Raw genomic sequence first — 922746 nt, 5'->3', positions numbered from 1 at the left:
CCAGAATATCTATTACAGAGAATAAAATGATAGATACAGAAGCTATTTCCTTAAAGTTTAACATGACCGTTCAAATTTGCCGCGAAATTAGAAAATCGTTGGATCAAAAACTACTTTATGTTCTAAATGAAAAGTTTAAAGTTTAAAGTTTAGAGTTTAAAGTTGAAAGTTGAAATTCGCATGAGCATGCATGAAAATGTTGAATCAAATAATAATACCTCAATAAAAGACTATCCCCGCATAAGGCGAAGCCGCATTGCGGGGTCCCCTTCAAATTTAGAGCGAAGAAAAGAAAATATTAATGGTTAATGGCTAAAAGTTAAACTAATTGCTCATTGCTCATTGCTCATTGCTCATTCCTAATTTCTAATTTCTAATTTCTAATTTCTAATTTATATTGTTCAATTCTGAAAAAACCATTTTACCAAGACCTTGTAGTTCACTTTCGATCCGTGAATTAATATTCCCACTCTGTAAACCCTCGCCGCTACCCAAGTGGTCAAAACAAAACCGCCGATCAGCAAGAGCATGGATAAGGCTATTTCCCAGCCGGCTACACCATAGGCGATACGGCCCATCATTACCACAGGCGAAGTAAAAGGGATCATCGACAACCAAAATGCCAATTGGGAATTGGGATCGCTTAAAACGGGGCCCAAACTAAAAATAGCCAATAGCAAAGGAATGGTAATCGGAAGCATGAATTGCTGGGAGTCGGCCTCGGAATCCACTGCCGAACCCACCATGGCAAATAGCGAAGCGTAGACCAGGTATCCGCCCAAAAAATAGAAAATAAAGAGAGAAATGATTTGTGCGATGGGAATGTTTTCTATGGCCCTGAAAATTCCCGCTATCTCCTCATTGTTTTCCATTTGTTCAAAATCCACATCCGCACCTCTTGTGACCGCCGGATTATCTTTGAGTTCATTGATTCCGGTAAAGGTGCTGGCCGATGCCGAGACTGCAGACATCAGGATCACCCATATTACGAACTGGGTCAAACCCACTGCCGCTACGCCCAAAACCTTTCCCATCATCAGTTGAAAGGGTTTTACCGAAGAAATAATGACTTCCACAATTCGGCTTGATTTTTCTTCTATCACTCCCCGCATGACCTGTGCACCATAGAGAAAAATGAATATATAAATCAGAAAACTGGCGATATAACCGATTCCAAAATTGACACCCGCATTGCTTTCCTTTTCCCCGGTTTCTGTCATGTTCAGGGTTTTCAGATTGACATCCACATTGAGTTTATCGAGCATTGTTTCATCGATATCCAAATCGGATATACGCAATTGACGAATTTCCTCGCTGATCTGACCTTTGATCATATTGACCAAATCAAAACTTGGGTTCTGTCCTGAAAAAAGCTTTAATCCATCGGGTTTGTCGATGTCTATTTTAGGGATGTACAAAAGCCCAAAACTGCCATGTGCCTCAAAATCAGCTTTGGCTTTTTCCAAATCACCGCCGATAAATACAAAATTAACCTCTTCATTGCTTTTCAGCTTCTTTTCAAAATAACCCGAATCATCGAGGACTTCTATGACCTTTTTATCTCCTTTTTTAGTTGAAAACCAGGCCACAAAAAAGATCATTGCACCGAATAAAACCGGCGTCAGAATGGTCATAATGATAAATGACTTTTTCTTTACCCTGGTCAGGTATTCCCTTTGTAAAATGAGCCAGATCTTATCCATGATTGACCTCCTGTACTTTTGAAATGAAAATATCATTCATGCTGGGTATAATTTCGGAAAAGGAATGAATCTCTACTTTCTGCGCCAATAATTTGATGAGCTCATTGGGATCTCCTTTTGATTGATCAATAATCACTGTCTCCTTGTTTGTATTCTGAAGTGTGGCATTAGAGCTGATGGCATAGGGGGCTGCCAGTGCTAAATCATCCCCTTTGTATTCCACACGGTAAGAATGCTTTTTATGCGCTTCTTTAATTTCGAATTTAGGCCCATCCAGGATTTTTTTGGCATTATTGATCAGGGCAATATGATCACATAACTCCTCTACGGATTCCATTCTGTGGGTAGAAAAAATGATCGAACAGCCCTGATCGCGAAGCTGGAGTATTTCATCGCGGATCAAATTGGCATTAATTGGGTCAAAACCGGAAAACGGTTCATCGAGAATTAAAATATCCGGATCGTGCACTACCGTAGAAATGAACTGGACCTTTTGTTGCATGCCCTTTGAAAGGTCTTCAATCTTTTTATTCCACCATTCCTCAATTTCAAATTTTTTAATCCAGTATTTTATCTTTTCAAAAGCCTCGCTTTTTTCAAGTCCTTTCAGGCGCGCCAGATACATCAGCTGATCGCCAACTTTCATTTTCTTATAAAGACCGCGCTCTTCGGGCAAATAACCGATTACCTCGATGTGCTCGGGTTTTAGCTTTTCGCCTTTTATTAAGATTTCACCGCTATCTGCTTTGATGATCTGAGTGATTATCCGGATCATGGTAGATTTTCCCGCTCCGTTTGGGCCCAGAAGACCAAATATTTCTCCTTTTGAGATACTCAGGCTAACGTTTTGCAGGGCGGTATTTTCTCCAAAAGATTTAGAAACATCCTGTACGTCTAAAATATTCAATGCAATCTTCGTTTTGTCTGTGTTGAAATTTTTATCAAAAAAATAAAAAAACTAAAATTAGGAATGCAATTCCATCTGAATTTATTGATCCATCTCTGCAGAGTACATTTCAATCAGTTTTTCAGATTGCTTGCAGAAATTGGTATTGCAAGGATAATAATTCTAAGCATCATAGGATTGATTTTCCTCTTTCAAATATTGCCGTTCATCCCATTTTCTTCCATCTGGGTCTTTTTAATCCCGCTAATTCCGGCCCTGTTTTTTGCCACCGTTTTTTCTTCAGGCAAAAGCAATGCTCCAAACGAAAAAGATTTTCTGATCAGCTTAGGGGCCTCTCCTTTTTGGATCCGATTCTTGCAAAATAGCCTGTTCGCATTGCCTCTGCTTTTGATATTGGCATTAATTGGAAATTTAAAGGCCACAGCCCTTTCTATTCCCTTTTTGTTTTTTCTTTCCCTGGACTTAAAATCAGGTGTTCAGACTGGAAAGCTTATTAAATTTCCCATCGCTCATTTGGCCCTGCTGCCCTGGACCATTGCACTGAGAAAAGGGTTTATTGTTTACCTAATACTACTACTACTTGCTGCATGCCAGGTGATTCACATCTCATTTGTCTTTTTCGCCATATTTATATTGCATTTGAGAATTCTAAGTCTGCTGCAATACAATGAAAGTCAGATACTTATACAGGCCTATGGAAAAAATGCAAGAGCTTTTCTGAATTATTATCTGAAAAAACATTTGTACTATTATCTTATTTCCGGCACGCCCCTTTTAATTTTAACAGTCGTACTCAGCATCGAAATATTTCCAATTCTATTTGGGATTTTCATATTGTTGACAGTGCATCAATGTCTGAGTATTTATTTGAAATTTAGCTTTTACGAACCCGGCAAAGACAATTCGGATATGCAAAGTCTGCAGACCATTATGCTGGCCTTTCTTTTGATTCCTTTTACCATTCCTATTCCCTTTATTTATCTCTGGAGGTATCGAAAAAGAGCCATTCTTAATTTAAACAGCTATTTATGATCCGTATAAAAGACCTGTATTTTTCATATAAAAAAAACGCCGAAGTATTAAAAGGAATCGAGCTACAATGGGAAAGCGGTCGGATACACGGATTGATGGGATCAAATGGTTCTGGAAAAAGCACCCTTTTCTATTGTATTAAAGGATTGAGAAAGGACTATAGCGGAGAAATTAGTTTAGAGAAAGAGCCAGGTGAAAATCCGAAATTAACAGACTCAGAAATCGCATTTCTACCCGCGGAAAATTATTTCTACCCCAGGATGATGGCCTCGGAGTATTTGCATTTTTTTACGCTGAACAATCCGAATTTTGAACCGGCACATTGGCTGGAGATTATGGATTTACCGGGGAGTGGTATCGTCGATAATTTCTCAACTGGAATGAAGAAAAAGCTGGCCATTATTGGCTGTATGGGTCTGGACAAAGCCATTCTGATTCTCGATGAGCCATTCAACGGCCTCGATGCCGAGTCTTTTCAACTGGTACAGGAAATCCTCTTGCAGGAAAATAAGAAAGGTAAAACCATAATACTCAGCTCGCACATTTCATCCTCCCTAAAGGAAATCTGCCAGGACATCGCCTATCTCGAGGATGGGCGAATTAAAAGTATTTTTCAAGCCAAAGATTTTACCAGTATGGATGCCCAATTATTTGAGAAAAAACGGGAGGAGCTTAGAAGGAAAATATTGTAATATTGAATGCCATATTCCACCAAAAGTATTCAAACTTGAGTACAGTTAATGACAAAAAAAAACCCAATGAGCCAATTCATTGGGTTTACTCTTTATAAATTATATTCATTATTTCGTTGTCAACAAATGTTTATTCTGAAAAGGTCTGTTTAAAGCTGTATTGATATTTTCTTCCAAAACAATTGCTTTTTCATTGGAGGAATCTAATACTAAAGCCATATGAGTATAGGTAAGAGAAATCTGTAATAATTCTACCATTTCATGTTGAACTTTGAAAATCTTTAAAATGTCCTCTTCGCCATTGATCTTGCCAACCACATCTATAGCCTTTTGATAGTATAGCATACCAAGACTTGTGGAAAGATTAATCGCATTGAGCTTATCGGATTTCATTTCACTTTTTGAAGTGCAATCACTGTTTAATGAAATTTCCGAAAATGACTTATTAATTGATGGTTCTGCCTGAAGATTGTAAACCGCTACAAATGCTATCAGTATTGCTATTTTTAATGTTTTCATGTTACTAAATACGCCCATAAAATTTCCATAGATGGGTTTTTTCGATGAATTGAGAATATCTATCGATGAAGTGACAAAAAAAAACCTTCAGATGAAGGTCTGAAGGTCGAGACATGAAGCTGATTTTCATTAAATCAAGTTAATTCTATCCATCAAAGCATTCTTGTTTGACCTGCTAATTGGAATGATTTTATCATTTATAAGCAAGTTAGTATCTTCAATATCTACGATTTTGTCCAGGTTAACTATAAATGAGCGATGTACTTTTACAAAATTACGACTGCTCAATTTATTCTCGATATTTTTCATGGTAGAATGAACCACGTATGATTTTGAGGAAGTCTTGAATATGGCATAATCCCCTTTTGCTTCCACATATAAAATCTCATCATCCTTAATTTTAATAAGCCTGGAATCTGCTTTTACGAAGAGGTGATTATTCTTTAGCATTGCCTGATCACTGGTTTTTTTTAGACTTTGAACAGAAGAATGATTACTCATTGCAATTTGAATGGCCGCATTTACATCCTTAATACCATAAGGTTTTACAATATAACCGAAGGGCCCAAGTTCCTTTGCTTTTTCCAGCGTGCTTGTATCTGCAAATGCCGTGGTAAATATGAACGGAATATCGGATTCAGCTTTAATCATATCAGCCAGTTCAAGTCCGTCAATACTTCCATTTATTTGGATATCTAAAAGTGCAAGATCCGGTTTTTCAAGTTGTATCATTTCCATTGCTGATTTTGCATTGCCCGCAATACCTGCAACTTCATGATCAAGAGCTAAAATTATATCTTGTAAACTTTCTGCAATTAAGTTATCGTCTTCTACGATTAAAATTTTGAATTTTTTCATGTCTCTTTAATTTAATTTGAAATAGAATTGGATTTAATACTTTTATTCTGACTAAGGTTTAAAGGTTGAATTATTGTGATTTCTGTTCCTTTATTGACTTCAGAGCTTATATCGATAGTAGCGGAGTGCATTTGAGCAAATTCTTTTACTATTGCCAAGCCCAGTCCTGTACCTTGTACGTTTTCAACATTAGAAGCTCTGTAAAAAGAGTCGAAGAGCTGTTCAAGGTCTTCTTTAGGAATTCCTATTCCTTTATCCTTTACCTTAATTTCTAAATAATCGTTTTTATAATTCAAATGCAGTTCTGGATTTCCTTTGCCTTTGGAATATTTAAATGCATTTGAAATCAGATTACTTATAATATGATCGTAAACGTTTGGATCAAAATCGCCTATAATTTTTTCGCAATTGGAATAAAACTCAACGCTTCTTCCATCTTTCCTTCTTGAAAATGAATTTTCAAGAATCTCTTTCATTAGTAAAACATAATCATTCGATACCGGAATAAATGGAATTTTCCCTGATTCAATTCTACCTATTATCAATATGTCGTCCATTAACTCTGTAAGTCTTTTTACTTCAGATCCGATTCTCACAAAGTTTTTATTCATGCCCGGATTTATCTGCATCTTCTGTTTCTCCAATTGCCATTCCAGAAGTTCAATGTTGGATTTAATAGTCGTTAAAGGCGTTCTGAATTCATGTGATGTCATTGAGACAAATCTTGATTTCAGCTCATTTAATTCTTTATGCTTCTCTAATGCATCCTGCATTTGTTTTTCGGCTTTTTTTCTTGGTGTAATATCTCTTACAAATGCGGAAAAGAAATGCTGACCTTTGCTTATTACAGGTACGATACTCAATTCAATTGGAAATACTTCCAAATCTTTATTAATGCCGGTAATTTCAATTCTTTTATTTAATACAGGTCCTTCACCGGTTTTTTTCCAGTGCTCCATTCCTTTATCGTGCATCAATCTGAATTCCTCCGGGATAATTAATGTCGATAGCTTTCTGCCAATGGCCTCATCTTTGCGGAATTTGAAGAGTATTTCAGCCTGGGGATTCCATTCAGTTACGATCCCATTTTCATCAATAGTAATAACTGCATCAAGAGCTGAGTTTAGTATTGATCTTAATTTCTCTTCACTTTCCGACAAGGCCTGATCCGAAAGTTTCTTTTTGGATCTGATAATCGAACTTTTGATTTTGGTAGCGGATAAATTTGCAATGGTGGTGAGCGTCTTTAAATGATCAATATCAAAAAAGTTCTTTTTTGGATGTTCTGAATCTATCACACCTATTATTTCATCATCGGCAATTATTGGTACTGCCAACTCTGAGAAACGAATCTCATCATCTACAATATATCTAGGATCTTGACTTGTATCGGAGATCATCTCCGGCCTACCTGTTTTGGCAACTGTTCCGACTATGCCCTTACCGAATGGAATAACAATGGGGTTAACTATTTTACCTTTATTATCTTTGGGACCATAAGCACTTACTTGAAAAAGATTTTTTCTACTTTCATCCAGAAGGTAGACGACACAGTCTTTAAATTCGAATTTCTTTATTGTATCTTCTGTAATTTTTTTAACAATATCTTCTATGGTATTGGCATGCATTAGTCCTGTGACAAATTCATTAATCGCATTCAAATATTCTTGCTTTTTTAATAATTCATCATTCCTGGCCTCCAGTTCATCGAGCAACTTCTTCTTATTGATTTCCTCCAGTTTGCGATTTGTTATATCATGATGAATTCCAATTGAGCCTATTACTTTCCCATTAATATTCTTAACCGGTGCACCGCTGATCATCATCCAACAATGTGTGCCATCCTTTTTTGTCAGACGCATCTCATAAATACTCGACTCACCCTTGAATCTCCTTTTATTGTGTGTACTGATAATTTCTCTGAATTGAGAATCCTCTGGTGAAAAAACTTCGCTCGCGTTTTTTCCTTTTAGCTCTTGGAGACTAAAGCCTGTACTTTTACAAAATGAATCATTGGCAAATAATATATTCTCTTCAAGGTCAACTTCCATTAAGCCCAGATCTATATTCTCAATAATTTCTCTGTACTTTTGCTCATTTGAAAGCACTAGTTTTCTGGCTTTTATATTCTCAGTGAGATTTTTGGCTACAGCAATGAATTTGAGATTTTCAACTTTAGTACTGCTTTTTTCTATTGATTGGCCCAGCCATACTATTTCGTTTGATCTATCATTAAACGGCAATTCAATGTATTGTTTTTCAAACTCACTATTTTCAAGACTGACCCTTAATTCATCGAGCTCTTTATGATGCTCTTCAGATATAATTTCATAAAGGGATGTCTCAGCCTGCCTGTCCAATTTCAGAGTATTAAAAAAAGCCTCGTTGCCGAATAAAATATTTAATTCAGAATCCAGTTTATATACGATGTCAAATTGATTCATTTCTCTTCGCTTAGACGCGAAATCAATGAACAAGTTTCAAACCAAATTTTAATAAATTGAATATCAGCACTTTATAAATAAAAAACATTATTAATTTTCTCGAATGCGGAAATTATTCCCATTTTGGGATTTCTATCGAAGTAGAAAAAGAATTAAAGAAGTATCTAATCTCCTTATTTCAGAGTTGAGATTTCAAATCCTTTGTCTATGAAAATGCGCAACAAATCGAAGGATATTCACAACTCATCTAATTTTTCACTTTATTTTTTTTTGAGCAAATACATTCGCATTGTAATTAATCAAAAAACCCATGAAAAAGAACATCCTGATTGTAGAAAAGCATCCGATGATGCGACTATTTTTGCATAACTATTTAAGTAAATATTACAATGTCAAATCATTTAAAAGCTTCAAGAGTATTTTTGAAGAAGTAGAAATTGGTTTTTTTACCGATGCTATTGTGTCCCATTACTGCTCTGCGAATTCCGAAGAGTCAAGGTACCTTGAAGATATAAAATTTCACATTTTACTTAGAAACAGACCCGTTTTGATGTTTACGAATGAAGACAAAAGTGATCAGAGAATTCATGCATTGAGTCTTGGTGCAAAAGACAGCATCTCCAAACCATTCAACCCGGAAGAATTACAATTGAGAATAAGTAGATTAATTAATTCTGAAAATGTAGAATTGGTTAATTCAAAGTTACAAGTTTCATAAGAATTCAAAGTCAAGTATCACAATCAAAACACAAGCCCGAAATAGATTTCGGGCTTTTTTGTTTATCGATAATTCCATTACGTCCATCGGGAGAATCCTCCTGTCCATCGAAAATATTCTATGATCCAGGCACTTAGAAATAGCTTTGAAATAAAAAAAATATGCTCTCAATTAAAAAATCATTCATCTTAAAAAGAATATTCGACATCGCTGCGGCCTCTTTACTTCTCATATTACTAAGCCCGCTTCTTGTATTGGTAGCACTGGCAATAAAATTGGAATCAAAAGGACCAGTTTTTTACTATTCCTTAAGAGCCGGTAAGAACTACAAGGTTTTCAAGTTTTACAAATTTAGATCAATGATCACAGAAGCGGATCAAATGATCGAAAAATTGGCAGATCAAAACCAATACAAGAGCGAAGCAAAATCAACAATTAACTCAAAAATAATTACGCGATCTGGAATTGCATATTTTCAACCTAATAATTCGCTGATTCAGGATGGATTCATTATTGACAAAAATGATTATTATCTGCAAAAATACTCAGAAACAGAAAATGCCTTTGTAAAAATTAAAAATGATCCACGAATAACCAGGATCGGAAAATTCATCAGGAAAACCAGTATTGATGAATTACCACAGCTAATCAATGTAATTAAAGGTGATATGTCCTTAGTTGGAAACCGTCCTCTTCCATTGTATGAGGCAGAAAAGTTGACTTCAGATGAAGCCGTTGCACGCTTTATGGCACCAGCAGGTATAACAGGACTATGGCAGGTCACAGAAAAAGGAAAAGATAAAATGAATAAATGCAGACGAATACAATTGGATAATAATTACGCCCTGAATAATTCATTGTTCAAGGATTTGGGAATCCTCTTGAAAACATTTTCTGCCATGATCCAAAATGAAGGTGTCTAATATGAATGTAGCTAAGAAATTAACAGGACTACTTAAAAGAGAAACTTCAACAGGGAAATATATCCCATTGATTGATGGTATCAGATTTCTGGCCATAATGCTGGTTTTAATGCAGCATCTTAATGAGCGAATTATAAAATACAATTCGGATCTGAGTTTAAATAGCGGATTTGAAGAGCAGTTTTCATTTCTTTTAAGCAGAGGTTCTGTGGGGGTGTTTATTTTCTTTACCCTGAGCGGTTTTATAATATCCCTTCCATTTTTTAAAAACTCCAGGCAGGAAAATTTTAACTATAGGAAATACATTGTAAGACGCATCACAAGACTTGAACCAACTTATATTTTGTGGATGAGTTTTTTTATGATCGTCTTTTCAATTAAGTCGGGATGGGGGCAGGGCATTTTCGGTCATTTTTTCAGTAGTATCTTTTACATTCATAACATCGTATATACGGACCTTTCAATAATCAATCCTGTGTCCTGGTCACTGGAAGTTGAAATTCAGTATTACCTCATTGCCCCGTTTTTAGTTTTTGGTTATCTGTACGTAAGAGGAATTAAGCGTCGAAGATTTCTGATATTGATTTTGATAGGTATATTCATTTGTGTACAAAATATTTGTGCCTGGCAGCTAATACCTTTTAAGTTGAGCCTCCTTGGCCATTTACAACATTTTTTAACCGGTATTTTTATCGCAGACCTATACAGCAGGGGCAATTTCTTTGAACGAAAATCATATTTCTGGGACATTGTTTTTATTCCCTCTCTCCTCCTTATCCAATATACCTGGTCCGAGGAATTGATCCGCAGTCTTATAATGGAAACGGCCCTAATCTTCTTATTTATTTCAGTTTTTAAAGGGAAATGGTTCAGATTATTATTTTCAAACAAAATCACCACGATTATAGGGGGAATGTGCTATACCATATACCTCATTCACCTGCCCTTATTTGAAGGGTTTTATACGTTCATCTTCAGCATCCATAAATCTGAAAACTATTTTTTAAACCTTATACTTAGCGGAATTCCGGTTCTCCTCATTTTACTTTTAATCAGTATCCCTGCCTACTATTATTTAGAAAAACCATTTATGAAAAATCAATGGTGGATGTCAAGAACTATTCAAAAATCTCAATTATAAAATCATGAATGCAATTAAAATAATAATGTTTTTATATCTATTGATCCATGTTTCAATGGTTAAAGGACAATCCGAAATAAGTGCAGGAAACAAATTGAAACCCCTTGAACTTCTCCTTCAAATTGCTCAAGATAATTCCAATGCTTTTAAAGCCATGGAAGCACAGCAATTAAATATAAACCAGGAAATATCCGGGCTCAAAAAAAACTGGATGGAACATATATTCTTAACCGGAAATATAAATTACGGTACAGGGAATGTCCTTGACGAGGTCAATAACAGTGGAATCCAGGGATTAAACTATACCAATAGAAAAAACACATTTTATAATTTGGGTATAAATCTATATCTCCCTGTCAGTAAAATTGCTAACCGTAAGCATCAGATAAAAGCCAAAGAATTTCGAATTGAGGAGCTCGAACATTTGAAACAAGAAAGCCTCAGCTTTTTAAATTCAGAGATTATAAAACAATACAATAATCTGGAATATCACTTAAAAGAACTGAAGTTATTATCGGAGATAGTCCACACCTATGAAACCGATAAGTCTTTTGCTGAAAATGCTTTTCGCCAGGGAAATATCTCTATTGAAGTATACAAAAGCAGCATCGACACTTATTATTCAAGCAAAGTGAATTTTGAAAAAGCAAAAAGCCAGGCACAATTATGTGCGAGGTTATTAACTGAATTAGTTGGCCAACCAATCTTTGAAATATGAATTTACAAGAATTTATAAAAATGGTATTAAAGCATGTCAAAACCATAGTGTTAAGCGCCATGCTCCTGAGTACTTTTACATTCTGGTTTACAAATGGTCAGAAAAAGGAGTACGTTTCCCATACATTGCTCAACACAGGATTGGTTTCAGGATATAATATTGAAAGTGAACAGGGAAGTAGAGTGGACCATGCCTATACAAATAATGAGATTGAAAATCTGATTAATCTTGCCAGTTCCACGGAAACACTTATCGAACTCTCCCTAAGATTAATTGGAAAATCAATTATTGATCAGGAGATGGGCCGTCTGTTAGTGCTGGATGCAAACCGTGACGAATTGACAGAATTAATCGAAAGTTTTTCCATTCGGCAAGAGCTAAAAAAGGATTCAATTGAATTATACCATGAATTAAAAAGGCAATTTGAAAAAAATAAAGAAAGCATAGTATATGAAGTACTACATTCAAAACATCGCTTATTTGGCCTGGAATCGCTGGAAGAAATTTCAATAAGCAGGGAGGGCAATTCTGATATGATAAAAATGGAATACAAAACCATTGATCCCTACTTTTGTGAACAAACACTCAGCTTCCTTACAAGAATATTTCTAAGAAAGCATAAGGCCATAAAAGAGGGGCAAACTGAATCAGTATTGGCTTTCTTTGATCGGGCTACAAAGCAAACTGCAGCAAAACTTAAGGATGCTGAAAATGAACTTCTCAATTTCAGTGTTAAAAATCAAATCATCAATTATTATGAACAAACGCGCTTTATATCCGGCAACAAACAGGAATTGGATAAAAAATATCAGGAAGAAATAAAGATTTTAAATGCTGCAGATTCAGCAGTAGCCATTCTCGAAAAAAACCTTGATAATCAAAGTTTACTCGCCCTAATTCAGGAAGAATTATTTCAAAAAAGAAGAGAGCTTAGTTCAATTAGTTCCGAGCTCGCATTCATTGAACTATCCGAAACCAACAACAGTCAGGATGCGATTTGGAGAAAGTCTGAGTTGGAGAGAAAAAAAATTGGAATTGAGTCTGAGATCAACTCTACTGCTACTAATATTTTAGACATCAACACATCTAAAGAAGGATTGCATACAAAGGACATTCTTACAAAATGGTTGAATCAAAATATTACTAAGGTGGAGTCAAGGGCTAAAATTCAAGCCATGAAAGAGATGCGCAAAGAATATGGTCAGATTTATAAAAGGTTTGCTCCTCTCGGGTCCACATTAAAGCGACTGGAAAGAGAAATTGACGTCGCTGAAAGAGAATACCTGGAAAATCTACACAGTTATAATCAGGCTAGATTACATAAATACAATATGCTGATGTCAAGTAATCTCAAGGTCATAGACCCTCCTTTTTTTCCTGCTGTTCCTGAAAAATCAAAAAGGGTTTTAATGCTTGTGCTTTCTTTGGTTGCCGGTGCATTTATTCCATTATTCATAATTACTGCTTTGGAATTGACCGATTCTTCATTAAAAAACCCAAAAATTACTAAAGAAACCACGGGATTGAATGTTATTGGCGCCTTGCCTTTAATTGCAAAACGAAAAAATAAAAATATTCCATATTCAAGAATAGTCCATATGGCATTGAATCTGTTTTTTCAAAATGTTCATTCGCTTAAAAAAGCAAATCATCAACCTGTAAGAATAGCCTTCCTGAGCAATTACGAATCAGAAGGAAAATCTTTTCTTTTGAAAAAAATAAGCGAATACGCCAGTACGAATAATTTAAAATACCATGTAATACAGACTACAAATAGCAGAAGGCAGGGGGATTCTTCACAGATCCATAAGGAAGAAAAGGCCTACTCCAACCTTCAGGGATTACATGACCTGGATAAATACTATAATTTAAAAGCTCTTGAAGCTAATGATATCATTATATATGAAATTCCCGCTGTACTCCATCATTCTTTTCCAATTTCAATACTCAGGGAAACCGACTTGAACATTTTGGTCTGCAATGCTGCCAGAAAGTGGACCGAAGCTGATAAGCAGGCTTTGAAATTGATAAAAAGAAATAGCCGGCAAAGACCGCATATCATGCTAAATGGCCTGAAACCTGACCAAATGGAAACTGTCATTGGTGAAATCCCAAGAAATAGAAGCCAATTTCGCAAAATGGTAAAATCAATTTTAATCAATCAGTCACAAACTTCAATACAAATCTCATAATGAATAAAAGTCAAACCCTTGTCTGTCATAGTTTTCCATCTTGGGATTCGTCCTATAAAAAATCTACAGTTGAATTAATGAAATCATTGGCGATTGATTTCAACATTGTCTTTCTTGACTATCACTATACCTGGAAAGACCTATTAAGCAAACCAAACATTCCCAGGCTGCGAATTCTAGGTTTAAAATCGAGATTTCGTAAAGTACAATCCAAAAACGAATCCGAGATATTGGTATTCAATGCCCCTCCCATTTTTCCAATTTTTAAACCCATTAAGAAAACAATCGAGAGATATAATCAAAATGTATTGAGCAAAAGCATTAAAAAACTAAATGCCAGGCTCAAATTAGAAGATTGTATTTATATCAACGCCATGAATCCGAAATGGGCTGATTTAAGAAAGTACTTGTCTCCAAAAAAATCGATCTATTATAGTTATGATAATATTGAAGCCATGAAATGGGCAAAAGAAAAAAATGCTGAACATGAAAGCGTTTTTGCCTCTAAGGCTGATTTGGTTATCACTTCCTCTACTGCCCTAAAAAATAAGTTTTCAACACGTTCAAAAAGAGTGTTAACTGTTTTCAACGGTTTTGATAACACATTATTCAATTATGTTCCTACATACTCAGATAGCCGACTTGTCAGTTATCTGGGGAGTGTAGATGATCGAATAGATTTTGAGTTGTTGAGAGAGCTGCTAAAGTCGAACAAAAAATTAAAATTTCAATTTATAGGGCCCGTTAAATCAGAAAAGGCTCATCTGCTATCGGAGATGTATAGTAATTTTATTCTTTTGGGTCCAAAAAATCAAAAAGATGCCGCTGCACTAATTCAAAAATCAGCTGTTTGTATCATTCCTTTTAAAAATACAGAATTCACCAGGTATATATATCCCTTAAAAATTAATGAATATCTGGCCATGGCAAAACCGGTTGTCAGTACGGCTTTCTCCGAAGATATACTCTCATTTAAAAAAGTAATTGCCATTGCTCAGACTTCATCAGAGTATAACGAGGCAATAAAAGCCTCATTACAGTCAAATAAGAAACAGGACATCAATGCCAGAATTGAATTCAGCGCGGCCAATACCTGGCAAAACAGATCAGCTGAGTTTGCAAGGGCAATTGCAGAATAACAGTAATTTCAATTCTCAAGGCTAATAATTATCTCTAAAAAGTATTTTACCATTTATCGACAGTATGAATTCATTCGTCGATTTGATTCCATCGTTCATCTAATAATCTCAAATAAGCCCTATTGCGAATCTAGTTTTGCAATATGATAAACATTAGAATAAGTGAATCATTAAACACGGGTAAAGGCAAATTGCGTTTGTGGATCATTGTATTTCTGTGTTTATCTGTATTACTTGTTTCTTTCCTTGAATTGCAAGGAATTATATTTCTGATTTCGCTTCCACTGTTAATATTTATACCGGCAACCCTTATTAAAAAACCAAAGCAAGCCATTTGGTTCTCCTTTGTTATGGCATTTTTCATTTCAGGTTTTTCAAGGTACATAAGCATTCCCTGGGGCCTGAGTATTGATATAATACTTTTTCTTGCATGGATAGGGCTTGCCTTTCATAAGAATGTAAAATGGAAAAGACTGAACAATGACATATTTATTTTATCATTAATTTGGTTTGGTTACATATGCATTGAGTTTATAAATCCCAATGGCAATGGTGCCCTGGCCTGGTTTTATGCCATGAGAGGTATTGGTTTTTATCAGATTCTCTCATTTGGTATTGTATTCCTTTTTTTCGACGAGAAAAGAGATCTTGAGAAGTTCATTTATCTTCTCATCGCTTTATCTATCCTCGGAACTATCTGGGGATTCAAGCAACAGCTTGGATTTTTAGATTTTGCTGAAAATCATTGGCTTTTTGCAGAAAACCATCAGGATGAACATATTCTTCACGGAGTTTTAAGAGTATTCTCTTTTTACAGCGATGCTGGTCAATTCGGTGCGAATCAGGCCATGGTATCTCTGCTTTGTTCAGTGCTATTTCTCGGTCCACACAGCTTTTTCAAAAAATCAATTTTTCTTATCGCGGCCTTAGTCTGTTTCCTGGGTTTTGCAATATCAGGCACAAGAGGTGCATTGGCTATTCCCGCTTTTGGAGGACTCTTTTATCTTATTGCAAGTCGAAATTTCAAAGTACTGTTTAGCGGCATCATATTCTTTCTCTTAATATTCCTGATTCTTAAATACACGTTTATGTTCCAGGGGATTGAACAGGTTCGAAGAATGCGATCGGCGCTTGATCCAAATAACCCTTCCTTAATGGTACGGTTACAAAATCAGAAAGTATTTGGAGAATATCTTGCTGACAAACCATTTGGTGGAGGCATTGGAACGGCAGGTTATTGGGGTTTTAGATTTAATCCTGGCTCCTTGATGGCCAATACAGCTACAGACAGCTGGTACGTTAAAATTTGGGCAGAAACAGGAATAGTCGGAATTACATTTCACATCGCTACTCTAATGTATATCATGGCCATGGGATTCAAAGTTACCGGTAACATAAAAAGTCAGAATCTGAGATCTTATGCGCTGGCACTTTATGCGGCCATTGGAGGCGTCCTTTTTAGTTCATACGGAAATCAGGTCTTTGGTCAAATGCCCACCGGTATGATCATGAATTTAGCCATTCCATTCCTCTTTATTATTCACAAAATTGATCAAAAAGAAAATTCATGAATTATCTAATTTTTATACCAAGTCTTTACATCACTGTTAGCATCCTATACCAGTTTATACTTGGAATTGCTTCTCTTTTTGACTTCAGAAAGATCAATAGTCTTAATGGCAGACATGCTTTCAAAAAAATTTTGATTGTAGTTCCTGCCTATCGGGAAGATTCTGTGATCCTCAATTCTTGTCGCGAAAACTTTAAAGTTAATTACCCCAACCACCTTTACGATATCCTGGTTATTGCTGATCAAATGAAAAAAGAAACAAATCTCGCACTAAGGGAAATGGGGGTTATTGTATTTAAAGTAAGTTTTAAAAACAGCACAAAGGCCAAAGCCTTGAATGCAGTGAATGAATTTGTTAAAAGTTCAGATTATGAAGGTCAAATAATTCTGGATGCCGATAACATAATGTCGAAGAATTTTTTGAAACGATCCTCAAAATTACTTTGCGCTGGTTATGAAGCAGTTCAGGCTCTGAGACAAGCTAAAAAATTAAATTCTCCGGCTTCAGTTTTCGATGCTTTGGCCGAAATAGCCAATCATAAAATGTTATGCCAGGGTGCAAATGTCATTGGACTATCATCTAAATTATCAGGCTCAGGAATGCTACTGAGTAAAGTGAAATTTCTTGAAATTATTCCAAAACTATCGGCCATAGGAGGATTTGATAAGGAGATGGAATTATTAATGACAAAGATGAAAATCAAAATCTATTACGATGGCAATATACATGTCAAGGATGAGAAATGTCAGGATTTTAATCAAATGAGTCGACAGCGAGCAAGGTGGTTGGAATCTCAATATAGCTTTTTCAGAAAAAACTTTGTTTATGCCTGCAAAGCCTTAAACGAAGGGAATTTTGATTATTTCCATAAAGTTATTCAACTGGCACTTCCTCCAAGAACCCTAATTCCCATTGCTTCTCTCATTCTTGGATTGATCTCACTAATATGTGGTTTGGATACACTTGCCATTATTAATCTCACGGCATTCTTATTAAATCTCTTTACTTATATAATTCTGACGCCATTCAACTGGATTTTGAAACATGGGGCCAACCTGATTCTGGCGCTTCCTAAATTAATCCATAGTACAATCAAAAGTTTGAGTCTAATGCCTCAATCAAAAAAAGAATTTATTCACACTCAACATTTTCAAAATGATGTCTGAAGGAATGCCATGGCTTTTTATTCTGACAGTAGGATTACTGTTTTTAATTCTCGGCCTTATTCGCGGAAACAAACTGTATAAGAAGAAATGAATCAAAAAAAATTAAATGTACTCATGCTCTGCAAAAGTCTTCCCTGGAATTTTAAAGGTGGAATTCAAACACATACCTGGGATCTGAGTCGCGAACTTCAGGAAAGAGGTCACAATATAAGTATCCTTTGCGCAGGTTCACTTTTCAAGAGCCAAAGGTTCGTAAAAGAAGGAATTGAAATCATTGAGCTTCCGTATTTGCCGGGGAGATATATTTTCCCCTTTTCAAAATTAGCCGAAGAATTGCTCTTTAACTTATCACTAAAATTTTGGGTAAATAAAAATGCGCAGAAATATGACATAGTTCATATGCAGGGTCGAAGTGGATATTTATTGAATCAGGCTAGCGGCAAAACCAGATATGTTCAAACCATCCACGGCTTATTGAAAGATGAACTACAACATTCTGATAATGGTAAATGGGGCTCAAAATTATATAAACTCGTAAGTCTTCCTTTGGAACGTAGACAAATCGCTTTGGCTAACAAAGTACTGACGGTAAATGAGCAGCTCAAAAATTTCATATCTCAGGAAAAAATTAAACCCCCAAAACACATAAAGGTTATACCAAACGGAATAAAAATCGGAAGCCCTAATAAGGTGGCATCAAAGACTAAAAAACTGGTATTCGTAGGTCGATTAACAAAAATTAAAAATATAGAATTTCTTATAAGTTTGATGACAAGCCTGCCATGGGATATAACCTTATCTATTATTGGAGAAGGTCCCCTTAAAAAAAAGCTCGAGCAAGAAGTTCAACGCAGGTGTTTAAAGTTGAGAGTGAGCTTTCGTGGTGCCCTTTCCCGGAGGGAAATCGACAAGGAGTTAAATAATTCCATGGCTCTTATATTGCCATCATTTCATGAAACTCAGGGAATAGTTCTTATGGAAGCTGCTTCTAATTCTATTCCTTCCATCGCAAGTAATTTGCCCGCAACAAGAGAATGTGTAATTGATGGCGAAACAGGCTTTTTATGCAATGTGAATGACAGATCAGCCTTCCGCAGGGCCATTCTCAAATTATACAATGAGCCTTCTAAAATTAAAAGTATGGGCCGCATGGCAAGAAAACATGTAATGCAAAAGTACGATTGGTCTCAGCTAAGTGAAGAAACGGCTAAGGTTTACGCAGAAACATTAAAAAAATAATATGAAAGCAATTATTCACCATATTTCTTCAGGAAGCCTGGCTGTAGCAAATCATTTACTGCTATTCACTTCAAATTTCCTTATATATCTCATGCTTGTCCGTACGCTCGATCTCAATGCTTTGGGAGAATGGGCGCTATTCATTACCTGGGCAAGTATTATTGACCAGTTTCGTCAAGGTTTTATACATCATGATCTGATAAATCTCATTCATAAATACCCATTGCAGGAAGCTAAACTGATTAGCTCAGCATTTATTTTCAATTTAGGCATTATCGTTTTCCTGTCTATCCCTTTGATGTTTTTGAGTTTAATGAATATCATTCCTGAGCTTTTCTATTTCATAATTCTTTCAAGTCTTTCCTCAGGACTTATTCAGTTTATCAATTCCATTTTAATCGCGCATGAAAATCTCAGAATGCAATTTAAAATCAATTTATTATTTACTCTTTTGAGTGGAACAGCAACTTTCCTCCTTTTCTATTATGACATGCTCGATATCCAAATTTTACTTTGGGTCCAGTTATGCTCCTCCCTAACAGTTTTGTTATATTACTTGCTGAGTACCAAAATTTCTTATTGCAGACCTCATTATTACCTGATTTTAAAACTTTTTAAGTTTGGTAAATATGCCGGATCAGGCAATTTGCTTTCCCTTTTATTTCATAAATCTGATATCCTAATTCTAAGTTTATTTGTAAACAAGGAAGCCATTGCACTCTATCACTTTGCATCTAAGGTGATCAATTACATTGAAATCCCCTTGAATGGATTATCGCAGTTTTTATTCCCAAAACTCTCAAAATACTATCTGCAATTCAGGCAATTGCTGTTTGATCCTATTTATTTTAAGTCAATAGCCATAATGATAATCAGTCTTATACCCGGACTGCTAATAATTGTGATATCACCTGAAATTATATTAAAGATATTTTCTTCTGAAGACCTGAAAAATGCATTCTCACTTATATACATTTTGATGATTGCAACAGTAATCAAGCCATTTGGAAGAGTGCTTGGGCTGTCAATTGACGCTATCAATCAACCGCAATTAAATACTCAAATTTTAGCGTTTAGCCTTGTTTCTAACCTGGTGCTCAATTTTTTATTAATTCCACAATTAGGCATTGAAGGAGCGGCTATAGCTACACTTACAGCTATCCTTTTCACAATATTAAGTGGTCATTTCATCGTATATAAAAAATACATGTCACATAGTTTTTCAATTAATTTTTCAAATTTTTTAAAAAAATCATAATGAAGTTTCAATTCGGGAAAGAACAAATTTTCACCAGCAATAGAATGAGCAAATATCCTTTTATTGCAAAAATCATCTCCAGGTTTTTTGGGTATACAAATATTGGTAATTATGCTCGATTTAAGGTATTTAAAGACATTTATCCAAGTTTCAAATTGAATAATAATTCAAAAATTCTGGATCTTGGCTGTGGTTACGGCGAATACAGTTTTGCCTTGTCCAGAAAGTTACCAAATGCTGAGATACATGCTTTGGATATTGATAATAACAGAATAAGTTGTTTGAACCAGGCTTTGGAAAAAGCAGGTAATAAAAACATAAAGCCATACGCCAATCGCATCGAAAAATTATATCAGAGCAATTATGATTTTATTTTCTCAATCGACGTATTTGAACATATTCTGCCTGAGGAGATGCCCTTTGAAGAAGTTAAAAGAAAACTAAAGCCCGGAGGTTTATTTCTTGTAAAAATTCCCAATTTGAAACAAAGAACCATTCTACCTCAAAAATATTTTGAAGAACATCAGGAATGGTTAAGAGATGAACATATAGGCCAGGTGTACGATCTGGAATCACTAAAAAATAGAGTTTCTGCCGAGGGTTTTGAAATTGTCAGTGCTAAATCCACGGATGGCTTGTGTTCACGATTGGCCTGGGAAATCACATATATAGCCAAAAAAATCGGTTCGATCTGTCATTTATTCATTTTGCCACTGAGCAAATTATTAATTCATTTTGATAGGATTCTGGATAATACCAAATCGGGGAATGCCATTCACATTATTGCTCAAAAACCCCTATAAATATGAATGCTAAGGTCAGTATTATCACTGTTAATTACCGACAGACAGAAGTCAGCTGTGAATTGCTTCGAAGCATAAAGGCTTTGAGTTATAAAAATGTAGAAACTATTCTTGTAGATAATGGGAGAATACTTAATTCCGATCAGAAATTTTTAAACATTATTCCAGACCTTAAAATTTTTCATTCTGAAAAAAATCTTGGCTTTGCCGGCGCTAACAATCTTGCGATAAAAGCATCTGAGGGTGACTATATTTTGCTCTTGAATAATGATACTGAAGTGCCCTCAAATCTCATCGAAAAGCTTTTAAAACACTTTGATGAAAAAATTGCCGCAATCAGCCCTATTATTCGATATTATAAAAATCCTGTATCAATCCAATATGCCGGATTTTCCAAAATCAATTCCATCACAGGTAGAAATCGAATGGAGGTTACATTCAATACCAATTTGAGCTCAAGTGAAACAAATTATTTTCATGGAGCTGCTGTGATGTTAAGCAAAGCGGCCATTCAAAAAGCGGGTTTGATGCCTGAAGAGTATTTTTTATACTATGAAGAACTGGCCTGGTCAGAGAAGTTCAAAAAAAGAGGTTTCAAAATTAAGGTCGCTCATGATGTTTACATTCTACACAAAGAATCTATGAGCACGGGGAAAGGCAGTCCTTTGAAAAGATACTATCAGAACAGAAACCGATTGAAATTCTTAATGAAACACAGCAGTATTCTGAAATTTTCTTTTTTCATGATGTTTTACATTTTGATTTCCTTTCCAAGGCAATTTTTAAGTCAAAATATTTCGCATAAAAAAGCGATTTTATGGGCAGTCAAAGACTTCTTTATGGGCACTTTTTCATTCAAGGTAAATACATAACAACACATGCGATCCCTGAAAATATTTTCGTCGATAATTAAGTGTATCTCAACCCGTTCAACCTGTCGATTATCGAATAATGCATTTTTAAGAGGGGATTGACCATAGTTTTGAAATAAAAAATGCAAATAACATTCTATATTCTATTAGCCATCATAGCTTATACTTATATCGGATACGGACTTGTGCTAATACTGCTGAATAGCTTTAAAAAGAACAAATCTCCAAAGCCGGAAAATAATCCATTAGAGGTAACACTATTAATTGCAGCGTATAATGAATCAAGGATTCTTACTCAAAAAATTAAGAATTCGCTTTCGCTGGACTATCCGAAAAGTAAATTAAAAATTGCCATTGTCACCGACGGTTCTACCGATTCCAGCAGGAAAATTATTGAACAGTACCCTTATATAATTCATTACCATAAAGACGAGCGGAGAGGTAAAATAAATGCAATAAATAGAATTATGCCTAAAATCAAAAGTCAAATTACTGTCTTTTCAGATGCTAATGTAATGCTCAATAAAAACGCCATTTTCGAATTGATTAAGCATTTTTCAAATGAAAATACAGCAGTTGTTTCCGGAGAGAAAGTGATACTTAAAGACAAGAATGCTACTGCCAGTTCTTCAGGTGAAGGTTTTTACTGGAAATACGAATCATTTCTAAAAAAGATGGATGCAAAACTAAATACCCTTGTTGGTTCCGCAGGTGAATTATTTGCCATCCGGACGCAATTGTATTCCGAAGTAAAAGAAGACACAATTATCGAAGATTTTTTTATGACTATGAGTCTGGCATCCAGGGGTTTCAAAGTAGAATATGAACCAAAAGCCATTGCAACTGAAACAGGTTCATTAAATATGAAAGAAGAGGAGAAAAGAAAGGTTCGGATTTCTGCTGGTGGAATACAGGCGATAACCCGGCTCATTTCACTACTTAAATTTTGGAAACACCCACTATTAACATTTCAATATTTATCTCATCGTGTTTTCCGATGGACGCTCACACCGCTGGCACTATTCTTAATTGTTCCTATCAATGCCTTACTACTATCTCAGGGACTGATTTTTATTTTAGTATTTACTGCTCAAATCTTGTTTTATCTTTTAGCGTTCTTTGGTTATTTGCTCAGAAACAAATCAATAAAATATAAAGTCATTCATATCCCATATTATTTTTTGTTTATGAATACTTGCGTAATAAAAGGCTGGATTCGTTTTTTTAAAAATTCTCAAAATGTCACATGGGAAAAATCCGAGAGAATCATGACATCGAAATTTGTTTTTGCCACTGAATCAAATAATTAATGATCGAGTAATAAGAATTAAGCCTAATTTTGAGGTTACAGGTCTCTTAATTAACTTAAATCGTTCTAACTTGAATTAAAATGTTGAAAACGTCCGGTCTTCAAATACTTTTCGTTTTATTTTCATTTTCCGTACTAGCCAAAAATGATTCGATTCCACTCCCTGCTCCTGGAGGTGAATTTCCGATTGGCACCATGAGTTTTTTCTGGACCGACGGCAATCGAGAAATGTCATATTCTTCACATAAAGGAGATAATAGAACCATCACCGTGCAATTATGGTATCCGGCGGAAAAGGATTCACTTGCCCAAAAAGCCTTGTATGCAGGCAATAATAGCCAATACGAAATGGTGAATACCCATTCGAAATTGTACGCCCCTTTTAACAAATCAATAACTTCCGCACCGCTTATCTTAATCATTCCCGGAAGAGGCATGGAACGATTTGCTTATACCGGCCTTATTGAAGAATTAGCCAGTCACGGCTTTGTAGTGGCTTCCATTGATATGCCCGAATTGGGTTATATGCTGCTTCCCGATGGAAAAGAGATAAAAACATCCGAACGCTTTGCCCCACCCGAAGGCCTTATGGCCGGCCCCTACGAAAAAGTGGATGAATTCTATGAGAATGCCGTAAAGCTGGGTATGGCCGATATAGAATTTGTACTCAATAAAATAGAGAAGCTAAATGCAAATGACCCGGCGGGCCGATTTACTTCAAAAATAAATCTGCAAAGCATTGGTGTATTCGGCCATTCACTGGGAGGCAGAATTGCAGGTCAGCTGGCTGCCAGTAATAAAAAAGTTAAAGCTTATACTGCCATGGAAGGAATCCCTCCAAGAGATGTGCGGTTTGAAGGCAAAATAAGTATTCCCTCACTGATGCTTTGCAGTTCAGGTACCTGGTATTATGCAGAAAAAAATTATCGCGATTTCATCGACAATCGAAAAGCAACAGTACACATGATTGAACTGGTTGATTTCGGTCATAATTCGCTTACCGACGGGCCGATATTATTTCCACGTGCCTATAAATATGCCGTTGATCCCTTTCGGGCTTTGGAGATTTCCAGAAAATTGCTGGTCGATTTCTTTAATCAGGAATTAAATCAAAAAGGGAGTTTTGGCAAAGACCTGGGTTCTTTTTTGAAGGTGAGGTATAATAAATATGATCCCTGACGAGCCTCGGGTTGTCAGTATAAAGTACATGACGATCACCTACGCTTAAGCTTCGGTGATTACACATGACGAGCCTATGGCTGTCAGTGTAAAGCACATGATGACAGACTTCGTTAAAACTTCGTCTGTTTAAAAATGAAAATCAATCAATTGAAACTCCAAATAAAAGATAAGTCCCCGTAGAAGCGAAGCTCATTACGGGGCCGTCATTGCAATGTATGACAATCAGCCACTTTAAATAACAAACTAAGAAATCTGTTCCAATAAAAAACTATCCCCGGATCCCGATAGCTATCGGGAAATCCGGGGTCTCCCGAAATTTTAGAGCGATCAAATGATGAATGGTTCTTCAATAACTGATTTTAATTAAACAACTCATGCAGCCAAGCTTCCGATGCTTTGTAAAAGCTATCAGTTTCATTAATTAAATATTAATAAACGATATTCTCCTCTTAGTCAATTGGCATTTCCTGTCAAATTCCACATCTTTAAAGCCATGTTCAGGACGAGTAAAGTCTCAGTGTTAATATTAGCCTTCCTATTCTCCTGTGCCAGTGAAGATATTCTGCGCACATGGATGACCTCCTATGACTACGAAAAGTCATTTGACAATATTCTGATCATGGGGCTGATTAACAATGTGAATCTGAGATCTTCAATTGAAAATGAATTTGTCTATGCCGCCCGACTCGAAAGAATTTCGACCGGAAACGGCATGTCGCTTTTCCCGCCCGAGCTCGGAAAACCCTTCGAAGATGTAGAAAATGCCAAAACCAGAATGCGAGGCAAAGGCTATGATGGCGTATTGACTGTAACTCTTGTGAATATCAATGAGACAAGGTACATCGAACCCGAGGTGGTATATGAGCCTTTTCTGTTTTATGAACGCTTCGGCAATTATTATAGAAACACCTATCAGATGGTGTACAGACCGGGGTATTTTTCTGTCAATTCAAAATATTTTCTGGAAGTCAATTTCTATGAACTCAAAAAAGGGCAATTGGTATGGACCGGCCGATCGAGGGATTTCGACTATTCAGAATTTGATGAATTTCTTCCTGAATTTTCAAAGCTGCTTTTCAAAAATCTCATTAAGTCGGAAGTGCTGAAGAATGATCAACTTCGTTGATATAACAATATGACAGACTTCGTTAAAACTTCGTCTGTTAAAAAAGGACAATCAATCAATTGAAACTCCCAATAAAAGACCAGTCCCCGCCTGGCTTCGCTTATTAGCATAATCTTCGGCAGACAAGGGTTTCCCGAAATATTAGATCGAGAACTTTATCATAGCTCGAAGAGTCCTACTAGCGGATCGTCATTACAAAGTATTGTAGAGATCTTCCCAATTCGGATTTATAGAATTAATTAGATTTAATTTCCATTCCCTTTTATATCTCTTTATCAACCATTCTCGATGTTTTGCCTGATCAGCATCATCAAATTCTTCAAAATAAACAAGCTTAGATATTTTATATTTTGCAGTAAAGCTGTTCTCGTATATAAAATTTTTGTGTTCATATATTCTTCTGTGCAAATCATTTGTAAAACCGGTGTAAAGCACTCTATGGTTTTTTGTGGTTAGTATATAGACATAAAATTTGTTTAATAGAGGCATCATCAAGCCAAGGAAAGGAACTTCTAAGGAAGTTAGTGTCGCAATTGATTCGACGGCCCCGCAATTCCTGCGGGGACCTTATTTTAATGTGGGAGACATAATTCTAATTTGAAAAACTTTAATTCACACAGCCCAAAACAAAAGACCGGTCCCCGCAGGATCCCGTGCTTGTCACGGGGGACTTGCGGGGCCGTCGATGAAATTTTTGACAATCTGTTCCAAATGAATTTTTATTATGAGGCCGTCAATGCAATGAGTGACAATCAGCCTCATTAAATAACAAAAAAAGAAATCCCGCCTCCCCTACGCTTATTAGCATAATCTTCGGCAGGCAAGAATCTCATAATTCCCAAAATAGAATCAAATATTATAAATATTGCTTAAATTGTATATGTAAAAAACTAAACCCCAATACATTATGACAATTAAAAGCAGAATTTTAGCGACACTTGTTGGCTTTGTGGTATTGTTTCTACTGGGCTGGCTATTTTACGGCGCATTGCTCATGGATTTTTATGTTAGCAATTCGGGATCGGCAACAGGCCTCAACAGGGCGGAAGATGAAATGGTCTGGTGGGCATTAATACTCGGAAATGTATTTCAGGCCTATTTGCTGGTTTATATTTTCGGTACCTGGGCGCAGATCAAAACCTTTATGGGCGGCTTACAAGGCGGCGCCATTATCGGGCTTATACTGGGTTTTGGGCTCAACCTCAGCTGGTACGGCACCAGCAATGCCATGAACCTTACTGCTACCCTTGTGGATCCATTTGTAACGGCCATTATGCTGGGTATCACTGGCGGCGCTATAGGCTGGATGCTGGGAAGGGAATAAAACATTTTGTAAATCCTAATTTCAAAGGAAGCAGCTTAAATGAAGCTTCCTTTTTTTGTGATTGAATTAATTATATGATTTTGAATTGGCAGCGTTACTAAGTTTCTTAAAAATTGAAACAAGCTGGATATAAATAAATAAATTGCCATTAATAAATTTGTAATTATTGATGCATAGATTTGCCAAATGAATAAATTTATAACTATGAGAAATTTACTTTTATTAACAATTATTACGTCTTTATTTATCGCTTGTGGCGATGATGACAGTAGCAATACACCAGGAACTTCTAAATCAAAAACCGAATTACTTACAGAGGGAAAATGGAAAATTACAGCTATGACTATCGCGCCGGCCGTAGATCGGGGAGATGGAACGCTTGTAACAGATTTTTACAATAATTTCCTCGAAGAATGCGACAGGGATGATCTTCTTAACTGGAATGCCGATGGAACTTATGCCCACGAAGAAGGTGCAATATCTTGTGATTCTGCAGGTACGGGAGGTGAAGTTTATGATGAAGGCACCTGGTCTTTCAACTCAAGTGAAACCCTCTTAACTGAAATTAGCAACGATGACGACACCAGTACATTTACGATTGTTTCAATTACTACAAGTCAGATTGTAGCAACCGTAATAGAAGAATTCGACACGACTGAACATACCATTACCGCTACGCTTATAAAGCAGTAATCCTTCATCTTGAATAAAAAAAAGCACGGATTGGATTCGTGCTTTTTTTTTGCCTGTTCTGGGCTGAGGATTTTTCTGAATAGAATAAATTTTTGGTAGATGGAAACTTCACTATTGAGGACATTATTTACTAATGTATTTGATTTCAGGTGTATAAATTATTTAGTATTGAATATCGCTGTGACAAAAAAATGTAATGATTTTTAACATCCTTTTTGCAAACAAGGAAAAGTATAAATGACTTACAAACTAACCTATACAAAAATGCTTTTCATTTTTGAAATCCAAACTGTGGCATTAAAGAATTTTAATCAAAATATAGTGAAAGCAATAATTACTTATGCCTGTTTTAACAGATATGCCGGGTCATTGAAGACAAATAAAAGCTGTGTGAATTTCATAATATATATTATTATATATATGATATATTAAATTTATTATTAGATTTATTTAGAATAAATAACATAAAAGGCTTCAATCAACCTAATCAGCGTACATTTTCGAAAATAACATCCAATCACATAAATATATAATCATGAAAAAGGGACTATTTTTTTTAGCCTTCCTTGTCTTGGGAATGAACTATCTTTTTGCGCAGGCTTTGGCATCACAAAATAAATCTGCCGAAGTACCCATTTTAAGTGAAACAGATAAAAAGGTTTTTGTAGATACAAAAATGAAAAAAACCTTAAAGGAAAAATCGGGAATACTGACTTCTCATGCTATTACGTTTTATACCTCAGCTTTTTATAAATATGTTGGTACCGGAGCAGGAGGAAAAGTTGGTCAGCAATATGGATTTCTTCTGGAAGGTGTAAGCGATGATACATTTCAGGAAATTGCAGATGAAACCGGTAAATATTTAGAGAAGAAATTAACAGAATTCGGCTATAGCATTGATGATTATAATAAATTTCTCAGTGCAAAGAACATCGATAAGTTAAAGGAAAAGTCGGAAGAGCCAAAAGTCGAAAAATCGGTGCAAAATCCAAATTTTACCAAAAAAGTCAAAGCAAGAACATTTACACAAAACAATCGGCCTGTGTATCCCGAAGTTGTTGGCAATACGATGTATTTTAAAGCAGTACCGAGCATGAAGACCAATGCGGTAATTTCTAGATTTGACATCAATTTTCTTTCTTTTGGACAAAAGATTGAGAGTTCAAAATTATTCGATGAAGGAAAAACAACCGGACAAATGCTACTGGAATCCAGTATACACGGAGGAGCATCGCTGCAAATATTAACTCCCTCATTAAAATATGGAGAATTAAGTACGATTTTAAAATTTAGTCACCCAAATAAAGATGGATTCGAAGCTACAGGAGAAATAAAAGATGGGTTTTACGTACTTAAAGCGGATGAAGCCAAATACAAGCAATATTCGATTGAATTAATCAATACTTATATTGACTTAATGATGGATCATATGGCCTCTTTATAAAGAGTTGAAAATGAGGAACCTTTCACGAGCTCGATGAGCTCGTTAAAATGCGTTTAAATAGTAAAAGTCCTGCCCTGAAAGCTCAAACTGTTCTCGTGCTGTGTGAACATGCTTAACTGAATTCTTCAATTAATTGAGTATGCGCAGTGTTTTTCTATAACTCCTGCCTATGGGTACGGTGAAATCACCAATCTGAATAGTGCTGTACTGAATTTCCCGGATCTGTTCGGTATTAACAATATAAGAACGATGGCATTGAATAAATTCAGAAGGGAGTTTGCCCAAAACCTGAACCAAAGTATTGCGCTCCAAATATTTTTGATGCTTTAGCTGAAATTTCACATAATTACCATCGGCTTCAATAAACAAAATATCTTTGGGCTTTACCAGAACATTTCGCATGCCGTCTTTAATGCTAATTTTTTCTTTTACCGGCTTTTCGTTTCTTAATATTAGAACGACAGCATAGACAAATGAGGGCAGCAGAAAAAATATGGCGTTCATTAAAAACGTGCCCAATACTATACTTTGAACAATAGGAACCTCAAATCTTTGATTCCAAGCCGACCAAAAGATTGTATCCAGGAGTATTTCCACAAAACATAGTATTAAAAAAAGCAGACTGCTTTGTTTAAAATATTCAGCTCTGTTTTTTCTTATATAAAAATAGACCAGGCAGGTATTTCCATAAAACAAAGTGATGTTGATGAGCAGTCCATAAATACCTGGAACTATCAGCGAATAATCCTGGCTGTGAAATTCTCCAACGGTAATGTCCCAGGAAGGAATATTGATAAGAACGAGCCCGGAAATCCAGATAAAAATATGTGCAATACGCTCCTTAGCTGAAAGTAAATGATAGCATTGCTTTAGCTTATCCAAAAGTGTATTGTTGTTCATAATCATAAAATGGTTGTTGGTCACAATTAGATTAAAAACATTTCCCTCTTTGTTTTTTAGCAATAATTTGCGGCGTCAAATAAGCAAAGAATATTGAAAAAGTTTGTAGGTCTTTTCTTTCTGTTAGTTTCGTTTATTACCCGGGCGCAACTCTATGAGTATTTCAAAGCAGAAAAAATTTACGGGCATTTTAACGGTGTTGTGCTGGTCAAAAAAGACAGCAATGCTGTATTGGAATACACAAGCGGCCGGGACGTAGATCAATCCGAAATTTCAATAAATACAGCTTTTGATATCGGTTCGTTGAGCAAACAATTTACCGCTGCTGCCATACTTCAACTTGCATCCGAAGGCAAATTAGATCTGCATGGATTTATCAATACTTATTTGGGTGAATACGCTAGCGATAGATGGAAAAAAGTTACCATTCATCAGCTTTTAACGCATACAAGCGGAATACCAAGTTTATACCAGACCGAGCAGGGACTGGAAATTTTTATGCCCGAAGAAAGGCCAATTGCTTTAAAGGATTTGATCAATAGATTCAGCGATGCCAAACTATTGTTTTCACCCGGAGAGGAATTCAGTTATAGCAATTCGGGCTATATCCTTCTGGCGGCAATCATCGAAAATATTTCCGGTCAAACCTATAAGATATATATGGAATCCAAGGTATTTGCGGCTCATGATCTTCAAAACACCTGTTTTGGAGAGCCACTTCATGCGGCCAGGCCTTTTTACGGATACAGAAATGATCTTTTAAAACCCGCCCCGGTATTTGACCCTTCCTGGTACCCGGGAGCCGGGGGAATCTATTCGACAGCGGCCGATCTTTCAAAATGGATCCTTATCATTCAAAATGAAGATTTTCTCAATGAAAAGCTGAGACCTGCATTTTTAAAACCACAAATTGCCAATGGCAGATACGGCTATGGATGGCAATTTGCTGAAAATGGTATCATAGAGCACGATGGTGCAAACAATGGTTTTGTGAGTTTTCTAAGTTTTAAAGCAGAGAGCAATGAGCATCATGTCATTCTGACGAACCGCAGTTTTGAAGACATTCATGCCCTTGGCAAAAGCGTGAATATGCTGAGAGAATGGTCCTCAAGGATATGGAAATATTCGCAGGGCGAGACAATTGAGCCTTTGAGCTTAGCGCTTTCTGATTCACTTTTTTCAGGGGACTATTATTTTGAAGATCAGTCCAAATTGACATTTACTCCAACTGATACTTTTATAAATGTTAGTTACTCCGATGGCATTGTGAGCCGTATAATTCCAAAAACCAGTCTTCCCGGAGTATCGGAATCAGAATTAAGAATGATTGGAATCGCAGACTGTCTTGAGCGAAAAAAATACTGGAAGTTCGCCAAATATTGTGATTCGGAAATGAAATTCGTGTCTTATTTCGGATTGATGAGGATTGGAATGAATATGATGAAAAAACAAGTGGGCAAAATGATTTCAATTATTCCGTATTATGTGAAGGAAAGGCATGGCCTGATGCGAATGCATGGAGATAAGGGCGATCTTGATCTCATCATTTACTTTGATGAAGAGCAAAAGGTAAAGGGTGTTTTTGATCATGGATTTTACCCAAAAACAAGCATTAATGAAATGAGAGCCTATCCGATTGGCAATGGCATGTATTATCTCGATGGATTTCCATATGGTGAAGCATCGCTAAGCATTGAACTTAAAAAGGAATCTGTGGTATTGCACCAAAAGCAAAAACAAATCCCTGCTGTAAAAAAATTCGCAAAGCCAAAATAATATCCTAGTCCCAAGCGCCCACCCAAAAGTATTGTTCATAGGCCCGCCCTGAAAGCTCGAAGAGCTCTTCAGGCGGCCATTGTCACAATTTGAGATATTCCGTTTAAATGATTTAAGTCATGAAGGCTCGAAGAGTCCTTCAGGGCGGCCATAGTCACAATTTGAGATATTCCGTTTAAATAATTTAAGTCATGAAGGCTCGAAGAGTCCTTCAGGGCGGCCATTGTCACAATTTGAGATATTCCGTTTAAATGATTTAAGTCATGAAGGCTCGAAGAGTCCTTCAGGGCGGCCATAGTCACAATTTGAGGTATTCCGTTTAAATAATTTAAGTCATGAAGGCTCGAAGAGTCCTTCAGGGCGGCCATAGTCACAATTTGAGATATTCCGTTTAAATGATTTAAGTCATGAAGGCTCGAAGAGTCCTTCAGGGCGGCCATAGTCACAATTTGAGGTATTCCGTTTAAATAATTTAAGTCATGAAGGCTCGAAGAGTCCTTCAGGGCGGCCATAGTCACAATTTGAGATATTCCGTTTAAATGATTTAAGTCATGAAGGCTCGAAGAGTCCTTCAGGGCGGCCATAGTCACAATTTGAGATATTCCGTTTAAATAATTTAAGTCATGAAGGCTCGAAGAGTCCTTCAGGGGGGCCGTCAATGCAATGTGTGACATTCAGCCTCTTTTAATAACAAACAAAGAAATCCGCCCCAATAGGAGAAATCCCCGCCTGCCTACGCTTCTACCTTCGCTAAAGCTATGGTAGATAAATAAGCTTCGGCAGGCAAGGGTATCCAGAAATTTTAGATTATCAAAAGACGTTTAACTGTTTAACCGTTGAAGTGTTGTATGTGAAGCTATTGTAAAATATCAAAACTGCATTTCCTACTCCTAATCAATTTATTAATGCTCCAAATTGTTTTCACATTAAACCATGCAGCTTAGCCCTTTGGCCGCCTGGCGCAGAGCGATGGTGAAGGATTCTGTATTTGGAAGAAAGTTAAGTCAATAAACAATATGGAATAAAAAGTACGATTGCCTGATAAAAAAACCTATCCCGAATTAGGAGTTGTCTGATTAAGAATCGCTAACGCAAAATAAAGTTTATTTTGATAAAAAAATATTAAAATGAAACTTGAGATTTTTAAAATTGGTTATTTTTATAATAACTAAAAATAAATATGGCAAAGAAATCTAATCATGTAATCCCGTCTCAAAAAAGTGGAGGATGGTCAGTGAAAAAATCTGGATCCACAAGATCATCACGAATATTTGAAACTAAAGAGAAAGCTATCAAATATGGTCGAGCGATAAGCAAAAACGAAAAAACGGAACTTTTTATTCACAAAAAAGACGGAACAATTCAAAATAGAAATTCATATGGAAATGATCCTTTTCCACCACGTGATAAAAAACATTAGTGCCAAAACCTAAAGATTACAACCAAAATGTTTTCATCAATTGCCCATTTGATGATAAGTATTTTGAACTTTTAAAAACACTTCTTTTTACAATTCTCTATTTTAAATTCAATCCAAGATTAGCCTTAGAATCTTCAGATTCTGGATTATCCAGATTGGAGAAAATAACTCGATTAATTCAAGAATCAAGATATGCCATTCATGATATATCCAGGCTCCAGGCCAAATCAGCCAATGAATACTTCAGGTTAAATATGCCATTCGAATTAGGTATAGATTACGGACTTCGACGATTTCATCCGAATTATAATGACAAAAGGTCTTTAATTCTTGAGTCAGAGAAATACGATTATATGAAAGCCATTTCAGACATAAATGGCATGGATATTAAGAATCACAAAGACAATCCAGGCCAGTTGATTGAATGCATAAGGTCTTGGTTTTCAGAAACAGTTGGTTTAAGAGATTTAAATGGTTCAGAAAAAGTATATTCAGATTTTATCGATTTCAACACGGATTTATTTAGAACTAAAATGAATAAATACGCAGGCACCCATAATTCCACTGAGGCCGAAAAATTTGCCTCGTCTGAAATCAATGAACTGACGATTCCTGATTTTATTGATGAAGTTAAAACCTGGTTAAAATAACAAATTGATATTCATTAAAAGATATTTTCTCACTTCTGCATTGGGTAGTTCAAAGATGGGGTTTTGGTTGGAAATAAGGTATATGCCACCTCTTCAAATTATGGAATTAAAGCCGTTGCTATCAAATACTCAGGCGATTGAATTGGACTCAAGTGTATTTTATAAATATTGGACTAAAAAATACTATGGTGATATTTAAACTCTTTTTGCAAGTCTACATGTTGAGCAGGCGGGCGAGGACAAGTTGAAGGTAATTAAGTTATGAATGTTTAAATGATATGAATAGAATAATTCTCATAGGTAATGGTTTCGATTTAGCCCATGGTCTTAAAACCAGATATAGAGACTTTATAAACCACTATTGGGAACAGCTTATTCTAAGGCTAAAAGAAACACCAATTGGACATCCGTTTGAAAATGATGAATTAGCAATTAGACAAATACCTTATCGACATTTACAGAATGCTTCAATTACTCAGTTATCAAAAATTCTAGAAGATTTTAATTCTGGTTTGATCATTAAGAATCGATTTTTCTGGAATATCCTAAAAAAATCTCACATTGAATTATGGGTGGACATTGAACAAGAATTTTATAATGAGCTAAATAGAGTAATTGATACACGCAAAAAAGAAGCTCCTATTGGTTCCAATGTCCAAAAGTACACAATTGGTGATCTGAACTCTGACTTCCATAATACGATTCTTCTTTTAAATGAATATTTGACCAAAGTTGAGTCAGAATACAAACTCGATAATCCAAGAATCAAATCTCAGTTAAATGATCATATGTTTCATCCGACTGAATTAAAAAATTTATCCTTAGATTCAATCGAGAAGCTTTCAAATCAAGAATTTGAACTTTTAAAAGACAGCCTGTCTTCGGTTAGAGATAATTATGAAAACAGAATCAAAATTCCAGGAAAAAAAAGGGAAATCATTGATCAAATTCACCATTCTCATGATCCTAAAAATCGTTTGAAAACTTATATGTTTTCAGAGCAAGGTAAAGCACATTTTGACTTTAATCCGAATACAACCTTGTTATTAAATTTTAATTACACCTCAACTCATCTAAATTATATTAAACCTAATCTCAATAGATTGGTTGAAGTAAGAAGTCCAAGTGTCATGCCTATTCAAATTCATGGTTCAATTTATCCAAATGATGACAATCCGATCATTTTTGGATTCGGAGATGAGTTGGATGAGCAGTATAAAAGAATTGAATATTTAAATGATAACAAGTATTTGGAATTTATTAAATCAATTCAGTACTCAAACCGAAACAACTATAAAAGACTTTTAGAATTTATCGAAAGTGATTTCTTCCATGTATTGATTATGGGGCATTCCTGTGGAATATCCGATAGAACATTGTTGAATACAATATTTGAGCATGACAACTGCGCATTTATCAAGCCCTACTATTATCAATGGAAAAATCAAAATGATCAAAAAGTATATAACAACTACAGCGACATAGTAAGAAATATTTCAAGAAATTTTAATTCCAAAGCAAAAATGAGAGATAGACTGGTCAACTATGAAATGTGTTCACCATTGATTGAATAAGCCTATTTAGTATGAATGGGGCGTTGGTGATTTCTACAAATTTACTTTTATTAAGTCCATAAAAATCCATTTGATTATTTACTTGGTCTTTGTAAAAAATAACCCTTTTTTTCTTTAAAGGAGTTTTTTCCCGTTTTGATAAGCTGAATACAAATCCAAATTGAAATAAATATTGGTAGGGCTATAGTAAATGAAAAATCTAATTCAAAATCAATAAATTCATATTTATTTTGTTTTGGATCAGTGAAAAACCTTATAAACAATCCAAACCAGGCAATTAGTATTGAGAAGCTCAGAATGCTATTAATTTTTGATACTGAATAAAATGTTCCAGTTTTATAAAGGGTCTTGTAGATTGGACCCGTAATTTCATTCTCTAATGCATCGATATGCCCTTCCCAATTCTCTTGCCAGCGCTTACTTCCGAGGTTAACTAAGTACCAAGCAAGACTGAAAATGATGCCCAAAAGAATAATATATAATTCAAATTCAGAGTTTTTCTCAAGAATACCCTCCCCCTTATTTGAATTCTTTAATGTCAAATAGCCACCAATTAACAAAACAATAAACCCCCAAAAATACGCTGCTCTTTGCCAATATTTATTAATCTCAAAATCCCTATTTTGCCATGCACGATCAAGAGCTAGTTTTAACTTTTCATTATCTTGATCTTTCCAATCATGGAATTTAGGATAATATTCTTTAGAATGATCTTCAATGCCATTTTCCTGTTGCTCTAAATCGTAATTTAAATCCACAATTATATTTAACCTTTGTCTAATCTGGATTAACCACTGAACAAAAAATATATTTCTCGACATTCGAGAAAGCCTGTCTATTATCGGGCGAAATAAATACCAGATATAATCCCAGAAATTCATTGTTTCTCTAATTTCAAAGCCACATCCCTAAAACTCTCCAAAGCCGCTTCAATGTTTTCAATGATTTCTGCGGCTAAAATATCCGGTTCTGGAAGGTTATCCAGGTCAATCATGCTGTCATCTCTAAGCCAGGAGATGTCTAAACTCGTTTTATCTCTAGCTAGTATTTCGTCATACGAATATTTACGCCATCTGCCCTCTTTGTTTTCTTCCGACCAGGTTTCCTTGCGCTCGTGACGATTCTTGGGATTGTAGAGTTCTACAAATTCCTTCAAATGCTCATACCTCAACGGACTTTTCTTCAGCGTGTGACTGATGTTTGTTCGATAGTCATATATCCATACCTCTTTGGTCCATGGATCTTTAGCGGCTGGTTTGGCGTCAAAGAAGAGCACATTGGCCTTGACCCCTTGGGCATAGAAAATTCCTGTTGGTAAGCGTAGAATGGTATGTAGGTCTACCTTCTCCATCAGCTTTTTTCGAACAGTCTCTCCTACTCCTCCTTCGAACAATACATTATCAGGAAGCACTACAGCTGCTTTTCCGGTGGTTTTGAGCATGGAAACAATGTGCTGAAGAAAGTTTAGCTGCTTGTTGGTAGTAGTTACCCAAAAGTCATTTCGATTGTAGCTAAGGTCTTCCTTTTCTTCTTTCCCTTCTTCATTGGTGATGGTAATGCTGCTCTTTTTGCCAAAAGGTGGATTCGCCAGCACATAATCAAATAGATCACTTGGTTTGGTCAATAAGGCATCTTCTCTTTTCACCGGTGGCTCCTTATCTAGTCCTCCAATGTTATGAAGGAAAAGATTCATTAAACTCATTCGGGCTGTTGATGCTACGATTTCCCAGCCGTGAAAGGTGTCTTCTTTGAGAAACCGAACATCTTCTTTGTCCAGCTTATAGTTGTCTCGGTTGTTGATGAAGTCATAAGCGGAGAGAAAGAAACCGCCTGTTCCACAAGCTGGATCGGCAATGGTTTTTCTTGGTTCTGGTCTTACACATTCTACAATGGCGGTAATCAATTCTCTAGGAGTGAAATACTGGCCAGCACCACTTTTAGTATCCTGTGCGTTCTTTTCCAAAAGCCCCTCATACATGTCTCCTTTTACATCGGCATCCATGCTGACCCAGGTTTCTTTGCCAATCATCTTGACTAGACGATCTAACTTGGCAGGGTCTTGAATCTTATTCTGGGCTTTGGTAAAGATTTGGCCCAGCATACCTTTTTCCTTTCCGAGCTCTCGCAGAAGCTCTATATAATGAGCTTCCAGTTTAGGTCCACTCTTAGTGGCAATGCTTTCCCATTTATATTTATCCGGAATACCTGATTTTCTTTTCTGTGGTCCTTTTTCTTGCTCATCTGCCATCTTCAGGAAAAGCAAGAATGTAAGCTGCTCCAGGTAATCTGAATAGCTTACACCATCATCTCTCAAGGTGTCACAAAAGGACCATATTTTGGCTACTAGGTTACTTGTTGTCATCTTCTTCCTCCTTTTCTTCAGGTATTACGTAATCTTTACAGTATTTATCAACATCAATATTCTCCGTAAGAAGTTCTAATGCCCAATCCCTCCTAGATGCTTTAAGACAGCTTTTTACAGTTGATGATAGTTCTTCGCATGGAGCCAGTAATATTCTTACTTCTTCTAATTTTGCGACTAATCTCTCTTCGCGACTTGCACTAGGATTTTCGTTGTATTCTCGGTCTAGTTGATCTACCTCATTGACTAGCCTATTTACTATACTCCATTTGACCTTCCGCTCTTCCATTAAATCTTCATAATTTAAATCAAGCTTGTCGATAGTATATGAGGCACGAAGGTTATCCCAATGATCAACATTTGGATTTGATGGACTCATAGATCCATTTTCATTTACTGTAAGTTTTTTAGGGTCATTTGGCCTTGTTGGGTCTAATAAGTAAAATATTTCATCATCACAGTCGTCATCAGGGCAGGTAGCGCAATTCCTTTTTACAGCGAAATGGTCAGATTTTGCCGTATTTCCCACACTTCCTGCTATGCGATAATTGCAATGGTCAAAAGTCTTCCACCAGTATCCATCACGTATTATCTTTTTACCAGAGACATCATCAACTGCCTGTTTTTTAGGACGGAAATGATCAACGTGATAATGAGAGTAAATTTCACGAGCTTCCGAGTACCAGCATTTACCGTAGGATAATGCCTTCAAGGCAGGTTTGAGTTGCTTCCAGTGTTTCTGACTGGATACCTTATCAATGATTTTTTTCCTAGCTTCCGAATCCACAGCTTTAGATAGATCCTGCAACAGTTCTTTTGACTTATCGAGCCACTTTTTTTCGACCGAAAGTTTATCTATATCAATAAATATCATTTCTCATCCTTTTTCATCTTCCTGACAATTTCAAGTGCTTTACTTTCTTTTGATTCAGCAGTTGAGATCGTAACTGGTTTAGATTCTTTTTGGTCTTTCTCATAAGCTTTGACAAACTCAGTATAAAGCGGATCTTTGAAGATCTGAGAAAACCCTTGTGAGTTCAGAATTTCATACAATTCTTTCAATCTAACCATATCCTGTTCATTCATTTTTCCCTCTGATTCCTTGAAAAGCAGAATATTACGTTCGTTGATTAAGTCCTGAGTTTCTGAATCTAGCGTGGTTGGAAGGTTGAACATCTCGCTGGTAAGTATTCCTGCTACTCCTAGTCCTTTTGGACTTCTTCTTGGTTGATGTGTTTGGGTTTTACCTTCACCATCTCGCTTAAAGATCTGAACTTGGCTCTTTTCCATATTTCCGATAACCAATGGGTCATGTGAGCAAAATATGATTTGTGTGCTTTCAGGTCTTTTGACTACATCATCTATGTAATCCAGGAACTTCCATTTCCACATTGGATTGAGGTGAGTGTCCGGTTCATCTAATAGAATTAATGCTTCATCATCCCTTGTAAATTTGAGCATTCCCAATACAGTTAGTAGTTGCTTTTCTCCTTCACTAAGCTCTTTATTTGGTATCTCACCTGATTTAACCTCCTTTACTACATTGATTCTAAGCTCATGAATCAAGTCGGAGATATCCAGACTGTTAAGTGCATTGAAGAAGTTAGTTTTATCTGAATACTTAAATTCCTTTAGGTCCATAAAAGTCTGTTTGTCTTTTATGTACAAGTACCACCGATCCTGAGTCTCGGAATGTTTGTAATTTGGAAAGTAGCCCTCTCTATTGTTGATGGGTGCAAGGGAAAAAAGCCATAGATCATCTAAAAACCTGCGCACCAAACCTTTTGAGCCCCAAAAGCGATCTTCTTCAATTGATTCCTTTGCCCATCTAGGTTTCTTTAGTGCAAATAAAGCAGAGCCAAAATCAAGAATTCCCAATTCATCTTTTAAGAACTTAAGTGTCTCCTTTTCTCTTTCCTGAAATAAATAGAAGGCCACCAGGGCCATACTCCCGTGAATATTGTCTACCAAGAAAATTCTTGGAATTTCATTGAATTCTGAATATTGAGAATCGTCTGAAGTGATGCGCTCGTAATACTTCCTCAGGTGTGGATTAAATAGGTCTGACATCCGATTGTTGATACCAGAGTAATAGACAAAAACATGCTTTGGTAGGTAAGTTTCTTTCAACTTAAAAAATTCTGACTTTGACTTCAGCTTGGCTCTATCTACGATGAACGTATAACCAGATTTTTTTTCAAAGTCCACCTCAATATCATGACTTCTACATTCATATCGGATTGTAAACTCAAGACCACTGTGTGTCTCCAAGTCCAAGTCTCGGAATATGATTACGAGTGCTTCTAGAAAGTTTGATTTCCCAGTTGCATTCAACCCAAGTAACACAGTTTCTCGCTCTCCTTGATCCAAATCAATCTTGAAGTCAGTAAGATTCTTAAACCCTGACTTGATATGAACGTAATCAATCCTCATCGATAATAGACAGTAATGATTCGTTACCTCTTTTAACCTCTTTAATCTTCTCTTGGATTTTCTTAAGCTCAAAGTAGAATTCATCAATATTTCCTTTGTGCTTGCTTTGCTGCCACACTTCTTTGGCTGACATGGGCTTTTTGGCAGCTTTGAGTACATCTTCAACACTTAGTTTTTTGCTCATCTTCTTCGTTCTTTTAGGTGTCTTTTTCCTTTGTTTTTTCAGCTCTTCCAAATACTTCTTTTTCTCCTCTTGAATGCGCATTAGTAACTCATAAGCAGGTTCATCATTGGAATCCTGATCAACTAGTTTTCCTTCAAATGCTTTTTTCAAGATGCTTTGACGGAGAGCTTCAGTTTTTGTTATGCCTGCACTTACTTCCTCCTCTAATTTTTCAATGATTGAAACCTGTGATTCTATTTCAGAAACAATTACTTTTTGCTCTTCAAGGCTAGGAATTGCAACTGCTGCTTCGCGCATATTTTCTAAACTCAGCACTGGCCTTCCCACTCCGTAGACCAATTCATTGATCATCTTTGCTCCAAATGAATTGGATTGAAAATAATTATGCAGGTATGGTGTGATTTCTGTGTCAACCGGTTTCATCAGAGCCACAGATTGACTTACATATGCTTCAGGTATTTCCTGGTCAATAATAGCAACCTTGCCAACATTGGCACCCGTAATAGTCATAAGTAAGTCACCTTTTGAACTAGGCTTCTTTTTACCTTCAACCTTTTCTGGAAGATCCACAAATGCTGCATCTTCTAATTCTAATTTATTGGTTTTAATATCTTGTGTCCTTATAAAATATGAACCATAATCGGAATAATACTTTTTCCAATCTCTTGATCCACTTGTCACATAATAAAGTAATTCATTATTTCTAACCCATGACCAAGAATCAGGTATCAATGGAAATTTTTCAAGGTCTTCTTTCTTCAATTCAGGAAATTCACTTGGCTTGGTAGGCTTTCTAGGTTTGACCCCTTTCTTCCCCTCTTTCTCCCAATTCTTCACCGTTACTTTCCAGTCTTTCAGTTCTTGCTCGTATCTGGCTTGACGTTCTGCTTTGATGCGTTCAAGCAGCTTGTCGGCTGGTTCTGGGTTGTTCTTTTTTCGCCACTCTTCGGTGAGCTTACCTTCAAAGGCATGCTTAAGCAAGGCTTGGCGATAGACTTTTAATTGATTTTGTGCAAGTTTGAGGTTCTCTACACCATTGTCTAATTCACTAAACAGCTCTTCTATTTTGGCAACAATCCGGTGTTGTTCGTTGAGGGGTGGGATTGGGAACTGGATTCTAGAGAATTCTTTGAACTTTAAATTCCTTAAATTATTGCTCCCGCCTTGGTACTTTGTTACCTCTCCAGAATTATAAAAAAAAGTGAAATAGAAGTTTAGAAACTTCTTATCCAATGAAGTTGGGAATCTCAGTAGTCTTAAAAAGTTAGTGCATACTTTTGGGACTTCTGGTTCAAATGATAAAGCTTGTTTGTCAATCAATACTGTTCTACCAACAGGTTGATCTGGTCCACCACCTGAAATTTCAAGTAAAATATCTCCGAGTTCGAGTTTCCTTGAATCAAGACTAGAATTTTTAATACACCTTAACGAGGCGGTGCTTCCTTTGTCTCTACTCCAGTCACGAAATTCCGAACCTCTAATAACATATACTTTTGTGAAATCCTCATCAGAAAAATTCGCCTCTTTACCCCAGTCACCCCCTATTACATACATCAAAATGCTTTCTAGAGGTTGCGATTCCCAATGCTCACTGTATTCTATAAATTCTTCCATCTATGCCACCAACTCCTTATTTAATTCATCAATCATAGTGTCCATCTCTTCTCCAAATAGATCCCACATCTTCATCATTCCACCTTTTGAATCAAAAGGACTAAAATCCAGATCATCTCGGTCTAAATGAAAGGAAGTAGCAATGTGATCTTTGATCATTCTTAACCAGGTCATTTGTTCTTCGGTGTATTTCACTGGTCCAGCCTGCTTCTTAAATACCCAATCCTGAAATCGCTTATCTACTACTTTGCTAAATGGCACCAGTTTTTGATCCAGCCCAACCACTCTTCGTACCAACGCCACTAATGCCGTCAATTCATTCAATGGAGAACTGTGCTGTAAGCCATCCAAATGTTCATAAGCTTGCCACAATCGCATGGGCGCTAAGGTTGGCTTGTCTTGTTTCAGCTTTTCCAAGAGCTCTTTTACGAGATTATAAGTCAGGTCTTTTCGGCTATAAGGTTCAGCATAAAACCAACTTAGCGCTAAAATCTCATCCTGATGCGCAGCGATGTAGTCTTTGAAATCATTGACTATGTTTTGTGCCTTGTCTTTTTGCTCCGTATCCCACCCTGCAAATTCCAATTCGTCAATATTCACTACATCAATGATCTGCTCTAGGCTCTTTCGCACATTATCTACATACTCAATCAATTCACCTGTTATAGGGCCTCCCGCTTCTCGACCCATTTCTTGCTGGGTTTCTTCTTCTTGCGCAGGTGTTGGGTGACTATGTCTGGCGATGGCTTCCGTCTTTACTTGGTCAGGATCAAAAACCGCTAATAGATCTTTCATCATTTGATTGATGGTTTTTCCTCCTGTTAATTCCTTGAATTTCTCCTTTTCCTCTGGAGAAATCTGTTTTTCAATTCTTCCCAAACGGCCAGCAAGTGAAACAAACACGTCTTCATCCACCGCTCCCATCATGGCCATGTGCATCAGGTCTTTCAATGGTACCGTCCGCTTGCGTTCCAGCGGTCGGCTATCTGTTTTCACTTCCTTCATGACTCCTACTGCATCCACAATCACAAAATGATCTTTCGTGGCGATGGCCGATGGGGTCACCTTTTTCAGGTCTTCGAACTTGATGGTCCGAGTACCTCGGCCTTTCATCTGTTCAAAATACCCTTTGGATTTCACATTCCGCATGAAGAGCAGGCACTCTAAAGGCTTTACATCCGTGCCCGTGGCAATCATATCCACTGTAACCGCGATACGAGGATGATAATCATTTCTAAATGAAGATAAGACTGATTTTGGATCTTCCTTGGTTTGATAGGTAATCTTCTTGCAGAAACTATTGCTCTCGCCAAATTCCTCGCGAACAATGTCTATGATATCATTAGCGTGACTATCCGTTTTGGCAAAAATCAGCGTTTTGGGAACTTCCTTTCTTTCCGGAAATAACACACGGAGTTTGTTTCGAAATGCTTTGATCACATTTCGGATCTGGCTAGGATTGACAATATCTTTATCCAGTTGTTTACCAGTGTAAGCCACTTCTTCATCTACCTGCTCCCAGCGCTTTTTTCGTGAGAGCTTTTCGCGCTTATCCACAAACTCGTTCGCTTCAATCACTGCTCCCGCCATAGTGATTTTTGTTTCAATCAGAAAGGTATCATAGGTCACGTTTACGCCATCAGCCACCGCTTCCTCGTGTGGATACTCACTAACTACATTTTCATTAAAGAAACCAAACGTGCGTTTATCAGGAGTAGCTGTAAGTCCTATTAGAAATGCATCAAAATAATCCAGAACTTGTCGCCACAGATTATAAATGGAGCGGTGACATTCGTCAATGATAATAAAGTCGAAAAACTCAACAGGTATCTTTTCATTATAAACCACTGGAAGCGGCTCCTTAACTGTGATTACTTTCTCGTTAGGATTCTCTTCTTCTGCTTTCTCGTCTAGTTCTTCCCCTTTCAAAATGGAGTAAAGTCGCTGAATTGTGCAAATGATCACGTGCGCATCAGGATTGATATAACTTGACCTCAATCGCTGAACCGTATAGAGTTCTGTGAATTTTCTATTCTCATTAGGAGGAGTGAAAGCCATAAACTCTTGCTCGGCCTGCTCACCTAAATTTTTAGTGTCAACCAAGAAAAGAATTCGCTTGGCCTCACCGAATTCAAGAATCCGGAAAATTGATGAAATAGCCGTATAGGTTTTACCTGCACCAGTGGCCATTTGAATTAACGCACGGGGTTTGTTTTCTTCAAAAGACTCTTCTAGATTTTTAATTGCTTTAAACTGACAATCGCGCAGTGACCCTTTGTCAAGTGTTGGGAAAGTGTGAAGACGAGCTCTTAGAGTATCCTCCTTTTTTAATTCGTCCAATATGGTTTCGGGTCTTAGAAATGAAAACACTTCTCGCGCCCGTGGTTTCGGGTCTCTAAGATTCCAGAATTCCGTTATTTCTCCAGTAGAAAGAAATACATATGGTAAAGTTTCATCATTTACGATCCATTTTAATTTGCTAGATGCATAGTCCTCAGCTTGTTTTTCATGGGACTCTATTCTGTGACCTTCTTCTTCTCTTTTTGCTTCCACAACCCCAACTGGTTGTTTGTTCACAAATAGTAGGTAATCAACAGGTCCTCTTTCTGTTCGATATTCCCTGACTGCTACACCTAATCCAGCATTCAAATTGATTTGCTTCAAATCCTGAATGATCCAACCACAAGCTTTTAATTGCTTGTCGATGTTGTCACGTGCAATTTGTTCAGGGTTTTGGTTGGTCACTAAAGAATTCAATTTTTGTATTAGCATACTTTGCAAGACCAAGTTAAAGAAAGCATTAGTAATTTTCATCCTAAAAAAGTCCTAAGTAGAATTGAAATAAATATCGACAGTATGTGAAGATAAAATGGACAAATTTTATTTATAAAATTCCACATCATCCCAAAACTCAAAATCTCCGAATTTTTCATCTCAAACATTTGGTTCAGTTCTTGCGGGCATAGCAAATAGTATCAATTGGGCTTTTGACTAGATCGGCATATTGATTTGAGAATCTTTCTCTTCAATTGCTTTTGTGTTTTCAGTCTTTTCCATTTAGCGTGCTTTTATGCACTAAGCTAGGCGAAGAGACTGCAGTGTATATGCGCAGACAAAACTGTCTCCATTTTATAATAAAGTCTAATACTTGGTCAAAACCGTATCTTTTTGCGACCTTTTTAAATTGAATTTCAATTAATGGCCTTTTTTGGTTTTGGAGAAGTTGATTTTAATCCGTCTATATGTTCGAAAAGTGAATCATCAATATTATTCCACATAGGGTCCAAAACAAAATCAATGCCTTCCCTCCTGGCCAATTTTGCTGCGGGCACAAAGTCTCCATCTCCGGAAATAAGAATAACTTTATTTACAAGTTTTTTGTATGCTAAAGAAGCAATATCCAATCCAATTTTCATGTCAACACTTTTTTGCTGAATCTGAAAAACAACTTCACTTTCGTCTAAATCCGAAATTTTTAACTTCCCATTTAAGAGTTCCTTGGTTTTATTTGGATTAATAATCCATTTATTATTGCTTTTAAGGTAACCAAGTCTTAAAGCGATCTTCCTTTTCTTTTTTAATTCCTCAAAAAATAGGAGGCGAAATATTGCGACTTCGGATTTCCCAAAATCGATTACTCTTGAACTAATCGGGTTGTGGGCTTTCTTTCGAAGAGGCATACAATCGTAATAAAATATACGATATAAATACTCATCTTTTGCGATATGTTTTTTACATATTTCAAATAAGTTATCTGCTACTTTTGCAGGATTATGTCCTTTTGCATAAAGGCGATTATAGCGCTCCAGGAAAAAAGCATCATCGATAAGAATAGCTACATGATTTCCAATTTTCATACCCCTATAAAAACAAAATGCCTTTGGTTTGGCATACTCACTATAAGTTAGATTACAATCGAATATGCTTTGCCAAAGGCGCTATATAATACAAACATAAAGAGCGGTAAAAAGATTTGCAATATTTTGTGTAAAAATCTGGAAATAAATTCGTTAACGTGGCTTTTGATTTCGTGGGAGCTAAATATCTAATTATGAATCATGAGCATTTATAAACATTGGAAAAACTCAAAGCATCCCGATCATCCGGCTAACTTAGATCAATCAGGTCATATAAGCTCCCCCAATTACCCATCATAATTCCCCATCCGAAAATTGAATTTCTAATTCAGGTTTAATACGGCATTAGAAATGCAATGAATTTGAAAGTCACACCTGTCGATCGCTTCGTTACGACCGTTATTTTTGTTACCAAAGGAGGTGCCATTATCTTGATACTAAGAAGAAATTAGGAGAGAACTAATTTTGATTCAAACTAAGCTTCAGGGAGGGGTTCTTTTATTGTGCTATTCCAACAAAATTCAATCTTAAATATATCTACAAGCAAACTTGTCTTTGTTTATCTAATTTCCTGAAATTGGCTTTTTTCCAATGCCTTGATCAATTGATTGTTCTTTTTAAGCAATTTTTCATTATTCTCCAGCTGGCCAATCTTGGTATTGAAATTTTTTAGAATATCAGAATACTGACTAAAATTAATATCCTGAAATTGACCAATTGGCTCATTGTATTCTTTTATTTCAAAATTTTCTGTAAGACTTGTGCCTGCAATTCGAAAAGAATTAAAAAATTCCATATTTGATTTTAGATTGTCGGGTGCTTGGTTTAATAATGCATTGAACTGATCATTGCTTAAATTAGCAAAGATATAATCATAGGTTTTAAACAAACCTTCTACACCACCTCCACCACCTGCTAGAGGTCCTCCATATGGAACACAAACTACAACAAGTCTTGTCTGCTCAAATGATCCTGCTGGACATTGACCTAGACAATACAATGTCGCTAAAACAAATAAATTACTGAAGATCAACTTTTTTAAATGCATCAATATCTATTTTAAATTCTTTAAGTATTCGATTATTTCAGGCTGTGACTTTTTGAATAATTCCTCACGATCTTTTTTTGGTAAGGATATTAGTTTCTGCTGTAGATCCTTTGGAAGAAAAGAAATATCAGTTGACGACACTACCATTGGTTGAGTCCGTTGATCACTCATAAAAATTCCAACATCGTTTGTTTTGACGATTTCACCGCGAAATGTAATGGAGGTAATAATTATTGCGGTGCCAAGAAAGGTCATAAATGCACCCGGACTGCTGGTGGAAATCTTAAATCGGATTTGCTGATCGGTACTCATACCTGCTTCTATCGGAGAAGGCCTCACTCCTTTAAAAATGACAATAGTACCCAACAGACAGAGTACGGCACCCACTACAAAGCTGATGTATTTTACATAGGCATAGGTAACATTCAGTCTGCTCGCCAATTCATAGCGTTTGCTGACTATTTGCAATTGTGCCTTCATCCATTCCAATCGCAATTGTTCATTGGCCGGTATTTTTTCATTAGATATTTTAAGGCCAATTACATCTTCCTTAATAAATGCACTCGCATGCGGTTCTGCTGTAGAACTAAGGATATGCCAAAAATAAAATGACAATCCAACCAGGATTATCAATGTTAAAACGTATAGAATTATTTCTTCCGCCGTCAATGTATTACTCTTATTGATTTGATCCATTCGTTGTTCTTCGGGGGTCATCATTTTCTATTCAATTGTTGAATCTTCTTTTGTTCATAATGGCATGTTTGAATCCGAAATTGGCCAAAATCCTATTGTCCTCATTACCTCCTTCGAAAAATGCCTGTCCACCAAATGCAAATTCCAGCCATGAGCCCTCAGTTACCTTGAGTTCGGTTCCTATTGAATATTGCAAATAGGAAACGGTTTCAGTCATTTGAATAAGATTAAAATCACGCTCAGCATTTGAATAATACACTTCTGCCGAAATTCGATTATCGCTATTTCCAAGTAGGTGTCTTAATCCGATTGAAAATTCATTAAAATCAATTGAATCATTACTTAAATTGATATTGTATTTAATCTGTCCAATTAATTGGCCTTTTAACTTTTTTCCTTTATTAAATGTCGGTTGTGAAAACCCAGTGAAAAATGATAATTTCTCCTGACGCAGATCTTCATAATTGGCTGTCATTGAATGTCCAACCCAACCTCCTGAAATTTCAATAGCAAAGGCATTCCAATTATCCTTCTTGTATTTTTCTTTTCGCTCTTTTATAATTTCACTTATAAATTCACTGTAGGTAATATTGGAACCGGAACATTGCTGAAGAATAAGACCGGTGTATAGATTGACTAATTCACTTATTTTACTTTCATATTGTTCAAATAAACTTGAATTTTCGATCAAGGTCGAGATTTTGCTTATCAATACTGAATCGAGATTTTCAATTTCACCCGCATTTATTTTTTTACAATAATCTTTCAGTGCTTCTCCATTAGTATTTAATTCTGTGAAGATAGCTTCATAAACCTTATCCTGATCTGAGTTCATTGATTGACGGTTGAATCCTAGATTCTTATACATTTTCTCATTAAATTCTTTTTTCTTTTTATAAAAATCAGTCTCAAAATAACCGGTGGATAAAATGGATATGCTTTTGTAAAAGTCTGTATCACCCATAGGGTCGCCTTTATCTATGGGCACCCATTTAAATCCAATTCCCAATCTCAGACCTAGGGAATCATGCTGTGTTGTAGCGAATGATAGTGCGAGATTTCTTGGTTGAAACCTTTTGTTCCACTGGCCAGGATTGTTTTTAGTAAAAGACTTCATAAAAGTCCACTCCAAACCGAGGGCCGGTTTTAAAGAACCGTCAGTGTCAACAAAATTGGATATACCTGCAGCAAATTCTTTCAAGTTACCTGGTCTGACTATCTCATCATTTTCAATTCCTAACATGCTAAATGCCGAAAGGTCTGGAACATTAAAATCCACATAATAATCATCAATCGTTGTAGAATCCGACTGAGCATTAATCGTATATTGGAATATCAACAAAATGAATATAAATATTGCAGCTCTCATGATCTTGGTTTTAGTAAAATTCTATCTTCAATAATATCTCCGTCATCCGCTTCAATCGAGATATCCTTTTTTTCCCATTCTTCAATTTTCTCTTCTTGTCCATCGATTATTTGAAACCATTCTATTTTGATCTCTACATTGTTTATCTCATCATTTGTGGTATTATCCAATGTAAAAACCCAGTTATGATGAGGTCGGATTAATTCATGTGGCTTACCTATGGTATGTTCCTTTTTCCTATTTATGGCACGACTATTTGTATGTTCTTGATCTTCGGTGTATTGATAATTCCAGCTTGGAACATTTTTTATGTCTACTTTAATAAAGATCGTGCCTTGATTTGTATAATAATTGAGCTTTTTAATTGGCATTTTGTATCGTGTTTAATTTAAATATTTATTCATTGGAGCTATAGTGCTATTCCGCTTTCTGCTCCTTCAAATTTTTCTTGGTTTCCTTTAAAAAATTACCCAAAACGGAAGTCAGTAAATGCAGGCCTTCGCTACCACCGCTGATCACTCCGGCAGAGAGAAATATGTCGCACATATAAAATAAATTCTTTTGAAAATCTTCAAAACCAGTAGGAATGGTATAAATCGGACCTAAAACCCGGAAACCTACCAGCGCTATAAAAATCCCTATCAGAAAACTTGATCTTAAGGCAATTTTTGTGGTCTCGCTGCGAAATTCCTCCAGATTCTCATCGGCTTTTTGAAATTCATCCTGTGTGGATTTAAAATTGTCTTTATCCAAAATGCCTTCTTTGAACTTTTGTCTGTCAAGATTTAATCGCTCTTTTAATTTGTCACGTTCAGACTCTAGTTTGATTTTCTCTGTACCCCGCCAGATTTTGATCAGGATTTCAAGAACTCTTTCCATCAGAATTGTAACCACACCTATGGAAATTATAATATCGTAGATTTTATCGTTTAAGTCCTTTACTGGATTAAAGTGAGCCTGAAAATTAAGTCCACCCAATATTATTAGAATTGTGACAATGATGATATAAAAAACCCGTCCTGTGGTCATGGCATATTGGTTTAATCCAATAATTTAATATTCAGATTATTAAATGTAAGCCTAGCAATGCTAAGCTTCAATACCCAAGCTTGGGTATTTTTGCCAGGAATAATGGCGAATCATTTGCTTTGGATAAAAGGAATTGATTGTTTGTACAAATGGAGTCTATGAAATAATGGGAGAAGTATTGCTTGCATAGGGAATGTATTCGTCAAGGCCGAACTGATCGAGAAATTCATTATTAAAAATGGCCTGGACTTCTTCCTTCATCAATCTGGATCTTTGTTTTTTCCATTCCTGAATTTTTGCTTTTCCATAGGAATTTTGGCATCTGTTTTCATTCATGTGCCGGTTGATCTTACCCCAATGCATGGTATAGGTAATTCCTTCACTTTCCATTAAAAGGGCCAATTTTTTGACAAAGCTGTAATTGATATTGACGTCGCCCCCGTCCAATTCCAATACGCAGGTTGTCGGCCATTTTGTAAATCCAAGTGTGGCGTCTGTGCCTTTTACAAAACGACAGGCCAAGATACCGGCGAGTTTGGTTTTTTTATTCACCTTTAGACAAAGCTCAATCACTTTTTTAAGATGCGTAGGATCAAATCCAAAGGCAGCGCTGAATACTTTTCCTCTAAAAACGGTATTTCTAAAAGTCTCACCGATGGTGCCTATGGCATTATCAGGCCTTTCATAGGCGGTTTTGAATAGTTTATTGACCATCATAGGAATCAGCTTCCGATTCAGAAATCCGGCGTTGTGCTCTACCATATTCAGAACGGATTGTATCAATCCCAATGCATCATCGCCATAGGTATAGCCATTGCTGTCATGGTCGATTCTCTGGTAATTATCGCGGTATTTTACCTTGTGCATTATCCGCAGATAGACGCCTTTTTCGGGATCATCAAATTTAAAGTCATGCGGATTGATGGCGATTTCCACATGATAAAGCGGAGAATTCTGATCTGAATATTGGTAAAGCAAATAGGGTTGTAGTTTTTCGTATTGCCCTTTGGAAAGGGCCTCTTCCAGGCGCTGGTCAAAATTTACCCGGCTGAGCTTTTGTTCGAGTAAAAATTTGTCTTCCACTTCCACAAGTACGCCATGAATGCATCCAAAGCTGCCAAAACTCACCAGGGCGGCATTGAAAAGGGCATCGTCGGCGATGTATTCGGCTTTGATTTTATTGTGAAAAGAAGTGGATGTAATTTTTTCCGAAGCTCTTTCGAGATAGACATGGCGATCCGGCCCGGTAACAATATGCATGCCTTTGATCATTTCAGCAATGGCCCCGTAATTAATGGAAGCCCCATGCGTATTGGTGGAAAAAGCACCCACAATGGTCTGCCCATTGCTTCCCCCGCTGCTGCAAAGCGATTTGGCCGGGTTTTGCTGTTGTTCCAGGTATTCGTTGATTTTTATAATGGTATTGCCGCATTGCAGGAAATGATAATTGGAGATGTCATGACTGTTTTTAAACTGGCTGCTGAAATTGGTTTCAGTCAATTTAAATCGATGCCTCAGCATTTTGGTATTGATGATGATATCATCGCTTACGGCCACTTTTGTAAATGACCATCCGCTTCCCATTGCTCTGACAGACATGTTTCTGTCCAATGCATCTTTTATGATCCATTGAAAGTTTTCGGTGCATTTATTGTACTGTTCGAGTGAAGAAAGGCCCTGCCATTCGGGATCGTTCAGGTACAGCTGATAGGATTGATTTTCATCGAGTTCCTGTGTGAAATTCTGATGGGCATTTCTGAACTTTTTAATGTTCCATTTGGCGATTCCTGCTGGTAGTGACATGTTTTATTGGTTTAAATCTCTGAATTTCCCGGATCGTAAGCGCAGCATTCGTAGTCCAGTCGCATGGGTACCACAATGCCAAGCGTCGCCGCCGACACGAATATTCTCAGGCCATTATTTTTAGCTTCCACTTTGCAAATGCTTTCGCAAATTTCACCGGTTAAAACGTCTTTTGGTTGTAATAAACCCCAGAAAAGGACTGTTCTTTTCACCTTTATGGGTACGGGATTATTGCTGTCGTATTGGGCCACCACCCGGACGGTCATGCAGCTGTACAAAAATGCGCTTGAGATAATAAGGATAGTAATCAGTAATTTTTTCATTTCCTTTTAATTTATTTATACCTGAATTTTATCAGGCCTATAATTTTGATCATTTGTTTTGAAATTAACATTGAAATCAATCTTTAATTTTATTGAGATAGGCATTGGCATTATCACCGGTCAATTGCACCCAAAGTGGTAAATGATCCGATAAATGATAGGTTTTCCACTCTTTGTAATACTTTTTTATTGCTGCTTCATTGTTCTCATCATCCACCTTCTTACTGAAATTAGCGGATTCTTTCATGTCAATTAAAAAATCTTTCCAATCGGCTGTGCGGTACACCCATTTAAAGATATCCAGCACTCCCGCCCCATTGTAATCGATATTCCGGCCCTGTTTTTTAAAAGCGATCTGATCGTAGGCTTTGCTTTGCAGCATGTTGGAATAACCTATTTCTTCGGGCATGAAAAAATCGTTTTTGCTCAGTTGTTCCATGGTTTCATGTTGGCGGCTTACAATATTGAAATCACCTAAAATGATCAGGTGTTTGTTTTCGTGATTTAGATAGTAATCCGATTTCTTGCTCAAATATTTGGCGATAGCATTGATCTCATCGATGCGCTCCTGCAGCTTATCACCGGAACTCGAACCGTAATATATATGAACGGTGCAGAGGTCAAAGCGCAGCCAATTGCTTTGAAATGAAACGATAAATGGCGTTCTTCTGAATTGCTTTCCGGCGGTGACTTTTTTGCCGCGTGTTTCCAGTTGCACCTTGCTGATAAGGAGATTTGAAGGCAATACAATCTCTCCTGCGATATTTTTAAACCAGACCTTGCGTTTGTCAAAAACAAAAGTCATGCGCTCCCCATTACCGCCCAGCTCTCCGGGCACGATGTCGGTGGCAATATAATCCCAGTTATCACCGAGCAAGGCCATGATCTCTTCAAGTTTGCCGATATTATTGACTTCCTGCAGGGCGATTACATCAAAACGGGAAATGATCTCGGCGATATAAAAGAGCGAGGAAATAGTCCTCTTTCCAAAACCTCGTTTTGAATTTTTATCGAGGTCGCGGATGTTCCAGCTGCCGATCAGCACATTGTCATCAGCGTCTTTTGTTGGCAATTGGGCATCGAGATTCTTTCGCAATCTGAGCAGGTCTTTGACCGTTCTTTCGCGAATTTCTTTTTTGAGGTATTTGAGTTTATAGTAATACATTTTAATTAAAGCTTTGCTCTTGTAATGTGTCTGTAAATTCCTGCAGTAAAGGCCTGTTCGCTTTCTTTTTGACGAGGCTTTTATCTGTGGCTTTGATTCTCAACTCCGAATCAATCGCTTGCACTTCCTGGTGTATTATTTCAAGTTTGCTTCTGGAATTGGTTATAACCGGAGGTGGCATTTCTACCATAGAGGTATCCATGGCATTCTCATTTTGAAATTCCAGGGCCAGCAGGTTTTCATAAATCTGCATTAGACTGTCGCGGCGTTCAACTTTTTCGCTGAATTCATTTTCTACTAGTGTAAAATACTTCTCCCAGCGTTCGCGATGATCGTCGGAGACCAAAACGGTTTTGAAATATTCGGCAAAGCGTTTGCGCACGGCCACATCCTCCAGTAAGGCGTATTCCACGTATTCTCCTACCTGTTGTGATTCTTTGATGGCGATTTCGCGATCCTGAAAGCCCCATTTTATGATAAGGCTTACAAAACCAATAAGGAAGGTGCCGAGGAAAAATTTCCCGAAATCGAGCCAGAGTTTTAGCTTCTCGTTTTCCATTTTAAATTTTAATCTCAAAATCCAAAGAATTCAGATGAAATTCAATCCCCGAGCTTGGGTATTTTTTGATTTAAAAATTAAGAATTGAGAAGAAGGATTTGATCTTAGCGTATTTGTGATGCGAATTCTAAGGAGCGGATTGTCTCAAATTTGAGTGATGGCCCCCCTGAAGGACTCTTTGAGTCATTAAGGCTGGCCTATTTAAACAGATTGTCATAAATTTTGGAGACGACCCTTAAATGGAATTCTGTTGGAACGGATTGTCGCAATTGCGTCGACGGCCCCGCAAGTCTCTACGTTCCTGCGGGGACTTGTCTTTTTTTTGATTTTTTAAAGAGTTGTGCTTCACACAAAATAATAAGATCCCCGTGCTTGTCACGGGGTCGTTGACATAATTTCGACACCAGGTTAATTAGAAGTTTGCCTCCTTAGCCAAATGAAGCCCGTTTTAGCAAAATTCTATGTGTACATCCTCACTACAAAAAACCATCGAATGTTTTATACCGGTTTCACAGATGATCTAAAACGTAGAATTTACGAACACAAAAACTTTATTTACAAAAACAGTTTTACCGCCAAATACAAGATTGGCAAATTGGTTTATTTTGAAGAATTTGATGATGCCGACCAAGCGAAACACCGGGAATGGCTAATTAAAAGATATACAAGAGAATGGAAAATAAACCTGATAAATTCTATTAATCCGAAATGGGAGGATCTTTATGTCAAATTGGATTCCATTTTTACACATAGCCCTTAATCCAGATTTTCAAGGTTTTTCTCAGCGAGATCCACATTGATTTGTTTGATCACCGAATCGATTTCCTTAGCCTCTTGGGCCATCATATCGATTATTTCTTCGGCATTCTCTTTGGAATCGAGCCGGTAAACCGAAGCCAATCCCATTAAACGCGCAACGGGACCCCTCAAATGATGGGCATTGGTATAGGCATAGCGAATGAGAATCTGGTTTTGATCCTTGATTCGGTGTGTTCTTTCATTGACTCTTTTTTCGAGTTCTTTGTTGAGTTCATTCAGTTGTTTTTGCGTGGCCTGAAGCTCCCTGTTTTGATTTTCCATTTTCAAGGTTTGCTTTTGCAAAACTTCATTGGAATCGGTCAGGTTTCTTTTAAAATCATCGTAGGCAGATTTGATTTTATAGGCACCAAAAACAAGGACGAAATAAATGGTCAGATAGGTAACGCTCGAAGTAATCGGTTCGGTGTCGAAAGGTGCAAAGACAAGAATGAGCAGCAACATGCTTAAGCCATGCATAATCCACATGGTTTTACCTTTTAGCATAACGGAGACAATAAATCCGATGATCAGCATTGTGGGAATTCCGGCCGTAGAGATCGGTGACATCCATTTTTGGTAGGAAACTGCGGCGATGGTAATACTTGTAACAATCAAGACCGATGCTATGGCATATTTATGACGTAAAAAGTAAGCAAGGATACAGGCCGTAAGAATTGTAATTTCTATTGATATAGAGATTAAGTCCGAAGGATAAAAAATGATATTGCTAATGAGTATCAGAGATACGCCTATGATGGAAATCCTCAATATTGAATTGAGGAAATAGAGCTCAATATTTTTAAATTCCATGTGCTGTGTATTGGAAGGAAAATGCAAAACTAAACAATCCTCAAAAACCATCTGATATATGCTTGTGCTTTGTTAAAAATTTTGAGAAAGGGTCTTTGGATTTGGTGGGGTTAATGTTGAAATTCTAAGTGATGGTTTGTCTAATAATGCGGCGATGGCCTCATATGAATAGTTGGTTTTATGTTGAATTACTATGTATCGGATTGTCTTATAATGCGGCGACGGCCCCCTGAAGGACTCTTCGAATCTAAGTGGCTGGCCTATTGAAATGGATTGCCTCAAATTGTATTGACGGCCCGCTGAAGGACTCTTTGAGCCTTCAGGGCGGGCCTTCCGTAAACTCAAATTGGAGAGGGGTCCTGCGGGGACTGGTCTTTTATTGGGACCTTCATCGGACTGTTATAAATTCAAATAGTTTTTTGGGTTTTCATTTGAGATGGCATTCCAGATATCTTCACCTATAAAACCCCTGAGATTCATTCCAAAGGCCCGCTCAGAAACCTCTTGTTCGGTCATGTAATAATCAGTGCCGAAAAGGACACGTTTTTTGAGTTTTTCATTGGAGATTAAAAATGACTTTAAAGTCGCATAGTATTTGGGATCGGCAAGGGTATATGAGATATCGGTATATACATTCTCGTACTGGTTGATGATTTGAATGATCTTGTAAAACCAGGAGTCTTTGGCTTCGTCGTGCCATGAGTTCATAAGAAATTTATCCCATTCATTGGCACCGCCCCAATGGGCAAAACAGAGTTTGAGTTTTGGAAAGTCTTTTAACAATTGGCAATAGCGTTCGGGATTGGAATAGACATCGGTAAAAACCGAGTTTTTAGCTTTGGGATAGACTTCCCCTGTGCGTGGCTCGGTTCTTCTTTCTGTACTCAGTTTTCCTTTGTAAAAAACACCTCCCCGGGTGCAATGGGTCATTATCGGAATGGAATTTTGCTCTGCATATTCATACACTTTTTCAAGACGCGGGTCATGTGGAAAATAACCCAGGGCCGGATAGATTTTTATTCCTGCAAAACCCCTCTCTTCAATGCTATGTCTTACGATATCAAAAATACCTTGTCTTTCGGGATGGGCGAAAACAAATGGGTAAATATGATTGCTGTGCTTTTTCTTTAGAAGTTCGAGTTCCAGTAGTTGAGCGTCAAAATTTTCAGGTACTTTGCCGGCCCCCATAAACTCCATATCCATGGAAAGAGCCACAAAGGCCGTTTCGGAAGGGTAAAATCCCTGAAGGTGTTTGAAAATATTTTCCTGGCTTCCCTTCTCCCCGATTTTCATAAAGAAATAATACCTTTTTAATAGTTCAGACCAGTCTCTGAAACCTACTTTTCTCAATACGCGAACGAATTTTCTTGATACGATTTTTTTGGCCAGGGATTTTAATACAGGAGGGAGAAATTTGTCCGGAACATGATCGATGGTAAAAATATGCGTATGGCAATTGTAGATTTTTTTGTTCAACATATCATTTCAGATTAAGCCATTAAACATTTTTTTATTGAACTGACATTGTAATTATCAATTTTCTCTAAAAGGTAATTTAAATCAAATCAAAAGCCAGAGCATACTGCAACAACTCAAAATGGCCTTTGAATCTTAATTTTTTTTTGATGTTTTTTCGATGCTGCTCTACCGTATTTCTCGAAATAAAAAGCTTTTTGGCAATTTGTGGATTATTATAATCACGAATTATCAAATTTAAAACCTGCAATTCCCTTACCGACAGCGCATTAAAACGGCTAATGTATTTCTTTCGAAATTCTTCCTGTCTGTGCAACCTCGTCAATTTATGAGAAATTGCATTTTCCCCTAAGAGGGATTTGTTTGTTGTAGCCTCAAAGGCTTTATTGAAGGTCATACCTTACATTATAGGCGGTTGTGTATTCTTAAAAAAACCGCGATTAAAAATCCGCAAAACCCTGCGGTCAATGCTTGTATGATTTGGAAGGAATAATAAATCTAAAATGTAAATCTGTAAATACAAAAAAATAGATGTGTTATTTTATGCTTCTGCTTCTATTTAAAACATAATAGTTCAGTTTTGTTAATTATATGAGGCTGGTGAAAAATTTCGAATATATCAGAAAAATAAACTGAGATTTAAATTTTTAGGATTTGATTTTCCATTTTACCACAAAATCAATATTTTATCCTTATGGAAAATTACGATACACTATCGATGGCGATGAATGCTTTGAAAGAAAGAGGTTTTACAATAGAGTTTAGCACGGAAAAGAGCCATATCATATCCATTGACAAAGATTTGAAATACGAACCGGAAGACTTTGATATCGTGGAAATACATCGTTTTGAAGGCATGACCAATCCCGGGGATATGAGTGTTCTCTATGCCATTGAATCCAAAGATGGCAAGAAAGGCCTCTTGGTGGATGCTTATGGGGCTTATGCCAGTGAAATTTCACCTGAACTGGCTAAAAAACTGGGGGCAAATTCATAGAAACATTCAAATGGATTTAAAGCAATAACATTATCATTCCCCTTTGATGGCAATTGTAATTGCCAATATCATCAATAGGAATATCCCCTTTTTCATGGCCAATTTGTAATACTTCTAGAAGTCATTTTTAGAGGATTTACTAAGCAAGAGGAAAACGGGGCATATGGTCCAGACAAACATTAAAGCCATTGAGACAAACAACCCCATATTCGTACCAAAAAATCGTTGAAATAGGGCACCTGTATATCCGAGCAATGCTGAAATATCCAGTTTTAATAAAATCAGTATCCGCGACATATCAATAGGGTTTAGAAAACATGCGGCCAAAGCAAAATTGTCAAGCGGGTAATCTGAAAATAGCATCATCGACAGCAGAATTAAGCCATCGTAGATCACCGCAAAAAATAACCACATCAGAATGGCATAGCTAAAGCCTTTGATTTTATTATTATTAAAGAGTGCAATGCTGATGGAAAGTGCTACAAAGATGAATGTCAGAAAAGTACCGCTGATTAGCAATAGCGTGAAATTGATAATTTCACCTGACCGGAATAATCCATAAGCTAAAAATGGAACTCCCAATCCGATAACCAAACTCAGCGACAGCGAAATAGATATTCCAAGGTATTGTCCTAAAAAAATGGTCGATCGCTTCACGGGTTGTGCCAAAAGGAGCTCTGTAAACTCCCGCGCATTGTAAAAGTACATGATGCCGAAAATAGTACCGATCATTGGCGTTAATACCACAATGACATTCATCAAAGTGATCACAGCCTTGGATAAATCATTGTTAAGAAATAATAAAACAAAAGCCAGGATGAGATAGAATGCCAGATAGATAAAACTCCATCTGCTGCGAATCAGATCCGAAAAGCTATATTTTAAAATTTTTATCATTTCCTTAATATGCTTGCTATTGCGTGTTCTAAATCCTCGGTATTTGTCCTTGATCTCAATTCAGCAATCGTTCCGTTGAAATAAATATTTCCTTCCAGCAAGAAAAATATTTCATCTGCCAGTTCTTCAACCAAACTCATAATGTGCGAGGTTATTAAAATGACCTTGCCTTTTGATTTTTCCTGATAGATCAAATCTTTAAGTTTGATCAATGAAACCGGATCGAGGCCCGCTGTAGGTTCATCCAATACAAGGACGGGAGAGTCGAACATGAAAGTGAGAACAATATTCACCTTTTGTCTTGTGCCTCCCGAAAGGTTGCCTAATTTCTTATCCATAAAATCCTTCAGATCGAATAATTCGATCAGTGGCTCTGGATTTGAAGCTACATTTCTCACATCGGCAATCATGGATATGATTTCATTAACCGCTAAATTATCAGGGAAACGAGCAATCTGAGGCAAATAGCCCAGATTACTACGGTATTTATGTGATTTCAATACATTTTCATCCTGATAAAAAATCTGGCCTTTATCAGGCAATACCATGCCAAGCAATATCTTGAGAAATGTAGTTTTACCCGAGCCATTTGGCCCTAGAATGGCATAGATTCCCCCTTTATCGATATTTAGGCTCACCTCATCCAGCACCTTAAGTTTTGCAAATGATTTACTCAGCTCTTTGACCTGTATCATTGGAATGGATTCATTGATGGTGAATTATCGATCAAGGCATCCGGTGTAAAAACAGGAGATACCTTTTCAGAAAAATTAATAATATCCACGAAAAGACTTCTCATGAGTACAATCGCCTCGGGGGTTTTGTTGGTGATATAAGAAAATAATTTGACCGGCCTGTAAGGTACATCGCCCACGCCATCCCTATTCAAATCATAGCCCGAGTAATCGCTCCAGTAATTGCCATTGAATGTATTGTCGTTTAACATGGAATTGTAGGATATGCCAAAGGAGTTTCCGATGAAGTCATTTGATTCGAAAATGTTGGTATAACAGCCACCGGATACTTTGATAGCCCAACCATTTTGCCTGAAAAGATTATTGGAATAGTTCACCCTGGAAGAGCCATCCACATAAATAGCAATGGTATTTTTATCAAATTTATTTCCCAGGACTTCTCCGTCGTAGATTTCCTTCAGGAGTAATCCATAGGAGGCGCTGCCCCAATTATTGATAAATAAATTATCCAACATTCTGATCCATTTGGAAAACATGACTGCCACGCCAGCGCCATTTTTTTCAAAGGTATTTTCTCTGTATTCGTCATGATTGGAAAACATGAAATGTAGCCCGTAGCGCACATTGTGGTGACTGTAATTATTAAAAATTCTACTGCTATCTACGAATTCCAGATAAATCCCATCTCTCATACCGGTAACTTCATTATTGGCAATTAACACATTTTCACAATCCCATAAATGAATGCCATTCCCCGACTGATCTTCCCTTGTAGCCGTACCCAAAACTTTGTTTTCATTTATAATGCCATTTTTTGATTTTTCTATCAGCATGGCGAAAAATGAATTTCGAATAACATTATTCGAAAGCACAAAACCATTGGACCTGTGTACATAGATGGCGGCGTAGTCCTTGGTATAACTTCTTCCGGAATTGACAATTTCGAAACCTGAGACAGTTATGCTGTCTGCCATAATTCGCAATACATAAGATTGCTTTTTGCCATCCAGTACTGTTCCTTTTTCGCCAAAAAGTGAAATTCTTTTTGTAATGTTTAAGTCCACACAGGTATAAACTCCCGGTCGAACGGTTATACTATCTCCATTTTGGGATTTTTCTATGGCTTTTTGAAGATCATTCAGTTGACAATCCCCACACACCAATAAATTTTCAGCATAATTAAAATTTATGATGCATAAAAAAAGAAGAATTGTAAACGGAATTGACCTTGATCTCATCTCCTTAAATTGAATATCTCATTCCTGCAATAAAACTGGCCTTTTCATTCATTTGAATTCCATTCACTTCCTGGTATAAAGGTATTCCGTATTCCAAACCTATTTTGAAATTTCTCCAATAGGCCTTTTCACCAAATGAAAAATTACAGCCCAAATAGGATTTTACTTGACTTTTGCCGCTATTTTCATTATTTGCCGGAGGCGCCATCATAGTCATTAATTCCTTGTCAGAACCCAGAATTTCTCCACTTTTAGTTCCCAATACTCTACTTGACAAACTCATCCATTGAAATATATCATAACTCATCCAAGTATTCAAATTCAGTTGATTACCCAATCGGTATTTTTCAGTGTTTTTTGAAGTTCTCACTATGGCCATTGGCTGAATGCCCCATGTCCAATGCTTCACGGAACCTTTGTATGTTCCTCCCAATGAGTAATCAAAAGTGCCACTTCCCAATTGCATAGGGTATGGCAATTTCATATTCTCGGTCATTGGAGTTGAATATCTATTTTGTATTTCTCCCGTAGGGATATTTACGCCGATATTAAGATGGAAAGAGCTGTTTTTCTTTGACATCAATCCATAGAGCGCACTTACATTAAGATCTCCAAAACCTTTACTCTCCGTGGAAAAAGACATGCCCGTCATATTGTTGAGATCCATACTATTTTCCACATAGTTCTGCATTATCATCAGCGTAAAATTGTCGCTCGGAGCATACATTGCACCAATCATATACATGCGCATATTCATTTGCTGTGGTGCAAGCATATAATTTCTGAAAACGTTCATATCAGCTATTTCTGTGCTACCAGTTAAATTTCCACACATATTCATATTCATGGCCCTAAAACTGAACATCCATCCCCCTTTGTGATGAAGGTGATCACCCATAATTCCAATTGGTGCATAAGAGCCGGGTTTGTGATGATGATGTGTCGGATGGTCAAGCAAACCGAAACGGGAATCTTTAAATAACTGTTTCAGCTCTCCCCAGGTATATATTTCACCTTTTTTAAGTTTTTGCATTTTAATGACTTCTGATTTATTAGAGTAGGCTGAAATATAAGCTCCCATGGGACTGGCGATTTCCTTACTCTTCAAAAAGTACGCCTCAGCAGCGGGAATCATTTTTTCCGACCGCAGATAATCTGATACCAACAATTTACTAAATCCCGATTCATCAATTTCCTTAAGGAAATTCACAAGGCATTCTATGGCATCGAAATTGTAAATGCTATTATTTTCATCTATTGCCTGAGCTACAAAATCAAGATCTTTAATAAACATATTGCACTCAGCACATTGATCTTTGTTAATCTTTATGGCTTTTTGAGCATAGCTATTGAAGCAAAGCATCATAAATGCCAGGTAGATATAAAAGTATTTCATAATCGTTTTATTTTATCTCAAAATGTTTTTGGAGTTCGAGCCAATTCATTGCTTTTCCTTTTTCATAAGGTACTTCCTCAAGTTCTTCTTTAGAACCAAATGCACTAAGAAATTCGCCCATTGGGCTGGGAATACTTTCAGAAATCAGAAATTGAGCCTTTTTCGCATCTATTAATTTCCCTGGATTTAGGTAATCATTTACAAGGAAAAGTTCGGGCCGGACCTTGGTCCAATCCTTGTAATCATTCATCATACATTCAATGGCATCGTATTTATAGTTTTTACCTTTCTCAGTTACCAATTGGGCGGCATGTTGTTGATCAACTATTGACATTCTGCAAAAATCACAGGCATCTTCACCGTAAATGATAGGCTCGGGATCATTGCTACATGAAAAAGGCATTAGTAAGATGACAGCCAGGAAAAGATGAAATGCAATTTTATTTATCATTAATGTATTTTTAGGTACTTGATTGTGATTTCTTTCCTACAAAGTAGGCCACTAAACTCAGAATTATGCCTATACCCAGCAATATACCTCCTGCCCTTGGATAGGAAAAGGCATCGAAATTTAAAAGTTTTTTATGACCGATCAATGGAGGATTGTACTGCATTGGAGTACCATCCGGATTAACCAGTTTCATGATGGCATTCGGATCAAGATCACTTCCGTAGTCCACCAGCCAAAGATTAAAATCATAAATACCCAAGGCCCCCAATACGCTCATACTGACAAACCATATGAGAAACCAGGTGGGCGAAATTTTTATAAAAACGGACAATAAACCTATGACTATTCCGATACCGGCCATTAAAGCCACTACTTTGGGAAATACAGAAAATTCCCACATGTCTTCAGGTTTAGGAAGTGTTTTCATTCCTATATAGTGGTTTAAACCATCAATATTTTGTATATCAAATTCATTTTCACCTTGAAGCCCATTAATGTAAATATTGATTCCAAGAGGTTCAGGATACTGAGGAGCGCCTAATCGAATATTCCATAATGGAAATACAAATATTCCCAAAAGGAAAATACTTCCTAAGACCATGATAATCCCTGCGCGTTTCATTGACAATAATTTTAAATGTATTTACAAAAAAAAAGAAAGGGGCAGACCTTTTGGCCTACCCCAAGATTTAAGTGATTTACTCATCCAGTGACCAGGCCAACTCAATATTTGAGCCTGCCGGAGAAACACGGACGTAACCTTGCATTTCCTGGTGAAGTGCCGAACAGAAATCTGTACAATAGAATGGCCATACTCCAACTCGTTTTGGTTCCCAAAGTGAAGTTTTGGTTTGGCCGGGCATGATTAAAATTTCTGAAGTTCCCTGTCCTATCATTGAGAAGCCGTGAGGTACGTCGAAGTCCTGCTCATGATTGGTGATATGGAAATACACCTTATCACCTACTTTAATACCTTCTATATTGTCAGGGGTAAAATGACTCCTTATGGTTGACATATAGATATGAACTTCATTGCCATCTCTTTCTACACGGGCATCAGCAGGCGATTTAATACCATATGGGTGATTATTCTCATCTATTCGATAGATTTTTTTCGAATTTTCAACCAATAATTCGGCATTACATCCTGCCGCATAGTGAGGCTCTCCGTGAGTCGGGAAATCATAAAGCAATTCCATTTTCTCACCTGAAATGTCATAGATCTGCGCTGAGTGTTCCATTTCAGGACCAGTAGGTAAGTATCGGTCCTTTGTGATCTTGTTCATAGCCACAAGATATTTGCCATGTGGCTTTCTTGAGTTACCACCTGGGATCATCAAGTGACCAACAGAGTAATAAGTAGGTTTTCTATCCACTACCTCCCAGGTTCCAAGTTTCCACTTCACTACTTCTGATGAGATAAAGAATGTGGTATAGGCATTGCCTCTTCCGTCAAATTCGGTATGCAATGGACCTAATCCTCCGCTTTGCACGCTACCTGCCAATACATCATCGTAGTTGATGATAGGAATTCCATAGGCATCGCCGTCAAATTTCTCCGCTTCAATGGCCGCCAACATTTTGTCAAATGAATGGACGGTAATGTTTGCAGAAAGTTTACCTGCACCAATGATATATTGTCCGCTTGGATCCACATCACAACCATGTGGTGATTTTGGTGTAGGCAGGAAGTAAATAGCTCCGGGTACATCCGATGGATTTACGGTGAGTACCTCAGTCTTCATAGTTGATTTTGCAGTATGTGTGGATTCATCATATACGTTATGCGCATAATTGGCTGGCATTTTCGTACCGCCACCATTATTTACAAACTCTTCGATCTTTTTCCAATTAACTGCAGCGATGAAGTCCTTGTCATTCTGTGATGCATTGACTTCAAGAAGTGTACTCGCTTCCTCTGTATTGTAGGTAGAGAAGAAAAACCATCCGTGCGACTTACCTCTTCCGGGGTGGGAAAGGTCATAGTTAAATCCAGGCATTAACAACTGGAATTTAATATCCATATGCCCATGTTCGGGCTCAACGGCAATAAAAGTTAAGGCACCTTTGAAATTAGACTTGTACTCCTTTATTGGCATATCTTTCTGAGGAACGGGTACCGAGAACCGCGTTCCGGCAACCACGTACTCCGTGTTCTCTGTTATGAATGAACTACTGTGATTACCGGCGCTGTTTGGAACTTCGATAATTTCCTCAGTTTCAAAGGTGCTTAAGCTAATTCTGGCGATCCTTGGTGTGTTATTGCCATTGGCAAATATCCATCTGCCATCAAGCTCGCCATTGGTTTGCGATATATCCGGGTGATGCAAATCATCCCAGGGAATAAATCCAAACGATGTGTTTAACATTGGCTTTGTTTCTTCGGAATAACCATAACCGGAAGTAGGAAACTGTGAGAACACAGGAATTTCCTTAAATAGTCTTCCGGATGGCAATCCATAAACGGTAAGATTACCACTGTAACCACCGGATAAAAAGCCATATTGTTCGTCTCTTTCGCCAGGGGCTACATATACCTTCTCGGCAATGCTTGTTCCTAAGGCCCCATTTCCATTTTTCTCACCCGCCTGTCCACATGAAACCATGAAGGCCAGAGCAGCGATGAAAAAACAATTGATTAATAATATTCTAATTTTCATTTTAAAGTTAGTTTAAGGTAAGATCACGTTTTCTATTACATGGATTATTCCATTTGATGCCGGAACTGTTCCAACTATTTTGGCTCCTCCTACAATTACATCTTCGCCATCCACTATTACTTCAAGGTAATCGCCGGTAGCCATGTATAATTTTCTGCCTTTATCGGCTTCTCTTTTGAGTGCATCGATATCATAGGATCCGGGAGCTGCATGGCGGGTCAGGATTGTTGCAAGGTCCCCTTTGTTTTCAGGCTTGAGCAGATTTTCAACTGTTCCCTCGGGCAATGCATCAAAAGCTCCGTTTACAGGAGCAAATACAGTAAGTGGCCCTGCATTAACCAATACGTGTTCTATTTGAGCAGCCTGAACTGCAGCAACTAAAGTGCTATGAGGTTCTGATGAAATTGCTACCTGCAAAATATTCGGATCAGACACATCATCTACAACGGAGGCCTGCCCCATAGGATGACTATCTGGTATTGAAGAAGAATCCGAAGAAGTTTCGGCCTCTTTTTCCGGAGCGCATGACCATATCAGTGCTAGAAGCACGAACATGATAAAAGAATAATAAAATCTCATTTTCATAATATTAAAGTTTTAGTTAAAGGGTTCTGAAGTATTCCAAAATGTCACGAGCCTGTTCTTCAGTCATGTTTTGGTTGGCCATAGCGGCTCCATTAAATTCGACTAAAAGATCTTTGGCACATCTGTCCTGCTCAACCATCATCTGAGGGTCGAGTATCATATTCATAATCCATTCCGGACTTCTTCTTTTCATAATTCCTTTCGGTGAAGGGCCGATAAAACGCTTATCTACTTTATGGCAGGCGCTACAATTGGTTTCAAAGAGGGCCATACCGCGTTCAACCATTTCCTGATCAATGGTTTCCGCAAGCGTGACATTCTTGATTCTTCCTACACCCTTATTGTCCAGAGTGATACGCTCACTAGCAGGCACATCGCTGTTTTCTTCAGCGACGGGTTCTTTCATAGTTTGTTCTCTTATCTTTTCAATCTCACTTTTGCCTCCACCACAGGAAGCCAGAAAAATGATTGAAGCAATTGATAAAGCTGAAATAATATATTTTTTCATAATGATGTTATTTGGGATTCAAAGTTGTTTTTAGTTTTTGTGTCGATATTTGATTTAGCGAAGCGCAAAACATGAGATAAATCAGTTTCCTACAACCTGTTTGTTAAACATCCTTCGCGAAGCCGGAAACAAAACATTGTTTTCCAGATGTATATGTATATGAAGATCTTCTTCAAATTCCTGAAGAAGAGCGTATGTTACCTTGTATGTTTGACAGGCATCCGGTGGACAGCTGTAGTTGTTTGTCAGTTGAGCAATTTTCGCAAATCTTAATCCTTCTGTTGCGTGCTCAGCCTCCATAATTTGAATAGGATTTTCAATGTGTTCAAAATGAGGTTTTGATAATGGAAATCCATCGCGCTCAGAAGAGACCATTGCCTTGATATAGGGAAAGAGTATTTTTTCTTCCTTCTCCATATGTTGCAGCAATGCAATGCTGCCTTCTTCAAATAATGATCGAATTTCGAACAACTCATTGTGTCGTTCTCCATGCACATTGCATAGCTTATCCAAATAAATTCGAAGTGCCGGTATTGTGCCCAGGATATAGGCATGATGTTTTTGAACAATGCTATCGATTAATTTATCCAGTTCGAAATCCTTCCAATTTTTATCATTTTCGGTTTGAAAAACCTCTTCAAGTTCGGCAATAACCGTGGCCAGATTCTGATTTTTTTTCAGGCAGGCATCCTGAAGGCTTATACCGCCGCCACAGCAAAAATCTATGTTATGAGCTGTCAGAACTTTTGAAGTTCTAAAATTGGAAGCAACAATGTCTCCTACTTTTTGTCTTGCTATATTTTCCATAATTATTAATTAAGGACATTTTAGTCCTTTTTTGTTTGAAATTTTTTTAAATCTTTAAAAAACGGTTGCCCATGATCACCCCTCCTTTTACATCTTTGAGATTGGTAGTGGATAGTACACCACTAAGATGATCCCTTACTGCCACGAATTTATCATGTACGGGGCAGGGGTACTGACTACTGCATTCTTTTAATCCCAATACGCAAGCGCTCACAAGTCGATCTCCATCAATCGCTTTGACGACTTCCAATAGAGAAATTTGTCTTGCAACAACTTTGAACCCACCACTTGGTCCTCTCAGAGATTCCAATAGCTGTGCTCTTACCAGCTTTTGCAAAATTTTGGCTGTAAAGGCACTTGGTGAATCTATAGCCTGAGCCACATCTTTTAATCCTGAAAGCTTTTGCTCCTCCTTTACCGAACAGAGGTAAATCATAATTTTTAGCGCATATTCACAGGCCTTTGAAAACATAATTCTTGTTTTTCTATCGGCAAATTTATAGATCAATTTAATTTCGGACAAATTTATCCTTAATTATTTAATCATTAAAAATTATGATACTAATCATTTAATTAATCGGCCTAAAATGCACTCACAATTGGTAGATTGGGATGTGAAGTTTATGTTTAGTGGATTAAAATTTGAATGTATGCTTTATAAAATACTACTCTTTCTTATTCTCAATTTTATGGGCTTGGCCATAGGGGCAAAATTTACCGGCTCCGGTGTTTCATCGGATTGGTATCAGGATTTAAATAAGGCTCCCTGGACCCCTCCCGGCTGGGTTTTTGGGGCTGCCTGGACCACCATAATGATATGTTTTTCGGTTTATCTCGCCTATTTATGGAAGATATCGGAAAACAGAATTTTATTGGTAATCCTTTTTACATCTGCCCTGCTGCTAAACATCGCATGGAATCCGCTTTTCTTTCATTATCGTGAAACTTTATGGGCTCTTTTGGTGATCAGCCTCTTGACTTTGTTGATTGGCTTTTACTTTATTTACTATATAAAAGTACTCCATTATTATTCCATTCTAATTCTGCCTTATTTGATATGGATGCTCATTGCTACATCACTGAATGCTTATATTTATCTAAATAATTGATCATGAAGAATGCACATTTTAAGAAGCTGGAAAAAATGTATCTCAATGCCAATATTAATTCAGAGTTCTTCGAATCTACTGAAATCGAGATCTCGGATAAATCGGCCAGGATAAGCATTGATGTTTTGCCCAAATATTTTCATGCCCTCGGTGGAATTCACGGATCGGTCTATTTCAAATTGCTCGATGATGCTGCTTTTTTTGCCGTCAATTCAATTATTACAGATGTATTTGTACTTACCAGCTCTTTTAACATACAATTTCTAAGACCAGTGAGCTCCGGAAAAATTACGGCGCATGGAAAAGTCAGGTTTGTTTCGGGAAAAACAATGATGGCAGAAGCCGTATTGCTCAATGAAGAAGGCAAGGCCGTCGCTTTTGGCAATGGCAATTTTGTAAGAAGCAAGGTCCATCTTGGACCGGAAATTGGGTATGCCTGATCAATTGGCATTTTGTGGTTGGTACTAAAACGATCCCGGGTCTATCGTATCTTTCATTGCAAAATTTAATAGATTTAATTAGATACAGAAAGGGCATTTTCTTTTTCAAAGTCCTTGATCCATCCTGCCAACACTTTTACCCAGGTTTCGTGATCGTTCATACATGGTATCAAGGTGAACTCCTCTCCTCCATTTTCTAAAAAGGTTTCCTTTACGCCCATCCCGATTTCTTCGATAGTTTCCAGACAATCCGAAACAAACGCCGGACAAACTACAGCCAGTTTTTTCACCCCTGTTTTTGCTAAATGCTCAACGGTAGGTTCGGTATAGGGCTCTATCCATTTATCACTCCCTAATCGAGATTGGAAGGCAAAAGAATATTTAGCCAATGGTATATTGAAATACTCCGCAATTAATTCCGTCGTTCGAATCACCTGATGCTTATAACATGTTTTATGTGCTTCAGAATCAACATGACAACAATTTTCTGCTTTGGCGCAGTGAGAACCCGTTGGGTCGCTCTTCCTCAAATGTCTTACCGGCAATCCGTGATAGCTAAATAAAAGATGATCAAATTCCTTTCCCGCAATGTTCGGATACATGCTTTGCGCTAAGGCAAGGATATAGTCTTCCTGATCGTAGAAAGGCCCTTTTACCTGTATTTTCAAGCGAGGATATTTCTCAGCAATAACTTCTTCTGCTTTTACTACTACCGTCTCATAACTCGACATAGCATAATGAGGGTAAAGTGGAACCAATAAGATTTCCTCCATGCCTTGGATGGCCATTAATTCATCAATTGCAGATTCAATCGACGGATTTCCATATCGCATGCCCAGAGCTACAGGAATAGTAACTTCATTTTGAACTTTTTCTTTTAGTTTCTTCGAAATTACAATCAATGGCGAACCTTCATTTGTCCAAATGGACTTATAAGCATGGGCAGATTTCTTGGGGCGGAAATTGAGAATAATGCCTTTTACGATGAGCGCTCTCAACCAATAAGGCACATCAATTACTCTTTCATCCATTAAAAATTCATCCAGATAGCGTTTTACATCGGGTACTTCGGGTGAATCGGGTGAGCCAAGATTTACGAGTAATATTCCTTTCTTTGTCATGATGCAAAACTAACAATTGTCATTGGTGCTGGTTTCCGTTTTTTGGTATAAAATTTCCTTAATCGGATATTTGCCTGAAACTATTTTTTCAAAAGCGTTCTCATGAAGCAAAAACTAGAACAAAAACTCCATCAGAAAAATACTTTTTTTCAACGCATACAGGATTATTTAGGCGAATTTGTCTATGGAGGAATCGACGGAAGCGTAACGACATTTGCAGTGGTTGCGGGTTCGGTTGGTGCCGGCCTTGATAGTGCTGTTATTATTATTTTGGGTTTTGCCAATCTAATTGCGGATGGTTTTTCAATGTCAGTAGGCGCTTTTCTTTCGGCTAAATCGGAGCATGAAAATTATGAAAAACACAAAGCCATAGAATATTGGGAAATTGAGCATTTAAGAGAAAAAGAAATTGATGAAATAAGAGAAATCTATGAAGCCAAAGGTTTTGAAGGAGAACTTTTGGAACAGGTGGTTGCCAAAATAATTGAAGATGATGATGTATGGGTGGACACCATGATGAAAGAAGAGTTGGAAATGGCCAAAGACGATAAATCGCCATTTAGTGTAGGTCTCTTTACCTTCATTTCTTTTATTATTGTAGGCCTTATTCCTTTGATTGTCTATCTCTGGGATTTCATCCGCCCTTTGCAAATTGATCTCTTCTTATTGACCTGTTTGCTGACCAGTATAGCATTTATACTTGTGGGATTTTTAAAATCCATGGTCACGGGAGCAGGGAAATTCAGAAGTTCCATGGAAACACTTCTTTTGGGTGCCATAGCTGCTGTTCTGGCTTATTTTGTGGGTGATTTTCTTGAAAAAATTATACTTCAGGCTTAGAAAATGAAGTATTTAACATTGATCGCATTGGCTGCGATGCTGGCCTGCAAAAGTTCAGACATTGTTCTTCTCGAAAAACAATCGGCGCTCAAAGGGCATAATCCCTGCGAACCAAGTATTTCTATCAATCCTATTAACCCAAAAAATATTGTAGCCGGAGCCATTATCGACCGTTATTATTACAGCAAGGACGGTGGCAAAAAATGGAAAAGTGGTAAACTGAAATCCAGTTATGGTGTTTTTGGCGATCCTGTGATTGTTGCGGACTACAAAGGCAATTTTTATTATTTACACCTATCCGATCCCAGCGGAAAAAACTGGAGAAGTGATGAATTGCTGGATCGAATAGTTTGTCAGAAATCAACCGACGGAGGCGTCACTTTTGACAATGGCACATTTATGGGATTGAACAGTCCCAAGGATCAGGATAAACACTGGGCGGTGGTGGACCCAAAAACCAATAATATTTATGTCACCTGGACCCAATTCGACGAATACAAAAGCATTGACCCGAATGACAAGAGTAATATTCTTTTTAGTAAATCCACAGATGCAGGCGCCACATGGTCCGAAGCAATCCGAATCAACCAAAAGTCTGGCAATTGTCTTGACGATGATCAAACAACGGAAGGCGCAGTACCCGCAGTGGGCCCCAATGGCGAAATATATGTGTCCTGGTCTTATAATGATACCATTTGGTTTGATAAATCCACAGACGGGGGTAAGACCTGGCTGGAGAATGACATTGTTGTCGTAAACCAGGTAGGCGGTTGGGATATGGACATTCCCGGAATAATGCGTTGCAATGGCATGCCTATCACCCTTTGTGATTTATCCGATGGCCAAAATTCAGGTAGCATTTATATTAATTACGCCGATCAGAAAAATGGTATAACCGATACGGACGTATGGCTAGTAAAATCTGAAGACAAGGGAGAAACATGGAGCAATCCTATAAAAGTCAACAGGGATTCGAGCGGCAACCATCAGTTTTTCACATGGATGGCAATAGATCAAAACGACGGGAATTTGTATGCTGTTTTTTACGACAGACGAAATTTCACAAGTACTGAAACGGAGGTATTTTTAGCCTGGTCTAAGGACGGAGGAGAAACATTTTTCAATAAAAAAATCAATGAAGAATCCTTTGTACCCAACCCTATCGTATTTTTTGGCGATTACAATAATATTTCAGCACATGATGGAGTGATTGCCCCCATCTGGACAGAAGCACAGGGACTTCAAACGGGAGTTTACACCAGAATTATAAAAAAGGAAGAGCTCGAAGATCAGAAATGAACCACTTTTTTGGTTTCAAAGAATTCCTCTTCAAAGAAATCGCTGATCGGCCAGATTTTAAAGGGGCGTTTTAACTCGAGCATTTCCTCCTTAATATCCCCTCCTTTCAGATAATAAATGCCCTGTTTTTCATAAGGACTCTTATTGTTTTTTAAATGGCCAACCCAATGAAAAAAGGTAGTAGCTCTTGCCACGGCCCTTGCTGTTATAAAATCGTATTTTTCTTTGATTTCCTCAGATCGGATTTTTGTTGCTTTAACATTTTTTAGTTCGAGTTCATCGACAAGGCCCTGAACCACTTTTATTTTTTTTCCAATACTGTCGATCAGGTGAAACTGAACTTCGGGAAACATTATGGCCAGGGGCAATCCGGGAAATCCTCCTCCCGTTCCCACATCCAAAACACTTGACCCTTTTGGAAAAGAAATAACCTTAGAAATGGCCAGAGAATGCAAAATGTGTCGCTCCTCAAAATTTTCCATGTCTTTTCTGGACACACAATTGATCTTTTCATTCCATTTTGAAAAAACCTCACGGAAATCCCTGTAGGTATTGAGTTTATCCTCTTTAAGTTCGGGAAAATATTTATTGAGCAAATTCAATCAGATGGAATCTTTGCGGTGTTTCACAAAATCGTAAAGCAATTCTCTTGCTCTGTGAAGTTGGGCCTTAACCGTTCCGAGCGGAGCTTCCAATTCTGTGGCAATTTCATCATAAGATAATTCCTTGAAATAACGCAGTCGAACCAAATGTCTGTATTTTGGTGGCAATTGAGTTACGATCTCCTGCATGATCTCAATTTTCTCACTTCTTATGGCCTCTTCCTGCGGATTTCGGTTGGAGTCCTTAATATTTACGGGTATGAAATCCCCATCCTTGTCTTTCATCGAACCGCTGATGCTGGTGGTTTGAAGTCGCTTTTTTCGTATAAAATCGATACAATTATTGGTGGCTATTCTGAATAACCAGGTGCTAAAGGTATAATCGGGATTAAATTTTTTGAGATTTTTAAATGCCTTTCCAAATGCCTCGATGGTGAGATCTTCAGCATCGTCCACATTCCTGACCATTTTCAATATCATATGATAGACCGATTTTCTATAACGATGAAGCAAATCGGCATAAGCTTTTTGATCACCGGCTTTTGCGGCATCCACAAGCTTAAAGTCTTCAAGCGCTTTTTCAGAAAATTTTCTTTTGTCTATCGCCATTCGATATTGTTTCTCAGTCGGCTTTTTAGTCCGAGCGCCAAATTAATACATATATGAAGTAAATCCAGTACAGGAATAAAAACAATGTTTATTTCCGATCCGCTTTTATCAGCCAAACGCTTAAAAAGGTAAGCATATAACAAATTTCTTATGAGGAATAATGCCAAACAATAGGTCCAATATTCGGGGAAGATCAGAATTGCTATGGCTAGCAAAATATAAAACGGAAGGGTCAGATAATTGAGGATCAGTTCTTTAAGAATATTATTTGGATAGTATTTTCCCGCCATTAAATGTCTTAGTTTCTGGTTAAACCAATCGTGCCAATTGCTTTCGGGTATTGATACGGTTTGTCCATCATTTGTAACACATGTATTGCATTTTTTTTGAGGATTCAGGTTTTGGATCAATAAGTCATCATCCCCGAAAGGAACCATTACTTTTTCACCAAAGCCTCCCTTGCCAAGAAAATAGCTTTTTAGAAACATTTGATTTCTTCCTAAGGACATATAGGCTTTCCCCTTGCTGGCGAAATAAATCATGCTACCTGCAGTCCAGGTTGTGTCGTACTGTATGATTTTGTTTAAAAATCCGGGGTGTTTTTCATAAGGCGATAAGCCAATAACAAATACATCACCTTCTTTAAGTGATTCTCCCATTTCTTTTAACCAAAAATCAGTTTTGGGATAACAATCGGCATCCGTCTGTAAGATCAAATCATATTTTGCTATTTCTATAGCCTTCATTAGGGCATTTTTCTTTGGAGAAATTTCAGGGGGAATATCAGACTGTTTTTGTTCCAGAATAATTAGACCTTGAAAATATTCCTTTTCTTGTTTGAGATAGGCCAGTGAATCGTCGCTGCATCTATCGAGAATAATAATGACTTCCCAATCCCGATTATACTTTTGATTTCTCAGTGCCGGAACAAGTTTCTTAAGATTTTCCAACTCATTTTTGGCTGCTATAATTACTGAGATTGGTTTCCCGGGATTTCTTTTAGAAAAAAAATTAAAAGAATCGATTTGTGAAATCAGCCATAATATCTGAATCAGGGCACATATTGAGGATAAAATGAATAATATTTCAAACATTCGGATTTGAAATAAGCAAAATTTATTATCAGATGAACAGAAAAATTAATTTTGCGCCGAAATGCTCGAATTTAAGATACAGGCCAAAAGCTCCGAAGGACAATCAAGAACCGGTACGATTAGTACGGAACACGGTAAAATACCAACGCCCATTTTCATGCCCGTTGGGACAGCCGGAACAGTAAAAGCCCTTCATCAGAGAGAGCTTTCGCAAGACCTCGATGCCAAAATCATATTAGGAAACACCTATCACCTTTATTTGCGTCCCGGGATGGATGTATTAAAACAAGCAGGTGGGCTTCACAAGTTTATGAATTGGGAGCGGCCACTGTTGACCGACAGCGGCGGTTATCAGGTTTACTCTTTGGCACAATCACGTAAAATTTCAGAAGAAGGCGTTGAATTTCAATCGCATATTGACGGTTCAAAGCATTTATTCACTCCCGAAAACGTTATAGACATTCAAAGGGGAATAGGTGCGGATATAATTATGGCATTTGATGAATGTCCACCCTATCCTTGTGAATACGATTATGCAAAGAATTCCATGCATCTGACCCACCGATGGCTAGATCGTTGTATTAAGGCAATGAACAAAACACAGGGCAAATACGGCTATGAACAAAACCTTTTTCCAATTCTTCAGGGAAGCGTTTATAAGGATTTGCGCTCCGAATCGGCTAAATACATCAGCGAGACAGATCTGCCGGGATGCGCTATTGGGGGATTATCGGTAGGAGAACCACATGAAATGATGTACGAGGTTTGCGACTGGGTAACGGATATCCTTCCAAAAAACAAACCCAGGTATTTGATGGGTGTGGGCACACCGGAAAATTTGCTGGAATGCATAGACCGGGGCATCGATATGTTTGATTGTGTCATGCCAACAAGAAATGCAAGACATGGAATGATATTCACTTCCGAAGGCATCCTCAATATCCGAAATGAGAAATGGAAAAACGATTTCAGCACTTTGGACGAAAATGTGGACCTGTTTATCAATAAAACTTATTCCAAAGCCTATTTAAGACATTTAATCATAGGCAATGAGATACTTGGTGCTCAAATTGCCAGCATACAAAACCTTGGGCTTTATCTTTGGTTGATGAAAGAAGCCCGGCAGCATATAGCCGAAGACAGCTTTTCTTCCTGGAAAAAGGAAATGATTGAAAAATTAAGCCGAAGATTGTAAGGTGAAAAAACTCGATTGGTACATATTTCGAAAACTAGTGGTGGCCTATGTCTTTGTAGTGGTCATCCTATGCCTCGTAATTTGTGTAATCGACTGGAGTGAAAAAAATGATGATTTTGTTCAATCCGATGCCACGCTCAACCAAATCCTTTTCGACTATTTTTTAAACCTGATCCCCTATTGGGCCAGTGTACTGAGTCCCTTAATGGTATTTATCTCTTCCATATTTGTGACAGCCAGATTGGCATCTCATACGGAAATAATCGCCATGTTAAGTGCGGGAGTCAGCTTTAGAAGGATTACCCGGCCCTATTTTCTAGCAGCGATATTAATTGGTTTGGTCAATTTTATAGGTATAGCCTGGTTTATTCCAAAAGCCAATACCACCCGACTTGCTTTTGAATTCAGCTATCTTAAAAATCAGTATTACTACGATGGAAGAAATATCCATATTAAAACATCACCTGACACTTATGTTTATATGGAAAGCTACAATAACCGGCTCGAAGTGGGCTATAAATTTACCATAGAAAAAATTGTTGACAATCAGCTGCTTTCAAAATTGAGTAGTCCGAAAATCAATTGGGATGAAGAGCTGGAAAAGTGGCATTTGAATAGTTATACCATTCACAATTTTGGGCCGGAAGGAGAAGAATACCTTGAAGGCCGATCGCTGGACACCGCTTTGAATTTTTTACCCGATGATTTTGAACGCCAGGAAAGGTTGTACGAGACATTCACGGTCTCAGAACTTACGGATTATATAAGGGAATTGAGGATGCGCGGAGCCGAAAACATAGAACCTTATATTATTGAGAGGTATGAACGTTTTACATACCCGGCGGCCATTGTTATTCTCGCATTAATGGGCCTTATTTCTGCTTCCAGAAAAAACAGAAGAGGTACAGGTGTTCAGATTGCCTTCGGCTTTGTATTGGCATTTGTGTACATTCTATTTGTAATGATGAGTAGAAGTATCGCTCAGGTGGGTGGGTTTTCACCTTTGATGGGAGCCCTGTTCCCGAGTATTGTTTTTGCAATAGTGGCATTACTCATGTATCGCAACGTACCGAAATAATCATGAACAAAGATTATTTCAAACTTCATTTTATCATATTCATATGGGGCTTCACGGCAATACTTGGAAAACTCATAGAAATCCCTTCTATCGAATTGGTATTCTACAGAACCGGAATAGCTGCCATTTTACTGGCCATGTGGTTTATTTTTAAAAAACAGTTATTGCTTTTAAAATTTAGAGATATTCTTCCTTTGCTTTTTACAGGTACCATAATTGCCGCCCACTGGATATTTTTCTTTTTGTCAGCAAGAGTGAGTACGGTTTCGGTTTGTTTGGCCGGTATGGCCACGGTGACACTTTTCACGGCCTTCCTCGAACCACTATTTTTCAAAAGAAGGATATCCTTTCTTGAAATATTTTCAGGTCTTACAGTGATTCTTGGTCTCTATATTATTTTCCGTTTCGAATTTGATCATGCCCTCGGGCTATCGATCGCTCTTCTTTCGGCATTTCTGGCGGCAATTTTCTCAATTTTAAATGCCTTTTACACAAAAAAACACGACCCCTATGCCATTACTTTTTACGAAATGGCCGGCGCTGCATTGAGCATTGCAATCTTTTTTATCCCCTACACTTATTTTGGGATTGCTCCAGATGGAGAACTGCAACTGAATCCAACGCTAATGGACTGGTTTTATCTTTTAATTCTTTCCGGGGTATGTACGGTTTACGCCTTTAGCGTATCAGTAGAAATTATGAAACGCCTCACCCCTTTTACGGTCAATCTTGCTGTAAATATGGAACCCATTTACGGTATACTATTAGCCTTGCTAATTTTTGGGGAATCTGAAAAAATGTCAGGAGAGTTTTATTTAGGTGCTTCTTTGATTATTGTTACCATCATCATCAATCCTGTAATCCGTTATCAACAGAAGAAAGGAAGAATTAGGTTTCCAAAATTTTAATCAATTATGTCCTTCAAATGCCATTCCCGCACCTGAACGATTGCATCCGTCTCGGTATCGTAAATAAAGGCAATTACATTACAGAAATAAGGATCATTCCCATCTTCCAATTGATAGGTGAATGCCTTACTTATACTTGCACCTTCTTCAATACTTTTTCCTGCACTTTCATTTAATAAATCTCCCCAGGTTCCGTTCATCGATCCTCTCAATACATGCATGTGAACATATTCCTCTATGTCTCCAACCGGATAATTGGGGTCTCCTGTGTTCACATAATTTTTTTGCCAATCGATTACACTATCCTCGGTAACATAGACGCTAATATTTAAATCTTCATACACGATTGCATTAAAATGTGAGCTAATGCTTGCAGAAATGGTTTTTGTATTTTCATCGAAAGATAGATTTCCCGTTATCGCAACGAAAGTGTTGGGTTCATCAAGTATATCCTGAATGCTCTGTTCAAAGGTGCCGGGCAATACAAGTTTGCTGCCACTGATTTCTTCTCTGTTTACCAATCCTCTTGGTATTCCGGTAAGGCTTACGCCGAATTCCTGATCGAGGGCATCACCAACTGCAGTCGTGAAATTGGTTGTGAATTTAGGTGCACCGGGAGGGGCCCAATTGGCCAGACTTCCCGCATGAACGGAAATAACCACCAGTTTATCTTTGTATTGATCCTGTGCCTTCAAATCAGCTACAGTTCTCGCACCTCCGGGACAATTACCGCACTTGTGGCCTGTGTATTCTTCAATAAGAATTTTCTTGGCGAAACTCTTTTCCACCGTATCGTTTCCAGTGGTATCCACGGGTCCGGGTATGCCTTCATTTTCAAGTACATTCCCATCAATAACATCACAGGAAAGTGCAAAGAGTAAAACCGAAATAATCAATAAAATATTCTTCATAGTAATAATTCTAAAAGGAGCTTGCCAATGTTAAAGTAACTCCGGTATTTTCAGGTACCGGTCGGCAAATTCCTCCAACACAAAGAAATCCACCTCGCTGACGTCCTCCTCCAAGTTTTATGGAATAGGTATCTTTTCTGTATCCAACAGCACCGGATAAATAAAGATTCCTTCGGTCAGCATTGGGATTACCATAATTGTATTCGCCAAGGGCTGTAATATACCAGTGGGATGTCAGGGTTTGTTCAAATAATCCGGTAAACCAATCTCCAAAATCCTGCTTAGTTGTCAAAACCTGTAATTCTAATCTTGAGGTATATCTTTTGTCATTGACTTTATAGCTGTAAGTTCCTTCCATTATCCCTATCCAGGATTTTACTTTCAAGGCATCTCCGCTTAATGTAGCCGGCTGAAATACATAATTGACAATTTGTCGAATCACCGAACCTGTAAATTTGAATTTTCGACTAAGTTTCCTGCTGATTTCCACATTAATATCCCTGTAAAACACCTCATCTCCTATTTCAAAGAAATCTGAGACATAATCATTTCTGAGACTGTCACCGGTGGGTGTTCTTGGTATGTCATTGACCAATGATGTATTAATGGCAATATTGGTCCCGTATTTTCCTCCAAGAAAAGTCCCTCTTTTAATGTTATAAAAAACATCAGCCTGAATTGCCATTTCCCCCTGGGGTACTGTCGGATAGGAATAGAGTGAGCTCAATCTATAAGTATGCTGCTTTGTAAGCGCTGGTTGGTAATTAATGAACAAATCAAATCCGGTAGCGGCTCTGTCGCTGCGAAAATCCATATTATCCCAGCGTTTCATTCCTATGCTCGCTCCAAAATTATTTCCTGTATATGAAGCGTTGACAAGTAATGCATCACCGCTGCTGTAAGAGTTTTGATTGATGGTCGAGGGGTCATTGACTTTATATGCGTATTCCGCATTGAGGTTAAAGCCTCCCCTGCTTAGATTTATTCTTCCTGCAAAATTGGCAACATTTTCAGGAAGTATTAAGGTAGAATTACGATCTTCCTGATATCTGGAAACAAAGCTTCCACCGATGATAATTCGTGTTTTTGATTCGTTAAAAGATGAAACTATATCATTGATCGAAAATTCACCGTCCAGACCTCTCACCACTCCCGGGCTTTGATCAAAATAAAAACGTTGTCTTCCTATAATACCTTTTAATATAATTCCTGGAATTGGTTTGTAATGCACTCTGATCCCATCGATATTATTATCGAGGCCAAGGTACCATTCCCAATAGGCTCGTAATGTTAAACCATTACCAAATTGTTCGTAAAAATTACCTACAGTAATATCGAGTTGATCGTTAAAATATTGGGCATACCTAAAGGTTATTCCAGTCTGATCATACCTTCTGTCAAAGCCCAAAAGTGCAGGTTCATATGATTCCAGTCGCATACCCGCTTTGAAATTTCCGGCTGTGTAATTAAAATTACCATAGGCATTCATTCCTGCCCCCTGTGGTAATTCCTGTGCATTTATGGCCTTATCTTTCACATAGTATTGTGCATCGAGTAAAAAATCACCGTGCAACTGCCCTCCACTAAGGGCCCCCGAATTAAAATCTGAATTTTGTGCAGATATATTTGAGAAACAGTATACAGACAGGACAGTAAGTAGTAGTAGTCTTTTAATCAAAATGCAAATTTTACGCTAGTTCGAGCTCATTTCAGCTACTTCCAGTACTTTATCGTATAATTCATCTTCATCACCGGGAGCGTATCCATTATGCTGCCATACAATATTGCCGTTTTTATCAAGCAAAAAAGTATGCGGCACATTGTTTACGTTTAAAGCCCTTCTTAAATCAGAATTTGCATCAATATAGATGTCGTATTCCCAGCCTTTCCCTCTGGCCAATGGCCCAACTTTGGCAATGTTTCTGGTGTCGTCGATGGATATGGCGACCAATTTTACATTGGTTTCGTCCTGCCAATCCACATAATAATCTTTGATAGTATTGAGTTCAAGTATACAGGGCTTACACCAGGTTGCCCAAAATGATAAAATTGTTGGTCCTTCGGTATTGTATATTTCAGATGCCGAAACCGAAGTATTTTTCAAATCTTTAATTTCTACATTCGGAACTTTCCAGGACTTCTCCTGAGCAAAGAGAAGTGTTGAAAAAAGGACAAATGAAAGAATTGCTAGTGTTCTAAAAAACATATTATGGAATTTTGGGTAATTCTGTTTATTTTTAAGCTTTGAAACTCTTAAGAGAGGTCGAAAATAAAAAATCTTAAAACATAAGAGAAACCAAAGCGCTAATATGAAATATATTTTTACTTCAGCACTGATTCTTTTCCTATTCATCAATGCCTTTTCACAGAGCCTCAGCGTTGTGAGTCAAAGCTCTGATTCCCTCTCAGGAGATTTCTACACTGAAATGGAAGCAAAAATCACGCTAGAAAATACCGCATCCAATACCAATACCTATGGAGTCGAGCGTTTTGAATTGGATATGGCCACTGGCCACAGTTCATATTTCTGCTGGAGTATTGATTGTTATCCAACGAATGTTTCCCTTTCAACCAGTTTTGTAACACTTGCACAAGGAGAACGCGATTCTACATTTATCGGTTATTTAACACCTTATGACGGCAGTGGCGGAATTGAAGGTACTTCGGTAGTGAAATATGTTTTCTTTAATCAAAATTCAAGCAGCGATACAATAAGCAGAGTTTTTGTCTATACAGCCTATTCTACCGTCGGTATCAAAACGAGGGTATTGGATGAGAATGATTTTTATGCTTATCCAAATCCTACCGTCAATACACTGAATGTTGCCTTCGGTGACATCAAAGGTTTCAATTCGGGAAGAATTATTGTCCGAAATGCTTTGGGTTCTGAATTGATAAATAAGCCAATCAATATCAATAATAATCTGACAAGCATCGATGTTTCTTCGCTTGAAAGAGGGGTTTATCTATATACCGTTCAGTTGGATGGTCAGAAATTTCAGACCAAAAAATTCGCAATCTCAAAATAGTCTCAGGACATTTAGCGTTAGTCAATTGATTTAATTGTCAATTACTTACAAATACGTTAATTTTGCGCCCCGATGAAATTAAGGCACTTTTCATTTTTATTATTTGTCCTGCTATTTGTATTTGCTTCTTGCAGCAAATTTCAAAAAATACAGAAATCGACCAGCATTGTCGAGAAATACGATGCCGCTGTAAAGTATTATAAAGCAGGGGATTATTATCGTGCAGGCTTGCTTTTTGAAGAGCTGATACCACTTATGCGTGGTAAAAAAGAAGCGGAAGATACTGAATTCTACTATGCTTATTGTCAGTATTACCAAAGGCAGTTGTATTTGAGCGCCTATTATTTCAAAAAGTTTTATCAGACTTATCCCAGAAGTGAATTTGCACAGGAAGCACATTATATGCATTGTCGTTCACTATATGAGTCTTCTCCGAGAGATGATTTGGATCAGAGTACCACCAAAGATGCCATGCAGGCCATTCAGTCTTTTCTAAAAAAATATCCTAAATCTGAATTTGCAGATGAAGTTCAGCGTATCTATGGAGGATTGGATAAAAAACTCAATAAAAAGTACTTTGAAAGCGCCAAACTTTATCATAAAATCAGAAAATATAAATCTGCCGTGGTGTCATTGGAGAATTACCGAAAGAAATATCCGGATTCTCAGTACAATGAAGAAGCTCAGTATCTGAGAATTGATGCCCAATATAACTATGCGAAAAAGAGCATCGAATCAAAGAAAAAAGAACGTTTTTATGAAACGATAAGTTTATATCAGGAATTTGTTGATAAATACCCGGCCAGCCAGTATTTGGGTGAGGCGGAAAAAATATACGAAAATTGTTTAAAAGAAATTGAAGATTATAATCAATCATAATTATGGCAAATAATGCATCAATAGTTACAAGAGACGTTGTAGATCTGTGTGACGAGACCAAAAATGTTTACGAATCAATTATTATTCTTACTAAAAGAGCAAGACAGATTGCTGTGAAAGAAAAAGAAGAATTGAGCTCAAAACTCGCCGAGTTCGCTACAACTGTAGACAATTTGGAGGAAATATTTGAAAACAAAGAGCAGATTGAGATTTCCAAGCATTATGAAAAAATGCCCAAGCCTTCAGCGAAATCCATCGAAGAATTTCACGAAGATAAAATTGTTTTCAGACAGCCAAGCAAGGAAGACGGTCAGGATGATCTTTTGATCTAAAAAAGAATGTCTTTAAAAGACAAAAAAATACTAATTGGAGTTACGGGTAGTATTGCTGCTTATAAAGTGGCAATACTTATTCGCTTATTAAAAAAGCAGGGTGCCATTGTTAAGGTCATAATGACCGAGAGTGCCAAAGATTTTATTACTCCGCTTACACTATCCACACTTTCCGAAAATCCGGTACTGAGCAAATATTCGAATCCCGAAACCGGAGAATGGCACAATCATGTTGAAATGGCTCTTTGGGCTGACATTATGTTGATCGCCCCGGCAAGTGCCAATACCATTGCAAAAGCTGCAAATGGCATTTGTGATAATTTGCTTTTAGCAGTTTACCTTTCAGCGCGATGTCCTGTCTACTTTGCACCGGCCATGGATCTCGATATGCTGGCGCATCAAAGCACTCAAAATAATCTTCAGAAATTAATGGGTTATGGCAATTTAATAATTGATTCCACAAGTGGTGTACTTGCCAGCGGACTCGAGGGAAAGGGAAGAATGGAAGAGCCTGAAAATATATTAAAGATTATCAGCGAAGGGCTTAAAAAAAAAAGTGATTTCACAGGCCAGAAAGTCTTAATTACCGCCGGTCCTACACAGGAAGCCATCGATCCGGTTCGCTACATTGGCAATCATTCTTCCGGAAAAATGGGCTATGCCATCGCCAAAGCATTTTGCCTTTCCGGTGCCAAAGTTGAACTCATCAGTGGACCTGTTAACATCGATTATAATCACCCAAATCTAAAGATTTACAAGGTAGACAGCGCTTTGGAAATGGAAAAGACAGCCAAAAAACTATTCCCAAAATGTGACATTTCGGTTTTGGCTGCTGCTGTATCAGATTATCGGCCCAAAACAAAAGCAGAAAATAAGATCAAGAAAAAAAATGGCAAAAATCTGAATATCGAATTAATTGAAAATCCGGATATCGCTTTCGAGTTGGGACAAAAAAAGACAAAAAATCAAAAGTTAATCGGATTTGCACTTGAAACGGAAAACCTCCGGAAAAATGCCAAAGAGAAACTTATCAGGAAAAATTTTGATTTAATAGTCATGAACAAAGCCAATGATAACGACAGTGGTTTTGCTCACGATACCAATAGAATATCTATACTCGACAGATATAATAATTTAACTGAATTTGAGTTGAAGTCTAAAGAGGAGCTCGCCTTCGATATTCTCAAATCAATCAGAAATTTTAAAGGATGAGAATTATTCAAATCATTTTAATTCTATTTTTTATTTCCCTTGGCATTAATCTAAAGGCTCAGGAGCTCAATTGTCGCGTCATTGTGGATGCAAATAGAATTCAGCTGTCAGATAAAACCATTTTTGATGACATGCAACAGGCTATCTGGGAATTCATGAATAATAATGTTTGGACCAACGATATTTATACCACGGAGGAAAGGATAAAATGCAACCTTTTTATCACGATTACCGAAATGCCTGTGCTCAACAGGTTTAAAGCTACAGTTCAAATAACCTCTTCCAGGCCAATATACGGCACCAGCTATGAATCCCTCCTCTTTAATTTTGTCGACAAAGACTGGGATTTTGAATACGCGCAATCGCAGCCCTTACAATTTGCAGAGCAAACATTTAATTCCAACCTCACATCTTTATTAGGCTTCTATGCCTACTGTATTATCGGTTTAGACTACGATTCTTATTCCAGACTGGGCGGGACTGCCTTTTATCAAAAGGCTCAAACGGTAATGCAAAATGCACAACAAGCCTCAAACGCACCTGGTTGGCAACCTTTTGAAGGCAACTTAACGCGATATTGGTTAATTGAAAACCTAATGAACCAGGCTTTTCAAAAATTCCGGGAAGGCGTCTATGTTTATCACCGTCAGGGATTTGACAAACTTGCTAAAGAGCCGGAAGATGCGCGTAAACAAATCGTTGAAAGTCTGAAATTATACGTTGAAACAAGAAAACGAGCCCCCATTTCAGTATTGTACAATAATTATTTCAATGGCAAAACGCCTGAAATCGTAAATGTCTTTCAGGAAGGTGCTCCCCTTCAAAAACAGGAGGTTCACAAAATAATGACCGAGATTGACCCAACACAGGTAGAAGAATACGATAAAATTCTCAAAGGTTAGTCAATGCTTTCTTAATTTTACCCTCCATTTTTTTTGAATTATGCTCAATAGCCTAAGGGTAAAGAATTACATATTAATTAAGGAACTGGAGATAAATCCCGATTCAAGTCTGGTAGTCATTACCGGTGAAACGGGAGCGGGAAAATCCATTATTCTCGGAGCAATTGACCTTTTGATGGGCGCAAGAGCAGACACCAAAACCCTTTTCGATGCAGATAAAAAATGTGTGATTGAGGGGCTGTTCAATATTAAGAACTACCGGCTTCAAAATTTCTTTAAAGAAAACGAATGGGATTATTATGATGAATGCATCATACGCCGTGAAATCAATTCTGCAGGCAGATCCCGGGCATTTGTCAATGACAGTCCTGCCAATTTGAATAAGGTTAAGGAACTCGGTGAGCAATTGCTCGATATCCATTCCCAACACGAGTCTATCCTTGTTAATAATTCAAAATATCAATTAAGCATTATTGATGCCATAGCCGGAAATCAAAAGGAGCTTAATGAATTTAGAAGTGCTTTTCAAAAGTATTCAAAAGTACAATCAGAACTAAATCAACTAAATGCCATCAGGGAAGAAGACGAAAAAGAAAAAGATTATAAATCATTTCTTTTAAAGGAGTTGGATGAAGCATCCTTAGAACAAGATGAAAAGGATAAAATTGAAAATGAACTTCAAATAGCTGAAAATGCTGAACAAATACATTTGCAGCTAGGAAGTTTTCAGCAATTGATGGATTTGTCAGAACCCGGGGCAATGCAAATTTTAAGAGAGGCCATATTGGCGATTCAAAAAATTGCTTCTTATTCCAATGACTATGAAGAATTGTATAAACGCCTTGAAAGTGCGGAGATAGAACTAAAAGATATTCTTGGTGAAAGTCAAAACTTATTGGATCAGGTAGACATCGATGCTGAAAAACTTAATGAGCTCAGGGAAAGAGTTAATTTGATACAAAGACTCGAAGACAAGCATCATGTAAAAGAATTCAATGAGTTATTGGAAATCCAAAAGGCGCTTGAAAATGACTTGGGCAAATCATTAAACCTCGAAACGGAAATTGCCAATCTGGAATCATCGCTGGCCGAAATCAAATCAGATATCGATGAAAAAGCCAAAGTACTTTCCGATTCAAGAAAAAGTGTAAAGGATCAATTGGCCAATGAAATGGTGGCTTTGCTAAATAATTTGGGAATAGAAGAGGCACAAATTCAAATTGATATCACAGAAAAAATTCTTTCCGATGATGGGATCGATCAGGTGAATATACTTTTCTCTGCCAATAAAGGTCAAAAACCGGTGCCATTAAAAGAAGCAGCCTCCGGAGGGGAAATGTCCCGTTTGATGCTGGTGATTAAATATTTAATTGCCGATAAGACTTCTTTACCTACAATTATTTTTGACGAAATCGATACCGGAATTTCCGGCAAAATAGCAATCCAAATGGGTGAGATGTTTAAAAAAATAGCACTTGAACATCAGGTTTTGGCCATCACGCATTTGCCACAAATAGCCGCTAAAGGCAATCGGCATTTTGTTGTCTTTAAAGAAACCGGCGATCAAAAAACATCAACGGAAATACGAGAACTTTCAGGAGAAGAAAGAATTATCGAAATTGCACAAATGATAAGCGGAAAGTCGGATTCGAGTTCCGCTATTGCAAGTGCTAAAGAATTACTAGAACATAAAAAACTATAATGTCACATCAATTATTAAAAGGAAAGAAAGGAATCATTTTCGGTGCTTTGGATGAGAAATCCATTGCGTGGAAAGTCGCATTAAAAGCGCATGAAGAAGGAGCAGAATTTGTCTTGACCAATGCGCCTATCGCTATGCGCATGGGTGAGATCAATAAACTCGCAGAAAAGTGCAATGCACAAATTATTCCAGCAGATGCCACCTCCCTGGAGGATCTGGAAAATCTGATTTCAGAGTCGGTGAAAATATTGGGTGGTAAACTTGATTTTATTTTGCACTCAATTGGAATGAGTCCAAATGTGCGAAAGAACAAATCTTATGGCGATCTCAATTACGACTGGTTTCAGAAAACGCTTGATGTTTCTGCTTTGTCATTTCACAAGGTTATGCAGGTTGCTGAAAAACAAGATGCGCTGAATGAATGGGGCTCAGTGTTAGCGCTGAGTTATATCGCTGCTCAAAAGGTATTTCCGGACTATTCCGATATGGCGCAGGCAAAAGCCCTTCTGGAATCCATTGCCCGAAGCTATGGTTATAGACTTGGAGTAAGTAAAAAAGTAAGAGTCAATACTATTTCCCAATCTCCTACACCAACTACCGCGGGCACAGGAGTTGGAGGTTTTGATATTTTTATTGATTATGCCAAAAGAATGTCACCATTGGGAAATGCTACGGCCGAGGATTGTGCCAATTACTGTGTAATGATGTTTTCAGATTTGACCAGAATGGTTACCATGCAAAACTTGTTTCACGACGGTGGCTTTAGCAGCACAGGTATTTCGGATGCCATTATTGAAAAATGGCAATAATTAATTCTCACTGAATCGTTTCAAAGTATCGGCCCTGTCAAATAATTTTCCTGACAGGGCTTGTTTTATTGATAGCATAAGTATTTTTGAATCCAGACTGAAACTTTGTCTTTCGACATAATCTAAATCCATTTTGAATTTTTCTTCCCAGGATTTTAATTCCGTTTCCTTTAATTGCGCCAGACCAAATATTCCAGGCTTCACATCATGCCTTTCGTTCTGCTTCATCGAATAATAAGGCATATAATCCAGGAGCAATGGCCTTGGCCCTACCCATGACATATTTCCTTTTAAGATATTTAACAACTGCGGTGTTTCATTAAAATGTGTGGTACGGATTAATCTCCGCAAAGCCGAATCGGCCACATGATCTGTATTCAGACTTGCAAATTTGAAAATGGTAAACGTTTCCCCTTTGAACCCCGGTCTTTGCTGGCGGAATATTACCTCGCCATGTTTGAAATAGAGCGCTATCGCAATCGTCAACATTAATGGCGAAATTATAATCAGGACAAGTAATGCTGTAAACTTGTCTAAAAGAGGTTTTAAAAAGCCTGAATATATCTGTCTCAATTATTTAAATTCCTTATAATTTTGTCCAAATTCACGTCATGCTATCATTTCCTAATGCAAAGATAAACCTGGGTCTGCAAATTAAATCTAAAAGAGATGATGGCTATCATGAAATTGAAACTTGTCTTTATCCGATACCTCTAAATGATATTCTCGAAATTGTTCCCTCAAATGAGGATAAACTTATCGTTACCGGAAATGCAATTGACGGCAAACCCGAAGAAAATTTGTGTTACAAAGCTATAAGACTATTGGCAGAGAATTATAAAATTCCGGCTTTGCATGTTCATTTACACAAACTTATCCCTCATGGTGCCGGATTGGGAGGTGGTTCCTCGGATGCAGTACATACGCTTCAGAGCATTAATAAAATTCTGAACCTCAATATTAGCGAAAATGAATTATTGAGTTTATCTTCTTATCTAGGCAGTGATTGTCCTTTCTTTGTGAAAAACAGGCCATCAATCGCGCATGGAAGAGGTGAAAAAATTGAAACTTTAGAATTGAGTCTTAAAGGTGACTACTTGATTCTTGTATTTCCAAAACTATTTATTTCCTCTTCAATTGCTTATTCATTAATAAATCCAAAGACCCCTAGTCAAAAATTGAAAACTGCGCTGAAAGAAAGTAAAACAGAATGGAAAAAATTGCTTCAGAATGATTTTCAAATGGTATTGGAAAAGAAATACTCACAGCTGGCAGGCTTATCACAGGTCATGTATAATCATAATGCCTATTATGCAGCGATGAGCGGAAGTGGTTCTTCTTATTTTGGTTTGTTTAATGAAGATCCGGGAGATGATTTTAAGACCTGGTTCAAAAAGGATTATTTTGTTTTTAAATCGAGATTAAACTCCTAATTTACAATAACTTCTGTAAGATCCTTATTGATTTGCTGCTTGCTTTTTTCAATGATCTCTGTAACCCTTTTGCTAATTTCTGATAAGTTTATACTTTCCGCTCCATAGGTAATCTGAAATTTTATCGCGTTCAGTTTGTCTTCCAGATTGTATAGCTCAAAAATACCTATCGGACCAGTAAGTTTATGGCATATTTCGCGAAAAGATTTAAAATCCTTTTTATTCAAGGCATCAATAATTTGATCTTTGCATTGGTCAATTTCATCGTTCACCTGCTTGATGTATTCTAAATATTCCTCCTTGCCGCCATAAATTTCCAACAGTTTCTGATGCGCAGTCTTACCAGTTCTAGGCTGAAGAATATCATAATTCAAATGAATATTTTTTTCAGGCTCTAAGATGTTTTTTAATTTCTGATATAGTAGGCCAACATTCATCGGTTTGCTAATGTAATCAAGCATTCCGGCTGAATTTATATTTTTTGCAATTTTACTGGAAACATCAGCAGTAATGGCAATAACAGGAGGAACATTGTTTACTGCTTTTCTAAATGCCTTAAGAGTTTTAAAACCATCCATCTCTGGCATTTGAAGATCCATAAGTATTAAGTCAAATTCCTTTGATGCTGCATATTTTAAAGCTTCTTCACCGCTTTTTGCTTCTGTCAGTTCTAAATTTAACCGGTTGCAATAAGCCCTCATCAAATAGCGATTGGAAGCAACATCCTCAACATACATGATTTTATATTTCCCTTTGGGAAATGTTTTTACCACACTATTTTGAGGAGTATTGAATTTTCTTTTCTGTACACTTTTCGCGAAAGCCATAATTACTGAAAACTCCGTGCCCTCTCCTTTTTCACTTTTTAGATTTAACACCCCACCTTGCCGTTCCACAAGTTCTTTTGTAATAGATAATCCCAAACCGGTACCTCCGTATTTTCTGGTTGTTTTGGAATTTATTTGGCTGAATGGGTTAAATACTATTTTTTGCTTGTTTTTTGGAATTCCTATACCGGTGTCTTTCAAATTGAATTCAATAATTTGACGGGCAACATCTTCCTGAATAATTCGAACATTACAGACAATTTTACCCTTATCGGTAAATTTGATTGCATTGGAAATGAGATTATTCAGAATTTGGTTTAATCGCAATGGATCGCCCTTGACATATTCGGAGATATTCCCATCGTAAGAATGCTCAAAAATGAGTCCCTTCTCTTTAATTTGAGGCCCATAGGTTTTGCAAATATTATTGATTACCTCTTCGATATTGAAGGTTGAAATATCAAACTGCAATTGATCTGCCCTGATTTTAGAAAAATCCAGAATATCATTGATCATCAAAAGCAGGTTTTCGCCGCTGTTTTTAAGGATATTCAACATTTCAGCTTTTTCATCTTCGGGCATCGAACTTTCAAGCAAATTTGCTATCCCCAAAATTGCATTCAAAGGCGTTCTTATTTCATGACTGATAATTGAAAGAAATTCCTCACGGGCATTTAGCGCCTTTTCCAATTTCTCTCTTGTTTTTTCAAGATTTTGCTCCTTGGATTTCTGATCGGTTATTTCAAATGTCAGTCCGACAAATTGTTCTATTTCACCTTTAGAATTTCTTTTCATTGGGGTTTTCTTGGAATACATCCAATGTTCGCCTCCATCCTTGTCGTATACCCTGTATTCTAATTCATATAAATCCTTTTTCCCTTTTCTTATATCTTTTAACTGTTTGAAATAGGCTTTAACATCCTCATTATGCATTATTTTTTTAATAAATGCTTTTAAGTTTTTCCCAACGTCTTTTTCGCTGTAACCTAGCTTTTTAAATATCTTATCATTGGTAAATACATATGAAAAATTTGACAAGTCAAATATGAAAATGCTGTCAGGAATGATTTGAATACTTTTATTGATAAATTCAGTGCTTTCCAGAAGTTTAGCTTCATTTTCTTTCTGCTCTGTAATATCGACGGAGTATCCGAGAAGGACCTTGCGTTTATCAACTCTTACAAGTTGTTTGTTTACAAGATAGGTCCGTGATATACTTTTATTTTTTATTTCACGAATTTCCTGGATGTGCTCTCCATCAAAGACCTTTTGATCTTCTTCTGAAAATCGTAAAGCAATTGACTCATCCAGAACTTCCAAATCTTTTTTACCTAATATTTTTTCAGGACTGGCCCCTAATGTTTTCGCCGCTGATTTATTAATGAAAATATATTTTCCATTTAAATCCTTTAGATAAATATCTATAGGAAGACGATCCAGAATTTCCTGTAAGAACAACTTTTGATGTTCGATTTCTTCTTCGGCTTGTTTTTTTTCAGTTACATCCCGGAAGTTCAGGATCATCCTTAAGAGATCACCATTTTCACTAAATATTCGTCTTACAACCCATTGTATCCATCTGAAATTTCCATCCTTTAGTTTGACCCTGTATTCACGTTTTGAGAATTGCCTTTTTTTCTCAAAATCCTGACTTATTTTTTTTTCAATTTCTTTTTTATCTCCCGGATGAAAAATACTTTTGGAATTCACGGCTTCCTGTAATTCTTCAAGGTTATATCCGAGATATTTGAATGCCTGAGGACTAATGTATTCCAACTCATTATTCTCGATAAGCATCAGAACATCCATTGAATTGGCCAGCATTTCCTCGTACTTATTGACCTTGGAGTCTAATTGCAATTGCTCCATTTTAAGAGTCAATACAGGTTGCAGCAATTCAATTTCTGTTTCAAAAGACTCTAAATCAAAGTTTTGATCCCAGAAAACCTTTAAATTGACATTTTGAACATTCGCAGAGCTTGTGTTAATATTAAATTCCTTGATTCTTTCAGATTGGTAATTCGGGTAAATTTCAGTGATGTAATTTTTTTCATTACCTATGCTCACTCTTTTCTTAATAATGGATGAATCTTCTTTTAAAAAAAAAGTGAGAAAATATTTCTGATTCAATTCTTCTGTTTTCAGATATACCGCTTTAGCACCCAGCCAAACAAACAGCTTAAAGGTAAAATCTGAGAATTCATTAAAATTTTTTGCTTTGCCAATTTGCTTTAGTAAAACAGCAAGTGTATTTCGATCATCGATCATTTATGCAAATTACGTTTTTTCTATTTCCCTTACTTAATAAAACAAGTGCAAAAAATAAAGATGTCAATAAAGCCTTTAAACTTTATAAATTTGCAGCCTCAAAATGACTCAAATGTCAAACAAAAATTTCAAGCGTCATACAATAACTGCAGCTTTGCCTTATGCCAATGGCCCTATTCACATTGGCCATCTTGCAGGAGTATATATTCCATCAGATATCTATGCGCGATTTCTTCGTCTAAAAAAACGAGATGTGGCTTTTATATGTGGTTCGGATGAACACGGAATGGCCATAACAATGCGCGCCAGAAAAGAAGGACTCAGTCCAAAAATGATAATCGACAGATATCACAATATCATTAAAAAGAGTCTCGACGATCTGGGCATAAGCTTTGACATGTATTCAAGAACATCCTCTCCGGTTCATAATGAAACAGCAGCAGAATTTTTTAAAACGCTCTATGAAAAAGGGGTGTTTGAAGAAACAGAATCTGAGCAGTATTACGACAGTGAAGCCAAACAGTTCCTGGCCGACCGCTATATTAAAGGGATTTGTCCTATTTGTTCCTATTCGGAAGCCTATGGAGATCAATGCGAAAACTGTGGAAGTTCCTTAAACCCCAGAGACTTAAAAAATCCTGTTTCTACTTTAAGCGGAAAAAAACCCGAACTGAAAAAAACGCGTCATTGGTTTCTTCCAATGGATAAGTACGAAAATTGGTTAAAAAAATGGATTTTAGAAGAGCATAAGGAATGGAAATCAAATGTGTATGGGCAGTGCAAGTCATGGTTGGATGGCGGTCTGCAAGCGCGAGCCATGACCAGGGATTTAGATTGGGGTGTTCAGGTACCCCTGGAAGGGGCTGAAGGAAAAGTTCTTTATGTGTGGTTTGATGCTCCGATCGGTTACATTTCTGCCACTCGCGAATGGGCTGAAGCCAACAATAAAAACTGGGAAGATTACTGGAAAGATGAGGAGACCAGATTGATACATTTCATTGGAAAAGACAATATTGTATTTCATTGTATCATTTTCCCTACTATTTTAAAAGCCGAAGGCTCTTATATTCTCCCCGATAATGTACCTGCCAATGAATTTTTGAATCTGGAAGGACAGAAAATTTCAACATCCAGAAATTGGGCGGTATGGCTTCATGAATATCTGGAAGATTTTCCCGGTAAGCAGGATGTATTGAGATATTCTTTAACGGCCAATGCCCCGGAAACTAAAGACAATGATTTTACCTGGAAGGAATTTCAACTAAGAAATAACAGCGAATTAGTTGCTATATATGGCAATTTCATAAATAGAACGCTTGTCTTAACGCATAAATATTTTGATGGTCTTGTCCCAAATGTCGGGGACTTGAATACGGGAGATCAAGAGGTAATCTCAAGGCTAAAAAATTTCCCATCGGAAATTGAAAAATCACTTGAAGAATTTAAATTCAGAGATGCCCTTTCCAAATTGATGGATCTTGCGCGTCTAGGTAATAAATACCTGGCCGATAATGAACCCTGGAAATTGATCAAGACGGATGAGGAAAGGGTAAAAACAATTATCTATCTCTCCCTGCAAATTGCAGCATCATTAAAAATTCTTTCTGCCCCTTTTCTTCCCTTTAGTTCTAACCAACTTGGCGAAATGCTTAATCTAAAGCTCCAAGAATGGGATTCTTCAAAAAAGTTTCCTCTTATTGAATCCGGCAGTTCTATCAACAAAGCTTCACTCCTTTTCGAAAAAATTGAAGATGAGGCCATCGAAAAACAAATCCAAAAACTAGAGCAAACTAAAATGGACAATCAATCTGAAGTAAATATTGAAGCCTCCAAACCTGAGGTGAGTTTTGAAGATTTTACCAAAATGGACATCCGCGTAGCTAAAATTTTGGCTGCTGAAAAAGTAGCGAAAACTAAAAAACTACTTCAAATTAAGGTAGACACGGGGATAGATCAGAGAACCGTAGTTTCGGGCATCGCAGAATATTTTGAACCGGAAAAAATAATCGGAATGGACGTGCTGATTTTGGTCAACCTTGCACCGAGAAAAATTAAAGGCATAGAGTCCCAGGGAATGATTCTGATGGCAGAAAATGACAAAGGTGAGTTATATTTTGTTGCTCCAAAAGGCGAACTAAATCCAGGTTCCCGAATTTCGTGATATGAGTATTTATTTATTACCAATCATTGCAGCCTTAATTGGATGGTTCACCAATTTTCTGGCTATTAAAATGCTCTTTCATCCTAAAAACCCAATAGATCTGGGTTTCTATAAGTTGCAGGGCATTTTTCCGAAAAGGCAAAATGTATTAGCTGAAAGATTGGGAAATGTGGTGGCCAATAACCTCGTCCATTTCGACGATATCAAAAAAAGTTTAGATGATCCCGCAGCAATGGCAACTATCCACAAAACTATAGAAGCACATCTTGAAACATTTTTACAAACAAAGCTCAAGGAAAATTTCCCCATGCTAAGTATGTTCTTAAATGACAACACGATTCAAAAAATCAAAAATGTGCTTACCAATGAGATTGAATCTATTTTACCGATGATCGTAAACAACTACGTCGATAAAATTGAACAAGACCTCAATATTGAAATAATGGTCAGTGAAAAAGTCGCATCATTTTCATCGGAAAAACTGGAGGAGCTTCTCTTTGCAATTCTCAAAAAAGAATTCAGATTTATCGAATTAGTTGGTGCCGTTCTGGGCTTTTTAATTGGTATTGTGCAAATTCTTTTGGTTCAATACCTGTAATCTTAAGCCAACCAGGAACTAAACATCCACAATCTGGCTTCGATAACATTTACCTGATCGCTCATAAGATTCATGGTGCCTTCGTCTTCATTTGAAGTGGCCATTTCAAGAATTTCATTGACCAGTGCCAGTAATTTTTCGCTGTGTTGAACTACATTTTTAACACATTCTGAATCCTTGGAAACATTGGAAGTTTCTTTGACGATGGAATGTTTGAGAAAATCGGAATAGGTATGTAAAGGCTTCCCTTTTAACATTAAGATTCTTTCAGCTACTTCATCTGCAAAAGCTGCAGCTTCATTATACAATTCTTCAAATTTCATGTGCAATTCAAAAAACTGTGGTCCTTTGATATTCCAGTGATAGCCTCTTACGTTTTGGTAATAGAGCATTTCACTTGACAATAAAATGTTTAATTTTTCTACAACGGCCTGCGACTTGTTCATTCCTGTAATTTTAAAAAGTTAAATAAATACTTATTGCTAATCCTATTGAAATTCCAGTTACTACCTGTAACCAGCTTTCATCCCTAACTCTGAGGAGATTAGATAACAACCAAAGAACAAAAAAGTTGATAAATAGGATCAGGAAAAGAGATAAAAAAAGGCCCGTCCAATATCCAAAAACCGGAATAAGCGGATCGTTGATAAAAAGATCGTATTGCAGGAAGTAAATGTATATACCGTGGATAAGACCAAGAATGAAAGCTATAAGATATCGAGAGCTCATATTAGATTTTCTCCGACGAAATTTATCCGGACTCAGACCGAAATTCCATAAGGCAAAAAGCAAGGTGGAGGCAGTAATAATTGCCAACCAAATATTGTTTTCAATCGTAAATATTTTAAATCCCAAAAGCAGGATATTTACCAGGATTCCGGTAGAAAAACTAAAGAGTATGATAAAGCCTTTTTTGAAATCCGTAACTTTGAGTATGGCAAAAAATGCCAAAATCAAAGCAATATGTGGCAGTGCTTCTAAGCTATATAAATAGTTGAAGCCGATTAAAAAAAGGTCATAAAAGTCATTCATATTTGTTTCTTGATTGAATAATCAAATGGGCAATGAAAATAGGGAATTTTTGTAAATTCTATATAAAGCTATTTAATAAAGCTAGATTTTTTAATGAATTATAGAAAGGCATGTATATCGTCGTTTTTGATAATCCTCGCATTAAACAGCTGCACGATATTAAACCCTTACATAAGGACATTAAAAAAAATAGACAAGGGGCAATTTGATCGGGCTTCTTTTCACTTAAGTCAAATAAAAAAAGACAACACACATGGTGCATTGAAGGCATATGTTCATGTCCTCCACTTTAAGAAAGACGGAAGCCCTTTTAGAGAACTCGATTCTGCAATCAAATGGGCACATATTGGAGATTCCGTTTGGATGAAATCAATAAGCTGGGAAAAATCATTTGTCATCCGAAAATCAGAAGATTCTGATCCTTTTAAAACCTTGATTGAGGAAATTGACAGTCTTGGGTTTTTTGAAGCAAAAAAATATGCCAGTGAAAAAACATTTATTGACTACCTGAATAATTTTCCAACTTCAAGATTTTACACCAAAGCCAAAGAGTTGAGGGATTCATGCGCATTTTATAAAGCCAAAAGGGAAAATACCTATTTGGCCTATAAAAATTTTATAGAGAAATACCCCGACTCAAAACAAATTGAAGAGGCCAGAGAAATTTATGAGTTGTTATTATATGAAACGCATACCCGCGATCAACATAAAATCTCCTATGAAAATTTTATAAAAAAATTCCCTCACTCGCCTTATAAGGAAAAAGCCATAGAAAAAGTATTTGAACTCTACACGCTTGATAACAGGACATCTTCATTTGAAAATTTTATAACTGCTTTTCCAAATTCCTTTAAAGTAGATGAAGCCAAACTTTGGATCAGACATAAAAAAGAAAACTATGACAGCATCGAACCCATCTTTTTGTTTCCTCAAAAGGATAAATCGTCCTACTTGTTAATAAATACGCAGGACAGTCTGTTTAAATTAGATATCGACTCAGTTAAAAATCATTTTGCATGTAATCCTTATAGGCAGCCCTATATCATCTATTCAAAATCGGATAAATGGGGATTGGCCAACAGCAGGGGAGAAGGCCGGATTCCGCCTCTTTTTCACGATTTGGAAAAGCTTGAAAATGATATTTACATTTATTCCAACGGATTAAAAAAAGGCCTTGTACATGTTTCGGGTTTTAGAATCTGCAATGCTTTATACGATGGCTTTGAGGTATTGAACGACACATTTATTTCTGTCCAATTGGACGGAAATAAAGCCCTGGCGGCAAAAAACGGAAAACTTCTGTCGGAGATTGCGTACGATCAAATTTTCGATATTGGAAAAGGGCTCTGCGCTTTAAAAAAAGATAAGAAATGGGCCATTGTAAAAGGAAGTGAATTTCTGAATTGGCCCGATATACCAAAATTGAAATTTGTTTATGATACCGTCTACCGCAGCGAATTCGGCAGATTATTTACAGGCACTATAGCCAATACCTTTCTCCTAAATAATGTTTTAGACACACTTATTGATTACAGCTTTAAGCTGGTTTCCGAATCGGAAAATTTTATTCAAACTTTTGATCAAAAGAAATACAAATTATATGACAATGAAATCAACTTGCTTTCCGAAAGCGAAACAGAAATTTATTTTGACCAAAGTGGTTACTCTTTTAAATCGGACTCTCTCTGGAAATGTTTTTTTTATTCAGATACCTTGAGTGTCGATTTATTTGAAAGCTTTAACAGCTATTATAAAAAGTTTTTCATATCAGACAGTGTATATATTTATAATAAGAGAGCCAGATTTCCAATTGTACAATACGATGTTATCAACACTCAGATTTATAAAATAAATGATGTAGACACGTTTTGTTTTGTTGTAGGCAGTGACAATAATTTTGGACTGATAAGCGCGCTTGGTGACACAATTATTCCACTCGAATGGGATGAAATAAAAGTCTTCGATTCCAATGCGATTAGGGTCAGCAAAAAGGCTAAATACGGATTGTACAATTTTGAAGGTAAAGAAATATTAAAACCTGAATTCGATGCCATATCCAACTATTTTGAAGGTGCACTTGCGCTTTATAAGAACAACAGGTTCGGGCTGATTCATCCAGAGAAATCCATCTATATTCCGTGCAGATTTACTTCTTCACTGAAACTCATGGATTTGAAATTCCCATTTTTTACAGTGCAATTAAATGCTGAGTTGAAATTATATAATACAAAAAATAAAGAAATCGCTCAAGCGAAAGATTTGGCAGTCCTTAATGACAGTTTGGTTTTATTTAACCAGGATTTCAGCTGGAAACTCATGAAACTAAATGAAAAAGCAGAATTTGAGCAATTAGGCATTAATGCTTTGAGGTATAGAATTTGGAAGGATGGACTTGGAAACAATCATCTAATCTATGAGACTGTCAACGGATATGGCTTTTACAATACCGTGAAAAATGAAAACATCTATCCGGAATATTTTATGCTCTATCCGCTTATAGGTAGAAGAGGTGAAATTCAAAATTATCTCGCATTCAAGCATTATGAAGAAATAGATCTTTTCCTATTGAAACTATTGGATTCAAATGGATTTGAACTTGATAAAACTTTAATCACTGCAGATCAGGCTGCCAATTTGGGTTGTGGAGAATTATTGGATAAAGAATAAAATTCCATTCAAATAACTTTCGAATTCGTCGGAAAAAAACTAACTTAATCCTCTTACAAAATTTTAATCAAATGTTAGACCAAAATAAAACAAGTCATGATAACCGGAAAACTAAACCAGATCCACAAGGACCATAGAGAATGGATAGCCGAAATTGAACTATTAAAAACCGAGATAACTTTTCTCACCAAACTGGTCCAGAAAAACCCCAATCTCAAAGAGGGTAAATTCCAAAATGATCTCGATCACCATCGAAGGCTGCTGGACAAATTAATGACATCAATTCAATCACATAAAGCTTTTCTTGCGGAGATGGCAATTGAAGATATTCGAACAATGGAAATGCTCGATATTGAAGGTCATAATCGCAATAAGGCCCATTTCAAAAACCTTGATGAAGGATTCAAAAAACTAAGACATGATATACTTCATCTGAGTGGAAAAAACGCTGAAGCCATTCACTAAAATTTGAAATGTTTCGGAAGGTTTTCCAGAATAATTGAGCTCATTTTTTCCAAATCATATTCATGCGACCAATCCCAATCGACACGCGCGGAAGTATCATCGATTGAATCAGGCCAGGAATCAGCAATTTTTTGTCTGAAGTCGGGTTTATAATCAATCTCAAAATCAGGTCGATGCTTTTTAATTTCATAATACAATTCCTCAGGTGTGAAACTCATTGCCGCCAGATTATAACTCGATCGGATTTTCACATTTTCATGATTCGCCGTCATTATTTTTAATATGGAATTAATGGCATCCGGCATAAACATCATGGGCAGTCTGGTATCCTTTTGTAAAAAACATTCAAAGGTTTCTCCTTTTAATGCCCTGTGAAAAATATCCACTGCATAATCAGTAGTTCCTCCGCCCGGTAAACTTTTATAACCTATTAATCCGGGAAAACGCAGACTTCTAACGTCCACATTAAATTTTCTAAAATAGTATTCACACCAACGTTCCCCGGCCAGTTTTGTAATGCCGTAGACCGTATCAGGATTCATTATTGTATTTTGAGGTGTATTGTTTTTTGGTGTATCCGTTCCGAACACGGCTATTGAACTGGGCCAAAAAATTCTCTTTATTATACCATTCCTCGCAAATTCCAAAAGCTCCAGCAAGCTATTCATATTTAAATTCCAGGCAAACATTGGATTGTCTTCACCTTTGGCCGATAAAACAGCTACGAGATGGTAAACATCATCGATATCGTATTTTTTGATCAGATCTAGAACTCGCTTTTCTTTTAATATATCCAGTTTTTCAAAAGGCCCCTCTATTTCGTATTTCTTAAGTTTTTTAAGATCAGCAGCCACCACATTTTCACCTCCGTGCATCTCACGCAATTTTGTGACAAGCTCAGAACCTATTTGGCCGCTGGCCCCTATTACCAGAATTTTTTTCATATTGAAGCAAGCATTTTGATCGTGGCAAATCTATTTAAAAAAAACAATCCCTTTCCATTGCGATTATTAATTTGTATAAATTTGGATTTTTATTTTCATGGATTACGAAAGCTTTCTGATCAGTAAGAAAATTGATAAGGAATCATTTGAAAAAAATGAACCGGAGATGAATGCCTTATGGCAAGAAGAATTTTCTAAAATGCATTCAAAAAGTTTTGAAGCCAGAAAACTATTTCTTATCAATAAAATCAGAAGAAAATATAAACTGGTGAAAAAGGAAGAAGAAAGAGATTCAACCTTAAATAGATCACCAAAACCTATTATTAAACCTAAATTCAAGCGATAATGTACAGTCAATTTAAAGGTGTTTTAGAGGAAGAAATTCAAAAAATTAAAGATGAGGGACTTTTCAAAAAAGAAAGAGTAATCAGCACTCCCCAGGCTGCAGAGATTGAGGCAAATGGTAAAATAGTACTTAACTTCTGCGCCAATAATTATCTCGGGCTTTCCTCTCATCCGGAAGTGGTCAAGGCAGCCAAAGAAAGCATAGACAGCCATGGTTTTGGCCTGTCTTCCGTGCGCTTTATCTGCGGAACACAGGATATCCATAAAGAACTGGAAAAAAAGATATCTGAATTTTTAGGTACTGAAGACACTATCCTTTATGCAGCAGCCTTTGATGCCAACGGAGGTGTTTTTGAACCCCTCTTAGGTCCTGAAGATGCCATTATTTCAGATGCTTTAAATCATGCCTCTATAATTGATGGTGTTCGGCTTTGTAAAGCTCAAAGATTCAGATACGCACATAATGATATGGCAGATCTTGAAAAACAATTAAAAGACGCTTCCTCCTGTAAGCAGAAGATTATTGTAACGGATGGCGTTTTTTCGATGGATGGAACCATTGCTCAATTAGATAAAATTTGTGATCTCGCCGAAAAATACGAGGCAATGGTATTAACGGACGAATGCCATTCCACCGGTTTTATGGGAAAAACAGGAAGAGGCGTTCACGAATTCAGAAATTGTATGGATCGTGTCGATATCATTACAGGAACTTTGGGTAAAGCCTTGGGCGGTGCCTCTGGTGGATTTACTTCGGGGAAAAAAGAGATTATTGAGATTTTAAGACAAAGATCAAGACCCTATTTATTCTCAAACACCCTAGCACCTTCCATCGTAGGTGCGTCTATACGCGTATTTGACATACTTTCAGCAAGTACGGCATTGAGGGATAAACTGGAAGAAAATACAAAATATTTTAGATCGAAAATGGAGGCTGCAGGATTTGACTTGAAACCCGGAGAGCATCCGATTGTCCCCATCATGTTGTACGATGCCCCATTGTCACAAAAATTTGCAGAAAAATTACTGGACAAAGGGATTTACGTCATTGGATTTTTCTATCCAGTAGTGCCAAAAGGCCAGGCCAGAATCAGGGTTCAAATTTCAGCTGGCCATGAAAGAATACATCTCGATACAGCCATAAATGCATTTATTGAAATTGGTAAAGAATTAAATGTGATTAAATAAATATGAGATTAATAATTTTTTTACTGACCTTTCTGAGTATAGCAGCTTGTTCAAAGGAAAAAGAGACTGAAATGAGTATTAGGGACAAACATGTTCTTAAAATCGACAGTTTTGAATCTGAAATCAGAACGAGCATTGAATCCGCTGAAAACCCAAGCATTCAGTTAGCGCTGGGTGCGGTAAAAGAATATGAGATTTTCACCTATAAATTCCCGGATGATTCACTGACACCTTCTTATTTATTTAAATCAGCTCAGATATTTGATGGAATGGTAAATGACAAAGCCAAAGCAGCGAGATTGTATCAAAGGATTTATGATGAATACCCAAAGTATAAAAATCGCGCAATGATGTTGTTTTATCAGGGCAATGCTCTACACGACATGGGCGACACCCTTAATGCCATCAATCAATTAAAGCTATTCATCGCAAAATACCCGGATCATGAATTTCGGGATGATGCCGAAAATCTTATAAAATTTATTCAAATGGATGAAGAAGAGCTTGAAAAGTTCTTCAAATGATCAGATCTCTTTGCTTTGAGAGGGGTTTTCTTCCGATGATGAAGTGCTGTTGTCTTCTGTAAACAATGGCACTTCTTTTCCACCTTCCTCATCTTCTTTTTCTTCTTCCTCTTCCTCTTCAAACAGATATCTGTTCAATCGATATCGAATGTCAGTAGGAGAAAGGTTTGAATATATTTTGCCATTTCTTGCAATAGAAAATTGACCCGTCTCTTCGGAAACCACCAATACTAATGTATCTGTATTTTCCGACATACCAAGAGCAGCCCTGTGTCTTAAACCCATAGATGCAGGTAAGGAATCATTTTCAGAAACCGGCAAAACACATCTGGCAGCCTTAATGCGATTTTTATAAACAATTACGGCACCGTCGTGGAGTGGGCTGTACTTATTGAATATGGAAATCAAAAGCCGTTTTGAAAGAACAGAATCGAGTATATCCCCCGATTCAGCATAAAATTTTAGTTCTGAGTTTTTGCTGAATACAATAAGTGAACCTGTATTTGAACCACCCATAGTTTTTACAGCTTCAATGATTGGGGTAATGTTAAAATAGCGCATTTGTGCCCTTTTGTTCCAGGGCCAGACAAAGAGAAAGTTTTCATTATTGAAGATGGTAGTTTTCCCAACCAGGAGAAGAAATTTTCGAATTTCCTGTTGGAATAATATAATCGCCGCCAATACGCCCACCCCGGTAAACTGGCCTAGTATAGAACTCAGAAGCTCCATTTTTGCCGCTTTTACAATCAGGTATAACAAAACAATTGAAAGAAGACCAATGAAAATTTTTACTGCTACAGAACCGCGTAGCAGTTTATACAACTGATAGAGCAATAGGCTCACCAAAAATATGTCGATAAAATCGACCAGAGTAAAATTTAAAAATCCTATTTTAATAAATGCTATCACTATTGTATTTAAGATATAATTTTATAGTTTCATTTGCCTCTTTAACGTCATGAACTCGCAATAAATTCGCTCCCTGTGCTAATGCAAGCATATTTAATGCCGTAGTTCCATTCAGCGCTTCATCGGCTTCAATACCCAAACTTTTAAAAATCATTGATTTCCTTGAAATCCCCACCAAAAGAGGCCTTTCAAACAAATCAAAAGCTCTCAATTGCCTTAAAAGATAAAAATTCTGATCGATATTTTTGGCAAATCCAAATCCGGGATCTATGATAATATCGTGGATTCCCAGAGAGGTTAATCGCTGAATTTTTCCTTTAAAATACTCAATCATTTCCAAAATCATGTCCTCATATTTATTTAAATCTTTCATTGTTTGAGGATTTCCTTTCATGTGCATCAGGATATAGGGAATTTTTAAATCGGATAAGGTCGGAAACATATTCTCATCCAATGAGCCACCGGATACATCATTGCATATATCAGCACCACAATCATAAGCCGCTTTTAATACTTCCGATCTATAGGTATCTATTGAAACGATCGCTTCGGGAAATTTACTTTTAACAGCATTTACTGCGAAAACTGCGTTTGTTATTTCGCTTTCCAGTGAAATTTCTTCTGCACCCGGCCTGGTAGATTGAGCGCCGATATCAAGAATATCTGCCCCTTCTGAAAACATTTTTTCAGCTTTCTTCAAAAGTGCTTTTTCAGTTTTTACTCTGCTTTCCACAAAAAAAGAGTCATCGTTAACATTAAGAATTCCCATAATTCTGGGTTTGTCAAAAAGCATGATCTTTCCTCGGGTATTAATACTGTAATTCATAGCTTTTGACTTACTTTGTGACTCAATTTAAACAGAGGATATTTTGAAAAAAGATACCGCCGGTGAATATACTGAGGTAATTAAATCGTGCAAAGCCTTGTTTGAAAAAAAGACAAGAGATTATGGCACTTCTTGGAGAATTCTCCGCTTACCTTCACTCACCGACCAGATTTTTATTAAGGCGCAAAGAATTAGATCGATAGAGACCAAAGGCGAACAAAAAGTTGCAGATAATATTTATGAAGAATTTGTGGGCATTATTAATTATTGCATAATAGCCCTGATCCAGATTTCCATGCATGAAAACGAAACGCTTGATTTAAGCGTTGAAGAAGTGTTGGAAAATTTTGATAAAGAGTCAACGCAAACAAAATCGCTTCTCGAGAATAAAAATCATGATTATGATGAAGCCTGGCGGGAAATGCGGGTTAGTTCTTTTACAGATATAATTTTGATGAAGTTATTGCGCATTAAACAAATTGAAGATCAAAAAGGCAAAACCCTTGTTTCTGAAGGTGTGGATGCCAATTATAGGGATATAATTAATTATTCTGTTTTTGCACTTATTAAATTAAATTACCTACATAAATGAAGTGGATTACAAGCATATTCAGAGTTTTTGTTGGGACGTTATTCATTTTTTCAGGGCTTATTAAAATCAATGACCCTGTTGGGTTCTCGATAAAATTATCAGAATACTTTGAAGTATTCTCGAACGATTTTGCAGGGATATTCCATTATTTTATCCCTTTCTCACTAACAATAGCGGTTATTGTTTGTCTCTTTGAAATTGTATTGGGAATAAATTTATTGACCAAACACGGGGCCAAAATCACAATCAATTTGACCCTTTTGCTTATCGTATTTTTTACCTTTTTGACTTTTTATTCTGCTTATTTTAATAAAGTCACAGATTGTGGCTGTTTTGGCGATGCCATACCTCTTAATCCGTGGCAAAGTTTTATTAAGGATATTGTTCTTTTGATAATGATACTTTGGTTGTATTTCAGGAAGAATGAGCTTGAACCCAATCTACCAGAGAGAACACGCAATGCATTTTTTGCGATTTCTCTGGTTATTAGTTTTTTTCTTGCTGTCATTGCCATAAGACATTTACCCTTTTTGGACTTCAGAGCCTATAAAGTGGGAACCAATATTGAAAAAGCAATGCAGCCCTCCGAGCCGTTGAAATACAAATACATCATGGAAAAGGATGGTGAGCAAGTTGAGATGATGGAATACCCCAGTGACCCTTCGTTTAAATATGTTGATATGGTTCTTGTTAATCCGGAAGCTCAGCCCAAGATTACCGACTACAGCATTTGGAATGATGAAGGCGATTATACCGAAGAGACTTTTCGCGGAAGAAAAATGATGATCATCATCAGCGATATCAATAAAACAAAGACTAAAAATTATAAAAAACTTAAAGACCTGGCACCTGAATTGCCAAATCTGAATATTCAAACAATGATCATTACCTCTTCGGATGGTCAGGAGGTAAAAAATACATTTACAGAACTTGGTCTGCCGGATATACCTGTATACTACGGCGATGCGACTGTACTAAAAACAATGATCCGGTCCAACCCTGGTTTGATATTGATCGAAGAGGGCACCATTTTAGAAAAATGGCATTTCAGGGATACCCCTTCTAAAAATAAATTGGCCAAAGTCATTGGTTAATATTTCTGATAAGAAAATACTGAGCTTATGGGGGATGCCCGGAGCCGGTAAAACCTATTGGGGCCGTAAATTATCAGAAGTCCTATCATTGGATTTCATTGATCTTGATGAATTTGTTGAAAAAGAATCCGGTCTGAGAATTTTTGAAATGATAAATCAAAATGGCGAAACCTATTTCAGATCAAAAGAAGAAAAGGCACTCAATCATTTACTAAATCACAATAAGAGAATTATTCTTTCTTTGGGTGGCGGAACACCCTGTAGCAAAAGCAATTTTAAGCTGTTAAAAGAAAAAAGTTTTAGTATTTGGATAAATACCAAAATCGATACTATTGTTAAAAATCTGGGAAATAAAATTTTCGAAAGACCACTAATTGACTCTAAAAAAGACCTGAAAAGACAATTGGAAATCTTGCTTGAAAAAAGAAAAGAACATTATAAAAGGGCTGATCGCATAGTAGATCAACCCTCTGATATTCATTCCATATTAAAAGTTATACCCGATTCTTTTAAAAATACAATCCGCCGGTAATTGCCAATGTGGTCAGGTTTTTTTTGAATTCCGCTGCCGGTGCATAGCCATTTTGTAAATTGTACAATGTATACCCTTCATTCCACCATTCGTGAATCAAGGCTACATCCCAAAAATAATCCTGTAAACGCATGCCCAATCCACCACTTATTCTTTGACGCGACTGATCGACAAGATTAATATTTTCTTTGAATGGATCACCTAAATTGGCATAGCCACCTCTGAATCTAAAATCATCAACACGGTATTCGGCTCCCACTCTAAAATTAAAGGTGCGATCGTAAATATTCTGTATGCTTCTGTTATCGGCACTTTCATCGCCTCCCAAACTTTCAAAACTTACGCGAGACCTGCTGTAATCGAGGTATTCTACATCGGCAGTTATGAAGCCATTCTTGCTCGCAAATATGGCTGCACCGAAGTTTACCTTCATGGGCGTACGCAAACGATAATTAAAGAAACCATTGGGCAGGCTTGAACTTTCATTATTCAAATAGAAATTGTTGTCAGGATTATTCGGATCTTCATAAAATAAGAAATTATTGAATTGAGCTGATAAATCTGCATCAAAATCCTCCTCTAAGGCATAATAAGTCGGGGTTTCAAAGTTGAGTCCAAAACGGAACAAATCAACTGGACGGTAGATAAAACCCAGTCCCAGATTGAATCCTGTTCCATCAATTTCCAGTCTATCGTTTAAAGTGGTACTTCGAAGTGCATCTGTCCCTTGATCGAGTGCCCTTTCATTGTAAGTTCTTTCAATTAAATAATTCACCGAGGCTATACCCAATTTCGTCCCAAAATAGAATTGATCTTTAAAGTTCCCTCCGTATGAAACGGTCCATTCATTTTGATTTCCGGTAGTTCTAATCAATTCTCTCTGGCGCATTGGTTCGAATGCATAAAAACGTTCATATATATTGCAATCGGCAGGGTCATTACAGGCATTGATATCAATATCAAATAGAAATGCATCATAAGCCATTCCAATGGGATTTGCTGGAATTTGTTCTCCGTTATTTTCCCTATATAAATCTGAAGTATAAATTCCCTGAGCGCTTTCCAGATAATAATCCACTATTGAACTTTGATAGTTTTCCCCAACGAGTTCAATCTCTTCATTAAAATCGTTTCTCTTGCTAAATGAAAAAGCCAAAGAACCGCCTCTGAAATCCCCTTTTTCGATATCTGATTTTGTCAGGTCTATGGATATTCCTATTTGACCCACCGAAAACTTATCGTTAAAAGTCACGTTATCCTGTCCTTGAAAACTCGCAGTGTTATCACGGAATGAAATCTGTGGAGTAATGCTTAAAACAGATCGATTGTAAAATCCAAGGCCAGCAGGATTGATAATTACTGACGATAAATCTCCACCCAATGCAACACCTGAACCGGCCAAACCTTGTAATCTGGCTGTTCCGCCCCTATCAGTAGAACTAAATCTGAGTGCATCCTGATAATAGCCTATGGAATTTGGATCAACCTGTGCCTGCAGCTCTAAAAACAGGCACAGCATTGGTATTATTAATTTTAAGCTTAATTTTTTCATGACCTTAAATTTTATTTAACCTCTCAATTATCTTCTCGATCTTCCACCACTGGATCTGCTTCCTCCACCACTTGATCTTGAAGGAGAACTGCTCCTTGATGGAGAACTAAAACTCCTGGAAGGTGAACTCGATCTCGATGGTGAACTAAAGCTTCGTGAAGGTGAGCTCGACCTAGACGGTGAGCTATAGCTTCTTGAAGGGCTTGAGCTTCTTGATCTTGAAGGAGTACTATATGACCTTGAAGGCGTACTGCTTCTCGATGGACTGCTGTAAGACCTGCTCGGAGTACTCGACCTTGACGGAGTGCTTCTTCTGTACTCTCTATTAGGTGTATTACTCCTTGAAGGCTTGCTATAAGTCCTTGAAGGGGTGTTGCCCGATCTTGTAGGCGCCTCATAAGATCTTGATGATTCGCTACTTCTCGAAGGCGTTCCATAATTTCTGCCGGAATTACCGGAAGACCTTGAAGGAACGGTCCTTGTATTTGAACCTGTTTCAGCTCTTTGATAGGTATTACTCCTGTTAGAGTTACTATACCTTTGCTGTCGAGGATCTCTGCTTACATCAGAGCCACTTCTTGTTGGGAATGACCTGGTCTCAGATTCAACCGTAGATCTTGTTGGACTGCTTGAAGTTCGCACTGAAGGTGTAGAAGTTCTATACCTTTCTTGTGCTCTTTGAGATCTGCTGTCCACTGCATTTTCGTTACGGGAAGCTGTTCCATAGTTTCTCGAAGTACTTCCTCTGCTCACATCTTTATAACGTTCAGGAGTGGCCGCAGCTCTTGAAACTTCACCACGAGTTGCAGTTGAACCCGAATTTCTTGTGGCTCTTTCCACGGTATTGGAAGTAGCAGCAGAAGACCTGGTATATCTGGAAATTCTTTTATTGCTTTGGTCTGCACCGACTACCGTTCCGGTTTTACCAGAATTACCCAATCTGGTTGTTCTCGTTACACTACCTGATTGAACTACGTTTGTACTTCGGTTGGCATAACGAGGCCCGTAAAAGCTGTTGTTATTTATTCCAACATTATTATTGATGATAACTCCACCGCCGCCCCATGCACCGCAACCGGGATAACAATTCCAACATCCGCCGCCCCAGCCATAATAGCCATTTCTCCAGCCCCAGTTATTCCAACCCCAGCTATTCCATCCCCAGCCAGGTCCCCAGAATGGATCGTAAAGTCCCCAACTGTTCCAACCCCAGCCAAAGCCAACATTCCATCCAGACCAGGAATTCCAACCAAATCCCCAACCCCAGTTGACAGGTCTCCATGGATAATAACCCCAGTTTAATCCGGTATTGACAGCAAAACCGGGATTGGTATACCAGGGATCAGATAAATAAGTAGGTCCGTAGTAATTATTTACAGTACCTCCCCTATTCGTATTATCAGAACTGACATAATCATAAGTTTCATCGCTGTAATAGCCATCATTACCGGCAAGGTTTTGAGTTCCATTGTCTATGGCATATGAATTGGATGTTTCCTCAGCTTTGTCTTTATAATATTTTACTAGATCCGAATCGACATCTCTTGCCGTTCCGTCGTAGTTATCTGAATATTTACTTGAATTTCCACTGTAATCCTGATATTGATTAAGCGGTTTGCTCTCTGCATCGGCATATTTTACCTTCATTCTATCATTTGCAGAGAAATACATATCATCATATTCTTGGGCAAATGATGTCTGACCGTAAAGGATCACCATTGAAATTAAAAGGATGAGTTTGTTCAGAAAATTTTTCATAATTGACATCATTTTACACTTATAACACAATTCTTATTAAGTAAAAGTTTTATCCGAGCTATCACTTATCTTTGCCGCAAAACTTATACACAATAAAAGTAGCAAATAGCATACCAAACGAAATATTTTTCCTAAATGGCCAAAGCATTACCGAGTAGAAAAGAGAATTACTCCCTGTGGTACAATGAGTTAGTAAAGAAAGCCGATCTCGCAGAAAATTCTGATGTGAGGGGCTGCATGGTGATAAAACCCTATGGATACAGCATCTGGGAAAAGATGCAAAGAGGCCTGGACGACATGTTTAAAGCAACCGGACATGTCAATGCCTATTTTCCTCTCTTTATCCCAAAATCCTATATGAGCCGTGAAGCCGATCACGTGGAAGGTTTTGCAAAAGAATGTGCAATAGTTACCCATTATCGATTAAAAACGTCTGAAGATGGAAAGGGTGTGATTCCCGATCCTGAGGCAAAACTTGAAGAAGAATTAATAGTAAGACCGACATCTGAAACAGTCATCTGGAGCACTTATAGAAAATGGATACAATCCTATAGAGATTTGCCCTTATTGGTCAATCAATGGGCTAATGTAGTGCGTTGGGAAATGAGAACAAGATTGTTTTTAAGAACAACTGAATTTTTATGGCAAGAGGGGCATACGGCCCATGCCACATCAAAAGAAGCCGTTGAAGAAGCCGAAAGAATGCTCAATGTATATACTCAATTTGCAGAGGAAACCATGGCATTGCCAGTAATTCAGGGTATAAAATCAGAATCGGAAAAATTTGCCGGTGCCATTGATACGTATTGTATTGAAGCGCTTATGCAGGATGGAAAAGCACTTCAGGCAGGCACCTCACATTATCTGGGTCAAAATTTTGCAAAAGCTTTTGATGTAAAATTTGCGACCAAAGAAGGAAAAGAAGAGCTCGTTTGGGGAACATCCTGGGGTGTTACTACGCGTTTAATCGGCGCTTTGATTATGGCGCATTCTGATGACGACGGATTGGTGTTACCACCAAAACTCGCCCCTATCCAGGTGGTTTGTGTCCCTATTTACAGAAATGAAGAAGATCTTGAAAAAATTAAAGAAGTGGTTTCAAAACTGGAAAAAGAATTTCTTAGTAAAGGAATTTCTTTCAAATTTGATGACAGAGACACGGAAAGACCGGGATGGAAGTTTGCAGAATACGAATTAAAAGGTGTGCCTGTACGAATTGCTCTCGGCCCGAGAGATTTGGAAAAGAATCAGGCAGAAGTGGCCAGAAGGGATACCAAAGAGAAAATGTTTATTTCGCTCGACCAATTGAGTGATGATGTGGTAAAACTACTGGAAGAGATACAAAACAATATTTATAAAAGAGCTTTGGATTTTAGAAAGCAAAATACGCATGAGGTTGAAACTTATGATGAACTAAAAGAGGTTCTCAATACAAAGGGAGGATTTGTTCTGGCCCATTGGGATGGAACGGCCGAAACGGAGGATAAAATAAAAAATGATACCAAGGCAAGCTTGAGATGTATTCCATTGGATTCCAATGGCAAAGAGGGAAAATGTGTAGTCACAGGCAAAACTTCCAAACAAAAAGTTATTTTCGCCAAAGCATATTAAAATGGATTGGGCAGCAGTAATCGGATTAATACTAATTGGAATATCGCTATTGATAGTAGAATTGATTTTCATACCCGGCACAACCATTTTTGGTATTGTTGGTTTTGCCTGTCTTCTTTTTGGAATATATATGGGTTATGAGAATTTCGGTACAAGTACCGGAACTATAATCTTAATCTCCACATTGCTTGTCAGTATTGTCTTTGTAGTCTTTTCATTGCGATCTAAATCCTGGGATAAATTTGCCTTAAAATCCAGTTCTGAAAGCAGGTTCAATGAAGAGCAAAAAATTAATCTCGAAGTGGGACAGGAAGGTGTTTCAATTTCATATCTTAGACCTTCGGGTAAGGCGGAATTTGGAGAGCTTGAATATGAAGTCTTTGCCCACGATGAATTCATTACAAGTGGAACAAGGATTGTAATTGAGAAAATTGACAACAGAAAAATATTTGTAAAACCTAAAACATAAAATAAATGGGTACCGGTCTATTTACTATTTTCATGCTCATAGGAGCCATAATACTCCTATTTATATTTCTTTATTTCGTCCCGATAAATTTGTGGATCACCGCCATATTTTCCGGGGTGAGGATTGGTTTGCTGGAGCTGGTGTTTATGCGAATCAGAAAAGTGCCACCATCAATTATCGTCAATTCGATGATTACATCTACAAAGGCGGGTATTAAAGTGACCGATACCGAGGACTCTCCAAAAAGGGATTTAAAGGCCTCCGATCTTGAAACCCATTATCTCGCCGGAGGAAATGTGCCCAATGTCATCAGAGCCTTGATATCAGCGGATAAGGCCAATATCAATTTAACCTTCAAACAGTGTACGGCTATAGACCTGGCCGGTAGAGACGTGTTTGAAGCTGTGCAAATATCGGTTAATCCAAAAGTGATCACTACGCCTAAAGTTGCAGCGGTTGCTGCCGATGGAATTCAACTCATTGCCATTGCAAGGGTTACCGTTAGAGCAAACATTCAGCAATTGGTGGGTGGTGCAGGAGAAGATACCATTTTGGCCAGAGTGGGTGAAGGCATTGTGACTTCCATAGGTTCAGCAGCATCGCATAAAGAGGTGTTGGAAAACCCGGATAAGATTTCAAAACTCGTATTGCAAAGAGGTTTAGATGCAGGCACTGCTTTTGAAATACTTTCTATAGATATTGCTGATGTAGATGTAGGAGAAAATATCGGAGCAAAACTTCAAATTGATCAGGCAAGTGCCGATTTAAAAGTAGCTGAAGCTAAGGCCGAAGAAAGAAGGGCCATGGCTGTGGCACAGGAACAGGAAATGAAAGCCAAAAGTCAGGAGATGCGTGCTAAAGTGATCGATGCGGAATCTGAGATTCCTAAAGCACTTTCAGAAGCATTCCGTCAGGGAAATCTTGGTGTGATGGACTATTACAAACTCAGAAATATTGAATCCGATACGGATATGAGAGAGTCTATCGCTAATTCCGGCAAGAAACAATCCGGAAAAAAGAAGGACGACGATAAATAAATTAAGAATTTAGAATTAAGAATTAAGAATGGCTCATGTGGAAATGCAGGAGCCATTTTTATAATTAATAATTAAAAATGAAGAATTTAGTATTCATATCCTTGGTGATCTGCCAGTTTATTATCCTTTGTTTTATTTCAATTGATTCATATGCTCAGAAAGAGGAATTGGAAGCACATTTGGTATTAAAAAATGATCCTGATACTCTTGATATGGTACTAAAGGTTGGTAGAAGGAGTAGATATAAAAACCTTATTCGAGACTTAGATGTGCTTGGAAAAAATATTGATTTTACTGGAATAGATGGTAAGGATTTTCAGATCCATATAAGTGAAATTGAATACCTTGATTTTATTGATTTACAAGGAATTAAACGTGTTTTTGTAGATGAACCTCTGGTAGGATTACCAAATGTTGCTGATAATTTGATTGAAGTTGTTCATAAGGGTTCATTGAATTTTTACAGAAGTTATCGCGCGAATATGCCAGATTTATATGTTTCAGGAGTTTACATTAAAGGTGATGACTATACAGGTCTTTTATCCGAAGATACTAACACCGCCACTTTTTTAGGACCACTTCCGTATAGGTTAAAGGGTATTGATTATTTCCAATTTATTGATTATCCAATTGAGTATATCAACTTATCAGATGATTACGGTAAGAAAAAGCTCGCCGAAATGACTAAAGATCATTTTGGACTTTATCCTCGATTAATGGAGATGACGACATATGAAGAGCTATTAGAAATTTTAAAGCTTTATGATAGCAGCCCGGAAAAAGTTAAAGAACGTACTGAAAAATTATCTCAGAAAAACAGAAGCAATATTCTGGATCGTTTAAGCTCCATGCCCATTGACAGTATCAGTACAAAAAAAGTTTACAATTCTGATGGCCTAAAAATTGGTGATTATATTAAATACATAGGACCCGGACCGGATAGAATTGGGATTGTGAGAAAAATTACCTCGTCAAGGACTGTTTTAGTAGAATGTGATTTGAAAACAGATCCTAAAGAATTTCAGGTTAGAATTTCTGATGTAGAATTGATTATAGAATAAAAAAATGGTGGTCGCATAATGCGACCTCCAATTCGTAAATCGTAATTGAAAATTCCTAATTCTTATTGGCCAATTGTCCGCAGGCAGCATCAATATCTTTTCCTCTGCTTCGTCTTACATTCACAATCAATCCTCTCTCTTTAAGAAAATTGGCGAAAATATCCAGTTTATCCTCTGTGGTATTGGTGAATTCGGCCTCTGAAATAGGATTGTATTCGATGATGTTGATCTTGCTGGGTATGTTCTTCGCAAAATCGTAAAGTTCTTTGGCATCGAGAATGCTGTCATTGAATTTATTGAAAACGATGTATTCAAAGGTGATTTTATTGCCTGTTTTCTCATAGAAATACAAGAGCGCTTTTTTTAGTACTGCCAGATTATTGCTCTCATTAATGGGCATTATTTCCGCTCTTTTTTTATCATTTGCGGCATGAAGCGAAAGTGCAAGATTAAATTTTACATGGTCATCTGCCAGTTTTTCAATCATTTTGGCTATTCCAGCGGTCGATACTGTTATTCTTTTGGGAGACATGTTTAAACCGTCTTCATTGCACAACCTGTCGATTCCTTCCAATACATTTTTGTAATTTAAAAGCGGCTCTCCCATGCCCATGAATACAATATTGCTCAATGGCATATTGAAATGCTCCATCGCCTGCTTATTGACCAAAACCACCTGATCGTAAATTTCTCCGGCATCGAGATTCCGTTTTCTTTCCATATAACCTGTAGCGCAAAACTTGCAACTCAGAGAACAACCAATTTGGGAAGAAATACAGGCGGTCATCCTTGTGTCAGTGGGAATAAGCACACTTTCCACCATATTTCCGTCGGCTAGTTTTATCCCTGATTTGATGGTACCATCATTGCTAAATTGCTCCTGTTCCAACTTTGCGGGCGAAATGAAATACTCCTGATTCAACTTGTCCCTGAAATCCTTTGAAAGATTGGTCATCTCATCAAATGAAGTTGCGGACTTTTGCCAAAGCCATTCATAGATTTGATTAGCCCTGAATGGTTTCTGGCCGGCCGCGGCAAGCTTCTCCCTCAAATCTGCCAGGCTAATTTTTCTTATATCTGTTTTCTTATCGGAAATGACCATTTTGCAAAGATACTTTCTAATTCGAGGAATTCGAAAACCAATTTCAAGCCAGAACAGTTCTGTTCATAGAATGCAAAAATTTAAATTTTAAAAAAATGGCATATTACTTTAATAAAACACTACCCGGAAAATCTTTTGATGAGGCTATTGAATTGGTTATCAGTGAATTAAAAACAGCCGGTTTCGGGGTATTAACCGAAATCGATGTCAAAGAAACCCTTAAAAAGAAGATCGACGTAGACTTTAAAAATTATAAGATTTTGGGAGCATGCAATCCACATTTTGCTCACAAAGTATTAACATCTGAAGATAAAATTGGAGTTTTCTTGCCATGCAATGTAATCGTAGAAGAACATGAAGATGGAAATGTAGAGGTCAGTGCTGTAGATCCTATAGCTTCAATGCAATCAGTTAAAAATGACAAATTAGGACCAATAGCTTCAGAGGTTCGCGAATCTCTGAAACAGGTCATTGAAAACCTGAATTGATCAGCTCTCACTTTTTATACCTGTTTTATTCCAAAATTTAATAGGTATCGGCTTGACTTTATTTACTTCATAGTCAAAACCGAGGATTGCGGTTTTTATCATTGCAATAGCAAGATTTGCTTTGCTGAATTTATAAATAAGGTCAAATCCCATTTTAGAATGTGAACCAATTCCGATGCTGATTTCAATCTCATCACCAAAATAGCCCTGTCCTTTAAACTGAAGCGCAGCATCGGCCATTATTGTTCCCAAGCCTTCAATATTCAATTCGGTATATCCGAGTTGATTAAAAAATCGCATTCTGGCTTCATGTGCAAAACGTAAAAAGGCGTCGTTGCTCAGGTGGTTTCCATAGTTTAGGTCTGAAACTCTGACTTTGATAGAAGTTTCAAAGATGTAATTTTCAGGTTCCACAATTTTCAGTCTATCCATATTCTTTTGGGAATTTTATATTTGGCTTTGATTTGTAAATATGCTCATGAAGGAAAGCATTGTCAAAAATATCAATAAAGTCCATCGCAAACTCGCCAATTATGTGGCCTCTTTTGCCAGCTCCCTGGTCATTCTAATTTGTATTGATGTCCTCATGCGATACCTCTTTAATGTTTCATTCATCGCTATCACTGAGCTGGAATGGTACTTTTTTTCCATACTTTTCCTCCTGGGTCTGTCCTATACCTTTAAAAGTGACCGGCATGTTCGCGTTGATGTATTCTACAACGGTTTTAGTGAGAAAAAGAAAGGTCTGGTCAATAAAGTCGGAATAGTTTTATTCCTTATTCCATTTTGCCTGCTCGTCATTTATTTTTCCGGAAAATATACCTACAATTCATGGCTTATCATGGAGGGCTCTCCTGAAGCCAATGGCCTGCCCTGGCGATTCTTAATCAAATCACTGATTCCTTTTGGTTATACGCTTTTGTTATTTCAGGCCATTCTGTTTCTGTTCACAAAAGTTGATTCAGAATAATGGAATATCTAGCGATAATCATGTTTTTGGTGGCATTTGGTTTATTGCTTTACGGTTTTCCGGTGGCTTTCACTCTTGGTGGTACAGCTTTGTTTTTTGGCTTTTTCTCCTTAGGCCCTGACTTCTTTTATGCGCTTCCACTACGGATTTTTGGTACAATGAATAATTACGTGCTTATCGCTGCACCGCTGTTTATCTATATGGGAATAATGCTGGAAAAGTCTGGACTGGCCGCTACCTTATTGGAAACCATGGCCTTATTATTCGGAAGGCTTCGCGGAGGTTTGGCAATTTCCGTAGTGCTTGTGGGTGCCATGCTAGCTGCAAGTACGGGAATAGTTGGAGCCACAGTGGTCACAATGGGATTAATTTCACTCCCTACCATGCTAAAACGCGGATATCATCCCGCATTGGCTACAGGTACGGTTGCGGCTTCAGGTACGCTGGGACAAATTATTCCACCTTCCGTCGTACTTGTGCTTTTGGGAAGCGTATTAAATGTATCTGTTGGTGAATTATTTAAAGAAGCATTGATTCCGGGCTTAGTTCTGGTTGCCCTTTATCTTTTATATATCGCATTCATTAGCAGGCTCAAGCCTGATTGGGCACCTGTTATCCCACATAAAGAAATAAGAGAATTCAGGGATGAATTGACCTTCAAATCCATTTTAATGGCATTTGTGCTGCCTTTTGCCTTGGTCGCCACGGTATTGGGTACAATTTTCGCCGGTATAGCTTCTCCTACCGAAGCAGCGGCGGTGGGCGGAATGGGCGCCATTTTACTGACGGCTTTTAAGGGCAAATTAAATCGTAAAATTATAGCAGAAGTCAATATGGAAACCATGAAAATCACATCGATGGTTTTTATGATATTTATGGGAGCCACAGCATTTTCATTGGTTTTCAGAGGCCTGGGAGGTGATCATTTTTTATCTGAAATCGTGAGTGCTTCAAACCTCAATCCTCTTATGTTTCTGATCATGGTGATGCTTATTGTCTTTTTGGCCGGTTTTTTTATTGATTTCATTGAAATCATTTTTATTATCGTTCCTGTAGTTTTGCCCATTTTTAAATTGATGGGTTTTGATCTGGTGTGGATTGGAATTCTGCTCGCTATCAATTTGCAGACCTCTTTTCTCACGCCTCCTTTCGGTTTTGCCTTATTTTATCTCAAGGGTGTCGCTCCTTCAGAACTCAAAAGCAGAGAAATTTATAAAGGAGCTATTCCTTTTGTTGTAATTCAAATGACTTTTCTGATAGTATTAATACTGATGAGCCATTAAAAAACCGGGAATCAGCCAATTGCCAAAACCCGGTTCAATTATTTTTTCCAGAAAAATTAGGCCGCTTTATCCATATTGGCGTCTACCATGGCAGGTACCACTTTTTCCTTTTTCTTCATCTTAATGATTCCCAAGGCTGCGAAAAGCCTGATAAATACATAAGTTGGATCGATTTCATGCCATCTGATTCCTCCAAAATTGGCGCGATCACCAAATCGGTGATGATTATTGTGATAGCTTTCTCCCATCATTAAAATATCCAATGGCAGTAAATTTTTTGAGGTATCACTTACTTTAAAATTGATATAGCCATATTTATGAGCAAACCAATTGATTATTGCACCGTGAATTGGTGAAAGTAAAAACTGAATAGGTAATAATAACCACAACCACCAAACATCAGCAAAGATGTAGTATACATAAACATACAAGCTACCCCACATAATTCTTGACACCCATGATCTGGCAAATTTGTCAAATAAAGGCCATTTGGGTGTGTTTTTGGTGAAACGTTCTTCGACTTCCATTTCTCCGTTTCCTATGGCGGAATAAATCGTTTTGGTCTTCCACATCATTTTGAAAATCGACTCATCGTATTTTGGAGAATGAGGATCGTTTTCTGTGTCGGCATATGCATGGTGCATTCTATGCATAACCCCATACCCATAGGCGCTTAGGTAATTAGAGCCCTGGAAAATCCAGGTTAATACAAAGAATACTTTCTCCCATGCTTTCGACATGGTAAACATTTGATGAGATGCATATCTGTGAAGAAAAAAGGTTTGGAAAAACAAAGATCCGTACCAATGCAATAAAAAGAAGGGGATTATTACTTCCATGAAATAGTCGTTTTAGTCTTTAATATATAAGACAATGTCAAATGGATTTTGTGACAAAAATATTACTTTTTTTTGTTAAAGGTCTCAGAAGTGAAGTCTGAGATCAGCTGAGCGATGTGTCCTTTGCGGCTGGCATTCTTAATACTCTCAAGCAAATGCATTTGTGAAAATGACTTTGGAATGCTTTTAAAATCAGTATTATTCAATTTTGATTTGGCTCTTGAAACAATTTTTCTGCAATTCTCCGCTTTCCGGTCAAATATCAATTGAAGATCTTCATATTCTACATTAAACCCTTCTCTAAGCACATAAATAGCCTGCTCAATCGGTTCAAGTTTTCGATGAATGTACCTCCATGCTTCATTTAACTGATTTTCAAGATCAAAATGATTTAAATCTTCTTCCACATCCCGGTCTTCCAAAGTATCATGCACAGCGTCGATATGGAGATTTTGACGGTCTTTTCTCGATTTTATAATGTTAAGACAAATATTGGTGACCATTCTCACCAGGTAGGCCTTTACATTCTCAATTTTACTGGTGTCAATGGTGAACCATTTGACAAAAGCATCGTGCACAGCATCTTCAGCATCAGCCATGGAGCCCAGCATATTATAGGCTATGGATTTTAAACTGTTTTGATAAATCGATATGTCTTGAACTGTTGCCAATTTTCTCAATTGAATCCGCAAAGTTAATGATATATTTGATTGATTACTCCGGGTTTGAAATAATCTAACCAAGAAAGTGTTCTATTGGTTCTCTTTCCTGCATATTAAAATGTGGATTTACTTTTCGAACAGCCAAGGGTAAATAGTTTCTAAATTTTATCAACTACTACCTTATAAGTTGGATCTTCAATCACGTTGACATCAATTATCTTATCCGCATTTTTAAGTAGTTTTCTGCAATCAGAACTCAAATGTTTCAAATGAACAGTTTTACCCAGTTTTTCATAGCGCTCGGTAATTTTATTCAATGCTTCAATCGCCGACATATCAACAACTCTGCTTTCCGCAAAGTCAATGATTACCTCTTCCGGGTCATTTAGCACATCAAATTTTTCATTAAATGCCGTAACAGATCCAAAAAATAGCGGTCCGTAAATTTCATAACGCTTTATGCCCTTTTCATCGATGGTTTTTCTCGCCCTTATCCTTTTGGCATTGTCCCATGCAAATACCAATGCTGAGATAATTACGCCAATGATTACTGCCAGAGCAAGGTTGTGAAGAAATACGGTAACAAGGGTAACCATCACCATGACGAAAATATCCGATTTTGGCATTTTATTGAACGTCCTCAAACTCGCCCATTCAAATGTTCCAATCGCGACCATGATCATTAAACCGGTTAATGCAGCCATGGGCACTTTTTCAATCAAACCGGAGCCAAACATCACAAAAATCAATAGCATTACCGAGGCTACAATTCCCGAAAGCCTGGCTCTGGCGCCATTGGATACATTTATCAGACTCTGACCGATCATCGCGCAACCTCCCATGCCTGAAAACAATCCGGATAAGACATTAGCTGCACCTTGTGCTACGGCTTCTTTATTACCACTTCCACGGGTTTCTGTTATTTCATCGACGATATTCAAAGTCAACAAACTTTCGATTAAGCCCACGCCTGCAACAATTGCCGCAAATGGGAAAATAATTCCAAGAGTTTCCAGATTCCATGGAATATTTGGAATATGAAATGGAGGAAAGCCGCCTTGTATAGAGGCAATATCACCAACCGTTTTTGTAGGAATATCAAAGAATGCCACAAGACCGAAAACTGTCAATATGGCCATCAATGATGCCGGAACTGCTTTTGTCAGTTTTGGCAAGCCGTAAATAATCGCCATTGTAAGCAATACCAATCCCAACAATATGTACATGGCTGAACCGCTGAGGATATTGCCCGAAGCATCTTTGAATTGATCCAATTGTGACATAAATATCACTATGGCCAAACCGTTGACAAAACCAAAAATAACCGGGTGTGGCACCAGGCGAATCAGTTTACCCAATCGGAGAAATCCCGCTGTCAATTGTATAAGCCCGGCCAAAACCACGGTCGCAAATACATACTCTACGCCATAATCTTTGGCCAAAACAACTATTACAACGGCCACGGCACCTGTAGCACCGGATATCATACCGGGTCTTCCACCAAATACAGAAGTTACCAAACCCATTACAAATGCAGCATAAAGGCCTGTCAAAGGGCTTAATCCTGCAATCATTGCAAAGGCGACGGCCTCCGGCACTAAAGCCAGTGCCACCGTAAGACCGGATAATACTTCTGTTTTATAATCTACACTTTGTTTAAAGTCAAAGAGATTAAGGATCTTCTTCATTCAAAAAAATTATATGCTCTTAAGTGGCTTTTTTAAAATAGCGCGCGAAGGTAAGATGATGAAATTAGAAAATCGAATAGTTTTAGAATATTTAATAACTTTAATAAGTATATCCTACCCCTAAAAAAAACAGGACGATGAAGATTTTTAGAAATATTCTTTCACTTGTAGTCGGCTGGCTGGCCGGCAGTATTGTAAACATGGGCCTGATTCAATTGGGCCATAATATTTTCCCTATAGAGGGAATTGATATCAACGATATGGATGCCCTGGCTTCGGTAATGCCGAATCTTGAAATGAAGTTTTTTATTTTTCCATTTCTGGCTCACGCCATCGGCACATTGGTCGGTGCGGCTGTGGCCTATCTGATTGCAGCATCTCACAAAATGAAATTTGTTTACTCCGTAGGTGGATTGTTTCTTTTGGGAGGAATACTGGCAGGAATAATGCTCAACAGTCCTACATGGTACAATGCCATCGATTTTATTTTTGCCTATATTCCAATGGCATGGCTTGGAGGAAAAATCGCTGAGAAAATTCAGAGTTAGTTCTGTACATTGAAAAAATATACAACAGCTAAGGATTATTTCAATGAGCAAACCGGCGATGCCAAAATGGCCTTGTTGAAGATTAAAAATATAATCATGAGATGTGCTCCGCTGGCGAGTGAAAGCATCAATTATAATATCCCGGCCTATACTCTAATGAAAAAAGGGAATCGAAATCATCAAATTATGATTGCAGGATATAAAAAACACATTGGTTTTTACCCACATCCCGATGTAATTGCTCATTTTGAATCAGAACTCAATAAATATGAAAAGGGCAAAGGTTCAGTGCAATTTCCATTAACGGAAGCTCTGCCGGAAGATTTGATTGAAAAAATGATTAGATATAAAATGCAAATAATTCGCCAATGAAACTGAAAAGCAATCCGCTGGTTGATCAGACCATTATTAAATATCCAAAAAAAGCACAGGATAAGCTGGATGAAATCAGGACTTTGATATTAAGCACCGCCGAAGAAATCGAGGAAATTGCTGTTCTTGAAGAAACCTTAAAATGGGGAGAACCCAGCTATTTAAGCAAAATCGGAAGCACGCTAAGAATGGACTGGAAAGCCAAAAATCCGGAGCGGGTGGCAATATATTTCAAATGCACCTCTAAGCTCGTTCCCACATTTAGGTCAATTTTTGGCGATACACTACAATACGAGAATAACCGCGCCATTTTATTGGATTTGGAAGAGGAGCTTCCAATTGAGAAACTGAAAACCTGTATATCCATGGCCTTGCGTTATCACAAAATAAAAAATCTTGAATTATTAGGCTATCAAAACAATTGAATGAAACACAAACTCACACATTTTGCCATCCATACCGATGATATTCAGCGGGCCAAGTCCTTTTACAAAGCGGTGTTTGATTGGGGCTTTAAGAGCTATGGTCCGGAAGATTTTCTTCAAATAAAAACAGGAGATTCAGAAAATGATGAGCTGATTGGTGCATTGCAATCGAGAAAATACTCAGCAATTAAGGAAAATATCAATGGGCTTGAAGGCACAATTGGTGTAGAAAATATCGATGAAATAATCGAAAAAGTTGATTCCAATGGCGGTAAAATAGTCCTGCCTAAAACCTCCATTCCCTATGTTGGCTGGATATGCAAATTTCTGGATACTGAAGGGAATTTACTTTGTGCCATGCAGTATGATGCAAATGCACAATAATTTCAATTTACTTTTTAATATTATTCGGCTTTACTAATCAGAATAGAAAAACCTGTCTCAAGATTTAAGCCACTCCAGTCGGTAGTAAATTTGCTGGTACGGGTTTTTCCATATTCATAATTCAATTTTACAAAATAGTCAACCTGATCTATTCCTCTGAATAAATAACCTATTCCAACTAAAAATCCGGGAGATGCATTCTCGAGCGCTCTGGAATTGTCCTTATAATTGTTGTAAATCAAGGCTGAACTAAGGGTTAGAAAAGATTTTTTGGAAATTTTCTCCACTCTGGATAATCCAAATGCAATTCTATTTCGATTTAAAGCATAAGAAGAATCACTAATATTTCCATTTGGAATACCGAGGCTATCCAGCTCTTCTAGTTCAAAATCTGTTTGCATTCCATATTGACCATATTTTAGAAAACCAAAGAAATCACTCCCAGTATCGCCGAGTTCAAAACCTACATTCCATTGAAAAGCATTGCGGGCATTGTATGTTGATTTTAAATAGGAGTCGTTTATTTTATGTAAACCAAAATCAGCGGAGATATTCAAAAATCCGTAACTGTATTGTGGTTTTTGCGCCAGAAGTTGATTTTCCTGGGCCTTTGCTGTGCTAAAAAGCAAAACCGGAAATAAAAGAATCAGTATTTTTTTAAAAAAATAATCCATGTTTTAAATATAGATTATTCTTGAAATTTCAACCTAATCCTCCAGGGCATTAAATAAAAATGTATTTTTCAGAAGCAACCAGAAGAGAAAAAAACACAAGGCCCAGATCAGATAGGCCATGTAATAATCCATGGTGTCTTTATATCGGGTTTCTTTAATTTCCGCTTTTTCGTATTTATCAATGGTTAAAAAAATCTCTTCCAAAGCATCATTGTTGGAAGCACGGAAAAATTTTCCCGAACCGATATAGGCAATTTGCCTTAATACGGATTCGTCCAGAGAGCTTTCCACATATTGGGTTCTTCCAAAGAAATCTTTACCATAAGGCACTTTCCCTTCTTTTCCCACACCGATGGTATAAATTTTAATGCCATAAGCAGCAGCCAACTCAGCAGCCGTAACCGGATCTATATTGCCCACATTACTTTCGCCATCACTCAACAATATCATCACTTTTGATTTTGTATCCGATTCTCTCATTCGATTGACCGCAACCCCAAGAGCTGAACCAATGGCTGTACCGCTTTTTTGTATCATTTTTAAATGAATATCATCGATATTACTGTAAAGCAGCTCATAATCAGTTGTTAGCGGTGCAAGTGAATAAGCCTCGCCTGAGAAAACAACAAGGCCAATTCTATCCTGAAAACGGCCTTCTATGAATTCCCTTGCCACGTTCTTGGCAGCTTCCAGTCGGTTGGGACGAAAATCCTGAAGGTCCATGGATTCGGAGATATCCAGAACCAGCATGATATCAATTCCCTCGGTCCATTGTTCTACGCTTTCATTGGTTTTTTGAGGACGGGCAAGAGCAATTATAATCAAAGCGATAAATAGACTAAAAATCACATCCGGAATAAATCTCAAGAGACTTATGGCTTGCCATTTTATATCCTTTTTTGGCAATGCTATTTCCAGTTTTTGTCTCAGGCGAATAAAAAACAACCACCTCAAAAAAAATAAGAGTGGAATGATCAGCAATGCATAAAAGAATTCCGGATTGGCCCAGCTAAAAGATTTTAATACCTCGGGCTTAAACCAAAAAAGAGAAAACCAGGCCCAATAATCGTTTAAAAGATCAGGCATTCATCACCTCCTTTTTTACCAGTTCAAATCGATCTTCGGCAAAATGCTTTAACACGATCAGTCGATCTGTTAATTTGTCTTCTTCAAATCCTCCGTAAACAAATGCATCCAAATGTTTAAGACTTTCAAGAAGCTCATCGTTTTGAATGTGTTTGCGAAAGTCTTTGGTGGAATAGGTATTGTAAGGTTTCTTTTCAAGACCGCTCAGGTAGTTTTTCCATTTGGCATTGGCCTTTTCAATGTTTTCTTTCACCGCATTGCTCCGGCTCTCAGTAATTGCCAAATCAAATTCGCTAATAAATTTTCTGTGATTTTTACTGATCCAATACAATTTCCAACGACTTCTAATTTTCTTTCCAAATAAAATGGCAACCAGGAAAAGGATGACAAGGATTGCCCCTGCGATTATTAAAAAGAGCTTTTTATTGAAAATATCCGGGATAAATCTCAAAAGCGCATTCTCTTTTAAGTCCAGCTCCTTTGGCAAGGTTTCTATGTACTCTTTGAGCATGACCGAATCAGAATTTGACATCATTTCGATGGTGTCACCGCGATGAAGTCTGAATACCGGAAGAGCCAATCCCTGAACTGAATCCAATTCAAAACTCATTAGTTCATAAATGACAGAGTCGATAACCAAAGAGTCTTTAACGATAGTTTTAAAGGCGGTCTTAGAATAAAATTCAAATAGTCCAAAATCCGAACTGGAATCGGGAAAAAAAATCTGCCATTCACCCGGGTACTCAATGCTCAAAGAGAAGCGCATGGGGTATCCTATTTTAAGCGTATCGTCCAGAAATATCGCTTTAGGTTGATATTTTCCGGCAAATAAGGTTTCGCTGGAAATTAATGTGAGAAAAATGAAAAAGAGTAAAACACGCTTGATCATCATGCCTTTTTCTTCATTCTGTTTCTGACCTTAAATAATTTTATTAGTTGTCCCACATACTCCTGACCTGTATCAAGCTGTAGATAATTTGCCTGATAACGCCTGCATAAATGCATTATTTTCTCTTTATTTTCATGAAAATAATTGGCCGTGTTTTTCCCAAATCCCGAAGATGAACTATTGACCCATAGTGTTTTACCACTTTCCTTATCATACAAAGGAACAATACCAAGATTGGGAATTTGACTTTCTCTTTTATCCGAAAGATGAATTACAACCAAATCGTGAAGTTTCGCCAATGCCCTCAGGTTCTTTTCATAATCCTCGTCTATAAAGTCCGAAATTAAAATAATTACCGATCTTCTTTTGATCATATTCATGGCGAAAGAAAGCATGCCTGTAATATCTGTTTCTCTGGATTGCGCCTTATTCTTAAAAATTCGATTGATTATGTGATAGGCATGCGACATGCCTTTGCCCGGTGGTATGTATATCTCTTTTTGATCGCTATAAGCCAATACTCCAACCTGGCTGGATTCTCTCACAGCGGAAAGTGAGAGCACGCCACAAATTTCCTTTGCTACGTCAATTTTTTGATGGCCGCTGGTACCTATTTCCTGAGATGCCGACACATCCAAAAGAAAAAACACGGTTTGTTCCTTCTCTTCCTTGTAAGTTTTAATGAAGGTTCCATGCCCTTTGGCCGATACGTTCCAGTCAATACTTCTTACATCATCGCCGTATTGGTATTCTCTTACATCGTCAAATTCCAGACCAGAACCCTTAAACACAGAATGGAAATCACCCTGCATATGGGAATTAATCGCCTTTCTTATGCGAATGTCATACTGTCTTAATTTCTTAATGATCTCCTTCATATTCAAAAAAAAGAGTAGAGAACGCGAAAAAAACAAAAGGCCTGAGAAAACTCAAGCCTTTCTTACTTTAAAGTATATTTTATTTAATTCTGAGCAGCATCTTTTGGCAGAACATTTGATTTTAACATCACTCTGGAAACCGGTTCACTGGCATTGGAGTGAATGGTTATAACTTTATTTTGCTGTCCCATTTTTCCAGAACTGTTAAAGGTCGCTTTAATCTCGCTTTCCGCTCCCGGAGGAATTGGAGTTTTTGGCCACTCGGGTACAGTACAACCACATGTGGTTTGAACATTTGAAATCAACAAAGGTACTGAGCCCTCATTTTTAAATTTAAAAACATGGGTCACCTTATCTCCCTGAGTAATATCACCAAAATCATAGGCCTCTTCTGCAAATGCCAATACGGGCACACCCTTTTCAGCTTTGGGTTCAGCTTCCATCTCAAGTTTCTGAGCTTTTGCCAATTGAAATACTGTTAATATTAATGCTAATGCGAATACTTTCTTCATAACTGGTAATTTGTCAAATGTTAAACTGTGTTTTCTTTTTTAAAGTTTCACGAATTGAACTTCAATATTATTAATTTTTTAATTCTTCTTTTTCATTTCCTCCGGCAATATTGATGCCATTGTCGATGTGGCATGTGCAATAAGTTTTCTTATGCCCTTATTCTCAATATAAATTTCTGCTTCACAGAAGTTTAATTTTTTTCCGCTTTTTAAAACCCTGCCCAAAGCAAAAGCTTTTACACCTATACCCGGGGCGAAATAGGACACTTTCAATTCTGCAGTGACCACATGAAAATCTTCGGGTACAAGACTGAAGGCAGCAAATCCCATCACAATATCCGACATGGTGCTGACAACACCACCGTGAAGAAAACCGTTTTGCTGATGATGTTTTTGCTCAATGTTCAATTCGCCTTTTATTTCGCCTTCATTTATTTCGGTAATTTCGAAGTCCACAAGACGCATAAAATGCTGTCCTTTTAATTTTTCCTTAATTAATTCTCTAAATGCGGGGTTTCTGGTTTTATATTTAAATTCTGAAATAGACATAAGCTTGAAATTGGACGATAAATTTGCGGCAAAATTATCAAAGACCTTTGGAAAAAAGCTAAGAATAAGAATTTGTGGGATTCTTATTGAAGAAGACCGTATACTTCTGGTCAAACACAAAGGTTTGGGTAAAAACGGATTTCTTTGGTCGCCGCCCGGGGGCGAACCACAGTTTTTGGAAAGTATGGAAGAAGCATTGAAAAGGGAATTTTTCGAAGAAACAGGTCTTTTAGTTAATGTAAGGGAGTTTTTATTTGTCAACGAGCACCTTCAATCACCTCTTCACGCTATAGAATTATTTTTTAAAGTTGAACGCAAAGGGGGAAAACTTGTACGAGGAAAAGAACCGGAAACCGATGAAATCAATATTATTTCCAACATTGATTTTTTAGATACAAAAAGAATTAGAGAAATTGGAATTGAAAATATGCATTCCCTCTTTTCAGAAATCCAGTCATTATCCGAAATTTATAGATTAAAAGGATTGATAAATAAAGCTAAATAGAAGATTCCTTCGTTTTAATTTCAATGCTAATTCTTTATTATTGCAATCCAAACTAACAGTCAAATGAAGTTAATTCAGATCATTTCAGCAGTATTTTTTGTAATCGCGGTAGCCCTCGGATTTTTATTGTACAAAAATATTGAAGGTCCTATTACTGAAAGAAAGCAGGTCAAAAGAGCTGAAGCTCGTAAGATTGATAAATTGAAAATGCTCAGAGAGGTTCAGAAGTCATATCTCAATGTACATGGAAAATACGCAGGTCACTGGGATTCTTTGATCACTTTTGTGCAAGAAGACACCTATTATACCATCGAAAAATCTGAAGAAATATTTGTGCGTCAATACAGTGGAGATTCTATTGTTGTCAATGTAGATACCATAGATGCTATTGCTGTAAAAGACCTATTATTTCCCGAAAGCGAATTTCCGAATTTTAATGCTGAAACCCTGCCCTTTATTCCGGGTAACAATAAAAAATTCAAAATATATGCTGATAAAATTGAGAAGAACAACGTGATGGTTGATGTTTTTGAAATCACCGATGTAGAGCCCATCAGCATGTTGAGCGAATTGCGAAGTAAAGGAGATCCTTTGAGAGTAGGTTCAAGAAGCGAAGTGACCACCAGCGGTAACTGGGAATAAATTTGAAAGACACCATTCAAAAAAACCATAGATCAACCCAACGCATAAAAGACGAAAAATTCAATGTTGAAGATATCGGCTCTTATGACCTTGTACTGTACCTGAGTTCCAAACATTTTAAATGCTCTGCTGCCAGTGAAAAACTCGGACGCTGTGTATTTTTTGAAAGTTTTGATTTTACCAAAACACTCGATCAGGATGCCATTCTTAATCAATTAAATTTAATTTTCGAAGAACATCATGTACTTCAGGCAGGCTTCTGGAATTCAGTGCGATGTGTTCTTTCTGAAGAATTTTTTACTCTGGTTCCAAAAGATCTATTCATTGAAAAGAAAGCTTCAAAATTATTGGCATTAAATTTTAGTGAATTTGATGCCCGTTCCAAAGATACCGGCTTTTTTAAACCCAATAGCGGGCCGGCCATAAGTGTATTTTCAATCCCAAAAAAGATAAATACTTTTCTTAAAAAATTCTATCCCAAGATAAAGATCCAGTATTTACACGAACTGACATCAACTCTTGAAGGTATAATCTCATGGGGCGCGGGCAGACCGAAAGTTGAGTTTTCCGCCTACTTACACAATCAGAATATTACCATAGTTTGTACCGATAAAGGTAAAATTAGGTTTTTCAATACCTTTAAATACGACAGTCCCGAAGATGCCATTTATTATCTCTTATCCGTCATGCAGGATTTTGACATAAAGGCTTCTCAAGCTTCGCTTAGTTTCTATGGCGATGTGGTTAAGGATTCTGCTATAATAAAAAGCGCTCAAAAATATATTAAAGAAGTACACTTAGGCGAAAGGCCAAAACTCTTTTATTTCAACTATGAATTCGATGAAATTCCATCGCAATGGCATTTTGAAACCTTTTGCGCTTATCTTTGTAAATAGCTATGCCCCAAAAGATTGCTTTATTTCCGGGATCATTTGACCCATTTACAAGCGGACATCAGGATATCGTTAATCGCGGCTTATTGTTATTTGACAAAATCGTAATCGCTCTCGGAAAAAACAGCAATAAAAAAAGATTTTTTGACATTGATTTTATGCAGGAGAAGATCAAAGAGGCTTTTCCCGGTGAATCGCGTGTTGAAATTAAACCCTTTGAAGGGCTGACCGCAGAATTTGCCAAAAAAGAAGGCGCCAAATTTATCCTGAGAGGCTTGAGAAATACCACGGACTTTGAGTATGAGAATAGCATTGCTAATATCAACAAACATCTTGCAGAAGGCCTGGAAACTGTTTTCTTAATCACTTCACCTGAACTGGCGGCCATTAGCTCTACTGTGATTAGAGAAGTATATAAAAATGGCGGTGATATCAACGAATTTATCCCCTATCAACTGTAGACTTGTCGATTTTTAAATAATTTAAAAATACGTCTTCAATATTTCCGTAAGAATGAATCAGGTTGGTTTCCAACATTTTTCTGTCAAACCAATTAACTTCAGTTATCCCCTCTTCTTCTTGCCCTTTCATTGCACTGTCATCTTCGTTTTCCATCAAAAACCAAGAGGTTTTCTTTATGTATAGCTGACTTTTTCTAATGTACATATGATGGGTATCGCAAAGCCAACCATGAGAGCTGGCTATTACCCCGCATTCTTCTTTTACTTCCCTGATAGCAGCCATCTCTGCATTTTCACCTGATTCAATTTTTCCTTTAGGCAAATCCCATTTTCCTAACCTTTTAATCATCAAATATTTATCATTGTATTTGACAAAACCACCTGCTGCAGGTTCAGCCTCATAAGTACTTGCTATATCTTCGTAAATATTGACTTCGGGATTCTCATTGAATATAATTTCAATAGAATATTCGGGGCGGTGGGTAAGTATATTGGGTAATAATTCTAAAAATTTTTCTTTGTTAAAATGACTGATTTGATAAACTCCGCTCTCCAGATTTGGATACAATTCAAAAAATTCATCAAATGAATGATTCGAAGACTCTTTTATTAGATCCTCTTTTTCAAATCTCACCAATACATTATCAATGTATATTTTCATTAGTCATCGTTCGTATCCAATCGCATTTTTTTGAGCAAAAAACGATCGTATTTCTTTAATACTTCTTCAACGTACCAATCGAGCTCAGCGTGTAAGCGTCCTATCTCCGATCTGGTATGCCACTTTGCATCTTTTATACCTTCCAGCATAGAAGGTTTTAATTTGGTTCTATCCTGGGTCTCCATTAAAAACCAATGGTATCGCCGGAGAGTAGATTTATTTTTGGCATTTATTTTATAGGTGCTCCCCAGTTTAAATAATACATTGACAGAAATTGAAGATTCCTCTTCCACTTCTCTTTTGGCAGCTTCGTTTAACTGCTCACCTGCATCAATGCGTCCTTTTGGCAAAGCCCATTTATTGTTTTCATAAACAAGTAAAAATTTATTACCCCTTTGTACAAGCCCGCCTGCCAAAGCTTGCAGCTGATATCTTTTTTTAAAACTCTCTTTAAAGAGTTTGGGTTTGAATACAACGAATGTCAGCTTTTTTATTTTCAAATCTTCATTCGCTTCCAGAAGTGTTTCAAATATTTTTGAAACCAATTTATCCGATGGCCTTATTATCAGGGCAGATTCATATTCGAGAAATTCAAATATATCTTTATCCTTTTTGGCATCATAAATTGTCTCATACTCAAAACGGTCAAGATCCTGGTGGTCTTTGGTGATTTCAATTTGAACCTTATTGACAAGGATTTTCATAATTCAATTAAAATGATCCCGATATTGATTGGCGCCGAGAAAACTAAAATACTTTAATTTGTTCTCCCAAATATAATTTTTTTATGAAGGATCAATCAAGAATAATTGCAAAGCATTTATTAAAAAGTTCAGCCGTGCGTTTATCACCTGAAAAACCATTTCAATGGGCTTCGGGTTGGGCTTCTCCTATATACTGCGATAATCGATTAACCTTGTCTTATCCCGAAATAAGAAATGACATCAGCACCGGCTTAATTGATCTGGTAAAAACCTATTTTCCGGTGGCCGATTGCATATCCGGCGTTGCCACAGCCGGTATCCCACAAGCTTCAATTATTGCCGATAAAATGAATCTCCCGCTGTCCTATGTCAGGCCAAATCCAAAATCGCATGGCATGCAAAACCAAATTGAGGGAAGGATCGAAAAAGGAAGCAAATGTGTAATGGTAGAAGACCTGATTTCAACGGGTGGCAGCTCTTTAAAAGCGGTTGAAGTATTGAGAAATGAAGGCATTGAAGTAATTGGCTTAATTGCCATTTTTACTTATGGCTTTGCCATGGCCGATGAAAACTTTAAAAAGCACAATTTAAAATATCATTGTTTGAGTAATTACGCAGCATTAATCGATGTGGCCATTGAAAATAATTTTATCAAGGACGAACAAATGCAAACCTTGAAAGAATGGAGAAAAGACCCGGCTAACTGGAATAAATGAGAATAGGACTCATTTCGGATACGCATTCATTTATTGATGAGCAAATAATTTCGCTTTTAAAGGATTGTGATCAAATCTGGCATGCTGGAGACATTGGCGATCCGATTGTTGCTGAACGCCTCTCGGAAATTAGCGTTTTAAAAGCCGTGTATGGAAATATCGACGGCCCAGAAATCAGACAAAGCTATCCGGAACATCAAATTTTTGAAATCGAGTCCAAAAAAATCTGGATGACACATATCGGATCTTATCCGCCCAAATACAATACTTCAATCCGAAAACAAATTGAGATTATCCGACCGGATATATTTGTTTGTGGCCACTCTCATATTTTAAAAGTAATTCCCGACAAGAAATTAAATCTCCTGCATATGAATCCCGGTGCAGCAGGCCATCATGGATTTCATAAAATCAGAACATTGCTACGTTTTTCTATTGAAAAAGGCAACATTCATTCAATGGAAGCGGTAGAGCTGGGAAAAAGAGGCAAAATAAAACCCTGAAGCTGTAGGCCTCAGGGTTTTAATTGTGTGGATCAAAATCTAATTCTATTCTTTAGATTCTGGCTTAGTTTCTTTTTTCTCAGCCTTTGGCTTTTCTTCTTTTTTTGCTTCGGCTTTTGATTTTGCACTTTTCTTTGCTTCCGCCTTAGGCTTAGCTTCTTTCTTAGGTGCAGCTTTTTCTTCTATCTTAACGTCTGCAGTTTTCTTTGCTTTCGGAGCTTCTTCCTTCTCAGGACTTACTTTAACTTCCGGGCTTGTTTTAGCCTCAACTTTAGTTTCTTTTACCTCCGCCTTAGGCTCTTCTTTCTTTGTTTCCTTCTTTGCTGGTTTTGATGCAAATTCTTTCTTGATTTCCTCTACATCTACTTTTTTGATAACAGGCTGAAACTGCAAATGCTTTAGCTTTGCGTTTCTTGTTTTAGATCTTACTCTTAACCTTGTTTTCTTTGTGCTGAATCCGCTCATTATTGATCCTTTAATAAATTGAGGCGCAAAGGTAAAATTTTCTTTTGATTTCCGGCAAATTTCTTTTGGATAAATACTTAATTTATCTGGCAAAGGGGCATTAATTTTATAATTTCGCCTGCATAAATTAATTATTCTGAAAGCACCAGGTACACCAAAGGGTATGAGGGACTTTTCTCCCGAAACAATGCAGAAGCGGGCATATATTTTTGATGCCATTCGAATGGTATTTGAAAAATATGGATTTCAGGCACTGGAAACCCCAGCAATGGAATCATTGAGCACTTTAACAGGAAAATACGGTGATGAAGGCGATCAGCTTTTGTACAAAGTCCTGAATTCCGGTGATTTTCTTCATAAAAGAGGAAATTTATTGGTCAATGAATCAGATCTAGAAAAAGGAGAAAAAGTCGTAGCGCCTAAAATAACTGAAAAAGGATTACGCTATGATTTAACCGTTCCTTTTGCCAGGTACGTCGCCGGCAATTACAATGAATTGCCCATACCATTTAAACGCTATCAAATACAACCCGTATGGCGGGCTGACAGACCGCAAAAGGGGCGTTACAGAGAGTTTTATCAATGCGATGCGGATGTAATTGGAACCCATTCTCTTTTCTGCGAAGCGGAGATCTTTATAATGATAGAAGAGGTGTTTAAAAAATTAAACATCGGAGATTTTCAAATTCTGGTAAATAACAGGAAGTTACTCGATCAGATTGCAAAAAGTGTTGGCTCAACCAACAGCAATTCTTTTTTTACAGTTTTAGACAAACTCGATAAATTGGGAAAAAATGTTGTCATTGATGAATTTGCTAAGATGTCTTTTTCAGAAACACAGATTTCACGAATAAAAGATCTGATAGACATTGAAGGTTCAAACAGCGAGGTTCTGGATTCCATAGCTTCATATCTTGATAATGCAGATTCAGAAGGTCTTGAAGAATTACGGGAAGTCTTAGACTTGCATTCAAAGCTCGGTGGCAATTCAGAATTGATAAAAATACAGCCTACACTGGCCAGGGGGCTTGGCTATTATACAGGAACGATCCTTGAAGTAAAGGTCAATAATGTGCAAATAGGGAGTGTTTCGGGCGGGGGGCGTTATGATGACCTGACCGGTATTTTTGGCTTGCCCAATGTAAGCGGAGTTGGTTTTTCTTTTGGTGTGGATCGCCTTTTTGATGTAATGGAGGAATTAAAACTCTTTCCAGAAAAAATTAGCAAAACGACGGATGTTCTGATTGTCCATTTTGATAAAAAAGGCTTTGAAAAGGGTCTGAAAGTAATACAACAACTGCGCAGAGCAGGTATTGCAGTAGAACTCTTTCCCGATACTGGAAAACTCAAAAAACAATTGCAATACGCAAACAGAAAAAATATCCCATATTCGATTATTATTGGAGATGAAGAGTTGGCTAAGGAAAAATGGCAATTAAGAGATATGGAAAGCGGCCAGCAGCAATTAATGAGTACGGAAAAAATTATTGAAAAACTGAAATGAGCGATCATTTTATAATAAAACCTGTTAAAGACAAATCACTCAGGGATCTTGAAAAGATTGTTGACAGCGCACAGAATTTAATACTCTCTGATGAATCCAAAAGGAAAATTCTCAATTGCAGGACTTTTCTCGAGGAAGAAATACTCTCTTCTAAAAAAACAGTTTACGGGATTAACACCGGATTTGGGTCGCTCTGTAATAAAGTAATCAGTGAGGAGCATCTGGAGGAATTGCAAGTTAATTTGGTGCGTTCGCATGCATGCGGCACCGGCGACATTATTTCTCCTGAAATTTCAAAGCGAATGCTTTTGCATAAAATCATCTCGCTCTCCTATGGCAATTCAGGTACCACGCTGGATCTTGTGGAGTTTTTGGTTGCCATGTACAACCGCGATGTTATACCTGTGGTTTACGAAATGGGTTCATTGGGAGCTTCAGGAGATTTAGCACCCTTGGCTCACCTGGCATTGGCGGTAATTGGCGAAGGAGAAGTTCATTATGAAGGAAAAATTCAAAAAACAGAAGTCGTTTATAAAAAACTAGGCTGGGAAGCCCATGCCCTTGTGGCCAAAGAAGGCCTTGCCATATTAAACGGAACACAATTTATGAGTTCTTTCGGTGCTTTAGTGACAAATAAGGCATTTGAACTTTTTAAATGGGCGAATCTTATTGGCGCCATTTCCCTGGAAGCATTTGACGGCAAACTTGAACCAATGCATCCACTGGTGCATAAATTGAGAAACCAGAATGGGCAAATTATCGCTGCAGAACAAATTCGATCTATTCTTTCGGGAAGCGATAATGAAAGCAGAGCTAAAATATATACACAAGACCCCTATTCATTTCGGTGCATGCCTCAGGTTCACGGTGCAAGTTATGATGCATTTAAATATTCAGAGGATATATTTAGCCGCGAGCTAAATGGTGTAAACGATAATCCAAATTTTTGTCCCGAGGATAATATTATTCTTTCAGGAGGAAATTTTCACGGGCAACCTTTGGCATTGGCATTGGATTTTATAGCGATAGCTATTGCGGAACTGGGAAGTATTTCTGAGAGAAGAACATTTCAATTATTGAGCGGTCAGAGAGAATTGCCCGATTTTTTGATTGATGAACCGGGCCTCCATTCAGGTTTAATGATACCACAATACGTGGCAGCAGGAATTGTGAGTCAAAACAAACAACTCTGTACTCCGGCATCAGTTGATTCCATTTCATCTTCTAACGGGCAGGAGGATCACGTGAGCATGGGAGCCAATGCGGCCTCCAAGGCATTGAGGGTTTTAGAAAACAGTCAAAGGGTCTTGGCCATAGAACTCATCAATGCTTCACAGGCATTTTATTTTAGAACGGATTATAAAAGCTCAGCTTTGGTTCAAAAGGTTTTAAGTGACTTCAGAGCAGAAATACCAATTCTCAAAGAGGATCGTTATTTGCATAAGGACATAAAAAAAGCCATAGAATTCCTTAAGTCATATCCAATTGATGAAATCGTTTAAAAATTGAAGTTTTTTATTTCAGTAATTTTTATTCTTTTCGTTTTTCAGGCAGAAGCGCAAAACCTATGTTTTACAGCTGACGTCACCAGGGGTTGTGCACCTTTGGATGTCAGTGTTATCAATTGCTCAAATGGTGTTCCCCCGGAATCCATTTTGTATAATTTTGATTACAATTTAGGTGATCCCATAAGTGGAAACCCGGATACTTTTTTCACTTACACCAATCCCGGGTTCTATACCCTTATACAAATAGGAAATGTCAATGGCGTTGCAGACACTTCTCTAAGAATTAATTATATCGAAGTTCTCCCATCTCCGGAACCTCTTTACAAGGCCTCCAGATGTGATTCAAATCGTGTTGTGATAGAGATATTAAATGATCAATACGAGGAATATTTTATTTATTGGGGCGATGGAAATTCGGATACCATTTCAGGACTGAGTAGCATTTCCTATAAATACACATCTCAGGGAGCGAAAACAATAAGTATCAAAGGAAATTATGTGCCGGGCAATTGCGGAGACAGTATTTCATTTATGGTGAATACCCTGGATATTGTTCCCGAACCCTTGCTGAACAATTTTGAATACAGCATCACAGGCAATTCAGATAGTATAAGTTTTGATTTTAACACCACAGAAAGTGTTGACTACATCCTTGAACTGAGCCCTGATACATTAAGTACATACAATTCCATCAACAGTTTTACTTCAACAGGAGCACCATTCATTTATATGGATAGCAGTGAAAACGGTTATTGTTATAGATTGAGAACAAGGGACGCCTGCTTCAATGAAAAAATGTCAGAGACCATTTGCAGTGTAAAACTCGATGCTGAAGCCTTTAATAATGAGAATATTGTATCCTGGAACCCCTATCCTCTTCCTGTAAATATTATCCGATGGGAATTATTTAAGAATCAACAGAGCTATTCACAATACAATCCAGACTTTCAGCAAACCATTGTAACAGACACGCAAATAATTTGTAATCAGGAATACTGCTATCAATTGGAAGCGGAATTATTTGGTGGCGTTCGTTCCTTATCAAATGAGGTATGTGTCAGAGGATTATCGCTGGATACCCCTTCTGCCCCAAGATTATTTAATGTGAGTATAGAAAACAATGCAACGCAAATGGATTGGATAGCCGATTCCCTGGCAGAGCTCTATCTATTGCGCCGGGGTTTTACGAGAACCGATATTTTTGATTCCACCGTACAAAATTCATTTAGTCTTGAAGCTCCAATACAGGACCAACCAAGGATTTGCTATTCCATGGATTTTTATGATGCCTGCAGAAATTTATCAGAAAACACGGGCATTCACTGTCCTGTTGAAATAGTAGTAGAAAACACCGAAAACGAAAACAGGTTGGTTACATGGCTGGCCTATCAGGGTTGGTCATTTGGTGTCGAGCGTTATGTACTGGAAAAACTGAATGAAAATAACATTGTCTATTTCTCAGAAGAATTTGATAATACGGCAAGAGAGTATCTGGATATAGGGGTAGATACAACTTTACAAAAACTCAGATATAGAATAAAAGCAATCTCAGAGGGGCCGGATTCTTTAATAAGCTATTCTTTAATTTACGAAATTGAGCAAACCTTTAAGCTTTTTTTTCCAACCGCATTTTCACCAAATGGAGACGGTTTAAACGATGTTTTTGAACCCATTGGCCTCTTTGCCGACGAATATGAACTTATAATCTTCAACCGATGGGGTGAATTAATATTTGCGACAAAAGATTACAATGAGGGCTGGGATGGCACCATAAATGAACGAGATGCGCCTGAGGGTGTTTATGTATACAAGGTAACTGCAATAGATGAGCTCGGTAGAAGCTTTTCAGAAAAAAGTACCGTAACTTTGACCAGATAAAGAATTTATATTATGGATATGTCATCAATTTTTGGAAAAGTAAAAGAGCTTCAGGAAAATATGAAAGAAGCCCAGGACAAAATTGCTGAATTAAGAGCCGAAGGAGAATCAGGTGGAGGAATCGTAAAAGCAACTGTCAATGGTAAAAAACAAGTCCTGAAGATTGAAATTGATCCAGACATCATATCTAAGGATGACAAGGAGATGATCGAGGACCTCAGCGCTGCCGCGGTAAATAAGGCCCTTGAAAATATTGATGTCAAAATTCAGGAAGAAATGAAAAAAGTCACCGGTAACCTGCCTAATATTCCAGGATTTAAATTTCCCGGAATGTAATTTCCCCCTATGACAGGATCAAATGTTGCAGTGGTCATCCTGAATTGGAATGGCCTTCATTTTTTACAAAAATTTATTCCGGGAATTGTCAGAAACAGTGCCGAGGCACAAATAGTGCTTGCTGATAATGCGTCTACCGACGATTCAATCCCCTGGCTCGAACAAAATTTTCCGCAGGTACAAATCATCCGGTTCAAAACCAATCACGGTTTTTGCAAAGGATATAACGAGGCTTTTAAACAAATTGATAGCGATTTTTATGTTTTGCTCAATTCCGATGTCGAGGTTGGAAAAAACTGGCTTTTGCCACTAATTGAAACATTTAATTTGGATAAATCCATTGCTATTGTTCAACCAAAAATCAAATGGCAAAAAAACAAGGTGATATTTGAATATGCCGGTGCTGCCGGAGGATTTATTGATAAATACGGATATCCATTCTGCCGTGGCAGGATATTAAATAATCTTGAAAAAGACAAAGGGCAATACGATAACTCAGGTGATATTTTTTGGGCTTCAGGCGCATGTTTAATGATTCGATCCGAAGTTTATCACAAAATGGGCGGTTTGGATGAAAATTTCTTTGCTCATATGGAAGAAATTGATCTTTGCTGGCGGGTATTAAACAATAATTATAAAATTAAATACGTGGCCGAAAGCGAGGTGTACCATATTGGCGGTGGAACACTTCCAAAATCCAATCCCAGAAAAACCTATTTGAATCACAGAAATAGTCTTTTTCTCCTTTATAAAAATTTACCGGATTCCATTCGTGGGAAGAAAATACTGATTAGATTATTGCTTGATGGCCTTAGCGCAATTATTTATCTGTTGCAATTTCGTTTTGGCGACGTCCGCGCCTTGTTAAGAGCCCACCGCGATTACTATAAAATGAAATCGGGATTGCAAAGATCAGAGCAGAAAAAGAATCCAAATGAGTTGAAGGGTTTTTATGATAAATCCATCCTCTTTGATTACTTCTTAAAAGGGAGGAGAAAATTTTCGGATTTGGACTCCTTTTAGAAATCCCAGATAGTGGAGCTGCTTTTTCTTATGTAAGCTTTAAAATCTTTTAGAAAAGCCAGGATCAAATAGATCAAAACGGGTGATCCGAAAGTAAGAAATGAAGCATAAATAAAGAAAAGCCTTACCGAAGTACTCGACATACCCAGCTTTTCGGAGATACTTGCGCACACTCCAAAGGCTCTGTTTTCGAAAAATGATACAATACTTTTCATTATTTCTAGTGGTTTCCTGCTATTTTAACGAATAATTAACGGCAAACATCCAAAAAAAGTTATATTTCATTGCAATAATATTAAAATACAGATAATTTCGCAGAAAACTAAAGAAAACCATTATGTACCACATGAAAAAAATTCTTGGTGTATTTGTACTTGCAAGTGCTTTTATTCTATCGGGTTGTTCTTTAAGCCAGATGATTAAAAAGGCTTCAGAGCAAAACTTAACAGTAACACCCTCACCATTAGAAATGCATGCAGACACAGTAGATTTCACCATGTCCGCACTACTACCTGTAAACATGCTTAAGAAGGGGAAAGTATATACACTTAAAACCACATATAAATATTCAGACAAGTCTTTGGCTTTGCCTGATATCGAATTCAAATATGAGGATTATCCCAACCAGAAAACGCAACAACCACAAGTATCCAGGAAATTTTCATTCCCATACAATGAGGAGATGAGAAGAGGAGACCTGGTCATTCAAGGAGAAGCTTCGAGCCCTAATGGCAAAAGCAAATCGACTCCTGAAATGCCTCTTGCAGTTGGTGTCATCACTACATCTGAAATGGTGAAAGATTATCACTATGTAGCATATGCTGCTCATGGTTTTAGCAAAGAGCCAGAAATTCAGAAAATAAATGTTGATTTCTTTTTCCAGCAGGGAAGATCAAATCTTAGAAGATCAGAGCTGAAAAGTGATAGAGGAAATAAATTTGATGCCTATATCGCAGAGAAAAACCTTACCAAAACTGTAACGATAGTCGGTAATCACTCTCCTGAGGGTAGTGAAACTATAAATACCGGACTTTCCAACAGCAGAGCAGAGGTTGTTAAGAAAGAGTACATCAGAAGAATGAAAAGGTACGATTACAAAGACATGGCTGATTCAATCAATTTTGTATTGAAGCCTATCGTTCAGGACTGGTCAATGTTTAAGAAAAAACTGGCTGCAAGCGAGGATTTCTCTAATGATGAAAAAATAGCCATCAACGATGTCATTGATAATGGCGGTGGAGCAAATTTTGTAGAAACAGAAAAAATGCTGAAAAGCAAAATGCCCAAAGTCTACAAAAGGTTGTTTGACAAAATTTATCCGGACTTAAGGGTTGCTAAAACAGAAATCATTCAATTGATACCAAAGAAAACAGATGAGGAAATTGCTGCTTTAGCTGTATTGATAAGAGAAGGAAGTGCTCCAACCGATACTTTGAACGAAGAAGAGCTGGCCTATGCTGCAACTTTAACTGCTGATCTTTCTGAAAAAGAAAAATTATATCGTGCAGCAACTAAAGAAAGTGATAGCTGGCAATCGCATAACAATTTGGGAGCAGCTTTGCTTGAGCGTGCAAAATTGGAAAATGATATGGATGCTAAAATGAAAATGGTAGATGATGCTATCACTCATTTTGATATTTCATTGAATAAAAAACAAAATCCTGAAGCCTATTCGAACAAAGGCCTTGCTGAACTTATGAAGAGTGAAAACAATTATAAGGCGCTTAGCATGTTCACAAGCGGTTTGCAAGCGAGTCCTTCTTCAGTATTGAGCGAAGGAATCAATGCCATGAAAGGTGTGTCAGAAATCAAAGTTGCTAAGTACAACGACGCGGTGAATTCATTTGCCAATGCCAATGAAGATCCTGTGACTGTTTACAATAGCGCTTTAGCACAGTTGTTGAAAAAAGACTTTGGTACTGCCAAAACAGAATTTGACGATGCCATAGCTGCTGATGCAGGCAATGCTCATGCTTATTACGGTGCTGCAGTTACTGCTGCCAGAATGGGCGATGCTGATAATATGGCTAAGCATTTGGCAAAGTCTATTGAGCTTGACTCTTCTTTGAGAGAAAGAGCAATCAATGATCTTGAATTTGAAAAATATTTTGAAACCGATGGTTTCAAAAACGCCATTAAATAATTAGAATTTAATTTTCTGAAGAAGCCCCTGCCTTTTGGTTGGGGCTTTTTTGTTTCTGTCTTTTTATAATTCCATCAATACAGTAATTTAGCGTGCTGAAATAAAGCCAATATGAGAGAAATCCAGTTCAGGGAAGCACTAAGAGAAGCAATGACAGAGGAAATGCGCAGAGATGAAAATGTATTTCTAATGGGAGAAGAAGTAGCCGAATACAATGGAGCCTATAAGGTATCGCAGGGTATGCTGGATGAATTTGGTCCTGAAAGGGTGATCGATACGCCAATTGCCGAGCTGGGCTTCGCCGGAATCGGCGTCGGCGCTGCCATGAATGGCTTAAGACCGATCATCGAATTCATGACCTTCAATTTTTCCCTTGTCGCAATCGACCAGGTTATTAACAGCGCCGCCAAGATGATGTCCATGTCTGCAGGGCAATACGGTGCGCCAATGGTATTTCGCGGTCCCACGGGTAATGCGGGTCAGCTTGGAGCCCAGCACTCGCAGAATTTTGAAAACTGGTACGCCAATACGCCCGGATTAAAAGTAGTAGTTCCTGCCAATCCAAAAGACGCCAAGGGCTTACTCAAATCATCAATTCGCGATGACAATCCGATCATATTTATGGAATCCGAACTCATGTACGGAGATAAAGGTGAAGTACCTGAAGAGGAATACCTGATTCCACTCGGTGAGGCTGAAGTGAAAAAAGAAGGCACAGATGTAACCGTGGTTACGTATGGAAAAATTTTAAAAGTTGTTCTGGAAGCGGCGGAAAAACTTGCCAAAGACGATATAAATATTGAAATCATTGATCTTCGCACCGTCAGGCCGATTGACTACCAAACGGTGGTTGAATCGGTAAAAAAGACCAACCGGCTGGTAATGGTTGAAGAAACATGGCCTTTAGCTTCCATCTCAAGTGAAATTGCATATCACATGCAGAGATATGCATTCGATTATCTGGATGCACCAATTGAACGCGTCACCAACAGAGACATTCCATTGCACTATGCGCCTACGCTGATCGATGAAACACTACCCAATGTTGAAAGAACAGTAAAAGCTTGCAGAAGGGTGCTTTATTTGGACTAATACTTAAGGTGCGGATATAAAAAAAGGGTCGGATAAAATTTTATCCGACCCTTTTTATTAATTGTTCAATTATCAACCGGCAAATGGATTGATCCCTTTCATTTTCTTACCCCCACTCATTTTGTTCATCTTTTTCATCATTTTTCGCATCTCTCCAAACTGCTTAAGTAAATTATTGACTTCCTGAACGCTGGTGCCACTTCCATTGGCTATTCTCTTTCTTCGGCTGCCATCGATTAAATCGGGCTGCTCGCGTTCCTGGGTTGTCATTGAATTAATAATGGCTTCAATGGGTGTAAATGAATTATCATCCACATCGAGGTTTTTAACCATTTTGCCCATACCGGGAATCATTCCCATGAGATCCTTGATATTCCCCATTTTCTTTATCTGCTGGATCTGCGATTTAAAATCATTAAAGTCAAATTGGTTCTTTCGTATTTTGCGATTGAGTTTTTCAGCCTGCTCCTGATCAAAGGCATCCTGTGCTCTTTCAACCAACGATACCACATCACCCATTCCAAGGATTCTCTGAGCCATCCTATCGGGGTGAAAGACATCTATACCATCCATTTTTTCACCGGTTCCTATGAACTTCAATGGTTTATCAACAACCGACCGGATCGAAATTGCGGCACCACCACGGGTATCGCCATCCAATTTGGTCATGACCACGCCGTCAAAATCAATTTTCTTATTGAAAGCCTGAGCCGTATTTACAGCATCCTGGCCGGTCATGGCATCCACCACAAAAAGTGTCTCCGAAGGATTCAGGGCATTTTTAATATTAGATATTTCGGTCATCATGGCTTCATCCACGGCTAAACGACCGGCGGTATCGACAATCAGAACATTCTTACCATTGCTCTTGGCATGACTGAGTGCATTTTTTGCTATTTCAACGGGATTTTTATTGTCTTCTTCGGTATAGACATCCACACCGACCTGCTCTCCAAGTACTCTCAGCTGCTCAATGGCGGCGGGGCGATAAACATCACAGGCCGCCAACAATACCTGTTTTCCCTCTTTCTTGTATTTATTTGCAAGCTTTGCTGAAAATGTGGTTTTACCCGAACCCTGCAAACCGGACATAAGAATAATCCCCGGACTTCCCTGCACATTAACTTCACTTGCCTTCCCTCCCATCAGTTCTGCAAGCTCATCGGAGGTAATTTTAACCAACATCTGTCCAGGAGAAACAGCGTTGATCACTTTTTCCCCAATGGCCTTCTCCTTAATTCTGTCAGTTACTTCCTTGGCTATTTTGTAATTCACATCGGCATCAACCAATGCTCTTCTTATTTCTTTTGTAGTCTGCGCAACGTTTATTTCGGATATTGAGCCCTGACCTTTGAGGCTTTTAAATGCTCCTTCTAAACGCGTACTAAGATTTTCGAACATGCTTTAAAATTTTGGTCTGCAAAAATAATGAATCCATTCTTCAATTATAAATGAAACCTTTTTTTCCATAACTTAGTATTAAGTCAAGCAACCACTAATCCAAAAAAATGATAAACGTTCTACTCGCGGACGATCATAAAATGTTCATGGAAGGCATGTCTTCCCTACTTTCCGATGAAGAAAATATCAGTATCGTCGGACATGCACTCCACGGCAATGAGGTGCTTCAAATAGTTGATAATCACAAAGTTGATCTCATTCTTTTGGATGTCAATATGCCTGACCTCGACGGTATAGAAATCAGCAAACAGGTCAAGATAAAAAGCCCTGATACCAAAATACTCGCCGTAACAATGCACAACGAAGAGAGCTTTCTGACCAATATGATAAAAAATGGTGCTTCGGGATATATCTTGAAAAATACCGGTAAGCTCGAATTAATGGAGGCCATTTCTACGGTAATGCAGGACAAAAATTACTTCAGTAAGGAAGTGACCGAAAATTTACTGCATAGCATGATGCCGGGAGAGAAAAAAACCGCTTCGGCAAGAGCAGAAGAAATAAAGATATCCAGACGTGAAAAAGAGGTATTAAAGCTTATTTGCGAAGAATTTACGACACCGGAAATTGCCGATAAACTCTGTATTAGTTTAAACACCGTGGAATCTCACCGATCCAATTTGCTGACAAAATTGAATGTAAGAAATCTTGCAGGATTGGTAAGAGTGGCCATTAATAACCGACTTATCGACTGATAAATGAAAATTGCCGTTTTCATAACGCTTATATCAATTTTGCTATTGAATTTTTCAGTTCAATCACAAAGTGAGGAAGACATAAGCGGATTGTCGCTTAACGACACGATACAATTGGAGGAAACCTTAAAAAATCTTTCGGCGCAGGTGGAACTCGATCCGGTATCCAGTATTCCTCTATTGCAATTGCTTTATAAAAAAATATCTAAATACCCCTTTTCTCCATTTAAGGAATTGAAATGGAAATACGCTATCAACAGAAGCCTGATGACGGCATTTGAAAAGATAGATCAACTGGATGAAGCAATTTTGTATGGAGACCGTGCGATAAAAAATGCAGAAAAATTGCGTTTGTATTCTCAGGCCCAGGGTCTAAGGGTTAAAACCGGCGATATGTATTATCGTCTTGGCGAAAGGCTGAAATCACTAAATAGATATTACCAGGCGCTAAACAACTGGGATGGTGAATTGCCTATGGCCTATGAGCCTATGGCCTATTTTGGAATTGCCAGAGTGCATTTTGAACAAAAGAACTATCAGGACGCCGAAAAATCCTTGAACGAAGCTTTAAAACGAAGTCCGGATGTAGCATTGAAAGCCGATATTCTGAATTATCTGGGTGCTGCCAAATATGAAAGCGGCGATTTTCTTCATGCACTGGAATATTTTTCAAAATCGCTGAGTTTAAATGAAAAACTCGGAAATCAGGACAAGCTCGGTCAAAATTACCAAAGCATAGGAAAGGTATTTTATAGCCTGGGAAATTCCGAAAAGGCCGAAAATTTCTTTTTGCTGTCGCTAAAAGAGGATAGTAAAGTTGAAAACCATGAAGAAATGGCCGCGACCTATGCCGTTTTAATGGATCTCAAACTAAAACAAAACCAAAGGGATAAGGCACTGGAATACGGAAATCTGGCATTGCAATATGGCGGGAAAAGCAAAAATTTAGATTTAAAAGAAAATATATTCCTCGGCTTGAGTGAAATTTATCAGGAAAAGGGAGAGACTGAAAAATCATTGTCCTTTTATAAAAAATACAGTGAAGTCTTAAATCAAAAAATAGATAAACGACACAGCGAAGAAATCAATGAGTTTCGGGTGAAATACGAAATGGAGAAAAAAGAACGCGAACTCGAAGAATTAAACAACCAAAAAAGGCTTTCCGAGTTGGCTTTTCAACAGAAAATTGCTGATGATCGAAAAGAAAAGAATATGCTTTTTGCCTTTGGTACGCTCATGTTTGTCATTATTCTGATGGGTGCGGTTTTGCTGTTTAATTATCAAAGACAGATTGAAGCGAATAAAACCATCAATCTCAAAACAGAAGAAATAAACCGTGTTAAAATAAAAGAGCTGGAAAAATCCCTCAGACTGGAATCGGCAAATGCCATGCTAAAAGGACAGGAAATTGAAAGAAACCGTATTGCCAAAGACCTTCATGATAGCGTAGGAGCACTTCTGTCGAGTATAAAACTTCATTTCGAAACCATTAAAGGACACATCAGCAATACAAAAGGCAACCAGGTTTATGAAAAAACCAATCAACTGATTGACGAAGCCTGCTTTGAGGTAAGAAACATTTCGCATGATATGATGCCTGGCTCTCTGATCCGTTTTGGCCTTATTCCGGCATTGCAGGATTACACAAGCAAATTAAAATCCGATAAAAAATTGGCGGTGGATATTATCAATTATGGAATACCCGAAAAACTTGATGACAGTGTTTCACTCAATGCATACAGAATCGTTCAGGAACTTTTGAATAATGTTATTAAACATTCCGGAGCGAGGGAAGTTTTGGTTCAATTGACCGTCAAAGGCGACCAGCTTAATATTATGGTGGAAGACGATGGCCAGGGATTTGATCCTGAATTGGCCAAAGAAAAAGGCATGGGCTTAAAAAATATTATATCCAGGGTGAACTACCTGAATGGGCAAATCCATTTTGACTCCGAAGAGGGCAAGGGCAGTAATATCATGATAGATTTCCCCATTGCAAGTTAATTAAGGGTTTTTGGTAGAAAAACAGCCATTTTATTTTTTAGCGGTTTACAGTCATGTACGGCAAGCTATCCTGTAGTACTTTTGATTTACACAATTAAGGTTTACAAAAAGGACAAAGAAAAGCAGATTGATATTCGATCTGCTTTTTTTGTTTATAACATAATTTCTAGTGGTTTTCCGCTATTTTATTTTTTAGCGGAATACGGTCATGTTTTCTAATAGTGAGTTTTGCACTTTTGTATAGTATTCATGTCATATTTAAGGTTAATACATTATAAAGGATGAAAAAATGGAGATGATTTTCATCTCCATTTTTTAAATATCGTGTAAATATCACGTACTAGACCAAACACAAGAAGCGCCGCAGGGCGCTTTTTTTATTGGACTTACTATTGACCCATAAATAAAAAACCCTGACCCCCGCAATAAATGCAGGGTAGGTCAGGGTTTGTTGACCCACGAGGGCTCGAACCTCGACTCTTCTGGACCAAAACCAGACGTGTTGCCAGTTACACCATGGGTCATTATTCTGATATCACCTTGTGATCGTCAGTAAAAGGACTGCAAAAATAGCAGGGTCAAATTAAATTACAAAACCATTTTGCCTTAATGTGCGATTATTTCTTCAATCGCATTATCGTAAATGGCTTTTACCTCATTAATTGATAAATAGGACTCACCATCGATTATGCATTGCTTATCGATTACCTCCCCCAACTTATAAAGCCGAACCTTATTTTTTGCACATATTTCTTTCATCTTCGCCACTTTTCCCGGGTGTATCGATACCACAATTCTGCTGGGGCTTTCGCCAAAGAGATAGGCGTCTTTTCTGAATTCCTGTTCGGTTTCTATTTCAAATCCCAGGTTTCCGGCCATGCCTGATTCCACCAAAGTAATATACAATCCGCCATCGGCTACATCATGAGCAGAATTTAACAATCTGTCCTTTGCCATTTTCATAACCGCTTTTTGTAATTGGGCCTCATCATCAAGACTAAAGTCCGGTGCCGGTGATTTTTTTATACCGCAATAACTGTATAGGTATTCGGAACTTGAAATATCATTTTTTGGATTTCCAAGCAAATACAAGTGATCCCCCTCCTCTTTAAAAGAAATTGAGATCCTGTTATCCCGATTTTCAAGTAAACCCAACATACCAATTGTTGGTGTTGGAAATACCGGCCCTTCATCCGAAGACTGGTTATAAAAACTGACATTTCCTCCCGTAACTGGGGTTCCAAATTTTTCACATGCTTTTTTCATACCCTTGATGGCATGAACAAATTGCCAATACACTTCAGGATTATAAGGATTGCCAAAATTCAGGCAATTGGTAATTGCCAATGGCTCACCTCCAGAGCATACTACGTTTCTCGCTGCTTCAGCCACAGCCATGGCACAACCTTCTTCAGGATCGGCGTTTACAAATCGGGAATTGCAATCAACACTGACCGCAAGTGCCTTGTCGGTATCCTTGATTCTCACAACGCCTGCATCGGATTTGTCAAATGTTCCAATATTATCCGTACCCACCATGGAGTCGTATTGCTCAAAAATCCATCGCTTGCTGGCAATGTTGGGATGGCTTAAAAGGAATTCGGCCACCTGATGAAAATCGGGTTTGGGAATATCTTCAATTCTGAATTTTTTAAATTCTTTGAAATAGGCCGGCTCTTTGTATTCTCTTTCATAAACGGGAGCCCCACCTCCCAATACAAGATCATAGGCAGGCACTTCAGCGACCATTTCATCACCCATAAAATAACGAAGCATTTTGCCTTTGGTCACCACTCCAATTTGAACCGCATGCAAATCCCATTTTTCAAAAATGTCGACCACTTCCTGTTCATGTCCTTTTTCCACAACTACGAGCATTCTTTCCTGAGATTCGGAAAGCAGGATTTCAAATGGTTTCATATTGTCCTGGCGGGTCGGAACTTTGTCTAGCCAAATATCCATTCCGTGTTCTCCCTTATCACTCATTTCCGAAGTTGAACAGGTAATACCCGCAGCACCCATGTCCTGCATGCCAACGATATGTCCTGTTTTAATTACCTCGAGAGTTGCTTCCAGTAAAAGTTTCTCCTGAAATGGATCACCGACCTGCACTGCGGGAAGATCATCTGCAGAATCTTCTGTAATATCTTTGGAGGCAAAAGAGGCGCCGTGGATTCCGTCTTTTCCAGTTCGTGATCCAACAATAAATACAGGATTACCTTCTCCTTTTGAAACTGCCGAAACTACGGCATCGTGTTTTACAATTCCTGCAGAAAAGGCATTTACCAAAGGATTGATATTATAAGTCTCATCAAAAAACACTTCCCCTCCTACCGTCGGCACGCCAAACGCATTGCCATAATCACCAATACCTTTTACCACACCGGAAATCAACCATTTAGTTCGGTCAGATTTTAGGTTTCCAAAGCGCAGAGAATTTAACTGGCAAACGGGTCTCGCACCCATTGTAAATATATCTCTGTTAATTCCACCTACGCCGGTTGCAGCACCCTGGTAGGGTTCAATGGCCGAAGGGTGATTATGGGATTCTATTTTAAAACTGCATGCCAAACCATCGCCGATGTCGACAAGTCCGGCATTTTCCTCTCCGGCTTCTGCAAGCATTCTGTCGGATTGCTTGGGTAGTTTTTTTAGCCAGGTGATGGAATTTTTGTATGAGCAATGCTCAGACCACATGGCTGAAAAAATACAGAGTTCGGTAAAATTGGGTTTACGGCCAAGAATCTCAATAATTCGATTAAATTCTTCTTCTATTAATCCTAAATCCGCCGCTGTTTGAAGATTGACTTTTATGTCTTCCATTTAATATTTTTGAATCGCCGCAAATTTAAACATTGAGATGTAAAACAATCAGTATTGTGAATACATTTCATTAGGATTTTCAATTGTGGTTAATTTGCACCGTGACATCGACTAAAAAACTGGCCTTTTATTTAACTTCTTCCGGTTATGGCGGACTGGAAATGAATGCTGTAAATCTGGCCGTTTGGATGAAAGATAGAGGCTGGACCATATTTTTTTATACCGTAAAAAATTCAAGAGTCGAACAGCAGGTAAAAAATGTAGAGCTCAAAACGCAGTGGGTTCAGAAACCCAATAAATATTTTGATATTAAAAATGCGTTTTTACTGGCCAATATTTTAAAAAAAGATCAGGTTGAGAAAATTATCATTTTTGACAATCACGATTTAAGCACGGCTAATTATTGCAAAAAGTTTTTTAACGCCAGACTGAAAATGCTCTACCTGCAGCAAATGCAGTTCAAAGTTAAAAAGACTTCACCGGCGCATACCTTTCGCTTTTCAGGACTCAATTATTGGATCAGCCCATTGGAATCATTGAAAAAGCAAGTTTTGCAAACCACAAAAGTTCCGGAAAGTAAAATAGTGGTGATTCCGCTTTGCCTTGAAACTGATCGGTTCTTGAAAAATTCGATCAGCAGATCAATGGCACATAAAGAACTCGGTCTCGATGAAAACAAAAAGATCATTGGAGTACTGGGTAGAATCGGACCGACTAAAGGCCAAATGGGAGTGCTAAAAGCATTTTCCCTGCTCTCAAAAACACACAAGGATTTGGACCTCTTAATTATGGGAGAGGCCACCATCAATGAAAAAATATGTCTGGACTACGAAAAAGATTGCAGGCAATTTGTAAAAGAAAACAATCTGAAAGACAGGGTACACTTTCGTCCTTTCCGCCCTGAGGTAGAATATTTTTATTCGGCCATCGACATATTCATTATGCCTTCGAAAAAAGAAACGTATGGCATGGTCACCGTAGAAGCTATGTTATCCGGAGTTCCAATTATTGGAACTAATGCCGGTGGGACGGTTGATTTACTTGAAAACGGTAAACTCGGGCAATTGTATTCATTTGGCGATGCAAATGAACTCAAAGAAAAGATTGAAAATATAGTATTGGAAAAGTACAATTTCAGCGAAATCACTATAGAGGCAAAAAGGATCGCTGCAGAAAAATACGATAATAAAATAATGTGTGATCAATTGGAATCTCTATTAAAATAGTCTAATTAATCAGTTCTACTTCAATTTGTCGCCCCGCTAACATATTTAAAAACAAATATATAGGAAACATAAATTTAACATTGGAAACTTTGGTGAATTCTAAAGTTTCTATAGTTTTGCCTCACAATGGAGGTCAAATTGAATTTAAGAGATAGAATAGTGGAATGTGCCCGTGGCCTGTTTTTTAAAATGGGATTAAGAAGGGTTACAATGGATGACATTGCCGGGAAGTGTGGCGTATCAAAAAAAACAATTTATCAGCACTTTAAAGATAAGGATACGGTCGTTTTGGAAGTTACAAAGGAATATCTTCATCAGGAAGAACACGATCTGCAAAAAATACATGAGTCGGCAAAAGATCCTATCGAGGAATTGGTGTCCATTTCAAAATGGTTCAGGGATATGCTTTCAAATATGGATTCATCGCTTTTGCATGATATGAAAAAATACCACCCTAATTCCTGGACCATATTTCATCAACATAAAGAAAAGTGCATTTTTTGTTCTTTAATTGAAAACTTAAAAGAAGGAAAAAAGCTGGGGCTTTATCGCTCCGATCTTAAAGAAGATATTATTTCCAGATTTCGTGTTGAAAGTACGGAAATGATGTTTAAATCTGATTTCAATAATCTCGGTCAGTTCCATATTCGCGATTTACAATTGGAAATTTTTGAACACTTTGTGTATGGAATAGTCACCGATAAAGGCAGGGAAATTTTTGAAAAATATAAACGAGAACTAAAATAAAATCTCAAAATGAGAAATAGTATTTTAATAACAATTCTTATTGCATTCTTCTCCGGAACAGTATTTGGGCAAAGCAATACCTACAGTCTGGAACAAGCCATTCAATATTCTTTGGAAAATTCTGATAATCTTAAAAATTCAAAACTGGATGTTGAGGCGGCGAAATATGAAGTTGGCAAAATAAGATCTGCCGGTTTGCCGCAAGTAAATGCATCGGTCGGCCTTAATTATAATTATTCAATAAGAAAATCGCTTTTACCAGCGAGTACATTTGATCCCAATGCGCCCCAGGATCTTGAATTGGAATTGGCCTTCGGAACTAAATATGATGGTGATGCTAACATCGCTCTTTCACAATTGCTGTTCGACGGGTCCTATTTTGTTGGACTTCAGGCCGCAAAAATGTATAAGCTCTATTCTGAACAGGAACTGACCCAAACTAAAATAGATGTGATTGATGCCGTCACCAAGTCTTACTATATGGTTCTAATAAATAAGGTGCGATATGAGCGTTTAAAAGGCAATGAAGAAAGACTGGCACAATTGCTCAATGAGACTGAAGCACTTTATAAAAATGGTTTTGCCGAAAAAATAGATGTAAGCAGAATTCAGGTGAGCTACAACAATATTCTGGCCCAAAGCAAACAGATGAAGCGCCTAATTGAACTGAGTGAATACATGCTCAAAATGCAAATGGGATTGAATGTTGAAGAGCCCATAGAATTGAGCGATAAAATTGCTGATTTACCTAAATCCTTAAAAGAACAAAAAGTTGAAACGGACTTTAATTATACCAATAGAATTGATTATCAATTACTCAATTCAGGCGAGCAATTGCAGAAATTGGATATCAGGAATTACAAGGTTCAGTATTATCCCAATTTGTATTTAAATGGTGTATACGGCCATAATACAAACGCTGTAGACTTTAGTCAGTATTCTGATTTTAGCAACCGATGGTTGAGGTATGGGCTTGTGGGTGTCTCATTGAACGTCCCAATTTTTGATGGTCTTCGAAAAAGTTACAGCATTCAAAAATCCAAAGTGGAACTCGAAAAAATCGAGAATCAAAGACACATGATGGAAAATGCAATTGAGACTGAAATCAAACAAAAAAGAGATGCACTGGCAAATAGCATTGAATTGATGGAAGTACAGAAACTCAATTATGACCTTGCAGAAGAAATTTACAATACCACGGATATAAAATTCCAGGAAGGCGTGGGCTCCAATTTGGAATTGGTTGATGCCAATAATTCATTGATGGACGCGGAAGCTATTTATTTCGATGCCTTGTACAATGCCGTAGTGGCAAAAACCGAACTTGAAAAAGCACTTGGACTATACAACGATTTTTAAAAAACAAAAAAACAATACAATGACGATCAAATTAAATTTTGCATCAATATTATTAAGCGCTCTCTTTCTGTATGCCTGCGGCAACGGAGAATCAGATATTGAACAAAAGAAAAACCAACTGAAAGAATTGAAAACTGAGATGTCCGATCTGAAATCTCAAATTTCAAAGCTTGAAAAAGAGCTAATGGAGCAGGACTCTACTTATGCCATGGAAAAGGACAAATCGATTTTGGTGGCGCTTAATCCGGTCAAACCAGTGAAATTCGCACATAAGATCGAAGTAAGAGGTGCAGTGGCTTCTAATCGCAATGTCATGATTAGTGCGGAAACCATGGCCAAAATTGTTTCCATCAATGTCAAAGAGGGTCAAAATGTTAAGGCCGGTCAGGTCTTAATACAACTCGATGCGGATGTTTTAAGAAACAGCATTAAAGAATTGGAAACCTCTCTGGAATTGGCGAAAACACTTTATGAAAAGCAAAAAAATCTTTGGGATCAGAACATTGGCACCGAGGTTCAGTATTTGCAGGCCAAAAACCAGAAGGAAAGCCTGGAAAGAAAACTAAAAACGACCTATTCTCAATTGGACAATTATGTAATTCGCGCTCCTTTTGCTGGCCAGGTTAACGAACTTGATGTTAAAAGAGGGGAAATGATGTCGCCCGGAATGCCAATTTGCAGGATTGTGAGTCTGGAAGACATGTTCGTTCAATCTGAAGTATCCGAAAAATACGTGGGTAAATTTGAATTGGGTGATTCGGTTAATATTGAAATTCCCGCCATAGATGTAAATACGCCTTCAGTTATAACAGCTATTGGAAAAGTGGTCAATGTTCAAAACAGAACCTTTAGAATTGAAGTTGATCTTCCAAAGCAATATGCAAAAATCGCCAGGCCTAATCAGGTTGTGGTGCTCACCATTACAGATTATGTCAATCCGAAAGCAATCACCGTGCCTTCAAAGGTCGTTCAGAAGGATGCGGAAGGAAATTATGTTTATGTCAAGGAGGATTCCGATCTGGGTTCAGTTGCCAGAAAGAAACATGTTCAAATTGGAAAATCTTATCAATACCGAACAGAGATCAGAGATGGTTTAAACACTAAAGATGTAATACTGACAGAGGGATACAGAGATGTAGCCGATGGGTCATTGATAAAAACTAAAAGCTAAAAACTTTCTTTTCAATCATGAAAGAAAAAGATAAAAACTTATACAAGGAATTTGGTCTTACAACCTTTGCTCTAAACAATAGAACAACTGTATTTGTACTGACTTTTATAATCGCACTCACCGGTGTTATCTCCTATATCACTTTGGCTAAGGAAAACTTTCCTGAAGTTGAAGAACCAACCATTTATATAGGAACAGCACATCCGGGAAACTCACCGGAAGACATGGAAAATCTGATTACCAGGCCTATTGAAAAGGAAATAAATACCATTTCCGAAGTGGAGGAGATCAGGTCGACGTCAGTTCAGGATTTTTCTACCATTATCGTAAAGTTTCAGGCAGAAATGGATGCTGAAGAAGCCCTGCAAAAGGTGAAGGACGCCGTGGACAAATCCAAGTCTGAGCTTCCGGCGGATTTGCAGGAGGATCCCAATATTTTCAAAATGGAGGTATCTGAATTTCCAATTATGAATATCAATCTGGCTGGCGACTACAACCTCGACGAACTAAAATCCTTCGCGGAATATCTCGAAGATGAAATTGAAAAGATTTCGGAAATTTCCAAGGCTGAGATTCGAGGTGTTGACGATAAAGAGGTCAAAATCAAAGTTAATCCCTATGAAATGGAATCCAGAAAAATTTCATTCAGGGATATTGAAGATGCCGTTGTTCAGGAAAATCTATCCATGTCAGGGGGTAACATATTAACTGATGGTATCAGAAGAACAATCCGTGTGCTTGGAGAATATGAGGATCCAAAGCAAATGGAAGACATCGTCGTTAAATACGAAAACAACAAGATTGTCTATTTAAAAGACATTGCAAAGGTGGAATTCGGTTACGTTGAAAAACAAAACTACGCCAGACTCGGCGGAGAGTCGGTCGTGATGGTCGATGTGATCAAAAGATCAGGAGAAAATTTATTGGATGCTACCGATAAGATTTACAAAATCATTGAAAAAGCACAGGAAGAAACACTTCCAAAAGATCTGGTCGTAACTATTACCAATGACCAATCCATCCAAACAAGAGATCAGGTTAATGAATTGGAAAACTCAATTATTTCCGGGGTTATTCTTGTTGTAATAGTACTCTTGTTTTTCCTCGGAACGAGAAATGCACTTTTTGTAGGTATGGCCATTCCATTATCCATGTTTATGGCCTTCCTTATCATAAGTATGATTGGTTATACCATTAATATGATGATTTTATTTGGCCTTATCATGGCACTTGGAATGCTTGTGGACAATGGAATAGTTGTCGTTGAAAATGTCTATCGATTGATGGAAGAAGGCTTTACTCCGATTGAAGCAGCCAAAAAAGGTGTTGGTGAAGTTGCATTACCCATTATCTCATCAACCGCTACAACGCTCGCCGCCTTTTTACCTTTGGCATTTTGGCCGGGAATCATGGGAGAATTTATGAAGTACCTTCCCATAACCTTAATTATCACTTTGGGTTCATCATTATTTGTAGCCCTGGTCATTAATCCGGTGTTTATTTCTAAATACATGAAAATTCAGGATCAGGTGGTGATTAATAAACCCAAAGCCAGACGAGATTCCATAATAATCTTACTTATAGGACTTCTTATTGCCATTCCATCTTATTTTGCGGATTTACCCCTGGTTTGGTTGGGAAATTTATTGATTCTGTTGGGAATTCTTATTCCGCTTAACGTATTCTTACTGACCCCTTTATCCGACAGGTTTCAGTCGATCGCCTTACCGTTTTTAGAAAAAATCTATGTGGGCACTTTGCGATATGCCGTAACAAAAAAACGACCTTATCTATTTTTTGGAGGAACTGTATTAACTCTAATTGCTTCAATAATGATATATTTTGGAAGTCAACCCAATGTGATTTTCTTTCCTATAAATCAGCCAAAATACGTCAATGTGTTTATCGAATTTCCGGTGGGAACGGATATTTCAACGACCAATGATTTCTCTGAAAAAATAGAGGATAAATTATTTGAAATCATCAAACCCTATGAGCACATAGTAGAATCGGTCATTTCAAATGTTGGCCAGGGAACATCTGATCCAAATGATCCATCTTCCATGGGAGCCAGTGATACTCCTAATAAGGCAAGGCTCACAGTAAACTTTGTTGAATTCAAAGAACGAGGTGAACTGGTGACTAGCGAAATCATGAATGAAATCCGTGATAAAATTGGCAAGTATCCCGGCATAACAATTACAGTAGATAAGGATGCGGCAGGCCCTCCTGTTGGAAAACCCATCAATATTGAAATTTCAGGTGAAGATTATACAAAGCTTTCTGAAATTGTTGCCAATCTGAAAAATGAAATCGCTTTAGCAGATATCGATGGAATCGAAAAGCTCAAATCAGATCTGGAAGATGACAAACCTGAGCTAATTGTTGATATAGACAGAGAAAAAGCAAGGCGATTTGGATTATCAACGGCCACCGTAGCCAGCGAAATTAGAACTGCTTTATTTGGGAAAGAAATTTCTAAATACAAGGAGGGAGAAGATGATTACGATGTTGAGTTGCGTTTAGATGATCAATTCCGGTATGATTTGGACGCCTTGATGAATAAGGAAATTACCTATCGAAACCAGGTCAATGGAAAAATTGTCCAAATTCCAATTGCTTCTGTGGCAGACGTTCAGTACAGTTCTACTTTTGGATCAATTAAAAGAAAAGACCTAAATCGGGTGGTGACACTTAGCTCCAATGTACTTGACGGCTACAATGCCACAGAGATTAACAACCAAATCAGAGGCCTTGTGAGAAATATGCCCATCCCGAGTGGTTACAATATTAGTTTTACCGGGGAACAGGAAAATCAGGCAAAAGAAATGGCATTTTTATTAAATGCATTGATGTTAGCAGTATTTATGATATTCCTGATCATTGTATCGCAGTTCAATAAAATTTCTGCTCCTTTTATAATCATGACTTCAGTATTGTTCAGCACCATTGGTGTATTCCTTGGTTTGGTGGCCTTCAATATGGATTTCATTGTGATAATGACCATGATTGGAATAATTTCCCTTGCGGGAATTGTGGTAAACAATGCCATTGTATTAATAGACTTTATCGAATTAATGAAAGCGAGAAAAATTGCGCAACTGGAAGAAGGACAACCGGTAACCAAACGATTGGTACAGGCGGCCATAATAGAAGCGGGTAAAACAAGGTTAAGGCCGGTACTTTTAACAGCAATTACGACCGTATTGGGATTAATTCCTTTGGCTGTAGGATTGAATATAAATTTCGAAACCTTCTTCGCACATTACGAGTGGGATTTCTTTTTGGGTGGCGACAATGTGATTTTCTGGGGACCAATGTCATGGACCATTATATTTGGATTGACTTTTTCTACTTTCTTAACCCTGGTAATTGTACCTGTAATGTATCTGATCACCAGCAGAATAAGAACGGCTGTCGGAAGAGCCGCCTAAATGAAATTTCTCGCGGTTGCCATAACTATTATTCTCATTGTGCTCCTGAATATTTATTTGTTCAGGGGCATAAATGGCCTTATTGAAAAGAAGAAGAATAAAAAACTTTTTCAAATTCTTTTTTGGGTCTGGACTATTCCATTGCCATTGCTGATCATTGCCGTTGCAGTACTGCCAACAGAATATTTCAAAGGTGTTTCCAGAAGTATTATTCTAACATATACAGTATTTGACATTATTGGCAAGATTATTTTACTATTGTTTTTTGTGTTGGACGATCTGATCCATTTCAGTACTAAAAAAATTAAAGAGAAAAAAGGCAAACAGGTCTATGATGAATCGCGAAAACAATTTATAAAAAAGACAGGTATCGCCATATCGGTTTTGCCGGTTGCCGGTTTTTCATTTGGAATTGTTTCAGGTGCACACAATTATAATTGGCACAGGCTTAAAGTAAAAATCCCTAACCTTCCCAATGAATTTCATGGGCTGAAAATCGGTCAGATTTCAGATCTTCATTCCGGAAGCTTTAGCAATTTGACTGCTGTTAAAGGCGGGATTGATATGTTCATGTCTGAAAAACCGGACATTGTTTTTTTTACCGGAGATATCGTCAATGACCAGGCATGGGAAATAAAAGCGGTCTTTGATATTTATAAAAATGTAAAGGCGCCTTTGGGTGTGTATTCTATATTGGGAAATCACGATTATGGAGATTATTCCAACTGGAAAAGCCAAAGTGCTAAGATGAAAAACTTTCAGGGGATACTAGATGCCCACCAAAATCTCGGATGGGATTTATTGAGAAATGAAAACAGAATTGTCGAAATAGGAAAAGATCGGCTGGCTATTATTGGGGTAGAAAACTGGGGTGCTAAAATGAGATTCCAAAAACACGGAGATCTGGAAAAAGCAAAAAAAGGCACGGAAGGTATTTCAACAAAATTACTTCTATCTCATGACCCAAGCCACTGGGAAGCCCAGGTTATTCCTGAGCATCCCGACATTGACCTCATGTTTGCGGGCCATACGCATGGTTTTCAATTTGGAATAGAAACTCCGCTATTCAGATGGAGTCCGGCACAATATTTATATCCACAGTGGGCAGGCTTGTATAAAAAAGGCAATCAGCAGCTCTACGTCAACAGAGGTTTTGGCTTTATCGGATATCCGGGAAGAATTGGCATTTTACCCGAACTTACGCTTATCGAACTGGTAAAAGAATAATTTATTTAATCTGAAATGAAACGCCTAAAAACCAGCTGAGAGAATTAGAATCATCTTTTTAGAAATGGGCGTTTTTGCTAAGGAAAATTTTTTAATATTTTCACATTGGTTATATAAGAAATTGAGTAAAACAATCAACCTTTTTTTAAGCCTTTTGGCACTCTCTTTTGCAGTTTCTTGCAACAGTAATGACGATGCTGTTGGGGGGCAACCAATCGTTCAAAATGATTCTTCTCTCTCTTCTGGTAAATTGATAGTAAACGTAGTGGATGTTAATAATAATCCCGTTTCGGGAGTCATAGTAACACTCCATGGTACTTTAGAAGATCTTGAAAAAGGAATATGGCTTTATAATTTGTTAAATGATAATCGTGGTGAAGTCGATTTTGGTTTTATAAATCTTGGCAATTACTATATCTATGCTGAGGAAAATGGCGGTGCTCGAAGAAATAATGCTCCCGGAGATGCAGCCCAGGTTCGATCTCAACAAATCACACCGAGAACAGTCGTAATTCGATAAGATTAAAATCAAATTTTACTGTTAGTCAATTCTAAATTCTAAATTTTAATAAATTAATAATTTCAATTATTAATAAATGCCTTAATTTTAAGCTCTATGCAGCTAAACGGAAACACTCTTAAATCAGATTTTTCTTCTTCAATAGTCGTTTTCCTGGTCGCATTGCCTTTGTGTCTTGGAATAGCCCTGGCATCAGGCGCTCCATTATTTTCAGGAATCATTTCAGGAATTCTCGGAGGCATAGTTGTTGGTTCTCTCTCGGGCTCAAATAAAAGTGTAAGTGGGCCGGCGGCAGGACTTGCAATAATTGTTCTCAATGCCATTGAAACTCTCGGTGCCTGGGAGGTATTTATTATGGCTGTTGTATTAGCAGGACTTTTGCAAATTGTTCTGTACATCTTCAAGGCCGGTTTTGTTGCAGAATTATTCCCCAATAGCGTAATCAAAGGCATGCTGGCAGCGATTGGTATTGTAATCACTTTAAAACAGATACCCCATGCTTTGGGTAGAGATACAGATTATGAAGGAGATTACGAATTCTTTCAAATAGCAGATGGTGAAAACACCTTTTCTGAAATATTAAGGGCCATAGAAACAATGAGCCTCGGTGCTCTCATTATTACTGTAGTGAGTCTGGCAATTCTGATTTTTTGGGAAAAGGTAGTTTCTAAACAAAAGAATTTTATTTCGAGTATTCCGGGCGCTTTGGTGGTGGTAATTTTAGGAATCTCACTGAATGAGTTTTATCACAATTATTTTCCTTCAATGGAGCTGCTGGCCGAAGATGATCATTTAGTCACCTTACCGATATTTTCAACCTTTGAAGGATTTAAAAACGCATTGGCATTTCCGGATTTCTCAGCTTTACTCAGACTGGATGTATATATCGTTGCAATTACTCTGGCTATTGTGGCCAGCCTGGAAACACTTCTGAATGTTGAAGCAACAGATAAAATTGATCCGGAAAAAAGATCTTCAGATACCAATAAGGAATTATTGGCTCAGGGCGTTGGAAATACGATTTCTGGTTTAATCGGAGGACTTCCAATTACATCGGTTATCGTCAGGTCATCCGCCAATGTGTATTCCGGAGCCAAATCTCGATTATCGACAATTTTACACGGATTCTGGCTGGTTAGTACCATTGCCCTTTTACCTGAGTGGCTAAATAAAATACCGCTTGCCTCTCTTGCCGCAATACTGTTTATTGTTGGCTATAAATTGGCGAGCTTTGATCTGTTTAAATCGATGTACAGAAAAGGTAAGGATCAATTTTATCCTTTCCTGATTACAATTGTTGCCATCGTTTTTACCGACCTGCTCATCGGTATTTGTATTGGATTGGTAATAGGCTTCATTTTCGTTGTATTTAGAAATTATCATTCAGCCCTGACAGTGGTTAAGGATGATAACTACTATCTTTTCAGATTTAATAAGGATGTTTCATTTATGAATAAGGCAAAATTGAAAACTGAATTGGGAAAAATTCCCGATAATTCATTTCTGATTTTGGACGCTCACAAAGCTCAGTTTATTGATAATGACATAATTGATATTCTTGAAGACTTCTCTCTCAATGCCAAGTCCAAGAATATTACCATAGAATATATTCACATTGACCTAAGAAAATCACTTTAATGGACACTTACCGTAGATTATTATTAAATAATAAGGCCTGGGTCCAGGAAAAATTAAGTTTAGCAAACAATTATTTTCTGAGTCTTGCCAAAAAACAAAACCCCGAATTCTTGTGGATTGGATGTTCTGATAGCAGAGTGCCGGCAGAAGAAATAACAGGAACACAGGCGGGTGAAATTTATGTGCATAGAAATGTCGGAAATCTCGTAGTCCCCAAAGATGCCAATATGCTAAGTGCACTGCAGTATTCAGTAGAGATTCTCGATGTAAAACACATAATCGTTTGTGGTCATTATGGTTGCGGAGGAATAGAAGTGGCCATGGATCATTCCGATTTTGGTGTTCTCGATAATTGGCTTGAAAATGTGAAGGGGGTTTATAATAATCATAAGGAGGAATTGGATAAGCTGGAAAACCGAAATGAAAGATTTAAAAGAATTGTCGAATTAAATGTAATTGCTCAGGTTGAAAACCTTTTGAATACGGAGATCATCAAAAATAAATGGCAAAAAGATTCATTGCCACTTTTACACGGATGGGTGTACGATGTTGAAACCGGAATTTTAAAAGATCTTGTGCTAAAATCACCTTTAAAAGCCGGTTGATTCAATACTAATATTTTGATTTAAGATTTAGGGTAAAATTCAATACAATGGTATTTAGAGCATAAGATACCTGATATGAATTTCAGACCTGACTTTTTGAATATTGGAAGCACCACTGCTAAGGGCTTACTCCTATCTCTATCTATTATTTTACTTTCCTGTTCAGATGCCGATATCAACGAACCATTTGACTCCTCTGGCTCAGCCTACGAGCCAATAATTATGGAGCGAAGCAATTTAGAAACCAGCATTGATTTCATTGATAACAGAGCACTGGAATCAGCAGGTAAAATTTATTCTTACGGGAAATATATTTTAATAAATGAAAAATATGAAGGTGTGCACATATATGACAATGCAGATCCCAGGAATCCCGTGAAAACAGGATTTATTAAAATTCCAGGTTGTATTGATATGGCGGTTAAAGAAGGTATTCTTTACGTTGACAATGCTGTGGATCTTGTCGCAATTGATATAAATAACTTGCCTGAAATAAGTCTGGAAAAAAGAATTATAGGCATATTTCCCGAATTGACCGCACCGGACTTAGGTTACGTTCCTTTTCAATACATTAAAGAAAACAGACCGGAAAATACAGTCATAGTTAAATGGGTTTTGAAATGAAAAATATCAAGCACATATTATTTATTGTTTTGCTGATTTCTTTTATTTCCTGTGATTCCGGAAATCCAGATTCGGTCAGTCCTGCAAACGCTAATGGTTCGGAATTACCTCTGGGACAAGGTGGATCTCTTGCCAGATTTGCTATTCTCGCCGATCACCTTTATGCCTTGAATTGGAACACATTAAATACATTTGACATCCGCAATGCAAATGATCCACAATACATTAGTAATGTGCAAATAGGAACAGGTATTGAGACAATATTTATACGACAAGCCGATAGTACCATGTTTATTGGCAGTCAGAACGGGATGCACATTTACAATGCCCAGGATTTAAGAAACCCTCAGTTTCTTTCTGTATATGAGCATGTTTGGGCTTGTGATCCTGTAGTAGCCAATGACAAATACGCTTTTGTAACTTTGAATAGCGATCAAAACTTCGGATGTTTTAGAGGAGTAAATCAATTGGAAATTGTAAATATTGAAAATTTGAGAAATCCATTTAGTGAAGAAGTTTATCCAATGACGCAACCTAAAGGTTTAGGACTGCATGATACTTTGCTTTTTGTTTGTGATGAGGGATTAAAAGTATTTGATTTTAATACACCTCAGGATTTATCGGAAATTGCAAATCACAATATTTCTGCATTTGATGTAATTCCTGCAATTGGGAGCTATGAGATTTTGTTTGTAATTGGAGAAGAAGGATTATACCAGTATCAATACAGAAATGCTACATTAGAATTATTAAGTGTGATTCCGCTGGGATCTTAACGAATTCAAATGAAAATAGCTTCGATCCTATTAATTTCCATTTTACTTGTTCAAAGTGGATACGCTCAGGATAGTTCATACATTCAACCAAACATTTATTTATCCATCTCTCCGCAATATATAGTAATCAATGGTACAAGAGTTGACGTTGAAAAACGATTTAAAGAAAGTGCTCATGCAATATTGATTGCCCCTACCTTTTACTTCGGTGTAATAAATGAGAATCACATTTTTCAATCCTATTTTAAAGAATATGACTTGAATGGTTTTGGATTTGAGCTTGGGCATAAAGTATATACAGAAAAAAACTGGCTCAAAGACATTAATTGGTATCAATCCTATTCCATCACTTATAATAGACTTTCATTTGATTACAGCGGCATGGACTGGCAACCACTGCCCGGTGATCCGAATCTTCTCGTTTTGAGGGAAAAAGGTCAAACTTTAACCATTGATCAATTTGGATTGTCTACCTATATGGGTGCCTTAATAAAAATAGATAAAAATTTTTACACCGATGTTTATTTTGGAATTGGAGCCAAACGTTCTTTTGCAAATGACTCAAGCACGGATAAATTCGCCGAAGATGACTTTTCAGATGGATTTATTAATTACAATTTCACCGGAGCACTTTTAAGGGCAGGTTTTAAAATTGGAATGGCCTTTTAGTCCAATTTCTTATTGATTTTCCCTGTCAGAATGTCCCAAAACATAATAAAATCCGAAGCCAGACTGTAAAAAGGATAGGTAAATGTTGCGGGTTTGTTTTTTTCAAAAAAGGCATGACCAAACCAGGCAAATCCATAACCAACAACCGGAATTAATAAAAGCAAAAGCCAATTTTGAACTGCAATAGCATAAATCAAAATTATAATCAACAACAAAGTACCTGTGAAATGGAGATTGCGTGAAATTTTGTTTTTATGTTCAGAAAGGTAATAGGGATAGAATTCCTTTAAACTTTTATACTTTTTTTCAGCCATTTTAACTTTTTTTGCTATTCTAATTTACTATCATAATCAGAATTATCACAATCCTTTAATTCCGGTTACCATTTTTACATTTAATTATCTATTTTTGCAAGCCTTTTTAAGGAAGGATTTATTTTATGTCTTCAGTTAAGATCTTTTCAGGTAGCGCTTCGGTTTATTTAGCCGAAAAAATATGCAAGGCCTATGGCAAACCCATGGGGCTCATCACCACGCAAAAATTTAGCGATGGCGAGCTATCTGTGAGTTTTGACGAATCGGTAAGAGGTTGTGATGTATTCCTAATACAGTCGACTTTCCCTCCGGCTGACAATCTTATGGAATTGCTGATCATGATCGATGCTGCAAAGCGAGCTTCCGCAAAGCACATAACCGTGGTGATGCCATATTTTGGCTATGCAAGACAAGACAGAAAAGACAAACCGAGAGTAGCAATTACCGCGAAGCTAGTCGCAAATTTACTTTCTGCTGCAGGCGCAGGTCGCTTGATCACATGCGATCTTCATGCAGGCCAGATACAGGGATTTTTTGATTTCCCGGTGGATCACCTTTACGGATCTGCATTCTTCGTTCCTTACTTAAAAACACTCGGCCTTAAAAAAATTGTTTTTGCCGCTCCGGATGTTGGAGCATTGGGGAGAGCTCGCGGGTTTTCAAGATATTTTGAAAATTCAGAAATCGTTGTTTGCGATAAACAAAGAAAAAAAGCCAATGAAGTTGCAGCCATGCAAATCATAGGTGATGTAGCGGACGCAGATGTTATTCTCGTTGACGATATGATTGATACAGGAGGTACTATGTGTAGGGCTGCAGAAATAATTATGGACAAAGGGGCCAAAAGCGTAAGAGGGTTGTGTACGCATCCTGTATTATCAGGTAAAGCCTATGAAAATATAGAAAATTCCGCTTTGGCTGAATTGATCGTTTCCGATACAATTCCTGCTAGACAGAAAAGTAAAAAAGTGAAGGTGCTTTCTGTTGCAGAACTTTTTGCCATGGCAATACATAAAATTCACGATCAGGAATCAATTAGTACATTATTCATATAAATAATAATAAGATGAAAACCATTGACATCATTGGTTACAAAAGAACAGATTTCAGCAAGAGCACTACCAATAAGCTAAGAGAAGAGGGCATGGTTCCATGCGTTCTTTACGGTGCTGAAGATCACGTGCATTTCAATGCACCGGTTTATCTTTTTAATGATCTGGTAAACACTCCGGATGTCGCATTTGTAAATATCGATGTCGAAGGCAAAGAATACAGATGTATTTTACAGGATATCCAATACCATCCGGTGAGTGATATGATTTTGCATGCCGACTTCAGAGAGCTTACTGCCGGTAAAAAAGTAAAAATGGAAATTCCAATTAAACTGATAGGTACAGCACCCGGTGTTATGGAAGGCGGCGTATTGGTAAGAAAGTTAAGACAAGCTACCATCAAAGCACTGCCTAAGAATATGCCAGAGGTAATTGAATTGGATATCAGCGGCTTAAGCTTAGGACAATCTTTAAAAGTTAAGGATCTCGAAGTGGAAGCGGGAGAGATACTAAACTCTGAAAGAATTACAGTAACTTCAGTTGAGGTTCCAAGAGCACTCCGAGGTAAATCTGAGGAAGACGAAGAACTCGAAGGAGAAGAGGGAGAAGAAGGTGAAGAAGGCGCTGCTGAAGGTGAAGAAAAAGCCGAAGGCGCTGCTGAAGAAAAAGCAGAATCTTAATCCTTTTTGTAAATTTTATATATTCAAATCCCGCTTCGGCGGGATTTTTTTGTTATGAGATATTTAATCGCAGGATTGGGAAATATTGGCACCGAATATGCCAATACCAGACATAATATTGGATTCATGGCCCTCGATCACTTTGCAGAAAAGCATAAGTTTGATTTTGAGAGTTCCAGGTATTCATTTCAGGCTGAATTAAAGTACAGGTCGCATAAATTGCATTTTATAAAGCCAACTACTTATATGAACCTCAGCGGAAAAGCTATTAGATACTGGCTCAATGAAAAAAATATTCCAATTGAAAATCTTCTTGTAATTACTGATGATATCGCATTGCCATTTGCCAAAACCCGTATGAAACCCGGAGGAAGTCACGGCGGTCATAATGGTCTTAAAAATATTGAAGAGTATCTAGAAAACAGAAATTTCCCCAGATTAAGGATTGGTGTGGGTGATAATTATCCCAAAGGCCAGCAGGTGCAATACGTACTTAGCCCCTTTAATAAAGAAGAAGAAAAAGAATTACCATTTTTAGTTCAAAGAGCCTCTGACATCGTATTTTCCTTTGTAGATATTGGTATTGAAAGGACAATGAATTTCTTCAACTAAAATAAAGCAAGCTGCCAGTTGTCCTGGCTTACTTCTGGCTTTCCCAATCTTAAATAAGAGTTTAAAATATACATTTTGGCATCATCCCAGGTACAAAGGTCTATAATTCTATTTTGCACATTCTGAGCCTGATAAATTCCCTTGTTTTCTTTCTTAATTGTTCCAATAAGATCATTTTGCAGGGTGCGAATTTCTGTGGTCTTTTCGCAAAAAAGACTTTTACTATAACTTAATTTTAATCCCCTATCGCACATGGAAGGCATTGAATATTGCCTTGATTTATTGCAAATTTACATCAACAATTCAATTTAATGTAACTTTTAGCTCATTTTAAGGACATAAATAGTTAGTAATTATTGAATAAAATAGCAAAAAATGCTTTTTACCGGACAAATTTCAATTGATCCTTCGGAGATAACCAAAATAAAAAAAGTAGAACCACAGTCTTACTTCAGGAGGTTCTTGCATACAATTAGTAATGGAAAAATTAATGACAAAATTGAAGAGGAAAATTTTACAGCGGTAAGTATTTTGCAGCAATTTAATCTAGTTCTTAAGGGAATGGGCATCAACAACATTATTCGACTGTCCCATAACAATCAGGATTATTATTTAGATAATAAAGGCGATGAAGACGATCTCGAAATTGCCCTTGAAGAATACGAACATCGCATTAAAGATCAAAAATCGAGATCTTTTAATACAATCTCATTAGTACTGGAGCACAATGAAGACACCTTTCACTATTATATAGAAATCAAAATTAATAGAAGCCATAAAGTAGGTGCCTATCCTATCGAAATTAAAGTTGATGCACTTATCAATGAATTTTTTGAACATTTATTGGGCAAAAAAAGGCTTAAACACAAAATGGAACACGTGTTCAGATCTCAGGATGCCTATGATTTTTACCTGACTTCAAAATTGAATGAGTTTGGCCATTTTTTAAATATGATAGGCGATGAAATCCAAAAATATATTCCAATTGACGATTTGATTGTTGACTTTAGTCCGGCTATTATATTGCCTACCAGAGGTATTAGAAACCCAAAAGAGATCGACTTCAAAGACTATTCCAAAGGACCGGCCTTTCATGGTTACTTTCAAAGTGATGAAAGAATATGGTATGTCTATATTTGGCCGGAGCTTTGTAGTGAGCACGATATTTATATAAATAATACCTTAATATTTTCAGAATCGGGTAATCAAATAGGAGAGCTGGGAGAACAGGGAATTGAAGCTGGAGATTCGCCACTATTTGATCTGGAATCAGAATCAGAATCAGAAGAAAAATTAGAGGAAAATACCACTAAAGAGGAAAATATAGATAAAGAAGATGAGAACAAGGGTGATTGGTTTTGATTTTAATCAATGTCAAACTATATTTTTTAACAGAAATTATTACTGAACTATTCTGATTATAAAATAATTTAACATTTTGAATGTTCTCTCGTTGTATTAAGCACTAAACAAAAAAATATGAAAAATATAATCTTAATTACTATCGTCATTACAACATTAAGTAGTTGTGATATTAATAATGAAAGAGAAAAATTACGTGCCAAATCGGACAGTCTTGAAGCAGAACTCATGGTGACACTTAGGGCTGTTGACGCACTCGAAGAGGTAGGTGCATTAATGGATTCAATTGATGAAAATCGCAATGCAATTCGTTTGGATATGCGAGAAGGATTAAAGTACGATGAGTATATTAATCGTATGAAAAGCTTAAATGAATACGTAAAACGAAGTGAAGAGAGAATTGAAAATTTGGAAGCAGATTTAAATCAATCCGAAGGATCAAAAAATGCGTATTCCAAAGCTGTGGCAAGACTGAAAAAGGAAATTCAGGATAAAAACAAACAAATTCTCGAATTGCAGGAACTGGTTGAAAACTACAAAAGTGAAAATACAGAATTGCTTTCTTTAGTGGCCATGAAAGAATCGCAATTGGCCGATGCCGAAATTGATATTATGCAGAAAAAGCAGGAATTGAGTTTGCTGGAATCGAGAATTCAGGAATTGATGATTCAATCTAAAATGACAGAAGCTGATGCCTATTATGCCAGGGCTTCTGCTGTTGAGGAAGCTGCGAATAGAACCAAATTGGCACCTCGCAAAAAGAAAAAAACGTTTGAAGAAGCGTTAAATCTTTACAAGAAATCCAAACAACTCGGAAGAGAGGATGCTCAGGAGAAGATAGATGAACTCGAAGACAAAATAGGTTAAATGAAAGCCGGTTAATTCCGGCTTTTTTTTGCACTTTTCGGAATGAAATTATTTCTACCACTCTTTGCGCTTCTTTGCCTTTTAACTGCATCTCCTGTATTTTCCCAATCTCCCGAGACTATTGCCAGCGACAGACCGGGCAATGCTTATACCAGCACTGTAGTAGGAAAAGGAGTCTTCCAGGGGCAGGATGGGTTAGAGTTTGGTCAATCAAAAGATGAATATAAATTGACTTTCATCAATGGAGGACTACCGTCTAGTTATAATTTGAATTCAAGTACTTATGCTTTAACTAATTATTTTAGGTTGGGTATTGGAAATAAATCAGAAATTAATGGCATAGTTGATTTTCGAAACAATCGAACAGAAATTGATGGAACTGACTCAAATAATAATCAATCTTCGACCTTAATTACTCAACAAGGGCTAAGCAAATTGGGCATTGGTTTTAGACAAAATATTATTGAAGAAAAAGGAAACTTACCTGCTTTGGGGGTTTTGATAAATACTTACTTCAATGGACTATTAGATGATCACCGAATTTCCAATCCCGATGGTTTCCTATTGATACTGGCTCAAAAACAACTCTCAAATATATTCTCTTTTACAACCAACCTCGGATTTAATTATGGTGATTTTCTAAATGATGGCGATTTCATTGACAGTTATCTATACACTCTAAATCTTGGCTATAGTATCACTCCAAAATTATCAGGATATGTAGAAGCTTATGGTCAAATTGTAAATGGAGATATAATAGACGCTTATGATGCTGGGTTTGGCTTCTTAATAAATAAAAATGTTCAATTGGATTTATATGGTGGTATATACACTGATCAAAATTACTTTGAATATTTTGTAAGTACCGGTATTTCCTGGAGAGTGGGAAACTTGTAATATGACCCAGATCATTTTACAAAATGACAATATGCCTTAATACATGTGTCTATTTCACTAAATTAGACGCATATATTAAAATAGATTTATAAATTGCTTCAAAATCAAACCAAATCAAATTCAGTGTCAGATTTAGAGAAAAATCTTGAAAGTATACAACAAAGTTCAACGGCAGCGAAAGAAGCGATTACTGCGCTTAAATTAGTAGAAAACTCAGCAGAAGTAGTCCTCTGTATGGATGTTTCCGAGCAAATGGAAGACTATCTGGACACGGGAAAGGCACAGGTAATTGCCAATCGAATATTGGCTTTTGCAACACATATGGATATTGACAGCCATATTGACCTGTTTCTTTTTGCCGAAAGGGCATTTTTTATAGGCTCAATGAACATGAAAAATTTTGACGGCTATATTGAAGATGCCATGCATAAATATAATTTGACCGGACATGCGGATTATGTGAATGTAATCAATCTTATCAGGACTACATATCTGAAAAATGCAAAAAGAGATGGGAAGCTGGCATGCAGGGAAACACCTGTTTATGTTTACTTTATAAGCAATGGCGAGACCGATGAACCTGAAGATATTGCAAAAGAAATAGCCAGTGCTTCTTATGAGCCAATTTTTTGGCAGTTTATGACAATGGGTACAACCCGCGAAGATCTTCAAAAAGGATTTCTTGGATTCTTATTGAGACCATTCGTAGATGATTATTCTTTTCTGGAATTGCTGGATGACATGGAGGATCGCTTTATTGACAATGCGGATTTCTTCAATGTCAATGATCCATCTGCATTGAGCGATGCCGAATTCTATAAACTAATGATGTCAGAATTCCCGCAATGGGTTGAATTGGCAAAAGAAAAAGGGTTGATAATAAAAAATCAGTAATAAAAATGCACGAAGCGACTATTGGTGTTTTAGATATTTTAGCCATTTTAATATTTCTGGCGGCAGTTTTTTCATTTGTTAATACGCATTGGTTAAAATTACCCGCTACCATAGGATTGATGACGCAGTCACTGGTAATCTCCTTAACTATTGTACTGATTGGAATTTTAGTGCCTGAAGTAAGGGATTCAGCAGCAGAAATTCTGGATTCCTTCGATTTCTCTGAGGTTCTCATGCAGGTGATGCTGAGCTTTTTGCTCTTTGCCGGTGCTATAAATGTAAACTTCAAAAAACTGGTGGAGGAAAAAGGAGCTATTCTTATACTGGCCACCGTTGGTACCCTGCTTTCTACATTTATAATAGGCTTTGCCACATTCTTCTTCTTGCCCTATCTGGGAATTAATGTTGAGCTGATTTACTGCTTGCTTTTTGGAGCACTTATTTCTCCTACTGACCCTATTGCCGTTTTGGCGATTGTGCAAAAAATGAAATTGAGTAAAAATCTTCAAGTTAAAATTGAAGGTGAGTCTCTGTTTAACGATGGTGTGGGCGTAGTAATATTTTTGACCATTTTAAATGTAGCACAGTCGGGCGTTGAAAATGTTACACCGATTGGTGTGAGCATTCTTTTTGCACAGGAAGTTTTTGGCGGAATTTTACTCGGTGGAATTTTAGGTTATATCGGATTGCTGTCTCTAAAGTTTATCGACAACAGACATACCGAATTAGAAGTTCTCATTACATTGGCTCTGGTTATGGGCGGTACTAGAATTGCAGAACTGGTACATGTATCTGCGCCCCTTATTATGGTGGTATTGGGTATAATTATTGGAAGAGAAGGGAAACCGGAATACCTTCGAAAAATTACCGGAGACTTCGTATATAAGTTTTGGCATCTCATCGATGAAGCATTAAACGCAATTCTTTTCATTTTAATTGGATTTGAAGTATTGGTTGTTACACTTCAGATAAAAAATATTGTAGCAGGTGTTATTGCCATTTTTGTAGCCCTTTTCTCAAGGTACATTAGCATTCTAATACCCACCTTTACTTTTGGACTTCAAAAATCAAAGACCTGGGTTCCCGGTACGGCTCCAATCTTGGCCTGGGGTGGCTTAAGGGGTGGAATAGCTGTAGCACTGGCACTGGCTCTTCCGCATTTTGCGCATAAGGATCTTATAGTTACCATGACTTATATTATAGTTGTGTTTTCTATCCTGATTCAGGGAATGACGATTAAAAATCTTATCCGCTATCTGAAATTGGATAAATTACCAATAGATTAGATAGCAAATCAAAACAAGCCAATTTCATTGCTGTTTGTTGAATAATAATAAATAATCATGGCCCAACCCAAGTGGAAAACAATTGGAAATTTTGAAGATATCACCTATAAGAAAGTGGATGGTGTCGCGCGGATTGCTTTTAATCGACCGGAAGTTAGAAATGCTTTTCGTCCTAAAACAGTTGCTGAGTTGTACAAAGCTTTTCTGGACGCTCGTGAGGACACTTCCATTGGGGTGGTCCTATTTTCAGCAGAAGGCCCCTCTCCAAAAGATGGCGTTTATTCTTTTTGCAGTGGAGGAGATCAAAAAACCAGAGGCGATCAGGGCTATGTGGATGAAGATGGCATGCCCAGGCTAAATATACTTGAGGTTCAAAGATTGATTCGCTTTATGCCCAAAGTCGTAATTGCAGTGGTTCCGGGTTGGGCTGTAGGTGGCGGACATAGTCTTCATGTGGTTTGCGATTTATCCCTAGCCAGTGAAGAACACGCCATATTCAAACAAACTGATGCCGATGTAACCAGCTTTGACGGAGGATATGGTTCAGCTTATCTCGCTAAAATGGTGGGTCAAAAAAGAGCCAGAGAGATTTTCTTTTTAGGAAGAAACTATTCTGCACAGGAAGCTTATGAAATGGGAATGGTCAATGCTGTTATTCCACATAAGGAATTGGAAGCTACGGCTTTCCAGTGGGCTCAGGAGATACTTGAAAAATCACCCACTTCAATCAAGATGCTCAAATTTGCTTTTAATCTAACAGATGATGGCATGGTGGGTCAGCAGGTTTTTGCCGGTGAAGCTACCAGACTGGCATATATGACCGAGGAGGCCAAAGAAGGAAGAAATGCATTCCTCGAAAAAAGAAAACCAAATTTCAAGGACATCAAATGGATTCCCTAATCTAATTCATTGATCCCGCTGCGCTTTCTTTAATTTTCATTTCTCCAACGCTCATTCCTTTGCTTCTGGCCATTCTTCTTTCAAGACTGGCTTCATAAGCCGAAATTCCGTGCAATTCGGACAGATAGTCAAGATGACCTGGAGAAGTTACAACCATAATGTCGTCTGCTGTAATATCCGTAGGTGTTTTATATCCGCAGGATTCAGCTAACATTTGTGTTTCCTTATACAAAACATCGGCATAGGTTTTTACACGTTCGGCCGCTCCCTTAATATCAATGGCTCTTTCAAGGCTTCTTCTTTGGGTAGCTATTCCCGTAGGGCAATTATTTGTATGGCATTCAAGGGCCTGAATACATCCTATGGCAAACATAAATCCTCTGGCAATATAAACTGCATCCGCGCCAAGTGCCATTGCAACGGCAATGTCAATAGGAGTTGCGATCTTACCACTGGCAAAAAGAACAACCTTATCTCGCACACCATGTGACTTCAAGGCCCAGTCCGCAACCGCTAAAGCTTGTTTCATCGGCAAGCCTGAATATGAACTCAAAACATGAGGGGATGCACCTGTGCCACCATCACCTCCATCGATGACGATGTAATCAGGCCCCCTGCCGGGCTCTTTTGCCATTTTATTTGCAATATCTTCAATCTCTGCAGTGTGGCCTATCACCATTTTTATTCCAACAGGTTTGGATGTAACTCTTCTCACCCTGTCAATGAAATCAAACAATCCATTTACATCACTAAATTCTTTATGTCTGGCAGGTGCATAGGCATCTTTTCCCAATGGCACTTGTCGTATATCTGCGATTTCCTGAGTTATTTTTTCTTTTAATAGCATCCCACCTTTGCCCGGTTTAGCACCCTGAGCTAATTTAATTTCCATCATTTTTACCTGAGGATGTTCTGAAACTTTTTTCAATTTTGCCTCATCTAAATTGCCATCCTCATCTCTCACACCGTATTTTGCCGTTCCTATCTGAAAAATCAAATCCCCTCCACCGTATTCATGACATGGCGCAAGACCACCTTCACCCGTATTGTGCATAAAACCACCCATTTTGGCTCCAAGATTTAATGATGCATGCGCCCGATAAGACAAAGCACCATAGGACATAGCACTTATATGAGCAAAATGCTTTAATTCGACAGGTTCGACACCGGTATGTTTTCCAATAATTTTTTTATAACTCTGACCTGTTTCTTCCCCGGTTTTTGAGGTAACATTGGTAAAAGTTGCGGGCATAATTATTGTCGTTCCAACCTGGTCCATATCTATCTGTGTTCCAAAACCAATAGTATTTCTTGTTCCTTTTGAAGACTGATAGATCCAGTTTCTTGTAATTCTATTGTATGGCGTCTCCTCCTGATCATTTAAGAACAAATATTGTCTTAAAAGTGGCCCCATTGATATAAGCAATTTTCTTCCCCATATAATGACTGGAAATAATCGTTGTATTGGAGTATGAGACTGTCTTTTATCGTGAATAAATAAAATAATAAATCCCACAATTAAGGTAAAAAGTATGAATTCACCGGTCAAAGTTGCAGCCCATACCAAGATTCCCGATGACTCAATAGTGGTTTGTTGAAAATAATACCCATACGCTGCAGTTACAAGCAGCGAAAGAAGTATCCATGTTCCTGTATATGCATTAAATAGTTTTAAAAATGATGAAAATGAAGGTGCCTTTGATATACCGGTTTTGATGTATTTTCGTTCTTCAGACATTTGGTTTTGAGTTTATTGGGGGTAATGAATGTAAGCCCAAAATCTGATATTTACAAATATCTATATTTAGACTTTTTTTTCCGGAAGACAAAAAATACCATTGAGTGTTTCAGATAGTAATGTATATTCTCAATGCATATTTAAAATAGTTTATTTGATTAGCTTTTATATAAAGATATTTTAAGATATTAGATTGAAATTCAAATTTATTATGAATCAGAAAGTAATTATTCCAATATTACTTGCAATAGGAATTGGCTTGGGTGTTTTTTTGTATTTCAATTATAGTTCTAAAGTTGAGGAACAAATAAAAATTGAAAAAGAGAGGCTCTCAGAAGAAAAAGAGCGCAAAGAAAATTTAGAATTAAAAATTGATAAACTTCAAGAAGATATTGCAAGCTCTAAGTCTCAAATTGAAATCTTAAACAACAAAATCGAGGAATTAAATTCTACAACAGAAGAATTGGAAGCTTCAAAAAAGAAAATCCAATCAAGCCTCAATACTTATTCTTACTTATTGAAAAAGGAAAAGGAAAAAATTGCCGATTCTAAAAATCAAATTGTTTCGCTTATCAATAAGCAACTCGCAGGATTACTGGATCACAGAATAAGAAAAATTTCGATTTTTAATGATGATTCAAGCTTTGCCTACTATACAGGAAGAAGAAACTATATAACGCTAGATTCAAAAAACAATTTGAAATTGGAGCGCACTATCCATTTTACCAGTACAGGACAATACTTACAGGCAATTTATCAAGACAAGGATAATGGAAATAATAGATTTCTAATCAACAATTACAATGTGCCAATTGCCAATCTCGATTTTGAGTCATCTGTGATTACGGATTTATCAAACAAGGAAAAAATGGCATTTGAAAAAGATGTAAGAGAAGAAACTTATGTTAATCTTGAAATCCCTATAAGAAAATCATCCGCTCAAATTGATTTTATGAAGGGCATAGAATACGAAAGCGAACGATTTGATAAAAAATCCAAGGTAAAAAGCATAGAATTCTACACGACATCAAAAGAACAGGCAGAAGAAGTTCTAACACTTTTAAAAATTCTCGATTCTTTAGTTTAAATGTATTTCAGGTCAGCAGAAAGCCTTCATAGAGAATAATCCCTTCCTAAGCATAAAGGAATAATCCAAGGATCAACAATACAAATGTCAGTGCGAAAAGACGTATTAAGTTAAAATTCATCATTTGTCAATTGGTGAATTTTGAAGATGTGAATTAAATTAAGATTAAAACATCAACTTATATGTGCTAAATTATATATGCAAGGTTTTCGGTGATTTCGAATCAATTTAGTTTTTGATAACTTGAAAAAGATTTCAATTTTTTATTTTATGCGGTTTATGAATAACAAGAATAAGTTATAAGAAACTCAGTAATCATATTGGACGACGAAAAAGACATCAGGGATATGCTTAGCCTATTCATGAATAAATTCGGATTCGATGTGAAGGCTTTTGAAACAGTGGCAGAAGCCGGTAAAGCCATTGATCAAAACCATTTCCAACTCGCACTGGTTGATTTGAATTTACAGGATGGCTCTGGTTTTGAAATAATAAATAAAATAAACGAACAATCAGGCAATTGTGATGTAGTAATAATTACGGCCTATGACAGTGAGGATGAAAGAATGAAAGCTGAGCGTTTATCCGTTAAACACTTTCTTTCAAAACCTTTCAACAGAAGTATTTTACAAGAAAAATTAGAACAAATGGGCTATGAGGTATGAATAAAATACTAATAATAGATGATGATCGCGATACTTTATCCTTACTGAAAGGCTTTTTTAGTAAAAAAGGTTATGAGGTTTCGATTGCTGCAAACGGTAAAAAAGGACTTGATCTTGTAAGAAATAATTCCTTCTCGGTCATCCTATGTGATTTTAGGTTGCCCGATACGGATGGTCTTGAAATGATTCAAAAAATAAAGATTTTGGATGATAAGGTCAAGATTATCATCATCACCGGCTATTCTGAAACCAAGATGGCTGTTGAAGCACTAAAACTCGGAGCTATAGAATATGTAACCAAACCACTTCAACCAGATGAAATTCTGCAAATTGTAAAAGATGCATCCAAAGATTTTAATTCCAAGAACAGCGCCTCCTCAGTAGATCAGGAATATGTGATCGGAGAAAGTCGACATGCTCAAAATATATATCAGCAAATTGAATTGATTGCCCCCACTGATATGTCTGTTATAATAAGTGGAGAAACCGGGACGGGAAAGGAATATGTGGCAAAGGCGATTCACACCAATAGCAGAAGGAAAGACAAGCCCTTTGTAGCCGTGGATTGTGGTGCCCTGCCCGAGGAATTAGCAGGAAGCGAACTTTTTGGACATGTCAAGGGTGCCTTTACAGGAGCTCTCAAATCCAAAAAAGGATGTTTTGAACTAGCCAATTCAGGTACTCTTTTTCTCGATGAAGTGGGAAATTTAAGCTATGAAAACCAGGTAAAGCTTCTTAGAGTAATTCAGGAAGGGAAAGTGAGAAAAATTGGCGATGAGAAAGAAATCAATGTCAATGTTCGAATCCTCGTAGCTACGAACGAACATCTTGAAGCCAAAATTGATAAGGGCGAGTTCAGGTTGGATTTATATCATCGAATCAATGAATTTAAAATTGAACTTCATCCTTTGCGTGAAAGACATGAGGATATTGAAAAATTTTCGCAAATATTTCTTGCCAATGCATCGAAGTCTCTTATGAAGAATGTTGATTCATTTTCAAAAGAAGCATTCAAACTTATGAAATCTTATCCCTGGGAAGGAAACCTGCGTGAATTACAGAATGCAATAAAAAAGGCGGTCTTGTTTTGTAAGGGAAATGAAATTATTGTAGAAGATTTGCCCGGAGAAATAAAACTGCATTCAAAAAAATCAATACAAGAGGAAGAAGAAATAATTGGTTATAATCTTAAAGAAAATGTAGCTCGTACCGAAGCCAAAACAATCAACAGGGCATTGCAAGCATCCAATGATAACAAAAGCGAAGCCGCAAAACTTTTGGGAATTGACCGTAAAACTCTATATAATAAAATGAAATCGCTAGACCTTATCTAAATGAAAAGACCAAAAAAATCAGATAAGGAATTTGAATACATCCGGCGTAAATACGATCAATTGTGGTCGGAATCCAGGGATATGATTTTCATATGCAATAGTGAATATCAAATTGTGGATATGAATCCCTCTTTCAGACAAAATTTTGGGTTTAGGAAAAATGCGGATATTTCTCTCAAAGATATTTTTCATAGAGAAGAGGACTTTTTAAGATTCAATCAGCAAGTCTATTTAAAAGAAAACATCGAGTTATTTGAAGTTGAATTAAAGACTAGAAAAAAATCAGTTCTTCCCTGCCTTCTCAGTTTTTTTGAATCGATTGCAATAGAAGGAATTGATACTTTCATGGGAATAATAAAAGACATCAGCACAAGGAAAAAAGCGGAGCGTCAAATACTAATGACTGAAAAATTAGCAGTCACAGGTAAAATAGCAAGAAATATTGCTCACGAAGTAAGAAACCCTCTAACAAATCTAAATTTAGCATTGGATCAATTAAAAGATGAAATTTCCGACAATACAGAAGCCAATGTTTACACAGAAATAATAGCCCGAAACGCCACGCGAATTGAAACCTTAATTGGCAATCTTTTAAATTCTTCTAAACAACGACAGTATAATTTTAGCGATGAAAATTTAAATGCGATTCTCAGAGAGTCATTGAAAGAATGCAATGACCGCTTGGTACTCAAAAATATAAAACTGGTGGACAAGATCTCTAAAAAAGAATTTATCAAAGCTGTCGATAAAGAGGCTCTTAAGGTTGCTTTCTTAAATCTGTTTATTAACGCTATCGAAGCTATGAAATCAAATCGTGGAGTTTTGGAAGTAAAGTCCAGTCTTGTCAATGAAAATTTTCTGATAGAAATATCGGATAATGGCACAGGTATGGATGAAGAAACGCTTAATCATATTTTTGAACCATTTTTTAGTCGAAAGCAAAAAGGAAATGGACTTGGTCTTACAAATGTTCAAAACATTATTCACGGCCATGGTGGACAAATTGAAGTGCAAAGCCAGCCGGACAAGGGAAGTAAATTTGAAATTCTTTTTTAATGGGTAAATATTTCTACAATCTTTGTAGAAAATAATCTCTTAAATCCATTTATTCTTCTTTTACATTCTATTTTACTAAGGGCACACTTTTGGCATATATAAATGCAAACAATAAGAATTATGAAAGAAGTAACCTTAACATCAAAAAAAGAAAACGATTCAAATTCAAAAAAAGCGTTTAGAAAGTTGGGTTATACCAAATTGGAAACTGCGGAGTTGGTAGAATCCCTGAATCAATTATTAGCAAATTTCAGTGTTCATTATCAAAAGCTGAGGAATTTTCATTGGAATGTGAAGGGACCCGATTTCTTTGACATTCACGAACAATTCGAAATTCAATATGAAGATGCCAAAAGCGCGATCGATGAAATTGCCGAAAGAATCAGAGTTTTTGGTCAAACACCAATGAGTACAATGCGCGAATATTTAGACCATTCTGAAATTAAAGAAGCCAGTACGGATTTAACTGCCATGGAGATGGTAAAGGAAATTATAAGAGACTATCGTGTGTTATTAGAGTACATGTTTACAGTTGTTGAAAACGCAATTGAATATGGCGATAGCGGTACTGAGGACATGGTCAAAAACTTCATAAAAGTGACTGAAAAAAATCACTGGATGATGAGCGCATTTTCTCAGGAAAACTAATAGAAAATAAATTTTAACCCTTAAAACAAAAATATCATGAAAAATTTAGGAATATTCTTAACAGGTGCAATTACAGGAGCTGCTATTGGAGTATTATTGGCACCGAATTCTGGTGAAAAAACAAGAAAATTGATAGCAAAAGAATTTGACAGCACCATGCACGATTGGGAAAAAACTCTAGCCAAGACCTCCAAGGAAATGAAAGCTGAATACAACAAGAAACTGGAGGATCTCACCAAACACGGAAAAGAGTGGGTGAACGAAGCAAAAGAGGCCGTCAAATTGAATTAATTATTTCAACTAATATGATAAGGCCGGTAATCCATCGGCCTTTTTTTTGTAACAACTAAACATAATTACTATGAAAACTTTGAAAAACATATTTACATATTCGCTTATTCTTACATTTTTCTTAGCCTGTGAACCTCAGAAAGATAACAACGAGTCCAAGGCTGAGGAAATCGCAGAGGAAGTAAGTACCGAGTTCCAAATTCGAAAAGACAAAGTGCAGGCGGATTTACTGATACTTAAAGACAAGGTAACAGATAGGTTGGAAAATACAACCGAAGATATTGAAGAGCTTGCCGAAGAAGGGATGGAAACAGGTTCTGAAAAAGGTGAAGAACTTAAATCAGAATTAAAAGAGTTAGAATTGGAAATCGAAGCAACTTCTGAATCTTTGGAAAATTCTACTGAAGAAAATATCGAGGAATTAGAAACAAAAGTAGATGCGCTAAAAAACAAGATTGAAGCTATGTTAAATGATGATCAGGATTCAAATGATCCCGAAGAGTAAGATTAAGATCTTGTAAATTATTAAAAGACCGATTATTCGGTCTTTTTTTATGCCTCACTTATTAATTCTTTCAAAATCAAAGTCATGAATGGTTCAGCTTTTGCAGCAGCAGCCAATACCTTTTCAATAGTGACCTTTTCAATCATACCTGGCACACCCATATCGGTGATAACTGAGATAGCAAAAACAGGTACTCCCATTTGATGTGCAACTATTACCTCTGGAATTGTAGACATCCCTACAGCATCTGCTCCGATTATTCTGATGTAGCGATATTCCGCCGGAGTTTCTAAAGTTGGACCCTGAACTGCAGCATATATTCCCTCATGCACATTAATTTCAAAATCAGTTGATATTTGAAGCGCTCGTTGTATTAATTTTTTATCGTAAACATTACTCAAATCGGGAAACCGAACACCTAACTCATCAATATTTGGACCTCGCAATGGGTTTTCCGGCAATAAATTGATGTGATCATTTAAGATCATAAGATCGCTTACCTGATAATCGGGATTTAGTCCCCCGGAGGCATTACTTACGAAGAGTGTTTTAATTCCAAGCATTTTCATCACTCTTACGGGAAGCACAATTTGTTGCATTGAGTAGCCCTCGTAATAGTGAAACCTTCCTTGCATTACGACCACCCTCTTACCAGACAAATAACCAAAAATTAATTTTCCTGTATGACTCTCTACCGTAGAAACAGGAAAATGAGGGATTTCTTTATAATTGATTTCCAACTCCTTTATGATTTCCTTAGCGAGTGCACCGAGGCCTGTTCCCAGAATAATTCCGAATTCCGGCTTGAAATCAATTTTCTTCTGTATATAATCTAAAGATTCCTTTATTTCTTTAAGCGTCATTTCTTAATAATTATGAGCCTTGATTCATTTTCTGAATAATAAACCACTAAAGCATCCCCATTTTTTTCTTGCAAGGTAGATAACACTGAATTGTCGGAGGTCATGGCTACTTTTTGCCAGGTGTTGTATACATAATCCATTTCCATTTCATAGGTTTTATCATCGTATTCCATAAAAAATGAAATTGCTTCATTTTTAGGTGAAACTGGAAATAAAGTTGACACTCTTGGAAATTTCATATCCATTTCTTTCTTTTTGTAAATGTAATTTGACCATCTCAATTCATCGTTCCTGTCAAATGAAAAAATCAATGCCGAACCGCTAATGGTTTTGGCTTTATGATTGGACCATTCTAGTTCAGAGTCAAAACGCAGATCCTTAAAAACATAACCGGACCGTCTTAATTCAAAGGCCTCGAATACTATTAACAATTCTTCATCATTGTATGATTCTACATGTGTTAAGGTAAAATTACTTCGGTCTCTTACATCAAACTTCCCAAGCTTAAAAAGACTGTCTGTAGCCGCTTTATATTCATATGGAAGTGCTTCAAAATGGACCCGATCAATTTCATTTAGGTTAAAGTCAAATACAGCATAAAGGCAGCCATAGAAAGAATTTTCAATTTCTGCTTTTCCTGCAACCACTACCCTTCCTTTGCTTAATTCAAGAATTTTCAGATCATCCCTTTGACTGTTTTCAGCAGTAAGTCGAAGCAGTGAATAATCATCTGAGTGCATTGAAAATTGAATTACCTGTATATCTCCATCGAATGATTGATTTAAATGATAAACTTCACCCGCGTTGCCAATGGTATAATCAAAAAGATATATCAACTCATCGAGCTTTATATTTCGGGAGTCAAGTTCTTTTAAATTCCTATCATATATTTTGTAATCATGAATGAGTTGTTCATTTGAATAATCAAATAATGAAATAATCCTAAATTGGCGATTTTGTGATGTTTTAAATTCAAAGCGATAAGGAAATGGCACTTCCGCATTCAACGACCTTAAAGAGGCAAGTTCCAGCTCTGCATCGGCCACCTTTTTTGCTTTTTTCCGATTCCCGGTAATTTCACCTGCGCGAGTGGACCAAAGTAATTCTCTTGACTTATTGTTTCCATTTTCCGTATCCAGTTTTGTTACATATAATTCACTCTTTCCGGCGCTGCGATCAAATTTTGTCGAATAGATATAAATTTTGCCTTCCGTGATCTCCCATGAAAATATATTTTCATTTTCAACGGTATTTATAGAGCCGGACCATATTAAATCGTTCCCTAAATTTTTTCTTTGGATAAACCAGACCCCGTTATTAATTGGCAATAAAATAATAACATCTTCATTGAGAGGTATCACCGAATTAAAGCCTATTGGGACCAGAGAAGGTTCGAATTGCTCTGATCTTAGCTGTGCATTAATGCTGTTTGGCAATGCACTCAATAGAACAGTTAAAAGGATTACATTCCTAATAAATAATTTCAAATCCGTAGGGTAATCGGGCAATAATACCATCCTTATTTTCAAGGTCTTTAATAGTATTAATGGCTTTTGTAAATCTATCGGGTTCTCCAAAAAAGTAAGTCATCAATTCTTCCTTTTCCGATCCTTTCATGAATTTCTCGAAAAAACTTTCTTTGGGTGGATAGTATCTTAGCTTGTAGTCTTCGAGGTTTGCTAATTCAGCGGCGACTTCAACCGCTCTTTCCAGGCCACCCAATTCATCAACTAACTTTCTCTCCATGGCCTGCTTGCCCGTCCAGATCCTGCCGCCAGCAATACTCTTTACTTCTTCAATGTCCATTTTTCTAAAGAATGCTACTTTAGTAATAAAATCTTCATATACATCATCAACGGATTCCTGAATAATAGCGCGTTCGGTTTCCGTCATTTCATGGGTACCACTACCGATATCAGCAAATTCTCCTGTTTTTATTCTATCGAAAGTAATTCCTAGCTTATTTTCCATAAACTTTTCAATATTCAGAATTACGCCAATCACTCCAATAGAACCTGTAATGGTATTTGGTTGGGCTATTATTTTGTCACAGCCCATAGAAATCCAATAACCTCCGCTGGCCGCAACATCCGACATAGACGCAACAACGGGTTTCTCTTCCTTTGTTAAGGCAATTTCGCGAGCCATGATCTCGGAAGCCACTGCACTACCACCGGGAGAGTTCACTCTGACCACTACGGCTTTAACTCTTTCATTCTCTCTCAGTTTTCGCATTTGTTCGGCAAAGGTATCTGAACCAAGTACGTCTTCATCGCTTTCACCACTATTGATTTCTCCTTCAGCTACTAAAACAGCAATTCTATTTTTACTAGTATTCTCTGATTCTATATTGACATTTTTGTATTTACTATAACTCACCAATTCAATTTTATCATCCTTAGATACACCGATAGCCGTTTTGAGTATATCGATCGATTCATCTTTATTCGCAAGCATATCTACCATATTGCTGGCTAAAACATCATCAGAGGTTCTTAATTTGTGGGTGTTGACGATATTTAACAAAGTAGTGTCGTCGATGCCTCTTCCTCTTGCCACATCATTAATAAAATCTGCGTAAATTTCATCGATTAAAAATCTGAGCTGTTCTTCATTTTCTTCTGAGAAATCTTTTCTTACAAGTGACTCCGCAGCGCTTTTATAATCTCCTACTTTTATTATTTCTGCCTTTATATCCAATTTCTCAAGCGTTCCACCTAAAAACATCATTTCCAGATTGAAGCCATTAAACTCGACAAGCCCCATAGGATGCAAAAGAATGGTATCAGCCACAGTGGATAAGGCATAGGCTGCCTCACTGTAATATTCGCTATAAGCAATTATTGGCTTTCCACTCTCCTTAAATTTTTCTAATTCTTTTCGAATTTCAGTAGCAATGGCAAAACCACCCCCGAAATTGCTTGAATTTAAATAAATGGCCTTGATTCTTTCATCAAGCGACGCATTTCTGATACACTCTTTAATTTCTTTTAAACCCAAAGTAAACTCTGCACCGGGTATTTCGAATCCAAATTCTTCAAAAGGATTATCGGGTTCCTTTTCACTAATCGGACTACCGAGATTTAATTCTAATACTGAAGTATCTTTAATTTTTACTTCTTCTTTTTGAGAGGCCGCCGCACCTATTCCCATAAAAATAAAAATGCTTATGATCAGAAATAGAAATAATCCCAGAATAGTGGCTAGAGTGTACTTTAAAAAATTCATGTTATTTATATTTTTTACTCAATTTTAGGACAAATTTATACTAATTGATTACAAAATCACCAGAAGAATACGAAGCATTTAAAGCTTTTCTGCTCATCGGCACAAATGTTGGACAAAGGGATAAAAATCTTGAATTAGCTTCAAACCTAATTCAACAAAATGAATGCGACATTACTATAAAATCTTCAATTTACGAATCAGCGGCATGGGGCATAGAAAATCAAAACAGTTTTTATAATCAGGTTTTAAAAATTGAAACGCATTTAGGACCCTGGGAATTGTTGGAAACCGTACTCAGTATTGAAAAGAAAATGGGTAGGATAAGAACCGAAAAATGGACAGAACGCATCATCGATATTGATATATTGTACTTTGAGGAATTAATTGCCAACTCATTTGATCTTGTAATCCCACATCCGGGAATACCTGAAAGAAAATTTACCTTAATTCCGTTGGTAGAAATCGCTTCCGATAAATTACATCCGAAACTCCATTTGACCCAAAGTCAATTGCTCGAACAATGCAAAGATGATCTTTGGGTAAAAAAGATCGCTTAAGCAATCGATGAAACCTCAGCTTCTCTGTGGATTTTTTTCACCAGACCCTGTAAAACTTTGCCCGGACCACATTCAATAAATTCATTGGCACCATCTGAAACCATGGCATTAACACTTTGTGTCCATTTTACCGGTGCGGTTAATTGATCTACCAGATTTTTCCTGATTTCGGATATATCCTTAGATGGTTTTGCAGTTGCATTTTGATAAACCGGACAAATAGGGCTTAAAAATTCTGTAGTTTCAATAGCTTCAGCCAATTCCTGACGCGCCGGCTCCATCAATGGTGAATGAAATGCACCTCCTACCGGTAATATTAAAGCTCTTCTCGCCCCTGCTTCATTCAATTTTTCACAAGCTTTCTCAACTCCATTAAAAGAACCGCTAATCACCAGCTGTCCGGGGCAATTGTAGTTTGCAGGAACAACAATATCAGAAATTTCAGAACATATTTTTTCCACTATTTCATCATCTAATCCAATTATTGCCGCCATTGTGGAAGGCTCGGCTTCACAGGCTTTTTGCATGGCCATTGCTCGCTTCGAAACTAATTTTAATGCGTTTTCAAATGAAAGTGTTTTATTGGCTACCAATGCAGAAAATTCTCCCAAAGAATGGCCTGCCACCATATCAGGAACAAAATCAGAAGCCAACTGAGCACTGATTATCGAGTGTAAAAAGATTGCGGGTTGTGTGACTTTGGTTTGCTTAAGATCATCGGCACTACCATTGAACATAATATCTGATAGACTAAATCCTAAGATCTCATCAGCGGATTTGAACATTTCTTTCGCTTTGTCGCTGGAATCAAAAAAATCCTTGCCCATACCCGGAAATTGTGACCCTTGACCCGGAAAAATATATGCTTTCATAATAGCTTTTTGAGCAAAAATATAATTTTAGCTTTAAGCAGCCTCAGTGTTTAAAAACTTTGATCTCAAATCTGGGCTTGGAATTCGGCATTCCTCCTGTCTGCCAAACCATTTATAGCGATTTGCGGCTATAATATCATAAAAAAAATCTCTCAAAACTTTGGGTATGATTAAGAAAAATGAAATTATAGGCCATAACCCGGTCAATTCCTTTGATATATGTAATGCGGCTGTGGATTTATGCAACAATTTACCCTTTTTAATAAGGACAATACTGTCCAGGTATTCTTTATCCATTCCAATTTTTCTTAGCTCTTCCTGTCCTTCCGCTGACTGTAAGGCTGCAAATCTGAATTTATCTTTTTTATCCCTGTCAATAATAAAGTTAACACTGCTATTGCAGAGATTGCAAACACCATCAAATAATATGATATACTTTTCAGACATTATCTAGCTAACCAAATCCAACCCTTGAAAGTTTTTTTGGAATCTTCAGGATTCAGACGGAAAAAGTCTACGTCTGCCTTGTAAAAATAATAACCGGCCGGAACTTCATTTCCACTTTGATCCAACCCATCCCAATTGATCATAGGATCATCATTTATAATTCTTAGCGGCCTTCCCCACCGATTGTAAACTTCAAATTCTATGCTTTTAACAAATCGCGGTTCAGGACATGGGATAAATGTATTGTTCCACTCGTCATTGTTGGGAGTGAATACATTTGGCAATTCAAAATAGATACAATTATCTCTGCAAACTTCATTGCTAAATGCACTTTCATTGTCAAATGAATCTACAGCCGTAACAACATAGCATCCCGATAAATCTCCTTCAATTCCATGTTCAAAGATTAGCGTGTCATATAAAACACTACTTAATAGTTGATATTCGCCATCAGAACTAGCTTTATAATAAATTCTGTATTCTGCGATATCCCGATCGCAACCTTCAGAAAAATCGGGCGTCCATTTCAGTAAATTGCTATTGGGTATATCAGCTAATACACTCGAACATTCCTTATCGGCCAACAATGAATCACAATCAGGGACTTCCAAACTGAGAATTGGAGGACAAGGCGGGACGGAATCCTGGGGAATATCGCAAGAGATCTGAGAGCGATTGCTAAATACCTGCGAATAAACATCATTATAATAGCTGCCTCTTGTCTCAACAAAATAACAATACTCCTCGCCGTCGATCAGAGGAATACCATTGGCTTGGCCCTGATCCAAATAGGAATAATTGTTTCCATCTGCAAAAATACTATCAAGCAATTCGTAAACACCGCTGATATTATTCCTCTTATAAATTAAATGATATTGGCCGTTATTTGACCAGGGAACATCAGCACTCCAATCCAATTGAACTCTTTGTCCGCCGGGTGTACTTGTCAATAAAACAGAACTTGCACTCACAGAGTCCTGAAAAATATTTCCATTGCTTGTGAAATGTAGAATTGCTTTATTCTGAAAACCTTCGGTATCAGCTCCATTCCATACAAAACTTGTATCCATTAAGTCGTTGCCGGAGAACAATAAATTACTTTGACTATTACCAAACAAATCGTACCGGTAAGGAGGAGGATTAATAACAGAGTCAAGCTCCAGAGGCCTTGTCCATTTGACATTAATTCTGCCATTGCTTGCCGTTAATTCAATGTCCACATTGGTGATTAAAGGAATGTCAATGGGAAGCGCATTGCATTTTTCATTTGAAGGTCTGCTCAATGCGCCATCAGGATACTCCGCTACAAGTACATAGCAATATTTTGGGCCTTTTTCCAATCCTGCTCCATTATTATCATCGAGAAATTCCAGTGTGTTAATCGATACCTTTCCTATTTCTACAAAACCTGAAGGTGCTCCTGTAAAACAGGAATCCAATTGGAAAGGAAAATCGCCTTTTCGGCGAAAAATCTTCATGCTTACAGCATTTGAACAGAAATATGGCGACCAACGTATTCTTATATTTTCATTTTCCAGAATTGCTGTGTCGAGCTGAGGTGCAGGGCCGATCACAGTAATATTCGTCTCGGCAAAATCGGTCAGCTGTTCCCGGATTGGGCGTGCATCATCAACTCTGAAAACAACTCTGTAAGGTTTTTTACGAACATGAACGCATCTTGTATCCCATTGAAAATTTATTGCCCCGGGACTACTCACGGAATCGTCCGGATCGGGTGAAAATGTAGCCGGGGATTGAGCAACTTCAAAGGGTTCGCCACTGGCAGACAAATAAATAAAATCGGGTGGCGTGTTTTGATCTTCAGCAACTGCTACTAGTCGCAAGGTAGTTCCTGCTACAACACATGTATCGGCAGGAGCTGTAATCAAAGGCCGTAAATTGTCAAAATCCCTAACAATTATTTGCATATCTCTGGTTACCACACTTCTTCTCAGGTATTCACCGGTAAAAGGATTTTGCTTCCATTCAACAATATTGAAGGCAATATTAAAACAGCCCAATAAATTTGGGGCATCCCATACTAAAACCCCGGTTGCAGGGTCAAGATCAATAAATGCCTGCGCAGAACCATCTTCGGTTAATCCACCTGCCACAACATCAGGATCGCGGTAATTAAGGACATTTGTACCGGGAGATAATTTTGGAATGGTCCATTCATAAGATACACTATCGTTCACATCGGGATCAAAGCCTCCGTTGTCAAATACCCATCGCTGGCCAAAATCCGCATTAACTACAGGAATTTGAGTAAATCTTGGCGTAGAATTTATCCCTACAGCGGCATCCAAAATTATTTCAGTTGAAACATGAAAAGGAGTATTAACAGAGTTATCAAAATTAATTATACAGGCATTTCGATTCTCCTCTGTTGCTGAAACTACAAATCTCGCACCTATTGCGCTATTGAAGGTATGATTGACCACATAGGTGTTTTCAGCCGTTCCATTGCCTAAATCAAAAAATGAAGATCTTGGAACATTGACTCCGGGAGTACCGTCTCCAAAATCAAAATCCACTGCTTCTGATTGAACATCAGATGAAAGGTCGGTGAATAAAATTAAAGTAAATTGCCAGCTTAATGGGCTATTGTTAATGTTTTCGGCAATAATTTCACCGGCGCGTATGTGCGAAGCTAATATTTCCGAAATTGGAATAATTGCGAACAGGAAAGGTAAAGCTATATTACGTAGCAATAATTTCATTTAATCTGCCTCCTCATATATCAAAAACAAAGCCAAAACTAATGTGTTCAATATTCTAAACGATGTTTCTTATATGCTTTTTTACAATTGAAACGAAACTTTAAGATTTTTTATTTAGAACGTTTCAAAATTAAGGCAAAGTTTTGCGCATATTTGATGCTGAATTAGATTTGATCAATAAATTAAAGTTAAATATCGCAACAAATGAGCTGGATTCTTAATTTATTTCTCAGCACTTTAGGAAGAAAACTAATAGTAGCACTTACAGGGCTATTTTTAATCCTTTTTCTCGCTGTCCACGTTTCAGGAAATTTTACACTTTTAAAAGGAGACGGCGGAGAAGCTTTTAATGCTTATTCCGAATTTATGTCGGCCAATCCTCTGATTCAAACTGTGGCCTGGCTTACTAAAATATTTATTGTTTTACATGTAGTTCAGACCATATTACTGACCATTTACAACCGAAAGGCCAGACCTGAAAAATACGCTTTTTCAAAACCCGGAGAAACGAGTACCTGGTCCTCAAGAAATATGATGTTTTTAGGATCAATAATTCTGATATTTCTAATACTTCACTTGAAAACATTTTGGTATGAATTTCATTATGGTAATGTACCTATGACTTCATACGATACTGAAATTCCCGATTATTATGCAGTAGTAGCGGCTGCATTCTCACAGTTGTGGTACGTGCTAATTTATCTTGTGGCTCTGATCGGTTTAAGTTTTCATTTGTGGCATGGATTCCAAAGCAGTTTTCAAACTTTGGGTTTAAACCATCCAAGGTATAATCCATTGATTCATGGATTTGGAGCCTTATTCGCCATATTGGTACCGTTGGGATTCGCAACTCAACCTATTTACTTGTATTTAATTCAAATGTAAAATAACATGTCATTAGATTCTAAAATACCTGAAGGGCCATTGGCCGAAAAGTGGAACAGACACAAGTTTAATATCAAACTTGTTAATCCCGCCAATAAGAGGAAGTACGATGTGATTGTGGTTGGAACCGGCCTGGCAGGAGCTTCAGCTGCTGCTACTTTAGCGGAATTAGGCTACAATGTTAAAGCATTTTGTTTTCAAGACAGTCCTCGACGTGCACATAGTATTGCTGCCCAGGGAGGAATTAATGCGGCTAAAAATTATCAAAATGACGGAGATAGTGTTTACCGTCTTTTCTACGATACCATTAAAGGAGGTGACTATCGTTCTCGTGAAGCCAATGTTTACAGACTTGCAGAAGTGAGTGTGGATATCATCGATCAATGTGTGGCTCAAGGTGTACCATTTGCCAGGGAATATGGAGGCTACCTCACCAACCGTTCTTTTGGTGGGGCTCAGGTTTCAAGAACCTTTTACGCTAGAGGGCAAACGGGTCAGCAATTATTGCTGGGCGCCTATTCTCAAATGTCCAGACAAATTTCTACAGGAAAGATTCAAATGTTCCCAAGAACAGAAATGCTGGATGTAGTGGTGGTTGACGGCAAAGCACGCGGTATAGTTGTACGAAATTTAATTACCGGAAAGATTGAATCACATTCTGCACATGCTGTATTGCTATGCACAGGAGGCTATGGTAATGTATTTTATTTATCAACAAATGCCATGGGTTCAAATGCTACGGCAGCCTGGAGAGCATATAAAAAAGGAGCAAACTTTGCTAACCCTTGTTTTACACAGATTCACCCTACCTGTATTCCGGTAACAGGAACGCATCAATCAAAACTGACGCTAATGTCTGAATCTCTGAGAAATGACGGTCGGGTTTGGGTTCCTAAAAAAGAAGGAGATAAACGACCTCCTAATGAAATCCCAGAAAATGAAAGAGATTATTACCTGGAAAGAAAGTACCCTTCCTTTGGAAATCTTGTGCCGAGAGATGTGGCTTCCCGTAATGCTAAAATGGTATGTGATGAAGGAAGGGGTGTCAATGAAAGCGGTCTTGCTGTTTATCTTGATTTCAGAGATGCAATAAAAAGAGATGGCGAAGATGTGATTCGTGCAAAGTATGGTAACTTATTCCAGATGTATGAAAAAATCACCGACGAAAATCCCTACAAGGTTCCAATGAAAATATATCCTGCCGTGCATTATACCATGGGGGGACTTTGGGTAGATTATAATTTAAGCACAAGCATTCCCGGACTATACGCACTCGGCGAAGCTAATTTCTCCGATCATGGTGCGAACAGGTTAGGAGCATCAGCACTTATGCAGGGCTTGGCTGATGGCTATTTTGTAATTCCTTATACTGTAGGTGATTACCTGGCGACTTTACCTTATGAAAAAGTAGATATAGATCATCCTGAATTCAAAAAAGCAGAAGAGGATGTGAAAAATAAGATCAAAACTTTACTGTCAATCAATGGTAAAAAGACAGTAGACGAAATCCACAGAGAGCTTGGAAAAATAATGTGGGATTATTGTGGAATGTCAAGAACTAAAGAAGGTCTTGAAAAAGCCTTAAATATGGTTCAGGAACTACGAAAAGAATTCTGGCAAAATGTAAAAGTCATTGGAAGCAACGAAGAGCTGAATATGACACTCGAAAAAGCCAATCGCGTTGCCGATTTCCTAGAACTCGGAGAATTGATGATTCGCGATGCGCATGATAGAAACGAGTCCTGCGGTGGACACTTCAGGGAAGAATATCAAACACCAGAAGGAGAAGCTTTGAGAGATGATGAAAATTTCTCATATGTGTCTGCCTGGAAATATGCCGGTGATGACAAGGACCCGGTTCTTGAAAAAGAAAATTTGAAATTTGAAAATGTGAAGTTGACTCAGAGGAGTTATAAATAGAAAAACATCAAAGATGAAATTAAAACTTAAAATCTGGAGACAGAAAAACGCCGATAGTAAAGGAAAGATGGTGGATTATGATATTGACAATATCTCACCAGATATGTCTTTTCTTGAGATGATCGATGAATTGAACGAGGACCTTTTAAGAAAAGGTGAAGATCCTGTGACATTTGATCATGACTGTCGCGAAGGAATATGTGGCATGTGCAGCATGTATATTAATGGTCGTCCTCATGGCCCGGGCGATCTTGTAACTACCTGTCAATTGCACATGAGAAGTTTTAAAGATGGAGACACCATATATATCGAACCATGGAGGGCAAAAGCCTTTCCGGTAATTAAAGATTTAACAGTTGACAGAAGTGCTTTTGACCGCGTCATTCAAGCCGGTGGATTTATTTCGGCAAATACAGGTAGTGCTCCTGATGCCAACGAGATTCCTATTCCAAAAGATATTGCAGATGAGGCATTTGATGCTGCTACTTGCATAGGATGTGGGGCATGTGTAGCCGCTTGTAAAAACGCATCAGCCATGTTATTTGTATCAGCGAAAGTCTCGCAAATGGCAATGTTGCCACAGGGTAAAGTCGAGAAAAAAGAGCGGGTACAAAATATGATCGCTCAAATGGATGCTGAAGGATTTGGTGCTTGTACTAATACAGGCGCTTGTTCTGCAGAATGTCCCAAGGGTATCGATTTAAAAAACATCGCCCGAATGAACAGGGAATATTTCGGAGCATCCCTCTCTTCTCAAAAAATAAAAGCTTAATGCAAGTTTAACACTAAAAACAAAGCCGCTTAAAGCGGCTTTGTTTATTTTAGACCTGTGAAGTCCAATCTCAATTTGGAAAAATTACATTTAAAAGACCTGATAAAAGGTCTTTGCATTAATCCCAGCCCTTTTAAGTTAATCCATACCTTTAGTGAAGACGCTTCAGTTCTGGAAGCAATTGAAGCATTTGAAAATTCAAATCTCAAAAGAAAAGTCATTGGTGTAAAAACCAATAAAGGTGAAGTATTTCATCTGGGAGAAAATGAAATGAAAGGAATTTTGAAAAAGCTTGAAGATCAAGTCTGATGAAAAAAAGAGTGCTTTTTGCAATTCAAGGAGAAGGCAGAGGGCATATGACTCAATCACTGGCCCTAAAAGAAATTCTTAACAATGGTAAATTTGAACTGGTTGGAGCAATCATAGGCAAAAGTTCAAGAAGAAAAATACCCAACTTTGTTCGTGATGGACTGGAAGTCGAAATATTTGAAATTCGCAGTCCCAATTTTATTACGGATGCTCAAAACAAAGGTCTGGACATAAGGCGATCAATAACATTCAATCTAAGCCTTTTGCCAAAGTTTTATGGCAGTCTCAAAGAAATTGATTTAATCATAAAAAGATACCGACCGGATATTGTCATTAATTTTTATGAACCTCTCATTGGACTTTATAACAGGTTCTTTAATCCAACATTCAAAACTATTTGTATTGCACATCAATATTTGACATTACACTCGGGATTTAAAATGCCAAATGGCTTTCGCCTGGAAAGGAAATCACTTCAATTCTTCTCCGCATTAACTTCTTACAAAAGTTCGGCGAAACTTGGCCTTTCATTTTATGAAATGGAAGATGATAGAAAAAATAATGTATTTGTTATTCCTCCATTACTAAGACCTGAAATAAAAAGTTTAGAAGTGCGCCATGGAGATTATATTCTGGTCTACTTGTTGAACAAAGGTTATAAATCTAGTATAGAGGAATGGCATGCAAAAAATAAAAGCATAGCGATTCATTGTTTTAGCGATGATCCTGATGTCGAGGAAGAATTAATATTTGATGAAACCCTGACCTATCACCAACTCAATGGTGAAAAATTTTTAAATATGATGTCTGGGTGTATGGCATTGGTTAGTACAGCAGGTTTTGAATCGGTATGCGAAGCCATGTTTCTAAATAAACCTGTATTAATGGTTCCTGTTGAAGGGCATTATGAGCAATTCGTTAATTCAAGAGATGCGTACAAAGCCGGAGCAGGTGTTTATTCTGATCACTTCGATATAGATAAATTAATGGATTACCTAAAGGATGGAGCCAGGTCAATGAATATTTTTAAGAATTGGGCCAATCAGGCTGATTCTAAAATTTTAAGATTGATCAATAGAGTTATCAATGAATAATTTCAAACATATATTATTTCTGATCAATCCGGTTTCAGGTTCTGCAAAGTCAAATTGTATTGAAATTCTAGAACAAATTAAACCTAAAGATTATCATTTCGAATACTTGGTTTGGAAAGAAGCCAATGAAAAAGACCAACTGATAAGAGATATTAATTTATCGGAAGCTGAAGTATTGGTTGCAGTTGGTGGAGACGGAACAATTAATTTTTTGGCAGAATTAGTGTTGAGAAAAGATAAGGTATTAGGAATTATTCCTTCAGGTTCGGGTAATGGATTGGCCAGGCATTTAAAAATTCCTCTTGATAAAAAAAAGGCCATTAAAAGACTTTTAATTTCTGAGGTTAAACAAATAGATGTCGCTTCAGTAAATGGCAATTATTTTTTATGCACTGCTGGTGTTGGGTTCGATGCATTAATTGGTAAAGAATTTGCAAAAAGAGATTCAACAGGGTTCTGGGGCTATGTTAAGAAGGTAATTAATCGTGTATTTAATTATACTCCGGAAATATACCGACTTAAATTTGGCCATTCAGTAATTGAAAAAGAAGCTTATATGATCACATTTGCAAATGCATCTCAATATGGGAATAATGCTTTTATTGCTCCTCAGGCAAGTGTGAAAGATGGAAAATTAAATATTTGTATAATGAAGCCTTTTCCATTGATAATGGCTTTACCAATCGCATTCAGATTGTTTACCAAAAGTTTAGATAAATCGAAATATCTTGAAACGCTAACTCTTTCAGAAATCAGTATAGATAGAAATCCCGGACCCGTACATCTTGATGGTGACCCCTACGAAATGAACGGTTCATTAAATATTAAAATACTGCCCAAAAAAATAAAAGTGATTTATTAATCAGCAACTTTTAGCTTTCTTCCAAAATAAAGGGCTATCAAACTAAAAAAGACTGCAAAATAGCCTACATAGTCATAATTGAGCAATTCACCGTTTTCAGATTCAATAATAATCAAACCGGCGATGAGGCTGGCCGTTCCCGAAGTCATTTGAAGAACAGCAGTTCTCAAACTCATAAAACTACCCCTCTTTCTGGGAAGTACTACAGAAGTAACCATGGTAGTGGCAGGAATCATTCTTCCCGAAACAATGACAAAAAATGAGGATGTAACCAGCAATGCGAGGAATATAGAAACCGGAGGTAAATGTGTAGTAAAAAGGATGGGTATAATTGCCAGAACACCAAATGTTGTAAACACATTTATTTTGCCATATCTATCTGCCAGTTTACCGATCAATGGAGATGAAAAGAAGGTCAAACCCCCTCCTATCAGGTAGATATAAGATAATTGTATCTCTGTAAATCCAACATTCTTAACCATATATGGACTGATAAAAGGAATTACAGAAAACTGCCCCATAATGAGACAAATTGTAAATAATAAGGCATTGATTACATTTTTGTCCTTAGCGAAATCAAGAATAATAGTTAGTGGCCCTTTTCTTTCGCTTTTCTCTTCTAAATGATCCCGCATTACAGGCATTATCCTGAACAAAAGTATCCATATTAATACTCCGGCGATACCGAGGAATATAAATGGGCTATGCCAATTGAATATGCTCGCCAGGTAAAGACCAAAAGGAACACCAAACACAGAGGCGGCGGAGAATGCTGCCATGACGGTTCCTATGGCTGCTCCTCTTCTTTCATGTGGAATCGCATCTCCGACAATGGATAAGACCAGAGCTCCCAAAATCCCGCCAAAGGCACCGGTGAGCGAGCGACACATTAGCAAAATCAAATAATTCGGTGAAAATGCACAGGCCATAGTTCCGATTATGAAGCCTGCATAAATGAATAATATGGCTGACCTGCGATCAAATCGATCGAGAAAAAAAGTAGCCACAAATCCAATAATACCTGCACTAAAGGTGTAAGCGGAAACCAGTAAGGAAAATTCTCCCGGAGAAATTCCAAAAATTCGCATAAGTTGAGGCCCTAATGGCATCATTATCATGAAGTCCATAATATGGGTGAACTGTGAAGACGCAAGAATGAGTAAGAGAATTCTCTCTTTGGAGAAAAAATTTTTCAGGATGACCTCAATTTAGATGGCAAAGGAATAAAATTTTACAGGATAAGAACTCAAAAAATACCAACTATGTTTGTAGATCAAACTAAATATCAAAATGAAGCATCTAACATTTATTACAATCCTAGTAATAGTAAATAGCTTTTCCTGCCAGGTCAATGGCCAGAATATTAAAGTACTTGACCCAAAACAATATGAAGCAAGTATTTCTGAAATTGAAAATGTTCAACTTGTCGATATCAGAACGCCAAAAGAATATAATCAGGGTCACATTTTGGGTTCAGAGAATATAAATTTCTACGATTCGGATTTTGAAACAAGAATGCTACAACTCGATAAATCTAAACCGGTAATGCTGTATTGCGCATCCGGAGGAAGAAGCGCTAATGCTTCGGATAAATTAAGCAAACTGGGATTCACCCAGATTATAGATTTAAAGGGAGGAATTAGAGCCTGGACAGCCGCAGGAAAAACCATTGCCAAAGATTAATTGACACTGTTTATATCACCAATCACATTAACAGCTTCATTGACGTAATAGTCCTTTTTAAGATTATTAAACCATTTTTCTCTTTTTGCACTGAAAACAGAGTCCTGTTCCATCAATAATTTATCCTCTTCTATTGGGAGTATTTGAAGTGTTTTTATTTTCGATTTAGTTTTTTCAATCGATTTATTCTCTTCTTTTCTCTTTTCTTGAAATGCACGATATTTATCAAAGTTCAGGGAAATTAGTGTCTCTTCTCTTTGTTTTTTGAGTCTTAAGGCATTTTCGTGGATTATTTTAAAAACAGTACTTGTATCGATCCTTGAATTGCTTTTTTGTTTAGCAAGACTCAATTTATCCATAAACGCTTCGGGAAATGCTGTTTCATAATCGGACTGAGGAATTTCATCCCAGGCCAAAGCAAAATCCTGTTCCTTTTCACCCAGGTCAATTTTTTCATAAGTATCCGGTAGAATTATGTCAGGCCTTACCCCTCTTAATTGTGTAGACCGACCATCAATTCTATAAAATTTCTGAAAGGTCATTTTTATAGACCCCAATGACGGAAAGTCATCTGATTCATCTTTATTTCTCAAAACATTTACATAGCGGTCGAGATCAACAAAACTTTGAACGGTTCCTTTGCCGAAAGTCGATTCGCTTCCAATTACAATACCTCTGTGATAATCCTGCATTGCAGCTGCCAGAATTTCAGAGGCAGATGCACTAAAAAAGTTGGTCATTATTACCAATGGCCCATCATAAACTACCTCAGGATCTGTATCTCTCAATATATATGGGGGCCGGTTTCTGGCTTTAACCTGAACAATAGGTCCGCTTTCAATAAATAGTCCTGCAATCTTAACAACGTCCTGTAATGAGCCACCACCATTATTTCTCAGGTCAATGATTATTCCTGATACGTTTTCTTTTTTTAGTTTTTCTATTTCTGCCTTAACATCTCCCGAAGAAGTTCGGCCATCTTCGCTATTAAAATTTGCATAGAATTTTGGCAAATAAACATAGCCTACCCCATTTTCCACCTGAGGATTTTTTAATACGCTTGAGCGAGCATAGGTTTGTTCAAGTTCAACAACATCTCGAATAATCGGAATAATTTTTATGACTCCGTCTTTTTTCTTGACCGTAAGACGAACCTCAGTGCCTTTAGGCCCGCGTATATATTTTACAGCATGATCCACCCTCATTCCTACCACATCGATTAATTCATCACCCGAGCCAACTTCCAGGATCAAATCACCGGCCTCTAATTCGCCTTGTTTCCAGCTTGCGCTGCCCGGAATAATTTCAGTGATTTCTATGTAATCGTCTTTTTGCATAAGGCGTGCTCCAATTCCTTCAAATCGCCCGGACATTTCGATGTCAAAATCCTCCTTATCTTTTGGCGGGAAATACCCGGTATGTGGATCATAAACATTGGCCAGCGTATTTATATATAATGAAATCCAATCCTCCCGCTCTTGCTTAGCCAGGCGATCAAACCATTTTTCCGTGTTGTCCAAAACCTTTTTTCTGGCCTTTTCTTCCAATTCAGCAAAGCTTTTCTGTTCTTCTTTGACTTTATCTTCGTTACTTGTGAAAGTGGAATTAAGACGAATGAGTGTTTCGTATTTCATACTGTAAAACCATCTTTCCTTTAATTCTTTTTTGGTTTTAGCATAGGAGCGTTTGTCTGAGTCGGTCTCAAAATTTTCATTCTGGGAATAATCAAAAGGCTTTTTTAATGCTACTTCATAATAACTTTTTGCCTCATCAATTCTTTTATTCAACAGTTCTATGGAAAGGTCGAGAAATTTGTATTCCGAAGATTTGATTTCATCATCAATGTCCGTTCTGAATGATTTCAGCTTGTCTATATCCTCCTCTAGAAAAAATCTTTTACTATAATCTAACCTTTTGAGGTATAAGTCGAAAACGTCTTCTGAATAGTTGTCATTAACATCTCTGGGTTGGTAGTGGTTAGCATTTAAACTATTGTAAACTAATTTAAGGAGTATCTGATCTTTTTGATCAGTGAATTCGGGCTTGCCTGAGTTAAACAAGACCAGGATTGAAAGAAATAATAAAGTTATTAGAGCTTTATTCTTCATAAGGAGTTGGTGTAATTCCAAAGATAAATTCCGAAATAAGAACGATTATTGTTTTTAATCTTGCAATTGATAACCTGAGCTAATTTCAGTCAGTTCATAATATTACGAATATCTTGTATATTGAGATGTAAAAATGCAGATTTATCAGCTCCTCAAAAAATAAGATTATGAAATCAGCTTTAAGACCTTATGTTTTATTTTTGCTATTCGCTTTAATTCTGTCAACAAGTCTTGACAGTTATGGGCAAAAATCTCAGAAAGATTTTGAAATCCTCGTCGTTGAAGTAATTTTTTCATTTGATGGTGGAATGGATGTTTCCGGTATTTATTTAAGTTACCCCAATGGCAAGTCAGAAATCATTTCATTAAACGGATTGGTGGGTAAAGAAAGCATAGAAAAAAATGGTGCGATAATCACGAAAAAATTTAATCAGTTGTACTCCGAAGGATGGATACTTGAAAATTCCTGCGGTGGTGACAACAGCAAAAGATATCTATTCAAAAAATAGTCTCTTTTATTCCAGATCAAAAAAAATGGATAAAAAAATATCCTGCCAAATCCGATAAATAAAATATAAAAGTTCAAATCCAGATAATCGTTAAAAAACAATTTTACTGTTTTGCGTCCAGCCCTAAAATTTAGTTTACCCTTTTATATCATAATCTTTTATTTATTATTAACAGTCATGTCTGCTCGTTCAATTGCAGCAACTAATAGTAAACAGGGAAAAGTTGATATTGAATCCAAGTCATTAAGCGATCTTTTTATAGAATGGCGGAAATTTGAAACACCACCAATGTACAAGGGTGCGCCCGACTATAGAAAAGAGACCTTTGAAAAAAGACGGCCCGATTTCGAACGTATTCAAAAAACTTTGCTTCAAATAGACACCAGCAATTGGACTGTAGCACAAAAGGTTGATTGGTATATTATTTGGGCAGAAATGAACGGTTATGATTTCAATCAAGGCATTTTAAAACCCTGGGAAAGAGATCCATCATTTTACAGATCGGTTTATCACTACAGAAGTGATGTTCCGGCCCATGAAGGACCAACGCACCATCGCACCTGCGAAGTTTGGAATTATAAGTTCCCTTTGGATTCACTGGACAGATTACAGTTGATAAGTGATCTAAAAGTAATACCGCCTTTAAACGAGCAGGCCCAATTAAATCTTACAGGAAACGCCAAAGAGCTATGGCTCGCCGGAATAAGGCATATTGAAGGCCAAAGAAAAAATCTTGAAAGGATTATTGATTATCCCGGTATAGCTGAGGATCAAGAAATATTAGAGCATATTGAAATTGCCGCAATATCTTCAGATAAATTTTGCAATTGGTTAAAAATACAGGCAAAATTTAAAACCGGTCCATCTGGCATCGGTAAAGAAAATTATACCTGGTATCAGCAAAATGTTCACCTGATACCTATGACCTGGGAAGATGAAGTGTTGCTATTAAAAAGAGAACTGGCAAGGGCATGGTCATCCTTAAAACTGGAGGAACATCGCAATAGAAATCTCGCAGTTCAACAGGATGCCAACTCTCAATTGGCATTTGATACCCTCACCGAAAAGGCAGCAAAAAGCATTATGGACTTCCTTAAAAATCAGGATATTGTTACAGTTAAAGAGTATTGGGAACCTGCTTTGCGCAAACATTTGGGATCATTTGTTCCCAGAGAAGAGCGCCATTTCTTTCACATTGGCCTGCACATCGATCCAAGGCCATTGTATTCCCATTTCTACCATTGGTTTGAATTGGCCCGAATGGATAATGAACCACATGAAAATATCATTCGAAAAAATGCGCTGCTCTACAATATTTTTGATTCGAGAAATGAAGGTACGGCAACGGCTGTTGAAGAGATGTTTATGCAAGCCGGACTTTATGAAGATAATCCCAGGAGCCGTGAAATAGTGTATATCATGATCGCGCAAAGAGCCGCCAGAGGATTAGGTTCTCTTTATGCTCATGCCAACATTATGACCATGAAAGAAGCAGGTAAAATTCATTCGGAATACACGCCTCGGGGCTGGGTAAGAACCGATGAAAATTTATTGATTTTTGAGCAGCATTTGTACATGAGGCAACCGGGGTATGGCACCAGCTATATCACTGGTAAATATCTTCTAGAGGCAGCTATGGCCGATTATGCAAAAATGAAAGAAGAGCAATCTGAACAGTTTGAATTAAAAGAATTCATGGATGAATTGAATTCAATGGGATGTATACCAATTGCACTTGGACATTGGGAAATGGCTGGAAAAAATCATCATCTTGTTGACATACTTTCAAAATAAGAAGAGGTTTTTTGTTTTTTTCTAGCCTCCGGTGTACAATATCTTACTACAAATTTAAGTCAATCTGAAAGTTGTATTCACTACAGCAGACTTAATGACATTTATATTTCCGACTTGCATTATTCCCTGTTATTATTGACACACTTTGATTTAAATCATTTTCACACTTGACCCTTCTCATAACAGTCTCTTATCAATTTAAATAGTTTGGATGTTCACGAGGATGAAATTCCTTAGAATTTTCAATTAAAAGAGATAAATAATGATCGATCAAAAAGTAAAAAGCGCATGGGATCAGGCCAATGAATTGTTTGATTCCGCAAATGAGCATTTATGCAAGCCGGAAGAAGATGTAGTAACTTATGTTGTTTGCCATACACTCTATAAAGCCTCAATACTGTATTTAAAAAGTTATCTTCTTCATAAAAGAGTAGAAATTGAAGAGAACGCAAATCTAGCCTCTGTTCTTGCAAAATGCAGGGAAACCGATTCAAGATTTAATGATCTCAAGCTGGAGCCTCAATTCAATGCCAATGTGACGGATGAAGTCTGGATGAGTTTAGATAAAGTAAATGAATTTGTCGACTTGACTCAACAGACAAAAGATTTGGTGATGAAGGTATACAAATGAACCAAGATAACATCCAACTGGCCATTTTGAAGGGACATTTCTATTCTGTTTTGATCGATCAATCAAAGAAAGATAAGCTTTTCCAAAGTCAAACCGCAATAAAAAAATTTAATAATTACCTAAATCATGGGAAGTAAAAAAACATTTAAATACCCGGGCAATAGAGTAGCCATGGATGGCAATACCGCTGCCATTATGTGTGAACGAGAATCTTCCGATGCAGCCGGAGCCTACCCTATTACACCTTCCACACAAATGGGTGAATACTGGGCTGAAGAAGCAGCTAAAGGACATTTGAATATTTCAGATAGACCATTAATTTTTATAGAGCCTGAAGGTGAACATGCGGCGGCGGCCGTTACAGCAGGACTCTCTATGACTGGCCTTCGCGCTTCAAATTTTTCCAGTGGTCAGGGCATTGCATATATGCATGAATCCTTGTATGCCGCAGTTGGAAAGAGATTGACCTATGTGTTAAATATCGGTGCCAGGGCCATGACCAAATCAACGCTCAACGTTCATGCCGGTCATGATGATTATCACGCTGTGGACGATACCGGTTTTTTCCAACTTTTTGCCAAGAAAGCACAACATGTTGCTGATTTAAATATCATCGCTCATAAAATTGCAGAATTAGCGCTGACACCGGGAATAATTGCTCAGGATGGATTTTTAACTACGCATTTAATTGAATCCCTTGATCTTCCCGAAAGAGAATTAATAAAAGAGTATCTCGGAAAACCCGATGATATTATAAAAACGCCTACTCCGGCTCAAAAAATAATTTATGGTGAAAACAGGAGAAGAATTCCGGAATTATGGGATGTAGATAATCCGGTAATGGCGGGAATCGTTCAAAATCAGGATTCTTATATGCAGAGTGTTGCTGCTCAAAGGCCTTTCTTTTTTGATCATATCAAAGAATTAACGGATCAGGCTTTTGATGAATTCTATGAGCTTACAGGTCGAAAATACGAGAGGGTCATGACCTATAAGGCAGAAGATGCAGATTATCTTATTTTAGGCCAGGGAAGTGTAATTCCAAGTGCAGAAGCAGTTGTCGATTATTTGAGAACAACCAAAAAAATCAAAGTTGGTGTTGTAGATCTCGTGATGTTCAGACCCTTCCCCGCCGACCTGATCAGTAAAATTTTAAAAGGTAAAAAAGGAGTTACAATTCTAGAACGACTGGATCAACCTTTGGCGGTTGATTCGCCTATAATGCGCGAAACGCGAGCTACCATCGCAAAATGCATTGAGAACGGTCAAAATCCTAAAAATCCTCCTTTCCCAGAACTCGCTATTTATAAAAATGGTGAATCTCCTGCACTTTATTCGGGCTCATTTGGAATGGGAAGCCGCGATTTACAACCAGAAGGTCTAATTGGAGCCATAGAAAATATGCTCCCGACTGGAAAACATAAAAAACAATTCTATTTATCCATTGATTTTGTAAGAGAAACTGCCTTTACACCAAAACAAAGAGCCTATCAGGAAAACATTCAGGATGCCTATCCCAAGGTCAAAGAATTGTCAATTCGCGGTTCTGAGAATCCAAATTTGATGCCTAAAAATGCTGTAACAGTGAGATTTCACTCAATTGGTGGATGGGGTGCCATAACCACCGGGAAGAATCTTGCAATGACCCTTTTTGAGCTTTTAGGATATGATATAAAAGCCAATCCTAAATACGGTTCTGAAAAAAAAGGTCAGCCAACTACCTACTATTTGGCAGCTGCACCTGAGCCAATAAGAATTAATTGCGAATACTTTTTTGTCGATGTAGTATTATCACCAGATCCTAACGTTTTTAAACATACCAATGCACTGGCAGGATTAAAAAAAGGTGGCTGCTTCATCATTCAAAGTGACAAAAAGAAACCTGAAGAAGTTTGGAATGACATTCCAAAACAATATCAAAAAATTATCGTCGATAATGATATCCATATTTTTTATATCGATGGATTTAAAATTGCCAGAGAAGAAGCCAGCGATCCCGAATTGCAACTAAGAATGCAGGGAATTGCATTCCAGGGTGCATTTTTTGCCGCTTCACCTATTATGAAAAATGCCGGTTTGACCGATGAAACTCTTCTCAAAGCAATTGAGGATCAACTCCAGCATAAGTTTGGCGGAAAAGGACAACGCGTGGTCGATGACAATATGCGTGTGGTCAAGAGAGGCTTTGATGAGATACATGAAATCACTGAAAAAGTGGTAAAAGATAAAACTGTCGAGCTCGCAAAAGTTCAGGAGACCTTAGAATTGCCAAGGATGCTAAAAGAACTTCCCCAAAGTCAATCTAAACTCAGTGATATTCATCGCTTTTGGGAACAAACAGGCAATTTTTACTTGCAGGGCATGGGAAATGATAACCTGACTGATCCATTCATAGGTTTGAGTTTGATGCCGGCGACCACTTCTCTTTTCAGAGACATGACAGGGATTCGTTTTGAACATCCGGAATGGATAGCCAATAATTGTACAGCCTGTGGTGATTGTTATACAGTATGTCCTGACACGGCCATTCCCGGATTGGTGAGTGAACTTTCAGATGTAATGGATACCGTATTAAAAAGAGTAAAAAAGGATCATGCGAAGCTTGAGTATTTACCAAAATCGATAAGGCAAATTGAAAGCAAAACAAGAAAACTTTTCAATGAAGCGCATGAGGGGGCTACAGTAAATAATTTGATCAACGATGCCATCGATGACGTGCTGAAAGAATCAAACAACAGCAATGGTCTGGCTGAAGAAATGGAATGGTTTAGAGAAGAACTCGGCGATTTTCAATTCGCTTTAACCAGACCTTACTATGATTTGCACGAAAAGAAAGAAGCAAATAGTGGAGGTTTATTCAGCATTAATATCAATCCAAATACCTGCAAAGGCTGTATGGAATGTGTTGCTGTTTGCGAAGACGATGCATTAAGACCAATAATTCAGACTGAGGGAACTGTAGCGCGTTTGAGAAAAGATTGGGATTTCTGGACAGATTTACCAAATACTCCAAAAAAATTCAATCGAATTGATGATCTGAATGAAAAAATAGGCCCTTTAGAAACAATTCTATTAAACAAAGATGCCTACTTAAATTTCGCGAGTGGAGATGGAGCCTGTTTGGGATGTTCTGAAAAATCAGTGATCCATATTTTTATCGCCACAGTAGAATCTTTAATGCAAGCCCGGATAGAAAAACATGTAGCACATATTTCAAAATTAATTGAAGATCTGGAAAAGCATATTCAGAATAAATTAATGTCTGATGTTAATATTACCGATGCTGCTACTATTTCTAAAATTATTTCAGAGGTGCATGATTCCGATTTGACCATAGCGGGAATTACAGAAAAGATAGAAAAGGAAAAAGGTTCAAAACCAATAGATCAGGAATGGTTAAATGATGTAAGTCAGATTCTTGCGAAATTAAAACAGCTCAAATGGAAGTACACGGATGGAGTTACCGGTCAAGGGAGATCAAAAATGGGAATGAGCAATGCCACGGGTTGTACCTCTGTATGGGGTAGCACATACCCTTTCAATCCCTATCCTTTCCCATGGGCAAACCATTTATTCCAGGATTCAACCTCAATGGCTATGGGTATTTTTGAAGGTCATATGGCCAAAATGGCTGAAGGATTCAAAACCATTCGTAAAGCAGAATTGGAATTACAGGGAAAATATAATCCTCGTGAACACAATGATTTCTTCACCTATTTCAATTGGAATAACTTTAGCGAAGAAGAATGGCTCTTATGTCCACCGGTTGTAGCCCTGGGTGGCGATGGTGCCATGTATGATATAGGTTTTCAAAATCTTTCAAGATTGATGGCTTCCGGAAAACCGATCAAGGTTGTTGTTGTCGATACCCAGGTGTATTCCAATACGGGTGGACAAGCTTGTACTTCAGGTTTTATTGGGCAAGTTTCGGATATGGCTCAATATGGAAAAGCCTGGCAGGGTAAATCTGAACCGAGGAAAGAAATTGGTCTAATTGCTATGGCACATAGAAATACCTACGTACTGCAGGCAACATTGGCAAATACAAGTCAAATGATCGAAGGCTTCATCGATGGACTCAATACCAAAAGACCGGCTTTATTTAATTTATACACTACTTGCCAACCGGAACACGGTGTAGCCGATGATCTTGGTGTACATCAGGCTAAGCTCGCTGTAGAATCAAGAGCTTATCCACTTTTCAAATACAATCCGGATCTTGGAATCAAGCCGGAAGAAGCATTTGATTTGTCAGGAAATCCTGCAATGAAAGATAATTGGCCAAGTTATAAGCTAAAATACATTGAAAATGGTCGTGAAAAATCAATGGATTTAGCAATGACATTTGCCGATTTTGCAATCACAGAAGCGCGATTTAGAAAGCATTTCAGAAAAGCCCCAAGGGATACCTGGAATGACAATATGATTGTTTTGTCAGAATTTCTGGAATTGTCTGAAGATGAAAGAGAAGGTAAATTTCCTTTTATATGGGCAGTAGACAGACAACAAAAATTAAATCGTGTTTTAGTTGCAAAAAGAATAGTCGAATCCTGTGAAGAAAGACGTGATTTTTGGATTATGCTCAGGTCAATTGCCGGCATAAACTTGAAAGAAGTTGAAGAACCTGAAGATCTCGAAGGAAAGATAAGAGGGGAAATTATTGCAAAATTATCTCAGGGTCTTATGAAATTGGCAGGAGGGCAGACTTCCGATTTAGATACCATCGAAATTTCAGAGTCAAAACCGCTGGATTCAAAAACTGATACTCCGGCTAATTCTACTTCAGAATCCGATAATGGATATATGGCTCCCTGGTTAGAAACGGAAGAATGTACCTCATGTGATGAATGTATCAAACTCAATTCCAACATTTTTGAGTACAATGGCGATAAAAAAGCCTTTATAAAGAATCCGGATGGAGGACCTTATTCAGATCTTGTAAAAGCGGCAGAAAAATGTACAGCTCAGGTGATTCATCCCGGGTTACCAAAAGATAAGACGGAAAAAGACATGGAAAAATGGATTAAAAGGGCTGAAAAATTTAATTGAGTCTTGCTAAAATTCAATAATCATAGCTTCAAACACGGGGTCCATCCTCCGGAGAATAAAAGTGAAACAAATGGTCTGGCAATTCGGCAGTTTCCTTTTGCACCCATAATTATTCTCCCTTCGGTCCAAAACATCGGCGCTCCTTCAAAAATAATTGTTAAAGAAGGACAGGAAATTTTAAGGGGTCAATTGATTGCAGAAAAAAACGGATACATGTCGGTCCCTCTTCATTCGCCTGTCAGCGGTAAAATAAGAAAGATCAAAAATGTTCCTACCATATCCGGAAAAATGGTTCCTGGGATTTATATTGAACCCTACCCCGCATCGGGTCAGGAGGTGCTTGAGGGAGAACCTATTAATGTAGAGACTGCAACAGCAGAAGAAGTTCTACAGGGAATTCAGGATGCGGGAATCGTAGGATTGGGAGGCGCTGCATTTCCAACCCATGTAAAGCTCAAAGTGCCTGAGGATAAGAAATGTGAATATTTGATTCTTAATGGAATCGAATGCGAGCCATACCTCACCACGGATCATCGTGTGATGCTTGAGCAAGCTGATGATATTTTTATGGGGATTAGGTATTTACTTAAAGCGACGGGTGCCAAACATACAATCATAGGAATTGAAGCCAATAAAACAGATGCAGCAAAACATTTGCAAAGTAAAATTCCAAATGATCTGAATTTAGAAATTAAGGTTGTTCCTGTAAAATATCCCCAGGGCTCTGAAAAAATGCTGATCACTTCAATTTTAGGAAAAGAAGTACCATCAGGTTCTTTACCAATTGAAGTTGGCGTTGTGGTTGTAAATATTGCTACAACCGCAGAAATCGGCCGACTCTTGCCCCATGGTAGAGGAATTCAGGAAAGAGTTATTACTATAACAGGTCCGGGAATTAAGAAGAAAGGAAATTATCTTATTCCTATAGGTACGCCACTTCGCTTTGTTTTAGAAGAAGTCGGTATCAATGAGAGTTTAAGTGAAGTGTATATGGGAGGCCCAATGATGGGGGTCGCTGTATCAAACCTGGATATTTCTATAGTAAAAGGGACATCGGGAATAGTCGCATTTTCAGAAAAAGATATAAAGCGATCAAAAAAAGTTTATCCCTGCATTAAATGTTCGGCTTGTGTTGAAGCCTGCCCGATTTTACTTAATCCCTCACGGTTAGGAATTCTGGCAAAATTTGAAGCTTATGATGAAATGGCTAATAATTATAACCTAATGGACTGTTTTGAATGTGGATCCTGCTCCTATGTTTGTCCATCCAATATTCCATTGGTTCAATATTTCAGGCTTTCAAAAGCCATTGTAAGAAAAAGAAATACCGAAAGGCAATTAAAGGAACATGCTTAGTAAAACCCTAAATATTAGCACATCTCCGCATATCAAACTTGGTATAAGCACAGATAAAATCATGTTAAATGTGATTTATGCTATGCTGCCTGTAGTATTTTTTGCTGTTTTTGCTTTTGGAATAAATGCATTTCTGGTAATAATAACCTCCGTTTTTGCCTGTGTATTGACAGAGCATTTATTATGCATACTTTCAAATAAGGAGACAACTATTGGGGATAACTCGGCAGCCATTACTGGTATTCTCTTGGGTCTTACTTTGCCACCTATATTTCCTCTATGGATGACTTTCCTGGGTGGAGTTATTGCCATAGCGCTTGGAAAATTTCTTTTTGGCGGCCTGGGATATAATGTTTTTAATCCGGCTTTGGTAGGAAGAGCTGTATTGCAGGCTGCTTTTCCCGTTGCTATTACAACCTGGTATCCATCTTTTCTTGGTAACAGATTTACTGAAATATCATCTTCAGTACTGACTTTGCCTTTTATGAAAGCAGAAGTAGATATTCAGTCGGGGGCTACCCCGCTCTCGGCATTCAAATTTGATGGTGTAAATACTGAAACAACTGACCTCGCTCTTGGCCTTATAAGTGGATCAATTGGTGAGACCTGTTCGGCTTTGATAATATTAGGTGGTATTTATTTAATACTTAGAAACATGATGAACTGGAGAATTCCCCTTGCAATTCTTAGCACAGTGTTTATTCTCAGTTCCATTTTTTATCTGATTGATAATGTCAGCTATCCGCATCCATTGTTTATGTTATTCTCAGGTGGCCTGATGTTAGGTGCTATCTTTATGGCCACCGATATGGTAGGATCTCCAATCACTTCCATTGGAGTCGTTATTTACGGAATAATAATTGGCGGATTTGTATTCATCATTCGTGTTTGGGGAGGATTACCCGAGGGTGTTATGTATGCTATATTATTGGGAAATGCATTATCACCTCAGATTGACAAATTGATTCAAAACAGAGTATACGGCACAATTAAAAAATAATGTCCAACACAGAACAAATAGCGAAAAAATCAAATACTAAAATGCTCAGAGCAATGGTGGGCATTGGCGCTGTATGTGCATTTTTAATTGTATTGACCTACGAATCCACATTTTCAAGAATACAAACTTTAAAAGAAAATGCCCTTCAGGAAGCAATATTTAAAGTGATCCCCGGAATCACAACTACTAAAAGTTTTGAATTAAAAGATGGAAGCTTTGCTGAACTTAAAGAAAAGAAATCCGATGGGCCTATTTTATACGCCGGTTATAACGACAGTGATGAATTAATTGGCTTTGCCATACCTGCCGAAGGTCAGGGCTATGCCGATGTCATTAGAATACTTTACGGATATGAACCAAAAAAACAAACAATAATTGGCATGTACGTGCTGGAAAGTAAAGAAACACCGGGACTCGGCGATAAAATTGAGAAAGACGAAAACTTCAGGCAAAATTTTATAGCCTTAGATGTCAAAATGAATGAGGAAAACTCAAAATTGATTCACTCCATAGTTACTGTAAAAAGTGGTACAAAAAATAATTCCTGGGAAGTAGATGGAATAACAGGTGCAACGATTTCTTCGAGAGCAATTGGTGACATTTTGGATAAAAGTGCAAATCACTGGCTTCCGATAATTAAGGCTAATTCTGATGAATTTTAGATAATGACAGAAGATTCAAATCATATTGCCAAAGAACATCAAATTCCATCTACAAATGAGTTTATTAAAGGAATTTGGAAAGACAATCCCGTTTTTGTTCAGGTATTGGGAATGTGTCCTGTGCTTGCAGTTTCAAATACGGCATTAAATGCGCTTGCCATGGGGTTAGCGACAGCCTTTGTGCTTCTTATGTCAAATATCTTGGTTTCAGCACTTCGGAATTTTATACCTAAACAGGTAAGAATAGCTTCTTATATACTCATCATTGCCACTTTTGTAACCATTACCGATTATACTATTCAGGCTATTAGCGTTGATTTACATAAAAGCCTCGGTGCATTTATTTCATTGATCGTGGTGAATTGCTTGATATTAAGTCGCGCTGAAGCCTTTGCCTCAAAAAATACATTAGGCAAGTCCATTTTGGATGCTTTGGGAATGGGGCTTGGTTTTACCATTGCATTATTCAGTCTGGGAGCGGTAAGAGAAATTCTTGGCAACGGATCTTTTTTCGGACTCAATCTCTTTGGTAATAATTTTCAGGAATGGATAGTAATGATACTTCCGGCAGGTGGTTTTTTCACACTTGCATTGTGGTTATTGCTGTTCAATTTAATTCAATCAAAAAACAACTAAGATGAATACCGAATCCCTTTGGTCTGTATTTATAAATGCTTCGCTGGTCAACAATTTCGTTTTGGCTTATTTCCTTGGAATTTGTCCTTTCCTTGGAGTGTCAGGAAAAGTTGAAACTGCCAGCAAAATGGGTGCTGCGGTGACTTTCGTGATGCTCATAAGTTCCTTATGTGCTTATGGAATACATAGTTTTTTAATCATGGTTAATGCCCCCTTTTTACAATTGATAAGCTATATTGTTGTCATTGCATCTACTGTGCAATTGGTGGAAATGTTTATTAAAAAAATGAGCCCGACACTCTTTAAAGCTTTAGGCATATTTCTTCCATTGATAACCACGAATTGTGCAATCCTAGGTCTGGCCCTATTTCAAACAAGTAAAGGTTATGGCCTGGGCCAAAGTATTGTTTATGCACTTGGTGCGGGTGCCGGATTTACATTGGCTTTATTGCTGATAGCAGGATTAAGAGAACAACTGGAATTTGCGGAAGTACCTAAAGTAGTTAAAGGAACGGTTATCACATTAATGATTGCAGGAATATTGTCGCTTTCATTTATGGGGTTTTCAGGACTTGGAAATTAATGGAAAGAATAATCACATATGCAGTAGCCATACTCGGCATAATTTTCTTGATGATAATCTGGGTTTTTGTTCAAAATATTTGGAAAAACACCTTTAAAGATCATGTGGTAGATGATGATGCCCTTGCAGGACGCAACTCTTGTGGAAATTGTGGTTGTGGTAGTATTTGTGAAAAAAACAATAGAAATAATTAAAGCAGAAATCATGGCAAATCTTTCGGATTACAATATTGACAAACAGTTTGAGGCAATTGTAAAAAAAACAAAAAGGCTCACTCCAAAAGAAACTGATGAAGTGCGGGAAATACTTCTCGAGGTCAATGAAAAAGATTTTAATTGTGAAATAGATCAGAGTTTCGGGGTTTTAGTACCTGCCAAAGGAGAATTTGGAAACTCACTTCATCATCGCTTATATAGCGTAGCGGATTTACCCGGAACAAAGAATGGCAAGACTCAAATTACCATGTTGGTTAAAAGGTGCTTTTATGTTGATGAATTTAACGGGGAACAATACGACGGAATTGGATCCAACTTTTTATGTGACCGACGCGAAGGTGATAAAATTACAATCACCGGGCCTTTTGAACTCCCTTTTGCAGTCCCGGATGATAAAAATGCCAATCTGATATTGATCGGAATGGGAACCGGTATAGCGCCATTCCGTGCATTCATCAAACACATTTATAAAAATGTAAAAGATTGGAAAGGAAAAATTCGCCTCTTTTATGGAGCTAATAGTGGCCTGGAACTACTTTACCTCAATGATAAAGATGGCGATCTTAAGAATTATTATGACGAATCCACTTTCAAAGCATTCCATGCTTTAAGTCCTAGGCCACACTGGTCAGACCCAATAGAATTGGATGTGACACTTGAATCCAAATCTGCAGAACTTAAAAAATTATTGGGTTCAACGAATACCTATGTCTATATCGCAGGCTATGAAAAAGTAAAAAACAATTTGGACAAGGCATTTTCAAACATTTTGGGATCCAAAGAAAAGTGGATGACCCGAAAGGCAGAATTGATAGCAGGAAAAAAATGGGCAGAAATAATTTATTAATGAATTGACCATTTTAACAGCAATATTATCCTTAGGCGGACTAACCTTGTTATTGGCAATCATGCTCATAATAGCAAATAAGAAGCTCTATGTTTACGAAGATCCTAGAATAGATCAGGTAGAAGATATGTTGCCTCATGCCAATTGTGGTGCCTGTGGCTATCCAGGCTGTCGTCCTTTTGCAGAAGCACTGGTCAAAGAAGAGGTGCTTCCCGGAAAGTGTACTGTAAGTAGTGAAGAAGGGAGAGAAAAAATCGCCTCATTTCTTGGGGTCGATCTGGGCTTAGAAGATAAACGGGTTGCACGTCTGGCCTGTGCGGGAGGAATTAATGTAGCAAGAAATAAAGCTAATTATTCAGGTATTGAAACATGCAGGGCCGCATCATTGGTTTCAGGTGGTGGAAAAGGATGTTTTTGGGGTTGTTTGGGCTTGGCCGATTGTGAAAGAGTCTGTGATTTTGATGCCATTCAAATGAATGAGTTTAACATCCCTGTGGTAGATGAAGATAAATGCACCGCATGTGGGGATTGTGTAGAAATATGTCCGAAAGATCTTTTTTCACTTCATTCCATAACAGAACGACTTTGGGTGGCTTGTAAAAACCTGGAACATGGCGATGATGTTCTCGAAGATTGCGAAGTCGGTTGCACGGCTTGTGGTAAATGTGAAATGGATGCTCCAGGTAATTTGATCAAAATAATTGATAATATTCCTGTGATTGATTATTCACTAAATCATCAAACAAGAATTCCAATTGAGAGATGTCCTACCGGGGCCATCGTCTGGATGGACAAAGAAAAAGGGCCACAAAAAGGAGCAGAAAGCAAAAAAATAATTAGAAAAAGTAGTCTCGATCCAGGCTACAGCTAATTAAAAAGTAATTCAAGTTATTTCAATAATTTTCTTCTAATCATCATTTGATCCAAAATCTTATATTGCAATTCATTTTGCAATGAAAGATTGGGAAAAAATTATTAAAAAATTGGGTCTCGAAGAACATCCTGAAGGAGGCTATTACAAAGAGATCTACCGAAGTGCAGAGGATGTAAGTTTATCTCAACCTTATACTGGCAAAAGGGCTTTTTCAACAAGCATTTACTTTATGCTTAGGGCTGGAAATTTTTCGGCATTTCATCGATTAAAACAGGATGAGATTTGGCATTTTTATCTGGGCGCAGCAATTGAACTTTTTGTTCTGGATAAAGAAGGGCAACTGGAGAAAGTTATTATTGGCCCCGATATTTTTACAGGTCAGCTATTACAATGTGTTGTTAAAGGTGGCAATTGGTTTGCATCAAGAGTTCTTAATAACCAGGACTATTCACTAGCAGGATGTACTGTTGCCCCCGGTTTTGATTTTAAGGATTATGAATTAGCCAATAGAGATAAGCTTATTAAGGAATATCCTCAGTATAGGGAATTAATAGTCCAACTCACCCGAATATGAAAAGCTCATCATCCTCAAGAATTTCTTCAATCGACTTTCTACGTGGTCTGGTAATGATAATAATGGCTCTTGACCATGTACGGGATTATTTTCATTACGATGCTTTTTTCTATGATGCCACCGATTTGAGTCAAAGTAATGAAATATTATTTTTTACACGCTGGATTACACATTTCTGTGCTCCTGTATTTGTATTTCTAGCGGGCACATCGGCATATTTTGTTGGAAAAAGAAAAGGCAAATCTGCACTTTCCAATTGGCTTGTTAAAAGAGGAATTTGGTTGGTAATTGTGGAATTAACCATTATTAAATTTGCCTGGAATTTTAAACTGGACTATTCGGTCAATACACTTCAGGTTATTTGGGCATTGGGAATTTCAATGATAGTTTTAGCCGTCTTTATCCATTTGCCAAAAAAATGGTGCATTTTAATTTGTGTAATTGGAATTGCAATCCATAATGCATTTGATGGTATTTCATTTTCAAATGAAATGATTTCAGGTATTTGGATATTCCTTCACAAATTTCAACCAATTGCTATTTCAGACATTCAATTTTTTGTTGCCTATCCCTTGATCCCCTGGATTTTTCTTATGCCACTGGGCTATCATATTGGCTCTTTATATTCTCCGGAAGTCAGTAAATCCAAAAGATTTAAGGACTTATTAATACTTGGCATAGTTACATCACTGTCTTTTATCTTAATTCGATCTCTTAATTTATATGGAGATCCATACCATTGGGAAGCAATGGATAATCTTTCTTTTACGATACTTTCATTTCTAAACTTAACTAAATACCCTCCCTCTCTTTTATACCTAATGATGACAATTGGACCTTCCATCATTCTTCTGGCATTCGCTGAAAAATGGCGAGGTAGGATTTTTGATGGAGTTGTTGTAATTGGAAGAGTGCCGATGTTTTATTACATCGTTCATATTTACGTAATCCATTTTATTGCACTTTTCACTGCAAAATTTCAGGGCTTCGAGTGGTCTGATATGCAAATCACACTATGGGTTACATTAGAGCCCCAATTACAGGGCTACGGATTTAATTTATGGGTGGTTTATTTAATTTGGATACTGCTATTGATAGGACTATATCCGGTCTGTGTATGGTACTATAATTACAAAAGTAACAATCGACAAAAGTGGTGGCTTAGTTATTTCTAAATTGTTGAAAACAAAGCATTTACTTCCTTGTCATAAATATTTTTGTGATCATTCCATTATTCGAAAGACCACTCCCAACATGCGTGATTTCAAATCCCTCTTTTGAGAGTTTATTAATTGTGGTTACGATCAAATCGCCATTTTTTTCCTGATTTTCTTCTTTAAGCTTTCTAAATGGGATGAATTCTGATTGATTGTTTCCATAATAGATGTGAATCCCCTTGGCATTATATGCCGGTACCTCATAAATTTCTAGCATTATATGTTGCTCAGGATTGGAATCATCAAATGAAAATACTGAAAATGATAATGACACCAGCGCAAGAATTACTGCTATTCCAAAAAAAATTATTTTTCTATTGACCATGATATTTTCTTTTTATGAAGATACAAAAAGATAAAAGTCAATCATTGGAATTGCTGAATCATATTCCAATTTCAGGTTCGAAATTTACAATCGAAAAGCATTGTTAAGTTTGATTAATAAAAGATATCCCGATTTTTAAAGTTTACCAAAAGCTGCTTTCCATCATCAAAATTATAGATATACCGGCCGTTAGTCCACTAATCCAAAATCTAAATTTTTGTACATTAAGATTGGGTATTGTCTCTATGATGGTTTTTAAAAGCAATATAATTACAACTACGAAGATCTGTCCCAGTTCAATTCCAACATTAAAAGAGAACAATGGAAGTATAATCGAAGGAGCATTGCCCAAGAGCTGTAAAAGATAATTTGAGAAGCCAATTCCATGAATTAAGCCGAAAACAACAATCAGTAAAAACAGAATATTTGTGCGCAGGACATACTTTGATTTAAAAAATGCACTTATTGAAGTAGCAAAGATGGTACAGGGAATTAGAAATTCGATGATCTCAACCGGGAAGACAATTACTTTCAATGCTGCCAGTATGAGTGTAAATGAATGCCCGATAGTAAAAGCAGTTATTAATATTAAAAGATTTTTCCATTGCTTTATTTCCTGAAAGGCACAAAGGGCTAAAAGAAATACCATGTGATCATAGGCATTTAGATCCATAATATGGTTTAAGCCTAAGTGGAGGTATGTTTCAAAAATGCTCAAGAATTTTCAAATTTTAAATGGGCAGTGAATCTAAATAAGATGAGATATTTTGTGGTTACATTTTTTCTATTTTTTGCATTTCATCAAATATTTGCGGAAAAGCATTTAAATCATCCCTTTTATGTCAGCATAATCCATGTGAATCACAACCTAAAGACCAATTGTCTGGAGCTTACTTTTAAGATATTTACCGACGATTTGGAGACCGGCATAAAATACGATTCCGGCAAAATCTTAAATCTTTATCATTCCAGCAATACTAAAAAAGCCGATTCCATTATCTCAGATTATTTAAAAAGTCATTTTCGAATAAATATTTCAGACGTGCCTTCCAATCTCAATTTAGTCGGCATAGAAACAGCTTTTGATGTTACTGAGGTTTATTTTACCATTGATTCAGTAAAACCTAATATCGACTCGATTGAAATCAATTGTGACTTATTGGTCGAAGAAATTCCCGAACAAAGCAATATTATCCACTATCAGATTAGGGATAAAACCAAAAGCCTGATATTAAATAAAAAAAATACCAATGGAATAATTAAAATCTAATTCCATTGCTAGAGATTACATTTTACTTTTTCTTGAAAGTGTAGCCTATAGAAAACTGTGCCTGGACATTTCTGGCATCATCAAAACGGTAAAATCTGTCAAAATTATCCTGATTATTTCCCGAATCGACAACATAGGCATCAATAACAGAGCGATCAATGTCATATATATTTCCCAAACTGTAAAGAATTCTGAACCCTACATTGACTCCCACAGGCAAATCGATCAAATAGCCGAAGAGGAAGGAAAAATCGTTTTTGCTATAACTTCGGAAGTTCTCAATATCTCCACCAAATTGCTGCTCAAGCGTTACACTATTACTATTCTGGTCGAGTATGGTTCCTTCTACTTCAGTTGATTGACCTACTAAAAAAGAGGGTTGGACACCAATTTGAAAACTTGACATTCCTCCATGCAACATAAAAACTAAAGGTATATCCAGATAATTTAACTTATCTGTATAATTGATATCATAAGTATTACCTGCAATAATTTTATTGCCCGATAAATTGTCAAATTTTCCTCCTCTTTGAGAATACAAAACCTCAAGTTGAAATCTGAAAAAATGAGCAATCTGTACTCTTCCATAGCCTCCAATGTGAAATGTGGGGGCAAGCATTCCAACTTCATCAGATGAATTTCCAAGCGATGCGAGAATGGATGAAGCATTGATTCCTGCTTTAGCACCTCCGCTAAGTTCTTGCGCATTTGAAACACTATAAACTGTTATTAGACAAAATATTAGTATTATTTTTTTCATGTTTTTTTCCTTAGGCCGACAAAAATATAATTTTCCTCCATTCCTTTTCTTTTATTCAATTAGTTTTTCCAATTGATACTTTCTTGACCCTTTAATGAGAACAACTCCATTTTCAAAATCCAATGATTTGAATGCTTCACTGCAGTCTTCAGTAGATTCAAAATGCTTTATTGTGTCGAGGTTTTGAAATGCTTTGAATTCTTTTCCTACCAACCAGATATGGTCTAATGGAAGCGTGTTCAAATAATCTATAATCTTTTTGTGCTCTTTTTCAGTATATATTCCCAATTCAAGCATTCCACCGAGAATCACCATTTTTTTTGCAAAGGATGATTCTTCGATCGTTTTAATGGCAAGATGCATACTAGTGGGGTTAGCATTATATGCATCAAGCATTACTTTGAATTTTTTAAAATCAATTAATTGAGATCTGTTTAACTGAGGTTTATAAGATTCAACTGCAGCGCGGATGGAATTAAAATCGACTTCAAAATAATGACCAATCGCCGAAGCTGCCAGAATGTTTATTTCATTAAACTTTCCAACCAAATTTGAATTTATAGCTTGTGATTCGAGTTTAATTGCAGCAAATAAATCCTTTTCTATTCTCCCGGCTTTAAAATCTGCTTTTTTATCAAAACCATAGCTATATACATCTGCACCGCTTGAGTGTTGTATCATTTGCTCATCGTCGGCATTTATAAAAACTTTCCCCTTATTAGATTTGAGATAGTCAATCAATTCTGCGTTGGATTTGATAACATTTTCCAGATTACCATAGCCTTCAAGGTGATCCATCCCATTATTGGTGACAAGTCCATAATTGGGTTTAGCGATTGTACATAAAAATGAATGTTCTCCGATATGATTGGCCCCCATTTCCAAAACCAGAAAATTGCAATTATCAGGGACCATTAAAATAGTTAAGGGAAGTCCGATATGATTGTTAAAATTACCCGGAGTACTAAATACATTATACTTCTTTGATAAGACAGCGCTAATTAATTCTTTACTAGTGGTTTTACCATTCGAACCGGCAATCGCCAGAACAGGAAAAGTCCATTTTGACCGTATAAAACTTGCTAATTTTTGAAGACTTTCTAGAGAATTTTTAACATGCAAAAAATGCTCACCCCTGATATCCGGATCGTCAACCACTGCTAATCTAGCCCCTTTTACAATTGCATCCTTTGCAAACTTATTTCCATTGAAATGCTCGCCTTTAAGAGCAAAATAGATCATCCCGGGTTTTATACTTCTGGAATCCGTGCTAACTCCATTAGAATTTTTAAATTTTTCATAAAGGAAATCTAGTTGCTTTTGCTCATCCATTTAAATCTGCTTCAATTGTATCATTAATTTTACCGAGCTCAACAACCAAATCTCCTTGTACATTAGCTGAAAACGCTTTTTCATATTTCCTTCCCCAAATCACCTCCCCAGCCAGGTAAGAATATCTCGAATGAACTTGTTGTGCGAAAGTATCATCAAAACCCTTAATCAAAATTAAAATTTCGGCATTCTGGGCAAGTAATTGTTTTCGGTTCAAACCAAAGAGAGGACTACTTTCTGAAATCGGATGAACAACAGTCCATGTTAAAGGAAAAAAGTGAATATGATCTCTTTCCAGTTCGAGAGTATAATAATTTCTAACCCACTCACCTTTTTCATTTTTATAATTTCTGGTAAACATTACACTAGCTTCCATGTCAATCAGTGTATTGCTTCTTAGATTTGCAATTCTAAATTCCAAAGCATTAATATCATTATATGGTGCAATAATAGCATTGTCTGAAAAAATAATTTTTGCCGATGGCTTTGAAAATCTACCGTATAGCAGACCCGTAGCAAGTGCTACTAAGAGCAATCCGGACAATGCCTCCAAAGAAGCTACCATTCCCGCCATAAATCCGGTTGGACTCAAAACTCCATATCCTACGGTGGTTAAGGTTTGTACTGAAAAGAAAAATGAATTGGCAAAGTCATCAATCAGACTCCCGCGGGTTAAACCGGATATTTTTTCAACCCCAATTAACATATAGATCAAAGCGAAAAAGACGTTGACCAGTATGTATATTAATAAATTGAGCAATAGAAATCTGCTCCATGACATGCTAATCAGACGGTGATAATAATTCCTTGTTTTTCCTTTTGGAGGAACTCGTTTTACATTAAAACTACCGTCTTTATTAATGACCCTTTTGGTTTTTGAACTGAATTTTTGTCCAAAACCGGGATCATTGCTAAAGTTAAAAATTCCCTTAATGTCCATTTGAATCATTTAAAGACCAATCGTATTCATTATAGGAAATTTCAGCATTTTCATTAATTTCCACATCCGAATACTTATTAAGAAACTCAATTAAGGTTCCATTTTTTGTAAAATCACTGCCAAACCAGGAAAAGATTTTTGAAATTTTTAAATTTTGATTGTCAATCAAATTTTTAGTTTCATCACTTATAAAAAGTCTTGATTGCATATTTAATTGTCTGTTCAGATTCTCTGCTGTATAAGCTTCATTTCGCAAATTTGGACAAGAAACCGATGCGCAATTGATCGCAAAATGGATTCTGGGTTCATTAAACTGTTTTCGAAGTATTCCATGTTCTATATCGTTCAAAGAGTATGAAAAATCAGAAATAAGAATAAATGGTTTATCCCAAATTGTATTCACAAATGGTATTGAAATTGATGAATTCAAATCTTTAATTGAAGACAGCGGATAATTATCAATTATCAGTTGTAAAGTAAAAGCATTGTAGGCATTGATCCAGTAGGACAGCTTTTCTTCACTGTTCCAGATAATTCTATCCGGATGGTTTTCCTTGAGTGTATTAATGTATGCATTAAACTTTTTTGGATTATTTATTAGTCTCTGATAATCTACCTTACCATTTTGCATAACAATATCCTGCAAAACCTCTGTCCATAAATTATGAGAAATAGGACGAGTCTTTGATTCTCTCTCAGGTACAGCACAAGCCGTAATAAATGTGAGGATGAAAAATGCTAAAACAGTCCAGAAATAATTCCTATCGAAATGAAAATGAGCATCCATGCTACATATTTATGAATAATTTCTAAAGTTACTTTTTTCAATAGCTTTTTTCCCAGAAGAGCTCCCAATAGTGCAGGGATCAAAGCTGCCATAATCATCAATAAATTTTCAGTCGAATCTAATAAAACTAATTTCTCGGAGTATATGCTGATTCTTGTAACATCGACCAGACATGCAATGGCAACTCCGGTTGCAATAAATTGTTCTTTACCAAGATTGCTTTTAATCAAAAACATGGATCGAAGTGCTCCCTGATGTCCACTCAGACCTCCAAAAAAACCACTCAGCAATCCACCTAACCATAGAAATTTTGTACTGATATTTTTTAAGGCAAAACCGGTATTAAATTCCAAAATCGCAAAACTAATCATCACTGTTCCTATTAATAAATTAAGGGGTTTTAAACTTAACTCGGAATCGAAAATATTGAGATTGTAAAAAGGTTTAACATCGCTCAATTCAAGCAATAAGAATGCCCCAAAAAATGCTCCAATAATGCAAAATGGGCCAAAATACAATAAGACTTTTAAACTGATATATCGATATAGCAATGAGAGTTTAAACAAATTATTGATGAAATGAACGATCGCTGTCATTGCAATTGCCAGATCCAAAGGGAAGAAGAAAATAAATACAGGTGTCAGTAAAGTTCCAAGCCCAAAACCACTAAAAAAAGTAAGTAAAGAGGTTAAAAAACCAACAACCGCAAGAATTATGTATTCCATTTTATAAATACATTGAAAAAAATCATTCCCAATTTGGGAATTAATTTCCCAAATCAAGACATTTAGATTCTAAAAACATCGTTAAAAGGCCATATAAGCACTATTTAAATTTGGCAACATATTGGCGCTGTATAAGTAAAGAAATAAAATTTAAAAAAGCTGTTAAGAATTTTTGTTTGTTGTTGCCTAGTAAAGGCCGGTATTGTTATACCGGTCTTTCTTATTTGTTAAGAAATCGTGAAAATTGTATTATTTTAAGGTTGTTATTTTTAGAAGTATTATTAACTTTGAGTAAAAGAAAGCTAGCAATAGCTTTATTTTTCATGCAGTTTTCATACACTTTTGTTTGTTATTGAAAAGAGCCTTCATTTTATGAGGGCTTTTTTGATGTTTTTCCCTAAAGTCTTGTATTTAGATTGAAGCTTTATTATTTTTGCAACCCTTTTGAACAGAAAGACAATGAAAAAAGAAATTCATCCGGAATACCACAATGTAGTATTTCACGATACAGCAAGCGATTTTAAATTTCTTACAAAATCTACTATGGGCTCAGAGGAGTCTATTAAGTGGGAAGATGGAAATGAATACCCTTTAATAAAGGTGGAAATTTCTTCAGCTTCACATCCTTTCTTTACAGGTAAGAAAATATTTGTTGATACTGCTGGTAGAGTTGAGAAGTTTAATAAGAAATATAAAAAGAGTTAATTCTGTTTTTATTTGTCATAAAGAAGAAAGTCTCTGAAATCATTCAGAGACTTTTTTATTTTTGATGCCATGACAATAGTTCTATTCGATCATGAAGATATAAGAGCAGACCTCTTACCTCTTACCTATACCCGCCCAATTGCCGATATTCGATGTGGAATACTTACAATTCGAGAAAAGTGGCAAAAATCCATAGCCGGAAATATTCATGTCATATGTGCAGCCCCTCTCGATCGCTTTTTAAACAAACCACTGCCTAAAGGGCCAAAATTGTATATCAATGCATCTGTTTTACCCGGAAAAGAGCTGATTGAAAAAATTAATGAGCTTAACGATTCACAGGGACTTCAATGCGATGATATTTTGATCGCTTATAAAAGCACTGAAAACCTGGATTCTGAAAATCTGTCAACTAAGAATATGTTTGAAGAATCAGAATATTTTGGTCAAGCAGAATTAATATGTAATTCCTGGGATATATTTAAATTCAATGCTAGTCAAATTAAGTCAGACTTTTCACTCATTACCGAAGGAAGGAAATCTCAACCTTTAAAAGACCCTCACAGCATTATCTATAATGAAGAAAATGTATTTATAGAAGAGGGTGCCACAATTAAAGCAGCAATAATAAATGCTGAAAACGGGCCCATCTATATTGGTAAAAATGCGACTGTAGAAGAAGGCGCCATTATACGGGGATCATTTGCACTATGCGAAGGGTCATTCGTAAATACCGGAGCTAAAATCAGGGGCGATTCTACAATCGGGCCATATTCAAAAGCAGGAGGTGAAATAAGTAATTCAGTAATATTCGGCTATTCGAATAAAGGCCATGATGGTTTCCTTGGAAATTCGGTGATAGGCGAATGGTGCAATATAGGTGCAGACACTAATACATCTAATCTTAAAAACAATTATGACGAAGTTAAACTTTGGAATTATTCAAAAGAAAGATTTATAAAAACAGGTGAACAATTTTGTGGATTGATAATGGCAGATCATTCGAAATGTGGTATTAATACAATGTTCAATACCGGCACAAGTGTAGGAGTTGGCGCCAATATCTTTGGCTCAGGATTTCCTGCTAATTTCATTCCTTCATTTTTTTGGGGTGGCCCTCAGGGAAAAGCAACATTTACAATTAACAAAATGCTGGAAACCGCCAGAATAGTAATGTCAAGACGTAATAAAACTCTGGATAAAACAAATGAAGATATTCTCGAAATGATTTTCAGAAGTACTAAGAAATACAGAAACTGGGAATGAGGTTTTCAGAGATATACGCCTATTCAGACATCAAGGAAAAGTTGTGCAAAAGTGTATTAAGCGGACATGTGGCACATGCTCTTATGTTTTCGGCTAATGAAGGTGGTGCAGGATTGCAAATGGCCTTAGCTTATGCAACATATTTAAATTGTGAGAATAAACATGAAACTGACTCTTGCGGTAAATGTCCTTCATGTCATAAAATTGATAAATTAATTCATCCTGATTTAAGTTTCTTTTTTCCATTAACAAGTACTAAAAGTCAACAGAAACCATTAGGAGAATTATTCTTAAAAGAATGGAGGGAATTCGTGCAGAAACATCCTTATGGCACCTGGGTCGATTGGGGAAATTTCATTGGGGCTGAAAACAAACAGCTAATTATTTCAAAAGACGAAAGTAAAAGGATATTAGCCGTATCAAGCATGAAAGCTTTTGAAGGAGAATACAAAATCAATTTGATCTGGCTTCCAGAATACCTAAACGTTTATTCTGCCAATGCCTTATTAAAAATATTGGAAGAGCCGCCCACAAAAACCGTTTTTATTCTGATTACTGAAAATGTTGAAAAATTACTTCCGACAATCGTTTCACGTACACAAGTGCTTAGATTAGCGCCATACAATGTAGAAACATTAAGCGATATCCTTCGGGAAAAATACGGGATTGAGCAAGATAAAGCTGAGACGGCTGCACAAATATCACAAGGTAATTTAAATGAAGCACTCAATATTTGTTCTGAGGTTGAAAACAATCAACATCTTCTTATAAGGGAATGGTTTTTGGATTGCTATAAAAATGATGCACTGGCTTTGGTTAACAAGGCCGATGAGTTTCAAAAATGGGGAAGAGAAGCGCAAAAGGCATTTTTGAGATTGGCATTATCGATACTTAGAGAAACTATGGTAGCCACCAGCGGCCATGAAAAACTCATTAATGTGCCTGAAAATCAAAAAGTATTTATAAATAAACTATCAAAAAATGGTTGGGAAAAAATTGCGCGAATAGCGGAAGAACTAAACAAATCATACTACCATTTGGAAAGAAATCTTTATCCGAAAATTGTATTTTTGGACTCTTCCATGTTAATTTCAGCAATTTTTAGAAGTTAGAAATGTAAAAAACCAAGAAATTGAAAATTAAAATCATTCTTTTATCCTTCACACTTGCGATAATTATTGGGGCTTTCATTTTCCCTGGTTCCAGCGCAAAAACCAAAAATAATAGCGATCATATAATTACGATAAGTACTAAATATGGAGATATGAAATTCATCCTTTATGAAGCAACACCTCTTCATAAAGAGAACTTCATTAAATTGGTTAAAAAAGGATACTTCGACAGCACCACATTTCATCGGGTCATCAATCAATTTATGATTCAGGGTGGTGATCCGAACAGTAAAGATTCTAATCCAAACAACGATGGGCTAGGTGGCCCCGGATACACCATTCCGTCAGAATTCAATTCCAAACTATTCCATAAAAAAGGAGCCCTTGCAGCTGCTCGGCAACCCGATGCCATAAATCCAAAAAAGGAATCGAGTGGATCTCAGTTTTACATAGTTCAGGGTAGGCCTGTTTCCAATGATGAATTAAAACGCCTTTCTTCTTTTATGAAACAGGATTATTCGGTTGATCAAATCAAGATATACAATGAGCTGGGTGGAACTCCTCATCTGGATGGTGAATACACCGTCTTTGGAGAAATTATTTCCGGTATGAATGTCATCGACTCGATTTCAAATGTCAGAGTCAATTCAGCAAAACGACCATATGATAATATTTATATGAAAATTAAGGAGGAAGAGATGAAAAAGAAGAAAATCACGAAGCTTTATAATTATGTTTATCCTCCAGTAGATCAAGCAACAACAAAAAAATAATCTTGAGAAAAAAAATTCTGATTACAGGATCCAACGGACTCCTGGGGCAAAAATTGGTAAGTCTGATTTTAAAAGAAAATGAGTACGATCTAATTGCAACAGCCCGTGGTGAAAATAGAATTAAAGAAATATATCCCGAAATGAAATTTTCGGAAATGGACATTACAAAAAGAGATGAAGTACTGAATGTAATTAGTTCAGAAAAACCCGATTATGTGATACATACTGCAGCAATGACTCAGGTCGACGACTGTGAAACAAATAAAGAGCAATGTGATCTCTTAAATGTAAAATCTGTAGAGTACCTGACTGAAGCTTGTGAACTGTCCGACTGCCATCTGGTTCATCTCTCAACAGATTTTATTTTTGATGGTAAAAACGGACCATACAAAGAAAATGATATTGCAAATCCCATAAGTTATTACGGAGAGTCGAAACTGAGATCTGAAAACGTAGTAAAAAAATCAAAAACGAAATGGGCTATTGTCCGAACCGTATTGGTTTTTGGCATTGTTCACAAAATGTCCAGATCAAATATTATTCTCTGGGTTAAAAAAAGTCTCGAAGAAGGAAAATCGATAAATGTGGTGAATGACCAATGGAGAACGCCAACTTTAGCTGAAGATTTAGCTAAAGGCTGTTATCTAATTTGCAAAAATAATTCTGAAGGCGTTTTCAATATTTCCGGACCTGATCTTTTGACACCTTACGATATGGCAATTTTAACTGCTGATTATTTTAAGCTGAACAAAAACCTAATTAAAGAGGTGGATGGAAGTATTTTTAAGCAGGCAGCCAAAAGACCTCCAAAGACAGGATTCGTTTTGGATAAAGCCATGAAAGAGCTGAATTACAAGCCACATTCATTTTCCGAGGGTATTGAGATTATTGCCCGACAAACTGAGAATAGCTAATCACATAACGAAAGGTAAAAGTCATTTTATATTTTTAGAGTTTTACGTAAATATTATTGAATGAAAAATTTGAAGGGATACGTATTGTTGGGAATATTTATTATAGGTTCCGGTACTGCTGCTTTTGCAGATTCCGGTTTTGAAGAAAAAATCAATAATGTTATACGAAAATCGATCGGACCTTATCTTGAAATAATATCTGATGCTATATTTTTCCCGGTACCACTTGGGGGCGGGCATGAAATGCCATTTGTGATTATCTGGCTTTTGGTAGGCGCAATGATATTCACAATATACATGCGATTTATCAATTTTAGAGGCTTTAAACATGCAATTGATGTAGCGAGGGGACGTTTCGATGATCCCAGTGATCCTGGTGAGGTTACTCATTTTCAGGCTTTAACAGCCGCTTTATCAGGAACTGTTGGCTTGGGAAATATTGCAGGAGTTGCCATTGCAGTTTCTGTGGGAGGTCCGGGTGCCACTTTTTGGATGATATTAGCCGGTCTTTTAGGAATGACTTCAAAATTTGTCGAATGCACGCTTGGTGTTAAATATAGAATTGTCAAAAAAGACGGTGTAGTTTCAGGTGGTCCTATGTATTATTTAAGCCGGGGATTAGCCAATAAAGGTTGGCCGGTTTTTGGTAAAATCGCCGCGGCTTTATTCGCATTTTTTTGCATCGGTGGATCCTTTGGAGGTGGAAATATGGCACAGATTAATCAAGCCACAAAGCAATTTGTCAACATTTCCGGGGGAACAGAAAGCTTTCTATACGGACGTGAATGGTTATTTGGTTTATTAATGGCAATTATTGTTGGCATGATCATCATCGGAGGAATTAAAAGTATTGCCAAAGTAACCGACAAAATCGTTCCATTTATGGTTGGCATTTATATCGCAGCCGCCATAATCGTCTTAGTTTTTAAGTATACTGATATCCCTTGGGCCATTGCATCCATTTTCAAAGGTGCCTTTTCTGCTGATGCTGCATTTGGAGGATTTCTCGGTGTTTTAATTCAGGGTTTTAGAAGAGCGGCTTTTTCAAATGAAGCCGGAGTGGGATCAGCTTCAATTGCCCATAGTGCCGCTATGACTGACGAACCTGTAAGTGAAGGAATTGTATCATTATTAGAGCCATTTATTGACACCGTCGTGGTTTGTACAATGACAGCATTGGTAATAATAATAACAGGAAATATAGATCCGGGAGCCAGTCAAGGCGTTGAGTTGACCTCAAAAGCATTTGGGTCTGTAATCTCATGGTTTCCATACATTTTGTCCATCGCAGTTATTTTGTTTGCCTTATCAACCATGATTTCCTGGTCTTATTATGGTTTGAAAAGCTGGACCTATTTATTTGGCGATAACAAGTATACCGATGTAAGCTATAAAGTTATCTTCTGCACCTTCGTTGTTTTGGGTTCAGCCATGAACATGCAGAAGGTCTTTGATTTTAGCGATGCTATGATCTTTGCCATGGCCTTCCCAAATGTTATGGGGCTTTATATACTGGCGCCTGAAGTAAAAAAAGATCTTGCCGATTACATCAGAAGAATCAAAAGTGGAGAAATCAAAAAATATTTTTAAGATGTGAAAAAGCTGCGAAAATATTTGATAGAAGTCTTTGGGTTCAGTCAATCCGAAAGTAAGGGTTTTATCATATTCTTTTTGCTGGTTTTAGTCTTTTTTATTCTATCCAATTTTTTACCTGATCTGGTATTTCAGCCTGAGATTTCGCACAACACCAATTCGATAAAAATTCAGGATTATATAAAAGAAGTCCCTCGTCAATTAAGTCAAACTCAAAGAAATAGTCTTAATGAAAAGACCGTTTCCGATCCAAATACCATGAGTTTTATGGATTGGAGAAATATAGGATTAGACCAAATACTGGCTGACAGAATTATCTCTTTTCGTTTGAATGGGGGAAGATTTATCATTAAAGAAGACCTGAAAAAAATATACGGTTTAAACGATTCAATTTATAATGAAATTGATTCATATTTAGCCATAGCCCACATCGAGCCATCCAAAAAAAGATACAGCGCTTTTAATAATAATTTCAATAAAAACAGATTCAAAAAAAAATCTGAAATCCCAAACATTCATGAACAATTGCCAGATTTAAATAAATGCGATTCTTCCGATCTATTATTCATAAAAGGGATTGGACCTAAACGGGCCTCTAGAATAATCAAATACAGAAATAGGCTGGGTGGATTTAAAAATATTACACAACTAAAGGAAGTTTACGGAATCGATAGTATCGTTTTCAATAATCTCATTTCAAATACAACTTTGAATGAAGATTCAGCGATTTATAAAATCAATTTAAACACTGTTTCTTTTGAAGAACTGCTCAAACACCCTTATATGGATTACAACACCTGTAAGGTAATTATTAATTATAGAAAACAGCATGGAAAATTTGAGCGTCTCGAAGAATTAAAGCAAATAAAAATTATAGATTCTGATTTTATAACAAGAATGGGGCCTTATCTCCAATTTTTATAGACTTTAATATTAGCGTTAATTCAATTTTTGACTATAAATCTTATTATATTCAAATCTTAATTGAAAAATAATGTGAGCTTATGGCCTTCAATTTAGGTACTACTCTTGAAATTGAAGAAAGAGAAACTAACAAAGTAATCCTTTTTACTTTACAGTCATTTTTCATTGGAGTATTCATTTCTACATTTGAAATTGGCTCAACTTCACTTTTTCTTGAATATTTCAATCAATCTGATCTTCCGAAAGCTTTCATTATTTCGGGATTAGCAGGAGTGGTTTTTACAACCATTTTCACAAGTCTCCAAAGGTCTATAAAATTTAAAAATCTAAGTCTTATTAATCTTTTTGTTATAAGTGTGCTAACCATTCTGTTGCGCTATAGCTTTAATTTCACGGATGACCCCATGCTAATTTACCTTGTATTCATTTTCATGGGTCCGCTAAAGGTTATTGCATTTTTAGGATTTTGGGGAATGGCATCCCGGGTATTTTCGCTTAGGCAGGGAAAAAGACTATTTGGATTAATCGATTCAGGACAGGTCTTTGGTGCAATACTCATTGGGTTTTCTACTGTATTGATCATGCAGTTTTTGCCGGACACCAAAGACCTCCTTGTCATTTCTTCAGGTAGTATTTTGGTGACATTAATTTTGCAATTTTTAGTCAACAAAAGGTACGGCGGGGAAATTGTAGAATCCTTGGACCTTGATGATCAAATTGATGATAATGAACAAAGCTATAAATTCCTTAAAAGCTCATACATCCAGTTCATGGTGTTTTTTGTGGTTTTATCTACTATTACCGTCTTCTTTATTTACAATTCATTCTTAACGGTGACTAAAGATCAGTTTCCCGAATCAAGAGACCTTACAAATTTCCTCGGATTTTTTATATCCATGGTAATGATATTTAGCTTTCTATTCAAAACGTTTCTATACAGTAGGCTAATACAGATGTATGGCCTTAAAGTAGTACTGATCATTCTTCCGATACTGCTTTTTATTATAACCATCTCGGCTTCAATTGTCGGTACAGTTTTTGGATTTACGCAAGCCACGTCGGTTAATTTCACCTTGTTTTTTATTCTAATTGCCTTAAGCCAATTATTTTCATTGTCTCTTAAAAACTCTTTAGAAGTCCCGGCCTTTAAAATATTATATCAGCCACTTCCAAAGAAAATCCGATACGATGTTCAGGCCAGAATTGACGGAATTGTCAATGAGTCTTCTGCAGTACTTGCCGGTTTAATATTATTGGGACTAAGCCTTTTGGAATTTATTGAACTCATTCATTTTTCCTATTCTCTCATTTTAATAATTTCGATCTGGATTTATATTACCGTAAAGCTTTATAATTATTACAAAAGCACCTTACAGGACTCTCTCTCTCGTGGCTCCAAATCATCTGGCTCGGTAAAAGGAGAGGCCAGGATACGATCTTTAATAAAGGGCGAATTACAAACTGAGTCATCAGATAAAATTATACGTTCTCTTCAGCTCACGGCGAATTATGAACCGAATCTTTTTGAAATTTTTATATCAGATTTAATCCAAAGCGAAAAAAATGAATTGCAAAGCTATGCCTTGCAAAAAGTTGCAGACTATAATTTGCTATCTCTGAGATCAGGGATAAAAGAATTAATTAAATCCACAAATAATAGCACGCTGAAGAAGCAGGCTGAAGATGTACTCATTAGTCTTGAAGAAACAGACAAAAGGGTAAGTCAGGCAGAAATGTTATATGGCCTTGTTAACTCCAGAGAATATGAAGACAGGGTATTTGCAGCAAAGATACTGGGAGAAATAAAATTCGATGATCATTTAAATTTAATGACCGAACTTATAAAAGATCATCATCCAAAAGTTAAAAAAGCGGCGATTGCAGCAATTGCCAAACTCAATTTACCCGAGCTCTGGCCCAAGCTTGTAGAAAATCTCAATAATAACGATTGCGTTCAGGCTGCAACCTCTGCCATTATTTCTATTGGCGACAGAATATTGCCTACACTCGAACAATCCTTTTACAAATCAGGCTATTCGGCCGAAACGATGTTACAAATTATTAGGATTTATGGCATAATCGGTGGAAAAAATGCTGAAGAATACCTTTTAAAGAAAATAAATTATCCCGATGGAAGAATTGTAAAGCAATCATTATTAGCTTTAAAATCATGCAACTATAAAGCAGCGACAGATAAAAGGGGAAACATCCACCAAACAATCGAAACCACCATTTCAAACATTTTGTGGAATCTTGTTGCGCTCGAGAATTTAAAAGGTGACGAAATAACAGAGAATCTGGTAGAAGCGCTTGAACAGGAAGTTAAAGAAAATTACGAATTTTTATTTCTATTACTTTCACTTGCCTACGATCCTCAGTCTATTAAATATGTACAGGAGAATATTGAAACCGGAACAACCGAAGGGATTGGTTATGCAATAGAACTTTTAGACATTTTTATCGCGGAAGAAATTAAACCAAAATTATTCCCAATTCTCGAGGATAATTCTCTCGCAGATAAAATCAGACAATTAGAACCTTATTTTCCTGTTGCAGAATATTCAAAAGAAGGCCTGATCAGACAAATTATTAACCGAAATTACAACTATACTAATCGTTGGACTAAAGCATGTGCATTGTTGGCCGTATTAAAACTAGAAGAGCCAAAAGTGAGCGATGATTTAATTGCTATACTCTTTAATCAGGACGTTCTTTTAAGGCAAAGTGCGGCATGGGTTATTTATAATATTAGTGAAGAAGTTTACCATGAGTGTACCAATAGGATTCCGGAAAAGGAAAAAAGAATACTTGATGAAGCTATTGCCTTAAAAATTCAATACGGGTATCCTTTGCTTTATGACCTAACCCTTGCTCTTTCAAAGTCGAATGGATTTGCCAAGGTGAATAAATCGGTGATATGCAAAATGGCTGATCAATTAAAAATGTCCAAATCACTTAAAAATATTACCGTACTGGATAGTCAGGATTCTGAGCATTTTAATCTTTATTACTTATGGGAAGGAAGCTTATCAGAAAAACATAACGAAAAAGTCGAAGTTTACGTAGAAAAAGGACAGGTTTTCGGCCCTGTTATTTGGAACGTCGGTACACAGGAAACCGTAAAATTAATTGCAGAAAGTGACTGTATTTATTTTGTATTAAAGGAAGACTTCCTTTTTGACCTTATGAATCAACATAATTCTCTCGCCCACGCAATTTATACTTTGGCTAAAGAAGGACATGCAATACAATTCTCCTGATTTTATAATGATACCTTTAAATAATTGGCATTTAATACCTACACATTAGGTTTATGAAGAAAACCACAATTCAAAGACAAATAATCTTAAATGTGATCCTCCCCGTAGCAGGCGCATTGTCTTTAATTGCTGTAATAAATTATGTGAATACAAATCGCTTGCTAACAAAAGCCAGTGAGAATAAAAGTGAACTGATTTCAACAGAGATAAAGAATATTCTTGAATTTCAGGATTTTACGACCAATATAATTGAAGACAACCTCAATCAGGAAATTACCATTACAAGCAAATACCTGGTAGAAGAAGTTCTTAAAAGCACTGATAATATTGAATCGCTTTCACTTGATTCAATCCGCAAAAGTTTAGAATTAAATCCGGAATTATGGGACTTTTATGTAATCAATCGTGAAGGGATAATAGTAAATACAACATTTGACCCTGATAAAGGATTAAACTATTTTGATTTTGGGCCTAAATTTAAAGAATACCTCCTTGAACGTTTTAAGCAAAATAAACTCCATACAGAACGCCTAACTTTTGAAAAAAACAGCAATAGAAAAAGAAAATACTCTTATCAACCTACACTTGATGGAAAATTCATTGTTGAAATAGGCGTTTATTCTGATGATGCCACTACCCTGCTGGAAAATTTCCGAGAACAATTAAGTCGAATTGCGGAAGAACAGGAGAGCATTGTTGCAGTCGATCTTTTCATAGGTAAGGAAAATCCCATTTCCTTTACTTCAGAGGCTAAGATTTCGGATGATCATATTCATGCTTATGTCAACGCAATAGAAACAAAATCCAAGACAAAAGTAATTGATAGCGAAAGCAACATAGTCACAGAATTTATATACCTGGGTCGTGAAAATACCGATTTGTATAAAGATGCCGCGATCAGGATTATTTCTGACAGAAGTGCACAAATTGCTGAATTGAGAAAAGAATTGTTCATCCTGTTATTAATATTCGGAATTACCATGGCAATTCTTCTATCAATTATTGTTAACCGTTCGCAGAAAATAACAGACCCACTAAAAAAATTAGTGGTGAACGTAAATCGAATAACTGAAGGAAACTTGAATGAAAGAGCACAGGTAGTAGGAAATAATGAAATTACAACGCTCTCAGAGAAATTCAACCTCATGCTTGAGCGCCTTGAAGAATCATACAATGACCTGGAAAGAAAAGTAATTGAAAGAACCAAAGAAATTTCTCAGCAAAAAGAAGAGATTGAAGCGCAAAGAGATACACTCGTTCAAAATAATCATCATTTGGAACAGGCGTATCACGAAATCGAAGAACAGAAAAAAAGAATTACAGATAGCATAAGATATGCACAACGAATTCAAAGAGTGATTTTGCCTCCGAAAGAATACGTGAATAATATATTACCGGAAGCATTTATTATTTATTTACCAAAAGACATTGTAAGTGGAGATTTTTATTGGGTGACGGACAATGAGGATTTTATAAATTTTGCGGCGGTTGATTGCACAGGACATGGTGTGCCAGGTGCCTTTATGTCATTGGTAGGAAATAACAATTTAAATTCAGCAATTCGAAATGTAGAAGAAATTAAGCCCTCTTTGATTTTAGAATCGCTCAATAAAGGAGTGACTAATGTATTACGTCAAAGAGAAGAAGATTCTGAAATTAAGGATGGAATGGACATTGCATTGTGTTCCATAGATAAAAATAGGAATAAATTGCAATTCGCCGGTGCTTATCGACCATTGTATTTTGTAAGAAAAGGTGCTCTTACTGAAATTAAGGGTGATAAAAATCCCATAGGTGGTGGAGAATTGGCACAAGCCAAAACCTTTACAAATCACGAGTTTGAATTAGAAAAAGGAGATTGTGTTTATATTTTCTCCGATGGTTTCACTGATCAGTTTGGAGGCCCCGATGGCAAAAAATTTATGCCAAAGCAATTAAAAAAGATACTATCATCCGTTTCGAAGGAACCAATAGATATTCAGGAAAAAACCATAAGAAAAGCATTTAATGACTGGAAAGGAGATGAGGAACAACTCGATGATGTATTGATCATTGGACTGAGAATTTCCTGATCGAAAATCACCTATTATTAGTATCCTTCAATGTCATTATCAATTATTTATAAAAAATTCTCAGAATCTTTTAATTTTAAGACTGGAATTGAATTAATTATAGCTAATTACCACTATTTCGCTTATGAGAGAAAGCTACCCACAGGTATTTATCAATTATGCACTTTCTGATAATGAATCTGTAAATAATCAGCCTGGCTGGGTCGAGTCCTTTTCTTATGTCCTTAAATTGATGACTGCACAAATTCTTAGGGATAATATTCAAATATCACTTCGCCAGGATTTTAAAGAAGAGGAAATAGATGACAAACTTTTAAAAGAAGTAAAAGCATTTATTAATATTTTCAGTGGCTCATTTAATGATGACAAACGCGCACAGAAAATCTGGGAGTCTTATGCTTCAGAAAAAGGTTCCGACACTCATAATTTTACTGTACTTAAATCATCTCCGATTGAGGAAATGACAAGTTCAAATTACTATGAGTTTTATTCCAATGGCGATCAGGCCAATGGCCAGTCCTGGAATCCGGACCTTGAAACCGAACACTCCAAAGACTATTGGTTAAAAGTTGTAGATCTTTCCTATGATATTGCAAAAACACTTAAGAAAGAAAAAGTAGAAAAGGCGAAAAGTGTTTTTCTTGCTGAAACGACTCCAGATCAAAAATTTGTAAGAGACGCTATCAAAAGAGATCTTCAAAGACACGGTTACAATATTTTACCGGAAGCACCTCTCCCACTGAAAAAGGACTTAATGAAAAAACAGGTATTGTCGGATTTAGAGAAATCTGAAATGTCCATTCATATATTAGGCGATAAATACGGAGATAAAAAAGTGCTAAAGGATATGTCTGTTGTTGACGATCTCCAGCGCGCATGATACCTTTCTTGCTCTGCGCGTGTTTTCATGCAAGCTCCAGGCGAAACGTTTCGGTCACTCTTATTTGTTAACGATCCAATGAAGAGTTTGTATCAATCAAACAAGTTTATCTCTTCTCGTTTTGAACCGCGTTCAAAACTTTATCGTCAAGTCTGAAGATATTTCAACCTGGAAAGTAAGAGTCAGGTGAATCAGGAAAACAGAAGTCAACGTCCAAAGAAGGTCGTTATCAGAGGTAGAGGTGGCAAAAAGATCATGCGATAAAGACGATGTCACCTCGTGGTAAGAAAGAACAAAGGTAAGTCTGTTGTTCGTAAATCCTTTCTGAACTTTCGAACTGAAGAAAAGCTGATGTTCCATCCACAAACAAAACCAGATCCGTTTAATCCACCTCCTGTTTCATTGTAAACCCGCTCTTTCCTTCTTCTTTCTACAAAGATTCAGAATGAAGGAAAAACAAAGTCTCAAAAGGAGTACCTGTCAAAGCTCCGGTTATGGGAGAGGTCGAGCCTTCCAGTTTAAATGCTTGTACCTGGCTTCAGATAAAAATCTTGATTTGAAATCTCAAGTTGAGGAATCAGATTTTACCATTATAGAAAATACAGATAAATTCTCTCCATCCAAGATGTCTCCTCTTGTATCAAAATAATCCCTTATGTATCAATCCACTACATACAGCGACAAATCAACATTAAGCGAAGGCCTATATTTTAATCCGTTTCCCGGCTTAAGGCCTTTTGGAATTGAAGAAAGCCATCTGTTTTTTGGCAGAGAAGGGCAAAGTGATGAAGTCTTAAAAAAACTTGCTGAGAATAAGTTTACTGCTGTGATCGGAGCTTCCGGATCGGGAAAGTCTTCATTAATGTATTGCGGATTGATTCCAATTCTTTATGGAGGTTTTATTACCGATGCGGGAAGCAGTTGGAAGGTAATTTCTACAAGACCGGGAAGAGGACCGATTGATAATCTTGCAGAATCCTTAATTCACGATGATAGTACTGAATTAAGTTCAAAGGAGCATTTTACTAAAAAATCAATTGCAGCAGCCGTTCTAAGATCGAGTTCTTTGGGTTTGGTAGAAGCCGTCAAACAGCTCTTTAGATTTCAGGAAGAAAATATTTTAATACTGGTTGATCAGTTTGAAGAATTATTCAGATACAAAAGAAGTAAGAATGACAGTAGTTCGATAAATGAATCAGCAGCATTTGTAAAACTGCTTTTAGAAGCCATAGCTCAATCAGAAGTTCCAATCTATGTAGTTCTGACCATGCGGTCTGATTTTATTGGTGATTGTGCTCAATATCCAGAGTTGACTAAAAGAATCAATGACAGTCATTATCTGATTCCTCAAATGACCAGAGAGGATTTCAGAGAGGCCATTCTAGGACCGGTTGCAGTAGGTGGTGGTGAAATTTCTCCGCGTTTAACTCAGCAATTGCTCAACGATGTAGGAGACAACCAGGATCAACTACCAATTCTACAACACGCTTTAATGCGGACCTGGGATTACTGGTCAAAAAATAAAGATAAGGGCGAGGTAATGGATATCCGGCATTATGATGCCATTGGCCGGATGGAGAAAGCATTATCTGAACACGCCAATGAGGCATTCGATGAACTAACCGAAAGAGAAAAAGAGATTTGCGAAAGCATATTTAAAACACTGACGGAAAAAGGTAGTGATGGTAGAGGAATCCGTCATCCATCAAGTGTAAAGCTCATTGCTGAAATTGCTCAATGTGAGCCTGAAGAGGCCATGCGAGTGATCGAACGATTTAGAATTCCGGGAAGATCTTTCTTGAATCCTTCCATTGATGTAGAAATTAATCCCAACACAATTATTGATATTTCTCATGAAAGTTTAATGAGAGTTTGGGATCGATTGATTCTATGGGTGGATGAAGAAGTGGATGCTGTGCAGCTTTACTTGCGATTATCTGAAGCTGCAGCTCTATATCAAAAAGGACAAGGTTCATTATGGAGGCCGCCTGATCTCCAACTTGCGCTCAACTGGAAAGAAAAGAAAAAACCAACCCTTACCTGGGCTCAACGATATGACCCTGCATTTGAGCGGGCCATGGTTTTCCTTGAGACTTGCAAAGAAACTTACGAGTTAGAGGAAGAAAATAAGATCAAACAGCAAAAAAGATCACTGCGTCGCGCAAGGATTTTTTCAATAGTCTTAGGTGCAGCTGCGGTAATAGCACTGGGTATTATGACCTTTGCTTTCCTTCAAAGAGCAGAAGCGGAAAGGCAAAAAGCTTTTGCTGAAACCGAAAGGCAAAGAGCTGAAGAACTAAGAGGGCAAGCCGAGCAAAATGCTGAGGAAGCACGCAAAGCCAGAGATGAGGCGCAGCAAAGTGCTGTGATTGCAGAAGAAGCTAAAGAAGAAGCATTAGAACAAGCTCAAATTGCAGAAGAAGAAAAAATAAAAGCGCAAAACGCATTGGCTTTGGCTGAAAGAAGAAGAATCCAAGCGGTTACTGCTTCGAATGAAGCAATTGCAGCGAGAGAGGAAGCTGTGTCAAATGCTGAAGAAGCTCAAAAACAAACTGTCATTGCAGAGGAAGCTTCAGATCGTGCCTTTTCACTTCGTATGCTGTCTATTGCGAGATCCATGGCAGTAAAATCGGTTCAACTCCAAAAGGACACCAATCAAAAAGCTTTGATAGCCTACCAGGCTCATTTGTTTAACAAGGAATATAACAATGGAGAACACAATCCTGATGTTTATGCTGGCTTATACAATGCTTTAAAGTTTTTGCGAGAACCTGATTATAATAGGCTCAAGGGACACTCCGATGGAATACGTTCAATCGTCTATAATAAGTCCGGAACAAGAATGTTTACTACCGGAAGCGATGGAAAAGTTTTAATGTGGGAAATGGACAAAGAGGAAAAATTAAACTCATTATTAATTGAGAATGTTTTCCTTAATAGAGCTCTGGCAATTAATACAAATAATGATTATCTCGCCTGCATTACTCAGTTTTCTACCATTCAGCTTTTCGATTTAAAACACCTTGCTGACCCGCCGGTAGAATTATCTCTTGGTGATGAAGTGGCCTGGTCCATGTCCTTTACTCCTGAAAATACCTTAATGGTCAGTTATGATAATGGTTCAATTCTTGAATGGGATTTGAAAACAGCTACCAGTAAACCATTTGTTCAAAACAATACAAGAATCATCAGTTTAGCAGTTTCTGAGGATGGAAAGTCGGTAGCCGGAGGCACTGAGCAAGGACAGGTATTTGTTTGGAATCGAACTGATACAACCATTGCCAGAAAAATATTTGAAGAAGCCGGGAATACAATCCATTCTTTGACTTTTAATCACGAAGGCACTTTACTAGCAGCAGGTGATCAGCAAGGCAATATTCGACTTTGGAATACCAGTGATTACAGTCTTGAAAATACTCTTGAAGGTCATTCAGCCAGGGTTCATGAACTCAAATTCTCAAACAATGACGAAATGTTGGCCTCTGCAAGTTTTGACAGAACCGTCCAAATGTGGTTTACGGATAAACTAAATGAGCAACCTACCGTATACAGCGACCATTCAGATTGGGTTTGGACCCTTGCCTTTAGTCCTGATAATAAAAATATTGTTGTGGGATGTGTGGATAATCTTATCCGATTATATCCGATCAACTCTGAGGAAATTGCAAATCAGTTATGCGAGAAACTGGACAGAAACATGACCGAATCCGAATGGGATCGATATGTTGCAACCGATATAGATAGAAGGAAAACTTGTGAAAATTTACCTCTCGACAATGAAAAGTAATAGATTTATACATATCGTCAGAGGTGCTATAGCAAGTTTGATTTTCTTTCTTGCATTGGCGATGATTGCTTTTGATACCCTTGCCCAAAAAAGTGAAGAAAAAGACTGCGGAGAAGTTCTTGATCAAGCCCGAAGATTTTATCAGTTGGGCCAAATTGAAAAGGTCCCAGGAGTTCTGGAAAGTTGTATGGATGGAGGATTTTCAAAAGAACAAAAATCCGAAGCTTATGAATTAATGGTTTTGACATATCAATACGATAACCAACCGGTTCAAGCGGAAGAAAAATATATTGAACTGCTTCGTCATGATCCGGAGTATACCATTAACGAGTTGAATACACCGAATGAATTATTAAGGTTGTATAAAACTTACCACGCCCCACCGGTGTATTCCATTGGTTTTTTAGGAGGTGTCAACATGGCATTTGGACAAAGAACACAAAGCTTTGGACTGAGTAATGCAGAAAGAGAACTTTCGGATTATTCCAATGATGGCTTGGGTTTTCAGGTGGGCCTAACGGTTAAAAGATATATTTCTAAAAAATTTGAGTTGAATCTTGATTTGATGTATAACAATGTTAGGTATCAGAGAACCCTAAATCAATTGGCCTTTGCAAATATCGTATTTAAGGAAGATCAAAAAATGTTCAAATTTCCTATGACACTAACTTATGGCTTTGAAATGGGAAAATTCAGCCCTTATATCAGATTAGGTGGAGGTATTTCATATATGTTCAGTTCGGAAGCCATAGTGGAGAGATTGTATTCTGAAACCAGCCAATTGCCGGATGTTACAGGCCCGCCTATTGATGTTTCCGGACAAAGAAATGATATCAATTTTTTCTCAACAGCCGGAATTGGATTAAGATTTAAAATTCCAAGAGGTGTGATTGTACTGGACGCTAGACATAACTGGTATTTTTTACAACAAAATCGACCTTCGAAGAGATATGAGAATAATATTTTGGTGTATGAGTACCATTATATTGACGATGATTTTAAGCTGGGTAACTATTCATTCTCATTGGGTTACACCTATTCATTTCACAAAATAAAATTGATTAAGAAAAGAAATGAAGTTACCAAAAAGGAAGAATAAGTATTAAGAGTATAACATGAAATACACGTTAAGGTATATTTTTATTGCATTGCTGTTTGCTGGATGCGCTGACAAGGTTGAAATTGAACAATCGCAGGCAGAGACTTTTAATAAGCTTTATGGAAATGCCGGTAACGATAGCGGATGTGAAATTAGAGAATTGCCTGATGGCAGCTTTCTAATTCTAGCAACCATCGAAACACTCAATCCTGATAGATTATCTGAAATCGCCCTTATAAAGACCGATAAATTTGGTAATGAAGTATGGAGAGATACTTATGGACGTGAGGGAGAGGATAAAGCAGGTGGTATGGATATAAGTCAAAATGGTAATATTTTAATTGGAGGAACTTCCTATAATGTGGGAACCACCGCAGAGGATTCAAATCATTCTGACATTATTGTTATAGAGCTAAACAGCGATTTGCAAGTGCTAAATGAAAGAACATTTAGTCAGTTTATGGATAATGAAGTATGTAATACCATCCTCTATGATGATTCAAATGTTGGTGGATACATTATTGGTGGATCGACAGACAAAGCTGATTCAACAGGATTAGCAACTCAATCAAGAAGTCCTACAGCAAATGATAAATTCAGTAAGGATTTTTTAACAATTAGGGTTTTTCAGGAAGGCGGAAATGAGGTAGTGGATGATTTTAATGCCGGATTTGAATCGGACGATGAAATCAAAAGTTGTGTTCTCTCCGGTGATGAATTTGATAACATTTTGTTTACAGGGTATTCAGTTGAAAATGGAATTGAAAAACCGATCATTCTTAATATTAGAAATAAGAACGACGGTATTCCCATTAATAATTTTAGGGAATTAGAACTCGGTTCAAATAGCACAGGCAATAAAATAATTAGAATTGATGATGGATTTTCAATTTTAGGTACTTCTCAATCTTCACAGGCATTTTTTATTCAGGAATTAGGCAATGATAAACTGTTAAGAGGAAGTCCATTTGAATATCGAAAAAATGGAAATTTTATTGCAAATGATTTCGTCTTTAATGATCTGACTAAAAATTATTTAATAGCTGGTACAACAAACGATAGTGATTTAAGTCAGGGAGGTGGTTTTGATCATTATATCGCTTCAATTAAAAATGATGGTAAGATCAACTGGGAAAAGACCTACGGTGGTACCGGAGATGAAGAGGCATTAGCCATTGCGCCCACCAAAGATGGTGGTTATATAATAACTGGATACACAGGATTTGAGGGTAATTCGCTTATTAATACTATTAAAGTAGATAATAAAGGAATTTTAAATCCTTAGAGCACATTTTACCGTATTAATCTTAACAAAGCACCACAAATGCTTTAAGACATTCTATTTATGAGAAAAATACTACTTCTTCTTGTAGCCTTAACACTATTGACACTGAGCAACTCTTCGATATTTGCACAGACAGTCACTCCGGCTACAGCCTTACAACTTTGCCCCGATAATAACTATGTAAATCTTGATTCCATTGTAATTATTGAATCTTTACCAGCTGATTTTCTTGCCGGAGAGTCAGGTGTTACCTATTCATTAATATTACCGGCCGGATTTCAATTCGAACCATTTACGGGTAATGTATTTCTATCGGATTCATTTACAAGTGGCACTTTTACTGTTTTTCCTGATTCTGTATTTATAACTTATTCTATTAATCTTGGTAGTGCAACTAGTACTGATAGCATTATCATTTCAGGGTTAAGAGTTAGAACTTCCACCCCCGCTCTTCCTTCTGCAGATATAGATAGAGGAGGTACAGCCACTCATGCCACAAATGCTCCGGGTGCGAATAGCCATGGTTCATTGAGTTCCGGACAAGCATTAACTGGCATTAGTCTTACCTCAACCGATATTACCTGTAATGGTGATGGAGATGGCACAATTACTGTGAACATCACAACCGGTAATGCGCCTTATGATTATTCTATAGATTTTGGGTCTACTTATCCTTACTCCGCCTCTCCCATTACTTCCCTTGCTGGCGGTGGATATATTGTTACCGTTCGTGATAATCTTGGTTGTGTTGCCAATAGCAGCAATGTTGCTATTATTGATGAACCTTCTGTATTAAGTGAACAATCGGTGAGTAAAACCGATATGACTTGTAATGGTGTTTCGGACGGAACAATAACGGCGATTGCTACAGGGGGAACGGGAACGATTACTTATTCCACCAGTGGTATTGGTGGCCCTTATTCAACTAACTCCGGGGCTTCAGTAAATAGCTTAGGCTCTGGTCCTTACGATGTTTATTTTCAGGATGCCAATGGTTGTCAACTTGATGGAAGCGATGTGACAATAAATGAGCCTTCAGTAATTTCGCCGGCGGCAAACGTCAAAACTGATATTTCCTGTAACGGACTTACTGACGGAAGCTTAACTGCAAGCGCAAGTGGAGGTACCGGAACAATAAGTTACTCAATTAATGGTGTTGGTGGCCCATATTCAACCATTACTGGAAATGCTATCAATAATTTGGGCGCAGCTATCTATGATATCTATTTTCAGGATGCCAACGGATGTCAGCTGGATGCACCTGATGTAACGATCATTGAACCAAGTGCAATCGCACCGGCGGCCGGTTCAGCAGTAGATATTTCATGCAATGGATTAACGGACGGAAGTGTTACCGCAAATGCAAGTGGAGGCACAGGACAAATTACCTATTCCATAAATGGTATAGCAGGCCCTTTCAATACAAATGTTGGTAGTGCTGTAAATAATTTAAGCGATGCTACCTATGATATTTATTTTCAGGATGTAAACGGATGCCAGGTGGATGGCCCGGATGAAATAGTTAATGAGCCGGCATTAATTACCGAATCTTCTGCCGTGCGAACCCATGTTGTTTGCAATGGCGCCAATGATGGTACAATTACAGCTACTGCTGCCGGTGGAACCGGTTTGATCACCTTTTCTGTCAATGGAATCGGAGGCCCCTATTCTACCCCGAATGGCGCAACAGCTTCCTCCCTTAGTCCGGGTGCGTATTCAATTTATTACCAAGATGTCAATGGTTGTCGTGTTCCAGGCTCATCCTTTTCGATTACCGAGCCAAATGCAATTGTTGAAAATAGTGTCACTAAAACAGATATTACTTGCAATAATGCGAATGATGGTACCATTACTGCATTGGCATCGGGAGGAACAGCCCCAATTGATTTTTCCATTAATGGCGCCGGCGGACCCTTTTCTTTTGCCAATGGTGCAACTGCTAGTGCTTTAACACCGGGAAATAAGGATGTGTATTTTAGAGATGCGAACGGTTGTACATTAGATGGTACTGATCAGAATATTAATAACCCTGCCGCCATCTCCATCCCCGCTCCAACTACCGGTGATCCAACATTTGTGGGTGGGTCTAATGGATTCATTAATTTCAATCCCGTAAGCGGAGGTACAGGAGCTTACAACTATTCTATTAATAATGGTTCAAACTATCAGACAAGTCCTAATTTCAACAATCTTTCCGCCGGAAATTATACACTGACTGTTCGTGATGCTAATCTTTGCGTTGTAGTTTATGGTGTGGTTGCATTAAATGATCCCGGTAATATAATCGGTGGCGAAGTTGAGTTTTTTGCAGGTAGATTTGATACCACACTTTGTAATGGCAATTCTGATCCATTAGTTATTTTTAGTCATACTGTAGAACCAGGTGCTGATAGTATTAGATGGGAAATTTCTACCAATGGAGCATCATGGACAAAAATATTTGTGGCTGGAGCTTCTCCTTCATACACGGTTAATGGTCCGCATACCAACGTTAGATTTTTTAGAAGGATAACTTATAAAGGGGGCGATGACGCAACATCAAACGTAGTTCAAAGAAAAATAAGTAATGGGAATACTATTTTAATAACCATCCCCAATGATTCTATTTGTATAGAGGATGGAAATCAAACAATTTCTGCAAGTCCTGCACCTGTTCTTCCAGCCACAGGTGTATTCAGTTTGGTAGCAGGCTCTGGCTTAACGGATGGAGGAAATGGCATATCTGATTTTGACCCTTTGGTATCGGGAGCAGGAACTTTTACAATTGACTATACTTACACTAATGAATTTGGATGTGTCAGTTCCAACACTGAAAATATTACGGTAAATGAAAACACTTCTGTTTCATTTATTGATCAAACCAGTTATTTGACCACTGACCCGGCATTTACCCTTACAGGAGGTTCACCAGCCGGTGGCACATATGGTGGTCCGGGTGTTTTTGGAAATCAATTTTTTCCCGGACTTACCGGTGCCGGTAATTTTAATTTGAGCTATACTCAGATCGATACTAATGGATGTAGCGATTCTGATTTATTGAATGTTACAGTCTCAAGTGCAGGCTCAGGTGACATTATTGGAGAAGAACCAGCCTATTGTAGCGATGAGCCTTTGGATACGATTACTGGAGTTCCAGCCTCGGGAGGAACACCCATTGGGTTTGTACCTATTGCCGGAGTTTTATCGCCTCTAGGAGCAAGTACGACACAAGGGGTTATTAATCCAAATGCTGCTCCGGGTAATTATATTTTACAGTATGATTATCAATTGGGTGCATCAGTATTAAACGTGACAACAACAATTAGAATCAACACAGCTCCGAATGCTTCTATTAATACAAATGGTAGTTCTGTATTTTGTCTAAATGACCCCGTAAGAACATTAAATGGAATTCCTTCAAGTGGGGCTGTACAGAATTTCTCAGGAAGCGGGATAAGCAATTTTGGAAACTCTGCAGATTTTGCTCCAATCACAGCGGGAGTTGGAAACACAATTGTCACCTATATTTATGAAGATGCAAATGGTTGTAATGATACCAGCACTGTTAGTTTGACGGTGAATTCTATTCCAACTCCGAGTATGACATTTTCGCAAAGTGGAAATTATTGCTCAAATGATGTCACAGATTTGATTACTGGAAATCCAATACCGGATAATGTTACAACTTTTGGAGTATTTTCAGGATCCGGTCTTAGTAATAATGACAGTCTTGGTACTGTTGAATTTACTCCTGGGATTCCAACATTGGGTACGCAAAACTTCACCTATACTTACACAAATATATTTGGGTGTACTAATTCTGTTGATTCTGTTAGATCTGTTAATCTGGTACCAACAGCAACGCTTAGTGGATTGGATGTTGACTATTGTATTAATAGTCTTCAAGACACATTGATAGGTGGCACCACTATTCCAACGGTGGGTACTGGATATTTTGGAGGTGTGGGTACAGCACATATTGCCATTGACTCTTTAAGTGGGCTTCTTGATGTTACCGTACTTTCACCAAATGTTGCAGATACATTCTTTTATGTATTCACGGATACAATTGGATGTATTGATTCGGTTTTTGCAAACACTGCAATAAATGCCTTGCCAACAGTAGGAATCTCTGTTTTTGACGATTCATTATGCATTGATGGTGCACAAGTCAGTGTTACAGGTTCACCAGTTCCTATTGGGAATGATAATACAAGTTTTTCAAATGTTTTTTCTCAAAATAATGAAAACGCGATTTTCAATCCTGTAACCGCAGGTGTTGGAAATCATATAGTTACCTATATTTTCAGACAATTTCACCCTGGCAACACTTGTATTGATTCAGCTTCACTTACGATGACTGTAAGTCCGCTTCCAGTCGTAGGTTACGTTTTAACAGATACTCTGTTTGGAGATACAATTTCGGATTTGAGATTTTGCAGCAATGAAACTTATATCTTGTTAAAAGGAAATCAAAATGGTGGTACATACACATCTTCAAACACTAATACATTGAATTTAGGCAGTGGAGAAGCTATATTTAACCCACAGCAAACCTTTTCCACATTCTCAGCCGGGACAAAAACGATAACCTATGGATTTACACATCCTGTGACCGGGTGTTTTAACAGCAGTTCTCAAAATGTTGAAGTCAATGGAATACCAAGCAATTTTGAAATAAATGGTGATCCTTTGTCTTCATTTAATGATGATCCTCCGACTTTTAATAAATTTTGCACCGAAGATCCGGCTGTAAATATTTATCGTTCATTCCTACCCGGCCCACCAATTACAGGAACAGGTTTATATAAAATAATACCAGATCCGGGTCCCGGACCTGGTGGATTGATTGGATCTCCAACAAATGATACTATCCAATTCTCTTCTGCCCTTCCTTCAGGTACTCAATATGAGATTCGACATGTCTTTACTGATACGGTCACTGGATGCATTGACAGTGTAAGCAAACTCGTAGACATAGAGGCCGAACCATTTCTCGGAGTTAATGTATTTAATTCTGTGTTATCTCAACCCAATATTAGTAATCTCAACAATGATACGATTCCCATTTGTATTAATGGAGATTCAATTTACTTCGTTGGAAGAAATGATACTTCGATTTCTTCAACTGTAAACTTTAATGAATCTGTATTTACCGATTTGTCTGATGGAAGTACAATGGGTACTAGTATTCGTCCAGGAGTTAGTGATACAGTTTGGACTTTTTATCCGATTAATACCAATCTCACAGGACCACATACATTGCAATTTAACTATACTTCAAATACGGGCTGTCAGGATGTTTTTACCTTTATAATAGATGTTTTAGATACACCTAATTTAGACTTATTAATTGATACATCCTTTTTAACTATAACCGGTAACAATCCGGAAATATGCAAAAGCGTAGACACTCTTATCATAAGGCCAACTTCAACAATGTCTGGGTTTGGTTCTGTACAGGTCAATGGTAATCCAATCCTACCAAGTGAAAACTTTTTCAATTCAGTAAGTGGTCAGCCAAACGATACTTTGTTTTTTTTAAAACCAAATGAAATCGCACAAAGTGTATTAAATCCTATCAATTATACCTTGCACTATACATTTACTGAAACTGAAACTGCACCAAGATGTAGAAATGAGGCATTTCAGAGCCTTATCGTAAATCCTTTACCTAGATTAACGAACAATAGTTTCAGCCCATCTCCCAGGTATTGTGAATATGATACAATTGATTTAGTTTTTGGATTGGGTGGGATTTCTAATTTCGATTCCGGCTATTTTTCAGGCCCGGGTATCTTAAACTTTGCCAATGATTCGGCTACTTTTAATCCCCAGGTCATTCCGGCAGCTTTTACGGATCAGGGTACAACTGATTCTATTAAATATACGGTTCTTAACGGTTATGGATGTATTGATTCACTATCTAAAGCAGTAACTGTATATCCCAAACCAAATATCGAATTTACAATACAGGATACCATCAGTTCTCTTTCTCAATTTTGTAAATCTGATCCAAGTAATTATATCATTATAGAAAATCAACCAAATGGGTTTCTGGCCGGAAATATATTCAGAAGAATTCCAAATGGCCAAAATCCAAATGGAAATGTATTTACACCTCAGTTTCAACCGGTTGGTCCATTAACTTTGTATGTTGACCTAGTAACTCAATCCGGTGCCTGTGTCGATACTGACAGCCAGGATATCTATATTTATGCAGATCCGGTAGCTGGATTTGAAGTCAACGAGTTTTGTATTACTGATCCGATTAATTTTGTTGATACATCATTAAATAATAATACACCGGGTAACCCCGCCGATTCGATAATTTCCTGGGAGTGGATATTAGCACCAAATCGATTTTCAAATGTTCAAAATCCAACTTTTGATTATGATACTATAGGGCTTGGTCAGAATACTTATAACATAGAATTAAAAGTAACAAATACCATTGGCTGCGAAGACGATACTGATAGGGACATTTACTTTGGTGCCCCCCCTATTGCAAAATTTAATATCAATGATATCTGCGAAGACATTGATATTGTCTTCACAAATAATTCAGACAACACAGATTCTGTTGGCAGTGGGGATTTCAAATGGAGACTAAGTCAATTCCCATTTAATCAAAATAATCTTTTAGATTCATTTGTCAATAGTGGGGGTTTTAACTATCAATTTAATGATCCAGGAGCATATGCAATGCAATTAGATCTGGCTACAAGTTATGGTTGTTCGGATGATACGATTTTAAGACTCGATATCCGGCCTGTGATTGACCTATCAAATGGAGCTGTATATACTTCGGATTTCGACAATGACAGTATTGAATGGCGTCCAGCTACACTTAGCACAGGATACAGCTGGGAACAAGCTTTTCCAAACGGCACAAAAATTAACACCGGGCCAAATGGAAGTATTCAACAGGTTTGGATAACGAATGCTAATGGTTCTTATAACTCGCAAGAGAAATCCTATGTGGAAGGCCCTTGTTTTGATTTTTCAAGGGTAAGACGGCCAATGATAATATTTGATTATTTCAGCGATCTGGCTGTAAATGATGGGGTCGTTCTTCAGTATTCTCAAAACAGAGGTCAAACATGGAAAACCGTAGGATTGGAAGAAACAGGTTTGGAATGGTATAATGAAAGTTCTATTGCCGGAAACCCCGGAAATCAAGCTTTGGGTCAGGTTGGATGGAGCATACAGGATTCTGTATGGAGAGAAGCCCGCCATCAATTAGATACCCTAAGAAATAACCCGCCAATTGGTTCTAATAATCCATTTGTTCGTCTAAGAATGGCCTTTGGAAGTTCTAATGTGAACGTTGGAGCCAGAGAGGGCTTTGCATTTGGGAACGTTCGGATTAAGGAAAGGGATAAACTGACTTTGATTGAGCATTTCACAAACATTTCAGATCAAAATGCAAGACAAGGCGATAAAGATCACAATGAATTAATAAACACAATGAGAAACCAATATGATATTCTGGATATTCAGTATCATACGGATTTCCCCGGTCAGGATCCCGTCAATTTAGACAATTCATTGGAGCAGGGTGCCAGATCATTATTTTACGGCGTTTCTACTATTCCGAGGACTGTTTTTGAAGGAAACGTATTCAACAATGTGACCTCAACCTGGGTTTCCAATGCCAATATTCTGGATGATGGAAAGCAAAAATTTGTGGCTCAAAGAATACTTAAAGACGCAAAATTTGATATTGATTTGAGTGTTACAAAAACAAATAACAACCTCAATGGAACTGTTACCTATACTGCCAAACAAAATCTGGTACAGGGAAGAGAGTACACAGCATTTATAGCTGTAATCGAAAAATTCATTCCGGTGAATGCTTTTTCAAGTGGAACAATTCAAATTCCTCAAGGTGTTGAATTTAGAAGCGCATTTAAAAAATTCTTACCTCAAGCTTCAGGAACAAATATCAATACTATTAACGTGCCTGGAGATTCTCGATCCATTAATTTCAACTGGAATTATAACAATGTTTACAACCCTGATAGTATTTACGTAGTAGCGTTTATTCAGGACAATGTAACCAGGGAAATATATCAGGTAGCAAGCGATGATACGACTAATATTTGGGTGCCTAACGCTATTGAAAATCAGTTGACATCAAATACATTTAACTTTAAATTATATCCAAATCCGAACAAGGGAACTTCAATCTTGGAATTTGAAGCTCCGGCTGAGGGAGAAGAAGTATTGACGATTTACAATCAAATGGGATATAAGGTGTTTGAAGAGGAAATTTATTCCGGTACAAAGAGCGTCTTGCTAAATCTTAAAGACCAGGCTTCAGGAGTGTATATTGTCCAAATAGCTCATCCGAAATACGGGATTACCAAATCGAGAATGGTTATTACAAGGTAATACTGAAATTGTGAATGAATAGCTTAATGCATGGCCATCATTGGAATTTGTGCCCGTAGCACAAGTTCCTTGCTCACACTTTTGTGAAAGAAACTCTCGAAAAACCCCATCTTATGCGGAATAACAGCAAGCATATTGGCTTTTTTTTTGAGGACAAAACTATTGATGGAATCCACAACATTACTCCCTTCTATTAATTCATAACTATGTGGGAAATCTTCCAGCTCAGCACAGACCGCCGCTTTGTTTGAAATTTTCATAATTTCAGAAGACTTGCCCTCCGGAACAATGGAAACTATATGGATACGTGATTTATTTAATTCTGCCATCAATTTTAATGATTGCAACATTTTTGCGTCAACCGGTTCTGAGTAACCAATGGCAAGAACTATTTTATCCAGTTTTTTTATTTTTTTTTCATCCGGCAGAATGACAACTGGTTTACCAATGGACTTTATTATGTCGGAGGCATTGCTTCCAATAAAAAGTTTTTCTAGACCTGTCGCTCCACATGTTCCCATCATGACCAGATCAACATTCTGGTCTTTAATCACTTGTTTTATTCCAAATTTCAGACTGCCACTGAGCGAAATCAAATCATAAGTAAAATTTTTCTTTGGAAATTCCTTTTGTACTGTTTCAATTTCATTCTTCAAACCTTTCTCAGAATTCTTTTGAAGGATATCGTCAATTGAAATAAACATTTCACTTGTGGAGGGAAGCAATTGATACGTATTTAACAATATCACATGAATAGATTTTCCATTGATCATAGAGATCGCATACTTGAGCGCGTGATATGCATTTTTTGAAAAATCTGTTGGTACAAGTACTGATATCATGTAAAAATCGCTTGTAATAGTAAAAAAGGTCAATAATAAATGACCTTTGTACATATTTGTGACTTTACAAAAATGAATGGACACACCTTACTCTGCGATGAGGCCAGTCAAAGCAAAAGGTGATTTTTATCAGTATTTAATTTTGGCTAATTCTTTGGGCTGAAGAATTGTTATGTTTCTTCCTTTAATAGAAATTAAAGATTCATCCTTAAACTCGGAGAGAGTTCTTATAACAGATTCTGTCGTTGTGCCTACCATACTCGCTAAATCGTCTCGGGAAATAGGCATGGAAAACTCATCTTTGTCTTCTTCTTTATATGTATCGAAAAGACTAACTAATGCTGTGGCTACGCGCTTTCTTACAGTATTATATGCAAGATTTAACAATTGTTCTTCTTTATCCATCACATTTGAGGAAAGAAGTTTAATAAACTTATTGGCCACATCCCTATTGCTGTGTACAAGATCTAGAAAATCCATTCGAGGAATAACCAGTATTTCCGAATCTTCCATTACCATGCATGTATCAGGATGATTTGAATTTTCTAATATGGGTATATAACCTATAAAATCACCTTTTTTAAAAAGTCCGGTGATAAACTCTTTCCCATCTTCATTCATTTTGAACGTTTTGACCTTGCCTGAATTCACAAAATAAATCGAGTTAGGATAATCGCCTTCGTAAAAAACAATCGATTTCTTTTTATAATTTCTCGTTTTTCGATCTTCAGAAAGTTTTTCCAGCTCTTTAATCCCCTTTACTTCTTCAATAAATTCTGCAATTCCCTCAGAACTCTGGTCAAATTCTTTTTTGAGTAATTCGCTTCTTTTCAGCCTCGATTCGATAGTATCCAGTAATTCCATCTCTTCAAAGGGTTTGGTCAAATAATCATCGGCGCCCATATTCATACCCTTTCGAATATCGGTTTTCTCGGTTTTTGCGGTTAGAAAAATAAATGGGATAGATGCGGTTAAAGGATTCTTAGAAAGCATGTATAATACACCATACCCATCGAGTTCAGGCATCATGATATCGCAAATTATTAGATCGGGAATGAGTGTTTTCGCCTTTTCTACTCCAATCTTGCCATTCTCTGCGGTTTCCACCTGATAATTTGCCAATTCCAATATCTCCTGTGTATTTTCCCTTACATCCACATTATCTTCTATAAGAAGTATCTTGATCATTGTTCTTCTATTATGGTATCTATGTCTTTCTGGTCAAAGATAACTGTAAAAATTGTACCTTTTTCGGGTCTACTTGTAAAGCTAATTTGCCCACCCATTAATTCAACATATTTCTTTACAATGTTTAAACCCAATCCAGTTCCTTGTATGTTGGACGCATTTTTTGCTCTAAAAAAACGGTCAAATAAAAACTTTTGTTCTTCAACTGGGATTCCAATTCCGGAATCTTTAACTGATATCTTCAAATTTGAATTTGAAATTTCAGAATTGACTCTAATTTCGCTATTTTCAGAAGAGTATTTAAGGGCATTCGAAAGTAAATTGGTAATGATATTTCTCAATATACCTTTATCTATTTCAAAATCCTCGCTTTCACCGCTGTGCTGGAAATTAATGTTCTGACCATTTTTTGCCTGACTTTGCATTTCCTCTGTAATTTCCATAGCCAGTTGTGGAATTGAAATTCTTTCCTTGCTTACAGAAATTTTTCCTTCTTCGAGTTTTCCCAATGAAAGAAAGTCATTCAAAATGTTGGTCAAATTGGAAACTGAAGATTTAATTCTCGAAATATGTTTATCGATTTTTTCCGGATTTTCGTTTTCAAGATACTTTTTGATCAATGATACGGAAGAGAGTATAGTACTTAAAGGAGTGCGAAACTCATGAGATGCCATTGAAACAAATCTTGTTTTCAATTCCCCCAGGTCGCGTTCTTTTTTTAGTGCATTTTTAATATTTTCTTCTACCATTTTTGATTCTGTAACATTTTGTTCTACAACCATAATTTGGCTTATATCTCCATTAATATCTTTTAATGGTACAGCATTTAACAAGTAGAAATTATTTTTTTGATTAACCTCAATTTTTTTTGCTTCTCCTTTCAATACATCCATTAATGCCAGTCGGGTGTCTTCTTTAATTTCCGGTGATAGCCGGTCCAGTAAATTAGTACCAATTAACATTTCACTGGTTACACCCAGTTCATACAGTTCTTTTCCTTCTACAAACACATAATCGAGGTTTTTATCAAAAACGCTAATTGTACCCTTTGGAAAATTTCGTGCAATGATTTTATAGAGTTCCTGACTTTCCTGAAGTAAACGCTGTGCCTGTCTGATTTCCTTATTTTGTTCTTCTAATTTCTTATTGGCACTTCCAAGATTCTCTACCGCTTCTGTGAGCTTTTTTGTTCTAACTTCCACCATTTTTTCCAGTTTATTGGCATAGAGTTTCAGTTTTTCACTTGCTTCTATTCTATCAGTAATATCCTGGCCAGAACAAAGTACAGCACGGGTTTCTCCATTTTCATTTTTTAATGAAGAATTCAACCATGAGATGGTCTTTTCTCCTTTGTTTTTTGTTTTAACACGGAATTCAACCTTATGCATCTCAAGGTTTTCCTGATGAAATGCCTTATTAAAAAATGCCTTAGCCAGCTTGACATCTTTCGGATGCACAAAATTGTCAAACCAGTTTGTACTTAATATATCCTGTTCTTTAACGCCCAAAAGTTCTTCTCCGGATCTATTTAATAACTCGACTTTTCCTTGCCTGTCAATAACCAGAAATATCGCGCTGGCAATATCCAAATACATTTGAGCTGTTTCTTTTTCCTTATGAAGTTGGCGATCCAGTTCCCATTTTTTGCTAATATCTGTAATCATTGCCATCACAAACAACTCACCTTCATGCTTAAAATGATTCAAACTTATTTCCACAGGGAGCTTATCACCATTTTTCTTTTTTGCGAAAAGCGTCATTCCCGCCCCCATAGTTCTGACAGATGGCCTCGAATTATAGTTTTTTCGATGTGCTCTGTGAATATCTTTTTTTTCATTCGGAATCAGATCTTCAATTTTCATTCCATCCAAATGCTCCGATTCGTATCCAAAAATTTTATTAGCACTTGGATTGGCCAATACGATTTTACCTTCTGTGTTGCTAATTATTAATCCCTCTCCCGCAGCCTCAAATAATTGCTTATAGATACCGGCAAATTTTTGATCTATTACTGAATTATCTTTTCTCTCCATTGTGAAATTTGTATCAAAGAAAATACCTCTCCTTCAATTTCAAAAATTACATTAGAATTCAGTGCGAATTTTAAATATGATTTAGATCATGCCTCATTTTGCTATGTGTCATCTACGCAATTTTATAAAACAGAGAATTTAGAGCCTGATTTATGAAACCAATTACTGATATTCAGGTAAAAAATAAATGTTACCACTGTGGTGATGTATGCAGTTCATCAGGTGCGGTTTCATTTGATGATAAAAACTTTTGTTGTAGGGGTTGTAAAACAGTGTATGAGATACTAAATCAAAATGATTTATGCACCTATTACAATATTGATGCTAACCCAGGAATAAACCCAAAAATAAAATCATCTGAAAAATTTGATTACCTGGACGACAAGGAAATAATCTCAAAACTTCTAGACTTCAAAAATGATAATCAGGCTAGAATTCAATTTTTTTTACCCCAAATTCACTGTGCCTCATGTGTATGGCTTTTGGAAAAATTGTATAAACTAAACAAAGGTATTAATCAGTCCAGTATAAATTTTCCAAAGAAAACGCTAAGTGTATCTTTCGAATTGGACAAAATAAGTTTAAAAGAACTTGTGATACTGCTGGCATCGTTGGGTTATGAACCTGCCCTTTCTCTAGCCGATACAAAAAAGAAAACCAATTCTTTTCATAACAGGAAGTTATATTATCAAATTGGAGTTGCCGGTTTTTGCTTTGGCAATATTATGCTTTTCAGCATGCCTGAGTATTTCGATTTTACCGGAGATTTAAGCAGAAATTTCAAAGACTACTTCGCTTACATCAATCTGCTTTTTGCTATCCCCGTATTGTTATATTCTGATCTGGATTATTTTAAATCAGCATTAGGAGGATTGAAGAGAAAATTAATAAATCTTGATTTTCCACTGAGTCTGGGTATGATTACCTTGTTTCTTACGTCTTCCTATGAAATTATAAGCGCTCAGGGTCCCGGTTATCTTGATTCCTTCACAGGTCTCATCTTTTTTCTATTGTTGGGAAAGGCATTTCAACAAAAAACTTTTCAAAACATATCTTTTGAAAGAGATTATAAATCCTATTTTCCTTTATATGCAAATCTCATAAAGAACAATGCTCATACCAGTATTCCTTTAGAAAAAATAAAAAAGGGGGATAGAATATTGGTGCGTAATCAGGATCTTATTCCTGCAGATGGAATATTGCTTAAAGGAACTGCCTACATTGATTACAGCTTTGTAACCGGCGAATCGACACCTGTTTATAAGGAATTGGGTGAAATTATATACGCAGGCGGAAAGCAGGAAGGAGCATCATTGGAGATTGAAATAATCAAAGAAGTATCCAAGTCATACCTGACCGAATTGTGGAACAAACAGAATTTTAAAACAGAAAAAATCACAGGTTTAAAAACACTGGCGGATTCCATTGGCAAATGGTTTACCATATTTGTTCTTTCCACAGCGGTCCTTGCCGGAATTTTCTGGCTGCCTGATCTAGGACAATCCATTAAAATATTTTCCGCGGTATTAATTATCGCCTGCCCATGTGCTCTCGCTTTAACCATTCCATACACTTATGGCAATACAATTAGAATTCTGGGCAATGCTGGATATTATTTAAAAAACAGCGATGTAGTAGAAAAACTTGCGCAATCAAATTTTCTGGTTTTTGATAAAACCGGCACACTCACAGAAACAAATAATATTGAAATTGAATTTATTGGCGACAACCTAAGTGAAAAGGAATTGGCTTATACTAAATCACTCTGTGCCTTATCCAATCATCCTGCCAGCAGAAAACTCAATGAAATATTAGAATCTGAAATTCTGCCTTTAATGGAATTTCGTGAAGAAATTGGACAGGGAATTGAAGGTAAAATTAATGGTCAAAATATTAAAATCGGATCTCCAGAATATTTGAATCTGCCGGAAAATCCAGGAGTACATATTTCGATTGATGGCAAATATAAAGGGCGATATGTCTTTCACAATAAACTAAGAAAGGCAAGTCTAACACAGCTTCCGGAACTCGCTAAAGATTATCAAATTGCGCTTTGTTCAGGTGATACGAATAAGGATGAAAAATTACTTTCTGAATTATTACCTGAAAACTCGGACTTGCTCTTTAATCAAAAACCCATTGATAAGCTAAATTTTGTCACAAAACTTTCAAAGAGCGGTAAGAAAGTAATAATGATAGGCGATGGCCTGAATGATGCCGGCGCATTGAAATCAAGTCATGTTGGAATTTCCATGACGGATAATACCGGTCATTTTTCTCCAGCCAGTGATGTTATTATGGACAGCCTGTCTTTTGATAAACTAAAAAAGGTTTTAAAATTCAGCAAATTCAGTGTCAATACAGTTAAAGCGGGATTTATCCTATCTGCCGCCTACAATATTACAGGATTATATTTTGCTGTACAGGGCTTATTAACGCCCGTATTCGCTGCGATTTTGATGCCATTGAGCTCAATAACCGTTGTTGTTTTTTCAACTGTTACAACAAATGTTATGGCCAAAAAACTAAGAATGAAATGATATGGAAATAATTTTTCTAATGATTGCAATAAGTATACTAATGGCCTTAATATTTCTTGGCGCATTTCTTTGGTCGGTAAAAACCGGTCAATTTGATGATGAGGTGACACCCTCGATACGAATTTTATTCGATGATAATGATTCAGAACAAAAACCTAATAATAAATAGATATGGGAATAGAACGTTTCAACTATGATAACAAGATTGTAAAGTATTTTATAATCGCTTCGGTCTTATTTGGGATCGTCGGAATGACGGTAGGATTATGGGTAGCCCTACAATTCTATATTCCGGAATTAAATCTTAATCTGCAATACACTACGTTTGGCAGAATCAGACCATTACACACCAATGCAGTTATTTTCGCTTTTGTCGGCAATGCCATATTTGCGGGCGTGTATTATTCTTTGCAAAGGCTACTCAAAGCCCGAATGTTTAGCGATTTATTGAGCTGGGTGCATTTCTGGGGTTGGCAAATTATAATCCTTGCAGCTGCCATTACTTTGCCTTTAGGAATAACCACATCAAAGGAATATGCCGAGCTTGAATGGCCCATAGATATTGCCATAGCACTCGTTTGGGTCGTTTTTGGTATAAATATGCTCGGTACGATTATAAAACGTCGTGAAAGACATTTATACGTTGCCATTTGGTTCTATATCGCAACATTTGTCACTGTTGCGGTACTTCATATTTTTAACAGTTTCGAATTACCTGTTAATTTTTTCAAAAGCTATTCGGCTTATGCAGGTGTACAGGATGCCCTGGTTCAATGGTGGTATGGGCACAATGCGGTGGCCTTCTTTCTGACAACGCCCTATTTAGGCCTAATGTATTACTATCTACCAAAAGCAGCCAACAGACCGGTTTATTCATATAAACTTTCCATCGTTCATTTTTGGACATTAATTTTCATATACATCTGGGCCGGTCCACACCATTTACTTTATACGTCTCTACCCGGTTGGGCACAGGCATTGGGTACCGTATTTTCCATTATGCTAATTGCTCCATCCTGGGGTGGTATGGTTAATGGTCTTTTAACCTTGAGAGGCGCCTGGGATAGAGTGCGAGAAAGTGCGATTCTGAAATTTATGGTAGTAGCCGTTACCTGCTATGGAATGGCCACTCTTGAAGGACCCCTTTTATCATTAAAAAATGTTAATGCAATTGCGCATTATACAGACTGGATTCCGGCGCACGTTCACGTTGGTGCTTTGGGCTGGAATGGATTCCTGACCTTCGGTATGATTTACTGGATGGTTCCAAAAATGTGGAAGACAAAACTGTTTTCAGAAAAATTGGCCAATGTTCATTTTTGGCTTGGCACACTTGGAATAATTTTCTGGGTATTGCCAATGTATTTTGCAGGCTTTACACAGAGCTTAATGTGGAAAGAATTTACACCCGACGGTTTTCTTAAATACAGTAATTTCCTTGAAACAGTAACTCAAATTATACCGATGTATTTCTTACGATCCCTGGGTGGTACATTGTATCTGATCGGGGTATTTGTGATGACTTATAATTTGTATAAAACAGCTTTGGCCGGACAATTTGTGGCCAATGAAGAAGCTGAAGCACCTGCACTTGAAAAGAATCCGACTTTCAGTGGAGATGATACATATTGGCATAGATTATTGGAAAGAAAACCAATGCTGTTAACTGTTTTATCAGCGATTATTATCCTTATAGGTGGTTTGGTTGAAATAGTACCTACATTAATGATCAAATCCAATATCCCTACAATAGCCAGTGTAAAACCATATACCCCGCTTGAATTGCATGGACGTGATATTTACATAAGAGAAGGTTGTGTAGGCTGCCATTCTCAAATGATTCGTCCATTCAGATCTGAAACGGAGCGATATGGAGAATACTCAAAAGCCGGAGAATTTGTTTACGACCATCCATTCCTCTGGGGTTCAAAACGCACAGGGCCCGATCTGCATAGAGTTGGAGGAAAATATCCGGACTCCTGGCATTATCAACATATGTTAGAACCAAGTTCTATTTCACCGGGATCTATAATGCCGGCCTATCCATGGCTGTTCACCCAAACAGTGGACATGGGCCAAACCGGACCGAAAATAAGTACACTAAGAAAATTAGGTGTGCCATATGAATTGGGATATGAAGAAAGCGCAAATGAAGACCTTATAAATCAGGCCAATGAGATTGTCAAGAGTCTTCAAGGTGATAATATAAATACCATTGCTGAAACTGAAATTGTTGCACTGATAGCTTATTTACAGCGTCTGGGTACAGATATTAAAGTAAATGAGGATCAGGCCATGTTAAATTCAAAAGAATAAAACCATGTATAAATATATAATTTCAGGAATAGATGGCGCTCAAAATTTTGGGCTGATATCACTGGTGATCTTTATAACTTTTTTCGTGCTATTGTTGATTTGGACTTTTAGCACCACGAAAACCTATATTGATCATATGCGAAAATTACCTCTCGAAGATGAAAATGAAAATAAAACCCTAAAGACTGACAATCATGATTAGAAATATATATAAAATTGGCGGCAGTTTAATTGTAATTCTGATTCTTGGATTTGGAACAATTTTGCCGGCGAATGCCCAATCAGAAGAGATAATGGAACAGGTAGAACCGGGATTTTTTGAGACATTAATGTCCATGGATCCATTATTGCTAACTGTTTTAATTCTGATTGCCACAGTAATGGTTCTATTGCTCATAACGCTTACCCTTATGGTAAATACGGTTAGTTATATGCAAAGAGCGATAGAAAGACAAAAGGCCCCGGCCGGTGAATTTGTTGAACCACCGACCCTCTGGGAAAGAATGAAAGAAAAACTGATCACCGGTAAATTGTATGCTGAGAAAGAAGAGAGAACATCCATGATGCTCGATCATGATTATGATGGAATTAGGGAAATGGATTATGGAATGCCTCCATGGTTAACTGCAATTTTTGCAGGTACTATAATTTTCGCAATTGCCTACCTGGTTCAATTATGGGGAATTGGTAATATTCAGGATCAGATTACGGAATATGAAAATGACGTAAAACAAGCAGAAATTGCAATTGCAGAATGGAGAGATAAACAATCTAACCTGATCGATGAAACTTCAGTGAAATTCATCAGTGACGAATTGGTTTTAGCTCAAGGTAAAGAAATTTATCTCAAGGAATGCAAAGCATGCCATCAGGCAGACGGAGGCGGAAGTGTAGGCCCTAATTTAACGGATAATTATTGGATTCACGGTGGATCTATCTCGGATATATTTTCGACCATTAAATACGGCGTTCCCGAAAAAGGAATGATTTCATGGCAGACAAAATTAAATCCGGGAGAAATGCAAAGCGTTGCCAGCTATATTAAAACTTTGGTTGGAACTACACCGGCCAACCCAAAAGATCCTCAGGGCGATTTATATGAACCTGAAGCCACAAATGATTCAAATTCTGAAGAAATTAATGATGATGATACAATGTCTGATACACTAAATCAATCAGACACTTCGGAAATGTAGTTTTATAATTTATTTTGACCTTATATCTAAAAGCAGGAATGATTTCCTGCTTTTTTTATTTAGATGATGTATTTCTTATAAAAAATAGTGCTATTTTTAATTAGCCGACCTTTCAAAGCGAATCTCTTCGCATCATTTTTAATTTTATTGATTTGAAAAAACTACTTCTAATAACCTTTCTATTTATAACTTTTAATATTTCTGGAAGGCAATTGCTTGTGCCTCAAAATTTCAGTACGATTCAACTTGCCATTGATAGCGCTGTTACCGGAGATACCGTATTAGTGGATAATGGTCTTTATTATGAAAATATTACCATTTCTGCCAAAGAAATATTGCTGACTTCGAACTATTTGTTCACTTCAAACTTTGCAGACATACACAATACAATAATTGATGGAAGCAATCCTTCAAATCCAGATACGGCAAGTGTACTTAGGATAATCAATGGCTGCGGAAGCAATATGTTATTTCAGGGATTTACTTTGAGAGCGGGATTGGGCACACCATTTAATTTAGCAGCAAATCAGGTATTTATAGAAGGCGGAGGAATTGCAATTCAGAATTCTTCTCCTGAAATTCGATTTAATTACATTACCAATAACCACTGTTTGATCAATACAGGTGGAATAATAAGTTCCGGAGCCGGCGGTATCCATACTTTTTTTGACAGCGCTTTTATTCACAATAATATAATTGAAGGAAATACCGGTTTGTATGGTAATGGTATCGTACTGAATAATTCAAAAGGTATTTTTAGTAATAATCTGGTTTATAATAATCGGGGAGCCAGTCAATTTGGAGGTGGTGGTATTATGGTTTTCTGTACGGTTGATTCCACTTCATGCAGAGTAATTAATAATACCATTGTGTCAAACCTGGCAATTACCGGGTTTGGCGGTTTTGCCGGAAGTGCAGGGGGGCTATTTAACATAGATTGCGATAATACTATTTTAGAAAACAATATTATATACGGTAATTATCAGAAATTTGGTGATGAAATTGCCAATTCAAACGGACAGTTTTTCCAGACATCCTACAATACTACAGGTGGTACATTAAGCGGTATCAATTACAATTTTAATCCTGCTTTCAGGGATTCGTCTTTTTTAGCCATTTCAGGGGGTGCTTCATTGGACAGTGGAAATCCCGATTCTCTTCGCAATGATTTTGAAGATCAATCCAATCCCGGAAATGCTCTATTTCCCTCACAGTCCACGATTAGAAATGATCTGGGTATTTACGGAGGGCCCTTTGCAGCCCTTTTACCTATTATTGAAAAACCGATTTATCATCAATCAAGAAATCAGTTTAGTTATACCAATCCTTCCTCCAATGATACAATCTCTAGCAATTTTACCGTACGAAACCTTGGGCCCACCCCACTTATTATCGATAGTTTAGATTTTATAAATAACAACGCTGTAATTCATTTTGATACTATAGAAGACATAATGATTAAAGCCCTGAATTCCAAAGCAATTTCCTTAAAGTGGACCCCCCTAAATCTTGCCAATGATACCTTAATCATATATCACAATGATACTTCCTTGGGCGGCAGATCTGAATTATTCTTTAACGTGATCATAAGTGACTTGGAAACAGCCGGTAAAATTGAAAATATTAAAGTATTCCCCAATCCAATTACTGATGTTGTAACAATTAAAATTTCTGACTTAGAATCTTATGAATTAAAAATCAGGGATATCTATGGACGCATTATTGACATTCATACGATTTCAGAAAGCAAAAAAATTGACTTGAGAAATCTTAATTCCGGACTGTATTTATTTCAATTTAATGGAATAAAAAGCTCCATCATTAAAGTATTGGTTCAATGATCTATCAATAAAATAAAAGGATAGTCAAACCTTATTACCTAATGCTTTAATTCAAGGACGAGTTTAAACTAAATTTAAATACACTGCCCTTTCCGCGTTCGCTGAAAATTTGAAGAGAGCCTTTGTTTCTTTCTATCAATTCCTTACAGAGTTTTAATCCTATGCCAGTACCTTTTTCACCATTCGTTCCATAGGTAGTAGTGAATTGCTCTGAATTTAATAATTTGTCAATATCCTCAGGCTCAATACCGACACCATTATCACTAACTGAAATATTTACAATATCACCGTTTTCCTCTGCTTTTATTTCAATTTTTCCACTTTGATTGGTGAATTTAATAGCATTGTTGACCAGGTTTCGGAGCACTATTCTCAGCTGATCCTGATCCACTTTTACAATAATAGAATTATTGCATTCAATATTCAGATCTATATTTTTAGAGTCTGCGATTTCTTTATAAAAGGGACGTTCAGCATCTAAAAAAGATAAGAGTTTCAGTTCATTAAAATTAGTATACAAACCATTCATTTGAGATTTAGACCAGGTCAGAAGGTTATTTAATGTAAAAAGCATTGTTTCAGACTTCTTACCGAGTTTCTTAATATAATCTTTGAATTCTTCTTCGGAAATAGTATCAGATTTAGACAAATCCATCAGCATATTTAAATTCTCTAAAGGGCTCTTTAAGTCATGGCTGATTATATTGAAAATTTGATTTTTTGCCGCATTTGCTTTCATAAGTTTATCTGCCTGCATATGAATTTTATCATTTTGTTCCTGAATTTCCTGATTTTTAATTCGGATGTCTTTTCCAATTTTTTCAATTCTTTGATTCGCTTCTTTTAGTTTTTTATTTTTCCAGATTGAGACAAGGAAAATACCAAGAACAAATACTATAAGACTGATAGAAATGGTGAGGATAATCCTCTGAAAACTCAATTCTTCGAAAAACTTTTCTTCAAGCATTTTTTGTTTATGAGCAAATTCATATTGAGTTGCGAGAAGTACTGTTTTTTGTTCATTTTCTTGTTTGTGCATGCTATCGAGACGAGCATTGTAAATATTTAGATAATTATAGGCACTTTCATAGTCACCTAATAAGGCATTTGATTTATAAAGGGCCATATAGGCTTTATTTATATCTGTGGATATGGAATATTTTTTGGCATTTTGAAGTGCTTTATGCGCATAAATTAATGCGGCTTCAAAATCTCTGTTAACCCTTTTAATCTCACTAAGTAGATTATATACTTTTGAAAGAATATAGATGTTGTTATTTTCAATGCACTCTTTTTCTATTTCTTTGAGTTCGTAAGCCGCCACATCAATTTTGTACTGCAGATAATGTATGTTGGCAATGTTGAATTTTGCTTGAGAAACAAGTGAAAATTGTTTGGTTTCTTTAGAAAATGATAGAGCTTTTATGGAATAGTACAACGCACTGTCAAATCTCTTAATTCCGATATAGGCGCTGGTAAGGTCATTATATGTAAAAACTATTCCAATAGAATCATTAATTTCTTCTTTAATTTTTAGACCTCTTCTGAAATATTTTATTGAGTTGACATAATTATTTTGATCCAAATAGACCATTCCCAAATTTGAATAATCCAGGGCCTTACCCTCCAAATTATCAATATTGTTGTTTATTTCGAGTGACTTTAAATGTTCGAGTGTTGCCTCCTCATAAAAACCGCTATTTCTGTAAATTATCCCCTTGTTATTGTATGCGCGGGATTCACCAATATCATAATCTATCTCAGTGGCTAGAATAATTGCTTCATTATTATATTTTGGAGCCAATTGTGGATTTGAGAAGATATAATCAAAAGTTAAAGTGTTGAGGATATCGACTCTTTGCTTTTTACTTATTTCTTCAGTTAATTGTTTCTCAAGATCTTCAATAGAATCGTACTCCTGAGAAATTATTGGATGGCCCAGTATTAGAAATAATAATATCTGAAATAATATCAGGGGTTTTGAATACAAATGGTAATAAAATTTTTCTGAATAAAAATCAGGTTAAAGTTGCTTATTTAAAATTGCTCTAAATGTTGAATCTCAAATAAAAAATTACATTCATAAAAAAGATTAAAGTGCTCCTTTTTTAATAATTTCAACAACTTCCGGATTCAATAGTGTAGATATGTCACCGAGATCGGAGGATTCCTTTTCAGCGATCTTTCTAAGGATTCTACGCATTATTTTGCCCGATCTGGTTTTTGGTAAGTCAGGAACTATTTGGATTTTTTCGGGCTTGGCAATGGGTCCGATTGTTCTTGAAACCAGCTCGAGTATTTCATGTCGCAATTGATTTTCATCCTTGGGATTTTCATAGGTAGCTACAAAGGCATAAACCGCATTCCCCTTGATATCATGTGGAAAACCAACAACAGCTGTTTCTGCAACATTTTCGTGTTCATCAATGGCATTTTCAATTTCAGCTGTACCCAAATTATGGCCTGAAACAATTATTACATCATCTACCCTTCCGGTAATCCTGTAATATCCATCTTCATCTCTTCTTGAGCCATCACCCGTAAAATACTTATTGTCAAAAACTGAAAAATAAGTTTGCTTAAATCGCTCATGATCGCCATAAATGGTTCTTGCAATGGACGGCCAGGGAAACTTAATGCAAAGTCGTCCCTGAACTCCATTTCCCTCTATTTCCAAGCCATTTTCATCAACAATACTGGGTTGTATACCCGGAAGGGGTAGCGTTGCATAGGATGGCTTTGTAGGCGTTATTCCGGCAACCGGAGATATCATAAACCCGCCAGTTTCAGTTTGCCACCAGGTATCCACAATAGGGCATTTGTTATTGCCTATGTGATCGTGATACCAGTGCCAAGCTTCTTCGTTTATCGGTTCTCCCACAGTACCTAATACTCTTAAAGAAGACAGGTCGTGCTTTTTCACAAAAGATATGTCTGCTTTCTCCAAGGCCCTAATCGCCGTTGGTGCTGTATAAAATATATTGATTTTATGTTTTTCCACGACTTCCCAGAAACGACCCATATCGGGCCAGGATGGTACTCCTTCAAACATAACCGTAGTGGCTCCGGCAGAAAGTGGGCCATAAACAATATAAGAGTGGCCAGTAATCCAACCGATGTCTGCAGTACACCAATAGATCTCTTCAGGTTTATATTGAAAAGCATTAAGAAAAGTATATGTCGTATAGACCATATAACCGGCACATGTATGAACCATTCCTTTTGGTTTTCCTGTTGAACCAGAAGTATAAAGGATGAATAGCATGTCTTCCGCATCCATTTCCTCTGCTTTGCACTCAGTGCTTTGACCTTTTATAGCATCGTTCCACCAAATATCACGTCCGGACTTCATTTGAATATTGTCGCCTGTTCTTTTATAGACCAAACATTTTTCAACGGATGAACATTTTGCCAGCGCTTCGTCAACAATATTTTTGAGATTTAGAGTTTTAGCCCCTCGGTATGAGCCATCTGCAGTTAAAACCAGTTTACAGCTGGCATCATTGATTCTATCAGCAAGTGAATTCGAAGAAAAACCGGCAAAAACGACAGAATGAATCGCTCCTATTCTTGCACAGGCAAGAACTGCTATCGCCAATTCGGGGATCATTGGCATATAAATACATACCCTGTCACCCTTACCTACACCGAGATTTTTGAGTGTATTAGCAAAAATATTTACCTTTTGATAGAGTTCATTATAGTTGATTTTGACCGCTTTGTCTTTAGGGTCATTGGGCTCCCAAATAATCGCAGTTTTATCGCCCTTGTCAACCAAATGTCGGTCAATACAGTTTTCAGTTATATTTAGTTTTGCTCCTTCAAACCATTTGACTTCGGGTTTTGTAAAGTCCCAGCTCAATACATTATCCCATCTTTTACGCCATGCAAAGGAATTGGCTACCTGAGACCAAAATGTTTCCGGGTTTTCAACACTTTCACGATAACTTCTCAGATAATCTTCAAGACTGTAAATTCTATGTTTCATTTTGAGCTATTTTAAAAGGGCGCAATTCATGAGAAAGATCAATCTCATAATTTTTACAATTTAATTCAAATCTTATTTGAAATATTGAATTCCGGTTTTAACGAAAACGAGCTAATATGGATTTAACAGTAGTAGCGTATGAATACCCAAATAAATTTACATGTACCAGAAGTGGGTATAGATTCCAGATATCTTTTCTTTCCGAATAGCCTTCTTCCAATGCCCAGTGTTCATTATAGCTGCCATAGAATACAGTGTCATAACCGCCAAATAATTCAGTAAATGCGATTTCTATTTCTCTAAATCCATAATAGACCGCAGGATCTATTAAACAAGGGTTTCCTTCGGAATCAACCATAAGATTACCACTCCACAAATCCCCGTGAATAAGAGAAGGGCGGATGTTTTCAGGGCAGATTTGATTTAGATGCTTAAACATGTTGTCTAATTGAATGCGATCTGATTTACTAAAAAAACCTGAATCATAGGCCATTTTAAATGTAAATTCAATCCTGTTTTTTCTAAAAAACTCAAGCCAATCTGATGATTCAGCATTGACTTGATTTAATGAGCCTATGTAATTATTATAATCAAGACCGTATTGTTCATTGGAATTCTGATGTAGTTCAGCTAAACCATGCCCAAGATTTTCCCAAAAATTAAAGCTGGGGTGTGCCGGTATTATATTTTCAAGAATTAAAAAAATATGATCTTTATCTTCTCCTGCTAAAATTGGTTTGGGCACTTTCAAATTGTGTTTGGCTGAAATCAATAAGTTTAAACCCATAAGTTCTCTTTTAAACATATTAGGGAACAATTTCTTTGTATTCCATTTAATGAAATAGTCACCTTTACTTGTTTTTAAGATACCTGTTTTATTTATACAGCCTCCGGAGCTGAATTTAAAATCTTTAAGCTTGATATCAGATTTGAAAAAAGACTCTAAATAACTTTTAATTGAGTTTTGTAAATCACCGGGAATTGCCTTTATCATAATGGTTTTAATCCATCATTTCCTAAACTGATGAATGTCATAATTAACTATTTACCGCCCTTTTAGATTTGTAAAGGTTTTAAAAAAAAATTGCATGGGCGAACCGAAATCTGCCTATTTCGAAGAAGAACTTTACGATAAGTTTAGAAATACGCCTTCTACAGTAAATGATGATAATAAAAGAAGATGGATTTTTCCTAAAATGCCTTCGGGAAAATGGCATCGCTACAGGTTAATCCTAGGCTATACCATTTTGTTAACATTCGTGGCTCTTCCATTTATCCAATACAATGGAAAACCATTTTTCCTTGTCAATATATTTGATCGCAAATTCATTTTTTTTGGACAGGTTTACTGGCCACAGGATATTTTTATCATTGTCATAGGCGTCTTAACACTAATGGTTTCCATAATACTCTTTACCGTGGTATACGGAAGGGTATTTTGTGGCTGGACCTGCCCGCAGACCTTGTTTATGGAATTGGTATTTCGCAAAATAGAATACTTTTTCGAAGGAGATTACAGACAGCAAATGAAATTGAACAGCATGCCCTGGAATGCTGAAAAAATCAGAAAAAAAGGATTAAAACATTTGTTTTTCATCTTCTTGTCAATATTTTTTGGACATGTAGTAATGGCCTATTTAGTGGGCATGCCACGAGTATTAGAATTGATAAGTTCCAACCCTTTAGACAATTTGGCCGGTTTTTCCGGTTTGGTAATATTTACCGGTATTTTCTATTTGGTTTTTAGTCAGGTACGGGAAATTGTTTGTACTGTTATTTGTCCTTATGGTCGACTACAAGGCGTATTGTTGAATAAAGAATCCATGGTCGTAGCTTATGATTATAATCGCGGAGAACCTAGAGGAAAAATTAAAAAAGGAGAAGATAACACTCAGATAGGTGATTGTATAGATTGTAAATTATGTGTTCATGTTTGTCCTACGGGTATAGATATTCGAAATGGAACACAGATGGAATGTATTAATTGCACTGCCTGCATTGATGAATGTAATTCTGTGATGGATAAAATAAAAAGACCGAGGGGACTCATAAGATTTGATTCCATTCTGGGTATTGAAAACAAAATTCCATTCAAATTCACTGCTAGAGTAGCCGCATACTCATTGGTTTTACTTGTACTCCTGGGAGCTTTTGGTTTTTTCACCACCACAAGAACGGATGTTGAAACTACTGTAATGAGGGTACCGGGACAACTTTATCAAAAAACCGATGATGGTAAAATCAGTAATCTCTTTAACCTTCAGATTGTCAACAAAACCTTTATTGAAAAATCTGTTAGAATTGAGCTTGGAGAAGGCTTTGAGGGTGAAATCAAAATAATCGGAGGGGATGAAATCATTGTTCCTGCTCAAGGTTCGGTTGAAAGTGTATTTTTTATTGAAACAGAAGAGAAAAACATTACTGAAATGAAAAATAAGGTCAATATTCTGGTTTTAGAAGGAGATGTAGTCTTAACAAGAGATAAAACGAACTTTTTGGGACCTGTAAGAATTATATCGCAATGAGAATGAACTGGGGAAACAAGCTGCTGATCTCATTAATCGTATTTGCCGGAATAATGGCTACTATGGTAACAATTGCCATGAGGGAAAACATTGATCTGGTGGATGAAAACTATTATCAGAAGGAAATCGAATATCAGGATCGTATAGATCAAATGACCAATAATTTTGAGGCTGGTGCCCTTGAAATAAGATTGGATAGGGAATTATCAAGTATTGTTCTAAAATTTAATGATAAAATTGAACATGGTCTTGTTCATCTTTTTAGACCTTCAAATGCCGGTGAAGACCAAAAAATCCAATTGTTAACGGATGAAAATGGCCTTCAATTGATCTCTTATAAGGGTTTAAAATCAGGCTTATGGCGCATAAAAATAGAATGGAGCGCCGAATCTGATGAATATTACTCAGAACAGGTATTAAATATTCCGTAAATGTTAATTGCCGCATTAACCATGGGCTTTTTAGGTAGTGCACATTGCATTGGAATGTGTGGACCACTTGCACTTGCAATGCCTTATGGCCGTTTTGGTGGATTTAGAACCTGGCTAGCCAGAATAGTATATCAAAGCGGGCGTCTCAGTACTTATTTCTTTTTAGGTCTAATATTAGGATTTATTGGGTTTTCATTCAATTTGGCTGGAATTCAACAGTATTTTAGCATTGGCTTAGGTGTTATGCTGATTATGGTGCTTTTCATTCCAATGCTATTCAGGAATAGCCTGTTTATGAAGCGCTATTATCTTTTTGAAAACTGGGTAAAGAAAAACATTGGCAATTATATCAATCAAAATAAAATTTCGGGTTTTTATATAACCGGTATACTTAATGGTCTATTACCATGCGGATTGGTATGGTTGGCATTGATTTCTGCCATTGCCCTGGGAAATGGCATTGAATCAGCCTTATTTATGCTGTTTTTTGGTTTGGGAACATTACCTGCACTAGTTGCCACAATGATATCATATCAGGCGATTCAAAAAAGATTTACGTTTTCGTACAAAAAAGTATCCAGTGCAATCACGCTTGTTATTGCATTGCTCCTTATTGTGCGAGGATTGAATATGGGAAATTATTTTAGCCCTTATTTAGATTTTGATACCGCCAAAGAAAAAATCATAACTATTTGCGGATTTGACGATTAATAATCAAACTTTATTATTCGTGAAAAGCAAGCATTGGCAATTTAGTATGATAAGCCATTTTTCTTGTATGACTGGAACCAAATATTTTCTTTAAAACATTTTTCTTCCTTGGCATAATAGCCAGAAGTTCAACTTTATTACTTTCAACAAAGTCATTAATTCCCGCTTCAAAATCACGGAATCTTGATGTGTTATGGGTATGAGGAATCGAAGCAAACAAAGATTCAAAATACATGGCTTCTTCAAAATGACCGGCCTTGGATTTTTCTTTTACATTGACCAGATGAATTCGAGCTTTAAACTTTTTAGCAATGAATTTTAAACTATCAATTTCCTTAGGCTCGTTGACTTCCTCATAATCACAGGCAAAAGCAATATCGTTAATCTTCTCAAAAACCGCATTTTCAGGTACACAAATAACAGGGGCTTTTGCTTCTTCAATGACGTTTGCAGCCACACTGCCAATAATTATTTCTGACAAACCGGATGAACCTTTTGTGCCCATGACAATTAGGTCATATTTATCTTTTTTTAATTCTTCATTAATGGCATCTATTCCAAATGAAGCCACTTTTTTAAAAGCACAAAACTTCGAGATATACTTACTGAATTGTACTTTAAGAACATCGAATTCTTCTTCTACATTTAATTCAATATTTCGAATAGTTTCACCGCTAATGGCATTTCCTGCTTCGGGAAAGGCATACGGTACGTGATAAGCATGAAGTACACATATCATACCTCCGGTGTACTCGCTTAGTTTTAATGCGTAATCCAAAGCATTAACTGAACATTCAGAAAAATCAACGGGGACTAAAATTTTACTTATATTTTTCATTTGCTCGAAATTTTGCCTTTTTAATGTATTAGATTAATCCTGAAATAAGAATGATCTGTATCATTTCATTGATTGCCATGAATCATCAGAAAAAATCTTAATAAATTACAATTTCTGTTTTGAAATGGCGTGTTGCTATTTTATTTTAATAAAAATATAAAATCATGATTAAGAGAATTTTAGTACCAACGGATTTTTCCAAGCATTCACACAATGCTTTCAAGTTTGCAGAAGAACTTGCAAGTCAAAGTAATGCTGAAGTACATATTTATCATGTTATTGAAGCACCTTCAGCTTCTTATTCTGAAGGAAGTTTTAATGCTGAAGGCCAAATAGAAACTTCCGGTTCGCATGAAGAAATTGTTTTTACAAAATCCTTAGTAAGTAAGGTGAAACAAAAAATTCACAAGCTGGCTTCAGAAGCAAGGCATGATCATGTAAAATTTCACTCGCATGTCGAAATGGGTGATGTTTTTAAGAGCATTGTAGGCACAGCCGAAGATCACGATATGGACATTATGGTCATCGGCACTCAAGGGGCTCAGGGATTGGGTGAAGTACTTGTAGGTAGTACGGCAGAGAAATTGGTCAGACATTCACCAATTCCGGTAATTGCCGTTAAAGATGATGTTGACCTTTCCTTACGAAATATCGTTTTTGCCAGTGAATTCAATGAAGATTTATCAAAGGTAATGCCTATAGTTAAGCAAATTCAACAGCTTTTTGGGTCAAAATTACACTTGGTAAGAATTAATACTCCTAATGATTTTCATTCTACAAGAACCATGAAACATATGATGGAGGAATTCGTCAAAAAATACGAAATAGATAACTACACGATTAACACATACTCCGACATCGTTGAAGAAGATGGAATTGTTTATTTTGCTGAAGATATCGATGCAGACATGGTAATTATACCTACACATGCACGAAAAGGACTCATGCATTTATTGAGTGGAAGTATAGCCGAAGACGTTGTCAATCACGCAAAAAGGCCTGTAATGACAATTAAAATCTAAAAAACTTCATTCCTAACAATGAAATAGAATTCCTCATTTAATTGAACATAGCCTCTTTCATAACAAAAATAATAGGTTTGTCCATTCTTGTTTGTGAAAGTGCTCGTGTGAAAAGAAAAGTTAAAGCCAAGCTGGATTAAGAGTTCTCTTTGTATTCTTTTCTTTTCATTCTTACTTAAGTTTTCAAGTATTCTTCGGTTTCGTCTTAAGATATTGTTGACGTTTCGAACCTGATTACTTACATCCCGGTTCAATTGATTATTATAAGTTGTACGGCATTGATCAGAGCAAAACTTTTGATCTGATCTTCCTCTTAGCTGTTCACCACATTCACGGCATTTTCTTTTGTCAGTTTCCATAATTAAACGATTACAATCGTAAATGAAACGAAAGTAAACGGTTATTATCCGACTCAATTCGTGAAGACCCCTCAGCTTTGTGTGGTCAGTTGAGTTGTATCAGCTGCATGAACAAATTATAAATATTATTATTATGAACAATTTAAAAAACCGCGTACAACTTATCGGGAATCTGGGAAAAGATCCTGAAGTAAAACATCTTGACAATGGTAAGGTTGTTGCTAAATTTTCTTTGGCGACCTCTGAATCATATAAAAATAAACAAGGTGAGAAAGTTACTGATGTTCAATGGCACAATATAGTGGCATGGGGCAAGCAAGCCGAAATCGTTGAGAAGTACTTTGAAAAAGGTAAGGAAATTGCGCTTGACGGAAAGTTATTGCATCGCTCTTATGAAGATAAGGACGGCCAAATGCGATATTTTACTGAAGTTCAGGTTAACGAATTTCTAATGCTCAACAAGAAAGCGAGCTAAGTAACCTATTTTTGGTTTTTTAAAGAGGAGTGTAGACTAGTTCTATGCTCCTTTTTTTTGTTTAAAATAGATTAATCTCGTTTTGGCAAAATAATTGTTCTTGTTATGTCACAATAAATCGCAATAAGATGATAAGCCCTATTAAACTCAGTATATTCTTTCTGTTAATAATTGTTTCATACTCGCTTTTTTCTCAACACCGGCTTGTTGGAAAGCGATATGAGATAACACAAAACAGCGCGAAACAAGGCGATAAAGGTGCTCAATTATTATTGGGATTGCACTATTTGTCCATTTCAAAAACGGGCGATTACAAAGCAAAAGGCAGGTATTGGCTTCAGAAGAGTGCAGATCAGGGATTGAAAGAAGGTCAGTATGAATTTGCCAAAGAAATTTATCGAGATAAAAACAGAGAAACAGATAAACTAGCGTTAAAATATTTTGAAAAGAGTGCAAGTCAGGGGCATTATCCTGCTGCATTGGAAGCAGCTCAAATGTATTATTTTGGCTTTGGCACGCTGAGGTATCCAAACAAAGCTCTGGATTTATTCAGAATTTGTGCAGAAAAAGGAGATGCGAAGGCACAGTATTTTCTTGCCAGGATTTATTACGAAGGAGAGGGCACTGAAAAAAATAAAAACATTGCATTTAAATGGTGTTCAAAAAGTTCTGATCAGGATTATGCCCCAGCGCAATTATTATTAGCAAAAATGTATCTCAATGCCGATGGTACCATTTTTGATGGGAAGAAAGCTGCAATTCTGACTAAATCAGCATTTGAAAAAGGTGAAGAAGAAGCTCAAATTTTGTGGGATAGTAAAGAGCTTTGGAGATATTTGAACTAAAAAGCCCTCCTAAGAGGGCTCATTGAAGTTATTAAATTAAATCGGTTCTACGATTCTATATTTCACTCCAAATTGTATCCAGGATTGGGCCACATCTGTTTTTGTTTCTATAGTTGTATTTGTATTTGGATCCGTAGACGATTGAGTTTGAGAATTCCAACTTAGATTGTATCTAACATATAGTCCTAATTTCTTGGGTAAATTAAGATCTAAACCCACTGCCAAACCTATTTCAGGCGAATTATCAGGTTCATAGTCAGTTTTACTGTTATCATCAGAAAACTCACCATTTGTCAAGAAACTAAATTGAGGACCAACTTCAATTGCCAATGGCTTAATAAAATTAAATGTAGCCATTAATGGAATATCAATATAGCTGGCTCTAAACTCAGTAGTAATTTCTGGTGATTGAAAAGGTCCGGAAGTTATAGCAGGTGTTATTATATCTCCTCCTCTCGCCGAATAAAGTACTTCAATTTTTCCACCAAATTTCACCGGTGATTTTAATTTAGCAAAGGCACCTGCATGATAACCAAAAATACCTGAATACTCGATTCCGTCATCAGGACTTAATGCAGCAGCGGCTGCCTGTCCACCTGCTTTCAACCCTGCTGAAAAGAACTGGGCATTTGAATACGTTATAAATAAAACACTTACTGTGATTGATAGTAATATCTTTTTCATAATTTTTTTGTTTCTACTAATTAACAAAAAAAAAGCATTCTAAGACCTGATTAGTGGAAAATACAGTTCTCTTTTTGGATTCTTTATTTTTCATAAATTCGTAGTTAAAAGAAATAAGAATGATCCGTACCGGTGTATCGCTTATTTTTCTATTTTTCCTGGAGAATTCAATTATCGCTCAACCTTTTATTGACATTTTTTCGATAAGACAGCATGAGTCACCCAGTATGCCTTATTTGGAAAATGATAGTACTTCACTTAGCATCAGTCAAACCAGAATTAGTACTTTTTTGCCTTTTGTTCTAAAAAATGAGGATGCAATTATTGTAGGTACATTTTATGAACGCATAAGATTAAGAACAAGCAAAACCCGATTAAATACATTTGATCTGCATTCAGCAATTCTACAAATTGGCTATGGTAAAAAATGGAATGATAGATGGAATTTTCTTTTGTTGTTTTTACCAAAAATATCGAGTGACTGGAGAGGAATAAGCTCCGAAGATCTGCAAATGGGAGCAATTGTTATTGCGACAAAAAAATTAAATGAAAAATTCAGATATAAATTCGGACTCTATTACAATCGAGAAAATTTTGGGAACTTGTTTGTTCCTGTTTTGGGCTTGGACTGGAGAATTAATAAAAAATTAAATTTTTTCGGACTTCTCCCCCGCGGGCTAAATCTTGAATACAAAGCATTAAATACAATCCATTTTGGTCTTGCCCACGAAACCATCACCACCACTTACAGATTAAATGGCGATTTCAATAATAATTACATTCGGGACGGTGACCGGTTTTGGGCTTATTATATGTTTAAATTTTATTTTAATTATTACCCTGTAAAGAATATTGTACTGTCAGCTGAATTTGGCCACACAGCCTTTAGATCATATCAGGAATATTGGAAAGGAACTAAAGATAAAGTAAATGAAGGTCCCTTTCAGCAATCCAAAAACGCACCCTTTATTAATCTTCTTTTAGCTTACAGAATCCGTTTTGACAATTAAAAATTTAATTAGTGAGATTTAAAATCAAAAGCGAGGATCGAGATTGACTACTTCGATTTCTTTTGGTACAGTCCTGCAAATTCACCCGCCGTGGCGGGTAGAAATCCTTCCATTCTTGGGCATGGACGTATGTTCGTTTACAAATACAAAAGATAAAGTCGAGATTGACTGCGTCGATCTCTTTTAGTTCAGTCCTGCAAATAAAAATCCTTCCATGCTTGAGCATGGATGTATGTTCGCTTACAAATACAAAAGATAAAGTCGAGATTGACTGCGTCGATCTCTTTTAGTTCAGTCCTGCAAATAAAAATCCTTCCATGCTTGAGCATGGATGTATGTTCGCTTACAAATACAAAAGATAAAGTCGAGATTGACTGCGTCGATCTCTTTTAGTTCAGTCCTGCAAATAAAAATCCTTCCATGCTTGAGCATGGATGTATGTTCGCTTACAAATACAAAAGATAAAGTCGAGATTGACTGCGTCGATCTCTTTTAGTTCAGTCCTGCAAATAAAAATCCTTCCATGCTTGAGCATGGATGTATGTTCGCTTACAAATACAAAAGATAAAGTCGAGATTGACTGCGTCGATCTCTTTTAGTTCAGTCCTGCAAATAAAAATCCTTCCATGCTTGAGCATGGATGTATGTTCGCTTACAAATACAAAAGCGAGCTTTTGATTTGCTCGCTTCACATCCATTTTAAGGATTTTTGTTTGATCGTGAACCCGGAGAGATTCGAACTCCCAACCTCCTGATCCGTAGTCAGGTGCACTATCCAGTTATGCTACGGGTCCAATATTTTGTTTAATTGTGATGCAAAAGTAGATAAATTGAGACTTGAATAAAAGTCAGGTTTGTCGCTACTTCTTTTTATTTTAGCTTTAAAGCAAAATACATGCTATGAAGATCAAATTATTACTTAGTACATACCTTATTATTATCGGAAATGCAATTTTTGCTCAAGATGAAGTCACAGACCCAAATTTTACTGAGTATCAGGATAAAGTTCCAGGTACACTCGTGTTTGAATTTGGATATAATATGCTTCTAGAGGGCACTCCTGACAATATGGATATTGAATTTTTAAAGAGTCGATCTGCAAATATTTATTACATGTACGATTTCAGGCTCTTTGGTTCTAAAAAACTTTCCTTTAATCCGGGCTTTGGACTTGGGACTGATAATTACATGTTTTCAAATGAAGTTAGTGTAACACCAGGTGCTAACAATACACTTTTTGTCATAAGCGCATCAGAATTTGAGTCCGGAGTAAATACGGATACTTTGACTTTTGGAATAGAAAAATCAAAATTAAATGCAAACTATTTTGATATTCCAATGGAATTTAGATTCAGGACAAAACCTTCAAAAAAGTCCTTTCGTTTTGCTGTCGGAGGAAAAATAGGTTTCCTAATTGATGCAAAAACTAAAATAAAATATGAACTGGACGGAGACAATTATAAATTTAAGAGCAAATCAAGAAAAGGGCTGGAAAATTTCCGATATGGGCTTCATGCCAGAATTGGTTTTGGAAGCTTGAATTTCTTTGGATATTATGCTTTATCTGAACTTTTTGAATCCGAATTAAACGATTCCAAAGGAAAGCTGGAAGGAAATTTATCCAATGTAATCCTTGGAATTACAGTGGTTACCTTCTGATTTTGAAATAAACAATTTGTGAGCCTGATTTTAATCGTTTAATTGCCTTTAAAATCAGGTTTTCTTTTTTCGAGAAATGCTGAGACGCCTTCTTTATAATCATTTGATCCTCCAGCTATTTCCTGACAGTATTTTTCATACTCCAAAGCCTGTTCCAAATCAAAATTATAGGATTTATTAAGCATTTTTTTCATCAAACCAATCGCCTTTGTAGGCGCATTTGCATAATGCTCTGCCAGTGTTTGAACTTCAGTATCTAAATCTTCTTTCTTTACTACTTTATTGACTAAACCTAGTTGCTTAGCCTCGATAGCCCTTACTTTGGAGCCTAATGTACTCAATTCAAATGCCTTTGAATAACCTACCAAGCGCGGTAGGAAAAAAGATGATCCCGAGTCCAGGACCAAGCCTATATTGACAAAAACCTCTATGAGAGATGCTTCTTCAGCGGCAATTATTATATCTGCTGCCAATGCTAAAGAACAACCTGCCCCTGCGGCCACACCATTCAATTTTACAATAATGGGTTTAGGCATATTGCGCATTGAACGGATAATAGGATTATATCTTTTTGTTAGTGATTCCTTGAACGATCGCTTTTCAAGACCTGATACAGCTTTTAAATCCTGCCCTGAGCAAAAAGCTTTCCCTTCTCCGCTTATTACCAGTACTCGAACTTCATCATTCTTTGCGCTTTCTTTAAGCGCAGATTGAAGTTCATAACTCAATTCATCGTCAAATGCATTAAATACTTCAGGTCTGTTTAGAGTTATGTTTGCAATCCCCTTTTCTACTTCGTATTTGAGTTTTTTATACATGTATTTAAATTAAAAAAACACCAAAAGATACCAGAATACCCAACGCAATTCCCGCAATGATTTGCTTTGGTGTATGAGCCTGTAGATACAACCTCGCAGAGATTAAAAACCCTGATAACATGACCATCAATAAAGCCGGGATCAATAGGTTCATTTCGCTAAAGCGCAGCACACAAAGCAATAAAAAAGCGCTTGTGCCTGCTGCCCCTACCGAATGAGCTGAAATTTTCCAAAAACGTGTGATTAAGGTGGTTAGTGCAAGCGTAAATGTAATACCAGTCATAATTAATGGCACTATCATTGGAGTTTTACCCACCAATAAATAGGTAAAAGCTATATATATTATTGTAGATGCAATCATTGGCCATCGCCTTTCGGACTTATTATCCAATTTAATGTCCTTTACTATGCCCAAATTATACATCGTTAAAATTAAAAATATTGGAACGAGGTAGGACCCCGAAAAAATGAGCATAAGTAGAATCCATTTATTTTGAACATTGGATATTATGATCGGGGCAAATTCAAAAATGCTTAAAAAAATAATACTTGGCATCAATAATGGATGCAGTAAAACCGAAATAGCTAATGCCAGATTTTTCTTCATATTATAATTCCTTTCTAAGTCGCGCAACAGGGATTCCCAATTGTTCCCTGTATTTTGCAACAGTTCTTCTTGCTATTTGATAGCCTTTTGTTTTTAAAAGTTTTTCCAGTTTATCATCAGAGAGCGGTTTCTTCTTGTCCTCCTCTTCAATAAACCTTTTGAGCATTTGTTTTACCTCTCTGCTGCTTACATCTTCACCCGAATCCGTCGCAATCCCTTCGGAAAAAAAGAATTTTAATGGGTAAATACCAAATTCTGTTTGTACAGCTTTGCTATTGGCCACCCGCGAAACGGTCGAAATATCCATGTTAATTCGCTCTGCAATATCTTTCAATATCATCGGCTTAAGTTTGCCCTCATCCCCTTCCAGAAAAAAGTCGTATTGAAATTGAACAATAGCATTCATAGTTTTCATCAAGGTCTCTTGCCTTTGCTTTATGGCATCAATAAACCATTTTGCTGCATCGAGCTTTTGTTTAACAAAGGAGACCGCCTGTTTCATTCCCTTGTCTTTCTTTGGGCTTTTATCATAAGCCTGAAACATTTCTGAATAAGACCTGCTTACTCTTAATTCAGGTGCATTTCTTGAATTCAATGAAATTTCCAAATCGCCGTCATTGTTTACAATTATAAAATCCGGAATGATATATTCATTTCTTGTTTGAGCTGCATCTGAGCTGCCTCCGGGTTTGGGATTGAGCTTAATTATCTCTGCTATTATTTCTTTTAATTCTTCCGCATCGACATCAAGTTTTTTTTGAATTTTCTCATAATGCTTTTTAGAAAACTCGTTAAAGCTTGATTCCAGAAGTTCAATTGCTTTCCGTCGAATCGGATCGCTTTTTTTTCTTTTTAACTGAAGTACCAGACACTCTTTTAAATCCCGTGCTCCAATTCCCGGAGGATCAAGTTTCTGTACTTCATATAAAAGATTTTCCAGTTCATCGTATTCCGCCTCTATGTTTTTTGAGAATGCCAGATCATTTGAAATTGCTTCTAATTCACGACGCAAATATCCATCAGCATCTATGCTCCCAATTATCTGTTTAGCGATTTCCTGTTCACGCTCGCTTAATTTTCTAAATCCCATTTGATTCTCAAGTCGTTCGAGCAGGCTTGAGCCGGATACAATGGGTGTCTGCTTGTTTTCATCATCTGGATTGGGACCGTCACCGGCCATTTTATATCCCGAGTATTCATCATGAAGATAGTCTTCTAACCCGATCTCATCATCTCTCTCTTCTGTTTTCTCGGATTCTGAATTCTCAGAATCTGCAGCAATTTCATCACCTTCCCCTTCTTCAAGAGCCGGATTTGCTTCTAATTCCTCTTCTATTCTGGTTTCTAATTCGGCAGTAGGCACCTGTAGCAATTTGATAAATTGAATTTGCTGTGGTGATAATTTCTGACTTAAGGTCTGCTTTAGACTAATCCTCTGCATAAATTGAAAAATGAATAAATGTTCAAATCAAAAATAATCTGATTTTATCAGATAGATTCATAAAACTGGCTAAAATTAGTTTTTTTTGCAGCTTCTTTAGATTTACAAAAAATAGGACAATTGAAAAGAGTAGAAATTAAAAATTTATTGAAGGGTGAAAACGAAGGAAATGAGATTTGCGCCATGGGCTGGGTTAGAACAAGACGCGGCAATAAGAATGTTTCCTTTATTGCGCTCAATGATGGTTCAACTATAAATAATATTCAAGTTGTCTTAGATAACGCTTCATTTAATGATGCAGAAATCAAGCGGATAACCACAGGTGCATCCATTAAAGTGATTGGGAAACTTGTTCCTTCCGTGGGCAGCGGTCAAGATTTTGAAATTCAGGCAAATATATTTGAAATTTTAGGCGATGCAGATGCCGAATTATACCCACTGCAACCAAAAAAGCATAGTCTCGAATTCTTAAGAGAAATAGCTCATTTGAGGCCAAGGAGTAATACTTTCGGTGCGGTGTTTAGAATTCGACATCACCTGGCATTTGCTATTCACAATTTCTTTAACAAAAACGGATTTTATTATTTGCATTCGCCAATAATTACAGGTTCCGACGCGGAGGGTGCGGGCGAAATGTTTAGGGTAACTACCCTGGATCCAAAAAAACCTCCCTTAAATGAAGAAGGTGAGGTTAATTATGAAGAGGACTTTTTTGGTAAGGAAACCAATTTAACAGTATCCGGACAGTTAGAGGCAGAACTTGGAGCCCTGGCCCTATCAAAAGTTTACACTTTTGGCCCCACTTTCCGCGCTGAGAACTCAAATACTACCCGTCATTTAGCCGAATTCTGGATGATAGAACCCGAAGTTGCCTTTGCGGATATATATGACAATATGGACCTGGCTGAAAAGTTATTGAAATATTGTCTTGACTATGTTAAAGAGCATGCATCGGAAGATCTCAAATTTTTGGCTGAACGCTTTGATAAAGCTCAATCTGAAAAGCCCCAAAATGAAAGAAGCGCAATGAGTTTGATTGATCGTATTGATTTTGCAATAAGCAATAATTTTGAAAGGATAGATTATTCAACAGCTTTTGAAATTTTAAAGCGATCGAAACCAAATCAAAAGAAGAAATTTGAATACCCGGTTGAAGAATGGGGCATGGATTTTCAGTCCGAACACGAAAAGTTTCTTGTTGAAAAACACTTTAAAAAACCAGTGATTATTTACAATTATCCAAAGGCCATAAAAGCATTTTATATGCGGGTCAATGAGGATGACAAAACGGTAGCTGCAATGGATGTATTATTTCCCGGAATAGGTGAAATCGTGGGTGGTTCTCAAAGAGAAGAAAGGTTAGACATCCTAAGTTCAAGAATTAAGGAAATCGGAATTCCTGAGAAAGATGTATGGTGGTATTTGGAAACAAGAAAATACGGTACTGTACCACATAGTGGTTTTGGACTTGGATTTGAGAGAATGATGGTGTTTATCACGGGAATGTCAAACATTCGGGATGTCATTCCATTCCCGCGAGCACCAAAAAATGCAGAATTTTAATTTCTTAAGATAATCAGTTCACTAGCTAATTCACCGATATAAGGAATTACACCGGTACCATGTGTTGCATCCTGCAATGGAGTAAAGGTTACAATATTTTCCGATGCACCATTTTCAATTAGCTGATCATAGGTGTCAATAGAGTTTTGATATGGTACTGTAACATCGGATGTACCATGATACATAAACATTCTTTTTTGTGGCACCCAATCAGTCAAGGAGTTTTCAATTAGTTGCATTTTAAGATCTGCGTATAAGGGATCCGTTTCCAAACCTGCAATTGCCTCTGCTTTTAATAATACACTTAGCGTATCATTAAGCTGATTATTTATTTCTGTACCTGTGTACTGTCCATTAAACAAATCCGGAATTCTAGAAGCATATGGGTCATTAAATACATCACTAAAATTTAGGCTCATATCATAAGCAGATTTGAATGCATTTACTACATAAGCCATGTAAAAAGGTTGATGAAATGTTTCTAGGGTAAAAAAGTACTCCTGAAACCCCTTCATGTCATATCCTCCTGAAGAAGGGAATGAAGCAATAAGATTAAATCCATCTAATCCTTTTTCTTCTATCCATTTATGCGTGGCCATTGTGGCGTAGCCACCTTGTGAATAGCCTGCAAGGTATAATTCGTTATTGAAATCCAATTGGAATAACTCAGCAATTTCCTTTGCAGCTCTGATATTATCTATAGTTGCACTTGCAGTAAGATCCTCAACATAATAAGGATGCGGAATGTTAGCTGAAGCTCCAAAACCGATAAAATCAGGTATCACAGCAATCATTCCGGTACCCGCTATTGCCGAATAAAAAATTGCTGCCTGATCCTGTAAAGTAATATTACTTGGTGCTTCTGCATCAGAACCAATCGTTCCATGCTGGAAACTCAACATATCAACTTCATCTTCTGTCGAAGGCAGAATAACAAGTCCAGAAGCATTTATTGTTTCTCCTTTATACTTTGTTCTATATACAACCTTTAAAATGACTGCATCATATTTAATTGTTGCTGGATCTATTCCAGAAATAGCCGCTTCAACAAAAGTTTGGAGCTCACCAGAAGGTCTAATAAGAAAAGTATCTAAAGAAACCAAAACCGAAGGTTCCTGATTCTCATTTCCCGGAGCAATAATGTCATCTTCTGAGTTACAAGAAAATAGAAGCGTTGTTATGACTGATATAGACAGAATGTATTTAAATCGTAGTAGTAATTTCATATTATTGGTTTAAATAATTTATAAAAATAACGAATCCGAATGGAAGATTTTATTTCTTTTTTGCTGCCTTTTCCTGTTTCTCGGCAATCTTATGTAATTTCTTCTGGGTTTGAGCACCAATACTCGTTTTTATTCCGCTATAAATGGCCTTCCAAACATAATTTACAATTGACTTGCCTTTATCCCTACGGAAAAATATTTCACCATCCTTAAAAAACCCCAAATGTGGATTTTTACTATTGATCAAAAAGGTGTTTGCAAACCAGGACACTATTCCTTCATCCAAACCTTCAGCTTCACCTGTTTTTTTATTAATTACAAAGATTTTAAACTTCGAATACTGAAAATTTAAATCTCCTTCAGCATAGTCTTCATCGGCTTCAAAATTGAAATTCAAAGACCTTGAAATTCCACTTTTAATTGAAACAAATGCCACATTTTCTGTCATTGAATTTACAGCGGTCATATCCATTGAACCTAAACTCCCCCTTATGCTAAATGTATTATTAGTATCCAACAAATTAAAATTACCACTCATGATAATATCCCCCTGATCCATCAATTTTCCAATGGCGAACAGATAGGTATTAGGATTGTATTGATAATAGTTTGAATCATTTGAAACCAGATAAATTTTACTATTGATATCATTGAAATATATTTCTCCGGGGTATTCTCCATCAGCAGCAAATTCCCGGTATTTCGCATTTCCATGCAATACGTGTATAGAATCTATAGAAAATAATACAGGTATATTTCTGATAACTTCATGAATCATTGGCGGGCGAAAATTTTTGTTTAATTCCACTCTTTTATCTCTAAAATCGTCTATAAAAAGGGAGTCAATGAATAATTCTCCAGCCCTTAATTCTTCATTTAAATATAGTTTTTCAAGATCAACTCCGCGGACATCAATGGTTTTAATTTTTGCTTCTACCCTATCCCCCTGGTATCCCAATTTTCTTGAGTAATCATAATCGTTGTAAAGGGGCTTAAGATGAGTCCTTTTAGCATAAATTTTTGAATTACCTGTTGAAAATCCAATTTCACCGAACGTTATCATATTCATTTCATCGGGTAGGATTCTAGAATAGTTTTTTAGTCTTAATACCACATCTTCTGAAAACAAAAATCTATTTCTCGTTGATGATAGACTATCGACAAGAAAATCGCTAAAGTCTACGTATATATTATTTAGTACCGAGCTGAGTACGCTGGTGTCATTCTCATGTTTAAAGTTTTTAAGTTTACCGTTATAAATTAAAATTTCATCTGCATGTAATTCCTTAATATAATCCTTCAGGTAAGAATAGAATTGGATTTTCTTTAAACTGGGTTTTGAAGAAGTATTGCTGTAATCGTGTATTTCAAGGCCAGGATTCCAAAATAAGAATGTGTCAATCTTTACATTCCTATTGATATAAAAACCGTTAAAATCAATGCCATTAATATAAATCGAGTCAATTGTTGCATTTGAAAAAACCGAGTTTTTCAGACGAACTGAATCAAGGTAAATGCTGTCGACGAAGAAGTTTACTTTTTTGCTGGAAATTGTATTTGATGCCAAATCAAAATCAATGGAATCGATCGACAATGTGTGATTTATCTTTTTAGCTTCAAACTTAAATTCGGGAATTACAAAACGAAAGTCCTCAAAGGGTAATGATTCAGGTTGAGAACCAATGGTATGGTCGGCCAGTTCAGTTTTAATTATCCGTCCATTAAATACGGCTTCTGCAATTTTCGAATTTTTGTAATTGAAATAATCTATTTCTCCATGTCTGATATTAATGCTGCTTACATTTAACTCGTTTAGAATCCTCGGCATGTTAAATTTGCTATTTTTTAAGCTGTCTTTATTGTTTCCCGAATTTCTTTGTTGCATTACTATTTTCAATGTGTCAAATTCTGCACTATCAACATTTAGAATCTGATTGTTATATACTTCTTCCAGATTTACATTATTGAAAATGGCTATCGGTGATTGTAAGGAAATCTCTACAGATTCAGAAAATTCAATTCCTTCATTTATAACAGGCTCCAAATTGAAGCCAATTATTTTCAATTGCTTTTCAGGAAAATTATAAACCGTTGAGTCAGAAGTAATTTGATATAAGCCTTTATTAATGAAAATTTTCTGGTCGTGGATTACTACTTCAATAGACCTGGAAAAGAACAAGTCATCACCAGACACGAAAATTGAGTCAGGTAAAAGATTAAATCCCTTTAATGTCAGGTGTAATTTATTATTGTAGTTCAAAACACTTGAATCCCCATTTATATTGAAGCTGCTTATTTCACCATTTGATAGTTCCAATTTTTTCACTTTAATAAAAGGCAACAAACTATGAATACTGTTTTTGATGTTTTCTAAATCAGGAGGAAGGGTTGTATCCTTTGGCAATTCTTCTAATTTATATGAATACAACCGTGGCTTGTCAATTAATATCTTATCTACTATTATTTGTCTGTTTTTTAGTACCCGTAATATATCTGCATTTTCAAATTTTACTGTTGGTATTTCAAACTCAAGATAACCCGATTTCCCCTGGCGTTTTAATCGCTGTCGGATAGTATCTTTTCGCAATGCCTTCATGCTAATATCGCGTAGATTTAATTCTCTTTTTTTAGAAGAAAACTGAAACAGACCCACCTTGATTTCATTTATCTCGTTGGGCAATAAAAAGTCGTAGTCTTTTAATTCAAAATCAATATTTTCAGAAAATAGAAAGTTATTCGCACTGACAAAACTGGAAGAGTCTAGAAAGAAATTGTAAAGGATAAGAGAAATATTCTCGGCGATAATCTCTTCATTTTTCCCTTCTACGGTTTGGTCAAAATCTATTGAGCCATTATTAATATTAATCTGGTTAATGCTTGATGATCTCAAATATCTACTGAATAAATTGTAGACATCGTTGGCTGATTTGCGATCGTTTTTATTCTTTTTATCTTTTCCCTTTTTCTTTATTTCAATGTTCACTATAGGGTTATCCACGATAAACTCATTGGCTAGCAAATTGCCTTCCAGATACATTTTGTATAAATCCAGTTCCCTGAGTTCAATATTTGGCAGAAGAATGTTCAGCTGATCTTTTTTTATGCCTTTATCAAAATTCGTTAGCGGTTTAATTTGTAAGCCATTTGCCTTAAGTATTCTTTCTTTGCTAGAAATATAAAGTGAATTGGCTCGAAGAACATGAACTGAGTCGCGAAGAGACATTCTAAAAGAACTAAAATCGAGTTCAATGTTTTTAGAATATAAAATCCTTTCCATATTTCTATAGGCCGTCGAGTCGATATGGAATTCATCAAGAAACACATCAATTCCACTTATATTGACATTTTCCGGAACGTTTTCCAATGGTTCTCCATATCTGAAATTTCCTTTTTCCAAATCAAATTTCCCAATATTTACCTCTTTCAGATACCCTTCTATCAAAGGGAAAAAGTCGACTTGATTTTTAAGTGTTTTTTCTGACTTTACGCGTTCAGATAGAGGCGTCTGATTGAAATATCCAATCTTAGGTCTTAGTACTAATAACTTTTGAATATTGAAAGTGTCCTTTTCATAGGCTTTGATTACATCAGCGCCACTCAGCAATATTTCAGGAAAAAAAGTTGTGAAATAGGATTTCCTACTCTCTCTTAATTCTTTCAAGGAAATTTGACTCGGGTTCAAACTAAATCCTCTGGCATAGACGATAGAATCCAAGGTATTGATTCCAATTTCATTGGCATCGATAACATGAATACCATCTTTTAATACAAGCTTATAGTCTTTGAAAACAAGTTCTGCGCCGTCGGAATAAAGAAATTTTTCCTGGCCCTCGGGATTTCTTTTGTCAATTTGAAAATTCTTTAATCGCAAAGATATTTTTGAAGCTGTAAAATTTTCAACCTGGCCTTCTTTCTCCAGGAAAATATCAAAAACGCCTTCGTTTATAATAAGGTCGCGAACTAAAAAATATTCTACCAATTCAATGATAATCGGTCTTATATCATCGTATTCCTCGCTGTAATCTTTATTAGATCTGAATATGGGAACATCTAAAAGTCGGAGATTAGGTTTTTCGATGATCAGAGAATTAATTATAAAGCTATTCTCATAAAAAGCGGTAAGTAATCGCAAACCATTGACTTCAAAATGTGGAACTTGAATATCATACAATCCCGTTTTTACATCTCCTTTAGCCTTTTTTGCTCTGTAAATAGCCCTGTCTGGAATGAGATGGAAGTGATTTACTTCAAATCCGAGTTTTAGAAAGTTTACATTAATTTCTTTTAACTCGACCCTATATAGCCCTTCACTTCTAATTTCAACTGTTTTGATGATAAAATTTTTGAGAATTGCATTTCCATAAATTATTAAAAGCAAAGAAAATATCGACAAAAGAATAAGCGTAAAACCGAATGATCCGAATATCAGTCTTTTACGCCGTCTTTTGCGTTGTTCCGGGCTTCTATTTTTCTTTGAGTTTATTTTGGCCATTTAACCTTAAACTTGTCTTAAATTTTCATTGTAAATTCTAGTAATTGTATTTTCCCTGCCACTTTGATTTGAGATAAGCCCGCAAATCTGCTTCTCTTTTGTTTTTTCCAGGTTCATAAAAAATATTGTCTTTTATTTCATCCGGTAAATATTCCTGCAATACAAAATTACCTTCAAAATCATGAGCATACTTATAATTCAATCCATATCCCTGATCCTTCATCAATTTTGTCGGCGCATTTCGAATCGGCAAAGGGACGCTTAAATTGCCACTATTTCTCACTTCTTCCTGAGCTTTAGCAATAGCCTTATATGCAGCATTGCTTTTAGGTGATGAAGCCAAATATGTTACACATTGGGAAAGAATAATTCTTGATTCCGGCCAACCTATTTTATTAACTGCATCAAAACATGCATTTGCCAATACCAAAGCTGTTGGATTTGCATTCCCGATGTCCTCTGAGGCAAGGATTAGTAATCTTCTGGCAATAAATTTTGGATCTTCTCCTCCTTCTATCATTCTGGCCAACCAGTAAACTCCTGCATTTGGATCGCTTCCCCTAATTGATTTAATAAAGGCCGAGATGATATCATAATGCAAATCTCCATTTTTATCGTACTGAATTTGCTTTTGCTGGGCAATCTGCTGTACCAATTTATTTGTTACTTCTTTATTCTCATCCAGGTTCTGTGATACAAGTTCAATGATATTTAGAAGTTTTCTTCCATCCCCATTTGCAATTCTAAATAGAGCATCCCATTCTTTAATTGATATTCCACTTTGTTTTATTTCAATATCGCGTTCTATGGCATAGTTCGCCAAAGTTTTAAGATCTTTTTCTTCAAGTTGTTTCAATAAATAAATCTGACATCTTGATAAAAGCGCATTGATCACTTCAAAAGAAGGATTTTCAGTAGTAGCACCAATCAAAGTGATGGTTCCTTTTTCAACCGCACCAAGTAATGCATCCTGCTGTCCTTTATTAAAACGATGAATTTCATCTATAAACAAAATTGCATTCCCTTGCCGTTTTGCTTTTTCTATCACTTCCCTCACATCTTTGACACCTGCAGCAATAGCAGAAAGTGTGTGAAATGGAAGTTTTAAAGTATTTGCAATAACATTTGCCAATGATGTTTTCCCCACTCCCGGAGGCCCCCATAGGATCATTGAAGGTAAAACTCCGCTCTCGATTACCTTTCTGAGAACAGCCCCATTTCCAAGCAAATGCGATTGACCAATGAAAGTATCCAAATCGACAGGTCTAAGTCTTTCAGCCAGTGGAATTCTTTGTGTTAACATATTTCTGAAAGTTAGAAATAATCTTTCAAGATGGCATTTAAAAAGCTGTTTATCGGGATGAATAAAAAATCGGGAACTTAAAAAAAATATGTAGCTGAAAATCCACATTTTTGCCTGCCAAATGCCGTATAAGTATACAATTCATGCTGTTCTTTTTTCAGTTGGGGCAATCTATGCTGGAAATTACATCATTGCAAAAGAAGTAATGCCTGAATATGTTGGCCCTTTCGGCTTGATAGTCATCAGGGTCATTATAGCTGCTGCTGTTTTCTGGATTATTCACGCCATTTGGATTAAGGAAAAAATTAAAAGCAGAAAAGATTTCTATCTTCTTCTTCGAGCAACTGCATTTGGAGTTGTCATTAATCAATTGTTTTTTTTTAAAGGTTTGAGCCTTACAAGCCCTATCAATGCCTCTCTTATAATGACTGCTACTCCGATACTTGTATTGATCTCATCAGCAATAATCCTAAAGGAAAAAATAACAAAATTAAAAATGCTGGGAGTTTTGTTTGGATGTTCAGGTGCTATCCTCTTGATTGGGAATTCCGGATTCTCATTTTCAGGCGATACTTTTAAAGGAGATATACTTGTATTTATCAATGCCTGCTCTTATGGTATTTATTTGGTTTTAATAAAACCAATTATGGAAAAGTATCATCCTATAACGGTGGTAAAATGGATATTTACTTTGGCTATACCTTTTGTTACACTTGTGGGGTTCAGCGACCTGATTCTTGTTGAATGGGATCAAATGCCAGGAAGAATCTATCTTTCAATTTTCTATATTGTAGCAGCTGTAACCATTCTTGCATATTTGTTGAATGCCTGGTCGTTGAGATATGTCAATGCCAGTATGGTCGGTATTTATATTTATTTGCAGCCTCTTTTGGCGAGTTTTCTCGCCGTATTATTAGGGAAAGATGAATTGACCTTAAACAAAGTTTTTTTTGCAATGCTTATATTCAGTGGGGTATACCTTGTTAGTATTAAAAAATAATATTCAAATTTGAACATGAGCGAAACCTATCTGGAAAATTATGCAATGATTCTGCTGTTTTTTGCTGCGGCAATTTTATTCGGTGTTTTTGGAATACTCACTTCGCGATTTCTAAGCGTAACCAATCCAAATGTCGAAAAATTAAAAAGTTATGAAAGCGGTGAGGAACCCTCCAATGATGCGAGAATCCAATATAATCCGGGTTATTTCGTGATAGCCTTAATTTTTTTACTGTTTGAAGTAGAGATACTTTTTCTTTTTCCCTGGGCCTTAATATTTGATAATACAGCGCTAAATAATGCAAGTGAAGGTATTTGGTCATACTTGACATTAATCGAAATGTTTATATTCATAGCTATCTTGTTTTTGGGTTTATTTTTTGTATGGAAAAAAGGTTTTTTAAATTGGCCAAAACCCAAAATCGAGAATGAAAAATACCAATCCAATATTCCGGACAGTTATTACGATAAGATAAATGAAAAATACAACTGATTGAAAACAGGAGAAGGCGACATAGCGATTACTTCAATTGATGACCTATTAAACTGGGCCAAATTATCATCGCTGTGGCCGATGGGATTTGGGTTGGCCTGCTGCGCAATTGAAATGATTTCTACTTATGCCTCCGCCTATGACCTTGACCGCTTAGGTGTTTTTCCCCGACCGAGCCCACGGCAATCCGATGTTATGATCGTCGCAGGTACAGTGACCTTTAAAATGGCTGATAGGGTCAGAAGACTTTATGAACAAATGCCGGAACCCAGATATGTGATTTCCATGGGTTCCTGTTCGAATTGTGGCGGACCCTATTGGGAGCACGGTTATCATGTTGTTAAAGGTGTTGATAAAATCATTCCGGTAGACGTATATGTGCCGGGTTGCCCTCCCCGTCCTGAAGCTCTAATTGGGGGAATTTTAAAACTGCAGGAAAAGATAGCATCTACACCACATCCGGAAGGAACACTCATTTCAAAAATTTTTAAATCAAGAAAATCAGAGCATGGCAATAGTTAATTCTTTATTAAAAAAATTTGACCAAGATTACTTCGCCTTGATTGAAAATAATTCTGATGTAGAATGCATTAAGGTGTCAAAGGAAAAATTTTTGGAGACCATTGTGTATTTGAGGGAAGACCAGGAAATGTATTTTGACTACCTAACATGTATTTCCGGTGTTGACAATTGGGAAAATGGAACTTTAGGGGTAGTTTACAGGCTTTATTCCATTCCTTTCGACCGGCATCTTGATATTATCATTGAAGTTAATAAAACCGAAAAAAATGAATTGACCGAAGCGATTTCGAGCATTTCAAAGTTCTATCGTTCTGCAAATTGGATGGAAAGAGAAGTATATGACATGTACGGAATTCCTTTTGATGGCCACCCGGATTTGAGAAGAATATTAATGCCTGCAGACTGGAAAGGCTATCCTCTGCGCAAAGATTACACCACATCAGAAAAATACCACGGTATTACAATTGATTTCGAAAGTGAGGCTTGAACAACACAAAAAACCATATTGACAAGAATTCAAAGATTCAATATCAATTTGAAGAAAGTCATCTAAATAATTCAGAACCTTCCAGATACGATCCTTCTTTGCTCAAAAGAGAAGAGATGGTTATAAACATTGGACCTCAGCATCCATCCACTCATGGAGTCCTGAGATTGGAAACATTGCTCAATGGTGAATACATTGTTGATGTAGTACCCCATATTGGATATTTACATCGTTGTTTTGAAAAACATACCGAAAGTTTACCCTACAATCAAATAATTCCGTATGTAGACCGCATGGATTATGTCTCAGCCATGAATTCCGAGCATGCCTATGCCATGGCTGTAGAAAAAATGTTGGGGATAAGCTCGCAAATTCCAAAGCGTGTGGAATACATCAGGGTATTAGTGGCTGAACTTAATCGTATAGCTTCGCATTTTGTGGCAATTGGTACCTATGCAGTGGATATTGGTGCTGTAAGCCCACTTCTATGGATGATGAGAGACCGAGAACATATCCTTAGAATGCTTGAATGGATCTGTGGTGCCCGTATGCTTTATAATTATATATGGGTCGGAGGACTTTATTATGACCTTCCGATTGGATTTGAGGAGAAGTGTACTGAATTCATCAATTATTTAAAACCAAAACTTTCTGAAGTTGACCGTTTGCTTATTGAAAACAAGATCTTTGTAGAACGCACCGCAAATGTCGGTATTCTTAATCGCGATCTTGCCATTAATTATGCCGCCAGCGGGCCGGTATTAAGAGGCTCCGGATTGAGGTTTGATCTTAGGAAAGTAGATGCCTATTCAGTATATCCCGAATTGGAATTTGATGTGCCAATAGGGAAAGGAGAAATGGGAACCATCGGAGATTGCTGGGATAGAACCTGGGTAAGAGCACAGGAATGCAAGGAATCATTGAAAATTGTTGAACAAAGTTTGAATAGACTTCAAAATGATTACAAGAGAACAAAAGATTTTGACCCCCGGGAATTTTGCCCCAAAAAAATAAGACCAAAAGAACAGGAAATATACTTCAGAGCTGAAAATCCAAGAGGTGAACTGGGATTTTATATTAAATCAGATGGAAAATCAGATGTTCCGCTGCGGTGCAAAGCACGCTCCGGTTGCTTTGTTAATCTTTCCATTTTACCTGAAATATCAAGAGGATCGCTGCTTGCTGATTTGATAGCAATTGTTGGATCCATCGACATTGTCCTCGGAGAAGTAGATCGCTGATTCAACGCTTTCTTCTTTTTGTGCTTTTTATTTTTTCAATAGAAGAATAGCCAAAAGGCTTATATAAAATACAAAAACCAATAAAACTTGAAATCGTCAGGTACAGAGCTATTCCTCCCAAAATAATTGCAGGAAGTCCGGAAATCGCATCTACGAGATAAAGTGCACCTATTATCAGAACAATTGACATTCTAAGCAACTTGTCCATAACTCCAACATTCTTTTTCATAGGTGTAATTAGATGATTCTCTTCTAAATTTATATAAAATTGTGCCCTGCAGGTTTAAACTTATCCACAAGTTATACACTAAGTTTTCCACAAATCTCTTTTGCACTTGAATATGATAGCAGAATTAAATTAAATATTAGTTTTGCCGCATCGAAAAATTTGTGGTGATGAAAAAAATTTATCTGTTAATAATTATTATAACTTTTTGCCATTTCAATAGTAATGGCCAGGATGAGGAATTAAGCACTCCTGATTCTTTGAAAAATTGGGTCATTGGAGGTAGAATCGGTTTGAATTTTACAAATGTCTCTCTAACCAATTGGGCCGGTGGTGGTCAGGAATCTGTTTCAGGAACAGGTAACTTTTTGGTAAGAGCCGACTATAAAAAGAATAAATTTAAATGGAAAAACAGTTTTGAGATAGCCTATGGCCTGATAAAGCAAGGAGAAGCCCCGGTTATTAAAAGTGATGATAAAATATTATTTACATCCGAACTGGATTATAATTATAAACCCAAATGGTCATTTTCAAACGTTTTTACATTCAGATCACAATTTGCGCCGGGATATAACCCCCCTGATTCACAATTTGTCGATAACAAAATTTCCGATTGGCTCGCACCCGGTTATATTCAAGAAGCGCTGGGTTTTGGTTACCAGCCAACAGAATATCTCTCGTTCTTTTTATCTCCCTTAACTGCTAAAATTACTTTGGTCATGGATCAGAGATTGGCGGATAATGGAGAATACGGTGTAGATGCGGCAGTAATAGACAGCGCCGGCAACATTATTACTCCGGGTAAAAATGTACGGGCAGAAATTGGAGCCTCATTCAGAATAAATTTCAACAAAGAAGTTGTTAAAAATGTAGAATTTGAATCAGTACTAGACCTCTTTTCAAATTATCTTGAAGATCCCGATGTATTGGATGTCAACTGGATTAATAATTTGAATATGAAAATAAACGATTTTATGACAGCCAGTGTACTTACTCAATTAATCTATGATCAGGATATAAAAATTGCTGCGGAAAATGATCCTATAGATATCGCACCACGAACACAATTTAAAAGTGTCATAGGAATTGGAATCACCTATAAATTTTAAGAACTTATCGTTTAATTAAAGAAAATATAATGTCAAAACGTTTCAAACCAGGAGTATTATACGGTCAGGAGGCACAGGATCTTCTTAATTATGCAAATGAGAATGATTTTGCTATGCCCGCCGTAAATGTTGTAGGTACCAATTCAGTCAATGCGGTTTTAGAAACAGCCGCTAAAGTGAATTCACCTGTCATGATACAGTTTTCAAATGGAGGATCTGTATTCTTTGCCGGAAAGAGCATTTCCAATGAAAACCAGAAAGCGGCTATTCTTGGGGCCATATCGGGCGCTCAACATGTACATGCCATGGCAGAAGCATATGGAGTCCCTGTAATATTACATACAGACCATGCTGCTAAAAAACTATTGCCCTGGATCGATGGATTAATAGATGCCGGTGAAAAACACTTTGCACAACACAAGCGGCCTCTGTACAGCTCTCATATGCTAGATCTCTCAGAAGAACCATTGGAAGAAAATATAAGTATAAGTAAGTCCTATTTTGAAAAACTCAATAAACTTCAAATGATTATTGAAATTGAGCTGGGTGTTACAGGAGGTGAAGAAGATGGGGTAGATAATACAGGAGTGGATAGCTCACGTTTATATACACAACCCGAGGAAGTTTTTTATGCTTTTGAGCAATTATCCGAGGTATCAGAGCGATTCACAATAGCCGCAGCTTTTGGCAATGTTCACGGGGTTTATAAACCCGGAAATGTTGAATTGAGACCTATAATACTTAAAAATTCGCAAGATTATTTAAAGAAAAAATTGAATCTTGATGGCAACCCTATCAATTTTGTTTTTCATGGAGGTTCGGGAAGTTCACAAGCAGAAATTCGCGAAGCGATTACATATGGGGCTGTCAAAATGAATATTGACACCGATATGCAATGGGCATTCTGGGATGGTATTCGCAACTTTGAAAAAGAAAATCGCGATTATCTGCAATCTCAGATTGGCAATCCGGAAGGTGCGGATAAACCCAATAAAAAATACTATGACCCTCGTAATTGGCTGAGAAAAGGCGAAGAAAGCTTTGTGGCCAGGCTAACTCAGGCTTTCGATGACCTCAATTGTATTGATAGAAATTAATTTTTATTCTTAAAATTCAAGCCTTTCAAAAACAATTGAAAGGCTTTTTTTTACATATGCCTGTAAACAAAGACGCATTAATCAGATATAGAATAATTAACAGAAGGCTGAAAAACAAGTTTAAGCCACTTCCCAAATTGCAGGATTTAATAAATGAATGTGAGGAAGCCCTTGGCAAGCCAATTTCAACCAGAACCATACAGGCTGATATCCAGGCCATGCGCTATGATAGCGATCTTGGATACAATGCACCGATTATTTATGATTCAAAAGAAAGTGCTTATCGATATGAAGATGCGAACTATAGCATTGACAATATTCCTTTAAATGACGATGATCTGGAAACCCTCGAATTTGCAACACGCGTGCTCGATCAATTTAAAAATGTGGAAATCCTAAGACCATTTTCCGGGATAATCGAAAAAATCGCCTCCTCTTATAAAATTTCACGACAGGTAGAATTAAATAATCAGGGTGAGTTTATTGAATTTGAATCTTCACCAATCGCACAGGGAACACATTTTATCAATCCTTTATTAGCGCTTATTAAATCGCAAAAAGTACTTGAAATGATTTATAAGTCATTTAAAGATGACAAGTCCAAATCGTACAAAGTTCATCCTTATCTTCTTAAGGAATATAAATCGCGATGGTATTTGATTGCCTGGAATGAAGACAAAAAAATGATCAATACCTTTGGTTTGGACCGGATCGAATCAATAGAAGAAACCAATAAATATTTTGAAATTCACAAAGAATTTAACTCACTGGATTATTTTAAGGATGCTTTTGGAATTACTGCACCGCAAAAACTAAATGTCAAAAAAATAATGTTAAAGTTTAATTCTTCACAAGCCAAATACATTTTAACACAACCTATTCATCATTCACAAAAGATTATAAATCAAAATACAGATGATTTGACCATAGAAATCAAAGTAATGATCAGTTATGAGTTAAAGTCTCAAATCCTCAGCTATGGAAGCTCTGTAGAAGTTTTAAAACCAAAAAAACTTAGAGAAGAAATTCAGAGGGAATTAAAAAAAATGAGAAAAATGTATAAATAAAATTGCTGCGCAAATAGCCTGCGCAGGCAGCATGTTTCTTTGAAATATAAATTTTAAAGACATGCAAACATTAACATTAAGAAAGCCTCTAAAAACAATCCCAAATCTTGACAGAGTTAATCTGATTACCAAGTACAACAATTATTTACGTCTGATTAATTCGGGTTTTTTTAGGGAAAGCGCTTTAGCAATGGTGAATTTTAACAGTTACGAAGAATTCAAAAAAGCGGAAAATTATTTCAAGGAAATATAAATAGTAGAATCTAATTGCTTGATTCTAATTCTAATTCCTTTACCTCATTAAGGCCCCCTGTTTTTCCAAAGCGTTTTATCGACTCCTGGTTATAGGCTAATGCAGCTTCCTCCGGTGTTTCAAAACGGCCAATGTAAATCCTTTTCCCCTGGTCATACAATATCGCCCGGAATTTTTTGCCATCTTTAGACACGCCTCTAAAATGTCTGGCAGGGGAATGCTGATGTCTTCTAAGTTCTCCCATATCCGCCCACTCAAGGTTTTCTACTCTACAATCCAATTTGTTTTCATTTATCATTCTGACAAATAACTTCTTTTTTGACTTGGGTTGTTTTACAAATTCCTGTGCGAGCAATTTGTGCAGGTAATTAGTCCTTATTTTGCCCATCACTGTTTTTTGGTGAAAAGCATAACCTGCTGAGTGAATTCTCCAACCTTTCATGAGACCATTTTTCTTAAGATAAGAAAAACCTTGTCTGCATAATGTGACTTTTTTATTGGAATTACTTAGAGATAACTTCATTCTCTATTATGAAGATGAATGCACATCTTTTTCTTGGTTTTTTCAAAAGGAGCTATCAAATATAGAAATATATTTATATTCTGCTAATCTTATTTTGCAAAGTGTAATTATCTCTTATTGATTGAGTTGGGTTGAAAATAGATATTATACAGATCGGTTTTTTGCATTTCGTACAATATTTCATTGAAATGAAGGTAAAAATCGTCAGAAAGATTTACTTCCCTTTCTTCACTACCAAATATAGTTCTCACGTATTTTGAATAAGCGTATAATTCCCATCCCAAACCGTTTTCAATGGCTCGTAAATCCGTTTTCTTTTCATACCAGGCGTGATAAGCCGGATTCACACCATAATTGATAGCTACGGCCAATAACTCGCTGAAAGATCTTTGGTCGTAATCCAAAATATGAGCAAGTTCATGTCCTATTACCCCTACTTGAGCATTTAAGGGTAAATTTTTTAATAATATCCTCTCCATTTCAATTGTTGATTTCAAAGAAATAATTACCCTGTATTTCCTATTGGTCAATGGGCTGATCATTGAAGGTACTGATGGTAAAGCAGACAAAGGTGCAAAAACTTTCTTTTCAATAAACTCGATTGAAACATCATTTAATTGCGGGTAATGGGAAAGTGCCAATAAGATTTGAAGCTCATATTTTTTCGGAATCCCTTTATTTCGACCAAATTTTGACTTTAAATCCTTTAATTTAGCCTCTGAGATATAGTTTGAGACTTTGGTATACTCCCCACCAACTATTATTTCATTTTGAGCGTTAGCATAAAATATTAGACAATGTAAAAGGAAAAATAATAAGCTTAATTTAACCAATTTCAAATCTTGTATAAGCATTAATCATTATAAAAACAGATCATAAAATTTCACGGCCTAGTATTTTTACCATTACAGAATGAATTTCTCACTTACTTTCGAATATTCTCCATTGCTTCTTATTCCCGCAATAATTCTCGCTGCATTATTGAGTTTATTGCTTTATCGAAAAGAAGAAAGGATAAGTAAAAATATAAGAATTGTACTCTTTGCACTAAGATTTGTACTATTTACTCTACTTTTTATTTTGTTAATCAATCCCATAATTAAGCATTTCGAAAATCGAATAGAAAAGCCTGCTTTTGTGATTGCTTTGGATAACTCAAGTTCATTAGGCACTTATTTAGAAACTGAACCACTTGAAATATTAAATAATTCATTTCAAAGCTTAAAAAAATCAGCACTTGAACGGGATATAAGTCTTGAAATAGTAAATCTCAATGATGAAGTCCTTGATATAAACGATAGTCTGACATTCGATTCAAAGAAAACCGATCTTTCTTCTATGTTGAAAAATATTGATAAAAGATATGAAAATCGAAACTTAAGCGGCATTTTATTGATATCGGATGGCCTTTTTAATCGCGGTGTTTCACCATTATATATGCAATATTCCAATCGAATTTCAACACTTGGACTGGGTGATACATCAACAGTTAAGGATGTATGGATAAATGATATCCAGTATAATGAAGTGGCTTTCCTCGATAATTACTTTCCAATTAAGGTATCCATACAACAAAATGGCTTTGAAAATACCAATGTGAAGGTTCAAATTCTAAGTAGTGGCACTGTTCTAAAGGAAGAAACATTAATCTTTAAACAGAATGAAAGCTTAAAATCGACCAACTTCAAGGTTTTGGCCAAAAATACGGGTCAACAGCGATTGCGGATTAAGGCGATAGCCCAAAATGAAGATCCAAAAAGACAGGAAAACAATGTAAGAGATATTTATTTAGAAATTATAGATGGAAAGGATAAAGTGCTTGTATTATCATTGAATCCACATCCTGACATAAAAGCAATAAAAGATGCACTTTCAAAAAGTTTGAATTACGATGTCATAAGTGTTTCTCTGGCGACTGAGGTAATGCCGGAAGAAAAATTTGACCTGGTAATTATGCATCAAATCCCTAATCTTCAAAATGTAGGAAATGCTTACGTCCGAAAATTTATTGAAAAAGAAGTTCCAATTTGGTTTATATTGGGGCCATCCAGTGATTATTACAACCTAAACAGGGAATTTAAGGGAATAAATATTAATGCCAGAGTCCGTCAAATGGATGACGTTAATCCATATATAAATCCGGATTTTCAAAAATTCAAATTACCTGATAACACTGAGCAGCTCATTCCAAAACTACCGCCAATAGAAGTCCCCTTTGCCAATTTTGAACTCGGGGAAGGGTCTGAAATAATCCTGTACCAGGCTGTCAATAGAATCAATACAGGTAAGCCACTTTTAGCTATTCAACAAGTCTCAAATAATAAATTCGGAATGCTTTTGGGCGATGGCTTATGGGCCTGGAGAATGCACGAATATTCTATAAACGAAAATTTTGAATTTACTGATGCACTTATTAATAAAATGGTTCAATTTCTTTCTCTAAAGGAAGACAAGCGCAAATTTAGAATCAGAATAAAAAATGAAGACGATCTTTATGAAAGCAATACGGTGTTTTTTGAATCGGAAATATACAATGATATATTCGAGCCCATATTTGGGAATAAGATTCAAATGAAAGTCAGAAACGAATCAGGTGCAGTAACAGAATATAATTTCACAAATAGCAAAGACCGGGAATTTGGTATTAAAGGGCTTGAGCCCGGTATATATAGCTATAATGCCAATACTGAAGTAGATAATAAAAACTACCAAGTGAAAGGTCAGTTTTCAATTCGAAAAATGGAACTTGAATTATTAAGTTCACAGGCTGATTTTAATTTATTGAAACGATTGGCAGAAAGCAACGGCGGTGATTTTTTCACAAGTATAAATGAAGAAAATATTGATCAAATTCTTGGGAATGAAAGCAAAGGAATAATCCATAGCAGGGAAGTCAATATCGATTTCATATCTTTATATTGGATATTCTTTGTTGGATTATTACTGATTACAATCGAATGGTTCATCAGAAAATATTCGGGAACTTACTAGAATGAGATATTTGCTGATTATATTTTTCTTGCTGGGCACTCGGGTTTTTGCACAAATTTCCGAAAAAAGCTCACCACTTTCTTTTGATAATGTGCTTCAAGAAAAAGTGAATAGCATTGAGCTTCCAAAAGTCAATGTTGAAAGATTGTTGCTTGAGGACAGCCTTGATCAATTGCGCAATCGCCCGATGCGTTTTGGAAAAGCTCATGAAGTTTCTATTTCCATTGCTAATTCTTCTACTAAAGAAATTATTAATGATGAAACAAAAGTGTGGAGACTCGAGCTCCTTTGTCCAGAGGCGTTCAGCATTAATTTGATATACAGTGATTTCAGGATTCCAAAAGGTGGTAAATTATTTTTATACAATAAAGACCGCAGCTATCTTTTAGGTGCTTTTACTTCTTCAAACAATACTGATGAAAACCCTGAATTTGCCACAGGTTTAATCCCAGGTGAAAAACTGGTTTTAGAATACAATTCACCAATCTCCTCGCCGGATCCCAAAATTGAAATCAGCAGTGTGATTCACGGATATAAGAATTTCTTCCTCTTTGGTGATTCAGGACCATGTAATAATAATGTTAATTGTCCTGAGGGATTAGATTGGGTCGATCAAACAAACAGCGTTGCCATGATAGTTCTGGCTGGTGGAACACGCTGGTGTAGTGGTGCTATGATTAATAATACCTGTGAAGATGGAACACCATATTTTTTAACAGCAAATCATTGTCTGACAGGCGCCGGGGTCAGTAACTGGATGTTTTACTTTAATTATCAAAGTCCTAGCTGTGCCAATATCGACGGGCCAACCAATCAAATTGTAAGTGGCGCCAGTTTGGTAGCGACATCCGCAACTAGTGATTTTGCCCTTCTGGAATTAGATAGCAGGCCACCTCTGGCATACAACGTGTTTTATTCAGGATGGTCAAATATAAATACAAGTACAGATACAGCTGTTGCTATTCATCATCCCAGCGGAGATATAAAAAAAATAAGTTTTTCTTATCAAAGTACAGAATCTACGGACTACCTTTCATCAAACATAGATACCAATGAAACGCATTGGCGCATCCCCGCATGGGACGACGGGACCACAGAAGGGGGCTCATCCGGATCTCCGCTTTTTAATACCGACAAGCAGATTGTAGGCCAACTTCATGGAGGATATGCTTCATGCACAAATATTACCAGCGACTGGTATGGGAAGTTTTCGTACAGCTGGGTAAAAGGAAGTAATAGTTCAGCACGTCTCTCAGATTGGTTAGATCCTTCTCAGGGGCCAAATGACACGCTAGGTGGAAACTATTTTACTTTTACACCCACACTTGAAGCTTCTATAGGGAAAATAAGTTCTCCCGATGAAAACTCTTGTTATCGCATACAGGTGCCTCAAATTAGCATTAGAAATAAGGGCACTGATACCATTGCATCCCTGGAATTATCCTGGGAAATCCAAGGGCAATCACCGGATACACTGGCATGGACGGGAATACTCTTACCGGGACTGGAAGCAATCATTCAATTAGATACCATCAACTTTTTACCGGGGAATTATACCCTGATTGGTGAAATATTAACAGTCAACGGGCAAGCCGATTATAATCAATGTAATAATTTGAAATCTAAATCCTTCTCAATTATTGATGGAAATGAAGTGACTTTTAAAATGTTTGCCGATAATTGGCCGGAAGAACTTAATCTGGAAATTGCTGACACAAATGGACTTGTACTTTTTAATGAAGCCAGTTTTCAAGCCAATGTCCTGGATTCTTTTTTATTTTGTTTGAGTCCCGGTTGTTATGATTTTACTGTTTATGACAGTTGGGGTGATGGCCTAACCGGTGGGGGTTTTTTCAATATTGAATTTAACGATTCCATTTATTTCACAGCATCGGGTGCCTTTGGAAATTGTACGGGATCCCAAATGCCAAATGGTTGTTCTGTAACATACAGGTTATGTTTAGATACAAATACAGTGTTGCAAATACCGATTGCTAATTTTCAAGTATCAGATACCTTATTTAATACAGGAGATACGGTTTTTATTCAAGATTTTTCAGGCAATTTCCCTGACACCTGGGAGTGGCTGCTAAGTTCTGATTCTTCTTCCTCTAATTTTACCTCGCAAAATGTTGAATTTGTTCTTCAGACCGAAGGTTGGTATGATATAAGTTTAAAAGTTTCTAATGTATTTGGCTCAGATAGTATTTATGTGGACAGGGCATTCAGAGTTGAAAAATCGTCGAGCTTAAATTCATTTGAGATTGCCAGCAAAATAAAAATCTTCCCAAATCCTGCGAGAGAAATTTTAAATATTAAAAATTACAACAATGAAGAATTATTAATTCAACTGTTGAATGTAGAGGGACAATTATTAAAAAATGTTATCAGTAATGCTACTATGATTAGTATTGATATCTCATCTTTACCCAATGGTATTTATATTTTGAAATTCTCTACCAATACAAATTCAGACACAAGAAAAATAATAATTGAATAAAAAAGCCCTGAAAAAATCAGGGCTTCATACTATTCTTTTGGTTGTTCCTTTTTCTTCTTTTTCTTGATCTTAATTGTAAGGTTTTCAGCACCTTCTTTATAATCAGCAGATAAGATATCGCCTTCATTTATATCGCCTTTCAGTATCTCTTCAGCAATTGCATCTTCAAGATATTTCTGAATAGCTCTATTTAAAGGCCGAGCTCCAAACTGTGGATCGTATCCTTTTTCAGATAAAAACTCTTTGGCTTTAACCGTTAATTCAACACCATACCCCATGGCATCTATCCTATTGAATACCGTTTCTAAAGCATTATCAATAATTCTGAATATATGCTCTTTTTCCAGTGAATTAAAGACAATTATATCGTCAAGCCTATTGATAAACTCCGGGGAAAAAGTTTTCTTCAAGGCTTTCTGTATGGTTCCTTTTACAATATCATCCTGGTTCGATTGTCTGGATTGTGTATTAAATCCAATGCCCATACCAAAATCTTTGAGATCCCTTACTCCAATGTTAGAAGTCATGATGATCACCGTATTTCTAAAATCTACTCTCCTTCCGAGTCCATCTGTAAGTATGCCATCATCCAGCACTTGCAATAAAATATTAAAGACATCTGGATGGGCTTTTTCAATTTCATCCAATAAGACAACCGAATAAGGCTTCCTTCTTACTTTTTCTGTTAATTGACCGCCTTCTTCATATCCCACATATCCCGGAGGTGCTCCGACAAGTCGCGATACAGAGAATTTCTCCATGTATTCGCTCATATCTATTCGCACAAGCGAATCTTCCTTATCAAACAAATAAGTAGACAGGACTTTTGCCAGTTCTGTTTTACCAACACCGGTTGGCCCTAAAAATATAAATGAACCAATTGGTTTTTTCGGATCTTTAAGACCTACTCTTGTTCTTTGAATTGCCTTAGTCAGTTTTCTAATTGCCTCTTCCTGCCCGATAACCTTACCCGAGAGGTCTTTATCCATATCTTTCAATTTGGAGCTTTCTTTTTCAGCAACTCGTTTAGTAGGTATTCCGGTCATCATGGCAATTACTTCTGCCACATTTTCCTCATCGACAGTGTATTTTCTTTTTTTGGTTTCTTCCTCCCAATCGTTTTTCGCGATATCCAATTGCTCCAGAAGCTTTTTTTCCTTATCCCTCAGTTGTGCAGCCTCTTCGTATTTTTGGCTTTTTACAACTTTATTTTTCTCTTTTTTTACATTTTCAATTGCCTCTTCAAGCTTCACTATACTATCGGGTACATGGATATTATTTAAATGAACTCTGGCACCTGTTTCATCTAAAACGTCAATGGCCTTATCCGGTAAGAACCTATCGCTAATATATCTATCAGACAATTTTACACATGCATTTATAGCCTCAGGCGTATAATTTACATTGTGGTGATCTTCGTATTTTTCTTTGATATTGTTAAGGATTTCAATGGTTTCTTCAACAGAAGTAGAATCAACCATCACTACCTGAAATCTTCTTGCCAGCGCGCCATCTTTTTCAATATACTGACGGTATTCGTCCAAAGTTGTCGCACCAATGCATTGTATCTCGCCTCTGGCCAAGGCCGGTTTAAACATATTTGAAGCATCTAATGAGCCACTTGCTCCTCCTGCTCCAACTATTGTATGAAGTTCATCAATGAAAAGAATGACATTGGTAGCTTTTTCAAGCTCATTCATAACTGCTTTCATTCTTTCTTCAAACTGACCTCTATATTTTGTTCCTGCCACCAATGACGCGAGATCCAGGGTAACCACTCTTTTGCCAAATAATACCCTTGAAACTTTTTTCTGAACAATTCTAAGTGCTAGGCCTTCAGCTATTGCGGTTTTACCAACTCCCGGCTCACCTATGAGTATTGGATTGTTTTTCTTTCTACGGCTTAATATTTGAGCAACACGCTCAATTTCCTTCTCTCTTCCAACAATAGGATCGAGTTTATCGGTCTCTGCTAACTTTGTTAAATCTCTTCCAAAGTTATCTAAAACAGGCGTTTTTGATTTTTCTGCACCTGATTTTGGGTTTTCGCCTTTTCCGCCTCCGCCACCAAAGAATTTGCTTGAATCCTCATCCGAATCTTCAGTTTCCTGACTAGAAACCGGGTTTTGATGGTGATATTCCAATAACTCTTTTACGACATCATAGCTGACGTCAAATTTTTCAAGGATTTGTGTGGCAATATTGTCTTCATCTCTTAAAATGGACAGCAATAAATGTTCTGTGCCGATGAGCTCACTTTTAAAAATTTTAGCCTCTAAATAGGTGATTTTTAAGACTTTTTCTGACTGCCTTGTCAGAGGAATATTTGAAAGATTCTTAATGTTTTGAGAAGCCGTTCCCATGGTTGCCTGTTCGATTGACATGCGAAGTTCGTCCAGTGATACCCCTAATTTTTTGAGCAAGGAAACAGCCATTCCTTCACCCTCGCGAATCATGCCAAGCAATAAGTGTTCGGTACCAATATAATCATGGCCCAAACGCAATGCTTCTTCTCTGCTTAATGAAATGACTTCTTTTACTCTATTTGAAAATTTTGCTTCCATAAATATTAATACGGCTTAATGGCCTTAGGTAAAGGTAACATTTAATTCTTTTTAATGCTACGCACAATTTATATATGTAAGATCAGATTAAAAAACGCACAGTTACCAAATTTTGTTTAAGTCTTTTTTAGATACAATACTGATTCCGGTCCCTGGTTAAAAATCAAATCAATTATGCTCAATCCATCAACAAAATCATTGCCAAATTGCTGTTGGTATGCCAATTCGTCTTGTTTCTGACTAAAATAAACATCCCAATTTTTAAATCGTTCCATTTCCAACTCGAATTGAGATGTATTCAATAAATTAGATTTTTCCTCACTTAGGAGAAGCATTTTCTTATTTATTCCCAAAATTTTTAAACATATGCTTAGCTGTTGAAGGTTAAATTCAAGAAGGTTATCAGGTGGATTTTTTATTAGCGATTCAAAATAATCTGAATAGTACTCAAAAAAGGGAGCCTTACCATATGCAGTTTTAATTGATCTCCAGTGATTCTTTAACCATTTTTGTGTTTTGTCTATTTTAATATCTCTTATAGATTTTCCTCTCCAGGGTTTCTGCACAGGGTATGTAATCATAAGTGGGCCCTGAGATGTCAAAATATCAAAATGATTTCTTAAACTTTGTTTTTTATATACCTCAAGATCATTGATAATTAGCCTCTTTGCTACTTTTATTTGGTCAAAATAAGATTTTGGCGGAAGCAGATAAGATGGTAAAATGATGAAATCCTTGTTCATGTATGAATTCAAATTGATTAAAAACGGTTATCTTAATAGCTTTGAAGTCTTTGAAAACAAATATGATTAAAAAACTACTTCTGATCCTTTCAATTTCATTTTTCATTTCAAATGAAACTTACTCACAGGGAATAGCTGCTACGCTGGACTATTGTAATTTCAAGGCCAATGATTCTTTGGGATTATTTGAGTACTATTTAAGCTTTCCGGCCAACACTTTAACACACAGAAAAAGCTCAGAGGGAAAACTGGTATCTGAAGTAAAAGTCATTGCCGGAATGGTAAAGCAAAATGATACTGTTTTTATCGACTCTTATCGCTTATCGAATTCTCCAAATTCCGAAATAAGTTTAAAAACTGAGGAATATCTAACTCAGCACAGAGTAATTCTTCCGGTTGGTGAATATTCATTTTTCCTTTATGCAAGCGATCTGGCCAGTGGGGAGCCTTCGAATCTAAGTGTAAACTTTCCTGTAAAAATAGGTTTTGATAATGCCTTGTTGCAGATGAGTGATATTCAAAATTTAAAATCCTATAAATCATCTAAAAAACAAGCTCCAAACGTAAAAAATGGAATAGAAATGATTTCAAGAAATTCAAACTTCTTTGCAAAAGCAGATGATCGCTATATCTTTTATCTCGAAGTGTATAACTCGGATGAGGTCATTGGAAAAGATGCTACGTATTTACTTGAAGCGCGTATTACAAATGCCAGAACGGGAGAAAAAATTGACAAAACAGGTATTTTCAAAAAACTTAAGGCTGATGGCGTTAATCCTGTATTAGCAGAAATAGATTTATCTCCAGTACCATCAGGTGATTATAACCTGGTTTTGGAAATCAAGGATCGCACCAATAATTCACTTTATTCAAAAGAGAAATATTTCCAGCGTTTTCATCCCGATTTGATTGTTGAAAATGAAGATGAAAAAGCCATAGAACTCGACTCCAACAATTATGACCCCTGTCAAATTGCTGAAACCATTAATATGAAAAACCTTGATTTCCTGGTGGATGCATTAATGCCTATGGCAAAACAAAATGAAAGGGCCTTCGCAGAAGCGGTAGTAAATTCAGGGGATGAAAAACAGAAAATTAATTTCTTGTGCTACTTCTTTCAGAAAAGAGAAACTAAAGATAAAGATGCAAGAATCTTATTTTTAGAATATAAAGACCGGGTTGAAATTGTAGAAAGGAAATACAAGACGCAGACCATGCCCGGATATCAAACAGATCGCGGAAGAGTCTATATTCAATATGGAAAGCCCAACCGTATTGACGATGAGTTTTCTGATATGTCGAGAAGTGCCATTAACAATGCAATAATTCCATATGAAAAATGGATTTATTATTCAGTTACCGAACCTCAACCACAAAGCAATGTTCAATTTGTTTTTGCTCAGACCAACCGTGCTAATTTTAACTATGAAATTGTTCATTCAACAGCCATAGGTGAGATTAGCAACCCAAACTGGAAGCAAGAAATTTCGAGCAAAATGATGTTCAGTGAAGACCCAAGTCAGGATTACAGATAAATTTCTCCCAGGCCCTGTCTGATAATTTCGTATTTCGGTGTAGTGCAATCGATAATAGTTGATGGAACGTTATGACCATATCCCCCGTCAATAATAACATCAGCTTTGTTTTTATACATTTCGAAAATCTCAGCCGGATCCGTAGGGTATTCTACAATATCATCATCCAGCTTTAATGAAGAAGTAATTATGGGATTTCCAAGCGACCTGACCAATTGACGAATTATATTATTGTCCGGAATTCGAATTCCAACAGTTTTCTTTTTGACATTTAAAATTTTTGGCACTCTCGAACTGGATTCCAAAATAAAGGTAAAAGGACCGGGCAAATATTTCTTCATTAGCTTAAATGAAGTATTATCAGGTCCTTTAACATATTCAGAAATATGGCTCAGATCATTGCAGATAAACGAAAGATTCATTTGTTTTCCCTTAATACCTAATACCTGAATCAGCTTTGTAATGGCTTTGGAATTATAGATATCACAACCAATACCATAGACTGTATCCGTAGGGTATACAATAAGTGCTCCCAGTTCAAGCGCTTCAACAACCTGATCTATTTTTCTTTGTTCTGGATTAACGGGATGAATTTTTAACAATTCTGCTTCCATAATATTGCATTAAATATATGGTTAAGGAGTGTTCAAGTCAAACAATCAACTGATTTTTGGTTTAAAATATTTGATTTTATTTTAAGAGTCTATTTTGATCTAATTTTGTGACATGAAAGCTAAAAAAGCGCGACTGCCGCTTGTACTTTTATTTTCAGGTGTAATGATAATATCATTCACATTTTATTTTTATCAGGTATTCTTTGCCGCTAATTTCCTTGTAGGCCAGAATAAGCCCTATTATCTTGAAATAGAGAAAGGGACATTATTTAAAGAGCTGGTATCCCAAATGAATGAAGATGAAGTATTAAGTGATGCTCTTTCATTTTCATTTGTGTCAAAAGTTCTAGATTATCAAGATAAGGTGCGATCAGGTAGGTATTTGATCAGTCCAAATTCTAACAATATAGATATTGTAAGAAAGCTAAGAGCAGGTATTCAGGTTCCTGTGACGGTGACATTTAACAACATAAGAACTAAAAAAGACCTTTGCGAAAAAATTTGTAAATACATTGAAATGGATCCGGAGCTACTCGAAGCAAAACTTCGGGATCCTGAGTTTTGCAGAAAATATGGTAAGGACACTTTTACAATTGTGAATTTATTTATTCCAAATACTTATGAAATGTATTGGCAACAAAATCCGGAAGAGCTATGCGATCGAATGCAAAGAGAGTATCAACATTTTTGGAATGAAGTAAGAATTGATAAAGCGGCAAAAATCAACTTAAAAAGAGATGAGGTTAGTATTTTAGCTTCTATCGTCCAGGCAGAGACGCGTTGGAACGATGAAAAATCAAAAATTGCAGGTGTTTATTTAAACAGATTAAAAAAAGGCATTCCATTACAGGCAGATCCCACTCTGGTATTTGCAACCGGAAATTTTCAGTTAAAAAGGGTTTTAAATGTTCACAAGGATATTGACTCACCATATAATACCTATAAAAATCAGGGACTTCCTCCGGGACCGATAAATTTACCTTCAATTTCTTCAATTGATGCAGTATTAAATGCCGAAGATCATAACTATTACTATTTTTGCGCTAAAGAAGATTTCTCGGGATATCACAATTTTGCGAGTACCATCAGAGAACACATTAACAACGCCAATCGTTATCAACGAGCTTTAAATAGAGCGAATATCAAATAATGTTCGAGACAGAAGTTAAAATCAGAGTTCGGTATTCAGAAACAGACCGTATGGGCTATGTATATTATGGGCACTATGCTACCTATTTTGAAGTTGCCAGAGTTGAGGCAATTAGAGAAATAGGCTTTAGCTACAAAAAATTAGAAGATGAGCATGGAATTCTTCTTCCCGTACGTGAAAATTGGTCCAGATTTATTGCTCCGGCCTTCTATGATGATTTATTGACTGTAAATGTCAGCATAAAAGAAATGCCAACCATTCGTTTTGATTTTCATTATAAAATCTTCAGAAATGATAATGAGCATATCCATAGCGGAAAGACTACATTGGTTTTTATCAACAAACAAAGTGGAAAGCCCTGTAAGCCGCCACAAGAACTTAGCGATCATTTAAAACCTTATTTTGAGTAGAATTAAGAAGTATAAAGAGCGCATAGAAAGGTCAATACACTACAGAAATTTTATAGATTTTCTAAAGAATACCCACATCACCGGAAATAGGGTGCCTCTTTGGAATTTTGGAAAAATTTTCTGGAAAAAATTAGTCAATGATGAAATTTCAATGATGGCCTATGGCGTGGCCTTTAATTTCACCTTTGCCATTTTCCCTTCATTAATATTTATGTTTACCGTAATTCCGTACATACCAATTGAAAATTTAAATGTAAAGATCCTGGATTTCCTTCAGGAAGTCGTCCCAGGTAAAATTTATAACAATGCTGAAGGTACAATCAATGATATAGTGAGCAAACCAAGAGGAGGCTTATTGTCATTTGGATTTTTCTTTGCGTTATTTTTGGCGACAAACGGAATGGATGCCTTAATAGCGGCATTTAATGCGTGTTATAAAACAAAAGAAACAAGAAACTACATTTATAGAAGGTGGATTTCATTAATTCTAACCGTCGTATTAGCCCTGATTTTATTTTTTGCCATCGCAATTTTAATCATTGGAAGATTTGCCCTTGATACCATGGTTGAATGGCAAATTTTGCAAACTGACACGACCTATTATTTGCTCTATATTCTTAAATATCTGGTGATTGGTTTAATTTTTCTATTGGGAGTTTCAGTGATTTATTACTGGGCACCTTCCATCCATAAAAGATGGCGTTTCTTTTCATATGGTGCAATTCTGGCTACTGTTTTGTGTATTTTAGTTTCGCTTGCCTATACCTATTATTTTAATCATTTTGCCTCATACAACAGGCTTTACGGTTCAATAGGTGCTATGATTGGGCTTATGTTATGGCTGTACTTCATATCCTTTATTTTATTATTTGGATTTGAGTTAAATGCCAGTCTTGAAAAATCGCAAATACTTCAACAGAAATTAAGACATCGCAAAAGAAATAACCGATAATCGGTTTGATAAAATTAACAGAGTGTATTAGTTTTGCCCTCCCGTTTTACACCTTCGCTTAGGCTTCTGTGGACGGGCCTTAAAAAAAGAGCATTGGCTCTTAAAAATTTATTAGAGGAGTGGCAGATTTACCTGCCGAAAGGCAGGGTGGTCGTCACATAGTGGTCCCTTCGGGGAATGCGGCGGTCTTGTCCCAAAGGGATCCCTTCGGGAAAAACCGTTGAACCACAATTAAGAATGTAAATGGCGTTCTTTGCATACATATTGAAAAGTAAAAGAGTAAATCGACACTATTATGGCCATTCGAAGAATATTGAGAATAGACTAAAAGACCATAATAATGGAAAAGTAAGATCAACAAAATCTTACAGACCCTGGGAGTTGGTTTATTATGAAACTTTTGAGACCAAGTCAGATGCCTACAAAAAAGAAATGTTTTTCAAATCGATTGAAGGATATAATTTTTTGAAACTAAAAGGCATTATTTAGAACTTTGAATCTTAGGCTGGAATCCTAAATTAGGATTCTAAAAAATTAGAGGAGTGGCAGAGTGGTCGAATGCGGCGGTCTTGAAAACCGTTGTACCGCGAGGTACCGGGGGTTCGAATCCCTCCTCCTCTGCACTGAATGAGTCCCGGGTGAAAGCCCGGGATTTTTTGTTTAAGGATGCGATTGATATTTTGTTTCAAAGAGCTTCATTAAACAAAAAATGGGTACTGCGATAGCAGTACCATTCAGTGCATGCCCACCCAAAATGGGATATTTCATCATCCCTCCTATCATTTTTCTTATTCCTTGGAACATCCGAAAAAAACCGATCCAGGTGAGGTAGGCTTTGTTTGCACAAGATATCATGAATGGGATCGGCGGTGCCAATCCTAGTAAAATCATCCGAGTCGTCGGGAGCTCGCCCTACTGCCTGGCACGTCACTAAAAAGCTCCACCGGAGCTTTTCTTTACGTTCCGTCCTCTCCTCCTCTGCACTGAATGAGTCCCGGGTGAAAGCCCGGGATTTTTTGTTTAAGGATGCGATTGATATTTTGTTTCAAAGAGCTTCATTAAACAAAAAATGGGTACTGCGATAGCAGTAACATTCAGTGCATGCCCACCCAAAATGGGATATTTCATCATCCCTCCTATCATTTTTCTTATTCCTTGGAACATCCGAAAAAAACCGATCCAGGTGAGGTAGGCTTTGTTTGCACAAGATATCATGAATGGGATCGGCGGAGCCAATCCTAAAATTAAAATCAGAGTTTTCTACGAATAATTCTGATAGCATTAGAGTCGTCGGGAGCTGGCGCTACTGCCTGGCCCCTCACTAGTTAAAAACTTGAATCTTTGAATTTATAGGTATGAGTGAAGCGAATAAGCTTACTCAAACACCAAATCTTTTAAAAAGATGATCTTATAATAATTTAAGGAGCTGGAATTGAGTGAATCGGGAACTTTTACAATCCCGTATTGAAGTATTTGTTCGCTGCTGGTGTAGGGATAGGGTTTATAAAGAATTGACAATGACATACCATTTAAGTCCATATCCAAATGATATTCGTTATGACCAAAATTAATAGTTTCGATTTCATCCCAGACTTTAAAAGTTTTTTCACCTTCTGTACTGATCACTTCTATCCCTTTTCTTTTTTGGACTATTTTTTTAATGATTGGATTCCCCTCAATGGGTTGAAGGGCATTGAGATCTTTCCCTTTATAGGTCTGCAAGACATCGTGCGCGCCCAATTGTGAGAATGAATCTATTGAATGAACAAGACAAAAAATTACTGTAATCAATCGCATATTAATTTCTTTTTGAACCGGCGTATAATTCATATTTCTGAAATCTGCATTCAAGAGATCCATTATACAAGACAATTTTTTTTGAAGGTTTAAGTCTTAAATGTTTTAGGGCCTGAATATTAGAACTCAATACCCAGGCTTCAAAACCCTGAAAGTTATTTTTAAGCGCATCGCTTATCCCTTTATAAAAGACATTTATATCATAACTGTCAAGTCTTTCGCCATAGGGTGGATTCATTATCACAAAGCCATTTTTTAGCTCTGTCTTATTTCTCTCCATGCTGCTGTGTTTTAGCTTTATGTGTCGTTCTAGATTTAATTCCTTAATGGTCTCCTCCGTCTTTTGCAGAACCTTCTTATCATAATCACCGCCTTCAATTGACAATTCTTTTTCTAGAATCGCTTTTTCAGAATCTGCTCTTATCTTTTCCCAAAGGTCTCTGTCAAAGTTTTCCCAGTTCATAAATGAGAAATAGTTTCTTTTCCATTGTGGAGGGATGTTTAGTCCCAACATTGCCGCTTCAATTAATATTGTACCTGTTCCGCACATAGGATCAATCAGTGGCTTTTCAGCTGTCCAACCGCTTAATTTGATCATTCCGGCCGCCAAAACTTCATTTAATGGCGCAACATGTCCGGTCACTCTATATTTCCTTCTGTTTAAGGTTTCCCCGGAACTATCAATGGAGATTGTAAAATGATTTTCCGAACAATAGATATCCAATTGTATATCGGGATTATGTATATCGACATTTGGTCTCTTACCAAATTTATTTTTGAATTGATCGGCTATTGCATCTTTGGCTTTGAGAGCCACATATTTTGAATGTTGAAAAATACTTGAGCGAACTGTGTTATCTATCGCAAAGGTCTGGCTTAAATCTATATACTTTGACCAGTCGAATTGGCTTACCTTATTGTATAATTCATCTTCATTTGAGGCATCGAATTGATATAATGGAACAAGGATTTTTAGGGCTGTCCGCAAATGAAGATTTGCCGCATATAGAAATTCAATATCACCCTCACAACTTACAGCTCTTCGGGTCTTTCTTATGTTTTTTGCCCCCAGCTCTCTCAATTCCTCAGCAAGGATCTCTTCAAGGCCAAAGAGTGTTTTTACAAGAATATTCAATCAGGTTGTTTCAACAGTTCAAAAATGGGATTATTCAAAAATGATTTCTGTCTCCCAATCTTTCTCCTTTTGATTGTGAAGTTTCCAAAATTCTTCTGCTATTTTTTCAGGATCAAATTTGGTCCCTTTTTTCACCATCCCGTTTATAGTAATTGTTGCAACATGTATACCGTAATCCTTATACTCCTGCTCTAATGAAAATGTAAAATTTCGCAAGGCTGCTTTCCCAATCGCCAAAGAGGAATATTCGAAATGTGGATTAATACTTAGTCCTCCGCCTGTAAACAGGATGGTCCCCTTTTTCTTTTTCTTCATAGAAGGCAAGACCTCCTGCGCCGCAATTATTGCTCCGACAACATTGGTGCGAAAATCTCTTACTACATGATCGGGAATTAAGCGAGAAGGTATCCTTGGTTTGAGTACGCTTGCATTATAAATTAATACTTCCGGACTTTCATGCTCTAAAAATATGTGCTTAAAAGCCAGGCGAAAATGTTCTTCATCAGCTGCATTGGCTACTTTATAATCGGCTTTAATTTTTTCAGCTTCAAGTTCTTTTTTAAAATTTGCCAGCTTTTCTTCCGTTCGGCCGATCATATATATCTTATAACCTTCCTTACCAAATTTTCTAGCCAGGGCGGCACCATTCCCGGGTCCCATACCTACAAGTATTAAAGTTTTTGGCATCTATTAATATATTTTATTCAAAATTGATTTATCTCAAACTCTTACCCCAATTACACAAATATCATCCACCTGCTCGTGCGCGTCTCCATTGGAATCAGGATAAGAAATCCAATCATTAAATGTATTTTCAATGATTTCATGTTGCTTTATTACATCCTCATCCGCTATGCTCAAAAGTAATCTTTTAAAAGGTTTGTAGAAAAACTTTTTACCTTTTGGCCCACCAAACTGATCGGCATACCCATCGGTAAATAATACGATCATGTCATCTTTCAAAAGTTGAATTTCGTGATTGGTGAAATTCTTTCTATTTTCAAAAGCACCTATTGGCTGTTTGTCGGCTTTAATTTCAAACAGATTATGGCCTTTGTCATTCATGATTGAAGCTTGCGCTTCGCCATCGACAATTAGTTTTTCTTCTCCCTTTCTTATGACATACAGTGAATTATGCGCACCTGCATATTCCAATTTTAAATTTTTTCTATCGAGAGAGCATAAGGACATGTCCATACCGTCTTTAATTTCTTCTCGCTGAGCTCCTTGTTGATTTAAAGTGGTAGTGATAATTTCATTGAGTCTATCGAGTACTTCGCTCGGCCTGTTTAAGCGATATTCTCTAACCACCCTGTTTAATCCATTGTATCCAATAATACTCATAAAAGCTCCGGGAACACCGTGCCCTGTACAATCTACAGCAGCAATTAGTGTTTTTTCAGTTTTCTCATCCTTGTAATTTTCCAGCCAGTAAAAATCCCCACTCACAATATCTTTAGGCCTGTACATGACCCAGGCATTTTCTACGGACTTTTGAATTTTATCTTCGGCAGGAAGTGTGGCCATCTGAATTCGTTTTGCATAGCGAATACTGTCCAAAATATTTAAATTCTGTTTTTCAATCCTACCCTTTTGACTCTCCAGAACGGTATTCTTTGCTTCAATTTCGTCTTTTTGTGCAACAATTTCCTTTGTGTTTTCCTTAATAACTCTCTGAAGGCTAATGGTAGAAACGCGAATCGCAGCATATACAAAACCAATAAACCCAAAGAAATATAGCGTATAGGCCCAGGTAGTTAGATACCAGGGCGGTAAAATGGTAAATGAAAAACTGGCTTCTTCACTTTCATTTTCAAAAAAATCAATTGCTTTTACGCGCATGGTATATGAACCTCCCGGTAGGTTGGTGTAAACGGCTTCAGCTTCTTCACTCCAGTCAGTCCATACTTCATCGAATCCCTCAAGCATATATTTGAATTTCAGATCATCTTTGCGTTTGTAGCTATTTGCGCTAAATGAAAAACGCAAGGGTTTTTTACTGTAGTTATAGGTATTATTGATAAACCCTTCAAATACATGACCACCAAACAATATGGAATCCGGGTCATATTTGACTTGACTAATAAATGCTGTATAAGATTTTATTGGTTTAGGATTTAAATTCTTGATTCTGAATAATCCTTCTGAGCCCCCGACCCACAATTCTTGATTTACAGAATCGTAATAAGCAGAAAATTGTACTGCACTGCTTAAATCCATATACGGTTTATATACCCATTCTCCTGTTTCAAAATTATAAATGCCATTTTGAAATGATTCAGCATCTCTGTCTTTTGATGTGAGCCAAACAGCATTCTTGCCTGCTGGATACATATTTAAAATATTTCTCTCTTGTAAATTAAATGGGTGTTTGAATTTGTCTGATTTGCTAAAAGTATTTGACATGGAATCAAATTCAAAAATACCTCTTGTTGTGGCAAAAAATACTTCATCATGAATCAAAAAAGGGAAAACATAAGGGACATTTGGAAACCCATAAGTTGAGTCATAAAATTTGGGATTTGAAATGATTGAGGTATCAAGATTAGTTTCATTTATAAAATAAACTCCTGCAACTTTTCCTCTTGCACCGAGCCAAACATCTCCATTTTTTAGTGTAACGATTTTACGAATCTGTTTTTGAATTGTGTTGTTTTTAAACTCTTCTTCATATTTCCCATTGGTTAATATTGAAGTAATGACCCCATCATCATTTCCAATCCAGATTCTATTTTTATTGTATTTTGAATGAGCAATATCCCATGGAAGAGCCCCTAAAATGGTATCAGCATATCCACTTTCATTTAATATTTCAATTGTATTATCAGTTGCAAAACTTAACTTATCATTAAGATCATTTATTACTTCCAAAGACCAACATTCTCCCGTAACTTCTACAGCTGTGACAAATTTATTTTCTGATTGAATGTCTAGTTTAATAAGACCTTGTGAGCCACCAACAAATATTGAGTTTTCAAATTTTATCACATCATTGACCATTCCTCTCAGGTTTTCGGATGATTTGTATATTGAAAAAGGTGAATTGAGATCAATCACAGAAACGCCTTTATCCAGCGCAAGCCATAAATTACTTGATGAATCGATAAACATTTTCCTAATAAAGTCAATTTGCAATTCTGAATTGGCAGAGTTAATTCGCTTTAACAGTTGAAAGTTTTCATCAATTATTAAAAGTCCTTCATCTTCAGTACCAAATAAAACATTGTTATTGTAGACTAAAACATCTTTTATACTTATTGGCGAATTGGAAAATTCGTAGTCTATAATTTCTTTTTGTACTGCTTTACCTTTTTCTGGAAGTGAAAATATTATAACTCTACTTGAGCCAAATGAAACTATTGCATTATTAATAATTTTGAAGATTGACCCTTTACTAAATACATAATCACCATCGAATTCAATGTATTCTTGATCATTCCATTTTAAAAGTCCTTTCCCAATATCATTGATGTATAAATCATTTTGAAAAGTAAAACATCCACCAAAATTTAACTTCTTACTTACTGCGATTAACTTTTTTGATTGGAATTCAAAAATTCGGTTTTCACAAATAATGAATAATGAATTATTTAAGGCTTTAATAAGATTCATTCGGCCAAAACTTCTTAATGAATCGGGGATTTCATCAAGCAGGGATTTGTACTCCATTTCACCTTTGGCATTTTCCTGTATATAGCCCAGTTCGTTTTCGCCACCAGCAAAAATTATTTTGTCAGAGCTTTCTTCAAGAGCAAGTATTTTTTTTTCTTGATTGTAAACTTTACTCCATTCAACTCCATTATAAACCAATAAACCTCCATTATTCCCGACATATACCAGACCATCAGAAGCTACTAATATGCAATGGTTTTGAGGGTGTTTAAGTTGATATTCGTCCGGTGAAATATTATAAAGAGGCAAACGTCCCGATTTATGAAAGGGCTGAGCCAACATAGAATAATTCCAAACAAACAATATTAAAAAGAATAAAAACCTCATTTTAAATGGTCAATCTTTTAGGTCCATAGCCAGTTTGACAGTTGATAAATGTAAAATTTAAATTTGAATGATCGAAATTCATTGTTTCAAAAAACAAATAAGGGCATAAAGATTAATACAAGTAATATCTTGCTATGGGCAGATTAACCTTTTAGATAATAATCAGTGATTACTTTAATAGTTAGTGCTTTGTGAACTTAGTGATTTGAGTAGAACTATTGGATCGAATAATTAAAAAATAAACACCGGTATTTAATTCTGAAACATCAATCCCTTCATTGCAATTAATAGTTGATTGAAAGATAGGTTTTCCCTGAATACTTATTATTTCCAGATAATAATTCTCATTTATTTGCAAATTCTTAATAAACAAAGTGTTATCAACCGGGTTAGGGTATATTACAGATCTATTTAAATATTCATTATTGATATTACTAATTAAAGGAGGTGAATATATTCCGGATGAAGGATTAGATCTGGTTTTAGTATAGTCCGAATCCTTATTTGGGTCGCAACTATCAGGATTATTGACTAAAATGGCATAAAACAATTCAGGATCAGTTCTTGGAAAGGGAGGTATATCTGTATATCTGTTTCCTAATCCTACTGCAAGTGAATCAATCGCTTCCCAGCCCCTTGCCTGAGAATTTCGATAAATAAAGAAAGTCGAATACGAAAATCCTTGATAATTATCCCAATTCAAATTAATTGAATTGGCTTGTACGCCAAAGCTTTGAAGCAGGTGTATTGTTTTATGAGCTAAGGATCTATTTGATTCATTTCCGCAGGTGTCCACCACAGATAATTTATACCTATAAGCTTTAATCAATGGGTTTGATACAGAATCTGTAAATAAACCAATGCTATCTGCCGGAACTGTTCCAATAAGCTGATAAACTCCCGCGGAAGTGCTTTCTCTCCATATTTTGTAAAAATCAAATCTATCTTTATTGGATCCCCGCTCCCAAACTACCTGATTTGAACCTGTCGCACTATCCACAGTAACCAAACAAATTTGAGGTGTCGGAGGAATTTTACTTTGAATGCTCGCATTATAAAAAGCCTTGCAGGTATTGGGTGCTGTAACTATCAAATCATAGTTGCCAAGTGGCACAGAAACCAAATCTTCATTAGTAGAGCCATTTGACCAATTATAAGTATACCCGGTAGTATCACCTGTGGCACTAATAAATATTGAACCCAAATTCGCACCGCAATCCGGATTTACAATTGAATCGAGAATGATTTGAGGAGCACCTATTTCAGAAACAGTGAAATTTTTGGATTTTGTACAGCCTTTTCCGTCTGTAACGGATAGCGAATAGGAACCGGCAGAGAGGTTTGAAATCGCATTACTTGTTCCACCGGTACTCCAATTATAAAGATAACCACCATTTCCTCCTGTCACATTTACCAAAGCCTGTCCATCACTTGCATTGCAATTTGCATTTCCAACACTGATGTTCAGCTGCAATGGAAGCGGTTCAGATATATTAACATTCAAAAGTGAATTGCAACCGGATAGGGTATCTATTGCTGTCAATTGATAGGGGCCTGCCTGTAAACCGGAAATATCATCTGTGGTAAATCCATTAGACCATACTGCTATTTGATAGGTGCCGCTTAATGAAGCGAAAATGTCACCATCGCTACCCCCATTGCAAGTCACATTATTTATACTATCTAAAATTAGATTTGGCCCCCCAATTGAATTAACGATCGCCGAAGCAATATGCTCACAATCGTTTTGGTCAGTAATAGTGACTACATATAAACCGGAAATCAGGCTGTCTATATCCTCTGTTATTTCACCATTGTTCCATAAAAACTCCAGTGTCCCCGTCCCTCCGCCTGCTGTGAGATCAATGACTCCATCAAAGGCATTGCAATTAGCATCTGTAACATTAAATGAACTTGTGATCGCCGGAGCTGGTGAAATAATTAGAGAATCTAATTTAGTGCAACCATTTCCATCAATCATTGTCACATAATAGGTTCCGGCAATAAGGTTTTGCTGTACGGGACCTGTTTCATTTTGTGGCCCTGTCCAAAAATAACTGAAAGGAGGCAATCCGGCGGTCGGTGCTAAAAATGCTTGTCCGTCATTAAACCCGCTACATGAAGGGGAATTTACATTGCTGACTTGAAATCCCGGAGTGGAATTAATTACTATTGAGGCAGTAGCTGTTACTGAAGGATTATCGCCGTTAACCGGGTCGATAGGTGGCACTCCGTCAAAAGGAAGTGAATCATAAGCATTGCAGATATTCCAGTTCCTAAGTGTGATTTCAAATTCATCTCCTCCATTTGCTCCTGACGGAAATGAAATGGGATAACTCAATTCATTTAATTGTGCCTGGGTGACAGGGACTAATATTTCAATTACAGGACCATAAAAAGTGTTTAACAAAGAGCCATTGCCATCCGTGATTTGCACAGTTCCTCCACCGGTATCCAAAGTAAGAGAAGGAATATAAGGACCGGAACCGGTACCGTATACAAATTGAATCCATCTAGTTAATTCATTTGGAGATGCGGGTGAAACAATTGCATTGCAGTTTGGTGTTGAATTATCCTGAAATTGAAATCCATTTATATTCTGATTAGAGCAGACTTCATAATTTGCAGGACTTACAGCTACAGTTCCCGTAAACGAATTATCATCAGCCCATGAAGCTACGGTTTTGTTAATGATTGAAGAGCTGCAAATATCTCCCGCACCAGGCCCGTCTCCGGCAAGGTCATAAAGTAATACCGCATTTGGACTATAATCACAATTCATGCCTACAGGATAAGAAAAATTATCGCTGCCCGTAAATTGAGTGTTTGAGCCATTGGCTGTTGTCGCTAATATGTTGACTGTATTTGCAGGATCATTCCATGTAAACTGAATATAAACTTTACTAGGATCTACCGGTGAAATAAAATCATATGTTAAGGTCCAGTTTGCCGTAACCGGGCCACAAACTCCGTTCGTAGTAAAATTCTCAGTTGTGGATCCTGAAAGCAACCCACATTGCGCTTGCGAATTGGTATGATTTAAGCTTAGGAATATAAAGAGGAGAAAGAAAGTACGTATGTAAAGTTTCATTTGGTAATTGAGTTCAATTCCATGTAAAATATATTCCAAGTTAATTATCTTAATGTTTTATTAGTTTTTTTATCCATTTATTTTTCTCGGACTCAATTTTGATAAAATAACTTCCTGAAGGAAGATTGGATATTGACAAGTTTTCCATTTCATGTAAATCCTGTTTAGAGAGAATTAGATTTCCCTGCAAATTATAAATCTCAAGATTATAAGGCCCTTTATGATTCGATTTCAAATAAATTTCATCCCTGGTAGGATTAGGATAAATCTGTAGTATTTGATCCGTTGGGGTATGGTCAAGATTAATCATAACATTGCTGCTATTTGAATTATTCGATCTTACCATGTGGTAATTCTGATTACAGGTCAATGGAAGTCCCGCCTTGATTACATAATACAACTCCGGATCAGATAACTGAAAAGGTGGTTGATCAGTATAGGAAAATGAATTTGACGGAACAGAATCAATTATTTCCCATCCCTGAGCCTGTGAGTTTCTATATATGAACCATGTATTTAGGGGATATCCCTCATAATTGTCCCAATTGAGATTTATTGTATTAGGAATGACTCCAAAATTCTGTGTTAGATGAACTGTTTTTTTATGTGCAGAAAGCACGGTTTCTAATCCACAAGAATCAACTACACTTACCTTATAGCGTGCATATGAAGCATCAGGATTGGTTAAAGTATCGTAATATATTCCTGCCGAAAGATTATTAGTCTCACCCATTTTCTGATAAAACCCTGCTTGAGAACTTTCTTTCCAAATTGAATAATGATCAAGTCGGGATAAATTAACCGGCACGTCCCAGAGAACAATATTATTCTGGCTTATGCTGTCAAACATAGTATGACAGTATTTTGGAACTCCAGCAGGAATTCTTTCAATATCATCTACAAAGAATGACTGACACCCAACTGGATCGGTGACATTTAAGATATATGTTCCGGGACCTGCACCTGTAAGATCTTCAGTTCCCAAACCATTACTCCACGAATAGACATTTTGTGCAACATTTCCAGTTGTTGTCAGCTGAATTTCGCCCGTACTTCCACCACATGGTACATTAATTATGCTATCAAGGAATATCAATGGCGCTCCAGCATCTGAAATGGCAAAATTACTCATATCAGAGCATCCCTTACTATCACTGTAATTGACTGAATATACTCCTGCGGCGAGAGCATTCACCGTATTTCCTGAACTTCCATTTGACCAGGTAATAGTACCTCCCCCATTTCCGCCAAGCATATTGAGTGTTGCTGTTCCCGTTGAATCATTGCAAATACTTGTAGTTGTAATTACATCCAGATAAATTGGATCGGGCTGAGGTACAAATGCATTAAGTACTGAAACGCAACCCGAAAGAGTATCAGCAACTATCAAATGGTAAGGTCCTGCCTGAATATTAGATAAGTCTTCAGATGTGCCTCCATTTGCCCATATAGACACCTGGTAAATGCCCGAAATGTCGACATCAATAGCTCCATCGCTCAAGCCATAACATGAAACAGAAATAATATTATTAATACTCAAAGAAGGTCCACCCTGAGAACTAACGGGAATACCTTCAATAGCTACACAACCAATGGAATCGGTAATTGAAACGGTATAAAAATTGGCATTTATGGAATTAATATCTTCTGTAGTAGCTCCGGTGTTCCATTGATAGCTCAAGCTTCCCAGACCACCACTCGCCGTCAGGTCAATTGCTCCGTTGTAATTACCACAGGTTGGAGAAAAGATATTAAAGGATCGAACAATTTCCGGTGGGCTGTTAATAACAACTGAATCTGTATAGATGCATCCATTAGCATCGGTCATTTGTACATAGTAGGTTCCGGCGTGCAGATTTTGTTGAAATGGGCCATTTTCCACCGTTGGACCTGACCAATAATAAGAATAAGGTGCTGGGCCCGCAGTTGGAATTAATAGTGCTTCTCCGTCATTATCTCCGTAACATTCCAGGTCGATGACGTTTATCGTCATGAAAGAAGGAAGTGAATTGATGGTCAGATTTATTGTAATGATACTATCGCAACCAGATGAATTAAGTACTGTATCTGTATATGTCCCGCTGGAAGAATAAGTATTGCCTCCGGGGGACAAATAGCTCTGGCATGCCGAAGGAGAAATTGAACTAGTCGTTGGTTGAACGATACTGAGATTAATTGTAATAATACTGTCGCAACCAAAAGAATTGAACAAAGTATCATAATATAATCCGGAAGCAGTATAAGTATTTCCAGCCGGGGATAAATACGAAGTGCAAGCCGTCGGATTAATGCTATCTCCACTACTTGAATTAATTGTTAGGTTAATCGTGATAACAGAATCGCATCCAACTGAATTAAGAATAGTATCTGAATAAACACCCGATGAAGAATAAGTCAATCCTGAAGGAGATAAATAAGAATCGCAGACTACAGGGAATATTGTACTTGATGAGTTTTGTATGCTGAGGTTAATGGTGATAATGCTGTCACATCCCGCTGTATTAGGAATTGTATCAATATATGTACCAGAAGTGGAATATGTATTTCCTGCAGGTGATAAATAGCTAGAGCACGCACTTTCAGAAATTGTAGCAAATGTTGAATTATTTATAGTTAAATTTAGCGTAAGTACTGAGTCGCAGCCTGCTGCGTTGGTGAGTGTATAGTTATAACTTCCACTACCAGAATAGGTCTGTCCGTTTGCCTGCCATGTGTAGCTGTTGCAGCTTGATATAGTTTCCACCGATGAAGTTTGAACACAGGGTCCTAATTTCAGCACATAAATATCTCTACCCCCTGCTGAAGTCAGATTGGAGGTTCCCGGACCAGGGTTGAAATCTCTTGTCCCAGTAAAATTTCCTGTGGTATAAAAATTTCCAGAAGTTCCAGCCTTGACTGAATAGCAATTACTACCCATTCCTGCAGCCCAAATGAAGTTGCCGGAGTTACCCAGAATCTGTACATAGCCCCCTGATACATTGAGGATTCCAGGACCCGGGTCAAGATCCACCGTTCCCGCAGCAAAACCCGCAGTATAGACATTTCCGGAAGCGTCTACATCGATGGAATTACCTTCATCAAATTGGGGTCCACCTACTGATCTCGCCCATTGGAAATTGCCCGAGGCATTCAGCTTTAGGACAAAGGCATCCTCATTCCCAGATGGTGTTAGGTTGAAAATTCCAGCACCCGGATTAAAATCTGCCACTCCCGTAAAAATTCCTGTAGCATATATATTTCCGGCTATATCCAAACTTATTGAACTGCGCCTTTCTTCTGATGCCCCTCCAATAGATTTAGCCCAATTGAAGTTCCCTGAAGAATCCAGATTCAGTATAAAAATATCTTTATCTCCGACAGAAGTAAGGTTAAATGTACCCGGACCAGGATCAAAATCCACCGTTCCCTCATATTCTCCGATGGAAATGACATTACCGGAGGCATCTACTTTGATAGAACGGCCATCATCATAATCAGTCCCTCCAAAGGCTTTGGCCCATAGGAAATTACCTGAGGCATCCAGTTTCAGAACAAAAATATCAGAAGGATTTCCGTTGGAGGTAAGATTGGTGATGCCGGGCCCCGGGTCAAAATCTACTGTCCTTTCAAATGACCCTGTGGTATACACATTGCCGGCGGCATCGACAGTGATTGAGTTACCAGCATCGAACCTAAAATCTCCGATGGATTTAGCCCAAAGGAAATTACCCGAAGCATCTAATTTTAAAATAAAAATATCATCATCTCCTGCGGAAGAAAGGTTGAAGATTCCCGGACCTGGATCAAAGTCTGCGGTTCCACGGAAAAACCCGGTAGTATAGACATTACCCGATGCATCAACCGCTATAGACAATCCTTCATCCGTTGAAGTCCCACCAAAGGATTTTGCCCATAAGAAATTACCAGATGAGTCCAGTTTTTGTACGAATATATCCTGCCCCCCTACAGACGTGAGGATGAAGAGTCCCGGACCCGGATCAAAGTCTGCAGAACCCCAGTAAAACCCGGTGGTATAGACATTACCTGCCCCATCAACAAAAATAGAGAGACCATCATCGTTAAATGACCCTCCCATAGATTTGGCCCACTTAAGGCTCTGTGCTTTTACAGCTCCATTGAATAGAAAAAAGCAAAGGACAAATAAAAGGGAGAACTTCTTAGGGTGAGACATAATAAAGAGGGGTTATTCAAATAATCTTATCCCTTTAAGTTATTGAAATATATAGATTTCTACAAGTCTAATTGTCTATTATAGAACTACTTGCAAGCTATTCCTCATTTAATTTTTGATGAATCTGATGTTCTGAAGCCTGTTTTTACCCTCAAGTTTTAAAATATAAATTCCATCAGAAAGGTCTCCAATTTCAATTCCATTTGAACTGTATTCTGAGCTTCTGAGAACAAGCCCGTTTATGGTCAGTATTGAATATTTCAGACCCACTATAGCGTTATTGCTTCTTAGAAAGACTTTGTGCTTCGCCGGAACCGGAAATACTTCCAATTTGGGTGTTAAAAATGAATTATCATTTAAAGAAGCAAAAGGTGGGCTATAAATTGCAGATGATGGATTTGATCTTGTTTTGGTATAATCCGAATCTTTATTTGGGTCACAATCTTGTGGTGAATTTATCACAATTGAATAGAATAGATTTGGATCAGTTATTGAAAATGGAGGTGTATCTGTATAACTAAATGAATTAGAGGCTACGGAATCCAATAATTCCCAACCCAGTGAATCTGAATTTCGGTAAATATAAAATGTGCTATAAGAAAATCCCTCGTAAGCATCCCATAACAGATTGACTGTATTACTGGCTAAGGCAATGCTTTGCACCAGATGAATTGTTTTGTGATGACCTGAAAGTGCTGATTCAATTCCACAGGTATCTACAACGGATATCTTGTATCTGTATGATTTTAAAAACGGATTGGAAATTGAATCTACAAAAATACCCGGATCCTTGGCAGATACAGTTCCGATATGCTGATACACGCCTGCGCTGGTGGTTTCTCTGTATATTTTAAAGCGATCAAAAGCATCCGGATCAGTCAATTTACTCCATAATACGGTATTATTCCGATTGTATACACCTGAATCCTGAACACCCACTGATACCATACAAATCTCAGGTATGACTGATGTTTCCTGAATGACATTCTGATTATAAAAACCTTTGCACCCCACTGTATCAGTTACCTCTAATGTATAGTTCCCAACTGGTATGTTAATTAAATCTTCTGTCGTATCATTGTTTGACCATAGATAACTATGATCCAATGAATTTCCTGTTGTACTGATATAAATCGCACCGGAATTAGATCCACAGTTAACATTTATAATTGAATCGGTAAAAATTAAAGGCGCTCCTTCATCCGAAACGGTAAAGTTTTTGCTCAATATACACCCTTTAAAGTCACTCACAGTTACATTGTGTAAACCGGCTGAAAGACCGTTTACCGAGCTTCCCATTCCACCTCCGCTCCAATTGATGGTATTGCTTCCATTACCTCCACTTACGATAACAGAGGCAGTACCATCCATTAAACCACAACCCGGTTCATTTATGGAAAGTGCAATACTAATCGGATCAGGTTCAGACACATTAACCAGTCTAAAAGTTTTACAATTGCTGGAGGTATCCAAAGCCCTAACAAAATATGGCCCGGCTTGCAGGTTGATAATGTCTTCCGTTGTTTCTCCATTTGACCATAAATAAGTGCTGTTAGCTCCTATTGCCAAATCAATGGCTCCATCTGCATTTCCATGACATGTCACATTTGTGACGTTATTCACATTGACTGTGGGTCCACCAATATCATTGACAGCCACAGAAAGCAATTCAATACAATTATTTTGATCTCGGATGGTGGCAACATATAAGCCGCTGACCAGATTATTGATGTTCTGAGAAATAACGCCATTGTTCCATTGAAAGCTCAAATTTCCCGTACCTCCGAATGCAGATAAATTGATAGAACCATCATTTAATCCACAGGTGGCATTTGTAACAGAAGGTATGGCTTCAATGCTATCCGCTTCAGAAATATTTATGATTCCTGAATTTTGACATCCATTTTTATCCGTAACCGTAATTTGATAATTCCCGGCGCAAAGGTTTGAAAATGAATTGCCTTCCAGATTTTCTTTCCCGGTTAAATTAAAAAAATGTGGGGCGGTTCCTTTAATACCCTGTAGACTCAAGGTGGCATCACAATTTCCAAAACATCGAGTTGCTGTTTGACTACTCACTGTATAATCAGGAATCTCGGCAAAGCTTATTTTCACATTGTCCTCTGATGAAGGACATATACCATTTGAACTCGTCCATTTTAAGATATAGACACCAAAAGAGTCGATGTTTAATGTGGAGTTATTAGCAGCAATATTTGAAAATGACGCATTTGAACCACTTGGTGAAGAAAGCACCGTCCATTGCCCGGTTCCAACGCTCACAGGCAATGCCTCTAAGCTTGTAGACGTTCCGCAAATCAATTTGTCAGGACCGGCGTCTGCTGTCGTGGGAGAAGCATCAAATGTTATTTGTACCTGATCGGTCAGAGTCGGGCAACTGGTATTCGAAAATCGCCACTCAAGTACATAAGTGCCATAGTTCGTAGAACTTATTGATGTAAAAGGATCATTAGTTGCATTTATTGTTAATCCGGAAGGACCGGCTACCTGAACCCACGTTCCCATACCGGCATCCGGCATGTTACCTTGTAAAGCTGTATTTTGCCCGCAAACAAATTGATCTGGACCTGCCACAGGTATACCCGGGCTTTGATAAAAGTCCAAATTAACTGTATCAGAGTTTGTACTGCATACCCCATTACTGGTTGTCCAGGCCAGTGTATATGTGCCAAATGTATCAATAAGAACAACTGAATTTCTATTTAAAGGGTTAGCTATAAAAGGATTTGAACCTGTTGGAGAATTAAGCAAAGACCAAATCCCTGTTCCAACGCTTACGATTCCCGCATTCAGCACTGTATTATTTCCACAAATCTGTTGATCTATACCTGCATCAGCGATTGAAGGAGGTTCATAAAAGTTAATGGTAACTTGATCGAAAGAAACAGCACAATTCGCATTGCTGATAGTCCATTCAAGAACATAGGTGCCATATCCGGGAACGGTAATAGAAGTTTGCGGGTCATTTGAAGAAGTATTAAAAGTTATAGCTCCACCCGGCCCAGATAGTTTTGTCCAGTTTCCTTGTCCAACAGAAGGTGTATTTCCTGAAAGTGTTGCTGATAGGCCACAAATGTACTGGTTGGGGCCCGCATTGGATAGACTTGGGTTTTGGATAAATGTGACTTGCACGGTATCGCTGCTTGCATTGCAGACACCATTGGTAACGGTCCACACCAAATCGTAAATTCCAAAGGAATCGATTTGTAAATTAGAAGTGGGACTTCCAATATTGGTAAAAAGCGGATTTGAATTTTGAGGAGATGATATCACCGTCCAAATTCCCGAACCTACGCTTGGTATTGCCCCATTCAATGTAGTAGTATTGCCACAGGCTGAAAAATCAATACCCGCAATTGCATTAGAAGGACTTTCATCAAAGGTAATTTCAATTTGATCGGAGAGTTCGGGGCAATTTGCATTTTTAGATCTCCATTCGAGTACATAAGTACCATAATTGACTGCTGTAATTTGACTCTGTGGATCGCTGGTATCAGCAATTGAAAGACCCGTAGGGCCGCCAACCTGAGTCCAATAGCCATAACCAACATTTATTGTATTGGCCATTAGGTTAGTAGATAAACCGCAAATATTTTGATCGGGACCACATACAGGTACGGTAGAAGAAGGATTAAAAATAATTTGAATGGTGTCCATACTTAGACAGGAGTTAAAATCTATGCGCCATTCCAGATCATATACTCCATAATTAGAACCGGAAAAATTAACTGCCGTATTGGGTGCATTTATATCATTGATCAGTAATGGCCCCGGTCCTGAAATTTGTGACCACTGCCCAATCCCTACAATTGCGGAATTTGCATTTAAAAAAGTACTGTTGCCGCAAATTTCCTGATCTGCACCCGCCTGAGCCACAGTTGGGCCTATAATCTGGATGTCGGAAGCGGTGGTTTCGGGAGCAAAGTCTCCATTTAAAGGATCATTGGGTGGAAGACCATTAAAAGGCAATGAATCATACGGATTACAGGTATTCCAGTTTCTTAAAAATATCTTAAACGATTCTCCTATTGTTGTATTCGATCCAAAACTCAGTGGATAACTAATTTCATTTAAGTCGGCAATTGAAACCAGCGGGGGAATTTCAATTATCGGCCCATAGAATGGGGCAAGTAAATTTCCACTATTATCGGTTAGCTGAACTATGCCACCTCCTGTGTCTATGCTAACATTGGGAATTTGAGGTGAGATAGCATTTTGATCGCCGTAAACAAATTGAACCCAGCGTGTTAATTGATTTGGATTAGAAAGTGAAACAGAACCACAATTGGGGATGGTAATATCCTGAATTTGGAAATTGCTTAATGCTTCGCCCACACATTGTTCAGTATTGGAAGGGTTTACCCCCAATAATCCTGTGCCGGTATTATCTGTAGCCCAGCTTCTGATTGATTTATTCCTCTCTGAAGATAGACATAATTCATTTGATTCAATTGATCCATTTCCATTGTCATCATAAGCCAATGTAACTTTGGGGAAATATTCGCAATCACTTCCAGTTGATGGATAAGTAAAAAACTGGGTGCCACTAGAAGGCATGCAATCCAATCCCGTGCAATTGGCAGAAACATCCTGAATTGTACTTCCGGGATCATTCCATTCAAAACGAAAAAATACTTTTGAAGGGTCAACAGGAGCAATAAATGAATATTCTATATCCCAGGATACAGTGACAGGAGCACACAAACTCGATGTAGAAAAATTTTCAGAGCTATTTCCAGATAAAAAACTGCACTGCGCAAAGAGGCAGCCGGTATTTAAAATAATTACAACAAAAAGACTAAAAATAGTATTGGCAAATCTTTTCATGTTATTGCCTGATTATGCCCTATATGGCCGATTATTTAAATAGTTTACACGATTGAACCTTAAATATGTAAATATTTTAACAATTATCTATACAGAGAAAAGATTATACGCCAATTATGGAATAGGGTTTAGTCCTTAATTATTTTTCTGACCATGAGACCGTCGGCAGTTTCGATTTTTATAAAATAAACTCCGGAGGGTATGTTTTTGAGACTTATTCCTTTTTCAGGTTTGAATCCTTTAATTTTTTTGATGAGCACGCCATTCAAATTTGTTACAAGAATCTCATTAATATTTTCAGAATAATCAATATAGACTTTCTCTCCTGCCGGATTCGGATATATTTTAAGCTTATTGTTTAAATCAATGTCTGCCATGCCTATAAATATCCGACTTGCAAAGGAAGGGTTCGATCTTGTTTTTGTGTAATCTGAATCTTTATTTGGATCACATTCAAATGCATTTTCTGCAAATATGAAATAGTATATGGAGTCGGCATTCTGAGGGAAGGATGTATCTATGTATTTTCTTTGAGTCGAAGGAACGGTGTCAACCCAGGTGTAGCTATTGGTAAAATTATCATATCTGTAAATTAGGTAATCGGTAAATTGAAAACCTATGTACTGATCCCATATCAGGAATGCCGAATCTCTGGCTGCATTAATTGTGGAATTAAGATTGATTGTTTTATGGGCGGAAGCGGCTACTGCATTAATATCAGATTCATTGCCACAACTATCCAAAACAGTAATCTTATATCTCCACCACCTGTTTTGAATATCCGAAGTAGAATCGATAAACAATCCCGGATCTGTTTTCTTGATATTGCCTACACGATAATAAACACCACTTTGCGTACTTTCTCTGTACACATTATAACTCTCCACTGCCGGGTTACTCAACTTTTCCCATACCACAAATATGGCTTCTGTATTGGCTACCGAGTCCAGAGTATCTGTAGTAATCATGCAAATTGGATTTGGAATAGGTGCGATATAATCTAAAACTCCAAATTCAAAGGCTTTACAATTATTGCTATCGGCCACTTGCACATAATGCAACCCCACATCTACATTGATATGGTCTTCGGTTGTATCCCCGTTTTCCCATAAAAATTGAGGCTGACCTCTAACTTTTAATACTTTGATATACATTGCTCCATTGACCAATCCACAGGTCACATCGATTAAAGAATCGATAAATATGGTTGCAGATCCGGTATCGCTAATTGCAACATATCCCACTTCTGTACAGTTGTTGGTATCGGTGACGTTCAACGTGTAAACTCCGGCATCCAAATTAGAAATGGATGGTCCTGTACCTCCGGTGGACCATAAATAGGATATTGGCCCCAGGCCTCCAATTACACTTGACTGTGCCGACCCTGCCGGTAGTCCACAATAAGACTCAAATCCCTGTACATCTACGAGAATTTTATCGGGTTCTCCCACAATCGCCTGCACTATAGAAAGACATCCGTCACTTCCGGTAACAATAATTTCATAAGGTCCTGGAGATAAATTCGTGATATCTTCTGTTGTATCTCCGTTTGACCAATTAAAGGAATACGGTGTTGCACCACCGGTTACGTTTACATCGACTGCCCCGTCTTCATCGCCAAAACAGGTGACATCAGTGACACTATTAACAGTAACTGAAGGCGCATTGGTATTGCTGATCAGAGCCGGAACTATATTGCTGCAACCCTGGGCATCGGTAACAGTAGCTATGTAAATACCCGCATCTAGATTGCTTATAAATAAAGTCGTATCGCCATTTGTCCAATTTAATTCAAAAGGAGGAACTCCGCTATTGATTGCGAGCGTGGCATTTCCATTGCTTAAGCCACAAGTTGCATCATTGGATGAGGTAATTACCAAGTCAATTTTCGGTGGATTAATTACATCTATTGTATCTCTGTTAAAACAACCGTTGCTATCTACAACACTGACAAGATAGCGTCGGGCATATAAACCGACTGCCGTCTGAGTATTCTGGTTATTTTCATCGGTCCATCGATATGTGTATTTGGTCGGATCTCCCAAAACATTCACGGTAGCAGAACCGTCGAATCCACCAAAGCAGGTTGGCGAAGTTTGTGTTGTATTGAGTAATGGCAGTCCATGAATTTTAACACCCCTGCTGGCAGTATCGATACAACCATTTTGGTTATCAATTATCAGTTGAGGAAAATACAAACCGGTATCCGGATATATTCTGTTAATTGAACCAACTGTTGAATCATCAATTATACCATCAGGCTGAACATCCCAGAAATACTTCGCCGCCGGAAGTACGTTAGTGCTAACATCATTGAGGTTGGTAATTTCTCCAAGGCAATTTCCCGGTGCTATGTACAGAGGAACAGGCTGCTCCTTTACTTCCACATTAGCTGTAAATGTATCCAGACAATTATAGCCCATATCCAGGAGTAGATTTACCGAAAATATTCCGGCTGAAGGGAAAATGTGTTGAACATTACCAACAGTTGAAGAATCACCTATAAAATCATTGTCAAAGTCCCAGGCATATTGCGTTGGTAGTACAGTGAAACTGGAGTCTGAAAAACTGGTGAGAAAGGTACGACAGGCTGTATCGGCGACAAAATTTGCTACCGGTGGTGGCAAAACAGTTACCCGAAATGCCGCACTGTCATAACAGGTATCAAAACTTGTGGCAACCAATGTTAAAAAGTACGTACCTGTATCCAGATAAGTATGGCTTACCGGTCCGAGCGTGGTATCATCAACAAGGCCATCCGATTCCCAATCCCATTCGTATTTTGTACTTGCATCGAGATTAGTAGTTGAGTCCCAGACATTTATCGTTGCTCCAAGACAAATGGTATCGGTTAATGTTCCAATATTAATTTGAGGGCCGTTGCACCATGCAAATCTCCTGTTATGCGTTAAAGACCATGAGCCATCTGATGATTGCGTTCTTACATATAAATTGTGATAGCCCTGGGGGATCGCCGTAAGGTCAATTACTCCATTCCAGGCGGTATCCTGTGTTGAACCTAAGGGTATTGAAAAACCGTTTCCGTGGCCCGGGTCTGAATCAAAAAAGTATTCGATTTTAACCACATCAGCACCTCCGGAAGTCTTGAAGAAGGGACGGTTATGTGTTAAACTCCATAATCCATCATCATTTTGAGCGCGCACATACAAAGTATGAATTCCACCAGGAACTCCTGTCAGATCGATCAGGGTATTTTGAGTGATGTCTCTTACGATAGAATCTAAAACAATTGAGGTTCCATTTCCAAAGCCGGGGTCGATATCAATAAAATACTCCATAGCCGCAATGTTGGAATTGGCATCGGAAACTTTAAATACCGGTCTAATACTTGTCAAGCTCCAAAAACCCTGAGCATTTCTTACCCTGATATAGAAATTATGAAAACCATCTGCTATGCTATTTAAATCAGCAGGGAATACTACGGTAACATTTGAATCCGCGGAAAATGGCACTTGAGTTCCTAAACCCTCACCCGGATCATTATCCCAGAAATATTCAATTTGAGAAATATCAGAAGTTGGATCAGTCAATTTATAAAAGGGTTGACTGTTAGTTAAACTCCAAAAATTGTTTTGGTTTTTTACGCGGACATAGAAATTGTGAAAACCATCCGGTAAACCAGCATATGCAGGGCTAAATACAACCGTTACGTTATTTGAAGATGTAAATGTAACCGAAGTCGCATTTCCCTCTCCCGGATCAATATCCCAAAAATATTCTATATCTGTGATTGGAGTATTTGAATTTTCAACTTTAAAAAATGGACGTATTTCTGTCATGCTCCAAAACCCCTGGCCATTTTGTACTCGAGTATAAAAAATATGAAGGCCTGAACTTAATGAAGCAATATTTACCGGGGTATTAATTGTTAAATTGGTATCGGCTATAATCGGAATATCAGTTCCATTTCCCAGTCCGGGATCGGAATCAAAAAAGTATTCTGCTTTGACTATGTCAGTATTGGAAGGTGTGATCTTAAGAAATGGATGTACTGAGTTTAAACTCCACAAGCCATTGGCATCCTGAACTCTTAAATATAGGTTATGAAGATTATTACTTAAAGTATCAACATCAATGGCTAAATTTTGAATTACATCCTGACTTGCCGGAAAAGTAAATGGGACTCCATTGCCTAATCCCGGATCATAATCAATGAAATATTCTCCATTTGTTATGAGAGGCTGAGCAGAGATGCTGCAATTCAGCAATAGAAGCCATATTAATATTAAAGCAATTCTCAAGATTGATACTTCTAGTCTTGTGACTTAGCCTTGATCGTTACATTGAGTCCACCGGTTGTATTGGACGTAGGAACTACTAAATCATAAATGGTAGGAATGGCCGGAACACCGGATAATTTATAGGGATTAGGGCCTCCGTACATGCCAATATCTGTAGGTGTTCCTGATGGGATTTCTTTACCAGTATCATCAGCAAGGCTACCTGGTAAAATTTGGAATCGGCCGTCTGTTGTTCCACCAGTAAATATTACACCGGTATTTGTAGCAACACCTACAATATTACCAAGAGCTGTATCCACCGGTGTTGATGTTGTCCTGAAAATATTATTTTCAAAGCCATTATTCCATCCGACTACATTTAAATTGAAGTTATTGGTTGAGGTGAAAATATTATTCGTAAATGAGGAGTTTTCAATGACATAGCTATAACAATTAATTACATTATTCGTAAAATCATTTACAATCCCAGGTCCTTCTGTATTTAATGTCGTACCACCTATATAGTTGTTTCGCCAATATACAGTGTAATTTTGCGAGTTTGCTGAGTGACTGATACTGCCTATAATATAATTCTGCGCAAATAAAACATTAGTATTTGATGACGTTCCTGCAAAGTATATACTAGTACCGCTATTTGAAAAATAGCATCTGGTAATTGCAATATTTCCTGTAAACAATTCCATATAATTTGCTATCACTATTCCTGATACTGAACTGAATGCAGATCCACTACCCATTGTAATGATGTTAACCCTGCACGTGTTAAGATTAGCTTGCTGCCCAGTATTTTCTGCAAGAAAGTAACCTGGCCCGTATATGCTCACCTGCTTAGATACAGTAACATTTCCATAAGTTGCGCTTGAAGGTTCTAAATATATAGTATCCCCTGAATTGGCACTATCAATTGCGGTTTGAAGATTTGAATAATCTGCGGATATCCCTGAATTATTATTTACTCTAATAATATCTGCATAAGATGCCGTAAAAATCAGGCATAGGATAGGTAAAATTAAATTTCTCATAATATTTATGGCTTGGACCTAATAAAGGGGAAAGGAGAAGAACACAATAAGATTTACGATTAATGGTACCTGACCATTCCCAAAAAACTACCTTTGAATTTACGTATCTATTTATAAATAGATGTCCTATTTGTAAATTTCTTTAAAAAATACAATTTACTTTTCGACGATAAACCTGTGAATAATAAGAGTGTTATCGAGGCTAATTCTTAAATAATACATCCCTGAAGGCAAATAAGAGATGGGGATTCTCCATAAATGTGTTTCAGATTTTATCGGATTGATATTCTGCACTTTACCCGAATAATCTAATAGCTCTATCTGAGATAGCCTTTCGTTAAAGTTTTTCAAGTCTATGAATATTAGCTCATCTGCCGGGTTAGGATATACATCGATTTTATTGTTTGAAACCGTACCATCAAAAGCAAGAGTTGTTGTCGATTTTGCGCAAATCCATAAGTCGGGATCAAATTCATAGGCCCATACTTCAAATGGCAATCTAAACGTAAATACCTCTCCATCTGTCGTATGATTAAATACCATAGTGCTATCAAAACCTAAGCCTCTGAATTCAACGGCAATTGGCATTTCAAAAAACGATACACTGCTGTGGGATTGATCCTGATTCACGGTCAGTTCGTATTCACCACTTTGATTTTTTTCGAGAAATAAATTGTAAGTTGGGTAACCCTCTCCATAAAACCAATCGTTAAAAAACTCATCCAGATTCATTCCACTTTCCAGTTCTAAATAGTACTTTAAATTACCAGTATTGGCATAAGAAAAAGCTAAAGTAGAATCCTGCAGATAAGTTCTAATTGCACCAAAAAAGTCATCATCGCCCATTTTCCAACGAAGCATATGCAAAAGCAATGCAGCCTTATTATAACTGAGCCTACCACTGAAAATTCTGCTTACAGAACTTGTATCATCCACATAAACAGAACCATCCACCTGACTTGTGGCACTGCCAATGGTTGAAACCCTCCAATTGTACCAGAGATTATTCCCTACCCCATAGCCGTTTTCAAAAGCCAATCCCGTCAAATAAGTTGCAAAACCTTCATTTAGCCATATGTCTTTCCAGGAGGCACAGGTGATTTTATCACCAAACCACTGATGGGCTAACTCATGTGCCATAAGCCCCAGATTCAGGGAACCCATAAAGCTCATGGTTTGATGTTCCATGCCTCCACCGAGTTCCCACTCTGCATGGCCGTATTTTTCATTTGCAAAAGGATAAGGTTCAAACAAACTGTCGAATAATTGCAATAATGGTACGATCTCAGTAGATAAATTTTGCCAATTTCCCAGTGATTGCGGAAAACAATAATTCAATATTTCTAAGCTGTCATTATTTGAGGTTGGCAGATAATTTGAAAACTCCACATAATTTGAAACTGAAATGGCAATTAAATAAGCCGCAATAGGATAACGGTGTGACCAATGCATAACTTTTTTATTGCCACCTAATAAAACAGTACTTTTAAGTACCCCATTTGATGCCGCCAGATATTGATCAGGTATTTCTAAAAATACATCAACAGAATCAATTTTATCATTCAAACTTTGCTTACAAGGCCACCAATCCATGGCACCATAGGGTTCTGAAAGTGTGGAAATTATCGGGCCTGTATTGTGTGATCCATATTGCCAGGATCCAAAACCACTGCTCATTGGAATGCCTTGATAAAACACCTTAATTGAATCTTTTTCGCCCGGGTTTAAAAAGACATTCAAATTAATGTCGAGCACTCCATTGCTTAGTGTATAAGGAATTGAAGAAGCGCGAAACAAAATTGAATCGATGGACATATTATCTCGGAAATCAAACCTTATGTGGTCAGTTGAAGCCAAGACTTCAAATTCCGAATAAACATAACCCTTGATAAAATTTACGGCAGGATCTATCTCCCAATAAAATCTGTGATATTTTAAATCATATTCATTTCCGACTCCCGATTGAAATGATCGATTTGATGCTAGAAATTGCTTTTTTTCAATATCAATAATCTCATCCAAATAATTCTGGGAATAAGCATTGAAAGAAAAAATAATAAAGAAAAGAACAGCAAAAATTCTCATTAAATTGGAAGCTTGATCTGTCCTTACTAAGATAAGAATTATCTGCTATTTTGAATATTTATACAGCTGTGCCGGTTTATGCAAAACACCCTCCTGTTTTTCATCCAGAGCAATCAGTTTGCCCTCTTTTTTGAATTTTTTTCTGAAATTTCTTTTGTCGAGTTTTTTATTCAGAATCATTTCATAAAGCGTTTGCAGTTGTGTAAGGGTGAATTTTTCAGGCAACAATTCAAATCCCCTTGACTTTGTACTAAATTCCGCTTTTAGGGTCTGAAAGGCCTTTTTGAATATTTCATTATGATCAAAAGCGAGATGGGGCAGGTCAAATGCATCGTGCCAAATGGTTTTATCAGCAAATGAAGCTGGTTTGGGTTGGTACTCATTTAAATTAACCAAACTATAATACCCAACAGTAATAACCCTGGCTTCGGGTTTAGCCCTGAATGTCCTCAACCATTCCTGATCTTTTACCTCCTTGACGCGATTGACATTTCCAAAAGTGTGAAACTGATACATAGAAATATTATCCAGACTGGTCAATTCTTCTAAGACCCGTACCGCTGCTTTGTCCAGGTCTTCATTATCAAATACCAAATCCCCGGGAAGCGCGAGCTTGGCTTCATTTTCATTACCTACAGATTTCTGGCGGATGAGAAGAACCTTTAAATTGTCCCCATCAAAACCAAAGAGAACACAATCGACAGATATATTGGGATTTTGAATCCTGTTTTCAGTCTTAATCCCATCTTTCAAAGTCATAATTAATCAATCAAAGTCATTTGGCATCAAAAATTGATCCTTTTGCCAAAATATAAAAATATGAAAATTTTAAAAAGTGTAATTATTACACTATGTAAGAAAACTGTATCTTTGAGTACCAAAACTAATTAAAACGTCTTATAATCAATTGAATAACAATGCTTTAAAAAAGGTGGCCGTCCTCACCTCAGGTGGTGATGCCCCGGGAATGAATGCAGCCATCAGGTCAGTTGTAAGAAGCTCACTTTTCTATAATCTTGAAGTTTACGGTGTATTCCGAGGCTTTGAAGGTTTGATAGAAAATGATATTCGTGCACTAAACCCGCGATCGGTTTCGCAAATTCTTCAAAAAGGTGGTACTATATTAAAATCTGCCCGAAGTGAGGCATTTAGAGAGAAAGAAGGACGTGAAAAAGCTTTTGAAAATTTGAAGTCCAGAGGTATTGAAGCTTTAATTGTAATTGGCGGCAATGGCACTTTTACAGGTGCAATGAAATTTCAGGAAGAATTTGGCATATCCGTCATGGGTATACCGGGAACAATTGATAATGATCTTTTCGGATCTGATTTTACTATAGGCTTCGATTCTGCCTGTAATACAGTTATTGATGCTGTCGATAAAATTAGAGATACTGCTCTTTCCCATAACAGAATATTCTTTGTTGAAGTGATGGGTAGGGATGCCGGATATATTGCAACCAGTTGTGCTCTGGCCTCAGGGGCAATTGCGGCAATTATACCCGAAAGGAAAATGTCTATTGAAGATCTGATCTCAAAGCTCAACAGAGGAATGGAAAGTAAAAAAGTCTCCAGTATTATCATTGTAGCTGAAGGAGGGCATTTAGGCAAAGCCGTTGATATCGCAAGGGAAGTGGAAAAAAGGTTCAGCTATTATGAGTCAAAAGTGACAATTCTAGGTCATATTCAAAGAGGAGGTGCACCTTCCATTCACGATAGGATTTTAGCCAGCAAATTAGGCGTTGGAGCAGTGGAAGGATTAATAGAAGGAAAATCCAATTGCATGGTTGGAAAAATTCATAAAGACATCGTTTATACACCGCTCAAAGATGCTATTTCCAAAACATCAAAAATGGATGAGAATCTTCACAGGATTTCCGATATTTTATCAACATAAAAAATTAAGCAATGATTATTGTAGCAGATAGTGGTTCGACGAAATGCGATTGGGCAATTGTAGAAAATGACGGCAATATTATTTCCGTTTTCAGTACAATTGGTTTCAATCCATATTTTCATTCCAAAGAATTCATTTTAAAAGAATTACATCTTAACAGGGGGCATTTTCCGCCATTAAAGCGCGTGGAAAAAGTATTTTTTTATGGAGCAGGCGCATCTGCTTCTCATCTCAATAAGGTTTTGAATGAAGCCTTGAGTTATTTTTTCCCACAAGCCAAAGTTGAGGTAGATCACGATCTTGTTGGGGCAGCTTATGCCACTTACGACGGTAATCCTGCCATTTCCTGTATTCTTGGCACAGGTTCCAATTCCTGTTTTTTTGATGGTAAAAAAATTTATGAAGAGGTGCCATCTCTCGCATATATTCTTGGCGATGAAGGTAGCGGAAGCTATTTTGGTCGGGCACTTTTAAGAGATTACTTTTATAAACGATTGCCCAAAGAAATTGTCGAGCCTTTTGTAAAAGAGTACGAGCCAAGCAAAGACAAGGTAATACACTCTGTATACAAAGAACCCAATGCCAATGTTTACCTCGCTGGCTATATGAGTTTTATTTCCAATTTTAAAGACCATCCTTATATCAAAAAAATGATAGAAAAGGGTCTCAATGAATTTATTGATATTCATATAAAATGTTTCAAAAATTACCTGGAAGTCCCGGTACATTTCGTAGGATCAGTAGGTTATTTTTGTGAAGACATATTGCGAAAGGTTGCAAAAGAGAATAAATTCACTATTGGTAAGATCGAAAAAAAGCCAATTGATGGCCTAATAGAATACCATCTGAAATATAAACTAGATTAAAAGATAATGGTGTTTAACAGAAATATTGCTGTCATTGCCCATGACAAAAAAAAACCAGATCTCAGAGCATTTTTAAAAGACATTGAGGATTGGTTGTGGCAGAGAAATATTATTGCCACGGGCAGAACTGCTGAATTTATTGAAAGTGAAGATTTAAAGGTTAAGGTCCAACATTTAAGTCGTGGCAGATCAGGCGGATACGTGCAGATCACCGAAATGCTTAAAAATGGTGAAATTTCGGTGGTGTTTTTCTTTAGAGACCATGAGGTTAAAAACAACCATGAGGATATTGAAAATCTTCTAAAAACCTGCAATGTCATGAACATACCCCTCGCCACTAATCGGGCCTCCGCAGAATTACTTATCTTAGGTGTTTTCCATAAGGAGAAAGCAAACAAAAAAACGAATCCGGATGTCCGAAATTAAAGGATTGCTTTTTGATTTAGATGGAGTGATTGTCGATACGGCCAAGTATCATTTTACAGCCTGGAAAGCATTGGCAGATAAACTTAAAGTACCCTTCAGTCATGAAGAAAATGAGCAATTAAAAGGCGTTGGTAGAGAGGACTCATTAAAAAGAATTCTGAAATGGGGCAATATTGATATTGCAGAACATGAGAAAGAGATTCTCTTAAATGAAAAAAATGAACACTACAAATCGCTGATCAAACAGATGCATCCATCTGAAATTTTACCAGGGGTAAAAGACTTTTTAGAAAATGCTAAAAGTCAAAATTTTAAAATGGCCATAGGATCCTCAAGTAAAAATGCCCCTACCATTTTAAAAGGAATTGAATTATATGATTTTTTTGATGCCATCATTGACGGTAATCATATCTCAAACTCGAAACCCGATCCGGAGGTATTTATTAAAGGAGCCGATGCGCTTGGACTTGAAGCAGATGAATGTGTGGTTTTCGAAGATGCGATCGCAGGTGTTGAAGCTGCAAAAAATGCCAATATGAAATGTATTGGTGTGGGTGATGCAAAAGTACTCAGTATGGCGGATAAAGTGATTCCGGGTTTTGAAAACACCAATTTGGATATTTTGAAATTTTAAGATTAAGACGTGAGAGATCAATATTACGAGCTCGATCCATGGAAAATTATTGAGAAAGAATTTAATCCGGATCGTCAAGAGGGCTCTGAAAGCATTTTCAGTATTGGAAATGGAAGAATGGGACAAAGAGCCAATTTCGAAGAAGAATATTCCGGTAAATCTCTACGGGGAAGTTATATCGCCGGGGTTTATTATCCGGACAAAACACGTGTTGGCTGGTGGAAAAATGGATATCCCGAATATTTTGCCAAAGTGCTAAATGCCGCCAACTGGATAGGCATTCGAATATCAGTCAATGGCCAAAGTCTCGACCTGGCTAAAATGAAAGTTCTGAATTTTCACAGAGAATTGGACATGAAGCAAGGTCTGTTGATAAGAAAATTCAAAGCTCAATTCCCAAATGGTCATAGGGTTGAAGTGGAATCTACACGTTTTTGCAGCCTTGTCGATGATGAATGTGCTGCCATTCAGTACAAAATTAAAAATCTCGATAAGGGCGGTATTTTTAGAGTGGAGCCATATATTGATTTTGACGTAAAAAACACCGATGCCAATTACGATGAAAAATTCTGGGATGAAATAGAGAAGGAAACATTAAAAGGCAAGGGCTTTTGTACAGCTAAAACCAAAAAGCTGGACTTTCAAGTTTGCTCGGGAATGAATTTTTCAGTTTTTAAAAACAACGAAATCCAGGAACCTGAAATTGAACTGAAAAGTGCCGAAAAATACATCTCCAACGTATTTGAAATAGATCTCAAAGCAGGTGATGAATTGTGTATTCATAAGTTTGCCGCCAACCTGAGTTCCGAAAACCATCCCAAAGCACAACTTTCTAAAAATTGTTATATCAATCTAGAGCAATGCAAATCGAAAGGATTTGAGCAAATGCTCAAGGAGCATAGCCAGGCCTGGGCAGAAAAATGGAAACACAGCGATATAATTGTCAATGGCGATGTCGCTGCACAACAAGGCATCCGATTTAATATTTTTCATCTGAATCAAACATATACCGGCGAGGACGACAGATTAAACATTGGTCCAAAGGGCTTTACAGGTGAAAAGTACGGTGGAAGTACCTATTGGGATACTGAAGCTTATTGCCTGCATTTTTATCTATGTACAGCAGATAAATCCGTGGCGAGACAGTTACTGATATACCGTTACAAACATCTTCAAAAAGCCATTGAAAATGCAAAGAAGTTGGGCTTTACAAATGGTGCCGCTTTATATCCTATGGTAACCATGAATGGCGAAGAATGCCATAATGAATGGGAAATAACCTTTGAAGAAATTCATAGAAACGGTGCTATTGCGAGGGCGATTTACGATTATGTTAATTACACCGGAGGAGAAGAATATATTGCAGAATACGGTCTCGAAGTTTTAATCGGGATTTCCAGATTCTGGAAACAGCGAATTAATTGGTCTGAAGCCAAACAAAAGTATGTGATGCTTGGTGTTACCGGTCCAAATGAATACGAGAATAATATCAACAACAATTGGTATACAAATAAAATGGCACAATGGACTTTAAAATATTGTGTAGAAATGATCAATAAATGGAAGGATCATCCCGAAGTAAGTCCGATGCTGAAACGTATTAATTTTAAAGAGGAGGAAATAAATGACTGGCAAAAAATAATTGACCATCTCCATTTTCCCGAATCAAAAGAACTTGGAGTATTTCTTCAACAAGACGGTTTTTTAGATAAGGAACAAATAATGGCAGATGATCTTCCCGAATCGGAACGGCCTATTAATCAGCATTGGTCATGGGACAGAATACTGCGTTCATGTTTTATTAAACAAGCGGACACACTTCAGGGACTCTATGTTTTTGAAGATGAATATGATGAAGATACATTAAGAAGGAATTTTGACTTTTATGAGCCTAGAACAGTACATGAATCTTCACTATCTCCTTGCATTCACTCGATTTTAGCCTGCAAGCTGGGTAAAAAGGAAAAAGCCTATGAGATGTATCTCAGAACATCAAGACTTGATATAGACGATTATAACCGTGAGGTGGATGAAGGATTGCATATAACCAGCATGGCAGGAACCTGGATGTCCATGATCGAAGGATTTGGAGGCATGCGTGTATTAAATGGAAAATTGCATTTAAACCCATCAATTCCTGAACAATGGGAGTCCATTAGTTTTAAAATCAGATTTAAGGAATCTGAACTTGGTATTACGGTAAGTTCAACGAGTCTGAATGTTGAGAATCTTTCAAATAATGAGATTCATTTTATGGTTCATTCCAATTCCTATGAGCTTAATGGACAGCAAACAATTGAAATTAAGCTTTAAAATCATGAAAAGGTATTTCGCTATTTCGGTATTAACTGTTTTGTTTTTTTCATGTCAGCAGAATAAAGAACCGGAAATTTTATACAGCAATGCTATCACGACATTGGCGAGTCCTGTACAACTGGAACCTGATAGTACTTTGCTTTACCTGGAAGACTATTTTATCAATCCAGGAAAAATTAATTCGGTCATCGCTCCTGACAGTCTTGAGATAGCAAAATGGGAAAATAATATTCTTACGATTAAGGGCGATTTGCAAAATCCGATTTCGGATATAAAAGTCCATTTGGGCGATACGGTTTTATCGATTCCGATAAAAGCCAATCGCAAGCTTAAGTTTAAATTCTCACTGCCATTTGCCGATGAATACACATCGCTTTCATTAAAGGGCAATTTCAACGGATGGAATCACAAGGCTTCAATATTGCAGCGCGAAGGGGATAACTGGGTCTATGAGAAATACCTTTTCCCCGGTGAATATCAATATCGTGTTGTGGCCGATGGCCGGGAAATTCTGGATCCTTTTAACTCAGATTCAATAGATAACGGAACAGGGGGTTATAATTCAAGGATCATTGTTGGAGAGCTTAAAGATGATAAGCCTTTTATCTACGGTTCAAAAGTACTTGATGGATCAATACGAATAAAAAGCGAACAGAAACTCGATGGTATCCTTGTATTCTGGGAGAATCATAAATTACCCGATCAATTTGTTTCAAACAAAAAAGAAATTATTCAGATAAAAATTCCCGAAATAGCCGGAACAATAGAAAGATCACATTTAAGAATTTGGGCTTTTAACAAAAATGGGCTTTCCAATGACATGCTTGTGCCATTGAAAAACGGAAATGTAATTGAGAGCACTGCTGAGCTTAACAGGAAAGACAAACACAGTTTTAGAATGTATTTTTTGATGGTGGATCGTTTTTATAATGCTGATAAGGAAAATGACAAACCGGTGGATGACCCTATGATTATGCCACAAGCCAATTATCTGGGTGGGGATATTGAAGGGGTCAGTCAAAAAATTGAAGAAGGTTTTTTCGATCAATTAAACATGAATACCGTTTGGCTATCTCCGATAGGATTGAATCCTGAAGGTGCCTGGGGTTTGTGGGATAAAGGCGGAGTTGTCAGTAAATTTTCTGGTTACCACGGCTATTGGCCCGCCCAATCAAAAGCTGTAGATTATCGATTTGGTACGGATGAAGATTTGCGAAAAATGATAACTACTGCGCATGAAAACAATAAAAATGTTTTGCTCGATTATGTCGCCAATCATGTGCATCTGGAACATCCGGTTTATCTGCAACATCCGGAATGGGCAACTGACCTTTATCTTCCCGATAGTTCTTTGAACACTGAAAAATGGGATGAATACCGTTTAACAACCTGGTTTGATACTCATTTGCCCACACTCGACCTTGAAAATCCAGTGGTTTATGAGGCCATGTCTGATTCTGCTTTGTATTGGTTTGAAAATTTTGAAATAGATGGTTTCAGACATGATGCTACCAAACACATTCCGGAAGTATTTTGGAGAACTTTGACAAGGAAGTTAAAACTACGCGTCATGTTACCTGAAGATAGATCAATTTATCAAATCGGTGAAACTTATGGCAATGCCGAGCTGATTGGCAGTTACGTTAATTCAGGCCAAATGGATGCTCAATTTGATTTTAATTTTTACGATAAAGCCATAACCATATTAAATAATGAAGACAATTCTATGAATGACCTGGCTTCAACACTTACAGAAAGTCTTGATTTCTATGGTTATCATAACCTGATGGGGTACATTTCCGGAAACCAGGATAGGCCCCGCTTTATTTCACTGGCCGATGGTTCCCTAGACCCGGGAGAAGACACAAAGCTAGCCGGTTGGACCAGGGAAATAGACAATAATGGAAAGATAGGCTTTCAAAGACTGGCGCAATTGCATGCTTTAAATTTCACCATACCCGGAATTCCGGTGATATATTATGGTGATGAAATCGGTATGCCTGGTGGAAATGATCCGGATAACAGACGCATGATGATTTTTGATAGTTTGAGTGATGATCAAAAAGAAATGCGCAGTACCGTTGCCAAATTATCCGAGATTAGAAAAAATCACATGGCTCTAAATTACGGAGACCTCAGGTTGATCGATGTTGATGAATTTACAATGACATTTGAAAGAAAGTATTTCAACGACCATGTGGTTGTGATCATCAATAACGTATCCAGAGTCAAGAATTTTGCGATTCCGGGGGCATCAGATTTGAAGGTCAATTTTGGCAGTAATATGCAAACAGGAAATGGCCACGCCGTAGTAAGTGTAAAAGCACATGGCTTTGAAATTTTAACAAAATGAAAATGAAACTATTTTTAGCGCTTATCTCATTAATATTTTTTGTAGGGGCTTGTCATACGATTGAAAAAGAAACTGAAGAAAAATCGAATTCAGAATATACGCATCACAACGATTGGTCCAAATCTGCTGTAATTTACGAACTGAATATACGTCAGTTTAGCGAAAAAGGAGACTTCAATTCAGTTATCCCGCATCTGGACCGATTGAAGGCAATGGGAATTGATATCATTTGGTTTATGCCGGTGCATCCTATTGGAGAAAAAAATCGAAAAGGCGGTCTGGGGAGCTATTATTCTGTTAAAGATTATACCGCTGTTAATTCTGATTACGGGACACTTTCTGATTTTAAGAACCTGGTCAATGAAATTCATAAAAGGGATATGTTTGTATTGATCGACTGGGTAGCGAATCATACTGCCTGGGATAACCCCTGGGTTGAAGCACATCCCGATTGGTACACAAAAGACAGTACAGGTAATATGATACCTCCTATTGGTACGGATTGGTCCGACGTGGTTGATTTGAATTACGATAACCCTGAAATGCGGACAGCGATGATAGAAGCCTTACAATTTTGGGTTCAGGAATGTGAAATCAACGGCTATCGTTGTGATGTGGCGGATTGGGTGCCAAGTGACTTTTGGACAGCAGCAAGAGCGGCGCTTGATAGCATAAATCCTGATATTTTCATGTTGGCAGAAGCCGAAAATCCAAAACTTCACCCCGCTTTTGACATGACTTATGGATGGGAAATGCATCATATAAGCAATGAAATCGCAAAAGGGAAAATGAATTTTGACAGTCTTCATTATTACATGATTAAAGAAGACAGCAATTTTAATTCAACAGATTACAGGATGCATTTTACCTCGAATCACGATGAAAATTCCTGGAATGGAACGGTTTTCGAGCGCTATGGGGAAAATTATAAAAATTGGGCTGTAGTGATGGCCACCATTGATGGCATGCCCCTATTGTATTCCGGGCAAGAGTCAAAAATGAACGAAAGATTGAAATTTTTTGAAAAAGATACCATTGTGTGGAATGACTATCCGCTTGAAGATTTTTATTCGGAATTATATACATTAAAAGACAGCAATGAAGCCATTTGGAATGGTGATTTCGGTGGAGATTGGGCTTTTATTTCTAATTCAAATCCTGAAAGTGTATTGACTTATTCGCGTTCAAAAAATGATAATACCGTGCTGGTTGCTTTAAATTTTGACAGTCTTGAAAGTCAGTTTTCGATTTCGAATTTGCCGATTGGTGTTTATAAGAGTTATAATAGCGAGGAAACATTAGAAGTAGAAGAAGAGGGATCGGAATTAAGTCTTGGGCCGAATGATTACAGAATTTTTATAAAAAAATAATCGAATGGGTGTAGAAAAAAGAAGACTATCGTTTTGGGAAATCTGGAACATGAGTTTTGGATTTCTCGGAATACAATTTGGCTTTGCATTACAAAACGCCAATACGAGCCGGATTTTTGAAACCCTGGGTGCCGACACTAAAAATCTTGCCATTTATTGGCTGGCTGCACCTGTCACAGGTTTATTGATTCAACCAATTATCGGGTATTACAGCGACAGAACCTGGCATCCTTATTGGGGAAGAAGACGGCCATTTTTTGCAATAGGCGCTTTACTGGCGACCATTGCACTCATAATAATGCCCAATTCTCCAACACTCTGGATTGCCATAGGAATGCTATGGATAATGGATGGTTCTATCAATATCAGCATGGAGCCTTTCAGGGCTTTTGTTGGCGACTTATTACCGCCAGATCAACGAACAAGGGGTTTTGCCATGCAGAGTTTCTTTATTGGTGTCGGTTCCGTGATTGCCTCTGCCCTTCCCTGGTTTTTTAGCGAAATAATTGGTGTGCAAGATGAAAATCTCGGAGCGAATGAAATCCCTACCAATGTAAAATGGTCTTTTTACCTTGGTGCATTTGCCTTTCTAACGGCAGTCATGTGGACGGTTTTCTCAACTAAAGAATATCCCCCCGAGGAAGATGAGGAAAAACGGGAAAAGGAACATTTTACTCCGATTAAATACAAACCCAAAACCTATAGCGCCATTGGTTTAGGTATGTTGCTCATTTCGGCTTTGCTGACTTTGGTTTTTTATTGGAATTCCCTCGACCCTCAACTTTATGTCTTGTCGGGAATATTCGGACTTTTTGGATTCTCTTATTTGGGGGCGTCGATTCCTATGTACAGGAATAAATACAAAAACGGTTTTGTAAATATTGTCCGGGATTTTCAGAATATGCCTAAAACCATGATACAGCTGGCATTTGTACAGTTTTTTTCCTGGTTTGCACTCTTTGCCATGTGGATTTATACCACTTCAGGCATTACAAGTCATATCTATGATATGAAATTGTCCGCTCAGGAATTAAATACATTGAATACTGAAATGGAGAATTTTGACAAAACAGTATTGCAGGGTGAGCGACTGGAGAAATTTAATAATATTGAAAATGAGCTTGCTGAATATCTTGCAAAACTCAAAAACTCAGAAAATCAGCTAGCCGTGGTATCTGTTAATTTTGCCAAGTATTTTGTTGCTCCTGAATCAGGATTTAATCTCGATGAGGAATTGGAGTCCGATTTAAAAAGAGTCAGAATGGAATACGATGAAGGTGCAGATTGGGTTGGTATATTGTTTGGGGGCTATAATGGCATCGCAGCACTTGCGGCACTAATGTTACCCTGGCTTGCAAAAAAAACCAGTCGGCGTATGACTCATCTTATCGCTTTATGTCTTGGAGGCCTGGGATTGATCTCTTTTTATTTCATCAATGATCCAATGGTTTTGATTGTATCAATGATAGGTGTGGGAATCGCCTGGGCGAGTATTTTGTCGATTCCCTATGCCATGCTTTCATCTTCACTTCCCGCAAGTAAAATGGGCTATTACATGGGTATTTTCAATTTCTTTATTGTGATACCTCAAATGGTGGCTGCCAGTATATTGGCCTTTTTGGTGACCTCTTTATTTGGCAGTGAGTTTATATTCGCGTTAATCATAGGAGGGATATCCATGATCCTCGCCGGTTTATTGAGCCTGATTGTTGATGATAAAGATGAGGTGCTAATGAAGGAGCCGCAATAATCTATTCTGCCAACAAAAACTCCAAAGGAATGTAAAACCGCTTGCTCCAGGAGTTTTCGTCGTGCTTGTCTCCGGGAAATTTTTTAGTAAGCCAGTTGTCAGAAGTATAGCCCTTTTGTTCCATCACTTTATCGATTTCCAATTGACATGGTTCGTACAATGAATCCAACGTCTCGGTACCGAAATCAAAATATATTTTGTGAATTTGAGGATCCGGCAAATTCTCTAATAAATAATCTGCAAATAAAGCCGGAACAGGATTGTCCTTCAGATCATAAGTTACCGTCCAATGCGTGCTCAAGCAGGCCGCACCACCAAAAGTTTCAGGGTATTCGCTAATGGCATAAATAGAAATTAAGCCACCAAAACTCGAGCCCGCTATGAAAGTATTTTCCCTATCAGTATAAGTGGCATATTTTTTATCAATAAATGGTTTCAGTTCGCTGACTAAAAATTTTAAATAATTATCAGAGCGAACATCTCCGTTGAATTTGCTTTCAGCATTTTCTTCCTTTATTGCATAAATATATTCTTGATAGTCTTTTGGGATTTTATCGAATACTTTTTGTGGCATATAATCGGTTCTTCTGTAAATGCCCCCATTATCTATACCTACAATAATAAAATCACGAGTTTTACCCTCTTCAATAAGTTTTTCTGCTGTACCTTCTGCATTCCAATTTTGCCCATTCCAGGTATCTAAAAAACCAAATATATTCTGTGCATCATGCATGTACAAGACCGCATATTTCTTTTCTGGAGAATAATCTTTCGGTTTCCAAACTCTCACTGTTCTGGGACTTATCAGATTTGTCTCAAAGTTTTGGTAAATATCAAAATTGCCTGATGAAGACTTCTTTTCCTGTCCAATCACCATAGCTTGTGAAAAAATAAGAACAAAAAATAAAACAATTAATCTATTCAAAATCAATGATCATGGCCTTCATTGCCGGAACTCTGAGGCCTTTGCTTAAATCTATTTGCATTCCGGAAATGATTTCCACACCTTTTTCATTCCCTTTAAGTATTTCTTTGTAAAGGGAAATATCCAGCTCGAGTTCATTGGAATTTTTACTCAGAATGGTCATGACTTTATCATTTTCTGTATACCTGAAAAAAACATATATCGAGCTTGTATCCGGTGCAAAGTGAAGTAATTTTCCGTTGTGAACAGCCTCGGATTTTTTACGCCAATTCAGAACGTTTTTAATCATTTTCAAGGCATTTTTCTCAACCTCAGTTAAGCCTTTTCCTTCAAATGCATTGATCGTATCTCCTTTCCAGCCACCGGGAAAATCAGTCCTGATTTCTCCGTGATCGCCGGGCTTTTCATTGGCCATGAGAATTTCCGTTCCATAATAAAATTGCGGTACGCCTCGCATGGTGCTGTAATAAGCTATGGCCAGATCAAATAAATCTTTGTTCTTTTTTACTTGTGTATATATACGGTCCATGTCGTGATTGTCGGGAAATATCACAAGATTATAAGGGTCGGCATATAGAAAATCCATAGCCACTGTTTCATAGACATCTTTCCAGCCCGAAGCCCATTTGCCTTCCTCAGCATTTAAACTTTTTACTAATTTGGATTGCAATGGAAAATCCATCAAACTCGGCAGACAAGAAGTGTATCCATTGCTGTTTTTCTTTCCTCTTTGCCAAAAAGAAACAATGGCCGGATCGGTATTCCACTCTTCACCCACAATATTGAAATTCGGATATTCATACATGACTTCGCAGGTCCATTGTGTCATGAACTCCTTATCGGGATAAGAATAGGTATCCATTCGAATGCCCTGAAGATCGGCGTATTCTACCCACCAAATGGAATTTTGAATCAGGTATTTGGCCATATAAGGATTTCTAACATTTAAATCAGGCATGGATTTCCCAAACCAACCGTGAATAAATTGATCGAGATCCCTTTCCGCTACATAAGGATCCTGAATCGTACTCTTCATGTGATTTGTTTTAACAAAGCTGTCCTTCTCCAAATAAATGCCAATATTGTTAATCCAATCATTGGAAGGAAGATCATCCATCCACCAGTGTTTATGACCGCAATGATTCACGATCATATCCATGATCATACCAATGCCCATTTGACTTGCTTTTTTTGACAGTTGAGCGTAGTCTTCATTGCTGCCAAAGCGTGGATCTACCTTGTAAAAATCTGTAGTGGCATAACCGTGATAGGAATATTTTGGCTGAGCATTTTCAAGAACCGGATTTACCCAAATGGATGTAAAACCCAAATCTTTGATATAATCAAGGTGATTGTTAATTCCAGCTATATCACCGCCGTGACGAGCATAATCATCTTCTCGGTTGATTTTGTCTACATAAGATTCAATATTGTCATTCGATTCATCCCCATTGGCAAATCGATCCGGTGTTATCAGGTACAAAACATCCTCCGGTCCAAAACCCTTTCGTTCTGCAGATCCTTCCCTTCTGGCTTTTAATTCGTATTCTTTGGTTAAAAATTTCTTTTTCCCCTTCAGGAAATCAATTTTAAATTTTCCGGGCTTTACATTTTCATCAATAATAAGATCAACAATGAGGTAATTGGGATTATCAAGTTTATTGGTTTTTTCAATGCTGATACCCTCACTTTTAATGCGCGCAGAAAGTTCTGCTACATTTTCTCCATGTACCATCAATTGCAATTTGTGACTGTTCATTCCTGCCCACCAATTCGGGGGTTCGATGCGTTCAATGGACTGCGCCTTCAGATAAAAAATGCTCAGCAGGAAAAGACCTGCTGAGCAAATTAGTTTGTGATTAAAATTTATCATTAGTATCCGTTATTCTGACGGAAATTTCCATTGACTCCAAGGTCTGATGCAGGAATAGGGAAAATTTCTAAAAATGGAGGAATAGTCTTTCCGGCAGCCTCTGCACCTTTCCATTCCCAAATTAACTCTTCCGCTCCTGCACGGCTGGAATATTTATTGAACCGGATTAAATCAATTCTTCGGGTGGCCTCGTAGTACAATTCTCTTCCTCTTTCATCCAGAATAAAATCAAGAGTTAATTCGGCACCTGAAATATTATTATTGCTGTTCCCATAGGCCCTTTCTCTCAATTCGTTGATATATCCAAGAGCCGTACCTACATCACCATTTGAAGCGCCTCTCAATACGGCTTCCGCATAAATAAGATACGCATCAGCTAAACGGAAATACGGAAAGTCGGTATCGACAAAATCTGAATTAGCACCGGCAGTACTGTCGCTTGAAATATTTGAAAATTTTGGAGCTAAATAACCCAATCCTTCCCCTAAAATATCCGCTTGAGTAGATTCGGGTCTTGGAGTGATGCCCTGATCATTATCATCTACAGTCCATAAAACATTTCTGGAATCCAAACTATCAAGAACGCCATCAGAAATTTCAAATAAACTGTTGAATTCAGGTGTTGTTCTAATTCCGGACCAGCCACTTACTACTCCCCAATCGGTAGCAGACATTGAGTTTTCAAATAATACGGCTCTAACCATAAAGGTTGTCCCACCCCAACCTTGCGAGGCAACACCATCTTGAGACAATGCCCAGATTACTTCAGGAGAGCTGTTATTATCCGCATTAAAATTGTAAAGATAAACGGGGTTTAAACTAAAGCTACCACTATTGATTACTGCACTCACATCATTTACCACATCGTTGTAAATACTCTGAGGTGGGTTAGTCAAATAGTTTGGTGCATTCAGTCTTACTTTAGCACGTAACATTCTGGCAGCTTCACTGCTTGCCCTTCCATATTCTGCTTCCGATGCACTCGGTAAACCCTGAACGCATGCTTCCAATTCACCAATAATGAAATCATAAATTTGCTGAGGAGGCACTTGCGATGGAAGTTCTGCAGTAATTGTAGTTACCAAAGCTACATTTCTATAAAGATCCAAAGCATGCCAATAGGCCAGAGCTCTTAAAAATCTGGCTTCAAGCCGATAGGTTGCAACTTCATCTTGAAAATCAGGACTGATATTTCTTTCATCCAACAGTGATGGTTCAGAAATCCTAAGGAAATCATTGCACAATGCTGTCGTAAAAAAAATTCTATAATAAAGAACCCTGACAAATTGATTATCCGAAGACCAGGTATGTGTATTCAAATCCTGAATACCGGCATCTGTCCATCTAATAACCGCTTCATCGGTTGTCAATTCCTGAGCTTTCCAATAGGCCCTCATATATGAACTGAATCCTTCATCACTTATAATTGTAATATCAGCATTCCCTGCAGGCCCTTCTTGTCCTGTCAACATAAAACTCGCATAGAGTTTAGCCAGATAGGCGGTATAAGAACCTTCTTCAAGGAAGGCCACATCTTCTGTCAATCTGTTTTTAGGCACTACATCCAAATCTGTGCAAGCACTTATAACAAAAAAGACAATTGTAAATAGTGTATATATTAACTTTTTCATGATTTCTTAAAATGTTAGTGATATCCCACCTAAAAATGTTCTGGCTCTTGGATACAAATTATTATCAATACCCGGAGGGTCATTAGGGTTTGAAGGTTGAATCTCTGGATCAAAACCAGAATAATTAGTTACAACAAATACATTTTGTGCTGTAAAATAGATTCGCGCTTTCATCCAATCCAATCTGTCAATGGAATAACCGATCGTCACATTATCCAATCTTAAAAACGATGCATTTTCTATATAATAATCAGATAATATTTGTTTTTGTTCAAATCCCGTTTCCAATGCTGAAGTATGGATATTTTGAGGTACTGCAGTTTGCAATCTTCTCAATTCTCCATAATTCGATGAAAAATTGTTGTATGCATAGTTTCCAAGGTTAGCCCTGAAAGTAAATGCAAAATCAATTTTTTTATAGTTCATAACAGAAGTTAATCCAAATATCCAATCGGGGTTGGCATTTTTTGCAACACGTAAATCCTTTTCATTGATTATACTGTCATTATTTTGATCCTTGTACATCAAGGTTCTGTTAATCGGTTCATAAATAGGGTCGCCATTGGCATCATACAATTGCTCATAAGCGTAGAATGAATTTATTGATTCTCCTACTTTCAATACCTGTATGGTTTGACCAACATCACCGGCAATTCCTCCTCTTGGATAAATTGTTTCTTCAGCACCTGCTACCGTATTATCCAATCGCAATATTTCATTATTGTTATACGCCGCATTAAAAGAAACATTCCACATGAAATCTCTTCTGGTCATTATCGGACTTGATATGTCCATTTCAAATCCTCTGTTTCTCATTTCACCTATATTCGTGATGACTTTATCTGTTGGAAGTATTCCAACCGGAATGGCCACTTCGAATATTAAATCATCTGTATTTTGTTGATAATACTCAAATGCACCGGCCAATTTTCCTTTTAAAATCTCCCAATCCAATCCAACATTTATTGATGTTGTTTCTTCCCATTTTATATCGGGATCAACAGCCGTAGGTCTCAGGGTATTTATTAGTTGATTTCCTAATTGATAAGAACCAGTGGGGGTTGAAAATTCATATGTCGTCAAATACCTGTAATCCGCGATCTCCTGATTACCGGTTATACCATAACCAACGCGAAGTTTTAAGTAATTGACGTATCTATCCAGGCCTTCATAAAAGTCTTCGTTGGATATTCTCCAGGCGGCAGCAAAAGACGGAAATAATGCCCATCGGTTTTCAGGGCCGAAACGGGTTGAACCGTCACGTCTTAATGTACCTGTAACAAGATATTTATCTTTCCAGTCAAAATTAAAACGACCATAGAATGAAATCAATCTGTTTTGAAAGGCGTTGTTTCCTATCACCACATTAGAATTAGAAATTGGTGCCGGCGCATCTAATCCAAATGCGTTGGTATTGAGTGAATCATGTCTGAAAAATCCAAAAGATTTATCCCATGACTGATATGAATACCCTCCTACCGCAGTGACTTTTGCATCGATGGCATCAATACTTTTTTCATAATTCAAATAGCCTTCATAAAGAAAGGACTGAACCGAAGATCGCTCGAAGCTGTATTGACCTTGAGTTCTCAGTTCTGATTTGATAAAATTTGGTGAAAAACTCAGATTATCTGTTACTTTTTGATCTAAAGCTATATTGTTCTTTATACTTAAACCCGGAACAAAAGGTAGTTTATAGTTGACTTCGAAATTATTAATACTTCTAAAGGACTCACCTACAGCCTTTTGATGTTTACTTTGAGCTACTGGGTTTGCAACAGCCAATGGATCATTATATTCTGTAAAACCACCAAATCGACCGGTCATTCCAGCCGGAGGTCCGTTTTGGTACAAACTTGTGTCAAAGTAAATCGGTTGAGTTGGATTATAGCTTAATGCGGCTCCAACCTGATTGCTTCCGAATTTGTCATTAACAACCGCATTTTTGGTGGAAAATCGCAAATTCAATCGATTGTCTAATAGACCTTTGGAAATATTAAAATTGACATTATAACGCTCTGTTCTGGTATCATTTAAAACGCCATTGACTTGTTGATAACCCGTAGAAAAACGATAATTACCATCCTGAATATTTGATCCTATCGACAAATTATGCTGTTGAGAAAAGGCTGTTTGTGTGACTTGATCAAGCCAATCTGTATCTGCCGGTCCTATAACCGCCTCATTATCTACTCTTTCATCATCAAAAACAGCAATGGCTGCCCTAAATTCCTCTGCACTTAATATTGGTGTTTCTGCGCTGAAAGTACTGACTGAAGAAGATCCATCGTAATTGATAATTGGTTTATCCGAAGCCTTTCCTTCCCTTACCGCTCCACCTTTTGTTGTAATCATTATTACTCCGTTTGCTCCTCTACTTCCATAGATGGCAGTGGCTGAAGCATCTTTTAGTACAGTGACATCCGCTATTTCGCTGGGATTTAGAAAGTTTAAGGGATTTCGGCTCCCGGTAACGGCTTCATTTTCTATCGGTACACCATCAATTACATATAAAGGGTCATTGCTTGCATTGATTGAAGTAGCTCCTCTAATTCTTATCGTAGCATTTCCACCGGGTTCTCCGGATCCACTGACCTGAACACCGGCAACTTTTCCTGAAATCAAATTTTGGGGCGTAGAAATCATTCCTTTATTGAATTGTTCCTCGTCCACCTTTTTTATTACTCCTGTTACATCGCCTTTTTCAACTACACCATATCCAACAACAACGACTTCTTGCAACACTTCAGTTTCTGTACTCATTTGTACATCAATCGATGTTTGATTAGATACAGAAATTTCTTGCGGTTCATAACCCAGATAATTAAAGACCAGGGTTGCTTCAGATGGAGCATCAATTGAATAATTACCTTCAAAATCGGTGATAGTACCTTTAGCAGTTCCTTTGATTAAGATACTAACACCGGGAAGTTCTGTCCCATCTTCACTGTCTGTTACCTTACCGGTAACTGTAATGTCTTGTGCATAAATGTTCGTTGCGGAAAAAAGTACGAACACAGCAAGTGCGTATAGTTTTCTCATGGTTCATCAATAAAAGTGAAAAAAACCCCGCAGGAATTCACCTGCAGGGTTTAATATGATTATTGGAGTGTAGCCGTATATGTAGCTCCATGATCCGCTGTCATTACAGTAACTGTAAATGTACCTGCGGTAGAAACTAAATTGGCTCCATCAAGGGTAAGTGCATTGAGATCACCACCTAGGTTAAGATCCCAAGAGTCATTGGCTCTGAATTTGTACTCATCTGCCAACATTACAACATCAGCAGACCAGGAATTGTCTCCATTGTAAGCCAGTGGAGTAGAATTATCCCAACCACCTGGAGTTGCAGCACCAATTATACCCCAAACACCTGCATCAAATTGAACGGCCCATGTCGCGCCTTCATCAGCAGTAGTAATTGTGATATAATAGTATCCTGAATCAGTAGCGGCATCTAATATGAAATTGCCACCTTCGCTAACTTCAGAAGCAGCGTCTCCGGTATGATCAACATTTCCAGGATTTAATTCGAAATCCCAGGCATCATTGGTTCTGTATTTGAATTCTCCATCTTGAAGATAAACAAATGCAACCCATTTGTGAGTACCTGCATCTTCACCTTTGTAAATGAAATTCACATCAGCATCCCAGGCACTATCTGTTGCTGCGCCTATTATACCCCAGTTGTACTCGGCTGGATCAAAACCAGATCCGTCTCCGGTTCTTTCGAACTCTGCAACAGCACTATATCCTTTTCCAGGAGAGAAAGTTAAGGTTACGGTATAAACACCCGGATTACCTGTAAAATTGAAATTGAAACCTCCAGGTTGGAAACCTCCATTTTCATCACCACCTTCAGTATTTGTTCCAAAGTTTGTAAGAAGGTTCAAACCATCAACAGCAGGAGTAGCTGCACTTCTGTCTGAATTCCAATTTTCATTGTAACGGAATTTAAATTCACCCGCTTTCAATTCAATATTAGTTCCTTCAAAAACTACAGTATTTGCATCTGCACTTTTTAGTGCCATTGGGGCATCTGAGCTCCATCCCGGTCCGGCTGTTCCAATCAATCCATATGTATTGATTTTTACGATGTATGCTGTTCCGGAAGTTACATCAATAGTAACATGATATAAACCAGATTCAGTTACGCTAAATGCATCTCCGCCAACGGCAAAATCTGCACTTACCCACATCTTGCCACTACCGAGATCTTCTTCGGTAACAGTACCGCCCCAAACAGTTTCAACTTCCTCTTCAATTTGAGTAATATTGAAATCTCCGGCTTCCATGTAAATATATGCTTCATATAAACCCGGTCTTTCAGAATAAGGAGGTGTGGATCCAAATGCATCTACATATGCATCATCCATTTCTATTGCTGAACTTGGTGTTTCCGATGTTGCCGTTCCGGTAATGTAAAGACCATCATCAGAGCCACCTGTTGGCGGTGGAATTACGGCGCCTCCGCCATCATCTCCCCCACAACTTGTTAATACCGCTGCTCCAAAAAGGATTGCGATATACGCGATTGATTTAATTTTCATCATGATTTTAAAATTTAGATTTAACATTCTTAATATTTCCTAACTTGTTTTTACCCTAAAAAGCATTGTAAAAGTTACAAATTCCTTTACAATTTCGAACTTCAAAATTTAGCCTAAAATGATATTTATCAATAATTAAACTTAATTTTATTGTTAAAGCTAAAAGCAATATTTAGCATCTACTCATCTACAAGCAAAATTTTAAATTCCTGTACATTATTAAATTTTACTACTCTTACTATGTATTGTCCATTCGGCATTCTTTCTTTTTTTGAATTGGTACCGTCCCAAACTACTTCTTGTTTTCCTCTCTTGGAGACCCTTATGTCTCGGATTTTTTTCCCGAGTAGGTCAAGAATTTCTACATCCACTTCCCGATCAGTATCATTGTTAAACTGTATCGTTGTTTCATCAGTAAAAGGATTGGGGTAAACAATAAAATCAGGTAATTCAACCGGCACTTCCGGTGGCTGAATTTTTGGTGGTTCATCATTAAAAATACCAATTATTTTTTGGGTAGAATACAGTCTATACTCTCCTCTCGCCATTAAAAGTGGTTGATCAACATCTTCAACAATTATGGAATCCTGTGTGTAAAATTCATACCATGTCCCTGTCTGTGTAAATTTTGGAATGATTTCCTCTTCTTCGATTGAAAAATTGCCCAAAACCACTACATCCATTTTTTCCCCATTTAATATTATCTTTTTCATTGCGCTATTCGCATCGATGGAATAATCACTTGTATGAAAAACATCGTACTCTTTTCGCAATCGATTCAGTTCTGAAAATACATTGAACAATCGCTTTCTTTTTTCATTTTCATAATAATCCCAAACGATCGGTTTTCTTGATAATCGGCAATCGTTACTTATGGTACCGTCAACGCATCTATTAATCGAATAATCAAAACCCAATTCCCCAAATTGCCAGATCATTTTTGGACCGGGAAGGGTTAAAAAGAAATTGGCTGCTAATTCCACACGTTTCAATGCAGTGTCCAATTCACGGATGGTGTAATCGTCATTAAACCTTGAAAAATTCAAATTTTTGTACATCAGTCTTTCTTCATCGTGACTTTCCATATATCCGACCAAATACGGACTGGACCATGAACGATCCTGATAATTGATGCAGGATAAATTGCCACTAAAACCCATTGTGGCTTCATTGTATACGTGATTGCAATTGCCCCAAAGCATAAATCCCTTGGCGGATAATTCCTGCTCTTCTGTATTATCTGCAAAATGCTCTAAAATGATATAGGTGCTGCTATCTACCTGCAATAATTCATCTCTTATTCTTTCCCAAATGGCAATACGAGAAGCATCCCGCTGACCCCAAAATCCGACATCGCCCAGAGAATTTACCTGAGTAAATCCTTTTGACAGGTCCATTCTGTATCCATCTATCTGATATTCATTTACCCAGTAGGCCAATACTTTATCCACAAATTCCTGTGTTTTAAGACTTTCGTGGTTATAATCGTAGCCTACATTAAAATCGTGTTTAGCTATAGGATTAAACCAGGGATTTTCGCCTGTTGGCTGACCAAAACTGCCCGCAGCGGGGTCAAAATACATTCTAACCTGGGGATTTTGTCCAAAAGAATGGTTTAATGCAATATCCAAAATCACCGCCATATCCCTTCTATGACATTCTTCCACGAGGGCTTTTAATTCATAATCGGGGCCGTAGTATTTATCAGGAGCAAAATAAAAGGATGGATTGTATCCCCAGGAATCATTGCCTTCAAATTCATTAATGGGCATCAACTGTATGGCATTTACTCCCAGTTTTTGTAAATAATCAAGCGTATCTTTTAATCCTTTATAACTGTGATCATCTAAAAAATCCCTCAAAAGGGTTTCATAAATTATTAGTTTCTCTTTTTCGGGTTTTTGATAATTTATGGTAGTGTCCCATTGATACTCGGGTTTATTTATATAAAAAACAGAAACCGGATCATTCGTTTGACCGCTCGGGTAAGGGGTTAAATTGGGATAAACTCCTTCATTTATTACTTCGGGATCATTCCAAGGATCGAGGATTTTCTCAGAATAAATATCAGCTATTCGCAATTGCTCTTCAACCTGATACTGAAATCGATATTCCGTATTTGGGTCAAGTCCATTCAAGCTGATCCAAAAATGATCGCCATCTTCACTTTTATTCATTAAGTATTGTGTATCCAGTTCCCAATCGGAGAAATCACCCAATACGAAAACATAATCTTTAAATGGCGCATACAGATTTAGTGTCACAGAAGAATCACCTATATAATTAATGCCTTCATCAATACCCGCAGGCGGATCCTGTACAAAAGGTGTTCCCGGGTAAACGAAATAGAATGAATCCTTCGCTATTTCAGTTCCCGAATTGGATTCCATGCTGACCCAATATTTTCCGGCTCCAAAATCATCTACAGGGATTTCCGTATTCAAATCCTGAGCGTTAGAAATGCTATCAAAAAGATTTCCATCAACAAATACTTTTATTTCAGACATGGCAGAAGCACTGCTCTTCATAGATATTGTGTCACCATTTTCAACTACCAGGTAATCCTGAGTAGGCTTGATGATGGCCGCGGCATAAGAACCCTGAAAAAGATCTACAAATATATCTCCTCCGTTGTCAGAGCGACCAACAATTGAGCCATCTGCATTTCTAAAAACGAAAGCTAATTGTAAAACTATCTCGCCTGCCGGAATTCCGTGAAAATCGGCGATATCATAGGTTTTAATGAATTTATTATTTCCAATTGAAGTCATGAGTACATCAGAATCGGCTGTGCCCCATTCACCCACCACATATTTCCAATCACTTGGTGAGTTACTTTCTGAGGTAATTACACCCATATGAGCGTAAACAGTACTTTGACCTTCTAATGCACCATTGCCCAATGTAGCATCGTAAGTTATGGTTACCGTATCTGTTTGTTTGGGAAAAGTTGGATCAAGAGTAACAACCTGTGCTAACACTTCCTGAACAACCGCAAAAAAAACAACTATAATCAGTATAGTTAATCGCAATCTAATAATGATTTGAAGAACGAAAATAAGAAAGTGTACTTAGTACACCAAGTATTATTTGGAAAATATTCCTTTTAACCAATCATCAAATGAGCTGTTGGATATCTAAAAGAAGGTTGTTCCTTATATCCGGCCAGTGCCACAGCAAGAGTTAAAGTACCGATTCTGCCAAGAAACATGGAAATCATAATAATTAATTTACCCATATCGGATAGTTCTGAAGTAATACCTGTGCTCAATCCCACAGTTGCGAATGCAGATACATGTTCAAACACAAGATCAAAAATTGCAATTTCCGGTTCGGCAATGCTAAGTACAAATACACCCAGTAAGTTATAAGTACTTGCAAATGCAAAAACGGTAAGTGCCTTATATAACAGTGCACTCGGGATTGATCTTTTACCCAAATCAATGCTGTCTTTGCCTTTTATTGTAGCTATGACAGAAACAAAAATCAATAAAAAAGTTGAGGTTTTAATTCCTCCTCCAGTAGAACCGGGAGAAGCCCCAATGAACATTAAAAATATTACAAAGATCAAGGTCGGCAGTTTCAGACTTGCAGTATCCAGTGTATTAAAGCCGGCGGTTCTTGAGGTCACAGACAAAAAGAATGAGTCTATAATTTTCTCAGAGGTCTGCAAACCCTTTAAAGTATTGTCGTTTTCCAAAAGTAAAATCATAATCATACCAATGATGATTAAAGCCCCTGAGGTATATAAAACCACTTTTGTACTCAGTTTCCAATCAACCCAGGGTTTTTCCATTCTTTCCCTGAGTTTATGCGGTGAAAACAAATCCTGCAGTGTTCCAAATCCCAGACCTCCCATTATAATTAAAGCAGCCAGAATCAAATGATGGAAATAGGCGAATCTCAATTGCTCTGTATAATACCCTTCGGGAAATAAGGCAAATCCTGCATTGCAAAAAGCAGAGACGGAATGAAATACCGAATAAAAAAGCCTTTCCCCAAGATCTTTAAATTCCACAGATGGGTCCCAGGATGCGAATAATAAAAAGGCTCCAAACATTTCAATAAAGAGGGTAAAAAAGATGATTTGTCGAATTAATCCTTGTGTTGAAAATATGCTTTCAGAGCTCATGAAGTCCTGAATTAATGACTGCTGTCGAATACCAACGCCCTGACCAATATAAAATGCAAAAAATGTTGCAAAGGAAATTATTCCCAGTCCACCCAATTGCATAAGAAAGAGTAAAACAATCTGTCCCTGAAAGGTAAAATAACTCGCCGTATCAACCACGATCAGGCCGGTAACGCAGGAAGCACTTACTGCGGTAAAAAGGGCATCTACAAGATCCATACTTCCTTCTTCTACCGACATTTTGGGTAAAACGAGAAGGATAGTACCCAATACGATAAGCGCCAAAAAACTCAATATGAAAAATGTTGGAGGGCTTACCTTCTTAAAAATGTTGCTTGTTCCGGTTTTTACAAAGTCAATTCCAATGATAAAGAGCAAAAACATTGTTACAAGCACTCTGTAAACATTGGGATAATTGATAAAGCCAATTGATTTTAAAAGGGTTTCAATGGGTACAAATGGGAGAAGCAAATTGGTAATTCCATGCAGAAGAATTATCAGCATGGCTAAACTTTCAGTTATATTTTCCCTGATAAACTGCCATCTTTGGAAATTAAATAAAAGTCGTAGCAAGAAACTAAAAACAAACAGGCCAAAAATCAGATCCAATACATTGAATAATATTTCAATTGTTTTTTGGCTAAGTTCAAAGCCATATATTACAATGAGAATTGATATGGCAATAAGCGTTGCCAGGCCCAATACATTTCTATAGGAACGCAGTACCCTTTCACGGGTGTTGTATAAAAAACTATTAAATTTATCTGCCCAGGCCATGTCTTGCTGGATCGATGCTATGTATGGCTTCTTCGAGCAGGGTGTCTTTTTCAATCGGCACTACGCCAACATGTTCGCAGACGAGTCCTCCTCCCAAATTGGATAATTCAGCCAAAAGTGATTCGGGTAAATCCAAAGCCTTACAACAAGTTGCGATGCTTATAACAGTGTCACCTGCACCTGACACATCAGAAATCTCTCTTCTATGTGCCGGAATTAAATCTGAAGTTTTAGCATCGTAAAAAATACCGTGTTCGGAGAGCGTTAACAATGTCATTTTATGATTGAGCTCATTTCTCAAAGAATCAGAAGCTCTTTTCAAACTATGCTTATCGTTTGGTATTATTTCAATATTCAGGCCCTCCTTTAATTCTTTCAAATTTGGTTTAAACAAGTCTACCTCTTTATATGAAAGGAAATTTCTTTTCTTTGGATCCACCGCAACCGGTATATTTCTTTCTCTGCATTTTTTGACCACAAAACTTATTAAGTCCTCACTGATCACTCCTTTATCATAATCCTCAAAAATAAGCGCATCACAATCGCTTATTAACTTATCAACTTTTCTTTTTAATGACTCATTTTCTTTTTCATCCAGAAGTTCTGTGTTTTCTGCATCAACTCTTAGCAAATGTTGGGTACCACCCAAAACCCGGTGTTTAATGGTAGTTGGTCTGTTTTCACTGCGATGTATTCCTGCTGTGGAAAAGTTTTGATCTTTTAGAAGATTCATGAAGTCATCTCCATCTGAATCCTGCCCTATCACAGAAACTAAAACAGGAGTGGCTCCAAGTGCCATAAGATTCAATGCTACATTTGCCGCACCTCCCAATCTTTTCTCTCTTTTTACCACATTTACGATTGGCACGGGTGCTTCGGGAGAAATCCTGCTGACCTTCCCCCATAAATAGGAATCGACCATTACATCTCCTATCACCATCACCTTGAGCTTATCAAATTCTTTAAATATGTTGGTGAAAACTGACATTAAGATAGTTCAGACAAGCTTTTTGAAATTCTTCTCACTGCTTCTTTCAATTGATCTTCGGAAGCGGCAAAGGACATTCTAAAACATTTTGGTGCTCCAAAAGCCGATCCAGCCACGGTCGACACGTGACTGTCGCTTAATAAATACATGCAAAAATCAACCGAATCTTTGATTGTAAAATCACCTTTTGATTTCCCAAAGTAATGGTCTATTTCGGGAAAAATATAAAATGCACCATCAGGTACATATGTTTTAATTCCGGGTATTTGATTGAGCAGTTCTAAAACAATATCTCTGCGTTTTCTAAAAGCATCGCGCATTTTAAAGGTTTCCTTTAAATCTGAGCTTGCCGCGGTAAGTGCTGCTCTTTGGGCGATTGAACAGGTAGCAGAAGTAAACTGTCCCTGTATTTTATCACAAGCCGATGCCAATTCCTGTGCAGCAGCAATGTACCCGACTCTCCATCCGGTCATTGCAAAACCTTTAGAAAATCCATTTACCAACACAACCTGGTCTTTTATTTCCGGAAATGAAGCAATGGACGAATGTTCTCCAAGGAAATTAATGTACTCGTATATCTCATCTGAAATGACGAACAGATTTGGAAATTTTTTAATAACTGAGGCAAATTCACCAAGTTCTTTTTTAGTATAAACAGTTCCGGTTGGATTTGAGGGCGAAGAAAAAATGACCGCTTTTGTTTTTGGACCAATTGCCTTTTCAAAATCCCTTGGATCGACCTTAAATTTATTCTCGAGTGATCCCTCCACTAAAACGGGTTTTCCTTCGGCCAGTTTAATCAGAGAAACATAGGATACCCAATAGGGTGTAAATACTATGACTTCATCTCCTGGATCCAGAAGACATAACATGACATTCGCAATACTTTGCTTTGCCCCGGTACTAACCACAATTTGTTTTGCGGAATAGTCTAGATTATTGTCTCGTTTTAGTTTTGCTGCAATAGCTTCTCTTAAATCTAAATAGCCGGGAATCGGTGGATAGGAAGTGTAGTTTTCTCTTATTCCTTTAATACCTCCTTCCTTAATGTGTTCCGGTGTATGAAAATCTGGTTCTCCCAAACTCAGGTTTATAACATCCACACCTTTTGAGGAAAGTTCTCTTGCCCTTTGAGCCATAGCAATGGTGGCAGAAGGTTTCATTGCTTTAATACGGGAGGAAAGAATTTCAGGGTTCATAGTTTAGATTTTGGGCTAAATTAAAATTTTTTAAAGCATTTTCTTTTTAAACCGGATTAAAAGTGAATAATAAGAAAATCATGCAAAATCGTCTTAGTTTAATACATCCAATTCTGTTTCCGGATCCCAAAAGCGCTCGCGAAAGTTTAATATTTTATCATTTTCGATTATTAGTCCTTCCTTTTTAAGTTCCCTTTCCATGGAATCGCCTGGAAAGTGAATTTTGCCAGTGAGTAATCCCTGTCTGTTTACTACCCTGTGTGCAGGAATAGGATCTTTGTTTGTTATACTTTGATTCAAAGCCCAGCCGACCATACGCGCACCCGATTTAGCACCAAGATATTTTGCAATTGCACCATAGGAAGTTACACGGCCTTCCGGGATAAGTTTGACTACGTCGAATACACTACTGAAAAATGAAAATTTGTCCATAAAAAAAGCCCGCCTAAAATAAGCGGGCTTCGTTTAATTTTAAAATTCAGATTACTTTTTATTTTCTGAATCTACTTCTTCATAATCTACATCAGTAACATCAGGATCATCTGACGATTCAGTACCTGCTTCATTGGAGTTTTCCGCTCCTTCTGTCTGGCCTGCCTCTTGTTGTGCCTGATAAATCTCACTTGATGCATTTTGCCATGCTGTATTGATCTCTTCCATTGCTGTATCAATGGCAGCAAGATCTTTAGATTCATGAGCTTTTTTCAATTTTTCAAGTGCAGATTCGATGCTCGACTTATTGGCATCAGATAATTTTTCACCAAACTCACTTAATTGTTTCTCAGTTTGGAAAATCATAGCATCAGCTGCATTGACTTTATCTGCCTGCTCTTTCGCCTGCTTGTCAGTTTCAGCGTTGGCTTCTGCTTCCTGCTTCATTTTTTCTATTTCTTCATCGGATAAGCCAGAAGAAGCTTCAATTCTAATTTTTTGCTCCTTACCGGTTCCTTTGTCTTTTGCAGAAACATTTAAAATTCCGTTGGCATCAATATCAAATGATACTTCTACCTGTGGCACACCTCTTGGTGCCGGTGGAATTCCATCCAAATGAAATTTACCAATGGTTCTATTGTCTTTTGCCATCGATCTTTCACCCTGAAGAACGTGAATCTCAACAGAAGGCTGATTATCAGCTGCTGTAGAGAATACTTCTGACTTCTTAGTAGGTATGGTGCTGTTAGCTTCGATTAATTTTGTAAATACACCGCCAACAGTTTCGATACCCAAAGAAAGCGGAGTAACATCCAACAAAAGAACATCTTTAACTTCTCCTGTTAATACTCCTCCTTGAATTGAAGCACCTATGGCTACAACTTCGTCAGGATTAACGCCTTTAGAAGGTTTCTTTCCAAAGAATTTTTCAACCTCTTCCTGAATTTTAGGAATTCTTGTAGATCCACCGACTAAGATGACTTCGTCGATTTCATTTGTGCTAAAGCCTGAGTTTTTAACGGCCTTTTTCACCGGCTCAAGCGTTCTTTTTATCAAAGTATCAGAAAGCTGTTCAAATTTGGCTCTTGTAAGCGTTTTTACAAGGTGTTTTGGTATCCCATCAACCGGCATAATATATGGCAGGTTAATTTCAGTACTGGTACTGCTTGATAATTCAATCTTAGCTTTCTCGGCGGCTTCTTTTAATCTTTGAAGAGCCATTGGATCTTTTGTTAAATCAATGCCTTCGTCTTTTTTAAATTCAGCCGATAACCAGTCAATAATAACCTGGTCAAAATCATCTCCACCAAGGTGTGTGTCACCATCGGTAGACTTTACTTCAAATACACCGTCTCCCAATTCAAGGACGGAAATATCAAATGTACCTCCACCCAAATCAAAAACAGCTATTTTTATATCCTGATTTTTCTTGTCCAGACCGTAGGCCAAAGCCGCCGCCGTAGGCTCGTTAATAATTCTTTTTACTTCCAGGCCTGCAATCTGACCGGCCTCTTTCGTAGCTTGTCTTTGAGAATCATTAAAATAAGCCGGTACGGTGATTACCGCTTCGGTAACTGTTGTACCCAGATAATCTTCAGCCGTTGCCTTCATTTTTTGAAGAATCATAGCTGAAATTTCCTGTGGAGTATAATTTCTGTCTCCTATTTTAACTCTCGGTGTATCGTTAGTACCCTTTTCGAGCTTATAAGATATATTTTCTGTTTCTTTCTTTGCATCGCTGAATGTACGACCCATAAATCTTTTTATGGACATAATCGTATTTTCAGGATTTGTTATGGCCTGTCGTTTTGCAGGATCACCTACTTTTCTCTCTCCTTTACCTCCATCTAAAAATGCTACAACAGAAGGTGTGGTTCTTTTCCCTTCGCTATTTGGTATAACGACAGGTTCATTTCCCTCCATTACAGCTACGACGGAATTGGTAGTTCCTAAATCTATTCCTATTATTTTTCCCATGCGTTCTTAATGTTATTTTTATTCTTTACATGGGACGGACAAGCATTATGCCAAGTGGAATTCAGATATAATTATCTGTCATATTGACATAATTATTCCTCAAAAAAGAACTTGAGGTCAGGCCAACTGCTAAAATAGTTGGTATTATTAAAGTTACTTACAACTGAAATTGGCAATTTATTAGTAACTAAAATATTGCGTGATGCGATCAAACCCAATCCATTGTCTACGTTAGTATAGAGTGGCCTGGTTTGCGAAAGTGGGTTAAAATTACCATTCACTTCCAGATAATTTTCATACGATTCATTGTAGTAATAAAAAGTGAACTGAATATTAAGAAGCGCTCTTGAAATAACACCATTTTCCTCATCATTTTCAGTGTCAATGACTCTTGACAAGTAAGATCCAAATGCTGTTTCACCAATAGGAATGGTACCATTGCTCCCATATGATTTTCCCGGAACATTTTCATCGAGATCAAGTGTGATTACCGACCACACATTATCTTTTGTACTAAAAGTATCTCGGTCTCGATCTTCTTCTTCATATTCAACAGTATATTCTACAACAGCTTCAAGAGAGAAAAAAGCAGCATTCTCAGGACCTTCAAATTCTAGAAAAGACAGCGGGTTCATACTGCCATCTTCATTAAAATCTAAATTTCTTCTTAAAGAACCTTCGAATTCAAAATCTCTACAGGAATATCGTATCGGTGCTATAATTCTTTCACAATCTATAATATCAGTAGCTGCCGTAGCTTCCAATCCAGATTCCGTATTTTTAAATTTAAAAATATACTCGTATCCATCGGTTTTAAAATCTTTGAAATCGGTTTTATAAACGTACTGCCCGGGTGCTGCAAATTCGCCAGGAGCTTTATTTTCATTGTATTCTGGTACTAATACATCTACTTCGCTTGTATCCCCATTTTGTCTGTCTAGCTCCAAAAGCGTTAATTTAACCTTGGTTGTGTCGTAATAAAGTGAATCAAAATTCTTGGCTATTTCCAAAGCATTTCCATCCTGATTGCTGTATGCTTTTTGAAGTCTGATATAATTTATCGAATCGCTTTGATTAATCAGGCCAAACATAATAGGAGTTTCCCTAAAATCTGCGTTTACATCCAGATCTGTACTGCAAGCATTAAAAAGAATAATTGAAAGTATAAGAATTACGAATACGCGCATTTTTTAATTTTATTTGACGTCCAAAAATATAAAAAGACAAACAAATCGTCTGTCTTTTTACATAAGTGGATAAATTCGGCAATTACCGAAGCGAAATATTTAATAATTAAAGGGAAATGCCCATAAATGACATAAAAGCGATTCCCATCAATCCGGTAATTATGAATGTAATTCCCAAGCCTTTTAATGGATCAGGTACATTCGAATATTTTAATTTTTCTCTAATCGCCGCAATCGCAATAATAGCTAAAAGCCATCCGATACCTGAAGAAAATCCAAATACGGTTGCTTCTGCCAAATTGTATTCATAAGTCACCATAAATAATGACGATCCTAGAATGGCACAGTTTACTGCAATTAAAGGAAGAAAAATACCTAAGGAACCGTATAATGCAGGTGATACTTTTTCGATTACCATTTCAACCAGTTGCACCATCGCTGCTATGACGGCGATAAACATAATAAAGGTTAAAAAGCTCAAATCAACTTCTGCAAAATCAGCACCCAACCATGTCAGCGCTCCTTCTTTCAATACAAATTCTGTCAAAAGCCAGTTTGCCGGAACTGTTATTGTCAATACAAAAACAACAGCCAAACCAAGGCCCATTGCAGTTGATACTTTCTTGGAAACGGCCAAATATGAACACATACCCAGAAAGTATGCAAAAATCATATTGTTAATAAAGATCGATTTAATACCGAGATTAAATAATTCCATAAGAATATTAATTGTGTTCTACGTATCCGTTTCTCGCCCTTTGTACCCAGATTATAATTCCAATAATCAGGAAGGCACCTATTGAATTCACCATTAATCCATTATTTGCATAAGGAATGCCGGCTACTTCGAAAACTTTAAATCCAAATACTGATCCGGATCCTAAAAGTTCTCTGAAAAAAGCTACTGCCAGAATGATCCAGGCATAACCCAATCCACTACCTAATCCATCCAACAATGAATCATAGGGTTTATTCCCCATGGCAAAGGCTTCTAAACGTCCCATTACAATGCAATTTGTAATGATCAAACCTACAAAAACCGATAATATCTTTGAGATATCGAAGAAATAGGCTTTTAAAACCTGGTCAACCAAAACAACTAATGAAGCGATAACCGACAATTGAACGATTATTCGGACCCTGTTTGGAATTAAATTTCGCAATAAGGAAATAATCAAATTTGAAAAAACAATAACGGCTATTACTGCTATTGCCATAACCAATGTAGGCTTCATTTGGGTAGTCACAGCCAAAGCAGAACATATGCCCAAAACCTGAACAGTAATTGGATTATCTTCATCTAGAGGATCCGACATTAACTTTTTTCGCCTCTTTGATAAAAGTGCCTCACTGGGAGCTTTTACTACTTCTTGCTCCTGAATTTGATCTTGTTCTAAAGTTTCAGTACTCATATTTTTTTAGTTCATGCTTATGTTAGAACCACTTGTTTTCTTTTCAAAAAAGGGCAAATAATGATCCATATAATTGTAAATCATTTTCTGTACACCCTTAGAAGTAATTGTTGCTCCGGATAATCCATCAATTTTGTGCGGATCGGTCGGATTATTTCCTTCTCCCTTAAGAACAGTAATACCAACTAGTTTACCGTTTTCATCTTTTATTTTTTTACCTACCAGCCTTTTTTGAAATTCTTTTTCAGTAATTCTGGCTCCGAGACCTGGTGTTTCGGAAATATGATCAAAAACAGCTCCTGCCAACGTATTCCCGTCTTGCTCCACTGCCATATATCCATAAATTTTATCCCAAAGGCCATTTCCATAAACAGGTAAAATATAACATTGAATATTTCCCGATTCATTTAGCTTTTCAAATACCGGGTATAATCTGTCTTCAGGGGCTTTTTTAAATTCCTTCCCCACTTCAATATTTTCCGCTTCTACTTTTTCACCATTTACTTCATCGACCCTTTTACCTTCCGCATCAACCACATAGGATTGAATTTCCTTTTCGTAAATTTTCAAAACATCATCCTCAGGGCCAATTTCCATTACAGCTCCTAAAATTGATTTCTTTTTAAAAAGGTCTTCCTGTTTTTTTTGCTCGGGTTTTAGACCAACTGCTGCCAATGCCAGAAGTCCACCGAGAACGACTGTTAATACTGCAGAAAAAACTATGATGTATATATTAGACTGTTGCACGTTTTAATCTTCTTTTTTTGTTAGCATCAACTACATAAAAATCTATCAAAGGAGCAAAGACATTCATTAAAAGAATAGCCAGCATTACTCCTTCCGGATAAGCAGGGTTCAATACTCTTATAATAACAGTCAAAACCCCAGCTAAAAATCCGTATATCCATTTTCCGGCAAAAGTTTGCGCCGCAGATACCGGATCGGTTGCCATAAAGACAATCGCAAATGCCAAACCTCCAATTACAAAATGGTAGTAAAAAGGCAAATTCATATACTCATTGGCACCAATAATATTTAATCCAATGGCCATGGCTGCTACACCGAGAACCATGCTCAGCATTATTCTCCAGCTTCCTACTCCCGTTGCCAAAAGAATTACAGCACCGATCAATACCATTAATGTAGATGTTTCGCCAATAGAACCGGGTATGGTACCAATGAACATACTCTTTATTGAAAACATATCGGGCTGCCAAAAACTACCGTAGGCCTGAATCAAATTGCTGGTATTTTCTCCCGTTCCTGATTCATAGGCAATAGAAAGCGCAGTTGCACCTGAATAACCTTCTACTGTTTGAGCATTATCTCCCAATACGGTCCATACATCACCGGAAATTTGTGAGGGATAAGCAAAATAAAGAAATGCCCTGGCAGTTAATGCCGGGTTTAAGATATTCATCCCCGTACCACCAAATACTTCCTTAACCATAACTACACTAAATATTGTGGCTACAGCCACTTGCCATAAAGGAATAGTTGCCGGCATAATTAATGGAATAAGCATTCCTGTAACGAGAAAACCTTCATTTACAGGATGCTTTCTAAAAATTGCAAACAGAAACTCAACACCAAGTCCGGATGCATAAGACACCACAACAATAGGAAGAACATATTTTGACCCAAATAAGAATTTAGTCATGAAATCAGCCTCTTCGCCTATTGCGATAAAATGCTGATGCCCGGTATTCCAGATACCAAAAATCAAACATGGCACAAGCGCCACGATTACGGTCATCATAAGACGCTTTAAATCAACCGCATCTCTGATATGAGCTCCTTTTTGTGGGGCCGTGGTTTTGGGCGTAAACATGAGAGTTTCGAACGCCTCAAAGGGATAATACAATTTTTCGTATTTCCCGCCTTTCTCAAAATTAGGTTTTACCTTATCGAATATGTCTCTTAAAAACTTCATTTATTTTACGCTTCTAGCATTAAATTAATACCATCTCTTACAATTTGCTGAACATCCATTTTGGATACATCGACAAATTCGCAAAGTGCCAAATCTTCTTCAATAACTTCATAAATCCCCAGGGCTTCCATTTCATCATAATCTTCCGCCATAATTGCTTTAAGCAAATAAACCGGCAATAAATCCATAGGCACAACCTTTTCAAATATTCCCGTCTGCACAAATGCCCTTTCCTCACCGTTCATATTTGTATCGAGCTTGTATTCTTTCTTCTTGCCATTGAGAAATGAAAAAAGCAATAAAGCCCTGTGAGCGCTTAATCGATTAAACTGAGGTGAAAACCAGCCTTCCGTCAAAAAGAATTTGTAGTTATCTCCTTCCGGTAGAACAGAAATTAAATTATCATAATACCCAAGATATCCATCCTGATTAATTCTTTGTCCTGTCAATGGATTGCCTGAAATAATGCGAACATGCTCATTTTCAAGATTCCCTTGCAGAAATTTATTGACCGATGCTCCGGCAATGGTTTCAAAATATCTTGGATTTTTAACTTCTGAGCCCGCTAATGCTATGGTTTGCCTAAGGTCTACTTTTCCTTCAAGAAAAAATCGACCGATCCACACTACGGCTATAGGCCTGATGGTCCATACTACATCACCTTTATTAATGGGATCCAAATGGTGAATCTGAACACCTACGTTTCCTGCCGGATGGGGGCCAGAAAATTTAGTGACCTGAATGTCTTTAATTTGAGAAAACACTGAAGGAACCTCGCTATCCGCACTCAAACCCAGATGGGCCGTACCCGAAGCAAATTTGTTTAGTACTGAAATGCCGGCCTGAAAATATTTTTCCTGCCCCTTTAAAGTAAAACCTATATCTGCTGCCAGTGGATGTGTATCAAAACCAGAAATAAAAATGGCTTTTGGTTGATCTTCCGGATTGGCAATAATTCCAAATGGTCTCTGGATCAGATTTACCCACAATCCTGACTCGATCAATTGCTTTTTTATATCTTCCTGATCAAGATTGGTAATATCAGAAACCGAATTTTCCTTAAAACTTTTAAACTGAATTTCCTTATCAGCTAAAATTTTAATGTATTCTAATTTCCTTTTGTCCCCTCTCTTGATTTCCACTACTTCTCCACTTACAGGAGATGTAGCTCTTATATGAGCATTCTTTTTATCAAAGAACAATTCAGATCCAGCTTTAACTGTATCCCCTTCTTCGATGGAAGGTTTTGGTCTTTGAAGGCCCGGATAATTAGAAGGTATTATTGCGAATGTTTCGGTTCGATCTAATTTATCAAGTGTTTTTTCAGCTTTTCCCGCCAAATTGATATCAAACCCTTTTTTTAACCTTACGATTTTCGACATAGTGCTTTTCTCAGCTCTCAAAATTCTCGGCAAATTTATTAAAAAAATTTACATAGGATTCGCAGAAATTGATTCTTAAACAGATTAAACTTCCTCTTTGAGTAAACTTAATTTTTCTATTTCAGATTTTACATTTTCCATTAACCACATTGGAGTTGATGTGGCGCCACAAATTCCCACTGATTTGGCTGTTTCGAACCATTTTTCATCAAGTTCCTCCGAACTTTCAATAAAGTAACTCTGATCATTTACATTTTTGCAAACTGCATACAAAGCTTTGCCATTTGAACTTTTTTTGCCACTCACAAAAACTATGACCTCGTGTTCCTGAGAAAATTTATACAATTGGGGCTCGCGGTTGGACACCTGACGGCAAATACTATCATTGGCGTCAAATTCAAATTCAGTTAATTTATTCCTGACTTTGGATTCTTCAATTCGTCTTTCAATTTCTTCTTTCAAGGTGTAAAAACCTTTTGTGCTCTTGGTCGTCTGACTGTAAAGCGTAATGGGTTTGTCAAAATCCACTTTGTCGAGATCATCAATTCCCGAAACAATAATGGCTTCATCTTTGGTTTGGCCGGTGAGTCCAATAATTTCAGCATGACCGGGTTTACCATAGATTACAATCTGACCATTTATTTCCTTTGATTTATCGTAAGAGTGCTTCACCCTGTTTTGCAATTTCAAAACCACCGGACAAGATGCATCAATCAATTCCAGGTTGTTTTCCCGCGCTATTTTATAGGTCTCCGGTGGTTCTCCGTGTGCCCTGATCAACACCTTGGAATCCGATATGCTTTTCAATTTATCCTTATCGATTATTTCCAGACCTTTTGCATTTAGTCTTTTAACCTCCATATCGTTATGGACAATATCACCCAAACAGTAAAGTTTACCCGATTCTTTCAGCTCGTCTTCAGCCATTTGAATGGCAAACTCCACCCCAAAGCAATATCCCGAATTCTGATCTATCTCTACTTTTATCATTAAGAATTGATTATTTGTAATGCTTCCTTTTTGACAATTCTGATTTGTTCCTCTATGCTTAAAAAACTGGTATCCATGACTTTTGCGTCAATTGACTTTATCAAAGGGTTTTCCTTTCGACTTTGATCGAGCTCGTCTCTGGATAACAGATTCGCTTTTACTTCTTCAAAATTAGCATTTATTCCTTTCGCTTCTAATTCTTTCATCCTTCTTTCCACGCGAACTTCGATATTGGCAGTAAAATAGAACTTTAGCTCGGCCTTCGGAAAAACATTAGATCCTATGTCCCGACCGTCCATTACAATTTTTTTCTGCTTTCCCATCAATCTTTGCTGGGCTACCATTTGATGTCTGACAGCCACAATGCTACTGACTTTAGACACCTTTTTAGAAACATCCATCGTGCGAATTTGTTCTTCGACGTTTTGCCCGTTCAAAATGATTTCAGAAAAACCTTTTTCCTTAGAAAATGAAAAGCTGAGAATTATTTTTTTCAATGCTTTTTTCACCTCCTCATCATCTTCTAAATCAATATTATTTTCAATAAAATAAAGAGTGACAGCGCGGTACATGGCCCCTGAATCTACATAGGCATATTCTAATTCCCTGGCTACACCCTTTGCAGTGGTAGATTTCCCACATCCCGAATGTCCGTCAATTGCAATTATTATATCTTTCAAAAGAATAAGATTTGGCATGCGAATATACTTAAATATCAACCACAGAGAATTAATGAATGTTTTTTTGAGATAAGAAATTAAGGTTTGGATAAGGGACAAAATCACATATTTTTGCAAGGCATTTAAATAAAAACCATGAGCGTTTTAGTAAATAAAAATTCAAAAGTTATAGTGCAGGGCTTCACCGGTTCCGAGGGCACATTTCACGCAGAACAAATGATTGAATACGGCACAAATGTCGTGGGGGGAGTTACTCCGGGAAAAGGTGGAAAAGAGCATTTGGGCAAACCTGTTTTCAATACGGTTAAAGAGGCCGTAGACAAAACGGGTGCTGATGTCACGATTATATTCGTTCCACCGGCCTTTGCAGCCGATGCAATTATGGAAGCAGCAGATGGAGGAATTAAAGTTATCATTACAATTACGGAAGGCATTCCTGTAAAAGATATGATAGCCGTAAAAGAATACATTAAGAAACGCGATGTTCGAATGGTTGGCCCCAATTGTCCGGGAGTAATTACAGCAGAAGAAGCCAAAGTGGGCATCATGCCGGGTTTTATATTTAAGAAAGGTCGAGTTGGGATCGTTTCCAAATCAGGAACTCTAACCTACGAAGCAGCCGATCAGGTTGTAAAAGCCGGATTCGGTATTTCTACAGCTATTGGAATTGGCGGAGATCCTATCATCGGTACTTCAACAAAAGAAGCCGTTGAATTATTAATGGCAGATGATGAAACCGATGCCATTGTGATGATCGGTGAAATCGGCGGTCAATACGAAGCCGATGCTGCAAAATGGATTAAGGCTCAGGGCAATCCCAAACCTGTGATAGGCTTTATTGCAGGGCAAACTGCACCTCCGGGAAGAAGGATGGGGCATGCCGGTGCCATCATCGGTGGCGCTGATGATACGGCAGAAGCTAAAATGAAGATCATGAGAGAGTGCGGACTGCATGTTGTAGAGTCACCCGCAGATATTGGTAAGACGCTTTCCAAAGTCAGCTAATCATCCACAAAATTTGAAATTATTTAAAGCCACAATAATTGTGGCTTTTTTTATTTAGCATAAGCTATTGCTCTTTTCTCACGGATCACGGTCACTTTAATCTGACCGGGATACTGCATTTCTTTTTCGATTTTTTGTGAAATATCAAATGATAAAGCATCGGCTTTTTCATCCGCCACGGATTCTGCATCAACAATTACACGTAATTCTCTTCCCGCCTGAATAGCATAACACTTTGTCACGCCATCGAAGGATAATGCCAATTCTTCCAGATCCTTTAAACGCTGGATATAGGATTCCATGATTTCACGTCTTGCTCCGGGTCTGGAACCGGAAATTGCATCGCAAATCTGAATAATAGGGGATATCAAAGAAGTCATTTCTATTTCATCGTGATGGGCACCAATGGCATTCAGTACTACAGGCTTTTCCTTGTATTTCTTAGCCAGTTCCATGCCCAATAATGCATGAGGTAATTCGGATTCCTCGGGAACTACTTTCCCAATATCGTGCAATAATCCGGCGCGTTTGGCAATTTTGGGATTCAAACCCAGTTCAGACGCCATGGTCGCACATAGATTAGCCACTTCCCTGGAGTGTTGAAGTAGATTTTGTCCATAAGAAGAACGGAATCGCATTCTACCGACTAATCTTATTAATTCGGGATGTAAACCGTGAATTCCCAGATCAATGACTGTTCTTTCACCAATCTCCACAATTTCATTGTTTATATCCTTACTTGTCTTTGCTACAATTTCTTCAATCCTCGCGGGGTGGATTCTGCCGTCAGCTACCAGTCTGTGTAAGGACAATCTTGCTATTTCCCGCCTCACAGGATCAAACCCTGAAATAATAATTGCCTCAGGTGTATCATCAACAATAATTTCCACACCGGTTACCGCTTCCAGTGCACGAATATTTCTTCCTTCTCTTCCTATTATTTTTCCTTTTAAATCATCGCTTTCAAGATTGAAAACCGATACGCAATTTTCAATTGTAAATTCCGGCGCCATTCTTTGAATCGTATTAATTACAATTCGCTTGGCTTCTTTTGAAGCACGCATTTTGGCATCATCGACGATATCCTTGATATAGGAAGATGCATGTGTTTTGGCTTCATCTCTCAATGTTTGAACTAATTGTTCCCTTGCTTCATCGGCAGTCATATTTGCCATCTTTTCAAGCCGCTCCACTTGCGAAGCTTTGACACGGTCGGCTTCGGCTTTGCGTTTGGAAACGATCTCCATTTGCGCCTGCAAGTTTTCTTTCAAGCTTTCCAGCTCTGCTTCTTTTCTGGAGTTTTCTTCAATTAGTTTGCGAAGATTTTCATCCTTATTTCGGATCTTATTCTCGTTCTGAATAATGATCGATTTCTTCTTTGCGAATTCCTCTTCAATTTCGCTTTTCATTGAAATCATCTTTTCCTTGGCTTCAAGTATTTTATCTTTCTTAATGCTTTCAGCTTGTGATTCGGCTTCAGATATTATAAGCCTGGCCTTGTTTTTTGCATCAGCTTCTTCTCTCTTTAGTATTGTTTTGAGCAGGTAACGCCCTATTGCCAAACCCGTCAAAAGGCATACGAATCCGGTGATTATTAATCCTATCATTTCCATCTATATTTATGTGGAAGACGATATGGGCAACAGGTTATTTAATCAGATAAATTCCGCTATTTTGGATTCAATAGATTGTACTTGTTTGTTAAGGTTTGAAAACAGCACCTGACGTTCGGAATCGAGATTGAGCTTATCGACCAATATTTCAAAGGCCACCATGGCCAGAAGATCCTGTTTATCTTCAATTCCAAAATTATCTCTGTATTCTTTAATCTTTTCGTTTAGGATTCTCGCTGTTTTTCTGATATGCTCTTCCTCCTCATATGCCACCTTCAAAGGATAATCCCTATCAGCAATCTTTAATTTTATTGAGAGCGTATCCAAATCTATTATTCTTTAAGTAAGTCTATACATTGATCTATTTCCCCTATGTAGCGATCCAATAAGTTTTTTAACTCTGTTGAATCCATTCCGCCACTATCCATCTTGTCTACAAGTTTACCAATTTTATGGTTATTTTGAAAGTTCTCTAAGTCTCTCGATTTACTTTCCAATTCAACTTTTAATTCAGAATTTTCTTTTTTCAAATTCTCCATTTCAATTTTAATTTCCCTGTAAGAATTAAAGAAATCCTGAAGTTTAAGATTTAAGCCTTCCAGCCTGTTTTGAAGTTCTAGAGCATTCATTTTATCTTCTGATGACAGCGCCTAATTCTTTTTCGTATTTATCGATGAGATTGTTCATTAACTTATCAATTCTTTTGTCTTCCAGTGTTTTTTCAGGATCTATCAAAATAAAACTCATCGCGTAGGATTTTTTTCCTTTTTCCAATGGTTTTCCTTTGAATACATCGAAAACCCCAATCCTGTTGATTAATGATCCTCCTTCTTTTTCTGCTATTGCAATGATTTGATCATAACTGATTGCCTCATCCAATACCAATGAAAGATCTCTTCGCACTTCTGGAAATTTAGGAATTTCTTTAAACAAAATATCTTTTTTTCCGGATTCGATAAATTTATCCAATTCAATTCCGGCAATGATAGCATCCTGTTCCAGGTCAAAGGTTTTGAGCATTTTATCATCAATCGATCCCACCCAGCCAATCACATCTTTTTTATGATAAATTTGAAATCCGCCTGCTTTTAAAAATTTATAGTTTCCGGGTTTGATTCCCGGCACTGGCAAGCCGACCCTTTCAGCTATTCCATTGAGAACAGATTTCAGGTCAAAGAAATTTTGAGCTTTATTTTCAGATAGCCATGATTCCTCATTTGATTGTCCGCTAAGGGCAATTGATAAGGCCCTTTTTTGATGATAGGCCTTTCCTTTTTTTGCATAAATGAAGCCCAATTCGAATAACCTTAAATTTTTCTGTTTCCGATTGACATTGTGGCGCAACACTTCGAGCATTGAATACAGTAAATTGTTTCGCATCACACCGAGTTCTTCACTCAGTTTGTTGAGGATTATTGCATTTTCGTAACCCTCGCCAAAATGCTCCTGTCTTAGATCGTATTCGCTATTACTGAGTGAGTTACTTTGTATCTCATTGAAATTTCTTCCAATCAAATAATCGCTAATAATATCTTCGAATTGGCCATAATCTCCCTTATCTCCGGGCGCCAGATACTCAGATCCGGTATTTTTACTTAATGGGATATTGTTGAATCCGTAAATTCTTAATATTTCCTCAATAAGATCCGCAGCTCTGCTTACTTCCGTTCGATAATTGGGCACTTCAAATTTCCAGGCTTTATCCGAATCAGAGATTAGCTTTATATCCAGATTTTTTAAGATTTTGATAACTTCTTCATGATCGATTTCCACGCCAATCAATCTCTTAATCTCAGATTTCTTTAATTCCACTTCCCGGGCTTTGGCTTGCTCCGGATAAATATCAAAAAGCTCAGATGCAATTTTACCACCGGCAATTTCTGCCAATAGAACTGCCGCTTTCTTTAATGCTGATATGACCATGTCAATATCAGTCCCTCTTTCAAAACGGAAGGCAGCATCCGTCTTTAAGCCGTGCCTTTGGGAGGATTTTCTAATGAATACAGGGTCAAAACAAGCGCTTTCTAAAAATATACTGGTGGTTGTTTCACTTACACCCGAATCTATTCCACCAAAGACACCTCCAATACACATCGGCTCATTTCCATTGCATATCATGAGGTCTTCTTCATGAAGTATCCTTTCTACTTCATCCAGGGTCTTAAACTTTTGGCCTTTAAGACCGTGTTTTACTATTACTTTGGATCCCGAAATTTTATCATAATCAAAAGCATGTAAGGGCTGACCAAGATCGTGAAGAATGAAATTTGTTGTATCTACTATATTATTTATAGGACTCAGGCCAATGGCTTTTAGTCTATTTTGAAGCCAGGATGGCGAATCCTCAACTTTCAAATTACTAATCACAATACCGGCATATCTCGGGCAGGCTTCCGGATGTAGAAGTTCTACCTCTAATTTTTTCATTTCCCCTTTGGCCGGCCAGTCTTTGGGCACAAAGGATTTAAGTTCTTTACTATATAGCGCTTTAATATCCCTGGCCACACCTAAATGACTTGCGGCATCTCCCCTGTTTGGTGTTAGACCTATTTCAATGGAAATATCAGAATAGGCCTTAAAATATTCAGATGCAGGCGTCCCATTTGGCAAGTCTGTATCTAAAACCATAATGCCTTCGTGGTTTTCACCTAAGCCCAATTCATCCTCAGCACATATCATTCCTTCTGAAACTTCCCCTCTGATTTTTGCTTTCTTAATTTTAAAAGCTTCGGAATTTATGGGGTAAATAAAAGCACCGGGAGTGGCGACCAAGACTTTTTGCCCTTCTGCTACATTTGGTGCACCGCAAACAATGGGAGATTCTTTTCCGGATCCTATATCTACGCTTGTCAGTGAAAGCCGGTCTGCATTTGGGTGTTTCTTACAGGATTTAACTTCGCCAATTACCACCCCTTTTAAACCACCGGGTAGGGATTCGAATTTATCAATCCCTTCTACTTCGAGGCCACCAAAAGTCAGTTTGTCAGCTAACTTTTCAGGTTCGTCATGTATTTCAATAAATTCTTTTAACCAATTAAGCGATACTTTCATAAAATAGCTCTTAGCGAATCTGCAAAAGTATATGTTTCAGAGGGCTAATAAAGTTATTTATAATTTTTTTCGCCTGCTTCTATTTTAAAGTCTATATAATTGGACTCAGGAGGCAGAGGACAACTAAATTTTTCATCGTAAGCACAGAAGGGATTGTACGCCAGGTTAAAGTCCAGTTCTACCGATGAATCGTCTTTAATTTCGGCATCGAGGTATCTTCCTGCACCATAACTTTCATTTCCACTGGTTTGGTCTTTAAATGGAATAAATGCCTTTTTGTAATTCGCGTTGAAAGTAGGCTCAATAAATATAATCAAGGAATCTTTTTTTCCATCAATTTCAAAAATTGCCATGGCAAATTTGATGTAAGGCCTTATAGAGCCGTCGTTGGTGGCAAGTTCTACCCTACCTACGTCCGGAATTTGAGCAATTCTGGCTTTGACTCTGTACTTTTTTTGAGGTTCGAAAAATTCAATTGCCGACCTGTTGATTTTTTCCTTGACCGGAGATTCAGGACTCAGACTTAAAAAGTTAATTTTTTCTTCATGGATTTTTTTGATCCCTTCAACATAGGCCGAATTACCCGAGTTGAGTGAATAAACAACAATGAAAAAAACAATTGCTACCAGGGCAAATAAGATATACTTTCTATTCATAATTCATCAATCCTTCATCGGCAAAACTAAAATAACCGGAGTTAGAATAAATAAGATGATCCAATATCGGCAAGTCCAGCATGATTCCACCTCTTATCATTCTTTTAGTTAAATCAATATCAGCCTTGCTTGGTTTCAAATTTCCCGAAGGATGATTATGAACAAGGATGATTCCACTTGCACAATGCGACAAGCCTTCGGCAAAAATAATTTTGGGATCTGCCACAGTGCCTGAAATTCCCCCTTTGCTAACGTGATGAACCTTTAAAACCTGATTGGCCCGATTGAGAAAAACAGCATAAAATTCTTCATGCATTAAATCCATTAAAAATGGGGTGATCAATTGAAAAACATCGTAAGACGATTGCATTTTTGGTTTTGCAGGCAGTTCTGAAGCGCTGCGTCTACGGCTCAGCTCCAATGCACATATGATGCTTATCGCTTTGGCCTCCCCTATTCCGCGAATGTTGAGTAAATCCTTGACCGTCATCTGTGCCAATACGTTGAGATTATAATCACAACGCTTTAAAATCAATTTCGCAATATCTACAGCAGTAAGAGATTTGGTGCCTGTTCCAATTAAGATGGCGAGCAGTTCCGCATCGCTAAGTACATTTTTACCTTTTAATAAAAGTTTTTCTCTCGGACGGTCATGTTCTACCCATGAGAGAATACCATTTCTTTTTTCGTCGAGTTTCATATCGACCTAAAATAAAAAAGCCCCGCAATTTCTTGCGGGGCTATTTCGTGAAGGAGTGAATATTATAAACTATTCACGTGTTTCATCAATTTAGATTTTTTGTTGGCAGCATTATTCGCATGAATAATGTTCCTCTTCGCTAATTTATCTATCATGCTCGTCACCGTCTTCAATAAATCCTGAGCTTCCTTTTTATCTTTAAGGTCACGAAGTCTTTTGATGTAAGTTCTCGTTGTCTTGAGCTGATAACGATTTCTAAGCCTCTTGGCATTGTTTGAGCGAATTCTTTTTAGAGCTGATTTATGGTTAGCCATCTATTAAAATTTTGTTATAAGCAAAAAAATTGGCTGCAAAGATAAGCTAATCAGAGGATTTGCGCAACATACTTGCAAACAGAAATGAAGAATAATATTAAAATCTGCTGCTTACTGATACTCACATCTTTATTTTTTTCAACGGAGCTCTTGGCATGGGGTTTTTTTGCACATAAAAAAATCAATGAGTTGGCTGTTTACACCTTGCCGGTTGAGATGATAGGTTTTTATAAGAATAATATTAATTATATCATTGAAAAGTCAACTCAGCCCGATAAACGACGTTACATTGACCCTTCAGAAGCACCCAGACATTATATTGACATAGACCATTTTGGTGACTCTGCCATTTATAAAATGCCTCATAATTGGTACAGGGCAGTGGAATTGTACAGCGAAGATACCTTAAAAGCATACGGAATTGTACCCTGGCACATCCTGCTTTTAAAAAAATTACTCACCGATGCTTTTATGGATGGTGATTTTGATGCTGCCTTACGTATTTCCACTGACATTGGACATTACATTGCCGACTCCAATGTTCCTTTGCACACTACTGAAAATTACAATGGCCAATTAACAGGCCAGCACGGTATTCATGGTTTGTGGGAATCAAGATTGCCTGAATTGTATTTTGATGAGTATAATTTGTTTGTAGGTAAAGCCAGCTATTTAAAACATGGTGCTGCCTCAATTTGGACTTCAATTACAAATGCACATTTGGCGCTCGATTCTGTTTTAAAATTTGAAAAAGCCATTTCTGAAAATATCGGAGAGGAAAGCAAATACAGTTTTGAAAACAAGGGTAAATCTTATGTAAAGGTTTATTCTAAAAAATTCTGTCATGAATATCATGCTGCCCTTAATAACATGGTGGAAAGACAGATGAGACGTGCTATACGCCTCATTGGTAATATTTGGTACAGCTGTTGGATTGACGCAGGTCAGCCGGATTTACCTTATTATTCAAGCACCGGAATTTCGGATGATTCTATAGGTACGGTATTGATTATACCAAATCGCATTCACGAATAAGAAGAATAAACTAAATCCATTAATTTGGCAGCATAATTAGGCTATGTGCGGAATTACAGGTATTTATTCTTTCAATGAAATCGGGAGAGTTTTTTCAATAAACCTTCAAAAATCCATGAATACGCTTAAGAAGCGTGGCCCTGATCAAAGGGGTACCCTGGTTCGTGAAAGACTGTGCATGGGTCATACCAGGTTATCAATCATCGATACTTCAATTAAAGGAAAACAACCTTTTTCTGATAAGAAAGGCATACATCACTTAATTTTTAATGGTGAAATTTATAATTACCGTGAACTTCGAAAAGAGCTTCGCAATAAAGGTTACGTTTTTGAAAGTGAAACCGATACCGAGGTACTTCTTTATCATATCATAGAAAATGGAATTGATGGAATAAATGATCTCAATGGATTTTTTGCTTTTGCCCTATTCAATGAATCCAGCAATGAATTATTACTCGCCAGAGATCGCTATGGAATTAAGCCATTGTACTATACTATCGATGAGGATAAATTCATATTTGGATCCGAACTCTCAACGGTTTTGTCCTACCAGCCCGACAGAAACGCAATAAATCCTATGGCCCTCCAGGCTTATTTGCAGTACAATTATATACCTGCTCCTTTGAGCATTTATAAACACATTCAAAAAGTATTGCCGGGGAAATGGATAAAAATTAAAAAGGGTGAAAAATTGCAATCTGCATCCTATTATAAGCTGCCGGTAAGTGAAAGCGAAGAAAATTTTGAAGGGTCTTATGAGGATGCAAAAAGGATCATAAGAAGCACACTTGAAAAAAGTGTGAATCGTCGGTTGGTGGCAGATGTTCCTTTGGGTTCATTTCTCAGCGGTGGGATAGATTCAAGCATAATTACGGGCCTTGCATCCGAAACAAAAAAAGACTTGAATACCTATTCAGTCGGTTTTTCTGATGATAAATATTTTGATGAAAGCAAATACGCAGAGCTCGTTGCAAAACATTATAAAACCAATCATCATCTGATTTCGATTTCAGAAAAAGATTTGGTCGACACTTTGTATTCCACGGTCGAATACATGAGTGAGCCATTTGCCGATTCATCCATTATAGCCTATAACACCTTGTGCAAAAAAGCCGGTACTGACTTGAAAGTAGCGCTATCCGGTGATGGCGCCGACGAATTGTTTGGAGGCTATATGAAACACCAGGCCTGGCAAATGATTGAAAAGGGTCATTGGAAGGTTGGTTTATCCCGATGGCTTAAACCACTGCTGTCCTCTTTGCCGCAATCCAGAAAAAACAGTTTTGGAAATAGTATTCGAAGAATTATTAAACTCGGTGAAAATGCCGGTTTAAATTCAAAAGACCTGTATTTTAATCTGTGTAAAATCTCAAGTGAGCAAAAAGCGCTTGAGTTTATTCACGCTGATTTAAATTCGGAAGTTCATATTTCTGCAGATGATTTTATTTCATCGGAAACAGGATTAATTAAATCTCCAAAAAATCTTAATGAAACACTCAGCAATGATTTAAAACTAGTCTTAAATAATGATATGCTAATGAAGGTTGATCAGGCTTCCATGGCCAATAGTTTGGAGGTCCGGGTTCCGTTTTTAGATCATGAGCTGGTAAACTTTGTGATTGGATTACCTTCAGATTGGAAAGCGAATTCAATAAATAGAAAGCAAATACTCGTTGATAGTTTTAAAGATATGCTTCCGAAAGAAATATTGGAACGCAAAAAGCATGGATTTGAGGTACCTTTGCAGAAATGGTTATGCAATGAATTACAAAGTGAATTGAAAAATACAATATTCAATCGCGAGCGAATCGAAGAAGGCAGATTGCTAAATTGGTCGGCTGTTTCACAATTGGAAAAGAACCTGTATTCAAGCAATCCGGGAGACAGCCCTGCCCGGGCATGGGCCATGTATTTATTAGTAAAAAAAATTAATTGAATTGAAGCTAGTAATTGATGCGGAAAAGAAAGGTCTTAGCCTTGATTTAAAAGAACTATTTCATTATAAAGATTTATTCTTGATCCTAGCATACAGGGATTTAAGAGTGCGATATGCACAGACTTATTTGGGATTGATTTGGGCCTTTCTGCAGCCGGCAACTACTCTATTGATTTTTACAATTGTCTTTGGGCGTGCCGTTAAAGTAGACACCGGAGATATTCCCTATCCCGTTTTTGCCATTTGTGGAATGGCTTCATGGGCTTATTTTTCATTCGTATTAAATCAAGCAGGCAATTCGATTATTACCAACCAGGAAATGATTAAGAAAATTTACTTCCCAAGATTGGTGATTCCATTGAGTAAAGCGCTGGTAGGATTTGTCGATTTTGCCATTGCATTGCTTTTCCTTGTGGCTCTTTTCTTTATCTATCAGATATTACCTTCAGGCCCCTTATATTTTTTACCGCTCTTTGTGCTTATTACTATAATATCGGCTCTGGCCGTGGGAATTTGGTTAAGTGCCTTAACGATCAGGTACAGAGATTTTCAACATGTGGTTCCTTTTTTAGTACAATTTGGACTCTATGCTACTCCGGTTGGATACCCTTCAGAACTTATTATTGATAACCTACCAAAATGGGGCACATTTATATTCTTTTTAAACCCGATGGCAGGGGCAGTTGAAGGTTTTCGGTGGGCGCTATTAGGCGGTGATCCCCCTTCTGATTTTATGTATTTATCATTTGCGGTAGTTATTGTAATGTTTATAAGCGGGCTCTACTATTTCAAATCAGTAGAAAAAGTAATGGCAGATATTGTTTGATATGGGAGAATTGGCAATTAAAGCACAAAATCTTGGAAAAGCTTATTCTATTGGAAGCAGTCGCAGCGGAGAACTGCGCCATAGTATCGGAAATAAACTGCGGTCTTTGATAAAACCGGATGCTTCCAGCAAAGAGGAATTCTGGGCCTTAAAAGAAATTTCATTTGATATAAAACAAGGTGAAGCTGTTGGCATTGTTGGAAGAAACGGAGCAGGAAAAAGTACCTTATTAAAATTACTCTCGCGGATTACTGATCCGAGCACGGGTCGTTTTGAAATTAATGGCAGAGTTTCTTCATTGCTCGAAGTGGGTACCGGATTTCACCCGGAACTAAGCGGTAGAGAAAATATTTTTCTCAACGGAACGATTTTGGGAATGACCAGGGCGGAAATTAAATCAAAATTTGATGAAATCATCGATTTCAGCGGGGTTGAAAAATTTATTGAAACACCGGTGAAACACTATAGCAGTGGAATGAAAGTGCGACTGGCTTTTTCTGTGGCCGCACACCTGGAACCGGAAATACTCATTGTCGATGAAGTTCTTGCAGTTGGTGATGCTGAATTTCAAAAGAAATGCCTTGGGAAAATGGATGAAGTCAGTAAAGAAGGCGGAAGAACCGTGTTTTTTGTAAGTCATAATCTGGCAGCCGTAAGCACACTTTGCAGTAGGGGTATGTTGCTTGAAAAAGGTAGGTTAATCGAAGATGCCGAGGTGAACGATGTTATTCGAACCTATGTTTCGCGCAATCGATCAAATACTGATAAGGACAAACTAATTAACCTGGATCATAGAAAGGGAGAAGGACATTTTATAGTTGAGCAAATTAAAATTCTGAATAAGGATAAGGAATACGCTCAGATTGTTAAAACGGGTGAAGAAGTGATATTTGAGGTGTTTTTAAATCGCAAACTCAATAAAAACGAAGGGGCATTTCGTATAGATTTTGCAATTGATACAGAACAGGATATGCGTATAGCCTGGTTTAGTTCTCAAGCTATCAATAATTCTATTAATTCCGAATTTGATAGAATTTATCTTAAAATACCAAAGTTCCAGTTTGGAAGAGGTACTTATTATTTAACTTTTTACGCTACATTGAATGGCGCACTCGCCGATTATATCCATCAGGGTTTTGCTTTTGAAGTAGAGGAAGGTGATTTTTTTGGTACCGGAAAAATCATTCCCAAAACTCAAACCTTTATATATACAGAACATCAAATTTCTTCCAATTGAGCAAATCGGGTATTAAATATCGAATTAAACAAAAATTAAAATATCACTTTTCATCCGATGAAATTGAAAAGCGAATCGCTGACATAAATCGATATGAAGAAATAATTTTATTAGACAAGGAAACATTCTCAATCAAAGGCGATTCAAATAAATTTGATATCAATAAGCATGCTTTCCTCCTTCAAAATATAAATATATTTCAAAAACTGTCAGAACAGGATAATATAAAAATCCTGGTGTCTGAAGGGCATATCTATTGCCTGATAGATGAACTCAAAATTGACGTTTACACGGCCGAAGAAATATTTATAATAAAGGAAATTTGGATAGACGGCACTTATAATCTCGATAGCCTCCAATTAAATGAATGTGTTGTAATGGATGTGGGAATGAACGTTGGAATGGCTTCACTCTTCTTTTCTACAAAAGAATTTGTCAGGAAAATATATGCCTACGAGCCGTTTAAGCCAACATTTGAAATTGCAAAATTGAATATTGGACTCAATAAAAATCTCCAAAACAAAATCGAATTTTATAACTATGGAATGTCTTCGAAAAACGAAGAAATAGAAGTTGAATATTCTTCTGATCATCGCGGAAGAACGGGAATCTGGGGAACGGATTTAGTTTTGGATCAAATTGAGTCTTCAAAGAAAGAAAAACTTGAGCTTCGGGATTTTAATACAGAACTTGAAAGAATTATTGAAGAAAACCCCGATTCTCCTTTAGTGTTGAAAATCGATTGTGAAGGTTCTGAATATGATATTTTTAGATCATTGAATGAAGCTCTTTTGAAACCGGTTAAGTGCATATTGATGGAATGGCATAAAAGAGGACCGGATGAGATTGTTAAAAAACTAAAATCCAATGGCTTTAGCTTACTGAGCTTTAATTCAAAAAGCAAAAAAGTCGGAATGATCTATGCCTTCAAATAAACCCGGTTTATCGGTCTTACTTTCTGCTTATAATTCTGAAAAATTCATACAGCAGGCAATCGAAAGTATTTTAAATCAAAGTTTTGAAGACTTTGAATTATTAATAGCAGACGATGGATCCTCAGATAATACAAAGTCTATTATTGACAGTTTTTCCGACCATCGGATCATTCGAAGTCATAATTCTTCTAACAAAGGAAAAATCAATACTTGTAATCGCCTTTTTACACTTGCCAAAGGAGACTTTGTAAGCATTCATGATGCTGATGACTATTCCCATAAGGATCGCTTTGCGAAACAGTTACAATTTATAAAAAGTAAGTCACTGGCTATGTGCGGTACCGATTTTGTAAATCTTACAGAAAGCGGGAAAATCCTTCAGACCATTAAAATGCCCAATGATATTGAAGTGATTAAACAAAATTTTTTAAAAGTCAGTCAGTTTCACGGCCCGACAATGATGATTCAAAAAGATGTCGTGGAACAAGTGGGAGGGCTTTATCGCTTTTTTAGAAACAAGGAAGATGTTGATCTGGCAGTGCGTATTACTGAACGCTTTCCTGTCGACAATTTGAACGAAGCCTTATATTATTACAGAAACCACCCAGCATCTCTTTCAAAACAAGGTTATGATTTTTTAAAATTTGAAGGAATGAAGGCCATTGAATTTCTTCACAATGAAAGAATGCATTCGGAGGATTATTCTGATTCTTTGATGAAGTCGGATAGAAGCGCTTTTGAACAGTTTTTAAAACAATTGGAAAAACCGTATCGCATCGATAAGGGATTAATCTATCGTAAATCTGCGGCGCATAATATGTATTTCAATTTTTTCCGGGCAGCCATTTCACAATCTTTCAAAGCCATTGCGATTGATCCTTTTCGCATTATTAATTACCGTACTTTTCTATATTGTGTCCGAAAATCGGTATTCAAAATTTAATTATGAGGTATATTTTTATTCTGGGTTGTCATAAATCCGGAACTTCATTATTGCGTAGTCTTTTTGATGGCCATCCTGATTTAAATGTGGTCCCAATTGAGTCCCATTTTATAGAACATTTAGGGATATCGGGAATATACCCATTGCGGAAAAATGACAATCATAATTTAAATTTTTACGATTCCCTTTTTAAGCTTCTTAAAGAATACAATGAATCCAAATCTACCTATTCAGATATTAATGTAGCTGGTAAAATCAATTTTGAGATTTTAGAAGCACATAAAAATAAACTGAATAACAAAGACATGCCAAAAGCTTTTGAATACATGTGTAAAAGCATTTTTGAAGCTCTGGAATTGAATTTTAAGGAAGGACATAGCATAGTTGAAAAATCTGTCGAAAATTTTCAATATGCCTCTTATCTCAAAATGCTTTACCCCAATAGCATATTTATTCATATTTTAAGAAACCCCTATGCCAATCTTGTCTCTTTGAGAAAATTCAAAACAAGAGCAAATTTTCCTTCTCTTCCGGAATTGGTGGAAAGTATAAATCTCTCATTTTCCTATGCTTTAAATAATGTAAACATCATTTCGGATTATTTTATTATAAAATATGAAGCCCTGATTTTAGAAGCTGAAAATACCATGCAGGAACTGATGCAAAAAATTAATATCCCTTTTGATCCAATACTTTTAAAACCGAGTTCTATGGGAGATGAATGGGCAGGTAACAGTATGTATTCCAATGAAATGAAGAATATTTCAAATCAAAATATGAACCGATGGAAAAAGGAAATATTTCCCATTGAAGCCGCACTTGTTAATTCTAAATTGTCGGAACATATAAAAAAATGGGATTATGAATCCTTTCAATTAAAGCAATCTGCTTACAATAAAGCAAAAGGAGAAACGATTAAGACTTATCTTCGCAACAGATTGTACTTATATTTATAATCCTATTGAAAGTCCTTCATATAACATGTTGGTATCCAATTAAAAAAAATACAACTCGGGCTGTATTTATAAAAAAACAAATTGAAGCATTAGGCTTATTTGCAGAAAATAAAATTCTTCATTTCGAAGTTGTTAAATCGTCTAAATTTAAAATAGAGCGATCCAGATCTGAAATTTTGGATCAAACAATTCTATATACACCCTTTTATTTTTGGTCAATTGTTGAATTGATCCATTTCATCTGGTTGTTCCGAAAACTTGTGATAAACAGGTATTCTGAAAAATTTGATGTCATCAATTTCCATATCGCCTATCCCATGTTGGTATATTGGAAATATTTAAAAAAGAAAGTTCAAAAACCGGTTTTAATCTCTGAACATTGGAGTGCTTACAAAAATAATTTTGGCATCAAGAAAGAATTGCCGCAGATAAAAAACATCTTTTGTCAGAATCTGCCATTGGCTGCGGTATCTGAAACACTAATTAAGGATATTCGCTCATTTTCAAACTGTCAATTCAAATCTTTTGTCATTCCGAATATTGTAGATTCAAAAGTGTTTTACCCCTCGAAATTGAATGAAAAAAGCAGCAACAATTTTCTGATGTGCAGTTTTTGGAAGTCTCCAAAAAGACCTTTTCTGGTTCTAAAAGCATTCAAAAAACATCTAGAATCAAATCGGGATATTCAATTGTCAATAATTGGATCCGGGCCATTGATAAAAAGTATTGAGAAATGGATCATTGAAAATCAAGTTCAAAATAATATTACCCTTTTGGGAGCAAAAAATAGTGAGGAGATTGGCGAGATTATGCGATCTAGTGAGGCATTCCTTCACCCCAGTGCCTATGAAACCTTTTCAGTCGTTTGTGCTGAAGCTTTGGCCTGCGGTCTACCCGTTATTGCATCAAATGTCGGTGCATTGCCCGAAGTAGTTTCAGATAAGGGTTTACTTGTAGAAAATAATGAAGAAAGCTGGTACAATGCGATAAAAACCTTTTTAGAAGGCAAATTCAAGGATTCTGCTACAAGGTCAAATCCTTATGATAAAAAGACCATAGGTAAAAAATATTTTGACACGCTTAAATCAGTCATCAATGAATCTGACTGATAGAAACATATTAATTATTTCCCCTGAGGCATGGGAGCATATTCAAATTTCAAAACATCATTATGCCATCGAATTGGCAAAAAGGAACAATCGGGTTTACTTTCTCGGTCCACCCGAAAATGAATACGCGATAAACACAACATCAATAAATAATTTGTTTAAAGTCACATACAAGGGATTTCCAAAAGGGTTTAGATTTTATCCTAAAGCCATTAGAAAAAAAATTCAACGATCATTGTTAGAAAAAATTGAAAAAATAACAGGATGCACATTGGATATTTTATGGTCCTTTGACAATTCCGTTTTTGCCGATTTTGATAATGAAAGAATGAGATTAAATATTTCACACATCGTAGATAAAAGTCAGGATTTCTTGTTTGCAAGGGCCGCAAGTACAGCAGACATTAATTTTGCGGTCAGTGAAAATATTTTCAATAGACAAAAAAAATACAATCAACAATCATACCTGATTCCACATGCAATTGACGAATTATTTCTGAAAGAAATTATTAAGGATTCCAATTCAGATTTGCCGGGAAAAAATAAAATCAAGGCCCTGACATTTGGGAACATGAACAGTCCCTATATCAATTGGAAACTGGCTGAAAAAATTTATAATCACTTTGATTGCATAGATTTTATTCATTTTGGCCCCAAGCCGGATAAAGCCCCCATTGCTGAAAATATCTATTTTGCGGGATTTAAAGATAAAAAAGACTTGGCCGTTCTTATGAGTTCGGCTGATTTTTTATTCATATTTTACGATGATGAAAAGTATCCGGAGCAATTGACCAATTCGCATAAAATTCTCGAGTTTTTATCTTCGGGGAAGCCGGTGATTTGCAATCCATTTTCAGATTATAAAAAATCTGAATTGCTAATTCAATGTCACAATTTAGAAGACTATAAAAATGCTATTCAGAATACAATCACTAAGTCGGAAGACGTCGCATTGAAGCAAAGGCGCATTGAATACGCTTCAAAAAACACTTACAATAAAAGAATAGAAGAGATAGAGCAAATTTTGGAGAACATTAATGTCTGAATTTCAAAAAATGGATTTATCCATAGTCATCATCAATTACAATACAATGGCTTTGACAATAAATTGTATTGAATCCATTTATAAGGAAACCAATACCCATCAATTTGAAATAATAGTAATCGATAATGCAAGCAAAGAAAATCCACAGCAGATTTCTAAGCGATTTCCTGAAGTTAAACTCATTAATAATAAAGAGAACATCGGATTTGGAGCGGCAAATAATCTTGGAATAGAAAAGGCCAGCGGCAAATACATATTGTTATTAAACTCAGATACCATTATTAAAGATCAGGCTCTTGATAAATGTGTGGAATTTATGAATTCCGATTTTGCGCAAAGCCATAACATCGGGCTGATGGGCTGTAAATTGATTTATGAAAATGGAGATCATCAAAATTCGGTTTTTTACAAAAATTCAAAACTCCAGCTTCTGATTAGAAGTAATCCATTTTTGAATGCCCTGTCCGGAAAGAAAACTCAATTAATTAAAACAGATCATTTTGTAAGTGGCGTCAGCGGGGCATTTATGTTTTTTCGAGCGGGTGTATTTGATAAGGTAAAACCTTTTGATCCCGATATTTTTATGTACTCCGAAGAAACTGAACTATGCCGGAATCGCGTAGGCAAGCATTTTAATATTTATTACTGGACCGGTGCCTGTGTCATTCACTTCATGGGGAAAAGCAGTAATCCTGAAAAAGCCTATCAGCAAAACTTTCTGTCTTTTGCATTTTCATTATACAAAACGAGCATCGCTTCTTACCTGGTCTTTATCTTAGCTTTATTCATCAATATTCTAAGCTCTCCACTTTTATATCCTTATTTCATGCTTCGCAAAAATAAATACGAGTTGATGAGGATTAAGGGTAATTTTGTGCTACTGGACTATTTCTTTGTCAAAATTCCGGCAATGAACCGTAAATGGGGTTCAAACAAAAAACAATTGAGAATCAAGTATTTTAGACAAAAATGAAGACATCCACACCATTCTGTATTGCAGGAATGCACCGATCGGGAACTTCGCTGATTGCAGGCTGGATGCACAGTTCCGGGATTTTCTTTGGCCATTCGCTTCTCAAAGCGGCGAGTTCTAATCCCAAAGGGCATTTTGAAGATGAGGAGTTTTTGGAATTTCATTCAAAAGTTCTTGAAAGGGAGGGTTTTCATCGTTCAGGGCTTACCATCGATCGAAACAATTTCGAATTTAAGGACAAAGAAATTGAAATTGCCAAGGCAATTATTCAAGACAGGATGAACATGGAACTTTGGTCATGGAAAGAACCACGAACCAGTTTATTTCTTGACACATATAAACAACTCATTCCTAATTTAAAGATCATTGGAATTTACAGAAAACCAGAATTGGTTATAGATTCCTTGTATAAAAGGTTGAAAAAAAATAAATGGTATTACACCAGAAACCCCATAAAAAAATTGGAATGGTATCTGGATATAGACCTGAACAAATCAAAATGGGTTAAGATATTTTCCAAAACCTACGCCCTGTACAATGAAAAACTTCTGAATATTAAGAATGTTACGCCCGATGAGGTTCTGTTATTTGATATTGACGTATTAATTTCTAATCCTGAAATTTTTGAAAAGAAGGTGAATGAATTGCTCGGTATGGATTTAAAATTAATCCCTTTCGAAGATTTCTACGAAGAAAAATATATCAGTAAAAAGAGTGAAGGTTTTAATTTCACCCCCGATGAAAATTCACAATTAATCTATACAGAACTACAAAAATTATCCGATTAGATAGTATGAATTCGAAAGGGAAAATATCTGTCATAATGCCGGTTTTTAATGCTGAACAATTTGTTGGGGAGAGCATAAAATCTGTTCTTAATCAGAGTTGGCAGGATTGGGAATTGATCATCATCAACGACGGAAGCAATGATCAAAGTCAAAGTATCATCGACAGTTTTACAGATGAACGTATCAAAAGGGTAAATCAAATTAATGAAGGCGTATCTTCTGCCAGAAATAAAGGCGTGAAGCTATCCGAAGGAAACTATATCTGTTTCTTGGATGCCGATGATGTATTTACCATAGACAGTTTAGAATCCAGAATAGAAATTTTTAAAAGGTCTGAAGAAATTATGTTTGTAGACGGTTCGGTTGAAGTTTATGACAGTCAATTAAATAATTTGCAAAAATCCTGGAAACCCTCATTTCGCGGGGAGCCTTTTAATGATCTTGTTAATTTAAACGGAAAAACATTTTTCGGGCCCACCTGGATGATTCGCAAATCAGGTATTAAGGGAATTCAACTAAATGAATCGATGTCGCATGCTGAAGATTTGCTGTATTATATTGAGGCAGCCAGAAATGGTGGCAAATACGATTATACAGAAGAGGTAATATTAAAATACAGAAGTGGCAATGAATCTGCAATGAAAAATCTCAAAGGACTTGAAAAAGGCTATGAGATCTTAATATCGGAATTGTCCCGAATGGAAGAAATATCTGCTTCTCAACTCATAACTATTAAGAAAAAAATAAAATACATGATGGTAAAGGCTTATTTGAGGGATTTTGACATTTTTTCGGCAATTTCAGTTTATCTAAATAAATGAAAATTGCATACCTGTCATATTGGGGTATAGAAGATGGACTGACCAAAGCAAGTGTTTTTCCAAATATTGAAATATTAGCTTCATTCCATGAAGTATCCGAAATATTCTTATTTACCATTGAGCGATCAGAATTTGAAATAGAACAATTTAAGAATCAGAAAATTATACATGTTCCACTTGTTTCAACATTCAGAAAAATAAGATTTCTGAACAAGCTATCAGACTTTTTAAAATTCCCTCTGCTGATAAATAGACGAATTCAAGACAATGGGATTGATGTATTAATTTGTCGTGGTGCTCCTGCAGGTGCATTGGCACTTAGTATAAGCAAAAATAGCAATGTGCCATTTATTGTAGAATCCTTTGAACCACATGCAGAATACATGCTGGAATCAAAAGTTTGGTCAAAATATTCGCTGAGTTATATTCTGGAAAAAAGATGGGAACAGAGAATAAAAAATCAGGCATTGGCCCTATTGCCGGTATCCATCAATTATCAAAAAAAGTTAATCGAAGAGGGCATTAAAAGGGATGTTTATCTGGCGCCCTGTGCGGTCGACCATTCTGAATTTGAATTTAATTCTGAAATGAGAGATAAAACCAGATTAAATCTAAAGATTGACAAAGATAAAAAGGTTGGTATCTACGTGGGTAAATTTGGCGATATCTATTTAAAAGAAGAATTTTTTGAGCTCATAAAAGAATTAAAAAATCATCTGAAAGATCAATTCTATTTTATCATCTTATCGCCCATGGATAAAAGTGAAATAATGGATTTGTTGAAAAGGCACAAAATTAACTTTCAAAATATTGCCATTTTAAAAGTAGATCACCATGAGGTCCCGAATTATCTATCTGCCGCAGATTACGGCCTTGTGACGGTGAGACCAAGTCCCCATAGGAAGTATTGTTCACCGATAAAAACCGGTGAATACTGGGCGAATGGATTGCCTGTTTTAATCACGGAAGACATCGGTGACGATTCAAGAATAATTACAGAAAAAAATGTAGGCTCTATTATTGATCTGAATGATTTAAAGCATTCGGTGGAAAAATTTATGGGAATTTTTAACAGTAAAAATAGATACAAATGGGCTGAGCAGATAATGCCTTTGGCAAAAACCTTTCGAGGATTTGATTTCACAATAAAGGCCTATCAAAATATAATACAGAAAATTGAAAAAGATTAGTGTCTTATGTCCATATCCAATAGGTCTTGCCCCTTCGCAAAGATTTAGAATTGAGGCTTTTGTACTAAATTCCAATCAAGAGGATGTTGAATTTTCGATCAAGCCTTTTTTATCAGAAAGTGCCTATCAAAGATTATATCTTCCCGGATATACCATTAGCAAGTTCTTTTATGTACTTATGGGCTTTGTAAAAAGATTCGGAGATTTGATTGAATGCCTTTCATCAGATTTCATTCTGATTCACAGGGAAGCCAGCCCTTTGGGCCCGCCTGTATTTGAATGGGTTCTTGCCAAAGTATTGAGAAAGAAAATCATTTTTGATTTTGATGATGCCATTTGGTTAAAAAATACTTCTGATCAAAACAAAATTTCAGCGGGCTTAAAATGGAGTCAAAAATTTATTTCAATCTGCAAATGGTCATATAAAATTGCTGCTGGAAATGCCTATCTGGCTCAAAAAGCCAGAGAATTTAATAATCATGTGATTTTATTGCCTACGGTTGTAAACACAGATAAATCATATATCCCTCAAAAGCAAAGTTCAAATCAAATAACAATTGGCTGGACGGGTTCTCATTCCACTTCATCCTATGTGAATCCAATTTTACCGGTTCTTACAAAGCTGCATGATAACTCTCCCTTTCGTTTTTTATTTATTTCAAATCAGCCACCTGAATTTTCACTTCCTTTTATGGAATACAGAAAATGGAATAAAGAAAATGAAATCCGTGACCTGAATGAAATTGACATAGGTATCATGCCATTGCCGGTCAATGAATGGACAAAAGGCAAATGTGGTTTTAAACTCATACAATATCAGGCGCTTGAAATTCCGGCAGTTTCGACAAATCTCGCACCTAATGACAAAATTGTTATTCAAAATTCTTCTGGATTTTTATGTAATGGTGATGAAGAGTGGCTTCAAGCTCTTGAAAAACTTCTCAACAACAAAGACTTAAGAGACAAGTTCGGAAAATCAGGAAGAAAACAGATAATAAAAAATTATTCCATCGGAGCTTATTCAGACACCTTTTTTAAGCTCTTTTCCTAATTCTTTGATAATCCGCATATATAAAAAGCAAAGCAAGGAGGTAAAATGGCATCAGGGGTATTTTATACCTTGAAAGCGTGCCAAAATTATAACTGGCAATACCAACACCAATGGCCAGCACAATACTAAAAGTCAGGCAAAATATAATTTCGGGATTGGACAGGATTGATCCAATAAAATTTCTAAGCTTTGTTTTAAACAATATAAAAAGGGTAAAAACCAGAAAGAAAAAACTTTCCAATGCAGACAACACCATGATAACATTATTTATCTCCCATGGCCAGGGCCGAAATAACGTCACAACAATGGCACTCGGCATTAGGCTTACAAAATTTCCGATAGACCCGTCCTGGGCTCCTAAAAAATACGCCGACCCGGAACCAGCACCCCAACCGGCATAAATATCCATGGCTGTTATTTTAGCTGTATTTGAAATATTGCTAAGGGCGTATCTTTCATTCTCACTTGTGATCTGGCTAATAATTGTGAATCCCGCTAAACCTGCAATTGCAACAAATAAGGGCGCCATAATTGCTTTTATGGCCAGCGATTTAATATGTGAAAGATTTACAATAAACACCCAAATCAAAAGTGCCGGTAAGAGCGAAATCAGAATGTAAATTTTTATGATGTATAGAAAATACGAACTCACAATAATCAAAATTATGTTTGACACTATCTTATTTCGTCTGATGATTCCAAAATAGAAGCCATAAATGATAAAGCAAGCCGCTGCAAATGAGATGGTATCTTTAAAAAGGCCTGAGCCCCATACCCCAACGGAAGGGATAAAAAAGCAAATAATAAATATTTCAAGATCCAGATTGGGTTTAATATGCTTGAATACCCGGTAGATGGACATGGATGCAAGAAATGATAATAGGGCGAAGAAAATACTTATTCCTAAATAACTGTGGCCACAAAAGAATCCAAAAAAAGCTGAAATCCTGGCAACCATCATACTGGACTCATCTTTGAACCACCACATTTGGACGATATAATCGCTCAATTCGGGATAGAAGACTCCGTGATTAAAGAGCATTTTAATGCCTGAAATTGGATGATCCAGCGTAGCCAGCCAAATTTGTTTGCTGTGATGAAAGAAATTAAAAGTGTCGCCTCCCTTGTAATAGTACTCATACAGCAGTCCGATAAAAAGGGTGGAAAAGATTTTAAAAAACAAGGCCAATTTCCATCGCTTGCCGGTATTTCCCGATTTTAACTGCCAAATATGAAAAATGGCAAATACAATCAATACCATGATTGGGAAAATGAGTAGGTCTTTAAAACCCATAAATTATTATTAAATGATTAGAAAGGCCACCAACCGTCTTCGTAGGCATCCTTCTTTTTAAGATATGCCACAGCATCCTTGTGCAGTTTATCTTTTTTCTCAGTGAGTTGCAATAATTTCCTATATAAAGTAATCGCCTTTTCGGTATCATTCTGTTTATCCGCAATCTCGGCCAAATTTGAAAAGCTATAAAGGTAATAACCTGCATCTTCATCATTGGCTTTTTCTGAGAAATCTATGCATTGTTCAAAATAAGCCTTAGCCTTTTCCAAATTATTGTCTCTTTTATAGTAAATAAATCCAAGAAAAAAGCTGGCATATCTGCCACTAACGGCTTCGTATCCGGGCATTTTGTTATTTAACTTTTCCAGAATCTCAATGGATTCTTCCTTAGCCTTTGACAAATTGCTTTGCGTAAAACACAATCGGGCATAATAACGGTGGAAATAGGCATTATCCGGGAAGGTTTCATGCAAATACTTTCCAAGTTCTATGGCTTTTTCATCTTCATCTTCATAATAATACATCCGCATTAGCCAGTACTGCCCTTCTGTTCTAGTATAAAATGAAGTATGGGCATTATCTTCCAATTGCTTCATTCCCAATTGCTTATCGCCTTTCGGGAAAAACAATAATATGGGTCTGAGAAATTTGTAGTTTTCTTTTACCCATTCAGCATAATAGTTGTACAGACCTTCACCAAATAAAAATTCAGGACTCCAGTCGGTGTATTCCCTGCTTTCCTCGAGATAATTAAGTGCTTTTTTACTTGATAAGGAAGCTTTTCTCCATGCAGCTCTTTCAGAATGCAATCTTGCTACGAAAGCATGACTACCCGCGAGAAAAAAAGCTTTTTCAGCATATGCAGCTCTTTTCCCACCCATTTGCTCGGCTTTTGCGATAGCCGTATCCATATAAGTAAGGAAAATTTCATCGTATTCTGTGTTGTCTACATTTGGCATAATTTTCCACCAATACAAAAGTCCCATGAGAAAATAGGATAGTGGATGCTCCGGATAATCCTGTTTGAGCCATTTGAAACGTTTTCTTGCTTCTTCAAACTTAAAATCGTACATCAGGTTAACAGCTTCTGTTGCCCTTATTCTAACGGCAGGGTTGTTTAATAGAATTTCCTGATCCGGATTCTGAGAATTCGTCTCTAATACTGTTAATAGCGTGATTAATGTAAAAAATAGTATCCTGATTTTCATTGTTATTGCTTAAACGCAGAACATTCAAAATTGATTAAAAATTATCCCGCAAAAATGTAATGATTTTTTGGCTTGATAATTAATAAAGCAATTAATATTCCATTCTTAATAAAAATTTTACTTTTGCGCTCTATTTAAAATCGATCCTAATAGTTTATAAAGACTTATCTATGGAAAACCTAGTTTACGTTATACCGGCATTCGGTGTTTTAGCCTTGTTATTTGTATTGTGGAAATCTTCCTGGGTTTCAAAACAGGAAGTTGGAACTGAGAAGATGAGCAAAATTGCTGATCATATTTCTGTTGGAGCAATGGCATTCCTTAAAGCGGAATATAGGGTTCTGGCAATATTTGTTGTCGCAGTCGCTGTTCTTCTTGCCTTTAAAGGAGCAAATGAAGCCAATTCAAGTGCTTTAGTGTCTCTATCATTTATTGTTGGCGCAATCTGTTCTGCCTTAGCAGGTTTTATGGGAATGCGTGTGGCTACTAAAGCCAATGTCAGAACAACTAATGCTGCAAGAACTTCTTTGGGTAAAGCTCTGGAAGTTGCATTTGGTGGAGGATCAGTGATGGGTATGGGTGTTGTAGGCCTTGGTGTCTTAGGCCTTAGTGTCCTTTTCATTGTTTATTCAAATATATTCGGACTTGGCGATAAAGATAGTGTTTCCACAGTGCTTAATGTACTAGCTGGATTCTCACTTGGAGCTTCCTCTATTGCACTTTTTGCTAGAGTTGGGGGAGGTATTTATACGAAGGCGGCCGACGTTGGTGCTGACCTAGTAGGAAAAGTTGAAGCGGGAATTCCGGAAGATCACCCTTTAAATCCGGCTACAATTGCCGATAATGTTGGAGACAATGTTGGTGATGTTGCAGGAATGGGAGCCGACCTTTTTGAATCCTATGTCGGTTCAATCATCGGTACAATGGTTCTTGGTGCTGCTTTTGTCACAGTAACTGATTTCCCATTGGATGGGCTTGGTGCGGTCGTTTTACCACTTGCTCTTGCAGCTGTAGGAATATTAATGTCAATTCTGGGAACATTCTTTGTTAAGGTTAAAGAAGGTGGAAGTCCTCACGCGGCTTTGAATACAGGAGAGTTTGGTTCTGCCATTGTTATGGTGATTGCCTCTTATTTCATAATACACCATTTCCTTCCGGCTTCATGGACTTTAGGAGAAACAGAATATACAGCGAATGGTGTTTTCTTCGCTACACTTGCAGGCTTGATTGCCGGATTAGGTATCGGTAAAATCACAGAATTTTATACCGGAACAGGAACAAAACCTGTCACCTCAATTGTAAGACAATCGGTTACGGGATCTGCCACAAATATTATTGCTGGACTTGGAGTTGGTATGATGAGTACTGCCATCCCAGTAATGCTCATCGCAGCTGCAATTTTGATTTCCTACACATTTGCTGGACTTTATGGTATTGCTATTGCCGCAGTAGGAATGCTTGCCAATACCGGAATTCAATTGGCTGTCGATGCATACGGACCAATTTCTGATAATGCAGGGGGAATCGCTGAAATGGCTGAGCTTCCAAAAGAAGTTAGAGAAAGAACAGACAATCTTGATGCTGTTGGAAATACTACAGCTGCAATCGGTAAAGGATTCGCGATTGGATCTGCTGCATTAACTGCTTTGGCATTATTTGCAGCATTTATGCAACAAGCTAATCTAAGCATTATTAACATAGCCGAACCAAAAGTAATGGCTGGTCTGCTTATTGGTGCCATGCTTCCGTTTGTCTTTTCAGCACTAAGTATGAATGCCGTAGGAAGAGCAGCGATGTCAATGATCGAAGAAGTAAGACGACAATTCAAAGAAATCCCGGCTTTAGGCGCTGCGCTAGATGTGATGAAAAGAAATGAGGGTAAAGATCAGGCTGACTGGTCGCAGGCAGATAAAGATACTTTTGAAGCAGCTGATGGAGTGGCAGAATACGATAAATGTGTTGAAATTTCGACAAAAGCTTCGATAAAGGAAATGGTATTCCCTGGTCTTCTGGCCATTGTGGTACCAGTTTTTGTTGGTTTTGTTCCCGGTGGTGGTCCTCAAATGCTTGGCGGATTATTAGCAGGTGTGACCTCCGCAGGTGTATTAATGGCAATTTTCCAATCAAACGCAGGCGGCGCATGGGACAATGCAAAGAAAATGATCGAAGGTGGCGTTGAAATCAATGGAACAAAATATGGAAAGGGTTCTGACCCTCATAAAGCAGCTGTTGTTGGAGATACCGTTGGAGATCCGTTTAAAGATACTTCAGGACCTTCCCTAAATATTCTTTTAAAATTGATGTCTGTTGTGGCTTTGGTAATTGCACCTTCTATTGCAATTCCACTTGTCGATTCAGCTGAAAGTCAATTGATCCCTGAGAACTCAATTGAAATGACAATTCAGGAAGAAGAGGTAAGCGCGGTTGAAGATAGCAAAGAAGAATTAACGATGATCGAAGAAAAAAGCATCGAAGCATCTACAGCTAAATCTCTTGTCGCAATCGAAAATTCGGATTTATAATCATTTTATATTTATAAAATTGTAAAATTGGCCTTTTTTAAAAAAGGCCTTTTTTTATGCCCGAAATTCACGGTAAAAAATTTGAATTGTATATTTCTGAAGAAGAAATCAAGGAAAGGCTTAAGAGCCTCTCAGAGCTGATTCAAAAGGATTATAGTAGTTCGACTCCTCTTTTCATTTCTATTCTAAACGGTGCCTTTATTTTTACCGCTGACCTTGTTCGCGAGATTCAGGCTGAGGTAGAATTAAGCTTTGTAAAAGTGAAAAGCTATCACGGAACTCAGTCGAGTGGAAATGCCAAAACAATGATCGGTTTGGGAATCGACATCAGGGATAAAGATGTTATTATAATTGATGACATTATCGATACCGGCCATACCTTTAATTACCTGATTGAGCTATTGAAAAAAAGTCAACCAAGATCAATAAAGACTTGCTGTCTCCTATTTAAAAAAGAATCCTTCACGGAAAACTTTCAAATTGACTATATAGGATTTGAAATTGACAATAGATTTGTGGTAGGATATGGACTTGATTACGATGAAATAGGCAGAAATTTAAAAGATATCTATGCGCTTGCCGAGTAATATGGATAAATCATATCTGCGAACTTTCATTATAGTACTTCTGGCAATTTGTACAGTTACTCTATTGGACTCCTGTAAAAGTTCCAAAAAAAGAAATTCAGTAAAAAGCAATTCAGCGATTAAATTATCTCGAAAAAAGAAAAAAAGGTTAAACCAATCCGTTATCCTGACTTCAAAAAAATTTATTGGCACACCTTATAAGTGGGGAGGTACCACCAGAGCCGGAATGGATTGTTCGGGCCTGTTGTATACTTCTTATCAATTGAACAATATATCCATTCCAAGAAGCTCTGCCGCACAGGCAAATTTTGGTAAAAAAGTAGGCATTCACAGTTTGAGAGAAGGCGATTGGGTATTTTTTGCAACGGGTAAAAAAAGACGCAAAATTACGCATGTAGGCTTGGTTACAGATATCAGAGGCCATGAAGATGTGAAGTTTATTCATGCCAGCACTTCATTGGGTGTCACAGAAAGTCAATTATTTTCTGATTATTGGCGTAAAAAATATATCAAAGCCATAAGGCCGTTTAGATAGTTGGACTATATTTGCACCACAATTTTGAATAACAATAAGTCTGGACTTTTAGGGCGGCACCCTACTAAGCTTCAGCGCCGTGCTTCGCCAAAGCGGCTTAGCGACGGCAAGAAATAGGGGGATTAGCCCTGAAGTAATTTGCTTCGCAAATAATTCAGGACTTCGCTCAGTTTTCATAGAATAAGTCTATGAAGAAAACATTTTTTGTTGAAGTTATTTGGGTTTACCCGACGTAGTTTCAGCGCCGTGCTTCGCCAAAGCGGCTTCGCGACGGCAAGAAGTAGGGGGATTAGCCCTGAAATAATTTGCTCCACAAATAATTCAGGACTCTGCTTCACAATTGCATTGAAAAAGTCAATGGGAAAAGAGATCAGCTTGCGAATTTAATTCTCGTACGCTGTACTCAACACTTAATATGGGGGATTAGCTCAGTTGGCTAGAGCGCTACGCTGGCAGCGTAGAGGTCGTGAGTTCGAATCTCACATTCTCCACTTAGTTCATTAACAATTTCGTTTGTTGAGAATCTAAATATCATTGCTTAAACTCACGAACTTGGTCATCCCTGCCTGCCGGTAGGCAGGGGTTCGAATCCGATATTCTCCACAATTTATTCATAAAGCTTCCATGAGAAGTTTACCCCGAATAAGTGATACGCATTTCGGGGAATCTGACATTTATCCAAATTTGAAACAAGCGGCACATTCCAATATTAGAATCCTCCACTAAAAGCAATAAACTCCTTGTAAAGGAAAAACTATAGCTTCCGAGGGCTTAATTAATTTAAATTAAACTTAGGTGAACTGGGCTGTTCAGCCTTTTGCAGGTTTTCTTGTACCGGAATCCTTAGAAGAAATCTGCTCACGAAACTCCCTGCCCATTTTTTTGGCCAGGTTTTCAAAGGCGGCGTAAAGCGATTTCAAAGATTCTTTTGATTTTGTTCTTATATGCATGTCAAAGGTATTTTCTTAAGCTATTCAGTAATTGTAACCGTATTTTCCTTCAGCTCGTAACTCAATCCCATCGATGAACAAACGATTTCCATTGAAGTTTGAATCTTGGCCTTTTTAAATACGCCTGAGAAGTTTTTGCCTTCAATGGGCACCTCTACGCTAATATCAACATTATAATATTGGCTCAAACTCTCAAACACATCGGACAATGATTCTTGCTCAAAATAAAATAAACCGTTTTTCCAGGCGGCAATCTTTTCTTTATTAAACGCAAAAGGATCAACTAAATTATTATTTACCAAGGAAGTAGCCATCCCCTCGCTGAGTAAAATTTCGTTCTGATCATTAGATTTAACCGAAACCCTGCCTTCAAAACAAAAGACTTTAAATTTTTCTTCGTCTTCTTCAATATTAAATTCAGTACCCAATACTTCAACACTTCCATTTCGGGTCATGACTTCAAAGGTATTTCCAGACTCAACATCAAAATAAGCATGGCCTTTTAAAAGTACATTTCTATCTAGATTCCAGAAATATTTATTGAATGAAACCTCGGAGTTCTGATCCAAAACTATTTCAGAACCATCCGGCAATTCTATTTCAATAATATCCGTTCCGGCAATATGGGTTTGTGTACCGGCGCTCTTTAATACAAAAAATGATATACCAAGAATGACAATAATTGAAGCTGCCCATTTTAATAAAGGCATTTTAATTACTACTGTTTTTGGTTTAAAATCTATTTCTGACCGCAGTCTTTCCCATGCCTGCTTTTTGGTCAAATTTTCTTCAACTTCAAAATGCGAGCTGCTTTCAAGTATTTTCTTATCTAAATCTTGCTTTTCCACTATTTAATCTTTCAATAGGATTACAATCTTTTCCTTTCTTACCCTACTATGGAACTACCCTAAAGTAAACTGTATCCGAATTTATTGCAGTAAATATGCCTAAACCATTTACAACACTCTGATTCAATTTATTGTAACTTCCCTGCACCGGGTTGTTGTACAAGTCGTAAAAATCCTTTGTAATATGATGTAATACAATTCGATGTCTGCCAAAGTAGCCAACAGATGGATAGGAAATTTCTATTTCCGAGCCACTGATTGGAAAACCAATTCGGTTTACATATGGGTTTGCAGGATCGGAATTAATTCTATCATCATTTATCTTCTGAGGGTTTCTACTTGCTGTATCAATTTCAATTAAATAATAATCGGGGTCATTTTCCGGGGTCCAGCTCATCGTGATTCTATTTGGAATTGCATCTACAATATAATTGATTTTCAAATCGGGATTGCTTAATTCTATTTCCTGAGTTCTATTGGGTACTGTGGTAATGGCATAAATCTGTTCTCCATTGTAATTGATCTTCAATTCAAGAATGTCTTCCTCACCAAGTTTTAGTGCTCTTGAATCCAGCTTAAAAACTCCGGTAGATTCAAATTCGGGAAATAAAACTACATTTTTACTGAGGTTTGATATTTGAGTGTTTTGGGGGGTTATTAAAGGCGAACTGTCACTTTTGCTTAATGGCGAAAAAAGTCGAATCTCGATGGTATTATTCTCCTGCCCGTGCATAATAAATGACTCGATAAGAATTTTATCATTTAGATCTGTGCGCAGTTCTTCTCTGCAGGAATTAAATCCAATTAAGACTAAAATCAATGCTATTATTAAATGGCCGCGCATTAAAATCTAATTTTCAAACTGATGTTAGGTGTAAAACCCAATAAAAATAAATCACTTTGTATATAATTGGTATTGCCAATGGTATTTTCAACTACCTGTATATCCTGATCAATTTGCCTGAATCTTCTGAATTTCACATTTTTTCTGTCGTAAAGATTAAATATGGAAAAGCCTATTTCACTGTCAAGTTTTCCAATCTTTTGTTTGTAATTAAGTGAAATATCGAGTCTGTGATAATCGGGCAGTCTGAATGAATTAATATCGCTCACATATAATACCTCAATATCGCCATCTGCCGGATTATTTATATTGAAATTTCCTAATGGAGCTGTGTAGGGTCGTCCTGATCCGTAAATCCAAACTGCTGAAACTTCAAATTTCCGATAGGTAAACATGTTTACAAATTTAATCTCATGTCGTTGATCCTGATTTGAGGGATACTTTTCGCTGTCGTTCAATTCTTCAAACTGATTTTCGCTAAAGCTGTAGGCGTAACTGATCCAACCATTAAAATATTTTCCTTTTCTCTGAAGTATGAATTCCACACCCTTCGACTCACTTGTACCACGGAAATACGGGGAATATTCAGGGGCATCATTAGCGAAAATACCTTCCGGAGGAATGTACTCAAGAACCCCTCTGTCCCATTTTTGATATATTTCCATATCAAAGGTCCAATGCATATTGAAATTGTAATTAAATCCTGCTATTAGATGATCCGAACTCAAAACCGGGATATTCTCTTCATCTGAAAGCACCCAAAAGTCAGGGTTACTTGCGAAAATATTTCGTCTTAAAACACGACTAACCACCTGATTATATCTTCCGTAAGCACCCTTTAATGTAAATCCATTGAAAAGCTTGTAATTGACATTCAACCTTGGTTCAAAGAATAAATGCCTTGTAATGTCATAATAATTTATGCGCAATCCGGGCACAATTTCGGTTCGGCTTCCCAATCTGAACCTGTTCTGAACATAAGCGGCAGTCTGATTTCCCCTTTCACTTAACTCTTCCGTAAAAATGCTATCGTTAAATACAGAATAGGAAATAGCATTGTTAGTGATCAGCATTCCAAACTCCAATTGATTATTACTCGAATAATTCCAACCATTGTCAATTTTTAATGATACATCATCGACATCATTCTTTTGTTCAAAAATTACAAGTTCATCAAGATTCTCATTTTGATCTGTAAATTCTTTAGTAGCTCCATATGTCACTCTGGAAAAATAATTGGAATAGCCAAGGCTAAAATCAGAATAGAAATTTTTCTCCCATTGTTTACTGTAAGTTAAGCCCGCTCCAATGTTTCCCCATCGGGTTCGGTTTTCAGTATTAAAGGTAAGGTTTGGAAAATCGGAGGTATTATCAATTTTTAAGATGTCCCTTCCGTGATAAAAACTAAAAGCTATTTTTTCATTCTCAGAAAAGCGATGCGTTAATTTTGTATTTAAATCGTAAAAATTAAAAATGGGATTGAGCTCATCATAACTTCGATAAATGTTGGTCGGCTCAGCATTCAAATCATTGTTTAATACGTTCTCGATTAATTCCTTGTAAGACCTCGTTGGAAAAAAATCGGTCATTGACCGCCGCGCCGCAAAGAAGAAATTGGTTTTTTTCCCAATTGGCACTTCTGCCAAAGCGTTAAAACCAATGAAATTCAATCCCAGTCCAAAAATAGGTTTTTCACTACTCCCCGACTTGCCAGTAATATCCAATACTCCTCCTACTCTACCCCCGTATTTGGCCTCAAAGCCTCCTTTAAAAACCTGTATGTTTTTAATGGAATTGTTATTGAATGCACTGAAGATGCCAAAAAAATGATCCAGGTGATATACGTTAAATCCATCAAAGAGAATCAAATTGTGATCGGGGGCGCTGCCTCTAATGTTAATACTTGAAGCCGTTTCAAATGTGCCATTAATACCTGGCAAGAGCTGAATGGATCTGAAAATATCTACTTCACCGAGATTTGGCAGATTTTCCATCTGTGCCGGATTGATACTAATTTTACTGACATCATCACCAAGACTTACTAATTGATTTGGATTTCCTTCTACCAGCACTTCATTTAACACAGCATTGTCGGATGAAAGAGAAACCCTGAGATTCCCAGTTTTTTCGAGCGATTCGATATTAATATTCTCCTTGCCGTATCCCAAATAGAAAATTTCTATTCTCCCTTTGGAAACCGGTATATCTTTTATTGAAAAGAATCCATTGACATTGCTGGTTGAAACCAGGTCACCGGGAGTGAATTTTATCAATGCATAGGGCAATCTTTCTCCCGTCAATGAATCAAATACGAATCCCGATAAATTATAGGTTTTATTGAGTACGGGAAGTTGGTCCTCCGGTATTTCCTCTTCAGGTTTTATTATAATGGTTTCATCCAGTATATAAAAAGAAAGGCCCACCGGCCTTAAATATTGAATCAAAAAATCTATGAGTTGTGTGTTATTGATCGCTTTGTTCACATTCACCTTTGAAAGCCTTCTCTCGTCAAAAGCAAATTGCAGATCATATTTGGATTGTATTTCTTTTAAAACGGCATTTAGATTTTTACCACTGAAATCGCCATTTATTTTTAATTCCAGATTTTGAGCATGAGAAATAAAGGGCTTAAATAAAGCCAGCAGTAGGATCAATAGAATTAATCTGAGTTGACACACGAATCAGATTATTGAATAATTATAGCAGTCTTTTTGTTTTGCTTATCCTGAAAACTATAGCTTAAGCCAAGGGCAGAGCATACTGTTTCCAATGAACTATCGATATTGCTGATAGGGAAATATCCAGTAAATAAATAATCCTTTTCAGCTTTTAATTCAATTTCTATATTGTATTGTCTCTCCAATTCTTCAATAACGCCGGCAAGACTTTCGGAATCAAAATTGAAGTAGCCTTTTTTCCAGGTCGCTACATAATTATTTTTATTGTTGATTTTGGCCAAATTATTATTTAGAACATTTAATTCTGCACTTTCATTTTTAACCAAAATAATTTTTTGATCATCCACTGCTACTTCCACTTTACCGGTTTTACAATCCACACGAAACTGATTAGCTCGGTCTTTCACATTAAAGGAAGTCCCTAAAACTCTAACTTTTCCCGATTTTGTAGAAACAATAAAATCACTGCCTTTTTCCACTTCAAAATATGCCTCACCTTCCAATGAAACACGTCTATCCCAATACCAGGAAACGGGATTATACTCAACTTTTGAGTCGGCATTTAATGTAATTTTAGAATGATCGGGTAATTCCACTGTCTTATATTGCGCCAACTGGGTTATAACTTCATTCGGAATAAACAATCTTACCGAAAAGTACAAGGCCACCAATAGCAACGAAATAGAAGCCGCAATAGCCATCGGATATTTTCTTATAAAGGGTAAAGAAACCACTCTGCCGCTTCCGGATTTTTTTGATTCATATTCAAGGATTTCAGCATCCGATTTGCTCAAAAAGAATTCAAGTTCATCAAATGAGGCCTCCTTAAAACATCTTCCTCTTAATCTTTTTGTGAATTGCTTTCCGGATTCAAGCTCCTCAAGCATTTTTTGAATGGTCTTATATGCTAAACTTTCCTTTGCCATATACTATACTTTAACCTGAAGTTTTGTATTTAGTTCCTTCAAGGCCTGACTCATGCGTTTTTCTATTGCTTTTACACTAAGACCCAAACGGTCCGCTATTTCATTGTAAGTAAGCTTATCAATTCGATTCATTAAGAATACAATTCTCTGTTTTTCAGGCAGTTCTGAAATTACCTCCTGAAGTTTGAGATCAAATTCCTTTTGAATGAGCAAATGCTCAGGCGATTCGAATTCGTGTCTTTCTATAAAAGCGTTTTTAAAGTTATAAACAATCTTCAAATGTTTTAAATAATTAAGAGAAAGATTATTCGCAATTGTAAAGCAGAGGTATTTGACTTTTTCAGGAATGATTTCAGACCTTCTTTCCCAAACTTTAATAAATACATCCTGGCATATGTCTTCAGCTAATTGTATATCACCGGTTTTATAATAGATGAAATTTCGTACGGATTCATAGTTTTCATTGAACAGATTCTCAAATTCTGTTTTATCAAAATTACTACCGCTTCTATTGTTATTGTCCAAGTTGATTTTAAAAGAAAATTATCATTTATTGTATGTAAAAATGGGCGTATTGAACAAGAGTATCATGAATAAATGTCATGAATAATTTTATTTTACTATTAAATCTTACATTAAACTTAATCTCAATAAAAGCGTCATAACATTTAAACATTATTTATTAGCCTCGCATGACTATATTTCCCTTTTCAATTACTATTTTTCTTACATATAGTGTCTTTTTACATTTAATAACCAAAAGCCGCTTTAAAACATGATTAGATTAACATGTTCAAGTGAGTTTATGAAATAATTCAATTATTGCCCAATGGCCAAGCTAAAAAATATAATTAAACAGCTTTCAGAACAAGACTATAAAACTATATACGACTCACTTATTGAAAGTAACGCAGAAAAGTCAGGTTATTTATTAAAATTTCTCAGGGAAAGTCAAAGTTCCGACGCCAAAATAATGGAGGAACTGGATGTCAATACCAATGCCTATTATACACTCAGGTCTAGGTTGAATCAAAAAATAGAAGAATATCTGCTCCAGCAGATGGAAAGCCCCAGAACGGATATTCTGAAAAAAGTAGCCAATATCAATGAAATCATTTTCACTAAGAAGAAAGCCATTTCAATTGCAACGCTTAAAAAACTAGAGAAGTCACTCCTGGATTATGATTTATCGAATGAACTCACAATTGTTTATAAGACCTTAAAAAAGCTTCATATTCATTCTGAAGAGCACTTTAATTACAAGCAGCTTTACAATAAGCACGTGGCCTATATGCTTGCCATGGATAAAGCTGAGGATTTGCTCACTGAATATTTTAAAAAATACGGTTCCTATTCTTTGTCGGGAGAAGAAAGTGAGAAAATGGAATTGTCATTGATGAAAAAAGAAATGGACAATGTGATGAATCTCTATGAGTCGCATAGGCTGTTCATATATCAAAGTTGCATGACTATTTTTCATCGATTGTTTGTAGAACCGGAATCATTTGAGACTGATGTTGATGAGGAACCGATTGAAGATATTATTGACAGGGTAGAAAAAATATTTGAATCTTATTATCTCGATTCAATTTACTATCACCTCAAAAAAGTATTTGAATTCCTCAAACTCGAATACTACAATCATTACAAAGTCTATCGCAAAGCGGAAAAATTCTTTGAAGACATCAATGATAATTGTCCTAATCTCATCAGCAATTATGGTTTGTATACCTACCCTGCTCAGTTTCTTTTGACTAAACTCGAAAGAAACTTAAGGATGGGTATTGAAAATGAGTTATACGAAGAGAATATTACGCTATTTGAAGATTTCGAATATGATAAAAACGATATATCTACACATGTAACTTACATCATATATAGAGCGCTTAGTTGCTATTATGTTCAGAAGTACGATGAAGCTGCGCAGTGGATAAACAATCTTTTAAATGAAGTATCGCTCAAGAAATATCCCCTGGCATTGCTTGAAGTAAAAATAATTTTAGCTCTTCAATATTGCCTGATGAATGATTATGACCTCTTTACTCAGCTTGTCAATAGCATACAAAGACAAATGAGGATTATAGGCAAAGATCAGTGTCATCACATCCTCATTTTTACAAAAATTTTTAAAACTTCAATCAACGATAATAAGAAGCAGAAACAGGCCAAGATTGCTTCGCTAATAAAAAAGATTGGTGCAGTTCAAGGACCGGCATTTTGCCCTTCAAGATTTATAAAGTTGGATGAAAATTTTATAGAAAGGTTATCTTAAATCAAATTTCCAATTTCTCAATATTTTCCTGCGTCAGAGGCTTGTTGATATATTTTTTGACGTAGGAATATTTTTTTGCTTTGCTCATATCCTGTGGATTAATTGAAGAGGTGAGCATTACAATTTTAATTTTACCCTTGGTTTCGTTGGATAGTTTTTCGAATTCGTCCAGAAATTGAAACCCATCCATCAAAGGCATATCAATATCCAAAAAAATGAGTTCAGGGAAAAAATCATTGACCGAATCCGACATTTTTTCAAGATTTTTTAAAAATTCAATGGCGCTTTTGGCTCCGGTATGCGTGTAGATGTTTTCACAAATATTTGCAGCTTCAATCATCTTTTGATTAATGAGATTATCAATTTCATTATCATCGATTAGCATTACCGCTTTTATTTTATTTTTAGCCATTGCTTTTTATTCTATAATCAGACTCCTAATTAAACAATAATTCCAATCTGTAAAACTTCAAATTTACACTAAATATTACAGGTCAAATTTAATTCCCTGTGCGAGAGGCAAATCAGCTCCATAATTTATTGTGTTGGTCTGCCTTCTCATATAAGCTTTCCAGGCATCAGAACCGGACTCTCTTCCCCCGCCGGTTTCTTTTTCGCCGCCAAAGGCGCCACCAATTTCCGCACCCGAAGTGCCAATGTTCACATTGGCAATGCCACAATCGGAGCCCATGTGAGATAAAAACAATTCTGCTTCTCTTAGATTTTGAGTCATAATTGCAGAGGATAATCCCTGTACAACACCGTTTTGAATGGATATGGCCTCATTAATTGTCTTGTAGGGAATAATATAAAGTATTGGTGCAAAAGTCTCATTTTGGACTATTTCCCATTCATTTTTGACAATGGCGATGGCGGGCCTTACGTAACAACCCGAATCATAGCCTTCGCCCGAAAGTACTTCTCCTTCTACAAGAAATTCTCCTCCCTGTTTACGTATTTCATCCAATGCATTCTGATATATTTTAACCGCATCTTGATCAATCAAAGGCCCTACATGATTATTTTCATCCAAAGGCGAACCTATTTTTAACTGAGCATAGGCATTTTTGAGTTTCGCGCTTATTTCTTCAAGAATGGTTTCATGAACGATCAAACGTCTAGTGCTGGTGCATCTTTGACCACAAGTCCCCACGGCTCCAAATACTGCTCCGACTATGGTCATTTTCAAATCAGCATCCGGACTTACAATAATTGCATTGTTACCACCGAGTTCGAGCAATGACCTTCCGAGTCTTTCCGCAACTGCTTTCCCTACGATTTTACCCATTCTTATGCTTCCGGTTGCGGAAACCAAAGGCATTCGTTTATCGGAGGTCATAAACTCACCTACGGTATAATCTCCTATCAAAATGTTCGAAAGCCCTTCAGGAAGATCGTTGCTTTTAAATACTTCAGAAACAATATTCTGACAGGCAATGGCGCATAATGGAACCTTTTCTGAAGGTTTCCAGATGCAAACATCCCCGCATACCCATGCCAGCATGGAGTTCCAGGCCCATACAGCTACCGGAAAATTAAATGCAGAAATTATCCCCACAACTCCTAAAGGATGGTATTGCTCATACATTCTATGAGCAGAGCGTTCGGAATGCATGGTTAATCCGTAAAGTTGTCTTGAAAGCCCTACCGCAAAATCGCAGATATCAATCATTTCCTGAACTTCACCATAACCTTCCTGGAGTGACTTTCCCATTTCATAAGAAACGAGTTTTCCCAAAGGCTCCTTGTTTTTTCTTAATGCCTCTCCAATTTGTCGTACAATTTCGCCTCTTTTTGGAGCAGGCACCAAGCGCCAGCTTTCAAATGCCCTTAGGGCTACTTCCATAACCTTGTCATAATCCTCCCCGGAAGCCATAGATGTAGAAGCAATGTGCTTGCCATCAACCGGTGAGTGTGAATCCAGTTTTTGGGCCTTTCCATTCCAGGAATTGATTCCTGTGGAAACACCATAATTTTCTGATTTAATCCCTAATTGTTCAAGTGCTGTTTTAATATCGGAAGACATATAATTTTATTTGGAGTTAGGACCCGCAAATTTAACACCTCCACAACAGCATGCAAGTAAAAGTAGATTTACCTTCTCACCTGAAAGCGCTTTTGTCTTCCACTGGGATATTGGCCCTCAATTATCAGACGCGAAGTGCTGGATTCGAGAACGGAGTTAAGATCTTCGGGTGTCGAAATTTCTTCTCCATTTATCTCAGTAATAATAAAACTTTCCTCCATATTGGTTTGATCCAGGATTAATCCCTCAAAGAGCCTCAGAACTTTCACACCATAATCAAGATTATATGCCAGTCGTTCTCCTGCATCTAATTTTTGAATAGAAATACCCAAATCGTCAATGTTTATTATTTCATTGTTTTCTCGGCGTACCAGGGCTGTATTACCGGCAGTATTTTTCAATTTCACCGCCACAGAAAAATTTGTATTGTTTCTTGAATAATCTACAGCGATTTCATCTCCGGGCCGGAATTTAGCCACCTGCTCCTGAAGTTCTGCCGGAGAATTTACCGCTGCCCCTTCTATGGCAATAATGATATCGCCTTTTTGCAATCCGGCATCCAAGGCAGCACTGTTAGCGCTGACCTCTTCAATATAGACACCTTTGATTTTATCAATCCCTTTGGTTTCGGCAAGACCGGCATCCACATCTCGAATAATTACACCGAGCAGGGCTCTTTGAACTTCGCCGTATTCAAGTAAATCCTCGGTTACTTTTTGGACCAATGAAACCGGCACTGCAAAAGAATAACCGGCAAAGGAACCCGTTCGCGTTGCAATAGCGGTATTGACCCCAATTAATTCACCTTTTAAATTAACCAGTGCACCACCACTGTTACCAGGATTTACCGCCGCATCAGTTTGAATAAAAGATTCTATGGCCAGGTTATTTCTTAAAATATTGATGTTTCTTCCTTTGGCACTTACAATACCAGCCGTCACCGTTGAGGTAAGGTCAAATGGATTTCCCACTGCAAGCACCCATTCGCCTATCCTGACATTATCGGAATTGCCATATTCTACAAATGGCAGATTTTCGCTTTGGATTTTAATCAGGGCCAGATCGGTTGTTGGGTCTGTTCCAATAATTTTTCCGGGAAATTCGCGCTTGTCATCCAGAATTACTTCGATTTCATCGGAAGATTCAACCACATGATAATTTGTAACTATAAATCCATCAGAAGATATAATTACCCCGGAACCCGAACCCGTCGGAGGTCGGTATCCTTCTTCACCTTCTCTGCCCATCCAGCGATCAAATAAATTACCAAGGCGATTATTTCTTCTGTAAAGATCTTCCTGATATGTTCTGATGTGCACTACGGTAGGCGTAACGCGTTCTGCAGCAAAAATGAAATCAAGGCCTTCGGGAATATTTATGCTTTTGGGAGCAACCGTATCGTAATTGTAAGTCGGCGCTGAGTTTTCCCTTATTATTTGAACCGAAGATTGGCCGGGTAAGTCTTGTCTGAGCAATTCATAGGCAATCCAACCGCCAATAACAGAAGAAGAAAGAAAAGCCAGAAAAATCAATAAAAAACGAGAAAAATTCATTTATAAAATATTTCGAGTATCAATTAGCAACGCGTAAAAAATAATTCTTGTACAAAAGAACAATAATTTTTTCTGATAGGTTTTGCAATTTTATAAAGGGCATTATATTTGCAGTCCTTTTCCAGAGAAGCCCTAAAGGAAGTTCAGGAAAAGTCCTTCAAAGAAGAAGACTTTGAAGTTGAATAAACACTGTAATTGAACATTTAATTGATAATTACTAATTGTAATTTTTCAATTAAAAAATTCCCCCTTAGCTCTCGCCTTCGTTGAAACTTCGGCGAGCGAGACAAATGGTGGAAATTTAAGCATATTCCCCCTTAGCTCAGCTGGTTAGAGCGGTTGACTGTTAATCAATAGGTCCTTGGTTCGAGTCCAAGAGGGGGAGCCTAGAAGCAGAGCAGAGCACGCTTCCGGGCTTGGCCCAATCAATGGTTGAGGCAGAGTCCGAAAAAAGATAAAGGATACTTCGCTATGAGGTATCCTTTTTTTGTTTGCTTATACTTTAGCATTTACCGATTGAATTTTATCAAAAAGTCTGGCGTCCAGTAGTGTGGCTTTTGAAGCGAAGCGTAAAAAGGCTCTACTACTGGCCCTCGATTTATAAATACATATTTTCAATGTGTGAATTCAAATCATATCGCTTTTTCTTTTTATAGATTTATTTCATGGAAAATGGTATGATTCTTCCATATTGTGTTTATGTACTAAAAAGCCAGAAAGACTTAGAAAACTACACTGGCTATTCAACTCGCATCCTAAAGAGAATCAAAGAGCACAATAATGGAAAAAGTAAAAGTACTGCTGACAGAACTCCATTTGAATTGATTTACTGTGAGTTTCACAGATCTATGAAAGATGCTAAACGAAGAGAAAAATATCTCAAGTCAAATCAGGGAAGAAGAATGCTAAAATTTATACTGAGAAATTTTCTTGACAATTCATAGAATCAAGAAACCCGAGGTAATTGCTTTGGGTTTTTTTTTGACCACGATTGGGTGAGATGCCATGCCTACCGGCAGGCAGATTTATCCCGATGGCGCGAAGCGAGAATCTGGAATCCCTAGAGGGCGTAGCAAAAAAGACTCGCCATTCTAATGGCCTTTGTCATTTACTTACAATCATAATCGTATTGAAGGTCCAATTGACTTGTAATAGTTCCAGATAATTCTTCAATAAAATTGGCTGAAATCGGAAAATCATCATTATTGTACGTATATGAATATGTACCTTCCTCTCCACTGAAATCAACTTCAGTCAAAACGTTATTGGTCGAATACGCAGTAGCAGGGTCAAAATCCAATAATAGATAGAAAATAATGTCGGGAAGTCCCAATGTTTTTAACGGATTATTCTTATTGTCATAAGTATATACCTCAGTTTCATTCCCATTCTCAGTATCCGAAATCAGGTTACCATTTGAATCATACTCATATTCGCGTTCTTCATTTTCATATTCTATCAGCTCGATTTGCTTTAACGAATTATAAGTAATTGTGTACTCTGTCTGATCATCATCTATAGCTGTTGTAATTAGGTCATTTGTATATGTAAAATTAAAAGATGCATCATATTCGGAATTTGCCGAAGTTATTTTGCCAGAGGCATCATAATTAAAGGTAATTTCAAATATAGCAGAGTCTTCAAGCATTACTTTATTCACTTTTCCTCCATTATCAGCTAAAAATTGATAACTAATTGTATCACCTGGGGCAATATCTCTAAACTCTGTAAGTATGACTTGACAATTTTTAGATTTGTCCACGATTCCAAATTTGGAGAAATGATTGATACTAGCGGAAACAATATTATTATCCATGTCAACATTAGAATTTAAAATACTCCAATCATTTCCATTGACAACTGCCAAACTGAGATCTGATTCATCAACATTCCCCAAATCTGATTCCATATACTCAAGACTTAATGTGACACTGGAATTGAACTCTAATCCATCAGGTCCAAAATCATATACAAGTCCTATATTGCCTGAAGGATGATTTGTAGTAATATTCAGGGTAATTTCTGTTGGATCTGATAAAGCGCCTGCAGGTATTGTCAATATTGCAGAATTATCAGTGGAAGAAACAACACCACCTTCTGATCCAATTAAATTCTGCGGAGGTGTAATGTCGGTGCTTTTAGAATTATCTTCTCCACAACCGAAAATAAATAAAAACAATATAAATAATGAAACAATACTTTTGACTTTCATAATAACGTAAATAAATAATTATATGCATCCAATTTAATAATAATCCGTTGTGGAGCAAATGGGTAAAGTGTGTGTTTGCACAAAAAAGTTACAAAAATCCGAGCAGATGTCATGGGTTTTTTAATTTTTACTTACTTATTTTATTTCAAAAATGATGCCTATAACCCACATTAATGGCAAAACCATTGGAATAAATCGGTTCGCCGGGAACTTTGTCAGCAATGGCACCGGTGCCTACCGACCCTAATTCAATATAATAATTGTCATTCGTAGAAAAGTGAAACTCAAAACCAAATAATCCATAGCCCCCAACTTCAATGTCCTCAGAAGAAAAAGCACTTGAAGGCAATATAAGTATCAATCCTCCCTCTCCATACAATCTAAAATTATCATTGATCCTTCCTGCTACACTAGCCAAACCAAGAGAGTGATTGGAATAGGTCGTCCAGGTGAATTTGGAATTATTATCAATATGTTCATACCACATCATATTGCTTCGCACTCTGATGGCTAAATAATCCCCGGCGAAATAAGGGCTTGCAATGTTTAAACCAATGCCGAAATCTTTCTGATAATTGGCAATTTGTAATCCGGCTGAAAAAGAATTGGCCGGCCCTAATTCCTGAGCGTATCCTGATATAGATACTATCAAGAAGACAACAAAGTAGAATATGCGTTTCATAATTTCAATTTTTGAGCAAAAGCATAACACTGATTGATTTAAATTTAATGAATTAAGAACTTAGTATGGACTAAAAAATAAATTCCTGAAACAAATATTTTGTAATAACAGAGCCCAGTTTTTCTTTAAAGATATAGGACCCTTATAAGGCAAGTGTGAATTTCTCTAATCTATTTTGATTACATATCAGATGATGTCTGAATTCTGATTTTCACCTGTTTTAAATAAATATGTTATTGTCTGCCTTCAGATTCGGCAATTAATTAACAAGATTGGTTTATTTATTTTTATTAGCGATTATGAGGGGAACTGTAGCATGAATTTGACTATTTTCGATTTTTAGAAAATAATACCCTGAAGGAACATTAAATTCCATCGACACAATACCCGAATTAACCAATTTGCTTTGATTAATTATTAACTGCCCGTTTATTTTTATCAAAGAAACATCCACGAGCTCATTGAATTCTTTATCTCCTATATCAATTGTAATTATTCCATTTGTTGGATTAGGATATACATTTACTAATTTCTCTGTTTTAAACAGCGTCTGTGATACAATATTGCTGTAGACCCATTTGCCCGAATTTGTTAGGGCTTTTACTCTATAATAGAAAATGGATCCACCCGGAGGATCATCCTTGTAATGTAAATTTAAATTTGTGTTGTCAAAATTTTCTGATATAACCTGAAAGTCTCCTGATTCAACGGACCTTTCGATAAATAAGCGGTCAATTTCATCAAAACCAAGTATCGTCCAATTCAAATTGACAAATTCTCCATTGTTGGAAGCAAAAAGCTCAATCGCTACAATTGGTAATGCCAGGGGATCAGATATGATACTAAAAGGAGAAAAAGAGATAATGGAGCTCGCATTTGCTACATAGGGGTCTCCTCCCCCACTTGCATCCTGAGTGTTTAAATTTTGCCATGTTGAACCATTATGTCGACTGAAGAAAACATTTGTATTGTTAAAACCACCAGCTTCATCCACCCCATTCCACTGCAATTCAAGCGTTGCATCTGATCCGCCAATCACATCTTCTTCAACAAACCATGTTCTATTGACAACACCGGTAAGAATTTGTGTTCCTGAGAAGCAGGTCCCTTCTTCATATACATTTTCACAAACATGTATGCAATAATTATCCAATGTTCCGGAAGCTGCATTTGTCAAGCTAGCAGGTGTATAGCTACTATTATTAATTCCAATTGGATACAATACTGAGCTTGTAACTCCACCATTACCAAGACCTTCCTGCTTGAGACAATTGCTAAAAGGTGTTACAATAAAACTACTTGAATTTGCTCCTGTAATAGTGGCTCCGGCTGCTATTGTTAATGTATCATCTGTCAGGTAAATATGACCGCTTCCAAAATCAAGATTAGTGGTAATGCTTGTAGGTGCATCGATATTAACACCGCTGGAATTGTTTATTTCCATATTTGTAATAATGGTCCTACCCAAACCCTGAATACTCTGATTGCTTGTTCCTGTAAAATTAATTGTTCCGTCAGCGGTGAAATCACTCCCGGAATTATTGGTAACATCTCCTGTAATATTGAGAGTGAAACCTGTATTTTCAAAGTTGAGTTTGGAATTGTTTTCCAGTAAAAGTCCGCCTATGGTATCGCCATCACTTGCAACATCAAAAAACGGATTATTGCCACCGATATTATCAGTAGAATCAGGAATTCGAACTGTTTCATCAGCAAAAGGTAAACGACAAATTCCCCAGTTGTTTTGATTGCTCCAGTTATTATTTGTTCCGGCATCAGCATTTGTCCAGAGCACAAAAGACTCTTCATCCTCAACTTCAAAGAAATTGGAAGCATTAGCTAAATCTCCATAATCATAAACCGGATCTGACTGATTATTGAATTCTGTACTTGCCCATATAATGTCTCTGGCAGCATTCGCAATTCGAAGTTCATCCATTTCGGCATTGATAAGATTTCCATTGTTTCTACTTCCAATAAGCAAGTCATCCCCTGCTTCCGAATCTATATTGCCGGCAAATCCGGCAGAAGTGAAATTACCAAAATCAGCACCGTCAATGAATGCATCTAGTGAAGTGCCGTCATAGCTCATCACAAGATAATGCCATTCGCCATCATCGATGTCGCTTGAAACACCTCCACCAACCTGCTCTTCTCTTATAAAATCACCGTCAATATCCGTGGCTCTCATTTGCATGCCATTGCCATCCAGACCAAACCAGTATTTACAATCAGGGTTTGCCGTGCCATCTGAAAGCTCAATCATTGAGCGGTCTGCGGGGTTGGCATTATTACTATTGACCCACCCGGATATCGTAAATTCATCACCGATATTTTCAAGTGCTGCCGGTGGATTATTTAAGGTCCCAACTATTACACGATCATTTCCGGCACCGCTAAAATCCATACCATCTCCCAACTGCCCGGTTATTGTAGTCATGTTGCCTTGTGCAAATCCAACTGCCTGTGTATTTGTAGCATCTTCAACAGTATCATTCACTGCGATGTTTGATACATCATCATCGAGGTGCCAAACTGCTAAAAAGCCATTGCTCCATGTATTGGTATTTTTCGGATTGGTTGTGCTGGTGCCATCATCTGCTGCAGTCGAGGAAGCTGATTCGGTCACATTACAATTGCCATAATTCATAAAAATCTTAGTGTCGCTCAATGATGAAACTGATGGAATCTTTACCCAAACCCTAATGCTGCCATCGGTGGCATCATTTTGGAAGTATTCAATTTCATGGTCTATGAGTACCTGCGCAGACCCAACAACCCTTGAAAAAACAATATCCAAAGGCAGGCCGTCAGAATTATAGGTTCTAATATTATCTGTATTTAGATCCGGATCATTTCGCATATCCAAATAAATGGGGAAATTCCCCAGTGTATCTGTTCCTGAAACTTGATCTGCCTTAATCTGAATACATTTTCTGAATGAATAACCCGGTAGAATAGGTGCCGTGGCACTGACAAATGCTACCGTTGAATAGTCCGTACAGGTTCCGTTGGTAACTTCTGCCCTATAATATGTGCTTTCATTTAAGGGCCCTATCTGCAATTGATTCCCTGTTTCTCCCCCAATATCCGTAAACGTGATATTATCGGTTGAATTTTGCCATTGAATACTTGCGCCATTGGTAAAATTACTAAGGATAATACTGGTATTCTCACCGATAAAGATTGCCGGATCTGTTGCAGTTGCAAGTCCTCCATTTACCGGTGATGGGCAACCCTGCTCTCCACCTGAAGTCAAAAAGGTAGTGGGATTACACTGATTAGTGTATTCGGTTTCAAGCCATGGCTGAGTCCTTGCTGAGTCTGCCACACGGAGTTCATCCACAGTACCATCAAAAAATCTGTTTGTAGCATCATCGCGACCACCAATGAAAAATTCGTCAATTGCATCTGTGAAAATATTACCGCTTCTATTGTCCTGATCTTCTACCTGAGCATTGAGATAAACAAAAAAGCTATTTGCCGGTGCCAAATCTCCATCATAGGTCATGGATATATAAGCCCAATCTGTAGTTCCTATTCCAGTGGTTCCATTCAATCTTAATCCATTATTAACTGTTTCCGGTGTTCCAAGTCGCGCTTGAACAACATTCCCGTTTCGCCCAAGAAAATAACTGATATCTACATCCTGGTTATTATTTGACTTTTCAATTATAGAATATTCATTCCCGTCTGTTGCGCTGAGATTAACCCATGCACTTAGTGTTATTTTGTCTCCTGTTATTCTTAATTCTGATGGCACATTGTTGTCTGTTCCGACAACAAAAAACTCTCCGACGCTTCCATCATATCCATCCATGTCAATACCGTTGCCAATTTTACCTGCAACTAAATCATTGGACTCCATATTTAATGGCCTTGCATCGTTATCAGAGGCGGTGGCATCGTCAATATTAAATACATTTGGATCCTCATCCATATGCCATACGCCAAGAAAGCCATTGCTCCAGGTATTAACAGTACTTGGATCGGTAGTGACGCTTGCATTGCCATAATACATATATATTTCCTGATCGGTTGTGGCGTTCAGTGAGGGTATTTTCACCCAAACCACTAGCCTTCCGGTAACCGGATCATATAATTCTGTTTCATGATCAAGCACAGTCGATCCATCGGAATCCGTGAATAAAATGTCAAAGGCATTATCACTTCTTAAATTACCTCCATTGGCAAGGGTACGCAAACAGGTATCAGTAATCGAAATAAGTATGGGGAAGTCTGTATGGGGGTCAATATCACCATTATCGCCAAAAACAAGTGTGTTGTCAGTTGTAAATTTTCTTCTGTTGGTATAATCACCCAAAGCGGGATCGTAGGGTGCAACTACGGAAACAAGTACAGTATTACTTACTCCTGTAATATCACAATCACTCAAATTTGTTACGCTCACTCGGAAATAGGTGTCTTGCGTGAGCATGCTGGTAATAAAAGTATCTGTAGTTGAACCGGATGATCCCATTACACCATCTGCACTGTTGGTAAATGCAACACCGTCAGTGGATTGCTGCCATTGGATGGCATTTGAACCATCAAGTACTCCGGGAGCAGCCGAAAAAGTTAGAGTATCCTGCTGGCCGGAAGTAATGAATGAAGTAAAGGCAGAAGCATTGAGTACTGCCGGTGGAGTACAATTTCCCTCTTCCGCACCTATTGCAGAGATAAAAGAAGCAGGACTATTTTCAATGTTGTATTGTGTAGCCAGCCAATCTGCACTAAGTGCAATATTGGATACCCTTGCTTCCTGTAATTGACCGTCAAAAGCTCTTCCTCCACCGGGAATGTTTCCAATTGTAGCATTATCTGTTTCATCCACATCTGTTACAGTAAGATTATTTCCGCCTGCTGTAGCGCCGGTGGCAACCTGAGTGCCATTCAGATATACTCTTATTACATCATCGCTTGCATCCCAGCTGTATGCGGCTAAATACCAGGTTCCGGTATTGTAAGCAATTGGATTATCATCATCATCTACCTGCGTATTATTATCTGTATCAACCCTTGTTCTCGATCCTATAACGCCTCCGGTCTGACGAAGCAACCATGTTTCATCATCCACACCGGTACCCCAGCATTTTCCGAAAATTCTGTCATCACCTGTTCCATCGGGATTAATCCATACCTGTACGGTAAAAGCAGTCCATGAATCATCATTGGTAGGCAGGAGTCGAATTCTATCATTATTACCCTCAATAAAATTTTGAGATTGGCCAAAAACACCCGCTGCCTGATCAGGTGTATTTGCATTATTTCCTGCACCCACCAAACCTCCCCCGGTACCATGTCTTGCATTGGGACTTGAATCCAGAAATTCGTTATCGCTTCCATTTCCGCTTTCATCCAAATGCAATACAGCCTGGAAATCATTGTTCCATGTTGTATTTACAGAAGGATCAGAGACAATTGTCGCGTTTCCATAATAAACGTAAATGGTTTTGTTCGTAGCTCCGGTGAGATCTGTTCGGACATATGCAAGAATATTTCCTGTGCTATTATCATAATCCAGAATTTCATGATCCAGTTGAGTTGTCCCATCAGATTCTGTAAAGGCTATGTCAAACCCATTTGCCATCGCATTATCGCGAATTGAAGTATCCGTTAGATCAATTAGAACAGGGAAATCAGATAGAACACCTACGCCGGAAATTAGACTTCCATCCAGAGTTAATTCTTTTCGAAATGAATAGCCACTTAAGAATTGGGCAAAGATTATACCAACACTTGAGATGACAAATACAAAAGTTAAAATTATCCTTCTCAAAGTAAATGACTCAACAAAAAAAATGCTTTTGCTTTTGGGTTTTTGACTAATAATCAATACGAAATTAACAAGAAAATGTTCATTTCAATACTTACTTACCAAATCAATTGAATCTTCAAAAACTCAGGGCTTTCATTGATACCAATTTTAACCTTGCATTTTGTTAAATGCAGAAAAACTTTTGATAGCAATTAATACATTTCGGAATAGGAAATTATATTGCAGTGCAAAATTAAATTGCTGATATTCAGGTATGAAATACGGCTACCTACTCTTATTTTTTTATTTGCCTCTAATTGGTTGCGAGAGCAAAACATCACATAATGAAAATCTAGTGGATCAAAAAAGTGAATCACAAATTCATTCAGCTTACGACCCCACCTGTGAATGGTGTGGCGCCAATGAAGCACCCTTGGATATTGACTGGAAAACAACAATTGCAGGTCCGGATGAAGAAGGCGAAAGGATGATTATTTCCGGAACTGTTTTCATGAAGGACGGCAAAACGCCCGCCAAAGATGTTATTGTATACGTTTATCACACCAATAACGAAGGGGTTTATCCCAAAAGAGGCGATGAAAAAGGCAATGGAAAAAGACATGGTTATCTACGCGCCTGGATGAAAACAAATGCCGATGGGCAATATCAATTTGAAAGCATTCGACCTGCTGCATATCAAAGCCATGGTGGTGAACCTGCCCACATTCATTATGTAATTAAAGCCCCCGGTCAGGAAGAATATTGGCTGGATGCCCTGATCTTTTCAGATGATCCAAGATCCACAGGTGTTCATTTAAACTCCGATAGAAATGGCGGATTTTCACATATTACTGATATGAAAAGAGATGAAAATGGTGTTTGGATTGGAAATAGAGATATACTAATCCAGGATTTTTAAGATGTAATAAAATCTAAAATCCTTTAGTAAATTAGCCAAACAATTTCTAATCTAAATGGCTAATATTAGCAAGAACCCAACTCTAATTCTTACTCCCCATGCAGATGATGAAGTATTGGGATCTTACGCTTTTCTAAACGATTATGCCACTGTCATTTATTTTGGAATTGAGGATAGAGAAACTATAAGTAGAGATACACGATTACGCGAAGTTGAAGCCGTATCAAAATTTTGTAGATTCTCTTATCAAATACTTGATAACCCAGTTAATGGCTACGAATCCAGCAAACTGATTTCTGTAATTGAAAACCTGATCAATACTATTGAGCCTAAAAGAATTCTAATTCCAGAAAAAAGTTATAATCAGGATCATCGAGCAGTTCATGATGCGGCTATAACAGCTTTAAGACCACATGATATAAATCATTTTGTACCGGAAGTATTGCTTTATGAACAAATTCATTCATTTATCTGGCCGGAGGTTGGAAAGTTTGTACCAAATTATTTCAAGTCTATAAATATTGACGATAAAATTAAAGCCTATCAATTACATGCTTCTCAGGTCAGAGAGCACCGTTCAATAGAAAAAATCAAGAATATGGCAGCTATTCGGGGTGCTATGTGCAATGCCAAATACGCCGAAGGCTTTTTAATCAAAAGGTTAGTAGAAGAAATAAAATAGTCTAAAGTTTTTTATATATTTTCCAGATGAATATCCTTATCACCGGTGGACTGGGTTTCATGGGTTTTCATCTTTCAAAATACCTCTTTGAGAATTTCCCTGACTCCAGAATTCAAATTGTCGATAATCTAAGTTCGACTAAAACTGATTATCATCTTCTCGATCATTCCATAGAAATAGAGATAACCGATCTTAAATCGTTCAATCCAGATCGTTCTTATGATAGAATTTATCATTTGGCCAGTCCGGTGGGATCTTTAGGAATTATTTCTAAAACAGGCCGCATTGCATTGGATATCCTTGAGTTGGCCGAAAAAGTGCTAAAGCTGGCCTTAAATGATAATGGTAGATTGCTCTACATTTCTTCTTCAGAAATTTATGGTCAGGATGGATCACATTCGGAACTGGATAATCAAATGGTACCCGTCCAGCACGGCCCAAGAATGGAATACGCTTTAGGTAAACTTACGGCTGAGCATATGTTTATCAATCATTGTAAAAAAGAAAAGATAGACCTGCGAATCGTTCGCCCTTTTAATGTAATGGGCCAATACCAAAGTGCAGATTTAGGTTTTGTTATTCCACGGTTTTTTGAAGCTGCCTTGCAAGGCAATGAACTCACAGTATACGGCGATGGTCGGCAAAAAAGATCATTTTGTCACGTGTCTGATATTGTATCCGCTGTGTCCCTTATTATGGAAAATGGTGAGGCATTCGAAATTTATAATGTCGGCAATGATAATAATGTAACGGACATCAACGCTTTGGCAATTCAAATAATCGAACTAACAGGGTCAAATTCCGAAATCAGAAAGGTAGATCCAAAGGAATTGCATGGAGAAACCTATCTTGAGGCATTCGAAAAAATACCGGATATCAGCAAAATCCGATCTCTCAATTGGACGCCCAAAGTAGATCTTCGATCTGCCCTGGTTCAATATTTACATAGTTTAAAAGGTCCTCAATCAATTGACATGAATTATGTCTGATCATAAAAATCAAAAGACAAAACATCTCAATTTTGCTGGGATAAACATCAGGTATATTGAAAGAGATGGAATGCTCAAGAAGATTTATGCCGCTTTGGAGAGAAATGAATCTTTATTAATATCTTATTTAAATCCTCATGTTTTCAACTTAAGTAATAAACATTCCGAGATAAGGGAAAACCTTGAAAATTGTGATTTTGTGTGCATTGACGGCATAGGGATATCGATATCTGCAAGATTAATATATGGTAAGAAATTACCTCGTGTGGTTGCAAATAATTTATTTGATGAATTCCTAAAGTCAAACAACAAAGTTTTTAATGCCCTTATCATCGGTAATACAAGGCAAGAAGCAAAAGAGGCAGCAAAAAATATTCAAAAATTAAACGCCCAAGTAAGAATTAAAAATGCATGGGATGGTTTTAGAAGCGATGAGAATTATTCGGCTCTTTTCAAAGGTCTGGATACAAGTCCGGAAATGATTCTTCTAGGATGTGGCAATCCTAGAAGTGATCAAATAATGAAAATTTGTCGAGAAATATATCCTGCCAGCATCATATGGCATATAGGGGGAGGTACCCTAAGAGTATATGCCAAAACAAAATATGCTACGCCAAAATACTTATCTCGCTTAGGATTGGAATGGATGCATCGTTTCATATTTGAGTCAAATACGCGGAAAAGATATACGATTGGAGTCCTGGAATTCATTTATTTTCTGTTAGCATCCTTTTTTCACTCGCGCAAATTCAATTTGAATGAACGCAAAATAATAATCAATGAAGGTCTTACTGATTAATCCTGCATTTAGTAAAATCATTGATGATAATCTGGAACGCTATTTCCTTGGAGCAGGAATGCGCTTTCCATGGTCTCTACTTAAAAAGAAGAATGAAAGACCGAGGTATGCCATGTTTCCATTTTTTATGGCTTATTCAGCGGCACTATTAGAAAAAGAAGGATTCGACGCCAGAGTAATTGATGCGGTCCCTCTAAACTTAAGTGAAAACGAATTGATGGAAAAAATAGAAGAATTCTCCCCTGATGTTCTTGTTTTCGAACCAAATTCGGCAATGATTGATAAAACGCTAATACTTGCCAAAAGAATAAAAAGCCAAATTGATTCGACAATTGTCTTCACAGGTTCCCATTCCACTCATTTTGCAAAAGAAATATTAATAAAGAATGAGTATGTTGATATTATAGTCAATGGTGAATATGAAATGAAACTGAAAAATCTCTGTGAAACATTAAAAAAAGGTGAGGATGTTTCATTTGTAAAAGGTATTTGGTATAGAGATAATTTCGAAATCCAGTTTAGCGGAGAAGGAGAAGCAATAAATCTTTCAAATCTTCCATATCCCGCCCGTCACTTAATGCCAGCCTGGTTCGACAATGACATGTCACTTTATAATGATGGATTCTGTCAAAATAAACCATCTTTTCATGTCCACAGCAGTCGGGGTTGCCCATACCGTTGTAATTTTTGTGATCGCATTCAGGTGCTTTTTAACAATGGCGCACAAAGATTCAGGGAAGTTTCAGATGTCGTTGATGAGATGGAATTCCTAATAAATGAATATGGCGCAAAGGAAATTTATTTCGACGATGACAATTTTACCTCGGATTACAGACATGTACATGCACTTTGCGAAGAGATTAACCGACGCGGTCTAAAGATTGCCTGGTCTGCCATGTCGGATGTGATGGCTTTAAAAGAAGATACTCTGAATAAAATGGCTGAGGCTGGATGTATTGGAATTAAGTTTGGATTAGATAGTGCTGATGCCAGAGTATTAAAAGAAACCAATAAACCGCTAAAACTGGAAAACCTCGAGAAAATAGTAAACAGAGCCCGAAAACTCGGTATAAAAACGCATATGAGCGTTGTTCTTGGATTGAAAGGTGAAACCAGGTTAAGCCTTCAAAAAACCTTTGATTATTCATGTAAAGTCGATATTGACTCTATCCAGTTTAGTCTTGCCACACCTATTCCTGGAACAAGCTTTTACATGGAACTTGAACAAAAGGGAGACCTTCAATTCAGCTCCTGGGAAGAATTTGATGGTGCCAATAGTACGGTTATTAGATATGATGATTTTGATAAAGAATATATTGAATCATTTATGTCAAAGTCTCATTCTACCTGGTTAAGAAGAAAATTTTTCAATCCCCTCTGGCTATTTAGACAGTTTAGATTTTTAAAAAGAACCTCAGAAAGCCAGGGAATCAAGGGACTTATAAATAGAGCTAAAAGAGCCTTTGGTTTATTAACCGGAGATTGGATTAAAATCCAGAAAAAGGATTTGAAAGGATATTTACGATACTAAGCTGAAAGACTATCAAAATATCTTAATAACAGGTAGTTCTGGTTTTGTTGGCAAAGCCCTTGCTCAAAAGTTTTGCACCGAAGGTTTTGAGGTCCTGGGGTTTTCTAGAAGCAATCCCCATATTCCCGGAATAAAAAATATTTCAGGTGACATACTCGATAAAATCGCCCTGGCAAATGCGGCTAAAGATGTAGATATCATCATTCATTGTGCTGCAATCACTCCTCACTTTGGAAGAGCCAAAGGAATGTCGCAAATCAATATTGAAGGAACACGGAATGTAGTTAAGGCAGCTAATAAAAATAAAATTAAGAGATTGGTTTTCATAAGTTCTGAAGCTGCATATGCTCATCCTTTCAAAGATGTAATTACTGAAAATGACCCAATAGGTGGTATAGATAATTATGGTCGATCCAAAGCCGAGGGAGAAAAAATCATTAATTCTGAGTTGCACGATGAAATTGAATCTGTAATAATAAGACCTGCTCAAATTTATGGCCTGGGGGATCAAAGTCCTTTTACGAATCGTGTAATTTTAATGCTTAAAAAAGACCGAATTATTACTCCTGCTTTTAGAGATTCCGGAATAAGTCTTATTCATATCAAAGATGTTGTAAATGGAATATATACGGCAAGCTTATCTGAAAAAACTTCAAATAAAATCTATAATGTATCCTCTGATGATAAAATATCCCTGGAGCAAATTTCTCTAGAATTAGACCCAATTCGACAGAAGAGAAACAAAATCTTAAAATTGCCCGTGTTTCTTATACGCTTCTTACTTTCATTGAGATGGTTGACTTATTCAATCAGATTCAAAGAAGTACGACCTATATTTAAGTTATACAATAAGAAAGAATTGACAGGTTCCCTGCTTCTTGGGGGGCCATATTTTTCTAATAAGAAGATGAAAGAAGAATTGGGTTTTGAACCTGAAATTACAGTCATTGATGGCTTTAAAGATTTGTTGATCTGAGAAATGGTATCATTGCATCCTCGATTAAAACCCGCATCAAACAAAAATTAAAAGTTAAATTGATTAGAATTTCCTTCTTTCTTATCTAAGCTTCATTGACCAAAAATTTTATTTGTTAAACTGTAATTACTATTCCAGAATCAACTTTTTGACCGCTGAATTGTCATTATTATTAATTTTCAGCAAGTATATTCCTGGCTTGTCAATATCAACATTCAAAGAAATTACTCCTGAGTTTGAGATTTCCTTAAAGTGCCATTTTCTATAATTGTTTCCATTCAAGTCCATTAATTGTATGTCAACATATCCAAAAAACGTCGGATTCAATTGAATGCTAATTGCATTTTTTACCGGATTGGGATAAACTTTTATTTGTTCCTGTTCTTTTTCCTGTTTTGCCAAAGAACTAATAACCGAAATGCCCTGACCTTCAATAATCTTATAATAGGAATTGGGATTGATATTTGTATAAACTTCTTTGAGACCATTGGTCCATTCTACGATGAGGCTATCCACATTTGAAGCATCCAGTAAACCAAAATGTGTCATCAGCATGTTTTGACCACAATAGCTACTTTGAGCAGAAATTTCTCTCAATTGCCAAATAGCATTACCGTTTATATTGGCTTTAACCTTAATTTTCGTTCCAATTGCAGATCGGTTTGATATGGTACCAATACACTCAAATCCAACAAAGGCATTCGTTGTATTTTGACTACTCAGATTAGTAAAAACATAGTTTTTTTCCGAGGCACTATGACAATTTGCCGTGAGTAAATCCAGGTCTCCATCCAAATCATAATCGCCAAATGCATTGCCATAATTCCACATTTGAAGTTTTGCAATGGTATCGCTTGAATTTCTAGTAAAACTTCCATCTCCATTGTTTAAATAAAAATAGGCATTGAGCTTCGGGCCGGAAGAAAAGGCATTCCCTACAAAAAGATCCAGGTCTCCATCCATATCCACATCCGCCCATGATGCGCTAAACGATAAGCCCCCATCATTGCCAACTGTGTCTATTACAATTGAAAATGAATCATTCCCTTCATTTCTATACAATTGATTGTTTGCCCCGTAATTAGAGATGAAAACATCAAAATCTCCATCATTGTCATAGTCAGCCCAACTTGAACTCATAGAATTAAACTGATCATTAATTAAAGGGCCTGTGTTTATGGACGTAAATACTCCATTGGAATCATTGCGATAAAGATTATTCTTTTCGTTATTCTCATTGCTTACAAACAGATCCTGATCGCCATCGTTGTCATAATCTATCCAGTTCACCGAGCGTGAACTGTATTGATCCGTCACAGGAATTCCTATATTTATTTCTGTAAAAGTCCCATCCCAATTGTTGTGGTACAGATAATTATTCAATACATTAAAACTGTTACTGACATACAAATCCAAATAACCATCTCTGTTATAATCGCCAAAAGAACCTGTCTCAGAATAACTGTTTGTATTTACCGGTGCTACACCATTGAGCGCCACATAAGATGTTATACTGTCTCTATAATAAAATAAGTTCTTTTTATTGTACCAGTTAGCGACAAAAGCGGATAAAAACGCATTGTTAAATGCGTCAGCAAAGGTAGCGCCATCCGAAGGTTGATTATCTAAACTGAGTGGTAGCGAGGAATCGAGGCTCCAATTTCCGTTTCCATCGCCAAGATATACTCGATTGTTTTGTCCAAAACTTGGTCCATTTGTAATAAAAATATCAAGATTGCCATCATTGTTAATATCAATCCAGTTTGCACTTCTGCTGTCATTGTTGCTCAATGATAAAGGCCCATTGTTTCTCAATTCAAAAATCTGAGCGTTGGCGGTATTGGAAAGGTTAAATAGTATTAAGAGTACAATTGATCTCATAATTCTTTTTTGACTGAATCTAATCTTGTCTGTACGAAAAATAAAAGGTCGGATACAGAAAGTTCAGTATTTATACACAAATAGGTCAATTGAGACATACGCAATTCATCTTTTATTTGAGTTGTTCATCGCTTCTGAAGGTCATCTGTATTAAAATCATATTTTCTTTATTCAAAACTTTAATATTGAACCATGAAGTTGTGGCATTTCATTTTTTGGTTTTGCTATCTGGTAATTCTGACAATTATTTCTGCCTTGTACGATGGCCTTTGGAAGGGGGCATTCCTAATGAATATTCTAAGGGTTCCTTTAGTTGCCATTTGTACCTACATCATTTTTTATTCCATCCTGAAAAAGGAAAAGCTAGAGATTTATAAAAAAGTCCTCTTTTCCGTGATCTGCATTCTCGCCACAGGCCTATTGATCAGATTGAATTTTTCAATTTTTATTTTTCCCTATTATTTTGATCAGGATTATACTTTTACCTTTTTTAATTGGTATAGGATAGCAAGTCAATACCTCGTGATTGCTACAGGGATTGGTGCTTTTGGTACTTTTCAATATTTATTGGATAAAAGAAATTGGGATCAACGCAAAAAACTCCTTATCTCAGAGAAAAAACAGGCAGAATTAAATTTTTACAAAGCCCAGATTCATCCGCACTTTCTCTTTAATACGCTGAACGGAATTTATAATGAAGTACTAAAAAAATCCGATGATGCCGCCGAAATGCTCTTAAAAGTTTCCGATATTCTGCGCTTTATGCTTTATGAATGTCAAAATCGAGCTATGCCACTGAGCAAGGAAATAGAACTAATAGACAATTATATCTCTCTCGAACAAATGCGTTATGGCAAGCGCTTAAAAATTAAGTTTGACATTAATGGGACGGAAAATACCTTAAAAAATATCTCACCTTTAACGCTTTTCGCCTTTGTAGAAAATAGTTTTAAACATGGGGTCAGCGCGCAAAAAGCAGACAGTTATGTTTTTATAAATTTAAATGCAGGAGATAAACATTTAATTTTCGAAATACGAAACTCCAAATTTGAATATCAAAAAGATGAAACCGGTTATGCCAAAGGCATCGGCCTTGACAATATCAGATCTCAGCTAAATTTGATTTACGAAAACGATTATGAGCTTGTGCAGGAAGACAAAGCCAATGAGTTTACAACTTATTTAAGAATACCCTATTTAAATGGATAAGATTTCATGTATACTGGTTGAAGATGAAGAACCGGCTATTGAAATATTTAGAAATTTCATTGCTGATCACGAAAACATAGAATGCAAAGCACATTTTTATGACGCTTTCAAAGCCCAATCATTTCTGATTGAAAATCAAGTAGATGTAATTTTTCTGGATATACAACTGCCGGGAATTACGGGTATGGAATTTCTGAAAATTGTTAAAAATCGGCCACTTGTGGTTATATGCAGTGCATACGCAGAGCATGCTATAGAAGCCTTTGATTTTGAAGTATTTGATTATTTGCTAAAACCCTATTCAAAAGTGCGTTTCGCCAACACTGTTCAACGTCTATTATTGCAATTAAAGAAAGCTTCTTTTCATCAAAAAGACAGCAACAATTCCTCCATAGAAATAAAAAGTCAGAATAGATATTTTAAGATCTTTCCAGATGAAATCAATTATATCGAAAGCAAAAGAGAGAAGGTCATATTTTACCTGAATGGAAATAGAGAAATAATTTCTCGAATGACAATGGAGGAGGTGCTGAGCATTGTTCCGGTAAAATCATTTATAAGAATCCATCGCTCCTACATTGTTAATTCTACAAAAATACATGCGATTTCAGCAAATGAGGTAAGTCTGGGTAATATTAATATCCCAATAGGAAGATCCTATAATGAATCAGTGAAGCAGTTTTGGCTAAGCAGGGACTGATTTGTTTCGCTATTTCATTTCCCTATTTAATACGCAATGATTAGATTAATGCAGGAATAACACATATATGGAATACTTTAAAAGCCTGGAGCCAATTTGGACCCATGTCATAGCTACGAGTATAATTTTATTTGGAGCCATAATTGTATCCAGAATAGCCCGCTGGCTGATCAACAGGGCAATGCATACGGCTCAGGAAAAATTTCAGGCCGATACTACTAAATATTCATTTTTTAAAAATGCCGTATCCTTCATTATTTGGCTAATGGCACTTGGAATGATTATTTCAAGAATTCCAAGTCTTAAAACATTTGCGGTTACAATTTTCGCCGGTGCCGGTATTTTGGTTGCAGCGGTTGGTTTTGCCGCCCAGGCTTCGTTTTCAAATATCATAAGTGGAATTTTTATTGTCATTTTTAAGCCCTTTCGTGTAGGTGATATGATTCGCGTTTCGGACTATCACGGTATTGTCGAGGACATAACACTTCAGCACACCATCATTTTAAATTTTGAAAACAAAAGAGTAATTATTCCCAATGCCATTATTAGCAATGAATACATCATCAACGACAGTATTCAGGAGGAAACGGTCTGTCGCTGGGTAGAAGTGGGAATAAGCTATGACAGTGACATAGAGCTGGCCACAAAAATTATTCAGGAAGAAGCCATGAAGCATCCAAGTTGTATCGATAACAGAACTGAGGAGCAGATAAAAAAGGGCCGGCATCCGGTCAATGTAAGATTGCTGGAATTTGGAAATTCAAGTCTTAATTTAAGAGCTTATGTATGGACCAATGATCCAATTAATGCAATACAAATGCACTCCGATATCAATATCGCTATTAAAAAAAGATTTGATGCGGAAGGGGTTGAAATACCATTCCCTTATCACACCATTGTCTATAAAAATGATCTACCGCCCAACGCAAAATTGAATGCCGATGACTAATACAGAAAATTTTATGTCAAAAAAGGCCGGATTGCCTCCCGGTACATTAATACATATTGGTAAAAAAACTACCGAAGAACAAAGGATTACCGTATTTGACTATAATCCCGAAGAACTAAGTGAGACCGAATGCAAGAAAATCGAGGATGTTTTTCCCTTCAAGGATAAAAAATCGGTCAGTTGGATCAATATCGACGGTTTACATGAAACTGATAATATTGCAAAATTAGGAGAGCACTTTGGCATTCACCCATTGGTGCTTGAAGATGTTCTAAACACAAGACTGCGTCCTCAGTTGGAAGAACACGATGAGTTTTTGTTCATTTCTTTAAAAATGCTGGGAATATCCGGCGATCAAAAACACATCATAACAGAACAGATTAGTTTTATTTTAGGTGAAAATTGGTTGATTTCCTTTCAGGAGAAGCAAGGCGATATTTTCGATGGTCTTCGACACAGAGCAAAAGACATCAAACGCCCATTGCGGAAAAGAGGAAATGATTATTTATTGTATCGATTATTGGATACCATCGTTGATCATTACTTCTTTATTATTGAACACATCAATGAAAAAATCGAAGTTCTTGACAAAAGAGTATTAATTGACTCAACAAATGAATTCATTTTTGAAGTACAAAAACTTAAAAATAAAATAATCAATTTCCGGAAGGTTGTTACACCCCTTAGAGAAATGCTGACCACATTAAAAAAAGATGAGAATGAATTTTTTGAAGAAAGCACGCTTATTTATCTCAATGATGTTTATGATCATGTCATTCAAATACAGGAAACAGTAGAATCTCAAAAAGAATCGCTTACTTCTCTTCTCGAATTACATACTTCCTTGCTCGGCCATAAAATGAATCAGATCATGAAAGTGCTTACGATCATGGCTTCTATATTTATTCCATTGACTTTTGTTGCAGGAATATATGGGATGAATTTTGAATATATGCCCGAATTGGGCTTTCGCTATGGTTATTTTGTAGTATGGGGTATAATGATTTTAATTTTTGTAGGCATGCTGATTTATTTTCAACGAAAGAAATGGCTATAAAAAGTTCACACTTTATTTGATATGTAATATTTGTATTAATTCTAAATTAATTTAGCTCAGGCACATTAATACCTTTAGTCCATGGGAATTTCTGTTTGAAATTTCTTTCAAACAAACCTGTAAAAACTATTCTTATGGACCAGATCTCAGAATTCTTTTCGAACCTATTTAACACCTCAGACTGGCCACCAAGATGGATTTGTGGTACCTGGAGTGAATTTCACGGATGGCTTTATATCATGAGCGATGTGTCAATATGGCTGGCTTATTTTATTATACCTGTAATCATATTGTGGTTTGTTCAAAAAAGACCGGATATACCCTTTTTATCCTTTTATTGGTTGTTTAGCGCATTTATAATTTTTTGCGGAGCCACCCATATTATGGATGCAATTATATTTTGGTGGCCGGCTTACAGATTGAGTGCACTCATTCGATTTATTACAGCTATAGTCAGTGTATTAACTGTTTTTGCATTGATAAAAGACCTTCCAACTTTTTTATCGCTCAGAAGTCCTGAATCCCTGAATGAAGAAAAAGATCAACGTGAAGATGCGGAAGAGAAAATCTCAGATCTTGAAAATGAACTGTTTATGTTGCGACAGATACTCAGTGAAAAAGAAAAATCAATTTTAAAATTGACAGATCAAATTTCAGGACATAATTCAAACTATTGACTTTAGGTGGACAAAAAATTCATATTTAGAAATAGCGTTTTAACTCTATTTGCGCTTTTAATAACCGCAATAGTATTTATTGTCGATCTAAATGTTGATTCTTCCTTGACTGTTTCCGGTATGTATGTGGTAATAATATTATATGTGTTTATTCTGCAATGGAAATATGTATCAATAGTTTTTGGTTTGCTTATCGCTTTGCTCATAATAATAGATTATAACCAAAGCGAAATAAAGGACCAGGCCCAAAGTATCAACTTTATGATTTCAATGTCAGGACTCTGGGTAGCCGTAATATTGGTCAATTTAGCACATCGCGGTTTTGATTTTGTGGATTCATTTCAAAAAAATCTGGAGAAAGAGGTAAAGAAAAGGACCTCAGAGATTAAACGATATGAAAGTAAAATCCGCATGATGACCAATGAAATAAAAGATCAGGCATTCATACTCGTAAATCATATGGGTATTATTGAAACATGGAATATAGGTGCCCAATATATATTTGGCTACCCCGAAAAATCGGCCCTTTCCATGAATTTTAAACAGCTACTCAACGATTCAAATAATAGCTCTCCTACTTATACTGAACTTTCGGAAATTAAGAAGAATACTGTATTTAAGCTTTGGCTCAAAAGAAATGATGGGACAAGTTTTTATGCAAGAATATCTGTTAACCCTATAAAGTTTGGAAAAACTATTTCTGCATACACCTTAATAATTAACGATCTGAGTGATGTAAGAGCATTGGAACTGGAAACAAAAAATAAGGAATTGGAATCTTTTGCACATATTGTAGCGCATGACCTAAAAGCACCTGTTAATACCATTACAGGACTTGTCGATTTGGTTCAGGCCGAAAATAACAAAGACCCCAAAGCCAAAGAGAGCGTATACATAACGAAAATAAAAGACTCTGCTGAAAGAATGAATACTTTGATTTCAGGAATTCTTCAATATGCTCAGCTAGGAGAAATTGAATCATTTAAGAAATTAAATATAATGGCAATTCTCAGTGAAATAGAAGATGACCTGAAATCAGAAATTGACAAAACTAAAGCAGATTTGAAAATTGTAAAACTACCGTCAATTATAGGCAATGAACTGGAAATAAGACTTTTATTTCAAAACCTGATTTCCAATGCCATAAAATTCAGCATTGAAAATCGTCCACCTAAGATTAGAATATCAGCAAAAGAAAAACCCGATCATTGGGAATTTTCTGTTTCTGATAATGGAAAAGGCATACCCGAAAAAATGCAAAAAGACATTTTTAGAATATTTTATCGATCGCCTGATAATAAAAATATTGAAGGAAGCGGAATTGGACTTTCAAACTGTAAAAAAATTGTTACCCTTCATCGCGGAGATATTTGGGTTGATTCAGCAATTAACACCGGCACGACTTTTTACTTTACCATTTCAAAACATCTACAGGATTAGGCTGCCTTTTTTGATTTTTGAGGTAAAGTACCAAAAACAACATCCCAAAGTGGAGATGACACCCCAAAAGCAACAGAATCATCTTTATAGTGGTGAATGGCATGATTGACCCATAACACTTTAAAAGGGCCTTCCTTCGGGGGTGCGTATGCGTGAACCATATAGTGAACACCTAGATAGGCTGTATATCCCATCGCAAATCCGGGAGTAAAAACAAATGAGTATTTTCCAATAAACAAATATGCAACACCCAATGTAAAAAAAGCCAAAGCCAGACTAACCACTATTGGCATTGCTAATCTTTTCTTGTCCTTTGGTTCCGCATGATGAACCCCGTGAAAATGATATTGAATAAATTGTTTTAAAGGTGTATTTGGAACCCAGTGAAATACATTTCTATGAACGATATATTCCACGAGTGTAAAGAGAAGAAAAGAGAAGAAAAAGATAGCCCAAATTTCTACAGAACTTAAAAAAAACCTGGTATAAGCCATATAAATCATCCATGCTGAAAGTACAGGAAAGATCGTTAATGGAAAAGCAATATGAGTTTTTGTAAGTAACTCTAAAACAGGATTATCAAAAACTTTTACCCTGTTTATATTCTTGGTTTTTTGAGTATTTGTTGCCATTACTCTTATTTATTCTATGCAAAAATAAATTTATTTGACAATTGACAAACAAGATTTGATTTGAATTAATTCAAGATTAAACTGTAATATTCTGTTTTTTGCTTTTGGCTAATACCTCATTATAAAAATTCTCATACAAAGGCAATATTGTATGGATGTCAAATTCTTTTGCCCTGTTTAAGGCATTTCTTTTAAAATCGGGTAAATTCTTTTCATCTAGAATATGAACTGCATATTTAACCATTGCCTCGATATCACCAACTTCAGCCAAATATCCCGTTTTGCCCTGAATATTCAACTCCGGCAGGCCCCCTGCATTGGTTGAAATTAAGGGCACTTCGCAAGCCATAGCTTCCAAAGCTGCCAGTCCAAAACTTTCCTTTTCCGATGGCATTATAAATAAGTCTGCTACTGACAATACTTCTTCTACCGCATCAAGTTTTCCAAGAAATCGGATATCCTCACAGGCATTCAATTCCCTACACATTTCTTCTATATGCAAACGCTCGGGCCCATCACCTACCAACAATAATTTGGAAGGCAAAATGTGTCGAACTTTATCAAAGGTTTTTACAACATCCTGAACCCTTTTCACTTTCCTGAAATTGGAGGTATGTACAATGAGTTTTTCCCCGTTTGGACAAATGGCCAATTTGAAATGATCTTTCTTTTGTTTCTTAAAACGCGAAAGATCAATGAAATTGGGAATAACTTCTATTTCTGTATTAATATGAAAATGTTTAAAAGTATCTTCTTTCAAACTTTTTGAAACAGCAGTTACACCATTTGATTTATTGATACTAAAAGAAACTACAGGTTCATAGCTTGCATCCTTGCCTACCAGGGTGATGTCTGTTCCGTGAAGGGTTGTTACAAAAGGAATGTTAATATTCTGTTCCTTTAAAATTTGTTGCGCCATATATGCTGCTGAAGCATGGGGGATGGCATAATGAACATGAAGAATATCCAATTTTTCATATTCAACCACATTTACCATTTTACTGGCCAGTGCCAATTCATAAGGAGGGTACTGAAACAAGGGATAGGCCTGCACATCCACTTCATGATAAAAAATATTTTCATTGAAAAAATCCAGACGTGTTGGTTGGGAATAGGTAATAAAGTGCACTTCATGCCCTCTTTTTGCCAAAGCAATACCGAGTTCCGTAGCAACTACGCCCGAACCACCGTAAGTGGGATAACAAACAATTCCAATTTTCATATTTACTTTAAATTAATATCATTGATGAATATTGATTCGTATACAATATCCTGAATGCGCGTGCGGATATTTTGTTTGATCAATTTACGATTATTTACATCGGGATGAATCCGGTTTGATAAAAATACGTAGATCAAATTATAATCCGGATCAGCCCACATAGCCGTGCCCGTAAAGCCGGTATGCCCAAATGTATTGTATGAACACAAATCAGAACTCGGTCCGTTCCCGCTTCGCAATGGCTTATCCCATCCTAGTCCTCTTCTGTTGTTTTTAAAATGTCTCTGAGCAAATGTTTCCACTGTTTCCGGCCGAAAATAGCGCTGTCCCCCATAAGTTCCTTTATTTAAATGCATCTGTAAAAGTTTTGCCAAATCAATGCTATTTGAAAACAATCCGGCATGGCCTCCTACACCTCCAAACATGGCTGCGCCTTGATCGTGAACTGTTCCTCTTACCAGGGTATGTCTGAAATAGTCATCCTGTTCCGTGGGTGCAATCTCTTCCTCATCAAAATAAGCCAAAGGGAAAAAGGTCATTTTTGACATTCCAAGCGGTCTGTAAAAATTTTGTTCTAAAAACTCCTCTATGGGTTGGCGGGTTCTTCTTTCCACCAGTTTTTTCATAATGTAAAATCCAAGATCGCTGTATCTGTAACCAAAATTTCCATCTCTATTTTTTTCCCTTAATTCAGACTCTAATGTCCATCTCCACAGCGAATCTTCCATTGTTCGGATGGTGTAAATACCCGGAACTACTTCTACGCAAAACCAATCATCGGGATTGTCACAGTAATACCTGTCGTCAAGACCTTCTCCGTCGAGGGTTTGTTTCCAATAAGGTATGTATGGTGTTAAACCTGCCTGATGTGATAAGATCTCACTTATGTATAAATCATCTTTATTGCTGGCCCGAAGATCGTACAGATATTGACTGGCTGTCTTATTGACATTTATTACATCCATCTCTGACAATAGCATGACTCCCTGTAGTGTTGCTGCTACTTTTGTAATACTGGCTACATCGTATACTGTCTCTGTGCTCACTGGAATTGCACTGTCATAAGAAAGGTATCCATAACCTTTTTCAAGCACAATATGGCCATCCTTGGCTATAAGAATCTGACAACCGGGGGTCGCCCTATCCTCAAGGGCTTCTTGCACAACATCTTCAATTTTAGCTAAGATTGATGGATCCATTCCCACTTCCTGAGGATAAACATAATCCAGACGATTAAGACTTTTGGTCATTTTACCGCTATTCCAGGCATATTTTTCGGTAGAAAAAGGCAGTTTCCCATAGGCCTGTTTAGCACCAAAAAGAATCTGTGGCAGAAGCTTCTGAGCAATAGCTCCGGTGTCGTAAGATAAAATATGACTTACCTTGCTTGAAAATAAATCGCCTATAATCGGATTGCCATGTGCCAGTACAATAACATCCTTTTTATCCGAAATATCAGTTACAAAGCGGGTTATCTGATTTCCGATGCCATAATTCTCAGAGGGATCAAATGGAATATTTCCCAAAGGCAGAATTACCACATCAAAGGGTTCAAGATTGTTTATTAATTCCTGAAATTTTTCGTAATAGTTAAATCTGTCCCTCAAATAGAAATGCTTAATTCTATCGTATTTATCGAGATAAACAGAACTTAAATTTGGATATTCAATGCCAATATGAACACAGGCAATTTTTTTAGTATCAAGATAAGCAAGAGGTATGATATCATTTTCATCCATTACCGTGATACTTTTTCTAAGAATTTCTTCGTATTCCAAAACCGGAAATAAAATCCCTTCCAACTCTGCTTTGTCCTTTGCATTTTCTTTGTGCGTTAAAATTCTTTGAACTGCATCATTTAACTGATTCTCGTATTTCTTGCTTTTTTTAACCAATGCGCGAATGCGACGTCTGGCAGCATTGACATTTTCAGGATTTAACAAAAGATCATTGCCATTTTCAAATGCCATCAACTCGATTTCTCCATTTTTTGCATCGTACCATTTCGACACATTTTTTATGTCTGCAGATAGCACAAGACCTTTAAATCCCAATTCTTTTCTAAGCGTTTTTTCAGTCCAATCAGCAGAAAGAAAAAATGGTGTAAATGTCTCCGATTTATCCTTGACTAATGATGCACTCATTTGAATGACATCCGCGCCATCATTAATTAGGACTTCATAGGGCTTCATTTCTATACTTTTGATTCTGTTTTCATCAAAATTTACCTTAAAAGCATAATCAGTGGATTGATTTCTGAAACCCGGAAAATCCGGAATGATGGTTTTTATGTCAGATTTTTTAAATCCCGATTCAATAGTTTGCACTTTTTCCTGAACAACCTCCCAATCTTCATTGATACTGAACTCAAGGGCTTCCTTTGCTTCTTTTGCTTTGGAAATACCGGGGAATTCAGAATAAGAAAATTGATAGCCTGATTGTGACAATGCCAATCCCATTTTTTCAGACCAATTACTCAAAATTTGATTTTCCGATACAGCCCCAACTGACAATGCGGAAGGCCATCTTTCACCACTTTTATTGTTTTTAAAGACTATGACAGGTTTTAAATCAAATTGATTCAACACCAGATTGATTTGCATTAATTCGTTCTCACTTAAATCAAAAGAGATGATCAGCATACCAAGACCTTCATCAAAATCTTTTTTAAAAGATTTGAAATCTTCTTTAAAGTCTTCCTTTTTTAATTCATAGGCGAAGAGCTGGGCTATTTTTTGATCCAGATTTACATTGGGCTTTTGAGCATGGGTAAATGATGCCGAAACAGAGAGAATAACAAGTCCTAAAAAGAGCTTTAGCCTCAATGAGACCAAACTTTTTTCAGAATCGATATGTTTCCGAAATGATTTATATATAATTTCAAATCTTTGTTTCATTCAAGCACTATTCTTTAAATGCGTTTTCCTTCGTTTATAAGATTACCTCGCCATCAAAAATTCCATTACGAACCAAGATTTTACGATCCTGTTAAAGAAGATTTGGACAGGCGAATTAGTTTGGCGAAAAAACAAATTCCTGATGACTCTAACGATTCTACCAGAGAAAGAATTTCAGCACAGTGGAAAAGAACGGAGAGAAATTCCCAAAAAGCAAGTTTTAGACAGTTAATCATCCTGATAATTTTAATTAGTTCAGTAGTTTTATACTTCTACTTTGGAAATAACGGTATTTACGGTATAATTGGTACATTGATTGTGGGCTATCTTATTTTTAAATACAAACAGTTTAATAAAGCCAAGTAAGGCAGTAGATGAACGATATAATAAAGGTATTACCTGATGCCATAGTTAATAAAATAGCAGCCGGAGAGGTGGTCCAACGCCCAGCTTCAGTGGTTAAGGAACTCCTTGAAAATGCCATAGACGCACGTTCGAAAAATATCACACTTATTGTCAAGGATGCGGGCAAGACCCTAATTCAGGTTGTGGATGACGGACAAGGCATGAGCGAAACGGATGCACGACTCTGTTTTGAGCGCCACGCCACTTCAAAAATTGAATCTGCTGAAGATTTGTTTAAAATTAGAACCATGGGCTTCAGGGGAGAAGCCATAGCTTCTATTGCCTCGGTTTCTCAGACGGAATTAAAAACCAGACGCGAAAGCGATGAACTTGGAGTTTTAATTCGAAATGAAGGCGGAGAATTTAAAAAACAGGAGGCCATAGCCATGAATCCCGGCACTTCGGTCCTGGTTAAAAATCTATTCTACAATATCCCGGCCCGACGTAATTTCCTCAAATCCAATCCGGTTGAAATGAAGCATATTGTCGATGAATTTCAACGCGTGGCCCTGGCCAATCCGGAAATAGCCTTTAATTTTTTCCAAAATGATCTAGAAGTATTCAATCTCAAACCTTCGAAACTAGCCGTAAGAATTATCCAAATTTTTGGTAAACAGTACAAAGAAAATCTTGTGCCCTGTGAAGAGAGAACGGATCTTCTGGAAATAATGGGTTATCTGGGTTCTCCGGAATCTGCTAAGAAAACCAGAGGAGAGCAATATTTTTTTATCAATAAACGCTACGTCAGAAGCAATTATTTACAACATGCTGTTAAAATGGCCTATCAGGATTTGATTTCTGACGACAGTTTTCCTTTTCACGTCATCTTTATTGAAATTGACCCCAGTCATATAGATGTAAACGTACATCCCACTAAAAATGAAATTAAGTTTGATGATGAAAGAACCGTTTATGGCATTATTCAGGCGGCCGCTAAAAAAAGTCTGGGCAGCCACAGTTTTGCGCCAAGCCTGGATTTTAGCAAAAAAGTAAATCTCGATGAATTTAGCGATGAGGCAAAAAATTTTCGTTTCGCATTTCAAAAAGGTGAAATGGTGGAAGGGAGAAATCGCGAAAGTCAATACGGGAGCTTTCAGGGCAATAGAAATATCGAAAACTGGCAAAAACTCTACACTGACTTCGGTGAGAAAAATGAGTCGGATGATGGGACATCCATTACCATACAAAGCTCTTTAAATCGCGATAGTTCTAAAAACCTACCTTCCGAAGAAAAAATTGAAGAAAAGGCCGTATTTCAAATTCATAATGCCTATATCATAACCCAGATTAAATCGGGTTTTGTAATCATTGAGCAATCCAATGCGCATGAAAGAATTTTATATGAAAAATATTTAGATCAGCTCGATACACAAAAAGGATCATCCCAACAGTTTATATTTTCTAAGACCCTGCATTTATCTGCTGCCGATTTTCAATTGGTAAGTGATCTCGAAAAAGAAATTAAGTCCCTGGGTTTTGATTTTCAGTCTATGGGTGAAAATGCAATTGTAATTAATGGCCTTCCTGCCAATTTAAAAGCGGAGGATGAAAAGGAGTTGTTTGAAGGATTGATAGAACAGTATAAAAACAATACAAAGAATCTTAAAATCAATAAAAAAGAAAATCTTGCAAGATCTCTGGCCAAAAGATCTGCCATTAGAATTGGTAAAAAATTGACCGAAACCGAAATGCGTAATATCATTGATCAATTATTTGCCTGCCGTATGCCAAACTATACTCCCGATGGTAATCCTACCATTATGAAAATGGAGCTAAATGAATTTAATTCGTATTTCCAAAATTCCTGATAAGCTATGTTCCAACTGACACCAGTTGCAAGAAATTTATTGATTGCAAATGTTGCTATTCTCTTTCTCGATTATATCCTAAATGGTGTTCTATCCAATTGGTTTGCCCTCTATTATGTAGGCTCGGACAATTTTGCACCTTATCAGTTTATCACCTACATGTTTTTTCACGGAGGAATTGGGCACCTCTTTGGCAATATGTTGGCACTGTTTTTTTTCGGCCCCTGGTTGGAAAGAACCTGGGGGCCCCAACGCTTTTTTATATTTTATATGGTATGTGGTGTGGGGGCAGGATTGTTGTACGGGATTGTACAAACATTCGAAATGCAAATGCTTCTTGCTGACATAAATGCATACAAAGCAGCGGCCGATCCTGACTTATTTGCAGCATTTATCAACGAACATGCGCCGTATATATACAGCGATCTTTACAATTTCATCAACGGCTTTGCTGAAAATCCGGAGAGCAGCTCATATATTGAACAAAGCAAATCATACCTCGATCAGATTTATAATCGCCAGGCTAATATACCTATGGTCGGTGCTTCAGGTGCTATTTTCGCCATTTTACTTGGATTTGGGATGCTTTTTCCAAACACTCAAATCTTTTTGCTGTTTCCTCCTATACCAATTAAAGCAAAATATCTGGTTACATTTTATGGACTTTATGAGGTATATGCCCTTTTTCAAAACTCACCAACCGATAATGTGGCGCATCTCGCTCATATTGGAGGCATGCTATTTGCATTCTTCTTTATTCGAAAATGGAAAAACTCGGGTAATTATTTTTAGATGGCAGGCATCATAGACGATATTAAAAACGCCTTCAGGCAAAATGACAATGCATTAAATCAATTGATTCTTATCAATGTGATCGTGTTTGTTTTTTTAGCAATCCTCAAGGTGCTTTCTTTCTTCACAGGTCTTGAAGAAGTTTTCGGATTTGTTTATAAACAGTTTTCAATTCCTCCAATTGGAATAGATTTTATAAAAAGACCCTGGACCATTATTAGCTATAGTTTTGCACATAGCCTAAGTGGTATCTTTCACATCTTATTCAATATGCTGGTTCTATACTGGTTTGGACGTTTGATATCTGAATATCTCGGTAGCCCAAAAGTAGTAAATCTTTATATACTCGGTGCTTTGGCCGGTGGCTTGTTATACTTATTATTCTATAATGCTGTACCGGTTTTTGCAGAACGCGCTTCACAGGTAAGTGGAATGGTTGGCGCTTCAGCGGCAGTTTATGCCATCATGGTTGCTGCAGCAGTCCTACTCCCCGACTATACCTTTCATCTCATATTTATAGGTCCGGTAAAAATTAAATGGATAGTGGCCTTTTATATTTTTCTGTCATTTCTGGGTTCAACCGGCGCCAATGCAGGGGGAAATATTGCCCATCTCGGGGGGGCATTGATTGGATGGGTTTACATTAGACAATTGCAGGCCGGTAACGATTGGGGGAAACCAATACAATCCATTTTGGATTTCTTTAGGGGAATGTTTGACGATAAACCCAAAATAAAAGTTACCTACAAGCAGAAAGAAACAAAACGAAAAGCCGGCAAAGTAAAATCCGGTGGTACTGAAGACCTCGATCAGGATGAAATTGATGCTATTCTTGATAAAATAGCGGACAGAGGATATGAGAGCCTTACTAAGGAAGAAAAACAAAAACTCTTTAATGCGAGTCAGAAATAGGTCTTTTTTGCCCTCGCATAATCAAATCTTATCTTTGAGAACCAAAACTATTTCTAAATGGCAGAATTCGATAATCTGAAACTTGAATTAGACAATGGCATTTTAACCATAACCATTGATCGCGAATCGAAACTAAACGCCCTGAACATTAAAACCATGGAAGAGATTCGTCTTGCAATGGAAAGGGTATACGATGATGATGAAGTCAGAGCTTGTATTGTGACCGGTTCTGGATCAAAGGCTTTTGTCGCCGGAGCAGATATTAAAGAAATTTCCGAACTCAATGAAATGAACGGGAGAAAGTTTGCCGAAAACGGGCAGGAGATATTTGAAATTATCGAGGAATGCCCAAAACCTGTCATTGCGGCTGTAAATGGTTTTGCTTTGGGTGGAGGATGTGAATTGGCCATGGCCTGTCATCTTAGAATTGCTACAGCCAATGCAAAATTTGGCCAGCCTGAAGTCAACCTTGGGATTATACCCGGTTATGGTGGAACGCAACGCCTTACACAGCTGATTGGAAAAGGCAAAGCATTGGAATTACTCATGACGGCGGATATGATCAATGCGGAAGAAGCCAGACAGTTGGGCTTGGTTAATCAAGTAGTTTCTACCAATGAAGAACTCATTCCAAAATGCCGTGAAATTCTCAACAAAATTCTTAAGAAAGCTCCTATAGCAATTGGCATGATCATCGATTCTGTTGTTGCTCACTACAAAAAAGATGAGAATGGATTTCAAACTGAAGCCAATTCATTTTCCATTTGCTGTAAATCGGAGGACTTTAAAGAAGGTACCGCAGCTTTTATCGAAAAAAGAGAAGCCAATTTCAAAGGAGAGTAAATTTATATTCAGCAATAATCCCGTAATTGGTAATTGAAAATTCGTAATTGATTATTGGGAATCCTTAAAAAACTTGCAGGAGAATCAGCGATTTATGGGCTCAGCACCATACTTGGCCGCTTGATCAATTACCTCCTTGTACCCCTCTACACCGCCATTTTTGATCCCGATGCCTTTGGTGTTTATTCTGTGCTCTATGCCTATGCCGCTTTTCTACAGATTCTTTTCACTTTTGGCATGGAAACGGCCTATTTCCGTTATTCGAGTCGCGATGAAAATGAATCCAAAGTATTCAATCAGATCTTCACTTTGGTTTTTATCAGCAGCATCATTCTAAGTGCACTGATTTTTAGTTCTGCACAAGGAATTTCTCAATTACTCGAATACGAATCTTTCCAAAAGGAAATAAAATACCTTTCTATCATCCTCGGTTTGGATGCACTTGCCGCTATACCATTTACGCGTCTGCGATTTAGAAACAAGGCCTGGAATTTTGCCATCATCAAGCTCATCAATATTCTGCTGAATGTAGGTTTCAATGTGTTTTTTTATTTGGTATTGCCCAGGTATCCCAATTTAAGCATTCAAATGGGAATAGGTTTTGCTTCTGGAAGCATTGCATTTATTTTCATATCAAATTTATTGGCAAGCGCCTTTACCCTTCTTCTTTTAAGTCCGGTAATACTACAGTGGAGGCCAAATTTTGAAAAAGGATTTATCAGGCAGGTTTACGGTTATTCCTTTCCAATCATGCTAATGGGAATTGCGGGTATTGCCAATGAGATGCTCGATAAAATATTGCTCAAAGAATGGTTGCCCGATAATTTTTATAATCAATTCGATGCTGACGGTGCTGTGGGAATATACAGTGCTGCTGCCAAGCTGGCTATATTTATGATGCTGATGATTCAATCCTTTCGGTTTGCCTCGGAACCATTTTTCTTTAAATCAGCAAATTCAGAAAAAGCACCAGAAGACTTTGCCATGGTTATGAAATGGTTTGTCATTGTTGGGATGTTTGTATTTATAACGGTAACCCTGAATCTGGATTTGCTTAAATATCTGTTGAGATCAGAGGTCTATTGGACAGGACTAATGGTGGTGCCTGTATTATTATTGGCGAAATTCTTTCTGGGTGTGTATTATAATTTAAGCATCTGGTTTAAACTGACTGATAAAACCCGTTTTGGAATGTATTTTTCATTCATCGGTGCGGGTATAACAATCGCAGCAAATTTTGTTTTGATTCCGCTTATCGGTTATATGGGCAGTGCTTTTTCTGCATTTTTGGCTTATTTAAGCATGATGATCATGTGCTTTATCTATGGCCAAAAAAACTATCCCATCCCATATAAAATTGGAAATGCATTATTTTATATTCTTCTGGGAGTGGTTTTGGTTATGGCCGATTTCTTTTGGCACCCCAATTCTCAGATTTTAGCCAGTGCCTATCATTTTGCATTAATATTCCTTTTCCTGATTATCGTTTTCATTGGAGAATTCAAACCTGAAAGCGGAAGGGGAAATGTGGAGATATAGAAAGGAAAAACTAAACCCCCGAATTTTCGAGGGTTTTATTTTTTTTTGAATTAAATGTGTTTCCAGTAAAGACGCAGCCCACTGCTGAACAGGACTGCAGCCAGCAATAAAATTATTTTGCCAATTGGAATATTATTTTCCGAATCATTGAAAAAACCTCCCTTTTTAAAATCCGGCTCAATCCAGCCATTGTCATTGCCTGATTTTTTTACTTTGGATGCAAATTCTTCTACATAATCATAGCGGTCTGATATGTCCCAACCGGTCAGATTGGCCAATTGGTGCAACTCTTTTTCTCTTCTTTTGGCCACACCTTTAATATAGGCTTGTGCTTCATCGCATTCGAGATTTCCTTTTACCGCATGCTGCATGATGTAGCGGCCCTGAAACTGGCTTTTATTAGGGGTTTCCTGAAAAAACAGATCCTGAGGAAAGTTTTGTCTATCATAACGCAAATGCAAACGCGTAAAAAAGACATCGCCTTCTACATTGGTGCCACCGTTATTTTTTAACCAATGGACCCCTGCTTCTCTCAGGTCATTGTAAACCGGCGGAGGACCGACGCATGGATCGCATTTAATCTGATTTCTGAAACTCACATCCCAGGCGTATTCCAAAAATACAGCGCGCTTTCTTTCTTTTTCATAGGCAGTATTGAAAAGATCGACATAGAAATCACCAAATTCCGATTGAATAAATTCCGGAATGTTCTTATTGCTCGGTATTTCAACGGTCCGGTAATTGGTTGTTTCAATACGTCCTTTTTTGGAAAATGCATACACTACCAAGTCCTGTGCTTCTTCTGCATTGGCCATTCCCAAACGAATAGGCAACATAAATTTATCAGAATGAAATGCTATTTGAATAGGTCTCAAAGTTGTAAAGCCCGAAGATTTCTGCTTTTCTAAATTCACCTTAACCACAAAAAACTTCATCTCATTTCTAATGTATGGCGCCAGCACTTCTTCAGCTGCTGCAGGAATTTTGTATTCATTGGCCAGCAACCAGTTTTTTAAGCCATCGGATTCTTTTGCGCTTAAAATAACGATATCATATTCACCGACGGTATAAGTGGCTTCAATGGTGACATTGTATTTTTGGGCGGTGCTTTTCATTTTTCGTTCCGCTGAACCCGCCGCTCTAGGAGCCATGTCCATCATTGACATTTCTTCTTCATAAATCATTTGATAGCAAGGGTTTTGATCGTAATATTCTACCAGTCTCGGCCCGGAATAAGCGTCGAGTTTGTCGAATACCATTTGATCAGCGATTCTGATATTATCGCGTACAAGAATTTCCGGAACGGGTACAACCATCGCGAAATCCTTCGCACTTCCCTGATAATCATTGGACATGGTAATGACCGTCCTGCTGCCATCGCGAACAATAATCACTTGAGATGATTTATTGAACAGTTTTGCATCGGCTTTTGCCACATAAAAGCCGCAAAAAGATTTGCTTTCATTTGCCCCAAGGAGCATTAAAAACAATAGTAAAAAGCTTAATTTGATCGTTTTCATAATAATTGATTTTGGTTAAAAATTTTTATTTGCTAATCCAGCTAAAGGTTTTGCCTTTGTAGAATTTGTTTATCAAAATGGATAGTGGGGACATGATAAAAAGCGCCCATATCGGTGCAGAATGGACATAATACCAATTACTTATGGCAAATGCCAGTACACCTATGAGCGATGACCAGATTATTCGCCCCTTTTGACTTTTTGGAGTAGTTACCGGATCGGTAATCATAAAAAATGTAAAGAGCAGAAGTGTGCCACTCGATAAGTGATGAATGAATACATCGAGCTCCCATCCCAGGTAGACCACCAATTTGAGAAAGTACAAACCGCTAAAAGTCCCAAGGAAACTCAATGCTACATCCAGCCTTCCGACTTTTAGAAGTAGGGCGCTGGCGCTCAACATTAGTACAAAAAGAAAGAGCATTTCACTCCCCCACTGCCCGGGTGAAAACCATGCATCCCCTGTTATCAAAATGGTGAGAATCATTCCGAAATTTGTGGGATTGAATATGTGTTTGCCTTTGTACCGAATCAGGAATTTACTGGAAATGGAGAGAATACCTGCCAGAGCAAAAGTGCTCATATGATTGGCTTTGAACATAAGGCAAATGCTAAGTGCAGATATCAATGCACTTTTTAATGCGCTGTAATCTTTGCTGGTAAAGTGAATTCCAATGGCCTGTATGAGAAGACATGACGCTATGGCAATCAGATAATTGTGAATTTCCAAATTCCAGCTCAGCACCGCTATTCCGGCTAATAAAAAGACCGTTTGAAATGCGATTTGAAAATGTCTTGGATCAAGCCAAAGATTTTGAAAAGCCTTTAAGCTGATAATTATTCCCTGTGAATTTAATTCCTTATGCATGATCTCATTTTTTTGATTTCATGTATAGGATGCATAGGGAGGCTCTATTCCATAAAAAAATGTGAAAATATTTTTTCTTCCTGATTATATCTCATGATAAATAGCTCAAAATGATTGATTACGGGTATTTTTGCTATTTTTGAATTTCATATAAATTATGAAAATAAAAGTGATAAACAGGTCGGGAAATGAACTTCCCTCCTATCAAACTGAACACGCCGCAGGTCTTGATTTAAGAGCAAATCTGGAGACTTCAATAAGCTTGAAACCTCTCCAAAGAGCCCTTGTTCCTACAGGATTATTTATTGAAATCCCTGCGGGTTGTGAAGGTCAGGTCAGACCGAGAAGTGGCCTTGCAGCAAAACACGGCATTACAGTACTTAATAGCCCGGGAACCATCGATGCTGATTATCGCGGAGAAGTAAAAGTGATTTTGGTCAATTTATCTGAAGACAGCTTTGAAATTAATCATGGAGAAAGAATAGCCCAATTGGTAATTGCTAAACACGAAACCATTGAATGGATCGAAAGCCATGAATTGGCTAATAGTTCGAGAAGTTCCGGAGGCTTTGGAAGTACAGGAAAATAAAATCTAAAAAAAAATGAGAATAATTATCCCAATGGCAGGAATGGGCAAAAGAATGCGCCCCCATTCATTATTTATACCGAAACCACTCATCCCGGTAGCCGGAAAACCCATAGTGCAACACCTGGTCAAAGACATTGTGAAAATATGCAGGGAAGATGTGGAAGAAATTGCATTTGTAATTGGTCATTTCGGAGAAGCCGTGGAAAAACAGCTCATTGGAATCGCAGAATCCGTTGGTGCCAAAGGTTCGATTTTTTATCAGGAAGAGGCCCTGGGTACGGCCCATGCCATACTTTGTGCCAAAGAAGCACTTAAAGGTCACGTTGTTGTCGCATTTGCCGATACACTTTTTAAAGCTGATTTTACCCTGGATACCAATCAGGACGGAATTATCTGGGTACAGAAAGTGGAAGATCCAAGGCCTTTTGGAGTAGTTAAAATAAATGAACAAGGCTATATCACCGATTTTGTGGAAAAACCCGAAACCTTTGTTTCGGATCTTGCAATTATTGGGATCTATTATTTCAAGGATGGCGAAAATCTGCGTAATGAACTTCAATACCTGATTGACAACAACATCCTTGATAAAGGAGAATTTCAAATCACAAATGCCCTTGAAAATATGAAAGAAAAGGGTGTAAAAATTAAACCGGGCGAAGTCACAGAATGGCTGGATTGTGGGAATTACCAGGTGACGATCAATACAAATCAGCGCTATTTAACCTATTTAGAGGAAAGGGGAGAAAAACTTCAATCGGATAAGGCGAAAGTTAAAAATTCAGTCATCATTCCTCCGGTTTTGATCGATGACGATGCAGAAATAGAGAACTCTGTGGTAGGTCCTTATGTTTCAATCGGTAAAGGAACTAAAATCAAGAATTCAAGGCTTAGTAATACAATAATTCAAAAGGATTCGAGTATAGTAGATGGTCATATTGCCGATTCTATGATTGGAAACAATGTGGAATTCAAAGGTGATAGCCGTTCCCTGAGTCTGGGTGATTTTACCAGACTGGAATAATGTTTAACCAATAATGCAGAGAAACAATTTTGCGTACTTTTTTATTTGTTTCTTTTGTCTGATTTTGATTTTTGCCAATGGTGCAGAGGCACAAAAACGCAGAAAGAAAAAGGATAAAATTGACAAGATAGACAAAGACTTCAGTGAGGGGGACCTCGATGCCGAAGCGGAATTCTATTTTGTAGAAGCCATGCGGCATTTAATGCTTGAAGACTTTGATAAGGCTCAGAAATACTTTGAAAAAGTTCTTGAAATAAAACCCGATCTGCCCGCGGCCAATTATAAGATCGCAGATTTGTATTTGATGCAGGGCAAGCCGAGAGATGCCCTTCCCTATGCGAAAAAAGCACTGGAATTCGACAATCAGAATAAAGCGTATTATTTGCTGCTTGCTCGTATATATGAATTCGAACAAGATTTTCAGAAAGCAGCCAATACCTTAAAAGAACTTTTGTCAAAAGTAAAAGGTGCAGAAGAACACTATTTTGATCTTGCCCTGATCCAAACCTATCTGGAAGATTATTCAGGTGCCCTTGAAACCTATGGCAAAATTCAGGAAGTATTTGGTGCTTCTGCTGAGGTAATTCAACAAAAACAAAGGTTATTGTTAAAATTAAATCGATTGGATGAAGCCATTGCTGAAGGTGAAGAATTGATTGAAGCATTTCCCAATGAAAGGGAATACGCCTACGATTTGGTTAAACTTTTACTTTCCAATGATAAAAAGAAAGAGGCATTGCAAAGGTTGAATGCCATTCTGGATGAAGATCCGGATAACCCCGAAGCATTGATTCTGATGTCAGATATTTACCGCTCAGAAGAAAAGCTCGATTCGGCAAATTTAATGTTAAATAAGGCCTTCTATAATCAAAGTCTTGATTCAGAAAGTAAAATGGCCATTATTTCTAACCTAATGCGTTTTTCTTATTCTGAAGAAGAAAAAAACAGTCTTTTGAGATTAACAGAAATTCTAACCGAATCCCATCCTGAAGATGGTAGGGTGCAAGCATTTCGAGCTGATATTTTATTGAATTATCAGGAAAAAGATCTAGCCCTTGAAGCGTATAAAAAAGCAATAAAGTTGGATGATTCCGAATTGCTTATTTGGACCAATATAGTCTTGCTGCATTTTGAAATGGAAGAATACGATTCAGTCAATCACTATGCCTCAAAAGCATTGGAATTATTTCCAAATCAGGGCAGATTGTGGTTTATGGACGGCTTGGGCTATTATTCTAAAAACGACTTTAAATCTGCGAGAAACAGTCTGGAAATGGCTGAGAAATACATTGTGGACAAAACTGCCATGCGCAGCGATATACTTTCTACACTTGGAGACACCTATAACAGTCTGGAAATGTTTGAGGAATCAGATGCCGTTTACGAAGAAGCATTGAGCATCAATCCCAAAAATGAACATGTACTGAATAATTACAGCTACTATTTATCTCTTCGCGAGGAAGATCTGGATAAGGCTGAGGAAATGTGCGAAAAACTAATGCAAATGTCTCCGGATAATAGCACCTATCTCGATACCTATGCCTGGGTCTTATACAAATTGAAAAAATACGATGAGGCCTTGAAATACATTGAAAAAGCAGTAATTGATTCAGAATCGGGTGTGGTTCATGAACATTATGGCGATATTCTCTTTCAACTCGGAAGAAAAGATGAAGCTTTGGAAGCATGGAAAAAAGCCAAAGAATATGAAGATGCTTCTGAAGAAATCGACAAAAAGATCCGGGATCGGAAATTGTATGAATAGGATTCACTTAATTATTTTTTTAAGTCTAGCCAGCTTCTTATTTGCCTGTAAGAAAGAAGCCCTTATTGTCGAAAACTTTGACTACGCTCCTAAAAAATTGGATTTTGAATATTTAAAAATCAAATCCAAAATGGAGTATTCCGATGAAAGGCAAAATAACAAAGCCACTTTGCATATTCGGGTTCAAAAAGATTCAGTTATTTGGATCTCTGTCCAGCATACGATAGAAGCCTTCAGGATTCTAATTCTTCAGGATAGCGTGCACATGATCGATCGCTTAAAAAAATCCTATTCCGGCATGTCCTACGAAGATTTAAAAAAGAAAATGGGTTTTGAGCTGAATTACAAATTCTTTGAAAGTCTTATTACGGCGAATGTCCCCGATATAATTTTAGAAGAGGGCAAAAAGCTTGAAAAAGATAATATGACCTATTTAATTCGAAAGGAGGGCTTTTATCAGTTTGAATATTTTGTTTTGAGCTCCATGAGACATATAGAAATGATCCGGGTAACTGAAATTCCATCAAACAACTCGTTGGAAATAGATTATAAGAATTATATTAAAAAAGGCGATAATATCTACCCCAATGAAATTATTGCTAAAATGACTTACCTTTCCAACCAGAAACGTTCAAAGTCTGATATTTCAATTGATCACAACAGTTTTGAAATACTTTCTGGAGAGGAGGATCTCAGCTTTCCTTTCAGCATTCCGGATAGATATGTCAGGAACTAAGCTTTTTACCCTTTTATTTTTACTCCTTTTTGTTTTTAACGCATTTGCTCAATCGAGATCAAGTCTGGAAAAGCAAAAAAGTGCCAACCAGAGAAGAATTGCCGAAGCCAGTAAGATTCTAAAGCAAACTCAAAACAAAAAAAAGGCTACTCTTGGACAGTTTAGGGCACTCATAAATCAAATCAATCAAAGACAAGCCTTAATAAATACTATCCAGCAGGAATTGGATTACCTGAATGAAGAAATTGCTGAAAATGAAAAAATAATTAACGCCCTTGAAGAGGATTTGAGGTCTTTGAAAAAAGAATATGCAGCCATGCTTTACAATGCTCAGAAAAACAGGGGAGCTTTGCAAAAAATTATGTTTCTATTCTCCTCAGGCGATTTCAATGAATTCCGAAGACGATTACAATATCTGGAGCAATACGCGGAAGCGAGAAAGGCTCAGGCAAGGGAAATTGAAAAAGTAAAGGAATATCTCGATGAACAGAATCGAATTCTCATTCAAACAAAAAATCAAAAGGAAGAACTTCTCAATTTAGAAAAAGAAGAATCAGAAAAATTGGAAAAATCCCGCAGGGAACAACAAAAACTATTGGCTGACCTTGGGAAGAAAGAAAAACAATTACGTTCTGAGTTAAAGAAAAGGAAGGAAGATGCTAAACGATTGGAAACACTCATTAAAAAACTTGTAGAGAAAGAGGTTAAAAAAAGCGCGAGTAAATCGGGTAGAATGGCATTGACGCCCGAAGCAGCACAATTGGCAGCCACCTTTGAGAAAAACAGAAGACAATTACCCTGGCCGGTTCGCACAGGATTTATTTCAGAAAAATTCGGAGAAAATAATCACCCTGTCTTGCGTGGAGTAAAAATAAAAAATGATGGAATTGATATACAATCCGGTAAAGGAGAATCTGTCAGAGCTGTTTTTGAAGGAACCGTTTTAACCGTAGCCATCATTCCGGGTAATAATACTGCCGTTATGATCAAGCACGGTAATTATATCACTGTTTACGCCGGAATAAAAAATGTCAAAGTAAAAAAAGGGGACAAAATCAGTACAAAAGATGTTATAGGTGAAGTTGCTACAGATCAGGATGGCACAAGCAAAATGCAATTCCAGATTTGGAGGGATTTTGAAAAACTAAATCCCGAAGAATGGCTGTTTAGAAAATAGCTTTTGGAAATGGATTTAATATCCGTATAACATTTCGTAACTTTGAAATTATTTAGAAAACATGACTACTTTAATAAATATACTTTTGTTTAGCATAGGAGGGCCGGAAATAATTCTGATCCTTTTTGTAATCCTTTTACTTTTTGGTGCTAAAAAAATACCCGAACTCGCCAGAGGAATGGGAAAAGGCATTCGGGAATTTAAAGATGCCACGAAAGAAATCAAGGACGAAATTGATGACGCAGGCAAAGAGGCCAGCAAAGACAAATAATCATTGGAAAATTTCCGGAATTTCAGAGCTGTTGGTGATGCTTTAAAAACCGGCAGACTGACGTGCAAAGCGCTTGTAGAATATCATCTTGAGCAAATAAGAAAATATTCTGAGCACAACGCTTTTCTTGAAGTTTACGAAGAAGAAGCAATCAGAAAAGCCGAAACGGTAGATGCCAAATTGGGTTCGGGAAAGGCAGGTCCGCTTGCCGGCCTGGTAGTGGGACTGAAAGATGTGATTTGTTTAAAAGATCATGGACTACAAGCTTCAAGTAAAATTCTGGATGGCTTCAAATCTCAGTTTACAAGTCCTGCCGTTCAAAAACTAATCGATGCCGATGCCATAATTATTGGAAGACAAAACTGCGATGAATTTGCAATGGGCTCTTCGAATGAAAATTCAGCATTTGGTGAAGTTAAAAATGGCATTGATCCGGAGAGAGTGCCGGGAGGATCTTCAGGAGGTTCTGCCGTTGCAGTTCAAATGAATATGTGTCAGGTTTCTCTGGGAAGTGATACAGGTGGTTCCGTTCGTCAACCAGCCGCATTTTGTGGTGTAGTCGGACTAAAACCTACTTATTCCAGAATTTCAAGATACGGACTCATCGCTTATGCCAGTTCATTTGATACCATAGGCATTATTTCCAAATCTGTTGAAGATGCAGCCCTTGTATTGGAATTCCTGGCCGGTGCAGATGGCATGGACAGCACAGCCTCTCAAAAAGAAGTGCCTGCTTATTCAAAAAAATTAAAGGTAGAAGGAAAGAAAAAAATTGGATTGCTTAGAAAAGCTTTGGATTCCGAAGGTATTCAACGGGAAATCAAAGAAAAGACGCTAGAACTCTGCGAAGCACTCAAAAATGCAGGTCATGAAATTGTAAATATAGAATCCCCTTTCATGGATTATGCATTACCAACCTATTATATTTTAACTACAGCTGAAGCAAGTACAAACCTATCCCGATTTGATGGTGTAAAATATGGCTATCGAAGTGAAAATGCCGATACGCTTGAAGAAATGTACAAAAACACCAGAACCGAAGGTTTTGGAGAAGAAGTTAAGCGAAGAATAATGCTTGGAACCTTTGTTTTGAGTGCAAAATACCACGATGCCTATTTTACCAAAGCACAGAAAGTACGTAGAAAAATAAGAGATTTCCTATATCAACAATTAGAAGAAGTAGATTTCGTTCTAAACCCAACAACACCAGAAACTGCTTTTAAAATTGGAGAAAAAACGGATGATGTATTGAGCCTGTATTTAGCCGACTTATTTACCGTGCAAGCTTCTGTTGCAGGATTACCGGCTATTTCCATACCATATGGTGAAGATAAAAAAGGTCTGCCCATTGGTATTCAAATTATGGGAAAAGCATTTGATGAAACCAAATTACTCGCTTTTTCGAATTATATTGAGAATGAAATCAATGAAAAAGTACTTCCTTAACATAGCACTGACTTTATTTGTCGGACTTCTCTTTTCATCTGAATCCTATTCAGAAGTACCTCTGGTTGTTTGTCAGAATGAATACCTCGAACTGGATGAAAATCTCTTAGTAGACAGGCTATCATGTATTGAAAATCATGTACCCCTTCCTTATAACAGGAGAGTAAGTGGCTTTATTGATTATTTTATTCGACGCGACAGGGCCTATACCCAGGCGGTCATGAATGCTCAGGAATTGTACTTCCCCATTTTTGAAGAAGCATTGGAAAGACACGGATTGCCGGATGAATTAAAATACCTGGCCATTGTGGAGTCGGGATTAAATCCCAAAGCCGTTTCACCCGCTTATGCAGTTGGATTGTGGCAGTTTATGAACAGTACTGGTAGAAGTTATGGACTTAAAGCGGATATTTTAATTGACGATCGCATGGATCCCTTTCTAGCCACAGAAGCGGCCTGTAAATATTTAAAATTTCTACACGGAATGTTCAATGACTGGCCCCTGGCTTTGGCAGCATATAATTGTGGTCCCGGAAATGTGAGAAGAGCAATTAGACGTTCCGGATACCGAAAAGACTTTTGGGAAGTTTATCGCTATCTACCTAGAGAAACACGGTCTTATGTTCCTCAATTTATCGCCATTACATATGTATTCAATTATGCCGAAGAACATATGTTGTTCCCGGATAATAGCCAGTATTTTCCTGAGTATAAAGAAATTGTCGTTAGTCAGAATTTAAGTTTAAATGCATTGGCCGCAGAATTAGGTGTTTGTATTGATGACTTAAGAAAATTAAATCCCCAATTGAAAAAGGATGTTGTGCCGATGCATAGAAAAGAATATAGGTTTAGAATTCCAGCAATAGCCTATGAAAAATTTGAATCCAATTCTGAAGTTATCTTAAAAAATTCAGAGAAATTAACAGAAGAAGAAATCGTATTAATTGCACAGGTTGATCGCTTGAGTCCATTTGGTAAGGAAAAACACTACCATAAAGTAAGAAGTGGAGATGTATTGGGACTCATTGCTGAAAAATACCATGTGAGAGTCTCCGATATAAGGCGTTGGAACAATTTGCGTTCTAATACCATACGCGTTGGCCAGAATCTAGTGATTTGGAAGGTGCCCGGTTATGTCCCGGCGAGCACAACTCAATATGCCAAGACTGTCCAACCTAAAAGTCCGATTCCCGCTGACAAAGTATATCTTGTCAAATACGGCGATACCCTTTGGGACATTTCGAGAAAATTTGAGGGCTTGAGTATTGAGAAAATTAAAAAGCTCAACAACCTCAGTAGCAATACCATTAAGCCAGGTATGAAACTTCGCATTGGCTGATCAATCAAATCTACCTGTATATACTGTATCACAACTTGCATTGAGAAATGGACAAGACAGAGATGAAGTCTGGATTGCCTACAAGGGAAATATATATGATGTGAGTCGCTCCAAGCTCTGGAGAAAGGGTATGCACTATGAACATTGGGCCGGTCAGGATTTAACGCATGAATTACCGGATGCACCTCACAATGCTAATGTATTTGACAAATTCGAAGTAATTGGAATATTAAAGGATACTAGTCCGAATACTTAGGGTCATAGCCTTCATCCCCAAAAAGGTAGAGAAATATCACACGGCTGTATTTGAAGTTATATGGAAAGATTAATAAAACTGCAGCACAAATAATGCAGATATAAACCCAGGCAGGAGGGTCATTTAGTAAAAAGAAAACGCTAAAACCTACCACAAGAAAAAGTCCGGTTGAAATCCCATAGCTTATATACATACCACCATAAAAAAAACCTGTTTCCTTTTCGTATTGCAAATTGCAATGAGGACAGTTTTTGTGCATATCGGTAAGATGAAAGGGGTTTAGAATATTTGAATTATGAATATCTCCCCTTCTACATCTGGGACATTTTCCAAGAGCTATTGCCTGTAGCGCATTTAATTTTGCCATGGCGCAAAGATAAGCTGGGTCAATTAAGAATTAAGAATTTAAATTAAAAATTGAGTGACTGGTATAATAAATATCCCATTAATTTCAGGCAGTTGTTTAAATATCAATTAATTCAACCAACAAAGTAATAAGGCAATTAATTAACCCTTAATTGAGAAATTTTACTTTTCAATTTTAATCTTTTCATACAATGAAATAAACACACCGCGCTTCCTGAAAGATTGAATAAGCTTAAAATCTCTTTTCAGTTCTAGTATTTCTTCATCGTCAATATTGTTATAAATATTCGAGTAGAGCACGTATTCATTGGAATCGAGATTGAGATATTGATGTCTTTCCCGACTTTCGCTTAATTCCAAAAAACGTCTTTCAGAAACATTGGGGAATTCCGCAGCCACTTCCGAATATTCAATATTCTTCTTTTCTAAATATGCATTCATTTTCTCCCGTAATTCGTAATAAGGCCAATGTGCAAGGCTTGCATCCCATCCTTTAGCTATACCCTCCGGATATATCCAAAAATTTCCCGACAATAAAGCCCCTAGAACAACTAGGTAAATGATATTTCGCATTTTGCTATTGTTTACAAATACAAACAACATGTAAAGGAAGCAAAGCACTAAAATCAGAAATAATGGTAATAAATAGCGGTGTGCACTTAGATATTTGTAAGTTGTAAAGCTGTATCCCAAACATATGGTCAGGGACATAACAATAAAAATCAAATATTTGAACTTCTGATTTAGTTTTATTTTGCCTACTCGTGTAAGCGTAATTATTATAATAGCAATTACAACAAATACTCTTCCGAAATCAATAATTCGCCAGACCATTATGCCGATATTATATATAAAACCCTGAAATCGCACTCTTTCAAAACTTCCCATCCAGGGTGATTCGGGATGATAAGCGAGCCATCCCTTTTCTGCATAGTGAAATAAGAAATAAGGCAATATACCAATGACGGCCGGCCAGTATGCCAATGAAATTCTCAGAAGTGAAGAAAAACTAAATCTCTTTCCTTCAAGGGTATTTAAATAAATATCGAATAACAAAAGTGCAAAGGCTACCATCAGACCTCTCATTGAAATTAGAAAGAGGCCAATGAGTCCTAAAGCGATTAGAAAACGATGGTTTTTAAGAATCCCATTTAGCATTAGTAAAAAGCAAAAAACCAGAACTATATCAGGACTGACAAGTACCGACTGACCTAAGAGAGTTGGTTCTGCCAAAAACAATATAAGTGAAAGGAAGACATAAGGTTTAGGAATAAAATATCTTATCAGCACATTGCATTGCCAGACAATTCCAAACAAAAAAGGCAAAATAGCTAAATGTGAAACCCATAGCGTTTTGCCTAAAATTTTCCACCAAATGGCCAGGTAAAATCCAAAAGCCGGTATATGACCACTGTCGATATTATTTGGTAATAACGTTTTATCTAGTCCATTTTCAAAAAAATGGTGGGCTTGCATGCTGGCCAACTGGACTGTATCCCAAAAAAATATATGATTCAGGGATAAAAGCGTTAAAACCAAAAATAAACAGTAAAAAGGAATTAACGGAAAATGCTTTTCGATGGAGCTCAACATCCTTTAATTTCTATTCGTAAAGCTCAGGGTGTTCTGTTTTCATTTTTGCAGCATATGAACAGACCGGAACCACTGCCAGATTTTTTTCTTTGGCATAATTAACCACTTCCTTTATGAGTTTTTTACCCAAGCCCCGGCCACTGTATTCCGGAGAGACAGAGGTGTGTTTTATGACCAATCTGTCATCAAATGGAATATCATAGGATAATTCCCCCAATACCTCGCCATCATCAGAAATTTCAAATCGCGAGTAAACTTCATCTATTACATTATTTATTTCCATAACTAAGCAAATAAACAGGAATAAGTTTAATCAATATTTTTTTCATCGTTTGAATATTTGGTATAGTTTCTCCATTTTTCAAGCAATTCCAGAAAGTTTGCAGGCAATTCAGAATCCAATTGCAGGAATTTCTTAGTCCCTGGATGCACAAAACCCAAGGTCTTTGCATGTAAAGCTTGTGCGGGCATTAGTTTGAAACAATTTTCAATGAATTGCTTGTATTTAGAAAATCTCGTGCCCTTGAGGATTTTATCTCCGCCATATTCGAAATCACCAAACAGTGGATGCCCAATGGCCTGGAAATGCACTCTTATCTGATGAGTCCTTCCCGTCTCCAAATTGCATTTCACCAATGTGACATATCTGAAACGTTCAATTATTTCATAATGGGTAACTGACCACTTTCCTTTCTCTTCTTCATCGAACAAGCAGCGAATTTTTCGATCTTTCTGACTTCTTCCAATATATCCACTAATGGTTCCTTTTGCTTCTCCGGGATCTCCCCATACTAATGCGTAATAGGTTCTTTCTGTTTTTTTATCAAAAAATTGTTTTGCCAAATGAGATTGTGCAAATTCATTTTTCGCTATAAGTAAAAGTCCTGATGTGTTTTTATCGATTCTGTGTACCAGACCCGGTCTTGGGGCATTATCACTGGCTTTTGGTAAAGAACCAAGATGAAACATTAAAGCATTGATCAATGTACCATCCCAGTTGCCTATAGCAGGATGAACAACCATTCCGGCAATTTTATTAACAACTAAAAGATCCTCGTCCTCATAGATAATTTCAATAGGAATATCCTGTGGAATGATATCAATATTTTTTGGGGGTTCCGGTAAGGTAACAACGACTTCATCCCCAGGCTTAATTTTATAATTGGGTTTAACCGAATTGCCATTAACCAATACCAGGCCTGCCTTTATCCCATTTTGTAATCTTGTTCTGGTTACATTATTAAGTCGATCCATAAGAAATTTATCGATTCGAAGCAGGGATTGGTTTCCATCGGCAATCACCCGATATTTTTCGTATACCAGCTCTTCTTCGTCTTCAGATTTGTTATTCTCAGGATCAGAATTCATATTGCAAAATATGGAATTGTTCGACAGCAGCGCAAATATCCCAATTCAAAGAATACAATTCCCGGAAATAAAGGATGGTCCCTCCTTTTTTATCAAAAGACTTGATTTAATTCATCCCATTTATGGTGGAAATAAAATATTCAAACTGAAATATCATATTGCCAAGGTTCAAAATGAAAAAATTCAGGCGATTCTAAGTTTTGGAGGTCCGTTTTCAAATCATTTATATGCTCTTGCCGGACTATGTCAAAAATTAGGGATCCCATGTTATGGTATTGTACGAGGTTTTGAACCATACAAAGAAAATCCAAATCTTCAATTTTGTATAAAGGCAGGTATGCAAATATTTTTTCTTTCTCCACAATATTTTAATTCTGCTTTGGAGCGAAATAAAATAATTGAAGAAATCCAAAAGGAAATAGGCCCCATTCATATAATTCCTGAAGGTGGTACGGATGAAATGGGAATACTTGGCGCTTCCGAAATGCTATCGGATAATGAACTCAATTTTGATTATTACTGTATCGGAGTGGGCAGTGGTGGGAGCATATCTGGTTTAATAAGAAAAACCAATGGAAAAGGCCGGGTTTTAGGTTTTTCAGCTTTAAAAAACGGGCAATACCTCGAAGAATCAATAAATTCCTATACTAAGAATTATCCAAAAAGCTGGAAGTTGTTTCATGACTATCATTTTGGCGGCTTCGCGAAGCAAAATAAGACCTTAAAAGACTTTGAGAGGACATTTGAAGCGAATAATGACCTTGAAATCGATCCTGTTTATCAGTCAAAAATGCTTTTTGGATTAGAGGATTTAACAAAAAAACACTATTTTTCCATTAAGGATAAAGTACTAATTATCCATACAGGTGGCTTACAGGCAAAAAATGGCTTTGAATACATGGCCAAAAAGTAAACTAGAAAATTGAATTATGGGTAGTCGTTTTCTTATTAGAATTTTTCCCTGGCTTCTCTCTATTTTATTAGTAGGAGGAATCTACTGGATGCTTGAAAATAAAATGGAAAAAGACCTTGAAGAAGCTAAACTTACTTTAAAACAAAAAAATATAGAAGAGCTCATTATGAATTTGGGGAAACTCGAACTAATGCATTATAAATTTAAGGATGTGCTTTTTTATGAAACCTTGGAGCCCTATATCGAAAAGAAATATTCCATTTCCGGCGATGAACCAATAGCAATTGTACAAGGGATTGCATTTGCGGGAATAGATTTTGGCAAAGTAAGTTCAGAAGATTTTCAGATTGGAACAGACTCGGTAATGACGCTGGTGGTCCCTTATCCAAGTCAGTTTAGCTATACTTTGTCCGATGATATTCGAATTATAACAAAAAGCAATATCGAGAAAGAATTAATTATAAATGCAATAAAGGAAATGGTTAAATCCCATGATGCCGAGGCCATTCAACCTCTGGAATTAGAGATTAAAGAAGATCACATTTTGATGATTCTTGAACCTGTTCTTGAAAACCTAACCAATGAAGATGTAGAAATACGATTTGTTAAGAAAGACTAATACTTTTTTAAAAATTCGCTGATCATTTTACTCTCATAACCTCTGCCGTACAAAAATCTAAAGAGCTTAGCTTTCTTTTCAAAAATCGTTTTTGCTTTTAAACTTTCCCATTTGCGATTCGCTATTTCATCAAAGCGCCTTTTGTAGCTTTCATCATGTAAATCGTCCAGCAATCCTTTAAAGAGATCTTCGCTAATTTTTCTGATTTTCAGCTCTCTTTCAATCCTTTTGATTCCCCATTTCTTAATTTGAAATTTTCCATTGACGAAAGCTTTTACGAATCGCTTTTCGTTTAAATAGCCACTTTCTTTAAGTTTATGGATATAATTTTTCTGTGCTTCTTTATCTGTCACACCCAGTAAATAGCATTTTTTGTATATATCAAATCGACAGCGTTCCTGGTAATCGCAATATCTGAGAAGTTTTTCGAATACCTGCTCTTCGCTTAAGTCTCCGGGATTATACCTTTTTGCCATTAAGGCAAATATCACAATTTTGGCTTGGCATAGGGCAGTCTTTCGATCAATTTAGTTTCGTGATAGGCATCGAGCCCCGAACCACTCAAAATACCCATGTTCTCAAGATTAATATAACCATCTACTTCAATGCATGATTTCGGCAAAAAGACATTTTGAATTTCGGCTATTATTAGGTGAGTACCATTACTTTTAATATCGTATGATTCTCTGAATATCATTTCAATTTTCAAGGAGGATTCTTTTACAAAAGGAACCTGACAATCTCCCAGAAATTGCATATTAAGTCCTGCTGTCTCAAATTCTGACGTCGATTTATCATAACGGGCAGCCGTCTGATGGGCTTTGCGGTAAAAGGATTTATCCACCGAGTTGAGAGTAAATAATTTTATCTCTTTTATATTTTCAAAGCTGTGTCTTTCCACTGAATTCGGCCTTGAAATCAAGCCGAGCAAAGGAGGATTGGCTCCTATATGAATCACAGAATTAAAAATGGCCAAATTTGAATTGCCCTGTTTATCTATTGTTCCGATTAAAAAAAGCGACTTAAAGCCGCTTAGAGAGTTGACAAACTGCGTTCTGAAGTGTTTGTCCATGCATTCAATATCAACGTGATTAATATTCATATTACAGGGGTCTGGTTGATGACATTCCACCGTCAAGATGTAAAATTTGTCCGGTCATCCATTTTGATTTGTCGCCGATAAGAAATTCAATGGCATTGCTAATATCTTCAACGGTTCCTATTTTCTTTAATGGATGTCTTTCTTCACTTGCTTTTATTTTATCATCATTGCTTAAAAGTTTTTCCGCAAGCGGGGTTTTGGTGATTGAAGGAGCGATGGCATTAACTCTTATTTTTGGGGCAAATTCTGCAGCGAGAGTTCTTGTTAGACCTTCGATTGCACCTTTTGCACTAGCGATGCTAGCATGAAAAGGCATACCGTTTTGAACGGCCACCGTTGAGAAGAGCACTATTGAAGCCTGTTCTGAGTTTTTTAATGCTTTTAATGATTGCTGAATGGCCTTTACCGCACCGAAATAATTAATGTTCATTTCTTCTTGAAACTCTTCCGCTTTTATTCTGTGAAAGGGCTTGAGGTTAATAGTCCCCGGACAGTAAATCAATCCATCCAACTGATCGGGAATAATTTCCAATTCAGAATCCGAGTTAGCATCCCATTGTTGAGAAGCATCTGCCTCAATTTCAAGCGGTTTTTTATTATGAGTGGCGAAAATATTGTGTCCCTCTTCTTTTAATTTTCTAGCTATCCCCTCGCCTATCCCAGAACTCGCACCTATTATTAAATAATTTGACATTTTGTACTTTTTATTTTTATAAACAGCATCAGGCTCCTCTTGTTTATAAAATCTTTAAATCGAAAATTGAAAACGAGTTTTTTTTCTCAAACCTTTTGCAGATTATTGCCAAATGACCTATCAGCAGTTAAAAGATGAAATTTTAAGGAAAGGCAGTTTTTTAAGTGTCGGCCTTGATCCGGACCTCAATAAAATTCCTCCGCATCTTTTAGATACATCCGACCCAATATTTGAGTTTAACAAAGCCATTATTCAAGCTACAAAGGATTATTGCGTTGCTTATAAGCCAAATATCGCATTTTATGAGTCTCTGGGTTCTAAAGGCTGGGAAAGCCTTGAAAAAACCCTTGAGATTATACCCGATAATATTTTTAAAATAGCGGATGCCAAACGCGGTGACATTGGCAATACGAGTAAATTATATGCCAAGGCATTTTTTGAACAAATGAATTTTGACGCCATTACCCTTGCCCCATATATGGGTGAAGATTCGATCAGGCCATTTATGGAATACGACAATAAGTGGGTCATCATTTTAGGATTGACTTCAAACAAAGGCAGTGAAGATTTTCAAATGATTAAAGCCCATGACCAAAGGTATTATTTTGAACATGTAATAGAAGAATGTTCAAAATGGGGTACAAATCAAAATACGATGTTCGTTACAGGCGCAACCAAAGCAGAATACATGCAAAAAGTAAGGGCACTTATCCCAAATCATTTTTTATTGGTTCCCGGAGTGGGGGCACAAGGTGGAAGTCTTGATGAAGTCGTAAAATTCGGGATGAATGACGATGTAGGATTACTTGTAAATTCATCAAGAGGAATAATATATGCTTCAAACGGAGCAGATTTTGCTCAAATGGCTAAAAGGGAGAGTAAACATCTTCAAGAAGAGATGGCCGATTATCTGGAATAATTTAAATACCTCCCCAGGCTTTTCTCAATGCCAATTGCGCTGGACTTGGATTCTCCATGGGTTCCAGAACATGATAATTGGTTTTTTTAATTTCTACTGCGCTTCCAATTAAATCGTATTCCTTTTCTTTTCCTTTTTTATTGTAACGAACAACCGAAAATTTCAACTCATCGCCTGCTTTCAGCCCTTTTTTAAGTTGAGTAATCACTTTATTGAAATTGCTACCATTGATTAGAATGCCATTGATTCGAATAATTTCATCGCCTTCTTCAAAACCCATTTCTTTGCCAAAATCATTTAAATTGTCGGTCGATCTGACAAGGATTCTGTCTTTTTCAGCATTGTAGCCCAGACCCACATCTCCAAAAGTTATTTCAGTACTTTGCAAGCTGTCATAATAATTTATACCGATCATTTCAAGAATCTCTTTCAGAGGTAGGGGCTTGTTTCCATCTACATGATTTTGAAAAAAATCTTCGATCTGTGGGTAGGTGACCATTTCAATACGGTCAAATAACTCTTCGTCTTTAAAGGCCTCATCCTTTCCATAAATGTTGCTGAGATCCTTCATCATATTTTGGGTTCCATATTCCCCTTCAGAATAGGCACGAAGCTTAATATCGAGACATAAACCTATTAATGCTCCTTTGAAATATACATTGGGATATTCTTTTTGATATTCGTCAAGGCAACCTTCACTCATCCTTGTAAAAGATAATGTATCATTAAAGGATCTTTTTGAAACTCTTATTTTAGATCTTATCAAACTCAAATATTCTTCAAAACTTATAAGTCCTTCTTTCAATTGTACATGGCCTGCTGCATATTCGGTTAAACCCTCATACAACCACAAATGCTCGGACATTTGAGGATTTTGGAAATCAAAATTGTGGATTTCTTCAGAGTGTATCGTAAGGGGAGTGATCACATGAAAAAATTCATGGGCAGTGACATCTATAATACCCTGAGCTATGTTATTAGCACTTTGCTCCCGCATGGAAAGTACTGTTGAATAGGAATGTTCCAATGCTCCGGAACCTTTTGAAAGGGGTATTTTGTCAAAAAGATAAATTAGAATTACGTATTTGTTGACCGGCAAATCTCCACCCAAATACTGAGCCTGAGCGTTCAATATTTGAGAGATTTGCTGCATTACTTCTTCTGCGCTAAGAATATTGTTGGGGGAATACACCGATACCACCACTTTCGTTTTTCCCAGGTATATTGAAGCGGTATCCGGGATGGTATACATGATGGGAGAATCAATCAATTCATAATAATCAACGGATAGAAAACGATCGGACTTTTTTGACGTCATTAGTTGTTGCAATGGTGTTGCACCATAAAACCCTTCAGGTTTGACAATTTCCAAATCAAAGGCACGTCGTTTTAAACCCTCCAGGTATCCAAAAATTCCAAAGGTATTTAAGAGGTAGTTTTCACCTTCTTCGAAATTGGTTCCCGCCGGCTCAAAAATTACGGTATCCTTTTCAGTATCGTAACTGTCTTCAACCCAATATTTAATACTGTGCAAACCTTGTGCATCACTTATTTGCCAGCGATTTGGACTTAATCGCCTGACCGGCAGGGCCAGCCCTTTTTCATCAAAAGCAGCAAAATCATTGATAAACCTCCCAAAATCATAAATACTGTAAGTTCCCGGGACAATTTTTGGAAATTGAAATTCAATGCTGTCGCCATAATTATGAACCGGAACAATCAATTCCACTTTGACCATATCGTTTTTCACATTGACAAGATCAACTTTGTATTGATAAGCTTCGTTTTTGTTATCCGCGCCGGAAGTCAGATTAAAACTTAAGACAATAAGAAGAAAAGCATATATGTATTTCGGCATGGAATTCAGATTAATGAATTTCAAAAATAAACAGATTTGCCCCATTGAGGGGCAAATAAATTATTAATATGTAATTCTGATTAGAGCAGGGCTTTTTCTTTTACATTTTCGGTAACCACCTGGCCATCGAATAAATGAATAATACGATGAGCATACTCTGCATCTGAAGGTGAGTGCGTCACCATAATTATAGTTGTGCCTGCTTCATTAAGTGAAGAAAGCATCGACATCACTTCCTGCCCGTGGGTTGAGTCGAGATTACCGGTTGGCTCATCAGCCAATATTAATTTTGGTTTTGCAATAACTGCCCTCGCTACAGCCACTCTTTGCTGCTGGCCACCGGAAAGTTGTTGTGGGAAATGGTTTTCTCTGTGACGTATCTGCATTTGTTCCATCACTTCGGTAACCCTTTGCTTTCTTTCCTGTCCGGGTACCTTAAGATATATCAGCGGCAATTCAATGTTTTCAAAAACAGTCAATTCGTCTATGAGGTTAAAACTTTGAAATACAAATCCGATATTGGATTTACGCATATCCGCTCTTTGTCTTTCAGAAAAACCTGAGACCTCCTTGTCTGCAAAATGAAATTCTCCAGCGCTGGGGTTATCAAGCAATCCCAAAATATTTAAAAGTGTCGATTTACCGCATCCCGAAGGACCCATAATCGCCACGAATTCACCTTCTTTTATTTCTATGTTTACCTGATCCAGAGCCGTGGTTTCCACATCTTCGGTTCGGTAGACCTTTGTTAGATTTACTGTTTTGATCATTGCACTATAAGTTTAATTATTCCTTTATTACCAATTTATCAATATTATCATATCCCTCATATGAAGATACAATTACCTTTTCACCTTCAATTAAGCCATCTAAAACTTCATAATAGCGTGAATTTTGACGACCTGTACGTATTTTTCTTTTAACGGCTTCATTTGATGATTCGTCGAAAACAAAAATCCAATTTCCACCGGTTTGTTGAAAGAATCCTCCGCGTGGAATTAAAAGCGCCTTGGTAGGATCACTTAATTCTAATCGAATTTGAGTGGTCTGTCCTCTTCTAATTTGTTCGGGATAATCTTTTACAAATTTCATATCGACTCTGAACTGTCCATTTGTTACTTCGGGATATACCCGCGTAATTTCCAGTTCATGCCTTGCTCCTGCAAAATCAAAATAACCCTTCAAGCCTGGGAATACCCTTGATACATAATGTTCATCAATAAGAGCGCGTACTTTAAATGAATTGATATCATCAATTTGACCAATATTCTGACCGGGATCCACGGATTCCCCAACTTCCTGATCAATTGAACTTATCAATCCTGAAATAGGAGCAATAATCAGAAGATTACTCAAATTTTCCCTGTTGAATTCTAAATTTCGCATCGTTTGAGAAAGGGTTCTCTCCAACTGGTTTATTTGTGCCACCATATTTATTGAATCGATTCGTTGAGATTCAATTTCAATCATTCTTTGCTTTTTTAATCGTTCATAATCCCATTTGGATTGAAGAAACTCCTGTTCCGACAATACTTTTTCTTCATACAATTCCTTGTTTCTCATGTAGATATCTTCAGCCCTGGCAAGATTGTAATTGATATCGTTTAAAGACCTTTTTAATCTAAATCGATTTTGCTGAAGACTAAGCCTGGTACTTTGAAGATTATTAATTAAATCGGAAGCCCGGGTTTCCTGTTCAAGAAATGACATCATCATGTTGTGATTTGTCAATTTTAGAATCGTATCTCCTTCTTTTATGCTCGTTCCTCCTATGGTGTATTTTTTTTCGACTCTCCCTCCTTCTATGGCATCGAGAGTTACAGTGCGTATGGGTTGTATAGTACCATCGATTGGAATGTAATCTATATAGTCACCAAAGCTTACTTCTGAAATACTGATTCTTTCTTTATCTATATTGAGTTTACGAGACCCATCGGCTATAATTAGATTATACGCAATAAATAAAACAAGCAATGCTGATCCTAGCCATATTGCGATTTTCTTTGGTGGCCACTTTTTCTTTTCAATCTTTCGATCCATCGTATCCCTACTAAGTTTTCATTTCAATGCCAATAAAGATGCCAAACTTAAAAATTGCACAAATTCCAATATTTAATGCCCATTCATCAACATACAATTTTAATGAGCCTTAATTAAACAAAATAATTGTTCATAATCGAACAACTGCTGTCCGTTAAAATACGCCTGTTTGACCCCATTATGCAAAAAAACTCATTTAAATCTGCTAAGCTAAGTTCAATTTTTTGGCATGCGCTTTGGGGCATTTTTACTGAGGTCAAAATTAAATTGTTATGTTACGTTTAAAATTTCCAATACTCCTATTGGCAATATTATTTACAAATATTGCATTTGCAAGCGGAACTGAAAACAGGGAATCCAATGCTCCATTAAGTGTAGAAGCAAGTGATTTACAAATATCAGTTTTTCAAAATACAGAAGATCATCGTTATATCGTAAGTTTTAAAAATGAAACTGAAAAGCCGGTAGCACTAAATCTGAAAGACAAAGAAGGTAAAAGTATTTATACTGAAATGGTTAAAGGCAAAGGCATTTACAACAAGCGCTTTGATTTAATCAATCTCGTCGATGGAGAATATACGGTCACGGTTGGCAATGAAATTACCAGTTTGGTTAAGGAATTAGTCATTAAATAAGGAATTACACACTTGAAGAAAAAAGTCGGATAGAAACCGACTTTTTTTATGCTTTATATTTTAGAGTCATTAGTTTTATACTATGATTGGATATTTCGAATATCAAAGCCTTCAGAACAAAAAAATGCATTTGCAAAATCTCGTTGCACTTGCTGAAGCAGATGGAAAGCTGCACGCCGATGAAATAGATTTGCTTAATAAAATTGGCAAACACTACGGCCTAAAGAAAAATCAAATCCTCGAAATTTTCAGGGAGCAAAAAAATGCCGAACAAAAAATTCCGGTAAATTTTGATCAAAAAATAAACCAGCTATTTGAAATGGTCAAATTAATGATGGTGGATAATATCGTGGACGAAAAGGAAATGGAAATAGCTACCGAAATGGCAGAAAACCTTAATTTTAAAAAAGGGGTGATTCAAAAACTCATTGAATTAAATCAAAAGAAATCTTTGAGCATGTGGGAATGGGAAGAGTTTAAAACGCGTGCCCTCGATGATTATTTAGGCTGATTTTAAAAGATAATTGTCAAAATGTTTTTCTCACCATTGAAATTTTGGATTTGCCTGAAAAATAAAAGTTGAGAAAATTTACCTACGTGTCATTTTGGAGAGGAAAATCTTTGATTGCTTATAAACTCCTCATCCGTCAGGCTGTTTAGAAAAGCAATAATATCGCTCTTTTCTTCCTCGGAAAGGGGTATTCCATACGACCCGTCCTCATTCTTAAAATGTTCGTCGAGGCTTGGCGAGTTTTTTACCTGAGCACTGTAGTGCTTGAGAACCTCTTCAAGGCTTTCAAACCTTCCATCGTGCATATAGGGTGCTGTAAGAGCTACATTCCTAAGTGTTGGTGTTTTAAACTTACCCAGATCAGCGGAATCAAAAGTGATCCGGTATCTGCCGGTAAAAATATATTCATTTGAAATATCATTCCAGGAACTATCAATGCCATTATTATGAAAGCTATTATCGGTAAATAAAAATCCCGAATGGCAGCTACTGCAATGCTCCTCGTACAATGTCAACCCATTAAGCTCCTGCACGGATAAAGTGATATCTTCTTCATTTCGAATATATTTATCGTATCTGGAATCTCCCGAAATTAGAGTTCTTTGAAATTGCGCCAGGACTTTCAAAACCTGTGTGAGCTCTATATCGCCCGGTCCGAAGGCATTTTGAAAAAGCAGCGGATATTCCGAATCTTCATTTAACTCTTTTACCAGTTCAACAATGTCCTGATTCATTTCATCGGGATGACCTATAGGTCCTAAAGCCAATGACTCAATATTTTTTGCTCCCCCTTCCCAAAACAGTCCGGGCATCCATGCCAGATTTATTAAAGCAGGCGTATGACGCAATAAGGCTTCACCACTGACTCCTTTTCTGGTCAGGGCATCGCCATCAGTAAATGCCTTACTTTGAATATGACAAGAGGCGCAGGAAACCTGATTATTACCAGAGAGTATAGGGTCGTAAAACAGCAGTCTTCCCAGTTCAATTTTTTCCATTGAGAATTCATTGCTTTCGGGTACAGGAAGATCCTCAAAATTGGAAGGAACCTCCACCACAAAAATTTCATCCTGCGGCAGAGGTTCATGACTTTCCCGACATGAATAAATGATCAAAGCCAGGATAAAAATTCCAATATGATTTAAATATTTAATCACTCAGCATGATGTAGCATGAACATATTTGAGATGTTTTCATTCATTCTATTCCAGGCGGGTTCCTCGGTGAAAAACATCCATATTCCATCCTTTTCGCCTAATTCAATTGAATTTGGTTGCTCAAACATATTTTTGACTGAAACCATGAAATGTGCAATGTGATCACCACCTTCGGTCACTACCAAATTTGCTGCCAATGGAATTTCTTTTTTAATGTAATAGGCATTTAGACCGGTGTGAATCCTTAGCGGTTGGTAATTGGAGCTGTCTTCTTCAAAATACGTTCCATCCAACCTTAGGAATTTATAGCCTGTGTTCCATGCCCAGAACATACCATTTGATAAACTTAATTCCCCTTTTCCGGATCCGAGTGTATCATTATTTGCCGGATCTACCCCAAGTGCAAATTCCAGGCTGGTATATGTACCACTTGGAATTTCATCAATAAGGATCATTTCACGTGTATTATCAGCTGTTTTTTCTACCAAATAATAACCGTCTTCATCCTGATAGGCCGTATCGGTTCCATTAAAAAGAATAATATTAGAGATCCAATACCTTATACCCGAAACAGTAATACTGTCTCCGGAAGAAGTGGCATATACCTCATTCAATTCTAAATCAATATCAGCCATAGCATCGTATTTGTTGTCAAAGTGAATTGTAAGTTTGCCGTTTCCGTCAATTGGATCTACGGGTGTTGTTGTATCATCATCACCGCATGATACAATTGTGAATGCCATGCCTATACTTAAGAGCACAGCAAAAATGCTTTTTAAAGATTTCATTTGTTAAAATTTTAGAGTTAGTAAATAATTGTAGGCTTTTGAAAAGCCAAATAGAAAAACGACTTATCTAAGCGTATTTGGGGGGCGGGCTGTCTATTTCCAGAAATGGATCCTTAGATATTTTCTCACAATCAGAAATAAAAAATGATTTTACAAGTATTTCTCTGCCCGGATTAAATACGATTTCTTCTGTTTCATTTTGGAAAAAAGCAAAGCTCAACACCGGGCTGAATACCGCTTTCTTTTGGGCCTCCTTGTCAGTTTCAGCTTTAAGCTTTTTCATCAAATAACATTGTCCATTACAATCAGATTCAGGGTTAAAACGATTTACACACAAATTATTGGCTATATAATCCCTGTTAAAATCAAAATGCACTTTAACAAAGGTCAGATTTATGCTGTGAACCAGCATTGATGCTAAAAAGAAAAATGGCAATATGGTTTTTGACCATTTCAATTATTCGATTGATGTAATTACGATCATCCCATTGCCATAATTTTCTACAATTAATAAAGCATTTGGACCTCCCATAATATTTCTGTTATTGGCTTCTTTGAGTGAAAGCACATTGGGCTCAGTATAAATTTTTCCCAAATCGACATTAAAATTGACTCTTCCTGCATTTTCTGATTCCAAGATCAATGTATCTGAAAAACTAAATTGCGGTATTTCAAGGTTAATCATATCGCCAATATGAGCGGTCAATCCGGTAGAATTATTGGGCGTTGACAGGCTGTCTGAAAAATATCTCCCCTCCAGCAATAAAAATTTATAACCGGTGTTCCAATCCCAATACATGCCTTCCTGTTGAAAGAGAATCGGAAAACTCTCCGGTTTGAAATTCATAGCAGAATCCATTCCAATGTGAAATTCCATGGATGAATAATTGCCAACCGGCACATCTTCAATGGTCAACTGAAAATTAGTCACTCCATTGGATGCTTTTACCAGATAATATCCCTCCTCATCAATCCATTTGCCGCCATCGGATTGCCTTAAAGTCAAATTACTTAAAATGAACTTAAACTGGTCAATGCTCACCGTATCCTCATTGCCCAAAACATATCTTCCTGTACCAAGTTCTAATGCCTCAGTACCAACTTTAAACTCAAAATTTAAAACCAGATCCGTAGTAGTTTCCGGCACAACAACAGGGTCGTCATCATTATCACATGAAATAATTATGATTGAAGACAGGATGATTAGTGCAATTAGATGTTTCATTCTTCTAAAAATGGATTTGTAAACCGTGGATCATTGATTAATTCATTATCAGTAAGTGTTTTTAGAAAAGCAATAATTGCTGACTTTTCACTTTCCGTAAGACCCAATTGAATGGTTTTCCCATCGGGGCTGATAATTCCCTGCTGATCCGGGTCATTATTTACATACATGAGTGTACTAAGCGTGTTACTAACCTGAACATGTTCGTTGTAATGTTCCAATACCTCTTCCAAAGTATTAAACCTTCCATCGTGCATGTATGGAGCAGTTAATTCTACATTACGCAAGGAGGGAGTTTTAAATTTTCCTTTATCATTAGGATTATTTGTTACCTTGAAATAACCATCATCTACACGTGTATCATCAGATTCCAATCCATTATTTTGCATACCCTGTGCACCTACAAATTTGTTGAAATTAACACTGGTATGACAATCGCCGCAATTTCCGCCTCTTTCAAAAATATACAATTGAAAATCCTGGTTCCATTTTGGGCCGGGATGCGTAGAAAATAATTTTGAACCTAATTGTTCCTCTGAAGTCAGACTTTCTTCCCCCCTTTTAAATTTATCGAATTTGGAATCTTTTGAAATGATCCCCTTTTCAAATTCACTGATTGCAATAGCAATTCTTTCAGGTGTAATCAAAGTGTCGCCATAAGCGTGAAAAAATAAACTATCGTACAATTCAAGCTTATCAAGTCTGTCAACGGCTTCTGCCAAAGTTAAATCCATTTCTATATGATCCTGAATTGGCATTAAAGCTTGTTCCTCCAAAGTTTTTGCACGGGCGTCCCAGAAAAATAAATCCTCCCAAAGCATATTTACCACAGACATGGCATTTCTTGGGGTAGGTTCGGCATTTAGACCCAGGCTGAATTGCCTTCCGTCTGTAAATGCTTTATTCTGATGATGACATGAGCCGCATGATATTGTATTATTTCTGGAAAGTCGATTCTCGTAAAAGAGATGACGACCCAATTGAAATTTTTCTTCAATAATTTTATTGTTCGCTATTTCAGGAAAATATGCAGGTATTTCCAGTTCTACTTCTGTGGGTTGATATACCCAGTCTTTCCCTTCTGGCGCAGGGTTATTTATCGGTGGAGCAGTTCCCTCATCGTCATTATTACAGGAGAAAACCGCTGATCCGATAAAAATAATCGATATGTAGATCCATTCATTTTTCATACATCATCCTTAAAACTGAAAATGGCACCAAATGGTGCCATTCTTAAGAATTGAATTAACTATTTCATTTTATCCAGAACTGACATCACTTCAAAAACGTGATCTCTCGATTCATGAAGCAATGCTGTTTCCTCTTTATTGAGATCTAATTCAATAATTTTCTCAATACCATTTTTACCAAGAATCACAGGAACACCCAGATAGCAATTTTTGATACCGTATTCGCCATTTAATTGAGCACAAACCGGAAATACTCTTCTCTGATCTTTTACAATGGCCTCGACCATTTGAGCAGCAGCCGAACCCGGAGCATACCATGCTGAAGTTCCCATTAATTTAACTAACTCACCACCACCGAATTTTGTTCTCTCGACGATTTCATTGAGCTTCTTTGAATCAATCAATTCTGTTACTGGTATACCTCCAACAGTCGTGTATCTCGGAAGCGGAACCATAGTATCGCCATGTCCACCCAGTATCATCGCCTGAATATCCTTAGGAGAAACTTTGATGGCTTCGGCTAAAAATGCTCTGTACCTGGCTGTATCAAGTATTCCGGCCATTCCCATCACACGGGTTCTTGGCTCTTTTGAAGTTAAATGCGCCTGATATGTCATTACATCCAAAGGATTTGAAACCACTATTATAATTGCGCCCGGTGAATATTTGATAACATTTTCTGTTACCATTTTCACAATTCCTGCATTTGTAGAAATTAAATCATCTCTTGTCATTCCGGGTTTTCTCGGCAATCCTGATGTGATCACAATTACTTCTGAACCAGCCGTTTTGGAATAATCATTCGTTGATCCCGTAGTATGGCTATCATATGCATTGATAGGAGATTTCTGCCAAATATCTAACGCTTTTCCTTCGGCCAAACCTTCTTTTATATCAACAATTACAATTTCATTGGCAATTTCTCTATACGCCAATACGTCGGCGCAAGTGGCTCCAACATTTCCGGCCCCTACTACTGTTACTTTCATTTTTTAATGTTTTAAGATTGAATTAAGAATTTCCGCTAAAATAATCAATTAGATTATTCTAAATGCATTCTAAGAGATATTATCAAAAGCATTGGATAATTCGAAAAACCCAAAGGATGATTTATAAGATTTATACAGGTTTTGATTTAATTCATAATAGGATTCCGCTAGGGCCTGTAGCATTTTAGCTTTAATCTCAATCTTTTTTTCGAATAGATCCAAGATATTAATTTGTGGAATAACGTAAAGTTCGCAGTGCTCGGATTCCACAATAGCATTATAAATCCTTTCTGATTTGGCCAATAAGGAATTATCACCAAAACAAGAGCCGGCAGTGCGGTTGGTTAAGGTTTCAAATTTTTCTCCGATATCAATGTTTAATGATACCTTCCCCGATTTAACAATATACAAGGCCTGACTTGGGTCCCCTCTGAAAAAAACCACCTCATCCTTTTTGTATTTCCTTTGATGCAGGTATGGGACAAGCTGTGCCAAATCATCATTATTCAAATATTTGAATAGATTTATTTTGGAAAGGAATCTGAAAAAATTCAATTCATCGAGCCCGTAGGATTTTCCAAATGGATTTTTCATAATATTTCTAGTCTTAAGGCCTGTTTTGTATTATCAGTAATCCGGTATTTTTCGCTGATTCTTTGACCAACAACCCAAACAATGTCTTCACCGGACAGCAAAACATATTGATTTTTTTTGAAATTCAGAGGAACCTTAAGATCAATTAAAAAATCACTGATTTTTTTTTCTCCTTTCATTCCAAGGGGTTGAAATTTATCACCTTCTTGCCAGGGTCTTAATTTTAAAGGATAGGTTATCAATGCGGCATCTAAAATGGCTACATTTTTGTCTTTTTCAATGGTGAAATCTTTTTTTAAATGATTGGCTTTAATTGAAGAATTCTCCAAATGATTTAAATCCTCGGGTTTTTCAATTATTAGCTCTTCAGATATTTTGTTTTTTAATGTGATTATAAAATTGGTCCTGTCTTTAACACACATGTAATCTTCCGCATAAAACGTTTTCCCGCTTTCAGAATTTAAACTCTTTACCATGTCATGAAACTGATTAAAATTAAATTTCAGGCATTTAATGTATTCCCAAAAGATGAACAGTTCTTCCGGATTATTTTTTAGACGGGAAATGTTGACACTAATAGAATCCTTTTTTTCCTGAATCCAATCCGACTTTGCTTCTTTCAATTTAGACTCCAAAAAAAAGCGCAACAAATGCATTTGATTGGAAGCGTCAGAAAAGGTCTTTAAATAGGATGGGTTAATTTCTTCTGCGACGGGTACAATTTTATGACGGACTATATTGCGCTGATAATACAAAGAAGAATTGCTTTTATCTTCTCTCCAATTCAGGCCGGTTTTGGAAGCATATTCCTCAATGTCCTTTTTGGAAAAGGAAATCAAGGGCCTGATTATATTATTATTGATATCAGGAATACCTGAAATAGATGAATAGGTGCCCGATTTAATAAAGTTTAAAATTGCTGTTTCAAAACTATCTTCCAAATGGTGAGCGGTTAACAGGTAATCGTAATTGAAACTATCCATGACCTGTTCAAAAAATTCATAACGGATTTTTCGAGCTGCCATTTGCACCGACATTTTCCATTCATCCGCTTTAATTCCGGCATTTTCACGATGAGAATAAAATGGCACTTCAAAGCGTTTCGACAAATCCTTGACGAAATGTTCATCCTTTTCAGAATCTTCTTCTCTTAATAGAAAATTTACATGCGCTATCGCAAAGTCATAGTCTGTTTTACTTATCAGATCGCATAATACTACTGAATCAATACCGCCGCTAACCGCTAATAGAAGTCTGTTTTTTTTCTTAAGTCTATACCTTTCTTTGAGTAAATTTGAGAAATGCTCTAACATATTCGCTAGTCGGAGTAAATTTGTGCGCTTCAGGATGAAAATTTACAAGCTTTATATTGTTTTTACACTTTTATTTTTACAAAATGACCTATTGAAGGCTCAAAATGTAATTATAAAGCAAACAGATGTTTTTAAAAGTGGCAAATTCAATGATCAAAAGATCAATAAACTTTTGGGGAATGTTATTTTACAGCAAAAAGATATAACACTGTACTGTGATTCGGCATATCAGTATGTAAAAAACAACAATAAGCTGGAAACCTTCGGACGAGTAAAACTCGTCAAATCAGACACGGTAACATTGACCTGTGATAAATTGACTTATGAAGGCAGTCTAAAGCTTGCCAAGGCGAGGAATAATGTAATTCTTACAGATCCGCAAATGAAGCTTTATACGGACAATCTCGACTTTGATCTAAACAGCAATCAGGCCTATTATGTAAAAGGTGGTAAAATTATTAACGGGGATAATACTTTAACCAGCGAGAAAGGCAGGTATGACACCGATCTTAAAATGATGCATTTCAAAAAAGATGTGCATTTGCTCTCACCTGAAAGAGAAATGTTTTCAGATACCATGGATTACCACACCGAAAGAAAAATAGTTTATTTCACCGGTCCTACAAAAATCATCAGTGAAAGTGGTACGGTTTACACTGAAAGCGGACAATACGACACACAGGCAAAACTCTCCAATCTCAATGCGAGAAACCGGCTTGAAAACGAAGAGTACATCATGGAGGCGAATGAAATGATATTTTCCCAAAATGGTAATTCGGGAAAAGCCTGGGGCGATGTTTTTCTTTACTCCAAAGAGGAAAATATTATTTTGACCGGTGACATCATGCTATTTGGGGGAGAAAGTGGGCGCTCAAAATTATGGGGGAACACACTTATGCTGTATCCTATGGAAGAAGATACGCTTTATATGCGCGCCGACACACTTATTTCTGAAACAGTGGATTCCACTGAGGACAAAAAAATTCTGGGTTATCGCAATGTGAAAATTTACAAAACAGATATGCAGGGAAAATGCGATTCGATGGTATATAATTCAGCGGATTCAATGATAACTTTTTTTAATGATCCGGTTATCTGGGCAGAAAAGAATCAAATGACTGCAGACACCATATCTATTCAAATGGCGAATGGTGCTATAGATAAAGTATTTATGGATATCAATGCATTTATCATTTCTCAGGATACAATTGGGAATTTTAATCAGGTCAAAGGAAGACACGTCGTAGCTCAATTCGACTCGGTTTTTATTCGTCAAATCGTTATAGACGGCAATGGAGAGAGCATTTATTTTGCACTCAAAGAAGAGGACCTGAGCGTAATTGGTATGAACAGGGTTTTATGCAGCAATATGACCCTGGATTTTGCAGATAAAGAATTGCAATTCATACATTTTTATGTGGAACCCGATGCTAAATTCATACCCCCACAGGAACTATTGGATCCTGAAAAACGATTAAGAGGATTTATTTGGAGACAAAGCGAAAAGCCGAGCCGGGAATCTGTTATTTACTACGAAAAAAATAATTGATATGGGAATGTTGTTTAACAATTTTGAAGAATGGAAAGCCTACTGCAAAGAAAACAATCAAAAGTTGTTTGAACCTGTACTGGCCTATGAAATAGAGCAAAAGTCTCGCGATGAAAAAAGCATATGGGATCATTTGCAGAAAGCCTATGATGTAATGCGTGAAGCTGTAGATACCGGATTGAAAGAGGATATGAAATCGAGATCGGGGATGATCAATAATGGCGCAAAAAAGGTATATCAAAATAAGCATACATTGCTTTCTCCTGAATTTCAAAAACTCGTGTCAAGGGCTTTAGCTGCAAAAGAAGTGAATAGCTGTATGGGCAGAATCGTTGCTGCTCCAACTGCAGGTGCTTCGGGAATATTGCCCGGCATATTATATACAGCCCAGGAAATTCACGGATTTACGGATAAGCAAATTCTGGAAGGCCTTCTGGTTGGAGCCGGAATAGCATTGATCATAGAAAGAAATGCGAGTATTGCGGGTTCTGTGGGTGGCTGCCAGGCAGAAACAGGTAGTGCTGCGGCCATGGGCTCCGGTGCCTTGGTTTATTTAATGGGGGGAACAAATACGCAAGTATTCAATGCGGTTGCCATCACCATTCAATGCATGCTGGGATTGGTTTGCGACCCTGTTGCCGGTTTAGTTGAGATTCCTTGTGTGGTAAGAAATGCCAGCGGCGCAGCAATTGCATTTTCCTCAGCTCAAATTGCCATTGCCGATGTTGATTCTGTCATTCCTGTTGATGAGTGTGTAATGGCCATGGGAGAAATTGGACAAAGCATGGAAGCGCGCTATAAGGAAACTGCATTGGGTGGATTGGCGGCCACTCCTACCGGGCAAAGAATCAGTAAAAAAGTTTTGATTCACGATATTGAAATGATGCCTGACGAAGACAATAAAGAAGAAGGCGATTAATTAATTACACTGTAGGTGTAAACAACATAGAATAATAATAATACAACACCTTCCACACGGCCCAGTTTTTTTCTGATTAAAGCAAGAATTAATACCAAAACAGTAATTCCCATCATCCATATCATGTCGTATTCCAAAATTACCGGGTCTATGGTGATATTTTGAATCATGCTTGTTATTCCAAGGATGGATAGAATATTGAAAATATTGGATCCTAGAAGATTTCCAAGTGCCAGATCTGTTTGTTTTTTATAGGCAGCTATTGCAGAAGTAACCAATTCAGGAAGACTTGTGCCGAGTGCAACTAAAGTAATCCCTATCACCCTTTCCGATACACCAAGACGCAAAGCAATTTTTTCTGCACCTTCTACAAACCATTCTGCACCGTAAAACAAACCGGCACAACCAATTGCGATCATTAAAATATCAATCAAGAGAGCTCTGGTTGATTGCTCGGGCTCTGTCAATTCGTGTTCTTCCATTAATGCTTCCTTGGCTTTGGTATCTTTCCTACTTTTTATCATAGAAAATGAGGTAAAAGCTATAAGCATTGAAAAGAACAGAAGCCCTTCCCAGAATTCTATTATGCGATTGTTCCACAATAATTCAGAGCTTACAAATAGCATAAGAATTGAGGCAAAGAAGGTCATTGGCCAATCAAAGCGCAATGTGTTTCTTTCAATATAGATATCCGAAACGACGGCTGTAAAACCAAGTACTAACCCCAGGTTACAAATATTTGAACCAACAACATTTCCCATTGCCAGGTCATCGATTCCGGATAATACGGATTTAACGCTAATAAGTAATTCAGGGGCAGAAGTGCCAAAAGCAACAATGGTAAGACCGACTACAAGTGGTGATATTTTTAATCTTAAAGCGATATTGGAAGCACCCCGAACAAGAAACTCACCTCCAGAGATAAGTACAACCAAACCAAGTATAAGAAAAAATAAGTCTATCATTTAATACTATATTTTTTCACCAAAAGATAAATCTCCGGCATCTCCCAATCCGGGCACAATATATGCATGTTCATTGAGGTGATCATCCATATCTACTGTCCAGATCTCGCTTTCAATATTTTGATTAATATATTCAATTCCATCAATACTTGCTACTAAAGCAGCAATATGTATAGATTTTGGTTTAAATTTTTCTCTAATACCCTTTATAGCTTTAACAAAAGACTTCCCGGTGGCCAACATGGGGTCTACAATTATCAAATCTTTATTATCCAGGTTGGGCTTTGTGAAATAGCTGGCTTCAATTTGAATTTCGTCTTTGTTACCCGAAGTAGATCTATAGGCCCCTAAAAATCCGCAATCGGATTTATCAAAGACATTAAGAAAACCTTGAAAAAAAGGCATTCCGGCCCTCATAACACATACTAAATTGGGATATTCCAGCAGTCCATTTTGTTTTTTTACACCAAGGGGGGTTTGAATTTCCATACTTTTGTAGCTCAAGGACTTGGAAATTTCATAGGCAAGTAAAGAACCCAATTGTTCGATATTTGATCTAAATTTCGCCCTATCCTTCTGTATGTGCTTGTCTCTCAATTCGATAAGGATATTATTAGCAATACTGTTCTCCTTCGCTAGTATAAACATTAAAGGTTTTCCCGATTAAATACAGGAGTTCAAATATATAGAAATTAAACTTTGAGCTAATTATCTTTGTCAATATTAATAAAGGATTTCACGATTTTATTAAATAAGCCAGAGGAAATCGGTGTTTTTCAAGAAATACAAATTCCTGTTTTTCTGCACCAAAACCCGAATAAAAACGGCCCAGGGAAGCAATATTACCACCTTCAAAATCCAATTGTTTATACCCCTTGCTGTAATTAAGTAACCATTCATTGATAATGGCATGCATAATTCCGGCTTTTTTGGCCTTTTCATTTGAAAAACTAAGTAAAAAGGTCATTACATCTTTATAACCCGCAAAAAGGCCTGAAGCCATTCTATCGCCATTTTCATCAAGGGCTGAAAAAATATTTATATTATTATCTTCAATAAAAAACGGCATTAGGCGATCATAGGCATTTAAAAAATCCCTGCTTATTTTTATTTGCCTTCCCTTATTCTTTATGAATCCACTTAATAGGGCATGAAAGTCATTATTGATTTCAAGCGTCCAATTCAGTTTATTGGCCGCTTTTATATTTCTTTTGTGATTTTTTGAAAAGCTTTGACTTAAATCATGTTCACCAAGATTCAGAATATAAGTTAGTCGCGTGCTTGATTGAAAATCCGAACTTTTTAGCAATTGACTTGCAGAACGCGAATCAAGAGATAAACGCATTGAAATACTTTGCCCCAATACATGGCCGACCTCATTCAAAAAAGCTTCTCCCACTTCACTTTCCCGACTTAGTATTTGAATTTGCTGTGTAAAAACAGGTTGAACCAGATAAACGATCCCAAATCTTTTTTTGAACATCAATGGGAATGCATTCAGGTATTTGTCATTGTCAATTTCCACAATGGCTTCAAATTCAGGGTTTACTGCTTTTAAATAGTCATATTTCGAAAATATTCTTGACCACTTGCAATGATTTACAAGTTCATTCCAAGAATTTGGGTCAATTTCATCACTTCTTAATCGAATAATACTCATCTATTCCTTTTCGAAACTTAATCTAATGTAGTTTTTTTACACCGCGAGACCTCAATGATATGCGCAATAATCTATTATTCATTTTTATATGGCTTGTCCCATTTTCATTTCTTAAGGCCCAGGGTGTATATGCTCCCGGAAGCCGTGAATATACTCGACTCCTTCAGAGGTATGAAATTTTAAACGGAAAAAACTACAATGATGTATTCACATCATTTAAACCCTATACCAGAAAAAATATTATTGAAGCACTGGAAGATGATTCGGTTTTTACTTCAAAATCTGATTTTTTTAATAAGCAGTATCTGCTAAATGACAGTCATGAATGGACCGAAATCGAAGAAGAATCTGAAAAACCATTTCTAAATCACTTTTATAAAAAAAAGGCGAACGCTTTTTACTACAATGAAAAGGATGTCTTTGAAATTCATGCTGACCCAATTTTACATTTAAATGGGGGTTTTGAATCTAGTAATACAAGCTCTTCGGATTTCATTTTTTCAGATTCTTCTGATATAAGTGAATCACGTAACTTTTATACCAACACCAGAGGTGTTGTGGTTCGCGGCATGATCGATAAAAAAATTGGATTCTACTCGGCCCTAACAGAAAATCAAATGCGAGTTCCAGGATATGTGGAGCAAAGAATTGTTGAAGACTCGGTAGTGCCGGGTGAAGGTTTTTGGAAACCCTTTGGTTCTAAGGGCTATGATTTTTTCAACGCCAGGGGCTATGTCACCTTTAATGCAAGCAAACATGTGTTTCTTCAATTTGGCAATGACAGGAACTTTATTGGCAATGGTCACAGATCATTGATTCTATCCGATTTTTCAGCCCCTTATCTTTTTTTGAAAGTGGAAACCCAGATATGGAAGCTCAAATACACCAATATTTTTGCTCAACTCACAGCTGATTATCAGAGATCTGGAAGGCTATTTCCAAGAAAATACATGGCTTTTCACCATTTGAGCATGAACATTGGTAAAAAACTCAATATCGGGATTTTTGAAAATGTCATATACGGAAGACCCGATGACAATAGCCTGGATCTCGCTTATTTAAATCCGATAATATTTTACAGAGCCATTGAACAAAATGTGGGAAGCCCTGACAATGCCACCGTTGGATTGGATTGGCGGTGGATGCCGGTCAAAAAAGTAGCCTTGTACGGCCAATTAATTTTTGATGAATTGATCGTATCCAATCTCAGAGCGGGCAATGGCTGGTGGGGCAATAAATTTGGGATTCAGGGTGGAGTTAAATACATGAATGCTTTCGGAATCGATAATCTCGATCTGCAATACGAAGTAAATGCAGTAAGGCCCTATACATATGCACATGTTTCGGATTTCACCAATTACCAGCATTATCAACAGCCCTTGGCGCATCCTTTAGGTGCTAATTTTATTGAAAGTATAGGAATTATTAGGTATCAGCCAATTCCCCGCCTAAACATTGTTTCAAAAAGTATTTTTTATAACAGAGGTCGCGATAATATTGTCGACGGTGAAGTATTTAGAAATTATGGCCAGAATATAAGATTGGATTATTCCAGCCGGATACAGGATTTTGGTAATACTCTGGGTCAGGGATTTGAGCAAAATGTATTTATAAGCAATCTTAGTATGAGTTATATGTTAAGGCATAATTTCTTTATTGACTTCAATTATACATTGAGAACAAATGATTACCAGCCGAATAATCTGCAAATTCCAAATAATGTAGATCCAAATTTAAATCCCTCAGGAACTATAACTACTACTTCACACATTTTCCAGCTGGGTTTACGTTGGAACACCGATTTAAGAAATTTTGATTTTTAATCTTTGAATAAAATGAACAGTATTGATCATATACGACATGAATTGACTGAAGCAAAAAATGTATTGGACCATTTTATAGCTGATGAGCAAAACTTCCAGTTAATATCAAAAGCTTCAGAAATGATGATTGAATCGATAAAAAAAGGAGGTAAAATATTTTCATGTGGAAATGGAGGTTCACATTGCGATGCCATGCATTTTGCCGAAGAGCTCACAGGACGATACAGGGAAGATCGCGATCCGATTGCCGCTCTTGCCATTTCCGATCCTTCACATATATCCTGTGTCAGCAATGATTTTGGTTTCGACCGGGTGTTCTCTAGATACATTCGCGCTTTGGGTCAAAAAGGCGATATTTTATTGGGAATTTCAACCTCAGGGAATAGTCAAAATATCATCAATGCAGCAGAAGCCGCGCATCAGAAAGGAATGAAAGTCATTTCACTAACCGGTAAAAGTGGTGGGCATCTTGCCGAACATTCCGACATTGAAATCCGAGTTTCACACAACGGATATGCAGATAGAATACAGGAAATACATATTAAAATAATTCATTGCCTGATCGGGCTGATAGAGAAAGGATTGGAGGGCTGATGTTTGCAAAAACCTTTGGTGGTGCTTTATTGGGCGTAGATGCTCTGACTGTTACAATCGAGGTTAATATTGTTGGAGGAACCAAGGCTTATGTAGTAGGCCTTCCGGACAATGCTGTAAAAGAAAGCCTATTTCGAATTGAATCTGTTTTTAAAGAAAATAATTATCACTTCCCCAGAAGAAAACTTCTTGTAAATCTTGCACCTGCCGATGTAAGAAAAGAAGGGTCTGCCTACGATCTGCCCATAGCATTGGGAATCCTCAAGGCTGCAAATCAATTGGATTCGGAAGAATTAGAGAACTATATGATCATGGGAGAGCTTTCATTGAACGGTACGGTTCGCCCCATTAAGGGCATACTTCCTTTGGCCATTGAAGCCAGACGCATGGGTTTAAAAGGCATGATTGTGCCTTCAGAAAACGCCTCCGAAGCCGCTATTGTTAATGATTTAGACATCATCGGAATCAATACTTTAATCGAAGCGGTTGAGTTTTTGGATGGGAGTAAAACCATTGAACCAGTCTTTGCGGAAACCAGAGACCTTTTCTTTGATCTTCAAAAAAATTTCGATCTCGATTTCGCCGATGTGCAGGGCCAGGAAAATATCAAACGCGGAATGGAAATTGCCGCGGCGGGTGGTCATAATGTCATAATGGTTGGCCCTCCGGGAGCGGGTAAAACCATGTTGGCCAAACGGCTGCCATCCATTCTGCCACCCTTAAGTCTGCATGAAGCGCTCGAAACAACAAAGATTCATTCTGTTGCGGGCAAACTCAGCACAAATACTTCGCTTATTGCCCACAGGCCTTTCAGGACACCACATCATACCATTTCTGATGTAGCATTGGTCGGTGGTGGTGGAAACCCACAACCCGGAGAAATATCACTGGCACATAATGGCGTTTTGTTTTTGGACGAGCTTCCGGAATTTAAAAGAACGGTTTTAGAGGTAATGCGTCAACCGCTTGAAGAAAGAAGAGTGACCATTTCCCGAGCTAAGGCCTCTGTCGAATACCCTGCTAATTTCATGCTTGTGGCCAGTATGAATCCCAGTCCGTCGGGAAAGTTTTATGTACCCGGTGAAGATCATCCCGATTCACCTGCCGATGTAAAACGCTATTTGAGCAAGATTAGCGGTCCTTTATTGGATCGTATAGATCTTCATATAGAAGTAACCCCAGTTTCATTCGATCAAATGACTTCAAAACAGGAATCAGAGAAAAGTACAACAATCAGGGAACGCGTTATTAAAGCCAGGGAAATTCAAAATCTTCGCTTCAAGGAAAAACCCGAAATATTTTGCAATGCCATGATGCCCGCCCAAATGGTAAAAGACCTATGTAAAATCAATAAGGCTTGCAATACTCTATTGAAAACGGCCATGGAAAAATTAGGTCTTTCCGCAAGAGCTTATGATCGAATTCTAAAAGTATCAAGAACTATTGCCGATTTAAGTGAGTCCGAGGACATTGCCATTGAACATGTGGCTGAAGCCATCCAATATAGAAGTCTGGACCGCGAAGGCTGGTTTGGGACTTAAAATTTTCCCGATGAAATACCGAAGTATATTTATTTAATTTTTAATGATCTTTCGGGTGATTTCGTCACTTCCCGTCTTGAATTTGAAAATGTACATTCCGCCACTCAATTCTGCCATCTCAGAATCAATATTCAAGATATTCAAACCTATTTGTGGATTTGTGTTCTTGTGGGAATAAATCTGTTTTCCCTGAAGATCCAAAATCTCCATAATTACTTCGCCTTGTTCTTTTAGATCGTACTTTATTTCCAATCTGTCTTTAAATGGATTGGGAAACACAGAAAGCTCAACGGATTCATTTTTCGCTAAATTTTCATTGTTAAACCCAACAACAGTTGAATACAATGGGACTTTCCACAATCCTCTTCCGTAAGTACAGGCATATATATAACCCTCCGTGACCTGAACTTCCATTTCCTGAACCCAAACATTAGGCAAACCATTGCTATAGGGTTCAAATTGGCTCATGTTGTCATTTTTGTAAAACACGCCCACATCGGTACCCACATACAGTTCTTCGGTAGTAAAAGTAGTAGGATCAATAACAATGCATTGGGCCGGCACATTTGGTATACCCGTTGAAATATTTTGCCAGGATTGCCCACCATCAATGGTTCGGTATACTTTGTTACCATTTGAATAACCTGAAAGTGTCACGTATGCCGTGAAAGTACCAGGATTGAAATAAGGAGAAAATTGAATATTGGTTATAAATAAATTGGGTAGCGAAGCGGATATCAGAGACCAGTTCACACCTCCATCTGAAGAAAGATATAAGCTACTGCCTTTTGATGCCATTAACATATCCAGGTTCCAGGGTGCCATTACCAATTGGGTCGTTTTTCCACTACTAGGATAGGAACTGTTATTTCGTTTTACCCAAAGAATCGAACCGGGATTTGGTTCATCTGCATTGCTGGTTTTAAAAATATTATTAAATCCTGCAAAAATTATATTGTTCTGAAATGGATCCATAATGTAAGGTGTTTCCCAGTATCCGCCTTCGTTGATGTTGTTGTTGATTCCGGAATAAGCTCCGGAAACGGCTCTATATAAACTTCCGTTTTGTGTAGCGGAATAGGTAATGTTATCATCGGTATGATCTATAATAGTCTCCATTCCATCGCCGCCGTTCACCTGCTCGTACAAATAAGTCCCGGTGAGGTTTCTTCGAATGGTTCCATTATCCTGATTCCCAGCCTGTAAAAATCCAGCGGTATTTTGACTTATACCCAATCGATAAGACTGTGTTATCTGCAAAGTTTCTGTTAAATCGGTCCAAAGTGAACCGTTATCTGTTGTGTAAAAAATACCTCCGTCATTGGCTGCATATAAATCTCCGGAATTTGGTTTGAAAACTAAATCGTGTTGGTCGGCGTGAATGTAGGTAGCACCATTTCCTGTCCAGTGTGAAATTGAATTGGTACCAAAACTACCCCCTCCGTTAAGGGATTCCCACACATTAATTCCTCCTACCACTACCCTGTCTTTATCGATAGGTGAAACAGCCAGCGCCAGATCATACCATCCCTGACCCCTGTTGTCACCTCCATCAGCATCGCCTCCCAAAAGATTAACACCTGATGTATTGTCAAATCGATTCGTCCAGGACTGACCTGAATTTGTGGATCGCCATAATGATTCAAAACGACTTGTATTTCCCTGTGATCCTAAAGCATAAACGTAATTGGGATCATCTTCGGTTACAGCCAGTTCTATCCTGTTAAAAAAACCACTTACATTGGTTCCTGTGAATGACTCCCCGGCATCATTTGACACTAATACTTCATTGCTTGATATATAAATTATGGAGGAATCACCGGGTTTGAAATGTATATCCTTAAAGTTGCCTGTTCTTTTTCTCGACCAGGTCAAGCCACCGTTAACAGACTTGTAAAAACCGTCACTGGTTGCAGCCACAATCATTTGTTCGTTTTGAGGGTTAATATCCAAACGGCCAATGGTATTCAGATCGCTTGCATCCCATTGTAAACCGGTGGTATCCCAGGTTAATCCTCCATCAAAAGATTTTAATACCCCAATTGAATAAGTATCCGATCCATCTCTGTCGCCAGTGGCAAGGTACATTATGTCATTGTTTACAGGATCAATAGCCAAATCGCTGCATCCCAAAACTGGAAGTGTGTCATTAATTAAAATGAAAGTTTGTCCACCATTGGTTGATTTCCACAATCCCCCCGCAGGAGCACCCACAAACAAAACATTTAATGAGTCCGGGCGGAATTTGATAAAATTCAAACGGCCATTTCCGCCCCCAAAAGGAACTATGCTCGGCCCCAGATTTGTCCATTGTGGATAAGGATTGGATTTGGCCCTGTTTGATTTGTTTGCCATTTCACGTCTCAAGTGATAATAATTGGGAATATCATTGCTCAATTCACCGTTTGGCCAGGTGATTTCGTTCATTCTGTGTGCCCATCTTTCAAAAGGTTTGCTCACTCTTGTTTGATTTTGATTAGCCATTTGCTCATCATAGGCCTTTCTTATTTCATGAAAATTTGCTCCTGAAGCGCGCAGTTCATACCAGGATTGGGCATTGCATAAAACTGAAAAAGCTAAGAAAAGAATAGATGTGTAAAGTATTTTGTTCATTTTGTAATGATTTCGACAGGTAAATTTAGCAAATACAAGTTATTTACCTTAACAATAAAATTGCCCGGATTTTAAGTAATCCGTCAGGAATATTTAAACTTCAATAAATACAAAATAGTTGCACAAATAAATCTATACTTATATAATAATTGAATTACTTTGCATTAATCAAAAATCAATTCGAAATGAAGGTTAATATTCTAACAATTGCTGCTTTGCTACTTATATCATCTTGTGTATCAACAAAAAAATACGATGAATTGCTCGCTGAAAAAGTAAAATTATCTGCTGATTTTGAACAATCCAGCGATAAACTGGACAAATGCAATGAAGAATACGCCAATCTGAATGCCAAATACAATTCGACTAAAGCCTCTAAGGAGGAACTCGATAAAGAGCTGGAGGATACAAAAAGTGCGCTTGGAAGGGCACAAAACCTTTATACTGAATTGGATTCTTCCAACAAAAGATTGCAGAGTAATTATAAAGAATTATTAGAATCTTCCACTTTAAAATCCGACAAGCTCGCAAAGAGTATCGCTGAAAAAGAAAAAGCCCTTATTAACCTCGAACAGACCCTGATGGAAAATCAGAAATCCATTGATTCGCTCACCAGCAATCTGGAATCTAGGGAAAGAAAAGTGCAGGAATTGGAAGGAATTTTGGCAAAAAAAGATTCTGCTGTTCAAAAATTAAAAGACATTGTTAACGATGCTTTACTGAGTTTTGAGAAAAATGACTTAAGCGTTGAAGTGAGAAATGGCAAGGTCTATGTCTCACTGGCGTCCCAATTGCTTTTTAGCACAGGAAGTATTGAGATCGATGAAAAAGGAAAACAAGCGCTTGTTCAGTTAGCCAATGTTTTAAAGAACCAACCCGAAGTAAATGTGATGGTAGAGGGCCACACCGATACGCAGAAAATTTCTAAATCCTCTAAATATATGAATGACAACTGGGATCTCTCCGTCATGCGTGCTACTTCAGTTCTAAGAATTCTGGTTGATAATGGCGTTGATCCTAAACAGGTAATTGCTGCCGGCCGTGGAGAACATATGCCGGTTGATGAGGCGGCTACAAAAGAAGCCCTGAAAAAGAACCGTAGAACTGAAATTATTCTAACACCAAAACTGGACGAACTTTTTCAGATATTGGGCAATTAATCTGAATTTACTTTCCCGTCTGTCATCAGAATCCTTCGGTCGGCCATTTTCGAAAGCTCTCTGTTATGTGTAACGATCACAAATGTCTGACCGAATTCATCTCTCAAATCAAAAAACAATTTATGCAGTTCTTCTGCATTTTTTGAGTCGAGATTACCCGAAGGCTCATCGGCAAATATAATTTTTGGTGAGTTAATCAAAGCCCGGGCTACTGCAACTCTTTGCTGCTCTCCACCCGACAGTTCCGAAGGTTTGTGATCCATTCTGTCTTTCAAGCCTAAATACTCAAGATGTTCCAGGGCTTTTGATTTGACTTGTTCGATTTTTCTTTTGCCCAACATGCCGGGAATCATCACATTTTCCAAAGCTGAAAATTCTGGCAAAAGATTATGAAATTGAAAAATGAAACCTATCTCATTATTTCTGAATGTGGCCAGATCTCTGCGTTTCATTGCATTTACATCCTTATCATTCAGGTAAACGGATCCGCCATCGGGTTCATCAAGAGAGCTTAAAATATGCAATAGTGTGCTTTTACCTGCGCCGGATTCGCCTACAATTGATACTATTTCTCCGGATTTAATTTCCAGATCAATGCCTTTGAGCACCTGGAGCTTGCCATAACTTTTCGTAATTGCCTGAGCTTTGAGCATATTTTATTATTACAAATGCCAAATTAAACATAAAGCAATTGAATAGATCAATCATTCTTGAAATTGAAATCGAAATGGATTAGTTTGGCAACTCAATTCAAAACATATCCAATGAACGTCCACGAGTATCAAGCAAAAGAAATATTAAAGGATTTTGGTGTTAGCATACAACAGGGAATTGTAGCGGAGTCACCTGATAAAGCAGTAGAAGCTGCTAAAAAACTTAAGTCAGAAACTTCAACTCCCATCTTTGTTGTAAAAGCCCAAATACATGCAGGAGGAAGAGGAAAAGGGAAAATTAAGGGAACCGAACAAAGAGGTGTTGCAATTGCCAAAACAGCTGAAGAGGTTGGCACTATGGCACGGGCACTTTTGGGTGGCACTCTCGTTACGCATCAGACGGGAGCAGAAGGAAAAGTAGTACAGAAGATATTTATTGCTGAGGATGCTTATTACCCCGGTGAATCAGATCATAAGGAGTTTTATGTTTCAATACTTCTCGACAGAGCTACAGGTTCCAATGTGATCATGGCCAGTACCGAAGGTGGTGTAGATATTGAGGAAGTTGCGGCTTCAACACCGGAAAAAATTATAAAGGAATGGATTGACCCTGCTGTGGGATTGCAAGGATTTCAGGCTAGAAAAGTGGCCTTTGCGTTGGGTCTAAGTGGAAATGCATTTAAGGATTGTGTTAAGTTTTTGTTCAATTTATACAGGGCCTATGAAGAGACAGATGCTTCCATGATAGAGATCAACCCCATGCTAAAAACAAGCGATAATAAAATCATTGCTGTTGATGCGAAAGTTAATTTTGACGACAATGCCTTGTTCAGACATCCTAAAATCGCTGAATTAAGAGATAAAAGTGAAGAAGATCCTTTAGAAGTAGAAGCGGCAGAATCTGATCTAAATTATGTTAAACTGGACGGAAATGTAGGATGCATGGTCAACGGTGCCGGTTTGGCAATGGCTACTATGGATATCATCAAGCTTTCCGGTGGAGAACCGGCCAATTTCCTTGATGTTGGTGGAGGCGCCAATGCCACAACTGTGGAAGCCGGATTCAGAATTATTCTAAAAGATCCAAACGTAAAAGCCATACTTATAAATATCTTCGGTGGAATCGTTCGTTGTGATAGAGTGGCTTCAGGTGTGGTAGAAGCCTACAAGAAAATTGGAGATATCCCTGTGCCTATTATTGTAAGGTTACAAGGAACCAATGCCGAGGAAGGTGCCAAAATCATACAGGATTCAGGATTGAGAGTATTTTCTGCTATTCTTTTAAGCGAGGCAGCCGATAAGGTAAGAGAAGTACTATCTTAAAAAAAATTCTTGGAAAAATTAGGCCTCTGATCTACGCAATTAATGCTAGGTAAATCAGGGGCTTTTTTTGCCTGATAATTAACAATTAAATCATAGCGGGATAAAATCCAGTTCATAATTATTCATTTCTTTTAAGTTGAGAAAAGGGGATTTCCTTTTCAGATGAAATGAATAAAAAAAGAAGAAAAGTTGAACTGGTTGTAATCTCTGATGTCCATCTCGGAACCTATGGCTCTCAGGCCAGAGAGCTAAATAAATATCTTAAAAGCATTCAGCCAAAAACTCTCATTTTAAATGGAGATATTGTTGATTTCTGGCAATTTTCGAAACGCTACTGGCCCAATTCTCATATGAAAGTTGTTAAACAGGTGCTTAATATGGCTTCGAAGGGGACAAAGGTCATTTACATCACCGGAAATCACGATGAAACCCTGAGGAAGTTTGATGGCTTGAAAATGGGAAATTTTAGAATAGCCAATCAATATGAATTGAAATTGAATGGCCAAAAGACCTGGTTTTTTCACGGGGATATATTGGATTTTACCATGCAATATTCGCCCTGGTTGGCTCGAATAGGAGCCATTAGTTATGATGCATTAATAATTCTGAATCTCAGTATAAACCGAATACGTGCCTTTTTTGGAAAAGGAAAAGTTTCACTTTCCAAACGCATTAAAGACAATGTTAAATCAGCCGTTTCTTTTATAAACAGTTTTGAACAAACAGCAGCTGAGCTGGGTATTCAAAAAAAATATGATCTAATAGTTTGCGGACATATTCATCAACCAACTGATAAACTTATTACAGATAAAAATGGTAATTCCGTTCGATATTTAAATTCCGGAGACTGGGTGGAAAATTTGAGTAGTCTTGAATACGATAAGGAAAAATGGCGCATTTACTATTTTAATGAGGATGATAGTCTAGATTCAAGTGAAAAGGAAAGCTTGAATGGGGAAATTCCGGATATTGAAGAATTGAACAATAAAGAACTGTTTCAAAAAATGTTATCTGAATTCAAAAAATTTTAATCATTCAAAATTTTAATTATTGGTAAAATGGAAATCCTCTGGTTGTTATCGGGGGATTTTTTATTTTAATTACCTTATTCCATATAAATAATTATGAATGAAGCCTGATTCTATATGCTTTTATTGCGAATAGTTTTATTTATAGTTTTGATTGGCAGTTCCTTAAATGTCAGTTCTCAAAATTCTAATGAAAGCTCCAGACCAGTATACATTGGCGTCAAATTCCATTTTAGTGGCATTATAATTCCCCATCGCGATACGCTTAGGCAAATTGCCAGCAGTACACCACGAGGTTTGCAAATTGAAATTAGCCGATTTAATATTTCCGAAAAATCATGGCGTTCATGTAATTGCTATGCGCGAACCGGTTTTAGCTTTATGTATTTCGATTATGGAAACAGAGATCAGCTTGGTCAATCTTATAACCTTGCTTTTTTTCTTGAACCCTATTTCAATGTAAATAACCGATTGAATTTTTCATATCGAGCTTCAATGGCATTATCATATTTGAATAAACCCTATGATGAAAATACCAATCCGGTAAACCTCTTTTACAGTTCAGCATTGAGCTATATGCTAAATGTAAGTTTGCATGCAAATTACAATCTTAAACCCAATCTAATTTTAAATGGTGGGCTCTTTTATAATCATATTTCTAATGGTGGTATGAAACAGCCAAATTTGGGAATGAATTTCCCTACAGCTATGCTTGGGCTGGACTATGTTTTAAATCCTGTGAGCTCCGATTTAACAAAATATCAAAAAGTCAGCGAATTCAACAGAGAACTAAAATATTATGCCCGATTGATTGCTTCACTAAAAACGGTTGAGGCATTTGACAGTAGTATGAGCGATGTTCAGCGACCTGTTTATGGCCTTGAAGCCGGAGTAATAAAACCTATTTCCAAACTTAATGCATTACTTTTTGGCTTCGAATATATTTCTGATGAATCCTGGAAATTAAGAAACCAAAGATGGGGGGAAGATTTTGATCATCGTACTTTTAACCTAATGGCAGGACACGGTTTTCTCCTCGGTCGATTTATGTTTTCACAACAATTGGGCCTTTATGCATACAAGGATTATCCGAATACTCCTTCGCTTTTTTATCAGCGCTACGCTTTGTTTTATCAGTTGGGTAAATACCTGAATCTCGGTTTTAGTATGAAAACACATTTGGAAGTGGCAGAGATTATGGATGTCAGGCTTGGATTAAAATTTTAAGGGTGGAAAGCAAATAGGGCCTTCCACCAATAGGAATTGTCAATCTATATAATCTAAATCAAAAGCTTCGGGATGAGCAAGTGATTGATCATTACTTGGTTCCAGACTAGCATGATGTACATGAATTGTATTGTCTTTAATAACCATCGAGAATCTCAGAATGTTATCTTCTTCAAATCCCTGTGACTTCCATTTTATTCGATATAAACCGGAGTCAACTTTCAATCCATTTACCTTTTGCATAGAAGAACTAATCGGAATAATTTCAAGATCATCTTTCTCAAAGAGGTCTTTGTATAAATTCCTTACCTGAATCTTATTGCGTCGGATATTGGTAGAAAAAGCGGGAATCATTATGATATCATTCGAATATAATTTCATTAAAGCTTCAATATCATGACTATTTATTGCTCGAACCCATTTATCGTGAATTGGAAGCAAAGGCTCAGAAATCATATCCTCCCTTTCAAGTGCACTATTTTGCTCATCCAATTTGAATGTATTTAAAAAGGTATTGATTGCATACTGAGTTGGTTTTCCTGTCCTTCTAATAAAGATGTATTGTACTATTGTATGTGCTAATAGTATTAAAAGAAGACCTTCGAAGATTCCAAACTCAAAAACCATTAAGCCGCAAATTCCGGCCATAATGAGAGCATATCTTCCTTCAGAACGGACATGTGCTATATTGGCTATCATTTTCCAACCTGAGTAAACCATTATTATTCCCAAAGCATATTCAGGCATGTGCTCTAATATTTGAGGAAACAAAACTACTATTAGTAAAACTCCTGCTGTAAAAAGATTTGAAAGCTTGGTAACAGCCCCGGCTACAGTATTGGTAGTACTTTTGGCCAATCCGTCAAGATTGGTCATGCCTCCAAAAAAAGTTGCACCCATATTGGCAATCCAAATTGCAAAAAGACTGTTATTTGAATCAGTTTTGCGCTTATGGGGATCCATTTTCTCAATAGCCACATTGCTCATTACCTGTTCAATAATATCGATTGTGCCTAGCATTAAGGCAAAGCCCAGCATTTCAAGCATCATAATTGCTGTTTGAGATCCATTCATTCCATCTAAATGTGGAATAGGCAAAGCGAGATTGAATGGAATTACATCAATTGAAATTCTTGGTAAAGGCATGATAAAACTCAATGCAATACTCGTCAACATTATTACTATATAGGGCATTGCAGGCATTTTCTTTTGGTAGTATTTAAACAGAAAAACGAAGGAGATAAATGACACTAAACTTAAAAGGATAACGGCTTCACGTTCAAAGTTCAACCATGTATTTGTCTCATGTTCTATATCATATAAAAACGGAACGAATTTTAAAGCAATTTTTAGCCCAACTCCAGCTAAAAGGCCTTCTACCAAATAATGAGGAACAATCCTAAGAATATATCTTTCCAACCTGTACTTCCAAACCAAAGCCTGAAAAGCAGCTGTTACAAAAATAACAAATGGCATGTTTTCATAGCCAAATGTACTCACACCCAATGCCAAGGCGGGCGCCAGACCGGCAGCTACACCTGGCATGCCTGTATAATTACCAGGTTTGAATAAATAGCTTACAAAACTTACAATGCCCGCAAAAATCACTGTATATAATCCTGTCATAATAGGATAATCGGACATAAGGCAAATTCCAACAGTAAGTGGAACAGCCATAATACCCGTAACCGTACCGGCCAGGGCATCTCTTTGCACATTAGCAAAGATTTCATTTAAAGAGAACTTCATTTCTGTTATTAATTTTTGTTTGAAATAAGCCCGATTAGGGCCAAAAAGGAGATGAGCAAGTCATCAATACAAAAACTAATTAACAGAAGTTAACTTTGAGACAACAGTAATTTATGAATAGGGGTACTGTGCATTTCGAATATCCGGAATTTGCGCTCTCATCCAGAATAATGCTGACTCCTTTATTGGAGTTTAATTTTGAAAATTCTTCGTTTGAAATATAATCCCGGACATAATTATCATTGATTTTTCTGGAATTATTTAAATCCTCCTCTTTTTCAAATGTATCACGTTTCTCTTCACGCTCTTCATAAGTTTCTTCGAGAGGTTGATCAAAAAGCATGAGACTCACTTCCGAAAGGAATATTGAGCTTAAGATTAGGACTGCAACAACAGTAATAAATTGCTTTTGACTTTTCACTCTACCATAATACGATATTATTATTTAATTTCGAAATTTCAGAAGGGATGTTTTTTGTCTATTCTTTGTTGACTACTAGCTTAATAGCGGATGGAATAATCTCTATTTTCAAATCACTAACCTCACCAATAACCTCTCCATCAAGCTGTAAATTTTTTTTCATTCCAAGTTTAATTTCAGCTTTTTCTGCACTGAAGACTTCAATTGCTTCATCCCCAAAAAACCTTTCATCAATTTTGGACAAACCGGCTTTAATCAGTGCATTAAAATTTACTTCCTTAATAATTACCAATTCAAATACTCCATCATTCGGCTTTCCCTGAACATTTATGGGAATTCCAGTACCATAGGTTCTGCCATTACAAATGGCCAACATTATGACATTTTCTTCTATTCTATTATTTTCTGTTGTAATTGCAACCTTAAAAGGTTTTGAGTTTCTCAATTCCTCAATAAAGAATTTAGCATACGAAACCATCCCGCGTTCCTTTCCTTTTTCAAATTTATGAACGATTTCTGCATTGGTCCCTACGTCGCCAATATGTATTGAATAATGTTTCTCATTGACTTTCAATATATCAATATCTATCCAACGGGAGGACATCATAATTTCCTTTAAAGCTTCAATGGGTTCTGAATTAATCTTTAATTCTGCCGCCATTCCATTGGCTGAGCCCAAAGGCACAATTCCTATAGGTATATTTTCATCTATTACTGCAAGAGCACATAGCAAAATGGTGCCATCTCCTCCTCCTGCAATTATTCTATCGGGACTGAGTTCTGAAATCTTTTTTTCCAGTTCAACCTGGTCCCTTTTACCTGTTGTTTTAAAAACCTCCGCTCGATGTCCATTTCTCTCGAGTAAATCCTTTGCTTCAGATACAAATTCGCTCTTGTCCACATCTCCTGAAACAGGATTTATTACTATTAGATAATTCATTGTACTAAATCAGAAATTTCAGCACTTTCAAACTCATCTGAGTCATTAAAGTAAATACCCTTTACGCCACAGTCAAGTAGCTTTTCCCATTGTTCATCCTGGCTCTTATCACGCTTTAAAGAGGTTTGTCTTATGTAAACCAGCAAAATTCGTTTTGGGAATTTAGTGCAAATATGGGTATAGGCGCGCATGTCATTTTGTGAATCATCTCCGATCAGAATAAATTTTCTATCACCGCTATTCTCAAGGATTTTCTCAAGGTTTTTTTCCTTATACAATTTGCCTTTCCCTGGTTTAAGTAGATTCTTAAATTTCAAAAAGGGTGTTAAAATGAGAATGCCTTTTGGCAATTCGCTGTAATTGATAAAAGAAGAAATCAGACCGAATAAATTACTTTCACTTTTCGATAGATAAATAGTCCTCATTCCCAGGGAATTTGTAAAATTCAAGAGTTCATAGGTGAAAATAATTGACTTTCTTTTTTTTGGCCTGAGAAAAAGTAGTGTGTAAACTCGTTTTAAAATTGACGTGGCATGTGATACCAAAACCGTATCATCGATGTCGGAAATGACATTCAGGTCAGAATTACCGCTTTTGAAAATTACCGGATATTCCTGTGGTATTAGTAATTCTTCTTCTCCAATTGAAAATTTTAAATCTCCTTCATTGTAATCAATGAGTGCTTCAAAATGCCCTTTTTTGTCTGTCTTGGCAGAACTAAGCTTCCCATTGTAATAAATATCTATCCGCTTTTTCTTTACGGTTTTTTTGCGATAAGTCCCCAGCACACTCAATAAATTTCCGAGAATGCTTTTTGGATATCGATAGCCTTTTCCTGATCCTTTTAAAACGGTTCCTCGAATGAGCATTTTCGAATCCAATTGTAATGCCTGAACTTGCCAGAGGTAATTCATTTCAGTGATTGAGGTTAAGTCATTCATAAAAAAGGCAGAATTTTGTAAATCCTGCCTATTCTATTTTATAAAATCAAAGCCTATCTTAAATCGATTTCCTCTACCCCTTTGTATTTCGTTTTATCGAATTTAAACTCAGAGTCGCTCAGCTTAACATTTTCCTCAAAAGAGGTGATCTTATACTGATACTTGTTCCCGCTTTTTTCATAAATCCTCCAGCTCGCTATATTGCTTGTTTTGTCTTCGATAAACAGCTTAATCTTAAAAAAGGATTTGTTTCTGTCTTCCGGAACAAGGTCAATCACGTGGTAAGTCTTGCCTTTTTCGGTTATTGGCTCTATATAAATGTATTTATAACCGGTCTTATAGAGATTATAAATTTTATCCGGGGAAAATTCCATTTCCTCGGCATCGTATTCCACGATATTCACCTCTTTATCTTCGGGCAGATAATTCCATTGAGTGGTGCCATCAATAAATATAATCTGATCCCTGAGGTCCAGTTTGATTTTATCATCACCTTTAACCATAATTTCCCCTGAAAACGAATCGCTGACATCGTTGGCGGGACTTTCCATGCTATAGGTAAAGCTGGCCTTAAAAGCGTTTATTTTTTGAAACTTTTCACTCACCTTATCAAGATATTCCTTGGCTTTTTTATCGTATTGCCCATGTGAGGCAATTGCCATTCCCATTATCGCGCATGCTACAATTAATCTTTTCATGTGTTTTAGTCTTTTATCAATTCACTCAAATACTGTTCCAAACTATGTTCATCAGGAATTAATACCTGACGTGCCTTGCTACCTTCAAATCCGCCAACAATTCCGACTGCTTCCAATTGGTCAATAATTCTTCCCGCTCTATTATAGCCTAGGCTCAACTTTCTTTGTATTAAAGACGTACTGCCCTGTTGGTGCAATACCACTAAGCGCGCTGCTTCTTCAAACATGCTGTCTCTGTCTTTAATGTCAAAATCACCGATTTTCTCATCATCTTCGCTAATGTACTCCGGTAATTTGAAAGCGCTTTCATAGCCTCTCTGATCGCTTATGAAATCGCAGAGTTTATCCACCTCATCGGTATCGACAAAAGGACATTGTAAACGAACTGTTTCAGAACCCTGTGAGAATAGAAAATCTCCCATTCCAACCAACTGATCGGCACCTCCTGCATCGAGAATTGTCCTTGAATCCACTTTTGAAGTCACTTTAAAAGAAATCCTTGCTGGGAAATTGGCCTTAATAATTCCTGTAATGACATTAACTGAAGGCCGCTGAGTGGCAACTACCAAATGAATTCCAATAGCCCTGGCCAATTGGGCCAAACGTGCAATGGGCGTTTCCACTTCTTTTCCTGCGGTCATCATCAAATCTGCCAACTCATCAATAATCAAAACGATATAAGGTAGATATCTATGGCCGTTTTCGGGATTTAATCGGCGTGAGGTGAATTTTTTATTGTATTCCTTAATATTTCTACAACCTGCATCCTTGAGCATTTCATACCTGGTATCCATTTCAATACACAGCGAATTCAGGGTATTTATTACTTTTTTGGTATCGGTTATGATCGCCTCTTCGCTGTCCGGAAGTTTGGCTAAAAAATGCTTCTCTATTTTATTGAAAAGTGTCAGTTCCACTTTCTTGGGATCGACCAATACGAATTTTAACTGCGAAGGGTGTTTTTTATACAGCAACGATGTCAGTATGACATTTAAACCAACCGATTTTCCCTGGCCTGTTGCACCCGCCATCAGAAGGTGAGGCATTTTGGTTAAATCCGAAATGTACAGTTCATTGGAAATGGTTTTCCCCAAAATCACCGGAAGTTCTTTATCAAAATCCTGAAATTTTTCTGTAGTGACAACCGATTTCATAGAAACCAATTCCCTGTTTTTATTCGGCACCTCAATACCAATCGTTCCTTTTCCGGGAATCGGTGCAATGATTCGAATTCCAAGAGCGGCGAGGTTCAAGGCTATATCATCTTCCAGACTTTTGATCTTTGAGATTTTTATTCCCGCCTCCGGTACAATTTCATAAAGTGTAACCGTTGGGCCGATGGTAGCTTTAATGCTGGATATTCCGATTTTGAAATTTAATAAAGTAGCAACGATATTATCTTTGTTGGCTTCGAGCTCTTCTTTGGTTACTTTTCCTCCGGTGTCTTCATAGTCTTTTAATAAATTGACCGAAGGGTATTTATAATCCGAAAGGTCGAGTTTAGGATCATAATGCTCAAGTTCGGAAATGTGTTTTTCTTCTTTCTTCTCCTCTACCTCGAGCTCGTGATCCTCCTCTACTCTTTCAATCTTTTCTTCCCTGGGGGCCTCTTCTATTACTAATTCAGTATTGGGGGCCTCATTATCTTTATAGTTTTCTTCAAATTCCTCTTGTTCAGCATCTTCCCCTTTGTAATCTTCGTATAAGTCAAATGCTTTTTCTACATCTTCGGTGTTTGCGGATTCAAATGGGTTATCACCGATTCCGGTTTCATTTTCATTCTCTGTATTTTCTTCCTCTTGATTGGTAAATGCGGTTTTAAAACTGAAAATGTTATTGATGTCTAAAAAGAAGACGATAAATATGGCCAGACTTAAAAGGAGGAAAATTATTGTGCCCCATCCGATAAGGCTGTGCAGAACGATAGCAAATTCAAATCCTATGCCACCACAGATGTATTGTAATTCCTGCAGATTTTCGGACTGGTAAACCATATATCCTAACATCAGGCTTATCCAGATCAATGCGAATACTGAAAGCTGAGAAAATCGCCAGAGGCTAAAAATTGGTTTTTTAGTCAAAATTTCGAGACCCGAAAAAAAGGTGAGCGGGGGAATAAAAAATGCTGCAATGCCAAACCACTTGAAAATAAACAAGTGCGAGGTCCATGCGCCCAAGAGTCCAAGCCAGTTTTTACTCTCAAGACCCAATTCCCTTGAATCTTCAGAGCCAATGGCTCCAATTACCGACTGGTCGTATTTTCCCGTAAATAAATAGGAAAGAAAACTAATGAAAAGAAAAATGGACAGGGCCATTAGAAAAAAACCCACAGCCAGGTGAAATCTCTTATCGTGAAGAAAATTCAGGCGGATGGTTTTTCTGCTTCCTGATTTTACCTTTTTGGTCTTATAAGTATTTTGATTTGCGCTGTTTCTCGCCATATTTGGGAAAAATCAAATTTATTGAATTTAGTGGCAATCCCTAAAAGCAAAAATATCTATTTCTCTTTAAGTATTGCTTTGTTAATTCTTTTTACAATCGCCGGCCCTTCATAAACAAAGCCAGTATACATTTGAACCAGATCTGCTCCTGCATCTAGTTTTGCTTTTGCTGATTCATAATCAGATATACCACCAACGCCAATTAGCGGTAAATCGGGTAATTTATTTTTTATTTCTTTAATGATTTCGGTTGATTTCTCACTCAATGGTTTTCCGCTTAAACCTCCCTTTTCCTGAATTAAATTTTTATCGCTTTTCAAACCATCTCTACTTATGGTGGTATTGCTAACTATCATTCCGGAAATACCGGTTTCAAGAACAATATCTACTATATCATTAATTTGATCTGAATTTAAATCCGGGGCTATTTTCAGAAGAATGGGTTTTTCTTTAATTTTTTCGGCCATCCTTGTTTTAAGTCTTGATAATAGGTTGAGCAATGGCTCCTTTTCCTGCAGAGCTCTCAGATCCGGTGTATTCGGTGAACTGACATTTACAACGAAATAATCAACATAAGGATATAGGCCTTCCAGACAAATCTCGTAATCGCGATAAGCTTCTTCGTTTGGGGTTGACTTGTTTTTCCCAATGTTACCACCAATAATCAGGTCTTTAGGCCTGTTTTTTAATCGCCGAATGGCTTCCTCCATACCAAGATTATTAAATCCAAGCCGGTTAATTAGTGCAAAATCTTTTTTTAATCGAAAAAGTCGTGGCTTAGGATTACCAGGTTGGGCCAGAGGAGTCACCGTGCCGATCTCAATAAATCCGAATCCAAAAGTGGAGAGTTCATGAATGAATTCAGCGTTTTTGTCAAAACCGGCCGCTAATCCTATGGGATTTTTAAATTTTAAACCGAATACTTCCTTTTCAAGTCCTTGATCACTAAATGAGAAAACCGATTTTGAAACACTTTTTGCTCCCGGGATTTTCAATAGGGCCTTCAAAAGTCCGGTCGTAAGGTGATGCGCTTTTTCAGCATCGATCAGGAAAAGAATGGGTTGAAGGATGGATTTATACACGGCGCAAAAATAGGATAAAGCAAATACCTAATCCTAGCTTCTTGGATGGAATTCTTTAATTACCTGTTTTAAATAATCCCGGTCGAGGTGAGTATATATTTCCGTGGTTGTTATGCTTTCATGGCCCAGCATGGTTTGAACTGCTCTAAGGTCAGCCCCGCCTTCGATCAGATGTGTGGCGAATGAATGTCTGAAAGTGTGGGGGCTAATGTTTTTTTTGATCCCCGCCTCTTTGGCAAAATCCTTGATCATCATAAACACCATCACCCTGCTGAGTCCTTTCCCCCTTCTGTTGAGGTAAAGATAATTTTCAAAGCCTTTGACAATTGAAACATGATTCCGGATTTCATTCATATAAATTCTATTGAATTTTATGGCATCATCTCCGATAGGAACCAGTCTTTCCTTATCGCCTTTACCGAGAATTTTAATAAATCCATCGTTAAAAAACAGATTGGAAATTCGAAGATTGATCAATTCAGTGACACGCAAACCCGAACTGTATAGCGTTTCAAGCATCGCACGGTTTCTGGCCCCTTCGGGGCTTGAGAGGTCAATAACCGAGAAAATTTTTTCTATTTCATGAAATTCCAGGGTATCGGGAAGTTTTCTGCCGAGTTTTGGAGCATCTATCAAATCGCAAGGATTTACCTTTATTAAGTCTTCCATACGCAGATAAGTGTAAAATGAGCGTATTCCTGAAAGAATTCGCGCCTGGCTGTATGAAGACATCCCCAATTTCTCAATGAAAATCAAAAACTCGCTTAGGTCAAAGGCAGTTACCTCCTGCGGATTTTTATTGCGATTGTTGATTTCTAAAAACTGTTTTAGCTTTACCACATCGCGCTGATAAGCCTCAACGGAGTTTTCTGAAAGGCTTTTTTCTAATTTTAGATAGGCCGTAAATTCTTTTATGTATATATCCCAACTCATTGGCCCGATAAAGTAAAGAAGATGGATCCAAAAGTCAATCAAAAAGCAAGAGTTCAGATAATAAATGGCCCAAATATTAACCTCACCGGTTTGAGGCAAAAGAATATTTACGGCGATCAGCCAATAGAGCAATACATTTTCAATTTGAGAGATAAATTCCCCAATGTGAAAATTGATCATTTTCAGAGCAATATTGAGGGGGAGATCATCGATAAAATCCATGAGGTGGGTTTTGATTATAATGGGATAATTATCAATGCAGGTGGCTATTCGCATACCTCTGTCGCCATTGCCGATGCTATTGCTGCGGTTTCATGCCCATGTGTGGAGGTGCATATTTCCAATGTTTATGCCAGAGAAGAATTCCGACATAAAAGCTGGATGTCGAAATATTGTGACGGTACCATATCAGGTTTTGGGCTCGAAGGCTATACGCTCGCATTGATTCATTTGGTGTCTAAATACGGTAACCGACGTTGATAAATTTTTATCCCGGCCCTTCAAAAATAGATGAGCGCCTTTCGCTTTGGCTGAATGAAGGCCTTGAAAGTGGAATGATTGAAATGAATCACCGCTCCGAGGCGTTTATGTTTCAGTATCGTGAGATCGTGGATCTTTTCCAGGAGGTCTTTGATCTTCCACAGGACTTTGAAGTTTATTTCACTTCCTCTGCCACCGAATGTTGGGAGATCATTGCTCAGGGATTTTCTGAAAAGTCATTTTTACATGTATTCAATGGGGCATTTGGAGAAAAATGGGCCAACATGAATGTCGCGCTTGAGAATGATGTCAAAAGTGAGCGTTTTATATATAGCAGCTTTCCACCGGAATTGAAAAATGTTAAAGAAGATATCATTTGCCTTACGCAGAATGAAACCTCCAATGGCAGCAAATTACCTGATACTTATTTAACCGAATTGAGAAGCTGGAATCCCGAAAGTATAATCGCGGTAGATGCCACCTCTAGCATGGCCGGTGTAGAATTGCCCTGGTTGGCTGCTGATATATGGTTTGCCTCGGTACAAAAGTGTTTTGGATTACCGGCGGGCATGGGAATTCTATTTATGCATAAAAGGCTTTTGAATGAAACTTCAGAAAAAGCTTATTACAACCATATAGGCAATTTACACAAGCATTACAGCAATTGGCAAAGTCCATATACACCAAATACGGCAAATATTTATTATTTGTGGCAATTATTGCAGGAACACCGAGGGCTAAAATTAATTTCAGAAAAAATAAAAAAGCGGGCAAAACATATTTATTCAAGAATTAAGGCCATTGATGGATTTGAAATATTAGTTGAAAATCAGGAATTACGATCCGATACGGTCATTACTGTAAAGATTTCTGAACATGAATTAAAAGATCTGAAGAGCTATCTGGAAAGTCGTGAAATTATGCTGGGCAATGGCTATGGGCCTTGGAAAAATGAAACATTTCGCATTGCAAATTTTCCCGCCATAAAAAGGGCTGAATACGATGTACTGTTTAAGCAAATTGATAAATGGGCAAAGAAAAGGTTATAGAAATATTTACTGACGGAGCTTCAAGTGGCAATCCCGGCCCCGGGGGATTTGGGATCGTATTGCGTTTTGGGGATAAAGTAAAAGAGCATTCAGAAGGATTTCAAAAGACCACTAATAATAGAATGGAGCTTTTGGCTGTGATACGGGCACTGGAAATGCTTAAAAGAAATGATTTGCCTGTACATATTTATTCAGATTCCAAATATGTAATAGATGCAATTACAAAGGGATGGGTTTTCGGATGGCAGAAAAAAAATTTCAAAGGGAAAAAAAACCCCGATTTGTGGATGAAATACTTAAAGTTACATCCAATGTTTAAGTTAAAATATTTTTGGGTTAAAGGCCATGCGGGGCATCCCGAAAATGAAAGATGTGATGAGCTGGCTGTGAGGGCTTCACAGGGCGAAGGTTTGATGAAAGATGTTGGGTATGAAGGGAATTAAATAAATCAATATTTATGAATTACAAATTGAGTGTCCGATACATGATTGACGTTTAAAGGGTCGCTGAAGTTGAATCTTACCACAATCAATTGGCCGGAATATTTTGGATTTTCTCGAAAACCAAATTCATAACATAATCTGTAAACATTGCCCCCACTTTTAGATGTATAGTATCCGGTAAAATACTCCGGAACAAATCCCAGCCTTCTCAACTCTGTTTCGAAAACCAATATCTTCCCCTCAGGACAAAATTTCACCAGAACATCCCTGTTATGCCGAAGAATCAGATTCACTTTGTTTAAATACACTTCTGACATTTTTTTCAATTCATTGTGAAAATCATTCTTGCAGTGATAGTCACAAAATTTCTTGTCTTTTCTTCCTAAGAGAGGTTTTTCACAGCAGAGGCAGAGTCTTTCGATTGGACCATTCATGATATTTTTTTTTAGAAATAGGTGTTTAGCTGAGATTGAAATGTATTTATGTTACTAATAATGTAGAGACAAAATGCTTCAATACCCAGCATGAAAATTATTCGATATACAGCATGAAATTTTATTCGATACACAGCATGAAAATTTAAGCGATACACAACATGAAAATTTAAGCGATACACAGCATTAAAATTTAAGCGAGAAACGGCATTAAAAATTTAGCGAGAAACGTTTGAAACGTTTCAAACGCTTATAATCGTTTTAAACATTTCCAAATAACAAAACCCAATGCTTATGTGGACCGATCAATTAGTTTTAAGCCTGAATTAGCGTATGAAAAGCCCTATTGAATTATTAAGATCAAAACTGGAAATGAAGAGATACAGCTCCAGTACTATTGAAACCTATACCAGTATGTTTAAAGGGTTTTTGAAGTATTTTGTAAAAAGAAAATCAACAGACTGGAATGAAAAAGATGCTCAGGAGTATCTCGAATATCTTGTCCGTACAAGGAAAATATCCAGGTCCTATCAGAATCAATGTATAAACGCCATCAAGTTCTATTTGGAACAGGTATGTGGAAAACCGAGAACGACTTATTATTTTGAAAGGCCACAGAAGCAACAGCGCATACCGAAAGTAATGAATGCAGACGAAATCAGGCGGTTGTTAAGTCAGGTTCGAAATCTCAAGCATCGGACTATGCTCTTTGTCGTTTATTCGGGAGGCTTGCGTATTTCTGAAGTGTGTAAGCTGAAAATCAATGATATCGATTCTGAAAATATGTTTATTAAAATAAGAGCGGCTAAAGGCCAAAAGGACCGAACTACTTTGCTTTCACAGAAATGTCTGGAACAACTAAGAAAATATTTTAAAGTCTATCAGCCTGAAAATTATTTGTTTCCAGGCCAATATGGTGGGCCTTACTCTCCTGCGAGTTTGCGACAGGTTTTTAACAGGGCAAAAAATCAGGCCCGGCTCGATAATGATTATACCGTACATACATTAAGACACAGTTTTGCCACTCACCTGGTAGAGCAGCATGTAAATTTGCGCTATATACAGACACTTTTAGGCCATTCTTCCAGCAGGACCACAGAAATCTACACACACATCGCCCAAATGGATCTCAGAAAGATAGAAAGTCCTTTGGATAGAATTGATTTTGGCAATGACCGCAGCCATTGACATAATGGAAATAAAGTGCATACTTTACACAGACGTTGTGCACAATTACCCCTTGACAGATGTTCAACATTTTAAACTCAACGGACAGACTAAAACTTTTGAAAAGTGATTTTGAAAAACTAAAACAAAATCCATTAGACATCTCATTGGCCGAAAAGGCATGTTCAGATGCATGGCATCTATCGGACTGGATTTTTAGTGAGCAAAAAGTGAATGATAGCGGGTTGACAAAAGAAAAATTCCGAATCAATCTCTATGTTGAATGTCCAGAGATGAGAATACTTCATGATTTGGCCAATACGACTAAGCACAAGGATTTGACTAGTCCAAAGACAAAGATTAGAGAAGACAAAATACATAGCGGTGGATTCAGTTCAGGTTTTTCGAAAGCATTTAACGTGTCACGACTTGAGGTTCACTACAACGAAGACGCACGAATAGATGTTGATGATTTAATCAAACTCGCAATAGCGTATTGGGATAAAAAATTAAATAATGTTTGACTCTTTTGGAAATAAGGTGAAGATCAAAGACTCACCCGAGACACGAGAAAAAGAACTTGCGGGAAAGGTGGGTGACGTTTACGGACAGACTACACCTTCAATGATGGACTTTGAAATAATCGGAACACCAAAGGACGACTTTGCTGTTAATGTTTACTTTGACGATTTACAAACCTCATACTGGTTTGACGCGGACTTGCTAGAGACTATTGACGATGGACAAGGTTCTGTGATAACACTTGACGGTGTAGATAAGAAATGGACCAAAGGGGAAAATGGACAATGGATTGAAGAAGATACAACACCGACAACTCAATCGCCTGACAAGAAATGGTGGGAATTTTGGAAATAGGTGAAGGGTAACTGTGCACAACAATGCGCATAATGCATGGCGGGTGACTGTGTTAAATCTGAAAGTTGTTTACTATATTTCGTTCACGTTCGGTGGATAATGCTGGCTTCGAAAACCGCCACGACATTATGCGCTGGCGTTAGAGGCAATATTTGAATTATTCATCAGTGCTATGTTTTGAAATCTATTAATTATCCTACATGAAAAACATAATTCATGACATTCTCTTTCTTGGATATTGCGCTGCTCATAAAGATCAAAAAAATCCGAAAGTAAGAAGACAACTTGCAATTGCCATAACTAGTTGGATATTACTTCCAATCTGTTATGCTGTTCCATTATTATTAGTCCCGTTTCTAAATTCTATACTCAACTTAGACTTCCGCGATGGCATATTAATATTTGGCTTTGGATTCTTATTTATGATCGTTTATGCTTACATCTTAATGTATACTACATTTAATACAGACCTGATTAATCAATTCAAAACTGAATATGAAACTTTGGATAAAATGGGTACTTTATCCATCAAAAGACGTAAAGCAATTTTTGTACTTTTAATATCATTTATTAGCTTTTTAATTGTTATGAGTATGACAGGAGTTTTTCTAAATAGTTGAAAGACATATTCAATTATGCTCTTGGATAAATAGTATGAAAATACTATTTCGAAGAAATTAAATAAAGCCCCTAACATTCGCTAAAGTCCATGCTAATCATTGACTTTATGAACAGAGAGCACGTACTTTAGCTGAACGTTGTGCATAATTTAAATGAACAGATTTCTAACCATATTTTTATTTCTTTTTATTTCAGTCGGTTCATTCGGACAGAATAAAAATCAGAATTCGGAATTATTAAAAATGTCGGAAACAGACTCTTTGTACTTGACTTCAATCGAAAAATATATAGTGGAAATTGATTCGTTTTATAACAAATACTCGCAAGTAAAACAACCGAAAACAGTTTTTATCGAGTATCAAGATTACTTATCTAAAATACCTGATTCAATTAGCGGTTATCGTATTCAAAAAATCGGATTAGGAAATAGAAAGAAAATATTTAGAGAAAATAAAGGTGAATTACGATATGTGAAGATTTTTCCTCTGACAATAAAAGATGGACAATTTAATATAACGCTGATTCCATATTTTGCTGAATTAAAAAGAAAAAATCACTTGTTTTTAAGTTTGAGCGATTGGACACGAGTCATTTTTGAATTTAAAAATGGACGTTTGAATTACGAAAAAACTGAAAATGGTGGAATATAAAAAACTATGCACAACAATGGCTATAAGTAATTGCTTGCTCTCGACTACTTCTGAAAATCCTCGCGGATTTTCAGTTTGGTGTGTACTTGCAAAGTTTAGTGCTAACCCACGCAACTACTCATAGCCCAACCGTTGGCGTGCATGCAAAAGAACATAAACTAAATAATGGCATTAAGTTGGAATGAAATAAAAGACCGAGCCTTAAAATTCACAAAAGAATGGGAAGGAGAAAGTAGAGAACGTGCTGAGAAAGACTCTTTCTGGAATGACTTTTTTAACGTGTTCGGTATTTCGAGGAGACGACTTGCCACCTTTGAAGAACCCGTTAAAAAACTGAACAATAAACAGGGGTTCATTGACCTTTTTTGGAAAGGAACTCTACTTGTAGAACACAAATCAAAGGGGAAAAATCTTGACGCAGCTTTTGAGCAAGCGACCGACTATTTTCATGGAATCAAAGAGCATGAATTACCAAAATATGTTTTGGTTTCTGACTTTGAAAAATTCAAACTATATGACCTTGACGACAAAAAAGAGTATGAGTTTGGAATAAAAGACTTGCACAAAAACATTAAGCTTTTTGGATTTATCGCAGGTTATCAAAAAAGGACTTTTAAGGATGAAGATCCTGTAAATATCAAAGCAGCCGAACTAATGGGTAAGCTTCATGACCAATTAGAAGAAAGCGGTTATGAAGGACACCCATTGGAAGTTTTCTTAGTAAGATTACTTTTTTGCCTATTTGCAGACGACACAGGCATATTTGAAAAAGATACTTTCAAAGAGTTCATAGAAGTAAAAACCAATGAAGATGGAAGCGACCTTGGAGCATGGTTAGCTCAATATTTTCAAGTTCTTAATACACCAACTGACAAACGACTTAAAAATCTTGACGAACATTTAGATGCTTTTCCATATGTAAACGGAAAACTCTTTGAAGAGCCTTTACCCATTGCTTCTTTCAATTCAAGAATGCGTGAAATTCTTTTGGAGTGTAGTGCATTAGATTGGGGTAAAATTTCACCTGCAATATTTGGCAGCATGTTTCAAAGTGTAATGAATCCCGAAGAACGCAGAAATCTTGGGGCACACTACACATCTGAAAAGAATATTCTCAAACTGATAAAACCACTTTTTCTTGACGAACTCCAAGCAGAATTTCAAAAGGTTAAAAGCAACAAAAACAAGCTCAAAGAATTTCATCAAAAACTCGGTAGTTTAAATTTTCTTGACCCAGCTTGTGGTTGCGGTAACTTCTTGATCATAACCTACCGTGAATTACGACTTTTAGAGTTGGAAGTCCTGAAGGAGTTGTATGGTGGTCAACAAGTTTTTGGAATCGACCAAATAATGCTCGTTGATGTTGACCAATTCTATGGCATTGAATATGATGAGTTTCCTGCTCGTATTGCTGAAGTTGCTTTGTGGCTAATGGATCACCAAATGAATTTGCGTATTTCAGAGGCATTCGGAATGTACTATGCTCGTTTACCATTAAAAAAGTCCGCAACTATTGTTCATGGAAACGCTCTGCGAACTGAATGGACTCAAATAGTTTCAAAAAACGAACTGTCTTACATTCTTGGTAACCCTCCTTTCGTTGGTGCTAAATATCAAGACGAGCAACAGAAAGAAGAAATGGATTCAGTCTTTAGTGGTGTTAAAAGTTCAGGCCTTTTGGATTATGTCTGTGCATGGTATTTACTGTCAGCAAAGTTCATTTCAAATTCTAATATTAAAGTTGCCCTGGTTTCTACTAATTCTATCTCACAGGGAGAGCAGGTAAGTGTATTATGGAATGCTCTATTTGAATGTGGTGCACATATCAATTTCGCTCATCGCACATTTCAATGGAATAATGAAGCACGCGGTAAAGCAGCTGTATACTGTGTTATCATTGGTTTCTCAAATACATCTGAAAAAACCAAGTATATTTTTGAGTACGAAAATGTTAAAGGGGAACCACATCAACGAAAGGTAACCAATATAAATCCGTATCTCATTGATGGTCCAGATGTGCTCTTAAGCAATAGGTCCAACCCGCTCTGTGATGTGCCAAAAATAGGGATAGGAAATAAACCAGTGGATGGCGGGCACTATCTCTTTGAAGATCATGAAAAAGAAGAGTTTCTAACCCTTGAGCCTAAAGCAAAGCATCTATTCAAACCTTGGTGCGGTGCAACAGAATTTTTGCACGGCAAAAAACGTTGGGTTTTACTTCTCAATGACGTCAATCCAGGAGAACTTAAAAAATTACCTCATGTTCTAAAGAGAATCGAATCTGTCAAATTGTTTAGGGAAGCAAGTAAAAGCAAACCAACTCAAAAAATTGCCGCTACACCGACCAAATTTCATGTAGAAAATATACCAGATTCGACCTTTTTATTAATTCCAAAAGTTACATCAGAAAGGAGAAAGTATAGTCCCATCGGTTTTATGTCACCAGATACCATCTGTAGTGATTTAGTTTTTATTTCAGAGGGTGCGTCTCTATATCATTTTGGAATTTTATCATCGATAATGCATCAGAAATGGTTTGAATATACCTGTGGAAGATTAGAGGGGCGCAATCGCTACTCTTCAAAAGTCGTTTACAATAACTACCCTTGGCCCAAAGAACCAAGCGATAAGAATAGAAAAGCAGTTGTAACCAAAGCACAGAAAATTTTAGATGTTCGGGCAGAGTTCCCTGAAAGTAGTCTAGCAGATTTATATGACCCTTTGACTATGCCACCTATATTGGTAAAAGCGCATCAAGAATTAGACAAGGCAGTTGATTTGTGTTACAGACCACAAGCTTTTACTAACGAAACGGCTCGGATTGAATTTCTATTTGAATTGTATAATGAATACACAATGCCATTATTGAAAAAGGAAAAGAAAACTAATAAGAAATAAAAAGCACGACACGCCAACAAGGGCTATAGTGCATGCCCTTCGGGACACGCACCATAGCCAAACCGTTAGAGAATAATAATGCTACCCTCCAGGCCATCCCTATCCTATCCCGCTTCAGAGGCCAACCCTCCTCGAACACTCTCCCAACGCACATCCCCCGGAGTCACGCGCAAAACCGAAACGCTCCCGCATTACAATTCATAACACACGCTAAGCCGCAGCGAGGCATTCAAATAATTTTTAGATTTAGACTACTAAGCAAGTAGAAGTGGATTGGAAAACTTGTTTTCTATTCGCAGTCTGGCTTAGCTAATCGTTAGGTGTCATAATTATGAGGTTAACACTTTTTTCATTTTTTCTTCTAATAGCAAACTGTTGCTTCAGTCAAAAATGTTTTGATACAACTGAATCAGGTGAATTGGTTAATTGCATTGACATAAATGGACAAAAGCAAGGTAAATGGATTTACTATAACACTAAACTTAGACATTCCTATGAAATAGAAGACACAACAAATTCAGAGTTAGCCGAATACAGATATTATAAACAAAAAGAAGACTCGGCTAAATATCAAGGGTGCAAACAAGATCGGTTTTCAAAATCAATTGTCATTTACCACCCAGAAGGTATTGTTGAACAATCTTGGGATGATATATTTTTTGTAAAAAGAAGAATGATATTTAAGGGAGATAAAATTTTATTACTTGAAGGAAGAACATATCAATACTATTATTTTAAGATTCCCTTAAATGATTCGAAGTTTCATTTCAAAATTGATACAACAGACATTTCAAGTCTAAAGAAAATTGAAATCAAAGTCTCAGAAAATAAATTTTACTTTCAATACATGAGTAAAAACATTTTAGAAGAGACTTTTCAAAATTTAGATATGCTCAATTTTGAACTTGACAGATTAGAAATAGGATTCTATGAAGGAAAAATAAACAGATTGTTTTAATCACGACACCTAACAAATGCTAAAGTCCATGCTCTTCCTTGGCTTTGCCCTCGCTGAGCACGTACTTTAGCTAAACGTTGGCGGCAACTCGTTAAATAAAGATTCGGACTATGGGAACCTGGGGGACAGGGCTATCATCAAACGACACATTTGCGGACATCTATGGAGAGTTCTTCGAACTTTATAACGAAGGACAAGACGCCAAAGAAGTAACAACTAAGCTTCTTGCAACCAACAAAGAACTACTTACCGACAAAGGGGACTCTAACAATTTCTGGTTTGCAATAGCAAAGGCTCAATGGGAATGTAAATCGTTGGACAACGAGATTTACGACAGAGTTAAGCAAATCATTGAGAATAAAGAGGACTTAGAAGTTTGGAGAGAATTGGGTGCTGACGACAAGGACTTAGCTAAACGGGACAAAGCCCTATTAAAATTTCTTGAACAACTCGGTCAAAAAAGAGAAAAAGCTAAATCAAGAAAAAAGAAGAAGATACTCAATCCAATTTTTGAAAAAGGGACTTGCTTGACTTTTAAACTGTTCAACGGGAATTTTGGAGCGGCTGTGATTTTAGAAGCAATCTATGACACACCGTACGGTTTCAATTTAGTCGCGGTGACAGATTTGAATAAAAAAGAAAGACCGACAACTAAAGACATCCTTGAATCTAATGTGCTAAAACTTAACTATGCCACGTGGGACAACAAGGAGCAAATCAGTTGGTTTTTTCCTAACCAATTCAACAAAGACTCCGACAAATTTCAAGTAGTTGACAAAATACCAGTCAACAAAACATACGACTATAAAACAGATTCCTTCAGTTCGTCAGGGGACTGGTCAATATGGATTATAGAAGTTGCATCCCTACAATTTGAGCAAGGGAGAAAAAATCTATTCGACTTCGGGACAAAGACGAAAAAGTACTTGTGAGTTAACGAGCAGCCGCCAACAATGTATATAAAACATATGCTGTATTGTAGGTTCTTAGAGTGCGTGCTGTTAAATTTCGTTAGCAACGTGGGACAAAGATGTGCGTTTTAAAACGCATACGTTTTATATACTAGCGTTAGCTCTCATATAAACAAAAAATGAAATGAAAACAAAAAACACCTTTAATCTAATTCTGTTTGTAATTCTTTTAACTATGATTGTTGGATGTAAGAGAAATTCAGACAAGCAAAAAGGACTCAAAACAGATGAAAAATCTTATCAAATAGAAAGCATCTTGCTGAATGAAATACCTGATTCAACCTATACATTTGACTTAAAAGATGATAATTCAATCACTTTTAAAAAATCATCAAAAAATTCATCGACAATAATAAGCGTCAGAACATTTGAAGAACAAAAGTTTAGCGATACAGATGAATTCATCAAATTTGCTGAAAGCTATATGGAAAAAAGGATGAACCCATATGAAATGAAAAGTCTTCATTTTAACATTGTAGGATTTAAAAATACAACTTGTTTACAGTTTGATGGGACTTTCAGAGATAGCACGAATCAAGGCACAAATCGGGAATACATATCCCACGATGGGTACTTATGTTTGACACCCGGTAATGAATCAAAAATTGCAGAAATAAAGGTTGTTCATTATTCAAATGAAAAACTAATACCAAAGGATGTTGTTTATGAATATAAAAATATGGTTGAAAAATTAGAGTTTACAAAGAACTAAATAATTAGAAAATACGAGAGCTAACACTATATAAAACCCCATTAAAACGGGTTTTATAATTTCCGTTGTGGCTAATTCAAAATGAAAATATTATTCATCCTGTATTTCTTATTAGCTGGAATAAATTCTATTGCACAAATTTCAATAAAGGGTAAGACTATCTGGTACGCCAATAATCAACCTATATCCGGAATTAATTTATTTACGACCAAGGGAAGTGATAATTTAGAAAACACGGATTCGGTTTCATATTTTCAAACGGATTCAGGAGGTTGGTTTAATATCAATGTAGAATACGAAGGACCCTTCGATTTGAATTTTTTAGCAATCGGATTTGTACCCTTCACGATTACAAACATAATTTCTCAAAATTCTATAAATATTGACTTAGACACTGTTTATTTAATTGATCACACAACAACTCATGGTCAATTAATACCTGATAAAAACAGTGAAATCTTACCAGATATTTGGACATATTCTAATGATTATTTCGATGAAGAAAGTAATCAAGATTCTTTATTTCTTGTCTATCCTCCAAATGCTGAAAGACAGAGAATGTTTCGGTTAAAAAACCGCCATTTATATATTGAGCATATAGAACTTCTGAAAGAATAAACTAGCCACAACATCAGCTAAGATAAATACCTAACCCACCAAACCGTTTACTTATCTTAGCCTAAGCGTTGGCTTACATTTTTAATCATTTGTAACAGAATTTGTAATTTTATTCAAATTGTTTTGTTGTAGGAATATGGAAACAAAATTGAAAGATCATTTAATTAAAATTGCTGAGTCTTTAACAAATAATTCAACAGTTGAAGATGTATATGAGCAATTTGCACTCCTTGTAGATATAGAAGAATCCGAAAAACAAGTAGAGCAAGGAGAAACACTTACTCAAAAAGAAGTTGAGGATAAGTCAAAAGAATGGCTGAAGTAATTTGGACAAAAAAGGCCTTTAGTCAATTTGAAAAAGAGGTGAAATTTGTTTTAGAAGATAGAGGAATATCTGCCGCTAAGATAATTAAGAACAAAATTCTCCAAAGCACTTCATTATTAGAAAAGAATCCAGAAATGGGCAAAAAAGAGCCTCTACTTGCCCATATGAAAAACGAGTACAGATTCATTGTGGTTTGGAGCTACAAAATTATTTATAGAAGAGACAAGCAATACATAATTGTTTCGCGTGTTTTTCACACTTCAAGAAATCCTAATAAACTTAAGGGAATTTGAAAACGTAAGCCAACAAATGCTAAAGTTCATGCTCTCCCTTGACTTTGCCAGCGCTGAGCACGTACTTTAGCTGAACGTTGTGCTTAACTCTTTTGTCGAATGATTAGGTATTCTATTATTTCATGTTTCCTTGTTTTATTCATTTATAGCAACGAAGTAAATGGACAAGAAATTCTTGAGTTATTGGACTTTGAATATCCAGAATTCAGTTTAAATAGTAGCGTATCAAAAATTAGAGAATATCATTATACACCAAGAGTCAAAGAGTATTATAATTTAATAAGTGTAAGAAAGATTGTAGATAAATTAATGGATAATGTCTCTCCCAATTATCAATTAGCTACAGAGTTTACTTTCACTAATAATTACGTTTCATCAAAAATAGAATATTGGCCACATGGTAAATCAAGATTTTACGAAGTAGCTTATAATTATGATACTATAGGCGATACCGTTAGGTTGAAAGAAACCATTATCAAGAATAACATGGACTATCGTTATATTGGAGACTATACCGAGTGGGTGAAAATCAATGGATCAACAGATGAACTTTTGAATTTTAAAAAGTATGACTTCAATGCTCGAAAAAAGGAAAGAAAACTCATATTAGAATTTGAATTTAGCGATAATGACAATTGCATTAAATGCTTAATCGTCAACAGATGCTATTACGGTAAAACTTCTGACGATTCTATGTCTAGAAAATCCCGTAATGAAATTAAGTATCAAAAAGATAGCAATCTAATTGCTATTTATAATTATTCCATAAGTGAAAAAGAAGTCTATTATCCTTTAGAAGTTAATGGATTACAAGGTTATCGTTCAAAACTTGTACCAATTGAAGAACCTTTTTTGATTGACAAAGATGAAATTAAATACAACAATTTTGGCGATGTTATTGAGTTCAAAACCATTCAGTTAAACAATGAATACCCAGAAGATTTTTTAAGTTATGAAAAGAAATACAAATACGCTTATGATAAAAAAAGGAACTGGGTAAAAAGAGAGAGAATTAATATTAGAATACCGAATAATTTGACCGGCGGAGAATCAAAATATGTCAAGAGAAAAATTTATTATAAATAATTTAAAAGTATAAGCACAACAATAGCTAAAATGCATGCCCAGCCCACCTAACCGTTGCACGACATTTTAGCCTAAGCGTTGGCTTCCATTTTTAATCATTTATTTTAGAATTTGTATTTTTATTCTTATTGCCTTGTTCAAATAATATGGAAACAAAATTGAAAGATCATTTAATTAAAATTGCTGAGTCTTTAACAAATAATTCAACAGTTGAAGATGTATATGAGCAATTTGCACTCCTTGTAGATATAGAAGAATCCGAAAAACAAGTAGAGCAAGGAGAAACACTTACTCAAAAAGAAGTTGAGGATAAGTCAAAAGAATGGCTGAAGTAATTTGGACAAAAAAGGCCTTTAGTCAATTTGAAAAAGAGGTGAAATTTGTTTTAGAAGATAGAGGAATATCTGCCGCTAAGATAATTAAGAACAAAATTCTCCAAAGCTCTTCATTATTAGAAAAGAATCCAGAAATGGGCAAAAAAGAGCCTCTACTTGCCCATATGAAAAACGAGTACAGATTCATTGTGGTTTGGAGCTACAAAATTATTTATAGAAGAGACAAGCAATACATAATTGTTTCGCGTGTTTTTCACACTTCAAGAAATCCTAATAAACTTAAGGGAATTTGAAAACGTAAGCCAACAAATGCTAAAGTTCATGCTCTCCCTTGACTTTGCCAGCGCTGAGCACGTACTTTAGCTGAACGTTAGGCAAAATATATTTCCATTAAACAGAATTTAACTTTTTAAATGGATATCAAAAAATCTTTAACTTTACATAAAGCGCTTTTATGGATATTCAGTCATCTAAATTAGAATTAGTTAAATTGATCCTTGAAATAGACAATCAATCCGTTTTGAATAAAATTCTAGATGCTTTAAAGTCCAATGAGAAAGATTTTTTCCTTGAATTATCACCTCAAGAAAAAAATGAAATTGAAATCGGACTGAATCAATTGAATTCAGGAAAACGAATTTCATTGGAAGACTATATGAAAAAAGTTTCATAAAGCTTGAAAGTCTATTTATCGCCACTTGCAGAATTCAAATTAGATTCGATTTATGACTATTTAGATAGAGAATGGTCTGAAAAAGTTAAAAGAGAATTTCAGAAAAAACTCTTCGCTTCATTTAAAAGTATTGCCCAGTTCCCCAAGAGTCATCAGGAATCTCAGAGCCATCCAGGTATTTTTAAATGCGTTTTAAACAAACAGAACTCTTACATCTACAGAATAATAAAAGATGAAATAGAGATTATTACCGTCTTTGACAACAGACAAGATCCGGATAAAATCCAAAAAGAAATAGATGAATACTTTGCCTAACATATGCTAAAGGCCATGCTCTCCCTTGACTTTACCTTCAAAGAGCACGTACTTTAGCTGAACGTTGTAGTGAATTTTAAAACATGAGATATAAGTATATAATAATCTTCGGATATCTACTTTCATCGGTTCTTCTGACTTCATTTTTGTTTAATACCTCAAATGAAAATGTAAATGTTGCAATTTCGGCAACTTCAAAAGGTGCAATGCAAAGTGGCGTTGGAATAGTAATCACTGTAAAAAATCTAGAATCACAAAAATCTTGGAGAAGCAAATCATTAGGACTAATGTCTCAACATAGTTTGATAGAAAATCTTCCTTCAGGAAAGTATATAATTTCAAAAATAGAAGTCCCGTTGGGTGATTTTTCATACATAAATAAGTCAAAAGAAATGACAGATTTTTTTGGTGTCATTGAATTTGAAAAAGGTAAAACATATTATTTAGGAAATTTTAAAGGTCAAAGAAAGGTGGGAAGATCAAATGTTTTTCAGTTGAAAATTGAAGATCAAAATATACCTGAGAAACTAATAAAAAAACTGAGCAGGAAAGGATTAGTAAGTAATGGAAAAGAGATAATTAAAACTTATCCATACGAAACCGATGCTCTTATGATTTATTGAAAAACTCACTACAACATCGGCTAAGATAAATACCTAACCCACCAAACCGTTTACTTATCTTAGCCTAAGCGTTAGCGGGAATGACCATATCAAGGTAATTGTGGAGCTCAATAAGTAAAATAATTTGATTTTCAATTTATATTTATTGTTTATCAATATATATTTAATGATATTTGTGACATAAATCTAAACACTATAATTATGTCGTATAAAACTAATCTTGTCTTTAAAGGTCTACAAATAGCTTCTTGGGTAATTTTTATTGTGCTATCAATAAATGCTGGTGGCTTGATAATCAATTTCGTATTTAGTATAGTTAACCCCGAACTTGTGGGTAGTCTATATGAAGAATTAGACCTGAGATCTTTGTATGAACAAAGCAAATGGGCTTTTTTCGGGATGTATTCTTTTGTTTTAACTGTAGCTATACTGAAAGCTCATTTGTTCTATATCGTGATAAGACTTATCCAAAAAATTGATCTATCAAGACCTTTCAACAGTTTCGTTTCAAATCAGATAACTAAGATTTCGTACTATACGCTTTCAATTGGTGTAATTAGCCATATAGCAAGACAATCCTCCAAAAATTTAGGAAAACGTGGTTACGAACTCGATACACTAGCACAGTTTTGGGTAGACAGTCAAGCATTTATCCTGATGGCTGCAGTTATATACTTGATAGCATATATCTTCAAAAAAGGCTTAGAGATTCAAATGGAAAATGACTTAACAGTTTGAATTATGCCGATTATTGTGAATTTAGATGTAATGATGGCAAAACGTAAAATGTCACTCAATGAGCTTTCTGAAAGAGTTGAAATTACACTTTCAAATCTTTCTAACCTTAAAACTGGAAAAGCCAAAGCCATACGGTTTACAACACTAGAAGCTATTTGTGGTGCGTTGGAATGTCAACCAGGAGATATATTAGAACATATAAGTGTGGAAGATAAATCAACATCCCGCTAACAAACGATATAGTACATGCCTCTACGTAGCTACTTGAAAGTGCTGTGCAAATCCCATACTTTAGTATCTATTTAAAAAGTCCAGAGGCACGTGCCATATCTGGACGTTATAGGGCATATCTGCAACATGAAAAACTTCCTCTATCTAATCTTAGCTCTAACACATGGAACAACTATAACTCTGGCTCAATCAAAACCAGAACAACCTGTTTCAACAACATCTGACAGCATCCAAACATTCGACCAATACGGGCCTGAACTTTACACAAAAATCATCCCGAACAAGGATAAAGACTATGTTTATTTTGAAGTTAGAGGAGACAGAGGTTACGAACTTAGTGAACTAATAATTTCAATCGGAACCAAGCCGAAACGGGTGAAAATTCCAAAACGAGAGACTAATCAGTTTGGGTTCTTTAATTGTGAAGATGTCCTCTGCTCAACATACATAATAGCCGTAACAGCAAACAAAACTGTCGAGCTAATAAATACCGAAGAACTGTTGATTGAGTTTCTAGGTTCTATTGACAACAAGGAAGAAGCATATTTACTGAATCTGGCGAACGATTTCATCCAGAACGGAAGATATAAATAAAGCCCTATAACAATATGTATGACAGGCATGTGCTTACGTGCTTTCTAAAAACTTCAGTGGGATTCGACCGTGAGTCTGCCACCGAGAAAGGCTTGTGATGTTTGGAAACTTTAGTTCGCGGGATTTTTTCACTTTCAGAACGCAGTGCTTTCTACAAACTTTGGAAGCACCGGCAGACTTCACTATTTTAGTGCTGTCCACAAAGTGAGAGCACACGCCTCATACATGGGCGTTAGCTTTTACTTAAAAAAGACAGAATTCCTATCTTTAAAGCAATGAAATCAATTTATGTTGATACGTCTGTCTTTGGTGGAGTTTTTGATCCTGAATTTGAATACTGGTCAAAACTTTTCTTCGAACAGATTTTAAAATCTAAAATGCATTTATTGGTGTCTAATGTTGCTATTGATGAGTTGAATGATGCACCTATTAAGGTCAGAAATTTCTATAAAAATTTCCCTTCAAGCCATATTAAAAAGGTCCTTCTTACTAAAGAATCTATAGAATTGGCAAATAATTATTTATCTGAAGGCGTAGTTGGCAAGTCCAGTGTCGCTGATTGTTATCACATAGCAATTGCAACGATATTAAAAGCAGATTTGTTAGTTAGTTGGAATTTTAAACACATTGTTAATATTCACAGAATTCAAGGATATAATGCAATAAATCTTTTAAATGGATATAAAACTATTGAAATTAGATCACCAAGAGATGTTGTAGATTATGAAAACTAAGATTAAAAAAGAATTTGATTGCGTAGAATCAGTGAGGAAGTCACGCGCAAGAATTGCAAAAGAAACAGAAGGAAAATCTGCAAAAGAAGTGTTGGAATATTTCAAAAAAAGGAATTCCGCAAAAGCTAACAATGTGTAAAGTTCATAGCCCCTTAGGCCCATCGCTCATTTCCAAGCTACGTACTTTACACTAATCGTTGGCATGCATACTCTACACTATGGGACTATTTCGCAAGAACAAATTTCCTCATATCAAATATGGCTTTAGAGGCGAAGGCATCATCTATCAACTTGGTCAATTGGAAATTGAGATCTGGTCAACTTGGATTGATGGTCGAAGAATTTACATGGACGATGCATTCGAAGGCAATGATCTAACTGATGACCAAAAACGAATCATATTTAGAGAATTGATAGAATTCACGAACTGGCAAAAAGAAAAACCAATTATTGTTTATACATCCGACTCTCCTGAGTCTGACCTTTGGAAAAAGTGTTGCGAGGAATTCAATGATTCTATTAAATCCATAGAAACATCTACAAATAAGGAGAATGAACAAGCTCGATACGATATGATGAAGGAAGACCTTGAAACTGGTTTGGCAACCATCAACATTGATGGATGGGTGCTAAAAACGCCTGAGGACCTTGATCAATATTGGGCATCAAAGAAAAGTTGATAAAATGTCAATCGAACCTGAACATATAGATCAAGTTCTGAATGAGATAGAAAGTAAAGGATTCTTTGCTGCATCTCAAAGTACCCCTGATCACCTTCATAAAGCATTAAAACGATTGGAAAGAGAGAACATGGTTTATGAGAAGAACAACTACTCATATGATTTAACTTCATTGGGACAAGAGGTAATTGATCTTGGAGGGTATGTCAACTGGAAAAATAAACTGCAAGAAGGTGAAGAGACAGAATCTAAGATTAAGGAACTAACAATCAAGCAGTTGAAAGGCAATATTTTTCAACTTAAATATTGGTGGGTCATTCTTATTCTCAGTAGTGTATTAGGCTTTATTTCTGGTAATTTCCAACTTATTATTAAATGGATAACTGGTGAATAAACGCATGCCAACATATGCTATGAATGAATGGGGTTTCATCGGTCAGGATATTTCTGTGGGGATTGGAAATTCCGCCACAAGTTTTAAATTTAAATCAAGGCGTGGCTATCTGCGAGACGAGAGATTAGTGCTTTCTAATCCCCACTCATCATAGCTGTGCGTTAGCTCTCATATAAACAAAAAATGAAATGAAAACAAAAAACACCTTTAATCTAATTCTGTTTGTAATTCTTTTAACTATGATTGTTGGATGTAAGAGAAATTCAGACAAGCAAAAAGGACTCAAAACAGGATGAAAATCTTATCAAATAGAAAGCATCTTGCTGAATGAAATACCTGATTCAACCTATACATTTGACTTAAAAGATGATAATTCAATCACTTTTAAAAAATCATCAAAAAATTCATCGACAATAATAAGCGTCAGAACATTTGAAGAACAAAAGTTTAGCGATACAGATGAATTCATCAAATTTGCTGAAAGCTATATGGAAAAAAGGATGAACCCATATGAAATGAAAAGTCTTCATTTTAACATTGTAGGATTTAAAAATACAACTTGTTTACAGTTTGATGGGACTTTCAGAGATAGCACGAATCAAGGCACAAATCGGGAATACATATCCCACGATGGGTACTTATGTTTGACACCCGGTAATGAATCAAAAATTGCAGAAATAAAGGTTGTTCATTATTCAAATGAAAAACTAATACCAAAGGATGTTGTTTATGAATATAAAAATATGGTTGAAAAATTAGAGTTTACAAAGAACTAAATAATTAGAAAATACGAGAGCTAACACTATATAAAACCCCATTAAAACGGGTTTTATAATTTCCGTTGTGCAACATAAAATGAAGTCGCTATCTGAAATACAAAATTTGGCTAAGGACTTAGCAAGGAGAATTAACGCACCGACACACTTAATGCCAACTTTTAGCACTCCAATTGGAGATGCAACACCAAATATTGAAGTTGAAAATTCAGGACTTTATCATTTTGTGATTTCAGAAAGGGGAACTGAATACGAAAGAAAAGTCACGTCCGACTTAAATGACTTAATGTATTGGATTTTTTCAGGTGTGACTTTTTCGATGGCTTGTGATTATGAATTGACAAATCGAATTGAAGACAAGGATTCTCGAAGAATAATATTTGCGAAGCAGGAAGAGTTACTCGGTGCTTTAAACAAGGAGTGGGAAGAAAGAGAGAGAAAAGAGCATAAAGCAATTCTAATTAATAACCCGTTTGACGATTTAGCAGGATTACGAGCTACATATTGTCGTGAATTAAGAGCAAAAGGATTGTCTGAATCTGAAATTGACAAATTAGCTTATGAAAAGTATCCAGAAAAATAAATACGTTGCACAACATCGGCTACAGCAAATGCGGGCTGTATAGTTAAAAATGAAGATATTACAACTAAATAAATTTATGGTGAGCAGACAAGAAAGCGGTTTCAAAATCCCGAACTTGCTATAGCCAGGACCGTTGTGCGTCATGCGAAGAGAAAAAGAATTGAAATCGATTCATCCTTATAAACCATTTATCCCAGTTGATTCCAACAAATTAATTATTGGAACAATTCCACCTCCAAGATTTTGCACCCAATACAAAGAAATCTATAAGGAAGACGTTAACTTCTACTATGGTAGTAGGGACAATGCATTTTGGCCGATTATTGAAAATGTTTTTGACATTGAATTAGAATATTCAAATTCTAAAAAAGCAATTAGTGAACGAAAAAACTTTTTGACAAAACACGGAATTGGAATTTCTGATATTATTGACAAGTGTATTCATAAAAATGATTCCGCTGCAGACGAAGATCTTACAAATATTGAACACAAAGACCTAGGAGAACTACTTCGTAAAAATCCACAAATAAGTATTCTGATATACACAAGTGAATTTGTGAAAAAGCAGATGAATCTGCATTTCAATACTTACCACTCAATTAATAAAGAGAATAGAAAAATTCAATCAATAATAATAAACGGCACTAAGTATAACGTAAGAATTCTGTATTCTCCTTCTCCAAATGCATTGCGTAATTTAGGAAAACAAGGGAGCAAAAAGAGAGAGAAGCAATATAAAGAATTCATATTAGAATAAAGCATGAACGCACAACACAGGCTATAATTCAGCGTGGCATGTAAATCAACAAGACAATAAATCGTAAATACACAGTGATTTCTATGCGGATTTCATCCTGCGGTCTAAATCCACGCCGAAATCATAGCCTAAACCGTTAGGTGCAATAATTATGAGGTTAATAATATTTTCAATTTTTCTTTTTAATATAAACCCGAGTTTCAGTCAGATATGTGATACTACTGAAACTGGTGATTTAGTTAATTGCATTGATAGCGACGGGCTAAAACAAGGTAAATGGATAGAATATGATACAAAACTCATGTTTTGTGGAGATCCAAAAGGCAAGTTATTCATATCCGGAATTGGTGAATATGAAAATGGAAAAAAAATCGGAGTCTGGCGGCGTTACGATGGCCCTAAATACAATTCTGGTTTGACTTCCACTATTGAATATCATCCAAATGGTATTATCGAGCAATCTTGGGTTAGCTGGATTGCAGGTTTAAGAAAAAGGATGATTTGGCAAGGAGATAGCATTTTGCTCTTAGAAAAGGATGCATTTGACTATTATTATTTCAAAAAACCCTCCAAAGAATACGCATTTGAACTTAAAATAGATACTTCCCTAATGGAAAATTTCAAGGTTATTGAAATTAAATTTTCAGATAGTACATTTTCATTTTATCATCAAGGCAAGAAGTTCGTTGAGGAACGTTATGATGATATGCGCAGATTTGAATTTGAAATTGACAGGTTAGAACTTGGCTGCTATGAAGGTGCAATCAAACGAAATATGATTACGGCACCTAACATCCGCTAAAGTCCATGCTCCCCCTTGACTTTGCCTTCAAAGAGCACAAACTTTAGCTGAACGTTAGGGCCAAATAATTATAAAATGAATTGCTAACTTTGATTTATGAGCCCGAAAGAAGATTTATTGTCAAAGCTTAGAAACTTAAAGTCACAATTGGCTAAAAAGTACCCAATTACTGCAATGGCACTTTTTGGTTCTTTTTCTCGTGGTGACCAATTAGAAAATAGTGATATAGACATCCTTGTTGAAATAGATGGAAAAATTGGTTCAAGATTTATTGACCTCGCCGAAGAACTTGAATCCGAATTAGGAAGGAAAGTAGATCTTATTTCCAAAAATGGAATTAAGCCTAGATATTTTAACTCGATCGAACAAGATCTAATTTATGTCTAAGAGAGATAATCTTCTGCTAGTTCAAGACATGCTTGACTCTGCGAAAAAGATTCAAGATTACACCGAAGATTATTCTTTTGAACAATTCATAGATGATGATAAAACCATTGATGCAGTTGTAAGAAATTTTGAGATTATTGGAGAAGCCGCTACTAGAATTCATCCTGACTTTCAAATTGAAAATCCTCAAATACCTTGGAAAAAACTAAAAGGTTATAGAAATAGACTGATCCATGAATATTTCGGTGTTGATTATCAAATTGTCTGGGATATTATTTCTGACGACTTAAAATTTCTAGTAAAAAATCTAAATAAAATAACTGGCCCTAACAATGTGTAAAGTTCATGAACGCTAAAACCATTCGCTCTTCCCAATTTCACAAACTTTACACTAACCGTTAGCACCAATACTCCAATGAATGACATTGAAAAGATAAGAGAATATCGATTACTAGCTTTAAGGAGGGTATATAAATCCACAGGAGGTAATCTTCAATTAGGATTTTACACTTATTCAATTTTTCAAGATTTTCCAGTTGATGTATCAAATGTCGAACAACAAAAAGTCATTGCTTATTTAACTCGAAAAGGATTTATTGAACAGAAGACAAAGGACGGATATTGTGAATTAACAGTTGATGGACTAGAGTTCATTGAGGATGAATTACTATCTGAACAATATTTAACAGACGAAGAATTAAAAACTTTCGATAATAAATTAGATATCATCCTTGAGAAACTTTCTAAACTAGAGCATGGACAGGAAATTATATTTGAAGAAATTGAAGAACTTCGAATTAAATCTAGGACATTTAATAAAAGTGACTTTAAAAAGCTAGTTATCGGATCGGCATTTAGTATGACGGCGAATGAGTTAATAACCAGTGAAACTGTAAGAGAACTTGTTCAAACTTTATGGGATTCGAGTAAATTAATGTTTCTCAAATAATTGGAGTACAGGCGCTAACATATGCTATGAATGAATGGGGTTTCATCGGTCAGGATACTTTAGTGTGGATTGGAAAGTCCGCCACAGGTTTTAAATTTAAATCAAGGCGTGGCTATGTGCGAGACGAGAGGTTAGTGCTTTCTAATACCCACTCATCATAGCTGTACGTTGTGTATCATAATCTGCATGATTAATTTGAAAGCTCAATCACTTTTTTTCTTAATATTTCTTTATGTCATTGCATGTAACGAAAGTCAGGATTCGTTAACTCCAACTAGGTGTAATGACCCATTTAACCCCGATTGTCCTAATTATGACCCCTGCCTTTTAAAAACACCAGTAAATGCACAATACACAATTTCAACACCCCTTGCTCGAACAGGAGCGTATTTGGATACACTAGTGGAAGACACTGCTTTTGCAGGTGGGAATATCTTGTTTAAAGCAAATATTGAAGATGCAGACTACTATAAATGGTATTTAGGACTCGATACAATTGAAGGAGAAAATGTTAAAGAAGTCGTAAGGAATATTAATTCCCTCCCTTATGGGATTTATACATCAAGTTTAATAATTACAAAATCGGCAGATACAACCTGTTTCCCTTTTGACGATGGAACTGATACAGTTCACCAAACATTTAGTCAAGTTGAAATATGTGATTTAGCAATTATAAATCGATTCAAAGGCGTATTTGAAGACTCCCCTGATGATACGTTGACAATAGAATTATTAAGATGGAATAAAAATCAAAACATATTTTGTGATCAATGGAGTAGTTTATATGCGATCAATTTTCTAGGTCAAGGAGACACATTAGGAGTAGATAATATTTCTTCATATACGAATACAAGAGTTTATTGGCCAAAGCAATTGTCCTCAGCGAACCAAATAAGTGGTAAGCTAACAATTGATCCAAATACTAATGTTGTAGAAGCAGACTATGAGTTTTTCCAAAGACAAAAAAAATTTTTTGGAATCGTAGTTAATTAATTACGATACACAACATCCGCTAAAGTCCATGCTCTTCCTTGACTTTGCCCTCGCTGAGCACGTACTTTAGCTGTGCCTTAGCTTTTACTTAAAAAAGACAGAATTCCTATCTTTAAAGCAATGAAATCAATTTATGTTGATACGTCTGTCTTTGGTGGAGTTTTTGATCCTGAATTTGAATACTGGTCAAAACTTTTCTTCGAACAGATTTTAAAATCTAAAATGCATTTATTGGTGTCTAATGTTGCTATTGATGAGTTGAATGATGCACCTATTAAGGTCAGAAATTTCTATAAAAATTTCCCTTCAAGCCATATTAAAAAGGTCCTTCTTACTAAAGAATCTATAGAATTGGCAAATAATTATTTATCTGAAGGCGTAGTTGGCAAGTCCAGTGTCGCTGATTGTTATCACATAGCAATTGCAACGATATTAAAAGCAGATTTGTTAGTTAGTTGGAATTTTAAACACATTGTTAATATTCACAGAATTCAAGGATATAATGCAATAAATCTTTTAAATGGATATAAAACTATTGAAATTAGATCACCAAGAGATGTTGTAGATTATGAAAACTAAGATTAAAAAAGAATTTGATTGCGTAGAATCAGTGAGGAAGTCACGCGCAAGAATTGCAAAAGAAACAGAAGGAAAATCTGCAAAAGAAGTGTTGGAATATTTCAAAAAAAGGAATTCCGCAAAAGCTAACAATGTGTAAAGTTCATAGCCCCTTAGGCCCATCGCTCATTTCCAAGCTACGTACTTTACACTAATCGTTGTGCTCAAGTTTTATAAAGTTTGAAATCAGATAAATATTTGTATGAGGCAAGACTGAAATGGATTCCTTTTCTTAATAGTAGTGTTCTGGTTTCTTTTGGTCTCTTCATAGTAAGCTCCTTCAATATCTCAGAATTAATTCTCCTTTTTTCAGAAAACTTATTTGCTACTGGCTTTGGCGCATTAGTAGTCCTAGTAATATTCTTTTTTATTCCTTTATGGGGTTTAATGTCATTGAAAACTATTTTTCTCAACGATAATGGGTTAATTATCAAATACTTCTTTTTAAAAAAAACACTCCATATAGATTACAAAACCATTAAAAAAGTTGAATTAAAAAAAGGTATTGTTAGCATCTTCGACATTAATGAAGTATTAATATTCCTGAATAACCCAAAAAAAGTTAGGATCACATCTATTAGTAATAAGGTATCAAATGAGTTTCTTGACTTTCTGATTTCAAAAACTGAAACCCATTAAAAAATTAAACCTGAGCACAACGCTTAGAAAAACAAGTTGTCCTATCGGGCTACTTTTTGTATTTTTGCTTTGTGAGTAAAAAACGTGATCTCTATTTCTTTAAAGATTATTTTGAAAAGTTCTTTGATGCTCAGACTGATAAAGTCAAAAAGAAAGTTTTATGGACTTTAAAGGTAATATCAGAACTGGATCAAATTCCAGAGACTTATTTAAAGCATATTAAAAACTCTTCAGGTCTTTACGAAATACGAGTTCAGGTTGGAAGCAACATATTTAGAATATTCTGTTTTTTCGATGTTGATAATTTGGTGGTAATCGGTCATGGATTTCAAAAGAAGTCGCAAAAAACTCCAAAACAGCAAATTGAAAAAGCTGAGCAAATCAAAAGAGAGTATTATGAAACCAAAAAATAGCAATCTGACAAGTTTAGAGGACTTTATAGATAAAAAGATCGGTAAGGTTGGAGGTGTTCAAAGAGAACAATTTGAAAATGAATATGACACTTTTAAGCTAGGTGTATTAATTCAGCAGGCCAGAGAACAGAAAGGCTTAACTCAAGAACAACTTGCTCAATTAGCAGGAACAAATAAGTCATACATTTCCAAGTTAGAAAGAAATCTTAAAGACATCCGGTTTTCAACACTACAAAGAATTATCAATGAAGGTCTGGGCGGTCATTTGAATATTTCTATTAAACTAGATTAAATAAAGCACGAAAGCACAACAACGCGTATAGTTCATAGCCGCTCATGCCAACATCTCATTCCTAAGCTGCGAACCTTACACTGAACGTTAGGTTCAATGATTTTTGAGAAAATCTTTAACTTTATAAGATGAACAAATCAAAAGTCATAGAAACACTTGAAAAGCTTCCAGAAGAGTTTTCAACAGAGGAGTTAATTGGAAAATTGCTTTTCATTGAAAAAGTTGAAAAAGGGCTTAAAGATGTTGAAGAAGGTAAAACAATTCCGCTATCAGAAGTTCGAGAAAGAATTAGTAAAAAGTGGTAAAAGTTTTACTCGCTCAATCAGCTTGGGAAGATCTTGATTCAATTTCTGATTATATAGCTCAAGATTCAATCCGCTATGCTCAAGAATTCTCAAATGAGCTATTAGATAAAGTGAAACAATTAGAATCATTTCCCGATTCCGGCAAAATTGTAGTTGAATTCATTAATCCTTTATTGAGAGAACTTATTTATAAGAAATATAGAATTGTTTATAGATATATGCCTGAAGAGAATAAAGCAATCGTACTAAGAATAATTCATGGTTCTAAACTTTTGGACATGTAATCACTGAACCTAACAAATGCTAAAGTCCATACTCTCCCCTTGACTTTGCCCTTCCTGAGCACGTACTTTAGCTGAACGTTGGCATCAATTAAAATTCAGCAATAGGAGTGAAAAGTTTAAATTCTAAAAGTTACAAAATCACAATCCATTCTATTCCGAGATTTTATCTAGCCCTAATTATTTTACTTTTATCCATATCATTCATATTCACGGAAATTCAAAAATCAGATATTCAAGTGATTCTATACATGGAAATAGGTTCAATACTTATTGTATCATTTTATTTGGCGCATTTAGTTTCTCGAGCAAAGGTTGAAATAGTTTTAGACAAACGCGGGTTTTCACATATTTGGATAAGACGCTTTTTCTTTAGTAAGAAAAAAGATTTACATCTTAAGTGGGGATCAATTAGCACCTTTGACTTTCATGAAGATCGAACATTTGATGCTTTCATCCTTCAATTAGAAAATAATGGATGCTATGAAATTGATCGACTCAATCTAATCCCCATTAAAGATGATTTTAAGAGTTTAGTGCATGAGTTTCAAACTATTTCAAATAATTTTAAAAATACAGATCAATTAACAATTCATGATAACTGGATTGAAAAAGCACCAAATCCTTACAAAACTAAATCATTCAAATATGCATTTTATTTCTTGAGCTTAGGATTTATTTTACTGACTCTGATAAAAATCTTTAATCCTAATGAAAGTATTGCTTGGAGTTCTTTGGGAGTAATTTTCTTTGGATTATTGTTTTATGGCTCAATGATCTATGAAGAAAACTGAATTCAAAAAAATATTAACTTTATAACATGACATTTGAGCAAAAGAAAATATCTCTGATTAACTGGATTACTAATCTGGAAGATGAGAAGGTTCTAGACAAAATTGTAAAATTTCAGAAATCCAGTTTGGATGACCTTCCGGAATCTATTGTTCAACTTTTAAAAATAGCTGAGGCTGAACCTGAAGAAAATCTAATCAAACACACCAGCACTAAGGATATTTTGAAATGAAATGAAAGATGTTCGATGGACTAGAACTGCGAAAAAATCACTTCAAGAAACTTCAGAATTTATCCTTGAACTTTGGAATCTAAAGATCAAGGAAGAATTCATTGAACAGGTTGACTACAGAATCAAACAAATCCAACGCAACCCCAAGATAGCCCCCAAATTCAAGGACAACCAAATTAGAAGACTTGTAATACATAATACCGTATCTCTTTTTTATATAGACAAACCTAAATACATTAAACTACTTTTAATTTGGGACAACAGACAAGATCCTGATAGTTTACTGGATAAATTAACTGATGCCAACAATGTGTAAAGTTCATAGCCGTATATACCCACATCTCATATCCAAGCTACGAACCTTACACTAACCGTTGTACCACATATTAATGAAGAAACTTATGAGAAAAATAATTTCAATTATCGTAGTGACAGTTTTATTGTTTTCATGTAATGAGAATAAAAAAGAGTCTAACACCATTTACATTGAAGAAATAAGTCAAGCTGAAATTGAACAAGAAGTTTGGAAAGTGATTGAAGGTCGATTTAAATCCTGGAAAGACAATGATTTCGAAACTTATATGGCTTATCATCATCCAGATTGGAAGAAATGGGAGTCAAAAAAAAATGAATTGACTACAAAGGAAGGGATGGCGAAGTTTTGGGAAATTATGAAGGCGGAAGAAGAGTGTTTAGAAATGGAGGTTACTCCCATAGAAATTGAAATATTAGATGATGGTAAATCAGCTATTGCCCATTATACTCATACTGAAACATTCACTTATTATGGTGAGGATATGCCCGATGGACCAACAAAGGGGAATACCTTTAGAGGGACTTTAAGATGGAGTGATTTTATGGTAAAGGAAAATGGCAAGTGGCTTGTAATTGGCGGACATCGAGATATGAGCATGCCAGAAGGAAAGTTAGTTCAAGTAAATGACTGAAAAAAATACGTGGTACAACAATGTGTATTGTGCATATCCTTCGGGATACGCACCATACACAAACCGTTGTGTGTAATGAACAAAAAAATCTTACTTATTAAAAACCTTATAACATGACATCACTAAAACCATTTGTATTGTTACTTTTGATATCACTTTTTTTCAATGTCTCTTTGGCACAGGAAGTAAATTTACCCAAAGAACCGATGGCATCAGTTGATATTGCCGCACTCTATGTTCAAAGCACTATTATTGAATCTGCAGAGCAAATGCCCGAAGAATATTATACTTTCAGACCAACTGCAGAGGTTCGAAGTTTTGGAGAATTGATGGCTCACATAGCTGAAGCTAATTTTGAAATGTGTGCTATTGCTAAAGGGGAAACAACTCCTGTGTTAGAGGTAGCTCCTACTAAAACAGAGGTAATTAAAGCACTTAAACAATCTTTTGAATATTCTGCCGAAGCTAGAAAAAATATGACTCAACAACGAAAAGAAACATTGGTCAAATTTATGGGTGGGACTAAACCAGCTGGAAATGTTCTTGATTTTTCAGTTTTTCACTCCTTACAACATTATGGTAATGTAATAGTTTATATGAGGCTAAAAGAATTGATTCCTCCATCTTCGCAATAAAACCCGGAAAAAGAACCTGTAAACAAAAGTCTAATTAGACCTGATCAAAGACAAAAATATAGCGGAATAAATAACTGGTGGAAAAATAACAAGAGTGTGGAAAAGCACTACACACAACATTGGTATATAAGCCATAGTGGGGTTCAATCTCTTTTTATGGCTTTTTTAGTATATATAAGGTCTGTGCTAAACTGAAAGGTCATTCTGCAAATCCCGCTACGGCTCATATACTTGAACGTTACCATTCATTTAATAATAATTAATTGATCCTAAATCTAATAATTGGTGTATATTTGGTGCGAATTAACACCAAAAAGAATGGCTAGACAAAGTATTTCATTAACAGAACCAAATGACGAGTGGTTAAAAAATCAAATCGAAAGTAATGAGTACACCAGCAAAAGTGAATTAATTAACGATTTGATAAGACAAGCGAGAAATCAGCAAAAACAAATAGATTGGATTCGATTGAAGCTTGAATCTGCTGAAAAGAGTGGATTTACAGATGATAGAAAAGCTGAAATTCTTAAAGCTTCAAATGATTCATTTAATGGCTAAATATAGACTTAGCAATACCGCCAAAGAAGATCTAATAAGAATCCATCAGTATGGGGTAGTCAAGTTTGGTCAATTACAAGCTGATAAATATTTAAATCAATTTTTTGATCATTTTGAAGTTATAGCCCAGCGTCCATTGGCTTTCGAAGCTGTTGATTTTATTAGACCCGGTTATAGAAGATGTGTTTGTGGTTCTGATAGTATTTTCTACAGAATTGAAAATCAAACAGTGGAAATCATGGCAATAGTTGGACGACAAAACATCAATGAAATATTAAAATAGAATAAACGATTGGTAACAATGTGTAAAGTTCATAGCCGCTAAAACCAATCGCTCATTACCAAGCTACTAATTTTACACTTACCGTTACCTGCAAAGTAAAAAGGAGAAATGGACATAACATGGTTTCCCAATTCATGGGTACGTATTAGAGCGCGCAAAATAGTTGTCTATTTCGATCCTGCATATTTGCCAACTTATTTTTCTGGATATTCCGACAAAATAGAATTCTCGAAATGGCCTGACCCAATAGATGGCTTGCCGAATGGCCTTGAAAAAGCAGATTTTATTTTCATAACACATCATCATAAAGACCATTGCAAGAAAGTAACAACTCAACGACTTTGTAAAAAGTCAACAAGGATTTTTGCACCAGCCTCCTGCAAAAAAGAACTAGGAGACATCTTCCAAACAGTAAAGCCTGGTGATACAATGCAACTAACAGGTGATCTGTCAATTCAGGTAATTAACGCATACAATACAGAAAAAGGGAGTTCGACCCGGAAGCAGCACAAGAAAGGGAAAGGTGTCGGTTATATCTTAACCATTGGAGACAAAACCATTTATCATGCAGGAGATACAGATTTAATACCTGACATGAACCAACTTCAAAAGATCGACATCGCGCTTCTTCCAATGGGTGGAAAGTTTACAATGGATTGTAATGAAGCAGTTAAGACTAGTCAATTGATTCAACCTGAACTTGTTATACCGATTCATCACCTCAACTCTGACCTTCAAAAATTTTGTAGAGAGTTAGATAAAAATAACATAAACTGTGTATATCCAAGAATAGGAAAACCAATAAAAATTGAAGCACATGCAGGTTACAAAAGCTATACGTAATGCGGGTTTTATTGCTAAATTGAAAATAAATGAATATTAATAGACATCTCGGCTGGTGGACAGTGAAGTGCTTTTTAATCTCTCACTACGTATAGCCAAACCGGTAGCACATTGGAAAAAAAATAAATTAATGGAAGATAAAAAGTTTGACATAACGAATAAAATACTTTTTCTAGCTGGACTTGTTTTCTTCTTGATAGGACAATTAATTTTAGCCAAAGGCAATGATTTTGTATATAATCAAGAACCTATTGATTTTGCTCATTGGTTTTTATTAATCGGTGTGACTTTACTGATTCCACAGGTAGTGAATTTTCCAAAAAAAATCTATAGTCTGATAGGAATACCCTTGACCTTAATTGGAATTGTTTGTATAATCGGAATGTGTGTGTTGGATTTTATTTGGTGGAGTTTTCCGAATGCGGAAATGCGAAATGAATTCACTAATCATATCTCTCAAGTTCCGTCGATTTGGAAACCTTTTATGACTATAGGACCAAGCTCAAAAATTTTCAATCTGGGTTTACTAATTTTAAGTTTGAATTATATAAAAAAGGGTAAACTGGGAATAATCTTGGTTTTTATAGCTAATCTTATTTTATGGAATTTAATCCCATTGCCTTACCGACTGGTTTTTGGATACGCAATAACTTTAATTGGTTTCGGCATAATTTTACCAAAAGAAAACAATGAAAACGTGCTACAATACGGTGTATAAGTAATAGCGGTTTAAGTGCTAAAACGAAAGTATAAACATAAAACAAAGGTCAGTGCTAAACTGAAAAGTTTGTGAGGAAATCCGCTACTACTCATACGAAAGACCGTTAGATCTCATTGGTTAAATATTTAACCGCTACACCATGAAACACTTACAAAGTATATTCTTGACTCTTGTATTTGCACTTTCTTTAATCGGCTGCAAAAAAAAGAGTTCTCAAACCTCAGTAAACCTGACGAATATTGATCTCCTAAGAGGTGAGATAACCCTGTGCGGAAGTGGTGAATTTGGGGAAGTGAGTTTCGCTCTTTCATGCGATCTTGAAGTAAGAGAAACCTTTGATTTAGCCATTTCTCTTTTGCATTCATTCGAATATACAGAGGCAGAAAAAGCCTTCGTCAAAGTTTTGGATGCAGACCCGGAATGCGCCATGGCTTATTGGGGAATTGCTATGAGTAATTTCCATTCCTTATGGCTTCAGACGGGAACCGATTATTTAGCCAAAGGAGCCAAAATAATAGAAGCCAGTCAGTCGGTAATAAAATCAGAAAAGGAAGAAGCATATCTTAATGCAATAGCAGGATTTTATAATGATTGGGAAAATGTGAGCCGACAAACGCGCATTAATAATTTTGAAAGGGGCATGCGAAAAATTTATGAAAAATATAGTGATGACAAGGAAGCCGCTATATTTTACGCACTTGCATTAAGAGCTTCTGCCGACCCTGCTGATAAAACATATGTCAAGCAACGTGAATCAGGCAGAATACTCGAAACCATTTACCCTGACCAACCCAATCATCCGGGCATTGCACATTATATCATTCATAATTATGATTATCCCGAGTTAGCAGAACTTGCATTACCAACAGCAAGGAGATATGCACAAATAGCTCCTGCATCGGCACACGCACAACATATGCCGTCACACATATTTACACGATTAGGTCTTTGGAATGAATCGATAAAATCCAATCTAAATTCTACGTCATCAGCTTTATGTTATTCCGCAAGCATCGATAGTAATGCTCACTGGGATGAAGAATTGCATAGCATGGATTATCTAGTATATGCATACTTACAAGTAGGGAACAATCAAAAAGCCATTGAACAGTATGAGTACATGAAAACATTCAAGAAGGTTTTTCCGGCTAATTTCAAAATAGCTTATACCGGAGCAGCTATACCATCTAGAATTGCACTAGAAAACAAAAATTGGTCTGAAGCAGCCAAATTGGAATTACCATCAATGGAAATAGATTGGGATAATTTTCCCTGGGAAAAGTCTATTCTTCGCTTCGCAAGAGCAATAGGATCTGTCAGATCCGGAGATGTGGCTGCAGCTGAAAAAGAACTTGCAATACTTCAAGCAAATCAGAAAAAACTAATTGACTTAAAAGATGAGTATAAAGCGAATCAGATTGAAATTCAAATCAAGACTATTCAGGCTTGGATCAGCTTCGCAAAAGGAGCAGAAAATGAATCAATAGCACTAATGCAAGAAGCAGCTACAAACGAGTACAATACCTCAAAGCACCCTGTAACTCCTGGAGAAGTACTACCTGCAGGTGAACTTCTGGGTGATCTTCTTTTAGAGCTGAAAAAACCTGAAGATGCATTGAAAGCCTTTGAATATGATTTATCACAGCACCCCAACCGATTCAATGGATTATATGGTGCTGGCATAGCCGCAATAAGAATTGGAGATGTGGACAAGGCGAACAAATACTTTGGGCTGCTTTTAGAATTAACGAAAGATTCGCCAACGGAGAGGAAGGAAATTGAATATGCAAAGAAATACCTGACTATAATCGAGATCTAAAAAGCGATATAGCATATGCCTCTACCGAGCTATCTAAACTAAAAGGTAAAACCGATACTTTAGAAGAAATTAATTTAAGTCCAGAGGCAGGCACCATATCTGATCGTTAGACAATAATAAATACAAAAACTGATATGCAAACTATAATTATTATTTGCACCGTTCTAACATTGCTGGTTACGGTTTTACCTTTATCTCAAAATCCGCATTGGATTATCAGAGCAATGGACTTCCCCCGATTGCAAATTATGTTTTTTTCGTTGGCTCTGCTGATTATCATTATTCTTTTGCTAGATGAACGACAGCCTTTTACATTGATCTTGATTTCTATAACTGCTCTTTGTTTAATTTGGCAATTATGGTGGATAGTGCCTTATACCATCTTTTATCCAAAGGAGGTCATATCTTGTAATGAATACGATAATGATAGAAAGTTGAGTATTATTACTTCTAATGTTCTTACCCCAAATCGAAATGCTGAGGCTTTAATAAAATTGGTAAAAAAACACCAGCCGGATATTCTTGTAACATTAGAATCAGATCAGTGGTGGGAAAAGCAACTCAAGGTTTTGGAATCCGATATGCCATTTACTGTTAAATGTCCCCTTGATAATCTCTATGGCATGCACCTCTATTCAAAATTGCCATTGTATGACCAGGAAATTTCATTTTTAGTTGAGAAAGATGTCCCTTCTATCCATGTATTTTTGGAATTGCGAACCGGAGATAGGGTTCGTACACATTTTGTCCACCCAGCTCCTCCCAGTCCTACAGAAAATACTGAGTCAGCAGAGCGGGATGCCGAGTTAATTATTGTTGCGCGAAGTGTTGATAAGAGTAACCAACCCGTAATAGTAACAGGTGATCTCAATGATGTAGCATGGTCTTCAACAACCCGATTATTCCGTAAAATTAGTGGTTTACTAGATCCACGAATAGGACGAGGTATGTTCAATACCTTTCATGTAAAATACCCTTTTTTAAGATGGCCATTGGATCATTTGTTCCATAGTGATCATTTTACTTTGCATTCTATTCAGCGATTACCATCTATTGGTTCGGATCATTTCCCACTTTTTACATCTCTTTCATTTACTCCTAAGAAAGGCGCTGGTCAAAATGGTCTTGTAGCAGATTTAGAAGACTATGATAGGTCAAAAGAGATTGCAGATGAAAAAGGTGTAAGTAAGAGAGATGTACCTCAGCCGAATGAATAGATAGAATTAGCAAAAATTTGGCAGTTAAGAATAATTGCCTAATAATGTATAAAAAACATTGAAACGTTTTTTATATCTGAAGTAAGGAATTAGAACCACTATTAATTAGAAACGAAAAAATTATATTCAAAATCAATTAAATAATATTCTAAAACAAATTAAAATCATGATTAAAAAAGTATTAATTGGGTTAGTAAGTTTTATTGCACTAGCATTAGTGGTAATCTACTTTATGACAAAACCTACACTGGAAGAAGACGGCTCGTATAGCCCGTCAAATATAGCATTGAAGTTAGGAACTGTTTCTGTAACAGATTTTGAACACATTCAATATACCAAATACCAAGGAGAGAGGTCTAAGATTTTGGTGATTTTCACCGAGCACAAAAACTTGGAGATGAAAAATGGTAAACTATTTTCTACAGGAAACCACCCTGTAGAAGCACTTGTGCCGATGTTACACCTTAAAAATGCTGGGTTCGATTTTGAAATTGTAACTCCTACTGGCAAACCTGTTGTATTCGAAATGTGGGCTTTCCCTTATGAAGATGAGAATGTGAAAGCTATTTATAATGAGTACAAAACGAATTTTGAACAACCGCGTAAGTTGACAGACTTTATCGCTAGTTCATTTGAGAATGATAATTCTTATGCTGCTGTATTTGTGCCAGGGGGACATGGAGTAATGATTGGCATTCCAGAAGATAAAAATATAAGTAAGGTATTGAACTGGGCACATCAAAATAATTTGTTCACCATTACGCTTTGTCATGGACCAGGAGCATTATTATCCACTACGCTGGACAATCAAAAATTCCTTTATGACGGATACAAAATGGCTGTTTTTCCTGACGCCGTCGATGAAATGACACCAATGATTGGTTATTTACCGGGTCATATGACCGCAGGAGTAAGTGAAAGATTAAAAAGTTTAGGAGCAATTATTGTAAATACGGAATCAGATAATACGGTTTGTGTCGATAGAAAATTAATTACTGGCGCAAGCCCTTTAGCTTCGAATGAATTAGGGAAACTTGCTGCAAACACTTTGCTGAAAGAGTTGAAATAAAAACTACTTACAATATTATATAATAGCAATAGCGGTATGGGTGTGTACTCAAACCGCTTTTTGTGTTAAAATAGGTATATTAATATCATAAAAAGAATAGCTTCAATCCGCAACTGCTTACATACTAAACGTTAGCGATAATTACACTAAGTACTCTGAAATATCAAATGATTTTAAAAAGCCGGTTTTATTCAACTGAATGGCTAATACTTCTTTCACTTGCTACTTTGAAAGTAACAGTTCATTTCCTGACTATCAACAATTTCGAGCTTCATAGAGATGCCTATTTGTACTATGCTCAAGGTCAACATTTAGCATGGGGCTACATTTCTGTTCCTCCTTCAACTGCCTTAATTGGGAACGTTGCAACATTAATATTTGGCAATACTCCGTTTGCTCTAAGATTCTTCCCAGCAATAATAGGGGGATTAACTATTGTTACTATTGGCCTTACCGTTATGGAATTGGGAGGGCAGAAAAAAGCCATAGCTTTAGCTGGTTTAGCTTACCTGCTTTCTCCTTCTTACTTACATACAAACTTTCTGTTCCAACCTGTGGCATTCAATCAGTTCTATTGGACACTTTTTATGTATTTAACAATTGTGATGGTAAAAAGGAGGAATCCAAAATTTTGGATCTGGATAGCAGTAGTTTTTGGCTTTGGTTTTCTAAATAAATATTCCATTGTATTCATTTTTGGGGCCTTTGCCATTGCCTTGTTAGCATCTCCTCACAGGCATCTGTTTCTTTCAAAATATCTTTTTTGGGGTGTCATTGTGGGTTTTATAATCATACTTCCAAATCTCATCTGGCAGTTTCAACATAATTGGCCTGTTCTTCATCATATGTCTGAGCTGAGAAGTATGCAACTTGTTCATGTACGGTATTCTGATTTTATTATCTCCCAGCTTCTCATGAATATACAAGCTGTTTTAATTTGGATTCTTGGTTTGGTTGGATTGCTATTTTTCAAAAATGAAAAGAATTTCAGGTTTTACGGTCTGTGTTTCATTTTGTTAATCCTGATTATTATGGCGGGAAGTGGCAAGCCCTATTATACCTTAGGAATATATCCCATTTTATTTGCTTTTGGTGCGTACTTTATTGAAAAATATGTGAGAAAATACTTTTATATTGCTTTTGGTGTTTTGGTAATTCATATGTTAGTTTCACTTTATTTTTCTCTTTCATTTGATGGTGTCCCGTTTATGACAATTGAAAAAATGGTTAAAAAGGAAGCTTTCAAATGGGAGGACGGTATGTATTATGACATCCCGCAAGATATGGCTGACATGACGGGTTGGAAGGAGATTGGTACTTCAGTACGTGAAATATATTTGGGTCTTGGGATTGAAAATAAAGATAATTGTCATATTTACTGCGGTCATTATGGTCAAGCCGGAGCAGTTTTATTTTATGGAAATGACATCGGAATACCTAACCCTATTTCGCCTAACGCCAGTTTTCTGCTCTGGACACCTGATAGCATTTATAAAGACCATATCATTTATATTCATTCGGATTTAAATAATGATTTCAACCCGGAGGAACGGCTGCCACAACTTTTTGAAAAAGTACAACTGGTTAAGACAATTGATAATAATTATTTCAGGGAAAATGGAACACAGATCCTCCTGTGCTCATATCCAAATCAAGAATGCAAGGATTTTTATAAATCCATGATAACCGAATTAAAAGATAAATATCGCTAAATATGTATTTAAAAAATGGGCGGGATAATAGTGAAGTAATTTGTTGTATTAAACTTCAATCTTTGTGTTACCTGAAAGAAAGTGCTACGAATCACTTACTTTTCACATACAAAATGTTAGGCACAATAAATAAGGATGAAAATTGACATATACAATCCATGGCATAAGATCGAACCGGGCCAACATGCACCCGAAATAGTAAATGGAATAATAGAAATTCCAAAAGATTCCAAGGCAAAATATGAGTTGGATAAAGAGTCTGGTTTACTAAAACTAGACAGGGTGTTGTTTTCATCGATGTATTATCCTGCTAATTATGGATTTATACCGAAAACCTATTGTGAAGATGGAGATCCTTTAGATATTATGATTTTGTCTCAAATAAATATTGTACCCCTTTGTATTGTGCCTGCAAGAGTTATAGGAATAATGAGAATGCTGGATAGCGGAAAAACTGACGACAAAATTTTAGCTGTTGCCCAAAATGACATGAGCGTTAATCACATCAAGGACATTTCAGGGATACCACAACATTTTCTAAAAGAATTGAAGAATTTCTTTGAAGAATATAAGAAACTCGAGAATAAGGCAGTTGCCGTGGAAGATTTTCAAAATGCAAATTTAGCTAAAGAGGTTGTTAATAAAAGTATCATAGATTATAAAAAACTAATAAAAAAAAGTGCCTAACACTATGAATAAGCAATGTCACCCTGCGTGATTTCACTATTCATACACTTTCCGTAAGCCATATTAAACAAGCAGAAACTAAATGTTAAAATGGAAAACATTAGGTTAAGAAAAGCAACAATTAAAGACAAAGAGATTGTAGTTGACTTTGATTATAGCCTTGACAAAGAAGAACATATCAAACTCAACAGAGAAGAAAAGATTACTAAAGCAATATCAAAGGAAGAATGCTTTCTCATTTTAGCAGATAAGCAAGAAGTTGGATTTGTAATATTCGATTACCGTTTTTTTGACCATGGTTGGATAGAGCTGATAATTATAAATGAAAAGTACAGAGGAAAAGGAATAGGTGAAAAAACATTCGACCTTATTTGCAGGCAATGCAAGTCGGATAAGGTTTTTACTTCTACAAATAAATCAAATACTCAAATGCAAAGAGCACTTGCCAAAGCTGATTTCGCTTTTGCAGGTGAAATTAAAGGACTAGATGATGGAGACCCTGAACTCTTTTATTATAAAAATGTAAAATAGATGTGAAAACAATAAGCAGAATGATGACCAACATCTGCTCAAGCAAATTAGCTGAAAGCAGAGATTATTACACGAAACTGTTCGACTTTAATGTTGATTACGACAGCGATTGGTTTGTCCACTTAATCTCAAAAGACAAACAACATGAGTTAGGAATAATAATTCAAACAAGTGAAATTGTCCCGGATGAGGTAAAGGAATTACCTCAAGGATTTTATATAACATTTGTGGTGGAGAATACTGATGAAGTTTTAGAGATAGCAAAAAAAGAAGGATTTGAAATTATTAGCGAACCATCAGATACATTTTATGGGCAGAGACGATTATTACTCAAAGACCCTAATGGAATAATTGTAGATGTCTCATCACCTATTCCAAGTTTTAACTAGAAAAAAGGCACACAAAATTGGCTAAAGGTAATGCGGGTTAAAATACTGATATGATAATAATTACATAAAATAAGCTAATAGCTTAACGGAAAGTAAAGTGCCTTGAAAACCCGCATAACACTTTGTCGAGACCGTTGGCACACAAATTTAATATCATGAAAAAGGATAGAAGTTATTTCGCATTATTTAGTATTGTTTTACCTCTAATGATTTCATTGTACCTTTTAGGATGTGATGAAAATCAATCAAAAGAATCTATCGATAAAGAAGGAGAAGCAGTATTACAAGTCCATAATGATTATGTAGATGGATGGCTCAAAATGGATGAAGAAAAAATATTAAGCCTCCTTGAAGAAGAGGCACGATTACAACCCAGTGGTTTAGAACCCGTCGAGGGAAAATCAGAAATACAAAAGTTTTGGTTTCCCAAAGATAGCTCTTTAACCATCGTAAATGATTTTCAAACCGAAATGATCAGCTTGAAAATTCTTGACACTTTGGCTGTTTCAACTCATAATTCCATAATAGATTGGGATTATCAAAAAGACAGTATAAGTTTTGGAATGCTTCAAAAAGGAATAAATACAACTATTTACAGGAAACAAAAGGACAACTCTTGGAAAATCTGGAGATCAATGTGGACCGATATTTACTTTGAACAAAAATAATTTATTCAAGAGGTAATGAATCATATGCCAACAATGCCTATAATTCATCCCGATGATACATGTCGGATTTAAATCACAGCCAGGTCTGCTGGCAATTTAAAGAGTAAAAAAAATGAAAACAGTTTTTGCAATTATGTTGACCGTTGTACTGTTTGCTTCTTGTCAGAAACAAAACCAAGTGAACATAGAACTAGAAAGAGACAAAATTCTACAATTACATAAATCACAGCGTGATAATCATTTCAATAAAGACTCTATTTCATTTGTCAATAACCTTTCAGAGAATTTTATTTCTGTCAACAATGGAAAAATAACTCAGCCAAAGAAAAAGGAAATGATATCAAAGTATCACAATTACTTTTCCTCAGTTGAATTTGTGAAGTGGGACGATGTAACTGATCCAATAATTAGATTTTCAGAAGATGGAAAACTTGCCTATTCGATAGTAGATAAAATAGTGAAGGTTAGGTATGAGGATGAAAATGGTGATTTGGTAGATGATGAAACCCATTATGCCTGGACCGCCATTTACAAAAAATATGATAATGAATGGAAAATTGATTGTGTTACGTCAACTGAACAACCATTGATATAGAAAACTAGAAGCCAGTGTATAACAAAACCTATAGGCAATGGCCCCTGATGGGACGCAACTGCTCATAACCAAAACGTTATACTTAATATCAAAAAGGAAATGACTCTTGAAGATTTAGGATACAATGATCAATTAGAAGATGCACGGAAAAGAGAAAATCTTAATTCCTTTGGACTTGGTAGGGTTATCCAGGAACATAAGGACCGATATACCGTTAAAACTGAGTCAGACGAATTTGCATGTGAACTTATTGGTAATTTGAGGTTCACTGTTACTAACAAGAATGAGTTACCTTACGTTGGAGACTGGGTAGCAATTTCTGAATATGATGAAGGCAAAGCTTTGATTCATGCCGTACTTCCAAGAAATTCAATTTTAGAAAGAAAGGCTGTTGGAAAAACAGGACAAACTCAAATTATTGCTGCAAATATTGATGTTGGTCTTATTGTTCAATCTGTAAATAGAGATTTCAGTATCAATCGACTTGAACGATACATAACTATTTGCAATGCATCCAAAGTTGAGCCTATTATCGTTCTAAGCAAAATCGATTTAATTGAAGAGTCAGAATTAGAAGTGCTTCTGTCTGGAATACGGAAAAGAATCAAAAGTGTACCTATAATCTCTTTAAGCAACCAAACAAAAATCGGGATTGATAACATTAGCTCCATGCTAGTTAGGGGTAAAACCTACTGTTTATTAGGCTCTTCTGGTGTTGGTAAATCCACACTAATTAACACAATAGTTAGAGGCAAAATGCTAAAAACAGATACAATAAGTGAAAGTATAGACCGAGGAAAACATGTTACTACTCGAAGAGAATTAATTGTTTTTGAAAAAGGGATTCTAATCGACAATCCTGGAATGAGAGAAGTAGGTATAACTGATTCCTCTACTGGGTTTGAAATGACTTTTGATGAAATTTTAAATCTTTCACAAGATTGCAAGTATAACGACTGCACTCACACTAATGAAGATGACTGTGCTATACTGATGGCTTTAAAAAATGATGGTTTGAACCATGAATTGTATGAAAATTTCCTCAAAATGGAAAAAGAGAGAAGGCATTTTGAATCTAATGCTCAGGAAAGAAAAAAGAAAGATAAAGATTTGGGGAAATTGATAAAAACTATGAAAAAGAATAAGGATAAATACTGAACAAACAAATTCTAAACTGCATCAAAACGCAGTTTAACCAACAACAGTTGTGTATTTACTAACCCAGAAAAAAAGCTAATGAAAACAGTCTTAATCCTAATACCGCTATTTATAGTTTCAATCTATGGAACAAAAGCTCAGAATGATTTCTCAGACTCAGAAACGACTAAACTCATCCTTCTTGGAACCGGAAACCCTAATCCAAACCCATCAAAATCTGGCCCATCAATAGCTATAGTAGTTAATAACGAAGCATATATTATTGATTTTGGCCCTGGTCTTATTCGCCAGGCAGCATCCTTGTCGGAGAGATATGGTGGAAAAATAAAAGGACTAAATGCTAAGAATATTAAGCGAGCTTTTCTCACTCATTTACATTCTGACCATACAACAGGTTATCCGGATTTAATTTTAACTCCTTGGGTTATGGGACGCGATGAGCCGCTCATAGTCTATGGGCCTGAAGGAATAACTAAAATGACTGATCATATTCTTAAAGCTTATGAGGAGGATATTAAATATCGACTTTATGGTCTGGAACCAGCCAATAATCAAGGATGGCGTGTAGATAGCAGAGAAATTAAAAGTGAAGGCCTTATTTATGAGGATGAGAATGTAAAGGTTGAGGCATTTCCTGTCCCTCATGGTACCTGGCCAAATGCCTGGGGTTTTCGGTTTACGACGCCGGATAAAGTCATTGTTATTTCAGGAGACACTGCTCCTTCAACGAAAATATCAGAATATGCCAAAAATGCTGATATACTTTTACACGAGGTGTACAGTAAGTCGAAATATGATCTTAAAGACGATTTTTGGAAAAAATATCATGCTAAAAACCATACATCTACTTATGAATTGGCCAAGATAGCAACAGAAGCTACACCTGAATTACTGATATTGTATCATATTTTGTCCTGGGGGGCAACAGACGAAAGTATTTTAAAAGAAATAAAAGACCACTACAAAGGAAAGGTAGTCCTTGGTAGGGATTTGGATATATTTTGAAACAACAAACACTAAAATGAATATGCGAACTGAGCCATCTGAAAAAACAATTCAAACAATAAATGTCGGTGCTTCTAGCTACTGGGGCGCATTCTCATTTTAGTTGGACATTGCTTTAGTTACAAATTTGATGGAAATGAAATCGAACAAAGGCAAAGAAATAACTAATACCAATTCAAGTTAAATGCGATAGCGGGTTTGATCCTTCATGGATAAAGCAGATTTCAATTAAAAGCCCGACCCTATCGGACAGACTATTTCAGTATGAAATCCTCTATTGCCAATAGGCACCAGCAACATGGTGAAGATAACCTACATATAAAAAACTAATTGGATTAATATGAAAGTAATTGCAATTCTAACTTTGACTCTATTGACTGTATTCAATGCAGCAGGGCAGAGGAAGAAAGAAAACTTAGAATTAATAGTTGAGAAATACACCTCGGACAGTCTATTAAATGGTTCAATACTGATTGCAAAAGGTAATGAGATATTATTTCAGGGCTCTTTTGGGACTAAAAATCTTGATACAAAAGAAAACAACTCTATTTCAACATTATTTCCCATTGCTTCACTAACAAAACAATTTACATCAACTGCTATTCTAAAATTACAAGAAGACAAAAGATTGGCAATAGACGATAAAATTGGTGATTTTATTGATATTCCTGAATCAATGAAAAAGATCTCAATTAAAAACCTGATGAATCATACATCTGGCATACCTGATTACTGGCAAAATGAGGTTTATAATCAAAAAGATTCAATATTTAATTTTTTAGCACAAAATGATTCATTGGAATTTATACCTAATTCAGAACATAGATATTGTAATTCAGGCTATTTTTTGCTTGGAGAGATAATTGAAAAAGTTACAGGGATAAGTTATGCTGAATTTTTAAATGAGAATTTTTTCACCCCTCTTGGAATGAAAAGTACCCTCTTAAATAATGGAAAAGAAATTAACAGGGCAATTGGGTATGATGAATATTGGAATAGAAATGATTATTTAATGACAACAGCTGATGGTGGTTTAATTTCAACAGTTGAAGACTTGTATTTATGGAATAAAGCTCTCTTTGAAAATAAATTACTCAATGTGAAGAGTAAAAAGCAAATGTTTAATATTTCAACTTTAAATGATGGGAAAAGGGTAAACTATGGCTTTGGTTGGGATATTAATGAGAGTAATAATCAGATTGTTTCTCATACAGGTTGGCTTGCTTCATTTGGGGCATACAATCAAATTGATGTAAAAACTGGTTATTTTCTGATACTTTTATCAAATCAAATTAGACCTGAATTGATGGACTTGATAAATGAAATTAATAGAGAATTATATAAAACAGATTAAAGCCGATTTGTTAATAATTTGTAAAAGATATGGAATGCAAAGTGTTAAAAATCAAGATTTATAGCTCGCACATACTGCCTGGCGGTTTGACCGGAAACTATCGCGCCGACCTGCCGCTACTCAAACATTTTATCCTTAGGAGTAATTAAATGACGATATGAAAAAAGAGATATTTTTTATTCAGGCGTTTTTGATTTTGGTTTTAATGAGTTGTGGTAATAGAAATAGTTCAATTGGCAATGTTGCTATTCAAAGTCAGCCAGAAAATGAAGAAAGGTTGGAATTCATTTCAAGTAATGATACACTTGTTGGGTACTTAAGTAAACCTCAAAAAGTCCGAACCTTTCCCGTAATTGTAGTATTGCACTCGGCGAGTCATGGTCATCACGACAATGAACTATACAATCACCTTGAGACACATATGAATGCTCTGGGTATTGCTGTTTTCACATATGATAGAAGAGGGTCCGGAGAATCGACTGGAGACTTCAATACTGCGAGTTTAGAAACCCTAGCTGAGGATGGATTGAATGCAATTCAATTGCTTAAAACAAGAAATGATGTTGTAAAGAATAGGATTGGATTTTTCGGAATTAGTCAAGGAGGCTGGCTAGGCCCATTAGCCTTTTCTATGGCTCCAAATGACATCTCTTTCATGATACTGCTCTCAAGTTCCGGTGTTAGTCCAGCTAAACAAATGGAATATAGCGCGGTAACCACGTTAAAAATGAATAATTATTCGAAAGAAATAATCGAAAAAGCCATACACTTGAGAAACATAACTAACGATTACTACAGAGGTAATAGAGATAGACAAAAAACGCAAGAAGAGATAGATATGTTTAGGGATAAAGATTGGTTTAATGATGTATATCTTCCATGGCGTGGGAACCTACCTCAAGATATTAGCAAGACTAAATGGATCCATGAAATGGATTTTGATCCGAAGGAATATTTTGAAAAAGTTAATATCCCAATTGCTCTTTTTTACGGTGCGACAGACCGTTGGGTTCCGATTGAAGAAAGCATTGAGGTATGGAAAAATGTTTTTGACAAAAATGGTAACTCAAATTTCGAAATTCACAGAATAAATAGAGCGGGGCATATGATGATTTTAGATGAGGACAATAATCCGGATCAGGAAGTTATATCCGAACAATACACTGAAAGATTAAATAGATGGGTATCTGAAAATTTAAAATAAAACAGCTTCTAACAATGTTTTATGCACATTAAGACGCACCTTATACTTACCGTTTTCAATAAGCAAAAAAGATAAATCAGAAACAAATGTCAAGATATACAATTTATTTAATACTATTTATTGGACTAAATATCTCTTGTGCGAATCCCAAAAAAGATACGAGAGTGAGTATTTCGGATCCGACAAACAAGGTTCTATTAAGCTCTGAAATCGTTTGGGAAAAATTAAATCCTGCGCGAGGAGACCAAAGTCCGCAAGCGGGAACAATTTGGGGAAATAGAAAAGGGACGGTAGCTACAGGGTTTTTAACAAAATTTGTTGATGGATTTTCTTCACCACCACATATTCATAATGTCACTTATAGAGCGGTGGTGATAAAAGGATTAGTGCATAATGACGATCCAAAAGCTGATAATTTGTGGATGAAACCCGGCTCGTTTTAGACACAACCTGACGGTGAAGCTCATATCACTTCTGCCAAAGGAGAAGAAAACATTGCATTAGTAGAGATTGATAATGGGCCTTACCTTGTAAAACCTACTGAGGAAGCATATACCTATGGAAAAGATTAAGCCGGGTAATTCAAGCACAATTAACACGCTTGACTATTGGTCCGGGGGATTGAATCAAAAAGAATATGTAGAAAAAGCCACAATAAAGGTTGAAAAAATAAACGGTCCAATTTTATTGCTTTCAGGTAAAAGTGATGATGTTTGGCCATCAGCTCAAATGGCTAATATGATTGAAGATCGTCTAAAAGCTTTTAACCTAGGTCAAAAGGTACAAAATATTCAATACGATGATGCCGGTCACTTAATTTCAGGCAATCCCGATTCTCAAACTGAAGTAAGAACCGGCAAAATGACTATTCAGGGAAAGCAATACGATTTTAGATATGGGGGAACCAATCAAGGTGATCTTAAAGCCAAACAAGATGCAAAAAATAGAGTGCTGGAATTAATCTCAAATATTTAATTTGAATAAAATGCCGTTCAAATTTGTAATTAACAATTATGAAAAGATCTGATTTTCTTAAGTCTTTGGCTTTATTACCATTATTTACAAAAACAATGAAAGTAGATGCATTAAACAAGCTTACGGAAGACTTTAGCCCTACCGAAAAAATGCCGGTGTTATTCTTAGGTCACGGGAGTCCTATGAATGCCATTGAAGAAAATATATTTGTTCAAGGCTTCAGACAAGTTGGAAAGGACATTTATAAACCAAAGGCTATTCTTTGCATTTCAGCACATTGGGAAACAAAGGGCACCTTAGTTACAGCCATGCAAAACCCAAGAACTATACATGATTTTGGTAGGTTTCCTCAGGAATTGTTTGAAGTACAATATCCGGCTCCGGGCAGCCCGGAATTAGCTCGAGAAATAAAACAAATTGTAAATAAAACTGAGCTTGAACTCGATGATAAATGGGGGCTTGATCACGGTTCCTGGAGTGTAATTAAGCACCTTTATCCGGAAGCAAATATTCCTGTTATTCAAATGAGTATTGATTATCGGAAACCGGCCATATATCATTTTGAACTCGCAAGGGAACTCCAATCACTTAGGAATAAAGGGATATTAATAATTGGAAGTGGCAATATGGTTCACAATCTGAGAATGGTAGCCTGGGATAAATTAAAAGGTGAGCCTTTTGCTTATGATTGGGCATTAGAGGCAAATGAGAAAATGAAGTCATTTATTCAAAATGAAAATTTTAAAAGCTTAATTGAATATAATAAACAGGGTAGAGCGTTTGAATTGGCAATACCTACACCCGAACATTATTTGCCTTTGATATATACATTGGCTTTGAAAGACAATAGGGATAATTTGTCCCTTTTTAATGATCAACCGGTCGGTGGTTCATTGTCAATGACTTCTGTAAAAATTGATTCAAAATAAAACCAACAAGCTAATTGCAACACATTCAGGTTTATAAATTCTTTTGAATCATTATTTAGTCCTTATTTTTTCCATCTAAAACTTATACAAATCATTAACATTCTGCTTTGGAAATAAGAATAAGTTGCTTGATGATTACGCTCGATAGTGCTAATTTGAAGCATGAAAGCAGCTGTTACAACTAAAGCGGGTAATCCGAAAGTAATTGAAATTCAGAATCTTAACAAACCCAATGCAAAACCTGGTTGGATTGTAATAAAAATAAAAGCCTTTGGTTTAAACAGATCTGAACTTTTCACAAGAAGGGGTGATTCGCCAGGTGTAAAATTTCCGCGAATTCAAGGAATTGAATGTGTGGGAATTGTTGAAGAAGACCCAAGCAATACTTATGCAAAAGGGCAGCAGGTGGCTGCTATAATGGGAGGCATGGGAAGGTTTTTTGATGGTAGCTATGCAGAATATACCTCGGTCCCATTGGAAATTGTTTTTCCATTTAAAAGTGCTCTTCCATGGAAAACACTGGGTGCCATTCCCGAAATGTTTCAAACCGTCTCGGGCTCTCTGAATCAGGCCCTGGAAATAACTAAAGATGAGACTTTGCTTATACGAGGAGGTACTTCTTCAATTGGTATGCTGGCTTGTCAGCTCGCAAAAGCCAAAGGCTTAACAGTAATCTCTACGACGCGAAATCCCGATAAGAAAAAAGCGCTTATTGATAATGGAGCTGACCATGTAATAATTGATGATGGAAATGTAAATGAAAAATTAAGAACAATTTATCCGAATGGTGTCAACAAGGTGCTTGAGTTAATTGGAACAAGAACACTAAAGGACTCTTTAAAATGTATTGCGGTAAAAGGAATGGTTTGTATGACCGGAATTTTGGGCAATGAATGGTCCATGAAGGAGTTTACGCCGATGGGCGATATTCCTTCTTTAGGCAGACTGACCGTCTATATGGGTGAATCAAAAAACCTTTCAAAAGACTTATTGCAAGACTTCCTTGATGATGTTGAAAAAGGGAATATTAAACTAAATATTGACAAGATATTTAAACTCGAAGAAGTGGAACAGGCGCATGAGTATATGGAGGCAAACAAAGCAAAAGGGAAAGTTTTAGTTGTAATTTAGATTGCTTTTAATAATAACATACAGCATAAAGTGCTGAGAATGACAAAATTTACATCTCAACATGAAAAAAGATTATGGCTTTGGGCAAGCATAATCTTAATGGCTATTTTCAGTACACTTTTTTTTGGTGGGCAGATCATAAATTTTATGATAGAGAAACGCCTTATAGAACAAAGTACATTTTACTTGTTTCTTTTTTTGGTTTCTGTATTTATAATTAGTGGCTGGAGGAGTACCGAACAAAAATTGGAATACTGGCTTTATGCAGGCGTTTTTGCAGTCTGTGGAATGGCCTTACTGCGAATGGATCTGACAACTGCTGAACGCTCCCATATGTTTGAGTACGGTTTGCTGGCCATTGTCATTTATGAGGCATTATATGAAAGAAAATCCAATGGTAAAAAAATAAAATCCCCGGCCCTTTTTGCAATTTTAGCAGCAGGAACTATTGGCTTATTGGATGAATTTATTCAAGTATTTTTACCCTATCGCGTTTTCGATCCTGTAGATATCGGATTTAACTATTTTGCTTCTGCTTTTGGTGTACTTATTAGTATTGGAGTAAGTTGGCTTCGCTCTAAAATAAAGTCTCAAATCAGTCATAATAAAGAATGAAATATGAACGAAATAGAAGATCAGATTGAAGGATATCTTTTGCCTTTTGGAGAAAGGATCAGCAGTTTAGCTCAGGAATTAAGAAAAACCATAATTAATAAGACAAAGCCAAAATACGAACTGGTAGGAGACTCAATTATTTCTGTCAATATTGGATATGGATTTACAAAAAAAGCCTGGGATTGCTATTGTGCAATCATTGTTTACAGCAAACATATAAACCTTAGTTTTCCTTCGGGAGCTTTACTTTCAGACCCAAAAGGTCTATTGGTAGGAACAGGAAAAAGGATTAGACATATTAAAATTTCCAATGTTGAGGATCTCAATAAACCTGAAGTTCATGATCTCATTAAAGAGGCACGAACAATAGCTATTGAAGATCTTGAAGAAGACCATAAAGAAAGTGAAACAGTTACCACACTTATCAAGCCAATTTCCGGAATAAAGAAAAGGCCAAATAATTCACAAGCATCATGAGGAATTAAGAATGCAACTAAAGAATTTTATGTTCTTTAATCCTCAACATGAAAGAAATTCAGAAAATGAAATATATTTTAATTCTGATGACTGTATGCATGGCTTTCAGCTCATGCAGGAAAAATCAAACTGTAATCATTCTTCTGGGAAATGTACACAAGCCTATTAATATTTTCATTCGGTTTTAAATATTTATTTTAAACCTCCCATTTTATAATAGATCAAATGAAAACCATCTTGTTAAATGCCTACGAATTCAATCTAAAATACGCCGAGCAATTATTGCTTGATGTAGAAGAAGATATGATGTGCATATGTCCCACAGATGGCCTTGAAAATCACGCGGCTTTTACCATTGGTCATTTAGTTTCAGCCGCAGCCTTAACATCAAAATATTTGGATGGGCCTTATGATATCAATCCTCAATGGGAATCAATATTCAAAAGAAAAGGCCCCGGAGATCCAAGAAAACCCGATTCAGATAACGGTCAGTACCCGGACAAAAACACTCTTTTAGAGGCTTTAACTCAAGAACATCGTCTTGTGGAGCAATTGATTGTGGAATTGGATGAAAAACGTATTAATGAACCTGTCAAATGGAGATTTAGCAATCATTTACAAAGTCTGGGAGATCTATTGTATTTTATGTGCGTTACGCATGAGTCGATGCATCTGGGGCAATTGGCTGCCTGGCGAAGAGCTCTTGGCCTCCCATCGGCTTTGGCCAAACTCTAAGGATAAAAGAAATACTTCTAATGCCATATTATTTGAATTGATTAATTTTATTCACTTGTAAACTTTAATCTGAAACATTTTAATTCAAACCAAATCACAAAAAATGAAATTAGGTGCATTCTCAATTAGTTTAAGTGTAAAAGATATTAATAAGTCAAAGGAATTCTATGAAACCCTTGGTTTTAAAGTTTATGCCGGTAGCCTGGAACAAAATTATTTGATCATGAAGAATGAAGATTCACTGATCGGATTATTTCAGGGGATGTTTGAAAACAACATTCTAACTTTTAATCCGGGCTGGGACAGTAATGCAAGTCATCTTGATGATTTCGATGATATAAGAAGCATTCAAAAACAATTAAAAGAAAAAGGCATAAAGCTAGAAAGCGAAGCCGATGAAAATTCTAATGGCCCGGCTAGTCTTAGCATTCTTGATCCTGACGGAAATGCTATTTTGATAGATCAACATGTTTAATTGAATGCAATGATTTAACCGGCTAAAATATTCCAGCCAATTTTTTAATCTGAATAATTCAGGATTGCATTAAATTCTGTCTTATAGTACAATTTCAAATGACAGAATCCGACAATGTATATGATATAATTATTATAGGTGCAGGTCCTTCGGGTACAATTGCATCTATGCTGCTTTCAGGGCAGGGACTTCGGATAGCCTTGCTCGAAAAATCGGTATTCCCCAGAGATAAAATTTGTGGTGACGCTTTGAGCGCAGATGTTGTCAATCAATTGTATAAGATTGATGAATATTTGGGAGAAAATTTTGTTAAAAATGTTAAAAAACAAAACTCCTCAGGCGTAACCTTCATCGCTCCCAATAAGAAAAAACTTGAAATTCCATTTTTAAATCCTTTGACACCAAATAGCGGTGGGTTTATATCCAAACGCCTTGATTTTGACAATTTTTTATTTGATCGGGCGGCATCAAAAAGTGACATTGAGATCCATCAGAATATACGTATTCTGGAAATTGTTGATCAAAAAGAATTCATTTCAATCAGATGTGCAGATCAGCACTTTAAAAGTAAAATCGTTTTGGGAGCCGATGGTGCCAATTCCGTTGTGAGAAAATACCTTTCAAAAAATAAGATTGAAAGAAAGCACCATTCAGCGGGCGTACGGCAATATTATGAAAATGTAAAAGGATTTAATGATGGCAAGCATATTGAGTTGCATTTTTATAAAGAACTTCTCCCCGGTTATTTTTGGATATTTCCATTAACTGAAAATAAGGCCAATGTTGGCTTGGGAATACTTTCAAGTACTGTAGCTGAAAAAAAAATAAATCTCAGATCAAAACTTAAAGAAATAATCGAATCCAATCCCGAATTGAGAAACAGGTTTTCTGAGGCAAAACCATTGGAAAAAGTACAGGGATTCGGCTTACCCATTGGTTCCAAAAAAAGGGTGATTTCCGGCAATCGCTATTTATTATTAGGTGATGCGGCCGCATTAATTGATCCATTCACCGGAGAGGGCATTGGAAATGCGATAAGAAGTGCCAGGATTGCGACCTGGCATGTTCAACACTGTTTTAAAGAGAATAAATTTGATGCTAAATTTAATCTTAACTATGATCGTGAAATTTACAAAAGGATGTGGAATGAACTCAGGCTTGGCAGAAGCTTACAAATGCTTTTGAAATATCCGGGTTTATTCAATTTTATCGTTAACAGAGCAGAAAAAAATGAGTCGGTTCGAACATTAATAACCTCCATGTTGGATGACATTGATCTTAAAAAGGAGTTGATCAAGCCTTCATTTTATTTCAAACTATTCATAAATAATTAAACATGAGAGCAGCAATTTATGAGGAATACGGTTCGCCGGAGGAGGTTCTAAAAATTAAAGAGGTAGATATGCCAAAGCCCTCTGAGAATGAGGTATTGGTCAAAGTTAAATGCACGGCCATCAACGACTGGGATTGGAGCATGGTTCGTGGAAAACCAAAATTATACCGCCTCATGTTTGGAATAGTGAAGCCAAAAAATCGAATTCCGGGCATGGAGCTTTCAGGTGTGGTGGAAGCAATAGGGACAAATGTCAAAAATTTCAAAATTGGAGATGCTGTATATGGGGATACTTCAGAATTTAGTTTTGGCACATTTGCAGAATACGTATGTGTCAATGAAAAATCTATTGTTCATAAACCGTTCAATATGTCATTCGAAGTGGCTGCTGCAGTATCGCATGCATCTTTGCTGGCCTACCAGTCAATATATGGATTAGGTAAAGGGAAAAAAGTCAAAAAGGTATTGATCAATGGTGCCGGTGGGGGTTTTGGTACCTCAGCCTTTTATTTATTGAAAAATAATGATACTGAAATCACCGGTGTTGATAGCGGAAATAAACTATCAATGATGAAAAAATTGGGTTTTGATCATATTATCGATTATCGAAAAGAAGATTTTACAAAAAACGGTATTAAGTATGATTTAATTCTCGATGCCAAAACCAACAGAAGTATCTTTACTTATGCCCGATCGCTTAAAAATAATGGCAACTATTTTACTGTCGGGGGAAGTCTTAACTATCTTATTTCAATATTGATATTGAACCCTTTGTTTCGTTTAACTGGCAAAAAGAATTTTAGAATTTTAGCGCTAAATCCAAATAATGAACTTGAAAAGATCAACCAACTTTATGAAAATGGACAAATAAAATTCATAATTGACGGCCCATACCCCTTCGAAGAAATTGCCGGGAAACTACAGTATTTTGGAAATGCCAAACACAGTGGCAAAGTGATAATTTCAATTCAATAAAAAAGCCGCATAAAGCGGCTTAATTATTATCCTTTAATTTTTTTCTATTCTAAAATCAATTTGCGAACTTCATTAAAGTCACCGCCTTCTATCTGAATCAGATACATTGCAGGTTTGAAATTTTTCAAATTTATAAATACTGAATTCTGTCCCCTTTCAATTGTGTTTCTAATTAATATTTTCCCGCTCAGATCCTGAATAGAGTATTGCAATTCTGCTTTGGCAGCTTCTGCAAATTGTATATTAACAGTTCCTTTACTTGGATTGGGATACAAACTGAATTTTTCAAATCCATTTTCATCTTTTATTCCGCTGATTACACTTACTACTTCAGTTTTTGAACAAGGTCTGCCATTTATACTCAATCGAACACTGTAATTACCTCCTGCTAAATAAGTATGTGTTGGATTTTGCAAAGTTGAGCTGTTGCCGTCACCAAAATTCCATGCCCATGCATTGGCATTGCTGGAAGCATCCGTAAAACTTACAGTCGCTCCATTTTGGGTATAAGTAAAATCACTTTTCAAAACTTTTATATACACCGAATCAAAGGCTGAAATACAAAATGAGCCCGGCCCTGAACGATTATCCCTTACTAAAAGGACTTCATCCGAAGTCACATTTGACCTAATATAAATTGGACCTGTAGCTTGCAAATTTAGGCCTGCATCAAACCATTCGATTGTACCTTCCGCATTAGAAGCAACCAATACCGCATTAGCACCTTCACAAATTTCTTTGTCTAAAACCACAGGAGGTTGAGGCTGACCGACGGTTACAGTTTTAGAAATGGTATCACTTCCTATGTTATTAGTAACAACCAATTGTACGGTATAAGTCCCCGCGTTTAGATATGAATGTTTTGGATTTGGAAAAGTATCAGTTGTGCCATCACCAAAATTCCAAAACCATCGCTGCGCAATATTCAAACTTGAATCGATGAAATTTACATCTCCTTTACAGGCTGGTGCTAAAGGATTAAAACCAAAATTGGCTATTGGCGCCTGTGTGGCCGTCTGGCAAAATGGCGATGGATTGAAGTCTTCCGTCTGATCTGAACGGCTGTTAGGGCTTCCCTGCTGGGCAAAATACCCAAATCCTCTATTGGCAAAAACGTCCCAAATTAAACATTTGTGAATGCCATTATAAAGCAGCTCGTCAGCTGCAATAATTGCATCACGTCCATCAATCATTCCGGGACTGCAAGGCTGTAATTTCATTCCCATCATCACCAGATTCATTGTAATATTATTTCCTCCTGTTCCAGTGTAAAGGTCCGGATCTGCAACACCACCATAAAAGTTGATCAAAGCCCAGTTCAAATCCCAAAGTGCGGTTGCAAATACAAAACCTATTCCATGGGGTTGGCTTAAGCCGCTATTGGTATTACCATATGTATAATTGTTTATTGAGAAGTCCGTAGTATAGGGTGCAGGTCGAATGCCATTTCCTGTGGTTGGTGCACCTTGTGCAAAGGTTCCTATACCTCTTCTGTCAGTAGCCTGGTCACCGGAGTCTATTGTGATCATTAAGCCAAACCAATCGGACCAGCCCTCTCCCATCTGTTCTGCGTTAGAAAGACAACCACTTAATGAAGGTCCTCCTGTCAATCTATTTGAAATACCATGCCCGTATTCATGAGCAATAATTCCGTTATCAAAATCTCCGTCTCTTGCCGAATTTCCACTTCCCCATAAATACATCTGCATTCTAGGTCGGTTGCCATCGCTTGGTGTAGCGAAATTGGCATTGTTTGTTCCACCACCATCCTGGGCCTCGGCTCTTACATCATCTCCTCCAAGCCCACCACGGCCATAATTATTTACCTGAAAATTACCCGAAGCTTCATCAAATCCATAATAATACCATATATCGTGCATCAAATTATTGAGATAAAACAAATTGGTTGTCGCTGCATCTGTATATGAACTTGGAGCTGTTCCAGGAGTGTATGGAAAATCAAAATGCAATGCTGAAGTACCATCCGGGCTGGTACCGGGATTGTTGTTATTACTTCCGTCGATGTCTTCGTAGGCATGAACGTTATTTCCTCTCGTAATGGTATATTCTGCACCAGGAAGGCCATCTGTATCATGCCAACCAAATGGAGAAGCCAAAGAATCTGCCGGATCACTTACCGTTACATATGGGCCATGATTTGGGCTTTCAGCCGGTAAAGCAATCACTTTGTAATCCGAAGAAGTGAGTTTGGAAGAACTTGTAGAATGAGACAAGTGCTCTTCACGGAAATTCTCATCATTTTCATGAGCATGTCCAAATTCACAATGCGTTACCCAATTAACTTTATTGAGCATTTCTCCATTGTGTGCATCAATTGAAACTGACCACCAATTTTGTGCAGAAAGTTCATAAATAGACAAATTCCAAACCAAATGAGTATTGTCATCTTCAGCTTTTAGATACATGAGTTCTACAGGAATATTTTCCAGAGAGATACCGCCATTTGAAAAAATTAACTTTCTTTCGGATTCGGTTCTAATCAGGTTTAAGCCATTTGGCGCTTCAATATCCAATTGTTCTGCGGCTCTGATTATTGCTGATTCTGCGCTTATCGAAGGATTCGATGATGGAAGGTTTTTTTCTAAGTTTGAAATGAGCCTGTCGCCCATATATGCCACTTCCCCATTTTTTATCGCAAAGTTTGCCAAACCATTTTGTACGGGGATACCTTTGATTGTTTGTCTTATATAAACAAATCTTATCCCGTTTCTTTTATCAACATAGTTATCAGTAATTTCCCAGTTTGCAATATCCTCAGTACTCAAAGCTGAATTTTGAGCATAGGAATTCAAATATTCACTTATTTCTTGCTTTTGCTCTTGAGCCTCGGTGCTCAATAAAAAAACAATAGTTACAATTAAACTTAGTAGTGTTTTCTTCATCTTTAGATATTAATATTTAAAATTAATGCTGATGCATTAATCAATAATTAGTTTTTAAAAATCACTTAGTGAGGTTTTTTAAATCTCAACAAATAATTTGTAGAAGGATACTTTTAAACATTCATTTTATAAAATTGTTCCTCTGCCGGAATTTCAAAAGACATTATCAGAGCAATTTAATCCTTTCAATTAATCTATTTATGAATTTGAATTTAATCTGATACAGAGTGCGTCAATCAGTATTGGATTTTCTTGAAGTGTAATTTTAATGATAAAATTCCAAATGAGGCCAAAAAGGTCATTTCATGCTTCAGAATATGATAATATTTCAATTTAATATTGAAAAAATAATATTCAATAAAAATTGCTTTTGAAATCTTGATTTGATTTTTACAATCTATTTCACCTCGTATTCATTAAAAATGATACCTACTGATTCCAATTCGTTCAACACTGGTTCGTAGATAAGCGGATCAGTAGGCACACAAACACCTCTCGCTTTAATTTTTCCTTTCATTAATAGTTTGGTTGCAATTGCGAGTGGCAATCCCACGGTTTTCGACATGCCTGTATTTTCAGCATCATCTCCCAGAACTACCATGTGGGAATTAATTTCTTTTAATTCGTCTGAATCCTTTAATCTGAATATAAATTTGTGATACATGACGATCATGTCTTTATCTTCAGGAGAAAGTGTCCATTTCTTTTTTAGGATATGCTCAAGAATTTGTGCCGGTGTTCCCTTGTCAATTCCAACAGGTTCTTCATCAAACATTCCAATCCATCGCAACATGTACATTTCCTCACCTTCCATTTCAAGACCCATATAATGTGCCAGTTTCAGTTCGATTGAATCATGAGGGTTGTAATACAAAAAGGAATTCAAAAATTGACGATGAGTGAGTTCTTTCACACCTTCCATTTGATAAGTATCATCTGTTGCGCCCAGTTGGACAAAAATATTCCAGGCTTTGCAAAAACCCGGTCTTCGCAAAGTTCCCCTGTATAATGTTCTGACATCTTCCAGGCCATATACAGAACGGTATTTTAGCGAATCTCTATTGGCATATCCTTCAAAGTATCCATGATCAGGTATATGAATTCGTTCTGTTCTTCGAAACAATTTGTGATAGGGAATATACTTAAATCGGCCTTCCTGTATAAATTTTACTATTCCCTGACCTGCTAAAACTACATTTCTAGGATTCCAGGTAAATTTATAATTCCATGGATTGTCTTTTCCATTGGCTGCCAAAAGCCCTCCTGTAAAAGTCTCAAATGTATCAAGATAGTGTCCTTCCGATCGTATTTTATCGATTACCCTCATGGCCGACATGTGATCGATCCCGGGATCTAAACCCATTTCCATGAGAATCAGGTTATCATTACTCTTGGTTTCTGAACTCAATGCGGATATTTCTTCTGTATTATATGATGCGGTCAACAAATGTTTCTTTTGCCTAAGGCAAACTTTTGCGACTTCTATATGCAGAAATGCCGGCAACATTGATATCACCACATCAACATTAGAAATTGTATTCTCTGCAGCAGGAGTATCAGAAATATCAAATTTAATTCCCTCAACATTGGAGTATCCGGCGGATTTTTTTATTGCCAGATCATAATTGAGGTCGGCGACAATTATTTCCCAGGACTCTTTTTGCCCTTCATTGATAAGATATTTTATTAATGTGCTGGAGGAGTGGCCTGCTCCAATTATGAGGATTTTGTTCATTTGATTATATGCAGGTGCCAATTTATATGAATTTTGGCTTCACTCAAAAAAGCTTTTACATTTTATTCCGAATGCCATTTTTTCGTTATATCTTATATTTCAATTGAAATAAATGGCAAGAGAATCACAGTCCATACCACCAAATCAGGGCAAACCTCATCTCAAAAAAAATGAAGACCTTAATATTGAGATAATTGATTCGGTTATTAACCACTTGCTGAATTATTATCAATTGGATTTTAGCGGTTATGCAAAAGCATCTTTGTCAAGGAGAATAGAACACCTCATTACAATTTTTGGTCTTGACGATGCTGATGAACTGCTAGTGAAAATTAAAGAAGAGCCCGATTTTAAAATTAGTCTCGTCCATGAAATCACTGTGGGTGCCACAGAAATGTTCAGAGATCCCCCATTTTGGATTGCTCTCAAAAATGAAATTATCCCGAACATTTCAAATTCCGGTAAATTAAAAATTTGGATTGCCGGTTGTTCTACAGGGGAAGAAATATTTTCTCTTGCTATACTTTTAAAGGAAGCAGAAATTTTTGATAAGGTCGAAATTTTGGCCACTGATCTTGACCCCCTCGTTATTGATATTGCCAGAAAGGGCTATTATTTTAATCACAGTTTTGTAAAAAACAGCGAAAACTATGTTCACGCCCAGGGAAATAAGACTCTTGATTTTTATTGTGTGAAAGGAGGACTGGGTTATCAAATGGATTTGTCACTTTTGGAAAATGTAAAGTTTAAATGCCACGACCTTGTTCAGCAAACAATCGAAACAACATTTGATATTATATTCTGTAGAAATGTATTGATTTACTTTGATCAAAAACTTCAAAATCAAACGCTTAAAAAGATACGTCAAAACCTTCGGGAAGGCTCCTATCTTGGACTCGGAGTAAAAGAATCAATAATGTGGTTAAAAGAATCCAACCAGTTTGAAGCTATTAAACGCTATGAGAAAATCTATAAGGTGAAAGCCAATGGAGAAAACACATGAATTTAGCCTTAAAGCCAATTATTATCAAATTGGAAAACCAAAAGATCCGGAACGCATTTGGCTGGTATGCCATGGGTATGGTCAGCTGGCCTCACGATTTATCAAAAAATTTATTGCGCTAGATCAAAATAAAAATTTAATCATTGCACCTGAGGGTCTTTCGCACTTTTATTTGGATGGATTAAGCGGAAATGTTGGTGCTTCCTGGATGACTAAACACAACAGGGAACTGGAGATCGAAAATCAATTTTCCTTTCTGGAATCTCTGATGATCTCAAAAGTAAAGGCAAGCAAAGCCAAAAGAATTAGCCTGTTGGGTTTTTCTCAGGGAGGTGCTACAATATGCCGTTGGATTTCAAAAAGCGAGATTATTTTTGACGATTTATATCTCTGGGCAACTATTTTCCCACCTGATATGAGTACAGATTTTCTGGATAAAACGCTCTTAGGAAAAAATGTTAGAATATTTTACGGTGACAAAGATCCTTTCTTAAAAAATGAACATATCCAGAAAACAAAACAACTCATGGATCGTGTTCCGCAACTCAAAATAGTCAAATTCGAAGGAGATCATCGCGTTATACCCGAAGTATTAATTAAACATATGGATTAGTTTGCCCTCATGGATTCAATCTGTGATTTTAGATTTCTATATTGAGCTTTTTCAGGATAATCCAATATTAAGGCGTTCAGGTATTTTGTTGCACTATCCATATCTCCTAAATTCAGATAAATATTGATTAAATTTTCTCTGGCTCTTAAATACAAAGGATCCAATTCAAGCGCTTGTTTGGTGAATTGTAATGCTTTGGGAAAATCTCCTTCCAGTTGATAAATAAAACCGAGATTGACCAATGCGGGCAATTCCAGTCTATTTTTATTATAAATCCCTAAAAATATGATTTTGGCTCTGGAAATATCCCTTACATCCATATAGGCATTACCGAGTCGTCTTGCAAAATCTAAATTATCAGGTGCTAAATTCACCGCTCTTTCCAGCCAGGGAATGGCATTCTCATTTTGTCGCTTTAAAATTTCACCTAAATAAAAAGCTGTATAGGGATTGGCCTCGCTGTTTGGGCTTTGTGATAATAAATGGGCCGGCAGTTCTTGTTTTGTGAGGTAATAGTATTTAATCTTCTTCTCGCGCTCTACTTCTGAAATAAAAACTTCTATCCTTTCAAGATACCCGGGGTTTTGTTCAACTTTTTCATAATACTCCAGATTGGCCAGAAATACATCCCTTTTATTCTCTTGTTCCGATGTAAAATTTCTGAATTCCTTCAATCCATCGCTTTCCTCGCTCCTTTTTTCCGAATTGTCCATGTATACACGAATAAAGTGGTCTGATGTGGAAACATGCGGGATATCCGTAGTACCGTCCTTGGGCATATGACAGGCTATGCAGCTGTTATTATTAATTGAAAGACTTTGATGATCGGCTCCGCAAGCATCCATTCCATGACATTTCTGACATTTCTCATTATAAAATGATACCGCATTTTCGGCAAGAGGCTTATGAGGATCATGGCATGTGGTACAGTTCATCTTAACTCCGGAAGCTTTAAAACATTCACTCATTTGCAATCTTTCAACATGAGATGCGAAGCCAAAATCATTGGCATTCTCACCAACCGGAATAAATACTTCCCAAAAATCATTCAATGACATTCCCGGTCTAAAATCCATGAAATCCTTTCCGGCCTTGCTAACAGTTACTCCTTCCAAATGACATTGTCTGCATACATCAAATTGTAATTCCAAACTTAGATGTTTGGGGTTGACTATGCTGTAATCGATGGAATCACTATGGTCAATTCCGGAATTCCTTTTTTCGACATGCAGGCTTCCGGGACCATGGCATTTTTCGCATCCGATTCCATTCCCGAGACTTAAAAATTTATTGACAGAAAAATCGACAAATTCAAAATCGGAGTTATGACAGTTCATGCACATTTGACTGATCGGCCTTGAAAACCTCGTATTTGCCCCATTTTCATAACCCGGACTTAAGTCCCAAATGCCTTTTTTTACATACCAGGTGATCGGCAATTCATAGAAATATCCATTTTCTTCAAACAAATAGGATCTAGTCTGATTACCGGAACCAATAACAAATTGAGCCTTGACATCTCTTATATAGGTTGTATCTCCTATTGCAAGACGATATTCCCGTACAATCATATCATTGCCTTTCCAAAATGCCGTGTAGTGATATCCCGAAAAAGAATCATATACATGGATATTGCTAAAGTCTTCTATGCTTTTGTCCTTGTCGACCAGGTGAAAAGCACGGCCTTTTCCCGTGTGAACATAATCCTCATGAATTTCAGAATGACAAGAGATGCAGTTTTCGCTTCCTACAAATGTGGCTTCATTTGATAGGTTTAAGAACTCACTTACTTGATCTTGTTTTGATTTTTTAGATTCGTCATTCTGATCGGTACAAAAACTAAGCACAGCGCTCAGCGAAAACAATAAAAATGAAAATCCTATCCAGAAATATTTTTGCATTAAGTCAAAAATAAGCTAATTGCTCTTTTTCACCATCGTTGAAGCGGCCTGATCTGAAGGAAGAATGAGTGTTTCTGCTATATTGACATGCGCCGGGGCTGATATAACATAATAAATTAAGTCTGCAATATCGCTAGCGCGCAAAGGTGTAAATCCTCTATATACACTATTGGCTTTTGCCTTATCTCCCTTAAATCGAACTTCTGAAAAGCCCGTTTCGACTAAACCGGGATTTATTTCCGATACTTTTATTCCCAATTCCTGGAAATCATATCTCATGGCAGTATTTAAGGCATCAACTGCATATTTGGAGGCACAATAAACATTTCCATTCTTATAAACTTCTTTTCCAGCTATCGATCCAATATTAATGATATGCTTTTTTTCCTGTGCCTTCATTAAGGGTAATACGGCTTTAGTAACGTATAATAAGCCTTTTACATTGCCATCAATCATCGCATCCCAGTCTTCAACACTTCCATCCTGAATGCTGGCGAGGCCATGTGCATTTCCGGCATTGTTAATTAGAACATTGATATTGCGGAATTGTCCGGGAAGAGTTTCTATCGCTTTGAAAACATTATCTTTTTGCCTTATATCAAAAGTTAAACTTTCCACCTCAGATTTTTTACTGAGTTCAGCTTTTAAATTGTTAAGTTTTGAGCTGTTTCTCCCACAAATTATCAATCGATATTTCTTTTCAGCTAAAAGCTTAGCCGTGGCTTCACCGATTCCCGAACTTGCTCCGGTAATTAAAGCTGTTTGAGGCTTATTCAAAATTTAAATAAATGGTTACAGTATGGGACTTCAGACTTTCCACACTGGTTGCAAATATATTAGGATCGGAATTGATCATATTATTAAAACCATGTGAAAAACGGATTTCAGGAGCAAATTTGAACATTTCGAAATAGAAATCGAATCCAAAGCCATACTCAATTGCAACATCAGAACTTAGTGTCCTCAGCTGATCTTCGGTGCGCTCTTTCAATCTGGAACCAATTTCAAGACTTGGTTTAACGCCTCCCAAAATATACATTCTGAAATTCTTTTTTCTTTGGGATCTCACTTTAAGCATAAGGGGTAATTCCAAAAAGGTATTCTCAATGGTTTCTCTCACCCGCTCTCCATTTGCAAAATCCAGTTCAACACCCCTGGTGTAAAAACTTACTCCGGGAAGAAACTTAAAATGGACCTGATCGTGCAATCGAAGTCCGGCGATAAATCCCAAAGTTATCCCCGGGCTTCCTATTGGGTTTGCTGCTACAACAGAATCCAACCTTGATGGTGTAAAAAAATTGGGATCATGCTGCAAATAATAGTTGGCAAAATTAACAGCCACAAAAAATCCCGGGTGAAACCATTTGTCATCGTAATATGGCAAATTGAGTTCCGGCCTGTATGCGGATTGACTGTAAACTTTTTGTCCCAGACTCAAACAGAGCAATATTGCTATTAAAACTCTCATTTCTGACCTATATATATTGAGCTGATTCCGAAAGTCAAAGGGATATTTTTCACTTTTTTAAAACCAATTTTTTCAAGTATTATATTAAAACTATGCCCTTCGGGAAAAGCATCGACGGACTCCGGAAGATAGGTATAAGCGGATTTATCTTTGGATACTATTTTTCCCAATACAGGTAAAATAAACTTAAAGTAAAAACTAAAAAGTTGCTTCATTGGGAATTTCTTTGGTTTTGAAAACTCTAAAACCACCAACTGACCTTCCGGCTTCAATACTCTAATAATATTTGATAGTCCAAGTTCTAGATTTTCAAAGTTTCTAACTCCAAATGCAACGATAACCGCATCAAAATAATTGTCTTCAAAAGGAAGATCTTCAGAATCTCCGCTTTTTAATTGTATAACCTTTTCAAGACCTTTTTTATGTATTTTTTCACGCCCCTTTTCAAGCATCCCTTCTGAAATGTCAACTCCAATGACCTGATTGGGCTTTAGTGATAGAGATTGTATGGCAAAATCCGCAGTTCCCGTAGCTACATCAAGAATTATTTTCGGATTTGACTTCCTTAAAAGATTTATGGCTTTTCTTCGCCAGATTATGTCTATTCCCAGGCTTAAGAAATGATTAAGAAAATCGTAATTCCCTGAAATGTTGTCAAACATCTCAGCTACCTGCTCTTTCTTCCCACTCTTTTTCTCTTTGTACGGAACTACTGTCATAATTATAATTAATGCGGCAAAGTTAGATTCTGCCGGATGAAAAAAAAACCTAAAGGATATGAACAGCAGTAAATAAGCCTTGTTCAATTAATATTTCAAATTACATAAATAATAATTCAAAACATTTATCATGTTATATATTTGATTATCAGCCAACTATGACTTATTTTGATCAGGATTAATGAAAAACTTAATATCTGATTTTCAGATTTAGTATTTTTGCACTCATACCTGAGGTGATTTTTGGGCTAATTGCTGAATAATTTGATTAATTTGACCTGAAATTCATGAAAAAAGAATTAAAGAAATCAAAATATGCCAGGAAAGTATAAGGCTATTTTACTATCGTTGACGCTATCCTTATATTCGATCACCTTGTTTTCTCAAATATCCGAAAAGAGAAAAGAAGTTGCGGCAAAATTTGTCAGGCAGGCCGATCTGGTAATGGAGAGTACTGCGGCAAAAGAAGTTGCAAAGGAGCTTTATATTCAAGCAGCAAGAATAGATCCCGATAATGTGGACGCCAATTTCAAAGCGGGTAAAATGTACCTTGAAACAATCAATAAAGATAGGGCTGCCACTTATTTCATAAAGGTTTTAAATCTCAATTCCGATTATAAATTTTCCCTGAATTATTTGATAGGTCGCAGTTATCATTTCGGCTTGGACTTCGATGAAGCCATAAAGTATTATCAGAAATACGAAGAGAAACTAGCTGAGAACCCCACTTATAGTGGAAGCGATAAGATAGATGCTGAGGAAGTGAAAAATAGAATTCTTGAATGTTATAACGGAAAAGAGTTTGTTTCCAATCCACAAAATTATTCGATAAGAAATATGGGTGCCCAAATCAATTCTGTTTACGATGATTATGCACCTGTAATCAATAGGGAGAATTCCTTTATGATTTTCACTACTAGAAGAAAAGATGGGAACTTGTCAAAAGACGTGGACATCGATAATGAATTTTTTGAAGATATTTTTTTCAGCAATTTTGAAGATGGAAAATGGTCGCAGGCCAAAAATATTGGAACCCCAATAAATACTGTTTTTCACAATTCGAATTTGTCGTTATCAGCAGATGGAAATATTCTTTTTCTATACACCGATGAAAACAATGGTGATATATTGGTTTCGAATAAAGCCGAAAACGGAACCTGGACTGAGCCGGAGTCCATTGGGCCTAATATTAATTCATTAGGATTTAAAGAGAGTTCAGTTTGTCTTTCTCCCGATGGAAGCAGGCTCTATTTCTCAAGCAACCGGCCCGGAGGGTATGGTGGAAGTGATATTTACTACTCTGAGAAAGATAAAAAAGGAGCCTGGAAGAAAGCCAAAAATCTCGGTTCTGTGATTAATACCAAATACGACGACGATGGCCCTTTTGTGGATTTTTCAGGTGATTATTTTTATTTCAGTAGTAAAGGTCATAAAGGTATGGGCGGATACGATATTTTCAAGTCTGAGTATCTAATTGAAGAAGAGTCCTGGGGAGAACCTGTCAATATGGGTTATCCGATTAACACCTCTGATAATGATATTTATTTTGTGTCATCAAATGACGGCGAAATCGCTTATTATGCCACGGTAAGAGGGGGCGGATATGGCTTGTCTGATATATATTCGATCAAAGAGGGACAATTTGAAATTCCTGAAGAAAGTGACAGTGTATCAAGTGTATCAAAGGATACCACAAGTTCGGTGGCACAAAAAGCTGCCCCTGAAAAAAAGAACGTTATTCTGAATCTGAGAATCAAAGATCAAAGCGGGGAATTGATGAATGCTAAAGTGTCATTAATAAATGTTGATAACCAGATTGTAGCTGCTCAAAGAAAAATGGATGATGGTGTTTATAAATTCAAAGTAGAAAACCCCGATAACAGTACCTATCGACTTTCGGTAGAAAAAGACGGTTTCGCATTTATTAACGAGGATATATTATTTGATGGGTCGGAAGATGAAATAACACAGAAAGACAAAGAAATAGTTCTAAGTCCATTATCGGTGGGAACAACTAAAGTTTTGAGAAATATCTACTTCGACTTTGATAAATCGAAAATAAAATCAAGTTCATTTGATGAATTGAGCAAGGTTGAAAATATGCTTGCCAGAAATCCCAGTCTTGAAATAGAACTCGGAGGACATACCGACAATATTGGCAAGAAGGAATTTAATAAAAGACTATCCAAAGCAAGAGTTGATGCGGTAAAAAATTATCTCATTAATAAAGGTGTTGACCCAAGAAGAATTACGACGGTAGGTTACGGAGAAGAACAGCCTCTCGCAACCAATGACGATGAAAAAGAAGGTAGGGAATTAAATAGAAGAGTGGAGTTTAAAGTTCTTAAGCAGTAGTCAATCGCTTTTAAACCCAATGGCACTTGCACCGCAATAGGACTGTGAATCAATAAAAGTGTATTGCAAATAATAAATCCCCGTCACTCTGCAATCAAATTCCAATGAGTTGTTTAGTAAGCTATCTGTTTTGCTGCTTGCAACGCTTTTGCGATTAGAATCAAATATTTCAATTGCAATATCCATTTCAGCTTCAGCATCACTGCATATATTAATTAGGTAATCCGTGCTTCTCGTAAGGACATAGGAGTGTTCAATCATTGTCTTTTCTCCCTCAAGTCCGTCTAATTGATAGCTTTTTAGAAAATGGAAATTTGTATCTAATTGAGAAATGCAATTTTCAGCCAATTCACCCGGGTTGCATTGTGCTTTTAAGTAATCCACTCTAAATATTGATCCTGAAATCAAAATAATCGAAATGAATAAAAAGCGTATGCTCATAAAATTCTTAACATTTTATTGAATTTAGACCAATCTGAAAATTGACCCTTTTCAAAAATAACCTATTTTTTGAATTAAAATCAGATTTATAATTTCAATTTGAATCCTAAGACTTTAATTTATTCAATTTTACTAATAATAAACTCTACCCTTCTGTTTTTGCGTCTTCCTTGAATGGTTGAATTGCTTACAATAGGGCGCGATTCTCCATATCCTTTTCTTTCCAGTCGCGCCGGATCTATACCTCTACCACTCATATAATTAACTACGGAATTTACTCTTCTTTCTGACAGTAATTGATTATAGGCCGTCGGACCAATACTGCACGTGTGTCCCGCGAGTTCAAAACTTACTTTTGGATATAGTTTTAGGATTCTAATTGCACTATCCAAAACGGGGTAATAAGCACGTCTTACTTTATCTGAATCAAATTCAAACATAACGTTTGCACCGATATCCAGTTTGTCGCCAACCTTGTATTTTGACTTAAAGTAATCCATGTTTTTAACATCGGCTATCACGTCTGCTTCTTCTTCTTCAAATGGAGTAATACCCTTGCGATAATAATATCCGTGTTCATCGGGATTATCAACCAAGCCCTTATCCAATCCATGGATAGTAATTATTTCCAATCTTCGGTTTTTTGCTCTTCCTTCTTCAGTTAAATTTGAAGCAATCGGAAAAGCATCTCCATAGCCAACCGGGAATAATCGATCTGGCTCAATACCTTTATCGACAAGATAATCCATAACGGTTTGCGCCCTGGCCTGCGATAATAGCTTATTCACAACAGACTCGTTTTGATTATCCGTATGAGCCGCTATCTCAACTTCTATTTCAGGGTTTTCGATCAGTTTTCTATAAAGTTTATTTAATTCAATCTGAGACTCTATTCTAAGTTCTGATTCACCCGGTAAGAAAAATATATTTCTCATGGTAGTCATCCCACCTTCCGTTTTCAAGGGTTTGAGATATATTTCTTTGGATACCTCGAAATATTCCACCTGCTCTGGAATATTAATGTTTTCAGAATAAAATAGATAGCCCGGCAAATCAACATTTATAGCGTAATTTTTTCGAGGAGGTAATATTGTAGTATACCTCCCATTAAAACTGTTAGAGTTTGTAATCCCAACTATATTCTGTGTTGTCAAATCCGTAACAGTAATGGTTGCCGCCACGGGTTCCTTAGTATCATCCCTGAAAACATGACCCTTGAACTGGATGATAGCAATGGATTTTACAGGAAGATGAGCGACATAAATGTCTTTCTCTCCATATGTGTCTTCCCGATGACTTGAGAAATAAGCTCTTGTTCCGTCTGCAGAAAGCACATAATAGATGTCATCATCGGCAGTATTAATAGGAAAGCCCATATTTAAGGGTTCTGACCAATCGTTACTATCTTCATCTAATACCGTTTTAAAAATATCATAACCTCCCATGGTTTTATGCCCTCTTGAGCTGAAATAGAGCGTTTTGCCGTCGGGGTGGATAAAAGGCCCGTCTTCATTGTATTTCGTATTAATTTTAGGTCCCAGATTTTTTGGCTTTGCCCATTCACCGGAAGGCAATAATTTCGCCATGTAAATATCTGTACCTCCATATCCACCTTCTCTGTCACTTGTGAAATAAATTGTCTTTTCGTCAGGTGTAATACTTGCTGAAGGCTCCCATCCATCTGAATTGATTGGTTCCGGCATACGCTCTGGTTCCGACCATACATTCCCCTTTAAGTTACTAACATAAATGTCTCCTGAGAATGTTGAGGATTGATTACTCCTGTAAATAAATAGTTTCTGCCCATCCGGAGATAATCCAATACACGCATCGTGTTTTTCTGTATTTATACCATAAGGCATTTTTATTGGAGGAGTCCATTCTTTATCTTTTTTGCCCGAGATATAAATATCTTCGTAGTAATGGCCTGTTTCAAATTCCATCTCGCCACCTGTTGAATTTGGTCTTCGAGATGTAAAGATCAAAACTTCTTCATCTGCTGAAATTACAGGTACGTAATCCGGATAAATCGAATTCATCTTTGCTCCTAGATTTTCAATATCTGCTTTTACAGGTTGTTTAACCAATTCACTTCCAACCTTACATTCTTCTATGTATTTTGTCACCTGGATGAGCTCTTCCGGTCTTTCATCAATTTCTTCAAGGTGTTTTTTATATTTTTCGTAATAGCCGATGGCCTTTTCAAAGTACTGGCTCAAATGATATGACCGTCCTAAATACATATCGAGGTGTTCTTCTTCATATCCAAAGCGCACCGCTCTTTCAAAATACGGCAAGGCCCTTGTTTTATCATATGAGTTTAAATAACAAACACCAATTCTAAAATTGTAAAGGCCATTATTAGGTGAAAGGGAATCGAGCTTTATATACAAAGGCAAAGCGCGATGAAATTCCTCAATTCTAAAAAACTCTTTTGCATCTGGTTCTATTTGTCGGATTTCTTTCTTGTTTTGCGATAAAGCTATCGTAGAACAAAAGCTAATAACAAAAATGATTAAGAAATAAGAAGGGTAGCTAACTTTCATAACACAGGTTTAATTAGAATATTCATGTCAAATATTCAAGCAGTAAATTTATTGCACCGTAAATTTATATATTTTACATAATTAATTTATTCAATTTGAAAGGAATGACCAAAGTGGAAGATCTCAAAGAGGTAGAGTTTGTTAAAAGTAGTAGTGATTTTTCACAATGTCCGGAGGATGGCCTTCCGGAATTTGCGTTTATTGGCAGGTCAAATGTAGGTAAGTCAAGTCTGATTAATTATTTGACAAATAGAAAAAATCTAGCGAAAACATCATCTACACCCGGCAAAACCCAATTAATAAACCATTTTAAAATTGATGAAGAATTGTATTTTGTCGATTTACCAGGATATGGCTACGCTAAGGTGTCCAAAGGGCAAAAAAAAGTGTTTCAAAGACTTATTACGGATTATCTTGAAGGGGCCAAAAAACTTTATTGTGTTTTTGTGCTAATTGATTCACGACATAAAGCTCAAAACATTGACCTGGAGTTTTTAGAATACCTGGGGATAAAACAAATCCCATTTGCTATTGTATTTACCAAGGTTGATAAATTATCTACTAATCAAGCTAAAAAGCAAATTGAAAATTATAAAAATGAATTGCTTAAGTCCTGGGAGTATTTGCCCGATATATTTATTACCAGTGCAACACGGCAAAGGGGCAAGAATGAAATAATAAACTTTGTAAAACATTTTACCAGTTAAATGATATTCTTATTGGTATTAAATTTTTTATTCATCTATTTGCAAAAACATCTAGTTTTGGGCATTAGAATCTGACCTATGAAGTTAAATTTTGACGAAATCGTATCAGTAGCCGGTAAAGGAGGGCTTTATAAGATATTAAAACCAACTAAAAACGGTTACATTGTTGAAGAATTAAATGATTCACGAAAAAAAATGGTTTTAGGACCTAATCACCGTGTATCCTTGCTCAAGGAAATTTCTATTTATACTACGGATCAGGAAGGGGCCATTCCTTTAAAAGATGTTTATGGAAAAATAAAAAGTAAATATTCAGATGCACTACCGGTTTCTTCGAAAGATGACAGCAGTGAATTATTTACATTTTTGGGTGGAATAGTGCCTGAATTTGATGCTGACAAAGTATATCATTCAGATGTCAAAAAACTGGTAGCATGGTATTCATTAATTTTGGAAGAGGATCCGAATATTTCCTTTAAGGAAGATGAAAAGAGTGCCCCTACAACCGAAAAAGAGGAGAAAAAGAAAGTTAGCAAGCCAAAACCTAAAAAAGCACCTATAGCAAAAAATCAGAACGCCTCTTCAAAAAAAGGAAGTCAAAAGCCAATTACTCCCCAAAAGAAGGGCTAGTCGATCTTATTTTTTAATCTTTAGCCAAACTATAGGCCAAAGTGAAGCTCAATGTTCGGTCAAGAAATGACAAGGATTTGTTGGTACTAACCAAAGACCTTTGAAAATTTAATCTGAAAGTATACCTGTCATAGTTATAAGAGCAACCGAGAATAAAACCATAAATCCTAGGTTCAAAGGCATCGTATAACCTAACAAAACCAATTAAAGGATCACCTTCTTTAGCCTCCAATAAATATGAAAATTGTAGTCCCGCTTCCAGCTCAATGTTCTCGGCTAGTTCAAAGAATTTTTGATCAAGACGATATCGGAAAACCATCGGGAAATCAAGGTAATTGAGTCTGAAATTTAAATCAACCGGATCTTTATCCGTAAATCGACTGCCTTTTTGACTGTATAAAATGCGCAATTCAACTTTGAAATTTTCCTTTAAATTTACTCCTGCAGATCCTCCCAGCAATAAGCCTAATTTATTAAAACCCGCCATTCTATCACCATCCAATTGTGAGGCATTAAAACCCGCTATTGCGTCTACCTTTATTTCCTGAGCAAAAGAACTATTCAAAAAACATATTGAAAGTATCGGAATTAAGTATTTTTTCATTAGTAATTTAGCATTGGAAGCTATGGATAAGCAAATTGCTAAATTAAATAAAATTGCCGGTGGACTGTGTAAAAGCCTGGAAATACCGGATGATATTCAGGAAATCTTAAATGTAAAATCTAAAACAGATTTTCATAAAGCCTTAGCAAAATTAATTGAGGGCATGATCGAAAATGATTTTGAAAGATTTTTATCGGTCATGTACAGAATGGATGTCTCTGAACTAAAATTAAAGGAAATACTAAACAACGCGGATGCTGAACAGGTCTATATTAAAATTGCTGAATTGGTAATTAAGAGAGAAGAGGAAAAAATATTTTGGAGAGAGAAATATAAATCTTAGTTATTTTTCATTGCTTCTTCCACCATTTTACTTGAGCCGACATAATAAGGTACTCTTTGATGAAGGTCTGTCGGTTTTATATCCAGTATTCTATTTTTGCCATCGGTTGCCATTCCGCCTGCCTGTTCTACAATAAAAGCAAGTGCATTACATTCGTAGATCAAACGCAGTTTCCCTTCAGGTGAATTACTGGTTGCCGGGTATATGTAAATTCCACCTTTAAGTAAGTTTCTGTGAAAGTCTGCCACGAGAGATCCTATATAGCGGCCAGAATACTTTCTATCCCTGCAAAGCTCAATGTATTTTTTAAGTGAAATATCGAAGTCTTTATAATTACCCTCATTTATACTGTACAATCTCCCGGTTTCGGGCGTGTTCATATTTGGATGTGATAAAAAGAATTCGCCTAAAGATGGCTCATAGGTAAATCCATTTACTCCGTGGCCGGTGGTATAAACAAGCATGGTACTCGAACCGTACAAGACATATCCGGCGGCAATTTGTTCAGATCCCTTTTGCAAAACATCATCCATTTTGGGCTGATCTCCAATATTTGATTTTCTTCTGTAAATGGAAAAGATTGTTCCTATTGCAACATTGACATCAATATTTGAAGAACCATCCAAAGGGTCGATGGCTATTACATATTTCGCGTCATCATTCCCGGTAAAATTAATATCTTCTTCCTCCTCTGATACGATCGCACACACTTCTCCACCTTTTTTCAAGGCTCTCATGAAACGGTAATTAGCTATCACGTCGAGTCGTTGTTGTTCTTCTCCCTGAACATTCTGTTTGTTAAATGAACCTGTAATGTCTGAAAGCCCGGCTCTGTTTATTTCTCTATTGGTAATTTTTGCTGCAAGTGCAATGTCTCTTAATAGTTGGGATAACTCTCCTGTCGCAAAAGCAAATTCAGCTTGTTTTTCATTTATAAATCTATCTAAAGTTGTGCCGACGCGTTTGGCAATAGTTTCTTCCATAGGCTTTCAATACAATCACAAATATAGTTATTAAAGAATTATATTTGCGCCCCGAATTTATTAGGAATATGCATAAGGTTTTCAAATTTGGAGGTGCTTCTGTAAAAGATTCAGAAGCAGTAATTAATATGGTTCAAATCATCCGTGAACATTATGTAAAGGATGAAGTATTGGTGGTGGTCGTCTCGGCGATGGGCAAAACCACCAATTCATTGGAGGAAATTTTATACAAATGCATAGACGGATTCGACTACAAAAATGACCTTGAAAACATTAAAAAATTTCACTTAAATATAATTCGTGGATTGCAATCCGCAAATGAGCAAATAATCATTGATGAACTCGAGGATTTCATTTTTCAATTAGAAAAATCTCTCCACAGCATTAAATCCGAAAGTTTCATTTCGGAAAGTGAAAAATACGACCGTATCGTTCCATTTGGTGAATTGATTTCAACAAAAATACTATCCAATTATTTTGAAGACCAGGACATTCAAAATTGCTGGTTGGATGCCAGAAAATTCGTGATAACAACGAATGATTTCAGAGAGGGTATTATTAAATGGGAAAAGAGCGAACAAAATATACTCAATCTAAAAGATCAAGCAGCGCTATATCTTACACAGGGTTTTATCGGTTCTACTGAGGATGGCAGAATGAGTACTTTGGGAAGAGAGGGTTCGGATTTCACTGCGGCGATTTTTGGAAATATTTTAAACGCTGAATCAATAACTATCTGGAAAGATGTTCCGGGTATTTTGAATGCCGATCCAAAATTGTTTAAGGATACTGCTTTGTTTGAAAACCTTTCCTACACTGAAGCTTCTGAAATGACCTATTACGGTGCATCCGTAATTCATCCCAAAACAATTAAACCTCTCGCAAACAAGAATATACCTTTGATTGTAAAATCATTTATTAAATCGAATCAGGATGGAACAGTTATAAGTAAAGAGCCAGCCAAAAAACTATTACCGGTAACCATTCTAAAAAGAAATCAAGTACTGATTTCATTTAAAGTGAAGGATTTTACATTTATCAATGAGGAACAAATCGGTCTTGTCTTTCATGCCTTAAATGAAAACCTGATCAAAATCAATGTAATGCAGAACTCAGCAATATCACTGACCATTGCTATTGACAACAGAAGGGACAAAATTGATGCTTTGATAAAAAATTTGGAACATGCCTTCGATATAGACAAAATCGAAAACCTATCTTTAATTACCATTGTTAATCACGAGCATAAAAGTATCTCAAGAATTATTGATAATTACAATGTAATATTGGAGCAAAGGACCTTGAAAACCTGTCAATATATTATATCAGGTGCGGTTTTCGAGAATTGAATTAAGTAAGTTTTCACTGGAGCGCTCGAGAATGTCGAAAACATATTCAAAACCTTTATGGCCTCCAAAATAAGGGTCCGGTACATCGTTTTCATCCGATTTATCATCAAAATCACGCATTAAACGAACCTTTTTGCGTTCTTCATCATTTCGTGCCAATTTTAAAATATCAGCTTTATTGCTCTTATCCATTGCGATAATATAGTCGAACTTTTCAAAATCTAACATAGAAAACTGCCTAGCCCTACTTTCCAGGATAATTCCATTTTGTGCCGCCGTTTCCAACATTCTGTTATCGGGCATTTCTCCGATATGATAATTTGAAGTTCCGGCGCTTTCCACGTCAATATGATCGATACCTCTCGCTTTTATCTTTGAAATCATTAATCCTTCAGCCATCGGCGAACGGCAAATATTCCCTAGACAGACAAAAAGCACTTTTATTTTCATTTTTATTAAACTTTCAGAGATCAATTGCGTAAAATAGCGTGTTGTTAGTAATCAAAAGATTTGTGAAAAATCTTAATATACCATTCTGGATCAAAATTATTCTTTTTTATTTTCTGCTTGTTCTGGCATTTATAAAAAATTCCAATTTAGGCATAGAAAAATCAAAAGTTACTGTAGTAAATAATGAGGGCAGTGCCTTTGATTTTGAAAGTAATATGAAAGCAGAAAATATAATTATAAGGAAATCAAAACCTTAATTGAGCTATTGCAATTCGTCTAATGCCGCCTCAAAATTTGGGTCTATGCAATTATATACCTTATAAAATCCATTATCCCTCCATAAGTTTCTGGCTATTAATGCTTTAAGTTGAACCTTAATCATTTCTTCAGATCGTTGCAATTCTCCTTTTTTAAAATTTATACCTTCATTTACAGCAAACTCAATCAAATCGTTTAATAGCTTTTCATTGATTTTAAAGTCTTCGACAAATTTTTCCTCACCCATCTCTTCCAGGTATTTGCGATGAGTATTAGAATAATCAAAGGCAAATTCATAAAGCAGTCCTTTACTATTTAACTCGAGAAGAAAATTACTCCTTAAACTTGTATCTGTTGGCACAAAAATGTCTGGCATAATCCCACCTCCTCCGTATACTTTTCTACCCGAAGCGGTGCTAAAAGTGAGAGAGTCGGGAAATTCTATATTTTCTGCATGAAAAAATTCACCGTTTTCGTACCTTTCAATTAACTCTTTTAAGTATTCTTCCCTTCCATTAGCATATGGTTTTTGTATGGATCTACCCGATGGAATATAATATCTGGAAATAGTCATTCTCAGCTCTGAACCATCATTTAAATCAAATGAAGACTGAACAAGGCCCTTTCCAAAACTTCTTCGGCCAATTAAAACAGCTCTGTCGTGATCCTGCAAGGCGCCGGCAACAATCTCCGAGGCAGAAGCACTTCCTTCATTGATCAGTATAATCAATTTTCCTTTTTCAAACCCTCCCTTTATTCTCGATGTGTATTCAAAATCTCTTGTGCTGACCTTACTTTTTGTATATAAAATAAGTTTATCGTCTTCAAGCAATTCATCTACAATAAACAGCGCTGATGACAATATCCCCCCCGAATTATTTCTCAAATCCAGGATCAGATTTTGCATTCCCTCTGATTTTAATTGGCCAATTTTTTCGTTAAATTCCTCAGCTGTGCTCTCTGTAAATCGGCTAATTTTAATATAAGCATTGGTTTCATCAAGCATGTAAGCTGCTATTATAGAGATGCTTGGAATTTCATCTCTAATAATATTGAATTGAATTGTGTTATTATTTCCAGGTCTAATAATTTCCAGGCTCACCTCAGAACCTTTTTGACCTCTTAAGCGGTCAAAAACCATTTTATTGGTCAAGCCAATATTGGTCACATTTTCATTATCGATTTTGATTATTCGGTCTCCGGGTAAAATGCCCAATTTTTCCGAGGGGCCGCCATTTAATGGAGCAATAACCACCAGGGTGTCTTTTATTATATTGAATTCTACACCGATTCCCTGATAATTGCTCTCAAATGATATTGCACTCATTTCCCTGTTTTCATAGGGTATATAACTGCTATGCGGGTCGAGTTTGGAAAGCATTTCTCTTATTGTACTTTCGGTTAATTCTTCTGTATTGACTTTGTCAACATATTCGTGTTCAATCAGGCTAATTATCTCTTTATACTTTTTGTAATTCGGATCCTGCGAGAGATTTATCTTTTTCTCCTTATTAAATATCATTAAGCCGGTCAAGATGCCAATCACTAGCGCCAATGCCAATAAAATAGGCAAACTCAGGAGTAAATTATATTTGTTTTGATCTTCGTTCATATCAGTTAAGAAACCAAAAAGTCATATGAAATTGTTTTAACAGGTATTAGAATTGCTTTAAAACATTAAAAATTCCCCTCACCCATATTGGGTGAGCAATTTGCACCAGGTATTTGCTAATTTTAAAATATGTATTTGCGCACGTTAATATTTGCATTTGTGCTACTGTCCATTCAGTCCAAGGCTCAAATATATACATTTGATCATTTGGGAATTGAAGAAGGTATGTCTCAAAATCAGGTTAACGCTATTACTAAAGATCAATTCGGATTTATGTGGTTTGGTACCTGGGATGGACTTAACAGGTACGACGGGCACAATTTTAAAGTGTACAAGCACAAGGCTTTTGACACCACAAGTCTTTCATCCAATTTTATATCAAATATTCTCAATGACAGTAAAGGCAGGCTTTGGATAGGAACAAACGGTGGTGGTTTAAATTTATTTATCCCCGAAGATGAAAGCTTTCTTAATTTCAAATTTGATCCCCTGAAAGAAAATAGTATCAGTAATAATGCCATCAATCAAATTATTGAAGACAGTCAGGGAAATATATGGGTGGCCACTGAATTTGGATTAAATCTGATTCGCGCTTCAGGAAATACTGATTATATAATTGAACAATTCTTTTTCCAAAACAAACATCTTCCGGGAAGCTCAAATTTCATATCTACCATTACTGAAATTAAAAATGGTAATTATTTAATTGGCACAGATATGGGCATGATCGGATTGAAATTAGAGTCCGATAACTCGTTCACCTTTAATCTGATCAACCCTTTTGAAAAACAATTTCAGAGAAGTTTTAATGTGAAAAGTGTCTTTATCGATTCTCTAAATCGACTATGGGTAGGTTGTAACAGAAGTCTTTTTATTTCAAAGGAAGCAATCTCAGATTTTAATTTTAAGTTAAATCCTTATTCTCCCGGAGATTTTTCCCATGGTATAAAATTCATTAATCAGGATATCGAGGGCAATATATGGGTAGGAACATTAGATGGTAAATTATTGTCAAGAAAAACCGGAACAAATACCAATTTCAATCTTATCAGTGAAGATTATATCCGTAATAATTTTCAAAGTGAAATTACTTACACCACCTTTTATCAATCTTCAGATGAAAAAATTCTTTGGATAGGAACAGATATTGACGGTGTTAAAAAACTTTCATTATCGGGTCGAAATTTTCAAAATATTGCCCAAAGAGCTAATGATTTGAAAGGCCTTATCAATTCGGCAGTTTTTTCGGTATATACTGATCAGAAAGGATATAATTGGTACGGAACCAGAAAAGGAATCAGCATTCAAAATTCCAAAACAAACGAATTTTACAATTATCAAAAAAGCAACAGCCCTCTAAATAATATAAGCAATACAAAAGTTAGGGCCTTCGAAGAAGATGACCATGGTAATATTTGGGTAGGAACGGTTGATGGACTGGGTAAAATAGATATATACAACACTGACCTTAGAAACCTTGAGAAAGCTTCAATAGAATTTTATAACATGGACAATTCAAATGAATTCGGATTGTATTCGAATTACATTTACGATATTCATTTATCCGGCAATGGTATACTTTGGATTGCTACAAGGGAAGGCTTGTATCAATGGTTGCCTGAAAAAGAAATATTTGAAGAGTTTATTTACCTACCCGAAGATTTTTATGATAAAAATGTATTCACTATAAAAAATATCTATGAAGACAGCCATGGAAATCTTTGGCTTTCAACATTTGGCGGATTGCACAGAATATCTAATAAAAACGGGAAATATGAATTCGGACATTTTTTTCACAATCCATTGAATCCAAATGGCATTTGTTCTAACGATATTAATCATGTTCATGAGGACTCTAATGGCAATTATTGGATTGCTACAGCTCATGGATTAAATCAACTTAGATTTGAAAATCAAAAAGCCATATTTAAATATTATGGCTATGAACAGGGATTGCCGAATGAATTTTTGTATTCAATTTATAGCGATACAAAGAATGATTTATGGATGAGTTCAAATATGGGTATTATTACTTTTAATCCCGAAACCGAAGAATTTAAAAGTTTCGTAAAAGGTGATGGAATCTTAAGTAATGAGTTTAATATCGGGGCTTTCCATCAGAAAAATGATGGGAAAATTATGTTTGGTAGTATCGCAGGAGTTACTCAATTCTATCCCGAAGATATTATTGTGAATTTACATTTACCCAAAGTTCATATAACTTCTGTGAAGCGGTTTGGTAAAGAAATATATTCGTTCAGAGACTTGCTTGATAATCCTGAATTGAGTTTTAAAAACGATGAAAACAATTTCACAGTTGAATTTGTAGCCCTCGATTTCACTAATCCGCGAAAAAATGAATATGCCTATAAATTGGAAGGTCTTGACAAAGACTGGATACAATTGGGAAATCAACGGAGAGTTTCTTTCTCCCAACTACAACCCGGCAATTATACACTAATGGTTCGTGGATCAAATAACAATGGTATTTGGAATGAACATTGTTCCCAATTGCAGTTTTCGATTACTCCTCCTTTTTGGCAGATGGCTGAATTTTTTATTTCAGTCATTTTGATGATATCTGTTTTGATCTATCTTGTTTATCGCAAAAAGCTTAATGACAAGATCAGTTATGTACTGAAAATTGAAAAGATGCAAAATGATTTGAATGAAAAGGTAAGAAGAAAAGCTGCTGCAGATTTTCACGATGAAATGGGTCATTATTTAACAAGGATCAATGTCTTGACAGAAATATTGAAACAACGATTAAAAGAACAGTCCGAAGACATAAGGGGCGTGGTTCACTCAATTGGACAACAATCGCAAAAACTATACAATGGCACAAGGGATTTTATCTGGACCATCAATCCCGATAATAATTCAGTTTACGAATTGGCCATTCGTTTGAAGGATTTCGGTGATGAAATGACCCTGGAGACCGAGGTGAATTTTGTTGTCTCGGGTATAGAAGAGTCTTTGAAGGAAAATATTCTGACCACTGATTTTGCCAGACATCTGGTACTAATATTTAAAGAGGCAATTAATAATTCTGTAAAGCATTCGAATGCAAAAAATATCGAGCTAAGTTTTAATAAGGTTCAAGACAGCACCATTCCCATGGTAACATTAAGTGATGATGGTATTGGCATTCAGCATTCAGAAAACAATCTCGGAAATGGACTCCAGAATATGAAAAAGCGAGCGAGAAAAATAGCGGCTGAACTTAGTGTGGAATCAAATGTCCCAAAAGGAACACTAATCCGATTAAAACCAAATACAATAATTACTAAAAATCTTAAAACTGCATAGCGATGAGTAGCAAAATAAAAGTAGGCATGATTGAGGATGATAATTTGATTAGGGAGGGTTTTACTTTACTAATTAATGCTTCGGATGATTATGAGTGTATTGTAAGTTACGGAAGTTGTGAAAGCGCACTCAAGGACATTGAAAATCATGATCTGGATGTTATGCTAGTAGATATTGAATTGCCGGGTATGTCAGGAATCGAGGGGATCAAAAAAATCAGAAGATTATTTCCAAGACTTAATGTAATTGTTATAACTGTACACGAAGACGATGACCTTATTTTTGATGCTTTGTGTTCAGGTGCCACCGGTTACATGACTAAAAATACCCCACCGGAAAAACTTTTGGATGCTATAAAAGATGCTCATCATGGAGGTGCACCAATGAGTACTCAAATTGCCAGAAAAGTGGTTAATTCATTTCAAAGAAATCTGCATTCCCCTTTGACCGCCAGGGAAACAGAAGTACTCGAATTACTTTCGAAAGGTAAGAGCTATAGCACTATTGCCGATGAGTTATTTGTAAATAAAGAAACGATAAGAACCCACATAAAAAATATTTACCTGAAATTGGAGGTACACTCAAAGGCAGAAGCAATTGAAAAGGCTTTAAAGAATAAGTTGATCTGATTTTAGAACTTAAGCACCAGGTTTTGATGGTCGTTTTACTGTCTGATATAGCTGGCATCAATACTAAGACTGTTCCATGAACCCATTACTCTTAATACATCTTCCTTCACAGTGATATAGTTGGCGATTGTCTCAGTGTCCAGGCCTTTATCGAATACAATACGATTATTATTTAAATCTACTTCCCAGGTTCCTGTAACAATCTGCGAATTGTCAGAATCTCCGCAAAGCATCGAACCACCATCGTATTCAAATGTTCCATCTGTGAAAAAAGTAAAGATATCATCCGATCTGCATTCTATTGAACCATATATTTCTAAATTAAAATTTTGACTTACCCATGCCCGCGAAGATGTCCCAGCCAGAATTTCTTCAATTTCCATTTTGTCATCAGGTGCTTCAATGATTAAACCGGGATCCATCACTTCGTCCTGGGAATCTTTGCAAGAGAATAAAATAATTAGAAATGAAAAAAAGATTATTGCGATTCTCATACTATAAAAGTGATAAATAATTCATGTTTCATTTGTCCATTTATTGACAAAATTCAAAATGACAAGTCTCGTTTTAAGCCATTTAAGAATTAAAAATTTAAAAATCCCCCAAAAAGGGTTATTTACCCAGACCTGATTTTTACTACTTTAGAATTACCAAAAGGGTAAAACCATTTAGTGATTTAATAATTGACCCAAGATTTTGAGGGGGTGTCAGTGAAGGAAGGCGGGGATAGTCTTCGTTCCCTTATTGGATTTGAAAGGTCTCCAATAACACACCCCCAAATCTTAGAGCCCCGCAGTTTACGCTTCGGGGTTTTTTTTTAGAAAGAAACGGAAAAATTAGTCGCTATGTCAAAGCCGGTGGCTGTTTTTGGTACAATTAAAGCACTTATATTATCAGAGCTCAGTCCAAATTTTACATGGTGGGCAATATTTACAGCGAAAAATGCTCCCAAGGCTAAATTGTTAAATCCACCATAAGCGGCCGAAACACCAATATCAAAATAATCGTGGAAATCATGCATATATCCAACAGAAACAAATGGCCTTGTGGTATTGCCAGGTTGTTCATCCAGCCCCTGGATGTATGTGAAGTATATGGTATTTGAAATGTTCCCTTCGTATTCTTTTTGCTTTGCTTGTCTTTCCTTACCTTTTTTTATACTTCTTGCCATAGTCATGGCTCTTCTTGTTCTGGGCTTTTCGGGTGTTTTATATTGTAATTCCAAACCAATTCTGGCACCAAGGCCCATTGAAAATGATTCGTCCTCAGTGACTACAGGATTATAGATGCTGGATTCTTCTTCAAAATCCAAGTTGGCGGGTGAAGCGCCCAAAAGATTAGGTATAAAGATGCCTTCAAAGCGGTGGCTGCCTTCTTTTGAATAAGTCTTGACATTATTATTAAATGTAACCGATCCAAGATTTAATACACTTGCCGCAACTTCAAAGTGCTCAGAAATAAACCCGGTAACACCAAAATCCAGGCCCCAACCTACCCCATTTGCCTTGAAGGGATCAAAATTTTGAATTCCGGAAGTTTGATAATTATAATTAAAATCCATCTGAATAAATTCACCGTTCTGTTCAGTGGTTAAAAACACTTCGGAAGACTCCGGATTGACACCGGCCATGCCTTGAATAAACTTTGGCCGGATTCCTATCCTGACTTTATGATCATTGTCTTTAAAAAAAACAGGCATAGCAATATTAAAGGCATAGGCCCTGGTGTATAGCGCACTCAATTTGGTCTCCCCCATACTCACACGCTGACCTCTGAAAAAGGATGAATTATTGCCTTCAAGTGCCAGTTTTAAAAAATTTCTCGAAAGCTGAAGTGTGGCAGAAAATTTATCGACAATTGTAAATGCTATATCATATTTTTTTCCGGAACGGGTTCTTAACTGGTATCCGAGTCCGATAACCTGGTAGTTTTGCCCAAGACCAATTTGATTTATTTCATCTGATTCATTCACAATGGTTTGAATGTCTTCCTGCGTTAATTGATCATCATTAAATGCGGCATTTAATTCCGCATAATCAATGCTCCTGTTGCCAATGAAAAAATCGTAATTAAAGCCTATCTGAAATTTTTTATCGCCAAAATCCAGTTCAGAGGGTTGATATCTCGATGCATTAAGATCATTATGTTCGCAATAGGTGGTGCCGATATTGTGTTGCGCAGATAATAGCAAAGGTGTTAGAATCGCAAATAGTATCGTAAATCTTATTTTCATTTGACCAAGTCTACATCTACTTCTCCAATAATTTTTGCTCTCACCAGGGAATCAGAATTGATAATCACGGTATCTCCCTGAACCGCCTGATCTTCCAATAGTACAGAAGAAACAAGAAAACTAGTATTGTTTAATAAGTCCAGGTTATTCTCATCCACAACCACGGTGATCGTCGAGGTATCAGATGCGCTTATAATATTCTGGCCTGCTTCAATAAAACTGCCCAATCGATCCATGTTCTCATCATACAGATCAAGGTTTAGATCTATATTTAGTGGAATTCCATTTCTCATTCGCAATTTCAATATGCCCGACTCAAGTGTTGAGGGGATGGTACCTGAACTAAAAGTAAATGGTGTAGTATCGCCCAGTACAAAGGAATTACCGGCGGATACCCCAACTTCGCGAACTTTAATATTTCTAAAAAAGAATGTCAGTTCAAAACCGCTTTCGGAGTCGAAGGTTACAGGCGTGGTACTCCCCGGGGAGCTGACCGTATCAATTTGAATTATTAATCGCGAAGAAACCACCAGGCCGGTGAAATCAGAGTAAATGGTTGTCGCGCGACCTCCTGCTTCAAGATTATCTTCCAATGTGAAATCAAAAATTTTATCTCCCAATTGATTCCTGTTAGGACCGACTACGCTGTAAACGCTTATTATTTGTCCGGAGTTAAGTGTAATAGGCAGGTTATTTATAAACTCAAAAACAATTTCTCCGGAATCAAAAATGGCATATTGAAATCCTTCGGCAATATCAAAAGTATCTGGGGGTAAAGATGGCACTGAAAAAGGAGGAAATAGGGGAAAAGTAGCACCTCCCGGAGGAATTTGATTGGACAATTCCGAAGCCGAAACCTCATAATTAAACCCCAGTGAATCAAAATCCAAAAGGTCTTCTAATGTGATTTTTGAATTAGCCAAAGGCCCAATAAAACTAGATTTCCAACTTGGTGGATTTACTCCATCAGGATTAAAATTACATGAGAGAACGGTACAGAATACCAATACTAACAATGCTAATTCATGCCAACCTTTCAACATTTTATCATTTAAAGGAAATCAAATGTAATAATTTTGATATGACAATAACAAAGTAATTTGATGAATTACATTCATTTTCATAACCTTGATATGTGAAGCTATTATTGGTTTTTATAGGTGGGGGACTGGGGAGTGTCTTCCGCTATTATTTGAGTATTACTTTTTATACCCTGGGTTCATCGGGCTTTCCTTGGCCTACTTTTATCGTGAATATAGCCGGTTCTTTGCTTCTGGGTTTTTTAATAACTTTCAATGAAAAAGAACCTTCACTTAACCAGGACTTGATATTATTGGCCAGCGCGGGTTTCTGTGGTGGTTTTACTACTTTTTCTACCTTTTCTTATGAAAATTACTTTTTGCTAAAACAGGGAGATTTCCTCATGGCAAGCGCATATATAGCGGCAAGTTTAATTGGAGGGATTTTGGCAGCTTCAACTGCTTATCTTTTAACAAAGCCCTGAAATAATCCAGGGCATTGATTAGATTTCTGTCGCTTTTTCCAGCAGGACGGTGACCTTATTTTTTAGTACTTCTACTACGCCACCATCTACTCTGAAATTCAATTCACCTTTTTGCGATCGAACCGTTACAATTCCATCGTCAAGACTGCTTATAAGTGGAGCGTGATTTTCCAACACTTCAAATGAGCCTGAAGAACCTGGAAACTTAGCCGAACTGGCTGTTCCCTCAAATAATTTATCCTCCGGTGTTAGTATTTCTATGTACATGTTATTTTGCTTCAGCTAGCATTTTTTCGCCTGCTTCTACCGCTTCTTCAATTGATCCTTTCAGGTTAAATGCAGCTTCGGGAAGATGATCGTGCTTACCATCAAGAATTTCATTAAATCCTCTTATCGTTTCTTTTATATCAACAAACACCCCTTTGAGCCCGGTAAATTGCTCTGCAACATGAAATGGTTGCGAAAGGAATCTTTGAACACGTCTTGCTCTGTGTACTACAGACTTATCTTCATCTGACAATTCATCCATCCCAAGGATCGCAATAATGTCTTGCAATTCCTTATATCTCTGTAGAATATTTTTTACTCTTTGTGCAGTGTCATAATGATCGTCACCCAAAATATCTCTGGACATAATTCTCGATGTTGAATCCAATGGATCCACCGCCGGATAAATACCTAATTCTGCGATTTTCCTTGATAATACAGTTGTAGCATCAAGGTGGGCAAAAGTCGTAGCAGGTGCAGGGTCAGTAAGGTCATCTGCTGGCACGTAAACAGCCTGTACCGAAGTAATAGAACCTCTCTTTGTTGATGTAATTCTTTCCTGCATGGCACCCATTTCAGTTGCCAGAGTTGGTTGATAACCCACCGCAGATGGCATTCTACCTAAAAGTGCGGATACTTCCGATCCCGCCTGAGTAAATCGGAAAATATTGTCAATAAAGAAAAGTATGTCTTTCCCTTTTTCATCTCCATCCCCGTCGCGGAAATGTTCTGCAATTGTCAAACCTGATAGTGCCACTCTGGCACGTGCACCGGGAGGTTCGTTCATCTGACCAAAAACGAAGGTTGCCTTTGAATCCTTGAGTTTTTCATTATCCACTTTTGATAAATCCCATCCTCCGCTTTCCATGGATTCTTTAAATTCATCGCCATAAGTAACAATACCCGATTCAATCATTTCTCTAAGAAGGTCATTTCCTTCTCTTGTTCTTTCACCGACACCGGCAAATACAGAAAGACCCGAATAGGCTTTTGCAATGTTGTTGATCAACTCCTGGATAAGTACCGTTTTACCAACACCCGCACCTCCGAATAAACCAATTTTACCTCCTTTGGCATAGGGCTCGATCAGGTCGATTACTTTAATTCCGGTATATAAAACTTCGGTTGAAGTTGAGAGATCTTCAAATTTTGGTGCATCTCTGTGAATCGGAAGACCATTTTCTTTGCTAACAGGACCGATACCATCAATCGCATCACCTACCACGTTAAAAAGTCTACCTTTTATCGCTTCGCCACGAGGCATTGCAATAGGTTTCCCTTTATCCGTGACTTCCATTCCTCTTCGCATTCCTTCGGTTGCATCCATTGCGATGGTTCGAACCGTATCTTCACCCAAATGAGTTTGAACTTCAAGAATAACGAGCGTTCCGTCTTCTTTTTTTACTTCCAGAGCATCTAGAATATTTGGAAGTTTATTTTCCCCTTCAAAAGCCACATCAACTACGGGCCCGATAACCTGAACAATTTTACCTTTATTTGACATTAGATCGTGGTATTTGGACGTGTTACAAAATTAGAGTGCAAAACTAAGTTTTATATTCAATAATCCAAAGGTAAAAACGATTCTGAATAGCTTTTTACGCACTCAAAATAATTCTGAAAGTAGTGCCTTTATTTATCTCTGAATTTTTTATGAATATTCTACCGCTATGATACTCCTCTATGATTCTATGGGCTAATGTTAGTCCCAAACCCCATCCGCGTTTTTTAGTGGTATAACCCGGTCTGAAAATTTCTTTTATATCACTTTTTGGTATTCCTTTTCCGGTATCAGAGATGTCAAGAAAAACCTGATTATTTGACGAAATTGCCATATGAAGTGTCAAGCCTCCTGAGCCCTCCATAGCGTCGACCGCATTTTTACAAATATTTTCTATTACCCAATGAAAAAGTGAATAATTGAGTTTTACTTTGGTGCCCTTTGGCAAATCGCTTATTACTTCAAAAGACACCTTTGAACTCAGACGTATTTTCAAATAGTCAACGACATTGTTGACGACCTCTTCCATATCATAGGGATCCAGTTTTGGAACTGAACCTATGCTTGAAAAACGCATGGTAATCATTTCCAATCTTTGAATGTCTTTTTCAATCTCATTTAATGCGGGATCATTTTTTATATGTTCATTTGACCTGAAGTATTCCAGCCAGGCCATGAGTGAGGACAGTGGTGTTCCCAATTGATGCGCAGTTTCTTTAGCCATTCCAACCCAGACACGATTTTGTTCATTTCTTCTCGTTACAGAAAACACCAGGTAGGCTAATGCGCCGAATATTCCAATAATGGTTAGCTGAACGTATGGATACCATTTTAATTGAAATATCAGGTTTGAATTTCTATAATAGATAAACTGAGTCACGCCATAAGCTTCAACAGGAATGGGTTCTTTTTCTTCCTTCATTATCTCTATTTCCTTCTTAAGGATTTCTATTTTCCTTTCTTCGGAGGCATTTTTTGGAAAAATGATATTTCTGGAATTGGCTGAGCTGCTTGGAATTCCATTTTCATCCGTAAGAATTACTGGAATTGAATTGTTTACTTCGACGATCTCAGATGTTATAAAATTTATATTTTCATCCAGATCGGCATTGGCCACATATTCCAAAGCTTTGGCATAGAGATCAATGATTTTCTTTTCTCTTTCTTCTAATTTAGTTACCAGAAAGTTGGTGTAAGTCAATGATGTAGCGCCTATGATAAGTGCAATTACAAGTATTAATACTTTGATATTTGATTTGTTTCTATAAAGATCCATTCTCATCATTGAGGCCAATAATTAAAAGTCATTATCAAATATTTATTAAATTCGATATATTTATAGTGCAATTTTGAATGAATTGAAACTTTAAAATTACAATTCGAAATATGCTATTGTGGCACCCTTCTTGTTAGTAAAAGTGGTATTCAAATTTAAATGATGAAAAAGTTATTAATACTTCTAATCCTGACTTTTGTCCAATTTTCAAATCTAAGTGCTCAAAGCACCGGTAAAGTTCCGAAAAATCTCAAAGAATGCATGATTGCACTCGATGAACACTTAACGAAAACAGATCAGTATAATTTTATTCGCCATAAAGAAGAAGATTTGGCGCATGCATACAATTTAAGTGTTGGTGCCTATATCCGCAGTCATTGGGGCTTAAACGACGGTGATTCTGACCTGTATTATTTTTTTGAAGAAAGGGGAATCAGCGAAGCTCACACGATGTCCAATATCATTTTGGTTTCTTATCACCGGGTAAAAAAAGGAACCTTTATCAATCTCGAAAGGCAAATTGAGGATTACATTGGCGAAAAACAATTAAACAAAGTCAAAAAGAAACTGAAAAAAGAAGGGAAAGAAATTTAAGAGGTTAGAGTTGAAAGTTTAGAGTTTGGAGTTTGTTTTTGATAGTTAACATTAAACATAATTAAATTCAATAATTCCTAAGACAATTAAAAGGAGAATTAAACCATAATAAGCTGGCTCAATTCTCCATTCTTAATTAATCAGTCCTAGTTTCTAAAGGTGGATCACTTCATCGTAAGCAGCAGCGGTAGCTTCCATAACCGCTTCAGACATAGTCGGATGAGGGTGAATCGTTTTTAAAATCTCATGGCCTGTAGTCTCCAATTTTCTGGCAGCAACAACTTCAGCAATCATTTCCGTCACATTGGCACCGATCATATGCGCACCTAACCACTCCCCGTATTTCGCATCGTAAATTACTTTTACGAATCCGTCTTTAGCACCGGCTGCACTTGCCTTTCCTGAAGCGGAAAAAGGAAATTTACCTACCTTGATTTCATAACCGGCTTCTTTGGCGGCTTTTTCAGTATAACCTACAGAAGCAATTTCAGGACTACAATAGGTACATCCCGGTATGTTATTATAATCTATCGGTTCAGGACTGTGGCCTGCAATTTTCTCAACGCAGGTGATGCCTTCAGCCGAAGCCACATGAGCTAGAGCAGGCCCTTTTACAATATCACCAATGGCATAATATCCATCTACAGAAGTTTTATAATAATCATCAACAGCGATATGGCCTTTTTCATGTTTTATCCCCACCTCTTCCAGACCTATGCCTTCAAGGTTTGTAGCAACACCTACAGCAGAAAGAACTACATCGCATTCGATTGTCTGGTCGCCTTTTTTGGTTTTGACTGAAACCTTGCAACCTTTTCCTTTGGTGTCTACACCGGTCACTTCCGCACTAGTCATAATTTCCATGCCGGCTTTTTTATATATTCGCTCCAGCTGCTTTGATACTTCTTCATCCTCATTTGGCACAATTCTGTCCAGATATTCCACAACAGTAACTTTTGTCCCAATGGAATTATAGAAATAGGCAAATTCGACACCAATAGCTCCGGAACCTACCACTACCATTGATTTTGGCTGTGTATCCATTGACATCGCCTTTCTGTACTCTATCACTTTCTTACCATCGATTTTAAGGTTAGGCAATTCTTTGGCTCTGCCACCTGTAGCAATAATTATATTCTTGGCTTCGTAAGAGGTCTTTTTCTTTTTGTCATCCGTGACTTCGACTTTCTTACCTTTAAGCAATTTACCAAAGCCCATTATGACATCGATCTTGTTCTTTTTCATAAGAAACTGAACACCCTTGCTCATGCCATCAGCAACACCTCGACTTCTTCCAATCATACCTTTAAAATCAACTGAAGACGACCCAACCTTTATACCGTAATCCTGAGAATGCTGAATGTATTCAAATACATTGGCGCTTTTTAAAAGTGCTTTCGTAGGAATACAACCCCAGTTGAGACAGATGCCTCCTAAACTTTCTTTTTCAACAATTGCTACTTTCATACCAAGCTGAGAAGCCCTGATTGCTGCTACATATCCACCGGGTCCACTGCCCAGAACAATAAGATCGTATTTACTCGCCATATCTATAATGTATAATAATGAATATCAATTTGAGGGGGCAAAGGTAAGAATCAATTAATAATTAGGAATTGTATTTTCAATTATGAAATTCATTTTTGAATTGATTTTTCCAATTAATCAAATTCAATGCTATCTAATGTTTTTTATAATTTAGCCCAAAGTTTGAAATCACATGAAACTACTACAAGATAAAACAGCGCTCGTAACGGGTGCATCAAGAGGCATAGGAAGTGGAATCGCCATGGCAATGGCAGAAGCAGGAGCCAATGTTGCATTTACCTTTCGCTCGAGTGAAGAAAAAGCAAAAGAACTGGAAGCTGCACTTTCCAAACATGGTATAAAAGCCAAAGGGTACAAGTCAGATGCTGCTGATTTTGGTGCGGCAGAAGCATTAATTAATGGTGTCATTGAAGAATTCGGTTCGCTTGACATTTTGGTAAACAATGCCGGTATTACCAAAGACAACCTTCTCATGCGCATGAACGAAGAGATGTGGGATGATGTCATTCGGGTGAATCTTAAATCGTGTTTTAATACCGTAAAAGCGGCTACCCGACAATTAATGAAACAGCGCGGTGGCTCTATTATAAATATTACTTCAGTAGTAGGAATTAAAGGAAATGCCGGACAGGCCAACTATGCTGCCTCTAAAGCGGGAATCATCGGTTTTACAAAATCAGTAGCACTTGAGCTAGGTTCTCGCGGAATTCGATGTAACGCTATCGCTCCGGGATTTATTGAAACGGAAATGACCGATGCCATTGATCCAAAAATGGTAGATGAATGGAAAAATGCCATTCCTCTAAAACGCGGGGGAACTCCTGATGATGTAGCGAATGCCTGTGTGTTTCTTGCTTCAGATATGTCATCCTATATCAGCGGACAGGTATTGCAGGTTGATGGGGGAATGTTGACTTAGAATTCAAAATTCAAAGTTCAAAATTGTTCTCCACGAATTTTTAACTGGTCTATACGAATGGACGCCCTTATCTGATCATTTTAATAATGATATTGCGCCATTATGGCGACGCAAAACATTGTAAAAGATAAGTCCACTGAATTCGCACTTAAGATAATTTCACTTTGTGATGTTCTTAATTGTCACAAAGAATTTGTCTTAAGTAAACAGCTTCTCAGGTCAGGGACTTCAATTGGAGCAAATATCTCTGAATCCAAACATGCTGAAAGTCGGGCTGATTTTATACATAAACTTTCCATTTCATTAAAGGAAGCTTATGAAACAGAGTATTGGTTGCACCTATTAGTTGAAAGTCGGAAAATTTCCCAAAAAGATTACAAGGAACTTAGTTTGCTTAACCAAGATATTATCAAACTGCTATGTAGTATTATACTTTCCTCTAAAAACAAAAAGTAATTTTGAATTTTGAATTTTTAAAAAATCTATTCCAGAACAAAATCTCCTTCAAGCAGATCAACCGAATTTCCTCCCACAAATACTTTGAATTCTCCGGATTCTGCTACGAATTCCAAATCAGAATTGTAGAATGACAGATTCTCATTGTTAAGAGTAAATTCGACTGTTTTTGTCTGACCGGCGTCCAGTTTTATTTTTTTAAATCCTTTTAATTCTTTCACCGGTCTTGTAATGCTTCCAAACAAATCTCGGATATACAATTGCACAACTTCTTCTCCATTTCTTTTACCGGTATTTTTCACATCTACGCTGACATTCAGTTCTTCACCCATTTTTATAGACTCACTACTTAACCTTAGATTACTGTAATCGAAAGTTGTGTAACTCAAACCATAGCCAAAAGGATACAAGGGCTCATTCGGGATATCGATGTAGCTTGACTTGAATTTTTCAAACCATTCACCTTCCAATGGTCTACCGGTATTTTTATGATTGTAATAAACAGGTACCTGACCTACATTTCGTGGAAATGACATCGTAAGCTTTCCAGAAGGATTTACATCGCCGAATAAAACATCAGCAATTGCATCTCCAGCCTCTGATCCGGCAAACCATACATTTAGAATCGATGGTATATTTTCTTTTTCCCAGCCTATTGATAAAGGTCTGCCCGTAAACAATACCATCACAATGGGCTTATTAAGTTTTACCAGTGCTTTCAATAAGTCCCTCTGAACATTTGGTAATTCAAGGTCTGATCTACTCGAACACTCTCCATTATATTCCGCGGCTTCACCTACTGCGGCGATTATCACATCTGCTTTTTTCGCCACATCTACTGCTTCCTTAATCATTTCCTCTGCGGGGCGGTCAGATCTGTATGTAGGTTTCCCAAAAGTGCTTATTCTATTTTCAAGAGCAGGATCCTCAACTATATTCGAACCCTTTGCCAATAGTATTTCAACCTTATCACCTAGTCTTTTTTCAATTCCGTCTTTCAGAGAAATGGCTTTATCAAACTGTCCGGATACGCTCCAGGTACCGCACATATTTTCTCTGTTATCCCCCAATGGGCCTATTATAGCTATCTTCCCTTTTTCCTTAAGTGGCAAGATGTCTTTGTCATTTTTTAGCAATACCATGCTTCTCGCTGCGATTTCTCTTGAAATCTGCCTATTGGTATTTGTATATAGCTCAGTTTTTGCTCTTTCGGGATCGCAGTATTTATAGGGATCATCAAACAGACCCAATTTGTATTTGGCTTCCAAAATTCTTCTGCATGATTTCTCAATCTGCGAAACATCTACTTTGCCTTCATCAACCGATTTCTTTAGAGTCTTAAGATATCCTTCACTCACCATGTCCATGTCCAACCCGGCATTAATTGCCCTGGCTGAGACTTCCTGTAAATCACCAATACCATGTTTTATCATTTCACTTATTCCGGTATAATCGGTAAAAATGATGCCATCAAAACCCCATCTTTTTCTTAGCACATCATCCAGAAGCCATTTATGAGCGCTTGTCGGAATTCCTTCCACTTCATTGAAAGAAGTCATCACGCTTCCTGCTCCCGCGTCAATTGCAGCTTTATATGGAGGAAAATATACATTGAACATTTTCACCCTGCTCATATCTACGGTATTGTAATCTCTCCCTCCCTCAGAAGCACCATAAAGTGCAAAGTGTTTGACACATGAAAGCAAGGTGTTATTTTTTGTAAGATCATCGCCTTGATATCCATATACCATAGCTTTTGCTATTTCTGCTCCCAGATATGGATCTTCACCTGCCCCTTCTGCTACTCTTCCCCATCTTGGATCGCGTGAAAGATCCACCATTGGAGAAAATGTCCAGCAGATACCATCAGCGCTCGCCTCCTGAGCTGCAATTCGAGCTGAATTCTGAATCAAAGCCATATCCCATGAACAGGACAATCCTATAGGAATCGGGAAAATGGTTCTATAACCGTGTATTACATCAAGACCGAAAAGCAATGGAATTTTCAATCGACTTTCCTCTACAGCAATCTTTTGCACTTGTCTGATATTATCAGCTTTGGTGATATTTAGGAGGGCACCAATATTTCCTTTCCTTATATTCTCAGCTATATCGGAATTGGTGGCCTGCCCCGTAACAATGTGTCCTGCTGTAGCCATATTAAGCTGTCCAATCTTTTCCTCAAGCGTCATTTTTGCCATTAGCGAATCCAAAAACATATTTTTTTGACTTTTTTCTTGATCTTCTTTTTTGCAGGACAAAAAAGATAGAACGAGTACTGAAATTAACAGAAATTTAATTTTCATAATTATTGCTTTAAAGATTTTGAAAACAACCAGGGCAAAAGGTCCTTCTCGGCAAATGCAGGATCCCAGCTATTATGGTTGGCATCAGGATATAATGTAAATTTAATTTCTTTAATATTATCCTTCATAGATTCAACAAGCCCGAGAACTTCCGAAGGCTTAACAACATCATCATTGGCTCCGTGAAATACCCAGGCGGATAGGTTTTTATTATAGTGCTCAGCAAAAACTGGGTTTCCGCCGCCACAAATGGGAAATGCGGCTGCAAAAATATCAGGCCTTCTCCATAATATTTCGAATGTGCCCATACCTCCCATTGAAAGGCCTCCTACATAAATCCTACTTTTATCTATAATTTCCGATGCCAGAATAGAGTCTAATAGTCCAATTACCATTTTCATAGCGGAATTTGGTTCTGTTCCATACTGATAAATGAACTCCAGACCTTGCGGTGTTTCCGCTCGCTCAAGTTTTGCCCAGCTTTGCCCTTTTCTGCATTGTGGAAAAATCACGACTGCCGGAAACGAAGACCTATTCTCAATAAATAACTTACTCCCGTGTACCAGCTGTTTTTCATTATCATTATCACGTTCACCCGAACCGTGAAGAAATAACACGAGTGGATATCTTGCTCCCTTATTCATGTTTTCAGGATACATTATTCTGTAGTTTAATTCTGAAGTATCCATCCTGAAGGTAGCATAATGGAATGGTGATTGAGCAAATAATGCACTCGCTGATAAACAAATAAATAACAGTATTACAGTTCTATTCATATTTAAATCCTAGCTTTTCGAGCCCCTTTCTTACTTCCGGGGCAGACATGAATAAATCCCAGATTAAGCCTGATCTGTGATTTTCGATCATTATTGGAATGGGGCCCTGATCTATGGCCAGATATCTTTGAAGGTACCAGTTATCAGAAAGCCTGAATGCATCATAAGGCCCATAATCCCCTATTAACTCGGGATGTTCCTCATACAAGAATCTAAGAAAATCCATACTCTCTTCAGGTGTATAAGGAAATGAAGATATGGCCGCTGTTGGTGAAATAACTCCTATGTCTTTTTCACCCGGATGATGACCCGCATAACCTTTTGGTGAGTAACTCGAAGTCAATCCCCAGCAATTTTCACCATAGCCATCATGCCCCATTGGATTCTCAATGCAATAGCGATAATGTATCATAGCATGATTTTGATTCAGTTCCCGGTAATTTGCATACTGATCTCTCAAATTCTTTGGATTTAGTCCCAGATAAGAATAATGTGCCCAAAACAATGGCCCTACCGGGTCGTTATTTCCAGGATAATGATCCAAAATAGTTTCCAGTCCCATAAAAACAGTATCATTCATTATGTCTCCATTTCGAGCCCAGCTTTTTTCATAGGTGTCTTTGTCGATAGAATGTGTTGGGGAGGAAGCGGCAAGAACATACATGATCAGACATTCATTATACCCTTCTACTTTGAAATTCATATCCCATTCATACTTGGGCGACCAATGCCAATACAGTGCATCTTCTTCTCTTTTGGTATACCAATTGAATTCAATTTCTTCCCAAAGCTTATTTATTCTTTCTATTAATTTATTTTCATCAGGATCATTCTCATTCAAATATTGTCGGACAGTTAAAAGTCCTGCTGCCAAGAATGACGTTTCCACTAAATCTCCTCCATCATCCTTTTTGCTAAAGGGTACTACTTCGCCAGTATTTCCATCCATCCAATGTGGCCAAACGCCGTGAAAGCGATTCGCCTTTTCAAGGAAATTCATTATTCTTTCATATCTTTTCACAGCATCTTTTCTACTGATAAAGCCCCTTTCTACTCCTACGATTATTGCCATCAAGCCAAAACCCGAACCCCCGCTTGTTACTACATGTGCATCATTTTTTGGGTACTCCCCATCCATATGAATTCTTTCAGGAGCCAGGCCGCTATTGGGTTCAGCGCCCTTCCAGAAATATTGAAAAGTTTGATATTGTATAAGGTTTAGCAGCGAATCATCGCTTATTGAAGGTTTGTAAATTGAAGAATCTGCCTTACTCTGTTTTTGTTCATCATTTCCACATGAAAGAATTGATGCCAAAAGAAATAAATAAGCAATGAAGTCTCTCATATCCAATTATTTTGAAGCAAACATTAAGTTAAATCAGAATAGTTTTAATCAGAAACTAAACCCCAGTTTATTTAAACCTGCCTGTACTTCCGGATCATCCATAAACAAATCCCAAATTAAACCTGTCCTGTGGTTTTCAATCATAACTACAATTGGACCTTGATCTATTGCCAGATAAGAATTCGCATACCAATTTTCTGTTGCATTAAATGCATCGTAAAATCCATATTCGCCCCAGAGTTTATCGCCCATGTAATAGTAGAAAAATCTTATGGCATCCATTGATTCATTCGGCGTATAAGGAATTGATGAAATTGCAGCAGTAGGTGTAATTACGCCTAAATCATTTGTTGGTGAATGCGCGGAATATCCTATGTGATTATCGCTGGCAGTTAGCCCCCAGCAAGCTGCTGAATAGATTAAATAATTTTTTGGATTGTCAATACAATACGCTTGATTTATTAAACTGTGGTTAACATTTTGAGTCCAATAATTGCCATATTGATCACTTAAATTTCTAGGATCGAGACCAAGGAATGAATAATGAGCAAAAAATAAGGGGCCTCCCATGGTATAACCCAAGGGAAGTGTAATTCCGTAATAGTCATTCCCGTTTAGCATCCCTCCATTTCTTGCCCAACCCTGATCATATACCGCTGAGCTAATGCTATGTGTGGGAGAAGAAGCTGCGAGTACGTAGATAATCAGACTTTCATTCCATCCTCTGATTTGAAGATTTTTCTGCCAAGCCACATTCGGTGACCAATGCCAGTACAATACATTTTCTCCGCCTTTTGTAAACCAGTCCCATTCCACTGCTTCCCATAACTGGGTGATCTTAGTAATAATCGTTTGTTCCTGTGAATTACCCGGATTTAAATATTGCCGAACTGTAAGCAATCCCTGGATCATAAATGCCGTTTCGACTAAATCAGCGCCGTCATCATCTGTTCCAAATGGTATGGTTGTGCCGGTATTTCCGTCCATCCAATGTGGCCAAGCACCGTGAAATCTATCAGCATTTTCAAGAAAGTTCACGATTATTTCCAGACGGTCAATACCCTCTTGACGGTTTATAAAGCCTCTTTCAATTCCAACCAAAATAGAAATCACTCCAAATCCTGAGCCTCCTATTGTAACCGTATTCCCGGACGAATTTCTTTCCCTTGCGAGCCCGCTTACAGGATGGGCAAAATCCCAGAAATATTTAAAAGTTTGCTCCTGAACTTTGGTAAGCAGTTCTTCGTCAGTAATCAAAGGAAATTTATAAGTGCTGTCAATTGACGTATAAAAGTTTTTGCTAAAGCCTTGAAATCTGAAATCCTGCTCACTTCTTAAGTTTGAAGAAATGACAAAATTATATCGGTTCAGATATTCGGAATTACTATATGATAATCTTAGATTTTTTTTATCCGTATCAAGCTCAAAAGTTGGTTGAAGGCTTCCAAGAAAAAAGAAATTACTAAAGTCCGTTGTAGGGTCTAAAGATTCGGAAAATGTTAATTCAATTGTGAAATCTGTAGGAATATTTTGGATACTCGCATTGTCAAGCATATTTACGCCATCTATTTCAGCCAGAACCAATTCGAAATTGCCGGGCTCTGTTTTAAATCTGTAGGTTATTCCGGGAAAGACATCTCCGCTGGCAGCTTTTACCTCACCAATCACCAATTCATATTCAGAATCATATTTAAGTAATGAATCTGGACGAATGGAAATGGAAGTATTATTACTGATAAAACTGAAATCGGAACTCACTTCAGCTTCATTTAAATCTTTTAGTGTGATCGCATCAAATGCAGAATTAGTGTCGAGTTGCTGGTTAAAAATCAATAAGACAACTTCATCGACAGGTTGGTTTTCGTTTAAACCTGAAGGCGAAAGATTTTCACTTCCGATTTTTACTGAAGAAAGTTGTAGTAATCCTGCTTGTGGTGTATCAGTTATGGAATCATCATCCTTATTGCAGGAAATGAATAAAAGTACTAGTACTATGAGCGAAATATATTTCATATAAAAAAGGAGGCCTCTAAATAGAAGCCTCCATTGTTCATTATAATTCTAATGAATTAAGGTTTTTCAGCATTATAAAGTGTTGAAGCATCTGCATCAGAATACGTTCCGTGAAATACTCTAAAATCATCTAACCAACCTTTGAAGTGCTGCGACGTTGTGATATCATATCCACCCCAAGGTTCTGTATCCCATAAAGTTCCGGCTCTGGATTGAACGAATCCAAAAGCGAGTTCATTTACAACATCCGGCTCAGCGCCTCTGTAATCTACCCCAATAGTACTTCTTTTTGGATCACCATCAGGCCATAGGTCGAAGTCGAAGCTTTTCATAAGTTCTCCGTTGAAATACATTGAGCCTTTTCTTTCAGTAGCATTGTAGGAATAGATAACGTGAACCCACTTATCTTTAAGAATTCCTTCCATTGCTGTTTCATCAATAGACTTTGCAAAGTCCCAACCTTGCCATCCACCATTGGTATTGTCTGTTGCATTTGCAGGGAACCACATGTCTTCTGAGAAATTCATTGAATCGTTCTCATAGCTTATTGCAAATTTTGAACCATGATAACTTGAGAATATCTCGTATTGAATTCCATAAAATGCACCAAGTCCAAATACAAAATGCCCTGTTGGATCTCCATTTTCATTTACATGACCATCAGAATTTGTTTTCACCCAAAAACTAATGGTAAAATCTGTTGCATCATCCATCATTTTACCGGCATCGGCAACTTCAATAATACTGGCATCCCCATCGAAATAGGCACAACTTGATTGCGCTCCAAAACGGTCCGTCTGATAATCTACAGCGACTTCCGTTCCATCTGCATAAGTTCCCATTGCATCAGAAGCGTTACCATCAAATTTCCAGTAGGCATGTTGATCACCCGCTAGTGGAGGTGTAACAACCGCTCTTCCATCTGTTCTAAAGGATCTTGTAGTTTCCGCAAGCGCTCCGCCGTCAGCAGCTGTAATGCTTCCTGCAAAAGTAATAGTAAGATCAGTACCTCTTGGTAATTCACCTGTTGGAGTAATTATCACAGTACTTCCGCTGGTCGTCACTTGAATATCTACAGCATTTCCACCGGCTGAAATTGTCACCGACGAAGTTGACACTGAACTTGCATTCACCTCTTTTGAAAATTCTGCTGTAATTTCCGAATTAGGAGGCACATCTGTTGCCGATGTTGCACCGTTTAAATCCACAGTTGTATCAGCACCTGTGCTTAGGGACGTTCCTGAAGCCATTAATGAAGTAAGTGAAACCCCATCAGGTCCACTTGAGCTATCATCATCGGAACCGCAGGAAATGAATATCAACATGCTTGCCGCAACAAGTAATATTGACCATAAACTTGTTCTTATCATTTTCATAATTATTGGTTTTTATATTTAATTTTTAGAAAAAACTTTATTTAAACCCTGGCTCTTTATTGCCATTCAGGAGCCTGAGTAATTGTTCCTTGTGAAATATCTATTTCAGATTGAGGCATTGGAAATATTTCGTGTTTACCTTCTTCAAATCCCAAAGGCCCTAATACATCTGCCGCTCTTCCGGTTCTTACCAAATCCCAGAATCGCAATCCTTCCAAAAATAATTCTCTATGTCTTTCCTCTAGAATGGCATCCCGCAACTGATTTTTGTCGGTGGTTGTAATATTGGGTAATATATTTTGCCCTGCATCTGCTCTCTCACGCACCATATTTAAATAGGGCAATGCCATCGATGCTTTATTATTTTCATTCATGGCTTCGGCCGCCATTAAGAGTATATCTGAATAACGTATTATACGTCGATTATGTCCCCATCTTGCCTGATTTCCTTCACCGGTTGCATAAACTTTTTGATTATATACTTCAATTTCCAAAATTTCATTGCTTGTACCAACGTAAGTGGTATCGGGCGTATTACCATCTCCCAAAATTGTCTCACCATCAATTATTTCTCCCAGGAAAAATATACTTGCTTCCATACGCGGATCATTTCCCATAAACTGTATCCATTGGTAAGAAGGTCTGTTAAATCCCCATCCAAAATTTGGTGTTCCTCGAACACCCTGGGTATTGGCATACTGATTTCCTCCTCTGTCTAAACTATTTTCCGGCAACGCACCAACTTCAAAAACAGATTCGGGACCGAATTCTCCCATTACAGAAAAAGCATTGGAAAAACTATCCTCCAGAGAATATTGCCCGGAGTTGATTACTTCCAGGGAATACTGTTCGACTTTTACAAAATTTCCTCTGAAAAGATACAATCTTGCCAAAAGCCCTGCAGCAGAACCTTTTGTAGCCCTTCCCGCCTCTTCCACGGAATAATCAGATTTTAATGGAAGATTCTCCAGAGCAAATAATAAATCGGGTTCAATCAAATTATTAAATATTTGTTCCCCTGCAGTTTTAGATAAGCCGCTGGGCGCTTCTGAAGTAGTCACAAGTGGTACGTCTCTGTATCCTCTGTACAATATCGAATAAAAATATCCTCTCAGAAATCGCGCTTCTGCAATCAATCTGGTTTTAAGTGCATCATCTATATCTGCTATATTCGGCACTCTTTCGATAACCAAATGAGATCGTCTGATTCCCTGATAAAGCGTTCTATACCAATTTTCAATGGCCTCTTCCGATGGAGTGTATGAAAAATTATCAAATGCATCTACCTGAATTCCATCGCCGGGATTACTCCCTTTTCTGGATTCATCTGACATGATATCCAAAAGTGGGAATCCGCCCGTATTGATTTGCCATTGGCGCAGTGAATTATACACTCCGTTTGTAGCGCTTATGGCTTCATCCGATGTGGCAGGAAATGTGCCATCGGTCAGAGATCCGAGTGGTGGCCTTTCCAGGAATTCTTCTCTACACGCTGAAATCGAAATTAACAGTAAAATAAAAGCGAAATATTTCAATCTGAGAGTCTTCATATTTCTTAAAAATTAAGTTTTAATCCGGCACTCCATACTTTCGTGGTTGGATATGATCCAAAATCAATTATACCCCCAATAGCCGAATTACTAATTGTATTATCCGGGTTTCTACTAATTATTTCAGGAGAATAGCCGCTGTAATCTGTTTTGATCCACAAATTCGTTCCTCGAAAATATATGGATGCTGATTGAATTTTTATTTTTTCAAGGATGTTTTTCGGAATTTCATAAGAAAGAGTAACTGTTCTCAGTTTTAGAAAGGATGCATCTTCCACAAAATAATTTGATGGTTGGAAGTTTATTCCACTCAGGGAAGCTTGAGGGTCGGTATTTGAGGTACCTTCACCGGTCCATCGGTCCAGGTATTTTTCTTCAAAATTTAATGTACTAAATCGATTGGCCTCTTTGCCATCGTAAATTTGATTGCCAATTTGACCAACAAAATCAAAGGATAGATTAATCCCTTTGTAACCTACATTGGCATTAAAACCATAAACAAAATCGGGTATCCATGTACCAATAATCGTTCTATCATCGGGTGTTATTTCTCCATCACCATTGACATCTTCATAAATAAAATCCCCTACTCCCTGCTGAGACAAACTTGGCGTTGAATTTAATTGATCTTGATTTTGAAATACCCCTACAATATTATATCCGTAAAAGTATCCAATAGGCTCGCCAACAGTAGTCCTTGTCACCCTTTGCCCATTGCCGAGATTACCGGAAAATATTTCTTCCTGAGCTCCTGGAATACCCTGACCGAGGTCCTCTACAACATTTTTAATTGTACTTCCATTGAATCCCAAGCCATAATTCCAGTCTCTAATATTGTCTTCCCAATTCAATGTAAACTCTAATCCGGAATTGCGCACATCCGCGGCGTTAAATCTTTTTTGCACAAAGGCTCCGGCCCCTACATAACCCGGTAAATCCAATAAGACAAGAATGTCTCTTGTATATCTATTGTAATAATCTATAGTAGCGGTGAGTCTACTTTTAAATACGCCCAGTTCTACGCCCAGATCGTATTCGGTTGTTTCCTCCCATTTTAAGTCGGAATTTCCCGGCTGGCCGGAAAATGTAGCACCGGAATTCAAAGTCTCGTCAGTTCCAAATACGCCGTCAATGTTAGATTCTATTCTGGAGTATTGATCTAAATAAGGAATGGCCTGATTTCCGTTTATTCCCCAACTCGCTCTGAATTTCAAAAAGTTTAAAGGTATATCAGGGAAAAAGTCTTCATTGGAAGCATTCCATCCCAGAGCAAATGCAGGGAAACTACCGTATCTGTTGTTCTCACCAAAACTGGATGACCCATCCCTTCGTACGGTTGCGGTAAACAAATATCTTGAATCGTAGACATAATTGGCCCTGAATAAGATCGAATTTATAGCACGGGTTGCTGCGCCATTCGAATTTCGTTGATCATCGGCCGAACCTGCATTCAAATACCAAAGCTCTTCTGCCTCTCCCAGTAGATTTAATCTTGTTCCTGAAATAAATTCAGAATTGTTTTCCTGTGCAGAATAACCCAAAACAACATCCACTTGATGTTTTTCTTTAAATTCCCTTGAATATGATAAGGTATTTTCAAAAATCCAGCTTCTGTCTTCATTGAAATTGATGGTTAAAATATTCTCCTCCACCTGCTGTGTTGGAGAGACAAAATAGACCGGGGTAAAACTTCTACTTTTTGAATTGCCCAAATCAAATTGGTAGCTCGTTTTAAATTTAAAGTCCTTCAAAAAATTAAATTCGGTGTAAACATTTCCGATCATACGAAATATTTTGGATTCGTTATTGGTGTATTCAATGGCCGCCAATGGATTTCCTGCACCTCTTACTTCTCCGAATGTTCCATCCGGATTATAGGGATCATCAATAGGCCAGGCTCGATAGGCGGTATTTACTACATTAGGAGGGTTTTGTCTTTCGGTAAATACACCCGTCAGAGAGCTCCCGATCTTTAAATACTTTTTAACCTGATAAGCCGTATTTGATTTTAATGTGTAGCGATCAAATTCCGACTTTGGAATGACTCCGGTTTGTCCAAAATACCCTCCGGAAAAATAATAATTCATCTTTTCCGATCCACCGGAAATGGATACGGTATGGTTCTGAAGGGGTGCCCAATCTTCAAAGATCTGATCCTGCCAATCAATATTTGGCAAAGCATCAATATTATTAAAGGTTCCCGGATTGGCTTCGTTTAAAAGTGTGGCAAATTGCGGTCCGTTCATAAGGGCAATTCTATTCGCTACTTTTTCTACACTGTACTCAGAACTCAAATTTATTTTCGCATCTCCTTTACCCTTTTTTGTAGTTACAATTATTACCCCATTGGCACCTCGTGTTCCAAAAATAGCCTTTGCAGATGCATCTTTTAATACTTCTATAGACTCAATATCCTGACTATTGAGAAAGTTGATACCCCCTTCAATGATCACTCCATCAACTATATACAATACTCTATTATCGTTTAACGTGTTAATTCCTCTTAAACGCACATAAGAGTCTTCACCAGGTGCGCCCGAACTATTCAGTATTTGTAGTCCGGCAACTTTTCCCTGAAGAGATTGAACCGGATCTGCAGCAGGAGCCTTGACTATTTCCCTGCTTTTTACAGAAGTAACAGAACCTGTCATATCCGATTTTTTCAAGGACCCATATCCAATTACTACGACTTCATCAAGTTGACCAATATCTTCGATTAAAGTCACATTAATTTTTGTTCTTCCTTCTACGGGAATTACCTGATTTTTAAAACCAATAAATGAAAATATAAGTGTGGCATTGGGCATTGCAAGTTCTATAGTGTAATTGCCGTTTATATCGGTAACGGTTCCCATATTGGTGTCCTGAACTATGACATTTACTCCCGGTAAGGTCTCACCATTTTCAGTTGTTACTGTTCCCGATACACTTAAACTTTGAGAAAAGAGCATTCCGGAATAAACAATAATGGAACACACTAAGAGTAGTTTCTTTCCCATAAGTATAAATTAGAACTTATTTGATCAAAAAAATAATCAAACTGCATATAAGGCTACTAAAAACTACACAGATATACAAAAATATTTTCCTATTTATATTTGAGCAAAGACATGTTATCTTAATAAAAAATCCTGCTTAATATAAATTTATAAGCTCTAATTGCTTCCTTGTCAATATGAATTTGCAATTCCTAAGGCAAAGGACAATTAAATCGCATGAGATCTCTTTTGATACAAATTGAATAAAATTAGGGTATGATAAGTTTAATATTCTTTAGAGAAGAAACTTGCCAAAAGCCAAGAGCCCCATTGCTCAAATTATTTCTCGGATTTGCCGGAGCAGAGCTGAACATTCCTCCATCTGAGTTAAGAACAGTTTCAAGATCAAAGTAATAGAGATAAGCTATTCTTGAAATACTGTATTGCTCCATGTATACCGTATCGCCACTTGTATACACCCCGGTTATATATATGCCATTTATTTCCTCTCTAACTATTTCATCCGAGGCATAATATACATCCCTACCCTCATTGTTTTTAAATACACCGTTTCTATAAAAACGCCAGTTATAAAAATCAACTCTATTGCCGGGCTCAATAGCGTAAAACTTGATATAATAAAAAGGCCCGGTTTCTGTTCCCAGCGAATCGATCAATTCATCCCATGGTTCGAAGTCTTCTTCCACCGGTTCAGCCACAAGACTATCAATTTTTGTAACCGGTAGGAGTATATCTTCAGCAGTATAGGTCTCTCCTTTCCAATCGATTTTCAATTCATAAGTGTTGCCAATTGTCCCTTTAAATTCTATTTGAGAACGGTAAAGTCCGGGCTTCTCGGTTAAATCGTAATTTATTATGCGTTCAATTCCCTCATTTGATTTTTCTGTCACCGATACGCTTGCATTATCAACAGCGGGAAAGCCATTTTTATCATAGAGACCATTGCTTGTGCTTAATCTTATTTCGTGATATTTTAATGAGTCTGTTAATAAACCATCTATTACCAATTGCATTTCGGTTTGATCCACATCCAATTGAATTTCTTCCTCACAGGCGGAAAGAAAGAGAGCAGAAATTATTGCTAAAATTATTAAATGCTTTTTCATGGTATTAAAATCTGAAATTGTATGTGACCGATGGTAAAATGCCAAATAGAGATACTTTTTTAGCTACGAGCTCGCGGCCATCTCCAAGCACATTGCCCTCTTCATCTGTTTTTGTTTCGGTATAAATTGTAAAAGCGTTTTGTCTGTTGTAGACATTATATACCGAAAACACCCATGCATCTGTCATTTTACGAGCTTCTCCTCTCTTGTTGTGTTTTTTTCCATTGAGAGTTAATGACAAATCCAGCCTGTGATAAGCGGGCAGTTTATATGCATTGCGAGCCGTGTATTGCTGAACTGTATAGTTTAAGTATTCGTATTTACCGCTGGGTATTGTAATTGGTCTTCCGGAGGAATATGTAAAGTTTGCACCAATGTCTATGCGTTCTTTTAATGCATAAGTGGCAATTATGTTGAAATTGTGTCGCCGGTCGTAATTGGCATTAAAGGTTTTTCCATTGTTGACCCCTTCTATTGTTCTTGTTGCCTTTGATAAGGTATAACTCGCAAATCCGGTTAGTTTGCCTTTGTTTTTTCTTGCAAATAATTCCAAACCATAAGCTTCGGAATTTCCTTGACGAAATTCATTGGCCAAATGAAAATTGAAGAATATTTCAGCATTATCTGCAAAGTCGGTCACGTTTTGAATGTTCTTGTAAAAAATTTCACCGGACAATTCGTACATATTGGAATTGATATTTTTAAAATATCCAAGAGCTACCTGGTCAGCAATCTGTGGTTTTAAATATGGTGAGCTCGGATTCCAGGTATTAAATGGCAATGGAACGGTCCCTGAAGAAATGATATGCGCATTCTGCACCATCCGGTTGTAAGAGCCTTTTATGGAATTAGATTCATTGAGGAGATAACGAATAGAAAACCTTGGTTCAGGATTGATATAAGTCACGATGTTTTCCCAATCATCATAATCAATGGTATCCAAAACATTATCCTGCCTGCTGCTTATGTTGTCCGACTGATCGGCATATTCATAGATTCTGGTTTTACCCAAATTTTGAAAAATGGATAATCTTATCCCATAAGACATGGATATTCTTGATGAAATCCGCTGTTCATTGCCAACATAGAAAGCATGATCAAGGGCATACATTCTTTCCAATTCGACTTTATTAAAAATGGAGGTTTCATCTTCCGGAACAATTTTTCCGGGTGAGAATCTTTTCCAGCTTACCTGATAACCAAAATCGATTGTATTATTGGTATTGAGGAAATAATTGAAATCATTTTTTAAACTAAGCTCTGAAATATTGGAGGTCCACTCCAATCCGAGGGCATCACCGTTTGATTCCAAACCGTAATCAAAAATGCTTCCGATCAAAGAGGTATTTGAAAAAAGTCTTTTGTTATAAAGGTGATTCCAACGAATGGTTGCTGTTCTATTTCCCCAGTCAAATCCAAAATCATTTCCAAACTTTAGTGCATCTCTTCCATTGTAAACACTAATAAAAAATCGGTTGTTATTATTGGCCCTGAAATTGACCTTGGCATTGATATCGTAAAAATACACCTGATCATCTCTGAGGTCTTCATTGTTTGAAAGCTTTAAAAATAGATCGGCATAAGAGCGCCGTCCGGCAATAAGAAATGAGCTTTTTTCTTTTTGAATTGGCGCCTCAATCAAAATCCTACTTGCGAGTAAACCCACTCCGCCATTTACTCCCATTTCGCGATTATTTCCGTCTATGCTTCGTATGTCCAATATTGAAGATAATCGCCCGCCGTATTCAACCGGAATTCCTCCTTTATATAAATCGGAACTTTTAATTACATCTGCATTAAATACTGAAAACAAACCAAACATATGCGAGGGATCATAAATTGGTGCTTCGTCAATCAGAATAAGATTTTGATCCGAGCTACCTCCTCTGACAAAATAACTTGAAGTTCCTTCTCCTGCTGAAACCACTCCCGGCATCATTTGAACTGTTTTGATGATGTCAACCTCTCCGAATAGCGCCGGTAATTTCTTTACCTGATCTATGTTCATTTCGACCTTACTCATCGACACATCGGTCACATTAAGATCTTCTTTAGTACCCTCAATTATCACTTCATCCGTGATAATGCTTAAACCGGGTAAATCGAGGTTCATTTCAATATTATGATCTAAAACTATCGACTTGTCAATCTTATCATATCCGATAAAATTGAATTCGAGAATATATTCACCCCGGGGTAGCGTTAAAGAATAAAATCCATATGGGTTTGAAACGGTACCTAAACCAAGCTCTTTTACCAAAATAGTTGCCCCTATCAATTCCTCTCCATTGGCCTGGTCTCTGATGTAACCAGAAATGGTGAATTTTTCCTGTGCAATAGTAAAATTTGGGCATACCAAAATCGCAATTATAGCGATCATGACTTTTATCGGCATGATTGATAAGTTTAATTTGACCTTCTTAAACTATAGACTAACAACCTCTCCAAAGGTTGCCATCTCTGTAAAAATTAATTTGAGTTTTTCTCGATATAAGAGTAGATCTGCCCTACGGTTGCCAATTGCTCCGCGTCTGTATCGGGGATTTTGATGTCAAAATTCTGTTCGAATTCCATAACAAGCTCTGCATAATCCAGAGAATCAATACCAAGGTCCTTAATTAAATTTGCCTCTTCAGTAATCTCCGATTCTTCTATACCGATTGAATTAATTAGAATGTCGTTTACCTTTTTCTTGATTTCTGATATTTCTGCCATATTTCAAAAACTTATTGATGCTAAATTCATTAAAAAATCTAATTCTATCTATATTTTTCTATAATAATTAAAATCTCAGGGTGAATCTTGTGCGCTTACCTTTAATGGAATCGACATTAATAGTCCCTTTATGCTGTCTCATAATCTGCTTTGACAGACTTAAACCAATTCCCGAACCTGATTTTTTTGTGGTAAAAAATGGAATAAATATTCTTTCCAAAGTTTCCTTTTCTATACCCGGGCCGTTGTCTTCTACTGTTATGTGAATTTTCGACAAGGCATCCATCCAGGCGCGGAGATATAGATTTTTCTCTTTTTGTTCTCCGAATGCCTGAATTGCATTTTTTAATAAATTTATGATTACCTGCTCGATTTGGTCCCTGTCTGCATTTAAAGACATGTTGTCCGGTTCTATTTCCATTTCAAAATTAACTTTTGCTTTTTGGATATCGGGTTTCATCAAATGATGTATGTGTTCCATCAAATCTTTTACATGGAAGAGTGATTTAGATGGAAATGGTATCCTGGTCATATTTCTAAAATCACTTACAAATTTGATCAAACTTTCACTGCGCCTTTTTATGGTCTGGATAGCCATGTGCATGTCCTCGAGGTCTTCTTTATTTACTTCCAACGGTTTAGGATTATCCGTAATATGTCCAACTATGGCGTCATCTACAGTTGAGGCAAGAGATGAGATCGGTGTTACGGAATTCATTATTTCATGTGTCAGGACCCTGATTAGATTTTGCCAGGCTTCCATTTCCTTTTCCTCGAGCTCGGTTTGAATATTTTGTATTGAAACCAGTTTAAATTCTTCTTTTCTTAGCTTAAAGACAGTCGCGGCAATGGATAGTTGCAAATCTGTATTTCTATTTTGGATTTTTATCAGATCTTTTTCACCATTTCCCAAAATTTCCACTCTTCGAGCTAGTTCTTCGTTGAATTTCGAAAGATCTTCTATGCTGCGAAGCGGAATTACATTGAGTAACTTTTTTGCGGCTGAATTGATCAATTGTATCTCACCATTGGCACGAAAAGAAATTAAACCAATTCCTACATGCTGAACTACTGTTTTTAAATAGTGAAACTGGGCTTCCTTTTCTGCACGGATCTCCCTGAATTTGCTAATGACCGAGTTAAATTCCTTATTAAGCCTGTCAAAAGAACCCCCTATGTTTTTTTCTGTAAATGAATAGGAAAAATCATCAAATTTGATTGAATTAAGGAATTGGGCAATGTCTCTATTGGTTTTCTCCACATAATTTATCAGCGCACCCAACCAAATGATTATGAATATTCCCAATCCCACCATGGTTGCGTAATACTGGGTGTCAAGAACTAGATATATGAGACCTGCAATAGAAGCCGCAAGCACTAATACTCTAATGATTACATTTAACCGGAAATTTTTAAAGCCCATGCTTTTCTAATCTGCGGTAAAGTGATGCCCGCGTAAGTCCTAAATCTTTAGCAGCTTTTGAAATATTTCCGCCGTGTTTATCAAGCGCTTTTTGAACCATTACTTTTTCCATTTCATCCAGATTGTAAGTATCCATAGGTATTTTAGATGAATCGCTTTTCTGATTCAAAAAGAAAAAATCATCGGCTTGCAAGGCATTTTCTTCAGACATAATAATAGCCCTTTCTATAGCGTGCTGCAATTCGCGAATGTTTCCTGGCCAATGATAGGACTGAAGTTTTTTAATGGTGGTTGCCATTATTTTTTTAACCGGTTTTCTGTATTTTTTAGAATACATCGCAAGAAAATGATTGGCCAATAATTCCAAATCATCAATCCGCTCTCTTAAAGAAGGAAGATGGATTTCCACCGTATTTATTCTGTATAAAAGGTCTTGTCGAAAGTCACTTGTATCCACCATTTCGAGCAAAGGCATATTGGTAGCGCAAATAAGTCGTATATCAATTGGAATGGCTTTATTGGTTCCCAATCTGGTTACCTGTCTGTTTTGCAAAACCGTCAGTAGTTTAGATTGTAGCGGAGCCGTCAGGTTGCCAATTTCATCCAAAAACAAACTCCCATTATGAGCAATTTCAAATCTGCCCGGCCGATCTTCCTTGGCATCAGTATAGGCGCCTTTTTTATGACCGAAAAGCTCGCTTTCAAAAAGGGTTTCACTTAAAGCACCCATATCTACTGTTACAAAGGCATTCTTATTTCTAAGTGATTGATTGTGAATTTCCCTTGCTATTAATTCTTTTCCGGTACCATTTTCGCCGAGGATCAAAACATTTGCATCCGTCTTTGCCACTTTATTGATTATGGCAAATACATTTTTCATGGCATTGCTTTGTCCCAGTATTTCCGAACCTGTAGACAGGTCTTTGATCAAAGCCGATTTTGTTTGTCTTAAGTCTTCTACTTCCTGAAAGGATTTTCTCAATTTGGATGCGGAATTAATAGTAGCTATTAATTTCTCATTTTGCCAGGGCTTTAATACAAAATCAGTGGCACCTTCTTTAATGGCCTGCACTGCCATGTTTACGTCACCAAATGCGGTTATCATTATCACCACTGATGAAGGATCGAGTTCCAGTATTTTTTGCAACCAGTGAAAGCCTTCTTTGCCACTTGTGGTATCCATACTGTAATTCATATCGAGAAGAATCACATCATAGCTGTTGTTATTGAGCAGAAATGGAATTTTATTTGGATTTTTTTCAATCTCCACTTCCATTGACTGTTTTTTTAACAAGAGTTTCGCCGCAAGGAGTACATCTTCATCATCATCAATTATCAGTACCTTGATTTTCTCATTGTCAGATGCCATGTCTTATAATTTTAATTGCTCATTTGCCAAAACAATGCCAGTACTGAAATATATAAGCATAAGCATTTTCAGCCTTCTTAAAGAAATAAAGATATAAAAACTGTTCGTATTCGTTCGATTTTGTATTGTTTTCGAACAGAATATTGTGCATTATTAATAATTCATGCTTTAATCGGCAGTATCAATTCTTCTTAATAGTTTTACATCCTAATTCACTAAAATGTCAGTCGCAAAAGACAATATCAAAAGGGTCACCACGCATACACTTCAGGAAATGAAGAATAAGGGTGAGAAAATTTCAATGCTTACGGCATATGATTTTTCCATGGCGAGAATTCTGGATGAAGCTGGGATTGAAATTTTACTCGTAGGTGATTCGGCTTCGAATGTAATGGCAGGGCATGAGACGACTTTGCCTATTACACTTGATCAAATGATCTATCATGCTGCTGCTGTGGTAAGGGGAATAAACAGATGTTTGGTTGTGGTTGATATTCCTTTTGGAAGTTATCAGGGAAATTCTTCGGAAGCACTTCGCTCCGCGATCAGAATAATGAAAGAATCGGGAGCTCATGCCGTAAAAATGGAGGGTGGATCCGAAATTAAGGAGTCGATTATTAGAATACTCTCTGCAGGGGTTCCGGTCATGGGACATTTGGGTTTAACCCCGCAGTCCATTTATAAATTTGGCACTTATGAAGTCCGCGCCCGGGAAGAAGCCGAAGCTGAGAAACTAATAGAAGACGCCAAACTTCTTGAAGAGTGTGGATGTTTCAGCATTGTTCTGGAAAAAATACCGGCAAAACTGGCAAAAAAAGTAGCTGAGTCAGTAAAAATTCCGGTTATTGGCATAGGAGCAGGACAAGATGTAGACGGACAGGTTCTGGTAAGTCACGACATGCTCGGCATCACCGTTGATTTTGCCCCTCGTTTTATCAGAAGGTATGCCGAATTGCATAAAGTCATGAGCGATGCCGTTAAAAACTATATCAAGGACATTAAAAATCTTGATTTCCCTAAAGACAAAGAGTCGTATTGAAAAACACTTCCAGGTATTTTAAGGTAATTTATGAAGACAATCACCTTATTGCTGTAGATAAAGCTGCAGGAATATTGGTTCAGGGGGATGATACAGGGGATACACCACTATCCGAACTGGTTAAAGAATACATTGCAAAAAAATACAATAAACCGGGTGCAGTATTTTGTGGTGTCATACATCGATTGGATCGTCCGGTTAGTGGAGCAATAGTATTGGCAAGAACTTCTAAAGGTCTTGCGCGTATGAATGCGCTATTTAAGGATAGAGAAATAAGAAAAATTTACTGGGCGCTCACTAAAGACAAACCTGAAACCGAATCCGGCACATTGGTTCACTGGTTGAAAAAAAATACAAACAAAAACTTTGTCAATGTATATGGGAAAGATACCAGCGGCGCACAAAAAGCTGAACTCGATTTTAAAATTCTTGGAAGAACCGGCGGTTTTTATTTATGGCAAATCGAATTAAAAACGGGCCGCCCACATCAGATTCGTGCACAACTGGCTAAAATTGGATGCCCAATTAAAGGCGATGTCAAATACGGTTTTGGAAAAAATAATCCCGACGGAAGCATTCATCTTCACTCCAAGGCCCTGATTTTCGAACATCCTGTTAAAAAGGAAGTAATGCATATAGAAGCCCCATTGCCAAATGAATCCACCTGGAATTTGTTCCATCATTTTGCAAAAGTTAAAGATGAGTTGGATAGATAAATTGAAATCCAGATGGGGTGTGGAATCGACTTTCAGGATTGTAATGATTTTGATCGTCTTTACCTGTACGGGTTTCACGGTTCTCTTCTTAAAAAAACCACTTTTCAATTTTCTTGGATTTGATGCAGAAAACCTTCCTCTTTATGTGAGCATCATCTACTATATTTTAATCCTGCCGGTTTACATGGCTTTTCTGCTTTTTTATGGATTTATTTTTGGCCAGTATTCGTTTTTTAGGGCATTTGTCAAAAAATCTTTTTCAAGACTTAAAAGAAAATAAAGCGAATTTGATGATTAAAAGTATTTCTCATTTTAAGAAGGAAAACAATTTGTAATCTGCAATAAATAAGCATTCTATAAAATCAATCAATAATAATCTGAGCAATGGCTTTCGCTTTTCTTATTTTTAGAACCGCATGAAAAGCATCCTTTCGGCATATCTAAAACGACTCACCAATCTATCTCAGAGAAACAGGTCCTTATTTCTTCTCAGAAATACAGCTTATCAGGATATTGATTTTCATAAAATCGATGCCTTAAAAAAAGATGAAGGTCTAAAAGTTATTGAGCAGCTCAGCAAAGGCAAATCCTATTTCCTAACGGAAAATATTGATCCGCGTGTGGGTAAAAGAAATGATATTTCAGCCAATCTAGCCAAAATTCAAAGAAGAGATAACTTCATATTTAGAGAAAGTGGGGCTAAAGACTTATATCTGGGATGGCCATTTGTTCATGGCAAATTATTGGGAGAGCAAATGGTGCGTTGTCCGCTTTTGTTCTTTCCGGTTAAGCTGGAACTGAAGGAAAATAAATGGATGCTCTTTTCGCGTTCGGAAGTGAATATAACATTCAATAAGAGTTTTCTTTTGGCCTATTCCTATTTTAATAAGATACGAATTGAGGATGATTTTCTGGAAACCGTATTCAACGATTTTGACAATGAGATTCGGCCTTTTCTTACTTCTCTTTATCAACTTATTCGCGATTCACCCATAGAGCTCAATTTCAATCAGGATCTTTTCATGGAAAGGATCATTGCCTTTAGTCAATTTCAAAAAGATCAATTTGTAAAAAAATACGAGGCAGGTGAATTAAAACTATTTTCGGAGGCCGTTCTTGGAATTTTTCCACAATCGGGCTCACATCTGGTAACGGACTATAACGAACTCATTGAAAGCAATCGCTTTGGTGATCTTGAAGCCTTTTTTGCCGATAAAAATCCCAGCCCTGAAGAAGAACAGCAAGAAGGCTCACCTTATAGGATGAAATTTCTTAACAAACTAAAAGAAGAAGAAACCTACACGCCATTTCCAATTGACGCTTCACAGGAAAATGCACTAAAAGCGATAAAAAAACACAATTCTATAGTTATACAGGGTCCACCCGGATCTGGAAAAAGCCAACTCATCTGTAATTTAATTTCAGATTTTGCCTCACGCGGCAAAAAGATATTACTGGTATGCCAAAAAAGGGCCGCACTGGATGTAGTCTATAAACGACTGGAGGAAATTAAAGCCGAGAAATTTTGTGCCCTGGTTCACGATTTTAAAAATGATCGAAAAAGCATTTACGAACAAATAAACAGACAAATTGAAAGCCTTTACGAATACCAGCAAATCAACAATGGCCTTGATTCAATTTTTCTCGAAAGAAATTATCTCAAAGCCTGCCGACAAATAGACCAGCTAACCGAGGATCTGGATGATTTTAAGAATGCATTGTTTGATACCAGTCAGGCAGGTATCTCTGCGAAGGAATTATATCTGCGTTCAGAGCTTAACAATTTATCGGTAAAGCTTGATGAAGAATTCAGCAATTACCGAATGAATGAAATAGATGAGAAGCTTTCCTCATGGGATCAATACATCAATATGTACTTCAGATTTGAAGCGGAAGATTATTTGTGGAAGGACCGGGTTAGTTTTAAAGAGTTCTCCGGACTTGATTTAAAAACAATCGTGAGTACTCTCAATGAAATCCCGGTGTTTAAGAAAAAGGTCAATGAAAAAATTACTCAATTCGCCATCAGAGAAATGAGTCTTGAAGAACATTTATCTATTCTCGATGCCGAAAAAGATCTCAGAGCTTTTTTGAGAATAATTGAGGACGAAGAAATTTTTGAATCATTCAGACATTACATTGATAATAAAACAGACCTCCTGCTATTACAAAACAGACAGAGAATCATTATGGACTGTTTCGCAGGAGAGGGGGTGGAACAAAGTACCAAATCTGAGGAGTTGGTCGATGTACAAAAACTATTGGATAATGCATTGTCCAAACGAAAAAATATCATTACCTGGTGGCTGTATTCCCTATTCAGCAAAGAAAGCTATTTACTAAAAAGAGTATTGGTCAGCAATGGCCTTGAACTCAATCCCAATAATCTTAATATTCTGGAACAAAAGCTTAATAACAGGATGAATCTGGAACATAATTTGTCTTTCCTGAGAAATTTAAATTGGCTCAGTAAAATGCCAGACTCAAGAGAGAAACAAAAATTGCAGGATTGGTTTGATGTACAGCAAAAAGCACTAAATGCGAAAGCCATTATAGAAAGTTTCAGAACGGTAAGGGAAAATTTCAAATTCAAGGAAAGTACCTTTCAGCATATCAATAAAAAAATGGAAGGCCTTATTGAGTTATCAAAGATCATTCATGAAAAATTAAAGGTTTGGAATAAGCACTTGAGTAAAAAACAGATCGAAGAGCAATTATTCTCTGCAAAAAATCTGGACAAATTAATTTCAAGCGTAAATTCCGATTTTGAAGACCTCTGTTATTTCGACCGATTGAAAGATGATCTTCCGAGATCCGATATAAAACTTTTACAAAAAGTTCTCGATGTGCCAGAAGTCGATCATCCCGACAAGGTCATTCCAATCTTGTTAAATTCTCTTTCCCTTACCTGGATTGAACATCTGGAAATAAAATACCCTGAATTGCGAATGGCAGGCAGTTCTGAATTGGATCAAAAGATAGTCCAACTACAGCAATCACTCAAGGAAAAAGAGTCTTCCAGCAGCGATATATTGCTTATGCGCCTCAGGGAAATGACCTACAAATCCCTTGAGTACAATCGCCTCAACAACCTTGTAAGTTATCGCGAACTTCAGCATCAGGTGAATAAAAAAAGAAAGATCTGGCCGCTCAGGCAGTTGATATCCAAGCATTTTGAAGAGCTTTTTAATTTAATTCCATGCTGGATGGCCTCGCCCGAATCGGTTTCAGCCATGTTTCCAATAGAAGAAATTTTTGATTTGGTGATTTTTGATGAGGCATCTCAATGTTTTTCCGAACAAGGAATTCCGGCGGTTTACAGGGCGCGGCAAGTGGTTATATTAGGTGATAATAAACAATTGCAGCCCAATAATCTATACCAGGTGAGGTACGAAGTTGAGGAAGAAGAAAACCCCGATTTGGAGAATGACTCCTTGCTCGATCTGGGAAGCAGATATTTGATGACCACAATGCTCAAAGGGCATTACCGAAGTTCCAGTTTAGATCTGATCGATTTCTCCAACAAACATTTTTATAATTCCTCTCTGCGCTTTCTTCCTTCGCCCAATGCCATGTTCAATACAGATCCGGCAATAAAATACCATCATTTAAGTTATGGAATCTGGGAAAGTAATAAGAATGTGATGGAGGCCGAAGAAGTTATACGTCTGGTTCAAAACTATCTGAAAGCAGGCATCACCAACATAGGGATCATCACTTTCAATTTCTTCCAGCAGAATTTAATCCAGGATTTGCTTGAGGAAGTTTCCATTAATGAAAAATGGCCGATTCCGGAAGATCTTTTTATCAAGAACATTGAAAATGTTCAGGGCGATGAACGCGATGTTATTATTTTTTCCATTTCTTATGCCAGAGATTCCTCGGGCAAGCTAAGACACCAATTCGGATCTTTAAATGCAGCCGGTGGAGAAAACAGATTAAACGTGGCAATAACAAGGGCCAGAAAAAAAATAGATATTGTGGCAAGTATATTACCACAGGAATTAAATACAGAGGATTTAAAACACGAAGGCCCCAAACTATTAAAGTCCTATCTCGAGTATGCATTGCAGGTCTCAAACGGCCAATACGATTCTCATTTTAGCGAAAAAGAAGGATTTAAGCAGGATTGGTATTTGAAAAATCGCTTAAAAAATTGGCTGAATAAAGAAAAAATCAATTATTCAGAAAATTTGCCATTTGTAGATCTTATGGTCTGGAAGGAAGGCGATTCGGCCAAATTGATATTCACAGATGATGACTTGTTCTACGAAAGTTATAGTGCAAAAGAAGTGTTTGCCTACCGGCCGATGGAACTTCAAAAGAAAAACTGGGAATATACTTTTGTATTGAGTCGAAAATACTGGACCAATCACACAGAAGCAATGATGGCTGTAAACCGATTTCTCGACAGGTAATTAATTGTCGTCTTTGTTCTTTAAAGATTTTATAAAACGGGCCCAGGCAAAAGGATTGATCAAAGAAAGCGTTGGTGCCATGTATTCATTACCCTGCATCTCTGCATAATTATTCATGTAGAATGCATAGTTCAGGCTCGCATCCATAGACAGAGAATATTGCATTTTTAGCAATAAATTCTCATTCATTGTTCCTCTTTTTAAAAATTCTTCTCCTGTGGTTTGGTTCATGGCAAGGAATGCCTCCTTAAATAACTCTTCGGTTGGCCAGGGATAAATACTAATGGAAGGTAGCATAATGGTATCCTGCTTCAGTTCAATGTAAGCTGTAATCTGATCTTTTCCATTGTCAGGAACCACATAGGTTCTTTTTTTATAGGAAACAGCAGAGATCGTCAAGGTATCACCGACAAGGGTTGGGAATGAAAAAAATCCATATTCATTTGAGGTTGTTCCTCGTCCGGAACCATCTACATAAATATGCACGCCGGGCACTCCATAAGCACTGTCACCTGTAACAATCAATCCACCAATTTGAACCACCTTTCGATCTTCTTGTGCTTGCGAAACAGAAAATACTATGGTAAAAAGAAATAATGCAGCCAATCTTAGCGCCATAAAGAAATAATATTTCAATTTAGGAACTTCAAATATACGATTTTATTGCCGTCAGGCTTATATTAGAGTATGCGAGTAAAGCAATTTAACACATCCGTCGGAACGCAAATTTTTAAAGCCTTTTCTGAGTTGGCCAGGGTTAGGGTTATCAATTTGCTCTTCAAAAAAGGCCCACTTTCAACCTCCGACCTCGAATTAGTGCTTGAATTCACTCAAGCCAAAACTTCAAGGCATTTGGTTTATCTCAAAACTTCCGGACTTGTTTCTTCAAAAAGAATTGATCAATGGGTGCTTTATTCTGTGAATGATGAGTTTGGAGAAATTATTACACAATTGCTCAATTACTTTGAAAAAGATCCTTTGCTAAAAAACGATCTTGAGACTTGTGATGTTCTTAATTCTAATCGGGAGTTATCTACAAGCAAGATCAACCTTAAAAAACTAATGCGTGAAAAATTATAAACACATTTTTTTCGATCTGGACCACACCTTATGGGACTATGAAAAGAATGCAAAGGAGACACTTTTTGAACTTCACGTCCTTTTTGAGCTATCAAATTTTAATATACTTCAGGAAAAATTACTCGAAGTATACCGCCTAGTGAATTTTGAGCTCTGGAGATCGTACAATAAAGGATTGGTTAATAAAGAAGAGCTTAGAGAAATTAGATTTTTTAAAACATTAGGACATCTCGGAATTAAAGACAGGTTGCTGGCAGCCAAAATGGAGAATGCTTTTTTAGAAATCTGTCCAAAAAAACCTCATGTACTTCCAAACAGCATTGAGATTCTTGAGTATTTGAAAGAGAAATATGTAATGCATATAATCACAAATGGCTTCAAGGGAAGCACAGAAAGTAAAATGGTGAATTCCGGTTTAAAACCATACTTTAAGGAAACCATTACATCCGAATGTATAGGTATTACCAAACCGAACGCTGCTATATTCGAATATGCCATTAAAATTGCCGGAACAAATGCAAAAGAAAGCATCATGATCGGTGACAATCCCGAAACCGATATTCAGGGCGCGTTTAATTCAGGTATGGATCGCATTCATTTCAATCCTGAAAATCGCGCCTGCAAAGTAGAAATGAATCACAGCATTTCTGATTTAATAGAACTAAAAAATCATCTCTAGTAAATTTCGGGTAATTCAAAAAGGAATTGCAATGGGTTGGGGCTTCGTAGTCTATACCTTACTTTTGCAAGAAATTTCAAACGATGTCAAAAGCAATTTCAAATATTCCATACCCGGTCAATGAACCGGTAAAAAGTTACGCCCCGGGTAGCCCGGAAAAAAAAGAACTCAAATCTGTTCTGGCTGAATTAAAATCCAGTGTAATGGACATTCCGATGGTCATTGGAGGAGAGGAAATCAGAACTGACAAAAAGATTGAAATTACTCCGCCGCATGAGCACAAACACGTTCTTGCTCATTTTCATAAAGGCGACGAAACGCATGTTCATCAGGCGATTAATGCAGCATTGGATGCTAAAAAAAGCTGGTCAGCTTTGCCCTGGGAACAACGCGTAAGTGTATTTCTAAAAGCAGCAGATTTATTAGCCGGCCCCTACCGGGCCAAAATGAATGCCGCGACGATGTTGGGCCAATCAAAAAGTGTTTTTCAGGCTGAAATTGATGCGGCTTGTGAATTAATAGATTTCCTAAAATTTAATGCCTATTTCATGCAGGAAATCTACTTGGAGCAGCCCGATTCTTTACCGGGCATGTGGAATAGAACAGAATACAGACCACTTGAAGGTTTTGTTGCAGCAATAACACCATTCAATTTTACTTCAATTGGTGCAAATTTGGCTGCTGCGCCCGCCATGATGGGAAATACCGTTTTATGGAAACCTTCGGAAACCCAGATTTATTCGGCCTGGGTATTTATGGAAATTATGAAGGAAGCGGGATTGCCCGATGGCGTTATCAATATCATTTACACCGATGGCCCGACAACCGGTGATATCGTATTTAAGCATCGCGATCTGGCAGGTGTACATTTTACAGGTAGCACCAAGACCTTCCAGCATATTTGGAAAACCATTGGAACCAATATTGATAAATTCAGAACCTATCCAAGAATCGTAGGAGAAACAGGAGGTAAAGATTTTATTTTGGCGCATCGTTCGGCGGATGCCAAAGAAGTAGCTACGGCCATTACCAGAGGTGCATTCGAATACCAGGGTCAAAAATGTTCCGCCGCTTCAAGAGTTTATATTGATCAGAGCATTTGGAAAGATGTTGAGAAAAATTTACTCGCCGATTTAAAAAATATTAAAATGGGCAGTCCGGAAGATTTCAGAAACTTCTTTAATGCTGTCATTGACAAACGCTCATTTGACAAAATTTCCAAATTTATCGATGAGGCTAAAAATTCAAAAGTGGCTAAGATTATCGCAGGTGGAAATTACGATGACAGTAAAGGATACTTTATTGAGCCAACTGTTATCTTAACAGAAGATCCGCAATTCACCACAATGTGCGAGGAAATCTTTGGTCCTGTTGTGACGATTTATGTTTACAATTCGGCCTTTGATGATGTTTTAAAGTTAGTGGATGAAACTTCTCCATATGCATTAACGGGTGCAGTATTTGCAAGAGATCGTTATGCCATTGATAAAGCAACCAAAGCGCTGGAGCATGCGGCCGGTAATTTCTATATCAATGATAAACCAACCGGAGCAGTGGTTGGCCAGCAGCCATTTGGAGGTTCCAGAGCATCCGGCACCAATGACAAAGCCGGCTCTGCCCAGAATCTGCACCGATGGGTATCGGTAAGAACGATTAAGGAAACTTATGTTCCGGCGAAGAACTTTACCTATCCGTTTATGGATGAAGAGTAAAAGAATTAAACTTGCCCGCCAGTGGCGGGAATTAAGAATTGAGTAAGTTTTTATTCTGACATTAAAAAAAAAGGGTGATCGACATTTCGATCACCCTTTTTTTGTATTTGTTATTATTTGTTTAATTAAAGCTTACGCTTGATTTCTCTTTCTTCGTACACCTCCAGCTCATCGCCTTCGTTAATGTCGTTGAAATTTTTCAATCGAATACCACATTCATAACCAAATTTAACCTCGGTTACATCGTCTTTATGGCGTTTTAACTCATCGATCATGCTATCAGCAACAACGATACCGTCACGCACCACACGTACCTGACTTTTCCGTTTTACCAGGCCGTCTTTTACAAAACAACCGGCAATAGTACCAACTTTGGAAATTTTAAAAGTCTGACGTATTTCCACCGTACCGATAACAACTTCTTCTTTCGTCGGCTCAAGCATACCCTCCATGGCATCCTTAATCTCATTGATCGCATCGTAAATGATAGAATACATTCTGATCTCGATCTCTTCATTCTCAGCGAGTTTTCTTGCTGTACCTGAAGGCCGTACCTGGAAACCAAGTATTACGGCATCTGACGCAGAAGCAAGCAAAACATCTGATTCAGAAATCTGACCAACGCCTTTATGTATAATACTAACTTTGATTTCATCTGTAGATAATTTTAACAGTGAATCGGCCAATGCTTCAACAGAACCATCCACATCACCTTTTACTATGACATTCAATTCTTTAAATGAACCAATTGCCAATCGTCGACCAATTTCATCAAGTGTAATGTGTTTCTTGGTTCGAATACTTTGTTCTCTTTGTATCTGGGCTCTGTTGTTGGCAATTTCTCTTGCCTCACGCTCAGATTCCATGATATTAAATTTGTCACCGGCTTGCGGTGCTCCGTTGAGTCCTAAAACCAATGCTGGCGTTGCAGGGCCAACTTCATTCATCTTGATTCCTCGGTGATCAAACATGGCTTTAACTTTACCCATGTGCGAGCCTGCTAGAATTACATCTCCGACTTTCATTATTCCGGATTCATTGAGCAATGTGGCTACATAGCCTCTTCCCTTATCGAGCTCGGCCTCAATGACCGTTCCATTACCTCTTTTTTTAGAGTCCGCCTTTAATTCCAGAAGTTCTGCTTCGAGCAATACTTTTTCGAGTAGTTCTTCAACTCCCTGGCCGGTTTTGGCTGATATCTGTTCGCATTGGTATTTACCACCCCAGTCTTCAACCATATAATTCATGTTTGCCAATTCCTCTTTGACCTTGTCCGGATTGGCATTGGGCTTATCCATTTTGTTGAGGGCAAAGACTATGGGTACCCCTGCATTGGATGCATGGTTAATGGCTTCTTTGGTTTGCGGCATAACGCTGTCATCCGCTGCAATAACAATAATTGCTACATCGGTTACTGCGGCACCCCTGGCTCTCATCGCTGTAAAGGCTTCGTGACCTGGGGTATCAAGGAATACGATTCTCTTTCCCGTTTTAGATGTAACATCATAGGCTCCAATGTGCTGTGTAATACCTCCGGCTTCGCCTTCCGTTACCTTGGCACTTCGTATATAATCAAGCAATGATGTTTTACCGTGATCAACATGTCCCATTATAGTTACTATTGGCGCACGTTCGATCATGTTTTCATCGTGATCCTGCTCAGTCAAATCCTCTTCCGATTCCTGTTCAGAGCTTACAAATTCAACATTGTATCCAAATTCGTCTGCGATAATGGTAATGCTTTCAGCATCGAGTCGCTGGTTAATTGACACGAACATTCCCAATGAAAGACAGGTGGAAATTACATCATTCACATTGACATCCATAAGTGATGCCAGGTCATTGGCTGAAACGAACTCAGTAACTTTTAGTGTTTTTGTGTCTTCCTGTTCTGCTGCCTCCTCTCTGGCTTGTGCCATGGCAGAACGTTTTTCTTTTCTGTATTTGGCTCTTACTCCCGTAGGACTCTTACTTCCTCCGGAAATTTTTGCCATGGTGGCCTTAATCTGCTCTTGGATTTCCTTGTCGGAAACTTCTTCTTTTTGACTTTTCTTACCCTGAACCTCTTTTGGCTTTTTCCTGTTATCACTGCCTGTTCTTATCCTCTTTCTTTTGCGTTTTCCATCTTTGTCTTTATGGGAATCGTCAGAAGATGCCACTTTTTCAGGGCCTTTCTTCTCAGGTTTTTTAGGCAATTCAATTTTGCCTAGAACTTTAAGCCCTTGTAATTTATCCGCTTTCGCCGAAATAGTTTTTCCAGGTTCATCCACCTGCTCTTCCTCTTTTGGTGCTTCGGATTTTGCATCTTCCTTGGCTACCGTCTCAGGTTCCGGTTTCTTTTCTTCGGCTTTTGGTTCTACTTTTTTCTTTTCTTCTTTTACCGGCTTTTCTTCCGATTTTTCTTCCTCTTTGGCTTGGGGCTTTTCTTCAACCTTTTTTGGTTCTGCCTTTGGCTCTTCTTTAGGTATTTCTTTTTTGACTTCTTCCTTGGCTTCTTCCTTAACCTTCTCTTCTACCTTTTCTGTTTTTTTCTTGTCTAAGTCAATTTTTCCAAGTACTCTGGTACCCTGAACACTTGCTTTTGCTCTGATTACATCTTCGGGTTGTGAATTTTCTTTCTTTCCTGAAACACCTACATTTTTAATGAGTATTTGATCCTCAGGTTCGGATTTATCTGATCGGCTCGAGGACGCATCTTCCCCATCTACCTTGACTTTTGAGCCAATGGTCATTCCTGAGGCCTCTTCTTTAGCCGCTCGTGAGGTTTCAAATTCTTTTTGAAGCAAATCGAATTGCTCCATACTTATTTTGGCATTAGGACTATTATCAACTTTATGTCCTTTTGTTGCCAAGAAATCAATAATGGTTGAAGTCCCAACGTTCAGCTCTCTCGATACCTTACTTATTCTGAGGGTCTTTTCACTCATAGGCCAAATATCCCGTTTTTTCTATTCTATAAAAAATTTTACTCAAATTCCTGACTTAGTATTTGGATTACATCATCAATGGTTTCTTCCTCTAAATCTGTTCTTCTAAGCAGGTCTTCTTTTCCTGTTTTCAATACGCTTTTAGCCGTATCTAAACCTATTTTTCTTAATTCTTCGATGATCCAATCTTCAATTTCATCTGTAAATTCCATCAAGTCCACATCGTCTTCTTCGCCTTCAAGGATTTCTCTGAAAACGTCGATTTCCAATCCGACCAATTTACTTGCCAGCTTAATGTTTAGACCGCCTTTGCCAATTGCCAATGAAACCTGATCGGGTTTGAGAAATACAGAAACCCTGTCTTCATCCGGATCCATTTTTATGGTAGAAATTTTTGCCGGACTCAGGGCACGTTGAATCAGAAGTTCTTTGTTTTCAGTATGATTGATGACATCGATATTTTCATTATCGAGCTCTCTAACAATACTGTGAATTCTTGAACCTTTCATACCGACACATGCACCAACCGGATCAACTCTGTCATCAAAAGACTCCACAGTCACTTTCGCTCTTTCGCCCGGTTCCCTAACTACCTTTTTGATTTGAATCAGGCCATCGTAAACTTCCGGCACTTCGTTTTCAAATAATCTTTCAAGAAATTTTGGTGACGTTCTTGAAAGCAAAATTCTCGGATTGCCATTTAGCATTTCAACTCTATCGACAATCGCCCTGATGGTATCACCTTTTCTAAATCTGTCTTTTGGTATCTGCTCGCTTCTTTTTACAACCAACTCATTTCCTTCGCCATCTACCATTAAAATTTCTTTGGGAAGCACCTGATATACTTCACCGGTAACAATCTCTCCTACCTGCTCTTTGTATTTCTGGTACAAAATGTCTTTTTCAAGATCTTTTATTCTTTGCATTAATGTCTGGCGTGCGGTGAGCACCAAACGGCGTCCGAAATCTTCGAATTTTACTTCTTCTGCAACTTCTTCTCCCACTTCAAAATCTTCTTCTATTTTTTTAGCGTCGGACAATGGAATTTGAATGTTTAAATCAATGTCTTCAGCATCATCCGCTACAACTTCTCTGTAATGCCAGATTTCAAGGTCACCCTTATCGGTATTAATGATAACGTCAAAATTATCATCTGAACCATACTTTTTTCTAACGAGTGTTTTAAAGACATCCTCCAAAATGTGGATCATTGTAGGACGGTCAATGTTTTTGAATTTTGCAAATTCCTGAAACGACTCAATTAATGTTGCGCTGTCCATTTTATTTATTTAAAAGATACTAATACTTGTATGCTGTTTATTTTATCCAGTTCAAAATTTAAACTTTGAACATCTTTTTTCTTTTTCTTTTCCAAAACCAAAGCATTATCGCTTACTTCTTTTAGAATTCCCTCCTGAGATTTGCCTTCCCCAAGATCAATCCTAACTTTTCTTCCTATGTTATTTTTGTATTGCCGCAGCATTTTTAAAGGCTTGCCAACACCAAATGATGAAACTTCCAAATTGTATTGCAGCATGGCGGAATCTTCTTCTTCCATTTTTGCTCCCAGTTTTTTTGAAATCTTACTGCAAGCATCAATACTTATTCCTTTGTCCCCGTCGAGATATATGGCAATCTTTTTTTTACCATCCTTATCTCCTTTGATTTCAATTTCAACAACAAACAAAGAAGGATCTGCGATTAACTCCTCCACCCATTTCTTTATTTGTTCTTCTGAAAGTTGCATCATAATAAAAAGAGGGGACTCACGAAGTCCCCTCTCTTAATTTAACACCGCAAAAATACATAAATAATAAGCAGAAATCAAATACCCTTTAGAACAGATATTTTATGTTTAATTCTCCCGAAGTGAATTGAAGCTCTGTTTGTAAATTAAAAATCAATGGATGGTTGGGATGAATGTGCCCACTCGGTAAATTGTAAAAGCAGGGCAATTCGTAAATTTTTGCTTCTTCCACAATTGATTCATAAACGCCGGATATGGGAAAACGGCCTTTAATGGTTTCACTAAAAGCGCCCAACAACAAAGCCTTGATGTTATTAAAAACCCCTGCCCTTTTTAACTGCACCATCATACGATCGATTTTATAATCGTATTCTGCTATTTCCTCAAGAAAAAGAATCTTATTCTTGAAGAATTCCGGATTCACAATACCCAGTTGATTTACGATTAAACTCAGATTACCGCCTGTAATGTCTCCCCTTAAGGACGATTGTTCCCGGTTTGACTTACAATTCAAAGTCTGCTGTTTTTTATTTAGCAAATCCTTCAACATCAGAAGTTCATCCTTAGTCATGGATTCTATCATCGAGGAATGGATAAGAGGAAACTTTTCAAATCTGCTGTCAAGAAACAGTGCTGTAATATCGCTAAAACCCAATATCACTTTGGGTTTGGAAAAAAAGCCCTTTGTTTGAATGTTATCAATAATTCTGGTAATACCATATCCACCCCTGGCCATCCAAATGGCATCTGCCTCAGGATGGTCCAAAGCCCATTGAAGATCTGCCAGGCGCTCAGCATCTCTCCCTGCAAAAGGCCCATGAATTTTATTTACATTTTCACCGGTTTCAACTTTATATCCGGCATTTCGAAGCAATTCTATCCCCTTTTGCAGTTCTTGCATATCTATTCTGCCCGCAGGAGCTATTACCAGGATATGATTTATTTTCTGCTTCAAAACAAAAAAGCCTCCGTGTGGAGGCTAATTAAATTATTTTTTTGTAACTCCGAGTTTTGCCAAAACCAGGTCGGAGACATCATCTCCCTCCGGTGCATGTAGAATGAATGAAGCTCCCAATGCTGCATCACTGCTAAAAATATAGGTATATCCTTTTTCGGCAGCCACCTGATTGATGGCATTGTTGACTTTATCTACAAGTGGTGCAAGCAACTCATTCTCTTTTTTCTGCAAATCATCCTGGGCTTTTTTCTGAAAATCCTGGATCGATTTATTCATCATTTGAAGCTCCTGCTCCTTATCAGCTCTGATAAGTTCAGTCATCGTAGATTTACCTGCCTCATAAGCCTGATACTTGCCTTCAAACTCCTTAATCTTATTGTCCAATTGATTTTCCAATTGTTTGCCATAGGTATCAAGCTGCGATTCAATTTGCTTGCTTTGAGGCATGCTTGCCAAAATATAATTAGGACTGGCATATCCTATTTTGAGATTCTGTGCAAAAACATTCTGGCTCCCAAAAAGAGCGACGGTCAATAGTATGAGATATATTTTTTTCATTTTTATAATTTTTCGTTTTTTACTCTTCCAATTCTTCGGGTTCTTTCAATCCGAGTTCTTCCAGAACAAAATCAGTATAATCATATCGCGGATCTGTATATAACATCACCAGATCACCTGATTTGTCAAACATTATATGAAGCTTTTTTTGTCTGGAAATTTCTTCTATTGCCTCATATATCTTGTCCTGCACCGGCTGTATCAACTCCTGTCTTTTTAAAAACAAGAGCCCATCGTAGCCAAAAGTTTTTTGCTGATATTCTTTCAAAGCCTCTTCTTTTGCTTTGATTTTATTTTTCCTTTCATCAACCATTTCCTTTGTCAACAACACTTCTTCAGCTTTTAGCTCATCGTACATGGACTGAATCTCTGATTTCATTTTTGAAATCTCATCCTGCCATGCTTTGGAGAGCGAATTAACTTCTTCTTCCGCCTTTTTATAATCAGGCATCTGTGTCAGAATAAAATTCGCATCTACATAGCCAAAACGCTGTGCGCTCAAATCATACGACAAAATGGGTGCCAAAAATAAAAATAATGCGATCTTTTTCATAAGAGATGTATTATCGTATCTGTTGCCCTATAGAAAAATGAAATTGAGAACCGTTTACTCCCTGTCTTCCCGGTACCGGATCCAGCCCGTAACCATAGTCCACACCTATTAATCCAAATGCCGGCATGAAAATCCTCGCTCCCACACCAACCGAGCGATACAAGTCAAAGGGGTTGAAGTCTTCAAAATAGGCAAAGTTATTTCCCGCCTCAAAAAACGTCTGTAAATATATAGTAGCAGATGGATTCAATGATAAAGGATATCTCAATTCCATTACGTATTTAGTAAACGCAAGGCCCGGAGTTGCCAGTTGACTGGGTGTAAGCTGATCAAATGATGTATTGCTCACATTTTCTCCTAACAAATATGGATTTAGTGAGGCATCTTCATAACCTCTCAAACCGATAACCTCTGTTCCCAATAGAGGATTAAACCCGGTCAAGCCCGATCCACCAAGGGTAAATCGTTCGAATGGAGTAACACCTATGTCTTTGTTATAAGAGCCGACAAATCCAAAATGCATTCTACCGTTCAAAACAAGATTACCTACTAAACTCATGTACCATGAGTTGTCAATCATCCATTTGTGATATTCTATCCATCTAAACCTTTCAGCATCAGTTTCAAAATTGTTGTTATCTCTGAACAACGAATAAGGAGGCGTTAGAATCATACTTAATGAAACCTGAGAGCCCGTTCTTGGATAGGTTGGGTTATCAACAGAATTTCTTGAGATAGTATTTATCAAAGAGAAGTTTCTGGCAATTCCGTCGAGATTAAGATTTCCTCCTACTCCAAAATTGTTCAAATCATAGAATAATAAAGATGCAGTATTATTCAAAACAAAATAGTCATCCGGCCAAGTCAAACGGCGGCCCAAACCAAGTGTAACTCCTGAGATGTAGAAATGACCAAATTTTTCATTGGTAAATGTGCTGATAAGGTTTTGCCTCGAATGTGTAAAACTCACGGTTAATGAATGAGGTTTTCTTCCACCCAACCAGGGCTCTGTAAATGACAAACTGTAAGTTTGAAATCTTCTGCCATTGGCCTGAGCCCTGAGTGAAAGCCTTTGGCCGTCACCACTAGGAAGCGGACTCCATTCGCTCAGTTTAAGCATTTTCTTTGTTGAGAAATTATTGATCACCAATCCAAGGCTTCCAACAAACCCAAATGCACCTCCCCATCCTCCGGATAATTCTATTTGATTACTCGGCCGTTCTTCTACTACATATTCAATATCAACAGTACCATCTATAGGATTAGGCATAGGATTAATTCCAATTTTTTCTGGGTCAAAATATCCCAACTGAGCTAGAAAGGTCTGTGTTCTGATGACATCTCTTCGACTGAATTTATAGCCAGGATAGGTTCGTATTTCTCTTCTGATTACATCGTCTGATGTTACGGTATTTCCTCTGATTATAATTTCGTTGATGGTGGCCTGCTCCCCTTCGTAAATTCGCATTTCCATATCCACCGAATCGCCAATTATTCTTGTCTCAATGGGTTGAACGCTGAAAAACAAATAGCCATCATCCATGTAGAGGGAGGTGACGTCAAAACCATTTGGATTGAAATTTAATCTTCTGCTCAACTCCTCACGATCGTAAATATCTCCCTTGTTAACATTGAGAATCGCCGACAATTCTTCTTCAGTATGAATATAATTACCGCTCCACTCAATATTTCTGAAGTAATACTTATTGCCTTCATCCACCGTCATTCGGATTTTAAGTTCTTCAGGATTTAATTGAAAAACAGTATCAGTGACGATTTCCGCATCCCGATAACCTAGTGAATTATAATAGGAAATAATGTTTTCTTTATCCTCTTCCAATGCACCTTTGCTGAATTTGGCATTGTTGAAAAAATTAAGCTTAAGATTAGAAGTAATGTAATATTGGAAATCCTCAGGTTCCAGTTCTTTTGCTCTCTTAAATAATGTCCTGAATGTGATTTTGTCCAATTTGAGAAGATCACGATTGATATTTTTACCAAGGCTTATTCTGACCTTTTCATGATTCCCCTTCATTTTTTTCCTCAACTTGGAATCTTTAGCTGCTTCGTTTCCTTCAAAAACGATTTCTTTAATTTTTACCTTTTCCTTTTTCTCGATTATGAAATTCAGAACAACGCTGTTTTTTAATATAGGGTCCTCTTCGATATTACTGCTTATGTCCACATTCAGAAATCCCTTGTCGATATAGTAATTTCTGATTTTTCGTTCTGAGTTTTTCTTGATAGCGTCGGTTATAATTCTTCCTCTAATCAAATTGAGTTTTTCTTTCAGTTCATCGGCTTCTCCTTTTTTGAGGTTTTCAATTTTTCCTTTTTTCTTTTCTCTAAAACCAAACTTGGAAAGTCTTGGTCTTTCGCTAAGCCGAATTTCAAGAAATACGAAATTGCCCTCAACTTTGGTCACCAATATTTTCACATCGCCGAGAATACCCTGTTTCCAGAGTTTTCTGATTGCACCGCTAATTTCATCTCCCGGAATGTTAATTTTATCTCCAACCTTTAGCCCTGATACAGAAATAAGAGAGGTTTCATCCAAATTGGAAACACCGGTTACTTCTATACCGCCGATTTCATATTCAACCGGATTGGAATATGAAATATCAAATGCCTTTCTTTCTCCCAATCGAATTTGAGCCCAGGAAATAGAGTAAATAAATAGTATAGTAATTAGAAGAATTGATCTGCGCATATCTCTAATGTGCCTTGAGCTGCTCACTTGTTTTACCAAACCTTCTTTCTCTTTGCTGATATTCTATCAAAGCCTCATAAAGGTGTTTCTTTCTAAAATCGGGCCATAGTGTATTAGTAAAATACAATTCAGAATAGGCCAGTTGCCATAATAAGAAATTGCTTATCCTAAGTTCGCCACTAGTCCTTATAAGTAATTCGGGATCGGGAAGTGAAGGATCAAATAAATGTGCCCTAAACGATTCATCATTGACCTCTTCTGGTTTCATTCCGTCTTTTATCATAGATTTTACAGCCTCCAGTATTTCCCATCTGCCAGAATAACTCAGCGCAAGTGTCAATACCATATTGTCATTGTCTTTTGTTATTTCTTTTGCTTCGTTCAATTCTTTCAGACATTTTTTTGGTAAGTGATCCAGATCGCCAATTGTATTCAGTTTAATTTTGTTCTCCATCAGTGTTTTGGTTTCCGATCGTATGGTAGAAACCAATAAATTCATTAATGCATCTACTTCATATCTGGGCCGTCCCCAATTCTCAGTGGAAAATGCATACAGAGTAAGGTAATTAACTCCCAACTCTGCACAACCTTCAGAAATATCTCTAACCGCATTTATCGCGTTTTTATGTCCAAAGATTCTTTGCGCACCTTTTTGTTTCGCCCAACGGCCATTTCCATCCATGATAACGGCAATGTGTTGAGGCAAATTGTCTGATAATATGCGGTCTTTCAAGTTTTCGACCATATGGAGAGACGCATTTTCAAAATGGATTGCAAAGCTAAAGAATTAGCATCAAAATGCCATTAATAGGTGAAATAAGGACAAGATATTTTATAAATGATATAACTTATCGATACCCCGGCAAAATAATACCAGTCATAATCATAACGAAAACCCCTTTGAATACCATTTCCAAAGGTATCGCTGACACCATCGAAGTAATCATCAAATGTTTTTCTAGCACCGAATTCCAGGCCAATATTTGTCAGATCCCCCAGCATTGCTTTCATACCAAAGCCCATGGGTATTGCCATACTGAAGGAAGGAGGTCCACCTGCCTCTATTTGAGGTGCGGATGTAGTATATCGGTAAAATGCCAGGCCGGCAGTAAAATAAAAAGTAGCCTTTGGAATATTGTTCTTCCCGCGAAAATTAAAAAAATTGTATTCCGGCATTAAGGCCCCCTCATAAACTGTGGCATTAAATTTCAATGGACGAAATTGAGAAAGGGCATCTGAGTATCTCTGATTGGTAGCAGACAGCATCCCCACCATAAAAGATCCTCTCAATGAAAATATCGGGCTGAAATTATGTCTGTAAAATAGCATTCCCGCCGGCCGCTGAAAATAAAAATCGTATTTCGGTGATATTTCACCGCGATAGTTGGTACTGCCCACTCCGATTCCTATTTCTCCCGACTGTGCCATCAAAGCACAATTTGCGGTGAATAACAGAAGCGTTACTATCAATAACTTTCTCAAGATTGAAAAATCAAATGAATTTTGCAGCATTGCTGGCTTAACGAAATTATTGCTCCGCTATTATCTGAATTTTGGAGATCTCATTCCTTTATAGAGGATATAAGTCACATGGAAACCGTAAACGATATAAATATCATTATCCGAAGAGTTTCCTCTTTTTTCACCTTCATCTACACCTTGAGCAATTTGGAATGTTTTATCGCCAACGGTGATATCGGTTGTACCCCCGTAAATTGTATTATAAACAGGGTCTCTGGTTTCTCCTGTAAATGCCGAAGCAACTTCCCCGGTTCGGTTTGACATCATTGCGGCGAGTGGATCATCAAAATTAGCCAGTGCTTTATATGGCCCGCTCACATCATCCAAATAATCGGTAAATGTATATCTATAGCCTATTTCAAAAGCGACATCAAAATTTTTGTTTATTTTATACCTTACACCAAGGCCAAGCGGAATAACAGGTTGAATCAATGAATAAGTTCTTTCTTCGGTATTCAAAGGTTTAAGCGACACCCATTCATTACCCTCATCCACCGGAGTTCTTGCTTTTGGATTGTGATGAAAAACTCCAATTCCTAAAAATGCATATGGAATCAAGACAGGTCTTTTTAGGAATGTACCCCTGTTTTCAAACAGATCCACTACTCCGACAAAAGCCAGTTCCTTAATGTCATTTCTGAAATGCAAATTTCTTGCATATCTAAATCTACCGCTTTCTGCATCTCCCGGATCCGCTGAAGAGAAGTCGTCGCCCTGAAGCCTACCCCAGGAAAATGTTCCTTTTACTGAAAATCTCGGATGAAATTTTCGTGAATAAGTAAATGACAATTGAGGCCTTGTAAAACTAAGGTCTGCACTTGCAATACCATCTTTAGGTACAATATCTCCAAAGTAGTTCATTCCACAGAGTCCGCCGCCAATGGAAGAATAATGTTTTCTCCTGCTAAAAAATTGTCCCTTTACATCGGCCACACTACCGATAAGGAGTACAAAAACTAGAAGGAACAATGCTTTATTTTTCATAATAATCACTATAAGTGAAGCCAAAACAGGTACAAATTAAATATTTTTATTTGTAATGGACAATGCATTAATTTCTGACATCCTTACCCCAGTTTAATTTCTCCCTTAGCGTATTGAAATAAACACTGTTTTTCAATTTGACTAAATTGGCTTTAAAACTGGCCTTTTGCACTTTTAAGGAGAAATTTGTAGGAACTGATTCCGATCGGCTGTCCAGTGAAATCAGAATATTTTTTGTTCTTCCTTCCAGATCAATTTGAATTTTACTCTTATCCGGAATTATCAAGGGTCTCATGGTTAAATTATGAGGACAAATCGGTGTTATAATCAGATTTTCCGATCCCGGGAGTACAATTGGTCCACCACAGCTCAAGGAATATCCAGTGCTACCTGTCGGTGTAGAAACTATTATCCCATCTGCCCAATAGGAATTTAAAAAAACATCATCTACCGAAATATGCGCGCGAATCATCGAAGAGGTATCTCTTTTTAAAATTGCCACTTCATTTAAGGCAAAATTTTTGTTTCCAAAACGCTTATCTTCTGTTATTAAAGAAAGAAGAGTTCTTTTGTCCAGTTCATAATTCCCATTTATAAATTCAGAAAGCGATTCGCGAATATCCTCTCTCTTGGTGGTTGCAAGATATCCCAGGCGACCCATATTTATTCCGAGAATAGGAATTTCCTTTTTTCCTACATACGAAACTGTTTCTAGTAAGGTGCCATCTCCACCAATACTTATGGCAAGGTCGGCATCTATTAATTCATGTAAATTGGAAAAAATAGTGTGTTTTGGAAGTTTTACATTATTGGTTTGGCAATTATCCCTGAAATCCTGTTCGATTTGAATAGCGCAATTCTCAGCTTCCAAAAAAGCAAACATATCCTGAATTACAGAAAGCAAATCTCCGGTAAAATCGCGACCGTTGATAGCGACATTCATGAGCGGCAAAATAGTTTTGGCATAAGATTAAAATTAGCCAAAAAAGCTATAGCTCCAAATATTTGAATAAAATGTTAAGTCTTTCCTTTTCATATCCCGATGAAGAGGTTTCCTGAAATTGGGAGATCACTTTGTAATTAAATCTTTCATAGGTAGCAATCAGGCGGGAAATATCCTGTTTATTAAACTTAAGCGTCACTTTCAGTTTTTTGTTATCCATTGGGTCATTAGACACAAATGCACTTAGAATTTTGACATCATCCGCTTCAGCCAGTCTGCTAATTTCCGTCAGAGAATAATCTTTTTCATCCATACACAATACCAGAATACCACCAGGGTATTCGGCGGAGGCCAATTGAGAAAATGCTCTGGCGGTATCATTGACAGTTACCACACCCAGATAATTTTCGTCTTCATCCACAATTGGGACCACATCAAGGTGATTGTCAATCGCCAATTTAATAACCTCAAATAGATGTCTTTGGCTATCAATAAATACACTATTGTGTTTTAACTGAAGGTCTTTGATGGGTTGATCGGGATCGTTGGAAGAAAAAACCACATCTTCATCTATTAATCCCAAAAATTTATTGCTATCCACCACTGGCAATTGATTTACACGAAACTCATCCATCCAGTCTATCGCTCGCAAAGCCCTGTCTTCGGGTTTTAACGGCGGGATCAATTGATTTATTAAATCTACAGCTATCATTTGTTTCTTAAAAAGTCGCTTAAAATTTCCTTAAACTCTTCCGGTCTTTCCATCATTGGAGCATGACAACATTTATCTATAAACGAAAGTTTTGAATTTGGGATGAGTCTGTGAAATTCATGCGCTACCATGGGAGGCGTTATAGTGTCATTTAATCCCCATATCAAAAGTGTTGGGACTTTAATTTTGTGAAGTTCATTGGCCAGGTTATGTCTTTGGGCTGCTTTTGCAATGGCTACAATGTTGAGACATTTTGGAATAGAGCTGGTTATTTCAAATACTTCCTCGATTAACTCATCGGAGGCAGTTTTGGGATCGTAAAAAGTGTATTCCACTCTCTCCTTTATATATTTTTGATTACCTCTTTTCGGAAATGAGCCGCCCATGCTATTTTCAAAAAGCCCGGAACTTCCGGTAAGTACTAATTTTTTTACGTTGGATTGAAAACTTAAGGTATAGACCAAAGCCACATGGCCGCCCAGGGAATTCCCCAAAAGCGTTAGGTCTTTGAGTTCTTGTTTTTCCACAAATTCTTCAATGAAATCAACCAATCCATCGACAGAAGCCTTTCTTCTCGGCATTGAATAGATCGGCATTAATGGAATAATTACTCTAAAGTCTTTTTTGAATTCATTGACTACATGCTCCCAATTGCTCAAGGCACCAAAAAGCCCGTGGAGTAAAAGAAGTATATCTCCTTTGCCTTCATCTATGTATTCAAATTTACCTGACTTTTTTACTTCCATAAATCGATTGCGAAAGCTTGCAAATTAAGAAAATGTTTTAATTGATTGCGTTTTGCGCAAAACAATGCAAACAATTTTCCAAAAGTTGGAGACCGTATTCCGTTAATGCTGCCTCGGGGTGGAACTGAATTCCATAGATTGCTAATGTTGTGTGTCTGAAGGCCATAAGCTCTTCTTCATTGGTTTTGGCCAGCGCTTTCAGACTACTGGGAAGTTCCTTTATAATCAATGAGTGGTACCTTACCACATTGAAGTTTTTAGGTATATTTTCAAAAATGGGATCATCCTCGCAAAAAATTCGACTAATTTTTCCATGCATGGGTTTGATGGCATGTTCTAATTTTGCCCCAAACTTCAGCGCCAGCGCCTGATGCCCGAGACAAATGCCCAGAATTGGCACTTTTTCGCAGTAATAATCAATCATCTGCATCAAATTCCCCGCGCGTAGTGGATCCATGGGCCCTGGAGATATTACAATCGCATCAGGATTTTCAGGCCAGTCCTTTTTTTCCAAATCATTTCTAATAAGCTGACATTCTTGCCCTAACTGCTCGAAATAATCAAGAAGATTGTAGGTGAAGGAATCGTAATTGTCAATAATTAGCAACACTGTCGGGGGATAATAGATCTTTAATGGAATCCATCATATCACTGAGAAATGGCAGAAAACCCAGCATTATATGAAACAGATGAGGTGCAAAGGAAATTAGGAGTGGCAACAAATAGGCATCGGCGCGCATTTGTTCATCAAATAATTCAGGTGCAAATGCATTAATCATCCATAAGACAAGACTTATCGCAAATGCCCATTTGATCACTCCGATTATGCCCCCGACAAATTTGTCAAAGCTACCGAGTATGGTCAAACCTATTAAGCTTTTTAGTGCCTTACCCAATACATTCACGCCAAGAACTATGGCTATAAAGACTAGTATAAAGGCCAGAAAAGGAAATGCAGGATGTGGTTTCCCAAAAGTATCTATCAGTATAAGTAAAGCCTGATCCATTAATTTGAAACCGCCAATAATTGCCAGAATTAAAGCAAGGATATTTACGATTTCCATCAACAATCCTTTTTTAAAGCCTCTATAAAAACCAAAAAGTAAAGGCAAGGCTAATACGATGTCAATTACTTCCATTTAAGAAGTCAGGAGCTTTTTGAGTATAGACGAAATCATTTTGTTATCTGCTTTTCCGGCCAGGGCTTTGATGGCCAAAGGCATCATTTTTCCCATATCCTGAGGGCCGGTAGCACCATTTTCTGAAATAACTTCTTTGATTTTTGCTTCCACCTCTTCTTCAGACATCATTTCAGGTAAATATTTTTGAATGACATCCAACTCCACCTGCTCTTCTTTTGCCAGGTCATCTCTGCCTTGTTCTTTGTAAACATCGATAGAATCCCTCCTTTGTTTTGCCGCTTTCATGAGAATTTTCATCTCTTCTTCTTCTGAAAGATTTTCTCCTGCCCCGCTATCTGTTTGTGCCAAGAGTATCATTGATTTTATGGCGCGCAAGGCTCTTAGCTCGTCTTGTTTTTTGGCCAACATGGCCTGTTTAATATCCGAATCGATCTTTGTTTTTAAACTCATAATTATGAAGGGTATATTTGTGCAAAATTAACAGAAATTGTGGATGACAAGACTCAGTGTAAATATTAATAAAATCGCCACTCTCAGAAATGCCAGAGGAGGCAATGTCCCCGATGTCGTACAAGTCGCGATTGATTGTGAGCGATTCGGTGCTGAGGGCATTACTGTGCATCCAAGACCGGATGAAAGACACATCCGATACCAAGACGTTTTGGACCTGAAGGAAGTGGTTAATACAGAATTTAACATAGAAGGCTATCCGGATAAACGATATATGGAATTGGTTTTAAAAGTAAAACCCGCACAGGCTACACTTGTACCCGACGGGCCCGATGTATTAACTTCCAATGCAGGATGGGATACAATCCGAAATAAGGAATTATTGAAAGAAATCATTCAGGAATTAAAACGAAATGAAATCAGAACATCCATTTTTGTTGACCCCGATGAAAAAATGGCTAGTGCTGCCGCTGATTGTGGTACCGACAGGGTAGAATTATACACCGAATCCTATGCAAGTCAATATCATAAAAATAAAGAAATGGCTATTGCCGACTATGTCAAGACAGCAAAAGCGGCTTTAAACGTTGGCCTGGAATTGAATGCCGGCCATGACCTGGATTTGAAAAATTTGAAATATTTTGCGACTACTATTCCTAAACTTAAAGAAGTGAGTATTGGTCATGCACTCATAAGTGATGCCCTTTATTTGGGACTTGAAAATGCTATCAATATGTATAAAAGACAATTAATGTAATGGAGTTATTTTACAGAAAACAGGGAGAAGGAAGAAACATTATCATATTGCATGGCCTTTTTGGTTCTTCAGATAATTGGATGACCATCGCTAAAATGCTGGCCGATGAATATACAGTATGGACCATTGATCAAAGAAATCATGGCCAAAGTCCGCATTCGGATGATTTCACTTATGAAGCCATGGCCGGGGATCTTATGGAGTTTATTGAAGATCACAATATTCACGACCCCTATTTAATCGGGCATTCCATGGGTGGAAAAACAGTCATGGAATTTCTAATTCGAGGACATCTCATTGTGCCGGGGGCTATAATTGCGGATATTGGGCCAAAAGCTTATCCTGTTCATCATCAGAAAATTCTGGACGGATTGAATTCAATTGACATTGAAAAAGCGAAGGGTAGAAAAGAAATAGAAGATCAATTAAAGGCATATATCCCGGAATTTGGGATTAGAGCATTCCTTCTTAAAAATGTCAAACGCAAAGAAGATGGTAGTTATGAATGGTCGGTAAATCTTCCGGTTATTACTGATCAAATTGAAAATGTAGGAAAAGGCTATTCTGATAATCATATTTACGAGGGTGAAGTATTATTTCTCCGTGGTGGTAAATCAGAATATATAAAAGACGAGGATTTTAAATTTATTAAAAAAATATTTCCAAAGGCGGATTTGGAAACGATGGAAAATGCCGGGCATTGGTTGCATGCCGAGAAGCCGGAAGCATTTGTGGAATTGGTTAGGAAATATTTTTAAACTCTATAAACCCGCTGCTTTTTGCCCCATTTTCATAAGGAGCTCAGAACCCAATGCTCCTTCATCTTTCAATACAATCTCTCCTTTTGAATTGAAAAAAATCAAGGTTGGAACAGACCTTGGGTTTACTTGACTTACTAATTCTCTCATTTCTGTATCGACATCTACAGAGACATAGAAAAAGTTTTCATTGAAAAAATCAGCTGTATTTTTATCGTTGAAAGCATTTTTCTCCATCCACTTACATGGGCCACACCAGGATGCCTTGAAATCCACAAATATCAGTTTGTCTTCAGCTTCTGCCTTTGATAGAATTTCCTCCCATGATCCGGAAATGAAATTAAATTTATGTGCTTCTGCCGAATGTGATGCTGTAAAAAAGATTAGTATAAAAGTGGATAAAATGAAGTTTTTCATGATTGATAATTCATCATTCGTAATTACTCAAAAAGATCTTCCTCCCGCTCTAATAACAAAATGGAATGTTGAGGTACACTAATCAAACTAACTATTGTTTCACAAACTTATGTGCTTCATAAAAAGATGGACCAGTAAAGCGTAGAATGTACATCCCCGGACGTAGACCCGATATATCAATAGTTTGATCCAGACTATTTTGTAGAGATATTTTTTGCGTTAATTGTCCGGTTAATTGATAAACCTGGATTTCTTCGATTTTGACGTTTATTCTTTTGTAAAAAAACAAGGTTGCGGTTGCAGGATTTGGAAAGATTCTGATTATTTCATCGCTTTGATTTTCATTGAAGGGATTTCCAGAGAAAATAAAATTAGAGTTTACTCTTCCGTATAGCAGGGGATCGAGCGTAATTATATCCGTACAGGTCTTGCTATCAGTATCAAATTCATAAATGGTGTTGTGTTCATAATAGCTGCTTATTAGTAGTTTATCATCATTCCTGCTCATGGTAAATGCATTGAATTCCGGATGACAAACAGAATCCTTCCACTGATTTGGATTATACAATATGCTATCCATACTTGAATTATAAGCCAAAAGTCTTCCACGATGTACTGCCCAAACAACTGTATCCATAGCATACAAACCGTTATCTCCATTATAACCAAAGAAATTGATCAGTCCGGTTTTTCCTGAATTAATATGAACGCTAAAAATTATACCGCTAATTCCTCCTATTCCATAAATATATTCATCATCTCTTATTAGAGATTGGATAATCCAGGGGTTTTGTTCCATCCCCTGTAAATTCTTTAATTCATAGTCTTCGCCCCTAATCAAATCTAATTCTCTGATAATTGGATAATAGTCCAAACGACCGTTATTATCTTTTTCTTCATAAGCATAGATTAATTTGTCTTTATAAAAGCTCAAAGATTCTTTAGAAAATCGCATATCTGAGTCATATAAATCATCATTGAAAACATGTATAATCTCAAAATTCTCAGAAAGAAAATCATACTCAAATAAGGCGAACTTCGATAATCCCTGTTCAATAATGTTGACGAATCCAAAAAGGCTATTTTCAAATAGATGAATTTTAGAAGTTTCAACCGATTCAATATTGCGGAATGAATATATTCCTTCCTTTTCACCCGAAAACTTGTTGATTCTGTTTATTACCCCTGGCGAATTATCATCCGTGTGAAGTGAAACAAAGTACAAATGCTCATTAGATTCTAGAAGCTTGGTTTTCCTACTGATTGAGATAGTTGAGAATCTATAAATGTATGAGTAGTCTCCTGTAACTGGGTCTACTTGAATAATTCCTCCTTTAGTTCCAGTTGATTTTAATATTAACTTATCATTCCAAAATTCAATTTGAGTACTAATATTTGAATTGAATTCATTGAGTAATGTATAAGTCTCTAGCTCTGGATCAAATTTAAAAAGCACATTTTTTCCACTGTTTTTAAAATTTTTAATAACTCCAAATAAATCATTTCCATCAGAATAAATAGTATAATTATGTCTTTCTATTTCTCCGCTTACGACATAGTGGTTAATATAATACTCATTATCTTTTATTAATTCAGATTCAAATGAATGGTGAATTCGGAAATCTTCTCCCTGATCATTTACAGAATAAATACTACCAAAATCATTATTCTGACCCCATTGTTCATTTATGTAAATTCCCCAATATCTATTCTTTAGCAAATGAATATCACCAATAAGCCGCTCTTCGTCTGGAAGGTTATTTTGAAACTCTTTGATCTTACTCAGTGAGTTTGAATTGGAATTATATCTTAAAATTCCACCCCTGTACATTTGAAAAATATACGCTTCCTTATCTTTAGTCAAAGACCCACTGGGGTAATTTCCCCAAGGATTCCCCGGATTGAAAGTTATTAATTTTTGAAAATTATATGTGGTTTTATCTATGCTGAAAATAGTTCCTCTAAACGGAAAACTCATTTGATTTATATGGTCAACTTCCAATCCACCACCAAACATGGTTAAGCCAAAGACCTTATTATCCTTGAACTGTAACTTCCCCACAGGAAGATTTCCATTCGTAAAAAACCCAAAGGAATCATCAAAACTAAAGACTTGGATAAGAGTATCGTCTAACTGGTCGAACTTAAAGATATTCCCATTAAATGAAGGTCCCCATGAGGCTATCCAAATTGAGCCCGAATCATAGCTCATGGAAACAGGTTTTATCAATTCATCTTCTTTGAAATTATACAGGATCTTAAATGATTTGGATTGAAGGTCAAGTTGGAATATACCCCCATAATTATACCGCCCCCCACGTTTACAAATTCCATATAAATTGTCGGCATGTACAAGTATTAGCTCCTGGTCATATATTGAGTCTCCTTGTGCCTCCCATAATACATCTATGTTTTGATTTTCGTCAAGCGATACTAATTTGGGTAAAAAAGCATTCTGATATGGGCTACTAAGAAAATAAGTGTTATGATTCTGACTGAATGAAGAAAGCCCATAAAACAGTAAAATGAGTATAAAGAACAATCTGGACATTATAATCAAATATAACTATTTTAATGGTATCAATATTAACACAACCTTGTCAACTGATTGTATTTGTTAAATCTTATTCTACTACAATTTCATATAAATCAAGATTGCGTTTATGGTTCTTCTAATCAGTTAATGCGAAATGCAATCAATCAAAAAGATCATCATCTCTTTCCAAAAGAAGAATGGAATGTTGAGGAACGATAAAGTATTTCTCTCCTTCATACTGTACTTCAAAGGCATTCTTCTGAAGAAAAATAGCCAAATCGCCTTCTTTTGCTTGTAATGGTAAATACTTCACTTTTTCCTCCATTCCTTTCCATGACTCATCTGAATCATCGCCGGGATTTGGTATTGGAAAACCAGGTCCAACCTTAATAATATATCCGGATTGTATTTTTTCTTTTTCCTGTACTCCCGGGGGTAGGTATAATCCACTTTTGGTTTTATCGGAAATCTGCTTTGGTTTGATCAATACGCGATCGCCAACTACGATTAGTTTCTTTAGTTTATTATCAGGTGTGAGCTCCATTAGGATTCTTCGCTTATTCTGTCTACAATTCTGGCATCCAATTGCTTGGTGGCTTTTGCACCGAGGTTTTTGAGGTCTTCTGCACGTTTCACAAGATTGCCCTTGCCATCGTAGAGCTTTTTCATGGCTTCTTCGTAGGAGTTTTTAGCTCGATCCATATTCGTACCTACCGTTTTGAGGTCTTCAACAAAACCTACGAATTTATCGTACATGTTTCCAGCCTGTCTGGCAATCTCCATAGCATTTTTATTCTGAAGATCCTGTTTCCAGATATAGGATATTGTTCTTAATGTGGCCATCAATGTAGTGGTAGAAACCAGAACAATATTTTTCTCAAGTGCTTTCTCATAGAGATCATGATCCTCGCGCAATGCCATTGTCAGCGCGGGTTCATTGGCCACAAACATCATGACATAATCGGGTTGATTGATATCGTAAAGGTTCTGGTATTGCTTTTCACTCAAAAGCTTAATATGCGCATAAATGCTGTTCAAGTGGTTTTTTAGGTGTTTCTCTTTTTCAATTTCATCCTCGGATTCGAAATAATTGGAATAGGCGGTTAGTGAAACCTTGGAATCAAGAATTAGATATTTATCATCCGGCAACTTGATGATGTAATCAAGTCTTTGGTTAGAACCATCTTCTGATTTTAGATTTTTCTCTTTTTCGTAATGCACATCTTTTTCCAGTCCTACTTTTTCAAGAATGGCTTCCAATTGCATTTCGCCCCAATTCCCCTGAGCCTTGCTGTCGCCTTTTAAGGCTTTGGTTAAACTTTCAGCTTCCTTGCTCATTTGTTTATTGAGTTCTTTAAGCTGGAGAATTTGTTCCTTTAAAGCTGTATTTGATAATTGACTTTCCTTTCCGGTTTTTTCTACTTTTTCCTCGAATTTTTCGATTCTCTCTTTTAGAGGGTTTAGTATTTCACCAAGATTACTTTTATTCTGCTCAGTAAATTTCTGACTCTTTTCTTCAAATATTTTATTGGCCAGATTTTGAAATTCTATGCTAAATTTCTTTTGCAATTCTTCCAGTTCGTCTTTCTGTGAGCGAAGTTTTTCTTCTAAGTTTCTGAAGTTGGCCTCTACGGTTGCTAGGTCTTTTTGCAAAAGCTCATTTTCCGATTCTTCTTTTTCCAGCTTGGTCTTGAGTTCGGTAATTTGAATCTGACGTTCTTCCGATTGGGCTTTATAAGTATTTAAATCGCCTGAACCGCCTTTATTTTTGGCCATAAACCAGCCTATGGCTACACCTAGCAAAACACCGGTGACAAGGTAAATCAATTCCAGTCCCATTATTTTTTTGTTCTGGCAAAACCGACTGCTACGTCCATATTGTCGAGCGCCGCCTGCAATATTTCATCTTCCTGTTGGTAAATTGGGAAGAATCCGTCAGAGCCCCAAATATTCCTGGCAATTAGCGCCTTTAATTGAATCTGTAGTGATTCTTTAGAATCCAGAATATCATTGGGATCGAATTCAATTCCCGCTTTACTTGCGGTTATCATTAATTCGCCCAGAATGGCATCATCTATTTTAAATTCAGAAATATACTTTTCCAGACCCATGGCTTCGAGTTCGCTTCTTTTTTCTTCAACCCAATCGTACGAAAACTCGCGAATAACATTTGTCGAATAAAGATCTCCAAGCAAATCTGTCCAATTGCTGGTATCTCTCGGAACAAATACATCCGGCATAATACCCCCACCTCCGTAAACTTTTCTTCCCGAACTTGTTTTGTAAACCAGGCTGTCCGCAAATTTTATACTGTCTTCGTGAAACAACTCACCATGTTCTACACGGCGGCGAAAATCTTCGTGATAATCTTTTACACCATTCTCATAGGTTTTCTGAATGCTTCTTCCACTTGGAATATAATACCTAGAAACGGTTAGCCTCAGTTCACCCTTATTACTAAGCGGGATCGGTTGCTGGACCAATCCTTTGCCAAAAGATCTTCTTCCAACAATTAAGGCGCGGTCATGATCTTGCAGAGCTCCCGAAACAATTTCTGAGGCAGAGGCGCTGCCTTCGTTTATTAAAACTATCAGTGCTCCTTTTTCAAAATCGCCTTTGCGATTAGATTTAAGTTGGTCGTCATAGCGTCCATTTTTAGATTTGGTATAAACAATCAGTTTTTCACCTTTAAGAAACTCATCCGTTATTTTAACTGCTTTATCCAGATATCCACCGGGATTATCTCTTAAATCCAGGATCAGGTTTTTCATGCCCTCATTTTTTAATTTATCGAGGCCTTCTTTGAATTCATCGTAAGATGTGGCAGAAAAGCGATTGAGTTTGATATAGCCAATTTTATCATCGAGCATGTAGGCAACATCCACCGAGAAGGTCGGAATTTTATCTCTCACAACTGTAAACTCCAATAATTTCTTTTTTCGTGGCCTTAAAACAGAAAGCTGAACTTTTGTGCCTTTATCTCCCCTCAATGCTTCATAAACATCCGAATTCTTCAATCCGATCCCCGCAAAATCTTCACCGTCTACTTTTATTATTTTATCGCCGGCCCTGATTCCGACCTTTTCAGAAGGCCCGCCACTAAGCGGTGTAACCACATAAAGGGTATCGCGTAAAATATTGAACTCTATACCTATTCCTTCAAAATTTCCCCTCAATTGAGATTGAGCCATTTCCACTTCCTTAGGTGGAATGTATATGGAATGCGGGTCAAGTTTTTCAAGCATTTTTTGAATGGCAAAGTCCGTGAGTTCGTCAAGGTCAACGGTATCTACATAGTCTTTTTCGATGTAGGTCAAAACTTCCCTGAATTTTGAAAAACCTGTATTTAAGCCTTTTGCAGATTCATTGTTGGGGATATATGCCCCTATGGCGAATCCCAAAACGAGAAAACCGATAACAATGATGAGTACTTTGAGATTTCTTAGCATCTGATACTGATAAAAATGACCTCTTTAAAATTCAAAAATCTGCAATTTTCCTTACAAAATTTTAAAATCTGTGGATATCTTTTATTCACAAACCTGTGAAATAAATCATTGATTCATAAATTTGAATTCAAATTCGCAGTAAATTGTTTCAAAGCAAGCATTTTTTATACGAAATTCTTGAAAAAGAGCCTTTAATGGGGTCATTTCTTTATGATCGGGGAATTTTTTATTCCAGGTACTCCGATCTGACCGTTAAAGATGTTTGTTCTTTGCACAATATCGATTCAAATTTATTGCTATCGGATATGGCCGACTGGTATTCGCTGAGAGACCAACCCTCTGTATCAGATCTTAAAACTATTCCTGTAGATCTTTTAATCGCCTATTTACAAAGCATGCATCAGCGTTTTCTCTGGCGTCGCTTGCCATACATTCAGGACTTGATTGAAAATCTGGATCCACTTGAGTTCAATTGTTCAGATATCATCAAAGATCTCAAGTTCATTTTTCCAATATTCGTCGATGATTTTATTCATCACATCCACGAAGAGGAAGATCAGCTTTTCAGAACCGTACTGGAAATGTATGCCATCGCAAAAAGGGGAAAAAATCCGGGAAAAATGTTCATGTTGACAAATCAAAAGCCAATTCACGAAATGGCAGCTTTGCATCATGACGATGATGATGAAATGGAAGGCATTCGAAACCTGACTTCCAATTACCAATTGCCCGAAAATTCGGAATTGAATTTGCGTGTCATTTTTGCTGAATTGCAGGAATTTGAAGAGGAATTGTCAAGACATGCCTGTATAGAAAATGAAATCCTTTTTCCCAAAGCCATAGCGCTTCAAAAGGAGGTACAGAAAAAAATATTAAGTACGAGTTTTCTCAACTGATGGGAAGGATTCTGGCCTTCGATTATGGAACCAAAAGAGTGGGAATTGCCACAACGGATCCACTAAAAATTATATGTACTCCCTTAGAAACCATCCATTCAAAAGACATTATCGACTATATTAAAAACTATTTAACAAAAGAGGATGTTGAAGCCTTTGTAATTGGTATGCCTGTAAATTTGGACGGCAACGAAACAAATAATACCCAGCATGTTCGGGGCTTTGTAAATACCTTAAAAAAAACATTTCCGGCTATGCCATTGCACCTTGAAGATGAGAGATACACCTCCAAAATGGCATTGGATGCAATGATAGCCGGTGGAACGAGCAAAGCTTATCGAAAAAAGAAAGAAAATATTGATAAAACCTCAGCTGTTATAATTTTACAATCATATCTCGAAAAAAATACATTATGATCTATCCGATTGTAGCATACGGAGACCCGGTACTAAAGAAAAGAGCAAGAGATATAAATAAAGATGAACTCGATGTAAAAGAGTTGGTGGCCGATATGTATGAAACGATGTATCAGGCCAAAGGTGTTGGATTGGCAGGGCCTCAAATTGGCAAAAACCTCAGAATTTTCGTGATCGATGGTGAGCCCATGGAAGAAGATGAATTAATGGGTTTTAAACAGGCTTTTATCAATCCTGAGATCGAAGATGAATTTGGCGATGACTGGACATTTGAGGAGGGCTGTTTGAGTATTCCCAATATTCGGGAAAATGTGGATCGCCCGGAAAGGCTCAAAATCAAATATTACGATGAAGACTGGAATTTTCATGAAGAAGAATACGAGGGATTAAAAGCCAGAATCATACAACATGAATACGATCATATTGAGGGCATACTTTTTACAGATCATTTAAGTGGTTTCAAAAAAAGAATCCTGAAAGGAAAATTAAATAATATCTCAAAAGGGAAAGTTGAGGTTGATTATAAAATGCGCTTCCCGGCCCGATAATGAATTATCCAAACAAATTACCGGATGTAGGAACAACCATTTTCGCAATAATGTCGAAAATGGCACAGGACAATGATGCCATCAATCTTTCCCAGGGTTTTCCGGATTTTCAAACCTCCGAACGCCTGATCAATCTTGTTCACAAACACATGTTGAACGGAGCCAATCAATACGCAGCAATGCCGGGACATATTAAACTGAGAGAGAGAATTTCCGAAAAAACCGAATCGCTTTACGGTGTGTATTACAATCCGGAATCAGAAGTTACAGTTACTTCGGGTGCTACTGAAGCATTATTTGTTGCCATTTCTGCAGTTACTGAACCAGGAGATGAAATAATAATTTTTGAACCCGCCTATGACAGCTACAAACCAGTCATTGATTTAAATGGAGGCATTTGTATACCGGTAAGGCTCGAAGCGCCTGAGTTTAAAATAGACTGGAACAAGGTTGAGGAAAAGATTTCAAATAAGACCAAGGCGGTTATATTTAATACCCCTCATAATCCAACAGGAAGTATTTGGTCCGATATGGACTTGCAGCGTCTTGCTGAAATAGCCGAGGCCCATAATCTATGGGTGATTTCCGATGAGGTTTACGAACATATAATATTTGATGACGAAGTACATCAATCGGCCATGTTGATTGAGAGTTTAAAAGAGCGATCATTTATTATTTCTTCATTTGGAAAAACCTATCACAATACCGGCTGGAAAGTGGGTTATTGTGTGGCACCGGAAGCATTGAGTAAGTCCTTTAGAAAGATCCATCAATTTGTTTGTTTCTCAACTCATACGCCCAGCCAATTGGCATTTGCCGATTTTTTGCAATTCAAAAACGAATACCTCGACTTACCGCGTTTTTACCAAAGGAGGAGAAATAAATTTTTAGAATTGATCAAAGACTCAAAATTTGAGTTTTCAGCTTCAAAAGGAACCTATTTTCAATTGCTCTCCTATGGCCACATGGATGAACGCGATGATAAAACCTATGCCGAATACCTAACCAAAGAATATAAGATAGCCTCCATTCCAATTTCAGTTTTCTATTCGGACGGTTACGATCCTAAAATGCTTAGATTCTGTTTTGCGAAAAGCGATGAAACCCTGGTCAAAGCCGCAAATATTTTATGCAGAATTTAAATATTTCACTCATTCAAACTCATCTTCACTGGGAAGATCCTATAGCCAATTTAGCGCATTTGGAAGAAAAAATATGGCAAATAGACATAGAGACAGACCTGATAGTATTGCCCGAGATGTTCAGTACCGGCTTTTCCATGGATACTAAAAAACTAGCCGAACCCATGAATTTGCACAGCTTCAAATGGATGCAAAAAATGGCTGCTCAAAAGAAATGCGTAATAACAGGAAGCCTGATTATAAAAGAGAATGGGCATAATTACAATCGCTTGATCTGGATGCGTCCCGATGGCACTTTTGCGCAATATGACAAAAGACATCTTTTCACCTTTGCCTCCGAAAGTGACTATTATAGTCCAGGCAATGAAAAATTGATGACAGAATTGAAGGGCTGGAAAATTTTGCCGCTGATTTGTTATGATCTAAGGTTTCCGGTCTGGAGCCGAAATCTAAAATCCAATCCCTATGACCTTTTAATTTATGTTGCCAACTGGCCTGAAACCAGAATATCTGCCTGGAATGCTTTGCTCAAAGCAAGGGCTTTGGAAAATGCTTCCTATTCAATAGGTCTCAATAGAATTGGCAAGGACGGTCAAGGGCTTAATTATTCCGGTAATTCTGCTGCTTATGACTTTTTGGGGAGCGCGCTTCTGGAATTGAATAATGAAGATGGCATATTTAATATTGAATTATCCCAAGATAAATTAATTGCCTACCGGAAAAAGTTTCCTCTGTTAGAGGATCAGGATCAATTTAAAATCCTTTAATTCTTTATCATTTTTCCTGAATATATTTCTCCTTTATCTCCTTTTAATTTTAGAAAATAAATACCTGATTTATAAACAGATAGATCAATTTTATAATCTTCATTGGACTCTACTCGACTTTTTAAATAAGATCTGCCCATCAGATCGAAGACCTCTAATTCTCCTGATATTTCAGAACTTATATTGACAATATCTGAAGATGGAACCGGAAATACTTTAAGCGATTTTCTTTTTGCATAAAGAGAACCAAGTCCGTTAATAGGGGTGGACTCATTAATAAAATAATGCAAACCGCCGGTTTTTGTACCAAGCACTATATCCACTTTCCCATCATTATTTAAATCGCCCGTTGTTAATTTTAAAAATTCATTCAGTTTTTGATCAATTGGCGTTCCCGGACTTAAAGTATCATTAACAATCACATTTGATCTGAAATCGATAGTGTCTCCGGAACTGATTTCGTTGATAAAATTCGGATAAACTCTTAGCCTTCCGCGTATATCGCCATAAAGCATATCAATATCTCCATTGCCGTCAAAATCCAGAAATTCAAAACTCGGCTGAGTATTACCCAGAGGACTACCAATAAAGCCTACATCTGAATTTTGTTCAGAAAATGACGGATTCTGAATGGTTCCTGTATTTTGATAATATTTCATGTATGAAAAATTGCTGATGCCTATAAATAGATCATCGTTTCCATCGTTATCATAATCGTAAAACTTTGGAAAATCCCCGGGAAATAAACGAGGAAGACTGTCAGAATAAATTCGAATACTATCGGTGCTAAAACTCATTGGGCTGCCTGCCACAGATGTATTTGCTGCCATGTACAATTCATAATCTAAACCGCCATTTTCTCCCAACAAAAGACCGATGTCCAAAACGCCATTGCCAGTTAAATCGTGGAAAAATGGTCTTATATTTTCAACATTTCTGTTAAACAATCCCAGAAAATCATCATCGATGAGTGTAAATTCAGGAACATTCGGATCACCCGTGTTTTCATAATAATAAAGACGTCCTTTTTGTATCCCGTTAATTGATCTACCCCTATTTCCAATAAAGAGGTCCAAATCTCCATCTGCATCGTAATCCACCAATGCGGGACTTGAATAATTCCCAACATCAATCATATTATCCTGAAGAAAGTTATCCTGAATATATGTAAAACTGGGTGTCGCTGTGCTTCCAATATTCTTATAAAAATGAACTGAATTTGCCAGATCAATGGCTCCTGCAGGGTTATCCGTGGTATTTGGTGTTACCAGCAAATCCTTAATACCATCCTGGTCAACATCTTCATAAAACATAGCAGGAAAAACAAAGAAATTAATCGGAGTTGTATTAAAAGGATAGCCTAATTCCGCTGAATCAAATTGTGCGAAAGTATTTGAGCCTACATTTTCAAGATAAGTCACCTCGCTACATCCGATATCACCAAGTAATAAGTCCTTATCCGAATCACCGTCCATATCAATAGCCAGCATGGTAGAACCCGCATGCCTTGCCATTCTTGGCTGACAATACAAATTGGCGGGATTGCCATTGATATAACAATTCGCAGCAAGATTGATATCGTATTTGCCACAGGTTTGGCATTCGTAAATTCTACCCCAGCATCTTGTTACACGTTCAAATTCAGAAATTCCACAATTTCCTACCCATTCCTGCGATAAATTCCGAAAATAATCTATGGTTCCACCACTGCTGAATTCAAATGTCACCAGATCAATATCTCCGTCATTATCCACATCTTCAAAAGCCGGTATATCAGCTTCGCTTATGGGTATATTTATACTGGTATCGTATTGAATAATAGGATCAAATGTAGCCCAAATCGGATAATTAACCGGGCCATTTAAATTTCGGTAAATCTGTGCTCCTGCCGGTGTTTTGGTGTAGAGGTCCTTTCTTCCGTCACAGTTGGCGTCTCTTAAAAATACCCATCCGTAAATCCCATTAAAACCATAAGGGAAGGTCTCGGAATACTCAAGATTAAATTCATAGCCTTGTCCCTTTGCCAAAAATACCACCATCCTTCCTGAACTCTGATCGTAAAGGGCGAGATCCTCCATGCCATCAGCATTGATGTCCAGTGTATTAAATTGGGGTGCGTTTAATCCACCTGCCCATGGAAAATCCAGTGTATCGCTGTTCTCGATTACTAAGGGATCATTAGAAAATTTAAATTTATAGCCCTGAAATTGAGCAATTGCATTTAAAACGCTGAATAGGTAAAAAAATACAAGTATTAAATTCTTCATGTTAATAAAACTTCTACGGATAAAACTAGTTCAAAAAACTCAAAATTAATTGCCGTTAATTAATCGGCATTTTTAAAAATTTGAGTATAAGTAATGAAGTCAAACCTATACTTCTAAAGATCGTAAGAATTATATATGGTTTTTTGACTTACATTTTATCATTTTGCCGTATTAACTATTGGTGATAATTTTGAACTTTTTAAAGAATTTGATTTAAAGGAAATGCATAAAATTTTACTACTATCAGCATTATTTTTAATTCTGAACAGTCTCAACGCACAAAACAATACAGGAATTGGAACTATTACACCAAATCCCAATGCCTTATTGGAGCTGGACAATAATGGAAGTCCACTTGGATTGCTATTGCCACGACAAGATATTTCCACATTTACTTTGGGGCCGGCCGATTTTGGCATGATGGTATTTAATACGGTCGATAATAAAGTGTATATGTGGGATGGTACTGCATGGGTCAGTTCCACTTCCGAATGGGCGGTCAATGGAACAGATATTTTTAATCTGAACTCGGGAAATGTGGGAATAGGCACCACAAATCCACAAACAAAACTTCAGGTTGAAGCGACAGGCTCCTTTGCCGTCAGGCTAAGAAGTACCGAAAGTAATTCATCCGCTTATTCCGAATTGGAATTTGGCAGGGATAACGGTGTGGGTGGATTTTTCAAAACGGGTGGAATAGGCACTCCGGGATCCGGCGACTATCTGCAAATATCATCCCCTCAATTTATTCAGTTTATAACCAATTTTTCACCCAGGATGACCATTAGCAATGCCGGAAGTGTCACTTTGGGCAGTGGTGTAAGTTCTGATCTTTTGAACGTCAATGAAGGAAATATTACCATGTTTCGAAGCGATGGCAATGATCTGGAGTTAACTTTCGAAGCAGACAATAACGGCATTCCCTGGACCATTGGTGTGGATGATGCAGCCAACGCCGATTTTATTATTTCACAGGGAAGCAATTTATCAAACCCAAAATTATTTATAAGCAGTGGAAATGCTGTGGGTATAGGATTATCAACTCCGGTCAACAGACTTGATGTCGAAGGCGGTGCTGCTATAGGAAGCGGATATGCGGGTACAGTAACTGCACCAGCAAATGGATTAGTTGTTCAGGGAAATGTAGGAATTGGCTCAAACAGCCCTTTATATCCACTTGTGGTCGCAGGACAATCGGAGCTTTCAGGCAACGTTGGTATTGGAGCCGTTCCCGATCCTTCATATGATTTATTCATCAGCAGTGGTGCGAGTTCATCTCAGAAAATTGAAAGTTTTAATTCAAGCCTTGCTTTGTTTTCTTCCGCAAGTTCTTCCATTGTTTTGGAAAGTGGAACGGCCTTAAGTGGCACAAATACCTATACCATCTCTTCCGGGACCGGTGGTCTTTTTGTCATCGGACAACAGGTAACTTCCGGAATGTTACTATTCAGGCATAATGTCGGAGGTTCTCTCGCGGTTTTAAGCACCTCACATTTTGGGCCTTATGCCAATGCGGGTTTGGATTTAGGAAGCGCCTCATTTCGATGGAATCGCGTTTATTATACAACCGGTATATTGGGTACTTCTGACAGAAAATATAAAAATAATATTAGCAGTCTTCAATATGGCCTTAATGAAATAATGAGGCTCAATCCTGTAAGTTTTCAATGGAATGAATTTCCCGAACATGGTCAACAATTGGGTCTGATTGCCCAGGAAGTGCAGGCGGTACTTCCTGAAGTAGTTGAGGAAACATCAGGTCAAAATAAAGACCTCTTGATGAACCATATGGAATTAATCCCGGTAATGATCAAAGGTATGCAGGAATTGAAATCAGAAAATGAGCAATTAAAGGAGAGAATAGAAGCTTTAGAAAATAAATAAAATACAGTGAATCAAATTATTAAATCATTAAATTTAATAATCTGTTCTACAATACCATCATGAAAATTTTTAATACTACCCTAATTTCAACGCTATTACTATTTAGTATTTCAGCACTTGCCCAAAATAATACCGGTATAGGTACGACCACACCCAATCCCAATGCCATATTAGAATTGGACAATAACGGAAGTCCACTGGGTTTGCTTTTACCACGTCAGGACATTTCCACCTTTACTTTAGGCCTTGCCGATTCCGGAATGATGGTCTACAATACAGTGGATGATAAAATTTATATTTGGAATGGCTCGGCCTGGGTTAGCGCCACTTCCGAATGGGGCGTAAACGGAACGGATATTTTTAATTTAAATACGGGAAATGTTGGAATAGGCATCAATACACCTGCTTATAAACTCACCGTGGTTGAAAATATAGCAGGAAGCATCGCAGGCCTCAATTCTTCCGGCTCCAATACCCTGATGGACTTTAATAATGCAGGTGTAAATCCTGCCAACTGGACATTTGGATATTTGGGCAATACAGGGGGAAATCCCGGTTTTATGACATTTTTGAGAGGTTCTCACCGATTTGTAATCACTAATAATGGCGATGTGGGAATTGCAGAAACCGATCCTCAGGCTAGACTGGAAATCAATTCATCTGGCAACTCTTCTGCCTCATTTGGGCTCCTAATGTCAAATTCGAGTTTAAATCCCACCCTATCGGTAAGAGATGACGGACATGTGGGTATTGGCACCTCTGTTCCTGATGCAACTTTGACCGTTATAGATAATCAGCAACTAAATCTTCAAATTCAAAGTTCTTCGACCGTTGGCACCTGGCTTTCTATGAACAATAGCTCAGTCGGGGGAGAGTGGTTTCATGTAATTAACACCGGTTCAGCAAATGGTGAAGGAGTGGGCAAGTTATTGCTTCAACGAGGTGCGAATGGCGGCACAGCTTCGGGTTTATTTATGGCTATGGATCATGCTAGTCTGAATATTGGAATTAATCATTCTAATCCCTTAGAAAAATTACATTTATACGATCCCTCCGATCCGACAATACGATTGACGAGTAGTACTTCAACAGCATTTTCAAATGCTGCAAATAGTGGTACAATTCAACTTTTGGAAGCAAATTCAGATCCCGGTGTTTCTGCCTTTGGAGGAGGCTTGACTTATGATGGCTCAAGCAATTTATTAAAATTACAAACCTATAATGGTGCTACAAGCATCGATGCGCTATCGATTTCAAGAGGTTCAGGCTTTGTAGGAATTGCTACAACTGCTCCAACAAGAAATCTGCATGTTGAAGGGACGGGCTTAATTTCCGGCAGACTAGAATTAACAGCTACCACGGATGCCTCGGGTGCAGCGGGATCAGGGGTATTAGAAATTGCCAATGGTGTGAGAATTGATGGGAATGAAATAATTACAAATACCAATGCCACACTTTTTTTACAAAATGACAATAGTGGAGATTTAGCCATTGATGCTTCAACTTTTTACGTTGAATCCGCCGGAAACAGAGTTGGTATCGGAACTACTGCACCTTCTACTCAAAGTAAATTACATGTTGCCAGTGGTGATGTAGCTGTTGATGGCAGCACAGGCGCATTTGGTATTAAATGGGTGACAGGAAATACATTGCTGGCTCATATGCACAGGTTTGGTGCGGTTGACAACAATCTTTATGTTACCAATGCCGGAAATTCGAATTTAACAGGTGTATTTCTAGGATCTGGCGCCACCTTTTGGACATCAACCTCAGATAAGCGATTAAAGGAAAATATTGTTGAAAGCACTTATGGTTTGAATGAAATCTTACAACTTTCTCCAAAAGAGTATAATTTCATCACTAGTGAAAATAGCAAAAAGCAAATAGGATTTCTTGCTCAGGATGTATATCAAATTATTCCTGAAATTGTAAATAAAGGTGATGATGGAGAATTCAGAGGGGAAGGAAATGCCAAATTATCGTCTGAGCTAGGTTTTAATCCCTGGGGAATAAATTATACCGAACTCATACCTGTGCTTGTGAAAGCCATTCAGGAACTCAAAGCTGAAAATGAAGAGCTAAGAGAACTTATTGAAGCCATTGATTCAAAATAAATATTGCAATTCAATAAAGATACTTTTCTATAAAAATATAATCCGGCTCTGTATCTTTATATCTCTTTTAATTCCTGATAACGGGGGCTTAATTTTACCAAGATGAAAAAGATTTATCTGCTGTTAGTAATTGCGCACATGGCCTTTTTGGTCGATGCCCAAAATAATACCGGTATTGGTACAACCACTCCCAATCCCAATGCTTTGTTAGAATTGGACAATAATGGAAGTCCGCTTGGATTGCTTTTACCACGTCAGGACATTTCCACCTTTACTTTAGGCCTTGCCGATTCCGGAATGATGGTCTACAATACAGTGGATGATAAAATTTATATTTGGAATGGCTCGGCCTGGGTTAGCGCCACTTCCGAATGGGGCGTAAACGGAACGGATATTTTTAATTTAAATACGGGAAATGTTGGAATAGGCATCAATACACCTGCTTATAAACTCACCGTGGTTGAAAATATAGCAGGAAGCATCGCAGGCCTCAATTCTTCCGGCTCCAATACCCTGATGGACTTTAATAATGCAGGTGTAAATCCTGCCAACTGGACATTTGGTTATTTGGGCAATACAGGGGGAAATCCCGGTTTTATGACGTTTTTAAGAGGTTCTCATCGATTTGTAGTTACCAACAACGGCGATGTGGGAATTGCTGAAACAAATCCTCAGGCTAGACTGGAAATCAATTCATCAGGCAACTCTTCTGCCTCATTTGGTCTTTTAATGTCAAATTCGAGTTTAAATCCCACTCTATCGGTAAGAGATGACGGACATGTAGGTATTGGCACCTCTGTTCCTGATGCAACCTTGACAATTCTCGACAATCAGCAATTAAATCTTCAAATTCAAAGTTCTTCAACCGTTGGCACCTGGCTTTCAATGAATAATTCGGCAGGTGGTAATTGGTTTCATATGATCTCTACAGGATCGGCAAATGGCGAGGGACCTGGAAAATTACTATTCCATAGAGGTTCCGGACCTTTAACTGCTTCAGGAATTTTAATGACTATGGATCATAGCTCACTTAACGTTGGAATTGGTAGCACTGATCCACAATATAAATTAGATGTCTCAACATCAGGACAGGTTTTTCCCATTGTTAGAATACATAATATTGGGAATAATGCCTATAATGATGGCGGTTTCAATACAGGAGGTCTTGCCTTCCATTCTGCGGATATTACTGGTGTTGGTTCTGTGTCAACAATTGCCGCATTGTCTCAATCTGTAGGAAATTTCAGTTCTGAATTGTCTTTTAGAACCGCAGCTAATGGTTCAAGTGCAACTGTTGAGCACATGCGAATTACAGCAAACGGGTATGTAGGTATTGGCACCAGTACTCCGCAGTCAAAATTTGAATTATGGGAAAATATCCCAACAACCGATGGTTCTGCCGGAGCATGGATGCGACTTAAAAATGCAGCTTTTGGAACCGGTAGTATTTCGACCGGTATTGTTTTTAGCACGTATAACCCCGACGGAACGGATAAAGCCGGGATATTTTTTAGAAGAAGTCAGGGTTTTGGAATTGGAGATTTGATTTTCAGCATGAATAATACCTTTGATGTCAGCACGGTTAATTCAAGTAATACATTTGCAAGAATGATTCTCACTAGTGATGGAAATTTAGGCGTCGGGTCTATAAGTCCAACAGAAAGACTGGTTGTGGGAGGAAATATCTCAGCAATAGGCTTAGATGGTGATTTTTATGCAAGTACTTCAAATGGAGTAATAAATTGTGGAGGAGGTATTATGAGTGCAACAATTAATACAATTGCCGATGGCACTCCTACCTATAATATAGTCAATGGGGATGAAGATCTTTATATCCAGGATGACCTTGAAGTTGCAAGTCAGGCCTATAAACCAGGAGGAGGCTCATGGGCGGCTATTTCAGATGAACGTATGAAGCAGAATATTCAACCTTTCGTTGATGGTCTTACTAAGGTTTTACAAATAAATCCTGTTACATATCACTACAATGCTGAATCAGGGCTTGATCAAAATGAGCAGTACATAGGCGTTATTGCCCAGGATGTCCAAAACATTCTTCCCTATTCGGTTAAGACCATTCAAAAAGGGCAAATTGTAAGTGAAGATATCAACGGAATTGAAACCATAGAAAATCAAGGTCAGAGCATTTTGAGTTTTGATCCATCTTCCATTGATTATCTGTTAATCAATGCAATTAAAGAATTGAACACAAAAAACATTGAACTTCAAAGACGAATTGAGGAATTAGAAAATCAGTAATTTGTGATCAAAACGGTTAAGAAAATACTATTTGTTCCCAAGTATTATTTTTTCGTTTTATGCATTGATTAGTTAATTTTAATAATGTTACTATTTTGCCCTGAATAATTTTACTATGAGAAATATCTTCTTGGTTTGTTTGAGTATAACGTTTTTGGCACATGCGCAGGCTCAAAACAATGTTGGCATAGGAACAACTAGTCCAAGTCCAAGAACAATCCTTCATCTTGATAATTCCGGTTCTCCTTTGGGCTTATTATTGCCCAATGTGGATTTCACAACCCTTACACCATTAGCTGCAGAAGAAGGAATGTTAATTTATGATCATACCCGAAACTCAATTTTTTTCTGGAATGGAAGTAGTTGGGACCCAGTAGTTCCGGGGTGGACCTTAAACGGTAACGCAGGTACAAGTTCAGGCACTAATTTTATAGGAACCACAGATGCTCAGGATTTAACATTGAGAACAAATAACATAGAGAAAATCAGATTGACACAACAAGGTCAATTAGAGTTCTTAAATACCGGAGGATCAATTTTTATTGGCCAGGGAGCTGGTGCGAATGATGACTTAACGCTTAAAAATAATGTTTTTGTTGGTGCTTCAGCAGGGTTCTCTAATGTTTCTGGTGGATTTAATGTTGGGATTGGTGGATCAGCTTTGTCAAATAATGTTAGTGGTAGCCAAAATACAGCAATTGGCGATGGTGCAATGATTGCCAATTCTACGGGAGGGCAAAATACTGCTATTGGATTGGGAGCATTGTTTAACAATATTGATGGTTCGACCAATGTTGCTATAGGATTAAATGCTTTATTCACTGCACCTTCATCTTCTGCAAATGTCGCCATTGGATATGAAGCAATGTTAGCGAATACAAATAGTAATAATACAGCAGTTGGATTTAGAGCAATGCAGCAAAACACGCTTGGTGGTTTAAATGTGGCCTTAGGCAGTAGCTCATTAATAAATAATACTACAGGATCTCAAAACACTTCTGTAGGGCAATCAGCCTTGGCTTCAAATATTGATGGCGCACTAAACACAGCGATGGGACAAGCAGCCTTGATAAGTAACACATCTGGTAGTGGTAATACGGGAATTGGTTTATATGCGCTTGACCTAAACACAATCGGAGGAAACAATACTGCTGTTGGTATGCAATCTGCTTTTGCCAATACAACTGGTGGGGGAAATGTGGCAATGGGCTTTAATGCACTTGCTAGCAATATTACAGGAAGTAACAATACTGCTATTGGTAATACGGCAGATGTAGATTTTAATAACTTAACGAATGCCACTATGATTGGCGCAGGAGCTAGAGCGGGTGTAAGCAATAGTTTAATTCTAGGTGATCCAAATGTCAGAGTTGGAATTGGTACAAGCATCCCTCTTGGGGTGTTGCATATAGAAGACGCTGATTGGAATTCGAATTCTGTTATATTAAATTCAAACGGTATAGTAGGCTCAGCAATTCGATTCCAGAATTCATCAATTGGTAACCATGTTTATGATATTATTGGTTCAACAGGCTCAGGAGCATCAACAGGTGCTGGCTATTTCGGACTTTATGATCAAACTGCTTTTGCATATCGATTTGTAGTTTCTCCTACAGGTAATTTTGGTATAGGAACAACGGCTGCAATAAACCGACTGGATGTAGAAGGAGGAGCTGCCATAGGGAGCAATTATTCAGGTACAAGTATAGCTCCGGCTGAGGGTTTACTTGTTGAAGGCCAGGTGGGAATTGGAACATCTTCACCGGTTGCAACGAATAAGTTACATGTTTTAACTCCTGCCGGAACTCCGGAACGATACACCATTAATGCAGAAAATGTTTACGATGGCGCTAGTTTAGGTATCGGAGTATGGTCTTACATGAGAGGTTCAGGATCTGGCAATGCCTATGCCTTTTACGCCTCAAACAGCAGTAGTACATCCGGTCTTGAATATGGAGTTTATTCCACTGGTGAAGACTATAATTATTTTTCGGGAAATGTTGGAATTCAAACTACAGTTCCGGGTTATGATCTCACTTTAGGGGCAACGGGTCAGGTTTTTGCAGTAGAAAATACAGGTACATTCGTCGCAAGAAATTCCGGCGGTACTTATGAAAACTATTTTTGGCCCAGATGGTCTGATAATATTATGTACATGAATTATGGTTCAGGAGGTTTCCATATAAGAAATAATAGTTCTGTCACAACAATGTTCATGACCGACAATAATCGAATTGGAATAGGTACAACCAGCCCTTCAATTTGGGGAGATATTCATGTCGCAGGTGGAACATATGCAGTTGATGGCACCTCAGCTGAGGGTATGAAATGGGTATCAGGAAATACTTTACAGGCCGACATGTTTAGATGGGGTAATTCGAATAATGCCTTATATGTAACTAATAATGGATTAGGTAATCTAACTGGCGTATACTTATTACCTGGTGCTACTTCCTGGACATCATCTTCGGACAGGAGATTAAAAGAAAATATAAACGAAACCTCCTATGGATTAGATGAAATATTAAGGCTTTCCGTGAAGGAATATAATTATAATACTACAGAAAATAAAAATAAGAGCATCGGCCTAATTGCACAGGATGTTTATAGAATTATTCCTGAAATTGTGCAAAAAGGGGATGATGGTGATTTCAGAGGATCGGGAAATGCAGAAGAATCTGCTGAATTGGGATTTGAACCCTGGGGTATAAATTATACCGAACTTGTTCCGGTGCTTGTAAAAGCCCTTCAGGAATTGAATAGTAAAAATGAAGAACTCCAAAAACGCATAGAATTTTTGGAATCTGAATAATGTCCTTCTATTAAATCTTTAAAAATTCGGTTTTCTTTATTCTTTATAGCGTATAAAACTTAGTTATATCTAATTTTTTAATACGGTATGTCTATATTTATACCCGACTGAATTATTTATTAGTCATTTTATTGACCATCCTGATAGCCTTCCTATATGAGAAAACTGTATGTATTATTGTTATTAACGGCCTCCGTATGTGCTGTTAATGCTCAGAACAATGTCGGAATCGGAACAACCACACCCAGCCCAAATGCAATATTACATCTTGAAAACGGTGGCTTGGATTTGGGTCTGCTTTTGCCAAATGTAGAAACCGCCGGATTTACGCCTTTAGCCACAGATGAAGGTTTAATGGTATACGATTCCGTATTAGATCAAATATTTTCATGGGATGGATCGGCATGGCAGCCTGCCGGTGGAATTATCTCCCTACAAAGCGCATACGATGGTGGACAATTGATAAATATGACCAGTGGAAATATCGACTTTCAATCAAGTGCTGCCAATCCGGTTCTTTATTTGGATGAAGCCAATGAACGTGTTGGGATTGGAACCAACGCTCCAAGTGCTCAATTTGAGGTCAGTCAGGAAATAGTTGTTAACGGAATTGAAATTGGAAGGGGTTTCAATAATGACAATCGAAGCACAGGTCTCGGAATTAGAACTCTGGATGTTACAAACCTTGGAGCGGCTAATACGGCCATAGGCTACGAAGCTGGTTGGCAAATTACTGATGGAACGGACAATGTCGCTGTTGGTACTCAAGCCCTCACGGCAACCACGACTGGTAGTACGAATACGGCAATTGGTGGATTCGCTCTTCTAACGAATCAGACAGGTTCAGGAAATACTGCCATTGGAGCTCTTGCTGATGTTGGTGCACCTGGTCTCAATAATGCAACGGCAATTGGTGCGAATGCAATTGTGAGCCAGTCTAATTCTCTGGTACTTGGAAATAATGCCAATGTAGGCATAGGAACATCCACACCTGCTAACAAACTCGAAGTCATTGGTGACGCAGCAAAATTTGATTCTGTCATCATTGTTAATAATGCACAGGCTGGTTATGTGCTTACTGCTGCCGATGCAAGTGGTGCAGCCAGCTGGCAGCCTGCAGGAGCTGGTTCTTCGTGGAATTTAACTGGTAATGGCGGAACCGTTGATGGAACAAATTTCATCGGGACAACGGATAATGTGCCACTTAGTTTCCGCTTTAATAACCTTCCTAGTGGTAAATTAGATGGCATTAGTACCTCCTTTGGACTAAATGCTTTGAGCAATTTAACTACCGGAATTGACAACACAGCATACGGCGTATCTGCACTTCAGACAAATACTATTGGAATTAGAAATACCGCTTTGGGAAGAGATGCGCTTCAATTTAATACAAACGGAAGTTCCAACACTGGAATAGGATATCAATCACTTAATTTCAATACTGTTGGAGTTGAAAACACAGCTACTGGATATCAAGCATTGCAGGTTAATATAGATGGATCCAGAAATACGGCCAATGGTACTACAGCACTCTATCAAAACACCTCAGGTAATGACAATTCAGCATTTGGCTATCAGGCATTAATTTCAAATACAATAGGAATAAATAATTCAGCCAGCGGTACCTGGGCACTTCAGAATAATCTTTCAGGTAATAACAACTCAAGTTTAGGATTTCAAGCACTCAATACAAACACCACAGGATCTGACAATACTGCAATTGGTGCCAATGCAAATGTTGCCACACCGGCTTTAACCAACGCAACAGCCATTGGTGCAAATGCCATTGTGGGCGCCAGTAATTCATTAGTACTTGGAAATAATGCCAATGTAGGTATCGGAACATCCACCCCGTCCAACAAATTGGAAGTGATTGGTGACGCAGCAAAATTTGATTCTGTCATCATTGTTAATAATGCACAGGCTGGTTATGTGCTTACTGCTGCCGATGCAAGTGGAGCGGCAAGCTGGCAGCCTGCAAGTGGTGGATCTTCTTGGGATTTACTTGGAAATACCGGAACAGTAGATGGGACCAATTTCATAGGGACTACAGATAATGTTCCATTGAACATCAGAGTTAACAACCTGAATTCGGGTCGAATCGACCCCGCAGGACCCACCTTTTTTGGTTATCAAGCAGGAGAGGTTAATACAAGTACTAATTCAACGGGATTTGGTTATTGGGCCTTACGCTCTAATACGACTGGATCTGAAAATATAGCCATAGGTATTGCTGCTTTGTATTCCAATACTATTGGGTTTGGTAATTCAGGAATTGGAGCATATGCCCTGCAGGTCAATTTAAACGGAGCATGGAATACTGCCACGGGAAATTACGCCTTAGGAAATAACATTGGTGGAAATTTAAATTCAGCATTTGGACGTAATTCCATGGTTGGTAATACTTCAGGAAGTTCTAATTCCGCTTTAGGATACCAGTCATTAATAACCAACACAACTGGAACAGACAATACAGCAATTGGCGCCAATGCAGATGTGGCCTCACCTTCATTGACTAATGCTACAGCAATCGGAGCAAATGCTATTGTCGGAGCAAGTAATTCATTGGTTCTTGGTAATAATGCCAATGTCGGTATTGGAACCTCTTCGCCTAATGCTCCACTGCAATTTGCTACTGCACTCGCCAATAGAAAGATTGTCTTATTTGAAGGCGCCAATAATGATCATCAATACTTCGGTTTTGGTGTGAATGGGGCCGCTTTGAGATATCAGGTTAACGGAACTTTTGCGAGTCATATATTTTACGCTTCTGTAAATACAACCACAAGTAACGAGTTAATGAGAATTGTAGGCGATGGCAATGTAGGTATTGGTACTTCAACGCCTACAGAGAAGCTTGAAGTTGTCGGTGGGGACGCATTAATAAATAGCGTGACTGTTGGAAGAGGCTCTGGCAATGATATTTCAAATACTGCTTTTGGAAATCAAGCATTGGCAGCAAATTTGGCCGCTGGACTTGCCAATACCGCTATTGGTCAATCAGCCCTTTCTTCTAATACTACCGGAACAAGTAGTACCGCTCTGGGCTTTTATGCGCTAAGATTAAACACAACTGGATATAGTAATGTCGCAGTCGGGCATGGCGCATTGGATAACAATAGTATCGGTTTTGAAAACACTGCCGTAGGTCAAGGAGCATTACAAGCAAATACCACCGGAGGTCGAAATACTTCAATAGGCAGAGGTACACTTACCAACAATACCACTGGCTCTTATAATATTGCAATGGGATGGGAGGCTTTAGTTGGGCATCTATCGGGGAATTATAATACAGCAATAGGAAATGATGTATTAAGAAGCAATGCCTCCGGATCAAATAATACAGGTGTTGGCTCCTTTGCCGTTCAAGTTACCACAGGGGATAATAATACCGGATTCGGAAATAGCGCCCTCAGAACTAATACAACGGGAACTGATAATACAGCTATTGGTTTTTCGGCTGATGTTTCTTCAGGAGCATTAACCAATGCCACAGCCATTGGAGCCAATGCCATTGTAGCACAGAGTAATTCTGTGGTTTTAGGAAACAATGCAAATGTAGGTATTGGAAATTCTGCTCCAACTGCTAAACTTGATATTGATATTGTTAGCCCAGCGCAAATTGCTCTTAGAGTGACAAACGGGAACATTACCTCTAATAATGCTGCTGTAGTTCAATTTGACGCCAACTCTACATTAACCAACGCTTTTAGATTACAAAGAAATGGAAATGTCGGAATCGGCACGGCGACTCCAACTAATAAATTAGAGGTAAATGGAACTTTAAGATCAACTGGAAAGTCACAGATAAACGGCACTTACTTTATAACTACTGCTTCAACTTCACCCCCTGTTGATAATGAAATTCCTATAAGTTCTGGTGCTATGGCCAACGTCGTATTTTACACGGCATGTGCCAGTCCAACTTTTGCAGCTGTTTTATACATTAGTCCTGTTGGCCTTGTAGAAATAATGTCAGAGGCTGGTAATGGAGGAAATAATGTTTCAGGTAGTGGTACGAATACGCTAACACTAAATGATGCTTGTGGTCAAAATATAGATTATGTATTTACAGTAGTAGGTGGAATTGCAACAATATCTTATCCAACCGGTCCTTTCACAACAGCAAAGTGGGTGGTTACTCCTATTTAAATTTATTCAAAAAGCGGAAATCTTTATGAAATTTATATCGAGTATGATCGCTGCAAAATAAATAATAAGGAATAAAAGAAGCCATACCCAATTGTCTGATTTTAAAAGGAAAATACATAGTTTCTATGAATGCAACGCTCTGGATTTAAGAGCATAATCACTAAGAGGTTCCAAAACTAAGTAGATGGTCTGATTATTCCTTATCGAGACTGATATTGACGAAAGCAAGATCGGCCAAGGGTATACATTTCTCAGCTCTGAAGCAAAAATAAAGCTGAGAATAAAATAAATAAAATTGAAGATTAAGTGAATTGCACTATCCTAAACTTTAGGTATAGGTGCTTGGAAAAGAGCTAATTATACAAAATAAATATAATTCTCAGTAAATATATTCACTCAGTATCAGATCATAGATAAAGATTGAATGCAAATTTTGATATTTTTAGAGATTAATAAATGATGCTTTAACAGTCACATTTGTTCTTTTTAAAGTATTTATTATTGCCATCAGTCAAATTTTTATGAGAAAACTATACGTATTATTATTATTATTATTAATGGCCTCCGTATGTGCTGTTAATGCTCAGAACAATGTCGGTATAGGAACAACCACTCCCAGCCCCAATGCGCTCTTACATCTTGAAAATGGTGCCTCGGATTTGGGTTTGCTTCTTCCAAATGTTGAAACTGCAGGATTTACGCCCTTAGCTACAGATGAAGGCTTAATGGTTTACGATTCCGTCTTAGATCAAATATTTTCATGGGATGGATCGGCATGGCAACCGGCCGGAGGTGGTTCATCATGGGAATTGACTGGTAACACAGGTACCGTTGATGGAGTTGATTTTATTGGAACAACGGATAATATCCCCTTGTCTTTTCGGGTGAATAATCAATCCGCCGGGCGAATTGGAAATTCAATCACAAGTTCTACCGCTTTTGGCTTTAATGCCTTAAACGTCAATACGAATTCTGAAAACACGGCCATGGGTTCAAATGCAGGAGCAGTAAATACGACAGGTTTTAGAAATACGGCTATTGGCTCGGGGGCCTTACAATCGAATGTTAGCGGCAATGCCAATGTGGCCATTGGTAATATTGCATTGCGGGATAATTTAGCGAGTGAAAACACCGCGGTTGGAAGAGGTGCCATGAATCAGAATACAACAGGAACTGCCAATGTTGCTGTTGGTTTTCTTGCAAGTGATAATAATACGGCAAGTGATAATAATACCGCTGTTGGACATGCTGCTTTGACCAATTCAGTAGGATCTGACAATACTTCTATTGGAAAATCTTCCATGCTTTTGAATGGTGGTGGTTCTCAAAATGTTGCTATCGGTGTATTAAGCATGCAAACCAATACCTCCGGTAACTTAAATACAACCATAGGATATCAATCAGATGTTGGCGCAGCCGGTTTGAACAATGCAACGGCAATAGGTGCCAATGCCATTGTCAGTCAGGATAATTCCCTTGTATTGGGTAATAATGTAAGTGTTGGTATAGGCACAAATTCACCGGATCTAAATTATAAGCTGGATGTGGTTGGTGACGATATACGAATAAATGGACTTAGAGCAGGTCTTGGTGAAGGTGCAGTGGCATCCAACGCAGCATTTGGAGTCAACGCATTAAATAATAATACGACTGGAAATAGAAACTCGGCATTTGGATTTAACAGTTTAGCCCAGAACACGATCGGTGAAAGAAATACCGCTTTAGGTGATGCCTCGATGGATGCCAATGTTGACGGTTCGGCCAACACGGCAATTGGTACCGAAGCTCTTGGCTCATTGACCACAGGCGGCCCAAATACCGCTGTTGGTGCCGGTGCGATGGGTTTGGCCACCAGCGGTGGTGAAAATGCCGCTTTTGGACACTTTGCATTATCCAATTTTACCTCCGGCACGGGTAATACGGCTTTAGGAGATCATGCCTTGTTTACCAATAATACCGGATCGGATAATATAGGAATTGGCCGATATGCTGATGTGGGAAGCGGAAATCTTAACAATGCAATTGCCATTGGATCGTTCTCTTTTGTAAATCAATCCAATGCATTAGTACTGGGAAGGGTAAACGGATTCAATGGAGCAGGCATCACTGCTAATGTTGGCATAGGCACCCCAACTCCTAATGTCAATGCTGATTTAACACTTGGAAGTAGTGATCGCGGGCTACAACTTAACCGGGTTGACGCCTCTCAGATTTCCGGGCTGGCAGCAATCGACAGAGGATTGATTTTTTATGATTCCGTAGCGAGTCAAATACTCTATTGGAACGGTACTGATTTTGACACTTTAGGAAATTCCAGCGCAGGTGGTGAACCTGTTGGTACCATTATGGCTTTTGCGGGCGGAGCAATACCTCCCGGATATTTAGCCTGCGATGGTGCCTTAATATCAAGAACTACTTACGCTGATCTATTCGCTGCCATCGGAACGGCTTGGGGAACGACCAATGCCACCAACTTTCGGGTGCCGGATTTAAGAGGAAAATTCATGCGTGGCGTAAGCGGTGGCTCCGGTTTTGATCCGGATGCAGGAGCAAGAATTGCTCAATATACTGGTGGAAATGGAGGGAATGCTGTTGGGAGTTATCAGTTGGATGCATTCCAAGGTCACTGGCATCAAAGTTACAGAGACCCTGGAGCAGGAGGTCTAGGTTCACTTGGAGCTACCTTTTCGGATGGAGTAGGAATAGGAACATCTAATGTTGATCATGCCAGAGAACCAAAAAGTGATGGAACCAATGGTGCGCCAAGAATAAGTGCAGAAACTCGTCCGGTCAATCTTTATGTCAACTATATTATCAAATACCAACCCGGAGCTACCGCTGGTGGTGGTGGTGGAACAGTCACCAGTATTACTGCAGGATCTGGTTTAACCGGCGGAACAATAACAAGCACAGGTACTATTGGTCTTGACAATTCGGGAGTTACTGCAGGTACTTATGGCTCTTCTAGCCAATCGCCTCAAATTACTGTAGATGCTTTTGGAAGGGTAACGGCGGTTACAAATCAGGCCATCATCTCAGCAACTTCATCTTGGGATATTTTAGGTAATGCAGGAACAATCGACGGGACCAATTTCGTAGGTACGACTGATAATATTCCATTAAACTTTAGAGTTAACAATGTACCTGCCGGAAGAATCGATCATATTCAATTTAATGCTGCTTTCGGCCGATCTACTTTACAATCCAATTCATCCGGTACGCACAATACGGCCGTTGGAAATAATGCAATGATTGTGAACTCAACCGGAGCACGAAATGCGGCTTTCGGTAGCCAGGCCTTGCAAAATGGAAATAGTGATGATAACGCTGCAATAGGATTTAGATCCTTGATGGCTTCATCAGGTGGAAGAAATACTGCTCTGGGGTATCAAACCGGAAATACAATCACCACCGGTAATTCGAACACCTTCATTGGATATGATGCTGATGCGACTGTAAATAACCTGAACAATGCAACTGCAATAGGTGCTAATGCATCTGTAGCTGTTAGTAATGCACTGGTTCTAGGCAACAATGCCAATGTCGGTATTGGAACATCTTCTCCAAATGCTCCACTTCAATTTGCTACTGCGCTTGCCAATAGAAAGATAGTTTTATTTGAAGGGGCAAATAATGATCATCAATACTTCGGTTTTGGAGTCAATGGGGCCGCTTTGAGGTATCAGGTTAACGGAACTTTTGCCAGTCATATATTTTACGCTTCTGTAAATACTACCACAAGCAACGAGTTAATGAGAATTGTGGGTGATGGAAATGTAGGTATTGGAGTTACAGTGCCTACCGAAAGACTTCATATAAGCAGTTCCGCAGGTAGTACAGGAATGATTATTACCAATGATTTCCTTGGTACAACTGCAACAGATGGCCTTCTAATTGGAATTAGTGGATCTAATACGGCCACGATCAATAATCGTGAAAATGGAAGTTTACTGATTGGAACAAATGGACTAGCAAATATCAATCAATTAGTTCTCGATCCTTCAGGTAATGTTGGCTTAGATATTACCCCACCTACAGAAAAATTACATGTTAATGGGAATATAAGATTAGATGGAGCCCTGATGCCAAACAATCTGCCAGGTGCTGCTGGTGACGTTCTTACTTCAGGCGGACCTGGAGTTGCACCAACATGGACCTCAGGTACAGGATTTACTGTAGCAGGGAATGGATTGAGTTCTTCGGGAAATACGGTTGATCTAGGAGGAACCTTAAACCAAAATACCAACATTGATAGAAACGATTACGCTTTTACGGTGGGGACAAACAATACAATAACCGGCCCTCAAAATGGCGAAATTATTTTTGGATACGATAATACTGTATCGGGTTTTGGCGGAATCGCTATTGGTACAGGAAATACTGTTGGTGGCAACAGGGGAATTGCCATAGGGAATTATGCAGAGGCCAATCACCTCGGTTCATTTGTTATGGGCGACTGGAGTGGAAGTGCGCCGGGTTTAACCGCCTCTAGTACTACTGATCAATTTACGGCGCGTTTTAATGCGGGATACCGTTTTTATGCGACCTCTGATCCGATTTCGAATCCCAATACCGGAATGTTTATTAACAATGCAGGCTTTGTAGGAATTGGCACAAATAATCCCGGTAGCAATCAGTTGAGCGTTGTAACGCAGGCAAGTAATGGATCAGCCGGATATTTTGAAAATAATATCGCTTCCGGAGTGGACGGTTCAGCATTGAGAGTGCTTAATTCAGGACTTCGCTCTATTGGTCATAATGGGATGTTAATTCAAAACCTGGTCACCAAAGTGGGTGGTTCAAACAGTACCAAAATTGGTTTGAAAATCGAATCCACCGGAGCATGGGGCGTCGCTACAGTCAACCAGCCAAATATCGGTTTGGATGTTACTGTTTCCGGGGCAGATAATAATTATGCAGCTGTTTTTAATGGAGGTTCAGTTGGAATTGGCACAACCGCTCCCGGAGCTTCACTCGATGTCAATGGTGTGGCTATAGTCCGAACCGTATTTAATGTTGGAGATTTTGGTACGAATCAAAATGTCCTGCAAATAAATACTTTTACGGATGGTGCAATTCCATCTAATAGCTGGTCACAAATTCAGGGAAATCAGGTATCCGTTGCCTGGACCAATCTTGTGTTAAACGGGGCCGGCGGAAATGTCGGAATAGGAGAATACAATCCTACTTTTAGACTTCATGTAAATGGCTCCGTGGCCGGTGTAGGTGCATACAACAACCTTTCGGACAAAAGATTTAAAAAAAATATTGAACCAATAACTGAGTCACTTCAAAAGATTCTCCAATTAAAAGGGGTATCATTTGAATGGGATAGCACTGTAAATTCAGAGTTGAATCTAGATGAGAAAAGACATCTGGGATTCCTGGCTCAGGAAGTAGAAAAAATATTACCGGATGTGGTTAATACCGCAAGTGACTCCTTTAAAACCAAAACCGTGGAATATGGTAGTATCGTACCTGTTTTGGTGGAGGCCATTAAAGAACAACAAGCCATTATTGAAAATCAAAAAGCTCAAATTGAAATGTTACAGGTGCAAAATACAGAGGCCATAAAATCAGACGAAAATGTGCAAAATAAAATGAATTTATTACAGGCACAGATTGACCAACTAAATGCAATTCTCAATATGGAAGCTAAAAAATAATCAAACAGATTAATAGGATGTTCCGAAAAGTTGCTATTTAAATAATGCAATCCAAGGTACACTCATGAAGTACAAATAAAGTTATATCTCGAAATATCAATATTTTTATATTTATTGATTTTATCTGTTATCCCCCAGGCCGAACATTTCAGAATAAAGAGCGTATCAATTAGAGGCAATATAATTCCCAAAAAAGGAAGTATTGAATTATATTAGTACATTGTTACGTTTGGGCTTTTGTCCGTATTAATCTAAGCACGATACACATTCTGTTATGAGAAAATTATTACTCCCCCTGCTATTGCTGGCTCTATGCTATTTTGGCAACTCTCACTTAAAAGCACAGCAAAATGTCGGTATTGGTACTACTTCACCCAATCCGAATGCCATTTTACATCTTGATCCCAGTTCGCCATTGGGATTTTTAATGCCAAAATTAAGTGCCGATGATACGGTCACTTTTGGCAATAATCCGGCAAATACCGGAATAATCTATTACGATACCACCGCTCAGGCCTTTCGCTATTTTGATGGCACCTATTGGACTTTGGTGGGAACAGGAACAGGAGGAGCAGGAACGGATGGAAAAACAGTACTAAACGGAACAATTAATCCAACACCCGGGGATGGTGTGGATGGCGATTTCTATATTAATACCACAACCTATAACATTTTTGGTCCAAAAACTGCAGGAGCTTGGGGTGCAGGAACTCAATTAATTGGACCGGCGGGTGCCGATGGCTTAGACGGCGACCGATACGCGACTACTTCAACAACAACACTTACCATTGCATTAGGTCCACAATCATTGACCGTCGACACAGCATTAGCCTATACTGCAGCTCAAACAGTAATTATTGCTGAATCAGGAACAAATTTTATGGAAGGTACGGTAACTACTTATAATCCTTCAACAGGAGCATTGGATGTAAATGTGACTTCTATTACGGGAGGCGGAACATTTAGCTCCTGGACAGTAAATCTCGCCGGAGCACCCGGCCCTGCAGGAACAGATGGCAATACAATTCTAAGTGGTTTGGTAGACCCAACGCCAGGCGATGGTGTGGATGGCGATTTCTATATTAACACAACAAGCGATAGCATTTTCGGTCCTAAAACTGCAGGCGCATGGGGAACAGGAACTTCTTTGGTTGGGCCTACAGGTGCAGCCGGTGCTAACGGTATTGACGGAAACACCATACTCAGTGGATTAATCGATCCCACACCAGGCGATGGCGTGAATGGCGATTTTTATATCAATACCACGACCGACAGCATTTTCGGTCCCAAGACCGCAGGTGTTTGGGGAATTGGTACATCGCTGGTTGGCCCGACAGGAGCAGCAGGTACCAACGGAATTGATGGTAATACCATTCTCAGTGGTTCAATCGATCCCACTCCGGGCGATGGCGTGGATGGCGATTTCTTTATCAATACAACAACCGATAGCATTTTCGGTCCTAAGACCGCCGGTGTTTGGGGAACAGGTACTTCTTTGGTTGGGCCAACAGGAGCAGCCGGTGCTAACGGTATAGACGGTAACACCATACTCAGTGGATTGATTGACCCCACTCCTGGTGATGGTGTGGACGGCGACTTCTTTATCAACACCACAAGCGACAGCATTTTCGGACCCAAAACCGCAGGGGTCTGGGGTACAGGAACTTCTTTAGTAGGGCCGACAGGTGCAGCCGGTGCTAACGGTATTGACGGAAACACCATACTCAGCGGTTTAATAGACCCTACCCCGGGCGACGGTGTAGATGGGGACTTCTTTATCAACACAACAAGTGATAGTATTTTCGGTCCTAAAACCGCAGGGGTTTGGGGTACAGGAACTTCTCTGGTAGGACCTGCAGGTGCGGCAGGAACAGATGGCGCAGACGGCGATCGTTACGCGACCACTTCAACTACAACACTAACAATAGCCTTAGGCCCACAATCTTTGACTGTCGACACGGCATTAGCCTATACTGCAGCTCAAACTGTAATTATAGCAGAGTCAGGTACAAACTTTATGGAAGGTACGGTAACTACTTATAATCCTTCTACAGGCGCATTGGATGTAAATGTGACTTCTATTACGGGAGGCGGAACATTTAGCTCCTGGACAGTAAACCTCGCCGGAGCACCCGGTCCTGCAGGAGCAGATGGAAATACAATTCTTAGCGGCCTTATCGACCCTACTCCGGGTGACGGCGTAGACGGCGACTTTTTTATCAACACCACAAGCGATAGCATTTTTGGACCTAAGACTGCAGGGGTCTGGGGTACAGGAACTTCTTTGGTAGGGCCGACAGGTGCAGCCGGTGCTAACGGTATAGACGGCAACACCATACTCAGCGGTTTAATCGATCCAACTCCCGGCGACGGTGTGGATGGTGACTTCTTTATCAACACCACAAGCGACAGCATTTTCGGACCCAAAACGGCAGGCGCATGGGGTACAGGAACTTCTTTGGTAGGGCCGACAGGTGCAGCCGGTGCTAACGGTATAGACGGCAACACCATACTCAGCGGTTTAATCGATCCAACTCCCGGCGACGGTGTAGACGGAGATTTCTTTATAAACACCACAAGCGACAGCATTTTCGGACCTAAGACTGCAGGGGTCTGGGGTACAGGAACTTCTTTGGTAGGGCCGACAGGTGCAGCCGGTGCTAACGGTATAGACGGCAACACCATACTCAGCGGTTTAATCGATCCAACTCCCGGCGACGGTGTGGATGGAGACTTCTTTATCAACACAACAAGCGATAGTATTTTCGGACCCAAAACGGCAGGAGTATGGGGTACAGGAACTTCTTTGGTAGGGCCGACAGGTGCAGCCGGTGCTAACGGTATAGACGGCAACACCATACTCAGCGGTTTAATCGATCCAACTCCCGGCGACGGTGTGGATGGAGACTTCTTTATCAACACAACAAGCGATAGTATTTTCGGACCCAAAACGGCAGGAGTATGGGGTACAGGAACTTCTCTGGTTGGGCCGACAGGTGCAGCCGGCGCTAACGGTATAGACGGAAACACCATTCTAAGTGGATTAATCGATCCTACTCCCGGCGACGGTGTGGATGGAGACTTCTTTATCAACACTACAAGCGATAGTATTTTCGGACCCAAAACGGCAGGAGTATGGGGTACAGGAACTTCTTTAGTAGGACCCGCAGGAGCAGCAGGTACCAATGGAATTGACGGAAACACCATACTCAGTGGTTTAATTGATCCAACACCCGGCGATGGTGTGGATGGAGACTTCTTTATCAACACAACAAGCGACAGCATTTTCGGTCCTAAATCAGGAGGTTTATGGGGAACAGGAACATCTTTGGTGGGCCCTGCGGGGGCGGATGGAAATACCGTTTTAAACGGATTAGTTGATCCAACTCCCGGGGACGGAGTAGATGGCGACTTTTATATTAATACAGTAACGGATAGCATATTTGGCCCAAAAGCCGCCGGAGTATGGCCTCCGGGTGAATCTTTGGTAAGGGTCGGCGGGGCAAATGACACCATACCGGCTAATGTGTTTAGTGCCAGAATTGCAAATAACGGAGTTGCTGCAAGCATTACAAGTCAATCCTACCCATTTATTCAAAATGTAAACAGACTTAGTACTGGTGTTGTACAGATTACTTTTGTGCCTGGTTTTTTCACAGTTGAACCTTCACTTATTGCCATACCTCAGGATGATGCCCGATTTGCACATACAGCTAATGCCAATGATGCCAACCAGGCAACAATAACCATCCGATTTCATGAAAATTCATTTTCCGATGCCAACTTTATGCTTATCGCACAGCGACAAGGCGCCGACTACCAAAACAGCCTCACAGCTCCACCGAATGTAGTTAGCTATCTCCAATCTAACGGAACTGACCTTTATTCCGATACGGCCAGTATTCTAATAGGAACCAGCACCTCCAATCCCAATGCAGATCTGGTACTCGGCAGCGATGATAAAGGACTCCAACTCAACCGCGTTGATACCACGATCCTCCAACCGCTTCTCGGACCCAGTGACCGCGGTATGGTGGTTTATGATACAGTTTTAACAGAACTGTTCATCTGGAATGGTACGAACTTCACGCTTGTAGGAGGTGCTTCTGGTGGTGCAAATGACACCATTCCCGCGAATGTGTTTAGTGCGAGGATTGATGGTAACGTAGCGACTCCTACAATTGAATCAACTTCACATAATTTTATAACCTCTGTTACACGATTAGGCGTGGGAGATTACAACGTTAATTTTGTGCCAGGATTCTTCACTGAAGCTCCCAGTATCATTATAGGAAACACTACTGATGCCGGATCATTCACATCAATCGGAGGGTATGTCTGGAGTGTTTCTCCTAATACTGCAAGGGTACAATTGGTTAATAACAACACTGACTTTCTGATAAATAATGAGTTCACAATTCTTGTCCAACGCCAGGGAGCTGACTATCAAAATACGCTAACAGCTCCACCAAATGTGGTTGGATATTGGCAATCAAATGGATCGGATATCTATTTTGATACAGCTCTTGTTGGTATCGGAACAAATACCCCGGCACATTTATTGGATATCAGCGGTGGAAATGTAAATATCGATCTTGGTCAGGCTTATTATCAAAATGGGCTTCATTTGCTTTCAGTTTCTCCTGCAAATCAGAATCTGAGACTAGGTCCAAATACAGGTCAGGCACTAACTAGTGGTACAGAAAACATTTTAATGGGATTTGGTACAGGAAGTTCTGTTCAGGATGGTAATTCAAATATTGCCATCGGTTTTCAGGCATTACCGAACACAACCAGTGGAAATGACAATATTGCCATCGGAAGATTAGGCGCTTTACTCAATACAACCGGATCCGCCAATATTGGAATTGGTGGAGAAAGCAATCACAATCTTACTACCGGAAACAATAACGTGGCAATTGGTATAGATGCCAATTACCAAAACTCAACAGGTAGTAATATCACAGCCATTGGTACCGGAGCAGGTGTGTCCTCTTCAACAACAAACCTAGATAATGCAACTGCAATAGGAGCCCAGACAATCGTAGCCCAGGATAATAGTATGGTTTTGGGAAGTATAAATGGTGTTGGCGGGGCAACTTCAGATGTTAGCGTTGGAATAGGAACTACAACACCAAATCAAAATGCTTCGCTCGATCTTGCTCATGATGATCGTGGTCTTCAGCTAAACAGAGTAGACACAACTAATCTCCAACCGCTTCTCGGAGTATCGGATCACGGAATGGTCGTATATGACACTGTATTAAACGAACTTTTCGTTTGGAACGGAACCAACTTTACCCTCGTTGGAGGCGCTTCGGGGGCGAATGACACCATACCAGCGAATGTGTTTAGTGCAAGGATTGCAGCGAATGGTACAGTTATTAGTCAATCATATCCGTTTATAAATTCCGTAACCAATACGGGTCCCGGTGTTTATGACATTGAATTTCAACCAGGATTTTTCACCGAAACTCCGTCATTTTCCTTGACATCAAGGCACCAAAATGGAATTGGTTTTACTGCTGCGAATTTCTTTACAGAGTCCGCGGATTCTGTTATAATTGTTACACAAAATGAGACAGGGGCAAATGAAAGTTTTGATTTTGACTTCATTGCCCAGCGCCAGGGTGCAGACTACCAAAACAGTCTCACCGCTCCGCCGAATATCGTGGGTTACTGGCAGTCGAACGGAACGGATATTTACGTAGATACAGCAAGAGTTGGAATTGGCACAAACACACCTGATATTAATTACCAACTGGATGTTGTTGGAGGTGATGCAAGAATTAATGGCCTTACGATTGGAAGAGGTAATAGTGGAGTGGCTTCAAATACAGCATTGGGTACAAATGCTTTAGGCTCCAATACAACCGGTGCTAATAATGTAGGAATAGGAATCAACGCCTTGTCTTCAAATCTAGTAGGTAATAGAAATATAGCTATTGGTGAAGGAGCACTAACAAATAATACCAGCGGAAATGAGAATGTTGGTATTGGTGCAGTTGCTTTAAGCAATAATAGCACTGGAATCTGGAATACGGCAGTAGGCTATGTGTCTATGGCGAGTGCAACTGGATCATTTAATTCTGCTTTCGGTCGGGGTGCATTGGAAAACAACACCGGTTCAGGTAATTCAGGATTTGGGCAAAACACACTTCCTTCTGCTTCAGGTGATGCGAATACGGCCATTGGTGCGGATGCAGGTACTACTTTGACTGGTGGAAATAATAACACCTTTGTTGGACAGGGAGCGGATGCAGGAGTTGTATCTTTAACCAATGCTACTGCAATTGGGTCAGGCGCAGTCGTTTCTCAAAATAACAGCCTCGTCTTGGGCAACAATGCCAATGTCGGTATCGGAACATCTACACCGGCCAATAGATTGGAAGTAATTGGAGATGCAGCCAAATTCGATTCCGTTATCATAACTAATGGAGCCCAGGCCGGCTATGTTTTGACTTCAAATGCAACTGGTGAAGCAAGCTGGCAACCCGGTGCTTCAGCACATACTTTACAAGCAGCATATGACGGTGGACAAACCGTCAATATGGGGTCCGGCAATATCGATTTCATTTCCAGTGGTGCAAACTCCGTTCTGTATATAGATGAAGCCAATGAAAGAGTAGGAATTGGCAATTCCAGTCCACTAAACAAACTTGATGTTGATGGAGGAATGGTGATTGGCGGGAATTATGCGGGAACCAATACTGCACCTACAAGCGGTTTATTGGTAGAAGGAAATGTTGGGATTGGAACTACTTCGGCTAATGCACCTTTAACCTTTAACGCAGTTCAAGCCAATCGAAAAATAGTACTTTTAGAAGGGGCAAATAACGATCATCAATTCTTCGGTTTTGGTGTTGGACCGGGAGCCATATTAAGGTACCAGGTTAATGGACCTTCCGCAGATCATGTATTCTATTCAAGCGTTAATGCATCAAGTAGTATTGAACTAGCCAGGATTACGGGTGATGGTAATCTCGGTATTGGAATTATCAACCCAAGCAGTAGATTACATGTAATAGATAATGTTAATACTGGTGAATTCGTCGGTCGATTTACCAATACCAATACAGGATCTCAGGATGGTGCTGCAATTTATGCAACCTCCACTGCTACGGCTGCCAACTTTGGATACGGCGTAATAGCTGAAGGAAATTACCTTGGTGTTGACGCCTTGGGTGCAGCCGGAGGATTTGCAGGTTTGAGAGCTCAATCCCTTGGCGCGGTCACGGCAATAGAAGTTTTAGGTGATCCTGGTTCAACTTCAGGTATTCATGTGGATGCCAATGGTGCCACCTATTCCGGTCTTTTTGAAAATGGTAATATATCACTTCAGGGAAATGTAGGAGCCGGTGGCTTTGTTCTTCAGGAAATTGTGAATACCAATGCGGATGGCCAAACCTCTCTTGATTTTGTGAACGATGCCAACAGAATGGAAATTCGTTATGAAGGATCCAATTTCACGAATAATTCATTGGTCATTTATGATGATGATGACGGCGAAGCGCGTTTAATCATTGAGGATGCAACCGGAAATGTAGGTATAGGAGATTATGCTCCGGATGAAAAACTCGACGTAACGGATAGCATTTCTGCAGGATGGGTAGCCGTTCAGGTAGAAAATCTGGCCGACGACGGAATTGCGTCTTATGATCTGGAAACGGATGTCGGATACTATGGAATCGGAACCGATGCCAGTAGTGTTGGAAGTGGACTTGAAGGGGATTTTTATGTCGCCAATTACAATTTAGGTTCCACCCCATTGGTAATTACGGATGCGGATAATGTGGGAATAGGAACCATCACGCCTTCCAATAAACTTGAAGTCGTAGGTGATGCGGCCAAATTTGATTCAGTCATAATCGTAAATGGTGCCCAGACGGGTTATGTATTAACTTCTAATGCCACAGGGGAAGCCAGCTGGCAACCGCTGGGTGCGAGTACTTTCTGGGACTTAACAGGAAATGCAGGAACCGTTGATGGTACTAACTTTATTGGAACCACCGATGGCGTCCCTTTAAATTTCAGAATCAACAATCAACCTGCCGGTAAAATTGAAGGACCCGGAACCGGGGTTACAGCTTTAGGTTACCTCTCCGGAAACAATGGTGCAGGCTTTAATAATTCAGCCTTTGGAAATAGCGCCATGGCGGCTAATACAGCTGACGGCAACTCGGCATTTGGATCATTGGCCTTGTCAGTTAATAATACAGGAGATGCCAATACAGGTATTGGATACGCGGCATTGCGCAATATAATCGGAACACAAAATACAGCAATAGGTAATGCAGCCATGGAAAATTCGGCCTCCGGTAATGACAATGTTGCCATAGGTTTTACCGCTTTGTTAAATAATAATGCCGATGGAAACGTAGCTGTAGGTAGCAGAGCCGCATTGAACTCCAACGGACAGGGCAACACCGCCATTGGATATCAGGCTTTGGATGCAAATACCACAGGAACATTTAACATAGCCATTGGACACAATGCCGATGTAGGTGCACCCGGATTGACCAATGCAATAGCGATTGGTCTTAATTCATCTGTAGCTGCTAGTAATTCTATGGTTCTTGGAGGAACCGGAGCAAATGCGGTCAATGTGGGTATTGGTACAACAACACCATCAAATGCTTTGGATGTAATTGCAACAGGGCAGTCTGCTATTTATGCACAAACAGATGGTCTTGCCGGTGGTGATTATGCAATTTCTGCTATAAACACAGGAGGAGCTGACGTAGCCGGATATTTTATCAATTCGAATCCTGGTGGTGGGGCCAATTCTCATGGTATCTATACCGCTTCAGTTGGAGCTGGATCGGGTATTTACGCTGCTGCTCAAGGGACAGGTACAGGAAGTGGTGCCATATTTGACAATTTCAATGCCGCCAATACAAGCGCAGTTGTAAGAATTCAAAATACCGGTGGAAGTGTTTCACCTTCATTATTAGCAAGTGGAGCTGTAGGTATAGGAACAAATAACCCATCGGAACTTCTTCATTTAAGTGGTGGAACCATACGTTTAGAAGATTTTGCAGGTAATGGTAGACAAATATTGACTGTAAATAATACTGGAGTTGTTGGCTATGTTGATCTTGCAGATAGTGTATATTGGAGAAGAAGTGGAAACGATATTCTAAATAAAAACAGTGGTTCTGTCATTATTGGAACAGATTCTATTAGAAATGGCAAACTTCAATTAGTAACTGAAATAAATGAAAACAGTATTCAGTCCTGGAAATACAATAATACTTCAACAGGAAACCAGATCCGATTACTTAAAGCAAATGGTACACAAGCCTTGCCAAGTCCAGTGCTTATCAATGAAGACATTGCGAAATTAATCGCCGCAGGTTATCATGGTTCAGGCTTCTCTAATGCAGGTGGTATTGCCATCAGTGCAGCAGAAACCTGGTCTGCCACAAATAGAGGGTCACGAATGGATTTTGAAACAGTCAATCTTAATGCGACCGTGGCTACGACTAAAATGCGATTGACATCTGAAGGTGACCTTGGGCTTGGAACTGCTACTCCAAGTGGAAGACTTGAAATTATTGGTGGGCAGGGAGATGGTGCCCTTTTGATAAATGATACAGATGTAACAATTGGTGATTATACAGGAGCTCAATTTGGAACTACATTAATTGTTGATCCTGAAGCAGCTGGGAATTTTCAGTTTTTAAATGGAAATGTTGGTATAGAGAATATTGCGCCAGCATTTGAGTTGGATGTAACTGGAGATATCAATGCTTCCAACAGCTATTTCATTAGTTCCAATGAAATGCTATCCACCAATGGAAGCAACGGACTGTTTCTTGGTTACAATTCCGGTCATACAAATTCACAAGCCTTTTCAACGCATATAGGCATGGATGCCGGAGCAGTTTCAACCGGTATAAGTAATACCTTTGTAGGAACACAGGCTGCCGAAGTAAACACAAATGGTGGTCAAAATGCATTTTTTGGATTGCGTTCAGGTTGGGATAATTTAGGAGGCTCGTGGAATACTTTTCTTGGAAGAAGTTCCGGTGAAAATAATACAGACGGTGATAACAATACATTCGTTGGTGCCAACGCCGGAAATACTAATATTACAGGGGGCAATAATACAATCTTGGGATATAACGCGGATGTATCATCTTCCGCTTTGACTAACGCAACAGCAATTGGGTATAATGCCTTTGTAGCCTCAAGTAATTCATTGGTGCTTGGTGGTACAGGAGGAAATGCAGTAAATGTAGGTATTGGTCTTACAGCACCGGTAAATACCTTGGATGTGCTTGGAGAAGTGGCCATTGGTACAAATTATGCCGGCTTTTTTGCAGCACCTACAGATGGATTAATCGTTGAAGGTAGAGTAGGAATTGGCACAAACGCCCCTTCAGACGTTTTGCATGTCTCAAGTACATCAATTGGTGTGGCGCGATTTGAGTCTACAAATAATCCGTTAATAACAATATATGATAATGGAACATATGAAGGATTCATTCAAAGTAGCAGTGATAATATGGTATTTGGTACTGCCCCCGCTTCATCGGCAAACGTGCTATTGTATGCCGGAGGCACAACCAGATTAACTGTAGAAAATACAGGTAGCGTAGGTATAGGAGTAGCTAATCCGGTTAATCTTTTAGATGTAGAAGGTTCAGTAGCAATTGGAGCAAATTACTCTGGAACAAATACGGCGCAGCCTAATGGTTTAATTGTTCAGGAAAATGTTGGAATAGGTTATAATGGAGCATCTGATTTATATCAATTGCGCATTGATATTCCATCCACAAATTCTACTACTCCTTATGGGTTATATACTAACAATGATTATTCTGGTGGCAGCACCAAATATGGATTATTTGCTGATGTCTCAATTGATGGATCTGGATCCAAATATGGTTCTTGGGTTAATTCCAATGGGGCTGCGGGTTCTTCCAGTCTAGCAATGGGCTCAAGGGTTTTTGTAAATCATTTGGGAACGGGAACAGTCTATGGTACTTATATTGATGCAAACAAGGCTTCTGGTCAATCTGGTACAGTTTATGGTCAATATGTGATATCTGATAATGACGGTACTGGAACTTCTTATCTAATGTATGCCAATAGCATTGGATCTACATCCGGGACTGAATATGGACTTTACATTACTGGCGAAGATCTTAATTACTTTTCTAATAATGTTGGAATCGGAACTACATCACCTTCCTATGCTTTAGAGATTGTTCGATCAAATTCATCTGGTACAATAGCTTCAATTGAAAATACAAGTTCAGGAGTTTCTGCAGATGGATTAAATATTGCCCTTGGAGGTACCGCAGGTTCAAATGATTATATTTATTTTGAGAGATCAGGAGGTGGTGTACAAGGTCGAATTGCAGCGAATGGCGTCGGAGCAGTATCTTATTTAACTTCCTCAGATCGCAGATTGAAAGATAATATTTCAAATTTCAATGGTGGTCTTGAAATGGTATTAAAAATGCAGCCAAGAAACTACGTATTTAAAGGTAGTCCTGAAATAGCAAGAATAGGGTTTATTGCCCAGGAGTTAAATAACATCTTTCCCGAGGCTGTAAACGGTGATGAAAACTCTGATCCGGAGACTGAACCTATGATGGTTGATTATTCAAAACTCACTCCAATTCTAACCAGTTCAGTTCAGGAATTGCATAAAATGATAATTGATCAACAAAAAATGATTAATGAGTTGAATACTAAACTTACTTCCAATGAGGATGATATTTCAAGTTCAAACTCACTAGTCATTGATAAAGATGATTATATGAAACAGCAAGAAGAGCTAAATGCTTTAAAATCAGATGTTGAAGAATTGAAGAAATTGCTTCTTAATGTCAAAAAATAATTAATTCAACAATTTTTATTTCAAGGCCACTCTTTGAGTGGCTTTTTTCATTTACAACCATTTTCTAAAATCATCGTAAATTGCAAAGCAGTTACCTTATTGATTTAAAGCATATTAATAGTTGATTTGAAGACATTATTATACATTTCACTCTTAGCACTTAGTATTTCTTTTGCAAGTGCCCAAAATAATGTGGGTATTGGAACTACATCGCCTAATCCCAATGCCATTTTGGACCTTAATAATGGGAATCTAAGTCTTGGTTTATTGCTACCAAAAGTCAATGTATTGACATTTTTACCTGCAGCATCAGATTATGGTATGTTTGTTTACGATACCCTGCAAAATCAAATTTTTTACTGGAATGGGCTATCCTGGAATGGTGTTTCCCCCGGTTGGACATTGAATGGAAATGCAGGCACCAATTCTGCGATTAATTTTATAGGCACAACAGATCTACAGGATTTTGTATTCCGCACCAATAATATTGAAAGAATGAGAATTACTTCCAATGGAAAATTGGGCGTGGGCTCTTCGGCTCCTGCCAATGCAAAAGTTCAATTCCTGACCCCTGCAGGTGATGCTTTAAATAATACCGTTTTACAACTCGACAATAACTATAGCGGTATTGCTTCTCAGTATGGAATACTAAACAATATGAGTGCCGGAACCAATGATAAAACCGGTCTTTTTAACATCTTGAGCAATGCCGCTACAGGAGCAAGAATAACCGGTGTAGATAGCTACATAATACCCACAGGTGTGGGCAATCAGGCCATGGGATTTAAAGCATATATCGACAATCCGGGAACGGGAACAAGATGGGCGCTCTATGCCGATGTTTTAACAACAGCTACAAGCACAGGTCCCTTTTTTGGTGCTCAATACAACATGCAAAATAATTCCATCGGTGGAACTTCCTACGGTGTATACGTAAACAGCAGCGGAACCTCTTCCAGTACTTATGGTGTATTTACAAGCGGAGAAAATAGAAATTATTTTTCCGGAAATGTTGGAGTTGGTGTAATAAGTCCCAATATCAAATTGCATGTTGCTGAAGCTCTATCAAGTTCAACAGCTGCAATTATTACCAATGAAGTGTCAGGACCTACCGCCTCTATTGGTGGAACTAAGGGACTGAGAGTTTCAATTTCAGAAAATGCAAATGTTCAAAAAGTAGCTTTGGAAGCAAGGGTTTCAGGGACTGGGCCAGGTCAACAAAATGGAATTTTTGCAGCTGCTGATGGTTCGGCTACTTCATCCTTTAACAGAGGCGTGGTTGGTTTGGCATCGAATAATTCTATCACAAATATTGGTTTTGATGCCTATACGCAGGGCAACCTCGGAACCAATTATGGTGTGCGATCCAATGTTTCCGGAACGCAACTAAATGATAAATATGCATTCTTTGGCAATATGTCAGGGAGTGGAAACAAATATGGAGTATATATTTCAGGAGAGGATCAAAATTACTTTAGTGGTAATGTTGGAATCGGTACTACTGCTCCTGACCGTCCTTTGAAAATCTTCTCGACAATATCCTCGGGTACAAATAATGGTAATATTGTGGTTTACAACAGGGCCTCCGCTCAAAGTAATGCCTTTTATGGCAATAGCAATAATACCGGGGATGATGCAGGGGCTTTTACTTATGCAGAGGCATTTGCTGCCGGCTACGATAACAACCCTACCGGTTTTAACAATTTTGGACTTTGGGGCCATCAAACAGATAATGGCGTAGCAGGCTGGGGCGTAATTGCTTCAAATGGTGCTATTAAAACAACTCCAACCACATATGTTGCCCTGGCCGGCAGAACTTATTCTGCTTATTTTATGGGGGGAAATGTCGGGATAAACACAACAACACCAAACAGCCAATTGCAATTCATTCAAAACGATGCTGCCATTGGAGGTTCATCAGCGATCAGGTATTATTTTGGAGCTACTTATTGGCGTACTTTTCACTCGGGAATTCATTACAGTTTTGAAGACGATGGCGTTCGTGTGGCTTATGTAGAAGGAGGCTCAGGAAATTATGTTCAACCTTCTGATCGATCATTAAAGAAAAACATTTCACCGATTGGGACTGTATTACAGGGAGTCACTCAATTAAAACCTGTGGCATACCATTATAATCACATGAATAATGAGGATAAAAAGACCATTGGTTTTATTGCGCAGGAAGTAGAACAAATATTCCCCGAATTGGTAAAAGAAGCCGAAAATGGTACGAAGGGCTTGTCTTACTCTGATTTTTCAATAATTGCCATCAAAGCCATTCAGGAACAGCAAAAACAGATAGAAGCATTGCAGGAAGAAATTCGAATCCTGAAGGAAAAAAATTAAAGGCCTATTTTATCACAATGGGCCAATAAGATTTTCCCATTTGAGGCAGTAAAAGCAAAAATAAATTGCTCATCCCCTTCTTTTAAATTGTATTTTCTCAAAATATCCTTTTTCTCCAGATTGACATTTTTTAAAAATACGGTACTCTTTTTATTTCCGAATTTATAGCGCTCTCCATACTTAATCATCATATTGATTTTATAGACCCTACCCGGAAAATCCTTTCTAATTTCATTTGAAAAAAATAAATGGGTATTGGGATTGGCAATGCTTAAATCGAATGATTTCGCCAAAGATTTATAACCGCCTGATTTTGAAATGGAAGGACCCGGATTGTACAAATAGCTGCCATTAATTGATAATTTTGCGTCCATTAGAATTTCTTCATCGGCAAAAAATGAAAAGCTTTTTTCAGTATCCAGTTGTATGGCTGTAATACTGGGATTATTATTTTGTTCGGTACCCAACAAAAAAAGCAATTCCTTGCATTCCCTGGAATTGGCCAAAACAAAAACTTCCTGAACGTATTGCAATTCTCTGACGCCTTGACTGATGTCGAGCATTGGGGCTGCTTTTACTAGTACTTTTTTTGATTTACGTCTCAACAAGTCCAAGTGCATAATTACATCCGGACTGCAATCAGAAAACCGATAAACTTTTTTACCCTGTGTGTCCCTCCTGGCTGGATCGATATAGATCAAATCAAATTGCTCTTCCGTTTCTTTTAAAAACGTTTCTGCTTTAGTATTTCTAATCTCAATCTTCTTTTCCAACCCCAGAACCTTTGCATTATGTGTCATGATTTCACATAATTGTTCGTCCTGTTCGATATAAATACAACTATCAAATTTGTGGGAGAGATGTATGGTATCAATTCCAAATCCGCCGCTTAAATCGAGGCATTTTTTCCCTTTTAGTATGGTGGCTTTAAAGTTTGCGGTGAGATCGGAACTGCATTGTTGAATGGATACTCTTTTTGGATAAATTATTTGCGAATTTGCAGCAATGGAAGGTATTTTTTTCTTTGCTTTCTGATAACCTTCAATCTGTTGGCCGATCCAAATCCAATCCCATTCTTTTTTACCTGGACGTTTTAATAATATTTGGCTTAAGTCCGCTTCGTGGTATTTTTTAATAAAAGAGTTTATTTCCTGATCAAAGGCTGCTTCAGGAAGCATTTTTTATCCAATTATTCTTAATTAGCATCTCAGCAATTTGTACGGCATTGGTCGCGGCTCCTTTACGTAAATTATCGGATACAATCCACAAATTCAGACATTTGTCCTTGCTCTCATCCTTGCGAATCCGGCCAACATATACCTCATCTTTTCCCTGAGCATAAAGAGGCATAGGGTAACGGCTATTTTTTGGATCATCTATTACTAGGACTCCCGGAACGGATTCAATAATTGATTTAATTTTATCCATTTCAAAGGCATTTTTAAATTCAATATTTACGGATTCGCTATGGCCTCCCATTACCGGAATACGAACGGCAGTGCAAGTCACATTGAGTTTTGGACGGCCCAATATCTTTCGACTCTCCCATACAACTTTCATTTCTTCCTTGCTATAGCCATTGTCCAGAAATTCATCGATCTGTGGAATAATATTCAAATCGATTTGATAAGGATAGGTTTTGTGTTCAAAATTTCCCTGTCTCTCAGCATTCAATTGATCCACGGCTGCTTTTCCTGTTCCTGTTACCGACTGATAGGTAGAAACAATGACTCTTTCAAGAGAAAATGCAACATCCAATGATTTTAAAACCATGACCAGCTGAATGGTTGAGCAATTAGGATTGGCAATAATCTTATCGGATTCCTTTAATACATTTCCATTCACCTCAGGAACAATCAAGGGCTTATCCTCATCGTATCGCCAGGCCGATGAATTATCGATGACAAAACATCCTTCTGCGGCAAATTTTGGTGCCCATTCCTTAGATGGCTCAGATCCTGCAGAAAATAAAGCAATTTGTGGCTTTAAATACAGCGCTTTTGAAATGCCGAGTACCTCAACCTCTTTTCCGGCATAAATAATTCTTTTTCCCTGGGACCTTTCCGAGCCCACGGGAATAATCATATCTATAGGAAAATTTCTTTGTTCCAGTACGCGGAGCATTTCTTCACCCACCAAACCGGTTGCTCCAATCAATGCCAATCTCATTTCACTCAATTTTAAAGCAAAGGAAAGAATTCTAAAATACTTTAGTTATGTGAAGGCCCTGGTAATTTTTGTTTTACTGTGTTTTATGGTTCAATCAGCCCTGTCTCAATTCATTGAAAATTTCGATGATGGCGATTTTACGCATAATCCTGTTTGGGTTGGAGATTCAGTTTTTTTTCAGGTAAACGACAGCAATGAATTACAAAGTCTTGGACCGGGAATTAGTACAGAAATCTATCTCAGTTCAAATTTTGAAATGAGCCCGAATTCAATCTGGGAATTTGAAGCCAAACTTGATTTTGCCACTTCATCGAGTAATTATGCAAGGTTTTATTTAAGTGCGAATCAAACTGATCTCAAAAACAATCTCCATGGTTATTATATTAAATTGGGAGGCGAAAGCGGTTCCGATGATGGCATAGACCTTTATCTTCAACAGGATGCAATTCATACGAAAATAATTGACGGTTTGCCCGGCTTTTTCGGTCGCGACAGCAATGCAATACAAATCAAAGTAATTAAGTCATTCCCGGGAGAATGGACGCTTTTCGCTGATACTTCTTTGCAAAATAATTATGTATTTCAAGGGCAGACTCATGATAATAGCATAGCCATCAAAAACAATTTAGGCTTTTATTGCAAACACAGTTCCACGCGAAGTGATAAGTTCTATTTTGATAATATTGAAATCAGGGATGGTCCATTTGAATTGATAGAATGTTCTGCTTTAAACGATTCAACAATTGAAGTAATTTTTAGTAATCCTATCGATACCTTCTCAGGGGCAAATCCTGCGAATTATTTCATTTCGAATGGAATTTCAATACTATCAGCTAATTATTTTCAAGATTCATTTCCAAACAGAATCATTTTGTATACTGATAAAAGGTTGAATGCCGGAAATTATACTTTAAGCCTTTCAAATATTTCTGACCGGCAAAACCAATGGATTCAATACGATTCCTGCACTTTTTCATTTTACCCCCTTCCTGAAATTTCCAAATTGCTTTTCAATGAACTAATGTATGATCCAATCCCGGTGGTAGGAATGCCCGATGTGGAATATGTGGAATTACTGAATATTTCATCGGGTACAGTAAATCTTAAAGGGATTAAATACAGCGATGCTACTACTGAGATTACCTTTTCAGAAGTTTTATTGGACAGTGGAGAACAGTTAATATTATGCTCCATTGAAGATACGGCTCTATTCCAATGGTATGGAAATGTATATGGGTTGGATACCTGGCCCAGCTTGAACAACAGCGGCGATGTATTAACTCTATTAAGCCCGGAGAATATTATCCTAGACCAAATTGCTTATGATGCAGGCTGGTCTGATGGCAGTGCCAAGGACGAAGGGGGCTGGTCATTTGAAAGGATTAATCCCTTTAAGAAATGTACTGATAATCAGAATTGGGCTTATTCGCTAAACAGTGCCGGAGGTACACCGGGTGAATTGAATTCAGTCTATAATCCCACACCCGATCTTAGCGGGCCAAAGCTGGAATTGATTGAGGTTTTCAATTCGACCTATCTGCGTCTTCAATTTGATGAAATACTAAAATCAGAACAAAATCCTCTCAATTTCATTCGATTGGAGCCAATTAATCAAATAAATTCATTTTTAATATTGGAAAATTTCATTGAACTATCACTTCTAAATCCATTGGATTCAGGCATTATCAATCAAATGCGCATCGACTCGGTATTTGATTGTGAAGGAAACCTTTCCTTGAACCTCAATGCCTCATTTGGAATTGGTAAAAGTCCGGCTTTATTCGATCTCGTAATTAGTGAAATAATGATTGATCCGGAACCACAGAATTCTCTTCCATCTACAGAGTACATAGAATTATTTAATACGTCGGATAATATTATCAGTTTCAATTCACTATTCATCATTTCAGAGGAAGATAGCGCAACCTTACCGGCGATTTCAATTTACCCCGGGGAATACCTAATTCTTTGCCCTTCATCCAAGTTTGAAGAAATGAGTGAAATTGCAAAAGCGGTCAAGTTGAGCCCCTGGACTTCCTTAAAAAATAATGAAGATAAAATTTACCTGAAGCTGGGGTCCATCACTATTCATAAAGTTCATTATTCTGCAGACTGGATTCGCGATACAGATAAAAGAGAAGGAGGCTGGAGCCTGGAAATGATGGATACAAACAATCCCTGTGCTGAAGAATCGAATTGGGATGCCTCAATCGATCCCGATGGAGGTACACCGGGCCGGATAAATTCTATCCAATATGATAAACCGGATCTTCTGCCGGCTCAAATAAATAATATCGAAATAATTTCAAATACTGAATTAGACATACATTTTAATGAATGGCTCGATTTCTCATATCTACATTTAGGAAATATTAATATAGACCCCGATAATGAAGTTAAAGCCATGAATAGCGATGAGAGAATTTCAAAAAAACTGATTTTGACGCTCGACAAAACATTAAAAAACAATACTGTCTATACTCTTTCGCTTGCTCAAATAGCCGACTGTGTCCACAACTTTAGCGATTTGGAAAAGACCTTTATCCTTCCCGAAAGTCCGGAAAAAAATGATCTTATCATCAATGAAATTTTATTCAATCCGCCTCAGGACGTATCGGAATACATTGAAATCTATAATCGCAGCTCAAAAAATATAAATCTTGAGAATACTATTTTGACTTATTACAATTTTGATGGACAGTTAAAATCCCAAAACATTATAAGTGAAGAAAATTATGTAATAAATGCCTTTGAGTTTCTTACGCTTTGTGAAGATTCGATTTCTATTATTCAACATTTTCCAAAACGAGGCTCGGCTTATTTGGAGTTGTCCTCATTTCCAACTTTAACAAATGAATCAGGTCAAATTTCCATCATAGATTCAAATCATGTGCAAATTGATTCAGTTTTGTACGCTGAAGAATTTCATTTTGAATTAATAGATGATGTAAAGGGCGTATCCCTGGAAAGAGTATCCTCTGAAATTTCAGGCTTACAGACCGATAATTGGGCCAGTGCAAGTGAGTCCTTTGGTTTTGGAAGTCCTGGTCTCTTAAATTCCAAGTCAATTGAAAGATTAGTTACAGATGATTTTGTCCACATCGAACCTCTTTTATTTTCTCCCGATGGGGATGGTTATAAGGACCTTCTTCACATTCGCTTTAATACAGATATTTCCGATGCCATTGTCAATATCAATATCTATGATACCAAAGGAAATCTCGTAAAAAATCTCGCCAATAATTCGACGCTTGCCTATAGCAATGATTTCATTTGGGATGGGATCAATGATTATGGAGAAAAATCAAAAATTGGCAATTACATAATACTCTTTGATCTTTTTGATTTGGAAGGAAACAGGAATAAAATTAAAAAAGTATTCAGCCTGGGGGGTCAGATTTAAGACTTGTTAATGTTTTCAAGTTTATTGCCGCAATTGCTGCAATAATTGTTATTCGCATCATTTTTTGTACCACAGTTGTCGCAGACATTGGTGAAATTTCTCGATCTGGTCAATTCTGATGTTACAATTCCTGTTGGGACAGCAATGATGGCATAACCGAGGATCATGATAATTGAAGCTAAAAATTGACCAATGACAGTTGAAGGTGCGATATCACCATAACCCACAGTGGTTAGAGTAACGACCGCCCAATAAATACTCCTCGGAATACTTGTGAATCCACTTTCAGAGCCTTCAATCAAATACATCAGGGTACCTAAAATGATCACGGAATTTAAAACTGCAAATAGAAACACCGAAATTTTAGCCTTGCTATTGACCAGTGCTTCTGATATAATTCTTGAAGCGCCCACATATTTTGCCAGCTTTAATATTCTAAATACACGCAATAAACGCAAGGTTCTGATCACTACGAAATAGTGTGTTCCGGCAATAAAAAATGCCAGATAGGTGGGGATCACAGCAATTAAATCGATGACGCCAAAAAAACTGCCCATGTATTTAAGCGGTTTGTGCGCACTGATAATTCGCAAAATATACTCGATTGTAAATAAAACGGTGAACATCCATTCTGCTGCTTTGAGATAAGGTCTGTATTCGCTCTCAAATTCACTTACACTTTCCAGCATAACAAGTAATACACTAGTACCAATTGCAAAAAGCAAAGCCACATCAAAGGCCTTCCCTGCCGGTGTGTCAGCTTCAAAAATTATAATGTATAGTTTTTCTCTCCAGTTCAAGGGCTATTATTATTCCTTATAAAAATCGATTAACATCGTAGCATCCTCAAATATTACCCCTCGATACATTCCGGGGGTATTAAATGAAAAAGCAAAATTGCCATCCTTATCAAGTGCAATTAAGCCTCCGGCTCCACCTGCTTTTATTAATTTGTTCTGAATAATTTCATCAGCGGCATCATTTATTGACATTCCCTTGTATTTCATAAGCGCTACAAGATCATAGGCCACAACATAGCGTATAAAAAATTCACCATGACCGGTACATGATACACCTGCCGAGCTATTATCGGCATAAGTACCACTACCAATTAGAGGTGAATCACCAATACGACCGTACTTTTTCATCATCATTCCACCCGTTGAAGTTCCGGCAGATATATTTCCTTCTTTATCCAAAGCTACGGCACCCACGGTTCCAAATTTATGATCTTCCACAGGAACATTCAGATAACCGCTGGATTCGTTGTTTTTTTTGGCTTTTAACCACGAGGCCTTAACTCTGTCTGTAATAAAGTATTCTGGCTCTTCAAATTTCAATTTTTCAGTTTTGGCAAATTTTTCTGCACCTTCCCCACTCAATAAAACATGTTTGGAATGGTCTTTAACTGCCCTGGCTGCATTAATTGGATTTTTTATGCCATGAACACCAGCAATTGCTCCCGCTTGCAGATCTTTTCCATTCATAATGGAAGCATCGAGTTCAACATTGCCCTCTTCGTTTAAGACTGCCCCTTTTCCGGCATTGAAATTTGGATCATCTTCTAAATGATTGATGGCAGCAATTATGGCTTCTTCGCTCGATTTTCCCTTTTTTATAATTTTATAACCTTTCATTAATGCATTTCCCATAGTCTCGATTAATTCCGCTTCTTTTTCGGGACTCATGTTCTCTTTTAAAATTGTTCCGGCACCACCGTGAATAACAAGTACTGCCTTTTTTGTGCTTTCTGAATACTGGCTTTGGGCAAAAAGACCAGCTGAAACAAGCGTCAGGATTAATAATGTATATATTCTGCTATATATTTTTGATTTCATTTTAAACTAATTTATAGTAAAAATTAAGTAAATCCTTCTGTGCTATTCATTGATTATTTGTATTTTCGGCATTTCAAGCTCAAGCGAAATTTAACGCTTGAATCACATTAAACAAAACCTCATAGAAATGGCTGAAGAGAAGCTAAGGTATTCGGACAATGAGTTAATAGAATTTGAAAAAATAATTCTTGATAAACTCAACAAGGCTAAGACCGAATTGGAGTACATAAAAGAGAGTTTGAGCCGAAAAAACGACGAGAGTACCGATAATACGATTAACAACATCAATACGCTTGAAGATAGTGCTGAAGCTCTTGAAAAAGAAAATTTAAATCAATTGGCTGGGCGACAGGTCAAATTTATTCAACAACTTGATGCTGCCCTTGTCAGAATTAAAAACAAAACTTACGGCGTCTGTGTAGATACAGGCAAGCTCATTGCCAAAGAAAGACTCAAAGCTGTCCCGCATACAAGGCATTCAATTGAAGCCAAACTCAAGCAGGATTAATTGGATTTTCTCCAGAATCACATTGAATCCCTGATTTTTTGTGCTCGGGAACCGATTACAATCGAAGAAATACGTTCTTGTCTGACGGAAATGTTTGATGCGGAGGTCCCCGAAAAAGATATTAGCAAATCCATTGAAATTTCAATTAAGAAATATTCTGATGAAGAATTTCCCTTTGAAATTGTTAAGTCGGGAGGTGGATATCAGTTTTTGACGAAGCCTTCCTATCAGGCCAGTATTTCGATTCTGTTAAAGCAAAAATCCAAAAAAAGATTATCGCAATCGGCCATCGAGACGCTTTCGATTATTGCTTATAAACAACCCATTACTAAATCCGGTCTTGAAGCTATAAGAGGTGTAGGATGCGACTATACAATTCAAAAGCTTTTGGAAAAAGAACTAATTGCAATTAAGGGAAAAGCAGAATCCGTTGGCCGTCCAATTTTATACGGAACATCAGATCGATTCCTTGATTACTTTGGAATAAATTCACTATCGGAATTACCAACCATCAAGGATTTCAAAACAGAAGATAATGAAATAGGCGAGGTTAATGAGGGATAATCCTATGAAAAAACCTTCTAGAAAAAAAGCAAGTCCTCGCTCCTTCCCCAAAAAAAAGAACCAGACAATTACACCTAAAGAAAACCTAAAACAGGAAAGTGCTGAAATTAGGTTGAATCGCTATATTTCTAATTCGGGGATTTGTTCACGAAGGGAGGCAGATAAACTTATAGCAGATGGTGAAGTAAAAGTGAATGGCAAGGTTGTTATGGAGCTTGGTACAAAAGTTGGAAAAGACGACAGGGTTGAATTTAAAGGTAAAGTCATACAGCCGGAGAAGTATGTCTATCTTCTTCTAAACAAACCCAAGGGATTTATTACTACACTCAGTGATCCGAAAGACAGGAAAACCGTAATGGAGCTTGTGTCAAAAGCCACTGAACAGCGAATTTACCCGGTTGGAAGATTGGATAGAATGACGACCGGTGTCTTGTTATTTACGAACGATGGTGATTTCGCTCAAAAGCTAATTCATCCCAGTATGGCTGTTCCAAAAATTTATGAAGTTGTTTTAAACCGGGCTTTAAAAGATGAAGACCTTGAAAAAATCAAAGAGGGAACCGAGCTTGAAGATGGTGTAGTAAAGGTAGATGACATCGCGATAGTATCAAGCGATGCCAAAAGTGTTGGGGTAAAAATTCATTCCGGTAAAAACAGGGTGATCCGCAGGCTTTTTGAACATTATCATTATCAGGTGGAAAAATTGGACAGGGTAATGTTTGCCGGACTCGATAAAAAAGGGATAAGCAGAGGCCAATGGAGATACCTCAGTGAAAAAGAAATTATACGATTAAAATATTTTCAATAAATTGGATTGTATTGTAAGACCAGATCAGGTGAAAATGGACAATAAAAAACCCCAAGACCTTGAATATTCAGGCAATTAATACTGAATACAGGCTTGGGGCTGTGGTGACGAGTGGAATCGAACCACCGACACAAGGATTTTCAGTCCTTTGCTCTACCAACTGAGCTACGTCACCGAATTGGCTTGCAAAGCTATTTAATTTTATAATAGTGACAAATACTTCAGGATTTTTTTAAACTTGGAAATGGCATATTTAGAACAAATAGGTTTTTTGATATTACTCGGAATTTCCGGATGGTTAATTTATAAGAGAGTAAGTTTCATTAAGAGAAATATAAATATGGGGCAGTCCTATAAACCCAAAGGGCCTTCCTCGGAGCGTTTCAAAAAAATGATGCTATTGGCTTTTGGCCAAAAGAAAATGTTTGACAAGCCGGTTGCAGGTATAATGCACTTCTTAATCTATATTGGCTTTGTGCTGATAAATATCGAAGTACTGGAAATAATTCTGGATGGTATTTTTGGTACTCATCGCCTATTTGCACCGGTTCTTGGCTCATTTTATAGTACTTTAATTAACTTCTTTGAAATTCTCGCCCTGGGAGTGATTGTTTCCTGCCTCATATTTCTTATAAGAAGAAATGTGCTGAGCATAGATCGATTTCATAAAAGTGAAATGACCGCCTGGCCTAAACTCGATGCAAACCTTATTCTCATAATAGAAATTGTTTTGATGTTTGCGATTCTATCCATGAATGCAAATGATCAAATACTTCAGAATGCAGGCGCTGAACATTATACAGAAACAGGTAGCTTATTTATTAGCGAAATGCTTATTCCTCTCTACAATGGCATGTCTGTCGAAATGAATTTGCTTCTTGAACGGTTTTTTTGGTGGATTCACATTGCGGGAATTTTTGCATTTGCAGTATATGTTACATATTCCAAGCATTTGCACATATTTATGGCATTTCCCAATACTTACTTTAGCAATCTTTCTGCAAAGGGGAAAATTAAAAATATGGATGACGTCAGCAATGAGGTAAAAATAATGCTGGGAATGCAACAGCCGGAAGGCGATGCGCCTCCCCCTTCGAGTTTTGGTGCCAAAGATGTAAATCAGCTTAGCTGGAAAAACTTAATGGATGCATATTCCTGTACCGAATGCGGGCGTTGTACAGCGGAATGCCCGGCTAATATTACAGGTAAAAAGCTCTCACCCAGAAAAATTATGATGGATACCAGGGACAGAATGGAAGATGCTGGAAAACACGGTTTGGAAAATGGTAAATTTCTTTTGGGAGACTTTATCAAAGAAGAAGAAATTATGGCTTGCACCTCCTGCAATGCCTGTGTTGAGGCATGCCCCGTAAGTATCAATCCACTTGAAATAATATTGGAGCTGAGAAGGTATAAAGTCATGGAAGAATCCAAAACACCTCCTGAATGGACGGCCATGATGACAAATATTGAAAATAATTTTGCACCCTGGGCCTTTTCTCCTTCAGACAGGTTTAATTGGGCCAATGAATTAAAATCAGAAAATTAATATGCCGGAAGAAATAAAAATACCAACTATGGCAGAATTGGCTGCTGAAGGTCGTAACCCGGAGATACTTTTTTGGGTGGGCTGTGCAGGTTCATTCGATGACAGGTATAAAAAGGTTACCAAAGCCATCATTAGGATACTCAACAAATTAGACATCAATTTTGCCGTATTAGGAACTGAAGAATCCTGTACGGGAGATCCGGCCAGAAGAGCTGGCAATGAATTTCTTTTTCAAATGCAGGCCATGTCAAACATTCAGGTTCTGGATGGTTATGGAATAAAGAAAATTGTTACCGCTTGCCCTCATTGTTTTAATACATTAAAAAACGAATACCCCGATTTGGGAGGTAATTATGAAGTGCTTCATCATTCGCAATATCTGCAGACACTGATCAAGGATGGAAAGCTAAAAATTGCAGAAGGTGGAAAATTCAAAGGTCAGAAGATTACCTTTCACGATTCGTGCTACCTGGGAAGGGCAAACGGTGTTTATGAAGCGCCAAGAGCGGTAATTGAAGCACTGGATGCCGATCTTGTTGAAATGAAACGCTGCAAAACTAAAGGCTTATGTTGTGGAGCAGGTGGCGCACAAATGTTTAAAGATGCAGAAGCCGGAAATAAGGAAATTAACATTGAAAGAACGGAAGAAGCGCTTGAAACTGGTGCTGAAGTAATTGCAGCCGCTTGCCCCTTTTGTATGACCATGATGTCTGATGGAGTTAAAAATAAAGAAAAAGAAAAGACAGTGAAGGTATTGGACCTCGCTGAACTAATTGATCTCAATTAATGTATATTTTTAGTGAAAAACGATGAATTAAAGCACATACCGGACAATTCCAGAATTTGGATTTTCGCTTCTCCTCAAAAAATAAATGAGGAAATTAGAGATGAAATTCTGGATTACATCGATGTTTTCCTTGGGCGGTGGAAAGCGCATGGCAAGGAATTGAAGTCTCATAAATTATTTGTAGATGGTCATTTTCTGATAATTGCGGTGGACGAATCATTCGAAAAAGCCACAGGCTGTTCCATTGATTCGCTAAATCATTTTATTTCCGAAATTGAAAAAAAGTACAAATTAGACCTAACAGACCGATCAAGAGTTTATTATCGTTCAGAGCATGGGATAAGTTCTATTGCATTCTTAAAAATCAAAGAACTTGTTCACAGCGCTGGAATTGATGAAAACACCCTTATTTACAATAATTCAATTGCAAAAGGTTATGAACTGAAGGACAAATGGTGTCTTCGAGCCGAGGATTCATGGTTAAACAAATATTTTCAAAAAACTCCGCTTAAATGATTATTTTTGAAGGTCGGAAGATAATTCTTTTGCCTTAAGGTAGAATTACTTAATTTTCCGGCTTATTTATTCGAAAATCGTCCTAACGAGAACTATAAATACATTATGAGAAGTACTAATTACGCCTACTTACTGATTTTCGCAATTCTTGCAAGCGCCTGTTCAAGCGATTTGCATAAAATGGTCAGAAAGGGTAATAAAAAATTTGAGAAAGGTGAATATCAATTTGCTATAAGCGATTACGAGGAAGGCCTCGCAGATGGTGCTGATACAGCCATCGCCTCTTTTCAAATTGCCGAATCTTACCGATTGTCAAATAGAATTAGAGAAGCAATTCCTTTTTACGAAGCTGCTTTGAGATCCGGAAGGGCAGATGAAGCCACTAAATTTCATCTTGCCAATGGTTATAAAACAGTTGGAGAATACGATAAAGCCAAGAGCTTATATCAGGATTACATAGATGAGGGTGAAGATAGAGGAAGAAAAGCTGCCGCCAAAGCATTTTTAGAAAGCATTGATAAAATAAAGCAAATCCAATCGAAGAAGACTTACTATGAACTTAGTAATCTTGATATTGTAAATACCCCCGATGCAGAATACGGAACTGTATTCTATAATCAGGAAATGATATTTACAACCGATAGAAATTCGGAAAATATATTCCCCGCTACAGGAGAGGGCTTTACAGGCATTTACAAATTCAAATTTGATGATGCCTCAGAGAAGTCAGGTGTGGCAGTTCCACTGGCCGAACAGTTTAATACAGATAAAAGGCATGAAGCCAGTGCGACTTTTTCTAAAAGACGGAAAACAATGGTTTTCGCAAGAGGTAATGACGGTAGAAAAAAAGGCGATCAGGATGTGAATCTTTACATTTCAAAAAACAAAAAAGGGGAATGGTCTGAGCCGGAATTATTACAAATTTCAGATCCCAATGCCTGGGATGCCAGCCCTGCATTTTCACCCGATGGAAGAACCTTGTACTTTGCCTCCAACCGAGAAGGTGGCAGAGGAGGAATTGATCTTTATATGTCTAAAATGGACAGAAGAGGCAATTTCAGAAGAGTAAGAAATATGGGAAAAGCTTTGAATACTCCGGGCGACGAAATGTTCCCTTATGTTTCTGATGACAAGAAATTATACTTTGCATCTAATGGTCATCCCGGAATGGGTGGTTTGGATGTTTTTGAAGCTGTACGCGATGGCCGAAATATCGAAGTAACAAATATGGGCGTGCCATTAAATTCTTCTTATGATGATTTTGGATTAATTTTTATCAACGAAAAAGAAGGATACATAACGTCAAACCGAGAAGGCGGAAAAGGTGATGATGATATTTACAAATTCATTAATAACAGTCCTGATTTCAAAGTTGCCACTTACTATGTTGCCGGTGAAATCATTGATGGCGCAACTGGTGACCCTCTTCCAAATGCAAGAGTGAAATTAATGGATTCAAGGGGTGAGGTCATTTATGAAGGTACTGCGAATGAAAACGGGGAATTTAGAAATGAAGTAAAAACAGGTGTAAATTATACTGTTGTGGCAGAGAAAGAAGATTATTTAACCGCAAATGATGTATTTTCTACAGTTGGTAAAACTGTCCCACAAGAAGATTTGCCTGATTTTGAAAATGATGTTGACATTAAATATACTTTGGGGCTGATCAAGAAAGAGGTTAACAAAGTTATTGTTCTTGAAAACATTTATTATGATTATAACAGTTCTGACATTAGAGATGATGCAGCTGATGAACTCGATAAACTCGTAACCTTATTAAAAGACAACACCGATATGAGAATTGAATTGAGTTCTCATACTGATGCAAGAGGTGATAGCAAATACAATCAAAAACTCTCTCAGAAAAGAGCTGAGTCGGCTGTTGAGTATATGACCAATAATGGCATTGACGAAACCAGAATGATCCCTAAAGGATATGGTGAATCTCGTCTGATAGTTGAAAATGCAGAATCAGAAGAAGAACATCAGAAAAACAGAAGAACAGAATTTAAAATTCTCGGATTTGATGTTGAGCAGGAAATTCAGCCCATCCAACAGGAAGAAGAAGGTGGTTCTGAGAATGAATAATAAATTCTAACAGAAAATTTTGGCCTCTTCCTTTATTGGAAGGGGCTTTTTTATTTCTTTGTCTTATGAATGAAAGATATTCCAAACGCGGGGTTTCAGCATCAAAAGAAGATGTACACGAGGCCATTAAGCATCTCGATAAGGGAATATTTCCAAATGCATTTTGCAAAATAATTCCGGACTATCTAAGTGATGATGATGAGTACTGCATTGCGATGCATGCCGACGGGGCCGGTACTAAATCTTCATTGGCCTATTTGTATTGGAAAGAAACAGGAGATCTGAGTGTTTGGAGAGGCATAGCTCAGGATTCGATTATAATGAACGTCGATGACCTCTTATGTGTCGGCATAACAGATAAAATGCTCTTGTCATCAACCATTGGTAGAAATAAAAATCTTATTCCGGGTGAAGTACTTAAGACATTGATAGAAGGTACCGAAGAGGTACTGGAAATGCTTCGATCACATGGGATAGGAATTAGAAGTACCGGTGGTGAAACCGCCGACCTTGGAGATCTTGTGCGTACCATTGTAGTAGATAATACTATTACTGCCCGGTGGCCACGAAATCAAATTATTAGCAATGAAAAAATCAAGGCTGGGCAGGTAATTGTCGGTCTTGCTTCTTTTGGGCAAACCAGTTATGAAAGCGAATACAATGGTGGAATGGGTAGCAATGGATTGACTTCCGCGCGACACGATGTGTTCAAGCACGACTATGCCCACAAATATCCGGAATTGTATGACCCTTCTGTCCCTGATTCCCTTGTGTTTTCAGGAAGCCGTTCAATTGAGGATAATTTTGAAGACCTTCCGGTTAATATCGGAAAACTTGTTTTATCACCAACCAGAACCTATGCTCCTGTAATAAAAAAGGTTTTGAATGAAGTAAAATCCGGGATTGGTGGAATAATTCATTGTTCGGGAGGCGCGCAAACTAAAATCCTGCATTTTATAGAAAATTTGCACATTGTAAAAGATAATTTATTCGATACTCCCCCATTGTTCAGATTAATTCAATCCGAAAGCAATACGGAGTGGAAAGAGATGTATAAGGTATTTAATATGGGCCACAGAATGGAAATATACTGTGATGAAAACTGTGCCCTACAAATAATTCAAATTGCTAACAGCTTTAACCTGGAAGCAAAATTAATTGGTGAAGTTAAATCATCGAATAAAACTGAACTAAGCATTAATAGTCCATACGGAGACTATCATTACTAATAAAAAAGCCGGCATTCACCGGCAATTTTTGTGTCATTATATTTTCTTAGGATTTATCCGGCTTGCTCTAATGCCTCTGCACCACCAACAATTTCCAGAATTTCTTTCGTAATAGCGGCTTGACGTGTTCTGTTATAAGTCAATCTCAACTCTTTTAACAATTCACCAGCATTATCCGTCGCCTGTGTCATGGCAGTCATTCTCGCTCCATGTTCTGCAGCATTTGAATCCAGTAAAGCTTTAAATAATTTAATTCGCAGAGAATTTGGGATCAATTCTTTGATAATATAATCTACCGAAGGTTCGAAAATATAATCGCCTGGAGAATTATTCAGTTCTTCATCTACCGGTGGGATAACCGGAAGGAATTGTTCTTTTGTGAGTATTTGCGTTGCTGCATTTTTAAATTGATTGTACATGATATGCACTTCATCAAATTCACCTTTAACGAAGGATTTCATAATATAATCTGCAACATCACCAACATTTTCAAAATCAAGACTGTCAAACAAATGAACATATCTTTCATCGTATCCCAATTCATTTTTTTTGAGATAGTCTCTTCCTTTTTTCCCGATTGGTAAAATATTGATGTTCGCTGCGGGATATTTTGAACGTAATTCTTTAATCGTTTTTACAGTGAACTTATTGATGTTACCATTAAACGGTCCGCAAAGTCCTTTATCTGAGGTAATATGAACCAAAAGAATATTCTCAACGGGTCGCACTCTTGTGAATACGCTCTGAAGCTCTTCTGAGATCAAACTGACATTTCCCAGAATTTCATCAAGTTTTTGCGCATAGGGCCTCATCTGAGTAATCCTATTCTGCGCTTTTCTCAATTTTGCAGCAGAAACCATTTTCATGGCTTTGGTAATCTGCTGAGTTGAGTTTACCGATGCAATTCTGCTTCTTACCTCTTTTAAACTTCCCATCTAAATTATGATAGTTTTGATGCGACTTCTTTTGCGTATTTCTCCAATACCGAAGTAATACTTTCATCAAGTTTGCCGGATCTTAACCCTTCAAGGGTTTCTTTGGCCTGAGCTCTTAAAAGTTGAATATAATCTTCCTGAAACTGACTTACCTTATCCAATGGCACGGCATCAATAAATCCCTTTGTAGAGGCAAAGATCATTGCTACCTGTTCTTCTACAGGAATTGGGCTGTATTGACCCTGCTTTAATATTTCCTGATTTCTTCTTCCTCTTTCAATTGTTCTTTTGGTCGCTGCATCAAGATCGGATCCAAATTTGGCAAATGCCTCTAACTCCCTGAATTGTGCCTGATCGAGTTTTAAGGTACCTGCAACTTTTTTCATTGATTTTATCTGAGCTGCACCACCTACTCTCGACACCGAAATACCAACGTTAATTGCCGGCCTGATTCCGGAATTGAATAAATTAGATTCCAGGAATATTTGGCCATCAGTAATGGAAATAACATTTGTTGGAATATAGGCTGAAACATCTCCGGCTTGAGTTTCAATAATCGGAAGAGCTGTTAAAGACCCTCCACCTTTCACCTTTTTCTTTAATGATTCGGGCAGGTCATTCATTTCTTTAGCGATACTGTCGTCTTCAATGATTTTTGCTGCACGTTCCAACAGTCTGGAGTGTAAGTAAAATACATCACCGGGATAAGCTTCACGACCGGGAGGTCTTCTCAACAAGAGTGAGACTTCACGATATGCCACGGCTTGTTTTGATAGATCATCATAGATTACCAATGCCGGTCTTCCGGTATCTCTAAAGTATTCCCCAATGGAAGCCCCTGCAAATGGCGCAAAGAACTGCATTGGCGCAGGATCAGATGCAGCTGCACTTACAACTGTTGTATATTCTAAAGCGCCGTATTTTTCAAATACAGATACAACCTGAGCAACTGTACTTGCTTTTTGACCGATGGCTACATAAATACAATAAACCGGTTCACCTTTGTCGTAAAATTCTTTTTGATTAAGGATAGTATCGATTGCTACAGCGGTTTTACCAACCTGACGGTCACCGATGATTAATTCCCTTTGCCCTCTTCCAATTGGGATCATTGCATCAATAGAAACAAGACCGGTCTGCAATGGCTCATTTACTGGCTGTCGGTAAATTACTCCAGGAGCTTTTCTTTCAAGTGGCATGGTAAATTTTTCGCCTTTAATAGGCCCTTTACCATCGATTGGTTGTCCTAGTGTATTTACCACACGTCCGACAATTCCTTCTCCTACTTCTATTGAAGCAATTTGTTTAGTTCTTTTTACGGTATCTCCCTCTTTGATTTCTTTGGATTGCCCAAATATTACAGCTCCAACATTATCTTCTTCAAGATTGAGAACCATAGCTTTTTGACCATTTTCAAATTCTAAAAGTTCTCCTGATTGCGCTTCTGTTAAACCATAAATACGCGCTACACCATCACCTACCTGAAGTACTGTTCCTACTTCTTCAAGATCAGCTTCACTTTTGTAGTTTGAAAGCTGTTCTCTGAGTATGGCTGAAATTTCATCCGGTCTTATTTGTGCCATGTTATATTAATGAATTATAAGATTGATCAATTAGGTTTAATTTAAGCTGATTCAGTTTTTGACGTATCGATTCATCGATTTGGCGATCATTCATTCTGAGAATAAAACCACCGATCAATTCCTGATCAACTTTATCCGACAAGTCAACTTTTTTGCCAAAGCCTTCTTCAATAATTTTTGCAAATTGATTCCTTAATGAATCATCGAGTGCAATGGCTGTGGTAATACTTGCCTTATTAATATTTTTATATGTAAAGTATTGATTTTCAAATTCTCTCGCGATGGTTGTCAAATTTGCAGCCCTGCCTTTTTTGCAAACCAATTGAAAGAAATTTATAGTAAGGTCGTCTACCTTGCCTTTAAAGATTTTATTGAGAACTTCATTCTTTTTATCAAACCCTATAATTGGATTGGACAATACTACTCTCAAATCGCGACTGGATTTCACTGCCCTGGTAAATAAGTCGATATCAGACTTTATCTTCTCCTCAATTCCTCTTTTTACAGATTCTTCGAGCAGTGATTTTGCATATCTAAGAGCGACCTTAATTTCAGACATGCTAGTTTAGTTTAATTTCTTTAACATAGTCCTTAATAAGATTTTCCTGAGATTTTTTATCAGCCAATTCCTTGCGCAATATTTTCTCAGCAATATCTAATGATAGATCTGCTACTAGATTTTTTACTTCGCTTATTGCAGAATTTTTTTGTTGTTCAATCTCTGCTTTGGCATCGACCATAATTTTATTTGCACTTTCTTCAGCTTGTACTTTTGCTTCATCCCTAATTGTAGCTGCAGCAGCTTGTGCATCCTTTATGATCTGATCTCTTTCTATTCTTGCTTCCTGAAGTAGTTTTTCATTGCTCGCTTGAAGTTTTTCCATTTCTTCTTTGGCAATCTCCGCCGACCGAAGTGCCTCTTCGATGGAATGCTCGCGAGTTTCAAGAGCACTTAAAATTGGTTTCCAGGCAAATCTTCCCAAAAGGAATACTACAATTAGAAAGGTAAGTGCCTGCCAAAAAATTAATCCTGTTCCAGGTGTTAATAAATCCATATTATAAATTTTGATAAAAAGAACCCAAACCGACCTATTGCCGGAATTGGGTCCTAATGATTATCCCAGAGATATAAGTAAACATACAACCACTCCGAAAAGCGCGATTACCTCAATCAAAGCTGCAATAATCAACATAGCAGTTTGAACTTTTCCAGAGGCCTCAGGCTGTCTGGCCATGGCTTCCATAGCAGAACCACCGATTCTACCAATACCAATACCAGCACCAATCGCAACTAATCCGGCGCCGATTCCGGCTCCCATGATTGCTAGGCTCATATCCAATAAAATTGACAATAACATAATTTATTATTTAGGATGAAACAAAAACTAATGATGATCTTCCACTGCCATACCTATGTACAGTGATGAGAACATTGTAAAAACATATGCCTGAATCGTTGCTACTAACAATTCAATCAGGTTAATAAATATTACAATTAAAGAACTACCCAACCCCACAGCATAAGAACTGAAAATAAAAGTCAGGGCAATCAAACTTAAAATAACTATATGGCCTGCAGTGATAGCGACGAAAAGTCGTATCATTAATGAAATAGGTTTTGTAAATATTCCTATTACTTCAACAGGTAAAATGATTATTCTTAATGGTAGCGGAACTCCGGGTGTCCAGAAAATATGTTTCCAATAGTGCTTATTACCGCTAAAATTGGTAAGTATAAAAGTACCCACGGCAAGAACCAAAGTGACCGCGATATTTCCGGTAAGGTTGGCAGCACCAGGAAATAATCCCAGTAAATTTCCAAACCAAATAAAAAAGAACAAGCTTAGCATGTATGGAAGATATTTCCTGTAGTTTTCGCCAATATTTGGTTTTACTACTTCGTCACGAATAAATATTATGATTGGCTCAAAAAAGCTTTGTATACCCTTTGGTGCTTTTCCTTTATTTTTCTTATAACCATTCGCAACTGCAAAGAATATCCACAAGAGCAATGCGGAATTTAAAAACAGGAATGCTACATTTTTTGTAATTGAAAAATCCGATACATGCCCACCGTTTTCTAAACTAATATGTCCGTGTTCCAGAACATAGCCTTTGTAAGGAATTATTTTATGATTTTCATCAAAAAACTTCGAAGACATAAAGACATCGAACCCCTTTTCTTCAGAATAAATAATGATTGGTAGATAAAGCGTTACATCCCCGAAAAAATGCCAGGTGTGGTCATCTTTTACGTGATGCATTATCATTTCACCGGGATTAAAAGAATCACCGGTTTCTGCCGAAGCATATGCATTTTGCGGTAAAAATGTGCCGCTAACAAAAACAACAGAAAATAATAAAGCTGAAGCTAAGATTTTGATTTTCAACATTCTACAATTTCGCCTTCAGGAGCCTCAAAAATTAGACTGCAAATCTAGATATTATGACCCCAAAAAAAAATTTTGATTCAATATTTTTAAGGCAACTTATATTACTCTTTTGAAGTTTTTTTCAAATCGTATAAAATATCGGCGCTCAGTAGAAAAGAATACAAAATCGCAGTCCAAATGATCATTATTTTAGCGCCCTGTTTGACAAATAGAGTCAGCAGTAGCATAAGCCCAATTATCAAAACAAATTTTACTGCGAAAGCCAATAGATTGGCATTAACCCAAAAATGTGGTTTACTAGCTTGAATCCTTCTTGTCAGATGGAGAAAAAGGTATTTTGAGAAAAATATTAAAAGTAAGATGGAAGCAACCGATAAATAATAAGTCTGGTAAATCGAAATTTCATTGGATATGAAATAACTTATTATAAAAAAAATAAGCTCAATTGAAATTAAAATAATGGCGTAAATGGCAAAACGCATTTACTAATTGATTTCGCGGTAAATTAAATATAGGGAACCCGCAAAAGATCCCAACAAAAATATAAGCGTAAAAACCGGAAATTTGATTTCAAGCTTTTTGTCCAACCAAATGCCTGCAAAAGTAGCCAGGCCTATGGTTACAAGCATTTGTAAACCAAGGCCTGAGTACTTGAAAAAATTATTAGGCTGTTTTTTCGGTTCTATCTTTCTCCTCCTTATTCCCGATAGTGATCTCCTTTACAATAGCCCCCATTTTACACGAGCCGTTAAAAGTAGCACCTGCTTCAACAACCAGTTTGTTGGTCATGATATCTCCGTGTATGGTTGCTGAACTTCTCAAAATAAGTAATTCGGAAACCTCTACACTTCCTTTAACTTCACCTGCTACTTCAGCATTCTGGGCAAGTATACTGCCATCGACAGCAGAAGAATCACTTAAAACTATTTTAGATTTAGACTTAACATTTCCGGTAAGCCTACCTTCAATTCTTATATTTCCGAAAGTTTGAATATCACCTTCGAGAATTGTGCCTTTCCCAATATTATTGCTTGAATCTCTTAGTTCAGTCAAATCCTTTTTATTCTCTTTGTTATTAAACATAAACTCTACTAATTAAAAGTAACGAATTCCTCCGGATTTACAGGATTTCCGTTGTACCAAATTTCAAAATGGAGATGAGGACCTGTCGTTATCTCGCCTGAATTACCAATTATTGCTATTATTTCGCCTGCCTGCGCAAAATTACCAACTTTTTTTAATAATTCTGAATTATGCTTATAAACTGAAAACACATTGCTTTTGTGCTGCAATGCTATAACATATCCGGAATCTTCCGTCCAGCTGGATAAAACTACGGTTCCATCCGCAATTGACTTTATGGGCTCATTGTTTTTTGCAACTACATCAATCCCAAAATGATCAATTTTGGTATTATAGGCCCTGGTTACCAATCCTTCGACAGGAGGGAAAAAATACATATCCTGTAAACTCGATTGATCTCTGAAAACCAAATTTATATTCGATGTTTTCCCTATTTCAAACTCATCTTTTAACAAGGAGTCAATCAGCCGGCCCGATGCATCAGAACCAGATTCGCTATTTGAAAAAATATTATTGGTATCTCTTTCATAGGAAAGGCCAATTACAGAATCGCCCGAAACAACTGACTGAATCGTATTTATAAAAAATTCTTTTTTATCTACTTCATTCGACAATGAATCAACTGCAAGACTTAATTCAACAATCTTTTTATTGATATCAAATTCTGTCTCTCCAGAGAAAAACCAGGATTTCAATACATTATTGTAAAGTAAAACGCTACCCGCACTACAGATAACTAATGTCAGAAAACTAATAACAATTATCTTTGCATAAGTAAAACTGAATGAAGATTTTTCAGCGAAATTTTCTTCATTCCGAACTACCAAAAGGTATTTAGTTGTTAACCAGGAACTTAATGTTTTGCGGTTTTTCAAAGTAGTCAAATGTGCCGCAAAATTATAACATTATTAATATCTACTCATTTTTATAATAAAGAAGTCCGAAATTTGTTAATCATTCAGAGAAATTAATTTGAAATACAGGCTTTTTAATTTTGTTTATGCCGTTTTGGTCATGTTTCCACTGTTGATCTCCTGTTCAGCAGAAAGAAATAATCCTATTGCCAAAACCTATCACAATACTACTGCCCATTATAATGCCTATTATATCGCAAGAGAAAAGCTATCCGATGCGGAGTTTAAAATTAATCAGGAAAGACAGAATAACTTTAACGAAATACTCCATGTCTACGATGAAATGGATGAAGACATGTCTTCCCAACTTACCGGATTAGCAGAGGATGCCATCAAAAAAGCTTCTTTACCAATACAATATCACAAAAACAGCAAATGGGTTGATGATTGCTATATTTTAATTGGTAGGGCAAGGTTTTATAAGAGAGACTTTCCTAATGCCATTCAAACATTCAAATATGTAAATTCCAAAAGCGAAGATGAAAATGCAAGACATTTGGCCCTATCATGGCTACTGAGATCCTTTATTGAAGCGGGGGAGCTAAATAATGCAAGGGCAGTATCTGATTATTTAAAAAAACAACCGCTCGATAAAAAAGTAATAACAGAAGTAACGCAGGCGAGGGCTGATTACTTTCAGGAAATAGGTGAATTGGAAGAAATGGCTGAAAACATGGAAGTCGCCGTTCAGTTTACCAAACCAAAGCGTTTTAGAGCAAGGCAGCATTTTATTCTCGGACAATTATATCAGGAATTAGGCAATAATGATAAAGCTTATGAGCATTATAAATTGACCTTAAAAAGCAATCCCTCCTACGACTTGTCATTTTATTCTAAATTATATCTGGCGCAGGTCACACGATTTAATTCAGAAACTGACATTAAAGAGATTAAGAAATATTTCGAAAAGTTGCTTAAGGATAAAAAGAATGAAGATTATAAAGACAAAATTTACTATGAACTGGCAAAATTTGAGTACAAACAAGATAATATCAATAAAGCGCTTTCTTACCTCTATAGGTCTGTAGCGGCAAGTGAGGCCAATCCCAATCAAAAAGCTTATTCCTATCTTCTTCTTGCAGAAATTCATTATGATGATTTACAGGAATACGAGACTTCAAAAGCTTACTACGACAGCACTTTGCAAACCCTAAGCAAAGATCACAAAGACTATGAAAGCATTAAAAGAAGGCACGAGGTATTAATAACTTTTACCAAGCAACTGGCTATAATTCAATATGAAGATAGTGTGCAGAAACTTGCAAGAATGGACTCAACAGAGCTCATTAGCTATTTAAATGAAATAATTGAAAAAGAAGAAGAGCGAAAAAGATTGGAAAGGGAAAGACAGGAAAATGCCCTTGCTAATAATGAACTCCGTTATGGTGACGCTCAGGATGGCTTTAGTTCAGGAAGTAATGATCAATCGGGATTTTATTTTTACAATGCTTCCGCCGTAAGTATCGGTCAGACAGAATTTGTCCGAATCTGGGGCAGAAGATCTTTGGAAGATAACTGGAGAAGACAAAATAAGGGTGTGGCATTTAATGAAGAGGAAGATAGCTCAGAAGAAGACGAGTCTTTGGTTGAGGAGGAATTCAATCTGAAGGCGGAAGATTTTGAGTCTAAAGAAGAATATAACATGGCTGTACAAAGGTTAAAATTGCTTAAGGATATTCCATTTGATGAGGAAAGCTTGGCGGCATCCAATAAAAAGCTCGAAGAGGCCTATTATACGCTGGGCAAAATATACAATCTCAATTTACTGGAATACGAAAATGCAACTGAGACTTTTCTGACTCTCCTGGAAAGATTCCCCAATTCAGAAAATAATCTGGAGGTCATGTACTTTCTCTATTTTATTAATAAAGATGAACAGGAATTGTCTTACAAGATAAATGACAGAAGCAGTAAAGAAATATCGGAAACTTATAAGAACATCCTCTTAACTGAATACCCAAAATCCTTGTATGCCAAACTCATTTTAAATCCTGATTATTTAAAAGATGCTCAATTGGAGGATCAACAGGCTAATGCATTATACAAAGTTGCTTATGAAAATTATCAGATGGGCAATTATGATGCCGCCTTGCAAGGTGTTAATAACATTATAGAAAATTACAGTTCTACCACCTTTATTGATAAAGCTATTTTGCTTAGAATTATAATTAAAGGAAAGCAAAAGGACATATTAGCCTACAAAGGTGACCTGGAAAGTTTTATTGAAGAATATAACACCAGTGAAGTATTGCCATTTGCAAAAAAACTACTTAATGAAGCGAATGATTATATACGCGCTGCAACAAGCCCTGAAGAAAACGTCTCAGAAGCAACCGGAGAATCAAGTGAAAAAACCCCTTATGAATTCAATGCCAAAGACCGCCATTTTTTCCTTTTTTCAATTGAAAATAAAGGTGTTAAAACGAATGATGTGATGATTGAATTTTCCGATTTTAACAAAGCCAACTTTTCTATTGAAAAGCTTAAGGTAAGTCAATTGCTTTTGAATACAGAGCGTATTCTTTTTTCAGTAAAGGAATTTGAATCAAAAGAAGATGCCATGCGTTATTATCAGGCTTTTCAAAGCAGGGGCAAATTTTTAAAGAGCTACCAAAATGTTAATCCTGAATATTTTGTAATAGGATCGAAGAATTTTCCGCTATTTTATAATTCAAAGAATATTTCAGAGTATAAAACTTTTTTCCAGGATAACTATCTTTAATTCTTAATGCGAAAATCAAGTAAAGTAATAGCCGCTATTTGGATAGTGTTTGTTTCACTCGTCCTGGGAATAGTGTTGTTTTTCTATTCGGTTTCAATAAACTTCATGAATTTATACGGTACTCTTCCCGGACTCAAAATTCTTGAAAACCCGGAGAGTGAAGTAGCTTCGGAAATCTATTTCTCAGATAGAAACAGCAAGGGTGAACTAAAAATAATTGGCAAATACTACAGGCAAAATAGATCAAATACAAAATATGAAGATCTATCCCCGCATTTGATCAATGCACTTTTGGCGCAGGAAGATGCAAGGTTTTACAAACATTCCGGGATTGATTTTGAGGCCATTTTACGGGCTGTAATTTTTCTTGGAAGCCAGGGTGGAGGAAGTACTTTGACACAACAGCTGGCAAAAAATCTATTTAAGATTCGCGGAGATCATAATAATGGTATTTTGAAAGATGTAAACTTTTTGAAAATCAACATTATTATAGCCAAAGCCAAAGAGATGTTGATGGCTATCAAACTTGAAAAGGCTTATACCAAACAGGAGATAATGACCATGTATTTAAATACAGTCGATTTTGGTAGTAATGCTTTTGGGATTAAAGTCGCATCAGAAACCTTTTTTGGAAAAAGTCCGGAACAAGTAAACATCGAAGAAGCTGCAGTACTAATTGGTATTTTAGGTGCTACCTACTCGTATAATCCCGTTTATAATTATGATAATTCAATAAACAGAAGGAATCGTGTATTGGGTCAAATGCACAAATACGGCTATATCAATGACAAGGAATATGATTCACTTTCCAATTTGGCAATCAACTTGGAGTATTATGATGTAGACAATCAAAGTAAAGGACTAGCTACTTATTTTCGGTCAGTTGTCAAACTGGATTTAATGAGATGGTGCAAATCCAATGGCTATGACCTTTTTGCCGATGGACTGAAAGTTTATACAACCATTGATTCAAGGCTACAGCAACATGCTGAAAAAGCCATTGAAGAACACATGCCTGAGCTTCAAAATAAATTTAATGAGCATTGGAAGGGAAGAAATCCATGGGTAGATGAAAATTATAGAGAGTTAAGAGGATATATACAGAACTCCGTAAAAAGACTGAAGTATTACAAGAAACTCAAAGAGAAATATGCCAAGCATCCTGATTCGGTTGAATACTATATTAATCTACCAAAAAAAATGCGAGTATTTTCCTGGAATGGTGATATTGATACCACCTTTAGTACAATTGATTCCTTGAAATATTACAGGCATATCCTGCATGCAGGATTTATGGCAATGGATTTTAAAAATGGCCATATTAAAGCCTGGGTTGGAGGTATTGATCATCGCTATTTTAAGTATGATCATGTGCGCCAGGGAAAGAGACAACCGGGATCAACGTTTAAGCCAATTGTTTATACCGCTGCAATAGATAATGGTTATACGCCCTGTTTTGAGCTTGAAGATGCCCCAGTCACTTTTATTCTACCTACCGGAGAATCATATACACCCCAAAATGCGGAAGGAAGGTGGTCTTATGAGAAATTAACGTTAAGGCAAGCCCTTGGGAGATCAGTAAACTCTGTCACAGCCAATCTTATGAAGAGAGTAGGAATAGAAGTAGTTGTGGATTATGCTAAAAAATTGGGAATACAAAGCGAACTTGCTCCTGTGCCGAGCCTATGTTTGGGAACCAGTGATCTTTCACTTTATGAATTGGTAGGCACCTATGGTACATTCGCGAATAAAGGACTTTGGACCGAACCATTTTATATTCAAAGGATTGAAGACAAATACGGCAATGTGCTTAAGGAATTTTTACCCAAAACCAAAGAAGCTTTAAATGCTCAAACCGCCGAAATAATGTTATATATGCTCCGCGGTGCTACTGAGGAAAGAAACGGAACGGCTCTGGGTTTGTATCGCTGGGATTTGAGAAGAGACAATATGATTGCCGCTAAAACAGGAACTACTAGTAATTATTCCGATGGATGGTTTATGGGAATCACAAAGGATCTTGTAGCCGGGGCCTGGGTCGGAGCCGAAGAGCGATCGATTCATTTCAGATCCATTGCACTGGGATCAGGAAGCAGAATGGCCATGCCTATTTGGGGGCTTTTTATGAAAAATATTTACGCTGATTCAACGCTCAATTATGAGAAAGGTGAATTTGAGCAAAAAGTAAAAATTGATATAGAACTCGACTGTAGCAAATTCAACAATCCTTTCGCAAATGATTCCGTTGATGTAGATGTTCCCGATTTGAATGAAAATCCGGACAGGGATATTTTTAACTGATTTTGGCTGTAGAAAATATAATTTTAAAATCCTTACCTAATGAACCAGGGATATATAAATTCTTTGGTGAGCATGGAGATATAATCTATGTAGGCAAGGCCAAGAATATTAAAAAAAGAGTCAGTAGCTATTTTACATCCCTCAAAGGAAAAGACAGGAAAACCAAACGACTCGTTAAGCAAATTGAAAAGGTTGAGTTTTCTGTTGTAAACCGGGAGTCAGATGCTTTTCTGCTTGAAAACAATTTAATTAAGGAACACCAGCCAAAGTACAATGTGCTTTTAAAAGACGGTAAAACTTATCCCTACATAGTAATTACCAAAGAACGTTTTCCCAGAATTCATCACACCCGAAGAAAAAATCTAAATTATGGCGAATATTTTGGCCCATACCCTTCGGTAAGAGTTCAAAAACAGGTGGTTGATCTTCTACAAAAGCTCTTTAAATTCCGCACATGCAAATTGAATCTAACCGAAACCAATATTGCTAAGGGAAAATTTAAAGTTTGTCTGGAATATCATATAGGAAATTGTTTTGGCCCATGCGAAGATCTTTACTCGGAAGAAGATTACAATGCGGATATCGAGATGGCAAGAAATGTACTTAAGGGCAAAATTAGAATGGTAAAAGATCATTTTAAACAAAAGATTCAGCATTTTGCTAAAAGCCTCGAATTTGAAAAGGCTCAAAGTTTTCAGGAAAGACTTAACAATCTGGAGCAATATCACTCCAAATCAATGGTAAGTAATATTTCCGACATTGAAATCCATGCATTGACTATTGTTCATGGGATAAAAAAGACCTTTGGTAATTACATACATTTGCATGAGGGGGCAATAATTAAAACCAGAAATGTAGAACTTAAAAATCCACTTGAATTAAGTGATCAGGAATTATTACGGGTTTTTCTAAATGAAATTCTATCACAACAGAGCAGTGAAGATATGCCGGTCACATCAATTATTTCCAATGTTCTAATAGAGAAGGATATTAACGGGATTATCGTCAATCAACCTAAAGCTGGTGATAAGAAAAGAATTTTAGATCTCTCTATTAAAAATGCAATTGAATATAAATCTTCCATTGAACAAGTGGATATACCTGATCCTAATCTTAGAAAATTAGAAACACTTAAAGAAGAATTGAATCTAAATAATACACCTTTTCATATAGAGTGTTTTGATAATTCAAATTTTCAAGGTTCTAATCCCGTGGCTTCAATGGTTTGTTTTAAAAATGCCAAACCAGCTAAAAAAGAATATCGGCATTTTAATATTAAAACTGTAGAGGGGCCCAATGATTTTGATTCAATGAAAGAAATTGTACATAGACGCTATTCTAGACTTCTTAAAGAAAAGGCCTCTTTGCCTGACCTCATTGTTATCGATGGCGGTAAAGGACAATTAAATGCTGCCTATGAAGAACTCTTAAATCTTCAAATACAAATTCCCATCATCGGTATCGCCAAAAAACTAGAAGAACTTTATAAACCAGGTGATCCCTTTCCATTGATGGTATCAAAGAAATCCGAAGGATTAAAATTGATTCAACATTTGAGAAATGAGGCGCATCGATTTGCCATAACTCATCATCGCAATCAAAGAAGCAAAAGGGTTTCTAAAAGTATGTTGGATGACATCGAAGGAATCGGTCCAAAAACCAAAGATTTACTGCTTAAAGAGTTTAAAAGTGTTAAAAAAATTAAGGAAGCAAGTCAAGAGGAATTAATTGAATTGTTTGGAAAAACAAAAGGACTCAACATTTTTGAAGGCATAAAAAAAGCGGGTGATTAAACCCGCCTTTTTAAGCTTACTATTAGAGTACTAGAACTCCCACAACTCGTGTTCGTATTCCATTATCTTCATTTCATACCAGTCACTACCATAAAGATTAGCTTTACCCGGTCCGTAGATATCCACGATAAATTTATTATCTGTATTTGATACCTTGATTATTCTTGAAGCAAAAAGTCTTAAGTCAAATGCATCTTGCAAATTTCTATGTTCTGCAGAGTTAAGATCATTAAACCAAATTGCTTCAGGATTATCCTTAAATAGTTTATCTACCAATTCTGTATATGAAAACACGGCAACTGTTTTGTCAATACCATCAGGTGTTAATGATGCATCTACAATTAATTTAAAAGTCAGAATGTCATAATACATTCTCGATCTTTTTTTATCGAAAATAACATCTTCCTGAACTTCAATGATAAACAGCTCTCTGGGCAGATAATAAGGATCAATCGACATGTCTTCACCTCCGCCTTCTTCAGCAAATGGGTCATCAGGATCAGATGCAGGTGCTTCTCCTCCCGGATCGGCAAATGGATCATTAGGATCGGCAAACGGATCGTTAGGATCACCGAATGGATCATTTGGATCTGACATTGGGTCTTCCTCTTCCTCTTCTGATGCAAACCCTTCAATTGCAGGGTTAGTCAGGTTTTCAAGGAATTGTTCCATTGACATAGGTGTACCCAATGTATCTGCTTCATACGGTTGTACAATTCCTTTCTTAGCCGCCTCTACAATTAATTGAGTCAATTCTCTTCCATTGGAAAAGAAAGCCGAATTCTGAACTTCCCTTAGGTCCATTCTTCTCCACACTCTTTTCTTAAACATAATGTCCGAAGAATGTATTGGTCGTACAGACAAGTCGTTATAACCTGAGTTTATATTCTCCTGAGCAAAGGAGAATTCGCTCATTGCTACAATTATAAAAAGTGATAATATTAATTTACCTAAGGTTTTCATTCTAATCTTTTTAGATAATTGGTATTATGATGTAACGAGATGTTACCGGCACATCAACTTCTTCATTCTGATTTCGGAAATTTCTCCTCATTACCGTTTTCACCTCTATTGAATATCTGTCTCCAGGTCGTGCCTGAGCAGCAAACGAAGAAAGGTTTAATTTACTTGATCTAAATGTTTGCTGAGCTACTGCTCTTTTTCCTCTAGCCAATTTTACGATAACTTCAGTCGCTCTATATCTGGCATCTTTAGGTAAGAAAGAAGCAAAATCCTTATCGGCCTGAACATCAATTTCCATCGCTCTAGGCCCGGGCGCTTGCTCTCCGTCTCTCACATTGGCAGGTCTTCTTCCCACTTTTGCTACAAGTGTTGGCAATGGCACGGATCGTACTTTAAAACTTTGTGATCCTATCGAATTTCCATTACTACTAACAGTTAAGGTTACATTTTTAGAAGTTGGAATCACTGTAACTATTCCTTTTTTAGAGCTCGGGATTGCTGCACCACCTTTAACACTGAACTTAGGGTTGTAAGTCTGGCCAAGTGCTGGTACCTGAACATTAAGTTCGTTACCACAATTTCTATACAAAGCCTGAACAGATGCTGATTGAATTTGTATAACAGGTTTCGCAACAATGTAATCCGTTTCAACAACTATCACAGTATCACCACCGGTTGGTTTTGCAAGCTTAATTTCACCCTTCCAGGTTTTTTTAGCTTGTCCTTCTTTATCGTATTTTCCAGGTGTAGCTGTAAATTCTACAAGACCGATTCCATTTTCAACTTTGATCTCTTTTCCTCCATAAAACATTTCAGGCTGTACGGTTGAAGAGAACGCAGCTATAAACATTTCCGCTTTGTATTTTGTACCAGCTGCAACCACTTTAGATTCCGGTCTAACCATTCCTTGCAAAACGTCAAATTTAAAGTCAGCGGCACCTACTTCTGAAGCAAGTTCATTAAGCAATTCACTTTCCATTTGAACAACCGTACTTTGCATTTCAGCCATTACGGCCATTGCGGCTACCATCGGAGTATTCTGGAAAGTTAATTCAGCAAAATCCTTAGACTTTTGATCTGCTATTTTACTAAAGAAGGGGTCATTTTTTGCATCAACAGCAAATGACTTGAAGTCATCTTTTGTATCCTCTGTGGCATGCTCCTGAAGATATGCACAATAATCATCGATTTTCTTTCTGAGTTCATAAGCTTTACCATTTTGATTTGGCCCGATGAACATCGTCTGAACATTATCCTCATTTTTTGCACCTTCATAAAATCCGGTTTCAGGATTTACACCATCGATTTCTTTTAGAGCTTCTCTAAGATCTTCGATATAGTCAACCATTTCCTTAGTTCTGGATCTTACTTCTTTAGCGGTACTAAGAATTTCAACTTCCATTTTCTTATTCCCCCGCTCCTCTACTTTTGCCTTAATGTTATTTACCACGTTAACATTTCGGTTAGAAGTTTCGCGAACTACAGTCTCAATTTTCTCTTCGAGAAATTTAAACTTATACATCACGGAACTACTTACCTGGAGAGCCAAAAGGGCCGTGAGTACCAGGTACATCATTCCGATCATTTTCTGTCTTGGTGTTTCTTTACCGCCTGCCATAGCTATTTTTCGCTTTTAGTTAATTAAGCCTTCATTGCGGCTAGAATATTTCCGTAAACATTGTTCAAAGAAGTCAGATTAGAAGACAATTTAGAAAGCTCGCTTCTAAATGTTTCAGTATCCTGCTCTGCTTCTGCAATATTTTCAAGTGCAACAGAAAGATTGCTGTAAAACTTGTTCATTGCTTTTAAGTGACTGTTAGCGTCCTGTAATTCAAGTTCATAAACTGAATTAAGAGCTCCCAAATTCTTTGTGATCTGCTGTACTTGCTCATGATACTCTTTTGCATCTTCACTCGCACCTGCTAATTCAGACATAGCCGAGGCCGTCTTATCATAACTATCGTTCATTTCACGTAGTTTTCCTGAAGCAGATCTTGCGCTATCAGCATATTCGTTCGTCGCGCTGGCGGCATCTGAAATATTATTCAAACCACTAACAGTTTCAGAAAGCTTGGTAAAGCCCTCTCCTAATCTGTCAAGTAATTCATCATTAATATTGGCTTCGTTGAACATATCGTCCAATTTCTTTGTAGCATTCTCAGAAGTTGCGGGCATTCCGAACTCATCTTCTTCTTCAAATTCACCTGATTCTTCTTTTAATTCCGGGTATACTTTAGACCAATCAAGTTCATCATGACTTGGTTCAAATGCAGAAAGGAAGAAAATGATTGCTTCAGTAGTCAAACCTACACCTAACATGAATCCTGCACCTGGTATGTGAAGGATTTTAAACATGGCTCCTACAATTACTACAGAAGCACCAATACCATAGACCATTGGCATTATCTTTTTGAATAATACCTCTTTAAAACCACCTTTTTGTGCCATAATTTTTGACGTTTACGTTGTTAATAAGCTCTAATAATCCTAATAGTAAGAAATTTTAAAATTCTGTGCCAGAGGAACGGCCAAGGAATGTCATCGCACACCTAAAACCTATGAATGAAGTCGCCGTATCCTGAAATTCGTAAGTCCTAGTACCTGTTTGAAGGTAATAAGCAACATCTTTCCAGGAACCGCCCCTAATCACTTTCCTCGGTTCATTATTATCAAAATAAGTTGGGTTCAAATCCCAAACAACCGGTACCGATGCTTCAAAAAAGGCGTCCTGACACCATTCTGCAACGTTACCTGACATATCGTATAATCCATAGTCATTAGCAAAATATGATCCTACGGGTGAAGTATAAGCAAATCCATCATCGTAGTAGTTACCACGACCTGGCTTGAAATTGGCCAATGCACAACCTCTTCCATTTCTGATATATGGATTACCCCAAGGGTACATAGCCATATCTCTTCCTCCTCTTGATGCATATTCCCATTCCGCTTCTGATGGCAATCTGAATTTTGGCATTGGGAATAGCCCATTATCCACTCTCCAGGCATTCAGGTATTTAGTTCTCCAATCACAGAAGTAATTGGCAGCAACCCAGTCCACACCTACCACAGGGTAGTCATCATGGGCCGGGTGATAGAAATAATATTCTGTCAATGGATCTCCCATATGGTGAGAGAAATCCTTCATCCAAACCGTTGTATCAGGATAGAGTTCACCATATACAAAATCTTCACCCAGCAATTCAAGAGAATCCTCTATGATAGCATAGACGAACTGTCTGTATTCATTATTCGTGATTTCAGTATCATCCATATAGAACCCTCCAATCGTAACCTGTTTGTTGAGGTTAATCATGGTATGAGGCACATCTTCATCTGCCTGACCCATGTGGAAAGTTCCCGGAGGACAATAAACCATTCCAAAAGGAGTGAATTGTTGGAATCCGGATCTGTTTGGAACTCCAATCAAATTACCACCATCGTCAATTGTACCAAGCCTGTTACAGGATGTACCGATTATAACTATGATGAGCGCTCCTAAGAGCAATTTTGTGAAAAAATGTGTTTTCATAACACCACTAAATAAATTCATTCAAAAAAGCCTGTTCCCTATAAACTGTGGAATTTTAAAATTATTGCAATCCCCATATTTTCAAAAACGAAATCAAATCTAAAATTAATTATATACTTATCAAAATATGAGAATGAAGCCCAATTCCTTTTAATGCCTGAAACGAGGAGTTCGTATCACAGGTTTCGCACCAGGTGCTGCAACCGGTAATGTATACGAAATCAATACCTCTGTAGACAATGGACTAAGTGCATCATTTCTGTCACCCTGTAAACCATAATCTATTGCTATCCCAGCTTTTAAAACATTGTCTTCGAGAAATCCCATTCCAATTAAAGCAGTCAGGTCGCCACCTTGTCTGTAAGTTAAGCCACCCCAAATTCTGTCATTGTAAGTCGCTATTGCTCCCAGCTGAAAATAGCCCTGATTAAATTCTGCCGTTTTGTATATTACGGAAGGAGTCACTTTTAGTTCGTAGGTTACTTCAAAAACGTAGCCTGCAGTAAATGTATAATGTGGAACCAATTGATTTCTAAGCCCCTGGGAAGTATCTGTATCCGTTGTATTAAAATCAAATTCTGAGGCAATCATGTGATCTGCTGCTACTCCTACATAATAGTTTTCTGCCTGGTACCAAAGACCTAATCCGAGGTCGGGTTTAATCTGAGTTTCATTTCCCCCCAAAAGGTTGGGATCATTAGGATCCACCGGATTTAATTTTGTGAAATCCAAAGCCTGATAAAAAATTCCCGGTCTGATACCGAGGCCCAGTCTCCCATTGGCAATTGGATAATGATAACTGTAATTCAATAAAAAATTACCATTTCTTGAAACTCCAATACTTTCATACATAAAGGTAGCTCCAATACCTGAAGAGATTTTAAAAATTGGCGTATTAAAAGAAAAAACTCCACTAACGGGATTTCCATTATTTTCAAAACTACTACTGTAACCTAACCACTGGTTTCTGGCTATTAGTAAAAAATCAGTTTGTCCTTCCATACCAGAATAACCGGGGTTATTGTACAGGTTGTTAAACATGTAATGACTAAACAGTGGGTCTTGTTGTGCGTAAAGCTCTGGAAGGTAGAATGTTACAATCGTAACCAGTAGCAGTAAAACTCTCTTCATAATGTCGTTTGTATCACGAATTTTTTATAAAATGCCTTAAAACTATGTAATAAAAAGCCAATATTAAAAATAATGAATCAATTAATTATCATTTAAGACCATTGGCCTCTTTTATATATTGTTCAATTGCTCCGGTCATTGATGGAGCCTGCGGAAGTGGTGCCTGAATATCTAAAATTAATTCGGCTTCTTCCACAGCCTTTGCCGTTGTTGGTCCAAAAGCTGCTATTCTTGTATTATTTTGTTTAAAGTCCGGAAAATTTATGAACAAGGAATTGATTCCTGATGGACTGAAAAATGCAATAATGTCATATTTTATATCGGCAAGATCAGACAAATCACTTGCCACCGTTTCGTATATAATTGCTTCTTTAAAGAATATATTATTCTCCTTTAAAAAATCAGGTATGTCATCTTTCCTGATGCTTGAACAAGGAAACAGGTATTTCTCTTCAGGATGCTTTTTTATAATTTCCAGAAGGTCATTTACAGTCTTTTGGCCTGTAAATAATTTCCTTTTTCTCAGTACTATGTATTTCTGTAGATAATAAGCCGTCTGTTCTGAAATACAGAAATATTTCATATCGGGTGGCATTTCCACCTTGGCTTCCTTACATACTCTAAAAAAATGATCGATAGCATTTCTACTTGTAAAAATGACAGCAGTATGGCTGAGAAGATCGATTTTCTCTTTTCGGAATTCCTTAAACGGAACACCCTGCACTTCTATAAACGGCCTGAAATCTATTTTCAATTTATACTTCTCGGCCAATTTATGGTAAGGAGAGTTTTCCTGCTTTGGTTGGGGTTGTGATACCAAAATAGAAGATACTTTTTTCTTTCTCTCGTCTATTAGGCTAGTATCAGTGTTGTTCATACCTCAGAAATAAATTAAAAGGTTAGTAAATGCACCAATAAAATGATTGGAAAGACATCAATTGCTAAAATGCCCGAAATGGTTAATAAATCCGCTTTAATGTTGAAATTTAAGTAAGTCATTATCCCACCGACTGCATTTAGAGCCGCAAATATAAAGAATAAGATTTGAAAATAATTCCCTAATTCTAAATTTGATATTAAGAGCAGTGGAATACTGCAAAGTAAAAAATACCAAAAACTCAGATTGCTAAAACTTAAAAGGTAGGTTCTCCAAAGCGAAGAAAAATTACGCGTTTCCTGTCTGATCCATAAATAAAAAAGATAAAAGCTTCTTTTAAGAAATAGATATAAGACAATCAGAAATGAAAAGAGTCCGGTTTTAATCCAGTTGTTATTTATTCTTAAACCAAAAAAAGTCCTAAACTCGTAATTGAAATAATCAAAATCATATATAAAAGAATTAAGCAATACTGCCAGAATTAATATGGCCAGTAGCAATAAGAGGGGGTTGATACTATCACCGAGGAATTTTTCTATCGTCAATCTCGGCGACCTCAGAAAATTGCCGGAAAAATAAAAATCAAATTCTCTTTTGGACAGGATTCTAACCATCGCAAGAGCAAAGAAGAAACCCAGAAATATTGATTCGAGATAGGGTTTATGAATAATGCGTTCCTTCTTGTCGATAATTGAATTCTCAATTGAATCCGTTTTCTTTATCAGCCTGGCTTTAAGGTTTCCTGAATTTAATAATTCAGAAAAATGCTCCAGTTCAAGTGGATTTTTTGAACCTGTCGCCCTCAGTTCTTCAAGCGTAAATTGAACGCTGTCCGGAGCTTTAGCTCTGTATATTAAGACCTTATTGAGAAAAAGCGAATAGTTTTTCGGGTGGACAATGTTTATTATTAGCTTTCCGGACCAGGAAGTATCGAGTTTTGTAAAAATAGAAGAACTTGTATTGGCTCCATTCCATGGAACCCGAATTCCACTGGATTTGTCAATTTTCTCCGACTTGAAAATCAGATCTTCAATTGTTTTATACTGCGAAGCATTAACGCATGTATAATCGGCAAAAATTAAAAACAGAATTACGACAAAAGACTTTCTAAGCATGTGATTTCTTGACCTTATTTTTCACTAATAGCTCAATAATTAAATTGGTAATAATAAAGAGGCTGGCCAGAATTGTAATCATAGTAGAGTTGCCTGCATTTGAAAAATAAATTGAAATCAGAATTACCAGAATATTAAAAAAGATTAATATGAATAGCGTTTCGCCTTGTTTTAACCCAATTTTTAGCAATTGATGATGCAAGTGATTTTTATCCGGTGAAAATGGAGAAACACCATTTATGACTCTTATAGTAAAAACACGAAGTGTATCAAATATTGGCACAACTAAAATTGATACAGCAACAGAGGGTCCCGCCGGAATCTTATTCATTTCAATAAATTTTATAGCCAAAACAGCAACAATCAAACCACTGACCAGTGAACCCGTGTCTCCCATAAATATTAATGCATTTTTAAAGTTAAAACGAAGAAATCCCAAAATTCCACCTACCAGACAAACTGCAACCATGGCGTATGCAGAATAATATTCTCCTCCGTAATAATGCAGGTAAAGACCAAAAGAGAGCGTGATTATTAATAAAATACTTCCCGCCAGACCATCCATTCCATCTATTAGATTGATAGAGTTCGAAATTCCCATAATCACCAAAAATGTAAAGAGATAACTCAGTTTGTCATCAATTTCAAAAATTCCGAATACACCTTGAAAACTTGTAATTCTTATATCACCGATAAATATGATAATTCCGGCCGCAAGAATTTGAACAAAAAACTTTTTGAAAGCGGATACCGAAACCAGGTCGTCTTTCAAACCGATAAAAAATAATATTATACAGCCCGCAAGCAATTGCTGAATGCCGAAATCAAGTGTCCCGAAAATTGTAAGAGAAGACATAAATGCTGCAAAAATTGCAAGACCTCCCAACCTGGGCGTTAGGGACATGTGAACGGTTCTTTTGTTGGGCTCGTCCAGAAGGTTTTTTATATGAGCCACAAAAATGATTGAAGGAATAGCGAATACCGCCAATAGGAAAGACCAAAGGAATGGGAGAATATAATCGTAAATTTCAAATTGTGGTGTTTCCAAAAAAAATAACTTTGATGCCGGTTTACAAACAAATTCAAAAATATTGATTTTATGTCAATTCACTTGATTATCAAGAATTAAATGGCCGGAATATATATCCATATTCCATTTTGCCGAAAGGCTTGTCATTATTGTGACTTCCATTTTTCTACCTCTCTTAAAAATGTGGATGAAGTTTTTCAGGCTATTATTAAAGAACTTAGCTATGAAAGCAGATTTTTTGACAATAATAAAATTGAAACGCTCTATTTTGGTGGAGGTACTCCATCGGTATTCAGTCCGGAACAATTAGAATCTATAATAAAAAGTACCGAAAATTTTTTCAATTTTGATCGTACTACTGCCAAAGAAATCACACTGGAAGCCAACCCCGATGATTTAAGCCTCAGTTATTTAAAAAGTCTTAAGGAAATAGGAATACAACGTTTAAGTATTGGTGTGCAATCTTTTGACGATGAGATACTCAATTTTTTAAACCGTGGTCACAATAGTCAGGAAGCTATAAAATCCATCGAAAACGCGATTAAATGTGGATTTAATAAGTTAAATGTGGATATTATTTATGGCATTCCAGGGAGAAAACCCGGTGCTATTAAAAATGAACTTGAAGTATTAGATAACAAAGAAATCCAGCATCTTTCAATGTATGCCCTCACTATTGAAGAAAAAACTGTTTTTGGAAACTGGAAAAAAAAGGGACGCTTGAAAGAAAAAGATGAAGATGAGGTCGTTTCGGAGTATCGGGAAATGAAAAATTTATTGGGCGATTGGGAATTTGAACAATACGAGATTTCTAATTTTGCCAGAGATGGTTCTTATGCAATTCACAATACAAATTATTGGCTGGGAAAAAAGTATTTGGGCATTGGGCCATCTGCACATTCTTTTAACGGCGAAAGTCGCAGAATTAACCCCTCAAATAATGCGCTCTATATAAAAGGAGTAAAATCAGGTACTTTAAATAGAAATACTGAGCTATTGAGTCCTTCGAATATATTTAATGAAATGTTGATGACAGGACTCAGAACTAAGTGGGGAGTGGATAAATTCAAAATTCAAAATTCAGAATTATTTCCGTCTATAAAAGTTGTCCTCAGCACCTACATTAACAAAGGGTTGATCATCGAAAAACCTGATTCTTATATTTTAAGCGAAAATGGGAAGTTATTGGCTGATGAAATTGCCTCAGATCTTTTTGTAATCTGATTAAAGACTCATCATCTCTTTAAACTTCACTGCCTGTCTTCTGGAAATTTCCAGTTTATCGCCGCCTTTCAAATGCACCATCAAGCCGCCATTAAACCAACTCTCTATATTTTCAACCCATTTCAAATTGATAATGTATTTTCTACTTGCGCGAAAAAATTCGTTGCCATCGAGTTTTTCTTCCAGGGCATTTAATGATTTGTGAATCAAGGGTCGGAAATTATGGAAATATACTTTCACATAATTTCCGTCGGATTCAAACATCCTTATATCAGATAATTTTACAAACCAACATTTATCTCCATCTTTTACGAACACCTGATCTTCTCCGGTCAAATTATTTCTGGCTATTTTTCCCGTCTTAGTTCTGGATTTCTTATCAAATTCCTCAAGTAATTTTCGAATCGATTCCTTTAATCTTTCAGGCTGGACCGGTTTGACCAAATAATCCATGGCGTTGACTTCAAAAGCCTTCAATGCATATTCGTCATAAGCCGTAACAAAAACGACGGTTGGAACAGAATTTAATTCCTGAAGCATTTCAAAACCGTCTTTTCCGGGCATTTGAACATCCAAAAAAATAAGATCAGGATTGCTTTGCTGAATCATTTCTATGGCCTCATCTGCATTGGCCGCTTCGCCAATCACTTCAATTTCATCAAAAGGAATCAGCATATTTTTTAATTCCTGACGTGCAAGTCTTTCATCGTCAATTATTATTGTTTTCATCGCCTTTATATTCTGGGATTATAATTTCTGTTAATACTGTATTGCTATTTTCATTTGCCACCACTAATGAGGCATTCTCATTAAAAAGTAATTGGAGTCTTTTTCTTGATAATTTGAGCCCCAGCCCACCCGATTTGTTTGATTTTCCGTTTACATATTGTCCTGTATTTCTGATTTCAAGATGCAATTTGTTTTCCTTAACAAATGAGCGGATATCGATTAATCCCCCATCCTTTAAATTAGAAATTCCGTGTTTGATGGCATTTTCCACCAGGGTTTGAAGCATCAATGGTGGTACTTTGTAGTTCAGGCTTTCCGCAGGGCAATGAATATGTGTTTCAAGCCTTTCTTCAAATCTTATCTGTTCTAAAGACAAATAATCTTTTACTGTTTCCAGCTCTTCTGACAAAGGCACTACTTTCTTTTTGCCGGCAAGCAATGATAAACGCAATAAATTTGATAAGGCTGTAATTGACTTTTTAGCTTTTTGAGGGTTTTCATCAACCAGTGCTCTTACGCTGTTTAATGCATTAAATAAAAAATGCGGGTTAAGCTGAGATTTGAGATTTTTAAGCTCGGCTTCATTCATTAAGGCCGCCATTTTTAAACTCCTCTGGTAATTGGAAATGTAATGGAATAAAAAATAAATGAGGAGCCAGAGCAAAAACAACATTGAAAAAATGCTGATTTGATAAAAAATATTGGCTCTTTCAAATGATTCGGCCCATGTGATGGTTTGCCATCCCACGGCATTGACAACACTTTGAGGGAAAAATACTAATCCCATTATTATTGATATAGCTATTACTCTGATAATCAGTTTATTGAATTTTAAACTGAACCAGTCGTATCGAATGATGAAATGTCTTAGTAAATGCGTATTTAAAATGAAAAGGCTTATAAAAAAGCTGGCTTCAATGAGATAATTCAGCTTAAAATCCCCATAGAAATACATCAACCCACCTATAAATAAGGTATAAAGGACGATGGTATTCAACTGAAGAAAGAGATATGATAATTTCTTTGAAATAGCCATAATCAATATTCAAAGCTATCAAAGCCGTTCAAATGTTAAAGCTCAATTATTTTAAACGGTGAAAAACTGAGATCAGATGATCTAGCTGACCAATTTTCAGTGTTTATTTCAATTGTGATATGCTGGCGGCGTCGCTGGTTGAAACATCTACTTTTTTTGGCTCACCGTAATAAACACATTGAGAAGCCTCACTTAAATCTCCAAATATGCTATTGAAAGCCAGAATTTCAGCTTTACTTGCACTGCTTGCAGCTATATCAATATCCTCAGATTTCAATTGACTGGCTTCGTATTTGCTGGCTTCTTCCATTTTAATTTTTTGCCTTACCGCATAACCGGTGGCTCTCAGACTACTTGATCCCGACAAGCTGATCCTCAATGTTTTTACATCTAAAATAAAATTAGATTTTGAGGCGCCGGTTGCTTCAATTTTCAATTCTTCAATTTTAATGACAGACTTTGTACTCAATTTACTGACATCGCTTACTTCAGCAAATTTCAGATCCGGAAGTTGAAGATAAATTTTAACGGGCTTTTCAGTTTTTATTTTTACATCTTCATCCATTTCTATGATAAGATTTTCCTTTACCACACGCGTCTCTACGTATTCGACGATATTATCTTCTGCTTCTATTTCAAGTTTAAAAGGACCCTGTACCAGTTCCACATCTACAAAACTTCTTGTTCTTAAACCGGTAAAGGCCTCAATTTCCCTTTCTACTTTGATTATGTTACCGCTTCCTTTGATTTTTTGAGCTAAACTCATTTGGAAGTTTAAAAGCATTAATACAATGATTAATAAAAGTGTGTACTGTTTCATTAAGCAATTTTGACTTTAAATTAATCAATATCAAGACACAAAAAAAAGCCGGGTTTGGACCGGCTTTGAATTTGTTACTAATTTATTTGCTATTAGAAAAAGTCGTATTTCAATCCAAGACTAAATGTGGTATATGGACTGAATCTTGTGAAGAATTGATCTTCCGCTTCATAGGAACTAAATACTTCCTCCCGCACATCGTTCAGAATATTTGAAACTTTAAAATCTAAATTGATTCTATTTTCAGGTCCAAATGCCTTATTTGCTGAAAAATTCAGACTGTGAAAAGGAACGGCGTAAACATCCGGGATCAAACCGGTACCAACAAAGATTAAGGTTGGGCCCTGAATATTATAATAAAATCCTGCATCAAAACTTTTCTCTATATCTGAATAGGACAAACCGGAATTAATAATGTAAGGTGCCTGCCCTGCCATTGGTCTTTTGCTCTCAATATTTTCTCCATCTTTCTCGTAAGATTTTCTTGCGTTAAACTCAACATCTGTCATGTCCACCTCTGAAATGGCATAAGTCAAATTCGAACTGAAATTAATCTTGCTCAATCTTTCTGAAATAAAATCAAAAGATTTTCTGATTTCAAGTTCTGCACCATAGACAACCGCATCACCTACATTTCTCGGTTGAAAATCGGATCCGGTTTGCTGTGCCGGTAATCGGATCATTTCTATAGGATTATCAAATTGTTTGTAAAATCCACTAATTGAAAATATTTGGCCTTTCTCAAGGAACAGCTCCCATCTTAAATCAAAATTATTGATCCTGGTTTCTGTCAAATTACCATCCCAGTTATCATTGGCATTTTGAATTGGAAATAAGCCTCCGTTAAAAGTTCTTCCATTAATAGGATCGAGAATTTGAGCAAAAGACAATTCTTTAAATGAAGGTCTTGCTATTGTTCTCGAATATGAAACTCTCAGGTTTTGATCGGGAGTTAAAGCATAAATAAAGTTTGCCGTTGGAAACAAATCAAAAGCATCCAATACCTTTTCGTTGTCTAATGATCTACCAGAAGGATTACCCTGAGCTGCAAGTACGTCTCTTCCTGTATGTCTTTGGACAAAATATTCACCTCTTAATCCCAATACAGTTTTTAATCTTGGAATTACATTAAATTCATTTGAAACATAAGCGGCGAAATTGTTCGCATTTGAATTGTATTGATTTGGATTTGGTGTATTATTTCCGGAAACGATGTAAATATTTGTATTTGATTCAGAAGGATAAATATATTCATCAGTTAAAATATTATCTGGATTGTTATTTATTTCTTCATAGAATCTGTCGTTGGCACCCTGAAAAACATAGTCGAATTGATTAATTTCATAATCTCTATTTTTATAAGTATTGCTTACACCGAATAAGAATTTGGCGTCTTTCCCACCAAACTCATAAGTTCTTGCCAGGTCTACTTTTGCTACCGCATTAATCTCACTCAGATTTCTCCATATCCTTGAAGGGAAACCCCCTTCTCCGGCATTGAAGAAATAATTTCCATTTGGATCAGTATAAGAAAATGCTGCTCTTCGGATATCAGGATCGCTTAAAGTTGAAATGGTTGGAGAAAGTCTCCAATCAATTTCCCAACGTCCATTTGAATTGTAATGTGTACCATTTAGCATGATATCAGTTAATCCTCTCTGATTGAATTCAAGATTATGAGAGAATCCGGTGTAGCCAGATTTTCCAACGGCCGAACCATTATCATCAATATTGAACTGGCCTGCCCTTTTTTCCCCATTTTGCAAGTGCATAACGGTTAATCTGTATTTGGATAATCTGGTTTTATAAGCTAATCCCGTAATTCCACCAATGAGAATATTTTGGTTGCCCAGTGAACCATCCAATGTGGTGGCGTAATTTAATTCTGTTTCCGTAGGATCAGAAGGTCTTTGATAATCGCCATAAAACATATTATCGTAAAAATTGGTCTCCGATTTATAGGCCAATGAGAAAATATAACCCAGCTTATTTCCTTTTGAGGATTCTTTCTTTTCATTAATTCCAATCTGATTCCCAAAAGATATTCCAATATTATAATTCATAAAACTGGATTGTTGTTGCGCCGCAAGCGTTGAATTAAATTGTTTTGTGTAATCTCCAAGGGCAGGATCAGGAAATGTTGGTGTTTCCCCGGAAGGAAAATCTCTTGTTCCATCATCAATTCCAAGAAAATCAAGTGAGCCACCTTCGTAACTTAAATAATTTGGATTGAAATGCATTTGAGGTGTATAACCTATGCCTAGGGAAAGTGTCATCGTTTTCTTTTCAGGAAAATCCTTGGTTTCAATATTGACCAAACCACCTGTAAAATCTGCCGGAAGATCTGCAACAAATGATTTAGAAATGATCATATTATCGATAAGGTTGGTTGGGAAAATATCCATCTGTAGTGTATTTCTATCCGGATCCAAACCTGGGATATCCACATTATTTAACATTGTTTTTGTGTACCTGTCCCCTAAACCACGCACATAAACATATTTCCCGTCTTGAACGGAAACGCCGGTTACTCTTTTAATAGCACTGGCGGCATCAGAATCTCCAATTTTTCTAAACTTAGCAGCTGAAATTCCATCGATTACGCTGGCCGATCTTTTTTTGACTGTTAAAATTGCCTCTTCAGAGTTTCTTAAAACCTCACCGGTAACAATCACTTCATCCAGCGTTTTAACATCTTCTTCCATTCTTACATTATTTAACAATGTAATTTCATCAGCCTTAACATTAACTCCTGCGATAGTAATTGGAGCGAATGAAATAAAAGATGCCTGAATATCGTAAGTACCCGGTTCTGCTTTGATTTCAAATTGACCATCAAAATCAGTAATAGAACCGTTGGTCGTTCCTTTAATGACTACGGTGACACCGAACATCGGTTCGCCGTTGGAGTCTTCAATTATTGAACCACGGATTATGCCTTTTTGGGCAAAGGACATTTGAGTAAAAAATATTACAAAAAATAAAATAAGAATTTTCCTCATCATTTGATTCAGACATGGTCTTTAAATGCTGGCGCAAAAATACTTAGGTAAATATTTACAAGCTTGAATTTTGTGTTAAGGAAATGTAACCTGAATGTTATCAATTTAGCAGATCATAAAAAAACCCGGTCTCTCGACCGGGTCCTAATTAAATAATCAATATGAATTAAAGACCTGCAAGGTTTCCAGACTGACCAGCCCATGTCCATGCAAATACGCTTGCATCAGCTTTTGTTCCAGAAGTTCCTGCTGTGATTCCAGTAGGTATTGCTCCGGATTCCATAAAATCAACAAGATCCGTAGTTGGTACGTTTAGAACAACGCCTTCAAAATCAACATTTACAAAAGTTGATTCATCAACCTGATTTCCTACTGGAATTGTTGTTTCATTTCCATCAAGTAAAGCAGTGATGTAAATATTTCTCAATACTACTCCAGAATTATCATCAGTATTAATGATGTCTTCTGCAGATCTAACCGTTTCGATGCTTCCATCATCTGTTTCAAGAATAGCATGTACTACTGTTCCGTTTTCAAACGTATGTTGAACATCAAGAAGAGTAGAACCCTCTGGCCCATCCAATTCGAAATTATGACCCGCTGCTGTTACAACCATGAAGTTAGAACATGTACCTGACCAACTTTGGTCGGTGTCCATTCCATCATCACCAACATTCCAAACCAAGGCATTGGAAACATTTACGGTTCCACCAAACCACTCTATGCCATCATCCTGGTTGGCAACAATTTCTACATGTTCAATTGTTGTTCCACTTCCAACTCCTCCTAATGAAAGACCATTGATCTCATTACCGGCTCCAATGTTTGTTCCGCCGTGTCGAATAGAGATATATCGAATAGTTCCGCTATTATCTGAATCATCAGAACCTCCATAAAGTCCGTTGGTATCTGAAGTCGGAATACCTTCTATTTGTACTTCAGCTGCTGAAGCAGAAATCGCTGCCTTACCCAAAATTATTACTCCTCCCCAAAGACCATTAATATCAGGATCTAGATTTGGCGATTCAAAATTACCTGCAGCCACATCGTCAGGAGTAATTTCATCCGCTACTGATGTAAAAATTATGGGAGCAGATGCTGTTCCATTTGCATTTAACTTTCCACCTCTTGCAACTAGAAGTGCGGTCGCATTGGCCTGAGTACCAGCCTGACCTTTAATGATAGTACCGGCTTCAATTGTCAAAGTCGCGCCATCAAGGACAGTTATACGTCCACCTAATTCGTAGACTTTATCAGATGTCCAGGTAATCTCTCCTGAAATATTCTCGGTAACTACGGTATTACCTGAGTCCGGAGGAGTCGGAGGTGTCGATTCGTCATCATCTCCACAACTGGTTAGCAAAAATGTAGAACCGATAAGGGTTCCAATAAATAATAAGGATAACTTTTTCATTTCAATAGTTGATTTTTAATTTCAGTCGCAAATCTGAAAGCTTTAATAGAATTTGTGATGCATAAATTATTTATGAAAATGTTAATAATTGAGTGTTGTTGACCTATTACTTAACATTGACTTAATAGTCTTTTAAATTTTAAAAGGTCAGATGTATCAATGTCTATTTAAAAGAGCAATCAATTAAAGGATTGCAATTAATCTTTTCTTAACATTAGAAAAAGCAGACGAAATCAGTTATTCCCGGATTAAATTTTCAACTTTAAACTGTGGGCAAAGCAATTATATTTATAGAAGGGTTTTTACGGCTCATACGGGTCAATAATCTGATTATTATTTTTTTTACTCAGTATTTCACGGCAATCTTTCTGATTGACTCACAATTTCGAAACCTGAGACTAAGTCAGGATTACTCATTGTTTCTGGTCACCTTGTCCACAGTGCTAATTGCAGCGGCCGGTTACCTGATCAATGATTATCACGATGTGAAAATTGACGCTATCAACAGGCCCAAAAGCATTCTCGTGGGTAAAATCCTCCAGAGAAGAGAAATGCTTTTGGTGTATTCTTTTTTAAATGCTTCGGCACTGGTTTTAGGGTTACTTGTATCATTTAAAATTCTCGCCATTCATTTATTTTCAATAGCATCACTTTGGTTTTATTCCGCCTACCTAAAAAAAGTAGCTTTTTGGGGTAATTTTTTAGTTGCATTGCTCACAGCATTTACAATTCTTATAATCTCGGTGTATTATAAAAGCAATTATTTAACCGTGGGGCTTTATGCGAGCCTTGCATTTTTTGTTTCTCTAATCAGAGAAATTGTCAAAGATATGGAAGATGTTAAAGGCGATGCTGTTTATGGCAGCCATACCCTGCCAATAATTTACGGACAAAGGGGAGCTAAAAGATATATTTATGTTACAGCCATTTTATTTTTGGCTGGTCTGTTTGTTTTTGATTTTTATATCGATCTGTGGAGCTTTTGGATTATTGGAATTATTCTCAGCGCCGAAATACTAATTTTATTATACTTTATATATTGGGCTGATACAAAAGATAAATTTCATTTTTGCAGTAACTTCTGCAAGGCGATATTACTCTCTGGAGTAATCAGCATGATTTGGGTAAATTAACAAAAGGAATTGATCAACATTGCCATTTTCGCATCGGGTTCAGGCACAAACGCCGAAAACATCATTAAGTATTTTAAGACCAATGAAAAGATCAACATCGCATTGGTTCTTAGCAATAAGAAAGATGCAACTGTTTTGGAAAGAGCGCAAAAGCATTCGGTTCCAAACATCTTTTTATCGAAAGAAGATTTTAAAGACCCCAATAAACTTTTGAGTATCCTCGATAAAAGTAAAATCGATTTTATCGTTCTGGCAGGTTTTCTATTGCTTATTCCTGAATTTCTGATAAATAGATTCCCCAATAAAATCATCAACATTCACCCCGCACTTTTGCCAAAATTCGGGGGTAAAGGCATGTACGGATCCAATGTACACAAGGCCGTTTTGGAACAAAATGAAAAAGAAAGCGGTATAAGTATTCACTATGTGAATGAGAACTACGATGAAGGTAAACTGATTTTTCAATCGCGTTTCCCCATAGATAAAAATACTGGTCTTTCAGAATTGGAAGAAAAAATTCATGCTGAAGAATACAAACATTATCCGGCTGTTATTGAAAAAACAATAAATTTGATTTTTGGCTAAAACTCAATGCATTCATGCAAGACAAAATAATTAAAAGCGCTTTAATTTCAGTATACCACAAAACCGGTCTTGAATCAGTTATTCAAGATCTAATCAAAAAAGATATCACTATTTATTCTACTGGTGGCACACAGAAATTTTTGGAAGAAAGCGGCGCCAAAGTAATTCCTGTTGAAGACCTGACATCTTACCCCTCAATTTTCGGTGGAAGAGTAAAAACACTACACCCTAAAATATTCGGAGGAATTCTTTTCCGAAGAGACCTTGCCCAGGACAAACAGGAGGCCGAAAATTTTGAAATCCCCTCAATTGATCTCGTTATCGTTGATCTATATCCATTTCAGGAAACAGTTGCCAATACTCAGGATGAAAAAGAAATCATTGAAAAAATTGACATTGGTGGTATTTCCCTGATACGGGCTGCAGCTAAAAATTACAAAGATGTTTTAGTCGTAGCATCAAAAAATCAATATCAGGATTTAGAAAAAGTGCTTTCAGGAAAAGAAGCCAAAACCAGTATTGAAGACAGGAAGTATTTTGCTGCTCATGCATTTGAAACAAGCTCAGATTACGATACGGCAATTTTCAAACACTTCAATAAGGATTCAGAAATAAGTGTTTTTAAAGAAAGTATAAAACCGGGTAAAATCCTGCGCTATGGTGAAAATCCGCATCAATCTTCTACCTTTTTCGGTCCTTTGGATGACATGTTTGAAAAACTGCACGGCAAAGATTTATCTTTTAATAATTTAGTAGATATTGACGCAACAGTAGCATTAATTCAGGAATTTGACAAAACAGCCTTTGCCATTATAAAACACACCAATGCATGCGGTTTGGCATTAGGAGAAACAGTAAAGTCTGCCTATTTGAAAGCATTGGAGGCAGATCCTGTATCAGCATTTGGAGGCATTCTTGCCACCAACAGAGAAATTGATAAAGATGCTGCCGAAGAGATTCATAAGCTTTTTTGCGAAGTTGTAATCGCTCCCTCTTTTACAGAAGAAGCACTTACTATACTAAAAGGTAAAAAGAACAGAATACTGCTAAAACAAAAATTAAAAATTGATTCAAAACCTCAGTTTAAAACAATTTTAAATGGTGTTATTGTTCAGGATAAGGACCTAGCGATAGAAAAAGCAGAAGATTTAAAAGTTGTTACCAAAAAACAACCCAATCAATCTGAAATCAATGCATTAATTTTTGCGAATAAGGTTTGCAAACATACCAAATCGAATGTGATAGTATTGGCACGGGAAGGCCAAATGCTGGCATCCGGAGTGGGGCAAACCTCGAGAGTAGATGCAGCGAATCAGGCAATTGAAAAAGCTTTAAGATTTGGAATGGATTTAAATGGTGCCGTTATGGCATCCGATGCCTTCTTTCCATTTCCCGATTGTGTAGAAATAGCTGATAAAGCAGGAATTAAATCAATTATTCAACCCGGTGGATCTATAAAAGACCAGGATTCTATCGATTATTGTAATAAAAATGATTTATCTATGGTTTTTACCGGAATCAGACATTTCAAACATTAAAAAAATTATCTTTGCCACTCGAAAACTTGAAGGCGTACGAATTAGTATCTGAGACACTATGGGATTTTTAGATTTCTTTACAAGTGATATTGCTATCGATTTAGGAACAGCAAATACATTAATCATTCACAAAGACCAAATTGTAGTGGATGAACCCTCCATTATTGCATTGGACAAAGCAACGGGAAAAGTGCTTGCTATTGGAAGGGAAGCCATGCAGATGCATGAAAAAACCCATGAGAATATTAAAACTATCCGACCCTTAAAAGACGGTGTGATTGCCGATTTCAATGCTGCAGAGCAAATGATCAGAGGAATGATCCGTATGACGGATGAAGGCAAGAAGTTATTTCGACCTAGCCATAGAATGGTGATTTGTATTCCTTCAGGTATCACCGAAGTAGAAAAAAGAGCGGTAAGAGACTCCGCAGAACATGCAAATGCCAAAGAAGTATACATGATCCAGGAACCTATTGCGGCAGCCCTAGGAATTGGTATTGACATTGAACAACCTGTGGGAAGCATGGTGGTGGATATTGGGGGTGGAACAACAGAAATTGCAGTCATTGCATTGTCTGGGATAGTTTGCGATCAATCCATTAGAACAGCCGGTGATGTTTTCAATAAGGACATTCTGGATTACATGAGAAGACAGCATAATCTACTAATCGGGGAAAGAACAGCTGAAAAAGTAAAAATTGAAGTTGGTTCTGCTTTGACCGAGCTAGATGAGCCGCCTGCAGACTATGAAATCAGGGGAAGGGATTTAATGACCGGAATTCCAAAAGTTATAAAAATCTCTTACTCAGAAATCGCATTTGCTCTGGATAAATCAATTTCCAAAATTGAAGAATCGGTTTTAAAAGCCCTGGAAATAAGTCCTCCTGAATTATCCGCAGATATTTACGATAATGGAATTTATCTCACCGGAGGCGGAGCCCTTTTAAGAGGCTTGGATCAAAGGCTTTCCATGAAAACCAAATTACCGGTGCATGTGGCAGAGGATCCACTGAGAGCCGTGGTTCGGGGAACCGGAATTCCACTTAAAGATCTCGACCGTTATAAAGCCGTTTTAATGAAATAATCTTTCATGGAAAGATTATTTCAATTATTATATCGCTATCGCGCATTTATTCTTTTTCTATTTTTAGAATACCTGTCTTTTGTTCTGATTAAAAACAGAACCATTTATCAGCAAACAAAAATCGTAAAAGCTGGAATTGAGATTTCGGGAAGAATTAAATCAAGTACAAGCAATGTAAGCGAATACTTAAATTTAAAGGAACATAACAAAGAGCTTCAGGTTGAAAATGCAAAACTTAGGGAGCTTTTAGCGCAAAGAGCACATTCTCCAAATCAGTCACCCAGAGGTGACCGGCCTCCTTCTGTGCTTCAGCAGTACTACTATGTTCCGGCTGAAGTCATCAACAATTCGACCAATCGATTTAACAACTATCTCACTTTAAATAAAGGGGCCATCCATGGAATTAAACCAAATATGGCAGTTATAGGCTCAAAAGGAATAATTGGTAAGGTTGAATCGGTCTCCTCTAATTATTCTACGGTTGTATCGGTACTCCACACCGGCTATTATGTAGCATCTAAAATAACACCTAGCGGTATTCAGGCTACCTTGAAGTGGGATGCTGAAAGTTCGGAGAAATCCAGATTGCTATATGTCCCCAGACATTTAAAGATTAATCCGGGGGATACTGTAAAAACTTCCGGGTTTAATGCTGTTTTCCCTCCTGAAGTCGATATTGGTATCATTTCTAAAGTAGAACTTTCGGAAGATGCGACATTTTACGACCTCAGTGTAAAACTCTTTACAAATTTTAATTCCATTAAACATGTTTATTTGGTTGGAAATAGATTGAGGGAAGAAAAATTAGAATTGGAACAAGAATTATCAAACGAATAGTATGGGCAGAGATTTTATATATCATATTAGCGCATTTTTTGTTTTTCTCTTGTTGCAACTATTTGTATTCAGCCAGCTTAACTTTCTTGAGTATGGCTTTTGTTTTATTTACGTTGGGTTTTTTTTAATGCTGCCTTTTGATTTTGACAGAATTCTCGGTTTAATTATCGCATTCGGCACTGGATTAATTTTAGACATTTTTTATCAAAGTGGTGGAATTCATACAGCTGCATCTGTGTTTCTAATGTTTATAAGGCCGGGCTTATTAAGCTTATTGAATCCTAAAAGTGGCTTTGAAATTGGAATGAGAATTACGGTTAATCAAATGGGTTGGGGATGGTATTTGATGTACGCCTCGATTTTGATTTTCAGTCATCATTTGATTCTGTATTGTCTCGATGCTTTTAGTTTTTCATTGTTTTTTAAAGCCATGCTCTATGCGGCTGTTTCCGCTATATTTTCGCTGGTGATGATTATTACTGTTCAATTGCTCCTTTTCAGCAAGATTAAAACATGAGAGATAATAGAAAATACGTCTTTATCGGTATCATAATTATAATCGGCCTTGTATTTATTTCAAGGCTTTTCGCACTTCAGGTTCTGGATTCCAATTACAAATTAGCCGCCGAGCATAACATTATTCAGAGAAAAGTGCATTATCCATTCCGGGGTCTGGTCCTTGACCGAAAAAATAATGTCCTTGTTGAAAATGAACCGGTTTTTGATGTAATGGTAGTGCCCAAAGAAGTTGAAGAAGATCAAAAAGATAAATTTTGTGAAATCTTTAATATTGATGAGGAGAAATACGATGAGAAGCTAAAAAACGCTAAATCTTATTCCTATGTAAAACCATCTATTTTTATTAAGCAATTGCCCCTCGAAGAGTTTGCCGAAATAGAAGATAATCTTGTTGGATTTAACGGTTTTTATGTATCCCCTCGTACGGTGCGATCTTATCCGCATAAAAGCATGGCATCGGCATTGGGTTATATTGGTGAAATAAGCAAATCACAACTCGAAAAATATGAAAAAGAACATTATGAGCAGGGTGATTTTATTGGAAAGAGTGGCCTTGAATCCGAATATGAGCAGGAATTAAGAGGAGTTAAAGGAATAAGCTACCAAATGGTAAATGTTCGGGGTTTGGTAAAAGGAAAATTTAAACAAGGCCTTTACGATACACTTTCATCGCCGGGATCAAATATCAAAACCTCCTTAGACCTTGAATTACAACAATACGCCGAATGGTTAATGGAAGGGAAAAGAGGAAGTGTAGTTGCAATTGAACCAAATACCGGTGAAATCCTCACATTTATTTCAGCACCCTCCTATGACCCGAATATTTTAACGGGAAGAGACTTCCCAAAAAACTATCAGAGTTTATTGGAAGACACTTTAAAACCTCTATTTATCCGGCCTTTAATGTCTCCTTATCCTCCGGGCTCCATTTTTAAGCTGGCCCAGGCTTTAATTGCTCTTGAAGAAAAAGTGATTTTCCCTTATACCAGAATTACCTGTAACAGAAACATTATTGCATGCCACGGTGATCACTATTTTGAAGATCTAAAGGGGGCCATTAAAAATTCATGCAATCCCTATTTTAGAGAAACTTTCAAAAGAATTATTAATCAGAATTTGGATGAGAATACCTACAAAGACTCTGAAATTGGATTGGCCACCTGGAATAAACACATCAGAAGTTTTGGTTTTGGAACCCCACTTGGAATTGACATTCCAAATGAAAAAGGAGGTTTTATTCCGCAACCCGCCTATTATGACAAGCTTTACGGCGATAACCGTTGGAAGTTTTCTACGATTTACAGTCTGGCAATCGGACAAGGTGAAATTTCAATTGTACCGATTCAAATGGCCAATTTGGCAGCGATACTTGCTAATAGAGGTTATTATATGACTCCACATTTTATTAAGGACATCGATGAAAAAGAAAGTATTCCTGAAACATACAAAGTCCGAAATTATACAAGTATTGATACTGGGCATTTTCCAATTGTTATAGACGCCATGGAACAAGTGGTAAAAAAAGGCACAGGATTGCGCGCCAATGTACCTGGAATCGATGTTTGCGGAAAAACCGGAACAGCTGAAAATCCCCATGGTGAGGATCACTCCGTTTTTATCTGTTTTGCCCCAAAAGAAAATCCAAAAATTGCCATTTCGGTATTTGTAGAAAATTCAGGACAAGGAGGGCGAGCGGCTGCCGGTATTAGTGGTTTGATGATCGAAAAATATTTGTTGGGAGAGATCAAACGGACCTGGCTCGAAGACTATATAAAGAAAGGTGAATTCATTTATTAATGAGAACCGAAGGAAGACTTACGGATAATATCGACTGGACTGTAATTGCAATTTATTTAGCCCTGATTACATTTGGTTGGCTTAATATCTATGCCGCTGTATACGATCCCGAAAATCCTACAAGTATTTTCAATTTTTCTCTTAATTCAGGAAAGCAATTAATATGGATTGGAATATCCCTGGTATTTGCTTCGATAATTATGCTCATGGATTTCCGCTTTTTCCGCACCTTTTCATGGCTTATTTATTTTATGGTAATCGCCAGCCTAATTGCCGTATTATTTTTGGGAACCGAAGTTGCCGGTTCAAAATCCTGGTTTCAAATAGGTGGAGTGCGAATTCAACCATCTGAATTTGCAAAATATGCCTGCGCACTGGCTCTGGCAAAGTTTTTAAATAAATCTAATTTCAGCTTCAGAAAATTCAAACACATTGTGGCCATAGCTGCAATCATAATAATTCCTCTTGCCCTTACAGTGCTGCAGGGCGATACCGGATCTGCTTTGGTGTACTCTGCTTTTATTTTGGTTTTGTTTCGAGAAGGTATGTCACCGATAATTTTAATAATAGGTGTACTCTCAGCCATACTTTTTATTTTGACCTTATTGGTTTCAAAAATTGTAATTATCGTGGCAATGATCATCCTTGGAATACTCGGAATATTATTGAGTTTGAAAGAAGCAAAGCGGATCATTTTGGTAATCATGGCTGTGGTCTATTCCATTGGATTAGTAATCAGCGTGGATTATGTTTTTAACAATGTATTAAAACCCCATCAGCAAAATAGAATTCAGGTATTTATTAACCCAAATGCAGACCCAATGGGAGCAGGCTGGCAGGTGACTCAATCTAAAATTGCCATAGGAAGTGGTGGATTTTGGGGCAAAGGATATTTAAAAGGAACACAAACAAAATTTGATTTTATTCCGGATCAGAGTACGGACAATATTTTTTGTACCGTTGGAGAGGAACACGGGTTTGTTGGCTCGCTTATTTTGGTCTCTGTTTTTGTATTTTTTCTAATAAAACTCGTTCAAATTGCTGAGCGCCAAAAGTCGAGATACGCCAGGGCCTATGGCTATGCTGTGACGAGTATATTTTTGTTTCATGTTATGGTAAATATCGGTATGACAATTGGCCTCTTTCCTGTCATTGGAATACCCTTGCCATTTTTTAGTTATGGTGGTTCGGCATTAGTTGCTTTTTCAATTTTGCTTTTTACCTTGCTAAAATTAGATGCCCACAGATTACAAATTCTTGGCAGATAGACTATTTGTATTTTCGTTCTATTATTTCATTAAACTCTGCCACCGATTCTTTTGAAATATCCCAGTTGTATTCAGGAGCAAGCTCTTCTTCGATAAATTGATTTGCCTCTTCCCAGGATTTAAAGGAATCCAAAGTATTTAAGGCCTTATCGTAATTATCAAGATTGCCGCCAAACAACTCTTTAATAAAAACAAATCTCTGATTCAGTGATATTGATTTTGAAATGCTATTGATTTTCTGTTTTTGCATATTATCGAGCAAAGACGATGACTTTTCTCCTTTGTGTTTGTCATTGAGAATTCCCGAATCAGTTTTATATTTTTCATTTACAATTTGCTCATTATCAAATTGATAACTCTTCCCCTCTTTAAATGTATCCGCTTTAGGTTTAATCTCGCTTTCTTCAGTTTCCTCAATTTTTAAAAACAGCTCTATATCCAGATTTTTCTTTGATGAAAAATAGTCGAATATCTCCTTTTCCTCTGCGTCAAAACTTATCGAATGAATTAGTTCACCCAGCTTTTCTCTATTGCTTATGTCTATTTTCTCTGTGTCTATTTTGGCAAGGAAATTTTCATACATTTTCCTATTGAGATCCAAATAAGTTTTGTACTGATTTAATGTCTCACGGTTAAGCATGTCATCCTCCAATTCATTAATGAAGTGAACCAGAAAATAATCTGGCACAAGATAAAAAAGTATGGTGTCCCTGATGGCAAGGCTGTAAAGCCCATGCATTAATTCAAAAGGAACATTAATATGTCTGGACAACAAATTCATGAAATCCTTAAGGGACTCACTAACTTCCTTTTTGTCAAAATCAAAATAAGGACTTCTCATTTGTATATTTTGAACTTTCCAGCTAAAAAAAATCTCTTTCAAAATAAAAAGGTTAACTTGTTTCACTTCATTTAGCGATAAAATATCCTTTCCTGAAAAATGACTTTTTTGGCCTTTTAGCTCATTTAGAAAAATTCCAGCTAATTCATCAGAATAGTCCTGTATGGCAATAAGGTTTAGTTTGCTCTCCATAGTGAATTTTCTTTCATTTGCGAAGTTAAAAAAGATGCCAGATATTCTTATTAAGAACCTCTTCAATAGAAAGGTACCATTTTACCCTTCAAATAATTCAGTTTTGGAAGCTATTCATTCTGAATTCATAGACTGGATGCATACATGTGGCGGAAAAGGGCGATGTACTACTTGTAAATTGACTTTAATAAATGGAACTGAAAATATCAGTTCTTTGACAGGAGCAGAATTGAAGTATAGAAATAAAAATTTATTAAATGAAAATCAAAGATTGGCTTGTCAATGTAAAATAAGCGGGGACATAGAGATTGAAGTGAGTCCTGAAAATAAATTACCTCATATGAAATACTCCTACTAATATGTTTACAGAACCTTTTTTTCAGGATAGCGAAATTGCCAATTCGGGATGGGTAGAAGTGGTTTCAGGACCCATGTTTTCCGGTAAAACAGAAGAGCTTATGCGTCGTTTGCGTCGTGCTAAAATTGCACAACAAAAAATAGAATTGTTTAAACCTTCTTTGGATAAAAGATATCATGAAAAAAAAGTTGTTTCGCATGATGAAAGTGAAATGGAGTCAATAGTTATCGAGAATGAGAATGACATTCTTAAATTATCAAAAGATGCCCAGGTAATTGCCATTGATGAAGCCCAGTTTTTTAGCAAAGAAATTATCGATATTATCAAAACCATTGCCGATGAGGGTAAGAGAGTAATTGTAGCGGGCTTGGACAAAGATTATATGGGTAATCCTTTTGGTCCAATGCCTCAGTTAATGGCTAATGCAGAATTTATTACAAAGCTTCATGCCATTTGTGTGCGCTGTGGAAGTCTGGCTTCATTTTCATATCGCATTAAGAAGTCTAATAAAACTGTTATGCTTGGAGCATCCGATGAATACCAGGCTAGATGTCGCGCTTGTTTCAATCTCGATGAGTAAAATAAGACGGTATAAGTCGCGTTCTCAAGCCATGAAATATACTTTTTTAAGTATTTTATTTATCCTGAATTGCCTTGGATTTTCAAAAATCTCGGCACAATCAAATATTCCCGTTGGAAGCTGGAGGACGCATTTTTCTTATTACCAAATAAATTCGATAGAAGAAACCAATAATTACATTTATGCAGCTTCAGAAAATGGATTGTTTAGAGTAGATCCTAAGACCGGAATATTTGATAAAATAAGTAAAATTCAAGGGCTAAACGATAACAGGATTTCTGTGTTAAAATATCATAAAGCACTAGCTACTTTAATAATAGCATATGAAAGCGGTAATATAGACCTAGTGGATAGCGATGGTTATATAATAAACATCGATGCGATAATTCAATCTTCTGCAATTGTTGGTTCCAAAAGAATTAATCACATATCCATTGATGGAGATTTTGCTTTTCTCTCCTGTTCGTTTGGATTGGTAAAATTAGATTTGAGGAAAATTGAAGTCGCTGAAGATTACAGAAATCTTGGACTTGGAAATAACAGTCAAATTGAAATTTATGCCAGCACCGTGGATACAAATGGCGACAGCATTTATTTGTCTACATCCCAGGGAATAATGCAGGCTCCTTATAATAGTTCAGTCAATTTACAAGATGTAAATAATTGGCGTTTGTTTGTTTCTGCTGACAGTGTTCCTCAAAATAATTTTTCGGATTTAGTTTCCTTTAACAATTCAATATTTGTAGCAAGAAACAATAGCAATTCTGCCGAGTTATGGCAATATGAATCCGGGAAATGGCAGGAAAGAATGCCCGGACTGGGAAGTCAAATAAAAAAGCTTAAAATTATCAAGGATCAATTTATATTGATAACAGGCAATAATGTCCAATTGTGGAATGCCACTGACACCTTTAGCAATACAATATCCGAGCTTGAAATTTTTCCAACTCCTGATGATTTTCTAATAGATAAAAACGGGAAATATTGGATTTCTTCGCCGGACAGAGGTCTTATTTCAAATCTGAGCGGTGAATATGAATTCTATAATCCAAATGGGCCATTTAAGAATCTTGTAGCCCGTATGGCCTATAATGATGGAATGCTGGTGGTGACATCGGGAGGAAGAAAGACAAATTTTACACAACAACTAAACGATTTTGGATATTCTATTTATGAAAATGGAGAATGGATTAATTATTTACCGAAGGAGCTGCCAAATACTAAAAATATAGGGAAATTCCTTCTTGATCTTTACGAACCCTACTTTTATAAATCCGCCAATTTACTGGCACTGGGATCAATTGGATATGGAGTTCTGTTGCAATATAATTCAGACTCTTTTCAGGTTTTTAATTCGAATAACTCCACATTATTTAACATTTTGGATGGTTTTGCCTCTACGCGAGTTACCGCAATGACCGAAAATCAGGAGGGTGAACTAGTGCTGGCAAATAATGAATCGCCGACGCCAATTAATTTTTACAGTCCGGAAAATGGATGGAGAACACTTCCTTTTTCTGCTCAAAATCTCGATCGTATTGATCAAATGCTGACAGACGAAGGCAACAACATTTGGTGTAGAGTAATTAATATCACCGGAGGTATAATTGTGTTTAATGAAGAAGAAAATCAAATAAGAAGTTTGAATGCGGCAGAAGGAAATGGCAACCTTCCAACCAATGCTGTAAATGATATGGCAATTGATCTTGACGGAGATATTTGGGTTGGAACCAATGATGGAGTCGCAGTATTTTTCAATCCTGATAGAATTTTTGAAGGTGGAAATGTTGATGCCAGTACTCCCATTTTTGAAAACAGACCTTTATTGCGCGAGGAGATAATAACATCAATAGAAGTAGATCCGGCTAATAGAAAATGGGTGGGAACAAATAACGGTGTGTGGTTATTTGAACCGGATGGCACAAACGTAATCGCTAATTTTACAGTCGATAACAGCCCTTTGATAAGCAACAGAATCGTAGATATCGAAATCAATGAACAAAACGGGGAAGTCTTTTTTGCAACCAATGATGGAATTGTATCTTATCGTGGTACAGCTACGAGTTCAAATAGTGTTTGCGATGATATAAAAGTATTTCCCAATCCTGTAAAACCCGGATATCAGGGAAACTTAAGTGTTTATAATATTCCACAAAATGCCATAGTAAAGATTGTTGACAATGGCGGGAAGTTGTTTTATGAGCAGACAGCAACAGGGAATTCAATTACCTGGAATCTTAGATCCTACAACAATACAAAACCGAAATCAGGCGTATATTATATTCTAACTACGACGGAAGATGGTGAAGAATTCTGCAATACAAAATTTGCTATTATTGAATAATGCTTCACAAGACACGCGGAATTGTTTTAGGCTATATCAGTTATAAGGAAAACTCGATAATAGCTAAGGTTTATACAGAAGAATTTGGCCTTAGATCCTATATAGTCAACAGCGTAAAAAGTAGTAAAAAAGGCAATAAAATGGCCTATTTTCAAAGTCTGAATATTTTGGAAATGGTTGTTTATGAAAATCAAAACAAAGAAATTCAGCGTATTTCAGAATTAAAGCTGTTCCTTCCATTCAGGAGTATTCCATTTCATCCTTTTAAAATTATTATCGCAATGTTTCTGGCTGAATTGCTGATTAAATGTCTAAAAGAAGAAAGTGCGAATTCCGCTAAGTTCAATTTTTTGGTTGAGCAGATTGCATTGTTTGATCAAATTAAAGACCATATTGAGGATTTTCATATTGATTTTATGTTGAAGTTAAGTTCATTTCTAGGTTTTGCTCCAAACCAACTAAAAGACTTTAATTCGGCCGGTGTTCTAATGGATACCCGGCAATCCAAAATTGTTGAAAAGCTTATAAATTTTAATCAAATGCCCCTTAAGGGAGCTGATAGATTTCAATTGTTGGAATTATTAATTAGGTACTACCAATATCATTTAGATAACTTTGGAGCATTCAGATCAATTAATGTTTTAAGAGAAGTTGTTCACAATTGATATATATTTAAATTTATCTCAGAATAAATTCATATGACACCTGTTCTTCACGATGAAATCCCATCTTTGGATCTCAATGATTTTAAGTCAAAGGATGAAGCATTAAAAAATAGTTTTGTTGAAAAATTGGGCGAAGCTTATTCAAATATTGGTTTCATAGCCCTTAAAAATCACGGATTATCAGAAAATGATTCACAAAAATTATACGCTGCATATCAGCGGTTTTTCTCACTCCCGGATGAGATAAAATTGAAATATCACGATAAATCTATTTTCGGACAAAGAGGCTATACCCCGAAAGGACAGGAACATGCAAAAGGGAGAAATACAGGAGATTTAAAGGAATTTTATCATGTAGGTCAGCCTTCGGGCTCTCCGGAAGATTTAAGTGAAACGTATCCTGTGAATATCTGGCCTAAAGAAATTCCCGAACTAAAAGATATTTCCATAAATGTGTTTCAAACATTGGAAAGCGCTGGACAACAGGTGCTAAGAGCAATCGCATTATATCTGAACCTCGATGAAAACTATTTCGACCAAAAAGTTGAAAAAGGAAATTCAATCTTAAGGCCAATACATTATTACCCAATTGAAAATCCCGAAGAAATTCCCGAAGATGCGGTTCGGGCAGCAGAACATGGCGATATTAATCTCATTACTCTATTAATGGGTGCAAGCGCAGAGGGATTGCAGGTTTTGAGAAGAGATAATAAATGGATCCCAATTACGGCCCTTCCAGATCAAATTGTTGTGAACGTTGGAGATATGCTTGAAAGACTGACAAATGGTGTTTTGCGATCGACCATTCACAGGGTGGTCAACCCTCCTAAAGAAAAAATGAAAACTTCCAGATATTCAATACCATTTTTCATGCATCCAAGATCTGACATGGATTTGAGTTGTTTGGATTCTTGTGTTTCAGTATCAAACCCTAAACAATTTGATGACATCAGTGCGGGTGAATTTTTAAATGAGAGGTTAAAAGAAATTGGCTTAAAGAAATAAGTTTTGGCCAAGCTAAGGGACTTCAGATATTTTATTTTTCTTAAAGATGTACTCGGCCTTTCACTGACCGCATTTGGGGGTCCTCAAGCACATATAGCGCTGTTCACAAAACAATTTGTGGAAAAACGGGGCTATGTTACCGAAGAAGAACTTTTAGAATTGCTTGCACTGTGTCAGATTCTTCCTGGTCCTACCTCGACCCAAACCATTACAGCTATAGGATATAAAAAAGGTGGTGCAACATTAGCTTACCTGACACTTTTAGTTTGGATTTTCCCTGCAGTATCCATTATGACTGCTGCAGGTGTTTTAATTTCCTACCTGGATGAAAATCAGCGCTCAATGGAGTTTGCGAGATTTATTCAGCCAATGGCAGTGGGCTTTGTAGCTTACGCAGCTTATGTGATTTCATCAAAAGTAATAAACACAAAACTCGGCGGGGCTTTAATGGTGATTGCAGCTGTAATCAGTTATTTCATACGTTCCCCTTGGGTATTTCCGATTTTACTTTTAACGGGTGGAGTTATTACCGCCATGAAATTTCAGCAGCAACCAAAGCAGGATGAGAAAGAAAAATTAAATATTGACTGGAAAAACTTCATCCTATATCTTGGAATATTAATTCTGGCCGCTTTATTGGGTAATCTACTTGCCTATAAACCACTTCTAATTTTTGAAAATTTTTATAGGAATGGAAGTTTGATTTTTGGAGGTGGGCAAGTTTTGATACCATATTTACACACAGAATTTGTAGAGTTTAAACACTATTTAAGTTCAGAAGAATTTCTAACCGGTTATGGAATGGTTCAGGCGCTTCCCGGACCTGTCTTTAGTTTTAGCGCATTTGTAGGTGCACTTTCACTTAGGGAATTGGGCATTGGAGGTGAAATACTAGGAGCTACAATGGCTGCATTAGGTATTTTCTTACCGGGTACGTTTCTGATATTTTTTATTATTCGATTCTGGGAATCACTAAAACAGTATAGAGTGGTTAGAGCCTCATTGGAAGGAATTAATGCCGCTAGTTCAGGATTGGTTGTGGCAGCTGCATTAATTTTATTTGAACCTATTGGGGTAGATATTATTAATATCGGATTTATGGACATCGTAAACCTTCTTGTTATACTTATAACATTTTTAATGTTGATGTTCAGCAAAGTGCCCTCGCCACTAATTATATTAACCGGATTACTTGCCGGATTCATATTTTAAAGCGGTTTCTTATTAAGTTTAAACTGTATACATTTGTATACGTAAACTTCCTTTTATCCTATTTTGACCTTTTTAAAATCCAAATCGCAGCTTTTTAAAGCTATCATTCTCATTTTACTTTTTAATACAAACTTTGAAGTAAGTATTGCTCAAACCACAATTTGGTCTGAAGGTTTTGAAACGTATGCTGATAATGCCACTGTCGCAGTTGATAATAATACAAACGATGTAGGTATTGATTGGACAGTAGAAGCAATGGGTTTGACCGGAACTTCATTTCGGGTAGAAAATGCATTCTTAATTAATGGAACTCGCTCTTTCGTAGCCAGAAATACTGGTTTAGGCATTTCTAAAACATGGCAAAGTGAAACCATAGATATTTCTGCCTATGAAAATGTAAGTGCATCAGTTCTTTACAATGAAACTGGTACTTTGGAGCCTGCAGATTCGATTTTAATTGAATACCGTCTGGATGGAGGAACCTGGATAAGTTTTACAAATGGTTTCCAGTCCGATGATATGGTTGTATCACAAGATACAGCCACAATTAGTGGAATTCTTGGATGCACTATAGAGATCAGGATTACTGCTGCAAATGATGCCACCAATGAATATTGGTCCTTTGATGATATTTTGGTTGAAGGATTTGGCGTTGCTGACTACGCCTGTTTCACCGCCGCCTCCATGAGCGTCTCGGAAACCGGCACCTCGGCTGCCTCCGATTATACCTTTTCTCAAACCGTGCCCGCCGATGGCGTGCTTGACCTGGACGTCTCGGCCGGTAACCTGGTGCGCATCGTCCTGCCCAACGGTGACTTCTCTTCAGCCACCACCGCCGGAAGTACCTTTGACGGGAACGCCATCGCCGCTTTTACCACCCAGACCTCCGACACCCTGGAGTTTCTCGCCCCTTCCACCGTTGCCGAAGGCGCTGCCTTTGACATCCTTATCATCGGGGCTACCAATCCCGCCACCGAAGATCAATACACCGCCTCACTGGAAGCGGTCAACGATGAGGGCGGTATCAATCATTTTAATTACAGCTATACCGTCGGGCCCGCCTCCATCTGGTTTGAAGACTTTGAATCTTATGCCGATAATGCCAACGTTGCTGTGGACAATAATTCCAACGATGTCGGCATCGACTGGACCCTGGACCCCATCGGCTTTACCGGAACCTCCTTCCGCGTTGAAGACTATTACATGATCGACGGGGCACGGGGCCTGCTCGCTCGTAACACCGGCCTGGGCATCTCTAAATCCTGGACCACCGAATCCATTGACATCTCCGCCTATGACAATGTGCGCATCGATGTGGAATACGGGGAGTTTGGTACCCTGGAAGCCGCCGATTCCATCGTCATCGAATACCGCCTCGACAGCGCCGCCTGGATCCGCCTCAACAACGGCTTCCATTCAAACGATATGCCTAATGGTCCTGAAAAAGCCACGGTCACCGGACTGCTCGGTTGTCAGGTCGAAGTGCGCGTCACCACCGCCTGTGATGCCACCAACGAATACTGGACCATTGATAACGTGCGCGTCTCCTCTGAGGATGCTACCAATAACGCCTGTTTCACCGCCGCCTCCATGAGCGTCTCGGAAACCGGCACCTCGGCTGCCTCCGATTATACCTTTTCTCAAACCGTGCCCGCCGATGGCGTGCTTGACCTGGACGTCTCGGCCGGTAACCTGGTGCGCATCGTCCTGCCCAACGGTGACTTCTCTTCAGCCACCACCGCCGGAAGTACCTTTGACGGGAACGCCATCGCCGCTTTTACCACCCAGACCTCCGACACCCTGGAGTTTCTCGCCCCTTCCACCGTTGCCGAAGGCGCTGCCTTTGACATCCTTATCATCGGTGCCGTTAATCCCGCCACCGAAGATCAATACACCGCCTCACTGGAAGCGGTCAACGATGAGGGCGGTATCAACCATTTTAATTACAGCTATACCGTCGGGCCCGCCTCCATCTGGTTTGAAGATTTTGAGACCTATGCCGATAATGCCAACGTTGCTGTGGACAATAATTCCAACGATGTCGGCATCGACTGGACCCTTGAACCCATCGGCTTTACCGGAACCTCCTTCCGCGTTGAAGACTATTACATGATCGACGGGGCACGGGGCCTGCTCGCTCGTAACACCGGCCTGGGCATCTCTAAATCCTGGACCACCGAATCCATTGACATCTCCGCCTATGACAATGTGCGCATCGATGTGGAATACGGGGAGTTTGGTACCCTGGAAGCCGCCGATTCCATCGTCATCGAATACCGCCTCGACAGCGCCGCCTGGATCCGCCTCAACAACGGCTTCCATTCAAACGATATGCCTAATGGTCCTGAAAAAGCCACGGTCACCGGACTGCTCGGTTGTCAGGTCGAAGTGCGCGTCACCACCGCCTGTGATGCCACCAACGAATACTGGACCATTGATAACGTGCGCGTCTCCTCTGAGGATGCTACCAATAACGCCTGTTTCACCGCCGCCTCCATGAGCGTCTCGGAAACCGGCACCTCGGCTGCCTCCGATTATACCTTTTCTCAAACCGTGCCCGCCGATGGCGTGCTTGACCTGGACGTCTCGGCCGGTAACCTGGTGCGCATCGTCCTGCCCAACGGTGACTTCTCTTCAGCCACCACCGCCGGAAGTACCTTTGACGGGAACGCCATCGCCGCTTTTACCACCCAGACCTCCGACACCCTGGAGTTTCTCGCCCCTTCCACCGTTGCCGAAGGCGCTGCCTTTGACATCCTTATCATCGGTGCCGTTAATCCCGCCACCGAAGATCAATACACCGCCTCACTGGAAGCGGTCAACGATGAGGGCGGTATCAACCATTTTAATTACAGCTATACCGTCGGGCCCGCCTCCATCTGGTTTGAAGATTTTGAGACCTATGCCGATAATGCCAACGTTGCTGTGGACAATAATTCCAACGATGTCGGCATCGACTGGACATTAGAAAATCTTTTATCGGGAACATCGTATCGGGTTGAAAATTATTATATGATCGACGGGGCAAGAGGCCTGCTTGCAAGAAATGTACCTCTTGAAAATGCCTGGACCACCGAAACCATTGATATTTCCAATTATGATAATGTAAAACTGGAAGTTGAATACGGTGAATTTGGTACCCTGGAAATTACAGATTCAATTCGAATTCAATATCGCATGGATGGGGCGAGTTGGGAAAATTTTGAAATCAACGGAACACATCAGGATGATTTGCCTTTTGGCCCTGAAAAAGCTGTTTCAAACAATCTATTGGGCTGTGAGGTTGAAATACGTGCATTGGTTCGAAATAATGCCACTAATGAATATTGGACCATAGATAATGTCAGGGTAAGCTCGGAAGCTGCTCCTACTAATTCTTGTTTTGAAAATTCTACCTTGATCAATACCGATGATTCCCCTTCTGCAGTTACAGTTTTTACATACAATCAAAATATAGAAAGTGATGTCACCAAAACACTTGATATTTCGATAGGCAATCAGATAATAATAGTCTTACCAAATGGAGACTTTTCTACTGCAACATTGGCTGGAAGTACCTTTAATGGCGTGGCGATTTCATCATTTACTACACAGAACAATGATACATTAATTTTTAATGCTCCTACCGGTATTTCTGAAGGGGTAAATTTTGATATTATTATCAATAATGTTACAAATCCCGCCGAAACCGGATTTAGTTCTTCTAAAATAATTGCGACGAATGACGGTGGTGGAATCAACCATTTCAATTATAGATTTAGCGTGAGCCCAATAAACATTTATGCAAGATTGGATGGAGATTGGAATAACAGCAGTACCTGGTCTACTATAGGAATCGGTGAAGCAACATGTGATTGTGAACCCGGCACAAGCTCGGTGGTCCTCATTGATGGCTTTGATGTTAATAGCCCGGCAAGCGATGTGGTTATTAATTCACTACTTATACAAAATGATGTAAGAAATGATGATGCAAGTTTAAATATTAATGGAGGCGTGAGTTTTACAGTGAATGATAATTTAGATCTTGAGCTTGATGATGGAGGAGAAAACACTACTCTAAATGTAAATGGTGTCGGCACACAGCTAAATGTTGGAGATTCACTGACTATGCTGACATTGATTGGTGGTGATTTGAGTTTGTTAATTGATGACAATTCCCAGGTCAATATTACAGGAGATTTAATTGCAAACCATCAGGGTGGAGATGACATACTTATTCACATAGGAAATAATTCGGTAGGAAGTACTGCGCAGCTCAATGTGACGGGGAATGTTTATTTAGATCACAATGGCAATACAGGAGGAGATGATCTTGAATTTTTGTTTAATGATAATAGCAGTGGCTCAATTGGGGGTGATCTTATAATCGATACCGATTTTTCAAGTGCCGATAATTTGATAGCACGCTTAAATGATAATTCGACTTTAGATGTTTCAGGCAATATTGAATTTTTTGCAATCGCTTCGGGGGAATCAGAAATTGAATTAAACAATGATAGCAGATTATCTATTGGGGGTGATTTTATAAGAAATGCAAACTTTGGAATCCTGGATATGAATAATAATTCCACTTTGGAATTTAATGGATCAGCTAACGCTCAAACATTCCCTCAAAATACCGGTGGAGCTGGTGATAACTTTAATTATGTCAATGTAGAAATCAATAATAGTTTCGGTACCGGCCCACAATTATCCCTTGACGGTGATGTAACCATTTCCAATCAATTAACGCTAACAGATGGAATAGTTGACGCCAATGGAAATACGCTAATATTAAGCAGTACAGACCCCTCTGATATTACAGGGTATTCATCCGCTAGTTTTATTACAGGCTTAGTGAGAAAGAGTATTTTGGTCAATACCGATACCATACCTTTCCCGGTTGGAACAGGTGGCAATTCAGTAGATTATCAACTCATGGAATTTATCAATAATAATGCAGCGGGAATAAGTGCATTGGAAGTATCGGTATCAACCATTAATGAAGTTGGAAATAATGTGGATGGAAATTTAAATCCGGTAATAGCTTCAGATGGTCCGGCAATAGTAAATATCTTTGAAGATGCAGAATGGGATATAAATCCGGTGGGTGCAATAAGTGGTGGAAGTTATGGCTTGCGTCTTCATGTTGAAAATATCACCGGTTTGAACGGAACTTTGGATAATGCTTTTACCATTTTGAAAAGACCTTCTGCTTCAACGAATTACAATGAATGGGATGCATTGGCAGGAACAACATTGATGCCTCCATTGGATTCCGCAGGAAGAATTTATGATGCCGGCAATGGTTTTGCTCAAAGAACAGGTTATACTACTTTTTCAAAATTTGCTATAGGTGCCAGTGCCGGTGCTCCACTACCTCTGGAGTTAATTGCCTTTAATGCCGAATTGATAAATGATGAGGTACTAATTAACTGGAAAACTATTAATGAGAAAAACACATCACATTTTAATGTAGAAAAAAGTAGTTCAAGTTTCGATTGGATCTCTATTCAAAGTGTGGATGCCGCGGGATATTCAAATGAAGTTTTAAATTATACTGTAATTGATAATGATCTGTACGAAGGTGAAAACTACTATAGACTTAAACAGATAGACGCGAATGGCAGCTTCGAATATTCCAGAGTAATTTCTGTATTCTACGATCTTGCTGCGAATTTAAAGATCAATGTTTATCCAAATCCATTTAACGATTTTATTCATGTAGATTTTGACAAAAGGCCATCAGGCAATTTAGAAATTACTGATGTCAATGGTCAAACTTTGTACAAAGCAGAATTGAATAAGGAAAATCAAATCAATTTGGAGTCCTCATCTCCGGGCTTGTACTTTATAATAATTGAAACTAAGAATACGACGATAGTCAGAAGAATCGTGAAATCCAAATAAGGAAAACCAAAATATTTCATCCCCTATCTGTATTAATTGAAAGCAATCCTATCATTAAACTTAAACTGAGACAGTAAAAAGTAAAATTCTGTGTCAATCGTTTATTTCATTCCTTATCTTGGTACAAATTTTTCAAAAATATGATCAAACTCGTTTTAGTCAGGCATGGCGAAAGCCTTTGGAACAAAGAAAATAGATTTACCGGTTGGAAAGATGTGGATCTTACAGAATTGGGAGAAACTCAGGCTAAAGAGGCTGGTAGATTGCTAAAAGAAGAAGGATTCGTCTTTGATCTGGCCTACACTTCTGTATTAAAAAGGGCCATCAGAACTTTGAATTTTGTGTTAGATGGAATTGATCAGGCCTGGATTCCGGTGATAAAAGATTGGAGATGGAACGAAAGGCATTATGGCGCTTTACAGGGATTAAACAAAGCTGAAACCGCAAAAGAATACGGTGATGAACAGGTTCTTATCTGGAGAAGAAGTTATGCTACACCTCCACCCCCTCTTGAAAAAGAAGATGAAAGATATCCGGGTAAAGATCCGAGGTATTCAAGTCTCGATGAGAATCAAATACCATTAACGGAAAGTCTCGCTTTAACTGTTGAAAGGATAAAACCACTTTTAGAAAATGACCTGTTTCCGCGTCTGAAAAAAGGAGAAAAAATCATTGTTGCTGCACATGGCAATAGCATTAGAGCATTTAAAAAACTAATTGAAAATATGCCGGAGGACGATATCTTAAAGGTGAACATTCCAACAGGTGTTCCATTGGTTTATGAACTGGATGACAATTTAAATTATATTAAAGATTATTATCTGGGAGATCAGGATGAAATAAAAGCAGCAATGAATAAAGTTGCCAATCAGGCGAAAAGTAAATGAATAAAAACAGAATAATATCAATTGCAATAGCAGTCTTAACAACTGCTATTTTTTTTCAATGTAGCCCTTCAAATGAAGATTTTAAATATCCTGCCGAGCATTATGATGTATTGAAAATAATCAATCAACAAATTGAATTTCTCGATTCTTTATCACCCACTTTAGAAAAGACCGTAATATTTATCGATGATTCATCCACTGTTTCTAAAAGCGACATTGACTGGTCGGAGGAACTGGAATTATTTAAAGCAATGAATATAAACAAACCCGCATTGGCACCTTTATACGATTCAGTTGTCAATGAGGCACTAGTGTATCGTTTAAAAAAAGCTGATTACAAATCGAAAATCAAGGAATTAAAAGTAAAACCTGCCAATGCCATGTTTCCCGAAATGATATCTGCTACCATCATTGAGGATAATTATCTTTATGCTTCTGAAAAAAAGCTTATGCTTTATTTTGATCAAAAAAGAGAGCGTTTGGAAAGCTATCATATCATTTCAAAGACAAAAGTGATTTTAAAAAGTGAAGAGGGAGGAGAAATTTTAGCCAAAATTAATTATTAAAATGTCGAAGCCTGAAAAGAAACTGTTTCTTCTGGATGCAATGGCCTTGATTTATAGAGCTCATTTTGCTTTCAGTAAAAATCCAAGAATAAATTCCAAAGGAGTAAATACAGGAGCTACCTATGGCTTTACAAATTCTCTTTTAGAAATTTTGCAAAAGGAAAAGCCCACTCATATTGCTGTGGCAATAGATACCAAAGCGCCAACTTTTAGACATAAGGATTACACCGATTACAAGGCCAATAGACAGGAACAACCTGAAGATATCGAAAGTAACATCCCATTTGTGATTAAAATGGTTGAAGCCTTCAATATTCCACTTTATGGAATTGATGGATACGAAGCCGATGATGTCATTGGCACACTGGCAAAAAAAGCCTCAAAAGCGGGTTTCGAAGTGTTCATGATGACTCCCGACAAGGACTACAGCCAATTGGTAGAAGAACACGTATATTTATACAAGCCTGCTTTTATGGGTAAGGGCGTTGAGGTATTGGGTGAAAAGGAAGTTATCAAAAAATGGGAAATCGAAAATCCCGATCAGGTAAGAGATATCCTGGGACTTTGGGGCGACAGTGTTGATAATATTCCCGGAATTCCTGGAATAGGTGAAAAAACCGCAAAAAAACTCATTCAACAATACGGTTCTGTTGAAAACCTCGTCGAACATGCTGATGAATTAAAAGGAAAACAAAAAGAAAATGTCATTGAGTTTGGAGAGCAGGGTATTTTATCTAAAAAGCTTGCAACTATTGCTGTAGATGTTCCAATTGAGTTTAACGAAGAAGATTTACGTCATAACGAACCAAACAATGAGCAACTCATTGCTCTCCTTGATGAGCTTGAATTCAGAACAACTAAAAAAAGACTTTTTGGCGATGAAGGTGATTCAGGTAATTCAAGTTCCTCTTCTAAGAAAAAATCAGATGAAAATCAGATTGATATGTTTATGCCATCCGAATCCGAGGAAGTATTAAAAATATCACCGGAAAAAGAGAATATTCAAACTGTAAAACATCAATATTATCTCATTGATTCTGAATCCAAACGAAAAAATCTTATTCGATTTCTATCAAGACAGGAGGAGTTTTGTTTTGATACAGAAACCACAGACATCAATGCCTTTGAGGCCGAAATAGTAGGGCTGGCTATATCCTACAATGCCCATGAAGCGTATTACATTCCAATGCCTCAGGATCAGGATGATTGCAGATCAATATTAAGCGAATTCAAAGAGATTTTTGAAAATGAAAGGATTTTAAAGATAGGACAAAACCTAAAGTATGATATTACAATTTTATTGACCTACGGAATTGAGGTTAAAGGGGCATTATTTGATACTATGCTTGCGCATTATTTAATTGAACCGGATTCCAGACACAATATGGATGCCCTGTCCGAGAACTATCTGAATTATACACCGGTCTCCATTGAAACATTGATCGGTAAAAAGGGAAAAAATCAAGGCAATATGCGTGATGCTGACCCTAAAGAGGTTGCAGAATACGCCGGGGAAGATGCTGATATCACTCTCCAACTCAAATACAAACTGGAACGAGAGCTCAAGTCACATAATCAGGAAAAATTATTTAATGAGGTAGAAACCCCATTGGTAAAGGTTTTATCCGATATGGAAGTATCGGGAGTTAAAGTGGACCGTGGAACATTAAAAGAAATTTCTGATGAACTGGGTAAGGCAGCTCAGATAACGCAGGATAAGATTTTTAAAATTGCAGGAGCAGAATTTAATATAGCTTCACCAAAGCAACTTGGTGAAATTTTATTTGATAAAATGAAACTTGTTGAAAAACCCAAAAAGACAAAGACGGGTCAATATGCAACAGGTGAAGAAATACTATCTCAACTTGCAAATAATCACGAAATTGCTTCCTTAATACTTGATTTTCGGGAATATCAAAAGCTAAAATCAACTTATGTTGACGCCCTTCCCGAATTAATTAGTCAAAAAGATGGTAGAATTCATACCTCTTACAATCAGGCAGTTGCTGCTACCGGACGATTGAGTTCAACAAACCCCAATCTACAGAATATTCCTATCAGGACTGAAAAAGGGAGGGAAATAAGAAAGGCATTTATTCCCGGAGATAATGAACACATTTTATTATCTGCAGATTATTCTCAGATTGAATTGAGGATAATGGCCGCTTTTGCCGAAGATAAAAGTATGCTCGATGCTTTTGAAAATGGCATTGATATTCACTCCACCACTGCAAGTAAAATATTTAAAGTCGAATTGAATAAAGTTGATTCCGATATGAGAAGAAAGGCCAAAGTTGCCAATTTCGGGATCATATATGGAATTTCTGCATTTGGTCTTTCCCAAAGATTAAATATCCCAAGAAAAGAAGCAGCAGCACTTATAGAAGCTTATTTTAATGAATTTCCCAACGTTAAAAAATACATGGACGATATCATTAACAGCGCCAGGGAAAATGAATACGTGGAGACGATTTTAGGCAGGAGACGCTATTTAAGAGATATTAATTCCAGAAACCAGACTCAAAGAGGTTTTGCTGAAAGAAATGCTATCAATGCACCCATACAAGGATCTGCTGCAGATATGATTAAAGTCGCAATGATAAAAATCCATGACTGGATGAAATCAGAGAAAATGAAATCAAAAATGATTCTTCAGGTTCATGATGAATTGGTTTTTGATGTTTACAAAAATGAATTAGACAGCTTAAAGAACAAGGTAGAGGATATAATGAAAAATGCCATTCCTATGAAAGTGGCAATGGAAATTGGTATGGGTACCGGCCTCAATTGGTTGGAAGCACATTAATATACCCGGAGTTGTCAGTTCCGGGTATTGATTAATTGGAATTTTAATAAACCTCTCCTTTTATGTTTAGCGCGACATCGCCACCATTGGAAGAAACAGTAAGGCTTTTGTTGAAATGTCCAATTTTGGAAGCATTATAAGTGGCTTTTAAATAACCCATTTCACCTGGTAATATTTCTTCTTTTGAATATTCTGAAGCCGTGCATCCACAACTTGTTTTCACATTGCTGATAATCAGGGGGGCATCTCCTTTATTTTCAAATTTAAAGGTGTGTGAAACAGGAATTCCTTTTTCAATTTTCCCGAAATCATGTTCTTCTTCCATCATCGCCATTTTAGCATAGGATGAATTTGAATATTCCGATTCCATGATAAAAGACTCGACCTGTGCATTGGTATTAAAACCAAAGGCAAAAACTGAGATTAGAATGATTAATGAGTATTTCATAATTAACAAAATTTGGTTAAAAAAAAATTTATGTATCCAAATCACAGCTTTTCCCGTATAACATAGTGTTAAGAAGTTCTTAATACTTGTTAATGAAATGTTAAATAAACCAGGAATAAGGTAGTTTAATTAAAAATTAGAAATCATGTTAAAATTTAAAGCCATATTAAGTGCCGGATTGTTTGCAGTTGGATTAATCTACTGGTCTTTAAATGAATTTACTGTCCAGATTGATAAAACAAGCAATCCTTATAATACTATTTACGCCATTACAGGAGATGAATATTCCACAGTGGAAATTCTTAAATGTGCCGATTTAAAAAGTGTAGAAACTTTTACTTCACACGAAAATTGTTGTTCGGGAGACCTTAATTTACAGACACAAAAGAAATGTTTAGAAGACTGGTTTGAAACCGAGCTTTTCGCAAAGAATCAATATTGAATTGTACATGAAATTTTGTTAATGAACTGTTAAAATATTGGCTTTGTGTCAATAATAAATCTAATTTATGCCTGTGAAAAGCAGGCATTTTCGTTTTTTAGTTATAATCGGTATAGTTTCTATCCTTTCAATTGCACTCTTGCAATTCTTCTGGTTTCATCAGGCCTTTAATGTTAAAAAGAAGGAATTTGAATTAAACGTGTTTCAAGCCTTGAGTGAGGTAGCTGCTGAAATTTATGTTTACAATGGAAATAAGGTTCAGGATAATTTTCCCGTAGAACAACTATCTGAAAATTATTTTGTGGTAATGATCAATGACCAAATTGATTTGCAACTTCTCGATGATCTCCTGGAAAGAAAATTTCAATCGCGATATATCAATAGCCCTTATATATATACTATTTACGATTGTGAAAACGATCACCTGCTTTATGGCAGCGAAACACAAAACCAGGATTCTCCTGTAGAAAAATTAGTTTTTCCTAAATGGGATAAAGATCAATACTATTTTGGTGTTTTCTTTCCAAGTGTAGAAAAAACACTAGTAGGAGGTTTGAAAGGATGGATTTTGCTTTCTCTTATACTTCTCCTGATTATTATATTTTTTTCAATTTCTCTCTACATTGTTTTTCGTCAGAAAAGGCTTTCTGAAATAAAAAGAGATTTCGTAAATAATATGACACATGAGCTTAAAACACCTCTTTCAAGTATTAAACTTAGCTCAGAAGCAGTAATGAATAAAAAGACTATCGATGCAGAAACGCAAAAATACCTGGAGATTATTTCACATGAAGCCGATAAACTAAAACGTCAGATTGAAAATGTTTTAGAACAGGCACGTGGTGAGAAGGACGGACTTAGCCTTGAAAAAGAAAAGGTTGATTTTAAATTGTTTTTGGTAACTATTCTGGATCGATTCAATTTAAGCAGCAATAAAAAAATTGACTTTGACTTAAATTCATTGGCATCAGGCACACATGTTAATCTGGATAAACTCCATATGGAGCATGTCATTCATAATTTATTGGATAATGTAATCAAATACGGTCCGGTATTTCCCCACCTCGAAATTGGGATTCGTACTATTAAAAAGCAATTGATAATAACTTGGAAAGATAATGGCCAGGGAATTCCTGCCAAATTCAAGAAACGTATTTTTAGTCCATTTTTTAGAATCAGCCAGGGTGATTTGCATGACAAAAAAGGTTATGGCCTTGGACTGCATTATGTAAAAAATGTGATACTTGCGCATAAAGGTAAAATTCGTTGGGTTAGCAATGAAAACTCGGGATATTTTGAAATAATTCTACCTCTGGAATGAAAAAACGAATCTTATTGATTGAGGATGATCAGAATCTTGGCTTTCTAATTCAAGACCAATTGCAGCAACATGGATTCATTGTAGAATGGTTTAAAGACGGAGAAAGCGGTAAAAATTCGTTTATTAAAAATACCCCTGATATATGCTTATTGGATGTTATGCTTCCCAAAAGCGATGGTTTTTCTTTAGCCCGAAAATTTAGGTTAAAAGATCAAATAACTCCCATATTATTCCTGACGGCCAGAGATTTGCTGGAGGATAAATTAAATGCTTTTAAAAGCGGTGCTGATGATTATATAACGAAACCGTTTAGCATGGAAGAGTTAATGTATCGCATAAATGTTTTTCTCAAAAGAACTGCAAATTCACATGATGCGATAGAACCTTCTCAGTACTCTCACAAAAATTTAATCATAGATTTTAGAAAGAATCTTTTAAAAATTACCAAGGATGAAATCAAATTGACTGAAAAAGAAAAAGATCTATTTAAAATATTGATTTCAAATAAAGATCGAATTGTAAAAAGAGAGGAAATTTTACTAAATATATGGGGTGATGATGATTATTTCAAAGGAAGAAGCCTTGATGTATTTATCAGTAAACTCAGAAAGTACCTAAACAAATCTTCAAATAGAATTATAAATTATCATTCCATCGGATTCAAATGGGAAGAAGCTTAAGTTCTAAAAATGTGAATTAAACTTCATTATTAATTCATCTTCACTTAATATTTTATCGATAAATCAGTTGTAATTTTACACCATTAATTTCGTGTAATGACTGATTTCTTCGTTATCATATTTCTCTTGATTGTTATTGTTTATATGATTTTTCTTATCGCTCCTATAAAATTTTCAAAATTTTTCAATAGGCTCAATTCATGGATAAATCTATGGTAGCCCTGAATTGTGGCAAAAAATAGATCCTCCATTAATTAAAATTTTTCTCGCTTTTTTGTTTCTTGATAGTCCGATACACATATTAATTAATTGAGCGGAAGAAACTTTGGCGGGAAAAGGCAAAAAAATCCTAATTTCAATCAATACCTCCTGGAATATTTACAATTTCAGAAGAAATCTTATCATGAATTTTTTAGACCATGGCATGAAAGTTTATGCTTGTGCTCCAAAAGATGAATTCAGTCATAAATTAATTTCACTTGGTATTGAATTTAATGATATAAAAATAAGTCAAAAAGGAACCAATGCTTTAGATGACTTTAATCTTTTGCTCTCCTATAAAAGAATAATTAAGGATATCCGCCCGGATATTTGCTTGTTTTATACCATTAAGCCAAATATTTACGGTTCACTGGCTTCAGAATCCGAAAACGTTCCTTTTATCAATAATATTTCCGGATTGGGTACTGTATTTTTAAGAAATAGGCCTTCCTCCCATATAGCCAAAATATTGTACAAAAGAGCGCTTAAAAAATCATCAAATGTTTTTTTTCAAAATCAGGATGATTTAAATCTATTTATAGAAACCGGAATTATTAAACACGATCGAACAGAGGTTTTACCGGGATCAGGTATTGATATTGATTACTTTAAACCTACTGATGTATATGTATATAGAGAGAACTTTACTTTTTTAATGGTCTCCCGCTTAATATTTGACAAGGGAATTCGGGAGTATATTAAAGCTGCCCGAATTGTCAGGAATAAATTTCCCAATGTCAAATTTGATATATTGGGTCAGACAGAAGAAAAAGGAAATTTAGGTTATACAAAATCAGAAATTATTCAGATTTCAGACGAAAATAACATTGAATGGCATCCTGCAAAAGAAGATGTAAGACCCTATATGGCTCAGGCTGATGTTATAGTTCTTCCAAGCTATAGAGAGGGAATGTCAAGAGCATTATTGGAAGCTCTTAGCATGGAAAAAGCAATCCTGACTACGAATGTTCCAGGTTGTAGAGAATTGGTCAACAAAAATCAAAATGGTTTGCTTTGTAAAGCAAAAGATGCAGATGACCTGGCTCAAAAAATGATTGAACTCATTGAAATGCCAATAGAAAAGGTAAAACAAATGGGTAAAAATGGCAGATTATTTGTGAAAAAAAGCTTTGCTGAAGAGCTCATTTTCAAGGCTTATAACAATGCAATTGCAGATAAATTAAGTTAAACTTGCAATATGGAGTTGAAAACAACAGAATTTGATGGATTAGTTGAGATTTTACCAACGATTATTCCTGATGAAAGAGGTGAGTTTTTAGAATCTTATAATAAAAAGATCTTCAAAGAAATTGGATTGGATATCAATTTTGTTCAGGATAATCTTTCTGTATCAAGAAGGGGTGTTTTAAGAGGACTGCATTTTCAAAATGACCCAAACCAGCAGGGAAAGCTTGTAAGCGTGATCAAAGGAAAAATTCTGGACGTGGTTGTTGATGTTCGAAAAGATTCAAAGACGTTTGGCAAATATAAAAGCTTCATAATTGATGATATCCAGCGAAAGATATTGTATGTGCCGGAAGGTTTTGCACATGGATTTTTGGCTCTTGAGAATACAATTTTAACTTATAAATGTACATCAAACTATAACCGCGCAGCAGAATCAGGAATTATTTGGAATGATCCGGATTTAAATATAGAATGGGGAATCGATGATCCAATAATTTCGGCAAAAGACAAATTACTTCCCCGCTTTGAAACTTTAAGAGATTCGTAAAATGAAAATCTTTATTCCAATTTCCGCTTTACTGATATTGCTTATAAACACTTCATGTTATCGGCAAAATATAATGTTTCAAACAGATGAATTTGAAATGGACAAGGAAATTGCGGAATCATTAAAGAAAATTGAATCAGAATATGTTTTAAAACCTGACGATATAATAGAGCTCAATGTAGAAACGAATAAGGGCGAAGCTTTAATTGACCCTAATTTTCAATTGAGATCAGAATTTGGTGTGAATAACTTAAACAGCCTTGAAAACAAATCAGGGCCGGATTATCTGATTAGGCCGGATGGAACTGCAAAACTTCCCATGGTTGGCAATGTATATCTTGCAGGATCTACCCTATATCAGGCCGATAGTATTCTCAGAGCTGAATACCTAAAGTTTTATAAGGACCCATTTGTAGTAACACAAATAAAAAACAGACGGGTATACATTTTCAATGGTGAAAAGGGTATGGTTGTTCCTTTGGCTAATGAAAACACAACTTTAATTGAAGCTCTTGCAATAAGTGGAGGGATTGGGAATTATTCAAAATCCCATAATATAAGATTGATCAGAGGTAATTTTAAAAATCCTTATGTAGAAGTTATTGACTTAAGTACAATTGAAGGCATGCAAATTGCCAATCTTGAATTGCAAAATCAGGACATTGTATATATTGAACCTGTTCGGCGGGTGGTTTCTGAAGCAACAAGAGAAATTGCACCTATAATTAATTTGCTAACAAGTTTTGTAACCATTATTGTTTTACTAACACGATAATGTCAGAAGGAGATAATAAACAAATAGTAAGCACTACTGAGACTCAAATCAACAATATGGAATTGTTGGGCGACATTGATTTCAGAAGGTTTCTACTTATTCTCACCAAAAGCCTGATTTGGATTATTTTATTATTGCTTATCGCTTTTGCGGGGAGTTATATTTACCTAAGATATACCATTCCTATATACGAATCATCTTCTGTACTAAAGTTGGAAATCAAAAGCGACGTTGATGCGCTTGGTATTTCAAAACTTCAGAATCCTACAGTTTCCAACAATCTATCCGGAGAGGTTGAACTGATAAAATCAGAACTCATACATGATCAGGTTATAGATAAACTTGATGCGCTTAAAGTCAGTTATATGACAGAAGGTACGATCAAAGATGACGAACGATTCATGAACTCATTTTTTGAAGTTCAATACAATTATTTGCACCCTGACCTTCTCGATCAAAAAATAGAAGTAAAAATTATTGATGAAAAAAATCTCAGAATTTATTACAAATTATTTGGTGACAATTATTCAGAGCAATTGATCTTTAACAAAGCTTTTAAAAATGCTCATCTGGAAATTTTAATAACCAAAACGTCTGACGACGTGTCTGATATCAATCAAAACCAGTTTTATTTTATTGTCAACAGCCATAGAAGCCTGGTGGATATGATAAAGTCAAACCTATTCGTTCAAATCCTAAATCCCTCTGCGAATACTCTTAAAATTATCTATAGAGATCCCAATCCTCTAAAAGCCAAAACCATAGTTGATTATATCAATAAAGTCTATTTGGAAAATACTTTGGAGCTAAAAAATCAAGCTTCAAAACAAACCATTGATTTTCTAAATGATCAATTGAATAAAACCGAAGAAAAGCTTACGCAATCTGAAAAAGAACTGGAAGCCTTCGTGGAAGAAAATAAAACTACGGATATCGATAATATTTTTACCAAACGAATAGAAAAAATAGAAAAGTACAGGGAAGAGCTAAGAGCGGAAAATGAAAAATTAATAATACTTAAAAATTTAGAAAAAGCCTTTGAAGCTGGTGATACTTTATATTATCAACAATTAACAAGCGCTTATCCCGGGTTTCAGGCTTATGATGACAAAATGAATCAGTTGATGAAAAATAAAAATCAACTTGAAGTACTGAAATATTCCACGAATCCAAATACGCTGGCTTTTCAATATGCCCAAAAGGATATAAAAATTCAGGAAAAAGCACTTGAAAATGCATTGGAGAATGACAGACAAATTACATCCAAGGAAGTGGCTGAATTAAGAAACGCCATAGAAGAACTAGAAGCGGAAATAAAAGCTTTGCCTGAAAAGGAAACCGAATACAAAAGATTAAAAAGGATATACGATTTAAATGAAAAATTTTATCTGCTTTTAATGGATAAAAAAGCAGAATTCGGAATAAGCGAGGCGGGAACAATTCCTGATTTTCAAGTGCTTTCTCCGGCAAATCTTCCAAAAGTGCCGGTTTTCCCAAAAGAATCGGATGTATACCTAATTAGTTTTGGCGCTGCCTTATTGTTGATTTTGCTTTTACTCGGAGTGAGGTATATAAGCCACAACACAATTGATTCTGTTGAAGAAATTGAAAAATATTTAAACATTCCTATGCTTGGGGTAGTGCCTTTGCAAAAAATTAAAAGCAGGTATTCACGATTGGTAGTGACGGATAATCCTAAATCAGAAATAGCCGAAGCAATCAGATCAATAAGAACAAATCTCGATTTTATTACTCCTGGAAATAATGGTAAAAAAACAATAAGTGTAACATCAACAGTCAGTAGTGAAGGAAAAACATTTGTATCAGTGAATCTCGGTGCAGTCATTGCCATGTCCAATCAAAAAGTTATTTTGCTCGACCTTGACATGAGGAAGCCAAAATTGCATATTGCTTTAAACGAAGAAAATCATTTTGGGATGAGCAATTTGCTTATTGGTAAAATGGAACTCGATGAAGTCATAAGACATACTTCACAGGAAAACCTAGATTATATTTCTTCAGGCCCACCACCACCAAATCCTTCAGAATTAATTTTACTACCACAGCTTGACGATATCATATCTAAGCTCAAAGAAAAGTACGATATAATTATAATGGACTCTCCTCCAATTGGCCTTGTAACCGATGGAATCATTTTGATGAAAAAAGTAGATATTCCTGTGTATATTTTAAGATCTGAATATTCTAAAAAAGGATTTTTGAAAAGCATACAAAAGCTTCAAAAACAAAAAGGGATTGATCATTTAAGCATTATTTTCAATGGCTTAAAAAGAAGAAGAGGACTTGGGGGATATGGATATAATTATGGATATGGCTACGGATATGGTTCGGGTTATTACGGAGAGTCCAACACAAAAAAGAAGTTCTTAGGAATATTCTAAGTACATTCATTTATGTTTTCAAATTTTTTCGGGTCAAATAAAAAGTCTTTTAAAACAACAATAAAAGTTGATCTTCATTCCCATTTAATTCCCGGTATTGATGATGGAGTTAGAACGATTGAAGAAAGTATAAGCATACTCAGAAAATTTGAAAATTTGGGTTTTAAAAAAGTCATTACTACACCCCACGTTATGGGAGATTTTTATAAAAACACTCCCGAAATTATACGATCCGGTCTTATTGAAGTGCAGGAAGCCGTCGATAAGGAAAATATAAATATTGAAATTTCGGCAGCGGCAGAGTATTATTTGGATGAATATTTTATTAAAATTTTAAAAAGCGATGAAGAAATTCTGACACTTCCCGGCAACTATTTACTTTTTGAACTTCCTTATATCAATCAACCCATACATATGGATGAAGCGATTTTTATAATGCAAAGCCAGGGATATAAACCGGTTTTGGCCCATCCGGAACGTTATCAATATTATCAAGGTAAATTGGACAAACTTGTCGCATTAAGAGAAAAAGGTATTTATATGCAATTAAATCTTAACTCCATAATCGGGTATTACTCCAGACCCGTTGAGAAAATGGCAAAAAATATGATTAGAAAAAATATTGTGGATTTTGTTGGTTCTGACGTTCATAATCTGAGACATGCTGAACTTCTTGAAAAAAGTTTGGAAACCAAACTCATCAGAAAATTAAATTCACCATATCTGAAAAATAATAGCCTATTGTAATGCAAGACAAAGTATTTATAACTGGTGCTACCGGATTATTGGGTTCATTTATACTTCGGGATCTTTTAAAATATAATTACGCTGTAAAAGCCCTTTGCAGATCAAATTCCGATTTTAACCTGGTTGAAGATGTCAAAGAACAGATAGAATGGTTTGAAGGAGACATGTGCGATTATCTTGCCATGAAAAAGGCCATTTCCGATTGTAATATTGTAATTCATTCAGCAGCGGTGGTTTCCTATGATAAAAAGGATAAGGAAAACATGATTTCCATTAATGTAAATGGCACCAGAAATCTGGTGGACCTATCCAACGAGAAAAAGGTCGATCATTTTATTCAAATTTCCTCTATTGCTGCCATTGGTAGACCTAAAACACAATTTGAACTTGATGAGGCTACAAAATGGGAAGAAAGTCCTAACAACTCCGTTTATGCCAAATCAAAATTTTATTCTGAATTAGAGGTTTGGAGGGCAATTGAAGAAGGGTTGATGGGCGTAATATTAAATCCCGGATTCATCCTCGGACCTGGAGACCCCAAAAAAAGCAGCACACAACTCTTTAATTATGTTTGGAAAAAAAGCAAATTTTATACGGTAGGAAATTTGAATTATGTAGATGTACGCGATGTTTCTGATGCAGTAATAAACGTATTGAAAAAACGAATTTCCGGCGAACGCTATATTATATGTGGTGGAACAATTCGTTTTAAAGATCTATTTCAAAAAATCGCTATAAACTGGCGTGTCAAAGCACCCGGAATCAAGATTAGCAAATCGCTTTCGAATGTGATCTGGAGGTTGGAGGCTATAAGAACATTTGTGTTTGGAGGCAAGCCAATAATAACAAAAGATTCTGCGAACTCTGCGAACAGCCAATATGTTCTCAAATCTGACAAAAGTAAAAATGATCTGGGAATTAAATACAGAAGTCTGGACGATACCCTTCAATGGATATGTCCAAAACTCGCTCCGAAATTGAGCGATTTATAACATTTAATTTTTATATTGTTCATCTAAATTTAGTTTTGCGAATTCTATGTTTGAAGAACCCGAAAATCTTCGAGAACAACAGGAAAACGTTAAGAAGTTTGAAGAAATGCTTTCATCCGGAAGTATCCATTTTATGGATGTCGGTGTGTTTGAATCTGTAGTTACCTATTATCAGGGCACAGGGAAAATTAAAAAAGCAATAAAAGCCTGTACTATAGCTCTCGAGCAACACCCCTATTCACTGGATTTATTTTTAACACTCTCTCAGCTGTACAATAGTACCGGAGAGCATCAAAAGGCATTTGAAGTTTTGGAACAGGCCGAAAGCTATTTTCCAAATGATTACGATTTGCTTTTTGTCAAAGGCTCGCTTTATCTTCAAAACAACCGCAAAAGAGAAGCCCATGAATATTTTTCCAAGGTATTGGATGCTTCTGAAGATAAGGATGAAGAACTGTTCAATATCGGCTTTGCATATCAAATCAGCAATCACATAGACGAGGCCATTGATTATTATAAACAAGCACTTACAGAAAATCCGGAAAATGATGATGCACTCGACGAATTGGTCTATTGTCTTGAAATAACTGAGGCATTCGATCAAGAAATCGATTTTTTTGAAGCTTTTGTTGAAAAAAACCCCTATTACGATGGTGCATGGTACAACCTTGGAGTCTTGTATGAGAAAACAGGAAATCTAAAAAAAGCACAGCAGGCATTCGAATACAGCAGCTCTATTAATGAGACCAATACACCAGCAATATTTCAGCTGGGGCAGGTGTATTACGAATTGGGCGATTTGGACAAAGCGCTTGACATGTACAATAAGGTACTGAAAGAAGAAGGCGGTGATGCGGAACTGTTTCTTAAAATTGGACAGGTTTATATTTCCCTTGGAGAATTTGACAAAGCTGTAAAGAATTTTCAAAAAGCCATAGACAGCGATCCTGAATTATATGAATCATGGTATTTTATGGGATTGATTATGGAATTTGAAGAAAAATGGATGCAGGCCGCTCATTTCTTTAAAAAATCATTTGAATTAAACTCAGGTGATTATAACAGTGCATTGAAATTGGCTCAAAATGAATATAAAACAGGAAATGTAAATTCTGCTGAAGAAGCATTTCAACAAGCGGAAATTTTGAATCCTATGGATACCGACCTTTATGTTTCCTGGTCGGAGATGTACCTGGAAGAAAACAATTTTGATCAGGCCATTAGCTTATTGAAATCTGGCGTTGAAGAACTTCCGGAATCGGCTATTTTGTATTACCGTCTTGTCGTGTGCTTCCTGAAAACCGGTAATTATCAAAAAGCATTTCAATATTTGGAAAATGCCCTACTTTTGGACTTTGAAGGTCATGCGGATCTATACAACTATTTTCCCGACCTGGAAGCCAATAAAATGTTGTATAATATTATAAATCAATTCAGAGAAGGCGAGAACGAATGAATTATACCTTAAAAAACATCCCTGAAAGAACTAAAAAAGATCGGGATTTCGGATTGACTATGGCAATGGATAAAGGTTTAAGTTGCCGTGAAGTAGAAGATTTTTTAGAAACCTGTTCGGATCATGTAGATGTTGTTAAGCTGGGATGGGCTACCTCCTATGTTTATCCAAAACTTGAAGAAAAAATAAAAATTTATAAAGATGCCGGCATTCCGGTATACTTTGGTGGGACTTTGTTTGAAGCATTTATCATCAGAGATCAGTTTGATGATTACAGGAAAGTCCTAGACAAATATAAATTGGAACATTGTGAAGTATCCGATGGCTCAATTGACCTGGACCATGAGGAAAAATGTAAATACATTGAACAACTATCTTCGCAGGTGACAGTACTTTCAGAGGTAGGGTCAAAAGATGCTGAAAAAATTATTCCGCCTTACAAATGGATAAAATTAATGCAGGATGAATTGGATGCGGGTGCCTGGAAAGTAATCGGAGAAGCAAGAGAAGGAGGAAATGTGGGCCTGTTTCGATCATCTGGTGAGGTTAGATCCGGTTTGGTAGAAGAAATTTTAACTAAAATCCCGTTTGAAAAAATTATTTGGGAAGCACCTCAAAAAGTACAACAGGTTTGGTTTATCAAACTCCTTGGCACCAATGTGAATCTTGGTAATATTGCTCCAAACGAAGTGATTCCATTGGAGACTATCAGATTGGGTTTAAGAGGAGATACATTTAATACATTTCTTAATAAGTAATGCGAAAATTTAAAGCTGCTCTTTTACTATATCTCAAAGGATTTAGTATGGGAGCCGCAGATGTTGTTCCCGGTGTGTCCGGTGGAACAATTGCCTTTATTACAGGTATATATGATGAACTGATCCAGTCAATCCGGTCAGTAAATTATCAATCAATCAAAATCTTATTCAAAGAAGGCCCTCTTTCATTTTGGAAAGCAATCAATGGAAGATTTTTGTCAATATTGTTGCTCGGTATTCTTTCGAGCATTATCACATTGGCGAGAATAATTAAGTATCTACTTACTTATGAACCAGTTTTGATATGGTCGTTTTTCTTTGGTTTAATTATAGCATCAGTGATTTATGTAGGAAAACAAATTGATAAATGGAATCCCCAAAACATTATAAGTTTGTTACTCGGAGCCATTTTGGCTTATTTAATAACCATTAGCAGTCCAGCTGGAGGAATAGATAGTTTGCCCTATATTTTCTTTAGCGCCACAATTGCGATTTGCGCAATGATACTTCCGGGTATTTCCGGGAGTTTTATTTTGCTTTTACTCGGCTCATATTCAGTGGTCCTGGGTGCTGTCACCGGATTTAGCGATGCCTTGAAAGTCGGCAACGGCGATGAACTAATTCTGTACGGTTCTAAATTGTTCGTTTTTGCCTTGGGTTGTATAATCGGGATTGCCATGTTTGCAAGGCTTTTGGGTTATGTATTGAATAACTTCAGGTCTGTTACGATAGCCGTGTTAACCGGGTTTATGCTTGGTTCTTTGAACAAGGTTTGGCCCTGGAAAGAAACTTTAGAATACCGTTTGAATTCAAGTGGAGAAAAGGTGCCTTTCCTTGAAGAAAATATAAGTCCCTTTTATTATGCAGAATTATACTCTACCTCACATCAGCTCTTATGGGCGTTGCTTTTGGCCTGTCTGGGCGTTGTTTTAGTATTGGGCCTCGAAAAAATTGGAAATATTTCATCGAATTGAGACGTTTCGGACTAATTGGTTATCCCATAAAACATTCCTTTTCTAAATCTTTTTTTAATAGAAAATTTAAAAGTGAAGGGATATCGGATTGTACTTATGAAAATTTTGAAACAAAAAAAATAAGTGATCTCTATTCAATCATCGAGAAATACCATCTCACAGGAATGAATGTGACCATTCCTTTCAAAACAGAAGTATTAAAATATTGTGACATTCTGAGTGAAGAGGTTAAACTGACCGGTGCTGCCAATACATTAAAAATCACTAAAAATAAAATAAAAGCTTTCAATACTGACTGGCTTGGTTTTACTAAAAGTCTTGAAAAAACGCATTTCGATAAAAGTAAAATTGCCTTAATTATCGGATCAGGTGGCTCTTCAAAAGCGATTCAATATGCTTTGAAACAATTAAGTATCGATTATAAAATTATAAGTCGAAATCCCAAAAAAACAGATTTGAGTTATGAACAACTCAATGAAAACCTAATCAAAGGAGCATCCTTAATTGTCAATTGTAGTCCATTGGGGGCATACCCGAATACTTCGGAATGTCCAAATATTCCATATCACTTACTCAGTTCAAATCACTTCTGTTTTGATCTTGTTTATAATCCTGAAAAAACATTGTTTCTTCTAAAATCTGAAAAGATGGGGGCAAGCATTAAAAACGGAATGGAAATGCTAATTTTGCAAGCTGAAGAATCCTGGAAAATCTGGCAGGATAATTATTAATGGAATTTAAATTAAAATCAGAGTATCAACCAACGGGAGATCAACCCGAGGCAATACGTCAATTGACCGAAGCTGTAAACAACGGTGAAGCCAATCAGGTGCTTTTAGGAGCCACCGGAACAGGTAAAACCTTTACTATGGCCAATGTTATTCACGAAACACAAAGGCCAACATTAATTTTAAGTCACAACAAAACACTTGCAGCACAACTTTATGGTGAATTCAAACAATTCTTCCCAAATAATGCGGTAGAATATTTTATTTCCTATTACGACTATTACCAGCCTGAGGCATTTATGCCTGTAACCAATGTTTACATTGAAAAGGATCTTTCAATAAATGAGCAAATAGAAAAGCTGAGATTAAGTGCAACCAGCTCTCTGCTTTCAGGTAGAAGAGATGTAATTGTGGTCGCTTCGGTTTCCTGTATATATGGTATTGGAAATCCCGATGAATTTGGTAAAAATGTAATCAGTATAAGTGTAGGAGACAACATTTCTCAGAAGCAGTTTTTACTTCACTTGGTGGATATTCTTTACAGCCGCTCTCATGCTGAATTCAAAAGAGGCACTTTTCGAGTCAAAGGAGATACAGTAGATATATTCGTAGCTTATGCGGATTTTGGTTATAGAATATATTTCTGGGGAGATGAAATTGAAGCCATTCAGATGATAGACCCTGAGTCGGGTAAAAAACTATCGGATGAGAAAAGCATTACAATATTCCCTGCTAATCTTTTTGTGACCAGCAAAGATGTCATCGATGTGGCTATGCATGAAATATCCAATGATTTGGAAATGCAGGTCGGCTTTTTTGAGAAAGAAAGAAGGTTTCTCGAGGCAAAACGAATTAAGGAAAGAACAGAATTTGATCTTGAAATGATCAACGAATTGGGTTATTGCTCTGGAGTCGAGAATTATTCAAGGTACTTTGACAGGAGGCAAGCCGGTCAAAGGCCCTTCTGCCTTCTCGATTATTTCCCTGAAGATTATTTGATGATCATAGATGAAAGTCATGTTACAATTCCGCAGGTAAGAGCCATGTGGGGCGGCGACCGATCGAGAAAGGAAACTTTGGTGGATTATGGATTCAGATTGCCATCCGCATTGGACAACAGGCCTTTGACATTTAATGAATTTGAATCCATGAAAAATCAGACGGTTTATGTTAGTGCCACACCGGGTGATTATGAATTACAGATTTCAGAAGGAGTAATCGTGGAACAGATCATTCGTCCTACCGGATTGTTAGATCCTAAAATAGAGGTAAGGCCTTGTACACATCAGATTGATGATTTACTGGAAGAAATAAATAATGCTATCAATGCCGGTGAAAGAATTCTGGTCACTACCTTGACAAAAAGAATGGCAGAGGAATTATATAAATTTCTTAAAAATCTCAATATCAAATCGCGTTATATCCATTCCGAGGTTAAAACCTTTGACCGAACAGAAATACTAAGAGAATTAAGACTTGGTGTGATCGATGTCTTGGTGGGTGTAAATTTGCTAAGAGAGGGACTGGATTTGCCTGAAGTTGCATTGGTTGCAATTATGGATGCGGATAAGGAAGGTTTTTTAAGAAATCAGCGTTCTTTAATACAAACCATAGGCAGGGCCGCCAGAAACGTAAATGGCCGGGTAATCATGTATGCCGACAAGGTTACCGATTCCATGAATCAGGCTATTTCAGAAACTGAAAGGAGAAGAAAACTACAGGAAGATTACAACAAAGAAATGGGTATTGAGCCAAAAGGAATTAGCAAAAGTAAGGAGGCCATATTAGGTCAGACCAAAGTGGCGGATTCCAAAAAAGGAATAAAAAATTACTATCAGGAAGAAGAAAAACCTTCAGTTGCTGCCGATCCCGTCATCCAATATATGCCTAAGGAAGATCTTGAAAAACTGGCGGATAAAACCCGCAAAGACATGGAAAAGGCGGCCAAGGATCTGGATTTTATAGAAGCTGCGCGATTGAGAGATGAATGGTATGCCCTAAAGGATTTAATTAAAAAAGCATAATGGCGAGACGAGTAGATTTGCCCGAAGAGGACAAGCGAAAACTGAGCAAGGAAAATTTTCAAAAATTATTAGGGGTGTTCAAATATATGTTGCCCTATAAAGGCTATTTCGCCGGCGGAATGATTGCTCTTTTTCTTTCAAGCTCCATAGTGATGATATTTCCCTATGTCACAGGAAAACTTGTCGATTCAGCCATTGGTGAGGCAAATTGGCTTCTTCAGGGTATAGATCAAATAGCCCTTGTTATGGTTGCTATCCTGGTGGTGCAAAGTACACTCTCCTTTGCAAGAGTTTATTTGTTTGCCAAAGTTAGTGAGAATTCCATGGCTGATATTCGAAAGAATCTCTTTGATAAACTGCTTCATATCCATCTGGAATTCTTTGATAAAAGACGGATTGGTGAACTCATATCCAGAATTACCAATGATGTGGCATTTCTTAAAGAGACCTTTTCGACCACTCTGGCTGAGTTTTTCAGACAGATCACTGTATTCGTGATTGGTGTAGGAATTATTTTCTGGGAATCCGCGCAGTTGACGTTTTTAATGCTTTCGGTATTTCCGGTATTGGTAATTGTGGCCATGGTTTTTGGAAGGTTTATCAAAAGACTTTCAAAGAAAACACAAGATAGCCTGGCAGATGCCAATGTAATTGTTGAAGAATCTCTTCAGGCTGTAAACGTTGTGAAATCGTTTACAAACGAAAATTTTGAAAACAAAAGGTATTCCAAAAATTTAATAGAAGTGGTCCGTCTGGCCTTAAAAACTGCTGTGTATCGTGGCGTATTTTTCTCATTTATAATATTCGGATTGTTTGGAGCAATCGTTTTGGTGCTTTGGTATGGTGCCGGAATGGTTTCCGAAGGAACACTCAGCATTGGGGATCTTACTTCATTTATAATCTACACCATGTTTATTGGCGCTTCAGTGGGGAGTCTGGGGGAGCTTTACAGCCAGATACAAAAAGCGGTTGGAGCTTCGGAAAGAGTATTGGAAATATTGGATGAAGAACAGGAAGGTTCGGATATAAATGACCCTGTAGATATCAAAGAGTGCGAAGGACATATTGAATTCAAAAACGTGAGTTTCGCCTACCCTACCCGAAAAGAAATCAATGTTTTAGAGGAAATAAATCTACAAATAAGCAGTGGATCAAAAATAGCGCTTGTAGGTCATAGCGGCGCGGGTAAATCTACAATTATACAGCTCTTATTGAGATTTTATGATCCGGATTCAGGAACGATTAGTTTGGATGGAAAAGATATTCGCGAAATGGATCTGAAAGCCTATAGACATCATGTAGGTATGGTACCTCAGGAGGTCATACTATTTGGTGGGACGATCAAAGAGAATATTGCCTATGGAAGGCCAGATGCAAGTGATAAAGAGATAAATGAAGCTGCGAAAAAAGCAAATGCTTTGCATTTTATCGAAAGTTTCCCTGAAGGATTTGAAACCTTGGTGGGAGAGCGAGGGATAAAGTTATCGGGAGGGCAAAGACAAAGAATCGCAATAGCAAGAGCATTATTGAAAGATCCCAGGATTCTCGTTTTGGATGAAGCTACCAGTTCTCTTGATGCCGAATCTGAATTATTGGTTCAGGAGGCCTTGGATGAGTTAATGAAAAACAGAACTACAATTATCATAGCACATAGACTGGCTACGATTAGAAAAGTAGATAGGATTTTCGTACTCAATGAAGGTAAAATTGAGGAAGAAGGCTTACACGATGATCTGGCATTCAAGGAAGGTGGAATTTATTCCAAACTGGTTAAATTGCAATTTGATTTTTCAGACAATTAATAATTAAAATTTTTAAATTCGGATTAATGGAAACCGTCAAAATTCGCCAGGAAATAGATTTTGAAATCAGCCCAATGTCTGTGTATAAGGCATTAATGAGTTCCAATCATCACGCAGCATTTACTGAAGCTGAGGCTGAAGTTGATAATGAGGAAGGTGGTAAATTTCAGGCTTATGACGGATACATAATTGGTGAAAATATTCAGTTAAGACCCGGCCAAAAGATAGTTCAGAAATGGAGAGCCATCGAAGAAAACTGGCCAGAGAATCATTGGTCTAAAATAGAATTTCATTTGGAAGACAATGAGGAAGGCGGAACACGATTGATTTTTATACAAACAGAATTGCCAAAAGTAATTGCAGAAAATGTTTCAAATGGCTGGCATACCTATTACTGGAAGCCAATGAAAAACTATTTCAAAACGCATGGAGAACTGACTTAAATCATCTTCAATTTGTCATAAATCATTCTTATTATCATTTGGGATGAGCAATTTCACATGGAATTAATCATCTACAAAATGAAAAATCAGATTAGAGATAATGGCCCAAACAGCGCGGTTTATGGCCTGGGCTTGATAGGCGCACTGGTTTATTATATTTCTACAGCCACAAGTTTTGGAACAGGTGTTCTGGGTGTTTTAAAAGCCCTGGTCTGGCCTGCATTTTTGGTTTATGAGGCTTTTTCGAAACTAGGTGCCTGAAGAATAATTATATTGCGTATAAAAAATGCGCATTACATTAAAATTAGAAGAGCTGTTGATGTTTATGGGCTCAATATTTCTCTTCTCTCTCTACGACCTGGCCTGGTGGTGGTTTCCCTTATTAATACTTCTTCCGGATATTGGAATGCTGGGCTATCTCATTAACACCAAAGTGGGAGCCATCAGTTACAATATTTTTCATCATAAAGGAATAGCCATTTTGATTTTTCTGCTAGCGTTTCATATGGAATCACATATTGGGGAACTTACAGGAATTATTTTATTTGCGCATTCCAGTATGGATAGAATATTTGGTTATGGACTGAAATATTCAGATGATTTTAAGCATACGCATTTGGGTTGGTTGGATTATAGATAAGTAGAAAAATTGCGTTGTATTGTTTTTTAAAGTATGTGGTTCTAAGGGAATCAAATAATTTTTCCTTAGATTTAATAAGTTGAATTACAGATTCAACTAACAAAATTTCGGAAAAAGCCAAGCTCATGATATAGTTGGTGCTTCCAATTTGGCCATCCAATTCAAATTAGAGAAGTAACTATAAATTAACTATAAAACTATGTTATGAGATTTTTATTCAAAATTTTCACCTTTCTTTTTTTTCTGGCATTTAATTTGAACATTCATGCACAAGTATTGGACTTCAGTTGCGATGTTCCAGATATTCCAACTCCTGATACTTCAATATTTCAATCACCTTATCATGAACGAAGTAATAATTTCAATTGTGATTTTCCCTTATTATCCAATCGATGTCATAGCCCTATATCAGATCACATGAAATATTTTTCACCTGGTCAAACTAATGTCAAAACTATCAACGTGAGGTTTGTAATATTTCAATGGGAATTAAATGATCCGAGAAATTTTGACAAAGACAACACAACTGATGTTCAATTTCTGGATAATTGGATTTTTAAAGCTAATAATCGTTTAAGTGGCTTAATTCAATCTAATAATCCTGATTGTGATTTCGCTGAAGCAGGTTGTAATGGAGTAATTGCTGTTAACTCCCCTTCAGGTTGGAATGATCTTAAAATCAGGCTAAGAAGACATGATATAGTAGAAATCGAAGATCAATATTATTGGGACTTGGAAAATTTCCCAACTTGTTACCTAGATGCAAATTACATATCTGTGACCAAGTACAAACAACATATGACCAATACTTTAGGTTATGTGCCTGATGATGCCATAGTTGTATTTTTATCAGGATCGGAAACGGGTTATCAAAATTACGTCTTAAATAATCAACTAATTACAAACCCTCCTTCAAATTATTGGGGAGGTTCAGGTTGCGCTTCATGGCCAAATTTTAATAATCAATATTATCGAGCTTCTATACATGTTGGAGATTTATGGTGTAAGTGGACAGGTATGAAGAATGGAGCTTTTTGTTCTCCTTCAAATCCAAATTCACCTTGTTGTGATCCTCCACCTTTTGGTTGCGGTAGTTGGGCCGCCAGTGCAGGTGGTTTAGTTCATGAATTAGGTCATATTGTAGGTCTATGGCATACAGACCACACTTCTTCATGTGCGAATAATATAATGGACGGTTCTGGTAATAGTTCTAGAAACTATTTATTTGATAGACAGATGAGTCAATGGCACAGGGGTTTTGAACTTTTTGAAGCGAGAGATTATGTGAACGAGTGTTATCCTGGCCCGATCAATTTGGTTATATCATCTGATGAAATTTGGACACATGATAGAAAGTTATACCAAAACTTAGTTATTGAAGCAGGCCATACTCTTACGATCAGTTGCATTCTTAGAATGCCTCGGAATGGAAGAATTATTGTTGAACCAGGGGGTAAATTATTGGTCGATGGAGGAATTATAACAAATTTCAACAATGAAAATTGCGGTAACGAATCATGGCAAGGAATTGAAGTATTGGGAACTGCGGGATTAAATCAATCTCTCACGGCGGGGAACCAAGGGGTAGCTGAATTTAAGAATGGAGCTATAATAGAGAACGCTTTAACAGCAGTGAGAAATTACAGTTTAGATTGGACACCTTCAAACAATATTCCTCAACAATCCGGTGGAATAATTATAGCTAATAATTCATTTTTTATTAATAATTCTAAATCGGTCTTGATGAAGGATTATATTAATTATCTATTATCCAATCCTAGCACAATCCTGCCGGATTTAAGTTACTTTAGAGACTGCCAATTCATTAACGATGATCAAGGTCCAGGGAATGGACAATTCTATTCATTTGTAGATCTGAAAAATGTGCATGGAGTAAAGTTCATGGGTTGTGAGTTTAAAAATGAAGAACCTACCGGTGGAAATGGTATTCTGGCGCTCGATGCTGGATTCATAGTAAAACCTAAATACTCCTCACCAGGAGCGAAAAGATCGAGTTTTACTAATCTTAAATACGCCATCAATGCTCTTGGGACAGGTTCCATGGAAACCTTTGCAGTTGATCAAACAGATTTCTTTAATAACCAATGGGGAGTATTTATCAGTGCGGTTGATGATGCTTCAATTACCAGATCTAATATAGAAGTAGGCGATCCAATGAATTTGGGTAACGATTTATCCATTGGAATTTGGTCATTAAATTCTTCAGGGTATCAAATAGAAGACAATGTTATTTCTGAAAGTTTAAATCCGGGATATGAAGATATAGGAATTAGAATACAGAACTCAGGACCAGAGGCCAATGAAGTTTATTATAATGATATAACAGAAATGACACAGGCAGTTTCAACTAGGACCATTAATAGGGGGCTTCTTGGAGCAGGTGTTTTCCCATTTACTGGATTAGAAATAAAATGTATAGATTTTGATTTTAACGATTTTGATGTTTTAGTTCTTGATGACATTACCCAAGGCATACCTTTAAGTGAATATGGCATCAAACAAATGCAGGGAAGCAAGTCTTTCTCGGCGAGCAATATTTTTGATTCAGATGGTACACAACCTGGGAGTCACTACAATGTAGAAACACCTAGTGCTGTTTTATATTATTGGCATCAAGGAGGGCAACCTCAACATACATTAGGAACTTTTACTCTGCCTAATTCTTCAAGTCAGTTCAAATGTGATCAACCATTTCAAATTGGTGGAGGAGGAACTGACCCAATTGACCCGATTGTACTTAGTCAATCTGAATTTCAAGCCATAGAATTTGAATATTATCAATTAGATACTTCTTACGCTAATGCTTACTTCACTTATGAACAGATGATTGATGGAGGAAATACACCTGCTCTTTTGACTCAAATTCAACAATCATGGACCCAGGATGCATGGTCTTTCCGAGATGATTTATTGTCAAGCTCACCATTGTCGCAAGAAGCATTTTTAGAAGCCGCCAATACAGGTATTCTACCGGATGCTCTTTTACTCGAAGTAGCCTTGGCGAACCCCGATGCTACAGAAAGCGAAGATGTTCTGAACATTCTTCAGTATGAAATACCAAATACTCTTGATCAGCAATCCATCGATTTAATACAGGCTAATTGGGGACAAGAAACTCCTTTAAGTGCATTAGAAAGCCAACTCGGTGAAATATTAAATACTATGGAAAAGCATAATAGAAGAATTTTAAGATCCATTCAATTCGATTCTACTGGATCAGAGCTTGATTCTTTGCATTTTTACTTAAATAGGAATGTTACACTTAGAAGAGCATATAGGAATGCAAACTGGAAATTGCAATCAGGAGACTATGAAGAATCAGCTAGCCTACTAGATTCAATCGAAAATCAACTTCCTTATAACACATTTCTTTTGGAGCAACACAACAAAGCAGAAAACTGGAATACTTTGAAATCTACATGGTATAGTAGCGGCAAACCTATTGAGTTTTTAGATTCAACAGATTTAACAAGTTTGCAAAATTTATCTTCATCTTTAGATTATGTAGGCACAATGTCGCAAAACTTATTATACTATGTTTTTGATATTCCATTTCCTGAACAAAGTGACGAAATTAACAACTCAGGAAAAAGGGGTATTTCTGGGAACACTTTTGAAAAACCAAAATTTCATGTAAAGGTATTTCCCAATCCGGCAAATGAATATGTAAGTTTTACATTCTTCGGTGCTAATTCAAAAAAGTTGACGTTAAGAATAATTGATCAAAAAGGTTCAATAATGAAAACTCTTGATATTTCTTCTGAGGACAATAGAGTTAAGTCAATACCAACTTCTGAATTTTTAACTGGTCAGTATTATTATCAATGTATTGATGAGGAAGGCAATTCAGAATCAGGAGCATTCAATATAAACCATTAATTTTATTGGCGGTTGAGTTATGACTTGACCGCCATTCTTATGATAAAAGTAGGTTTCATAATTAGTTTAATTTCGTTAGTTCATGCATTGGTTTTTGGACAAATAAATCAAAAAACCACATTTGGAAATCTATGCGCTTTGGGTTTGTCAGTTTTGCATGAGGATAATTCTATTTTCGTAACTGGTAGAGTTTGTCAACCTTATCAATCCTCTGCAGTTATTAGAAGTATTTTTGCTGAGTACGATGAAAATGGAAATCTAATATTCCTGGATCAAAATATTGGAGATAGTCTTCAATCATATCGTTCTATGAAAATTCTCTCTAATAGAGAAAAAAGCAAATTTCTAATTGGAGAGTATTCATTTGATAGCACGGCTAATGAGCTTCAACTTGGTATTTTTATTCATAAAAGAGATAGCAATAATCAGGTAGTATGGACAAAAGAATACTTCGATACATTAGATTACGTTTATCTCATTGTACAAGACGCTGCAATTCTTGAAAACGAGCTTATTGCAGTTACTGGAGCTTACGTATTAAAAGGTGATTCTATTCAACCTGGAAATCCAAGTTTTGAAGATTCGGATATCTTTTTGATGCTCTTTGATTCTTCAGGGGATTACATCAGTACATATAGATATGGTAACAATCAAAGTCAAGATGAAGGTTATTCAATTATAAATGACGGCCCGAATAGTATTCTAATAGGAGGTGATAAGCAATTCCCAGGTGGAAGCTTATATTCTTGGGTATTACAATGCGATTATTCAGGACAAATCCTAAATGAGTATTTAAGCTCTTCAAACAATATTATCGGCGCTCAAGAATTAATTAGGACAAAAGATGGAGGTATTGCCTACATATCATCAAAATTTGACGGTGGTTTTGGTTATAAAATATATGCACAAAAAATTGACAGTTTTTTTAATCTGCAATGGACATATGAATCGAATGCACCGTTTAGCTCTGAAACTTATGGATATACGATAGATGAGTTGAGCTCAGGTGACTTAATCATTGGAGGAGAGAAATATGGGAATCTTTTTGAACCCGATACGAACGGATATTATGGGTTCTTACAAAGGCTTTCTTTAAGTAATGGCGATAGTACTTGGGAAAGAAGTTATGGTCTTCTCAACAATGGAATCCTAAATGAATTTGATGCTTTTTTTGACACCCACATTGATGATGATAAGATATATGCAATAGGTGAAGTGACGAATCCTTTTAGTCCAAACCCTCCTCAACAGGAATTATGGTTAGTTTCTGTAGATACAAATGGTTGTCCTCATCCAACTTGCATTGTCGGATTGGAGGAAATTAGAGAATTTGAGAATCTGAAAGTCTATCCTAATCCTACCAGTAATAATTTGAATGTTCAAATTGACACTTATAATGAAGATTTATTATTCAGCCTTTATGACATTCAAGGAAGCCTTCAGTTCCAACAAATTCTTAAATCAGATATATCTACCATTTCGCTTTCAAAAGTTCCTAAGGGGCTTTACATCTTTGAAATTAGGAATGGAAAACAAATGGATAGAGGGAAGATTTTAAAGGAATGATCTAATCCAAAATCTTCTCCCAATAGCCAACATCAATATACTTTCCGAATTTAAATCCGGTTTCCTTGAAATGGGCCACCTTTGTATATCCCAATTTTTCATGCAGGGCCTGACTGGCAGCATTCGGTAAAGAGATGCCCCCGATCAAGGCATGATATTTTTTGTCGATGAGAATATCAATCAAATGCTTATAAAGCGCATAGCCAATACCTTTTCCCGTAGAGCCATTTCGCAGGTAAATTGAAGTTTCAACAGATTGCTCATAAGCACATCGGTTATTCCATTTATTGGCATAGGCATAACCCTGGATTAGGCCATTTTCCTCATTTACCAGCCAGGGAAAAGCGGGGATTACATCTTTCATGCGTTTTTGCATATCCTCCTCACTGATCTGTTCGGTTTCAAAGGAGACTATAGAATTTTCTATATAATAATTATAGATGTCAGCAATTTGACTTGCATCCTTCAATGTTGCCCGACGTATCATTGTATTGAAGATAAGGAATTATTCAGGCAGAGGTTCACAAATTATACCAACATTTTTACATTGATCAATAACTGCCCTTTCGGAAATAACCTGAGCGCATTCAATTCTCAAAACCTTGTCAATATCCATGAAATCTACATTCCAGTCTAATATTTCTGAAAGATTAGAAAGTGCTTTCTTGACAGATACCAATTTATCTGATGAATCGATGTCGGACTTCAAAATGATAAGATTCATGTGATTAACATTTTTTAGACTAAAGAATAAACTTTGTGCATTCCTTCTTTTCCCTTCGCCCTAATATTAAAAGATTTTTGAACGACAACGTCTTTTTGTATCTGTTGGTATAAATTCTCAGAAACTAAAAAATTTGTTTTAAGGTATTTATTGGCTTGTTCTATTCTTGAAGCGAAGTTTACAGAGTCTCCGATTGCGGCGTGTTTGTGCATTCCGGGAATTCCAATGCGTTCCCAGATTATTTCACCTGAATGACCTCCAATCCGGATATTAAATTCTTCATGACATAATTCCTTAGCTCTGGGTTTAAAAGCCTTTACTGCCTCCTGAAGCTCCATAGCAGCCTTAATTAGGTTTTTAGGATGTTTCTTGCTCCCATTCAAACCAAATATGGCCAAAAAGCCATCGCCATAATAATCAATAATACTTCCATTGTATTTCTGAATAATTCTGCCTGCGATTTCGTAGTATTCTTTTAACATTTTCGCAATACTACTGGCACTGTTTTTATCACTTAGATGTGTAAAATCGGCGATATCAACAAAAAGAATAGACACAAATTTCTCAATGGCGATATCCTCAACATTGGTGGAATCAATGAAATTATTTTCAAATCTTGAATTCAGATCTTCATATTGGTTGTTTTCAGAAAAATAGCAGAAAACAGGATTGGTATTATCGTTGAATAAAGCTTGAAGCATTTTATTTTTGTGTTATTATGACACAAATATAGAATAAACATTTATATGTCAAAAATATTTTGCGTTTTTTTTACACAAATAATTTTTTTCTTTGTTTACTGATTGTAAGGCTAATTTTTAAATCATTATTTTTACGTGAATATGACACAAAATATAAAAGTGGCCGTTGATGCCATTGTATTTGGATACAGCAAAGACAATGGAGTTTCTATACTATTAATTAAAAGGAAATACCCTCCCTTTAAAGGCTCATGGGCGATCCCCGGTGGTTTTGTGCTTGACGATGAAAGTCTTGAAAGTGCTGTAAAACGTGAACTGGAAGAAGAAACAGGTATTAAAATCAAGTTTCTGGAACAACTCTATACCTTTGGCGAACCCAATAGAGATCCAAGAAAAAGGGTAATATCCATTGCTTATTTTTTATTGGTCAAATCAAACTCCTTCAAACAGTTATCTGCAAGTACTGACGCAGAAGAAGCGGCATGGTTCAATATTAAAAACTTACCCCATTTGGCATTTGACCATAAAATAATACTAAATACAGCAATAGAAAGACTGAGAAATAAAATCAGATATCAGCCGATCGGGTTTGAATTATTGGATAAAAAATTTCCTTTTTCGGATCTTGAACAATTATACGCCACACTATTAGACCGCCCAATTGACAGAAGGAATTTCAAACGTAAAATCATAAGTTTAAATATTTTGGATGAATTGGAGGAAAAAGTAAAAAGTGACGGTGCCGGTAGACCAGGAAACCTATACTCATTCAACCAAAAGAATTATGAAGAATTAATAAAAAAAGGAATGCATTTTGAAGTGTAAACAAAAAAATCTCGCAATTTCTTGCAAGGCTTTTGATTGTGGGCGCTGAGGGATTGGCTCCTTCGAAATAAATTCGGGATCGCCGAATTAAATACTCGGCCCTTGTAACCAATCAAAAGCTAATCAAATTGGCCTTCATGATTGAGGATTGGCTCCCCCGCAATAAATACGGGGTCGCCGATCCCTCTTCGCCGACGAAGTCTAAATGCGAAATCCTCTAGTGCTATCGCACTATGGGATTTTTTGTTTACCTCCTTCGCTCAAATAAATTAGGATTGGCTCCCCACTCGGGTCGCCGATCCCTCTTCGCCAACGAAGTCTAAATGCGAAATCCTCTAGTGCTATCGCACTATGGGATTTTTTGTTTACCTCCTTCGCTCAAATAATTTTGGCTTGTTTGTAAACAAAAAATCCCCACTTGCTACGCAAGCGAGGATTTCGCATTCTTTAGTGGGCGCTGAGGGATTCGAACCCCCGACCCCTTGGGTGTAAACCAAGTGCTCTGAACCAACTGAGCTAAGCGCCCTTTTTATCGTCTTAAAGAAGATCAAATCAGAGAGCTTGTCCTGTAGGATTCACATCGTGAATTACTTCAGGGCTAAGCGCCCAAATTATATATCCTTAAAAAAGGGACTGCAAAAGTAAATCCTTTTTGATATGAGGCAAAGAATTTGGAATATTTTTACAAAAAATATTTAAATAACAATGATTATTGAAATAGATTCGTTTTCCGCTATAAATGGCCGTCTTTGCGTAAACTAAAAATCATATTTGGGGCATTGCTACTAGTGTTCATTCTGAGTTCAGGGGGAATTGTCACTTATTTTTATTTTAATCAAGATAAAATAATTCAGGCCTTCGTCAATGAAATCAACAATTACCTTGACGTGGAAGCAAAAGTTGAGCAAATTAATCTCAATATATTTGAGCATTGGCCATATGTCGCCGTTGAATTAAACAATGCATCAATTCGGGGAGCGAACTGTGGTATTTCTGAACCTTTATTAAGTGTAGAAAAGCTTTCAATTCTTGCCAATCCAATTGCGATCTTCAAAGGTGATTTTAATATTCGTCACATTTATTTAGAAAATGGCCGAATTTACATTTTTCGAGATCAGCGATGCAGTAATTACGATATCTTTAAAAAAGAATCAGAAGGAGGAGAAGAAATAAAACTTGAGAGAATAATACTCTCCAATATATTTCTGGACTATGAATCGCGAATAGAACATCAAAACTTTAAATTCTATTCTGAAAGGGCTAATATCTCAGGTCAAATAAAAGAAAATGAAATTATCGCAGATCATAGCGGTAAATGGAAAGTTTTAGAATTAAAATCAGATAATATTGAATTTGATTCTGAGGAGCTTATCGAATTAAGTCACAATTTCAAGATGGGTCTCAAATCTAAATTCATTCTTATTTCGGACCTCAAATCTTCCCTGTACGGTTCAAATATTGAAGGTGAGGCTGTTTTGGACTTATTGGGCAACCAGAGTGAAATTTCTATTGCTTCCAAAGAATTTCAAATAGAAAAACTTTATGCTTTTCTAAATCAGGATGCAAAAAAATACATTAATGACTATAGTATAAAAGGAAATTTCGCTTTTGATATTACGCTTAATGGCAATATTTCAAAAAATAATTGGGCCTGCGATTTAAATATTAAATCGCAGTCAATAAAATTAAAACTCAAAAATCCGGAGCAAGGATTCAGAATAAATGAACTGAATGCCAACTGGAACTTTTCCAATCTGTCAAACTGGAAAAGTTCTACTTTAAATCTGCAGTCAATTAGAGGGAAAAATGATATTTCTGATTTCTCAGCTTCATTAAAAATTCAGGACTTTAATAATCCCACTATAAAGGCTCAACTATTTACGAGTCAAAAAGTTGATTTTATTTCCAAATTTTTACACCTGCCAATTAAAAACAATGCTAAAGGCACAATAGATATTGATCTGGTTTATAATGGCCATTTACCAAATAAAAAATCAGGTTTCCCCAAAAATGCTGAGCTCTCCGGTATTCTCACTTTAAACCATGTTCAATTTGAGACAATTGAACCGAGTGTTTTGATAAAAGACATGAATGGGCAACTGGTTTATGATAAAGGCTTATTGACAATTCAATCGCTGTTGGCAAGTACAGTGAACAGCCACTTTAAACTCGATGGCACAGTTTCTAATTCAATGGATTACTTTCTCAAAGAGAATTCAAGAATGTTTATTGAAACAAGCGTTACAAGTGACTTTATCAATTTGGAAGAATGGATTAATGACTCTGATGAAAAGAATGAATATATTTTAAAATTACCTGATAGAATCATTCACAAACATCACCTGAACATTAAAAAATTAAACTTCAAACGTTTTAAGGCTCAGAATATCAATGGAGATCTTAGCATCAAAAATAAGACTTTGCATATTGATTCGGTCAGAATGAATGTCGCGGGAGGGCAAATTATGGTCAATATGGATCTTGACGCAAGAAACCCAAAAAGGATTGAATGGTTTACAAGCGGTAAACTAAATAGAGTATTCATCGATAGTGTCTTTTACATATTCAAGGATTTCAATCAGGAATTTATTCAGCAAAGACATCTGGAAGGTCAATTAACTGCCTCTTTCACCGGTTTTATGATTTCTGATGATCATCTTAATTTTGACATGGATAAACATATTTTTTCTATCAATTCGAAAGTTTCAAATGGCCGATTGATTTTGTTTGAACCACTTCAGGCTGTGAGCAAATTTATTAGAGAGGATGATTTGATGAATTTAAAATTTGATGAGCTCGAAAATGAAATATTTATTAAGAACAGTCTAATTACCCTACCTAAAATGTCGATCTCTTCAAATGTCAGAACAATCAATGTTCAGGGCACTCATACTTTTAACAATCATATCAACTACGATTTTGAAATTCCTGTGACAAGGGAAAAAATCGATCGCGATGAAAGATTTGGGCAGATAAAAGATGATAAGAGCGGCAAAACCAAACTGCTTATAAAGTTAACCGGGACAAGTAACGATTATAAGGTCAAATACAATGAAGAAGCATTAAAGGAAAACATTAAAACAGGAATAAAAGAAGAGGTTAAAGAGCTCAAAAAGATATTAAAAAATCAAAAAGAACAAGAAGAGGATTTAGAACTCGATGAAGATGAGTATTTTGATTTTAATTAATTATTCTAATTCCCAGATTATAGGTTTCTCCTGCCCCTTCTCCATCGCTTCCAATCCAAAAATTTGTATATAAACTTTCTATTTCTAAAAAGCCCGGAATTAATTGGTATTTAATTCCAAAGCCGGATTGGTTGAACCAGGAGTAAAAAGCTTCGAAAGATTGCTCACTACTGTTGTAATGGGTCGGCCAATATTCGTTTTGAAAATAAAAGGTCAGGCGATCATTGGCAAACCAACTAAAAAACACACTTGTAGGAGTTTGCATGAAGTTTCTTTCTCTAAAGGAATTTCTGCTGAATGTGTACCATGGCGCCAACTGAAAAAACAGCTGAAAATCATTTCCAATTGGTTTATCAAAAAAGATCTGTGTTATCCACAAAGCATCTCTGTCGAATTCAAGAAAGGCTTTGTTTTTACTTGAATTTTCAAGATCATCCCTTATGGGAAACAATATAGTCGTTTGAATCGAGAGTCTTTTTATTTTATTAAAAGGTGCAATTTTAATTTTTGGCCCTATTCCTGTAATCGTAAAGTCACTATTTTCATGATTGAATCGAAATGTTCTCAATGGATTATCTTTTGGATTGGCTTGCACATGAACAGATTTAAACCAGACGTCAATTCCAATATTTAAATTCGTGCTGACTCCATATAGAAATTGGTGAATTGAACTAAAATAATTCTGCCTGTTTCCATTATCTGCTTTCCTTCCACTATTAAAAGATTTTGTCTGGGTATAAAGGTTGTTAAACAGTTTGTACTCCCATTGTCCTTTTTTAAGAAGCACAGAAGGCGTATAGGTTTGAATATTAAAGTCCTGGGAAATTACTTCGGGATCAGGAAGGGACTGTACTTCCTTTTCCCTAATTACTTTTTTTCATTTAAAGTCCAATCGTATTCATAAAAACTTAATGCAATATTGGTAGGCAGTATATTTTTTCGGTACTTATTAATGAATTTTATATAATTACTTTGTCCACCAAAGTCTTCAGCATACCATTTAAAAATTTCGGAGATGGCAATTTTTGTATCAGAAACTCGCACAAATTCAGGGTCATTAAGACTTTTTATTGTACTCGATTCAATTTGCTTTTCTAAGGATTCGGGATGATACACTGAGGAAATTAGTTCAGGACATGATACAGCTGCACAGACCAGAACGAAATGAATTCGTGGGTCATTGTATTCTTTTCTAAGCTTTATATTCTCAATTTCATTGAGTGTCAAAGCCTCTCCTGCAACCTTATATTTAACTTTTTCGAAAAACCCTTCTTTATCGAGAGGCGATTGAATCGGATAATTATCCACAATTCCTTTGATTACAAGTATGTTATAAGCATTGATGTAAAAAGCTTTTTGCTCTCTTTCAGGGACCTGTTCTAATGAATAAGTAGCAATAAAATTTATCAGCCTATCCAGCACTTTTGAATCTTGTTGAATTTCAGAATAGGCTACTTTACCTTCCTTAACGTATTTTTTTAAAAAAATATCTGATTCTCCAAAAAAATCCTGACCAATTATTGGCATGATTGAGTTGGCAACAATAAGAATTATCAGTCCTAGTCGTATCATTTTATAAATTTTAAAACAATAAGTGAATTATATGATTAATGCCTTGTCCTGTGAATGACATATTTGACCGCAAGCGGTAAAGTCGGAATTATTTGTTTTTTTATCAATTTCAAATACTTAGCTTTGCACCGCAAATAGAATCCCAATTTTGTTTGCAATGAGCCAATCCAATAAAGTAATATTCGAAGCCCTTACCTACGACGATGTCTTGCTCGTACCGGGCTATTCCCAGGTTTTACCAAGAGATACCGAATCAAAATCAATGTTGACCAAAAACATTGCAATTAATGTGCCTATAGTATCAGCGGCGATGGATACCGTAACTGAATACCAAATGGCTATTGCAATTGCAAGGGAAGGTGGAATCGGTTTTATTCATAAAAATATGAGTAAGGAAGCCCAGGCTGAACAAGTGAGAAAGGTTAAGCGTAGTGAAAGTGGAATGATCCTCGACCCGATCACTTTGGAAAAAGACGCATTATTAAAGGATGCTGATCGCATCATGCATGAATTTAAAATTGGTGGGATTCCGGTCATTGATAAAGAATCAAATCTAGTTGGTATAATTACTAACAGAGATCTGAGGTTTCAAAAGAATATGGAAGCACCGGTCTCTGAAATCATGACCAGAATCAATTTGATAACTGCCAATGAGGGCATAAGCCTAAGTGAGGCAGAAGAAATACTCAAAGCACATAAAATTGAAAAACTACCAATTGTCAACAAAGCCGGAAAATTAGTTGGCCTTATTACTTATAAGGACATCTTGAAGAAAAAAGATCGTCCCAACGCCTGCAAGGATAGTTATGGTAGATTGCGTGTAGGTGCTGCAGTTGGAATTACACCCGATTATCTCGAACGAATTGAAGTATTAAAGTCGGCAGGAGTCGACGTGATTGGAATTGATACAGCCCATGGACATTCAAGGGGTGTGATTGATGCATTAAAAAAGGCAAAATCTGAATTTCCCAAGATTGACATTATAGTGGGAAATGTGGCTACCGCGGAAGGGGCAAAAGCCCTCGCAGATGCCGGGGCCGACGGAGTAAAAGTTGGAGTTGGGCCAGGAAGTATTTGTACTACCAGAGTGATTGCCGGAGTAGGAATGCCACAATTAAGTGCTGTAATCGAAGCAAAAAATGCATTGAAAAATAGCGGAGTACCGATTATCGCTGACGGCGGGGTGAGGTATTCCGGAGATATGGTAAAAGCTTTAGCAGGCGGAGCAGATTCTATAATGATAGGGTCATTGCTAGCGGGAACTGAAGAAGCTCCTGGTGAAATCATAATTTATGAGGGAAGAAAATTTAAGTCATATCGAGGAATGGGCTCTGTAGAAGCCATGGAAGATGGCTCTAAGGACCGTTATTTCCAGGATGCAGAAGATGACATTAAGAAATTAGTACCAGAAGGAATTGTTGGAAGGGTACCTTATAAAGGCTTGGTATCAGAAGTGCTCTATCAAATGGTAGGTGGACTCAGAGCCGGAATGGGCTACTGCGGGGCAAAGGACATACCAGCTCTCCAAAATGCAAAATTTGTTAAAATTACCACCGCAGGTGTTCGTGAAAGTCATCCGCATGATGTATTCATTACAAGAGAAGCTCCAAATTACAGTAGGTGATAATAGTTTGGCATCCATCCTATTTGAATTGCATTGAATTATTTCAATCATTCAATTATTGCATTGCGAAAGCCTAAAAAAATTATGTAAAATTGCAGTCATTTTAATAAAAAAGCACAAATAAACAGGTATGAATAAAGTAAGTGTAATTTGGTTATTATTCGCTTTTATAGCCATTTCGAGCTGTCAAAATCCGGCATCAAAAAGCCCGGATAAGCCGGTCATATTTACAATTGGAAAAGAGCCGGTTTATGTCGATGAATTCAAATATGTTTATGAAAAGCATAATTCGAGTTCAGATGACTTTTATTCACATGAGAGTGTCCATGAATATTTAGATCTGTACACTAATTTCAGATTGAAAATAAAAGAAGCCGAAAAATTAAAAATGGATACCAGTAAGGCTTTTATTGAGGAGTTGGCAGGCCATCGAAAAAGCCTCGCCAAGCCATATTTGACGGAAAAGAAAGTCACTGAAGAGCTTGTTCAGCAAGCCTATGAGCGCATGAAAGAAGAAGTAAGAGCTTCGCATATTTTGGTGCTTGTAAAACCGGAAGCCGAACCAAAAGATACTCTAACGGCCTTTAAAAAAATGGAAACGCTTAGAAAAAGGATAGCGGAAGGGGAGGAGTTTGGCGAAATGGCTAAACGATATTCAGAGGATCGTTCAGCTGAAGTTTCAAAAGGCGATCTGGGTTATTTTTCATCTTTTTCAATGGTTTACCCCTTTGAAGACATGGCTTATAAAACCGAAGTTGGTGAAGTTTCACCAATTTTTAGAACACAATTTGGATATCATATTTTAAAAGTAACAGATAAAAGGCCTTCGAAAGGGAAATATAAAGTTGCTCATATAATGATCAGGGCAAGCCAAGGAATGGATAAATCTGATTCTCTGAACGCCAAAAACAAAATCGATAAGATTTACTCCAAATTGAACACAGGAGAAGACTGGTCAGAATTATGTCGTCAGTTCTCTGAAGATGGTAATTCCAAAAGCAGAGACGGGGAATTGCAATTGTTGGATGTTAACAGCAGGATTGTCAATGAATTTAAGGATGCAGCATTTGCTCTGGTCAATGTTGGTGACTATTCTGAACCCGTACAAACACCTTATGGATGGCATATTATAAAGTTGCTTGAAAAGCAGCCATTGGAAAGTTTTAAAGACATGGAGCAGGGATTGAGAGTTCGGATAGAAAGAGATTCCCGTTCAGAAATGGGTCAAAAAGTACTGCTAAAAAGACTTCGTAAGGAAAATAAATTGGTAGAGCATGAAGACGCTTTAAATCTGGCTGTTTCCAAAGCCGATTCCACCGTAATCAATGGCAAATTTACTATATCCGAGAAGGATAAGGATTTCGCCAAACCACTCATTAGCATAATGGATGAAACCCATACTATTGCTGACTTTTATAAATACATGAACTCACAAAAGAAAACGCGAAAGGTTTCCCCTGAATTTTATGTCAAATTAAGTTATTCCGATTATGTAAACGACATGTTGCTGGATTATGAAGACAGACATTTGGATGAGAAATACCATGATTTCAAAATGCTTTATAAAGAATACAGGGATGGAATATTAATGTTCAATCTGATGGATCAAAAAGTTTGGTCGAAATCTACAAGAGATACCACCGGACTTAAAAATTATTTTGAAAAAAACAGAAACAAATACGAATGGGAGCAGCGAGTTGATGCGGTAGTTTATGATTGTGAGAATAAACTGATTGCTGAAAAAGTTAAAACTGAATTGCCATATGGTAAATATCCTGTGACCACTCCAAATAGCGCCACTTTTTATTACGACTACCGAGCAAGTGGCTTGTCCGAAGTAGACAGCGATAAATTGTTAAGGCTTACCAAGCGTTTGAGAAATGAGGATTACTTATACGTCAGACTCACAGCGACCACCAGTAAAAAAGAAGCTGCAGGCTCAAACAAAAATATTGTTGCGGATCGATTGGAAAAAGTAAAGTCCTATCTGGTTGAAAGTGGCGTTCCTGAAGATCAAATCCTGACTATAAATGCCGCTTATCGCTACGATAGAGAAAAAGGTGATAAAATCAAAAGAAGCCTTAAAGTTGAGTTTTTATCAAGCAAAGACAATGCACTTGAAAATTATATCAATACCATTTCCCCTCTGGGATTAAAAATTCAAAGAGGAAAATTTGAAAAAGGAGATATACCGGCGCTCGACAAAGTGGAATGGGAACCCGGTGAGTATACATTCGTTTTTGATGCCAGAACCTACTTCATCAAAATAAATGAAGTATTAGATCCAAGGCCAAAAGAACTAAATGAAGTTCGTGGTGAGGTTATTTCCGATTATCAGGAATATTTGGAAAACGAATGGCTTCATACATTGAGACAAAAATACCCCATTGTATACAATGAAGGGGAGATTAAAAAATTGATTAAAGAGTAATATTGCGATATTTTTTCATTTGCATTGTTTTTATTACCTCAGCTTGCGATTACGTCACCAGAAAAAGTGATGCCGAGGAAAAAACTATTGAAAAAATACCAATTGCAAGAGTAAATGAGGTCTTTCTGTACCAGGAAGATCTCAACCCACTTTTAGCGGAAGCCACTTCCGTAGAAGACAGCATTAGTATCACAAACCGATTTATTAATTCCTGGGTAAGAAAGCAGCTAATCCTTGATAAAGCAGAGGAGGTTATTGATATCAATCGTGCAGAAATTGAGAGAAAGGTGCAAGATTACAGGTATGCACTTACAACATTTGAATTCAAGAAAAAATACGTTTCTGAAAATCTCGATGTCAACGTTGATGAATCAGAAATTCAGGAGTACTATCAAAATAACCTGGACAACTTTTTATTGAATCAAAACATAGTCCGTTGCAGGTATATTCAGGTTCCCAAGGATGCTCCAAGATTTTCGAAAATCAGACGGACGATATCTTCTTCAAAACCAAAAGACATACGTGAATTAAATTCATATTGTTTTCAGTTTGCATCCAATTACAACCTTGAGGATTCTATTTGGTTGAATTTTGATGATATTGTCCTCAATACACCTTTAAAAAGTATTCCGAATAAGATTCAATTTTTAAAAACTAATAAAATGGTTGAAACCCAGGATTCACTCTTTAAATATCTGCTTTACATTAAAGAGTATAAAATTCAGGATCAGCTATCACCAATAGAATTTGTTAGAGATCAAATTCAAAATATTATAATTAATAAAAGGAAAGTCACGTTATCAAAGGAATTAGAGAATAAGATCTACGAAGAGGGCGTTGAACAAAATAGCTTTGAAATATTTACAGACTAAAGTCATTTTAATTTTAGTGTTTGCATTTTCTTTTAATGCAAAGAGTCAGATCACAGAATCGGTAGTAATAGATAAAATTCTTGCTAAGGTGGATGATCACATCATTCTAAAATCCGAAATGGAAGTTGCTTACCTTCAGTATTTATCGAGCGGTCAGTCGCTAATTGGAGATGCAAAATGTCGGGTGCTGGAAAGTTTAATAATAAATAAGCTTTTACTTGCGAAAGCAGAAATTGATTCAGTTACCGTTTCAGAAGATATAGTTGAATCTAATCTGGATCAGAGAATGCAGGTTTTTACCTCTCAGTTCGGTTCGGAAAAAAAACTGGAGGAATTTTATGGTAAAACAATAGATGAATTTAAGGATGAGTTTCGTGATCAAGTGAGAGATCAACTGATTATTGAAAGAATGGATGAAAAAATTGCGTCTAATCTGGAAGCCTCTCCAAAAGAAGTGCGAAAATTTTTCAATCAAATTCCTGAAGATAGTTTGCCCTTTTTCTCCACAGAAGTTGTAGTTGGTGTTTTGGTCAGAGATATTAACCCGGGTGAGGGCTCAAAAAAATCCATATTAGGTAAGATGAATTCCATAAGAGATCAAATTTTGAATGGAACAGATTTTAGAGTTATGGCAAGAGAATATTCTCAGGACTTTGGAAATAAGGAAAAAGGTGGGGAGCTTGGTTATTGGAAGAAATCCGATCTTGATCCCGATTATGTAGCGGCTGCAATGAAATTAGATTCCGGACAGGTTTCGCCTGTTGTAAAAACACAATTTGGATATCATCTGATTCAAATGGTAGGTAAAAGAGGCAATGAATTTAATTCAAGACATATACTATTGCGTCCGAATTTTTCCGAACTCGATATTAGCTATACCTTAAAAGAAATGGACTCAATCAAGCAATTGATTTTAAACGATTCCATGACTTTTGAAAAAGCCGCCAAAGAATTTTCTCAGGATCCATATACCAAACCAAATGGAGGAATTCTTGTAGATCAGAATACGGGTTCCACAAAAATCCCACTTGAAAGGATGGATACAGAGCTTTATTTTGTGTTAGATACAATGGAAGTGGGAGAAATCTCAAATCCAATTGTATTTACAAAACCAGATGGGCAAAGGGCCATGCGAATCGTATACTTTAAAGATAAAGTCGCTCCACATCAGGCCAATCTTCAGGATGATTACCAAAAAATTTATCAGGCCACCTTAGATGAAAAACGGTTTGAGAAAAAAAAGGAGTGGTTTGAAAAAACAAAAAATCAGGTGTTCATCAGTATAGACGATGAATACAATCAATGTAAAATTTTACAATAACATGGCTGAATTATCAGACAAGGCATTGGCAGAGGCCTTTTTTAAAGATTACGAAAAACTTAGTTCAGAAATTCACAAAGTGATAATTGGACAAGATGAAGTTATCAAACAAGTATTGATATCTATGTTTTGTAATGGCCACAGTTTATTGGTAGGGGTTCCGGGTTTAGCTAAAACACTTTTGATCCATACCATAGCTTCAGCTCTTCATCTCGATTTTAAACGAATTCAATTTACACCGGATTTAATGCCATCGGATATTGTTGGTTCCGAAACACTTGATATCAATAGAAATTTTAAATTTATTAAAGGGCCGGTATTCTCAAATATTATTCTTGCCGATGAAATAAATAGAACGCCACCTAAAACCCAATCTGCCATGCTTGAAGCCATGCAGGAAAAGAAAGTGACGATAGCCGGTGAAGATCATTTATTAGATCAGCCATTTTTTGTGTTGGCAACACAAAACCCCATAGAACAGGAGGGTACTTATCCTTTGCCTGAAGCTCAACTTGACAGGTTTATGTTCAATATTATTTTGACCTATCCTGATTACGATTCCGAAATAGAAATCGTGAAAAAAACAACTTCCAATCAGGTGGCCTCTGTAAATCCAGTCTTGAGCAAAGAAGACATTTTAAAATATCAAACACTCGTAAGAAAAGTACCCGTAGCGGACAATGTGATTGAATATGTAGTAAGTCTGGTCAACAAAACCAGAAAAGAAAGTCAGCAGAGTACTGAAATCACAAAAAAGTATATCGATTGGGGTGCTGGCCCCAGAGCCTCGCAATATTTAATTCTGGGAGCCAAATGCCATGCATTACTTCAGGGAAAATATTCTCCTGATATTGAAGATGTCCATGCAGTTGTTACTCCTATTTTAAGACATCGAATAGTAAGAAATTTCAAGGCTGAAGCTGATGGCATCAGTGTTGATGATATTATTTCAGAATTGCTCTAAGGATATTGAATTCTCAATTCATTGCCTACCTGAAAAGTGCTGTACTGAATCAATGGGTCTGTTGCAGGTGCCTGTAAGACCTGTCCATTCAGATCAAATTGACTACTGCAACATGAATCCAGCAAAAACTCCAGAGAGGGGTGCATACTGACCGTTGCACAGGCATTATTTGGTTGAAAAGTACAATTTCGTTCAAACGCAATGAAATTGCTTAAATTCCTATTGATCACCAGGACGCCGCGTCTTCCTCCTTCAAAATACTTGTAGCCCTTATTTTGCAATAAAATTTGATTGTCAGGATCGCTGAGGTCAATTGTAATATTAACCACTCCTAAATTATCAATTAGATTTTGAGAGTTGTCATCGTCATTACTACAAGAAATTAAGAGTAAGTAAATAGCAAAAATATATGAAGACCTAATATTCATAAAACCCTTTGCCTGTTTTTCTACCCAAGTGACCGGCATCAACTTTTTGCTGCTGGATTCTGCTGGGCCTGAATTTAGGATCGTAATAAAAAGATTCGTACATCCTCTGCGTGACGGAGTGATTGGTATCAACTCCGATCAGATCCATTAATTTGAATGGTCCCATTTTAAAACCAAATGATTCAAGCAAATGATCTATGCTCTCAAGATCAGCGACACCCTCTTCCAGGATTTTTAGTGATTCTACATAAAAGTGTCTTGCTACTCTATTCACTACAAAGCCCGGTGAATCACTGACCATCACAGGTGTTTTTCCCATTGACAATGACAGATTTTTTACAACCTCAACTACTATTTCTTTTGTATCTGCACCCTTAATAATTTCAACCAATTTCATTATGTGGGCCGGATTGAAAAAATGCATGCCAACTAAATATTCCGGACGAGATAAACCCGAAGCTATTTTTGTAATTGGGATTGAAGACGTATTTGTTGCTAAAATGCATTTCTCGTCATTCTGAGTTTCCAGCTGTTTGAGAATATCAATTTTGACATCCAGTTTTTCAACTACTGCTTCAATTATAATGTCACAAATCAAATCTCTAATACTGTGAGTGAACACTATCCTTTTTATCGCCTTTTCAGATTCTTCTTCAGTAAGTTTGCCTTTTTCTACACCTTTGGTCAAATTCCTTTTTATCTGATTTTCACCATTTTTAAGGGCTTCTGAAGCAAGGTCAAAAATAATTACTTCAAGACCGGACAGTGCAGCAACCTGGGCTATTCCGGCACCCATTGTCCCTGCACCTACAATTCCAACTTTCTTTATTTCACTAATTGCCATCAGAGCACACTTTTAAACTGACGTAAAAGCCTTACATCGTTTTCTGTAAGTAAACGAATATCATCAATTTGATATTTTAACATCACAATTCTTTCTACCCCCATTCCAAAAGCATATCCGGAATACACATCCGGGTCAATCTTACAATTTTCAAGCACATTTGGATCTACCATCCCTGCTCCACCTATTTCTACCCATCCACTTTGCTTGCATATTTTACACCCTTTACCACCACAGATAAAACAGGAAATGTCCATTTCAGCACTTGGTTCAGTAAATGGGAAATACGATGGCCGAAATCTGATTTCCGTATTTTCTCCAAAGAACTCTCTGGCAAAATAATAGAGGGTTTGCTTGAGGTCTTTAAAACTTACATTTTTATTGATATACAGCCCTTCCACTTGGTGAAACATGCAATGCGCCCTTGCAGATATAGCTTCATTTCTATAAACTCTGCCAGGTGAAATGGTCCTTATCGGCGGTTGTTGATTTTCCATCACACGCACCTGTACGGAAGATGTATGTGTTCTCAAAGCGATATCCGGATTTTTTTTCAGAAAAAACGTATCCTGCATTTCTCTTGCGGGGTGATCGGGTGGGAAGTTTAGGGCAGTGAAATTATGCCAATCATCTTCTATCTCCGGGCCATAACTAAGATTAAAGCCAATTCTTTCAAAAATCTTTACCATTTGATTTTTAACAATATTCACAGGGTGACGGCTTCCTACTTCATGGGTATAGGTTGGGAGGCTAAAGTCAAAATCAATTTTTGATTTAGTATTTCCACCCATCTCCAGTTCTTCTTTGAGACTGTTAAATTTGTCTTTGGCCTTATTTTTAATGGTATTTATTTTTTGACCAAATGCTCGTTTCTCCTCCTTAGGTATTTCCTTAAGCTTTTCGAGATAAGTAGAAACCAGGCCTTTTTTACTAAGATATTTAAGGCGAAATATCTCCAATTCTTCAGAATCACTTATCCTTTGCTCGTCAATTTCTTTTTCCAGTCTTTCGAGATCCTTATTCATAACAGGGCAAATATAGAAAGACATCTAATGAAATATAGATTAAGAATGACCAATAGTGATATTTGAAAGGTGCTTTTTTTATATATTTGACATTCATAGCAAAATATATGTTAAGCAAGACTGCAAAATCGTGTTTATTTCTGCTTCTTATCCTGCTACTCACTTTGAGTAAGTCTAATGCGGAAACACCATTTTCTGTGATGAAGGTAAACCATCCGGTAATGATGAATGTGCCGGGTTCATTTCGCGGACCAGGGCCAAATGTAAAAATTTCTCCTGCAATCTATTGGAGTACAATAGGCTTAGAATTTGAAATGCCAATGGGTATGATGACTTTTGGGGTGGCAGGTATGTATAAATTTAATGAACGTTTTGGCAATGATAAGAACTTTAAAGTAAGACCTGAAGATTACCAGCAGGACGGATTCAGGGCAGAGATTTTCGGCAGATACTTTTTTAGAGGTGAAGCGCCTGTTGGATTGTTCTTCGAAGGCAAGCTTTTTTATAATACCATAATTTATTTTGATGGCAACCCAATGCCTTATACACTTTATAATAGATGGAAAGAATTGGATGGTCTCCGTTCTCCTAATGACATAAAAAAACCAAGTCCATTTGGACTTGGAGGCGCTACCGGAATTCAGGTCATGGTCGTTCCTAATGCAATTATTGCTAATCTCAAAGTAGGGCTTGACTTAAATCAGGATAATTCTGAAAATAACAATAAATTATTCTTAAGCATATATTTACAACCATCCATTGGAATTACGTTCTAATATGAATATTAAGAATGCGATTTTATTTTTAATCATTGCGATCATTTCGGGTTGTGGTGTATCCGGTGACCCTGAACCGGATGAGCAAATCTTTGGTACCTGGACCGATGAAATTGTTACTATTACATTTTTAGAAGATCAAACCTACGGTCAGAAAAACTTAATTGATAATCCACTTGATACTGCGAATTTGGATAGCACTTTTGGCAATTATTATTCCGATAAAGAAAACCGGGTCATTTCTTTTACCATCACCGGCTTTACACTTGAAAATGGAACAATACTGGACTCTACCATAATCGGTCCTACATGGGTTTATACAATAACAGAAACGGGTAGCCAAACTGAAATGAGCTACCAAAGTAATACCACAATTGGTACTCTCGTTAAAATTGATCCCTAATCAATTTCCTTTGTTTAAAGAAGTTTTTGCGCTGATGATAAAAGATTTCCGTCTTGAATGGAGAAATCGATATGCGTTAAATGGAATTCTTCTTTATGTGTTCTGTACCATATTCATTTGTTATATCGCATTTGAAGTAAAAAGTACGGTCATTGCTCCTGAAACCTGGAATACGGTATTTTGGATTATTATGGTATTCTCCGCGGTGAATTCAATTGTTAAGACTTTTATCCAGGAATCATCAGATCGCTTTTATTATTATTTTCAAACTTGTTCACCACTTTCCGTAATAATCTCTAAGGTTTTTTACAATGTACTATTAATGCTTCTATTAAGTGCTTTAGCCTTTCTATTCTACTCGCTAGTTTTAGGAAATCCTCTGGCCGATATTGCTCTTTTTGTAGCCACCCTATTATTGGGATCATTGAGTTTCTCAATAGCACTTAGCTTGATCTCCGGAATCGCATCAAAAACCGGGAATGCCAGCACGCTCATGGTCATATTGGGTTTTCCCGTTATAATTCCAATTCTATTAATTTTAATCAAACTTTCAGAGTATGCATTGACCGGAATTGAAAATGAAGAAATTTTCAATTTGATTCTTCAATTACTTGGCATAAACCTCATCATGGGAAGCCTTACTTACCTCCTCTTTCCTTATCTTTGGCGTTCATAAATTATGGGCTTTTTCAAGAGGTTAGATATAAAAATAATCACTGTTTTATTGATGCTTTACACCATAATTGGGGGCTTTTTAATGCCGGTTCCAAAAATTCCCATTTTAAATGAAAGCATTAGAAATCAGTATTTTCATGTGAGCATGTGGTTCTCAATGATGATTGTATTGATTATTTCGGTGGTTTACGCGATTCGTTACCTTTCCAATGGAAAGAAATACAATGATATACTTTCGCTGGAAACTGCCAATGCAGGTGTAATTCTGGGGATTTTAGGCATAATAACCGGTTCAATTTGGGCTAAATTCACCTGGGGAGCTTTCTGGAGCGGGGACCCCAAACAAAATGGCGCGGCGATTGCCCTATTGATATATCTGGCTTATTTTGTTTTGAGAGGATCATTTACTGACCCGCAGCAAAGAGCAAGAATAAGTGCCATATATAATATCTTCGCTTTTTCAACGCTTATCCCTTTGCTTTATATATTGCCACGCTTAACCGATTCTCTGCATCCCGGAAGTGGAGGAAATCCTGGTTTTAATATTTACGATCTTGACAATAGCATGCGAATGGTTTTTTATCCCTCAATAATCGGCTGGACTATGCTAATTCTTTGGATAAGCAGCTTAAGAGTAAGAATGACCCTTTTAAAAGAGAAAATTGATGATAATTATTAAACTAAAAATATTCTTATGCTGTTTTCTTAGCGTTCTGTTGATTCCAATTTCCGGTTTTGCCCAGGAAGTTGAAATGGCAGATGCAATGAGGGCTAATGGGAAAATCTACGTTGTAATCGCCGTTGTATTAGTCATATTAATTGGAATATTGATTTATATATTTCAAACAGACCGGAAACTAAAACAGCTTGAAAAAGAAGTAGATTCTTTGGAGAATAAAAAATGAAAAAATCTCATATAATCGGAATAGTAGTAATCGCCATAGCAATAGCCATAATTATGTCTACTGCCGGAGATGCCGGAACCTATGTCACCTTTGATGAGGCAAAAAAAATGTCAGATAAAAAAATTGAGAAACTTGTGCACGTTGTAGGTGAACTTCCAAAAACAACTTCAGGTGAAATTCTGGGAATGGATGAGAGTGATAAGCTTTCCTTTTCATTTCAACTGGTAGATGAAAACAAAAATACATGTATGGTTTATTACAATGAACCTAAACCCGTCGATTTTGAAAGATCGGAAAAGGTGGTAGTTGTCGGTAAAATGTCGGGTGAAGTTTTTGTTGCAGAAAAAATTCTCATGAAGTGCCCGTCTAAGTATGTTGAAGACGAAATAAAAGTAGCTTCCTGATGTTCAGATCTCTGATTGGCCAAATTGGCCATCTTCTTGTAATCATATCATTTATAACTGCGATTCTATCTTCGATAGGATTTTTTTTCGCAGTTCGTGAAAAAGTAAACGAAACCTCCTGGAAGAGATTTGCACGAACATCTTTTTACATCCATGTGATTGCTGTTTTTGGTACAGTAATCTCCTTGTTTGCTATTATTTATAATCACTATTACGAGTATCACTACGCCTGGAATCACTCTTCAAATAACCTGCCTACCCAATACATGATCTCCTGTTTTTGGGAAGGCCAGGAAGGAAGCTTTTTGTTGTGGATATTTTGGCACAGTGTACTTGGCCTAATTTTTATTCGTGTCAACAAGTACTGGGAAGCACCGGCAATGAGTATTTTTATGATTGTCCAGGCTTTTTTGGCTTCGATGATTCTTGGAGTAGTTATTCCCTGGGTCAATTTAAAAATAGGCACATCACCCTTTATATTACTTAGGGAAGTGATGACGGATTTACCTGTTTTTCAGTTAAACCCCGATTTTGTGCCCGAAGACGGAACCGGTTTAAATCCATTGTTACAGAACTACTGGATGGTTATTCACCCTCCTACAACATTTCTTGGATTCGCATTAACTCTGGTGCCTTTCTCTTATATCTTATCCGGTTTATGGTTAAATAAATATCAGGAATGGATTCGGCCTGCATTACCATGGACCTTAGTGGCAGCTATGATATTGGGAACGGGAATTCTGATGGGAGGCTACTGGGCTTATGAAACTCTGAATTTTGGTGGTTATTGGAATTGGGATCCCGTGGAAAATGCTGTATACATTCCCTGGTTGGTTTTAGTGGCTTCTATTCATATTATGATCACATATCGCAAAAGTGGAAGAGGTTTGAAATCCTCAATGATATTGTTGATCTCTACGTTTATTCTGATTTTATATTCCAATTATCTTGTGAAAAGCGGAGTATTGGAAGATACATCTGTCCATTCATTTACAGATATGGGCATGTCAGGCCAATTGCTCATTTACCTCTTATTTTTCACGTTTATAAGCGCAGGCCTTCTTATCAAAAGGTGGAAAGAAATACCGGTGAGCAAAATTGAAGTTTCTACATATTCCAGAGAATTTTGGATATTTATCGGGGCCACAACATTAAGCCTTGCGGCATTTCAGGTATTTGTAACTACTTCCATTCCTGTTTTTAATGCGATTATCAAACTTTTTAATATTGATTCTAACATTGCTCCACCACCTGACCCAATTGCACATTATTCCAATATTCAAATTTGGTTTGCATCTGCTATAGCTCTCCTTTCGGCGATCGGACAATTTTTTTGGTGGCAGAAAATAGATAAAAAAACCTTGTGGCAAGCTTTAAGTACGCCTGCAATTATAGCCATGTTGATATCAAGCGCAATACTTTTGCTAATTGACATGCATGAAGCCTCATATATTGTTTTAATGAGCACCTCAATATTCTCAATTGTTGCCAATTCGAAAATACTGATATCTCTTAGAAAGTCAAATATTAAACTTTCAGGAGGGTCCATTGCCCATATCGGAATAGCCATGATGTTAATAGGTATTCTGTTTTCTTCGGGTTACTCCAAGGTTATCTCTTTGAATGCCAGCGGGATTCCCTACAGCAAGAACTTCTCGGAAAGTATGAATAGAGAAAACATTTTGTTGTGGAGAGATGCCCCGCAACAAATGGATCAATACAGCGTCATTTATAGGGGACCGAGGGTAGAGAGTCGGAAAGAGAACATTTATTTGGATAAAGATTTTTTAAGTCCGACTTCTGATCAAAACGAGGTGATCATAGAAAGGGATTTGAAATACAAAGGAGAAATTATATACCAAAAAGGAGATACCATAGAAGTATTTGGTGAAAACACCTATTATGAAGTAGAATATCAGAAAGAAGGCAAAGTTGAATTTACCCTATTCCCCAGAGCACAGGTCAATGAAGCCATGGGTGGTTTAATCGCATCGCCCGATATTAGACGAATCTTGGAAAAAGATATTTACACGCATGTATCATCAATTATAAATCCAAATGAAGAACTTGATTGGAGTGAAATAGAAATTGAAAGTATTGACATGAATTCCGACACATTCTTTATCAATGATTTTATTGCATATCTTGAAAGAATTGAAAGAATTTATGAATATGAGGGAATAAAATTTAAAGACACAGAGGCAGGTGTGAAAGCACAGGTTAAAGTAATGGGCAATAACAAGGAATACTACCTTGAACCTGTTTTTATAATTAGAAATGACCTTGTGGGAAGAATACCGGATGAATCTACAGCATTGGGGATTAAAATGACGATCCACAACATAATCCCTGAAAAAAATGAAATACAATTTGGCATAAGCACCGCTCAAAAAGATTACATTATCATGAAGGCTATGGAAAAACCGCTGATAAATGTATTATGGATTGGTACCTTAATAATGGTTTTTGGGTTCTGTCTTGCTATTTATAGACGTTATACCGAATTCAAGAAAATGCGAGACAAACAGCTCGAATAATGGCTCGAAGTTTTAAAATTTCTTTTATTGGTGCGGGTAACCTTGCAAGTAATCTGGCTCCTTGTCTGGAAAATGCCGGCCATATAATAAACAGCATTTCCAGCCTGCACTTATATTCGGCAGAAAAATTGGCTGATTCGCTTTACAATACCAGGGCTATTGATGATAATGATTTCTCTTCCGAGGATACTGAAATAATTTTTCTAGCCGCAAAAGATGATAATTTACGAGCTATTGTTAAAGATATTAAAGCACCGGAAAGTGCTCAGCTAGTTCATTGTTCCGGATTTGCTCATATTGATGTATTAAATGATTTTCCGGGTTCAACAGGTGTATTTTACCCTTTGCAGTCATTTAGCAAAGGAAGACGAACAGAATTCAAAAATATTCCAATTTGTGTGGAAAGTTTTGACGAAGCTCTTTCAGATAAGCTTACAATATTGGCAAGGTCAATTAGCAAGAATGTTTCATTTGTTTCCAGTGAAAAACGAAAACAACTTCATTTAGCAGCTGTATTTGCCAATAATTTTGTCAATCACATGCTCAGCATTTCTGATGATATTCTTATTAACTCAAATTTAAGTCTTTCGCTTTTGCAGCCACTGGTGATTGAAACACTTAATAAAGCTTTTGAAATGGGTCCTTTTGAAGCACAAACAGGTCCGGCAAAAAGAGGAGATATGGAGACAATTAATGAGCATCTAAAACTCCTGAGGGATCATCCTGAAATTGCGGAAATTTATGAACTCATCTCCAGACAAATTATGAATGGCACCAAGGGCTAAAATAACATGATCTAAATGTTATTAAATCATATTTAAGCACTGAGATTCAACAATTAAGTGCTTTTTTATGATATTTGCCGACTTATGAAAATTGCCCGTTTTAAGAATTTTAAGTACGGAAATTCGCTTTCGCATGCCCAGTTGGTTGGAAAGATTGTACTTATTATTTTTATTCTCTTCATTTTCTTATTTTCCATTAACCTGATGGAAATGTCCTTTAAAGAATTTGGAGGACCCTTCGCAAGGCATATAATTTCCGCCACATCCAATCCCTTTGTCAGTTTGTTTATTGGCCTTTTGGCAACTGCAATAATTCAATCCAGCTCTACAACAACATCAATGGTTGTGGCCCTTGTTGCCTCAGGAACCTTAAGTTTTGAAGGTGCAATCCCCATGGTAATGGGAGCAAACATTGGTACTTCACTCACGAGCACCATTGTATCATTAGGGCATATAACCAAGAAAAATCAATTTAAAAGAGCCATCGCAGCAGCAACTGCTCATGATTTTTTTAACATTTTCGTTACTGCCATACTTTTTCCATTAGAAATGTCTTTTAAGATTTTATCTAAGGGGGCATTGTTTTTAACATCGAATATTTATTCAGAAGAAGGTTCAAGAATTAGTTTGGGTGTCATTTTCACTTTACTTCAGGCAATGAGCAATTTTGTTATATCTATTACACAAGGATTTGGAATAATTATGGTAATCTTATCCTTTGTATTGCTGTTTATTTCTCTTCGGATTTTTTCATTTCTTATTCGAAGCTTTTTTATAGGTGAAAGGCAGGATCAGTTTGAAAAGTATTTTTTTGGAAATTCTTTAAAATCATTGCTTTGGGGAACAGGTATTACCGCTGTAGTACAATCAAGTTCATTAACGACTTCAATTACTGTCCCTCTCGTAGCTACTAAAAAGGTAAGTCTGGAAAAGGCCTTTCCTTTTCTAATGGGAGCGAATATTGGAACTACCGTAACGGCATTGCTCGCAGCTATTTCAAAGTCTGAAGCCGCCTTGGACATTGCTTTAGTTCATTTAATTTTCAATATTTTAGGTGTATTGATATTTTACCCTTTCCCAGTTTTAAGAAACATACCCATTTATATTGCCAAACGACTTGGAAATGCCACTGTAAAATACAGATTGGTTGGTTTTGGTTATATAATTGTAACTTTTTTTCTGATTCCTTTTCTCTTAATTTATTTTTCCGGGATTATAATTCTCAAATAAGAATCGAACAAAGGGCTCATTTTTACGATATTTATATTTCGAACAAGCTGAAATATGGTTTCCGACTTACAAAAGATAATTGAAATAGCTAAGAAATATGTTGAAGTCCGTGTGGAACTGTTAAAGCTGGACATCAAAGAACAGAGCGGCGAGTACCTAATGAAAGGAACTTTTCTCTTTGGTGTCGTTCTTATTTTCCTTTTGATCTTATTTTTTATTTCACTGGGGCTGGCTTTTTACCTTAATGAAATTACAAATAGCAGATATTACGGTTTTTTTATACTGGCTGCCTTTTTCTTTATTGTTATGATATTACTCTTTCTTACGCGAAAAAGTAAGAGACTTCAATTAGTATTTCATCGTATAATAGACTTCTTTATTTTCGATAAAAATGAGTAAAAATAACAGCTACATAAGTCCGGAACGAAAACAGCTATTAGAAAAGGCTGATGCCTATTGGAGAGAATTTGAATCAGTTCGGGAAGATCTGGAAGAAAGCACCTTAAAATTTGGAAAAAACGTATTAATAGTGAGCTCTATTGGTCTTGGAATTGCTCTTTCTTATAAACTCCTTTCAGAATCCTCAGACAAAGAAGAAAACAAAGAAAATTTTAAGAATAAATATAAAAGAAAGCCATCGCGATTTGGCTCTGCTTTTAAAACTCTCGCGATCCCATTTTTTATTGGAATTGCTAAGAGTATTGTACTACCGGATTTAAACAAAAGTAAACAACAAAGTAATGGAGGGAATCCTTAGTAAAATCATAAAAGATTCTCAACAAGGAAAAAAGTCGCTGGCTCTATTATTGGATCCGGATGAATATCAAAACGAATCGCTGAAAAATTTATTTTCTGTAGATTTTAAACATGTGAGTTATTTATTTGTTGGAGGAAGTCTTTTAAAAAAGGAAAGCTTAGATGAGCTAATAGAGAATTTGAAGAGTATAAATTCAAAACCGGTAATTTTATTTCCGGGTAACTCGGGACATATTTCCGATAAGGCAGATGCTATTTTATTCCTTTCACTTATTTCCGGAAGAAATCCCGACTATTTGATCGGTCAACAAGTCATTTCTGCCCCATTAATCAAAGAAGCTAAAATAGAAGTATTACCTACTGCTTATATGCTCATAGATGGAGGTAAATCAACTACAGTACAATATATGAGTAATACAGTGCCAATTCCTGCTGACAAACCTGATATTGCCGCGTGTACAGCGCTAGCAGGACAATATTTAGGTTTGAAAATAACCTATTTAGATGCCGGAAGCGGTGCAAAGAATCCAATTCCTTCACGTGTAATCAGTGCTGTAAAAAATGAAATAAGAGGCCCATTAATCGTGGGTGGTGGAATTCGAAATTATGGACAAATGGAGAAGGCTTTTGATGCAGGAGCAGATATTGTGGTAATTGGAAATGCGTTGCAAAACAATGAAGTCAGTCTCGAAGAATTAAACTCGGCTTATTTAAAATAGTCAGGCTCTGACCAATGACTCTCTTTTTCTCATTTTACCTGCAGAAATTCCAAACATCATTTTGAATCTTCTGCAGAAATAGGCAGTGTCCTTATATCCTACTTCAATTCCAATTTCCCGAATGCTCTTTTTTGTAGTTCTTAAAAGCCCAACGGATTTCTCCATTCTCTGATATTCGATATAATCCTGTGGGTTAATGCCGGTCATTGATTTGAAATACTGGCCTACATAATCTTCTGAAACATTGGCAACATTGGCCAAAACTCTGTTTGAAAGATCTCCACCCAAATTTGTTTTGATAAAATTAAAAATATCAATAAGTCTTGGGTCTTTGAAATAATTCAAATTTGTTGCAAGCTTTTCAATAAATATTTTATGGTCTAGGATATAGCGAAATATATCCAAAACTATTATTTCAGTATTGCATTTTTTTATGCGCTCCTTGCCCGGCAATTCTGTAAATTCCTCTTTGATCGTATCTAAAATAAGATTTACAATCGCCGGCCGCTCCTTAATTAAAAATGGAGGTATGTCCAGTGATGAATAAAAATTGACTGAATCAAATATTTTAGCTTCAAATGATAATACACTATAGGATCCTTCAGGATTGAGCGCCGGTACCCTTTCTTTAGTATAGCTAACAAACTTGCTTTTATCAACTAAGTATTTCTCCTGTTGTAATTCAGTAAAACTACCCTTTCCAAAACTTATAGTAATCGTTTTTCCCGCGGGTATGAACAATAAATCGCCCTGCGCTGCAGTAACCTGCCCATTCTCTGTGGAGATTTCTCCATTGTGAACCAAGATAATAGTATTCTCAAAGTCATAGAAATTGAAAACCTTATGAGGCTGAAGAACTTTAACATTCCTCAAACTGGTAAACTTAATACTTAAACTTTCTAATATTTTATTGTAGTCCTCCATTGTTGGAGTTTGATAAATCCAAATTTATCTTAGTAAAATGCATTAACAAAAGGGCATGTAATTTAGTAAATTTCACAAATCAAAAAAAAACACTCCGAAGAGTGTTTTGAAAAATTCCAATATTGACCACCGTTTCCTTACGATAGGATGCTTCTGGATATAACTATTTTTTGAATCTCCGAAGTCCCCTCATAGATTTGAGTGATTTTAGCATCGCGCATCAGCCGCTCTACATGAAACTCTTTTACGTATCCATAACCACCATGTACCTGAACTGCTTCAATTGTTGTGTCCATGGCTACTTTTGAAGAATACAACTTTGCCATAGCACTTGCAGTTGCATAGTCTTCATGATCATCTTTAAGTTTTGCGGCTTTTAAACACAATAGCCTTGCTGCTTCAATTTGCGTAGCCATATCGGCCAATTTAAACTGGATTGCCTGATGTTTTGAAATTTCCTTACCAAAAGCCTTTCGTTCTTTTGAATATTGAAGAGACAATTCATAGGCCCCACTTGCAATTCCCAAAGCCTGTGAAGCAATACCAATCCTGCCTCCATCGAGTACTTTCATAGCAAAGGTGAATCCAAAACCATCTTCGCCAATTCGGTTCTCTTTTGGCACCTTTACATCTGAAAACATGAGCGAATGTGTATCCGAGCCCCTTATTCCAAGTTTGTCTTCTTTTTTACCTACCACAAATCCTTCTAATCCTTTTTCAACAATAAGTGCATTGATGCCCTTGTGTTTTTTTTCAGGATATGTTTGAGCTATTACAAGGCAAACATCTGCAATACCCCCGTTTGTAATCCAGTTTTTTGTTCCATTTAATAGGTAATGATCTCCTTTGTCTATCGCCGTTGTTTTTTGCGAAGTGGCATCTGATCCCGCTTCGGGTTCTGAAAGGCAAAAAGCACCTATCATTTCACCGCTTGCCAGCTTCTTGAGATATTTTTCCTTTTGTTCTTCTGTACCATAGGTTTCAAGACCCCAACAAACCAAGGAATTGTTAACTGACATTGCAACAGAAGCAGAAGCGTCAATTTTAGAAATTTCCTCCATAGCAAGAACATACGAAACAGTATCCATTCCTCCACCATTGTATTTTGGGTCCACCATCATGCCCATAAATCCCAATTCTCCCATCATTTTTAATTGTTTCAGGGGAACCTCCTGTTTCGTATCACGGTCTATTACACCCGGAAGCAATTCCTTTTGAGCAAAGTCTTTCGCTGCTTCTCTTACCGCTATCTGCTCTTCCGTTAACTGAAAATCCATTTATTGTTTATTTTGTGTTATTTAATCTCTTCTACCCAAAAACATCATTATCCAATACATCAACGTAACTAAAGAAGCAATGGCTGCTACTACATAAGTCATTGCTGCCCATTTTAATGCATCTTTTGCCATATTGTGTTCATTAGCATTAACAACTCCCTGATTGCTTATCCAGGCCAGAGCTCTTTTACTCGCATCAAATTCGACAGGTAGTGTGATGAAAGCAAAGAGTGTAAACACTGCGTAGCATCCAATAATTACGAGTAAAGCCATTTCCATAGGAATTGCTCCCTGAAGAAAGAATGCACCAAAAAACATCATTATAAATACGATGTTGATAATTCTTGCACTGACATTTTGAATTGGAACCATGGCTGACCGGAACTCAAGAAAACTATATGCATTGGCGTGTTGCACTGCATGACCACATTCATGTGAAGCTACCGCAGCAGCTGCGGCATTTCTCCCAAAATATACTTCTTCGCTCAAATTGACTGTTTTTGAAGCAGGATTGTAATGATCAGTTAATTTCCCCGGCACATGAGTGACCTTAACATCGTAAATTCCACTATCCCTGAGCATTTTTTCAGCTATTTCTTTGCCCGTTAGATTACTGGAAAGTTGTGTTTGTGAGTATTTTTTGAATTTACTTTTTAATCTTGCTTGCACTGCAAAGCTGACTATAGCAAATAGTATTATTATTAATATATACATGGCTTAAGATTTTATTTTCTCTATAATTTTTGAAGTCGAATACCCTTTCACCAAGGAAATAGTTTTGACCTCACCTCCATGCTCGATAACAACATTTGAGCCAACAATATCTTTTATTAAATAATCATCCCCTTTGACCAAAATATCTGGCAAAATGGCATTTATAAGTTCTTTAGGAGTTAAATCATCAAACAAAATGACAGCATCGATAAATTCCATGGAAGCCATTAATCTGGCACGTGACGCCTCATCAATTATAGGCCTGCCTTCACCTTTGAGCATTCTGACGCTTTTATCACTATTAAGCCCAAGAACTAAAAAGTCACCTAAGTTTCTGGCCTTTTGTAAATAATCGATATGTCCTAAGTGTACGATATCAAAACAGCCATTACTAAAAACAAGTTTTTTGCCTTTCTTTTTAAGTTTGTCTCTTAATACAAGAAAGTCCTTAAGTGTACTTATTTTTCTCTCTGTAACAATCATTCGCTTTTACTTGCCAGCCAGGCCGCAATTAAAAATGATATTCCGCCAATTATAAATATCATAAGTACCGTGGATCCGTACATTACTGTAGCGTATACTTTACCATCTGAAGTTGAAACTCCATAAATGGTTAAAGCTGTTTGTACAAAAAGAGGATATGCGCTGCCGGCAGGAACAGGGACTATCATTGCCATTGTGCTTACAATTAATAAGGTAAGCGCCACATCCAATCCTAAATGTGAAGTAGCGGGAATGGCAAAAAATACAACATAACTTGCCAAGAAGTACATTACCCAAATCACCACTGTATTGAAAAGAAACATGAATTTGTTTTCAACGTGTTTGATGCTCATAATTCCGGTACCTACTTTTTGCAATGAGGCTCCAATCTTTGCAAAAAACCGATATCTCATTAGTCTTCTTCTGAGCAGATACATAAAGAAAAGTACAGAAAGTATTCCAATAAAAATCCAAAGCAAATAGCTCGAACCTTCAGAAGTACTCTCACCATTGGTATTTTGTGTGGCACTTAATATTTGATTGAACAGTTCATAATTGAATAAAAAGGCAAGTGCTACGATAACAATAATCGTAAGCAGATCAAATGCTCTTTCGGCGACCACTGTTCCTATACTTTCTTCTAAAGGAATTTTATCTGTTTTACGCAAAATCGCACATCTGGAAATTTCACCGGCCCTGGGTATTGCCAGATTCATAAAATATCCAAACATAACAGCCAGAAATGATCGTCCCGTACCCGGGTTAAATCCCATGGTTTGGTACAATTGGTTCCATCGATAGGCTCTGGCAATATGACTTAAAATCATAGCCAAAAAAGAAAGTAATATAAATTCAAAGTGTGCATCTTTGATTTTAGATATTACATCGCCAATGTTTTCGTTTCGATAAGTATACCAGATCAGGCCGCCCCCGGCGACAAATGACAAGATATATATGATTGTCTTTTTCAGCCTTTTATAAGTTAAGAAACACTATTATTTGAATCGGGAAAAATAACCACTGGTTTGTGGCTCTTGGCTTCATTTAAATCAATGGAACAATAAGATATAATAATGATAATATCTCCAACCTGTACCTTTCTTGCTGCGGGACCGTTGAGACATACATCTTTACTACCTCTTTCACCTTTAATTACATAAGTTTCCAGTCTTTCACCATTATTAATATTAACAATCTGAACTTTCTCATTCTCGAAAATATTGGCGGCATCCATCAGGTCTTCATCTATAGTAATACTACCAACATAATGAAGCTCGGCCTGTGTAACTTTTACACGATGGATTTTTGACTTAAGGACTTCTATATTCATGAAGCTCAAAATTGAGGCTGCAAAGTTATAAAATAACCAAATGCTTTCTAATTAGTTCCTTTATTGTTTACAATTGGAACCTAATATTATCTATCAGTCGTATATCCGAAAGCATTACAGCTATACATATGGCATAAGTATTCCCTTTTTTGAGCATTGGGTTTAAACCAAAATCAGGCAAACTTACCAATTCAAGATACTCCGATTTTATATTATTTCGTTGTAATTCAAGTTTTATTTGCGTTTTTAACGCATTACTAAACCTAGCGCTTTTCTGTATTTCAGATCTAATAGTTTTGAGGCTCTGGTAAATCAAAGGTGCAATTTTCCTGTCCTCCTCCGCGAGCCTCCTATTTCTGGATGACATGGCTAATCCATCATCTTCCCTAATGATTTCGCAAGGAACAATCTCAGATTTAATACCCAAATCAAGACACATTTGACGCACAATATAATATTGCTGCAAATCTTTTAACCCGAAATAAGCTTTATCCGGTTCAACCAAATGCAACAAACGAGATACAACAATAGCAACACCGTTAAAATGACCAGGTCTGAATCGACCCTCCAATACACTTCCCAATAAACCAAAATCCAATTCTATTTTTGGTTTTTCTCTATAAAACTCTGAACTGTCAGGGGCAAATACATAGTCACAATTTAGACTTTTTAATTGATCAATATCCTTTTCCAGATCCCTGGGGTATTTTTTAAGATCAACCTGGTTGTTAAACTGAAGAGGATTAACAAAGATGCTGCAGATGCTAATATCATTTTCTCTGATACTTCTTGCTATCAAAGAAAAATGACCTTCATGCAAAGCGCCCATCGTGGGTACAAATCCAGAGGTCTTTAAATAATTCTTATTGTCCCGAACAATTTCATTCAGGTGGTCAATTCGGCTAATTACATCCAAGGCCGGGCTTTATTAGAATGGAGCCAAATAAAGCATATGGTTGTAAATATTCAAAATTAGTGGTATTTTTGTGAGCTATTTAGCCAATCTTTTAACAAATCCATTATATATGTCAAAGCTTCGTATTCTTTACGCTTCATCAGAAATCAATCCATTTCTTCAAACCACCAAAGTGGCAGAATTCGTAAGAAAATTGCCTCAGGCTATGCAGGAAAGGGGTATGGAAATCAGAATACTTGTTCCCCGCTTTGGTTTAATAAACGAAAGAAAGAACAGATTGCATGAAGTTGTTAGACTTTCAGGCATAAATATTCCGGTTGGTGATGAGGAAAAACCACTTGTAATAAAGGTTGCTTCTATCCCTAATGCCAAATTACAGGTATATTTTATCGACAATGAAGACTATTTCCACAGAAAGTCCGTTTTCTACGATAAACAAAATAAGTTTTACGAGGATAACGGTGAAAGAGCAGTATTTTTCTGCAAAGGTGTTTTAGAAACCGTAAAAAAACTTGGTTGGGCTCCGGATATAGTGCATTGTCATGACTGGATCACAGGTTTAATCCCACTTTATTTAAAAACAACATATAAAAATGATCCTATTTTCAAGAGTGCCAAGAGTGTATATACCGTTTATGATAACGGATTTACACATAAATTTGGTCAAGATTTACTTGAGAAGGCAAGGATGATTGACATAGATGAGAATCTTCTTAGTCCTCTAAAGTCAGCGGATTTCGAAGGATTTATTAAAATTGCAACCCAATATGCCGACAAAGTACTCCACGCAGGAGATGCCGTTGAAGATAATCTCGCAACAATATTTGAAGATTTGCAAAGCAATAAAAAACTTGAAACCATTGCTTCCGATGATGAAATGGTTGACAATGTATACAACCTATACAACGATTTGGCAGGTTAATTCGAAAAATTATATGTTATTAAAATCTTGGCTGGTTCGATTTATCGTACCGGCCTTTTTTCTTTGGTCTTGCACAAATAAAGAAAATATCTCTGCACCCGGTATTGGCAACGGCGATAACCTGCAGGCTATTCTTGTCGATACATTTGACATAGAAACGAGTACTTTTTTAAGAGACTCAATTGTTACTTCTTCGGCAAGTACCTTGCTGGTTGGGAAAATAGAGAATGAAAATTTTGGTACAACAACCTGCAATGCATTTCTCCAAACCGCAATCACCGGAAATAATTTTCTAAATATTGAAAACCCGCAGTTTGATTCGATGGTTTTAGTATTAAGGCCAAATTATGTATTTGGAAATCCTGATGCCAGTATTAAAATGGGTATTCACCGCTTAAAAGAAGGTTTTGATCTCAGGAAGAGCTATTTAGCATCTGAATCGCTCGAATACGATAAGGAAGCAGAAGCAGAAGTGGTCTTTTCAGCCCAGGATATTCAGGATGAAAATTTGAGAATAAATTTAAGTGGTCTCGGACAGAAGTTTTTTAATGATAGAGAATTGGAGTTTTTCGATGATCCGCTCGACTTTATCGAATATTTTAAAGGTTTGGCATTAATTACGAAGACTTCGGAAGGGTCTGTAATTGGTTTTGAGGTGGATCCGGCTTCTTCGACAACATCTACCATCACTTCAGGAATCTTCCTTTATTACAGAACAAGTGTTGACTCAACAGCAGATACTACTTTTTATAAATTTCCGATATCGGTCAATTATCAAAGGTTTAATCAAATTATACATGACCGGCCACCCCTTTTATCCGATCTAAAAGCAAACAATCAAAAGATTAGCTCAGATCTTACTAATGATGAAGTTTTTTTACTCGCAGGTACAGGAATAATCAGTCGTTTTGATTTTCCTACATTTAAAAATTTAAGAAACCTACATCGAAATATAATCGTTGAACAAGCCATATTATCCATAGATGCCGATTTAGATAATGATGATTATTATTCCCCCCCGCTTGAACTGTTTTTGTTTAAAGTGGATTCTAATGATAACCTTGAATTATATAACGGTGGAGAAGTAGGATCGGGAAGCAGGTTTAATAATACCTATTCTGTGGATGTTACATCCTATTTTGGAGAATTAATTAGTAGTAGAGAAAGTGTTACAGATTTAATTATGATTCCTTCTTTGAATGGATCTTCTGTTAATCAATTGAAATTTGGGGCCTATAAAGATGAAGAAAGCCCCGTCAAACTTATTGTGTATTACATACCTATCAATTAAATTGTAGAGAATTATGTGTGGAATAGTTGGCTATATAGGACAAAAGCAAGCTGCACCTATCATTTTAAAAGGATTGCACCGATTGGAATATCGCGGATATGACAGCGCTGGAATTGCAATTTTAAATGGAGATCTTAAAGTTTTCAAGAAAAAAGGGAAAGTTTCTGAACTTGAAGCCTTTATTGAAAATCAAGATACAGAAGGCGTAGTTGGAATAGGCCATACACGTTGGGCTACTCATGGTGAGCCAAATGATATAAACGCCCATCCGCATTATTCTTCTACCGCGGATCATGCAATAATTCACAATGGAATCATTGAAAATTACAGTTCAATTAAGAAAGAACTGGAAAGCAAAGGACATAAGTTTACCAGTGAAACTGATTCAGAGGTTTTAATTCATTTCATTGAATACATCAAAAACTCTCACGATTGTCTTCTGGAGGAAGCAGTGCGTTTGGCACTCAACGAGGTAATTGGCGCCTATGCAATTGTCATTATTTCTCTGGACAATCCCAATCAATTAATTGCCGCACGAAAAGGAAGTCCCTTAGTAATTGGCGTTGGGAAAGATGAGTTCCTGATTGCTTCGGATGCAACCCCAATCATAGAATATACTAATGAAGTTGTTTATTTGGATGATTTTGAAATCGCAGTTATCAGAGACGGAAATCTATCAATTAAAAACACAGAAGATGTTGTTAAAAGCCCCTTAATACATAAACTGGAAATGGAGTTGGAATCCATTGAAAAAAGTGGTTTTGACCATTTCATGTTAAAAGAGATTTTTGAGCAACCTAAATCAATTCGCGATTCTATGCGAGGAAGAGTACAGCTTGATAATGGTAAAGTTGCTCTAGGTGGGATTCGCGAGTACTACAATAAATTCGTAAAGGCAGACAGAATCATCATTGTGGCCTGTGGTACTTCCTGGCATTCGGGACTGGTTGCAGAGTATTTGATTGAAGAATTTGCAAGGATACCGGTAGAGGTTGAATACGCTTCTGAATTCCGCTATAGAAATCCTGTTTTAAAAGAAGGGGATGTGGTAATTGCTATTTCACAATCCGGCGAAACTGCAGATACTTTGGCGGCTATGGAACTTGCTAAATCCAAAGGGGCAATAATATTTGGTGTTTGCAATGTAGTTGGATCTTCGATTGCAAGATTTTCTCATGAAGGGGCTTATACCCATGCAGGTCCCGAAATTGGAGTTGCAAGTACCAAAGCTTTCACCGCACAACTTACCGTGCTTTCGATGATGGCTTTAATTCTCGCAGATGCTCGGGGTACTTTGAGAAGAAGAACTTATCAGGAAATTCTTGTGGACTTGAATTCAATCCCCGACAAGGTTGAAAAAGTGCTCAAACAAGATGAGCTTATTAAGAAAATAGCAAAAGAATTTAAAGATGTTAGCAATTTCCTATATCTGGGTAGAGGATATAATTTTCCTGTTGCACTGGAAGGTGCATTAAAACTAAAAGAAATATCCTATATACATGCAGAGGGCTATCCGGCAGCAGAAATGAAGCATGGTCCAATTGCTTTAATTGATGAAGAAATGCCAGTGGTTGTGATAGCAACAAAGGACAGTTCCTATGAAAAAATAATTTCCAATATCCAGGAAGTAAAGGCCAGAAAAGGTAGAATAATAGCAATAGTCACAGAGGGAGACGATATAATTCCGAAAATAGCAGATTATACCATTGAAATTCCCCATTGTCATGAAGCATTGTCGCCAATGGTCTCTGTTGTTCCATTGCAACTTTTATCGTATCATATTGCCGTATTAAGAGGAACTAATGTTGATCAACCAAGAAATTTGGCTAAATCTGTGACGGTAGAATAATATTTTTATCGCAATTGTACTTTACGCGGACATTAGCTTAACTGCCCAACAAAAATGTTAATTATTCATTGCTTTAAGATACTCCTGCTTTAACAAGGGACATATTTTGTACCGTTCTTCTTTAGTATCTTCGTAGAGAGCATCGAGTAATTCATAAACATGCTCTATTCCAATTTTCTCTAACCAGGCAAATGGACCTTCCGGATAATTCGTACCCAATTTCATTGCAATATCAATGTCTTCTTTTTCTGCCGTTCCTTCCATAACGGTAAAATAAGCTTCATTTATTATCATGGTTACAACACGCGGTGTAACCATCCCCACTCGATCCTCAACCCGAATTGGTTTTACTTTTAAAAGCTTGAATAATTCTTCTGAATTTATAATCGAATGATCATCCAAAGCTGTGATTTCCCATTTGTTTCTATTTATAAATCCGGGAATGCCTGCAAATCCCATTATATTGGAATTGACCTTGCCAATGAATACTCTTAATTCAGATAGGCTTGTGTTAAGGGTATTTATTAAAACGTGAATTTCCCGGTTGGCTAATAACCATTGTAAATCGTCAAGGCTTTCGCTCTCCCAAAAATGAATCACCGCATCACCGGTTTTAATTTTATCTGAAATTCCGGCAAAATCTTCGGCTGTTTGAATTTGATTATATAGTGCCTTTAATTCCTTTGTGCGTTTTTCTCCACCTATCGCAAAAACATTCATATCTTTAATTCTTAATTCAGAATTTCAAAAATGAGCAAAAAAATTATCAATTCAAGCGATGCACCCGAACCAATCGGGCCTTATTCCCAATCGGTTTATGCAGGTAATACGCTTTATGTATCCGGACAGATTGCCATGAATGCCGATACCGGTAAAATGGAAGTTGAATACATTGAGCTTGAGACCCAGCGGGTTATGGAAAACATTGGTGCCATATTAAATGAGGCCGGTATGGATTACTCACACGTAGTTAAATGCAGTATTTTCTTAAAGAATTTGGATGATTTTATCAAAGTAAATCAGGTCTATGGCAATTTCTTTAAAGAGGACCCCCCCGCAAGAGAAACAGTTGAAGTATCTCGTTTACCGAAAGATGTAAATGTGGAAATTTCCTGCATTGCAGTTAAATAATGTATTTTCCAGGACTTTACATCCGGGAGACACATTTGTTTACTACACCTCAACACATTTTACTTGATAAACTCAAGAAGAAAGTCGCATCTCCAAGTCGGAAAAACTCAAAAGACACTGAGAATATTTTTTTCAACGGCTTGTTAAAAGAAAATTCTTTCATCATTTCCCAAAACACATCTTATCCTCAATATTTTATTCCGATGATTCGCGGAGAATTTGTTGAAGGCGAAGATGAATCACTCCTTAAATTGGAGTATGACCTGTTTAGAGGTTCCAAATTGTACCTGAGTTTATGGACATCAATTTGCATTCTGGCTGCTGTTTTCTTTCTATTAATATCATTCAAAATAGAATATTCATTAGCGGCTATTGTTATATTACTCATCAATTATTCTATAGTCCTAGGTAATTTTAATCTTCATTCAAAAAAAAGTCGCGAACTGCTTTTACAGATATTCAATTGAACCTTGCATTTTCTAAGATAAACGCCCCTTCTTTTATACTTTTGCACAAAATTTTTGACTATGTCGGTAAGAGTAAGATTTGCGCCGAGTCCTACCGGGCCGTTGCATATAGGAGGAGTAAGAACAGCATTATTTAATTTTCTTTTTGCAAAAAATCAAGGTGGGACTTTTGTACTAAGAATTGAAGACACTGATCAAACGCGTTTTGTTCCGGGTGCTGAAGCATACATAATGGAATCTTTGGAGTGGCTGGGCATTTCTCCGGATGAGAGCCCACTTAATCCTGGAAAATATGAGCCCTACAGACAATCTGAAAGAAAAAATATGTACAAGCAATATGCCGATCGACTAATCGAAAACGGAAATGCATATTATGCTTTTGACACACCTCAAGAGCTGGATGTCATGCGTGAAAGGCTTAAAGCGGCAAGGGTTCCTAATCCGCAGTACAATTCTGTGACACGAGAAAGCATGAAAAACTCTCTCACACTGCCCGAAGACGAAGTAAAAAAGCGTTTAAACTCAGGTGAGCCCTATGTTGTGCGTATAAAAGTTCCCAGAAAAGAGGAGGTAAGACTGAATGATCTTGTTCGTGGATGGGTAATGGTAGAGTCAGAAACCATCGACGACAAGGTTATTTTAAAGTCCGATGGAATGCCCACCTACCATTTGGCCAATGTAGTAGATGACCACTTTATGAAGATCACTCATGTGATAAGAGGTGAAGAATGGCTGCCTTCTGCACCTTTGCATGTCCTTTTATACAAGTATCTCGGTTGGGAAAGTGAAATGCCTGAATTCGCTCATTTGCCACTAATCCTAAAACCTGATGGAAATGGAAAATTGAGTAAAAGAGATGGAGACAAGCTGGGTTTTCCAGTATTTCCTTTGAATTGGACCGACCCGGAAACGGGAGAAAAAAGTACAGGCTTTAGAGAAAGGGGATTTCTTCCTGAAACGATGAATAACTTTCTCGCAATGCTTGGTTGGAGTCCGGGAAATAATGAAGAATTTTTCAGTATGGATGATCTTATTGAAAAATTCAGTATTTCCAGAATTGGAAAAGCGGGAACGAAATTTGACATTGAAAAGGCCAAGTGGTTCAATCAGCACTATTTGCGCGAAAAATCAAATTCGGAATTATCGCAATTCCTTATTGAAGATCTTAAAAAAGAAGGCCTTGAATACAATGAAGAAAAACTCAATGATATTATTGAGCTTGTAAAGGAAAGATTGGTATTCCCCTCTGACCTATTTGATGAAAGTCGCACTTGTTTCGAACGTCCTGTAAATTACGATCCGAAAGTTGTTGAGAAAAAATGGGACATGGATGCCAAAAGAGCAATAAAGCAATTTGTAGAAAACCTTGAAAATCTAAATGATTTTAAAGCTGATAAAATAAAACAGTTGTATTACAATACAACGGCGGAATTGGGTATTAAAATGGGTAAAGTAATGCCAGCTCTGAGATTGGCTGTGACAGGTGAAGGTATGGGACCTGATTTGATGATTTTACTGGAAATATTAGGGAAAAAAGAACTTATTGCCCGTTTAAATCTCGCAATTGAGAAAATTGGCTAAGCCAATCATTGAATTTCCTTTTTTGTAACTTTAAACAAAAAAGGGACATGGCCAATAAGAAGAAAAAGCAAAAGACTAAACCTCGTGTCCATAAGGATTTAGACGGTTTCGAAATTAGTATCAATAGTTTCGGAGAAATACAGAGCAATATGGACATTGAAAAAATCAATAAATTTTTGAATAAAAATGTCGATGATAAAAAACTGCGGGATCGCGACGACATTGATAAGGGTGAAGACAAAAAAGAAGATCAATGAATTCACATGAAATAGATTTTAAAATTATTGGGGATGACATTCAGTTAGTTGAAGTTGAACTCGACCCAAATGAAACAGTTATTGCTGAGGCCGGTGCAATGATGTACATGGATGAGGGTATTACTTTTGAAACAAAAATGGGAGATGGATCCAATCCCGATCAGGGTTTTATGGGAAAAATACTTTCAGCAGGAAGTCGCCTCTTAACAGGTGAATCGGTCTTTATGACACATTTTACCAATCGCGGTCAGGGCAAACAAAGAGTTGCATTTGCAGCTCCTTATCCTGGAACAGTCATTCCAATAGACTTGTCTGAGAGAACGAATAGCGAATTAATCGTTCAAAAAGATGGCTTTTTATGCGCAGCATTGGGGACTAAAATTTCCATTACATTTAATAAAAGAATTGGATCAGGTTTGGTTGGTGGAGAAGGATTTATCATGCAAAAGTTGCAAGGAGACGGTAAAGCCTTTATTCATGCTGGCGGAACCATTGTAGAAAAGGAATTGAACAATAACCTTTTAAGAGTCGATACGGGTTGTATTGTAGCTTATGAATCACAACTGGATTTTAATGTGGCCAGGGCGGGCGGACTAAAATCCATGGTATTCGGAGGTGAAGGTTTGTTTCTTGCTACTTTACAAGGTACGGGCAAAGTTTGGTTGCAATCAATGCCTATTAGAAAATTAGTCCAGGCTTTAGCTCCATATGGTCAAAATAGAGGTAAGGAGTCCAGTTCGATCCTAGGAAGTTTTCTGGAAGATTAATTTCCTATCTTTTTTTCCATTTCCCTTTCAATGCTGGCAAAATCAATCGATGAACATCCGCTGCAGCCTGGGCAATGCACTTCTTCCGAGAAAAAGTTTTTATAAACAAGTCGCAGCATATAAAACAGAGCCATTAAAAATGCTGTTAATACGAGTATATTTTGGAGCATGAATGTAAAATTAATTTTTTACTGATGACTTTAAAAGCTAATTTCGAAGTTTAAAGTTTCACAAAAACACCAAAAAGCGCACAAAATTGGAACTCAATCCAAAAGGAACAATTTTTGAAACAAGTTTTAAGGAAACCAAAAGTGGTAAAAAGCTAATGGAGAAACTTGTCAATCCGGATGGAAAAGGCCTGGAATTCAACAACGTTGTATCTGCAGCAAGGATTGACAAAGACAAGGTTTTCTGGGTAATCGCACTTGATAGCGACAGACCTCAGCACACAGGCACATCAAGTTCTTATCAGCAAGCAGAAAAAGATGTGCTTAAAGTCTTAAAAGATAGAAGAGCACTTTGTATTAATGGAGATTTTGCACTTCAGGAGTATTTGGAGCAGGAAATAGAGAAACAATCAGGAAATTCAGAGTTCAGGGAAACTGCCCGTGTTGAATATCTATATGCAAAATACGGAAAGGCCAAATTTCAAATCAAGAAAGTACTACCCAAGCAATTGATCATTTATAGTGAACCCTATAAAGATGGTTTCACAACCGATGATAATGCACCAACTTTTGCTGTGAGCAAAAGAGAATTGGATGACACAGGCGAGGTTAGGGCTATGGGTCAAATTTTCTGTACAGCCGAGAAAAAGTACGAGTTTGAAAAATTCAGAAAAATCCCGGGATATCTAAGTGTATTCGGCCTGGACTGGGATGCTACAATGGAAGATGTAAAATACTGGTTTAGAAAATTAAGCCTTCAGCATCATCCGGACAGAGGCGGCGATGTGGAAAAATTTCGTGAGCTAACTGAAAGCTATGGTAAAGCTGTAAAGGCATTAAGGGATCGCGATATCAGGGACGGATTCTTATAGTTCCTCGTTTATTTGCTTAAATTGATTCTCCTTGGCCCATTCTCTTACTTCCCGATTGGTGGCCATTAAACGAACAATAAATTGCGCTTCGGGTATTTCCGACAATACAATTTTTAAAAGCACTAAAAGTGGGACAGATAATAACATTCCAATAATTCCCCATAATCCTCCAAAAAGTACAAGCCCTAGTATTATAGATACGAAATTAATATTAAAGCTGCTGCCCTGAATTTTAGGCTCCAGAATGTTACCAAAAAATAATTGTACAGACAGCAACACCGCCAGAAGCAAAAACAATGTTACAAAAGAATCCAATTGAATTATCCCCAATAATAAGGGTGGGATGGTTGCTATGATAGAGCCTATGGTGGGGATAAAATTTAAACAAAATGCCAGAAAGCCCCAGATTATGGCATGTTTGACTCCAAAAATATAACATGTAAGGGCATAACCCGTGCCTGTTCCGAGGCTGATGAGAATTTTAACTAGCATGTATCTGGACAGTGATGATTTTAATTGCTCAAAAATCATCAGAATCTGGCTGTTTCTTGCTTCATCCTTGTTACCAAACAGATAAATAAGAAAATGTTTATAATTCTGAATCGCGCTAAGAAATCCTACCAGATAGATAAACATCAAAAAGAAATCTGCCGTAAATCCACCTACAAATCCGGCCAGATCACCTGTGTACTCAAAAAGAAAATCAGGGTTGATGATATTGCTCAAACTTTCTGATATTTTTTGTTTTTCAAAATAACCTCCCCCAAAGCTTTCAAGAAACTTTTGTACTTCACCGATCTTTTCAGAAATCTGCACTTTTAATTCGCCGGATTCGCTAACCAGTTTGCTGGCCATTTTAGATATAAATAATCCGAATAGAAATATCAGTCCCAGGAATAAAATTGAAATCGTTGCCACACTAATTCCAACGGGTAATTTCCACTCTACCATTTTCGAAAGAAGAGGAATCAGTAACATGGCAAAAAACAAGGCCAGGGCAATAGGAATAAAAAACTGCTTTAAAACATAGAGAATTATTATAATCAATACGGCTAAAAATATATGTAGGACCTTTTTTACCGCTTTGGTCTCAGAAGTAAGTTTTTGAATTTGATCTTTATCCATTCCCCGAATTGAAATTGGAAAATAAACTTAATGAATCCATTTTGCAAACGATTTAAGGTTTGAATATTTAATAGTCATATTTCGGCTTTCTTGGCTTAAAATAGAATTGTAAGTCTACCCATGATATTCCTTGGTGCCTGAACCCTGAATCCAGGTCCATCCAGTACGCCATCGAAGTCGGTATCAATTGGCGCGCCATCCGTAAAATACAATTCGTCTGTGATGTTATTGAAAAAAAGTGAAGCGCTGACATTTTCTGACACCTTATAGTCAATCCCCGAATTAAAAATTAAGCTGGAAGGAATCTGATATTCAGGCTGGTTAAAAATATCAGTAAAGGCTTCTGACAAATACCTTGCATTGACATTAATACTGAATTTTTCTTTAAAAGTATAGCTTAGTTCTGGGGTAACAATAAAATCTGGTGATAATACCTGCTCAACGTTATTTTCACTATTCCCTTCCAAAGTGACATTATCTATATTTGTCCTTAAATAGCTTGCCATCAATCTAAAATCCAGATTTTTAATAATTCTATATTCGGTTTCCAACTCAAGTCCATAGCGCTGACTGCTGGCTACATTTTGCCGTATTTCAAAGTAAGTGTTTTGAATCACTCCCCCCAATTCGGTAATCTCATTCTCAAAATCCATATAAAATGCATTGAGATTTAATTTCAGCTTATCTTTAGTCAGTCTGTACCCAAGCTCAATATCATTTACAAATTCTTCCTTGATACTAAAGTCATTGCTAAAAAAGTCGATTCTCGTCGGTTCCCGTCCGGTTCGACCAAAAGAAGCATACAAATTCATATCGGTTCTTAAATTGTAAGTGATCCCAATTCTTGGATTTAAAAAAAAGTACGATTTTGAAGTTGAATTTATCCCATCCTGACCCGGTTCAAAACTCATTTTTACATATCTCATTTGGGATTCAGCAAATAGAATCATATTTAAGGGATCGAATCTTTTGCTTGCTTTTATGAAAACGGAAGCTTCGTCTTTAAAACTGTTTTGAGATAAATATGGAAACTTGGCATTCGGAGAAACATCCTCAGTATTCCGCCGGTTGAAAGTATATAAGTGAATACCTGCATCAACATCAAGATCATTGGTATGGTAATGAAGGTTGCTGGTAGCCCCGTACTGATTATTGACAATCCCATAATTATATTGTGTTAATATAGTTGTATCGTATGCAATAGAAAGGGTATCGACAGGAATTGAAACAGATTGAGGGAAAGCATATGGAAAATATCCTCTTGCTCCTGTATAATATAGTATTGATGACAATGATAAGCGCTTACTAAAAAAAAAGGTATGCTGAAGCTGGGCCATATCCTGCTCAAAGTCATCGATATCATTGGGGTTATTGTTATTCGTTCTTGGTCGCTTATTTATTACATCTTTTAAAACATATTCGTAGCTCTGATGATTTTGAGTTTTACCCATAAAACCTGTAATCTTAATTACGTGCTTTTCACCTATATATCCGCCGGAAAAGAAAAATGAATGGGCGTCACTTCCAGAATAATCCTTGTAACCTTCAGACTTCATTCTTGAAGCTCTTGCGTATGCCGAAAATCCTTTTTCGTTCTTTCCTGAATAAGCTTCAGCCGCTAATCCCATTGAGCCAAAACTGCCTCCACTTAATCGCAGTTCAGCTTTTGGTTTTTCAGAATAAAGACTAATACTTTCATAATTTATAGAACCTGCATAGGAAGAAGTTCCGTTGCTTGAAGTTCCAACACCTCTTTGAATTTGTACGGATTCTATACTGTTGCTGAAGTCGGCAAAGTTTGAAAAATAAACACCCTGATCGAGCATATCATTTAATGGAATACCATTCAAGGTTACATTAATACGATCTTGCGCCATTCCGCGTAGACGGAAACTCATATAATTGCCAAAATTCGTCCCGGCGTCCGAATAAGTCACTATAGACGGACTTAATCTTTCCAAATGCAAGGAGGCATCCTGGCCCAGATCAATTTTTTGTAATTCGGCTTTGCGAATTGTTGTTTTGCTTACAGGAGCCTCTGATTTAGCCCTAATACCTATAATGTAGACCTCTTCAAGCTCAATATTTTTTAATGAATCCTGTGCAATTGATAGGCTCCATATTATTATGAATGCCGTTGTGAATGCATATTTCATGAATTATAATTTAAAGTAATAAAACCGGGAATCGGGGTATTCCCTTTATAATTACCATACTCCCTACGCCGGCATTATCCGGATCAGGTTATTTGGGTATGATCTCAGCCTGAAATTTTAGGCACCCCTTTTTTATCGGGTCAAAAATATAAAGTTTTAGGAATTGCTCCTACCTTCCGACTAGTCTTGATACTAATTTTATAATATCGCTTTCTTCAGGATTTAAATTGCCATCTGAGAGGGATAGTTTATCCAAAGTGTCGATCAATTTTTTGGCATTTTCCGGATCGGCAAAAAACTCAGGAATATATTGATGAATAAACTCAATTACTTCTTTTTCATCATGGGCTTTATATTCAATTAAAACATCATTAAAGGTTTTAACATAATTTTCGTCCCCAATATTCATGGTCTCGTACTGATCCAATAAATCATCAACCTCACTTTCCTCTAAAACATCATCTGCCTCTATGGCGCATAGATATAAATACAGTAAGAAATGATTCCTTGTCCAGTGTTTGGCTACTTTTTTATGGTCTATCATTATATGAAGTGTTAATTAAATCTAAGGAATTAGATAGAATTTCAAAACTTAGCTGAATAGTATTGTTTCAAATCTCCAATAACAATTTCTTTTCTGGATTGAAGGTCTCCTCTTAACTCTGAATATGACACCTTAAATCGCACTAATTCACTTAAAAAAAACTCATGCATTTTTAATCTTGACATTGGCATTTTTCGAATTCCATCCTCTTTCCATTCAGGATCGGGGAAAGTCAGATAAAAGTGATCGTATAAATTTAAATCAAGCCAATATTTAAGTTTTTCCGGTACTTTTTTATAGTAGATTTTACTGTATATATAGGTTGATAGCAAACAGGTGTCAAAAATTAATAAACGGCTTTTTGTATTTTTTATAAAATCCTTTTCAGATTTCAACTGTCCTTTTGCAATAGGCATTACATCCTTATAGCTTAGTTCACTTTCTTTACTTTCTGCATATTGTCTGGAATATTCATGGAGAAAATCTATGTCAAAATACCCGGCAAGAGCTTCTGCCAAACTCGTCTTCCCAGAACACTCAGATCCTATCAAAACGATATTAGGCATTTTGCTTTTGTTTATTGAGCATCAATTTCCAATTAATAAAACCGTATAGAGCCATCAAAGTGTAAATAATAAATAGCACAACAGTTGAATTCAATCCTTTAAAAGTGTAGATAAAAATGCATGTCAGATCGATGATGATCCAAAATAGCCAGTTTTCTAGTACTTTTTTTGCCATCATAAAGGTGGCAATAAAACTAAAAACTGTGGTAAATGCATCTAAGTATGGTATATCCGAATCAGTTCTATTATCCAACAGAAATCCAAAAATTGGCACCAATAATAGGCCTACTAAAAGGTATTTTATTATTTGAGATAGTTTTGCACTAATGATGGGTAATACATCATCGTTTTTAATTGCACTTCGCCATTGCACCCAACCATAAATTCCCATGAGGACGTAAAAAAATTGAAGAAGGGCATCACCGTATATTCTCGCATTGATGAAAACCCATATATAAAGTGCTGAACCAATTATGCCTAAAGGCCAGGAAATTATCTTGCCTTTTGCATTAAAAATTACAAAGCCTATACTGAAGATAACAGCGAGGTTTTCAATGCTTAAAAAGTTAGAATTAATAAAAAAGGTAATAAGATTCACTGAGGGCGAAAATAAGAAGGCTGACTCAGAAACCAAGCCAGCCTTAAACTACGCACTAAACCAAGAAACTACTTTGTGAGTTTTAAATCACTTTGTTAGTTATTAGTTTTTAATACGGCGTAGAGCCAGATGGGTTACTTAAAAATTAAAAAAGATTCATTCTTTTTCTGGTATTGATATAAATGGCTGATTTCCCTTGGGTGAAAAATATATTTTTCTGCTGATTAAGGTTCTTACAGGAAGACCATTAATATTCCCGGGGTTCCAATTTGATTTTAGAATTAAATTCTTTGCAACGATATCGCAATTAGCTTCAAGCTTTTCTGCCAGGTGAATATTGGTTAAACGTCCACTCGGTTCTATTACAAATTGTATTTCAACTATTCCCTCAGCATTATACTTTAAGGCTGCTTCGGGATATGCCAGATTTTCCTTAACATAATTCTGAAAATTTTTTTCTCTTCCCCGGAAGCTTGGCTTAAAACTCAGATCCTTTTCATGATATACTTTAAAAGTAAAATCTGAATCGGGTTTTTCGAGTTCGTAACCCCTTTTATTACAAATCTGTTTATACTTTTTCGGATTAAACTTGAAGGAAATTGATTCATGGCTATTTATTGGGTGCCCATTTTCCTGTGCCGGAATCCAGAGCATTAATTTTAATAATCTTATGGCCTCTTCATTCAATTCCTTACTTACAGATTTTAGTATTTGAATATTGCTGATCCGGGCGTTCTCATCAAGATCAAATTCAAGTTCTACCTTTCCACCATAATACTTTTTTAATGAACCGGGTGCGTAATACAGTTCCTGTTCAAACATTCTTTTTTTCTCTTTTTGACCTCCAAAATTCCTTGCTTTGTCCTGTGAAAAAAGAATATTCGGCCAGAAAAACATTACGATAATAATATATCTCATTGCCCTTTAATCATATCTCCCGAATGTATCGTTTTAAAACTCGACCCTCTTGTTTTAAATGTGATTTGATAGTAAACCTGGGTTCTTATCGGTTTCCCTTCCTTTCGACCCGGCCGCCATTGACTTATTCTTATAACTCTTAAAGCTTCTTCATCACATCCTCCGCCAACGCTTCTGGCTATACCAACGTTGCTTAATTTTCCGTTCTTTTCAATCACAAAACGAGTCAGTACAGAGCCTTCAATTCCTTTTTTCAAAGCTACTTCGGGATATTCCAATTTGTTGTAAACCCATTTGTTGAAATCACCCCAAATAAACTCGGGTTTTTCATCTAAATCTATATATGAATAAACTTTATCAAATGGTTTGGCATCACATAAATCGGAGTTTAGGAAAAATTTAGAATTAACGCGAAACTCAAACATATGCCAGGAACTTACCGGTTCATTTTCAATAAGTGCAGGCAGCCATTGGATTGCCGGAAATACGCTTTCTATTTCTTTATCGACTTCATCGTTATAACTTTTAGCAAAATTCAATGAATCAATGCTTTTATCTTTATTTACTATGAAAGTCAGTATTATTTTGCCCGGGAGTCTGTTTTCGGGTTTAATTTTATCTGGACAAAATGCTTCGCTGATGATTCTTTTAGCTTCTACTTTTCCACCGACATTTTCCGGAGAAAAATCGTATTGAGATTTTGCTGTGAATGCGTAAAATAAAAGGCCTAGTGTAAATATTTTCCATTTTGCCATAATGCAATATGGAATTTAAGAAATATCAGGCAATTCTCGATTGGGCAAGAATCCATTTATCGGGTACTTCTCCCTTGCCTGCCTGAAGATAATCCTGATAACTGCAGGGTATATATTTAAAATGTCTGTATTTATTCTGACTCTTAAGCAAAGGTATTTCTATCCACCATTTATCTGTTTTAAGACTCTTGTAAAAAACCAGTTCTGATGGTGAACCGCTAAAGGCTACCGTAAACTTTTGATAGTCATTACTTGAAAATGAAGTTTCAATTTTTCTGTGGTTAAACCCTTCTACAAAATACCATATCATGGTAGCCAGTAGTTTTGCAGTTAATGCATCCTTATCTTGCTTTGGCTGATAACCGTAAAAACCAATACTTTGTACACCTGCACCATGCCCTGAATACCAGGCGAGCTGACAAGCCTGTTCAGGGCTCATCCCAAATGGTTGTGGTTCTGATTGGCCCGGCGCATCCTGCCCCCGCAATGCAGAAATATCAAAACTTAAAATATCGAGGTTTCTTAAAAAGGGCTCAATCTCTTTGATGTCATCGTGAATTGCGCCAAGTCGTATTCCTTCAAAATACAATTTCTCCATAAGTGAAATCATATCTTTTTGAACCAGATAGGATTGATACGCTATACTGCAAATATTGTAAAGGTAGTTTGGTTCGTGTGTGAGTATTTTATGCAAATGACTGCGGTCTGCCGGAACGCCCTCAACATCAGGTTCGAAATCTATTCTCGAATCAATACTTCCAAAATTGATCATTTTATTGAGCACTTCTGCAGCTGCATATTGTGGTAAATCAAGATCCTGGGATCCGCCAACAATTATACTGATGATCTCATTCTCAAAGAGCAACTCAAGGACGCTTTGCAAACGGTTTTGCGTTTCCTTGTAATTTTCTCCAGGTCTTAGATTCCCAAGATCGATTATTTTTTTCTCACTATTCCAGCCAGACAGATTGTATAGTGCGGTTCGAATAATATCAGGTCCGCCATTTTGTTTTTGGCCGGCATGCGACCCTCTGTATTCATCTATGCCAATTATGGCAATGTCATGTTGCTGCCAGTTGACGGGTGTGGAATCGTTCTTACTCAGTTTATGACCAAAACTGTGCTTGTTACCCGAAAAGGATAAGAATTTATCTTCAAGAGGATTAAAAAATATGCTTAAGCTCATAAAACAAATAAAAATAAAAAAAGGAGAAATTCATTCTCCTTTTATTTTTTGCTATCCTCCAAAATCGTCAAATGCGACATTTTCAGGTGGAATGCCATATTCATCACACATTTTTAATACAGAAGCATTCATCATTGGAGGTCCGCAGAAGTAAAATTCTATTTCTTCCGGATCTGGATGTTTACTTAGGTAATTATCGATAAACACCTGGTGAATGAATCCTACATATCCTTCTCCTTCTTTGTCGTCGATGTCTTTTTTTACTTTCCAGTTATCCTCTTCAAGTGGTTCAGATAATGCAATATGATAGCTAAAATTTGGAAATTCCTTTTCTATTTTTCTGAAATGTTCAGTATAAAATAATTCCCTGCGCGATCTCCCCCCGTACCAATAACTCACTTTCCTGTTGGTTTTGAGCGTATGGAATAAGTGGAAAATATGAGATCTTAGTGGTGCCATACCTGCTCCTCCACCGATGTAAACCATTTCACGCTCTGTTTCTTTAATAAAAAACTCTCCGTAAGGTCCGGAAATGGTTACTTTATCACCTTTTTTTCTTGAAAAAACATAGGATGAACAAATACCGGGATTCACATCCATCCAAGAATTTTTTGCTCTATCCCATGGCGGAGTGGCAATTCTAATGTTCAGCATTATAATATCTCCCTCTGCCGGGTGATTGGCCATTGAATATGCTCTGAAAATTTCCTCATCGTTTTTCATTTTCAGATCCCAAAGATTGAATTTATCCCATTCTGGTTTAAATTTTTCCTCCCCGGCCGGATCATCGGGCAAAGGAGCAATCTCCATAGTTTTAAAGTCCACTTCAATCGGAGGGACGTCAATTTGTATATAGCCACCGGATTTAAAATCCAGGTTTTCACCTGCCGGAAGTTTTACAACAAATTCTTTTATAAAAGAAGCGACATTATAATTTGAAACAACTTCACAATCCCATTTCTTAATCCCGAAAATTTCATCCGGAATTCTGATTTTCATATCGTTTTTAACTTTGACCTGACAAGAAAGTCTTACACCTTCTTCTTTCTCAGATCTGGACAAATGCCCTTCTTCTGTAGGAAGTACATCTCCCCCTCCTTCTTCTATCACGCACTTGCACATGGCACAAGTACCTCCTCCACCACATGCAGAAGGAAGAAACAATTTCTGCGATGACAAAGTAGATAGCAAAGTTCCACCAGCCGATGCGACAACCGGGTTAGATTCATCTCCGTTTATTACAATTTTGACATCACCTTGCTGCACTAATTTTGATTGAGCAAAAAGTAATATCAATACCAGCAAAACAATCACTATTGTAAAAGCTATTATTGACGCAATGATTACCATCTAGATTTTATTTTGGTATTTAATGTTAACTGCAAATATATTTAATAAGCCTAAATAGACTTTAAAGTTTGTACTAATTTCAACGCTTTAAAGGGCTCATGGTTCTTTAATTTTCAAGCATTTTTAATAAATCTGTAAGTGTGCGCTTGAGATCACGTCTGTCAACGATAAAATCGAGAAATCCATGTTCCATTAAAAATTCCGCACTTTGAAATCCTTTAGGTAAATCTTTACCGATTGTTTCCCTTATTACTCTAGGCCCGGCGAAACCAATAAGGGCTCCGGGTTCGGCTATATTAAAATCTCCTAACATGGCGAACGAAGCGGTAACGCCCCCTGTAGTTGGGTCTGTCAATAACGAAATAAAAGGAATTTTTTCATCCGCCAGCAATCTAAGTTTGGCAGAAGTTTTCGCAAGCTGCATTAGGGAAAATCCGGCTTCCATCATTCTGGCACCCCCGGATTTTGAAATCATTAAAAATGGAATTTTATGTTTTCTCGAATAATCAATTGCCCTGGCAATTTTTTCCCCCACAACCGATCCCATACTTCCACCAATAAACTGAAAGTCCATACAGCTAATAACTATTTCCTTACCGTTCATTTTACCAACAGCCGAACGAACAGCATCTTTCAATCCAGTTTTTTGCTGGGTTGCAGTTATTCTTGCGGGATAAGCTTTGGTATCTACAAAATTCAATGGATCGGCTGATGACATATTTGCATCCAGCTCCTGAAATTTGTTTTTATCAAAAATTATTTCAAAATACTCTTTGGAACCAATCCTTACATGATAGTTATCTTCCGGTACAACATAGCTGTTTTTCTTGAGCTCTGCCATATGACTAATATTTCCGGAAGGAGTTTTGTACCACAAACCATCGGGTACATCTTTTTTCTGATCAGTAGGTGTTTGAATTCCTTTGGCTTTCCTATTAAACCAGGCCATATCATCATCATTCAAAACGAAGTTCAAATTTATGATTTATTTAACTCTATCGATGAAAAGTTTGAATTGATTCACGAAAAATTCCAAAAAGAACTAATGAAGCTTAAATTGCGGTCTTATTTATCAGAATAATCAGATATGACAAAGATTAAATTTGGATTAATTAAAGAGCAAAAAATACCGGTCGATAAACGCGTTCCAATGACTCCGGCGCAATGTGCAGATGCCATGGAGGCATTTCCGGAACTTGAAATTGTAGTCCAATCCAGTAATATCCGTTGTTTTAAAGATATCGATTATACTGAAGCCGGGGTAAAAGTTGTAAAGGATGTAAGTGATTGTGACGTTTTAATGGGCGTAAAAGAAGTTCCTAAAAAACATTTGATCGAAGATAAAACCTATTTCTTCTTTTCTCACACTATTAAAGAACAGCCCTACAATCGCGATCTGCTCAAAACGATAATTAAGAAAAATATTCGATTGATCGATTATGAGGTATTGACTGATACCAATGGAAAGCGAATCATTGCCTTTGGAAGATACGCCGGAATTGTAGGCGCATACAATGGCATTTGGACTTTCGGACAGCGATACAATTTGTTCAATATTCGAAGGGCTCATCGTTGTTTTGATCTCGAAGATCTCAAAAGAGAATTCGGTAAAGTGAAGTTGCCGGCTATAAAAATAGCTTTAACCGGAGGAGGGAGAGTATCAAAAGGTGCTATGGAAGTACTTCACGGAATGAATATTCAAAAAGTTACTCCGGCTGAATATTTAGAAGAAAGCTTTAGGGAACCGGTTTTTGCTCAATTGAATTCCAGGGATTATCATTATCACAAAGATGGAATCCCATTCAGCAGGAATGAGTTTTACAAACACCCTGAACATTTTAAAAGCAATTTTTTAAAATATGCTTATCAAACAGATCTGTTAATAGCAGGCGCCTATTGGGATCCCGGAAGTCCGGTTTTGTTTTCGAGAGAACAGAGTGCTGGCCATGATTTCAGGATTCGAATAATAGCAGACATTACCTGTGATATCGAAGGAAGTATACCTTCTACAAAAATGCCCAGTACTATTGAGGATCCCATTTACGATTATAACCCTAGCGATGACAGCGTTGAAAAAGCTTTAAGTGATGAAGGAAATATTACTGTGATGGCAGTGGATAATTTACCATGTGAATTACCGAGAGATGCTTCAGAGGATTTCGGAAAAGAATTGATTTCAAATGTTCTCCCCCAATTCTGGAATAATGATAAAAACGACATCTTAAAGAAAGCCACAATTACTGATCAGGGGGCTTTAACAGATACATATAATTATCTGTCAAATTACGCACAAATTAAATAAGTGTATAATCGGTTAGGCAATTTTTCATTGATAATCAGAATATATACCTTTGATTTTATCAACATTCAGGGATATGGACAAATATTCTTATATCGCCAATGCTCATGGCGACTACATCGAAAACTTATACAGTGAATTTAAATCTAAACCCGAATCTGTCGATGAATCCTGGCAGAAGTTTTTTGAGGGTTTTGAATTTGCTTCAAAAAATTGGGACAACGGTGAGGCCGTTTCATCCGATGATTTTTCATTAGACGAAGTCAAGGTATATGACCTTATAGAACGTTATAGAGAATATGGGCATCTCATATCTAATACCAATCCGGTGCGACAAAGATTAAATAGAAATGCCGGCGTAGAATTAAAAGATGTTGGCCTTAGCGAAAGCGACTTAGAAAAGGAATTTCATGCCGGGCATGAATTGGGACTTGGTAAAGCCACTCTAAAATCAATAGTTGAAAGGTGTAAAAGTATCTTTGGTCAAACAATAGGATTCGATTATTACGAAATCAGAGAACCAGAAATACGACAATGGTTTAAGGATAAAAGCGAAAAGGAATATCTAAACCTAAACCTAAGTAAGGAAGAGAAAATGCATATTCTCTCCAAGTTAAACGAAGCGGTAGTTTTCGAAAACTTTCTCCATACCAAATACATAGGACAAAAAAGATTTTCACTGGAAGGTGGAGAAAGCACCATTCCCGCACTTGATGCCATGATAAATACCGGTGCTGATTTGGGGATAGAGAGTATTGTTATTGGAATGGCCCACAGAGGTCGTTTGAATGTGCTTGCCAATACTATGAAAAAAACCTATGAAGAAATCTTTAATGAATTTGAAGGCAATGCACCGCCAAGTACTACCATGGGTGATGGTGATGTAAAATACCATCTTGGATTTTCCAGTTCTATTAAAGCTACAAACGGAACCATGGTTAAAATTAATCTGGCGCCCAATCCTTCTCACCTTGAGGCTGTAAATCCAGTCGTTGAGGGATTTATTAGAGCAAAATCAGATTATATTTTTGATGATAACGTTTCGAAGGTATTGCCAATACTTATCCACGGCGATGCGGCCCTTGCCGGACAGGGAATTGTCTATGAAGTGGCACAAATGTCCAAATTAAAAGGCTATCACACAGGAGGAACCATACATTTTGTTATTAATAATCAACTGGGCTTTACCACTGATTTTCAGGATGCGAGATCGAGTATATATTCTACTGATATCGCTGACATTATTGATAGCCCTGTTCTGCATGTTAACGGAGATGACCCTGAGGCAGTTACTTTTGCTTCGAGAATTGCCGTTGAGTTCAGACAAAAATTTCACCGAGATATTTTTGTCGATATGGTCTGTTACAGAAGACATGGCCATAATGAAAGTGACGAGCCAAAATTCACTCAGCCCAAACTATATAACACCATAGCCAAACACCCCAATCCAAGGGAGGTATATAATAAAGCCCTAATAGAAAGAGGCGATAGTGATGCAAATATTGCTAAGCAAATGGACAAGGCTTTCAGGTCTTTATTACAGGACAGGTTGAATATGGTCAAGGAGAAAAAATTAAGCTATTCATCCGTTGAGCTTGGATTTGGATGGGAAGAGCTTCGAAATTCCAAACCTGAAGACTTTGACAAATCTCCAAATACTGGAATAAAGAAAGCGCAAATAGATGCCATTGGCAAAGCGCTGTGCAATGTGCCAAAAGATTTTAAACCATTAAAGCAGATAGACAGGCTTTTGAAAGAACGAAATAAAATGTTCTTTGAAGAAAAAATGCTAAACTGGGCAGCAGGGGAATTGCTTGCCTACGGTTCGTTATTAGCTGAGAATCAGGTTGTACGAATTTCCGGTCAGGATGTAATCAGAGGAACTTTTTCACACAGACATTCTATTTTATTTGATGCCGAAAGCAATGAGCCCTATTCGAATTTGGATTTTATACAGGAAAATCAGCAAAAACTGAGAATATATAATTCACTGTTATCCGAATTTGCTGTTCTTGGCTTTGAATTTGGTTACGCTATGGCGAATCCTCATGCCCTGGTAATTTGGGAAGCACAATTTGGAGATTTTGCCAATGGAGCGCAGGTTATGATTGACCAATTCATTGCAGCTGCAGAATCAAAATGGGATAGAATGAACGGTTTGGTAATGCTTCTCCCGCATGGCTATGAAGGTCAGGGACCGGAGCACTCAAGCGCAAGACTTGAAAGGTTTTTACAGTTGAGCGCCAATTACAATATGATTGTGACCAACATCACCACACCTGCCAATTTGTTTCACGGTTTAAGACGTCAACTTGCCTGGCCTTTTAGAAAGCCTTTGATCAATATGTCGCCAAAATCCCTGTTGAGAAATCCGGCTTGCGTATCGCCAATTTCAGAGTTTACAAAAGGCAATTTTCAGGAAGTGATCGACGATACCGCAGATGCTAAAAAAGTAGACAAATTAATCTTATGCTCAGGGAAAATCTATTATGAAATTTCTGAAGAAAGAGATAAACAAGAGAAAAAGAATGTAGCCATCGTTAGAATTGAACAATTGCATCCACTACCCGAAAAACAATTAGAGGCAATTTTTAAAAAATACAATAAAGCTAAATGTTTCTTTGTGCAGGAAGAACCGGAAAATATGGGTTCCTGGAACTATTTAATGAGATACTACCGCAAACGGGATATAGAGGTGATTTGCAGAAAGGCAAGCGCATCTCCCGCGACCGGTTTTCACAAGAAACATGCAGAAGAACAAAAAAATCTTATAAATAAAGCATTGGAATAATAGTATTATGAGTGAAATAATCAAAGTACCTCAAGTCGGTGAATCAATTACCGAAGTCACCATTGGACAATGGAGTGTTGAAGATGGTGATATGGTGGAGATGGATCAAATAATTTGTGAGCTTGAGTCCGATAAAGCCACTTTTGAACTTAATGCTGAGTCTGCAGGAAAAATAAAGATAATTGCCCAGGAAGGTGATACGCTTGCAGTAGGTGATACCATATGTGAAATAGATACAGATGCTAGCGCTTCGGATTCTAAATCAAGTTCAGAAGATTCCCAGAAAGAATCTAAGAGCGTAGAAGAAACAAAATCCCAAAGTTCTACTGCTAACACATCTAATAAAAGCGGTGAAATAAAAGAAATGCGGGTGAGTCCTGTGGGAGAGTCCATCAATGAAGTCACTGTGGGCTCATGGTTAAAAGAGGATGGAGATTTTGTTGAACTTGATGAAATTATTTGTGAGATTGAGTCAGACAAAGCCACTTTTGAATTACCTGCTGAAGCTTCCGGTTATTTAAAACATGTCGCAAGCGAAGGTGATACCCTTGCGATCGGTGATTTAATTTGCAAAATCGAAGTTGCTGAATCAAATGCAGTTGAATCTGTAAAAGAAGAAAGCCAGCCTCAAAGCACTTCTCATGACAATACTAGTTCAAGTTCTAAGGTATCGGATGCAGATGGCTATGCTGCAGGACATGCTTCTCCGGCAGCTGCAAAAATTTTAAAAGAAAAAGGCATTAATCCTTCTGATGTAAAAGGTACCGGTGTTGATGGTCGCATAACTAAAGAAGATGCTCAGGCTGCCAAAAAGTCTGACAGCAAGCAAACACAAGCTAAAGAAAGTACTTCTAAGCTATCAGAAAAATCTTCCGGAACCAGGAATCAGGAAAGAAAAAGGATGAGCAATTTGCGAAAAACAATTGCAAAAAGATTGGTCTCGGTTAAAAATGACACAGCAATGCTGACCACTTTTAACGAGGTGAATATGAAACCGATCATGGAACTCAGAAAAAAATATAAGGAGTCATTTAAGGAAAAGTATGAGATAGGCTTAGGTTTTATGTCATTTTTTACAAAGGCCTGCTGTATGGCGCTTCAGGAGTATCCAGCTGTAAATGGTCAAATCGATGGTGATGAAATTGTTTATTCAGATTATTGCGATGTTTCTATTGCAGTTTCGACCCCACGCGGCTTGGTTGTGCCAGTAATTCGCAACGCAGAGGACATGTCATTTGACCAAATTGAAAAAGAAATTTACAATCTCGCAGTTAAAGCAAGAGATGGAAAACTTAGTATTGAGGAAATGACCGGAGGTACATTTACCATCACCAATGGTGGAATTTTTGGATCAATGCTTTCAACCCCCATTATAAATGCACCTCAATCGGCCATTCTAGGAATGCACAATATTGTGGAGCGACCAATGGCTGTCAATGGCGAAGTTCAAATTCTTCCGATTATGTATGTGGCTTTATCCTATGATCACAGAATCATCGACGGAAAAGAGTCAGTAAGTTTTCTTGTTAGAGTTAAGGAATTGCTTGAAGATCCTACAAGATTACTTTTGGGAGTTTAGATATAAGAAGCATTAAAACAAAAAAAGGACATCCATGGATGTCCTTTTTTTGTTTTAAATATATAAATCTCTTAGGGGTCGATTTTCACATCACCTAGAACAGCATAATCGTCCTTTGAATATTCTCTAACTACAACATCTTCAACAGAATTGAAGAAATTTTCAGCAGGTTCGACAATCTGAATTTTAAATTCATAGGTCGCTGTATCTCCTGGAGGCACTAATTCAGAAACATAAAAACCGAAAGGTTGTGCAACAACCGGATCATCTGTAAGCATAGAATCTGATAGATTTAAATAACTCACATAGGTTGGGTCATAAGGTTTGAAATATGTAATCCGTGCATATGGTGCCCTTAGGTCAAAGTCATCTCCGATTCCATCAAACTCACGATATTCTAAATCTGCATTAGCTACAATTGAAAATGTAACAAATACCGAATCATAATAACCAGTCGCTGTATCAAGATTATTTAATGAAACTACCGGATCATTTGGTAATGAATATACTCTATCGTCATAGACCGTTGGCTCGAAGCCAATTCTCACCAAATCGGCCGCTTTGAATAATTGCTCATAAGCTATCTCGCCGGGGTTTGCAACTTCACTAAATTGCATCAATACTTCATAGCCCGAACGGTTAGGGATAATTGACTGATCAATGCTGAAGCTTATATCATTGTTTGAAAAACCTTCTCGTTTAACTGAAAACTGGGGAACGTTTACAATTAATGCAGTATCAAGATTACTATCGTTAATCAACCTAATGACACCGGTAAGATTTTTTTCAACCGCACCCTCTGTGGCAACAGTAAATGAAACACTTCGGTTGGCAAAAAATCCGTCTTTATTTTTGTCAAGAGCAGTATCCCATTCTATCCTTTTGATCTTATAAGGAACAGTATTGTCTTCAGATTCGGTTTCAACATTTACAAAAATTCCCTGGCCTTTTATTTTTCTGAGCGAGCCTGCTTCAAGAATATTAGCAGCCAAATTCAATTCTGTTTGTTCAGAAACGATATTGTCGAAATTCAAATTGAATGATTTTGCATCACCCGCGCCGTTGCCACTTAAATTAAATTGCGCGCCTTTAGTGATCTCTATTTCTTCACCGTCTTCCCATTTTACTACCTGGATTAAAACTTGTTTGCTATATCCTTCAGGAGCAGAAGAAGAAACATCAGCATCCACAACCAAAGTAGCGCTGGCGAAATAGGTATTGCCATTTTGATCCACCGTTTGATTTATTTGCAATGGCTTAAATGTGAAATTCACGGCATCCTCAGGTGGTAATTCGTCTGTGATTTTGTCATCTTCTTCACAAGCAAATAATAACAGTCCGAGGGTAATTACAGAAAGGTATCGCAGTAGATTCATTTTCATATACATCAAAAATTTTTTCGAATAAGACCGAAAAATAATAAAATATTTTTCCAACAAACTCTAAAAATAGTGAAAAATTTAGATTCGCTCTCATTTTAATACAATTCAAAACTGCATTTCTATCTATGTGTTAATAAAATTTCGAACTGTATCTTGTAAAACTGCATTAATACTAGTCGAAGAGGATTCAATTAACTTTGATAAGATACATTTGTAGACAAAGAGTAAAAGATTGTTAAAAGGCGAGATATTAAATATTTATAAGCGCGACTCCATTATCAATTCTATAGCCGAATTAATTAAACCAAATGAAAACAGGCATATTAGATTGAATGGTATTTCCGGAAGTCTGGACTCCATTATTGCGGCATCCACATACAAAATTCATCAACAAAATCATGTTTTTGTACTCAATGAAAAAGAAGAGGCGGCTTATTTTTTAAGTGATTTACGCCAACTTTTACCCAATTATCGGGTTTCTTTTTTCCCCACCTCCTATAAAAAAGCATATGAATTTGAGGAAACTGAAAATGCCAATATTCTTCAAAGAGCAGAAGTATTAAACCGACTTAATGCCAAATATTCAAAAGGAGAACTTATTGTCACTTATCCCGAGGCCCTGGCCGAGAAGGTTATTAATAAGAAATCGCTTGTCAAAAACACAATGCATTTAAAATTGGGTGAGTGTATTAATCTTGAAGTGAAACGAGCAGAGCTTATTTCATTTGGTTTTGAGCTTGTAGATTTTGTAGCAGAACCTGGTCAATTTTCGATAAGAGGTGGTATCATTGATCTATTTTCATTTGCACATGATTTGCCTTACAGAATCGAACTGTTTGGCGACGAAATTGAAAGTATCAGAACTTTTGATCCCGGAACTCAGCTGTCAGTTGATAAGATCAACAAGATTGCCATTATTCCAAACGTTCAAACGCGACTGCTGGAAGAAGAAAGAGTTTCAGTTCTTGATTATCTTCCCATTAATTCTAAAATATGGCTGAAAGATATTGGAGGCCTTGCTGAGGCTGCAGACGATGTTTTCAATAAAGTAAGTAAAACCTATAGAACACTACTCGAAAACAGTTCTAATACAAAAATCATCCTGAAACCAGAGTTTCTGTATGAAAATTCTGAATCTATATTAAATAGCCTTGATAACTATGTAAATATTGAATTTGGTATTTCTCAATATCACAATGATGCATTGTCATTTAATTTTGAAACAGGCGGTCAACCGAGTTTTAACAAAAATTTTGAAATCCTTATTAAGCATTTGGAGGAAAATCAGTACCGCGGAATACAAAATTTCATAATTGCTGATCAGCCCGGTCAAATTCAAAGGTTAGAAAATATCTTTGATGAATTAAATGCAGACCTCAATATAAGCCCTGAGTTATTATCGCTTCGTGAAGGATTCATTGATTATGAAAGAAAAATTGCCTGTTACACTGACCATCAAATTTTTGAGCGTTTTTTCAGGTATAAAGTCAAAGAGAAATACTCCAAATCAAAAGCATTAACCCTAAAGCAGTTACAATCACTTGAACCTGGAGATTATGTGACTCATATAGACTATGGCGTTGGCCGCTTTGCAGGAATGGAAAGAAAAGAGCTGAATGGTAAAATTCAGGAAACCATCCGCCTTATATACAAGGATGACGACATTCTACTTGTCAATGTCCATGCCCTACATAAAATTTCCAAATTTTCCGGAAAAGAGGGCGAGGCACCAAATGTCAATAAGCTAGGTAGTCCGGATTGGGATAATAAAAAGAAGAAAATCAAGCGAAAAGTAAAGGACATTGCAAAAGACCTCATTGAACTTTACGCGAAGAGAAAAGCTACCAAAGGCTATGCTTTTAGCCAGGATTCTTTTCTTCAGGCAGAACTCGAATCCTCATTTATATATGAAGATACTCCTGATCAAGCCAAAGCTTCCACAGCTGTAAAATCCGATCTGGAAAAAGAATATCCTATGGATCGGCTTATTTGTGGAGATGTGGGTTTTGGTAAAACCGAAGTCGCCATCAGAGCAGCATTCAAAGTTGCGGCAGATGGAAAACAAACGGCTATTCTGGTTCCTACAACAGTGCTGGCATTACAACATTTTCATACCATTTCGAGTCGCTTGGAAGATTTTCCGGTTCGGGTAGATTATATCAATCGATTTAGAACCAACAAACAGATAAAAAACACTTTGAAAGACCTTGAAGATGGCAAAATCGATATTATAATCGGGACTCATCGATTAGTAGGAAAAGATGTTAAGTTCAAGAATTTAGGGCTGCTAATTATCGATGAGGAACAGAAATTTGGAGTTAAAGTCAAAGAAAAACTCAAAGAATTTAGAGTGAATGTTGACGTTTTGACATTAACAGCAACTCCGATTCCACGAACCCTGCACTTTTCACTAATGGGCGCACGCGATTTATCGGTAATTAATACTCCTCCCCCAAACAGGCAACCTGTTGCAACGGAAATTCATGTTTTCAATGAAGCATTAATCAGGGATACAATTCGCTATGAATTACAAAGAGGAGGCCAGGTATTTTTTGTTCACAATAGAGTGAAAAATATTGAAGAACTCGCCAATATTATTAAAAGACTAGTTCCTGATGCCAGAATAGGTATAGCTCATGGGCAAATGGAAGGAAGAATATTGGAAAAAGCCATGTTTAAGTTTGTCGAAAAAGAATATGACGTATTGGTCTCGACAAATATTATTGAATCCGGATTGGATATTCCCAATGCAAATACCATCATAATCAACCAGGCCCATAGTTTTGGGCTATCGGATTTACATCAGATGCGGGGAAGGGTGGGTCGTTCAAACAGAAAAGCATTTTGTTATTTCTTAACCCTTCCTCTCAACAGGCTCTCGGCCGATTCCAGAAAACGGCTTAAGACATTAGAAGAATTTTCAGAAATAGGTGATGGCTTCAAAGTGGCGATGAGAGATCTCGACATAAGAGGTGCGGGGAATTTGCTTGGCAGGGAACAAAGTGGCTTTATTAACGATCTCGGATTCGACATGTATCATAAAATATTGGATGAAGCAGTTCAGGAATTAAAAGAAAATGAGTTTGCCTCTCTATTTAAAAATGAGGTAGATATTAAAAAAATTGTCAAGGATTGCAATATAGAAACTGATCTGGAAGTTCGATTCCCGGAGACATACATTCCAAATGTATCAGAAAGACTTCGACTCTATACCGAACTCGATAATGTAAAAAATGAAAAAGAGCTTGAAGAATTTGTTGAGCACATAAAAGACAGATTTGGTAAATTGCCTGAAAGTGTCCGGGATTTGGTTGAAACTGCCCGTCTTCGTTGGCTGGCGGAAGAATTGGGTTTTGGGAAATTAAGTCTGAAATCAGGTAAACTTAAAGGCTACATACTTGATACATCCAATGAAAGCTATTTTCAAGGTGAAGTTTTTGGAGCAATTTTAAATTTTGTAAAAACGCATCCCAAAATGTGTCAGCTAAAAGAGGTCAAAGACATGTTGGTATTAAATATGAATAATATTCACGGCATTTCAGAAGCAAAATCAGCTTTAAACAATATCATTTCATCAATCAAGGGTATGCGCGCTTTTGCATAATAGTATTAAAATCAGGAATTTAGTCTTCACTAAATAAAACAGATATGTTAAAGAAAATTGGAATTGGATTATTAGTAGTGATAGCTTTAATCGTTATCATATCTTTCTTTTTACCCTCTGAGGTCACGGTAGAAAGATCGATTGTTGTGGAAGCACCGGTGGAAAATATCTATTCACAGGTTAACGATCTGCATAATTGGGAGAAATGGTCCCCTTGGGCTGAAATGGATCCTGATATGAAGATTGAGTTTTTTGGCCCGGAAATGGGAAAAGATGCCAAATACTGTTGGGATGGCGATCCTGAAACGGTGGGAAAAGGTTGTCTTACTATTGTTGACAACGTAGATAATGCATCTATAAGTACCTTATTAGAATTTGAAGGTATGAGTCCGGGAAATGGCAACTGGAAATTTGAAAAAGTAAGTGATGGGGTAAAGGTTTCCTGGGCTATGACTTCGTCTATGGATGATTTTCCGGTCATTGGCAGATACTTCGGTTTGGCTTTTGACGGAATGTTAGGTCCTGATTTTGAAAAAGGATTGAGCAAATTAAAAAGTCTGTCCGAAACCATGCCTACTTATTCAATTGATATTTCCAGAGCTGAAATGCCCGCAATGAACTATGTGAGTGTGCGTGGATCTGCGACAATGGAGAACATTAGCGCTAAAATGGGAGAAATGGCCGGCATAATGATGGAATACATGGAAAAGAATGGATTGAATCATGCGGGTGCTCCATTTGCAATCTGGCATTCCATGGGAGAAGAATTTGAATTTACTTTTGCCATGCAGGTAGACGGCGATGCAGGAGAAGGTAATGATATGGTAAAAACAGGTTCTATGGAAGCATTTGAATGCGTCAAAGGAGATTATTACGGTGCATATGAAAAAATGAACACGGCCTATGACGACATCGAAAAATACATGGAGGTCAACAATCTTGAGTTGAAAGGCGAATCAATGGAATTCTATATTACTGATCCAATGAATGAACCCGATACAGCAAAATGGTTGACAAACATTATTTATCCCATATCCTAATTAAAAGCCGGTTGAACCGGCTTTTTTATTTTACCTCAATTTGTTTTAGCTCAATTTTGCTGAGAAGCTCGAGTTTGTTTTCATTGAAAAGCCCATCCAAATTTTCTACTTTATACTTTAGTGGATTGGCTTTGTAATTCTCATAATCCTGGAAAGTCAATCCATTGACTGTTTGAAGATTATAGGCCTTTCTAAATCTTAATCCGGGTCCTTTGGTTTCAAGATAACTGTAAGCCAAGTAATCCAATGAATAATCCACTATATCAAACCAATAAACGAATACATCCTCAAAATCTTCACCCCCTGAATTCTCTGAAAACGTAACTTTAATCTTGTAATAACTTTTGCCTTTCACAGATGACTTTCCCAAATATTGAGAAATTACGGCTTCATCTTTCAAGCGATACGGTAACAGTGCAAAATAAACTACTGAATTGACACTGCTCGAATAGGAACCGGATCTGAGCTTAGCCAAATAAGATTCATCTCCGTCCACAAAACGGGTAAAGCCATCGTTTTTCAATACATCTTCTATTAGCTCATTATCCTCAGTAAAAATGCGTTTGTATTCATAAAAGCCTCCATTTAGATGTATTTCGTACTTTTTTGATCTAAATACAAAGCTGATATCTGAAGGATTAAATTTATCGCCTCCGTAAAAGTCAATTGATTTAGCAATTATAGTTTCTGGCTTAATATTTTGCGCAGTTGAAAATTTAGTGCCGGGAATTAGGCCCAATAACAATGTACAGAATAAGATTGGCTTCATAGAATATATTTATGTAAATGTTATTTATTATTAATTTGCAAACTGTCGTTAGCTTTACGACTTACACTATGGACCTATTCAATGCAGTTTATATTACTTTTTATGTAGTAACAGGTTTAGCCTTGTTTGGATTGCTTTTTAATATTTACAAGGCCTATCAAAACAAAAGTAAAGCATTTCTTTCTGTGCTTTATGTTGGTGCGATAATATTTGTTTGGCTGAGTTTGCAAGCCTATCTGGCTAACAATAACTTTTATTTAAGCAATACAAAGTCTATGCCACCGCGATTTTTGCTTGCAATAGTCCCACCGGTTCTTTTTGTAGTTGTTGTTTTGATCTTTATGAAAGACCGGATTCTTAAAATGCCTGGGAAATGGATGACTTTCTTTCATGTGCTCCGTGTACCTATTGAATTAGTACTCTACGGATTATTCATGGAAAAACTCATTCCTGAGATCATGACTTTTTCGGGCAGAAATTATGATATAATCATCGGATTATCCGCTCCGGTAATGGCCATGTTGTTTTACTCAAACACCTCCATTCATAAAAGGTGGATACAAATATGGAATGTTGTAGGAATTGCTTTTTTGGTCAATGTTGTTTTTTACGGAATTTTCTCCACACCCTATCCATTTCAAATGTATGGACTTGAGCAGGCAAATATTGCAGTTTTACAATATCCCATAATCTGGTTGCCGAGTTTTTTGGTTCCGGCCGTTCTGTTTTTCCATCTTGCTTGTTTGATGCAGTTATTAAACAAAAACCATCCTGGATATTAATTTTAGTTGATCGATTAATTTATAGATTTGACCGATAATAAATATATTGCCTTTCAATGAAGAAAGCGGCATTTGGAATAGACATAGGAGGAACATACACAAAAATTGGCCTTGTGGATGAAAAGGGGAATATTCTCAGAGAAAGTCGTATGCCAACAGATGAGCAAAGCGATGCAAAAATATTTATTAACACACTTGCTCAGGAATTAAAAACAGTTCTAAAATCCCAAAATAACAATATTCAGTTATTGGGAATCGGGCTTGGAGCGCCAAATGCAAATTACCTTACCGGATTTATTGAACACGCTCCAAACCTACCTTGGAAAGGCAAAATAGAGATTGTAAAAGAAATCCAAAAACATTTTAATGTGCCTGTAATTGTAACCAATGATGCCAATGCTGCAGCCATTGGAGAAATGCATTTTGGCAAGGCAAAAGGCATGAAAGATTTTGCAATTATTACGCTTGGAACAGGCCTGGGAAGCGGTTTTGTCAGCAATGGTCAGCTAATTTATGGAAGCGATGGTTTTGCCGGCGAATTAGGCCATACAAGAGTTAAAATTGATGGCAGACGGTGTAAATGCGGAAAAAACGGATGTTTTGAAACCTATGTCTCAGCCACTGGAATTAAAAGGACTATTTTTGAATTTTTGTCTTTCTATCATCAGGAATCCAAATTGCGTTCTGTGAGTTATGAAGACCTCCATTCAAACATGATTGCAGAGGAAGCGGCCAAAGGTGACTTTATCGCACAGGAAGCATTTCGATTTACCGGTAGAATATTGGGCGAAAAACTGGCGGATATTGTTGCTCTTTTTAGTCCCGAAGCCATATTTCTTTTTGGCGGTTTAATGAATGCCGGAGATTTGATCCTCAACCCCACTAAAGAACATATGGATAAAAATATGCTTGCGGTATTTGCGAATAAAACAAAACTTGAGATTTCAGGTCTAATGGATAGAAATGCTGCAGTACTTGGTGCAAGCGCACTAATTTGGGATCATTACAACTTAAAAACTCTTTAATTTGTGGGGGTATTTAATTTCAAATACAATCATCTCTTTTTTAAATTTTGATTCTTGTATAACTTTGCAGCTCTAAAAAATATGGTGACTGTAGCTCAGCTGGTTAGAGTATCGGTTTGTGGATCCGAGGGTCGTGGGTTCGAAACCCATCAGTCACCCAAAGTTTTTAACCCATCGTTCATTCGCGATGGGTTTTTTATTTTTAAATCTAAATACTTCTATTCTGATGAATTCTAGTAAAAAAATCGGTGTACTTGGCGGTGGCCAACTCGGAAGAATGCTTATACAGAAAGCCATTGATTATAATATTGAATTCGATGTGATGGATCCCGATCCCAACGCTCCCTGTAAAAATCTTGCGGCTAGATTCAAGGTCGGCGATCTAAAAAAGTTTGAAGATGTAATTGATTTTGGCAAAGATCTCGACATAATCACTATAGAAATAGAAAAAGTAAATGCAGAAGCTTTAGCCGTTTTGGAAAAGCAGGGAAAATTAGTGTATCCACAAGCCAGAGTCATACAACTTATTCAGGATAAAAGAGCGCAAAAGAAATTTTATATCGAAAATTCAATTCCCACGTCAGAATATGCTCTTGTCCAAAGCAATGAAGAAATTAAAAAACACCCCGAAATGATTCCCGGTTTTCACAAGCTGGCAAAAGATGGTTATGATGGTAGGGGTGTTCAAAAAATTACGACTAAAAGAGATATTTCCAAATCGTTTTCCGAACCGGGTTTAATTGAAAAAGCCGTTGACCTGGAAAAGGAAATTTCCTGCATAGTCAGCAGAAATGCCAATGGTGATATAAAATCTTTCCCTTTGGTTGAAATGGTATTTCATCCGGAAGCCAATCTGGTCGATTATTTATTGTCGCCCGCTAATGTGAGTCAAGAGATAGAAAATAAAGCCGAATCACTGGCAATTAAAATTATCGAAAAGCTTGACATGGTCGGAATTCTGGCAGTTGAAATGTTTTTGACAAAAACCGGCGACATCCTGGTCAATGAAATGGCACCAAGAACCCATAACAGTGGTCATCAAAGCATTGAATCAAATGAGAGCTCTCAATTTGAACAACATCTAAGATCTATTTTAAACTGGCCACCGGGATCCACAGATATTCGGGTCCCATCCGCAATGGTAAATTTATTAGGGGCCGATGGACATACCGGAGAGGCCATATATGAAGGAATGGATAAAATTCTGCAGGTTTCGGGTGTTCACATTCATTTATATGGCAAAAAAATTACAAAACCATTCAGAAAAATGGGACATATCACCATCACTGATGAAGATGCAGGATCATTGAAGGAAAAGATTAAATTTGTTAAAGAAAATTTCAGAATAATAGCATGAACAAGGCAAAAGTGGCAATTATCATGGGTAGCACCTCTGACCTAAATGTAATGCAGGATGCAATTGATTTTCTCAATGAAATGAAAATAGAAAATGAGGTGGATATAGTTTCAGCACACCGGACTCCTGATAAAATGTTTGATTTTGCCAAAAATGCACGCAGTAGGGGTATTCAGGTTATCATTGCCGGAGCCGGCGGTGCAGCTCACTTACCCGGAATGGTCGCATCCTTAACCTCCTTACCTGTGATTGGTGTACCTGTAAAATCCAGAAATTCAATAGATGGATGGGATTCCTTACTTTCTATTTTACAGATGCCCTCGGGAGTACCCGTGGCTACAGTTGCTTTGGACGGGGCAAAAAACGCCGGAATTCTCGCTGCACAAATATTGGGCGCTTCTGATCAGAACATTGCCAAAAAACTGGATGATTTTAAATTAAGACTCAAAGAAAAGGTGATCCGTGGATCGGAGGAAACTCAGCAAAAATTTTCGGATTAAACCACAATATTTTCTGCAAAATAATTTTTCTGGCACGGGAATTGTCTCATTGCTCTCTGAAATATTTATTAATTTAGCCTGATATTAAAAAAATGAAAATGAAGAAATTATTATACGCAAGCGCATTGGTATTTTTCTTGCCACTGATGGGATTAGCACAAATGGATTACGAGAGCACCGGAGAAAAATTTGCTATTCATGACTTAGAGTCCAAAGTTGATTTTCAACTATTTGAGAAAGAAGGGGATACGTTTTTAAAAGTTTGGATCAATACTCATTTAAATATTGGTTGTATCGATACATCAGAGTATATAATCTTATACCTTGATAATGGATCGGACGTTGATCTCAAGCCAATACAAAAATATTGCGGTAAGCTTTCAGACAACAAAAAACACTCAGATTATGAAATGTATTATAATATACCCGCAGAGGGCATGGAAGATTTGAGAACACATAAAATAAAGTATCTTGAAATTGAAGCAGAGCATCAGACACTTGAAAGAAAAGCGGAAGATTTTCAGGATATCTCAAAGGATCATTTTGAAACTTATTTTACGAAGAATTTAACTGAATAAATACTAATACAGATTAAATCAAAAGCGGACTCCGGTCCGCTTTTTTTATATCTTCAAATCAATAATTCTTTGCTTTTCCTTTAGAAACTCCTCCCAAATACTTTTCAAAATAGTTGCGGCGGGCTCTATTTTTTGAATGCTTGAGGAAATCTGGCCAATTTCCAGTTCACCTTCATCGAGGTCACCTTCAAAAATCCCTTTTTTCGCCCTTGCTCTTCCCAATAGATTTTTCAATTCTTCAATTGAAGCATTCCTTTTTTTGTAATTCAGAATTTGTTCATAAAAATTGTTCTTGATCAATCGGACTGGTGTTATTTCTTTAAGGGTTAGGATCGTATCTCCTTCTTTGGCTTCAATTATTCTGTTTTTAAAATTTTCATGTGCCGACGATTCTTTCGAAACTGCAAATCGCGTTCCTACCTGCACGGCTTCAGCTCCTAATGCCATTGCTGCAAGCATTGCTTTGCCGCTTGCGATACCTCCGGCCGCAATAACCGGAATGCTTAAATTCATAGCCATTTCAGGAATCAAACACATTGTTGTTGTTTCATCTTTTCCATTGTGGCCACCGGCTTCGAATCCTTCACCTACCACTGCATCCACTCCGGCATCCTGACTTTTTAGAGCAAATTTTAAACTGCTAACTACATGCACTACTCTAATTCCTCTTGATTTTAAATGCTCAGTCCAAATTTTAGGGTTACCTGCAGATGTAAAAACGATTGGTACTTTATGCTCCACAATTATTTCCATTAATTTTTCAATGTCCGGGTATAGCAGAGGGACATTGACACCAAAGCTTTTATCTGTGGCGGATTTGCATTTAATTAAATGTTCTTCAAGAACGTCCGGATACATGGAACCGGCTCCAATCAAACCAAGTCCACCGGCATTTGACACAGCGCTTGCCAGCTTCCAGCCACTGCACCATACCATACCTGCCTGAATGATCGGATATTTAATATTTAAGAGCTCGTTTATTCTGTTTTTCATCTACAATTAATTTATCTGCTGTAATCAGCTTGTAATTTATAATTTTGCCTGATGTTCAAAGAACTGCTAACGAAGTTTCTTATTTGGAGACTCAAGCATATTCCTATCAGGAATTTTATTTTTATTCTTTCCGGCGTGATCGGTTTGGTATCCGGTCTGGCGGCAGTAACCTTAAAAACAGCCGTTCATTATATTCAAAATTTTCTCACTTCGGGTTTTGAAATAGCCAATGCCAACGTTTCATATGTATTCTACCCGCTGATAGGAATTCTTATTACTGTATTTTTTGGGCGTTTAATTTTTAAAGACTACCTCGGACATGGTGTAACAGATATTATTTATAGCATATCAAAAAAATCCAGCATAATAGGGCGCATAAAAATGTACTCAAGAATGGTCACAAGTACTTTTACCGTAGGCTTTGGTGGATCGCTCGGATTGGAAGCCCCAATTGCCATTACCGGTTCTGCTATAGGATCAAATATCAGCCGCATAATGCATCTTAATCATAACAAAAGAACTCTGATGATTGGCTGTGGTGCTGCAGGAGGTGTTGCAGCGATTTTTGATGCTCCGGTTGGTGGAGTAATATTCGCAATAGAAATCATTCTTGCTCAAGCCACAATTCAAAATTTCATTCCCTTATTGATATCCTCTGTAACTGCTTCGCTGGTTTCAAAATTCACGACCGGCGATGATATAATATTCTCATTTCGATTGGTGGAGGAAATTCAGGCGGTAGAAATTCCTTATTATATAATTCTTGGAATTTTATGTGGGCTTTTTTCAGTGTATTTTTCAAGAGTCGTACCCATAGTTGAGAATAAAATTTCAAGGTTGAATTATCGCCTGAGGCCCTGGATTGGTGGAATTTTGCTCGGCGCCATAATATTTGTGTTTCCGCCATTGTACGGTGAAGGTTATGACAGTATTATCACACTCACAAAATCTGAGAGTAATATTTTAAATGACAGTCTTTTCTTTTCGGAGATTTCAAATGAAGGATTCATATTGATTTTTACGCTTTTATTGGTATTGTTAAAACCCATTGCCTCTGCCATTACCCTGGGAGCAGGTGGTAGTGGTGGAATCTTTGCCCCAAGTTTGGTAGTCGGAGGTTATCTCGGATTTACCTATTCTTCATTTGTCAATCAGGTTGGTGCAGACAAAATTTTATCGGTCAACAACTTTATTCTGGTCGGAATGTGTGGAATCATGAGCGGGGTACAATACGCCCCATTAACTGCCATATTCCTTATTGCTGAAATAACCAATGGTTATACGTTATTTATACCGCTAATGATCGTATCGGCAATGGCCTATTCTACTGCTTCTTATTTTGAACCTTATTCAATTTATACCAAGCGATTAATTCAAAGGGGCGAATTGATCCGAAATAACAAAGATCGACAGGTTCTCAGCCTTATCGAAATGGATAAATTAATTGAAAGGGATCTCCTCACAATTTCACCCAATTCCACATTAAAAGATTTGGTCAAGCTGGTAAGTAATTCTAAAAGAAATATTTTCCCTGTGGTTGATGAAGACGAGGTTTTAAGAGGCATTGTAACCCTTGATGATATCAGACAAATCATGTTTGACACTGATTCCCAGGAAAACACTTTCGTTGAAGATTTAATGCACAGTCCACCAGGAGAAGTGTACCCCAATGAGAGCATGGATAAAGTCATGAGGAAATTTGAAATTACCGGCGCCTGGAATTTGCCTGTTATAGAAAAAGGCAAATACAAAGGCTTTTTGTCCAAGTCCAGAATATTCAATACTTACAGAAATAAGATCAGACAAACCCAGGAAACCTGATTAATTTTTTAAGTAAAATTATTGAGCGATTTTTATTTCCTTTTTACTATAATTATTACACGTCAGAGGTATTAAAACAATATTATGCCTGTGTTATGAAAAAAATATGCTGACTTATCCACAAAAATCAAATCAAATAATTTTTTATTAAGTAGCTGATTTACAAGTAATTAACATAAATCAAAAAATTGCTGTGGATAAATTTTTCAAATTGTGGAAAAGTTTTAGGTTATTTTAATCTGATAATATCATACATCTAGAAATATCAATTCATTTACAGATAGTTGCGTTCACGGGCTTTGATTAATACTTGAATTTTAAAACTTGAAATTAATTTTAATTAAGTTTGTTATATACTATTGATAAGCTAATCCATTACATGTTCAAGACTTCATTCATATTAGTATTTGCTATTATAATTTTATCCGGTTCTTATCCTGAGAACGACCTAAAAGTCTATAATTTTAAAGAGTTTAAATCAGAGATACTTGATAAAAAAGAAAGCAATACTTTAATGGTTATAAACTTCTGGGCTACATGGTGTGGGCCCTGCATAAAAGAATTGCCTTATTTTGAGGAAGTCAATAAAAAATATGCAAACAAGAATGTAAGGGTGATCCTTGTCAGTCTTGATTTTGAAAAACAATACAGCTCCAAACTAATACCATTTATCAAAGAAAATAATTTGAAAAGTGAAATAATATGGCTGAACGACACAAAATATAACGAATGGATAGATCAGGTTAGCCCTCAATGGTCTGGAGCAATACCGGCAACGGTTTTCGTTAAAAATTCAAAAGTTCTTAAATTCATGGAAAAAGAATTAGAACTTGAAGAACTTGAAAGCACAATAAACAATCTCTTATGAAAAATTTAGTACCAAATATAATTTTATCAGTATTTATTGGCCTAATGACACTTTCCACGGTCTTTGCCGGAGGTTATAATGTGGGCGACATGGCCAAGAGCTTTACTCTCAAAAACGTCGACGGAAATATGGTGTCCCTTGGTGACTATAAAGAAGCAAAAGGGTTTATCGTTGTTTTTACATGCAACCATTGCCCTTATGCCAAACTCTACGAACAAAGGATTATTGACCTGCACAAGAAATACGCTGTGGACGGCTACCCGGTTATTGCTATTAATCCAAATGACCCGGTCAAACAACCGGATGATTCGTTTGAAAATATGATCAAGAGATCAAAGCAAAAGGCATATCCATTTGTGTATTTATTTGATGAAACACAAAATACAGCAAAATCTTATGGAGCGACCAGAACCCCACATGTTTATCTATTGAATAAAGTGCAGGATAAATATCAGGTGGCCTATATAGGTGCAATTGATGATAATCCCCAAAGCGCAGAAGATGTTGAAAATAAATACGTTGAAAATGCCATTGCAGCTTTAAAAAAAGGAAAAAAGGTTGCTATTTCCAGTACAAAAGCAATAGGCTGTACTATTAAGTGGAAATAATTTTCAGTATTTCGTCTATAAATTCGCGGCTGTTACTTAAGCGAGGCACTTTGTGTTGACCACCGAGTTTGCCTCGTTTTTTCATCCAATTATAAAAGGTCTTTTCCGGTGCAATATGTACTCTTGGTTTAATCAAAGCTATATCTTTTTGTCTTTTAGCTTCATAGTCAGAATTGATCGCTTTTAATTTGTTATCCAGTATTTCTGTAAAGGTTTCAATTGAGTCCGGTTTGGTTATAAACTCAATGACCCATTCATGACCTCCTCGTTTACCTACCTCCAGATAAATTGGTGCCGCCGTAAAATTCTCGATACTTGCCCCGCTTTGTTTACAGGCCTCTGCAATAGCAGTTTCTGCGTTTTCGATAACCATCTCTTCACCAAATGCATTTATAAAATGCTTAGTTCTGCCGGTGATTTTTATTCTATAAGGTGATTTGGTTGTAAATTTTATTGTATCACCAATCATATACCTCCACAAACCAGCATTTGTCGTGATTATCATTGCATAATTTTTATCGAGCTCCACCTCTTCCAGGGTGACTACTTTGGAGTGATCCTTATCTAAATACTCTGTCGGCAGAAATTCATAAAAAATTCCATAATCCAGCATTAACAACATGTCCTCATGATCACTTCGGTCCTGTATTGCAAAAAATCCTTCAGATGCATTATAAGAATCGATGTAATTTATTTTTGCACCGATCAATTCATCAAACAAATGTCTATAAGGGCCAAATGCAACAGCACCATGCGCAAACAATTCGAGATTAGGCCAAACTTCAATAATTTTCTTTTTTCCGGTTAATTCTAGAATTCTTTGAAGTAAAACAATAGTCCAGGTGGGTACGCCGGTAATGCTGGTAATATTTTCGTCTTTAACCGCATGAGCCATTTTCTCAATCTTTTCCTCCCAGTTTTCCATCAGTGCAATATCCAGGCTCGGTACCCTTACGTACTGCGCCCATAGCGGAAGATTTTTCATAATTACCGCTGAAATATCACCATAGGAAGATTTGGAATTTAAATGGTTAACCTGGCTGCTGCCTCCTATTACTAAGCCTTTCCCTGTAAATAATTTTGATTCCGGATAATTATTTAAATACATGGAAAGTAAATCTTTTCCGGCTTTGAAATGACAATCCTCAAGGGCTTCATTGCTGACCGGTATAAATTTACTCTTGGCATTCGTTGTACCTGATGATTTTGAAAACCATTTTATTTCAGAAGGCCAAAGAATGTTATCCTCCCCTTTCATGACTTGTTCAATTATATCGGCTATGTCTTCGTAGCGCACAATTGGCACCACAGATTTAAAATCATGATAGCTTTTGATGTTTTCAAAACTGTATTTTCTTCCCCATTCTGTATTTCGAGATTTTCCTAAAAGATTTGCAAGTACTTCATTCTGAACCTCAATAGGATGCTCCTTAAAAAGCTCAATCTGGGAGATCCGCTTTTTCATAAACCAGGAAAGTAGTGTGTTAAAAAGCTCCAATTCAGATTTTTCTTTTTAATTCAAAATGCTTGCCTAAATATACTCTTCTCACCTGTTCATCAGCAGCTAGTTCTTCAGCTGTCCCCGATTTGAGGATTGATCCCTCAAACAATAAATAGGCTCTATCTGTAATAGATAGCGTTTCATTCACATTGTGGTCAGTTATAAGTATACCTATATTTTTGTTTTTCAATTGAGCCACAATGGTTTGAATTTCTTCAACGGCAATGGGATCAACTCCAGCGAATGGCTCATCTAACAAAATGAATTTTGGATCAACGGCTAAAGAACGGGCAATTTCAGTCCTTCTCCTTTCTCCACCTGATAATACCATCCCCTTATTGTTTCTAACATGCTCAAGGCTGAACTCTTCTATCAGCGCATCGCATTTTTCCTGTCTTTCTTTTTTTGACATCGAAGTCATTTCCAAAACAGCAAGAATGTTTTCCTCTACTGATAGTTGACGAAAAACAGAGGCTTCCTGCGCCAAATAGCCTACGCCTTGTTTGGCTCTGCGGTACATAGGGAGATCTGTGATTTCCTTATTGTCGAGATAAATCCTGCCTTCATTGGGCTTAATCAAACCAACAATCATGTAAAAGGTGGTTGTTTTACCGGCACCATTTGGGCCTAACAAACCGACGATTTCGCCCTGGTTTACCTCAACACTTACATCATTTACAACTTTTCGGGATTTGTATTTTTTTACAAGACTTTCAGCTCTGAGTTTCATTTGCTTTTATATCACGGATCTGCAGTTGAATGCTTCTCTCTCCGCGAAATTCGTTGATTGAAATGGAATAACAAATTGAGAAGCTCTCTGAACTGTCTATTATATCCTTATAATCAACAAAATTAAAGCCTATGCATTGATAAGGAAAGGATTTTCCCTGTATTACCTGAAATTTTAAATGTTTTTCTTTTAAGATGCGCAAGTTAGAAAACAATCTTACGCCTTTGCTTATGAAGACGGGCTGCATGTTTTGTGGGCCAAATGGTGACATTTGATCTAATCTCTTTATCAAGGCAAAATCTATTTCGGATAAATCAATCTCTAAATCGACATCAATCCGTGGTATTAGTAATTCATCTGAAATATTGGAGGATACCACTTCTTCAAATCGTTTGCTAAACACTGAAAGGTTTTCCTTTTTTAATGTCAATCCCGCAGCGAACTGATGTCCGCCAAAAGAATCCAGGAGGTCTTCACATTGCAAAATGGCATCATATATATTGTAATCGGGTACAGAACGCGCAGAGCCGGTTGCTTTTCCGTTGGATTCCGTAAATATAATCGTAGGCCGATGATAATGTTCGATACATCTCGAAGCTACAATCCCTATAACCCCTTTGTGCCAGTCTTCTTTAAAAAGTACGGTAGTTTTGGCATTCTTTAAGTTCTCTGAAGACTTAATCATGTCTACGGCCTCTACTGTAATACTGCTGTCAAAGTCCCTGCGATTTGTATTTTGACTGTTTATTAAAGCCGCCATTTCTGCCGCTTTTTCTGTATCTTTTTCAAGCAATAATTCTACCGCTGTAATGGCCTTATCCATTCTTCCCGCTGCATTAATTCTTGGGCCGATCCCGAAGACCAGGTCTCGCACATTCATTTCCTTTTGAGATTGGTATTCGGCAATATTTATGAGTGCCTTAATACCCGGACTTGGGTTTTTATTTATTTTTTGCAATCCGAAATAACAGAGCACCCTATTTTCTCCTGTAATAGGCACAATATCTGATGCAATACTAACTGCGACCAGGTCAATGAATTGAAATGCATCTCTTGCATCATATGACATGGCATCGCATAAGGCCTGAATTAATTTAAATCCAATTCCACAACCTGATAATTCTTTATATGGATAAGGACAATTGCTTTGTTTTGGATTTAAAATAGCATGCGCATTTGGAAGTATCTTTCCTGGTGTATGGTGATCGCATATGATAAAATCAATGCCTTTTTGATTGGCATAGTCCACCTTTTCGACGGCTTTAATTCCGCAGTCCAATGCAATTATTAAACTGACTTCAAACTCCTCTGCTTTGTCGATTCCGGAATAGGATATTCCATAACCTTCAGCATACCTATCGGGGATATAGTGCTGAAGATTGGGATAGTTTTTTTCCTTGAGAAATCCATATACCAGCGATACGGAAGTGGTGCCATCCACATCATAATCGCCATATATCATTATGTTTTCTCCCAATTCCATGGCAGTTTGAATTCTATCTACAGCCCTGGTCATTCCCTTCATTAAAAATGGGTTGTGAAGGTCCTCAAGTTTCGGCCTGAAAAATTCTCTGGCCTCTTCAAAACTATCAATACCTCTTTGTATCAAAAGTGAGGCAAGAATTCTATCTGCATTTAACTCAGATGCCAGTTTTTGAACTTTTGATAGCTCGGGTACCGCTTTTAATATCCATCTTTTTTCTAGCATTAAACTTCAGGTTCTACCGCTAAATTAAAGGTATATTCAATTCTTTAATTGAAAAATGTTTAAAGGCATGAAAGATTTAAGTGAAGAGCTAGAAATTCATTCCCAATCCCTGGAAATAAGCTCAAGCATTTTCGGATGCAATGCATTGGCAGCGAGAATTTCTTTGCCAAATAAATAATTATTCTTCCCCTTAAAATCACTTACAATTCCCCCGGCCTCTTTTACAAGCAAAGCTCCGGCCGCAACATCCCAGGCGTTGAGATTATATTCAAAAAATCCCTCGAATCTTCCACAGGAAACATAGGCCAAATCCAATGCTGCTGAACCGATTCTGCGTACGCCATGCGTTTCACGAATAAACGATTCTGTGATTTGAAGTAATAGCGATGACTTATCAAAAACAGTAACCGGAAAACCTGTAGCCATCAGACAATCTGAAAGATTTTGACTCTTCGAAACTTCAATTTTATTATTATTTAAATAGCTTCCTCCTCCCGAATAAGCTTTAAAACATTCTTCTCTATCCACATCCTGAACTACTGCAACTATAGGAATGTCATTTTCTACCAATGCGATGGAGATGGAGTAGGCAGGAATGCCATGTACAAAATTCGTAGTACCATCCAATGGATCGATTATCCATTTAAATCTGGAGTTTTTGCTTAAATAATTACCCTCTTCAGCCAATATATCTGCTTCAGGTAGAATTTGACTTAACTCTTCAACTATCCTTCTTTCACTTTCCTTATCGACATAAGTAACCAGATCATTGATGCCTTTATAATCTGCGCGTTTTAAAGTTATTCCTTTGGCCTCAGCTTTTATATATTCCCCGGTTTTTCTGGCGATTGTTGCAACCTGATTGCTTATATCATTAAGGTCCATTTATGACTTCGGTTTTTTAATCATGGTGGTTTTACCTTTCACAAAAGCAGACAAAAACATGGCCACAGCCACAAAACCACCAATTCTTCCTAAATAATCACCCCAATCCGCATATACCGTATGCTCATTATTCAATTGAATGCTGTAAGAGATGACATCTTCTTTCCAGTACTCGGTTTGAATTATTTCATTTCCTTTCTGATCGAAAAACCCTGAAATACCAGTATTGGCTGATCTGGCGATGCTTTTTCTGAATTCTATGGCTCGTAGCTTTGCATAAGAATTATGTTGATGGTAACCCGGTGTATCCCCCCACCAACCGTCATTGGTGATTATGGCAATCATATTCGCATTATTGCGCATATAATTCGACATAAAGTCACCGTATATGGATTCGTAACATATGGCAGGAGCTATTTTTAAACCATCATATGTTTCAAATACCGTTCTTTCGCTTTGTCTGCCAAAACCTCCGGATGTGCCGCCCAGATCTATGGAAAGATCTTGTAGGAAACCAAAAATTGCCGGATAAGGCATGATTTCTACGCCTGGAACAAGTTTTGATTTATGATAAGTTTGGAGCTGGTCTTTTTGATTAATAAAAAGTGCTGTATTGTAAATATCATAGTACAAATCATATCGCTCGGCATACCTTGATGAAGTGGATTTGGTACCTTCCGGATAAAATTGAAAAGTAGTGATCCCGGTTAGTAAGGCAATATGCGAATAAGAATTCCTAAATGCCCTTATCGAATCAAGGATGCTGTAATCCTCGAGTGCGGTTTCATCAAACTGGCTATCGATTGCGGTTTCCGGCCAAATTACCAATTTGGTTTTATCCGTAATTTTAGATTTCGATAGTTCTACAAATCGCTGTACCTGTTTTTCAAAGGGTATAAAATTTTCTGAGTCTGCAAATTTTTCTTTGTATGGATCAATGTTAGGTTGCACTACCACAATTTCTGCCAAATCACCCTGATTTTCATAGCTATTATATTGGCCCAGTGATTCTGCAATCGGACTTGCGATTACCAATAATGTATAGGCCAGAAAGAGCCTGGGAAATTTTTGATTTTGGTCTTTATACCGATTAATAAAAGTGAAAGTCATAATGTTTACCACCCAAATCCATAGCGAACCCCCAAGTACTCCGGTATATTCATACCATTGAACAATTTCAGGATATTCCGAGAAAACATTTCCCAGGGTTAGCCAAGGCCATGACAATTGCCAGGTTAAATGAAGGTATTCAAAGGAGATCCAGTAAATCGGAAGCGCGGTGAATGAAAAATTTCTGTTTGCCCGAAAAAATGTCATTCGGAAAGCAAAGATTGGTATCATTTGTAAAAGTGAATTCGCAGTAAAGGCAAGTATTGCTACAGGAGTTGAGTTGTAAACCCAATAGGTGGTCAGGACATTCCAAATGAGAAAAGCAGTATAAACGTGTAAATAAAAAGCCCCGTTTCTACTTCTGTCAAATTTTTCGTTGAGAATGAGAATAGGTATAAATGCAAAAAATATTAAAAACGGAAATCCGTGGATGGGCCAGGAAACAGATAATAATGTTGATGAAAAGACAGTCAGAATCCAGCGATTCAACTTTTTATCAAGGAAATTCCAGTTTTGAAAGAAGGTAGCCTGCATAAATTCCTGTTTGAGGCAAAATAAGTAAAAAAAGAGATGCTTTCTTAGAATAGAGTTTCGTACCAATAAATGACATTAAAAAATAGCCGGCACTCCAATCAAGTATATGAGATTCCAAGAATTCCGCAAACGGGAATCCTGGTATGACGAATGATTGGCGATCACTCCTCCCCCTTCAGCACCACCACAAACTCACCCTTGATGGTCTTGGTTTTGAATATTTCGCAAAGCTCTTCAAGGCTGCCTCTTATGGTTTCTTCAAATTTCTTTGTGATTTCGCGAACGACGGCTACCTCCCGATCGGGACCAAGAAATTCCTTCATTTGCTCCAAACATTTGACGATACGATGTGGGCTTTCATAAAAAACCACCGTCCTTTTTTCATCTTTCCAGGCCTCTATAAAAGTTTGTCTTCCTTTTTTATGTGGAATAAATCCTTCATAAATAAACTTATCCGTAGGAAATCCGGATAAGAGCAAGGCTGCCAGAAATGCTGCAGGGCCAGGAATAATTGTAAAATCTATTGCTTTGCTTACCGCTGCCCTTAAAAGTAAATAACCCGGATCTGATATAGCAGGCATACCGGCATCGCTAATTAAAGCAAACGTTTCTCCCTTTTGAATGCGTTCAATTATTCCCTCTAGTACTTTATGCTCATTATGGGCATGAAAGCTTTCCATTTTGGCAGATATACTAAAATGTTTTAGTAATAGTCCTGAATTGCGCGTGTCCTCGGCCAAGACGATATCAACTGAAGAAAGAACTTCCTTTGCACGCTCGCTCATATCGGCTAAATTGCCAATTGGCGTCCCGATGAAATACAGAGAATGCTTTTCCATTATTCGGCTTGGCTTATCTCTGGAAAATTAATATTATGCTTATTTAAACGTGATCTGGAATCCTCAATAAAGACTTTCATTTTTTCAATGCTTTCTTGATCAAGACCTTCAAATTCATTTTGTTCAATCCGTGCACAGGGAAGTATTTCAAACTTTGATTTACCATTATCAGTGCTTTTGTTTACCCAGGTTAAATAATAGCCTTTTTCTGAAACTTTTGTGCCAAGCGAGTCCTTTTTGAGCTTTATTTCCACCATGGCTCCACCATCTGTTCTGAATTTTCGCTGATTGGATACAAAATTACCCAAAGAATATACCACCAAACGCTCACTGGATTTATCCATTTCGGGATAATATTCCATGGGCTGAATAACATGAGGGTGAGAGCCAATGATGATATCCACACCATTATTGAAAAGGAACTCAGCTATTTTTTTTTGGGATTCATTGGCCTCGGTTTGATATTCAAGCCCCCAGTGAATCATGACCATTAGTTTATCCGGGTTTTGATCTTTTGCCAGTGAAATATCCTTTTTTATTGAATCCATATCGATCAGATTGACCAGACTCGGTTTTGGAAAGGGAAGTCCATTGGTGCCATAGGTATAATTCAATAATCCTACTTTTAAATCTCCCTTTTCAAGAATTAATAAATTCATTGAATCTTTATCCGTTTGATTTCTAAAGGTGCCCGTATGTTTTAAATTGTAGAAATCAAGTACATCGCAAGTGCGTAAAATCCCACTTTTACCTCTGTCACAAGAATGGTTATTGGCCGTGACCAGAACATCCATTCCAACTTTTTTACAGGCCAAAGCCAACTCATCAGGCGAGGAAAATTGGGGGTATCCTTTATGCGGTTTACCGGCAAGGGTTACCTCCAGATTGGCAATTGTGAAATCGTTCTTTTCAATGATTGGTTTCAGAGGTGAAAACACCTCTTCATAATAATAAGATTGGGTACTTGAATCGTAAGCTGAAATTATTTGGGCGTCGTGGCCCATAATGTCTCCGATAAACAACAATGATATTTCATTGTCCCGATCATTTTGTGCACGTAGCAGGCCTGAACTGCAAAGGTATAGAGAGAGGAATAGTAAAAATTGGGAAGTTTTCATTTAAAGCATGTAATACTTCCACAAATATATAAATCAATCAGGCGCTTTTTCTCAGGATTTCTTTCCTCCCGTAAACTTCATCTATTTCCTCGGCCAATTCATGATCCTTTTGCGTTACAAATCCACCAATCTTATCCGTCGAAAGTGAAATGTCAACTTTGGTTTTTTCAATACAAATTTTAGGGAAATGCTGTTGTTTTGAGGCGAGCATTGCCACCTTATTTACAAATCCGAACGCCTCAACATAATTTGCAAATTCGAATGATCTGCTTAGACTTTTTTTATTTTCCTTCCACATAGTAAATCAATTTAGAAACGATCTATTAATTTACGTCGGTGCTCAGTATTAGGATGTTAAAAAGCAGGTAAAAATGTAAAAATGGCGGAAAACTACTACCCTGAATGGTACTTAAATAGTGGTTTCAGGTGATCATTTGTCTTCGAGCAAGAGATCAATTTTTTTCGCGAGCCTTCTGTCTTTATCGGTGACAATTCCTCCAGCATCATGCGTGCTCAGTTTAATTTCCACTTTGTTGTAGACATTGCTCCACCAGGGATGATGCTGCATTTTCTCTGCTTCCAAAGCTACGCGAGTCATGAATGAAAAGGCTTCTGAGAAATCCTTAAACTCAAAATCTTTACATAATTGTTTGTCTTTTTCTTCCCACATCTTAATTATAGTTTTTGAAAAAATTCTTTATTGTTCACTTTATTGCCTATGATTTCTGCCAGTGCAGCTGTTTTAACCCGTTCCTGCTGCATGGTATTTCTTTCGCGGACGGTCACGGTATCGTTTTCCAGACTTTCATGATCTACTGTAATGCAAAAAGGCGTTCCGATTAAATCCTGCCTTGTATATCTTTTACCAATTGCACCTTGCTCTTCATAGATTACCTTGAAATCCATCTTTAAATCATTGACAATTTTCATGGCCTTCTCCGGTAAACCGTCTTTTTTAACCAATGGAAATACCGCAGCCTTTATTGGAGCAAGAAATGGAGGAAGGTTTAAATAGGTTCTTTGTTTATCTTCCAATTGCTCTTCTGTGTATGAATGACACATCAGCATCAAAAAAAGCCGGTCAGCCCCTGCTGAAGTTTCAACCACATATGGCGTATAACTTTGATTGATTTCAGGATCGTGATAATTGATTTTTTTACGGGAAAATTCCATGTGCCTTGACAGGTCAAAGTCGGTCCTTGAATGGATGCCTTCTATTTCCTTAAAACCAAAGGGAAATTTAAATTCTATATCCGATGCGGCATTCGCATAGTGGGCTAATTTCTCATGTTTATGCATTCGCAGATTTTCGGGATTAATTCCCAGGGCTTTATGCCATCGCATTCTTTTTTCCATCCAGGCTTCGTACCATTCTATTTCTGTTCCCGGCCTCACAAAAAACTGCATCTCCATCTGCTCAAACTCACGCATTCTGAAAATAAACTGTCTCGCCACAATTTCATTTCTAAATGCCTTCCCTATTTGTGCTATACCAAAGGGAATCTTTTTTCTGCCGGTTTTTTGTACGTTCAAATAATTAACAAATATCCCTTGTGCCGTTTCCGGTCTTAAATAAATTTGATTAGAATCATCGGAGACAGAACCCATTTGAGTGGAAAACATCAAATTAAACTGCCGTACTTCTGTCCAGTTGGATGAACCCGATAATGGACATTTTATATTCTCATCAATTATCAGCTCTCTTATGCCATCGAGGTTTTCATTGTCGAGTAGCTCTGCCATTTTTTGTATCAGTGCATGGGCCTTATCACTTTGACCTTCGGCTTCGTATTCTGCCGCTTTGTCTTCAATAAGCACATCTGCCCTATACCTCTTTTTCGAATCCTTATTATCGATCAGGGGATCGTTAAAGCTGTCGACATGACCCGATGCCTGCCAGATTTTTGGATGCATGAAAATGGCAGAGTCCAGGCCAACGATGTCTTCATTCATTTGAACCATGGATTTGTACCACAGGTCTTTGAGTTGGTTTTTAACTTCCACTCCGTTTTGGCCATAATCATAAACGGCCTGTAGACCGTCGTAGAGTTCGCTTGAAGGAAATACAAAACCGTATTCTTTGGAGTGGGCAATAATTTTTTTAAAGATTTCGCTTTCCTGGTTCATAGCTTGAGAATTCGAGATTAATTGAGTAAATAGGCTGCAAAATTACAAGTCGATGTCAAAATGCACATCTTTCTTTAATTTATATTTCAGAATATGTCTTCACATCATATAATAAGGGAAAATCAGGAACCTGCTCTGGTCATGCTCACAACCATTCGTGAAGAAATATTTAATCAATTACTCGAATGGAGCCCAAAAGTATACTGTCATTTTGAACTATTAGATTGGGTGATAGACAATGGATTTAAAATTGATGTTATAATCGGGCCGGAAAGCTCGAAAACTGTTAGTCTTAAGAAAATGGAATATCAAATTCCAATAGATTACCATAGTTTTAAAAACAGCTGGACTGAAATATTAAATAAAATCTCAAATCATACCATCCACATCGCATCAAACATAAATATTGACATAAGAGATTTAAAATCTTCTTGTGAGATTATAAGATACAGCGATGAATTCAAGGAATTCTCTTTCAAAGGGGAATGGAGAAAATGGAAAAACCGTGGAGATAAAATTGAATTGAGCAGTGAGCCCGAGGAAATGACTAATCTTGAAAAGAGCAATTCATATTTTAAGGTGCCAAAAAGTGGAATGGTAAAAATCAGATCCTCAAATTCAATTTTTATCAAAGAATTTTTCGCGCTCTGATCATTCTTTCTTTACCGCTCATATCTTTTCTCAATTCAATTTCCCGAAACCCGTTTTTATCGAGCAAAGACCATAGCTCTCTGCCAAAATTTTCATTGATCTCTAAAAATAGCAGCCCGGAATGATTTAAATGTAAGTTTGAGAAATCCATAATGGCTTTATAGAAAATAAGAGGATCACTGTCTTTAACAAAAAGTGCAATTTCCGGCTCAAATTTTAATACGTTTTCAGCCATAAGCTCTTTTTCAGATTCTCTCACATAAGGCGGATTACTAACAATAATATCGTATTTCCAATTAGATGCTGAAGGGCTTAATATATCATCCTGAATAAATTCTATATCCACTTTATTCATTTTTGCATTGTGTATGGCCACTTCCAATGCCGATTGCGAAATATCCATCCCAAATACTTTAGCCGAAGCAGCGCCTTTTATGGCAATGGCAATTGGAATACAGCCACTACCTGTCCCAATATCAAGAATTGCTTTTTCAGATACATCTTCTTTTAAAATCCAGCTGATTAATTCTTCAGTTTCAGGTCTTGGAATCAAAACATTTTCATTCACCTTAAATTTGAGACCCATAAATTCAGTCTCTCCCAGTACATACTGTATGGGTTTGTTTGCTTTTAATTCAAGCAAGCTTTTATACAAATCCTGTACATCTTTTTCATTGATCAACATATTCGGATCACTTATCAACTTAAGTCTTGGCTTTGGGACCTTGCTTTCGAGTAATAATTCTGCAATGGAATCAGCCTCATTTAATTCATATATAGATTTTAAGTTTTCCCTGATTTGAAGGTAAATGTTCCGTATTTCATAAGGCTTATTAAACATTGGGTAAAATTCATGAATTTTGCGTTCATGTCTAATCCTAGCAGAGAAGAAAAATTTATGGCTCGTGCCATTGACATTGCCCAAAGAGGAGAAGGAATGGTAAGTCCAAATCCATTGGTAGGTGCGGTAATTGTACACAATAATAAAATCATTGCTGAAGGTTGGCATGAAAAGTACGGTGAGGCTCATGCAGAAGTGAATGCTATAAATCAGCTGAGTGATGATCTGCTAAAAAAAAGCGAAATTTATGTGAGTCTGGAACCTTGTTCGCATCATGGTAAAACCCCGCCTTGTGCAGACCTCATTATCACTAAGCAAATCCCTAAAGTTTTTATTTCTATAAAGGATCCAAATCCATTGGTTTCGGGGAATGGTATAAAAAAAATGGAGCAAGCTGGTATAGAAATTCAAAGTGATATACTCAAAAAGGAAGGAGAATGGCTTAATCGACGATTTCTCACAAATAAATTGAAGCAAAGACCATATATCATTCTAAAATGGGCACAAAGCAAAGATGGATTTGTTGCAGGGGAAAATGGGCGAACGGTAAAAATTAGCAATGAAATATCTCAGGTGCATTCTCATAAATTAAGAGCCCATGACGATGCTATCCTTGTGGGTGCACAAACAGTAATAAATGATAACCCAAGGCTAAATACAAGACATTATAAAGGTAAAAACCCGCTAAGAGTCACATTTGATTTTGAGAACTCCATACCACCGGACAGTCTGATTTTTAATCAAGAGGCAAAGACTATTGTATTTAACTATAATATAGAAAAGGTTTCTGAAAATGTTACCTGGCACCGCTTAGATTCAAGCAAAGAGCTAATTCCGCAAATCTTAAATCACTTATATGAGTTAAATATTGGATCGATCATAGTTGAAGGCGGGACAAAAACTCTAAATAAATTTATTGAATCGGGAACTTATGATGAAATTCATGTCTTTGAGGGTGATTTGAGAATTAAAAAGGGTATAATTGCACCTGATATTAATCTTGATAAAGCGAGTTCTAAGAAAATATTAAAAAAGGACTGCTATTATTTTTTCAAGATTAATTGAATGTTTTAGATAAATACTATATTTAAGCCTTGAATTCAATTAAAAGTGACTCACAATGAATAAAATTACTAACTATTTTGCACTATTACCATTCCTAATCCTGCCTTTGCTTTTCACAGCATGTAATAATGATGATGAAGGAGGTGATGAAGAACCGACTCCACAGGCAGAAACCAACACAAATCCTCAGGGAGTAGCCAGTTACAACTATTCAGTTCAAGTAGTTCCTGGAAATGCTACAATCGATGGTAAAGTCAGTGGTATTGAAGGTGCATTTGTGACAATTTCACAGGGTGGTGAATCAATGGTTCAAACTACTGTAGCCGGCGGAATTGCACACTTCGAAGGTCTTAATCCCGGAACAGTTAATGGTTCCGTTTTAACAGGAGAAGATGATCCTGTAGTTAATTTTACAGCGGAAATCTTGCCTGAAACATTAAACAATGACTCTAATCAGGTTAGAAATGTTTCATCTACGATTACAGTTTTCCAGAAGAATTCTGAATTACAGGCCAGAATTTATGGAGACTATAATTTACTAGGTGTTCCTCCAGCTTTACAAGATCCAAATAACTTTAAATCTACAAGTGTTTTTGTGGTTTATACAATTCTTGATTATCCTATGGGTTCAGGAAATGGTAAATTAACAGATGTGAATGTTGAGTTAACTTCGGTTAATTTCAGAAGTCCGTCTACCGGAGAAATAAGAATTACCGATATCCCCGGAACAGTAGAAGGCGTGTTGGAAGCCGAATTGTTTATGGAAGATGTAGTCGTAAGAGACAATAACACCGGCGGTGATGTATTATTTAATATTCATCCAATTAGAAACCAACCGGGTACTCCACTTAACCTTGTGCCGGGTGGAACTTATAATCTGGGAGACATTGAAGCTCAGAGAAGAATATAAGTATTAAGGATTGAAAAAATAAACGCCCGCCTAAAAAGCGGGCTTTTTTTATGTCTGAAGAATTACTATTTACAAAAGGGGCGGATAAATCCACCGTGTATGAGGAAATTATTCCTCAAATAGAAGCCCTAATTCAAAACGAAGAAAACAGCACAGCCAATATGGCAAATGTGGCGGCTGTATTAAAAACAGTATTCAGCTGGCTTTGGGTAGGATTTTATATAGTAGATCGGAATGATCAAAATTTAGTTCTTGGCCCCTTTCAAGGGCCTCTGGCTTGTACGAGAATTGATTTTGGAAAAGGGGTTTGTGGCCAATCATATGCCAATCAAGAAACTATAATTGTTCCAGACGTAGACAAGTTCCCTGGTCATATTGCCTGTTCTTCGCATTCCAAGTCAGAAATTGTTGTTCCAGGCATATTCAAAAACAAGGTCTATTTTGTATTGGATATTGATAGTAAAAATTTGAATGAGTTTCATAAGGAAGACCAGAGATATCTGGAAAAAATTGTAGAACTACTGGTCAATCAGGGATTTCGGCGATAGTTGTAATTCCACCTTTGATGTGCTCTCCTATCTTGACATTTATTTTATAGTCCAATGGCAAAAAAAGATCTACACGAGATCCGAATTTGATAAAACCAAATTCGCCACCTTGTTCAACTTCTGAACCTTTATCCACATACCATTTAATACGTCTTGCTGCAGCACCGGCAATTTGTCGGAGCATTATTTCAGTCCCATTTAGCATTTTAAAAACAATACTGGTACGTTCGTTTTCAGTACTACTTTTCGGATGCCAGGCCACTAAGTACTTGCCCGGATGGTATTTAAAATAACTTATTGTTCCAGTGACAGGATTTCGATTAACATGTACATTTAATGGAGACATGAAAATTGAGACCTGTATTCTTTGTTCAATTAAATACTCGGATTCTTTAGTTTCTTCTATTACAACGACTTTGCCATCTGCAGGTGCAATGATCTTTTTTTCATTTTTTGGAGTAATGCGCTTCGGATTCCTGAAAAACTGAAGGAAAAAAAGAAAGCCGCCAAAACTGAGTAATCCCAAAATATAGCTGGCAATAATCACTTCCGGAAAGAAGTATAAAGCCAATACATTTATTGCGATAAAAACGATGGCTATAATAACAAGAAAAACTCTTCCTTCCCTGTGGATCATTAGAAACTTCCTCTGAGTTTAAAGGTATTCGAAACTTTATCAATCGCTACAATATAGGCCGCAATTCTCAAGGACACATCGTGCTTCATGGCAGCATCATAAACACGGTCAAAAGCCTCTTTCATTATTCTGTCACTCCTTCTATTTACTCTTTCTTCAGACCATTTGTAACCCAATCTGTTTTGAACCCATTCGAAGTAAGACACAGTAACGCCACCTGCGTTGGCGAGAATATCCGGAACTACGATAATGCCTTTATCATGAATTATAGAATCAGCACCGGCGGAAGTTGGGCCGTTGGCTCCTTCTACAATCATACTAGCCTGAATTTTATCAGCGTTTTTTCTCGTTATTACGTCTTCCAAAGCTGCGGGAACCAGAACATCTACTTTAGATGTCAATAATTCATCGTTGCTAATTTTTTGAGCTCCTTTATAACCTTCAAGGCTGCCGTTATTATTGTCTTTAAATTTTATAGCTTCAAGAATATCTATGCCATTGTCGTTCCAGTACGCACCGGAAATATCGCTTATTGCCTTAATTTTAACTCCTCTTTCTGCCAATAGCAATGCGGCGTTTGCTCCAACATTTCCAAATCCCTGAACTGCACAGGAAGCCTTAGTAGGGCTCATACTTCTCTTTTCCATGGCTGCCAAAGCGGATACCATTACACCACGTCCTGTAGCGGCTACTCTTCCAAGTGAACCTCCTAATACTAAAGGTTTTCCTGTTACAACTGCATTTACAGTCATACCTCTGGCTCTCGAATACTGATCCACCATCCATGCCATTTCTCTGGGTCCGGTTCCCATATCGGGTGCAGGAATATCTCTATCCGGTCCGAAAATATCAATCATCGCTGTGGTATATGCACGTACCAGTCTTTCCACTTCTCCTCTGGACATTTCTCTGGGGTTGCATTTTACACCGCCCTTTCCACCGCCATAGGGTATATCTACTACAGCACATTTCCATGTCATCCATGCTGCGAGTGCTTTTACTTCATCAATATTAACACCCATGTCAAATCTCACTCCACCTTTCGAAGGACCGAGAATATTTGAATGAATAACCCTGTGTCCTTCGAATACTCGTATGGCGCCATCATCCATAGTTACCGGAAGATTTACAGTCACCTGTTTGGCAGGGCTTTTTAATACATTGTAGGTTTCTTCATCCAGGCCAAGAATTTCTGCCGCAACATTAAAACGCGACATCATTGACTCAAATGGATTATCATGATCTTTTATTGGAGCGGGCTCAAGATAGGGCATGTAGGTCTGATTAAATGTTCATAAACACTAATGCATTCAAAAATAGCATATTTTGCGCAATGCAAAATTGTTATTTAAAAGAATTTAATAATCAAAAGAATGAAAGGCGCCGCGAGCAATAAACCGTCGAATCGATCAAGGAATCCGCCATGACCCGGCAGAGATGTCCCACTGTCTTTAATATCCATACTTCTTTTAAAAAGGGATTCAACTAAATCGCCATAGCTTCCCAATACAATAATTACCGAGGCTATTAAATAGAGATCTATTTGGAGGAAACTCTCATAAATAAAGCTAAGTCCAAATGCCATTAAATAGGTAAGTATTGCACCTCCAAGTGTTCCTTCCCACGTTTTTTTAGGTGAAATACGTTTAAACAATTTACGTCGGCCAAAATATTTACCGGAAAAATAAGCCCCTGTATCACAAGCCCATAACAATAAAAAAGAAGCACCGATTATTTCAGGATTATACACTCCATCCTGAAAAGCAGCAACAGTCAGCAGGCAAAAAGGCACCATCACATAAATTAATCCCAGGTAAGTCAGCGCCACATTTACAAAAGGGAACAATTCTTTTTTATAAAGTTTAATTATAAAGCTTAAAGACAACAGTGGAAACAATACATAATAGGCATCCGTTGGAGCCCAACCTTTTTGAATGAAAAATGTAATTGCAAAAAGCAATCCTCCGGTAAGTGTACCGAAGGTTTTTAAAGGAAACATTCCGTCCAGGCCAAGTAATTTGTAAAACTCAAGCTGTGTTAACAAACCTATAATGAGGAACAATCCAAAAAAACCGAGCTCGTGATAGTGAATGCAAAACAATACAAGTACGGCACCAAAAATGCCTACCAGAATTCGCAGTTGTAGATTGTTAAGGTTATTCAAACTTTATTTCATTGTCAATTATCTTGAGCGCCCTAATGACATTGTCCGGTGCAACGCAAATTTCAAAGAGTCCAAAATGATAGTTTGAATCTTTTTTATTTATCAATACCGGATTTAATTCCTTTTCATCAAGAATTGCTCTTACAATTTCTGCTCTATGAGAATTATCTGATTTAAATACAACCTGCCAATTCTTCATTCCGTTTTTGTGTTTGCAGAATATTTTGACTTCAAATAAAAGAAAAGCACAGCAGAAAATATCAAAGAAGATAATACCAGAATAGCAGACATCTGCGATTCATCTTCTATATTGAATTCTATAATGCCCTGGTTATACAAGTATAACATGGTCACCATAAATGCATTGTTTACAAAATGCCCCATGATCGGAATTAAAAGATTTTTGGAATAATGATAGAAATAACCATAAACCAATCCGAGAACAATCCTTGGAAGAATAATAAAAATTTGTAAATGAAAAAGCCCGAATAAAAAGGCAGTTACAAAAATTCCCAAATGAACATTGTTAAACCCCTTAATTAAATACTTTTGAAAAAAGCCTCTAAATAAGAATTCTTCGCCTACTGCGGGAATAACGGCAATTACTACGATTCCCAATGTAAGCTCAAATACGCCTTCCAAGCTAACCAAATGTTTGGTTGATTCTTCAACAAAATCATGGGTTTGTCTTAGTTGTCTCTCAAATTCAGAAAGAAATTCCGGAAATTTCAGGCCAAGGTTCCATTCCATGAACTGAGCCGTCAATGGCATTATAGCAAAAGTAAATAGTATGACGATGAGAAAATTTACCGGCTTCTCATGGCGGTTAACATCCAGACTTAAACTTTCACTTCTGTCAACGTATTTTCGATAAATCAGGGGAACTAGAATAAATGTTCCAATTCCCGTTATTCCTTGAACAATTAGCAACGGAACTCGTGTTTCAGGTCCACTGAGAGGATTTTCCATAATTCTCAGTAATTCATTAAAATCAAAATTAACCGCTATGAATGCAAAGAGAAATCCAAAAAAATTAAATACTAATAGCCCAACAATTACGAAGGCAAAAAGAAAAAATAGATGGTACCAGGGATTAAAACTCCTGTTTGAATAATTTTGGTATTCCATTTAAAAATTTCTGCAAAAGTATCATTTAAACAAAGACTGACATAATCAAACAATTAAGTTTGATTAACATTATTCTAATATGCCTAAATTTGCAGCATGATTAAAATAGGATCCTTGGACATTGGGGAATTTCCTTTGCTTTTGGCACCCATGGAAGACGTGAGCGATCCGCCTTTCAGGGCGGTATGTAAAGAAAATGGCGCCGACCTTATGTACACGGAATTTATTTCTTCCGAAGGGTTGATCCGCGATGCTGAAAAAAGTGTGCAAAAACTAGACATATATGAATACGAAAGACCAATTGGCATACAAATTTTTGGAGATAAAATAGACTCAATGCGGCAGGCAGCAGCTATTGCTGAAAAAGCCAATCCGGATTTAATCGATATAAATTATGGTTGCCCTGTAAAAAAAGTCGCATGCAAAGGTGCCGGTGCAGGCATACTTTTGGACCTTCCCAAAATGCAAAAAATGACCGCTGAGATTGTCAAGCAGGTTAACAAACCCGTTACTGTAAAAACAAGACTGGGATGGGACGAGAATAACATAAAAATAATTGAAGTGGCCAAAAGGCTACAAGATGTGGGAATTGAGGCCTTAACTATCCACGGTAGAACCAGAAAGCAAATGTATAAGGGGGAGGCAGACTGGTCCTATATAGCAGATGTTAAAAATCATCAGGACATTAAGATCCCTATTTTTGGTAACGGAGACATAGACAGCCCTGAAAAAGCCAAAGAGTATAAAGAGAAATTCGGAGTGGATGGCATTATGATTGGAAGAGCTTCCATAGGTTATCCCTGGATTTTTAATGAGATAAAGCATTATTTAAATAGCGGAGAACATCTTCCACCACCGGATATGGACAGCAGAGTTGATACCTGTATCCGACACTTGAAATTTTCCCTGGATTGGAAAGGCGAAAAACAAGGTGTCTTTGAAATGAGAAGACATTATACCAATTATTTCAGAGGTATTCCAAATTTTAAACCTTTCCGCACCAAGCTTGTAGAAACTGACAATCCTGATGAATTATTTGAGATTTTGAATACAATAAGATTTGAATTCGCAGATGCATATTCTGTTTTAGCCTAATGTCAAAACTCAGCACCGAGGTTAAAATTTGGCTAATGCTCATAATTCTCGCCCTGATCTGGGGCTCTTCATTTATTCTTATAAAAAAAGGATTGATTGCGCTAAACCCTCTTCAAATTGCTTCACTCCGGGTGGTTTCTGCTGGACTTGTGCTTTTGCCCTGGTCAGTACCCAATATTTTGAAAATTCCCAAAGAGAGGTTTCGTTTCATTTTTCTTGTTGGTGTAATTGGAAATTTGATACCTGCTTTTCTCTTTGCCTATTCCCAGCAATTCATCAAAAGTTCTTTGGCAGGAATGCTCAACGGATTGACGCCACTCTTTACAATGTTGATAGGTGCAATGCTTTTTAGCGATACCATTTCAAAAGGCAAGTTTTGGGGAATGCTTATTGGACTTATAGGTTCTTCAGCTCTACTTTTTGTGGGTTCCGAAGGTCAATTAGGTCAATTCAACACCTACGCATTATTGGTTATTTTGGCTACAATGTGTTATGGAACTGGAATAAATATTATCAAAGCCAAACTTCAGGGGGTCAAATCTACTTTTACCTCCAGCACGGCATTACTTTTCACAGTTCCATTCGGCTTGTCTTATCTTTTATTTGACGGCTTTTTTATAGATGTATTTACAGACAAGGATGTACTGATTTCATCCTTTTATATTTTATTACTTGGAATATTTGGTACGGGTTTCGCGGTGATGTTGTTTTACAAACTCGTCGAGATTTCTAATCCATTAATGGCAAGCTCTGTTACTTATCTGATTCCAATAATTGCAGTAATGTGGGGTGTTTTTGACGGTGAAAAGCTTTTTTTAATGCATTTTATCAGCCTTGCAATTATCATTTTTGGCGTTTATTTAATTAATCGTTCCAAAGGATAATTCATTTCTTAATATATTAAGGATTAAAACGAGATTTAATTGGATAAAAATCCTAAAAACAAATCCGACGCTGTAAAAGATTGGTTGAAGAATCTGGCTCAGGAAAGCTGGCAATTGGAATTGCTTGTTTCGGCTTTTACAATATTTCTATTGATAGCCGGACAAAATGGATTTGATAAATGGCTAAGCAAAATTCCATTCTTTCTCGATTTGCAATCTCCGGGTTACGCACTGATTTATATTTTTCTAGGAATGGTTGGTTTCAGTTTTAAAATCTTAATCATTAGCCTTATTTCCCATTTGTTAATCCGTGGCTTCTGGATTGGGACCATTGGGTTGAGATCTGTTCAGGATCATGTGGATTGGGAGGACTTTAAATACAGTGATTTTTTTACACAAAAACTTAAATCCAGAATACGCAATCTGGATGAGCTGGTTCTTTTCCTCGATGAAGTATGCTCGGTTATTTTTTCTCTGACATTTCTTTTAATAAGTATTATTCTGGCATTTGCTCTTACCATAATAGTCGCCGGATCAGTTGCTGCATTCTCCCAATATTTAGTTATTAAAATCGGTGGTACTGTTGGATTAATTCTAACAATTACTACAAATACCCTGATGATTTTTTATGTGTTGACAGCGTTGATTTATATGATAGACTTCTTTTCACTTGGCTGGATAAAGAAGTTTAATCGCATTAGTCGTATTTATTATCCCTTTTACAATTTTTATGGATTTATTACGGCTTCAGCAATTAGCCGAAGTATTTATTATCATTTGATAAGTCGATATAAGAAATCGAAAATCCGAATTGCTTATCTGATAGCTCTATTTTTCATGGTGCTTTCTTTTGCCATAAGTTTTGATCATGATTATTTCTTTTCATCAGGAAATGAAAGCATTTATTCCAATACAAATTATTATGATGAATATCGGCAGTCTGAATACGATTTTATTGAAAAAGTGTCAGTACCTTCCAAGATTGTTGATGCAAAGTATTTCGAAATATTCATACGATACGATCCAAACGACAATGGGATGTTAAAAGAACTGTGTCCGAATATTGAAATTAAAGATTCGGGGCTATTTAATTTAAACTTTTCAATTGGTTCAAGGGATGCTAATATTAAAGTGAACACCTTAAGCAGTGAGGATAGACAATCTTCCGAAAAACTGGAATGTTTAAGGAGCATGTATCAATTGATAATAAATGACTCCATTATTGATTCTCAGGACTTTAGTTTTCAAATTCATCCTCTCACTTCACAAAGAGGACTTGTAACAATGTTGTCTGCAGAATTACTTCAGCCGGGAGAAAACCTTATCGAAGTTAGAAAAAGAAACATTTCAGAATTCAGGCCATGGGCAATTTTAAGAGTCTGGAAATAAAAAAAGCCACTCTCTTAAGTGACTTTCTTTATTATTAATTTTGCTCTATTCCTTCAGGAATTTGATGCTAGTTCCAGATTCACCAGCTTTAATTAGATAGATGCCCCGATTTAATTGACTTACATCCAATCTGTAGATTGTACCGGACTTTGATTCTTCAAATTCAGTAGTTCTCAAAACCATTTGGCCGAAGCTGTTAAACACAACAATTTCGCTAGCATTAGCATCATTTCTTAAAAGAACATTGAGCTCTCTATTAGATGGATTTGGAAATACTTTAACCTCCTTTGAGTTTTCTTGAAATTCGCTCAATGCTACAGCACTTGTATCACCCATCTCCTCTTTTGTATAGCTTACCCCATTTTCATAATAATGATCTACAGGTGACACATAATTCGTCTTATCGCTAATCTTCATGTACTCATAAGGAATAGTGATTGTAGACCCGTCAAATGGAGCAATTTCTGAAATACACTCAAAGTTTGATAAGTAAGAACCCTGTAGGAAGAAATCCCAAACTTTAATTGGCGCATAATAATCCTTGACCACATTGTATCCGCCCGTAGTTATATATCTATCGGAGTTTCCACAATAGCCTGAACTAAATCCGGTACATGGTGTCTGATTGATAAGAAGCGTTGTATCAGTATCAAAATAGGACATCATCACATATCTTCCATTTGGATCTCTTGAAAGCTGTGGTCGATTTTGTTGATAGGCGTCATTGGCACCATCGCCTATTCCGCCGTATCTCAATTGAGTGGTGAAAACCCGGTTGAAATCCCAATTTGCACCTCCATCCGAAGAGTGAACATGCCAAATTGTAGAGGGTAAACCAACATATGTAAATCCATAATCGTTATCCGGTCTCCATTCAATGTTAAACAGGGTATGAGGATTTCCAAATGTGTCTACAACCAAATCCATTTCGAATTGAGCTGAGGCAATGTTTAGAGCCGCGGCCGAATCCCCTATATTATTTGTAATTAATGTGTCATCTGCGAAATAGATTTCTGCAGGCGCAGACCATGTAGCACCTCCATCAGTTGACTTCATCCAAATAAGATTATTTGCTCTTAATGGATATGCAATAGAGTCCAACCTTCCCAAACCCGCAATATATCCGGTTTGTCCATCAGGTGAAAAAGCTATTTGTAAAGATTGAGGTAAATCAGGTCCCATGTCTACAGGAAAGAACATTGCGTTTCTTGTGAAATTTAAAATGCCATTTTGTACAATACCTTCATAAATGGCAAGTGTATCCTGATAAATGGACGATCCACTCGTAGCATCAGTAACTGCCTCAAGTGCCCAAATTTTTCCATTGGCAAATGTGCCACCGTCCGGAATAAAATATTTGGTGTTAGCATTACTAGAGAATTCTCCCTGATCCATTGATATAGAGTCCGGACCGCCAATCTGATGCGAGCCAAAACCGATACCTCCCCAGGAAGCACCATTATTGGCCGTAAGTGTAGGGCCTATCCAAACCTGATATGCACTATCGGCTATTGTATTGCCTTGAGGATTAAAAATAAACCCTTGAGGGTACCTTCCGTTTGAAGCAGTGCTTCCAATGTTATCCCAAAGTAATCCGTTATTTTCAGTCCAACTTGTTCCGGCATTAAAAGAAACTGCATATCGCATCCAACCGGAATTTCCTACATTACCGTATTCTGCTGGATCTTGTCTGTGAACAAATGTCATCAAATCAAGATCGGGATTGTAGCTTAACAGGTTTCTCACATCGCCCAAACTTGTAAATAAATTTGCGGAATGACCAATTAAGGTTTCTACAGATACTCCTGATTTAGCGGTCTGACCTATTATTTTCCTTTTTGATAAATAATAATTTAAGGGGCCTGAAGGGGCGGAATACAAATCAACCTGTGATGATCTATTGATTTGCTTATCTATACCATAGGTCACCCCTAATTTCCTTTGTTGTGCCCAAAGGTTAATTGAACTAAAGGTCAATAAAAGAAGTAGTAGTCTTTTCATAATTCATTCTTAGATTAAGTTGATTTATGAATATAATAAAAATGCTTCAGATTTGCATTTCAAGCAATCACATCCCTAAGAGATAGGCAAAAATTAAAGGAGCTACAATTGTAGCGTCTGACTCAATGATGTATTTAGGTGTATTAATATCCAGTTTGCCCCAGGTGATTTTTTCGTTTGGCACCGCCCCGGAATAGGAACCATAGCTTGTCGTAGAATCACTAATTTGACAAAAATATGACCAAAACGGTATGTTTTCCATTTCCAGATCCTGATAAAGCATTGGCACCACGCATATCGGAAAATCACCCGCAATTCCACCACCGATCTGGAAAAAACCAACGCCTTTCCCTCCCGAATTTTCAATATACCATTTTGATAAATAGGTCATGTATTCTATTCCACTTTTCATGGTGGAGGCTTTTAATTCCCCTTTATAACAATAGGAAGCAAAAATATTCCCCATGGTGCTGTCTTCCCATCCGGGCACAATAATTGGCAGGTTTTTTTCTGCTGCAGCAACCATCCAGGAATCTTTGGGATCAATTTCATAATATTCTTTGAGCACTCCTGATTGAATCATTTGATACATGTATTCATGCGGTAACTTTCTCTCCCCTGTTTCATCCGCATTTTTCCATATCTCAAAAATATGCTTTTGCAATCTTCGAAAAGCCTCTTCTTCGGGAATACAGGTGTCTGTTACCCTGTTCAATCCTTTCTCTAAAAGGTCCCATTCCTCCTTCGGTGTTAAATCTCTGTAGTTAGGAACGCGTTTATAATGGCTGTGCGCTACCAAATTCATCAAATCCTCTTCCAGGTTTGCACCTGTACATGATATTATACTGACTTTGTCCTGCCGGATCATCTCGGCGAGAATTTTACCGAGTTCTGCTGTACTCATTGCTCCGGCCAGAGTGATCATCATTTTGCCACCTTCATTGAGGTGTTTTTCATAACCTTTGGCTGCATCCACCAGACTGGCAGCGTTAAAATGAAGGAAATATTTTTCAATAAACTCTGTAATTGGCTTAGACATGGTTTTTCTATTTAGAATATATGTAGCTCAATAATTTATAATAAAGTTTTGCCGAAAGAAAATCAGGGCCCCTGTTATTTTTATTTGGGGCAAGTTCAACAATATCAAAACCCACTACACTTTTGGAATTAATTACCTTGCTCAAGAAATAATCCATTTGCCACCAGTTCATTCCGCCCGGTTCAGGTGTTCCTGTGCTGGGCATGATTGAAGGGTCAAAAGCATCGAGATCAATGGTAATAAATACATTTTCTGTCATTAATTCAATGGCTCTGTTTACCCAGTCCATACTTTTGTGAATTTCATGAGCCCAGAATACTTTTGATTCATCAAGGTGTTCCATTTCCACAATATCCATGCTTCTTATTCCAACCTGTATCAAATTATTTCTTTTTGAAGCCTCATAAACTGCACAGGCATGGTTATATGGCGTACCTTGATATTCAGGTCTTAAGTCGGTGTGGGCATCGATTTGCAATACAGTCAAATCATCAAATTTTTCATCAAAAGCTCTTATGCTTCCTATACTGATGGAATGTTCACCACCAAAAAGTGTAACAAATTTACCTTTATCCAAAAATGATTTTGCTGTATTGTGAACAGCTTTGACCATTGCATCCGGACTGTCATTTTCAGTAACAGCTTTGGCCAGGTGAATGCCTTTTTTATAAACTTCTGTTCTTGTCTGAATATCAAATAGCTCCATGTTCTCAGCTGCTTCAAGAAAAGCTTCAGGACCTTTGTCTGCCCCTTTTCCCCATGTGCTTGTTCCATCATAGGGCACTGGAATTAAGACTATTTCTGCATTGTCTAATTGATGGTATTCTTTGGGTATTCCGGCAAAAGTTTTCATTTCAGTATCCCAGTATTTTTAACATGTCTTCAGGTTTCTGAGATTCGGCAAAAACTTTTGTGATTAATTTACCATTTTCGTCTCTGTCGATCAAAATATGCTTTGGGGTTGGGATTAGACAATGCTGCAAACCACCAAATCCTCCTACGGTTTCCTGATAGGCTCCGGTGTTAAAAAACCCAATATACAATGGCTTATCTTTTCTGAATCTGGGTAAATATATTGCATTAATATGTTGCTCAGAGTTATAATAATCATCGCTGTCGCAGGTCAATCCGCCTAAAAGCACTCTTTCGTATTCATTGTCCCAACGATTTAAAGGAAGAAGTATAAATCGTCGGTTAATTGCCCACGTATCCGGTAAGGTTGTCATAAATGAACTGTTGATCATGTTCCATTTTTCACGATCATTTTGCTGTTTCTGACCCAAAATCTCAAAAATTGCACCACCACTTTCACCTACCGTAAATGATCCGAATTCAGTAAATATGTTTGGTTCCGGAATGTTCTCTTCATCGCATATTGCTTTAACCTGTGCAATGATCTCATTGATCATATAGGCATAATCAAACTCAAAACTCAGGGAATTCTTAATAGGAAAGCCCCCGCCAATATTTAAAGAATCAAGATCCGGGCAAACCTTTTTTAAATCCGCATAGACCTTTAAACATTTTGTCAACTCATTCCAATAGTAGGCATTGTCTCTAATCCCTGTATTAATAAAAAAGTGAAGCATCTTAAGCTTAACATTTTCTTTTTCAAGTATCTGATGTTTGTAAAAAGGTACAATATCCTTGTATCCAATTCCAAGACGAGATGTATAAAACTCAAACTTTGGTTCTTCCTCAGAAGCTATTCTTATACCAATTTCAAATTCCTGGTTTAATTTTTCATCTAAGAGACTGAGCTCTTGTACATTGTCGATTATTGGAATAACTCTGTTAAACCCTTTTTTTATCAGCCTTACAATATTTTCTACATATTGATCGCGTTTATAACCATTGCAAATCACAAAACTCTTTTTGGTCAGTTTCCCATTGTTGATAAGGGTTTCAACAATATTAATATCATAGGCCGAAGAGGTTTCTATATGAATATCATTTTTTAAAGCCTCATTTAAAACGTATGAAAAATGTGAACTTTTAGTACAATAGCAATAATGATAGTCCGCTTTATACTGGTGTCGCTGCATGGCATCTGCAAACCAGGTTTTAGCTCTTTTGATATTATCTGAAATTTTAGGCAAATAAGTAAACTTCAATGGGGTACCGTACTTTTTCACCAAGCCCATCAAGTCAATGCCGTGAAATTCTAATTGATTTTTGTCCAGCGTAAATTCTTCCTGAGGAAAATTGAAAGTCTGGTCAATGAGGTCGATATACTTATTCTTCATTCAAAATCATATGAGTGAATAAATTAATATGCTTTAATTTATAAATCATCAATTGAGATACAAAACTAGATAGAATATCAGATTAATATTTTAATATCCGCTCAATTATTTTTCCTTGTCCAAACTTCTGTTCGTCCAAGAAGGGAAAACCCAAGATAGCCCCTGCAATTCAGAATATTGGGCCGTTCCGGGTCTATATATGCTTTAAAACTATAGGTATTCCCTGATTCGGGATCATATGCACTTCCGTCTTCCCATAGCCATTCATCTTCATCTCCATCCCATTCAAGTTCTTTAATAATTGTAAGACCCAGTATGGTTCTCTTTCTTAAGATTTCTTTTGGATTTTCTTTGTCCTTTTTCGGTGAACCATCTTCATTATTGGGTTCTTCAAGCCAAATTAATTGACCATATATTTTATCTTCAGATTGACCCTTTTTATTCCCGTAGTGCATCTTTACTATGGCATCTTTGTCGGTTGTTAACCATTCCCCGACTATTTTATTTTCAATGGATTGCCCAAAAGTGAAGCCAATGATTCCCTGAAAGAGTAATAAAAGAGAAAGTATAAAAATATGTCTCATATCATTTAAAGAAAATCTTCCTATAAACTGGTTTTCGATATAAAAATTGCAAATATAATCCAGGAAACATAAGCATATCCGTTAATAGAGTTCCTGTACTGTAACGAATATCATCAATTATTTCAGTTCCATTCCCATTCCTTTTTAAAATATGCTTGTGTTGCCAGGTTTTAAGGAAAAAAGGTAATATCACTCCTTTGTCAATAAAAAAAATCTGGTCTTCATTTTCATTATGCTCAATTATATCACTAATCCATTTTTGTCGAAATAATAGAAAATTTAACTCAAGAGCTACCCTGTCGCCTTTTTTGCTCCCATCAAATTGCAAGAGTTTGACACTTGGAAAAGGTGGTGCCAGTTTCACAAACAAAGTTTCATCGAATCCTTCCCAAACTTTTAATATTGGCTGTTTTACTATTGTTTTTACTTTTAGCTTCATTTAAAGTCTAACCAAATCGCAGCATTTATGTTTGTTCTTCCATCGGAAGGCGTTTATTCAATTCCAAAGGATTTCTCTTTTTGCGTATTCTGATATTAAACACTTCAACGATGAGGGAGAAAAATACTGCAAAATAGATATATCCTTTAGGTATATGTTGATGCAATCCTTCCAGAATAAGCATAAAGCCAATCAGGATAAGAAATGAAAGTGCGAGTATTTGTAGCGTAGGGTGTTTATTGATGATTTCTGAGATCTTCCCTGCAAATACCATCATAATTATCATTGCAATTACCACAGCAATGATCATTATAATCACTTCTTCTGCCAGTCCAATGGCGGTCAATATACTGTCAACTGAAAAAATCATATCGAGCAGCACTATCTGAATAATAACTGCAGAAAATGATTCTTTAATTGTTGAGGCGCTATCAGGAGTATGGCCTTCCATTTTGTGATGTATTTCAACAGTGCTTTTGAATATTAAAAACAGTCCTCCGGCTGCGAGTATCAGATCTCTGCCACTTACTTCAAACTCAAATAATGAAAAAAGTGGTTGAGTAAAACTCAAGATATAACTCAATCCCAATAATAGCCCTATGCGCATTACCAATGCCAGAGTCAATCCAAGGTTACGCGCTTTTCTCTGTAATTTGTCGGGTAATTTGTTAGAAACTATAGAGATGAAAATAATATTATCCACCCCCAGCACAATTTCAAGAAAAGTCAAAGTAAGTAATGCCACCCAGGTTTCGGACTGAAGAAAAATATCCATAATTGAAATTTTTCCTCAATATTCAATATTCAATTGACTTTCCAAAGTATGGATAAGTTATTTTGTAACTTCTACTCCTTTCCAAAAAGCGATACGGTTTTTAATTTGTTTGGCCAACTCAGAAGGTTCCGGATAATACCAGGCTGCATCTTTATTTAGGGCACCATCGACACTTATTGAATAATATGAAGCATCGCCTTTCCAAGGACAATGACTTTTTGTATCGCTATTATTAAGGTATTCTTTTTTCACATCTTTTTCCGGGAAATAGTGGTTTCCTTCAACGATTACCGTGTCATTGCTCTCAGCAATTACTTTGTCATTCCAGATTGCTTTCATAATACTATTTTTATTTCCAATATATTTAATTTGAAATAGAGCCATTGTCAGTTTCACTCCATTAATGACAAAATACTTTTTTAACCCTATTTACAGCTGTATTCTTCTCTGCCTTCTTTTAATGAGCTTTAAAGCAAGGTCACAGGATATGATCATTAATACTGAAAATGACACAATTGTTTGCAAAATTATTCATCTAAACGATCAATATATTCAATACCATTTCCCGGATTCTTCAATACAAAATGTACTTTCAATCGCCAGAAACAAAACCTTAAAGATATTCTATGCAGATAGGGTGATTGAGACTGCAAATGGAAAAAGCAATAATTATATAATTTTTCAACAGCCAGAATGGCGAGCTGATCTGGGTTTTGGTTATTCCTATTTTCTCGAACGGCCCTTAAAAGACTTCGGCCCTGATTATGAAAAATTTTTTGCCTCGCTCAGAAATGGTCATTCCTTATATGCTGAAATATCAAAATTTCCGGATGTCAGATTTGGTGCTGGCATTGAATTTCAAATTGGGCGGTACAGCAGTTCAATCGAAAATGTGATCATTTACGACACGCTGCTGGTATTTCAGGATATTGGTAAAGTAGAAGAGGAAGTCCAGATATTTTATTTACAACCTAAAGGTTTTTATGCCATGTTTTCTTCGACATGGGATTTTGTTGCCGGTGGAGGTATAACATTAGCTCATTTAAATCGAAACATTAATGTTTTGAATGAAAAACATTCGTTCAAGGGTGAAAGTATTGGCATTGGCTTTAGCACAGCAATTGACAGAAAAATATCCACCGGGTTTTCTATAGGAGTAAGAGCATCATTAAATCTTGTTATGCTTACTACCATTCGGAAAAATGGAAAAATGATAGAACTTGAAGAAGGCAACTATTTCAGTGCCTCACAATTCTCTTTGAGTTTGGGAATAAAATATTTGCTTTAACATGGGTTCGGTCGCGCCTGTGACAAAAACTGCCAATTCATTATTTGAAAGGTTCATGTTAAAAGTCAAGTATTTATAAATTGAATAAAAAATGAAAACTTTTAGCATCCTTGTGTTTCTGGCCATAATTTCTATGGTTTTCTTAAATTTTATTAATATAAGCTACTATATTAAAAACAACGGTTCTCCAGGTGGAAACACAGGCGCTCCGGGAGAATGGGGTGGACGAACTTGTGCAAATCCGGCCTGTCATAGTGGAACTGCCATTTTTCAAACAGGTATGATATCTTCTGATATTCCTGCAGCAGGATATATTCCGGGTAATACATATATAATTTCTGGAACTGTTTCGGAATTTGGAAGATCAAAGTATGGTTTTGAAATTTCTCCACAAGACTCAGCAGGCAACCTTTTGGGTAGTTTGAACATTACTAATTCTGTCGAAACAAAATTTACAAATCAAGGAAAATCTATTACGCATACATCATCGGGAAACACTGGAGCCGGTGCTACAAAAACATGGTCATTCAATTGGACTGCACCTAATGATGGAACTGATATTGTCACTTTTTGGGGGGCATTTAATGCTGCCAATGGTGATAATACCAATTCAGGAGATATTATTTACCGTTCCTTACTTACAGTTGAACTTGATTCCGGCCAGATATCGGCAAACCATTTCAATGAAAAACCCAAAGTCTTTGTTTACCCTAACCCATTTCTTGATCATATTACAATAAGAAATGATGAAAATTTAAATCATAGAGGAATTGTGACAATTCAAAATACAGAAGGAATAACTATGCTTAAAAAGAGAATCCCTCATGGTTTAAAAAAAATTAAGCTTGATTTGTCTGAATTAAGGTCAGGCAATTATATTATCACTTATTCAAATTCAACCGGTCAATTGTTATTCACCAAAAGAATTGTCAAGGTCAATCCCAATCTATATTAATAATACATAACTTCGCAGCCTGTTTCTATGGCAAAATAAAATATGCTATTTAATAGTATTTGAGCGTTGTAAATCAATGGGGAAAATCTATTATATTATTTTAAGCTTAATGCTCATTGCGTGCAATGAAAGTTCCGAAGGTGATCCTGAACCCGAATTTACACTCGAAAATGAATTGCAATTGTCAGAATTCGTACTCGAAGAAATAATTGATAATCCATCGCAATACGGCACAGTAGTAACAGAAAGTGAATTTATCGATACTTATCTGCAAAGGGTTAAGGATAGCCTATTAAATTCGGGTGGACTAAATAATTCCGAGAAATACAATTGGAATATTTTATTGATCGATGACAGTATGGACGCCAGAATCTTTGCAGTTCCCGGTGGTAAAATCTTTCTGTCAAGTGCTACAATTCTTCTAATGCAAGGAGAATCGGAATTAGCTTCATTAATGGCAAGAGAAATGTCATATGTGAATAATGGATTAGCTCTTGAGCAAATAATAAATGTGTATGGAATTCCTTTAACTCTTGAATCATTTACAGATACGAATCTTACAAATATTCCGGCAATGACCGATCTTTTAATTAACAGCCCTTATACTGCAGAAAACGAATTAAAAGGAGATTTGAGTTCTGTCAAGTTTCTATGTGGTCTTGCCTATCAAAGCGATGCACTTGCAAATCTGTACACTAGAATTATATCGGATTCAACTAATCCAATTTCAAAAAATTTCACTTTTTATCCACTGGACAGCCTAAGAACAAATGCTATAATTGAAGAATCAAATAATCTCAATTGTACCGGAAGCAAGAACTATTTTTCGAGCTTTCAAGTTCTAAAAGACTCTCTTAGAAAAATATAGAATGATACTATCAGGACTTGAAATACAAAAAAGACTGGGAAGCCAGATTGATATAGAACCTTTCAGTGAAAAGCAATTAAATCCGAATTCCTATAATCTAAGACTTCACAACGAGCTGTTGGTTTACGATGATGAAGTTTTGGATATGAAAAAACCAAACACATTTCAGAAAGTCATAATCCCGGAAGAAGGTTTGATACTTCAACCCGGAAAATTATATTTGGGTAGAACAGTAGAAAAGACCTTTACAAAGGGTCTTGTACCAAAATTAGAGGGGCGCTCTTCTGTTGGCAGATTGGGCATACATATTCATATTACTGCAGGTTTAGGTAATGTTGGAGCAAAAGGACATTGGACTTTGGAAATATTTTGCATTCAGGCGGTTAAAATTTATCCAAATGTGGAAGTTTGCCAGGTATATTTTCATGAATTATTAGGAGAATACAAAGATTATCGGGAGGGCAAATACCACAACAATTCGGAAGTACAACCAAGTATGATGTACAAAGAATTTATTTCAGATAAGAAAAATTAGATCAATGAACACTGAAGAGCTGATTGAAAAGGAAATTGCTCTATTTAAGGCAAAATTAAAGGACTATAAATCCAGAGGACTTAAAATTTTTGCTTCGTCTTCTTTTCAAAGTCACAGCCTTCCTATGCTTCATATCTTAGCTTCCATAGATAATAGTCTGCCTATTTATTTTTTAAACACTGGATATCATTTTCCTGAAACATTGGAATTCAGAGATCGAATTAAAAATGAATTCCATTTAAATGTTGTAAATCTTGTGTCTCCCATTTCCAGAATACGACAAAAAAATTCTCAGGGAAATTTGATGTATACCACAGACCCGGATCAATGTTGCTATTTCAACAAAACACTTCCAATGGAGCCTGTTCTGTTGAAACACGATGTTTGGATTAGCGGTGTAAGGAAGGATCAAAATGCAAATAGAAGCCAATTTGAATATGAAGAAAAGGGCGTAAATGATACCTTGCGTTTTCATCCAATGATAAACTGGTCGAAACAAATGATCTGGCATTATATTCGAACACATAATTTACCCCAACACCCACTTGAAAACAGCACTTATTTAAGCATTGGGTGTGAACCTTGCACAAGAAAAATGTCTTTTGCAGATAATGACGAAAGAGATGGCAGGTGGCAAGGTTTGAAAAAAAATGAGTGCGGTTTGCATACTGAGCTTATTGGAAAATGAATATCCTAATTACAGGTGGAGCCGGATATGTCGGCTATTCAATGATTCACCAAATTCTATCTGATTTTCCGGAATCGAGGATTAGGATATACGATAATCTGTCAAGAAAAAATTATGCTTTATTCCTTAATGGAGAAATTGACTCACAAAGAGTTAATTTTATTGAGGGAGAAATATTGGATAGCAGAAAGCTCAAAAGAGCTTTGAAAAATACAGATATAGTAATTCATCTGGCAGCCAAAGTTACAACACCCTATGCTGATTTTGACGCACATAGTTTTGAACAAGTCAATCATTGGGGAACAGCAGAATTGGCAATGGCAATTGAAGAATCCGATGTCGAAAAAATATACTACTTAAGCAGTTTATCAGTATATGGCACACACACAGATCCGATAAATCTCAACACTGACCTGGTGCCTCGTTCCTTTTATGGCATTTCCAAATTAAAAGGAGAGGAGCATATAAGAAGGCTAAAAAGTACGAAAGATGTTTATATCATTAGATCCGGCAATGTTTATGGTTTTAATCCTGCAATACGATTGGATGCCGTGATAAACAGATTTATGTTTGAAGCCAATTATACCGGAAGATTATCAATTCACGGTAGTGGTGAACAACATCGCGCATTTATACATGTTGAAAAACTTGCAGGGATTTTAAGTTCAATGCTTAATGGTGGGCCTACCCCGGGTGTTTATAATTTGGCGGAATATAATTTTTCGATTAACCATATCGTCGATAAATTAAAAACTCTTTATCCTGAGCTTGAGTATATTTTTGTAAATCAAAACATTAGAATGCGCGATGTGTTGATTGATGAAAATGAAAAGCAATTGCTTGATTTAATTAAAGAGAAAAAGAATTTTCTTGAAGAATTAAAAGATTTTAAATCCTCATTTTCATTTTGAAAAATACTATAAAGACCTTTCTTCTAAAAGGTAATATTTCAATTTTGGTTAAGCCATAACTTCCGAAAACCCGGACTTCGACCCTATCAATGCTTTGATGTTCAAACAGGATTCGAGAATTAAAGCATTAATGCGAATAAATTCTTTTCTTCCTCTATCATCACAATCACAGCTTTTGCTAAGTGCTTGATAGCAATCTGCCATAATTTCATTGATTCTGGCTCTGCCATCCTTACTTAGCGTTTTACCTTTAATCTGAATTGCATCTTCAATACTTTTGAGATTTTCCAATATCTCGCTGGCATGTACCAATTGATTTAAATCCATGATTTAATTTTTGCTTACACCTAAAATAATGGATAATCAGGTCAAATTGTTTGGACATAACAGTTTAATAACTTTCGAAATGGCTGAAACCGACTTTTAATGATTTAATTAAATTTTATTAACGATCAGGAAACAAATGGAACCATCTTTTTACTTGTTTTTCAAGCTAAATATTGGAATTATTTATAATGCTTTTATTTCATTTTATTTAGATTTCATGTTTCATATGGCATTTTGAAACTTTTAATTTTAACCATATTAAGCTTATTGTTTGTCGACCCTGAATTATATTCTCAGGAAATTAAGCAAGAATTCTATTTCGTTTCAGGTGTTTATCAAAATGATTCTATAAATCAAAATGCCTTTTCTAAGCTAATTGAAGACCTGGCTCTATCTTCTCATCCCAAGACTTTAGTTTTTTTAGGAGATTATCACAGAATAGATTCTGAGGAGGGTGAAGATGATGATAAATTAATGGGCTTTCTTAATGATTTACCTCATAGTGAAAGCATTAATTATGTATTTATCCCGGGTTTTGAAGAATGGGACCGTAATAACTCAAATTCCAGTAAAACAATAGATAGATTAAATTCAGAAATTGCTGAAACACTCGAAGGTCAAAACTATTTGTTAGCCGATAATGCCTGCCCCGGGCCCTATGAACTTAATATTGATGAAAATTTAACCCTGGTTTTAATAAATGACTATTGGCTCTTAAATGATTTCGACGTTCCAAAACTAGATCAGGGCTGTTCATATACCAGAAAAGTTGACTTTCTTCTTGCCATCGAGGAAATTTTAAAACGGAATGCAAATAAACGGGTTGTTTTCTCAGCAATAAATCCGATAGCATCGTCCGGGCCCGTAGGAGGAAAGTTTAAACTGAAGCACCATATTTTCCCTTTTTCAGTCAAAAACCAAAGCAATTATATACCACTGCCTTTTCTTGGTAGTTTTTATATAGCTTATCGAAAATTGCTTGGAAATCCGAGTGATTTGAGTAATATCAAAAGTAGGTTTTTTAGAAATTATCTTAGCAATACGTTATCCAAATCACAGGAATTATTATTGATTTCAGCAAACGAAGATCATCTTGATTACAGAACAATAGAAAACCTCAAACAGGTAATAATAGGGTCATTGAGCGGATCATCTTACAGCAATTTCAAATCAGATGAAGGTTTTAATTCAATTTCCAATGGCTATGCAAAAGTCATTTACGGGACTGATCACAGTTTAAGAATTGAACTGCATTCTTCTTTTCGGAAATTATTTGAAAAAGGTATATTTCCCGCCAAACCCAAAGATACAGTAACAATAAAAAAGGAATACAGCGACTATGAGAATAAAAAGGTAATCGCTTCAGCAGATAAAGATTTAAAAAAAGCCAATAAAAAAAGACCTGGCTTAATGGGCTTAAATTACCGTAAAGAATGGGTTACTGAAATTAAAGAGGTGCCTGTGTTTAACTGGGGTAAAGAATTTGGCGGACTTGAAATTGTTAAAAAAGGCGGGGGTATGCAAACACGCTCTTTACGTCTGGAAACCACAGACAAGAAACAATATGTATTGCGATCTATAAAAAAATATCCGGAAAATGCCGTTCCTGCCGAAATAAGAGGTACAATATTTGCTGAAATTATTAATGATCAAATTTCCGCTTCTCACCCATATGCTGCTTTTGCCGTTCCAAAACTGGCCGATGCTGCTAATGTTTATCATACCAATCCAAAATTGGTTTATTTAAATGATGACCCTCGTTTGGGAGATTACAAATTTGATTTTGCCAATGGCTTGTATTTGTATGAAGAACGGCCCGCACATGAAAGAAGAGACGTACATAGCTTTGGCAGTCCAAGGGATATTGAAAGCACCTTTGATATCGTGGAAAAAACCCAAAAATCTGCGAAACATCAAATCGATCAGAAATGGGTGGTGAAATCGCGACTTTTTGATATGTGGTTGGGCGATTGGGACAGACATGACGATCAATGGAGATGGGCAGAATTTAAGGTAGATGATGAACACAAATTCTACAGGCCTATTCCCAGAGATAGGGATCAGGCATTTTTTTATTCAGACGGCTTATTATTAAATCTCGCATCCAGAAAATGGGGTATTCCAAAATTTCAGGGTTTCGAGTCAGAAATTCGCGATGTAAATGGCCTCAGTTTTAATGCAAGATATTTTGACCGGTATTTTATTACAGAACCTGATTTAAGCGACTGGATTGCTTCTGCGGATACATTACAACAAAAACTTAGTGATCAAGTCATAGAGGCTGGAATTAAAGATTTACCTAAAGAAATTTATGACATAAGAGGTGATCAAATAATAGAAAAATTAAAGCGTAGAAGGGATGATTTGGAAATCTATGCTGAAAAATATCACAATTTTCTGTCTAAAACCGTCAATGTTTTGGGTACCAACAAAGCGAATCGTTTTGAGGTCCGAAGATTGGAAAATGGAAATACACTAGTCGAGGTTTATGAAGTTGGTAAAAAATCGAGAAATGAAAAGGATAAGCTTTACGAAAGAGAATTTGTATTTGGGATTACAAAAGAGATACGACTTTATGGACTAAAAGGTAAAGATGAATTCAATTTAAAAGGAAATGCAAATAAAGGAATAAAAGTAAGAATCATTGGAGGGGGCGGAAAAGACAAAATCCGGGATAGTTCCAAAGTAAAAGGATGGAGTAAAAAAACTATTGTCTACGACAAAAAGAAAAGTACTAAAATCGAAAAGAGCGCTGAGACAAAAATTAAAACTGCCAATAGAGATGAAGTAAATGAATATAACCGAAGAGCATTTATGTATAATAAATTGTTGCCTTTCGTTTATATTAATTACAACCCTGATGATGGTATTTATTTAGGTGGTGGCCCTATTTATACAACCCACGGATTTAGAAAAGAACCATTCAAAACCCAGCATAGCGTATTGGGAAATATAGCCCCGAAATCAGCCAATTATAATGTGAACTACCGCGGTATTTTCACCGATGTAGCAGGTAAACTTGACCTAAACATTGAGGCCTTAATTTCAACACCAAGTTTTAGTACATTTTTTTATGGATTAGGTAATAATTCTCTGCTCAGTGAGGAGCGCCTGGATGAAGACAATCAATATTACCGAGTGCGATTTGATACTGAAAAGCTAAAAATTGGGTTTCAGGGAGATTCAAGAAATCAAAAACATCATTTTAATTTTGGCCTGAATTATCAGCGTGCAAATATCAAATCGGAGATAAACGAAGATCTTGACGACGACCCCCGATTTATTTTGGATTTAAATAACGATAGTACAACTGATGACCTATTAAGAGATTTCAGATTTGCGGGTCCATATCTAGAATATCAGTTCGACTCGCGAAATGATAAGAAATTTGCCGAAAGAGGAGTTTTATTGAATCTGAAAAGCAATTATTTCTATGATGTCAAAAATGGAAATGAAAATTCGGTGCTCTTGAGTGCCGACCAGTCATTTTTCTTTACACTAAGTCATAGATTTAAAACAGTACTTGCTCTTAGGGCTGGTGGAGATGCAATTATAGGAAAAGCGCCCTTTTTTCTTCAACCGAGTATTGGTGGATTAAAGAAATTAAGAGGGTTCAGAAGAAATCGTTTTCGAGGAGAATATAGTTTTTATCAGAATTCGGAGCTCAGATTCAGACTTTTCACTATACAAAATGAATTTCTTATTAGTGATTTGGGGGTTTTGCTTCTTCATGATATTGGCAGAGTATGGTCAGATGATGATACAGATGTCACTAGGGTTTACAGCAGCAATGAAATTGAAAAATTTAAGAATACTAATGATTGGCACCGTGGTTACGGATTTGGAGTTTGGCTTGCACCTTTCGATATGGCCGTTTTAAGTGCCGATTATTCATTTGGAAATGGCGGCGATCAATCTCTCTTTGTAAGGCTTGGCTTTTTATTCTAGCAAAAAAAAAGCCGTCTTTTTCAAAACGGCTTCATTAATTATTAATAATAAACTTTAATCGGTGATCACGATAATCGATCTGTACAATTCGGAATCATTTGAAATTCTAATAATGTATTGACCACTTTTCAAACTTTCAAGATTCAAATTAAGCACACTGTCTTTTGATCTTTCTGAAAAGATAACCTTACCTAATAAATCTATAACCTGAACTTCACTTCCCGCTTTAGAAATACCTGCGATGGTAATTTGGCCATTAGAAGGATTGGGATAAACTTTCAGATTATCAGTATTTAGCTGATTAGCTATTGAACTGACCAAATCCAAATCAGAAGATCTTCTTGGTAGCAACAGATAATCAGAATCAAATGGTGTGCTAAGGTCTAATTGACCTCCGAGGCCAGTCACATTGTACAAACCGTTAGGTTCCGTAGATCCATAAAGGTCACAATCGTTGTCAATTCGTATAGTAAAGGTATCGCTTGCATTGAAGAACCTTACATCAAAGCTTGCACCGGAATTTGTCCAGTTGCCCTCCGATAGATACTCAACATTTTGCAATTGAACCAAATTGGACTCGGAGAATTCATTAAGTGTTATAACAACAGATGGAGATTTTAAAGTGTTTCCTGTAGATACTACCACAATTGAATCCGCAACTATACGTGTTAATCCAAATACCTGATCAATGGTACCAATTACACGTAATTCATCGCCTTCAGTCAAAGTGTAGCCCAATCCTGTTGAAGAGAATACAGCAATTCCATCATCATTATTGTTAGGATCAATCAGCGTGAATTCCAGGCCTCCGGCAGCAGCTCTGAAGTTATCTCCATATGCCACTCCTGTTAATTTACACTCCGTTCCTGCGGAATCCGCTACACCACTTGCATTAATACCAATTACATCACCGATTGTGTAGCTAGGCAAACCAGGACCTATGACCGGCATAAAGCTCGCTGAATCAATTGCAAAAACCTGGTATCCACTAGTGTAGGGGTCAGATCCATCAAACTGACCACCAAAACAAATTAAATCAAAAGGTGCAGCCGGTGGTGTAGTCTGACTATGAACAGGTAGATCGCTGTCAACTCTTAAAACAAAAGTATCTATACCATTTGTGATGTCTATATTGAATGAAGAACCTCCGGCAGAAGCTGTCCAAATTGCAGGATCAACAAAACTCATGTTGTTCATTTGCAACAATTTAGATTCTGTAAATTCCCCAAGAGAATCCACAACCATAGGTGCCGGAAGCGCATTTCCAGAAGATATAACATTAATTACGGTGCTGTTAGTAAATTGTGACAAGCCATTGAACTGTCCAACCTGACCAACAATTTCAACGCTGTCTCCTACATTCAATACCGGTGGGTTTGCACTACCCGGTTGGAAAATTGATATGCCTCCCGTAGCATCCTGCAAGGTCACGCTTCTATTACTACCTCCAATATCCGGTGTAGTTACAATTGCATATACCCGACAAACTACACCCAGTGAATCTGCAACTCCAACATTTGTGGTTCCACCTAAATTATCATTCCCTCTTATGGTTCCTATATCATAGGTTGGGACATCATCATTTACAATGGTCAAAGTAAATAATGTATCCAGCCCGTAAAGTGCTCCGGAAATATTTCTCAAAGCAAATTCAACTGTTTTATCCGAATTGACAAGTGCATTGTCAATAATGGTTACATCGAGAATAAAGGAATCAATTGCGGTATTCGAAAAATTCAGGGTAGTATCATTAAATGTAAAATCAGCACCCAGCACCGCTGAACCATTCCCTGTGTTAACTACATCTACAGTGGCTGGAGAACTTAGAGTATCACTTGTTGTAATAATTATTTGGTAAAAACCTCCATCTTCATTTACATTATCAGCAGCTGTAGAGAAACTAATTACATCTCCGGATACAGTGAGAATTTCCAAATCGGAATATCTTGATGGGAAAATTTGATATCCGGCATCATGTGGTGCAGAGAAATCAAATTGAGATCCAACTCCGGTTACATTAAATAGTCCGGTTGGTACCGGATTTCCTTCAAAATCCAATTCGTAATCCCTGTCTACTCTTAAAGTAAATGTATCAGATTGCAGTGTAACAATTGTATAGTTATTTCCACTTCCGGTAATATCAAATGAATCCTGAGTATTGTTTATAATTCTAACAGAATCCAGTTTAACATATCGACCTTCAGTGTATTCATTCAAAGTATCAGTATTCTCTGCCGTATACAAATTGGTGTTTCCAATTAAATTGATAGAGTCCGCAGAAAATCGGGTTACCCCATTATTAAAGGCAACAGTTCCAAAAACTCTTATAATATCACCTTCAGCCGTTCCGCTAGGATAACCGGGTATGGGGTCAGCACCAGTAACCCAAATTCCAGCGGTTCCATCCTGCATAGCAAACTCTGAGGAATTAAAACCCTGATCCGGATTGTGTACTATTCCTGTTAATTGAGCCTGAACTCCAAGAGAATCAGGCGAAAGGTTGGAATCCAGGCCTTTTACCTGTTCTATCAAATAAGCGGGGATAGAACTACCACAAACCTGTGCATTGTGAATTCCGAGATTGTTAAAATTTTCTCTTGGTAATACATACCATTGGTTGGAAACAACATTAGTCCATGAGGTATCTCCTGAATTAACAGAAGGGTCTCTCACTAAATCATTTTCATTGGTTGCTCCAGCCACGCCATTTATACCATTTACAGTCCAACTTGATCCTGGATCAATGCCATATACACCTATTACATCAATTATTTGGCCTGTGCTATTATTCAATAAACGCAAAGCATCATCTCCGTTGTAAAAAGTTGAAGAACTTGTAGTATCTGCCACATTGAGTATTTCCGTTGCCGCACTAGGATTTGCAATGACATACACTTCACCGGGAGCTAAACTCCCATCCATCTGAAATGTATCGGTGTTAGTAGTGCCCCCATTATTATCTCTGAGAACAGAATAGTCGCTTAGGTTTACAACTGCGTTTGTTGGATTGTAGATTTCGAGTGCCTTATTATTAGACGCACCCTCAAGATACTCTGAAAAATAAAGATCAGAACAAGCGGTCGAAACTGCATTAACCTGAATTGTTCCGGCCATTCCATTCCCGACATGAGGATCACATCTGTAATCGTAGGAACCGGGGATTGTAAAAACATGCGTAAATGGCCAGTTTGCTGAACCACTTCCAGAAACAGCAAAACCTCCAAAACTTTCAGGGTTTAAAGGATAAGTTGCCTGCGTACCATTAACATTATGGCTCCCTCCGGTATTTGTCCAAACTACCGTATCACCAACATTTATATTGAGGGCTGAAGGAATAAAGGCCGAAGCTCCCGAAGTTTGAACATCGTATCTCTGCTGAGCGAATGTGCTAAAGCTCAATAGCGAAAAAACTAAAAAAAAGCTAGTTTTAAAAAGAGTAGTAATTGATTTCATAATTGTTTTTTGAGGTGAAAAATCGTTGCAAAACTAAGATGATTCGAAGTGTTTAAAACTTTTATTTATTATTATAATGTAAATTTCTTTTGGCAAAAAAATAGCAGAGTAACATTCAGTTAATATATCATTATATATTGACATTTCAATTACAATTAACTATTCAATATATCTCACTTTCAAAAGACGGTATTTATCCCCAAGCCCTACCCGGGCATAATAAACTCCACCTTTTAATTTTAAATTTAAAGGAGACCATTGAATCGTGTAAGTACCGGCTTCTCTGAATTCCTTGAAGGGTTCATCAATTTTATGGCCCATATCATTATAAATTTTCAATGATACTTCACCCGCCTCTTTCAATTCATATTCAAATGTTGTGGTATCATATGTGGGATTTGGAAGGCATAATACCTCAAGATTTGGAAGTGGTTCATTTAAAAAGTAATCCTGATTATAATTTGCCGGTTTATGCGATAATTCATGTTCTTGCGCCTCTACTAAAGAAGCTATAAACAATCCTATAAAAGCGAGATATATATGTTTTGGAAAAATATTTACTATTCGGGAAATCAAAAAATGACAATTTGAATTGCCAAATATAATACACCTATAACAAAAGAGTTATTTTTATGCTTAGGTATTAATGTTATGATTAAAAGAATCTTTGTTTTATACCTTTTTATTATCATTTCAACTTCCTCATTTGGACAGAGTGCGAAAGACCGGAATGATCGATTTTCCAATATCCCTTTGAAAGAGAGAATTTACCTTGGTGGAAATCTGGGATTGCAATTTGGAAATCAGTTCACTTTTATTGAGATCTCGCCCTTAGTCGGCCTTTGGCTTCAACCCAAAATCCTGGTAGGCGGCGGGCCGGTTTACAGATATTTTCGCCGTTCAGATTTAAATTTTGAGGATAATCAATATGGCGGGCGTTTCTTTGGACGCTATCATTTTGCTGATAACTTTTTTGCACATGCAGAATATGAGCTTTTGAATTTAACGGATTATAGATTTCCACCAGATTATCCAAGAACCAATATAAATTCGGTCTTAGTGGGAGGCGGCTATGTTCAGAACCTTGGGCGCTCCTCGCTGTTTTTTATGGCTCTTGTCAATTTAACCGAAACAGAATTGACCCCTTATTCAAACCCTGTAATACGTGTTGGATTTAATATCGGGCTCTGAACTCCCTGAATACAGCAATAAAATTATACCAACGCTTTTCGTTATCGTCTACACTTATTACTATCTTTTTATGCAATCCATGAACGATTTGCAACATGCTTCTTCCCTGCCATCCATAATAAAATAGCAGCACACCAAAGACAATATAAATTAAAGATTCCCAGGGGTTAATAATATTTTTTATAAATCCAACTCCTGATAAAGAAGCAATTATTCCTCCCATTACCAACCAAAGAATAGATTTATTATAGACAAACTGAATGGAGTGAATTTCAAATATTGGGATATCGTATTTTTTTTTTGCTGTTTCAATGTGAAGAATTTCCTCGGACATATCTATAATGCCTTTTTCATCATTTTTCTCAAAAAGATTCATGCAAGTTAGTTTTCTAAATCCTCGGTTACCTTATCTCCTTTTGATATCCAAAAATTATTATAGCCCTCTCCAATAATTATTTTTAAATGATTCATTTGAAGTAATTCGAGTATTGCCAAAAAATTAAAAATTACTGCCACTTTATCCGGATTTGTTGAGATAACATCAACAAATGATACCTTTTCTTTAGTTCCTGTTAGGGTTAAAATGTATTTTCTTTGTTTTTCAATGGTGTAAGGATATTCAACGACTTCATGTTTGGGAAGATTTTTTTCATACTCATACTTTTCGATAACCTTCTGATATACTTTTAGAAGTTTATAAAGATCAAGATTCTGAAGTTCGGCTTCTACATTATTTTGAGCATATAAGGATTTTAATTCTTCGGTTAGGTTACCGCGCGTTTCGCGATCAATTCTACCGGATTCCAAATTTTTAAAATCTTCGACAACCGATTTATATTTTTTATATTCCAGCAAATGTTTAACCAATTCCTCTCTGGGGTCAATCTCATTGCCTTCTTCATCCAATTCCGGTCTTGGCAGTAAAAGCCTGGATTTGATTTTCATTAGTGAGGCGGCCACCCAAATAAACTCACTGGCTACATCCATATTAAGCTGTTCTAAATGTTGCAGGTATTCGAGAAAATCCTTGGTTATTTTTGAAATAGGAATATCATAAATATCCAATTCATCGCGTTCTATAAAGAATAGAAGCAAATCGAATGGTCCTTCAAACAGGGGTAGTTTTATTTCAAAGCTCACGAAACGGGAATCTAGTCCTAATTTTTTGTAAATATCAAAAAAATGTAGCTTTGTTCTTTACAAAACTTCATAGATTGAAACCTTTATATAAGTCACTTGTTTCTTATTCAAATTTATCGGAATGTTAATTGAACCCGGCAAACTACTAGCTGAAATCAAAACCCCCCATGATCTCAGACAATTGAAACCTGAACAACTCCCCCAGGTTTGTGAAGAACTAAGACAATACATCGTAGATACTGTTTCTGTTTATGGCGGTCATTTTGGTGCAAGTCTGGGCGTGGTTGAAATGACGGTCGCTATGCATTATGTATTCGAAACCCCAAATGACCAATTGGTCTGGGACGTTGGCCATCAGGCTTACGGTCATAAAATTTTGACCGGAAGAATGGACCGTTTTCATACCAATAGGATTTATGGCGGTTTGTCTGGTTTCCCAAAAAGAAGTGAAAGCGAATACGACACATTTGGTGTTGGTCATAGTTCCACATCGATTTCCGCTGCTTTGGGAATGTCCGAAGCATCGAGGTTAAAAAAAGATCATAATAAACAACACATTGCGGTCATTGGAGACGGAGCCATGACAGGTGGTATGGCATTTGAAGGCATGAATAATGCAGGAACCTCAGATTCAAATCTTTTGATTGTTTTGAATGATAATTGCATGTCGATTGATCCCAATGTAGGTGCATTAAAGGAATATCTTACAGACATAACCACGAGTCATACCTACAATAAATTCAGAGATGAAGTATGGAATTTGTTGGGGAAAATGAGCAAATTTGGTGCAAATGCCCAGGAAATTGCCTCAAAAATTGAAAATGGTATTAAATCTGCAGTTTTAAATCAAAGTAATTTATTTGAAGCCCTGAATCTCAGATATTTTGGTCCCGTTGATGGTCATGATGTCTTGCATTTGGTGGAAGTTTTCAAAGACTTAAAAGACATACAAGGTCCTAAAATATTGCATTGTCTGACGATCAAAGGTAAAGGCTACCCACTTGCAGAAATTGATCAAACCAAATGGCATGCACCCGGAAAATTTGATAAAATTACCGGTGAGATTTTTAAGAAAACACCTGATAAGCCTCAGGCTCCAAAATATCAGGAAGTATTTGGGCATACCATCGTAGAGCTGGCAAGGGAAAATGAAAAAATAGTTGGTGTGACCCCGGCAATGCCAAGTGGATGCTCTTTAAATATCATGATGAGGGAAATTCCCGAAAGAGCTTTTGATGTCGGAATTGCAGAGCAGCATGCCGTCACATTTTCCGCCGGTTTAGCTACTCAGGGAATGGTGCCTTTTTGCAATATTTATTCTACGTTTATGCAAAGGGCATACGATCAGGTAATTCACGATGTTGCCATTCAAAATCTTCCAGTGATATTCTGTCTGGACCGTGCCGGTGTTGCTGGCGCAGATGGCCCAACGCATCATGGTGCTTATGATTTGGCATACATGCGTTGCATTCCTAATATGGTAGTAGCAGCACCTATGAATGAAGCGGAATTGCGTAATATGATGTTTTCAGCTACAAAATTCAATGGCCCATTTACTATCAGGTATCCAAGAGGTCAGGGGGTGATGCCCGAATGGAAAACTAAAATGGAACAAATTCAAATTGGTACCGGAAGGGAATTAAAGAAAGGTAAGGATATTGCCATATTGAGCATTGGCCATATTGGAAATGAAGCAGTAAAAGCCGTAGAAAGTCTTGAAAAAGAAGGTCTTGATCCGGGTTTGTACGATATGCGATTTGTAAAACCACTGGATGAAAAATTACTTACAAAAATCTTCAAAAATTATAAACATATTATAACCGTTGAAGATGGTTGTGTTATGGGTGGATTTGGCAGCGCAGTTCTCGAATTCATGGCAAGCAAAGGATTTAATGCAAGCGTTAAAATTCTTGGAATACCCGACAGAGTGGTAGAGCATGGTACCCAACCTGAGCTTTACAAAGAATGCGAATACGATGCCGATGCGATAATCAATGCCGCACATGTTTATGTTAATTCGGCTGTAAATATTTAATGCGTCAAAGTCCCGATTTAAGTTATAAATCCTTTGGTGAAGGAAGCAAACATGTCATTTTTCTCCACGGATATTGCGAAGTGAAAGAAATGTGGGATGATTTTATTTCCCATTTTAAAGATATCTTCCAGTTTTATAAATTTATTAGCATTGATTTACCGGGTTTTGGTAAGAGCCAGATGCCGGAATCATTAAATACTTTATCAGATTCAGCCGAAATGGTAGCTGAACATGTGCGATCCCTCGGGATAGATAAATCCATTTGGATTGGGCATTCGCTTGGTGGATATGTCATATTGAACTTGCTTCGCAAGTACGATGAAATGCTTGAAGGCATTTGTCTTTTTCATTCCTCTATATATGCAGATTCTCCTGAGAAAAAAAAGCAAAGGAATAAAACATCTAATTTCATTCGGGAAAATGGGAAAAAAGCTTTTTTGTTAAACTTTATTCCCAATTTGTTCTTTGAGAAAAACAAAATTTCCTGTGATAAAGAAATTCATAGGTCAATTAAACAGGGGATGCAAAACTCTGAAGAATCTATGATAAAATACATGGAAATGATGCGAGAGCGTTTGGATAAAAGCAATGAATTAGCGGCTTCCAAAATACCGGTCCATTTTATTTGTGGAAAGAATGATTCCAGCGTTCCTTTAAGTATTTCTCAAAAACAGATTCGCCATATTCCAACTTCCAGCTCCACTTTATTAGATGAGTGTGGGCATATGGGTATGTTTGAAAATCCCATTGAGAGTTCAGCTTCAATAAAATCGTTTTTATCCAATTTCTAATTGTCATTTAATTGACTTCTAGGCATATTTTATAGGATTATTCTTTGAAATAATTCCCCTTTAAGATTTATGCATTATTTTTAAAAGTCAGGACAGAAATAGTGAAGTTGAACTCATCGATTAACACCCTTTCAAAAAATTCTTTTTTTAAGAAAATAAAAGACCTAATCAATAAAAAATTCAGAATATAAAATTTATGAAAACATTGCTACAACTGAGCAGAGCTGCAATAATTTGTATTTTCTTAATGGGAATTCAATTGCAATCAAGTGCACAAAGTGCAAGTGAAGAAGGAAATGATTTTAATTTTCCCTATGTAAAAATGGATCGAAACTCAGATTTGATTTATCTGGAAGCCAGAAGTTTTAAAGCTGAGAAAATCAATAATTTTACCGGTAAGGTTAAATTATTGGCAAATGAAGTGGTTCAAAACGGAATTGTTAGAATCTTACAATTTTCAATTTTACCAAACCAGTCATTAAAAGAAGAAATGGCTTCCAGAGGCTTATTTTTATTGGATTATATTCCGAACAGAGCCTTCATCGCCCACTTAAATACAAATACAAAATATCAGGATCTAATAAAATGGAATGTTCAAGCCATGGCGGTAATGACTCCTGATCTCAAAATGGATAAATTCATTACCACCTCGCAGTATCCGGAATATGTAATAGAAGGTACAAAAAGGAGATTGGTTGTTAGGACATTTGAAAACATAGATTTTTCGATTTCACTTTCCAAAGTGAGTGCCATTTCAAATGTTGAAATAATTCAAAGCATGGAAAATCTTCATGCAATTGAAATCTTAATTGATGAAAACAAAGTCCATCTTTTAGCTGAGAATAAATACGTAAAATATATAGAAATCGGCCAGGACGAAGGAAAAGCAGAAAACTTTACAGCAAGAACGCTTCATAGATCAAATACAATTAATACCTCGTATTTGGGTGGTAAAAAGTACGATGGTTCCGGTGTGTCAGTTATGATGCAGGATGATGGTGGTATAGGTCCACATATCGATTTTAAAGGAAGAGTTGACCAGAGTTTGGCCAGCATTACCGGTTCCAATGGTGACCATGGCGATCACGTAGCGGGAACCTTCATGGGGAGTGGAAATTTGGATCCATTGGGAGCAGGAATGGCTCCGGGTGTCTTTGGTCATATTGCAGGAAATTTAAATTCAAATTACAATTTCGTTCCGGGTTTATTCACCAATGACAGCGTTGTAATTACCACAAAATCCTATAGTAATGGTTGCAATGCTGGTTATACCACACTTACTGAACAGCTTGACAATCAGGTTGTTACTTATGATCCTTTAGTACATGTTTTTTCTGCAGGAAATTCAAATGGTTCAAATTGTGGATACGGTGCCGGGAGTCAATGGGGAAATATAACAGGTGGTCATAAAGTTGGAAAAAATGTAATAACTGTTGCCAATCTAAACTTTACTGATAATATTTCTTCAAGTAGCTCGAGAGGTCCGGCTGCTGATGGAAGAATAAAACCGGATATCTCTGCAAAAGGTAGTAGTGTTTATTCAACTATTGAAAATTATGATTACGGATTAAAATCGGGTACTTCTATGTCATGCCCGGGTGTGACAGGTATTTTGGCGCAACTTTATCATGCGTATAGAGATCATAATGGAGGTGCTAATCCTAATTCCGCATTGATGAAAGCCATTGCTTTGAATACGGCTGAAGATCTCGGAAATCCGGGGCCGGACTACATATTTGGATGGGGTAGAATAAATGCAAAAGAGGCTTATAAAGTAATTGAAAATAAAAATTATCTGGATTCAGTAATAAGTAACGGGGATTCTGTATCACATATACTAAATATTCCAAACAATGTCTCAAGAGTAAAAATTATGCTTTATTGGAAAGATCCTGCTGCATCGGTAAGCTCTGTTTTTGATCTGGTAAATGATTTGGACCTGAAAGTTACGGACCCAGGTGCCTCATTACACCTTCCATTAGTGTTAGATCCAACACCAAATTCAACAAGCTTGAATTTTCCTGCAACACCTGGAATTGACAATTTAAACAATATGGAGCAGGTTGTAATAGATCAACCCAGCACCGGATCATATGAAATTAAAATCAATGGCACGATGGTTCCCCAGGGACCTCAAGAATACTACATCGTTTATCGCTATGAATTTGATGAAATAGACTTAACCTATCCAATTGGAGGAGAGCCGATTTCTCCGGGTGAAAATCAGGTTATCCGTTGGGACGCTTTTGGAAACTCTTTACCATTTTCTTTGGACTATTCTTTAGATAGCGGACAATCCTGGACAAATATAACCAGTAATGTTTCAGCTACTTTACGCTATTTCAGTTGGAATGTTCCAAACAACATAAGCACCAACAAAGGATTGGTAAGGATAAGCCGCGGAACTCAGACTGATGTTTCCGAATCGACATTTTCGATTCTAGGAGTTCCTTCAAACCTTGATGTATTTTCAAGTTGTACAGATTCTGCAGCCTTGTCTTGGCAAGCGGTAGCAAACGCAGATGGGTATGAAGTACGAAAATTAGGAAATCAATATATGGATTCAGTTGAGTTTACAACATCCACTTCAACCTATATTAACAATATAGATTTCAACGATCCAAATGTTTGGTTGACAGTACAGGCGGTATTTTTGAACTCCTCAAACCAAATTACTGGAATGGGAAGAAGAGCTGTTGCAATAAGAAAAGCAAGTGGTATTTACAATTGCCCAACTGTATTGCCAACTGCAGATTTTAGTGCAAACAAAACAGCTGTTTGTGTTGACGGTACGGTATTATTCAATAATGAAACAGTTAACGGATCCGGAAACTACACCTGGACTATAACTCCTTCATCTCATACATTTGTAAATGGTACAAATCAAAACTCTGAAAATCCGGAAGTACAATTCCATTCGAATAGCGACTATACCGTTAAACTGGATGCTGCCAATTTAGCCGGTGTATCAACTGAAGAAAAAGTTGATTATATAAATACCTTTGCTGCAAATACAAATCTCAATGAATCCTTTGAATTTGCACTTTTCCCTCCTTTAAGCTGGACGATAGAGCCAAGTGCGGGTTCTATTACCTGGGTTTCTTCAAGTGTAAATGTTGGTCCGGATGGCAGTGCTACAAAGGCCGCCTATTTTAATCGCTTTGGCGATGTGAGTATCGGAGAAGAAGATGCACTCGTGACACGAGCTATTGATATAAGTGATTATACTAATCCTATGTTGGTATTTGATGTGGCATATGCAGCACAATCAAGTTTACCTCCTGCTGTTTCGGGTGGACTAAGAATCGACTATTCAAACGACTGCGGTAGTAATTTTCAAACAAGTGCTTACTTTAAACCAAGTAATGATTTGATGACGACAGGATTCCAAGCTTCTTTATGGGAGCCGAATTCATCAACAGAATGGAGAAGTGATTCATTAGATTTAAGCGCAATGGCGTCTAAAGGTGTTGTTTTGAAATTTATAAACATTTCAGGCATCAACAGCAATAGCCTTTTCCTCGATAATATTCGTGTGATTGATTTTGTGACAGGTTTAAATGAAGAAAGCAAAATATCACTTAATGTTTATCCAAATCCGACAAATGGCTCATTTACAATAAATGCGAGCAATTTAAAAGGAGAAAAATTCGAGATATCCATTATAGACTCCAAAGGAAAAGAGTTAATCAAAAGATCAAAGAATTCATTAAATTCATCTTTCAATATCACTTTCGATATGAGAAATCTGAGTTCCGGCCTTTATACGATTAAAGTAATTGGAGAGAATTCTATGACTATTAAAAAATTGAGCTACATTAAAAATTAATAACTATGAGAACAAGGTATTCGAAACTGTTTGTTTTCTCTCTGATTTTATCATTTTTTGGGTTGTGTGTTTCAAGCAGTGCGCAATCATCTTTTCAGGGAAAGCCATTTATCATTAACCTTAAATCCGGATCTTTTACTCCGGAGGCTAATTTTGAAAAATCAATTCAAAAGATGGTAAATGAGGAGGATCAGTATTATGTGGTTCAGTTTAAATCTATTCCTTCTTCTAAGGAGATAAAACAAATGGAAGCATTGGGCCTGGTTTTTGAAGATTACCTCCCGAATCGTGCCTATCTAGTTTATACGCCGCAAGGAATAAGTTTTAGTAAGCTCAGCGATTTTGGTGTAAGAGCAATTATTCCATATGCATCAAATTTTAAGGTAAACAAGGGGTTTGAGAATGAAATACCGCTTCATGCAAAAAAAGGAGGCGATATAATTCGACTTTCTATCCTCACACATAACAAGGTAAGTAGTCAGGAATTTATTCAAGCCGTAGTACAACTCGAAGGTCAAATAGTACAGGTCCCAAAAACCGGAAATGTCTATTCTATTGATATTCCTGAAAACCGTATCAATGACATTCTCGAATTAAAACTTGTCAAATGGGTCGAATACATTGAACCCGATCCGGTACCAGATGATCTAAGAGGAAGATCTCTTCATAGAGCAAATGCAATAGACATACCTTCAGCAAATGGATATCATTACGATGGAACAGGCGTATCTGTTGCCCTTGCTGATGATGGTGCGGTTGGCCCTCATATTGACCTTGAAGGAAGAGTTGTTCAGGTTGGTAATATGGGAGGCAATGGAACTCATGGAGATATGACAGTTGGAATCCTTATGGGAGCAGGAAACTTAAACCCGAGATTTGCGGGTATGGCGACTGGTGTAGAAATGCGATATTATGACATATTTCCTCCCGGTGGGCCTGCATACGACCATGTCAATAGCGCGGTATCAAATTACAATACTTTCGGAACAGTAATCACATCTACATCCTATAGCGAAGGAAGCGGGGGTGTTTACACCTCAACATCTCAATTTGTAGATCAACAGATTCATCAAAATCCAAGCATAATTCATGTTTTTTCCGCCGGAAATGCCGGACCCGGATTTACGACAATCACCGGAGGTAGAAAAGCTGCCAAAAATACAATTGCCACAGCCAATCTTGAGTATCAGGACCTAAGGACAAATTCCAGTTCACGAGGTCCTGCTGCCGATGGAAGGGTAAAACCAGATATTTCTGCAAATGGAACAAATCAAATGTCTCTGGATGCAAATAACGGCTATTCCCCTGGTGGAGGAACTTCTGCTGCCTGTCCGGGAATAGCAGGTATTCTATCACAACTATATCAGGCCCATCGCGAACTGAACGCTGGTGCTGATCCGACTTCTTCCTTGATGAAAGCCATTCTTTTAAATACTGCAGAAGATCTTGGAAATCCAGGTCCTGATTATTCATTTGGATGGGGAAGGGTTAATGCACTAAGAGCATTAAAAACCATGGAAGAAAATCGAATTATGGAAGATTCATTGTCTCAGGGAGATTCAACGACTCATATCATTACTGTGCCTGCGGGTGTAGGCGAATTGAAAGTAATGGTGTATTGGTTAGATAAAGAAGGTTCTCCTGCCGCCAGTCAAGCGCTCGTCAACAATCTTGATATGGTATTGTCAGACCCTTCAAGCACCACCTGGCTACCTTGGGTACTGAATCCCTCAAATCCAACAGCCAATGCAACAAGAGGTATAGACAATTTAAATAATATGGAACAGGTTACTCTGTCCAATCCCGTTGCAGGTTCATATTCTGTAAAAGTGAAAGGAACAAGTATTCCTTTTGGTCCCCAAAACTATCATGTGGTCTATGAATTTAGAATGGATCAACCCAAAGTTACCTATCCAATTGGAGGAGAATCCTTGGTTCCGGGTGAAATTGAAACCATCAGATGGGATGCATATGATGAGAGTACTCCAATTAATATAGAATATTCCATAGATAGCGGCTCGAACTGGGTTAGTATCGTAACTTCTGTCCCCGGTAGTCAAAGATACTACGATTGGAATGTGCCTAGCCTTAGTACAGGTAAAGCTTTAATTAGGGTTACTCAAGGCAGTTCATCCAGTACCAGCATCGCTCCTTTTAGTATTATTGGTGTTCCTCAAAACCTGTCTGTATTGTGGTCTTGCGCAGATTCTCTTATGCTGACCTGGGATAGTGTGCCTTCGGCAAATAGCTATGAAATAAGCGTTTTGGGTAATAAGTACATGGATTCTGTTGATATCTCCAGTAATGACTTTTACATTTTAAAAAACATCAATGGTAGCAATTCCTTTTGGTTAAGTGTAAAAGCATTGAATTCATCACAGGGTATAATTGGAAGAAGGGCAATAGCAATTCAAAAGGCACCGGGTACATTTCAATGTCCTGTTTCAGTAGATGTCGCTGTTTCGAATATTCTTAGTCCTCTAAATTCACAAATGCCCGATTGTCAGGATTTGGATAGCGTTGCAGTAATAGTTGAAATTGAAAATAAAGGTTTTACAAGACAAGGAAATTTTCCGGTAAGCGTCTTGCTAAATAATGGCTCAACAAGCACTATTCAATTCAACGATACCCTGGAGCTATACGAAAAAAGAGTACTGACTTTTCCCGTATTTGCGGATTTGAGCACAGGAAATTCTCATGTATTCAAAGCCTGGACGGGGCTTGGAACAGATGTAAAAAACAGCAACGACACACTTAATTCTGTCGTTACCATATACTCGGCACAATCAGCCAACCTACCATTGAGCGAAGATTTTGATCAATTTGCATTATGCCCTACTACTACAAATTGTGGTGGGACGAGCTGTAATTTGTCATCGGGATGGTTAAATACAATCAATAATTTTGGTGATGATATTGATTGGAGAACAAATAGTGGTGGGACGGCCTCAGGGGGAACAGGACCAAGCGCTGACCATACATCGGGTAATGGAAATTATTTGTATTTAGAAGCTTCAGGAAATCCGGTATGCACAGATAGAACTGCTTTACTGACAAGTCCATGTCTGGATTTAGCCTTTGCGTTACAGCCTGAATTGAGTTTTTGGTACCATATGGATGGGAATGCAATGGGAGAGCTTCATGTTGACATACTTGCAAACGGTACCTGGTACCTGGATGTTACTGCTCCTTTAATAGGAGAACAAGGCAATTTGTGGCTACAAAGAATTGTTGATCTTACGCCATTTAGCGGACAAGTCATTAATGTAAGATTTCGTGGAATTACAGGTAGTGATTTTGCCTCGGATCTGGCAATCGATGATATTTCAATCACTGATAATTTTGTTTATGCCATTGATGCTTCTGTGACCAGCATTGTTTCACCGGGCTTCAGTTCTAAAGAAGATTGTTTATTGGAAGACAGTCTTGATGTGACCGTTATAATTCGAAATACGGGGGCCAATGCCATTGGTAATATACCTATGAATTACTCAGTCAACGGTGGCCCGGCCATTAGTGCTGTTTATAACAATATACTCACGGCCGGCCAGGTAGATACTTTTACGTTTAACAATTCTTTGCATTTGCCTGGCGTGGGTAATTATGATTTAAAAGTTTGGCAGGACTATGGCCCGGATCAAAACCCGGGAAATGATACAATTAGTACTTCGATAAATATATTTCCAGGTAATCTGGTATCAATTCCATACACCGAAAATTTTGATGTTTTCAACAGCTGTCCAACGACTGCCAATTGTGAAGCGACAGTATGTAATTTGATGGGAGGGTGGAAAAACTATACCAACTTGGTAGAAGATGACATAGATTGGAGGGTTAATAATGGCTCCACACCTTCACAGGGTACAGGCCCTCCTAATGATCAGAATCAAGGAACGATTATTGGTAAGTATCTTTATTTAGAAGTTTCGGGTGGTTGCAACAACAGGGTTGCTATACTTCAAAGTCCATGTATAGATCTAAGCTCTGCGTTTTCTCCTGAGCTGAAGGCCTGGTATCATATGAACGGTCAGGATATTGGAGAGTTACATTTTGATGTTTTCTTGGGAGATAGCTGGTTGAATGATTTTGTGCCTCCAATAATTGGTGATCAGCCTAATTCCTGGCAGCAATGGACTATTGATTTGTCATTACTGGCTGGAAATGTTATATCGGTCAGGTTTCGCGGTATAAGTGCCAATGGGTTTATGGGTGATATAGCACTTGATAATATTAGTGTGACAGATAATTTCAATACCGCTCAGGCCGATTTCACATTTACACAACCAAACTGCGCGGGTCAATTAATTACATTTACTGACAATTCAAGTGGTACGGGAATAAATCACTTATGGAACTTTGGTCAAAATGCCAATCCATCTACAGCTACCGGTGCGGGTCCCCATGATGTGATTTTTGTGAATTCCGGTCTTGAAAATGTTCAATTAATCGTACAGAATGTTGCCGGTTCTGATACCAATGCTCAGAATTTATTAATTGATACACTCCCGGAAGTGAATTTCAGCTGGAATGCCAATGTGGATACTATCAGTTTTATAAACCAATCTTCAAATGCTACTAGTTATGTCTGGGATTTTGGTGATGGTAATTCAGATAGCACTCTGCAACCGGTTCATGTATACTCTAGTTCGGGAATTTATACAGTAACTCTTACAGTTAGCAATGGCTGTGGAATAAATATTATTAGTAAAGATGTCACTGTTGGAATGGTAGGCTTTAAAAATGATCTTTCTTCTAACCTAAAAGCTTATCCCAACCCAAATAAGGGCTCCCTATTTATTGAAGGTTTAAATACTGCTTTAATTAAAAACTATAATATCAGAATTAGTGACATGAAGGGAAGCATAATGAATTCCAAAATTTCAGTTGTTTCAGATAGGGAAATATTATTGGACATGAACACTTACCCCCAAGGGCTTTATCTACTTCAAATTGATGGTGAGAATGTCAACGCAATAATGAAAATTGAAAAAAGATAAATATTATAGTTTTTATATTATTTAGATAGACAGGTATTTTATATTATTGGCAATTATGGACAGCGAAAGCAAATTAAAAAATTCGGTATCGAAATATGTAGAAAAGGCCAAATCAATAGTTGCCAATCGTTCCCTTATAGAAAACAAAATTGATGCAGCCTGGGAAAAAGCCAAAAATCTCGATCCCGGATTAAGGGATTTAATGGAAAATGTCGAAACTTTTATTCAGATCATTAAAGCATACGTTAACGGAACCTATCGGGATGTAGAACAAAAAACAATAATCTTCCTAATTGCCGGAATTTTGTATTTCATTAACCCTTTTGACATTATCCCTGACTTCCTGCCCCTTATTGGATTTACAGATGATGCTGCAGTCCTCATTTTTATTTTAGGGAAAGTAAAAAATGAAATCGATAAATTCAATTCTTGGAAAATCAATCAGGAAATCGAAATTTATGAGTCTGAAAGCGAAATATGAGTCTTTAAAGATTCAGCTTGAAGAAAGCTATGAATGGCCTTCGGAATACATATTTAAATTCATTTTAAAATCCGGAGCGAAAGAAAAGCAATTAAAAGTCAGGGAGTTATTTGAGCAAAATGTTTCTTTGTCATTTAAATCTTCATCAAAAGGCACCTATATTTCTGTTACCATCAAAGCAACAATGCAAAGCCCTGAGCATGTCATAGACATCTACAAGGAAGCTAGCAAAATAAAGGAGCTAATCGTATTCTAAATTGCCAATTTTTAGATTAACCAAGGAATTAATTTTCCCCGAAATCGAATTAGCCGAAGAGAATGGCCTCATTGCAATTGGTGGTGATCTTAATTCGGATCGATTGTATCTCGCTTATTTAAATGGAATATTTCCTTGGTATTCAGAAGGCGAGCCGATTTTATGGTGGTCTCCGGATCCCAGATTTATTTTAAGAACAAATGAGATTCATATATCGAAGAGTATGAAAAGAGTTTTGAATCGGGATAATTGGAAATTTACCATGAATAAGGCTTTCAATAGTGTTATTAGCAAATGTCGGAACGTGCCTCGAAGCGGGCAAGATGGCACCTGGATTACCAGTGAAATGTTGAATGCCTATAATGGGCTTTATGAAGAAGGCAAAGCAACAAGTTTTGAAATTTGGGAAGAAGATGAACTAATAGGTGGCATGTATGGTGTCATAACACCGGGATATTTTGCAGGGGAGTCAATGTTCAGTTTAAAAAACAACGCTTCCAAACTTGTTTTGATAAAGGCTTGTGAATATTTGCTGGAAAAAGGTATTGAAATATTTGATTGCCAGATATATTCCGAGCATTTGAAATCCATGGGAGCTATTGAAATGCCGAGAAGCGAGTTTAAGAATTATCTTCCTGGCTAAATTTAATGGCGATCATACACATATCATCAATCTGCTCATATTTGCCATCCATCATCCAGGCAATCATTTTTTCGTCAATTAAAGAGTTTTGTTCTTGCAGAGGCAAATTTTGCATTTCTTTTACCATCTCACGCAAATTTCTTGCGCGGAATTTTTTACCGTGTTCTCCTCCAATTTGATCGGCAATGCCATCCGTGAATAAATAAATGGTGTCATTTTCTTTGATCTCAATTTCAACGTTATTGAATTTTTCATCTTTAACCTCAATTCCTCCAATTGACTTTCTATTCCCTTTAATTTCATAAAATGAAAAGTCTTTCCCCTCATAATCGGGTTCAGTCCAGGATTTGTTGATGATAAGATTGCCCATTTTTGCTTCACGGATTATAAATATCGGGCTATTGGCCCCGCAGTAATAGAGCTTCTTTTCTTTTTTCGAATATGCACACAAGGCAATGTCCATTCCATCTTTAATTTCAGCGTCCTTTTGTTGAAGTGTACTTTCTACCAGTTCATTTACCTTTTCCAGAATTTCAGAAGGATCGGTCATTTTGAATTCCCTGATGGTACGATTTAAGCTATTTAAACCTACAAGACTTATAAATGCGCCGGTAACACCGTGACCTGTACAGTCTACCACTGCAAAATATTTATAATCATTTTCCTCCTCCATCCAATAAAAATCTCCGGAAACCACACTTAATGGCTTGTAGAACAATAAATGATTAGGGAAAATATTATTGACATGATTAATAGATGGAAATAATGCACTTTGAATTTTCTTTGCATATCTCAAAGAATCTACAACGCCCTCATTTTTAGTCTTGATCTGATCCTGTTGTTCTTCTATTTTGCTATTCTGTGAGCTAACTTGTCTTTCTGAAGACTTTAATTTTTTAAGCAATCCATTTATTCGATCTGCCAAAGTTGAAAAAGCCTGATTGCCTTCTATTTCAATACTTGATTCATCCCCATCGAGAATACTATCAAGTTTCTCGTTTAATTGAGATAGTGGCTTTAATAGAGTCCTGGAATTGATATATAGCATTAGTATTAAAAGTAAAATGACCGCACCAAAAGTATAGAGTGAATTGCGAATGGCTCCTCTTAATAATTCCTCTTCTATACTTTTATTAGATTTTATCCTTACTACAGAAGCTAATTCTTCCGGTTCATCCTCTTCTTTGCTATAAATATATTCGTAATGAATTTTTATACCGTCTTCAATTTCAATTAAAGTATGACTCGTTTTATCCGAAAACGTTTGCCTTAAAACCCTTCTGTGAATTTCTTTTAGGTTTTTAGCTTTATTTAATGTTAAAGGATTATGATCGTCGACATAAAGCTCGACATCAAGAATTCCTTTTTGTTTGGATGATATCGAATCTAAACGTTTATTGAAAGTGCTAATTATTTTGTCTGCTCTTGGCGAATAATGTCCTATTTCTACTAAATAGCTGTCATCATTAGTTTTTTCATAGGAATATTTTTTAAGATTATTCGTCTTTATCTCTACTCCAAATCTCGAACTGTAAAATTCATCATCTTCAAATCGCTCTTTTAAAAATTTTGAGAACTCAGGACCAAATGAAAATAGATTCAAATTGAGGTCGGACGTCATTGTTGTATTAACAACAATTCCATTGGTATCCACTATATAGAGATCAACCAAACTGGTGTCAACGCCTAGTATATTTCTGATAGAATCAAGATTTACTTTTTCCAGATTCTCATGAGCATTAAAATAGTAATTTATTAAGCGGTTGCTAAGACGTGCCATATTGTCTTCAAGTTCCTGTTCAAGGCCTTCCATTTTGAGTTCCTTTTCCTTAAAGACATGATGAATTTCATCTGAGATTAATTCGCTTTTCTGCTTACTTGTGCTAGTGAGTATTTTCCGGGTGTTTTCATAGCTAACCCATGCGGTAATTATCATTATTACAATAACAGGTATTGTAATTTTGGATAAAATTTGTTTGAAAAACAAGCTGTTTGAGGCCATTCTAAGTTCCTAAATATACTTAGAATATAAAAATAAATGCTTTTTATTTAAATGAATCAGTGATTGCCAGGAAAAATGCCCCTAAAACCTCGGACAAGGAATTAACCTTTGATCTTTTGGAGGACGACCCTTAATTGGGTTGAAAGCATATTCGAATTCATAAATCAATGAAATTTCATGTGCTCCACCTGTATTCAAAGTTGACAAAGGGGAAATTGTAATATCATAACTATAGGCAATACTTAAACCTTTCCACCTGTAACCGGCCAGTATGGAAAATGCATCGTGATTGGTAATTGTTACCGTTTCCTTTTTTACAACCGGAATTCCTCTATACCATGCACCAAAAGTTAAGAAATCGTAATAGTAATAGGCTCCAAGATCCAATTGCATAAATTTTGCTTGTTTCTTAAAATGAAATGCAGGTGAAATAAAGGAAGGTCTCACGTCGGCACCTTTTCGATATTGCATTCCCGGAAACAATGGAATTTGATAACCTCCATGAAATGAAAGATACAGTGGTAGTTTTTGTGCTCCGCCTGTAACTACGGTCATATCAGGTTGATTGATATGTCTTACAGAGGTTCCTAACCATGCTTTCGATGAATAGAGCAATCCACCGGCTACTACATCAAAAAACCTTCTGTTTTCAAAATTGACCAAAGAAGCTGCGGTATTAGAAATTGATCCTGTTTGGTTATCAATATTCTCCCTGAGTGTTAAAGCCGATCCATCTATGCTCAACCAGGAATAACCCACACCTGCTCCGGCTCTAAAGGCCCATTTCCTATTTATGTTTAATCTGTATGCATATTGACCCATAACTGAAGTTGTAGACAATCGTGCAGAACCTTGTACATCTCGACTGACCAATAGTCCTGCTCCACTTCTTATTTGAGGAATATTCTGATCAAAACTCGCATACATTGTGGTGAATTTTGCGGCGGCTGCAGGCCATTGCATTCTATAAAGTACATTGGCTCTGGCCCATTCCGAAGAACCTGCAAAAGCCGGATTAAGGTATAAAGGAGCTGCATAGAATTGGGTGAATTGATAATCCTGTGCTTTTGATATACCGCTTATGAGCAGTATTAAAAAGGCAATATGTGATAGAATTCTTCTCATACTTTAAAACTTATCTAAGTAGAGTAACATCTCCTACTTTGGTTTCTTTAGAACCATCAGCGAACTCAACCTGTACTCTGTAAATATATACTCCCTGAGGCGCCGGCGAACCGTTTACATAGCCATCCCATCCTACATTTACTGTATTGGATTGGAAGATTGGCTCACCCCAACGGTTAAATACTTCAAATTTCAGTGCTACAAACTCTTTGCGTATTACCGGGTAAAAAACAGTATTATTAAATCTGTCAAATGGATTTACAGCACCTCCGTTTGGTCCGCCTTCGCCAGGAGTAAATGCATTAGGTACAATAATATCCCCTACCGGCAATACATAGATGATTTTGTTTGCCGTGTCTCTACATGCAATACTATCATTTACTACATTAATAGCAACCATGGTCACATCGTACTGTCCTTCGAATCTATAATTTTTAGTTGGGGACCTTTCATCCGAAGTAGTACCATCACCAAAGTCCCAGAAGAATTCAGAAGCATTTCTTGATTCATTTGAGAAGTTGATCTCATTTAGGCCGACAAATACCGAGTCTCTTGAGAAGAAATTGGCAGTTGGATTTGGAAATCCTGTGACTACCGCAAATCGCTCTATGGAATCTTTAAAGTTATTGATACCTGTTGTAATAAGCTTTACATCATAAACTCCAGGATCAAAGAATGTTTTAGTTACATTTTCGCTGAAATATTCACTTCCATCACTAAATACCCATTTGTAGCTAATTCCAAATGCAGATGTGTTGGTAAATGTGAATTCAAATGGCACACATCCCGATGTTTCGCCTACAAAATCAGCCGTTGGTAAACTTGGGAAAATGGTGACCAATCGCGTCGTTGAGTCTATACAACCATTTTGGGTAGTTGCGACCATAGTGACCGTGAATGTTCCAAAAGTTCCAAAGTCATAAGTTGGACTAACCTGATTGCTGGTTCCACTTGCCGTATCACCGAAGTCCCAGAAATAGGTATTACTATTAAGGTTTGGTGTACTATTGGTGAAAGTAACCGGACTTGGTGGCCAGTTTTGCTGTACCGGATTTGCATTAAACGATGGTTGTGGTTTTGGATGAACTGTGATTGGTATAATCAATGTATCCGTACAACCGTACTGATTCAATGCGACATGATATACATCAAAGACCACAGAAACTAAACCTGTATTTGTGAATGTATGGGTCACCGAATTATTATTTGGCAATAATTGTGTTCCATTATTCTCAAAATCCCACTCGTAGCCAGCTGCTATGGTATTTGAATTGAATACAACATCTAACGGAGAACATCCACTGCTAACATCCGGTGTTACATCAGCTATAATTTCAGGTCTGACTCTCACCACTTTTTCCACTGAATCTACACAACCAATTGGCGATGTTGCCAACATCTTCACTACATAATCTATCGGGAAAATAGTTGTGTTGTTGAACTGATAAGTCGGATTTTGCTGTGTAGAAGTTCCAGAGGTGTCCCCAAAATCCCATGAGTAAGTATATACCTGGGATGGAGTGGTTTGATCCGAGAATACCACAGTTGGGAAACCGCAAACATCATCAGAGTTAAATGTAAAATCTGCATTCACTGCCGGTTGGACCACTACAGTAGCACTGCCTGTAATATTCGCATGTGTTGAATCAATTGAACACTGATTACTTGTCCCCTGATCCACTACATCAAAAATGGTATAGGTTGTTGTAGTACTTGGGAATACATCAATGGTGTAGGTTGAAACATTTGTTGCCTGAGTTGCAGAAACCAAGGTTCCGTCGAAGTATCTGAATGACCATGGCCCAATACCTGTGAAATTAAAGGTCAAGGTGGATGGATAACCGTCGCATATCGTATTGTCACCGGATATTGATGCCGTTGGTAAAGGTTCAACCGTAATATTCACCGGGCTTCCTAAGCTAGTTGGAACACATGCAGGATTGTTGTTATCGGTCACCTGAGTGAAGAAATACTGCGTAGTTGCACCTACCGGCGGCACTGGATTCACCAGCAGTAAGGTATCCAGATTACTTACATTATTCCTAACAAATGAGTTACCCAAATTGTCATTTACAATTACATCGAATGGCCCGTTCCCAGTCAATTGATATTGAAGTGCAATTGTATCCTCCTCACAGAATGTAACACTACTTGAGAAGAATCCATCTACTTTTAATGATGCTGTAGGCAATTGGTTGACAACAATCGTAGCTTCTGTTGAATCAGAAGGTAATATGTTGTTTGTAGAGCATCCATTACCATCAGTAATGCTAAGCAATCTGAAAGATGTAGTAATAGTAGGACTTACTGTGAGAGTGAAGTTTGCATTTGCAGAATTCACAGTTTGAATACCAGTATTGCCGATGTATTGAACCGAATAATTAGCCAATCCTGTGGCACTTAGATTAAGTGTTACAGAGCTACCTACACATATGGTATCGTCGTCCTGAATAGTAATGGTTGGATCTGCGTTGACAAAAATGTCGGCATTGTTAACAATGTTTAGCGCACATTGCGGTGCTGTAGAATAAACTGAAGAAGCAATGGTATAGCTGTTATTACCAACCTGTAATCCAGGAGCCTGAAGTATAGTACCGTTTCCAATACCCGTCAATGTATCAACGTTTACTCCATTTCTTTGAAGAATCAAATCGTAAATATTTGGTTCATCAAAATTAAATTGCAGGAATTTGCCAACCGAATCAACACCACATATTACTGTGTTTCCAACTACAGAAAGCGTAACAGTAGGAATAGGTCTTACCTGTACTATGGCCTGCCCGGTCGTAACGAGCGGCACACAATTTGTATTATCATCCACTACGGAAGTAAATCTGTAAATATAGAAGCCTGGTCCGGGATAAGGAATTAAGACCGTGTCTTGCTGACTTAGACCAGTGAAATTGTAGTTATTGGTTCCATCTGTAATCGTTACATCAAATGGCCCGTTGGTTACTCCAAAATCAAGATATACCGGCAATGGCTCTCCATCGCATATGGTTGTGTCTCCGGTTAAATTCGCCGTTGGAAGATCATTTACATAAACATATGCTGTATCATTTGTTAATGAATCTGCCGGGCATGAAGGTACTGTACCATTATCGCTTATTGATACAATGGAATATACATTCAAACCTACCGGAGGATTAAATAATGATACCGTTGATGGACTGCTGGATACAAATGTTGGCAAGGTATCCACACCATTGGTGTAGGTCACTAACCAAGGTCCTGTACCTGCTGTCTGTAATTGGAATGAACTGTTTTCAAATGCACAAATGGTATCAATACCTGAAATTCCAACCGTTGGGCGATCGTTAACAGTAATTAAAACCGATCCACTAATACTCTGAGCTCTGCAGCTTACTGGTAAGCTTCCATCTACTACAGAATCTATCTGGAAAGTACTTGTATTCTGTGGACTTACGGCAATGGTTCCTGTATTTCCTGATGTTATATCAAGTGAATCAACATAATTGGTGCTACCATCAGAAATGTATACCCTATATGGTAAGTCACCTTGCGAAATAACAACCAACAAATCAGCCGAGTCTCCTCTACAAATTGAAGTCAGACCCTGAGGATTTAAACTCGCTGTCGGCAAATCATTCAAATTAAAGGTAACGCTTCCCGTAAGCTGAGGGTCTCCCTGAATTACAGAACATGTTGGTGTATGACCATCATCAAGTGTAAATAGGGAAATTGTATTTCCAAAACCAGGGAAACTACTCGACACATTAAATGTTGTGTCATTGGTCTGTACGCCATTTAGAGACACTGGGCCTGCATAATTGGTCAACAATGACAAATCATATGGCGCTCTTCCTGTGAATTGAATATTGATGGTAATGCTGTCTCCAAAACATTTTGTATCAGGACCCACCAAGGTCAAATTAGCTGTTGGTAAAGGATTTACATTAACCGTAAAATTCGATTTCACACCCAAAGTGCCCACACAAGCCTCTGTTGTAGCAGATTCTCTAATTTCTAAAATGGTATAAGTAGTTGTGTCATTTGGTCTTACGATATAAATTGACCCATCTGCTATATTTACTAAGGTGGTGTCAATTGTCAATCCGTCAATAGAAAGATCAACTTCAAACGGCGCTCTTCCTCCTGAAATATCAAAGGATAGTATTGCCTGATCTCCCTCACAAATGGTTGTATCGAAAGAATTAATTTCGATTTCAGGTCTGTCAAATACCTGTACAGTGACAAGACCTGTAAGATCTGTGGCTCTGCAATTTTCAGGTGAATTGCTATCCAGGACTGAATCAATTTTAAAGAAGTAAGGGGTTACTGAAGCAGGAAGTGTAATTAATGCTGTATCAGTTGGTGTATTCAATGTACGCAAATAATTATTTGTGCCATCACTGAAATATACATCCAATGGACCATTTCCAGTTAAATTGAAGTTTAATACAAACGGTTCCAGGTCACATAAACTAGTATCTCCACTAATTGAAGCAGTCGGTAAGGCATGTACAAATACCTCCACCAGAGAATCTGCAGGAGCAATATTCGCCACACAGCCTTTATCATCAATAGCCTCGATCAATTTAAAATCATGATCACCCACACCGAGCACATAAGATAAAGCAGTTCCATTGATTGCATTAAATCCAGTTAAAATATTGCCAGTTGTATCTATTTGATAGGTATAAGGATCATTAGGCCCGGTTAGGCTAAATGTGATAGTTGTTGTTTCTCCAAAACAAACCGTGTCCTTGTTAATAGAAATACTTGCATCAGGCAATGGGTTAACAATTAATGTTGGTGTTCCCGAAATATTTGAACTTGGTGCTGTTACTGTGCAACCAAATGAATCACTAAAATAAATAATACTATAGGTCGTTGTATCTGTCGGGCTTACCCAGATTGAATCTCCAACAGAAACAGATTGAATAGTATCATTTGGATCTGTGTTCAAAACAAAATCAAATCTTGGACTTCCAACCGGGATTCTCCAGTACAATCTCGCAGAATCTCCCAAACATATTTCATTATCATCCAGCAATAATTCCACAACCGGCAGAGGTGTAACAACCACCTGAACCGTATCCGGAAGATTTGGATGCCCGGCTAATACTGAACAACCATTGGCGTCCATGATTGAAACAATGTTATAATTGCTGGTTGAATTTGGTGCAAAAACAATAGTATCTCCGCTGTTATAATTATTTATTATTCCAATACCTCCACTTAATTCAACCGTATATGGACCAGGAGCATCACCCAGGTTTGTAACATCTACGGTAAATAAGGCATTGTCACCAAAACAAATTGTATCTGTAGGTTCTATTACACTTAGAGTTGTAATAGGCAGTGGGTTTACATTTACTAATATGGTATCGCCAAAGTTTGGATTGATCGGTCCATTATTAATGCTATCCGTACATCCTTGCGCATCTGTAATGCTTACTAAAGTGTAAAGTGTTGTGTCTAACGGAAACTCCGTTACTGTTTTTGTGGTCAAGCCGCCAGTAGTAGTAATGGTTGAATCGGTTCCGGTTAACTCGTCTCTGTAAGTAAAGGTAAACGGTGCTGTACCTGACATACTAAAGGTTAATACCACAGGATCTTCCAGACAAATTGTAGTTGAATCTGTGATTTGTAAGGTTGGTAGTGGATTGATGTTCAATTGTGGCGTTCCTGTAATGCTCGCACTCGGTGCTACCGTCTGGCAACCGTTGCCATCTATGACATACACGATACTGTAGGTCGTTGTCGCTCCCGGCGATACTGGTACAGAGTCGGTCAGTGGATTGAAGTTTTTGATCGTATCAGTCAGGTTTGGATCTACCACAAACTCCAATGGGCCAGTACCTATGTTCAATGCCACACGCAGGTTGGTTGTGTCTCCAAAACAGATGCGATTCGTATCTATACTCAAAGTAACGTTTGGCAATGGATTCACCACTATCGTCGCTGTATCATTGATGTTTGATGACCGGTGCTCACGCTACATCCATTTTGATCAAGCAAGCTGGTGATTACATAATTATTGGCACCCACCGTACTTGGGTTCACTGCAATGCTGTCTCCACTTACATAATTATTTATCGTTCCTACACCATTATTGATCGTGATATCATATGGCCCTGGACCGGTAGTCACATTGACATATAAATAAGCCACATCTCCATTACATATCGTATCGGTTGGAAGATCTGCCACAATCGTAGCCACAGGTAAGCTGTCTACTACAATTTCTACGGTGTCTCCAAAGCTTGGATTGATCGGTGCATTGTTCACACTGTCGGTACAACCCTGCCCGTCAGTGACGCTCACCATACTGTACAAGGTCGTTGAATCCGGGGAAACCGTAACATTTCTGGTAGTCAGGTTGCTCACCGTTGATAATGTGCTGTCCACGCCTCTTGTATTGTCCCTGAAGGTAAATGTGAATGGCGTACTGCCGGTAAAACTAAAGTTCAATACCACGTCATCGTCAAAGCATATCGTATCATCCTGGGTAATCTGCGCCGTTGGCAGTGGATTGATGTTCAATTGTGGCGTTCCTGTAATGCTCGCACTCGGTGCTACCGTCTGGCAACCGTTGCCATCTATGACATACACGATACTGTAGGTCGTTGTCGCTCCCGGCGATACTGGTACAGAGTCGGTCAGTGGATTGAAGTTTTTGATCGTATCAGTCAGGTTTGGATCTACCACAAACTCCAATGGGCCAGTACCTATGTTCAATGCCACACGCAGGTTGGTTGTGTCTCCAAAACAGATGCGATTCGTATCTATACTCAAAGTAACGTTTGGCAATGGATTCACCACTATCGTCGCTGTATCATTGATGTTTGGATGACCGGTGCTCACGCTACATCCATTTTGATCAAGCAAGCTGGTGATTACATAATTATTGGCACCCACCGTACTTGGGTTCACTGCAATGCTGTCTCCACTTACATAATTATTTATCGTTCCTACACCATTATTGATCGTGATATCATATGGCCCTGGACCGGTAGTCACATTGACATATAAATAAGCCACATCTCCATTACATATCGTATCGGTTGGAAGATCTGCCACAATCGTAGCCACAGGTAAGCTGTCTACTACAATTTCTACGGTGTCTCCAAAGCTTGGATTGATCGGTGCATTGTTCACACTGTCGGTACAACCCTGCCCGTCAGTGACGCTCACCATACTGTACAAGGTCGTTGAATCCGGGGAAACCGTAACATTTCTGGTAGTCAGGTTGCTCACCGTTGATAATGTGCTGTCCACGCCTCTTGTATTGTCCCTGAAGGTAAATGTGAATGGCGTACTGCCGGTAAAACTAAAGTTCAATACCACGTCATCGTCAAAGCATATCGTATCATCCTGGGTAATCTGCGCCGTTGGCAGTGGATTGATGTTCAATTGTGGCGTTCCTGTAATGCTCGCACTCGGTGCTACCGTCTGGCAACCGTTGCCATCTATGACATACACGATACTGTAGGTCGTTGTCGCTCCCGGCGATACTGGTACAGAGTCGGTCAGTGGATTGAAGTTTTTGATCGTATCAGTCAGGTTTGGATCTACCACAAACTCCAATGGGCCAGTACCTATGTTCAATGCCACACGCAGGTTGGTTGTGTCTCCAAAACAGATGCGATTCGTATCTATACTCAAAGTAACGTTTGGCAATGGATTCACCACTATCGTCGCTGTATCATTGATGTTTGATGACCGGTGCTCACGCTACATCCATTTTGATCAAGCAAGCTGGTGATTACATAATTATTGGCACCCACCGTACTTGGGTTCACTGCAATGCTGTCTCCACTTACATAATTATTTATCGTTCCTACACCATTATTGATCGTGATATCATATGGCCCTGGACCGGTAGTCACATTGACATATAAATAAGCCACATCTCCATTACATATCGTATCGGTTGGAAGATCTGCCACAATCGTAGCCACAGGTAAGCTGTCTACTACAATTTCTACGGTGTCTCCAAAGCTTGGATTGATCGGTGCATTGTTCACACTGTCGGTACAACCCTGCCCGTCAGTGACGCTCACCATACTGTACAAGGTCGTTGAATCCGGGGAAACCGTAACATTTCTGGTAGTCAGGTTGCTCACCGTTGATAAAGTGCTGTCCACGCCTCTTGTATTGTCCCTGAAGGTAAATGTGAATGGCGTACTGCCGGTAAAACTAAAGTTCAATACCACGTCATCGTCAAAGCATATCGTATCATCCTGGGTAATCTGCGCCGTTGGCAGTGGATTGATGTTCAATTGTGGGTTTCCATTAATATTTGCACTTGGTGCAGTAACCGAACAGCCATTGCCATCAGTCACATAAACAATGCTATACGTTGTAGTCGCTGTTGGGGAAACAGGAATAGAATCTGTAAGCGGATCAAAATTTATTAGTGTATCCGTCAAATTTGGATTGACAACAAATTCTAATGGACTACTTCCTACGCTTAATGCAACTCTTAAATAAGTTGTATCTCCGAAACAGATACGGTTCGTATCTATACTCAAAGTAACGTTTGGCAATGGATTCACCACTACTGTCGCTGTATCATTGATGTTTGGATGGCCGGTGCTCACGCTACATCCATTCTGATCAAGCAAGCTGGTGATTACATAATCAGTTGTTACACTAGGTGTTACAGCAATTGTATCACCACTATTGTAATTATTGATAGTTCCTACCCCATTATTAATGGTTACAGAGTATGGTCCAGGTCCGGTAGTGACATTAACAAAAAGATAGGCAATATCTCCGTTACAAATTGAATCAGTTGGAGCATCGGTTATAATTGTTGCAACCGGCAAGCTGTCTACTACAATTTCTACAGAATCTCCAAAGCCTGGATTAATCGGATTTCCGATACTGTCGATACATCCATTGGACCCCTGGACACTTACCAAAGAATATATTGTGGTTGTATCAGGACTTACAATGACACTTGCAGAAGTTGATAAACCAGAAGTGGTTAACGTATCATTTAATCCAGTTGTATTGTCCTTGTAGATGTAAGTAAAAGGAGGCGATCCTGTAAAACTGAAGCTTAAGGTAGCATTGTCACCAAAACAAATGGTATCGTTCTGATTAATTTGAGCTGTCGGTAAAGGATTAACCGTTACCTGTGGAGTTCCTGTAAGACTGGCGCTCGGCGCGACACTTGTACATCCAAAACTGTCTTCAACGGATACAAGGCTATATGAAGTTGTAGCACCTGGTGAAACATTTATATTATTTCCACTTGTATAATTATTAATTGTATCGTTCTGACTACCGTCATTAATAATTACAGTAAAAGGATTTGTTCCAGGAGAAATATTAACAACTAGCGGTGTAGTGTCACCAAGACAAATTGTAGTAGTACCTGATAAAATTGCTACCGGAAGTGGGTTTACAACTATTGTAGCTGTATCATCAATATTCGGGTGACCGGTACTTACACTACATCCATTTTGATCTAACAGACTTGTAATAATATAATCAGTTGTAATCGTAGGGTTAACCGGAATTGAATCACCACTATTGTAATTAGTTATAGTACCAACCCCATTATTGATTGTTATTGAGAAAGGTCCGGCACTAGTGGAAATATTCACGTACAAATAGGCCTGATCACCCGAGCATATGGTGTCTGTTGGAAGGTCTGCTACAATTGTTCCAACAGGAAGGCTGTCCACAACAATTTCAACACTGTCCCCAAATGCAGGATTATTTGGATTACCTATGCTGTCTATACAACCATTGGCGTCAATTACTGACACTAAAGAATAAATTGTTGTTGTATCAGGGCTAACCAATACGTTTCTGGTTATTGATGCGCCGGCCGTGGATAATGTACTATCTACCATTCTGGAATTATCTCTAAAAGTAAATGTAAATGGAAGTGCTCCGGTAAAACTAAATGTAAGAATGACATCATCGTCAAAACAGATGGTATCATCCTGAGTAATTTGAGCGGTTGGAAGTGGGTTTACAGAAACCTGTGGATTTCCTGTTAAGTCTGAAGAAGGAGCTGAGGTATAGCATCCATTTGAATCCAAAACACTAACCAAAGTGTAATTTGTAGTTACAATTGGGGACACATAATATTGACTGCCATTTACATAATTGTTAATGGTATCACCGTTGCTTAAAACAACCTCAAACGGATTTGTTCCTGTAGTCACATTGATTTGAAGAGGTGTACTGTCCCCTATACAAATTGTATTTGCGCCAATTAAATTTGCAACAGGTAATGGGTTTACAACTATTAAAGCATTCCCGGTCAAAAGAGAAGTTGAAGTAGTTGAGCAACTATTGGAGTCTGCGGCTTGTGTTAAAATGAAATTTGTAGTTGAAGTCGGACTCACCCAAATAGTATCACCACTATTGTAATTATTTACAGTACCAAATCCTTGAATAGTTAAATCATATGGTCCATCGCCACTGCTAAAGTTTACGACTACAGCCGCCGAATCCCCAACACAAATAGTGTCTTGACCTGTAATCACCCCACGTGGAAGTGAATCAACTTGTACAAATACACTATCCGTAAATCGTACAGAAGGCGCATCAACACGACAACCTCTAAAATTATCCGTGACCGAGATCAAGGTATAAAGTGAAGAACTATCGGGAAAAACAGCAATATTAGTTGAAGAGCCGGATAGGTTTACTGTTGTTGTATCCAAACCATTGATAGCATATTCAATTGTATAAATTTGCGGCGAAGGACCAGAAACTGTCAAGCTTAGGTTGGCCACATCTCCTTCACATATAATTGTATCTAATGTGGTTAATACAGCAGATGGAAGAGGTCTAACATTAATAATCGGCGCTCCACTAAAAGAAGAACCAGTACAAGCGGTCGCAGAATCAAATAATGAAACTACCTGATATGTAAGTGTTGAATCCGGCACGACAAAAATACTATCGCCGTTTGTTAGATTTGGGTAAAGAGTTGTATCAACACCATTTGTAATTTCAACAGCAAATGGCCCGGTTCCGGAACCAAATAATATCTGTAAAATTCCCGTATCTTCTTCGCAAATAAACGGAGTTAATCCAAGCAAAGTGGATGAAGGACTAGGGTCAATGCCGACCGTAATAGTATCTACAGACGATAAGCAACCTGCAATTGAATCCACTACACTTAAAAAATATGTTCTTGTAAATAATGGACTGGCAGTAGGGTTTGCAATATTTGCATCATCCAAACCACTGGAGGGAGACCATACATAATTGTAAAATCCTGAACCCCCTGTCGCTGTCGGGCTTCCGCCAATTATTACGGATGCTCCGCTACAAATACTTGTATCATTTCCTGCAAATGAAGTTGGAAAAGTATAAACAGTTACAATTGTAGACTGTGTATCTGATGGACAACCAAAATTATTAGTTGGTAATACTTTAATCTCCTGGGGTCCTGCATTTG

At 37.0% G+C, this 922746-nt stretch carries 807 protein-coding genes, 8 tRNA genes, 3 pseudogenes and 1 riboswitch (2 of these 819 running past the window's edge); of the genes and pseudogenes, 469 read left to right on the top strand and 349 right to left on the bottom strand.

Annotated elements, in window-relative coordinates; genetic code table 11:
- The 3 genes from HZR84_12260 to HZR84_12250 all read right to left on the bottom strand — a co-directional run.
- Nucleotides 1-64: the start of a MarC family protein gene (locus HZR84_12260; GenBank protein QNL22684.1), read on the bottom strand. Its footprint begins 506 nt before the window's first position; the window shows 64 of its 570 coding nt (coding positions 1-64); its start codon is at nucleotides 62-64; the stop codon falls past the left edge of the window.
- Nucleotides 65-401: 337 nt separating this feature from the next.
- Entirely contained in the window at nucleotides 402-1703 is a 1302-nt protein-coding gene (locus tag HZR84_12255; GenBank protein ID QNL22683.1) for an ABC transporter permease, read from the bottom strand.
- Entirely contained in the window at nucleotides 1696-2610 is a 915-nt protein-coding gene (locus HZR84_12250; GenBank protein ID QNL22682.1) for an ATP-binding cassette domain-containing protein, read from the bottom strand. The genes HZR84_12255 and HZR84_12250 overlap by 8 nt, the downstream gene beginning before the upstream one ends.
- A 63-nt stretch (nucleotides 2611-2673) precedes the next feature.
- Here HZR84_12250 and HZR84_12245 point away from each other — a divergent pair, with 63 nt between their 5' ends.
- Complete coding sequence (locus tag HZR84_12245; protein QNL22681.1) at nucleotides 2674-3642, top strand: hypothetical protein; 969 nt, start codon at nucleotides 2674-2676, stop codon at nucleotides 3640-3642.
- Entirely contained in the window at nucleotides 3639-4334 is a 696-nt protein-coding gene (locus HZR84_12240) for an ATP-binding cassette domain-containing protein (GenBank protein ID QNL22680.1), read from the top strand. Before HZR84_12245 ends, HZR84_12240 begins: the two co-directional genes overlap by 4 nt.
- 108 nt (nucleotides 4335-4442) lie before the next feature.
- Here HZR84_12240 and HZR84_12235 read toward each other — a convergent pair whose 3' ends face one another.
- The 3 genes from HZR84_12235 to HZR84_12225 form a co-directional block, all read right to left on the bottom strand.
- A complete protein-coding gene (locus HZR84_12235; protein ID QNL22679.1) occupies nucleotides 4443-4853 on the bottom strand; it encodes a hypothetical protein in 411 nt (136 codons plus the stop codon).
- 129 nt (nucleotides 4854-4982) lie between these two features.
- Nucleotides 4983-5711, bottom strand: coding sequence for a response regulator (locus tag HZR84_12230; GenBank protein ID QNL22678.1), 729 nt, complete (start codon nucleotides 5709-5711; stop codon nucleotides 4983-4985).
- 11 nt (nucleotides 5712-5722) lie between these two features.
- The gene (locus HZR84_12225; GenBank protein QNL22677.1) at nucleotides 5723-8155 is read right to left on the bottom strand and encodes a PAS domain S-box protein; all 2433 of its coding nucleotides are present in this window, start codon (nucleotides 8153-8155) and stop codon (nucleotides 5723-5725) included.
- Between the two features lie 310 nt (nucleotides 8156-8465).
- Between HZR84_12225 and HZR84_12220 the strand changes: the two genes are divergently transcribed.
- The 15 genes from HZR84_12220 to HZR84_12150 all read left to right on the top strand — a co-directional run bounded on the left by HZR84_12220 (nucleotide 8466) and on the right by HZR84_12150 (nucleotide 25512).
- Nucleotides 8466-8873 (top strand): response regulator transcription factor, encoded by a 408-nt coding sequence (locus HZR84_12220; GenBank protein QNL22676.1) that lies wholly within the window; start codon nucleotides 8466-8468, stop codon nucleotides 8871-8873.
- Between the two features lie 161 nt (nucleotides 8874-9034).
- Complete coding sequence (locus HZR84_12215; protein QNL22675.1) at nucleotides 9035-9796, top strand: sugar transferase; 762 nt, start codon at nucleotides 9035-9037, stop codon at nucleotides 9794-9796.
- Nucleotide 9797: 1 nt separating this feature from the next.
- A complete protein-coding gene (locus HZR84_12210) occupies nucleotides 9798-10937 on the top strand; it encodes an acyltransferase (protein ID QNL22674.1) in 1140 nt (379 codons plus the stop codon).
- A 4-nt stretch (nucleotides 10938-10941) separates the two neighbouring features.
- On the top strand, nucleotides 10942-11655 hold the full coding sequence (locus HZR84_12205; GenBank protein QNL22673.1) for a TolC family protein: 714 nt from the start codon (nucleotides 10942-10944) through the stop codon (nucleotides 11653-11655).
- Nucleotides 11652-13847 carry a hypothetical protein gene (locus tag HZR84_12200; protein QNL22672.1) on the top strand — a complete coding sequence of 732 codons (2196 nt, stop codon included), beginning with the start codon at nucleotides 11652-11654 and terminating at the stop codon, nucleotides 13845-13847. The genes HZR84_12205 and HZR84_12200 overlap by 4 nt, the downstream gene beginning before the upstream one ends.
- Nucleotides 13847-14986 carry a glycosyltransferase gene (locus HZR84_12195; GenBank protein ID QNL22671.1) on the top strand — a complete coding sequence of 380 codons (1140 nt, stop codon included), beginning with the start codon at nucleotides 13847-13849 and terminating at the stop codon, nucleotides 14984-14986. The genes HZR84_12200 and HZR84_12195 overlap by 1 nt, the downstream gene beginning before the upstream one ends.
- 143 nt (nucleotides 14987-15129) lie before the next feature.
- Nucleotides 15130-16557 carry an O-antigen ligase family protein gene (locus HZR84_12190; GenBank protein QNL22670.1) on the top strand — a complete coding sequence of 476 codons (1428 nt, stop codon included), beginning with the start codon at nucleotides 15130-15132 and terminating at the stop codon, nucleotides 16555-16557.
- Nucleotides 16554-17723, top strand: coding sequence for a glycosyltransferase family 2 protein (locus HZR84_12185; protein QNL22669.1), 1170 nt, complete (start codon nucleotides 16554-16556; stop codon nucleotides 17721-17723). Before HZR84_12190 ends, HZR84_12185 begins: the two co-directional genes overlap by 4 nt.
- An 87-nt stretch (nucleotides 17724-17810) precedes the next feature.
- On the top strand, nucleotides 17811-18962 hold the full coding sequence (locus tag HZR84_12180) for a glycosyltransferase family 4 protein (GenBank protein ID QNL22668.1): 1152 nt from the start codon (nucleotides 17811-17813) through the stop codon (nucleotides 18960-18962).
- A 1-nt stretch (nucleotide 18963) separates the two neighbouring features.
- The gene (locus HZR84_12175; protein ID QNL22667.1) at nucleotides 18964-20220 is read left to right on the top strand and encodes a polysaccharide biosynthesis C-terminal domain-containing protein; all 1257 of its coding nucleotides are present in this window, start codon (nucleotides 18964-18966) and stop codon (nucleotides 20218-20220) included.
- Nucleotides 20220-21023 (top strand): class I SAM-dependent methyltransferase, encoded by an 804-nt coding sequence (locus HZR84_12170; protein QNL22666.1) that lies wholly within the window; start codon nucleotides 20220-20222, stop codon nucleotides 21021-21023. The genes HZR84_12175 and HZR84_12170 overlap by 1 nt, the downstream gene beginning before the upstream one ends.
- A 2-nt stretch (nucleotides 21024-21025) precedes the next feature.
- Nucleotides 21026-21895, top strand: coding sequence for a glycosyltransferase family 2 protein (locus HZR84_12165; protein ID QNL22665.1), 870 nt, complete (start codon nucleotides 21026-21028; stop codon nucleotides 21893-21895).
- Nucleotides 21896-22017: 122 nt separating this feature from the next.
- The gene (locus HZR84_12160; protein QNL22664.1) at nucleotides 22018-23205 is read left to right on the top strand and encodes a glycosyltransferase family 2 protein; all 1188 of its coding nucleotides are present in this window, start codon (nucleotides 22018-22020) and stop codon (nucleotides 23203-23205) included.
- An 80-nt stretch (nucleotides 23206-23285) separates the two neighbouring features.
- Nucleotides 23286-24383, top strand: a complete 1098-nt coding sequence (locus HZR84_12155; GenBank protein ID QNL22663.1) for a hypothetical protein — start codon at nucleotides 23286-23288, stop codon at nucleotides 24381-24383.
- 520 nt (nucleotides 24384-24903) lie between these two features.
- Nucleotides 24904-25512: a hypothetical protein gene (locus tag HZR84_12150; protein ID QNL22662.1), complete on the top strand. Its 609-nt coding sequence runs from the start codon at nucleotides 24904-24906 to the stop codon at nucleotides 25510-25512.
- A 192-nt stretch (nucleotides 25513-25704) separates the two neighbouring features.
- Here the strand turns inward: HZR84_12150 and HZR84_12145 are convergent, their stop codons facing one another.
- Nucleotides 25705-26001, bottom strand: a complete 297-nt coding sequence (locus HZR84_12145) for a GIY-YIG nuclease family protein (GenBank protein QNL23255.1) — start codon at nucleotides 25999-26001, stop codon at nucleotides 25705-25707.
- A gap of 418 nt (nucleotides 26002-26419) precedes the next feature.
- Here HZR84_12145 and HZR84_12140 point away from each other — a divergent pair, with 418 nt between their 5' ends.
- The 3 genes from HZR84_12140 to HZR84_12130 all read left to right on the top strand — a co-directional run bounded on the left by HZR84_12140 (nucleotide 26420) and on the right by HZR84_12130 (nucleotide 28973).
- The gene (locus HZR84_12140) at nucleotides 26420-26836 is read left to right on the top strand and encodes a hypothetical protein (protein QNL22661.1); all 417 of its coding nucleotides are present in this window, start codon (nucleotides 26420-26422) and stop codon (nucleotides 26834-26836) included.
- Nucleotides 26837-27040: 204 nt separating this feature from the next.
- Nucleotides 27041-27529, top strand: a complete 489-nt coding sequence (locus HZR84_12135; GenBank protein ID QNL22660.1) for a lipocalin family protein — start codon at nucleotides 27041-27043, stop codon at nucleotides 27527-27529.
- Nucleotides 27530-28064: 535 nt separating this feature from the next.
- The gene (locus tag HZR84_12130; protein QNL22659.1) at nucleotides 28065-28973 is read left to right on the top strand and encodes a hypothetical protein; all 909 of its coding nucleotides are present in this window, start codon (nucleotides 28065-28067) and stop codon (nucleotides 28971-28973) included.
- Nucleotides 28974-29102: 129 nt separating this feature from the next.
- Here the strand turns inward: HZR84_12130 and HZR84_12125 are convergent, their stop codons facing one another.
- The gene (locus tag HZR84_12125; GenBank protein QNL22658.1) at nucleotides 29103-29873 is read right to left on the bottom strand and encodes a LytTR family transcriptional regulator DNA-binding domain-containing protein; all 771 of its coding nucleotides are present in this window, start codon (nucleotides 29871-29873) and stop codon (nucleotides 29103-29105) included.
- A gap of 93 nt (nucleotides 29874-29966) precedes the next feature.
- Between HZR84_12125 and HZR84_12120 the strand changes: the two genes are divergently transcribed.
- A complete protein-coding gene (locus tag HZR84_12120; protein ID QNL22657.1) occupies nucleotides 29967-31649 on the top strand; it encodes a beta-lactamase family protein in 1683 nt (560 codons plus the stop codon).
- 68 nt (nucleotides 31650-31717) lie between these two features.
- Here the strand turns inward: HZR84_12120 and HZR84_12115 are convergent, their stop codons facing one another.
- Entirely contained in the window at nucleotides 31718-32323 is a 606-nt protein-coding gene (locus HZR84_12115; protein ID QNL22656.1) for a hypothetical protein, read from the bottom strand.
- A gap of 506 nt (nucleotides 32324-32829) precedes the next feature.
- On the opposite strand from HZR84_12115, the gene HZR84_12110 reads away from it, so the two are divergent.
- From HZR84_12110 to HZR84_12100, 3 genes are all read left to right on the top strand, one after another.
- Nucleotides 32830-33069, top strand: coding sequence for a DUF2188 domain-containing protein (locus HZR84_12110; GenBank protein ID QNL22655.1), 240 nt, complete (start codon nucleotides 32830-32832; stop codon nucleotides 33067-33069).
- Complete coding sequence (locus tag HZR84_12105) at nucleotides 33069-33719, top strand: hypothetical protein (protein ID QNL22654.1); 651 nt, start codon at nucleotides 33069-33071, stop codon at nucleotides 33717-33719. The genes HZR84_12110 and HZR84_12105 overlap by 1 nt, the downstream gene beginning before the upstream one ends.
- A gap of 278 nt (nucleotides 33720-33997) precedes the next feature.
- The gene (locus HZR84_12100) at nucleotides 33998-35293 is read left to right on the top strand and encodes a hypothetical protein (GenBank protein ID QNL22653.1); all 1296 of its coding nucleotides are present in this window, start codon (nucleotides 33998-34000) and stop codon (nucleotides 35291-35293) included.
- 74 nt (nucleotides 35294-35367) lie between these two features.
- Here HZR84_12100 and HZR84_12095 read toward each other — a convergent pair whose 3' ends face one another.
- From HZR84_12095 to HZR84_12020, 16 genes are all read right to left on the bottom strand, one after another.
- Nucleotides 35368-36051 (bottom strand): hypothetical protein, encoded by a 684-nt coding sequence (locus HZR84_12095; GenBank protein QNL22652.1) that lies wholly within the window; start codon nucleotides 36049-36051, stop codon nucleotides 35368-35370.
- Between the two features lie 119 nt (nucleotides 36052-36170).
- Nucleotides 36171-37655: an SAM-dependent DNA methyltransferase gene (locus tag HZR84_12090; GenBank protein QNL22651.1), complete on the bottom strand. Its 1485-nt coding sequence runs from the start codon at nucleotides 37653-37655 to the stop codon at nucleotides 36171-36173.
- Nucleotides 37642-38529 (bottom strand): hypothetical protein, encoded by an 888-nt coding sequence (locus HZR84_12085; protein ID QNL22650.1) that lies wholly within the window; start codon nucleotides 38527-38529, stop codon nucleotides 37642-37644. The genes HZR84_12090 and HZR84_12085 overlap by 14 nt, the downstream gene beginning before the upstream one ends.
- Nucleotides 38526-40001: an AAA family ATPase gene (locus HZR84_12080; protein ID QNL22649.1), complete on the bottom strand. Its 1476-nt coding sequence runs from the start codon at nucleotides 39999-40001 to the stop codon at nucleotides 38526-38528. Before HZR84_12080 ends, HZR84_12085 begins: the two co-directional genes overlap by 4 nt.
- A gap of 76 nt (nucleotides 40002-40077) precedes the next feature.
- Nucleotides 40078-41886, bottom strand: a complete 1809-nt coding sequence (locus tag HZR84_12075) for a restriction endonuclease subunit S (protein ID QNL22648.1) — start codon at nucleotides 41884-41886, stop codon at nucleotides 40078-40080.
- Nucleotides 41887-44658, bottom strand: coding sequence for a DEAD/DEAH box helicase family protein (locus HZR84_12070; protein ID QNL23254.1), 2772 nt, complete (start codon nucleotides 44656-44658; stop codon nucleotides 41887-41889).
- Between the two features lie 419 nt (nucleotides 44659-45077).
- On the bottom strand, nucleotides 45078-45743 hold the full coding sequence (locus HZR84_12065; protein QNL22647.1) for an NYN domain-containing protein: 666 nt from the start codon (nucleotides 45741-45743) through the stop codon (nucleotides 45078-45080).
- 559 nt (nucleotides 45744-46302) lie between these two features.
- The gene (locus HZR84_12060; GenBank protein QNL22646.1) at nucleotides 46303-46791 is read right to left on the bottom strand and encodes a hypothetical protein; all 489 of its coding nucleotides are present in this window, start codon (nucleotides 46789-46791) and stop codon (nucleotides 46303-46305) included.
- Nucleotides 46792-46797: 6 nt separating this feature from the next.
- A complete protein-coding gene (locus HZR84_12055) occupies nucleotides 46798-47511 on the bottom strand; it encodes a hypothetical protein (protein QNL22645.1) in 714 nt (237 codons plus the stop codon).
- 7 nt (nucleotides 47512-47518) lie between these two features.
- Nucleotides 47519-48856, bottom strand: a complete 1338-nt coding sequence (locus HZR84_12050) for a hypothetical protein (protein ID QNL22644.1) — start codon at nucleotides 48854-48856, stop codon at nucleotides 47519-47521.
- A complete protein-coding gene (locus tag HZR84_12045; GenBank protein ID QNL22643.1) occupies nucleotides 48853-49227 on the bottom strand; it encodes a hypothetical protein in 375 nt (124 codons plus the stop codon). Before HZR84_12045 ends, HZR84_12050 begins: the two co-directional genes overlap by 4 nt.
- A gap of 46 nt (nucleotides 49228-49273) precedes the next feature.
- On the bottom strand, nucleotides 49274-49885 hold the full coding sequence (locus HZR84_12040; protein ID QNL22642.1) for a hypothetical protein: 612 nt from the start codon (nucleotides 49883-49885) through the stop codon (nucleotides 49274-49276).
- A gap of 156 nt (nucleotides 49886-50041) precedes the next feature.
- Nucleotides 50042-51688 (bottom strand): FAD-binding protein, encoded by a 1647-nt coding sequence (locus HZR84_12035; protein ID QNL22641.1) that lies wholly within the window; start codon nucleotides 51686-51688, stop codon nucleotides 50042-50044.
- A gap of 11 nt (nucleotides 51689-51699) precedes the next feature.
- Nucleotides 51700-52011, bottom strand: a complete 312-nt coding sequence (locus HZR84_12030; protein QNL22640.1) for a hypothetical protein — start codon at nucleotides 52009-52011, stop codon at nucleotides 51700-51702.
- Between the two features lie 76 nt (nucleotides 52012-52087).
- Nucleotides 52088-53176, bottom strand: coding sequence for an endonuclease/exonuclease/phosphatase family protein (locus tag HZR84_12025; protein ID QNL22639.1), 1089 nt, complete (start codon nucleotides 53174-53176; stop codon nucleotides 52088-52090).
- A gap of 1 nt (nucleotide 53177) precedes the next feature.
- Nucleotides 53178-53735, bottom strand: coding sequence for a hypothetical protein (locus HZR84_12020; GenBank protein QNL22638.1), 558 nt, complete (start codon nucleotides 53733-53735; stop codon nucleotides 53178-53180).
- Nucleotides 53736-54171: 436 nt separating this feature from the next.
- Here HZR84_12020 and HZR84_12015 point away from each other — a divergent pair, with 436 nt between their 5' ends.
- Nucleotides 54172-54495 carry a GIY-YIG nuclease family protein gene (locus HZR84_12015; GenBank protein ID QNL22637.1) on the top strand — a complete coding sequence of 108 codons (324 nt, stop codon included), beginning with the start codon at nucleotides 54172-54174 and terminating at the stop codon, nucleotides 54493-54495.
- On the opposite strand, the gene HZR84_12010 is transcribed toward HZR84_12015, so the two are convergent.
- The 3 genes from HZR84_12010 to HZR84_12000 form a co-directional block, all read right to left on the bottom strand.
- Nucleotides 54492-55343: a hypothetical protein gene (locus HZR84_12010; GenBank protein ID QNL22636.1), complete on the bottom strand. Its 852-nt coding sequence runs from the start codon at nucleotides 55341-55343 to the stop codon at nucleotides 54492-54494. The genes HZR84_12015 and HZR84_12010 overlap by 4 nt on opposite strands.
- 399 nt (nucleotides 55344-55742) lie before the next feature.
- Nucleotides 55743-56822: an amidohydrolase family protein gene (locus HZR84_12005; protein ID QNL22635.1), complete on the bottom strand. Its 1080-nt coding sequence runs from the start codon at nucleotides 56820-56822 to the stop codon at nucleotides 55743-55745.
- Nucleotides 56823-56898: 76 nt separating this feature from the next.
- Complete coding sequence (locus HZR84_12000) at nucleotides 56899-57216, bottom strand: helix-turn-helix transcriptional regulator (protein ID QNL22634.1); 318 nt, start codon at nucleotides 57214-57216, stop codon at nucleotides 56899-56901.
- A gap of 297 nt (nucleotides 57217-57513) precedes the next feature.
- On the opposite strand from HZR84_12000, the gene HZR84_11995 reads away from it, so the two are divergent.
- A complete protein-coding gene (locus HZR84_11995) occupies nucleotides 57514-57816 on the top strand; it encodes a phosphoribosylpyrophosphate synthetase (GenBank protein QNL22633.1) in 303 nt (100 codons plus the stop codon).
- A gap of 114 nt (nucleotides 57817-57930) precedes the next feature.
- Here HZR84_11995 and HZR84_11990 read toward each other — a convergent pair whose 3' ends face one another.
- The 11 genes from HZR84_11990 to HZR84_11940 form a co-directional block, all read right to left on the bottom strand.
- Complete coding sequence (locus tag HZR84_11990; protein QNL22632.1) at nucleotides 57931-58713, bottom strand: ABC transporter permease; 783 nt, start codon at nucleotides 58711-58713, stop codon at nucleotides 57931-57933.
- Complete coding sequence (locus HZR84_11985; protein QNL22631.1) at nucleotides 58710-59408, bottom strand: ABC transporter ATP-binding protein; 699 nt, start codon at nucleotides 59406-59408, stop codon at nucleotides 58710-58712. Before HZR84_11985 ends, HZR84_11990 begins: the two co-directional genes overlap by 4 nt.
- Nucleotides 59405-60646 carry a nitrous oxide reductase family maturation protein NosD gene (locus tag HZR84_11980; protein ID QNL22630.1) on the bottom strand — a complete coding sequence of 414 codons (1242 nt, stop codon included), beginning with the start codon at nucleotides 60644-60646 and terminating at the stop codon, nucleotides 59405-59407. The genes HZR84_11985 and HZR84_11980 overlap by 4 nt, the downstream gene beginning before the upstream one ends.
- A 4-nt stretch (nucleotides 60647-60650) precedes the next feature.
- Nucleotides 60651-62042, bottom strand: a complete 1392-nt coding sequence (locus HZR84_11975) for a nitrous oxide reductase accessory protein NosL (GenBank protein QNL22629.1) — start codon at nucleotides 62040-62042, stop codon at nucleotides 60651-60653.
- A 7-nt stretch (nucleotides 62043-62049) separates the two neighbouring features.
- Nucleotides 62050-62493 (bottom strand): nitrous oxide reductase accessory protein NosL, encoded by a 444-nt coding sequence (locus HZR84_11970; GenBank protein QNL22628.1) that lies wholly within the window; start codon nucleotides 62491-62493, stop codon nucleotides 62050-62052.
- Between the two features lie 10 nt (nucleotides 62494-62503).
- Nucleotides 62504-63115 carry a hypothetical protein gene (locus HZR84_11965; protein QNL22627.1) on the bottom strand — a complete coding sequence of 204 codons (612 nt, stop codon included), beginning with the start codon at nucleotides 63113-63115 and terminating at the stop codon, nucleotides 62504-62506.
- Between the two features lie 76 nt (nucleotides 63116-63191).
- On the bottom strand, nucleotides 63192-65153 hold the full coding sequence (nosZ, locus tag HZR84_11960; GenBank protein QNL22626.1) for a Sec-dependent nitrous-oxide reductase: 1962 nt from the start codon (nucleotides 65151-65153) through the stop codon (nucleotides 63192-63194).
- Nucleotides 65154-65165: 12 nt separating this feature from the next.
- The gene (locus HZR84_11955) at nucleotides 65166-65738 is read right to left on the bottom strand and encodes a fasciclin domain-containing protein (protein QNL22625.1); all 573 of its coding nucleotides are present in this window, start codon (nucleotides 65736-65738) and stop codon (nucleotides 65166-65168) included.
- A gap of 16 nt (nucleotides 65739-65754) precedes the next feature.
- Nucleotides 65755-66246: a c-type cytochrome gene (locus HZR84_11950; GenBank protein ID QNL22624.1), complete on the bottom strand. Its 492-nt coding sequence runs from the start codon at nucleotides 66244-66246 to the stop codon at nucleotides 65755-65757.
- Between the two features lie 81 nt (nucleotides 66247-66327).
- A complete protein-coding gene (ric, locus tag HZR84_11945) occupies nucleotides 66328-67053 on the bottom strand; it encodes an iron-sulfur cluster repair di-iron protein (GenBank protein QNL22623.1) in 726 nt (241 codons plus the stop codon).
- Between the two features lie 46 nt (nucleotides 67054-67099).
- The gene (locus HZR84_11940) at nucleotides 67100-67525 is read right to left on the bottom strand and encodes an Rrf2 family transcriptional regulator (protein ID QNL23253.1); all 426 of its coding nucleotides are present in this window, start codon (nucleotides 67523-67525) and stop codon (nucleotides 67100-67102) included.
- 178 nt (nucleotides 67526-67703) lie between these two features.
- Here HZR84_11940 and HZR84_11935 point away from each other — a divergent pair, with 178 nt between their 5' ends.
- Nucleotides 67704-68162: a tryptophan-rich sensory protein gene (locus HZR84_11935; protein ID QNL23252.1), complete on the top strand. Its 459-nt coding sequence runs from the start codon at nucleotides 67704-67706 to the stop codon at nucleotides 68160-68162.
- A gap of 2 nt (nucleotides 68163-68164) precedes the next feature.
- Nucleotides 68165-68602 carry a PaaI family thioesterase gene (locus tag HZR84_11930; GenBank protein ID QNL22622.1) on the top strand — a complete coding sequence of 146 codons (438 nt, stop codon included), beginning with the start codon at nucleotides 68165-68167 and terminating at the stop codon, nucleotides 68600-68602.
- 74 nt (nucleotides 68603-68676) lie between these two features.
- Here the strand turns inward: HZR84_11930 and hemH are convergent, their stop codons facing one another.
- Complete coding sequence (gene hemH, locus HZR84_11925; protein QNL22621.1) at nucleotides 68677-69723, bottom strand: ferrochelatase; 1047 nt, start codon at nucleotides 69721-69723, stop codon at nucleotides 68677-68679.
- Between the two features lie 102 nt (nucleotides 69724-69825).
- Between hemH and HZR84_11920 the strand changes: the two genes are divergently transcribed.
- Together HZR84_11920 and HZR84_11915 are read left to right on the top strand one after the other, a co-directional pair.
- Nucleotides 69826-70563: a VIT1/CCC1 transporter family protein gene (locus HZR84_11920; protein QNL22620.1), complete on the top strand. Its 738-nt coding sequence runs from the start codon at nucleotides 69826-69828 to the stop codon at nucleotides 70561-70563.
- Nucleotides 70564-70566: 3 nt separating this feature from the next.
- The gene (locus tag HZR84_11915; protein QNL22619.1) at nucleotides 70567-71862 is read left to right on the top strand and encodes an exo-alpha-sialidase; all 1296 of its coding nucleotides are present in this window, start codon (nucleotides 70567-70569) and stop codon (nucleotides 71860-71862) included.
- Here HZR84_11915 and rsmG read toward each other — a convergent pair.
- The 3 genes from rsmG to HZR84_11900 are packed head-to-tail and all read right to left on the bottom strand — an operon-like array spanning nucleotide 71853 to nucleotide 74167.
- Nucleotides 71853-72464: a 16S rRNA (guanine(527)-N(7))-methyltransferase RsmG gene (rsmG, locus tag HZR84_11910; GenBank protein QNL22618.1), complete on the bottom strand. Its 612-nt coding sequence runs from the start codon at nucleotides 72462-72464 to the stop codon at nucleotides 71853-71855. The two genes, HZR84_11915 and rsmG, sit on opposite strands and share 10 nt — an antisense overlap.
- A complete protein-coding gene (locus tag HZR84_11905; GenBank protein QNL22617.1) occupies nucleotides 72465-73073 on the bottom strand; it encodes a sigma-70 family RNA polymerase sigma factor in 609 nt (202 codons plus the stop codon).
- The gene (locus HZR84_11900) at nucleotides 73064-74167 is read right to left on the bottom strand and encodes a glycosyltransferase (protein QNL22616.1); all 1104 of its coding nucleotides are present in this window, start codon (nucleotides 74165-74167) and stop codon (nucleotides 73064-73066) included. The genes HZR84_11905 and HZR84_11900 overlap by 10 nt, the downstream gene beginning before the upstream one ends.
- Nucleotides 74168-74228: 61 nt before the next feature.
- On the opposite strand from HZR84_11900, the gene tgt reads away from it, so the two are divergent.
- Genes tgt through HZR84_11885 form a run of 3 tightly spaced genes read left to right on the top strand, consistent with a single transcriptional unit; the run spans nucleotide 74229 to nucleotide 77348 of the window.
- Complete coding sequence (tgt, locus tag HZR84_11895; protein QNL22615.1) at nucleotides 74229-75362, top strand: tRNA guanosine(34) transglycosylase Tgt; 1134 nt, start codon at nucleotides 74229-74231, stop codon at nucleotides 75360-75362.
- Between the two features lies 1 nt (nucleotide 75363).
- Entirely contained in the window at nucleotides 75364-76440 is a 1077-nt protein-coding gene (locus tag HZR84_11890) for an LptF/LptG family permease (GenBank protein ID QNL22614.1), read from the top strand.
- A gap of 2 nt (nucleotides 76441-76442) precedes the next feature.
- The gene (locus HZR84_11885; GenBank protein ID QNL22613.1) at nucleotides 76443-77348 is read left to right on the top strand and encodes a DMT family transporter; all 906 of its coding nucleotides are present in this window, start codon (nucleotides 76443-76445) and stop codon (nucleotides 77346-77348) included.
- Here HZR84_11885 and HZR84_11880 read toward each other — a convergent pair.
- The 3 genes from HZR84_11880 to HZR84_11870 are packed head-to-tail and all read right to left on the bottom strand — an operon-like array spanning nucleotide 77345 to nucleotide 80465.
- The gene (locus tag HZR84_11880) at nucleotides 77345-78259 is read right to left on the bottom strand and encodes an Omp28-related outer membrane protein (protein QNL22612.1); all 915 of its coding nucleotides are present in this window, start codon (nucleotides 78257-78259) and stop codon (nucleotides 77345-77347) included. The two genes, HZR84_11885 and HZR84_11880, sit on opposite strands and share 4 nt — an antisense overlap.
- 10 nt (nucleotides 78260-78269) lie before the next feature.
- On the bottom strand, nucleotides 78270-79937 hold the full coding sequence (locus HZR84_11875) for a hypothetical protein (GenBank protein ID QNL22611.1): 1668 nt from the start codon (nucleotides 79935-79937) through the stop codon (nucleotides 78270-78272).
- A 15-nt stretch (nucleotides 79938-79952) separates the two neighbouring features.
- A complete protein-coding gene (locus HZR84_11870; GenBank protein ID QNL22610.1) occupies nucleotides 79953-80465 on the bottom strand; it encodes a TlpA family protein disulfide reductase in 513 nt (170 codons plus the stop codon).
- Nucleotides 80466-80568: 103 nt separating this feature from the next.
- On the opposite strand from HZR84_11870, the gene HZR84_11865 reads away from it, so the two are divergent.
- The 7 genes from HZR84_11865 to HZR84_11835 all read left to right on the top strand — a co-directional run bounded on the left by HZR84_11865 (nucleotide 80569) and on the right by HZR84_11835 (nucleotide 87124).
- The gene (locus HZR84_11865) at nucleotides 80569-81288 is read left to right on the top strand and encodes a T9SS type A sorting domain-containing protein (protein ID QNL22609.1); all 720 of its coding nucleotides are present in this window, start codon (nucleotides 80569-80571) and stop codon (nucleotides 81286-81288) included.
- A gap of 72 nt (nucleotides 81289-81360) precedes the next feature.
- Complete coding sequence (gene bamD / locus HZR84_11860) at nucleotides 81361-82167, top strand: outer membrane protein assembly factor BamD (GenBank protein ID QNL22608.1); 807 nt, start codon at nucleotides 81361-81363, stop codon at nucleotides 82165-82167.
- A gap of 2 nt (nucleotides 82168-82169) precedes the next feature.
- On the top strand, nucleotides 82170-82499 hold the full coding sequence (locus HZR84_11855) for a DNA-directed RNA polymerase subunit omega (protein QNL22607.1): 330 nt from the start codon (nucleotides 82170-82172) through the stop codon (nucleotides 82497-82499).
- A gap of 6 nt (nucleotides 82500-82505) precedes the next feature.
- A complete protein-coding gene (coaBC, locus tag HZR84_11850; protein ID QNL22606.1) occupies nucleotides 82506-83711 on the top strand; it encodes a bifunctional phosphopantothenoylcysteine decarboxylase/phosphopantothenate--cysteine ligase CoaBC in 1206 nt (401 codons plus the stop codon).
- The gene (locus HZR84_11845) at nucleotides 83708-84613 is read left to right on the top strand and encodes a DUF4835 family protein (GenBank protein QNL22605.1); all 906 of its coding nucleotides are present in this window, start codon (nucleotides 83708-83710) and stop codon (nucleotides 84611-84613) included. The genes coaBC and HZR84_11845 overlap by 4 nt, the downstream gene beginning before the upstream one ends.
- Before the next feature lie 40 nt (nucleotides 84614-84653).
- Complete coding sequence (gene recN / locus HZR84_11840; GenBank protein QNL22604.1) at nucleotides 84654-86315, top strand: DNA repair protein RecN; 1662 nt, start codon at nucleotides 84654-84656, stop codon at nucleotides 86313-86315.
- On the top strand, nucleotides 86315-87124 hold the full coding sequence (locus HZR84_11835; GenBank protein QNL22603.1) for an SDR family oxidoreductase: 810 nt from the start codon (nucleotides 86315-86317) through the stop codon (nucleotides 87122-87124). The genes recN and HZR84_11835 overlap by 1 nt, the downstream gene beginning before the upstream one ends.
- On the opposite strand, the gene HZR84_11830 is transcribed toward HZR84_11835, so the two are convergent.
- On the bottom strand, nucleotides 87125-87697 hold the full coding sequence (locus tag HZR84_11830; GenBank protein ID QNL22602.1) for a sugar transferase: 573 nt from the start codon (nucleotides 87695-87697) through the stop codon (nucleotides 87125-87127).
- A 38-nt stretch (nucleotides 87698-87735) separates the two neighbouring features.
- Between HZR84_11830 and HZR84_11825 the strand changes: the two genes are divergently transcribed.
- Nucleotides 87736-88557 (top strand): 4-(cytidine 5'-diphospho)-2-C-methyl-D-erythritol kinase, encoded by an 822-nt coding sequence (locus tag HZR84_11825; GenBank protein QNL22601.1) that lies wholly within the window; start codon nucleotides 87736-87738, stop codon nucleotides 88555-88557.
- Here HZR84_11825 and HZR84_11820 read toward each other — a convergent pair.
- On the bottom strand, nucleotides 88554-91652 hold the full coding sequence (locus HZR84_11820; GenBank protein ID QNL22600.1) for a PAS domain S-box protein: 3099 nt from the start codon (nucleotides 91650-91652) through the stop codon (nucleotides 88554-88556). The genes HZR84_11825 and HZR84_11820 overlap by 4 nt on opposite strands.
- Nucleotides 91653-91764: 112 nt before the next feature.
- Here HZR84_11820 and metG point away from each other — a divergent pair, with 112 nt between their 5' ends.
- Both metG and HZR84_11810 read left to right on the top strand, forming a co-directional pair.
- Nucleotides 91765-93813 (top strand): methionine--tRNA ligase, encoded by a 2049-nt coding sequence (gene metG / locus HZR84_11815; GenBank protein ID QNL22599.1) that lies wholly within the window; start codon nucleotides 91765-91767, stop codon nucleotides 93811-93813.
- A 1-nt stretch (nucleotide 93814) separates the two neighbouring features.
- The gene (locus HZR84_11810; protein QNL22598.1) at nucleotides 93815-94411 is read left to right on the top strand and encodes a DUF445 family protein; all 597 of its coding nucleotides are present in this window, start codon (nucleotides 93815-93817) and stop codon (nucleotides 94409-94411) included.
- A gap of 2 nt (nucleotides 94412-94413) precedes the next feature.
- On the opposite strand, the gene HZR84_11805 is transcribed toward HZR84_11810, so the two are convergent.
- Both HZR84_11805 and HZR84_11800 read right to left on the bottom strand, forming a co-directional pair.
- Entirely contained in the window at nucleotides 94414-94857 is a 444-nt protein-coding gene (locus HZR84_11805; GenBank protein QNL22597.1) for a DNA starvation/stationary phase protection protein, read from the bottom strand.
- Between the two features lie 10 nt (nucleotides 94858-94867).
- Nucleotides 94868-95443, bottom strand: a complete 576-nt coding sequence (locus HZR84_11800) for a HupE/UreJ family protein (GenBank protein QNL22596.1) — start codon at nucleotides 95441-95443, stop codon at nucleotides 94868-94870.
- Between the two features lie 126 nt (nucleotides 95444-95569).
- Here HZR84_11800 and HZR84_11795 point away from each other — a divergent pair, with 126 nt between their 5' ends.
- Nucleotides 95570-98110 carry a WG repeat-containing protein gene (locus HZR84_11795; protein QNL22595.1) on the top strand — a complete coding sequence of 847 codons (2541 nt, stop codon included), beginning with the start codon at nucleotides 95570-95572 and terminating at the stop codon, nucleotides 98108-98110.
- Between the two features lie 96 nt (nucleotides 98111-98206).
- The gene (locus HZR84_11790; GenBank protein ID QNL22594.1) at nucleotides 98207-98575 is read left to right on the top strand and encodes a hypothetical protein; all 369 of its coding nucleotides are present in this window, start codon (nucleotides 98207-98209) and stop codon (nucleotides 98573-98575) included.
- Here the strand turns inward: HZR84_11790 and HZR84_11785 are convergent.
- Nucleotides 98572-99519 (bottom strand): NAD-dependent epimerase/dehydratase family protein, encoded by a 948-nt coding sequence (locus HZR84_11785; protein QNL22593.1) that lies wholly within the window; start codon nucleotides 99517-99519, stop codon nucleotides 98572-98574. The genes HZR84_11790 and HZR84_11785 overlap by 4 nt on opposite strands.
- Before the next feature lie 97 nt (nucleotides 99520-99616).
- On the opposite strand from HZR84_11785, the gene HZR84_11780 reads away from it, so the two are divergent.
- From HZR84_11780 to HZR84_11770, 3 genes are read left to right on the top strand one after another with little or no spacing between them, the layout of a single operon-like run.
- Entirely contained in the window at nucleotides 99617-99865 is a 249-nt protein-coding gene (locus tag HZR84_11780; GenBank protein QNL22592.1) for a hypothetical protein, read from the top strand.
- Entirely contained in the window at nucleotides 99865-101052 is a 1188-nt protein-coding gene (kbl, locus tag HZR84_11775) for a glycine C-acetyltransferase (protein ID QNL22591.1), read from the top strand. Before HZR84_11780 ends, kbl begins: the two co-directional genes overlap by 1 nt.
- Nucleotides 101053-101054: 2 nt before the next feature.
- Nucleotides 101055-101576, top strand: coding sequence for a tetratricopeptide repeat protein (locus HZR84_11770; protein QNL22590.1), 522 nt, complete (start codon nucleotides 101055-101057; stop codon nucleotides 101574-101576).
- Here HZR84_11770 and HZR84_11765 read toward each other — a convergent pair whose 3' ends face one another.
- Nucleotides 101577-102485, bottom strand: coding sequence for a TIGR00159 family protein (locus tag HZR84_11765; protein ID QNL22589.1), 909 nt, complete (start codon nucleotides 102483-102485; stop codon nucleotides 101577-101579).
- Nucleotides 102469-103311 carry a dihydropteroate synthase gene (folP, locus tag HZR84_11760; protein ID QNL22588.1) on the bottom strand — a complete coding sequence of 281 codons (843 nt, stop codon included), beginning with the start codon at nucleotides 103309-103311 and terminating at the stop codon, nucleotides 102469-102471. The genes HZR84_11765 and folP overlap by 17 nt, the downstream gene beginning before the upstream one ends.
- 43 nt (nucleotides 103312-103354) lie before the next feature.
- Between folP and HZR84_11755 the strand changes: the two genes are divergently transcribed.
- From HZR84_11755 to HZR84_11745, 3 genes are read left to right on the top strand one after another with little or no spacing between them, the layout of a single operon-like run.
- A complete protein-coding gene (locus tag HZR84_11755; GenBank protein QNL22587.1) occupies nucleotides 103355-103903 on the top strand; it encodes a DUF1599 domain-containing protein in 549 nt (182 codons plus the stop codon).
- Entirely contained in the window at nucleotides 103900-104997 is a 1098-nt protein-coding gene (locus HZR84_11750) for a DoxX family protein (protein ID QNL22586.1), read from the top strand. The genes HZR84_11755 and HZR84_11750 overlap by 4 nt, the downstream gene beginning before the upstream one ends.
- Complete coding sequence (locus HZR84_11745) at nucleotides 104990-105529, top strand: shikimate kinase (protein QNL22585.1); 540 nt, start codon at nucleotides 104990-104992, stop codon at nucleotides 105527-105529. The genes HZR84_11750 and HZR84_11745 overlap by 8 nt, the downstream gene beginning before the upstream one ends.
- Here the strand turns inward: HZR84_11745 and HZR84_11740 are convergent.
- Together HZR84_11740 and HZR84_11735 are read right to left on the bottom strand one after the other, a co-directional pair.
- The gene (locus HZR84_11740; protein QNL22584.1) at nucleotides 105507-107081 is read right to left on the bottom strand and encodes a hypothetical protein; all 1575 of its coding nucleotides are present in this window, start codon (nucleotides 107079-107081) and stop codon (nucleotides 105507-105509) included. The two genes, HZR84_11745 and HZR84_11740, sit on opposite strands and share 23 nt — an antisense overlap.
- A gap of 27 nt (nucleotides 107082-107108) precedes the next feature.
- The gene (locus HZR84_11735) at nucleotides 107109-108839 is read right to left on the bottom strand and encodes a hypothetical protein (protein QNL22583.1); all 1731 of its coding nucleotides are present in this window, start codon (nucleotides 108837-108839) and stop codon (nucleotides 107109-107111) included.
- Nucleotides 108840-108974: 135 nt separating this feature from the next.
- Here HZR84_11735 and HZR84_11730 point away from each other — a divergent pair, with 135 nt between their 5' ends.
- The 4 genes from HZR84_11730 to HZR84_11715 all read left to right on the top strand — a co-directional run bounded on the left by HZR84_11730 (nucleotide 108975) and on the right by HZR84_11715 (nucleotide 113017).
- Complete coding sequence (locus HZR84_11730) at nucleotides 108975-110450, top strand: proline--tRNA ligase (protein ID QNL22582.1); 1476 nt, start codon at nucleotides 108975-108977, stop codon at nucleotides 110448-110450.
- Nucleotide 110451: 1 nt separating this feature from the next.
- Entirely contained in the window at nucleotides 110452-110919 is a 468-nt protein-coding gene (locus HZR84_11725; protein ID QNL22581.1) for a hypothetical protein, read from the top strand.
- Nucleotides 110920-110924: 5 nt separating this feature from the next.
- Nucleotides 110925-111956 carry a flotillin-like protein FloA gene (gene floA / locus HZR84_11720; protein ID QNL22580.1) on the top strand — a complete coding sequence of 344 codons (1032 nt, stop codon included), beginning with the start codon at nucleotides 110925-110927 and terminating at the stop codon, nucleotides 111954-111956.
- Between the two features lie 77 nt (nucleotides 111957-112033).
- Complete coding sequence (locus HZR84_11715) at nucleotides 112034-113017, top strand: hypothetical protein (protein ID QNL22579.1); 984 nt, start codon at nucleotides 112034-112036, stop codon at nucleotides 113015-113017.
- Nucleotides 113018-113072: 55 nt separating this feature from the next.
- Here the strand turns inward: HZR84_11715 and rlmN are convergent, their stop codons facing one another.
- The gene (gene rlmN / locus HZR84_11710) at nucleotides 113073-114119 is read right to left on the bottom strand and encodes a 23S rRNA (adenine(2503)-C(2))-methyltransferase RlmN (protein QNL22578.1); all 1047 of its coding nucleotides are present in this window, start codon (nucleotides 114117-114119) and stop codon (nucleotides 113073-113075) included.
- Nucleotides 114120-114214: 95 nt separating this feature from the next.
- Here rlmN and HZR84_11705 point away from each other — a divergent pair, with 95 nt between their 5' ends.
- Nucleotides 114215-114607, top strand: a complete 393-nt coding sequence (locus HZR84_11705; protein QNL22577.1) for a DUF302 domain-containing protein — start codon at nucleotides 114215-114217, stop codon at nucleotides 114605-114607.
- Here the strand turns inward: HZR84_11705 and HZR84_11700 are convergent, their stop codons facing one another.
- Nucleotides 114608-115039: a thioesterase family protein gene (locus tag HZR84_11700; GenBank protein ID QNL22576.1), complete on the bottom strand. Its 432-nt coding sequence runs from the start codon at nucleotides 115037-115039 to the stop codon at nucleotides 114608-114610. It abuts the gene before it with no gap.
- Between the two features lie 46 nt (nucleotides 115040-115085).
- Here HZR84_11700 and HZR84_11695 point away from each other — a divergent pair, with 46 nt between their 5' ends.
- Nucleotides 115086-115577 carry a TRAP transporter small permease subunit gene (locus tag HZR84_11695; GenBank protein ID QNL22575.1) on the top strand — a complete coding sequence of 164 codons (492 nt, stop codon included), beginning with the start codon at nucleotides 115086-115088 and terminating at the stop codon, nucleotides 115575-115577.
- Nucleotides 115577-116860 (top strand): TRAP transporter large permease subunit, encoded by a 1284-nt coding sequence (locus tag HZR84_11690; GenBank protein QNL22574.1) that lies wholly within the window; start codon nucleotides 115577-115579, stop codon nucleotides 116858-116860. Before HZR84_11695 ends, HZR84_11690 begins: the two co-directional genes overlap by 1 nt.
- A 56-nt stretch (nucleotides 116861-116916) precedes the next feature.
- Here the strand turns inward: HZR84_11690 and HZR84_11685 are convergent, their stop codons facing one another.
- The 3 genes from HZR84_11685 to HZR84_11675 form a co-directional block, all read right to left on the bottom strand.
- Nucleotides 116917-117699, bottom strand: a complete 783-nt coding sequence (locus HZR84_11685; protein ID QNL22573.1) for an acyl-CoA desaturase — start codon at nucleotides 117697-117699, stop codon at nucleotides 116917-116919.
- A 62-nt stretch (nucleotides 117700-117761) separates the two neighbouring features.
- On the bottom strand, nucleotides 117762-118370 hold the full coding sequence (locus HZR84_11680) for a sigma-70 family RNA polymerase sigma factor (protein QNL22572.1): 609 nt from the start codon (nucleotides 118368-118370) through the stop codon (nucleotides 117762-117764).
- A gap of 149 nt (nucleotides 118371-118519) precedes the next feature.
- On the bottom strand, nucleotides 118520-120049 hold the full coding sequence (locus HZR84_11675; protein ID QNL22571.1) for a SulP family inorganic anion transporter: 1530 nt from the start codon (nucleotides 120047-120049) through the stop codon (nucleotides 118520-118522).
- Between the two features lie 137 nt (nucleotides 120050-120186).
- On the opposite strand from HZR84_11675, the gene HZR84_11670 reads away from it, so the two are divergent.
- From HZR84_11670 to HZR84_11655, 4 genes are all read left to right on the top strand, one after another.
- On the top strand, nucleotides 120187-120597 hold the full coding sequence (locus HZR84_11670) for a hypothetical protein (GenBank protein ID QNL22570.1): 411 nt from the start codon (nucleotides 120187-120189) through the stop codon (nucleotides 120595-120597).
- Between the two features lie 66 nt (nucleotides 120598-120663).
- The gene (locus HZR84_11665) at nucleotides 120664-120969 is read left to right on the top strand and encodes a DUF1801 domain-containing protein (GenBank protein ID QNL23251.1); all 306 of its coding nucleotides are present in this window, start codon (nucleotides 120664-120666) and stop codon (nucleotides 120967-120969) included.
- Complete coding sequence (locus HZR84_11660) at nucleotides 120966-121394, top strand: DUF1801 domain-containing protein (protein ID QNL22569.1); 429 nt, start codon at nucleotides 120966-120968, stop codon at nucleotides 121392-121394. Before HZR84_11665 ends, HZR84_11660 begins: the two co-directional genes overlap by 4 nt.
- Nucleotides 121395-121778: a VOC family protein gene (locus HZR84_11655; GenBank protein ID QNL22568.1), complete on the top strand. Its 384-nt coding sequence runs from the start codon at nucleotides 121395-121397 to the stop codon at nucleotides 121776-121778.
- Between the two features lie 20 nt (nucleotides 121779-121798).
- On the opposite strand, the gene HZR84_11650 is transcribed toward HZR84_11655, so the two are convergent.
- The 6 genes from HZR84_11650 to HZR84_11625 all read right to left on the bottom strand — a co-directional run bounded on the left by HZR84_11650 (nucleotide 121799) and on the right by HZR84_11625 (nucleotide 126366).
- Nucleotides 121799-122452 (bottom strand): hypothetical protein, encoded by a 654-nt coding sequence (locus HZR84_11650; protein ID QNL22567.1) that lies wholly within the window; start codon nucleotides 122450-122452, stop codon nucleotides 121799-121801.
- A 33-nt stretch (nucleotides 122453-122485) separates the two neighbouring features.
- Nucleotides 122486-123538, bottom strand: coding sequence for a VWA domain-containing protein (locus HZR84_11645; protein QNL22566.1), 1053 nt, complete (start codon nucleotides 123536-123538; stop codon nucleotides 122486-122488).
- Entirely contained in the window at nucleotides 123531-124430 is a 900-nt protein-coding gene (locus HZR84_11640; GenBank protein ID QNL22565.1) for a hypothetical protein, read from the bottom strand. The genes HZR84_11645 and HZR84_11640 overlap by 8 nt, the downstream gene beginning before the upstream one ends.
- On the bottom strand, nucleotides 124427-125305 hold the full coding sequence (locus HZR84_11635) for a DUF58 domain-containing protein (protein QNL22564.1): 879 nt from the start codon (nucleotides 125303-125305) through the stop codon (nucleotides 124427-124429). The genes HZR84_11640 and HZR84_11635 overlap by 4 nt, the downstream gene beginning before the upstream one ends.
- Nucleotides 125306-125388: 83 nt before the next feature.
- A complete protein-coding gene (locus HZR84_11630; GenBank protein QNL22563.1) occupies nucleotides 125389-125817 on the bottom strand; it encodes a DUF1573 domain-containing protein in 429 nt (142 codons plus the stop codon).
- Nucleotides 125818-125895: 78 nt separating this feature from the next.
- Nucleotides 125896-126366, bottom strand: coding sequence for a PaaI family thioesterase (locus HZR84_11625; GenBank protein QNL22562.1), 471 nt, complete (start codon nucleotides 126364-126366; stop codon nucleotides 125896-125898).
- 10 nt (nucleotides 126367-126376) lie between these two features.
- Between HZR84_11625 and HZR84_11620 the strand changes: the two genes are divergently transcribed.
- The 4 genes from HZR84_11620 to coaD all read left to right on the top strand — a co-directional run bounded on the left by HZR84_11620 (nucleotide 126377) and on the right by coaD (nucleotide 128867).
- On the top strand, nucleotides 126377-126871 hold the full coding sequence (locus HZR84_11620; GenBank protein QNL22561.1) for an NUDIX hydrolase: 495 nt from the start codon (nucleotides 126377-126379) through the stop codon (nucleotides 126869-126871).
- Between the two features lie 63 nt (nucleotides 126872-126934).
- Nucleotides 126935-127513: a hypothetical protein gene (locus HZR84_11615; protein ID QNL22560.1), complete on the top strand. Its 579-nt coding sequence runs from the start codon at nucleotides 126935-126937 to the stop codon at nucleotides 127511-127513.
- Between the two features lie 2 nt (nucleotides 127514-127515).
- Nucleotides 127516-128409: a DUF3822 family protein gene (locus HZR84_11610; GenBank protein QNL22559.1), complete on the top strand. Its 894-nt coding sequence runs from the start codon at nucleotides 127516-127518 to the stop codon at nucleotides 128407-128409.
- Nucleotides 128410-128411: 2 nt separating this feature from the next.
- Nucleotides 128412-128867 carry a pantetheine-phosphate adenylyltransferase gene (gene coaD, locus HZR84_11605; GenBank protein QNL22558.1) on the top strand — a complete coding sequence of 152 codons (456 nt, stop codon included), beginning with the start codon at nucleotides 128412-128414 and terminating at the stop codon, nucleotides 128865-128867.
- Here coaD and HZR84_11600 read toward each other — a convergent pair.
- Together HZR84_11600 and HZR84_11595 are read right to left on the bottom strand one after the other, a co-directional pair.
- The gene (locus tag HZR84_11600) at nucleotides 128848-129528 is read right to left on the bottom strand and encodes an NUDIX domain-containing protein (GenBank protein QNL22557.1); all 681 of its coding nucleotides are present in this window, start codon (nucleotides 129526-129528) and stop codon (nucleotides 128848-128850) included. The two genes, coaD and HZR84_11600, sit on opposite strands and share 20 nt — an antisense overlap.
- Complete coding sequence (locus HZR84_11595) at nucleotides 129528-130232, bottom strand: NUDIX domain-containing protein (protein QNL22556.1); 705 nt, start codon at nucleotides 130230-130232, stop codon at nucleotides 129528-129530. The genes HZR84_11600 and HZR84_11595 overlap by 1 nt, the downstream gene beginning before the upstream one ends.
- A gap of 83 nt (nucleotides 130233-130315) precedes the next feature.
- Between HZR84_11595 and HZR84_11590 the strand changes: the two genes are divergently transcribed.
- Together HZR84_11590 and HZR84_11585 are read left to right on the top strand one after the other, a co-directional pair.
- Complete coding sequence (locus HZR84_11590) at nucleotides 130316-130948, top strand: orotate phosphoribosyltransferase (GenBank protein QNL22555.1); 633 nt, start codon at nucleotides 130316-130318, stop codon at nucleotides 130946-130948.
- A complete protein-coding gene (locus tag HZR84_11585) occupies nucleotides 130945-131451 on the top strand; it encodes a metallophosphoesterase family protein (GenBank protein ID QNL22554.1) in 507 nt (168 codons plus the stop codon). The genes HZR84_11590 and HZR84_11585 overlap by 4 nt, the downstream gene beginning before the upstream one ends.
- 45 nt (nucleotides 131452-131496) lie before the next feature.
- Here the strand turns inward: HZR84_11585 and HZR84_11580 are convergent, their stop codons facing one another.
- On the bottom strand, nucleotides 131497-132135 hold the full coding sequence (locus HZR84_11580; protein ID QNL22553.1) for a hypothetical protein: 639 nt from the start codon (nucleotides 132133-132135) through the stop codon (nucleotides 131497-131499).
- On the opposite strand from HZR84_11580, the gene HZR84_11575 reads away from it, so the two are divergent.
- From HZR84_11575 to HZR84_11555, 5 genes are read left to right on the top strand one after another with little or no spacing between them, the layout of a single operon-like run.
- Nucleotides 132047-133420: a histidine--tRNA ligase gene (locus HZR84_11575; GenBank protein QNL23250.1), complete on the top strand. Its 1374-nt coding sequence runs from the start codon at nucleotides 132047-132049 to the stop codon at nucleotides 133418-133420. The two genes, HZR84_11580 and HZR84_11575, sit on opposite strands and share 89 nt — an antisense overlap.
- Nucleotides 133417-134922 (top strand): histidine ammonia-lyase, encoded by a 1506-nt coding sequence (hutH, locus tag HZR84_11570; protein ID QNL22552.1) that lies wholly within the window; start codon nucleotides 133417-133419, stop codon nucleotides 134920-134922. The genes HZR84_11575 and hutH overlap by 4 nt, the downstream gene beginning before the upstream one ends.
- 3 nt (nucleotides 134923-134925) lie before the next feature.
- Nucleotides 134926-136806 (top strand): gliding motility-associated C-terminal domain-containing protein, encoded by a 1881-nt coding sequence (locus tag HZR84_11565; protein ID QNL22551.1) that lies wholly within the window; start codon nucleotides 134926-134928, stop codon nucleotides 136804-136806.
- Between the two features lie 12 nt (nucleotides 136807-136818).
- A complete protein-coding gene (locus HZR84_11560) occupies nucleotides 136819-137142 on the top strand; it encodes a YbaB/EbfC family nucleoid-associated protein (GenBank protein ID QNL22550.1) in 324 nt (107 codons plus the stop codon).
- 9 nt (nucleotides 137143-137151) lie between these two features.
- Entirely contained in the window at nucleotides 137152-138165 is a 1014-nt protein-coding gene (locus HZR84_11555; GenBank protein QNL22549.1) for a glycosyltransferase family 2 protein, read from the top strand.
- Here the strand turns inward: HZR84_11555 and HZR84_11550 are convergent.
- Complete coding sequence (locus tag HZR84_11550; protein ID QNL22548.1) at nucleotides 138162-138380, bottom strand: PspC domain-containing protein; 219 nt, start codon at nucleotides 138378-138380, stop codon at nucleotides 138162-138164. The two genes, HZR84_11555 and HZR84_11550, sit on opposite strands and share 4 nt — an antisense overlap.
- 131 nt (nucleotides 138381-138511) lie before the next feature.
- Here HZR84_11550 and HZR84_11545 point away from each other — a divergent pair, with 131 nt between their 5' ends.
- Together HZR84_11545 and HZR84_11540 are read left to right on the top strand one after the other, a co-directional pair.
- A complete protein-coding gene (locus HZR84_11545; protein QNL22547.1) occupies nucleotides 138512-140308 on the top strand; it encodes a hypothetical protein in 1797 nt (598 codons plus the stop codon).
- A 111-nt stretch (nucleotides 140309-140419) separates the two neighbouring features.
- A complete protein-coding gene (locus HZR84_11540; GenBank protein QNL22546.1) occupies nucleotides 140420-141400 on the top strand; it encodes a pyruvate dehydrogenase complex E1 component subunit beta in 981 nt (326 codons plus the stop codon).
- A 72-nt stretch (nucleotides 141401-141472) separates the two neighbouring features.
- Here the strand turns inward: HZR84_11540 and ffh are convergent, their stop codons facing one another.
- Nucleotides 141473-142801, bottom strand: a complete 1329-nt coding sequence (ffh, locus tag HZR84_11535) for a signal recognition particle protein (protein ID QNL22545.1) — start codon at nucleotides 142799-142801, stop codon at nucleotides 141473-141475.
- A gap of 107 nt (nucleotides 142802-142908) precedes the next feature.
- On the opposite strand from ffh, the gene HZR84_11530 reads away from it, so the two are divergent.
- Both HZR84_11530 and HZR84_11525 read left to right on the top strand, forming a co-directional pair.
- A complete protein-coding gene (locus HZR84_11530) occupies nucleotides 142909-143556 on the top strand; it encodes a response regulator transcription factor (protein QNL22544.1) in 648 nt (215 codons plus the stop codon).
- A gap of 45 nt (nucleotides 143557-143601) precedes the next feature.
- The gene (locus HZR84_11525) at nucleotides 143602-145560 is read left to right on the top strand and encodes a tetratricopeptide repeat protein (protein ID QNL22543.1); all 1959 of its coding nucleotides are present in this window, start codon (nucleotides 143602-143604) and stop codon (nucleotides 145558-145560) included.
- A gap of 451 nt (nucleotides 145561-146011) precedes the next feature.
- Here HZR84_11525 and HZR84_11520 read toward each other — a convergent pair.
- Nucleotides 146012-146084: transfer RNA gene (locus HZR84_11520), tRNA-Gln, on the bottom strand.
- Between the two features lie 82 nt (nucleotides 146085-146166).
- Nucleotides 146167-148383 (bottom strand): phosphoribosylformylglycinamidine synthase subunit PurL, encoded by a 2217-nt coding sequence (gene purL, locus HZR84_11515; protein ID QNL22542.1) that lies wholly within the window; start codon nucleotides 148381-148383, stop codon nucleotides 146167-146169.
- A gap of 101 nt (nucleotides 148384-148484) precedes the next feature.
- Between purL and HZR84_11510 the strand changes: the two genes are divergently transcribed.
- The 12 genes from HZR84_11510 (at nucleotide 148485) to HZR84_11455 (ending at nucleotide 162379) form a co-directional block, all read left to right on the top strand.
- Nucleotides 148485-149609, top strand: a complete 1125-nt coding sequence (locus HZR84_11510) for a glycosyltransferase (protein QNL22541.1) — start codon at nucleotides 148485-148487, stop codon at nucleotides 149607-149609.
- A gap of 126 nt (nucleotides 149610-149735) precedes the next feature.
- On the top strand, nucleotides 149736-150356 hold the full coding sequence (locus HZR84_11505; protein ID QNL22540.1) for a TetR/AcrR family transcriptional regulator: 621 nt from the start codon (nucleotides 149736-149738) through the stop codon (nucleotides 150354-150356).
- Between the two features lie 9 nt (nucleotides 150357-150365).
- A complete protein-coding gene (locus HZR84_11500) occupies nucleotides 150366-151715 on the top strand; it encodes a TolC family protein (GenBank protein ID QNL22539.1) in 1350 nt (449 codons plus the stop codon).
- Between the two features lie 19 nt (nucleotides 151716-151734).
- A complete protein-coding gene (locus HZR84_11495; protein ID QNL22538.1) occupies nucleotides 151735-152886 on the top strand; it encodes an efflux RND transporter periplasmic adaptor subunit in 1152 nt (383 codons plus the stop codon).
- A 17-nt stretch (nucleotides 152887-152903) separates the two neighbouring features.
- Nucleotides 152904-156320 carry an efflux RND transporter permease subunit gene (locus tag HZR84_11490; GenBank protein QNL22537.1) on the top strand — a complete coding sequence of 1139 codons (3417 nt, stop codon included), beginning with the start codon at nucleotides 152904-152906 and terminating at the stop codon, nucleotides 156318-156320.
- Nucleotides 156321-157547: a metallophosphoesterase gene (locus HZR84_11485; GenBank protein ID QNL22536.1), complete on the top strand. Its 1227-nt coding sequence runs from the start codon at nucleotides 156321-156323 to the stop codon at nucleotides 157545-157547.
- Between the two features lie 121 nt (nucleotides 157548-157668).
- On the top strand, nucleotides 157669-158067 hold the full coding sequence (locus HZR84_11480; protein QNL22535.1) for a hypothetical protein: 399 nt from the start codon (nucleotides 157669-157671) through the stop codon (nucleotides 158065-158067).
- Between the two features lie 96 nt (nucleotides 158068-158163).
- Nucleotides 158164-159705 carry a SulP family inorganic anion transporter gene (locus HZR84_11475; GenBank protein ID QNL22534.1) on the top strand — a complete coding sequence of 514 codons (1542 nt, stop codon included), beginning with the start codon at nucleotides 158164-158166 and terminating at the stop codon, nucleotides 159703-159705.
- Nucleotides 159705-160310 (top strand): carbonic anhydrase, encoded by a 606-nt coding sequence (locus HZR84_11470; protein ID QNL22533.1) that lies wholly within the window; start codon nucleotides 159705-159707, stop codon nucleotides 160308-160310. Before HZR84_11475 ends, HZR84_11470 begins: the two co-directional genes overlap by 1 nt.
- A 75-nt stretch (nucleotides 160311-160385) precedes the next feature.
- On the top strand, nucleotides 160386-160934 hold the full coding sequence (locus HZR84_11465) for a hypothetical protein (GenBank protein ID QNL22532.1): 549 nt from the start codon (nucleotides 160386-160388) through the stop codon (nucleotides 160932-160934).
- The gene (locus HZR84_11460; protein ID QNL22531.1) at nucleotides 160931-161710 is read left to right on the top strand and encodes a hypothetical protein; all 780 of its coding nucleotides are present in this window, start codon (nucleotides 160931-160933) and stop codon (nucleotides 161708-161710) included. Before HZR84_11465 ends, HZR84_11460 begins: the two co-directional genes overlap by 4 nt.
- A gap of 9 nt (nucleotides 161711-161719) precedes the next feature.
- Nucleotides 161720-162379, top strand: coding sequence for a hypothetical protein (locus HZR84_11455; protein QNL22530.1), 660 nt, complete (start codon nucleotides 161720-161722; stop codon nucleotides 162377-162379).
- Here the strand turns inward: HZR84_11455 and HZR84_11450 are convergent.
- Nucleotides 162376-162693 carry a DUF962 domain-containing protein gene (locus HZR84_11450; GenBank protein ID QNL22529.1) on the bottom strand — a complete coding sequence of 106 codons (318 nt, stop codon included), beginning with the start codon at nucleotides 162691-162693 and terminating at the stop codon, nucleotides 162376-162378. The genes HZR84_11455 and HZR84_11450 overlap by 4 nt on opposite strands.
- A 125-nt stretch (nucleotides 162694-162818) precedes the next feature.
- On the opposite strand from HZR84_11450, the gene HZR84_11445 reads away from it, so the two are divergent.
- From HZR84_11445 to HZR84_11435, 3 genes are read left to right on the top strand one after another with little or no spacing between them, the layout of a single operon-like run.
- Complete coding sequence (locus HZR84_11445) at nucleotides 162819-163748, top strand: ribose-phosphate pyrophosphokinase (GenBank protein ID QNL22528.1); 930 nt, start codon at nucleotides 162819-162821, stop codon at nucleotides 163746-163748.
- Between the two features lie 11 nt (nucleotides 163749-163759).
- Nucleotides 163760-164425 carry a 50S ribosomal protein L25/general stress protein Ctc gene (locus HZR84_11440; protein ID QNL22527.1) on the top strand — a complete coding sequence of 222 codons (666 nt, stop codon included), beginning with the start codon at nucleotides 163760-163762 and terminating at the stop codon, nucleotides 164423-164425.
- A gap of 54 nt (nucleotides 164426-164479) precedes the next feature.
- Nucleotides 164480-165037 carry an aminoacyl-tRNA hydrolase gene (locus tag HZR84_11435; protein QNL22526.1) on the top strand — a complete coding sequence of 186 codons (558 nt, stop codon included), beginning with the start codon at nucleotides 164480-164482 and terminating at the stop codon, nucleotides 165035-165037.
- Here HZR84_11435 and HZR84_11430 read toward each other — a convergent pair.
- A complete protein-coding gene (locus HZR84_11430; protein QNL22525.1) occupies nucleotides 165034-165291 on the bottom strand; it encodes a hypothetical protein in 258 nt (85 codons plus the stop codon). The genes HZR84_11435 and HZR84_11430 overlap by 4 nt on opposite strands.
- Nucleotides 165292-165412: 121 nt before the next feature.
- Between HZR84_11430 and HZR84_11425 the strand changes: the two genes are divergently transcribed.
- The 6 genes from HZR84_11425 to HZR84_11400 all read left to right on the top strand — a co-directional run bounded on the left by HZR84_11425 (nucleotide 165413) and on the right by HZR84_11400 (nucleotide 171243).
- Nucleotides 165413-166399 carry a hypothetical protein gene (locus HZR84_11425; GenBank protein ID QNL22524.1) on the top strand — a complete coding sequence of 329 codons (987 nt, stop codon included), beginning with the start codon at nucleotides 165413-165415 and terminating at the stop codon, nucleotides 166397-166399.
- Nucleotides 166400-166516: 117 nt separating this feature from the next.
- The gene (locus tag HZR84_11420; protein ID QNL22523.1) at nucleotides 166517-167266 is read left to right on the top strand and encodes a hypothetical protein; all 750 of its coding nucleotides are present in this window, start codon (nucleotides 166517-166519) and stop codon (nucleotides 167264-167266) included.
- Nucleotides 167267-167308: 42 nt separating this feature from the next.
- Complete coding sequence (locus HZR84_11415; protein QNL22522.1) at nucleotides 167309-168163, top strand: transporter; 855 nt, start codon at nucleotides 167309-167311, stop codon at nucleotides 168161-168163.
- A 123-nt stretch (nucleotides 168164-168286) separates the two neighbouring features.
- Nucleotides 168287-169057: a VWA domain-containing protein gene (locus HZR84_11410; protein ID QNL22521.1), complete on the top strand. Its 771-nt coding sequence runs from the start codon at nucleotides 168287-168289 to the stop codon at nucleotides 169055-169057.
- 5 nt (nucleotides 169058-169062) lie between these two features.
- Nucleotides 169063-170343 carry a sodium:proton antiporter gene (locus tag HZR84_11405; GenBank protein ID QNL22520.1) on the top strand — a complete coding sequence of 427 codons (1281 nt, stop codon included), beginning with the start codon at nucleotides 169063-169065 and terminating at the stop codon, nucleotides 170341-170343.
- Nucleotides 170344-170400: 57 nt separating this feature from the next.
- A complete protein-coding gene (locus tag HZR84_11400) occupies nucleotides 170401-171243 on the top strand; it encodes a 1,4-dihydroxy-2-naphthoyl-CoA synthase (GenBank protein QNL22519.1) in 843 nt (280 codons plus the stop codon).
- A 1-nt stretch (nucleotide 171244) separates the two neighbouring features.
- Here HZR84_11400 and HZR84_11395 read toward each other — a convergent pair whose 3' ends face one another.
- Entirely contained in the window at nucleotides 171245-172981 is a 1737-nt protein-coding gene (locus tag HZR84_11395) for an FMN-binding glutamate synthase family protein (protein QNL22518.1), read from the bottom strand.
- Between the two features lie 211 nt (nucleotides 172982-173192).
- Between HZR84_11395 and HZR84_11390 the strand changes: the two genes are divergently transcribed.
- The 7 genes from HZR84_11390 (at nucleotide 173193) to HZR84_11360 (ending at nucleotide 178567) form a co-directional block, all read left to right on the top strand.
- Nucleotides 173193-174068 (top strand): hypothetical protein, encoded by an 876-nt coding sequence (locus tag HZR84_11390; GenBank protein ID QNL22517.1) that lies wholly within the window; start codon nucleotides 173193-173195, stop codon nucleotides 174066-174068.
- A gap of 320 nt (nucleotides 174069-174388) precedes the next feature.
- Nucleotides 174389-174733, top strand: coding sequence for a response regulator (locus HZR84_11385; GenBank protein ID QNL22516.1), 345 nt, complete (start codon nucleotides 174389-174391; stop codon nucleotides 174731-174733).
- A complete protein-coding gene (locus HZR84_11380; GenBank protein QNL22515.1) occupies nucleotides 174730-176067 on the top strand; it encodes a sigma-54-dependent Fis family transcriptional regulator in 1338 nt (445 codons plus the stop codon). Before HZR84_11385 ends, HZR84_11380 begins: the two co-directional genes overlap by 4 nt.
- Nucleotides 176068-177123, top strand: a complete 1056-nt coding sequence (locus HZR84_11375; GenBank protein QNL22514.1) for a PAS domain S-box protein — start codon at nucleotides 176068-176070, stop codon at nucleotides 177121-177123.
- 120 nt (nucleotides 177124-177243) lie between these two features.
- On the top strand, nucleotides 177244-177771 hold the full coding sequence (locus HZR84_11370; protein QNL22513.1) for a DNA starvation/stationary phase protection protein: 528 nt from the start codon (nucleotides 177244-177246) through the stop codon (nucleotides 177769-177771).
- 36 nt (nucleotides 177772-177807) lie between these two features.
- Nucleotides 177808-178062: a YtxH domain-containing protein gene (locus tag HZR84_11365; GenBank protein ID QNL22512.1), complete on the top strand. Its 255-nt coding sequence runs from the start codon at nucleotides 177808-177810 to the stop codon at nucleotides 178060-178062.
- A 70-nt stretch (nucleotides 178063-178132) separates the two neighbouring features.
- Nucleotides 178133-178567: a hypothetical protein gene (locus HZR84_11360; GenBank protein ID QNL22511.1), complete on the top strand. Its 435-nt coding sequence runs from the start codon at nucleotides 178133-178135 to the stop codon at nucleotides 178565-178567.
- 47 nt (nucleotides 178568-178614) lie between these two features.
- Here HZR84_11360 and HZR84_11355 read toward each other — a convergent pair whose 3' ends face one another.
- From HZR84_11355 to sppA, 3 genes are read right to left on the bottom strand one after another with little or no spacing between them, the layout of a single operon-like run.
- Nucleotides 178615-179430, bottom strand: a complete 816-nt coding sequence (locus tag HZR84_11355; GenBank protein QNL22510.1) for a purine-nucleoside phosphorylase — start codon at nucleotides 179428-179430, stop codon at nucleotides 178615-178617.
- Nucleotides 179427-180917 (bottom strand): hypothetical protein, encoded by a 1491-nt coding sequence (locus HZR84_11350; protein QNL22509.1) that lies wholly within the window; start codon nucleotides 180915-180917, stop codon nucleotides 179427-179429. The genes HZR84_11355 and HZR84_11350 overlap by 4 nt, the downstream gene beginning before the upstream one ends.
- Entirely contained in the window at nucleotides 180901-182658 is a 1758-nt protein-coding gene (sppA, locus tag HZR84_11345) for a signal peptide peptidase SppA (protein QNL22508.1), read from the bottom strand. The genes HZR84_11350 and sppA overlap by 17 nt, the downstream gene beginning before the upstream one ends.
- A 47-nt stretch (nucleotides 182659-182705) precedes the next feature.
- Here sppA and folK point away from each other — a divergent pair, with 47 nt between their 5' ends.
- The gene (gene folK, locus HZR84_11340; protein QNL23249.1) at nucleotides 182706-183215 is read left to right on the top strand and encodes a 2-amino-4-hydroxy-6-hydroxymethyldihydropteridine diphosphokinase; all 510 of its coding nucleotides are present in this window, start codon (nucleotides 182706-182708) and stop codon (nucleotides 183213-183215) included.
- Here folK and fabD read toward each other — a convergent pair.
- From fabD to HZR84_11325, 3 genes are read right to left on the bottom strand one after another with little or no spacing between them, the layout of a single operon-like run.
- Complete coding sequence (gene fabD, locus HZR84_11335; GenBank protein ID QNL22507.1) at nucleotides 183212-184087, bottom strand: ACP S-malonyltransferase; 876 nt, start codon at nucleotides 184085-184087, stop codon at nucleotides 183212-183214. The genes folK and fabD overlap by 4 nt on opposite strands.
- Before the next feature lie 33 nt (nucleotides 184088-184120).
- Nucleotides 184121-184534 (bottom strand): thiol-disulfide oxidoreductase DCC family protein, encoded by a 414-nt coding sequence (locus HZR84_11330; protein QNL22506.1) that lies wholly within the window; start codon nucleotides 184532-184534, stop codon nucleotides 184121-184123.
- Nucleotides 184534-187248, bottom strand: a complete 2715-nt coding sequence (locus tag HZR84_11325) for a gliding motility-associated C-terminal domain-containing protein (GenBank protein QNL22505.1) — start codon at nucleotides 187246-187248, stop codon at nucleotides 184534-184536. Before HZR84_11325 ends, HZR84_11330 begins: the two co-directional genes overlap by 1 nt.
- A 213-nt stretch (nucleotides 187249-187461) precedes the next feature.
- On the opposite strand from HZR84_11325, the gene HZR84_11320 reads away from it, so the two are divergent.
- From HZR84_11320 to HZR84_11295, 6 genes are read left to right on the top strand one after another with little or no spacing between them, the layout of a single operon-like run.
- The gene (locus HZR84_11320) at nucleotides 187462-188142 is read left to right on the top strand and encodes a succinate dehydrogenase cytochrome b subunit (protein QNL22504.1); all 681 of its coding nucleotides are present in this window, start codon (nucleotides 187462-187464) and stop codon (nucleotides 188140-188142) included.
- Nucleotides 188143-188148: 6 nt separating this feature from the next.
- Complete coding sequence (locus HZR84_11315) at nucleotides 188149-190062, top strand: fumarate reductase/succinate dehydrogenase flavoprotein subunit (GenBank protein QNL22503.1); 1914 nt, start codon at nucleotides 188149-188151, stop codon at nucleotides 190060-190062.
- Between the two features lie 13 nt (nucleotides 190063-190075).
- Nucleotides 190076-190834 (top strand): succinate dehydrogenase/fumarate reductase iron-sulfur subunit, encoded by a 759-nt coding sequence (locus HZR84_11310; GenBank protein ID QNL22502.1) that lies wholly within the window; start codon nucleotides 190076-190078, stop codon nucleotides 190832-190834.
- Nucleotides 190835-190891: 57 nt separating this feature from the next.
- Nucleotides 190892-191143: a hypothetical protein gene (locus HZR84_11305; protein ID QNL22501.1), complete on the top strand. Its 252-nt coding sequence runs from the start codon at nucleotides 190892-190894 to the stop codon at nucleotides 191141-191143.
- A complete protein-coding gene (locus tag HZR84_11300) occupies nucleotides 191143-192237 on the top strand; it encodes a glycosyl transferase (GenBank protein ID QNL22500.1) in 1095 nt (364 codons plus the stop codon). Before HZR84_11305 ends, HZR84_11300 begins: the two co-directional genes overlap by 1 nt.
- On the top strand, nucleotides 192230-193099 hold the full coding sequence (locus tag HZR84_11295) for a diacylglycerol kinase family lipid kinase (GenBank protein QNL22499.1): 870 nt from the start codon (nucleotides 192230-192232) through the stop codon (nucleotides 193097-193099). Before HZR84_11300 ends, HZR84_11295 begins: the two co-directional genes overlap by 8 nt.
- On the opposite strand, the gene HZR84_11290 is transcribed toward HZR84_11295, so the two are convergent.
- Entirely contained in the window at nucleotides 193096-194226 is a 1131-nt protein-coding gene (locus HZR84_11290) for an MFS transporter (GenBank protein QNL22498.1), read from the bottom strand. The two genes, HZR84_11295 and HZR84_11290, sit on opposite strands and share 4 nt — an antisense overlap.
- Before the next feature lie 163 nt (nucleotides 194227-194389).
- On the opposite strand from HZR84_11290, the gene HZR84_11285 reads away from it, so the two are divergent.
- The gene (locus tag HZR84_11285; GenBank protein QNL22497.1) at nucleotides 194390-194782 is read left to right on the top strand and encodes a rhodanese-like domain-containing protein; all 393 of its coding nucleotides are present in this window, start codon (nucleotides 194390-194392) and stop codon (nucleotides 194780-194782) included.
- On the opposite strand, the gene HZR84_11280 is transcribed toward HZR84_11285, so the two are convergent.
- Nucleotides 194779-196890 carry a carboxy terminal-processing peptidase gene (locus HZR84_11280; GenBank protein QNL22496.1) on the bottom strand — a complete coding sequence of 704 codons (2112 nt, stop codon included), beginning with the start codon at nucleotides 196888-196890 and terminating at the stop codon, nucleotides 194779-194781. The two genes, HZR84_11285 and HZR84_11280, sit on opposite strands and share 4 nt — an antisense overlap.
- Before the next feature lie 167 nt (nucleotides 196891-197057).
- On the opposite strand from HZR84_11280, the gene HZR84_11275 reads away from it, so the two are divergent.
- The 14 genes from HZR84_11275 to HZR84_11210 all read left to right on the top strand — a co-directional run bounded on the left by HZR84_11275 (nucleotide 197058) and on the right by HZR84_11210 (nucleotide 212795).
- A complete protein-coding gene (locus tag HZR84_11275; GenBank protein QNL22495.1) occupies nucleotides 197058-197399 on the top strand; it encodes a hypothetical protein in 342 nt (113 codons plus the stop codon).
- Nucleotides 197400-197687: 288 nt separating this feature from the next.
- Nucleotides 197688-199193: a hypothetical protein gene (locus tag HZR84_11270; GenBank protein ID QNL23248.1), complete on the top strand. Its 1506-nt coding sequence runs from the start codon at nucleotides 197688-197690 to the stop codon at nucleotides 199191-199193.
- 262 nt (nucleotides 199194-199455) lie between these two features.
- Nucleotides 199456-199824 carry a hypothetical protein gene (locus HZR84_11265; GenBank protein QNL22494.1) on the top strand — a complete coding sequence of 123 codons (369 nt, stop codon included), beginning with the start codon at nucleotides 199456-199458 and terminating at the stop codon, nucleotides 199822-199824.
- A 171-nt stretch (nucleotides 199825-199995) separates the two neighbouring features.
- The gene (locus tag HZR84_11260; GenBank protein ID QNL23247.1) at nucleotides 199996-204873 is read left to right on the top strand and encodes a 2-oxoacid:acceptor oxidoreductase family protein; all 4878 of its coding nucleotides are present in this window, start codon (nucleotides 199996-199998) and stop codon (nucleotides 204871-204873) included.
- A gap of 3 nt (nucleotides 204874-204876) precedes the next feature.
- Nucleotides 204877-206229 (top strand): electron transport complex subunit RsxC, encoded by a 1353-nt coding sequence (gene rsxC / locus HZR84_11255; GenBank protein QNL22493.1) that lies wholly within the window; start codon nucleotides 204877-204879, stop codon nucleotides 206227-206229.
- Nucleotides 206222-207229, top strand: coding sequence for an RnfABCDGE type electron transport complex subunit D (locus tag HZR84_11250; protein ID QNL22492.1), 1008 nt, complete (start codon nucleotides 206222-206224; stop codon nucleotides 207227-207229). The genes rsxC and HZR84_11250 overlap by 8 nt, the downstream gene beginning before the upstream one ends.
- Nucleotides 207229-207891, top strand: coding sequence for an FMN-binding protein (locus HZR84_11245; GenBank protein QNL22491.1), 663 nt, complete (start codon nucleotides 207229-207231; stop codon nucleotides 207889-207891). Before HZR84_11250 ends, HZR84_11245 begins: the two co-directional genes overlap by 1 nt.
- A 3-nt stretch (nucleotides 207892-207894) precedes the next feature.
- Nucleotides 207895-208527, top strand: a complete 633-nt coding sequence (locus HZR84_11240) for an electron transport complex subunit E (GenBank protein ID QNL22490.1) — start codon at nucleotides 207895-207897, stop codon at nucleotides 208525-208527.
- Nucleotide 208528: 1 nt separating this feature from the next.
- Nucleotides 208529-209110, top strand: a complete 582-nt coding sequence (locus HZR84_11235) for an RnfABCDGE type electron transport complex subunit A (GenBank protein QNL22489.1) — start codon at nucleotides 208529-208531, stop codon at nucleotides 209108-209110.
- Nucleotides 209110-209304 carry a hypothetical protein gene (locus HZR84_11230; protein ID QNL22488.1) on the top strand — a complete coding sequence of 65 codons (195 nt, stop codon included), beginning with the start codon at nucleotides 209110-209112 and terminating at the stop codon, nucleotides 209302-209304. Before HZR84_11235 ends, HZR84_11230 begins: the two co-directional genes overlap by 1 nt.
- Before the next feature lie 10 nt (nucleotides 209305-209314).
- Nucleotides 209315-210172, top strand: a complete 858-nt coding sequence (locus HZR84_11225; protein QNL23246.1) for a ferredoxin-NADP reductase — start codon at nucleotides 209315-209317, stop codon at nucleotides 210170-210172.
- A 4-nt stretch (nucleotides 210173-210176) separates the two neighbouring features.
- Nucleotides 210177-211043 (top strand): RnfABCDGE type electron transport complex subunit B, encoded by an 867-nt coding sequence (locus HZR84_11220; GenBank protein QNL22487.1) that lies wholly within the window; start codon nucleotides 210177-210179, stop codon nucleotides 211041-211043.
- Nucleotides 211044-211125: 82 nt separating this feature from the next.
- Entirely contained in the window at nucleotides 211126-211620 is a 495-nt protein-coding gene (locus HZR84_11215) for a cupin domain-containing protein (protein QNL22486.1), read from the top strand.
- The gene (locus tag HZR84_11210; GenBank protein QNL22485.1) at nucleotides 211617-212795 is read left to right on the top strand and encodes a DUF1624 domain-containing protein; all 1179 of its coding nucleotides are present in this window, start codon (nucleotides 211617-211619) and stop codon (nucleotides 212793-212795) included. The genes HZR84_11215 and HZR84_11210 overlap by 4 nt, the downstream gene beginning before the upstream one ends.
- A gap of 19 nt (nucleotides 212796-212814) precedes the next feature.
- On the opposite strand, the gene HZR84_11205 is transcribed toward HZR84_11210, so the two are convergent.
- Nucleotides 212815-213162, bottom strand: a complete 348-nt coding sequence (locus HZR84_11205) for a hypothetical protein (GenBank protein ID QNL22484.1) — start codon at nucleotides 213160-213162, stop codon at nucleotides 212815-212817.
- A 142-nt stretch (nucleotides 213163-213304) separates the two neighbouring features.
- Complete coding sequence (locus HZR84_11200) at nucleotides 213305-213835, bottom strand: HupE/UreJ family protein (protein QNL22483.1); 531 nt, start codon at nucleotides 213833-213835, stop codon at nucleotides 213305-213307.
- A gap of 84 nt (nucleotides 213836-213919) precedes the next feature.
- Between HZR84_11200 and HZR84_11195 the strand changes: the two genes are divergently transcribed.
- Nucleotides 213920-214432 carry a hypothetical protein gene (locus HZR84_11195; protein QNL22482.1) on the top strand — a complete coding sequence of 171 codons (513 nt, stop codon included), beginning with the start codon at nucleotides 213920-213922 and terminating at the stop codon, nucleotides 214430-214432.
- A gap of 22 nt (nucleotides 214433-214454) precedes the next feature.
- Here the strand turns inward: HZR84_11195 and HZR84_11190 are convergent, their stop codons facing one another.
- From HZR84_11190 to HZR84_11170, 5 genes are read right to left on the bottom strand one after another with little or no spacing between them, the layout of a single operon-like run.
- On the bottom strand, nucleotides 214455-215192 hold the full coding sequence (locus HZR84_11190) for a PorT family protein (GenBank protein ID QNL22481.1): 738 nt from the start codon (nucleotides 215190-215192) through the stop codon (nucleotides 214455-214457).
- A 51-nt stretch (nucleotides 215193-215243) separates the two neighbouring features.
- Nucleotides 215244-216524, bottom strand: coding sequence for a UDP-N-acetylmuramoyl-tripeptide--D-alanyl-D-alanine ligase (locus HZR84_11185; GenBank protein ID QNL22480.1), 1281 nt, complete (start codon nucleotides 216522-216524; stop codon nucleotides 215244-215246).
- Nucleotides 216517-217464: a K+ channel, inward rectifier gene (locus HZR84_11180; GenBank protein QNL22479.1), complete on the bottom strand. Its 948-nt coding sequence runs from the start codon at nucleotides 217462-217464 to the stop codon at nucleotides 216517-216519. The genes HZR84_11185 and HZR84_11180 overlap by 8 nt, the downstream gene beginning before the upstream one ends.
- Nucleotides 217454-218251 (bottom strand): DUF547 domain-containing protein, encoded by a 798-nt coding sequence (locus tag HZR84_11175; GenBank protein ID QNL22478.1) that lies wholly within the window; start codon nucleotides 218249-218251, stop codon nucleotides 217454-217456. The genes HZR84_11180 and HZR84_11175 overlap by 11 nt, the downstream gene beginning before the upstream one ends.
- Nucleotides 218203-218976 (bottom strand): sulfite exporter TauE/SafE family protein, encoded by a 774-nt coding sequence (locus HZR84_11170; GenBank protein QNL22477.1) that lies wholly within the window; start codon nucleotides 218974-218976, stop codon nucleotides 218203-218205. The genes HZR84_11175 and HZR84_11170 overlap by 49 nt, the downstream gene beginning before the upstream one ends.
- A gap of 459 nt (nucleotides 218977-219435) precedes the next feature.
- Between HZR84_11170 and HZR84_11165 the strand changes: the two genes are divergently transcribed.
- The 15 genes from HZR84_11165 (at nucleotide 219436) to HZR84_11095 (ending at nucleotide 247022) form a co-directional block, all read left to right on the top strand.
- The gene (locus HZR84_11165) at nucleotides 219436-219681 is read left to right on the top strand and encodes a type B 50S ribosomal protein L31 (GenBank protein ID QNL23245.1); all 246 of its coding nucleotides are present in this window, start codon (nucleotides 219436-219438) and stop codon (nucleotides 219679-219681) included.
- Between the two features lie 69 nt (nucleotides 219682-219750).
- Nucleotides 219751-220947, top strand: a complete 1197-nt coding sequence (locus HZR84_11160; protein QNL22476.1) for a GlmU family protein — start codon at nucleotides 219751-219753, stop codon at nucleotides 220945-220947.
- Nucleotides 220944-222059 carry a DNA polymerase III subunit delta gene (locus HZR84_11155; GenBank protein QNL22475.1) on the top strand — a complete coding sequence of 372 codons (1116 nt, stop codon included), beginning with the start codon at nucleotides 220944-220946 and terminating at the stop codon, nucleotides 222057-222059. Before HZR84_11160 ends, HZR84_11155 begins: the two co-directional genes overlap by 4 nt.
- 20 nt (nucleotides 222060-222079) lie before the next feature.
- On the top strand, nucleotides 222080-222832 hold the full coding sequence (locus HZR84_11150) for a peptidylprolyl isomerase (GenBank protein QNL22474.1): 753 nt from the start codon (nucleotides 222080-222082) through the stop codon (nucleotides 222830-222832).
- Nucleotides 222833-222834: 2 nt separating this feature from the next.
- Nucleotides 222835-223746 carry an SDR family oxidoreductase gene (locus HZR84_11145; protein ID QNL22473.1) on the top strand — a complete coding sequence of 304 codons (912 nt, stop codon included), beginning with the start codon at nucleotides 222835-222837 and terminating at the stop codon, nucleotides 223744-223746.
- A gap of 60 nt (nucleotides 223747-223806) precedes the next feature.
- The gene (locus HZR84_11140) at nucleotides 223807-225336 is read left to right on the top strand and encodes an alanine:cation symporter family protein (GenBank protein ID QNL22472.1); all 1530 of its coding nucleotides are present in this window, start codon (nucleotides 223807-223809) and stop codon (nucleotides 225334-225336) included.
- A gap of 3 nt (nucleotides 225337-225339) precedes the next feature.
- Nucleotides 225340-226263, top strand: coding sequence for a helix-hairpin-helix domain-containing protein (locus HZR84_11135; GenBank protein ID QNL22471.1), 924 nt, complete (start codon nucleotides 225340-225342; stop codon nucleotides 226261-226263).
- An 80-nt stretch (nucleotides 226264-226343) separates the two neighbouring features.
- A complete protein-coding gene (locus HZR84_11130; GenBank protein QNL22470.1) occupies nucleotides 226344-229523 on the top strand; it encodes a HEAT repeat domain-containing protein in 3180 nt (1059 codons plus the stop codon).
- A 53-nt stretch (nucleotides 229524-229576) separates the two neighbouring features.
- Entirely contained in the window at nucleotides 229577-231595 is a 2019-nt protein-coding gene (locus HZR84_11125) for a SpoIIE family protein phosphatase (GenBank protein ID QNL22469.1), read from the top strand.
- 124 nt (nucleotides 231596-231719) lie between these two features.
- Nucleotides 231720-232475, top strand: coding sequence for a hypothetical protein (locus HZR84_11120; GenBank protein ID QNL22468.1), 756 nt, complete (start codon nucleotides 231720-231722; stop codon nucleotides 232473-232475).
- Nucleotides 232476-232920: 445 nt separating this feature from the next.
- Entirely contained in the window at nucleotides 232921-233124 is a 204-nt protein-coding gene (locus tag HZR84_11115) for a hypothetical protein (protein QNL22467.1), read from the top strand.
- A gap of 6 nt (nucleotides 233125-233130) precedes the next feature.
- Nucleotides 233131-236262 (top strand): hypothetical protein, encoded by a 3132-nt coding sequence (locus HZR84_11110; protein ID QNL22466.1) that lies wholly within the window; start codon nucleotides 233131-233133, stop codon nucleotides 236260-236262.
- On the top strand, nucleotides 236252-237361 hold the full coding sequence (locus HZR84_11105) for an outer membrane beta-barrel protein (protein ID QNL22465.1): 1110 nt from the start codon (nucleotides 236252-236254) through the stop codon (nucleotides 237359-237361). Before HZR84_11110 ends, HZR84_11105 begins: the two co-directional genes overlap by 11 nt.
- Nucleotides 237362-237377: 16 nt before the next feature.
- Nucleotides 237378-238646: a hypothetical protein gene (locus tag HZR84_11100; protein ID QNL22464.1), complete on the top strand. Its 1269-nt coding sequence runs from the start codon at nucleotides 237378-237380 to the stop codon at nucleotides 238644-238646.
- Between the two features lie 60 nt (nucleotides 238647-238706).
- Entirely contained in the window at nucleotides 238707-247022 is an 8316-nt protein-coding gene (locus HZR84_11095) for a T9SS type A sorting domain-containing protein (protein ID QNL22463.1), read from the top strand.
- A gap of 23 nt (nucleotides 247023-247045) precedes the next feature.
- Here the strand turns inward: HZR84_11095 and HZR84_11090 are convergent, their stop codons facing one another.
- The 3 genes from HZR84_11090 to HZR84_11080 form a co-directional block, all read right to left on the bottom strand.
- Nucleotides 247046-247918: a universal stress protein gene (locus HZR84_11090; protein ID QNL22462.1), complete on the bottom strand. Its 873-nt coding sequence runs from the start codon at nucleotides 247916-247918 to the stop codon at nucleotides 247046-247048.
- A 75-nt stretch (nucleotides 247919-247993) separates the two neighbouring features.
- Nucleotides 247994-249052, bottom strand: coding sequence for a response regulator (locus tag HZR84_11085; protein ID QNL22461.1), 1059 nt, complete (start codon nucleotides 249050-249052; stop codon nucleotides 247994-247996).
- The gene (locus HZR84_11080; protein ID QNL22460.1) at nucleotides 249049-251085 is read right to left on the bottom strand and encodes a PAS domain-containing sensor histidine kinase; all 2037 of its coding nucleotides are present in this window, start codon (nucleotides 251083-251085) and stop codon (nucleotides 249049-249051) included. The genes HZR84_11085 and HZR84_11080 overlap by 4 nt, the downstream gene beginning before the upstream one ends.
- Before the next feature lie 152 nt (nucleotides 251086-251237).
- Here HZR84_11080 and HZR84_11075 point away from each other — a divergent pair, with 152 nt between their 5' ends.
- The 6 genes from HZR84_11075 (at nucleotide 251238) to HZR84_11050 (ending at nucleotide 258978) form a co-directional block, all read left to right on the top strand.
- Nucleotides 251238-253625: a heavy metal translocating P-type ATPase metal-binding domain-containing protein gene (locus HZR84_11075; GenBank protein QNL22459.1), complete on the top strand. Its 2388-nt coding sequence runs from the start codon at nucleotides 251238-251240 to the stop codon at nucleotides 253623-253625.
- 1 nt (nucleotide 253626) lies between these two features.
- Nucleotides 253627-253794: a cbb3-type cytochrome oxidase assembly protein CcoS gene (gene ccoS / locus HZR84_11070; GenBank protein ID QNL22458.1), complete on the top strand. Its 168-nt coding sequence runs from the start codon at nucleotides 253627-253629 to the stop codon at nucleotides 253792-253794.
- 2 nt (nucleotides 253795-253796) lie between these two features.
- Nucleotides 253797-255941, top strand: a complete 2145-nt coding sequence (gene ccoN / locus HZR84_11065; protein QNL22457.1) for a cytochrome-c oxidase, cbb3-type subunit I — start codon at nucleotides 253797-253799, stop codon at nucleotides 255939-255941.
- Between the two features lie 4 nt (nucleotides 255942-255945).
- Complete coding sequence (locus HZR84_11060) at nucleotides 255946-256143, top strand: cbb3-type cytochrome c oxidase subunit 3 (GenBank protein QNL22456.1); 198 nt, start codon at nucleotides 255946-255948, stop codon at nucleotides 256141-256143.
- The gene (locus HZR84_11055; GenBank protein QNL22455.1) at nucleotides 256136-257137 is read left to right on the top strand and encodes a c-type cytochrome; all 1002 of its coding nucleotides are present in this window, start codon (nucleotides 256136-256138) and stop codon (nucleotides 257135-257137) included. The genes HZR84_11060 and HZR84_11055 overlap by 8 nt, the downstream gene beginning before the upstream one ends.
- Nucleotides 257138-257289: 152 nt before the next feature.
- Complete coding sequence (locus HZR84_11050) at nucleotides 257290-258978, top strand: T9SS type A sorting domain-containing protein (GenBank protein QNL22454.1); 1689 nt, start codon at nucleotides 257290-257292, stop codon at nucleotides 258976-258978.
- A 46-nt stretch (nucleotides 258979-259024) separates the two neighbouring features.
- Here HZR84_11050 and HZR84_11045 read toward each other — a convergent pair whose 3' ends face one another.
- From HZR84_11045 to HZR84_11035, 3 genes are all read right to left on the bottom strand, one after another.
- Entirely contained in the window at nucleotides 259025-260968 is a 1944-nt protein-coding gene (locus HZR84_11045; protein QNL22453.1) for a tetratricopeptide repeat-containing sensor histidine kinase, read from the bottom strand.
- A 102-nt stretch (nucleotides 260969-261070) separates the two neighbouring features.
- A complete protein-coding gene (gene acs, locus HZR84_11040; protein QNL22452.1) occupies nucleotides 261071-262966 on the bottom strand; it encodes an acetate--CoA ligase in 1896 nt (631 codons plus the stop codon).
- Between the two features lie 97 nt (nucleotides 262967-263063).
- On the bottom strand, nucleotides 263064-263960 hold the full coding sequence (locus HZR84_11035) for a fructosamine kinase family protein (protein ID QNL22451.1): 897 nt from the start codon (nucleotides 263958-263960) through the stop codon (nucleotides 263064-263066).
- A 94-nt stretch (nucleotides 263961-264054) separates the two neighbouring features.
- On the opposite strand from HZR84_11035, the gene ccoG reads away from it, so the two are divergent.
- Genes ccoG through HZR84_11020 form a run of 3 tightly spaced genes read left to right on the top strand, consistent with a single transcriptional unit; the run spans nucleotide 264055 to nucleotide 266633 of the window.
- On the top strand, nucleotides 264055-265491 hold the full coding sequence (ccoG, locus tag HZR84_11030; GenBank protein QNL22450.1) for a cytochrome c oxidase accessory protein CcoG: 1437 nt from the start codon (nucleotides 264055-264057) through the stop codon (nucleotides 265489-265491).
- Nucleotides 265488-265922 carry a FixH family protein gene (locus HZR84_11025; GenBank protein QNL22449.1) on the top strand — a complete coding sequence of 145 codons (435 nt, stop codon included), beginning with the start codon at nucleotides 265488-265490 and terminating at the stop codon, nucleotides 265920-265922. The genes ccoG and HZR84_11025 overlap by 4 nt, the downstream gene beginning before the upstream one ends.
- A complete protein-coding gene (locus HZR84_11020) occupies nucleotides 265923-266633 on the top strand; it encodes a sulfite exporter TauE/SafE family protein (protein QNL22448.1) in 711 nt (236 codons plus the stop codon).
- Nucleotides 266634-266646: 13 nt separating this feature from the next.
- On the opposite strand, the gene HZR84_11015 is transcribed toward HZR84_11020, so the two are convergent.
- Nucleotides 266647-267471, bottom strand: coding sequence for a universal stress protein (locus HZR84_11015; GenBank protein QNL22447.1), 825 nt, complete (start codon nucleotides 267469-267471; stop codon nucleotides 266647-266649).
- Between the two features lie 164 nt (nucleotides 267472-267635).
- Between HZR84_11015 and HZR84_11010 the strand changes: the two genes are divergently transcribed.
- The gene (locus tag HZR84_11010; GenBank protein QNL22446.1) at nucleotides 267636-268493 is read left to right on the top strand and encodes a universal stress protein; all 858 of its coding nucleotides are present in this window, start codon (nucleotides 267636-267638) and stop codon (nucleotides 268491-268493) included.
- On the opposite strand, the gene HZR84_11005 is transcribed toward HZR84_11010, so the two are convergent.
- Entirely contained in the window at nucleotides 268490-268852 is a 363-nt protein-coding gene (locus HZR84_11005) for a hypothetical protein (GenBank protein ID QNL22445.1), read from the bottom strand. The two genes, HZR84_11010 and HZR84_11005, sit on opposite strands and share 4 nt — an antisense overlap.
- A 133-nt stretch (nucleotides 268853-268985) precedes the next feature.
- On the opposite strand from HZR84_11005, the gene ssb reads away from it, so the two are divergent.
- Nucleotides 268986-269327 carry a single-stranded DNA-binding protein gene (gene ssb / locus HZR84_11000; GenBank protein QNL22444.1) on the top strand — a complete coding sequence of 114 codons (342 nt, stop codon included), beginning with the start codon at nucleotides 268986-268988 and terminating at the stop codon, nucleotides 269325-269327.
- A 128-nt stretch (nucleotides 269328-269455) separates the two neighbouring features.
- Complete coding sequence (locus HZR84_10995) at nucleotides 269456-270172, top strand: sel1 repeat family protein (protein ID QNL22443.1); 717 nt, start codon at nucleotides 269456-269458, stop codon at nucleotides 270170-270172.
- 36 nt (nucleotides 270173-270208) lie between these two features.
- Here the strand turns inward: HZR84_10995 and HZR84_10990 are convergent, their stop codons facing one another.
- Nucleotides 270209-270856: a PorT family protein gene (locus HZR84_10990; protein ID QNL22442.1), complete on the bottom strand. Its 648-nt coding sequence runs from the start codon at nucleotides 270854-270856 to the stop codon at nucleotides 270209-270211.
- Nucleotides 270857-270975: 119 nt separating this feature from the next.
- Here HZR84_10990 and HZR84_10985 point away from each other — a divergent pair, with 119 nt between their 5' ends.
- The gene (locus tag HZR84_10985; GenBank protein QNL22441.1) at nucleotides 270976-271866 is read left to right on the top strand and encodes a hypothetical protein; all 891 of its coding nucleotides are present in this window, start codon (nucleotides 270976-270978) and stop codon (nucleotides 271864-271866) included.
- Nucleotides 271867-272586: 720 nt separating this feature from the next.
- On the opposite strand, the gene HZR84_10980 is transcribed toward HZR84_10985, so the two are convergent.
- Nucleotides 272587-272660, bottom strand: a tRNA-Arg gene (locus HZR84_10980).
- A gap of 106 nt (nucleotides 272661-272766) precedes the next feature.
- Between HZR84_10980 and HZR84_10975 the strand changes: the two genes are divergently transcribed.
- Complete coding sequence (locus tag HZR84_10975; GenBank protein QNL22440.1) at nucleotides 272767-273525, top strand: outer membrane beta-barrel protein; 759 nt, start codon at nucleotides 272767-272769, stop codon at nucleotides 273523-273525.
- A 38-nt stretch (nucleotides 273526-273563) separates the two neighbouring features.
- Here HZR84_10975 and HZR84_10970 read toward each other — a convergent pair whose 3' ends face one another.
- The 3 genes from HZR84_10970 to rpoN are packed head-to-tail and all read right to left on the bottom strand — an operon-like array spanning nucleotide 273564 to nucleotide 276391.
- On the bottom strand, nucleotides 273564-274343 hold the full coding sequence (locus HZR84_10970) for an enoyl-CoA hydratase/isomerase family protein (protein QNL22439.1): 780 nt from the start codon (nucleotides 274341-274343) through the stop codon (nucleotides 273564-273566).
- A gap of 4 nt (nucleotides 274344-274347) precedes the next feature.
- Nucleotides 274348-274950 (bottom strand): phosphatase PAP2 family protein, encoded by a 603-nt coding sequence (locus HZR84_10965; GenBank protein ID QNL22438.1) that lies wholly within the window; start codon nucleotides 274948-274950, stop codon nucleotides 274348-274350.
- Nucleotide 274951: 1 nt separating this feature from the next.
- Nucleotides 274952-276391 carry an RNA polymerase factor sigma-54 gene (gene rpoN / locus HZR84_10960; GenBank protein QNL22437.1) on the bottom strand — a complete coding sequence of 480 codons (1440 nt, stop codon included), beginning with the start codon at nucleotides 276389-276391 and terminating at the stop codon, nucleotides 274952-274954.
- A 120-nt stretch (nucleotides 276392-276511) separates the two neighbouring features.
- Between rpoN and asnS the strand changes: the two genes are divergently transcribed.
- On the top strand, nucleotides 276512-277954 hold the full coding sequence (asnS, locus tag HZR84_10955) for an asparagine--tRNA ligase (GenBank protein ID QNL22436.1): 1443 nt from the start codon (nucleotides 276512-276514) through the stop codon (nucleotides 277952-277954).
- Here the strand turns inward: asnS and HZR84_10950 are convergent.
- Genes HZR84_10950 through HZR84_10940 form a run of 3 tightly spaced genes read right to left on the bottom strand, consistent with a single transcriptional unit; the run spans nucleotide 277951 to nucleotide 284975 of the window.
- On the bottom strand, nucleotides 277951-279180 hold the full coding sequence (locus HZR84_10950) for a hypothetical protein (GenBank protein ID QNL22435.1): 1230 nt from the start codon (nucleotides 279178-279180) through the stop codon (nucleotides 277951-277953). The genes asnS and HZR84_10950 overlap by 4 nt on opposite strands.
- 49 nt (nucleotides 279181-279229) lie before the next feature.
- Nucleotides 279230-283672 carry a hypothetical protein gene (locus HZR84_10945; GenBank protein QNL22434.1) on the bottom strand — a complete coding sequence of 1481 codons (4443 nt, stop codon included), beginning with the start codon at nucleotides 283670-283672 and terminating at the stop codon, nucleotides 279230-279232.
- 37 nt (nucleotides 283673-283709) lie between these two features.
- Nucleotides 283710-284975 carry a replication-associated recombination protein A gene (locus HZR84_10940; protein ID QNL22433.1) on the bottom strand — a complete coding sequence of 422 codons (1266 nt, stop codon included), beginning with the start codon at nucleotides 284973-284975 and terminating at the stop codon, nucleotides 283710-283712.
- A 121-nt stretch (nucleotides 284976-285096) separates the two neighbouring features.
- Between HZR84_10940 and HZR84_10935 the strand changes: the two genes are divergently transcribed.
- The 5 genes from HZR84_10935 (at nucleotide 285097) to HZR84_10915 (ending at nucleotide 288717) form a co-directional block, all read left to right on the top strand.
- Entirely contained in the window at nucleotides 285097-285975 is an 879-nt protein-coding gene (locus HZR84_10935) for a DMT family transporter (protein ID QNL22432.1), read from the top strand.
- Between the two features lie 15 nt (nucleotides 285976-285990).
- Nucleotides 285991-286467 carry an NADH-quinone oxidoreductase subunit A gene (locus HZR84_10930; protein ID QNL22431.1) on the top strand — a complete coding sequence of 159 codons (477 nt, stop codon included), beginning with the start codon at nucleotides 285991-285993 and terminating at the stop codon, nucleotides 286465-286467.
- Complete coding sequence (gene nuoB / locus HZR84_10925; protein QNL22430.1) at nucleotides 286468-286989, top strand: NADH-quinone oxidoreductase subunit NuoB; 522 nt, start codon at nucleotides 286468-286470, stop codon at nucleotides 286987-286989. It abuts the gene before it with no gap.
- Nucleotides 286976-287476 carry an NADH-quinone oxidoreductase subunit C gene (locus tag HZR84_10920; protein ID QNL22429.1) on the top strand — a complete coding sequence of 167 codons (501 nt, stop codon included), beginning with the start codon at nucleotides 286976-286978 and terminating at the stop codon, nucleotides 287474-287476. Before nuoB ends, HZR84_10920 begins: the two co-directional genes overlap by 14 nt.
- A 98-nt stretch (nucleotides 287477-287574) precedes the next feature.
- Entirely contained in the window at nucleotides 287575-288717 is a 1143-nt protein-coding gene (locus HZR84_10915) for an NADH-quinone oxidoreductase subunit D (GenBank protein QNL23244.1), read from the top strand.
- Nucleotide 288718: 1 nt separating this feature from the next.
- Here the strand turns inward: HZR84_10915 and HZR84_10910 are convergent, their stop codons facing one another.
- Nucleotides 288719-288946: a DUF2892 domain-containing protein gene (locus tag HZR84_10910; GenBank protein ID QNL22428.1), complete on the bottom strand. Its 228-nt coding sequence runs from the start codon at nucleotides 288944-288946 to the stop codon at nucleotides 288719-288721.
- A 167-nt stretch (nucleotides 288947-289113) separates the two neighbouring features.
- On the opposite strand from HZR84_10910, the gene HZR84_10905 reads away from it, so the two are divergent.
- The 4 genes from HZR84_10905 to HZR84_10890 all read left to right on the top strand — a co-directional run bounded on the left by HZR84_10905 (nucleotide 289114) and on the right by HZR84_10890 (nucleotide 292469).
- A complete protein-coding gene (locus HZR84_10905; protein QNL22427.1) occupies nucleotides 289114-290052 on the top strand; it encodes a DUF3078 domain-containing protein in 939 nt (312 codons plus the stop codon).
- A gap of 29 nt (nucleotides 290053-290081) precedes the next feature.
- Nucleotides 290082-291149 (top strand): class II fructose-bisphosphate aldolase, encoded by a 1068-nt coding sequence (fbaA, locus tag HZR84_10900; GenBank protein QNL22426.1) that lies wholly within the window; start codon nucleotides 290082-290084, stop codon nucleotides 291147-291149.
- A 56-nt stretch (nucleotides 291150-291205) separates the two neighbouring features.
- Nucleotides 291206-292216 (top strand): WYL domain-containing protein, encoded by a 1011-nt coding sequence (locus HZR84_10895; protein ID QNL22425.1) that lies wholly within the window; start codon nucleotides 291206-291208, stop codon nucleotides 292214-292216.
- 61 nt (nucleotides 292217-292277) lie between these two features.
- Nucleotides 292278-292469 carry a hypothetical protein gene (locus HZR84_10890; GenBank protein ID QNL22424.1) on the top strand — a complete coding sequence of 64 codons (192 nt, stop codon included), beginning with the start codon at nucleotides 292278-292280 and terminating at the stop codon, nucleotides 292467-292469.
- Between the two features lie 10 nt (nucleotides 292470-292479).
- On the opposite strand, the gene HZR84_10885 is transcribed toward HZR84_10890, so the two are convergent.
- Together HZR84_10885 and HZR84_10880 are read right to left on the bottom strand one after the other, a co-directional pair.
- Nucleotides 292480-292992 (bottom strand): hypothetical protein, encoded by a 513-nt coding sequence (locus HZR84_10885; GenBank protein QNL22423.1) that lies wholly within the window; start codon nucleotides 292990-292992, stop codon nucleotides 292480-292482.
- A 107-nt stretch (nucleotides 292993-293099) separates the two neighbouring features.
- Entirely contained in the window at nucleotides 293100-293846 is a 747-nt protein-coding gene (locus HZR84_10880) for a hypothetical protein (GenBank protein ID QNL22422.1), read from the bottom strand.
- Between the two features lie 58 nt (nucleotides 293847-293904).
- Here HZR84_10880 and HZR84_10875 point away from each other — a divergent pair, with 58 nt between their 5' ends.
- Both HZR84_10875 and HZR84_10870 read left to right on the top strand, forming a co-directional pair.
- Nucleotides 293905-295983 (top strand): hypothetical protein, encoded by a 2079-nt coding sequence (locus tag HZR84_10875; GenBank protein QNL22421.1) that lies wholly within the window; start codon nucleotides 293905-293907, stop codon nucleotides 295981-295983.
- Nucleotide 295984: 1 nt separating this feature from the next.
- Nucleotides 295985-298483 (top strand): T9SS type A sorting domain-containing protein, encoded by a 2499-nt coding sequence (locus HZR84_10870; protein ID QNL22420.1) that lies wholly within the window; start codon nucleotides 295985-295987, stop codon nucleotides 298481-298483.
- Between the two features lie 29 nt (nucleotides 298484-298512).
- Here HZR84_10870 and HZR84_10865 read toward each other — a convergent pair whose 3' ends face one another.
- Entirely contained in the window at nucleotides 298513-301047 is a 2535-nt protein-coding gene (locus tag HZR84_10865) for an ATP-dependent Clp protease ATP-binding subunit (protein ID QNL22419.1), read from the bottom strand.
- Nucleotides 301048-301163: 116 nt separating this feature from the next.
- On the bottom strand, nucleotides 301164-301790 hold the full coding sequence (locus tag HZR84_10860; GenBank protein ID QNL22418.1) for a WbqC family protein: 627 nt from the start codon (nucleotides 301788-301790) through the stop codon (nucleotides 301164-301166).
- 62 nt (nucleotides 301791-301852) lie between these two features.
- Between HZR84_10860 and HZR84_10855 the strand changes: the two genes are divergently transcribed.
- Nucleotides 301853-303325, top strand: coding sequence for a GWxTD domain-containing protein (locus HZR84_10855; protein QNL22417.1), 1473 nt, complete (start codon nucleotides 301853-301855; stop codon nucleotides 303323-303325).
- On the opposite strand, the gene HZR84_10850 is transcribed toward HZR84_10855, so the two are convergent.
- On the bottom strand, nucleotides 303316-303939 hold the full coding sequence (locus HZR84_10850) for a threonylcarbamoyl-AMP synthase (GenBank protein QNL22416.1): 624 nt from the start codon (nucleotides 303937-303939) through the stop codon (nucleotides 303316-303318). The genes HZR84_10855 and HZR84_10850 overlap by 10 nt on opposite strands.
- Before the next feature lie 112 nt (nucleotides 303940-304051).
- On the opposite strand from HZR84_10850, the gene mltG reads away from it, so the two are divergent.
- From mltG to HZR84_10825, 5 genes are all read left to right on the top strand, one after another.
- Nucleotides 304052-305089 carry an endolytic transglycosylase MltG gene (gene mltG / locus HZR84_10845; protein ID QNL22415.1) on the top strand — a complete coding sequence of 346 codons (1038 nt, stop codon included), beginning with the start codon at nucleotides 304052-304054 and terminating at the stop codon, nucleotides 305087-305089.
- Complete coding sequence (locus HZR84_10840) at nucleotides 305089-305499, top strand: acyl-CoA thioesterase (GenBank protein ID QNL22414.1); 411 nt, start codon at nucleotides 305089-305091, stop codon at nucleotides 305497-305499. The genes mltG and HZR84_10840 overlap by 1 nt, the downstream gene beginning before the upstream one ends.
- Complete coding sequence (locus HZR84_10835; protein QNL22413.1) at nucleotides 305492-306451, top strand: YihY/virulence factor BrkB family protein; 960 nt, start codon at nucleotides 305492-305494, stop codon at nucleotides 306449-306451. Before HZR84_10840 ends, HZR84_10835 begins: the two co-directional genes overlap by 8 nt.
- Nucleotides 306452-306694: 243 nt before the next feature.
- Nucleotides 306695-306940, top strand: coding sequence for a GIY-YIG nuclease family protein (locus HZR84_10830; GenBank protein ID QNL22412.1), 246 nt, complete (start codon nucleotides 306695-306697; stop codon nucleotides 306938-306940).
- Nucleotides 306941-306987: 47 nt separating this feature from the next.
- A tRNA-Ser gene (locus tag HZR84_10825) sits at nucleotides 306988-307072 on the top strand.
- Between the two features lie 753 nt (nucleotides 307073-307825).
- On the opposite strand, the gene HZR84_10820 is transcribed toward HZR84_10825, so the two are convergent.
- The 11 genes from HZR84_10820 to HZR84_10770 all read right to left on the bottom strand — a co-directional run bounded on the left by HZR84_10820 (nucleotide 307826) and on the right by HZR84_10770 (nucleotide 333620).
- On the bottom strand, nucleotides 307826-308281 hold the full coding sequence (locus tag HZR84_10820) for a hypothetical protein (GenBank protein QNL22411.1): 456 nt from the start codon (nucleotides 308279-308281) through the stop codon (nucleotides 307826-307828).
- Nucleotides 308250-309383 (bottom strand): class I SAM-dependent RNA methyltransferase, encoded by a 1134-nt coding sequence (locus HZR84_10815; GenBank protein QNL22410.1) that lies wholly within the window; start codon nucleotides 309381-309383, stop codon nucleotides 308250-308252. The genes HZR84_10820 and HZR84_10815 overlap by 32 nt, the downstream gene beginning before the upstream one ends.
- Nucleotides 309384-309413: 30 nt before the next feature.
- A complete protein-coding gene (locus HZR84_10810) occupies nucleotides 309414-310070 on the bottom strand; it encodes an SDR family NAD(P)-dependent oxidoreductase (protein ID QNL22409.1) in 657 nt (218 codons plus the stop codon).
- A gap of 33 nt (nucleotides 310071-310103) precedes the next feature.
- Complete coding sequence (locus HZR84_10805) at nucleotides 310104-313382, bottom strand: SpoIIE family protein phosphatase (protein QNL22408.1); 3279 nt, start codon at nucleotides 313380-313382, stop codon at nucleotides 310104-310106.
- A 181-nt stretch (nucleotides 313383-313563) separates the two neighbouring features.
- Nucleotides 313564-316473 carry a T9SS type A sorting domain-containing protein gene (locus tag HZR84_10800; protein QNL22407.1) on the bottom strand — a complete coding sequence of 970 codons (2910 nt, stop codon included), beginning with the start codon at nucleotides 316471-316473 and terminating at the stop codon, nucleotides 313564-313566.
- 49 nt (nucleotides 316474-316522) lie between these two features.
- A complete protein-coding gene (locus HZR84_10795; GenBank protein QNL22406.1) occupies nucleotides 316523-320644 on the bottom strand; it encodes a T9SS type A sorting domain-containing protein in 4122 nt (1373 codons plus the stop codon).
- A gap of 108 nt (nucleotides 320645-320752) precedes the next feature.
- Nucleotides 320753-325492 (bottom strand): T9SS type A sorting domain-containing protein, encoded by a 4740-nt coding sequence (locus HZR84_10790; protein ID QNL22405.1) that lies wholly within the window; start codon nucleotides 325490-325492, stop codon nucleotides 320753-320755.
- A gap of 128 nt (nucleotides 325493-325620) precedes the next feature.
- Complete coding sequence (locus HZR84_10785) at nucleotides 325621-329754, bottom strand: T9SS type A sorting domain-containing protein (protein ID QNL22404.1); 4134 nt, start codon at nucleotides 329752-329754, stop codon at nucleotides 325621-325623.
- 11 nt (nucleotides 329755-329765) lie between these two features.
- The gene (locus tag HZR84_10780; protein QNL22403.1) at nucleotides 329766-330776 is read right to left on the bottom strand and encodes a hypothetical protein; all 1011 of its coding nucleotides are present in this window, start codon (nucleotides 330774-330776) and stop codon (nucleotides 329766-329768) included.
- A 156-nt stretch (nucleotides 330777-330932) separates the two neighbouring features.
- On the bottom strand, nucleotides 330933-332861 hold the full coding sequence (locus HZR84_10775) for a T9SS type A sorting domain-containing protein (protein ID QNL22402.1): 1929 nt from the start codon (nucleotides 332859-332861) through the stop codon (nucleotides 330933-330935).
- Between the two features lie 45 nt (nucleotides 332862-332906).
- Nucleotides 332907-333620: an NUDIX hydrolase gene (locus tag HZR84_10770; protein ID QNL22401.1), complete on the bottom strand. Its 714-nt coding sequence runs from the start codon at nucleotides 333618-333620 to the stop codon at nucleotides 332907-332909.
- A 148-nt stretch (nucleotides 333621-333768) separates the two neighbouring features.
- Between HZR84_10770 and pfkA the strand changes: the two genes are divergently transcribed.
- The 8 genes and pseudogenes from pfkA to HZR84_10730 all read left to right on the top strand — a co-directional run bounded on the left by pfkA (nucleotide 333769) and on the right by HZR84_10730 (nucleotide 343726).
- Nucleotides 333769-334755: a 6-phosphofructokinase gene (pfkA, locus tag HZR84_10765; GenBank protein ID QNL22400.1), complete on the top strand. Its 987-nt coding sequence runs from the start codon at nucleotides 333769-333771 to the stop codon at nucleotides 334753-334755.
- Nucleotides 334756-334766: 11 nt separating this feature from the next.
- Entirely contained in the window at nucleotides 334767-335621 is an 855-nt protein-coding gene (locus tag HZR84_10760; GenBank protein QNL22399.1) for an ATPase, read from the top strand.
- Between the two features lie 6 nt (nucleotides 335622-335627).
- Nucleotides 335628-336047 (top strand): methylglyoxal synthase, encoded by a 420-nt coding sequence (locus tag HZR84_10755; GenBank protein QNL22398.1) that lies wholly within the window; start codon nucleotides 335628-335630, stop codon nucleotides 336045-336047.
- A complete protein-coding gene (pgmB, locus tag HZR84_10750) occupies nucleotides 336034-336681 on the top strand; it encodes a beta-phosphoglucomutase (GenBank protein ID QNL22397.1) in 648 nt (215 codons plus the stop codon). Before HZR84_10755 ends, pgmB begins: the two co-directional genes overlap by 14 nt.
- Before the next feature lie 9 nt (nucleotides 336682-336690).
- Nucleotides 336691-338994 carry a glycoside hydrolase family 65 protein gene (locus HZR84_10745; protein ID QNL22396.1) on the top strand — a complete coding sequence of 768 codons (2304 nt, stop codon included), beginning with the start codon at nucleotides 336691-336693 and terminating at the stop codon, nucleotides 338992-338994.
- Nucleotides 338995-338998: 4 nt separating this feature from the next.
- Entirely contained in the window at nucleotides 338999-341350 is a 2352-nt protein-coding gene (locus HZR84_10740; protein ID QNL22395.1) for an alpha-amylase, read from the top strand.
- A complete protein-coding gene (locus HZR84_10735; GenBank protein QNL22394.1) occupies nucleotides 341347-342720 on the top strand; it encodes an alpha-glucosidase C-terminal domain-containing protein in 1374 nt (457 codons plus the stop codon). The genes HZR84_10740 and HZR84_10735 overlap by 4 nt, the downstream gene beginning before the upstream one ends.
- A gap of 4 nt (nucleotides 342721-342724) precedes the next feature.
- A pseudogene (locus tag HZR84_10730) lies at nucleotides 342725-343726 on the top strand (MFS transporter).
- Between the two features lie 745 nt (nucleotides 343727-344471).
- Here HZR84_10730 and HZR84_10725 read toward each other — a convergent pair.
- The 19 genes from HZR84_10725 to HZR84_10635 form a co-directional block, all read right to left on the bottom strand.
- Nucleotides 344472-345395, bottom strand: coding sequence for an alpha/beta hydrolase (locus tag HZR84_10725; GenBank protein ID QNL22393.1), 924 nt, complete (start codon nucleotides 345393-345395; stop codon nucleotides 344472-344474).
- Nucleotides 345388-347268: a glycoside hydrolase family 13 protein gene (locus HZR84_10720; protein ID QNL22392.1), complete on the bottom strand. Its 1881-nt coding sequence runs from the start codon at nucleotides 347266-347268 to the stop codon at nucleotides 345388-345390. The genes HZR84_10725 and HZR84_10720 overlap by 8 nt, the downstream gene beginning before the upstream one ends.
- Nucleotides 347268-348899 (bottom strand): RagB/SusD family nutrient uptake outer membrane protein, encoded by a 1632-nt coding sequence (locus HZR84_10715; GenBank protein ID QNL22391.1) that lies wholly within the window; start codon nucleotides 348897-348899, stop codon nucleotides 347268-347270. Before HZR84_10715 ends, HZR84_10720 begins: the two co-directional genes overlap by 1 nt.
- 6 nt (nucleotides 348900-348905) lie before the next feature.
- Nucleotides 348906-351941, bottom strand: coding sequence for a SusC/RagA family TonB-linked outer membrane protein (locus tag HZR84_10710; GenBank protein ID QNL22390.1), 3036 nt, complete (start codon nucleotides 351939-351941; stop codon nucleotides 348906-348908).
- Between the two features lie 59 nt (nucleotides 351942-352000).
- A complete protein-coding gene (locus HZR84_10705; protein QNL22389.1) occupies nucleotides 352001-353452 on the bottom strand; it encodes a SusF/SusE family outer membrane protein in 1452 nt (483 codons plus the stop codon).
- 176 nt (nucleotides 353453-353628) lie between these two features.
- Nucleotides 353629-356481 carry a T9SS type A sorting domain-containing protein gene (locus HZR84_10700; protein QNL22388.1) on the bottom strand — a complete coding sequence of 951 codons (2853 nt, stop codon included), beginning with the start codon at nucleotides 356479-356481 and terminating at the stop codon, nucleotides 353629-353631.
- Nucleotides 356482-356555: 74 nt separating this feature from the next.
- Entirely contained in the window at nucleotides 356556-358358 is a 1803-nt protein-coding gene (locus HZR84_10695; protein ID QNL22387.1) for an ATPase, read from the bottom strand.
- Nucleotides 358342-359346, bottom strand: a complete 1005-nt coding sequence (locus HZR84_10690; protein ID QNL22386.1) for a D-glycero-beta-D-manno-heptose-7-phosphate kinase — start codon at nucleotides 359344-359346, stop codon at nucleotides 358342-358344. Before HZR84_10690 ends, HZR84_10695 begins: the two co-directional genes overlap by 17 nt.
- Nucleotides 359346-360545 (bottom strand): pyridoxal phosphate-dependent aminotransferase, encoded by a 1200-nt coding sequence (locus HZR84_10685; protein QNL22385.1) that lies wholly within the window; start codon nucleotides 360543-360545, stop codon nucleotides 359346-359348. Before HZR84_10685 ends, HZR84_10690 begins: the two co-directional genes overlap by 1 nt.
- A 93-nt stretch (nucleotides 360546-360638) precedes the next feature.
- Nucleotides 360639-360977 (bottom strand): MGMT family protein, encoded by a 339-nt coding sequence (locus HZR84_10680; protein QNL22384.1) that lies wholly within the window; start codon nucleotides 360975-360977, stop codon nucleotides 360639-360641.
- Nucleotides 360978-361028: 51 nt separating this feature from the next.
- Entirely contained in the window at nucleotides 361029-362954 is a 1926-nt protein-coding gene (gene dnaK / locus HZR84_10675) for a molecular chaperone DnaK (protein QNL22383.1), read from the bottom strand.
- Nucleotides 362955-363046: 92 nt separating this feature from the next.
- On the bottom strand, nucleotides 363047-364141 hold the full coding sequence (locus HZR84_10670) for a DUF4249 family protein (protein ID QNL22382.1): 1095 nt from the start codon (nucleotides 364139-364141) through the stop codon (nucleotides 363047-363049).
- A 106-nt stretch (nucleotides 364142-364247) separates the two neighbouring features.
- Nucleotides 364248-364859: an NADH:ubiquinone reductase (Na(+)-transporting) subunit E gene (gene nqrE / locus HZR84_10665; GenBank protein QNL22381.1), complete on the bottom strand. Its 612-nt coding sequence runs from the start codon at nucleotides 364857-364859 to the stop codon at nucleotides 364248-364250.
- A gap of 7 nt (nucleotides 364860-364866) precedes the next feature.
- Entirely contained in the window at nucleotides 364867-365553 is a 687-nt protein-coding gene (locus HZR84_10660) for an NADH:ubiquinone reductase (Na(+)-transporting) subunit D (GenBank protein ID QNL22380.1), read from the bottom strand.
- A 6-nt stretch (nucleotides 365554-365559) separates the two neighbouring features.
- Nucleotides 365560-366300: an NADH:ubiquinone reductase (Na(+)-transporting) subunit C gene (nqrC, locus tag HZR84_10655; GenBank protein ID QNL22379.1), complete on the bottom strand. Its 741-nt coding sequence runs from the start codon at nucleotides 366298-366300 to the stop codon at nucleotides 365560-365562.
- On the bottom strand, nucleotides 366287-367486 hold the full coding sequence (locus HZR84_10650; protein ID QNL22378.1) for an NADH:ubiquinone reductase (Na(+)-transporting) subunit B: 1200 nt from the start codon (nucleotides 367484-367486) through the stop codon (nucleotides 366287-366289). The genes nqrC and HZR84_10650 overlap by 14 nt, the downstream gene beginning before the upstream one ends.
- 5 nt (nucleotides 367487-367491) lie before the next feature.
- Entirely contained in the window at nucleotides 367492-368868 is a 1377-nt protein-coding gene (locus HZR84_10645) for a Na(+)-translocating NADH-quinone reductase subunit A (GenBank protein QNL23243.1), read from the bottom strand.
- An 84-nt stretch (nucleotides 368869-368952) separates the two neighbouring features.
- A complete protein-coding gene (locus HZR84_10640) occupies nucleotides 368953-369855 on the bottom strand; it encodes a 4-hydroxy-3-methylbut-2-enyl diphosphate reductase (protein ID QNL23242.1) in 903 nt (300 codons plus the stop codon).
- A 2-nt stretch (nucleotides 369856-369857) separates the two neighbouring features.
- The gene (locus HZR84_10635) at nucleotides 369858-370556 is read right to left on the bottom strand and encodes a (d)CMP kinase (GenBank protein QNL22377.1); all 699 of its coding nucleotides are present in this window, start codon (nucleotides 370554-370556) and stop codon (nucleotides 369858-369860) included.
- 117 nt (nucleotides 370557-370673) lie between these two features.
- On the opposite strand from HZR84_10635, the gene sucD reads away from it, so the two are divergent.
- Entirely contained in the window at nucleotides 370674-371543 is an 870-nt protein-coding gene (gene sucD / locus HZR84_10630; GenBank protein QNL22376.1) for a succinate--CoA ligase subunit alpha, read from the top strand.
- 50 nt (nucleotides 371544-371593) lie between these two features.
- On the opposite strand, the gene rny is transcribed toward sucD, so the two are convergent.
- The 7 genes from rny to HZR84_10595 form a co-directional block, all read right to left on the bottom strand.
- A complete protein-coding gene (gene rny, locus HZR84_10625; protein ID QNL22375.1) occupies nucleotides 371594-373156 on the bottom strand; it encodes a ribonuclease Y in 1563 nt (520 codons plus the stop codon).
- Between the two features lie 42 nt (nucleotides 373157-373198).
- A complete protein-coding gene (locus tag HZR84_10620) occupies nucleotides 373199-373483 on the bottom strand; it encodes a cell division protein ZapA (GenBank protein ID QNL22374.1) in 285 nt (94 codons plus the stop codon).
- 5 nt (nucleotides 373484-373488) lie between these two features.
- Nucleotides 373489-373785, bottom strand: coding sequence for a hypothetical protein (locus HZR84_10615; protein ID QNL22373.1), 297 nt, complete (start codon nucleotides 373783-373785; stop codon nucleotides 373489-373491).
- 1 nt (nucleotide 373786) lies between these two features.
- Nucleotides 373787-376207: a phenylalanine--tRNA ligase subunit beta gene (locus tag HZR84_10610; GenBank protein ID QNL22372.1), complete on the bottom strand. Its 2421-nt coding sequence runs from the start codon at nucleotides 376205-376207 to the stop codon at nucleotides 373787-373789.
- A 53-nt stretch (nucleotides 376208-376260) separates the two neighbouring features.
- Nucleotides 376261-376863 carry a DUF1684 domain-containing protein gene (locus HZR84_10605; protein ID QNL22371.1) on the bottom strand — a complete coding sequence of 201 codons (603 nt, stop codon included), beginning with the start codon at nucleotides 376861-376863 and terminating at the stop codon, nucleotides 376261-376263.
- Nucleotides 376856-377563: a DNA repair protein RadC gene (gene radC, locus HZR84_10600; protein ID QNL22370.1), complete on the bottom strand. Its 708-nt coding sequence runs from the start codon at nucleotides 377561-377563 to the stop codon at nucleotides 376856-376858. Before radC ends, HZR84_10605 begins: the two co-directional genes overlap by 8 nt.
- A gap of 62 nt (nucleotides 377564-377625) precedes the next feature.
- Nucleotides 377626-377877, bottom strand: a complete 252-nt coding sequence (locus tag HZR84_10595; protein ID QNL22369.1) for a 30S ribosomal protein S20 — start codon at nucleotides 377875-377877, stop codon at nucleotides 377626-377628.
- Between the two features lie 150 nt (nucleotides 377878-378027).
- On the opposite strand from HZR84_10595, the gene HZR84_10590 reads away from it, so the two are divergent.
- The 14 genes from HZR84_10590 (at nucleotide 378028) to HZR84_10525 (ending at nucleotide 392722) form a co-directional block, all read left to right on the top strand.
- Entirely contained in the window at nucleotides 378028-378912 is an 885-nt protein-coding gene (locus HZR84_10590; protein QNL22368.1) for a S1/P1 Nuclease, read from the top strand.
- A 43-nt stretch (nucleotides 378913-378955) separates the two neighbouring features.
- Complete coding sequence (gene asnB / locus HZR84_10585; protein QNL22367.1) at nucleotides 378956-380848, top strand: asparagine synthase (glutamine-hydrolyzing); 1893 nt, start codon at nucleotides 378956-378958, stop codon at nucleotides 380846-380848.
- A gap of 1 nt (nucleotide 380849) precedes the next feature.
- Nucleotides 380850-381674, top strand: a complete 825-nt coding sequence (locus HZR84_10580) for an ABC transporter permease (GenBank protein QNL22366.1) — start codon at nucleotides 380850-380852, stop codon at nucleotides 381672-381674.
- Nucleotide 381675: 1 nt separating this feature from the next.
- Nucleotides 381676-382911: an ATP-binding cassette domain-containing protein gene (locus HZR84_10575; GenBank protein ID QNL22365.1), complete on the top strand. Its 1236-nt coding sequence runs from the start codon at nucleotides 381676-381678 to the stop codon at nucleotides 382909-382911.
- On the top strand, nucleotides 382908-383846 hold the full coding sequence (locus tag HZR84_10570) for an FkbM family methyltransferase (GenBank protein ID QNL22364.1): 939 nt from the start codon (nucleotides 382908-382910) through the stop codon (nucleotides 383844-383846). The genes HZR84_10575 and HZR84_10570 overlap by 4 nt, the downstream gene beginning before the upstream one ends.
- The gene (locus tag HZR84_10565; GenBank protein ID QNL22363.1) at nucleotides 383833-384789 is read left to right on the top strand and encodes a glycosyltransferase family 2 protein; all 957 of its coding nucleotides are present in this window, start codon (nucleotides 383833-383835) and stop codon (nucleotides 384787-384789) included. The genes HZR84_10570 and HZR84_10565 overlap by 14 nt, the downstream gene beginning before the upstream one ends.
- A 2-nt stretch (nucleotides 384790-384791) precedes the next feature.
- Nucleotides 384792-385745 carry a sulfotransferase gene (locus HZR84_10560; protein QNL22362.1) on the top strand — a complete coding sequence of 318 codons (954 nt, stop codon included), beginning with the start codon at nucleotides 384792-384794 and terminating at the stop codon, nucleotides 385743-385745.
- A 176-nt stretch (nucleotides 385746-385921) separates the two neighbouring features.
- Complete coding sequence (locus tag HZR84_10555; protein ID QNL22361.1) at nucleotides 385922-386854, top strand: glycosyltransferase family 4 protein; 933 nt, start codon at nucleotides 385922-385924, stop codon at nucleotides 386852-386854.
- On the top strand, nucleotides 386841-387899 hold the full coding sequence (locus HZR84_10550) for a hypothetical protein (protein ID QNL22360.1): 1059 nt from the start codon (nucleotides 386841-386843) through the stop codon (nucleotides 387897-387899). The genes HZR84_10555 and HZR84_10550 overlap by 14 nt, the downstream gene beginning before the upstream one ends.
- On the top strand, nucleotides 387892-388872 hold the full coding sequence (locus tag HZR84_10545; protein QNL22359.1) for a glycosyltransferase family 2 protein: 981 nt from the start codon (nucleotides 387892-387894) through the stop codon (nucleotides 388870-388872). Before HZR84_10550 ends, HZR84_10545 begins: the two co-directional genes overlap by 8 nt.
- Complete coding sequence (locus tag HZR84_10540) at nucleotides 388869-389660, top strand: sulfotransferase (protein ID QNL22358.1); 792 nt, start codon at nucleotides 388869-388871, stop codon at nucleotides 389658-389660. Before HZR84_10545 ends, HZR84_10540 begins: the two co-directional genes overlap by 4 nt.
- Nucleotides 389661-389665: 5 nt before the next feature.
- Nucleotides 389666-390481, top strand: a complete 816-nt coding sequence (locus tag HZR84_10535) for a glycosyltransferase family 2 protein (protein QNL22357.1) — start codon at nucleotides 389666-389668, stop codon at nucleotides 390479-390481.
- Nucleotides 390478-391671: a glycosyltransferase gene (locus HZR84_10530; protein QNL22356.1), complete on the top strand. Its 1194-nt coding sequence runs from the start codon at nucleotides 390478-390480 to the stop codon at nucleotides 391669-391671. The genes HZR84_10535 and HZR84_10530 overlap by 4 nt, the downstream gene beginning before the upstream one ends.
- Nucleotides 391658-392722 (top strand): glycosyltransferase, encoded by a 1065-nt coding sequence (locus HZR84_10525; protein ID QNL22355.1) that lies wholly within the window; start codon nucleotides 391658-391660, stop codon nucleotides 392720-392722. The genes HZR84_10530 and HZR84_10525 overlap by 14 nt, the downstream gene beginning before the upstream one ends.
- Here the strand turns inward: HZR84_10525 and HZR84_10520 are convergent.
- Nucleotides 392706-394016: a hypothetical protein gene (locus HZR84_10520; protein QNL22354.1), complete on the bottom strand. Its 1311-nt coding sequence runs from the start codon at nucleotides 394014-394016 to the stop codon at nucleotides 392706-392708. The genes HZR84_10525 and HZR84_10520 overlap by 17 nt on opposite strands.
- Before the next feature lie 17 nt (nucleotides 394017-394033).
- Nucleotides 394034-395227 (bottom strand): tetratricopeptide repeat protein, encoded by a 1194-nt coding sequence (locus tag HZR84_10515; protein QNL22353.1) that lies wholly within the window; start codon nucleotides 395225-395227, stop codon nucleotides 394034-394036.
- 170 nt (nucleotides 395228-395397) lie between these two features.
- Between HZR84_10515 and HZR84_10510 the strand changes: the two genes are divergently transcribed.
- The 4 genes from HZR84_10510 to HZR84_10495 all read left to right on the top strand — a co-directional run bounded on the left by HZR84_10510 (nucleotide 395398) and on the right by HZR84_10495 (nucleotide 399362).
- Complete coding sequence (locus tag HZR84_10510; protein QNL22352.1) at nucleotides 395398-397749, top strand: sodium-translocating pyrophosphatase; 2352 nt, start codon at nucleotides 395398-395400, stop codon at nucleotides 397747-397749.
- A 56-nt stretch (nucleotides 397750-397805) separates the two neighbouring features.
- The gene (gene hpt / locus HZR84_10505; GenBank protein ID QNL22351.1) at nucleotides 397806-398336 is read left to right on the top strand and encodes a hypoxanthine phosphoribosyltransferase; all 531 of its coding nucleotides are present in this window, start codon (nucleotides 397806-397808) and stop codon (nucleotides 398334-398336) included.
- 1 nt (nucleotide 398337) lies between these two features.
- Nucleotides 398338-398871 (top strand): C40 family peptidase, encoded by a 534-nt coding sequence (locus HZR84_10500; protein ID QNL22350.1) that lies wholly within the window; start codon nucleotides 398338-398340, stop codon nucleotides 398869-398871.
- A 417-nt stretch (nucleotides 398872-399288) separates the two neighbouring features.
- Nucleotides 399289-399362 (top strand) — tRNA-Ala (locus tag HZR84_10495).
- 318 nt (nucleotides 399363-399680) lie between these two features.
- On the opposite strand, the gene HZR84_10490 is transcribed toward HZR84_10495, so the two are convergent.
- From HZR84_10490 to HZR84_10465, 6 genes are read right to left on the bottom strand one after another with little or no spacing between them, the layout of a single operon-like run.
- Nucleotides 399681-399821 carry a hypothetical protein gene (locus HZR84_10490; protein ID QNL22349.1) on the bottom strand — a complete coding sequence of 47 codons (141 nt, stop codon included), beginning with the start codon at nucleotides 399819-399821 and terminating at the stop codon, nucleotides 399681-399683.
- A 20-nt stretch (nucleotides 399822-399841) separates the two neighbouring features.
- A complete protein-coding gene (locus HZR84_10485; protein QNL22348.1) occupies nucleotides 399842-400669 on the bottom strand; it encodes a FecR family protein in 828 nt (275 codons plus the stop codon).
- 46 nt (nucleotides 400670-400715) lie between these two features.
- Nucleotides 400716-401513: a DUF4249 family protein gene (locus tag HZR84_10480; GenBank protein ID QNL22347.1), complete on the bottom strand. Its 798-nt coding sequence runs from the start codon at nucleotides 401511-401513 to the stop codon at nucleotides 400716-400718.
- Nucleotides 401513-404167 carry a TonB-dependent receptor plug domain-containing protein gene (locus HZR84_10475; protein ID QNL22346.1) on the bottom strand — a complete coding sequence of 885 codons (2655 nt, stop codon included), beginning with the start codon at nucleotides 404165-404167 and terminating at the stop codon, nucleotides 401513-401515. Before HZR84_10475 ends, HZR84_10480 begins: the two co-directional genes overlap by 1 nt.
- Before the next feature lie 32 nt (nucleotides 404168-404199).
- Nucleotides 404200-405117 (bottom strand): FecR family protein, encoded by a 918-nt coding sequence (locus HZR84_10470; GenBank protein ID QNL22345.1) that lies wholly within the window; start codon nucleotides 405115-405117, stop codon nucleotides 404200-404202.
- A 3-nt stretch (nucleotides 405118-405120) separates the two neighbouring features.
- Entirely contained in the window at nucleotides 405121-405642 is a 522-nt protein-coding gene (locus HZR84_10465; GenBank protein ID QNL22344.1) for an RNA polymerase sigma-70 factor, read from the bottom strand.
- A 304-nt stretch (nucleotides 405643-405946) separates the two neighbouring features.
- Between HZR84_10465 and HZR84_10460 the strand changes: the two genes are divergently transcribed.
- Nucleotides 405947-407389 carry a hypothetical protein gene (locus tag HZR84_10460; GenBank protein QNL22343.1) on the top strand — a complete coding sequence of 481 codons (1443 nt, stop codon included), beginning with the start codon at nucleotides 405947-405949 and terminating at the stop codon, nucleotides 407387-407389.
- A 1-nt stretch (nucleotide 407390) separates the two neighbouring features.
- Here HZR84_10460 and HZR84_10455 read toward each other — a convergent pair whose 3' ends face one another.
- From HZR84_10455 to HZR84_10445, 3 genes are all read right to left on the bottom strand, one after another.
- The gene (locus HZR84_10455; protein ID QNL23241.1) at nucleotides 407391-407774 is read right to left on the bottom strand and encodes a response regulator; all 384 of its coding nucleotides are present in this window, start codon (nucleotides 407772-407774) and stop codon (nucleotides 407391-407393) included.
- Nucleotides 407775-407876: 102 nt separating this feature from the next.
- Entirely contained in the window at nucleotides 407877-409415 is a 1539-nt protein-coding gene (locus HZR84_10450; GenBank protein ID QNL22342.1) for an aldehyde dehydrogenase family protein, read from the bottom strand.
- A gap of 68 nt (nucleotides 409416-409483) precedes the next feature.
- Nucleotides 409484-410968, bottom strand: coding sequence for a trypsin-like peptidase domain-containing protein (locus HZR84_10445; protein QNL22341.1), 1485 nt, complete (start codon nucleotides 410966-410968; stop codon nucleotides 409484-409486).
- 311 nt (nucleotides 410969-411279) lie between these two features.
- Between HZR84_10445 and HZR84_10440 the strand changes: the two genes are divergently transcribed.
- A tRNA-Asn gene (locus tag HZR84_10440) sits at nucleotides 411280-411353 on the top strand.
- A 292-nt stretch (nucleotides 411354-411645) separates the two neighbouring features.
- The gene (locus HZR84_10435) at nucleotides 411646-411912 is read left to right on the top strand and encodes a GIY-YIG nuclease family protein (protein QNL22340.1); all 267 of its coding nucleotides are present in this window, start codon (nucleotides 411646-411648) and stop codon (nucleotides 411910-411912) included.
- 164 nt (nucleotides 411913-412076) lie between these two features.
- Here HZR84_10435 and HZR84_10430 read toward each other — a convergent pair whose 3' ends face one another.
- The 3 genes from HZR84_10430 to HZR84_10420 all read right to left on the bottom strand — a co-directional run bounded on the left by HZR84_10430 (nucleotide 412077) and on the right by HZR84_10420 (nucleotide 419641).
- On the bottom strand, nucleotides 412077-413180 hold the full coding sequence (locus HZR84_10430) for a hypothetical protein (protein ID QNL22339.1): 1104 nt from the start codon (nucleotides 413178-413180) through the stop codon (nucleotides 412077-412079).
- 145 nt (nucleotides 413181-413325) lie between these two features.
- Nucleotides 413326-413862 (bottom strand): hypothetical protein, encoded by a 537-nt coding sequence (locus HZR84_10425; GenBank protein QNL22338.1) that lies wholly within the window; start codon nucleotides 413860-413862, stop codon nucleotides 413326-413328.
- A 277-nt stretch (nucleotides 413863-414139) separates the two neighbouring features.
- Nucleotides 414140-419641, bottom strand: a complete 5502-nt coding sequence (locus HZR84_10420; GenBank protein ID QNL22337.1) for a DUF2341 domain-containing protein — start codon at nucleotides 419639-419641, stop codon at nucleotides 414140-414142.
- Between the two features lie 253 nt (nucleotides 419642-419894).
- On the opposite strand from HZR84_10420, the gene HZR84_10415 reads away from it, so the two are divergent.
- From HZR84_10415 to HZR84_10390, 6 genes are read left to right on the top strand one after another with little or no spacing between them, the layout of a single operon-like run.
- The gene (locus HZR84_10415; protein QNL22336.1) at nucleotides 419895-420539 is read left to right on the top strand and encodes an intradiol ring-cleavage dioxygenase; all 645 of its coding nucleotides are present in this window, start codon (nucleotides 419895-419897) and stop codon (nucleotides 420537-420539) included.
- A 55-nt stretch (nucleotides 420540-420594) separates the two neighbouring features.
- On the top strand, nucleotides 420595-421221 hold the full coding sequence (locus HZR84_10410) for a PIG-L family deacetylase (protein QNL22335.1): 627 nt from the start codon (nucleotides 420595-420597) through the stop codon (nucleotides 421219-421221).
- A 26-nt stretch (nucleotides 421222-421247) separates the two neighbouring features.
- Nucleotides 421248-422210: an NAD-dependent epimerase/dehydratase family protein gene (locus tag HZR84_10405; GenBank protein QNL22334.1), complete on the top strand. Its 963-nt coding sequence runs from the start codon at nucleotides 421248-421250 to the stop codon at nucleotides 422208-422210.
- Nucleotides 422203-423009 carry a WecB/TagA/CpsF family glycosyltransferase gene (locus HZR84_10400; protein QNL22333.1) on the top strand — a complete coding sequence of 269 codons (807 nt, stop codon included), beginning with the start codon at nucleotides 422203-422205 and terminating at the stop codon, nucleotides 423007-423009. Before HZR84_10405 ends, HZR84_10400 begins: the two co-directional genes overlap by 8 nt.
- Nucleotides 422990-424540: a radical SAM protein gene (locus HZR84_10395; protein QNL22332.1), complete on the top strand. Its 1551-nt coding sequence runs from the start codon at nucleotides 422990-422992 to the stop codon at nucleotides 424538-424540. Before HZR84_10400 ends, HZR84_10395 begins: the two co-directional genes overlap by 20 nt.
- Nucleotides 424527-425516, top strand: a complete 990-nt coding sequence (locus HZR84_10390) for an NAD(P)-dependent oxidoreductase (GenBank protein ID QNL23240.1) — start codon at nucleotides 424527-424529, stop codon at nucleotides 425514-425516. Before HZR84_10395 ends, HZR84_10390 begins: the two co-directional genes overlap by 14 nt.
- A gap of 129 nt (nucleotides 425517-425645) precedes the next feature.
- On the opposite strand, the gene HZR84_10385 is transcribed toward HZR84_10390, so the two are convergent.
- On the bottom strand, nucleotides 425646-427397 hold the full coding sequence (locus HZR84_10385; GenBank protein QNL22331.1) for a VCBS repeat-containing protein: 1752 nt from the start codon (nucleotides 427395-427397) through the stop codon (nucleotides 425646-425648).
- A 192-nt stretch (nucleotides 427398-427589) separates the two neighbouring features.
- Between HZR84_10385 and HZR84_10380 the strand changes: the two genes are divergently transcribed.
- The 6 genes from HZR84_10380 to HZR84_10355 all read left to right on the top strand — a co-directional run bounded on the left by HZR84_10380 (nucleotide 427590) and on the right by HZR84_10355 (nucleotide 433429).
- The gene (locus HZR84_10380) at nucleotides 427590-428606 is read left to right on the top strand and encodes a histidine kinase (protein ID QNL22330.1); all 1017 of its coding nucleotides are present in this window, start codon (nucleotides 427590-427592) and stop codon (nucleotides 428604-428606) included.
- Nucleotides 428599-429306 (top strand): response regulator transcription factor, encoded by a 708-nt coding sequence (locus tag HZR84_10375; GenBank protein ID QNL22329.1) that lies wholly within the window; start codon nucleotides 428599-428601, stop codon nucleotides 429304-429306. The genes HZR84_10380 and HZR84_10375 overlap by 8 nt, the downstream gene beginning before the upstream one ends.
- Before the next feature lie 67 nt (nucleotides 429307-429373).
- Entirely contained in the window at nucleotides 429374-430255 is an 882-nt protein-coding gene (locus HZR84_10370) for a mechanosensitive ion channel family protein (protein QNL22328.1), read from the top strand.
- Entirely contained in the window at nucleotides 430248-431312 is a 1065-nt protein-coding gene (corA, locus tag HZR84_10365) for a magnesium/cobalt transporter CorA (protein ID QNL22327.1), read from the top strand. Before HZR84_10370 ends, corA begins: the two co-directional genes overlap by 8 nt.
- A 134-nt stretch (nucleotides 431313-431446) precedes the next feature.
- Nucleotides 431447-431989: a hypothetical protein gene (locus HZR84_10360; protein QNL22326.1), complete on the top strand. Its 543-nt coding sequence runs from the start codon at nucleotides 431447-431449 to the stop codon at nucleotides 431987-431989.
- A 6-nt stretch (nucleotides 431990-431995) separates the two neighbouring features.
- Nucleotides 431996-433429, top strand: coding sequence for a PAS domain-containing protein (locus tag HZR84_10355; GenBank protein QNL22325.1), 1434 nt, complete (start codon nucleotides 431996-431998; stop codon nucleotides 433427-433429).
- On the opposite strand, the gene HZR84_10350 is transcribed toward HZR84_10355, so the two are convergent.
- From HZR84_10350 to HZR84_10340, 3 genes are all read right to left on the bottom strand, one after another.
- On the bottom strand, nucleotides 433426-434061 hold the full coding sequence (locus HZR84_10350; protein QNL22324.1) for a sterol desaturase family protein: 636 nt from the start codon (nucleotides 434059-434061) through the stop codon (nucleotides 433426-433428). The genes HZR84_10355 and HZR84_10350 overlap by 4 nt on opposite strands.
- Before the next feature lie 76 nt (nucleotides 434062-434137).
- The gene (bshA, locus tag HZR84_10345) at nucleotides 434138-435283 is read right to left on the bottom strand and encodes an N-acetyl-alpha-D-glucosaminyl L-malate synthase BshA (GenBank protein QNL22323.1); all 1146 of its coding nucleotides are present in this window, start codon (nucleotides 435281-435283) and stop codon (nucleotides 434138-434140) included.
- Nucleotides 435284-435285: 2 nt separating this feature from the next.
- Nucleotides 435286-438180 carry a serine hydrolase gene (locus HZR84_10340; GenBank protein ID QNL22322.1) on the bottom strand — a complete coding sequence of 965 codons (2895 nt, stop codon included), beginning with the start codon at nucleotides 438178-438180 and terminating at the stop codon, nucleotides 435286-435288.
- Nucleotides 438181-438198: 18 nt separating this feature from the next.
- Between HZR84_10340 and HZR84_10335 the strand changes: the two genes are divergently transcribed.
- From HZR84_10335 to HZR84_10310, 6 genes are read left to right on the top strand one after another with little or no spacing between them, the layout of a single operon-like run.
- The gene (locus HZR84_10335) at nucleotides 438199-438546 is read left to right on the top strand and encodes a hypothetical protein (GenBank protein ID QNL22321.1); all 348 of its coding nucleotides are present in this window, start codon (nucleotides 438199-438201) and stop codon (nucleotides 438544-438546) included.
- 8 nt (nucleotides 438547-438554) lie between these two features.
- On the top strand, nucleotides 438555-440393 hold the full coding sequence (gene mutL / locus HZR84_10330; GenBank protein QNL22320.1) for a DNA mismatch repair endonuclease MutL: 1839 nt from the start codon (nucleotides 438555-438557) through the stop codon (nucleotides 440391-440393).
- A gap of 6 nt (nucleotides 440394-440399) precedes the next feature.
- Nucleotides 440400-441185: a rhomboid family intramembrane serine protease gene (locus tag HZR84_10325; GenBank protein ID QNL22319.1), complete on the top strand. Its 786-nt coding sequence runs from the start codon at nucleotides 440400-440402 to the stop codon at nucleotides 441183-441185.
- Nucleotides 441186-442097, top strand: coding sequence for a rhomboid family intramembrane serine protease (locus tag HZR84_10320; GenBank protein ID QNL22318.1), 912 nt, complete (start codon nucleotides 441186-441188; stop codon nucleotides 442095-442097).
- 57 nt (nucleotides 442098-442154) lie between these two features.
- Entirely contained in the window at nucleotides 442155-442940 is a 786-nt protein-coding gene (locus HZR84_10315; GenBank protein QNL22317.1) for an enoyl-CoA hydratase/isomerase family protein, read from the top strand.
- 54 nt (nucleotides 442941-442994) lie between these two features.
- Nucleotides 442995-444479: an oligosaccharide flippase family protein gene (locus HZR84_10310; protein ID QNL22316.1), complete on the top strand. Its 1485-nt coding sequence runs from the start codon at nucleotides 442995-442997 to the stop codon at nucleotides 444477-444479.
- A 50-nt stretch (nucleotides 444480-444529) separates the two neighbouring features.
- On the opposite strand, the gene HZR84_10305 is transcribed toward HZR84_10310, so the two are convergent.
- Both HZR84_10305 and HZR84_10300 read right to left on the bottom strand, forming a co-directional pair.
- Nucleotides 444530-445999 carry a DUF2330 domain-containing protein gene (locus HZR84_10305; protein QNL22315.1) on the bottom strand — a complete coding sequence of 490 codons (1470 nt, stop codon included), beginning with the start codon at nucleotides 445997-445999 and terminating at the stop codon, nucleotides 444530-444532.
- 25 nt (nucleotides 446000-446024) lie between these two features.
- The gene (locus HZR84_10300; protein ID QNL22314.1) at nucleotides 446025-446867 is read right to left on the bottom strand and encodes an RnfABCDGE type electron transport complex subunit D; all 843 of its coding nucleotides are present in this window, start codon (nucleotides 446865-446867) and stop codon (nucleotides 446025-446027) included.
- Between the two features lie 157 nt (nucleotides 446868-447024).
- On the opposite strand from HZR84_10300, the gene dut reads away from it, so the two are divergent.
- From dut to HZR84_10255, 9 genes are all read left to right on the top strand, one after another.
- Nucleotides 447025-447456 (top strand): dUTP diphosphatase, encoded by a 432-nt coding sequence (gene dut / locus HZR84_10295; GenBank protein QNL22313.1) that lies wholly within the window; start codon nucleotides 447025-447027, stop codon nucleotides 447454-447456.
- Between the two features lie 13 nt (nucleotides 447457-447469).
- On the top strand, nucleotides 447470-448477 hold the full coding sequence (locus tag HZR84_10290) for an NTP transferase domain-containing protein (protein QNL22312.1): 1008 nt from the start codon (nucleotides 447470-447472) through the stop codon (nucleotides 448475-448477).
- Nucleotides 448478-448490: 13 nt separating this feature from the next.
- On the top strand, nucleotides 448491-450242 hold the full coding sequence (locus HZR84_10285; GenBank protein ID QNL22311.1) for a tetratricopeptide repeat protein: 1752 nt from the start codon (nucleotides 448491-448493) through the stop codon (nucleotides 450240-450242).
- Nucleotides 450235-450978 (top strand): DUF4292 domain-containing protein, encoded by a 744-nt coding sequence (locus tag HZR84_10280; protein QNL22310.1) that lies wholly within the window; start codon nucleotides 450235-450237, stop codon nucleotides 450976-450978. Before HZR84_10285 ends, HZR84_10280 begins: the two co-directional genes overlap by 8 nt.
- Nucleotides 450965-452155 carry a peptidoglycan DD-metalloendopeptidase family protein gene (locus HZR84_10275; GenBank protein QNL22309.1) on the top strand — a complete coding sequence of 397 codons (1191 nt, stop codon included), beginning with the start codon at nucleotides 450965-450967 and terminating at the stop codon, nucleotides 452153-452155. Before HZR84_10280 ends, HZR84_10275 begins: the two co-directional genes overlap by 14 nt.
- Before the next feature lie 61 nt (nucleotides 452156-452216).
- Nucleotides 452217-452426 carry a twin-arginine translocase TatA/TatE family subunit gene (locus tag HZR84_10270; GenBank protein ID QNL22308.1) on the top strand — a complete coding sequence of 70 codons (210 nt, stop codon included), beginning with the start codon at nucleotides 452217-452219 and terminating at the stop codon, nucleotides 452424-452426.
- A 3-nt stretch (nucleotides 452427-452429) separates the two neighbouring features.
- A complete protein-coding gene (gatA, locus tag HZR84_10265) occupies nucleotides 452430-453872 on the top strand; it encodes an Asp-tRNA(Asn)/Glu-tRNA(Gln) amidotransferase subunit GatA (GenBank protein QNL22307.1) in 1443 nt (480 codons plus the stop codon).
- The gene (locus tag HZR84_10260; GenBank protein ID QNL22306.1) at nucleotides 453853-455211 is read left to right on the top strand and encodes a LysM peptidoglycan-binding domain-containing protein; all 1359 of its coding nucleotides are present in this window, start codon (nucleotides 453853-453855) and stop codon (nucleotides 455209-455211) included. The genes gatA and HZR84_10260 overlap by 20 nt, the downstream gene beginning before the upstream one ends.
- On the top strand, nucleotides 455204-455467 hold the full coding sequence (locus HZR84_10255) for a cytochrome b5 (GenBank protein QNL22305.1): 264 nt from the start codon (nucleotides 455204-455206) through the stop codon (nucleotides 455465-455467). Before HZR84_10260 ends, HZR84_10255 begins: the two co-directional genes overlap by 8 nt.
- On the opposite strand, the gene HZR84_10250 is transcribed toward HZR84_10255, so the two are convergent.
- From HZR84_10250 to HZR84_10235, 4 genes are all read right to left on the bottom strand, one after another.
- Nucleotides 455451-455726, bottom strand: coding sequence for a DUF983 domain-containing protein (locus HZR84_10250; protein ID QNL23239.1), 276 nt, complete (start codon nucleotides 455724-455726; stop codon nucleotides 455451-455453). The genes HZR84_10255 and HZR84_10250 overlap by 17 nt on opposite strands.
- A 269-nt stretch (nucleotides 455727-455995) precedes the next feature.
- Nucleotides 455996-457426: a hypothetical protein gene (locus HZR84_10245; protein ID QNL22304.1), complete on the bottom strand. Its 1431-nt coding sequence runs from the start codon at nucleotides 457424-457426 to the stop codon at nucleotides 455996-455998.
- A 10-nt stretch (nucleotides 457427-457436) separates the two neighbouring features.
- Nucleotides 457437-457709 carry an N-acetyltransferase gene (locus tag HZR84_10240; protein ID QNL22303.1) on the bottom strand — a complete coding sequence of 91 codons (273 nt, stop codon included), beginning with the start codon at nucleotides 457707-457709 and terminating at the stop codon, nucleotides 457437-457439.
- A 26-nt stretch (nucleotides 457710-457735) separates the two neighbouring features.
- Nucleotides 457736-458794, bottom strand: coding sequence for an RluA family pseudouridine synthase (locus HZR84_10235; protein QNL22302.1), 1059 nt, complete (start codon nucleotides 458792-458794; stop codon nucleotides 457736-457738).
- A gap of 10 nt (nucleotides 458795-458804) precedes the next feature.
- Here HZR84_10235 and HZR84_10230 point away from each other — a divergent pair, with 10 nt between their 5' ends.
- Together HZR84_10230 and HZR84_10225 are read left to right on the top strand one after the other, a co-directional pair.
- The gene (locus HZR84_10230; GenBank protein ID QNL22301.1) at nucleotides 458805-459707 is read left to right on the top strand and encodes a pyridoxal-phosphate dependent enzyme; all 903 of its coding nucleotides are present in this window, start codon (nucleotides 458805-458807) and stop codon (nucleotides 459705-459707) included.
- 16 nt (nucleotides 459708-459723) lie between these two features.
- Entirely contained in the window at nucleotides 459724-460326 is a 603-nt protein-coding gene (locus HZR84_10225) for a DUF4230 domain-containing protein (protein QNL22300.1), read from the top strand.
- On the opposite strand, the gene HZR84_10220 is transcribed toward HZR84_10225, so the two are convergent.
- The 3 genes from HZR84_10220 to HZR84_10210 are packed head-to-tail and all read right to left on the bottom strand — an operon-like array spanning nucleotide 460323 to nucleotide 462122.
- The gene (locus HZR84_10220; GenBank protein ID QNL22299.1) at nucleotides 460323-460802 is read right to left on the bottom strand and encodes a RecX family transcriptional regulator; all 480 of its coding nucleotides are present in this window, start codon (nucleotides 460800-460802) and stop codon (nucleotides 460323-460325) included. The genes HZR84_10225 and HZR84_10220 overlap by 4 nt on opposite strands.
- 11 nt (nucleotides 460803-460813) lie before the next feature.
- Nucleotides 460814-461428, bottom strand: a complete 615-nt coding sequence (locus tag HZR84_10215; GenBank protein QNL22298.1) for a flavin reductase — start codon at nucleotides 461426-461428, stop codon at nucleotides 460814-460816.
- Nucleotide 461429: 1 nt separating this feature from the next.
- The gene (locus HZR84_10210; GenBank protein ID QNL22297.1) at nucleotides 461430-462122 is read right to left on the bottom strand and encodes an SDR family oxidoreductase; all 693 of its coding nucleotides are present in this window, start codon (nucleotides 462120-462122) and stop codon (nucleotides 461430-461432) included.
- 112 nt (nucleotides 462123-462234) lie between these two features.
- Between HZR84_10210 and pyrF the strand changes: the two genes are divergently transcribed.
- Entirely contained in the window at nucleotides 462235-463041 is an 807-nt protein-coding gene (gene pyrF / locus HZR84_10205) for an orotidine-5'-phosphate decarboxylase (GenBank protein ID QNL22296.1), read from the top strand.
- A 1-nt stretch (nucleotide 463042) separates the two neighbouring features.
- Here the strand turns inward: pyrF and HZR84_10200 are convergent, their stop codons facing one another.
- From HZR84_10200 to HZR84_10190, 3 genes are all read right to left on the bottom strand, one after another.
- Complete coding sequence (locus HZR84_10200; protein ID QNL22295.1) at nucleotides 463043-464899, bottom strand: peptidase M61; 1857 nt, start codon at nucleotides 464897-464899, stop codon at nucleotides 463043-463045.
- 80 nt (nucleotides 464900-464979) lie between these two features.
- The gene (locus tag HZR84_10195; GenBank protein ID QNL22294.1) at nucleotides 464980-465669 is read right to left on the bottom strand and encodes an ABC transporter ATP-binding protein; all 690 of its coding nucleotides are present in this window, start codon (nucleotides 465667-465669) and stop codon (nucleotides 464980-464982) included.
- Nucleotides 465670-465685: 16 nt separating this feature from the next.
- Entirely contained in the window at nucleotides 465686-466939 is a 1254-nt protein-coding gene (locus HZR84_10190) for an efflux RND transporter periplasmic adaptor subunit (GenBank protein QNL22293.1), read from the bottom strand.
- 272 nt (nucleotides 466940-467211) lie between these two features.
- On the opposite strand from HZR84_10190, the gene HZR84_10185 reads away from it, so the two are divergent.
- Together HZR84_10185 and HZR84_10180 are read left to right on the top strand one after the other, a co-directional pair.
- Complete coding sequence (locus HZR84_10185; GenBank protein QNL22292.1) at nucleotides 467212-467574, top strand: hypothetical protein; 363 nt, start codon at nucleotides 467212-467214, stop codon at nucleotides 467572-467574.
- An 82-nt stretch (nucleotides 467575-467656) separates the two neighbouring features.
- Nucleotides 467657-468085 carry a hypothetical protein gene (locus HZR84_10180; GenBank protein QNL22291.1) on the top strand — a complete coding sequence of 143 codons (429 nt, stop codon included), beginning with the start codon at nucleotides 467657-467659 and terminating at the stop codon, nucleotides 468083-468085.
- Between the two features lie 89 nt (nucleotides 468086-468174).
- Here the strand turns inward: HZR84_10180 and HZR84_10175 are convergent, their stop codons facing one another.
- The 8 genes from HZR84_10175 to tilS all read right to left on the bottom strand — a co-directional run bounded on the left by HZR84_10175 (nucleotide 468175) and on the right by tilS (nucleotide 475341).
- Nucleotides 468175-469083 (bottom strand): c-type cytochrome, encoded by a 909-nt coding sequence (locus HZR84_10175; GenBank protein ID QNL23238.1) that lies wholly within the window; start codon nucleotides 469081-469083, stop codon nucleotides 468175-468177.
- 155 nt (nucleotides 469084-469238) lie between these two features.
- Nucleotides 469239-470030 (bottom strand): hypothetical protein, encoded by a 792-nt coding sequence (locus tag HZR84_10170; protein ID QNL22290.1) that lies wholly within the window; start codon nucleotides 470028-470030, stop codon nucleotides 469239-469241.
- Between the two features lie 67 nt (nucleotides 470031-470097).
- Nucleotides 470098-470487, bottom strand: a complete 390-nt coding sequence (locus HZR84_10165; protein QNL22289.1) for a hypothetical protein — start codon at nucleotides 470485-470487, stop codon at nucleotides 470098-470100.
- Nucleotides 470488-471255 (bottom strand): hypothetical protein, encoded by a 768-nt coding sequence (locus HZR84_10160; protein ID QNL22288.1) that lies wholly within the window; start codon nucleotides 471253-471255, stop codon nucleotides 470488-470490.
- On the bottom strand, nucleotides 471252-472445 hold the full coding sequence (locus tag HZR84_10155) for a cytochrome-c peroxidase (protein ID QNL22287.1): 1194 nt from the start codon (nucleotides 472443-472445) through the stop codon (nucleotides 471252-471254). Before HZR84_10155 ends, HZR84_10160 begins: the two co-directional genes overlap by 4 nt.
- Before the next feature lie 59 nt (nucleotides 472446-472504).
- The gene (gene mdh, locus HZR84_10150; protein QNL22286.1) at nucleotides 472505-473434 is read right to left on the bottom strand and encodes a malate dehydrogenase; all 930 of its coding nucleotides are present in this window, start codon (nucleotides 473432-473434) and stop codon (nucleotides 472505-472507) included.
- 69 nt (nucleotides 473435-473503) lie between these two features.
- On the bottom strand, nucleotides 473504-474028 hold the full coding sequence (locus HZR84_10145; protein QNL22285.1) for a cyclic nucleotide-binding domain-containing protein: 525 nt from the start codon (nucleotides 474026-474028) through the stop codon (nucleotides 473504-473506).
- The gene (gene tilS / locus HZR84_10140; protein ID QNL22284.1) at nucleotides 474025-475341 is read right to left on the bottom strand and encodes a tRNA lysidine(34) synthetase TilS; all 1317 of its coding nucleotides are present in this window, start codon (nucleotides 475339-475341) and stop codon (nucleotides 474025-474027) included. Before tilS ends, HZR84_10145 begins: the two co-directional genes overlap by 4 nt.
- A 34-nt stretch (nucleotides 475342-475375) precedes the next feature.
- Here tilS and HZR84_10135 point away from each other — a divergent pair, with 34 nt between their 5' ends.
- Together HZR84_10135 and sdaAA are read left to right on the top strand one after the other, a co-directional pair.
- Entirely contained in the window at nucleotides 475376-476890 is a 1515-nt protein-coding gene (locus HZR84_10135) for a hypothetical protein (protein QNL22283.1), read from the top strand.
- Nucleotide 476891: 1 nt separating this feature from the next.
- On the top strand, nucleotides 476892-477809 hold the full coding sequence (gene sdaAA, locus HZR84_10130; protein ID QNL22282.1) for an L-serine ammonia-lyase, iron-sulfur-dependent, subunit alpha: 918 nt from the start codon (nucleotides 476892-476894) through the stop codon (nucleotides 477807-477809).
- Here sdaAA and HZR84_10125 read toward each other — a convergent pair.
- The 3 genes from HZR84_10125 to HZR84_10115 all read right to left on the bottom strand — a co-directional run bounded on the left by HZR84_10125 (nucleotide 477806) and on the right by HZR84_10115 (nucleotide 480434).
- On the bottom strand, nucleotides 477806-478774 hold the full coding sequence (locus tag HZR84_10125; protein QNL22281.1) for a calcium/sodium antiporter: 969 nt from the start codon (nucleotides 478772-478774) through the stop codon (nucleotides 477806-477808). The two genes, sdaAA and HZR84_10125, sit on opposite strands and share 4 nt — an antisense overlap.
- Nucleotides 478775-478780: 6 nt before the next feature.
- Nucleotides 478781-479422 (bottom strand): uracil phosphoribosyltransferase, encoded by a 642-nt coding sequence (gene upp, locus HZR84_10120; protein QNL22280.1) that lies wholly within the window; start codon nucleotides 479420-479422, stop codon nucleotides 478781-478783.
- Nucleotides 479423-479510: 88 nt separating this feature from the next.
- Nucleotides 479511-480434, bottom strand: a complete 924-nt coding sequence (locus tag HZR84_10115; protein QNL22279.1) for a hypothetical protein — start codon at nucleotides 480432-480434, stop codon at nucleotides 479511-479513.
- A 59-nt stretch (nucleotides 480435-480493) separates the two neighbouring features.
- On the opposite strand from HZR84_10115, the gene HZR84_10110 reads away from it, so the two are divergent.
- The 3 genes from HZR84_10110 to HZR84_10100 are packed head-to-tail and all read left to right on the top strand — an operon-like array spanning nucleotide 480494 to nucleotide 484392.
- Nucleotides 480494-482257 (top strand): hypothetical protein, encoded by a 1764-nt coding sequence (locus HZR84_10110; protein ID QNL22278.1) that lies wholly within the window; start codon nucleotides 480494-480496, stop codon nucleotides 482255-482257.
- Between the two features lie 12 nt (nucleotides 482258-482269).
- The gene (gene lpcA, locus HZR84_10105; protein QNL22277.1) at nucleotides 482270-482851 is read left to right on the top strand and encodes a D-sedoheptulose 7-phosphate isomerase; all 582 of its coding nucleotides are present in this window, start codon (nucleotides 482270-482272) and stop codon (nucleotides 482849-482851) included.
- Nucleotides 482851-484392 carry a YifB family Mg chelatase-like AAA ATPase gene (locus HZR84_10100; GenBank protein QNL23237.1) on the top strand — a complete coding sequence of 514 codons (1542 nt, stop codon included), beginning with the start codon at nucleotides 482851-482853 and terminating at the stop codon, nucleotides 484390-484392. Before lpcA ends, HZR84_10100 begins: the two co-directional genes overlap by 1 nt.
- A 33-nt stretch (nucleotides 484393-484425) precedes the next feature.
- On the opposite strand, the gene HZR84_10095 is transcribed toward HZR84_10100, so the two are convergent.
- A complete protein-coding gene (locus HZR84_10095; GenBank protein ID QNL22276.1) occupies nucleotides 484426-487005 on the bottom strand; it encodes a T9SS type A sorting domain-containing protein in 2580 nt (859 codons plus the stop codon).
- Between the two features lie 185 nt (nucleotides 487006-487190).
- Between HZR84_10095 and HZR84_10090 the strand changes: the two genes are divergently transcribed.
- Nucleotides 487191-488165: an OmpA family protein gene (locus HZR84_10090; GenBank protein ID QNL22275.1), complete on the top strand. Its 975-nt coding sequence runs from the start codon at nucleotides 487191-487193 to the stop codon at nucleotides 488163-488165.
- On the opposite strand, the gene HZR84_10085 is transcribed toward HZR84_10090, so the two are convergent.
- Complete coding sequence (locus tag HZR84_10085; protein ID QNL22274.1) at nucleotides 488162-488818, bottom strand: ABC transporter ATP-binding protein; 657 nt, start codon at nucleotides 488816-488818, stop codon at nucleotides 488162-488164. The genes HZR84_10090 and HZR84_10085 overlap by 4 nt on opposite strands.
- Nucleotides 488819-488929: 111 nt before the next feature.
- On the opposite strand from HZR84_10085, the gene sucC reads away from it, so the two are divergent.
- The 3 genes from sucC to HZR84_10070 all read left to right on the top strand — a co-directional run bounded on the left by sucC (nucleotide 488930) and on the right by HZR84_10070 (nucleotide 492396).
- Nucleotides 488930-490141, top strand: a complete 1212-nt coding sequence (gene sucC, locus HZR84_10080; GenBank protein QNL22273.1) for an ADP-forming succinate--CoA ligase subunit beta — start codon at nucleotides 488930-488932, stop codon at nucleotides 490139-490141.
- A 167-nt stretch (nucleotides 490142-490308) separates the two neighbouring features.
- Nucleotides 490309-491172: a UDP-2,3-diacylglucosamine diphosphatase gene (locus tag HZR84_10075; GenBank protein QNL22272.1), complete on the top strand. Its 864-nt coding sequence runs from the start codon at nucleotides 490309-490311 to the stop codon at nucleotides 491170-491172.
- A 123-nt stretch (nucleotides 491173-491295) separates the two neighbouring features.
- Nucleotides 491296-492396 carry an acyloxyacyl hydrolase gene (locus HZR84_10070; GenBank protein QNL22271.1) on the top strand — a complete coding sequence of 367 codons (1101 nt, stop codon included), beginning with the start codon at nucleotides 491296-491298 and terminating at the stop codon, nucleotides 492394-492396.
- Between the two features lie 39 nt (nucleotides 492397-492435).
- Here the strand turns inward: HZR84_10070 and HZR84_10065 are convergent, their stop codons facing one another.
- The 8 genes from HZR84_10065 to xerD form a co-directional block, all read right to left on the bottom strand.
- Entirely contained in the window at nucleotides 492436-494145 is a 1710-nt protein-coding gene (locus tag HZR84_10065; protein ID QNL22270.1) for a SulP family inorganic anion transporter, read from the bottom strand.
- A gap of 79 nt (nucleotides 494146-494224) precedes the next feature.
- Nucleotides 494225-494566: a hypothetical protein gene (locus HZR84_10060; protein QNL22269.1), complete on the bottom strand. Its 342-nt coding sequence runs from the start codon at nucleotides 494564-494566 to the stop codon at nucleotides 494225-494227.
- A gap of 58 nt (nucleotides 494567-494624) precedes the next feature.
- Entirely contained in the window at nucleotides 494625-495506 is an 882-nt protein-coding gene (locus HZR84_10055) for a diacylglycerol kinase family lipid kinase (protein QNL22268.1), read from the bottom strand.
- Entirely contained in the window at nucleotides 495503-496447 is a 945-nt protein-coding gene (locus HZR84_10050) for an App1 family protein (protein QNL22267.1), read from the bottom strand. The genes HZR84_10055 and HZR84_10050 overlap by 4 nt, the downstream gene beginning before the upstream one ends.
- A 53-nt stretch (nucleotides 496448-496500) precedes the next feature.
- Nucleotides 496501-497145 carry an outer membrane lipoprotein carrier protein LolA gene (locus tag HZR84_10045; GenBank protein QNL22266.1) on the bottom strand — a complete coding sequence of 215 codons (645 nt, stop codon included), beginning with the start codon at nucleotides 497143-497145 and terminating at the stop codon, nucleotides 496501-496503.
- Between the two features lie 5 nt (nucleotides 497146-497150).
- Nucleotides 497151-499586, bottom strand: a complete 2436-nt coding sequence (locus tag HZR84_10040) for a DNA translocase FtsK (GenBank protein QNL22265.1) — start codon at nucleotides 499584-499586, stop codon at nucleotides 497151-497153.
- A gap of 56 nt (nucleotides 499587-499642) precedes the next feature.
- Nucleotides 499643-500668 carry a quinone-dependent dihydroorotate dehydrogenase gene (locus HZR84_10035; GenBank protein QNL22264.1) on the bottom strand — a complete coding sequence of 342 codons (1026 nt, stop codon included), beginning with the start codon at nucleotides 500666-500668 and terminating at the stop codon, nucleotides 499643-499645.
- Between the two features lie 33 nt (nucleotides 500669-500701).
- The gene (gene xerD / locus HZR84_10030; GenBank protein ID QNL22263.1) at nucleotides 500702-501601 is read right to left on the bottom strand and encodes a site-specific tyrosine recombinase XerD; all 900 of its coding nucleotides are present in this window, start codon (nucleotides 501599-501601) and stop codon (nucleotides 500702-500704) included.
- A gap of 21 nt (nucleotides 501602-501622) precedes the next feature.
- On the opposite strand from xerD, the gene aroQ reads away from it, so the two are divergent.
- Genes aroQ through rnhA form a run of 3 tightly spaced genes read left to right on the top strand, consistent with a single transcriptional unit; the run spans nucleotide 501623 to nucleotide 503573 of the window.
- The gene (gene aroQ / locus HZR84_10025) at nucleotides 501623-502081 is read left to right on the top strand and encodes a type II 3-dehydroquinate dehydratase (GenBank protein ID QNL22262.1); all 459 of its coding nucleotides are present in this window, start codon (nucleotides 501623-501625) and stop codon (nucleotides 502079-502081) included.
- Complete coding sequence (locus tag HZR84_10020) at nucleotides 502078-503130, top strand: alanine--glyoxylate aminotransferase family protein (protein QNL22261.1); 1053 nt, start codon at nucleotides 502078-502080, stop codon at nucleotides 503128-503130. The genes aroQ and HZR84_10020 overlap by 4 nt, the downstream gene beginning before the upstream one ends.
- Complete coding sequence (gene rnhA, locus HZR84_10015; protein ID QNL22260.1) at nucleotides 503109-503573, top strand: ribonuclease HI; 465 nt, start codon at nucleotides 503109-503111, stop codon at nucleotides 503571-503573. The genes HZR84_10020 and rnhA overlap by 22 nt, the downstream gene beginning before the upstream one ends.
- A gap of 5 nt (nucleotides 503574-503578) precedes the next feature.
- Here the strand turns inward: rnhA and HZR84_10010 are convergent, their stop codons facing one another.
- The gene (locus HZR84_10010) at nucleotides 503579-503890 is read right to left on the bottom strand and encodes a hypothetical protein (GenBank protein ID QNL22259.1); all 312 of its coding nucleotides are present in this window, start codon (nucleotides 503888-503890) and stop codon (nucleotides 503579-503581) included.
- Nucleotides 503891-504379: 489 nt separating this feature from the next.
- On the opposite strand from HZR84_10010, the gene HZR84_10005 reads away from it, so the two are divergent.
- The 70 genes and pseudogenes from HZR84_10005 to HZR84_09660 all read left to right on the top strand — a co-directional run bounded on the left by HZR84_10005 (nucleotide 504380) and on the right by HZR84_09660 (nucleotide 554358).
- Nucleotides 504380-505195, top strand: coding sequence for a tyrosine-type recombinase/integrase (locus HZR84_10005; GenBank protein ID QNL22258.1), 816 nt, complete (start codon nucleotides 504380-504382; stop codon nucleotides 505193-505195).
- A gap of 59 nt (nucleotides 505196-505254) precedes the next feature.
- Nucleotides 505255-505698 carry a hypothetical protein gene (locus HZR84_10000; GenBank protein QNL22257.1) on the top strand — a complete coding sequence of 148 codons (444 nt, stop codon included), beginning with the start codon at nucleotides 505255-505257 and terminating at the stop codon, nucleotides 505696-505698.
- Nucleotides 505691-506050: a hypothetical protein gene (locus HZR84_09995; protein QNL22256.1), complete on the top strand. Its 360-nt coding sequence runs from the start codon at nucleotides 505691-505693 to the stop codon at nucleotides 506048-506050. The genes HZR84_10000 and HZR84_09995 overlap by 8 nt, the downstream gene beginning before the upstream one ends.
- A gap of 200 nt (nucleotides 506051-506250) precedes the next feature.
- Nucleotides 506251-506670, top strand: a complete 420-nt coding sequence (locus tag HZR84_09990) for a hypothetical protein (GenBank protein QNL22255.1) — start codon at nucleotides 506251-506253, stop codon at nucleotides 506668-506670.
- A gap of 243 nt (nucleotides 506671-506913) precedes the next feature.
- Nucleotides 506914-507321, top strand: a complete 408-nt coding sequence (locus HZR84_09985) for a hypothetical protein (protein ID QNL22254.1) — start codon at nucleotides 506914-506916, stop codon at nucleotides 507319-507321.
- A 165-nt stretch (nucleotides 507322-507486) separates the two neighbouring features.
- Nucleotides 507487-510219, top strand: coding sequence for a class I SAM-dependent DNA methyltransferase (locus tag HZR84_09980; protein ID QNL22253.1), 2733 nt, complete (start codon nucleotides 507487-507489; stop codon nucleotides 510217-510219).
- A gap of 331 nt (nucleotides 510220-510550) precedes the next feature.
- Nucleotides 510551-511177 carry a hypothetical protein gene (locus HZR84_09975; GenBank protein ID QNL22252.1) on the top strand — a complete coding sequence of 209 codons (627 nt, stop codon included), beginning with the start codon at nucleotides 510551-510553 and terminating at the stop codon, nucleotides 511175-511177.
- A gap of 110 nt (nucleotides 511178-511287) precedes the next feature.
- Entirely contained in the window at nucleotides 511288-512109 is an 822-nt protein-coding gene (locus HZR84_09970; GenBank protein ID QNL22251.1) for a hypothetical protein, read from the top strand.
- Between the two features lie 163 nt (nucleotides 512110-512272).
- On the top strand, nucleotides 512273-512860 hold the full coding sequence (locus tag HZR84_09965; GenBank protein ID QNL22250.1) for a hypothetical protein: 588 nt from the start codon (nucleotides 512273-512275) through the stop codon (nucleotides 512858-512860).
- An 81-nt stretch (nucleotides 512861-512941) separates the two neighbouring features.
- A complete protein-coding gene (locus tag HZR84_09960; GenBank protein QNL22249.1) occupies nucleotides 512942-513478 on the top strand; it encodes a hypothetical protein in 537 nt (178 codons plus the stop codon).
- Between the two features lie 136 nt (nucleotides 513479-513614).
- Nucleotides 513615-513803 carry a hypothetical protein gene (locus HZR84_09955; protein ID QNL22248.1) on the top strand — a complete coding sequence of 63 codons (189 nt, stop codon included), beginning with the start codon at nucleotides 513615-513617 and terminating at the stop codon, nucleotides 513801-513803.
- Nucleotides 513791-514096, top strand: coding sequence for a type II toxin-antitoxin system RelE/ParE family toxin (locus HZR84_09950; GenBank protein ID QNL22247.1), 306 nt, complete (start codon nucleotides 513791-513793; stop codon nucleotides 514094-514096). The genes HZR84_09955 and HZR84_09950 overlap by 13 nt, the downstream gene beginning before the upstream one ends.
- Before the next feature lie 99 nt (nucleotides 514097-514195).
- Nucleotides 514196-515182, top strand: a complete 987-nt coding sequence (locus HZR84_09945; protein QNL22246.1) for a hypothetical protein — start codon at nucleotides 514196-514198, stop codon at nucleotides 515180-515182.
- 146 nt (nucleotides 515183-515328) lie between these two features.
- A complete protein-coding gene (locus tag HZR84_09940) occupies nucleotides 515329-515517 on the top strand; it encodes a hypothetical protein (GenBank protein QNL22245.1) in 189 nt (62 codons plus the stop codon).
- Nucleotides 515505-515810: a type II toxin-antitoxin system RelE/ParE family toxin gene (locus tag HZR84_09935; protein QNL22244.1), complete on the top strand. Its 306-nt coding sequence runs from the start codon at nucleotides 515505-515507 to the stop codon at nucleotides 515808-515810. The genes HZR84_09940 and HZR84_09935 overlap by 13 nt, the downstream gene beginning before the upstream one ends.
- Nucleotides 515811-515971: 161 nt before the next feature.
- Nucleotides 515972-516190 carry a hypothetical protein gene (locus tag HZR84_09930; GenBank protein ID QNL22243.1) on the top strand — a complete coding sequence of 73 codons (219 nt, stop codon included), beginning with the start codon at nucleotides 515972-515974 and terminating at the stop codon, nucleotides 516188-516190.
- 3 nt (nucleotides 516191-516193) lie between these two features.
- Nucleotides 516194-516505, top strand: a complete 312-nt coding sequence (locus tag HZR84_09925; protein QNL22242.1) for a type II toxin-antitoxin system RelE/ParE family toxin — start codon at nucleotides 516194-516196, stop codon at nucleotides 516503-516505.
- A gap of 83 nt (nucleotides 516506-516588) precedes the next feature.
- Entirely contained in the window at nucleotides 516589-517128 is a 540-nt protein-coding gene (locus HZR84_09920; protein QNL22241.1) for a hypothetical protein, read from the top strand.
- A 201-nt stretch (nucleotides 517129-517329) separates the two neighbouring features.
- Nucleotides 517330-517866 carry a DUF2975 domain-containing protein gene (locus HZR84_09915; protein QNL22240.1) on the top strand — a complete coding sequence of 179 codons (537 nt, stop codon included), beginning with the start codon at nucleotides 517330-517332 and terminating at the stop codon, nucleotides 517864-517866.
- A gap of 3 nt (nucleotides 517867-517869) precedes the next feature.
- The gene (locus HZR84_09910) at nucleotides 517870-518097 is read left to right on the top strand and encodes a helix-turn-helix transcriptional regulator (protein ID QNL22239.1); all 228 of its coding nucleotides are present in this window, start codon (nucleotides 517870-517872) and stop codon (nucleotides 518095-518097) included.
- 90 nt (nucleotides 518098-518187) lie between these two features.
- Entirely contained in the window at nucleotides 518188-518691 is a 504-nt protein-coding gene (locus tag HZR84_09905; GenBank protein ID QNL22238.1) for a hypothetical protein, read from the top strand.
- A gap of 275 nt (nucleotides 518692-518966) precedes the next feature.
- The gene (locus tag HZR84_09900; GenBank protein QNL22237.1) at nucleotides 518967-519425 is read left to right on the top strand and encodes a PIN domain protein; all 459 of its coding nucleotides are present in this window, start codon (nucleotides 518967-518969) and stop codon (nucleotides 519423-519425) included.
- Between the two features lie 218 nt (nucleotides 519426-519643).
- Complete coding sequence (locus HZR84_09895) at nucleotides 519644-520105, top strand: hypothetical protein (protein ID QNL22236.1); 462 nt, start codon at nucleotides 519644-519646, stop codon at nucleotides 520103-520105.
- A gap of 4 nt (nucleotides 520106-520109) precedes the next feature.
- Nucleotides 520110-520499, top strand: coding sequence for a hypothetical protein (locus HZR84_09890; GenBank protein ID QNL22235.1), 390 nt, complete (start codon nucleotides 520110-520112; stop codon nucleotides 520497-520499).
- 320 nt (nucleotides 520500-520819) lie between these two features.
- Nucleotides 520820-521275, top strand: a complete 456-nt coding sequence (locus HZR84_09885) for a hypothetical protein (protein QNL22234.1) — start codon at nucleotides 520820-520822, stop codon at nucleotides 521273-521275.
- A 67-nt stretch (nucleotides 521276-521342) separates the two neighbouring features.
- On the top strand, nucleotides 521343-521858 hold the full coding sequence (locus HZR84_09880; protein ID QNL22233.1) for a hypothetical protein: 516 nt from the start codon (nucleotides 521343-521345) through the stop codon (nucleotides 521856-521858).
- 142 nt (nucleotides 521859-522000) lie between these two features.
- Nucleotides 522001-522615 carry a hypothetical protein gene (locus HZR84_09875; GenBank protein QNL22232.1) on the top strand — a complete coding sequence of 205 codons (615 nt, stop codon included), beginning with the start codon at nucleotides 522001-522003 and terminating at the stop codon, nucleotides 522613-522615.
- A 151-nt stretch (nucleotides 522616-522766) separates the two neighbouring features.
- Entirely contained in the window at nucleotides 522767-523417 is a 651-nt protein-coding gene (locus HZR84_09870; GenBank protein ID QNL22231.1) for a hypothetical protein, read from the top strand.
- Between the two features lie 96 nt (nucleotides 523418-523513).
- Nucleotides 523514-523804, top strand: coding sequence for a nucleotidyltransferase family protein (locus HZR84_09865; protein ID QNL22230.1), 291 nt, complete (start codon nucleotides 523514-523516; stop codon nucleotides 523802-523804).
- On the top strand, nucleotides 523797-524144 hold the full coding sequence (locus HZR84_09860) for a DUF86 domain-containing protein (GenBank protein QNL22229.1): 348 nt from the start codon (nucleotides 523797-523799) through the stop codon (nucleotides 524142-524144). The genes HZR84_09865 and HZR84_09860 overlap by 8 nt, the downstream gene beginning before the upstream one ends.
- A 75-nt stretch (nucleotides 524145-524219) precedes the next feature.
- Complete coding sequence (locus tag HZR84_09855; GenBank protein ID QNL22228.1) at nucleotides 524220-524753, top strand: hypothetical protein; 534 nt, start codon at nucleotides 524220-524222, stop codon at nucleotides 524751-524753.
- Between the two features lie 186 nt (nucleotides 524754-524939).
- Complete coding sequence (locus HZR84_09850; GenBank protein ID QNL22227.1) at nucleotides 524940-525746, top strand: hypothetical protein; 807 nt, start codon at nucleotides 524940-524942, stop codon at nucleotides 525744-525746.
- 120 nt (nucleotides 525747-525866) lie between these two features.
- Nucleotides 525867-526325, top strand: a complete 459-nt coding sequence (locus HZR84_09845) for a PIN domain protein (GenBank protein QNL22226.1) — start codon at nucleotides 525867-525869, stop codon at nucleotides 526323-526325.
- Between the two features lie 219 nt (nucleotides 526326-526544).
- Nucleotides 526545-527003, top strand: coding sequence for a hypothetical protein (locus HZR84_09840; protein QNL22225.1), 459 nt, complete (start codon nucleotides 526545-526547; stop codon nucleotides 527001-527003).
- Nucleotides 527004-527074: 71 nt separating this feature from the next.
- Nucleotides 527075-527416: a type II toxin-antitoxin system RelE/ParE family toxin gene (locus HZR84_09835; GenBank protein ID QNL22224.1), complete on the top strand. Its 342-nt coding sequence runs from the start codon at nucleotides 527075-527077 to the stop codon at nucleotides 527414-527416.
- Nucleotides 527400-527708, top strand: coding sequence for a helix-turn-helix transcriptional regulator (locus HZR84_09830; GenBank protein QNL22223.1), 309 nt, complete (start codon nucleotides 527400-527402; stop codon nucleotides 527706-527708). The genes HZR84_09835 and HZR84_09830 overlap by 17 nt, the downstream gene beginning before the upstream one ends.
- A 128-nt stretch (nucleotides 527709-527836) precedes the next feature.
- Nucleotides 527837-528013: a hypothetical protein gene (locus HZR84_09825; GenBank protein QNL22222.1), complete on the top strand. Its 177-nt coding sequence runs from the start codon at nucleotides 527837-527839 to the stop codon at nucleotides 528011-528013.
- Nucleotides 528007-528297, top strand: a complete 291-nt coding sequence (locus HZR84_09820; protein ID QNL22221.1) for a type II toxin-antitoxin system RelE/ParE family toxin — start codon at nucleotides 528007-528009, stop codon at nucleotides 528295-528297. Before HZR84_09825 ends, HZR84_09820 begins: the two co-directional genes overlap by 7 nt.
- Nucleotides 528298-528545: 248 nt before the next feature.
- Entirely contained in the window at nucleotides 528546-529088 is a 543-nt protein-coding gene (locus HZR84_09815; protein QNL22220.1) for a hypothetical protein, read from the top strand.
- A gap of 26 nt (nucleotides 529089-529114) precedes the next feature.
- Nucleotides 529115-529318: a hypothetical protein gene (locus HZR84_09810; GenBank protein QNL22219.1), complete on the top strand. Its 204-nt coding sequence runs from the start codon at nucleotides 529115-529117 to the stop codon at nucleotides 529316-529318.
- 1 nt (nucleotide 529319) lies between these two features.
- Complete coding sequence (locus HZR84_09805) at nucleotides 529320-529634, top strand: type II toxin-antitoxin system RelE/ParE family toxin (GenBank protein QNL22218.1); 315 nt, start codon at nucleotides 529320-529322, stop codon at nucleotides 529632-529634.
- Between the two features lie 85 nt (nucleotides 529635-529719).
- Nucleotides 529720-530265 (top strand): nuclear transport factor 2 family protein, encoded by a 546-nt coding sequence (locus tag HZR84_09800; protein ID QNL22217.1) that lies wholly within the window; start codon nucleotides 529720-529722, stop codon nucleotides 530263-530265.
- Nucleotides 530266-530378: 113 nt separating this feature from the next.
- Complete coding sequence (locus HZR84_09795) at nucleotides 530379-530900, top strand: DinB family protein (protein ID QNL22216.1); 522 nt, start codon at nucleotides 530379-530381, stop codon at nucleotides 530898-530900.
- 318 nt (nucleotides 530901-531218) lie between these two features.
- Nucleotides 531219-531458, top strand: coding sequence for a type II toxin-antitoxin system ParD family antitoxin (locus tag HZR84_09790; protein ID QNL22215.1), 240 nt, complete (start codon nucleotides 531219-531221; stop codon nucleotides 531456-531458).
- The gene (locus tag HZR84_09785) at nucleotides 531451-531741 is read left to right on the top strand and encodes a type II toxin-antitoxin system RelE/ParE family toxin (GenBank protein QNL22214.1); all 291 of its coding nucleotides are present in this window, start codon (nucleotides 531451-531453) and stop codon (nucleotides 531739-531741) included. Before HZR84_09790 ends, HZR84_09785 begins: the two co-directional genes overlap by 8 nt.
- Before the next feature lie 108 nt (nucleotides 531742-531849).
- Complete coding sequence (locus tag HZR84_09780; GenBank protein ID QNL22213.1) at nucleotides 531850-532584, top strand: MBL fold metallo-hydrolase; 735 nt, start codon at nucleotides 531850-531852, stop codon at nucleotides 532582-532584.
- A gap of 130 nt (nucleotides 532585-532714) precedes the next feature.
- On the top strand, nucleotides 532715-533302 hold the full coding sequence (locus tag HZR84_09775) for a hypothetical protein (GenBank protein ID QNL22212.1): 588 nt from the start codon (nucleotides 532715-532717) through the stop codon (nucleotides 533300-533302).
- 142 nt (nucleotides 533303-533444) lie between these two features.
- A complete protein-coding gene (locus tag HZR84_09770) occupies nucleotides 533445-535124 on the top strand; it encodes a hypothetical protein (GenBank protein ID QNL22211.1) in 1680 nt (559 codons plus the stop codon).
- Nucleotides 535125-535258: 134 nt separating this feature from the next.
- Nucleotides 535259-536341, top strand: a complete 1083-nt coding sequence (locus HZR84_09765) for an endonuclease/exonuclease/phosphatase family protein (protein QNL22210.1) — start codon at nucleotides 535259-535261, stop codon at nucleotides 536339-536341.
- Between the two features lie 232 nt (nucleotides 536342-536573).
- Nucleotides 536574-537410, top strand: coding sequence for a protein deglycase HchA (gene hchA / locus HZR84_09760; protein ID QNL23236.1), 837 nt, complete (start codon nucleotides 536574-536576; stop codon nucleotides 537408-537410).
- 167 nt (nucleotides 537411-537577) lie between these two features.
- Nucleotides 537578-539122 carry a glycosyltransferase family 39 protein gene (locus HZR84_09755; GenBank protein ID QNL22209.1) on the top strand — a complete coding sequence of 515 codons (1545 nt, stop codon included), beginning with the start codon at nucleotides 537578-537580 and terminating at the stop codon, nucleotides 539120-539122.
- Nucleotides 539123-539269: 147 nt separating this feature from the next.
- The gene (locus HZR84_09750; GenBank protein ID QNL23235.1) at nucleotides 539270-539809 is read left to right on the top strand and encodes an inorganic diphosphatase; all 540 of its coding nucleotides are present in this window, start codon (nucleotides 539270-539272) and stop codon (nucleotides 539807-539809) included.
- Between the two features lie 90 nt (nucleotides 539810-539899).
- Nucleotides 539900-540340 carry a GNAT family N-acetyltransferase gene (locus HZR84_09745; GenBank protein ID QNL22208.1) on the top strand — a complete coding sequence of 147 codons (441 nt, stop codon included), beginning with the start codon at nucleotides 539900-539902 and terminating at the stop codon, nucleotides 540338-540340.
- 20 nt (nucleotides 540341-540360) lie between these two features.
- On the top strand, nucleotides 540361-540729 hold the full coding sequence (locus tag HZR84_09740) for a VOC family protein (GenBank protein QNL22207.1): 369 nt from the start codon (nucleotides 540361-540363) through the stop codon (nucleotides 540727-540729).
- 155 nt (nucleotides 540730-540884) lie between these two features.
- A complete protein-coding gene (locus HZR84_09735) occupies nucleotides 540885-541397 on the top strand; it encodes a hypothetical protein (GenBank protein ID QNL22206.1) in 513 nt (170 codons plus the stop codon).
- 112 nt (nucleotides 541398-541509) lie between these two features.
- The gene (locus HZR84_09730; GenBank protein QNL22205.1) at nucleotides 541510-541992 is read left to right on the top strand and encodes a nuclear transport factor 2 family protein; all 483 of its coding nucleotides are present in this window, start codon (nucleotides 541510-541512) and stop codon (nucleotides 541990-541992) included.
- A gap of 99 nt (nucleotides 541993-542091) precedes the next feature.
- Nucleotides 542092-543150, top strand: a complete 1059-nt coding sequence (rsgA, locus tag HZR84_09725) for a ribosome small subunit-dependent GTPase A (GenBank protein ID QNL22204.1) — start codon at nucleotides 542092-542094, stop codon at nucleotides 543148-543150.
- Nucleotides 543151-543228: 78 nt separating this feature from the next.
- Entirely contained in the window at nucleotides 543229-544155 is a 927-nt protein-coding gene (locus tag HZR84_09720) for an MBL fold metallo-hydrolase (GenBank protein QNL22203.1), read from the top strand.
- A gap of 340 nt (nucleotides 544156-544495) precedes the next feature.
- The gene (locus HZR84_09715) at nucleotides 544496-545509 is read left to right on the top strand and encodes a beta-lactamase family protein (protein QNL22202.1); all 1014 of its coding nucleotides are present in this window, start codon (nucleotides 544496-544498) and stop codon (nucleotides 545507-545509) included.
- A 157-nt stretch (nucleotides 545510-545666) separates the two neighbouring features.
- Nucleotides 545667-546713, top strand: a complete 1047-nt coding sequence (locus HZR84_09710; protein QNL22201.1) for an alpha/beta hydrolase — start codon at nucleotides 545667-545669, stop codon at nucleotides 546711-546713.
- Nucleotides 546714-546799: 86 nt separating this feature from the next.
- Nucleotides 546800-547285, top strand: a pseudogene (locus HZR84_09705) (DUF4437 domain-containing protein).
- Nucleotides 547272-547688 carry a hypothetical protein gene (locus HZR84_09700; GenBank protein QNL22200.1) on the top strand — a complete coding sequence of 139 codons (417 nt, stop codon included), beginning with the start codon at nucleotides 547272-547274 and terminating at the stop codon, nucleotides 547686-547688. The pseudogene HZR84_09705 and the gene HZR84_09700 overlap by 14 nt, the downstream one beginning before the upstream one ends.
- A 38-nt stretch (nucleotides 547689-547726) precedes the next feature.
- Nucleotides 547727-548617 carry a 4,5-DOPA dioxygenase extradiol gene (gene ygiD / locus HZR84_09695; GenBank protein QNL22199.1) on the top strand — a complete coding sequence of 297 codons (891 nt, stop codon included), beginning with the start codon at nucleotides 547727-547729 and terminating at the stop codon, nucleotides 548615-548617.
- 162 nt (nucleotides 548618-548779) lie between these two features.
- Complete coding sequence (locus HZR84_09690; protein ID QNL22198.1) at nucleotides 548780-549748, top strand: zinc-binding dehydrogenase; 969 nt, start codon at nucleotides 548780-548782, stop codon at nucleotides 549746-549748.
- Nucleotides 549749-549787: 39 nt separating this feature from the next.
- Nucleotides 549788-550363 carry a VanZ family protein gene (locus HZR84_09685; protein ID QNL22197.1) on the top strand — a complete coding sequence of 192 codons (576 nt, stop codon included), beginning with the start codon at nucleotides 549788-549790 and terminating at the stop codon, nucleotides 550361-550363.
- A gap of 3 nt (nucleotides 550364-550366) precedes the next feature.
- Entirely contained in the window at nucleotides 550367-550840 is a 474-nt protein-coding gene (locus HZR84_09680; protein ID QNL22196.1) for a DUF1801 domain-containing protein, read from the top strand.
- A gap of 225 nt (nucleotides 550841-551065) precedes the next feature.
- Complete coding sequence (locus HZR84_09675) at nucleotides 551066-551575, top strand: DinB family protein (protein ID QNL22195.1); 510 nt, start codon at nucleotides 551066-551068, stop codon at nucleotides 551573-551575.
- Between the two features lie 103 nt (nucleotides 551576-551678).
- Nucleotides 551679-552050 carry a VOC family protein gene (locus HZR84_09670; protein ID QNL22194.1) on the top strand — a complete coding sequence of 124 codons (372 nt, stop codon included), beginning with the start codon at nucleotides 551679-551681 and terminating at the stop codon, nucleotides 552048-552050.
- A gap of 98 nt (nucleotides 552051-552148) precedes the next feature.
- Entirely contained in the window at nucleotides 552149-553384 is a 1236-nt protein-coding gene (locus HZR84_09665; protein ID QNL22193.1) for a geranylgeranyl reductase family protein, read from the top strand.
- A gap of 2 nt (nucleotides 553385-553386) precedes the next feature.
- The gene (locus HZR84_09660; GenBank protein QNL22192.1) at nucleotides 553387-554358 is read left to right on the top strand and encodes an NAD(P)-dependent alcohol dehydrogenase; all 972 of its coding nucleotides are present in this window, start codon (nucleotides 553387-553389) and stop codon (nucleotides 554356-554358) included.
- Between the two features lie 44 nt (nucleotides 554359-554402).
- Here HZR84_09660 and HZR84_09655 read toward each other — a convergent pair whose 3' ends face one another.
- A complete protein-coding gene (locus HZR84_09655) occupies nucleotides 554403-557261 on the bottom strand; it encodes a M36 family metallopeptidase (protein QNL22191.1) in 2859 nt (952 codons plus the stop codon).
- A gap of 397 nt (nucleotides 557262-557658) precedes the next feature.
- A complete protein-coding gene (locus HZR84_09650; protein QNL22190.1) occupies nucleotides 557659-558996 on the bottom strand; it encodes a saccharopine dehydrogenase NADP-binding domain-containing protein in 1338 nt (445 codons plus the stop codon).
- A gap of 112 nt (nucleotides 558997-559108) precedes the next feature.
- On the opposite strand from HZR84_09650, the gene HZR84_09645 reads away from it, so the two are divergent.
- Together HZR84_09645 and HZR84_09640 are read left to right on the top strand one after the other, a co-directional pair.
- A complete protein-coding gene (locus HZR84_09645; protein ID QNL22189.1) occupies nucleotides 559109-559999 on the top strand; it encodes a protein-glutamate O-methyltransferase CheR in 891 nt (296 codons plus the stop codon).
- Entirely contained in the window at nucleotides 559983-560612 is a 630-nt protein-coding gene (locus HZR84_09640) for an alpha/beta hydrolase (GenBank protein QNL22188.1), read from the top strand. The genes HZR84_09645 and HZR84_09640 overlap by 17 nt, the downstream gene beginning before the upstream one ends.
- On the opposite strand, the gene HZR84_09635 is transcribed toward HZR84_09640, so the two are convergent.
- The 4 genes from HZR84_09635 to ubiE are packed head-to-tail and all read right to left on the bottom strand — an operon-like array spanning nucleotide 560609 to nucleotide 564700.
- Nucleotides 560609-562513: a tetratricopeptide repeat protein gene (locus tag HZR84_09635; GenBank protein ID QNL22187.1), complete on the bottom strand. Its 1905-nt coding sequence runs from the start codon at nucleotides 562511-562513 to the stop codon at nucleotides 560609-560611. The genes HZR84_09640 and HZR84_09635 overlap by 4 nt on opposite strands.
- Before the next feature lie 15 nt (nucleotides 562514-562528).
- Complete coding sequence (locus HZR84_09630) at nucleotides 562529-563290, bottom strand: SDR family NAD(P)-dependent oxidoreductase (protein QNL22186.1); 762 nt, start codon at nucleotides 563288-563290, stop codon at nucleotides 562529-562531.
- Nucleotides 563283-563981 (bottom strand): PorT family protein, encoded by a 699-nt coding sequence (locus HZR84_09625; protein ID QNL22185.1) that lies wholly within the window; start codon nucleotides 563979-563981, stop codon nucleotides 563283-563285. The genes HZR84_09630 and HZR84_09625 overlap by 8 nt, the downstream gene beginning before the upstream one ends.
- On the bottom strand, nucleotides 563978-564700 hold the full coding sequence (gene ubiE, locus HZR84_09620; protein ID QNL22184.1) for a bifunctional demethylmenaquinone methyltransferase/2-methoxy-6-polyprenyl-1,4-benzoquinol methylase UbiE: 723 nt from the start codon (nucleotides 564698-564700) through the stop codon (nucleotides 563978-563980). The genes HZR84_09625 and ubiE overlap by 4 nt, the downstream gene beginning before the upstream one ends.
- A 315-nt stretch (nucleotides 564701-565015) precedes the next feature.
- On the opposite strand from ubiE, the gene HZR84_09615 reads away from it, so the two are divergent.
- Nucleotides 565016-567055 (top strand): OmpA family protein, encoded by a 2040-nt coding sequence (locus tag HZR84_09615; protein QNL22183.1) that lies wholly within the window; start codon nucleotides 565016-565018, stop codon nucleotides 567053-567055.
- On the opposite strand, the gene HZR84_09610 is transcribed toward HZR84_09615, so the two are convergent.
- Both HZR84_09610 and HZR84_09605 read right to left on the bottom strand, forming a co-directional pair.
- Complete coding sequence (locus HZR84_09610) at nucleotides 567056-567439, bottom strand: hypothetical protein (GenBank protein ID QNL22182.1); 384 nt, start codon at nucleotides 567437-567439, stop codon at nucleotides 567056-567058.
- 176 nt (nucleotides 567440-567615) lie between these two features.
- Nucleotides 567616-570042 carry an OmpA family protein gene (locus HZR84_09605; protein ID QNL22181.1) on the bottom strand — a complete coding sequence of 809 codons (2427 nt, stop codon included), beginning with the start codon at nucleotides 570040-570042 and terminating at the stop codon, nucleotides 567616-567618.
- 104 nt (nucleotides 570043-570146) lie between these two features.
- Between HZR84_09605 and HZR84_09600 the strand changes: the two genes are divergently transcribed.
- Together HZR84_09600 and HZR84_09595 are read left to right on the top strand one after the other, a co-directional pair.
- On the top strand, nucleotides 570147-570749 hold the full coding sequence (locus HZR84_09600; GenBank protein QNL22180.1) for a YihA family ribosome biogenesis GTP-binding protein: 603 nt from the start codon (nucleotides 570147-570149) through the stop codon (nucleotides 570747-570749).
- A 78-nt stretch (nucleotides 570750-570827) separates the two neighbouring features.
- Entirely contained in the window at nucleotides 570828-571379 is a 552-nt protein-coding gene (locus tag HZR84_09595; GenBank protein QNL22179.1) for a DUF5606 domain-containing protein, read from the top strand.
- A 13-nt stretch (nucleotides 571380-571392) separates the two neighbouring features.
- Here HZR84_09595 and HZR84_09590 read toward each other — a convergent pair whose 3' ends face one another.
- Nucleotides 571393-571983, bottom strand: coding sequence for an outer membrane beta-barrel protein (locus HZR84_09590; GenBank protein QNL22178.1), 591 nt, complete (start codon nucleotides 571981-571983; stop codon nucleotides 571393-571395).
- Nucleotides 571984-572005: 22 nt separating this feature from the next.
- Here HZR84_09590 and HZR84_09585 point away from each other — a divergent pair, with 22 nt between their 5' ends.
- Nucleotides 572006-572326, top strand: a complete 321-nt coding sequence (locus HZR84_09585) for a hypothetical protein (protein ID QNL22177.1) — start codon at nucleotides 572006-572008, stop codon at nucleotides 572324-572326.
- Here the strand turns inward: HZR84_09585 and fbp are convergent.
- Nucleotides 572323-573309 carry a class 1 fructose-bisphosphatase gene (gene fbp, locus HZR84_09580; GenBank protein ID QNL22176.1) on the bottom strand — a complete coding sequence of 329 codons (987 nt, stop codon included), beginning with the start codon at nucleotides 573307-573309 and terminating at the stop codon, nucleotides 572323-572325. The genes HZR84_09585 and fbp overlap by 4 nt on opposite strands.
- A gap of 68 nt (nucleotides 573310-573377) precedes the next feature.
- On the opposite strand from fbp, the gene HZR84_09575 reads away from it, so the two are divergent.
- On the top strand, nucleotides 573378-574658 hold the full coding sequence (locus HZR84_09575) for an aspartate kinase (GenBank protein ID QNL22175.1): 1281 nt from the start codon (nucleotides 573378-573380) through the stop codon (nucleotides 574656-574658).
- Here the strand turns inward: HZR84_09575 and HZR84_09570 are convergent.
- The gene (locus HZR84_09570; protein QNL22174.1) at nucleotides 574635-575108 is read right to left on the bottom strand and encodes a low molecular weight phosphotyrosine protein phosphatase; all 474 of its coding nucleotides are present in this window, start codon (nucleotides 575106-575108) and stop codon (nucleotides 574635-574637) included. The genes HZR84_09575 and HZR84_09570 overlap by 24 nt on opposite strands.
- A gap of 262 nt (nucleotides 575109-575370) precedes the next feature.
- Nucleotides 575371-576978, bottom strand: coding sequence for a S41 family peptidase (locus tag HZR84_09565; protein ID QNL22173.1), 1608 nt, complete (start codon nucleotides 576976-576978; stop codon nucleotides 575371-575373).
- Between the two features lie 159 nt (nucleotides 576979-577137).
- Here HZR84_09565 and HZR84_09560 point away from each other — a divergent pair, with 159 nt between their 5' ends.
- Complete coding sequence (locus tag HZR84_09560; protein QNL22172.1) at nucleotides 577138-580287, top strand: hypothetical protein; 3150 nt, start codon at nucleotides 577138-577140, stop codon at nucleotides 580285-580287.
- Nucleotides 580288-580289: 2 nt separating this feature from the next.
- Nucleotides 580290-580916: a response regulator transcription factor gene (locus HZR84_09555; protein QNL22171.1), complete on the top strand. Its 627-nt coding sequence runs from the start codon at nucleotides 580290-580292 to the stop codon at nucleotides 580914-580916.
- 35 nt (nucleotides 580917-580951) lie between these two features.
- Here HZR84_09555 and HZR84_09550 read toward each other — a convergent pair whose 3' ends face one another.
- The 3 genes from HZR84_09550 to HZR84_09540 form a co-directional block, all read right to left on the bottom strand.
- The gene (locus HZR84_09550) at nucleotides 580952-581410 is read right to left on the bottom strand and encodes a hypothetical protein (GenBank protein ID QNL22170.1); all 459 of its coding nucleotides are present in this window, start codon (nucleotides 581408-581410) and stop codon (nucleotides 580952-580954) included.
- Nucleotides 581411-581733: 323 nt separating this feature from the next.
- Nucleotides 581734-583149: a hypothetical protein gene (locus HZR84_09545; protein ID QNL22169.1), complete on the bottom strand. Its 1416-nt coding sequence runs from the start codon at nucleotides 583147-583149 to the stop codon at nucleotides 581734-581736.
- Nucleotides 583146-584192, bottom strand: coding sequence for a hypothetical protein (locus HZR84_09540; GenBank protein ID QNL22168.1), 1047 nt, complete (start codon nucleotides 584190-584192; stop codon nucleotides 583146-583148). The genes HZR84_09545 and HZR84_09540 overlap by 4 nt, the downstream gene beginning before the upstream one ends.
- 92 nt (nucleotides 584193-584284) lie before the next feature.
- On the opposite strand from HZR84_09540, the gene crcB reads away from it, so the two are divergent.
- Nucleotides 584285-584653 (top strand): fluoride efflux transporter CrcB, encoded by a 369-nt coding sequence (gene crcB / locus HZR84_09535; GenBank protein ID QNL22167.1) that lies wholly within the window; start codon nucleotides 584285-584287, stop codon nucleotides 584651-584653.
- An 18-nt stretch (nucleotides 584654-584671) separates the two neighbouring features.
- Here crcB and atpC read toward each other — a convergent pair whose 3' ends face one another.
- The 3 genes from atpC to HZR84_09520 all read right to left on the bottom strand — a co-directional run bounded on the left by atpC (nucleotide 584672) and on the right by HZR84_09520 (nucleotide 587697).
- Nucleotides 584672-584920 (bottom strand): ATP synthase F1 subunit epsilon, encoded by a 249-nt coding sequence (gene atpC, locus HZR84_09530; protein QNL22166.1) that lies wholly within the window; start codon nucleotides 584918-584920, stop codon nucleotides 584672-584674.
- A 1-nt stretch (nucleotide 584921) separates the two neighbouring features.
- Nucleotides 584922-586424 (bottom strand): F0F1 ATP synthase subunit beta, encoded by a 1503-nt coding sequence (locus HZR84_09525; GenBank protein QNL22165.1) that lies wholly within the window; start codon nucleotides 586422-586424, stop codon nucleotides 584922-584924.
- 94 nt (nucleotides 586425-586518) lie between these two features.
- Nucleotides 586519-587697: a HAMP domain-containing histidine kinase gene (locus tag HZR84_09520; GenBank protein ID QNL23234.1), complete on the bottom strand. Its 1179-nt coding sequence runs from the start codon at nucleotides 587695-587697 to the stop codon at nucleotides 586519-586521.
- Nucleotides 587698-587856: 159 nt separating this feature from the next.
- Between HZR84_09520 and HZR84_09515 the strand changes: the two genes are divergently transcribed.
- Nucleotides 587857-588291: a hypothetical protein gene (locus HZR84_09515; protein ID QNL22164.1), complete on the top strand. Its 435-nt coding sequence runs from the start codon at nucleotides 587857-587859 to the stop codon at nucleotides 588289-588291.
- A gap of 153 nt (nucleotides 588292-588444) precedes the next feature.
- Here HZR84_09515 and lpdA read toward each other — a convergent pair whose 3' ends face one another.
- On the bottom strand, nucleotides 588445-589839 hold the full coding sequence (gene lpdA, locus HZR84_09510; protein QNL22163.1) for a dihydrolipoyl dehydrogenase: 1395 nt from the start codon (nucleotides 589837-589839) through the stop codon (nucleotides 588445-588447).
- 172 nt (nucleotides 589840-590011) lie between these two features.
- Here lpdA and fabG point away from each other — a divergent pair, with 172 nt between their 5' ends.
- Nucleotides 590012-590758 (top strand): 3-oxoacyl-[acyl-carrier-protein] reductase, encoded by a 747-nt coding sequence (gene fabG, locus HZR84_09505; GenBank protein QNL22162.1) that lies wholly within the window; start codon nucleotides 590012-590014, stop codon nucleotides 590756-590758.
- Between the two features lie 102 nt (nucleotides 590759-590860).
- Entirely contained in the window at nucleotides 590861-591214 is a 354-nt protein-coding gene (locus HZR84_09500; protein QNL22161.1) for a four helix bundle protein, read from the top strand.
- 26 nt (nucleotides 591215-591240) lie between these two features.
- On the opposite strand, the gene bglX is transcribed toward HZR84_09500, so the two are convergent.
- The 12 genes from bglX to HZR84_09440 form a co-directional block, all read right to left on the bottom strand.
- Nucleotides 591241-593520, bottom strand: coding sequence for a beta-glucosidase BglX (gene bglX / locus HZR84_09495; protein ID QNL22160.1), 2280 nt, complete (start codon nucleotides 593518-593520; stop codon nucleotides 591241-591243).
- A 2-nt stretch (nucleotides 593521-593522) separates the two neighbouring features.
- Nucleotides 593523-594296 (bottom strand): dienelactone hydrolase family protein, encoded by a 774-nt coding sequence (locus HZR84_09490; protein ID QNL22159.1) that lies wholly within the window; start codon nucleotides 594294-594296, stop codon nucleotides 593523-593525.
- Nucleotides 594289-595641: a DUF3131 domain-containing protein gene (locus tag HZR84_09485; protein ID QNL22158.1), complete on the bottom strand. Its 1353-nt coding sequence runs from the start codon at nucleotides 595639-595641 to the stop codon at nucleotides 594289-594291. Before HZR84_09485 ends, HZR84_09490 begins: the two co-directional genes overlap by 8 nt.
- Before the next feature lie 48 nt (nucleotides 595642-595689).
- Nucleotides 595690-597654 (bottom strand): hypothetical protein, encoded by a 1965-nt coding sequence (locus HZR84_09480; GenBank protein ID QNL22157.1) that lies wholly within the window; start codon nucleotides 597652-597654, stop codon nucleotides 595690-595692.
- Nucleotides 597655-597710: 56 nt separating this feature from the next.
- Nucleotides 597711-599024 (bottom strand): Ig-like domain-containing protein, encoded by a 1314-nt coding sequence (locus HZR84_09475; GenBank protein ID QNL22156.1) that lies wholly within the window; start codon nucleotides 599022-599024, stop codon nucleotides 597711-597713.
- Between the two features lie 62 nt (nucleotides 599025-599086).
- Nucleotides 599087-600580, bottom strand: coding sequence for a RagB/SusD family nutrient uptake outer membrane protein (locus tag HZR84_09470; protein ID QNL22155.1), 1494 nt, complete (start codon nucleotides 600578-600580; stop codon nucleotides 599087-599089).
- A 5-nt stretch (nucleotides 600581-600585) separates the two neighbouring features.
- Nucleotides 600586-603579 carry a TonB-dependent receptor gene (locus tag HZR84_09465; GenBank protein QNL22154.1) on the bottom strand — a complete coding sequence of 998 codons (2994 nt, stop codon included), beginning with the start codon at nucleotides 603577-603579 and terminating at the stop codon, nucleotides 600586-600588.
- 248 nt (nucleotides 603580-603827) lie between these two features.
- Nucleotides 603828-604685 (bottom strand): DUF4249 domain-containing protein, encoded by an 858-nt coding sequence (locus HZR84_09460; protein ID QNL22153.1) that lies wholly within the window; start codon nucleotides 604683-604685, stop codon nucleotides 603828-603830.
- A 4-nt stretch (nucleotides 604686-604689) separates the two neighbouring features.
- Nucleotides 604690-607065, bottom strand: coding sequence for a TonB-dependent receptor (locus HZR84_09455; GenBank protein QNL23233.1), 2376 nt, complete (start codon nucleotides 607063-607065; stop codon nucleotides 604690-604692).
- An 89-nt stretch (nucleotides 607066-607154) separates the two neighbouring features.
- On the bottom strand, nucleotides 607155-607391 hold the full coding sequence (locus HZR84_09450) for an acyl carrier protein (protein ID QNL23232.1): 237 nt from the start codon (nucleotides 607389-607391) through the stop codon (nucleotides 607155-607157).
- A gap of 76 nt (nucleotides 607392-607467) precedes the next feature.
- Nucleotides 607468-608823 (bottom strand): GHKL domain-containing protein, encoded by a 1356-nt coding sequence (locus HZR84_09445; protein ID QNL22152.1) that lies wholly within the window; start codon nucleotides 608821-608823, stop codon nucleotides 607468-607470.
- Nucleotides 608813-610192, bottom strand: a complete 1380-nt coding sequence (locus HZR84_09440; GenBank protein QNL22151.1) for a sigma-54-dependent Fis family transcriptional regulator — start codon at nucleotides 610190-610192, stop codon at nucleotides 608813-608815. Before HZR84_09440 ends, HZR84_09445 begins: the two co-directional genes overlap by 11 nt.
- Before the next feature lie 220 nt (nucleotides 610193-610412).
- Between HZR84_09440 and panB the strand changes: the two genes are divergently transcribed.
- The 4 genes from panB to HZR84_09420 all read left to right on the top strand — a co-directional run bounded on the left by panB (nucleotide 610413) and on the right by HZR84_09420 (nucleotide 616365).
- Nucleotides 610413-611231: a 3-methyl-2-oxobutanoate hydroxymethyltransferase gene (gene panB / locus HZR84_09435; protein ID QNL22150.1), complete on the top strand. Its 819-nt coding sequence runs from the start codon at nucleotides 610413-610415 to the stop codon at nucleotides 611229-611231.
- Nucleotides 611228-611947 (top strand): RluA family pseudouridine synthase, encoded by a 720-nt coding sequence (locus HZR84_09430; protein QNL22149.1) that lies wholly within the window; start codon nucleotides 611228-611230, stop codon nucleotides 611945-611947. The genes panB and HZR84_09430 overlap by 4 nt, the downstream gene beginning before the upstream one ends.
- On the top strand, nucleotides 611931-612227 hold the full coding sequence (locus tag HZR84_09425) for a prolipoprotein diacylglyceryl transferase (GenBank protein ID QNL22148.1): 297 nt from the start codon (nucleotides 611931-611933) through the stop codon (nucleotides 612225-612227). Before HZR84_09430 ends, HZR84_09425 begins: the two co-directional genes overlap by 17 nt.
- Nucleotides 612228-612363: 136 nt before the next feature.
- Entirely contained in the window at nucleotides 612364-616365 is a 4002-nt protein-coding gene (locus tag HZR84_09420; protein ID QNL22147.1) for a DUF4011 domain-containing protein, read from the top strand.
- On the opposite strand, the gene HZR84_09415 is transcribed toward HZR84_09420, so the two are convergent.
- Nucleotides 616366-616983 carry a carboxypeptidase-like regulatory domain-containing protein gene (locus HZR84_09415; GenBank protein ID QNL22146.1) on the bottom strand — a complete coding sequence of 206 codons (618 nt, stop codon included), beginning with the start codon at nucleotides 616981-616983 and terminating at the stop codon, nucleotides 616366-616368.
- 69 nt (nucleotides 616984-617052) lie between these two features.
- Between HZR84_09415 and HZR84_09410 the strand changes: the two genes are divergently transcribed.
- The 3 genes from HZR84_09410 (at nucleotide 617053) to pruA (ending at nucleotide 619836) form a co-directional block, all read left to right on the top strand.
- A complete protein-coding gene (locus HZR84_09410) occupies nucleotides 617053-617445 on the top strand; it encodes a helix-turn-helix transcriptional regulator (protein QNL22145.1) in 393 nt (130 codons plus the stop codon).
- A complete protein-coding gene (locus HZR84_09405; GenBank protein ID QNL22144.1) occupies nucleotides 617432-618124 on the top strand; it encodes a noncanonical pyrimidine nucleotidase, YjjG family in 693 nt (230 codons plus the stop codon). The genes HZR84_09410 and HZR84_09405 overlap by 14 nt, the downstream gene beginning before the upstream one ends.
- Nucleotides 618125-618207: 83 nt before the next feature.
- Nucleotides 618208-619836 carry an L-glutamate gamma-semialdehyde dehydrogenase gene (gene pruA / locus HZR84_09400; protein ID QNL22143.1) on the top strand — a complete coding sequence of 543 codons (1629 nt, stop codon included), beginning with the start codon at nucleotides 618208-618210 and terminating at the stop codon, nucleotides 619834-619836.
- A 125-nt stretch (nucleotides 619837-619961) separates the two neighbouring features.
- On the opposite strand, the gene infB is transcribed toward pruA, so the two are convergent.
- The 16 genes from infB to HZR84_09320 all read right to left on the bottom strand — a co-directional run bounded on the left by infB (nucleotide 619962) and on the right by HZR84_09320 (nucleotide 635787).
- On the bottom strand, nucleotides 619962-622763 hold the full coding sequence (gene infB / locus HZR84_09395; GenBank protein ID QNL22142.1) for a translation initiation factor IF-2: 2802 nt from the start codon (nucleotides 622761-622763) through the stop codon (nucleotides 619962-619964).
- Nucleotides 622764-622801: 38 nt separating this feature from the next.
- On the bottom strand, nucleotides 622802-624043 hold the full coding sequence (gene nusA, locus HZR84_09390; GenBank protein ID QNL22141.1) for a transcription termination/antitermination protein NusA: 1242 nt from the start codon (nucleotides 624041-624043) through the stop codon (nucleotides 622802-622804).
- A gap of 5 nt (nucleotides 624044-624048) precedes the next feature.
- On the bottom strand, nucleotides 624049-624513 hold the full coding sequence (locus HZR84_09385; protein QNL22140.1) for a hypothetical protein: 465 nt from the start codon (nucleotides 624511-624513) through the stop codon (nucleotides 624049-624051).
- Nucleotides 624514-624598: 85 nt separating this feature from the next.
- A complete protein-coding gene (locus tag HZR84_09380) occupies nucleotides 624599-625465 on the bottom strand; it encodes an LD-carboxypeptidase (GenBank protein ID QNL22139.1) in 867 nt (288 codons plus the stop codon).
- Between the two features lie 33 nt (nucleotides 625466-625498).
- Nucleotides 625499-626026, bottom strand: a complete 528-nt coding sequence (locus HZR84_09375; GenBank protein ID QNL22138.1) for an OmpH family outer membrane protein — start codon at nucleotides 626024-626026, stop codon at nucleotides 625499-625501.
- A gap of 19 nt (nucleotides 626027-626045) precedes the next feature.
- Entirely contained in the window at nucleotides 626046-626579 is a 534-nt protein-coding gene (locus HZR84_09370; GenBank protein ID QNL22137.1) for an OmpH family outer membrane protein, read from the bottom strand.
- Between the two features lie 10 nt (nucleotides 626580-626589).
- Nucleotides 626590-629289, bottom strand: coding sequence for a BamA/TamA family outer membrane protein (locus tag HZR84_09365; protein QNL22136.1), 2700 nt, complete (start codon nucleotides 629287-629289; stop codon nucleotides 626590-626592).
- A 4-nt stretch (nucleotides 629290-629293) separates the two neighbouring features.
- Nucleotides 629294-630022, bottom strand: a complete 729-nt coding sequence (locus tag HZR84_09360) for an isoprenyl transferase (GenBank protein QNL22135.1) — start codon at nucleotides 630020-630022, stop codon at nucleotides 629294-629296.
- A 71-nt stretch (nucleotides 630023-630093) separates the two neighbouring features.
- The gene (locus tag HZR84_09355) at nucleotides 630094-630771 is read right to left on the bottom strand and encodes a hypothetical protein (GenBank protein ID QNL22134.1); all 678 of its coding nucleotides are present in this window, start codon (nucleotides 630769-630771) and stop codon (nucleotides 630094-630096) included.
- A gap of 60 nt (nucleotides 630772-630831) precedes the next feature.
- Nucleotides 630832-631794, bottom strand: a complete 963-nt coding sequence (locus HZR84_09350; protein QNL22133.1) for a hypothetical protein — start codon at nucleotides 631792-631794, stop codon at nucleotides 630832-630834.
- Between the two features lie 67 nt (nucleotides 631795-631861).
- A complete protein-coding gene (locus HZR84_09345) occupies nucleotides 631862-632737 on the bottom strand; it encodes an NAD kinase (GenBank protein ID QNL22132.1) in 876 nt (291 codons plus the stop codon).
- A 46-nt stretch (nucleotides 632738-632783) separates the two neighbouring features.
- Nucleotides 632784-633449, bottom strand: coding sequence for a CBS domain-containing protein (locus tag HZR84_09340; GenBank protein QNL22131.1), 666 nt, complete (start codon nucleotides 633447-633449; stop codon nucleotides 632784-632786).
- Complete coding sequence (locus HZR84_09335) at nucleotides 633446-634195, bottom strand: alpha/beta hydrolase (GenBank protein QNL22130.1); 750 nt, start codon at nucleotides 634193-634195, stop codon at nucleotides 633446-633448. Before HZR84_09335 ends, HZR84_09340 begins: the two co-directional genes overlap by 4 nt.
- A 37-nt stretch (nucleotides 634196-634232) precedes the next feature.
- Nucleotides 634233-634805, bottom strand: a complete 573-nt coding sequence (locus tag HZR84_09330) for an aminodeoxychorismate/anthranilate synthase component II (GenBank protein ID QNL22129.1) — start codon at nucleotides 634803-634805, stop codon at nucleotides 634233-634235.
- Nucleotides 634789-635334 (bottom strand): CvpA family protein, encoded by a 546-nt coding sequence (locus HZR84_09325; GenBank protein QNL22128.1) that lies wholly within the window; start codon nucleotides 635332-635334, stop codon nucleotides 634789-634791. Before HZR84_09325 ends, HZR84_09330 begins: the two co-directional genes overlap by 17 nt.
- The gene (locus HZR84_09320) at nucleotides 635335-635787 is read right to left on the bottom strand and encodes a GatB/YqeY domain-containing protein (GenBank protein ID QNL22127.1); all 453 of its coding nucleotides are present in this window, start codon (nucleotides 635785-635787) and stop codon (nucleotides 635335-635337) included.
- 43 nt (nucleotides 635788-635830) lie between these two features.
- Between HZR84_09320 and HZR84_09315 the strand changes: the two genes are divergently transcribed.
- Together HZR84_09315 and HZR84_09310 are read left to right on the top strand one after the other, a co-directional pair.
- Entirely contained in the window at nucleotides 635831-636544 is a 714-nt protein-coding gene (locus HZR84_09315; protein ID QNL22126.1) for a pyridoxine 5'-phosphate synthase, read from the top strand.
- Nucleotides 636544-637302, top strand: a complete 759-nt coding sequence (locus HZR84_09310) for an alpha/beta fold hydrolase (GenBank protein QNL22125.1) — start codon at nucleotides 636544-636546, stop codon at nucleotides 637300-637302. Before HZR84_09315 ends, HZR84_09310 begins: the two co-directional genes overlap by 1 nt.
- 3 nt (nucleotides 637303-637305) lie before the next feature.
- On the opposite strand, the gene HZR84_09305 is transcribed toward HZR84_09310, so the two are convergent.
- The 5 genes from HZR84_09305 to HZR84_09285 all read right to left on the bottom strand — a co-directional run bounded on the left by HZR84_09305 (nucleotide 637306) and on the right by HZR84_09285 (nucleotide 643704).
- Nucleotides 637306-637719, bottom strand: coding sequence for a thioredoxin family protein (locus HZR84_09305; GenBank protein ID QNL22124.1), 414 nt, complete (start codon nucleotides 637717-637719; stop codon nucleotides 637306-637308).
- A 91-nt stretch (nucleotides 637720-637810) separates the two neighbouring features.
- The gene (locus HZR84_09300; protein QNL22123.1) at nucleotides 637811-640270 is read right to left on the bottom strand and encodes a T9SS type A sorting domain-containing protein; all 2460 of its coding nucleotides are present in this window, start codon (nucleotides 640268-640270) and stop codon (nucleotides 637811-637813) included.
- Between the two features lie 145 nt (nucleotides 640271-640415).
- A complete protein-coding gene (locus tag HZR84_09295) occupies nucleotides 640416-640799 on the bottom strand; it encodes a co-chaperone GroES (protein ID QNL22122.1) in 384 nt (127 codons plus the stop codon).
- Nucleotides 640799-642088 carry a DNA recombination protein RmuC gene (gene rmuC / locus HZR84_09290; GenBank protein QNL23231.1) on the bottom strand — a complete coding sequence of 430 codons (1290 nt, stop codon included), beginning with the start codon at nucleotides 642086-642088 and terminating at the stop codon, nucleotides 640799-640801. The genes HZR84_09295 and rmuC overlap by 1 nt, the downstream gene beginning before the upstream one ends.
- Nucleotides 642089-642093: 5 nt before the next feature.
- Nucleotides 642094-643704: a S41 family peptidase gene (locus tag HZR84_09285; protein ID QNL22121.1), complete on the bottom strand. Its 1611-nt coding sequence runs from the start codon at nucleotides 643702-643704 to the stop codon at nucleotides 642094-642096.
- Nucleotides 643705-643847: 143 nt separating this feature from the next.
- Between HZR84_09285 and HZR84_09280 the strand changes: the two genes are divergently transcribed.
- From HZR84_09280 to HZR84_09260, 5 genes are read left to right on the top strand one after another with little or no spacing between them, the layout of a single operon-like run.
- Entirely contained in the window at nucleotides 643848-644600 is a 753-nt protein-coding gene (locus tag HZR84_09280) for a hemerythrin domain-containing protein (GenBank protein QNL22120.1), read from the top strand.
- On the top strand, nucleotides 644600-645016 hold the full coding sequence (gene ruvX / locus HZR84_09275) for a Holliday junction resolvase RuvX (protein QNL22119.1): 417 nt from the start codon (nucleotides 644600-644602) through the stop codon (nucleotides 645014-645016). Before HZR84_09280 ends, ruvX begins: the two co-directional genes overlap by 1 nt.
- On the top strand, nucleotides 645013-645564 hold the full coding sequence (locus HZR84_09270) for a peptide deformylase (protein QNL22118.1): 552 nt from the start codon (nucleotides 645013-645015) through the stop codon (nucleotides 645562-645564). The genes ruvX and HZR84_09270 overlap by 4 nt, the downstream gene beginning before the upstream one ends.
- Nucleotides 645564-646706 carry an aminotransferase class I/II-fold pyridoxal phosphate-dependent enzyme gene (locus HZR84_09265; GenBank protein ID QNL22117.1) on the top strand — a complete coding sequence of 381 codons (1143 nt, stop codon included), beginning with the start codon at nucleotides 645564-645566 and terminating at the stop codon, nucleotides 646704-646706. The genes HZR84_09270 and HZR84_09265 overlap by 1 nt, the downstream gene beginning before the upstream one ends.
- Complete coding sequence (locus tag HZR84_09260; GenBank protein QNL22116.1) at nucleotides 646694-647473, top strand: amidohydrolase; 780 nt, start codon at nucleotides 646694-646696, stop codon at nucleotides 647471-647473. Before HZR84_09265 ends, HZR84_09260 begins: the two co-directional genes overlap by 13 nt.
- On the opposite strand, the gene HZR84_09255 is transcribed toward HZR84_09260, so the two are convergent.
- Nucleotides 647470-649740 (bottom strand): T9SS type A sorting domain-containing protein, encoded by a 2271-nt coding sequence (locus HZR84_09255; GenBank protein ID QNL22115.1) that lies wholly within the window; start codon nucleotides 649738-649740, stop codon nucleotides 647470-647472. The genes HZR84_09260 and HZR84_09255 overlap by 4 nt on opposite strands.
- 222 nt (nucleotides 649741-649962) lie before the next feature.
- Between HZR84_09255 and HZR84_09250 the strand changes: the two genes are divergently transcribed.
- The 8 genes from HZR84_09250 (at nucleotide 649963) to HZR84_09215 (ending at nucleotide 682827) form a co-directional block, all read left to right on the top strand.
- A complete protein-coding gene (locus HZR84_09250) occupies nucleotides 649963-651624 on the top strand; it encodes a tail fiber domain-containing protein (GenBank protein ID QNL22114.1) in 1662 nt (553 codons plus the stop codon).
- Nucleotides 651625-651683: 59 nt separating this feature from the next.
- Nucleotides 651684-653738 carry a tail fiber domain-containing protein gene (locus HZR84_09245; protein ID QNL22113.1) on the top strand — a complete coding sequence of 685 codons (2055 nt, stop codon included), beginning with the start codon at nucleotides 651684-651686 and terminating at the stop codon, nucleotides 653736-653738.
- Between the two features lie 102 nt (nucleotides 653739-653840).
- Nucleotides 653841-655997, top strand: coding sequence for a tail fiber domain-containing protein (locus tag HZR84_09240; GenBank protein QNL22112.1), 2157 nt, complete (start codon nucleotides 653841-653843; stop codon nucleotides 655995-655997).
- 115 nt (nucleotides 655998-656112) lie between these two features.
- Nucleotides 656113-658809, top strand: coding sequence for a tail fiber domain-containing protein (locus HZR84_09235; protein ID QNL22111.1), 2697 nt, complete (start codon nucleotides 656113-656115; stop codon nucleotides 658807-658809).
- A gap of 156 nt (nucleotides 658810-658965) precedes the next feature.
- A complete protein-coding gene (locus HZR84_09230) occupies nucleotides 658966-662961 on the top strand; it encodes a hypothetical protein (protein ID QNL22110.1) in 3996 nt (1331 codons plus the stop codon).
- 521 nt (nucleotides 662962-663482) lie between these two features.
- Entirely contained in the window at nucleotides 663483-668627 is a 5145-nt protein-coding gene (locus HZR84_09225) for a tail fiber protein (GenBank protein QNL22109.1), read from the top strand.
- 274 nt (nucleotides 668628-668901) lie between these two features.
- Nucleotides 668902-680481, top strand: coding sequence for a tail fiber domain-containing protein (locus tag HZR84_09220; GenBank protein QNL22108.1), 11580 nt, complete (start codon nucleotides 668902-668904; stop codon nucleotides 680479-680481).
- Between the two features lie 126 nt (nucleotides 680482-680607).
- The gene (locus HZR84_09215; protein ID QNL22107.1) at nucleotides 680608-682827 is read left to right on the top strand and encodes a tail fiber domain-containing protein; all 2220 of its coding nucleotides are present in this window, start codon (nucleotides 680608-680610) and stop codon (nucleotides 682825-682827) included.
- On the opposite strand, the gene HZR84_09210 is transcribed toward HZR84_09215, so the two are convergent.
- Complete coding sequence (locus HZR84_09210) at nucleotides 682824-684005, bottom strand: RsmD family RNA methyltransferase (GenBank protein QNL22106.1); 1182 nt, start codon at nucleotides 684003-684005, stop codon at nucleotides 682824-682826. The two genes, HZR84_09215 and HZR84_09210, sit on opposite strands and share 4 nt — an antisense overlap.
- Complete coding sequence (locus HZR84_09205) at nucleotides 683995-684996, bottom strand: aspartate-semialdehyde dehydrogenase (GenBank protein QNL22105.1); 1002 nt, start codon at nucleotides 684994-684996, stop codon at nucleotides 683995-683997. The genes HZR84_09210 and HZR84_09205 overlap by 11 nt, the downstream gene beginning before the upstream one ends.
- A 49-nt stretch (nucleotides 684997-685045) precedes the next feature.
- Here HZR84_09205 and HZR84_09200 point away from each other — a divergent pair, with 49 nt between their 5' ends.
- Nucleotides 685046-688399, top strand: a complete 3354-nt coding sequence (locus HZR84_09200; GenBank protein ID QNL22104.1) for a lamin tail domain-containing protein — start codon at nucleotides 685046-685048, stop codon at nucleotides 688397-688399.
- Here HZR84_09200 and HZR84_09195 read toward each other — a convergent pair.
- Together HZR84_09195 and HZR84_09190 are read right to left on the bottom strand one after the other, a co-directional pair.
- Nucleotides 688396-689199: an ion transporter gene (locus HZR84_09195; GenBank protein QNL22103.1), complete on the bottom strand. Its 804-nt coding sequence runs from the start codon at nucleotides 689197-689199 to the stop codon at nucleotides 688396-688398. The genes HZR84_09200 and HZR84_09195 overlap by 4 nt on opposite strands.
- A 9-nt stretch (nucleotides 689200-689208) precedes the next feature.
- Nucleotides 689209-690237, bottom strand: coding sequence for an isoaspartyl peptidase/L-asparaginase (locus tag HZR84_09190; GenBank protein ID QNL22102.1), 1029 nt, complete (start codon nucleotides 690235-690237; stop codon nucleotides 689209-689211).
- 127 nt (nucleotides 690238-690364) lie between these two features.
- On the opposite strand from HZR84_09190, the gene HZR84_09185 reads away from it, so the two are divergent.
- From HZR84_09185 to HZR84_09175, 3 genes are read left to right on the top strand one after another with little or no spacing between them, the layout of a single operon-like run.
- Nucleotides 690365-690745, top strand: coding sequence for a TraR/DksA C4-type zinc finger protein (locus HZR84_09185; protein QNL23230.1), 381 nt, complete (start codon nucleotides 690365-690367; stop codon nucleotides 690743-690745).
- Nucleotides 690746-691309, top strand: coding sequence for an SMC-Scp complex subunit ScpB (scpB, locus tag HZR84_09180; protein QNL22101.1), 564 nt, complete (start codon nucleotides 690746-690748; stop codon nucleotides 691307-691309).
- Nucleotides 691310-691313: 4 nt separating this feature from the next.
- A complete protein-coding gene (locus tag HZR84_09175) occupies nucleotides 691314-692117 on the top strand; it encodes an rRNA pseudouridine synthase (protein QNL23229.1) in 804 nt (267 codons plus the stop codon).
- A 102-nt stretch (nucleotides 692118-692219) separates the two neighbouring features.
- Here the strand turns inward: HZR84_09175 and HZR84_09170 are convergent.
- Nucleotides 692220-692292, bottom strand: a tRNA-Phe gene (locus tag HZR84_09170).
- 69 nt (nucleotides 692293-692361) lie between these two features.
- On the opposite strand from HZR84_09170, the gene HZR84_09165 reads away from it, so the two are divergent.
- The 5 genes from HZR84_09165 (at nucleotide 692362) to HZR84_09145 (ending at nucleotide 698286) form a co-directional block, all read left to right on the top strand.
- Entirely contained in the window at nucleotides 692362-693666 is a 1305-nt protein-coding gene (locus tag HZR84_09165; GenBank protein QNL22100.1) for a (Fe-S)-binding protein, read from the top strand.
- Between the two features lies 1 nt (nucleotide 693667).
- Nucleotides 693668-694453: a (Fe-S)-binding protein gene (locus tag HZR84_09160; GenBank protein ID QNL22099.1), complete on the top strand. Its 786-nt coding sequence runs from the start codon at nucleotides 693668-693670 to the stop codon at nucleotides 694451-694453.
- Nucleotides 694454-694465: 12 nt separating this feature from the next.
- Nucleotides 694466-694969: a hypothetical protein gene (locus HZR84_09155; protein ID QNL22098.1), complete on the top strand. Its 504-nt coding sequence runs from the start codon at nucleotides 694466-694468 to the stop codon at nucleotides 694967-694969.
- Between the two features lie 105 nt (nucleotides 694970-695074).
- Complete coding sequence (locus HZR84_09150) at nucleotides 695075-697057, top strand: OmpA family protein (GenBank protein QNL22097.1); 1983 nt, start codon at nucleotides 695075-695077, stop codon at nucleotides 697055-697057.
- A gap of 65 nt (nucleotides 697058-697122) precedes the next feature.
- A complete protein-coding gene (locus tag HZR84_09145; GenBank protein QNL22096.1) occupies nucleotides 697123-698286 on the top strand; it encodes a phosphoribosylformylglycinamidine cyclo-ligase in 1164 nt (387 codons plus the stop codon).
- Between the two features lie 53 nt (nucleotides 698287-698339).
- On the opposite strand, the gene atpG is transcribed toward HZR84_09145, so the two are convergent.
- The 9 genes from atpG to HZR84_09100 all read right to left on the bottom strand — a co-directional run bounded on the left by atpG (nucleotide 698340) and on the right by HZR84_09100 (nucleotide 705155).
- Nucleotides 698340-699221 (bottom strand): ATP synthase F1 subunit gamma, encoded by an 882-nt coding sequence (atpG, locus tag HZR84_09140; GenBank protein ID QNL22095.1) that lies wholly within the window; start codon nucleotides 699219-699221, stop codon nucleotides 698340-698342.
- A 5-nt stretch (nucleotides 699222-699226) separates the two neighbouring features.
- Complete coding sequence (locus HZR84_09135; GenBank protein ID QNL22094.1) at nucleotides 699227-700804, bottom strand: F0F1 ATP synthase subunit alpha; 1578 nt, start codon at nucleotides 700802-700804, stop codon at nucleotides 699227-699229.
- A 1-nt stretch (nucleotide 700805) separates the two neighbouring features.
- Nucleotides 700806-701363, bottom strand: coding sequence for an ATP synthase F1 subunit delta (atpH, locus tag HZR84_09130; GenBank protein QNL22093.1), 558 nt, complete (start codon nucleotides 701361-701363; stop codon nucleotides 700806-700808).
- Between the two features lies 1 nt (nucleotide 701364).
- Nucleotides 701365-701859, bottom strand: coding sequence for a F0F1 ATP synthase subunit B (locus tag HZR84_09125; GenBank protein ID QNL22092.1), 495 nt, complete (start codon nucleotides 701857-701859; stop codon nucleotides 701365-701367).
- Between the two features lie 60 nt (nucleotides 701860-701919).
- Entirely contained in the window at nucleotides 701920-702162 is a 243-nt protein-coding gene (atpE, locus tag HZR84_09120) for an ATP synthase F0 subunit C (protein ID QNL22091.1), read from the bottom strand.
- A gap of 27 nt (nucleotides 702163-702189) precedes the next feature.
- On the bottom strand, nucleotides 702190-703197 hold the full coding sequence (atpB, locus tag HZR84_09115) for a F0F1 ATP synthase subunit A (GenBank protein QNL22090.1): 1008 nt from the start codon (nucleotides 703195-703197) through the stop codon (nucleotides 702190-702192).
- Between the two features lie 485 nt (nucleotides 703198-703682).
- A complete protein-coding gene (locus tag HZR84_09110) occupies nucleotides 703683-703826 on the bottom strand; it encodes an AtpZ/AtpI family protein (protein ID QNL22089.1) in 144 nt (47 codons plus the stop codon).
- A gap of 34 nt (nucleotides 703827-703860) precedes the next feature.
- Nucleotides 703861-704280: a polymer-forming cytoskeletal protein gene (locus tag HZR84_09105; protein ID QNL22088.1), complete on the bottom strand. Its 420-nt coding sequence runs from the start codon at nucleotides 704278-704280 to the stop codon at nucleotides 703861-703863.
- Between the two features lie 8 nt (nucleotides 704281-704288).
- A complete protein-coding gene (locus HZR84_09100) occupies nucleotides 704289-705155 on the bottom strand; it encodes a M23 family metallopeptidase (GenBank protein ID QNL22087.1) in 867 nt (288 codons plus the stop codon).
- A gap of 97 nt (nucleotides 705156-705252) precedes the next feature.
- Between HZR84_09100 and HZR84_09095 the strand changes: the two genes are divergently transcribed.
- From HZR84_09095 to HZR84_09085, 3 genes are read left to right on the top strand one after another with little or no spacing between them, the layout of a single operon-like run.
- A complete protein-coding gene (locus HZR84_09095) occupies nucleotides 705253-707916 on the top strand; it encodes a hypothetical protein (GenBank protein ID QNL22086.1) in 2664 nt (887 codons plus the stop codon).
- Nucleotides 707917-707922: 6 nt separating this feature from the next.
- Nucleotides 707923-710217, top strand: coding sequence for a transglycosylase domain-containing protein (locus tag HZR84_09090; protein QNL22085.1), 2295 nt, complete (start codon nucleotides 707923-707925; stop codon nucleotides 710215-710217).
- The gene (locus HZR84_09085; protein ID QNL23228.1) at nucleotides 710214-712010 is read left to right on the top strand and encodes an excinuclease ABC subunit C; all 1797 of its coding nucleotides are present in this window, start codon (nucleotides 710214-710216) and stop codon (nucleotides 712008-712010) included. Before HZR84_09090 ends, HZR84_09085 begins: the two co-directional genes overlap by 4 nt.
- Nucleotides 712011-712040: 30 nt before the next feature.
- On the opposite strand, the gene gldN is transcribed toward HZR84_09085, so the two are convergent.
- The 8 genes from gldN to HZR84_09045 all read right to left on the bottom strand — a co-directional run bounded on the left by gldN (nucleotide 712041) and on the right by HZR84_09045 (nucleotide 720655).
- Entirely contained in the window at nucleotides 712041-712973 is a 933-nt protein-coding gene (gldN, locus tag HZR84_09080; protein QNL22084.1) for a gliding motility protein GldN, read from the bottom strand.
- Nucleotides 712974-712983: 10 nt separating this feature from the next.
- Entirely contained in the window at nucleotides 712984-714591 is a 1608-nt protein-coding gene (gene gldM / locus HZR84_09075) for a gliding motility protein GldM (protein ID QNL22083.1), read from the bottom strand.
- Nucleotides 714592-714614: 23 nt separating this feature from the next.
- Nucleotides 714615-715421: a gliding motility protein GldL gene (gldL, locus tag HZR84_09070; protein QNL22082.1), complete on the bottom strand. Its 807-nt coding sequence runs from the start codon at nucleotides 715419-715421 to the stop codon at nucleotides 714615-714617.
- Nucleotides 715422-715476: 55 nt separating this feature from the next.
- The gene (locus HZR84_09065; GenBank protein ID QNL22081.1) at nucleotides 715477-716505 is read right to left on the bottom strand and encodes an SUMF1/EgtB/PvdO family nonheme iron enzyme; all 1029 of its coding nucleotides are present in this window, start codon (nucleotides 716503-716505) and stop codon (nucleotides 715477-715479) included.
- Between the two features lie 150 nt (nucleotides 716506-716655).
- Nucleotides 716656-717636, bottom strand: a complete 981-nt coding sequence (locus tag HZR84_09060; protein QNL22080.1) for a type IX secretion system membrane protein PorP/SprF — start codon at nucleotides 717634-717636, stop codon at nucleotides 716656-716658.
- A gap of 88 nt (nucleotides 717637-717724) precedes the next feature.
- Nucleotides 717725-718513 carry a uroporphyrinogen-III synthase gene (locus tag HZR84_09055; GenBank protein QNL22079.1) on the bottom strand — a complete coding sequence of 263 codons (789 nt, stop codon included), beginning with the start codon at nucleotides 718511-718513 and terminating at the stop codon, nucleotides 717725-717727.
- Nucleotides 718514-718527: 14 nt separating this feature from the next.
- Nucleotides 718528-719628 (bottom strand): hypothetical protein, encoded by a 1101-nt coding sequence (locus HZR84_09050; protein ID QNL22078.1) that lies wholly within the window; start codon nucleotides 719626-719628, stop codon nucleotides 718528-718530.
- Nucleotides 719621-720655 (bottom strand): undecaprenyl/decaprenyl-phosphate alpha-N-acetylglucosaminyl 1-phosphate transferase, encoded by a 1035-nt coding sequence (locus HZR84_09045; GenBank protein ID QNL23227.1) that lies wholly within the window; start codon nucleotides 720653-720655, stop codon nucleotides 719621-719623. The genes HZR84_09050 and HZR84_09045 overlap by 8 nt, the downstream gene beginning before the upstream one ends.
- Before the next feature lie 102 nt (nucleotides 720656-720757).
- On the opposite strand from HZR84_09045, the gene hemW reads away from it, so the two are divergent.
- Nucleotides 720758-721882 (top strand): radical SAM family heme chaperone HemW, encoded by a 1125-nt coding sequence (hemW, locus tag HZR84_09040; protein ID QNL22077.1) that lies wholly within the window; start codon nucleotides 720758-720760, stop codon nucleotides 721880-721882.
- Here hemW and HZR84_09035 read toward each other — a convergent pair whose 3' ends face one another.
- From HZR84_09035 to HZR84_09015, 5 genes are all read right to left on the bottom strand, one after another.
- Complete coding sequence (locus HZR84_09035; protein ID QNL22076.1) at nucleotides 721883-722611, bottom strand: response regulator transcription factor; 729 nt, start codon at nucleotides 722609-722611, stop codon at nucleotides 721883-721885. It abuts the gene before it with no gap.
- A complete protein-coding gene (locus HZR84_09030) occupies nucleotides 722592-723542 on the bottom strand; it encodes a histidine kinase (protein ID QNL23226.1) in 951 nt (316 codons plus the stop codon). The genes HZR84_09035 and HZR84_09030 overlap by 20 nt, the downstream gene beginning before the upstream one ends.
- A gap of 208 nt (nucleotides 723543-723750) precedes the next feature.
- Nucleotides 723751-724467 (bottom strand): DUF2807 domain-containing protein, encoded by a 717-nt coding sequence (locus HZR84_09025; protein ID QNL22075.1) that lies wholly within the window; start codon nucleotides 724465-724467, stop codon nucleotides 723751-723753.
- Nucleotides 724468-724559: 92 nt separating this feature from the next.
- A complete protein-coding gene (locus tag HZR84_09020) occupies nucleotides 724560-727469 on the bottom strand; it encodes a TonB-dependent receptor (GenBank protein QNL23225.1) in 2910 nt (969 codons plus the stop codon).
- A 166-nt stretch (nucleotides 727470-727635) separates the two neighbouring features.
- Nucleotides 727636-728883, bottom strand: a complete 1248-nt coding sequence (locus HZR84_09015) for a hypothetical protein (protein QNL22074.1) — start codon at nucleotides 728881-728883, stop codon at nucleotides 727636-727638.
- Nucleotides 728884-729164: 281 nt separating this feature from the next.
- Here HZR84_09015 and HZR84_09010 point away from each other — a divergent pair, with 281 nt between their 5' ends.
- Genes HZR84_09010 through rodA form a run of 8 tightly spaced genes read left to right on the top strand, consistent with a single transcriptional unit; the run spans nucleotide 729165 to nucleotide 737644 of the window.
- Nucleotides 729165-730016 carry a geranylgeranylglycerol-phosphate geranylgeranyltransferase gene (locus HZR84_09010; GenBank protein ID QNL23224.1) on the top strand — a complete coding sequence of 284 codons (852 nt, stop codon included), beginning with the start codon at nucleotides 729165-729167 and terminating at the stop codon, nucleotides 730014-730016.
- Between the two features lie 9 nt (nucleotides 730017-730025).
- Nucleotides 730026-730601 (top strand): phosphoribosylglycinamide formyltransferase, encoded by a 576-nt coding sequence (purN, locus tag HZR84_09005; GenBank protein QNL22073.1) that lies wholly within the window; start codon nucleotides 730026-730028, stop codon nucleotides 730599-730601.
- A gap of 14 nt (nucleotides 730602-730615) precedes the next feature.
- The gene (gene purH, locus HZR84_09000; GenBank protein ID QNL22072.1) at nucleotides 730616-732139 is read left to right on the top strand and encodes a bifunctional phosphoribosylaminoimidazolecarboxamide formyltransferase/IMP cyclohydrolase; all 1524 of its coding nucleotides are present in this window, start codon (nucleotides 730616-730618) and stop codon (nucleotides 732137-732139) included.
- A gap of 58 nt (nucleotides 732140-732197) precedes the next feature.
- Nucleotides 732198-733223 (top strand): rod shape-determining protein, encoded by a 1026-nt coding sequence (locus HZR84_08995; protein ID QNL22071.1) that lies wholly within the window; start codon nucleotides 732198-732200, stop codon nucleotides 733221-733223.
- Between the two features lie 6 nt (nucleotides 733224-733229).
- Nucleotides 733230-734060 carry a rod shape-determining protein MreC gene (gene mreC, locus HZR84_08990; protein QNL22070.1) on the top strand — a complete coding sequence of 277 codons (831 nt, stop codon included), beginning with the start codon at nucleotides 733230-733232 and terminating at the stop codon, nucleotides 734058-734060.
- A gap of 1 nt (nucleotide 734061) precedes the next feature.
- Nucleotides 734062-734577 (top strand): hypothetical protein, encoded by a 516-nt coding sequence (locus HZR84_08985; protein ID QNL22069.1) that lies wholly within the window; start codon nucleotides 734062-734064, stop codon nucleotides 734575-734577.
- Complete coding sequence (gene mrdA, locus HZR84_08980) at nucleotides 734574-736376, top strand: penicillin-binding protein 2 (protein ID QNL22068.1); 1803 nt, start codon at nucleotides 734574-734576, stop codon at nucleotides 736374-736376. Before HZR84_08985 ends, mrdA begins: the two co-directional genes overlap by 4 nt.
- Entirely contained in the window at nucleotides 736376-737644 is a 1269-nt protein-coding gene (gene rodA, locus HZR84_08975; GenBank protein ID QNL22067.1) for a rod shape-determining protein RodA, read from the top strand. The genes mrdA and rodA overlap by 1 nt, the downstream gene beginning before the upstream one ends.
- Before the next feature lies 1 nt (nucleotide 737645).
- Here rodA and HZR84_08970 read toward each other — a convergent pair whose 3' ends face one another.
- Entirely contained in the window at nucleotides 737646-738677 is a 1032-nt protein-coding gene (locus HZR84_08970; GenBank protein ID QNL22066.1) for a hypothetical protein, read from the bottom strand.
- A 34-nt stretch (nucleotides 738678-738711) separates the two neighbouring features.
- Here HZR84_08970 and HZR84_08965 point away from each other — a divergent pair, with 34 nt between their 5' ends.
- The 10 genes from HZR84_08965 to polA all read left to right on the top strand — a co-directional run bounded on the left by HZR84_08965 (nucleotide 738712) and on the right by polA (nucleotide 754989).
- Nucleotides 738712-739035 (top strand): (2Fe-2S)-binding protein, encoded by a 324-nt coding sequence (locus HZR84_08965; protein ID QNL22065.1) that lies wholly within the window; start codon nucleotides 738712-738714, stop codon nucleotides 739033-739035.
- A 1-nt stretch (nucleotide 739036) separates the two neighbouring features.
- Nucleotides 739037-739615, top strand: a complete 579-nt coding sequence (locus HZR84_08960) for a thymidine kinase (GenBank protein QNL22064.1) — start codon at nucleotides 739037-739039, stop codon at nucleotides 739613-739615.
- Nucleotides 739569-741959: a hypothetical protein gene (locus HZR84_08955; GenBank protein QNL22063.1), complete on the top strand. Its 2391-nt coding sequence runs from the start codon at nucleotides 739569-739571 to the stop codon at nucleotides 741957-741959. The genes HZR84_08960 and HZR84_08955 overlap by 47 nt, the downstream gene beginning before the upstream one ends.
- Nucleotides 741959-742624, top strand: a complete 666-nt coding sequence (gene recO, locus HZR84_08950) for a DNA repair protein RecO (protein QNL22062.1) — start codon at nucleotides 741959-741961, stop codon at nucleotides 742622-742624. The genes HZR84_08955 and recO overlap by 1 nt, the downstream gene beginning before the upstream one ends.
- Before the next feature lie 33 nt (nucleotides 742625-742657).
- On the top strand, nucleotides 742658-743629 hold the full coding sequence (locus HZR84_08945) for an isopenicillin N synthase family oxygenase (protein ID QNL22061.1): 972 nt from the start codon (nucleotides 742658-742660) through the stop codon (nucleotides 743627-743629).
- A 3-nt stretch (nucleotides 743630-743632) separates the two neighbouring features.
- Complete coding sequence (chrA, locus tag HZR84_08940; protein QNL22060.1) at nucleotides 743633-744841, top strand: chromate efflux transporter; 1209 nt, start codon at nucleotides 743633-743635, stop codon at nucleotides 744839-744841.
- A gap of 63 nt (nucleotides 744842-744904) precedes the next feature.
- A complete protein-coding gene (locus tag HZR84_08935) occupies nucleotides 744905-750730 on the top strand; it encodes a T9SS type A sorting domain-containing protein (GenBank protein ID QNL22059.1) in 5826 nt (1941 codons plus the stop codon).
- Nucleotides 750731-750870: 140 nt separating this feature from the next.
- A complete protein-coding gene (gene gpmA / locus HZR84_08930; GenBank protein QNL22058.1) occupies nucleotides 750871-751617 on the top strand; it encodes a 2,3-diphosphoglycerate-dependent phosphoglycerate mutase in 747 nt (248 codons plus the stop codon).
- Nucleotides 751614-752183, top strand: a complete 570-nt coding sequence (locus tag HZR84_08925; protein ID QNL22057.1) for a hypothetical protein — start codon at nucleotides 751614-751616, stop codon at nucleotides 752181-752183. The genes gpmA and HZR84_08925 overlap by 4 nt, the downstream gene beginning before the upstream one ends.
- A gap of 1 nt (nucleotide 752184) precedes the next feature.
- On the top strand, nucleotides 752185-754989 hold the full coding sequence (gene polA, locus HZR84_08920; protein ID QNL22056.1) for a DNA polymerase I: 2805 nt from the start codon (nucleotides 752185-752187) through the stop codon (nucleotides 754987-754989).
- 43 nt (nucleotides 754990-755032) lie between these two features.
- On the opposite strand, the gene HZR84_08915 is transcribed toward polA, so the two are convergent.
- Complete coding sequence (locus HZR84_08915) at nucleotides 755033-755359, bottom strand: DUF1573 domain-containing protein (protein ID QNL23223.1); 327 nt, start codon at nucleotides 755357-755359, stop codon at nucleotides 755033-755035.
- 223 nt (nucleotides 755360-755582) lie between these two features.
- Between HZR84_08915 and HZR84_08910 the strand changes: the two genes are divergently transcribed.
- The 20 genes from HZR84_08910 to HZR84_08815 all read left to right on the top strand — a co-directional run bounded on the left by HZR84_08910 (nucleotide 755583) and on the right by HZR84_08815 (nucleotide 779083).
- Entirely contained in the window at nucleotides 755583-755879 is a 297-nt protein-coding gene (locus tag HZR84_08910; protein QNL22055.1) for a hypothetical protein, read from the top strand.
- A gap of 73 nt (nucleotides 755880-755952) precedes the next feature.
- On the top strand, nucleotides 755953-757200 hold the full coding sequence (locus tag HZR84_08905) for a HAMP domain-containing histidine kinase (GenBank protein QNL22054.1): 1248 nt from the start codon (nucleotides 755953-755955) through the stop codon (nucleotides 757198-757200).
- Nucleotides 757197-757880, top strand: coding sequence for a response regulator transcription factor (locus HZR84_08900; protein QNL22053.1), 684 nt, complete (start codon nucleotides 757197-757199; stop codon nucleotides 757878-757880). Before HZR84_08905 ends, HZR84_08900 begins: the two co-directional genes overlap by 4 nt.
- Before the next feature lie 325 nt (nucleotides 757881-758205).
- A complete protein-coding gene (locus tag HZR84_08895) occupies nucleotides 758206-759330 on the top strand; it encodes a glycosyltransferase family 4 protein (GenBank protein QNL22052.1) in 1125 nt (374 codons plus the stop codon).
- Between the two features lie 9 nt (nucleotides 759331-759339).
- The gene (rfbC, locus tag HZR84_08890; protein ID QNL22051.1) at nucleotides 759340-759876 is read left to right on the top strand and encodes a dTDP-4-dehydrorhamnose 3,5-epimerase; all 537 of its coding nucleotides are present in this window, start codon (nucleotides 759340-759342) and stop codon (nucleotides 759874-759876) included.
- Nucleotides 759877-759949: 73 nt separating this feature from the next.
- The gene (locus HZR84_08885; GenBank protein QNL22050.1) at nucleotides 759950-760651 is read left to right on the top strand and encodes a polysaccharide biosynthesis/export family protein; all 702 of its coding nucleotides are present in this window, start codon (nucleotides 759950-759952) and stop codon (nucleotides 760649-760651) included.
- Entirely contained in the window at nucleotides 760651-763053 is a 2403-nt protein-coding gene (locus HZR84_08880; protein ID QNL22049.1) for a polysaccharide biosynthesis tyrosine autokinase, read from the top strand. Before HZR84_08885 ends, HZR84_08880 begins: the two co-directional genes overlap by 1 nt.
- A 12-nt stretch (nucleotides 763054-763065) precedes the next feature.
- Complete coding sequence (locus HZR84_08875) at nucleotides 763066-763800, top strand: capsular biosynthesis protein (protein QNL22048.1); 735 nt, start codon at nucleotides 763066-763068, stop codon at nucleotides 763798-763800.
- Complete coding sequence (locus HZR84_08870; GenBank protein QNL22047.1) at nucleotides 763800-764792, top strand: NAD-dependent epimerase/dehydratase family protein; 993 nt, start codon at nucleotides 763800-763802, stop codon at nucleotides 764790-764792. Before HZR84_08875 ends, HZR84_08870 begins: the two co-directional genes overlap by 1 nt.
- A gap of 46 nt (nucleotides 764793-764838) precedes the next feature.
- Nucleotides 764839-766248, top strand: a complete 1410-nt coding sequence (locus HZR84_08865) for a tetratricopeptide repeat protein (protein ID QNL22046.1) — start codon at nucleotides 764839-764841, stop codon at nucleotides 766246-766248.
- Nucleotides 766245-767006, top strand: a complete 762-nt coding sequence (locus tag HZR84_08860) for a phosphosulfolactate synthase (GenBank protein QNL22045.1) — start codon at nucleotides 766245-766247, stop codon at nucleotides 767004-767006. Before HZR84_08865 ends, HZR84_08860 begins: the two co-directional genes overlap by 4 nt.
- Entirely contained in the window at nucleotides 767006-767980 is a 975-nt protein-coding gene (locus HZR84_08855; GenBank protein ID QNL22044.1) for a DUF368 domain-containing protein, read from the top strand. The genes HZR84_08860 and HZR84_08855 overlap by 1 nt, the downstream gene beginning before the upstream one ends.
- The gene (locus HZR84_08850; protein QNL22043.1) at nucleotides 767977-768711 is read left to right on the top strand and encodes a shikimate dehydrogenase; all 735 of its coding nucleotides are present in this window, start codon (nucleotides 767977-767979) and stop codon (nucleotides 768709-768711) included. Before HZR84_08855 ends, HZR84_08850 begins: the two co-directional genes overlap by 4 nt.
- Complete coding sequence (uvrB, locus tag HZR84_08845) at nucleotides 768711-770732, top strand: excinuclease ABC subunit UvrB (GenBank protein QNL22042.1); 2022 nt, start codon at nucleotides 768711-768713, stop codon at nucleotides 770730-770732. The genes HZR84_08850 and uvrB overlap by 1 nt, the downstream gene beginning before the upstream one ends.
- Nucleotides 770732-772534, top strand: coding sequence for an ATP-binding cassette domain-containing protein (locus tag HZR84_08840; GenBank protein ID QNL22041.1), 1803 nt, complete (start codon nucleotides 770732-770734; stop codon nucleotides 772532-772534). Before uvrB ends, HZR84_08840 begins: the two co-directional genes overlap by 1 nt.
- A 26-nt stretch (nucleotides 772535-772560) precedes the next feature.
- Nucleotides 772561-772977, top strand: a complete 417-nt coding sequence (locus tag HZR84_08835; protein ID QNL22040.1) for an SRPBCC domain-containing protein — start codon at nucleotides 772561-772563, stop codon at nucleotides 772975-772977.
- 78 nt (nucleotides 772978-773055) lie between these two features.
- Nucleotides 773056-773238: a hypothetical protein gene (locus HZR84_08830; protein QNL22039.1), complete on the top strand. Its 183-nt coding sequence runs from the start codon at nucleotides 773056-773058 to the stop codon at nucleotides 773236-773238.
- 25 nt (nucleotides 773239-773263) lie between these two features.
- A complete protein-coding gene (locus HZR84_08825; GenBank protein QNL22038.1) occupies nucleotides 773264-773617 on the top strand; it encodes a DUF4260 domain-containing protein in 354 nt (117 codons plus the stop codon).
- A gap of 204 nt (nucleotides 773618-773821) precedes the next feature.
- On the top strand, nucleotides 773822-777517 hold the full coding sequence (locus HZR84_08820) for a hypothetical protein (GenBank protein QNL22037.1): 3696 nt from the start codon (nucleotides 773822-773824) through the stop codon (nucleotides 777515-777517).
- Nucleotides 777518-777556: 39 nt separating this feature from the next.
- Nucleotides 777557-779083, top strand: coding sequence for a T9SS type A sorting domain-containing protein (locus HZR84_08815; protein QNL22036.1), 1527 nt, complete (start codon nucleotides 777557-777559; stop codon nucleotides 779081-779083).
- 1 nt (nucleotide 779084) lies between these two features.
- On the opposite strand, the gene HZR84_08810 is transcribed toward HZR84_08815, so the two are convergent.
- Genes HZR84_08810 through HZR84_08800 form a run of 3 tightly spaced genes read right to left on the bottom strand, consistent with a single transcriptional unit; the run spans nucleotide 779085 to nucleotide 780508 of the window.
- The gene (locus tag HZR84_08810; protein QNL22035.1) at nucleotides 779085-779570 is read right to left on the bottom strand and encodes an N-acetyltransferase family protein; all 486 of its coding nucleotides are present in this window, start codon (nucleotides 779568-779570) and stop codon (nucleotides 779085-779087) included.
- 18 nt (nucleotides 779571-779588) lie between these two features.
- On the bottom strand, nucleotides 779589-779807 hold the full coding sequence (locus HZR84_08805) for a hypothetical protein (protein ID QNL22034.1): 219 nt from the start codon (nucleotides 779805-779807) through the stop codon (nucleotides 779589-779591).
- 14 nt (nucleotides 779808-779821) lie between these two features.
- Complete coding sequence (locus tag HZR84_08800) at nucleotides 779822-780508, bottom strand: adenylate/guanylate cyclase domain-containing protein (GenBank protein ID QNL22033.1); 687 nt, start codon at nucleotides 780506-780508, stop codon at nucleotides 779822-779824.
- A gap of 141 nt (nucleotides 780509-780649) precedes the next feature.
- Between HZR84_08800 and HZR84_08795 the strand changes: the two genes are divergently transcribed.
- Nucleotides 780650-781333, top strand: a complete 684-nt coding sequence (locus tag HZR84_08795) for an NUDIX hydrolase (GenBank protein ID QNL22032.1) — start codon at nucleotides 780650-780652, stop codon at nucleotides 781331-781333.
- A gap of 451 nt (nucleotides 781334-781784) precedes the next feature.
- On the opposite strand, the gene HZR84_08790 is transcribed toward HZR84_08795, so the two are convergent.
- A tRNA-Val gene (locus tag HZR84_08790) sits at nucleotides 781785-781859 on the bottom strand.
- A gap of 223 nt (nucleotides 781860-782082) precedes the next feature.
- On the opposite strand from HZR84_08790, the gene HZR84_08785 reads away from it, so the two are divergent.
- On the top strand, nucleotides 782083-784521 hold the full coding sequence (locus tag HZR84_08785; GenBank protein QNL22031.1) for a hypothetical protein: 2439 nt from the start codon (nucleotides 782083-782085) through the stop codon (nucleotides 784519-784521).
- Here HZR84_08785 and HZR84_08780 read toward each other — a convergent pair.
- Together HZR84_08780 and HZR84_08775 are read right to left on the bottom strand one after the other, a co-directional pair.
- Nucleotides 784514-785308, bottom strand: coding sequence for a hypothetical protein (locus HZR84_08780; GenBank protein ID QNL22030.1), 795 nt, complete (start codon nucleotides 785306-785308; stop codon nucleotides 784514-784516). The genes HZR84_08785 and HZR84_08780 overlap by 8 nt on opposite strands.
- Before the next feature lie 80 nt (nucleotides 785309-785388).
- Nucleotides 785389-786093 carry a DUF547 domain-containing protein gene (locus HZR84_08775; protein ID QNL22029.1) on the bottom strand — a complete coding sequence of 235 codons (705 nt, stop codon included), beginning with the start codon at nucleotides 786091-786093 and terminating at the stop codon, nucleotides 785389-785391.
- Nucleotides 786094-786250: 157 nt separating this feature from the next.
- Between HZR84_08775 and guaB the strand changes: the two genes are divergently transcribed.
- From guaB to HZR84_08750, 5 genes are all read left to right on the top strand, one after another.
- Nucleotides 786251-787717 (top strand): IMP dehydrogenase, encoded by a 1467-nt coding sequence (gene guaB, locus HZR84_08770; GenBank protein ID QNL22028.1) that lies wholly within the window; start codon nucleotides 786251-786253, stop codon nucleotides 787715-787717.
- 130 nt (nucleotides 787718-787847) lie between these two features.
- Nucleotides 787848-790148, top strand: a complete 2301-nt coding sequence (locus tag HZR84_08765; GenBank protein ID QNL22027.1) for a peptidylprolyl isomerase — start codon at nucleotides 787848-787850, stop codon at nucleotides 790146-790148.
- A 2-nt stretch (nucleotides 790149-790150) separates the two neighbouring features.
- The gene (locus HZR84_08760) at nucleotides 790151-791020 is read left to right on the top strand and encodes a peptidyl-prolyl cis-trans isomerase (GenBank protein ID QNL22026.1); all 870 of its coding nucleotides are present in this window, start codon (nucleotides 790151-790153) and stop codon (nucleotides 791018-791020) included.
- Nucleotides 791001-792341, top strand: coding sequence for a peptidylprolyl isomerase (locus HZR84_08755; GenBank protein ID QNL22025.1), 1341 nt, complete (start codon nucleotides 791001-791003; stop codon nucleotides 792339-792341). Before HZR84_08760 ends, HZR84_08755 begins: the two co-directional genes overlap by 20 nt.
- 1 nt (nucleotide 792342) lies before the next feature.
- A complete protein-coding gene (locus HZR84_08750) occupies nucleotides 792343-793305 on the top strand; it encodes a MoxR family ATPase (GenBank protein QNL22024.1) in 963 nt (320 codons plus the stop codon).
- Here the strand turns inward: HZR84_08750 and HZR84_08745 are convergent.
- From HZR84_08745 to pheS, 3 genes are read right to left on the bottom strand one after another with little or no spacing between them, the layout of a single operon-like run.
- Nucleotides 793302-793733, bottom strand: coding sequence for a hypothetical protein (locus HZR84_08745; protein QNL22023.1), 432 nt, complete (start codon nucleotides 793731-793733; stop codon nucleotides 793302-793304). The genes HZR84_08750 and HZR84_08745 overlap by 4 nt on opposite strands.
- On the bottom strand, nucleotides 793723-794577 hold the full coding sequence (locus HZR84_08740; GenBank protein QNL22022.1) for a 3-hydroxybutyryl-CoA dehydrogenase: 855 nt from the start codon (nucleotides 794575-794577) through the stop codon (nucleotides 793723-793725). The genes HZR84_08745 and HZR84_08740 overlap by 11 nt, the downstream gene beginning before the upstream one ends.
- Complete coding sequence (gene pheS, locus HZR84_08735; protein QNL22021.1) at nucleotides 794577-795602, bottom strand: phenylalanine--tRNA ligase subunit alpha; 1026 nt, start codon at nucleotides 795600-795602, stop codon at nucleotides 794577-794579. The genes HZR84_08740 and pheS overlap by 1 nt, the downstream gene beginning before the upstream one ends.
- A 107-nt stretch (nucleotides 795603-795709) precedes the next feature.
- On the opposite strand from pheS, the gene HZR84_08730 reads away from it, so the two are divergent.
- The 12 genes from HZR84_08730 to HZR84_08675 all read left to right on the top strand — a co-directional run bounded on the left by HZR84_08730 (nucleotide 795710) and on the right by HZR84_08675 (nucleotide 804792).
- The gene (locus HZR84_08730) at nucleotides 795710-796378 is read left to right on the top strand and encodes a hypothetical protein (protein ID QNL22020.1); all 669 of its coding nucleotides are present in this window, start codon (nucleotides 795710-795712) and stop codon (nucleotides 796376-796378) included.
- A gap of 1 nt (nucleotide 796379) precedes the next feature.
- On the top strand, nucleotides 796380-796781 hold the full coding sequence (locus tag HZR84_08725) for a hypothetical protein (GenBank protein ID QNL22019.1): 402 nt from the start codon (nucleotides 796380-796382) through the stop codon (nucleotides 796779-796781).
- A gap of 34 nt (nucleotides 796782-796815) precedes the next feature.
- Entirely contained in the window at nucleotides 796816-797457 is a 642-nt protein-coding gene (locus tag HZR84_08720) for a heme exporter protein CcmB (GenBank protein ID QNL23222.1), read from the top strand.
- A gap of 3 nt (nucleotides 797458-797460) precedes the next feature.
- Nucleotides 797461-798135 carry a cytochrome c biogenesis protein CcsA gene (gene ccsA, locus HZR84_08715; GenBank protein QNL22018.1) on the top strand — a complete coding sequence of 225 codons (675 nt, stop codon included), beginning with the start codon at nucleotides 797461-797463 and terminating at the stop codon, nucleotides 798133-798135.
- Nucleotides 798122-798361, top strand: coding sequence for a CcmD family protein (locus tag HZR84_08710; GenBank protein QNL22017.1), 240 nt, complete (start codon nucleotides 798122-798124; stop codon nucleotides 798359-798361). Before ccsA (HZR84_08715) ends, HZR84_08710 begins: the two co-directional genes overlap by 14 nt.
- On the top strand, nucleotides 798358-798765 hold the full coding sequence (locus HZR84_08705) for a cytochrome c maturation protein CcmE (protein ID QNL22016.1): 408 nt from the start codon (nucleotides 798358-798360) through the stop codon (nucleotides 798763-798765). Before HZR84_08710 ends, HZR84_08705 begins: the two co-directional genes overlap by 4 nt.
- Nucleotides 798765-801302 (top strand): cytochrome c biogenesis protein CcsA, encoded by a 2538-nt coding sequence (gene ccsA, locus HZR84_08700; protein QNL22015.1) that lies wholly within the window; start codon nucleotides 798765-798767, stop codon nucleotides 801300-801302. Before HZR84_08705 ends, ccsA (HZR84_08700) begins: the two co-directional genes overlap by 1 nt.
- Entirely contained in the window at nucleotides 801302-802087 is a 786-nt protein-coding gene (locus HZR84_08695) for a DUF2520 domain-containing protein (protein QNL22014.1), read from the top strand. Before ccsA (HZR84_08700) ends, HZR84_08695 begins: the two co-directional genes overlap by 1 nt.
- 84 nt (nucleotides 802088-802171) lie before the next feature.
- Nucleotides 802172-803317 carry a Na/Pi symporter gene (locus HZR84_08690; protein ID QNL22013.1) on the top strand — a complete coding sequence of 382 codons (1146 nt, stop codon included), beginning with the start codon at nucleotides 802172-802174 and terminating at the stop codon, nucleotides 803315-803317.
- A gap of 54 nt (nucleotides 803318-803371) precedes the next feature.
- A complete protein-coding gene (locus HZR84_08685) occupies nucleotides 803372-803716 on the top strand; it encodes a phage holin family protein (GenBank protein QNL22012.1) in 345 nt (114 codons plus the stop codon).
- Complete coding sequence (locus tag HZR84_08680) at nucleotides 803709-804074, top strand: hypothetical protein (protein QNL22011.1); 366 nt, start codon at nucleotides 803709-803711, stop codon at nucleotides 804072-804074. Before HZR84_08685 ends, HZR84_08680 begins: the two co-directional genes overlap by 8 nt.
- Entirely contained in the window at nucleotides 804058-804792 is a 735-nt protein-coding gene (locus HZR84_08675) for a geranylgeranylglyceryl/heptaprenylglyceryl phosphate synthase (protein ID QNL22010.1), read from the top strand. Before HZR84_08680 ends, HZR84_08675 begins: the two co-directional genes overlap by 17 nt.
- Here the strand turns inward: HZR84_08675 and HZR84_08670 are convergent, their stop codons facing one another.
- The 7 genes from HZR84_08670 to panC all read right to left on the bottom strand — a co-directional run bounded on the left by HZR84_08670 (nucleotide 804793) and on the right by panC (nucleotide 810436).
- The gene (locus HZR84_08670; protein QNL22009.1) at nucleotides 804793-805716 is read right to left on the bottom strand and encodes a helix-turn-helix transcriptional regulator; all 924 of its coding nucleotides are present in this window, start codon (nucleotides 805714-805716) and stop codon (nucleotides 804793-804795) included.
- A 137-nt stretch (nucleotides 805717-805853) separates the two neighbouring features.
- Nucleotides 805854-806993 carry an acyl-CoA dehydrogenase gene (locus HZR84_08665; protein QNL22008.1) on the bottom strand — a complete coding sequence of 380 codons (1140 nt, stop codon included), beginning with the start codon at nucleotides 806991-806993 and terminating at the stop codon, nucleotides 805854-805856.
- 21 nt (nucleotides 806994-807014) lie between these two features.
- Nucleotides 807015-807707 carry a zinc metallopeptidase gene (locus tag HZR84_08660; GenBank protein ID QNL22007.1) on the bottom strand — a complete coding sequence of 231 codons (693 nt, stop codon included), beginning with the start codon at nucleotides 807705-807707 and terminating at the stop codon, nucleotides 807015-807017.
- A gap of 3 nt (nucleotides 807708-807710) precedes the next feature.
- The gene (rfaE2, locus tag HZR84_08655) at nucleotides 807711-808190 is read right to left on the bottom strand and encodes a D-glycero-beta-D-manno-heptose 1-phosphate adenylyltransferase (GenBank protein ID QNL22006.1); all 480 of its coding nucleotides are present in this window, start codon (nucleotides 808188-808190) and stop codon (nucleotides 807711-807713) included.
- A complete protein-coding gene (locus tag HZR84_08650; protein ID QNL22005.1) occupies nucleotides 808187-809137 on the bottom strand; it encodes a flippase-like domain-containing protein in 951 nt (316 codons plus the stop codon). Before HZR84_08650 ends, rfaE2 begins: the two co-directional genes overlap by 4 nt.
- Before the next feature lie 35 nt (nucleotides 809138-809172).
- Nucleotides 809173-809520, bottom strand: coding sequence for an aspartate 1-decarboxylase (locus tag HZR84_08645; protein QNL22004.1), 348 nt, complete (start codon nucleotides 809518-809520; stop codon nucleotides 809173-809175).
- 67 nt (nucleotides 809521-809587) lie between these two features.
- The gene (panC, locus tag HZR84_08640; protein ID QNL22003.1) at nucleotides 809588-810436 is read right to left on the bottom strand and encodes a pantoate--beta-alanine ligase; all 849 of its coding nucleotides are present in this window, start codon (nucleotides 810434-810436) and stop codon (nucleotides 809588-809590) included.
- Between the two features lie 109 nt (nucleotides 810437-810545).
- On the opposite strand from panC, the gene HZR84_08635 reads away from it, so the two are divergent.
- The 3 genes from HZR84_08635 to glmS are packed head-to-tail and all read left to right on the top strand — an operon-like array spanning nucleotide 810546 to nucleotide 814498.
- Nucleotides 810546-811358, top strand: a complete 813-nt coding sequence (locus tag HZR84_08635) for a glycogen/starch synthase (protein ID QNL22002.1) — start codon at nucleotides 810546-810548, stop codon at nucleotides 811356-811358.
- A 13-nt stretch (nucleotides 811359-811371) separates the two neighbouring features.
- The gene (locus tag HZR84_08630; GenBank protein QNL22001.1) at nucleotides 811372-812649 is read left to right on the top strand and encodes a DUF4270 family protein; all 1278 of its coding nucleotides are present in this window, start codon (nucleotides 811372-811374) and stop codon (nucleotides 812647-812649) included.
- A 13-nt stretch (nucleotides 812650-812662) separates the two neighbouring features.
- Nucleotides 812663-814498, top strand: coding sequence for a glutamine--fructose-6-phosphate transaminase (isomerizing) (gene glmS / locus HZR84_08625; GenBank protein ID QNL22000.1), 1836 nt, complete (start codon nucleotides 812663-812665; stop codon nucleotides 814496-814498).
- A gap of 57 nt (nucleotides 814499-814555) precedes the next feature.
- Here glmS and HZR84_08620 read toward each other — a convergent pair whose 3' ends face one another.
- Nucleotides 814556-815218, bottom strand: coding sequence for a 3-hydroxyacyl-CoA dehydrogenase (locus HZR84_08620; protein ID QNL21999.1), 663 nt, complete (start codon nucleotides 815216-815218; stop codon nucleotides 814556-814558).
- Between the two features lie 30 nt (nucleotides 815219-815248).
- Between HZR84_08620 and HZR84_08615 the strand changes: the two genes are divergently transcribed.
- The 6 genes from HZR84_08615 to HZR84_08590 all read left to right on the top strand — a co-directional run bounded on the left by HZR84_08615 (nucleotide 815249) and on the right by HZR84_08590 (nucleotide 819740).
- Entirely contained in the window at nucleotides 815249-815629 is a 381-nt protein-coding gene (locus HZR84_08615) for a RidA family protein (GenBank protein ID QNL21998.1), read from the top strand.
- Nucleotides 815629-816096, top strand: a complete 468-nt coding sequence (locus HZR84_08610; protein ID QNL21997.1) for a hypothetical protein — start codon at nucleotides 815629-815631, stop codon at nucleotides 816094-816096. The genes HZR84_08615 and HZR84_08610 overlap by 1 nt, the downstream gene beginning before the upstream one ends.
- 54 nt (nucleotides 816097-816150) lie before the next feature.
- Nucleotides 816151-817677, top strand: coding sequence for a glutamate--tRNA ligase (locus tag HZR84_08605; GenBank protein QNL21996.1), 1527 nt, complete (start codon nucleotides 816151-816153; stop codon nucleotides 817675-817677).
- A gap of 47 nt (nucleotides 817678-817724) precedes the next feature.
- Complete coding sequence (locus HZR84_08600; GenBank protein ID QNL21995.1) at nucleotides 817725-817934, top strand: hypothetical protein; 210 nt, start codon at nucleotides 817725-817727, stop codon at nucleotides 817932-817934.
- The gene (locus tag HZR84_08595) at nucleotides 817931-818701 is read left to right on the top strand and encodes a TIGR00266 family protein (GenBank protein QNL21994.1); all 771 of its coding nucleotides are present in this window, start codon (nucleotides 817931-817933) and stop codon (nucleotides 818699-818701) included. Before HZR84_08600 ends, HZR84_08595 begins: the two co-directional genes overlap by 4 nt.
- A 256-nt stretch (nucleotides 818702-818957) precedes the next feature.
- The gene (locus HZR84_08590) at nucleotides 818958-819740 is read left to right on the top strand and encodes a hypothetical protein (protein QNL21993.1); all 783 of its coding nucleotides are present in this window, start codon (nucleotides 818958-818960) and stop codon (nucleotides 819738-819740) included.
- On the opposite strand, the gene HZR84_08585 is transcribed toward HZR84_08590, so the two are convergent.
- From HZR84_08585 to HZR84_08540, 10 genes are all read right to left on the bottom strand, one after another.
- The gene (locus tag HZR84_08585) at nucleotides 819735-820865 is read right to left on the bottom strand and encodes an AI-2E family transporter (protein QNL21992.1); all 1131 of its coding nucleotides are present in this window, start codon (nucleotides 820863-820865) and stop codon (nucleotides 819735-819737) included. The genes HZR84_08590 and HZR84_08585 overlap by 6 nt on opposite strands.
- 95 nt (nucleotides 820866-820960) lie before the next feature.
- Entirely contained in the window at nucleotides 820961-823021 is a 2061-nt protein-coding gene (locus HZR84_08580; GenBank protein ID QNL21991.1) for a TonB-dependent receptor, read from the bottom strand.
- 43 nt (nucleotides 823022-823064) lie between these two features.
- Nucleotides 823065-823160: riboswitch (TPP riboswitch) on the bottom strand.
- Nucleotides 823161-823190: 30 nt separating this feature from the next.
- The gene (locus HZR84_08575) at nucleotides 823191-823565 is read right to left on the bottom strand and encodes a hypothetical protein (protein QNL21990.1); all 375 of its coding nucleotides are present in this window, start codon (nucleotides 823563-823565) and stop codon (nucleotides 823191-823193) included.
- A gap of 41 nt (nucleotides 823566-823606) precedes the next feature.
- Nucleotides 823607-824131, bottom strand: a complete 525-nt coding sequence (locus HZR84_08570; protein QNL21989.1) for an ATP-binding protein — start codon at nucleotides 824129-824131, stop codon at nucleotides 823607-823609.
- Nucleotides 824124-824729 (bottom strand): nicotinamide mononucleotide transporter, encoded by a 606-nt coding sequence (locus tag HZR84_08565; protein QNL21988.1) that lies wholly within the window; start codon nucleotides 824727-824729, stop codon nucleotides 824124-824126. Before HZR84_08565 ends, HZR84_08570 begins: the two co-directional genes overlap by 8 nt.
- 156 nt (nucleotides 824730-824885) lie before the next feature.
- Nucleotides 824886-825647 carry an energy transducer TonB gene (locus HZR84_08560; protein QNL21987.1) on the bottom strand — a complete coding sequence of 254 codons (762 nt, stop codon included), beginning with the start codon at nucleotides 825645-825647 and terminating at the stop codon, nucleotides 824886-824888.
- Entirely contained in the window at nucleotides 825644-826402 is a 759-nt protein-coding gene (locus HZR84_08555; protein ID QNL21986.1) for an energy transducer TonB, read from the bottom strand. Before HZR84_08555 ends, HZR84_08560 begins: the two co-directional genes overlap by 4 nt.
- A 25-nt stretch (nucleotides 826403-826427) precedes the next feature.
- Entirely contained in the window at nucleotides 826428-827588 is a 1161-nt protein-coding gene (locus HZR84_08550; protein ID QNL21985.1) for a formimidoylglutamase, read from the bottom strand.
- Between the two features lie 51 nt (nucleotides 827589-827639).
- A complete protein-coding gene (locus HZR84_08545) occupies nucleotides 827640-828938 on the bottom strand; it encodes an NADH:ubiquinone reductase (Na(+)-transporting) subunit F (protein ID QNL21984.1) in 1299 nt (432 codons plus the stop codon).
- A gap of 106 nt (nucleotides 828939-829044) precedes the next feature.
- The gene (locus HZR84_08540) at nucleotides 829045-829887 is read right to left on the bottom strand and encodes an acetyl-CoA carboxylase carboxyltransferase subunit beta (protein ID QNL23221.1); all 843 of its coding nucleotides are present in this window, start codon (nucleotides 829885-829887) and stop codon (nucleotides 829045-829047) included.
- A 138-nt stretch (nucleotides 829888-830025) separates the two neighbouring features.
- Between HZR84_08540 and HZR84_08535 the strand changes: the two genes are divergently transcribed.
- The 3 genes from HZR84_08535 (at nucleotide 830026) to odhB (ending at nucleotide 835607) form a co-directional block, all read left to right on the top strand.
- On the top strand, nucleotides 830026-831240 hold the full coding sequence (locus HZR84_08535) for an alanine dehydrogenase (GenBank protein ID QNL21983.1): 1215 nt from the start codon (nucleotides 830026-830028) through the stop codon (nucleotides 831238-831240).
- Between the two features lie 73 nt (nucleotides 831241-831313).
- Nucleotides 831314-834028, top strand: coding sequence for a 2-oxoglutarate dehydrogenase E1 component (locus HZR84_08530; protein QNL21982.1), 2715 nt, complete (start codon nucleotides 831314-831316; stop codon nucleotides 834026-834028).
- Between the two features lie 7 nt (nucleotides 834029-834035).
- Nucleotides 834036-835607, top strand: a complete 1572-nt coding sequence (gene odhB, locus HZR84_08525) for a 2-oxoglutarate dehydrogenase complex dihydrolipoyllysine-residue succinyltransferase (GenBank protein QNL21981.1) — start codon at nucleotides 834036-834038, stop codon at nucleotides 835605-835607.
- A 71-nt stretch (nucleotides 835608-835678) separates the two neighbouring features.
- Here the strand turns inward: odhB and HZR84_08520 are convergent, their stop codons facing one another.
- A complete protein-coding gene (locus HZR84_08520; GenBank protein QNL21980.1) occupies nucleotides 835679-836989 on the bottom strand; it encodes a hypothetical protein in 1311 nt (436 codons plus the stop codon).
- A 232-nt stretch (nucleotides 836990-837221) separates the two neighbouring features.
- Between HZR84_08520 and mfd the strand changes: the two genes are divergently transcribed.
- Nucleotides 837222-840593, top strand: coding sequence for a transcription-repair coupling factor (mfd, locus tag HZR84_08515; protein QNL21979.1), 3372 nt, complete (start codon nucleotides 837222-837224; stop codon nucleotides 840591-840593).
- Nucleotides 840594-840637: 44 nt separating this feature from the next.
- Nucleotides 840638-841633: an SRPBCC family protein gene (locus HZR84_08510; GenBank protein QNL21978.1), complete on the top strand. Its 996-nt coding sequence runs from the start codon at nucleotides 840638-840640 to the stop codon at nucleotides 841631-841633.
- A 25-nt stretch (nucleotides 841634-841658) separates the two neighbouring features.
- On the opposite strand, the gene HZR84_08505 is transcribed toward HZR84_08510, so the two are convergent.
- Nucleotides 841659-842402, bottom strand: a complete 744-nt coding sequence (locus HZR84_08505) for a hypothetical protein (protein ID QNL21977.1) — start codon at nucleotides 842400-842402, stop codon at nucleotides 841659-841661.
- A gap of 17 nt (nucleotides 842403-842419) precedes the next feature.
- On the opposite strand from HZR84_08505, the gene HZR84_08500 reads away from it, so the two are divergent.
- The 6 genes from HZR84_08500 (at nucleotide 842420) to HZR84_08475 (ending at nucleotide 846644) form a co-directional block, all read left to right on the top strand.
- Nucleotides 842420-843184: a hypothetical protein gene (locus HZR84_08500; GenBank protein QNL21976.1), complete on the top strand. Its 765-nt coding sequence runs from the start codon at nucleotides 842420-842422 to the stop codon at nucleotides 843182-843184.
- 56 nt (nucleotides 843185-843240) lie between these two features.
- Nucleotides 843241-844209, top strand: a complete 969-nt coding sequence (locus HZR84_08495; protein ID QNL21975.1) for an ROK family protein — start codon at nucleotides 843241-843243, stop codon at nucleotides 844207-844209.
- An 84-nt stretch (nucleotides 844210-844293) separates the two neighbouring features.
- Nucleotides 844294-844367: transfer RNA gene (locus HZR84_08490), tRNA-His, on the top strand.
- 68 nt (nucleotides 844368-844435) lie between these two features.
- Nucleotides 844436-845566: a 5-(carboxyamino)imidazole ribonucleotide synthase gene (locus tag HZR84_08485; protein QNL21974.1), complete on the top strand. Its 1131-nt coding sequence runs from the start codon at nucleotides 844436-844438 to the stop codon at nucleotides 845564-845566.
- Nucleotides 845563-846066: a 5-(carboxyamino)imidazole ribonucleotide mutase gene (purE, locus tag HZR84_08480; GenBank protein QNL21973.1), complete on the top strand. Its 504-nt coding sequence runs from the start codon at nucleotides 845563-845565 to the stop codon at nucleotides 846064-846066. Before HZR84_08485 ends, purE begins: the two co-directional genes overlap by 4 nt.
- 98 nt (nucleotides 846067-846164) lie before the next feature.
- Nucleotides 846165-846644, top strand: a complete 480-nt coding sequence (locus HZR84_08475) for a hypothetical protein (protein QNL21972.1) — start codon at nucleotides 846165-846167, stop codon at nucleotides 846642-846644.
- 45 nt (nucleotides 846645-846689) lie between these two features.
- Here the strand turns inward: HZR84_08475 and HZR84_08470 are convergent, their stop codons facing one another.
- Nucleotides 846690-847637 (bottom strand): nitronate monooxygenase, encoded by a 948-nt coding sequence (locus tag HZR84_08470; protein QNL21971.1) that lies wholly within the window; start codon nucleotides 847635-847637, stop codon nucleotides 846690-846692.
- A 51-nt stretch (nucleotides 847638-847688) separates the two neighbouring features.
- Between HZR84_08470 and HZR84_08465 the strand changes: the two genes are divergently transcribed.
- The 3 genes from HZR84_08465 to HZR84_08455 all read left to right on the top strand — a co-directional run bounded on the left by HZR84_08465 (nucleotide 847689) and on the right by HZR84_08455 (nucleotide 850934).
- Nucleotides 847689-849458 carry a chloride channel protein gene (locus HZR84_08465; protein ID QNL21970.1) on the top strand — a complete coding sequence of 590 codons (1770 nt, stop codon included), beginning with the start codon at nucleotides 847689-847691 and terminating at the stop codon, nucleotides 849456-849458.
- 379 nt (nucleotides 849459-849837) lie between these two features.
- Nucleotides 849838-850326, top strand: a complete 489-nt coding sequence (locus HZR84_08460) for a redoxin domain-containing protein (protein ID QNL21969.1) — start codon at nucleotides 849838-849840, stop codon at nucleotides 850324-850326.
- Nucleotides 850323-850934, top strand: a complete 612-nt coding sequence (locus HZR84_08455; GenBank protein ID QNL21968.1) for a thioredoxin family protein — start codon at nucleotides 850323-850325, stop codon at nucleotides 850932-850934. Before HZR84_08460 ends, HZR84_08455 begins: the two co-directional genes overlap by 4 nt.
- Here the strand turns inward: HZR84_08455 and HZR84_08450 are convergent.
- From HZR84_08450 to HZR84_08405, 10 genes are all read right to left on the bottom strand, one after another.
- Nucleotides 850921-852432, bottom strand: coding sequence for a GH3 auxin-responsive promoter family protein (locus HZR84_08450; GenBank protein ID QNL21967.1), 1512 nt, complete (start codon nucleotides 852430-852432; stop codon nucleotides 850921-850923). The genes HZR84_08455 and HZR84_08450 overlap by 14 nt on opposite strands.
- A gap of 1 nt (nucleotide 852433) precedes the next feature.
- Nucleotides 852434-853165 carry an LPS export ABC transporter ATP-binding protein gene (gene lptB / locus HZR84_08445; protein QNL21966.1) on the bottom strand — a complete coding sequence of 244 codons (732 nt, stop codon included), beginning with the start codon at nucleotides 853163-853165 and terminating at the stop codon, nucleotides 852434-852436.
- On the bottom strand, nucleotides 853149-854873 hold the full coding sequence (gene recJ / locus HZR84_08440) for a single-stranded-DNA-specific exonuclease RecJ (GenBank protein QNL21965.1): 1725 nt from the start codon (nucleotides 854871-854873) through the stop codon (nucleotides 853149-853151). The genes lptB and recJ overlap by 17 nt, the downstream gene beginning before the upstream one ends.
- Before the next feature lie 96 nt (nucleotides 854874-854969).
- Nucleotides 854970-855758 carry an inositol monophosphatase gene (locus HZR84_08435; GenBank protein ID QNL21964.1) on the bottom strand — a complete coding sequence of 263 codons (789 nt, stop codon included), beginning with the start codon at nucleotides 855756-855758 and terminating at the stop codon, nucleotides 854970-854972.
- Nucleotides 855759-857402, bottom strand: coding sequence for an apolipoprotein N-acyltransferase (lnt, locus tag HZR84_08430; protein QNL21963.1), 1644 nt, complete (start codon nucleotides 857400-857402; stop codon nucleotides 855759-855761). It lies immediately after the preceding gene.
- A 161-nt stretch (nucleotides 857403-857563) separates the two neighbouring features.
- Nucleotides 857564-858241: a 16S rRNA (cytidine(1402)-2'-O)-methyltransferase gene (gene rsmI, locus HZR84_08425; protein QNL21962.1), complete on the bottom strand. Its 678-nt coding sequence runs from the start codon at nucleotides 858239-858241 to the stop codon at nucleotides 857564-857566.
- Entirely contained in the window at nucleotides 858241-859359 is a 1119-nt protein-coding gene (locus tag HZR84_08420) for a CapA family protein (protein ID QNL21961.1), read from the bottom strand. The genes rsmI and HZR84_08420 overlap by 1 nt, the downstream gene beginning before the upstream one ends.
- A gap of 37 nt (nucleotides 859360-859396) precedes the next feature.
- On the bottom strand, nucleotides 859397-859657 hold the full coding sequence (locus HZR84_08415) for a 4a-hydroxytetrahydrobiopterin dehydratase (GenBank protein QNL21960.1): 261 nt from the start codon (nucleotides 859655-859657) through the stop codon (nucleotides 859397-859399).
- A gap of 132 nt (nucleotides 859658-859789) precedes the next feature.
- Nucleotides 859790-860029, bottom strand: coding sequence for a 4a-hydroxytetrahydrobiopterin dehydratase (locus HZR84_08410; protein ID QNL21959.1), 240 nt, complete (start codon nucleotides 860027-860029; stop codon nucleotides 859790-859792).
- 5 nt (nucleotides 860030-860034) lie between these two features.
- The gene (locus HZR84_08405; GenBank protein QNL21958.1) at nucleotides 860035-861486 is read right to left on the bottom strand and encodes a glycine--tRNA ligase; all 1452 of its coding nucleotides are present in this window, start codon (nucleotides 861484-861486) and stop codon (nucleotides 860035-860037) included.
- 93 nt (nucleotides 861487-861579) lie between these two features.
- Here HZR84_08405 and HZR84_08400 point away from each other — a divergent pair, with 93 nt between their 5' ends.
- Nucleotides 861580-862137 (top strand): hypothetical protein, encoded by a 558-nt coding sequence (locus HZR84_08400; protein ID QNL21957.1) that lies wholly within the window; start codon nucleotides 861580-861582, stop codon nucleotides 862135-862137.
- On the opposite strand, the gene prmC is transcribed toward HZR84_08400, so the two are convergent.
- Nucleotides 862115-862978: a peptide chain release factor N(5)-glutamine methyltransferase gene (gene prmC / locus HZR84_08395; protein ID QNL21956.1), complete on the bottom strand. Its 864-nt coding sequence runs from the start codon at nucleotides 862976-862978 to the stop codon at nucleotides 862115-862117. The two genes, HZR84_08400 and prmC, sit on opposite strands and share 23 nt — an antisense overlap.
- 27 nt (nucleotides 862979-863005) lie before the next feature.
- On the opposite strand from prmC, the gene ribD reads away from it, so the two are divergent.
- From ribD to HZR84_08380, 3 genes are read left to right on the top strand one after another with little or no spacing between them, the layout of a single operon-like run.
- Nucleotides 863006-864043, top strand: a complete 1038-nt coding sequence (ribD, locus tag HZR84_08390) for a bifunctional diaminohydroxyphosphoribosylaminopyrimidine deaminase/5-amino-6-(5-phosphoribosylamino)uracil reductase RibD (GenBank protein QNL21955.1) — start codon at nucleotides 863006-863008, stop codon at nucleotides 864041-864043.
- A gap of 55 nt (nucleotides 864044-864098) precedes the next feature.
- Complete coding sequence (locus HZR84_08385; protein QNL21954.1) at nucleotides 864099-864953, top strand: hypothetical protein; 855 nt, start codon at nucleotides 864099-864101, stop codon at nucleotides 864951-864953.
- Between the two features lie 50 nt (nucleotides 864954-865003).
- A complete protein-coding gene (locus HZR84_08380; GenBank protein ID QNL21953.1) occupies nucleotides 865004-865501 on the top strand; it encodes a GAF domain-containing protein in 498 nt (165 codons plus the stop codon).
- On the opposite strand, the gene HZR84_08375 is transcribed toward HZR84_08380, so the two are convergent.
- From HZR84_08375 to HZR84_08355, 5 genes and pseudogenes are all read right to left on the bottom strand, one after another.
- Complete coding sequence (locus HZR84_08375) at nucleotides 865479-866138, bottom strand: phosphatidylserine decarboxylase family protein (protein ID QNL21952.1); 660 nt, start codon at nucleotides 866136-866138, stop codon at nucleotides 865479-865481. The genes HZR84_08380 and HZR84_08375 overlap by 23 nt on opposite strands.
- Nucleotides 866138-867412: a Glu/Leu/Phe/Val dehydrogenase gene (locus tag HZR84_08370; GenBank protein ID QNL21951.1), complete on the bottom strand. Its 1275-nt coding sequence runs from the start codon at nucleotides 867410-867412 to the stop codon at nucleotides 866138-866140. The genes HZR84_08375 and HZR84_08370 overlap by 1 nt, the downstream gene beginning before the upstream one ends.
- Before the next feature lie 74 nt (nucleotides 867413-867486).
- Nucleotides 867487-868314, bottom strand: a pseudogene (locus HZR84_08365) (phosphatidate cytidylyltransferase).
- A complete protein-coding gene (locus tag HZR84_08360; protein ID QNL20397.1) occupies nucleotides 868295-868501 on the bottom strand; it encodes a hypothetical protein in 207 nt (68 codons plus the stop codon). Before HZR84_08360 ends, HZR84_08365 begins: the two are co-directional and overlap by 20 nt.
- Complete coding sequence (locus HZR84_08355) at nucleotides 868498-869271, bottom strand: CPBP family intramembrane metalloprotease (GenBank protein ID QNL21950.1); 774 nt, start codon at nucleotides 869269-869271, stop codon at nucleotides 868498-868500. The genes HZR84_08360 and HZR84_08355 overlap by 4 nt, the downstream gene beginning before the upstream one ends.
- A 255-nt stretch (nucleotides 869272-869526) precedes the next feature.
- On the opposite strand from HZR84_08355, the gene dusB reads away from it, so the two are divergent.
- Genes dusB through HZR84_08340 form a run of 3 tightly spaced genes read left to right on the top strand, consistent with a single transcriptional unit; the run spans nucleotide 869527 to nucleotide 872798 of the window.
- Nucleotides 869527-870525, top strand: a complete 999-nt coding sequence (dusB, locus tag HZR84_08350) for a tRNA dihydrouridine synthase DusB (protein QNL21949.1) — start codon at nucleotides 869527-869529, stop codon at nucleotides 870523-870525.
- 35 nt (nucleotides 870526-870560) lie between these two features.
- Nucleotides 870561-871409, top strand: coding sequence for a DMT family transporter (locus HZR84_08345; GenBank protein QNL21948.1), 849 nt, complete (start codon nucleotides 870561-870563; stop codon nucleotides 871407-871409).
- Nucleotides 871410-871448: 39 nt separating this feature from the next.
- Nucleotides 871449-872798, top strand: a complete 1350-nt coding sequence (locus HZR84_08340; protein ID QNL21947.1) for a hypothetical protein — start codon at nucleotides 871449-871451, stop codon at nucleotides 872796-872798.
- A gap of 45 nt (nucleotides 872799-872843) precedes the next feature.
- Here HZR84_08340 and HZR84_08335 read toward each other — a convergent pair whose 3' ends face one another.
- From HZR84_08335 to HZR84_08300, 8 genes are all read right to left on the bottom strand, one after another.
- Nucleotides 872844-874799: a T9SS type A sorting domain-containing protein gene (locus tag HZR84_08335; protein QNL21946.1), complete on the bottom strand. Its 1956-nt coding sequence runs from the start codon at nucleotides 874797-874799 to the stop codon at nucleotides 872844-872846.
- Between the two features lie 67 nt (nucleotides 874800-874866).
- Entirely contained in the window at nucleotides 874867-875838 is a 972-nt protein-coding gene (locus HZR84_08330) for a deoxyhypusine synthase family protein (protein QNL21945.1), read from the bottom strand.
- A 7-nt stretch (nucleotides 875839-875845) separates the two neighbouring features.
- A complete protein-coding gene (speB, locus tag HZR84_08325; GenBank protein QNL21944.1) occupies nucleotides 875846-876691 on the bottom strand; it encodes an agmatinase in 846 nt (281 codons plus the stop codon).
- 1 nt (nucleotide 876692) lies between these two features.
- Nucleotides 876693-878084, bottom strand: a complete 1392-nt coding sequence (locus HZR84_08320; GenBank protein QNL21943.1) for an arginine decarboxylase — start codon at nucleotides 878082-878084, stop codon at nucleotides 876693-876695.
- A 101-nt stretch (nucleotides 878085-878185) separates the two neighbouring features.
- A complete protein-coding gene (locus HZR84_08315; GenBank protein QNL21942.1) occupies nucleotides 878186-878668 on the bottom strand; it encodes a DUF2147 domain-containing protein in 483 nt (160 codons plus the stop codon).
- A 1-nt stretch (nucleotide 878669) separates the two neighbouring features.
- Nucleotides 878670-879107: a hypothetical protein gene (locus tag HZR84_08310; protein QNL21941.1), complete on the bottom strand. Its 438-nt coding sequence runs from the start codon at nucleotides 879105-879107 to the stop codon at nucleotides 878670-878672.
- A gap of 25 nt (nucleotides 879108-879132) precedes the next feature.
- The gene (locus tag HZR84_08305) at nucleotides 879133-879882 is read right to left on the bottom strand and encodes a TerC family protein (protein QNL21940.1); all 750 of its coding nucleotides are present in this window, start codon (nucleotides 879880-879882) and stop codon (nucleotides 879133-879135) included.
- A gap of 57 nt (nucleotides 879883-879939) precedes the next feature.
- A complete protein-coding gene (locus HZR84_08300) occupies nucleotides 879940-880221 on the bottom strand; it encodes a DUF427 domain-containing protein (GenBank protein QNL21939.1) in 282 nt (93 codons plus the stop codon).
- Nucleotides 880222-880342: 121 nt separating this feature from the next.
- Here HZR84_08300 and HZR84_08295 point away from each other — a divergent pair, with 121 nt between their 5' ends.
- The 6 genes from HZR84_08295 to HZR84_08270 all read left to right on the top strand — a co-directional run bounded on the left by HZR84_08295 (nucleotide 880343) and on the right by HZR84_08270 (nucleotide 885127).
- Entirely contained in the window at nucleotides 880343-881170 is an 828-nt protein-coding gene (locus HZR84_08295) for a hypothetical protein (protein ID QNL21938.1), read from the top strand.
- A 91-nt stretch (nucleotides 881171-881261) separates the two neighbouring features.
- Complete coding sequence (locus HZR84_08290) at nucleotides 881262-882125, top strand: T9SS type A sorting domain-containing protein (GenBank protein QNL21937.1); 864 nt, start codon at nucleotides 881262-881264, stop codon at nucleotides 882123-882125.
- A gap of 76 nt (nucleotides 882126-882201) precedes the next feature.
- Nucleotides 882202-882993 carry a hypothetical protein gene (locus HZR84_08285; protein ID QNL21936.1) on the top strand — a complete coding sequence of 264 codons (792 nt, stop codon included), beginning with the start codon at nucleotides 882202-882204 and terminating at the stop codon, nucleotides 882991-882993.
- A 1-nt stretch (nucleotide 882994) separates the two neighbouring features.
- A complete protein-coding gene (locus tag HZR84_08280; protein QNL21935.1) occupies nucleotides 882995-883528 on the top strand; it encodes a dCTP deaminase in 534 nt (177 codons plus the stop codon).
- 4 nt (nucleotides 883529-883532) lie between these two features.
- Nucleotides 883533-884216: a phosphoadenylyl-sulfate reductase gene (locus HZR84_08275; protein ID QNL21934.1), complete on the top strand. Its 684-nt coding sequence runs from the start codon at nucleotides 883533-883535 to the stop codon at nucleotides 884214-884216.
- On the top strand, nucleotides 884213-885127 hold the full coding sequence (locus HZR84_08270; GenBank protein ID QNL21933.1) for an NAD-dependent epimerase/dehydratase: 915 nt from the start codon (nucleotides 884213-884215) through the stop codon (nucleotides 885125-885127). The genes HZR84_08275 and HZR84_08270 overlap by 4 nt, the downstream gene beginning before the upstream one ends.
- A 48-nt stretch (nucleotides 885128-885175) precedes the next feature.
- Here HZR84_08270 and HZR84_08265 read toward each other — a convergent pair whose 3' ends face one another.
- A complete protein-coding gene (locus HZR84_08265) occupies nucleotides 885176-885454 on the bottom strand; it encodes a hypothetical protein (protein QNL21932.1) in 279 nt (92 codons plus the stop codon).
- Nucleotides 885455-885688: 234 nt separating this feature from the next.
- Between HZR84_08265 and HZR84_08260 the strand changes: the two genes are divergently transcribed.
- A complete protein-coding gene (locus HZR84_08260; GenBank protein QNL21931.1) occupies nucleotides 885689-889402 on the top strand; it encodes a BamA/TamA family outer membrane protein in 3714 nt (1237 codons plus the stop codon).
- 54 nt (nucleotides 889403-889456) lie between these two features.
- Here HZR84_08260 and HZR84_08255 read toward each other — a convergent pair whose 3' ends face one another.
- On the bottom strand, nucleotides 889457-892801 hold the full coding sequence (locus HZR84_08255) for a lamin tail domain-containing protein (GenBank protein QNL21930.1): 3345 nt from the start codon (nucleotides 892799-892801) through the stop codon (nucleotides 889457-889459).
- A 213-nt stretch (nucleotides 892802-893014) separates the two neighbouring features.
- Nucleotides 893015-893431 carry a T9SS type A sorting domain-containing protein gene (locus tag HZR84_08250; GenBank protein QNL21929.1) on the bottom strand — a complete coding sequence of 139 codons (417 nt, stop codon included), beginning with the start codon at nucleotides 893429-893431 and terminating at the stop codon, nucleotides 893015-893017.
- Nucleotides 893432-893506: 75 nt separating this feature from the next.
- Here HZR84_08250 and HZR84_08245 point away from each other — a divergent pair, with 75 nt between their 5' ends.
- Entirely contained in the window at nucleotides 893507-894046 is a 540-nt protein-coding gene (locus tag HZR84_08245; protein ID QNL21928.1) for a hypothetical protein, read from the top strand.
- Here the strand turns inward: HZR84_08245 and HZR84_08240 are convergent.
- The gene (locus HZR84_08240) at nucleotides 894030-894422 is read right to left on the bottom strand and encodes a hypothetical protein (protein QNL21927.1); all 393 of its coding nucleotides are present in this window, start codon (nucleotides 894420-894422) and stop codon (nucleotides 894030-894032) included. The genes HZR84_08245 and HZR84_08240 overlap by 17 nt on opposite strands.
- Nucleotides 894423-894427: 5 nt before the next feature.
- On the bottom strand, nucleotides 894428-895186 hold the full coding sequence (locus tag HZR84_08235) for a segregation/condensation protein A (GenBank protein QNL21926.1): 759 nt from the start codon (nucleotides 895184-895186) through the stop codon (nucleotides 894428-894430).
- A 121-nt stretch (nucleotides 895187-895307) separates the two neighbouring features.
- Here HZR84_08235 and HZR84_08230 point away from each other — a divergent pair, with 121 nt between their 5' ends.
- The 7 genes from HZR84_08230 to HZR84_08200 all read left to right on the top strand — a co-directional run bounded on the left by HZR84_08230 (nucleotide 895308) and on the right by HZR84_08200 (nucleotide 908218).
- The gene (locus HZR84_08230; protein ID QNL21925.1) at nucleotides 895308-897221 is read left to right on the top strand and encodes a 1-deoxy-D-xylulose-5-phosphate synthase; all 1914 of its coding nucleotides are present in this window, start codon (nucleotides 895308-895310) and stop codon (nucleotides 897219-897221) included.
- Nucleotides 897221-898012, top strand: a complete 792-nt coding sequence (locus HZR84_08225; protein QNL21924.1) for an alpha/beta hydrolase — start codon at nucleotides 897221-897223, stop codon at nucleotides 898010-898012. Before HZR84_08230 ends, HZR84_08225 begins: the two co-directional genes overlap by 1 nt.
- A 196-nt stretch (nucleotides 898013-898208) precedes the next feature.
- Complete coding sequence (locus tag HZR84_08220; GenBank protein ID QNL21923.1) at nucleotides 898209-901841, top strand: S8 family serine peptidase; 3633 nt, start codon at nucleotides 898209-898211, stop codon at nucleotides 901839-901841.
- A gap of 5 nt (nucleotides 901842-901846) precedes the next feature.
- On the top strand, nucleotides 901847-906838 hold the full coding sequence (locus HZR84_08215; protein QNL21922.1) for a S8 family serine peptidase: 4992 nt from the start codon (nucleotides 901847-901849) through the stop codon (nucleotides 906836-906838).
- Nucleotides 906839-906893: 55 nt separating this feature from the next.
- The gene (locus tag HZR84_08210) at nucleotides 906894-907319 is read left to right on the top strand and encodes a DUF1232 domain-containing protein (GenBank protein QNL21921.1); all 426 of its coding nucleotides are present in this window, start codon (nucleotides 906894-906896) and stop codon (nucleotides 907317-907319) included.
- The gene (locus tag HZR84_08205; protein QNL21920.1) at nucleotides 907297-907575 is read left to right on the top strand and encodes a DUF493 domain-containing protein; all 279 of its coding nucleotides are present in this window, start codon (nucleotides 907297-907299) and stop codon (nucleotides 907573-907575) included. The genes HZR84_08210 and HZR84_08205 overlap by 23 nt, the downstream gene beginning before the upstream one ends.
- A gap of 1 nt (nucleotide 907576) precedes the next feature.
- Complete coding sequence (locus HZR84_08200) at nucleotides 907577-908218, top strand: leucyl/phenylalanyl-tRNA--protein transferase (protein QNL21919.1); 642 nt, start codon at nucleotides 907577-907579, stop codon at nucleotides 908216-908218.
- On the opposite strand, the gene HZR84_08195 is transcribed toward HZR84_08200, so the two are convergent.
- From HZR84_08195 to HZR84_08175, 5 genes are all read right to left on the bottom strand, one after another.
- A complete protein-coding gene (locus tag HZR84_08195; protein QNL21918.1) occupies nucleotides 908196-910154 on the bottom strand; it encodes a SpoIIE family protein phosphatase in 1959 nt (652 codons plus the stop codon). The genes HZR84_08200 and HZR84_08195 overlap by 23 nt on opposite strands.
- Before the next feature lie 147 nt (nucleotides 910155-910301).
- Nucleotides 910302-911345, bottom strand: a complete 1044-nt coding sequence (locus HZR84_08190; protein ID QNL21917.1) for a type IX secretion system membrane protein PorP/SprF — start codon at nucleotides 911343-911345, stop codon at nucleotides 910302-910304.
- Between the two features lie 10 nt (nucleotides 911346-911355).
- Entirely contained in the window at nucleotides 911356-917265 is a 5910-nt protein-coding gene (locus HZR84_08185; protein QNL21916.1) for a PKD domain-containing protein, read from the bottom strand.
- Nucleotides 917265-919004 (bottom strand): hypothetical protein, encoded by a 1740-nt coding sequence (locus HZR84_08180; GenBank protein QNL21915.1) that lies wholly within the window; start codon nucleotides 919002-919004, stop codon nucleotides 917265-917267. The genes HZR84_08185 and HZR84_08180 overlap by 1 nt, the downstream gene beginning before the upstream one ends.
- Nucleotides 919004-922746, bottom strand: the end of a protein-coding gene (locus HZR84_08175) for a hypothetical protein (protein QNL21914.1). Its footprint extends 4270 nt past the window's final position; the window shows 3743 of its 8013 coding nt (coding positions 4271-8013); its start codon lies beyond the right edge, outside the window; its stop codon occupies nucleotides 919004-919006. Before HZR84_08175 ends, HZR84_08180 begins: the two co-directional genes overlap by 1 nt.

The sequence above is a fragment of the Hyphobacterium sp. CCMP332 genome (assembly GCA_014323545.1).
In the GTDB taxonomy this organism is placed as follows: Bacteria; Bacteroidota; Bacteroidia; order Cytophagales; family CCMP332; genus CCMP332.
The sequence above is the reverse complement of the archived record's forward strand: the minus strand, read 5'-3'. Positions and strand labels throughout refer to the sequence as shown.

Excerpts from the sequence above, each read along its gene's own strand:
- HZR84_12255 (QNL22683.1), bottom strand. The coding sequence starts at position 1,703 with ATGGATAAGATCTGGCTCATTTTACAAAGGGAATACCTGACCAGGGTA.
- HZR84_12245 (QNL22681.1), top strand. The coding sequence starts at position 2,674 with ATGCAATTCCATCTGAATTTATTGATCCATCTCTGCAGAGTACATTTC.
- HZR84_12240 (QNL22680.1), top strand. The coding sequence starts at position 3,639 with ATGATCCGTATAAAAGACCTGTATTTTTCATATAAAAAAAACGCCGAA.
- HZR84_12235 (QNL22679.1), bottom strand. The coding sequence starts at position 4,853 with ATGAAAACATTAAAAATAGCAATACTGATAGCATTTGTAGCGGTTTAC.
- HZR84_12230 (QNL22678.1), bottom strand. The coding sequence starts at position 5,711 with ATGAAAAAATTCAAAATTTTAATCGTAGAAGACGATAACTTAATTGCA.
- HZR84_12225 (QNL22677.1), bottom strand. The coding sequence starts at position 8,155 with ATGAATCAATTTGACATCGTATATAAACTGGATTCTGAATTAAATATT.
- HZR84_12220 (QNL22676.1), top strand. The coding sequence starts at position 8,466 with ATGAAAAAGAACATCCTGATTGTAGAAAAGCATCCGATGATGCGACTA.
- HZR84_12215 (QNL22675.1), top strand. The coding sequence starts at position 9,035 with ATGCTCTCAATTAAAAAATCATTCATCTTAAAAAGAATATTCGACATC.
- HZR84_12210 (QNL22674.1), top strand. The coding sequence starts at position 9,798 with ATGAATGTAGCTAAGAAATTAACAGGACTACTTAAAAGAGAAACTTCA.
- HZR84_12205 (QNL22673.1), top strand. The coding sequence starts at position 10,942 with ATGAATGCAATTAAAATAATAATGTTTTTATATCTATTGATCCATGTT.
- HZR84_12200 (QNL22672.1), top strand. The coding sequence starts at position 11,652 with ATGAATTTACAAGAATTTATAAAAATGGTATTAAAGCATGTCAAAACC.
- HZR84_12195 (QNL22671.1), top strand. The coding sequence starts at position 13,847 with ATGAATAAAAGTCAAACCCTTGTCTGTCATAGTTTTCCATCTTGGGAT.
- HZR84_12190 (QNL22670.1), top strand. The coding sequence starts at position 15,130 with ATGATAAACATTAGAATAAGTGAATCATTAAACACGGGTAAAGGCAAA.
- HZR84_12185 (QNL22669.1), top strand. The coding sequence starts at position 16,554 with ATGAATTATCTAATTTTTATACCAAGTCTTTACATCACTGTTAGCATC.
- HZR84_12180 (QNL22668.1), top strand. The coding sequence starts at position 17,811 with ATGAATCAAAAAAAATTAAATGTACTCATGCTCTGCAAAAGTCTTCCC.
- HZR84_12175 (QNL22667.1), top strand. The coding sequence starts at position 18,964 with ATGAAAGCAATTATTCACCATATTTCTTCAGGAAGCCTGGCTGTAGCA.
- HZR84_12170 (QNL22666.1), top strand. The coding sequence starts at position 20,220 with ATGAAGTTTCAATTCGGGAAAGAACAAATTTTCACCAGCAATAGAATG.
- HZR84_12165 (QNL22665.1), top strand. The coding sequence starts at position 21,026 with ATGAATGCTAAGGTCAGTATTATCACTGTTAATTACCGACAGACAGAA.
- HZR84_12160 (QNL22664.1), top strand. The coding sequence starts at position 22,018 with ATGCAAATAACATTCTATATTCTATTAGCCATCATAGCTTATACTTAT.
- HZR84_12155 (QNL22663.1), top strand. The coding sequence starts at position 23,286 with ATGTTGAAAACGTCCGGTCTTCAAATACTTTTCGTTTTATTTTCATTT.
- HZR84_12145 (QNL23255.1), bottom strand. The coding sequence starts at position 26,001 with ATGCCTCTATTAAACAAATTTTATGTCTATATACTAACCACAAAAAAC.
- HZR84_12140 (QNL22661.1), top strand. The coding sequence starts at position 26,420 with ATGACAATTAAAAGCAGAATTTTAGCGACACTTGTTGGCTTTGTGGTA.
- HZR84_12135 (QNL22660.1), top strand. The coding sequence starts at position 27,041 with ATGAGAAATTTACTTTTATTAACAATTATTACGTCTTTATTTATCGCT.
- HZR84_12130 (QNL22659.1), top strand. The coding sequence starts at position 28,065 with ATGAAAAAGGGACTATTTTTTTTAGCCTTCCTTGTCTTGGGAATGAAC.
- HZR84_12125 (QNL22658.1), bottom strand. The coding sequence starts at position 29,873 with ATGAACAACAATACACTTTTGGATAAGCTAAAGCAATGCTATCATTTA.
- HZR84_12115 (QNL22656.1), bottom strand. The coding sequence starts at position 32,323 with ATGTCACACATTGCATTGACGGCCCCCCTGAAGGACTCTTCGAGCCTT.
- HZR84_12110 (QNL22655.1), top strand. The coding sequence starts at position 32,830 with ATGGCAAAGAAATCTAATCATGTAATCCCGTCTCAAAAAAGTGGAGGA.
- HZR84_12100 (QNL22653.1), top strand. The coding sequence starts at position 33,998 with ATGAATAGAATAATTCTCATAGGTAATGGTTTCGATTTAGCCCATGGT.
- HZR84_12090 (QNL22651.1), bottom strand. The coding sequence starts at position 37,655 with ATGACAACAAGTAACCTAGTAGCCAAAATATGGTCCTTTTGTGACACC.
- HZR84_12085 (QNL22650.1), bottom strand. The coding sequence starts at position 38,529 with ATGATATTTATTGATATAGATAAACTTTCGGTCGAAAAAAAGTGGCTC.
- HZR84_12075 (QNL22648.1), bottom strand. The coding sequence starts at position 41,886 with ATGGAAGAATTTATAGAATACAGTGAGCATTGGGAATCGCAACCTCTA.
- HZR84_12070 (QNL23254.1), bottom strand. The coding sequence starts at position 44,658 with ATGCTAATACAAAAATTGAATTCTTTAGTGACCAACCAAAACCCTGAA.
- HZR84_12065 (QNL22647.1), bottom strand. The coding sequence starts at position 45,743 with ATGAAAATTGGAAATCATGTAGCTATTCTTATCGATGATGCTTTTTTC.
- HZR84_12060 (QNL22646.1), bottom strand. The coding sequence starts at position 46,791 with ATGCATTTAAAAAAGTTGATCTTCAGTAATTTATTTGTTTTAGCGACA.
- HZR84_12055 (QNL22645.1), bottom strand. The coding sequence starts at position 47,511 with ATGATGACCCCCGAAGAACAACGAATGGATCAAATCAATAAGAGTAAT.
- HZR84_12050 (QNL22644.1), bottom strand. The coding sequence starts at position 48,856 with ATGAGAGCTGCAATATTTATATTCATTTTGTTGATATTCCAATATACG.
- HZR84_12045 (QNL22643.1), bottom strand. The coding sequence starts at position 49,227 with ATGCCAATTAAAAAGCTCAATTATTATACAAATCAAGGCACGATCTTT.
- HZR84_12040 (QNL22642.1), bottom strand. The coding sequence starts at position 49,885 with ATGACCACAGGACGGGTTTTTTATATCATCATTGTCACAATTCTAATA.
- HZR84_12035 (QNL22641.1), bottom strand. The coding sequence starts at position 51,688 with ATGTCACTACCAGCAGGAATCGCCAAATGGAACATTAAAAAGTTCAGA.
- HZR84_12030 (QNL22640.1), bottom strand. The coding sequence starts at position 52,011 with ATGAAAAAATTACTGATTACTATCCTTATTATCTCAAGCGCATTTTTG.
- HZR84_12025 (QNL22639.1), bottom strand. The coding sequence starts at position 53,176 with ATGTATTACTATAAACTCAAATACCTCAAAAAAGAAATTCGCGAAAGA.
- HZR84_12020 (QNL22638.1), bottom strand. The coding sequence starts at position 53,735 with ATGGAAAACGAGAAGCTAAAACTCTGGCTCGATTTCGGGAAATTTTTC.
- HZR84_12015 (QNL22637.1), top strand. The coding sequence starts at position 54,172 with ATGAAGCCCGTTTTAGCAAAATTCTATGTGTACATCCTCACTACAAAA.
- HZR84_12010 (QNL22636.1), bottom strand. The coding sequence starts at position 55,343 with ATGGAATTTAAAAATATTGAGCTCTATTTCCTCAATTCAATATTGAGG.
- HZR84_12005 (QNL22635.1), bottom strand. The coding sequence starts at position 56,822 with ATGTTGAACAAAAAAATCTACAATTGCCATACGCATATTTTTACCATC.
- HZR84_12000 (QNL22634.1), bottom strand. The coding sequence starts at position 57,216 with ATGACCTTCAATAAAGCCTTTGAGGCTACAACAAACAAATCCCTCTTA.
- HZR84_11995 (QNL22633.1), top strand. The coding sequence starts at position 57,514 with ATGGAAAATTACGATACACTATCGATGGCGATGAATGCTTTGAAAGAA.
- HZR84_11990 (QNL22632.1), bottom strand. The coding sequence starts at position 58,713 with ATGATAAAAATTTTAAAATATAGCTTTTCGGATCTGATTCGCAGCAGA.
- HZR84_11985 (QNL22631.1), bottom strand. The coding sequence starts at position 59,408 with ATGATACAGGTCAAAGAGCTGAGTAAATCATTTGCAAAACTTAAGGTG.
- HZR84_11980 (QNL22630.1), bottom strand. The coding sequence starts at position 60,646 with ATGAGATCAAGGTCAATTCCGTTTACAATTCTTCTTTTTTTATGCATC.
- HZR84_11975 (QNL22629.1), bottom strand. The coding sequence starts at position 62,042 with ATGAAATACTTTTATATCTACCTGGCATTTATGATGCTTTGCTTCAAT.
- HZR84_11970 (QNL22628.1), bottom strand. The coding sequence starts at position 62,493 with ATGATAAATAAAATTGCATTTCATCTTTTCCTGGCTGTCATCTTACTA.
- HZR84_11965 (QNL22627.1), bottom strand. The coding sequence starts at position 63,115 with ATGAAACGCGCAGGGATTATCATGGTCTTAGGAAGTATTTTCCTTTTG.
- nosZ (QNL22626.1), bottom strand. The coding sequence starts at position 65,153 with ATGAAAATTAGAATATTATTAATCAATTGTTTTTTCATCGCTGCTCTG.
- HZR84_11955 (QNL22625.1), bottom strand. The coding sequence starts at position 65,738 with ATGAAAATGAGATTTTATTATTCTTTTATCATGTTCGTGCTTCTAGCA.
- HZR84_11950 (QNL22624.1), bottom strand. The coding sequence starts at position 66,246 with ATGAAAAAATATATTATTTCAGCTTTATCAATTGCTTCAATCATTTTT.
- ric (QNL22623.1), bottom strand. The coding sequence starts at position 67,053 with ATGGAAAATATAGCAAGACAAAAAGTAGGAGACATTGTTGCTTCCAAT.
- HZR84_11940 (QNL23253.1), bottom strand. The coding sequence starts at position 67,525 with ATGTTTTCAAAGGCCTGTGAATATGCGCTAAAAATTATGATTTACCTC.
- HZR84_11935 (QNL23252.1), top strand. The coding sequence starts at position 67,704 with ATGCTTTATAAAATACTACTCTTTCTTATTCTCAATTTTATGGGCTTG.
- HZR84_11930 (QNL22622.1), top strand. The coding sequence starts at position 68,165 with ATGAAGAATGCACATTTTAAGAAGCTGGAAAAAATGTATCTCAATGCC.
- hemH (QNL22621.1), bottom strand. The coding sequence starts at position 69,723 with ATGACAAAGAAAGGAATATTACTCGTAAATCTTGGCTCACCCGATTCA.
- HZR84_11920 (QNL22620.1), top strand. The coding sequence starts at position 69,826 with ATGAAGCAAAAACTAGAACAAAAACTCCATCAGAAAAATACTTTTTTT.
- HZR84_11915 (QNL22619.1), top strand. The coding sequence starts at position 70,567 with ATGAAGTATTTAACATTGATCGCATTGGCTGCGATGCTGGCCTGCAAA.
- HZR84_11905 (QNL22617.1), bottom strand. The coding sequence starts at position 73,073 with ATGGCGATAGACAAAAGAAAATTTTCTGAAAAAGCGCTTGAAGACTTT.
- HZR84_11900 (QNL22616.1), bottom strand. The coding sequence starts at position 74,167 with ATGTTTGAAATATTATTCATTTTATCCTCAATATGTGCCCTGATTCAG.
- tgt (QNL22615.1), top strand. The coding sequence starts at position 74,229 with ATGCTCGAATTTAAGATACAGGCCAAAAGCTCCGAAGGACAATCAAGA.
- HZR84_11885 (QNL22613.1), top strand. The coding sequence starts at position 76,443 with ATGAACAAAGATTATTTCAAACTTCATTTTATCATATTCATATGGGGC.
- HZR84_11880 (QNL22612.1), bottom strand. The coding sequence starts at position 78,259 with ATGAAGAATATTTTATTGATTATTTCGGTTTTACTCTTTGCACTTTCC.
- HZR84_11870 (QNL22610.1), bottom strand. The coding sequence starts at position 80,465 with ATGTTTTTTAGAACACTAGCAATTCTTTCATTTGTCCTTTTTTCAACA.
- HZR84_11865 (QNL22609.1), top strand. The coding sequence starts at position 80,569 with ATGAAATATATTTTTACTTCAGCACTGATTCTTTTCCTATTCATCAAT.
- bamD (QNL22608.1), top strand. The coding sequence starts at position 81,361 with ATGAAATTAAGGCACTTTTCATTTTTATTATTTGTCCTGCTATTTGTA.
- HZR84_11855 (QNL22607.1), top strand. The coding sequence starts at position 82,170 with ATGGCAAATAATGCATCAATAGTTACAAGAGACGTTGTAGATCTGTGT.
- coaBC (QNL22606.1), top strand. The coding sequence starts at position 82,506 with ATGTCTTTAAAAGACAAAAAAATACTAATTGGAGTTACGGGTAGTATT.
- HZR84_11845 (QNL22605.1), top strand. The coding sequence starts at position 83,708 with ATGAGAATTATTCAAATCATTTTAATTCTATTTTTTATTTCCCTTGGC.
- recN (QNL22604.1), top strand. The coding sequence starts at position 84,654 with ATGCTCAATAGCCTAAGGGTAAAGAATTACATATTAATTAAGGAACTG.
- HZR84_11835 (QNL22603.1), top strand. The coding sequence starts at position 86,315 with ATGTCACATCAATTATTAAAAGGAAAGAAAGGAATCATTTTCGGTGCT.
- HZR84_11825 (QNL22601.1), top strand. The coding sequence starts at position 87,736 with ATGCTATCATTTCCTAATGCAAAGATAAACCTGGGTCTGCAAATTAAA.
- HZR84_11820 (QNL22600.1), bottom strand. The coding sequence starts at position 91,652 with ATGATCGATGATCGAAATACACTTGCTGTTTTACTAAAGCAAATTGGC.
- metG (QNL22599.1), top strand. The coding sequence starts at position 91,765 with ATGTCAAACAAAAATTTCAAGCGTCATACAATAACTGCAGCTTTGCCT.
- HZR84_11810 (QNL22598.1), top strand. The coding sequence starts at position 93,815 with ATGAGTATTTATTTATTACCAATCATTGCAGCCTTAATTGGATGGTTC.
- HZR84_11805 (QNL22597.1), bottom strand. The coding sequence starts at position 94,857 with ATGAACAAGTCGCAGGCCGTTGTAGAAAAATTAAACATTTTATTGTCA.
- HZR84_11800 (QNL22596.1), bottom strand. The coding sequence starts at position 95,443 with ATGAATGACTTTTATGACCTTTTTTTAATCGGCTTCAACTATTTATAT.
- HZR84_11790 (QNL22594.1), top strand. The coding sequence starts at position 98,207 with ATGATAACCGGAAAACTAAACCAGATCCACAAGGACCATAGAGAATGG.
- HZR84_11785 (QNL22593.1), bottom strand. The coding sequence starts at position 99,519 with ATGAAAAAAATTCTGGTAATAGGGGCCAGCGGCCAAATAGGTTCTGAG.
- HZR84_11780 (QNL22592.1), top strand. The coding sequence starts at position 99,617 with ATGGATTACGAAAGCTTTCTGATCAGTAAGAAAATTGATAAGGAATCA.
- kbl (QNL22591.1), top strand. The coding sequence starts at position 99,865 with ATGTACAGTCAATTTAAAGGTGTTTTAGAGGAAGAAATTCAAAAAATT.
- HZR84_11770 (QNL22590.1), top strand. The coding sequence starts at position 101,055 with ATGAGATTAATAATTTTTTTACTGACCTTTCTGAGTATAGCAGCTTGT.
- folP (QNL22588.1), bottom strand. The coding sequence starts at position 103,311 with ATGAATTACAGTATTAATACCCGAGGAAAGATCATGCTTTTTGACAAA.
- HZR84_11750 (QNL22586.1), top strand. The coding sequence starts at position 103,900 with ATGAAGTGGATTACAAGCATATTCAGAGTTTTTGTTGGGACGTTATTC.
- HZR84_11740 (QNL22584.1), bottom strand. The coding sequence starts at position 107,081 with ATGAAAAAATTAAGCTTAAAATTAATAATACCAATGCTGTGCCTGTTT.
- HZR84_11735 (QNL22583.1), bottom strand. The coding sequence starts at position 108,839 with ATGAAAAATTTTCTGAACAAACTCATCCTTTTAATTTCAATGGTGATC.
- HZR84_11730 (QNL22582.1), top strand. The coding sequence starts at position 108,975 with ATGGCCAAAGCATTACCGAGTAGAAAAGAGAATTACTCCCTGTGGTAC.
- HZR84_11725 (QNL22581.1), top strand. The coding sequence starts at position 110,452 with ATGGATTGGGCAGCAGTAATCGGATTAATACTAATTGGAATATCGCTA.
- floA (QNL22580.1), top strand. The coding sequence starts at position 110,925 with ATGGGTACCGGTCTATTTACTATTTTCATGCTCATAGGAGCCATAATA.
- HZR84_11715 (QNL22579.1), top strand. The coding sequence starts at position 112,034 with ATGAAGAATTTAGTATTCATATCCTTGGTGATCTGCCAGTTTATTATC.
- rlmN (QNL22578.1), bottom strand. The coding sequence starts at position 114,119 with ATGGTCATTTCCGATAAGAAAACAGATATAAGAAAAATTAGCCTGGCA.
- HZR84_11705 (QNL22577.1), top strand. The coding sequence starts at position 114,215 with ATGGCATATTACTTTAATAAAACACTACCCGGAAAATCTTTTGATGAG.
- HZR84_11700 (QNL22576.1), bottom strand. The coding sequence starts at position 115,039 with ATGGATAGACTGAAAATTGTGGAACCTGAAAATTACATCTTTGAAACT.
- HZR84_11695 (QNL22575.1), top strand. The coding sequence starts at position 115,086 with ATGAAGGAAAGCATTGTCAAAAATATCAATAAAGTCCATCGCAAACTC.
- HZR84_11690 (QNL22574.1), top strand. The coding sequence starts at position 115,577 with ATGGAATATCTAGCGATAATCATGTTTTTGGTGGCATTTGGTTTATTG.
- HZR84_11685 (QNL22573.1), bottom strand. The coding sequence starts at position 117,699 with ATGGAAGTAATAATCCCCTTCTTTTTATTGCATTGGTACGGATCTTTG.
- HZR84_11675 (QNL22571.1), bottom strand. The coding sequence starts at position 120,049 with ATGAAGAAGATCCTTAATCTCTTTGACTTTAAACAAAGTGTAGATTAT.
- HZR84_11670 (QNL22570.1), top strand. The coding sequence starts at position 120,187 with ATGAAGATTTTTAGAAATATTCTTTCACTTGTAGTCGGCTGGCTGGCC.
- HZR84_11665 (QNL23251.1), top strand. The coding sequence starts at position 120,664 with ATGGCCTTGTTGAAGATTAAAAATATAATCATGAGATGTGCTCCGCTG.
- HZR84_11660 (QNL22569.1), top strand. The coding sequence starts at position 120,966 with ATGAAACTGAAAAGCAATCCGCTGGTTGATCAGACCATTATTAAATAT.
- HZR84_11655 (QNL22568.1), top strand. The coding sequence starts at position 121,395 with ATGAAACACAAACTCACACATTTTGCCATCCATACCGATGATATTCAG.
- HZR84_11650 (QNL22567.1), bottom strand. The coding sequence starts at position 122,452 with ATGGATTATTTTTTTAAAAAAATACTGATTCTTTTATTTCCGGTTTTG.
- HZR84_11645 (QNL22566.1), bottom strand. The coding sequence starts at position 123,538 with ATGCCTGATCTTTTAAACGATTATTGGGCCTGGTTTTCTCTTTTTTGG.
- HZR84_11640 (QNL22565.1), bottom strand. The coding sequence starts at position 124,430 with ATGATGATCAAGCGTGTTTTACTCTTTTTCATTTTTCTCACATTAATT.
- HZR84_11635 (QNL22564.1), bottom strand. The coding sequence starts at position 125,305 with ATGAAGGAGATCATTAAGAAATTAAGACAGTATGACATTCGCATAAGA.
- HZR84_11630 (QNL22563.1), bottom strand. The coding sequence starts at position 125,817 with ATGAAGAAAGTATTCGCATTAGCATTAATATTAACAGTATTTCAATTG.
- HZR84_11625 (QNL22562.1), bottom strand. The coding sequence starts at position 126,366 with ATGTCTATTTCAGAATTTAAATATAAAACCAGAAACCCCGCATTTAGA.
- HZR84_11615 (QNL22560.1), top strand. The coding sequence starts at position 126,935 with ATGAAGTTAATTCAGATCATTTCAGCAGTATTTTTTGTAATCGCGGTA.
- coaD (QNL22558.1), top strand. The coding sequence starts at position 128,412 with ATGCCCCAAAAGATTGCTTTATTTCCGGGATCATTTGACCCATTTACA.
- HZR84_11600 (QNL22557.1), bottom strand. The coding sequence starts at position 129,528 with ATGAAAATATACATTGATAATGTATTGGTGAGATTTGAAAAAGAGGAT.
- HZR84_11595 (QNL22556.1), bottom strand. The coding sequence starts at position 130,232 with ATGAAAATCCTTGTCAATAAGGTTCAAATTGAAATCACCAAAGACCAC.
- HZR84_11590 (QNL22555.1), top strand. The coding sequence starts at position 130,316 with ATGAAGGATCAATCAAGAATAATTGCAAAGCATTTATTAAAAAGTTCA.
- HZR84_11585 (QNL22554.1), top strand. The coding sequence starts at position 130,945 with ATGAGAATAGGACTCATTTCGGATACGCATTCATTTATTGATGAGCAA.
- HZR84_11580 (QNL22553.1), bottom strand. The coding sequence starts at position 132,135 with ATGGCATCAAAAATATATGCCCGCTTCTGCATTGTTTCGGGAGAAAAG.
- hutH (QNL22552.1), top strand. The coding sequence starts at position 133,417 with ATGAGCGATCATTTTATAATAAAACCTGTTAAAGACAAATCACTCAGG.
- HZR84_11560 (QNL22550.1), top strand. The coding sequence starts at position 136,819 with ATGGATATGTCATCAATTTTTGGAAAAGTAAAAGAGCTTCAGGAAAAT.
- HZR84_11555 (QNL22549.1), top strand. The coding sequence starts at position 137,152 with ATGACAGGATCAAATGTTGCAGTGGTCATCCTGAATTGGAATGGCCTT.
- HZR84_11550 (QNL22548.1), bottom strand. The coding sequence starts at position 138,380 with ATGAAAAGTATTGTATCATTTTTCGAAAACAGAGCCTTTGGAGTGTGC.
- HZR84_11545 (QNL22547.1), top strand. The coding sequence starts at position 138,512 with ATGAAAAAAATTCTTGGTGTATTTGTACTTGCAAGTGCTTTTATTCTA.
- HZR84_11540 (QNL22546.1), top strand. The coding sequence starts at position 140,420 with ATGAGAGAAATCCAGTTCAGGGAAGCACTAAGAGAAGCAATGACAGAG.
- ffh (QNL22545.1), bottom strand. The coding sequence starts at position 142,801 with ATGTTCGAAAATCTTAGTACGCGTTTAGAAGGAGCATTTAAAAGCCTC.
- HZR84_11530 (QNL22544.1), top strand. The coding sequence starts at position 142,909 with ATGATAAACGTTCTACTCGCGGACGATCATAAAATGTTCATGGAAGGC.
- purL (QNL22542.1), bottom strand. The coding sequence starts at position 148,383 with ATGGAAGACATAAAAGTCAATCTTCAAACAGCGGCGGATTTAGGATTA.
- HZR84_11505 (QNL22540.1), top strand. The coding sequence starts at position 149,736 with ATGGAGGTCAAATTGAATTTAAGAGATAGAATAGTGGAATGTGCCCGT.
- HZR84_11500 (QNL22539.1), top strand. The coding sequence starts at position 150,366 with ATGAGAAATAGTATTTTAATAACAATTCTTATTGCATTCTTCTCCGGA.
- HZR84_11495 (QNL22538.1), top strand. The coding sequence starts at position 151,735 with ATGACGATCAAATTAAATTTTGCATCAATATTATTAAGCGCTCTCTTT.
- HZR84_11490 (QNL22537.1), top strand. The coding sequence starts at position 152,904 with ATGAAAGAAAAAGATAAAAACTTATACAAGGAATTTGGTCTTACAACC.
- HZR84_11485 (QNL22536.1), top strand. The coding sequence starts at position 156,321 with ATGAAATTTCTCGCGGTTGCCATAACTATTATTCTCATTGTGCTCCTG.
- HZR84_11475 (QNL22534.1), top strand. The coding sequence starts at position 158,164 with ATGCAGCTAAACGGAAACACTCTTAAATCAGATTTTTCTTCTTCAATA.
- HZR84_11470 (QNL22533.1), top strand. The coding sequence starts at position 159,705 with ATGGACACTTACCGTAGATTATTATTAAATAATAAGGCCTGGGTCCAG.
- HZR84_11465 (QNL22532.1), top strand. The coding sequence starts at position 160,386 with ATGAATTTCAGACCTGACTTTTTGAATATTGGAAGCACCACTGCTAAG.
- HZR84_11460 (QNL22531.1), top strand. The coding sequence starts at position 160,931 with ATGAAAAATATCAAGCACATATTATTTATTGTTTTGCTGATTTCTTTT.
- HZR84_11455 (QNL22530.1), top strand. The coding sequence starts at position 161,720 with ATGAAAATAGCTTCGATCCTATTAATTTCCATTTTACTTGTTCAAAGT.
- HZR84_11450 (QNL22529.1), bottom strand. The coding sequence starts at position 162,693 with ATGGCTGAAAAAAAGTATAAAAGTTTAAAGGAATTCTATCCCTATTAC.
- HZR84_11445 (QNL22528.1), top strand. The coding sequence starts at position 162,819 with ATGTCTTCAGTTAAGATCTTTTCAGGTAGCGCTTCGGTTTATTTAGCC.
- HZR84_11440 (QNL22527.1), top strand. The coding sequence starts at position 163,760 with ATGAAAACCATTGACATCATTGGTTACAAAAGAACAGATTTCAGCAAG.
- HZR84_11435 (QNL22526.1), top strand. The coding sequence starts at position 164,480 with ATGAGATATTTAATCGCAGGATTGGGAAATATTGGCACCGAATATGCC.
- HZR84_11430 (QNL22525.1), bottom strand. The coding sequence starts at position 165,291 with ATGTGCGATAGGGGATTAAAATTAAGTTATAGTAAAAGTCTTTTTTGC.
- HZR84_11425 (QNL22524.1), top strand. The coding sequence starts at position 165,413 with ATGCTTTTTACCGGACAAATTTCAATTGATCCTTCGGAGATAACCAAA.
- HZR84_11420 (QNL22523.1), top strand. The coding sequence starts at position 166,517 with ATGAAAAATATAATCTTAATTACTATCGTCATTACAACATTAAGTAGT.
- HZR84_11415 (QNL22522.1), top strand. The coding sequence starts at position 167,309 with ATGAAATTATTTCTACCACTCTTTGCGCTTCTTTGCCTTTTAACTGCA.
- HZR84_11405 (QNL22520.1), top strand. The coding sequence starts at position 169,063 with ATGCACGAAGCGACTATTGGTGTTTTAGATATTTTAGCCATTTTAATA.
- HZR84_11400 (QNL22519.1), top strand. The coding sequence starts at position 170,401 with ATGGCCCAACCCAAGTGGAAAACAATTGGAAATTTTGAAGATATCACC.
- HZR84_11395 (QNL22518.1), bottom strand. The coding sequence starts at position 172,981 with ATGTCTGAAGAACGAAAATACATCAAAACCGGTATATCAAAGGCACCT.
- HZR84_11390 (QNL22517.1), top strand. The coding sequence starts at position 173,193 with ATGAATCAGAAAGTAATTATTCCAATATTACTTGCAATAGGAATTGGC.
- HZR84_11380 (QNL22515.1), top strand. The coding sequence starts at position 174,730 with ATGAATAAAATACTAATAATAGATGATGATCGCGATACTTTATCCTTA.
- HZR84_11375 (QNL22514.1), top strand. The coding sequence starts at position 176,068 with ATGAAAAGACCAAAAAAATCAGATAAGGAATTTGAATACATCCGGCGT.
- HZR84_11370 (QNL22513.1), top strand. The coding sequence starts at position 177,244 with ATGAAAGAAGTAACCTTAACATCAAAAAAAGAAAACGATTCAAATTCA.
- HZR84_11365 (QNL22512.1), top strand. The coding sequence starts at position 177,808 with ATGAAAAATTTAGGAATATTCTTAACAGGTGCAATTACAGGAGCTGCT.
- HZR84_11360 (QNL22511.1), top strand. The coding sequence starts at position 178,133 with ATGAAAACTTTGAAAAACATATTTACATATTCGCTTATTCTTACATTT.
- HZR84_11355 (QNL22510.1), bottom strand. The coding sequence starts at position 179,430 with ATGACGCTTAAAGAAATAAAGGAATCTTTAGATTATATACAGAAGAAA.
- sppA (QNL22508.1), bottom strand. The coding sequence starts at position 182,658 with ATGAATTTTTTAAAGTACACTCTAGCCACTATTCTGGGATTATTTCTA.
- fabD (QNL22507.1), bottom strand. The coding sequence starts at position 184,087 with ATGAAAGCATATATTTTTCCGGGTCAAGGGTCACAATTTCCGGGTATG.
- HZR84_11330 (QNL22506.1), bottom strand. The coding sequence starts at position 184,534 with ATGTCTGAAAAGTATATCATATTATTTGATGGTGTTTGCAATCTCTGC.
- HZR84_11320 (QNL22504.1), top strand. The coding sequence starts at position 187,462 with ATGAGCTGGATTCTTAATTTATTTCTCAGCACTTTAGGAAGAAAACTA.
- HZR84_11315 (QNL22503.1), top strand. The coding sequence starts at position 188,149 with ATGTCATTAGATTCTAAAATACCTGAAGGGCCATTGGCCGAAAAGTGG.
- HZR84_11310 (QNL22502.1), top strand. The coding sequence starts at position 190,076 with ATGAAATTAAAACTTAAAATCTGGAGACAGAAAAACGCCGATAGTAAA.
- HZR84_11300 (QNL22500.1), top strand. The coding sequence starts at position 191,143 with ATGAAAAAAAGAGTGCTTTTTGCAATTCAAGGAGAAGGCAGAGGGCAT.
- HZR84_11295 (QNL22499.1), top strand. The coding sequence starts at position 192,230 with ATGAATAATTTCAAACATATATTATTTCTGATCAATCCGGTTTCAGGT.
- HZR84_11290 (QNL22498.1), bottom strand. The coding sequence starts at position 194,226 with ATGGACTTCATGATAATGATGCCATTAGGGCCTCAACTTATGCGAATT.
- HZR84_11285 (QNL22497.1), top strand. The coding sequence starts at position 194,390 with ATGAAGCATCTAACATTTATTACAATCCTAGTAATAGTAAATAGCTTT.
- HZR84_11280 (QNL22496.1), bottom strand. The coding sequence starts at position 196,890 with ATGAAGAATAAAGCTCTAATAACTTTATTATTTCTTTCAATCCTGGTC.
- HZR84_11275 (QNL22495.1), top strand. The coding sequence starts at position 197,058 with ATGAAATCAGCTTTAAGACCTTATGTTTTATTTTTGCTATTCGCTTTA.
- HZR84_11270 (QNL23248.1), top strand. The coding sequence starts at position 197,688 with ATGTACAAGGGTGCGCCCGACTATAGAAAAGAGACCTTTGAAAAAAGA.
- HZR84_11265 (QNL22494.1), top strand. The coding sequence starts at position 199,456 with ATGATCGATCAAAAAGTAAAAAGCGCATGGGATCAGGCCAATGAATTG.
- HZR84_11260 (QNL23247.1), top strand. The coding sequence starts at position 199,996 with ATGGATGGCAATACCGCTGCCATTATGTGTGAACGAGAATCTTCCGAT.
- HZR84_11250 (QNL22492.1), top strand. The coding sequence starts at position 206,222 with ATGCTTAGTAAAACCCTAAATATTAGCACATCTCCGCATATCAAACTT.
- HZR84_11245 (QNL22491.1), top strand. The coding sequence starts at position 207,229 with ATGTCCAACACAGAACAAATAGCGAAAAAATCAAATACTAAAATGCTC.
- HZR84_11240 (QNL22490.1), top strand. The coding sequence starts at position 207,895 with ATGACAGAAGATTCAAATCATATTGCCAAAGAACATCAAATTCCATCT.
- HZR84_11235 (QNL22489.1), top strand. The coding sequence starts at position 208,529 with ATGAATACCGAATCCCTTTGGTCTGTATTTATAAATGCTTCGCTGGTC.
- HZR84_11230 (QNL22488.1), top strand. The coding sequence starts at position 209,110 with ATGGAAAGAATAATCACATATGCAGTAGCCATACTCGGCATAATTTTC.
- HZR84_11225 (QNL23246.1), top strand. The coding sequence starts at position 209,315 with ATGGCAAATCTTTCGGATTACAATATTGACAAACAGTTTGAGGCAATT.
- HZR84_11215 (QNL22486.1), top strand. The coding sequence starts at position 211,126 with ATGAAAGATTGGGAAAAAATTATTAAAAAATTGGGTCTCGAAGAACAT.
- HZR84_11210 (QNL22485.1), top strand. The coding sequence starts at position 211,617 with ATGAAAAGCTCATCATCCTCAAGAATTTCTTCAATCGACTTTCTACGT.
- HZR84_11205 (QNL22484.1), bottom strand. The coding sequence starts at position 213,162 with ATGGTCAATAGAAAAATAATTTTTTTTGGAATAGCAGTAATTCTTGCG.
- HZR84_11200 (QNL22483.1), bottom strand. The coding sequence starts at position 213,835 with ATGGATCTAAATGCCTATGATCACATGGTATTTCTTTTAGCCCTTTGT.
- HZR84_11195 (QNL22482.1), top strand. The coding sequence starts at position 213,920 with ATGAGATATTTTGTGGTTACATTTTTTCTATTTTTTGCATTTCATCAA.
- HZR84_11190 (QNL22481.1), bottom strand. The coding sequence starts at position 215,192 with ATGAAAAAAATAATACTAATATTTTGTCTAATAACAGTTTATAGTGTT.
- HZR84_11185 (QNL22480.1), bottom strand. The coding sequence starts at position 216,524 with ATGGATGAGCAAAAGCAACTAGATTTCCTTTATGAAAAATTTAAAAAT.
- HZR84_11180 (QNL22479.1), bottom strand. The coding sequence starts at position 217,464 with ATGGACATTAAGGGAATTTTTAACTTTAGCAATGATCCCGGTTTTGGA.
- HZR84_11175 (QNL22478.1), bottom strand. The coding sequence starts at position 218,251 with ATGGATGCTCATTTTCATTTCGATAGGAATTATTTCTGGACTGTTTTA.
- HZR84_11170 (QNL22477.1), bottom strand. The coding sequence starts at position 218,976 with ATGGAATACATAATTCTTGCGGTTGTTGGTTTTTTAACCTCTTTACTT.
- HZR84_11165 (QNL23245.1), top strand. The coding sequence starts at position 219,436 with ATGAAAAAAGAAATTCATCCGGAATACCACAATGTAGTATTTCACGAT.
- HZR84_11160 (QNL22476.1), top strand. The coding sequence starts at position 219,751 with ATGACAATAGTTCTATTCGATCATGAAGATATAAGAGCAGACCTCTTA.
- HZR84_11155 (QNL22475.1), top strand. The coding sequence starts at position 220,944 with ATGAGGTTTTCAGAGATATACGCCTATTCAGACATCAAGGAAAAGTTG.
- HZR84_11140 (QNL22472.1), top strand. The coding sequence starts at position 223,807 with ATGAAAAATTTGAAGGGATACGTATTGTTGGGAATATTTATTATAGGT.
- HZR84_11130 (QNL22470.1), top strand. The coding sequence starts at position 226,344 with ATGGCCTTCAATTTAGGTACTACTCTTGAAATTGAAGAAAGAGAAACT.
- HZR84_11125 (QNL22469.1), top strand. The coding sequence starts at position 229,577 with ATGAAGAAAACCACAATTCAAAGACAAATAATCTTAAATGTGATCCTC.
- HZR84_11120 (QNL22468.1), top strand. The coding sequence starts at position 231,720 with ATGAGAGAAAGCTACCCACAGGTATTTATCAATTATGCACTTTCTGAT.
- HZR84_11115 (QNL22467.1), top strand. The coding sequence starts at position 232,921 with ATGAAGGAAAAACAAAGTCTCAAAAGGAGTACCTGTCAAAGCTCCGGT.
- HZR84_11110 (QNL22466.1), top strand. The coding sequence starts at position 233,131 with ATGTATCAATCCACTACATACAGCGACAAATCAACATTAAGCGAAGGC.
- HZR84_11105 (QNL22465.1), top strand. The coding sequence starts at position 236,252 with ATGAAAAGTAATAGATTTATACATATCGTCAGAGGTGCTATAGCAAGT.
- HZR84_11100 (QNL22464.1), top strand. The coding sequence starts at position 237,378 with ATGAAATACACGTTAAGGTATATTTTTATTGCATTGCTGTTTGCTGGA.
- HZR84_11095 (QNL22463.1), top strand. The coding sequence starts at position 238,707 with ATGAGAAAAATACTACTTCTTCTTGTAGCCTTAACACTATTGACACTG.
- HZR84_11090 (QNL22462.1), bottom strand. The coding sequence starts at position 247,918 with ATGTACAAAGGTCATTTATTATTGACCTTTTTTACTATTACAAGCGAT.
- HZR84_11085 (QNL22461.1), bottom strand. The coding sequence starts at position 249,052 with ATGATCAAGATACTTCTTATAGAAGATAATGTGGATGTAAGGGAAAAT.
- HZR84_11080 (QNL22460.1), bottom strand. The coding sequence starts at position 251,085 with ATGGAGAGAAAAGATAATTCAGTAATAGATCAAAAATTTGCCGGTATC.
- HZR84_11075 (QNL22459.1), top strand. The coding sequence starts at position 251,238 with ATGAAACCAATTACTGATATTCAGGTAAAAAATAAATGTTACCACTGT.
- ccoS (QNL22458.1), top strand. The coding sequence starts at position 253,627 with ATGGAAATAATTTTTCTAATGATTGCAATAAGTATACTAATGGCCTTA.
- ccoN (QNL22457.1), top strand. The coding sequence starts at position 253,797 with ATGGGAATAGAACGTTTCAACTATGATAACAAGATTGTAAAGTATTTT.
- HZR84_11060 (QNL22456.1), top strand. The coding sequence starts at position 255,946 with ATGTATAAATATATAATTTCAGGAATAGATGGCGCTCAAAATTTTGGG.
- HZR84_11055 (QNL22455.1), top strand. The coding sequence starts at position 256,136 with ATGATTAGAAATATATATAAAATTGGCGGCAGTTTAATTGTAATTCTG.
- acs (QNL22452.1), bottom strand. The coding sequence starts at position 262,966 with ATGAAACATAGAATTTACAGTCTTGAAGATTATCTGAGAAGTTATCGT.
- HZR84_11035 (QNL22451.1), bottom strand. The coding sequence starts at position 263,960 with ATGATAAAGGCAATTCCCGGTGATTTACAAAACTCAATTAAAAGTTAT.
- ccoG (QNL22450.1), top strand. The coding sequence starts at position 264,055 with ATGGGCGAACCGAAATCTGCCTATTTCGAAGAAGAACTTTACGATAAG.
- HZR84_11025 (QNL22449.1), top strand. The coding sequence starts at position 265,488 with ATGAGAATGAACTGGGGAAACAAGCTGCTGATCTCATTAATCGTATTT.
- HZR84_11020 (QNL22448.1), top strand. The coding sequence starts at position 265,923 with ATGTTAATTGCCGCATTAACCATGGGCTTTTTAGGTAGTGCACATTGC.
- HZR84_11015 (QNL22447.1), bottom strand. The coding sequence starts at position 267,471 with ATGAAAAATATAAGTAAAATTTTAGTCCCCGTTGATTTTTCTGAATGT.
- HZR84_11010 (QNL22446.1), top strand. The coding sequence starts at position 267,636 with ATGATTAAGAGAATTTTAGTACCAACGGATTTTTCCAAGCATTCACAC.
- HZR84_11005 (QNL22445.1), bottom strand. The coding sequence starts at position 268,852 with ATGGAAACTGACAAAAGAAAATGCCGTGAATGTGGTGAACAGCTAAGA.
- ssb (QNL22444.1), top strand. The coding sequence starts at position 268,986 with ATGAACAATTTAAAAAACCGCGTACAACTTATCGGGAATCTGGGAAAA.
- HZR84_10995 (QNL22443.1), top strand. The coding sequence starts at position 269,456 with ATGATAAGCCCTATTAAACTCAGTATATTCTTTCTGTTAATAATTGTT.
- HZR84_10990 (QNL22442.1), bottom strand. The coding sequence starts at position 270,856 with ATGAAAAAGATATTACTATCAATCACAGTAAGTGTTTTATTTATAACG.
- HZR84_10985 (QNL22441.1), top strand. The coding sequence starts at position 270,976 with ATGATCCGTACCGGTGTATCGCTTATTTTTCTATTTTTCCTGGAGAAT.
- HZR84_10975 (QNL22440.1), top strand. The coding sequence starts at position 272,767 with ATGAAGATCAAATTATTACTTAGTACATACCTTATTATTATCGGAAAT.
- HZR84_10970 (QNL22439.1), bottom strand. The coding sequence starts at position 274,343 with ATGTATAAAAAACTCAAATACGAAGTAGAAAAGGGGATTGCAAACATA.
- HZR84_10965 (QNL22438.1), bottom strand. The coding sequence starts at position 274,950 with ATGAAGAAAAATCTGGCATTAGCTATTTCGGTTTTACTGCATCCATTA.
- rpoN (QNL22437.1), bottom strand. The coding sequence starts at position 276,391 with ATGCAGAGGATTAGTCTAAAGCAGACCTTAAGTCAGAAATTATCACCA.
- HZR84_10950 (QNL22435.1), bottom strand. The coding sequence starts at position 279,180 with ATGAAATTACTACTACGATTTAAATACATTCTGTCTATATCAGTCATA.
- HZR84_10945 (QNL22434.1), bottom strand. The coding sequence starts at position 283,672 with ATGGCCAAAATAAACTCAAAGAAAAATAGAAGCCCGGAACAACGCAAA.
- HZR84_10940 (QNL22433.1), bottom strand. The coding sequence starts at position 284,975 with ATGTTAACACAAAGAATTCCACTGGCTGAAAGACTTAGACCTGTCGAT.
- HZR84_10935 (QNL22432.1), top strand. The coding sequence starts at position 285,097 with ATGCCGTATAAGTATACAATTCATGCTGTTCTTTTTTCAGTTGGGGCA.
- HZR84_10930 (QNL22431.1), top strand. The coding sequence starts at position 285,991 with ATGAGCGAAACCTATCTGGAAAATTATGCAATGATTCTGCTGTTTTTT.
- HZR84_10920 (QNL22429.1), top strand. The coding sequence starts at position 286,976 with ATGGCAATAGTTAATTCTTTATTAAAAAAATTTGACCAAGATTACTTC.
- HZR84_10910 (QNL22428.1), bottom strand. The coding sequence starts at position 288,946 with ATGAAAAAGAATGTTGGAGTTATGGACAAGTTGCTTAGAATGTCAATT.
- HZR84_10905 (QNL22427.1), top strand. The coding sequence starts at position 289,114 with ATGAAAAAAATTTATCTGTTAATAATTATTATAACTTTTTGCCATTTC.
- fbaA (QNL22426.1), top strand. The coding sequence starts at position 290,082 with ATGTCAAAACGTTTCAAACCAGGAGTATTATACGGTCAGGAGGCACAG.
- HZR84_10895 (QNL22425.1), top strand. The coding sequence starts at position 291,206 with ATGCCTGTAAACAAAGACGCATTAATCAGATATAGAATAATTAACAGA.
- HZR84_10890 (QNL22424.1), top strand. The coding sequence starts at position 292,278 with ATGCAAACATTAACATTAAGAAAGCCTCTAAAAACAATCCCAAATCTT.
- HZR84_10885 (QNL22423.1), bottom strand. The coding sequence starts at position 292,992 with ATGAAGTTATCTCTAAGTAATTCCAATAAAAAAGTCACATTATGCAGA.
- HZR84_10880 (QNL22422.1), bottom strand. The coding sequence starts at position 293,846 with ATGCTTATACAAGATTTGAAATTGGTTAAATTAAGCTTATTATTTTTC.
- HZR84_10875 (QNL22421.1), top strand. The coding sequence starts at position 293,905 with ATGAATTTCTCACTTACTTTCGAATATTCTCCATTGCTTCTTATTCCC.
- HZR84_10870 (QNL22420.1), top strand. The coding sequence starts at position 295,985 with ATGAGATATTTGCTGATTATATTTTTCTTGCTGGGCACTCGGGTTTTT.
- HZR84_10865 (QNL22419.1), bottom strand. The coding sequence starts at position 301,047 with ATGGAAGCAAAATTTTCAAATAGAGTAAAAGAAGTCATTTCATTAAGC.
- HZR84_10860 (QNL22418.1), bottom strand. The coding sequence starts at position 301,790 with ATGAACAAGGATTTCATCATTTTACCATCTTATCTGCTTCCGCCAAAA.
- HZR84_10855 (QNL22417.1), top strand. The coding sequence starts at position 301,853 with ATGATTAAAAAACTACTTCTGATCCTTTCAATTTCATTTTTCATTTCA.
- HZR84_10850 (QNL22416.1), bottom strand. The coding sequence starts at position 303,939 with ATGGAAGCAGAATTGTTAAAAATTCATCCCGTTAATCCAGAACAAAGA.
- mltG (QNL22415.1), top strand. The coding sequence starts at position 304,052 with ATGAAAGCTAAAAAAGCGCGACTGCCGCTTGTACTTTTATTTTCAGGT.
- HZR84_10840 (QNL22414.1), top strand. The coding sequence starts at position 305,089 with ATGTTCGAGACAGAAGTTAAAATCAGAGTTCGGTATTCAGAAACAGAC.
- HZR84_10830 (QNL22412.1), top strand. The coding sequence starts at position 306,695 with ATGGCGTTCTTTGCATACATATTGAAAAGTAAAAGAGTAAATCGACAC.
- HZR84_10820 (QNL22411.1), bottom strand. The coding sequence starts at position 308,281 with ATGAATTATACGCCGGTTCAAAAAGAAATTAATATGCGATTGATTACA.
- HZR84_10810 (QNL22409.1), bottom strand. The coding sequence starts at position 310,070 with ATGCCAAAAACTTTAATACTTGTAGGTATGGGACCCGGGAATGGTGCC.
- HZR84_10805 (QNL22408.1), bottom strand. The coding sequence starts at position 313,382 with ATGAGGTTTTTATTCTTTTTAATATTGTTTGTTTGGAATTATTCTATG.
- HZR84_10800 (QNL22407.1), bottom strand. The coding sequence starts at position 316,473 with ATGAAACTTTACATACGTACTTTCTTTCTCCTCTTTATATTCCTAAGC.
- HZR84_10795 (QNL22406.1), bottom strand. The coding sequence starts at position 320,644 with ATGTCTCACCCTAAGAAGTTCTCCCTTTTATTTGTCCTTTGCTTTTTT.
- HZR84_10790 (QNL22405.1), bottom strand. The coding sequence starts at position 325,492 with ATGAAAAGATTTGCCAATACTATTTTTAGTCTTTTTGTTGTAATTATT.
- HZR84_10780 (QNL22403.1), bottom strand. The coding sequence starts at position 330,776 with ATGAGAAATTTAATTTTACCTATCCTATGCCTGATTTTTACGGCATCT.
- HZR84_10775 (QNL22402.1), bottom strand. The coding sequence starts at position 332,861 with ATGAGAATTTTTGCTGTTCTTTTCTTTATTATTTTTTCTTTCAATGCT.
- HZR84_10770 (QNL22401.1), bottom strand. The coding sequence starts at position 333,620 with ATGACTTTGAAAGATGGGATTAAGACTGAAAACAGGATTCAAAATCCC.
- HZR84_10760 (QNL22399.1), top strand. The coding sequence starts at position 334,767 with ATGATTATTGTAGCAGATAGTGGTTCGACGAAATGCGATTGGGCAATT.
- HZR84_10755 (QNL22398.1), top strand. The coding sequence starts at position 335,628 with ATGGTGTTTAACAGAAATATTGCTGTCATTGCCCATGACAAAAAAAAA.
- pgmB (QNL22397.1), top strand. The coding sequence starts at position 336,034 with ATGTCCGAAATTAAAGGATTGCTTTTTGATTTAGATGGAGTGATTGTC.
- HZR84_10740 (QNL22395.1), top strand. The coding sequence starts at position 338,999 with ATGAAAAGGTATTTCGCTATTTCGGTATTAACTGTTTTGTTTTTTTCA.
- HZR84_10735 (QNL22394.1), top strand. The coding sequence starts at position 341,347 with ATGAAAATGAAACTATTTTTAGCGCTTATCTCATTAATATTTTTTGTA.
- HZR84_10720 (QNL22392.1), bottom strand. The coding sequence starts at position 347,268 with ATGATAAATTTTAATCACAAACTAATTTGCTCAGCAGGTCTTTTCCTG.
- HZR84_10715 (QNL22391.1), bottom strand. The coding sequence starts at position 348,899 with ATGAAAAAGTTAATATATACACTATTTACAATTGTCTTTTTTGTTATA.
- HZR84_10710 (QNL22390.1), bottom strand. The coding sequence starts at position 351,941 with ATGAGAAAACTATACGCACTTGCTGTGTTCGTACTTTTTTCCGCAACG.
- HZR84_10705 (QNL22389.1), bottom strand. The coding sequence starts at position 353,452 with ATGATGAAAATTAAATCAATCGCGTATATCGCAATCCTTTTTGGAGCA.
- HZR84_10695 (QNL22387.1), bottom strand. The coding sequence starts at position 358,358 with ATGGCCTGGGCAGATAAATTTAATAGTTTTTTATACAACACCCGTGAA.
- HZR84_10690 (QNL22386.1), bottom strand. The coding sequence starts at position 359,346 with ATGTCAGTTTTCACCAACATATTTAAAGAATTTGATAAGCTCAAGGTG.
- HZR84_10685 (QNL22385.1), bottom strand. The coding sequence starts at position 360,545 with ATGAACCCTGAAATTCTTTCCTCCCGTATTAAAGCAATGAAACCTTCT.
- HZR84_10680 (QNL22384.1), bottom strand. The coding sequence starts at position 360,977 with ATGGACAAATTTTCATTTTTCAGTAGTGTATTCGACGTAGTCAAACTT.
- dnaK (QNL22383.1), bottom strand. The coding sequence starts at position 362,954 with ATGGGAAAAATAATAGGAATAGATTTAGGAACTACCAATTCCGTCGTA.
- HZR84_10670 (QNL22382.1), bottom strand. The coding sequence starts at position 364,141 with ATGCGCGTATTCGTAATTCTTATACTTTCAATTATTCTTTTTAATGCT.
- nqrE (QNL22381.1), bottom strand. The coding sequence starts at position 364,859 with ATGGAATTATTTAATCTCGGTATTAAATCGATCTTTATTAACAATATG.
- HZR84_10660 (QNL22380.1), bottom strand. The coding sequence starts at position 365,553 with ATGAGTACTGAAACTTTAGAACAAGATCAAATTCAGGAGCAAGAAGTA.
- HZR84_10650 (QNL22378.1), bottom strand. The coding sequence starts at position 367,486 with ATGAAGTTTTTAAGAGACATATTCGATAAGGTAAAACCTAATTTTGAG.
- HZR84_10645 (QNL23243.1), bottom strand. The coding sequence starts at position 368,868 with ATGTCGAAAATCGTAAGGTTAAAAAAAGGGTTTGATATCAATTTGGCG.
- HZR84_10635 (QNL22377.1), bottom strand. The coding sequence starts at position 370,556 with ATGCCAAATCTTATTCTTTTGAAAGATATAATAATTGCAATTGACGGA.
- sucD (QNL22376.1), top strand. The coding sequence starts at position 370,674 with ATGAGCGTTTTAGTAAATAAAAATTCAAAAGTTATAGTGCAGGGCTTC.
- rny (QNL22375.1), bottom strand. The coding sequence starts at position 373,156 with ATGGAAATGATAGGATTAATAATCACCGGATTCGTATGCCTTTTGACG.
- HZR84_10615 (QNL22373.1), bottom strand. The coding sequence starts at position 373,785 with ATGAATGCTCTAGAACTTCAAAACAGGCTGGAAGGCTTAAATCTTAAA.
- HZR84_10610 (QNL22372.1), bottom strand. The coding sequence starts at position 376,207 with ATGAAAGTATCGCTTAATTGGTTAAAAGAATTTATTGAAATACATGAC.
- HZR84_10605 (QNL22371.1), bottom strand. The coding sequence starts at position 376,863 with ATGAATAGAAAGTATATCTTATTTGCCCTGGTAGCAATTGTTTTTTTC.
- radC (QNL22370.1), bottom strand. The coding sequence starts at position 377,563 with ATGAAACTCGACGAAAAAAGAAATGGTATTCTCTCATGGGTAGAACAT.
- HZR84_10595 (QNL22369.1), bottom strand. The coding sequence starts at position 377,877 with ATGGCTAACCATAAATCAGCTCTAAAAAGAATTCGCTCAAACAATGCC.
- asnB (QNL22367.1), top strand. The coding sequence starts at position 378,956 with ATGTGCGGAATTACAGGTATTTATTCTTTCAATGAAATCGGGAGAGTT.
- HZR84_10575 (QNL22365.1), top strand. The coding sequence starts at position 381,676 with ATGGGAGAATTGGCAATTAAAGCACAAAATCTTGGAAAAGCTTATTCT.
- HZR84_10565 (QNL22363.1), top strand. The coding sequence starts at position 383,833 with ATGCCTTCAAATAAACCCGGTTTATCGGTCTTACTTTCTGCTTATAAT.
- HZR84_10560 (QNL22362.1), top strand. The coding sequence starts at position 384,792 with ATGAGGTATATTTTTATTCTGGGTTGTCATAAATCCGGAACTTCATTA.
- HZR84_10550 (QNL22360.1), top strand. The coding sequence starts at position 386,841 with ATGAATCTGACTGATAGAAACATATTAATTATTTCCCCTGAGGCATGG.
- HZR84_10545 (QNL22359.1), top strand. The coding sequence starts at position 387,892 with ATGTCTGAATTTCAAAAAATGGATTTATCCATAGTCATCATCAATTAC.
- HZR84_10540 (QNL22358.1), top strand. The coding sequence starts at position 388,869 with ATGAAGACATCCACACCATTCTGTATTGCAGGAATGCACCGATCGGGA.
- HZR84_10535 (QNL22357.1), top strand. The coding sequence starts at position 389,666 with ATGAATTCGAAAGGGAAAATATCTGTCATAATGCCGGTTTTTAATGCT.
- HZR84_10530 (QNL22356.1), top strand. The coding sequence starts at position 390,478 with ATGAAAATTGCATACCTGTCATATTGGGGTATAGAAGATGGACTGACC.
- HZR84_10520 (QNL22354.1), bottom strand. The coding sequence starts at position 394,016 with ATGGGTTTTAAAGACCTACTCATTTTCCCAATCATGGTATTGATTGTA.
- HZR84_10515 (QNL22353.1), bottom strand. The coding sequence starts at position 395,227 with ATGAAAATCAGGATACTATTTTTTACATTAATCACGCTATTAACAGTA.
- HZR84_10510 (QNL22352.1), top strand. The coding sequence starts at position 395,398 with ATGGAAAACCTAGTTTACGTTATACCGGCATTCGGTGTTTTAGCCTTG.
- hpt (QNL22351.1), top strand. The coding sequence starts at position 397,806 with ATGCCCGAAATTCACGGTAAAAAATTTGAATTGTATATTTCTGAAGAA.
- HZR84_10500 (QNL22350.1), top strand. The coding sequence starts at position 398,338 with ATGGATAAATCATATCTGCGAACTTTCATTATAGTACTTCTGGCAATT.
- HZR84_10490 (QNL22349.1), bottom strand. The coding sequence starts at position 399,821 with ATGCATATAAGAACAAAATCAAAAGAATCTTTGAAATCGCTTTACGCC.
- HZR84_10480 (QNL22347.1), bottom strand. The coding sequence starts at position 401,513 with ATGCGCGGCCATTTAATAATAGCATTGATTTTAGTCTTAATTGGATTT.
- HZR84_10470 (QNL22345.1), bottom strand. The coding sequence starts at position 405,117 with ATGGCAAAGGAAAGTTTAGCATATAAGACCATTCAAAAAATGCTTGAG.
- HZR84_10460 (QNL22343.1), top strand. The coding sequence starts at position 405,947 with ATGGCCAAGCTAAAAAATATAATTAAACAGCTTTCAGAACAAGACTAT.
- HZR84_10455 (QNL23241.1), bottom strand. The coding sequence starts at position 407,774 with ATGCTAATCGATGATAATGAAATTGATAATCTCATTAATCAAAAGATG.
- HZR84_10450 (QNL22342.1), bottom strand. The coding sequence starts at position 409,415 with ATGTCTTCCGATATTAAAACAGCACTTGAACAATTAGGGATTAAATCA.
- HZR84_10445 (QNL22341.1), bottom strand. The coding sequence starts at position 410,968 with ATGAATTTTTCTCGTTTTTTATTGATTTTTCTGGCTTTTCTTTCTTCT.
- HZR84_10435 (QNL22340.1), top strand. The coding sequence starts at position 411,646 with ATGATTCTTCCATATTGTGTTTATGTACTAAAAAGCCAGAAAGACTTA.
- HZR84_10430 (QNL22339.1), bottom strand. The coding sequence starts at position 413,180 with ATGAAAGTCAAAAGTATTGTTTCATTATTTATATTGTTTTTATTTATT.
- HZR84_10425 (QNL22338.1), bottom strand. The coding sequence starts at position 413,862 with ATGAAACGCATATTCTACTTTGTTGTCTTCTTGATAGTATCTATATCA.
- HZR84_10415 (QNL22336.1), top strand. The coding sequence starts at position 419,895 with ATGAAATACGGCTACCTACTCTTATTTTTTTATTTGCCTCTAATTGGT.
- HZR84_10410 (QNL22335.1), top strand. The coding sequence starts at position 420,595 with ATGGCTAATATTAGCAAGAACCCAACTCTAATTCTTACTCCCCATGCA.
- HZR84_10405 (QNL22334.1), top strand. The coding sequence starts at position 421,248 with ATGAATATCCTTATCACCGGTGGACTGGGTTTCATGGGTTTTCATCTT.
- HZR84_10400 (QNL22333.1), top strand. The coding sequence starts at position 422,203 with ATGTCTGATCATAAAAATCAAAAGACAAAACATCTCAATTTTGCTGGG.
- HZR84_10395 (QNL22332.1), top strand. The coding sequence starts at position 422,990 with ATGAAGGTCTTACTGATTAATCCTGCATTTAGTAAAATCATTGATGAT.
- HZR84_10385 (QNL22331.1), bottom strand. The coding sequence starts at position 427,397 with ATGAGATCAATTGTACTCTTAATACTATTTAACCTTTCCAATACCGCC.
- HZR84_10380 (QNL22330.1), top strand. The coding sequence starts at position 427,590 with ATGAAGTTGTGGCATTTCATTTTTTGGTTTTGCTATCTGGTAATTCTG.
- HZR84_10375 (QNL22329.1), top strand. The coding sequence starts at position 428,599 with ATGGATAAGATTTCATGTATACTGGTTGAAGATGAAGAACCGGCTATT.
- HZR84_10370 (QNL22328.1), top strand. The coding sequence starts at position 429,374 with ATGGAATACTTTAAAAGCCTGGAGCCAATTTGGACCCATGTCATAGCT.
- corA (QNL22327.1), top strand. The coding sequence starts at position 430,248 with ATGACTAATACAGAAAATTTTATGTCAAAAAAGGCCGGATTGCCTCCC.
- HZR84_10360 (QNL22326.1), top strand. The coding sequence starts at position 431,447 with ATGGACCAGATCTCAGAATTCTTTTCGAACCTATTTAACACCTCAGAC.
- HZR84_10350 (QNL22324.1), bottom strand. The coding sequence starts at position 434,061 with ATGGCAACAAATACTCAAAAAACCAAGAATATAAACAGGGTAAAAGTT.
- bshA (QNL22323.1), bottom strand. The coding sequence starts at position 435,283 with ATGAAAATTGGAATTGTTTGTTATCCCACTTACGGTGGTTCGGGCGTA.
- HZR84_10340 (QNL22322.1), bottom strand. The coding sequence starts at position 438,180 with ATGAAACAAAGATTTGAAATTATATATAAATCATTTCGGAAACATATC.
- HZR84_10335 (QNL22321.1), top strand. The coding sequence starts at position 438,199 with ATGCGTTTTCCTTCGTTTATAAGATTACCTCGCCATCAAAAATTCCAT.
- mutL (QNL22320.1), top strand. The coding sequence starts at position 438,555 with ATGAACGATATAATAAAGGTATTACCTGATGCCATAGTTAATAAAATA.
- HZR84_10325 (QNL22319.1), top strand. The coding sequence starts at position 440,400 with ATGTTCCAACTGACACCAGTTGCAAGAAATTTATTGATTGCAAATGTT.
- HZR84_10320 (QNL22318.1), top strand. The coding sequence starts at position 441,186 with ATGGCAGGCATCATAGACGATATTAAAAACGCCTTCAGGCAAAATGAC.
- HZR84_10315 (QNL22317.1), top strand. The coding sequence starts at position 442,155 with ATGGCAGAATTCGATAATCTGAAACTTGAATTAGACAATGGCATTTTA.
- HZR84_10305 (QNL22315.1), bottom strand. The coding sequence starts at position 445,999 with ATGAAAACGATCAAATTAAGCTTTTTACTATTGTTTTTAATGCTCCTT.
- HZR84_10300 (QNL22314.1), bottom strand. The coding sequence starts at position 446,867 with ATGCATAAGGAATTAAATTCACAGGGAATAATTATCAGCTTAAAGGCT.
- dut (QNL22313.1), top strand. The coding sequence starts at position 447,025 with ATGAAAATAAAAGTGATAAACAGGTCGGGAAATGAACTTCCCTCCTAT.
- HZR84_10290 (QNL22312.1), top strand. The coding sequence starts at position 447,470 with ATGAGAATAATTATCCCAATGGCAGGAATGGGCAAAAGAATGCGCCCC.
- HZR84_10285 (QNL22311.1), top strand. The coding sequence starts at position 448,491 with ATGCAGAGAAACAATTTTGCGTACTTTTTTATTTGTTTCTTTTGTCTG.
- HZR84_10280 (QNL22310.1), top strand. The coding sequence starts at position 450,235 with ATGAATAGGATTCACTTAATTATTTTTTTAAGTCTAGCCAGCTTCTTA.
- HZR84_10275 (QNL22309.1), top strand. The coding sequence starts at position 450,965 with ATGTCAGGAACTAAGCTTTTTACCCTTTTATTTTTACTCCTTTTTGTT.
- HZR84_10270 (QNL22308.1), top strand. The coding sequence starts at position 452,217 with ATGACTACTTTAATAAATATACTTTTGTTTAGCATAGGAGGGCCGGAA.
- HZR84_10260 (QNL22306.1), top strand. The coding sequence starts at position 453,853 with ATGAAAAAGTACTTCCTTAACATAGCACTGACTTTATTTGTCGGACTT.
- HZR84_10250 (QNL23239.1), bottom strand. The coding sequence starts at position 455,726 with ATGCACAAAAACTGTCCTCATTGCAATTTGCAATACGAAAAGGAAACA.
- HZR84_10245 (QNL22304.1), bottom strand. The coding sequence starts at position 457,426 with ATGTTGAGCTCCATCGAAAAGCATTTTCCGTTAATTCCTTTTTACTGT.
- HZR84_10240 (QNL22303.1), bottom strand. The coding sequence starts at position 457,709 with ATGGAAATAAATAATGTAATAGATGAAGTTTACTCGCGATTTGAAATT.
- HZR84_10235 (QNL22302.1), bottom strand. The coding sequence starts at position 458,794 with ATGAATTCTGATCCTGAGAATAACAAATCTGAAGACGAAGAAGAGCTG.
- HZR84_10230 (QNL22301.1), top strand. The coding sequence starts at position 458,805 with ATGGAATTGTTCGACAGCAGCGCAAATATCCCAATTCAAAGAATACAA.
- HZR84_10225 (QNL22300.1), top strand. The coding sequence starts at position 459,724 with ATGGGTAGTCGTTTTCTTATTAGAATTTTTCCCTGGCTTCTCTCTATT.
- HZR84_10220 (QNL22299.1), bottom strand. The coding sequence starts at position 460,802 with ATGGCAAAAAGGTATAATCCCGGAGACTTAAGCGAAGAGCAGGTATTC.
- HZR84_10215 (QNL22298.1), bottom strand. The coding sequence starts at position 461,428 with ATGAATATTAATCACGTTGATATTGAATGCATGGACAAACACTTCAGA.
- HZR84_10210 (QNL22297.1), bottom strand. The coding sequence starts at position 462,122 with ATGTCAAATTATTTAATAATAGGTGCGAGTTCTGGGATAGGCGAGGGG.
- pyrF (QNL22296.1), top strand. The coding sequence starts at position 462,235 with ATGACCTATCAGCAGTTAAAAGATGAAATTTTAAGGAAAGGCAGTTTT.
- HZR84_10200 (QNL22295.1), bottom strand. The coding sequence starts at position 464,899 with ATGCCGAAATACATATATGCTTTTCTTCTTATTGTCTTAAGTTTTAAT.
- HZR84_10195 (QNL22294.1), bottom strand. The coding sequence starts at position 465,669 with ATGATCAAAACAGTAAATCTAACAAAGGTCTACCGAACCGAAGATGTG.
- HZR84_10190 (QNL22293.1), bottom strand. The coding sequence starts at position 466,939 with ATGGATCGAAAGATTGAAAAGAAAAAGTGGCCACCAAAGAAAATCGCA.
- HZR84_10185 (QNL22292.1), top strand. The coding sequence starts at position 467,212 with ATGTTACGTTTAAAATTTCCAATACTCCTATTGGCAATATTATTTACA.
- HZR84_10180 (QNL22291.1), top strand. The coding sequence starts at position 467,657 with ATGATTGGATATTTCGAATATCAAAGCCTTCAGAACAAAAAAATGCAT.
- HZR84_10175 (QNL23238.1), bottom strand. The coding sequence starts at position 469,083 with ATGGAAAAAATTGAACTGGGAAGACTGCTGTTTTACGACCCTATACTC.
- HZR84_10170 (QNL22290.1), bottom strand. The coding sequence starts at position 470,030 with ATGAAATCTTTAAAAAGCATTTTTGCTGTGCTCTTAAGTATAGGCATG.
- HZR84_10160 (QNL22288.1), bottom strand. The coding sequence starts at position 471,255 with ATGAAACATCTAATTGCACTAATCATCCTGTCTTCAATCATAATTATT.
- HZR84_10155 (QNL22287.1), bottom strand. The coding sequence starts at position 472,445 with ATGAAAAATGAATGGATCTACATATCGATTATTTTTATCGGATCAGCG.
- mdh (QNL22286.1), bottom strand. The coding sequence starts at position 473,434 with ATGAAAGTAACAGTAGTAGGGGCCGGAAATGTTGGAGCCACTTGCGCC.
- HZR84_10145 (QNL22285.1), bottom strand. The coding sequence starts at position 474,028 with ATGAAAAATCCATTTGGAAAATCCTACGGGCTCGATGAATTGAATTTT.
- tilS (QNL22284.1), bottom strand. The coding sequence starts at position 475,341 with ATGTTAGAGCATTTCTCAAATTTACTCAAAGAAAGGTATAGACTTAAG.
- HZR84_10135 (QNL22283.1), top strand. The coding sequence starts at position 475,376 with ATGAAAATTTACAAGCTTTATATTGTTTTTACACTTTTATTTTTACAA.
- sdaAA (QNL22282.1), top strand. The coding sequence starts at position 476,892 with ATGGGAATGTTGTTTAACAATTTTGAAGAATGGAAAGCCTACTGCAAA.
- HZR84_10125 (QNL22281.1), bottom strand. The coding sequence starts at position 478,774 with ATGATAGACTTATTTTTTCTTATACTTGGTTTGGTTGTACTTATCTCT.
- upp (QNL22280.1), bottom strand. The coding sequence starts at position 479,422 with ATGTTTATACTAGCGAAGGAGAACAGTATTGCTAATAATATCCTTATC.
- HZR84_10115 (QNL22279.1), bottom strand. The coding sequence starts at position 480,434 with ATGAGTATTATTCGATTAAGAAGTGATGAAATTGACCCAAATTCTTGG.
- HZR84_10110 (QNL22278.1), top strand. The coding sequence starts at position 480,494 with ATGCGCAATAATCTATTATTCATTTTTATATGGCTTGTCCCATTTTCA.
- lpcA (QNL22277.1), top strand. The coding sequence starts at position 482,270 with ATGAACAGTATTGATCATATACGACATGAATTGACTGAAGCAAAAAAT.
- HZR84_10100 (QNL23237.1), top strand. The coding sequence starts at position 482,851 with ATGTTTGCAAAAACCTTTGGTGGTGCTTTATTGGGCGTAGATGCTCTG.
- HZR84_10095 (QNL22276.1), bottom strand. The coding sequence starts at position 487,005 with ATGAACAAAATACTTTACACATCTATTCTTTTCTTAGCTTTTTCAGTT.
- HZR84_10090 (QNL22275.1), top strand. The coding sequence starts at position 487,191 with ATGAAGGTTAATATTCTAACAATTGCTGCTTTGCTACTTATATCATCT.
- HZR84_10085 (QNL22274.1), bottom strand. The coding sequence starts at position 488,818 with ATGCTCAAAGCTCAGGCAATTACGAAAAGTTATGGCAAGCTCCAGGTG.
- sucC (QNL22273.1), top strand. The coding sequence starts at position 488,930 with ATGAACGTCCACGAGTATCAAGCAAAAGAAATATTAAAGGATTTTGGT.
- HZR84_10075 (QNL22272.1), top strand. The coding sequence starts at position 490,309 with ATGAATAAAAAAAGAAGAAAAGTTGAACTGGTTGTAATCTCTGATGTC.
- HZR84_10065 (QNL22270.1), bottom strand. The coding sequence starts at position 494,145 with ATGAAGTTCTCTTTAAATGAAATCTTTGCTAATGTGCAAAGAGATGCC.
- HZR84_10055 (QNL22268.1), bottom strand. The coding sequence starts at position 495,506 with ATGAATTATCTAATAGTAATAAATCCTGTTTCAGGAGATGTGGACAAG.
- HZR84_10050 (QNL22267.1), bottom strand. The coding sequence starts at position 496,447 with ATGAATGACTTAACCTCAATCACTGAAATGAATTACCTCTGGCAAGTT.
- HZR84_10045 (QNL22266.1), bottom strand. The coding sequence starts at position 497,145 with ATGAAAAGATTAATTGTAGCATGCGCGATAATGGGAATGGCAATTGCC.
- HZR84_10040 (QNL22265.1), bottom strand. The coding sequence starts at position 499,586 with ATGGCGAGAAACAGCGCAAATCAAAATACTTATAAGACCAAAAAGGTA.
- xerD (QNL22263.1), bottom strand. The coding sequence starts at position 501,601 with ATGAGTTGGGATATATACATAAAAGAATTTACGGCCTATCTAAAATTA.
- aroQ (QNL22262.1), top strand. The coding sequence starts at position 501,623 with ATGGATCCAAAAGTCAATCAAAAAGCAAGAGTTCAGATAATAAATGGC.
- rnhA (QNL22260.1), top strand. The coding sequence starts at position 503,109 with ATGGGCAAAGAAAAGGTTATAGAAATATTTACTGACGGAGCTTCAAGT.
- HZR84_10010 (QNL22259.1), bottom strand. The coding sequence starts at position 503,890 with ATGTCAGAAGTGTATTTAAACAAAGTGAATCTGATTCTTCGGCATAAC.
- HZR84_10005 (QNL22258.1), top strand. The coding sequence starts at position 504,380 with ATGAAGAGATACAGCTCCAGTACTATTGAAACCTATACCAGTATGTTT.
- HZR84_10000 (QNL22257.1), top strand. The coding sequence starts at position 505,255 with ATGTTCAACATTTTAAACTCAACGGACAGACTAAAACTTTTGAAAAGT.
- HZR84_09995 (QNL22256.1), top strand. The coding sequence starts at position 505,691 with ATGTTTGACTCTTTTGGAAATAAGGTGAAGATCAAAGACTCACCCGAG.
- HZR84_09990 (QNL22255.1), top strand. The coding sequence starts at position 506,251 with ATGAAAAACATAATTCATGACATTCTCTTTCTTGGATATTGCGCTGCT.
- HZR84_09985 (QNL22254.1), top strand. The coding sequence starts at position 506,914 with ATGTCGGAAACAGACTCTTTGTACTTGACTTCAATCGAAAAATATATA.
- HZR84_09980 (QNL22253.1), top strand. The coding sequence starts at position 507,487 with ATGGCATTAAGTTGGAATGAAATAAAAGACCGAGCCTTAAAATTCACA.
- HZR84_09975 (QNL22252.1), top strand. The coding sequence starts at position 510,551 with ATGAGGTTAACACTTTTTTCATTTTTTCTTCTAATAGCAAACTGTTGC.
- HZR84_09970 (QNL22251.1), top strand. The coding sequence starts at position 511,288 with ATGGGAACCTGGGGGACAGGGCTATCATCAAACGACACATTTGCGGAC.
- HZR84_09965 (QNL22250.1), top strand. The coding sequence starts at position 512,273 with ATGAAAACAAAAAACACCTTTAATCTAATTCTGTTTGTAATTCTTTTA.
- HZR84_09960 (QNL22249.1), top strand. The coding sequence starts at position 512,942 with ATGAAAATATTATTCATCCTGTATTTCTTATTAGCTGGAATAAATTCT.
- HZR84_09955 (QNL22248.1), top strand. The coding sequence starts at position 513,615 with ATGGAAACAAAATTGAAAGATCATTTAATTAAAATTGCTGAGTCTTTA.
- HZR84_09950 (QNL22247.1), top strand. The coding sequence starts at position 513,791 with ATGGCTGAAGTAATTTGGACAAAAAAGGCCTTTAGTCAATTTGAAAAA.
- HZR84_09945 (QNL22246.1), top strand. The coding sequence starts at position 514,196 with ATGATTAGGTATTCTATTATTTCATGTTTCCTTGTTTTATTCATTTAT.
- HZR84_09940 (QNL22245.1), top strand. The coding sequence starts at position 515,329 with ATGGAAACAAAATTGAAAGATCATTTAATTAAAATTGCTGAGTCTTTA.
- HZR84_09935 (QNL22244.1), top strand. The coding sequence starts at position 515,505 with ATGGCTGAAGTAATTTGGACAAAAAAGGCCTTTAGTCAATTTGAAAAA.
- HZR84_09930 (QNL22243.1), top strand. The coding sequence starts at position 515,972 with ATGGATATTCAGTCATCTAAATTAGAATTAGTTAAATTGATCCTTGAA.
- HZR84_09920 (QNL22241.1), top strand. The coding sequence starts at position 516,589 with ATGAGATATAAGTATATAATAATCTTCGGATATCTACTTTCATCGGTT.
- HZR84_09915 (QNL22240.1), top strand. The coding sequence starts at position 517,330 with ATGTCGTATAAAACTAATCTTGTCTTTAAAGGTCTACAAATAGCTTCT.
- HZR84_09910 (QNL22239.1), top strand. The coding sequence starts at position 517,870 with ATGCCGATTATTGTGAATTTAGATGTAATGATGGCAAAACGTAAAATG.
- HZR84_09900 (QNL22237.1), top strand. The coding sequence starts at position 518,967 with ATGAAATCAATTTATGTTGATACGTCTGTCTTTGGTGGAGTTTTTGAT.
- HZR84_09895 (QNL22236.1), top strand. The coding sequence starts at position 519,644 with ATGGGACTATTTCGCAAGAACAAATTTCCTCATATCAAATATGGCTTT.
- HZR84_09890 (QNL22235.1), top strand. The coding sequence starts at position 520,110 with ATGTCAATCGAACCTGAACATATAGATCAAGTTCTGAATGAGATAGAA.
- HZR84_09875 (QNL22232.1), top strand. The coding sequence starts at position 522,001 with ATGCGAAGAGAAAAAGAATTGAAATCGATTCATCCTTATAAACCATTT.
- HZR84_09870 (QNL22231.1), top strand. The coding sequence starts at position 522,767 with ATGAGGTTAATAATATTTTCAATTTTTCTTTTTAATATAAACCCGAGT.
- HZR84_09865 (QNL22230.1), top strand. The coding sequence starts at position 523,514 with ATGAGCCCGAAAGAAGATTTATTGTCAAAGCTTAGAAACTTAAAGTCA.
- HZR84_09860 (QNL22229.1), top strand. The coding sequence starts at position 523,797 with ATGTCTAAGAGAGATAATCTTCTGCTAGTTCAAGACATGCTTGACTCT.
- HZR84_09855 (QNL22228.1), top strand. The coding sequence starts at position 524,220 with ATGAATGACATTGAAAAGATAAGAGAATATCGATTACTAGCTTTAAGG.
- HZR84_09850 (QNL22227.1), top strand. The coding sequence starts at position 524,940 with ATGATTAATTTGAAAGCTCAATCACTTTTTTTCTTAATATTTCTTTAT.
- HZR84_09845 (QNL22226.1), top strand. The coding sequence starts at position 525,867 with ATGAAATCAATTTATGTTGATACGTCTGTCTTTGGTGGAGTTTTTGAT.
- HZR84_09830 (QNL22223.1), top strand. The coding sequence starts at position 527,400 with ATGAAACCAAAAAATAGCAATCTGACAAGTTTAGAGGACTTTATAGAT.
- HZR84_09825 (QNL22222.1), top strand. The coding sequence starts at position 527,837 with ATGAACAAATCAAAAGTCATAGAAACACTTGAAAAGCTTCCAGAAGAG.
- HZR84_09815 (QNL22220.1), top strand. The coding sequence starts at position 528,546 with ATGGAAATAGGTTCAATACTTATTGTATCATTTTATTTGGCGCATTTA.
- HZR84_09810 (QNL22219.1), top strand. The coding sequence starts at position 529,115 with ATGACATTTGAGCAAAAGAAAATATCTCTGATTAACTGGATTACTAAT.
- HZR84_09805 (QNL22218.1), top strand. The coding sequence starts at position 529,320 with ATGAAAGATGTTCGATGGACTAGAACTGCGAAAAAATCACTTCAAGAA.
- HZR84_09800 (QNL22217.1), top strand. The coding sequence starts at position 529,720 with ATGAGAAAAATAATTTCAATTATCGTAGTGACAGTTTTATTGTTTTCA.
- HZR84_09795 (QNL22216.1), top strand. The coding sequence starts at position 530,379 with ATGACATCACTAAAACCATTTGTATTGTTACTTTTGATATCACTTTTT.
- HZR84_09790 (QNL22215.1), top strand. The coding sequence starts at position 531,219 with ATGGCTAGACAAAGTATTTCATTAACAGAACCAAATGACGAGTGGTTA.
- HZR84_09785 (QNL22214.1), top strand. The coding sequence starts at position 531,451 with ATGGCTAAATATAGACTTAGCAATACCGCCAAAGAAGATCTAATAAGA.
- HZR84_09780 (QNL22213.1), top strand. The coding sequence starts at position 531,850 with ATGGACATAACATGGTTTCCCAATTCATGGGTACGTATTAGAGCGCGC.
- HZR84_09775 (QNL22212.1), top strand. The coding sequence starts at position 532,715 with ATGGAAGATAAAAAGTTTGACATAACGAATAAAATACTTTTTCTAGCT.
- HZR84_09770 (QNL22211.1), top strand. The coding sequence starts at position 533,445 with ATGAAACACTTACAAAGTATATTCTTGACTCTTGTATTTGCACTTTCT.
- HZR84_09765 (QNL22210.1), top strand. The coding sequence starts at position 535,259 with ATGCAAACTATAATTATTATTTGCACCGTTCTAACATTGCTGGTTACG.
- hchA (QNL23236.1), top strand. The coding sequence starts at position 536,574 with ATGACAAAACCTACACTGGAAGAAGACGGCTCGTATAGCCCGTCAAAT.
- HZR84_09755 (QNL22209.1), top strand. The coding sequence starts at position 537,578 with ATGATTTTAAAAAGCCGGTTTTATTCAACTGAATGGCTAATACTTCTT.
- HZR84_09745 (QNL22208.1), top strand. The coding sequence starts at position 539,900 with ATGGAAAACATTAGGTTAAGAAAAGCAACAATTAAAGACAAAGAGATT.
- HZR84_09740 (QNL22207.1), top strand. The coding sequence starts at position 540,361 with ATGATGACCAACATCTGCTCAAGCAAATTAGCTGAAAGCAGAGATTAT.
- HZR84_09735 (QNL22206.1), top strand. The coding sequence starts at position 540,885 with ATGAAAAAGGATAGAAGTTATTTCGCATTATTTAGTATTGTTTTACCT.
- HZR84_09730 (QNL22205.1), top strand. The coding sequence starts at position 541,510 with ATGAAAACAGTTTTTGCAATTATGTTGACCGTTGTACTGTTTGCTTCT.
- rsgA (QNL22204.1), top strand. The coding sequence starts at position 542,092 with ATGACTCTTGAAGATTTAGGATACAATGATCAATTAGAAGATGCACGG.
- HZR84_09720 (QNL22203.1), top strand. The coding sequence starts at position 543,229 with ATGAAAACAGTCTTAATCCTAATACCGCTATTTATAGTTTCAATCTAT.
- HZR84_09715 (QNL22202.1), top strand. The coding sequence starts at position 544,496 with ATGAAAGTAATTGCAATTCTAACTTTGACTCTATTGACTGTATTCAAT.
- HZR84_09710 (QNL22201.1), top strand. The coding sequence starts at position 545,667 with ATGAAAAAAGAGATATTTTTTATTCAGGCGTTTTTGATTTTGGTTTTA.
- HZR84_09700 (QNL22200.1), top strand. The coding sequence starts at position 547,272 with ATGGAAAAGATTAAGCCGGGTAATTCAAGCACAATTAACACGCTTGAC.
- ygiD (QNL22199.1), top strand. The coding sequence starts at position 547,727 with ATGAAAAGATCTGATTTTCTTAAGTCTTTGGCTTTATTACCATTATTT.
- HZR84_09690 (QNL22198.1), top strand. The coding sequence starts at position 548,780 with ATGAAAGCAGCTGTTACAACTAAAGCGGGTAATCCGAAAGTAATTGAA.
- HZR84_09685 (QNL22197.1), top strand. The coding sequence starts at position 549,788 with ATGACAAAATTTACATCTCAACATGAAAAAAGATTATGGCTTTGGGCA.
- HZR84_09680 (QNL22196.1), top strand. The coding sequence starts at position 550,367 with ATGAACGAAATAGAAGATCAGATTGAAGGATATCTTTTGCCTTTTGGA.
- HZR84_09675 (QNL22195.1), top strand. The coding sequence starts at position 551,066 with ATGAAAACCATCTTGTTAAATGCCTACGAATTCAATCTAAAATACGCC.
- HZR84_09670 (QNL22194.1), top strand. The coding sequence starts at position 551,679 with ATGAAATTAGGTGCATTCTCAATTAGTTTAAGTGTAAAAGATATTAAT.
- HZR84_09665 (QNL22193.1), top strand. The coding sequence starts at position 552,149 with ATGACAGAATCCGACAATGTATATGATATAATTATTATAGGTGCAGGT.
- HZR84_09660 (QNL22192.1), top strand. The coding sequence starts at position 553,387 with ATGAGAGCAGCAATTTATGAGGAATACGGTTCGCCGGAGGAGGTTCTA.
- HZR84_09655 (QNL22191.1), bottom strand. The coding sequence starts at position 557,261 with ATGAAGAAAACACTACTAAGTTTAATTGTAACTATTGTTTTTTTATTG.
- HZR84_09650 (QNL22190.1), bottom strand. The coding sequence starts at position 558,996 with ATGAACAAAATCCTCATAATTGGAGCAGGCCACTCCTCCAGCACATTA.
- HZR84_09645 (QNL22189.1), top strand. The coding sequence starts at position 559,109 with ATGGCAAGAGAATCACAGTCCATACCACCAAATCAGGGCAAACCTCAT.
- HZR84_09640 (QNL22188.1), top strand. The coding sequence starts at position 559,983 with ATGGAGAAAACACATGAATTTAGCCTTAAAGCCAATTATTATCAAATT.
- HZR84_09635 (QNL22187.1), bottom strand. The coding sequence starts at position 562,513 with ATGCAAAAATATTTCTGGATAGGATTTTCATTTTTATTGTTTTCGCTG.
- HZR84_09625 (QNL22185.1), bottom strand. The coding sequence starts at position 563,981 with ATGAGAGTTTTAATAGCAATATTGCTCTGTTTGAGTCTGGGACAAAAA.
- ubiE (QNL22184.1), bottom strand. The coding sequence starts at position 564,700 with ATGACAGTAGTTCCGTACAAAGAGAAAAAGAGTGGGAAGAAAGAGCAG.
- HZR84_09615 (QNL22183.1), top strand. The coding sequence starts at position 565,016 with ATGCCAGGAAAGTATAAGGCTATTTTACTATCGTTGACGCTATCCTTA.
- HZR84_09605 (QNL22181.1), bottom strand. The coding sequence starts at position 570,042 with ATGAAAGTTAGCTACCCTTCTTATTTCTTAATCATTTTTGTTATTAGC.
- HZR84_09600 (QNL22180.1), top strand. The coding sequence starts at position 570,147 with ATGACCAAAGTGGAAGATCTCAAAGAGGTAGAGTTTGTTAAAAGTAGT.
- HZR84_09595 (QNL22179.1), top strand. The coding sequence starts at position 570,828 with ATGAAGTTAAATTTTGACGAAATCGTATCAGTAGCCGGTAAAGGAGGG.
- HZR84_09590 (QNL22178.1), bottom strand. The coding sequence starts at position 571,983 with ATGAAAAAATACTTAATTCCGATACTTTCAATATGTTTTTTGAATAGT.
- HZR84_09585 (QNL22177.1), top strand. The coding sequence starts at position 572,006 with ATGGATAAGCAAATTGCTAAATTAAATAAAATTGCCGGTGGACTGTGT.
- fbp (QNL22176.1), bottom strand. The coding sequence starts at position 573,309 with ATGGAAGAAACTATTGCCAAACGCGTCGGCACAACTTTAGATAGATTT.
- HZR84_09575 (QNL22175.1), top strand. The coding sequence starts at position 573,378 with ATGCATAAGGTTTTCAAATTTGGAGGTGCTTCTGTAAAAGATTCAGAA.
- HZR84_09570 (QNL22174.1), bottom strand. The coding sequence starts at position 575,108 with ATGAAAATAAAAGTGCTTTTTGTCTGTCTAGGGAATATTTGCCGTTCG.
- HZR84_09565 (QNL22173.1), bottom strand. The coding sequence starts at position 576,978 with ATGAACGAAGATCAAAACAAATATAATTTACTCCTGAGTTTGCCTATT.
- HZR84_09555 (QNL22171.1), top strand. The coding sequence starts at position 580,290 with ATGAGTAGCAAAATAAAAGTAGGCATGATTGAGGATGATAATTTGATT.
- HZR84_09550 (QNL22170.1), bottom strand. The coding sequence starts at position 581,410 with ATGAGAATCGCAATAATCTTTTTTTCATTTCTAATTATTTTATTCTCT.
- HZR84_09545 (QNL22169.1), bottom strand. The coding sequence starts at position 583,149 with ATGAAAATAAGATTTACGATACTATTTGCGATTCTAACACCTTTGCTA.
- HZR84_09540 (QNL22168.1), bottom strand. The coding sequence starts at position 584,192 with ATGTTGAAAGGTTGGCATGAATTAGCATTGTTAGTATTGGTATTCTGT.
- atpC (QNL22166.1), bottom strand. The coding sequence starts at position 584,920 with ATGTACATAGAAATACTAACACCGGAGGATAAATTATTTGAGGGAACA.
- HZR84_09525 (QNL22165.1), bottom strand. The coding sequence starts at position 586,424 with ATGTCAAATAAAGGTAAAATTGTTCAGGTTATCGGGCCCGTAGTTGAT.
- HZR84_09520 (QNL23234.1), bottom strand. The coding sequence starts at position 587,697 with ATGGATCTTTATAGAAACAAATCAAATATCAAAGTATTAATACTTGTA.
- HZR84_09515 (QNL22164.1), top strand. The coding sequence starts at position 587,857 with ATGATGAAAAAGTTATTAATACTTCTAATCCTGACTTTTGTCCAATTT.
- lpdA (QNL22163.1), bottom strand. The coding sequence starts at position 589,839 with ATGGCGAGTAAATACGATCTTATTGTTCTGGGCAGTGGACCCGGTGGA.
- fabG (QNL22162.1), top strand. The coding sequence starts at position 590,012 with ATGAAACTACTACAAGATAAAACAGCGCTCGTAACGGGTGCATCAAGA.
- HZR84_09500 (QNL22161.1), top strand. The coding sequence starts at position 590,861 with ATGGCGACGCAAAACATTGTAAAAGATAAGTCCACTGAATTCGCACTT.
- bglX (QNL22160.1), bottom strand. The coding sequence starts at position 593,520 with ATGAAAATTAAATTTCTGTTAATTTCAGTACTCGTTCTATCTTTTTTG.
- HZR84_09490 (QNL22159.1), bottom strand. The coding sequence starts at position 594,296 with ATGAATAGAACTGTAATACTGTTATTTATTTGTTTATCAGCGAGTGCA.
- HZR84_09485 (QNL22158.1), bottom strand. The coding sequence starts at position 595,641 with ATGAGAGACTTCATTGCTTATTTATTTCTTTTGGCATCAATTCTTTCA.
- HZR84_09480 (QNL22157.1), bottom strand. The coding sequence starts at position 597,654 with ATGAAATATATTTCGCTCATAGTACTAGTACTTTTATTCATTTCCTGC.
- HZR84_09475 (QNL22156.1), bottom strand. The coding sequence starts at position 599,024 with ATGATAAGAACAAGTTTATGGTCAATATTACTTGTTGCGGCAAGCATG.
- HZR84_09470 (QNL22155.1), bottom strand. The coding sequence starts at position 600,580 with ATGAAGACTCTCAGATTGAAATATTTCGCTTTTATTTTACTGTTAATT.
- HZR84_09465 (QNL22154.1), bottom strand. The coding sequence starts at position 603,579 with ATGGGAAAGAAACTACTCTTAGTGTGTTCCATTATTGTTTATTCCGGA.
- HZR84_09460 (QNL22153.1), bottom strand. The coding sequence starts at position 604,685 with ATGAAAAAGCATTTAATAATTTTAGCAATAATTTCTGCTCTCTTTCTT.
- HZR84_09455 (QNL23233.1), bottom strand. The coding sequence starts at position 607,065 with ATGATCGCTATAATTGCGATTTTGGTATGCCCAAATTTTACTATTGCA.
- HZR84_09445 (QNL22152.1), bottom strand. The coding sequence starts at position 608,823 with ATGGGCTTTAAAAATTTCCGGTTAAATGTAATCATTAGAGTATTAGTG.
- HZR84_09440 (QNL22151.1), bottom strand. The coding sequence starts at position 610,192 with ATGGCATCTGACAATGAGAAAATCAAGGTACTGATAATTGATGATGAT.
- panB (QNL22150.1), top strand. The coding sequence starts at position 610,413 with ATGTCAGTCGCAAAAGACAATATCAAAAGGGTCACCACGCATACACTT.
- HZR84_09425 (QNL22148.1), top strand. The coding sequence starts at position 611,931 with ATGAGTTGGATAGATAAATTGAAATCCAGATGGGGTGTGGAATCGACT.
- HZR84_09420 (QNL22147.1), top strand. The coding sequence starts at position 612,364 with ATGAAAAGCATCCTTTCGGCATATCTAAAACGACTCACCAATCTATCT.
- HZR84_09415 (QNL22146.1), bottom strand. The coding sequence starts at position 616,983 with ATGGCGCTAAGATTGGCTGCATTATTTCTTTTTACCATAGTATTTTCT.
- HZR84_09410 (QNL22145.1), top strand. The coding sequence starts at position 617,053 with ATGCGAGTAAAGCAATTTAACACATCCGTCGGAACGCAAATTTTTAAA.
- pruA (QNL22143.1), top strand. The coding sequence starts at position 618,208 with ATGTCAAAAGCAATTTCAAATATTCCATACCCGGTCAATGAACCGGTA.
- infB (QNL22142.1), bottom strand. The coding sequence starts at position 622,763 with ATGAGTGAAAAGACCCTCAGAATAAGTAAGGTATCGAGAGAGCTGAAC.
- nusA (QNL22141.1), bottom strand. The coding sequence starts at position 624,043 with ATGGACAGCGCAACATTAATTGAGTCGTTTCAGGAATTTGCAAAATTC.
- HZR84_09385 (QNL22140.1), bottom strand. The coding sequence starts at position 624,513 with ATGATGCAACTTTCAGAAGAACAAATAAAGAAATGGGTGGAGGAGTTA.
- HZR84_09375 (QNL22138.1), bottom strand. The coding sequence starts at position 626,026 with ATGAAAAAAATATATCTCATACTATTGACCGTCGCTCTTTTTGGGAGC.
- HZR84_09370 (QNL22137.1), bottom strand. The coding sequence starts at position 626,579 with ATGAAAAAGATCGCATTATTTTTATTTTTGGCACCCATTTTGTCGTAT.
- HZR84_09365 (QNL22136.1), bottom strand. The coding sequence starts at position 629,289 with ATGCGCAGATCAATTCTTCTAATTACTATACTATTTATTTACTCTATT.
- HZR84_09350 (QNL22133.1), bottom strand. The coding sequence starts at position 631,794 with ATGAAAAATAAAGCATTGTTCCTTCTAGTTTTTGTACTCCTTATCGGT.
- HZR84_09345 (QNL22132.1), bottom strand. The coding sequence starts at position 632,737 with ATGAATGTCGCTATCAACGGTCGCGATTTTACCGGAGATTTGCTTTCT.
- HZR84_09340 (QNL22131.1), bottom strand. The coding sequence starts at position 633,449 with ATGATAGCTGTAGATTTAATAAATCAATTGATCCCGCCGTTAAAACCC.
- HZR84_09335 (QNL22130.1), bottom strand. The coding sequence starts at position 634,195 with ATGGAAGTAAAAAAGTCAGGTAAATTTGAATACATAGATGAAGGCAAA.
- HZR84_09325 (QNL22128.1), bottom strand. The coding sequence starts at position 635,334 with ATGGAAGTAATTGACATCGTATTAGCCTTGCCTTTACTTTTTGGTTTT.
- HZR84_09320 (QNL22127.1), bottom strand. The coding sequence starts at position 635,787 with ATGAGTTTAAAAACAAAGATCGATTCGGATATTAAACAGGCCATGTTG.
- HZR84_09315 (QNL22126.1), top strand. The coding sequence starts at position 635,831 with ATGACAAGACTCAGTGTAAATATTAATAAAATCGCCACTCTCAGAAAT.
- HZR84_09310 (QNL22125.1), top strand. The coding sequence starts at position 636,544 with ATGGAGTTATTTTACAGAAAACAGGGAGAAGGAAGAAACATTATCATA.
- HZR84_09305 (QNL22124.1), bottom strand. The coding sequence starts at position 637,719 with ATGAAAAACTTCATTTTATCCACTTTTATACTAATCTTTTTTACAGCA.
- HZR84_09300 (QNL22123.1), bottom strand. The coding sequence starts at position 640,270 with ATGTCCAGATTGTTCTTTATACTCATTTTACTGTTTTATGGGCTTTCT.
- HZR84_09295 (QNL22122.1), bottom strand. The coding sequence starts at position 640,799 with ATGGAGCTCACACCTGATAATAAACTAAAGAAACTAATCGTAGTTGGC.
- HZR84_09285 (QNL22121.1), bottom strand. The coding sequence starts at position 643,704 with ATGCTAAGAAATCTCAAAGTACTCATCATTGTTATCGGTTTTCTCGTT.
- ruvX (QNL22119.1), top strand. The coding sequence starts at position 644,600 with ATGGGAAGGATTCTGGCCTTCGATTATGGAACCAAAAGAGTGGGAATT.
- HZR84_09270 (QNL22118.1), top strand. The coding sequence starts at position 645,013 with ATGATCTATCCGATTGTAGCATACGGAGACCCGGTACTAAAGAAAAGA.
- HZR84_09265 (QNL22117.1), top strand. The coding sequence starts at position 645,564 with ATGAATTATCCAAACAAATTACCGGATGTAGGAACAACCATTTTCGCA.
- HZR84_09260 (QNL22116.1), top strand. The coding sequence starts at position 646,694 with ATGCAGAATTTAAATATTTCACTCATTCAAACTCATCTTCACTGGGAA.
- HZR84_09255 (QNL22115.1), bottom strand. The coding sequence starts at position 649,740 with ATGAAGAATTTAATACTTGTATTTTTTTACCTATTCAGCGTTTTAAAT.
- HZR84_09250 (QNL22114.1), top strand. The coding sequence starts at position 649,963 with ATGCATAAAATTTTACTACTATCAGCATTATTTTTAATTCTGAACAGT.
- HZR84_09245 (QNL22113.1), top strand. The coding sequence starts at position 651,684 with ATGAAAATTTTTAATACTACCCTAATTTCAACGCTATTACTATTTAGT.
- HZR84_09240 (QNL22112.1), top strand. The coding sequence starts at position 653,841 with ATGAAAAAGATTTATCTGCTGTTAGTAATTGCGCACATGGCCTTTTTG.
- HZR84_09235 (QNL22111.1), top strand. The coding sequence starts at position 656,113 with ATGAGAAATATCTTCTTGGTTTGTTTGAGTATAACGTTTTTGGCACAT.
- HZR84_09230 (QNL22110.1), top strand. The coding sequence starts at position 658,966 with ATGAGAAAACTGTATGTATTATTGTTATTAACGGCCTCCGTATGTGCT.
- HZR84_09225 (QNL22109.1), top strand. The coding sequence starts at position 663,483 with ATGAGAAAACTATACGTATTATTATTATTATTATTAATGGCCTCCGTA.
- HZR84_09220 (QNL22108.1), top strand. The coding sequence starts at position 668,902 with ATGAGAAAATTATTACTCCCCCTGCTATTGCTGGCTCTATGCTATTTT.
- HZR84_09210 (QNL22106.1), bottom strand. The coding sequence starts at position 684,005 with ATGCTTCCTGAAGCAGCCTTTGATCAGGAAATAAACTCTTTTATTAAA.
- HZR84_09205 (QNL22105.1), bottom strand. The coding sequence starts at position 684,996 with ATGAGATTGGCATTGATTGGAGCAACCGGTTTGGTGGGTGAAGAAATG.
- HZR84_09190 (QNL22102.1), bottom strand. The coding sequence starts at position 690,237 with ATGAAATCAAAAATATATAGCAGAATATATACATTATTAATCCTGACG.
- HZR84_09185 (QNL23230.1), top strand. The coding sequence starts at position 690,365 with ATGGCTGAAGAGAAGCTAAGGTATTCGGACAATGAGTTAATAGAATTT.
- HZR84_09175 (QNL23229.1), top strand. The coding sequence starts at position 691,314 with ATGAAAAAACCTTCTAGAAAAAAAGCAAGTCCTCGCTCCTTCCCCAAA.
- HZR84_09165 (QNL22100.1), top strand. The coding sequence starts at position 692,362 with ATGGCATATTTAGAACAAATAGGTTTTTTGATATTACTCGGAATTTCC.
- HZR84_09160 (QNL22099.1), top strand. The coding sequence starts at position 693,668 with ATGCCGGAAGAAATAAAAATACCAACTATGGCAGAATTGGCTGCTGAA.
- HZR84_09150 (QNL22097.1), top strand. The coding sequence starts at position 695,075 with ATGAGAAGTACTAATTACGCCTACTTACTGATTTTCGCAATTCTTGCA.
- HZR84_09145 (QNL22096.1), top strand. The coding sequence starts at position 697,123 with ATGAATGAAAGATATTCCAAACGCGGGGTTTCAGCATCAAAAGAAGAT.
- atpG (QNL22095.1), bottom strand. The coding sequence starts at position 699,221 with ATGGGAAGTTTAAAAGAGGTAAGAAGCAGAATTGCATCGGTAAACTCA.
- HZR84_09135 (QNL22094.1), bottom strand. The coding sequence starts at position 700,804 with ATGGCACAAATAAGACCGGATGAAATTTCAGCCATACTCAGAGAACAG.
- atpH (QNL22093.1), bottom strand. The coding sequence starts at position 701,363 with ATGTCTGAAATTAAGGTCGCTCTTAGATATGCAAAATCACTGCTCGAA.
- HZR84_09125 (QNL22092.1), bottom strand. The coding sequence starts at position 701,859 with ATGGATTTATTAACACCTGGAACAGGATTAATTTTTTGGCAGGCACTT.
- atpE (QNL22091.1), bottom strand. The coding sequence starts at position 702,162 with ATGTTATTGTCAATTTTATTGGATATGAGCCTAGCAATCATGGGAGCC.
- atpB (QNL22090.1), bottom strand. The coding sequence starts at position 703,197 with ATGTTGAAAATCAAAATCTTAGCTTCAGCTTTATTATTTTCTGTTGTT.
- HZR84_09110 (QNL22089.1), bottom strand. The coding sequence starts at position 703,826 with ATGCTTGTAACCATAGGCCTGGCTACTTTTGCAGGCATTTGGTTGGAC.
- HZR84_09105 (QNL22088.1), bottom strand. The coding sequence starts at position 704,280 with ATGTTTAATAACAAAGAGAATAAAAAGGATTTGACTGAACTAAGAGAT.
- HZR84_09090 (QNL22085.1), top strand. The coding sequence starts at position 707,923 with ATGCGAAAATCAAGTAAAGTAATAGCCGCTATTTGGATAGTGTTTGTT.
- gldN (QNL22084.1), bottom strand. The coding sequence starts at position 712,973 with ATGAAAACCTTAGGTAAATTAATATTATCACTTTTTATAATTGTAGCA.
- gldM (QNL22083.1), bottom strand. The coding sequence starts at position 714,591 with ATGGCAGGCGGTAAAGAAACACCAAGACAGAAAATGATCGGAATGATG.
- gldL (QNL22082.1), bottom strand. The coding sequence starts at position 715,421 with ATGGCACAAAAAGGTGGTTTTAAAGAGGTATTATTCAAAAAGATAATG.
- HZR84_09065 (QNL22081.1), bottom strand. The coding sequence starts at position 716,505 with ATGAAAACACATTTTTTCACAAAATTGCTCTTAGGAGCGCTCATCATA.
- HZR84_09060 (QNL22080.1), bottom strand. The coding sequence starts at position 717,636 with ATGAAGAGAGTTTTACTGCTACTGGTTACGATTGTAACATTCTACCTT.
- HZR84_09055 (QNL22079.1), bottom strand. The coding sequence starts at position 718,513 with ATGAACAACACTGATACTAGCCTAATAGACGAGAGAAAGAAAAAAGTA.
- HZR84_09050 (QNL22078.1), bottom strand. The coding sequence starts at position 719,628 with ATGCTTAGAAAGTCTTTTGTCGTAATTCTGTTTTTAATTTTTGCCGAT.
- hemW (QNL22077.1), top strand. The coding sequence starts at position 720,758 with ATGGCCGGAATATATATCCATATTCCATTTTGCCGAAAGGCTTGTCAT.
- HZR84_09035 (QNL22076.1), bottom strand. The coding sequence starts at position 722,611 with ATGAAAACAATAATAATTGACGATGAAAGACTTGCACGTCAGGAATTA.
- HZR84_09025 (QNL22075.1), bottom strand. The coding sequence starts at position 724,467 with ATGAAACAGTACACACTTTTATTAATCATTGTATTAATGCTTTTAAAC.
- HZR84_09020 (QNL23225.1), bottom strand. The coding sequence starts at position 727,469 with ATGAGGAAAATTCTTATTTTATTTTTTGTAATATTTTTTACTCAAATG.
- HZR84_09015 (QNL22074.1), bottom strand. The coding sequence starts at position 728,883 with ATGAAAAAGTTATCCTTATTATTTATTGGAACCCTTATCGGTTCTACA.
- purH (QNL22072.1), top strand. The coding sequence starts at position 730,616 with ATGCAAGACAAAATAATTAAAAGCGCTTTAATTTCAGTATACCACAAA.
- HZR84_08995 (QNL22071.1), top strand. The coding sequence starts at position 732,198 with ATGGGATTTTTAGATTTCTTTACAAGTGATATTGCTATCGATTTAGGA.
- mreC (QNL22070.1), top strand. The coding sequence starts at position 733,230 with ATGGAAAGATTATTTCAATTATTATATCGCTATCGCGCATTTATTCTT.
- HZR84_08985 (QNL22069.1), top strand. The coding sequence starts at position 734,062 with ATGGGCAGAGATTTTATATATCATATTAGCGCATTTTTTGTTTTTCTC.
- mrdA (QNL22068.1), top strand. The coding sequence starts at position 734,574 with ATGAGAGATAATAGAAAATACGTCTTTATCGGTATCATAATTATAATC.
- rodA (QNL22067.1), top strand. The coding sequence starts at position 736,376 with ATGAGAACCGAAGGAAGACTTACGGATAATATCGACTGGACTGTAATT.
- HZR84_08970 (QNL22066.1), bottom strand. The coding sequence starts at position 738,677 with ATGGAGAGCAAACTAAACCTTATTGCCATACAGGACTATTCTGATGAA.
- HZR84_08965 (QNL22065.1), top strand. The coding sequence starts at position 738,712 with ATGCCAGATATTCTTATTAAGAACCTCTTCAATAGAAAGGTACCATTT.
- HZR84_08960 (QNL22064.1), top strand. The coding sequence starts at position 739,037 with ATGTTTACAGAACCTTTTTTTCAGGATAGCGAAATTGCCAATTCGGGA.
- HZR84_08955 (QNL22063.1), top strand. The coding sequence starts at position 739,569 with ATGAATACCAGGCTAGATGTCGCGCTTGTTTCAATCTCGATGAGTAAA.
- recO (QNL22062.1), top strand. The coding sequence starts at position 741,959 with ATGCTTCACAAGACACGCGGAATTGTTTTAGGCTATATCAGTTATAAG.
- HZR84_08945 (QNL22061.1), top strand. The coding sequence starts at position 742,658 with ATGACACCTGTTCTTCACGATGAAATCCCATCTTTGGATCTCAATGAT.
- gpmA (QNL22058.1), top strand. The coding sequence starts at position 750,871 with ATGATCAAACTCGTTTTAGTCAGGCATGGCGAAAGCCTTTGGAACAAA.
- HZR84_08925 (QNL22057.1), top strand. The coding sequence starts at position 751,614 with ATGAATAAAAACAGAATAATATCAATTGCAATAGCAGTCTTAACAACT.
- polA (QNL22056.1), top strand. The coding sequence starts at position 752,185 with ATGTCGAAGCCTGAAAAGAAACTGTTTCTTCTGGATGCAATGGCCTTG.
- HZR84_08915 (QNL23223.1), bottom strand. The coding sequence starts at position 755,359 with ATGGAATCGGAATATTCAAATTCATCCTATGCTAAAATGGCGATGATG.
- HZR84_08910 (QNL22055.1), top strand. The coding sequence starts at position 755,583 with ATGTTAAAATTTAAAGCCATATTAAGTGCCGGATTGTTTGCAGTTGGA.
- HZR84_08900 (QNL22053.1), top strand. The coding sequence starts at position 757,197 with ATGAAAAAACGAATCTTATTGATTGAGGATGATCAGAATCTTGGCTTT.
- rfbC (QNL22051.1), top strand. The coding sequence starts at position 759,340 with ATGGAGTTGAAAACAACAGAATTTGATGGATTAGTTGAGATTTTACCA.
- HZR84_08885 (QNL22050.1), top strand. The coding sequence starts at position 759,950 with ATGTTTCAAACAGATGAATTTGAAATGGACAAGGAAATTGCGGAATCA.
- HZR84_08880 (QNL22049.1), top strand. The coding sequence starts at position 760,651 with ATGTCAGAAGGAGATAATAAACAAATAGTAAGCACTACTGAGACTCAA.
- HZR84_08875 (QNL22048.1), top strand. The coding sequence starts at position 763,066 with ATGTTTTCAAATTTTTTCGGGTCAAATAAAAAGTCTTTTAAAACAACA.
- HZR84_08870 (QNL22047.1), top strand. The coding sequence starts at position 763,800 with ATGCAAGACAAAGTATTTATAACTGGTGCTACCGGATTATTGGGTTCA.
- HZR84_08865 (QNL22046.1), top strand. The coding sequence starts at position 764,839 with ATGTTTGAAGAACCCGAAAATCTTCGAGAACAACAGGAAAACGTTAAG.
- HZR84_08860 (QNL22045.1), top strand. The coding sequence starts at position 766,245 with ATGAATTATACCTTAAAAAACATCCCTGAAAGAACTAAAAAAGATCGG.
- HZR84_08855 (QNL22044.1), top strand. The coding sequence starts at position 767,006 with ATGCGAAAATTTAAAGCTGCTCTTTTACTATATCTCAAAGGATTTAGT.
- uvrB (QNL22042.1), top strand. The coding sequence starts at position 768,711 with ATGGAATTTAAATTAAAATCAGAGTATCAACCAACGGGAGATCAACCC.
- HZR84_08840 (QNL22041.1), top strand. The coding sequence starts at position 770,732 with ATGGCGAGACGAGTAGATTTGCCCGAAGAGGACAAGCGAAAACTGAGC.
- HZR84_08835 (QNL22040.1), top strand. The coding sequence starts at position 772,561 with ATGGAAACCGTCAAAATTCGCCAGGAAATAGATTTTGAAATCAGCCCA.
- HZR84_08830 (QNL22039.1), top strand. The coding sequence starts at position 773,056 with ATGAAAAATCAGATTAGAGATAATGGCCCAAACAGCGCGGTTTATGGC.
- HZR84_08825 (QNL22038.1), top strand. The coding sequence starts at position 773,264 with ATGCGCATTACATTAAAATTAGAAGAGCTGTTGATGTTTATGGGCTCA.
- HZR84_08820 (QNL22037.1), top strand. The coding sequence starts at position 773,822 with ATGAGATTTTTATTCAAAATTTTCACCTTTCTTTTTTTTCTGGCATTT.
- HZR84_08815 (QNL22036.1), top strand. The coding sequence starts at position 777,557 with ATGATAAAAGTAGGTTTCATAATTAGTTTAATTTCGTTAGTTCATGCA.
- HZR84_08810 (QNL22035.1), bottom strand. The coding sequence starts at position 779,570 with ATGATACGTCGGGCAACATTGAAGGATGCAAGTCAAATTGCTGACATC.
- HZR84_08805 (QNL22034.1), bottom strand. The coding sequence starts at position 779,807 with ATGAATCTTATCATTTTGAAGTCCGACATCGATTCATCAGATAAATTG.
- HZR84_08800 (QNL22033.1), bottom strand. The coding sequence starts at position 780,508 with ATGCTTCAAGCTTTATTCAACGATAATACCAATCCTGTTTTCTGCTAT.
- HZR84_08795 (QNL22032.1), top strand. The coding sequence starts at position 780,650 with ATGACACAAAATATAAAAGTGGCCGTTGATGCCATTGTATTTGGATAC.
- HZR84_08775 (QNL22029.1), bottom strand. The coding sequence starts at position 786,093 with ATGATACGACTAGGACTGATAATTCTTATTGTTGCCAACTCAATCATG.
- guaB (QNL22028.1), top strand. The coding sequence starts at position 786,251 with ATGAGCCAATCCAATAAAGTAATATTCGAAGCCCTTACCTACGACGAT.
- HZR84_08765 (QNL22027.1), top strand. The coding sequence starts at position 787,848 with ATGAATAAAGTAAGTGTAATTTGGTTATTATTCGCTTTTATAGCCATT.
- HZR84_08750 (QNL22024.1), top strand. The coding sequence starts at position 792,343 with ATGGCTGAATTATCAGACAAGGCATTGGCAGAGGCCTTTTTTAAAGAT.
- HZR84_08745 (QNL22023.1), bottom strand. The coding sequence starts at position 793,733 with ATGAATATTAGGTCTTCATATATTTTTGCTATTTACTTACTCTTAATT.
- HZR84_08740 (QNL22022.1), bottom strand. The coding sequence starts at position 794,577 with ATGGCAATTAGTGAAATAAAGAAAGTTGGAATTGTAGGTGCAGGGACA.
- pheS (QNL22021.1), bottom strand. The coding sequence starts at position 795,602 with ATGAATAAGGATCTCGAAAGACTGGAAAAAGAAATTGACGAGCAAAGG.
- HZR84_08730 (QNL22020.1), top strand. The coding sequence starts at position 795,710 with ATGTTAAGCAAGACTGCAAAATCGTGTTTATTTCTGCTTCTTATCCTG.
- HZR84_08725 (QNL22019.1), top strand. The coding sequence starts at position 796,380 with ATGAATATTAAGAATGCGATTTTATTTTTAATCATTGCGATCATTTCG.
- HZR84_08720 (QNL23222.1), top strand. The coding sequence starts at position 796,816 with ATGATAAAAGATTTCCGTCTTGAATGGAGAAATCGATATGCGTTAAAT.
- ccsA (QNL22018.1), top strand. The coding sequence starts at position 797,461 with ATGGGCTTTTTCAAGAGGTTAGATATAAAAATAATCACTGTTTTATTG.
- HZR84_08710 (QNL22017.1), top strand. The coding sequence starts at position 798,122 with ATGATAATTATTAAACTAAAAATATTCTTATGCTGTTTTCTTAGCGTT.
- HZR84_08705 (QNL22016.1), top strand. The coding sequence starts at position 798,358 with ATGAAAAAATCTCATATAATCGGAATAGTAGTAATCGCCATAGCAATA.
- ccsA (QNL22015.1), top strand. The coding sequence starts at position 798,765 with ATGTTCAGATCTCTGATTGGCCAAATTGGCCATCTTCTTGTAATCATA.
- HZR84_08695 (QNL22014.1), top strand. The coding sequence starts at position 801,302 with ATGGCTCGAAGTTTTAAAATTTCTTTTATTGGTGCGGGTAACCTTGCA.
- HZR84_08690 (QNL22013.1), top strand. The coding sequence starts at position 802,172 with ATGAAAATTGCCCGTTTTAAGAATTTTAAGTACGGAAATTCGCTTTCG.
- HZR84_08685 (QNL22012.1), top strand. The coding sequence starts at position 803,372 with ATGGTTTCCGACTTACAAAAGATAATTGAAATAGCTAAGAAATATGTT.
- HZR84_08680 (QNL22011.1), top strand. The coding sequence starts at position 803,709 with ATGAGTAAAAATAACAGCTACATAAGTCCGGAACGAAAACAGCTATTA.
- HZR84_08675 (QNL22010.1), top strand. The coding sequence starts at position 804,058 with ATGGAGGGAATCCTTAGTAAAATCATAAAAGATTCTCAACAAGGAAAA.
- HZR84_08670 (QNL22009.1), bottom strand. The coding sequence starts at position 805,716 with ATGGAGGACTACAATAAAATATTAGAAAGTTTAAGTATTAAGTTTACC.
- HZR84_08665 (QNL22008.1), bottom strand. The coding sequence starts at position 806,993 with ATGGATTTTCAGTTAACGGAAGAGCAGATAGCGGTAAGAGAAGCAGCG.
- HZR84_08660 (QNL22007.1), bottom strand. The coding sequence starts at position 807,707 with ATGTATATATTAATAATAATACTATTTGCTATAGTCAGCTTTGCAGTG.
- rfaE2 (QNL22006.1), bottom strand. The coding sequence starts at position 808,190 with ATGATTGTTACAGAGAGAAAAATAAGTACACTTAAGGACTTTCTTGTA.
- HZR84_08645 (QNL22004.1), bottom strand. The coding sequence starts at position 809,520 with ATGAATATAGAAGTCCTTAAGTCAAAAATCCATCGTGTAAAAGTTACA.
- HZR84_08635 (QNL22002.1), top strand. The coding sequence starts at position 810,546 with ATGTCAAAGCTTCGTATTCTTTACGCTTCATCAGAAATCAATCCATTT.
- HZR84_08630 (QNL22001.1), top strand. The coding sequence starts at position 811,372 with ATGTTATTAAAATCTTGGCTGGTTCGATTTATCGTACCGGCCTTTTTT.
- glmS (QNL22000.1), top strand. The coding sequence starts at position 812,663 with ATGTGTGGAATAGTTGGCTATATAGGACAAAAGCAAGCTGCACCTATC.
- HZR84_08620 (QNL21999.1), bottom strand. The coding sequence starts at position 815,218 with ATGAATGTTTTTGCGATAGGTGGAGAAAAACGCACAAAGGAATTAAAG.
- HZR84_08615 (QNL21998.1), top strand. The coding sequence starts at position 815,249 with ATGAGCAAAAAAATTATCAATTCAAGCGATGCACCCGAACCAATCGGG.
- HZR84_08610 (QNL21997.1), top strand. The coding sequence starts at position 815,629 with ATGTATTTTCCAGGACTTTACATCCGGGAGACACATTTGTTTACTACA.
- HZR84_08600 (QNL21995.1), top strand. The coding sequence starts at position 817,725 with ATGGCCAATAAGAAGAAAAAGCAAAAGACTAAACCTCGTGTCCATAAG.
- HZR84_08595 (QNL21994.1), top strand. The coding sequence starts at position 817,931 with ATGAATTCACATGAAATAGATTTTAAAATTATTGGGGATGACATTCAG.
- HZR84_08585 (QNL21992.1), bottom strand. The coding sequence starts at position 820,865 with ATGGATAAAGATCAAATTCAAAAACTTACTTCTGAGACCAAAGCGGTA.
- HZR84_08580 (QNL21991.1), bottom strand. The coding sequence starts at position 823,021 with ATGAAATATGCATTCACAACGGCATTCATAATAATATGGAGCCTATCA.
- HZR84_08575 (QNL21990.1), bottom strand. The coding sequence starts at position 823,565 with ATGATAGACCATAAAAAAGTAGCCAAACACTGGACAAGGAATCATTTC.
- HZR84_08570 (QNL21989.1), bottom strand. The coding sequence starts at position 824,131 with ATGCCTAATATCGTTTTGATAGGATCTGAGTGTTCTGGGAAGACGAGT.
- HZR84_08560 (QNL21987.1), bottom strand. The coding sequence starts at position 825,647 with ATGAGATATATTATTATCGTAATGTTTTTCTGGCCGAATATTCTTTTT.
- HZR84_08555 (QNL21986.1), bottom strand. The coding sequence starts at position 826,402 with ATGGCAAAATGGAAAATATTTACACTAGGCCTTTTATTTTACGCATTC.
- HZR84_08550 (QNL21985.1), bottom strand. The coding sequence starts at position 827,588 with ATGAGCTTAAGCATATTTTTTAATCCTCTTGAAGATAAATTCTTATCC.
- HZR84_08545 (QNL21984.1), bottom strand. The coding sequence starts at position 828,938 with ATGGTAATCATTGCGTCAATAATAGCTTTTACAATAGTGATTGTTTTG.
- HZR84_08540 (QNL23221.1), bottom strand. The coding sequence starts at position 829,887 with ATGGCCTGGTTTAATAGGAAAGCCAAAGGAATTCAAACACCTACTGAT.
- HZR84_08535 (QNL21983.1), top strand. The coding sequence starts at position 830,026 with ATGACAAAGATTAAATTTGGATTAATTAAAGAGCAAAAAATACCGGTC.
- HZR84_08530 (QNL21982.1), top strand. The coding sequence starts at position 831,314 with ATGGACAAATATTCTTATATCGCCAATGCTCATGGCGACTACATCGAA.
- odhB (QNL21981.1), top strand. The coding sequence starts at position 834,036 with ATGAGTGAAATAATCAAAGTACCTCAAGTCGGTGAATCAATTACCGAA.
- HZR84_08520 (QNL21980.1), bottom strand. The coding sequence starts at position 836,989 with ATGAAAATGAATCTACTGCGATACCTTTCTGTAATTACCCTCGGACTG.
- HZR84_08510 (QNL21978.1), top strand. The coding sequence starts at position 840,638 with ATGTTAAAGAAAATTGGAATTGGATTATTAGTAGTGATAGCTTTAATC.
- HZR84_08505 (QNL21977.1), bottom strand. The coding sequence starts at position 842,402 with ATGAAGCCAATCTTATTCTGTACATTGTTATTGGGCCTAATTCCCGGC.
- HZR84_08500 (QNL21976.1), top strand. The coding sequence starts at position 842,420 with ATGTTATTTATTATTAATTTGCAAACTGTCGTTAGCTTTACGACTTAC.
- HZR84_08495 (QNL21975.1), top strand. The coding sequence starts at position 843,241 with ATGAAGAAAGCGGCATTTGGAATAGACATAGGAGGAACATACACAAAA.
- HZR84_08485 (QNL21974.1), top strand. The coding sequence starts at position 844,436 with ATGAATTCTAGTAAAAAAATCGGTGTACTTGGCGGTGGCCAACTCGGA.
- purE (QNL21973.1), top strand. The coding sequence starts at position 845,563 with ATGAACAAGGCAAAAGTGGCAATTATCATGGGTAGCACCTCTGACCTA.
- HZR84_08475 (QNL21972.1), top strand. The coding sequence starts at position 846,165 with ATGAAGAAATTATTATACGCAAGCGCATTGGTATTTTTCTTGCCACTG.
- HZR84_08470 (QNL21971.1), bottom strand. The coding sequence starts at position 847,637 with ATGAAAAACAGAATAAACGAGCTCTTAAATATTAAATATCCGATCATT.
- HZR84_08465 (QNL21970.1), top strand. The coding sequence starts at position 847,689 with ATGTTCAAAGAACTGCTAACGAAGTTTCTTATTTGGAGACTCAAGCAT.
- HZR84_08460 (QNL21969.1), top strand. The coding sequence starts at position 849,838 with ATGTTCAAGACTTCATTCATATTAGTATTTGCTATTATAATTTTATCC.
- HZR84_08455 (QNL21968.1), top strand. The coding sequence starts at position 850,323 with ATGAAAAATTTAGTACCAAATATAATTTTATCAGTATTTATTGGCCTA.
- lptB (QNL21966.1), bottom strand. The coding sequence starts at position 853,165 with ATGAAACTCAGAGCTGAAAGTCTTGTAAAAAAATACAAATCCCGAAAA.
- recJ (QNL21965.1), bottom strand. The coding sequence starts at position 854,873 with ATGCTAGAAAAAAGATGGATATTAAAAGCGGTACCCGAGCTATCAAAA.
- HZR84_08435 (QNL21964.1), bottom strand. The coding sequence starts at position 855,758 with ATGGACCTTAATGATATAAGCAATCAGGTTGCAACAATCGCCAGAAAA.
- lnt (QNL21963.1), bottom strand. The coding sequence starts at position 857,402 with ATGCAGGCTACCTTCTTTCAAAACTGGAATTTCCTTGATAAAAAGTTG.
- rsmI (QNL21962.1), bottom strand. The coding sequence starts at position 858,241 with ATGGAAAAGCATTCTCTGTATTTCATCGGGACGCCAATTGGCAATTTA.
- HZR84_08420 (QNL21961.1), bottom strand. The coding sequence starts at position 859,359 with ATGAAAACTTCCCAATTTTTACTATTCCTCTCTCTATACCTTTGCAGT.
- HZR84_08415 (QNL21960.1), bottom strand. The coding sequence starts at position 859,657 with ATGTGGAAGGAAAATAAAAAAAGTCTAAGCAGATCATTCGAATTTGCA.
- HZR84_08410 (QNL21959.1), bottom strand. The coding sequence starts at position 860,029 with ATGTGGGAAGAAAAAGACAAACAATTATGTAAAGATTTTGAGTTTAAG.
- HZR84_08405 (QNL21958.1), bottom strand. The coding sequence starts at position 861,486 with ATGAACCAGGAAAGCGAAATCTTTAAAAAAATTATTGCCCACTCCAAA.
- HZR84_08400 (QNL21957.1), top strand. The coding sequence starts at position 861,580 with ATGTCTTCACATCATATAATAAGGGAAAATCAGGAACCTGCTCTGGTC.
- prmC (QNL21956.1), bottom strand. The coding sequence starts at position 862,978 with ATGTTTAATAAGCCTTATGAAATACGGAACATTTACCTTCAAATCAGG.
- ribD (QNL21955.1), top strand. The coding sequence starts at position 863,006 with ATGTCTAATCCTAGCAGAGAAGAAAAATTTATGGCTCGTGCCATTGAC.
- HZR84_08385 (QNL21954.1), top strand. The coding sequence starts at position 864,099 with ATGAATAAAATTACTAACTATTTTGCACTATTACCATTCCTAATCCTG.
- HZR84_08380 (QNL21953.1), top strand. The coding sequence starts at position 865,004 with ATGTCTGAAGAATTACTATTTACAAAAGGGGCGGATAAATCCACCGTG.
- HZR84_08375 (QNL21952.1), bottom strand. The coding sequence starts at position 866,138 with ATGATCCACAGGGAAGGAAGAGTTTTTCTTGTTATTATAGCCATCGTT.
- HZR84_08370 (QNL21951.1), bottom strand. The coding sequence starts at position 867,412 with ATGCCCTATCTTGAGCCCGCTCCAATAAAAGATCATGATAATCCATTT.
- HZR84_08360 (QNL20397.1), bottom strand. The coding sequence starts at position 868,501 with ATGAAGAATTGGCAGGTTGTATTTAAATCAGATAATTCTCATAGAGCA.
- HZR84_08355 (QNL21950.1), bottom strand. The coding sequence starts at position 869,271 with ATGGAAAATCCTCTCAGTGGACCTGAAACACGAGTTCCGTTGCTAATT.
- dusB (QNL21949.1), top strand. The coding sequence starts at position 869,527 with ATGATTAAAATAGGATCCTTGGACATTGGGGAATTTCCTTTGCTTTTG.
- HZR84_08345 (QNL21948.1), top strand. The coding sequence starts at position 870,561 with ATGCTCATAATTCTCGCCCTGATCTGGGGCTCTTCATTTATTCTTATA.
- HZR84_08335 (QNL21946.1), bottom strand. The coding sequence starts at position 874,799 with ATGAAAAGACTACTACTTCTTTTATTGACCTTTAGTTCAATTAACCTT.
- HZR84_08330 (QNL21945.1), bottom strand. The coding sequence starts at position 875,838 with ATGTCTAAGCCAATTACAGAGTTTATTGAAAAATATTTCCTTCATTTT.
- speB (QNL21944.1), bottom strand. The coding sequence starts at position 876,691 with ATGAAAACTTTTGCCGGAATACCCAAAGAATACCATCAATTAGACAAT.
- HZR84_08320 (QNL21943.1), bottom strand. The coding sequence starts at position 878,084 with ATGAAGAATAAGTATATCGACCTCATTGACCAGACTTTCAATTTTCCT.
- HZR84_08315 (QNL21942.1), bottom strand. The coding sequence starts at position 878,668 with ATGAGACATATTTTTATACTTTCTCTTTTATTACTCTTTCAGGGAATC.
- HZR84_08310 (QNL21941.1), bottom strand. The coding sequence starts at position 879,107 with ATGAAGCTAAAAGTAAAAACAATAGTAAAACAGCCAATATTAAAAGTT.
- HZR84_08305 (QNL21940.1), bottom strand. The coding sequence starts at position 879,882 with ATGGATATTTTTCTTCAGTCCGAAACCTGGGTGGCATTACTTACTTTG.
- HZR84_08300 (QNL21939.1), bottom strand. The coding sequence starts at position 880,221 with ATGAAAGCAATCTGGAATGACAAAGTAATTGCTGAGAGCAATGACACG.
- HZR84_08295 (QNL21938.1), top strand. The coding sequence starts at position 880,343 with ATGAGCTTTAAAGCAAGGTCACAGGATATGATCATTAATACTGAAAAT.
- HZR84_08290 (QNL21937.1), top strand. The coding sequence starts at position 881,262 with ATGAAAACTTTTAGCATCCTTGTGTTTCTGGCCATAATTTCTATGGTT.
- HZR84_08285 (QNL21936.1), top strand. The coding sequence starts at position 882,202 with ATGGGGAAAATCTATTATATTATTTTAAGCTTAATGCTCATTGCGTGC.
- HZR84_08280 (QNL21935.1), top strand. The coding sequence starts at position 882,995 with ATGATACTATCAGGACTTGAAATACAAAAAAGACTGGGAAGCCAGATT.
- HZR84_08275 (QNL21934.1), top strand. The coding sequence starts at position 883,533 with ATGAACACTGAAGAGCTGATTGAAAAGGAAATTGCTCTATTTAAGGCA.
- HZR84_08270 (QNL21933.1), top strand. The coding sequence starts at position 884,213 with ATGAATATCCTAATTACAGGTGGAGCCGGATATGTCGGCTATTCAATG.
- HZR84_08265 (QNL21932.1), bottom strand. The coding sequence starts at position 885,454 with ATGGATTTAAATCAATTGGTACATGCCAGCGAGATATTGGAAAATCTC.
- HZR84_08245 (QNL21928.1), top strand. The coding sequence starts at position 893,507 with ATGATTAAAAGAATCTTTGTTTTATACCTTTTTATTATCATTTCAACT.
- HZR84_08240 (QNL21927.1), bottom strand. The coding sequence starts at position 894,422 with ATGAATCTTTTTGAGAAAAATGATGAAAAAGGCATTATAGATATGTCC.
- HZR84_08230 (QNL21925.1), top strand. The coding sequence starts at position 895,308 with ATGTTAATTGAACCCGGCAAACTACTAGCTGAAATCAAAACCCCCCAT.
- HZR84_08225 (QNL21924.1), top strand. The coding sequence starts at position 897,221 with ATGCGTCAAAGTCCCGATTTAAGTTATAAATCCTTTGGTGAAGGAAGC.
- HZR84_08220 (QNL21923.1), top strand. The coding sequence starts at position 898,209 with ATGAAAACATTGCTACAACTGAGCAGAGCTGCAATAATTTGTATTTTC.
- HZR84_08215 (QNL21922.1), top strand. The coding sequence starts at position 901,847 with ATGAGAACAAGGTATTCGAAACTGTTTGTTTTCTCTCTGATTTTATCA.
- HZR84_08210 (QNL21921.1), top strand. The coding sequence starts at position 906,894 with ATGGACAGCGAAAGCAAATTAAAAAATTCGGTATCGAAATATGTAGAA.
- HZR84_08205 (QNL21920.1), top strand. The coding sequence starts at position 907,297 with ATGAGTCTGAAAGCGAAATATGAGTCTTTAAAGATTCAGCTTGAAGAA.
- HZR84_08195 (QNL21918.1), bottom strand. The coding sequence starts at position 910,154 with ATGATAATTACCGCATGGGTTAGCTATGAAAACACCCGGAAAATACTC.
- HZR84_08190 (QNL21917.1), bottom strand. The coding sequence starts at position 911,345 with ATGAGAAGAATTCTATCACATATTGCCTTTTTAATACTGCTCATAAGC.